Annotated in this window: 854 protein-coding genes, 13 tRNA genes, 2 other RNA genes and 2 pseudogenes (1 of these 871 cut by a window edge); 412 read left to right on the forward strand and 459 right to left on the reverse strand. The window is 68.2% G+C overall.

Annotated elements, in window-relative coordinates; all coding sequences use genetic code 11:
* Both ACWPKK_RS07905 and ACWPKK_RS07910 read left to right on the forward strand, forming a co-directional pair.
* Nucleotides 1–210 carry the final stretch of an SspB family protein gene (locus ACWPKK_RS07905; RefSeq protein WP_452002548.1) on the forward strand. It extends 288 nt beyond the left edge of the window, so 210 of the gene's 498 nt are visible here — the last part of the coding sequence; its start codon lies beyond the left edge, outside the window; the stop codon is at nt 208–210.
* 13 nt (nt 211–223) lie between these two features.
* Nucleotides 224–604: a TfoX/Sxy family protein gene (locus tag ACWPKK_RS07910; protein WP_452002551.1), complete on the forward strand. Its 381-nt coding sequence runs from the start codon at nt 224–226 to the stop codon at nt 602–604.
* Between the two features lie 38 nt (nt 605–642).
* Here ACWPKK_RS07910 and ACWPKK_RS07915 read toward each other — a convergent pair whose 3' ends face one another.
* Nucleotides 643–1,338 (reverse strand): COQ9 family protein, encoded by a 696-nt coding sequence (locus ACWPKK_RS07915; protein ID WP_452002553.1) that lies wholly within the window; start codon nt 1,336–1,338, stop codon nt 643–645.
* Between the two features lie 24 nt (nt 1,339–1,362).
* Nucleotides 1,363–1,914, reverse strand: coding sequence for a peptide deformylase (gene def / locus ACWPKK_RS07920; RefSeq protein WP_452002556.1), 552 nt, complete (start codon nt 1,912–1,914; stop codon nt 1,363–1,365).
* A 204-nt stretch (nt 1,915–2,118) separates the two neighbouring features.
* On the opposite strand from def (ACWPKK_RS07920), the gene rpsU reads away from it, so the two are divergent.
* From rpsU to ACWPKK_RS07955, 7 genes are all read left to right on the forward strand, one after another.
* On the forward strand, nt 2,119–2,322 hold the full coding sequence (gene rpsU, locus ACWPKK_RS07925; RefSeq protein WP_012974546.1) for a 30S ribosomal protein S21: 204 nt from the start codon (nt 2,119–2,121) through the stop codon (nt 2,320–2,322).
* A gap of 205 nt (nt 2,323–2,527) precedes the next feature.
* Nucleotides 2,528–3,361, forward strand: a complete 834-nt coding sequence (gene panB, locus ACWPKK_RS07930) for a 3-methyl-2-oxobutanoate hydroxymethyltransferase (RefSeq protein ID WP_452002559.1) — start codon at nt 2,528–2,530, stop codon at nt 3,359–3,361.
* 60 nt (nt 3,362–3,421) lie between these two features.
* Complete coding sequence (locus tag ACWPKK_RS07935) at nt 3,422–5,923, forward strand: ligase-associated DNA damage response DEXH box helicase (RefSeq protein WP_452002561.1); 2,502 nt, start codon at nt 3,422–3,424, stop codon at nt 5,921–5,923.
* Nucleotides 5,923–6,630, forward strand: coding sequence for a ligase-associated DNA damage response endonuclease PdeM (pdeM, locus tag ACWPKK_RS07940; protein WP_452002562.1), 708 nt, complete (start codon nt 5,923–5,925; stop codon nt 6,628–6,630). The genes ACWPKK_RS07935 and pdeM overlap by 1 nt, the downstream gene beginning before the upstream one ends.
* Before the next feature lie 67 nt (nt 6,631–6,697).
* Nucleotides 6,698–8,182, forward strand: a complete 1,485-nt coding sequence (locus ACWPKK_RS07945; protein ID WP_452002564.1) for a cryptochrome/photolyase family protein — start codon at nt 6,698–6,700, stop codon at nt 8,180–8,182.
* A 295-nt stretch (nt 8,183–8,477) separates the two neighbouring features.
* Entirely contained in the window at nt 8,478–8,948 is a 471-nt protein-coding gene (locus ACWPKK_RS07950) for a Fur family transcriptional regulator (RefSeq protein ID WP_452002567.1), read from the forward strand.
* Nucleotides 8,918–10,111 (forward strand): CobW family GTP-binding protein, encoded by a 1,194-nt coding sequence (locus tag ACWPKK_RS07955; RefSeq protein WP_452002570.1) that lies wholly within the window; start codon nt 8,918–8,920, stop codon nt 10,109–10,111. Before ACWPKK_RS07950 ends, ACWPKK_RS07955 begins: the two co-directional genes overlap by 31 nt.
* A 140-nt stretch (nt 10,112–10,251) precedes the next feature.
* On the opposite strand, the gene ACWPKK_RS07960 is transcribed toward ACWPKK_RS07955, so the two are convergent.
* The 3 genes from ACWPKK_RS07960 to ACWPKK_RS07970 form a co-directional block, all read right to left on the reverse strand.
* On the reverse strand, nt 10,252–12,213 hold the full coding sequence (locus ACWPKK_RS07960) for a M1 family metallopeptidase (RefSeq protein WP_452002573.1): 1,962 nt from the start codon (nt 12,211–12,213) through the stop codon (nt 10,252–10,254).
* Nucleotides 12,214–12,257: 44 nt separating this feature from the next.
* Entirely contained in the window at nt 12,258–13,937 is a 1,680-nt protein-coding gene (locus ACWPKK_RS07965; protein WP_452002576.1) for a methyl-accepting chemotaxis protein, read from the reverse strand.
* 181 nt (nt 13,938–14,118) lie between these two features.
* A complete protein-coding gene (locus tag ACWPKK_RS07970) occupies nt 14,119–14,724 on the reverse strand; it encodes a gamma-glutamylcyclotransferase (protein ID WP_452002579.1) in 606 nt (201 codons plus the stop codon).
* 102 nt (nt 14,725–14,826) lie between these two features.
* Between ACWPKK_RS07970 and ACWPKK_RS07975 the strand changes: the two genes are divergently transcribed.
* On the forward strand, nt 14,827–15,882 hold the full coding sequence (locus ACWPKK_RS07975) for a DUF2125 domain-containing protein (RefSeq protein ID WP_452002581.1): 1,056 nt from the start codon (nt 14,827–14,829) through the stop codon (nt 15,880–15,882).
* 149 nt (nt 15,883–16,031) lie between these two features.
* Nucleotides 16,032–16,799 (forward strand): class II glutamine amidotransferase, encoded by a 768-nt coding sequence (locus tag ACWPKK_RS07980; RefSeq protein WP_452002583.1) that lies wholly within the window; start codon nt 16,032–16,034, stop codon nt 16,797–16,799.
* Nucleotides 16,800–16,955: 156 nt separating this feature from the next.
* Here ACWPKK_RS07980 and ACWPKK_RS07985 read toward each other — a convergent pair whose 3' ends face one another.
* From ACWPKK_RS07985 to ACWPKK_RS08000, 4 genes are all read right to left on the reverse strand, one after another.
* Complete coding sequence (locus ACWPKK_RS07985) at nt 16,956–18,173, reverse strand: ATP-binding response regulator (protein WP_452002586.1); 1,218 nt, start codon at nt 18,171–18,173, stop codon at nt 16,956–16,958.
* A gap of 107 nt (nt 18,174–18,280) precedes the next feature.
* Complete coding sequence (locus ACWPKK_RS07990) at nt 18,281–18,730, reverse strand: DNA polymerase III subunit chi (protein ID WP_452002589.1); 450 nt, start codon at nt 18,728–18,730, stop codon at nt 18,281–18,283.
* Nucleotides 18,731–18,762: 32 nt separating this feature from the next.
* A complete protein-coding gene (locus ACWPKK_RS07995) occupies nt 18,763–20,271 on the reverse strand; it encodes a leucyl aminopeptidase (protein ID WP_452002592.1) in 1,509 nt (502 codons plus the stop codon).
* Between the two features lie 250 nt (nt 20,272–20,521).
* Nucleotides 20,522–21,919 (reverse strand): RsmB/NOP family class I SAM-dependent RNA methyltransferase, encoded by a 1,398-nt coding sequence (locus tag ACWPKK_RS08000; protein WP_324866653.1) that lies wholly within the window; start codon nt 21,917–21,919, stop codon nt 20,522–20,524.
* 366 nt (nt 21,920–22,285) lie between these two features.
* On the opposite strand from ACWPKK_RS08000, the gene mltA reads away from it, so the two are divergent.
* The 4 genes from mltA to ACWPKK_RS08020 all read left to right on the forward strand — a co-directional run bounded on the left by mltA (nt 22,286) and on the right by ACWPKK_RS08020 (nt 26,031).
* Nucleotides 22,286–23,452, forward strand: coding sequence for a murein transglycosylase A (mltA, locus tag ACWPKK_RS08005; RefSeq protein ID WP_452002596.1), 1,167 nt, complete (start codon nt 22,286–22,288; stop codon nt 23,450–23,452).
* Nucleotides 23,453–23,466: 14 nt separating this feature from the next.
* Complete coding sequence (locus tag ACWPKK_RS08010) at nt 23,467–24,012, forward strand: GNAT family N-acetyltransferase (protein WP_452002599.1); 546 nt, start codon at nt 23,467–23,469, stop codon at nt 24,010–24,012.
* A 78-nt stretch (nt 24,013–24,090) separates the two neighbouring features.
* Nucleotides 24,091–24,855: a TrmH family RNA methyltransferase gene (locus tag ACWPKK_RS08015; RefSeq protein WP_452002602.1), complete on the forward strand. Its 765-nt coding sequence runs from the start codon at nt 24,091–24,093 to the stop codon at nt 24,853–24,855.
* A gap of 195 nt (nt 24,856–25,050) precedes the next feature.
* Nucleotides 25,051–26,031 carry an IS110 family RNA-guided transposase gene (locus ACWPKK_RS08020; protein ID WP_452002605.1) on the forward strand — a complete coding sequence of 327 codons (981 nt, stop codon included), beginning with the start codon at nt 25,051–25,053 and terminating at the stop codon, nt 26,029–26,031.
* A gap of 126 nt (nt 26,032–26,157) precedes the next feature.
* Here ACWPKK_RS08020 and ACWPKK_RS08025 read toward each other — a convergent pair whose 3' ends face one another.
* The 11 genes from ACWPKK_RS08025 to ACWPKK_RS08075 all read right to left on the reverse strand — a co-directional run bounded on the left by ACWPKK_RS08025 (nt 26,158) and on the right by ACWPKK_RS08075 (nt 42,180).
* Nucleotides 26,158–28,707: an HWE histidine kinase domain-containing protein gene (locus tag ACWPKK_RS08025; protein ID WP_452002608.1), complete on the reverse strand. Its 2,550-nt coding sequence runs from the start codon at nt 28,705–28,707 to the stop codon at nt 26,158–26,160.
* A gap of 386 nt (nt 28,708–29,093) precedes the next feature.
* Nucleotides 29,094–30,785 carry a DNA repair protein RecN gene (gene recN, locus ACWPKK_RS08030; RefSeq protein ID WP_452002611.1) on the reverse strand — a complete coding sequence of 564 codons (1,692 nt, stop codon included), beginning with the start codon at nt 30,783–30,785 and terminating at the stop codon, nt 29,094–29,096.
* An 8-nt stretch (nt 30,786–30,793) separates the two neighbouring features.
* The gene (locus ACWPKK_RS08035; RefSeq protein WP_310112830.1) at nt 30,794–31,609 is read right to left on the reverse strand and encodes an outer membrane protein assembly factor BamD; all 816 of its coding nucleotides are present in this window, start codon (nt 31,607–31,609) and stop codon (nt 30,794–30,796) included.
* Between the two features lie 153 nt (nt 31,610–31,762).
* Nucleotides 31,763–32,488: a protein phosphatase CheZ gene (locus tag ACWPKK_RS08040; RefSeq protein ID WP_310112828.1), complete on the reverse strand. Its 726-nt coding sequence runs from the start codon at nt 32,486–32,488 to the stop codon at nt 31,763–31,765.
* Between the two features lie 209 nt (nt 32,489–32,697).
* Nucleotides 32,698–33,861 carry a protein phosphatase CheZ gene (locus tag ACWPKK_RS08045; RefSeq protein WP_452002614.1) on the reverse strand — a complete coding sequence of 388 codons (1,164 nt, stop codon included), beginning with the start codon at nt 33,859–33,861 and terminating at the stop codon, nt 32,698–32,700.
* A gap of 130 nt (nt 33,862–33,991) precedes the next feature.
* On the reverse strand, nt 33,992–34,357 hold the full coding sequence (locus tag ACWPKK_RS08050) for a chemotaxis response regulator CheY (protein WP_012974572.1): 366 nt from the start codon (nt 34,355–34,357) through the stop codon (nt 33,992–33,994).
* 286 nt (nt 34,358–34,643) lie between these two features.
* Nucleotides 34,644–36,695 carry a M24 family metallopeptidase gene (locus ACWPKK_RS08055; RefSeq protein ID WP_452002617.1) on the reverse strand — a complete coding sequence of 684 codons (2,052 nt, stop codon included), beginning with the start codon at nt 36,693–36,695 and terminating at the stop codon, nt 34,644–34,646.
* 250 nt (nt 36,696–36,945) lie between these two features.
* Complete coding sequence (locus ACWPKK_RS08060; RefSeq protein ID WP_149221993.1) at nt 36,946–37,419, reverse strand: tellurite resistance TerB family protein; 474 nt, start codon at nt 37,417–37,419, stop codon at nt 36,946–36,948.
* A gap of 80 nt (nt 37,420–37,499) precedes the next feature.
* On the reverse strand, nt 37,500–38,390 hold the full coding sequence (locus tag ACWPKK_RS08065; RefSeq protein ID WP_452002620.1) for a 50S ribosomal protein L11 methyltransferase: 891 nt from the start codon (nt 38,388–38,390) through the stop codon (nt 37,500–37,502).
* A 131-nt stretch (nt 38,391–38,521) separates the two neighbouring features.
* Nucleotides 38,522–39,718, reverse strand: a complete 1,197-nt coding sequence (locus tag ACWPKK_RS08070) for a hypothetical protein (RefSeq protein WP_452002623.1) — start codon at nt 39,716–39,718, stop codon at nt 38,522–38,524.
* 113 nt (nt 39,719–39,831) lie between these two features.
* Nucleotides 39,832–42,180, reverse strand: a complete 2,349-nt coding sequence (locus tag ACWPKK_RS08075; protein ID WP_452002625.1) for an ATP-dependent helicase — start codon at nt 42,178–42,180, stop codon at nt 39,832–39,834.
* Between the two features lie 498 nt (nt 42,181–42,678).
* On the opposite strand from ACWPKK_RS08075, the gene ACWPKK_RS08080 reads away from it, so the two are divergent.
* The 4 genes from ACWPKK_RS08080 to ACWPKK_RS08095 all read left to right on the forward strand — a co-directional run bounded on the left by ACWPKK_RS08080 (nt 42,679) and on the right by ACWPKK_RS08095 (nt 45,628).
* Entirely contained in the window at nt 42,679–43,212 is a 534-nt protein-coding gene (locus ACWPKK_RS08080; protein ID WP_452002628.1) for a helix-turn-helix domain-containing protein, read from the forward strand.
* Nucleotides 43,107–43,787: a transposase gene (locus tag ACWPKK_RS08085; protein ID WP_452002630.1), complete on the forward strand. Its 681-nt coding sequence runs from the start codon at nt 43,107–43,109 to the stop codon at nt 43,785–43,787. The genes ACWPKK_RS08080 and ACWPKK_RS08085 overlap by 106 nt, the downstream gene beginning before the upstream one ends.
* Before the next feature lie 190 nt (nt 43,788–43,977).
* Nucleotides 43,978–44,658, forward strand: a complete 681-nt coding sequence (locus ACWPKK_RS08090) for a response regulator transcription factor (RefSeq protein ID WP_324866680.1) — start codon at nt 43,978–43,980, stop codon at nt 44,656–44,658.
* A gap of 295 nt (nt 44,659–44,953) precedes the next feature.
* Nucleotides 44,954–45,628, forward strand: a complete 675-nt coding sequence (locus ACWPKK_RS08095; RefSeq protein WP_324866682.1) for a response regulator transcription factor — start codon at nt 44,954–44,956, stop codon at nt 45,626–45,628.
* A gap of 211 nt (nt 45,629–45,839) precedes the next feature.
* On the opposite strand, the gene ACWPKK_RS08100 is transcribed toward ACWPKK_RS08095, so the two are convergent.
* Both ACWPKK_RS08100 and ACWPKK_RS08105 read right to left on the reverse strand, forming a co-directional pair.
* Nucleotides 45,840–46,514 (reverse strand): alpha/beta fold hydrolase, encoded by a 675-nt coding sequence (locus tag ACWPKK_RS08100; protein ID WP_452002633.1) that lies wholly within the window; start codon nt 46,512–46,514, stop codon nt 45,840–45,842.
* 234 nt (nt 46,515–46,748) lie between these two features.
* Complete coding sequence (locus ACWPKK_RS08105; RefSeq protein WP_324866686.1) at nt 46,749–47,297, reverse strand: hypothetical protein; 549 nt, start codon at nt 47,295–47,297, stop codon at nt 46,749–46,751.
* 270 nt (nt 47,298–47,567) lie between these two features.
* Between ACWPKK_RS08105 and ACWPKK_RS08110 the strand changes: the two genes are divergently transcribed.
* The 3 genes from ACWPKK_RS08110 to mutL all read left to right on the forward strand — a co-directional run bounded on the left by ACWPKK_RS08110 (nt 47,568) and on the right by mutL (nt 50,560).
* Nucleotides 47,568–48,008 carry a YccF domain-containing protein gene (locus ACWPKK_RS08110; protein ID WP_324866688.1) on the forward strand — a complete coding sequence of 147 codons (441 nt, stop codon included), beginning with the start codon at nt 47,568–47,570 and terminating at the stop codon, nt 48,006–48,008.
* Between the two features lie 212 nt (nt 48,009–48,220).
* Entirely contained in the window at nt 48,221–48,586 is a 366-nt protein-coding gene (locus tag ACWPKK_RS08115) for a hypothetical protein (RefSeq protein ID WP_452002637.1), read from the forward strand.
* A 60-nt stretch (nt 48,587–48,646) separates the two neighbouring features.
* Nucleotides 48,647–50,560, forward strand: a complete 1,914-nt coding sequence (gene mutL / locus ACWPKK_RS08120; RefSeq protein ID WP_452002640.1) for a DNA mismatch repair endonuclease MutL — start codon at nt 48,647–48,649, stop codon at nt 50,558–50,560.
* Nucleotides 50,561–50,679: 119 nt separating this feature from the next.
* Here the strand turns inward: mutL and ACWPKK_RS08125 are convergent, their stop codons facing one another.
* Together ACWPKK_RS08125 and ACWPKK_RS08130 are read right to left on the reverse strand one after the other, a co-directional pair.
* The gene (locus ACWPKK_RS08125) at nt 50,680–51,231 is read right to left on the reverse strand and encodes a glycine-rich domain-containing protein (RefSeq protein WP_452002643.1); all 552 of its coding nucleotides are present in this window, start codon (nt 51,229–51,231) and stop codon (nt 50,680–50,682) included.
* A 535-nt stretch (nt 51,232–51,766) separates the two neighbouring features.
* A complete protein-coding gene (locus ACWPKK_RS08130; RefSeq protein WP_452002645.1) occupies nt 51,767–52,378 on the reverse strand; it encodes an NAD(P)-dependent oxidoreductase in 612 nt (203 codons plus the stop codon).
* A 132-nt stretch (nt 52,379–52,510) separates the two neighbouring features.
* Here ACWPKK_RS08130 and ACWPKK_RS08135 point away from each other — a divergent pair, with 132 nt between their 5' ends.
* Entirely contained in the window at nt 52,511–52,918 is a 408-nt protein-coding gene (locus ACWPKK_RS08135; RefSeq protein ID WP_452002647.1) for a winged helix-turn-helix transcriptional regulator, read from the forward strand.
* 42 nt (nt 52,919–52,960) lie between these two features.
* Here the strand turns inward: ACWPKK_RS08135 and ACWPKK_RS08140 are convergent, their stop codons facing one another.
* On the reverse strand, nt 52,961–54,640 hold the full coding sequence (locus tag ACWPKK_RS08140) for an alpha-amylase family protein (RefSeq protein ID WP_452002649.1): 1,680 nt from the start codon (nt 54,638–54,640) through the stop codon (nt 52,961–52,963).
* 357 nt (nt 54,641–54,997) lie between these two features.
* On the opposite strand from ACWPKK_RS08140, the gene ACWPKK_RS08145 reads away from it, so the two are divergent.
* The gene (locus ACWPKK_RS08145; protein WP_014248193.1) at nt 54,998–55,216 is read left to right on the forward strand and encodes a hypothetical protein; all 219 of its coding nucleotides are present in this window, start codon (nt 54,998–55,000) and stop codon (nt 55,214–55,216) included.
* Nucleotides 55,217–55,339: 123 nt separating this feature from the next.
* On the opposite strand, the gene oxlT is transcribed toward ACWPKK_RS08145, so the two are convergent.
* The 3 genes from oxlT to ACWPKK_RS08160 form a co-directional block, all read right to left on the reverse strand.
* Nucleotides 55,340–56,683, reverse strand: coding sequence for an oxalate/formate MFS antiporter (gene oxlT / locus ACWPKK_RS08150; protein WP_310112795.1), 1,344 nt, complete (start codon nt 56,681–56,683; stop codon nt 55,340–55,342).
* Nucleotides 56,684–57,342: 659 nt separating this feature from the next.
* On the reverse strand, nt 57,343–57,903 hold the full coding sequence (gene rsmD, locus ACWPKK_RS08155) for a 16S rRNA (guanine(966)-N(2))-methyltransferase RsmD (protein WP_452002652.1): 561 nt from the start codon (nt 57,901–57,903) through the stop codon (nt 57,343–57,345).
* Nucleotides 57,884–59,332, reverse strand: a complete 1,449-nt coding sequence (locus tag ACWPKK_RS08160) for a pseudouridine synthase (protein ID WP_452002655.1) — start codon at nt 59,330–59,332, stop codon at nt 57,884–57,886. The genes rsmD and ACWPKK_RS08160 overlap by 20 nt, the downstream gene beginning before the upstream one ends.
* Before the next feature lie 105 nt (nt 59,333–59,437).
* On the opposite strand from ACWPKK_RS08160, the gene ACWPKK_RS08165 reads away from it, so the two are divergent.
* Nucleotides 59,438–59,890 carry a nucleoside deaminase gene (locus tag ACWPKK_RS08165; RefSeq protein ID WP_452002658.1) on the forward strand — a complete coding sequence of 151 codons (453 nt, stop codon included), beginning with the start codon at nt 59,438–59,440 and terminating at the stop codon, nt 59,888–59,890.
* A 253-nt stretch (nt 59,891–60,143) separates the two neighbouring features.
* The gene (locus ACWPKK_RS08170) at nt 60,144–61,649 is read left to right on the forward strand and encodes a methyl-accepting chemotaxis protein (protein WP_452002661.1); all 1,506 of its coding nucleotides are present in this window, start codon (nt 60,144–60,146) and stop codon (nt 61,647–61,649) included.
* Nucleotides 61,650–61,720: 71 nt separating this feature from the next.
* Here the strand turns inward: ACWPKK_RS08170 and ACWPKK_RS08175 are convergent, their stop codons facing one another.
* The 3 genes from ACWPKK_RS08175 to purD all read right to left on the reverse strand — a co-directional run bounded on the left by ACWPKK_RS08175 (nt 61,721) and on the right by purD (nt 63,794).
* Complete coding sequence (locus ACWPKK_RS08175; RefSeq protein ID WP_452002664.1) at nt 61,721–62,113, reverse strand: HEPN domain-containing protein; 393 nt, start codon at nt 62,111–62,113, stop codon at nt 61,721–61,723.
* Complete coding sequence (locus tag ACWPKK_RS08180) at nt 62,110–62,439, reverse strand: nucleotidyltransferase domain-containing protein (RefSeq protein WP_452002667.1); 330 nt, start codon at nt 62,437–62,439, stop codon at nt 62,110–62,112. Before ACWPKK_RS08180 ends, ACWPKK_RS08175 begins: the two co-directional genes overlap by 4 nt.
* Nucleotides 62,440–62,507: 68 nt before the next feature.
* Complete coding sequence (gene purD, locus ACWPKK_RS08185; protein ID WP_452002670.1) at nt 62,508–63,794, reverse strand: phosphoribosylamine--glycine ligase; 1,287 nt, start codon at nt 63,792–63,794, stop codon at nt 62,508–62,510.
* Between the two features lie 73 nt (nt 63,795–63,867).
* Here purD and xseA point away from each other — a divergent pair, with 73 nt between their 5' ends.
* The 3 genes from xseA (at nt 63,868) to tcuB (ending at nt 68,182) form a co-directional block, all read left to right on the forward strand.
* Nucleotides 63,868–65,532 (forward strand): exodeoxyribonuclease VII large subunit, encoded by a 1,665-nt coding sequence (gene xseA, locus ACWPKK_RS08190; RefSeq protein ID WP_452002673.1) that lies wholly within the window; start codon nt 63,868–63,870, stop codon nt 65,530–65,532.
* A 162-nt stretch (nt 65,533–65,694) separates the two neighbouring features.
* The gene (gene tcuA, locus ACWPKK_RS08195) at nt 65,695–67,062 is read left to right on the forward strand and encodes an FAD-dependent tricarballylate dehydrogenase TcuA (RefSeq protein ID WP_452002675.1); all 1,368 of its coding nucleotides are present in this window, start codon (nt 65,695–65,697) and stop codon (nt 67,060–67,062) included.
* The gene (gene tcuB, locus ACWPKK_RS08200; RefSeq protein WP_452002678.1) at nt 67,049–68,182 is read left to right on the forward strand and encodes a tricarballylate utilization 4Fe-4S protein TcuB; all 1,134 of its coding nucleotides are present in this window, start codon (nt 67,049–67,051) and stop codon (nt 68,180–68,182) included. The genes tcuA and tcuB overlap by 14 nt, the downstream gene beginning before the upstream one ends.
* 44 nt (nt 68,183–68,226) lie before the next feature.
* On the opposite strand, the gene pyrC is transcribed toward tcuB, so the two are convergent.
* Nucleotides 68,227–69,282 carry a dihydroorotase gene (gene pyrC / locus ACWPKK_RS08205; protein ID WP_452002680.1) on the reverse strand — a complete coding sequence of 352 codons (1,056 nt, stop codon included), beginning with the start codon at nt 69,280–69,282 and terminating at the stop codon, nt 68,227–68,229.
* A gap of 301 nt (nt 69,283–69,583) precedes the next feature.
* On the opposite strand from pyrC, the gene ACWPKK_RS08210 reads away from it, so the two are divergent.
* The gene (locus ACWPKK_RS08210) at nt 69,584–70,711 is read left to right on the forward strand and encodes an aldose epimerase family protein (RefSeq protein ID WP_452002683.1); all 1,128 of its coding nucleotides are present in this window, start codon (nt 69,584–69,586) and stop codon (nt 70,709–70,711) included.
* A 63-nt stretch (nt 70,712–70,774) separates the two neighbouring features.
* Here ACWPKK_RS08210 and ACWPKK_RS08215 read toward each other — a convergent pair whose 3' ends face one another.
* Complete coding sequence (locus tag ACWPKK_RS08215; RefSeq protein WP_452002686.1) at nt 70,775–71,368, reverse strand: hypothetical protein; 594 nt, start codon at nt 71,366–71,368, stop codon at nt 70,775–70,777.
* A 193-nt stretch (nt 71,369–71,561) separates the two neighbouring features.
* On the opposite strand from ACWPKK_RS08215, the gene hisS reads away from it, so the two are divergent.
* From hisS to ACWPKK_RS08260, 9 genes are all read left to right on the forward strand, one after another.
* Complete coding sequence (hisS, locus tag ACWPKK_RS08220) at nt 71,562–72,911, forward strand: histidine--tRNA ligase (RefSeq protein ID WP_452002689.1); 1,350 nt, start codon at nt 71,562–71,564, stop codon at nt 72,909–72,911.
* A 98-nt stretch (nt 72,912–73,009) separates the two neighbouring features.
* On the forward strand, nt 73,010–76,054 hold the full coding sequence (locus tag ACWPKK_RS08225; protein ID WP_452002692.1) for a transglycosylase domain-containing protein: 3,045 nt from the start codon (nt 73,010–73,012) through the stop codon (nt 76,052–76,054).
* A gap of 79 nt (nt 76,055–76,133) precedes the next feature.
* Nucleotides 76,134–77,102 carry an SDR family oxidoreductase gene (locus ACWPKK_RS08230; protein ID WP_452002695.1) on the forward strand — a complete coding sequence of 323 codons (969 nt, stop codon included), beginning with the start codon at nt 76,134–76,136 and terminating at the stop codon, nt 77,100–77,102.
* 240 nt (nt 77,103–77,342) lie between these two features.
* The gene (locus ACWPKK_RS08235) at nt 77,343–78,965 is read left to right on the forward strand and encodes a hypothetical protein (protein ID WP_452002698.1); all 1,623 of its coding nucleotides are present in this window, start codon (nt 77,343–77,345) and stop codon (nt 78,963–78,965) included.
* A gap of 495 nt (nt 78,966–79,460) precedes the next feature.
* Nucleotides 79,461–80,057, forward strand: a complete 597-nt coding sequence (locus tag ACWPKK_RS08240) for a 50S ribosomal protein L25/general stress protein Ctc (RefSeq protein ID WP_324871124.1) — start codon at nt 79,461–79,463, stop codon at nt 80,055–80,057.
* 90 nt (nt 80,058–80,147) lie between these two features.
* On the forward strand, nt 80,148–80,720 hold the full coding sequence (gene pth / locus ACWPKK_RS08245) for an aminoacyl-tRNA hydrolase (protein ID WP_310112770.1): 573 nt from the start codon (nt 80,148–80,150) through the stop codon (nt 80,718–80,720).
* A 104-nt stretch (nt 80,721–80,824) separates the two neighbouring features.
* A complete protein-coding gene (ychF, locus tag ACWPKK_RS08250; RefSeq protein WP_324871126.1) occupies nt 80,825–81,925 on the forward strand; it encodes a redox-regulated ATPase YchF in 1,101 nt (366 codons plus the stop codon).
* Nucleotides 81,926–82,075: 150 nt separating this feature from the next.
* A complete protein-coding gene (locus ACWPKK_RS08255; protein WP_452002703.1) occupies nt 82,076–83,746 on the forward strand; it encodes a Na/Pi cotransporter family protein in 1,671 nt (556 codons plus the stop codon).
* Between the two features lie 199 nt (nt 83,747–83,945).
* The gene (locus tag ACWPKK_RS08260; RefSeq protein WP_324871128.1) at nt 83,946–84,818 is read left to right on the forward strand and encodes an EAL domain-containing protein; all 873 of its coding nucleotides are present in this window, start codon (nt 83,946–83,948) and stop codon (nt 84,816–84,818) included.
* Here the strand turns inward: ACWPKK_RS08260 and ACWPKK_RS08265 are convergent.
* On the reverse strand, nt 84,766–85,239 hold the full coding sequence (locus tag ACWPKK_RS08265; RefSeq protein WP_452002708.1) for an NUDIX hydrolase: 474 nt from the start codon (nt 85,237–85,239) through the stop codon (nt 84,766–84,768). The genes ACWPKK_RS08260 and ACWPKK_RS08265 overlap by 53 nt on opposite strands.
* Nucleotides 85,240–85,353: 114 nt before the next feature.
* Here ACWPKK_RS08265 and ACWPKK_RS08270 point away from each other — a divergent pair, with 114 nt between their 5' ends.
* From ACWPKK_RS08270 to ACWPKK_RS08300, 7 genes are all read left to right on the forward strand, one after another.
* The gene (locus ACWPKK_RS08270; protein ID WP_452002711.1) at nt 85,354–86,295 is read left to right on the forward strand and encodes a LysR family transcriptional regulator; all 942 of its coding nucleotides are present in this window, start codon (nt 85,354–85,356) and stop codon (nt 86,293–86,295) included.
* A 139-nt stretch (nt 86,296–86,434) separates the two neighbouring features.
* Nucleotides 86,435–87,685, forward strand: coding sequence for an MFS transporter (locus ACWPKK_RS08275; protein WP_452002713.1), 1,251 nt, complete (start codon nt 86,435–86,437; stop codon nt 87,683–87,685).
* Nucleotides 87,686–87,695: 10 nt separating this feature from the next.
* Nucleotides 87,696–88,103, forward strand: a complete 408-nt coding sequence (locus tag ACWPKK_RS08280; RefSeq protein ID WP_452002715.1) for a hypothetical protein — start codon at nt 87,696–87,698, stop codon at nt 88,101–88,103.
* Between the two features lie 134 nt (nt 88,104–88,237).
* Nucleotides 88,238–88,630: an NADH:ubiquinone oxidoreductase subunit NDUFA12 gene (locus ACWPKK_RS08285; protein ID WP_310112758.1), complete on the forward strand. Its 393-nt coding sequence runs from the start codon at nt 88,238–88,240 to the stop codon at nt 88,628–88,630.
* Between the two features lie 92 nt (nt 88,631–88,722).
* Nucleotides 88,723–89,244, forward strand: coding sequence for an outer membrane lipid asymmetry maintenance protein MlaD (gene mlaD, locus ACWPKK_RS08290; protein WP_452002719.1), 522 nt, complete (start codon nt 88,723–88,725; stop codon nt 89,242–89,244).
* A 124-nt stretch (nt 89,245–89,368) separates the two neighbouring features.
* Nucleotides 89,369–89,635 carry a hypothetical protein gene (locus ACWPKK_RS08295; protein WP_324871136.1) on the forward strand — a complete coding sequence of 89 codons (267 nt, stop codon included), beginning with the start codon at nt 89,369–89,371 and terminating at the stop codon, nt 89,633–89,635.
* Between the two features lie 157 nt (nt 89,636–89,792).
* Nucleotides 89,793–90,197, forward strand: a complete 405-nt coding sequence (locus tag ACWPKK_RS08300) for a DUF2155 domain-containing protein (RefSeq protein WP_370540571.1) — start codon at nt 89,793–89,795, stop codon at nt 90,195–90,197.
* 213 nt (nt 90,198–90,410) lie between these two features.
* Here the strand turns inward: ACWPKK_RS08300 and ACWPKK_RS08305 are convergent, their stop codons facing one another.
* Nucleotides 90,411–91,073 (reverse strand): alpha/beta hydrolase, encoded by a 663-nt coding sequence (locus ACWPKK_RS08305; protein ID WP_085089866.1) that lies wholly within the window; start codon nt 91,071–91,073, stop codon nt 90,411–90,413.
* A 345-nt stretch (nt 91,074–91,418) separates the two neighbouring features.
* Between ACWPKK_RS08305 and epsC the strand changes: the two genes are divergently transcribed.
* The 7 genes from epsC (at nt 91,419) to ACWPKK_RS08340 (ending at nt 96,715) form a co-directional block, all read left to right on the forward strand.
* A complete protein-coding gene (gene epsC, locus ACWPKK_RS08310) occupies nt 91,419–92,213 on the forward strand; it encodes a serine O-acetyltransferase EpsC (RefSeq protein WP_452002724.1) in 795 nt (264 codons plus the stop codon).
* Entirely contained in the window at nt 92,210–92,695 is a 486-nt protein-coding gene (locus ACWPKK_RS08315; RefSeq protein WP_324871139.1) for an Rrf2 family transcriptional regulator, read from the forward strand. The genes epsC and ACWPKK_RS08315 overlap by 4 nt, the downstream gene beginning before the upstream one ends.
* A gap of 35 nt (nt 92,696–92,730) precedes the next feature.
* Nucleotides 92,731–93,870, forward strand: a complete 1,140-nt coding sequence (locus ACWPKK_RS08320) for a cysteine desulfurase family protein (protein ID WP_452002726.1) — start codon at nt 92,731–92,733, stop codon at nt 93,868–93,870.
* Between the two features lie 216 nt (nt 93,871–94,086).
* Nucleotides 94,087–94,776, forward strand: a complete 690-nt coding sequence (locus tag ACWPKK_RS08325; protein ID WP_452002729.1) for a molecular chaperone DnaJ — start codon at nt 94,087–94,089, stop codon at nt 94,774–94,776.
* Between the two features lie 67 nt (nt 94,777–94,843).
* A complete protein-coding gene (locus ACWPKK_RS08330) occupies nt 94,844–95,173 on the forward strand; it encodes a ferredoxin family 2Fe-2S iron-sulfur cluster binding protein (protein WP_194913406.1) in 330 nt (109 codons plus the stop codon).
* Nucleotides 95,174–95,307: 134 nt separating this feature from the next.
* Nucleotides 95,308–96,471 carry a tRNA 2-thiouridine(34) synthase MnmA gene (gene mnmA, locus ACWPKK_RS08335; RefSeq protein ID WP_452002731.1) on the forward strand — a complete coding sequence of 388 codons (1,164 nt, stop codon included), beginning with the start codon at nt 95,308–95,310 and terminating at the stop codon, nt 96,469–96,471.
* 169 nt (nt 96,472–96,640) lie between these two features.
* A tRNA-Met gene (locus tag ACWPKK_RS08340) sits at nt 96,641–96,715 on the forward strand.
* Nucleotides 96,716–96,826: 111 nt separating this feature from the next.
* Here ACWPKK_RS08340 and ACWPKK_RS08345 read toward each other — a convergent pair.
* Nucleotides 96,827–97,741 (reverse strand): GGDEF domain-containing protein, encoded by a 915-nt coding sequence (locus ACWPKK_RS08345; protein ID WP_324871143.1) that lies wholly within the window; start codon nt 97,739–97,741, stop codon nt 96,827–96,829.
* A 254-nt stretch (nt 97,742–97,995) separates the two neighbouring features.
* Between ACWPKK_RS08345 and ACWPKK_RS08350 the strand changes: the two genes are divergently transcribed.
* Nucleotides 97,996–99,927: a sigma-54-dependent Fis family transcriptional regulator gene (locus ACWPKK_RS08350; RefSeq protein ID WP_452002734.1), complete on the forward strand. Its 1,932-nt coding sequence runs from the start codon at nt 97,996–97,998 to the stop codon at nt 99,925–99,927.
* 146 nt (nt 99,928–100,073) lie between these two features.
* Here the strand turns inward: ACWPKK_RS08350 and ACWPKK_RS08355 are convergent, their stop codons facing one another.
* Both ACWPKK_RS08355 and ACWPKK_RS08360 read right to left on the reverse strand, forming a co-directional pair.
* A complete protein-coding gene (locus tag ACWPKK_RS08355; RefSeq protein ID WP_452002737.1) occupies nt 100,074–103,742 on the reverse strand; it encodes a hydantoinase B/oxoprolinase family protein in 3,669 nt (1,222 codons plus the stop codon).
* A gap of 196 nt (nt 103,743–103,938) precedes the next feature.
* Nucleotides 103,939–104,520 (reverse strand): GNAT family N-acetyltransferase, encoded by a 582-nt coding sequence (locus ACWPKK_RS08360; RefSeq protein WP_452002739.1) that lies wholly within the window; start codon nt 104,518–104,520, stop codon nt 103,939–103,941.
* A gap of 307 nt (nt 104,521–104,827) precedes the next feature.
* Here ACWPKK_RS08360 and ACWPKK_RS08365 point away from each other — a divergent pair, with 307 nt between their 5' ends.
* From ACWPKK_RS08365 to lpxC, 24 genes are all read left to right on the forward strand, one after another.
* Nucleotides 104,828–105,607 (forward strand): TerB family tellurite resistance protein, encoded by a 780-nt coding sequence (locus tag ACWPKK_RS08365; RefSeq protein ID WP_452002742.1) that lies wholly within the window; start codon nt 104,828–104,830, stop codon nt 105,605–105,607.
* A 129-nt stretch (nt 105,608–105,736) separates the two neighbouring features.
* A complete protein-coding gene (locus ACWPKK_RS08370) occupies nt 105,737–106,873 on the forward strand; it encodes a hypothetical protein (protein ID WP_452002745.1) in 1,137 nt (378 codons plus the stop codon).
* Between the two features lie 131 nt (nt 106,874–107,004).
* The gene (locus ACWPKK_RS08375) at nt 107,005–108,834 is read left to right on the forward strand and encodes an ATP-binding cassette domain-containing protein (protein WP_452002748.1); all 1,830 of its coding nucleotides are present in this window, start codon (nt 107,005–107,007) and stop codon (nt 108,832–108,834) included.
* The gene (locus ACWPKK_RS08380) at nt 108,831–109,709 is read left to right on the forward strand and encodes a DMT family transporter (RefSeq protein ID WP_452002751.1); all 879 of its coding nucleotides are present in this window, start codon (nt 108,831–108,833) and stop codon (nt 109,707–109,709) included. Before ACWPKK_RS08375 ends, ACWPKK_RS08380 begins: the two co-directional genes overlap by 4 nt.
* Entirely contained in the window at nt 109,706–110,398 is a 693-nt protein-coding gene (locus ACWPKK_RS08385; protein WP_452002754.1) for an N-acetylmuramoyl-L-alanine amidase, read from the forward strand. The genes ACWPKK_RS08380 and ACWPKK_RS08385 overlap by 4 nt, the downstream gene beginning before the upstream one ends.
* A gap of 86 nt (nt 110,399–110,484) precedes the next feature.
* Nucleotides 110,485–110,886, forward strand: an RNA gene (gene rnpB, locus ACWPKK_RS08390) — RNase P RNA component class A.
* Between the two features lie 768 nt (nt 110,887–111,654).
* Nucleotides 111,655–112,101, forward strand: coding sequence for a division/cell wall cluster transcriptional repressor MraZ (locus tag ACWPKK_RS08395; protein WP_014248340.1), 447 nt, complete (start codon nt 111,655–111,657; stop codon nt 112,099–112,101).
* The gene (gene rsmH / locus ACWPKK_RS08400; RefSeq protein ID WP_324871153.1) at nt 112,101–113,075 is read left to right on the forward strand and encodes a 16S rRNA (cytosine(1402)-N(4))-methyltransferase RsmH; all 975 of its coding nucleotides are present in this window, start codon (nt 112,101–112,103) and stop codon (nt 113,073–113,075) included. The genes ACWPKK_RS08395 and rsmH overlap by 1 nt, the downstream gene beginning before the upstream one ends.
* Nucleotides 113,072–113,887 carry a cell division protein FtsL gene (gene ftsL, locus ACWPKK_RS08405; RefSeq protein ID WP_452002758.1) on the forward strand — a complete coding sequence of 272 codons (816 nt, stop codon included), beginning with the start codon at nt 113,072–113,074 and terminating at the stop codon, nt 113,885–113,887. Before rsmH ends, ftsL begins: the two co-directional genes overlap by 4 nt.
* Nucleotides 113,884–115,779: a peptidoglycan D,D-transpeptidase FtsI family protein gene (locus tag ACWPKK_RS08410; protein WP_452002761.1), complete on the forward strand. Its 1,896-nt coding sequence runs from the start codon at nt 113,884–113,886 to the stop codon at nt 115,777–115,779. Before ftsL ends, ACWPKK_RS08410 begins: the two co-directional genes overlap by 4 nt.
* Nucleotides 115,745–117,238: a UDP-N-acetylmuramoyl-L-alanyl-D-glutamate--2,6-diaminopimelate ligase gene (locus tag ACWPKK_RS08415; protein ID WP_452002764.1), complete on the forward strand. Its 1,494-nt coding sequence runs from the start codon at nt 115,745–115,747 to the stop codon at nt 117,236–117,238. Before ACWPKK_RS08410 ends, ACWPKK_RS08415 begins: the two co-directional genes overlap by 35 nt.
* Nucleotides 117,235–118,734, forward strand: a complete 1,500-nt coding sequence (locus ACWPKK_RS08420) for a UDP-N-acetylmuramoylalanyl-D-glutamyl-2,6-diaminopimelate--D-alanyl-D-alanine ligase (protein ID WP_452002766.1) — start codon at nt 117,235–117,237, stop codon at nt 118,732–118,734. Before ACWPKK_RS08415 ends, ACWPKK_RS08420 begins: the two co-directional genes overlap by 4 nt.
* 9 nt (nt 118,735–118,743) lie before the next feature.
* On the forward strand, nt 118,744–119,829 hold the full coding sequence (gene mraY, locus ACWPKK_RS08425; RefSeq protein ID WP_324871157.1) for a phospho-N-acetylmuramoyl-pentapeptide-transferase: 1,086 nt from the start codon (nt 118,744–118,746) through the stop codon (nt 119,827–119,829).
* A 15-nt stretch (nt 119,830–119,844) separates the two neighbouring features.
* Nucleotides 119,845–121,254 carry a UDP-N-acetylmuramoyl-L-alanine--D-glutamate ligase gene (gene murD, locus ACWPKK_RS08430; protein ID WP_452002769.1) on the forward strand — a complete coding sequence of 470 codons (1,410 nt, stop codon included), beginning with the start codon at nt 119,845–119,847 and terminating at the stop codon, nt 121,252–121,254.
* Nucleotides 121,251–122,372 carry an FtsW/RodA/SpoVE family cell cycle protein gene (locus ACWPKK_RS08435; RefSeq protein ID WP_324871159.1) on the forward strand — a complete coding sequence of 374 codons (1,122 nt, stop codon included), beginning with the start codon at nt 121,251–121,253 and terminating at the stop codon, nt 122,370–122,372. The genes murD and ACWPKK_RS08435 overlap by 4 nt, the downstream gene beginning before the upstream one ends.
* Complete coding sequence (gene murG / locus ACWPKK_RS08440; protein WP_452002771.1) at nt 122,369–123,619, forward strand: undecaprenyldiphospho-muramoylpentapeptide beta-N-acetylglucosaminyltransferase; 1,251 nt, start codon at nt 122,369–122,371, stop codon at nt 123,617–123,619. The genes ACWPKK_RS08435 and murG overlap by 4 nt, the downstream gene beginning before the upstream one ends.
* Before the next feature lie 59 nt (nt 123,620–123,678).
* On the forward strand, nt 123,679–123,864 hold the full coding sequence (locus tag ACWPKK_RS08445; RefSeq protein WP_236783611.1) for a hypothetical protein: 186 nt from the start codon (nt 123,679–123,681) through the stop codon (nt 123,862–123,864).
* A gap of 7 nt (nt 123,865–123,871) precedes the next feature.
* Nucleotides 123,872–125,290: a UDP-N-acetylmuramate--L-alanine ligase gene (gene murC, locus ACWPKK_RS08450; RefSeq protein ID WP_310112718.1), complete on the forward strand. Its 1,419-nt coding sequence runs from the start codon at nt 123,872–123,874 to the stop codon at nt 125,288–125,290.
* Nucleotides 125,287–126,249, forward strand: a complete 963-nt coding sequence (gene murB / locus ACWPKK_RS08455) for a UDP-N-acetylmuramate dehydrogenase (protein ID WP_452002774.1) — start codon at nt 125,287–125,289, stop codon at nt 126,247–126,249. The genes murC and murB overlap by 4 nt, the downstream gene beginning before the upstream one ends.
* Nucleotides 126,246–127,205 carry a D-alanine--D-alanine ligase gene (locus ACWPKK_RS08460; RefSeq protein WP_452002776.1) on the forward strand — a complete coding sequence of 320 codons (960 nt, stop codon included), beginning with the start codon at nt 126,246–126,248 and terminating at the stop codon, nt 127,203–127,205. Before murB ends, ACWPKK_RS08460 begins: the two co-directional genes overlap by 4 nt.
* A complete protein-coding gene (locus tag ACWPKK_RS08465) occupies nt 127,190–128,152 on the forward strand; it encodes a cell division protein FtsQ/DivIB (protein ID WP_324871163.1) in 963 nt (320 codons plus the stop codon). Before ACWPKK_RS08460 ends, ACWPKK_RS08465 begins: the two co-directional genes overlap by 16 nt.
* An 82-nt stretch (nt 128,153–128,234) precedes the next feature.
* On the forward strand, nt 128,235–129,509 hold the full coding sequence (gene ftsA, locus ACWPKK_RS08470) for a cell division protein FtsA (RefSeq protein WP_452004745.1): 1,275 nt from the start codon (nt 128,235–128,237) through the stop codon (nt 129,507–129,509).
* A gap of 122 nt (nt 129,510–129,631) precedes the next feature.
* Nucleotides 129,632–131,575, forward strand: a complete 1,944-nt coding sequence (gene ftsZ / locus ACWPKK_RS08475) for a cell division protein FtsZ (protein WP_452002778.1) — start codon at nt 129,632–129,634, stop codon at nt 131,573–131,575.
* 389 nt (nt 131,576–131,964) lie between these two features.
* On the forward strand, nt 131,965–132,900 hold the full coding sequence (lpxC, locus tag ACWPKK_RS08480) for a UDP-3-O-acyl-N-acetylglucosamine deacetylase (RefSeq protein WP_324871165.1): 936 nt from the start codon (nt 131,965–131,967) through the stop codon (nt 132,898–132,900).
* Nucleotides 132,901–133,337: 437 nt separating this feature from the next.
* On the opposite strand, the gene ACWPKK_RS08485 is transcribed toward lpxC, so the two are convergent.
* A complete protein-coding gene (locus tag ACWPKK_RS08485) occupies nt 133,338–133,757 on the reverse strand; it encodes a bacteriohemerythrin (protein WP_452002782.1) in 420 nt (139 codons plus the stop codon).
* Nucleotides 133,758–133,966: 209 nt separating this feature from the next.
* Nucleotides 133,967–136,333, reverse strand: coding sequence for an NAD-dependent DNA ligase LigA (gene ligA / locus ACWPKK_RS08490; RefSeq protein ID WP_452002784.1), 2,367 nt, complete (start codon nt 136,331–136,333; stop codon nt 133,967–133,969).
* A 190-nt stretch (nt 136,334–136,523) separates the two neighbouring features.
* Between ligA and ACWPKK_RS08495 the strand changes: the two genes are divergently transcribed.
* Entirely contained in the window at nt 136,524–137,048 is a 525-nt protein-coding gene (locus ACWPKK_RS08495) for a hypothetical protein (RefSeq protein ID WP_452002786.1), read from the forward strand.
* A 124-nt stretch (nt 137,049–137,172) separates the two neighbouring features.
* Here ACWPKK_RS08495 and guaB read toward each other — a convergent pair whose 3' ends face one another.
* The 4 genes from guaB to ACWPKK_RS08515 all read right to left on the reverse strand — a co-directional run bounded on the left by guaB (nt 137,173) and on the right by ACWPKK_RS08515 (nt 141,947).
* Nucleotides 137,173–138,651 (reverse strand): IMP dehydrogenase, encoded by a 1,479-nt coding sequence (gene guaB, locus ACWPKK_RS08500; RefSeq protein WP_452002789.1) that lies wholly within the window; start codon nt 138,649–138,651, stop codon nt 137,173–137,175.
* A 98-nt stretch (nt 138,652–138,749) separates the two neighbouring features.
* A complete protein-coding gene (locus tag ACWPKK_RS08505; protein ID WP_452002792.1) occupies nt 138,750–139,478 on the reverse strand; it encodes an RlmE family RNA methyltransferase in 729 nt (242 codons plus the stop codon).
* Nucleotides 139,479–139,572: 94 nt separating this feature from the next.
* Entirely contained in the window at nt 139,573–140,583 is a 1,011-nt protein-coding gene (locus ACWPKK_RS08510; RefSeq protein ID WP_324871171.1) for a Ppx/GppA phosphatase family protein, read from the reverse strand.
* Nucleotides 140,584–140,708: 125 nt separating this feature from the next.
* The gene (locus ACWPKK_RS08515) at nt 140,709–141,947 is read right to left on the reverse strand and encodes an ABC transporter substrate-binding protein (protein ID WP_452002794.1); all 1,239 of its coding nucleotides are present in this window, start codon (nt 141,945–141,947) and stop codon (nt 140,709–140,711) included.
* 97 nt (nt 141,948–142,044) lie between these two features.
* Here ACWPKK_RS08515 and ACWPKK_RS08520 point away from each other — a divergent pair, with 97 nt between their 5' ends.
* The 10 genes and pseudogenes from ACWPKK_RS08520 (at nt 142,045) to ACWPKK_RS08565 (ending at nt 152,009) form a co-directional block, all read left to right on the forward strand.
* Complete coding sequence (locus ACWPKK_RS08520) at nt 142,045–142,233, forward strand: hypothetical protein (protein WP_452002797.1); 189 nt, start codon at nt 142,045–142,047, stop codon at nt 142,231–142,233.
* A 267-nt stretch (nt 142,234–142,500) separates the two neighbouring features.
* Entirely contained in the window at nt 142,501–143,847 is a 1,347-nt protein-coding gene (locus ACWPKK_RS08525; RefSeq protein ID WP_310112697.1) for an ABC1 kinase family protein, read from the forward strand.
* 187 nt (nt 143,848–144,034) lie between these two features.
* Nucleotides 144,035–145,063 (forward strand): tRNA preQ1(34) S-adenosylmethionine ribosyltransferase-isomerase QueA, encoded by a 1,029-nt coding sequence (gene queA, locus ACWPKK_RS08530; protein ID WP_452002800.1) that lies wholly within the window; start codon nt 144,035–144,037, stop codon nt 145,061–145,063.
* Complete coding sequence (tgt, locus tag ACWPKK_RS08535; protein WP_452002803.1) at nt 145,060–146,274, forward strand: tRNA guanosine(34) transglycosylase Tgt; 1,215 nt, start codon at nt 145,060–145,062, stop codon at nt 146,272–146,274. Before queA ends, tgt begins: the two co-directional genes overlap by 4 nt.
* Nucleotides 146,267–146,731, forward strand: coding sequence for a preQ(1) synthase (gene queF, locus ACWPKK_RS08540; RefSeq protein WP_452002805.1), 465 nt, complete (start codon nt 146,267–146,269; stop codon nt 146,729–146,731). Before tgt ends, queF begins: the two co-directional genes overlap by 8 nt.
* The gene (queG, locus tag ACWPKK_RS08545; RefSeq protein WP_452002808.1) at nt 146,718–147,806 is read left to right on the forward strand and encodes a tRNA epoxyqueuosine(34) reductase QueG; all 1,089 of its coding nucleotides are present in this window, start codon (nt 146,718–146,720) and stop codon (nt 147,804–147,806) included. The genes queF and queG overlap by 14 nt, the downstream gene beginning before the upstream one ends.
* 84 nt (nt 147,807–147,890) lie before the next feature.
* Nucleotides 147,891–148,280 carry a hypothetical protein gene (locus tag ACWPKK_RS08550; protein ID WP_452002810.1) on the forward strand — a complete coding sequence of 130 codons (390 nt, stop codon included), beginning with the start codon at nt 147,891–147,893 and terminating at the stop codon, nt 148,278–148,280.
* Nucleotides 148,281–148,338: 58 nt separating this feature from the next.
* Nucleotides 148,339–148,683 (forward strand): annotated as a pseudogene (locus ACWPKK_RS08555) (GNAT family N-acetyltransferase); the annotation flags it as partial.
* 447 nt (nt 148,684–149,130) lie between these two features.
* A complete protein-coding gene (locus ACWPKK_RS08560; protein WP_452004748.1) occupies nt 149,131–149,472 on the forward strand; it encodes a sterol carrier protein domain-containing protein in 342 nt (113 codons plus the stop codon).
* 119 nt (nt 149,473–149,591) lie between these two features.
* Complete coding sequence (locus tag ACWPKK_RS08565; RefSeq protein WP_452002813.1) at nt 149,592–152,009, forward strand: methyl-accepting chemotaxis protein; 2,418 nt, start codon at nt 149,592–149,594, stop codon at nt 152,007–152,009.
* 93 nt (nt 152,010–152,102) lie between these two features.
* On the opposite strand, the gene ACWPKK_RS08570 is transcribed toward ACWPKK_RS08565, so the two are convergent.
* On the reverse strand, nt 152,103–152,585 hold the full coding sequence (locus tag ACWPKK_RS08570; protein WP_452002815.1) for a CYTH domain-containing protein: 483 nt from the start codon (nt 152,583–152,585) through the stop codon (nt 152,103–152,105).
* Between the two features lie 160 nt (nt 152,586–152,745).
* Between ACWPKK_RS08570 and ACWPKK_RS08575 the strand changes: the two genes are divergently transcribed.
* Nucleotides 152,746–152,991: a hypothetical protein gene (locus ACWPKK_RS08575; RefSeq protein WP_452002818.1), complete on the forward strand. Its 246-nt coding sequence runs from the start codon at nt 152,746–152,748 to the stop codon at nt 152,989–152,991.
* A 20-nt stretch (nt 152,992–153,011) separates the two neighbouring features.
* Here ACWPKK_RS08575 and ACWPKK_RS08580 read toward each other — a convergent pair whose 3' ends face one another.
* Nucleotides 153,012–153,167, reverse strand: coding sequence for a DUF3309 family protein (locus tag ACWPKK_RS08580; protein ID WP_082860756.1), 156 nt, complete (start codon nt 153,165–153,167; stop codon nt 153,012–153,014).
* Between the two features lie 324 nt (nt 153,168–153,491).
* On the opposite strand from ACWPKK_RS08580, the gene ACWPKK_RS08585 reads away from it, so the two are divergent.
* Nucleotides 153,492–153,827 (forward strand): hypothetical protein, encoded by a 336-nt coding sequence (locus ACWPKK_RS08585; protein ID WP_452002821.1) that lies wholly within the window; start codon nt 153,492–153,494, stop codon nt 153,825–153,827.
* 31 nt (nt 153,828–153,858) lie between these two features.
* Here ACWPKK_RS08585 and ACWPKK_RS08590 read toward each other — a convergent pair whose 3' ends face one another.
* The gene (locus tag ACWPKK_RS08590; RefSeq protein WP_452002824.1) at nt 153,859–154,782 is read right to left on the reverse strand and encodes a CDP-alcohol phosphatidyltransferase family protein; all 924 of its coding nucleotides are present in this window, start codon (nt 154,780–154,782) and stop codon (nt 153,859–153,861) included.
* Nucleotides 154,779–155,477 carry a phosphatidylserine decarboxylase gene (locus ACWPKK_RS08595; protein WP_452002827.1) on the reverse strand — a complete coding sequence of 233 codons (699 nt, stop codon included), beginning with the start codon at nt 155,475–155,477 and terminating at the stop codon, nt 154,779–154,781. The genes ACWPKK_RS08590 and ACWPKK_RS08595 overlap by 4 nt, the downstream gene beginning before the upstream one ends.
* A 131-nt stretch (nt 155,478–155,608) precedes the next feature.
* On the opposite strand from ACWPKK_RS08595, the gene ACWPKK_RS08600 reads away from it, so the two are divergent.
* Nucleotides 155,609–156,079 carry a hypothetical protein gene (locus ACWPKK_RS08600; protein WP_324865909.1) on the forward strand — a complete coding sequence of 157 codons (471 nt, stop codon included), beginning with the start codon at nt 155,609–155,611 and terminating at the stop codon, nt 156,077–156,079.
* A gap of 20 nt (nt 156,080–156,099) precedes the next feature.
* Here ACWPKK_RS08600 and ACWPKK_RS08605 read toward each other — a convergent pair whose 3' ends face one another.
* The 5 genes from ACWPKK_RS08605 to ACWPKK_RS08625 form a co-directional block, all read right to left on the reverse strand.
* Entirely contained in the window at nt 156,100–156,540 is a 441-nt protein-coding gene (locus ACWPKK_RS08605) for a DUF29 domain-containing protein (protein ID WP_452002829.1), read from the reverse strand.
* A gap of 76 nt (nt 156,541–156,616) precedes the next feature.
* Entirely contained in the window at nt 156,617–157,693 is a 1,077-nt protein-coding gene (locus tag ACWPKK_RS08610) for a BMP family ABC transporter substrate-binding protein (protein ID WP_324866113.1), read from the reverse strand.
* A 79-nt stretch (nt 157,694–157,772) separates the two neighbouring features.
* Nucleotides 157,773–158,702 (reverse strand): ABC transporter permease, encoded by a 930-nt coding sequence (locus tag ACWPKK_RS08615; protein WP_452002832.1) that lies wholly within the window; start codon nt 158,700–158,702, stop codon nt 157,773–157,775.
* On the reverse strand, nt 158,699–159,775 hold the full coding sequence (locus ACWPKK_RS08620) for an ABC transporter permease (RefSeq protein ID WP_452002835.1): 1,077 nt from the start codon (nt 159,773–159,775) through the stop codon (nt 158,699–158,701). The genes ACWPKK_RS08615 and ACWPKK_RS08620 overlap by 4 nt, the downstream gene beginning before the upstream one ends.
* Nucleotides 159,776–159,802: 27 nt before the next feature.
* Nucleotides 159,803–161,380, reverse strand: a complete 1,578-nt coding sequence (locus tag ACWPKK_RS08625) for an ABC transporter ATP-binding protein (RefSeq protein ID WP_452002839.1) — start codon at nt 161,378–161,380, stop codon at nt 159,803–159,805.
* Between the two features lie 283 nt (nt 161,381–161,663).
* On the opposite strand from ACWPKK_RS08625, the gene ygfZ reads away from it, so the two are divergent.
* Both ygfZ and ACWPKK_RS08635 read left to right on the forward strand, forming a co-directional pair.
* Nucleotides 161,664–162,593, forward strand: coding sequence for a CAF17-like 4Fe-4S cluster assembly/insertion protein YgfZ (ygfZ, locus tag ACWPKK_RS08630; RefSeq protein WP_452002842.1), 930 nt, complete (start codon nt 161,664–161,666; stop codon nt 162,591–162,593).
* A gap of 94 nt (nt 162,594–162,687) precedes the next feature.
* The gene (locus ACWPKK_RS08635; RefSeq protein ID WP_452002845.1) at nt 162,688–163,245 is read left to right on the forward strand and encodes a PRC-barrel domain-containing protein; all 558 of its coding nucleotides are present in this window, start codon (nt 162,688–162,690) and stop codon (nt 163,243–163,245) included.
* 163 nt (nt 163,246–163,408) lie between these two features.
* Here ACWPKK_RS08635 and ACWPKK_RS08640 read toward each other — a convergent pair whose 3' ends face one another.
* Genes ACWPKK_RS08640 through crcB form a run of 4 tightly spaced genes read right to left on the reverse strand, consistent with a single transcriptional unit; the run spans nt 163,409 to nt 166,259 of the window.
* Nucleotides 163,409–164,104: an ATP12 family chaperone protein gene (locus ACWPKK_RS08640; RefSeq protein ID WP_452002848.1), complete on the reverse strand. Its 696-nt coding sequence runs from the start codon at nt 164,102–164,104 to the stop codon at nt 163,409–163,411.
* Between the two features lie 3 nt (nt 164,105–164,107).
* Nucleotides 164,108–164,794, reverse strand: coding sequence for an HAD-IA family hydrolase (locus ACWPKK_RS08645; RefSeq protein ID WP_452002850.1), 687 nt, complete (start codon nt 164,792–164,794; stop codon nt 164,108–164,110).
* Nucleotides 164,794–165,858: an RluA family pseudouridine synthase gene (locus tag ACWPKK_RS08650; protein WP_452002852.1), complete on the reverse strand. Its 1,065-nt coding sequence runs from the start codon at nt 165,856–165,858 to the stop codon at nt 164,794–164,796. The genes ACWPKK_RS08645 and ACWPKK_RS08650 overlap by 1 nt, the downstream gene beginning before the upstream one ends.
* On the reverse strand, nt 165,858–166,259 hold the full coding sequence (crcB, locus tag ACWPKK_RS08655; RefSeq protein ID WP_324865929.1) for a fluoride efflux transporter CrcB: 402 nt from the start codon (nt 166,257–166,259) through the stop codon (nt 165,858–165,860). The genes ACWPKK_RS08650 and crcB overlap by 1 nt, the downstream gene beginning before the upstream one ends.
* Nucleotides 166,260–166,368: 109 nt before the next feature.
* Between crcB and ACWPKK_RS08660 the strand changes: the two genes are divergently transcribed.
* A complete protein-coding gene (locus tag ACWPKK_RS08660; RefSeq protein ID WP_452002854.1) occupies nt 166,369–166,944 on the forward strand; it encodes a cysteine hydrolase family protein in 576 nt (191 codons plus the stop codon).
* A gap of 122 nt (nt 166,945–167,066) precedes the next feature.
* On the opposite strand, the gene ACWPKK_RS08665 is transcribed toward ACWPKK_RS08660, so the two are convergent.
* The 29 genes and pseudogenes from ACWPKK_RS08665 to ACWPKK_RS08805 all read right to left on the reverse strand — a co-directional run bounded on the left by ACWPKK_RS08665 (nt 167,067) and on the right by ACWPKK_RS08805 (nt 193,557).
* Nucleotides 167,067–167,843: a dienelactone hydrolase family protein gene (locus ACWPKK_RS08665; RefSeq protein ID WP_452004751.1), complete on the reverse strand. Its 777-nt coding sequence runs from the start codon at nt 167,841–167,843 to the stop codon at nt 167,067–167,069.
* Nucleotides 167,844–167,852: 9 nt separating this feature from the next.
* A pseudogene (locus ACWPKK_RS08670) lies at nt 167,853–167,930 on the reverse strand (hypothetical protein); the annotation flags it as partial.
* Between the two features lie 102 nt (nt 167,931–168,032).
* Nucleotides 168,033–168,773, reverse strand: a complete 741-nt coding sequence (locus ACWPKK_RS08675; protein ID WP_452002857.1) for an ABC transporter ATP-binding protein — start codon at nt 168,771–168,773, stop codon at nt 168,033–168,035.
* Nucleotides 168,766–170,013 (reverse strand): lipoprotein-releasing ABC transporter permease subunit, encoded by a 1,248-nt coding sequence (locus tag ACWPKK_RS08680; RefSeq protein WP_452002859.1) that lies wholly within the window; start codon nt 170,011–170,013, stop codon nt 168,766–168,768. Before ACWPKK_RS08680 ends, ACWPKK_RS08675 begins: the two co-directional genes overlap by 8 nt.
* 124 nt (nt 170,014–170,137) lie before the next feature.
* Nucleotides 170,138–171,451 (reverse strand): proline--tRNA ligase, encoded by a 1,314-nt coding sequence (gene proS / locus ACWPKK_RS08685; protein WP_452002861.1) that lies wholly within the window; start codon nt 171,449–171,451, stop codon nt 170,138–170,140.
* A 155-nt stretch (nt 171,452–171,606) separates the two neighbouring features.
* On the reverse strand, nt 171,607–172,074 hold the full coding sequence (locus ACWPKK_RS08690) for a hypothetical protein (protein ID WP_452002864.1): 468 nt from the start codon (nt 172,072–172,074) through the stop codon (nt 171,607–171,609).
* Nucleotides 172,071–172,973, reverse strand: coding sequence for a hypothetical protein (locus tag ACWPKK_RS08695; RefSeq protein ID WP_452002866.1), 903 nt, complete (start codon nt 172,971–172,973; stop codon nt 172,071–172,073). The genes ACWPKK_RS08690 and ACWPKK_RS08695 overlap by 4 nt, the downstream gene beginning before the upstream one ends.
* Before the next feature lie 477 nt (nt 172,974–173,450).
* Entirely contained in the window at nt 173,451–174,026 is a 576-nt protein-coding gene (locus ACWPKK_RS08700) for a DNA-3-methyladenine glycosylase I (RefSeq protein WP_452002869.1), read from the reverse strand.
* A 23-nt stretch (nt 174,027–174,049) separates the two neighbouring features.
* Nucleotides 174,050–174,304 (reverse strand): DUF1467 family protein, encoded by a 255-nt coding sequence (locus ACWPKK_RS08705; protein WP_149222098.1) that lies wholly within the window; start codon nt 174,302–174,304, stop codon nt 174,050–174,052.
* A 34-nt stretch (nt 174,305–174,338) separates the two neighbouring features.
* Nucleotides 174,339–174,743 carry a methylmalonyl-CoA epimerase gene (mce, locus tag ACWPKK_RS08710; protein WP_014248402.1) on the reverse strand — a complete coding sequence of 135 codons (405 nt, stop codon included), beginning with the start codon at nt 174,741–174,743 and terminating at the stop codon, nt 174,339–174,341.
* Nucleotides 174,744–174,814: 71 nt separating this feature from the next.
* A complete protein-coding gene (locus ACWPKK_RS08715; protein ID WP_452002873.1) occupies nt 174,815–176,530 on the reverse strand; it encodes a ribonuclease J in 1,716 nt (571 codons plus the stop codon).
* Nucleotides 176,527–177,300 carry a type III pantothenate kinase gene (locus tag ACWPKK_RS08720; protein WP_324865953.1) on the reverse strand — a complete coding sequence of 258 codons (774 nt, stop codon included), beginning with the start codon at nt 177,298–177,300 and terminating at the stop codon, nt 176,527–176,529. The genes ACWPKK_RS08715 and ACWPKK_RS08720 overlap by 4 nt, the downstream gene beginning before the upstream one ends.
* Before the next feature lie 32 nt (nt 177,301–177,332).
* Nucleotides 177,333–178,127 (reverse strand): biotin--[acetyl-CoA-carboxylase] ligase, encoded by a 795-nt coding sequence (locus ACWPKK_RS08725; RefSeq protein ID WP_324866115.1) that lies wholly within the window; start codon nt 178,125–178,127, stop codon nt 177,333–177,335.
* Nucleotides 178,128–178,137: 10 nt separating this feature from the next.
* On the reverse strand, nt 178,138–179,586 hold the full coding sequence (gene nuoN / locus ACWPKK_RS08730) for an NADH-quinone oxidoreductase subunit NuoN (RefSeq protein WP_452002875.1): 1,449 nt from the start codon (nt 179,584–179,586) through the stop codon (nt 178,138–178,140).
* A 13-nt stretch (nt 179,587–179,599) separates the two neighbouring features.
* A complete protein-coding gene (locus tag ACWPKK_RS08735) occupies nt 179,600–181,126 on the reverse strand; it encodes an NADH-quinone oxidoreductase subunit M (RefSeq protein WP_149222103.1) in 1,527 nt (508 codons plus the stop codon).
* 25 nt (nt 181,127–181,151) lie between these two features.
* The gene (nuoL, locus tag ACWPKK_RS08740) at nt 181,152–183,266 is read right to left on the reverse strand and encodes an NADH-quinone oxidoreductase subunit L (RefSeq protein ID WP_452002878.1); all 2,115 of its coding nucleotides are present in this window, start codon (nt 183,264–183,266) and stop codon (nt 181,152–181,154) included.
* Nucleotides 183,267–183,275: 9 nt separating this feature from the next.
* Nucleotides 183,276–183,584, reverse strand: coding sequence for an NADH-quinone oxidoreductase subunit NuoK (nuoK, locus tag ACWPKK_RS08745; protein WP_014248409.1), 309 nt, complete (start codon nt 183,582–183,584; stop codon nt 183,276–183,278).
* Between the two features lie 2 nt (nt 183,585–183,586).
* A complete protein-coding gene (locus ACWPKK_RS08750) occupies nt 183,587–184,201 on the reverse strand; it encodes an NADH-quinone oxidoreductase subunit J (protein WP_324865963.1) in 615 nt (204 codons plus the stop codon).
* Between the two features lie 18 nt (nt 184,202–184,219).
* The gene (gene nuoI, locus ACWPKK_RS08755) at nt 184,220–184,708 is read right to left on the reverse strand and encodes an NADH-quinone oxidoreductase subunit NuoI (RefSeq protein ID WP_014248411.1); all 489 of its coding nucleotides are present in this window, start codon (nt 184,706–184,708) and stop codon (nt 184,220–184,222) included.
* 115 nt (nt 184,709–184,823) lie between these two features.
* Nucleotides 184,824–185,834, reverse strand: coding sequence for an NADH-quinone oxidoreductase subunit NuoH (gene nuoH, locus ACWPKK_RS08760; RefSeq protein ID WP_324865966.1), 1,011 nt, complete (start codon nt 185,832–185,834; stop codon nt 184,824–184,826).
* On the reverse strand, nt 185,827–187,890 hold the full coding sequence (gene nuoG, locus ACWPKK_RS08765) for an NADH-quinone oxidoreductase subunit NuoG (protein WP_452002883.1): 2,064 nt from the start codon (nt 187,888–187,890) through the stop codon (nt 185,827–185,829). Before nuoG ends, nuoH begins: the two co-directional genes overlap by 8 nt.
* A gap of 15 nt (nt 187,891–187,905) precedes the next feature.
* On the reverse strand, nt 187,906–189,195 hold the full coding sequence (gene nuoF, locus ACWPKK_RS08770) for an NADH-quinone oxidoreductase subunit NuoF (RefSeq protein ID WP_310112626.1): 1,290 nt from the start codon (nt 189,193–189,195) through the stop codon (nt 187,906–187,908).
* A gap of 16 nt (nt 189,196–189,211) precedes the next feature.
* Nucleotides 189,212–189,859 carry an NADH-quinone oxidoreductase subunit NuoE gene (gene nuoE / locus ACWPKK_RS08775; protein WP_014248415.1) on the reverse strand — a complete coding sequence of 216 codons (648 nt, stop codon included), beginning with the start codon at nt 189,857–189,859 and terminating at the stop codon, nt 189,212–189,214.
* Complete coding sequence (locus ACWPKK_RS08780; RefSeq protein WP_255542587.1) at nt 189,856–191,004, reverse strand: NADH-quinone oxidoreductase subunit D; 1,149 nt, start codon at nt 191,002–191,004, stop codon at nt 189,856–189,858. Before ACWPKK_RS08780 ends, nuoE begins: the two co-directional genes overlap by 4 nt.
* 107 nt (nt 191,005–191,111) lie before the next feature.
* Nucleotides 191,112–191,741, reverse strand: coding sequence for an NADH-quinone oxidoreductase subunit C (locus tag ACWPKK_RS08785; RefSeq protein WP_452002885.1), 630 nt, complete (start codon nt 191,739–191,741; stop codon nt 191,112–191,114).
* Between the two features lie 94 nt (nt 191,742–191,835).
* On the reverse strand, nt 191,836–192,381 hold the full coding sequence (locus tag ACWPKK_RS08790; protein WP_174470176.1) for a NuoB/complex I 20 kDa subunit family protein: 546 nt from the start codon (nt 192,379–192,381) through the stop codon (nt 191,836–191,838).
* Complete coding sequence (locus tag ACWPKK_RS08795) at nt 192,372–192,740, reverse strand: NADH-quinone oxidoreductase subunit A (protein ID WP_014248419.1); 369 nt, start codon at nt 192,738–192,740, stop codon at nt 192,372–192,374. Before ACWPKK_RS08795 ends, ACWPKK_RS08790 begins: the two co-directional genes overlap by 10 nt.
* 314 nt (nt 192,741–193,054) lie before the next feature.
* A tRNA-Asp gene (locus ACWPKK_RS08800) sits at nt 193,055–193,131 on the reverse strand.
* A 198-nt stretch (nt 193,132–193,329) separates the two neighbouring features.
* Entirely contained in the window at nt 193,330–193,557 is a 228-nt protein-coding gene (locus ACWPKK_RS08805) for a hypothetical protein (RefSeq protein ID WP_149222112.1), read from the reverse strand.
* A 166-nt stretch (nt 193,558–193,723) separates the two neighbouring features.
* Between ACWPKK_RS08805 and ACWPKK_RS08810 the strand changes: the two genes are divergently transcribed.
* Both ACWPKK_RS08810 and ACWPKK_RS08815 read left to right on the forward strand, forming a co-directional pair.
* Entirely contained in the window at nt 193,724–194,011 is a 288-nt protein-coding gene (locus ACWPKK_RS08810) for a hypothetical protein (RefSeq protein ID WP_452002889.1), read from the forward strand.
* A 141-nt stretch (nt 194,012–194,152) separates the two neighbouring features.
* The gene (locus ACWPKK_RS08815; protein WP_452002892.1) at nt 194,153–194,551 is read left to right on the forward strand and encodes a hypothetical protein; all 399 of its coding nucleotides are present in this window, start codon (nt 194,153–194,155) and stop codon (nt 194,549–194,551) included.
* 7 nt (nt 194,552–194,558) lie between these two features.
* Here the strand turns inward: ACWPKK_RS08815 and ACWPKK_RS08820 are convergent, their stop codons facing one another.
* Nucleotides 194,559–195,017 carry a hypothetical protein gene (locus tag ACWPKK_RS08820; RefSeq protein ID WP_452002894.1) on the reverse strand — a complete coding sequence of 153 codons (459 nt, stop codon included), beginning with the start codon at nt 195,015–195,017 and terminating at the stop codon, nt 194,559–194,561.
* Nucleotides 195,018–195,183: 166 nt separating this feature from the next.
* Between ACWPKK_RS08820 and ACWPKK_RS08825 the strand changes: the two genes are divergently transcribed.
* The gene (locus ACWPKK_RS08825) at nt 195,184–195,837 is read left to right on the forward strand and encodes a DsbA family oxidoreductase (protein ID WP_452002896.1); all 654 of its coding nucleotides are present in this window, start codon (nt 195,184–195,186) and stop codon (nt 195,835–195,837) included.
* 66 nt (nt 195,838–195,903) lie between these two features.
* Here the strand turns inward: ACWPKK_RS08825 and ACWPKK_RS08830 are convergent, their stop codons facing one another.
* Entirely contained in the window at nt 195,904–197,841 is a 1,938-nt protein-coding gene (locus tag ACWPKK_RS08830; RefSeq protein WP_452002899.1) for a propionyl-CoA synthetase, read from the reverse strand.
* 186 nt (nt 197,842–198,027) lie between these two features.
* The gene (locus ACWPKK_RS08835) at nt 198,028–198,468 is read right to left on the reverse strand and encodes a DUF3574 domain-containing protein (RefSeq protein WP_452002902.1); all 441 of its coding nucleotides are present in this window, start codon (nt 198,466–198,468) and stop codon (nt 198,028–198,030) included.
* Between the two features lie 132 nt (nt 198,469–198,600).
* Between ACWPKK_RS08835 and ACWPKK_RS08840 the strand changes: the two genes are divergently transcribed.
* A complete protein-coding gene (locus tag ACWPKK_RS08840) occupies nt 198,601–198,966 on the forward strand; it encodes a hypothetical protein (RefSeq protein WP_324865995.1) in 366 nt (121 codons plus the stop codon).
* A gap of 20 nt (nt 198,967–198,986) precedes the next feature.
* Here the strand turns inward: ACWPKK_RS08840 and ACWPKK_RS08845 are convergent, their stop codons facing one another.
* A complete protein-coding gene (locus tag ACWPKK_RS08845) occupies nt 198,987–199,424 on the reverse strand; it encodes an Rrf2 family transcriptional regulator (RefSeq protein ID WP_324865996.1) in 438 nt (145 codons plus the stop codon).
* Between the two features lie 158 nt (nt 199,425–199,582).
* Between ACWPKK_RS08845 and ACWPKK_RS08850 the strand changes: the two genes are divergently transcribed.
* The gene (locus ACWPKK_RS08850) at nt 199,583–200,515 is read left to right on the forward strand and encodes an NAD(P)/FAD-dependent oxidoreductase (protein WP_452002905.1); all 933 of its coding nucleotides are present in this window, start codon (nt 199,583–199,585) and stop codon (nt 200,513–200,515) included.
* On the opposite strand, the gene ACWPKK_RS08855 is transcribed toward ACWPKK_RS08850, so the two are convergent.
* The gene (locus ACWPKK_RS08855) at nt 200,512–201,153 is read right to left on the reverse strand and encodes a LysE/ArgO family amino acid transporter (protein ID WP_452002908.1); all 642 of its coding nucleotides are present in this window, start codon (nt 201,151–201,153) and stop codon (nt 200,512–200,514) included. The two genes, ACWPKK_RS08850 and ACWPKK_RS08855, sit on opposite strands and share 4 nt — an antisense overlap.
* A gap of 96 nt (nt 201,154–201,249) precedes the next feature.
* Here ACWPKK_RS08855 and ACWPKK_RS08860 point away from each other — a divergent pair, with 96 nt between their 5' ends.
* The 3 genes from ACWPKK_RS08860 (at nt 201,250) to ACWPKK_RS08870 (ending at nt 204,578) form a co-directional block, all read left to right on the forward strand.
* Nucleotides 201,250–202,185, forward strand: a complete 936-nt coding sequence (locus ACWPKK_RS08860) for a LysR family transcriptional regulator ArgP (RefSeq protein WP_452002911.1) — start codon at nt 201,250–201,252, stop codon at nt 202,183–202,185.
* A gap of 60 nt (nt 202,186–202,245) precedes the next feature.
* Nucleotides 202,246–204,060 (forward strand): M3 family oligoendopeptidase, encoded by a 1,815-nt coding sequence (locus ACWPKK_RS08865; RefSeq protein WP_452002913.1) that lies wholly within the window; start codon nt 202,246–202,248, stop codon nt 204,058–204,060.
* A gap of 107 nt (nt 204,061–204,167) precedes the next feature.
* A complete protein-coding gene (locus tag ACWPKK_RS08870) occupies nt 204,168–204,578 on the forward strand; it encodes a bacteriohemerythrin (RefSeq protein ID WP_452002915.1) in 411 nt (136 codons plus the stop codon).
* Between the two features lie 243 nt (nt 204,579–204,821).
* On the opposite strand, the gene ACWPKK_RS08875 is transcribed toward ACWPKK_RS08870, so the two are convergent.
* Both ACWPKK_RS08875 and ACWPKK_RS08880 read right to left on the reverse strand, forming a co-directional pair.
* Nucleotides 204,822–204,897: transfer RNA gene (locus tag ACWPKK_RS08875), tRNA-Lys, on the reverse strand.
* Nucleotides 204,898–204,920: 23 nt separating this feature from the next.
* A tRNA-Lys gene (locus tag ACWPKK_RS08880) sits at nt 204,921–204,996 on the reverse strand.
* A gap of 240 nt (nt 204,997–205,236) precedes the next feature.
* Between ACWPKK_RS08880 and ACWPKK_RS08885 the strand changes: the two genes are divergently transcribed.
* Entirely contained in the window at nt 205,237–206,766 is a 1,530-nt protein-coding gene (locus tag ACWPKK_RS08885; protein WP_452002918.1) for a class I SAM-dependent methyltransferase, read from the forward strand.
* 39 nt (nt 206,767–206,805) lie between these two features.
* Here the strand turns inward: ACWPKK_RS08885 and hisE are convergent, their stop codons facing one another.
* Nucleotides 206,806–207,132 (reverse strand): phosphoribosyl-ATP diphosphatase, encoded by a 327-nt coding sequence (hisE, locus tag ACWPKK_RS08890; protein WP_014248435.1) that lies wholly within the window; start codon nt 207,130–207,132, stop codon nt 206,806–206,808.
* A gap of 150 nt (nt 207,133–207,282) precedes the next feature.
* Nucleotides 207,283–207,990, reverse strand: coding sequence for a phosphate signaling complex protein PhoU (phoU, locus tag ACWPKK_RS08895; RefSeq protein ID WP_324866011.1), 708 nt, complete (start codon nt 207,988–207,990; stop codon nt 207,283–207,285).
* 205 nt (nt 207,991–208,195) lie between these two features.
* On the opposite strand from phoU, the gene ACWPKK_RS08900 reads away from it, so the two are divergent.
* The 5 genes from ACWPKK_RS08900 to mrdA all read left to right on the forward strand — a co-directional run bounded on the left by ACWPKK_RS08900 (nt 208,196) and on the right by mrdA (nt 213,566).
* Nucleotides 208,196–208,735, forward strand: coding sequence for a TIGR00645 family protein (locus tag ACWPKK_RS08900; RefSeq protein ID WP_452002922.1), 540 nt, complete (start codon nt 208,196–208,198; stop codon nt 208,733–208,735).
* A 371-nt stretch (nt 208,736–209,106) separates the two neighbouring features.
* Nucleotides 209,107–210,147, forward strand: coding sequence for a rod shape-determining protein (locus tag ACWPKK_RS08905; protein ID WP_012974729.1), 1,041 nt, complete (start codon nt 209,107–209,109; stop codon nt 210,145–210,147).
* A 95-nt stretch (nt 210,148–210,242) separates the two neighbouring features.
* Nucleotides 210,243–211,112, forward strand: a complete 870-nt coding sequence (gene mreC, locus ACWPKK_RS08910) for a rod shape-determining protein MreC (protein ID WP_324866018.1) — start codon at nt 210,243–210,245, stop codon at nt 211,110–211,112.
* A gap of 37 nt (nt 211,113–211,149) precedes the next feature.
* On the forward strand, nt 211,150–211,662 hold the full coding sequence (gene mreD, locus ACWPKK_RS08915) for a rod shape-determining protein MreD (protein ID WP_149222126.1): 513 nt from the start codon (nt 211,150–211,152) through the stop codon (nt 211,660–211,662).
* Nucleotides 211,663–211,679: 17 nt separating this feature from the next.
* Nucleotides 211,680–213,566: a penicillin-binding protein 2 gene (mrdA, locus tag ACWPKK_RS08920; RefSeq protein WP_452002925.1), complete on the forward strand. Its 1,887-nt coding sequence runs from the start codon at nt 211,680–211,682 to the stop codon at nt 213,564–213,566.
* Nucleotides 213,567–213,579: 13 nt separating this feature from the next.
* Here the strand turns inward: mrdA and ACWPKK_RS08925 are convergent, their stop codons facing one another.
* Complete coding sequence (locus ACWPKK_RS08925; RefSeq protein ID WP_452002927.1) at nt 213,580–214,500, reverse strand: DMT family transporter; 921 nt, start codon at nt 214,498–214,500, stop codon at nt 213,580–213,582.
* 131 nt (nt 214,501–214,631) lie between these two features.
* On the opposite strand from ACWPKK_RS08925, the gene ACWPKK_RS08930 reads away from it, so the two are divergent.
* Nucleotides 214,632–215,351 carry an ArsR/SmtB family transcription factor gene (locus ACWPKK_RS08930; protein ID WP_452002930.1) on the forward strand — a complete coding sequence of 240 codons (720 nt, stop codon included), beginning with the start codon at nt 214,632–214,634 and terminating at the stop codon, nt 215,349–215,351.
* A gap of 56 nt (nt 215,352–215,407) precedes the next feature.
* On the opposite strand, the gene ilvC is transcribed toward ACWPKK_RS08930, so the two are convergent.
* The 7 genes from ilvC to miaA all read right to left on the reverse strand — a co-directional run bounded on the left by ilvC (nt 215,408) and on the right by miaA (nt 222,198).
* The gene (gene ilvC, locus ACWPKK_RS08935; protein ID WP_014248441.1) at nt 215,408–216,427 is read right to left on the reverse strand and encodes a ketol-acid reductoisomerase; all 1,020 of its coding nucleotides are present in this window, start codon (nt 216,425–216,427) and stop codon (nt 215,408–215,410) included.
* A gap of 63 nt (nt 216,428–216,490) precedes the next feature.
* Nucleotides 216,491–216,955: a PIN domain-containing protein gene (locus ACWPKK_RS08940; RefSeq protein ID WP_452002933.1), complete on the reverse strand. Its 465-nt coding sequence runs from the start codon at nt 216,953–216,955 to the stop codon at nt 216,491–216,493.
* Nucleotides 216,952–217,218: a type II toxin-antitoxin system Phd/YefM family antitoxin gene (locus ACWPKK_RS08945; RefSeq protein ID WP_452002936.1), complete on the reverse strand. Its 267-nt coding sequence runs from the start codon at nt 217,216–217,218 to the stop codon at nt 216,952–216,954. The genes ACWPKK_RS08940 and ACWPKK_RS08945 overlap by 4 nt, the downstream gene beginning before the upstream one ends.
* Before the next feature lie 101 nt (nt 217,219–217,319).
* Entirely contained in the window at nt 217,320–217,826 is a 507-nt protein-coding gene (gene ilvN, locus ACWPKK_RS08950) for an acetolactate synthase small subunit (RefSeq protein WP_194912668.1), read from the reverse strand.
* Nucleotides 217,827–217,862: 36 nt separating this feature from the next.
* Nucleotides 217,863–219,626, reverse strand: a complete 1,764-nt coding sequence (locus tag ACWPKK_RS08955; protein ID WP_452002940.1) for an acetolactate synthase 3 large subunit — start codon at nt 219,624–219,626, stop codon at nt 217,863–217,865.
* Between the two features lie 326 nt (nt 219,627–219,952).
* A complete protein-coding gene (locus ACWPKK_RS08960; protein ID WP_452002943.1) occupies nt 219,953–221,164 on the reverse strand; it encodes an aminotransferase-like domain-containing protein in 1,212 nt (403 codons plus the stop codon).
* Nucleotides 221,165–221,181: 17 nt separating this feature from the next.
* Nucleotides 221,182–222,198, reverse strand: coding sequence for a tRNA (adenosine(37)-N6)-dimethylallyltransferase MiaA (gene miaA, locus ACWPKK_RS08965; protein ID WP_452002945.1), 1,017 nt, complete (start codon nt 222,196–222,198; stop codon nt 221,182–221,184).
* A gap of 133 nt (nt 222,199–222,331) precedes the next feature.
* On the opposite strand from miaA, the gene serB reads away from it, so the two are divergent.
* The 3 genes from serB to ACWPKK_RS08980 all read left to right on the forward strand — a co-directional run bounded on the left by serB (nt 222,332) and on the right by ACWPKK_RS08980 (nt 223,921).
* A complete protein-coding gene (gene serB, locus ACWPKK_RS08970) occupies nt 222,332–223,225 on the forward strand; it encodes a phosphoserine phosphatase SerB (RefSeq protein ID WP_452002947.1) in 894 nt (297 codons plus the stop codon).
* Nucleotides 223,226–223,292: 67 nt separating this feature from the next.
* On the forward strand, nt 223,293–223,463 hold the full coding sequence (locus tag ACWPKK_RS08975) for a hypothetical protein (RefSeq protein ID WP_452002949.1): 171 nt from the start codon (nt 223,293–223,295) through the stop codon (nt 223,461–223,463).
* A 77-nt stretch (nt 223,464–223,540) separates the two neighbouring features.
* On the forward strand, nt 223,541–223,921 hold the full coding sequence (locus ACWPKK_RS08980; protein ID WP_324866035.1) for a helix-turn-helix transcriptional regulator: 381 nt from the start codon (nt 223,541–223,543) through the stop codon (nt 223,919–223,921).
* A gap of 9 nt (nt 223,922–223,930) precedes the next feature.
* On the opposite strand, the gene ACWPKK_RS08985 is transcribed toward ACWPKK_RS08980, so the two are convergent.
* From ACWPKK_RS08985 to ACWPKK_RS09055, 15 genes are all read right to left on the reverse strand, one after another.
* Nucleotides 223,931–224,341, reverse strand: coding sequence for a bacteriohemerythrin (locus ACWPKK_RS08985; RefSeq protein ID WP_111066794.1), 411 nt, complete (start codon nt 224,339–224,341; stop codon nt 223,931–223,933).
* A 199-nt stretch (nt 224,342–224,540) separates the two neighbouring features.
* Complete coding sequence (gene fabI / locus ACWPKK_RS08990; protein WP_324866040.1) at nt 224,541–225,326, reverse strand: enoyl-ACP reductase FabI; 786 nt, start codon at nt 225,324–225,326, stop codon at nt 224,541–224,543.
* A 320-nt stretch (nt 225,327–225,646) separates the two neighbouring features.
* Entirely contained in the window at nt 225,647–226,087 is a 441-nt protein-coding gene (locus ACWPKK_RS08995; RefSeq protein ID WP_149222134.1) for a YgaP family membrane protein, read from the reverse strand.
* 61 nt (nt 226,088–226,148) lie between these two features.
* Nucleotides 226,149–227,051: a PRC-barrel domain-containing protein gene (locus tag ACWPKK_RS09000; protein ID WP_452002954.1), complete on the reverse strand. Its 903-nt coding sequence runs from the start codon at nt 227,049–227,051 to the stop codon at nt 226,149–226,151.
* Between the two features lie 108 nt (nt 227,052–227,159).
* Complete coding sequence (gene ureG, locus ACWPKK_RS09005) at nt 227,160–227,804, reverse strand: urease accessory protein UreG (protein ID WP_098739331.1); 645 nt, start codon at nt 227,802–227,804, stop codon at nt 227,160–227,162.
* The gene (locus ACWPKK_RS09010; protein WP_452002957.1) at nt 227,801–228,580 is read right to left on the reverse strand and encodes an urease accessory protein UreF; all 780 of its coding nucleotides are present in this window, start codon (nt 228,578–228,580) and stop codon (nt 227,801–227,803) included. Before ACWPKK_RS09010 ends, ureG begins: the two co-directional genes overlap by 4 nt.
* A gap of 94 nt (nt 228,581–228,674) precedes the next feature.
* Nucleotides 228,675–229,157, reverse strand: coding sequence for an urease accessory protein UreE (locus ACWPKK_RS09015; RefSeq protein ID WP_452002960.1), 483 nt, complete (start codon nt 229,155–229,157; stop codon nt 228,675–228,677).
* Entirely contained in the window at nt 229,157–229,999 is an 843-nt protein-coding gene (murI, locus tag ACWPKK_RS09020) for a glutamate racemase (protein WP_452002962.1), read from the reverse strand. Before murI ends, ACWPKK_RS09015 begins: the two co-directional genes overlap by 1 nt.
* 146 nt (nt 230,000–230,145) lie before the next feature.
* Entirely contained in the window at nt 230,146–231,855 is a 1,710-nt protein-coding gene (gene ureC, locus ACWPKK_RS09025) for an urease subunit alpha (RefSeq protein ID WP_452002965.1), read from the reverse strand.
* Between the two features lie 24 nt (nt 231,856–231,879).
* Entirely contained in the window at nt 231,880–232,185 is a 306-nt protein-coding gene (locus ACWPKK_RS09030; protein WP_452002967.1) for an urease subunit beta, read from the reverse strand.
* An 11-nt stretch (nt 232,186–232,196) separates the two neighbouring features.
* Nucleotides 232,197–232,499, reverse strand: a complete 303-nt coding sequence (locus ACWPKK_RS09035; RefSeq protein WP_014248459.1) for an urease subunit gamma — start codon at nt 232,497–232,499, stop codon at nt 232,197–232,199.
* Between the two features lie 127 nt (nt 232,500–232,626).
* Nucleotides 232,627–233,127: a hypothetical protein gene (locus tag ACWPKK_RS09040; RefSeq protein WP_452002969.1), complete on the reverse strand. Its 501-nt coding sequence runs from the start codon at nt 233,125–233,127 to the stop codon at nt 232,627–232,629.
* Nucleotides 233,124–233,315 carry a hypothetical protein gene (locus ACWPKK_RS09045; RefSeq protein WP_452002971.1) on the reverse strand — a complete coding sequence of 64 codons (192 nt, stop codon included), beginning with the start codon at nt 233,313–233,315 and terminating at the stop codon, nt 233,124–233,126. Before ACWPKK_RS09045 ends, ACWPKK_RS09040 begins: the two co-directional genes overlap by 4 nt.
* 123 nt (nt 233,316–233,438) lie before the next feature.
* Nucleotides 233,439–234,305 carry an urease accessory protein UreD gene (locus tag ACWPKK_RS09050; protein ID WP_452004755.1) on the reverse strand — a complete coding sequence of 289 codons (867 nt, stop codon included), beginning with the start codon at nt 234,303–234,305 and terminating at the stop codon, nt 233,439–233,441.
* Between the two features lie 90 nt (nt 234,306–234,395).
* Complete coding sequence (locus ACWPKK_RS09055; protein WP_452002973.1) at nt 234,396–235,052, reverse strand: LuxR C-terminal-related transcriptional regulator; 657 nt, start codon at nt 235,050–235,052, stop codon at nt 234,396–234,398.
* 469 nt (nt 235,053–235,521) lie between these two features.
* On the opposite strand from ACWPKK_RS09055, the gene ACWPKK_RS09060 reads away from it, so the two are divergent.
* Entirely contained in the window at nt 235,522–236,190 is a 669-nt protein-coding gene (locus tag ACWPKK_RS09060; protein WP_014248463.1) for a LuxR C-terminal-related transcriptional regulator, read from the forward strand.
* A gap of 166 nt (nt 236,191–236,356) precedes the next feature.
* On the opposite strand, the gene ACWPKK_RS09065 is transcribed toward ACWPKK_RS09060, so the two are convergent.
* On the reverse strand, nt 236,357–236,929 hold the full coding sequence (locus ACWPKK_RS09065; protein ID WP_452002976.1) for a type 1 glutamine amidotransferase domain-containing protein: 573 nt from the start codon (nt 236,927–236,929) through the stop codon (nt 236,357–236,359).
* Between the two features lie 132 nt (nt 236,930–237,061).
* Between ACWPKK_RS09065 and ACWPKK_RS09070 the strand changes: the two genes are divergently transcribed.
* Entirely contained in the window at nt 237,062–237,418 is a 357-nt protein-coding gene (locus tag ACWPKK_RS09070; RefSeq protein ID WP_452002979.1) for a hypothetical protein, read from the forward strand.
* Nucleotides 237,419–237,460: 42 nt separating this feature from the next.
* On the opposite strand, the gene ACWPKK_RS09075 is transcribed toward ACWPKK_RS09070, so the two are convergent.
* The 3 genes from ACWPKK_RS09075 to dcd all read right to left on the reverse strand — a co-directional run bounded on the left by ACWPKK_RS09075 (nt 237,461) and on the right by dcd (nt 239,904).
* Nucleotides 237,461–237,940, reverse strand: a complete 480-nt coding sequence (locus ACWPKK_RS09075) for a DUF2948 family protein (RefSeq protein WP_452002982.1) — start codon at nt 237,938–237,940, stop codon at nt 237,461–237,463.
* A 64-nt stretch (nt 237,941–238,004) separates the two neighbouring features.
* Nucleotides 238,005–239,297, reverse strand: a complete 1,293-nt coding sequence (gene murA, locus ACWPKK_RS09080; RefSeq protein ID WP_324866068.1) for a UDP-N-acetylglucosamine 1-carboxyvinyltransferase — start codon at nt 239,295–239,297, stop codon at nt 238,005–238,007.
* Between the two features lie 52 nt (nt 239,298–239,349).
* The gene (gene dcd / locus ACWPKK_RS09085) at nt 239,350–239,904 is read right to left on the reverse strand and encodes a dCTP deaminase (protein ID WP_014248468.1); all 555 of its coding nucleotides are present in this window, start codon (nt 239,902–239,904) and stop codon (nt 239,350–239,352) included.
* A 163-nt stretch (nt 239,905–240,067) separates the two neighbouring features.
* Here dcd and ACWPKK_RS09090 point away from each other — a divergent pair, with 163 nt between their 5' ends.
* Nucleotides 240,068–240,499 (forward strand): GNAT family N-acetyltransferase, encoded by a 432-nt coding sequence (locus tag ACWPKK_RS09090; RefSeq protein ID WP_452002984.1) that lies wholly within the window; start codon nt 240,068–240,070, stop codon nt 240,497–240,499.
* A 152-nt stretch (nt 240,500–240,651) separates the two neighbouring features.
* Here ACWPKK_RS09090 and ACWPKK_RS09095 read toward each other — a convergent pair whose 3' ends face one another.
* Both ACWPKK_RS09095 and ACWPKK_RS09100 read right to left on the reverse strand, forming a co-directional pair.
* On the reverse strand, nt 240,652–240,798 hold the full coding sequence (locus ACWPKK_RS09095; RefSeq protein ID WP_324866074.1) for a hypothetical protein: 147 nt from the start codon (nt 240,796–240,798) through the stop codon (nt 240,652–240,654).
* 35 nt (nt 240,799–240,833) lie between these two features.
* Complete coding sequence (locus ACWPKK_RS09100; protein WP_324866076.1) at nt 240,834–241,172, reverse strand: hypothetical protein; 339 nt, start codon at nt 241,170–241,172, stop codon at nt 240,834–240,836.
* A 168-nt stretch (nt 241,173–241,340) separates the two neighbouring features.
* On the opposite strand from ACWPKK_RS09100, the gene ACWPKK_RS09105 reads away from it, so the two are divergent.
* Genes ACWPKK_RS09105 through ACWPKK_RS09115 form a run of 3 tightly spaced genes read left to right on the forward strand, consistent with a single transcriptional unit; the run spans nt 241,341 to nt 244,220 of the window.
* Entirely contained in the window at nt 241,341–242,324 is a 984-nt protein-coding gene (locus ACWPKK_RS09105; RefSeq protein ID WP_452002988.1) for an NAD-dependent epimerase/dehydratase family protein, read from the forward strand.
* Nucleotides 242,325–242,358: 34 nt separating this feature from the next.
* Nucleotides 242,359–243,363, forward strand: a complete 1,005-nt coding sequence (locus tag ACWPKK_RS09110) for an MraY family glycosyltransferase (protein WP_452002991.1) — start codon at nt 242,359–242,361, stop codon at nt 243,361–243,363.
* 5 nt (nt 243,364–243,368) lie between these two features.
* On the forward strand, nt 243,369–244,220 hold the full coding sequence (locus ACWPKK_RS09115; protein WP_452002993.1) for a glycosyltransferase family 2 protein: 852 nt from the start codon (nt 243,369–243,371) through the stop codon (nt 244,218–244,220).
* Here the strand turns inward: ACWPKK_RS09115 and ACWPKK_RS09120 are convergent.
* A complete protein-coding gene (locus tag ACWPKK_RS09120) occupies nt 244,182–245,231 on the reverse strand; it encodes a glycosyltransferase family 2 protein (RefSeq protein ID WP_452002995.1) in 1,050 nt (349 codons plus the stop codon). The two genes, ACWPKK_RS09115 and ACWPKK_RS09120, sit on opposite strands and share 39 nt — an antisense overlap.
* A 172-nt stretch (nt 245,232–245,403) precedes the next feature.
* Here ACWPKK_RS09120 and ACWPKK_RS09125 point away from each other — a divergent pair, with 172 nt between their 5' ends.
* From ACWPKK_RS09125 to egtB, 10 genes are all read left to right on the forward strand, one after another.
* Complete coding sequence (locus tag ACWPKK_RS09125) at nt 245,404–246,348, forward strand: UDP-glucose 4-epimerase family protein (RefSeq protein WP_452002997.1); 945 nt, start codon at nt 245,404–245,406, stop codon at nt 246,346–246,348.
* Between the two features lie 45 nt (nt 246,349–246,393).
* Nucleotides 246,394–248,328, forward strand: a complete 1,935-nt coding sequence (locus tag ACWPKK_RS09130; RefSeq protein ID WP_452002999.1) for a polysaccharide biosynthesis protein — start codon at nt 246,394–246,396, stop codon at nt 248,326–248,328.
* 161 nt (nt 248,329–248,489) lie between these two features.
* Nucleotides 248,490–248,564: transfer RNA gene (locus ACWPKK_RS09135), tRNA-Thr, on the forward strand.
* Between the two features lie 36 nt (nt 248,565–248,600).
* A tRNA-Thr gene (locus ACWPKK_RS09140) sits at nt 248,601–248,675 on the forward strand.
* Between the two features lie 164 nt (nt 248,676–248,839).
* The gene (aroC, locus tag ACWPKK_RS09145) at nt 248,840–249,919 is read left to right on the forward strand and encodes a chorismate synthase (protein WP_452003001.1); all 1,080 of its coding nucleotides are present in this window, start codon (nt 248,840–248,842) and stop codon (nt 249,917–249,919) included.
* 175 nt (nt 249,920–250,094) lie between these two features.
* Nucleotides 250,095–250,667 carry a hypothetical protein gene (locus ACWPKK_RS09150; RefSeq protein WP_452003004.1) on the forward strand — a complete coding sequence of 191 codons (573 nt, stop codon included), beginning with the start codon at nt 250,095–250,097 and terminating at the stop codon, nt 250,665–250,667.
* Nucleotides 250,668–250,731: 64 nt separating this feature from the next.
* Nucleotides 250,732–252,888, forward strand: a complete 2,157-nt coding sequence (gene rnr, locus ACWPKK_RS09155) for a ribonuclease R (RefSeq protein WP_452003006.1) — start codon at nt 250,732–250,734, stop codon at nt 252,886–252,888.
* 346 nt (nt 252,889–253,234) lie between these two features.
* Nucleotides 253,235–254,815, forward strand: a complete 1,581-nt coding sequence (locus ACWPKK_RS09160; RefSeq protein ID WP_452003009.1) for a S41 family peptidase — start codon at nt 253,235–253,237, stop codon at nt 254,813–254,815.
* Between the two features lie 160 nt (nt 254,816–254,975).
* Entirely contained in the window at nt 254,976–255,143 is a 168-nt protein-coding gene (rpmG, locus tag ACWPKK_RS09165) for a 50S ribosomal protein L33 (RefSeq protein WP_012974790.1), read from the forward strand.
* 220 nt (nt 255,144–255,363) lie between these two features.
* Nucleotides 255,364–256,725 carry an ergothioneine biosynthesis protein EgtB gene (gene egtB / locus ACWPKK_RS09170; RefSeq protein WP_452003011.1) on the forward strand — a complete coding sequence of 454 codons (1,362 nt, stop codon included), beginning with the start codon at nt 255,364–255,366 and terminating at the stop codon, nt 256,723–256,725.
* Here egtB and ACWPKK_RS09175 read toward each other — a convergent pair.
* Together ACWPKK_RS09175 and ACWPKK_RS09180 are read right to left on the reverse strand one after the other, a co-directional pair.
* Entirely contained in the window at nt 256,722–258,110 is a 1,389-nt protein-coding gene (locus ACWPKK_RS09175; RefSeq protein WP_452003014.1) for a DNA polymerase III subunit epsilon, read from the reverse strand. The genes egtB and ACWPKK_RS09175 overlap by 4 nt on opposite strands.
* Nucleotides 258,111–258,180: 70 nt before the next feature.
* Entirely contained in the window at nt 258,181–258,357 is a 177-nt protein-coding gene (locus ACWPKK_RS09180; protein WP_452003016.1) for a hypothetical protein, read from the reverse strand.
* 378 nt (nt 258,358–258,735) lie between these two features.
* Between ACWPKK_RS09180 and ACWPKK_RS09185 the strand changes: the two genes are divergently transcribed.
* The 10 genes from ACWPKK_RS09185 to ACWPKK_RS09230 all read left to right on the forward strand — a co-directional run bounded on the left by ACWPKK_RS09185 (nt 258,736) and on the right by ACWPKK_RS09230 (nt 268,938).
* Nucleotides 258,736–259,185: a hypothetical protein gene (locus ACWPKK_RS09185; RefSeq protein ID WP_324868673.1), complete on the forward strand. Its 450-nt coding sequence runs from the start codon at nt 258,736–258,738 to the stop codon at nt 259,183–259,185.
* Between the two features lie 115 nt (nt 259,186–259,300).
* Complete coding sequence (locus tag ACWPKK_RS09190) at nt 259,301–259,711, forward strand: CidA/LrgA family protein (protein WP_452003019.1); 411 nt, start codon at nt 259,301–259,303, stop codon at nt 259,709–259,711.
* On the forward strand, nt 259,708–260,430 hold the full coding sequence (locus ACWPKK_RS09195; RefSeq protein ID WP_452003022.1) for an LrgB family protein: 723 nt from the start codon (nt 259,708–259,710) through the stop codon (nt 260,428–260,430). Before ACWPKK_RS09190 ends, ACWPKK_RS09195 begins: the two co-directional genes overlap by 4 nt.
* 400 nt (nt 260,431–260,830) lie before the next feature.
* Nucleotides 260,831–262,540: a 2-isopropylmalate synthase gene (gene leuA / locus ACWPKK_RS09200; protein WP_452003025.1), complete on the forward strand. Its 1,710-nt coding sequence runs from the start codon at nt 260,831–260,833 to the stop codon at nt 262,538–262,540.
* A 201-nt stretch (nt 262,541–262,741) separates the two neighbouring features.
* A complete protein-coding gene (locus ACWPKK_RS09205) occupies nt 262,742–263,722 on the forward strand; it encodes an IS110 family RNA-guided transposase (RefSeq protein WP_452002605.1) in 981 nt (326 codons plus the stop codon).
* Between the two features lie 199 nt (nt 263,723–263,921).
* The gene (gene rfaD / locus ACWPKK_RS09210; protein ID WP_452003028.1) at nt 263,922–264,908 is read left to right on the forward strand and encodes an ADP-glyceromanno-heptose 6-epimerase; all 987 of its coding nucleotides are present in this window, start codon (nt 263,922–263,924) and stop codon (nt 264,906–264,908) included.
* 11 nt (nt 264,909–264,919) lie between these two features.
* On the forward strand, nt 264,920–265,741 hold the full coding sequence (lgt, locus tag ACWPKK_RS09215) for a prolipoprotein diacylglyceryl transferase (RefSeq protein WP_452003031.1): 822 nt from the start codon (nt 264,920–264,922) through the stop codon (nt 265,739–265,741).
* A 4-nt stretch (nt 265,742–265,745) separates the two neighbouring features.
* Complete coding sequence (locus ACWPKK_RS09220) at nt 265,746–266,900, forward strand: class I SAM-dependent methyltransferase (protein ID WP_452003034.1); 1,155 nt, start codon at nt 265,746–265,748, stop codon at nt 266,898–266,900.
* 133 nt (nt 266,901–267,033) lie between these two features.
* Nucleotides 267,034–267,801 carry a peptidoglycan editing factor PgeF gene (gene pgeF, locus ACWPKK_RS09225; protein WP_452003037.1) on the forward strand — a complete coding sequence of 256 codons (768 nt, stop codon included), beginning with the start codon at nt 267,034–267,036 and terminating at the stop codon, nt 267,799–267,801.
* A 201-nt stretch (nt 267,802–268,002) separates the two neighbouring features.
* Nucleotides 268,003–268,938: a ribose-phosphate pyrophosphokinase gene (locus ACWPKK_RS09230; RefSeq protein WP_014248495.1), complete on the forward strand. Its 936-nt coding sequence runs from the start codon at nt 268,003–268,005 to the stop codon at nt 268,936–268,938.
* Nucleotides 268,939–269,009: 71 nt separating this feature from the next.
* Here ACWPKK_RS09230 and ACWPKK_RS09235 read toward each other — a convergent pair whose 3' ends face one another.
* Nucleotides 269,010–269,210, reverse strand: coding sequence for a helix-turn-helix domain-containing protein (locus tag ACWPKK_RS09235; RefSeq protein ID WP_109105773.1), 201 nt, complete (start codon nt 269,208–269,210; stop codon nt 269,010–269,012).
* 93 nt (nt 269,211–269,303) lie between these two features.
* Here ACWPKK_RS09235 and ACWPKK_RS09240 point away from each other — a divergent pair, with 93 nt between their 5' ends.
* Complete coding sequence (locus ACWPKK_RS09240) at nt 269,304–269,969, forward strand: XRE family transcriptional regulator (protein ID WP_452003041.1); 666 nt, start codon at nt 269,304–269,306, stop codon at nt 269,967–269,969.
* Nucleotides 269,970–270,087: 118 nt separating this feature from the next.
* Nucleotides 270,088–270,411, forward strand: a complete 324-nt coding sequence (locus ACWPKK_RS09245) for a hypothetical protein (RefSeq protein WP_452003044.1) — start codon at nt 270,088–270,090, stop codon at nt 270,409–270,411.
* Nucleotides 270,412–270,418: 7 nt separating this feature from the next.
* On the opposite strand, the gene ACWPKK_RS09250 is transcribed toward ACWPKK_RS09245, so the two are convergent.
* Nucleotides 270,419–270,808: a carboxymuconolactone decarboxylase family protein gene (locus tag ACWPKK_RS09250; protein ID WP_109157692.1), complete on the reverse strand. Its 390-nt coding sequence runs from the start codon at nt 270,806–270,808 to the stop codon at nt 270,419–270,421.
* 310 nt (nt 270,809–271,118) lie between these two features.
* Here ACWPKK_RS09250 and ACWPKK_RS09255 point away from each other — a divergent pair, with 310 nt between their 5' ends.
* Complete coding sequence (locus tag ACWPKK_RS09255) at nt 271,119–271,874, forward strand: TorD/DmsD family molecular chaperone (protein WP_452003047.1); 756 nt, start codon at nt 271,119–271,121, stop codon at nt 271,872–271,874.
* A 109-nt stretch (nt 271,875–271,983) separates the two neighbouring features.
* On the forward strand, nt 271,984–274,119 hold the full coding sequence (locus ACWPKK_RS09260; RefSeq protein ID WP_452003050.1) for an ATP-binding protein: 2,136 nt from the start codon (nt 271,984–271,986) through the stop codon (nt 274,117–274,119).
* A gap of 37 nt (nt 274,120–274,156) precedes the next feature.
* Here the strand turns inward: ACWPKK_RS09260 and ACWPKK_RS09265 are convergent, their stop codons facing one another.
* Nucleotides 274,157–274,381, reverse strand: coding sequence for a hypothetical protein (locus ACWPKK_RS09265; protein WP_324868647.1), 225 nt, complete (start codon nt 274,379–274,381; stop codon nt 274,157–274,159).
* A gap of 173 nt (nt 274,382–274,554) precedes the next feature.
* Nucleotides 274,555–274,779, reverse strand: coding sequence for an SMc00767 family acetate metabolism repressor (locus tag ACWPKK_RS09270; RefSeq protein ID WP_324868646.1), 225 nt, complete (start codon nt 274,777–274,779; stop codon nt 274,555–274,557).
* A 426-nt stretch (nt 274,780–275,205) separates the two neighbouring features.
* Here ACWPKK_RS09270 and ACWPKK_RS09275 point away from each other — a divergent pair, with 426 nt between their 5' ends.
* Complete coding sequence (locus tag ACWPKK_RS09275) at nt 275,206–275,574, forward strand: hypothetical protein (protein WP_310112470.1); 369 nt, start codon at nt 275,206–275,208, stop codon at nt 275,572–275,574.
* Between the two features lie 5 nt (nt 275,575–275,579).
* Here the strand turns inward: ACWPKK_RS09275 and ACWPKK_RS09280 are convergent, their stop codons facing one another.
* The 3 genes from ACWPKK_RS09280 to ACWPKK_RS09290 are packed head-to-tail and all read right to left on the reverse strand — an operon-like array spanning nt 275,580 to nt 278,175.
* Nucleotides 275,580–276,512 (reverse strand): ABC transporter ATP-binding protein, encoded by a 933-nt coding sequence (locus ACWPKK_RS09280; protein WP_452003055.1) that lies wholly within the window; start codon nt 276,510–276,512, stop codon nt 275,580–275,582.
* A complete protein-coding gene (locus ACWPKK_RS09285; protein ID WP_452003057.1) occupies nt 276,509–277,507 on the reverse strand; it encodes an HlyD family secretion protein in 999 nt (332 codons plus the stop codon). The genes ACWPKK_RS09280 and ACWPKK_RS09285 overlap by 4 nt, the downstream gene beginning before the upstream one ends.
* A complete protein-coding gene (locus ACWPKK_RS09290) occupies nt 277,504–278,175 on the reverse strand; it encodes a TetR/AcrR family transcriptional regulator (protein ID WP_452003060.1) in 672 nt (223 codons plus the stop codon). The genes ACWPKK_RS09285 and ACWPKK_RS09290 overlap by 4 nt, the downstream gene beginning before the upstream one ends.
* A 367-nt stretch (nt 278,176–278,542) precedes the next feature.
* Between ACWPKK_RS09290 and nifA the strand changes: the two genes are divergently transcribed.
* From nifA to ACWPKK_RS09410, 24 genes are all read left to right on the forward strand, one after another.
* Complete coding sequence (gene nifA, locus ACWPKK_RS09295) at nt 278,543–280,423, forward strand: nif-specific transcriptional activator NifA (RefSeq protein WP_452003062.1); 1,881 nt, start codon at nt 278,543–278,545, stop codon at nt 280,421–280,423.
* Nucleotides 280,424–280,557: 134 nt separating this feature from the next.
* On the forward strand, nt 280,558–281,454 hold the full coding sequence (locus ACWPKK_RS09300; RefSeq protein ID WP_452003065.1) for an adenylate/guanylate cyclase domain-containing protein: 897 nt from the start codon (nt 280,558–280,560) through the stop codon (nt 281,452–281,454).
* Between the two features lie 187 nt (nt 281,455–281,641).
* Complete coding sequence (gene nifB, locus ACWPKK_RS09305; RefSeq protein ID WP_452003067.1) at nt 281,642–283,204, forward strand: nitrogenase cofactor biosynthesis protein NifB; 1,563 nt, start codon at nt 281,642–281,644, stop codon at nt 283,202–283,204.
* 54 nt (nt 283,205–283,258) lie between these two features.
* On the forward strand, nt 283,259–283,450 hold the full coding sequence (locus ACWPKK_RS09310) for a 4Fe-4S dicluster domain-containing protein (RefSeq protein WP_324868633.1): 192 nt from the start codon (nt 283,259–283,261) through the stop codon (nt 283,448–283,450).
* A gap of 54 nt (nt 283,451–283,504) precedes the next feature.
* Nucleotides 283,505–284,020: a hypothetical protein gene (locus ACWPKK_RS09315; protein WP_452003070.1), complete on the forward strand. Its 516-nt coding sequence runs from the start codon at nt 283,505–283,507 to the stop codon at nt 284,018–284,020.
* A complete protein-coding gene (locus ACWPKK_RS09320; protein WP_452003072.1) occupies nt 284,017–284,853 on the forward strand; it encodes a 4Fe4S-binding leucine-rich repeat protein in 837 nt (278 codons plus the stop codon). The genes ACWPKK_RS09315 and ACWPKK_RS09320 overlap by 4 nt, the downstream gene beginning before the upstream one ends.
* Nucleotides 284,854–284,882: 29 nt before the next feature.
* A complete protein-coding gene (locus ACWPKK_RS09325; protein WP_452003075.1) occupies nt 284,883–285,215 on the forward strand; it encodes a nitrogen fixation protein NifZ in 333 nt (110 codons plus the stop codon).
* A 33-nt stretch (nt 285,216–285,248) separates the two neighbouring features.
* Nucleotides 285,249–285,554: a nitrogen fixation protein NifZ gene (locus ACWPKK_RS09330; RefSeq protein ID WP_063635114.1), complete on the forward strand. Its 306-nt coding sequence runs from the start codon at nt 285,249–285,251 to the stop codon at nt 285,552–285,554.
* 29 nt (nt 285,555–285,583) lie between these two features.
* The gene (locus ACWPKK_RS09335; protein WP_452003078.1) at nt 285,584–286,735 is read left to right on the forward strand and encodes a cysteine desulfurase family protein; all 1,152 of its coding nucleotides are present in this window, start codon (nt 285,584–285,586) and stop codon (nt 286,733–286,735) included.
* Nucleotides 286,736–286,775: 40 nt separating this feature from the next.
* Nucleotides 286,776–286,985, forward strand: a complete 210-nt coding sequence (nifT, locus tag ACWPKK_RS09340; RefSeq protein ID WP_452003081.1) for a putative nitrogen fixation protein NifT — start codon at nt 286,776–286,778, stop codon at nt 286,983–286,985.
* Nucleotides 286,986–286,990: 5 nt separating this feature from the next.
* Nucleotides 286,991–287,275 carry a hypothetical protein gene (locus tag ACWPKK_RS09345; protein WP_452003084.1) on the forward strand — a complete coding sequence of 95 codons (285 nt, stop codon included), beginning with the start codon at nt 286,991–286,993 and terminating at the stop codon, nt 287,273–287,275.
* On the forward strand, nt 287,276–288,490 hold the full coding sequence (locus ACWPKK_RS09350) for a DegT/DnrJ/EryC1/StrS family aminotransferase (RefSeq protein ID WP_452003086.1): 1,215 nt from the start codon (nt 287,276–287,278) through the stop codon (nt 288,488–288,490). It abuts the gene before it with no gap.
* 36 nt (nt 288,491–288,526) lie between these two features.
* Nucleotides 288,527–289,414 (forward strand): SIR2 family protein, encoded by an 888-nt coding sequence (locus ACWPKK_RS09355; RefSeq protein ID WP_452003089.1) that lies wholly within the window; start codon nt 288,527–288,529, stop codon nt 289,412–289,414.
* A gap of 228 nt (nt 289,415–289,642) precedes the next feature.
* Nucleotides 289,643–290,686, forward strand: a complete 1,044-nt coding sequence (locus ACWPKK_RS09360; RefSeq protein ID WP_452003091.1) for a lipid A deacylase LpxR family protein — start codon at nt 289,643–289,645, stop codon at nt 290,684–290,686.
* An 83-nt stretch (nt 290,687–290,769) separates the two neighbouring features.
* Nucleotides 290,770–291,336, forward strand: a complete 567-nt coding sequence (locus ACWPKK_RS09365; RefSeq protein ID WP_324868613.1) for a septation protein A — start codon at nt 290,770–290,772, stop codon at nt 291,334–291,336.
* A 119-nt stretch (nt 291,337–291,455) separates the two neighbouring features.
* Nucleotides 291,456–291,782 (forward strand): twin-arginine translocase TatA/TatE family subunit, encoded by a 327-nt coding sequence (locus ACWPKK_RS09370; protein ID WP_452003094.1) that lies wholly within the window; start codon nt 291,456–291,458, stop codon nt 291,780–291,782.
* A gap of 196 nt (nt 291,783–291,978) precedes the next feature.
* The gene (locus ACWPKK_RS09375) at nt 291,979–293,121 is read left to right on the forward strand and encodes an SPOR domain-containing protein (RefSeq protein ID WP_452003097.1); all 1,143 of its coding nucleotides are present in this window, start codon (nt 291,979–291,981) and stop codon (nt 293,119–293,121) included.
* A gap of 267 nt (nt 293,122–293,388) precedes the next feature.
* A complete protein-coding gene (locus ACWPKK_RS09380) occupies nt 293,389–293,787 on the forward strand; it encodes a response regulator transcription factor (protein WP_324868607.1) in 399 nt (132 codons plus the stop codon).
* Nucleotides 293,784–295,967, forward strand: coding sequence for an exonuclease domain-containing protein (locus ACWPKK_RS09385; RefSeq protein ID WP_452003100.1), 2,184 nt, complete (start codon nt 293,784–293,786; stop codon nt 295,965–295,967). Before ACWPKK_RS09380 ends, ACWPKK_RS09385 begins: the two co-directional genes overlap by 4 nt.
* Entirely contained in the window at nt 295,964–296,179 is a 216-nt protein-coding gene (locus ACWPKK_RS09390) for a hypothetical protein (RefSeq protein ID WP_324868603.1), read from the forward strand. The genes ACWPKK_RS09385 and ACWPKK_RS09390 overlap by 4 nt, the downstream gene beginning before the upstream one ends.
* Nucleotides 296,180–296,188: 9 nt before the next feature.
* Nucleotides 296,189–298,945 (forward strand): ATP-binding protein, encoded by a 2,757-nt coding sequence (locus ACWPKK_RS09395; RefSeq protein ID WP_452003102.1) that lies wholly within the window; start codon nt 296,189–296,191, stop codon nt 298,943–298,945.
* 247 nt (nt 298,946–299,192) lie between these two features.
* Entirely contained in the window at nt 299,193–300,863 is a 1,671-nt protein-coding gene (locus ACWPKK_RS09400; protein ID WP_452003104.1) for a response regulator, read from the forward strand.
* A 70-nt stretch (nt 300,864–300,933) separates the two neighbouring features.
* Nucleotides 300,934–302,655 carry a PAS-domain containing protein gene (locus ACWPKK_RS09405; protein WP_324868597.1) on the forward strand — a complete coding sequence of 574 codons (1,722 nt, stop codon included), beginning with the start codon at nt 300,934–300,936 and terminating at the stop codon, nt 302,653–302,655.
* Nucleotides 302,652–303,047 (forward strand): response regulator, encoded by a 396-nt coding sequence (locus ACWPKK_RS09410; RefSeq protein WP_149222195.1) that lies wholly within the window; start codon nt 302,652–302,654, stop codon nt 303,045–303,047. Before ACWPKK_RS09405 ends, ACWPKK_RS09410 begins: the two co-directional genes overlap by 4 nt.
* Nucleotides 303,048–303,100: 53 nt before the next feature.
* On the opposite strand, the gene moeB is transcribed toward ACWPKK_RS09410, so the two are convergent.
* The 5 genes from moeB to ACWPKK_RS09435 form a co-directional block, all read right to left on the reverse strand.
* Nucleotides 303,101–304,258 (reverse strand): molybdopterin-synthase adenylyltransferase MoeB, encoded by a 1,158-nt coding sequence (moeB, locus tag ACWPKK_RS09415; protein WP_452003108.1) that lies wholly within the window; start codon nt 304,256–304,258, stop codon nt 303,101–303,103.
* Nucleotides 304,259–304,271: 13 nt separating this feature from the next.
* Nucleotides 304,272–304,556, reverse strand: a complete 285-nt coding sequence (locus ACWPKK_RS09420; protein WP_452003111.1) for a MoaD/ThiS family protein — start codon at nt 304,554–304,556, stop codon at nt 304,272–304,274.
* On the reverse strand, nt 304,553–305,977 hold the full coding sequence (locus ACWPKK_RS09425) for a TfuA-like protein (RefSeq protein WP_452003114.1): 1,425 nt from the start codon (nt 305,975–305,977) through the stop codon (nt 304,553–304,555). Before ACWPKK_RS09425 ends, ACWPKK_RS09420 begins: the two co-directional genes overlap by 4 nt.
* Nucleotides 305,974–307,290, reverse strand: coding sequence for a YcaO-like family protein (locus ACWPKK_RS09430; RefSeq protein WP_452003117.1), 1,317 nt, complete (start codon nt 307,288–307,290; stop codon nt 305,974–305,976). Before ACWPKK_RS09430 ends, ACWPKK_RS09425 begins: the two co-directional genes overlap by 4 nt.
* A gap of 121 nt (nt 307,291–307,411) precedes the next feature.
* Nucleotides 307,412–308,239, reverse strand: a complete 828-nt coding sequence (locus tag ACWPKK_RS09435) for a hypothetical protein (RefSeq protein ID WP_452003120.1) — start codon at nt 308,237–308,239, stop codon at nt 307,412–307,414.
* A gap of 145 nt (nt 308,240–308,384) precedes the next feature.
* On the opposite strand from ACWPKK_RS09435, the gene ACWPKK_RS09440 reads away from it, so the two are divergent.
* A complete protein-coding gene (locus ACWPKK_RS09440; protein WP_452003122.1) occupies nt 308,385–308,663 on the forward strand; it encodes a hypothetical protein in 279 nt (92 codons plus the stop codon).
* A gap of 369 nt (nt 308,664–309,032) precedes the next feature.
* Here ACWPKK_RS09440 and ACWPKK_RS09445 read toward each other — a convergent pair whose 3' ends face one another.
* Entirely contained in the window at nt 309,033–309,635 is a 603-nt protein-coding gene (locus ACWPKK_RS09445; protein ID WP_452003125.1) for a GNAT family N-acetyltransferase, read from the reverse strand.
* Between the two features lie 301 nt (nt 309,636–309,936).
* On the opposite strand from ACWPKK_RS09445, the gene ACWPKK_RS09450 reads away from it, so the two are divergent.
* From ACWPKK_RS09450 to purL, 8 genes are all read left to right on the forward strand, one after another.
* Nucleotides 309,937–310,386 (forward strand): hypothetical protein, encoded by a 450-nt coding sequence (locus ACWPKK_RS09450; RefSeq protein WP_452003127.1) that lies wholly within the window; start codon nt 309,937–309,939, stop codon nt 310,384–310,386.
* A 121-nt stretch (nt 310,387–310,507) separates the two neighbouring features.
* The gene (locus ACWPKK_RS09455) at nt 310,508–310,786 is read left to right on the forward strand and encodes a hypothetical protein (RefSeq protein WP_452004757.1); all 279 of its coding nucleotides are present in this window, start codon (nt 310,508–310,510) and stop codon (nt 310,784–310,786) included.
* Between the two features lie 132 nt (nt 310,787–310,918).
* On the forward strand, nt 310,919–311,815 hold the full coding sequence (locus ACWPKK_RS09460; RefSeq protein ID WP_111066940.1) for a glycine--tRNA ligase subunit alpha: 897 nt from the start codon (nt 310,919–310,921) through the stop codon (nt 311,813–311,815).
* 4 nt (nt 311,816–311,819) lie between these two features.
* A complete protein-coding gene (gene glyS, locus ACWPKK_RS09465; protein WP_452003130.1) occupies nt 311,820–313,907 on the forward strand; it encodes a glycine--tRNA ligase subunit beta in 2,088 nt (695 codons plus the stop codon).
* 367 nt (nt 313,908–314,274) lie between these two features.
* Nucleotides 314,275–315,645, forward strand: coding sequence for a TldD/PmbA family protein (locus tag ACWPKK_RS09470; protein ID WP_452003132.1), 1,371 nt, complete (start codon nt 314,275–314,277; stop codon nt 315,643–315,645).
* A gap of 211 nt (nt 315,646–315,856) precedes the next feature.
* Entirely contained in the window at nt 315,857–317,083 is a 1,227-nt protein-coding gene (locus tag ACWPKK_RS09475; protein WP_452003135.1) for an ammonium transporter, read from the forward strand.
* Nucleotides 317,084–317,195: 112 nt separating this feature from the next.
* Nucleotides 317,196–317,885, forward strand: coding sequence for a phosphoribosylformylglycinamidine synthase subunit PurQ (gene purQ, locus ACWPKK_RS09480; RefSeq protein ID WP_452003138.1), 690 nt, complete (start codon nt 317,196–317,198; stop codon nt 317,883–317,885).
* Entirely contained in the window at nt 317,882–320,107 is a 2,226-nt protein-coding gene (gene purL / locus ACWPKK_RS09485) for a phosphoribosylformylglycinamidine synthase subunit PurL (RefSeq protein ID WP_452003141.1), read from the forward strand. Before purQ ends, purL begins: the two co-directional genes overlap by 4 nt.
* Before the next feature lie 98 nt (nt 320,108–320,205).
* Here purL and ACWPKK_RS09490 read toward each other — a convergent pair whose 3' ends face one another.
* From ACWPKK_RS09490 to ACWPKK_RS09500, 3 genes are all read right to left on the reverse strand, one after another.
* On the reverse strand, nt 320,206–320,793 hold the full coding sequence (locus ACWPKK_RS09490; protein WP_452003143.1) for a DedA family protein: 588 nt from the start codon (nt 320,791–320,793) through the stop codon (nt 320,206–320,208).
* Between the two features lie 176 nt (nt 320,794–320,969).
* The gene (locus ACWPKK_RS09495; RefSeq protein ID WP_452003145.1) at nt 320,970–321,419 is read right to left on the reverse strand and encodes a hypothetical protein; all 450 of its coding nucleotides are present in this window, start codon (nt 321,417–321,419) and stop codon (nt 320,970–320,972) included.
* 146 nt (nt 321,420–321,565) lie between these two features.
* Nucleotides 321,566–322,045, reverse strand: a complete 480-nt coding sequence (locus ACWPKK_RS09500) for a putative toxin-antitoxin system toxin component, PIN family (RefSeq protein WP_452003147.1) — start codon at nt 322,043–322,045, stop codon at nt 321,566–321,568.
* A gap of 149 nt (nt 322,046–322,194) precedes the next feature.
* Here ACWPKK_RS09500 and ACWPKK_RS09505 point away from each other — a divergent pair, with 149 nt between their 5' ends.
* Both ACWPKK_RS09505 and ACWPKK_RS09510 read left to right on the forward strand, forming a co-directional pair.
* Nucleotides 322,195–322,554, forward strand: a complete 360-nt coding sequence (locus tag ACWPKK_RS09505) for a response regulator (RefSeq protein WP_014248551.1) — start codon at nt 322,195–322,197, stop codon at nt 322,552–322,554.
* Nucleotides 322,555–322,559: 5 nt separating this feature from the next.
* On the forward strand, nt 322,560–323,186 hold the full coding sequence (locus ACWPKK_RS09510; protein WP_324868559.1) for a chemotaxis protein: 627 nt from the start codon (nt 322,560–322,562) through the stop codon (nt 323,184–323,186).
* 72 nt (nt 323,187–323,258) lie between these two features.
* Here ACWPKK_RS09510 and ACWPKK_RS09515 read toward each other — a convergent pair whose 3' ends face one another.
* From ACWPKK_RS09515 to gltX, 3 genes are all read right to left on the reverse strand, one after another.
* Nucleotides 323,259–323,693: a DoxX family protein gene (locus ACWPKK_RS09515; RefSeq protein ID WP_452003150.1), complete on the reverse strand. Its 435-nt coding sequence runs from the start codon at nt 323,691–323,693 to the stop codon at nt 323,259–323,261.
* Nucleotides 323,694–323,975: 282 nt separating this feature from the next.
* Nucleotides 323,976–325,352, reverse strand: coding sequence for a cysteine--tRNA ligase (cysS, locus tag ACWPKK_RS09520; protein ID WP_452003153.1), 1,377 nt, complete (start codon nt 325,350–325,352; stop codon nt 323,976–323,978).
* A gap of 27 nt (nt 325,353–325,379) precedes the next feature.
* Complete coding sequence (gene gltX, locus ACWPKK_RS09525) at nt 325,380–326,735, reverse strand: glutamate--tRNA ligase (RefSeq protein ID WP_452003155.1); 1,356 nt, start codon at nt 326,733–326,735, stop codon at nt 325,380–325,382.
* Nucleotides 326,736–326,915: 180 nt separating this feature from the next.
* On the opposite strand from gltX, the gene elbB reads away from it, so the two are divergent.
* From elbB to ACWPKK_RS09540, 3 genes are all read left to right on the forward strand, one after another.
* Nucleotides 326,916–327,584, forward strand: coding sequence for an isoprenoid biosynthesis glyoxalase ElbB (elbB, locus tag ACWPKK_RS09530; protein WP_452003158.1), 669 nt, complete (start codon nt 326,916–326,918; stop codon nt 327,582–327,584).
* 136 nt (nt 327,585–327,720) lie between these two features.
* A complete protein-coding gene (locus tag ACWPKK_RS09535) occupies nt 327,721–328,290 on the forward strand; it encodes a hypothetical protein (RefSeq protein WP_324868549.1) in 570 nt (189 codons plus the stop codon).
* 127 nt (nt 328,291–328,417) lie between these two features.
* The gene (locus tag ACWPKK_RS09540) at nt 328,418–328,642 is read left to right on the forward strand and encodes a hypothetical protein (RefSeq protein ID WP_310112345.1); all 225 of its coding nucleotides are present in this window, start codon (nt 328,418–328,420) and stop codon (nt 328,640–328,642) included.
* Between the two features lie 64 nt (nt 328,643–328,706).
* Here the strand turns inward: ACWPKK_RS09540 and nadE are convergent, their stop codons facing one another.
* On the reverse strand, nt 328,707–330,362 hold the full coding sequence (nadE, locus tag ACWPKK_RS09545; RefSeq protein WP_452003161.1) for an NAD(+) synthase: 1,656 nt from the start codon (nt 330,360–330,362) through the stop codon (nt 328,707–328,709).
* A gap of 265 nt (nt 330,363–330,627) precedes the next feature.
* Here nadE and ACWPKK_RS09550 point away from each other — a divergent pair, with 265 nt between their 5' ends.
* Entirely contained in the window at nt 330,628–331,620 is a 993-nt protein-coding gene (locus tag ACWPKK_RS09550) for a hypothetical protein (RefSeq protein WP_452003163.1), read from the forward strand.
* 153 nt (nt 331,621–331,773) lie between these two features.
* Nucleotides 331,774–332,184 carry a nuclear transport factor 2 family protein gene (locus tag ACWPKK_RS09555; RefSeq protein WP_324868542.1) on the forward strand — a complete coding sequence of 137 codons (411 nt, stop codon included), beginning with the start codon at nt 331,774–331,776 and terminating at the stop codon, nt 332,182–332,184.
* 13 nt (nt 332,185–332,197) lie between these two features.
* Here ACWPKK_RS09555 and ACWPKK_RS09560 read toward each other — a convergent pair whose 3' ends face one another.
* From ACWPKK_RS09560 to ACWPKK_RS09570, 3 genes are all read right to left on the reverse strand, one after another.
* Nucleotides 332,198–333,430: a serine hydrolase domain-containing protein gene (locus ACWPKK_RS09560; protein WP_452003166.1), complete on the reverse strand. Its 1,233-nt coding sequence runs from the start codon at nt 333,428–333,430 to the stop codon at nt 332,198–332,200.
* Nucleotides 333,431–333,621: 191 nt separating this feature from the next.
* Entirely contained in the window at nt 333,622–335,382 is a 1,761-nt protein-coding gene (locus ACWPKK_RS09565; protein ID WP_452003169.1) for an ArnT family glycosyltransferase, read from the reverse strand.
* The gene (locus ACWPKK_RS09570; RefSeq protein WP_452003172.1) at nt 335,379–336,533 is read right to left on the reverse strand and encodes a glycosyltransferase family 2 protein; all 1,155 of its coding nucleotides are present in this window, start codon (nt 336,531–336,533) and stop codon (nt 335,379–335,381) included. The genes ACWPKK_RS09565 and ACWPKK_RS09570 overlap by 4 nt, the downstream gene beginning before the upstream one ends.
* 409 nt (nt 336,534–336,942) lie before the next feature.
* Between ACWPKK_RS09570 and ACWPKK_RS09575 the strand changes: the two genes are divergently transcribed.
* Nucleotides 336,943–338,952 carry a HAMP domain-containing methyl-accepting chemotaxis protein gene (locus ACWPKK_RS09575; RefSeq protein ID WP_452003174.1) on the forward strand — a complete coding sequence of 670 codons (2,010 nt, stop codon included), beginning with the start codon at nt 336,943–336,945 and terminating at the stop codon, nt 338,950–338,952.
* Nucleotides 338,953–339,112: 160 nt separating this feature from the next.
* A complete protein-coding gene (locus ACWPKK_RS09580; protein WP_324868532.1) occupies nt 339,113–339,775 on the forward strand; it encodes a hypothetical protein in 663 nt (220 codons plus the stop codon).
* Nucleotides 339,776–339,861: 86 nt separating this feature from the next.
* Here ACWPKK_RS09580 and ACWPKK_RS09585 read toward each other — a convergent pair whose 3' ends face one another.
* The 4 genes from ACWPKK_RS09585 to ACWPKK_RS09600 form a co-directional block, all read right to left on the reverse strand.
* Nucleotides 339,862–341,559 (reverse strand): methyl-accepting chemotaxis protein, encoded by a 1,698-nt coding sequence (locus tag ACWPKK_RS09585; protein ID WP_324868530.1) that lies wholly within the window; start codon nt 341,557–341,559, stop codon nt 339,862–339,864.
* A gap of 663 nt (nt 341,560–342,222) precedes the next feature.
* Nucleotides 342,223–343,167, reverse strand: a complete 945-nt coding sequence (locus tag ACWPKK_RS09590) for an AEC family transporter (protein WP_452003178.1) — start codon at nt 343,165–343,167, stop codon at nt 342,223–342,225.
* Nucleotides 343,168–343,239: 72 nt separating this feature from the next.
* Nucleotides 343,240–343,908, reverse strand: a complete 669-nt coding sequence (locus tag ACWPKK_RS09595) for an RraA family protein (RefSeq protein ID WP_310112313.1) — start codon at nt 343,906–343,908, stop codon at nt 343,240–343,242.
* 759 nt (nt 343,909–344,667) lie between these two features.
* Nucleotides 344,668–344,742, reverse strand: a tRNA-Gly gene (locus tag ACWPKK_RS09600).
* Nucleotides 344,743–344,887: 145 nt separating this feature from the next.
* On the opposite strand from ACWPKK_RS09600, the gene ACWPKK_RS09605 reads away from it, so the two are divergent.
* From ACWPKK_RS09605 to ACWPKK_RS09625, 5 genes are all read left to right on the forward strand, one after another.
* Nucleotides 344,888–345,448, forward strand: a complete 561-nt coding sequence (locus tag ACWPKK_RS09605; protein ID WP_452003181.1) for a prolyl-tRNA synthetase associated domain-containing protein — start codon at nt 344,888–344,890, stop codon at nt 345,446–345,448.
* 180 nt (nt 345,449–345,628) lie between these two features.
* A complete protein-coding gene (locus tag ACWPKK_RS09610) occupies nt 345,629–346,591 on the forward strand; it encodes a co-chaperone YbbN (protein ID WP_324868523.1) in 963 nt (320 codons plus the stop codon).
* Between the two features lie 57 nt (nt 346,592–346,648).
* The gene (locus tag ACWPKK_RS09615; protein ID WP_452003184.1) at nt 346,649–347,329 is read left to right on the forward strand and encodes an LON peptidase substrate-binding domain-containing protein; all 681 of its coding nucleotides are present in this window, start codon (nt 346,649–346,651) and stop codon (nt 347,327–347,329) included.
* 30 nt (nt 347,330–347,359) lie between these two features.
* Nucleotides 347,360–347,590 carry a Trm112 family protein gene (locus ACWPKK_RS09620; protein WP_149222229.1) on the forward strand — a complete coding sequence of 77 codons (231 nt, stop codon included), beginning with the start codon at nt 347,360–347,362 and terminating at the stop codon, nt 347,588–347,590.
* Complete coding sequence (locus tag ACWPKK_RS09625; protein WP_452003188.1) at nt 347,587–347,985, forward strand: gamma-butyrobetaine hydroxylase-like domain-containing protein; 399 nt, start codon at nt 347,587–347,589, stop codon at nt 347,983–347,985. Before ACWPKK_RS09620 ends, ACWPKK_RS09625 begins: the two co-directional genes overlap by 4 nt.
* A gap of 42 nt (nt 347,986–348,027) precedes the next feature.
* Here the strand turns inward: ACWPKK_RS09625 and ACWPKK_RS09630 are convergent, their stop codons facing one another.
* The 6 genes from ACWPKK_RS09630 to ACWPKK_RS09655 form a co-directional block, all read right to left on the reverse strand.
* Nucleotides 348,028–349,539, reverse strand: coding sequence for a UbiD family decarboxylase (locus ACWPKK_RS09630; protein WP_452003190.1), 1,512 nt, complete (start codon nt 349,537–349,539; stop codon nt 348,028–348,030).
* Nucleotides 349,540–349,649: 110 nt separating this feature from the next.
* A complete protein-coding gene (locus tag ACWPKK_RS09635) occupies nt 349,650–350,000 on the reverse strand; it encodes a hypothetical protein (protein ID WP_452003193.1) in 351 nt (116 codons plus the stop codon).
* On the reverse strand, nt 349,987–350,259 hold the full coding sequence (locus ACWPKK_RS09640; RefSeq protein ID WP_452003195.1) for a ribbon-helix-helix domain-containing protein: 273 nt from the start codon (nt 350,257–350,259) through the stop codon (nt 349,987–349,989). Before ACWPKK_RS09640 ends, ACWPKK_RS09635 begins: the two co-directional genes overlap by 14 nt.
* 172 nt (nt 350,260–350,431) lie before the next feature.
* Nucleotides 350,432–351,154 carry an acetoacetyl-CoA reductase gene (phbB, locus tag ACWPKK_RS09645; RefSeq protein WP_063635164.1) on the reverse strand — a complete coding sequence of 241 codons (723 nt, stop codon included), beginning with the start codon at nt 351,152–351,154 and terminating at the stop codon, nt 350,432–350,434.
* A 148-nt stretch (nt 351,155–351,302) separates the two neighbouring features.
* Entirely contained in the window at nt 351,303–352,478 is a 1,176-nt protein-coding gene (locus ACWPKK_RS09650) for an acetyl-CoA C-acetyltransferase (protein ID WP_324868511.1), read from the reverse strand.
* A gap of 113 nt (nt 352,479–352,591) precedes the next feature.
* Entirely contained in the window at nt 352,592–353,818 is a 1,227-nt protein-coding gene (locus tag ACWPKK_RS09655; RefSeq protein WP_452003200.1) for an alpha/beta fold hydrolase, read from the reverse strand.
* Nucleotides 353,819–354,455: 637 nt separating this feature from the next.
* On the opposite strand from ACWPKK_RS09655, the gene phaR reads away from it, so the two are divergent.
* Together phaR and ACWPKK_RS09665 are read left to right on the forward strand one after the other, a co-directional pair.
* Entirely contained in the window at nt 354,456–355,094 is a 639-nt protein-coding gene (gene phaR, locus ACWPKK_RS09660; protein ID WP_324868506.1) for a polyhydroxyalkanoate synthesis repressor PhaR, read from the forward strand.
* 247 nt (nt 355,095–355,341) lie between these two features.
* Entirely contained in the window at nt 355,342–355,560 is a 219-nt protein-coding gene (locus tag ACWPKK_RS09665) for a hypothetical protein (protein WP_452003203.1), read from the forward strand.
* Nucleotides 355,561–355,581: 21 nt separating this feature from the next.
* On the opposite strand, the gene ACWPKK_RS09670 is transcribed toward ACWPKK_RS09665, so the two are convergent.
* The 6 genes from ACWPKK_RS09670 to mepA form a co-directional block, all read right to left on the reverse strand.
* Entirely contained in the window at nt 355,582–356,772 is a 1,191-nt protein-coding gene (locus ACWPKK_RS09670) for a glutathionylspermidine synthase family protein (RefSeq protein WP_452003206.1), read from the reverse strand.
* Nucleotides 356,773–357,149: 377 nt separating this feature from the next.
* Nucleotides 357,150–357,521: a hypothetical protein gene (locus ACWPKK_RS09675; RefSeq protein ID WP_452003208.1), complete on the reverse strand. Its 372-nt coding sequence runs from the start codon at nt 357,519–357,521 to the stop codon at nt 357,150–357,152.
* A 210-nt stretch (nt 357,522–357,731) separates the two neighbouring features.
* Nucleotides 357,732–357,807: transfer RNA gene (locus tag ACWPKK_RS09680), tRNA-Ala, on the reverse strand.
* A 38-nt stretch (nt 357,808–357,845) separates the two neighbouring features.
* Nucleotides 357,846–357,932, reverse strand: a tRNA-Leu gene (locus ACWPKK_RS09685).
* 136 nt (nt 357,933–358,068) lie between these two features.
* Entirely contained in the window at nt 358,069–359,016 is a 948-nt protein-coding gene (locus ACWPKK_RS09690) for a methyltransferase domain-containing protein (RefSeq protein WP_324868499.1), read from the reverse strand.
* Between the two features lie 208 nt (nt 359,017–359,224).
* Nucleotides 359,225–360,136 carry a penicillin-insensitive murein endopeptidase gene (gene mepA, locus ACWPKK_RS09695; RefSeq protein ID WP_452004759.1) on the reverse strand — a complete coding sequence of 304 codons (912 nt, stop codon included), beginning with the start codon at nt 360,134–360,136 and terminating at the stop codon, nt 359,225–359,227.
* Between the two features lie 354 nt (nt 360,137–360,490).
* Here mepA and ACWPKK_RS09700 point away from each other — a divergent pair, with 354 nt between their 5' ends.
* Nucleotides 360,491–361,093: a hypothetical protein gene (locus tag ACWPKK_RS09700; RefSeq protein WP_452003211.1), complete on the forward strand. Its 603-nt coding sequence runs from the start codon at nt 360,491–360,493 to the stop codon at nt 361,091–361,093.
* A gap of 6 nt (nt 361,094–361,099) precedes the next feature.
* Here ACWPKK_RS09700 and ACWPKK_RS09705 read toward each other — a convergent pair whose 3' ends face one another.
* A complete protein-coding gene (locus tag ACWPKK_RS09705; protein ID WP_452003213.1) occupies nt 361,100–362,233 on the reverse strand; it encodes an ABC transporter permease in 1,134 nt (377 codons plus the stop codon).
* Nucleotides 362,234–362,299: 66 nt separating this feature from the next.
* Complete coding sequence (locus ACWPKK_RS09710; protein WP_452003216.1) at nt 362,300–364,117, reverse strand: ABC transporter transmembrane domain-containing protein; 1,818 nt, start codon at nt 364,115–364,117, stop codon at nt 362,300–362,302.
* Nucleotides 364,118–364,326: 209 nt separating this feature from the next.
* Between ACWPKK_RS09710 and rpmE the strand changes: the two genes are divergently transcribed.
* Nucleotides 364,327–364,551, forward strand: coding sequence for a 50S ribosomal protein L31 (gene rpmE / locus ACWPKK_RS09715; RefSeq protein WP_012974887.1), 225 nt, complete (start codon nt 364,327–364,329; stop codon nt 364,549–364,551).
* Nucleotides 364,552–364,642: 91 nt separating this feature from the next.
* On the opposite strand, the gene ACWPKK_RS09720 is transcribed toward rpmE, so the two are convergent.
* A complete protein-coding gene (locus tag ACWPKK_RS09720) occupies nt 364,643–365,065 on the reverse strand; it encodes a DUF1465 family protein (protein ID WP_452003219.1) in 423 nt (140 codons plus the stop codon).
* A gap of 278 nt (nt 365,066–365,343) precedes the next feature.
* On the opposite strand from ACWPKK_RS09720, the gene ACWPKK_RS09725 reads away from it, so the two are divergent.
* Nucleotides 365,344–365,832: an Hsp20 family protein gene (locus ACWPKK_RS09725; RefSeq protein WP_324868485.1), complete on the forward strand. Its 489-nt coding sequence runs from the start codon at nt 365,344–365,346 to the stop codon at nt 365,830–365,832.
* A gap of 102 nt (nt 365,833–365,934) precedes the next feature.
* Here the strand turns inward: ACWPKK_RS09725 and ACWPKK_RS09730 are convergent, their stop codons facing one another.
* The 3 genes from ACWPKK_RS09730 to ACWPKK_RS09740 form a co-directional block, all read right to left on the reverse strand.
* Nucleotides 365,935–366,468, reverse strand: a complete 534-nt coding sequence (locus tag ACWPKK_RS09730; protein WP_452003221.1) for a PDC sensor domain-containing protein — start codon at nt 366,466–366,468, stop codon at nt 365,935–365,937.
* Nucleotides 366,469–366,698: 230 nt separating this feature from the next.
* Complete coding sequence (locus tag ACWPKK_RS09735; RefSeq protein ID WP_310112262.1) at nt 366,699–367,361, reverse strand: hypothetical protein; 663 nt, start codon at nt 367,359–367,361, stop codon at nt 366,699–366,701.
* Between the two features lie 188 nt (nt 367,362–367,549).
* A tRNA-Ser gene (locus ACWPKK_RS09740) sits at nt 367,550–367,639 on the reverse strand.
* A gap of 208 nt (nt 367,640–367,847) precedes the next feature.
* Here ACWPKK_RS09740 and rplU point away from each other — a divergent pair.
* From rplU to ACWPKK_RS09765, 5 genes are all read left to right on the forward strand, one after another.
* A complete protein-coding gene (rplU, locus tag ACWPKK_RS09745; protein WP_012974890.1) occupies nt 367,848–368,165 on the forward strand; it encodes a 50S ribosomal protein L21 in 318 nt (105 codons plus the stop codon).
* A 55-nt stretch (nt 368,166–368,220) separates the two neighbouring features.
* Nucleotides 368,221–368,505: a 50S ribosomal protein L27 gene (gene rpmA / locus ACWPKK_RS09750; RefSeq protein WP_149222246.1), complete on the forward strand. Its 285-nt coding sequence runs from the start codon at nt 368,221–368,223 to the stop codon at nt 368,503–368,505.
* A gap of 149 nt (nt 368,506–368,654) precedes the next feature.
* Nucleotides 368,655–369,962 (forward strand): GTPase ObgE, encoded by a 1,308-nt coding sequence (obgE, locus tag ACWPKK_RS09755; RefSeq protein WP_452003224.1) that lies wholly within the window; start codon nt 368,655–368,657, stop codon nt 369,960–369,962.
* Nucleotides 369,952–371,091, forward strand: coding sequence for a glutamate 5-kinase (gene proB / locus ACWPKK_RS09760; protein ID WP_452003226.1), 1,140 nt, complete (start codon nt 369,952–369,954; stop codon nt 371,089–371,091). The genes obgE and proB overlap by 11 nt, the downstream gene beginning before the upstream one ends.
* Nucleotides 371,092–371,096: 5 nt before the next feature.
* Nucleotides 371,097–371,753 carry an HAD family hydrolase gene (locus ACWPKK_RS09765; protein ID WP_452003228.1) on the forward strand — a complete coding sequence of 219 codons (657 nt, stop codon included), beginning with the start codon at nt 371,097–371,099 and terminating at the stop codon, nt 371,751–371,753.
* Nucleotides 371,754–371,962: 209 nt separating this feature from the next.
* Here the strand turns inward: ACWPKK_RS09765 and ACWPKK_RS09770 are convergent, their stop codons facing one another.
* The 9 genes from ACWPKK_RS09770 to ACWPKK_RS09810 all read right to left on the reverse strand — a co-directional run bounded on the left by ACWPKK_RS09770 (nt 371,963) and on the right by ACWPKK_RS09810 (nt 381,564).
* Nucleotides 371,963–372,541: a hypothetical protein gene (locus tag ACWPKK_RS09770; protein WP_452003230.1), complete on the reverse strand. Its 579-nt coding sequence runs from the start codon at nt 372,539–372,541 to the stop codon at nt 371,963–371,965.
* Between the two features lie 121 nt (nt 372,542–372,662).
* Nucleotides 372,663–373,817 (reverse strand): divergent polysaccharide deacetylase family protein, encoded by a 1,155-nt coding sequence (locus ACWPKK_RS09775; RefSeq protein ID WP_324868470.1) that lies wholly within the window; start codon nt 373,815–373,817, stop codon nt 372,663–372,665.
* Between the two features lie 15 nt (nt 373,818–373,832).
* Nucleotides 373,833–375,260 (reverse strand): S41 family peptidase, encoded by a 1,428-nt coding sequence (locus tag ACWPKK_RS09780; RefSeq protein WP_324868468.1) that lies wholly within the window; start codon nt 375,258–375,260, stop codon nt 373,833–373,835.
* On the reverse strand, nt 375,261–376,667 hold the full coding sequence (locus ACWPKK_RS09785) for a peptidoglycan DD-metalloendopeptidase family protein (protein ID WP_452003233.1): 1,407 nt from the start codon (nt 376,665–376,667) through the stop codon (nt 375,261–375,263).
* A 189-nt stretch (nt 376,668–376,856) separates the two neighbouring features.
* Entirely contained in the window at nt 376,857–378,434 is a 1,578-nt protein-coding gene (gpmI, locus tag ACWPKK_RS09790; protein WP_452003236.1) for a 2,3-bisphosphoglycerate-independent phosphoglycerate mutase, read from the reverse strand.
* Nucleotides 378,435–378,530: 96 nt separating this feature from the next.
* Nucleotides 378,531–378,989, reverse strand: coding sequence for a 23S rRNA (pseudouridine(1915)-N(3))-methyltransferase RlmH (rlmH, locus tag ACWPKK_RS09795; protein ID WP_149222254.1), 459 nt, complete (start codon nt 378,987–378,989; stop codon nt 378,531–378,533).
* 25 nt (nt 378,990–379,014) lie between these two features.
* Nucleotides 379,015–379,461 carry a ribosome silencing factor gene (rsfS, locus tag ACWPKK_RS09800; protein ID WP_111066995.1) on the reverse strand — a complete coding sequence of 149 codons (447 nt, stop codon included), beginning with the start codon at nt 379,459–379,461 and terminating at the stop codon, nt 379,015–379,017.
* Nucleotides 379,458–380,309 (reverse strand): nicotinate-nucleotide adenylyltransferase, encoded by an 852-nt coding sequence (locus tag ACWPKK_RS09805; RefSeq protein WP_452003241.1) that lies wholly within the window; start codon nt 380,307–380,309, stop codon nt 379,458–379,460. The genes rsfS and ACWPKK_RS09805 overlap by 4 nt, the downstream gene beginning before the upstream one ends.
* Nucleotides 380,290–381,564 (reverse strand): glutamate-5-semialdehyde dehydrogenase, encoded by a 1,275-nt coding sequence (locus tag ACWPKK_RS09810; RefSeq protein ID WP_452003243.1) that lies wholly within the window; start codon nt 381,562–381,564, stop codon nt 380,290–380,292. Before ACWPKK_RS09810 ends, ACWPKK_RS09805 begins: the two co-directional genes overlap by 20 nt.
* A 165-nt stretch (nt 381,565–381,729) precedes the next feature.
* Here ACWPKK_RS09810 and ACWPKK_RS09815 point away from each other — a divergent pair, with 165 nt between their 5' ends.
* The 15 genes from ACWPKK_RS09815 to ACWPKK_RS09885 all read left to right on the forward strand — a co-directional run bounded on the left by ACWPKK_RS09815 (nt 381,730) and on the right by ACWPKK_RS09885 (nt 397,029).
* The gene (locus tag ACWPKK_RS09815) at nt 381,730–382,473 is read left to right on the forward strand and encodes a sulfite exporter TauE/SafE family protein (RefSeq protein WP_452003246.1); all 744 of its coding nucleotides are present in this window, start codon (nt 381,730–381,732) and stop codon (nt 382,471–382,473) included.
* A 20-nt stretch (nt 382,474–382,493) separates the two neighbouring features.
* Entirely contained in the window at nt 382,494–382,985 is a 492-nt protein-coding gene (locus tag ACWPKK_RS09820; RefSeq protein ID WP_452003249.1) for an RNA pyrophosphohydrolase, read from the forward strand.
* 184 nt (nt 382,986–383,169) lie between these two features.
* A complete protein-coding gene (locus ACWPKK_RS09825) occupies nt 383,170–383,484 on the forward strand; it encodes an STAS domain-containing protein (RefSeq protein WP_149222259.1) in 315 nt (104 codons plus the stop codon).
* Nucleotides 383,469–383,846 carry a response regulator gene (locus tag ACWPKK_RS09830; RefSeq protein ID WP_452003252.1) on the forward strand — a complete coding sequence of 126 codons (378 nt, stop codon included), beginning with the start codon at nt 383,469–383,471 and terminating at the stop codon, nt 383,844–383,846. Before ACWPKK_RS09825 ends, ACWPKK_RS09830 begins: the two co-directional genes overlap by 16 nt.
* A 33-nt stretch (nt 383,847–383,879) precedes the next feature.
* Entirely contained in the window at nt 383,880–386,192 is a 2,313-nt protein-coding gene (locus ACWPKK_RS09835) for a chemotaxis protein CheA (protein WP_452003254.1), read from the forward strand.
* A gap of 9 nt (nt 386,193–386,201) precedes the next feature.
* Nucleotides 386,202–386,750: a chemotaxis protein CheW gene (locus ACWPKK_RS09840; protein WP_452003256.1), complete on the forward strand. Its 549-nt coding sequence runs from the start codon at nt 386,202–386,204 to the stop codon at nt 386,748–386,750.
* Nucleotides 386,751–386,818: 68 nt separating this feature from the next.
* Nucleotides 386,819–389,455 carry a methyl-accepting chemotaxis protein gene (locus ACWPKK_RS09845; RefSeq protein ID WP_452003258.1) on the forward strand — a complete coding sequence of 879 codons (2,637 nt, stop codon included), beginning with the start codon at nt 386,819–386,821 and terminating at the stop codon, nt 389,453–389,455.
* Nucleotides 389,456–389,474: 19 nt separating this feature from the next.
* Nucleotides 389,475–390,386 carry a CheR family methyltransferase gene (locus ACWPKK_RS09850; protein ID WP_324868441.1) on the forward strand — a complete coding sequence of 304 codons (912 nt, stop codon included), beginning with the start codon at nt 389,475–389,477 and terminating at the stop codon, nt 390,384–390,386.
* 3 nt (nt 390,387–390,389) lie between these two features.
* Nucleotides 390,390–391,067, forward strand: a complete 678-nt coding sequence (locus tag ACWPKK_RS09855) for a chemotaxis protein (protein ID WP_452003260.1) — start codon at nt 390,390–390,392, stop codon at nt 391,065–391,067.
* A gap of 3 nt (nt 391,068–391,070) precedes the next feature.
* Complete coding sequence (locus ACWPKK_RS09860) at nt 391,071–392,132, forward strand: protein-glutamate methylesterase/protein-glutamine glutaminase (protein WP_310112189.1); 1,062 nt, start codon at nt 391,071–391,073, stop codon at nt 392,130–392,132.
* 41 nt (nt 392,133–392,173) lie between these two features.
* Entirely contained in the window at nt 392,174–393,337 is a 1,164-nt protein-coding gene (locus ACWPKK_RS09865; RefSeq protein WP_452003263.1) for a methyl-accepting chemotaxis protein, read from the forward strand.
* Between the two features lie 53 nt (nt 393,338–393,390).
* Complete coding sequence (locus ACWPKK_RS09870; RefSeq protein ID WP_324868433.1) at nt 393,391–393,696, forward strand: STAS domain-containing protein; 306 nt, start codon at nt 393,391–393,393, stop codon at nt 393,694–393,696.
* Nucleotides 393,697–393,701: 5 nt separating this feature from the next.
* Nucleotides 393,702–394,559: an ATP-binding protein gene (locus tag ACWPKK_RS09875; protein WP_452003266.1), complete on the forward strand. Its 858-nt coding sequence runs from the start codon at nt 393,702–393,704 to the stop codon at nt 394,557–394,559.
* A 2-nt stretch (nt 394,560–394,561) separates the two neighbouring features.
* Complete coding sequence (locus tag ACWPKK_RS09880; RefSeq protein ID WP_452003268.1) at nt 394,562–395,800, forward strand: response regulator; 1,239 nt, start codon at nt 394,562–394,564, stop codon at nt 395,798–395,800.
* A gap of 26 nt (nt 395,801–395,826) precedes the next feature.
* A complete protein-coding gene (locus ACWPKK_RS09885) occupies nt 395,827–397,029 on the forward strand; it encodes a PP2C family protein-serine/threonine phosphatase (RefSeq protein ID WP_452003271.1) in 1,203 nt (400 codons plus the stop codon).
* A 104-nt stretch (nt 397,030–397,133) separates the two neighbouring features.
* Here the strand turns inward: ACWPKK_RS09885 and rpsD are convergent, their stop codons facing one another.
* Nucleotides 397,134–397,748 (reverse strand): 30S ribosomal protein S4, encoded by a 615-nt coding sequence (gene rpsD / locus ACWPKK_RS09890; RefSeq protein WP_324868425.1) that lies wholly within the window; start codon nt 397,746–397,748, stop codon nt 397,134–397,136.
* A gap of 237 nt (nt 397,749–397,985) precedes the next feature.
* On the opposite strand from rpsD, the gene ACWPKK_RS09895 reads away from it, so the two are divergent.
* The 4 genes from ACWPKK_RS09895 to ACWPKK_RS09910 all read left to right on the forward strand — a co-directional run bounded on the left by ACWPKK_RS09895 (nt 397,986) and on the right by ACWPKK_RS09910 (nt 401,251).
* Nucleotides 397,986–399,158, forward strand: a complete 1,173-nt coding sequence (locus ACWPKK_RS09895) for an NAD(P)/FAD-dependent oxidoreductase (protein WP_452003274.1) — start codon at nt 397,986–397,988, stop codon at nt 399,156–399,158.
* A gap of 125 nt (nt 399,159–399,283) precedes the next feature.
* Nucleotides 399,284–399,760 (forward strand): Hsp20 family protein, encoded by a 477-nt coding sequence (locus ACWPKK_RS09900; RefSeq protein WP_149222273.1) that lies wholly within the window; start codon nt 399,284–399,286, stop codon nt 399,758–399,760.
* A gap of 86 nt (nt 399,761–399,846) precedes the next feature.
* On the forward strand, nt 399,847–400,068 hold the full coding sequence (locus tag ACWPKK_RS09905; RefSeq protein ID WP_149222274.1) for a DUF1150 family protein: 222 nt from the start codon (nt 399,847–399,849) through the stop codon (nt 400,066–400,068).
* A gap of 133 nt (nt 400,069–400,201) precedes the next feature.
* Complete coding sequence (locus ACWPKK_RS09910) at nt 400,202–401,251, forward strand: hypothetical protein (protein WP_452003277.1); 1,050 nt, start codon at nt 400,202–400,204, stop codon at nt 401,249–401,251.
* A gap of 28 nt (nt 401,252–401,279) precedes the next feature.
* Here ACWPKK_RS09910 and ACWPKK_RS09915 read toward each other — a convergent pair whose 3' ends face one another.
* From ACWPKK_RS09915 to rmuC, 4 genes are all read right to left on the reverse strand, one after another.
* Complete coding sequence (locus tag ACWPKK_RS09915; protein ID WP_452003279.1) at nt 401,280–401,531, reverse strand: hypothetical protein; 252 nt, start codon at nt 401,529–401,531, stop codon at nt 401,280–401,282.
* A gap of 80 nt (nt 401,532–401,611) precedes the next feature.
* Nucleotides 401,612–403,648 (reverse strand): methyl-accepting chemotaxis protein, encoded by a 2,037-nt coding sequence (locus ACWPKK_RS09920; RefSeq protein WP_452003282.1) that lies wholly within the window; start codon nt 403,646–403,648, stop codon nt 401,612–401,614.
* Between the two features lie 176 nt (nt 403,649–403,824).
* Nucleotides 403,825–404,016 (reverse strand): hypothetical protein, encoded by a 192-nt coding sequence (locus ACWPKK_RS09925; RefSeq protein ID WP_324868415.1) that lies wholly within the window; start codon nt 404,014–404,016, stop codon nt 403,825–403,827.
* A gap of 135 nt (nt 404,017–404,151) precedes the next feature.
* A complete protein-coding gene (rmuC, locus tag ACWPKK_RS09930; protein WP_452003285.1) occupies nt 404,152–405,606 on the reverse strand; it encodes a DNA recombination protein RmuC in 1,455 nt (484 codons plus the stop codon).
* Nucleotides 405,607–405,765: 159 nt separating this feature from the next.
* On the opposite strand from rmuC, the gene ACWPKK_RS09935 reads away from it, so the two are divergent.
* Entirely contained in the window at nt 405,766–406,395 is a 630-nt protein-coding gene (locus ACWPKK_RS09935) for an NUDIX hydrolase (protein ID WP_452003288.1), read from the forward strand.
* Between the two features lie 10 nt (nt 406,396–406,405).
* Here the strand turns inward: ACWPKK_RS09935 and ACWPKK_RS09940 are convergent, their stop codons facing one another.
* Complete coding sequence (locus ACWPKK_RS09940) at nt 406,406–407,617, reverse strand: ChaN family lipoprotein (RefSeq protein ID WP_452003291.1); 1,212 nt, start codon at nt 407,615–407,617, stop codon at nt 406,406–406,408.
* 267 nt (nt 407,618–407,884) lie between these two features.
* Here ACWPKK_RS09940 and ACWPKK_RS09945 point away from each other — a divergent pair, with 267 nt between their 5' ends.
* Nucleotides 407,885–408,622, forward strand: a complete 738-nt coding sequence (locus ACWPKK_RS09945) for an SDR family NAD(P)-dependent oxidoreductase (protein ID WP_149222464.1) — start codon at nt 407,885–407,887, stop codon at nt 408,620–408,622.
* Nucleotides 408,623–408,765: 143 nt separating this feature from the next.
* Here ACWPKK_RS09945 and ACWPKK_RS09950 read toward each other — a convergent pair whose 3' ends face one another.
* Nucleotides 408,766–409,929 (reverse strand): pyridoxal phosphate-dependent aminotransferase, encoded by a 1,164-nt coding sequence (locus ACWPKK_RS09950; RefSeq protein ID WP_452003293.1) that lies wholly within the window; start codon nt 409,927–409,929, stop codon nt 408,766–408,768.
* A 47-nt stretch (nt 409,930–409,976) separates the two neighbouring features.
* Entirely contained in the window at nt 409,977–411,302 is a 1,326-nt protein-coding gene (locus ACWPKK_RS09955) for a gamma-glutamyltransferase (RefSeq protein WP_452003296.1), read from the reverse strand.
* 73 nt (nt 411,303–411,375) lie between these two features.
* On the opposite strand from ACWPKK_RS09955, the gene ACWPKK_RS09960 reads away from it, so the two are divergent.
* From ACWPKK_RS09960 to ACWPKK_RS09975, 4 genes are all read left to right on the forward strand, one after another.
* A complete protein-coding gene (locus ACWPKK_RS09960; protein WP_452003299.1) occupies nt 411,376–412,746 on the forward strand; it encodes a M48 family metalloprotease in 1,371 nt (456 codons plus the stop codon).
* A gap of 173 nt (nt 412,747–412,919) precedes the next feature.
* Nucleotides 412,920–414,344, forward strand: coding sequence for an esterase-like activity of phytase family protein (locus ACWPKK_RS09965; RefSeq protein ID WP_452003301.1), 1,425 nt, complete (start codon nt 412,920–412,922; stop codon nt 414,342–414,344).
* Between the two features lie 125 nt (nt 414,345–414,469).
* Nucleotides 414,470–415,237 (forward strand): DsbA family protein, encoded by a 768-nt coding sequence (locus ACWPKK_RS09970; RefSeq protein WP_452003304.1) that lies wholly within the window; start codon nt 414,470–414,472, stop codon nt 415,235–415,237.
* Between the two features lie 13 nt (nt 415,238–415,250).
* The gene (locus tag ACWPKK_RS09975; protein ID WP_452003307.1) at nt 415,251–415,880 is read left to right on the forward strand and encodes an HAD family hydrolase; all 630 of its coding nucleotides are present in this window, start codon (nt 415,251–415,253) and stop codon (nt 415,878–415,880) included.
* A gap of 157 nt (nt 415,881–416,037) precedes the next feature.
* On the opposite strand, the gene ACWPKK_RS09980 is transcribed toward ACWPKK_RS09975, so the two are convergent.
* The 5 genes from ACWPKK_RS09980 to ACWPKK_RS10000 form a co-directional block, all read right to left on the reverse strand.
* Nucleotides 416,038–416,706 (reverse strand): MT-A70 family methyltransferase, encoded by a 669-nt coding sequence (locus ACWPKK_RS09980; protein WP_324868395.1) that lies wholly within the window; start codon nt 416,704–416,706, stop codon nt 416,038–416,040.
* Nucleotides 416,707–416,834: 128 nt separating this feature from the next.
* Nucleotides 416,835–417,542 carry a Crp/Fnr family transcriptional regulator gene (locus ACWPKK_RS09985; protein ID WP_310112125.1) on the reverse strand — a complete coding sequence of 236 codons (708 nt, stop codon included), beginning with the start codon at nt 417,540–417,542 and terminating at the stop codon, nt 416,835–416,837.
* Nucleotides 417,539–418,147 carry a YgjV family protein gene (locus ACWPKK_RS09990; protein WP_452003310.1) on the reverse strand — a complete coding sequence of 203 codons (609 nt, stop codon included), beginning with the start codon at nt 418,145–418,147 and terminating at the stop codon, nt 417,539–417,541. The genes ACWPKK_RS09985 and ACWPKK_RS09990 overlap by 4 nt, the downstream gene beginning before the upstream one ends.
* Before the next feature lie 392 nt (nt 418,148–418,539).
* Entirely contained in the window at nt 418,540–419,103 is a 564-nt protein-coding gene (locus ACWPKK_RS09995) for a cold-shock protein (RefSeq protein WP_149222286.1), read from the reverse strand.
* Between the two features lie 255 nt (nt 419,104–419,358).
* Nucleotides 419,359–420,465 (reverse strand): alkene reductase, encoded by a 1,107-nt coding sequence (locus tag ACWPKK_RS10000; protein WP_452003314.1) that lies wholly within the window; start codon nt 420,463–420,465, stop codon nt 419,359–419,361.
* A 236-nt stretch (nt 420,466–420,701) separates the two neighbouring features.
* Between ACWPKK_RS10000 and ACWPKK_RS10005 the strand changes: the two genes are divergently transcribed.
* Nucleotides 420,702–421,466 carry a histidine phosphatase family protein gene (locus tag ACWPKK_RS10005; RefSeq protein ID WP_452003317.1) on the forward strand — a complete coding sequence of 255 codons (765 nt, stop codon included), beginning with the start codon at nt 420,702–420,704 and terminating at the stop codon, nt 421,464–421,466.
* Nucleotides 421,467–421,471: 5 nt separating this feature from the next.
* Nucleotides 421,472–422,410: an NAD(P)H-hydrate dehydratase gene (locus ACWPKK_RS10010; protein ID WP_452003320.1), complete on the forward strand. Its 939-nt coding sequence runs from the start codon at nt 421,472–421,474 to the stop codon at nt 422,408–422,410.
* Between the two features lie 5 nt (nt 422,411–422,415).
* Here ACWPKK_RS10010 and ACWPKK_RS10015 read toward each other — a convergent pair whose 3' ends face one another.
* Nucleotides 422,416–423,162: a ribonuclease T2 family protein gene (locus ACWPKK_RS10015; protein WP_452003323.1), complete on the reverse strand. Its 747-nt coding sequence runs from the start codon at nt 423,160–423,162 to the stop codon at nt 422,416–422,418.
* Between the two features lie 167 nt (nt 423,163–423,329).
* Here ACWPKK_RS10015 and aat point away from each other — a divergent pair, with 167 nt between their 5' ends.
* Nucleotides 423,330–423,974, forward strand: a complete 645-nt coding sequence (aat, locus tag ACWPKK_RS10020; RefSeq protein WP_452003326.1) for a leucyl/phenylalanyl-tRNA--protein transferase — start codon at nt 423,330–423,332, stop codon at nt 423,972–423,974.
* Here aat and ACWPKK_RS10025 read toward each other — a convergent pair.
* From ACWPKK_RS10025 to ACWPKK_RS10040, 4 genes are all read right to left on the reverse strand, one after another.
* Nucleotides 423,971–425,104, reverse strand: a complete 1,134-nt coding sequence (locus tag ACWPKK_RS10025) for an anhydro-N-acetylmuramic acid kinase (RefSeq protein WP_452003329.1) — start codon at nt 425,102–425,104, stop codon at nt 423,971–423,973. The two genes, aat and ACWPKK_RS10025, sit on opposite strands and share 4 nt — an antisense overlap.
* 91 nt (nt 425,105–425,195) lie before the next feature.
* Nucleotides 425,196–426,059, reverse strand: coding sequence for a hypothetical protein (locus tag ACWPKK_RS10030; protein WP_452003331.1), 864 nt, complete (start codon nt 426,057–426,059; stop codon nt 425,196–425,198).
* A gap of 216 nt (nt 426,060–426,275) precedes the next feature.
* On the reverse strand, nt 426,276–426,740 hold the full coding sequence (gene bcp, locus ACWPKK_RS10035; protein ID WP_452003334.1) for a thioredoxin-dependent thiol peroxidase: 465 nt from the start codon (nt 426,738–426,740) through the stop codon (nt 426,276–426,278).
* Between the two features lie 45 nt (nt 426,741–426,785).
* Complete coding sequence (locus tag ACWPKK_RS10040; protein ID WP_452003336.1) at nt 426,786–429,821, reverse strand: bifunctional [glutamine synthetase] adenylyltransferase/[glutamine synthetase]-adenylyl-L-tyrosine phosphorylase; 3,036 nt, start codon at nt 429,819–429,821, stop codon at nt 426,786–426,788.
* A 135-nt stretch (nt 429,822–429,956) separates the two neighbouring features.
* Here ACWPKK_RS10040 and ACWPKK_RS10045 point away from each other — a divergent pair, with 135 nt between their 5' ends.
* Nucleotides 429,957–433,673 (forward strand): YhdP family protein, encoded by a 3,717-nt coding sequence (locus tag ACWPKK_RS10045; protein WP_452003339.1) that lies wholly within the window; start codon nt 429,957–429,959, stop codon nt 433,671–433,673.
* A gap of 216 nt (nt 433,674–433,889) precedes the next feature.
* On the opposite strand, the gene tyrS is transcribed toward ACWPKK_RS10045, so the two are convergent.
* Entirely contained in the window at nt 433,890–435,158 is a 1,269-nt protein-coding gene (gene tyrS, locus ACWPKK_RS10050) for a tyrosine--tRNA ligase (protein ID WP_452003342.1), read from the reverse strand.
* A 387-nt stretch (nt 435,159–435,545) separates the two neighbouring features.
* Here tyrS and bfr (ACWPKK_RS10055) point away from each other — a divergent pair, with 387 nt between their 5' ends.
* Complete coding sequence (bfr, locus tag ACWPKK_RS10055) at nt 435,546–436,028, forward strand: bacterioferritin (protein WP_324868365.1); 483 nt, start codon at nt 435,546–435,548, stop codon at nt 436,026–436,028.
* Between the two features lie 14 nt (nt 436,029–436,042).
* Nucleotides 436,043–436,522 (forward strand): bacterioferritin, encoded by a 480-nt coding sequence (bfr, locus tag ACWPKK_RS10060; RefSeq protein WP_452003346.1) that lies wholly within the window; start codon nt 436,043–436,045, stop codon nt 436,520–436,522.
* A 151-nt stretch (nt 436,523–436,673) separates the two neighbouring features.
* Here bfr (ACWPKK_RS10060) and ACWPKK_RS10065 read toward each other — a convergent pair whose 3' ends face one another.
* Nucleotides 436,674–437,654, reverse strand: coding sequence for an IS110 family RNA-guided transposase (locus ACWPKK_RS10065; RefSeq protein WP_452002605.1), 981 nt, complete (start codon nt 437,652–437,654; stop codon nt 436,674–436,676).
* A 213-nt stretch (nt 437,655–437,867) separates the two neighbouring features.
* Nucleotides 437,868–438,512 carry a ParA family partition ATPase gene (gene parA, locus ACWPKK_RS10070; protein ID WP_452003349.1) on the reverse strand — a complete coding sequence of 215 codons (645 nt, stop codon included), beginning with the start codon at nt 438,510–438,512 and terminating at the stop codon, nt 437,868–437,870.
* A gap of 130 nt (nt 438,513–438,642) precedes the next feature.
* On the opposite strand from parA, the gene ACWPKK_RS10075 reads away from it, so the two are divergent.
* The 4 genes from ACWPKK_RS10075 (at nt 438,643) to leuC (ending at nt 443,766) form a co-directional block, all read left to right on the forward strand.
* Nucleotides 438,643–439,638: an L-threonylcarbamoyladenylate synthase gene (locus tag ACWPKK_RS10075; RefSeq protein ID WP_452003351.1), complete on the forward strand. Its 996-nt coding sequence runs from the start codon at nt 438,643–438,645 to the stop codon at nt 439,636–439,638.
* Between the two features lie 154 nt (nt 439,639–439,792).
* A complete protein-coding gene (locus ACWPKK_RS10080) occupies nt 439,793–440,737 on the forward strand; it encodes a DMT family transporter (RefSeq protein ID WP_452003353.1) in 945 nt (314 codons plus the stop codon).
* 68 nt (nt 440,738–440,805) lie between these two features.
* Nucleotides 440,806–442,221: an FAD-binding oxidoreductase gene (locus ACWPKK_RS10085; RefSeq protein ID WP_452003355.1), complete on the forward strand. Its 1,416-nt coding sequence runs from the start codon at nt 440,806–440,808 to the stop codon at nt 442,219–442,221.
* A gap of 141 nt (nt 442,222–442,362) precedes the next feature.
* Nucleotides 442,363–443,766 (forward strand): 3-isopropylmalate dehydratase large subunit, encoded by a 1,404-nt coding sequence (gene leuC / locus ACWPKK_RS10090; RefSeq protein ID WP_109150871.1) that lies wholly within the window; start codon nt 442,363–442,365, stop codon nt 443,764–443,766.
* A 151-nt stretch (nt 443,767–443,917) separates the two neighbouring features.
* Here the strand turns inward: leuC and ACWPKK_RS10095 are convergent, their stop codons facing one another.
* Nucleotides 443,918–445,228, reverse strand: coding sequence for a branched-chain amino acid ABC transporter permease (locus ACWPKK_RS10095; protein WP_452003359.1), 1,311 nt, complete (start codon nt 445,226–445,228; stop codon nt 443,918–443,920).
* A 199-nt stretch (nt 445,229–445,427) separates the two neighbouring features.
* Nucleotides 445,428–446,447 (reverse strand): aspartate-semialdehyde dehydrogenase, encoded by a 1,020-nt coding sequence (locus tag ACWPKK_RS10100; protein ID WP_452003362.1) that lies wholly within the window; start codon nt 446,445–446,447, stop codon nt 445,428–445,430.
* Between the two features lie 216 nt (nt 446,448–446,663).
* Here ACWPKK_RS10100 and ACWPKK_RS10105 point away from each other — a divergent pair, with 216 nt between their 5' ends.
* The gene (locus ACWPKK_RS10105; RefSeq protein ID WP_452003365.1) at nt 446,664–448,274 is read left to right on the forward strand and encodes an ABC transporter substrate-binding protein; all 1,611 of its coding nucleotides are present in this window, start codon (nt 446,664–446,666) and stop codon (nt 448,272–448,274) included.
* Between the two features lie 135 nt (nt 448,275–448,409).
* On the opposite strand, the gene ACWPKK_RS10110 is transcribed toward ACWPKK_RS10105, so the two are convergent.
* Nucleotides 448,410–449,015 (reverse strand): cysteine hydrolase family protein, encoded by a 606-nt coding sequence (locus ACWPKK_RS10110; RefSeq protein ID WP_452003368.1) that lies wholly within the window; start codon nt 449,013–449,015, stop codon nt 448,410–448,412.
* A gap of 85 nt (nt 449,016–449,100) precedes the next feature.
* Between ACWPKK_RS10110 and ACWPKK_RS10115 the strand changes: the two genes are divergently transcribed.
* On the forward strand, nt 449,101–449,985 hold the full coding sequence (locus ACWPKK_RS10115) for a LysR family transcriptional regulator (protein WP_452003371.1): 885 nt from the start codon (nt 449,101–449,103) through the stop codon (nt 449,983–449,985).
* Here ACWPKK_RS10115 and truA read toward each other — a convergent pair.
* From truA to def (ACWPKK_RS10130), 3 genes are read right to left on the reverse strand one after another with little or no spacing between them, the layout of a single operon-like run.
* A complete protein-coding gene (truA, locus tag ACWPKK_RS10120; RefSeq protein ID WP_452003374.1) occupies nt 449,979–450,716 on the reverse strand; it encodes a tRNA pseudouridine(38-40) synthase TruA in 738 nt (245 codons plus the stop codon). The genes ACWPKK_RS10115 and truA overlap by 7 nt on opposite strands.
* Before the next feature lie 5 nt (nt 450,717–450,721).
* Entirely contained in the window at nt 450,722–451,690 is a 969-nt protein-coding gene (fmt, locus tag ACWPKK_RS10125) for a methionyl-tRNA formyltransferase (protein ID WP_452003377.1), read from the reverse strand.
* A gap of 32 nt (nt 451,691–451,722) precedes the next feature.
* Nucleotides 451,723–452,235, reverse strand: a complete 513-nt coding sequence (def, locus tag ACWPKK_RS10130) for a peptide deformylase (RefSeq protein WP_324870043.1) — start codon at nt 452,233–452,235, stop codon at nt 451,723–451,725.
* 151 nt (nt 452,236–452,386) lie between these two features.
* Between def (ACWPKK_RS10130) and cobS (ACWPKK_RS10135) the strand changes: the two genes are divergently transcribed.
* Genes cobS (ACWPKK_RS10135) through ACWPKK_RS10145 form a run of 3 tightly spaced genes read left to right on the forward strand, consistent with a single transcriptional unit; the run spans nt 452,387 to nt 454,420 of the window.
* Nucleotides 452,387–453,202, forward strand: coding sequence for an adenosylcobinamide-GDP ribazoletransferase (cobS, locus tag ACWPKK_RS10135; RefSeq protein WP_452003380.1), 816 nt, complete (start codon nt 452,387–452,389; stop codon nt 453,200–453,202).
* Nucleotides 453,199–453,843, forward strand: coding sequence for a histidine phosphatase family protein (locus ACWPKK_RS10140; RefSeq protein WP_452003382.1), 645 nt, complete (start codon nt 453,199–453,201; stop codon nt 453,841–453,843). The genes cobS (ACWPKK_RS10135) and ACWPKK_RS10140 overlap by 4 nt, the downstream gene beginning before the upstream one ends.
* 52 nt (nt 453,844–453,895) lie before the next feature.
* Nucleotides 453,896–454,420 (forward strand): pyridoxamine 5'-phosphate oxidase family protein, encoded by a 525-nt coding sequence (locus tag ACWPKK_RS10145; RefSeq protein WP_310112031.1) that lies wholly within the window; start codon nt 453,896–453,898, stop codon nt 454,418–454,420.
* Between the two features lie 108 nt (nt 454,421–454,528).
* On the opposite strand, the gene ACWPKK_RS10150 is transcribed toward ACWPKK_RS10145, so the two are convergent.
* From ACWPKK_RS10150 to ACWPKK_RS10180, 7 genes are all read right to left on the reverse strand, one after another.
* Nucleotides 454,529–455,899 carry a DEAD/DEAH box helicase gene (locus ACWPKK_RS10150; RefSeq protein ID WP_324870039.1) on the reverse strand — a complete coding sequence of 457 codons (1,371 nt, stop codon included), beginning with the start codon at nt 455,897–455,899 and terminating at the stop codon, nt 454,529–454,531.
* 278 nt (nt 455,900–456,177) lie between these two features.
* Nucleotides 456,178–456,714 (reverse strand): flagellar basal body-associated FliL family protein, encoded by a 537-nt coding sequence (locus ACWPKK_RS10155; RefSeq protein ID WP_452003386.1) that lies wholly within the window; start codon nt 456,712–456,714, stop codon nt 456,178–456,180.
* A gap of 124 nt (nt 456,715–456,838) precedes the next feature.
* Nucleotides 456,839–457,306, reverse strand: a complete 468-nt coding sequence (locus tag ACWPKK_RS10160; RefSeq protein WP_452003389.1) for a preQ0 transporter — start codon at nt 457,304–457,306, stop codon at nt 456,839–456,841.
* A 139-nt stretch (nt 457,307–457,445) separates the two neighbouring features.
* The gene (cimA, locus tag ACWPKK_RS10165; protein ID WP_452003391.1) at nt 457,446–459,047 is read right to left on the reverse strand and encodes a citramalate synthase; all 1,602 of its coding nucleotides are present in this window, start codon (nt 459,045–459,047) and stop codon (nt 457,446–457,448) included.
* A 184-nt stretch (nt 459,048–459,231) separates the two neighbouring features.
* Nucleotides 459,232–460,902: a methyl-accepting chemotaxis protein gene (locus ACWPKK_RS10170; protein WP_452003394.1), complete on the reverse strand. Its 1,671-nt coding sequence runs from the start codon at nt 460,900–460,902 to the stop codon at nt 459,232–459,234.
* 123 nt (nt 460,903–461,025) lie between these two features.
* Nucleotides 461,026–462,048, reverse strand: coding sequence for an NAD(P)-dependent oxidoreductase (locus ACWPKK_RS10175; protein ID WP_452003397.1), 1,023 nt, complete (start codon nt 462,046–462,048; stop codon nt 461,026–461,028).
* The gene (locus ACWPKK_RS10180) at nt 461,981–462,406 is read right to left on the reverse strand and encodes a tellurite resistance TerB family protein (RefSeq protein ID WP_452003400.1); all 426 of its coding nucleotides are present in this window, start codon (nt 462,404–462,406) and stop codon (nt 461,981–461,983) included. The genes ACWPKK_RS10175 and ACWPKK_RS10180 overlap by 68 nt, the downstream gene beginning before the upstream one ends.
* Nucleotides 462,407–462,579: 173 nt before the next feature.
* Between ACWPKK_RS10180 and ACWPKK_RS10185 the strand changes: the two genes are divergently transcribed.
* Nucleotides 462,580–463,527: an AEC family transporter gene (locus ACWPKK_RS10185; RefSeq protein ID WP_452003403.1), complete on the forward strand. Its 948-nt coding sequence runs from the start codon at nt 462,580–462,582 to the stop codon at nt 463,525–463,527.
* A gap of 343 nt (nt 463,528–463,870) precedes the next feature.
* Nucleotides 463,871–466,087 carry a putative bifunctional diguanylate cyclase/phosphodiesterase gene (locus ACWPKK_RS10190; protein ID WP_452003405.1) on the forward strand — a complete coding sequence of 739 codons (2,217 nt, stop codon included), beginning with the start codon at nt 463,871–463,873 and terminating at the stop codon, nt 466,085–466,087.
* Nucleotides 466,088–466,090: 3 nt separating this feature from the next.
* Here ACWPKK_RS10190 and ACWPKK_RS10195 read toward each other — a convergent pair whose 3' ends face one another.
* Nucleotides 466,091–468,868: an ATP-dependent DNA helicase gene (locus ACWPKK_RS10195; RefSeq protein ID WP_452003408.1), complete on the reverse strand. Its 2,778-nt coding sequence runs from the start codon at nt 468,866–468,868 to the stop codon at nt 466,091–466,093.
* 112 nt (nt 468,869–468,980) lie between these two features.
* Between ACWPKK_RS10195 and mtgA the strand changes: the two genes are divergently transcribed.
* Nucleotides 468,981–469,655: a monofunctional biosynthetic peptidoglycan transglycosylase gene (mtgA, locus tag ACWPKK_RS10200; RefSeq protein ID WP_452003411.1), complete on the forward strand. Its 675-nt coding sequence runs from the start codon at nt 468,981–468,983 to the stop codon at nt 469,653–469,655.
* 26 nt (nt 469,656–469,681) lie between these two features.
* On the opposite strand, the gene ACWPKK_RS10205 is transcribed toward mtgA, so the two are convergent.
* The 6 genes from ACWPKK_RS10205 to ACWPKK_RS10230 all read right to left on the reverse strand — a co-directional run bounded on the left by ACWPKK_RS10205 (nt 469,682) and on the right by ACWPKK_RS10230 (nt 479,192).
* Nucleotides 469,682–470,353: a ChrR family anti-sigma-E factor gene (locus ACWPKK_RS10205; protein ID WP_452003413.1), complete on the reverse strand. Its 672-nt coding sequence runs from the start codon at nt 470,351–470,353 to the stop codon at nt 469,682–469,684.
* 10 nt (nt 470,354–470,363) lie between these two features.
* Complete coding sequence (locus tag ACWPKK_RS10210; protein ID WP_452003416.1) at nt 470,364–470,939, reverse strand: sigma-70 family RNA polymerase sigma factor; 576 nt, start codon at nt 470,937–470,939, stop codon at nt 470,364–470,366.
* A gap of 248 nt (nt 470,940–471,187) precedes the next feature.
* Nucleotides 471,188–473,164, reverse strand: coding sequence for a molybdopterin biosynthesis protein (locus tag ACWPKK_RS10215; RefSeq protein WP_452003419.1), 1,977 nt, complete (start codon nt 473,162–473,164; stop codon nt 471,188–471,190).
* Between the two features lie 24 nt (nt 473,165–473,188).
* Nucleotides 473,189–474,376, reverse strand: coding sequence for a molybdopterin-binding protein (locus tag ACWPKK_RS10220; RefSeq protein ID WP_452003422.1), 1,188 nt, complete (start codon nt 474,374–474,376; stop codon nt 473,189–473,191).
* Nucleotides 474,373–475,290, reverse strand: coding sequence for a diguanylate cyclase domain-containing protein (locus ACWPKK_RS10225; protein WP_452003425.1), 918 nt, complete (start codon nt 475,288–475,290; stop codon nt 474,373–474,375). The genes ACWPKK_RS10220 and ACWPKK_RS10225 overlap by 4 nt, the downstream gene beginning before the upstream one ends.
* Nucleotides 475,291–475,298: 8 nt before the next feature.
* Nucleotides 475,299–479,192 carry a response regulator gene (locus tag ACWPKK_RS10230; RefSeq protein ID WP_452003427.1) on the reverse strand — a complete coding sequence of 1,298 codons (3,894 nt, stop codon included), beginning with the start codon at nt 479,190–479,192 and terminating at the stop codon, nt 475,299–475,301.
* A gap of 271 nt (nt 479,193–479,463) precedes the next feature.
* On the opposite strand from ACWPKK_RS10230, the gene ACWPKK_RS10235 reads away from it, so the two are divergent.
* A complete protein-coding gene (locus tag ACWPKK_RS10235) occupies nt 479,464–480,822 on the forward strand; it encodes a PQQ-dependent sugar dehydrogenase (RefSeq protein ID WP_452003429.1) in 1,359 nt (452 codons plus the stop codon).
* A gap of 28 nt (nt 480,823–480,850) precedes the next feature.
* On the opposite strand, the gene cowN is transcribed toward ACWPKK_RS10235, so the two are convergent.
* From cowN to ACWPKK_RS10265, 6 genes are all read right to left on the reverse strand, one after another.
* Entirely contained in the window at nt 480,851–481,147 is a 297-nt protein-coding gene (gene cowN, locus ACWPKK_RS10240) for a N(2)-fixation sustaining protein CowN (RefSeq protein WP_452003432.1), read from the reverse strand.
* Between the two features lie 144 nt (nt 481,148–481,291).
* The gene (locus ACWPKK_RS10245; protein ID WP_452003433.1) at nt 481,292–482,020 is read right to left on the reverse strand and encodes a LytTR family transcriptional regulator DNA-binding domain-containing protein; all 729 of its coding nucleotides are present in this window, start codon (nt 482,018–482,020) and stop codon (nt 481,292–481,294) included.
* Between the two features lie 22 nt (nt 482,021–482,042).
* Nucleotides 482,043–482,825 carry an RNA methyltransferase gene (locus tag ACWPKK_RS10250; protein ID WP_452003436.1) on the reverse strand — a complete coding sequence of 261 codons (783 nt, stop codon included), beginning with the start codon at nt 482,823–482,825 and terminating at the stop codon, nt 482,043–482,045.
* Nucleotides 482,826–483,026: 201 nt separating this feature from the next.
* Nucleotides 483,027–484,172: a UDP-3-O-(3-hydroxymyristoyl)glucosamine N-acyltransferase gene (gene lpxD / locus ACWPKK_RS10255; protein ID WP_452003439.1), complete on the reverse strand. Its 1,146-nt coding sequence runs from the start codon at nt 484,170–484,172 to the stop codon at nt 483,027–483,029.
* A gap of 89 nt (nt 484,173–484,261) precedes the next feature.
* Nucleotides 484,262–484,726: a cupin domain-containing protein gene (locus ACWPKK_RS10260; protein ID WP_452003442.1), complete on the reverse strand. Its 465-nt coding sequence runs from the start codon at nt 484,724–484,726 to the stop codon at nt 484,262–484,264.
* 89 nt (nt 484,727–484,815) lie between these two features.
* Entirely contained in the window at nt 484,816–485,484 is a 669-nt protein-coding gene (locus tag ACWPKK_RS10265; protein ID WP_452003445.1) for an OmpA family protein, read from the reverse strand.
* A gap of 53 nt (nt 485,485–485,537) precedes the next feature.
* On the opposite strand from ACWPKK_RS10265, the gene ACWPKK_RS10270 reads away from it, so the two are divergent.
* The 3 genes from ACWPKK_RS10270 (at nt 485,538) to ACWPKK_RS10280 (ending at nt 487,749) form a co-directional block, all read left to right on the forward strand.
* A complete protein-coding gene (locus ACWPKK_RS10270; protein ID WP_324870015.1) occupies nt 485,538–486,575 on the forward strand; it encodes a DctP family TRAP transporter solute-binding subunit in 1,038 nt (345 codons plus the stop codon).
* Nucleotides 486,576–486,718: 143 nt separating this feature from the next.
* The gene (locus tag ACWPKK_RS10275; RefSeq protein ID WP_452003449.1) at nt 486,719–487,258 is read left to right on the forward strand and encodes a hypothetical protein; all 540 of its coding nucleotides are present in this window, start codon (nt 486,719–486,721) and stop codon (nt 487,256–487,258) included.
* On the forward strand, nt 487,255–487,749 hold the full coding sequence (locus ACWPKK_RS10280; protein ID WP_324870013.1) for a hypothetical protein: 495 nt from the start codon (nt 487,255–487,257) through the stop codon (nt 487,747–487,749). Before ACWPKK_RS10275 ends, ACWPKK_RS10280 begins: the two co-directional genes overlap by 4 nt.
* Before the next feature lie 209 nt (nt 487,750–487,958).
* Here the strand turns inward: ACWPKK_RS10280 and acs are convergent, their stop codons facing one another.
* Nucleotides 487,959–489,899 carry an acetate--CoA ligase gene (acs, locus tag ACWPKK_RS10285; protein WP_324870012.1) on the reverse strand — a complete coding sequence of 647 codons (1,941 nt, stop codon included), beginning with the start codon at nt 489,897–489,899 and terminating at the stop codon, nt 487,959–487,961.
* Nucleotides 489,900–490,310: 411 nt separating this feature from the next.
* Between acs and ACWPKK_RS10290 the strand changes: the two genes are divergently transcribed.
* Entirely contained in the window at nt 490,311–490,535 is a 225-nt protein-coding gene (locus ACWPKK_RS10290; protein ID WP_452003454.1) for a hypothetical protein, read from the forward strand.
* A 176-nt stretch (nt 490,536–490,711) separates the two neighbouring features.
* Here ACWPKK_RS10290 and ACWPKK_RS10295 read toward each other — a convergent pair whose 3' ends face one another.
* From ACWPKK_RS10295 to ACWPKK_RS10310, 4 genes are all read right to left on the reverse strand, one after another.
* Nucleotides 490,712–491,131, reverse strand: coding sequence for an EVE domain-containing protein (locus ACWPKK_RS10295; RefSeq protein WP_452003456.1), 420 nt, complete (start codon nt 491,129–491,131; stop codon nt 490,712–490,714).
* 17 nt (nt 491,132–491,148) lie between these two features.
* A complete protein-coding gene (locus ACWPKK_RS10300; protein ID WP_452003459.1) occupies nt 491,149–491,433 on the reverse strand; it encodes a YciI family protein in 285 nt (94 codons plus the stop codon).
* Nucleotides 491,434–491,573: 140 nt separating this feature from the next.
* Nucleotides 491,574–492,200, reverse strand: a complete 627-nt coding sequence (locus tag ACWPKK_RS10305; protein WP_452003461.1) for a 3'-5' exonuclease — start codon at nt 492,198–492,200, stop codon at nt 491,574–491,576.
* Nucleotides 492,201–492,222: 22 nt separating this feature from the next.
* The gene (locus ACWPKK_RS10310) at nt 492,223–492,825 is read right to left on the reverse strand and encodes an NUDIX domain-containing protein (RefSeq protein ID WP_452003464.1); all 603 of its coding nucleotides are present in this window, start codon (nt 492,823–492,825) and stop codon (nt 492,223–492,225) included.
* 394 nt (nt 492,826–493,219) lie between these two features.
* On the opposite strand from ACWPKK_RS10310, the gene ACWPKK_RS10315 reads away from it, so the two are divergent.
* Both ACWPKK_RS10315 and acnA read left to right on the forward strand, forming a co-directional pair.
* Nucleotides 493,220–494,149, forward strand: coding sequence for a class I SAM-dependent methyltransferase (locus tag ACWPKK_RS10315; protein ID WP_452003466.1), 930 nt, complete (start codon nt 493,220–493,222; stop codon nt 494,147–494,149).
* A gap of 344 nt (nt 494,150–494,493) precedes the next feature.
* The gene (acnA, locus tag ACWPKK_RS10320; protein WP_452003469.1) at nt 494,494–497,181 is read left to right on the forward strand and encodes an aconitate hydratase AcnA; all 2,688 of its coding nucleotides are present in this window, start codon (nt 494,494–494,496) and stop codon (nt 497,179–497,181) included.
* An 87-nt stretch (nt 497,182–497,268) separates the two neighbouring features.
* On the opposite strand, the gene ACWPKK_RS10325 is transcribed toward acnA, so the two are convergent.
* The gene (locus ACWPKK_RS10325; protein WP_452003471.1) at nt 497,269–500,457 is read right to left on the reverse strand and encodes a PAS domain-containing protein; all 3,189 of its coding nucleotides are present in this window, start codon (nt 500,455–500,457) and stop codon (nt 497,269–497,271) included.
* 339 nt (nt 500,458–500,796) lie between these two features.
* Between ACWPKK_RS10325 and ACWPKK_RS10330 the strand changes: the two genes are divergently transcribed.
* Both ACWPKK_RS10330 and ACWPKK_RS10335 read left to right on the forward strand, forming a co-directional pair.
* Complete coding sequence (locus ACWPKK_RS10330; protein WP_452003474.1) at nt 500,797–501,816, forward strand: amidoligase family protein; 1,020 nt, start codon at nt 500,797–500,799, stop codon at nt 501,814–501,816.
* Nucleotides 501,817–501,830: 14 nt separating this feature from the next.
* A complete protein-coding gene (locus ACWPKK_RS10335; RefSeq protein WP_452003477.1) occupies nt 501,831–502,607 on the forward strand; it encodes a gamma-glutamyl-gamma-aminobutyrate hydrolase family protein in 777 nt (258 codons plus the stop codon).
* Between the two features lie 153 nt (nt 502,608–502,760).
* On the opposite strand, the gene ACWPKK_RS10340 is transcribed toward ACWPKK_RS10335, so the two are convergent.
* Nucleotides 502,761–503,156 (reverse strand): hypothetical protein, encoded by a 396-nt coding sequence (locus ACWPKK_RS10340; protein ID WP_310111920.1) that lies wholly within the window; start codon nt 503,154–503,156, stop codon nt 502,761–502,763.
* Between the two features lie 359 nt (nt 503,157–503,515).
* On the opposite strand from ACWPKK_RS10340, the gene ACWPKK_RS10345 reads away from it, so the two are divergent.
* On the forward strand, nt 503,516–505,126 hold the full coding sequence (locus tag ACWPKK_RS10345; protein ID WP_452003481.1) for a phospholipase D-like domain-containing protein: 1,611 nt from the start codon (nt 503,516–503,518) through the stop codon (nt 505,124–505,126).
* A gap of 103 nt (nt 505,127–505,229) precedes the next feature.
* Here ACWPKK_RS10345 and ACWPKK_RS10350 read toward each other — a convergent pair whose 3' ends face one another.
* The 3 genes from ACWPKK_RS10350 to ACWPKK_RS10360 form a co-directional block, all read right to left on the reverse strand.
* A complete protein-coding gene (locus ACWPKK_RS10350) occupies nt 505,230–506,000 on the reverse strand; it encodes an OmpA family protein (protein WP_452003484.1) in 771 nt (256 codons plus the stop codon).
* The gene (locus ACWPKK_RS10355; RefSeq protein WP_452003487.1) at nt 505,997–506,563 is read right to left on the reverse strand and encodes a DUF4398 domain-containing protein; all 567 of its coding nucleotides are present in this window, start codon (nt 506,561–506,563) and stop codon (nt 505,997–505,999) included. The genes ACWPKK_RS10350 and ACWPKK_RS10355 overlap by 4 nt, the downstream gene beginning before the upstream one ends.
* A gap of 137 nt (nt 506,564–506,700) precedes the next feature.
* Nucleotides 506,701–507,339, reverse strand: coding sequence for a DedA family protein (locus tag ACWPKK_RS10360; protein WP_452003490.1), 639 nt, complete (start codon nt 507,337–507,339; stop codon nt 506,701–506,703).
* 176 nt (nt 507,340–507,515) lie between these two features.
* Here ACWPKK_RS10360 and ACWPKK_RS10365 point away from each other — a divergent pair, with 176 nt between their 5' ends.
* The 3 genes from ACWPKK_RS10365 (at nt 507,516) to ACWPKK_RS10375 (ending at nt 509,004) form a co-directional block, all read left to right on the forward strand.
* The gene (locus tag ACWPKK_RS10365) at nt 507,516–508,187 is read left to right on the forward strand and encodes an NnrU family protein (RefSeq protein WP_452003492.1); all 672 of its coding nucleotides are present in this window, start codon (nt 507,516–507,518) and stop codon (nt 508,185–508,187) included.
* Nucleotides 508,188–508,267: 80 nt separating this feature from the next.
* Nucleotides 508,268–508,702, forward strand: coding sequence for a CBS domain-containing protein (locus ACWPKK_RS10370; protein WP_452003495.1), 435 nt, complete (start codon nt 508,268–508,270; stop codon nt 508,700–508,702).
* Between the two features lie 35 nt (nt 508,703–508,737).
* A complete protein-coding gene (locus ACWPKK_RS10375) occupies nt 508,738–509,004 on the forward strand; it encodes a DUF2934 domain-containing protein (RefSeq protein ID WP_324869383.1) in 267 nt (88 codons plus the stop codon).
* Between the two features lie 18 nt (nt 509,005–509,022).
* Here ACWPKK_RS10375 and ACWPKK_RS10380 read toward each other — a convergent pair whose 3' ends face one another.
* The 3 genes from ACWPKK_RS10380 to ACWPKK_RS10390 all read right to left on the reverse strand — a co-directional run bounded on the left by ACWPKK_RS10380 (nt 509,023) and on the right by ACWPKK_RS10390 (nt 510,894).
* Nucleotides 509,023–509,865: a cold shock domain-containing protein gene (locus ACWPKK_RS10380; protein ID WP_452003498.1), complete on the reverse strand. Its 843-nt coding sequence runs from the start codon at nt 509,863–509,865 to the stop codon at nt 509,023–509,025.
* Nucleotides 509,866–510,039: 174 nt separating this feature from the next.
* A complete protein-coding gene (locus ACWPKK_RS10385; RefSeq protein ID WP_149222359.1) occupies nt 510,040–510,237 on the reverse strand; it encodes a hypothetical protein in 198 nt (65 codons plus the stop codon).
* A gap of 69 nt (nt 510,238–510,306) precedes the next feature.
* Nucleotides 510,307–510,894: a hypothetical protein gene (locus tag ACWPKK_RS10390; protein WP_452003502.1), complete on the reverse strand. Its 588-nt coding sequence runs from the start codon at nt 510,892–510,894 to the stop codon at nt 510,307–510,309.
* A gap of 230 nt (nt 510,895–511,124) precedes the next feature.
* Here ACWPKK_RS10390 and ACWPKK_RS10395 point away from each other — a divergent pair, with 230 nt between their 5' ends.
* Nucleotides 511,125–512,039, forward strand: coding sequence for an EamA family transporter (locus ACWPKK_RS10395; RefSeq protein WP_452003505.1), 915 nt, complete (start codon nt 511,125–511,127; stop codon nt 512,037–512,039).
* Nucleotides 512,040–512,062: 23 nt separating this feature from the next.
* Here the strand turns inward: ACWPKK_RS10395 and ACWPKK_RS10400 are convergent, their stop codons facing one another.
* The 7 genes from ACWPKK_RS10400 to ACWPKK_RS10430 all read right to left on the reverse strand — a co-directional run bounded on the left by ACWPKK_RS10400 (nt 512,063) and on the right by ACWPKK_RS10430 (nt 520,363).
* Nucleotides 512,063–514,645 carry an ATP-binding protein gene (locus tag ACWPKK_RS10400; protein ID WP_452003508.1) on the reverse strand — a complete coding sequence of 861 codons (2,583 nt, stop codon included), beginning with the start codon at nt 514,643–514,645 and terminating at the stop codon, nt 512,063–512,065.
* Between the two features lie 150 nt (nt 514,646–514,795).
* Nucleotides 514,796–515,446, reverse strand: a complete 651-nt coding sequence (gene maiA, locus ACWPKK_RS10405) for a maleylacetoacetate isomerase (protein ID WP_452003511.1) — start codon at nt 515,444–515,446, stop codon at nt 514,796–514,798.
* A 181-nt stretch (nt 515,447–515,627) separates the two neighbouring features.
* Entirely contained in the window at nt 515,628–516,332 is a 705-nt protein-coding gene (locus ACWPKK_RS10410) for an ABC transporter ATP-binding protein (RefSeq protein ID WP_310111890.1), read from the reverse strand.
* Nucleotides 516,333–516,343: 11 nt separating this feature from the next.
* Nucleotides 516,344–517,132, reverse strand: a complete 789-nt coding sequence (locus tag ACWPKK_RS10415) for an ABC transporter ATP-binding protein (RefSeq protein ID WP_452003514.1) — start codon at nt 517,130–517,132, stop codon at nt 516,344–516,346.
* 32 nt (nt 517,133–517,164) lie between these two features.
* Nucleotides 517,165–518,112: a branched-chain amino acid ABC transporter permease gene (locus tag ACWPKK_RS10420; RefSeq protein WP_324869390.1), complete on the reverse strand. Its 948-nt coding sequence runs from the start codon at nt 518,110–518,112 to the stop codon at nt 517,165–517,167.
* 13 nt (nt 518,113–518,125) lie between these two features.
* Nucleotides 518,126–519,001, reverse strand: coding sequence for a branched-chain amino acid ABC transporter permease (locus ACWPKK_RS10425; RefSeq protein WP_149222365.1), 876 nt, complete (start codon nt 518,999–519,001; stop codon nt 518,126–518,128).
* A 195-nt stretch (nt 519,002–519,196) separates the two neighbouring features.
* Nucleotides 519,197–520,363 (reverse strand): ABC transporter substrate-binding protein, encoded by a 1,167-nt coding sequence (locus ACWPKK_RS10430; RefSeq protein ID WP_452003517.1) that lies wholly within the window; start codon nt 520,361–520,363, stop codon nt 519,197–519,199.
* 447 nt (nt 520,364–520,810) lie between these two features.
* Between ACWPKK_RS10430 and paaX the strand changes: the two genes are divergently transcribed.
* The 6 genes from paaX (at nt 520,811) to ACWPKK_RS10460 (ending at nt 525,687) form a co-directional block, all read left to right on the forward strand.
* Nucleotides 520,811–521,755 (forward strand): phenylacetic acid degradation operon negative regulatory protein PaaX, encoded by a 945-nt coding sequence (paaX, locus tag ACWPKK_RS10435; protein ID WP_452003520.1) that lies wholly within the window; start codon nt 520,811–520,813, stop codon nt 521,753–521,755.
* Between the two features lie 129 nt (nt 521,756–521,884).
* On the forward strand, nt 521,885–522,370 hold the full coding sequence (locus ACWPKK_RS10440) for a BLUF domain-containing protein (protein ID WP_324869393.1): 486 nt from the start codon (nt 521,885–521,887) through the stop codon (nt 522,368–522,370).
* Between the two features lie 262 nt (nt 522,371–522,632).
* Nucleotides 522,633–523,661 (forward strand): hypothetical protein, encoded by a 1,029-nt coding sequence (locus tag ACWPKK_RS10445; RefSeq protein WP_310111871.1) that lies wholly within the window; start codon nt 522,633–522,635, stop codon nt 523,659–523,661.
* Nucleotides 523,662–523,838: 177 nt separating this feature from the next.
* Nucleotides 523,839–524,897 (forward strand): 2Fe-2S iron-sulfur cluster-binding protein, encoded by a 1,059-nt coding sequence (locus ACWPKK_RS10450; protein ID WP_452003525.1) that lies wholly within the window; start codon nt 523,839–523,841, stop codon nt 524,895–524,897.
* A 95-nt stretch (nt 524,898–524,992) separates the two neighbouring features.
* Entirely contained in the window at nt 524,993–525,289 is a 297-nt protein-coding gene (locus tag ACWPKK_RS10455; protein WP_452003528.1) for a type II toxin-antitoxin system HigB family toxin, read from the forward strand.
* Between the two features lie 2 nt (nt 525,290–525,291).
* Nucleotides 525,292–525,687 carry a helix-turn-helix domain-containing protein gene (locus ACWPKK_RS10460; protein WP_452003531.1) on the forward strand — a complete coding sequence of 132 codons (396 nt, stop codon included), beginning with the start codon at nt 525,292–525,294 and terminating at the stop codon, nt 525,685–525,687.
* Nucleotides 525,688–525,692: 5 nt separating this feature from the next.
* Here ACWPKK_RS10460 and ACWPKK_RS10465 read toward each other — a convergent pair whose 3' ends face one another.
* On the reverse strand, nt 525,693–526,709 hold the full coding sequence (locus tag ACWPKK_RS10465; protein WP_452003533.1) for a fumarylacetoacetate hydrolase family protein: 1,017 nt from the start codon (nt 526,707–526,709) through the stop codon (nt 525,693–525,695).
* Nucleotides 526,710–526,773: 64 nt separating this feature from the next.
* Nucleotides 526,774–527,898: a homogentisate 1,2-dioxygenase gene (locus tag ACWPKK_RS10470; protein WP_452003536.1), complete on the reverse strand. Its 1,125-nt coding sequence runs from the start codon at nt 527,896–527,898 to the stop codon at nt 526,774–526,776.
* A 158-nt stretch (nt 527,899–528,056) separates the two neighbouring features.
* On the opposite strand from ACWPKK_RS10470, the gene ACWPKK_RS10475 reads away from it, so the two are divergent.
* The gene (locus tag ACWPKK_RS10475; protein ID WP_452003539.1) at nt 528,057–528,602 is read left to right on the forward strand and encodes a MarR family winged helix-turn-helix transcriptional regulator; all 546 of its coding nucleotides are present in this window, start codon (nt 528,057–528,059) and stop codon (nt 528,600–528,602) included.
* A gap of 6 nt (nt 528,603–528,608) precedes the next feature.
* On the opposite strand, the gene ACWPKK_RS10480 is transcribed toward ACWPKK_RS10475, so the two are convergent.
* Nucleotides 528,609–529,247: an acyltransferase gene (locus ACWPKK_RS10480; protein ID WP_452003542.1), complete on the reverse strand. Its 639-nt coding sequence runs from the start codon at nt 529,245–529,247 to the stop codon at nt 528,609–528,611.
* A 234-nt stretch (nt 529,248–529,481) separates the two neighbouring features.
* Here ACWPKK_RS10480 and ACWPKK_RS10485 point away from each other — a divergent pair, with 234 nt between their 5' ends.
* From ACWPKK_RS10485 to ACWPKK_RS10495, 3 genes are all read left to right on the forward strand, one after another.
* The gene (locus ACWPKK_RS10485) at nt 529,482–531,149 is read left to right on the forward strand and encodes an FAD-dependent oxidoreductase (protein ID WP_452003545.1); all 1,668 of its coding nucleotides are present in this window, start codon (nt 529,482–529,484) and stop codon (nt 531,147–531,149) included.
* A 34-nt stretch (nt 531,150–531,183) separates the two neighbouring features.
* Nucleotides 531,184–531,381 carry a DUF2783 domain-containing protein gene (locus ACWPKK_RS10490; protein ID WP_014248756.1) on the forward strand — a complete coding sequence of 66 codons (198 nt, stop codon included), beginning with the start codon at nt 531,184–531,186 and terminating at the stop codon, nt 531,379–531,381.
* A 218-nt stretch (nt 531,382–531,599) separates the two neighbouring features.
* Entirely contained in the window at nt 531,600–532,976 is a 1,377-nt protein-coding gene (locus ACWPKK_RS10495) for a CocE/NonD family hydrolase (RefSeq protein WP_452003548.1), read from the forward strand.
* A 73-nt stretch (nt 532,977–533,049) separates the two neighbouring features.
* On the opposite strand, the gene infC is transcribed toward ACWPKK_RS10495, so the two are convergent.
* Together infC and thrS are read right to left on the reverse strand one after the other, a co-directional pair.
* Nucleotides 533,050–533,577 carry a translation initiation factor IF-3 gene (infC, locus tag ACWPKK_RS10500; RefSeq protein WP_149222470.1) on the reverse strand — a complete coding sequence of 176 codons (528 nt, stop codon included), beginning with the start codon at nt 533,575–533,577 and terminating at the stop codon, nt 533,050–533,052.
* 84 nt (nt 533,578–533,661) lie between these two features.
* Nucleotides 533,662–535,626, reverse strand: coding sequence for a threonine--tRNA ligase (thrS, locus tag ACWPKK_RS10505; protein ID WP_324869404.1), 1,965 nt, complete (start codon nt 535,624–535,626; stop codon nt 533,662–533,664).
* Nucleotides 535,627–535,829: 203 nt separating this feature from the next.
* Between thrS and ACWPKK_RS10510 the strand changes: the two genes are divergently transcribed.
* Both ACWPKK_RS10510 and ACWPKK_RS10515 read left to right on the forward strand, forming a co-directional pair.
* Nucleotides 535,830–536,075, forward strand: a complete 246-nt coding sequence (locus tag ACWPKK_RS10510; RefSeq protein WP_452003552.1) for an AbrB/MazE/SpoVT family DNA-binding domain-containing protein — start codon at nt 535,830–535,832, stop codon at nt 536,073–536,075.
* Nucleotides 536,072–536,419, forward strand: coding sequence for a type II toxin-antitoxin system PemK/MazF family toxin (locus ACWPKK_RS10515; protein ID WP_452003555.1), 348 nt, complete (start codon nt 536,072–536,074; stop codon nt 536,417–536,419). The genes ACWPKK_RS10510 and ACWPKK_RS10515 overlap by 4 nt, the downstream gene beginning before the upstream one ends.
* A gap of 10 nt (nt 536,420–536,429) precedes the next feature.
* Here the strand turns inward: ACWPKK_RS10515 and ACWPKK_RS10520 are convergent, their stop codons facing one another.
* From ACWPKK_RS10520 to ACWPKK_RS10530, 3 genes are read right to left on the reverse strand one after another with little or no spacing between them, the layout of a single operon-like run.
* Nucleotides 536,430–537,626 carry an EAL domain-containing protein gene (locus ACWPKK_RS10520; protein ID WP_452003558.1) on the reverse strand — a complete coding sequence of 399 codons (1,197 nt, stop codon included), beginning with the start codon at nt 537,624–537,626 and terminating at the stop codon, nt 536,430–536,432.
* Between the two features lie 7 nt (nt 537,627–537,633).
* A complete protein-coding gene (locus tag ACWPKK_RS10525) occupies nt 537,634–538,707 on the reverse strand; it encodes a quinone-dependent dihydroorotate dehydrogenase (protein ID WP_452003561.1) in 1,074 nt (357 codons plus the stop codon).
* Nucleotides 538,704–539,078, reverse strand: coding sequence for a DUF952 domain-containing protein (locus ACWPKK_RS10530; RefSeq protein WP_310111826.1), 375 nt, complete (start codon nt 539,076–539,078; stop codon nt 538,704–538,706). Before ACWPKK_RS10530 ends, ACWPKK_RS10525 begins: the two co-directional genes overlap by 4 nt.
* Nucleotides 539,079–539,434: 356 nt before the next feature.
* Here ACWPKK_RS10530 and ACWPKK_RS10535 point away from each other — a divergent pair, with 356 nt between their 5' ends.
* A complete protein-coding gene (locus ACWPKK_RS10535; protein ID WP_063635317.1) occupies nt 539,435–539,653 on the forward strand; it encodes a hypothetical protein in 219 nt (72 codons plus the stop codon).
* A 29-nt stretch (nt 539,654–539,682) separates the two neighbouring features.
* Here ACWPKK_RS10535 and ACWPKK_RS10540 read toward each other — a convergent pair whose 3' ends face one another.
* The 10 genes from ACWPKK_RS10540 to ACWPKK_RS10585 all read right to left on the reverse strand — a co-directional run bounded on the left by ACWPKK_RS10540 (nt 539,683) and on the right by ACWPKK_RS10585 (nt 549,421).
* A complete protein-coding gene (locus tag ACWPKK_RS10540) occupies nt 539,683–540,003 on the reverse strand; it encodes a hypothetical protein (RefSeq protein WP_149222382.1) in 321 nt (106 codons plus the stop codon).
* A 33-nt stretch (nt 540,004–540,036) separates the two neighbouring features.
* Entirely contained in the window at nt 540,037–541,557 is a 1,521-nt protein-coding gene (terL, locus tag ACWPKK_RS10545) for a phage terminase large subunit (RefSeq protein ID WP_452003565.1), read from the reverse strand.
* A complete protein-coding gene (locus tag ACWPKK_RS10550; RefSeq protein WP_452003568.1) occupies nt 541,554–543,584 on the reverse strand; it encodes a glycosyl hydrolase family 28-related protein in 2,031 nt (676 codons plus the stop codon). Before ACWPKK_RS10550 ends, terL begins: the two co-directional genes overlap by 4 nt.
* Before the next feature lie 33 nt (nt 543,585–543,617).
* The gene (locus tag ACWPKK_RS10555) at nt 543,618–544,439 is read right to left on the reverse strand and encodes a hypothetical protein (RefSeq protein ID WP_452003570.1); all 822 of its coding nucleotides are present in this window, start codon (nt 544,437–544,439) and stop codon (nt 543,618–543,620) included.
* Nucleotides 544,439–546,334 carry a hypothetical protein gene (locus ACWPKK_RS10560; RefSeq protein WP_452003572.1) on the reverse strand — a complete coding sequence of 632 codons (1,896 nt, stop codon included), beginning with the start codon at nt 546,332–546,334 and terminating at the stop codon, nt 544,439–544,441. The genes ACWPKK_RS10555 and ACWPKK_RS10560 overlap by 1 nt, the downstream gene beginning before the upstream one ends.
* A 13-nt stretch (nt 546,335–546,347) precedes the next feature.
* Nucleotides 546,348–546,917 carry a hypothetical protein gene (locus ACWPKK_RS10565; protein WP_452003575.1) on the reverse strand — a complete coding sequence of 190 codons (570 nt, stop codon included), beginning with the start codon at nt 546,915–546,917 and terminating at the stop codon, nt 546,348–546,350.
* Nucleotides 546,918–546,982: 65 nt separating this feature from the next.
* The gene (locus ACWPKK_RS10570) at nt 546,983–547,255 is read right to left on the reverse strand and encodes a hypothetical protein (RefSeq protein WP_452003577.1); all 273 of its coding nucleotides are present in this window, start codon (nt 547,253–547,255) and stop codon (nt 546,983–546,985) included.
* 205 nt (nt 547,256–547,460) lie between these two features.
* Entirely contained in the window at nt 547,461–548,279 is an 819-nt protein-coding gene (locus ACWPKK_RS10575; protein ID WP_452003579.1) for a phage capsid protein, read from the reverse strand.
* 498 nt (nt 548,280–548,777) lie between these two features.
* Nucleotides 548,778–549,002 (reverse strand): hypothetical protein, encoded by a 225-nt coding sequence (locus ACWPKK_RS10580; RefSeq protein ID WP_194909746.1) that lies wholly within the window; start codon nt 549,000–549,002, stop codon nt 548,778–548,780.
* Complete coding sequence (locus tag ACWPKK_RS10585) at nt 548,999–549,421, reverse strand: Fur family transcriptional regulator (RefSeq protein WP_310111803.1); 423 nt, start codon at nt 549,419–549,421, stop codon at nt 548,999–549,001. Before ACWPKK_RS10585 ends, ACWPKK_RS10580 begins: the two co-directional genes overlap by 4 nt.
* A 142-nt stretch (nt 549,422–549,563) precedes the next feature.
* Between ACWPKK_RS10585 and ACWPKK_RS10590 the strand changes: the two genes are divergently transcribed.
* Nucleotides 549,564–550,118 (forward strand): superoxide dismutase family protein, encoded by a 555-nt coding sequence (locus tag ACWPKK_RS10590; protein ID WP_324869414.1) that lies wholly within the window; start codon nt 549,564–549,566, stop codon nt 550,116–550,118.
* Between the two features lie 297 nt (nt 550,119–550,415).
* Nucleotides 550,416–551,924: a DEAD/DEAH box helicase gene (locus tag ACWPKK_RS10595; protein WP_452003583.1), complete on the forward strand. Its 1,509-nt coding sequence runs from the start codon at nt 550,416–550,418 to the stop codon at nt 551,922–551,924.
* 75 nt (nt 551,925–551,999) lie between these two features.
* Here the strand turns inward: ACWPKK_RS10595 and gstA are convergent, their stop codons facing one another.
* From gstA to ACWPKK_RS10640, 9 genes are all read right to left on the reverse strand, one after another.
* On the reverse strand, nt 552,000–552,614 hold the full coding sequence (gstA, locus tag ACWPKK_RS10600) for a glutathione transferase GstA (RefSeq protein ID WP_452003585.1): 615 nt from the start codon (nt 552,612–552,614) through the stop codon (nt 552,000–552,002).
* Between the two features lie 97 nt (nt 552,615–552,711).
* Nucleotides 552,712–554,163 carry a methyl-accepting chemotaxis protein gene (locus ACWPKK_RS10605; protein ID WP_452003588.1) on the reverse strand — a complete coding sequence of 484 codons (1,452 nt, stop codon included), beginning with the start codon at nt 554,161–554,163 and terminating at the stop codon, nt 552,712–552,714.
* A 14-nt stretch (nt 554,164–554,177) separates the two neighbouring features.
* A complete protein-coding gene (locus ACWPKK_RS10610) occupies nt 554,178–554,492 on the reverse strand; it encodes a hypothetical protein (RefSeq protein WP_452003590.1) in 315 nt (104 codons plus the stop codon).
* A gap of 415 nt (nt 554,493–554,907) precedes the next feature.
* A complete protein-coding gene (locus ACWPKK_RS10615; protein WP_324869419.1) occupies nt 554,908–555,732 on the reverse strand; it encodes an acyl-ACP desaturase in 825 nt (274 codons plus the stop codon).
* 259 nt (nt 555,733–555,991) lie between these two features.
* A complete protein-coding gene (locus ACWPKK_RS10620; protein WP_452003593.1) occupies nt 555,992–556,408 on the reverse strand; it encodes a F0F1 ATP synthase subunit epsilon in 417 nt (138 codons plus the stop codon).
* A gap of 145 nt (nt 556,409–556,553) precedes the next feature.
* Entirely contained in the window at nt 556,554–557,975 is a 1,422-nt protein-coding gene (gene atpD, locus ACWPKK_RS10625; protein WP_324869421.1) for a F0F1 ATP synthase subunit beta, read from the reverse strand.
* 85 nt (nt 557,976–558,060) lie between these two features.
* Nucleotides 558,061–558,948, reverse strand: coding sequence for a F0F1 ATP synthase subunit gamma (locus ACWPKK_RS10630; RefSeq protein ID WP_324869422.1), 888 nt, complete (start codon nt 558,946–558,948; stop codon nt 558,061–558,063).
* Between the two features lie 87 nt (nt 558,949–559,035).
* Entirely contained in the window at nt 559,036–560,565 is a 1,530-nt protein-coding gene (gene atpA / locus ACWPKK_RS10635; protein WP_014248784.1) for a F0F1 ATP synthase subunit alpha, read from the reverse strand.
* Nucleotides 560,565–561,134 carry a F0F1 ATP synthase subunit delta gene (locus ACWPKK_RS10640; protein ID WP_324869423.1) on the reverse strand — a complete coding sequence of 190 codons (570 nt, stop codon included), beginning with the start codon at nt 561,132–561,134 and terminating at the stop codon, nt 560,565–560,567. Before ACWPKK_RS10640 ends, atpA begins: the two co-directional genes overlap by 1 nt.
* A 383-nt stretch (nt 561,135–561,517) precedes the next feature.
* Here ACWPKK_RS10640 and ACWPKK_RS10645 point away from each other — a divergent pair, with 383 nt between their 5' ends.
* Nucleotides 561,518–561,901 carry a hypothetical protein gene (locus tag ACWPKK_RS10645; RefSeq protein ID WP_324869424.1) on the forward strand — a complete coding sequence of 128 codons (384 nt, stop codon included), beginning with the start codon at nt 561,518–561,520 and terminating at the stop codon, nt 561,899–561,901.
* 151 nt (nt 561,902–562,052) lie between these two features.
* Here ACWPKK_RS10645 and ACWPKK_RS10650 read toward each other — a convergent pair whose 3' ends face one another.
* Nucleotides 562,053–562,559, reverse strand: a complete 507-nt coding sequence (locus ACWPKK_RS10650) for a cache domain-containing protein (protein WP_452003599.1) — start codon at nt 562,557–562,559, stop codon at nt 562,053–562,055.
* A gap of 196 nt (nt 562,560–562,755) precedes the next feature.
* Complete coding sequence (locus ACWPKK_RS10655; RefSeq protein ID WP_452003601.1) at nt 562,756–565,062, reverse strand: primosomal protein N'; 2,307 nt, start codon at nt 565,060–565,062, stop codon at nt 562,756–562,758.
* Nucleotides 565,063–565,167: 105 nt separating this feature from the next.
* Between ACWPKK_RS10655 and fsa the strand changes: the two genes are divergently transcribed.
* From fsa to ACWPKK_RS10675, 4 genes are all read left to right on the forward strand, one after another.
* Nucleotides 565,168–565,824 (forward strand): fructose-6-phosphate aldolase, encoded by a 657-nt coding sequence (gene fsa, locus ACWPKK_RS10660; RefSeq protein ID WP_063635338.1) that lies wholly within the window; start codon nt 565,168–565,170, stop codon nt 565,822–565,824.
* A gap of 17 nt (nt 565,825–565,841) precedes the next feature.
* Entirely contained in the window at nt 565,842–566,564 is a 723-nt protein-coding gene (locus ACWPKK_RS10665) for a DUF484 family protein (RefSeq protein ID WP_194909774.1), read from the forward strand.
* A complete protein-coding gene (locus ACWPKK_RS10670) occupies nt 566,561–567,511 on the forward strand; it encodes a tyrosine recombinase XerC (RefSeq protein ID WP_452003605.1) in 951 nt (316 codons plus the stop codon). Before ACWPKK_RS10665 ends, ACWPKK_RS10670 begins: the two co-directional genes overlap by 4 nt.
* Before the next feature lie 363 nt (nt 567,512–567,874).
* On the forward strand, nt 567,875–570,004 hold the full coding sequence (locus tag ACWPKK_RS10675) for a methyl-accepting chemotaxis protein (RefSeq protein WP_452003608.1): 2,130 nt from the start codon (nt 567,875–567,877) through the stop codon (nt 570,002–570,004).
* A 102-nt stretch (nt 570,005–570,106) separates the two neighbouring features.
* On the opposite strand, the gene lpdA is transcribed toward ACWPKK_RS10675, so the two are convergent.
* Nucleotides 570,107–571,504 (reverse strand): dihydrolipoyl dehydrogenase, encoded by a 1,398-nt coding sequence (lpdA, locus tag ACWPKK_RS10680; RefSeq protein ID WP_452003610.1) that lies wholly within the window; start codon nt 571,502–571,504, stop codon nt 570,107–570,109.
* Nucleotides 571,505–571,663: 159 nt separating this feature from the next.
* The gene (locus tag ACWPKK_RS10685; RefSeq protein ID WP_452003613.1) at nt 571,664–572,251 is read right to left on the reverse strand and encodes a Uma2 family endonuclease; all 588 of its coding nucleotides are present in this window, start codon (nt 572,249–572,251) and stop codon (nt 571,664–571,666) included.
* Nucleotides 572,252–572,424: 173 nt separating this feature from the next.
* On the opposite strand from ACWPKK_RS10685, the gene ACWPKK_RS10690 reads away from it, so the two are divergent.
* Nucleotides 572,425–572,583, forward strand: coding sequence for an entericidin A/B family lipoprotein (locus tag ACWPKK_RS10690; protein WP_014248797.1), 159 nt, complete (start codon nt 572,425–572,427; stop codon nt 572,581–572,583).
* Between the two features lie 173 nt (nt 572,584–572,756).
* Here the strand turns inward: ACWPKK_RS10690 and ACWPKK_RS10695 are convergent, their stop codons facing one another.
* The 3 genes from ACWPKK_RS10695 to rfaE1 all read right to left on the reverse strand — a co-directional run bounded on the left by ACWPKK_RS10695 (nt 572,757) and on the right by rfaE1 (nt 575,172).
* On the reverse strand, nt 572,757–573,131 hold the full coding sequence (locus ACWPKK_RS10695; protein ID WP_324869431.1) for a DUF6481 family protein: 375 nt from the start codon (nt 573,129–573,131) through the stop codon (nt 572,757–572,759).
* Between the two features lie 188 nt (nt 573,132–573,319).
* Nucleotides 573,320–573,529, reverse strand: a complete 210-nt coding sequence (locus tag ACWPKK_RS10700; protein ID WP_149222407.1) for a cold-shock protein — start codon at nt 573,527–573,529, stop codon at nt 573,320–573,322.
* 197 nt (nt 573,530–573,726) lie between these two features.
* Nucleotides 573,727–575,172: a D-glycero-beta-D-manno-heptose-7-phosphate kinase gene (gene rfaE1 / locus ACWPKK_RS10705; RefSeq protein WP_452003617.1), complete on the reverse strand. Its 1,446-nt coding sequence runs from the start codon at nt 575,170–575,172 to the stop codon at nt 573,727–573,729.
* Between the two features lie 118 nt (nt 575,173–575,290).
* Here rfaE1 and ACWPKK_RS10710 point away from each other — a divergent pair, with 118 nt between their 5' ends.
* From ACWPKK_RS10710 to ACWPKK_RS10720, 3 genes are all read left to right on the forward strand, one after another.
* A complete protein-coding gene (locus tag ACWPKK_RS10710; protein WP_452003620.1) occupies nt 575,291–576,760 on the forward strand; it encodes a sensor histidine kinase in 1,470 nt (489 codons plus the stop codon).
* A gap of 32 nt (nt 576,761–576,792) precedes the next feature.
* Nucleotides 576,793–577,068: a hypothetical protein gene (locus tag ACWPKK_RS10715; protein ID WP_452003622.1), complete on the forward strand. Its 276-nt coding sequence runs from the start codon at nt 576,793–576,795 to the stop codon at nt 577,066–577,068.
* A 91-nt stretch (nt 577,069–577,159) separates the two neighbouring features.
* Entirely contained in the window at nt 577,160–577,942 is a 783-nt protein-coding gene (locus ACWPKK_RS10720; protein WP_452003624.1) for a methyltransferase domain-containing protein, read from the forward strand.
* Between the two features lie 26 nt (nt 577,943–577,968).
* On the opposite strand, the gene ACWPKK_RS10725 is transcribed toward ACWPKK_RS10720, so the two are convergent.
* Entirely contained in the window at nt 577,969–578,592 is a 624-nt protein-coding gene (locus tag ACWPKK_RS10725; RefSeq protein ID WP_324869435.1) for a ParA family protein, read from the reverse strand.
* Nucleotides 578,593–578,603: 11 nt separating this feature from the next.
* On the reverse strand, nt 578,604–580,208 hold the full coding sequence (locus ACWPKK_RS10730) for a CYTH and CHAD domain-containing protein (RefSeq protein ID WP_310111738.1): 1,605 nt from the start codon (nt 580,206–580,208) through the stop codon (nt 578,604–578,606).
* Between the two features lie 294 nt (nt 580,209–580,502).
* Here ACWPKK_RS10730 and ACWPKK_RS10735 point away from each other — a divergent pair, with 294 nt between their 5' ends.
* From ACWPKK_RS10735 to ACWPKK_RS10760, 6 genes are all read left to right on the forward strand, one after another.
* Entirely contained in the window at nt 580,503–581,696 is a 1,194-nt protein-coding gene (locus ACWPKK_RS10735; RefSeq protein WP_452003628.1) for a phosphoglycerate kinase, read from the forward strand.
* A gap of 218 nt (nt 581,697–581,914) precedes the next feature.
* Nucleotides 581,915–582,012: signal recognition particle sRNA small type (ffs, locus tag ACWPKK_RS10740), an RNA gene on the forward strand.
* Nucleotides 582,013–582,116: 104 nt separating this feature from the next.
* Nucleotides 582,117–584,009 (forward strand): DNA polymerase III subunit gamma/tau, encoded by a 1,893-nt coding sequence (locus tag ACWPKK_RS10745; protein WP_452003631.1) that lies wholly within the window; start codon nt 582,117–582,119, stop codon nt 584,007–584,009.
* A gap of 3 nt (nt 584,010–584,012) precedes the next feature.
* Complete coding sequence (locus ACWPKK_RS10750) at nt 584,013–584,336, forward strand: YbaB/EbfC family nucleoid-associated protein (protein ID WP_109110420.1); 324 nt, start codon at nt 584,013–584,015, stop codon at nt 584,334–584,336.
* A 61-nt stretch (nt 584,337–584,397) separates the two neighbouring features.
* Nucleotides 584,398–584,991: a recombination mediator RecR gene (gene recR / locus ACWPKK_RS10755; protein ID WP_452003634.1), complete on the forward strand. Its 594-nt coding sequence runs from the start codon at nt 584,398–584,400 to the stop codon at nt 584,989–584,991.
* A 364-nt stretch (nt 584,992–585,355) separates the two neighbouring features.
* The gene (locus ACWPKK_RS10760; protein ID WP_452003636.1) at nt 585,356–587,524 is read left to right on the forward strand and encodes a phytoene desaturase family protein; all 2,169 of its coding nucleotides are present in this window, start codon (nt 585,356–585,358) and stop codon (nt 587,522–587,524) included.
* Here ACWPKK_RS10760 and gluQRS read toward each other — a convergent pair.
* Together gluQRS and ACWPKK_RS10770 are read right to left on the reverse strand one after the other, a co-directional pair.
* Nucleotides 587,501–588,388: a tRNA glutamyl-Q(34) synthetase GluQRS gene (gluQRS, locus tag ACWPKK_RS10765; RefSeq protein ID WP_452003638.1), complete on the reverse strand. Its 888-nt coding sequence runs from the start codon at nt 588,386–588,388 to the stop codon at nt 587,501–587,503. The two genes, ACWPKK_RS10760 and gluQRS, sit on opposite strands and share 24 nt — an antisense overlap.
* 60 nt (nt 588,389–588,448) lie before the next feature.
* Complete coding sequence (locus tag ACWPKK_RS10770) at nt 588,449–588,616, reverse strand: hypothetical protein (RefSeq protein ID WP_014248815.1); 168 nt, start codon at nt 588,614–588,616, stop codon at nt 588,449–588,451.
* 411 nt (nt 588,617–589,027) lie between these two features.
* Here ACWPKK_RS10770 and ACWPKK_RS10775 point away from each other — a divergent pair, with 411 nt between their 5' ends.
* Nucleotides 589,028–589,591 carry an HNH endonuclease gene (locus tag ACWPKK_RS10775; RefSeq protein ID WP_044550074.1) on the forward strand — a complete coding sequence of 188 codons (564 nt, stop codon included), beginning with the start codon at nt 589,028–589,030 and terminating at the stop codon, nt 589,589–589,591.
* A 51-nt stretch (nt 589,592–589,642) separates the two neighbouring features.
* On the opposite strand, the gene ACWPKK_RS10780 is transcribed toward ACWPKK_RS10775, so the two are convergent.
* Nucleotides 589,643–590,395 (reverse strand): class I SAM-dependent methyltransferase, encoded by a 753-nt coding sequence (locus ACWPKK_RS10780; protein ID WP_452003641.1) that lies wholly within the window; start codon nt 590,393–590,395, stop codon nt 589,643–589,645.
* A gap of 184 nt (nt 590,396–590,579) precedes the next feature.
* Here ACWPKK_RS10780 and ACWPKK_RS10785 point away from each other — a divergent pair, with 184 nt between their 5' ends.
* Nucleotides 590,580–591,536, forward strand: a complete 957-nt coding sequence (locus tag ACWPKK_RS10785) for an acetyl-CoA carboxylase carboxyltransferase subunit alpha (protein WP_452003643.1) — start codon at nt 590,580–590,582, stop codon at nt 591,534–591,536.
* Between the two features lie 176 nt (nt 591,537–591,712).
* Here ACWPKK_RS10785 and ACWPKK_RS10790 read toward each other — a convergent pair whose 3' ends face one another.
* Nucleotides 591,713–593,173, reverse strand: a complete 1,461-nt coding sequence (locus tag ACWPKK_RS10790) for a Y-family DNA polymerase (protein ID WP_452003645.1) — start codon at nt 593,171–593,173, stop codon at nt 591,713–591,715.
* A gap of 344 nt (nt 593,174–593,517) precedes the next feature.
* On the opposite strand from ACWPKK_RS10790, the gene ACWPKK_RS10795 reads away from it, so the two are divergent.
* The 7 genes from ACWPKK_RS10795 (at nt 593,518) to htpG (ending at nt 601,384) form a co-directional block, all read left to right on the forward strand.
* On the forward strand, nt 593,518–594,078 hold the full coding sequence (locus tag ACWPKK_RS10795; RefSeq protein ID WP_452003647.1) for a hypothetical protein: 561 nt from the start codon (nt 593,518–593,520) through the stop codon (nt 594,076–594,078).
* A 122-nt stretch (nt 594,079–594,200) separates the two neighbouring features.
* Nucleotides 594,201–594,695 (forward strand): HupE/UreJ family protein, encoded by a 495-nt coding sequence (locus ACWPKK_RS10800; protein WP_324869446.1) that lies wholly within the window; start codon nt 594,201–594,203, stop codon nt 594,693–594,695.
* A 96-nt stretch (nt 594,696–594,791) separates the two neighbouring features.
* Nucleotides 594,792–596,111, forward strand: a complete 1,320-nt coding sequence (locus ACWPKK_RS10805) for a TAXI family TRAP transporter solute-binding subunit (protein WP_452003649.1) — start codon at nt 594,792–594,794, stop codon at nt 596,109–596,111.
* A 118-nt stretch (nt 596,112–596,229) separates the two neighbouring features.
* Nucleotides 596,230–596,691 (forward strand): GNAT family N-acetyltransferase, encoded by a 462-nt coding sequence (locus ACWPKK_RS10810; RefSeq protein ID WP_324869448.1) that lies wholly within the window; start codon nt 596,230–596,232, stop codon nt 596,689–596,691.
* Nucleotides 596,692–596,825: 134 nt separating this feature from the next.
* Nucleotides 596,826–597,494: a glutathione S-transferase family protein gene (locus tag ACWPKK_RS10815; RefSeq protein WP_452003652.1), complete on the forward strand. Its 669-nt coding sequence runs from the start codon at nt 596,826–596,828 to the stop codon at nt 597,492–597,494.
* Nucleotides 597,495–597,589: 95 nt separating this feature from the next.
* A complete protein-coding gene (locus tag ACWPKK_RS10820) occupies nt 597,590–599,236 on the forward strand; it encodes a hypothetical protein (protein ID WP_452003654.1) in 1,647 nt (548 codons plus the stop codon).
* 267 nt (nt 599,237–599,503) lie between these two features.
* Complete coding sequence (htpG, locus tag ACWPKK_RS10825) at nt 599,504–601,384, forward strand: molecular chaperone HtpG (protein WP_452003657.1); 1,881 nt, start codon at nt 599,504–599,506, stop codon at nt 601,382–601,384.
* A gap of 116 nt (nt 601,385–601,500) precedes the next feature.
* Here the strand turns inward: htpG and ACWPKK_RS10830 are convergent, their stop codons facing one another.
* Nucleotides 601,501–602,742: an ATP-binding protein gene (locus ACWPKK_RS10830; protein ID WP_452003659.1), complete on the reverse strand. Its 1,242-nt coding sequence runs from the start codon at nt 602,740–602,742 to the stop codon at nt 601,501–601,503.
* A gap of 382 nt (nt 602,743–603,124) precedes the next feature.
* Between ACWPKK_RS10830 and ACWPKK_RS10835 the strand changes: the two genes are divergently transcribed.
* The 4 genes from ACWPKK_RS10835 (at nt 603,125) to ACWPKK_RS10850 (ending at nt 605,421) form a co-directional block, all read left to right on the forward strand.
* A complete protein-coding gene (locus tag ACWPKK_RS10835; RefSeq protein WP_044550826.1) occupies nt 603,125–603,556 on the forward strand; it encodes a Fur family transcriptional regulator in 432 nt (143 codons plus the stop codon).
* Nucleotides 603,557–603,752: 196 nt separating this feature from the next.
* Entirely contained in the window at nt 603,753–604,136 is a 384-nt protein-coding gene (locus tag ACWPKK_RS10840; protein ID WP_452003661.1) for a hypothetical protein, read from the forward strand.
* 92 nt (nt 604,137–604,228) lie between these two features.
* On the forward strand, nt 604,229–604,969 hold the full coding sequence (locus ACWPKK_RS10845; protein WP_452003664.1) for an HAD family hydrolase: 741 nt from the start codon (nt 604,229–604,231) through the stop codon (nt 604,967–604,969).
* Between the two features lie 77 nt (nt 604,970–605,046).
* Nucleotides 605,047–605,421 (forward strand): response regulator, encoded by a 375-nt coding sequence (locus tag ACWPKK_RS10850; protein WP_324869455.1) that lies wholly within the window; start codon nt 605,047–605,049, stop codon nt 605,419–605,421.
* A gap of 42 nt (nt 605,422–605,463) precedes the next feature.
* Here ACWPKK_RS10850 and sigJ read toward each other — a convergent pair whose 3' ends face one another.
* From sigJ to ACWPKK_RS10900, 10 genes are all read right to left on the reverse strand, one after another.
* On the reverse strand, nt 605,464–606,366 hold the full coding sequence (gene sigJ / locus ACWPKK_RS10855) for an RNA polymerase sigma factor SigJ (protein ID WP_452003667.1): 903 nt from the start codon (nt 606,364–606,366) through the stop codon (nt 605,464–605,466).
* Nucleotides 606,363–606,815 carry a carboxymuconolactone decarboxylase family protein gene (locus ACWPKK_RS10860; protein ID WP_452003669.1) on the reverse strand — a complete coding sequence of 151 codons (453 nt, stop codon included), beginning with the start codon at nt 606,813–606,815 and terminating at the stop codon, nt 606,363–606,365. Before ACWPKK_RS10860 ends, sigJ begins: the two co-directional genes overlap by 4 nt.
* 105 nt (nt 606,816–606,920) lie before the next feature.
* Complete coding sequence (locus ACWPKK_RS10865; protein ID WP_452003671.1) at nt 606,921–607,178, reverse strand: hypothetical protein; 258 nt, start codon at nt 607,176–607,178, stop codon at nt 606,921–606,923.
* Between the two features lie 15 nt (nt 607,179–607,193).
* On the reverse strand, nt 607,194–607,673 hold the full coding sequence (locus ACWPKK_RS10870; RefSeq protein ID WP_452003674.1) for a DsrE family protein: 480 nt from the start codon (nt 607,671–607,673) through the stop codon (nt 607,194–607,196).
* A gap of 34 nt (nt 607,674–607,707) precedes the next feature.
* Nucleotides 607,708–608,496 (reverse strand): HesA/MoeB/ThiF family protein, encoded by a 789-nt coding sequence (locus tag ACWPKK_RS10875; RefSeq protein WP_452003676.1) that lies wholly within the window; start codon nt 608,494–608,496, stop codon nt 607,708–607,710.
* 92 nt (nt 608,497–608,588) lie between these two features.
* Nucleotides 608,589–609,380: a hypothetical protein gene (locus ACWPKK_RS10880; RefSeq protein WP_324869460.1), complete on the reverse strand. Its 792-nt coding sequence runs from the start codon at nt 609,378–609,380 to the stop codon at nt 608,589–608,591.
* A 153-nt stretch (nt 609,381–609,533) separates the two neighbouring features.
* Nucleotides 609,534–610,493, reverse strand: a complete 960-nt coding sequence (gene cysK, locus ACWPKK_RS10885; protein ID WP_324869461.1) for a cysteine synthase A — start codon at nt 610,491–610,493, stop codon at nt 609,534–609,536.
* Between the two features lie 147 nt (nt 610,494–610,640).
* Nucleotides 610,641–611,096, reverse strand: coding sequence for an RrF2 family transcriptional regulator (locus ACWPKK_RS10890; RefSeq protein WP_111067213.1), 456 nt, complete (start codon nt 611,094–611,096; stop codon nt 610,641–610,643).
* A 237-nt stretch (nt 611,097–611,333) separates the two neighbouring features.
* On the reverse strand, nt 611,334–611,627 hold the full coding sequence (locus ACWPKK_RS10895) for a DUF2218 domain-containing protein (protein ID WP_452003680.1): 294 nt from the start codon (nt 611,625–611,627) through the stop codon (nt 611,334–611,336).
* A 20-nt stretch (nt 611,628–611,647) separates the two neighbouring features.
* Nucleotides 611,648–612,259: a PadR family transcriptional regulator gene (locus ACWPKK_RS10900; protein ID WP_452003683.1), complete on the reverse strand. Its 612-nt coding sequence runs from the start codon at nt 612,257–612,259 to the stop codon at nt 611,648–611,650.
* Nucleotides 612,260–612,453: 194 nt separating this feature from the next.
* Here ACWPKK_RS10900 and ACWPKK_RS10905 point away from each other — a divergent pair, with 194 nt between their 5' ends.
* From ACWPKK_RS10905 to ACWPKK_RS10930, 6 genes are all read left to right on the forward strand, one after another.
* Nucleotides 612,454–614,379, forward strand: coding sequence for a hypothetical protein (locus ACWPKK_RS10905; protein ID WP_452003685.1), 1,926 nt, complete (start codon nt 612,454–612,456; stop codon nt 614,377–614,379).
* Between the two features lie 51 nt (nt 614,380–614,430).
* Entirely contained in the window at nt 614,431–615,435 is a 1,005-nt protein-coding gene (gene trxB / locus ACWPKK_RS10910) for a thioredoxin-disulfide reductase (protein ID WP_452003688.1), read from the forward strand.
* A gap of 254 nt (nt 615,436–615,689) precedes the next feature.
* The gene (locus ACWPKK_RS10915; protein ID WP_452003691.1) at nt 615,690–616,700 is read left to right on the forward strand and encodes an ABC transporter permease; all 1,011 of its coding nucleotides are present in this window, start codon (nt 615,690–615,692) and stop codon (nt 616,698–616,700) included.
* Nucleotides 616,697–617,617 carry a nickel transporter permease gene (gene nikC / locus ACWPKK_RS10920; RefSeq protein WP_452003694.1) on the forward strand — a complete coding sequence of 307 codons (921 nt, stop codon included), beginning with the start codon at nt 616,697–616,699 and terminating at the stop codon, nt 617,615–617,617. Before ACWPKK_RS10915 ends, nikC begins: the two co-directional genes overlap by 4 nt.
* A 3-nt stretch (nt 617,618–617,620) precedes the next feature.
* A complete protein-coding gene (locus tag ACWPKK_RS10925; protein WP_452003697.1) occupies nt 617,621–618,466 on the forward strand; it encodes an ABC transporter ATP-binding protein in 846 nt (281 codons plus the stop codon).
* A gap of 5 nt (nt 618,467–618,471) precedes the next feature.
* Nucleotides 618,472–619,248 carry an ABC transporter ATP-binding protein gene (locus ACWPKK_RS10930; RefSeq protein WP_452003700.1) on the forward strand — a complete coding sequence of 259 codons (777 nt, stop codon included), beginning with the start codon at nt 618,472–618,474 and terminating at the stop codon, nt 619,246–619,248.
* Nucleotides 619,249–619,269: 21 nt separating this feature from the next.
* On the opposite strand, the gene ACWPKK_RS10935 is transcribed toward ACWPKK_RS10930, so the two are convergent.
* Nucleotides 619,270–621,138: a GGDEF domain-containing protein gene (locus ACWPKK_RS10935; RefSeq protein ID WP_452003703.1), complete on the reverse strand. Its 1,869-nt coding sequence runs from the start codon at nt 621,136–621,138 to the stop codon at nt 619,270–619,272.
* A 612-nt stretch (nt 621,139–621,750) separates the two neighbouring features.
* On the opposite strand from ACWPKK_RS10935, the gene ACWPKK_RS10940 reads away from it, so the two are divergent.
* The gene (locus tag ACWPKK_RS10940) at nt 621,751–623,304 is read left to right on the forward strand and encodes a helicase HerA domain-containing protein (RefSeq protein ID WP_452003706.1); all 1,554 of its coding nucleotides are present in this window, start codon (nt 621,751–621,753) and stop codon (nt 623,302–623,304) included.
* A 4-nt stretch (nt 623,305–623,308) separates the two neighbouring features.
* On the opposite strand, the gene ACWPKK_RS10945 is transcribed toward ACWPKK_RS10940, so the two are convergent.
* Nucleotides 623,309–623,809 carry an N-acetyltransferase family protein gene (locus tag ACWPKK_RS10945; RefSeq protein ID WP_452003709.1) on the reverse strand — a complete coding sequence of 167 codons (501 nt, stop codon included), beginning with the start codon at nt 623,807–623,809 and terminating at the stop codon, nt 623,309–623,311.
* 181 nt (nt 623,810–623,990) lie between these two features.
* Nucleotides 623,991–624,509, reverse strand: a complete 519-nt coding sequence (locus tag ACWPKK_RS10950) for a substrate-binding domain-containing protein (RefSeq protein ID WP_452003712.1) — start codon at nt 624,507–624,509, stop codon at nt 623,991–623,993.
* Between the two features lie 182 nt (nt 624,510–624,691).
* Between ACWPKK_RS10950 and ACWPKK_RS10955 the strand changes: the two genes are divergently transcribed.
* A complete protein-coding gene (locus ACWPKK_RS10955; protein WP_452003715.1) occupies nt 624,692–625,585 on the forward strand; it encodes a LysR substrate-binding domain-containing protein in 894 nt (297 codons plus the stop codon).
* A 28-nt stretch (nt 625,586–625,613) separates the two neighbouring features.
* Here ACWPKK_RS10955 and ACWPKK_RS10960 read toward each other — a convergent pair whose 3' ends face one another.
* Nucleotides 625,614–626,624, reverse strand: coding sequence for a zinc-binding alcohol dehydrogenase family protein (locus tag ACWPKK_RS10960; RefSeq protein ID WP_452003718.1), 1,011 nt, complete (start codon nt 626,622–626,624; stop codon nt 625,614–625,616).
* A gap of 240 nt (nt 626,625–626,864) precedes the next feature.
* Between ACWPKK_RS10960 and ACWPKK_RS10965 the strand changes: the two genes are divergently transcribed.
* Nucleotides 626,865–627,242 (forward strand): hypothetical protein, encoded by a 378-nt coding sequence (locus ACWPKK_RS10965; RefSeq protein WP_452003721.1) that lies wholly within the window; start codon nt 626,865–626,867, stop codon nt 627,240–627,242.
* 7 nt (nt 627,243–627,249) lie between these two features.
* Here ACWPKK_RS10965 and ACWPKK_RS10970 read toward each other — a convergent pair whose 3' ends face one another.
* From ACWPKK_RS10970 to groES, 6 genes are all read right to left on the reverse strand, one after another.
* Nucleotides 627,250–628,428 carry a hypothetical protein gene (locus ACWPKK_RS10970; protein ID WP_452003724.1) on the reverse strand — a complete coding sequence of 393 codons (1,179 nt, stop codon included), beginning with the start codon at nt 628,426–628,428 and terminating at the stop codon, nt 627,250–627,252.
* A gap of 155 nt (nt 628,429–628,583) precedes the next feature.
* Entirely contained in the window at nt 628,584–629,288 is a 705-nt protein-coding gene (locus ACWPKK_RS10975; RefSeq protein ID WP_324868948.1) for a response regulator transcription factor, read from the reverse strand.
* 397 nt (nt 629,289–629,685) lie between these two features.
* Nucleotides 629,686–630,603: a DMT family transporter gene (locus ACWPKK_RS10980; protein ID WP_194909856.1), complete on the reverse strand. Its 918-nt coding sequence runs from the start codon at nt 630,601–630,603 to the stop codon at nt 629,686–629,688.
* Between the two features lie 14 nt (nt 630,604–630,617).
* On the reverse strand, nt 630,618–630,959 hold the full coding sequence (locus tag ACWPKK_RS10985; RefSeq protein ID WP_324868950.1) for a hypothetical protein: 342 nt from the start codon (nt 630,957–630,959) through the stop codon (nt 630,618–630,620).
* A 277-nt stretch (nt 630,960–631,236) separates the two neighbouring features.
* On the reverse strand, nt 631,237–632,880 hold the full coding sequence (gene groL / locus ACWPKK_RS10990; RefSeq protein WP_014248859.1) for a chaperonin GroEL: 1,644 nt from the start codon (nt 632,878–632,880) through the stop codon (nt 631,237–631,239).
* 48 nt (nt 632,881–632,928) lie between these two features.
* Nucleotides 632,929–633,219: a co-chaperone GroES gene (groES, locus tag ACWPKK_RS10995; RefSeq protein ID WP_014248860.1), complete on the reverse strand. Its 291-nt coding sequence runs from the start codon at nt 633,217–633,219 to the stop codon at nt 632,929–632,931.
* Between the two features lie 358 nt (nt 633,220–633,577).
* Here groES and ACWPKK_RS11000 point away from each other — a divergent pair, with 358 nt between their 5' ends.
* The 4 genes from ACWPKK_RS11000 (at nt 633,578) to ACWPKK_RS11015 (ending at nt 636,112) form a co-directional block, all read left to right on the forward strand.
* Nucleotides 633,578–633,841 (forward strand): usg protein, encoded by a 264-nt coding sequence (locus tag ACWPKK_RS11000; RefSeq protein WP_452003730.1) that lies wholly within the window; start codon nt 633,578–633,580, stop codon nt 633,839–633,841.
* Nucleotides 633,842–633,997: 156 nt separating this feature from the next.
* Entirely contained in the window at nt 633,998–634,306 is a 309-nt protein-coding gene (locus ACWPKK_RS11005; RefSeq protein WP_452003733.1) for a hypothetical protein, read from the forward strand.
* Nucleotides 634,307–634,442: 136 nt separating this feature from the next.
* A complete protein-coding gene (locus ACWPKK_RS11010) occupies nt 634,443–634,937 on the forward strand; it encodes a lysozyme (RefSeq protein WP_452003736.1) in 495 nt (164 codons plus the stop codon).
* Nucleotides 634,938–635,038: 101 nt separating this feature from the next.
* On the forward strand, nt 635,039–636,112 hold the full coding sequence (locus tag ACWPKK_RS11015; RefSeq protein WP_452003739.1) for a COX15/CtaA family protein: 1,074 nt from the start codon (nt 635,039–635,041) through the stop codon (nt 636,110–636,112).
* A 95-nt stretch (nt 636,113–636,207) separates the two neighbouring features.
* Here ACWPKK_RS11015 and ACWPKK_RS11020 read toward each other — a convergent pair whose 3' ends face one another.
* From ACWPKK_RS11020 to ccoN, 8 genes are all read right to left on the reverse strand, one after another.
* On the reverse strand, nt 636,208–636,894 hold the full coding sequence (locus ACWPKK_RS11020) for a Crp/Fnr family transcriptional regulator (RefSeq protein ID WP_149223987.1): 687 nt from the start codon (nt 636,892–636,894) through the stop codon (nt 636,208–636,210).
* 158 nt (nt 636,895–637,052) lie between these two features.
* On the reverse strand, nt 637,053–637,253 hold the full coding sequence (gene ccoS, locus ACWPKK_RS11025; RefSeq protein ID WP_452003742.1) for a cbb3-type cytochrome oxidase assembly protein CcoS: 201 nt from the start codon (nt 637,251–637,253) through the stop codon (nt 637,053–637,055).
* Nucleotides 637,159–639,690, reverse strand: coding sequence for a heavy metal translocating P-type ATPase (locus tag ACWPKK_RS11030; RefSeq protein ID WP_452003745.1), 2,532 nt, complete (start codon nt 639,688–639,690; stop codon nt 637,159–637,161). The genes ccoS and ACWPKK_RS11030 overlap by 95 nt, the downstream gene beginning before the upstream one ends.
* Nucleotides 639,691–639,748: 58 nt before the next feature.
* Nucleotides 639,749–640,279 (reverse strand): FixH family protein, encoded by a 531-nt coding sequence (locus ACWPKK_RS11035; protein ID WP_194909864.1) that lies wholly within the window; start codon nt 640,277–640,279, stop codon nt 639,749–639,751.
* Nucleotides 640,280–640,510: 231 nt separating this feature from the next.
* Nucleotides 640,511–641,401: a cytochrome-c oxidase, cbb3-type subunit III gene (gene ccoP / locus ACWPKK_RS11040; RefSeq protein WP_324868777.1), complete on the reverse strand. Its 891-nt coding sequence runs from the start codon at nt 641,399–641,401 to the stop codon at nt 640,511–640,513.
* Between the two features lie 3 nt (nt 641,402–641,404).
* Nucleotides 641,405–641,566: a cbb3-type cytochrome c oxidase subunit 3 gene (locus ACWPKK_RS11045; protein ID WP_012972963.1), complete on the reverse strand. Its 162-nt coding sequence runs from the start codon at nt 641,564–641,566 to the stop codon at nt 641,405–641,407.
* 15 nt (nt 641,567–641,581) lie between these two features.
* Nucleotides 641,582–642,322, reverse strand: a complete 741-nt coding sequence (gene ccoO, locus ACWPKK_RS11050) for a cytochrome-c oxidase, cbb3-type subunit II (protein WP_324868781.1) — start codon at nt 642,320–642,322, stop codon at nt 641,582–641,584.
* A 21-nt stretch (nt 642,323–642,343) separates the two neighbouring features.
* Entirely contained in the window at nt 642,344–643,840 is a 1,497-nt protein-coding gene (gene ccoN / locus ACWPKK_RS11055) for a cytochrome-c oxidase, cbb3-type subunit I (RefSeq protein ID WP_149223981.1), read from the reverse strand.
* Nucleotides 643,841–644,086: 246 nt separating this feature from the next.
* Between ccoN and ACWPKK_RS11060 the strand changes: the two genes are divergently transcribed.
* Nucleotides 644,087–644,635 carry a hypothetical protein gene (locus tag ACWPKK_RS11060; protein ID WP_452003750.1) on the forward strand — a complete coding sequence of 183 codons (549 nt, stop codon included), beginning with the start codon at nt 644,087–644,089 and terminating at the stop codon, nt 644,633–644,635.
* A 66-nt stretch (nt 644,636–644,701) separates the two neighbouring features.
* Entirely contained in the window at nt 644,702–645,913 is a 1,212-nt protein-coding gene (locus tag ACWPKK_RS11065; RefSeq protein WP_452003752.1) for a class I SAM-dependent rRNA methyltransferase, read from the forward strand.
* 161 nt (nt 645,914–646,074) lie between these two features.
* Here the strand turns inward: ACWPKK_RS11065 and ACWPKK_RS11070 are convergent, their stop codons facing one another.
* Together ACWPKK_RS11070 and ACWPKK_RS11075 are read right to left on the reverse strand one after the other, a co-directional pair.
* Entirely contained in the window at nt 646,075–647,406 is a 1,332-nt protein-coding gene (locus ACWPKK_RS11070) for a class I SAM-dependent RNA methyltransferase (protein ID WP_452003754.1), read from the reverse strand.
* 36 nt (nt 647,407–647,442) lie between these two features.
* Nucleotides 647,443–647,865, reverse strand: a complete 423-nt coding sequence (locus ACWPKK_RS11075) for an acyl-CoA thioesterase (RefSeq protein WP_452003757.1) — start codon at nt 647,863–647,865, stop codon at nt 647,443–647,445.
* A 179-nt stretch (nt 647,866–648,044) separates the two neighbouring features.
* Here ACWPKK_RS11075 and ACWPKK_RS11080 point away from each other — a divergent pair, with 179 nt between their 5' ends.
* A complete protein-coding gene (locus tag ACWPKK_RS11080) occupies nt 648,045–648,290 on the forward strand; it encodes a hypothetical protein (protein ID WP_014248877.1) in 246 nt (81 codons plus the stop codon).
* Nucleotides 648,291–648,293: 3 nt separating this feature from the next.
* On the opposite strand, the gene ACWPKK_RS11085 is transcribed toward ACWPKK_RS11080, so the two are convergent.
* The 11 genes from ACWPKK_RS11085 to ACWPKK_RS11135 form a co-directional block, all read right to left on the reverse strand.
* A complete protein-coding gene (locus ACWPKK_RS11085) occupies nt 648,294–649,109 on the reverse strand; it encodes an ABC transporter permease (RefSeq protein WP_452003760.1) in 816 nt (271 codons plus the stop codon).
* A gap of 25 nt (nt 649,110–649,134) precedes the next feature.
* Nucleotides 649,135–650,019, reverse strand: coding sequence for an ABC transporter permease (locus tag ACWPKK_RS11090; RefSeq protein ID WP_324868797.1), 885 nt, complete (start codon nt 650,017–650,019; stop codon nt 649,135–649,137).
* Between the two features lie 107 nt (nt 650,020–650,126).
* Nucleotides 650,127–650,903, reverse strand: a complete 777-nt coding sequence (locus tag ACWPKK_RS11095) for an Hpt domain-containing protein (RefSeq protein ID WP_324868798.1) — start codon at nt 650,901–650,903, stop codon at nt 650,127–650,129.
* 130 nt (nt 650,904–651,033) lie between these two features.
* On the reverse strand, nt 651,034–651,591 hold the full coding sequence (locus ACWPKK_RS11100) for a hypothetical protein (RefSeq protein ID WP_324868799.1): 558 nt from the start codon (nt 651,589–651,591) through the stop codon (nt 651,034–651,036).
* Between the two features lie 188 nt (nt 651,592–651,779).
* Nucleotides 651,780–652,994, reverse strand: a complete 1,215-nt coding sequence (gene hemA / locus ACWPKK_RS11105) for a 5-aminolevulinate synthase (protein WP_324868800.1) — start codon at nt 652,992–652,994, stop codon at nt 651,780–651,782.
* A 497-nt stretch (nt 652,995–653,491) separates the two neighbouring features.
* Entirely contained in the window at nt 653,492–654,142 is a 651-nt protein-coding gene (gene upp, locus ACWPKK_RS11110; protein WP_324868801.1) for a uracil phosphoribosyltransferase, read from the reverse strand.
* 96 nt (nt 654,143–654,238) lie between these two features.
* Nucleotides 654,239–655,147 (reverse strand): diguanylate cyclase, encoded by a 909-nt coding sequence (locus tag ACWPKK_RS11115; RefSeq protein ID WP_452003765.1) that lies wholly within the window; start codon nt 655,145–655,147, stop codon nt 654,239–654,241.
* A 95-nt stretch (nt 655,148–655,242) separates the two neighbouring features.
* Nucleotides 655,243–655,887: a phosphoribosylanthranilate isomerase gene (locus tag ACWPKK_RS11120; RefSeq protein ID WP_324868803.1), complete on the reverse strand. Its 645-nt coding sequence runs from the start codon at nt 655,885–655,887 to the stop codon at nt 655,243–655,245.
* The gene (gene pyrF / locus ACWPKK_RS11125; protein ID WP_452003768.1) at nt 655,884–656,597 is read right to left on the reverse strand and encodes an orotidine-5'-phosphate decarboxylase; all 714 of its coding nucleotides are present in this window, start codon (nt 656,595–656,597) and stop codon (nt 655,884–655,886) included. The genes ACWPKK_RS11120 and pyrF overlap by 4 nt, the downstream gene beginning before the upstream one ends.
* A gap of 115 nt (nt 656,598–656,712) precedes the next feature.
* Nucleotides 656,713–657,261, reverse strand: a complete 549-nt coding sequence (locus tag ACWPKK_RS11130) for a biliverdin-producing heme oxygenase (RefSeq protein ID WP_452003771.1) — start codon at nt 657,259–657,261, stop codon at nt 656,713–656,715.
* Nucleotides 657,262–657,283: 22 nt separating this feature from the next.
* Nucleotides 657,284–659,158, reverse strand: a complete 1,875-nt coding sequence (locus ACWPKK_RS11135; protein ID WP_452003774.1) for an ABCB family ABC transporter ATP-binding protein/permease — start codon at nt 659,156–659,158, stop codon at nt 657,284–657,286.
* Nucleotides 659,159–659,433: 275 nt separating this feature from the next.
* Between ACWPKK_RS11135 and ACWPKK_RS11140 the strand changes: the two genes are divergently transcribed.
* Nucleotides 659,434–661,950 (forward strand): methyl-accepting chemotaxis protein, encoded by a 2,517-nt coding sequence (locus ACWPKK_RS11140; RefSeq protein ID WP_452003777.1) that lies wholly within the window; start codon nt 659,434–659,436, stop codon nt 661,948–661,950.
* Between the two features lie 114 nt (nt 661,951–662,064).
* Entirely contained in the window at nt 662,065–662,256 is a 192-nt protein-coding gene (locus tag ACWPKK_RS11145; RefSeq protein ID WP_452003780.1) for a hypothetical protein, read from the forward strand.
* 9 nt (nt 662,257–662,265) lie between these two features.
* Here the strand turns inward: ACWPKK_RS11145 and ACWPKK_RS11150 are convergent, their stop codons facing one another.
* Nucleotides 662,266–664,308, reverse strand: coding sequence for a COR domain-containing protein (locus ACWPKK_RS11150; protein WP_452003783.1), 2,043 nt, complete (start codon nt 664,306–664,308; stop codon nt 662,266–662,268).
* Between the two features lie 360 nt (nt 664,309–664,668).
* Between ACWPKK_RS11150 and ACWPKK_RS11155 the strand changes: the two genes are divergently transcribed.
* Nucleotides 664,669–665,504 (forward strand): IS5 family transposase gene (locus ACWPKK_RS11155; protein WP_452003785.1). Its coding sequence is split into 2 segments (ribosomal slippage): nt 664,669–665,044 and nt 665,044–665,504, totalling 837 coding nucleotides; the frame shifts between segments, so codons are not numbered across the junction.
* On the opposite strand, the gene ACWPKK_RS11160 is transcribed toward ACWPKK_RS11155, so the two are convergent.
* The 3 genes from ACWPKK_RS11160 to ACWPKK_RS11170 form a co-directional block, all read right to left on the reverse strand.
* On the reverse strand, nt 665,385–665,855 hold the full coding sequence (locus ACWPKK_RS11160; RefSeq protein ID WP_452004799.1) for a hypothetical protein: 471 nt from the start codon (nt 665,853–665,855) through the stop codon (nt 665,385–665,387). The genes ACWPKK_RS11155 and ACWPKK_RS11160 overlap by 120 nt on opposite strands.
* 159 nt (nt 665,856–666,014) lie before the next feature.
* On the reverse strand, nt 666,015–666,593 hold the full coding sequence (locus tag ACWPKK_RS11165) for a tyrosine phosphatase family protein (RefSeq protein WP_452003788.1): 579 nt from the start codon (nt 666,591–666,593) through the stop codon (nt 666,015–666,017).
* A 338-nt stretch (nt 666,594–666,931) separates the two neighbouring features.
* A complete protein-coding gene (locus ACWPKK_RS11170; protein WP_452003791.1) occupies nt 666,932–667,582 on the reverse strand; it encodes a DTW domain-containing protein in 651 nt (216 codons plus the stop codon).
* Between the two features lie 432 nt (nt 667,583–668,014).
* Here ACWPKK_RS11170 and ACWPKK_RS11175 point away from each other — a divergent pair, with 432 nt between their 5' ends.
* The gene (locus ACWPKK_RS11175; RefSeq protein ID WP_324868812.1) at nt 668,015–668,197 is read left to right on the forward strand and encodes a hypothetical protein; all 183 of its coding nucleotides are present in this window, start codon (nt 668,015–668,017) and stop codon (nt 668,195–668,197) included.
* A 20-nt stretch (nt 668,198–668,217) separates the two neighbouring features.
* Here the strand turns inward: ACWPKK_RS11175 and ACWPKK_RS11180 are convergent, their stop codons facing one another.
* The 4 genes from ACWPKK_RS11180 to ACWPKK_RS11195 form a co-directional block, all read right to left on the reverse strand.
* Nucleotides 668,218–669,126: an ImuA family protein gene (locus ACWPKK_RS11180; protein ID WP_452003794.1), complete on the reverse strand. Its 909-nt coding sequence runs from the start codon at nt 669,124–669,126 to the stop codon at nt 668,218–668,220.
* Between the two features lie 136 nt (nt 669,127–669,262).
* Nucleotides 669,263–669,715 (reverse strand): SH3 domain-containing protein, encoded by a 453-nt coding sequence (locus ACWPKK_RS11185; protein WP_452003797.1) that lies wholly within the window; start codon nt 669,713–669,715, stop codon nt 669,263–669,265.
* A gap of 358 nt (nt 669,716–670,073) precedes the next feature.
* Nucleotides 670,074–671,489: an oxygen-independent coproporphyrinogen III oxidase gene (gene hemN / locus ACWPKK_RS11190; RefSeq protein ID WP_452003800.1), complete on the reverse strand. Its 1,416-nt coding sequence runs from the start codon at nt 671,487–671,489 to the stop codon at nt 670,074–670,076.
* A gap of 69 nt (nt 671,490–671,558) precedes the next feature.
* Nucleotides 671,559–671,996 carry a DUF4112 domain-containing protein gene (locus ACWPKK_RS11195; RefSeq protein ID WP_324868816.1) on the reverse strand — a complete coding sequence of 146 codons (438 nt, stop codon included), beginning with the start codon at nt 671,994–671,996 and terminating at the stop codon, nt 671,559–671,561.
* A 167-nt stretch (nt 671,997–672,163) separates the two neighbouring features.
* On the opposite strand from ACWPKK_RS11195, the gene ACWPKK_RS11200 reads away from it, so the two are divergent.
* The 3 genes from ACWPKK_RS11200 (at nt 672,164) to ACWPKK_RS11210 (ending at nt 673,724) form a co-directional block, all read left to right on the forward strand.
* Entirely contained in the window at nt 672,164–672,352 is a 189-nt protein-coding gene (locus ACWPKK_RS11200; protein WP_452003803.1) for a hypothetical protein, read from the forward strand.
* 208 nt (nt 672,353–672,560) lie between these two features.
* On the forward strand, nt 672,561–672,794 hold the full coding sequence (locus ACWPKK_RS11205) for a hypothetical protein (protein ID WP_452003806.1): 234 nt from the start codon (nt 672,561–672,563) through the stop codon (nt 672,792–672,794).
* Nucleotides 672,795–673,004: 210 nt separating this feature from the next.
* Nucleotides 673,005–673,724 carry a TerC family protein gene (locus tag ACWPKK_RS11210; protein WP_452003809.1) on the forward strand — a complete coding sequence of 240 codons (720 nt, stop codon included), beginning with the start codon at nt 673,005–673,007 and terminating at the stop codon, nt 673,722–673,724.
* Between the two features lie 53 nt (nt 673,725–673,777).
* Here the strand turns inward: ACWPKK_RS11210 and ACWPKK_RS11215 are convergent, their stop codons facing one another.
* Nucleotides 673,778–674,188: a CBS domain-containing protein gene (locus ACWPKK_RS11215; protein ID WP_310111485.1), complete on the reverse strand. Its 411-nt coding sequence runs from the start codon at nt 674,186–674,188 to the stop codon at nt 673,778–673,780.
* A 133-nt stretch (nt 674,189–674,321) separates the two neighbouring features.
* Nucleotides 674,322–675,536, reverse strand: coding sequence for a YbfB/YjiJ family MFS transporter (locus ACWPKK_RS11220; RefSeq protein ID WP_452003813.1), 1,215 nt, complete (start codon nt 675,534–675,536; stop codon nt 674,322–674,324).
* Nucleotides 675,537–675,708: 172 nt separating this feature from the next.
* Between ACWPKK_RS11220 and ACWPKK_RS11225 the strand changes: the two genes are divergently transcribed.
* The 5 genes from ACWPKK_RS11225 (at nt 675,709) to ACWPKK_RS11245 (ending at nt 680,337) form a co-directional block, all read left to right on the forward strand.
* Nucleotides 675,709–676,641, forward strand: coding sequence for a LysR substrate-binding domain-containing protein (locus tag ACWPKK_RS11225; protein WP_452003816.1), 933 nt, complete (start codon nt 675,709–675,711; stop codon nt 676,639–676,641).
* A gap of 148 nt (nt 676,642–676,789) precedes the next feature.
* Nucleotides 676,790–677,119 (forward strand): ferredoxin FdxA, encoded by a 330-nt coding sequence (gene fdxA / locus ACWPKK_RS11230; protein ID WP_063635431.1) that lies wholly within the window; start codon nt 676,790–676,792, stop codon nt 677,117–677,119.
* 383 nt (nt 677,120–677,502) lie between these two features.
* Nucleotides 677,503–678,003 carry a CarD family transcriptional regulator gene (locus ACWPKK_RS11235; protein ID WP_014248912.1) on the forward strand — a complete coding sequence of 167 codons (501 nt, stop codon included), beginning with the start codon at nt 677,503–677,505 and terminating at the stop codon, nt 678,001–678,003.
* A gap of 212 nt (nt 678,004–678,215) precedes the next feature.
* Complete coding sequence (locus ACWPKK_RS11240; protein WP_452003820.1) at nt 678,216–679,157, forward strand: hypothetical protein; 942 nt, start codon at nt 678,216–678,218, stop codon at nt 679,155–679,157.
* Between the two features lie 283 nt (nt 679,158–679,440).
* On the forward strand, nt 679,441–680,337 hold the full coding sequence (locus ACWPKK_RS11245) for an RNA polymerase factor sigma-32 (RefSeq protein ID WP_324868823.1): 897 nt from the start codon (nt 679,441–679,443) through the stop codon (nt 680,335–680,337).
* A gap of 132 nt (nt 680,338–680,469) precedes the next feature.
* On the opposite strand, the gene purH is transcribed toward ACWPKK_RS11245, so the two are convergent.
* From purH to ACWPKK_RS11265, 4 genes are all read right to left on the reverse strand, one after another.
* Nucleotides 680,470–682,074 carry a bifunctional phosphoribosylaminoimidazolecarboxamide formyltransferase/IMP cyclohydrolase gene (gene purH, locus ACWPKK_RS11250; RefSeq protein WP_452003823.1) on the reverse strand — a complete coding sequence of 535 codons (1,605 nt, stop codon included), beginning with the start codon at nt 682,072–682,074 and terminating at the stop codon, nt 680,470–680,472.
* A 272-nt stretch (nt 682,075–682,346) separates the two neighbouring features.
* Nucleotides 682,347–684,014, reverse strand: coding sequence for a heparinase II/III family protein (locus tag ACWPKK_RS11255; protein WP_452003826.1), 1,668 nt, complete (start codon nt 684,012–684,014; stop codon nt 682,347–682,349).
* 195 nt (nt 684,015–684,209) lie between these two features.
* Nucleotides 684,210–685,505, reverse strand: coding sequence for a 16S rRNA (cytosine(967)-C(5))-methyltransferase RsmB (rsmB, locus tag ACWPKK_RS11260; RefSeq protein WP_452003828.1), 1,296 nt, complete (start codon nt 685,503–685,505; stop codon nt 684,210–684,212).
* A gap of 150 nt (nt 685,506–685,655) precedes the next feature.
* Nucleotides 685,656–685,730: transfer RNA gene (locus ACWPKK_RS11265), tRNA-Gly, on the reverse strand.
* A gap of 188 nt (nt 685,731–685,918) precedes the next feature.
* Here ACWPKK_RS11265 and ACWPKK_RS11270 point away from each other — a divergent pair.
* The 3 genes from ACWPKK_RS11270 (at nt 685,919) to ACWPKK_RS11280 (ending at nt 689,461) form a co-directional block, all read left to right on the forward strand.
* Entirely contained in the window at nt 685,919–686,710 is a 792-nt protein-coding gene (locus ACWPKK_RS11270) for an enoyl-CoA hydratase/isomerase family protein (protein WP_452003831.1), read from the forward strand.
* 123 nt (nt 686,711–686,833) lie between these two features.
* A complete protein-coding gene (locus tag ACWPKK_RS11275) occupies nt 686,834–688,288 on the forward strand; it encodes a DHA2 family efflux MFS transporter permease subunit (RefSeq protein ID WP_452003834.1) in 1,455 nt (484 codons plus the stop codon).
* Between the two features lie 282 nt (nt 688,289–688,570).
* Complete coding sequence (locus ACWPKK_RS11280; RefSeq protein ID WP_452004764.1) at nt 688,571–689,461, forward strand: LysR family transcriptional regulator; 891 nt, start codon at nt 688,571–688,573, stop codon at nt 689,459–689,461.
* Between the two features lie 306 nt (nt 689,462–689,767).
* Here the strand turns inward: ACWPKK_RS11280 and ACWPKK_RS11285 are convergent, their stop codons facing one another.
* Nucleotides 689,768–690,016, reverse strand: coding sequence for a hypothetical protein (locus ACWPKK_RS11285; protein ID WP_452003837.1), 249 nt, complete (start codon nt 690,014–690,016; stop codon nt 689,768–689,770).
* Between the two features lie 130 nt (nt 690,017–690,146).
* Here ACWPKK_RS11285 and ACWPKK_RS11290 point away from each other — a divergent pair, with 130 nt between their 5' ends.
* From ACWPKK_RS11290 to ACWPKK_RS11305, 4 genes are all read left to right on the forward strand, one after another.
* On the forward strand, nt 690,147–690,416 hold the full coding sequence (locus ACWPKK_RS11290) for a ribbon-helix-helix domain-containing protein (protein WP_194909912.1): 270 nt from the start codon (nt 690,147–690,149) through the stop codon (nt 690,414–690,416).
* A 197-nt stretch (nt 690,417–690,613) separates the two neighbouring features.
* Nucleotides 690,614–691,261, forward strand: coding sequence for a PAQR family membrane homeostasis protein TrhA (gene trhA / locus ACWPKK_RS11295; RefSeq protein WP_452003840.1), 648 nt, complete (start codon nt 690,614–690,616; stop codon nt 691,259–691,261).
* A 121-nt stretch (nt 691,262–691,382) separates the two neighbouring features.
* Nucleotides 691,383–692,933, forward strand: a complete 1,551-nt coding sequence (locus ACWPKK_RS11300; protein WP_452003843.1) for a lysozyme inhibitor LprI family protein — start codon at nt 691,383–691,385, stop codon at nt 692,931–692,933.
* A 126-nt stretch (nt 692,934–693,059) separates the two neighbouring features.
* On the forward strand, nt 693,060–693,503 hold the full coding sequence (locus ACWPKK_RS11305) for a MarR family transcriptional regulator (protein WP_452003846.1): 444 nt from the start codon (nt 693,060–693,062) through the stop codon (nt 693,501–693,503).
* A 418-nt stretch (nt 693,504–693,921) separates the two neighbouring features.
* On the opposite strand, the gene ACWPKK_RS11310 is transcribed toward ACWPKK_RS11305, so the two are convergent.
* Nucleotides 693,922–694,911 (reverse strand): 2-hydroxyacid dehydrogenase, encoded by a 990-nt coding sequence (locus ACWPKK_RS11310; RefSeq protein ID WP_452003849.1) that lies wholly within the window; start codon nt 694,909–694,911, stop codon nt 693,922–693,924.
* A gap of 252 nt (nt 694,912–695,163) precedes the next feature.
* Between ACWPKK_RS11310 and ACWPKK_RS11315 the strand changes: the two genes are divergently transcribed.
* Together ACWPKK_RS11315 and ACWPKK_RS11320 are read left to right on the forward strand one after the other, a co-directional pair.
* On the forward strand, nt 695,164–695,727 hold the full coding sequence (locus ACWPKK_RS11315) for an SH3 domain-containing protein (RefSeq protein ID WP_452003851.1): 564 nt from the start codon (nt 695,164–695,166) through the stop codon (nt 695,725–695,727).
* Between the two features lie 109 nt (nt 695,728–695,836).
* The gene (locus ACWPKK_RS11320) at nt 695,837–697,072 is read left to right on the forward strand and encodes an argininosuccinate synthase (RefSeq protein WP_109075188.1); all 1,236 of its coding nucleotides are present in this window, start codon (nt 695,837–695,839) and stop codon (nt 697,070–697,072) included.
* 68 nt (nt 697,073–697,140) lie between these two features.
* Here ACWPKK_RS11320 and ACWPKK_RS11325 read toward each other — a convergent pair whose 3' ends face one another.
* From ACWPKK_RS11325 to ACWPKK_RS11340, 4 genes are all read right to left on the reverse strand, one after another.
* Nucleotides 697,141–697,884, reverse strand: a complete 744-nt coding sequence (locus ACWPKK_RS11325; protein ID WP_452003855.1) for an RES family NAD+ phosphorylase — start codon at nt 697,882–697,884, stop codon at nt 697,141–697,143.
* Nucleotides 697,844–698,224 (reverse strand): antitoxin Xre/MbcA/ParS toxin-binding domain-containing protein, encoded by a 381-nt coding sequence (locus tag ACWPKK_RS11330; RefSeq protein ID WP_452003858.1) that lies wholly within the window; start codon nt 698,222–698,224, stop codon nt 697,844–697,846. The genes ACWPKK_RS11325 and ACWPKK_RS11330 overlap by 41 nt, the downstream gene beginning before the upstream one ends.
* A 117-nt stretch (nt 698,225–698,341) precedes the next feature.
* Nucleotides 698,342–698,896: an NADPH-dependent FMN reductase gene (locus tag ACWPKK_RS11335; protein WP_452003860.1), complete on the reverse strand. Its 555-nt coding sequence runs from the start codon at nt 698,894–698,896 to the stop codon at nt 698,342–698,344.
* A gap of 40 nt (nt 698,897–698,936) precedes the next feature.
* The gene (locus ACWPKK_RS11340; protein WP_452003863.1) at nt 698,937–699,977 is read right to left on the reverse strand and encodes an aldo/keto reductase; all 1,041 of its coding nucleotides are present in this window, start codon (nt 699,975–699,977) and stop codon (nt 698,937–698,939) included.
* Nucleotides 699,978–700,223: 246 nt separating this feature from the next.
* On the opposite strand from ACWPKK_RS11340, the gene ACWPKK_RS11345 reads away from it, so the two are divergent.
* Complete coding sequence (locus ACWPKK_RS11345) at nt 700,224–700,421, forward strand: hypothetical protein (protein ID WP_194909936.1); 198 nt, start codon at nt 700,224–700,226, stop codon at nt 700,419–700,421.
* A gap of 63 nt (nt 700,422–700,484) precedes the next feature.
* On the opposite strand, the gene ACWPKK_RS11350 is transcribed toward ACWPKK_RS11345, so the two are convergent.
* On the reverse strand, nt 700,485–701,246 hold the full coding sequence (locus tag ACWPKK_RS11350) for an SDR family NAD(P)-dependent oxidoreductase (protein WP_452003866.1): 762 nt from the start codon (nt 701,244–701,246) through the stop codon (nt 700,485–700,487).
* Nucleotides 701,247–701,466: 220 nt separating this feature from the next.
* On the opposite strand from ACWPKK_RS11350, the gene ACWPKK_RS11355 reads away from it, so the two are divergent.
* Complete coding sequence (locus ACWPKK_RS11355; protein ID WP_452003869.1) at nt 701,467–701,868, forward strand: YkvA family protein; 402 nt, start codon at nt 701,467–701,469, stop codon at nt 701,866–701,868.
* On the opposite strand, the gene ACWPKK_RS11360 is transcribed toward ACWPKK_RS11355, so the two are convergent.
* The 7 genes from ACWPKK_RS11360 to ACWPKK_RS11390 form a co-directional block, all read right to left on the reverse strand.
* Nucleotides 701,865–702,821, reverse strand: coding sequence for a DMT family transporter (locus ACWPKK_RS11360; RefSeq protein ID WP_452003872.1), 957 nt, complete (start codon nt 702,819–702,821; stop codon nt 701,865–701,867). The genes ACWPKK_RS11355 and ACWPKK_RS11360 overlap by 4 nt on opposite strands.
* A 241-nt stretch (nt 702,822–703,062) precedes the next feature.
* Nucleotides 703,063–704,865: a sensor histidine kinase gene (locus ACWPKK_RS11365; RefSeq protein ID WP_452003875.1), complete on the reverse strand. Its 1,803-nt coding sequence runs from the start codon at nt 704,863–704,865 to the stop codon at nt 703,063–703,065.
* A gap of 155 nt (nt 704,866–705,020) precedes the next feature.
* Nucleotides 705,021–705,980, reverse strand: coding sequence for a bifunctional Delta(1)-pyrroline-2-carboxylate/Delta(1)-piperideine-2-carboxylate reductase (gene lhpI, locus ACWPKK_RS11370; RefSeq protein WP_452003878.1), 960 nt, complete (start codon nt 705,978–705,980; stop codon nt 705,021–705,023).
* Between the two features lie 92 nt (nt 705,981–706,072).
* Complete coding sequence (locus ACWPKK_RS11375; protein ID WP_310111380.1) at nt 706,073–706,468, reverse strand: lipopolysaccharide assembly protein LapA domain-containing protein; 396 nt, start codon at nt 706,466–706,468, stop codon at nt 706,073–706,075.
* A gap of 49 nt (nt 706,469–706,517) precedes the next feature.
* Nucleotides 706,518–706,799: an integration host factor subunit beta gene (ihfB, locus tag ACWPKK_RS11380; protein WP_012972825.1), complete on the reverse strand. Its 282-nt coding sequence runs from the start codon at nt 706,797–706,799 to the stop codon at nt 706,518–706,520.
* 295 nt (nt 706,800–707,094) lie between these two features.
* A complete protein-coding gene (locus ACWPKK_RS11385; RefSeq protein ID WP_452003883.1) occupies nt 707,095–708,372 on the reverse strand; it encodes a pentapeptide repeat-containing protein in 1,278 nt (425 codons plus the stop codon).
* Between the two features lie 6 nt (nt 708,373–708,378).
* Entirely contained in the window at nt 708,379–709,338 is a 960-nt protein-coding gene (locus tag ACWPKK_RS11390; RefSeq protein ID WP_452004767.1) for a hypothetical protein, read from the reverse strand.
* 258 nt (nt 709,339–709,596) lie between these two features.
* On the opposite strand from ACWPKK_RS11390, the gene ACWPKK_RS11395 reads away from it, so the two are divergent.
* Entirely contained in the window at nt 709,597–710,739 is a 1,143-nt protein-coding gene (locus tag ACWPKK_RS11395; RefSeq protein WP_452003886.1) for a Do family serine endopeptidase, read from the forward strand.
* 59 nt (nt 710,740–710,798) lie between these two features.
* The gene (locus tag ACWPKK_RS11400) at nt 710,799–711,569 is read left to right on the forward strand and encodes a hypothetical protein (protein WP_149223927.1); all 771 of its coding nucleotides are present in this window, start codon (nt 710,799–710,801) and stop codon (nt 711,567–711,569) included.
* Between the two features lie 76 nt (nt 711,570–711,645).
* Here the strand turns inward: ACWPKK_RS11400 and ACWPKK_RS11405 are convergent, their stop codons facing one another.
* A complete protein-coding gene (locus tag ACWPKK_RS11405; RefSeq protein ID WP_452003890.1) occupies nt 711,646–711,912 on the reverse strand; it encodes a hypothetical protein in 267 nt (88 codons plus the stop codon).
* A gap of 441 nt (nt 711,913–712,353) precedes the next feature.
* Between ACWPKK_RS11405 and ACWPKK_RS11410 the strand changes: the two genes are divergently transcribed.
* Nucleotides 712,354–712,611 (forward strand): hypothetical protein, encoded by a 258-nt coding sequence (locus tag ACWPKK_RS11410; RefSeq protein ID WP_452003892.1) that lies wholly within the window; start codon nt 712,354–712,356, stop codon nt 712,609–712,611.
* 137 nt (nt 712,612–712,748) lie between these two features.
* Nucleotides 712,749–712,955 carry a hypothetical protein gene (locus ACWPKK_RS11415; RefSeq protein WP_452003895.1) on the forward strand — a complete coding sequence of 69 codons (207 nt, stop codon included), beginning with the start codon at nt 712,749–712,751 and terminating at the stop codon, nt 712,953–712,955.
* 24 nt (nt 712,956–712,979) lie between these two features.
* Here the strand turns inward: ACWPKK_RS11415 and mtnA are convergent, their stop codons facing one another.
* A complete protein-coding gene (mtnA, locus tag ACWPKK_RS11420) occupies nt 712,980–714,071 on the reverse strand; it encodes an S-methyl-5-thioribose-1-phosphate isomerase (RefSeq protein WP_452003898.1) in 1,092 nt (363 codons plus the stop codon).
* A gap of 172 nt (nt 714,072–714,243) precedes the next feature.
* On the opposite strand from mtnA, the gene ACWPKK_RS11425 reads away from it, so the two are divergent.
* Nucleotides 714,244–715,890 carry a sensor histidine kinase gene (locus ACWPKK_RS11425; RefSeq protein ID WP_452003901.1) on the forward strand — a complete coding sequence of 549 codons (1,647 nt, stop codon included), beginning with the start codon at nt 714,244–714,246 and terminating at the stop codon, nt 715,888–715,890.
* Between the two features lie 126 nt (nt 715,891–716,016).
* Here ACWPKK_RS11425 and ACWPKK_RS11430 read toward each other — a convergent pair whose 3' ends face one another.
* The 3 genes from ACWPKK_RS11430 to ACWPKK_RS11440 all read right to left on the reverse strand — a co-directional run bounded on the left by ACWPKK_RS11430 (nt 716,017) and on the right by ACWPKK_RS11440 (nt 718,927).
* Nucleotides 716,017–716,484: a Dps family protein gene (locus tag ACWPKK_RS11430; protein WP_014248952.1), complete on the reverse strand. Its 468-nt coding sequence runs from the start codon at nt 716,482–716,484 to the stop codon at nt 716,017–716,019.
* Between the two features lie 182 nt (nt 716,485–716,666).
* On the reverse strand, nt 716,667–718,379 hold the full coding sequence (locus ACWPKK_RS11435) for a methyl-accepting chemotaxis protein (RefSeq protein WP_452003905.1): 1,713 nt from the start codon (nt 718,377–718,379) through the stop codon (nt 716,667–716,669).
* Nucleotides 718,380–718,444: 65 nt separating this feature from the next.
* Entirely contained in the window at nt 718,445–718,927 is a 483-nt protein-coding gene (locus ACWPKK_RS11440; RefSeq protein WP_452003908.1) for a cache domain-containing protein, read from the reverse strand.
* Nucleotides 718,928–719,587: 660 nt separating this feature from the next.
* Here ACWPKK_RS11440 and ACWPKK_RS11445 point away from each other — a divergent pair.
* Nucleotides 719,588–721,627, forward strand: a complete 2,040-nt coding sequence (locus ACWPKK_RS11445) for an elongation factor G (protein ID WP_452003911.1) — start codon at nt 719,588–719,590, stop codon at nt 721,625–721,627.
* 97 nt (nt 721,628–721,724) lie between these two features.
* Here ACWPKK_RS11445 and ACWPKK_RS11450 read toward each other — a convergent pair whose 3' ends face one another.
* Both ACWPKK_RS11450 and ACWPKK_RS11455 read right to left on the reverse strand, forming a co-directional pair.
* Nucleotides 721,725–721,853, reverse strand: coding sequence for a hypothetical protein (locus ACWPKK_RS11450; RefSeq protein ID WP_452003914.1), 129 nt, complete (start codon nt 721,851–721,853; stop codon nt 721,725–721,727).
* A 326-nt stretch (nt 721,854–722,179) separates the two neighbouring features.
* Nucleotides 722,180–723,382, reverse strand: coding sequence for an aspartate transaminase (locus ACWPKK_RS11455; protein WP_310111336.1), 1,203 nt, complete (start codon nt 723,380–723,382; stop codon nt 722,180–722,182).
* A 436-nt stretch (nt 723,383–723,818) separates the two neighbouring features.
* Here ACWPKK_RS11455 and ACWPKK_RS11460 point away from each other — a divergent pair, with 436 nt between their 5' ends.
* Nucleotides 723,819–724,247 carry a c-type cytochrome gene (locus ACWPKK_RS11460; RefSeq protein ID WP_452003918.1) on the forward strand — a complete coding sequence of 143 codons (429 nt, stop codon included), beginning with the start codon at nt 723,819–723,821 and terminating at the stop codon, nt 724,245–724,247.
* A gap of 94 nt (nt 724,248–724,341) precedes the next feature.
* Here ACWPKK_RS11460 and ACWPKK_RS11465 read toward each other — a convergent pair whose 3' ends face one another.
* Together ACWPKK_RS11465 and ACWPKK_RS11470 are read right to left on the reverse strand one after the other, a co-directional pair.
* Nucleotides 724,342–725,445 carry a cytochrome-c peroxidase gene (locus tag ACWPKK_RS11465; RefSeq protein WP_452003920.1) on the reverse strand — a complete coding sequence of 368 codons (1,104 nt, stop codon included), beginning with the start codon at nt 725,443–725,445 and terminating at the stop codon, nt 724,342–724,344.
* Nucleotides 725,446–725,703: 258 nt separating this feature from the next.
* Complete coding sequence (locus tag ACWPKK_RS11470) at nt 725,704–726,447, reverse strand: cytochrome b/b6 domain-containing protein (RefSeq protein ID WP_452004769.1); 744 nt, start codon at nt 726,445–726,447, stop codon at nt 725,704–725,706.
* 197 nt (nt 726,448–726,644) lie between these two features.
* Here ACWPKK_RS11470 and ACWPKK_RS11475 point away from each other — a divergent pair, with 197 nt between their 5' ends.
* Together ACWPKK_RS11475 and ACWPKK_RS11480 are read left to right on the forward strand one after the other, a co-directional pair.
* Nucleotides 726,645–726,881 carry a DUF4170 domain-containing protein gene (locus ACWPKK_RS11475; protein ID WP_085090438.1) on the forward strand — a complete coding sequence of 79 codons (237 nt, stop codon included), beginning with the start codon at nt 726,645–726,647 and terminating at the stop codon, nt 726,879–726,881.
* 75 nt (nt 726,882–726,956) lie between these two features.
* Nucleotides 726,957–727,490, forward strand: coding sequence for a metallophosphoesterase family protein (locus ACWPKK_RS11480; protein WP_452003922.1), 534 nt, complete (start codon nt 726,957–726,959; stop codon nt 727,488–727,490).
* A 14-nt stretch (nt 727,491–727,504) separates the two neighbouring features.
* Here the strand turns inward: ACWPKK_RS11480 and ACWPKK_RS11485 are convergent, their stop codons facing one another.
* The 6 genes from ACWPKK_RS11485 to ACWPKK_RS11510 all read right to left on the reverse strand — a co-directional run bounded on the left by ACWPKK_RS11485 (nt 727,505) and on the right by ACWPKK_RS11510 (nt 733,615).
* A complete protein-coding gene (locus tag ACWPKK_RS11485; RefSeq protein ID WP_452003925.1) occupies nt 727,505–729,886 on the reverse strand; it encodes a putative bifunctional diguanylate cyclase/phosphodiesterase in 2,382 nt (793 codons plus the stop codon).
* 303 nt (nt 729,887–730,189) lie between these two features.
* On the reverse strand, nt 730,190–730,963 hold the full coding sequence (locus ACWPKK_RS11490; RefSeq protein ID WP_452003929.1) for a capsid assembly protein: 774 nt from the start codon (nt 730,961–730,963) through the stop codon (nt 730,190–730,192).
* Nucleotides 730,964–731,009: 46 nt separating this feature from the next.
* Nucleotides 731,010–731,294: a Bbp19 family protein gene (locus tag ACWPKK_RS11495; protein ID WP_452003932.1), complete on the reverse strand. Its 285-nt coding sequence runs from the start codon at nt 731,292–731,294 to the stop codon at nt 731,010–731,012.
* Nucleotides 731,287–732,843, reverse strand: coding sequence for a portal protein (locus tag ACWPKK_RS11500; RefSeq protein WP_452003935.1), 1,557 nt, complete (start codon nt 732,841–732,843; stop codon nt 731,287–731,289). Before ACWPKK_RS11500 ends, ACWPKK_RS11495 begins: the two co-directional genes overlap by 8 nt.
* A complete protein-coding gene (locus tag ACWPKK_RS11505; RefSeq protein ID WP_452003937.1) occupies nt 732,822–733,214 on the reverse strand; it encodes a hypothetical protein in 393 nt (130 codons plus the stop codon). Before ACWPKK_RS11505 ends, ACWPKK_RS11500 begins: the two co-directional genes overlap by 22 nt.
* On the reverse strand, nt 733,211–733,615 hold the full coding sequence (locus tag ACWPKK_RS11510) for a hypothetical protein (RefSeq protein ID WP_452003940.1): 405 nt from the start codon (nt 733,613–733,615) through the stop codon (nt 733,211–733,213). The genes ACWPKK_RS11505 and ACWPKK_RS11510 overlap by 4 nt, the downstream gene beginning before the upstream one ends.
* A gap of 162 nt (nt 733,616–733,777) precedes the next feature.
* On the opposite strand from ACWPKK_RS11510, the gene ACWPKK_RS11515 reads away from it, so the two are divergent.
* Together ACWPKK_RS11515 and ACWPKK_RS11520 are read left to right on the forward strand one after the other, a co-directional pair.
* A complete protein-coding gene (locus ACWPKK_RS11515) occupies nt 733,778–734,410 on the forward strand; it encodes a S24 family peptidase (RefSeq protein ID WP_452003943.1) in 633 nt (210 codons plus the stop codon).
* Between the two features lie 236 nt (nt 734,411–734,646).
* On the forward strand, nt 734,647–734,952 hold the full coding sequence (locus ACWPKK_RS11520; protein ID WP_452003946.1) for a hypothetical protein: 306 nt from the start codon (nt 734,647–734,649) through the stop codon (nt 734,950–734,952).
* Here the strand turns inward: ACWPKK_RS11520 and ACWPKK_RS11525 are convergent.
* Nucleotides 734,928–735,776, reverse strand: coding sequence for a branched-chain amino acid aminotransferase (locus ACWPKK_RS11525; RefSeq protein ID WP_452003949.1), 849 nt, complete (start codon nt 735,774–735,776; stop codon nt 734,928–734,930). The two genes, ACWPKK_RS11520 and ACWPKK_RS11525, sit on opposite strands and share 25 nt — an antisense overlap.
* A gap of 231 nt (nt 735,777–736,007) precedes the next feature.
* Between ACWPKK_RS11525 and ACWPKK_RS11530 the strand changes: the two genes are divergently transcribed.
* Nucleotides 736,008–736,205, forward strand: coding sequence for a hypothetical protein (locus ACWPKK_RS11530; protein ID WP_452003951.1), 198 nt, complete (start codon nt 736,008–736,010; stop codon nt 736,203–736,205).
* A gap of 67 nt (nt 736,206–736,272) precedes the next feature.
* Here ACWPKK_RS11530 and ACWPKK_RS11535 read toward each other — a convergent pair whose 3' ends face one another.
* From ACWPKK_RS11535 to ACWPKK_RS11565, 7 genes are all read right to left on the reverse strand, one after another.
* Nucleotides 736,273–737,049 (reverse strand): succinate dehydrogenase iron-sulfur subunit, encoded by a 777-nt coding sequence (locus ACWPKK_RS11535; RefSeq protein WP_014248975.1) that lies wholly within the window; start codon nt 737,047–737,049, stop codon nt 736,273–736,275.
* 26 nt (nt 737,050–737,075) lie between these two features.
* Nucleotides 737,076–738,860: a succinate dehydrogenase flavoprotein subunit gene (sdhA, locus tag ACWPKK_RS11540; RefSeq protein WP_149223902.1), complete on the reverse strand. Its 1,785-nt coding sequence runs from the start codon at nt 738,858–738,860 to the stop codon at nt 737,076–737,078.
* Nucleotides 738,861–738,865: 5 nt separating this feature from the next.
* Complete coding sequence (sdhD, locus tag ACWPKK_RS11545) at nt 738,866–739,261, reverse strand: succinate dehydrogenase, hydrophobic membrane anchor protein (protein WP_452003956.1); 396 nt, start codon at nt 739,259–739,261, stop codon at nt 738,866–738,868.
* 11 nt (nt 739,262–739,272) lie between these two features.
* Nucleotides 739,273–739,662 (reverse strand): succinate dehydrogenase, cytochrome b556 subunit, encoded by a 390-nt coding sequence (gene sdhC, locus ACWPKK_RS11550; RefSeq protein ID WP_452003959.1) that lies wholly within the window; start codon nt 739,660–739,662, stop codon nt 739,273–739,275.
* Between the two features lie 276 nt (nt 739,663–739,938).
* Nucleotides 739,939–740,202: a hypothetical protein gene (locus ACWPKK_RS11555; RefSeq protein WP_452003961.1), complete on the reverse strand. Its 264-nt coding sequence runs from the start codon at nt 740,200–740,202 to the stop codon at nt 739,939–739,941.
* 276 nt (nt 740,203–740,478) lie between these two features.
* Nucleotides 740,479–741,648 carry a 23S rRNA (adenine(2503)-C(2))-methyltransferase RlmN gene (rlmN, locus tag ACWPKK_RS11560; protein WP_452003964.1) on the reverse strand — a complete coding sequence of 390 codons (1,170 nt, stop codon included), beginning with the start codon at nt 741,646–741,648 and terminating at the stop codon, nt 740,479–740,481.
* A gap of 78 nt (nt 741,649–741,726) precedes the next feature.
* Complete coding sequence (locus tag ACWPKK_RS11565; protein WP_452003967.1) at nt 741,727–742,278, reverse strand: invasion associated locus B family protein; 552 nt, start codon at nt 742,276–742,278, stop codon at nt 741,727–741,729.
* A gap of 232 nt (nt 742,279–742,510) precedes the next feature.
* On the opposite strand from ACWPKK_RS11565, the gene ACWPKK_RS11570 reads away from it, so the two are divergent.
* The 6 genes from ACWPKK_RS11570 (at nt 742,511) to ACWPKK_RS11595 (ending at nt 747,570) form a co-directional block, all read left to right on the forward strand.
* Complete coding sequence (locus tag ACWPKK_RS11570) at nt 742,511–742,885, forward strand: response regulator (protein ID WP_452003970.1); 375 nt, start codon at nt 742,511–742,513, stop codon at nt 742,883–742,885.
* A gap of 197 nt (nt 742,886–743,082) precedes the next feature.
* On the forward strand, nt 743,083–744,723 hold the full coding sequence (locus ACWPKK_RS11575; RefSeq protein WP_452003973.1) for an HD domain-containing phosphohydrolase: 1,641 nt from the start codon (nt 743,083–743,085) through the stop codon (nt 744,721–744,723).
* Between the two features lie 122 nt (nt 744,724–744,845).
* Nucleotides 744,846–745,094, forward strand: a complete 249-nt coding sequence (locus ACWPKK_RS11580) for a DUF1272 domain-containing protein (protein WP_452003976.1) — start codon at nt 744,846–744,848, stop codon at nt 745,092–745,094.
* A 107-nt stretch (nt 745,095–745,201) separates the two neighbouring features.
* On the forward strand, nt 745,202–745,837 hold the full coding sequence (locus ACWPKK_RS11585; protein ID WP_452003978.1) for a glutathione S-transferase family protein: 636 nt from the start codon (nt 745,202–745,204) through the stop codon (nt 745,835–745,837).
* A 76-nt stretch (nt 745,838–745,913) separates the two neighbouring features.
* Nucleotides 745,914–747,095 carry a M20 aminoacylase family protein gene (locus ACWPKK_RS11590; protein WP_452003980.1) on the forward strand — a complete coding sequence of 394 codons (1,182 nt, stop codon included), beginning with the start codon at nt 745,914–745,916 and terminating at the stop codon, nt 747,093–747,095.
* Nucleotides 747,096–747,102: 7 nt separating this feature from the next.
* The gene (locus ACWPKK_RS11595; RefSeq protein WP_452003983.1) at nt 747,103–747,570 is read left to right on the forward strand and encodes a protease complex subunit PrcB family protein; all 468 of its coding nucleotides are present in this window, start codon (nt 747,103–747,105) and stop codon (nt 747,568–747,570) included.
* 92 nt (nt 747,571–747,662) lie between these two features.
* On the opposite strand, the gene ACWPKK_RS11600 is transcribed toward ACWPKK_RS11595, so the two are convergent.
* Complete coding sequence (locus ACWPKK_RS11600) at nt 747,663–749,408, reverse strand: putative bifunctional diguanylate cyclase/phosphodiesterase (protein ID WP_452003986.1); 1,746 nt, start codon at nt 749,406–749,408, stop codon at nt 747,663–747,665.
* A gap of 534 nt (nt 749,409–749,942) precedes the next feature.
* Between ACWPKK_RS11600 and ACWPKK_RS11605 the strand changes: the two genes are divergently transcribed.
* The 3 genes from ACWPKK_RS11605 to ACWPKK_RS11615 all read left to right on the forward strand — a co-directional run bounded on the left by ACWPKK_RS11605 (nt 749,943) and on the right by ACWPKK_RS11615 (nt 753,205).
* Nucleotides 749,943–750,782, forward strand: a complete 840-nt coding sequence (locus ACWPKK_RS11605; RefSeq protein ID WP_452003989.1) for a universal stress protein — start codon at nt 749,943–749,945, stop codon at nt 750,780–750,782.
* A gap of 390 nt (nt 750,783–751,172) precedes the next feature.
* Nucleotides 751,173–752,093 carry a replication protein RepA gene (locus tag ACWPKK_RS11610; RefSeq protein ID WP_063635493.1) on the forward strand — a complete coding sequence of 307 codons (921 nt, stop codon included), beginning with the start codon at nt 751,173–751,175 and terminating at the stop codon, nt 752,091–752,093.
* A 341-nt stretch (nt 752,094–752,434) separates the two neighbouring features.
* Nucleotides 752,435–753,205, forward strand: coding sequence for a sulfite exporter TauE/SafE family protein (locus tag ACWPKK_RS11615; RefSeq protein ID WP_452003992.1), 771 nt, complete (start codon nt 752,435–752,437; stop codon nt 753,203–753,205).
* 27 nt (nt 753,206–753,232) lie between these two features.
* Here ACWPKK_RS11615 and ACWPKK_RS11620 read toward each other — a convergent pair whose 3' ends face one another.
* Nucleotides 753,233–754,144 (reverse strand): methyltransferase domain-containing protein, encoded by a 912-nt coding sequence (locus ACWPKK_RS11620; protein ID WP_452003994.1) that lies wholly within the window; start codon nt 754,142–754,144, stop codon nt 753,233–753,235.
* 125 nt (nt 754,145–754,269) lie between these two features.
* On the opposite strand from ACWPKK_RS11620, the gene ACWPKK_RS11625 reads away from it, so the two are divergent.
* The 4 genes from ACWPKK_RS11625 to ACWPKK_RS11640 all read left to right on the forward strand — a co-directional run bounded on the left by ACWPKK_RS11625 (nt 754,270) and on the right by ACWPKK_RS11640 (nt 756,531).
* Nucleotides 754,270–754,536: a flagellar biosynthetic protein FliQ gene (locus ACWPKK_RS11625; RefSeq protein WP_452003997.1), complete on the forward strand. Its 267-nt coding sequence runs from the start codon at nt 754,270–754,272 to the stop codon at nt 754,534–754,536.
* Between the two features lie 13 nt (nt 754,537–754,549).
* A complete protein-coding gene (locus ACWPKK_RS11630) occupies nt 754,550–755,317 on the forward strand; it encodes a ComF family protein (protein ID WP_452004000.1) in 768 nt (255 codons plus the stop codon).
* A 117-nt stretch (nt 755,318–755,434) separates the two neighbouring features.
* Nucleotides 755,435–755,698, forward strand: a complete 264-nt coding sequence (gene grxC / locus ACWPKK_RS11635) for a glutaredoxin 3 (protein WP_109152413.1) — start codon at nt 755,435–755,437, stop codon at nt 755,696–755,698.
* Entirely contained in the window at nt 755,695–756,531 is an 837-nt protein-coding gene (locus ACWPKK_RS11640) for a carbon-nitrogen hydrolase family protein (protein ID WP_452004002.1), read from the forward strand. The genes grxC and ACWPKK_RS11640 overlap by 4 nt, the downstream gene beginning before the upstream one ends.
* 18 nt (nt 756,532–756,549) lie before the next feature.
* On the opposite strand, the gene ACWPKK_RS11645 is transcribed toward ACWPKK_RS11640, so the two are convergent.
* The 5 genes from ACWPKK_RS11645 to ACWPKK_RS11665 form a co-directional block, all read right to left on the reverse strand.
* Nucleotides 756,550–757,041, reverse strand: coding sequence for a DNA polymerase III (locus ACWPKK_RS11645; protein WP_452004004.1), 492 nt, complete (start codon nt 757,039–757,041; stop codon nt 756,550–756,552).
* Nucleotides 757,042–757,048: 7 nt separating this feature from the next.
* On the reverse strand, nt 757,049–758,908 hold the full coding sequence (locus tag ACWPKK_RS11650; RefSeq protein WP_452004006.1) for a DUF294 nucleotidyltransferase-like domain-containing protein: 1,860 nt from the start codon (nt 758,906–758,908) through the stop codon (nt 757,049–757,051).
* A 265-nt stretch (nt 758,909–759,173) separates the two neighbouring features.
* The gene (locus tag ACWPKK_RS11655) at nt 759,174–760,847 is read right to left on the reverse strand and encodes a cation acetate symporter (RefSeq protein WP_452004772.1); all 1,674 of its coding nucleotides are present in this window, start codon (nt 760,845–760,847) and stop codon (nt 759,174–759,176) included.
* Between the two features lie 50 nt (nt 760,848–760,897).
* The gene (locus ACWPKK_RS11660) at nt 760,898–761,200 is read right to left on the reverse strand and encodes a DUF485 domain-containing protein (RefSeq protein ID WP_014249004.1); all 303 of its coding nucleotides are present in this window, start codon (nt 761,198–761,200) and stop codon (nt 760,898–760,900) included.
* A 352-nt stretch (nt 761,201–761,552) separates the two neighbouring features.
* Entirely contained in the window at nt 761,553–762,152 is a 600-nt protein-coding gene (locus tag ACWPKK_RS11665) for a DUF1178 family protein (RefSeq protein ID WP_452004008.1), read from the reverse strand.
* Between the two features lie 200 nt (nt 762,153–762,352).
* Here ACWPKK_RS11665 and ACWPKK_RS11670 point away from each other — a divergent pair, with 200 nt between their 5' ends.
* Nucleotides 762,353–762,913: a class I SAM-dependent methyltransferase gene (locus tag ACWPKK_RS11670; protein ID WP_452004011.1), complete on the forward strand. Its 561-nt coding sequence runs from the start codon at nt 762,353–762,355 to the stop codon at nt 762,911–762,913.
* A 23-nt stretch (nt 762,914–762,936) separates the two neighbouring features.
* On the opposite strand, the gene ACWPKK_RS11675 is transcribed toward ACWPKK_RS11670, so the two are convergent.
* Complete coding sequence (locus ACWPKK_RS11675) at nt 762,937–763,518, reverse strand: RNA methyltransferase (RefSeq protein WP_452004014.1); 582 nt, start codon at nt 763,516–763,518, stop codon at nt 762,937–762,939.
* Between the two features lie 79 nt (nt 763,519–763,597).
* Here ACWPKK_RS11675 and ACWPKK_RS11680 point away from each other — a divergent pair, with 79 nt between their 5' ends.
* Both ACWPKK_RS11680 and ACWPKK_RS11685 read left to right on the forward strand, forming a co-directional pair.
* Nucleotides 763,598–764,734 carry an asparaginase gene (locus tag ACWPKK_RS11680; RefSeq protein WP_452004017.1) on the forward strand — a complete coding sequence of 379 codons (1,137 nt, stop codon included), beginning with the start codon at nt 763,598–763,600 and terminating at the stop codon, nt 764,732–764,734.
* Nucleotides 764,735–764,820: 86 nt separating this feature from the next.
* Nucleotides 764,821–766,047 carry a class I SAM-dependent methyltransferase gene (locus ACWPKK_RS11685; protein WP_452004020.1) on the forward strand — a complete coding sequence of 409 codons (1,227 nt, stop codon included), beginning with the start codon at nt 764,821–764,823 and terminating at the stop codon, nt 766,045–766,047.
* 30 nt (nt 766,048–766,077) lie between these two features.
* Here the strand turns inward: ACWPKK_RS11685 and ACWPKK_RS11690 are convergent, their stop codons facing one another.
* A complete protein-coding gene (locus tag ACWPKK_RS11690) occupies nt 766,078–767,460 on the reverse strand; it encodes an aspartate aminotransferase family protein (RefSeq protein ID WP_452004023.1) in 1,383 nt (460 codons plus the stop codon).
* 225 nt (nt 767,461–767,685) lie between these two features.
* Here ACWPKK_RS11690 and ACWPKK_RS11695 point away from each other — a divergent pair, with 225 nt between their 5' ends.
* Nucleotides 767,686–768,321, forward strand: a complete 636-nt coding sequence (locus ACWPKK_RS11695; protein WP_452004025.1) for a glutathione S-transferase family protein — start codon at nt 767,686–767,688, stop codon at nt 768,319–768,321.
* 180 nt (nt 768,322–768,501) lie between these two features.
* Here the strand turns inward: ACWPKK_RS11695 and clpB are convergent, their stop codons facing one another.
* Nucleotides 768,502–771,105: an ATP-dependent chaperone ClpB gene (clpB, locus tag ACWPKK_RS11700; protein WP_452004027.1), complete on the reverse strand. Its 2,604-nt coding sequence runs from the start codon at nt 771,103–771,105 to the stop codon at nt 768,502–768,504.
* Nucleotides 771,106–771,422: 317 nt separating this feature from the next.
* On the opposite strand from clpB, the gene ACWPKK_RS11705 reads away from it, so the two are divergent.
* Both ACWPKK_RS11705 and ACWPKK_RS11710 read left to right on the forward strand, forming a co-directional pair.
* Nucleotides 771,423–771,998 (forward strand): NUDIX domain-containing protein, encoded by a 576-nt coding sequence (locus ACWPKK_RS11705; protein WP_452004029.1) that lies wholly within the window; start codon nt 771,423–771,425, stop codon nt 771,996–771,998.
* 130 nt (nt 771,999–772,128) lie between these two features.
* Nucleotides 772,129–772,890 (forward strand): MOSC domain-containing protein, encoded by a 762-nt coding sequence (locus ACWPKK_RS11710; RefSeq protein WP_452004032.1) that lies wholly within the window; start codon nt 772,129–772,131, stop codon nt 772,888–772,890.
* Between the two features lie 33 nt (nt 772,891–772,923).
* Here ACWPKK_RS11710 and ACWPKK_RS11715 read toward each other — a convergent pair whose 3' ends face one another.
* Together ACWPKK_RS11715 and prmC are read right to left on the reverse strand one after the other, a co-directional pair.
* A complete protein-coding gene (locus tag ACWPKK_RS11715) occupies nt 772,924–773,340 on the reverse strand; it encodes a DUF4167 domain-containing protein (RefSeq protein ID WP_452004034.1) in 417 nt (138 codons plus the stop codon).
* 283 nt (nt 773,341–773,623) lie between these two features.
* Entirely contained in the window at nt 773,624–774,472 is an 849-nt protein-coding gene (gene prmC / locus ACWPKK_RS11720; RefSeq protein WP_452004036.1) for a peptide chain release factor N(5)-glutamine methyltransferase, read from the reverse strand.
* Between the two features lie 134 nt (nt 774,473–774,606).
* On the opposite strand from prmC, the gene ACWPKK_RS11725 reads away from it, so the two are divergent.
* On the forward strand, nt 774,607–774,969 hold the full coding sequence (locus tag ACWPKK_RS11725; RefSeq protein WP_452004039.1) for an endonuclease domain-containing protein: 363 nt from the start codon (nt 774,607–774,609) through the stop codon (nt 774,967–774,969).
* Nucleotides 774,970–774,987: 18 nt separating this feature from the next.
* On the opposite strand, the gene prfA is transcribed toward ACWPKK_RS11725, so the two are convergent.
* The 7 genes from prfA to ACWPKK_RS11760 form a co-directional block, all read right to left on the reverse strand.
* Nucleotides 774,988–776,061 carry a peptide chain release factor 1 gene (gene prfA / locus ACWPKK_RS11730; RefSeq protein WP_452004774.1) on the reverse strand — a complete coding sequence of 358 codons (1,074 nt, stop codon included), beginning with the start codon at nt 776,059–776,061 and terminating at the stop codon, nt 774,988–774,990.
* On the reverse strand, nt 776,036–777,436 hold the full coding sequence (gene hemA, locus ACWPKK_RS11735; protein ID WP_452004042.1) for a glutamyl-tRNA reductase: 1,401 nt from the start codon (nt 777,434–777,436) through the stop codon (nt 776,036–776,038). The genes prfA and hemA (ACWPKK_RS11735) overlap by 26 nt, the downstream gene beginning before the upstream one ends.
* Nucleotides 777,437–777,473: 37 nt before the next feature.
* Nucleotides 777,474–778,667 (reverse strand): flavodoxin-dependent (E)-4-hydroxy-3-methylbut-2-enyl-diphosphate synthase, encoded by a 1,194-nt coding sequence (ispG, locus tag ACWPKK_RS11740; RefSeq protein WP_452004045.1) that lies wholly within the window; start codon nt 778,665–778,667, stop codon nt 777,474–777,476.
* A 150-nt stretch (nt 778,668–778,817) separates the two neighbouring features.
* On the reverse strand, nt 778,818–780,104 hold the full coding sequence (locus tag ACWPKK_RS11745; RefSeq protein WP_452004048.1) for a helix-turn-helix domain-containing protein: 1,287 nt from the start codon (nt 780,102–780,104) through the stop codon (nt 778,818–778,820).
* 177 nt (nt 780,105–780,281) lie between these two features.
* On the reverse strand, nt 780,282–782,612 hold the full coding sequence (ptsP, locus tag ACWPKK_RS11750; protein ID WP_452004051.1) for a phosphoenolpyruvate--protein phosphotransferase: 2,331 nt from the start codon (nt 782,610–782,612) through the stop codon (nt 780,282–780,284).
* 4 nt (nt 782,613–782,616) lie between these two features.
* Nucleotides 782,617–783,735 carry an NAD(P)H-dependent flavin oxidoreductase gene (locus ACWPKK_RS11755; protein ID WP_324871482.1) on the reverse strand — a complete coding sequence of 373 codons (1,119 nt, stop codon included), beginning with the start codon at nt 783,733–783,735 and terminating at the stop codon, nt 782,617–782,619.
* A gap of 53 nt (nt 783,736–783,788) precedes the next feature.
* A complete protein-coding gene (locus ACWPKK_RS11760; RefSeq protein ID WP_149223863.1) occupies nt 783,789–785,024 on the reverse strand; it encodes an aspartate kinase in 1,236 nt (411 codons plus the stop codon).
* Between the two features lie 169 nt (nt 785,025–785,193).
* Between ACWPKK_RS11760 and ubiG the strand changes: the two genes are divergently transcribed.
* Nucleotides 785,194–785,976, forward strand: a complete 783-nt coding sequence (gene ubiG, locus ACWPKK_RS11765; RefSeq protein ID WP_452004055.1) for a bifunctional 2-polyprenyl-6-hydroxyphenol methylase/3-demethylubiquinol 3-O-methyltransferase UbiG — start codon at nt 785,194–785,196, stop codon at nt 785,974–785,976.
* Nucleotides 785,977–786,337: 361 nt separating this feature from the next.
* Here ubiG and ACWPKK_RS11770 read toward each other — a convergent pair whose 3' ends face one another.
* The 10 genes from ACWPKK_RS11770 to ACWPKK_RS11815 all read right to left on the reverse strand — a co-directional run bounded on the left by ACWPKK_RS11770 (nt 786,338) and on the right by ACWPKK_RS11815 (nt 796,372).
* The gene (locus ACWPKK_RS11770; protein ID WP_452004057.1) at nt 786,338–788,347 is read right to left on the reverse strand and encodes an ATP-binding protein; all 2,010 of its coding nucleotides are present in this window, start codon (nt 788,345–788,347) and stop codon (nt 786,338–786,340) included.
* Between the two features lie 489 nt (nt 788,348–788,836).
* Complete coding sequence (gene ptsN, locus ACWPKK_RS11775; protein ID WP_014249030.1) at nt 788,837–789,295, reverse strand: PTS IIA-like nitrogen regulatory protein PtsN; 459 nt, start codon at nt 789,293–789,295, stop codon at nt 788,837–788,839.
* Nucleotides 789,296–789,329: 34 nt separating this feature from the next.
* Nucleotides 789,330–789,920 carry a ribosome hibernation-promoting factor, HPF/YfiA family gene (gene hpf / locus ACWPKK_RS11780; RefSeq protein ID WP_324871479.1) on the reverse strand — a complete coding sequence of 197 codons (591 nt, stop codon included), beginning with the start codon at nt 789,918–789,920 and terminating at the stop codon, nt 789,330–789,332.
* A gap of 138 nt (nt 789,921–790,058) precedes the next feature.
* Nucleotides 790,059–791,675, reverse strand: a complete 1,617-nt coding sequence (gene rpoN / locus ACWPKK_RS11785) for an RNA polymerase factor sigma-54 (protein WP_452004061.1) — start codon at nt 791,673–791,675, stop codon at nt 790,059–790,061.
* A 33-nt stretch (nt 791,676–791,708) separates the two neighbouring features.
* Entirely contained in the window at nt 791,709–792,500 is a 792-nt protein-coding gene (lptB, locus tag ACWPKK_RS11790; RefSeq protein ID WP_414637277.1) for an LPS export ABC transporter ATP-binding protein, read from the reverse strand.
* Nucleotides 792,497–793,369 (reverse strand): LptA/OstA family protein, encoded by an 873-nt coding sequence (locus tag ACWPKK_RS11795; protein ID WP_452004064.1) that lies wholly within the window; start codon nt 793,367–793,369, stop codon nt 792,497–792,499. Before ACWPKK_RS11795 ends, lptB begins: the two co-directional genes overlap by 4 nt.
* Entirely contained in the window at nt 793,366–794,112 is a 747-nt protein-coding gene (gene lptC, locus ACWPKK_RS11800) for an LPS export ABC transporter periplasmic protein LptC (protein WP_452004067.1), read from the reverse strand. The genes ACWPKK_RS11795 and lptC overlap by 4 nt, the downstream gene beginning before the upstream one ends.
* Nucleotides 794,113–794,164: 52 nt before the next feature.
* Nucleotides 794,165–795,214, reverse strand: a complete 1,050-nt coding sequence (locus tag ACWPKK_RS11805) for a KpsF/GutQ family sugar-phosphate isomerase (RefSeq protein WP_452004070.1) — start codon at nt 795,212–795,214, stop codon at nt 794,165–794,167.
* Nucleotides 795,215–795,537: 323 nt separating this feature from the next.
* Entirely contained in the window at nt 795,538–796,164 is a 627-nt protein-coding gene (locus tag ACWPKK_RS11810) for a ribonuclease D (protein WP_452004072.1), read from the reverse strand.
* A 121-nt stretch (nt 796,165–796,285) separates the two neighbouring features.
* Nucleotides 796,286–796,372: transfer RNA gene (locus ACWPKK_RS11815), tRNA-Leu, on the reverse strand.
* Nucleotides 796,373–796,664: 292 nt separating this feature from the next.
* Here ACWPKK_RS11815 and ACWPKK_RS11820 point away from each other — a divergent pair.
* The 3 genes from ACWPKK_RS11820 (at nt 796,665) to ACWPKK_RS11830 (ending at nt 799,806) form a co-directional block, all read left to right on the forward strand.
* The gene (locus ACWPKK_RS11820) at nt 796,665–797,636 is read left to right on the forward strand and encodes a complex I NDUFA9 subunit family protein (RefSeq protein WP_452004075.1); all 972 of its coding nucleotides are present in this window, start codon (nt 796,665–796,667) and stop codon (nt 797,634–797,636) included.
* 73 nt (nt 797,637–797,709) lie between these two features.
* Nucleotides 797,710–798,507, forward strand: coding sequence for a sulfite exporter TauE/SafE family protein (locus ACWPKK_RS11825; protein WP_452004077.1), 798 nt, complete (start codon nt 797,710–797,712; stop codon nt 798,505–798,507).
* Nucleotides 798,508–798,618: 111 nt separating this feature from the next.
* Nucleotides 798,619–799,806, forward strand: coding sequence for an MFS transporter (locus ACWPKK_RS11830; RefSeq protein WP_452004079.1), 1,188 nt, complete (start codon nt 798,619–798,621; stop codon nt 799,804–799,806).
* A gap of 20 nt (nt 799,807–799,826) precedes the next feature.
* On the opposite strand, the gene ACWPKK_RS11835 is transcribed toward ACWPKK_RS11830, so the two are convergent.
* Entirely contained in the window at nt 799,827–800,627 is an 801-nt protein-coding gene (locus ACWPKK_RS11835) for an undecaprenyl-diphosphate phosphatase (RefSeq protein ID WP_324871470.1), read from the reverse strand.
* 387 nt (nt 800,628–801,014) lie between these two features.
* On the opposite strand from ACWPKK_RS11835, the gene ACWPKK_RS11840 reads away from it, so the two are divergent.
* On the forward strand, nt 801,015–802,463 hold the full coding sequence (locus ACWPKK_RS11840) for an NAD(P)-dependent oxidoreductase (protein WP_452004082.1): 1,449 nt from the start codon (nt 801,015–801,017) through the stop codon (nt 802,461–802,463).
* 210 nt (nt 802,464–802,673) lie between these two features.
* The gene (gltB, locus tag ACWPKK_RS11845) at nt 802,674–807,221 is read left to right on the forward strand and encodes a glutamate synthase large subunit (RefSeq protein WP_452004085.1); all 4,548 of its coding nucleotides are present in this window, start codon (nt 802,674–802,676) and stop codon (nt 807,219–807,221) included.
* Between the two features lie 142 nt (nt 807,222–807,363).
* Here the strand turns inward: gltB and ACWPKK_RS11850 are convergent, their stop codons facing one another.
* Nucleotides 807,364–807,894 (reverse strand): GNAT family N-acetyltransferase, encoded by a 531-nt coding sequence (locus ACWPKK_RS11850; RefSeq protein WP_452004088.1) that lies wholly within the window; start codon nt 807,892–807,894, stop codon nt 807,364–807,366.
* The gene (locus ACWPKK_RS11855) at nt 807,891–808,541 is read right to left on the reverse strand and encodes a glutathione S-transferase family protein (protein ID WP_452004091.1); all 651 of its coding nucleotides are present in this window, start codon (nt 808,539–808,541) and stop codon (nt 807,891–807,893) included. Before ACWPKK_RS11855 ends, ACWPKK_RS11850 begins: the two co-directional genes overlap by 4 nt.
* A 233-nt stretch (nt 808,542–808,774) precedes the next feature.
* Between ACWPKK_RS11855 and ACWPKK_RS11860 the strand changes: the two genes are divergently transcribed.
* The 5 genes from ACWPKK_RS11860 to ACWPKK_RS11880 all read left to right on the forward strand — a co-directional run bounded on the left by ACWPKK_RS11860 (nt 808,775) and on the right by ACWPKK_RS11880 (nt 813,956).
* Entirely contained in the window at nt 808,775–809,452 is a 678-nt protein-coding gene (locus ACWPKK_RS11860) for an alanyl-tRNA editing protein (protein ID WP_452004093.1), read from the forward strand.
* A gap of 505 nt (nt 809,453–809,957) precedes the next feature.
* Nucleotides 809,958–811,349: a leucyl aminopeptidase family protein gene (locus ACWPKK_RS11865; protein WP_452004096.1), complete on the forward strand. Its 1,392-nt coding sequence runs from the start codon at nt 809,958–809,960 to the stop codon at nt 811,347–811,349.
* Nucleotides 811,350–811,539: 190 nt separating this feature from the next.
* On the forward strand, nt 811,540–812,562 hold the full coding sequence (gene fliG, locus ACWPKK_RS11870) for a flagellar motor switch protein FliG (protein ID WP_452004099.1): 1,023 nt from the start codon (nt 811,540–811,542) through the stop codon (nt 812,560–812,562).
* A gap of 27 nt (nt 812,563–812,589) precedes the next feature.
* Nucleotides 812,590–813,441, forward strand: coding sequence for an AraC family transcriptional regulator (locus ACWPKK_RS11875; protein ID WP_452004102.1), 852 nt, complete (start codon nt 812,590–812,592; stop codon nt 813,439–813,441).
* A 44-nt stretch (nt 813,442–813,485) separates the two neighbouring features.
* Nucleotides 813,486–813,956, forward strand: a complete 471-nt coding sequence (locus tag ACWPKK_RS11880) for a DUF2000 family protein (RefSeq protein WP_452004105.1) — start codon at nt 813,486–813,488, stop codon at nt 813,954–813,956.
* Between the two features lie 22 nt (nt 813,957–813,978).
* Here ACWPKK_RS11880 and ACWPKK_RS11885 read toward each other — a convergent pair whose 3' ends face one another.
* Nucleotides 813,979–815,175, reverse strand: coding sequence for a sensor histidine kinase (locus tag ACWPKK_RS11885; RefSeq protein ID WP_452004108.1), 1,197 nt, complete (start codon nt 815,173–815,175; stop codon nt 813,979–813,981).
* 68 nt (nt 815,176–815,243) lie between these two features.
* Nucleotides 815,244–815,741 (reverse strand): low molecular weight protein-tyrosine-phosphatase, encoded by a 498-nt coding sequence (locus ACWPKK_RS11890; RefSeq protein ID WP_452004111.1) that lies wholly within the window; start codon nt 815,739–815,741, stop codon nt 815,244–815,246.
* A 109-nt stretch (nt 815,742–815,850) separates the two neighbouring features.
* On the opposite strand from ACWPKK_RS11890, the gene ACWPKK_RS11895 reads away from it, so the two are divergent.
* Together ACWPKK_RS11895 and ACWPKK_RS11900 are read left to right on the forward strand one after the other, a co-directional pair.
* The gene (locus ACWPKK_RS11895; RefSeq protein WP_452004113.1) at nt 815,851–816,591 is read left to right on the forward strand and encodes an NAD-dependent deacylase; all 741 of its coding nucleotides are present in this window, start codon (nt 815,851–815,853) and stop codon (nt 816,589–816,591) included.
* Between the two features lie 4 nt (nt 816,592–816,595).
* On the forward strand, nt 816,596–817,195 hold the full coding sequence (locus ACWPKK_RS11900) for a uracil-DNA glycosylase family protein (protein WP_452004777.1): 600 nt from the start codon (nt 816,596–816,598) through the stop codon (nt 817,193–817,195).
* Nucleotides 817,196–817,233: 38 nt separating this feature from the next.
* Here the strand turns inward: ACWPKK_RS11900 and ACWPKK_RS11905 are convergent, their stop codons facing one another.
* Nucleotides 817,234–817,584 carry a metallopeptidase family protein gene (locus ACWPKK_RS11905; RefSeq protein WP_014249055.1) on the reverse strand — a complete coding sequence of 117 codons (351 nt, stop codon included), beginning with the start codon at nt 817,582–817,584 and terminating at the stop codon, nt 817,234–817,236.
* Between the two features lie 141 nt (nt 817,585–817,725).
* On the opposite strand from ACWPKK_RS11905, the gene ACWPKK_RS11910 reads away from it, so the two are divergent.
* Entirely contained in the window at nt 817,726–818,028 is a 303-nt protein-coding gene (locus ACWPKK_RS11910) for a 4a-hydroxytetrahydrobiopterin dehydratase (protein WP_194910044.1), read from the forward strand.
* Between the two features lie 73 nt (nt 818,029–818,101).
* Here ACWPKK_RS11910 and ACWPKK_RS11915 read toward each other — a convergent pair whose 3' ends face one another.
* A complete protein-coding gene (locus tag ACWPKK_RS11915) occupies nt 818,102–820,105 on the reverse strand; it encodes a methyl-accepting chemotaxis protein (RefSeq protein ID WP_452004117.1) in 2,004 nt (667 codons plus the stop codon).
* A 211-nt stretch (nt 820,106–820,316) separates the two neighbouring features.
* Nucleotides 820,317–822,029 carry an extracellular solute-binding protein gene (locus tag ACWPKK_RS11920; RefSeq protein WP_452004119.1) on the reverse strand — a complete coding sequence of 571 codons (1,713 nt, stop codon included), beginning with the start codon at nt 822,027–822,029 and terminating at the stop codon, nt 820,317–820,319.
* 269 nt (nt 822,030–822,298) lie between these two features.
* Here ACWPKK_RS11920 and ppa point away from each other — a divergent pair, with 269 nt between their 5' ends.
* The 3 genes from ppa (at nt 822,299) to ACWPKK_RS11935 (ending at nt 823,410) form a co-directional block, all read left to right on the forward strand.
* On the forward strand, nt 822,299–822,856 hold the full coding sequence (ppa, locus tag ACWPKK_RS11925; protein ID WP_310111108.1) for an inorganic diphosphatase: 558 nt from the start codon (nt 822,299–822,301) through the stop codon (nt 822,854–822,856).
* A 90-nt stretch (nt 822,857–822,946) separates the two neighbouring features.
* The gene (locus tag ACWPKK_RS11930; RefSeq protein WP_324869235.1) at nt 822,947–823,210 is read left to right on the forward strand and encodes a hypothetical protein; all 264 of its coding nucleotides are present in this window, start codon (nt 822,947–822,949) and stop codon (nt 823,208–823,210) included.
* The gene (locus ACWPKK_RS11935) at nt 823,207–823,410 is read left to right on the forward strand and encodes a DUF2283 domain-containing protein (RefSeq protein ID WP_324869234.1); all 204 of its coding nucleotides are present in this window, start codon (nt 823,207–823,209) and stop codon (nt 823,408–823,410) included. Before ACWPKK_RS11930 ends, ACWPKK_RS11935 begins: the two co-directional genes overlap by 4 nt.
* Here the strand turns inward: ACWPKK_RS11935 and ACWPKK_RS11940 are convergent.
* Nucleotides 823,354–824,427 (reverse strand): NAD(P)H-binding protein, encoded by a 1,074-nt coding sequence (locus ACWPKK_RS11940; RefSeq protein ID WP_452004123.1) that lies wholly within the window; start codon nt 824,425–824,427, stop codon nt 823,354–823,356. The two genes, ACWPKK_RS11935 and ACWPKK_RS11940, sit on opposite strands and share 57 nt — an antisense overlap.
* An 88-nt stretch (nt 824,428–824,515) precedes the next feature.
* Between ACWPKK_RS11940 and ACWPKK_RS11945 the strand changes: the two genes are divergently transcribed.
* Complete coding sequence (locus ACWPKK_RS11945; RefSeq protein WP_452004125.1) at nt 824,516–825,421, forward strand: LysR family transcriptional regulator; 906 nt, start codon at nt 824,516–824,518, stop codon at nt 825,419–825,421.
* 2 nt (nt 825,422–825,423) lie between these two features.
* Here the strand turns inward: ACWPKK_RS11945 and ACWPKK_RS11950 are convergent, their stop codons facing one another.
* Nucleotides 825,424–826,374, reverse strand: coding sequence for an L-lactate dehydrogenase (locus tag ACWPKK_RS11950; RefSeq protein WP_452004128.1), 951 nt, complete (start codon nt 826,372–826,374; stop codon nt 825,424–825,426).
* 268 nt (nt 826,375–826,642) lie between these two features.
* On the opposite strand from ACWPKK_RS11950, the gene ACWPKK_RS11955 reads away from it, so the two are divergent.
* Nucleotides 826,643–829,339 carry a bifunctional acetate--CoA ligase family protein/GNAT family N-acetyltransferase gene (locus ACWPKK_RS11955; protein ID WP_452004131.1) on the forward strand — a complete coding sequence of 899 codons (2,697 nt, stop codon included), beginning with the start codon at nt 826,643–826,645 and terminating at the stop codon, nt 829,337–829,339.
* A 372-nt stretch (nt 829,340–829,711) separates the two neighbouring features.
* Here ACWPKK_RS11955 and ACWPKK_RS11960 read toward each other — a convergent pair whose 3' ends face one another.
* The 4 genes from ACWPKK_RS11960 to ACWPKK_RS11975 are packed head-to-tail and all read right to left on the reverse strand — an operon-like array spanning nt 829,712 to nt 832,239.
* Entirely contained in the window at nt 829,712–830,707 is a 996-nt protein-coding gene (locus ACWPKK_RS11960) for a magnesium transporter CorA family protein (RefSeq protein ID WP_324869323.1), read from the reverse strand.
* The gene (folD, locus tag ACWPKK_RS11965; RefSeq protein WP_324869322.1) at nt 830,704–831,609 is read right to left on the reverse strand and encodes a bifunctional methylenetetrahydrofolate dehydrogenase/methenyltetrahydrofolate cyclohydrolase FolD; all 906 of its coding nucleotides are present in this window, start codon (nt 831,607–831,609) and stop codon (nt 830,704–830,706) included. The genes ACWPKK_RS11960 and folD overlap by 4 nt, the downstream gene beginning before the upstream one ends.
* 1 nt (nt 831,610) lies before the next feature.
* Nucleotides 831,611–831,952, reverse strand: a complete 342-nt coding sequence (locus ACWPKK_RS11970; RefSeq protein ID WP_310111093.1) for a DUF167 domain-containing protein — start codon at nt 831,950–831,952, stop codon at nt 831,611–831,613.
* 2 nt (nt 831,953–831,954) lie between these two features.
* Entirely contained in the window at nt 831,955–832,239 is a 285-nt protein-coding gene (locus tag ACWPKK_RS11975; protein WP_149223829.1) for a YggT family protein, read from the reverse strand.
* A 293-nt stretch (nt 832,240–832,532) separates the two neighbouring features.
* Between ACWPKK_RS11975 and ACWPKK_RS11980 the strand changes: the two genes are divergently transcribed.
* A tRNA-Ala gene (locus ACWPKK_RS11980) sits at nt 832,533–832,608 on the forward strand.
* Nucleotides 832,609–832,667: 59 nt separating this feature from the next.
* On the forward strand, nt 832,668–834,293 hold the full coding sequence (locus ACWPKK_RS11985; RefSeq protein WP_452004136.1) for a DUF6538 domain-containing protein: 1,626 nt from the start codon (nt 832,668–832,670) through the stop codon (nt 834,291–834,293).
* A gap of 9 nt (nt 834,294–834,302) precedes the next feature.
* Here ACWPKK_RS11985 and ACWPKK_RS11990 read toward each other — a convergent pair whose 3' ends face one another.
* The 13 genes from ACWPKK_RS11990 to trpB all read right to left on the reverse strand — a co-directional run bounded on the left by ACWPKK_RS11990 (nt 834,303) and on the right by trpB (nt 849,446).
* Nucleotides 834,303–835,226 (reverse strand): restriction endonuclease, encoded by a 924-nt coding sequence (locus tag ACWPKK_RS11990; RefSeq protein WP_452004138.1) that lies wholly within the window; start codon nt 835,224–835,226, stop codon nt 834,303–834,305.
* Nucleotides 835,226–835,966, reverse strand: coding sequence for a M48 family metallopeptidase (locus ACWPKK_RS11995; RefSeq protein ID WP_452004141.1), 741 nt, complete (start codon nt 835,964–835,966; stop codon nt 835,226–835,228). The genes ACWPKK_RS11990 and ACWPKK_RS11995 overlap by 1 nt, the downstream gene beginning before the upstream one ends.
* Nucleotides 835,967–835,970: 4 nt before the next feature.
* A complete protein-coding gene (locus tag ACWPKK_RS12000) occupies nt 835,971–839,006 on the reverse strand; it encodes a type I restriction endonuclease subunit R (RefSeq protein WP_452004144.1) in 3,036 nt (1,011 codons plus the stop codon).
* 17 nt (nt 839,007–839,023) lie between these two features.
* Nucleotides 839,024–840,286, reverse strand: a complete 1,263-nt coding sequence (locus tag ACWPKK_RS12005; RefSeq protein WP_452004147.1) for a restriction endonuclease subunit S — start codon at nt 840,284–840,286, stop codon at nt 839,024–839,026.
* Nucleotides 840,283–840,429, reverse strand: coding sequence for a hypothetical protein (locus ACWPKK_RS12010; protein ID WP_452004149.1), 147 nt, complete (start codon nt 840,427–840,429; stop codon nt 840,283–840,285). Before ACWPKK_RS12010 ends, ACWPKK_RS12005 begins: the two co-directional genes overlap by 4 nt.
* Before the next feature lie 202 nt (nt 840,430–840,631).
* Nucleotides 840,632–842,131 (reverse strand): type I restriction-modification system subunit M, encoded by a 1,500-nt coding sequence (locus ACWPKK_RS12015; protein WP_452004152.1) that lies wholly within the window; start codon nt 842,129–842,131, stop codon nt 840,632–840,634.
* 109 nt (nt 842,132–842,240) lie between these two features.
* Nucleotides 842,241–842,702: an IS1096 element passenger TnpR family protein gene (locus ACWPKK_RS12020; protein WP_452004154.1), complete on the reverse strand. Its 462-nt coding sequence runs from the start codon at nt 842,700–842,702 to the stop codon at nt 842,241–842,243.
* A gap of 36 nt (nt 842,703–842,738) precedes the next feature.
* On the reverse strand, nt 842,739–843,614 hold the full coding sequence (locus ACWPKK_RS12025) for a hypothetical protein (protein WP_452004157.1): 876 nt from the start codon (nt 843,612–843,614) through the stop codon (nt 842,739–842,741).
* Between the two features lie 31 nt (nt 843,615–843,645).
* A complete protein-coding gene (locus tag ACWPKK_RS12030; RefSeq protein ID WP_452004160.1) occupies nt 843,646–844,698 on the reverse strand; it encodes an EamA family transporter in 1,053 nt (350 codons plus the stop codon).
* Nucleotides 844,699–844,771: 73 nt separating this feature from the next.
* Nucleotides 844,772–846,130: a bifunctional folylpolyglutamate synthase/dihydrofolate synthase gene (locus ACWPKK_RS12035; RefSeq protein ID WP_452004163.1), complete on the reverse strand. Its 1,359-nt coding sequence runs from the start codon at nt 846,128–846,130 to the stop codon at nt 844,772–844,774.
* Nucleotides 846,131–846,163: 33 nt separating this feature from the next.
* Complete coding sequence (gene accD, locus ACWPKK_RS12040; RefSeq protein WP_324869318.1) at nt 846,164–847,216, reverse strand: acetyl-CoA carboxylase, carboxyltransferase subunit beta; 1,053 nt, start codon at nt 847,214–847,216, stop codon at nt 846,164–846,166.
* Between the two features lie 155 nt (nt 847,217–847,371).
* Complete coding sequence (gene trpA / locus ACWPKK_RS12045) at nt 847,372–848,220, reverse strand: tryptophan synthase subunit alpha (RefSeq protein ID WP_452004166.1); 849 nt, start codon at nt 848,218–848,220, stop codon at nt 847,372–847,374.
* An 8-nt stretch (nt 848,221–848,228) separates the two neighbouring features.
* Nucleotides 848,229–849,446: a tryptophan synthase subunit beta gene (gene trpB / locus ACWPKK_RS12050; protein ID WP_452004168.1), complete on the reverse strand. Its 1,218-nt coding sequence runs from the start codon at nt 849,444–849,446 to the stop codon at nt 848,229–848,231.
* Nucleotides 849,447–849,681: 235 nt separating this feature from the next.
* Here trpB and ACWPKK_RS12055 point away from each other — a divergent pair, with 235 nt between their 5' ends.
* A complete protein-coding gene (locus ACWPKK_RS12055; RefSeq protein ID WP_452004171.1) occupies nt 849,682–850,545 on the forward strand; it encodes a response regulator in 864 nt (287 codons plus the stop codon).
* A 15-nt stretch (nt 850,546–850,560) separates the two neighbouring features.
* Here ACWPKK_RS12055 and ACWPKK_RS12060 read toward each other — a convergent pair whose 3' ends face one another.
* Together ACWPKK_RS12060 and ACWPKK_RS12065 are read right to left on the reverse strand one after the other, a co-directional pair.
* Complete coding sequence (locus ACWPKK_RS12060; RefSeq protein ID WP_109152670.1) at nt 850,561–850,770, reverse strand: cold-shock protein; 210 nt, start codon at nt 850,768–850,770, stop codon at nt 850,561–850,563.
* 289 nt (nt 850,771–851,059) lie between these two features.
* The gene (locus ACWPKK_RS12065) at nt 851,060–852,481 is read right to left on the reverse strand and encodes a sigma-54-dependent transcriptional regulator (RefSeq protein WP_324869314.1); all 1,422 of its coding nucleotides are present in this window, start codon (nt 852,479–852,481) and stop codon (nt 851,060–851,062) included.
* Nucleotides 852,482–852,705: 224 nt separating this feature from the next.
* Between ACWPKK_RS12065 and coaBC the strand changes: the two genes are divergently transcribed.
* The 5 genes from coaBC (at nt 852,706) to ACWPKK_RS12090 (ending at nt 861,158) form a co-directional block, all read left to right on the forward strand.
* Nucleotides 852,706–853,944 (forward strand): bifunctional phosphopantothenoylcysteine decarboxylase/phosphopantothenate--cysteine ligase CoaBC, encoded by a 1,239-nt coding sequence (gene coaBC, locus ACWPKK_RS12070; protein ID WP_452004176.1) that lies wholly within the window; start codon nt 852,706–852,708, stop codon nt 853,942–853,944.
* 46 nt (nt 853,945–853,990) lie between these two features.
* On the forward strand, nt 853,991–854,446 hold the full coding sequence (dut, locus tag ACWPKK_RS12075; protein WP_452004179.1) for a dUTP diphosphatase: 456 nt from the start codon (nt 853,991–853,993) through the stop codon (nt 854,444–854,446).
* 131 nt (nt 854,447–854,577) lie between these two features.
* On the forward strand, nt 854,578–858,324 hold the full coding sequence (locus ACWPKK_RS12080) for an ATP-binding protein (RefSeq protein ID WP_452004181.1): 3,747 nt from the start codon (nt 854,578–854,580) through the stop codon (nt 858,322–858,324).
* A 172-nt stretch (nt 858,325–858,496) separates the two neighbouring features.
* The gene (locus tag ACWPKK_RS12085) at nt 858,497–860,776 is read left to right on the forward strand and encodes a PAS-domain containing protein (RefSeq protein WP_452004183.1); all 2,280 of its coding nucleotides are present in this window, start codon (nt 858,497–858,499) and stop codon (nt 860,774–860,776) included.
* A 70-nt stretch (nt 860,777–860,846) separates the two neighbouring features.
* Nucleotides 860,847–861,158, forward strand: a complete 312-nt coding sequence (locus tag ACWPKK_RS12090; protein ID WP_310111048.1) for a polyhydroxyalkanoic acid system family protein — start codon at nt 860,847–860,849, stop codon at nt 861,156–861,158.
* Between the two features lie 171 nt (nt 861,159–861,329).
* Here the strand turns inward: ACWPKK_RS12090 and ACWPKK_RS12095 are convergent, their stop codons facing one another.
* From ACWPKK_RS12095 to ACWPKK_RS12105, 3 genes are read right to left on the reverse strand one after another with little or no spacing between them, the layout of a single operon-like run.
* Nucleotides 861,330–862,331: a site-specific tyrosine recombinase XerD gene (locus ACWPKK_RS12095; protein WP_452004186.1), complete on the reverse strand. Its 1,002-nt coding sequence runs from the start codon at nt 862,329–862,331 to the stop codon at nt 861,330–861,332.
* A gap of 28 nt (nt 862,332–862,359) precedes the next feature.
* Nucleotides 862,360–864,315: a hypothetical protein gene (locus ACWPKK_RS12100; RefSeq protein ID WP_452004188.1), complete on the reverse strand. Its 1,956-nt coding sequence runs from the start codon at nt 864,313–864,315 to the stop codon at nt 862,360–862,362.
* Nucleotides 864,296–864,436 (reverse strand): hypothetical protein, encoded by a 141-nt coding sequence (locus ACWPKK_RS12105; RefSeq protein WP_167331734.1) that lies wholly within the window; start codon nt 864,434–864,436, stop codon nt 864,296–864,298. Before ACWPKK_RS12105 ends, ACWPKK_RS12100 begins: the two co-directional genes overlap by 20 nt.
* A gap of 421 nt (nt 864,437–864,857) precedes the next feature.
* On the opposite strand from ACWPKK_RS12105, the gene ACWPKK_RS12110 reads away from it, so the two are divergent.
* From ACWPKK_RS12110 to ACWPKK_RS12130, 5 genes are all read left to right on the forward strand, one after another.
* A complete protein-coding gene (locus ACWPKK_RS12110) occupies nt 864,858–865,490 on the forward strand; it encodes a shikimate kinase (protein ID WP_452004190.1) in 633 nt (210 codons plus the stop codon).
* A 48-nt stretch (nt 865,491–865,538) separates the two neighbouring features.
* Nucleotides 865,539–866,684, forward strand: coding sequence for a 3-dehydroquinate synthase (gene aroB, locus ACWPKK_RS12115; protein WP_452004192.1), 1,146 nt, complete (start codon nt 865,539–865,541; stop codon nt 866,682–866,684).
* A gap of 131 nt (nt 866,685–866,815) precedes the next feature.
* On the forward strand, nt 866,816–867,307 hold the full coding sequence (locus ACWPKK_RS12120) for an SRPBCC family protein (protein WP_452004194.1): 492 nt from the start codon (nt 866,816–866,818) through the stop codon (nt 867,305–867,307).
* A 167-nt stretch (nt 867,308–867,474) separates the two neighbouring features.
* The gene (locus ACWPKK_RS12125) at nt 867,475–867,936 is read left to right on the forward strand and encodes a CBS domain-containing protein (protein ID WP_324869304.1); all 462 of its coding nucleotides are present in this window, start codon (nt 867,475–867,477) and stop codon (nt 867,934–867,936) included.
* Nucleotides 867,937–868,062: 126 nt separating this feature from the next.
* The gene (locus tag ACWPKK_RS12130) at nt 868,063–868,683 is read left to right on the forward strand and encodes a DUF2889 domain-containing protein (RefSeq protein WP_452004196.1); all 621 of its coding nucleotides are present in this window, start codon (nt 868,063–868,065) and stop codon (nt 868,681–868,683) included.
* Between the two features lie 69 nt (nt 868,684–868,752).
* Here ACWPKK_RS12130 and ACWPKK_RS12135 read toward each other — a convergent pair whose 3' ends face one another.
* Together ACWPKK_RS12135 and ACWPKK_RS12140 are read right to left on the reverse strand one after the other, a co-directional pair.
* Entirely contained in the window at nt 868,753–869,232 is a 480-nt protein-coding gene (locus tag ACWPKK_RS12135) for a ribbon-helix-helix domain-containing protein (protein WP_324869302.1), read from the reverse strand.
* 258 nt (nt 869,233–869,490) lie between these two features.
* Complete coding sequence (locus ACWPKK_RS12140; RefSeq protein ID WP_222533216.1) at nt 869,491–869,766, reverse strand: BolA family protein; 276 nt, start codon at nt 869,764–869,766, stop codon at nt 869,491–869,493.
* A 155-nt stretch (nt 869,767–869,921) separates the two neighbouring features.
* Here ACWPKK_RS12140 and ACWPKK_RS12145 point away from each other — a divergent pair, with 155 nt between their 5' ends.
* The 3 genes from ACWPKK_RS12145 (at nt 869,922) to cobT (ending at nt 873,700) form a co-directional block, all read left to right on the forward strand.
* A complete protein-coding gene (locus ACWPKK_RS12145) occupies nt 869,922–870,545 on the forward strand; it encodes a J domain-containing protein (RefSeq protein ID WP_452004200.1) in 624 nt (207 codons plus the stop codon).
* 74 nt (nt 870,546–870,619) lie between these two features.
* The gene (gene cobS, locus ACWPKK_RS12150) at nt 870,620–871,624 is read left to right on the forward strand and encodes a cobaltochelatase subunit CobS (protein ID WP_310111015.1); all 1,005 of its coding nucleotides are present in this window, start codon (nt 870,620–870,622) and stop codon (nt 871,622–871,624) included.
* Nucleotides 871,625–871,828: 204 nt separating this feature from the next.
* Nucleotides 871,829–873,700: a cobaltochelatase subunit CobT gene (gene cobT, locus ACWPKK_RS12155; RefSeq protein WP_452004203.1), complete on the forward strand. Its 1,872-nt coding sequence runs from the start codon at nt 871,829–871,831 to the stop codon at nt 873,698–873,700.
* A gap of 261 nt (nt 873,701–873,961) precedes the next feature.
* Here cobT and ACWPKK_RS12160 read toward each other — a convergent pair whose 3' ends face one another.
* The gene (locus ACWPKK_RS12160; RefSeq protein WP_452004206.1) at nt 873,962–875,998 is read right to left on the reverse strand and encodes an adenylate/guanylate cyclase domain-containing protein; all 2,037 of its coding nucleotides are present in this window, start codon (nt 875,996–875,998) and stop codon (nt 873,962–873,964) included.
* Nucleotides 875,999–876,094: 96 nt separating this feature from the next.
* On the reverse strand, nt 876,095–877,624 hold the full coding sequence (locus ACWPKK_RS12165) for a M48 family metalloprotease (RefSeq protein ID WP_452004209.1): 1,530 nt from the start codon (nt 877,622–877,624) through the stop codon (nt 876,095–876,097).
* Between ACWPKK_RS12165 and ACWPKK_RS12170 the strand changes: the two genes are divergently transcribed.
* Nucleotides 877,623–878,477: a thermonuclease family protein gene (locus ACWPKK_RS12170; RefSeq protein WP_452004212.1), complete on the forward strand. Its 855-nt coding sequence runs from the start codon at nt 877,623–877,625 to the stop codon at nt 878,475–878,477. The two genes, ACWPKK_RS12165 and ACWPKK_RS12170, sit on opposite strands and share 2 nt — an antisense overlap.
* A 194-nt stretch (nt 878,478–878,671) precedes the next feature.
* Here the strand turns inward: ACWPKK_RS12170 and ptsP (ACWPKK_RS12175) are convergent, their stop codons facing one another.
* From ptsP (ACWPKK_RS12175) to ACWPKK_RS12210, 8 genes are all read right to left on the reverse strand, one after another.
* Nucleotides 878,672–880,531, reverse strand: a complete 1,860-nt coding sequence (ptsP, locus tag ACWPKK_RS12175; RefSeq protein ID WP_324869294.1) for a phosphoenolpyruvate--protein phosphotransferase — start codon at nt 880,529–880,531, stop codon at nt 878,672–878,674.
* The gene (locus ACWPKK_RS12180) at nt 880,521–880,823 is read right to left on the reverse strand and encodes an HPr family phosphocarrier protein (protein WP_310110998.1); all 303 of its coding nucleotides are present in this window, start codon (nt 880,821–880,823) and stop codon (nt 880,521–880,523) included. Before ACWPKK_RS12180 ends, ptsP (ACWPKK_RS12175) begins: the two co-directional genes overlap by 11 nt.
* Before the next feature lie 11 nt (nt 880,824–880,834).
* Nucleotides 880,835–881,233 (reverse strand): PTS sugar transporter subunit IIA, encoded by a 399-nt coding sequence (locus ACWPKK_RS12185; protein ID WP_042690507.1) that lies wholly within the window; start codon nt 881,231–881,233, stop codon nt 880,835–880,837.
* A gap of 122 nt (nt 881,234–881,355) precedes the next feature.
* Nucleotides 881,356–882,321: an RNase adapter RapZ gene (gene rapZ / locus ACWPKK_RS12190; protein ID WP_452004216.1), complete on the reverse strand. Its 966-nt coding sequence runs from the start codon at nt 882,319–882,321 to the stop codon at nt 881,356–881,358.
* Nucleotides 882,318–882,821, reverse strand: coding sequence for an HPr kinase/phosphorylase (locus ACWPKK_RS12195; RefSeq protein WP_452004219.1), 504 nt, complete (start codon nt 882,819–882,821; stop codon nt 882,318–882,320). Before ACWPKK_RS12195 ends, rapZ begins: the two co-directional genes overlap by 4 nt.
* A gap of 229 nt (nt 882,822–883,050) precedes the next feature.
* On the reverse strand, nt 883,051–883,419 hold the full coding sequence (locus ACWPKK_RS12200) for a hypothetical protein (protein WP_452004222.1): 369 nt from the start codon (nt 883,417–883,419) through the stop codon (nt 883,051–883,053).
* 240 nt (nt 883,420–883,659) lie between these two features.
* Nucleotides 883,660–885,435 (reverse strand): stimulus-sensing domain-containing protein, encoded by a 1,776-nt coding sequence (locus tag ACWPKK_RS12205; protein WP_452004224.1) that lies wholly within the window; start codon nt 885,433–885,435, stop codon nt 883,660–883,662.
* The gene (locus tag ACWPKK_RS12210; RefSeq protein WP_324869289.1) at nt 885,407–886,102 is read right to left on the reverse strand and encodes a response regulator transcription factor; all 696 of its coding nucleotides are present in this window, start codon (nt 886,100–886,102) and stop codon (nt 885,407–885,409) included. The genes ACWPKK_RS12205 and ACWPKK_RS12210 overlap by 29 nt, the downstream gene beginning before the upstream one ends.
* Nucleotides 886,103–886,398: 296 nt before the next feature.
* Between ACWPKK_RS12210 and ACWPKK_RS12215 the strand changes: the two genes are divergently transcribed.
* The 3 genes from ACWPKK_RS12215 (at nt 886,399) to ACWPKK_RS12225 (ending at nt 890,624) form a co-directional block, all read left to right on the forward strand.
* Nucleotides 886,399–887,205 carry a HugZ family pyridoxamine 5'-phosphate oxidase gene (locus ACWPKK_RS12215; RefSeq protein ID WP_452004227.1) on the forward strand — a complete coding sequence of 269 codons (807 nt, stop codon included), beginning with the start codon at nt 886,399–886,401 and terminating at the stop codon, nt 887,203–887,205.
* A 544-nt stretch (nt 887,206–887,749) separates the two neighbouring features.
* On the forward strand, nt 887,750–889,573 hold the full coding sequence (locus ACWPKK_RS12220) for a phosphoenolpyruvate carboxykinase (GTP) (RefSeq protein ID WP_452004229.1): 1,824 nt from the start codon (nt 887,750–887,752) through the stop codon (nt 889,571–889,573).
* Between the two features lie 268 nt (nt 889,574–889,841).
* A complete protein-coding gene (locus ACWPKK_RS12225; RefSeq protein WP_452004232.1) occupies nt 889,842–890,624 on the forward strand; it encodes a DUF1003 domain-containing protein in 783 nt (260 codons plus the stop codon).
* Between the two features lie 27 nt (nt 890,625–890,651).
* On the opposite strand, the gene ACWPKK_RS12230 is transcribed toward ACWPKK_RS12225, so the two are convergent.
* The gene (locus ACWPKK_RS12230; RefSeq protein ID WP_452004235.1) at nt 890,652–892,340 is read right to left on the reverse strand and encodes a hypothetical protein; all 1,689 of its coding nucleotides are present in this window, start codon (nt 892,338–892,340) and stop codon (nt 890,652–890,654) included.
* A 116-nt stretch (nt 892,341–892,456) separates the two neighbouring features.
* Between ACWPKK_RS12230 and ACWPKK_RS12235 the strand changes: the two genes are divergently transcribed.
* Nucleotides 892,457–892,705, forward strand: a complete 249-nt coding sequence (locus tag ACWPKK_RS12235) for a DUF1289 domain-containing protein (RefSeq protein ID WP_452004237.1) — start codon at nt 892,457–892,459, stop codon at nt 892,703–892,705.
* On the opposite strand, the gene ACWPKK_RS12240 is transcribed toward ACWPKK_RS12235, so the two are convergent.
* The 4 genes from ACWPKK_RS12240 to ACWPKK_RS12255 all read right to left on the reverse strand — a co-directional run bounded on the left by ACWPKK_RS12240 (nt 892,689) and on the right by ACWPKK_RS12255 (nt 895,102).
* Nucleotides 892,689–892,925 (reverse strand): hypothetical protein, encoded by a 237-nt coding sequence (locus ACWPKK_RS12240; RefSeq protein WP_324869283.1) that lies wholly within the window; start codon nt 892,923–892,925, stop codon nt 892,689–892,691. The genes ACWPKK_RS12235 and ACWPKK_RS12240 overlap by 17 nt on opposite strands.
* 139 nt (nt 892,926–893,064) lie before the next feature.
* On the reverse strand, nt 893,065–893,508 hold the full coding sequence (locus tag ACWPKK_RS12245; RefSeq protein ID WP_452004240.1) for a ferritin-like domain-containing protein: 444 nt from the start codon (nt 893,506–893,508) through the stop codon (nt 893,065–893,067).
* A gap of 115 nt (nt 893,509–893,623) precedes the next feature.
* Entirely contained in the window at nt 893,624–894,211 is a 588-nt protein-coding gene (locus ACWPKK_RS12250) for a YgjV family protein (protein WP_452004242.1), read from the reverse strand.
* Nucleotides 894,212–894,820: 609 nt separating this feature from the next.
* On the reverse strand, nt 894,821–895,102 hold the full coding sequence (locus tag ACWPKK_RS12255; RefSeq protein ID WP_324869280.1) for a hypothetical protein: 282 nt from the start codon (nt 895,100–895,102) through the stop codon (nt 894,821–894,823).
* Nucleotides 895,103–895,418: the final 316 nt, after the last annotated feature.

The raw sequence follows: 895,418 nt of genomic DNA on the forward strand, positions 1-895,418 counted from the left end.
CCCTTTGCCGCCATCACCACCTTCGCCGACCCGTCGGTGAATTTCGCGCTGCAGTTCCAGCCGCTGGCCGCCGCCGAATCGGCAGAGGTCTCCTCCATCCCGCCCCGCCCCGCTGCCGAGCGCGCCGAGGAAAAGGTGGAGGAAGCCGCTCCGGTCGAAGAGCCCAAGCGTGGTGAGGTCGTGGCGCTGGACGCTTTCCGCAAGAAGTAACCGTCTTCCACAAATGCCCGCCCAGCCGCCCAGCGAATATGTCGTCACGCTCTGCGAGATGATGGCGTCGCTGGGTGACGTGCGGGCGCGCCGCATGTTCGGCGGCTATGGCCTGTCGATCGACGGGCTTACCTTTGCGCTGGTCGCGGACGAGACGCTGTATTTCAAGGCGGACGACGTGAACCGCTCCGCGTTTGCGGAGTTGGGCCTGGAGCCCTTCCGGCCGATGCCGGACAAGCCGACCACCCTGTCCTACTACCCGCCGCCCGACTCGGCCCTGGACGACCGCGACGAACTGCTGCCCTGGGCACGGTCCGGGTTCGAGGCGGCTTTGCGGGCTGCCGCGAAGAAGGCGGCGAAGGCGGGGCGGAAGAAGAAAGCCACCGCGGAATAAACCCTCTCCCGTGGCGGGAGAGGGATATTCACGCATCCTCAGATATTCTCCGCCATGTGGACGGTCGCGTTGCTGGCCTGGGCACTGGTGGTGCGCTGGCGCATCTGGCGGGCGAAGCGCAGGGGGTTGGGGAGGAAGTTCAGCATCGAGCCGAGCTTGCCGACCGACGAGGTCGCCTTGCCCACCGCCATCACGTCGGCCAGCCGGCGGTCGATGAAGGCGCGGGTCTCCACATGGCCCTCCGACTTGTCGTCCAGCCAGTAGAAGGTGGAGGAACTGACCACCGCGGACAGCAGCGCCCGCTTGGTATAGTGGTTGTAGTCGGTGGAGGTGTCGCCGGCGGCGAACCACATGGCGTCCACCGTGCGGTAGAGCAGCCGCAGGCCGAGCGCCACATTCTGCGGCATCGCCAGGTAGGAGAGCTGCCGGCGCTTGGCCTCGCGGTAGGGCTCCAGAACCTCGAAATAGGTGCGGACGGCGAGAGAGATGCGCTCGCGCACCTTCATCTCGGCCAGCGGCTGGGCCTCCAGCCGGTCGAGCATCTGGCGGTCGGTCCAATCGGCGAAATGCTCGACCGCGTCGGTCACGCCGCCGGGGAAGGCCCGCAACAGCGCGGAGGGCTCGTGGCCGGCCATCTGGGTTCCGTCGCGCAGGGCCTGCAGGCTCCAGCCGTCGAACACCACATTGGGCAGGCTCGCCACCAGGATATCGTCGCGAAGCTTGTCGATGCTCATGGCCAACTCTCCCTGCGCCCGCCCTCAGGTCCGGGACGGCGCGTCCGTGGCCGCGGCAAGCGCGGCGTTGATATGATGCATCTCCTCGGTGCAGACGAGGAGCCGAAGATCATCCATGCGATCAAGATAGAGCACGCCATCCAGGTGGTCGACCTCGTGCTGGACCACACGGGCATGGAAACCGGTTGCCTCGCGTTCGATCCGGGCGCCGTCCAGGCCGTAACCGCGATAGCGGATGCGCCCATAGCGCGGCACCAGACCGCGCAGGCCCGGGATCGACAGGCAGCCCTCCCAGCCCAGGACCTTGTCATCGGACAACGGCTCGATCACCGGATTGACCAGGACGGTGTTCGCCACCTCCTCCCCTTCGCCGCGGTCGGCGGGAACGCGGAAGACGATGATCCGGCGCGACTCCGAGATCTGCGGCGCAGCCAATCCGACTCCGGGAGCATCCAGCATGGTGGCGATCATGTCGGCCGCCAGCCGGGCGACGGCGGGATCGGTGGGGTCGGCGATGGGCTCCGCGATCTTGCGGAGCACGGGATTGCCCATCCGGGCTATTGGAAGCACTGGCATGCCGCTATATCTGGAGTGTGGATGGGGCTGGAGCAACCGTTTCCTGTGGGTTCCTGCCCGGCCCATGCTTGCGGACCGAAGACACCCCTTCACAAAGGCGATGGGGCGTGCTACACACTGCGCCCACACAAGGGGTGCGCCCGCCGCGCATGCCTATTTGTTGCCTTTGCGCAACATGCTTCACTTGGAAGGGTGACGGTTAACGTGCAAGTTCTGGTCCGAGATAACAACGTCGATCAGGCCCTCCGCGCGCTCAAGAAGAAGATGCAGCGCGAGGGCATTTTCCGTGAAATGAAGCTCCGCCGTAACTACGAGAAGCCCTCGGAGAAGCGTGCGCGTGAGAAGGCTGAAGCGGTGCGTCGCACCCGCAAGCTGCTCCGCAAGCGGATGGAACGCGAGGGCTACTAATCGTCGGTCGCTTTTAGCGACTGCGATGGGCGCGTGTGATGCGCGCCCAAGACCCCTTGTGTCTTGCACCCGACCGTCCCGCGATCTTCGCGTGGGCGGTTTTGGTGTATCTGCGCCATTCTGCGTGGCCCGATTGTGCGCCGGGCAAGCGTATTGAATGCTCAGCGAGCCATTGCGCCGCAGCCAGTATCGGAGAGGCCCGATCATGAGTGCGTCCAACCTCACCGCCCGCCAGTCGGTCCCGGCGCTGCGTGCCCGCAAGGGAGGCGAGCCCATCGTCTGCCTGACCGCCTACACCGCTCCGGTGGCCCGGCTGCTCGATCCGCATGTCGATCTCCTGCTGGTCGGCGACTCGCTGGGTATGGTGGTCTATGGGCTGGACAGCACGCTGCCGGTGACGCTGGACATGATGATCGCCCATGGCGCCGCCGTGGTCCGCGCGTCCGAGCGCGCCTGCGTCGTGGTCGACCTGCCCTTCAGCAGCTACCAGGAAAGCAAGGAGGCGGCCTTCCGCGCCTCGGCCCGCGTGATGGCGGAGACCGGCGCCCAGGCGGTCAAGCTTGAAGGCGGGATCGAGATGGCGGAGACGGTGGCCTTCCTGACCGCCCGCGGCATCCCGGTGATGGGCCATGTCGGGCTGACGCCGCAATCGGTGAACACGTTGGGCGGCTACAAGGCGGTCGGTCGCGATGCCGAAGCAGCGGAGCGGATCGCCGCCGATGCCCGCGCCATCGCCGAGGCCGGCGCCTTCACCCTGGTGATCGAAGGCACGATGGAGCAACTCGCCCGCCGCATCACCGAAGAGGTGGCGATCCCAACCATCGGCATCGGCGGTTCGCCGGCCTGCGACGGTCAGGTTCTGGTCACCGACGACATGCTGGGCCTGTTCGGCGCCTTCCAGCCGAAATTCGTCAAGCGTTACGCCAATCTCGGCGAATCGGTGAGCGAAGCCGCCGCGACCTATGCCGCCGAGGTGCGGACTCGCGCCTTCCCAGGTCCGGAGCATTGCTTCGGGGTCAAGAAGGCGGCGACGGTTTAAATCCCTCTCACGCACTTCGTTCTTCCTCCGTTCCAGGCGATCCGTTACAGTCCGGCCGCCATGGATGCACCCTCCCCAGCCCTGATCCCGCCCAACGTCGCCGCGTGGTTCCGGTCGCGCGGCTGGGCGCCGCACCCGCATCAGGTCGCCATGGTGGAGGCTGCCGAGCGGGGCGAGAGCGCGCTGCTGATCGCGCCGACCGGCGGCGGCAAGACGCTCGCCGGCTTCCTGCCCTCGCTGATCGAGTTGGCGGAACGGCCGCGCGACGGCCTGCACACCCTCTACATCTCGCCGCTGAAGGCGCTGGCCGTCGACATCCAGCGCAACCTGGAACAGCCCATCGCCGAAATGCGGCTGCCGATCCGGGCGGAAACCCGCACCGGCGACACCCCGGAGGCCAAGCGCAAGCGCCAGCGCACCCATCCGCCGCACATGCTGATGACGACGCCGGAAAGCCTGGCCCTGCTGCTGTCCTACACCGACGCCGACCGGCTGTTCCGCAACCTCCGCTGCGTCATCATCGACGAGTTGCATGCGCTGGCCGGCACCAAGCGCGGCGACCTGCTGGCGCTGGGGCTGGCGCGGCTGTCCCGCCTCGCCCCCGCCGCCCGGCGGGTCGGGCTGTCGGCCACGGTGGCGGAGCCGGAACGGCTGTTGGCCTGGTTGTCGCGCTGCGGCCGGCATGACGGAAGCGACTCCGACGACGTCCGCCTCGTCCTCGGCCGCTCCGGCGCGCAGGCGGAGGTGGAGATCCTGACCTCGCAGGAGCGGGTGCCCTGGGCGGGCCACATGGCGATGCACGCCATGAAGGAAATCTACGAACGCGTCCGCCGCCAGCGCACCACCCTGCTGTTCGTCAACACCCGCGCCCAGGCCGAGCTGGTGTTCCAGGCGCTGTGGCGGGTCAACGACGACAACCTCCCCATCGCGCTCCACCACGGCTCGCTGGCGGTGGAACAGCGCCGCAAGGTCGAAGGCGCCATGGCGCGCGGGGAGTTGCGGGCGGTGGTCGCCACCTCCTCGCTCGACCTCGGCATCGACTGGGCGGCGGTGGACCTCGTGGTGCAGATCGGCGCGCCCAAGGGATCGAGTCGGCTGGTCCAGCGCATCGGCCGCGCCAACCACCGGCTGGACGAGCCCAGCCGTGCCCTTCTGGTTCCCGCCAACCGTTTCGAAGTGCTGGAATGCCGCGCCGCGCTGGAAGCGGTGCACGATCACACCCTGGACGGCGAGGCGCCTCGGCCGGGCGGGCTGGACGTGCTGGCGCAGCATCTGCTCGGCATGGCCTGCGCCGCCCCCTTCCTGGCCGACGAGCTGTATGAGGAGGTGGTCTCCGCCGCCCCCTACGCCGCGATGACCCGTGACGAATTCGACGACGTGCTGGATTTCGTCGCCACCGGCGGCTACGCGCTCGGCGCCTATGAGCGGTTCCAGCGGTTGACGCTGCGCGAAGACGGCCGGATGGCTGTGGCCGGCCCGGCGGTGGCGCGCCAGTACCGGATGAATGTCGGCACCATCACGCAGGAGGCGCTGCTGCGCGTCCGCCTGAACCGCGGTCCGGTGCTGGGCGAGGTGGAGGAGTATTTCATCCAGGGCCTGACCCCCGGCGACACCTTCCTGTTCGCCGGCCAGCTTCTGAAGTTCCTCGGCGTGCGCGAGATGGAGGCGCAGGTCGCCAAGGGCGGCACCGGCGATCCGAAGGTCCCCGCCTATGCCGGCGGCCGGCTGCCGCTGACCACCCATCTGGCCGAGCGGGTGCGCGCCATGCTGGCCGATCCTCGCCAGTGGGACGGGCTGCCGGAGGATGTGCAGGAATGGCTGCGGCTGCAGCGCTACCGCTCCGTCCTGCCCAACCGCGACGGGCTGCTGGTGGAAACCTTCCCCAAGGCCGGCAAGCAATTCCTCGTCGCCTATGCCTTCGAGGGGCGGAATGCGCACCAGACGTTGGGCATGCTGCTGACCCGGCGGATGGAGCGGTTCGGATTGGGGCCGCTGGGCTTCGTCGCCACCGACTATGTCTTGGCGGTGTGGTCCTTGCGTTCGCCCACGGACATGGACGCGCTGTTCGACCAGGACATGCTGGGCGACGATCTGGAAGCCTGGATGGATGAGTCGTCGATGCTTCGGCGGACCTTCCGCAACGTGGCGCTGATCGCCGGGGTGATCGACCGCCGCCATCCGGGGCAAGAGAAGACCGGGCGGCAGGTCACCTTCTCCTCCGACCTGATCTATGACGTGCTGCGCAAGCACGATCCCGGCCATGTGCTGCTGCGGGCGACGCGGGCTGATGCGGCCGGCGGGCTGACCGACATCCGCCGCCTGTCCGACTTCCTGGCGCGGGTGCGCGGGCGGATCACCCACAAGGATCTCGACCGCATCTCCCCGCTGGCGGTGCCGGTGATCCTGGAGATCGGCCGCGAGCGGGTGGACGGCAGCGCCACCGACGAACTGCTCGCCGCCGCCGAGGCCGAACTGCTGGCCGAGGCGATGCCGGAACTCGCCCCGCCCAAGCCGACCGCTGCCAAACGTGCCAAACCGGAGCAGGGCCGGTTGATCCTGTGATGAGCCTCACTGAGAGCACCGGCCACGCGGCGCTGACGCTGTGCGGCGCCGATCTGCTGGCTGACGCGTCGGGCGCGCTGCTGTGGCCGGCGGAGGGCATGCTCGCCGTCGCCGACCTGCATCTGGAGAAAGGCTCCGCCTTCGCTGCCCGCGGCCGGATGCTGCCGCCCTACGACACGCGGGCAACGCTCGACCGGCTGGCGGAGTTGATTGCTCTGACGCGGCCGGCGCGCGTGCTGTGCCTGGGCGACAGTTTCCACGACCGCCGCGCGGCGGAGCGTATGGACCAGGCCGATGTGGAGCGTCTGCGCGGCCTGACCGCCGCCGTCGCCGACTGGGTGTGGATCACCGGCAACCACGATCCCGAACCGCCGCAGGGGCTCGGCGGCCGGGTGGTGGCGGAGCTGTCCATCGGCCCCCTCATCTTCCGCCACGAGGCGCAGCCGGGCGCCGTCGGCGAACTGTCGGGCCACCTGCACCCGGCCGCCGCGCTGGCGCTGGCCGGGCGGCGGGTGCGCGAGCGTTGCTTCGCCCATGACGGCGCCAAGCTGATCCTGCCGGCCTTCGGCAGCTTCACCGGCGGGCTGAACGTGCTGGACGCCGCCTTCGACGGGCTGCTGGCGCGGCGGTTCGAGGTGCTGATGACGGTGCGCGGCCGGGTCTATCGCTTCCCCTGCGCCCGTTTGTCGCCGGACCGCATGCGCTGACGCTCTGGCCGAAGCGTGAGCGCGGCCTATATCGGTTGGTCCGGAGACGACCAACCGAGCGCCGTGCATGTCCGCCTCTCCCATCATCGTCTGGTTCCGCAACGACCTGCGGCTTGCCGACAATCCGGCGCTGACCGCCGCCGCCCAGGCCTCCGCCGAACGCGGCGCGCCGGTGATCCCGCTCTATATCCTGGAGGAGGACACCGGCGATCTCCCCTGCGATCCATGGTCGCTCGGCGGGGCGCAGCGCTGGTGGCTGCACGGCAGTCTGGAACGGCTCGCCACCTGCTGCGCCCGCCACGGCTCGCCGCTGGTTCTGCGCCGGGGCGAGCCGGGGGCGGTGCTCGACGCACTGACCAAGGAGACCGGGGCGGAATGCGTGCTGTGGAACCGCCGCTACACCCCCGCCCAGACCGCCCGCGATGCGGCGATCAAGGAGCAGCTGAAGGCGCGCGGCGTCGATGCGCGCAGCTTCAACGCCGGCCTGCTGGCCGAACCCTGGACCGTCCGCAACAAGAGCGGCGGTCCATTCAAGGTCTTCACCCCTTTCTGGCGCCACCTGTCCGCAACGCTGAACCCGCCGCTGCCCACCCGGGCGCCCGCCGCCCTGAAGGCGCCGGACAAGGCGCCGGCCGGAGATTCGCTCGACGCATGGGGCCTGCTGCCGACGAAACCCGATTGGGCGCCCGGATTGCGCAAGCGCTGGATTCCCGGCGAGGCGGCGGCGCTGTCCCATCTGGCCGATTTCCTCGACGGGCCGGTCGGCGTCTATGCGACGGACCGCGACCGGCCCGACCGCGACGGCACCTCCGCCCTCTCCCCCTATCTGGCCTTCGGGGAGATCGGGCCGCGGCAGGTCTGGCATGCCGCCCGCCACGCCGCCGACGCCCGGCCGGAACTGGCGGCCGGCATCGACGCCTTCCTGCGCGAGGTCGGCTGGCGCGAGTTCCAGTACCATCTGCTGCATCATGCGCCGGAGCTGCCCGACAGCCCGCTCGATCCCCGATTCGCCGATTTCCCCTGGCGCGAGGATGCGGCGGGCCTGCGGGCGTGGCAGCGCGGGCGCACCGGCTACCCCATCGTCGATGCCGGCATGCGCCAGCTGTGGGAAACCGGCTGGATGCACAACCGGGTGCGGATGATCGTGGCGTCCTTCCTGATCAAGGACCTGCTGCTGCCCTGGCAGGAGGGGGAGCGCTGGTTCTGGGACACGCTTGTCGATGCCGACCTCGCCCAGAATGCCGGCAACTGGCAATGGGTGGCGGGATGCGGCGCCGATGCCGCCCCCTTCTTCCGCGTCTTCAACCCGGTGCTGCAGGGCGAGAAGTTCGATCCGCAAGGCGATTACGTCCGCCGCTACGTGCCCGAACTGGACCGGCTGCCGCCGCGCTGGATTCACCAGCCCTGGGCCGCCCCGACCGAGGTGCTGCGGCAGGCCGGCGTCCGGCTGGGCGACGACTACCCGCGGCCGATCCTTGACCATGGCGCCGCCCGCGACCGTGCGCTGGCCCTCTACAACGCGCGCAAGGGACGGGTCGAGCCGGTGTCCTGACGGCTATATTTCGTTGCCATCTTCACCGAAGCGTCACCGGCCTGCCCGCAAACGGTCACGCCCGGTTGCTATTCTCCCTCCAGCGGCCCGGTGCGGCCGCCCTGTCCCGCCCAGCCTTCCGGGTCAGAAGCGATAAGGACGCCGGCCGCTCCGCCGCGGCCGATGCATGTCCAGGCTTGCAAAGAGCCCGGCCCCAAAAAGAACAACCGCCACTCGGCAAGGCGGCCCCAACCCCCGGGGCCGCCTTTTCCATGCCGCGTTGCGTCGCGGGCGAGAGTGTTATAAAGTAACACCCATGTCCGCCCTTCACGACCATACCCACTGCATCGCCGATGCGCTGACCCGTGCCGACGCGCTGTGCGCCGAACGGGGCGCGCGACTGACCGCGCTGCGCCGCCGCGTGCTGGAGCTGGTGTGGTCCAGCCACCGGCCGCGCGGTGCCTACGCTATCCTCGAAGACCTCAGCCAGCAGGACGGCAAGGCGGCGGCGCCGCTGACCGTCTATCGCGCGCTGGAATTCCTGGTCGAGCAGGGGTTGGTCCACCGCATCGAATCGCTGAACGCCTATGTCGGCTGCGCAGCACCGGGGGCCGTCCATTCCGGGCAGTTCCTGGTGTGCGAGGCCTGTGGCGACGCCGCCGAGATCGACGATCCGGGCGTCGGTGCCGCCATCGACGCCGCGGCGGCCGAGCGCGGCTTCCGCGTCCAGCGCCCCACCGTCGAGGTGCGCGGCCTGTGCAAATCCTGTCAGGAGAATCCCCGTTGAGCGCTCCCGCCGCAAGTCCCGCCCGCCTTCCCGTCTCGGTGCTGACCGGCTTCCTCGGCAGCGGCAAGACCACGCTGCTGCAGGCGCTGCTGCGCAACCCGGCCATGGCGCGCACCGCCATCGTCATCAACGAGTTCGGCGAGGTCGGGCTCGACCATCTGCTGGTCGCCAAGGCGTCGGAGAACATGGTGCTGATGGACAGCGGCTGCCTGTGCTGCACCATCCGCGGCGATCTGGTCGACACGCTGCGCGACCTTTTCCTGAAGCGGGTGAAGGGCGAGATCCCCGATTTCGACCGGGTGGTGGTGGAGACGACCGGGCTGGCCGATCCCGCACCCATCATCCACACCCTGATGTCGGATCCGCTGCTGGCCGCCCGCTTCCGCCTGGACGGGGTGATCGCCACGGTGGACGCGGCGCATGGATCGCTCCAGCTCGACCGCCAGCCGGAAAGCGTGAAGCAGGCCGCCGTCGCCGACCGCATCGTCCTGACCAAGACCGACGTCGCTACCCCGGCGGCGACCGCCGCCCTGATGCAACGCCTCGCCGCCATCAACCCGGCCGCCCCGGTCCTTCCCGCCGCCCATGGCGAGATCGACCCGAAGCGGCTGTTCGACGCCGGGCTCTACAACCCGGAAACCAAGAGCCCCGACGTCGCCCGCTGGCTGCGCGAGGAGGCCTATCGCGACGAACAGGCCAAGGGGCACGGGCATGAGCACCATGACCACGATCATGGGCATGACCATGACCACCATGGGCACGACCATGGCGGCCACGATCATGGCGACCATTGCGGTCCCGACTGCGGCCATGATCACCATCACCATGACGCCAACCGCCATGACGACCATATCCGCGCCTTCTGCATGGTGATCGACCGGCCGATCCCGTGGAATGGCTTCGTCGACTTCATGGAGGCGCTGATCGCCCAGGCCGGCGAGAATCTGCTGCGTGTGAAGGGGCTGCTGAACGTTCAGGAAAGCGAGCTGCCGGTGGTGGTCCACGGCGTTCAGCACATGTTCCACCCGCCCGTCCGCCTGGAGGACTGGCCCAGCGACGACCACCGCACTAAGCTGGTCTTCATCACCCGCGACGTCGGCCAGTCGGTGATCGAGCCGCTGTTCAACGGGCTGGTCTGGGGCGAGGGGAAAGAGGCGGAGTAAGGGGCGGCCACTGGGAGCCCCCTCCCCATCCCTCCCCCGCTTCGCGGGAGAGGGGGCGGGAGCTTTGCAGGATTTCGGCGGCAGTCCCCTCTCCCTCGAAGAGGGGGAGGGTTAGGGAGGGGGCATCGTCAGCCGACGCCTCACCGCCCCACCACCCGCCGCAACGGACTGTCGCCGACCGACCACACCCCGCGGTCGGTCGCCTTCGCTCCGTCGAACACCAGCCAGCTCTGCCGTCCGTAATGCGGCAGCGGCCGGACCAGCGCCTGCAACGCCGCGGCATCGGCGCCCGACACCACCAGCGCAGTCCGCCCGTCCGCCGCGCGCGACACCCACACCCGCGCGCTGCCCCGCCCGGCCAGTTCAGCCGGCACCGGGGGCAACCCGCGCCGCTCCAGTTCCCGCGCGACCGCCGCGTCGGTCCCGACCAGCAACACCGGCGCGTCCCCACTCCCGCCCTGCCGACCCGCACCGTCCATCAGCCGGCCGGCCAGTGCCCGCGCCGCCTCCGCCGCGTCGCCGTCGGCGGCGATCACCCGCTCGGCACCAGGTCGCAGGGTGACGTCGCGCAGGATCGGCGGCGCCTCGCCCGGAGCCAGCCGGCGGAACAGGTCGAAGTCGGGATCGATGGACACCGCCCGCACCGCCGCGCCGGCCGGAATGCGCAGCGTCGCCTCCTTCGCATCGAAGCGCACCTTGCGGTCCTCCACCCCCGCCGCCGTCTCCAGCCGCACCGGCACGGCCAGGGCATAGGGCTTGTCGGCCTCCTGCCGCAGGGTCAGCAGCACGCCGTCCCCATCGGCACGGGCATCCGCCAGAACCAGCAGCGGCGCGCCGCGACGCTCCAGCCATTGGGCGAACGGCCCGCCGAGGTCGCGGCCGGATGCCGCCTCGAAGGCGCGGCGCAGGTCGGACCAGCCGGCATCGCGGAAGACATGGTCGCTCCAGAAGCGCCGTATGCCGGCGTCGAAGGCATCGCGGCCGATCTCCGCCTCCAGCATGTGGAACAGCATCGCCGCCTTGCCGTAACCGACGATCTGTGACGCGTCATGCGTCTTCGAAAGGAACTCCGTCAGCGGACGGTCGCGTTCGGCCGGCAGGGCGGCGTAGTCGCGCAGCCAGTCCAGCCGCATCGCCCGGGCCGCGTCGGCGCCGCGGTCGCGCGCGGCGGCGTAGTCGGCCATATAGGTGGTCAGCCCCTCCGCCCAATTGCCGCCGGCGCCGACGCGCACGCCGTTGCCCCACCAGTTGTGCATGATCTCGTGGGTCAGCGACTGGCTGCGGATGAAGGGCAGCGGCAGGACGGACCGGCCGATGGCGGTCAGCCCCGGAAAGCCCAATCCCACCGGCGGCGGAACGGAAACGATGCTGAATCCGTCGAAGGGATAGGCGCCGATGCGGGCGGCGCCGGCGGCGATCGCCTGCTCCGACAGGGCGAGATAGCCGTCGGCAAGCCCGGTCTGCTCCGGATGGCGGTAGAGCCGCAGGCGCAGCGCCCCAGCCATCCGCTCCTCCACCGTCCAGGGACCCGCGAAGACGGACGGCTCCTCGACGCTGCGGGTTTCCTCGAACACGGCGCGATAGCCGGCGGCGTCGCGCCCCTCCTCCACCAGCCGTCCGGTGGCGACGGCGACATAGGGCGCCGGCACCCGCACCGACAGCCGCCAGCTGGGCGGCTCGTCGCCATCGGCGGCCGGGTCCGGCAGCCAGCCACCCTGCCCGGGCAGGAAGGCGCCCTCCCCGTCCAGCGCCACCCCGGTTCCGGCGGTGAAGCCCGGCAAGCGCCCACCATAGCGGATGGTCACCGGCCCTTCTCCCTCCGGCACGACCAGCCGCAGCCGGTCGCCGCGCCGGTCGGCCGGAACTGCGCGATCGCCAACCCGCACCTCATGCAGGGTCAGGGCGGGGTCGAGCTGCAGCGACTGCGCCCCTGCCGGCAGGCTCAGCCGGTCCACCACCTCCAGCCGGCCGGCGGCGGGGTCGAGCGTCAGGTCGATGTCGTGGTGAAGCGGTGCGGCGCCGGCCGGGGCGACCACGCCCAGGGCCAGCGCCGCGCCCGCCAGGGTCCCAAGGACTGGGGCCCGGATGCGCAGGGTCGTCATGCCCCTCAAGATGGGCCGTGGACGACCGCTGCGCCAGCGCTGCCTTACGCGGCGCGGATGCTTGCCAGGAAGCCGTCGACCTCTCCGCGCAGACGGTCGGCGACGCCGGTCAGGCGGCCGGATTCGCCCAGCATCTCGTTGGCCTTGGCGCCGGCATCGGTGGTCGCCTCGCTGGCGCCGGCGACGTTGACGGAAACCGCCTGCGCACCCTGGGCCGCCTGATGGACGTTGGCGGAGATGTCGCGCGTCGCCGCCCCCTGCTGTTCCACCGCCGCGGCGATGGCGCTGGAGATGCTGGTCATCTCGCCGATCACATGGCCGATGTCGCGGATCGCCACCACTGCCACGTTGGTGGCCTGCTGGATTTCCGCGATCTTCCGCTGGATGTCCTCGGTGGCGCGGGCGGTCTGGTTGGCCAGCCCCTTCACCTCGCTCGCCACGACGGCGAAGCCCTTGCCATGCTCGCCGGCACGCGCGGCCTCGATGGTGGCGTTCAGCGCCAGCAGGTTGGTCTGCCCGGCGATGGAGTTGATGAGGTTCACCACCTCTCCCACCTCGTTGGCGGCACGGACGAGGCCGTTCATCACCTCGTTGGTCTTGGTCGCCTCCGACACCGCTTGGTTCGCCACATCGTTGGAGGCGCTGACCTGACGGCCGATCTCGCCGATCGAACTGGACAGTTCCTCGGTCGCACCGGCGACGGTGTTGACGCTGACCGCCGCCTCTTCCGCGGCCTGGGCGGCGGCTGTGCTGCGGGTCGCCGCGGTGGCGGTGCTGGACGTCAGCGCCTGGGCGGTCTGGCGCATGGTCCCGGCCGACGCCGTCACCTGCCGCACCACCTCGCCGATCGACCGTTCGAAACCGTCGGCCAGCCTGGACAGCAGGGCGACCCGTTCCGCCTCCGTCTTCACGCGCATCTCCTCCTGCTCGGCGCGCAGCCGGCGGTTCTCCAGCCCGCGCTCCTTGAAGATGCCGACCGTCACCGCGATCTGCCCGATCTCGTCGCGCCGGCCGCCGTCGGTGACCTCCACATCCAGATCGTCGTTGGCGAGCCGGCGCATCGCCGCGGTCAGCCGCGAGAGCGGCAGCGTGATCGACCGGGCGATCCACAGCGACAGCAGCAGCGCACCGACGCCCAGCACGCCGCCGAACAGAGCGGCCTCGATCGCGTGGCGGCGGAAGTCGGCCTCGATGTCGTCGATATAGACGCCGGTGCCGACCACCCACTTCCAGCCCGGCGTCATCTGCGCATAGGCGATCTTTGGGCTGGGCACCGTCTGGCCGGCCTTGGGCCAGGAATAGGAGACATAGCCGCCACCCTTGCGCGCCGCCTCCACGAGAAGCTGTGCGAAGGGAACGCCGTTGGGGTCCTTGGCACCCCCGAGGTTCTGGCCTTCGATCTGCGGCTTCCCGCCGTGGACTTCGATCCGCGATTCCAAGTCTGTGACGAACAGATATTCGTCTCCATCATACCGCATCGCGCGGATCGCGTTCCGTGCCGCCAGGCGGGCGGCGTCCAAGGGCATCTCCCCCTTGGCCGCGCGCGTCTCGAAGTCTTTGATCGTACCGATCGCCACCTCGACGATGGACTGAACCCTTTCCCGGCTTGATTCCTCTTGGGTATCGCGAAGAGACGACAGAAGGATCGTTGCGATACCAATGATTGCGCAGAGCATGACTGCGGATATGGTGAGGAATTTTTTTCTTATGCTGATGTTTTGCATTCAAACGACCTCCCGGATAGACAATTCGAAGTCTATGGATCCGGTCGGTCAGAGTCAAAACCGTACAATTCAGACATAATCCGCGGACAAAGTTCAAAGCCGCGTTACAAGGTGACATCAAGATTGGTGAAAATGATCACATTTGCCACAAAGACTCCGAGCGCCATCGTCCAGGCATAGGTCAACCCGGATAAAGCCGCACCAAATCATACAACCTTGACAACCTTTCATCGCGAATCCCCAGTTCGTCCAGATGCCGGACTGTGTTCGCGAGGTAATCGATGTTCGGTCCGCGCTGGCCGCAGCAGTCCGCGATGCGACAAACGACCGCAGCCTCGTCCATGCCCCTGCAATATTGGGGATGGCTGCGGTCGACGACGAAGCAGCAGGCGCGCACCGTCTCCAACCCTTCGGCCGACCGGCCGTCGCGCAGCCTCACATGCAGCATCTTCGGCAGATAGACGCGGTTGTCCATCTCCCGCTCCCACAGATAGTCGAGGGCAACGGGCACGTCCGCCGCCGCCACCCGGAAGACGATGCCGCGGCACGATCCGCCACGGTCGAGCCCCAGCACCAGTCCCGGCCGCTCCGGCGTGCCCCGGTAGCGATGGGAGGCGACGCAGAAGCTGCGGTGATAGCCCGGCAGCGTCGCCGCATGCCGCTCGGCAAAGGGAAAGCCGGGATTCCACATCAGGGAGCCATAGCCGAACACCCAGAGGTCGCTGCCGGGTTCGACCGCGATGTCGGCGGACCAGGCGGGACGCGGAAGCTGCTGATCGGGAGCCATGGAGAATGAAGGGTGTCCGGAAGCGAATCGGCGATGCCCAAACCTAGCATGCGCCTTCCGGGGTCGCTATAAGGGTACGGAGATGGAACGGACATGCCACCGATGCGACCCACCCCCACCACTTCCGCGCCGCGCCGCCTGCTGACCGGGCGCAGGATTGGCACGATCCTCGTGCTGATGGTCCTGCTGCTGCCGGCCGTCGTCTATACCCTGTGGTGGTGGCAGGCGGCCCGTGCCGTGCGCGGCGGCCTGGAGGATTGGGTCGCCGCGCAGCGCGACAACGGGGCGGTGGTGGAGCATGGCGGCCTGACCGTCGCCGGTTTCCCCTTCGCCCTGCGGGCGGAGTTGGACAGGCCGCATCTGGCCACCCGCGGCGCCGAATGGCAGGGCGCGCGCCTGATGGCGGAGGCGGCTCCCTGGAACCCCACCCGGATCGCCCTGACCTTCTCCGGCGAACAGCGCCTGTCGGTGGTGCAGCCCGGCCAACCGCCGATCGACATCCTGGCCCCGCAGGGCGGCAGCGGCGACCTGACCATGCGGATGTCGGGCACGCTGGAGCGTCTGGCCCTGCGCTTCACCGGCCTGACCGCGCAAGTCGCCAGACAGACAGTGCCGGTCGCGGCATTGGACGTCGGCGCCGCCCAGCCGGACCAGCCGCCGGCAGAACGCACCGTCGCCGGCCTGACGTTGACCCTGTCCGCCGACGGCCTCACCCTGCCCGACGGCATGGTGCCGACGCTGGGCCGCGAGGTGAAGCGGACGGAGTTGACCCTGCGCGTCATGGGCACCCCGCCCCGCCCCGAACCAGCCAGCCTGTCGGCCTGGAGCCGCGACGGCGGCACGGTGGAGGTCGATCGGCTGGCGCTGGACTGGGGACCGCTAGGGGCGGTGCTGTCGGGCACGCTGGCGCTGGACGCGCAGTTGCAGCCGCAGGCGGTGCTGACCGCCGAGATCCGCGGCGCCCCCGCCATCCTCGACGCGGTGAAGCCGATGATGCGCCCGAACGAGGCTGCCATCGCCCGCACCGTCCTGACCATGCTGGCCCGCCCGACCGGCCCGAACGGCGAGCCGGTGGTCACCGCTCCCGTCACCGTGCAGGACCGCGCCCTGTTCGTCGGCCCGTTGCGCGTCGCGGCCCTGCCCAGGGTCGTGTGGTGACAAAAGCGGGGCACGCCCGCGCCGAACCGGCGGAAATGCAACACCCGGCGGGCGGCGTGACGGTTCCGTGACTCCGCCCCCTTGTTTCACACCCCGCATCGGGTCAAATTGACGCAGCTCCTGTCGCGGCTGCCATGGTGCGTCGGTCGATGTGTCGGTTCCTTGCCTATTGCGGCGAACCTGTGTTCCTGGAAACGCTGGTCTGCACGCCCTGCCATTCCCTGATCGAACAGTCGATGCACGCCGCGGAGGCGAAGACCGAGACCAACGGTGACGGTTTCGGCGTCGGCTGGTACAGCGAGCGGACCGAGCCCGGCCGCTATTGCGAGATCCGCCCGGCCTGGTCGGACGAGAACCTGCAGTCGATCTGCAGCCATGTCCGCTCCCACCTGTTCTTCGCCCATGTCCGTGCGGCCACCGGCACCGCGGTCAGCCGGGCCAACTGCCATCCTTTCAAGGCCGGGCGTTTCCTGTTCATGCACAATGGGCAGGTCGGCGACTGGCCCCGCCTGCGCCGCAAGGTGGAGGCGATGATCCCGGACGAGCTGTACGGTGCCCGCACCGGCACCACCGACAGCGAGGCGATCTTCCTCGCCGCGCTCGGCCAGGGGTTGGAGCGGGATTCGGTCGGCGCCTTCCAGCGCGTCCTGCACGCCATCCGCGACGAGATGCGGGCGCTGGGCATCATGTCTCCCCTGCGTTTCACCGCGACATGGACCGACGGCGACCGTGTGTGGGCCGTGCGCTGGGCGTCGGACGACAAGCCGCCCAGCCTCTACTGGCGGCGCGGCGACAACGGCCTGATCGTCGTGTCGGAGCCGGTCGATTCCCAGCGCGACCAGTGGCGCCCGGTGCCGCCCGGCGGCGGGCTGGTCGCGCGCATCGGCGCGCCGCCGGAGATGTTCACCTTTCATTGAGGGGGGTGGTTCCTTGCAGGCTTAGCCCCCCACCTATCCTCCCCCGCTGGGCGGGGGAGGGATTGGACCTTTGTCGGCGTTCAGCGGCAGTCTCCTCCCCCGCCCAGCGGGGGAGGATTAAGGTGGGGGTCTAACGTCGCAAGGCTCCTACACCCCTCATCCCCCCAGCAAGCGCTCCTTCGGCAGCAGGATCGTCACCGCCGTCCCCCGGCCCGGTGCGCTGTCCACCTCCACGCCGCCGCCATGCAGTTCGGCGAAGCGGCGGACGATGGGCAGGCCCAGCCCCACCCCCTCATGCTGGCGGACCAGCGAGCGTTCGGCCTGGGTGAAGGGGTTGAAGATGCGGCCCATCAACTCGGCCGGAATGCCCGGGCCGTCGTCGCGCACGGTCAGCCCGACGAAATTGTCGCGGTCCTCCACCACCAGCGCCACATGGCCGCCGGACTGGGTGAACTTCACCGCATTGTCCAGCAGGTTCAGCACCATCTCGCGCAGCCGGCGGCGGTCGATCCGCATGCGGAAGGCCGGGCAGGGCTGCACCGTCACCGCCAGCCGCTTGGCCGAAGCCTTCGGCGACAGCAGGTCGGCGCAACCGGACAGCAGTTGGGGGATGTCGACGTCGCTCTCCTGGATTTCGATCGAGCCGGTCGAGCCCCGCGTGTAGTCCAGGATGTTGTTGACCATGGTCAGCAGCGACCGGCCGCTGTCCTCGATCAGCTTCACATATTCCAGATAGTCGGGGTGGCCCAGCTTGCCCATCCCCTCCCCCGCCAGCACGTCGGCGAAGCCGATGATGGAGTTCAGCGGCGTGCGCAGCTCGTGGCTCACCACCGCCAGGAAATCCAGCTTGGCGCGGTCCGCCTTGCGCGCCGCCTCCAGCGCGTCCGACAGTTCGGCCGTGCGCTCCGACACCCGGCGTTCGAGTTCGCGGTTCTGCTCCGCGGCGCGGCGGTAGAGCTTGCGGATCTCCACCATGTTGCGGACGCGGTGCAGCAGTTCCCAGGCGATGAAGGGCTTGGTCAGGAAGTCGTTGGCGCCCAATTCCAGCGACTTGCGTCGGGTTTCCTGGTCGGTCTGGGCGGTCAGCACCAGCACCGGCACGTAATCATCGCCGAAGACCGGCTTCAGCCGCTCCATCAGTTCGAAGCCGCTCATGTGCGGCATGCGGATGTCGATCAGCAGCAGGTCGAACGGCTCGACCGTGCAGAGGTCCGGCACCTTGCGCGGATCGGTCTCGCCGAGAACGCGGGTGTAGCCGTCATGGCTCAGGATTTCGCGCAGCAGGTCGACGTTGGACTGGTTGTCGTCCACGATCAGGATGCTGGCGTCCCTGACCTGCTGGGCGAGCGCCGGGTCGAACTGGCTCCTGTTCATTGGGGAGCTTGTACCTTTGACCATCCACACTGGCAGTTAGATTTGCCTCTGAACGGATCAAATGCAATCGAAATGATCAGGAAAGGCGGCCTGTGGGACCGCCCTGCTCAGGCGCGCTTTTCCCAGCCGCCGCGCTCGTTCTGCTGCCAATAGGTCAGGGCGTAGCCGGCCGCCTTGCAGGCCTTCCAACGCTGGCGGGCGGCAAGCACCGCTTCGTCGTCGTTGCCGTCGAAAAGGTCGCAGACGAGCTCGAAGCTGTCCATCCGGTCACTGACGCAGCCGTCCACCGTGACCAGCACGGTGGCGCCGTTGGGGTTCTCGTCGGCATCAGTCAGCCACACCGGCTGCTTTTCGGCGAAGCCGTCGCGCACCGCCCCGTGCGGCAGGAAGGAGCCGGGATCGTAGGTCCACAGATGCTGGTTCAGCATGTCCACCCGCTCCGGCGAACCGGCGAGCACGACGGCGCGCCAGTTCCGCTCAAGAACCTTTTCCAGGATCTTGGGCAGCGCCTGTTCCATCGTGCGCCGTTGCAGGTGGTAGAAGCGGACTTCGGTCATGGCTCCTTCACGCACACATCAAGCCTCTGCCATCAAGCCTCGTGGAAGTCCGCCACGAAGCGGTCGAGCAGGCGCACGCCGAAGGCGGAGGCGCCCTTCGGCACCGTGGCGCTGTCCTTCTTCGCCCAGGCGACACCGGCGATGTCGATGTGGGCCCACGGCACGTCGTTGACGAAGCGCTTCAGGAACTGCGCACCGACGATGCTGCCGGCGCCGCCGCCCGACCCGGTGTTCTTCATGTCGGCGGCCGGCGATTCGATCTCCTTGTCGTAGCCGTCGCCCAGCGGCATGCGCCACACCGGCTGGCCCACCTTCAGGCCGGCGGCCGTCAGGTTCATGGCGAGGTCGTCGTCGTTGGCGAACAGGCCGGCATGCTCGTGGCCCAGCGCCACGATGACGGCGCCGGTCAGGGTGGCGAGATCGATCATCAGCTTGGGCTTGTAGACGTCCTGCGCGTACCACAGGCAGTCGGCCAGCACCAGACGGCCTTCGGCGTCGGTGTTGATGACCTCGATGGTCTGGCCCGACAGCGAGGTGACGATGTCGCCCGGACGCTGCGCCGTGCCCGACGGCATGTTCTCCACCAGCCCGACGATGCCGATGGCGTTGACCTTCGCCTTGCGGGCGGCCAGCGCGTACATGGTGCCGATCACGGTGGCGGAGCCGCCCATGTCCCACTTCATGTCTTCCATGCCGGCCGCACCCTTGATCGAGATGCCGCCGCTGTCGAAGGTCACGCCCTTGCCGATGAAGGCGACCGGACGCTTGTCGTCGGCCTCCGGATTGCCGTTCCAGCGCATGACGACCACGCGCGGCTCGCAGGCGCTGCCCTGGGCGACGCCCAGCAGGGCGCCCATGCCGATCTTCCGCAGCTTCTTCTGGTCGAGGATCTCGACCTCCACGCCGAACTGCTCCAGTTCCTTCGTCTTCTCGGCGAGGCTTTCCGGATAGATGACGTTGGCCGGCTCCGACACCAGATCGCGGGTGAAGCGGATGGCGTCGGCCAGCGTGTCCAGCTTCTTGAAGGCGGTCTTGGCGGCACCGTCTTCCTCGACCAGCAGCGTCAGCTTGCGCAGGCTCGGCTTCGGCTCCTTCTTGTCGGCCTTCCGGTCGTTGGTCCGGTACTTGTCGAACTTGTAAGAGCGCAGCTGCGCGCCGAAGGCGATCTCGGCCGCCGCGGCGGCGGGCGATTGCGTGGCGCCGTCCGGCAGCTCGACCAGCAGCGCCGCCTCCTCGGTGGCCTTGTCCAGCGCCACGGCGATGGCGCCGCCGGCGGACTGCAGGATCAGGTCGCTCAGATCGGCACCCTTGCCGAGGCCGACCAGCAGGATGCGGTCCAACTCGGTCCCGGCCGGGGCGAGGAGCGTCAGCGTCTCGTCCTTCTTGCCGTTGAAGCGGGCGGCGGCCATGGCGCGGGCCAGCGCCCCGCCGGTCTTCTGATCGAGCTCGCGCCCGATCGGGCCGAGGCCGCGATCGGCGGCGACGGTCACGGCGAGCACGCCGGAGGCAGGCAGGGACGGCTTGGCGAAGGAGAACTTCATCTGGTCCTCTTGGGAGGTGGGGCGGATATGCCCGGACGAATTCAGCGGCGGAAAGCCTACCCCACCGATAAGGAGCGCGCCACCCCGGCTGTCAAGGGCGGGGGGAGTTGGCGCTTTGCGAAGCTAGACCCCCACCTATCCTCCCCCGCTGGGCGGGGGAGGGACTGCCGCCACCCTCCCGAACAAGCACCAATCCCCTCCCCCGCCCAGCGGGGGAGGGTCAGGGTGGGGGCATTCAGCAAGCGCTCACTCAAGCATCGATCGCCTTGCCCAGTTCGACCGGATCGACCTCGCCCTGCTCCAGACCGACGTCGGACACGCTCTCCTCCGACACGCTCTCTTCCGCGCGGCGTTCCAGCACGGCGGCGAAGAAGCCGTCGGTGTCGTGGCGGGCCGGCGTCAGGCGGAGGTACGGACCCTCGACCGGCGGGGCGCCGGCCTCTTCCTCCGCCCACACCTCGGCGACCGGCTTGACGATGAAGTCGTGGTGGGTCTGCAGGAAGGCTTCGACCTGCGCCTCGTTCTCGTCATGCAGCATGGAGCAGGTGGCATAGATCAGCCGCCCGCCCGGCTTCACCAGACGCGCGGCGCTGTCCAGGATGTTGGCCTGAAGCGGCAGCAGCTGCTCCAGCCCCGGCCCCAACTGGCGCCAGCGGGCGTCCGGGTTGCGGCGCCAAGTGCCGGTGCCGGAGCAGGGAGCGTCGACCAGCACGCGGTCGAACTTGCGCTTGTGGCGCTTCACCCAGGGGTCGCGCTCGCTGGTCAGCGGATGCGCTTCGATGTTGTGCAGGCCGGCGCGGCGGAACCGCTCGGCGGCGCGCTTCAGGCGCTTGTCCAGCACGTCGCAAGCGACGACGCGGCCCTTGTTCTTCATCAGCGCGGCGATGGCCAGCGTCTTGCCGCCGGCCCCGGCGCAGAAATCGACCACCTGATGGCCGGGCTTCGGCGCGACGGCCAGCGCCACCAGCTGCGAGCCCTCGTCCTGGATCTCGACCAGACCGTCCTTGAAGGCATCGACGCTGCCCAGCGGCGGCCGGCCCTTCACCCGCAGGCCCAGCGGGGACCAGTGAGTGGTCTCCGCCGTGATCTGCGCCTTGGCCAGCGCCTTGATCGCGCTCTGCTGGTTCGCCTTCAGCGGGTTGATTCGCAGGTCGAGCGGCGCCGCCTCCAGCAGCTTCTCCATCTCCACCCCGAACCGGTCGCCGAGCGAGGCGCGCATCGCCGCTTCCGCCCACTCCGGACACTCCACCCGCACCGTTTCCGGCATGTCGGGGTGGTCCATCGTGTGGCTTTCCAGCTTGCCGACCATCGCCAGTTCGTCGTCGGTCAGGCGGGCGGGGGCGAACTTGCCGCCGCTGAACATCTCCAGCACCACGCCAGCGTTGCGGTTCTCTTCCAGCAGCAGATAGGCCAGCACGCGGGCGCGCGGGGTGGGACGCTCGTAGCCGCCGCGCTCGATCCACCAGCCGAGCCGCGCATGGCGACGCAGGATCGCGTAGGCCATCTGGGCGACGGCGGTGCGGTCCTTCGACCCGATGTAACGGCGGTTGCGGAAATAGGCGCTCATCACCGCGTCGGCGGGGCGAGGGGTCTCGTCGATCTCGGTCAGCAGATCGATGACCGCCTGGAGGCGGGCGGCGGGTGTCATGGCGTCTGGTCCCTTGGGGTGTCTCATGGCGGCGAACAGGACCGGGGCCGGCATGTTCCGGGTCGATGATCCGGATTTCGGGCGGTCCTTCGCGTATGGGCTGTCGATACCGCGTTTGCCGCGCGCTGTCACGCTTCGCCGCCGCGCGGCTGCCCAGACCGCGACTCGGGGATGCCGCTCCGCTCCCGCTCCCCGTGACAACCGGCCGCGACCTATCCGAAAGTGCAGGTTGGGGATTGACGACTCGGGGTAACCACCGGCACAAACGATCGGGTGATGTGACCTTCGCGTGACCGGACCGGCCCTTGGCCGGCGGGCGGCGAGGTCTTCGACCGACATGACGGATTTTTACGGCGGAGTTGCGCGATGGCGGCTGCGGCTGGGGTGGCGTGTGCGCGTGTCTTGAAGCGGGCCGGAAGGCTGTCGCTGGTCGCGGGCCTTCTGGCGACGCTGGCGGCCTGCGCCGGCGCCACCCCGATGGTCGAGGGCCAGCGCCCGACGGCACAGCGCCCGACGCTGGATCAGGTGGCGCCCGATTTCCGCCATCTCGCCGGCTGGATCGACGACGACCATGCCCAGGCGGTGCCCGCGGTGCAGCGCACCTGCGGCTGGGTGAAGAACCAGCCGCCGGGCAAGCCGCTGGGGCAGTTGCGCGCCGCCGGCACCACCGACGACTGGCGCGCCATCTGCGCCGCCGCCCGCGATTTGGCCCCCGGCGACAGCGAGGCGGCCCGCCGCTTCTTCGAGGCCTTCTTCGCCCCGCGCGATGTCGCCAACGGCGAGGACGGCCTGTTCACCGGCTATTACGAAATCGAACTGCGAGGCAGCTGGACGCGCACCGAGCGCTACAACGTCCCGCTCTATCGCATGCCGTCGCGCGGCAAGAAGGGCCTGCCCACCCGTGCCCGGATCGAAGCCGGGGCGCTGAAGGGGAAGGGGCTGGAGCTGATGTGGGTGGACGACCCGGTCGACGCCTTCTTCCTGGAAATCCAGGGCTCCGGCCGGGCGATCATGGCCGACGGGTCGGTGGTCGGCATCCATTACGGCGGCCAGAACGGTCACAGCTATTACCCGATCGGCCGCCATATCATCGACCGCGGCGACGCCACGCCGGAACAGATGTCCTTGCAGACGATCCGCCGTTGGCTGAAGGACCATCCGGCCGAGGCACAGCGGGTGATGAACCTCAACCCCTCCTACGTCTTCTTCAAGGTGAAGTCCGAGGTCGGCGCCCGCGGCGCCCGCAACATGGAACTGACGCCCGGCCGCAGCCTTGCCGTGGATGCCGAGCATATCCCGCTGGGCGTGCCGCTTTGGCTTGAGGTGCGCGACGCCCCGGTGCCGGGCGGTGCCATCAACCGGCTGGTGATGGCGCAGGACACCGGCGGCGCCATCAAGGGTCCGGTGCGCGGCGACCTGTTCTGGGGCCACGGGGCCCAAGCGGAGGAAGGGGCCGGCGTGATGAAGGCGCGCGGCCGCTACACCATGCTGGCGCCGCGCAACCTGTCTGTGGAAACCGCCCAGCGGAAGTGAGGACGGCGGAAGCGATGACGGTGGGTGGCGACATCCGGCTGGAACGGCTGACCGCCCTGCCCGACCGGGATGGGGCGCTGGCGGCGCTGGAGGAGATCTTTTTCGCCTCCACCACCCGGACGGAGTTCGCGTCGGATACCGAGCGCGCCGCCTTCCTCGCCACCTGGACCGGCTGGTACGTGGATGATGCGCCGCGGGACATCTGGATGGCCGTGACGGCGGACGGGCTGGTGGTGGGCTACCTCACCGGCTGCAAGGACAGTGCGGGCACGCCCGAACTTGCCCGCCGCATCCCGAAATACGAGGTCTTCGCCGACCATTTCACCGCCTACCCCGCACATTTCCATGTGAATGTCCGGCCGGGCTGGCGGGAGCACGGGCTGGGGCGCCGGCTGGTCGACCGCTTCGCCGAGGATTGCCGGGCCGACGGCCTGCCCGGCGTGCATCTGGTCACCGCCGTCTTCGCCCGCAATGTGGAGTTCTACCGGCGCGCCGGCTTCACCGACGCCTGCCAGCGCGGGCCGCTGCTGTTCCTGGGCCGCTCATGGGCCGGAACCTGAAGACCTGACTTCGGCTCCTGACTTTCGGGACACGGCTGTGCTAGGCAGGGGCATATCCCTGCCGGAAAGCCCGTTGCCATGACCCGCCCGCCCCTGCTGATCGAAAGCCCGCAGAACCCGCAGTTCAAGCTGTGGGAATCGGCGCTGGAAAGCCGCGGGCTGAAGAAGAACGGCAAGTTCCTGCTGGCCGGGCTGAAGACGGTGCCGGAGGCGCTGCGCCAGCATCCAGAGCGGTTCGAGCGCATCCTGTTCACCGACCCGGCGCAGATATCGTCCTGGCGCCTGCCGCCGGGGGTGGAGCCGGTGCAACTCGCACCATCCCTCTTCCGGACGCTGGACGTGTCGGGCACCGGATTCCCGCTGCTGGTCGGCGCGGTGCCGAAGATGCCGGCCATCGACCTGTCGCAGCCGCCGCAGGGCTTGGAGCTTCTGTGCGCCCTGGGCGATCCCAGCAACCTGGGTGCCCTGCTCCGCAGTGCCGCATCCTTCGGCGTGTCGCGGATCGTGCTGCTGGAGGGCGCGGCCCATCCCTTCCACCCCAAATGCCTGCGCGCGGCGTCCAACGCGCAGTTCGCGCTGACCCTGCTGCGCGGCCCGCGCTGGAGCGCGGTCAACGAGGCGGCGGGGCCGCTCTATGCTCTGGACGGCGGCGGCGAGGATTTGACCCGCTTCGACTGGCCGGCGGACATGCGGCTGATCCTGGGCGAGGAAGGCCAGGGCGTGCCGGCGGACTGCACGGCCACGCGGCTGTCGGTGCCGACGACGGGCGCGGTGGAGTCGCTGAACGCCACCGTGGCGGTCAGCGTGGCGCTGTTCGCGCGGTATGCGGCCGGTAAGAGGTAGGCTTCGGATGCCCCCACCTATCCTTGTATGTTTGTTTTTCGTTATAGTGCCTTGGACGGATCGCGCTGCTGGGGGTGGCCACCCCCAGCAGCGCGGGCCGGCTGGCAGGCCGTCCTATCCGAGGCTGCTTGAGGCCGTGGGGGAGCGAGGTCCCAGCCGGTTGTCTTCCAACAAACCCGAATGGTTGCGCGGGCCATGAGCCCGGATTTGCAAGGCAGGGGCTGGGAGATGGCTGCTTTTTCCAAGACACTTGGCCTGGATGTCTCCAAACGCCAGCTGGATGGCCATTTCTGGCCCGATGGCGTGAGCGTCAGCGTCGGAAACAATGAAGCAGGGTTCACCACCCTGCTGCGTCACTTGGCCGAACGGGCGGTGGATGCCATCGCGGTCGAGGCATCGGGTGGCTATGAACGCAAACTGGTCGAGGCGATGCGGCAGGCCGGCTTTCGCGTGCTGGTTCTGCAGCCCCGCGACGTGCGGCTGTTCGCCCAGATGCGGCGCCGGCATGCCAAGAATGATCGGCTGGATGCCCGCGTGATCGCCGAGTTCGCCGCACTGTTCGGCGAGGAGCGTCCGGCACGCTCCCCGGTTCTGGAGCGTCTGGCGGCTTACCTGACCTACTACGAACAGCTCAGCGCTGCCGCAGCACAGACCAAGACCCAGCTTGAGGGCTTTGTCGACGACGAGGTGCGGGCGCTGGTTGTCGAGCAGATCAGGCGCCTGACCGCCGACAAGCGGACGTTGCTCGCCCGCATCCGGGCTCTGGTCGAAGAGGACCAGGACTTGGATAAGCAGGTGAAGCGCCTCCAGAGCATGCCGGGCATCGGCTTCCTGAGTGCGGTCACGCTGGCTGTCCGTTTGCCCGAACTCGGCCGGCTGACGCGACACGCCATCGCCTGTCTGATCGGTGTCGCTCCCTTCGACGACGAGAGCGGCCAGCATAAGGGACGACGATACTGCAGTGGCGGCCGAGAACGGGTCCGAACCATGCTCTACATGGCCGCCACCACCGCCAAACGATGCAATCCCATCATCAAGGCTTTCTGCGAACGCCTCAAAGCCGCTGGAAAGCCACATAAACTCATCATCGTCGCCGCAATGCGAAAGATGATCGTCACCCTCAATGCCATGGTCCGAGACAACAAGGAATGGCAGGACAACCTAGCCTCACCATGAAAAACAACATGGTTGCTCCCCCGCTGGGCGGGGGAGGGACCGCGTACTTGTTCGGAAAAGCGGCGGCAGTCTCCTCCCCCGCCCAGCGGGGGAGGATTAAGGTGGGGGTCTAACCCCATCAGAATTCTACCCCATCACCGACGCCAACACCTGCACCACCTGATCCGACCCGTAGGGCTTCTTCAGCACCGGCACGTCTGCAAACCGCTCCGGCACCGCGGCGGACTCGCCATAGCCGGTCGCGAACACGAATGGAATCCCCAACTCCCGCAGCCGGTCGGCCACAGCCACCGACGTCTCGTTGCCGAGGTTGATGTCCAGAACGCCGACCACCGGCGGATCGTCGGCCAGCAGGCGCAGGGCATGTCGGACGCCGGCGGCGGTGTTGACGCGGCTGGCGCCGAAGCTCAGCAACACGTCTTCCGTCGCCATGGCGATGATCATGTTGTCTTCCAGCAGCAGCACCGGGCCGTCGATGGAGAAGTCGGCCGCCGGCACCGGCAGGCTGTTCCGGCCGCCATCGGGCAGGCTGTCGGCGACGGTCACATACTGGGCCGGGATCATGAAGCGCGCCCGCAGGCCCGACAGCGCATAGGTGACCTCGGCCTCGCCCTGCAGGTCGTGGGGGACGGAGCGCTCGATCACCGTGGTGCCGAAACCGGTGCGGGTCGGCGCGCGCACCGGCGGACCGCCGTTCTCCTGCCAGTCGATCAGCAGCCGCCCGCCCTGGTCGATCGACCAGTCGGCCTCGACCCAGCCGCCGCCGTCGCTGAGCGCGCCGTATTTGGCGGAATTGGTCGTCAGTTCATGCACCACCAGCGCGAAGACGGAAAATGCCTGCGGCGCCAGCAGAACGTCGGGACCGGTCAGCCGCACCCGCTCGCTCTTGGTCGACAAATAGGCCCCGATCTCCGCGGCGATCAGCGAGCGCAGCGCGGCCGGCCCCCAATTGTCGGCGGTGATCTGGTCATGGGCGCGGGCCAGCGCCTCGATGCGACCGGCGACGATGGCGGCGAACTGCTGCACCGTTTCCGCCCCGCTCTCGCTCTGGCGCACCAGCGCGCGGACAAGGCTGAGGATGTTGCGGACGCGGTGGTTCAGTTCGGCGATCAGCAGTTCCTGCCGCTCGGTCGCCTCCTTGCGCGTGCGGCCGGCCACGTCGGCCAACCGCAGAACCACTTCCAGCAGAGTCACCCGCAGCGATTCGGCGCTGCGCTGGTCCAGGTCGCTCCAGGGCTGCGACCGGCCGCGCACGGTCTCCTTCCAGGCCTCGAAGCTCTTGCGTGGGGTCAGGCGCGGGCCGTTGGGGCCATACTGCGCCGGCTTGGACGGGTCGCCGCCCCAGGTGATGGTGCGGACCAGTTCCTTGCGGAAGAAGACCAGATAGTCGCGCGGCGTGCGCGACACCGGGATGGCGAGCAGGCCGCAGGCGCGTTCGGTGAAGTCGCGGGCCGGCGGATGGACCGTCCCCAGCTGGTCGGTGAAATAGACCTTGCTGGGCGGGGTCCGGTGCAGGAAGCGCATGACGCCCTGCGTCTCCTCCCGCGTCGGCGTCTCGCCTTCCATCTGCAGCTGGCCGTCGATGCAGCAGGCGAAGCCGTCGCACTGGATCAGCGTGCGCAGTTCGGTGGCAAAGGTGACGAGGCTGTCCAGCGGCGATTCGCTGTCGGCCAGCATCGACATGATGCGGACATGGGCACGGCGCACCTGCGCCTCGCGCTGGTCCTCCTGCTCGCGCTCCCGGCCTTCAAGCAGGAGCGAGACCATCTGGCCGAACAGTTCGGCGGTGGTGCGCCGTTCGAAGGACAGCGAGCGGGCCTGCCGATGGTGGCATGCGAACAGGCCCCACAGCTTGCCGTGCCGCAGGATCGACACCGACAGCGAGGCCCCGACCCCCATGTTGCGCAGATATTCGACATGGATCAGCGAGACGCTGCGCAGCAGGCTGAGCGACAGGTCCAGCGGCTGGCCGGTAGGGTCGAGCGCCGGGATCACCGGCACCGGCGGCGCGTTCACGTCGGCGATGCAGCGCAGCCAACTGCGCTCGTACAGCCGCCGGGCCTGCTGCGGGATGTCGGAGGCCGGATAGCGCTGGCCGAGGAAGCTGCCGATGCCGTGCACCGCCGACTCAGCGATCACCTCGCCTGCGCCGTCGGCATCGAAACGGTAGACCATCACCCGGTCGAAACCGGTCAGCGCCCGCATCTGGCGCGCCGCCTCCCGGCAGAAGGCGTCGAAGCCGCGGGTGTTCTGGACCCGCCCGATCATGGAGCGCAGCAGCGACCCGGAATCCTGCGGCCCCTCGCCCTCGCTGGGTTCCGCCTCGATCACGATGGAAGAACCGGAGAGATGGACGGCGACGTCGCAGACCGGGGCGGTTTCCGAAAGCTGGATACCGAAGGCGCGTTCGACGCTGCCGTTGATGTGGGCGACCTGCAGCCTCCCGCGGATGGTGTGCAGCGCATCCGCGTTGATCACGCGCGACAGCGGCGTGCCGAGCAGATCCTCGGCCTCCACCCCCAGCCAGCGCGCGGTGTTGGCCGACGCGTGCACGACGATCCAATCGGCCGTGACGGCGATCAGGAAACCGGTCGGCTGGATCAGACCCAGCTGGTGGATGGGTTCCCGGTCGCAATCGGTGAGGTCGACAGACCCCGAAGGAACAGGGCTGCTCATCGAGCAAAGACTTCGGACAAACGCAACCTCAAGCGGAAGCTAGACCAGTGGCGCTTGTCACGCCCTGCCAAGGGATGTGTACAACAATTTAGGCAGGACAATGGAGCGCCGCAACGCTCCAAAATGGCTATTCCTATGTTCTTATTAAGGCGCGTTAACTTAACATAGGATAATTTTTGAAGAGCTCTGCGTCTGTTTCTGACCAGTGAATAGTCATTTTTTTCGAGGAACGATTCAGATATCTCGTCACGCTCGCACAACTCCGGATCGTGAGCCGCACAACGGTTCGCCGGCATGACGGGGAGGATGCGCAAGCAAGCGAGCCGGGAGTCCGGGCCTGACGGCGGACTCCCGGCTTGCGGAAGCTGCGGCTGGAAAAATGAGGATCAGCCGCGGCCGGCGATCAGGCTGTCGGCCGCCGCACGGGCTTCGGCGGTGATGGTGGCGCCGGACAGCATGCGGGCGATCTCCTCGCGCCGCTCGTCGCCGTCCAGTTCGGCGACGCCGGTGGTGACCTGCTCGCCCTTCTGCGACTTCTGGACCTTCAGGTGGACGGCGCCGCGCGCCGCGACCTGAGGGCTGTGGGTGACGACCAGAACCTGCAAGCCATGGCCCAGCGTTTCCAGCCGCTCGCCCACCGCCGCGGCGACGGCGCCGCCGATGCCGGTATCCACCTCGTCGAACACCAGCGTGCCAACGGTGGAGGTCTGGGCCAGTACCACCTTCAACGCCAGCATGAAGCGGGCCAGTTCACCGCCCGACGCGATCTTGTTCAGCGCACCCGGCGGGGAGCCGGGGTTGGTCGCGACCTGGAAGGCGATGCGGTCGATGCCCGACGCGTTCCATTCCGACTCGTCGAGCGGCTCGACCAGCGTGCGGAACTTGGCCTTTTCCATCTTCAGCGGCGCCAGTTCGCCGGCGACCGCAACGTCCAACCGGCCGGCAGCCTCGCGGCGGGCGGCGCTCAGCGCCTCGGCGGCCTTGTGGAAGGTGGTGCGGGCCTGCTCGGCTTCCTTCGCCAGCTTGGCCAGCAGGTCGCCCTGATCCTCGATCAATAGCAGACGGCCGGCCATCTCCTCGCGCAGGGCCGCCAGGGCGTCGACATCCACGCCATGCTTGCGGGCGGCGGCGCGCAATGCGAACAGCCGCTCCTCCAGCTTTTCCAGCGCCCGCGGATCCATGTCGACGCTGCTGGAGGCGGTCTGCAGGGCGGCAATGGCCTCTCCCGCCTCGGTCGCGGCACGGTCGAGCGCGGCGATCACCGGGTCCAGCGTGCCGCCAGCCCGGTCGGCGATGCGGCTCAGCGTGCGGATGGCCGAGGCCAGTGCCCGTTCGACGCCACGGTCGCCCGACAGCTCCGCATAGGCGGCGTTCATGCCGTCGACCAGCTTTTCCCGGTGCATCAGCACCGCGCGGGTCTCCGACAGTTCCTCCTCCTCGCCGGACTTGGGAGCGAGCGCATCCAACTCGGCCACGGCGTGGCGGAGATATTCCTCTTCCGAGCGGGCGCGGGCGATGTCGGCGGCGGCGGAATGCCGCGCGTCCTCGACCTGCCTCCAGGCGCGGTGCGCGGCAGAGACCTGCGCCGCCTGCGCCGACAAGCCGGCATAGGCGTCCAGCACGCCGCGGTGGGTCTGCGGGTTCAGCAGGCCGTGGGTGTCGAACTGGCCATGGACCTCGACCAGTTCGGCGCCGAGCAACTTCAGCAGGCCGACGCCGACCGGCTGGTCGTTGACCCAGGCGCGGCTGCGCCCGTCGGTGTTGACGGTGCGGCGGATCACCAGCGAGCCGTAACCGGAGGCAGAGTCACCGGAATCGGCGTCGAGCCCCTGTTCCTTCAGGATGGCGAAGGCCGGGTGGTCGCCCGACAGTTCGAATTCCGCGGTGACGGAGGCCTGATCGGCGCCATGGCGCACCAACCCGGAATCCGCGCGAGCGCCGAGGGCAAGCCCCAGCGCGTCGAGCAGGATCGACTTGCCGGCGCCGGTCTCGCCGGTCAGGGCGCACAGGCCCTTGCGGAAGGACAGGCTCAGCCGCTCGATCAGGACGACGTCCCGGATCGTCAGCGACACGAGCATGGAGCGTCCTAGAACAGGGAGTTCCAGGCTTTGCTGATCCACGACTTCTCGTTTCGCTCGGGACGCAGATTGGCGTCCACCAGCAGTGCGTAGCTGTCCGTGTACCATTCGCTGCCGGGGAAGTTGTGGCCAAGCACGGCCGCGGCGGCCTTCGCCTCGTCGGTCACGCCCAGCGCCAGATAGCACTCCACCAGCCGGTGCAGCGCCTCCGCCACATGGGACGTGGTCTGGTAGTTTTCAACGACGACGCGGAAGCGGTTGATCGCGGCGGTGTACTGATGCTGACGCAGGTAGAAGCGACCGACCTCCATTTCCTTGCCGGCAAGGTGGTCGTTGGTCAGGTCGATCTTCAGCTTCGCGTCGCGGGCGTATTTGCTGTCCGGGAAACGGCGCACCACCTCCGACAGGGCGTCGAGCGCCTGCCGGGTCATCCGCTGGTCGCGGCGCACGTCGGTGATCTGCTCGTAATAGCACAGCGCCCGCATGTAATAGGCGTAGTCGACATCCGGGCTGCCCGGATGAAGCTGAATGAAGCGGTCGAGCGCCAGGATGGCGTCGTCGTACTTCAGATCCTGATAGTGGGCATAGGCGGCAAGAAGCTGCGCCTTGCTGGCCGAATCCGAATAGGGATGCTGCCGCTCCACCTCGTCGTAGAGCCTTGCGGCCTTCTTGAAGGCCTCCTCGCGCATCGCCGCATCGGCTTCCGACAGAAGCTGGTCGGCCGGACGTTCGACATACGCGTCCTCCTTGGTGGAGGAGCAGGCGGTCAGGGCGGCGGACAGAAGGATGGCCGTCAGCGGCAGGCGGTACGGGCGAGGAAGCATCGTCGTCTTGGGCGCTTTCGAAGTTGCCCCTGTATAGCACGCCGGGGTGAGGGCGCCGCAAGCGGTAACGCGGGGGTGGGCCGGGCAATCGGGTTTGAGGGCCGAAATATTGAGAAGCCCCTCTCCCCTCGTGGGAGAAGGGCTTTGATTTTCTTACCCGAACAGCGCGTCGATGTCGGCCTGGCTGATGTTACCGCTGTCAGGGGTGGCTTCGGCCGGGCCGTGCAGGTCCAGATCCTCGTCCTTCTTGGTGACGGACGGCGGCAGCGGCATCGCCTCGAACTCGCGCTTGTTCCACAGGCCCATCATGGCGTCGACGCGCTCCTCGATGAAGGACATGGCGCGGACGACCTTGGTGATGCGCTGGCCGGTCAGATCCTGGAAGTTGCAGGCCTCGTAGATGCGGACGATGACGTCGACCATGTCGTTGACGCGGTCGTTGTGATAGCCCTCCGGCAGGGACGACTTCAGTTCCGACACCACCTCTTCCAACTCTTCGGCGCAGGCCATGATGGTGTTGGTCGCGGCCTCCGTCGCGGCGACGACGGCGCTCAGCTCCTGGCTGGCCTGCTGGAACTTGTCGTCGCCGGCCAGCGGGTGGCGGATGGCCGCCATCTCCACCTTGGTCGCCTTGATCTTGCCGGAGATGTCGGCGATCTCGACCTGGATCTGGTCGATCTGCGCCGCGTCCATGGTCAGGAAGCGGTCCAGCTTGGCGCCGAGATCGCCGATGGCGCGCAGCACCTCGGTGTTGTCGGCCTGGACCACCTGGGCCGGCACCGGAAGCGCCGCCGCGGCGGCACCGTCTTCGATCAGGGCCTGGAACGGGTGCCCGGACTTGCGGGCTTTCTGAAGCTCGGCCATGAAGGGCTTGGTCATCTGCTTCATCCTCGGTCCCGCCTCTCGGAAACGGCCGCCTGTGGCCTGGGTGGTGAATGTGTGGGGTGGTGGAATGTCTGGTTGCGTACCGGGTCTGCGTTCTGGAGCCGTCGACCGCGCCGCATCGGGCCATCGGCCTGCCGGGCGGGTCAATCGGGGGAAACCTAGGGGGAGAGGTCGGCCGGACAGGCCGGCGCGGCTTCCCCGCCCTATCCGAAGAGAGCGTCGATGGCGGCCTGATCGAGCGGCACCGGTGGCTCCGCCGCCGCGGGCGGCGGGGGCGGTGCGGCGGGCTTGGAAGCGGCCTTGGCCTTCGGCGCCGCGCCGGGCGGCTTCGGCACCGGCTTCTTCGCCGGGGCGGGCGCCGGAGCCGGGCTGTCGAACATGCTGTCGATATCGGCCTGACTAGCCTTTGCCGGTGCGGCAGCGGGTGCCGGCGCATCGAACATGCTGTCGATGTCCGCCTGGCTCGCCTTTACCGGTGCAGCGGCGGGTGCCGGCGCGTCGAACATGCTGTCTATGTCGGCTTGGCTCGACTGTACCGGTGCGGCGGCCGGCGCCGGGGCGTCGAACATGCTGTCGATGTCGGCCTGGCTCGCCTTCGCCGGGGCCGGCGGCGGGGGCGGAGGTGGCGCGGGTGCGGGCGCCGGAGCGGCAACCGGGCTGTCGAACATGCTGTCGACATCGGCCTGGCTGACGCCGTGGCCGTCCAACTGCGGACCGTTCAGCAGATGCGCGTCCGGCCGGCTGTCGGTCTGCTCTTCCTTGACGACGATGCCGGCCAGCCCATCCTCGCCCCAGATGCTGATCATGGCCATGACGCGCTGCTCGATGTAGCGGAGCGCGTTGACCACCTTGCTGGTGCGCTGGCCGGTCAGATCCTGGAACGAACAGGCGGTGAAGATGTCGTTCACCTGCGTGTCGATCTCGCCGCACATCGTCGGATCGGCCCCGCTCGCGCGCAGCTTGCCCGCCAGATCCATCAGCCGTTCGGCCGCATTCAGGATTTCGAAGGACGCGCGTTCGGTCGAGATGACGATGGCATCGAGTTCGTTCGTGGCGGAGAGGATCTTGTCGCCCGACCCGTCGGGGGGGCGCAGTGCCGCAACCTCCCGCCGCGCCTGTTCGATCGACGCCGCCATTTCCATCAGCTCGCGGCGCAGGACGCCGACATGCTTGCCGGCCTCCACCGCTTCGTTCTGCCGGTTCCAGGAGTCGCGGAACTCCTGGAGCATGGCGCGCACTTCCTCCGTCGCGGCCCCGAGGGACCGCCGGTGGAGCCGCCGCAGGAACGCCCTGCCCTTCGCCGAACGGGCGATGGCGTCCTCGATCTGCTCGAACTCCTCATCGGACAGCTGCGGAAGCTGCTCCAAACCGGTCCACTCCCCAAACTGGATTCGCCAGCCGCCCCAAGGACCGGGCGCCGGGCGGCATGTGCCGCCGCCCACCCGGACCGGTCACGATAAGCTTCGATCGTCCCTTGCGGGTTTTGCCCTTGCGGGATCAGCCGCCGATGACGGCCTGGATCTTCTGCTTCAGCGTGTCGGCGTTGAAAGGCTTGACGATGTAGTTGTTCACGCCGGCCTGCTTGGCGGCGATCACGTTCTCGGTCTTGCTTTCGGCGGTGACCATGATGAAGGGCGTCGCCGCCAGCTTCGCGTCGGCGCGGATTTCCTTCAGCAGCTGGAGGCCGGTCATCGGCTCCATGTTCCAGTCGGAAATGATGAGGCCGAACTTGCTCTCACGCAGCTTCGCCAGCGCCGACACACCGTCGCCGGCCTCGTCGATGTCGGTGTAGCCGATCTGGGTCAACAGGTTCCGCACGATGCGCCGCATGGTGGCGTAATCATCGACGACGAGGATCTTCATCTAGACGTCTCCGCAATAATCCGTTGCCGGTGTCTGTCCGGCCGTTACGCCCACCCGGCGCGGGGGCTGCGCCGTAATCCGGGAAGTGATGCCGACTGTAGTGCCCTAACTGCCGCCAAAAGTCATCCCCTTGGGACACACTGCATCAGCCTGGTAAAGAACGTGTTACCACGCGGGACATCATCTTGCCGAATCAGGGTCATCCCCACGTTCGATCACGTCCGGCCATCCCCGGATCGGGCCCGTGGGGGCGGCCGCACCCGATCCGATGCGGCCCACCGCCCGTTCACAGCGGCGCCGTCGCCCCGGAGAGCCAGCGGCGGGCCGCCTCGTCCAACAGGGGGGACAGCGACTCGCGCACCCGTGCATGATAGGCGTCGACCCAGGCGGCCTCCGCGTCCGACAGCAGCGCGCGCTCGATCAGCGAGCGGTCGATCGGCACCAGGGTCAGCGGTTCGAACTCCATCATCTGGCGCTCGGCGCCGGCCGGTTCGCCCTGCGGCTCCACCGGGCGGACGACGATCAGGTTCTCGATGCGGATGCCGTAGGCGCCGGTCTTGTAATAGCCGGGCTCGTTGGACAGGATCATGCCCGGCTGCAGGGCCACGGTGTTGCCGACCTTGGAGATGCGCTGCGGCCCCTCATGCACCGACAGGAAGCTGCCAACGCCGTGGCCGGTGCCGTGGTCGTAGTCCAGCCCCGCCTGCCACAGCGGCAGCCGCGCCAGCGCATCCAGCTGCGAACCTGTGGTGCCGCGCGGAAAGCGCGCGGTGGACAGCGCGATATGGCCCTTCAGCACGCGGGTGAAGCGGTCGCGCATCTCCGCGGCCAGTGCCGGGTCAAGCTCGCCGACCGCCAGCGTGCGGGTGACGTCGGTGGTGCCGTCCAGATACTGCGCGCCGCTGTCCAGCAGGAACAGGCTGCCCGGCTCCAGCCGGCGGTCGGTCTCGGGCGTCACGCGGTAATGGACGATGGCGCCGTTCGGACCGGCGCCGGCGATGGTGTCGAAGCTGACGCCGCGGAACCGCTCGTTCTCACGCCGGCAGGCCAGCAGCCGCTCCACCACCGCAAGCTCTGTCAGCTCGCCCTTCGGCGCCTCTTCCGAGAACCAGTGCAGGAAACGGACGATGGCGGCGCCGTCGCGGGTGTGGGCGGCGCGGGTGCCGGCCAGTTCCGCCGGGTTCTTGCAGGCCTTGGGCAGGGCGCAGGGATCGCCCTCGCGCTCCACCTTCGCACCGGCCAGATGCAGCCGGTCGACGATCCAGGCCGAGGTGCAGGTTGGATCGGCCAGCACGCGGGCGGAGCCGCGGGCGACGGCGTCCAATGCCGGTCCGAACTCCTCCACCGGCCGCACCCGCACCTGATTGCCAAGATGGGCGCGGGTCTGCGGCGCCAGCTTGCGCGGGTTGAGGAACAGGTCCACCGACGCATCGGCGGACATGATGGCGAAGGACAGCGGCAGCGGCGTGCACGGCACGTCGGCACCGCGGATGTTCAGCAGCCAGGCGATGCTGTCCGGCTGGGTCAGCACCGCGGCGGCGATCCCCGACTGCCCCAGCTCGTCGGCCAGCCGGGCGCGCTTGTCGGCGGAGCTTTCGCCGGCCAACGCCTCGTCCTGCGGCACCACCGGGGTGAGGGGAGCCGGCGGCTGGCCCTGCCAAACCGAATCGAGCGGATTGTCCTCGCAAGGGATCAGCAGGATGCCGGCGCGTTCCAGAGCGGCGCGGGTCTTCTCCACCCAGCCGATGGTGTGCAGCCAGGGATCGAAGCCGAAGCGCCCGCCTTCGGGCAAGGCGGCGATGATCCAGTCGGTGACCGGATCCTCGACGAGATGCTTGTACTCGTACAGGTCGGACGGGACCTCGCTGCGGACCTGCAGGGTGTAGCGGCCGTCGACGAAGATCGCGGCGCGGCCGGATGTCACCACCGCGTTGCCGGCGGACCCGGTGAAGCCGGTGAGCCAGCCCAGCCGCTGGGCGCGCGGCGGCACATATTCGCCCTGATGCTCGTCGCCGCGCGGAACGATGAAGCCGTCGAGATCCCGGCGCTTCAGCGCGGCGCGCAGATCGGCCAGCCGCTGTGCCGGACCCGGCCGGGCCGCCGGGGCTTCCGCCGCGAGGACCGCCTTCAGCGCCTGGAGCTGTTCGGCCAATGCCGGCGGCAGGGTCTCGCCCACCAGCACCAGCCACGCCGCCGGGTCCTCTCCCTCCGGCGCCGCCAGCACGCCGGCCAGCAGCGCGCGGACATCCGCGGGGGAGCGGCCGGTCCCGGCCTCGGTCAACAGGGTCGCAAGGGCGTCGTCGCCACGGTAAGCGCCGGAGGGAGTCGCGCTGGACACGGAACGTGTTCCTCGGAAGGGTGAAGCCTGTGACTCCAGGCTAGGCACCCGGCCGGTCCGGCGCAAGCGACGGGGTGGCGGCTATGCCGGTTGGGGTGGGGGTATAGGGATGTGGGGCGTTAGACCCCCTCCTAACCTCCCCCGCTGGGCGGGGGAGGGAAATGGACTCTTGTCGGCGTTTGGCGGCAGTCCCTCTCCTGCCCAGCGGGGGAGGGTCAGGGTGGGGGTCTAGCCTCACAAGAATTCGTCCCTACACCGGCAACCCCGCATCGTCCGGCAGCCCCAGCCGCTCCAGCACACGCTTGCGCGCCTCGCCGCGCTCGATGTCGGACACATGCAGAAGGCCGCCGATGCGGCGCAGCAGGCTGGCCTCCAGGTCGTTCAGCACACCGTCGGCGTAGGCGACCTCCCACAGCATCTCGATGATCCAGACCCGGCGGCCGGGCGGGCAGCGGTTCATGATGATGCTGACATAGTGGTGGTAGGGCGACACGTCCTCGGTATCGAAGACCGCGGCGGACAGCAGGTCCTGCGCCTCCTCCTCGTTCAGGTGGAAGTGGCGCTGCGCGACGGAGATGATGCGGTCGCGCTCCGCCTGGGTGATGGTGTCGTCGGTGCGCGCGGCCTCGACCATCAGGGCGGCGGCGGCGGCCTGCAGGGCGTCCTCGCCCGGCTCGGTGCCGTCGTCGTCGCCTGCGAACAAGGACCGGATGCGGTTCAGCATGGTGTCTCCCCAGGTGAGTGTCGGGACATCGTCCCTAGGGGAAGTCGCAACCCGGCCCTTTGGTTTCAACGGCCCCTGGCTTAACGCTTGACCACAAGAGTGGTCCATTCCCCGACCGGGATGCGCGCGACAAGCCGAAGGCCCTGGTTGCGGTGGGCCTGGATGACGTGGCGTTCCTGCCGGTTCAGCAGGCCGGCCAGAACGGCATAGCCGCCCTTCTTCAGGTGGCGGCGCAGCTGCGGCGCCATGCGCGACAGCGGGCGGGCCAGGATGTTGGCTGTGATCAGGGTGTAGGGCTTGTGCCGGCCGACGATGCGGGTGTGGTAGCCGTCGCCGCCCTGGGCGCGGATCATGCCCTTCTGCCCGTTCAGCGCCGCGTTGATGCGGGTGACGCGCACGGCCTCCGCATCGATGTCGACGGCGGTCACCGGCACGCGCCAGCGCTTGGCCACCGCCAGCGCCAGGATGCCGGAGCCGCAGCCCATGTCGAGCGCGCCGCGCCGGCCGCCGCGCGGCAGCTTCAGATGGCGCGACAGCCGGTCGAGCGCCTGCAGGCAGCCGTTGGTCGAACCATGCTCGCCCGTGCCGAAGGCGGTGGCGGCGTCCACCAGAAGCGGGATGCTGCCGGCCGGCACGATGCCCTCATGGTGGGAGCCGTGGACGAAGAAGCGGCCGGCGCGAATCGGCGGAAAGCCCTGGTAGCTGTGCGACACCCAGTCGATGGGCGGCAGGTTCTCGACCGCCAGCCGCGGCTCCTCGATTCCCAGCGCCTTGGCCAGCACGGCCACGCGCGACTGCAGCCGCGCCTCGTCCGGGGCGCCGTACAGCGTCGCCTCGACCAGCCAGTTGCCGCCCTCCTCCAGTTCGAAGGTCGACACCGCATCGGCATGGTCCCCCACCGCCTCGGCGAAGGCGGGCGCATGGGCTTCGGGAACGACCAGCGCGATGCGCCAGAGCGGGGTTTGCGACATGACAGGGGCTTTCCGACGACGACGCGAGAAGAAGCGGCGTTTTTAGCATCAAGCCGGAAAGACACCAAGGATTCCGGATGCCGCCTTGTTTCGATGAAATGGCTTCGATGAAAAGGCTTCGAGGGAAACCCCTACCGTCCCGACAGCCGATCGGCGATGTCGTGCATGCCCTGGGCGCGCAGCACCGTCTGACGGTGGCGCAGCAGACGCCGCTCCAGCGCCTTTTCCATCGCCGCCCCGCCCAGCAGTGCGCCGTCCGCCCCCTTCAGCCGGTCGGCAAGGTCGCGGGTCAGCACGCCTTCCGCCTTCGCGTCGCGCCGGTCGAGCGGCTGGTCCCCGGCGACACTCTGGCGCAGCCGTTCCAGCAGGACGGCCAGGCTCTGCGGCGCGCGGCCCTGCAGGGCGAGGCGGCACACCCGGCGCAGCGACGCGGCCATCGGCGCCAGTGCCGGATCCGCGTCGCGGTCGAACAGCGCGTCGGCCAGCGCGCAGAGCCCGGCATGCAGGCTGGGCTGCGCGCCCAGCAGTTCCTTCATCGTGTCGGCGGAGCCCATGATGTCGGCGATCACCCCGTCCAGCAGGGCAAGATGCCGCGGCCAGACGTCGTCGTCGATCATCGCCAGCAGCAATTCCAGCTTGCCGGCCAGCGTCCCGCCGCCTTCCAGATGCTGGCACAGCAGGATCAGGAACAGCGCGTCGTGCCCTGCCTCCCCCACCGACTCCTCGATCCTGTTGCTGGTGCCGGGCAGGTCGGCGGCGTCGAAGCGCGGCAGCCGGCGCCGTTCGGCCAGGGCGTCGCGGGCGGACCCGGCGACCGCCTCCACCATCTGCCGCAGTTCGCGGGCGCGGGCGGCATGCGACACGCCGTGAAGATCGGCATGGTGGCGGGCCACCGCATGGATGGCGGCGCCCAGCAGCGCGCCCTGCTCCTCCAGGCGGCGGAACAGCGGCCAGGAATGCAGCAATTCGGTCGAGGTGATGCGCTGGGCATCCAGATAGGGGCGCAGCAGCCGGCCGATGACCACCCGGCTTTCGAAACCGCTCAGGTCGTCCGGCTTGCGGCAGATCGGCGCCCCTTCCGCCGTGCCGCCCAGGGTCAGCCCCTTGCGCGCAACCTGCGGCGCCGTCTTGTGCAGGATCACCGTTTCCAGCGACAGGCCGGCGATGGTGCGGAACTTCACCACCTTCGCCTCCTCCACCCCGGAGGCGGCCAATTGGGAGCGGGCGGCCGACAACGCCGCCTCCTGGTCCGTATAGGCGCCTTCGATGAGCCAGCGTCCCTCGCGGCGGCTCTGCACCTCGTAACTGACGCTGCCCGTTCCGAACACGGCGGAAGACCTCCGGCTCCGTTGCAATGCTGCAATACTGGCCGGCGACGGAAGCCGCGGCTGTGACGGCCGTCACAGTGCGGCAAACCGTCCGCCCGCCCCCTCAGCCCCCCTCAGCCTGCCTTGTCGGCAGGCACGACGAAGCTGTCCATCACCTTCTTGGCGCCGGAATGGTCGAAATCGATCTCCAGCTTGTCCTCCGCCACCGCGGTGACGGTGCCGTAACCGAATTTCTGATGGAACACGCGCGCCCCCTTGGCGAAGGGTGCATCGGGCCGCGGACGCGGCGCCACGGCATAGGCGCCCTGGTCCAGCGTGATCGTCTTGGGCGCCGGCGCCTGCCGGGTGGAGCCGCGGAACTGGAAGCCGCCGCCCGAACCGCCGCCGAAGCTGCCGGCTCCATAGGCCCCTGCCCCACCGCCGAAGCTGCCGCGCCCGCCGCTGCCGGCGAACAGGCCGTTGGCGGCCTCCGCCTCCACATTGTCCTGCGGGATTTCCTCGACGAAACGGGAGGGCACGGCGCTGACCCAGTTGCCGTAGAGCCGGCGGTTGGCGGCATGGCTGACATAGGCGCGGCGTCGCGCGCGGGTCAGGCCGACATAGGCCAGCCGCCGCTCCTCCTCCAGCCCGGCGATGCCGGTCTCGTCCAGCGCGCGCTGGTTGGGGAACACGCCCTCCTCCCAGCCCGGCAGGAAGACATGGTCGAACTCCAGCCCCTTGGCACCGTGCAGCGTCATCACCGTGACCTGCTCGATCCCGGCGGCCTCGGCATTCTCCATCACCAGTGCCACATGCTCCAGGAAGCCCGGCAGGTTCTCGAACTCCGCCATGGCGGTGATCAGTTCCTTCAGGTTCTCCAGCCGGCCGGGAGCCTCGGGCGTCTTGTCCTCCTGCCACATGCGGGTGTAGCCGGATTCGTCCAGGATGGTGCGGGCAAGCTCGGTGTGCGGCACCGTCGCCATCAACGTCCGCCAGCGGAAGAAGTCCTGCAGAAGCCCGCGCAGGGTGGCGCGCAGCTTCGGCTTCAGCTCGTCCGTCTCGGTCAGTGCCCAGCCGGCCTCGGTCAGCGACAGCCCCTGCGCGCGCGCCGCGGTGTAGAGGCACTGCATGGCCGCCGGGCCGACGCCGCGCTTGGGCAGATTGATGATGCGCTCGAAGGCGAGATCGTCGTCGCCGGAATTGACGACGCGGAAATAGGCCATCGCGTCGCGGATTTCCTGCCGCTCGTAGAAGCGGGGACCGCCCAGCACCTTGTAAGGCAGGCCGAGCGTGATGAAGCGTTCTTCGAACTCGCGGGTCTGGAAGCCGGCGCGGACCAGCACGGCGATCTGCGCCAGGGACGTGCCCTTGCGCTGCAGCGTCTCGATCTCCTCGCCGACCCAGCGCGCCTCCTCCTCGCCGTCCCACACCGCCTTGACCTTGACCGGCTCGCCGCCGTCGGCCTCGGTCCACAGCGTCTTGCCGAGACGACCCTGGTTGTTGGCGATCAGCCCGGATGCCGCCGCCAGGATATGGCCGGTGGAGCGGTAGTTCTGCTCCAGCTTGATGATGGTCGCGCCGGGGAAGTCGGTCTCGAAGCGCAGGATGTTGCCGATCTCCGCACCACGCCAGGCGTAGATCGATTGATCTTCATCGCCGACGCAGCAAATGTTCTTGTGCGCCTGGGACAGTATCCTCAGCCACAGATACTGCGCGACGTTGGTGTCCTGATACTCGTCGACCAGCAGATATTTGAACTTGCGGTGATACTCCGCCAACACGTCCGGATGGTTCTGGAAGATGGCGAGGTTGTGCAGCAGCAGGTCGCCGAAGTCGCAGGCGTTCAGGGTGCGCAGGCGCTCCTGATAGGCACGATAGATCGCCACAACCCGGCCGCCGGCCACATCGCCGCCGTCGGCGTCGCCGAGACGGTCGGGTGTCAGGCCGCGGTCTTTCCAGCGTTCGATGGCGCCCAGGACCTGCCGGGGCGGCCATTTCTTGGAATCGATGTTCTCGGCCGCCAGAAGCTGCTTGATCAGCCGCACCTGGTCGTCGGTGTCGAGGATGGTGAAGTTCGACTTCAGCCCCACCAGCTCGGCATGGCGGCGCAGGATGCGCGCGGCCAGTGCGTGGAAGGTGCCGAGCCACCAGCCCTCCGGCTCGATCCCCACCAGATGGGCGACACGCTCGCGCATCTCGCGGGCGGCCTTGTTGGTGAAGGTGACAGCCAGGATCTGGAAGGCGGCGGCCCGGCGCGTCATCAGCAGATGGGCCAGCCGGGTGGTCAGCACCCGCGTCTTGCCGGTGCCCGCGCCCGCCAGGACCAGCACCGGCCCGTCCAGCGCCTCCACCGCCGCCCGCTGGGTCGGGTTCAGCCCGTCCAGATAGGCGAAGCGCTGCGCCGCGCTTGGAAAGCCCGTGGCCGAAGCGGCGGCGGGGGGAGCGGCATGGCTCAACGGATCGTCGTCGTACGCGTCTGACATGGGCGGCCCGGCTTGGGGAAAAGAAGAAAAATCGGCTCAAGCATGGGAATGCTGTCTTGCGGTTGGAACGTATATAGCACAGAGCGCCCCGGCACGAACCCTGCGACAGACCGCGTCTCCCATTCGGGATTGCGCGGTTGCGCGACCGAACCTAGGCCGAAGGGCGGGCGTTCAGGACATAGGACTCCAACCATCGGGCAGGGGCGCAATCCTCGCGCGGCCTATGCCGGCCGGGGTCGAAGTCCCGCCATATTGCAACTGAGAAACATGACCAAGTCAGAGGCCCGTGGTTAACGATTTCCCCTTTTCTGTCACAGGCCGTTATTCCGCCCGACCATCAAAGTTCGAATTATGTCCGCATCTTGTCTTATCCGGTCTTACGGCATATGCCCATTGCTCGACGCGAAATTTACCTAAGTGGTGCGTCCGACAAGTTAATTGGAATTCCCGGGCTTCGGAGCGGTTGGTAAGGGAAACCCACCGACCCGGAGCCGGACCATGGCCATCCGCGTGCAGGACTTGAGCGACGAGGAGCTGGAGAAGTTGAGGACGATGGCACGCTCGCGCACCTTGGGCGCCGGTCTCGTCCGGCGGGCGCAGATCGTCCTGCATTCGGTCGAGGGTCTGACCGCGCCGGCCATCTCGGAGCGCATGGGCCTGTGCGGCGAGACCGTCCGCCACTGGCTCAAGCGCTTCAAGGCCCGCGGTTTCGACGGTCTGGAGGAAGACGTGCGGTCGGGGCGCCCGCCCACCTACACCGCGGCCGAGCGCAGCGCCGTGATCGACACCGCCCTGACCCCGCCCGCGGAGCTGGGCCTGCCCTTCGCGTCGTGGACGCTGGACCGCTTAGTGGTCCACCTGTCGGGGAAAGGGATCGGGATGAAGCGCAGCCGCATCGCCGAGATCTTTGTCCAGGAGGGGTTGAAGTGGCGCCAGGAGGAGACTTGGTTCGGGGCGCGGGTCGATCCAGACTTCGCCAAAAAAAGGGGCCAATTGAGCAGCTCTACACCGCCCCGCCGACGGGCTGCGTAGTCGTCTGTCTCGACGAGATGGGGCCGCAGGCGAGCAAGAGCTATCCGGGCCGCCGGCTCGTCCGGCCCGCCGGCCCGAAGGCCGAGCGCGCCAAGCAGGAGATCGACTACGGCCGGCGGGACGTGGCCGGGTACGTGTTTGGCGCCTTTCGCCCGGCCACGGGAGACGCCCTCACGGCGACCTACGAGGGCCGGACCACCGCGAATTGGATCGACTTCCTGGGCCGGGTCGAGGCTTGGATCGACCCCGCGGTGGAGCGGGTCTACGCCGTGCTCGACAACCTGAACTGCCACGCCGGCCCGGACGTGCTGCTGTTCAACCTCGCCCATCCGCGCTGGGAGTTCGTCTTCCAGCCCAAGTACGCCGCCTACCTGAACCTCATCGAGCCCTGGTGGAAAGTGCTGCGCTCACTGGCGCTGAAAGGGCGCCGGTTCGATGCCTGGGCCGAGATCGAGGCGGCGGTGGAACGGGCCACCGCCTACTGGAACGTGCACAAGCACCCCTTCGTCTGGGGCAGGCGCAGGCGCCATCGCGCGCCGAGCCGACTGGGCGTCGCCGCGCTCCCGAATGTCTAAACAACTTGGTGGATGCACCACTAAGCGAAATTTTGCGCCGCGCAAATCGGGGGTATCTATGGATCACAACGAGGCACCCCACACCCTGAGGGGGGAGCGGGCCGGACGCGAGAGCGAGCGGTCGGGGATGCCTCGGAAGCGCCAATCGGCGCCACTTTGATCGGAACGGAACAAAAGGCGGGCTGAGACCATGGATGCCATCAACGTTTTCCTCATCGATGCCAACAAGCTTTTCCGTGAAGGCATGAAGCGCCTGTTCGAGGGCACTCCCTTCAACGTCGTCGGCGAGGCCGGCAGCCTGCGCGAGGGCCTGACGGCGCTCGGCACCGGCACCACCCCCGACCTGATCCTGATCGATCTGCCGAGCGGTGCCGACGAGGAAGTCGAGGCGATGCGCACGCTGCGCGAGGGCCATCCGTCGATCCGGATCGTCATCCTGACCAACGACCTGGAAACCCGCCGGCTGTCTGCCGCGCTGGGCGCCGGCGCCGGCGGCTACCTGCTGAAGGACATCGCCTGCGAGGCGCTGATGCAGTCGCTGAAGCTGGTGATGATGGGCGAGAAGGTGTTCCCGACCCATCTGGCCGAACTGCTGGTCAGCGGCCGCACCGAGGACATGGGCGCCGAGCTGCCGACCCGCCGCAAGGGCCTGTCGCAGCGCGAGGTGCAGATCCTCCGCTGCCTGCTGAACGGCAACAGCAACAAGATGATCGCCAACCACCTGAACATCACGGAAGCCACCGTGAAGGTTCACCTGAAGAGCCTGCTGCGCAAGATCAACGCGTCCAACCGCACCCAGGCCGCCATCTGGGCGCTGAACAACGGCATCGGCGACCAGGCCGCCGAGACGGGCGTCGCCGCCACCGTCTGACCTTAGCCGTCCGATCCTCATCAGACAGAGTTTCGCCAAAGGTCTCGCCAGCCATCCGTCCTGGCCGCCCGCCCCTTCCATCCGGGGCCGGCGGTCGGCGGGGCGGCGCCGTTTCCGATTCCGGCGTCAAGGCGAATGACGCCGCCGTTCCGGACGCGAAAGGAACGGGCATAGAGGAAGCGGTCTAAGACGAAAAGCGAACTACAGCGTCAGAATGACCGTGCCTATGTGAACGTCCGGGCCGATGACGCCATTCCGGTGTGCCATCGCCGCAACCTTCCTGGAAATGCCCGCGATGAACGTGCTGATCGCCGACGATCACCTGTTGTTCCGAGACGGTCTGCGCCGCCTGCTGGCGCAATTCGACGACGACATGACGTTTTTCGAGGCCAGCACCTATGACGAGGTGCGGTCGCTCTGCGACGGGACGAGACCCTTCGACCTGATCCTGCTCGATCTCGGAATGCCGGGCTGGACCGGCTTCTCGGCGCTGGGCGACATCCATGTAAGCCTGCCCAAGGCGCTGCTGGTGGTGGTATCGGGATCGGAGAAGCGTTCCGATCTTCTCGCCGCGCTGGAGAATGGTGCGGCCGGCTACATCCCGAAATCCTCCAGCGCCAAGGTGCTGCTGGGCGCACTGCAGCTGGTGCTTGCCGGTGGCATCTATCTTCCCGAACAGGCGATCCGCGGCGGCGACCGCGTCGATCAGATGCAGGGCGGCTATGGCGGCGGCGCTGCCGGCGACCAGACGGACGACTCCGCGGCGCTTGGCAACGGCAGCGGCGGCGACCAGCTGACACCACGCCAGCGCGACGTTCTGGCCCGTCTGCGCGACGGCAAGTCCAACAAGCAGATCGCCCATGAACTGGGGCTGACGGAAGGAACCGTGAAGGTCCACGTCACCGCCATCCTGCGGCATCTGGGCGTGCGCAACCGCACGCAGGCCGCACTGACGGCGCAGAGCTTCTAGGCGTTACATTTCGACGGTCATCCCCGCGAAGGCGGGAACCCAGGCTTGAGCCCGCCCTTGCACTGGAAACTCTGGATCCCCGCCTTCGCGGGGATGACGCAAAGTTCCTTTCGCTCCAGGGACTTAGCAATGCCTGGAAATATGTGCATTCCGTAGCGCGAAGGCGCGGATCCAGAAGGTGGGGATCCAGGGTGCATCATTGGGGCGCCCCCTACCGCTGCGCCCGCTCCACCGCTGAGACCAGGGCCAGCAATGCGCCGCGCAGTTCGGCGGCATGGGTGCGCGGGCGGACGGCGGCGGCATCGGGGACCGCGACGACGGTCAGCGTCCGGCAGCCGGTCAGCCGGCTTTCCAGCCGGGCGAACAGCTCCGCCGGTTCGCTTCCCTGCATCAGGGTCACCGGCACCCGCACCGCCGGCAGTTCCGCCTCCAACTCGCCGAGGCGGTCGGTCAGGTCCACGGGCCGAGGCCGGCCGAAACAGGCGGACAGGGCGTTCCAGCGCCGCCGCAGCGGCGAATCGGCCCCGACATCGTCGACGATCATCACGCCGCCGACCTGATCCGGAAAATCCAGCGCCGCCACGATGGCGAGCGGCGCCGTCACCGCACTCGCCACCAGCACCGGCCGCCGCCCGCCGCGTTCCACCAGCATCGACGACAGCCGTGCCGAGGCGGAGGCGGGCAAGGTCAGCCATTCCTGGCCCGACGGGACATGGTCGAGCAGGCGCCACCAGGCACCCTTGCCGGGATGGAGGAAGATCACCTGCCTGCCACACGGATCGCCCGCCCGGTCAGCCGTGCGGTCACCGGCCGTGCCGTTCACCGCGAAGCGGACGGACTCTGCCCGTCCGGTGCGGACGGTGGAGGGCTGGGTGTGAAAGAACACGTTCGGGTTCCCCGGTGCTGGCGTTCCGCGATGGGACGTTCCCACCGCCGACGCCAACCCTAACGAAGCCGAACGCAAGTCGTCCCGTACGATAAATCGGGCAAAACCCTTAACACGGCCTCGAAAGCCGCCCTGCCCGCAAAAGGTTTCAGCCGCCGCCGAAACGGCTCAAAAACAAACCAAATTCCATTACTTGCCGGTGCTGTTTTTTTGGCCGGTGCTGTCGGCAGCTGCTCAATGCAGCGTCACCTCCATCTCCTCGCCGTCCGGCGCCACCGCCATCGGGCGGCGCAGTTCACCCGCCAGGCTCCGCCATTCCGGCGCCCCGCCCAGCTGTTGCAGCAACTGTGCAGTGAAGGCGAAGACGGCATGTTCCAAGGGCCCGTTGTCCTCGGCGTGGGCGTTGACGGTCAGGCAGGACTCGGCCGCGCTTTCGAAGATGGCGGCGGCGGCGCTGGTGCCCGGCCCGGGGTCGGGCAGAGGGATGGCCTTGGGCTTTTCCCCGCTGACGCGCAGGCGCGACAGGTTGTCGGCCAGCAGGCGGGTGCGGATGGCGTTGTCGACCGCGGCGGCCATGGTGTAGCCGGCCTCTTCTTCGACGGTGGCGCGCAGGACGCGCAGGCCGGCGATCAGCCCGCGGACGACGTCGCCGCCGCTGCCGCGCTTGGTTGCCGCCGCGACGGCGGTGCCGAGGATGGCGGCGACCACCGGCGACAGCGATTCGCCCTCGCGCGGCATGTTCGGCGCATCGGCGCCGGGGTCGGTGTTCAAAGCCTCGTTCATGCGGCCTCCGATCCGTATGGTCCGGAAACGGGCGGCCCGCCGGCGGTGCTGTCGGCGGAGGACCCGTCCGGACGCGTCGTCATGATGCCTCTACCGGATCTGTGGACCCTGCGGATCCGGTTCAAGGCATGGATTGCATGAACCTCCCCCTCTTTCGCGCCACCGGACGGGGTGCCCCATCGTTGCGGCTGGTCCCGCAATCGAAAGCCGCCCCTCTGGTCCACGGCCGGGGCCGTCCCCACATCTGCGGCGAAAGGGAGGGTTCGTGTCATGCCTCTGCTCAGTCTTCTCCTCAATGCGCTGTGGTTGATCACGGGCGGCATCTGGATGGCGCTCGGCTGGCTCCTGGCCGCGGTCCTGATGGCTCTGTCCATCATCGGCCTGCCCTGGGCCCGGTCCGCCCTGACCATCGCCCTGTACACCTTGCTTCCCTTTGGACAAACCGCCGTACGCCGGGATGAGTTCCGCGGACGCGAAGACATGGGCACCGGCGCCCTGGGCTTCATCGGCAACGTGGTGTGGTTCGTGCTGGCCGGCTGGTGGCTGGCCGCCGGCCATCTGATCGCCGCGGTGGGTCTTGCCATCACCATCATCGGCCTGCCCTTCGCCTGGGCGCATCTGAAGCTGGCGCTGCTGGCGCTCTGGCCGGTCGGGACCGAGATCGTGCCTGCCGACGACGCCGACCGCCGCCGCATGCCGGGCCGCATCTGACGGTCCGGTGATCGGCCGGGGGCGGCCGTCGCGGCAGGACGCCCCCTACCGTTCCGGCGTTCCATTGCAGTACGGTCGTCTTGGCGGCGGCAAAGTTACGGCGCCGTAACCGATGCTTAGGCCATTAACCGTTACTAAAGGATATGCCCCCAAAACTGTCGGAATATGTCGGCGTGGTTTCAGGCTTCCGGAACGAGGGGACATCGCTCTTCATGTCTTGGCTGTCGATCTTTTCCGGGGGCAACAAGGCGTCCGGCGCCGCGAAGACCACCGGCGAGCCGCGACGGGAACGGCCGTCCGCCCCGCCGACGATCGTCATCGATCACCACGACTACGTGCCGGAGGAATTCGTCCTCGGCTCCTTCCGCATCCGCCCCTATGACGGCGACCTGATCGCCAAGCAGAAGTTCGATTTCCGCCTGCAGTTCGACCTTGGCGGCGATCCCGTGGACGTCTCCTGCATCGGCATGGTGGTGAAGCTGACGGAGGAGGCCGGCCTCGTCGCCCGCTTCCAGTCGCCCCAACCCTTCTACGAACGCAAGCTGATCGAGTACATGAAGGCCCTGAAGGGCCTGTAAGCGCGCGAATATGCCCGAAGATGGTGGTGCCGGGCGCCGGCTGCCACTATATCTATGGGCATGCCGATCCGTCTTCTCCCTGAAACGCTCGTCAACCGCATCGCCGCCGGCGAGGTGGTCGAACGTCCCGCCGCCGCCGTCAAGGAGTTGGTGGAGAACGCCATCGACGCCGGCGCCACCCGAATCGACGTGGTGGCGCGCGACGGCGGCAAGTCGCTGATCGCCGTCACCGACGACGGCTGTGGCATGACCGCGGACGAGTTGGTTCTGGCGGTCGAACGCCACGCCACCTCCAAGCTGCCGGGCGACGACCTGCTCGACATCCGCTCCCTCGGCTTCCGGGGGGAGGCGCTGCCGTCCATCGGCGCCGTCAGTTGCCTGACCATCACCAGCCGCGCCCGCGGTGCCGACAATGCCTGGAGCCTGACCGTCGATGCCGGCGCCAAGGGGGCGCCGCAGCCGGCGGCGCTGGCCCAGGGCACGCGGATCGAGGTGCGCGACCTGTTCGCCGCCGTTCCCGCCCGGCTGAAGTTCCTCAAGGCCTCCCGCACCGAATACGACCACATCGCCGATTGCCTGGAACGGCTGGCGATGGCCCATCCCGGCGTCGCCTTCACGCTCAGCGACGGCGGCCGCGGCGGCCTGCGGCTGAGCGCGGCGCAGGGCGACCTGCTGGACGCCCGGCTGACCCGGTTGGGCGCGCTGATGGGCCGCGATTTTCAGGAGAACGCCGTTCCGGTGACGGCGGCGCGCGAGGGGGTGACGCTGGCCGGCTGGATCGGCCTGCCGACCCTGCACCGCCCGACCGCCAAGCACCAGCACCTGTTCGTCAACGGCCGCCCGGTGCGCGACAAACTGATGGTCGGCGCCGTGCGCGCCGCCTATGCCGACTTCCTGCCCCGCGACCGCCACCCGATGCTGGCCCTGTTCCTCGACATCGACCCGCAGGAGGTCGACGTGAACGTCCACCCGGCCAAGGCCGAGGTGCGCTTCCGCGACCAGGGTCTGGTGCGCGGCCTGATCGTCGGATCGCTGAAGCACGCGCTGGCCGAGGCCGGCCACCGCGCCTCCACCACCGTCGGCCTCGCCACGCTGGGCGCCCTGCGGCCCGAGCAATCCGGCAAAACCGATGGCGGCTTCCCCCCCTCCCCCCTGCCCTACGGCCGCTCCGGTGGCGGCTCAAGCGGCAGTTGGGGCGGGTCCTACACGCCGGCCACCGTGCCGCGCGGTCTGGCGGAGCGCTCCGCCGCCTTCCAGGCGCCGACCCAGACCGGCCTGCCGCCGCTGCAGGGCCGCCTCAACGGTTTCGGCAATGGTTTCGCCCCGGCGGCCCGCCCGCCGGAATACCGCACCCCCGACCCGTCCGCGCAGAGGTCCGAGCCGCCGCTCGACAGCCATCCGCTGGGCGCGGCGCGGGCTCAGGTCCACACCACCTACATCGTGGCGCAGACCCGCGAGGGCATCGTCATCGTCGACCAGCACGCCGCCCATGAGCGGCTGGTCTATGAGCGAATGAAGGCCGCCTTGCTGGAAGGCGGGGTGAAGCGCCAAGCCCTGCTGATCCCCGAACTGATCGAGCTGGACGAACCCTCCGCCAACCGCCTGCTGGCCCGCAGCGCCGAACTGGCCGAGCTGGGTCTGGTGATCGAGGGCTTCGGCCACGGCTGCGTCATGGTGCGCGAGGTGCCGGCCCTGCTCGGCCAGTCCGACGTGAAGAACCTGATCCGCGATCTGGCGGAGGAACTGTCCGAACTGGGCGACGCCCTGTCGCTGAAAGAGCGGCTGGACGAGGTCTGCGCGACGATGGCCTGCCACGGCAGCGTCCGCGCCGGCCGGACCTTGAGCGTCGACGAGATGAACGCATTGCTGCGCCAGATGGAGGCAACCCCGCACAGCGGCCAGTGCAACCACGGCCGGCCGACTTATGTGGAGTTGAAGCTGGCGGATATTGAACGGCTGTTCGGGCGGAGGTAAAAATAGAGGTCGAGATTATTTTTCCGCCCGACTCCGATCGATGCACTGCCACAAAATGATAGGTAGAGGGCTCAGCTTAGATATGTGGTCTCCTGCTGGCCCTCTTTTTAACTTTCGTCTTATTTACACCTTACTGGCTTACACTGAGTACGGCAACGCGTGACTTTCGCTTGCTCCGGCTGCGAAAGTGCCAACGACATTGTGCGGTGGAACTCCCGATCAAGCGCATAGGCATCATCTTCGCCGTCAACACCGGAGTAAAGCGGCACCCCAAAAAGCTCATACCAAAGATGATCACATTGGTTTGCCTGCACTGACCAAGCCACGCGGTCGGCTTCTCCCATCATGCCGAAGTATGGATCATGGTGAAGAATCTCGCCAAACAGCACATTACAATCCGTCGCATACTTGCGAGTATCAAGTATGTGCATATGCCAAATCTCATCGATCATGCGATCAGGAACGATTTCGAGAAGTACACCTGATGCTTTAGCAGCCGATTGCACGCACAGGAATTTTCGGTATCGATCCTCCATTGTGTCAACGACATCAGGATCCCAACCAAAAGTTTCAACCATTTTTCTTTTTATCAAAGACAGATCAATAAGGTTAACAGAGAGCTCCGCCTCCATGACCTTAATCTTTAGGTCTTTGATATTGATACCGACCATAATCATTCTTCCTCTTGCGGCAGTTTTCTCTACGCCCATCCATGCGCAGCGGGCTGACGAAGTCTATCAGCGCTCTGTTTTCTGAAGCAAGCAAAGCTTATATAGCAAATACAGTTTACGAACGATGAATTACATACTGCCGCATGATTCACCGTAATTTCATTGATACGCGAATAAATTGGATTCGTTTGCTCACCTCTTCCATGCTTCCTTTGCATCACGCGTGAAATGCCTTCTGTTCGTTCGCTTGGGCTCAAAAGCAGCACAAGGAGCCGAATTATACTAACGATATCCGTAAATGGACTACTGTCGTCAAAATGCCATGTTAGCACCACCGCTAAGGCTCGCGGTCTGTGGGGTCGTGCTGACGGATCAAGTAATAAGCCTTGACCTTGCCGATGATCCGGCGGCTATCGGAAGGCCTGCACATTCCCGTCGATATCCTGGTGCGCGACTATCCTGTCCAGCGGGCGGCCTGACCAGACTCCCAAACACAAATGGGCGGCGCTCCTCTCCGAACGCCGCCCGCCTCCCCTCAGTACCCCACAGTGAACCGCTTGCGCTCGTGCTTCGGCGTCTCGATCTCGTCCACCAGCGCCACGGCGAAGTCCTCGTAGGAAATCCAGCTGCGGCCGTTCGCGTCCGACAGCAGCGTGTCGTCGGCCAGCCGGAAAATGCCAGTGCGCTCACCCAGAACGAACTCCGCCGACGGCGACAGGAAGGTCCAGTTCAACTCGGGCTCGGCCTTCAGGCGGTCGAGGAACTCGGCGCCCTTGGTGGCTTCGGCCTTGTAGGCTTCGGGGAATTCCGGCAGGTCGAGCACGCGCACGCCCGGCGCCACTTCCAGGCTGCCGGCGCCGCCGACCACCAGATAGCGCGGCACGCCGGACCGCTTCACCGCACCGATCAGACTGTCGGCATCGCCCATCAGGAACATCACGGCACTGACCACCGCGTCATGGCCAGCCAGCTGCGGGGCCAGCGTCCCGGCGTCGTTGGCGTCGCCGGTCTTCACGGTCAGGCCGGGGGCGGCGGCGACCTTGGCGGGATCGCGGACGATGGCGGTAACGCTGTGGCCGCGGCGGAGCAGTTCGGCCTGGATGCGGCTGCCGGCGCGGCCGGCGGCACCGATGATGGCGACGTTCATGGCAGGTGTCCTCTGACTAGGTTTCCAATGGTGACTTGATGCCGCTTTGGAAATCTGGTGTAAAGAAGGCACCTTTTCGTTACATGGTCACCCGCACGTAACCGCGGGCGGCCTTCTGCCGGGGGATGGCCCATGCACCAATGCGCAACCGATCAGGATGGCAACGCCTATGCCTCCGGCTGCCCGACGCGGCAGGCGCTGGATCGCATCGCCGACAAATGGACGGTGCTGATCCTCGGATTGCTGGAAGGCGGACCGATGCGCTTCAACCAGCTGCGCCGCGAGATCGAGGGCATCTCGCAGAAGATGCTGTCGCAGACCCTGAAAAGCCTGGAGCGCGACGGGCTGGTCAGCCGCAAGGTGTTCGCCACCGTGCCGGTCACCGTCGAATACGCCATTACCCCGCTGGGCGCCACGCTGGCCGAAACGTTGGTGCCTCTGCGGGTGTGGGCCGAGACCCACATCGCCCAGGTGCTGGAGTCGCGCGCCGCCTATGACCGGGACGAGGGAGACGCCCCGGCCCGGCTCGACGTTGCCTGAACTCCTGTCACCTGAACTCCTGTCACCCGGCTCCGGCGCCCGTCACTTCCCGGGCTTTTCCTCCGCCTCCGTCCGGCGCAGCAGGTAATCCAGCCCGCCGACGCGGAACCAGCGATAGCCGTAGGCCTCCAGCACCAGATGGTGGCGGCCCTCGCCGTCGGGTTCGCTGTGCTCCTCCGACAGCAGGTTGACCAGCCGGCAGGTCTCGCCGTGGCCCTCCACGTCCAGCACGATCTCGCAGGGCTTGTCCGACAGGTTGTGCAGGACGACCAAGCCGTTGTTGCGCCAGTCATAGCGCAACGCCAGCACCTCCGGCCGGCCGGTCTTCAGGATCTGGAAGTCGCCCCATCCGATCTCCGGGCATTCCTTGCGCATGCGGATGATGCGCTCGGTCCAGTTCAGCATCGATTCAGGGTCGCGGCGCTGCACCGCTGCGTTGACCCGCTCATAGCCGAAGACCCCGCCGCTGATCACCGGGATTTCCGGCTCGTCCGATTTGGTGAAGCCGCCATGCGGTTCGTCCGACCATTGCATCGGCGTGCGGGCGCAGTTGCGCTCCGGCAGCGACAGGTCGTCGCCCATGCCGATCTCGTCGCCGTAGCGGATGACCGGCGTCCCCGGCAGGGTGAACATCAGGCTGTAGGCCAGCTCGATCCGCCGCCGGTCGTCGTGCAGCATCGGCGCCAGCCGCCGCCGGATGCCGCGGTCGTAGAGCTGCATGCATTTGTCCGGCCCGAAGGCGGCGAAGACGGCCTGACGCTGCTCATCTGTCAGGCGGCCGAGATCCAGTTCGTCGTGGTTGCGCAGGAAGCAGCCCCATTGCGCGGTGGCCGGACGCGGCTTCGTCACCTTCAGCGCCTTGATCAACGGGGCCGTATCGGCGGTGGCCAACGCATAGAACAGGTTCTGGTTGACCTGGAAATTGAACACCATGTGGCAGCGGTCGCCGTCGCTGCCGAAATACTCCAGATCGTCCTCCGGCAGGATGTTGGCCTCCGCCAGCAGAACGGCATCGCCGCGGCGCCACTGCACGAACTCGCGGAAGCTGCGCAGCATGCCGAACTGTTCCCGAGGCTTGGTCACGTCCGCCCCCTTCTCCGCGATGATGAAGGGAACGGCGTCCATGCGGAAGCCGGCGACGCCCAGTTGGATCCAGAAGCCCATGATCTTCAGCAGCTCGGCATGCACCTCCGGGTGGGCGGTGTTCAGGTCGGGCTGGAATTTGTAGAAGCGGTGGAAGTACCAGGCCTTGGCTTCGCGGTCGTAGGTCCAGGTCGATTCCTGCACGCCGGGAAACACCATGCCGGTGTGGGCATTGTCCGGTTTCTTGTCCGACCAGACATACCAGTCGCGATATTTGCTGTTCGGATCGCTGCGGCCCGCCTTGAACCAGGGATGCTGGTCGGAGGTGTGGTTGATCACCAGATCGATGATCACCCGGATGCCGCGCTGCTCGCAGGCGTGGGTGAATTCCACGAAATCGCCCAGCGTGCCGTATCGCGGATCGACCGTGTAGTAGTCGGCGACGTCATAGCCGTCGTCCTTCATCGGCGAGGTCTGGAACGGTCCTAGCCAAATGCAGGTCACGCCCAGGCCGTGCAGATAATCCAGCCGGCGCAGCAGCCCCTGGAAATCGCCGATGCCGTCGCCGCTGGCGTCCATGAAGGTCGACAGCGCCAGATTGTAGATCACCGCATTCTTGTACCAGAGATCCCGGATCATGGCCGTTCCGTCCCGCGTCGTGCCGGTGGCGATCGCCGTCCCAATGCGGGATCGACAGGCGGGCAACAGCGGCAAGGCCGGTTTGGTTGCGGGGCAATGTTGCCGGGTCAAAGATGTGGGATCCGCTGACCGTTTGGGGCAGTAGCACTGCGGCAAAGTTGCAGGTCAGGCAACCGGTATCTGGCATGCAAAACTTTTTGCGATGGTATGCCAGTTTGCTTATGTTGCGTTACAGCATGGCCCTGGCTTGGCCGGCGGATATTGGCCGCCGTAACCGTTGCTTTTCCGGGTCATGCGCTGTTGTCCCTTGTCGATCCCCCTCCCTTGGCCCCTCCCTTACGAGAAGGATGCTCCGCCATGATCGAGACCCAGGCCCTTCTGTTCCTCGCGCTGACCGGCATGATCGGCCACGCCGTCTACATGGCCAGCGGCCGGGGCGGCTTCACCGTGATCGAGCCGGAGAAGGAAGAGACGGAGGAGGAGACCATCCTGTTCACCTCCGACCGGTTCCAGCAGACGCCCCAGAAGAAGCCCGGGACCGAAAAGGGCGAGGATCGTCCCTTCTGGCTTGAATGACGGACGGGCCGGGACCGCTTGTCGCGTCCCCGGCCCGTCGCCTGTCTTTTCTCCTAAGTCGACCCCTCAGGCCGATCCCTTACGCTTGTGCTCTTGGCCGTCAGTTCTTCGGCCGCCGGCCCTTCAGCCGTTGGCGGTACCTGTCGCCACCCCGACCGGGACGCCGCGGGCTGCCTCGCCCTGTTCCTCACGGCGTGCCAGTTCTTCGTTGCGGGCATGGTGGCGGGCCAACATCGGCTTGAGGACCAGCAGCGCACAGGCCGCGGCGGTGAGGTCCATGGTGGCGGTGACGTACAGCACGGTCGCCCAGGTGCCGGTGGCTTCCATCAGCAGGTTGCCCAGCGGGACCAGCAGGGCGGCGACACCCTTGGCGCAGTACAGGACGCCGTAGATCTTGCCGGCATGCTTGGTGCCGAAGGTGTCGGCCGAGGTGGCGCTGAACAGGCTGTACACTTCACCCCAGGCCAGGAAGACCATGCCGCTGAGGATCAGGAACATCATCGGGTCGTGGCCGAACTTGCTGAGCATGATGATGCCCAGGCCTTCCAGGGTGAAGGCGACGAACATGGTCGCCTCACGGCCGATGTGATCCGAGATGAAGCCGAACAGCGGACGGGAGATGCCGTTCATCACGCGGTCCAGCATCAGGGCGAAGGGCAGAGCCGCCATGGTGATGCCGAGGACGCTGACCGGCGCTTCCTTCACGCCCAGATCGTGGGCGATGACGCCCAGCTGGGCCACTGCCATCAGGCCGCCGGTGACGGTGCCGATGAACATCGCCCACATCACCCAGAACACCGGGGTGCGGATGGCTTCGCCCAGCGTGTAGTCGCGGCGGGTCTGGGCGACCTTGGTGGAGGCCTTCACGTGCTCCTTCTGCGGCATGCGCAGGAAGAAGGCGGCGGCGATGATGATCGCGCCCTGCAGCAGGCCGAACCAGAAGAAGGTGGTCTGATAGCCGCTGCTGTGGATCATCGCGGAAATCGGCAGGATGGTGAGGGCCGAGCCGGCGCCATAGCCGCCCGCCGTCAGGCCGACCGCCAGACCGCGCTTTTCCGGGAACCACTTCAGCGCGTTGTTGACGCAGGTGGCGTAGACGCAGCCGACACCGATGCCGCCGATGGCCGAGCCGACATACAGCATGCTGAGCGAGCCGGCATAGCTGTCGATGACCCAGGACAGGCCGGTGAAGAAGCCGCCGGCGCCGACGATCACGCGGGGGCCGTACTTGTCGATGAAGTAACCCTCGATCGGCGTCAGCCAGGTTTGCACGACGACGAAGATGGTGAAGGCGGTCTGGATCGAAGCGCGCGTCCAGCCATGGGTCGCCTGGATTTCCGGGACGAACAGCGTCCAGGCGTACTGGATGTTGGCCGCAGCCACCATGCAAACGATGCCGACGACGATCTGCATCCAGCGGACTGTATCGGACACCGGCGCCTGAGCCGCCGCCGGTTGTGAATTCATATGAGCCATCGTGCCTCCCAATGATCTTGCCTGAGCCGGTGGCGCGGCCCCTCTCCCGGGGACCGGCACACCAATCACGATTGCGGAATGACCCGGACGGACCGCTCTTGCTGACGGTTCCATTCCGGAACTCGGCGCGGATGCCGACAATCGCTCGGAGTTCGATTGTCCCGGTTTTGGCATGCCAGATATGTAATCTGGTATGCCAAAACCGGGGACAGAAAGACCCGGACGGACGGTCCGACGCCGTATGCACACGTACTGACCAAGTAAAACTTACAACTCGTGTCGCTCAGAATGCCCGGTCCACATCGGTTCTTGTGTCCGATCACTCGGTGCGACGCACATCCTGTAAAAAGAAGCCGTGCCGGTACCTGCACGGCCCCCTCGAACGAGGGTGTGCAGTCTTAGGAGATAGATAGATGCCGCCGTTTCCATAGAGGAACCGCATCGGCGACACATAATCTTTTACTCGGATTGTTTTGGAACTCAACAGTCCGTTTGGGCTTTCCGCATGATGGAAAAACGCCGGGGACCGTCTTGGAACGTGCGGCGTTCGCCCGACCCGGCCATGGTCCGCGGGCGCGAAAAATGAAACTCGGGCTTGGGAGGGCGAGGCGGGTGGCCGGGCGGGAAAGGAAAAACCGCCCTGGCGGGGGTCAGGCCGGGCGGCGGACCGTCAGGAAAGCGACGCGGGTATCGCCGTAGCGGCGTTCATCGACGGCGATGAAGCCGTCGGGCAGAGGCAGGGGATCACGGTCGGCCACCTCGACCACGGCGAGAGCGCCGTCGGCGAGCCAGCCGGCCTTCAGCAGCCCGTCGAGCGCACGCGGCGCCAGATCCTGGCCATAGGGCGGATCGAGGAAGGCCAGCATGCAGGACCGCGGCGCGGTCGGCGGCTTGGTGGCGTCGGCGCGCAGGATCCGCGCATTGTCGGATTCCCGCAGGGCATCGACGTTGGCGCGCACGGCGTCCAGCGCCGGCCGGCCCATGTCGAGGAAACTGCACCAGGCGGCCCCGCGCGACAGGGCCTCCAGCCCCAGCGCGCCGGTGCCGCAAAAAGCATCGACGACTGCGGCGCCCTCGAACTCGGGCGCCCAGTCGGCATGGGCCAGGATGTTGAAGATGGCTTGCCGGGTGCGGTCGGTGGTGGGGCGGGTGTCACGCCCGCCCGGCGCCACCAGACTGCGGCCGCGGTGCTTACCGCCGACGATCCGCACGCGGGCGCTCCGTCCGTCCGCCGGCACCGCCGCCCGACCTGTCGCCGGGGCCGCCGGCCTTCGGCCCGCCCTTCGGGCCCGGACCGGCACCCTTCGGGCCAACGGACCTGGAGCCCGCCGATTTCGGGCCGGCAAACTTGGCGTCCCTCGGCTTGGCATCCCTCGGCTTGTCGTCCCTGGGCTTCGAATCCCTGGGCTTGGCATCCCGCGGCCTCGCGCTCTCCGAACGGGCGCTCTCCGAACGGGCACCCTCGGAACGCGGGCCGTCCGACTTCGCGGCACCTGCCTTGAACCCGCCCGGCTTCGGCCCCCGCGGACCGGCCGCACCGGCCGGCTTGGCGGCGTCGCGGCCTTCGGGCTTGCCGGGACGACCGGATTTGGCCGCCACTCCGCCGAGCGACAGCGTGGCGCGCGACGAGGTTCCGCGCCGCGCCGGCTTGGCTTCTTCAACGCGGGCGGCTTCGGCCTCGTGCCGCTTGGAGGCGGACCGCGGCGTACGCTTCGGCGCGGCCCTGGCATCCGTCTTCGCATCCGTCTTCGCGTCGGCCTTGCCACCCGGCCGGCCGCCGGATGCCGACTTCGCCGGAGCGGCCTTCACCGCCGCGTCGGCTCTCGCCTTGGCGCGCTGCTTGGTGCCGGACTCGGTCGACTCCGCCCCTTCGGGGGTGCCGAAGAAGGGGGCGATCTGTTCGCGGACGACGCGCTTCGGCACCTCCTCGACGGCGCCCTCCTCCAGCTTGCCGAGTTGGAAGGGACCATAGGCGACGCGGATCAGCCGGTTCACCTGGAGCCCGAGCGCCTCCATCACCTTGCGGATCTCGCGGTTCTTGCCTTCCTTCAGGCTGACCGTCAGCCAGGCGTTGCGGCCCTGGACGCGGTCCAGCACGGCCTCGATCGGGCCGTACTTCACGCCTTCGATGGTCGGCCCCTTCTCAAGCGCCGCCAGTTGCCTCTCGTCCACCTCGCCGAAGACGCGCACGCGGTAGCGGCGGGTCCAGCCGGTGGCCGGCAGTTCCAGGAAGCGGGCCAGCTCGCCGTCGTTGGTCAGTAGAAGCAGGCCTTCTGTCGTCAGGTCGAGACGGCCGATGGAGACCACGCGCGGCAGGTCGGCCGGCAGCCGGTCGAAGACGGTTTCGCGCCCCTTCTCGTCGCGGGCGGTGGTGACCAGCCCCGACGGCTTGTGATAGCGCCAGAGGCGGGCGGGTTCCGGCTCCGGAATGACCTTGCCGTCGACCTGGACGATGTCGCCGGGGCGCACGACGCAGGCGGGGCTGTCGAGCACGCGGCTGTTGACCGCGACGCGGCCCTCGGTGATCCAGCGTTCGGCGTCGCGGCGCGAGCAGAGGCCGGCGCGCGCCAGTCGCTTGGCGATGCGTTCACCGCCATTATTGGCGGAATCGGATTTCTTGGCAGTATCGGAGCGGTCCATGGCCGGACCATAGGGCTTGGACGCGCCGCCCGCAACACGAGTCCGGCGCCCGGACACCGGAATCCGGTTGACGCGCTCGGCGGCCGGTTGGCACCCTGCCCGGCCATGCCGTCTCCCCGCTATATGGACCTCGCCTTCGCCGCCGCCGAGGCCGCCGCCGCGCGCGGCGAGGTGCCGGTCGGCGCCGTCGTCGTCGATCCCGCGACGGGTGCCGTCCTCGCCACTGCCGGCAACCGGACGGAGGAGCTGTGCGACCCCTCCGCCCATGCCGAACTGCTGGCGATTCGCGAGGCCTGCGCGCAACGCCGCCAGCCACGCCTGCCCGGCTGCGACCTGTATGTGACGCTGGAGCCCTGCGCGCTGTGCGCCGCCGCGATCAGCTTCGCCCGCATCCGGCGGGTCTATTACGGCGCCTACGATCCCAAGGGCGGCGCCGTGGACCACGGCCCACGCTTCTTCGCCCAATCCACCTGCCACCACGCGCCGGAGGTCTACAGCGGCATCGGCGAGACGCGGGCGGGCGCGCTGCTGCGGGATTTCTTCAGGCAGCGGCGGTAACGCCTCCCCAAGCAACGATCTGCCCGAAGGGGCCCGGCCGTGCGCACAATATTGTTTCTGCAGCAATGCAATATAATTTCCGAAATCCGCGCCCATGCAGGCACAATTCCCAGTCGTCAAACTTGGATGAAAATCCTAGGCACTCAACAACCGCCGACATGATTCGTGTAAAAACGATATATTCTGTTAAGTGTTTGTTTAGCGAATATATGCACATGATGGGCTGACCGCTTCCAGCCATCAGGAGTTACGAATGTTGTCGTTCCGCAAGCCGCAGGACAATCAGGCGGCCGAAGAGTTGGCCCTGCTGGGCCGCCATGCGGGCGTCGGGCTGTGGGACGCGGTGATCCACAACGGCGATCCGATGCACGCGCAAAGCCAGTGGCACTGGTCGCCGGAGTTCCGCCGGCTCGTCGGCTTCGACCGCGACGACAAGGCGGGCTTCCCCGACAAGGTCGGTTCCTGGGCCGACCGGCTGCATCCGGACGATGCCAAGCCGACCTTCGATGCCTTCATGGCCTGCCTGAACGACCGCAGCGGTCGCACCGGCTATGACGTGAACTACCGGCTGAAGGTGAAGGACGGCAGCTATCGCTGGTTCCGCGCCATCGGCGGCGTCGCCCGCGACGGCAGCGGCCTGGCCCTGCGCGCCTGCGGCTCGCTGATCGACATCGATGCGGAGCGCAGGGAACTGGAGCGCGCCAAGCTGCTCGACCGCCATGCCGGCGTCGGTCTGTGGGACGCGATCTTCCACAACGGCGACCCGATGCATGCGCAGAGCCGCTGGCACTGGTCGCCGGAGTTCCGCCGTCTCGCCGGTTTCGACCGTGACGACACCATCGGCTTCCCCGACGGCGTCAATTCCTGGGCCGACCGGCTGCACCCCGACGATGCCAAGGGGACCTTCGACGCCTTCATGGCCTGCCTGAACGACCGCAGCGGCCGCACCGGCTACGACGTCGATTACCGGCTGAAGCTGAAGGACGGCAGCTATCGCTGGTTCCGCGCCATCGGCGGCGTCGCCCGCGACGGCAACGGCCTGGCTTTGCGTGCCTGCGGGTCGCTGATCGACATCGACGGGCAGAAGAAGGCCGAGTTGCGGCAGGCGGAGATGGACGGCGAGCGCCGTCGCAGCGTCACCACCCTTGCCGAATCGCTGGACCGCGAGGTTGGCACTGCCGCCGATCGCGCCACCGCCAACGCGCAGACCGTCGCCGCTGCGACGGAGGAGCTGTCGGCCTCCATCTCCGACATCAGCACCCGCGCCAACGAGGCGTCCGGCGCCTCGCTGAAGGCATCGGAGGAGGCGAGCCGCACCAACGCCGCGGTGGAGGCCCTCGTCACCTCGGCCGAGCGCATCGGCGCCATCACCAAGCTGATCAACAGCATCGCCTCGCAGACCAACCTGCTGGCCCTCAACGCCACCATCGAAGCCGCCCGCGCCGGCGAGGCGGGCCGCGGCTTCGCCGTCGTGGCGAACGAGGTGAAGTCGCTGGCCCAGCAGAGCGGCAGCGCCGCCGACGACATCGCGGCGCAGATCGCGTCGGTCCAGCAGGAGGCCCTGCACGCGGTCGACGCGATCCGCCGCATCGGCACGATCGTCTCCGACGTCCAGCAGATCTCCACCACCATCGCCGCCGCCGTGTCGCAGCAGGAGTCGGCGACCAAGGAGATCGCCCACAGCGTCACCCGCGTGGTCCGCGACATCGAGGTGGTGTCGCAGAACATCGCCACCGCGTCGGAGCGTCTGCGGGCGTGATGCGGACATGAAGAGGGGGGCGCAACGATGCGCCCCCCTCTTTCGGTCGAATGGGTATACCGCGACGTCTATTAGGGAGCGGCAGCGAGAAGGGAGCGGACGTCGGTGATCAGTCGCTCGGCGTTGGCAAGATGCTTGGCCGCCCGCTCGCGCGTCACATCCGCCGCGGGTTCCTCATAATCGGTCAGCAGACGATCACGCAATGCCGCCGCCAGCGCCTGGGCGTGCTCCATCGGCATCAGGCCGGGCTTGGCGACATGCTCGAAGAAAAGGGCCTGGACGCCACGATGCGACTTCGAACCGAAGCCGTGCCGGGTCAGGATCGCCAATGCCGCCAATTCCATCGCAAGATGCGCACGATTGACGCTGTCACGCGGAAATCCACCGGAATAAGGGAGCTTCGCCGCATTCAGAGCTTCCTCGGCCCGGTTGAGACGCGCCAGAGGGTCGATGGTTCCGCTCACACCGGAACTCCCTGTTCCCGCACGGTCCTGATAAGCGGGTGCTGGGACGTGCGCAACGTCCGCATCGACCAGACGAAGGGTTGAACGATTCTGCCCGCTTCCATGGTGGGAACGAAGGCGATGTCCATGACGCGGTCCGCTTCCTCCAGCGGATCCGCCGGTTCGTCCTTCAGGATCACCGCCAAATCCAGATCGGAATCCTCAGTGTAATCGTCGCGTGAGCGCGACCCGAACAGCAGGATGGACTCCAGACGGGAACCGAAGACAGCTTCGGCCCCCTGGCGGAATGCGGCGATGGCCGCGCGGGTCTGGGGAGCGGTGTCCATAGCGGAGCAAACGGCGTCTGTTGGGACCAAGCCCAAAATAGCCCTTTCAGGACTATTTTTGTAGCTGCTTACCGCCCCACCGCCCGCCAGCCGATATCGCGGCGGCAGAAGCCGTCCGGCCAGTCCAGCGCGTCGACCGCCTTGTAGGCCGCCGCCTGCGCCTCCGCCACCGTGGGCGCCAGCGCGGTGACGCCCAGCACGCGGCCGCCGACCGACAGCACCCGGCCGTCCTCGGACCGCTTGGTGCCGGCGTGGAAGACGGTCACATTCTCCACCGCCCCGGCCTTGTCCAGCCCGCGGATCTCGGTGTTCTTGGCGTAGTCGCCGGGATAGCCGTTGGCCGCCATCACCACGCACAGCGCGGTCTGGTCGTGCCAGCGCAGGTCGATGCTGTCCAGCACCCCGTCGGCCGCCGCCACCAGCGCCGCCAGCGCGTCGGACTTCAGCCGCATCATCAGGGTCTGGCATTCCGGATCGCCGAAGCGGACGTTGAACTCCAGCGTCTTCGGCACCGCGCCGTCCGGCGTCTGCATGATCATCAGGCCGGCGAACAGCACGCCCTTGAAGGGCTTGCCTTCCGCCGCCATGCCCTTGACCGTCGGCAGGATGATCTCGCGCATCACGCGGTCCTGCAGGTCTTGGGTCAGCACCGGGGCCGGGGAATAGGCGCCCATGCCGCCGGTGTTGGGGCCGGTGTCGCCGTCGCCGACCGCCTTGTGGTCCTGGGCCGAGGCCAGCGGCAGCGCGTTCTCGCCGTCGCACAGGGCGAAGAAGCTGACCTCCTCGCCGTCCAGGAACTCCTCCACCACCACTTCGGCACCGGCGGCGCCGAAGCGGCCGCCGACCAGCGCGTCGTCGATGGCCTCGAACGCCTCCTGCTCGGTGCGGGCGACGGTGACCCCCTTGCCGGCGGCCAGACCGTCGGCCTTCACGACGATGGGCGCGCCATGCTTGCGGACATAGGCCTTGGCGGCTTCCGGATCCTTGAAGCGTTCGTAGAAGGCGGTAGGCACCCCGTATTTCGCCAGGATGTCCTTCATGAAGCCCTTGGAGCCCTCAAGCTCCGCCGCAGCGGCGCTCGGCCCGAAGGCCTTGACACCCAGTGCGGTCAGCCGGTCGACCAGCCCCAGCACCAGCGGGCCTTCCGGTCCGACGACGACGAAGTCGATGGCGTTGTCCTGGACGAAGCGCACCAACGCGTCGACATCCTCCGACCCGATTGCCACCAGCGTGGCGACATCGGCGATGCCGGCATTGCCCGGCGCGCAATAGAGCGCGTCGCACAGCGGCGAATTGGAAATGGCCCAGCAGAGCGCGTGCTCACGACCGCCCGATCCGACGACGAGGACTTTCATGGGGTGGCGCTCCTTCCGCCTTGTTGCGAACTGCGCGCCTTGTATCATGGCGGCGCCCCAACTCAAGAGCGCCATGACCACCGACTCCGACTCCACTCCCCTGATCGCCCCGGAGCCGCGCCCCGGCTCCAACCTGCCGGAATTCACCGTCGGCGACCTCGCCCGCCGGCTGAAGCGCAGCATCGAGGAGGAATTCGGCTTCGTCCGCGTCCGCGGCGAGATCAGCCAGCCGAAGAAGCACAGCTCCGGCCATTGCTACATGCGCCTGAAGGACGACACCGCGGTGATCGAGGCGGTGTGCTGGCGCGGCACCATGGCGAAGCTGGCGGTCCGGCCGGAGGAAGGGCTGGAGGTCATCGTCACCGGTCGCATGACGACCTATCCCGGCCGCTCGCAATACCAGCTGATCGTCGAGTCGATGGAGTTGGCCGGCGAAGGCGCGCTGCTGAAGATGTTGGAGGAGCGCAAGCGCCGGCTGGCGGCGGAGGGGCTGTTCGACCCCGCCCGCAAGAAGCGTATCCCCTTCCTGCCCGACGTGATCGGCGTCATCACCTCCCCCACCGGGGCGGTCATCCGCGACATCCTGCACCGGCTGAACGACCGCTTCCCCCGCCATGTCCTGCTGTGGCCGGTCGCCGTCCAGGGCGAGCGCGCGGCGGCCGAGGTGACTGCGGCCATCGAGGGCTTCAACCGCATCCAGCCGGGGGGGCGCGTTCCCCGCCCGGACCTGATCATCGTGGCGCGCGGCGGCGGCTCGCTGGAAGACCTGATGGCCTTCAACGAGGAGAATGTCGTCCGCGCCGCCGCGGCCAGCGCCATTCCGCTGATCTCCGCCGTCGGGCACGAGACCGACACCACCCTGATCGACTTCGCGTCGGACCTGCGCGCGCCCACTCCGACCGCCGCGGCGGAAATGGCGGTGCCTGTGCGTGGCGAACTGATGGCCCAAATCCTCGACGACGAGCGCCGCCTGCTCGCCTGCGCGTCGCGCGCGGTAGAGGACCGCCGCAACCGGGTGGAGGGGCTGGCCCGCGGGCTGGGCGATCCCCGCGCCCTGCTGGAGGGTCACGCCCAGCGGCTGGACGACCGGGCCGAACGCCTGAACCTCGCCGCCTCCGCCCTGCTGGAGCGGCGCCGCACCCGCGTCGGCGAACTGGCTGCCAAGCTGCGCCACCCGCGCGAGAAGCTGGCCCAGGCCGGGCAAAAGCTGGCGTCGGAGAGCCGGGCGCTCGACTCAGGTCTGCGCCATGCCCTGACCACCGCCGGCGGACGGTTCGAGCGCGTCGCCGGCCGGCTGTCGCTGACCCCGGCGCGGGTGAAGCTGGACGAGGGCACCCGCCGCGTCGCCGACCTGACGCCGCGCCTCGACCGCAGCTATGCCAAGGGCGTCGCCGACAAGGCGGCCAAGCTGGCGTCGCTCGGCCAACTGCTGGAAAGCTACAGCTATAAGGGCGTGCTGGCCCGCGGCTTCGCCCTGGTCGAGGACCGCGACGGCCGTCCCGTCACCCGTGCCGATCAGGCGGTGCCGGGTCTGGCCGTCAACATCGTCTTCGCCGATGACGCCAAAGTTGCCGCAACCATCGACGGCGGCGCGCCGAAGATGGAGGCAAAGGCGGAGGCGAAGGCCGAGCCCAAGCTCGAACCGAAGCCCGAGCCGAAGCCCGAGCCGAAGCCCGAGCCGAAGCCGGAAAAGAAGGCAAAGCCGCGGGTGGCCCCGGTGCAGGGCAGCCTGTTCTGACGACCTCGGCGTGCCGGCCGCTGCCCTGCCGGCCGCTGCAATGTGTCGCAGGGCGTCGCAGGCGGCGGCCCTTCCCAGGCGGCATCCGCCGGGACTAAAGCCATCGGCTTCTCAGGTTCGCTCCGGACATTCCGGGGCGAGCCGCCCTCCGATGGCTGATCGATGACGACTGTCCCGCGCGACTGCGACGTCCTGGTGATCGGGGGCGGGAACGCAGGGCTCTGCGCCGCCATTTCCGCCCGCCGCTCCGGTGCCGCCGTCACCCTGCTGGAAAGCGCGCCCAAGGCGTTGCGCGGCGGAAACGCCCGCCACTCCCGCAATTTCCGCGTCATGCATGACGGGCCGACGCCCTGGCTTCAGGGCCGCTATCCGGCGGCGGATTACTGGTCCGACCTGGAAGCGGTGACGGACGGCGCGGCCGACGAGAGGCTGGCGCGCCTGCTGATCGCCGAGTCCGCCGGAATCATCGACTGGATGGGCGAAAACGGAGTGCGGTTCCAGAGCGGCGCCGACGACGCCCTGCCCTATTCCCGCAAGACCGCGTTCTTCCTCGGCGGCGGCAAGGCGCTGGTGAATGCGCTCTATGCCACCGCCGAAGCGCTGGGCATCACAATCCACTATGACAGCGAGGCCTGCGCGCTTCATGCAAAGGACGGGCTGCCCTCCGTCACCGTCCGCCATCCCAGGGCCATGCGCGTGATCCGGGCGCGTGCGGTCGTCGTCGCCTCCGGCGGGTTCCAGGCCGACCGCGGCTGGCTGCGCGACCAGTGGGGCGACGCGGCCGACGGCTTCGTGATCCGCGGCACCCCCCATGCAACGGGCACCATGTTGAGGGCGTTGCTGGAGGACGGGGCACGGCCGGTGGGTGCCGCCGGCCATTGCCACATTGTCGCGGTGGACAGCCGCTCCCCCGGCTTCGACGCCGGCATCGTCACCCGGCTGGACGGGATCGCCCACGGCATCGTGGTGGACCGCGACGGCCGCCGCTTCGCCGACGAGGGCTCCCACACCGGGCCGACGCGCTTCTCGGTCTGGGGGAATCGGGTGACGCACTGTCCAGGCGCCGCCGCCTTCTCGATCTTCGATGCCGCCATCGAGCAGCGCTTTCGCCCCTCCATTTTCCCGGCAATCCGGGCGGACGGCATCGGCGAACTGGCGCGAAAGCTGGGCATCGATCGCCAAGCGCTGGAAGCAACGGTGAGCGAGTTCAACGCCGCTATCGGAGGCGACGGCTCCACCATGGGAATCCAGCCGCCGAAGACGCGGCTCGCCGCGCCGATCCTGGTTCCGCCCTTCGGCGCCTATCCGATGCGGGCCGGCGTCACCTCCACCTGCCTCGGCGTTCGGGTCGATCAACATGCGCGGGTCCTGCGGGAGGAGGGAGAGGCCATCGACGGCATCTTTGCCGCGGGCGTGATCATGGCGCCCAACATCCTCGGCCGCGGCTATCTGGCCGGAAGCGCCATGTCCATCGGTGCGGTGTTCGGGCGCATCGCCGGGCGGGAGGCCGCGGCCTATGCCCTGCACTGACGGTCCGCGGGAGCAGATCGCGGCGCAAGCGCGGCGGGCGCTGGAGATCTGCAACGCCTGCCAATACTGCAACGGCTATTGTGCCGTGTTCCGGGCGTTGAAATCGCGGCGGCAGGTGGGGACGGCCGACTTGGTCTTCCTGGCGAACCTCTGCCACAGTTGCCGGTCCTGCTATCACGCCTGCCAGTACGCCCCGCCGCACGCCTTCGGCGTCAACCTGCCGAAGAGCCTCAGTCTGGTCCGGCAGGACTCCTACCGTGACCATGCCTGGCCGCCGGTCCTGCGGGGCCGCCTGCATTATTCAGGGCGAGCGGTCGTAGCCGCCGCCCTGCTGGCGGTCGCGATCCTCTCATTTGCAGCGTTCCTGGCGGTTCCGCCCGAGGCACTGTTCGGACGCCATTCCGGCCCCGGTGCTTTCTACCAGGTGGTGCCGTGGGAGATCATGGCCGCACTCGCCGGAATCGTGATGCTGTGGTCACTGATGGCCATCGGCTTCAGCGTCGCCGCATTCTGGCGCAGCATGGGGCCGGCGCCCTCCGGCGTGTCGCTTCTGCCGGTGTTGCGGGAGACGCTGCGCGATGCCGCCACCCTGCGCAATCTCGGCGGCGGCGGGGCAGGATGCGACGGGCGGGATGGCGGGCTGTCCCAGGCGCGGCGGCGCTGCCACCATGCGCTGTTCTACGGCGTGGCGCTCTGCTTCGCCGCCACCGGCGTCGCCACGCTGTACGACCATCTGCTGGGCTGGCACGCGCCCTATCCGCTTTTCAGCCTGCCGGTCCTGCTGGGCAGCCTGGGCGGGGCCGGGATGCTGGCCGGCACCGCCGGACTTGCCCTGCTGAAGCGCCGGGCCGATCCGGGTCCGGTGGCGGCGAGCGTGACCGGCGCCGACTACGCGCTGCTGGCGCTGCTGTTCCTGACGGCGGCCAGCGGCTTCGCCCTGCTGGCTCTGCGCGAGACGGCGGCGATGGGACCGCTGCTGCTGGTCCATCTCGGCATCGTGCTCGGCGTCTTCGCGACTCTGCCCTATGGCAAGTTCCTGCACGCGCCGTTCCGCATCGCCGCCCTGCTGCGGGCGGCGATGGAACGGCAGGCCGAGGCGCACAACCGGCCGCCCGCCTGAAAGGGCGGGAAGACCGGTACGGCCCGGCCTCAGCCCTGTTCGCCTCAGACCGGGCCGGCGAAGCTCCAGCGCAGGGTCTCGCCGCTGCGGAAGGGCAGGACGGCATCGCCCTCGCTGACCAGGATCAGGTCGGGAGCGACCGACGGGCGGCGCTCCAGCGCCACACGCTCCTCGCTGACCGGCATGTTGTAGAAACGCGGGCCGTTCAGGCTGGCGAAAGCCTCCAGCTTGTCGAGCGCCCCGGCCTCGTCGAAGGCCTCGGCATAGAGTTCCAGCGCGTTGGCGGCGGTGAAGCAGCCGGCGCAGCCGCAGGCGGATTCCTTGGCGGTGACGGTGTGCGGGGCGGTGTCGGTGCCCAGGAAGAAGGGGCCTTCGCCGGAGATCGCCGCCTCGACCAGGGCAACCCGGTGCGTCTCGCGCTTGGCGATCGGCAGGCAGTACAGGTGCGGGCGGATGCCGCCCTGGAAGATGTGGCTGCGGTTGATCAGCAGATGGTGCGCGGTGATGGTGGCGCCGATCCGGCCGCCGGCGGCATGCGCCCGCACGAACTGCACGGCATCCGCCGTCGTCACATGCTCCAGCACCACCCGCAAGGTCGGATGGCGCTCCACCAGCGGGGCCAGGATGGTGTCGATGAACACCGCCTCGCGGTCGAAGATGTCGACCGACTGGTCGGTCACCTCGCCATGGATCAGCAGCGGCATGCCGATTTCCGCCATCCGCTCCAGCACCGGGGCGATGCGGGCGATGTCGGTGACGCCATGGGCGCTGTTGGTGGTGGCGTTGGCCGGGTAGAGCTTGGCGGCGGCGAACACCCCGTCCTTGAAGCCCTGCGCCAGATCGGCGGCGTCGGTGCCATCGGTGAGGTAGGCGGTCATCAGCGGGGTGAAGGCGACGCCGTCCGGCAGCGCCGCCAGGATGCGCTCGCGGTAGGCCACCGCATCCGCGGCCGTCGCCACCGGCGGCTTCAGGTTCGGCATCACGATGGCGCGGCCGAACTGGCGTGCGGTGAAAGGCAGAACCGCCTTCAGCATGGCGCCGTCGCGCAGATGGACATGCCAGTCGTCGGGACGGCGGATGACAAGACGGTCGTTGGGCATGGCAGAGGTCCCGGCGCTGGAGTCGAGGGGGCGGTGAAGGAATGGACGACGTTCTATCGCCATCGCCGCCGCTACTCAACAGAGGCGGTCCCTTCCCCTCGTTCCTCACAGCGCTGCGGCAAAAGCGCCGCCCAAGGTTGACCCGCCCGGAAGAGCCTTGGTCGCTTCTTTGATATATTAGCATGTTACAGGCGTGCCGACGCGGTGCGGCGCCTGTCTCCCGCCTCGACACGAGGGCACCTGCCCCACTCCAAAGCAACGACAAAGCAAGGGTTGCGTCATGAGGAAATGGACAAGTGGCGTGTTTCTGCTTCTGGTCGGCGTGTCGACCGGCGCCCTGGCGGCGTCCGGCGAGCCGGCCGGCTATGTCGACCTGAAACGGGAGAATTTCCAAAAGGAGATCGACGGCAAGCAGGTCGATCTCTACACCCTGACCAATGCCAAGGGCATGGTGGTCAAGATCACCAACTATGGCGCCAAGGTCGAACAGATCCTGGTTCCCGACCGCAACGGCAAGCTCGGCGACGTGGCGCTCGGCTATGAAGGCCTCGATCAGGTGATGACCGGCCAGCCCTCCATGGGCGCCTTCATTGGCCGTTACGCCAACCGGCTGGGTGGCGGCAAGTTCGCCATCGACGGGCAACAGTATCAGGCCTCGCTCAACGACGGCCCGAACAGCCTGCATGGCGGCAAGAAGGGCAGCCGCTTCGTCGTGTTCGACGCCAAGCAGATCGACCCGCAGACGGTCGAGATGCGCTACACCTACAAGGATGGCGAAGAAGGCTATCCCGGAACCGTGCCGTCCCGCGTCGTCTACAAGGTGACGGACGACAACGCGCTGGACATCTCGTTCGATGCGACGACCGACAAGCCGACCATCGTCAATTTCACCAGCCACGTCTTCTTCAATCTGGCAGGTGAAGGCAACGGCAAGATCCTGGACCACCGGCTGCAGGTCAACGCCTCGGCCTTCACGCCCGTCGACTCGACGCTGATCACCACCGGAGAAATCCGGCCGGTGAAGGACACGCCGCTGGACTTCACCAAGCCGCAGGTGGTCGGCGCCCGCATCACCTCCAGCTACGACCAGCTGGGCTTCGTGAAGGGCTACGACCACAATTTCGTGATCGACAAGAAGCCGGGCGAATACGGCCTGATGGCCCGCGTGGCGGAGCCGGTGTCGGGCCGCGTGATGGAGGTCTACGGTACGCAGCCGGGCATCCAGTTCTACTCGGGCAACTTCCTGGCCGGCGCGGTGCCGAAGGACCAGGGCAAGGGCGGCCATCTCTACGGCCTGCAGGAAGCCTTCTGCCTGGAGCCGCAGGTCTTCCCCGACTCGGCCAACAAGGCGAACTTCCCGTCGCCGGTGCTGCGGCCGGGTGAGACCTACAGCGGCCGGATCACCTACAAGTTCCTGACCGAAAGCTGACGATCGGACCGCCCCCACCCGTCGGCCGGCGTTGGCGGGTGGGGGCGGCCGCTTTCGTCGGCTTTACTGGATGTTGGTCGAGGTCTTCACGCCCAGGATGCCGTCGATCTTCGCGGCCTGCTCGGCGGTCACCGGCTTGCCGCCGATGGAGGCCAGCTGCTGGCGCGCTTCGGCGACGGCCTTGTCGCGGGCGGCGCCGTCCTTCAGCGCGTGGGCGGCCAGCATCTGCTCGTGATACTTGCCGAGCTGGACCGACAGCTGGTCGGACGGCTTGGCGCCCAGCTCCTTGGCGACGGCGTCGGCCTGGGTCTTGGTCACCTCGGCCTTCGGGGTGGCCGCGACCTGCTCATGCTTGGTCTTGCCGGCGTCGGCCTTGGTGGCATCCGCCTTGGTGGCGTCGGCCTTCGGGGCATCGATCTTGGTGGCTTCGGTTTTGGTGGCCTCGCTCTTGGTGACGGCCTTCTGCTCGGCTTTCGGAGCCGGGGCGGGAGTGGTCGTCGTGGAGTCGGTCGTCGCGGCGGGGGCCGGCGTGGCCGGAGCGGCCGGTGCGACCGTTGCGGCGCCCGCGCTCAGCACGGGGGCCGTCGCCATCAGGGCGACGAACGCAAAGGTCGAAACGGACGAGCGGATACGCGACCCAAAGACGGTGCCGGACATTTGGTTTCTCCATTTCGGTGAGCGATCCGCGCTGCGGGATCGTGCTTAGATGAACGCAGCCCCGCCCCCGTTCATTCCACGCCCTTCCAAAAAATTTTCGTGTCCCCCGAAAAATTCTCCGCTGCAGGTGACGGGGCCGGCGAAAGGGGCTAGAAAACGCACGCTTTTCCTATCCAAGCGCGGACCTTCTCCGATGAGCCTGATCACGCCCCGCACCCCGCCCGGAACGATGGAGCTGCTGCCGCGCCAGCAGGTGGCCTTCCAGCGCATGCTGGACACCATCCGCCGCGGTTACGAGCGGTTCGGCTTCGTCCCCGTCGAAACCCCGGTGTTCGAGACGGTGGACACGCTGCTGACCAAGTCGGGCGGCGAGACGGAGAAGCAGGTCTATTTCGTCCAGTCGACCGGCGCCATCCAGCAGGGCAACAAGCCGGAGCTGGCCCTGCGCTTCGACCTGACCGTGCCGCTCGCCCGCTATGTGGCGGAGCATGAGCGCGACCTCGCCTTCCCGTTCCGCCGCTACCAGATCCAGCGGGTCTATCGCGGCGAGCGGGCGCAGCGCGGGCGCTTCCGCGAATTCTACCAGTGCGACATCGACGTGATCGGCAAGGACAGCCTGTCCGCCCATTACGACGCCGAGATCCCGGCGGTCATCCACCATGTCTTCACCGAGCTGAACTTCGGCGGCTTCACCATCAACGTGAACAACCGCAAGATCCTGCTGGGCCTGCTCGACGGCCTTGGCGTCGCCGACGCCGACACCCGCGTGCTGGTGCTGCGCGAGATCGACAAGCTGGACAAGATCGGCCGCGACAAGGTGCGCGCCAGCCTGCTCGGCCTCGGCGTGACCGAACATGCCGCCGACACCATCCTGTCGCTGATCGACATGAAGGGCACGAATGCGGAGACGCTGGCGGCGCTGGGCGCCCTCGACATCGAGAACGCCACCTTCCGCGAGGGCGTGGGCGAACTGACCACCGTCATCGAGGGGCTGAACGCCTTCCAGGTGCCGGAAGGGACGGTGCGCATCAACCTCGCCATCGCGCGGGGCCTCGATTACTACACCGGCACCGTCTACGAGACCTTCCTGAACGACCATCCCGGCATTGGTTCGGTCTGCTCGGGCGGGCGTTACGAGAATCTCGCCAGCCACTACACCAAGTCGAAGCTGCCGGGCGTCGGCATCTCCATCGGCGCCACCCGCCTGTTCTACCAGCTGATGGAGGCCGGCCTGATCAAGGACGCCGCCCCCACCGCCCAGGTGCTGGTGACGCAGATGGACCCCGCCCTGTCCGCCGACTATTTCCGCATGGCGAGCGAGCTGCGCGCCGCCGGCATCAACACGGAAATCCAGCTGGACGGCGGCAAGATCGCCAAGCAGATGAAATACGCCGACCGCGCCGGCATCCCCGTCGTCCTGCTGATGGGCTCCGACGAGAAGGCCCGCGGCACCGCGACCCTGAAGCATCTGGTCAAGGGCGAACAGGTCGAGGTCCCGCTGGCCGAACTGGCGACGCGCGCGAAGGCGCTGCTGGAGGGGTGAGAAGGGGCTGTCCTTAAACCCCCCGTTAACCATGAATCCCCTACCGTTCCGACCTACACCGATCACGTGGGTCGGACGGCAGGGGGCACGCATCCGGTATGGCAAAGGCGTGGGTGCAGGCGGGGCGCTGGGCGCGGCGGGCGGTGATCGGGGTCGCATTGACGACCACCGTGGCTGCGGCCGGCTATGCCGGCTGGTGCGAGATGGAAACGTCGCGGCTCCAGGCGCGGCTGCTGTCCGGCGTCGCCCAGTCGATGACCGTGTCCTTGCGCGAAGGCCCCAACGCGGCGGCGCGCTATCCCGCCCATGGACCCTATAACGAACGCCTCGGCTACACCGCCCTGCCCGGCTATCTCGACACGCTGACCCGCGACATCTATGCGGTCGAACAGCAGGCGGTGCTGTCCCCGGCGCTCGACCGCTTCATGGCTGGCGGCGGCTTTCCGATCTACCGGGAAAAGACCCAGGCCGGCCTGACCCTGCTCGACCGCAACGGCGTGCCGATGTACGCCGCGCGCTTCCCCGAGCGGGTGTTCGAGGGCTTCGAGGATGTGCCGGCGCTGGTCGCCGACACCCTGCTGTTCATCGAGAACCGCGAGCTTCTGAACGAGGACGAGCCGCGCCGCAACCCGGCGGTGGAATGGGACCGCTTCGGCGCCGCGGTGGCGATGCTGCCGCTGCAGATGATCCGGCCGGGCCAGCGCTCTCCCGGCGGCTCGACGCTCGCCACCCAGATCGAGAAGTACCGCCATTCGCCGGACGGACAGACCACCGGCAGCGTGGAGAAGCTGCGCCAGATGGCGTCGGCCAGCGTCCGCGCCTATCGCGACGGCGAGGACACCACCCAGGCGCGCCGGCGCGTCCTGGTCGACTACCTGAACTCCACCCCGCTGACCGCGCGGCAGGGCTTCGGCGAGGTGAACGGGCTGGGCGACGGGCTGTGGGCCTGGTTCGGCACCGACCTGTCGATCGCCAAGCGCGTGCTGTCCGAACCCGCGGCGGAGCCGCGCGCCCTGCGGCTGAAGGCGTTGGCCTACAAGCAGGTGCTGGGGCTGCTGCTGGCCCAGCGGCGGCCGTCCTACTACCTGATCCAGGACCGCGTGGCGCTCGACCGGCTGGCCGACGCCCATCTGCGGGCGCTGGCCCAGGCCGGCGTGATCGACCCGGCACTGCGCGACGCCGCGCTCGCCATCCGGCTGGCCTTCCGCGAGGAGGCGCCGATGCCCCCCGCCACCTCCTTCATCGAGCAGAAGGCGACCAACGCCGTCCGTGCCCGGCTGCTCGGCATGCTGGGGGTGCAGAGCCTCTACCAGCTCGACCGGCTCGACCTGACCGCGCAATCGACCCTGGATGCGGAGACGCAGGCCCGCGTGGTGGAGGTGCTGGGCAAGTTGAACGACCCCGACTATGCCCGCACGCTGGGGCTGACCGGCGAACGGCTGCTGGACGCCCGCAACAACGACCTGTCCAAGCTGGTCTATTCGATCACGCTGTACGAGCGGGGGGCCGAGGCCAACTACCTGCGCGTCCAGGCCGACAACCTCGACCAGCCGCTGGACATCAACGAAGGCGCCAAGCTGGACCTCGGCTCCACCGCCAAGCTGCGCACGCTGACCACCTACCTGCAGATCGTGGCGGAGCTGCACAGCCGCTACGCCCATCTGCCGAAGGATTTCCTGGCCGACGTCGAGTCCGAGGCATCGGACAACCTGACGCGCTGGGCGGCCTCCTGGCTGACGACCGCGCCGGACCGGCGCCTGCCGGCCATGCTGGATGCGGCGATGGAGCGGCGCTATTCCGCCAGCCCGGGCGAGGTGTTCTTCACCGGCGGCGGCCAGCACAGCTTCGTGAACTTCAACAAGGACGACAACGGCCGCATCCTGACCATACAGGAAGCGCTGCGCAGCAGCGTCAACCTGCCCTTCATCCGGCTGATGCGCGACATCGTCCAGTTCTACATGGACGAAGGCGCCGACGACGGCGCCGAGATCCTGCGCACGCCCGACCACCCCGCCCGACAGGCCTATCTGGCCCGCTTCGCCGACCGCGAGGGATCGGACTTCCTCAACCGCTTCTACAACGACTACCGCAGGCGCACGCCCGACGAGGCGCTGGCCCGGCTGGCGACCCGCTCGCGACCGGTGCCCTACCGGCTGGCGGTGGTCTTCCGCACCGTGCGGCCCAAGGCCGGGCTTGCCGAGTTTTCCACCTTCCTGCGCGCCCGGCTGCCGGACAAGACGCTGTCCGACGACGAGCTGTCGGCGCTCTACGCCAAATACGGGCCGGACCGCTTCCCGCTGAACGACCTCGGCTATCTCGCCCGCGTCCATCCGCTGGAACTGTGGCTGATCGCCCACCTCCAGAACAATCCCAACGCGACACGGGCCGAAATTCTGGCCGCCAGCGCCGACCAGCGCCAGGAAAGCTACCGCTGGCTGTTCAAGAAGGGCATGGCCGCCCAGAACACCCGCATCCGCATCGGGCTGGAGGAGGAGGCGTTCAAGCGCATCACCGCCCAGTGGCGCAGCGTCGGCTATCCCTTCGACACGCTGGTGCCGTCGCTGGCGACCTCCATCGGCAGTTCGGCCGACCGTCCGGCGGCGCTGGCGGAACTGATGGGGCTGATCCTGAACGACGGAGTGCGCCAGCCCACCGTGCGCATCCGCTCGCTGCATTTCGCCGCCGGCACGCCCTACGAGACGAAGCTGGGCCTGGGTCCGCTGAAGGGCGAGCGCGTGCTGCATCCGGAGGTCTGCGCCACCCTGCGCCGCGCGCTGATGGACGTGGCGCAGAACGGCACCGCCAAGCGGGTCTGGGGCTCCTTCAAGGACCAGTCAGGCGCGGCGGTCCCGATGGGCGGCAAGACCGGCACCGGCGACCACCGGCTGGAGCGCTGGGGTCCGGGTGGCGTGCTGCTTGAATCGAAGGCGGTGGCCCGCACGGCAACCTTCGTCTTCTACATCGGCGACCGTTTCTTCGGCACCATGACCGCCTTCGTCCAGGGGCCGGAGGCCGACGACTACCGCTTCACCAGTGCCCTGCCGGCCCAGCTGCTGAAAAGCCTCGCTCCCGCGCTACAGCCCCTGGTCGACCAGGGCACCACCCGCACCGCCGACACCCGCCCGGCGCCGGCCGGTCTGTAAGGGCCACCAAAAACGCCGCGACAACCGCCGCCCCCTCCTGTTGAGGCTGTCGATACAGCGCAGGCCGGAGGGCAGAGAGATGCAGGATCTGCAAGGCGCCACCGTCGTGGTGGCCGGAGCATCGAGCGGGATCGGGCGGGCCACCGCGCTGGCCTTTGCACGTGAAGGCGCCCGGCTGGCGCTGGCCGCCCGCCGGGAGGAACTGCTGGAGGAGGTGGCGGAGGACTGCCGCAACCTTGGCGCCAGCGCCGTCGTCATCCCCACCGACGTCACCGATGCCGACGCGGTGAAGCGCCTCGCCGAGCGGACGGTGCAGGAATTCGGCTCCATCGACATCTGGATCGCCAATGCCGGCGTCGGCGCAGTCGGCCGCTTCGAGGACACTCCCATCGAGGCGCACCGCCGGGTGATCGAGACCAACCTGCTGGGACCGCTCCACGGCGCCCATGCGGTGCTGCCCCTCTTCCGCCGCCAAGGCCACGGCACCTTCATCGCCACCGTCTCGGTCGGCGCCTTCGCGCCGGCGCCTTATGCCGCCGCCTATGCCGCCAGCAAATACGGGCTGGACGGGATGCTGGAAAGCCTGCGGGCGGAGCTGGTCGACAGCCCCGACCTGCATGTCTGCGGCGTCTATCCCGCCTTCACCGACACGCCCGGCATGATGCACGGCGCCAACTACACCGGGCACGAGCTGTCGCCGGAAGGCCCGATCTACGACGATCCCGAGGACGTTGCGGCGACGATGGTGGCGGTCGCCCGCCGTCCGCGCGCCAAGGCCATGGTCGGGGCGCTGACGCCGCTGGCCCGGCTCGGCCACGCCGTGGCGCCGCGCTTGGTGGAGGCGGTGGCCGGCTATGGCGCCCACCGCCATTTCGACCGCCAGCCCCCGGCCCCGCACGACGACGGCAACCTGTTCCAGCCGGTGGAACGGGGCCGGGACATCACCGGTGGTTTCTACACCCCGCCGCCCGCCTGGGTTTCGCCGGTGTTGATGGCCGGCGCTGCGGTGGCCGCCTTTGCCGCCTACCGCGGATTGCGGCGGCATTGACCGCTCTTGCAGCTTCCGCTTGCACCGATCGGGACTGTCTGTAACCTATAATTTCACCGCGCCGGAAGCTGCTTTCCGCTACAATCAATCCGCGAACATTTCTGCCTGATCTCGATCGGTGGCGGACGGCGAACGACCGCGAATTGATGCCGGAGCGGCGCTGGAGAAGGACTGCCCCCGCCATCCTTCGGACCCTTCACGACACCGAAGCCCCAGGACGGGCACGGGGGAGGATACGCCATGCCTGTCTTCGACATCGAGCTTGCCAGTTCGAATGCGGAGGGCGTCGGGGGAAACTCCAACTCCTCAGCCCCGGTGATCTCCGCCGACGGAACCAAGGTGGTTTTCCAGAGCGGTGCCAGCGATCTGGTCCCGGGCGACACCAACGGCCAGTACGACCTCTTCCTGAAGGATCTGACGACCGGCGCCATCACGCTGGTCAACACCGCCGCCGATGGCACGGTCGCGCAAGGCAGCTTCTTCAGATACGCCCTGTCGGCCGATGGAACGATGGTGGCCTTCGCCAGCGATGCGGATTCGCTCGTTCCCAACGACACGAACGGCACCTTCGACGTTTTCGTGAAGGATATGGTCACCGGACAGGTAACGCTGGTCAGCCAGACGGCCGGCGGTGTTTCCGCCAACGGAGTCAGCTCGTTTCCGGCCCTGTCCGCCGACGGGACCATCGTGGCTTTTGAAAGTAGGGCCAACGATCTCGTGCCCGGCGACACCAACGGCCACGGCGACATCTTCGTGAAGGATCTATCCACAGGGGCCGTTACCCTGGCCAGCCAGACCGCAGACGGCACCCGGACCAACGACTATAGCGTCTCACCCTTGCTGTCGGCCGACGGATCGAAGCTTGTCTTCACCAGTTCGGCCACCAACCTCGTGCCCGGCGACGTGAACGGGGAGATGGACACCTTCTTCAAGGATCTGGCCACGGGCCAAGTCACGCTGGTCAGCCAGGCGGCGGACGGAACCCAGCCGAACCGGCTGTCCGGCGGAATGGGTTTCTCGGCCGACGGCAGCAAGGTCGTGTTCGTCACCGCCGCCGACAATCTGGTTCCGAACGAACTCAACGACACCGACGACGTGTTCGTGAAGGATCTGGCGACCGGCACCTTGACTCTGGTCAGCCAGACCGCCGCGGGCGTCCAGTCCAACGGCTGGTCGGGCGACGCGGACCTGTCCGGCGATGGAACGAAGGTGGTCTTCGTCAGCAGCGCCACCAACCTCGTGCCTGACGACACCAACGGTCTGACCGACGTGTTCCTGAAGGACCTGACCAGCGGAGAGATCACGCTGGTCAGCCTGTCGCCGGACGGCCGGACGGGCAGCGGGGTGAACTGGGGCGATGCGGCAAGCGTTTCCTTCGACGGCAGCCGGGTCGCCTTCGGCAGCGCCGCCCCCGACCTGTCGCCGGACGACGCCAACGGCCTCCTGCTGGACGTCTTCGTCGCCACGCTGGGGACGGAGCCCGGCCGGAAAATCCGGGGCACGCGGCGGGCCGATACGCTGACCGGCGGCGGCGGCGACGACACGCTCTGCGGTTGGTCGGGCAACGACCTGCTTGCCGGCGGGGCCGGCGACGACCTGCTGTCAGGCGGACGGGGAAAGGACACGCTGACCGGCGGCGAGGGAGCGGATCTGTTCGTGACCGGCCGGGCCGCTGGCCGCGATCTCGTCACCGACTTCGACTTCGCCGAAGGCGACCGCATCGGCCTTGCCGGCGGTCACCATTGGCGGGTCCGCTCCAACGGATCGGGCGACGCCGTGGTCGATTTCAGGGGCTCCGGCAGCCTGACGCTGGCCGGCATCGCGGCGGACGACATCACGTCCGCCTGGTTTGCGGTGACCTGACCGGAGGCGCGTTTTCCAGGATTGCTTAAGCCGTCCCGCCGCCCGTGGTAGGGTGGACGGATCAACTCCCCGTCCATGGAGGATCCTGCATGCGGCGTCCCCACCCTGGGAAGTGAACACTGAACAGGGTCGCGGAACCTGTTTCATGCTGTTTCAAACGTTCCATTCGCCGCCGGTTCATGTGGCATCCTGTATGGCAATGGCATTTGAGATTGGAGCGTCAACGCATCCGTCTCGTATGCCCTTCTCCCCTTGCGGGAGAAGGGTTGGGATGAGGGGGGAGCTCGGCCGTAGGCCGATGACAATTCCAATTTGCGCCCCTCACCCCAACCCCTCTCCCGCAAGGGGAGAGGGGCTCTTCTGGGATTTGCGCCCAAATGCGATCCCCCCAAATCCCGCTACGCCTCTTGACGCAGCCCCCCGATTGCCGTAAGCACGCCGCGCACGCGTCGGCACCCCTGGAGGCCGGCGCCCTTTTCGTTTTGGAGCATCGTCATGACCAAGATCATTCCGCTCGGCGCTGAGACGCGCGAACGGGCCGGCAAGGGGACCGCCCGCCAGACCCGCCGTGACGGCCGCATTCCGGCCGTCATCTACGGTGGCAAGCAGGCTCCCCTGACCATTTCGCTCGAGAAGTTCGAGTTCACCCGCGTCCTGCATCAGCCGGGCTTCTTCACGCACCTGTTCGAGGTGACCGTCGACGGCGCCGCCCATCGCGTCCTGCCGCGCGACGTGCAGTTCCACCCGGTGACCGATTTCCCGCTGCATGTCGACTTCCTGCGCGTTTCGGCCGACACCCGCACCAACGTGCAGGTTCCGGTCGAGTTCGTCGACCAGGACAAGTCGGCCGGCCTGAAGCGCGGCGGTGTGCTGAACATCGTCCGTCACGAGCTAGAGCTGAGCTGCCCGGCCGACAACATTCCCGAGAGCATCACGATCTCGTGCGAAGGTTTCGACGTCGGCGACTCGATCCACATCTCCTCGGTCAAGCTGCCGGAGGGTGTGACCTCGACGATCACCGACCGCGATTTCACCATCGCGACCATCGTTGCTCCGTCGGGCCTGAAGTCGGAAGAGGGCGCCGCTTCCTAACCGGAGCGTCCGTTCTTCGACGATGGTTACAGTGGGGGGCTTCGGCCCCCCGCTTCGTTTGTGGAGAGTGCTTTCCAAAGGGTGGGGGACATGCTGCTTCTGGTCGGACTGGGCAACCCCGGCAACGAGTATGCCCGCAACCGCCACAACATCGGTTTCATGGCGGTGGAGACCATCGCCCAACGCCATCGCTTCACCCCGTGGAAGAAGCGCTTCCAGGGCCAGACCGCCGAGGGTACCGTCGCCGGCGACAAGGTGCTGGCACTCGAACCCGCCACCTTCATGAACCTGTCCGGCCAGTCGGTGGTGGCGGCCCTGCAGTTCTACAAGCTGAAGCCCGAGAATGTCGTCGTCATCCATGACGAGCTGGACCTGCCTCCCGGCAAGATCCGGGTGAAGAAGGGCGGCGGCCATGGCGGGCACAACGGCCTGCGCTCCATCGACGCGCATATCGGCAAGGAATACTGGCGCATCCGGCTGGGCATCGGCCATCCCGGCAACAAGGATCTGGTCAGCGGCTATGTCCTGCACGACTTCGCCAAGGCCGACCAGGGCTGGATCGACCCGCTGCTCGACGCCGTCTCCGACAACCTCCCCTTGATGGTGGAAGGCCAGCCGGAGCTGTTCATGAACAAGGTGACGGTGGCGACGCAGGCGCGATAAGCCGCGGCCTGCCCGTCCCCTCCCCCACTTCGCGTTTGCGCTTTGCCCCCCTTCGTAGGATAAAGCGCAACAATTCCAGCATTTCCGACGGCGAGCACCCACCCATGGGCTTCAATTGCGGCATCGTCGGCCTGCCGAACGTCGGCAAGTCGACCCTTTTCAACGCGCTGACCGCCACCCAGGCGGCGGAGGCGGCGAATTTCCCCTTCTGCACCAAGGAGCCGAACGTCGGCCGCGTCAGCGTGCCCGACCCGCGGCAGGACAAGCTGGCGGAAATCGCCAAGTCGCAGAAGGTCGTCCCGACCCAGCTGGAATTCGTGGACATCGCCGGCCTGATCCGCGGCGCGTCGAAGGGTGAAGGGCTGGGCAACCAGTTCCTCGCCAACATCCGCGAGGTCGACGCCATCGTCCATGTGCTGCGCTGCTTCGAGGACGACGACATCACCCATGTCGAGGGCAGCGTCGACCCGCTGCGCGACGCCGAGGTGGTCGAGACCGAGCTGATGCTCGCCGACATGGAAAGCCTGGAACGCCAGCTGACCAGCCTGCAGAAGAAGGCCAAGGGCGGCGACAAGGACAGCAAGATCAAGGCCGACCTGATGGAGCGCGCCCTGAAGGTCCTTCAGGACGGCAAGCCCGCCCGCGTGGTCGAGGTGTCGGACGAGGAGCGGCCGGTGTTCAAGCAGTTCATGCTGCTGACCGACAAGCCGGTCCTCTATGTCTGCAACGTGGAGGAGGCGTCCGCCGCCACCGGCAACGCATTCTCCGCCAAGGTCGCCGAGAAGGCCAAGGCCGAGAATGCCGAGGTCGTCGTGATCTCCGCCGCCATCGAGTCCGAGGTCGCCCAGCTCACCGACCCGGCCGAGAAGGCGGAGTTCCTGGCGTCGATGGGGCTGGAGGAAACCGGCCTGAACAAGCTGATCCGCGCCGGCTTCAAGCTGCTGGACCTGATCACCTTCTTCACCGTCGGCCCCAAGGAGACGCGCGCCTGGACCGTGCGCCGCAACGCCAAGGCGCCGGAAGCGGCGGGCGTCATCCACACCGACTTCGAACGCGGCTTCATCCGCGCCGAAACCATCGACTACACCAGCTACGTCACGCTGGGTGGCGAGCAGGGGGCGAAGGACGCCGGCAAGATGCGCCAGGAAGGCAAGGAATACGTCGTCCAGGACGGCGACATCTTCCACTTCCGCTTCAACGTCTGATCAGACGGGGTTTGAGGGGACGGGGGCGTAACAGCCCCCATTCCACTTCCGCTGTCACCCAACTGTCATATTGTCGTAACAATCAGCACACCCCACCCTTCAGTTAGGGGTGCGGCCTGATCGCATCCCCGATCCGACACAGGGGGTGCGATGCAGGCGACGCGGGTGCTGCTGGAGCTGGCCGGGAACGTCGTGCTGCTCCTGTGGGGGCTGCACATGGTGCAGAGCGGGCTGACCCGCGCGCTGGGCGGCGACCTGCGCCGCATCCTGGGGGCCGGGCTGCGCAACCGCTGGACCGCCTTCCTGTCCGGCATGGGCATCACCATGCTGCTGCAGAGCAGCACCGCCACCGGCCTGATGGCGGCCGGCTTCACCGCCAACGGGCTGGTGTCGCTGATGCCGGCGCTGGCGGTGATGCTGGGAGCCAATGTCGGCTCCACCCTGATCGTTCAGGTCCTCGCCTTTGACGTTTCCCATGTGGCGCCGGTGCTGCTGCTGGGAGGCTTCCTCGCCTTCCGCCGCGGCAGCCGGACGCGCAGCCGCGACCTGGGCCGGGTCGCCATCGGGCTGGGATTGATGCTGCTGTCGCTGCACCTGCTGCTGGCGACCATCGCCCCGGCGGAGAACGCGCCGCTGCTGCGCCGGATGCTGGGCATGCTCACCGCCGATCCGGTGGTGGCGGTGATGCTGGCCGCTATCCTGTCCTGGGCCGCCCATTCCAGCGTCGCCGCGATCCTGCTGATCGCCTCGCTGGCCGGCGGCGGGGTGATCGGGCCGGAGGCGGCGGTCGCCATGGTGGCGGGCGCCAACCTGGGCAGCGCCGTCAACCCGGTCATCGAAGGACCGGGCGGCGACGGCCACAATCCGGCGGCCCGACGGCTGCCGGTGGGCAACCTGGTCAACCGCCTTGTCGGCTGCCTGATCGTCGTGCCGCTGCTGGGGCCGATCACCGCCGGGCTGCAGATGGTGTCACCGGATGCGACGCGGTTGGCCGCCAATTTCCACCTCGCCTTCAATCTGGCGATGGCCGCGCTGTTCATCGGTCCCCTGCCCTGGTTCGCGCGGGCGCTGACCCGGCTGTTCCCGGAACGGGTGGCGGTCGCCGATCCGGCGATGCCGCTCTATCTCGACCGCAGCGCGCTCCGCGTCCCCCACCTCGCCATCGCAAACGCGGCGCGCGAGGCGTTGCGCATGGCCGACACGGTGGACAGCATGCTGCGCGGCGCGCTGGACGTCCTCCAGACCGACGATCGCAAGCGGGTGCAGGAGATCCGGCGGATGGACGACGTGCTGGACCGGCTGCACGACGCGATCAAGCGTTACCTCACGCAGATCAACGTCGAGGATCTCGACGAGCAGGATGCATGCCGGGTATCGGACGTGCTGACCTTCACCATCAACCTCGAACATGTCGGCGACATCGTCGACCGCAACCTGATGGAGGCCGCTTCGAAGAAGATCAGGCGCAAGCTGCGCTTTTCCACCGAAGGGGCGGCCGAGATCGCCGGCATGCTGGAACGGCTGAGCGAGACCCAGCGGCTGGCCGCCGCCGTCTTCGTGTCCGCCGACATCCGCTCCGCCCGCGCGCTGATGCGCGAGAAGGAGGTGATCCGCGACCTGGAGACCAGTGCAACGGAGGCGCATTTCGCCCGCCTGCGCGCCGGACGGACCGAAAGCGTGGAAACCAGCGCCCTGCATCTGGACATCCTGCGCGACCTGCGCCGAATCAATGCCCATCTGGTGGCCGCCGCCTACCCGGTGCTCGATAAATCGGGGGAGTTGCTGCCCAGCCGACTCAAGCATGAGGCAACCCGTGGGTGATTTCCCATCCCAAGGATGAGGTGCGGCATTGCCCACGCTTCGCCTCTTTCTTGTCACCAGCCCAGCAACGTTAATCCTTTTGTAACCATATAAAATTCGTCAAGCTCTTTCGCGACATGGTTAACAAACCATTGCTGTGGTTGTTATGCCAGGGAGAGCCGGGCAGCGACCGGCAAAGGTTGGCGGAATGGAGCGGACGGTGGCGAACACGCACGCGACGTCGAACGGGCCCGATACGCCGGGGACATCCGACGCCGGATTCGTCGAGCGGGTCCGCGACGCCATCGACCGGCAGGAGTTGTCGCTGGTCTTCCAGCCGCAGGCCGACGTCTTCACCAACCGCCTGACCGGGTTCGAGGCGCTGTCGCGCTGGCGCCTGTCCGACGGCACCATGCTGCCCCCCGACGTCTTCGTGCCGATGGCCGAACAGGGCGAGGCGATCCACCTGCTGGGCGAATGGACCCTGCGCGCCGCCTGCACGGCGGCGGCCGGCTGGCTTCGCGCCGGCATCGTCGACGTTCCGGTGTCGGTGAACCTGTCGGCCCGTCAGCTCGACGATCCGGGTCTGGTGCTGAAGGTGCTGGGGATCCTGGCCGAAACCGGCCTGCCCGCCGCCAACCTGAAGCTGGAATTGACCGAAACCGCGATGTTCAGCCAGACCGCCGACGCGCGGGAGGCCCTGCTGCAGCTGCGCGGCGCCGGGATCCGGATGGTGCTGGACGATTTCGGGACCGGCTGGTCGTCGCTTGCCACCCTGCGCCGGGTGCCGGTGGAAGCGCTGAAGATCGACAAGCAGTTCGTCCAGGCAATGGTGGAGGACCGCGACGCCGCCGCCATCGTCCAGGCGGTGGTGGCGCTTGCCCACGCCCTCGACCTCGCTGTGGTGGCGGAGGGGGTGGAGACGGCCGAGCAGCGCCTGTACCTCCAGGCCTACCGCTGCGACACGCTGCAGGGCTATTGGCTGTCGCGACCGCTGACCGCCGACGGCGTGGCTGAGTTCCTGGCCGAGCGCAGCGTCGTCATCGGCCTGAAGCCGGATGGGCCTTCCGCTGTTCCGCCGACATCAGGATGACCCGCCGGGTCTCGTCCCACTCCGTCAATTCGCCGGCTTCGTCGGCGGTGGCCCAGCAGGCTTCCAGCGCGTCGTCGGCACAGAGCGGATCGCCCTCCGCGCTTTCAGCGGCAACCTCAACCAGCGTGTAGTGGTAATGGACGCGGCCCTCGGCATCGGGGGTGATGGCGTCCACGACGGTGACGATGCCGATCGGCACCACCTCCAGCCCGGTTTCCTCCCGCACCTCGCGGATCGCCGTCTCGAACACGGTCTCGCCCACCGACTGCGCCCCGCCCGGCAGGCTCCATTGCCCCAGCCGCGGCGCCTTGCCCCGCCGGATCAGCAGGACCCGGTCCCCGCGCCAGACGACCACCCCCACCCCCACCCAGGGACGGTCGGGATATTCGCGGCTGGAACGGTCGGGCGGAACAGTGGACATGATCGGCTCCTCATCGATGGCTTGACCCGACGGTAACGCGATCCGACACTGGCACACCAGACGCGAAGATGCATCGCCGCGCTCTGCCGGCCCCCCGGACCTCAAGGCCTCCCCATGAAGCTCAACGAAATCCGCACCTTCATCGCCGTGGCCGATGCGCAGTCGGTGCAGGAGGCCGGCAACCGGCTGGGGCTGACGCAGTCGGCGGTGTCGCGGCTGATCCAGCGGCTGGAGGCGGAATTGGGCGTCGTGCTGTTCGACCGGCAGACCAAGCCGCTGGCGCTGACCCGCGACGGGGAACTGGCACTTGCCCATGCACGGCGCATCCTGGCGGCGGCCAGCGACTTCGCCGACGCCTTCGCCGGATCCGTGGAGCCGCGCGGGCTGCTGCGACTCGGGGTGGCGCATGTGCTGACCGCGCTCGCCGCCGGGCGGCCGTTGGACGACCTGCGCGCCGGCTTTCCCGGCCTGACGCTGCGGCTGCATTCCGACTGGAGCAACCCGCTGATCGAGCAGGTCCGCGCCGGTACGCTCGACGGCGGACTGATCCTGATGTGCGAGGAGCAGACGCCGCCCGACGATCTGCCGGCCCGCCGGATCGGAACCGAGGCGGTCAGCATCGTCGCCTCCCCCGACCAGTCGGTCGGCGCCGATCTGGCATCGATGAACGAGCGTGGCTGGGTGCTGCAGCCCAACGGCTGCCGGTACCGTGAGGCGCTTCATCAGGCGCTGGCGCCGCTCGGGCTGCAGCCGAACGTGACGGTGGAGGCATACGACCAGAGCCTGCTGGTGTCGCTGGTGGCGCGCGGGGTCGGGTTCGGGCTGGCCCCGATGGGCCTCATCGCGCCGATTCCCGGTGCCGCCATGGTCCGGCCGGTCGATCTGCCCGATTTCCGGATGGCGGTGACCATCTGGCTGATCCAATCGCGGACGACCGGACGCATCGCCCCGGTGTTCGACCGGCTGGAGGACGCGCTGCGGCGCGAGATGGCGGCCGGACGGCCCGCGCCTCAGGCGATGGAACAGTTCGCGCTTCTGCATTCCGCCGCGGAATGACCCGGTTGCCGATTATGAATTTGCCGAACTGTTGATGCCCGCCTATCGTCGGTGACAACACAGCACCACGATGCGCAACCCCGCGGCACGCGGTTCCGCAACACCGGCGCGCGACGCCGGCCCCTTCCGGGAGGACGCCTTGACCACCGCCACCCCCGCACCGGCGCCCTCCTGGAGGACGCCAGCACTTGTCGTCGTCTGCGGCTGCCTGATCTCGATGCTGGCCTTCGGACCGCGGTCCAGCATGGGCCTGTTCATCGGGCCGCTTTCGGAAACCCGCGGCTGGGGCCGCGATGTCTTCGCGCTGGCGATGGCGATCCAGAACATCCTGTGGGGGGCCGGCGGCCCCTTCGCCGGTGCGCTGACGGATCGTTACGGCCCCGCTCCGGTGCTGGCCGGCGGCGGGATTCTCTACGCCGCCGGGCTGGCGCTGATGCCCTACGCGACGACCAGCGTCGAACTGTACCTCACGGCCGGCGTGCTGATCGGGCTGGGGCTGTCGGGCGCTTCCTTCGGCATCATCATCGCCGGTTTCACCCGCCTGCTGCCGCCGGAACAGCGCAGCTGGTCGGTTGGCATCGCCACCGCGGCCGGGTCGATGGGCCAGTTCCTGTTCGCGCCGATGGGGCAGGCCTTCATCGCCGGCTTCGGCTGGCAGACCGCCCTGCTTCTGCTGGCGGCCTCGATGATCGCGGTGCCGCTGCTGGCCGGCGTCTTCCCCGGACCGAAGGGCATGACGGCGAGCGGTACCCCGGCGGTGACCGGCGCCAACATCGGCTACATCGCCGCGGTGCGGCAGGCCTTCCAGCACCGCAGCTACGTGCTGCTGGTCGCCGGCTTCTTCGTCTGCGGCTTCCAGCTGGCCTTCATCACCACCCATCTGCCGCCCTACCTGACCGAGGCCGGGATCAGCGCGTCGCTTGCCGCCTGGGCGCTGGCACTGATCGGCCTGTTCAACGTCATCGGCTCCTATGCGTCCGGCGTGCTGGCGGGCAAGGTCAGCAAGCGCTACCTGCTGTGCGCCAACTATTTCTCGCGTGGCATCGCCACGGCGATCTTCATCCTGCTGCCGATCTCGTCGGTGACGGTGATCGTCTACGCCGCGGTGATGGGCCTGCTGTGGCTGTCCACCGTGCCGCCGACCTCCGGCCTCGTCGCGCTGATGTTCGGCACCCGCTACATGGGCACGCTGTACGGTTTCGCCTTCTTCAGCCATCAGGTCGGCGGCTTCCTGGGCGTCTGGCTGGGCGGCCTTCTGTACGAGCGCACGGGGTCCTACGACGTCGTCTGGTGGCTGGGCGTGGCGCTGGCCATGTTCGCGACCATCGTCCACTGGCCGATCGCCGAGAAGCCCGCCCCGTCGCTGGCGGCGGCCGAGGCGAAGGCGTAAGGTAGGCACCATGAGCGACCGCCCCGCCCCCGCCCCTTCCGGACACCCCATCGGCCACGGCCTTGCCGCGGCGCTGTTCGGCGGCGTCCTGCTGGTGTGGGCGGCGCTGATGGGGCTGTCGTTGCAACGCGCCGCCCTGCCGGATGCGACCGACGGCATGATGCTGGCGGTCTTCTCCCCAGGCACCAGCGATGCCGAAGCCATGGCGGCGATGGTGCGGGCGGGGGGCGAACCGGTGCGCTCCACCTGGCTTGGATTCGCCTGGGTCGCCCGCGGGACGGAGCCCGGATTCGTCGGCCGGCTGAAGGCGGAGGGCGCGCTTGGCGCCTTCGGGGAGCTTCCGGTCGGGCCGACGCTGGGCGGCTGCACCGCCACCCCGGTCGACACCGCCAAGATCGCCGCGACCCGCCTGCAATAGGCACCTCTTTCCACCCTGCGGAGCAGCTTGGGCCTCACCAACGGTGGACGCGCGTCCGTTGCGGTGTCATAGTGCGGCCCGCATTCGACCAGCCCCGTGTCCGCGGGGCCAGACTCCGGAATTCGTGAGCGACGATGAGCGAGCCGATCTCCCTGTTCACCAAACTGGCGAACATCCACATCCGTTACGTCACGTGGCGTCGGGGCGCCAAGGTCGGCAGCGACCGCTTCGGCAACGTCTATTACCGCAGCAAGGACACCAAGGCCGGCACGCGCGAGCGCCGCTGGGTCCTGTATGCCGGTGAGCCCGACGCGTCCAAGATCCCGCCGGAATGGCACGGCTGGCTGCACCACACCACCAAGGAGCCGCTGCCCGAAGGGTCGAGCGCCTTCCACAAGCCCTGGCAGAAGGAACACCTGCCCAACATGTCGGGCTCGGTCCAGGCCTATCGTCCCCCCGGCCATGTGCTGGCCGGCGGCAAGCGCGTGCCGGCCACCGGCGACTACGAGCCCTGGACTCCGAGCTGATCCCTGCCAAGGACTGACCCTCACGTCAGAGCGGAAAGCCCGGCCCCTTTCGGGCCGGGTTTCGTTTCTGGAACTCGCAGCAGGATAGCTCTATGCGCCGGAATGTGATCGAAACCGTGTTGGGCGGCGTCGTGCTCGCCGTGGCCGCCGTGTTCCTTGCCTTCGCCTACAAAAGCGCCGATCTGCGCAAGGTGCAGGGCTATGACATCACCGCCAATTTCACCAGCATCACCGGCCTGCAGGGCGGCGCCGACGTCCGCATCAGCGGGGTGAAGGTCGGCACGGTCACCGGGCTGTCCCTCGACCCCACCAGCTATCAGGCGGTGGTCCACCTGTCGGTCGACAATTCGGTGAAGCTGCCGAAGGACACCGCGGCGGTCATCGCGTCGGAAAGCCTGCTGGGCGGCAAGTTCCTGTCCCTGGAACCGGGCGGCGATCCCGACACCATCAAGCCGAACGGCAAGATCGAATTCACGCAAAGCACGCCGGGCCTGGAGCAGTTGCTAGGTCAGGTCATCTTCTCGCTGCAGAGCATGAGCAAGCCGGGCGACCAGGCCAGCGGCCAGTCCTCCCAGGCGCCGGCACAGGCGCCGGCCCAGCCGCCGAAGCTCTGACACCGGGCTCCGATACGAAGCAGGGACGTGGCCGGAACCAGCGGCCACGCTCAAGCGTTCCTCCCATATCCGGATGGCGGCCATCGGATAGGCGCTGCCGGATCATGAAGCAGGAGGAAGTGCGATGCGTCTCTCCCACTTGGCCGTGTTCGGTCTGGCCCTGGCGACTGCCGCCTGCGGCGCCAACATGGAAGAGAAATCCGCCAGCGGCGGACTTGGCGGTGCCGCCGCGGGCGCCGTGGTCGGTGGCCCGGTGGGTGCGGTCGTCGGTGCCGCGGCCGGTGCCGGAGCCGGGGCGGCGACCCAGAAGATCGAAGACCGGAACGAAGCGCAGAGCGGTTCCGGCTCCACCTACAGCGCCCCTGCGTCGCGTAGCAGCGTCACGCGCTGAACTGAACCATCCGCCACGAACAACCCATCCCGGCGTCCCCGCCACTGGACGCTGCCCCCGCTTCCGGGCTAGAAGGCGGAGCGCCCCGGCAGAATCCACGCCGACAGGCAGGTTCCGGCCGCAAGGGCGCCGTCCGCAATAACGGAAGCGATCCGACGTGACGCGACTCTCAAGATGTTTCCGGCCAGCCGCCCGGCTGATGGGTGCCGCGGCGGTGCTGGTCCCGCTGGCCATCCAGGCCGCCCCGGTTCCGAGCCAGATGATGGAGCGGCCGGCGGCAAAGCTGCAATGGCTGGACAAGGTGACCGCCCGCACCTCCACCTTCACCATGAAGGTGGGGGAGACGAAGGCGATGAGCAGCCTGCGCATCACCCTGCGCGCCTGCCGCGAGAACCCGCCGATCGAAACACCGGAATCCGCCGCATTTCTTGAGGTGACGGAGATCAAGCCCGGCGAGCAGGCGGAACAGGTCTTCAGCGGCTGGATGTTCGCCTCCAGCCCCGCCCTGTCGGCGATGGAGAACCCGATCTACGACGTGTGGGTTCTGGGCTGCGAGCAGTGAGGTGTGGGGGGCCAAGCTTACTGCCCCCTCCCCATCCCTCCCCCGCTTGTCAGCGGTGGAGGGGGTAGAATGCTTGTCGACGTGAACTGAAACGCGAAGCGGCGACAGTTCCCTCCCCCGCCCAGCTCTCGCACAAAGCAGAGCTTTGTGCTGACGCGACAGGCGGACCGAAGGTCCGCTGAGAGCGGGGGAGGGTCAGGGTGGGGGGTTAACTTACTCCGCCACCGCCGCGATGGGATTGCCCAGCGCCTTGTCCAGGTAATCGTCGACCTGCGTCGCCAGATCGTCGGTGCGGTTGACGAAGAAATGGCTGGCGCCGGGGACGACGCGGTGGTCGATGCGGATGTCCTTCTGGTGCGACAGCTTGGTCACCAGCTTGGTCACCGCGGCCTGGGGCACCACCTCGTCCTTGTCGCCGTGGATGATCAGGCCGGAGGACGGGCACGGCGCCAGGAAGGAGAAGTCGAACAGGTTGGCCGGCGGCGACACCGAGACGAAGCCGTCGATCTCCGGACGGCGCATCAGCAACTGCATGCCGATCCAGGCACCGAACGACACACCGCCGATCCAGCAGAGCGGAGCGTTCGGGTTGTAGGTCTGCAGCCAGTCCAGCGCCGCCGCGGCGTCGGCCAGTTCCCCCTCCCCCTTGTCGTAGGTGCCCTGGCTGCGCCCGACGCCACGGAAGTTGAAGCGGAGCGCCGAATAGCCGCGCTTGGTGAAGGACTGGAACAGGGTGAAGACCACCTTGTTGTTCATCGTCCCATTGTGCTGCGGGTGCGGGTGCAACAGCAGCGCGACCGGGGCGTTCGGCTGCTTGCCGTGGGTGTAACGGCCTTCCAGGCGACCTGCGGGACCGTTGAAGAGCACTTCAGGCATGGGAACGACGTTCCTGACGCGGACAAAGGGTTATTGGGACCGCCGCAGCGACCAACCGGAGATCATCCGGCCTGCCGCCCCGACGCACGGGGCCTTTACGAGCCCGTCACGGATTTTCCCGCATTGGAGTGGGGTTTTTCGCACACAATTCTTGACCGTTTTGCTTGGTCATCATATATGCGTCGTAACGTCCTCCGGGGCAACCCGCCTGACCCGCCCGATCGGCCCAGCGCTAGCGGGACCGGCCGAAAGACCGGGTCCATGCCGGCCGGATCCGCAAGGTTCCGGACCGGAAGGTCCTGAACCGCAAGGTTCCGACAGGCCGAAGCCGGGCGCGGGCGGCCGATGAGAGCGGCGGACTATACCACGGCGGGTGATGGCGTGTTCAAGCATCTTCGCGAAGAGATCGACGGGATCATGGCGCGCGACCCGGCGGCGCGGTCCCGGCTGGAGGTGGCGATCTGCTACCCCGGGTTTCATGCGATCGTGCTCCACCGCCTTGCCCGGCGTGCCCGCGACGCCGGCTGGCACCTGACCGCCCGCCTCGTCTCGCAGATCGCCCGCTCGCTGACGGGCATCGAGATCCATCCCGGCGCCACCATCGGCCGCCGCTTCTTCATCGACCACGGCATGGGCGTCGTGATCGGCGAAACTGCGGAGATCGGCGATGACGTCATGCTCTATCATGGGGTGACGCTGGGCGGCACCTCGCTCAATCCCGGCAAGCGCCATCCGACACTGGGCGACGGCGTGATCGTCGGCGCCGGCGCCAAGATCCTGGGCGCCATCACCATCGGGCGCGGCGCGCGCATCGGCGCCAATGCCGTCGTGGTGGCCGACGTGCCGGCCGACACCGCGGTCGTCGGCATCCCGGCCAAGCCCGTCGTCCCGCGCGACCGGGCGGAAACGCGCAAATTCATGCCCTACGGTACCCCCTGCGGCGAGATCCCCGATCCGGTGGCCCGCGCGCTGTCCGGCCTGCTCGATCAGGTGACGGCGCTGCAGGCCCGCGTCGGCGAGTTGGAGGCGGTGAACCCGCCATCGGCCGCAACCGTACTTCCCCGTTCAACACCCACACCGCTGGAAGCGGTGGCGTCCCACCATGTCGGGATGCACGAAGCCCAAGGAGATCCGCGATGAGACTCAGCACCAAGGGACGCTATGCCGTGATGGCGATGGTCGATCTGGCCGCCACCAGCCAAGGCAGCCCGGTCGCGCTGGCGGACATCGCGGAACGGCAGGAGATCTCGCTCTCCTACCTGGAGCAGCTGTTCGCCAAGTTGCGCAAGGGCGGGCTGGTCAAGAGCGTGCGCGGTCCCGGCGGCGGCTATCTGCTCGCCCATCCGGCCGACGCGACCCGGGTGTCCGACATCATCCTGGCGGTGGACGAGCCGATCCGCACCACCCGCTGCGCCAACGGCACGCCGCAGGGTTGCCGCACCAACCGCTCGCGCTGCCTGACCCACGACCTGTGGGAGGAGTTGGGCAACCAGATCCACATGTATCTCAGCTCGGTCACCGTGGCCGACGTGGTGGAACGGCGGATCATCGGCACCAGCGGCCTGAACCTGCTGCGCCCGGCCCCGGCCGCCGACAGCGCCGCGATCGCCGCCGCCGAGTGAAGACGACCCTGTCCGGACGTGAGTACGCCTGAAAAGTGACCATTCTACCCGTCAGCCCGTTCCGGCGGACCGGAGTCTATCTCGACCACAACGCCACCGCCCCGCTCAAGCCGGAGGTGAAGGCGGCGATGGGTCAGGCGATGGATCTGGTCGGCAACCCGTCCTCCGTGCATGCCTTCGGCCGCAGCGCCCGGCGCGCGGTGGAGGAGGCGCGCACCGCCGTGGCCGCGCTCGCCGGAGTCAAGCCGGCGCAGGTGCTGTTCACCGGCAGCGGGACGGAGGCCAACAACTTCGCGCTGCGCGGCTTCGCCGGCCACCGGGTGGTGACCTCGGCTATCGAGCATGAGTCGGTGCTGGCCGCCCGGCCCGACGCCGAGCGCTTCGGCGTGACCCGCGACGGCGTCGCCGACCTGGAGGATCTGGCACGCCGTCTGGCCCGTGGGGACGAGCCGGCGCTGGTCTCGCTGATGCTCGTCAACAACGAGACCGGGGTGGTCCAGCCGGTGGCGGACGCTTCCAGGATCGCGCACGCCCATGGCGCACTGGTCCATTGCGATGCGGTGCAGGCGGCAGGACGGCTGCCTCTGTTGCTGTCCGCCCTCGGCGCCGACCTGATGACGCTGTCGGCCCACAAGCTGGGCGGCCCGACCGGCGTCGGCGCCCTGATCCTGGGCGAGGGGCTGGAACCCGATGCGCTGATCCGCGGCGGCGGGCAGGAACGGCGCAAGCGCGCCGGGACCGAGAACCTGCTGGGGATCGTCGGCTTCGGCGCCGCGGCGCGTCTGGCGCTGGACGGGCTGGCGGAGGCCGCCGACCTCGCGGCCCTGCGCGACCGGCTGGAGCGCGAGGCGCTGGCCGTTATGCGGCGCGCCCGCGTGATGGGAGCCGGCGCGGCGCGCGTCGCCAACACCAGCTGCCTGATGCTGCCCGGCCTGCCCGGAGAGACCCAGGTGATGACGCTCGACCTCGCCGGGGTGGCGGTCAGCGCCGGTTCGGCCTGTTCCAGCGGCAAGGTGAAGCCGTCCCATGTGCTGGCGGCGATGGGCGAGGGCGACCGCTCCGCCGCCAGCGCCATCCGTGTCAGCCTGGGCTGGACCAGCGACGACGAGGCGGTGGACCGCTTCCTGACGGCCTGGACCGCGATGGCGCGGCGAAGCGCGCCTGCGGATGGCTGAGGTTCCCCCGCTGACGTTCCCCCGACCGCCGGCATCGCTGCGCGACCATCTGTCTCCCATCGGGAAAGCCTGCATTCGCGCATTGCGCCGGATGCGGCTTCTGGGTATGACGCCGCGGAGGCCCCCTATGATGTCGGGCCGGATGGCGGCGGAGGCATGATGTCGGGTAAACCAACCTATCGGCCGAGCCTTTCGGCGTTTTGACGGACAGCGCGCATGACCCGTTCCAAATCCGGCCCGCCCGGCAACAACAGCGGCGGAATTTCCGGCGCAATCGCCGGCGATCTGGAGCCCTGCGGCACCTGCGGCCGCTCGGTGGCGCCGCGCGCCCTGTTCTGTCACGCCTGCGGCGCCGCGCAGCCGCCGCGGCCGCTCGACCCCTTCACCCGGCTGGGGCTGGAACGGCGCTTCGACATCGATCTGGAGCAGCTGTCGAAACAGCATGCCGGCTTCACCCGCGCCATGGACCCGGAGCGCTTTGCCGCCCGCGGCCCGCGCCAGCAGGCCAACGCCAAGGCCCAGGTCGATGCCCTGCGCGGGGCCTTTGAGGCTCTGCGCGATCCCATCCGCCGCGCCCACGCGCTGCTGTCGCTGCTGGGCGGCGCCCCGGCCACGGACGATGGGGCCGGGAACGGAGACGAGGAGATCGCCGACCTCGCCGCCCGGCTGACGCGGGCCGACGACGCGCTGGAGTTGGACCGCATCGGCCTGGACCTCGGCCAGCGGATCGAGGCCTGCATCAAGTATCTCACCCCCGCCTTCCGCAAGGCGCAGACGGCATCCGGCCCGGACAGCCCGCCGGCCACGGACGGTGCAGCGCGCATCCTGGCCCGGCTGGAACGGCTGGAGGCACTGGCCGCCGACGTCCGTGACCGCCGCGCCGCCCGGACGCCGCCGCGGCCCTGATCCGGCCAACCCGTTACCAAAATCCGCCCTTTCAATCGCTAGGCAACCTTAGAAGAACGAGGACCCCATGCCCAAGATGACCTTCATCGAGCCCGATGGCAGCCGCCGCGAGGTGGACGCCCCGCTCGGCCTGTCCGTGCTGGAAATCGCGCACAAGAACAGCCTGGACCTGGAAGGCGCCTGCGAGGGCTCGCTGGCCTGCTCCACCTGCCATGTCGTGATCGAGCCGGAATGGTTCGACGTGCTGCCGGACGCGCAGGAGGACGAGGAGGACATGCTGGACCTCGCCTTCGGCCTGACCAAGACCTCGCGCCTGGGCTGCCAGATCATCATGACCGAAGAGTTGGACGGCCTAGTCGTCCGCCTGCCGGGCGGCAGCAACAACGCGATGAAGTAACGGCGCGGGGGAACCTGTTCCGGCCGCCGGACCAGCGTCAGGCGACGCGATACCCGGCGGCCCCTTTCCCCCTCACCTTCCCCTGTTCCGATTTCCTACTTTCCCGGGCGCCTGCCCGTACCATATAGGGCGCCATGAACTCCCTCGGTCTTTCAAAGCGCCCCCAGGACACCCGCGTCGTCGTCGCGATGTCCGGCGGGGTGGACTCCTCCGTCACCGCCGCCGTGCTGCGGGAGGAGGGCTATGACGTCGTCGGCATCACGCTGCAGCTTTACGACCACGGTCTGGCGTTGCAGAAGCCGGGCGCCTGCTGCGCCGGCCAGGATATCTACGACGCCCGTCAGGTCGCCGACCGCATCGGCATCCCGCATTACGTCCTGGATTACGAGGGCCGCTTCAGCCAGGACGTGATGGACGATTTCGCCGACAGCTATCTGCGCGGCGAGACGCCGATCCCCTGCGTGCGCTGCAACCAGCGCGTCAAGTTCCGCGACCTGCTGAACACCGCGCGTGACCTCGGCGCCGATGCGCTGGCCACCGGCCATTACGTCCGCCGCATCGCCGGCCCGCAGGGCGCCGAGTTGCACCGCGCCGTCGACCCCGCCAAGGACCAGAGCTATTTTCTGTTCGCCACCACGCGCGAACAGCTGGAGTTCCTGCGCTTCCCGCTCGGCGGCCTGACCAAGCCGGAAACCCGCGCGCTGGCCGAGCGCCATGGGCTGGAGGTGGCAGCCAAGCCCGACAGCCAGGACATCTGCTTCGTCCCCAACGGCAATTATGCCGAGGTGGTGGCGAAGCTCCGCCCCGGCTCGGTCGAGCCCGGCGACATCGTCCATGTCGACGGCCGGGTGCTGGGCCGCCACAAGGGCGTCGTCCACTACACGGTCGGCCAGCGCAAGGGGCTGGGCATCGGCGGCATCCGCGGCCAGGAGGAGGAGGCGCTCTACGTCGTCCGCCTGGAGCCCGCCCGCCGCCGCGTCGTCGTCGGCCCGCGCCGCGACCTCGCCCGCTCGCTGGTGATGGTGCGCGACGTGAACTGGCTGGGTCCCGATCTGGCCGACGGCGCGGGGATCGAGGTGTCGGTGAAGCTGCGCTCCGCCCAGCCCGCCGCTCCCGCCATCTGGCGCGCCGGGCCGGACGGCAGCGCGCGGGTGGAGTTGCAGGAGCCCCAGCACGGCATCGCCCCCGGCCAGGCCTGTGTCGTCTACCAGGGGGACCGCGTGCTGGGCGGCGGCTGGATTTCCGGCACGGCCGGGAGTGTGGCCGATGCCGTGGAGGCAGGTGAAACGGTGGCCTGAATCAGGGGGTTATGTGCCTTTCCGTCGTCCGGCCGAAAAAAATCGCACCCCCCGAAAATTCCGCGTTGACAGGCCAAGTCGCCCTATCCTATATAGCGGCTCCCGGCGGCAACGACGGGACACGATGGTAGCCAACGGCGGCGGAAACGCCAACAACGGCGAACACGATGGCAGCGTAGCTCAGTGGTAGAGCAGGGGAATCATAATCCCTTGGTCGGGGGTTCAAATCCCTCCGCTGCTACCATCATAGGAAACCCCCTGATTTCCAGCCGGAAGTCAGGGGGTTTTTCTTTGCGCATCATCGGGTTGACGCGGCGTCGATTGCAGCGCGACCAATGCGGTATGCCGGTCTCCCCTACCCCATCATAGACTTCGGCAGCGCGATCCGCGGCTCCACCTCGACCCGGTTGCGGCCGGCGTGCTTGGCGCGGTAGAGGGCGGCGTCGGCGCGGGCCAGCAGGGGTTCGATGCCGGTGTCGGTCGCGTTCAGCCAGCTCAACCCCAGGCTGACCGTCACGGTCATCTCGCCGCCGGTCTCCAAACGGACCGGCATGGCGGCGACGGCCTGGCGCAGGCGCTGGGCGACCGCGTAAGCGTTGACCGGCGGGGTTTCGGGCATCACCACGGCGAATTCCTCGCCGCCCAGACGGCCGATGATGTCGCTGGTGCGCAAACTCTCCTTGCAGGCGCGCACCGTGCTGCGGATCGCCTCGTCGCCGGTGGCATGGCCGTGGGTGTCGTTGACCCGCTTGAAATGGTCGATGTCCAGCATCACCACCGACAGCGGACGCTCATACCGGCGCGAGCGGCCGAACTCCTCATCCCCCCGCTCCAGGAAGCGGCGGCGGTTCAGGGCGCCGGTCAGGGCGTCGGTGGTCGCCAGCCGCTCCAGGTCGCGCTGCATCGCCACCACGCGCGAGGCGGCCAGCAGGCGCGCCGCCGTCCACTTCCAATCCAGCGGCTTGCGCAGGAACTCGTCGGCGCCGGCCTCCACCAGTTCGTGGAACTGGTCGGTCATGCTGCCGGGGATCATCAGGATCAGATAGAGGTGGCGCAGCCCCTGGGCGGTGCGCAGGTGCCAGCACAGCTCGATCCCCGTCATGTCGGCAAGCCGGATGTCGGCCATCACCACGTCGAAGCGCTCGTTCGCCACCGCTTCGATGGCGGCGGCCCCGGTCTCGACCACGCTGGTCGCGTAGCCCAGCTTCGTCAGCTCATACACCATCATGGTCAGGTGGCGCGGTGAATCGTCGACGATCAGAATCCGCAAATCGAAAGCTCCCGGCGATCCCTTCCCGTTTATGGAGCATGAGGCCCGACTTGTGCAAATGTCCTTAACGTCATGTCGCAGAACGATAACGAAAAGCGGGGGTCATACGCAGGTATGGCGGAGGGTCTGTCCGCGATCGGCCGGTGGGTGGGTCTGATGCTTTTGCACATGTTGCCTACCGGGTCGCCCGATTGGTAATGTTTCATTCAAATCTGTTCGCGGGACAAGCGGACGATATTGCGGGAGGCACGACCATGGACAGCGCGCGCGCGGCCCACATCGATGAACTCGTCCGTGTCTCCGCCGGTGTGCCGTCAGCCCGCGATGCGATCATCGAAAGCTCCTGGCGCCGCTGCGTCGCCGACCACAAGCTGGACCCCACCATCGGGCGCGAGGCCCATATCCTGCCGCAGGAACGGCTGCGCGAGCACCGCGACGCGATGGACGAATTCCTGCGCATGGCCCGCTTCGGGCTGGAGGCGCTGTACCGGCAGGTCGCCGGCATGGGGTATGTGCTGCTGTTGACCGACAGCAACGGCGTCACGGTGGATTTCATCGGCGACCCGACCTTCGACAACCATCTGCGCCGGGCCGGGCTGTATCTGGGGTCCGACTGGAACGAGGGGCATGCCGGCACCTGCGCCGTCGGCACCTGCATCGCCACGGCCCAGGCGCTGACCGTGCACCAGACCGACCATTTCGACTCCACCCACATCCCGCTGACCTGCACCGCCGCCCCCGTCTTCGACAGCGGGGGAGAGCTGGCAGCGGTCCTCGACATCTCCGCCTTGCATTCGCCGGAACCGAAGATCAGCCAGTATCTGGCGCTGCAGATGGTGAAGGCCTATGTCCACAAGATCGAAACCGCCAACCTCTACAACAACTTCCGCCGCGATTGGGTGGTGAAGCTGTCCGCGTCGCAGGAATTCGCGGAGGTCGATCCGGATTTCGTCCTGGCGCTGGACGGCGGCGGCCGGGTGGTCGGCTTCAACCACAAGGCCCACGACCTGCTGGCGGAAGACGGGATGTCGCCGCTCGGCCGCACCTTCGCCGAACTGTTCGACTGCGAGGTGGACGATCTGGTCCGCTTCGTCCGCGCGCTTCCGACCGAACAGCGCACGCTGCGCCTGCGCCGCACCGGCCTGCCGCTGTTCGCACAGGCGATGCCGCCGCCGGCGGTGTCCCTGCCCCGCAACCATCCCCACGACCAGGGGAACGATCCGCTGCCGGAGCCGCTGCGCGTGGTGTCCGGCGGCGACCCGGCGCTGAAGGCGGTGCTGACACGGGCGGCCAAGCTGGTCAACACGCGCATGAGCCTGCTGATCCATGGCGAGACCGGCACCGGCAAGGAACATCTGGCCAAGGCGCTGCACAAGTCCAGCGTCCGCCGCAACAAGCCCTTCGTCGCCGTCAATTGCGCCGCATTGCCGGAAAACCTGATCGAGAGCGAACTGTTCGGCTACGAGCCCGGCTCCTTCACCGGGGCGACGGCGCGCGGCAAGAAGGGGCTGATCCTGGAGGCCGACGGCGGCACCCTGTTCCTGGACGAGATCGGCGACATGCCGCTGTCGTCGCAGACACGCCTGCTGCGCGTGCTGGCGGAGCGGGAGGTGACGCCGATCGGCCGAACCAAGGCGGTGTCGGTGGATGTCCGCGTCATCGGCGCCACCCATCGCGATCTGGTGGAACTGGTCAAGGCCGGCAAGTTCCGCGACGACTTGTACTTTCGTCTCAACGGCGCGGTGTTCACCGTGCCGCCGCTGCGCCAGCGCGGCGACCTGGATTGGCTGATCGAACGGCTGCTGGCCGAACGGGCGGAGCGTGACGGCGTCGGCTACCGCCTGGCCCCGGCGGCGCTGGCGGCTCTGCGCGGCCATGGCTGGCCGGGCAATGTGCGGGAGTTGGTGAATGCGCTGGACTATGCCTGCGCGGTCAGCGACGGCGGGCTGATCGACCTCGCCGACATTCCGGAGCCGGTGCAGCACAGCGGCCTGTTCCAGGCCTGGCCGGCTGAGGCGGTAAGGACGGTGGTGGCTGAGGAGGATCCCGCCGCCCGGCTGCGCGAGACGCTGCGGCGGCACCACTGGAACGTGTCGGCGACGGCGCGGGCGCTGGGGGTCGACCGGTCGACCGTCCATCGGCAGATGCACCGCTTCGGCATCGTGGCGCCGCATCGGGCGGAGTGAGGGGAACTGCAATGGATACCCCCACCCTAACCCTCCCCCGCTGGGCGGGGGAGGGGACAAGTGCTTGATTGGGAAGGCGGCGGCAGTCCCTCCCCCGCCCAGCGGGGGAGGCTAGGTGGGGGGTAATCGCCGCTGCCCCCACCCCCTCACCCCACCGCCCCGAACCCGCCGCCGCCCGGCGTCTCCACCACCAGGGCGTCGCCCGGCCGCATCGCCGTGCTGTCCTGGGAGGCCAGCTCCTGCACGCTGCCGTCGGTGCGCTGGACCCAGGTGCGGCCGAGCGCGCCGTCCGCCCCACCCTTCAGCCCGAAGGGGGCGATCTTGCGATGGTTGGCGAGGATGGCTGCGGTCATCGGCTCCAGGAAGCGCAGGCGGCGGATCACGCCGTCTCCGCCACGCCAGCGCCCTGCCCCACTGGAGCCGCGGCGGATGCGGAAGCCCTCCACCAGCACCGGGAAGCGCCATTCCAGCACCTCCGGATCGGTCAGGCGGGAGTTGGTCATGTGGGTCTGCACCGCGTCGGTGCCGTTGAAGCCGTTGCCGGCGCCGGAGCCGCCGCAGACCGTCTCGTAATACTGGTGCCACTCGTTGCCGAAGGTGGTGTTGTTCATCGTGCCCTGGGCCGACGCCATCACCCCCAACGCGCCGAACAGCGCATCGACGATGCACTGGCTGGTCTCCACATTGCCGGCGACCACCGCGGCGGGCGGGTTGGGCGACAGCATGGACCCCGGCGGGATGACGATCTCGATGGGGCGCAGGCAGCCCTCGTTCATCGGGATCTCGTCATCCACCAGACAGCGGAAGACATAGAGTACCGCCGCCCGGCAGACCGCCGAGGGAGCGTTGAAGTTGTTGGTGAGCTGCGTGCTGGTGCCTGAGAAATCGACGATCGCCGAGCGTGCGGCATGGTCGATCGACACCCGCAGCTTGATCACCGCCCCATTGTCCAGCGTCACCGCGAAATCGCCGTCGCTCAGCACGCCGATGGCGCGGCGGACCTGCTCCTCGGCATTGTCCTGGACATGGCGCATATAGGCGATGACGGTGGACAGGCCGTGCAGGCGGACGACCCGGTGCAGTTCGCGGGTGCCCTGCTCGTTGGCGGCGACCTGCGCCTTGAGGTCGCCGATGTTCTGCGCCGGGTTGCGCGCCGGATGCGGGCCGGAGCGCAGGAGTTCCAGCATGGCCTCTTCAAGGAACTGGCCGTTCTCCACCAGCGGCACGCAGTCCATCAGCACGCCTTCGTCGGCGATGGTCTTGCTGTCGGGCGGCATGGAGCCGGGGGTGATGCCGCCGACGTCGGCGTGATGGCCGCGCGAAGCGACGAAGAACAGCAGCTCCTTGCCGGCCTCGTCGAACACCGGGGAAACGACGGTGATGTCCGGCAGATGCGTGCCCCCATGATAGGGGTCGTTCAGCGCGAAGCTCTCGCCCGCGGTGAAGGTCCCGCCGCGCCGCTCGATGACCGCGCGCACGCTCTCGCCCATCGATCCCAGATGGACCGGCATGTGCGGGGCGTTGGCGATCAGCCCGCCGTCGCGGTCGAACAGGGCGCAGGAGAAGTCCAGCCGCTCCTTGATGTTCACCGACCGGGCGGTCTTCTCCAGCGTCACGCCCATCCGTTCGGCGATGGACATGAACAGGTTGTTGAAGACCTCCAGCATCACCGGATCGACCTTCGCCCCGCCCTTGATGCCGGCGGCCTGACGCTGGGTCGCCGGTTCCAGCCGGGTCAGCACCAGATGGTTCTTGCGGGTGACCTCCGCCATCCAGCCAGGCTCGACCACGGTGGTGGAGACCGCTTCGGCCAGGATCGCCGGGCCGACCACCCGGTTGCCGGGCTGAAGCTGGCGGCGGTCGTAGAGCGGAGCCTCGCGGCGCTGGCCGCCGATATGGGTGGCGACGGTGGCGAGCCGGCGCGGCAGCACGGCGGTGGTGGCGGGAAGCTCCGGATCCTCCAGCACGTCGGTCAGGCCGACCGCCTCCAGCGTCACCGATTCGACCTCCAGTTCGGTGCCGGGGGTGAGGAAGCCGTAGCGGCGGCGGTGCGCCTCCTCGAAGGCCTTGGTCATCGCGACCTTGGAGCCGAAGGCCACCGTCAGCGTGGTGTCGGACCCGGCGGCCTTCAGGTGGACGCGGCGGTTGATCGCCTGCCGGTCGGCGGCAACGCCCTGGCGCGCCAGTTCCGCCCGCCCCTCGGTCTCCAGGTCGGTGAACAGCATGGTCAGCCGGTCGACCACGGGGTCGCTCAACGGGCCTTCGACCGCACGCTCGCGGATGGCGACGGTGTCCGCCAAACCGATCCCGTAGGCGGACAGCACGCCGGCCTGCGGGTGCAGGAAGACCCGCGTCATGCCCAGCGCGTCGGCGACGGCGCACACATGCTGGCCCGCCGCCCCGCCGAAGCCGTTCAGGGTGTAGCCGGTGACGTCATAGCCGCGCTCCACCGATATCTTCTTGATGGCGTTGGCCATGTTGTCCACGGCGATGCGCAGGAATCCCTCGGCGACCTCCTGCGGGGTCATCGTCGTGCCGAGCTTCTCATTGACTGTGGCGGCCAATTCGGTGAAGCGGGCCTTCACCACCTCGGCATCCAGCGGCTGGTCGCCGTTGGGCCCGAAGACATGGGGGAAGAAGCGCGGCTGGATCTTGCCGACCATCACGTTGCAGTCGGTGACGGTCAGCGGTCCGCCGCGGCGGTAGCAGGCCGGGCCGGGATTGGCGCCGGCGCTGTCCGGCCCGACGCGGAAACGGGTGCCGTCGAAGACGCAGAGCGAACCGCCGCCGGCCGCCACGGTGTGGATGTGCATCATCGGCGCCCGCACCCGCACGCCGGCCACCACCGCGTCGAAGGCGCGCTCATACTCGCCGGCATAGTGCGACACGTCGGTGGAGGTGCCGCCCATGTCGAAGCCGATGACCCGGTCGAAGCCGGCCATGCCGGCGGTGCGCACCGCGCCCACCACGCCGCCGGCCGGGCCGGACAGGATGGCGTCCTTGCCCTGGAAGCGGCGGGCGTCGGTCAGGCCGCCGTTGGACTGCATGAACATCAGCGGCACCGGCGTGCCGTCGACGCTGAGGTCGTTGGCGACCCGGTCGACATAGCGGCGCAGCACGGGCGAGAGATAGGCGTCGGCCACCGTGGTGTCGCCGCGTCCGACCAGCTTCATCAGCGGGCTGACCAGATGGCTGACCGACACCTGGGTGAAGCCGACCGCGCGGGCCAGCGAGGCGACCTGCCGTTCATGCTCCGGATAGCGGTAGCCATGCATCAGCGCGATGGCGGCGGCGCGGAAGCCCTTGCGGTAGGCCTCCTCCAGCCCGCGGCGGACGGCATGCAGGTCGACCGGCTTCAGCACCCGGCCGTCGGCCATCACCCGTTCCGGCACCTCCACCACATGGGAATAGAGCTGGTCGGGCAGATGGATGTGGCGGGCGAAGATCTTCGGCCGGGCCTGATGGCCGATGCGCAGCTGGTCGCCCAGCCCTTCGGTGATCAGCAGGACGGTCGGCTCGCCCTTGCGTTCCAGCAGGGCGTTGGTGGCGACGGTGGTGCCCATCTTCACCACCTCCACCGTATCTGGCGGGATCGGCTGGCCGGGCTTCAGGCCCAGAAGCTCGCGGATGCCCTGGACGGCGGCGTCGGCATAGCGCTCCGGATTCTCCGACAGCAGCTTGTGGGTGACGACCGACCCGTCCGGCCGGCGGCCGACGATGTCGGTGAAGGTGCCGCCGCGATCGATCCAGAACTGCCATCGGGCGGGCTTGACCTCCGCCGTCCCGTCCATCGCCGCGCCTTGATTCTCAGCCATCGTCGTCGCACCCGCCGAATCCCTGCGCGGCAACCGCACCGCGCGTGGGCCGGAGTTTCGCGATCCGGCAGCGAATTTCAACCGCCAGCGTGCCCCACGCCCATCAGGGCAGCCATCAAGACAGACGGCCGCGGCGGAAAGAACACAGGATCACCGATGATGCGGCCCTCTGGTCAGGCGGCGAGCCGCTATCTTGTCAAGCGGCGAGCCGCTCCGGCCGGACGCCGGGCAGGCGGGCCAGGATGGCGTTGCCGGACAGGATGCTGTTGAAGGCGCCGCTGCCGTCTTCCAGCGCTTCCAGGGCAAGCGAAAACTGGTTGGGCGGCGGCAGTTCGAACAGGGCCGCGACTTCGCCGCCGTCCAGCGCCAGCCGGCCGCCGAAACGGCGGGCCAGTGCACGCATCCGGACATTCCCGGCCAGACACATCATGTGGACATGGCGGATGCCGCGGTTGCGGGCGACCGTCAGGATGCGACGGACCAGCGTGCTGCCGACGCCCTTGCCCTGAAGCTCCGATTCGACGCTGATGCCGAATTCGGCCTGATCGGGCCAGAGGATGCGGTCGCCGCACAGCTCCACCACGCCGCGCAGCACACCGTTTTCGAACGCGCCCAGCAGAACCGTCCGGCCCCAGTCGATGGCAGCGCAATGCCGCTCCACCGCCTCGTCCGACAGCGTGCCGGTGAAGCGGGCATAGCGGTCGGCACGGTCCAGACGGAGGAGATGCGCCCGGTACTGGGGCAGTTCGGTCGGCATGATCTTGCGGATGACAGGCATGGCTCTGCTCACGGTTCTCGAAATTCGAAAACGCATTCGCGCAGAACGTTTTTCCCCAGAACCCGGCGTCGCACGCTCGTGACAAGCGCTTGGCGGTCGCCGTTGTTATCGAAACCGGCGCTCTCTGCGGCGCCCTTTATTGCAGTGCAACATGGCGTCCCGGGCGGAATTCGCAAGCGCTTATTAGAAATTCGCAATGCGAACAATGCTGGCCTGTTGCAGCCGCGCCACAGTTGGCCGATAACCGTACGGCGGCTATGCTGCCGGCCGACAGGATGACGGACGAGCGGAACGCGGAAGGCGGAGCATGAGCATTTGGGGCAGGATCCTTGGCAGCGCGGCCAGCCTGTTCAGCGGCGGGCCGTTGGGCAGCCTTCTGGGCGGGCTTGCCGGGCAGGCGGTGGACCTGTGGTCGCCCTGCGGCCCCGGCGACCAGCGCAGGGCCATGACCGATGCGGAGGCCGAGGAGGCCAAGCAGACCGTCGCCTTCACCATCGGCGTTATCGCCCTCGCGGCGAAGATGGCGCGTGCCGACGGCGTGGTGAAGCGGGTGGAGGTCGATACCTTCAAGCGGCTGTTCCGCGTTCCGGCCGACGAGTTGGCGAATGTCGGCCGAGTCTTCGACCTTGCCCGCCGCGACACCCATGGCTTCGAAGAGTATGCCCGCCAGATCGCCAACCTGTTCGAGGACAGGCACGCGGTGCTGGAGGAACTGCTCGACAGCCTGCTGATGATCGCCGAGGCCGACGACGAGTTGCACGAGACGGAGGTGGAGTATCTGCACGCCATCGCCGTGATCTTCGGCTTCGACGAGGCCGAATTCCGCCGCATCGTCGCCGGGCACCATATGGCCGGCGGCCCGACCGACTCGGACCCCTACGCTGTGCTGGGCGTGGCGCGAACCGCCGGCGACGACGCGGTCAAGGCCGCCCACCGTGCGCTTGTGCGCGAACACCACCCCGACCGGCTGATCGCCCAGGGCATGCCGCAGGAGTTCGTGGATCTGGCGACGCAGAAGCTCGCGCTTGTCAACGCCGCCTATGACCGCATCCGCCGCGAGCGGGAAGGAAGTGCCGTGCTGCTCTAGCATGTCGAGATTCGTCACGATGTGACTGGATTTTAAATTGCTTTGTCATGGGCTTTATCCCTTTTTCTGACGTATCGTCCCCGATGGGGCGGGCGACCGGTTGCCCGCAGGATTTGGGAACGACACGACATGCAACGCACGATCATCCGGACGATCTTCGCTGCGGCTCTGGGAACGGCGCTGGCGGCAGGTACGCTCTGCGCCGCCCAGGCGCAGACCGCCTCCATCGACAGCCCGGTGGTGCTGGGCCAGCCGCTGACGCTGACTCTGGGAGCGCCGCCGTCCGGCACCGACTGTCCGACGCAAGCCGCGGCGCTCAACGCGCAAGGGCTGGTCCTGGTCGCCAACGGCCAGACCATTCCGGGCGCCCGCGCCAGCTTTGGCTGCTCCGCCAAGGGGGAAATGGTGGGCACCGCTTCCACCTCCATCGCCGGCAACGGTGACGATGCGGCGCAGCGGCGGGCGGCATGGCAAACCGCCTTCAGCGGCTTCTTCAGCCTTTCCGGCACCAAGACCCTGCCGATCGCCTTCGGTCCTGCCACCGGCGGCATGAGCACCGCACCGAAGCTGGTCGCCATCCAGGGGGCGAGCGACCGCGACCTCGGGCTGGCCGGCCTGTGGTTCGCGCTTGTGGCGGCTGGGTTTCTGTTCGCCTTCTTCCGCCATTTCGGCCGCATGGATTCGATCACCCCCATTTCCGGCGTGCCGATGCCGGCCGGTTACCGGGCGCCCTACAGCCTCGCCCGCTTCCAGCTTCTGTGGTGGAGCGGGATCGTCACCGCCTCCTACGTCGCCATCCTGACCATCACCGGATCGATGGACACCGTCACCACCGGCACCATGGCGCTGATGGGGATCGTCGGCGGCACCTCCGTGCTCGCGGCCTTCCAGGACCGCCGGCCGGGCGACGACGAGATCCGGCGCCAGCAGCATGCCGCCGCCTACATCGCCGCTGCCGCGGCCAACCCGCCCGACCAGACGACGATGGCCGCGAGCCTGAACGAGGTCTATCCGCCGACGCAGGGATGGCTGGCCGACCTGCTGAGCGATGCCTCCGGCTACAACATCCACCGCCTGCAACTGCTGGCCTGGACCATGGTGCTGGGCATCACCTTCCTCTACGAGGTCACCCGCACGCTGGGCATGCCGGAGCTGTCTGCCAACCTGTTGGCCCTGACCGGCATCAGCAACGGCACCTATTTCGGCTTCAAGATGCAGGAGCAGCAGGTGGCGACGCCGACGGGGCCGGTTCCGGCGGCCGGGTGACGGAGATCGGGTGACGGGAGCCCGGCTCCGCGGGACGCAACCCGCCCAACCGTTTTTCCGGGTCGCGGTGGAGGGGGACGGCGCGCTATAACCCATCCCCTTCCCTTGATTTTCCGGCGCACGAACGGTCCATGGCTCCTCCCGCACCCATCACGGCGCTCCAGGGCGTCTCCGTCACCTTCGGCGGCCGTCCGCTGTTCGACGGCATCGACCTGTCCATCGCCCGCGGCGACCGCGCCTGTCTGGTCGGCCGCAACGGGTCGGGCAAGTCGACGTTGATGAAGGTGCTGGCCGGGATGATCCAACCCGACGGCGGCACCGTCTTCGTCCAGCCGGGCGCCCGACTCGCCTACCTGCCGCAGGAACCGGACTTCACCGGCTGCGCCACCGTCCACGACTATGTCGTGCAGGGCCTGCCCGCCGACGAGCAGGACGAGGCGCACCGGGTCGACGCCGTGCTGGACCGGCTGCAGGTGGACGGCAGCCTCGACCCCCGCACCCTGTCGGGCGGCGAGTCGCGCCGCACGGCGCTGGCCCGCACGCTGGTCGGCAACCCCGATGTCATGCTGCTGGACGAGCCGACCAACCACCTCGACCTCCCCACCATCGAGTGGCTGGAGGAGGAACTGCTGTCCTTCCGCGGCGGGCTGCTGCTGATCAGCCACGACCGCGCCTTCCTGAACCGGCTCGCCAAGCGCACGCTGTGGCTCGACCGCGGCACGGTGCGCGCCACCGACCGCGGCTTCGCCGAGTTCGAGACCTGGCAGGCGGAGGTGTTCGAGGCGGAGGAGGCAGCGGCCCACAAGCTGGACCGCAAGATCGAAAGCGAGATGAAGTGGCTGCGCGAGGGCATCTCCGCCCGGCGCACCCGCAACATGGGGCGCGTGCGCAACCTGCTGGACCTGCGCGCCGGACGCGCGGAGCAGATCAAGGGCGGCCAGCAGGCCAAGCTCGCCATCGCCGAGGCGGAGCGCGGCGGCCGGCTGGTGATCGAGGCGACCGGCATCTCCAAGGGCTTCGACACGCCCGATGGCCGCAAGACCATCGTGAAGAACTTCTCCACCCGCATCCTGCGCGGCGACCGAGTGGGTCTGATCGGGCCGAACGGTGCCGGCAAGTCCACCCTGCTGAAGATGCTGACCGGCCAGCTCGACCCCGACGAGGGCACGGTGAAGCTGGGCACAAACCTCGACACCGCTTACTTCGACCAGCGGCGCGAGGGGCTGGATCCGGAGGACACCATCCGCAAGGTGCTGTGCCCATTCGGCGGCGACGCGGTGATGGTCAACGGGGTGTCGCGCCATGTCGCCGGCTACATCAAGGACTTCCTGTTCGACACCCGGCAGCTGGACAGCCCGGTGAAGGCGCTGTCGGGCGGCGAGCGCAACCGGCTGCTGCTGGCCCGCCTGTTCGCCAAGCCCAGCAACATGATGATCCTCGACGAGCCGACCAACGACCTCGACATGGACACGCTGGACCTGCTGGAGGACGTGCTGGGCGACTATCAGGGCACGCTGCTGCTGGTCAGCCACGACCGCGACTTCCTCGACCGGCTGGTGACCGCCACAATCGCGCTGGAGGGTGACGGCACCGCCACCGAATATGCCGGCGGCTATTCCGACTATCTGGTGCAGCGCCCTGCCAAGGCGGCTCCCGCCGCCGCGGCGGCCAAGCCGAAACCCGCCACGGCGCCGGCGGCCGCGGCCAAGCCGCGCGGCAAGCTGAGCTACAAGGACCAGCGCGAACTGGACGAGTTGCCGGCCCGCATGGACGGGCTGGGCACCGAGATCGCCAAGCTGGAGAAGGCGCTGGCCGACCCCGACCTGTTCACCCGCGACCCCGCCAAATTCCAGAAGACCAGCGAGCAGCTGCACGCCAAGCAGGCCAATCTCGCCGCGGCGGAGGAACGCTGGCTGGAGCTGGAGGCAATGCGCGAGGAGCTGGAAGGCGGCCGGGCATGAGTTTCGCCCACACGCTCCAGGCGCTGGTGGTGATGGCGCTGTGGGGACTGAACTTCGTCGTGGCGAAATGGGCGCTGGCGGAATTCCCGCCGCTGTTCGTCATGTTCCTGCGCTTCGCCCTGGTGGCGGTGCTGATCATCCCCTTCTTCCGCGTGCCGCGTGACAAGCTGTGGAAGATCGCGCTGCTGTCGGTGACGCTCGGCAGCATCCATTTCCCGATGATGTTCACCGGGCTGCAGGGGATCGACGCCGCCACCGCCTCGCTGGCGGCGCAGGCCCAGGTGCCCTTCTCCTCCCTGCTGGCGGCTGTGGTGTTCAAGGACAAGCTGGGCTGGCGCCGCGGCATCGGCATGGCCGCCGCCTTCGCCGGGGTGGCGGTGATCGCGGGCGAGCCGCGGCTGGGCAATTCGCTCTATTCGCTGCTGCTGATCCTGGCGGCGAGCTTCGCCTTTGCGGTGGCGAGCGTGCAGATGAAGCTGATCGGCGCGGTGAACGGCTTCGCCGTCAACGGCTGGATGGCGCTGTTCGCCATGCCGCAGCTGCTGGTCCTGTCGCTGCTGCTGGAGCATGGCCAGATGGAGGCGCTCGCCAACTCCACCTGGGTGGGCTGGGCATCGATCGTCTACATGGCGGTCGCCGTCACCATCATCGCCTATGGGCTGTGGTATCCGCTGCTCGGCCGCTATTCCGTCAACCAGACCATGCCCTACCTGCTGACGGTGCCGATCTTCGGCGTCGCATCGGGCGCGCTGCTGATGGGCGATCCGCTGACGATCAACCTCGCCGTCGGCGGGCTGCTGACTATCGGCGGAGTGGCGGTGATCGTCCGGCGCGGAGCGAAGGCGGTCAACGAGACGGTCACGAATCCGACATGAACGCCATCCGCCGGATCGACCGCCCCTCCCCCAACCATGGCCCTCGGGCCGATGGTGCGCGGGTGGAGCTGTTGATCCTGCACTACACCGGCATGCCGACCGCCGCCCATGCGCTTGACCGCCTCTGCGACCCGGCGGCCCAGGTCAGTGCCCACTACACGGTGGACGAGGACGGCACCGTCTACGCCCATGTGCCGGAAGACCGGCGCGCCTGGCATGCCGGCCGGTCGAGCTGGCGCGGGGCGGAGGACGTGAACAGCCGCTCCATCGGCGTCGAGATCGTCAACCCCGGCCACGAGTTCGGCTACCGCCCCTTCCCGCCGGTGCAGATGGCGGCGGTGGCGGAACTTTGCCGCGGAATCATCCAGCGCCACGGGATCGCCCCTGCCGACGTGCTGGGCCACAGCGACGTGGCGCCCGCCCGCAAGGAGGATCCGGGCGAGTTGTTCGACTGGCCGGGCCTCGCAGCCCAGGGCATCGGCCTCTGGCCCACGCCATCCCAGGCCGAAGAGGGTCCCTTCACCGACGCCGAAGTCGCCGGGCTGCTGGGACGCTATGGGTACGATCCGGCCGAACCTCGGGCGCTGCTGGCCTTCCAGCGCCATTTCCATCCCAACTGCCTGACCGACACCCCCGATGCCGAGACGGTGCGGCGCCTGCGCGCGTTGCTGCGGCTGACGGGGCGGTGATGGCACGCGCGGTCCGTCCGAGAGATTGAATCCCGGTGTGATTTGGGATTTGCCCCCACCGCCGCTTCTCTATATGAACGGTCGCGCCAGATGGCCGGATGGCCGCCTTCGGTTTCGACCGGGGGAGGAAAGTCCGGGCTCCACGGAAACACGGTGCCGGTTAACGGCCGGCGGGGGCGACCCTAGGGACAGTGCCACAGAAAGCAAACCGCCTGGGTTTCGACCCAGGTAAGGGTGAAAGGGTGCGGTAAGAGCGCACCGCGGACCCGGCAACGGGGACGGCACGGTAAACCCCACCGGGAGCAAGACCGAATAGGAGCGGCCCGACCACCGTCCCCGCAACGGGACGGGCGTGGGTCAAGCGCGTTTCCGCGCCGCCGCTCGGGTTGGTCGCGCGAGGCGTCCGGGCAACCGGCGTCCCAGACGAATGGCCATCGCCTGCCCTTCGGGGCGGGATACAGAACCCGGCTTACAGGCCATCTGGCGCTTTTCCCCTACCCATTGCCCAGTTCATCCAAATCCGGAGTCCCCGGTTGGGCGCATGATCCCATGCCGCCCCATGGTGGCACCCTTTTGCCCCCGCGCCGCCCAATCGGATGGTTCGGCATGGGACGGCATGGGCGCTCTCCGGCGTCATCCACAGGGCGCGGGCCATCCCTCCTTCCCCGCATCCCGCAGTTTGCCGGGCTTTCCCGCGGCCATCCCCAGGATGTGCACGGCCCCATCCACATTTTCCCCAGACTAATCCACAGCCGGTGGATAACTGTGGGGCGATTTCCCATGCCGTCCCATGCCGGACCGGGCTTTCCCACCCAAGGTCCTATGCCGTCGGAGGGGGTCGATTCGACGGTGTAACAAACCATGGATCGGTCACATTTTGTTAAAATTTTGGAACATTCGGAGAACCTGTGTGGATAACTTTATCCACATTGGCGGAGTCCAGCGGAATACTGCGAGGATTCCGGAAATTCGTACACCAACTTGCGCAGATGCCACAGCCTGACCCGAAAGTCTTGACACCCCCGTCTGAATACTCGGGGGGCCGTTGACGCCCATGCCGTCCCATGCTATCCCAAGAATGCCCATTTAAGGGGGGCTCTTACCCATTCTGGTTAACACCGGGGGCGGGGGCTGAATGGGCCAAGCGGGGCTAGCGCGGAGCACCCGACCGCGCACGGGGGATAGCAGGGGGGATCGCCGGGCCTATGGCCGTTTTCCTGTCCACATACGTCAACAAAGTTGACAGGAAAGGGCGTGTGTCCATCCCGGCACAGTTCCGGCAGTCGCTTGCCAAGACGTCGGCTCCCAGCACCGTCTATCTCTGGCCCTCGCTGAACCACCAGGCGCTGGAAGGCGCCGACCAGGACTATCTCGACGTCCTCTCCGAAAGCCTCGAATCCCCTGACCTCGATGCCGACGAGCGCGACATGATCGAGACCTTCATCTTCGGAAAGCTGATCCCCGTCTCCTCCGACGCCGAAGGCCGCATCGTCCTGCCCAAGGAGCTGGCGGAGTTCGCCGGCATCACCGAGGAGGCCGCCTTCATCGGCCGCCGCAAGACCTTCCAGATCTGGGAACCCGACGCTTTGAAGGCCCACGAGGCGGCGCTGCGCGAGCAGGTCGTGCGCAAGGACATCTCCCTCAGCCAGATCGTCGCCAAGGCCTCCCGCGGCGCCGCCAGCCGGAGCGGGGAGGGCGCCTGATGACCGATACCCCCATTCACATTCCCGTCCTGCTGGACGAGGTGATCGCGGCACTCGCCCCGCGCGACGGCGGCGTCTATGTCGACGGCACCTTCGGCGCCGGCGGCTACAGCCGCGCCCTGCTGCGGTCGGCGTCCTGCCGCGTGATCGGCATCGACCGCGATCCCGCCGCGATCGAGCGCGGCCGTGCGCTGGCCCAGGAATTCCCGGGCCGGCTGGAGGTGATCGAGGGCCGCTTCGGCGACATGGACAGGCTGCTGGCCGACCATGGCGTCGCGACCGTGGACGGCGTGGCGCTCGACGTCGGCGTCTCCTCCCCCCAGATCGACGAGCCGGAGCGTGGGTTCTCCTTCCGCTTCGACGGCCCGCTCGACATGCGGATGGGACGGGACGGTCCGACCGCCGCCGACGTGGTCAATACCGCCGACGAGGCGGAACTGGCCGACATCATCTATCACCTGGGCGAGGAGCGGATGGCGCGCCGCGTCGCCCGCGCCATCGTCGCCGCCCGCCGCGAGGCGCCGATCGAACGCACGGCGCGGCTGGCCGAAATCATCCGCTCCGTGGTGCCGAAGGGGAAGGGCGACGGGATCGATCCCGCCACCCGCAGCTTCCAGGCGCTGCGCATCCATGTGAACGACGAGTTGGGCGAACTGCGGCGCGGCCTGTCCGCCGCCGAGTCGCTGCTGGCGCCCGGCGGGCGTCTGGCCGTCGTCTCCTTCCATTCGCTGGAGGACCGCGAGGTCAAGGCGTTCCTGCGGGAACGGTCGTCGCCGCCGCCCTCCCCGTCCCGCCATACGCCCGTGACCGCGGTCGCGGCGCATCACCCATCCTTCCGCCTGCTCTCCCGGAAACCCGTGGACCCGAGCGAGGCCGAAGCCCGCAACAATCCCCGCGCCCGGTCCGCCCGGCTGCGCGCGGCTGAACGTACCGAGGCGCCCGCGTTCCCGGCGCCCGGCAAGGAGGCAGCATGAAAGGCAAGACCTGGCTGTTCTGGGGTGGCCTGATCGCGGCCGCCGGTGGCGTGCTGTTCCAGACCAGCTACGACGTCCAGGATCTGGAGGAAAAGCTCGCCGGGCTGAACCGCAAGATCATCCATGAGCAGGAGTCCATCCAGGTCCTGAAGGCCGAGTGGAGCTACCTGAACGATCCGACCAAGCTGGAGCAGATGGCCCAGTCCTATCTGGCGCTGCATCCGACGGAGCCGCGCCAGTATGTGGCGATGGACCTGATTCCCATGCGCCCGGCCGACGCCGTTCCGCCGCCTGCCCCTGCCCTGCCCGGCCAGCCCGGTGCCGCTCCGCTGCCGCCAATGGTCCGCGCGCCCGGCGCCGGCACCTCTCAGGTCGCTTCCGCCCGCGTCCCCGCCATTCCCAACAACACCGCCGCCGGAATCGTTCCGGCCAGCGTGCCGGCGGCCGCGAAGCCGCTGCCGATGGAAAAGGCGCTGGAACGCGCGGCGGTCGTCGTGCCCGCCTCCCTGCCGTCGGGCGGCGGCCTTGCCGATCCGGCTCCCCGCGTCAAGCCCTCCGCCCTGATACCGGGTGCGGCCCGCGCGCCGGTGGAGAAGACCCCTGAGAGGGCGGCGACCGACCGCGCCCCTGGCAAGCTCGCTCCGAACGCCCCGACCGCGCCCAACCGGACGACCGAGGTGGCGACCCGGCCGATGCCGCCGGCCGCGGCTCCGGTTCCCGCGCCCAAGGCTGCGGCGGCCCAGCAGCCCTACCAGCCCAAGCCGACCGACAGCCTGGGCCTGCTCGTCGCGCGTCTGGGGGCCAATCGATGAGCGGTTACGACCACGGCGGCCCGGCCGGTTACGGCCAGCCCGGCGGTGGATCCGGTGGCGGGGTGCCCGGCAGCCCCGGCAGCACCTATGTCCCGCCCCCGGCGCCCTCGCCCTACCAGCAGCCGCCCCAGCAGCCGCCCGCCAAGCCGCGGACGTCGCTGGCCGTCGCGCTGGAACAGAGCCGTTACCGTCTGCTGGTGACGGCTGCCGTGGTCACGACGGTCTTCACCGCGATCAGCGTCAAGCTGGCGATGGCGACCCTGTTCGCCGGCGGCGGCGAGCCGCGCCAGCATGTCGCGCTGGAGGTGGACACCACCACCACCAACCGGGCCGACATCGTCGACCGCAACGGCAACCTGCTGGCGACCTCGCTGGTCACCCAGTCGCTCTTCGCCGATCCCAAGCTGGTCTCGCGCCCGGAAGAGGCTGCGCAGAAGCTGGTCAGCGTCCTGCCGGACATGGACTACAAGGATCTGGTGGGCAAGCTGAGCGGCGATCGCCGCTTCGTCTGGCTGAAGCGCAACCTGACACCGAAGCAGCAGGCTGCCGTCCACCGGCTGGGCATTCCCGGCATCGCCTTCGAGCGCGAGGAGCGCCGCTTCTATCCGGCCGGTCCGCTGGCCTCCCACGTGGTCGGTTTCACCGGCATCGACAACAACGGCCTCGCCGGCATGGAACAGGGCTTCAACAAGCGCCTGACCGAGGATCCCGGCACGCCGCTGCAGCTGTCTCTCGATCTGCGGTTGCAGCATGTCCTGAAAAAGGAACTGACGGCAACCGTGCAGGAGTTCAGCGCCATCGGCGCCGCCGGCATCGTCTTCGACGTGCGCAGCGGCGAAGTCCTGGCGATGGTCTCGCTGCCCGATTTCGACCCGCAGGACCCGACCGGCCTCAACCCCGACACGCTGTTCAACCGGGCGACGCTCGGCGTGTACGAAATGGGTTCGACCTTCAAGATCTTCAACTCGGCATTGGCGCTGGATTCCGGCAAGATCCGAGTGACGGACATGTTCGACACCAAGCATCCGATCAAGATCGGTCGCTTCACCATCAACGAGTATCATGGACTGAACCGCGCCCTGACGGTGGCGGAGGTGTTCCAGCACTCCTCCAACCTCGGTTCCGTGCGCATGGTCCAGTTGATGGGCATCGCGGCGCAGAAGGCCTTCATGACCAAGATGGGCTTCACCAAGCCCACCGGGCTGGAACTGCCGGAAAGCGGCTGGCCGCTGGTGCCCAACCCGTGGCGCGAGGTCAACAGCTACACCATCTCCTTCGGCCACGGCATTTCGGTCAGCCCGATGCACACGGTGGCCGCCGCCGCGTCCGTCATCAACGGCGGCTTCTTCCACAAGCCGACGCTGCTGAAGCGCAATTCTGAGGCAGAAATCCCGACCGAACAGGTCGTGTCGCGCCAGACCTCCGACATGATGCGGCGCATGTTCCGCTTCGTCGTCACCGAAGGAACCGGCAAGTCGGCCGATGTGAAGGGCTATGTCGTCGGTGGCAAGACCGGCACGGCCGACAAGCAGAAGGGCCGGCATTACCAGAAGAACTCGCGCATGTCGTCTTTCCTGGGGGCCTTCCCCATGCACGACCCGCGCTATGTCGTCTATGTGCTGGTCGACGAGCCCAAGGCGACGGCAAAGACCTACGGCTACGCCACCGGCGGCTGGGTCGCCGCTCCGGCGGCCGGCCGCATCATCAAGCAGATCGGCCCGCTGCTGAACGTGCCGACGGTGGACGAGAGTTCGCCCGAAATCCTGAACTCCACCTTCCTGAACGCCGCCGGGTCCACCAACTGGCAGCAGTCCCTGCCTCCCGTCTCCGCCCCACCCCCGTCGAAGGGAAGCACCGTTGCGTCTTTCCCAACTCAGACCAAGCCCCGCTGACGCCACCGCCCGTGGGGCACATAATGTGGCACACGGTGACCCCGACATCGCCGGGCTGACCGCCGACAGCCGCGCGGTCAGGCCCGGCTTCGTCTTTGCCGCCCTGCCCGGCGTGAAGGCCGATGGCCGCGCCTTCATCGCCGACGCGCTTGCCAAGGGCGCCGTCGCGGTGTTGGCGCCCGAGGGCACCGAACTTCCGCCCGGCTCCACCGCCGTCCTGCTGACCGATCCCCAGCCCCGCCTCGCCTTCGCGCGCATGGCCGCCGCCTTCCATGGCGGGCGCCAGCCGGAGACGGTGGTGGCGGTGACCGGCACCAACGGCAAGACCTCCACCGTCCAGTTCGCAGCCCAGATCTGGACGCGGCTCGGCCTGCCCGCCGCCAGCCTGGGCACGCTCGGGTTGCTCGGCCCCGGACTGCAGGGCTATGGCGGGATGACCACGCCCGACCCGGTGTCGCTGCACCGCGACCTCGCCGCCGCGGCGGAGGCCGGCATCGGCCATCTGGCGATGGAGGCGTCGAGCCACGGCCTGGAGCAGTTCCGGCTGGACGGCGTGGCGATCAAGGCGGCCGGTTTCACCAACCTCACGCTGGACCATCTGGACTATCACGGCACGATGGAGGCGTACCGCGACGCCAAGGCGATGCTGTTCGACCGGGTCCTGCCACCGGGCGGCGTCGCGGTGCTGAACGCCGACTCTCCGGAATTTCAACATTTTGCCACCATTTGTAACCACCGTGGTCACCGGGTCCTGTCCTATGGTCTGGCCGGAACCGAGCTTCGGGTGACCGGGGTCGAGCCGCTGGCCCATGGCCAGCGCCTTGCCCTGTCCGTGCTCGGCCGCGACGTGACGGTGGACCTGCCGCTGGCGGGTCGCTTCCAGGCCTGGAACGTGCTCTGCGCGCTGGGACTCGTTATCGGCTCCGGCGGCGACACCGAGCGGGCGCTCGCCACCCTTCCCTCGCTGGAAGGTGTGCCGGGCCGGCTGCAGCATGTCGCGACCCACCCCAACGGGGCGACGGTCTACGTCGATTACGCCCATACGCCCGACGCGCTGGAAACGGTGCTGCGGGCGCTGAAGCCGCATGCCGCGCACCATCTGGTGACGGTGTTCGGCTGCGGCGGCGACCGCGACCGCAGCAAGCGGCCGGTGATGGGGGCGTTGGCGGCCAGACTGGCCGACCGCGCCATCGTCACCGACGACAACCCGCGCACCGAGGATCCCGCCTTCGTGAGGGGTCAGGTGCTGGCCGGCGCCACCGGGGAACTGGCCGGCCGGTTGGAGGAGATCGGCGACCGGGCCGAGGCGATCCGCACCGCGGTGCGGCAGCTTCAGCCCGGCGACGTCCTGGTCATCGCCGGCAAGGGCCACGAGCAGGGACAAACGATCGGCACCGAGGTGCGTCCGTTCGACGACGCGGACGAGGCCCGGAAAGCCGTAGCGGAGGTTGGAGCATGAGCGACGATAAGACGGTCCTCTGGACTGCCCGGGACGCGGCGGCCGCCACCGGCGGGCGTCTGACCGGTCCGGCTGCCTGGACCGCCACCGGCGTCACCATCGACAGCCGCAAGGTGGCGCCGGGCGACCTGTTCGTCGCCATCCGCGGACCGAATTTCGACGGGCACGCCTTCGTCGGCGCGGCGCTGGCCGCCGGGGCCGCGGCGGCGCTGGTCGAGCATGTGCCGGACGGGCTGCCGGCAGATGCGCCGCTTCTGATCACCCCGGTCGACACGCTGGAGGCGATGGCGGCGATGGGTGCCGTCGCGCGCGCGCGCTGCGGCGCGCGGGTCGTCGGCGTCACCGGCTCCGTCGGCAAGACCGGCACGAAGGAGACGCTGCGCCATGTCCTGTCGGCGCAAGGTGCGACCTACGCCACCGAAGGCAGCCTGAACAACCATTGGGGCGTGCCGCTGTCGCTCGCCCGCCTGCCGGAAGCCAGCGCCTATGGCGTGTTCGAGCTGGGGATGAACCATGCGGGCGAGATCGGCCCGCTGTCGCGGCAGGTCAAGCCGCATGTCGCCATCATCACCACGGTCGAAGCGGCGCATCTGGAGTTCTTCTCCGGCGTCGAGGCCATCGCCGACGCCAAGGCCGAGATTTTCGAGGGGCTGGATGCCAGCGGCGTCGCTGTCCTGAACCGCGACAACGGGCAGTATGCCCGGCTGGCCGCCGCCGCGCGCCGCCAGGGCCTGACCCACATCTGGAGCTTCGGCGCCCATGAGGAGGCCGACGCCCGCCTGATCGACTGCTCGCTGCACGCCACCTGCAGCGCTGTGACCGCCGTCATCCGCGGCGAGCGGCTGCAATACTGCCTGTCGCAGCCCGGCCGGCACTGGGTGATGAACAGCCTCGCGGTGCTGCTGGCGGTCAAGGCGCTGGGCGCCGACGTCACCGCTGCCGCCCGCTCCCTGTCCAGCCTGCAGCCGGTCAAGGGCCGCGGCACCCGCAAGCGCATCAAGCTGCCCCAGGGCGCCTTCACGCTGATCGACGAGAGCTACAACGCCAGTCCGGCCGCCATGGCGGCGACGCTGGAGGTTCTGGGCAAGATCGATCCCGGCGCCGGCGGACGCCGCATCGCGGTGCTGGGCGACATGCGCGAGTTGGGCGACCGCGCCGACACGCTGCACATCGCTCTCGCCGAGCCGTTGCGCGCCGCGCAGGTCGACACCGTCTATGCCTGCGGCCCTCACATGAAGGCGCTGTTCGACCGCCTGCCGGAAGCCATGCGCGGCGCCTGGACCGAGACCAGCGTCGACCTGGCGCCCATCGTGACCGCGGCCGTAAAAGGCGGCGACGTTATCATGGTCAAGGGGTCATTGGGCAGTCGTACAGGTCTGGTCGTCGATGCGCTCGCGGCACTCGACAGCGGACGCGAAAGCGAGGACAAAGCCGCCTCCCGAACCACCAACCAGCCGCAGGCGGCCGCGCAAGGCCAGCAAGGCCCGCGAGGCTGACGGACCCAAATGCTCTACAACCTCCTCTTCGGACTGGCCGACGTCTTCACGCCGTTCAACCTGTTCCGCTACCTGACCTTCCGCACCGGCGGCGCCGTGATCACGTCGCTGGTCATCAGCTTCGTGTTCTTTCCGCGCCTGATCGCCTGGCTGAAGCGCAAGCAGGGCGAAGGACAGCCCATCCGTGCAGACGGCCCGGAAAGCCATTTCAAGAAGAAGGGCACGCCCACCATGGGCGGCCTGATGATCCTGATCGCCATGACGGTCAGCACCCTGCTGTGGGGCGACCTGACCAACCCCTATGTCTGGATCGTCCTGCTGGTGACCATCGGCTACGGCCTGATCGGCTTCGGCGACGATTACCTGAAGTTGACCAAGCGCAACACCAAGGGGCTGTCCGGCCGCTTCCGCCTAGGCTGGGAGATCGCCATCGGGCTGGTCGCCTCCGCGCTGATCATGTGGGTGTCCGCCCCGCCGCTGTCGGGCGGCGTCGCGGTGCCCTTCGTCAAGGATTTCCTGATCCAGCTGTCCTGGTTCTTCGTGCCGTTCGGCGCCTTCATCATGGTCGGCGCATCGAATTCGGTGAACCTGACCGACGGTCTGGACGGGCTCGCCATCGTGCCGACGATGATCGCGGCCGGCTGCTTCGGCCTGATCTCCTACCTGTCGGGCAATGCGATCTTCGCCAACTACCTGCAAATCCACCATGTGCCGGGTTCCGGCGAACTGGCCGTCTTCTGCGGCGCCCTGGTCGGCGCCGGGCTGGGCTTCCTCTGGTACAACGCCCCGCCGGCTATGGTCTTCATGGGTGATACCGGGTCGCTGTCGCTGGGCGGCGCGCTGGGCGCCGTCAGCGTGGTGACGAAGCACGAGATCGTGCTGGCCATCATCGGCGGCCTGTTCGTGCTGGAGACGGTGTCGGTGATCGTGCAGGTCGCGTCCTTCAAGCTGACCGGCAAGCGCGTGTTCCGCATGGCGCCGCTGCACCATCATTTCGAGAAGAAGGGCTGGGCCGAACCGACGGTGGTGATCCGCTTCTGGATCATCGCCTCGATCCTGGCGCTGGTCGGCCTGTCCACGCTGAAGCTGCGCTGAGGGGGGCCTAAGGCGATGATCGACCTGTTCTATATGCAGGAGCTGCCCGTCGCGGTGATGGGGCTGGGCAAGTCCGGCCTCGCCACCGCCCGCGCGCTGCGCGACAGCGGCGCCGAGGTGCGGGTGTGGGACGACAACCCCGCCTCCCGCGCCGCGGCGGAGGCCGAGGGCTTCGCCGTGGTCGATCTCGCCACCGCCGACCTGTCGGACCTGACCACCATCGTCTGGTCGCCGGGTATCCCCCACACCTTCCCCAAGCCGCACCCGGTCGCCGAGCGTGCCAAGGCGATGGGGATCGAGCTGATCTGCGACATCGAACTGCTGGGCCGGGCGGAGCGCGACTGCGCCTTCATCGGCATCACCGGCACCAACGGCAAGTCGACCACCACCACCCTGATCGGCCACATCATGGCCGCCGCCGGGCGCAAGGCCGCCGTGGGCGGCAACCTGGGCACGCCGGTGCTGAGCTTCGACCCGATCGGGTCCGGCGGCACCTGCGTCCTGGAGATGTCGAGCTACCAGCTGGAGCTGACCCACTCCATCACCTTCGACATCGCCGTCCTGCTGAACATCACGCCCGACCATCTCGCCCGCCATGGCGGGATGGAGGGCTACATCGCCGCCAAGGCGCTGATCTTCCACCGCCAGACCTGGCCGCGCACCGCGGTGATCGGCGTGGACGACGAGCATTGCCGGACGATCCACGCCGACCTCGTTGCGGCCGGCGACCAGCGCATCTGGCCGGTCTCCGCCCTGGGGCCGGTCGCGGGCGGCGTCTATGCCGCCGACGGCTGGCTGGTCGACGACACCGACGGCGCGGCCGAACGGGTGGTGGAGCTGTCCACCCTGCCCACCCTGCTGGGCACCCACAACTGGCAGAACGCCGCCGCCGCCTTCGCCGCCTGCAAGGCCGCCGGCCTGCCGGTGCCGGCCATCGTCGCGGCGATGGCGACCTTCCCCGGCCTCGCTCACCGGCAGCAGCTGGTCGGCGAGGCGGACGGCGTGCGCTTCGTCAACGACAGCAAGGCGACCAACGCCGACGCGACGGAAAAAGCGCTGGCCACCTTCGACCCGATCTACTGGATCCTCGGCGGACAGGCCAAGGACACCGGGCTGAACGGGTTGGAGGGCTATATGGGCCGCGTCCGCCACGCTTTCCTGATCGGTGAGGCGCAGGAACAATTCGCCGCATGGCTTGACGCACAAGGTGTTGCTTATACACGCTGCGGAACGCTGGATATCGCAACCGCGAAGGCGGCCGGTCTGGCTCTGGCGGAACGGCTGGAGGGCGCCTGCGTGCTGTTGTCGCCGGCCTGTGCGTCCTGGGACCAGTTCGCCAACTTCGAAAAGCGCGGAGAGGCTTTCTCGGCCTATGTCGCGGGCATACTCGGCGCGCGCGATGCGACGAGCGGGGGCGCTGCATGATCACCTTCGACCGTACCGACCAATCGATCTTCGGCCGCTGGTGGTGGACCGTCGACCGCTGGCAGTTGGGCGCCATCGCCCTGCTGATGTTCCTCGGCACGGTCCTGATCACCGCGGCCAGCCCGCCGGTCGCCGAGCGCATCGGCATCCAGGACACCTTCTATTTCGTCGAACGCCATCTGATGATGCTGATCCCAGCGGTCATCATCATGGTCGGCGTCTCGCTGCTCAGCCCGCGCGGGGTGCGGCGGGTGGCGCTGGGCGTGTTCCTGTTCTCGGTGCTGCTGGTCTTCGCCACCCTGGTGGTGGGCATGGAGATCAAGGGCGCCCGGCGCTGGATCCACATCCCCGGCCTGTCGATCCAACCGTCGGAGTTCGTCAAGCCTGCCTTCGCGGTGGTGGCGGCATGGCTGTTCTCGCTGTCGCGCACCAATCCCGGTTTTCCCGGCGCGCTGGTGTCGATCGTGCTCTACGGCATCACCGTTGCCGGCCTGATCCTGCAGCCCGACCTGGGCATGACCTTCGTCGTCTCCGCCGTGTGGTTCACCCAATTCTTCCTGGCCGGTCTGAACCTGGTGCTGGTGATGGGGCTCGGGGGGCTCGGCGTGGTCGGGCTGATCGGCGCCTATTACACGCTGCCCCACGTCACCAGCCGCATCGACCGCTTCCTCGACCCGAATGCCGGCGACAACTATCAGGTCAACCGGTCGCTGGAGGCTTTCGCCAACGGCGGGCTGATGGGCACCGGACCTGGCCAGGGCACGGTGAAGTTCTATCTGCCCGACAGCCACGCCGATTTCATCTTCGCCGTCGCCGGCGAGGAGCTGGGGCTGATCTTCTGCCTCGGGTTGGTGGTGCTGTTCGCCTTTGTCGTCCTGCGCGGATTCGCACGGGTCTTCAACGACAACAACTACTTCGTCCTGCTGGCGACCGCCGGCCTTCTGATCCAGTTCGGACTTCAGGCGGCGATCAACATGGGATCGTCCTTGCATCTTATGCCGACGAAGGGCATGACCCTGCCGTTCATTTCCTACGGCGGCTCTTCGCTGCTGGCACTCGGGTTCGGCATGGGCATGGTTCTGGCTTTGACACGCAAACGCTTCGGCCCCGCGGAATGAGGAGGCCGACGGATTTGGATCCCGCAGCGCACAAGGTGATCGTTCTGGCCGCCGGCGGCACCGGCGGGCATATGTTCCCGGCGGAGGCGCTGGCGCGCGAGCTGCTGGCCCGCGGCCGTGCCGTGACGCTGGTCACCGACAAGCGCGGCCATGCCTTCGGCGACAATCTGCCGGAGGTGCCGGTCCACCGCATCCGCGCCGCCTCCCCCGGCGCCGGGATCGTCGGCAAGCTGAAGGCCGCCCTGCAGATGGGGATGGGCCTGCTGGAGGCGCGCGCCCTGATGCGGCAGCTCGCTCCCGCGGCGGTGGTCGGCTTCGGCGGCTATCCGTCCGTCCCCACCGTCTATGCCGCCATCCAGTCCAAGCTGCCGGCCCTTCTGCACGAACAGAACGCCGTTCTCGGCCGCGCCAACCGGATGCTGATCGCAGGCGCCCGCCGCATCGCCGTCGCCTTCCCCGGAATCGAAAAGCTGGGCGAGGCGCAACGCGCCAAGATCGTCCGCACCGGCAACCCGGTCCGCCCCGCCGTCGCCGCCCGCCGCCTCTCCCCCTACGAGGCGCCGCAGCCCGGTGGTCCCGTCCGTTTGCTGGTGATGGGCGGCAGCCAGGGCGCCCGCGTCTTTTCGGAGGTGATCCCTGCAGCGCTGGCCCTGCTGCCGGAGGACCTGCGCGCCCGCATCCATCTGGCGCAGCAATGCCGCGCGGAAGATCTGGAAGCCGCCCGTGCCGCGCTGGAGCCGCTGGGCCTTGCCCGGCTGGAGTTGCAGACCTTCTTCCGCGATGTGCCGGAACGGCTGGCCGCCTGCCATCTCGCCGTCACCCGCGCCGGGGCCTCCACCATCGCCGAGCTGACCTGCGTCGGCCGTCCGGCGATCCTGGTGCCCTACCCGCACGCCACCGACGACCACCAGACCGCCAACGCCCGCCATCTGGCGGAGGCCGGCGGCGCCTGGCTGGTCCCGCAGCCGTCCTTCACCGCCCAGGCCCTGGCCGACCGGCTGTCCGCCCTGCTGGCCGACCCGCAGGCGCTCACAGCATCGGCGCAGGCCGCCCATGGCTGGGGCACCGCCGACGCCGCAAGCTCCCTGGCCGACGCCGTTCTGGCGATGCTGGATGGCAGCACCGGGGCAAACCGCTCCGCCGACGCCGGCTCCAACCAGACCGACCCGACAAAGACCAACCACGACCGATCCCACAACGCCCGGCGGGCCGTCGCCGGCGCCAGCGCCAAGGGGGCCGCGGAATGATCAAAGCCAGGACTCTGACCCGACCGACGCCGCGCCCGCTCCAGGATTGGCCGGCGGACATGACGCGGACCGAGGGCGGCTGGTATAACCGTCCGGGCTGCCCGCTGGTGCCGCGCTTCCTCGCCGAAGGCGGCTTTCTGCGGGATCGCCTGTCGATGATCCACGGATCGCAGCCCCTTCCCAACGACCTGTCCGACGGGGCGGTCGACGCCACCCTTCGCCTGATGCTTCGCCGCGGAAAGTAAGCCTGACATGCGCGCCCTCCCCCTCTCGATCGGCACCATCCACTTCGTCGGCATCGGCGGCATCGGCATGAGCGGCATCGCCGAGGTTCTGCGGAACCTGGGCTATACCGTCCAGGGCTCCGACCTGGCCGAGAACGCCAACGTCAAGCGCCTGCGCGAACTGGGCATCAAGGTGTTCGTCGGCCATCGCGGCGAGAACATCGCCGGCGCCGCCGTGGTCGTCGTCTCCTCCGCCGTCAAGCGCGACAACCCGGAAGTGGTCGCCGCCCGCGCAGCCTTGGTGCCGGTGGTCCGCCGCGCCGAGATGCTGGGCGAGCTGATGCGCCTGAAATGGGCCATCGCCATCGGCGGCACCCATGGCAAGACCACGACCACCTCGATGGTCGGCCACATGCTGGAGCACGCCAACCTCGACCCGACCGTCATCAACGGCGGCATCATCAACGCCTACGGCTCCAACACCCGGCTCGGCACCGGCGATTGGATGGTGGTGGAGGCGGACGAGAGCGACGGCACCTTCGTGAAGCTGCCGGCCTGCATCGCGGTCGTCACCAACATGGATCCGGAGCATCTGGACTTCTACGGCACCTTCGACAACGCGCGGGCCGCCTTCGACAGCTTCGTCCAGAACATTCCCTTCTACGGCTTCGCCGCGCTCTGCATCGACCATCCCGAGGTGCAGGCGATGATCCCCCGCGTGTCGGACCGCCGCATCGTCACCTACGGCTTCTCGCCGCAGGCCGACATCCGCGCGGTGAACGTGGAGCTGGGTCCCGACGGCGCCAAGTACGACGTGCTGATCTACGACCGCCACAGCGGCGAGAGCCGCGCCATCGCCGGCGTGCGCCTGCCGATGTACGGGCCGCACAACGTCCAGAACTCGCTGGCCTGCTTCGCGGTGGGGAACGAGATGGGCCTGCCCGACGTGGTGATGCGCGACAGCATGGCCAAGTTCCAGGGCGTGAAGCGCCGCTTCACCAAGACCGGCGAGGCCAACGGCATCACCGTCATCGACGATTACGGTCACCACCCGGTGGAGATCGCCGCCGTGCTGAAGGCCGCGCGCACCGCCGGCACCGGCCGCACCATCGCCGTGGTCCAGCCCCACCGCTATTCCCGCCTCGCCGCCCTGTTCGAGGAGTTCTGCACCTGCTTCAACGACGCCGACGCCGTGATCGTCGCCGACGTCTATGCCGCCGGTGAGGCGCCGATCGAGGGCGTCAGCCGCGACAGCCTGGTGGAGGGCCTGCGCATGCACGGCCACCGCCATGTCGTGGCCCTGCACAACCAGCAGGAACTGGCGCAGGTCGTGCGCGAGATGGCCAAGCCCGGCGACTTCGTCGTCTGCCTGGGCGCCGGCAACATCACCCAGTGGGCGAACGCCCTTCCGGGCGAGCTGTCGTCCCTCTACGGCACCAATCGATGACGGCGGCGCCGCGCATGAGCGCCCCTGACGGCCATCTCATCGGCCACCTGATCGGACGCATGCCCGCCGTGCGCGGCCGGCTGACCGCCGACGCCCCGCTGGCACCGGTGACGTGGTTCCGCGTCGGCGGTCCGGCCGAGGTGATGTTCCGCCCGGCCGATGCCGACGACCTCGCCGGCTTCCTGGCGGCCTTGCCCGCCGAGGTGCCGGTGACGGTGATCGGCGTCGCCTCCAACCTGCTGGTACGGGACGGCGGCGTGCCGGGCGTCACCATCCGGCTCGGCCGCGGCTTCACAGACATCGCTGCCGACGGCATGACGCTGACCGCCGGTGCGGCGGCGCTCGACCTCAACGTCGCCATGGTCGCCCGCGACGCCGGCATCGCCGGGTTGGAGTTCCTGTCGGGCATCCCCGGCACCATCGGCGGCGCCCTGCGCATGAACGGCGGCGCCTATGGCCGCGAACTGGCCGACGTGCTGGTCAGCGCCACCGCCGTGGCGCGCGACGGCCGGCGGCTGGAGTTCAGCCATGCCGGCATGGGCTTCACCTACCGCCACAGCGCGGCGCCGGAGGACTGCATCTTCACCGGCGCCGTGCTGCGCGGCGAACCAGGCAACCCGCTGGAGATCGCGCGGCGCATGGCCGAGATCTCCGACAAGCGCGCCGACAGCCAGCCCGTCCGCTCGCGCACCGGCGGCTCCACCTTCAAGAATCCTGAAGGCCACAAGGCGTGGGAGCTGATCGACAAGGCCGGCTGCCGCGGCCTGTCCATCGGCGACGCCCAGGTCTCGGAAAAGCACTGCAACTTCCTGATCAACAACGGCACGGCCACCGCCGCCCAGCTTGAAGCGCTGGGCGAGGAGGTCCGCCGCCGCGTGTTCGAGACCAGCGGCGTGACGCTGGAGTGGGAAATCAAGCGCATCGGCGTCCCGGCCGCCGAAGGAAGCACCGTCCAATGACCGAAGCCCTGCTCCACGCCCATAAGAAGCATGTCGCCGTCCTGATGGGCGGCTGGTCGGCCGAGCGCGAGGTGTCGCTGGTCAGCGGCGCCGGCGTCGCCAAGGCGCTGGAGGAGGAAGGCTACCGCGTCACCGCCATCGACGTGCAGCGCGACCTGGGCGGGCTGATGCACGCCCTGACCAACCCGCGCCCCGACGTGGTGTTCAACGCCCTGCACGGCCGCGGCGGCGAGGACGGGACGATCCAGGGCGTGCTGGAGTTCCTCGGCCTGCCCTACACCCATTCCGGCGTCCAGGCCGCGGCCATCGCCATGGACAAGGCGATGACCAAGCGGGTGCTGGATACCGTCGGCATCCGCTCCCCCAAAGGAATGGTGCTCTCCCGTGGAGAGATCACCGGCGGTACCCACCCCATGCCGGCGCCCTATATCGTCAAGCCTGTGGACGAAGGCTCGACCGTTGGCGTAACCCTGGTCCGCGAGGGGCAGAACAGCCCGGTCGGCGACGACGGTTCGTTCGGGGGGACCTTTGGCGAACGCGTGCTGGTCGAGGAGTTCATCCCCGGTCGCGAGCTGACCGTGGGCGTCATGGGTGACCGCGCTTTGGCGGTGACCGAGATCGTCTTCCAGGCTCAGGTCTACGACTACACCGCGAAATACAGCGCCGGCCATGCCGTCCACACCATCCCCGCCGCGATCCCAGAGGCCGTGGCGGAGGAGGCGAAGCGGCTGGCGGTGCTGGCGCACCACACCCTGGGCTGCCGGGGTGTCTCGCGCAGCGACTTCCGCTGGGATGACAGCCGGCCGGGAACCGACGGGCTGTACTTCCTGGAGATCAACAACCAGCCGGGCATGACGCCCCTGTCGCTGGTGCCCGAACAGGCGGCGCATGTGGGAATTTCCTACGGCGCGCTGGTCGGCTGGCTGGTGGAGAATGCCGCATGTCAGCTCGCCTGATGGCCGACCCGGACTTCCGCGCCGCAGCCGCCGGCGCGCGCGCCCGGGACGAGATGCCGACCCCGCCGCGCGCCATGGCCGCGTCGGCGCAGAAAGGCAAGCGCCGCCGCGCTTGGCCGCGCTGGACCCGTTCGGCCGTCAAGGCGGCGCTGATCCTGGTGCCGGTGCTGGGGCTGACCGCCGCCGCCGGCTCCACCTGGAAGCGCGGCACCCTGGCCGACACGCTGGAGGCGGCGCGGGAAAGCGTCATCCAGACCACCGGCGACCTGGGTTTCCGCCTGTCGGAGATCCTGGTGGTCGGCCGCAGCGAGACGGAACGCGACGCCGTGCTCGACGCGCTGGGCGTGCGCCGGGGCGAGCCGATCCTGTCCATCGACCTCGCCGAGGCCAAGCAGCGGCTGGAAGAGCTTCCCTGGGTGTCGTCGGCCTCCATCGAGCGCCGGCTGCCCGGTTTCCTCTATATCCGCCTGTCGGAACGCCAGCCGATGGCGATCTGGCAGCATGAGCGGCAGTTCACCGTCATCGACCGTGCCGGCCGTCCGCTGGCCGACGCGGCGGAACTGGCCCGCCGCGGCAACCAGCGCATCGACACGCTGCCCCAGGTGATCGGCGCCAACGCCCCGCAGCAGGTCCACACCCTGCTGTCGGCGCTGGACAGCGCCCCCACCATCGCCCCGATGCTGTCCTCGGCCAGCTGGATCAGCGACCGGCGCTGGAACCTGCAGCTCAGCAACGGCGTGACGGTAAAGCTGCCCGAAGGCACCGCGGAGATGCGCCGCGCCCTTCTGCAACTGGAGCAGATGCATACGGCCAGCCATGTGCTGGACCGCGACATCGTCGCCATCGACCTGCGGCTGCCCGGCCGCGCCGCGATCCAGACCTCCGCCACCGCCCAGCTTCCTGGCTGGGAGGATGAGTCGAAGAAGAAGAACGGCAAGAAATCGTAGGACGGACCGGCGGCGGGCCTTTTCGGGGACGCCCGACGCCGGCAGACAGGGGTAGAGGGGAAGTTTGGGGGGCATGTTCGGGATGGGATTCAACGGCGCCAAGAAGCCGAAGCGGCCGGCCCGTGGCGGAATCGTCACGGCACTGGACGTCGGCTCGACGAAGGTGTGCTGCGTCATCGCGCGGATGGAGGAGCCCGGCTCCCTCCGCGTGATCGGCGTCGGCCACCAGATCGCCACGGGCATCCGCGCCGGGACCATCATCGACATGGAGGCGGCGGAAACCTCGATCGGTGCCGCCGTGCATGCCGCCGAACAGATGGCCGGCGAGACGGTGCACGACGTGGTGGTCAACCTGTCGATGGGCCAGCCGCGCTCCCATGCCTTCACCGCCACGGTCCCCGTATCCGGCCAGGAGGTGACGGAGGGCGACATCCGCCGCGCCATGGCGCATGCCCGCACCCTGCAGGCCGGCCCCGATCAGGCGCTGATCCACACCATTCCCCTGGGCTTCAGCCTGGACGGCAGCCGCGGCATCCGCGATCCCAAGGGGATGAGCGGCCATTCGCTTGGCGCCCAGCTGCATGTCGTCACCGCCGCGGCCGGCGCCATCCGCACGCTGCACGCCTGCATCGCCCGCTGCCACCTGAACATTGAATCCATCGTGGTCAGCCCCTTCGCCTCCGGCCTCGCCTGTCTGGTGGAGGACGAGATGGAGATGGGCGCGGCCTGCGTCGACATCGGCGGCGGCGGCACCACAATCTCGATCTTCGCCGAAGGCAACCTGGTGTGGACCGGCTTCGTGCCGCTGGGCGGACGCCACGTCACCAACGACATCGCCCACGGGCTGACCACGCCGCTGGTCCATGCCGAACGGCTGAAGGTGCTCTACGGCAGCGCCCGGGTGAACCCGGCCGACGAGCGCGAGATGATCGAGGTCCCGCAGATCGGCGAGGACGAGCGCAGCGGCAGCGGCACCGCCAGCCACCCGCGCTCCTTCCTGGTCAGCATCATCCAGGCGCGGATGGAAGAGATCTTCGAAGAGGTGCGCAGCGCCATCGAGCAGTCGGGCCATTCCCGGCTGGTCGGCCGGCGCGTCGTGCTGACCGGCGGCGCCAGCCAGCTGCCCAACACGCGCGACATGGCCGCCCCCATCCTGGACAAGCAGGTCCGCATCGCCCGCCCGACCCGGATCGCCGGCCTCAACGAGGCCCATGGCGGACCGGCCTTCGCGACGGTCGCGGGCCTTCTCCTACACGCCGTCCGCAATCCGACGGAGCTGATGGTGACCGGCCACGAGGCGGTCGCGTCCACCGGGCTCATCGGCCGCGTCGGCCTGTGGCTGCGGGAGAATCTGTAGATGACTCTCCCCGTCGCCATCCACCGATTCCCGAACGGACAGACACCGGACACAACCGGGCGCCGGTCGCGGCATATCAAACATCAAACCCAACGAAAACAGGTTGTGGAGGCCTGAACAGCATGATCAACGTGACCATTCCCCAGATCGAGCCCGAACTGAAGCCGCGCATCACCGTGTTCGGCGTCGGCGGCGCCGGCGGCAACGCCGTCAACAACATGATCAAGTCGAACCTGGAAGGCGTGGACTTCGTCGTCGGCAACACCGACGCGCAGGCGCTGAAGGGTTCCTTGTGCGAAAAGCGCATCCAGCTGGGCACCGGCACCACCCGCGGCCTGGGCGCCGGCTCCAAGCCGGATGTCGGCCGCGCGTCGGCCGAGGAGCAGATCGACGAGATCGTCCAGTATCTCGAAGGCTCCAACATGGTGTTCATCACCGCCGGCATGGGCGGCGGCACCGGCACCGGTGCGGCACCGGTCATCGCGCGCGCGGCCCGCGAGCGCGGCATCCTGACCGTCGGCGTCGTCACCAAGCCCTTCCATTTCGAGGGCGGTCACCGCATGCGGCTGGCCGAGGGCGGCATCGCCGAGCTGCAGCAGTATGTCGACACCCTGATCATCATCCCGAACCAGAACCTGTTCCGCATCGCCAACGAGAAGACGACCTTCGCGGACGCCTTCAAGATGGCCGACGACGTTCTGCATTCGGGTGTGCGCGGCGTCACCGACCTGATGGTGATGCCCGGCCTGATCAACCTGGATTTCGCCGACATCCGGTCCGTCATGACCGAGATGGGCAAGGCAATGATGGGCACCGGCGAGGCCGGCGGCGAGCGCCGCGCCATCGAAGCCGCCGAGGCCGCCATCTCCAACCCGCTGCTGGACGACGTGTCGATGAAGGGTGCCCGCGGCGTCCTCATCAACATCACCGGCGGCTACGACATGACCCTGTTCGAGGTCGACGAGGCGGCCAACCGCGTCCGTGACGAGGTCGACCCCGACGCCAACATCATCTTCGGCTCGACCTTCGACAGCTCGCTGGACGGCGTGATGCGCGTGTCGGTCGTCGCCACCGGCATCGATGCCGCGGCGATGAGCAACCCGCGAACCCTGCATCCGGTCAACCTGTCGCTGGTCGGCGACCGCGCCAAGAAGCCGGCCGCTCCCGGCAACCTGACCGGCGCCCCCGCCGCTCCGGCCGGCGCCCCCGGTTCGCCCATCCCCAGCGCCGCCATCGGCCTGCGCACCCCGCAGCCGGTGACCGCCGGCGCCGCCGCGATCCAGCATGACCCGGCGCAGCAGCACGCCCAGCATGAGGCGCCGAAGCCGGCCGCCGGTCCGCTGCACGGCGAGAACCAGGGCGGCCATTTCTTCGCGCCGAAGCCGGCCGATGCCGGTCCGCGCCAGCCGGTGACCGTCGGCGCCGCTCCGCTGTCCGCTCCCCAGCAGCAGCCGCAGCAGCCCGCCGCCCACCAGCAGGCCCCGCAGGTCCATCAGCAGCCGCAGCAGCCCCAGCCGCAGCAGCCGGTCTCCCACCAGCAGGCCCCGCAGGTCCACCAGCATCACCATCACGCCGCCCCGCAGGCCCACCAGCCGCATCCGGGCGGCCTGTCGGTCGGTCCGGCCCCGGCGCCGGCCCCCGCGCCGGAACCGGCGCCGGCCCGCAAGGGGAATTTCCTGTTCGGTCTGGTGACCGGCCTCGGCCGCAAGTCGGAACCGGCGCACCCGCCGGCCCCGCAGCCCGCGCCGCAGGCCTATCAGCCGCAGCCGGCCCCGCAGCAGTACCAGCCGGCCCCTCACCCGCAGCAGGGCTATCCGCAGCAGCAGCCGGCCTATCCGCAGCAGCCGCAGGCGCCCCAGGCCTATCAGCCGGCCCCGTCCTACCCGAGCGCTCCGCAGCAGGCGCCGGTCTATCCGCAGCAGCAGTCGGCTCCGCAGCAGGCCCCGCAGGCGCCCAGCTATCCGGCCGCTCCGCAGCAGATGGCTCCGGCCCCGCGCGCCGATGCCAAGGCGGGTGAACAGGAGGAATTGGACATCCCGGCCTTCCTGCGCCGTCAGGCGAACTGAGCACCCACCGTTCCGGACCGCCGCGGCCTTTTCCGCGGCGGTCGGCCGATCCCGGCGAAAGCCGGAGATAACCGCCGTCGCCGCACCCTGCTAATCGCGGCGCCGGCGGCTCCACAACCTGACCGAACCTCTCGGACCCCGGGACGCCTTCGTGCGTTTCCGGGGATTTTTTGTTGCGCCGCCATTGTGCGTATACCCGATTGCTTGCAATTCGCACCTCTTTTGCCCTGCAACAAACGGTAACAATGAGTGATTTGCCGATTTCCGAGCCCCGGTGTTACCTATCAGCATGGTCGAAAGCGAAAGCCGCCGACGCGATGATCTTCCAAGATCATCCGGCGCGGCATCGCCGGGAACCTCCCCTTCATGACCAAGATGGAAAAGACATCGTGGCCAACAATCGCAGCAACGCGGACGGCATGTTCCAGCAGACCCTGAAGAAGTCGGTGACGATCGCCGGCGTCGGTCTGCATTCGGGCGTCATCGTCACGCTGACGATTTCCCCGGCCGATGCGAATTCCGGGATCACCTTCCATCGCACCGACCTGCGTGGTGCCGCCGCCGTCATTCCGGCGCGTTGGGACACGGTGGTCGACACCCGTCTGTGCACCGTGATCGGTAACGAACATGGCACCACCGTCGGCACGATCGAGCATCTGATGTCCGCGCTGGCCGGCTGCGGCATCGACAATGCCGTCGTTTCGCTGGACGGTATCGAGGTGCCGATCATGGACGGCAGCGCCGCCCCCTTCGTCGCCGCCATCGAACAGGCCGGCATCGCCGTGCAGAAGGCCCCGCGCCGCGTCATCCGTATCCTGAAGCCGGTCGTCATCGGCGACGGCGTGAAGAGCGCGTCCTTCACCCCCGACGTCGCGACCACCTACAGCTTCGAGATCGACTTCGACAGCGCCGCCATTTCCCGTCAGGCGCATGCGCTGGAGATCGACACGGACAGCTTCAAGGACGAGATCAGCCGCGCCCGCACCTTCGGCTTCCTGCATGAGGTCGAGGGACTGCGCAAGATGGGCCTCGCCCGCGGCGGCTCGCTGGACAACGCGGTGGTCATCTCCGGCGACACGGTGATGAACGCCGAAGGCCTGCGCTTCACCGACGAGTTCGTGCGCCACAAGATCCTGGACGCCGTCGGCGACCTGTATCTGGCCGGTGCGCCCATCGTCGGGCACTTCCATGGCGTGCGCTCCGGCCACGCCCTGAACAACCAACTGCTGCGTGCCCTGTTTGCCGACCGCAGCGCCTGGCGCTACGAGACGGCGGTGTCGCTGCCGGTCGCGCGCCGCGGCCTGGAGCAGCTGGCGGTCGCCTGACCACAGCCTGTTTCCGATTGGGCCGGTTTTCGATTGGGTTTGCCCCTGCCCTCCCCCACTGGGGAGGGCTTTTTCTTTGCGCACACTCCCCTCCCCTGCCGTCAGCAAGAGTCGTACGAAAGAAAAAGCGCCCTCCCCTCTCGGGTTGGGCGCTCGCTGCATTATCGTGGGCGCTTGTGCTTTTCTGAATTATTTCAGTATTTTAGGCAATTTTCTTCAGATACCGCTTGGAGAGCGCTTGCGTCAAGCCCCTCTCCCCTTGCGGGGCGGGATCGGCCAAACGCCAACCGCGTTTTGCCGACCCGCGGGTTGGGGTGAGGGGACGCAATTTGATGTTCCCAATGGCCTGCGGCCATTACACCCCTCATCCCGCCCCGCAGGGGGAGAAGGGCTACTGGCAAGCAATGGTCCCGACCAGATGGATAGTTCCTCTCCCCCTACCCTGCGACCGCCAGTTCCGCTTCGCTGCCGGCATATTCGCCGAAGCGGGTATCTTCCTTCAGGATGTGCTTGCCGAGCCAGTCGGAGCAGAACAGGAACACCTCCTCGCCACTGATGCCGCCGCCGTTGGCGCGGAAGTCATCGCGGTAGCTTTCGACCTGCCGGGTCAGATTGTCATGCAGAGCCTTGTGTGCGGCGAAGGTCGGGTAGTTCAGGCGCTGCATCTGCGCCTCTTCCTCCGCGAAATGGTGGCGGGTATAGGCGATCAGTTCGTCCAGGATCGCTTCGATCAGGGCGGGGTCCTGGCGGTTGGCCTCGTCATACAGCTTGTTGACGATGGCGATCAGGACGCGGTGATCCTCGTCCAGAGCGTCATTGCCGACGCTCATCCAGCGCGACCACTGAATTGGCTCCATGGCGTTTCCTTCGTCCCCCTTCGTTGGGTGCCGGGCAGGCGGATGCGGGCGTTGACCGCCCGTCGATCCCGCCCTGATCCAGGGTCGGGCCACCTGCTTGGCATCGTTTCGCTTCTGACTATAAGCGTTGTCTGATCTCACTCCCCCTGTCTCCGTCCGTCAATCCGAGCGAACGGAGATGCGACATTTTGGCTAAGGCCCGCATCCGGTCAGCCGCCGATCTTGGCCAGCCATTCATCCTCGGTCAGGATCTCGACGCCCAACTCCTTGGCCTTGGCGGCCTTGCTGCCGGCATCGGCCCCGGCGACCAGATAGTCGGTCTTGCCGGAGACCGAACCGGCGACCTTGGCGCCCAGCGATTCGGCCCGCGCCTTGGCCTCCGACCGGGTCATCCGCTCCAGCGTACCGGTGAAGACCACCGTCTTGCCGGCGACTGGGGAGTTGCTGGCTTTCGGCGCTTCGGCCACCAGCACGGTCAGCCGCTCCATCAGGCCGCGGACGATGACGAGATTGCGCTCCTCCGCGAAGAAGCCGGCCAACTCCTCGGCAGCGACCTCGCCGACATCGGGGGTGGCGACCAGGTCGAGCCAGGGCTGCCCCGGCAGCTGCCCGGTGGCCCGCTCCATCGCCGCCCGCCAATCGGCCAGCGTGCCGTACCGCTCGGCCAGCGCCTGGGACGCCGGCTTCTTCACGCCCTTGATGCCGAGCGAGGCGATGATGGTCTCCAGCCGCAGCGCGTCGTTGCCGGCATAGAAGTCCAGCTTCGCTCCACAGTCCGGATCGGCGAACCAGCCGAGGATGGCATCGGCGGTCGCCCGCCCCACCCCCTTCAGCTCATGCAGATCGCGCCACTCCTGGCCGGGCATTGCCTGTGCCGCCGCCAGCATGCCGTCGACCCAGCCCTCCATCGTCTTGTACTGGCGGGCCAGCGACTTGGCCGTCACCTCGCCGACATGGCGGATGCCGAGCGCGTAGATCACCCGGTGCAGGTCGATGCCGCTGCGGCGCTGCTCGATCGCTTTGAACAGGTTCTGGACCGATTTCTCCTTCCAGCCCGGACGGCCGATCAGTTCGACGCGACCTTCAAGGGTGAAGATGTCGACCGGCGACCTGATGAAGCCCTCGTCCCAGAACTCCTCGATGATCTTCTCGCCCAACCCCTCGATGTCGAAGGCGTCGCGGGAGACGAAGTGGCGCAGCCGCTCCTTCGCCTGGGCGGCGCAGATCAGGCCGCCGGTGCAGCGGCGCACCACCTCGCCCGCCTCCCGGATGGCGAGGCTGCCACAGACCGGGCAGGCTTCCGGCGCGACATAGGGCACGGAGTCGGCGGGGCGTTGGGACAGCACCACCTCCACCACCTGCGGGATGACGTCGCCGGCACGCTGGACGACCACGAGATCGCCGACGCGGATGTCCTTGCGGGCGATCTCGTCCTCATTGTGCAGGGTGGCGCGGCTGACCACGACGCCGCCGACGGTGATGTCCTCCAACTCGGCGACGGGGGTCAGCGCGCCGGTGCGGCCGACCTGGATGGTGATCGCCTTCAGCCTCGTCTGCGCCTGCTCTGCCGGAAACTTATGGGCGATGGCCCAGCGCGGCGCCCGGCTGACGAAGCCCAACCGCTGCTGAAGCTCCAGGCTGTCGACCTTATAGACGACGCCGTCGATGTCGAAGGGCAGGCCAGCGCGCCGCCGGCCGATGCCCTCGTAATAGGCCAGCAGCTTGTCCTTGCCGTCGCAAAGCTCCGCCGGCCGGTTCAACTGGAAGCCCCAGCCCTTCAACCGCTCGCGGATGCCCCATTGAGTCTCGGCGATCGGCTCCGACACCTCGCCCAGCGCATAGCCGAAGAAGCAGAGCGGCCGGGCGGCAGTAATCGACGGGTCGAGCTGGCGCAGGCTGCCGGCCGCCGCGTTGCGCGGGTTGGCGAACAGCTGCTCGCCCTTTTCCGCGCGGGCTGCGTTCATCGCCAGGAAGTCGTCGCGATTCATGTAGACCTCGCCGCGGACCTCCAGCACATTGGGGAAGGGGGCCGGCAGGCGGTGCGGCACGTCGCGGATGGTGCGGACATTGGCCGTGACGTTCTCGCCCTCCGCCCCATCGCCGCGGGTGGCGGCCAGCACCAGCTCACCACGCTCGTAACGCAGGGAGCAGGACAGGCCGTCGATCTTCGGCTCCGCCACGAAGGTCAGCGGCGCCTCGTCGGACAGGCCGAGGAAGCGGCGGACGCGGGCGTCGAATTCCGCCACATCCTCGGGCGCGAAGGCGTTGCCCAGCGACAGCATCGGAATGGCATGGCGCACCTTGCCGAACCCGGCCGCCGGAGCGGCGCCGACGCGCAGGCTGGGCGAATCGGCGCGGCGCAGCTCGGGGAAGCGCGCCTCAATGGCGAGGTTGCGGCGGACCAGCGCGTCATACTCGGCGTCGGAGATCTCCGGCTGGTCCTGCTGGTGATAGAGCCGGTCATGATGGGCGATCTCGGCGGCGAGCGCCGCAAGTTCCGCCGCCGCCTGATCCGGCGTCAGCGCCTCGACATCGATGCTGCGGGGATTGGGCGGCGTGTCGAACAGGTCCTGCATGGCGCGTCTCGTGACGAATCGGGGGCCTCCCGCGGAGGCTTCCGGGGAGGGCGGCGCAGGATAGCGCCTGGGGAGCCGTTTCGGGAGTCTTCAGGACCGGGGCCGTGCAGTCGGATTTCGGCATCGGGGCGACGGCCGGCCGGAGTGCCTATATACTGATGGGCACATCTTTTCGGAGTCCGCCTGCCTGATGAGCAAAGCCCATCTCCCGGACCTGCGCATCGACGACCGCATGATCGTCGCCGCCGCTCTGGACCGCATCCTCTACGACGATCCCGACCATTTCGCGGCGGAGGACGCGCGCGCCGTCCGCCGCCTGATCCCATATGGCCGCTCCGGCTGGCTGCGGCTGGGTTTCCGTGCCGAGACCCAGGGGCCTTCGATGAAGGGCGAGGCCGCCGGGATCGGAGACGTGCGGATGGAAGGCGACAAGAAGGTGGTGGAGGGCAGCGTCGGCGAATCGACGGCTTGGCGCTGTGGCCAATACAAGATCACCAACCATGGCGGCGACTTGGAAATCTGGCAGGTGATGAGCGACGAGTATGCGCCGGAGCCAAAGGGCGCCCGGCTGGAGTTCGACGCGCATGGCGAGCCGGAACGACTGACATTCTTCCAGCCGCGGGACATCGAACTGCGCATTCCCTTCACCAGCCTCGCCGTCGGCGTGCGGCTGGGCGGGTGGCAGTTCTGGAAGCAGGTGGCGGAGGGGGTATAGACTGGACGCGCGGAATTAGACCCCCACCTAACCTCCCCCGCTCTCAGCGGACCTACGGTCCGCTGAGAGCGGGGGAGGTTAGGTGGGGGCAACCGTCAGCCGACGCCTACCCCCCAACCACACCTCACCCCTGCCGATAGTTCGGCGATTCGTTGGTGATGGTGATGTCGTGGACGTGGCTTTCGCGCAGGCCTGCGTTGGTGATGCGGACGAACTGGCACTTCTCGCGCATCTCGGCGATGGAGGCGCTGCCGGTGTAGCCCATGGCCGCGCGCAGGCCGCCGACCAGCTGGTGGATGACCGCCGAAACCGGCCCCTTGTAGGGAACGCGGCCCTCGACGCCTTCCGGCACCAGCTTCATGGTCGAAACCTCCTGCTGGAAGTAACGATCCGCGGAGCCGCGCGCCATGGCGCCGACCGAGCCCATGCCGCGGTAGCTCTTGTAGGAGCGGCCCTGGAACAGGATGACCTCGCCCGGGCTTTCGTCGGTGCCGGCGAACAGGCTGCCCAGCATGGCGACGCTGGCGCCGCCGGCGATGGCCTTGGCCAGATCGCCCGAATACTTGATGCCGCCGTCGGCGATCACGGGAATGCCATGCTTCTCGCACTCGTCCACCACATCCATGACCGCGGTCAGCTGCGGCACGCCGACGCCGGCGATGATGCGGGTGGTGCAGATGGAGCCGGGGCCGATACCGACCTTGACGGCGTCGGCACCGGCATCGATCAGCGCCTTGGCCGCTTCGGCGGTGGCGACGTTGCCGGCGATCACCTGGGTGTAGCTGGACATGGCGCGGGCAGCCCGGACCTGCTCCAGCACCTTGGCCGAGTGGCCGTGCGCGGTATCGACCACCAGCACGTCGACACCGGCGTCGAACAGGGCCTCGGCGCGGGCCAAGCCGTCGTTGCCGGTGCCGGTGGCGGCGGCGACGCGCAGGCGGCCCTTGCTGTCCTTGCAGGCGTTCGGATAGGCCTGGGCCTTCTCGATGTCCTTGACGGTGACGAGGCCGATGCAGCGGTAATCCTCGTCGACGACCAGAAGCTTCTCGATCCGGTGCTGGTGGAGCAGGCGCTTGCCTTCCTCCTGGCTGACGCCCTCGCGGACGGTCACCAGCTCCTTGGTCATCAGTTCGCTGACCGGCTGGTTGGGATCGGTGGCGAAGCGGACGTCGCGGTTGGTCAGCATGCCGACCAGCTTGCCGCTGCCGAGCTGGTCGCGGCTCTCCACCACCGGGATGCCGGAGATGCGGTGGTCGGCCATCAGCTGCAGCGCGTCGGCGAGCGTGGCGTTCGGCGTGATGGTGATCGGGTTGACGACCATGCCCGATTCGAACCGCTTGACCTTGCGGACCTCTTCGGCCTGCTGCTCGATGGTCAGGTTGCGGTGGACGACGCCGATGCCGCCGGCCTGGGCCATGGCGATGGCGAGGCGGCTCTCGGTCACCGTGTCCATCGCCGAGGACATCAGGGGGATGCCCAGCTCGATGGTCTTCGTCAATCTTGTCCGGGTGTCCACGTCGTTCGGCAGGACCGAGCTTTCGGCCGGAACCAGCAGCACGTCGTCGAAGGTCAGGGCTTCGCGGATTTTGGTGTCGCGCGCCATGTGTGAATCTCCCGGAAGATAAACGTGGCGCACTTATACACAAGACCATGGGCTTGTGAACCCGTGCGCACACAGCATCTGTTATGCAAGTGCGAAAATCACCGCACTTCGTCGTTCACGTCGTCGTTCGCGCTGCCGCCGCGGAAGCCGGTGGCGACCACATAGGTCTCCGACGACTCCGCACGGCTGGCCGGCGGCTTGGCATGCTTGACCTGGGCGAAGTCGCGCCGCAGCCGGTCGAGCAGCGAGCGTTCCGCCCCGCCCTGGAACAGCTTGGCGACGAAGGCGCCGCCGGGGGCCAGCACCTCCTCCGCGAAATCATAGGCGGCCTCGGCCAGCCCCATGATGCGGAGGTGGTCGGTCTGCTGGTGGCCGGTGGTCGGGGCGGCCATGTCGCTCAACACCACGTCGGCCGGGCCGCCCAGCGCGTCCTTCAGCGCCTCGGCAGCCCCTTCCTCAAGGAAGTCGGCCTGCATGGTGGTGGCGCCGGGGACCGGGTCCATGGGGAGGATGTCGAGGCCGACGACCTTCCAGCCATCCTTGGCGGTCTGCACCTTCTCCACCGCGATCTGGGTCCAGCCGCCGGGGGCGGCGCCCAGATCGACCACGCGCTTGCCGGGGCCGAGCAGCCGGAACTTCTCGTCCAGCTGCAGCAGCTTGAACGCGGCGCGCGAGCGATAGCCGCGCTTGGTCGCCTCGGCCACATAGGGGTCGTTCAGGTGGCGCTCCAGCCAGCGCTTGGAGGATTCCGTGCGCTTGCCGGCGGTCTTCACACGGACCGTGGCACGGCGCCCGCCCGGGCGCGTCGACGGAGTCTTTTCGGTCATGATCGCTGCAGTTCCTCGGTCATCCGGCACGGGCGGGGAGCCTTCTCCCCTGCCCGGCCCATACAAATTCCGGCCGCTCGCCGGCCAAATCCGGTCACTCGCCGGCGGCCCCCATCAGGTCCACCAGAATCCCTTCGCGCAAGCCGCGGTCGGCGATGCGCAGCCGTTCCACCGGCCAGACGTCGCACAGCGCGTCCAGAACGGCGCAGCCGGCGACCACCAGATCGGCGCGGTCCTGCCCGATGCAGGGATGCCGGGCGCGGCCGTCGAAATCCTGGGAGACCAGATGGTCGATCACCGTGCGGGCATGGTCCACGCGCAGATAGCTGCCGTCCACCGCCCGCCGGTCGTAGCGGCAGAGCCCCAGATGCACGCCCGCCAGCGTCGTCACCGTGCCGGAGGTGCCCAGCATCTGCACCTTGCCGGCGGCGATGCGGTCCTGGATGCGGTTGCGCGCCTCGAACGGGGCGATGGCGTCGGCCACCGCCTCCACCATCTGGTCGTAGTTGACGCGGGTGACGTTGGGGCCGCCATATTCCTCGGTCAGTCCGATCACGCCGCAGCGGATGGAGGTCTGGTCCAGCAGGCGCGGCACCCGCCCCTTCTCCACCGCCAGCCACATCAGCTCGGTGGAGCCGCCGCCGATGTCGAAGACGATGGCATAGGGATGCGTCGGCTCCAGCAGGGCGGCGCAGCCCGCGAGCGCCAGCCGCCCTTCCTCCTGGCTGGAGATGATCTCCAGCGCAATGCCGGTCTCGCGCTCCACCGCCTCGACGAAAGCGGTGCCGTTGGCGGCGCGGCGGCAGGCCTCCGTCCCCACGGCGCGCACGGCGGTGACCCCGCGCCGTTCGATCTTGGAACCGCAGACCCGCAGAGCCGCGATGGTGCGCTCCATCGCCGGTTCCGACAGATGGTCGTTGCGGCTCAGCCCCTCGCCCAGCCGGACGATGCGGGAAAAGGCATCGATGACGCGGAAACCGCCGGGTGCGGATTTGGCGATCAGCAGCCGGCAATTGTTGGTGCCGAGGTCCAGCGCGGCGAAGACCGGGCGCACCAGCGCCGACGAACGCAACCGTCCGGTGTCGTTCTGCCGTTCGCTTTGCACCTGTAGATCCACGTACCGTCCCCGCTGCGCCTAAAGAGCGGAGTGTAACCCGGATCGCAGTCCGGCGGGAACCCCTCTCGACCCCGATCCCGCCGGCCCGGCCCCGCAGGGCACCCCTGCGCCGGTTACTGGGCTTTGACGACGGGGCAGGCGCTGGTTTCCAGCGGCAGGAAGGCTTCGGCCGCCGGGATGCTGCGGATCTGTTTGTAATAGTCCCACGGCGCCTTGCTCTCCGCCGGGGTCTTCACCTGGTACAGGTCAAGGTCGTACAGCACGCGGCCGTCCTTGCGGATGCTGCCGGGGGTGCCGAAATAATCGGTCGGCATCGCCTTCATCGCGGCGGTGACCGCCTCGGCGTCGGTGGTTCCCGCCGCCTTGACGCCCTTCAGCCAGTGCAGGGTGGCGAGATAGGTGTTGGCCTGCTCCTTGGTCGGCATCTTGCCGTGGCGTTCGAAGAAGCGCTTGGCCCAGGCCCGCGTCCGGTCGTTCTTGTCCCAATAGAAGCCGCTGGTGACATACAGCCCCTTGGCGAGGTCGAGCCCCAGCGAGTGGATGTCGGTGATGAACACAATGTAGCCGACCAGCCGCTGGCCGGACTCAGTCAGCCCGAACTCGCCCGCCTGCTTGATGGTTCCGATGGTTTCCGCGCCGACATTGGCGAGCGCCACCACCTTGGCGCCGCTGCCCTGGGCGCTGAGCAGGTAGGATCCGAAATCGCTGGTGCCCATCGGGTGGCGCACGCCGCCGACCACCGTGCCGCCGGCCTGTTTGATCGCCTCGGTCGCCGCCTTCTCCATCGCCGTGCCGAAGGCGAAGTCGGCGGTGATGAAGTACCAGCTGGTGCCGCCCGACTGCACAACCGCCTTGGTCGTGCCGACCGCCAGCGATGCCGTGTCGTCCGCCCAATGGATGCTGTAGGGCGAGCATTGGGCGTTGGTCAGCTCGGTGGTCGTCGCGGCGCTGATCATCAGCACCTTCTTCTTTTCGCGCGCCACCGCCTGCACCGCCAGCGCCACGGAGGAGACCGGGATATCCGTCACCATGTCGACGCCGTCGACGTCGAACCAGCTGCGCACGATGTTGGACGCCACGTCAGGCTTGTTCTGCATGTCGGCGGACAGCACCTCCACCGGCCGGCCGAGCACGGAACCGCCGAAATCCTCCACCGCCATCCGGGTGGCGAGCACGGCCCCCTTGCCGCCGATGTCGGACGCGAAGCCCGCCTCGTCGGCCAGCACGCCGATGCGCACCGGCTTTGCGGTCTGCGCCTGAGCGGGAAGCGCCGCAGCGGACAACGCCGCAGCGGACAACGCCGTCGTGGCAAGCAGCGCCGCCAGTGCGAAAGGCCTCAGCAACCGACCCATGCGATCCTCCCCATCCTTGGTCTTGCGTGACGGGTGCGCACCGGCCTGCGACGTCCCGCCGCACCGTCAGTCCCCGTGGATAGCGGGATTTGGTTTCATGCGCAAACAGTATCGTTTGAAACGTATTGCTGGAGAGCTCGCGGCAAAACAAAAGCCCTCGCTCCGAGGTGGAGCGAGGGCTTTCGCAGCGGGCATCTACGGCCCGGATGAAGTCGCCAATCAGGCGAAAGAATTCGGAACTGAAACCTCAGTTATATCGGCCGAGAAGTTCGGCATAATCAGGTAAGCGCCGGTGGAGTCATGATCTTACTCACCCTCCCTGGTATCGGTCTCTACTGTTCCGCCCAAGCTATCCGCTTGGGTGGTAAGGCGTTTCCGATGCTCGCTCACTTCACCTCGGTGTTGATTACTGTAAGACGAAGCCTGCTCCCCTTTCCGGGGGCTGTCAAGAAAATCGCACATTGCGCCGCAGCACCATCCGGGGAACATCGGTCGGCAGTCTCCGATCGGGGGAGGGCTGGCCTTTTGCCAGGGGCGCACCCACCTTGTGGGCATGCCGGAACACGATGAGAACACATGGGGCGGACGGGTCGCGCGATATGCGCGGGTCGGCACCGCCGTTGGCGGGCTGGCCGCGCGCCTAGCGGGCGAGCGCGTGCTGGGAATCCGCGTGGAGCGCGAACGCCACGCGGCGGAACTGCGAGCCGCACTCGGCGGGCTGAAAGGGCCGCTGATGAAGGTGGCGCAGATCCTGTCCACCATCCCCGACGCCCTGCCGAAGGAGTACACCCAGGAGCTGGCGCAGCTTCAGGCCGACGCGCCGTCGATGGGCTGGCCCTTCGTCAAGCGGCGGATGGCGAGCGAGCTTGGCCCCAACTGGCAGTCGCGGTTCCAGAGCTTCGAGCACACGGCCGCCGCCGCCGCGTCGCTGGGCCAGGTCCACAAGGCGATCGGCCCCGATGGGCGGGAGCTTGCCTGCAAGCTGCAATATCCCGACATGGCCTCGGCGGTGGAGGCCGACCTGCGGCAGCTGGGCCTGATCTTCGCGATCTTCGAGCGCACCGACAGCGCCATCTCCACCCGCCAAATCCAGAAGGAAATCGGCGCCCGCCTGCGCGAGGAACTGGATTACGAGCGGGAGGCCAAGCACGCGCGCCTTTATCAATCAATGCTGGCCGGCACACAGGGCGTCCATGTGCCGGACGTGGTGCCGGAGTTGTCGACCAAGCGGCTGCTGACCATGGGGTGGGTGCATGGCCGCAAGATCCTGGACTTCGTCGCCGAGCATCCCGAGGCGCGCGACGAACTGGCGATGAACATGTTCCGCGCCTGGTACGTGCCCTTCTACAATTACGGCGTCATCCACGGCGACCCGCATCTGGGCAACTACACGGTCCGGCCGGACCGGTCGATCAACCTGCTCGATTTCGGCTGCATCCGCGTCTTCAAGCCCAGCTTCGTCAAGGGCGTGATCGACCTCTACAACGCGTTGCGCACCGAGAACCGCGAGCAGGCGGTGGAAGCCTATCGCACCTGGGGCTTCGTCAACCCGTCGAACGAGCTGGTCGACGTGCTGAACATCTGGGCGCGCTTCGTCTACGCCCCGATCATGGAAGACCGCCAGCGCAAGATCGAGGAGACCAACGGCGGCCATTACGGCCGCGAGACGGCGGGCAAGGTCCATGCCGAGCTTCGCCGCGTCGGCGGCGTCGAGATCCCGCGCGAATTCGTCTTCATGGACCGCGCCGCGGTGGGGCTGGGCTCGGTCTTCCTGCATCTGAAGGCGGAGCTGAACTGGTACCAGATGTTCCAGGGGCTGATCCGCGACTTCGACGTCGATGTGCTGACGGCACGGCAGAGCGCGGCGCTCGCGGCGCAGGGGCTGCCGCAGGCGGAGTGAGGGGGGTATCGCTGCGGGTGCCCCCTCCCCGACCCTCCCCCGCTTCGCGGGAGAGGGTGCCTCACGGGCAAGCGGCGGCAGTCCCCTCCACCGCTGAAAGCGGGGGAGGGTTAGGGAGGGGGCATGGGGCTGCACTTCCCAAACCCTTCCCATCCGCCCACCGTTCAGTCTATAGCTTGCCCCTCCCATGAAGACCGCCGATTTCGACTTCGACCTGCCGCCCGACCGGATCGCCGAGCATCCCGTCCGGCCGCGTGACGCCGCCCGCCTGCTGGAGGTCGGCCCGACCCTGCGCGACTTCATCGTGCGGGACCTGCCGACGCTGCTGCAGCCGGGCGACCTGATGGTCGTCAACGACACGCGCGTCATCCCTGCCCGGCTCGACGGCCGGCGCGGCGAGGTGGCGGTGGAGATCACGCTGCACAAGCGGCTGGGCGAGCGGGAATGGGCGACCTTCTCCAAGCCCGGCAAGCGGCTGAAGCCCGGCGACACCATCGTCATTGCGGATGATTTCAGTGCCGAGGTGATCGCCAAGGACGGCATGGAGGTGCGGCTGCGCTTCTCCGCCGGTGGGGCGGCGCTGATGGAGGCGCTGCACCGCCACGGCCGGATGCCGCTGCCCCCCTATATCCGCCGCAAGGCGGACGAGGGCGACAACGCCGATTACCAGACCGTCTTCGCCGCGCGCGAGGGCGCCGTCGCCGCCCCCACCGCCGGGCTGCACTTCACGCCCGAGCTGCTGGCGGCGCTGGACGAACGCGGGGTGCGGCGGGTGCCGGTCACTCTGCATGTCGGTGCCGGCACCTTCCTGCCGGTGAAGGTCGACGACATCGCCGACCACAAGATGCACAGCGAGTGGGGCGAGATCTCTCCGGAGACCGCGGCAGCGGTGAACGAAACGCGCAAGGCCAGCGGCCGGATCGTGTCGGTCGGCACCACGGCGTTGCGCATCCTGGAGACGGCGGGGCGGGAGGACGGGACGCTGGTCCCCTTCAGCGGCGACACCGACATCTTCATCACCCCCGGCTACCGCTTCCGCATCGTCGATCTGCTGTGGACCAACTTCCACCTGCCGAAATCGACGCTGTTCATGCTGGTCTGCGCCTTTGCCGGCTACGACCGCATGCGGGCGGCCTATGGGCACGCCATCGACCGCAACTATCGCTTCTTCAGCTACGGCGACGCCTCGCTGCTGCACAGGACGGACCCATCATGACCGGCATCGGCTTTGACCTTCTGGCGACCGACGGGCGGGCGCGGCGCGGCCGCGTGACCACCGCCCACGGCACCATCGAGACGCCGGCCTTCATGCCGGTCGGCACCGCGGCGACGGTGAAGGCGATGACCACCGACGCGGTGGCCTCCACGGGCGCGGAAATCCTGCTGGGCAACACCTATCACCTGATGCTGCGCCCGACGGCGGAGCGGGTGGCCCAGCTGGGCGGCCTGCACCGCTTCATGAACTGGGACAAGCCGATCCTGACCGACAGCGGCGGCTTCCAGGTGATGAGCCTGTCCGACCTGCGCACCATGTCGGAGGAAGGCGTCACCTTCAAATCGCACCTGGATGGCAGCCGCCACCACCTGACGCCGGAACGCTCCATCCAGATCCAGCACATGCTGGACAGCAACATCACCATGTGCCTGGACGAGTGCACGCCCTTCCCGGCCACGGAAGCGCAGGCGGAATCCTCCATGCGCCTGTCGATGCGCTGGGCCCGGCGCAGCAAGGATGCCTTCATCGAGCGCCCCGGCTATGGCCTGTTCGGCATCGTCCAGGGCGGCATCTATCCGGAGCAGCGGGCGGAGAGCGTCGCCGCCCTGACTGACATCGGCTTCGACGGCTACGCCATCGGCGGGTTGGCGGTCGGCGAGGGTCAGGAGACGATGTTCCGGGTGCTGGACTTCACCGAACCGCTGATGGTCAAGGACCGGCCGCGCTACCTGATGGGCGTCGGCCGGCCGAGCGACCTGATCGGCGCGGTGCGGCGTGGCGTCGACATGTTCGACTGCGTGATGCCGACCCGCTCGGGCCGCACCGGTCAGGCCTTCGTCCGCCGCGGCACCATCAACATCCGCAACGCCCGCCATGCCCATGACGAGCGCCCGCTCGACGCCGAATGCAACTGTCCCGCTTGCCGCAGCTACAGCCGGGGCTATCTGCATCATCTGTTCAAGGCGGACGAGATGCTGGGGCCGATGCTGCTGACCTGGCACAACCTGCATTACTACCAAGACGTGATGCGGACGATGCGGCAGGCCATCCAGAACGGCAATTTCGAAGAGGTCGCCGACGCCATGGAAGCCCGCCTGAACGAGGGCGACATCGAGGCGACCGTCGATCCCATCGCCAAGCCCGGCAAGCCGCCGAAGCAAGGCCGCCCGCCCAAAGCCGAGCGGGTGGCGGAGGAAAAGACCGATGACTGAGAACATCTATGCCGGCCTGACCCAGCTCGGCGGCTCCACCGTCCAGCCCAAGACTCCGGAAGAGGCGGTGCTGGAGCGGGTGCCGAACCCGAACCCCGGCGATCCCTACTGCGTGCGCTTCACCGCGCCGGAGTTCACCTCGCTCTGCCCGATCACCGGCCAGCCGGACTTCGCCCATCTGATGATCGACTATGTGCCGGGCGACTGGCTGGTGGAATCGAAGTCCCTGAAGCTGTTCCTGACCAGCTTCCGCAACCACGGCGCCTTCCACGAGGCCTGCACGGTCGGCATCGGCAAGCGGCTGGTGGACGAGCTGTCGCCGGTGTGGCTGCGCATCGGCGGCTATTGGTATCCGCGCGGCGGCATTCCCATCGACGTGTTCTTCCAGACCGGAGAGCCGCCGAAGGGCGTCTGGATCCCGTCGCAGGACGTCCCGACCTACCGTGGCCGCGGCTAAACCCGCTCCGCTGGCGTCCGCCGACCCGGCGCGGCTGCGGGAGGCCATCCGCAACCGCGCGCTGGCGGTCGGTTTCGACGCGGTGGGGTTCGCCCCCGCCGCGCTGGGACCGGAAGCCCGCGAGCGCCTTGCCCAATTCGTGGCGGAGGGCCGGCACGGCGACATGGGCTGGATGGCCGAGCGCAGCGACCAGCGCAGCCATCCCCAATCCTTGTGGGACGAGGCACGCACCGTCATTGCGCTGGGCACCAGTTACGCCCCCCACGACGACCCGCGCCGGCTGGCGGAGCATCCCGACCGCGGCATCGTTTCCGTCTATGCCCGCAACCGCGATTATCACGACCTGATCAAGGGGCGGCTGAAGACTCTGGCCCAATGGCTGGCCCACCAGACCAAGGCCGGGGTGAAGGTGTTCGTCGACACCGCGCCGGTGATGGAAAAGCCGCTGGCGGCGCAGGCCGGGTTGGGCTGGCAGGGCAAGCACACCAATCTGGTGTCGCGCGACCATGGCTCCTGGCTGTTCCTGGGCGAGATCTACACGACGCTGGACCTGCCGTCCGACCCGCCGGCGCGCGACCGCTGCGGCTCCTGCGACCGTTGTCAGACCGCCTGCCCGACCGACGCCTTTCCGGCGCCTTACCAGATCGACGCCCGGCGCTGCATCAGCTACCTGACCATCGAGCACAAGGGACCGATCCCCGACGAGCTCAAGCCGCTGATGGGCAACCGCATCTATGGCTGCGACGATTGCCTTGCCGCCTGCCCCTGGAACAAGTTCGCCCGCGCGACGGCTGAGCCCGCCTTCCTGCCGCGGGCCGAACTGACAGCCCCCCGGCTGGCCGACTTGGCCCAGTTGGACGATGCCGGCTTCCGGCAGGTGTTCAGCGGTTCCCCCATCAAGCGCATCGGCCGCGACCGCTTCGTCCGCAACGTGCTGGTCGCCATCGGAAACAGCGGCGATCCGTCGCTGAAACCCGTGGCCGAGGCCCTATGCGAGGATGCGAGCGACGTGGTGCGCGAGGCGGCCGAGTGGGCCGCTGATCGGTTGAGCAGCGCGACAAATGCACACGCTTGAGTGACGTTTCTTCAAACTGACGGCACTCTCCGCTTACCTTGTCGCCGCCGGCGCTGTTGCGCTATCATTCCCGCGGAGGCGTGCATGTCCAACAATGCCGAGGTTTTGAACGCGATCCTGGATCTGAAGACCCACTTCGACGGCAAGTTCGATCGGGTTGAGCAGCGCATCGATAGGATTGAGCAGCGTCTGGACAAGGTCGAGCAACGCCTTGATGGCATGGACCAGCGCCTGGACGGCATGGACCAGCGCCTGGACGGCATGGACCAGCGCCTGAACGGCGTGGACCAGCGCCTGAACGGCGTGGACCAGCGCCTGGACGACATGAACCACCGCCTCAAAGACCTGCAGATCACTGCCCACAATCAGGGCGAACGCATCAGCCGGATGGAAGGCCGATTGGACGAGCAGTCGCGCATCCTCGCCGCGCTGATCCCGACCCGCGTCGCCGCGGTTCCGCCAGCCGCCGAATGAGCGGAGGCCAGCCGTTTCCCTCCCCTCGCCAGAGCCCGACTATGGTCCGGCGCATGCCGACGAACTGAGCGCAGTCGCCCGGCTGGCCCGGCTCGGCTTCGGGCTGTCGCGCGACCTGTTCGACCGCTATGCGGCTCTTTTCGGCCCCGACACCATCCGGGTGCTGAGACGTCCGCAGGGCACCGGCACCACCCCGGTGGCCTGCGCCGCGCACTGGATGATGGACCAGTGGTTCGGCGGAAGCCCGGTTCCGGTACAGGCGGTCGCCATGGTGGCGGTCGATCCCGCCCTGCGCGGCGCCGGCCACGGCAAGGCAATGATGCGCGCGCTGCTGATGGAGGCGCGTGCCGCCGGAGCGGTACTCTCTGTCCTCTGCCCCGCCACGCTGCCTTTCTATCGCGGGCTCGGTTACGGGTGCGGCGGCGTCACCTGCCAGTGGAGCGCACCGCCCACCGCCTTCGCCGCGCCAGTCTCCGGCGCCGCTTCCCTCCGGCCGACGGATCCGCTCGACGCCGCGCCGCTGGCCCTGCTCCGCCGTCCATTGCTGGCCGACGGGAACGGGTTGCCGGAACGGACGGAGGCGCTGTGGACGCTTGCCCTTTGTCCGGACGGCGATCCGGCCGACCTCTTCCGAGACGATGACGGATACATCGCCATAATGCCGCCGCGGGATCGGCGGCTTGCGGTCGCCGACCACTGCCTGCCCTCCGGCGCAACGCTGGGCGGGGCGATGGGCCTGCTGGCAGGCTTCCGCGCCCAGGTGGACCGGGTAACATGGTCCGGCGGTCCCAACGACCCCCTGGCGCTCATGGCCGGTGACGGCTTGCGGCTGGACGGGCGCGAAGAATGGATGGTCCGCCCGTTGGACGTTGCAGCGGCGTTGGAGAAACGCGGCTATCCGGCGGGTCTCACCGAATCGGCTACTTTCGAGATAAGAGATTCTTTAATTTTCGGCAATTGCGGGCGATACCATCTTGAGGTTGCCCACTCCAGGGGGAATATCTCCCAAATCGAGCAAGTTGTCGAGGCGCCGGCCAGGATGGAGATCGGCACCTTCGCCAGTCTGTTCACCGGACACGCAAGCGCTCGCGCATTGTGGCGGGCGGGTTTGCTTCATGGTGAAGAAAAGATGATCAACCGGCTGCAGCGCATATTTTGCGGCGCGGCACCGTGGATGCCTGACCGCTTCTGAAATAAGGCAGTTTCCTGACCTGAATCAAACCGGACGTTAACCGACCTGTGGTTCAATCGGACAATGATCGGGAGAAAAGCGTCTCCGGAAGGGCGACGCGAGCGGGGAGTCCACCATTCATGACGATCGGAACGCGGATCGCGCTTGGCTTCGCCACCGTGCTGCTTCTGACGGTTGGCGTGGCGTTCGTCGGCTGGAACAGCCTCAGCACCTATGCCGAGCGAGTCGATCTGGCGGCCCACACCGCCGACCTCGACACGCGGCTGAAATCGGTGCGGCTGGAAGAGGCGCGCTTCGTGACCGAACGCGACGCCAAGGCCGCGGCCAATGTTCCCGGCATGCTGGACGCCCTGCAGGCCGAAGCGCAGGAGACCCGCGCTGCGCTCGCCGACGGGGAAGGCCGGCGCCTGCTGGACGAGGTGCGTTCGGGCATCGACGGCTACCGCGCCGCCTTCACCAATTTCGTCACCCAGGACGCAGAGGCGCACGCCCGCACGGCCAGCATGGAGACTCGCGCGCGCGCCCTGCGCGAGATCGCCGAGAAGATCGGCAAGCAGCAGTCGGAGCGCTATGACCTGAACATGGCCAGCAAGCGCGACGCCGACGCCGAACTGCGCCATGCCATGGACACCGCCGAGCGGGCCAACCGCGTGATCGAACGGGTTCTGGAGGTCCGCCGCCGGCAGAGCGATCTGCGGCGCAACCCCGAGGAGGCGCTGGCCGCCCAGATCGGGGAGGCGCTGGACGAGCTTGTGCAGACCACCGACACCGTCGCCAAGGACCTTGTCGGCACCAATGACGAGACGCTGGCCGCGCGGATCGCCGACGATACCCGCGCCTATCACGGCACGGTGCAGGCCCTGCGCAGCAGGGGAGCCGCGGCGCTGGCTGACCCTGGGGTCGCCGCCGGGCTGGACGAGGCCGCACGCGGCGTGCAGGAACGCGCCGTGGAGCTTCAGCAGAACCAGGCCATCGTGACCGAAGCGCTGCGCGAAGCCTCCAAATACGCCCAGAGCGAAGTGAACGAGGCGGTGATGCTGCGCGGTCTGGCGATGCGCCTGGTGCAGGGTGCCCAGTCCGCGATGCTGGGCCAGCGTGATTTCCTCCTGTCCGGCGCGTCGGATGCATCCACCGGCGCGAAGACCGCGGTCGCCGCGGCGGTCAAGGAGATCCTCGACATCGCTGGACAGGCCGGAGCCGTGCTGGTCGACCAGGAAGGGCGCGCACTGATCGCCGCCATCACCGACGCCGCCCGCGCTTTCGACTCGGAGTTCGCAGCGCTATCGGCCGCCGCCGCCAAGCAGCACGAGGCGTCGGCCGCCATGGCCCAGGCCTCCTCCGCGGTCAGCGGACAGGTCGGCCGGCTGGTCACCCTCCAGCGTGAGGACCGCGAGGCCGGCCGCGCCAGCGCCGGCATGGTGATCGCCATCGGTGCGGCGGTCGCCCTGCTGCTTGGCGCGCTGATGGCCTGGATCATCGACCGCGCGATCACCCACCCGCTGCACGCCATGACCGGTGCGATGGGCCGGCTGGCCGAAGGCGACCTGACGGTCGAAATCCCCGGCGGCGACCGCAAGGACGAGATGCGCCACATGGCCGACGCCATGACCATCTTCAAGGACAATGCCCTGGAGATGCAGCGGATGGAACGCGAGCGCGAGGAGATGCGCATCCAGATCGACGCCGACCGGCGCCGCACCATGAACGAGTTCGCCAACGGCTTCGAGCAGGCGGTTTCCGGCGTGGTGATGTCGCTGACCGAGTCGGCAGGGTCGCTGGGTCGCGACGCGCAGGAGATGTCGTCCGATGCGGCGCTGACCACCGCCAAGTCCACCGCCGTCGCCACCGCCTCGCAACAGGCGACCGCGAATGTCCAGACCGTCGCCGCGGCGGCGGAGGAGCTGTCCGCCTCCATCGCCGAAATCTCGCGCCAGTTGAACGCCAGTTCCGCCACCGCCTCCGGCGCCGCCGACAAGGCGGTGCAGACCAACAGCATCGTCGAAGGCCTGTCGCTCGCCGCCGAGCGGATCGGTCAGGTTGTTGGGTTGATTGGCGAGATCGCCGAGCAGACAAACCTGCTGGCGCTCAACGCCACCATCGAAGCGGCCCGCGCGGGCGAGGCCGGCAAGGGCTTCGCCGTGGTGGCGACGGAGGTGAAGAACCTTGCCGGCCAGACCGCCAAGGCGACGGAGGAGATCTCGGCCCAGGTCGCGGAAATGCAGACCGCCACCTCCAGCGCCGTGGCGGCCATCCGCACCATCTCCGACGCGGTGACGGCCATCAGCGGAACCGTCACCGACATCGCCCACGAGATGGAGCAGCAGGGCAGCGCCACCCGCGAGATCGCCCAGAATGTTCAGCAGGCCGCGGAAGGCACCCAGCAGGTGATGCGCAACATCGCCGAGGTGACCACCGCCGCCACCAAGACCGGCGGCGCCGCCGATGCGGTCCTGAATGCCAGCCGCACCCTGACCGCCCAGGCCGACCGCCTGCGCGGCGAGGTGCAGGGCTTCCTCGACAAGGTGCGGACGGCGTAGCTTTTTCCGGTGATCCGGCTTGCTGCGGTTGCGCCGGTTCCTCCCGTCCCTTCGGTGGCGAGGGGGGCCGGCACCTGCAGCGGATCGCGTCCGCTAAGCGGCCGCCGGCGACGACCAGCGTTGGATGGGTGCGCGGGATAGGGACGAGTTGCCGTAGGCCCGCAACGTGGTGACCTCCGCCCCGATCCAGTCGGGCAGCGGAACGGTCTGGTCGGGGTCTTCCAGTTCGACTTCCGCGATGATCAGGCCGGTGTTCTCACCGTGGAAGACGTCGATTTCCCAGCACAGGCCATCCTGGCGGTGACGGTAGCGCGTCTTGTCGATCACCCGCCCCTCGCAGCCGTAGAGCATCAGGCGGCGGGCGAAATCCAGCGACAGGGGATGTTCCACCTCCTCGCGGCATGCCCCCTGCTTCAAGGATTTGATGGTGAGTGTCGCGCGGTTATCGGCGATACGGACGCGGACCGTGCTGATGCCGTCGGACGGCAGATATCCCTGGACGATTCGCACACCGTCCCGGCAGAGATGCCGGACGTCCCTGCGGACCAGGAATCGTCGCTCGATTTCCAGTGCCATGACCGGGCCCTTCGGACGAGTTCGCCGACGACCCTAGCCGAAAGTCGTGCCCGCCTTCAACCTCGCTGCCCTGTGTGCAGCGCAACCGAGACCGCATGCGGCTGTACTATGCCGTGACGATCAGTCGCAAACGCTCCGTCCTCGGTGCTATCCTGGAGCGATGAACGCCGATTCTTCCGCCAACGGTCTCTGGGCCGCCATTCCCTGGCTGGTCCTGTTCGCCCTTTATGGGCTGCCGCTGCTCCATGTGGCGCTGTCGCGCCGCGGTGGCGGATGGCGCCCGCCTGCCGGATCACGCTGCCCATTCGGACCGCGCGCCGGCTGGCTGGTCATGGTGCTGATGCTGGGGCCGGTCGGGTGGCTGATGTTCGCCCTCCGCCGGCCCCACCGTGCATCAGACAGATAGACTGTCCAACAGGCCGTGGATCAGATCCGGCCCATCAGCAGCAGGACGATCAGGACGATCAGCAGCACGCCGAGGATGCCGCTGGGACCATAGCCCCAGCCGCGGCTGTGCGGCCAGGCCGGGACGGCACCGAGAAGCAACAGAATCAAGATGATGAGCAGAATCGTGCCGAGCATGGCCTTCTCCCTTCTGGTGGAGCATTCGTGACGGACAAGCGGAAACGGAACGGGTATCCCTGGACTTTGTTCCTGTCCGGCTCGAACGTGACCATTCGCCACCACCAAGGGGGGATTTGGCTCCTCCGGCGCTCCCCGAACGCGACGCCTGCGGACTTCCGGCTGGTCGGCCCCTGTTGACGGGGCGGCGGCGGCAGCTTAGGCTGTTTCCATGATCACGCATCGCTTCGACGGCATTCTGCGAATTAGCGGCCCGGTTCTCCTTTGAGAGCCGGGGATTTCGCTCGTCCATTCCGCAGAACCGTCTGAAAGCCTGATCACGCCATGTCCCACACCGTAAAGACCACCGCTGCATCCGCGTCGGATGCGCGCGCCACCGCGCCCGGCCGCCGGGTCGCCTTTTCCCTGGTTGCCGATGCCGATCCCGGAACCCTGCCCCGCGTTCTGGAATTCGTTGCAAAGCGCGGGCTGGTCCCGCTGGCCCTGCACAGCCGCCTGACCGACGATACGCTCGCCATCGCCATGGAGGTGGGTGATCTGCCCCAGGCGGAGACCGACCATATCGGCCGTTGCCTGGGACAGATCCCGATGGTGGCGCGGGTCATCGTTGCGGAACTTGCCGCCACCGCGTCCGCTGCGGAACTGGTGGCGGCGGAATAGCGGCGGCGGAACGCAGCAGGCGGAAGGCCGGTCAGACCGGCTTCCGCGGTTCCTCTCCGGACGCTGCGATGTCGTCAGACGGCTGCGCCCCGGGAGAGGCTTCGTCCCCAGCATCCAGCCCCGGTTCCGCGATCTCCGTGCGCATCAGTTCCGCGGCACTCTGCAGCTTGCGGAACTGGAGGACGGAGAAGGGCAGCATCGACAGATAGGCCAGCCCGACGATGGACAGGGTCCACCAGGGCTGGCTGACCAGCATGGCGGCCAGCAGCCCGACACCGGCCAGCGCCGGCACCACCCATTGGGCCGGCACACGGGCGCCCTTGAAGGAGAATGTCGGCAGGGTGCTGACCATCAGCCCGCCGATCAGCAGGGTCCAGGGCACGATCACCGCCGGATGGCCGAGGAATTGCGGCCCGATCTCGAACCCCAGGATCATCGGCAGCAGGACGAGACCGGCGCCGGCCGGCGCCGGAACCCCGGTGAAGTAGTTGTAGGCCCAGGGCGGCAGATCGACCACACCGAGTCGCGAGTTGAATCGCGCGAGACGCAGCGCGCAGCACACGGCATAGGCCATGGAGGCGATCCAGCCCAGGCTTCCCGCGCCGTTCAGCCCCCACAGATACATCATGAAGGCGGGCGCGACGCCGAAGCTGATGGCGTCGGACAGGCTGTCCAACTCCTCGCCGAACTTGCTCTGGCCGTTCAGCAGGCGGGCGATCCGGCCGTCCAGCGCGTCGAGGATGGCGGCGATGACGATGGCGATGACCGCCGGCTCCCACCGCTCCTGCATGGCGAATCGGATCGCGGTCAGGCCGGAGCAGAGCGCCAGCACCGTCAGCACGTTCGGCAGCAGGTGGTTGATCGACAGCCCCTTCAGCCGCGGGTGCGGCCGGCCGGGACGGCGCGCGCGGTGGGGGCGGAAAATCTGCTGGCGGAAGACGGGCGGTCGTTTCATCGACGCACATCCCCCTGCCGTTGCGCTTCCGTCCCGTCCAGGTCGGCCAGGATCGTCTCGCCGCCGATGGCGGTCTGGCCGACGCAGACCAGCGGGGCGACTCCGTCCGGCAGATAGATGTCGGTGCGGCTGCCGAACCGGATCAGGCCGAATCGCTCACCCGCCTTCACCTCCTGCCCCGCCTTGACCCACCACAGGATCCGGCGCGCCACCAGACCGGCGATCTGGACATAGGCGATCTCGCGCCCGTCGGGCAGGCGGTGGCGGAAGGCCATCCGCTCGTTCTCGTCGCTGGCCTTGTCGAGCGCAGCGTTGACGAAGGTGCCCTTGTGGTATTCGGCCACCACGATGGTGCCGTCGGCCGGCACGCGGTTGACGTGGACGTTGAAGACGTTGAGGAACACGCTGATCCGGGTCAGCGGCTTGTCGCCCATGCCCAGTTCCTTCGGCGGCACGGCCTGGACGATCATGGTGACGCGCCCGTCGGCCGGGCTGACCAGCAGGCCGGGCCGGGTCGGCGTCACACGGTCCGGATCGCGGAAGAAGTAGGCGCACCAGAGCGTGAGGACCAGCCCGATCCAGCCGAGCGGCGCCCAGACGGCGAGACCGAGAACCAGGGAGACCACGGCGAAGCCGGCGATGAAGGGCCAGCCGGCACGATGGATGGGGACGACGACGGTATCGATGGCGGACATCGCCTGCTTTCTTCGTATTTTCAGACCACAGCGAACAGCCATTCTAGACGCGCGTTCCGGGCCTTTACAGAATTTTAGCTGGCGGAGCCCATGCTGTCGTCTCAATCGCCCCAGAAGCCGAGCGTACCGCCTTGTCCGTTCCCGATCTGAAGACCATTCAATCGCTGGCCGAGGTGCCCGACGGCGCCCTGCCGATCAGCCCCGGCTCCATCGAGATGACGCCGGAAGGCGTGCTGGGCATCGCCAGGCCGCCGCGCCCCTGCAAGCTGACCTTCATGGCCGACGGCCTGCCCTTCAACGTCGCCGTCCGGCATGAGAGCGAAGAGGAAGGCGGCGGGTCGATCTGCCAGATTTGGGCCGATGTCGGCCATGTGCCCTACACCGCCCAGGCGCCGGAACGCCGCCGCTCCCTGCTGGCGGTGCTGCGCGGGATCGAGGGGCTGCCCCATGTCCGCTTCATTGTCCAGGGCGGGCAGAAGATCATCCTGTTCTCGGAAATCAGGCTGGAACACCACGCCTCGCCCGAGGATTTGTTCCACCAGACAACGCTGGTCCTGCAGGAAGCGCGCCCGTTCCTGCGGCTTCTGGGCGAGTATCTGTAAAGCGGGGCGGCTGGCCGCCTTCAGCCCTCCGGCCAGAACGCATCATCCATAAGCTGGGCGAAGCTCCACGGGCATTGAACCGGAAACACCGCTTCGTCGAAGCCGGTTTCGGCAGCGGCATCGCGCCGCGCCAACCGGTACGAGTCGGCAATCGACTCGTCGAGCCTCGATTTAAGGCTTGGATTGTCGCGCAGATGCGTTTCGATCTCGTCGCGGCTGTTGGCGACCGATAGACGCCAGGAATTGCCGCGCCGGGCCGGCTGATGCGCCCACTTCAGCAGGTGGTGCAAGAGCACGCGCAGCCGGCTGATCAACTCGCGCTTCTCGGTCTTGCCCATGCTTTCGATCTCCTCGGCGATGTGCTCGATGTCCGCCGCGTCGAGCTTGCCGGCCCGCAGAAGGGCGGCCTGTTCGTTCGCCCAGGCGTAGAAATCGCTGTCGTAGAGGCTGCTTCCGTCCATCGCCCACCTCCCCACATCGCCGAAGGGCGCGACGGACAGGAGGCTTTCACCACCGGTTCGCCGCGCCGTACGCTGCTTACTTCGGAACCTTGCCCTGCACGCCCTCGACGTACCAGTCCATCTTCAGGATCTGCTCGTCGGTGGCGGTCTTGCCCTCCGGGATCACCACCTTGCCGGCCTGGTCCTTGACCGGACCCTGGAAGGAGTGGCGCTTGCCCGACACGATGTCGGCCTTGAGCTGATCGGCCATCTTCACGACGTCGGCCGGGATGGCCGGGTTGTAGGGGGCCAGCTCGACCATGCCGGTGTTGATGCCGCCCCAGGTGTCGATCGGCTTCCAGCTGCCGTCCAGCACCGCCTTGACGCGCTGGACGTAATAGCCGTTCCAGTCCTCGACGATCGCGGTCAGGTGCGACTTCGGACCGAATCGGGTCATGTCGGACGACTGGCCGACCGACCACAGCCCACGCTCCTGCGCGGTCTGGATCGGGGCCGGGCTGTCGGTGTGCTGGACGATGACGTCGGCACCCTGGTCGATCAGCGCCTTGGCAGCCTCGGCTTCCTTGCCGGGGTCGTACCAGCTGTTGACCCAGACGACGCGGACCTCGGCCTTCGGGTTCTGCTCGCGCAGCGCAATCGTGAAGGCGTTGATGCCGCCGACCACCTCGGGAATCGGGTAGGAGCCGATGTAGCCGATGATGTTCGACTTGGTCATCTTGCCGGCGATGGCGCCCACCACCGTGCGGCCCTCATAGAAGCGGCCGGAGTAGGTCGCGACATTCTCGGCGCGCTTGTAGCCGGTGGCGTGCTCGAACTTCACGTCGGGATAGCGCTTGGCCACCTTCAGCGTCGGGTTCATGAAGCCGAAGGAGGTGGTGAAGATCAGCTTGTGGCCGCTGGCGGCCAGCTGCTCGACCACACGCTCGGCGTCGGCGCCTTCCGGCACATTCTCGACGAAGGTGGTGGTGACCTTGTCGCCCAGCGCCTTCTCCACGGCCAGACGGCCCTGGTCGTGCTGGTAGCTGTAGCCGTGGTCGCTGACCGGGCCGACATAGACGAAGCCCACCTTCAGCTTGTCCTGCGCCAGGGCGGAGCCCATGCCCACGCTCAGCGCGATCGCGGCGCCGGCCAGACCCAGCACCGCCTTGCCCATCGTCCTTCTGTTCACGTCGAAGCTCCTTGTTCTTGATATCTCTGTGATATGGGCTTTGTTTCGATTTCAAAACGACGCGTCAAGCATCGGGATGAAACAGTTTTCCCAGACAGGCCGGCGCGTTCAGGCGGATGCGGGCCACGTCCCGCGAAATCAGCACCAGGACCAGGACGGTAGCCAGATAAGGCAACATCGACAAGAGCTGCGAGGGCACGTCGATCCCCAGCCCCTGAACGTGCAGTTGCAGGATGGTGACGCCGCCGAACAGCCAGGCGCCCAGCATGGCGCGCACCGGTTTCCAGGTGGCGAAGACCACCAGCGCCAGCGCGATCCAGCCGCGGCCCGACGTCATGTTCTCCGCCCACATCGGCGTGTAGTCCATCGACAGGAAGGCGCCGCCCAGCCCCGCCATGGCGCCGCCGAACAGCACGGCGAGGAAGCGGATGCGCAGCACCTTGTAGCCCAGGGCGTGGGCGGCCGTGTGGTTCTCCCCAACCGCACGCAGGACCAGCCCGGCGCGGGTGCGGTACAGGAACAGGTGGACCAGCGGCACGGCGGCGACCGCCAGGTAGACCATCATGTCCTGGCCGAACAGCGCCTGCCCCACCACCGGCAGGTCGGTCAGGCCTGGGATGTACAGCTTGGGCAGGCCTTCCAGCGGGATGCCGACGAAGCCCTGCCCGATCAGCGCCGACAGGCCGACGCCGAACAGGGTGAGCGCAAGGCCGGTCGCCACCTGGTTGGCCAGCAGGAACAGGGTCAGCACGGCGAACAGCGAGGCGGTGGCGGCACCTGCCAGCGCCGCGACCAGAAATCCGGTGACGGCGCTGCCGGTCTGGATCGTCACGGCGAAGCCGCAGACAGCGCCCACCAGCATCATGCCTTCCACGCCCAGGTTGAGGACGCCGGATTTCTCGACCACCAGTTCGCCCAGCGCGGCGAACAGCAGCGGCGTGGCGGCCGCGAACATCGCGGCCAGGATCGGGCCGATCAGGGCAAGGTCGTTCATGCCACCACCCTCCGCGCCCCGAAGCGGACCCGGTAGCGGATCAGCACGTCGCTCGCCAGCAGGAAGAACAGAAGCATGCCCTGGAACACTCCGGTGATGGCCTTGGGCAGGCCCATGGCGATCTGCGCCGCCTCGCCGCCGATGAAGGACAGCGCCATCAGCAGCGCCGCCAGCAGGATGCCGACCGGATGCAGGCGGCCCAGGAAGGCGACGATGATGGCGGTATAGCCGTAGCCCGGCGAAATGCTGGCCGTGACCTGCCCGATCGGCCCGGCGACCTCGCCCATGCCGGCGATGCCGGCCAGACCGCCCGACAGCAGCAGGGCCAGCCAGACGATGCGCTTCTGGTCGAAACCGGCATAGCCGGCGGCGGCCGGGGTCAGGCCGATCACCTTGATCTGGAAGCCGATGAAGGTCCGCGCGATCAGCAGCCAGCCGCCCGCCACCGCGAACAGGGCGAACAGCGCGCCAAGATGGACGCGGGTGCCGCTCCACAGGATCGGCAGCACGGCGTCGGCCTCGAACAGGCGCGACTCCGGGAAGGCGAAGCCGTCGGGGTCGCGGTAGGGGCCGTGGACCAGATAGTTCAGCAGCAGCAGCGCCACGTAATTCAGCATCAGGCTGGTCAGGATCTCGCTGGCGTTGAATCGCAGCCGCAGGAAGGCAGGCACCGCCGCCCAGACCGCACCGCCGACCGCACCGCCGATCACCATCAGCGGCAGCAGCCACCAGCCGCCCTCGCCGTAGAAGGCCAGCGCCAGCCCGCCCCCGGTGATGGCGCCCAGCGTCAGCTGCCCTTCGGCACCGATGTTCCAGACATTGGCGCGAAAGCCGATGGCAAGGCCGACGGCGCACAGCACCAGCGGGGTGGCCTTCACCACCAGTTCGCCCAGCCCGCGTACCGAGGTCAACGGGGCGATGAAAAAGGCATGGAGCGCCCTGACGGGGTCGAATCCCATCGCCAGGAACAGGATGAAGCCGCTGAGCAGAGTCAGCGCCACCGCCAGCAGCGGCGTGACATAGACCATTGTCTTCGACGCCTGCCCGCGCGGCTCAAGACGGATAAAGCTCATGCGGCGTCTCCGGCAATCACGAAACCATCAGACCGCACGCGTGATCTCCCCGTCTTCGTCCGGCGGCGTGCCGAACAGGCCGCCCATCAGCAGGCCGATGCGTTCCACCGTCGTCTCGTGCGTCGGACGGCTGTCGGACAGGCGGCCATGAAACAGCACGGAAATCCGGTCGCTCAGCACGAACAGCTCGTCCAGGTCCTGGCTGATCACCAGAACCGCGGCACCGGAGCGCGCCAGCCCGATCAGCGCCTTGTGGATCGCCGCCGCGGCGCCGGCATCGACGCCCCAGGTCGGCTGGCCGACGACCAGAAGCTTCGGCTTCTGCAGGATCTCGCGGCCGATGATGAATTTCTGCAGGTTGCCGCCCGACAGCGACCGCGCTTCCGCCCGGTGGCCGTGGGCGACCACGTTGAAGCCGCGGATGATCGTCTCGGCATAGGCCCGCGCCCGGCCGAAATGGACCATGCCGCCGCGCACCAGCGGTTCACGGGCATAGCCCGACAGCAGCGCGTTCTCCGACAGGCTCAGTTCCGGGACGGCGCCGCGTCCCAGACGCTCCTCCGGCACGAAGGCGAGACCCAGCGCGCGGCGCGCCCGCGGCCCCAGATGCCCGGCCGACGTGCCCTCGATCACCACGGCATCGGAGTCGGCGATCAGCATCTCGCCGCTGAGCGCGGCCATCAGTTCCGCCTGACCGTTGCCGGCGACACCGGCGATGCCCAGGATCTCGCCTGCCCGCACCTCGAAACTGACGTCCTTCAGGTTGGTGGCGAAGGGGTTGTCGGAGGTGGTGGACAGGTGGCGCACCGACAGGCGCGCGGCCCCGGCGGCACCCTGCGGCGGCCGTTCGGGCGTGGACAGCTCCGCCCCCATCATCATCTCGGCAAGGCTGCGCGCGGTCTCCTGCCGCGGGTCGGTGGCGCCCACCACCTTGCCGGCGCGCAGGACGGTGGCGCGGCTGCACAGCGCGCGGATCTCCTCCAGCTTGTGCGAGATGTAGAGGATGGTGCAGCCCTCCGCCGCCAGGACGCGCAGCGTCTCGAACAGCTTGGCGGCCTCCTGCGGCGTCAGGACCGAGGTCGGCTCGTCCATGATCAGCAGCTTCGGGTCCTGCAGCAGGCAGCGCACGATCTCCACCCGCTGCCGCTCGCCCACCGACAGGTGGAAGACATGGCGTTCCGGGTCGAGCGCGAGGCCATAGCGTTCGGACACGCTGCGGATGCGATCGGCCAGCTCGTCCATCCGGCCGGCATCGTCCAGGCCGAGCGCGATGTTCTCCGTCACCGTCAGCGTGTCGAACAGCGAGAAATGCTGGAACACCATGCCGATGCCCAGCCGCCGTGCGCCGGCCGGATCGGGGACCGTCGCCTCCACCCCCTGCCACAGCATGGTTCCGGCGTCGGGGTGCAGCACCCCGTAGATCATCTTGACCAGGGTGGACTTGCCGGCACCGTTCTCACCCAGCAGCGCGTGGATCTCGCCCGGCTGGAGGACGAGGTCGACATGGTCGTTGGCGAGGCATCCGGGGAATCGCTTGGTGATGCCGCGCAGCTCCAGGCGGGGCGGCGGAGCGTCCGGGGGAAAAGTCTCGGCGTGCGAAGGCAAGGAGGGTCAATCCGGGAAAAGGTCAAACCTGTATGGCAATGCCAAAGCCGTGCCACCGCTACCAACAGAGTAATCCGGTGGCACCACCGGCCGTCAACAGCCGATCCTCTGCCTATACGCAATGCATTTGCCGCTTTGGTCATCATGCCACAGTCCGTGGCGGCAACCCAGCCCTTCGCTGTGGCGGTCTGCTGCGATGCGGCAGGCCCTTGCCAGCCGCCCCGTTCGGACCAACACTCCAGACGGTCGGCAGTTCAGCCGATCGGACAGGGTGGAGGCAAGGATGTCGGCGGGTTACGCGGTGCTGGACCGGCGGAGCGTGGTGGCGGTGACGGGGGAGGACCGCAAGGCCTTCCTGCAGGGGCTGGTGTCCAACGACATGCTGCGCGTCACTCCCGATCATGCCGCCTATGCCCTGTTCCTGACCCCGCAGGGCAAGTTCCTGCATGATTTCACCATTGTTGAGTCGGATGCCGTCGAGTCGGGTGCGGATTCGGCCGCCGCGCTTCTGCTCGATCCGGAGACGGACCGCCGCGCCGACCTGCTGCGCCGGCTGAAGATGTACAAGCTCCGCTCGAAGATCGCGCTGGAGGACCGGGCCGACGGGTTGCGCGTCGCCGTCGCTTTCGGCGACGGCGCGCTGACGGCGCTGGGACTGCCGGCGGAACCGGGCACGGCTCGGCCCTTCGGCGGCGGGATCGCCTTCACCGACCCCCGCCTGCCGACGCTGGGCGCCCGCCTGTTCCTGCCTGCGGACGGCATCGCGGCGCTGGAGGCGGCCGGGCTGGTGCGACGGGATGCCGCGGACTACGACCGCCTGCGCCTGTCGCTCGGCGTGCCGGACGGGACCGCCGATCTGATTCCGGAAAAGTCGATTCCCCTGGAGAACCGGATGGACGCGCTGAACGCCATCTCCTGGGACAAGGGCTGCTACATGGGGCAGGAGCTGACCGCCCGCACCAAGTACCGCGCCCTGATCAAGAAGAAGCTATTTCCCGCCGCCGTCGATGGCCCCATGCCGGAGCCCGGCACCGCGGTGACGCTGGACGGCAAGGAGGCCGGGGAGATCCGCAGCGTCCGCGACGGTGCGGCACTCGCCCTGCTGCGGCTGGAGGAGGTGGAGCGCGCGGCCAAAAACGGGCTTTCGTTCCAGGCCGGTCCGGCGACGCTGACGCCGCAGGAACCGGGTTGGGACATTACCACCAAGGGCTAGTTCCACACCGAAAGAGTTCACGGAAGGTGAAATCAAACGGGGCTTGCGCCTGTTGTTCTGATGTCTTTCGACACAACGACAAAGGAGCCACCCCATGCGTCGCACCCTGATTGTCACCGCCGCCACGCTGGCTTTGCTCTCCGGCGCCGCCGTCGCGCAGACCACCTCGCCGACCGTGGGCAATCCGTCCTCGTCGACCTCCACCATGTCGAACAGCGCGTCGCCGGACAGCGCCACCACCGGCAGCTCGGCCACCAGCGCCACCGGCGGCCAACTCGCCAGCGCCGAGGAGTTGATCGGCAAGAACGTCTATGGCCGCGACAACGAAAAGATCGGCGAGGTCGACGACGTCATCCTCGACGCCAACGGGCAGGCCAAGCAGCTGGTGGTCAGCTCCGGCGGCTTCCTCGGCATCGGTGAGAAGCAGGTCGCGGTCGACTACACCGCCGCCAACTGGGATTCGCAGAACAACCGCCTGAATCTGGCCGGCATGAGCCGCGACGACGTCAAGGCGATGCCGGAATTCAAGTACGACGACACCATGACGTCGCTGAACAAGAACCGGAAGCCGGCCGAGGACGAGAAGGCGGCGCCGGGCGCGGCGCCGACCGCCGGCTCGACCGGGACCACCGGCAGCAGCACGGCGAAGTAAGATTCGTCGCGCTAGCGGGTCGCGCTCATGGGGAAGTTAGACCCCCACCTTAATCCTCCCCCACTGGGTGGGGGAGGAGACTGCCGCAACAGCGTCGACAAAGCTCCTACTCCCTCCCCCGCCCAGCGGGGGAGGGTCAGGGTGGGGGTCTAACTCGGCACCCTCACCCCCGCAGCAGATCCACGAAGCGCCGGCAGGCCACGATCTCCGCACGCACGTTCGCGCGGCGCTTCGTGGCTTCGGCGTCTTCACCCCATTGCTCGATCTGGTAGGTCTCGTCCAGCTGCGAAACCTCGAAGGCCTCTTCCGCGCTGATGCGGCCTTCCAGCAGGGCCAGCGCCACGATGATGGAGCCGCAGACGCCGGTCGTGGTCTGCAGCGCCGACAGGTACCAGTCGTCCGTCCGCTCCACCACCCGGCGCAGGGCGGCCAGCGCCTCCTCCGGCTGCGGCTTCGGCATCAGGCCGGCGCAGACATGGAGAGGCGCGTCGTAGGTCAGCGCCGCCCAGTCAAGCAGCGGCTGCCACAGTTGGGCCTGACGGTCCACCAGCGGCTGGGGATGTTCCGCGCGGTAACACAGCAGGTCGGTGCCGGCATAGGCGCTGATGGCCTGGACGATGTCCTGCCGCTTGGCCGGGATCAGGTCGACGGCGGTGCTCGACAGCTGCATCAGCGGCATGGAATGGGCGTCGATCTGGTCGCCCTGCGCTGCCCATTCGTCCGCCACGCCCTGGGCCAGCGGCTGGCTGGGGAAGACCAGCGGCGCCTTGGCCGGGCTGCGCACCGGACGGCCGTCCAGCTCGACCCGGAAACCGCCCTCGGTCTCGCCGACCCCGGCCGCCTTGTAGAAACGCTTCATCGCTTACCCTTCCAAAAGCTCCAGCACCGCGGTGGCGACATCCCGCCCGCGGTGAACGATGCGGTCCGCCCCGGCCCGCTCCAGCTCCGGCACCGCATGATAGCCCCAGGAGACGCCGACCGAACGCACCCGCGCGTTACGGGCCATTTGAATGTCGTAGGTCGTGTCACCGATCACAACCGTGCCTGCCTCCTCCGCGCCGGTCTCCGCCAGCGCGCGCTGGACCATGTGCGGGTTGGGCTTGCCCGGACCGACGTCGGCAGTCTGCAGCGTGACGAATCGCCCGGTCAGGCCGTGCCCCTTCAGCACCGCGTCCAGCCCACGGCGCGACTTGCCGGTCGCGACACCCAGCAGGACGCCCGCCTCTTCCAGCGCCGCCAGCGTGTCGATGATGCCGGGGAACAGCGGCTCGTCCACATCGCCCCGGCTGCGCGCGGCGGAGAAGGCGCGCTTGTAGCTTTCCGCCACCGCGACATGGGCTTCGGCATCATGCGCCGGCAGCAGCAGGGCCACCGCCTCCACCAGCGACAGCCCGACCATGCGGCGGACCTCCATCGGGTCGGGCTCGCCCAGCCCGTGCTCGGCCCAGGCCTGGGTCATGGCGTCGATGATCGCGAACTGGCTGTCGACCAGCGTGCCGTCGCAATCGAACAGGGCCAACCGCAGGGGCGATTTCCCGGAAGCGGGCATCACTCGAAATCCTCGAACGGATCGTCGCGCAGGTTGGGGCTGAAGCCGAAATACTTCCAGGTCGCCTGCATGTGGTCGGGCAGCGGCGCCGTCACGTCGATGGTCTTGCCGCCGCGCGGGTGCGGCAGGATCAGCCGGCGGGCATGCAGATGCAGCTTCTTCGCCACCTCCGCCCCGGCCAGGAAGGCGCCCTGCCCGGCATATTTGCCGTCGCCGAGGATCGGCGTCCCGACCGCGGCCATGTGCACGCGCAGCTGGTGGGTGCGGCCGGTCAGCGGCCACATGGCGACGAAGGCCGCCTGCTTGCCGACATTCTCCTGCACCGAATAGACGGTGACGGCGCGCTTGCCATCTTCCTTGTTCTCCGCCACCCGCTCGCCATGGGGACCGCCTTCCTTGGCAAGCGCGAGGTCGATCTTGCCCTGGTAGGGCGTCGGCACGCCGACGGTGACGGCCCAGTAGATCTTGCGCACGGCGCTGCCGCGGAACAGCTCCGTCAGCTTGCTGGCGGCGAAGGTGGTGCGGGCCAGCAGCAGGACGCCCGAGGTGTCCTTGTCCAGCCGGTGGACCAGCTTCGGCCGCTCGTTGCCGTCGAAGCGCAAGGCGTCGAGCATGGCGTCGAGGTGCTTGGAGGTGCCGGTGCCGCCCTGCACCGCCAGACCCGCCGGCTTGTTGATGGCGATCACGTCGGCGTCGCGGTAGAGCACCAGCGCCTGCAACTCGGCAATCTGCTTGTCCGACATGCCCTTGGGCTTGCCCGCCCCCGGATTGGGCCCCCTGACCGGCGCCGCCCAGGCGGCCAGCGGCGGGATGCGCACGCCCTGCCCCGCCGCCAGACGCGACGACGTCTCCGCCCGCTTGCCGTCGATGCGGACTTGGCCCGTACGCAGCAGCTTCTGCAGATAGCTGTGGTTCACGTCGGGGAAATGCCGCTTGAACCAGCGGTCGAGCCGCATGTCGGCCTCGTCGGCCGTGACGATGCGGGTTTCGACCTTGCTGTCGCCCTTGGGTTCAGTCGACGCGGTATCGGCGTGATCGGCGGCGGGATTGGGAGAGTCAGTCATCAGAGGGACACCGAAACAAGAGAACGCACGGCCCACAGGCCGGCAAAGAAGCCCACCACGCTGAACAGCGTCGAGGCGAGGAAGTATCCCGCCGCCGCGGCGAACTCGTCACGGGCGACGAGAACACCGATGTCCAGCGTGAAGGAGGAGAAGGTGGTGAAGCCGCCGAGCACGCCGACCAGCAGCAGGGCGCGCAGCTCCGGGGACGGCGACCAGGTCAGCGCCGCCAGTTCCGACAGCACGCCCATCACCGTGCAGCCGATCACGTTGACGACGATCGTCCCCACCGGGAACCGGGTGCCGGCCCACTGCATGATCGCCAGCAGCATCAGATAGCGCGCCACCGAACCGGCGGCACCTCCGGCGGCGACGGCAAGCAAGGACAGGGGGGATGCGAGCACGGCGCCTCCGATTCAGCGCAGAACGGTGGGAATGGGGATCGAGCGCCGGATTAGAGCCAGAAACCGCGCCACTTGTCACGCGATGGACAATGGCGGCAGGATCGTCGGCATGGAAACGCTCCCCAACAACACCGCCCTGCTGGTCGTCGACCTGCAAAAGGCCATCGACGACCCGCGCTGGAGCCGCGTCGGCCCGCGCAACAACCCGCAGGCCGAAGCCAACATCGCGGCATTGCTGGCGGCTTGGCGGCAGGGCGGGCGGCCCATCGTCCATATCCGCCACGATTCGACCGATCCGGCCTCCACCTATCGTCCCGGCAGTGCCGGCCATGCCTTCAAGGAGGAGGCCATGCCGCTGCCGGGCGAAACGGTGATCGGAAAGCGGGTGAACAGCGCGTTCATCGGCACCGGCCTGGACGAGTGGCTGCGCGGCCGCGGCATCGGCACGTTGGTGGTGGCCGGCGTCATCACCAACAACAGCGTCGAGGCGACGGTGCGGATGGCCGGGAACCTGGGCTACGACGTGCGTCTGGTCGCCGACGCCTGCTTCACCTTCGCCCGGAACGACCGGTCGGGCAGAGTGTGGACGGCGGACGAGGTGCACGACCTGTCGCTCGCCAATATCGACGGCGAATATGCGACGGTCGTGGAGACGGCGGAGGTGTTGGGAGAGATGTTGCAGTGATGCCCCCTCCCCATCCCTCCCCCGCTTTGCGGGAGAGGGGTAGGAGCTTTGCGGGAATCCGGCGGAGTTCCCTCTCCCGCGTTAGCGGGGGAGGGTTAGGGAGGGGGCAACAGCACGCCTGCCTACGCCAGCTTCGCCTTCAGGAACTCCACCGTGCGCTTCCAGGCCAGATCGGCGGCGTCCTTGTTGTAGCGTTCGGCCGAAGTGTCGTTGTGGAAGGCGTGGTTGACGCCCTCGTACATGTGGATCTGATGTTCGACGCCGGCCTTCTTCAGCGCCTCGTCATAGGCGGGGATGCCGGCGTTGATGCGCTGGTCGAGCCCGGCAAAATGCAGCATCAGCGGCGCCTTGACGGTGGTCACCAACGCCGGGTCGGGCGTCGGGCCGTAGAAGGCGACGCCGGCCATCAGGTCGGGCGCCTTCAGCGCCAGCCGGTTGACCATGCCGCCGCCCCAGCAGAAGCCGATGGCGCCGACCTTGGCCGAGGAATAGCGGTAGGCCATCAGGTAGCTCATGGCCGCGATCAGGTTGTTGACCGTCTTGTCGCCGTCGAGCTGGCCGATCATGTCGCGGGCCTTGTCGGGGTCCTGCGGCGTGCCGCCCAACGGCGACAGCAGGTCGGGCGCCAAGGCCACGAAGCCTTCGGTGGCGAGCCGGCGGGTGACGTCCTCGACATAGGCGTTCAGGCCGCGGTTCTCGTGGATGACGATCACCGCCGGGGCCTTGTCCGAGAGCTTCGGCCGGGCGAGATAGCCGGCAACGTCGCCGGTCGCCCCCTGGAAGCTCACTTTTTCCGCCGCCAGACGCTTGTCGTCCTCGCCGACGATGGCCGCGTGGGCATAGTTCGGCTCGATCGCCGCCAGGATGGTCGGGATCGCCGCCGCGCTGCCGGCCAGCACCGCAAGCCGTTCCAGGAAGACCCGGCGCGGCAGCGGTGCATGGGTGTATTCGTCGTAGAGATCGATGATACGCTGGTCCATCCCCGATGCCCCCTGTCTTGCCTATGCCGCAGCTCAGCCGGCGCGGTCGCGCTTGAGAGTGGGGGCACGACGCCGGCTTGGCAACCGGGGGAAGGACGCGCTTTCGGCCTATGACGCGTCCGGCACCGCCTCGGCCAACGGGACCAGTTCCGACGGTTGGTACTCGACCAGCCGCCCGTCGCGCATCTCCAGAACCCGGTCCATGCGGCGGGCGAGGTCCAGATTGTGCGTCGCGACCAGAGCGCCCACCTTGGCCTGACGGACGATCGCCGACAGCATGGTGAAGACATGCTCCGCGGTGTGTGGGTCGAGGTTGCCGGTCGGCTCGTCGGCGATCAGCAGCGACGGCGCGTTGGCCAGCGCGCGGGCGATGGCGACGCGCTGCTGCTCGCCGCCCGACAGGCGGGCCGGGCGGTGGGTGCCGCGCTGTTCCAGCCCGACCATGCGCAGAAGCTCGTCCGCGCGCTGCTTGGCGACGGATTTCGGCACGCCGGCGATCATCTGCGGCAGGACGATGTTCTCCCGCGCCGAGAATTCCGGCAGCAGGTGGTGGAACTGGTAGACGAAGCCGATGGAGCGGCGCCGAACCTCGGTCCGCTTGCCGTCGTCCAGGTTCGACACGTCGGTGCCGGCGATGCGCACCGTGCCGCCGGTGGGCCGTTCCAGCAGGCCGGCGATGTGAAGCAGCGTGGACTTGCCGGCACCCGACGGGCCGACCAGCGCCACCAATTCTCCGGCGCCGACGGTCAGTTCGACCCCGCGCAGCACCTCCAGAATCTCGCCCGCCTGTTCGAATCGGCGGACGATGTCCTTCAGTTCCAGCATCGGCTGCATGACCGCGTCACTCATAGCGCAGGGCCTCCACCGGATCGAGCCGGGCGGCGCGCCAGGACGGGTAGATGGTGGCCGCGAAGGACAGGCCGAGCGCCATCAGCGTCACCTGCACCACTTCGCTCCAGTCGATCTTGGCCGGCAGGTGGGAGAGGAAATAGATCTCGGCGTTGAACAGGTTGGTGCCGGTCAGCCCCTGGATGACCTGCCGGATGCTCTCGATGTTCAGCGCGAAGGACACGCCCATCGCCAGCCCCAGCAGCGTTCCCGTCACGCCCACGCTGGCGCCGGACAGGAAGAAGATGCGCATGACCATGCCGCGCGTCGCCCCCATGGTGCGCAGGATCGCGATGTCGCGCCCCTTGTCCTTCACCAGCATGATCAGGCTGGAGATGATGTTGAAGGCCGCGACCATGATGATCAGCGACAGGATCAGGAACATCACGTTGCGTTCGACCTGGAGCGCGGTGAAGAAGCTGGCGTTCGACTGCTGCCAGTCGACCACCCGCCCTTCCCCTGCCACCGCCGACTGGACGGCGGCACGCGCGGCCACGATCTGCATCGGGTCGTCGATGAAGACCTCCAGCGAGGTGACGGCGTCGCCGGTGCGGAAGAAGGCCTGCGCCTCCTCCAGCGGCAGGAAGATGAAGCTGTTGTCGTATTCGAACATTCCGACGTCGAAGATCGCGCCGATGGGATAGCTGCGCATCCGCGGCACGGTGCCGAAGGCGGTGACGTTGCCCTGCGGCGCGATCAGCGTGATCTGGTCGCCGACGCTCAATCCCAGCCGCTGGGCCATGCGCGATCCGATGGCGATGCGATCGTCGCCGAACTCCTCGGCCGAGCCGCGGATGACGTTGTTGGCGAGCGTCGGCCGCATCTTGAAGTCTTCCGCCCGCACGCCGCGGATGACCGCGCCCGACGCGACGCCGCGCACCGACACCAGCGCCTGGCCTTCCACCGTCGGGGTGACTGTGTTGACGCCGGGCGTGTTGCGCAGCTTGCCGGCCAGGATGTCGAAGTCCGGCAGCGGCCCGCCACGCATGTTGTAGACGTTGAGGTGCCCGTTGAGGCCGAGCACGCGGCCCAGCAGCTCCGCCCGGAAACCGTTCATCACCGCCATCACGATGATGAGCGTCGCGACGCCGAGCGCGATGCCCAGCAGCGAGAACCCCGCGATGACCGAGATGAACCCTTCCTGGCGGCGCGCCCGGAGGTAACGCATCGCGACCATGCGTTCGAAGGCGTTGAAGATCATGCGGCTGGGGTCCTGTGGGTGGGCTGAAACGACGCCCTACATAAGAACGTGAGCGTGGCGGGAAAAGGGCGAAGCCCGGATCGCCGGCTTAGGCGAACCGGGCTACCTTTTCGAGCTAATCCGATCAGCCCAGCAGCTTCGCCAGGGCCGCCTCGACCGGCAGTTCTTCCTTCTCGCCGGTGGCGCGGCGCTTCAGCTCGACGACGCCGTTCTTCAGGCCACGCGGGCCGACGACCAGCTGCCAGGGAACGCCGATCAGGTCCATGTCGGCGAACTTCGCGCCGGGACGCTCGTCGCGGTCGTCATAGGCGACCTCCAGGCCGGCCGCTTCGAGCTTGGCGTTCAGTTCGGCGCAGACGCGGTCGGTCTCTGCATCGCCGGACTTCAGGTTGATCAGGCCGACGTTGAAGGGCGCGACGGCGTCCGGCCAGATGATGCCGTTGTCGTCGTGGCTGGCCTCGATGATCGCACCCATCAGGCGGGACACGCCGATGCCGTAGCTGCCCATCTCCACCGGGATCGACTCGCCGTTCGGGCCGGCGACCACGGCATTCATCGGCTTGGAGTATTTGGTGCCGAAGTTGAAGATGTGGCCGACCTCGATGCCGCGGGCCGAGACCAGATCCGACTCAGGCACCGGGCTGTTGGCCGGGTCGTGCTTCTCGTCGGTCGCGGCATAGATGCCGGTGACGCGGTCGAAGAAGGGCTGCAGGTCGTCCTCCATGCCGGGGGCGTCCTTCAGCACGTCCAGGTTCATCCAGTCCTTGTGGCAGAAGACGCCGCTCTCGCCGGTCTCGGCCAGGATGATGAACTCGTGGCTCAGGTCGCCGCCGATCGGACCGGTGTCGGCGCGCATCGGGATCGCCTTCAGCCCCATGCGGGCAAAGGTGCGCAAGTAAGCCAGGAACATCCTCTGGTACGAACGGCGCGCGCTGTCCGCATCGATGTCGAAGGAGTAGGCGTCCTTCATCAGGAACTCGCGGCCGCGCATCACGCCGAAGCGCGGGCGGATCTCGTCACGGAACTTCCACTGGATGTGGTAGAGGTTCAGCGGCAACTGCCGGTAGCTCTTGACGAAGGAGCGGAAGATGTCGGTGATCATCTCCTCGTTCGTCGGGCCGAACAGCATCTCGCGGTCGTGACGGTCGGTGATGCGCAGCATCTCCTTGCCGTAATCGTCGTAACGGCCGCTCTCGCGCCACAGATCGGCCGACTGGATGGTCGGCATCAGCAGTTCCTGCGCACCGGCGGCGTCCTGCTCCTCGCGGACGATCTGCTCGATCTTGCGCAGAACCCGATAGCCCAGCGGCAGCCAGGCATAGATGCCGGCGCTGGTCTGGCGGATCATCCCGGCCCGCAGCATCAGGCGGTGCGAGACGATCTGCGCCTCGGTCGGGGTCTCCTTGAGGGTCGGCATGAAGAAGCTGGACAGCCGCATGGCTCTGCTCTCGTGTGCGAGGTGTTCGACAAGGCCGCGCGGACATGCTCCATTTTCGAACAGGAGCGGACTCGGGCGGCGGGTGAGCGACTTTAGGAAGGTCGCCCGCACTTGTCCACTGTAAGCCCCCGCTTCCTCCCCTGCCTGCTCCGGCCCTACCGGGCGCGGCAATAGGCGTAGAGGCGGTCCTCCGCCCCCGGATCGATCGGTTGGCCGTTGAGATAGAGCCGGTCGCCGACGACGCTCAGCCAGACCGAGGTCACGTCGCCGGGCAGGAACGGCACCGACGGCAGGGCGATACCCATCCGCCGGGCGAGATCCACCGACAGCGGCAGGTCGATGGGAATCGGCGGCTGAGTGCCGGCGGTGCCCGGCAGGTCGGCCGGCACCACCGGGCGGCCGTTCACATCCACCCCTGGCCGGTATTCCACATCGGCGGCCGGCACATGGCGTGTCAGCCGCTGGCACAGCGACAAATCGATCACCGGCCGCTCGCGGGCGGCATCGGGGGTCAGCGGAATGGGGCCTGGCAACTGCGGCTGCGATTGCGCCGAAGCGGTGCCGGCCGCCAGAGCCAGCAGGCACGCCGTCAGGCAGGCGCGCAGGGCCTTTGGCGCCGTCACAGCGTGTGCCGCTCGGCCACCAGGGCCGGGTTGCGCATGGCTTTCCAATAGAGCGACAGGTAGGGCATGCCTTTCTCCGCCTCCTCCTGGGTCCGCGCCGACTGGCGGATGTATTTGCCGATGAAGGGCTTGTTCACATGCTCCAGGTCCACCGCGGCCTTCAGCACCAGGAACTCGCCGATCTTGTCCGGCAGATTGTAATGCCATTTCTGCAGGCAGTCCGAGGTCGCACCCGGCTTCGCCTGCTCGGGTTCGGGCATATAGAATTCCTGGTGGTGGTACTGCGTGATTTCCTTCCAGGCCTGCGCCACCCGGCCGGGCTTCAGCCGCGGCAGGGCCTTCAGGATGCGGACGTCATCGTGGAACAATGGTAGGAAACCGCGCTTCTCCGCCAGTTCGGTCAGCATGATGTGCAGCCCGGCCATCACGCCGCCCTCCGCACCACCGCCATGGCCGCTGTCGGACCTCTCCTCGCGCTTGCGGCCGAACAGGGCGCTGAAGAAGCCCTTCTTCGGCTTGGCGCCGCCACCTGCCCCGCCACTGTCCTGCCCGACCTTGCGCTCGTCCCACAGCGAATCCCAGGCATACTCCCAGGCGGTGAAGACGGCATTGGAGCGGTCGTCGAGGACCGTCAGCAGATATTCGCGCCCCTCCCGCGCCCAATCGACGTCGCCGACAATGGCGCGCACCGGCCGGCGGCTGAGCACGACCGGCAGGATGCCGACACGCACGAGGTCCTGATAGAACTCGACGAAGGACGGCGTCTGGATGAAAGGCAGCATGGAGCAAGGCTGCTGATCCGGCGCCAGCAACTCCATGCTTTTCCTGGTCCGCTCCAACAGTTCGGTCGTCAGAACCGCGGCGAACTGATCGAACCGTTCGTTTTCGTTCGCGGCCATCGGCGCCTCGACTGTCGTCCTTCTTCTGACGCCCGCCGGAACGGGCGATGACCGGCTTGTCCGATCGGCCAATGCGGACGGCCACCTGGGCGGCGCGTGCCTCCGGGCGGCGTTCTTTGCGACCATTCCCGCCGGAAAGGGAGAAACCCCGGGGCAGAGGCGGGCGGAGCAACGCTACCAAGGAAACCGTTAACGTTTTCTGGACCTGCAGCGGAAATTTCCAGTCCGCAGGCAAACAATCGGCATGGCGGATAAAGAAAGGCCGCGCGGCAAATGCGGCGCGGCCTGTCGAGTTTAGGGAGGAATTGCCACCAGGCGTCGGAAAGGGAGGAAGAACCTCCCTCGTCACAGCAAAAGTGTGGACCCGAGCCGATCCCGTGGCAAGCCTAAAACTGAGGCAGAGCCCTGTCATGCTCAAAGTTTTTGCAATTTTGCCCAGCCTTTCGGCGATTGCCGCCGTTCTGACCGGGACATTGCCTATTTCCCGGGCTCATACCCGCGATAGCCGTTATCGACCGCGGCTTTCCAGGGCGGACTCTGCGCCAGGACGACGACGTGGACCGGGCAGTCCGGCTGATGCGCCCCCGGCAGGTAGCCCAGGCTCATCAGGAACTCCCCGACGATCTCGCCGCCGGTGAAGCGAAAGGTCCGGCCGAACAGCTTCACCCATTCCGCTTTGGTCAGCGGATGGTGGGCGCGCAGCCAGCCGTCGAAGGAACCGTGGGTTTCGCGCAATGCGATGATGCGGCGGGCATTCTCGATCACCGCATCGACCTTCAGTCGGTTGCGGATGATGCCGGCGTCGGCCAGCAGCCGTGCCCGCTCCGCCTCGCCATAGGCGGCGACCCGGTCGATGTCGAAATCGTCGAAGGCGGCGCGGAACGCCTCGTGCTTTTTCAGGATGGTCAGCCAGGACAGCCCGGCCTGGTTGATCTCCAGAACGAGCCGCTCGAACAGCACCCGGTCGTCGCCGCTCGGGAAGCCGTATTCACCGTCATGGTAGGGACCATGGTGGGGATGGCCGGGTGCGGCCGCGCAGTAGGTCAGGCTCACCCCGCCCTCTCCTCTCCGGTCGGTCAGTACATATGCCGCGCCATCTCGCGGAAGGAGATGATCCCGGACCGTTCCACGCCGAAGATCACCAGCCAAACCAGCAGGGCGACCACCGACGTGATCATGAACTTGCGCAGGATGCGCGGTTCGACCGGCGCGGAAGAGGCCATGCCGGGCTCCGGCTCGTCCGGCGTCCTGACACCCCAGGGCAGCACCCCGAACAGCACCACCCACCACACGACGATATAGACGAAGACCGCCGTCACCCAGTTGTCCATCGCCCTCTCCGCGCTCCAGTCCCGTCAGGCAGGGTCAGGCCTGTTCCAGTTCCACAAGCGTCCCGCAGAAGTCCTTTGGGTGCAGGAACAGGACCGGCTTGTCGTGGGCGCCGATCTTGGGCTCGCCGTCGCCAAGCACGCGGGCACCCTGCTCCTTCATCCGGTCGCGGGCGGCGAGGATGTCGTCCACCTCGTAGCAGATGTGGTGGATGCCGCCGGACGGGTTCTTTTCCAGGAATCCGGCAATCGGCGACTTCTCGCCGAACGGATGCAGCAGCTCGATCTTGGTGTTGGGCAGGGTGACGAAGACGACGGTCACGCCGTGCGGCGGCAGATCCACCGGCTGCGACACCGCGGCACCCAGCGTGTCGCGGTAGAGCGCCGTCGCCGCCGGCAGGTCCGGAACGACGATGGCGACGTGGTTGAGCTTCCCGATCATGCGTGTCCTCTCGCTGGCTTTCCGTTCGGCCCGTTAGCGGGCTCTGATAAGCCTGTTATACACAATTTCCGTCAGACGCGGACCAGATGGACCTCCGTCACCGGCTTCTTGCCATGGGTCGCATTGAAGCAGCGGCGGACGGCGATCCGCGCCGCCTCCTTCACCTGGGCATCGTCGGCCCGCGCCGATTTCGGCAGCATCGCCACCGATTCACGCACCGCGTCGATCACATCGAGCAGAATGTCGCGGTCGGTCGCCTCGTCGATCAGCCCCATCACCGCCACCTGCGGCGCGGTCAGCAGTTCGCCCGTTCCGGTCATGACCAGCGTCACCACGGCGGCACCATTGTTCACCATGCGGTTGCGCGCCCGCATCATGCCGGTGTCGAGCGGCACCAGCCGCTTGCCGTCCACCGCCATGCGGCCGGACCGCACATGGGCCACCACTTGAGCGCCCTCCACCCCGTCGAGCCGGATCAGTTCGCCATTGGCCGGCACGATGCTGTGGGCAACCTGACAATCCTCGGCCAAAGCGGCGTGGGCCTGCTGGTGGCGCTGCTCGCCATGGACCGGCACCGCGATGCGCGGACGCACCCACTGGTACATGCGCACCAGTTCGTCCCGCGCCGGATGGCCGGAGACATGGACCGCCGCCTCGTCCGCCGTCACCAGTTCCACGCCCTGGGCGACCAGCTGGTTCTGCATGCGGCCGATGGCCCGCTCGTTGCCGGGGATCTCCCGGGAGGAGAAGATCACCACGTCGCCGCGCGACAGCGTCACCTGCGGATGGTCGTTGGCGGCGATGCGGGCAAGGGCGGAGCGCGGCTCCCCCTGGCTGCCGGTGCAGATCAGCACCAGCTTTTCCCGCGGCAGGTAGCTGGCGTCATGCTCCGACAGGAATTTCGGCACGTCGGCCAGATAGCCGCTTGCCCGCGCCGCCTCGTTGATCCGCCACAGGGACCGTCCGACCAACGCCACATGGCGGTCGTGGGCGGCGGCGGCGGCGGCGATGCTCTCCAGCCGCGCCACGTTGGTGGCGAAACAGCTGACGGCGATCCGCGAGTCGCGGTAGCGACCGAACAGCTCCATGAGCGAGGCGCGCACCGTCGCCTCCGACCCGGCGGAGCCCGGAACCAGCGCGTTGGTGCTGTCGCCGACCAGCGCCAGCACCCCTTCGTCACCGATGGCGCGCAGCCGCGCCTCGTCGGCGATGTCGCCGACCAGCGGATCGGGGTCCAGCTTCCAGTCGCCGGTGTGCAGGACGGTCCCGGCGGAGGTGCGGATGGCGAGCGCGTTCGGCTCAGGAATCGAATGCGTCATGGTGACGTATTCGACGGAGAAGGGACCGATCTCCACCGTGCCGCCCAGCGGAATCTCATGGATCGGAACCGTCGCGCTCAGCCCCTTCTCGTGCAGCTTGGCGCGCAGGAAGGCTGCGGTGAAGGGCGTGCAATAGACCGGGCAGCGCAGTTCCGGCCACAGATACTGTACGGCGCCGAGATGGTCCTCATGCGCATGGGTCAACACCAGCCCGACCAGATCCTGCCGCCGCTCGGCGATGAATGCCGGGTCGGGCATGATCACGTCGAGGCCGGGCATGGTGTCGTCGGCGAAGGAGATGCCGAGGTCCACCATCAGCCACTTGCCCTGATGGCCGTAGAGGTTGAGGTTCATCCCGATCTCGCCGGAACCGCCGAGCGGGAGGAAATACAGGGCGCCATCCTCCGGAACGAAGGTGTCCGCCGGGGCTGCAGGGGTTCCGGCGGCTGTCTTGGAGGATTGTGTCATTGGACCGTGTTGCGCTTGTGGATCAGGAGGAGACCGCGGAGCGTCAGCTCATTGTCGGTGTGTTCGATCACATGGGTAGCCTTGGCGAAAAGAACAGCCAATCCGCCAGTGGCGACAACCCGCATCGGTTCGCCGTACTCCGCCCGGATGCGGGCCACCAGCCCTTCGATCAGGCCGACATACCCCCAGAAGATGCCCGACTGCATGCAGGCGATGGTGTTCCTGCCGATCACGTGGTCCGGCGGCTGGATCTCGACCCGCGGCAGCTTGGAGGCGGCCATCTGCAGCGCCTCCAACGACAGGTTCAGCCCCGGTGCGATCACGCCGCCGCAATAGTTGCCGTCGGCATCCACCACGTCGAAGGTCGTCGCCGTGCCGAAATCGATGACGATCAGCGGGGTCTTGTAGGTCGCGGCGGCTGCCACCGTGTTGACCAGCCGGTCGGCCCCGACCTCCTCCGGCCGGTCGACCAGCGCCTTGGCGCCCAGTTCGACGCCGGGCTGGCCGACGATCACCGGTTCGCAGCCGAAATGATCCTTGCACAGGCGCTTCAGGTTGAAGGTGGCGCCGGGCACGACGCTGGCGATGATGGCGCCATGGATGTCGACCGGTTTCAGCCCTTTCAGCGCCATCAGGTGCGTCAGCCACACCATGTATTCGTCGGAGGTGCGTTTGGGATCGGTCGCCGTGCGCCAGATGCCGCGCTGGCGGTCGCCGTCATAGATGGCGAACACCACATTCGTGTTTCCGGCGTCGATGGCTAGCAGCATGGCGTGGTCCTGAAGGCGATGGGCACTTGGGATTAGCTGGCGGCGGGAGGCGCGAAGAACACGTCCCCGGCGGCGATCCGCTGGCGCGGTCCGCCGTCCGTTGGATCAAGCAACAGAACGCCGTCGCTGTCCAGATCGGCGAAGGTGCCGGGGATCGTCCGATCGGCCAGCCTGACCAGGATCGGCCCGCCCAATCCGCGGGCACGAGCCAGCCACGCTTCACGCACCGGAGCGAAGCCATAAGCGCGCCAGCGCCCATACCAGTCCGCCAGATGGCCGGCAAAGACCTCCAGCAGGGCGCCTGCCCCCATCGGCGGCGCCCCCTCCGCGATCAATGATGTCGCGCCGTAATCGGCGGTCGCGGGAAAATGCCGCAGGTTGATGCCGACGCCCAGCACCACCCAGGCGACCGTACCGTCCGCCGCAGGCTCCGACTCGAGGAGGATGCCGGACAGCTTGCGGTCTTGCACCAGCACGTCGTTCGGCCATTTGCAGCGCACGCCGCCGGGATCGGGCAGCACGGATTCGGCGGTCTCGGCGATGGCGAGCGCGGCGACGAAGGAAACCTGTGCGGCTTCCGCCGGTGGCATCCCGGGCCGCAGGATCGTCGAGCTGTAGAGATTGCCTTCGGGCGAGGTCCAGGCCCGGCCGCGTCGGCCGCGCCCGCTTTCCTGGCGGCGGGCCCAGACGATGGTGCCTTCGGGTGCCCCTGAACGCGACAAGGCCTTCGCTTCGTCGTTCGTACTGCCGACGGAGTCAAAGGCCTTGACCTGGAAGCCGGGAGGCAGGCGCAGACGCGCCGCCTCCGCTTCGAGCGATACCGTCATCGGTCCGCCGTCACCCGGCGAACAGGGCCGCCGCAGCAGCCGCCGCACCGTTCAGGATCGGCGCCGGGGCGACGAAGAACAGCAGGGTGAACAGGCTGGTGACAACCAGGACGCCGGTCATGCCGTCGTCGTCCACCTTGTCGACCACCACCGCGGGCTCATCGAAATACATGATCTTGATGATGCGCAGGTAGTAGAAGGCGCCCACGACGCTCGTCAGCACGCCGATCACGGCCAACGTGTATTCCTGTGCCGCGACGGCAGCCAGGAAGACGTACAGCTTGCCGAAGAATCCGGCCATCGGCGGGATGCCGGCCATGGAGAACATGAAGATCGCCATGGTCGCCGCCAGCATCGGGTTGGTCTTCGACAGACCGGCGAAGTCCTTGATCTCCTCCAGCATCTGGCCCTTGGCCTTCATGCTGAGGATGACCGCGAAGGCGCCGATGTTCATGGCGATGTAGAGCGCCATGTAGATCAGCACGCCGCGCACGCCGTCCTGGGTGCCGGTGGTCAGGCCGACCAGGGCGTAACCGACGTGGCCGATGGAGCTGTAGGCCATCAGGCGCTTGATGTTGGTCTGCATGATGGCGACGAAGGACCCGATCACCATCGACAGCACGGCGGCGGCGACCAGCACCTGATGCCACTGGGCGGCGAGATGGCCGAACGGCTCGATCACCACCCGGGTCAGCAGGGCGATGGCCGCGACCTTCGGGGCCGCCGCGAAGAAGGCGGTCACCGGGGTCGGCGCGCCCTCATAGACGTCCGGGGTCCACATGTGGAACGGGGCCGCGGAGATCTTGAAGGCTAGGCCAGCCATGACGAACACGAGGCCGATCACCAGCCCCGGCGACACGTGGGCGCCGCCGGCGAACAGCGCCGCCACCTTGTCGAACGAGGTCGTGCCGGCGAAGCCGTAGACCAGCGACGCACCGTACAGCAGCATGCCCGAGGAGAGCGAGCCGAGGACGAAGTACTTCAGGCCGGCTTCCGACGACTTGGCGCTGTCGCGGCGGAAGGCCGCGATGACGTAGAGCGCGAGGCTCTGCGTCTCCAGGCCAACATACAGGGAGATGAAATCGTTGGCCGAGATCATCATCAGCATGCCGAGGGTCGCGAAGATCATCAGCACCGGGAACTCGAAGCGGGCCATCTGCTCCCGCTCGTTGAAGCCGAGCGAGAGGATGACCGCGAAGGCCGCCGAGACCAACACCAGCACCTTCATGAAGACGCCGAAGACGTCCATCACGAACATGCCGTTGAAGGTGACGATGCGGCCGCTGCCGTAGCCCATCGCCAGGACGGCGGCGAGCAGCATGCAGACGATCGCCAGGTAGGAGACGGGACGGGTGAAGCCGTCGCCGCGGAACACGCCCAGCATCAGCAGGGCGACGCCCGAGAGTGCCAGGAAGATCTCCGGCAGGGCCGGCCAGATGTCGGGAAACACTGCGGTCATGTCGAAGAACCCCTTACCGAGCGGCGACCGAGACGCCGGACGCAGCGTGCGACGCGGCCAGCTTGGTCTGGTAGGTCTGGATCAGCTGCTCGACCGATGCCGAGGTGACGTTCAGGAAGCTGCTGGGATAGACGCCCATCCACAGGACGACGGCGACCAGCGGCAGGAACACCGCGATTTCGCGCGGGGTTATGTCGAACATCGCCTTGACGTCCGGCTTCACGAGCTTGCCGTAGACGATGCGGCGGTACAGCCACAGCGCGTAGGCGGCACCCAGCACCATGCCGGTGGCGGCCAGGGCGGCGACCCAGGTGTTGTCGCGGAAGACGCCGAGCAGCACCAGGAACTCGCCGACGAAACCGGCGGTGCCCGGCAGGCCGACCGAGGCCATGGTCATGAACAGGAAGATCACCGCGTATTTCGGCATGTTCTTCACGAGGCCGCCGTAGCGGGCGATCTCGCGGGTGTGCAGCCGGTCATAGACGACGCCGACGCACAGGAACAGGGCTCCCGACACGATGCCGTGCGACAGCATCTGGAAGATCGAGCCCTCGATGCCCTGCTGGTTCAGCGCGAACATGCCGATGGTGACGAAGCCCATGTGCGCGACCGACGAATAGGCGATCAGCTTCTTCATGTCCTCCTGGGCGAGAGCGACCAGCGAGGTGTAGATCACGGCGACGACCGACAGGGTGTAGATCAGCGGCGCGAAATACTCGGTCGCTTCCGGCAGGATCGGAATGTTGAAGCGCAGGAAGCCGTAGCCGCCCATCTTCAGCAGCACGCCGGCCAGGATGACCGAACCGGCGGTCGGTGCCTCGACGTGGGCGTCCGGCAGCCAGGTGTGGACCGGCCACATCGGCACCTTCACAGCGAAGGAGGCGAAGAAGGCGAGCCACAGCCACAGCTGCATGTTGCGCGGGAACTGGGTGGCGGTGATGGTCGGGATGTCGGTGGTGCCGGCCACGAAATACATGGCCAGGATCGCCAGCAGCATCAGGACCGAGCCGAGCAGCGTGTAGAGGAAGAACTTGAAGGCGGCATAGACGCGGCGCGGACCGCCCCAGACACCGATGATCAGGAACATCGGGATCAGGACGCCTTCGAAGAACATGTAGAACAGCACGAAGTCCAGCGCGCAGAACATCCCGATCATCAGGGTTTCCAGCGCGAGGAAGGCCATCATGTATTCCTTCACCCGGACCTGCACCGACTCCCAGCTCGCCAGGATGCACAGCGGCATCAGGAAGCCCGACAGGACGACGAACAGCACCGAAATGCCGTCGACGCCCATGTGGTAGTTGATGCCGAATTCCGGGATCCAGCCCGCCTTCTCGACCATCTGGTAGCCGGGATTGCGCGGATCGAAGTTGGCCCAGACGAGCAGGGTCAGCACGAAGGTGACGAGCGTCGTCCACAGCGAGATGTACCGCACGTTCCGCAGCACGTCCGGGGAATTGCCCCGGCAGAACAGCAGGATCAGCGCGACGCCCACGAGCGGCAGGAAGGTCGCGAACGACAGGATCGGCCAGCTAGCCATTGTTGTTGTTCTCCTTCGATACCGCTCAGCCGAAGACCGACAGCCAGGCGACGAACAGGACGACCCCGATCACCATGGCAAAGGCGTAGTGATAGACGTAACCGGACTGCAGACGGCTGGCGCGCGCCGCGACGTCGCGGGTGGCGGCGGCGACGCCGTCGGGACCGACGCCGTCGATCACCGCACCGTCGCCCGCCTTCCACAGCCCATAGCCCAGGGCCTTGGCCGGACGGGTGAACAGCGCGTCATACAGCTCGTCGAAGTACCACTTGTTGTAGAGGAACTGGTGGATGCCGCGGAAGGTGCCGGCGATCTTGCCCGGCAGGCCCGGCATCATGATGTAGCCGACATAAGCCATGGCGATGCCGAGCAGGCCGACCACCAGCGGGGCCAGCTTGACCCAGCCCGGAGTGTGGTGGTGCGCGGCCTCGATCGTGTCGTGGTCGTGCAGGACCATCAGGGCCTTGCCCCAGAACTCGGCACGGTCGTGACCGATGAACCACTCGTGGAAGCCGACACCGGCGAACAGCGCGCCGAGGGTCAGCACCGCCAGCGGCACCAGCATGACGACCGGCGATTCATGGGCGTGGTCGTACACCTCCTTGTCCATCCGCGGCGTGCCGTGGAAAGTCATGAACAGGAGACGCCAGGAGTAGAAGGCGGTCAGCAGCGCGGCTGCGATGCCGAGCGCGAAGGCGAAGCGCCCAACCCCGCTGCCCGACGCGAAGGCCGCCTCCAGGATCATGTCCTTGGAATAATAGCCGGCGAAGAAGGGCAGACCGGCCAGCGCCAGGTTGCCGATCCACATCATCGCGTAGGTGACGGGGATCTTGCGCCAGACGCCGCCCATCTTGCGCATGTCCTGTTCATGGTGCAGGGCATGGATGACCGAGCCGGCACCAAGGAACAGCAGAGCCTTGAAGAAGGCGTGCGTGAACAGGTGGAACATGGCGGCGCTGTAGGCCGACACGCCGATGGCGAAGAACATGTAGCCGAGCTGGGACATCGTCGAATAGGCGATGACCCGCTTGATGTCGAACTGGGTGAAGCCGATGGTCGCCGCGACGAAGGCGGTCAGGCCGCCGACCACCGCGACGACTTCCAGCGCCGTCGGCGCGTACTCGAACACCGGGGACAGGCGGCAGAGCATGAAGACGCCGGCCGTCACCATGGTGGCGGCGTGGATGAGCGCCGACACCGGGGTCGGGCCTTCCATCGCGTCCGGCAGCCAGGTGTGCAGGCCGAGCTGGGCCGACTTGCCCATCGCGCCCATGAACAGCAGCAGGCAGGCGATGGTCAGGCCGTTGAAGTCCCAGCTGAGGAAATGCAGCGTCTCGCCGGTCAGCGTCGGGGCCTTGGCGAAGATCGCGTCGAACTGGACGGAGCCGGTCAGCACGAAGATCGCGAAGATGCCGAGCGCGAAGCCGAAGTCGCCGACGCGGTTGACCAGGAAGGCCTTCATGGCTGCGGCGTTGGCCGAGGGCTTCTCGTACCAGAAGTTGATCAGCAGGTAGGAGGCGAGACCGACGCCTTCCCAACCGAAGAACAGCTGAACCAGGTTGTCTGCCGTCACCAGCATCAGCATGGCGAAGGTGAACAGCGACAGGTAGCCCATGAAGCGCGGCTTCTGCGGATCCTCGGCCATGTAGCCGATAGAGTAGACATGCACGCAGGCCGAGACGGTGTTGACGACGATCAGCATCACCGCGGTGAGCTGGTCGACGCGCAACGCCCACTTCACGTCCAGCGTGCCGCTCTGGATCCAGGTCATCAGCTCGATGGTGCGCGGATGACCGCCCACGGCGACGTCGAAGAACAGGACCCAGGACAGAATCGCCGACACCAGCACGGCACCAGCGGTCACGAACTGCGAGACGCGGTCGCCGACGGTCGGCGGGCCGGCGACGACATGGTGGTCGTCGTGGGCGTCATCGTGCGCGTGGTCCAGCTCGTCGTGCGAGATGTGGTGGGCATGATCGTCATGGGCGTGGGCGATCTGGGCGTGCCCGTGATCGTCATGGCCATGACCGTGGCTTCCGTGACCCGCAGCCGCCGGCTCGGCCTTCGGCCCGCCGAACAGCGCGATCGATCCGGCGACGAGGAACGCCAGGAGCGGAAGGAATACGACTAGCACTTCCATGGCGCCGCCTCAGCCCTTCATCATGTTGATGTCTTCGACTCGGATCGAGCCGCGGTTGCGGAAGTAGACCACCAGGATGGCGAGGCCGATGGCCGCCTCGGCGGCGGCGACGGTCAGGATGATCATGGCGAAGATCTGGCCGACCAGATCGTGCAGGAAGGTCGAGAAGGCGACGAGGTTGAGGTTCACCGCCAGCAGCATCATCTCGATCGACATCAGGATGATGATGACGTTCTTCCGGTTCAGGAAGATTCCCAGCACACCCAGCGTGAAGATGATGGCCGAGACCGTCAGGTAATGTCCGAGACCGATCTCCATGATCACACGCCCTCCCCGGTCGTGACCTTGCGAATGACGACCACGTCTTCCCGGCGACGGGAGATCTGGGCGCCGACATTCTGTTTGCGCACGCCCGGACGATGCCGCAGCGTCAGCACGATGGCGCCAATCATGGCGATCAGCAGGACGATGCCCGACGCCTGGAACAGGTAGACGTACTGCGTGTACATCAGCCGGCCGAGCGCATGGGTGTTCGTCACCTGATCGAGCGCCGGCGTCGGCGCACCGGCGACGGCGGCGACGTTGGGAGCCACGATCCAGCCGCCCAGCACGGCCGCCAGTTCCGCCAGCAGGATCAGCCCGACGAGCGCGCCCAGCGGCAGCGCTTCCATCGCACCCTTGCGCAGTTCGCGGAAGTTGATGTCGAGCATCATCACCACGAACAGGAACAGCACGGCCACGGCGCCGACATAGACGATGATGAGAATCATCGCGATGAACTCGGCGCCCATCAGGACGCAGAGACCGGCCGCCTGGAAAAAGGCAAGGATCAGGAAAAGGACCGAATGAACGGGGTTCCGCGCCGAGATGACCATCACACCGGAGGCCACCAGCAGCGCGGCGAACACGTAGAAGGCGATGCCTTGGAGTATCATCGTTTTTCTCGCTTCCGCTTACCGGTAAGGAGCCTCGGCCGCGAGGTTCTGGGCGATTTCCGCCTCCCAGCGGTCGCCGTTCGCCAGCAGCTTCTGCTTGTTGTAGAAGAGCTCTTCACGGGATTCGGTGGAGAACTCGAAGTTCGGCCCCATGACCACCGCGTCGACCGGGCAGGCCTCCTGGCACAGGCCGCAGTAGATGCACTTGGTCATGTCGATGTCGTAGCGCGTCGTGCGGCGGCTGCCGTCGTCACGCGGTTCGGCCTCGATGGTGATGGCGAGAGCCGGGCACACCGCTTCGCAAAGCTTGCACGCGATGCAGCGCTCTTCGCCATTCGCATAGCGGCGGAGCACATGCTCGCCGCGGAAGCGCGAGCTGATGGGGCCCTTCTCATAGGGATAGTTGATCGTGACCTTGGGCTTGAACATGTAGCGCAAGGTCAGCGCCATGCCGCCCAGCAGCTCGGTCAGGAACAGGCTGCGCGCCGCGCGGTCGAGGAACGCCATGGCCTCTTCGTCTCCTTCCTCGCCGGCGGACGCCCTTTTGTTCGGACGGCTCGCCGGCACTCAAATCGACACATCAATGATGGGTTCGGTGCAGGCTGGCTTGTTTGGGGCCCGCTTACTTGGGCAGCCAGCCGAAGGTCACCAGGACACCGGCGGTGAGCACGACCCAGAACAGCGAGAAGGGCAGGAAAACCTTCCAACCCAGCCGCATCAGCTGGTCGTAGCGGTAGCGCGGCATGGTGGCGCGAACCCAGACAAAGGTGAACAGGCACAGCGCGATCTTCAGCGCGAACCACACGATGCCCGGCACCCAGGTGAAGGGCGCGAAAGGCAGCGGAGGCAGCCAGCCGCCGAGGAACAGGATGCTCGTCATCGCGCTCATCAGGATCATGTTGGCGTATTCGCCAAGGAAGAAGAGCGCGAAGGGAGCGGAGCTGTATTCCACCATGAAGCCGGCGACCAGTTCCGATTCGCCTTCCGGCAGATCGAACGGGGCGCGGTTGGTTTCTGCGAGCGCCGAGATGAAGAACATCACGAACATCGGCAGCAGCGGGATGGCGAACCACACCGTTTCCTGCGCTTTCACGATGTCGGTCAGGTTCAGCGACCCGACGCAGAGCAGCACGGTGATGATGATGAGGCCCATCGAGACCTCGTAGGACACCATCTGCGCCGCGGAGCGCAGCGCGCCCAGGAACGCGTAGCGCGAGTTCGACGCCCAGCCGGCCATCACGATGCCGTACACGCCCAGCGAGGAAATCGCGAACAGGTACAGCACGCCGACGTTGATGTTGGACAGCACCACCCCGTAGTCGAACGGGATGACCGCCCAGGCGATCAACGCCAGGAAGAAGGTGAGCATCGGGGCGATGTAGAAGACGATCCGGTTGGCGCCTTCCGGCAGGATCTGCTCCTTCGCGAACAGCTTCAGGCCGTCGGCGAAAGGCTGCATCAGACCGAAGGGGCCAACGATAGCCGGACCCTGGCGCAGCTGCATCGCGCCCATGATCTTGCGCTCGGCATAGGTCATGAAGGCGACCGCCACGAGCAGGGGCACCGTGATCGCCAGGATTTGCAGGACCATAATGATCAGCGGCAGGAGGAAGCCGCTCCAGAACTCAGCCATGGGTGCCAGTCCTCTCCTGAGCAGGGCCCACCAGCGCTTCCGTGCAGTTGGCCATCGTCACCGATGCCCGGCTGATCGGGTCGGTCATGTAGAAGTTGGTGATCGGCGTCACGAAGGGAGCGGCGTCGACCGGCCCCTGCGCGCCGAACGGCGCCCAGGCGGCGGGCGTCATCTCGCCGATCGCACCGAAGATCGGGTTCGCCGCCATCAGCCGCTGGCGCAGCTGGCCATGGGTGTCGAAGGGCAGCGTGGTGCCCAGGACTTCCGACAGGGCGCGGACGATCTTCCAGTCCTCGCGCGCTTCGCCGGGCGGGAAGACCGCGAGACGGGCGAGCTGCGGACGGCCTTCGGTGTTGACGTAGACCGCGTTCTTCTCGGTATAGGCGGCACCCGGCAGGATGACGTCGGCGCGGTGGGCGCCGGCATCGCCATGGTGGCCCTGATAGACCACGAAGGCATTGCCCAGCTTGGCCGTGTCGATCTCGTCGGCGCCCAGCAGGTAGACCACGTCGATCTCGCCCTTCGACGCGCCGTCGAGGATCCCGTGAACGTCGCGACCGCCCTCGCCCGGCAGGAAGCCGGCCTCGATGCCGCCGACACGCGCCGCGGCGGTGTGCAGCACGTTGAAGCCGTTCCAGTCGTCGCGGAACATGCCGTAGGCCTCGCCGACCAGACGGGCGGCGGCCTGCACCGCGAGACCGTCGGCGCGCTGGAAGGCGCCCATGCCGACGATGATCATCGGGTTCTTGGCGGCCCGCAGGGTCTCGGCGAACGGGTGGCTGCCGTCGACCAGCTGCTGCAGCGTCTCCGGACCGGAGCCGATCACGCTGTAGGGATAGGTCAGGTCACGCTGCTCGCCGATGGAGGCGATGGTGACGCCGCCGGCCAGATAGCGCTTGCGGATGCGGGCGTTGACCAGCGTGCCTTCCCAGCGCGGGTTGGCGCCGACCAGCAGGATCACGTCGGCCTCCTCGATGCCGGCGATGCCCGAGTTGAACAGGTAGCCGGCGCGCACCGAGGTGTCGAACCGCGCACCGTCCTGACGGCAGTCGAGGTTTGCCGAACCCAGGCGGGACAGCAGCTCCTTGAGCGCGAACTGGGCCTCGACATCGACCAGATCGCCGGAGATGGCGGCGATGCGGTTGCCGGACAGGCCCTTCAGGCGCGCCGCGATGGCGGTGAAGGCTTCGGCCCAGCTGGCCGGGACCAGCTTGCCGTTCTGGCGGATGTAGGGGCGGTCCAGGCGCTGGCGCTTCAGACCGTCATAGGAGTAGCGGCTCTTGTCGTTCAGCCACTCCTCGTTGATGTCGTCGTTCACGCGCGGCAGGACGCGCATCACCTCGGCACCACGGGCGTCGACGCGGATGTTCGAGCCGACGGCATCGAGGACGTCGATCGTCTCGGTCTTGCGCAGCTCCCACGGACGCGCCGTGAAGGCGTAGGGCTTGTGGGTCAGCGCGCCGACCGGGCAGACGTCGGCGAGGTTGCCCGACAGCTCCGAGCCGATCGCCTTCTCGACGAAGGTGGTGATCTCCATATGCTCGCCGCGATAGACGGCGCCGACATCGGGAACACCGGCCACTTCGTTGATGAAGCGGATGCAGCGGGTGCAGTGGATGCAACGGGTCATGATGGTCTTGATGACCGGACCCATATACTTGTCGTTGACCGCCCGCTTGTTCTCGCCGTAGCGGCCGCGGTCGAAACCGTAGGCCATGGCCTGGTCCTGCAGATCGCACTCGCCGCCCTGATCGCAGATCGGGCAATCCAGCGGGTGGTTGATCAGCAGGAATTCCATGACGCCCTTGCGGGCCTTCAGGACGGTCTCGCTGTTGGTGCGGACGACCATTCCGTCGCCGCAGGGCATGGCGCAGGACGCGACCGGCTTGGGCGCGCGCTCCATCTCCACCAGGCACATGCGGCAGTTGGCCGGCACGCTCAGGCGTTCGTGGTAGCAGAAGCGCGGAATCTCGATCCCCAGCTGCTCGCAAGCCTGGAGGATCGAGGTGCCCGGCTCGACCTCGATCTCGATCCCGTCGATGGTCAGTTTCGGCATGGGAACGGGAACTCCTTACTCGGCCGCCAGCGGGGCGCTGTTGCGGTAGGCCTGGATGCGCCGCTCGACTTCCGGACGGAAGTGGCGGAACAGGCCCTGGATCGGCCAGGCGGCGGCGTCGCCGAGCGCGCAGATGGTGTGGCCTTCGACCTGCTTGGTGACCTGCAGCAGCATGTCGATCTCTTCCATGCGGGCATTGCCGGTGACCATGCGCTGCATGACGCGGTTCATCCAGCCGGTGCCCTCGCGGCACGGCGTGCATTGTCCGCAGGACTCGTGCGCGTAGAACTGCGACAGGCGGGCGATGGCCTTCACGATGTCGGTGGACTTGTCCATCACGATCACCGCGGCGGTGCCGAGGCCGGACTGCACTTCGCGCAAGGAGTCGAAGTCCATCAGGACGGTGTCGCAGATCGACTTCGGCAGGACCGGGACCGACGAGCCGCCGGGGATGATGCCCAGCAGGTTGTCCCAGCCGCCGCGCACGCCGCCGGCATGCTTCTCGATCAGCTCCTTCAGCGGGATGCCCATCTCCTCTTCCACGTTGCACGGGTTGTTCACGTGCCCGGAGATGCAGAAGAGCTTGGTGCCCGAGTTCTTCGGACGGCCGAGGCCGGCGAACCAGGAGGCGCCGCGACGCAGGATGGTGGGAACAACCGCGATGGATTCGACGTTGTTCACCGTGGTCGGGCAGGAATAGAGACCGGCCTGGGCGGGGAACGGCGGCTTGTTGCGCGGCTGGCCCTTCTTGCCCTCGATCGATTCGATGAGCGCGGTTTCCTCGCCACAGATATACGCGCCCGCACCGCGGTGGATGTAGACGTCGTAGTTGTAGCCGGTGCCGCAGGCGTTCTTGCCGATCAGCCCCGCCGCATACGCCTCGTCGATGGCGCGCTGGACGTTGGAGCCCTCGTTGTAGAACTCGCCGCGGATGTAGATGTAGCAGGCGCTGGCACCGATGGCGAAACCGGCGATCAGGCAGCCTTCGATCAGCTTGTGCGGATCGTGGCGCAGGATGTCGCGGTCCTTGCAGGTGCCGGGCTCGCCTTCGTCGGCGTTGATGACGAGGTAGACGGGCTTGTCGGTCACGTTCTTCGGCATGAAGGACCACTTCATGCCGGTCGAGAAGCCGGCGCCGCCGCGGCCGCGCAGCCCCGATTCCTTCACCTGCTCGATGATCCAGTCCCGGCCATTGGCCAGGAAGGACGCCGTGTTGTCCCAGTCACCGCGCTTGCGGGCCGCCTCGAGACCGAAGTCCTGGTAGCCGTAGAGGTTGGTGAAGATGCGGTCCTCATCGCGAAGCATCGCTGTCCCCTCCCCCTCAATCGTCCGCTTGCGCGGTGTTGGCGTCCGCTTGCGCGGTGGTAAAGGCCTTCAGCGTCGTCGGGCCGCCGACCGGCTCCGACGACTGACGGCCGGTCTGCGAACCGGGCTTCGGCGTCTCGCCGCGCGCCAGCGCGTCGAGGATGCGCTCCATATGCTCCGGGGCCACGTCTTCGTAGTAATCGTCGCCGATCTGCACAACCGGCGCGTTGACGCAGGCGCCCGAGCACTCGACCTCGCCCAGCGTGAACTGGCCGTCTGCCGTGGTCTCGCCCACCTCGATGCCGAGCTTCTTCTTGCAGGTGTGGACGATGTCGTCCGACCCGCGCAGCCAGCAGGGCGTGGTGGTGCAGACCTGGATGTGGTGCCTGCCGACCGGGTTCTTGTTGTACATCGTGTAGAAGGTCGCGACCTCGTACACGCGGATGCGCGGCATGCCGAGCAGGTCGGCCACGGCGTCCATGGCGACGCGCGGCAGCCAGCCGCCGTTCTGGCGCTGCGCCACGTCCAGCAGCGGCATGCAGGCGCTGGCCTGCTTGCCCTGCGGGTACTTGGCGATGATGCGCTTCGCCAGCTCCAGGTTTTCCGGAGTGAAGGTGAAGCTGGTCGGCTCGGCGTGGCCGTGATCGGAAGCGGGCGCGCTCATCGATCGATTTCTCCGAAAACGATGTCCATCGAGGCGATGTTGGCGACGGCGTCGGCCAGCATGTGACCCTTCGACATGAAGTCCAGGCCCTGAAGATGGGCAAAGCCCGGCGCGCGGATTTTGCAGCGGTAGGGCTTGTTGGTGCCGTCGGACACCAGATACACGCCGAATTCGCCCTTGGGCGCTTCGATGGCGGTGTAGGTCTCGCCGGCGGGGACGTGGAAGCCCTCGGTGAAGAGCTTGAAGTGGTGGATCAGCGCTTCCATCGAGCGCTTCATCTCGCCGCGCGGCGGCGGCGACACCTTCCGGTCCTCGATCTTGTAGGGGCCGGCCGGCATCTCCTTGCAGCACTGGCGGATGATTCGCAGCGACTGCCGCATCTCTTCCATGCGCACGAGATAGCGCGCCCAGCAGTCGCCGGTCAGGCCGACCGGCACGTCGAACTCCATGCGGTCGTAGACCTCGTAGGGCTGCGACTTGCGCAGGTCCCAGGCGACGCCGGAGCCGCGCAGCATCGGGCCGGTGAAGGCCCAGTCGAGCGCCTCCTCCTTGGTGACGATGCCGATGTCGACCGTGCGCTGCTTGAAGATGCGGTTCTCGGTCAGCAGGCTTTCGAGGTCATCCATGAACTTCGGATAGCGCTCGGTGAAGGCCCAGATGTCGTCCAGCAGCCCATCCGGCAGGTCCCAGGCGACGCCGCCGGGCCGGAAATAATTGGCGTGCAGACGGGCGCCCGAAACCCGCTCGTAGAACTCCATGAGGATTTCGCGTTCCTCGAAGCCCCACAGGGCCGGCGTGATGGCGCCGACGTCGAGCGCACCCGTCGTGATCGACAGGATGTGGTTCAGGATGCGCGTGATCTCCGAGAACAGCACGCGGATGTACTGGGCGCGCAACGGCGCCTTGATCTGCAGCAGGTTCTCGATGCCGAGCACATAGGCGTGCTCCATGCACATCGGGCTGACATAGTCCAGGCGGTCGAAATACGGCACGGCCTGGACGTAGGTCTTGTACTCGATCAGCTTTTCGGTGCCGCGGTGCAGCAGGCCGATGTGCGGATCGCAGCGCTCCACCACCTCGCCGTTCAGCTCCATCACCAGACGGAGCACGCCGTGGGCGGCCGGGTGCTGCGGCCCGAAATTCATCGTGTAGGGCTTGATCTGCGTCTTGGTCTCAGGCCCCGACGCGCTGATCGGCCCGGTGGGGCCAGTCGTGACGACACCGGTCGCCGATTCGGTCGAAACGGTCATGCTCACGGCTTCTTGCTCCCGTCCTGGAGGGCCGCCTTCTCATCGCCGGGCAGCATGACGTTGGTCATGCCTTCCCACGGGCTGAGGAAGTCGAAGGCGCGGAAATCCTGGGTCAGACGGACCGGCTCGTAGATCACGCGCTTCTGGTCCTCGTCGTACCGGGCCTCGACATAGCCGGTCAGCGGGAAGTCCTTGCGGAAGGGGTGCCCCTCGAACCCGTAGTCGGTGAGGATGCGGCGCAGGTCCGGATGATTCTCGAAGAAGATGCCGAACAGGTCCCACACCTCGCGCTCGAACCAGTTGGCCGCGCTGAAGACGGAAACGGCCGACGGAACGGGCGTGTCCTCGTCGGTGGTCAGCTTCACGCGCATGCGACGGTTGTGGGTGTAGCTGAGCAGCTGATAGACGACCTCGAACCGCTCGACGCGATCCGGGTAATCGACCGCGGTGACGTCGGTCAGCTGCTCGAACCGGGTGGCCGGATCGTCGCGCAGCGCGGTCAGCACCGTCAGGATGGCCGGCCGCTTGACCGTCACCATCAGCTCGCCGAGCCTCACCTCGACCTTCAGGACGTCGCCGCCGAGTTTGGCCGCGATGACGTCCCCGAGTTCCTTCAACGCCTGTTCGGACATGGGTGGGACCCTGCCTTCCTACTTGTCTTCAGCGCGCTTGTCGTTCGTCCCGCCCGGCAGCGGCATGGCTGCGGGCGGGAACGGTACGCCGTGGTCAGCGGGCGATGCGGTTGCCGCGCTTGATCTTCTTCTGGAGCTGGAGGATGCCGTAGATCAGCGCCTCCGCCGTCGGCGGGCAGCCGGGGACATAGATGTCGACCGGAACGATCCGGTCACAGCCACGAACCACGGCGTAGGAATAGTGATAATAACCGCCGCCATTGGCGCAGGACCCCATGGAGATCACCCAGCGCGGCTCCGGCATCTGGTCGTAGACCTTGCGGAGCGCGGGGGCCATCTTGTTGGTCAGGGTGCCTGCGACGATCATGCAGTCGGACTGGCGCGGGCTGGGACGCGGGATCACGCCGAAACGGTCCAGGTCATACCGGCTCATATAGGCGTGGATCATCTCCACCGCGCAGCAGGCCAGGCCGAAGGTCATCGGCCACAGCGAGCCGGTCCGGGCCCAGGCCAGCAGGTCCTCGTACTTCGCCAGCACGAAGCCCTTGTCCTGGATCTCGTCGGAGACCGCGCGGATGTAGGCGTCCTGTTCCGGTCCGGGCGGAATCGGCGCCAGCGGCTTGGCGACCTCTACTCCCATTCCAGAGCTCCTTTCTTCCACTCATAAATGAAGCCGATGGTCAGGATGCCCAGGAACAGCATCATCGACCAGAAGCCGAACAGCCCGATGTCGCCGAGGGCGATCGCCCACGGGAACAGGAAGGCGACTTCCAGGTCGAAGATGATGAACAGGATCGAGACCAGGTAGAACCGCACGTCGAACTTGGTGCGCGCGTCCTCGAACGGCTCGAAGCCGCATTCGTAGGGGGAGACCTTCTCGGCGTCCGGGTTCTTCGGGCTGATGACGTAGGATGCCCCAACCATCACCGCGGCCAGCGCGATGCCGATCAGCAGAAACACCAGGATCGGAAGATACTCAATGATCAGCGGAGTCGACACCGCGTTCCTCCCATAAGCCCACGACCACGGGCGCCGTTCCAGCCGGAAATCGGCGGAAGCGCAAAGCCGTGGCAGCCATGCCTTGGATTAGCCCATCAGACGGGCCGGAATATATGCCGAGACCGTGGGCAAGGAAAGCGCTTTGAATCGCTTTTCACTACGCGGAAGGACAAGTCGGTCCCTGCGGTAGAGCCTGGTAATACCACGTTTTTAAAAAAGGGCAAAGGGTAGACTATTCGCATGCGAAAAAGGACCCGCGATTAGCGAGTCCTTGGGCCATACTGGCGAATGACAGCGAAATTTTAAAAGGAAAGTGGCGCGAGTGACGGGACTTGAACCCGCGGCCTCCGGCGTGACAGGCCGGCGCTCTAACCAACTGAGCTACACCCGCGCAGAGCGACTTTGTTTCGACACCAGCCAATCGCAAAGCCAACGCTTTGAACTGTCTGCTGTTTTCACCGGGACCGTTGAGGCCCCCGTCGTTCGGTGGGCGGTTTGTAGTCGCCCGGGAGGCCGCCTGTCAATCACCAAATTGCAAAAAATTAATGCCGAGCCCGCTGATCCGGTTCTGTCCGTTCCCCTGCCCTGCTCAAGGCAGTTGATGCGCCTCCCGGCGCAGCGCTTCCAGGCGGTCGAAGGCCTGGATCATGCCGGCCGACAGTTCCCGATGGTCGACCGCATCAGGTCCGCCGAAGCGGGTCAGGGTTTCTTCCAGGGCCCGGGCGAGATGCTCGGCGACGTCCAGATGCTTCTGTTCCAGCGCCAGTTCGAGTGCGGCGAGGATGCGGTCGCCGAGCCGCCGGTCGTTCGAAGTCATGCGTTTCCCCAGCCCGTGGATTTCTGCGGCCGGCCAACGGCCGCCGGTGTTTCGGTTGCGTCTGCAGGATAGCAGCTTCATCGCGGCGGGGCGGTGGGAATCGCACGCTGCGACATTTCGGAGGCACCTCTTCCGAACAGGGGCCACGCCATGCGATAGTCCGGCCATGCCGTTCCATGTTTCATTCCGCCGCAGCCTCCGCGTGCTTCTGCTGGCCGCCGGCCTCGTCCCGGTCGCGGGACCGGCGCCGGCCGCCTCCAATGTCTCCGCCGCGCAGGCGGAGGCGAAGGAGATCGCCAAGTCCATGGGCAACTGCACTCCGGCCAAGGTCGAGGTGCTGCGCTATACCGTCGGGCGCGAGGGATCGACGACTTTCAAGATCGGCTGCAGCGAGGACAAGGACGCCTTCGTCGTCGTGCAGTGCCGGTCGCGGATCTGTGCGCTGGCGCGTTGAAGATCGCAAGGACGAGCCGTATGAGTGAATTCACCGCTTGTTAACCGCGCTCGCGCGCAATTGCGGAATGCGGCGGACCACGAGCGGTGCGCGCATGGCAACAGGGGCCGGATGACGATGGGCATGGGACGGACGGCGTCGATGCGGGGTTGGCTGGCCATTGCCCTGGCAGGGCCGGTTATGGCGTTGGCCGGCTGCACCTCCCCACTCGGGCTGGCGGCGGCCGGCGCGGATGTGGTGACGCTGAACGCCACCAAGAAGACCATCGGCGATCATCTGGTGTCGGCCGCCACCGGTCGCGACTGTTCGATCATCAGCTTCGAGCAGACCGGCGATTACTGCCCGGACAAGGTGGTGATCGACCGCTCGCGGATTTATTGCTACCGCACGCTGGCCGATGTCGATTGCCACCACATTCCCGACCCCTACCGCAACGGCAACACGGCGCTTGCCAGCCCGCCGCCGGACATCCGGACTGTGCCGCGGAGGAAGAGCTGGTTCGACGACGCCACGCCCTATACGGCGAACAACGGAACCTAGGGGGTTCTCAGCGCACCTTCTTGGCGACGAAGGCCTTGGCGATCGCCATCATCGCCTTCTCGTGCGTCGGCCCGCCGGCCGGGGCGTCGTGAACGGTGGCCCCCTTGGCAGCCGCCGCAGCCTTGCCGACGGGGGCGCCGCGCTGGGGAACCGGTTCCCCTGAATCGCGGCCCAACTGGTTCAGCAGGTTTTCAAGCGCATCGCGGCTGAGGCCCGAGGCCGATGGCCGCCCACCCCCTGCCCCGCCGCCGGCGGCCGGACGCGCGGACGCGTTCCGGCTGGGCGGACGGCCGGCACGCTCGATGGCGGCGGCGGCGATGGCCTTCAGGAAGGGCTGGGCGATCCCGCGCAGCAGGTCGGGATCCTCGACGGCCCAGGCCATCAGAATTTTCTGCGCGTTCATCCGGCTGCCCTTGGCCGCCAGGATCGCTTCGCGGACCTTGCCGTCGACGTAGGAATTGCTCATCGGGAATCGTCCACCGGGATATGTCCGCCAGCCGCGTGAAGACCGCGGGAACCATGGAGGACTGTCGGGCCAACTCGGTTAACAAACGGTTGCAGGTGCTTTGCGCTCTGCGGAAGCGATGGAAGAAGCGGTTGCCGCCGGCCGGGGAGGCGCGGATAGTGGCGGGATGCTGATCGAAATCTTCGCCGACCTGATCTGCCCCTGGTGCTACATCGGCAAGCGCCGGCTCGACCGGGCGCTGACGCAACGGCCCGGCCTGCGCCCGGAAATCCGCTGGCAACCGTTCCAACTGAATCCGGACATGCCGCGGGGCGGAATGTCCCGCGACGATTATCTGGCCGCGAAGTTCGGCGGCGGGGAGCGGGCCCGGCAGATTCACCGGGTGGTGGAGGACACGGCGGCACGCGACGGGCTGCCGCTGGCGCTCGACCGCATCCAGCGCACCCCCAACAGCTTCGACGCGCACCGGCTGGTCCGAATCGCCGGGCGCCACGGGCTGGGCAACGCCATGGCCGATGCGCTGTTCGCGGCCTATTTCGTCGAGGGCGTGGACATCGGCGACCGGGACGCGCTGGCCAGCGTCGCCGCCGGGTTGGGCCTGGATTTTGTCGAGACGCGGCGCCAGCTGTCCACCGACGCCGAATCGGCTTCGGTACATGCCGCCGATGCACTGGCCCGCCAGATGGGACTGCAGGCGGTTCCCTGCTACATCTTCAACCGCCGCTACGCGCTGTCCGGCGCGCAGGAGCCGGCGAGCTTCCTGCCGCTGCTCGACCTCGGCAGCGAAGAACCGGAAAATTTGTCGGTTGTTTCCGGCTGACATCCCGGAATGAGAAAGGGCGGCCTGAAAGCCGCCCTTTCCCAGTCGTTCCACTCAGGCCGCAGTTCAGGCCGGCGTGCTGGTGGTCTTGGCGTAGCCCAGCGTCTTCAGCGCATCGGCGATCTCCGGCAGGATGCCCGGATCGTCGATGGTCGCCGGCATCTTGTAGTCCTGGCTGTCGGCGATCTTTTGCATGGTGCCGCGCAGGATCTTGCCCGAACGGGTCTTCGGCAGACGGTCGACCACCAGGGCACGCTTGAAGTCGGCGACCGGGCCGATCTGTTCGCGCACCAGCTGGACGACCTCCTTGACGATCTCCTCATGCGGCCGGGTGACGCCGGCCTTCAGGCAGACGAAGCCCAGCGGCACCTGGCCCTTCAGGTCGTCGGCCACGCCGATCACCGCGCACTCGGCGACGTCCTTGTGGCTCGACAACACCTCTTCCATGGCGCCGGTGGACAGGCGATGGCCGGCGACGTTGATGATGTCGTCGGTGCGCGCCATGACATAGACATAGCCGTCATCGTCGATGAAACCGGCATCGCCGGTCTGGTAATAGCCCGGGTAATCGGCCAGGTAGGACTTCTTGAATCGCTCGTCGGCGTTCCACAGCGTCGGCAGCGTGCCCGGAGGCAGCGGCAGCTTGACGCAGATGGCGCCGATGTCGCCGCGCGGAACCTCCTTCAGCTCGGCATTCAGCACCCGCACGTCCCAGCCCGGCATCGGGCGGGTGGCGGAGCCGTACTTGATCGGGAACAGGTGCACGCCCAGGGGGTTGCCGGAAATCGCCCAGCCGGTCTCGGTCTGCCACCAGTGGTCGATGACCGGAACGTTCAGATTGTCCTCGGCCCAGTGCAGCGTATCGGGGTCCGACCGCTCGCCGGCCAGGAACAGGGCGCGGAAGTGCGACAGGTCGTACTTCTTCAGGTAATTGGCGTCCGGATCCTCGCGCTTGATGGCGCGGAAGGCAGTGGGGGCGGTGAACAGCGTGCCGACCTTGTGCTGCTCGATCACGCGCCAGAAGGTGCCCGGGTCCGGGGTGCCGACCGGCTTGCCTTCGAACACCACGGTGGTGCAGCCGGTCAGCAGCGGGGCATAGACGATGTAGGAATGGCCGACGACCCAGCCCACATCCGACGCCGCCCAATACACCTCGCCGGGCTTGACGTTGTAGATGTTGGTCATGGTCCAGCGCAGCGCCACCGCATGGCCGCCGTTGTCACGCACCACGCCCTTGGGCTGCCCGGTCGTGCCGGAGGTGTAGAGGATATAGAGCGGGTCGGTCGCCTTGACGGGCACGCATTCCGCCGGCTCCGCCTTCGCCACGGCTTCCATCCAGTCGACGTCGCGGCTGGCGACCAGCGTCGCCGTCTCCTGCGGGCGCTGATAGACGATGACGCTGCTGGGCTTGTGGGCCGACTGTTCGATGGCGGAGTCCAGCATCGGCTTGTACTTGACGATGCGGTTCGGCTCGATGCCGCAGGAGGCGGAGACGATGGCCTTCGGCTTGGCGTCGTCGATGCGGGTCGCCAGTTCGTGCGGGGCGAAGCCGCCGAACACCACCGAATGCACGGCGCCCAGGCGGGCGCAGGCCAGCATGGCGACGACCGATTGCGGGATCATCGGCATGTAGAGGAGGACGCGGTCGCCCTTCTCCACGCCCTGGGCGCGCAGCGCGCCGGCGAAGCGGGCGACCTGATCCTGCAGTTCGGCATAGGTGATGGTCTGGACGGTCTGGGTGACCGGGCTGTCATAGATGATCGCCGCCTGGTCGCCGCGTCCGCCTTCCACATGGCGGTCCACCGCGTTGTAGCAGGTGTTCAGCTCCCCGCCGGTGAACCAGCGGTAGAAGGGCGCGTTGCTGTCGTCCAGCACCTTGTCCCACGGCTTGAACCAGGAAATGTCCTTCGCCGCCTCGCCCCAGAACCCGGCTGGGTCCGACAGGGAACGGGCATGCATCTGGTCGAAAAGCTCTGCAGTCGTGGTGCTGGCGGTCGGGCTCATGGCAGGGCGTCCCTCGTTCTATTTTGGTACTATTCGGTGCGCATTTCCTCTCGGCCGCGAAACGATCCGTTACGCAGCCTCCACAATCTGCGACAAAAGCATAAGTGCAGGCAAATGTCAGAAGGTCGGGGGTGCGGCGAGCTGTCGCATTCCCCATTGGTGAAACACCGTTCCGGAACCTGGAATTCAAAAGGAAACGCAGACCGGCCGGATGGCGAGTCCGACCGACTGCTGGTGGAACCGCTCCTTGTACGATTCGACGATTTCGCGGATGAGCGACAGCGTCGCCGGCCCGCCTTCGGCCAGCAGGGTCAGCACCTTGCTCGGCTCCCGGATCAGACGGCCGGTCTCGCTGTCACGCCAGTGGCCGGAGGCGTCGATGACGGTCAGGCCGTTGGGGAAGCGCGGCGTCACCTCCCCATCCAGGAAATCGGCCCAGTCGCGGTCGCTGACGCCCACGTCCGCACCGATGTTGCGGCCGAAGAACAGATGCGCCTCGATCATCGGGGCGGCGGAATAGGCCTCGCAAGCCAGCGCCGCCGCAGCCGGAGCAAGGACGGGCTGCGTGGAAGGGGGCGCCAGCTGCGCCGCGGCCGGACCGCTCAGTAGCAGGAGCGGGAGAAGCACTGACGGCAGAGTCGGGACGGGATGCATCGGCGAGACTCCGTTCTGGCGCCGGATGGCGCGTCAAGTCGTGCGGGCGGCATGGAGATCAGCGATGCTCTGGTCAGGACGCCCCCGGACCGTTATGCATGGATCATGGCCATTGATCCACCCATCACCGGGATTCGCCCGATCCTGACCGTCGTCCACGGCAACGGCGAGCGCCTGATCGTGGCCCGTCTCACCAACTTGGGCGGCGGCAGCCAGTCCAACCGCTTCGTCCTGCGCCGCGCCGATTTCCGCGCACCGTGGGAGCAGCCGGAGAAGGGCTATTTCGGCTATGCGGAGGTCGCCCGCGCGCTGGACGCCAACGGCTGGCGCGGCTGCAGCATCGAAGCGATGGCCACCACCGATCTCGAGGAACGCCGCGCCCGCCAGCTCGCCCGCAAGAAGCTGCACCTGCAATGCGTGGAGGCGGCGATCCGGCGGGCGCAGGAGGGGGAAACGTCCGGAGCGGAGTGAGCGCGCGATAGGCGCCGCCCTTACCGCCTCCCCAACGCGGTCATCCTCCGATCGAAATCGGCGGCGAGGTCGGCAAGCGTCACCTGCCCGAGGTGGCGGACGAGCACCGCCTCCGCCTCGCGCAGCGCCCCGTCCAGGGCGGCATTCACGGCCTGCTCCACCAGGCAACTCGGCTCGTCCGCCGTCGGGCCGATGGCGAAAATCCCCGGCTCCCCCAATGCCCGGTGGATGTCCAGCAGCGTGATTTCGTTCAGCGGCCGGGCCAGCCGCCAGCCGCCGCCATGACCCTTTTCCGACCGTACATGACCCGCATCGCGCAGACCCGCCATGGTCCGGCGGATGACCACCGGATTCGTGTTCAGCATGGCGGCGATCGCCTCCGACGTCAGGGCGCCGTCATGCCGGTCCATGTGGATCAGCACATGCAGCATGCGGGATAGGCGGCTGTCCTGTCTCATCGATGCTCGGTTCCTTCCGGTGTCGCGCCGGGCGGCCTCGCACTCAGGCCACTTCATAAGTTACATGGCACATTGACCACGCGCTTTCATGTAACTTATCGTGTGTCGTGAAAAGGGCGCGAACGGCGCACCCTGCAATCCCTGGAAAGACAAAAGCCATGGACGCAAACGATACGACGACCTACGACGCGATCATCGTCGGCGGCAGCTACGCCGGCATCGCCGCGGCGCTGCAGCTGGCGCGCGCCCGACGCCGGGTGCTGGTGATCGACGAGGGGGTCCGGCGCAACCGCTTCGCCTCCCATTCCCATGGGTTCCTCGGCCAGGACGGCCGCCCGCCGGGAGAAATCGCCGCCGAGGCCCGCAACCAGCTGATGCGCTACCCGACCGTCACCTGGAAAACCGGCCGGGCCGAAAATGCCGCACGGACAGCCGAGGGGTTTCGAATCACCGATTCGGATGGAATTGCCCACCGGGGGCGCCGGCTGCTGCTCGCCGTCGGTGTGGTCGACGAGTTGCCGGCGATTCCCGGCCTGAAGGAACGCTGGGGCCGTTCCGTCTTCCACTGCCCCTACTGTCACGGCTACGAGTTGATGCAGGGCCGGATCGGCGTCGTCGCCGTCTCTGGGCAGTCCATGCACCATGCGTTGATGCTGCCGGACTGGGGACCGACGACACTGCTTCTGAACGGGGCGTTCGTGCCCGACGCCGACCAGTCGGCCCATCTGGCCCGGCGCGGGGTTGCCGTCGAAACCAGCCCCGTCACCGGGATCGGCGGCGATCCGGTTGAGGTCGCGCTTGACGATGGGCGCAGCCTGCCCTTCGCCGGCCTGTTCGTGCTGCCGAGAAGCCGCATCGCAAGTCCACTGGCGGCACAATTGGGATGCGCGACCGAGGACGGACCGCTCGGCACCCATATCCGGGTCGACGCGATGCAGGAGACGAGCGTCCCCGGTGTCTTCGCCTGCGGCGACGCGGCACGGGCGGCGGGATCGGTGGCCCTGGCCGTCGGCGCCGGCACCATGGCCGGAACGGCGCTGCACCGGTCGCTGCTGTTCTGCGAGGACGAAGCCCTGTTCGCCCGCCCCTAACCGATCAGCAGGCCCGCCGCGATGGCCCACATCACCAGGGCGATGACGCCGTCCATCACCCGCCAGGACGCCGGCCGGGCGAATAGCGGGCGCAGCAGGCGGGCGCCATAGCCGAGCGCGAAGAAGAACAGGAAGGACGCCGTCATCGCCCCCAGCGCGAAGGCCCCCCGCGCCTCGGCGAAGCGGGCGGAGACGGAACCGACCAGCACCACCGTGTCCAGATAGACATGCGGGTTCAGCCAGGTCAGCGCCAGACAGGTCAGCAGCGCCGGCAGCAGCCCGGCCGGTTCCCGGTCCGCCGGAGCCAGCCCGGTTCCGCTACGCAGTGCGGATCGGGCGCTGCGCAACCCATAGACCAGCAGGAACGCGGCACCGGCATAGCGCATCAACGGTTCCAGCCATGGCCAGCGCGCACCGGCCGTGGCGAACCCGCTCACGCCGACCAGGATCAGCACCGCGTCGGACAGCGCGCAGGTGGCGCAGATCGCCAACACATGTTCGTTGCGCAGGCCCTGGCGCAGCACGAAGGCGTTCTGCGCTCCGATGGCGACGATCAGGCTGAAGCCTAGGAACAGGCCCGGCAGGAAGGCGGTGAGCAGCACGGAGGAAAACAGGGAGGCGGCGAAGGGGTCGGTCATGGCGCGGTTCCGGAGTCGGTGGATACCAATCCGCTACCATCCGACCAACCTTTGCCCTACTTAATCCTTCTTGCCCTGGTTAAGCGGAGCTAATCCATGCTGGACTATCCGCTGCTGATGGCGCTGGCCGCCGTGATCCGCACCGGCAGCTTCGAACGCGCCGCCCAGCAGCTGCACGTCACGCCCTCGGCGGTGTCGCAGCGGGTCAAGCTGCTGGAGGAACGGCTGGGCAGCGTCCTGGTGGTGCGTGGCCAGCCTTGCACCGGGACGGCGGCCGGCCAGCGCCTGTGCCAGCATGTGGAGCGGGTGGCCCTGCTTGAAAGCGAACTGCGCGGCGCCCTGCCCGGCCTGATCCCGGCGGAGGGGCCGACCACTTTGCGCGTCGCGGTGAACGCCGACAGCCTCGCCACCTGGTTCGTCGCGGCGATGGCCGAGATGCCCGGCTGCCTGTTCGATCTGGTTCTGGATGACCAGGACCACAGCGCCGAATGGCTGCGCAAGGGCGAGGTGCTGGCCGCCGTCACCGCCAGCGCGGCGCCGGTTCCCGGCTGCAACAGCCACCCGCTGGGCGCGCTGCGTTACCGCGCGACTGCAAGCCCCGGCTACATGCGCCGCCATTTTCCGGACGGCGTCACCGCCGACGCCCTGTCCCGCGCGCCCTGCCTGACCTTCAACCGCAAGGACCGGCTGCAGGCGCAATGGCTGCGTCTGGTGCTGGCAAACACCGCACCGGGACACCTGCCGACTCCGCCAACCCATTGGCTTCCCTCCACCCATGCCTTCGTCGATGGGGCGCTGGCCGGGCTTGGATGGGGGATGAACCCCGACCCGCTGGTGGCCGACCATCTCTCCGCCGGCCGGCTGGTGGAACTGGTGCCCGGCCATCCGCTGGACGTGCCGCTGCATTGGCAGCAGAGCCGCATCGCCGGAACAGCGCTGGCCGAGCTGTCGCATGCGGTCCTGCGCGCCGGCCGGCGGGCGTTGCATCCCGCCGACGGAGAGGAGAGCGGCGCAAGCCCGCCGGACGCATGAGGACTTTGCCCGCGGCGCGTGCGCGCTTATATGGATCCAACCAATCTCTGGAGGGATTCGATGACCAGCAGCGCCGCCACGGCCGCAAACGACACCGCCGAACTGGGTGCGCTTCCCACCTGGGACCTGAGCGATCTCTATCCCGGCATGGAGTCGCCGGAGCTGAAGGCCGATCTCGACCGGATGGAGCGGGAGTGCAAGGCCTTCCGCGAACGCTATGCCGGCAAGCTGGCCACGCTGAAGGGCGACGAATTGGCCGCCGCTATCCGCAGCTATGAGGACATCGACGAGACGCTGTCGCGCGTCATGTCCTATGCCGGGCTGGTCTACAACGGCAACATGGTCGACCCGACCATCGCCAAGTTCTACCAGTCGGCGCAGGAACGGGTGAACGACATCTCCGCCCACCTGATCTTCTTCACGCTGGAGATCAACCGGCTGGACGAGGGCGATCTGGCGGCCAAGCAGAAGGCATCCTCGGCGCTGCGCCATTACGAGCCTTGGCTGCGCGACGTCCGCCTCTACCGCGACCACCAGCTGTCCGACGAGATCGAGCGGCTGCTGCACGAGAAGCATGTCGTCGGCCGCGCCGCCTGGAACCGCCTGTTCGACGAGACCATCGCCAGCCTGCGCTTCCCGATGGGCGGAAAGGATCTGACCTGTGCGGAGGCGCTGAACCGCCTGTCCGACCGCAACCCCGTCGTCCGCCGCGAGGCCGGCGAGGCGGTGGGCAAGGTGCTGGGCGAGAATGCGCGTCTGTTCGCGCTGATCACCAACACGCTGGCCAAGGACAAGGAGATCGAGGACGACTGGCGCAACTATCCGACGCCGACCTCCGCCCGCAACCTGTCCAACCGGGTCGAGGACGAGGTGGTCGACGCGCTGGTCTCCGCCGTCAAGGGCGCCTATCCGGACCTGTCGCACCGCTATTACGCGATGAAGGCCAAGTGGTTCGGCCAGGACCATCTGGACTATTGGGACCGCAATGCCCCGCTGCCCGAGGATGCCGACCGCAGCATCCCGTGGGAAGAGGCCCGCGACATCGTGCTCGGCGCCTATGGCCGCTTCTCTCCCGACCTCGCCAGCCTGGGCAAGCGCTTCTTCGACAACCCCTGGATCGACGCGCCGGTCCGGCCCGGCAAGGCACCGGGTGCCTTCGCCCACCCGACCGTGCCCAGCGTCCACCCGTATCTGCTGGTGAACTACCAGGGCAAGACCCGGGACGTGATGACGCTGGCGCATGAGCTGGGGCATGGCGTCCACCAGATCCTGGCCGGCCGCCAAGGCCATTTCCTGTCCGACACCCCGCTGACCCTGGCGGAAACGGCATCGGTGTTCGGCGAGATGCTGACCTTCCGCGCCCTGCTGGCGGCGGAGACCGACCCGAAACGCCGCCGCATCATGCTGGCCGGCAAGGTCGAGGACATGCTGAACACGGTGGTGCGCCAGATCGCCTTCTTCGACTTCGAACGCCGCGTCCACACCGAGCGGAGCGAGGGCGAGCTGACGTCGGACCGCATCGGCGAAATCTGGATGGCGGTGCAGACCGAAAGCCTCGGCCCGGCGTTGCGCTTCGACGAGGGATACCGGCACTACTGGTCCTACATCCCCCACTTCATCCACTCGCCCTTCTACGTCTACGCCTATGCCTTCGGCGACTGCCTGGTGAACTCGCTCTACGCGGTCTACCAGGATGCGGAGAAGGGCTTCGCCGAGAAGTATCTGGCGATGCTGTCGGCCGGCGGCACGCTGCGCCACAAGGAGCTGCTGGCTCCCTTCGGGCTGGACGCCTCCGACCCGGCCTTCTGGCAGAAGGGCCTCGGCGTCATCCGCGGCTTCATCGACGAACTGGAGGCCGGGGAGGCGAAGGGCTGACGATCCGGGTGTCTTGACCGCCGTCAAGAGACCATGACGGCTGTGCGGGTATGGTGGCCTTCGGAGCGTCGTCTCCGAAGGCCATCTTCGTTTCAGGAAGCCCCGCCATGCTTGCAACCGCCACGCCCGCCGCCGCCCCTGCCGCTGACGTCCCCCTCCTCGGCTTTGCGGTCATGGACCGCGACCATGTCGATTCCGTCGCCCTGTTGCAGGCGGCCTGCAACGCGCCGGCCGGGCAGCTACAGGCCCCTTTCGCCGCTTTCGCCAAGCATCTGCGCGAGCATTTCGCCCGCGAAAACGCGCTGATGACGCAGCACGGCTTCTTCGCCCTGCATTGTCACAAGGACGAACACGCCCGCGTTTTGAACGTGGTCGCGGCCATGGAAGCCGAACTGGCGGAGGGCAAGGAGGACCGGGCGCGCCTGTACGTGACCGAGCATTTCCCCGACTGGTTCCACACCCATCTGGCGACGATGGACCGTGTGACCGCGGACTTCCTGGCTCAGGCGGAGGGGTGAGGGTTTGGCCGCGGGTGGCCCCTCCCCATCGCTTCCCCACCTTCGGTGGGAGAGGGGGCCGGATGCTTGTGGACGCTATCCGAAGAACGGCGGTAATCCCCTCCCCCGCGATCGGACCGGCCTTCGGTCGGCCGAGAGCGGGGGAGGGCCAGGGAGGGGGCATCACGCGAGGCGCCTCGCCCTCCGACAGAACCCCGGAATTGGAAAGGGGCCGGAACCTGTTCGGTTCCAGCCCCTTATGGATGGTGGGCGCACAAGGACTCGAACCTTGGACCCGCTGATTAAGAGTCAGCTGCTCTACCAACTGAGCTATGCGCCCATCCGTAGGAAATGTTCAAGAGATGGTGGGCGCACAAGGACTCGAACCTTGGACCCGCTGATTAAGAGTCAGCTGCTCTACCAACTGAGCTATGCGCCCATCTCTTGATGCGGTGAACCTGACTGAAGTCTATGCCGAAATCAGCCGACTGTTCATCGCGCCGGCCAAGCCGTTCTCCCGGCCGGTGTGGCGCGGTTTATAGCGAAGGGCTTTTGGCCTGTCGATAGCAAAATCGCACCCCATGTGAATTTTTTGGCGCGCGCTTTTCGGTGGCCGGACTCCGCCCCCGGCGGCTACACCGGCGCTGTCGATAACGGGCATCGAAACGGGAGATCGGGAATGGACGGCTGGACGGAAGGCTATGTCGGCGGCATCGACTATATCCGCGCCGTCTATCGCGACTGGTCGCCGCCCCTGCTCGGCTTTGCCCTGACGCTGCGCGGTTGGCGTCCGCCCGAAGCGCTGCGCCGCGGCTGCTTCACCATGGCGGAGCCCGGATGCGGCCACGGGCTGACCAGCGCGCTGCTGGCCGGCGCCCATCCGGCCGCAAGTTTCGAGGCGATGGACTTCAACCCTTCGCACATCGCCGGGGTCCGGCGGCTGGCCAACGATGCCGGGCTCGCCAACGCCACCTTCCTGGAGGAGAGCTTCGCCGACCATGCGCGGCGCGAGGGACCGATGCTGGACGTGGTTGCCCTGCACGGCGTCTGGTCCTGGGTGAGCGCCGAGAACCGGGCGATCCTGCTCGACACGCTGCGCCGCCGGCTGGCACCGGGCGGCGTCGTGTTCGTCAGCTACAACGCCCTGCCCGGCACGTTGGCCCATATGCCGTTGCGCCGCCTGCTGGTGGAGCGTTGCGCCGACGGCGATGGTCCCCTGCCGGACCGCATCGCGCGGGCAGTCGAGTTCGCCTCGCGGATGGCCGCCCAGGGCGGAGGCTGGTTCGGCGCCACCGACGGCGTGGTGGAGCGGATCGAGCAGTTGCGCCACAAGTCGCCGAACTACATCGCCCACGAATACCTCAACGGCGACTGGACGGCGTTCTACCATGCCGATGTGGCGCGCGAGATGGCGGCCGCCAAGCTGGAATTCGCCGGCGCCGCCGTGCCGATGGAGCAGATGCACGACCTCAGCCTGTCCCCCGCCCAGCAGGCGTTGGCGGATGAAGCGCGTGACCCAGCCCAGGCCGAGACCCTGCGCGACGTGATGACCAACCGCAGCTTCCGCCGCGACCTGTTCGTGAAGGGCGGCGAGCGGCTGGGACCGGCGGAACGGCGCGCGCTGTTGGGCGAGACCCGGTTCGCGCTGTTGGTGGGCGCCGACGATTTGCCGGAAGTCGCCTCCACCCCCGTCGGCCGCCTGCCCTTCCCGCGGGCGCTCTACCAGCCGCTGGGCGAGGCACTGGCCGAGGGGCCGCAGAGTCTCGATGCGCTGCTCGCCCGGCCGGCCCTGGCGGCGCAGGGGGAGGACGCCGTGCTGCGCGCGCTGGTCCTGCTGACCAGCCTGGCGCTGGCGGCGCCGGTCATGCCCGAAGAGGGATTTGCCGAACGCAAAGCCTCGAGCGAGCGCTTCAACGCCGTGGTTCTGGAGCGCCACCGCTTCGGCGATACGCCGGGGCAGCTCGCCTCTCCGCTGCTGGGCGCCGGGGTGCCGGTGTCACGGATCGAGGCGTTGTTCCTGCTGGCCGCGCGGCTGGGTGAGGACCCCGCCGGCTTCGCCTGGCGCCACCTGTCCGCCGACGGGCTCACGCTTGGCCGCGACGGCGAGCGTTGCGAGGGAGATGAGGCCAGCCAGGCGGAACTGGCGCGCCGGCATGCCGCCTACGTGCAGCGGCGGCTGCCGTTGCTGGAAGGTTTGGGAGTGTTTTGAGGGTTGGGAGCGTCGGCGTCGTTGCCCCGACAGTCCCGCTCAGCGCTCGGCGACCACTTTCGGCAGCTTCTCGGCGATGCCGTAAAGCGCTTCGCGCCGGCGGATTTCGGCGAACACGTCGTCCGGGTGGATGTTCAGCGTCGCCCACAGGACCGACAGGTTGTACAGCAGGTCGGCACTTTCGTTGATGACCCCCTGGCGGTCCTCGTTCATGGCATCCAGCGCCACCTCGACCGCTTCCTCGCCCACCTTCTTGGCGATCTTCTTCGGACCGGCGGCGATCAGCCGGGCGGTCTTGGACTGCGCCGGGTCCATCTGCTGGCGGTCAAGGATGGCGTCATAGAGGCGGATCAGGTCGTCGGTCATCAGGGAGGGTTTGTCTCGTCTGCGGGTGGGAACGGCATCCCGTTAACGTGATCGCTCCGCAACGGAAATGCTATCCCCCATCGGCCCGGTCCCGGGCCGAACGATCGCCTTATGCCTTGCGGTGACGCCTCCAGGCATCACTTCACGGCCTCAACCCACCGGATCATAGGAATGGTCGGCCTTCGGACGCTCGTCCAGCAGGGTCTGGCCGGTGCTGACGAAATGCACGACCTCGGCGATGTTGGTGGCGTGGTCGCCGATGCGCTCCAGGTTCTTGGCGATCATCATCAGGTGCATATGCGCCATGAACTGGTCCGGAGCCGCCAGGGCAGACCGTTCCACTTCCGCAACGAGGCTGGTGTAGAGAGCATCCACCTCGTCGTCGGTGCGCCAGATGCGCAAGGCCGCCTCGCTGTCGCTGTCGACATAGGCGTCCACCACGGCGCTGAGCCGCTCGCGCACCAGCCGGCCGAGTTGCGGCAGGCCCGACAGCGAGGCCGATTCCGCAAGGCTGAAGATGGCGACCGCGCGCTTGGCTGTGTTGGCGGCATGGTCGCCGATGCGCTCCAGGTTGCCGGCGATCTTCAGCGCCGCCACGACCTCGCGCAGGTCGTCGGCCACCGGCTGGCGCAGGGCCAGCAGGCGCATGCAGTGCGCTTCGATGTCATGCTCGAAAGAGTCGAGTCGCGCGTCCGACTCGACGATTTCCCGCGCCAGATCGGGGTTGCGCTGGGCCAGGCAGGTCAGGGCCTGGTCGATCTGCGTCTCCGCAGCGCCGGCCATCTGCACGATGGCGGATTTCATCCGCTTCAGCGCGTCCTCGAACGCGGACACGATGTGCGGAGCGGAGGTCTTCATGGTCGGCAAACCCTTCCCGGCGGTCTCATCCAAAGCCGCGACCATAGCGTCTCGACGTTACGGTACGATGACAATGCCTATGACGAATGGAGGTTCCGCCCCCCTCCGCGCGACAATTGAAATGCCCGGTTGATTTTGCGGCGCAGCATTGCGACACATCCGTCGTCCCCGCATCTTACCCACTCAACGACGTGCCGAACCCGCCATGATCGAACGCCGCTTCGAACAGATCATTTTCGCCAGCCGCTGGCTGCTCGCGCCCTTCTATCTGGGGCTCGTGGTCTCGCTGATGGCCCTGCTGGTGAAGTTCACCCAGGAAATCCTGCACATCCTTCCGCATGTGCTGGACATGAGCGAGAAGGACGTGCTGCTGGCCGTGCTCACGCTGATCGACCTGTCCTTCGCCGGCAATCTTCTGCTGATGGTGATCTTCGCCGGCTACGAGAACTTCGTCTCGAAGATCGACGTGGCCAATCACGAGGACCGGCCGGACTGGATGGGCAAGGTCGATTTCGGTGGGCTGAAGCTGAAGCTGATCGCCTCCATCGTCGCCATCTCCGGCATTCATCTGCTGAAGGCCTTCATGAATTTGTCCCAGACCTCGCAGGAGGAATTGATGTGGCTGGTGATCATCCACATGACCTTCGTGGTGTCGGGCGTTCTGCTGGCCTGCATGGACCGGCTGGAGGGACACCACGCCCATGCGGCGAAGCCGGCCGACAAGCCCGGGGCGGGGCATCACTGACCATCCCGCCGGACCGGCGGGCAATTGCCCGTTGCGGCACGGCATGGTTCGGACTAGACACTGAACCGCCACACCGGCCGAACGGCTATTCGGCGGATCGGGACGGCATTTACCGCAAGGGCCGACCTCAAGAGTTTGGCTGTTGACGGAAAATTAACCCTGATCCGCCAGTTTTGCCTTCACCAGACACCGCAAGAGGCGGCGGGCACCGGCCAACCGGAAACCGCTTTCGCGACACGGGTCAGGCCTGCCGGGCGCACTCTCCGCTTGAGCGTGCGGACGCATTCGACTATGGAACCGTCGGCGGGCATGCTATGCCAGTCTCCGCCGGTTCGGCCGTCTCAACCGCTTTGATAGAGTTCGTCAGCTCCATGCTCTCCAAACTGCTGGGCGTTCTGTCCGCCGACATGGCGATCGATCTGGGGACGGCCAACACCCTGGTCTATGTCAAGGGCCGCGGCATCGTCCTGAACGAACCGTCCGTCGTCGCCATCGCCAACGTGCGCGGCAAGAAGCAGGTCCTCGCCGTCGGTGACGAGGCGAAGATGATGCTCGGCCGAACCCCCGGCAACATCCAGGCCATCCGGCCGCTTCGCGACGGCGTCATCGCCGATTTCGAAGTCGCGGAGGAAATGATCAAGCATTTCATCCGCAAGGTTCACAACCGCCGCAGCTTCGCCAGCCCGCAGGTCATCATCTGCGTGCCGTCGGGCTCGACCGCGGTGGAACGCCGGGCGATCCAGGAATCGGCGGAGGCCGCAGGCGCCCGCCGCGTCTTCCTGATCGAGGAGCCGATGGCCGCCGCGATCGGCGCCGGGCTTCCGGTGACGGAACCGACGGGCTCGATGGTCGTCGACATCGGCGGCGGCACCACCGAGGTGGCCGTGCTGTCGCTGGGCGGCATCGTCTATTCGCGTTCCGTCCGCGTCGGCGGCGACAAGATGGACGAGGCCATCATCGGCTACATCCGCCGCAGCCACAATCTGCTGGTCGGCGAAGGCTCGGCCGAGCGGATCAAGAAGGAAATCGGCTCCGCCTGCCCGCCCGAGGACGGCGAGGGCCGCATCCTCGAGATCAAGGGCCGCGACCTGATGAACGGCGTGCCCAAGGAACTGATCATCTCCGAACGGCAGATCGCCGAGTCGCTGGCCGAGCCCGTTTCGGCCATCGTCGAGGCGGTGAAGGTGGCGCTGGAACACACCGCTCCGGAACTGGCCGCCGACATCGTCGACAAGGGCATCGTGCTGACCGGCGGCGGCGCCCTGCTGGGCAACCTGGACTTCGTCCTGCGCCACGCCACCGGCCTGCCGGTGTCGATCGCCGACGATCCCCTCTCCTGCGTGGCGCTCGGCACCGGCCGCGCGCTGGAGGAGATGAAGACGCTGCGAAACGTCTTGGTCAGCGCTTACTGATTGGTGTATCCCTGATTGGAAGGCCTCCGGTCCGCCGCCCAACTCCCGGGCGGTGAGGGCCGGAGACGGACCGCGTATCTGGACGGGAATTTCCTGTGAAGTCACGCTCATCCGGCTCCGTCATCCGCCTTGCCGCGCCTTTGCGGGCCCTCGCGCAGCGTTTCTCCTTCCTCCTGCTTGTCCTTGCCTCCATCGCATTGATGATGGTCGGCAAGATCGAGTCCGTGTCGGTGGACAGCGCCCGCGCCCGTGTGACCGACGCCTTCGCCCCGATCCTCGACGCCATCTCCCGCCCCGCCGCGACCGCGGCGCGCGTGGTCGAGTCGGTGGTCGAGCTTGAGAACGCCTTCGACGAGAACCAGCGCCTGAAGGCGGAGAACGCCCGGCTTCTGCAATGGAAGCAGGCGGCTTTGCGGCTGGAGGCGGAGAACAGCAGCCTGCGCAGCCTGCTGCGCGTCCGTCCGGAGCCCTCCGTCAACTATATCGCCGCCCGCGTCATCGCGACCCCCGGCAGCTCCTTTGTTCGCACGCTGGTGGTGACCGCCGGCAAGCGCGACGGGGTGCGCAAGGGTCAGGCCGCACTGGCCGGGGCCGGTCTGGTGGGCCGGGTGATCGAAGTCGGCGAATGGTCGTCCCGTGTCCTGCTGCTGACCGACATCAACGCCCGTGTCCCGGTGGTCCTGGCCAACACGCGCCAGCGCGCCATCCTGGCCGGCGACAATTCCGACCAGGCCAAGCTTCTCTATCTGCCGCCGGAGTCGCCGATCCAGGTGGGCGAGCAGGTGGTGACCTCGGGCGACGGCGGCCTGTTCCCGTCCGGCCTGCCGGTCGGCGTGGTGACCGCGGTCAGCGAGCGCGGCGTGCGTGTGTTGCCCAGCGCCGACTTGGCGCGGGTCGAACATCTGCGCCTGGTGGATTTCGGATTGCCCGGCACCGACCTGGACCCGTCACCGGAGTGGAAGTGAGCCGGTCCGACAGCGCCCCGGCGGGAAGTCCGCCGGTATGACGGCAACTTTCTGGCAACGGGTCGACAAGGCCGGGCGCAATCTGGCACCCTTCGCCGTTACCGTCATGATGGTTCTGGTCGGCATGATCCCGGTGCCGGTGCCGGGCTACGCCCCGGTGGCGCCGAACCTGACGCTGGTTTCCGTCTACTATTGGACGATCCACAGGCCTGACCTGATGCGTCCGGGGGTGGCCTTTCTGATCGGGCTGCTGCAGGATTTCCTGATCGGCGGACCGCTGGGCGTCAATGCCCTGTTGCTGGTCGTGGCGCAATGGGCGGTCCTGAACCAGCGCCGGGTGTTCCTGGCCAGCACCTTCGCGTTGCTGTGGTTCGGCTTCACCCTGGTGATGGCCGGTGCCGTGGTGCTGCAATGGCTGGCCTTCACGGCACTGGATGCGGCCGCGCTGTCGATCCTGCCGGCGCTGTTCCAGGGCTTGCTGACGGTGGCGGTGTTTCCTGCGGTGGGCTGGCTGCTGATCCGCGTCCACCGTGCGTTCTTGAACGGGTAAAGGGTCCCGGCGGTTTCATGAGTTCGATCGATCGCGATACCGACCGTTCCCGCCTGCTGGCGCGCCGCGCCCTGGTGCTGGGCGGCATCAAGCTGGCCGGCCTGTCCGCGCTGGTCGGTCGGCTCTATTACCTTCAGGTCGTCGAATCCGCGCGCTACACCATGCTGGCGGAGGAGAACCGCATCAGCCTGCGGCTGATCGCCCCGTCGCGCGGCAACATCGTGGACCGGTTCGGCGTGCCGCTGGCGGTGAACGAGCAGAACTACCGGGTCGTCGTGGTGTCGGAGCGCACCCACAACATCCAGGAGACGCTCGACAAGATCTCCCGCATCGTGCCGCTGACCGACGGCGACCGCCGCCGTGTGATGCGCGAACTGCACCGCAAGCGCCGCTTCGTCCCCGTCACCGTGCGCGAGAACCTGACCTGGGAACAGGTGGCGACGCTGGAGACCAACACCCCCGACCTGCCGGGCGTGGCGATCGAGGTGGGCGAGCTGCGCCACTATCCGCAGGCGGAGGCGACCGCCCATATCCTGGGCTATGTCGGCGCCGTGTCGGAAGCGGAGTTGAGCGGCAACAGCGATCCGGTGCTGTCGCTCCCCGGATTCCGCATCGGCAAGGCCGGCATCGAAAAGCATCACGAGAAGGTTCTGCGCGGCACCGCCGGCACCAGCCAGCTGGAGGTCAACGCGGTCGGCCGCGTCATCCGCGAACTGTCGCGCGACGAGGGGCAGTCGGGCCGCGAGATTCAGCTGACCATCGACATGGCGCTGCAGCGCTTCGTTCAGGAACGGCTGTCGCAGGAGGTCAGCGCGTCGGCGGTGGTGATGGATGTGCATACCGGCGGCATCTATGCGCTCTGTTCCCACCCCAGCTACGACCCGAACCAGTTCACCATGGGCATCAGCGCCGAGCTGTGGGAGGAGCTGCTGTCCAATCAGGCGACGCCGCTGAACAACAAGGCGGTGGTCGGCCAATATCCGCCGGGCTCCACCTTCAAGATGATGGCGGCGCTGGCGGCACTCGAATCGGGAATCGTCAACAGCCGGCACACCGTCTTCTGCCCCGGCCACATGGAGCTGGGCGACCATCGCTTCCACTGCTGGAAACGCGGCGGCCACGGCACGGTCGATTTCGTCGGGGCGCTGCGCCATTCCTGCGACGTGTTCTTCTACGACGTGTCGCGCCGCATCGGCATCGATCGCATCTCCGAGATGTCCAACCGCTTCGGCCTGGGCGCCCGCACCGGCATCGACCTGCCGCACGAGCGCGCCGGGCTGATGCCGTCCATCGCCTGGAAGAAGGCGACCTTGGGCAAGGGCTGGGACATGGGCGAGACGCTGGTCGCCTCCATCGGCCAGGGCTATGTGCTGGCGACGCCGCTGCAGTTGGCGGTGATGACCTGCCGGCTGGCCAACGGCGGCTATGCGGTCAAGCCGCACCTGACCAAGCAGATCAAGACCGTCAGCGGCGAACAGACGGCCTGGCCCAGCATCGGCGTGAAGAAGGAGAATCTCGACATCGTGCTGCGTGGCATGAACGAGGTGACCAACGCGCCCAACGGGACCGCCTTCAAGTCGCGCATCACCGAGGTCGGGTACGAGATGGCGGGCAAGACCGGCTCCGCCCAGGTCCGCCGCATCACCATGGCGGAGCGCACCACCGGCGTGAAGAAGAACGAGGACCTGCCCTGGCGCGAACGCGACCACGCGCTGTTCGTCGCCTTCGCACCCGTCCAGGCGCCGCGCTATGCCTGCGCGGTCTTCGTCGAGCATGGCGGCGGCGGTTCCACAGCGGCGGCACCGATCGCCCGCGACATCCTGCTGGAAACCCAGAAGCGAGACCCCGGCCGCGCCGCGGTGGCCGAAACGCCGCCGACGAGCTTCAAGGATCCGCGGGGCTGAAAGGCGCGCCGGCTCAAGCTCGGGGCCGGGCCGGGATGGTCATTGCCGCTACCCCCAGCACAACAGCGGCACAGCCTGCCAGGGTGGTCGGCTCGAAGGTCTCGCCCAACATCATCACACCGATCCCCACGCCGATGGGAACCCGCAGATAAGCCTGAGCCGTCGTCGGAACCGACCCTATGGTTTGAACCAGCCGGAAATAGAGAACGAAGGCGAGCGCTGTCGAGAAGATCGACAGGCAGGCAAGCGCCAGCAGCGACTCCCACGAGGGCGCCAGAGTCCAGGGTCGGTCAACCGCCAAGCTGATAGGCAGCAGCACCACCGCCCCACAGATCAGCGATCCAGCGGCAGGCATGATCGGGTCCAGGGACTTGAACGTACGGCCGAAGATGGCGGCGCCGGCATAGCAGACGGTGGCGACAACGATGGCGCCCTGCGCCAGGAGGTCATGGCCGATGCCGTCGATTGCCCCCGCCCCAATGACCAGGATCGTCCCGCCGAGTCCACCAAGCACGCCGACGGCCTTTCGCAGGCTCAAGGCTTCGTGCCGGGTCAGCAGCAACGTGATGAGAAAAGCGAAGATCGGCGTCGTCGCATTGAGAATCGCTGCGGTCCCGGCATCGACCGTCCGTTCGGCCCAGGCGATCAAGGTGAAGGGCAAGACGCTGTTCAGACAAGCCTGTACCAGGAAGCGGCCCCATACGGCCCGGTCGCGCGGCAGGGAAAGTCCGCGCCAGCGGATGACGGCCAGCAGAATGGCTCCGGCTATCAAGGTCCGGCCGGCAATGAAGGTCAGCGGTGGAATCGTCTCCACGCCGATCCGGATGAAGCTGTAGGACGCCCCCCACAAGGTTGCGAGGGCCAGCAGCAAGGTGAGTTCCACACGCAGATCAGGTCGCGAATCGGGCACACCTGAAACAGTAGGGATGGTCATGAAGGCTCCGTCATTCGAAGAATGCGGCTCACCATGCCCGTAAGATCGGAAGGAGACTGCCGCCAACGCTTCGGTCACGGACGAAGCGTCCGCGGCTGACGGGGCAAGCGAACAGGCCTAAGCTGGCGGGCATGACCAGCCCGCCCATTGCCTCCGCCAACGCCATTGCCATCATTGCCGCCCTGATCGGCGATCCGGCGCGCGCGAACATGCTGTCTGCCCTGATGGGCGGACAGGCACTGACCGCCGGAGAGTTGTCATGGCACGCCGGCGTCGGCGCGCCGACCACAAGCGGCCATCTTGCCAAGTTGACCGAAGCAGGGTTGCTGGAGGTGGAGCGTCAGGGGCGGCACCGCTATTACCGGCTGGCTTCCCCCGACATCGCCCAGGCAATGGAGAGCCTGATGGCCGTGGCAACCGCAGGTCCGCGACGCCATCGCGCCCCTGGGCCGAAGGACGAGGCGCTGAGGGCAGCCCGGACCTGCTATGACCATCTCGCGGGACGGTTGGGCACCGCATTGGCCGATCGGCTGAACGATCTTGGGCTTGTGATCCTCGGGGATGGCGGTGCCCTGGTGACGGAGGAGGGTCGCGTCTTTCTGAATGGCCTGGGCCTCAGATTCCCTGAATCCGGTGAGGGTCGCCGGCCGCTCTGCCGAGCATGCCTCGACTGGAGCGAGCGGCGGCCCCATCTGGCCGGACGGCTGGGCGCGGCTTTGCTGACCTGTTCACTGGAACGCGGCTGGATCGTCCGCATCCCCGACAGCCGGGCAGTGACGATCACCGATGCCGGCAGCGAAGGATTCGCCACGGTGTTCGGCATCACCCCGGAGCACCTTGCTCCCAAATGAAAAGCGCGCCCCCGAAGGGACGCGCTCTCCAACGAACTGATTGGGCTTTCGCCGGATCAGTTCTTCGACTTGTCGACCAGGCGGCGCTCGGCGATCCACGGCATCATGGCGCGCAGCTTCTCGCCGACCTTCTCGATCTCGTGCTCGGCGTTGCGGCGGCGGATCGCCTTGAAGGACGGCTGGCCGGCCTTGCACTCCAGCATCCAGTCGCGGACGAAGCGGCCTTCCTGGATGTCGGTCAGGACGCGCTTCATCTCGGCCTTGGTCTCAGGCGTGATGATGCGCGGGCCGGTGCGGTAGTCGCCGTATTCGGCCGTGTTGGAGATCGAGTAGCGCATGTTGGCCATGCCGCCCTCGTACATCAGGTCGACGATCAGCTTCACTTCGTGCAGGCACTCGAAGTAGGCCATCTCGGGGGCGTAGCCCGCCTCGACCAGCGTCTCGTAGCCGGCACGGATCAGCTCGGTCAGGCCGCCGCAGAGCACGGCCTGCTCGCCGAACAGGTCGGTCTCGCACTCTTCCTTGAAGGTGGTCTCGATGATGCCGGCGCGGCCGCCGCCATTGGCCGAGGCGTAGGACAGGGCGATGTCCAGCGCGTTGCCCGAGGCGTTCTGGTGCACGGCGACCAGCGACGGGACGCCGCCGCCACGCTGGTATTCGCTGCGCACGGTGTGGCCGGGGCCCTTCGGCGCGATCATGAACACGTCGAGGTCGGCGCGCGGCTCGATCAGGTTGAAGTGGACGTTCAGGCCGTGCGCGAAGGCCAGAGCGGCGCCCTGCTTCATGTTCGGGGCCAGATCGTCGCGGTACAGGTCGGCCTGCAGCTCGTCCGGGGTGAGAACCATCACGACGTCGGCCCAGGCGGCGGCTTCGGCCGGGGTCATCACGGTGAAGCCGGCGGTCTCGGCCTTCTTGATGGTGGCCGAACCCGGGCGGAGCGCGATCCGCACGTCCTTCACGCCGCTGTCACGCAGGTTGTGGGCGTGGGCGTGGCCCTGGCTGCCGTAGCCGACGATGACGACCTTCTTGCCCTTGATCAGGTTGACGTCGGCATCACGATCGTAATAGACGCGCATGGAGATGGTTCCTTAAATTTCACTAGCCGGGTGTTGAACGAAGCGATTAGTGCGCGGAGCGGATTAGTCCATCGGCGGCAAGGCCGCGTCAAGCAAAAGCCGTCCGTCCGCGGTGAAGGGGTTCAGGAAAGTGACTCCGCCAAGTCGCCGTCCGCCCTGAAAATCTTCGGACACAAGGTACTTGCAGCCATACGCATCGGCATTTGCCCACAAGACCGCATCCCAGACTTGCAAGCCGTGCGCGGCTACTGCGTCGAACGCACGCCGGAAGGCATCAGCAGCAACGGGCAGGCGTTCGAAGGTCTGTTCGTAATCACGGACCAACTCCAACGCTTCACCCGGCGGCAGAATTCGCTTGCGGGTCAACGACGCATAAAGCTCGCACAGCACCTGTCCCGCGATGACGACGGACGTTGCCGCCGCCGCCCTTTCAAGCAGATCCAACGCGATTGCATATTTGACGGGATCGCGCTGGTCGGCCGCATAGAACAGGATGTTCGTATCGAAGCTGACCACGGGGCGGATCATGGCAAGGAACCGCGCTCGTGGAGGTCGTCACGGGTCCAGTCACGGCCGCCCAGGTCATAGCCCTTGCGCAGCTTCTGGAGAAGCCGTTCCCCAGCTGCTCTCCGGCGTTCCTGATCGGAGACCGCCTCGGACGCCGTTTCCGTTGCCGAAAGCCGGGCCACCGGCGTGCCGTTCTCGGTCAGCACGATCTCTTCGCCGCGCTTGGCGGCTTCGATCAGCGCGCCGAGCTGGTCCTTCGCCTCTTCCACCGACAGCATCTTCATGACCGTTCCCCGCTGCTCGCCGCCCGGCCATGCCGGCAGGACATCCTAACCCGAAACGGGCCGGACGGCGATGGAGCCTGAAGAGACCCTCGGGGGGAGCGTCAGAACGCCGCTGGCCCCTTCGACATGGCGACCACGCCGGTGCGGCTGGCTTCCACGAGGCCGAGCTGGCCCATCAGGCCGACGAAATCGTCGACCTGCTCGGTGGTGCCGGTCAGCTCGAAGACGAAGCTGCTCAGCGTGGCGTCCACCACCTTGGCCTGGAAGATGTCGGCGAGGCGAAGCGCCTCGATCCGGCGGTCGCCGGTGCCGGCCACCTTGACCAGCGCCAGTTCGCGTTCCACCGACGGCCCTTCGTCGGTCAGGTCATGGACGCGGTGGACCGGAACCAGCCGGCCGAGCTGCGCCTTGATCTGCTCGATGATCATCCGGGTGCCGGAGGTGACCAGCGTGATCCGCGACAGGTGGTCGGCGTTGTTCACCTCCGCCACCGTCAGGCTTTCGATGTTGTAGCCGCGGCCCGAGAACAGCCCGATGACGCGGGCGAGAACGCCCGGCTCGTTGTCCACCAGCACGGCGATGGTGTGCTTTTCGATCGCGTTTTCCATGAGACCCATTCCCCCCGTTCGTTCGTCGTCAGCCGATCAGACCAGCACCATGCCGTCTTCCGGCGTGGCGTCGGACGGGCTGTCGTCCGGACCGAACAGGATTTCGTTGTGGGCCTTGCCGCCCGGGATCATGGGGAAGCAGTTTTCCTTCGGATCGACGGCGATGTCGATGATGCAGGGGCGGTCGGTGACCGCCAGCATCTTCTCGATCACCTGATCGACCTCGGCAACCGTGGTGGCGCGCAGGCCGACGCAGCCCCAGGATTCCGCCAGCTTCACGAAGTCCGGCAGGGCTTCCGAATAGCTCTGGGAATAGCGCGAGCCATGCAGCAGTTCCTGCCACTGGCGCACCATGCCCATATACTGGTTGTTCAGGATGAAGATCTTGATCGGCGCGCGGTACTGCACGGCGGTGCCGATCTCCTGCATGTTCATCAGGAAGCTGGCCTCGCCCGACACGTCCACCACGATGGCGTCGGGGTGGGCGAGCTGGGCGCCGATGGCGGCCGGCAGGCCGTAGCCCATGGTGCCGAGCCCGCCCGAGGTCAGCCAACGGTTCGGCTGGTCGAAGGGCAGGAACTGGGCGGCCCACATCTGGTGCTGGCCGACTTCCGTCGTGATGTAGTGGTCCTTGCCGCGCAGGGCCTCGCGCAGGCGCTCCAGCGCGTATTGCGGCTTGATGACCGATTCGGTGCGGTTGTAGTTCAGGCAGTTGCGGGCACGCCAGCCCTCGATCTTGCCCCACCACTCCTTCAGCGCCGGCTTGTCGGCGCTCTTGGCGCGCGCCTTCCAGATGCGCAGCATGTCTTCCAGCACGGCGCCGCAATCGCCGACGATCGGGATGTCGACCGCCACGTTCTTGTTGATCGAGCTGGGATCGATGTCGACGTGGATCTTCTTGGAGCCCGGCGAGAAGGCCGACAGCTTGCCGGTCACGCGGTCGTCGAAGCGGGCGCCGATGTTGATCATGACGTCGCATTCGTACATGGCGAGGTTCGCCTCGTACGTGCCGTGCATGCCGAGCATGCCCAGCCACTGATTGTCCGACGCCGGGAAGGCGCCGAGGCCCATCAGGGTGGAGGTGATCGGGAAACCGGTGGTCTTGACGAACTGCGTCAGCAGCTTGGCCGCGAAGGGACCGGCGTTGATCACGCCGCCGCCGGTGTAGAAGACCGGCCGCTTGGCATTGGCGATCAGTTCGACCGCCTCTTCGATGCGGGCGATCTCCGCTTTCACCTGCGGACGATAGGTCTTGTGCTTGACCTCCGCCGGCGGGACGTAGGTGCCGTCGGCGAACTGCACGTCCTTGGGGATGTCGACCAGCACCGGGCCGGGACGGCCGCTGCGCGCGACATAGAAGGCTTCGTGCAGGGTGCGGGCTAGATTGTCGACGTCCTTCACCAGGTAATTGTGCTTGGTGCATGGACGGGTGATGCCGGTGGTGTCGGCTTCCTGGAAGGCGTCGTTGCCGATCAGGTGGGTCGGCACCTGGCCCGACAGGCAGACGAGCGGAATGCTGTCGCACAGGGCGTCCAGCAGGCCGGTCACCGCGTTGGTGGCGCCGGGGCCGGAGGTCACCAGCACGCAGCCGACCTTGCCGGTCGAGCGCGCGTAGCCTTCGGCCGCGTGAACCGCGGCCTGCTCGTGGCGTACAAGGACATGCTTCAGGTCGTTCTGCTGGAACAGCGCGTCGTAGATGGGAAGTACGGCGCCGCCGGGATAGCCGAAGATGATGTCAACGCCCTGATCCTTCAGGGCCTTGATGACGATCTGGGCGCCGGTCAGCTTCTGTTCGGACATCGCTCACGACCTTCTCATGTGGGCGCCTCCTCTAGGGCACCCGGTTCCTTGGGAACACCAACCCCGCCGGATGGGCATAGCCGTTCAGAACAACGGCTTAGCCCCGATGGCGTGTGCTGGGACCGGCAAATTAGTCAAATCATCCGTCATAGGTCAACCCTATTCGCGAATGTTTGCAAAGTTTTTTTGCCGCAGTTTTTCCAATTGTTGCGCGCCCATAGGAGGTGTCCATCCTGCCCGGCCACCGCTTGCCCGAAACGGAAACGGCGACCGCACCGAAGCGCGGCCGCCGTTCCGAAGGGGCGACGACTGGGAAGGACGGACGGTCAGGCGGCCGTCTTCAGCAGTTCGCACAGCCGGCGGATGCCCTCGCGGATCTGGGCCGGCTTGGTCACGGAGAAGGCCAGCCGCAGCGTGTTCTTGCCCGACCGGTCGGCATGGAAGGCCGATCCGGGGACGAAGGCGACGTTGGCCTCCTTGATGGCGCGGGCCAGCAGTTCCGTGCCATCGACGCCCTCCGGCGCCTCGATCCAGACGAACAGGCCGCCTTCCGGCTTGGTCCAGGTGACGCCCGGCGGGGCGAATTCGTCCAGCGCCGCCAGCATGGCATCGCGGCGCTCCTTGTACTGGGAGCGCAGCAGCTTGATGTGGCTGTCGAAGATCTGCGAGACGACGTCGTGCATCACGATCTGGTTGATCGTGCTGGCATGCAGGTCGGCCGCCTGCTTCATCAGCACCAGGCGATTCACCACCTCCGGTGCGGCATTGACCCAGCCGACGCGCATCGCCGGGACCATCGTCTTGGAGAAGGTGCCGCCGAAGATGACGTTGGTCAGCTTGCCGCCGTTGCGCTCGCAATCCAGCGCCGCCATCAGCGGCAGATGCTCGCCGTCATAGCGCAGCTCGCAATAGGCGGTGTCTTCGATCACCGGCACGCCGGCCGCTTCGCAGGCGTCCAGGATGGCGTGGCGCCGGGCCAGCGTCACCGTGGTGCCGTTGGGGTTCTGGAAGTCGGGGACGAGATAGAAGAACTTCGGCTTCTGCGCCAGCGCCTCGGTCAGTGCGGTCATCTCCGGCCCTTCCTCGTCCATCGGAATGGAGAGGTAGGTCGGCTCGTAGGGCGAGAAGGCCTGCAGCGCGCCGAGATAGGTCGGGCGGGTGACGACGATCTTGTCGCCCGGGCCGATCAGCAGCTTGCCGACGAACTCCAGCACCTGCTGCGAACCGTTGGTGACCAGCACGCCGTCCAGGCCGATGTTGACGCCCTTGCCGCCCATGTAATCGCAGATCCACTCCCGCAGCGGCGTGTAGCCTTCGGTGATGGAATACTGCAGCGCGGCCCCGGCGCCGGCGTTGGACTGGAAGATCTTCTCGTAGGACCGCGCGATGGCCGAGTTGGGGAACAGGTCCGGGTCGGGAATGCCACCGGCGAAGGAGATGATCTCCGGACGGTCGATCAGCTTCAGCAGTTCCCGGATTTCGGACGCCGTCATGCCGCTCACGCGGCCCGCGAACACATGACCCCAATCAACCGACACGGTGCTTCTCCTTCGGATCAGTAATTTAGTATCGTTCTCAGGCGGTCGAGCATTGCATTTCGTACCGCAGGCGAACAAGGCGAATCGATGGTATGGCAGCTATGCTGTCCTGTATGACTTACCAGCATTTCGGCCGCTTTGCCAACAATCTGATGCCGGAACCACGTCACCTGCCGTTTGGCATAGCGGCGGGTGGATTGCTGGGCCAGCGCGACCGCCTCGTCCAGCGGGATTTCGCCATCCAGGTGGCGGCGCAGCTCCGGCACGCCGAGCGCCTTCAGCACCGGCAGGTCGGGGGCAAGGCCCTGCTCGCGCGCCAGGGTATCCAGCCGCCGCACCTCCTCCAGCGCACCCTGCCCCATCATCAGGTCGAAGCGCTTGTCGCACTGGGCGTAGAGGTCGGCCCGCGGCGGATCGAGCACGATGATGGTGAAACGCAAGTTCTCCGGCGCGCCCTGGGCGGTCCGGCTCTGCCAGTGGGACAGCGGATGGCCGGTGGCCTCCAGCACCTCCCAGGCGCGGGTCAGGCGGGTGGTGTCGCCGGCGTGCAGCTTGGCCGATGCCGGGTCACGGGCGACCAGTTCGGACCGGAAGGCCTCGCCGCCGATGGACGCCAGCCGGGCATGGGCGGCGGCGCGCACGTCGTCGGGGATAGGGGGGACCTCGCTCAATCCCTGCATCAGCGCACGCAGGTAGAGACCGGTCCCGCCGACCACCACGGGCAGCCGCCCCTCGGCCTTGGCGGCGTCGATCTCCGCCAGCGCCATGTCGCGCCAGCGCGCCGCCGACCCGCGCTCCGCCGCCGGCAGCACGCCATAGAGGCGGTGCGGCGCCCGCACCAGATCCTCGGCCGGCGGGCGGGCGGTCAGCACGTCAAGGTCGGCGTAGAGCTGCATGCTGTCGGCATTGATGACGGTGCCGCCGAACGCCTCGGCGACGGCGAGCGCCAGCCCCGACTTGCCCGACGCAGTCGGCCCGCCGATGACGATGACGTCGGCAAGGTGGGTGGTGAGAGGGGTGGTAAGGTCGCTCATTGCCCTTCCATGGCGTTCCGGCGCTCTCTTTGCAACACCCAACCGCATGCCGACGCCGAAGCTTCGTTGGACCCGGCTCCCCGCCTGTGGTAGGCAGCGCGCAAAGGCCCTCTTTTCCTCGGGATACCCGCCGATGAACGCCGTCGCCACGCTGATCGCCCCCCGCACCGCCTCGCTCGACGAGTCCGTCGTCCAGACCGCCAAGGCGGCGCTGGTCGGGCTGGGCGCCGATGCAGGGGCGCCGGATTGGCTGGCTCCCGGCACCGCCTGCGACCTGCCTTTCGGCAACCTCGCGCCGGAACAGGCGGAGGCGGCGATCCGCCATGCCCTGACAGGCATGGCCCTGGACATCATCGCCCAGCCGGCGGCGACCCGGCGCAAGCGGCTGCTGGTCGCCGACATGGAATCGACAATCATCGAGCAGGAGATGCTGGACGAACTCGGCGACTATGTCGGGCTGAAGGACCACATCGCCGCCATCACCGCCCGCGCCATGAACGGCGAGATCGATTTCAAGGACGCGGTGCGCGAGCGCGTCGCCCTGCTGAAGGGCCTGAAGGAGACGGTGATCGACGAGGTGTGGCAGCGCGCCACCCTGATGCCGGGGGCAGCCCAGCTGGTCGGCACCATGCGGGCCAACGGCGCCGTCTGCGTCCTGGTGTCGGGCGGCTTCCGCTGCTTCACCGGCCGTGTGCGCAACTGGATCGGCTTCGACGACGACCGCGGCAACGATCTGGAAGTGGTCGACGGCGTGATGACCGGCACGGTGATCGAACCGATCCTGGACAAGGACAGCAAGCTGCAGGCGCTGATGGCCTATGCCGGCGAGCACCGCGTGCCGATGGCGGAGACCATGGCCGTCGGCGACGGCGCCAACGATTTGCCGATGCTGCTGGCTGCCGGTCTGGGCGTCGCCTTCCATGCCAAGGCCGTCGTCGCCGCCGAAGCCCGTGCACGCGTCGACCACGGCGACCTGACGGCCCTGCTCTACGCCCAGGGCTATCGCGGCACCGAGTTCGTGGGGTAAAATCGGCTGCGTTCGCTAATAGCGAATATTTGTTGACCTGTGTTGCTTGTGTTCCGATCATGGACACATGAAGCTCGTCATCGAAGCCTCGGCGCTGAAGATGCTGCTCCGCATGCCTGCCTCGGATGCGGACGGTCTGCGAAGGAAGCTGAAGGCATTTGCCGCAGCTCCTCATGATCCGCATCCTTGGGCCAAGGCTTTTGGCGGAGGCCGAGGTCGCATCCGCCATGGCGACTAGCGGGCCGTCTATACCATCGACGGCGACGTGATGGTGGTCACAGTGTTGAAGATCGGAAATCGCAAGGAGGTTTACCGATGAGCGCGCTGCCAATCCGCCCCATCGCAGAGACTCCCGACAGCGTCACGCTGAGCCGCGCCGACTTTGAAGCGTTGGCGGAGCTGGTAACCGACGCGCAGGATCTCGCAGATGCGGAGGCGGTGAAGACCCGGCTTGCCGCCGGAGAGACAGAAGCATTTCCCTTCGAGGTCGCCGAACGAATCCTGGATGGCGAGCATCCGGTGACGGTCCTGCGCAACCATCGCGGATTCACTCTGCGTGGGTTGGCGGAAGCGGCCGGCATTGCGCCATCCTACCTCTCGGAGATCGAGAATGGCCGCAAGCCGGGAAGTTTCGATGCCATGGGGCGCATCGCTGAGGCGCTGAACGTACCGCTGGACCTGCTGGCGCGCCGCTGAAGCGCCCGCTCACGCCCAGACGCCGCGCACATAGGGCGTCAGCTGGGTGTCCATCAGGATTATGTGGCGGACAAGCCAGTCGGCGGTGAATTTGTACAGCTTCTCGGCGTTCTCGTGGGTGGGTTCGATGGAGAAGCGGTTGGACAATTCGCTGACCATCTTGACCGCGGCGCGGTGCATGGCGACGTGCTCCTCGAATTGCGGATAGCGCACGATCTGCATGATCCGTTCTTCGCGGGCGAAATGCTCCTTGGTGTATTCCAGCAGCTTGACCAGAATCTTGGCAACACGAACCGGCTGGAACCGCGGGGCGGCCAGCGCTGCGTCGAGTTCGTTCAGATACTCGATCAGATGCTTGTGATCGTCGTCGATGGCCGGCTGGCCGACGCTCAACTGCCGTCGCCATGTGATGGCGCCCATGACCTTGCGGCCTCCCCCCTTACCGGCACCCAGTTTGGACGGAGTATGGCTGGTGCTACCACCGCACCCAAACAGTCGGGACGTCACACGGCAATTTGACGCACCTTGGAGAGGCGTTCCAATCGAAACGGGGCGGATGCGTCGCCGCACCCGCCCCGTTCTTCAACCGGAAATCGGCAGGCTTCAGCCGATGCCAGCCTCAGCCGATGATGGAATAGCCGCAGTCGACGTAGGTGGTGTCGCCGGTGATGCCCTTGGCGCCGTCGGTGGCGAGGAAGGCGGTGGTGTAGCCGACCTCCTCGATGGTCACCAGCCGGCCCTCGGGAGCCCGCTCGGCGGCCTTGTTCATCAGCTCGTCGAAATGGGCGATGCCGGACGCGGCGCGGGTCTTGATCGGGCCGGGGGAGATGGCATGGACGCGGATGCCCTTGGGGCCGAGTTCGGACGCCAGATAGCGCACGCTGGCCTCCAGCGCGGCCTTGACCGGGCCCATCACGCCATAATTGTCGATGACGCGGTTGGCGCCGAAATAGGACATGGTGAACAGCGACCCGCCATCCTTCATCAGCGGCTCCGCATACTTGGCCATGCGGATGAAGGAGTGGCAGGAGACGTCCATCGCCTGCTGGAAGCCCTCGCGCGAGCAGTCGACGACGCGGCCGTGCAGATCCTCCTTCGGCGCGAAGGCGATGCTGTGCAGCGCGAAGTCCAGCTTGCCCCACTTCTCGCCGATCTTGTCGAACATCGCCTTCAGCTCGCCTTCGCCGGTGACGTCCACCGGTTCGAAAATCTCGGCTTCCAGCTGCTGGGCCAGCGGTTCGACGAACTTCTTGGCCTTGTCGTTCAGATAGCTGACCGCAAGGTCGGCACCCAGCGCGCGGAAGGCGCGGGCACAGCCCCAGGCGATCGACTGGTCGTTGGCGATGCCAAGGACGAGCCCCTTCTTGCCTTCGAGCGTGGCGGCGGCGGGAATGATCGTGGTCATGGCGGACGGTCCTGCGGTCGGTGTGACGGGAGGAGCGGCCGCAACCCTGGCGGCCCTTTCGCCGGGCAAGGGCACGCGGCGTTCCTTGTGCGGTGCACCATAGACCAATCGCGACAGGTCCGCAACGTGCAATGGGCGCAATTCACGCACCCATCCCAATCATTGCGCAGCATTGATGCCGGCATATCCAGTAAAAGCCGAAGTCCTAGCCGCGATCCCTTTCATTGATCCATATCAAGACGGCCCTCCGACACCGGGCCGGAAGACCGTTTCTTGATGACATTTCTGTTATCCGGCCACATCACTTGGCCGATCACCCCTTACCGGGCAACGCCGGGCGTGAAGGAGGGTGGATCGCTGGCCGGGAAGGATTCCTGAGACGCCTCGTCGACGATCTCCTCCTCGCAGGCTTCCTGATAGATGTCGCCGGGATGGCGGGAATAGGGATCGATCCCCCGTTCCACATCCTGCGACGGAATGGCCGCGCGGTCGCGTTGCGCCCAATCGGCCAGCATCGACTTGCCGGGGCAGAAGCCGGTCAGGCCGCGCGCCACCAGGACGCCGCCGGCCAGCGCCATAGCGGCGCCGGTCCAGTTCGGCCGGCGCAGGCCCAGCACCGCCAGGGCCACGCCGCCGGCCAGCGAGGCCAGCCGTTCGCTGTGGCCGACATTGATGGTATAGCCGCCGCCGGGACCATGGATGCGGTCGTTGAAGCCGCGCAGGCTGCGCTGGGCCGTATCGGTGATGGAAGAGAGTTCCATGTCGGTCCTCCTGGATGCGGGACCCGAAGCCGGGTGCTCCCGCGATCGGATCGTTATCGTGTCACTGTTGGGAAACCGGCGGCTGGGGGGTGTCGTTCCCCGACGGTGCCTGCGGAGATGCCTGAGGAGTTGCTGGGGAGGCGCCACCCTGCCCGCTTCCGCCTGCCGTCGCGGCGCTGGAGCCGGATGCCCGCGCCTGCTGCAGTTCCTGGTTCAGCCGCGACACCTCCTGGGACAGGCGCTGGACCTCCTGGCGCAGGGGCGCCGCCGCGGCGTCGCTGCCGCCGCCCGTCGAGCCGGCGATGGCGGCCAGCGTCGCCGACTGCTGCATCCAGTAGGGAGCGACGCCGTAATAGGTGTGCACCGCCATCGCCCACTGGCGATCGTTCATGTTCGGACGGTTGCTGTCGTCGAAGCGCGGGGCGTTCGTCAGCTTGTCCTTCGGCACGTTCAGGACATAGCCGTCGCCGGACGGCGCGAACAACGCCCACGGAACCGGAAAGTCGCTGTCGCCGATGCCGAGGAAGCCGCCCAGCTCGACCACCGCGTAAGCGATTCGCCCGGTGGCCGGATCGATCACCAACTCGGAGATTTTGCCCAGATCCTTGCCGTCCGGGCTACGCAGCTTGGCGTCCTCGAGGTCGTCGGCGGCCATCGCGCGGGGGTGGGCGATGGAGTCCTGCAGCGCCGTGGCCTCGCCCAGAATCGCCTGGCAGGCCGGGGCGTTGCCCTTCTGCGCCGCGCCCTGGGCCGCCTGCTGCAGGGCACGCAGCTGCGCGATTTCCTGCTGGGTCACGGGCGCCGGATTGTTGGGTGCCGCGGCCTCGAGGGCCGCCGCCTGCTGTCCCAGCCGGTCGAGCCCGGCCGCGCAGTCGTCGGCGGCAAGCGCGGGCGCGGCGATGGGTCCCAGCGCGGCCAGCAGCAGCGCAGTGCCCAAGGCCGTTGCAGGGGTCGGGCGCGTCATCAGGGCATCCTCCGGCTTGAATCGTCTCATGCTGCATGAACAGCATGGTCAAGCCGGAGGTTCCCGTGCGCCGGTCTTCCTGCGGTTGTGTCTTCGGATGTAAGACTCTCAACCCGGCAGGGGCAGACCGCCGCGCTGGACGATGAAGGACTGGATGGCGTCCACGCCCTCGCCCGCCTTGACGTTGGCGAAGACGAAGGGGCGGTCGCCGCGCATCTTGCGGGCGTCGCGGTCCATCACCTCCAGGCTGGCGCCGACCATCGGGGCGAGGTCGGTCTTGTTGATCACCAGCAGGTCCGACCGGGTGATGCCCGGCCCGCCCTTGCGCGGGATCTTGTCGCCGGCCGACACGTCGATGACGTAGATGGTGATGTCCGCCAGTTCCGGCGAGAAGGTGGCCGCGAGGTTGTCGCCGCCCGATTCGATGAAGATCAGGTCGAGATTGGGGAACTTCGCGTTCATCTGGTCGACGGCGGCGAGGTTGATCGAGGCATCCTCGCGGATCGCGGTGTGCGGGCAGCCGCCGGTCTCCACCCCCATGATCCGTTCCGGCTTCAGCGCGCCGGAGCGGGTGAGGAATTCGGCATCCTCCTTGGTGTAGATGTCGTTGGTGATCGCCGCGACCTCCCAATCCTCGCGCATGCGCTTGCACAGCGCGTCGGTCAGCGCGGTCTTGCCGGAGCCGACAGGGCCGCCGATGCCGACGCGAAGCGGACCGGCGTGGCTCTTTTCGATAGCGGGGAGAGCGCTCATGAGCGGAACAGCCTCGTATATTGGGTTTCGTGGATCATCGAGGTCCAGTCGACGGCCATCGCCCGGCCGCCGAGATCGTCGAGCGGGGTCGCCAGCGCCGCCTCCGCCGCGCTATGGGTGATGGGGTCGAGCGCCGCCAACGCGCGCTGCCCATCGGTCTGGCCCAGCGGCACCAGGCGGACGCCGGCCGACACCAGGTTGGCGGCGAAGGCATGCAGGTAGGCGGTCAGCGCCGGCCCCTCCGCTACGCCGATCAGCGCCGACACCAGCGCCACCGCCACCGCATAGGCGACCGGCCGGCCAGTGGAGGCGATGACCGCATCCCAGCGCGGCAACTCGTCGTGCGGCCATGCGGCGCGGATCGCCAGCAGGAAAGCCTGCCCCTGCGCCCGCGATTCGAGCGCGGTTTCGGATGAGGCGCGCAGGATGTCGGCGCGCTCCACCGCCCAGGCGAAGGCGGCTTCGTCCCCCGCCAGCACCGCGCGATGAGCGGCGGCGAACAGCATGCCGTCGGTGCGCCCGGCGCCATGGCGCAGGATACCGTCGAGCCAGACGATCATCGTCGCCCGGTCCCGCACCAACCCCTGCTCCACCGCCGCCTCGATCCCATGGCTGTAGGAGAAGCCGCCGACCGGAAAGCTGGGCGACAGCCACGCCAGCAGGCGCGTCAGGGCGTGGGTGGAGACGCTATCTTGTCCCCTCTCCCCCCCGGGGAGAGGGTTAGGGTGAGGGGGATGCGCGTCGAGGATTTCTTCGGCTGCGCCGAACCCCCTCATCCCAACCTTCTCCCCGCTTTCGGCGGACCATGGGTCCGCCTGTCGCGTCAGCGCAAACTCCGTTTGCGCGTGAGCGGGGGGGAGAAGGGGTTTATCAGTGCGAATGCCCATGCCCGCCGCCATGCGAGTGCCCGCCATAGGCGCCGCCTTCCGGCATGAAGGGCGCGCTGACGTCACGCACCTCGGCCCCCAGCCCGCGCAGCATGTCCTCGATCACATGGTCGCGGCGCAGCCGGATGGTGTCGCCGACGATCTGCACCGGCAGGTGACGGTTGCCGAGATGCCAGGCCACCCGCGCGAAGGCCTCCACCGGGCCGGGCACGCGGACCTCCATCAGGTCTTCCGGCGCGGCGACCACACGCAGGAAGCTGCCGTCGATCAACTCCAGCCCGTCGCCGTCGTCCAGCGCCACCGCGCGCGGCAGGTCGAGCAGGAAGGAGCCGCCGGCATCGTCGGTCATCGCCATGCGGCGGCGGAAGCGGTCGTCGAAGGCGAGCGTCACGGTGCCGGCCGCCTGCTCGGCGGGCCAATGGCCGCGGGCATGCACTCGGGTGGCGCGGCGGGTGGGATCGGTCATCAGCTAAGCCGTTCGAAGGGGGTCGGGTGGCCGAAGAAGCGGCCGGCCAGTTCGCTGACCAGCGCTGCGTCCCCGGTGGTGAAGAAGCGTAAACCCCGTTCAGCCGGTTCGGGCCGGTATTCGGGATGACGGTCGAGATACTGCTCCAGCGAGCGGGCGGTCAGGGTCGGCTGGCACAGCACCTCCACCCCCGGCGGCAGCGCGCGGGCGAACAGGTGGCGGACCAGCGGGTAGTGGGTGCAGCCCAGCACCACCGTGTCCAGCGGCTGGCTGCCCATCTTGTCCAGCAGCACGCGGACATAGCCGGCGACGGCCGGTTCGATCTCTGCATCCGACGCGCCGCGCTCGATCAGCGGGACGAGGTCCGGGCAGGCCTGCTGCACGACGCGGACGGAAGGCGCGCGCTTGCCGATCTCCCGCGGGAAGGAGCCGGAGTTGACGGTGGCCGCGGTGGCGAAAATGCCGACTGTGCGCGGTTCGGCCAGATGGTCCGGCGGCACGGTGTCGATCATCCAGGGAACCCGCGTGATCGCCTCCACCATCGGCACCAGCACGCCCAGCACGTTGCGGCCGGGATGGGCCGATGGCAGCCATTCCTGCTGGAGACGACGCAGCGCCACCGCGGCTGCGGTGTTGCAGGCGATGACGACCAGCCGGCATCCCTGGGCGAACAGCCGGTCCATCCCGGCGATGGTCAGCCGGTAGATGTCGTCCTCGCTGCGCGGGCCGTAGGGAGCGGCGGCATGGTCGCCGAGATAGACGAAGGGCCGGTCGGGCGCCGCATCCACCAGGGCGCGCAGCACCGTCAACCCGCCATGTCCTGAGTCGAATACACCGATCACGAATAGACCCTGCCTAAGACTCCTTCTCCCCCCTGGGGAGAAGGTTGGGATGAGGGGGTTCGGCGCAGCCGAAGAAATCCTCGAAGCGCATCCCCCCCACCCTAACCCTCCCCCGCTGGGCGGGGGAGGGGATTAAAAAAAGCGCCTCAGAACAGAAAATACCGCTGCGCCATCGGCAGGACCTCGGCCGGTTCGCAGGTCAGCAGTTGCCCGTCCGCCCGCACCTCGTAGGTTTCCGGGTCCACCTCGATGTGCGGAGTCGCGTCGTTGTGGATCATGTCCTTCTTGCCGACGGTGCGCGTGCCCTGGACGGCGATGAGTTCGCGGTGCAGGCCGAGTTGCCGTCCAACCTCCAGTTCCATCGCCTTGGCGCTGACGAAGGTGACGCTGCTGGCCTGCATCGCCTGGCCGAAGGCGCCGAACATCGGGCGGTAATGCACCGGCTGCGGCGTCGGGATCGAGGCATTGGGATCGCCCATCAGCGCGGCGGCGATGGTGCCGCACTTGATGACCATGTCCGGCTTCACCCCGAAGAAGGCCGGCGACCACACCACCAGATCGGCCAGCTTGCCGACCTCTACCGAGCCGACGACATGGCCGATGCCGTGCGACAGCGCCGGGTTGATGGTGTATTTGGCGATGTAGCGCTTGACCCGGAAATTGTCGTTGTCGCCGGTCTCCTGCGGCAGGCGGCCGCGCTGAAGCTTCATCTTGTGGGCGGTCTGCCAGGTGCGGATGATCACCTCGCCCAGCCGGCCCATCGCCTGGCTGTCAGACGAGATCATGGAGAAGACGCCCAGGTCGTGCAGGATGTCCTCCGCCGCGATGGTCTCGCGCCGGATGCGGCTTTCGGCGAAGGCGACGTCTTCGGGAATGCGGGCGCTGAGGTGATGGCACACCATCAGCATGTCCAGATGCTCGTCCACCGTGTTGATGGTGAAGGGCCGCGTCGGGTTGGTCGAGCTGGGCAGGACATTGTTGAGCCCCGCCACCCGGATGATGTCCGGCGCATGGCCGCCGCCCGCCCCTTCGGTGTGGAAGGTGTGGATGGTGCGGCCCTTGAACGCCGCGATGGTGTCCTCGACGAAGCCGGATTCGTTCAGCGTGTCGGTGTGGATCGCCACCTGCACGTCCAGCTGGTCGGCGACGGTCAGGCAGGTGTCGATGGCGTCAGGCGTGGTGCCCCAATCCTCGTGCAGCTTCAGGCCGCAGGCGCCGGCGGCGATCTGCTCCAGCAGCGCGTCGGGACGGCTGGTGTTGCCCTTGCCGAAGAAGCCCAGGTTGATCGGCAGCCCTTCGGCGGCCTGGAGCATCCGCTCCATATGCCACGGCCCCGGCGTGCAGGTGGTCGCCGCGGTTCCGGCGGCCGGGCCGGTGCCGCCGCCCAGCATGGTGGTGACGCCGCTGTTCAGCGCCTCGTCCACCTGCTGCGGGCAGATGAAGTGGATGTGGGCGTCGATGCCGCCGGCGGTGACGATCTTGCCCTCGCCCGCGATCACCTCGGTGCCCGGACCGATGATGATGTCGACGCCGGGCTGGACGTCGGGGTTGCCGGCCTTGCCGATGGCAGCGATGCGCCCGCCGGTGATGCCGATGTCGGCCTTGACGATGCCCCAATGGTCGATGATCAGCGCGTTGGTGATGACGGTGTCGACCGCCCCCTGGTGGCGCGAGCGCTGGCTCTGGCCCATGCCGTCGCGGATCACCTTGCCGCCGCCGAACTTCACCTCCTCGCCATAGACGGTGTGGTCGCGTTCGACCTCCACGATCAGGTCGGTGTCGGCCAGCCGGACGCGGTCGCCGGTGGTCGGGCCGTAGAGGGCCGCGTATTCGGCCCGGTCGATGCGGTGCGCCATGTTCTCGCCCTTCCTGTCGGCCCGTCAGAGGGCGCCGTTGACCATGCGGTTGAAGCCGATCACCACCCGGTCGCCGCCATAGGCGACCAGCATCACGCGGCGGGTCTGGCCGGGCTCGAAGCGCACCGCCGTCCCGGCCGGAATGTCGAGCCGGAAGCCCCGCGCCTTCTCGCGGTCGAAGGTCAACGCGCCGTTGGTCTCGTAGAAATGGAAGTGCGAGCCGACCTGGATCGGGCGGTCGCCGGCATTGGCGACGTCGAGCTCGACGGTGGCGCGGCCGTCGTTCAGAACGATCTCGCCGGCCGCCGGGAAGATTTCACCGGGTTTCATCGGGTATCCCCTCAACGGATCGGCTGGTGGACGGTGACGAGCTTGGTGCCGTCGGGGAAGGTGGCCTCGACCTGGATGTCGTGGATCATCTCGGGGATGCCCTCCATCACCTGATCGCGGGTTAGCACGGTGGCGCCATCGCGCATCAGCTCGGCCACCGTGCGGCCGTCGCGCGCGCCCTCCACCACGTAGTCGGTGATGAGGGCGACCGCCTCCGGATGGTTCAGCTTGACGCCGCGCTCCAGCCGCCGCCGCGCCACCATCGCCGCCATCGCGACGAGCAGCTTGTCCTTCTCGCGCCCTGTCAGGTTCATCGGGGGATTGCCCTTTCGCCACCCTGTTCGTCACCGGATCATTGCCGGCCGGTTGGGAGCGATTATGCCACGATGATGCGGTGCGCCAAGTGCGTCGTATGACGTAGGGGGTTGAAAGTGCTTGGCATCAGTAACGGGCGATGTTGGTCCGCGCACCGTTCAGCAGACAATGGGCGTGCAGCGTGCAGCACAGCCACTCGAGATTCGCCGGAGCTTCCTTCAGCAAGCAGTACTCGATGTCGTCCTGCAGAAGTCCGTCCACGCGCGCCGGATCGATACCGAGCAGAGCCACCAACACCGCATTCATCATGGTCGCCATGACCAGCCGCTGGGAGTCGACGGGCGCATCGGATGGAAAGCGGAACAGCGACTCCGCCGGCACCTTGGACAGCAGCCAGACATAAAGGGCCGCAACCTTGTGGTTTGCCAGGAGGTTTTCGCCCATGCCGTGGCGGGCCACGAACTGGTCGCGCAAGGCGCCGTAATCTTCAACCAGTTGATCGAGGTGCAGGCTTTCCGTCAGGAAAACAGGGCGGAGACCATCCGGCAAGGCGATGACGGCGGCACGACCGCACTCAACGAGAAACTGCCGCCGCTTGAGAAACAGGGTCGATAATCGGTCGCTCATTCCTTCGCGGAACCCTGCGCAATACGCGCAGCCATCCGCTTCGAACGTTCGGCCAGGAATGCGCTGGACGCCGCCAGATGCCGAACCGCAGCGTCGTAATCGAGCACCTCACTGCCGTTGCCCATGCGAACGCCGTCCAGCCCATCCGTATCCGGCAGCGGTTCGTAGTTCTTGCGGTAGGAGTCCATTGCCCACGTCCCTGACATTCCCTGCTCTGCGTACGCTCCGCACACATGCTCGAAAAGGGTATCACACTCGCGGAAAAACGCGAGATCTTCGCAGCAATTGCAACGCGGCGCCGATTGCCTCGGTCAAACCTCCCACAGCCGCGGCAGGCGGGTGGGCAGGCCGGCGGCCTCATTGCGCAGGCCGGACCACAGCGCGGCGTAGGCCAGCCGCACGGCACGGGCGTCGCCGCCGAGGATGCGGACGACCAGCAGACCGTCCAGCGCCGTGGCGCCGATGCGCGCGCCCTCCAGCGGCTCCGCCAGGGCACGGACGGAATCGAGGTTGCCGGCTGCGTCGGGGGCAGCGTGCAGCAGGGTGGCGCAGGCTGCAGCTCCGCCGAAGCCGGCGGGGTGGGCCAGCGCCTCGGCGATGTCGTCGTCCAGATGCAGGGCGTCGGCCCAGATCAGGCGGCCGTCGCGGGCGACCTCCCAGGCGTCGCGGATCAGGCCGCGGGTCACCGTCTCGCCGAAGGCGGCGCGGCCGAAGACCAGCATCTCGCCGGCGATGGCGCGGCCGTCGCCCGACAGGTCGATCCGGGTCAGGCGGCGAAGGCGCGAACCTTCGAAGACGATGGCTTCCTGCGGCATCCATTCCAGCCACGCGCCATCTTCGACCGACAGCGTGGTGTCGATGCGGCAGTCGGCGCCGGTGGAGCGATAGACCTTCTCCGCCGCCTGGGTGGTGACCAGGGCCTTCGCCCCCGGCCCGACCGAGAGCGCGATGTCCATGCGGTCGCCGCCGACCATGCCGCCGGACGTGGTGGCGAGCACCGCGATGGGAAGGTCGTCCCGGCGCGGCGTCGGCATCAGCACCCGCAGCGGGTCGTGGTGGTAGAGCGTCGCCAGCCGGGTCTCGCCGTGGCGATGCTCGAACCGGACGGTGGCGGCGCCATGGACAGCGACCTTCTTTTCCTCGCCACCTGCGTCTTTCGGCCTGTCGGCCACCGCCACCTGAACCAAGCGCCCGCTCCCACCCCGGATGTTGCGGGCGCCAGTCTGCCGGAAGCGGGACGGTTGAGGCAATGCGGACGAAGGTCCGGACTATCCTTCGCCGGAGAAGCAGCCGTTGCGGGCGGCGACCACCGCCACCTGGGTGCGGTTGCGCACGCCCAGCTTCTGCATGATGGCGCGGACATGCACCTTCACCGTGCCCTCCAGCACGCCGAGGCCGCGGGCGATCTCCTTGTTGGAATGGCCGGCCAGCAGCAGTTCGAACACGTCGCGCTGGCGGTCGGTCAGCCTGTCGAGGATGTCGTCGTTGCCGCGCGGTCCCTCGCTCAGCGCTCCGTTCAGCACGGCGCGCGGCAGCGGCAGGAAGACGTCGCCGCTGAGCGCCAGCGAGATGGCATGCTCCAGCACCTCCGGCGGGCTGGTCTTCAGCACATAGCCGCGGGCGCCCATGCGGACGCTGTCGACGATGTCCGCCACCTCGTCGGAGTTGGTCAGGATCAGGACGGGCACCTCGCCCAGCGTTTCCTTCAGGCGGCGCAGCCCGTCGATGGCGCCGCCGCCGCCGGCATCCGCATCGTCCAGGCGCGGCGGGCCGGGATCGTACAGGACCAGGGCCAGTTCGGGAGTCTTGCGGCCGATGTCCAGCGCTTCATCCAACGACCCGGCCTCCAGCACGCGCGTTCCGGGGCAGATTTCGCCGATGGACAGGGCGAAGCCGTGGCGAACCATCGGCTGCTCGTCGACCACCAGAAAAATCCGCGTCGGATTGCCCGCGCTACGCGAACTGCCGCGCGCTTGAAGCTCGAACTCCATCGTGTCCCCTTATGCTCAGCGGACCACTTTTCAGAAGGGCCAAGAACACCAAAAAGCCCCATTGGGAAAGCGGTTCATTCGCGCCGCTCTATGACGCGCCTACCTCTAAATATCGAATGAACGGGTCTCCGTTCAATTTCTGCCCAAATCCGATCTATTGGCTGTGACTTTCCTGTTCTCATCTTGCGCGGTTGGTTAATGAACCGTATAAATCATCCCGGCACGAAGCGTAAAGCCCGCTGTTCCGAACAATATTGTTCTAATTTTTCATGTTCGGAGTCTGCCTGGACCGGATCAGTCGGCCCGGTCCTTGGCCCTGGTCTTCGGACCAAGGTCCAGGGGATGCAGATCAAAGGGGGGATCGCCGCCGCCCGGCAATGGGCGGCCCAGCGGAGGATGATCGATGAAGACATGGACTGTGATGCTGGTCGACCACGACCGGCTTTTCTCGGCGGCTTTGGCGACGCTGATCGGCGGCGGCCCCTTCCGGGTCAGCGCCCACGCGGCCAGTGCCGACGACGCGCTCGACCTCATCGCCGACGGCGACCAGCCCGACCTGATCGTGCTGGCGCTGCAGGACGGCATGCCCGAGGAGATCGCCGGTATCCGCCGCCTGCGCGAAGGCACGTCGGCGCGGATCGTCGTGCTGGCCGACACCATCGCCGACCGCAGCCTTTCGCAGTCGCTGAAGGCGGGTGCCGACGCCTATCTGAACAAGAGCATGTCGAGCGAGAGCCTGCTGCGGTCGCTGCGGCTGGTGATGCTGGGCGAGGTGGTCTACCCCACCCATGTCGCCGGCCTGTTGATGGCCGCCGCCAACGAACGTCCGCAGCACACCCCGACGCCCATCGCCATGCCGCCCAGCGGCGACCTGTCGAAGCGCGAGGTCCAGATCCTGCGCTGCCTTCTGGCCGGCCAGTCGAACAAGGCCATCGCGCGAAACCTGCACATCACGGAATCCACCGTGAAGATGCATTTCAAGAACGTGATGCGGAAGATCAACGCGCAGAACCGCACCCAGGCCGCGGTGTGGGCGATCCAGAACGGGTTGTCGCCGTTGGTGACGGCGTAGGGCGTATGTTGGGAAGGCGTCGGCTGGCGATGCCCCCCACCTTAATCCTCCCCCGCTGGGCGGGGGAGGAAACCGAGTGCATATTCGCGGGAGTGGCGGCAGTCCCTCCCCCACCCAGTGGGGGAGGATAGGTGGGGGTCTAGCGCCGCAAGTATCCTGCGCCCCCCTACTCCGCCGCGTGGCGATGGCCGGCGTGGCGGCCTTCGCAGAATTCCTCGATCATCTTGCGGCAGAAGGCCGGAATGTCGTCGGGCTTGCGCGAGGTGACCAGCCCGTGGTCGGTCACCACCTGCTCGTCGACCCAGGTCGCCCCCGCATTGCGCAGGTCCGTCTGCAGCGACGGCCAGCTGGTCATGCGCTTGCCGCGCACGCCGCCAGCATCGATCAGTGTCCAGGGGCCGTGGCAGATCGCCGCGATGGGCCGGTCGGACGTGACGAAGCTCTTCACGAACTCGATCGCCTTGGGCTCCAGCCGCAGCGAGTCCGGGTTCATCACGCCGCCGGGCAGAAGCAGCGCGTCGTAGCGGGCGGCATCGGCCTGGTCGAGCGTCACGTTCACATCGACCATGTCGCCGCGGTCATGGTGATTCCAGCCCTGGATTTGCCCGCCCTTGGGCGCGACCACATGGACGGTGGCCCCGGCCTCGCGGAGCGCCTTCACCGGTTCGGTCAATTCCACCTGCTCGAAACCATCGGTGGCGAGGACGGCGACGGTCTTGCCGTCGAGTTTCTGTGCCATGGAGGGGTCTCCTTCGCTGAAGGTCGTACCGCAGCAACCGGATTACCCCTGGATGGTTCCGTGGGAACCGTCCCGCAATTCCCATGTTGATTGTGACATACGAGACACACATCAGCGATGGGAGCCCGACTCATGCGGTTCCAGACCATGTTGGCCGGCCTTGCGCTGGCGACGACCCTATCCTTTGCCCATGCCGAGTCGGCGCTGGCCGCCGATCCGCGCGGCGGTGACGACCTCGTCGGCGTGGAGGTGACCGGCCTGCTCGGCGAAGAGTTGGGCCAGATCGTTTCCGTTTCCCCGGCCGCCAACGGCAAGGATGACAGCATCCTGGTCGAGGCCAGCGGCATGCTGGACGTCGGCCACCGCTTCTTCACCGTCCACCGCTCGCAGTTGGCGCCGGGCGAGGACGTGGACACCGTCACCTACAAGAAGACCGCGGAGGACGTGATCCGCCGCCTGCATCGCGATACCCAGGTCGCGGAGCGCTAGATCCCATTCGCGGAGCGCTGAACCGACGCTCCGCCCGGCCATTCAGGCGATCCGGTCGGGACCGGCTTCGTCGGGGTGGCAGGGCTTGCAGCCGGTGGGCCAGGGCTCGCCCAGATCCTCCACCACCATGCGCCACGACGGCCCGTCGAGCCGGACACAGCCGCCGCCGGCGAAATGCAGGGCGACCCCGCCCTCCACCGTCTCCATCGACAGCAGTTCCAGCATCTGGCCGCGGTCCTTCAGGTCGAAGCCGCGCAGCTTTGCGCCGGTCACCCCCTCCACCCGCACGCCGCAATGGACCCGTTCGTAGGGAGCCAGATCGTCGTCGTCGGCGGTGGGACCGGGCCGGGGCTGGTCGGCCGACTCCCAGCGAAAGCGGTTGACGACCATGACGAACCGTTTCTCGTCAGGCTGGAAGCACATGTCGCCGACCGGCAGGATGGCGTCCTGCAGGCAGGCGGAAACGACCTTCAGGTCCTCCTCATCCTCGGCACGCAGGCGGATCGGGGTGATGGCCGTCATAATCAAGGGCACCTCTCGGGAAAGGCCAACCTCTATGGGATGGCGGGAGGGGCGCCCCCGCCGCTTACTCGTCGCCGCCGTGGATGCGCTCGATCTCCGCACCGCAGGCGGCCAGCTTCTCCTCCACCCGCTCATAGCCGCGGTCGAGGTGGTAGACGCGGTTGACCATCGTCTCCCCCTCCGCCGCCAGCCCGGCGAGCACCAGCGACACCGAAGCGCGCAGGTCCGTCGCCATCACGGGCGCACCGGTCAGCCGCTCCACGCCGCGCACCAGGGCCGACGAGCCGTGGACCGTGATCCGCGCGCCCATGCGCGTCAGCTCCGGCGCGTGCATGAAGCGGTTCTCGAAGATCGTTTCCGTGATCATCGCCGCACCCTTGGCCGTGCACATCAGGGCCATCATCTGGGCCTGAAGGTCGGTGGGGAAGCCGGGGAACGGCTCGGTCATCACATCGACGCCGTGCAGTTCGCCGTTGGCGCGCGAAACGCGGATCCCGTTCTCGATCTCCTCGAAGGCGACGCCGGCCGGAGCCAGCGCCTTGACCGCCGCCTTGATCAGATCGAGACGGGTGTTCATGATGTCAAGACGGCCCCCGGTGATCGCCGCGGCCATGGCGTAGGTGCCGGTCTCGATGCGGTCGGCCACCACCATGTGGCGGGCGCCGTGCAAGCGGTCGACGCCTTCGACCACCAGCCGGTCGGTGCCGATGCCGGTGATCTTGGCGCCCATCTTCACCAGGCATTCGGCGAGGTCGGTCACTTCCGGCTCGCGCGCGGCGTTGACCAGGATGGTGGTGCCCTTGGCCAGCGTGGCGGCCATCAGCAGGTTCTCGGTCGCGCCCACCGACACCTTGGGGAAGACGTATTCCGCACCGCGCAGGCCGCCGGCCGGAGCCTTGGCGACGATGTAGCCCGCCTCGATCCGGATGTCGGCGCCCATCGCCTCCAGGCCCTTGATGTGCAGGTCCACCGGACGCGCGCCGATGGCGCAGCCGCCGGGCAGCGACACCTTGGCTTCGCCGCAGCGGGCCAGCAGCGGACCCAGCACCAGCACGCTGGCGCGCATCTTGCGGACCAGATCATAGGGGGCGGTGGTGTTGGTGACGTCGCGCGCGGTGAAGTCCACGGCGCGTCCGGCGCAATCGCCGCCCGCCCCGGCCATATGGATCGCCACGCCATGCTGCAACAGCAGATTGCAGAGCGTGTTGATGTCGGCCAGGATCGGCAGGTTGGTCAGCGTCAGCGTCTCGTCGGTGAGCAGCGACGCCGTCATCAGCGGCAGGGCGGCGTTCTTGGCGCCACCAACGGTGATGGAGCCATTCAGCGGGCGGCCGCCGCGGATGCGGATCTTGTCCATGGACCTGTTTCTTTCGCGGATACGCTCTGACGAGCGTTCAGATTAGGAGTGCTCAGAGCCGGGGCAGCGTGACGCCCTTCTGCCCCATGTATTTGCCGGACTTGTCGGCGTAGGACACCTCGCACACGCTGTCGCCCTTCAGGAACAGGAACTGGCACAGCCCCTCGTTCGCATAGACCTTGGCGGGCAGCGGCGTGGTGTTGGAGATCTCCAGCGTGACGTGGCCCTCCCACTCCGGCTCCAGCGGGGTGACGTTCACGATCAGGCCGCAGCGGGCATAGGTGCTCTTGCCCAGGCAGATGACCAGAACGTCGCGCGGGATGCGGAAATACTCCACCGTGCGGGCCAGCGCGAAGCTGTTGGGCGGGATGATGCAGACGTCGGTCTTGCGGTCGACGAAGCTCGAATCGTCGAAGCGCTTCGGATCGACGATGGCATTGTCGACGTTGGTGAAGATCTTGAACTCGTCGGCGACCCGGGCGTCGTAGCCGTAGGACGACACGCCGTAGGAGATCACGCCTTCGCGCTTCTGGGTCTCGACGAAGGGCTCGATCATGCCCTTGGTCTCGGCCATCTCGCGGATCCAGCTGTCCGGCATGATGCCCATCGCGGGGGTACTCCTTGGCGTATCGATTGGATTGAGGGTCGTGAAGGCTGGTTTGTAGCCGAGCACGCGGCGGGGCTCAAGGAAAGGTAGGCCGCTTGGGGCGCATGGACGGTTCTTTATCACGGCGCTGGTCTTGCCCGCCGCCGCGGCTAAGCTCCCCGTCATGATCCAGAGCTTCACCCTGTCCGTGACGGACACCCCCGCCCCGGCCGACTTGGCCGGAGTCTTCGACGGCCTGCGCGCCTACAACGAGGCGTCGCTCGGCCGTCCCTATGACCGCCGCGACCTGGTGGCCGTTGCCCGCGATGCGGACGGCACGCTGAAGGGCGGGCTGGTCGGCTACACCAACTGGGAATGGCTGTATGTCGACCTGCTGTGGGTCGACGAATCGACCCGCGGCAGCGGCCTCGGCGGTCGGCTGATGGCCGCGGCGGAGTCGGAGGCGCGGACACGCGGCTGCCGCTGGTCGCGGCTCTACACCTACGACTTCCAGGCGCCGGGCTTCTACCCGAAGCTGGGATACGAGGTGTGGGCGGAGATGGAGGGCTATCCGCCGGGACACAGGCAGATCTGGTTCAGGAAGGATTTGGTTTAGGGGGTGGAGCGGCCTTCGGCCGCTCGCCCCCTCCCCGACCCTCCCCCACCTTCGGTGGGAGAGGGTGCCTTAAGGCGAAACGGCGGCAGTCCCCTCCACCGCTGAAAGCGGGGGAGGGCTAGGGAGGGGGCAATCGAAGGCCACACTCCCACTCACTCCCCCCGCTGCCGCGCCTGCTCCTTGCGCTTGCGCAGGTTCTCGCGCAGGCGGGCGGCGAGGCGCTCGTCGCGGGCAGCAGCAGCCGGCTTCGGCTTCACCGGAGCCGGCGGTTCCTTCATCGTCTCGGCGGTGTCGTCCATCGGAGCGGCTCCGCAACCGGCCTCGGTGGCCGGCCTCAGTGGTTGGACTGGTGCAGGATCTGGTCGCGCAGGCCGGTGTCGTACTCGACGCCGGCCGCGGTCAGGATCGCCGCGCCGGGGGTGCGCTTCACGATGCCCTTGCGCTCCAGGATGGTCCAGACGGCGTCGTTCTGCAGGCCGGTGGCGTCCTTGGCGGCAACGACGGAATGGCCCAGATGGAAGTGGTTGCCGTGCGCATGCGGCAGGGCGGTGATCTGGAAACCACCCTCCTCGTCCTCGGCCGGCTTGTTCTCCAGGCGGGCCAGTTCCTGCAGCAGGGTCAGGGTGCGCAGCTGCAGCGGGTTCAGGTTCAGCGGATTCTTCTTCGGGGGCATCGATGGTCCCATCGGTCCTGATGTGTCGCGGTCGCGCAGTAGACCGGCAGCGTGGAGCGCCTGTCAAGCGTGCGAACCGGTCCCGGAAAGGTCGTGGATGCAGGCTGGCGCCCCGGCCGCCGCTGGGGCATAAGACCGTCGGACCATCGTCATAAGGACTGTGAGACCATGACCATCCTCGTCACCGGTGCCGCCGGCTTCATCGGATCGCATGTCGTCGCTGCGCTGCTGGACCGCGGGGAAAGCGTGCTCGGCCTCGACAACCTGAACGACTATTATGCGGTGGCCTTGAAGGAGGCGCGGTTGGCCCGGCTGACCGGCCGGCCCGGCTTCCGCTTCGTCAGGGCCGACATTTCCGACCGCGCGACGGTGGAGTGTCTGTGGCCGCAGTTCAATGACGTGACGGGCGTGGTCCATCTGGCGGCGCAGCCGGGCGTCCGCTACTCCATCGAGAATCCCTACGCCTATGTCGATGCGAACGTCACCGGTCAGGTGACGTTGCTGGAGGCGGCACGGCGCATGCCGGACTTGCGGCATTTCGTCTATGCCTCGACCTCGTCCGTCTATGGCGCCAACCGCAAGATGCCGTTCTCGGTGGAGGATCGGGTCGACAGCCCGGTGTCGGTCTATGCCGCCACCAAGAAGGCCGCGGAGATGCTGGCCTTCACCTATAGCCACCTCTATCAGCTGCCGATGACCGGCCTGCGCTTCTTCACGGTCTATGGCCCGTGGAGCCGTCCGGACATGGCGACCTGGCTGTTCGCTGACGCCATCACCGCCGGCCGGCCGATCCGCGTCTTCAACGGCGGCAAGATGAAGCGCGACTTCACCTATATCGACGACATCGTCGCCGGCGTGCTGGCAGCCCTCGACCGCCCTGCCCCCGTCGATGCGGAGACCGGCGCCCCGCACCGCGTCTTCAACCTCGGCAACAACCGGTGCGAGGAGCTGATGCGCTTCATCGGCGTGCTGGAACAGGCCTTCGGCCGCGAGGCCGTGAAGGTGATGGAACCGATGCAGGCCGGGGACGTGCAGGAGACCGCCGCCGACATCGAGTTGAGCCGCCAAGTGCTGGGCTTCGAACCGAAGACCCCGATAGAGATCGGCCTTCCCCGCTTCGTGGAGTGGTACAAGGGCTATCACAAGCTCTGACCTTCCACCCGCTCCCTCCACCGCCCGAGCCATCATGACCTCCACCGCCTATTCGACCGCGCTGATCGGCGTCTTCCTGCTCTGTCTGGCCGTCGGCTGGTACCTGTCGACGCGGGTTCTGCGCTACCTCCTTGCCAGCAGCATCATGGACATCCCGAACGAGCGGTCGAGCCATCAGGCTCCCACCCCGCGCGGCGGCGGCTGGGCGGTGATGCTGACGGTGGTGCCGGTCTTCGCCGTCGCCGGGATCGTTTTCGGCCGGCCGCTGGAGACGGGGGCGGTGCTGCTGGGGACGCTGGCGCTGATGGGCGTGTCGTGGATGGACGACCGGCGGGAACTGTCGCCGCTGCTGCGGCTGGCGGTGCAGGCGCTGGCGGTGGCCTTCGGGTTGCTGGCGCTGCCGTCCGACCAGCTGGTGTGGCAGGGCTGGCTGCCCTGGGGGCTCGACCGAGCTGCGACCGCCTTCCTGTGGCTGTGGTTCGTCAACCTCTACAATTTCATGGACGGGATCGACGGGCTGGCCGGCAGCGAAACGATCCTGATCGGCGGCGGCGTTGCGCTGGTGTCGCTGGCGATGGGCGATTTCGGGCTGACCGGAGTCGCCGGGGCGGCGCTGGCCGGGGCGGCTGCGGGGTTCCTGACCCACAATTGGCGGCCGGCCCGCATGTTCATGGGCGATGTCGGCAGCATCCCGCTCGGCCATATCCTTGCCTTCCTGCTTGCCTCGCTGGCGGCGCGCGGCGACTGGGCGGCGGCGCTGATTCTGCCTGCCTATTACCTGACCGACGCCACCATCACGCTGCTGCGCCGGCTGCTGCGCGGCGAGAAGATCTGGCAGGCCCACCGCGAGCATTTCTACCAGAAGGCCGCCAAGGGCGCCGGACGGCATGACCGCGTGGTGTTGACCATCATCGGCTACAGCCTCGTCCTCGTCGCCGCGGCGCTGGCCGCCGGAAGCTTCGGCGCCTGGACGCTCCTGCCCGGTGCGGTGACCGTCGCGCTGCTGCTGGCGACGCTGACGCGCATGTCGAAGGCGTGATCCCGATGACCGCTGCATTCCTCGACCTGTCGGTCGTCCTTTACCATCCCGATCCGGAGCTGCTGGCCCGCTCGCTCGACACCATCGGTGCCGCCGCCGACCGGCTGGCCGAGGGGGCCGGGGTGCAAACCCGGCTGTGGATCATCGACAATGGCGCGCCAAAGGACGGCCATGGGGGCAGCGACCCAGGCTCCAGCCCGTTTCGGGCGCTACTGGACCGCTATGCGGAAGCCGGGCGGCCGCCGGTGACGCTGATCGCAGGGCACGGCAATGTCGGCTATGGCGCCGGGCACAATCTGGCGATCCGGCAGGGCGACGCGCCTTATCACCTGATCCTGAACTACGACATCCTGCTGGAACCCGACGCTCTGCTGGCCGGCTGGCGCTATATGGAGGCGCACCCACGCACCGTCCTGCTGACGCCCAAGGTGTTCGGCCCGTCGGGCGAGCAGGAATTCCTGTGCAAGCGCCGGCCGACCGTGCTGGATCTGGGCCTGCGCGCCTTCGCCCCTGCATCGGTCAAGCGGATTTTCACCCAGCGGCTCGACCGCTACGAGATGCGCGACGTCACCCGCGACGCCGTCGTCACCGGGCTTGAGCAGGTCAGCGGAGCCTTCATGCTGTTCCGGCGCGATGCGCTGACCCGGCTGGGCGGCTTCGACGACGGCTATTTCCTGTATTTCGAGGATTTCGACCTGTCGCGCCGGGCGATGGCGCTGGGTGAGATCGCCTATGTGCCGGAGGTGCGCATGGTGCATTTCGGCGGCAAGGCGGCGCGCAAGGGCGGCGCGCACATCCGGATGTTCGCCCGTTCCGCCCTACGCTTTTTCAACACCCACGGATGGCGGCTGGTCTGAGCTGTGCGACTTCCGCAGCCCCGGCCGGCCGCGGGTCTTCAGCAGCAGCGGGTTCCAGGCGATCATGCCGGCGACCTGACCCAGCGTGGCCTTGCGGTCGCGCTGGATGACGCGGCGCTTGGCGATCATGCGAGGCAGCCCGCACAGGGCATCGCGGATGCCGCGGCCGATGGCGCCGGTGCGGTCGCTGCCCAGGCTGCGGAACACCAGATAGACCACCAGCAGCGCATGGCCGAAGAAGGCTAGCGGCAGCAGCGGCAGCGGCATGTTCTTCACCATGGTCCACACCAGATTGCGGACGCCGTGATACTGGGCGAAGGTGCCGTACTGCTTGGACACGCCGCTGCTGACATGCTCCACCACCGCGTCGCCGACCTGGACCGCCGGTCCGGCGCTGAGCCGGATGCGGAAGCCGAGATCGACATCCTCGCAATAGCAGAAGAAATCCTCGTCGAAGCCGCCGACAGCCTCGAAATAGTCGCGCCGGTACATGGCCGCGGCGGCGCACGGCGAAAAGACCGTTCCGCTGTAGTAGGGCGGCTTCAGCATGCGGCGGTAGTTGACCCGCCAGGCGAAGCCGAAGATGGAATACTGGTCGCCCTCGCCGTCGATCATGCGGGGATCGTGCGAGAAAAGTTGGGTCGAGCCGAACATCGCCACATCGGGCTGCGCATGGGCGGCGGCCTGCAGCCGCTCCATCCAGTCGCGGCGCGGGAAGGCGTCGGGGTTCAGCGTGACGATCCAGGGAACGGTGGCACCGGCGGCACCGACATTGTTCGCCTTGGCGAAGCCCACATTCGTGTCCAGCCGGACCATGCGGAATCGCGGATCGGCAGGCAGAGCGATGCCGTCGACGTCCTTCGAGGCATTGTCGACGATCACCACCTCGAAAGCGGGATCGGTCTGGTCGAGCAGACAACCAATGACGCGATTGACGAAGTCGGCGCAATTAAAGCTGACGATGATGATTCGGCTGTGCCGATCATTCGCATCGTCCACGAGATGTGACATGTCTTGGTAGCGTCCTTATTCACGCGTCCCTGTCCAGCTTATAACCATTCCCTTCATCGACCGAAAGCCGGAAAAGGTGCCTGGGACCTTGCGCCGTGGCGCACCCTGGCCAAACCGGATAATAAATCGTTCCTCAGTCCACCATACCAACCAAGCCCGGACCATCCCGCACATGCGCGTACTCCTGACCGGCGCCACCGGCTTCGTCGGCCGCCACACCGTCCCGCTGCTGGCCGCCCGCGGACATCAGGTGCGCGCGGCCCTGCGCACCGCCTCGGAAGGGCCGTGGGAGCCGGCCGTCGTCGGCGACATCGGCCCCGACACCGACTGGACGGCCGCACTCGCCGGTGTGGACGCCGTGATCCACATGGCGGCCCGCGTCCATGTGATGCGCGACACCGCCGCCGATCCGCTGGCGGAGTTCCGCCGCGTCAACACCGCCGGCACCGTCCGGCTGGCGGAGCAGGCGGCCGCGGCCGGGGTGAAGCGCTTCGTCTTCCTCAGCAGCATCAAGGCGATGGTGGACGAAAGCCGCCCCACCCCGCTGGACGCCGCGACGACGCCCGACCCCCACAGCCCCTATGGCGTGTCGAAGCTGGAAGCCGAACGCGCGCTGGCGGAGATCGCGGCCCGCACCGGCATGGAGGTCGCGGTGATCCGCCCGCCGCTGGTCTATGGGCCCGGCGCCGCCGGCAACATGCGCGCCCTGCTGAAGCTGGTGGCGACCGGCCTGCCACTGCCCTTGGGCGGCATCCGCAACCGGCGCAGCCTGATCTATGTCGGCAACCTCGCCGATGCGGTGGTGACGGTGCTGGAGCATCCCGATGCGGCCGGACAGACCTTCCTGGTCCAGGATGGGGAGCCGCTGTCGACCGCCGATCTGGTGCGCGCCATTGCCGCCGCGCTCGGCCGTCCGGCCCGGTTGATCCCGGTGCCGCAGGGGCTGATGGCGCTGGGCGCGGCGCTGACCGGGACGCGGGCGATGTTCGACCGTCTGGCCGGCACGCTGACGGTGGATGACGCTCCCATCCGCAACAGGCTTGGCTGGCGCCCGCCCCATGACCTTGCGACCGGGTTGCGCGCCACGGCGGAATGGTTCAAAGCTTCCCGCGGCTGATCGCGACGTCGAAACAAGCCGAACGAACGAACAAGGTTTAGCGGCATGCGCATCCCGTCCGCACGGGCATCCCTGGTGTTCCTGCATGATCTGGTGATGACCGGGGTGGCCCTGGTCGTCGCCCTCTATCTGCGGGTGGGCGGTTCCGCCTTCGGTCTTTACTTCGACGCGCTGACGATCGCCCTGCCGGTGCTGGTCGGGCTGTCGGCCGCGGTGTTCGTGCTGTTCGGTCTGTACCGCGGCATCTGGCGCTACGCCTCCATCCCCGACCTGATGCAGGTGGTGCGCGCCGTCACGGTGGCGGTGCTGTGCTTCGTGCTGGCGATGTTCCTGCTGACGCGCGCCGAACTGCTTCCCCGCTCGCTGCCGCCGATCCTGTGGCTGGTACAGATGCTGCTGCTGGGCGGGCCGCGCTTCGCCTACCGCTTCCTGAAGGACCGCCGTTTCAGCTGGGCCGAGGCGGTGGAGGGCGTGCCGCGCATCCCCGTCCTGCTGCTGGGCGTCGGCGACGCGGCGGAGCTGTTCATCCGTTCGCTCGACCAGCCGGGACAGTCGGCCTACCGCGTGGTCGGCATTCTTGACGACAAGGGCCGCCGCATCGGCCATGCCGTGCGCGGCGTGCCGGTGCTGGGCGGCCCCGACGACCTGGAGCAGGTGGTCCAGGCGCTGGAACGCAAGGGCGAACGGCCGCAGCGGCTGATCATCACCAAGGGCAATGCCGAGCTGAAGGGATCGACCCTGCGCAGCCTGCTCGACCGGGCGGAGGCGCTGGGGCTGGTCATGTCCCGGCTGCCCAGCCTGACCGAGTTCAAGTCGGCGCTGGGCGAAGGCAAGGGCGTGGAGGTGCGTCCCATCGCGCTGGAGGATCTGCTGGGCCGGCCGCAGGCGGTGCTGGACCGTGGAGCCATTTCCGGACTGATCGGCGGGCGGCGGGTGATCGTCACCGGCGCCGGCGGCACCATCGGCAGCGAACTGGTCCGCCAGATCGCGGCGCTGGGGCCGGAACGGCTGATCCTGCTCGATGCCGGGGAATTCAATCTCTACAGCATCGAGATGGAGGTGCGGGAGAGATTCCCCGGCCTCGACACCCGCGCGGTGATCGCCGACGTGCGCGACCGCGACCGGGTCATGCGCCTGTTCCAGGACGAACGCCCCGCCCTGGTCTTCCATGCCGCCGCCCTCAAGCATGTGCCACTGGTGGAGGCCAACCCGTGCGAGGGCGCGCTGACCAACGTCGTCGGCACCCGCAACGTGGCCGACGCGGCGCGCGCCGCCGGCTGCCTCGCCATGGTGCTGATCTCCACCGACAAGGCGATCCGCCCGACCAGCGTGATGGGCGCGGCCAAGCGCTTCGCCGAGACCTATTGCCAGGCGCTGGACGTGTTGCCGCCGCGCGACGGGACGGAGCACGCCACCCGCTACATGACCGTGCGCTTCGGCAATGTGCTGGGCTCGTCGGGATCGGTGGTGCCGCTGTTCACCCGGCAGCTGGCGCAGGGCGGTCCCCTGACCGTCACCCATCCCGACATGCGCCGCTATTTCATGACTGTGCGCGAAGCCGTGGAACTGGTGCTGCAGGCGTCGGCCCACGGCGCCACCCGCGCGGAGGACCGCGGCAAGATCCTGGTGCTGGACATGGGCGAGCCGGTGAAGATCGCCGACCTTGCCCGCCAGATGATCCGGCTGGCCGGCTATCGGCCGGGGGTCGACATCGAGATCGCCTATACCGGGCTGCGCCCCGGCGAGAAGCTGTTCGAGGAAATCCTGACCGCCGCGGAGGCGCCGAGCCGCACCGAGGCCGATGGCGTCTTCCTCGCCTCCCCCCGGCTGATCGACTATGCGCTGATCAACCGCGCGGTGGGTGAACTGGAAGCCGCGGCGCGGGCCGGCGACGGCGAGCGGGTGCTGTCGATCCTCGGCACCGTCGTGCCCGATTTCCGGGCCGAAGCGGTGCTTCCGCCCGCCGCGACACAGGCGTAATTGGGGAGCTTATTCCGGGAGCGAAAAAAAGTGGCCTGCGGTGTGATTTTAAGCGCTTGCATCCCCAAAAGGCCTGTGGCATAACCCGCGCCACTTCGGGGGGCGGTCAAGCCTGAACGCCTCACCCGGACGCATCGCCCCGGCGATGATCGGTTATCGGGGCTGCCGTAGCTCAGTGGTAGAGCACTCCCTTGGTAAGGGAGAGGTCGAGAGTTCAATCCTCTCTGGCAGCACCATTCCTCCGATCCTGTCATCAGGCGTTCGTATCCGGCGCTGCCGTAGCTCAGTGGTAGAGCACTCCCTTGGTAAGGGAGAGGTCGAGAGTTCAATCCTCTCTGGCAGCACCATCCCCCTTTAAAAACTCCCCTTGAAAATCGGTTCATCGCTTCCTTGACCTTGCCGCCGAAAGGCCGCAAGAAACGCGCGCATGTTCACACAGCGTGAACAGTTGGTACACGATTTCACAGTGCGTGAAATTATAAGCGCGGGTTCGTCTCGGGAGGATGTCACCATGGCCGGCAACAGCTTCGGCACGCTTTTCCGCTTCACCACCTGGGGCGAGAGCCACGGTCCGGCCATCGGCGTCGTCGTGGACGGCTGCCCGTCGCTGATCGACCTCGTTGCGGAATCCGACATCCAGCCCTGGATGGACAAGCGCCGTCCCGGCCAGTCCCGCTACACCACCCAGCGCCAGGAACCCGATCAGGTGAAGATCCTGTCCGGCGTGTTCGAGGGCAAGACGACCGGCACCCCGATCTCGCTGCTGATCGAGAACACCGACCAGCGCTCCAAGGACTACAGCGACATCGCCGGCAAATTCCGCCCCGGTCATGCCGACTACACCTACTGGCAGAAATACGGCATCCGCGACTACCGCGGCGGCGGCCGCTCCTCGGCGCGGGAAACCGCCTGCCGGGTCGCCGCCGGTGCAGTGGCGCGCAAGGTGCTGGGCAGCGCCATCCAGGTGCGTGGCGCGCTGGTGCAGATCGGTCCGCACAAGATCGACCGCAGCCGCTGGGATTGGGCGGAGATCGACAACAACCCCTTCTTCTGCCCCGACCCGGTCGCCGCCACCCGGTGGGCGGAGTATCTCGACGGCATCCGCAAGAGCGGCTCGTCGGTGGGCGCGGTGGTGGAACTGGTGGCCTCCGGCGTGCCGGTCGGCCTGGGCGACCCGCTCTACGACAAGCTGGACAGCGACCTCGCCTGCGCGATGATGACGATCAACGCGGTGAAGGGCGTGGAGATCGGCAACGGCTTCGCCGCCGCCGAACTGACCGGCGAGCAGAACGCCGACGAGATGCGCATGGGTCCGGACGGCCAGCCGCAGTTCCTGTCCAACCAGGCCGGCGGCATCCTGGGTGGCATCTCCACCGGGCAGGACATCGTCGTGCGCTTCGCGGTGAAGCCGACCAGCTCGATCCTGACCCCGCGCCAGACGGTGGACACCGCCGGCAACGACACCGACATCCTGACCAAGGGCCGCCACGACCCCTGCGTCGGCATCCGCGCCGTCCCGGTCGGCGAGGCGATGATGGCCTGCGTGCTAGCCGACCACCTGCTGCGTCGGCGGGCCGAGCGGCGGGAGTGAGGGTGTGGGCTTCTTGCGGAGTTAGACCCCCACCTATCCTCCCCCGCTGGGCGGGGGAGGGACTGCCGCCGCCCTCCCGAATAAGCGCTTGTCCCCTCCCCCGCCCAGCGGGGGAGGGTTAGGGTGGGGGCAAGACCGAAGCGCGCAATTGCTTTCCACACCACAGGACCACCCCATGCCCGCCCTCCGCCACGGACAGCGCCTGATCCTCGCCTTGGCGATGCTGATCGCCGCCATGCCGACGGCCATGGCGGACACCAGGCCCTTCCAGGAATTCGACGAGACCTTCAAATCCTGGAAGCTCTACTGCCAACTCTGGACCGCCACCCGGCAGGTGGAATGCGAGCTGACCGCCCGCGGCACCAACGACCGCACCGCCCGGCTGGTCTGGCTGCGCTCGACCGAGAAATGGCGCGAGGGGCTGCGCTTCCGGGTGTCCGCCGAAGCGCTGGATCTCGACAAGCTGGTGCGCGTCTGGGCCGACCGCGCGGTGTTCAAGCCCGATTCCCCCTGCAAGCCCTACCGGTTCGAGACAAACACCTGCGCGGTGACCGATCCCGACATCAACCGCCGCATGGTGGAGCGGATCGCCCCGGCGCCGGAGGTCTCCATCGTCGGCCAGTCGCCGGCCGGCGAGAAGACGGAGGTGCGCTTCCCGCTCGCCGGCTTCCGCGAGGCGGTGGAGCGCAGCGACGCCATCCGCGCGATGGCTGGCAGGCCGTGGGCGACGAGCCCCGGCCAAGAGTAAACCTGCCGCGGATTGATCCCTATATAGCCATCCCAGCGACAAGAACCGACGGACTCCCCAACCCGTGACCGACAGCCATTTCCCCGGCAAGGACGCCATTCTCGCCTTCATCCGGTCCAGCACCACCCCCGTCGGCAAACGCGAGATCGCCCGCGCCTTCAAGCTGTCTGGATCGGCCGACCGCGAAATGCTGAAGGACCTGCTGCGCGAACTGGAAGCGGACGGAGCTGTGGAGCGCGGCCGCAACAAGCGCATGGCCCCGCCGCAGTCCCTTCCCGCCGTCGCCGTGCTGCTGATCACCGGCGTCGATGCCGACGGCGAGTTGTCGGCCCGCCCGCTGACCTGGACCGGCGAGGGCAACCCGCCGCGTATCTTCCTGCTGCCGGAAAAGAAATCGCGAAGCGAGGACAAGCCTTTGGCGGTCGGCGACACGCTGCTGGCGAAGCTCGCCCGCATCAACGACCGCCTGTATGAAGCCCGCGTCATCCGCCGCATAGATGGCGAGCGCGAGGGCCGCATCCTCGGCGTCTACCGGCCGAGCGCCAATGGCGGGCGCATCCTCCCGACCGACCGCCGCCACAAGACCGAGTTCCTGGTGCTGCCGCCCAACCGCGGCGACGCGGAAGCGGGCGACCTCGTCTTCGCCGACGTCCTGCCGGCCGGACGCGCCGGCCAGCCGCAGGCCCGCGTGGTGGAACGTCTGGGCTCCACCGACGAACCGCGCGCCTTCAGCCTGATCGCCATCCACGCCCACGGCATCCCCACCGTCTTCCCGCACGCAGCCCTGCGCGAGGCGGAGCTGGCGGCGGTGCCGGCGCTGATGCAGCGGGAGGATTTGCGCGGCATCCCGCTGGTGACCATCGACGGCGCCGACGCCCGCGATTTCGACGATGCCGTCTGGGCGGAGTCCGACAGCGATCCGGAGAACCCGGAAGGCTGGCACCTGATCGTCGCGATCGCCGACGTGTCGTATTATGTCCGTCCCGGATCGGCGCTCGACCGGGCGGCGTACGAGCGCGGCAACTCCGTGTACTTTCCCGACCGCGTCGTGCCGATGCTGCCGGAGGCGCTGTCGAACGGGCTGTGCTCGCTCCGTCCGGGAGAGGACCGCGCCTGCCTCGCCTTCCACCTGTGGATCGACCGCAACGGTGTGCTGATCCGGCATCGGCTGGTCCGCGCACTCATGCGGTCGGCGGCGCGGCTGACCTATGAACAGGTGCAGGATTGCCACGACGGCCGGCCGGACGAGGTGACGGCGCCGCTGGCCGAAAGTGTGATCGCCCCGCTGTTCGGCGCATACGCCCGGCTGGCCGCCGCACGCACCAAGCGCGGGACACTGGAGCTGGATCTGCCCGAACGCCGCGTGCTGATCGACGAGCGCGGCCGGGTCGCCGAGATCGCGGATCGCGAACGCCACGACAGCCACCGGCTGATCGAGGAGTTCATGATCGCCGCCAACGTCGCGGCGGCGGAGGTGCTGGAGCGGCGCACCATGCCCGGCCTCTACCGCATCCACGACCGTCCCTCGATGGACAAGATGGAGGCGCTGCGCGCTTTCCTCGCCGAAATCGGCCATCCGCTGGGCAAGAGCGCCGATCTCACGCCCAGCCACTTCACCCGCATCCTGCGCAAGGTGGAAGGCACGTCGCATGCGCCGCTGGTCAGCGAGGTGATCCTGCGCGCCCAGGCCCAGGCCGCCTACAGCCCGGACAACATCGGCCATTTCGGGCTGGCGCTGCACCGCTACGCCCATTTCACCTCGCCGATCCGCCGCTATGCCGACCTGATCGTCCACCGGGCGCTGATCCGCACCCTGGGGCTGGGCGTCGGCGGGCTGGACGACGAGACGCTGGGCCGGTTGGCGGAGATCGGGGAGCATCTGTCCGGATCCGAACGCCGCGCCGCCGCCGCCGAACGCGACGCGGTCGACCGCTACACCGCAGCCTTCCTGGCCGACCGGGTGGGGGAGCGGTTCAGCGGCCGCATCGCCGGCGTCAGCCGCTTCGGGCTGTTCGTGCGGCTGGACGAGAGCGGCGCCGACGGGCTGATCCCGGCCAGCACCCTGCCCGACGACAGGTACGATCATGACGAGGCGGCGCACGCCCTGGTCGGGCAGCGTACGGGCCGTACATACCGCCTCAGCAGCCCGGTCAAAGTGGTCCTGATGGAGGCCGATCCGGTCAGCGGCAGCATGCTTTTCCGACTGTCCGACTCGGACTGACTCCAAGTCTCCAGCCGATACCGTTGCTTAACGGCAACGCTTGCGCCGTGTGACGAACCGATGGCGGACTCGTGGCAAAGCCAAGGGTTCGCCCCTGCGGCACCATACAAGCGTGACCTAGGCGACACAGGCCGGGACAATCCGCAACATTGCGAATCGCTCCGCAATTTTGTCCCGCACACCCTCCTGAACGAAGGTGTATCTATCCCCCATCCGGGACCGGCACCATCCTCGTCCGGTCCGGCTGCAGGAAAGGGAGGCCGCGGTTCGCCCCATGGCCAATTGCGATCACAGCGCGTGCGATCACACCGTACCGTCACGCGTGTCGCCGTTTCGGATCCCCACGATGTCGAGCTTGGCGCGCCGCCTGCGCCGCTCCATCCGCCATTCCGCCCTCCAGCTTTCGACCGCGGCGCTCCTCGCCTCCACCGCGGTCGCAGCCCCCACCCAGTCCCTTCCGGCCAGTGTCCCGCCGCCCGTCAGCGAGCAGGTCTTCGCCGTCGGCTTCGGCAAGATCGCCGAGGTGTATCTGGACGCCGTGTCCTTCAACCGCCTGGGCATGGACGGTCTGAAGGGCCTGAGCGCCCTCGATCCCGCCGTGACGGTGGAGCGCGCCGGCAGCACCGTACGCCTGTACGTGTCGGGCACTCTGGCCGCGGAGTACGGGGCTGCGCCGGACGCCGACGCCGGCGGCTGGGCGGCACTGACCACCCGCGTCATCGACCGCGCGCGCAGCCATTCCCCCGTCCTGTCCAAGGCGACGCCGGAACGGCTGTACCAGGTAGTGTTCGACGGCATCACCGCCGATCTCGACGGCTATTCCCGCTACACCGGCGTCCAGCGAGCGACCAACGAGCGGGCGCAGCGCGAAGGCTATGGCGGCGTCGGCATCTCGCTGGACAGCAACGCCAACGGCCGCGTGACCTTGCATGACATCATGCCGCACAGCCCGGCCGAACGCGCCGGCATCATCGACGGCGAACAGCTTCTGGCGATCGACGGCGAACTGACGACACGGATGACCGCGGCCGAGATGCGCGACCGGCTGCGCGGCCCGACCGGCACCCTGGTCACGCTGACCGTCGCGCGCGACAACGCCGCGCCGCGCCGCCTGCCGCTGCGGCGGGAGCGGGTGGTGCCCAACACCATCACCTATTCGCTGTCCGGCGACGTCGGCATCGTCAAGCTCGACCGCTTCAACGCCACCACGGCCTCCAGCCTGCGGACCGCGGTCAACGCCATCCGCCAGACCGCCGGTCCGACCCTGAACGGGATGGTGCTGGACCTGCGCGGCAATCCGGGCGGGCTGCTGGACCAGGCGGTCGCGGTGGCGGACCTGTTCATGCGCCGCGGCCGGATCATCTCCACCGAAGGGCGCAACCCGGAAAGCCGCCAGCGCTTCGACGCCAACCCCGACGACCTGCTGGACGGGCTGCCGCTGGTGGTTCTGGTCGACGGCCGCTCCGCCTCCTCGGCGGAGGTGGTGGCGTCGGCGCTGCAGGACTCGGGCCGTGCGGTGGTGGTGGGCGCGTCCAGCTACGGCAAGGGCAGCGTCCAGACCGTCACCCGGCTGCCCAACGACGGCGAGCTGTTCCTGACCTGGAGCCGCATCTACACGCCGGCCGGCTACACCCTGCACCGCCAGGGCGTGCAGCCCACCGTCTGCACCAGCCGGGCCGGCCAGACCGATCCGGACACCCTGCTGTCCGACCTGCGCGAGGGGCGGCTGCGCCCGGCGCAGATCGCCAGCTGGCGGTCCAAGGCGGCCGACGACGAGCATGCGCTGAGCGCCCTGCGCGAAGCCTGCCCCTGGAAGGAGCATGAGCCCGACCTGGACCTGAAGGTCGCCATGCGGCTGCTGTCCGAGCCGGCGCTGTACCAGCGCGCGGTCGCCAGCGCCGTGGTCAACACGGTGGCGGAGCGCTGAGTCCGGCCACGGGAACGACGGGCCCTGTGGCAATCGAGGTCGGGCATCGATTTCACCGCCCATAAGGCTTGACATTGCGGCGTCAGACGGTATTTTCCGCCGCTACGACGCCGCCCCCGCCGGGCCGGCGGGGCACGGATTTTTTGTCGGGATCGAGATCATGGCCAAGCAGAACACCGTCCTCATCAAGCTGGTGAGCACGGCTGACACCGGTTTCTTCTACGTGAAGAAGAAGAACCCGAAGAAGACCACCGAAAAGCTGTCGTTCCGCAAGTACGACCCGGTGGCGCGCAAGCACGTCGAGTTCAAGGAAGCCAAGATCAAGTAAGTCTTGTCCGACACTGAGCTGTGCTTCGAATGAACAAGGCCGCCTTTCTGGCGGCCTTTTCGTTTTTGTCAGAGCTTTGCATTTTCCACACCAGTGCTGGTGCGGCATCCGGTCGCTGCCGCTATTTGCGGTGACCGCCACACCACGGATGCGTGCATTCCAAATGGGGCACTTCGGGCGGACACTGTTCGGACGGTAACCGACTCTGGAGGGACCGACCATGCCCGACACGCATCTCATCCCGTCCACCGGCCCGTCCGCCAACCCGCCCCCCGGCCCACTTGCCGACTCCGGCGCGACCGTGCCGGACGCCGACCGGCGGCAGGCTCTCGCGACCCGCTTCCAGAAGGCGCGCGCCCGCACGGCTGAACTGGTTGCCACCTTGTCGCCGGAAGACCTGATGGTCCAGACCGTCCCCGACGGCGCCCCGGCGAAATGGCATCTCGCCCACACCAGCTGGCTTTTCGAGGTGGCGGTGCTGATGCCCTTCAGCCCAGGCTACTGCCCCTACGACCCCGCCTTTCTCGACCTGTTCGCGGCGCGCGGCGAGCGATTCGCCGCTCCGCCCCGCGTGCTGTCCCGTCCCAGCGCCGCGGAGATCATGCGCCATCGCGACCAGATCAACGCCGCGGTGCTGCATCTGATCGAGCAGATCGACGACGGCCTGTGGGACACGGTCGAACCGGCGCTGGTGATGGCCATCGCCCATGAACGCCGCCACCAGGAGCGCATGCTCCTGCACATAAAGCATGCCCTGTGGTCCAACCCGCTGCGCCCAGCCTATGAACCGGCGCCGGACCATCCGCATCTTGGGGCACCGCCCGACGGCTGGGTGGAACAGGCCGGTGGGCTGGTCGAGATCGGCCGCCCCGCCCCCTTGCCCGGATTCGACCATGAAGGGCCACGCCACCGCGTCTGGCTGGACCCCTATCGCTTGGCCGCCCGCCCGGTCACCTGCGGCGAGTTCCTGGCCTTCATCGAGGCCGGCGGCTACAGCGACCGCTCGCTCTGGCTGTCCGACGGTTGGGAGACCGCGCGGGCGGAAGGCTGGAGCACCCCGCTCTATTGGGAGCGCGGCAGCGGCGAGCAGAGCGGGGACCTGAAAAGCGTTTCCGGCTGGCGGGTCTTCACCCTCTACGGCATGCAGCCGCTCGACCCAGACGAGCCGGTCTGCCATGTCAGCTGGTACGAGGCCGACGCCTATGCCCGCTGGGCCGGCAAGCGCCTTCCGCGTGAAGCCGAATGGGAGGCGGTCGCCGCCGGCTGCGACAGCATGGGCAATCTGCTGGGAACCGGCCATCGCCATCCGCGCTGCGGCACCTGTCACGGCACCGGCCCCTGGCAGATGTGCGGCGACGTATGGGAATGGACGGCCGACGCCTTCGCCACCTACCCCGGCTATCGCCGGCCCGATGGCCCGGACGAGGCGGTCAATGGCCGACTCGCCAGCAACCGCATGGTCCTGCGCGGCGGCAGTTGCCTGACCCCCTTCGACCATGCCGGACCCTGGACGCGGCATTACCTGCGCCCGGAGACCCGCCTGTCGGTGAGCGGTTTCCGGCTGGCGGAGGATGCGGTTTAGGAGATTTGGCCGGACGCCCCCGCCGCGCCTGCCGCCACGCGCCCGGCCACCAGCGCCCGCGCCTGCCCCTGGGTCAGGATGCCGCGTTCGGTCAGGCGGGTGAACAGCGCAGCGGCCAGTTCGGCCAGGGCCAGCGCCTCCCCCTGTGAGCCGTTGCGCGGGTGATGGGCCACGCCGAAGGCGGCGGCGAACCGGTCGGGAGACGCACTGGCCAGCGCCGGGTCCAGCGCCGCCGCCAGCACGCCGAGGTCCAGGCCCTGCGGCAGGGCGGGATCGGCGACGCCCGCCAGCGTGGCGGACCGCGCCAGGGCGGCGAGCGCCTGGTCGATGCCGATGCCGACGGCGATGCAGTTGTGCAGCGCATCCTGGATCGCCGGCCAGACGGCGGCGAAGGGGCGTTCGCCCGCCACCATTGCGGTGCCGATGCCGTGACGGGCGGTCGCCTCCTCCGGCACCGGATCGATGGGGTCGATCAGAAGGGCGAGCGACACGGTCGGGAAGATGCGCGATCCCGCCAGCCGCACCGTGCCGACCGCGATGACCGGACCGCTGTCCGGCTCCACCCCCGCCGTCGCCACCCACAGCGCGACGAACGGCAGTGCGGCCAGCGGCTCGTCGTCACCCAGAGGGGCGGCGGGCTGGGCCGGTCGAAGAGTGAGCGCTCGCTTGCCGGTCAACCCGGCGCCGCTGGCCATGCCGCGGGCGGGAAAGGACAGCATCACTCCAGAATTCAGGCCGAGATCGACGAGCCTTGCGGACAGTTCACCCTCTTCCGTCCGGCGCAGCACCGCGGAGACGGGCGCCCCGCCGCCGCGCGCCCGTTCGATGGCACGGGCCAGATCGTCGCGCAGCAGGGCCTTGCCGATGTCGGCACCCTCCTCCACCTCCAACAGCCGGGCGGCGGCGGGGTTGAGCCGCTCCACCCGCCCCAACTCGTCGATGATCAGCAACGGGTCGTCGGTGAGGACCAGCGCCGCGCGAACCGCCCGGTCCATGCGTCCGCCGCCCAGCGGCCCGCGCCCCAAGGGACCATCCGCCAGCGGTCCATCGCCTGCCGGCTGATCGCCGCCCCGGACCAACCCCGCGGCGGCCTCGGCCAGGCGCCCGACCTCGCCGCCGCGTCCGCCCGACCAGGGCTCCAGGTCGACGCGGCTGCGCCCGCCGGACAGGCGGTCCGCCAGACGTTCCAGATCGCCGAAATGGCGGGACAGGCGGGAGAAGACGAACCATACCGCCAGCAGGCCGATCCCGCAGATCGTCAGGCCGCGTGTGAAGGCGGTCCGGTCTTCCGCCGCCAGCTGCGTGATCTCCACGCCCAGAAAGACCAGCGTGGCCGCCGCCACAGCAAGCCCCAGCATCGCCACGCGCCAAACGCCGCCCTTCATCGGGCCGCCTCCCCCTCGTTGTGCCCGGACTCTAGCGGGCCAAAAGGAAACGGAGAAGCGACGTGCGTGTTCAGCGCGCCAGCAGGGCGGCCCACGCGCCGTCCACCTGCTCCATCAGGCCGGCCAGCGCCACCCTGACGTCTCCCGACAGGCCAATCATCAGCAGCGCCACCACCGCCACGGCCAACGCGTGGTCAAGGAAGGATCGATTCGCTTGGTTGCGGAAGAAAGGACGGATCGGCGGCATCGCTGACTGGCTCCGGCACAGGAGGAAACGAGGAATTGACGGGCGGCGCCAGCCTACCGGGGGAAAAGCCCAACGAATGCTTAACAGCGCGGGAACCAAACGGCTTGTCCTGCTTTTGACACCAGCGAATCGCGATTCGCAGGCGTTTTTCAAAGTCGAGGCTACGCTTTCCGCTTCACTCCGGTCGAGTTACCCTTTGTCGCTGCCTGTGCAAACTCGGATTACCGCCTTTGCGTAAAATACATAGCAACTTCCAACCGATCTTTTGCTATCGCTCTGTTGCATTTCCTGGTTTGCCTGCTTGCCGGATGATGCTAAGAGTAGGTCATCCAGCGACAACACTCCTTTCCGCATAGGCAATTCCTTGGGAGGCCGGCAATGACTTTGGTCTATCGTCCCCTGCCCTATGGCGGGCACGAAGACCGGCGGACAGGTCGCCATCTGCTATTGGTGGTGGCTCTGGTCCTTGCCATTCCGACCGTGCTCGGGGCCGGCTGTACCGTCGACGCTCTTCGCAGCTATGCGGTGGAGGCGCGGTTGGCGCAGGCAGTCGATGCCGCGGCACTGGCCGGCGGGCGGGTGATGTTCGACTCGCAGCGTGACGGACACATCCGCAGCTTCTTCGACAAGGCCTTCCCCAGGGGCTTCCTGGGATCGGACCTGTCTCCCCTGACGATCGCGGAGGACGCGGCGGCCGGCACCCTGACGGTCAGCGCCCACGCCACCGTCAACGCCATCTTCCTGCGCCTGTTCGGCAAGAAGGAAGTGACGGTGGAGGCGCGATCCATCGTCCGCCGCGGCCACCACGCGCGCAGCAAGCTGCAGTAAGCCCCCTTCGAAGCCCACATCGCCGATTCGGGACGCTCGCATTCGCGGAATGCAGCCCGCCGGCTTCGCCACTGCGGTAGAAGGACGGACAGCGCCCCTTCCTCCGGAGTCCGCGATGCTCGGAACCCTGACGCTTCTGCTGCTCTGCCAACTGGCGGGCGAGCTGGCCGCCCGCCTGCTGCACCTGCCGATCCCCGGCCCCGTGCTGGGCATGCTCCTGCTGTTCGCCGGCCTGCTGCTGCGCGGCGGGGTTCCCGCAGCGGTGCAGGAAACGGCCGGCGGGCTGCTGCGGCACCTGTCCCTGCTGTTCGTGCCGGCCGGAGTGGGCGTGATGGTCCATGTCACCCGCCTGGAGACGGAAGCGCTGCCGATCATCATTGCGCTGTTCGGCAGCACGCTGTTCGGCATCGCCGTGACGGCGAAGCTGATGGCCTTCCTGCTGAGCCGCATCGACCCGCGGCTGGAGGAAGAACCGGCGGCCGGGAAACCGCTGGCCGGAAAATCGGCGGAAGGGGACCGGGCATGAGCGACGACCTTCACCAGATCTGGGTCTATCTGTCGGCGAACCCGCTGGCCGGGCTGACCCTGACCCTGGTCGCCTACCAATGCGGGTTGTGGCTGTTCGAGAAGCTGGGCCGGCGCCCGGTGCTGAACCCGGTGCTGATCGCGGTCGTCCTGATCGCCGGCGTGCTGAGCCTGTCGAGCATCGATTACCGCACCTATTTCGACGGTGCGCAGTTCGTCCATTTCCTGCTGGGACCAGCCACCGTGGCGCTGGCCGTTCCGCTCTACAACCAGTTCCAGGAGGTCCGCCGCTCGGCCCTGGCGTTGGTGGTGGCGCTGCTGGTTGGATCGACGGCATCGGCGCTGAGCGCGGTGGCTCTGGTCTGGGCCTTCGGCGGATCGGCGGTGACGATCCTGTCGATGGCGCCCAAATCCGTCACCTCGCCCATCGCCATGGGCGTGTCGGAGCAGATCGGCGGGCTGCCGTCGCTGACCGCGGTGTTCGTCATCATCACCGGGATCGTGGCCGCCAGCCTCGGCACCTGGGTGCTGAACCTCGTGCGGGTGAAGGACTGGCGCGCCCGCGGCTTCGGCATGGGCGTGGCGGCGCATGGCATCGGCACGGCGCGCGCCCTGCAGGTCAACGAGGTGGCGGGCGCCTTCGCCGGGCTGGGCATGGGGCTGAACGGTCTGGCGACGGCGCTGCTGCTGCCGACCCTGTATCACCTGATCTGGGGCTGAGCGGCGCTATGGTTTGCGTGTCCCGCAGTCCGTTTTCCGCCAATCCGGGCTTGACAGCGTTGCCGCACCTGCGCAGAGTGCGGCCTATGACCTGCATCGACCGCAAGAACGCTCTTCTTCGACTTCTCGGCCCGGCGCTTTAAGCGTCCGGGTTTGTCGCGTTCGCACACCATTTCCATCGGTCGAAGTGTCAGTTCCATGAGCGATGTTTGCAAAGGCGCCGGTATCGGCGTCACCCGGCCGGGGCCGGGACTGCGACTTACCGACGGTCGCTGAGCCACGTCCGGCGGCTCTGCGGCCGTACCCCTCGCCGGTCCCTCCGCCTTTCAAATTCCGATCCGCCGCCCCTGCCCGTATTGAAGACCGGGCTCCGGGGCCGCCAGTGGAGCCGAACGACGCCATGAGCACCGCGACCCAAACCAGCACCGCGACCAACATCCCGACCCTGCCGAAGTCCCCGTCCAAATACGCCCCCTTCCCCCAGGTGAAGCTGACCGACCGCCAGTGGCCGTCGCGCACCCTGGACAAGGCGCCGATGTGGTGCTCGGTCGATCTGCGCGACGGCAACCAGGCGCTGATCGAACCGATGGGGCCGGACCGCAAGCGCGCGATGTTCGACCTGCTGCTGCGCATGGGCTTCAAGGAGATCGAGGTCGGTTTCCCCGCCGCGTCGCAGACCGATTTCGACTTCTGCCGCGAGGTGATCGACGAGGGCAAGATCCCCGACGGCGTCACCATCCAGGTGCTGACCCAGTCGCGTGAGGAGCTGATCCGCCGCACCTTCGACGGCATCAAGGGCGCCAAGCGCGCCGTCGTCCACCTGTACAACTCCACCTCGGAACTGCAGCGCCGCGTCGTGTTCGGGCTGGACCGCCAGGGCATCATCGACATCGCCGTCGCCGGCACCAAGCTGGTCAAGCAGCTGGCCGCCGAGACGCCGGAGACCGAAATCGTCCTGCAATATTCGCCGGAAAGCTTCACCGGCACCGAATTGGACTTCGCGGTGGAGATCTGCGAGGCGGTTATGGAGACCTGGGGGGCCACGCCCGACAACAAGGTCATCCTGAACCTGCCGGCCACGGTCGAGATGTCGATGCCCAACGTGCATGCCGACCAGATCGAGTGGTTCTGCCGCACCCTGAAGAACCGCGAATCGGCGATCATCTCGCTGCACCCGCACAACGACCGCGGCACCGGCGTCGCCGCGGCGGAGATGGGGCTGCTGGCCGGTGCCGACCGCGTCGAGGGCACCCTGTTCGGCAACGGCGAGCGCACCGGCAATGTCGATGTCGTCACGCTGGCGCTGAACATGTTCACCCAGGGCGTCGACCCGGAGCTGAACATCGACGACATCAACGAGATCGTCCGCATTTCCGAATACTGCACGCAGTTGCCGGTCCACCCGCGCCACCCCTATGCCGGCGAGCTGGTGTTCACCGCCTTCTCGGGCTCGCACCAGGACGCCATCAACAAGGGGCTGAAGGCGCTGACCAAGTCCAACACCGGCAAGTGGGAGGTCCCGTACCTGCCCATCGACCCGCAGGATTTGGGCCGCAGCTATGAGGCGGTGATCCGCATCAACAGCCAGTCCGGCAAGGGCGGCATCGCCTATGTGCTGGAGAAGGACTACGGCCTGCAGATCCCGCGCCGCCTGCAGATCGAGTTCTCCAAGGTCGTGCAGCGCGTCGCCGACGAGAGCGGCAAGGAGCTGTCGCCCGCAGACATCCACGCCGCGTTCAAGGCCGAGTATCTGGACGCCGACAGCCCGCTGGAACTGGTCGAGCATTCGACCGAGCCGCGCGGCCCGAACTCCGGCGCCCGTGCCATGAGCGTGGTGATGCGCCGCAACGGCGAGATCATCACCACCAAGGGCAAGGGCAACGGCCCGATCGACGCCTTCCTGGACGCCCTGCGCCAGGGCTGCGGCACCGACCTGCACGTCGTCGACTACCGCGAGCACGCCATCGGCTCCGGCGAGGACGCCCAGGCCTGCGCCTATGTCGAGGTGAAGACCGGCGACAAGACCCTGTTCGGCGTGGGCATCGACGCCGACATCGTGACCGCCAGCCTGCGGGCGCTGGTGAGCGCGGCCAATCGGGCGGGGCGGTAAGGGGTAGGCTTCGATACCCCCACCTATCCTTGTATGTTTGTTTTTCGTTATAGTGCCTTGGACGGATCGCGCTGCTGGGGGTGGCCACCCCCAGCAGCGCGGGCCGGCTGGCAGGCCGTCCTATCCGAGGCTGCTTGAGGCCGTGGGGGAGCGAGGTCCCAGCCGGTTGTCTTCCAACAAACCCGAATGGTTGCGCGGGCCATGAGCCCGGATTTGCAAGGCAGGGGCTGGGAGATGGCTGCTTTTTCCAAGACACTTGGCCTGGATGTCTCCAAACGCCAGCTGGATGGCCATTTCTGGCCCGATGGCGTGAGCGTCAGCGTCGGAAACAATGAAGCAGGGTTCACCACCCTGCTGCGTCACTTGGCCGAACGGGCGGTGGATGCCATCGCGGTCGAGGCATCGGGTGGCTATGAACGCAAACTGGTCGAGGCGATGCGGCAGGCCGGCTTTCGCGTGCTGGTTCTGCAGCCCCGCGACGTGCGGCTGTTCGCCCAGATGCGGCGCCGGCATGCCAAGAATGATCGGCTGGATGCCCGCGTGATCGCCGAGTTCGCCGCACTGTTCGGCGAGGAGCGTCCGGCACGCTCCCCGGTTCTGGAGCGTCTGGCGGCTTACCTGACCTACTACGAACAGCTCAGCGCTGCCGCAGCACAGACCAAGACCCAGCTTGAGGGCTTTGTCGACGACGAGGTGCGGGCGCTGGTTGTCGAGCAGATCAGGCGCCTGACCGCCGACAAGCGGACGTTGCTCGCCCGCATCCGGGCTCTGGTCGAAGAGGACCAGGACTTGGATAAGCAGGTGAAGCGCCTCCAGAGCATGCCGGGCATCGGCTTCCTGAGTGCGGTCACGCTGGCTGTCCGTTTGCCCGAACTCGGCCGGCTGACGCGACACGCCATCGCCTGTCTGATCGGTGTCGCTCCCTTCGACGACGAGAGCGGCCAGCATAAGGGACGACGATACTGCAGTGGCGGCCGAGAACGGGTCCGAACCATGCTCTACATGGCCGCCACCACCGCCAAACGATGCAATCCCATCATCAAGGCTTTCTGCGAACGCCTCAAAGCCGCTGGAAAGCCACATAAACTCATCATCGTCGCCGCAATGCGAAAGATGATCGTCACCCTCAATGCCATGGTCCGAGACAACAAGGAATGGCAGGACAACCTAGCCTCACCATGAAAAACAACATGGTTGCTCCCCCGCTGGGCGGGGGAGGGACTGCCGCCGCTTTTCCGCATAAGCACTTGCCTCCTCCCCCGCCCAGCGGGGGAGGATTGAGGTGGGGGCATCGCCAGCCCGCACTCCCCCAAACTTGCCCCCACCGCCCCACCCGCCTATAAGTCCCCACGAAACGCGTCGAGCAACAGCGGACAGCGCTATGATCGTGGTCACCGGCGGGGCCGGCTTCATCGGGTCCAACCTTGTCGCGGCATTGGCTGCCCGCGGCATCACCGACGTGGCGGTCGTCGACCGCTTCCGCGACGGCGAAAAGTGGCAGAACCTCGCCAAGCGCGAGGTCGCGACGCTGGTGCCGCCCGACCAGACGCTGGCCTTCCTCGACCAGCATGCGGCCGAAATCGACACCGTCTTCCATCTCGGCGCCGTCTCCGCCACCACCGAGCGGGACGTCGACAAGATCGTCGCAAACAACGTCGCGCTGACGCTCGACCTGTGGCGCTGGTGTTCCTGGCGCGGTTGCCGGCTGATCTACGCCTCCTCGGCCGCCACCTACGGCGACGGGTCGGCGGGTTTCGACGATGACGGGTCCTGCGAGGGGCTGGCGCGGCTGCGGCCGCTGAACGCCTATGGCTGGTCCAAGCATCTGGTCGACCGCCGCATCGCCCGTGCCGTCGCCACCGGCGACCTCGTGCCGCCTCAATGGGCCGGGCTGAAGTTCTTCAACGTCTACGGCCCCAACGAGACCCACAAGGGCGACATGATGAGCGTGGTCGCCAAGCTGCATCCGCAGCTGACGGCCGGCCAGCCGGCGCGCCTGTTCAAGTCGCACAAGGACGGCTTCGAGGATGGCGGCCAGCTGCGCGACTTCATCCATGTCGACGATTGCGTCGCGGTGATGCTGTGGCTGTACGACCATCCCGAGGTCAGCGGCCTGTTCAACGTCGGCACCGGCAAGGCGCGCAGCTTCAAGGATCTGGCGCTGGCCACCTTCGCCGCGCTGGGGCTGCCCCCCCGGATTGAGTACTTCGACATGCCCGAGCATCTGCGCGGCAAATACCAATATTTCACGCAGGCGACGACGGATCGCCTGCGCGCCGCCGGGTTCGACCAGCCCTTCACCGAGCTGGAAGAGGGTGTCCGGCGCTATGTGCAGGATTTCCTGTCGCAGCCCGACCCGTATCGCTGACCGGAGCCCCCATGTTCGCCGCCCTGCCTGTCGTCGCCTTTCCCACCATCGATCCGGTCGCCTTCGCCGTCGGCCCCGTCGTCGTCCGCTGGTACGCGCTGGCCTATCTGGCAGGATTCGTGCTGGGCTGGCGCTATTGCCTGGGACTGGCGCGGCTCGACCCCGACCGGCGTCCGAAGCCGGAGGAGTTCGACGACTTCCTGACCTGGGCGGTGATCGGCACCATCCTGGGCGGGCGGCTGGGCTATGTGCTGTTCTACAACCTGCCCTATTATCTGGAAAACCCGCTGGACGCGCTGCAGGTGTGGCACGGCGGCATGTCCTTCCATGGCGGCATGGTCGGCGTGCTGATGGCCATCGGACTGTTCTGCTGGCGCCGCGGCATCTCGCCCTTCGTCTTCGGCGACATCATCGCCGCCTGCACGCCGATCGGGCTGTTCTTCGGCCGCATCGCCAACTTCATCAATGGCGAGCTCTATGGCCGGGCGGCGCCCGACTTCGCCTATGCCATGGTGTTCCCGCGCGATCCGCTTCAGGTGCCGCGCCACCCGAGCCAGCTTTACGAAGCGGCGCTGGAAGGAGCGGTGCTGTTCGTGCTGCTGGCGATCGCCATCCGCAGCCCGGCGCTGCGCAACCGGCCGGGCACGGTCGGCGGGCTGTTCCTGATCGGCTACGGCCTGTCGCGCATCATCGTGGAGTTCTTCCGCGAGCCCGACCCGCAGCTGGGCTTCCTGTTCGCCGGCGCCACGATGGGACAGCTGCTGTCGCTGCCGATGGTCGCGGTCGGCCTGTGGCTGGTCCTGCGCGGCCGGCGCCACGCCCTGCCGGCCTGACGCCATGCCGGGGGACGAGAACGCCAGGGACGAGAGCGCCGGGGCGGAGACGCTGGCCCGCCTGCTGGCCCGCCGCATCCTGATGGACGGCCCGATCAGCGTCGGCGCCTTCATGGCGGAAGCGCTGGGCCACCCGCGGCTGGGCTATTACATCCGCCAGGACCCGTTCGGCAGCGGCGGCGATTTCACCACCGCGCCGGAAATCAGCCAGATGTTCGGCGAGCTGGTCGGCCTGTGGTGCGTCGACAGCTGGGCACGGCTGGGCGGCCCCGGCCCTTTCCATCTGGTGGAGCTCGGCCCCGGCCGCGGCACGCTGATGGCCGATATTCTGCGGGCGGCGGCCGTGCTGCCGCTGTTCCGCGACAACGCCATCGTCCATCTGGTGGAGACCAGCCCGGTCCTGCGCGAGCGCCAGCGCCGGACGCTGCAGCCCATCCTCGGCGATGCCGTCCAGTGGCACCACCGGCTGGAGGATGTGCCGGACGGCCCGACCATCCTGATCGCCAACGAATTCTTCGACGCCCTGCCCATCCGTCAGGTGCAAAAGACCAGTCATGGCTGGTTCGAGCGGCTGGTGGATTTGGAGCCGGACAGCACCGAGACCGATCCGCGCTTCCGCTTCGTTCTGGAGGCCTTCGGCAGTTCCGGCAGCCGGCTGGTGCCCGATGTGCTCCGCGATGCACCCGAGGGCAGCGTGGTCGAGGTCTCTCCCGCCTCGCAAGCGGTGGCGCGGCTGATCGGCACCCGGCTGGCCGCCGCTCCCGGTGCCGCCCTGGCAATCGACTATGGCCATGCCCAGGGACCGGCGGTGGGCGATACGCTGCAGGCGCTGCGCCGCCACGCCTTTGCCCCGGTGCTGGAGGCGCCGGGCGAGGCCGACCTGACGGCGCATGTCGATTTCGCCGGCATCGCCGCGGCGGCGCGGGAGGGCGGAGCCCAGTCATTCGGCCCGGTCGAGCAGGGAGAATGGCTGACCCGCCTGGGCATCCACCAACGGGCGTCCTCCCTGATGACAAAGGCTACCCCGGCCCAGGCCAAGGATATCCAAAGCGCGATGGACCGCTTGATCGATCCTGCGCAAATGGGCAGGCTGTTCAAGCTGGTCGCGCTGGCCACGCCCGGAGCCTTCGCCGACGACACCCCGCCGGCGGGCTTCTGACGGCCAAGCGCAGACAACCGGTTAGAGACAAGAGCACCAAACCCGCCATCAAGACAAACCGGGCGGACCGTGCATCGCGGCCCCCTGCCCTGTTGGGCAAGCGGGAGCCACAGAACAGGGAAGGACGGCGTTCGTGATCACACTCGGCGCGCTGAACGACATCACCCATATCCGCCACGCCTTTTTCACCCGCACCGGCGGGGTGTCCACCGGGCTGTACGCCTCGCTGAATTGCGGGCTGGGGTCCAACGACTCACCGGCCGCGGTGCACGAGAACCGCGCCCGCGCCGCGGCGCGGATGGAGGTGGCGCCTGAAAACCTCGTCACCTGCCATCAGGTCCACAGCCCGACCTGCGTCGTGGTGGACGAACCGTGGACGCCGGAGACGGCGCCCAAGGCCGACGCCATGGCGACCCGGAGCCCGGGGATCGCGCTCGGCATCCTGACCGCCGACTGCGCGCCCGTGCTGTTCGCCGACAGCAAGGCCCGCGTGATCGGTGCGGCCCATGCCGGCTGGAAGGGCGCCCGGGCCGGCGTGATCGAGGCGACCGTCGCCCGCATGGTGGAGCTGGGCGCCAAGCCGAACCGGATCGTCGCCTGCATCGGTCCCTGCATCGCCCAGCGCTCCTACGAGGTGGGGCCGGAATTCCCCGCTCCGTTCGAGGAGGAGGACCCGCGCAACCGCGACTATTTTGCCCCTGCCCGCAAGCCCGGCCATTTCCTGTTCGATCTGGCCGCCTACGTCACCCGGCGGCTGGGCGACTCCGGCGTGACGGTGATCCAGCGCTGCCCCAACGACACGGTGGCGGAGGAGGACCGCTTTTTCAGCTACCGCCGCTCCTGCCTTCGGGGTGAGCCGGATTATGGCCGCGGCCTTTCGGCCATCGTCCTGCAGAACTGAACCGACCCGAACGGGGGACAATCGTGCCGCGGTCATGCCGCCCGCGCAGGGCGGCATTCCCCAATGGGGAAAGACACCACCGTCATCGAACGTTTACATGGGCACGCCCCTTTGTTATGGTCCGCCCCGTTTTCAAGGGGCGACGGCGCGCAAGCGGCGAACGTGCCTTGAGCCGTTTCCCTGCAAAGAGAGCCGACCCCGATGAAGGTGCTTGCCGGCAACAGCAACCGTCCGCTGGCCGAGGCGATCTCCACCTGTCTCGGCGTGCCGCTGACGAAAGCGAGCGTGCGCCGTTTCTCCGACATGGAGGTGTTCGTCGAGATCCTGGAGAACGTGCGCGGCGAGGACGTGTTCGTCGTCCAGTCGACCTCGTTCCCGGCCAACGACAACCTGATGGAACTGCTGGTGACGATCGACGCGCTTCGGCGCGGGTCGGCCCGGCGCATCACGGCGGTCATCCCCTACTACGGCTATGCCCGGCAGGATCGCAAGACCGGCCCGCGCACGCCGATCTCGGCCAAGCTGGTCGCCAACCTGATCACCCAGGCCGGCGCCAACCGCGTGCTGACGATGGACCTGCACGCCGGCCAGATCCAGGGCTTCTTCGACATCCCCACCGACAACCTGATGGCCGCCCCGGTCTTCGAGAAGGACATCCGCCAGTCCTTCGAGAACATCGGCGAGGTCACCATCGTGTCGCCGGACGTCGGCGGCGTGGTCCGCGCCCGCGCGCTGGCCAAGCGCCTGGACGCCGATCTGGCCATCATCGACAAGCGGCGTGAGCGCGCTGGCGTGTCGGAGGTGATGAACATCATCGGCGACGCCAATGGCCGCCGCTGCATCCTGCTGGACGACATCGTCGACTCGGGCGGCACGCTGTGCAACGCCGCCGTCGCGCTGATGGAAGCCGGTGCCAAGTCGGTCCACGCCTTCTGCACCCACGGCGTCCTGTCCGGTGGTGCGGTCGCCCGCGTCGCCGTCTCCCCGCTGGAACAGCTGGTCACCACCGACAGCATCCAGGCGACCGAGGCGGTCCGCGTGTCCCGCAACATTCGCCAGCTGACCATCGCCCCCCTGCTCGCCGAAGCGATCATGCGCATCAGCGAAGAGCGGTCGGTGTCGAGCCTGTTCTCGTAAAGAGCGACAGCTTCACGGAAAAGGCCCTTTCCCGCCGGGAGAGGGCCTTTTTTGTTGCGCGCGCTTTGCCCTCAGCCCTCCCCCGCCAGCCCGTGGAAGTCGTTCGCCGTCACCTGCCCGCCGGTCGCGGCGGCGATGCGCGCCATCACCGCCGGACGGGGAACCCGGCGGCCATGGCGATAGCGGTTGACCGTGGCCTGACTCGTCCCGATCAGGGCGGCGAAGGCCTCTTCCTTGGTTGCGGTCCGGGTGAGCCAGTCATCGAGCGTCATACCGCAATGGTTTAGACCAGGCTGGGTTCTGCGCGCAACTGGATTTATTCCGTGGGGTTGGACTTTCCAAAGCCGTTTTGGTATGAACAGCCCATGACCACCATGCGCGAACTGCGGCAGGCCGCCGGGCTGAGCCAGGAGAAGCTGGCCGAGTTGGCCGGCACCTCCCAGCCCCAGATCAACAAGCTGGAGACCGGCCAGCGCAAGATGACCGTCGATTGGGCGGTCAAGCTCGCCCAACCGCTGGGCGTGGAGCCGGCGGTGCTGCTCGGCCTCGACCTGCCGGCCGCTCCCGTGATGGCGCGCCCGGCACGGCCCACGATGCCGGCGCTGCTGCGAACGCCGCCGGTCGGGGCGCAGCAGCAGGTCCAAGCGGCCACATCCATGCCGGTACGGGCCGCGGCGCGCGGCGGGGTGGACCAGGAGATGTTCCTGGAGGATGGTCCGATCGACTGGATCGCCCGTCCCGACTATCTGAAGAACGCCCGCGATCCCTATGCCATGTATGTCGTTGGCGAATCGATGATGCCGCGATTTCGGCCGGCCCAGTTGCTGCACGTCAACCCGCACAAGCCGCCGGCGCCGGGGGCCGGGGTGGTGGTGGTGAAGCGCAATAAGGCGGTGCTGGTGAAGGAGTTCGTGCGCCGCGGCCCCGAGGCGGTCGTGCTGCGCGAATACCAGCCGGCCGACCGCGAATTCGCCGTTCCGCTGGAAGACCTCGACACCCTGCATACCGTCGTGGGGCTGCAGGAGCCCTAAGGCTATACCGATCCGGTATCGGTATTCAGTGGCTCTTATAATCCATTTTGGATTATTCCTTCGCTGTGCGGATCGCCGGACATGCCCGGTGCGCCGCCTCAGCCAAGGAGAAAGGGCCATGCACCAGCTTTACCCCCGCTTTCATCCCGGCCCGTCCGGCGGGCGGCTCGACAGCTTCAGCGAGCGCGGCGCCCACGAACTGGCCCGCCGCATCCGGGCCGCCTGGGCGAAGATCGGCTGGGACGTGGAGGTGCGGGTGGAACGCCTCGCCAGCGAGGAGTTGGGCGACGGGCGCAGCATCGCCCATTTCACCGTCCGCAGCGACCTGATCAACGGCCTGCCGCAGCGCCGCCTGGAGCGGCACCCGGAACAGCGCATCAAGCGGCAGGTCGGGCAGCGCCTGGATGAGGAGGCGGCCCAGCCGCAGAAGCGGGCCGCCTGACGCCGCTTCACTTCAGCCGCTCGTCCAGCTCCACCTGATAGCCGACGGCGAGGCGGTTGGTCTCGTTCGCCATTCCCACCACCGCCATCAGCTCGCCGAACTGCGCGTCGGTCATGCCCAGCCGGCGCGCCGCCGCCTCGTGCGAGCGGATGCAGTACTGGCAGTTGTTGGTTACGCTGACCGCCACGAAGATCATCTCCTTCACCAGCGGATCCAGCGCGCCGGGGGCCATCACCTCCTTCAGGCTGTCCCAGGTCCGCGCCAGCGTCGGCGGGTGGTGGGCGATCATCTTCCAGAAATTGTTCACGTCCGGGACGTTGCGCGTTGCCTTGATGTCGTCGTAGACGGCGCGCACCTCCGGTGCGGCGTCAGCCTGTTCGATGAGGGGAAGCGGCATGGCGGCCGGGCTCCTGCACGGGGATTGGGATCCGTCGATATGGCCGGACATCGCGCCGCAAGGCAACCGCCGGTCTATACCCGCCGCCATCCCGCTCATGCCCATCGGCTGCGTTGACCGTGGATCGCCCCACTGGTAGTAAAGACAACGAACAAGATCGCGCAAACGTTCGGGCCGCCAGTCGGCGGCCGACGGCACCAAGCCAAGAAGCCGACAAGACACGAAGCCCATTCGTGCAACGTTCCCATGCGGCCCGGTTCCGGCACACGCCCGGTCAGGCCCGACTGCCGGGAGGAACAGCGTGGAGAGCATGGTTCTCGAATCGGCCGAGCGTCTTGGAGCGGCCAACTTCCCTGCCACCCCACTGGAAGACGCGGGCCTCCGCGACTCGGCCGAAGCCCTGCGCCGCCTCGCTCATTTCCATGCGGAGGAACCGACGCCGGCCCTGTTGGCGGCACTGCGCCAGAGCCCTGCCGGCCGCGGCCCGCTGGCGCTCGACCGCGACGACGCCCTGCAGGCCGCCGCCCTGGTGGACGAGGTGGTGAGCGATCTGCCCGAACGGATCACCCGCCGCTGTCTCGCCCCCCTGGCCGCCGATTTCACCGCCATCCAACACGGCGGCGACGTTCGCGCCTACCCGACCGAGGGGCCGTGGGTGGACGAGCGGGTCCGGGCCGAGGCCGCCGCCTCGCTCCAGCGCTGGCGGACCGGGCTGGAGACGGAGCTTCGCCGCCCACCGTTCGACCGGCTGCCCGACGACCATGTCGCGGTGGAGTTGGCGTTGCTGGCCTCCCTGCTCGACCGCGGCCGGGCCGCCGACGCGGTCCGGTTCCTCGACCGCCATCCGTTGCGTTGGGTGCCGAATTTCTGCAGCCGCGTCGCCACCCGCTGCCGGGAACCCTTCTTCGCCGGCATCGCCATCCTGACCAACGCCCATCTCGACCATCTGCGTGACCGGCTGGGCGCCGTCTGCAACATGCCGCGTTCTGGCGAGGACGAGGCCGACATCCGCCGTCGCCGCTGGACCGAGGGGCGGTTCCCGCGCGCCTGCACCTGCGAATCGTAAGGCCGGGCAGGCCGGAAGTCGGAGTTGCCCCGGCTTCAGTGCATCGTCCAAGGTGGCGGAGGCGGCGCCCCCGTGGCCGTCTCGCTCCTTTTCCCAACATTAGATGGTAATGCCCTTTCGCAGCCCCGAAAGCCGGACCGATCGCAAGGGCTCCCTGCGGCTTCTTCGCCTCCTGCTGGCGGTGTCGGTGGCCCTGCCGCTCGTTCTGTTCGCCGGCATCGGATGGCGCGAGCGGGGAGAGACCCAGGAAGAGGCCGAACGGAGCAGCCGCAAGAACGCGCTGATTCTGCACGAGCATGTGCTGAAGGTGTTCGACACCTTGGCGCAGGTGCTGGACCGGGTGGACGAGCGCGTCCACGGCCGAAGCTGGCGCGAGATCGGCGAATCGGAGTCGCTGCACCGCTATCTGCGGACCATGGTGGGGGAGCTGGATCAGGTCGGCGCCATCGGCCTGACCGATTCCACCGGTACCGTACGCAACTCCAGCCGCGTCTTCCCGTCGCGCAACAGCTACATCGGAGATCGCGCCGATTTCCGGGAACAACGGGAAAGCGACGCCGGCCTGCTCATCGCCGGACCGATCGCGGATGCCGCCACCGGCAAGGCCACCTTCGGCATCAGCCGGCGCCGCAGCGGTCCCGGCGGTCCCGACGGCAGCTTCGACGGGATCATCGCCGCCATCGTCGATCCCGAATATTTCTTCAGCTTCTATCGGCAGGTCATCGGCACCGAAGGTGAATCTATCTCGCTGATCCGCGACGACGGCGTGATCCTGATGCGCTACCCGCCGCTGGAGGGGAGGCAAGGGCCGGCGGCGCTCCCCACCCTGCCGCCCGACCGCGGCCTGCGCGGCCAAATCCGCAATCAGCCGGTCGAAGGGCTGTTCCGCACCGACGTCAGCCATGTGCAAGGCCTGGAGCGCGTGTTCGCCTACAAGCGTGTCGGCGATTTCCCGGTCTATGTCGTCTATGGGCTGGACCAGTCGCAGATCACCCGGTCCTGGTGGCGCAACATGGCGCTGGACGGCGCCTTCGTCGCCCCGGCCACACTGGCGCTGGCGCTGATCGCTTGGCTGGCCTACAGCCGTGCCGCCTCCGAGAATGCGGCGGTGCGCCGCTGGGCGGAGGAGGTGCGCAATCGCGAGAGGCTGGAGGAGGCCCTGCGCCAGAGCCAGAAGATGGAGGCGCTGGGCCAACTGACCGGCGGGGTCGCCCACGACTTCAACAATCTGCTGACCGCGGCGATGGCCAACATGCACCTGCTGGGCCGCCATCTGCCGCCGGAGGGGCAGCGTTTCCTGACGGGCGCCAACACCGCGCTGGAACGGGCGGAGAAGCTGACCCGCCAGCTGCTGTCCTTCTCGCGCCAGGACGCGGTGAATCCGACCGTGGTCGATCTGGGCGACAGCCTGCGCCGGATGGGCGACCTGCTGGAACGGTCGGTCCGGGCCGACGTCGCGCTGGAATGGGACATCGCGCCCGTGCCGATGACGGTCGCCGTCGATTCCGTCCAGCTGGAAATGGCGGTGCTGAACCTGGTTCTGAACGCCCGCGACGCCATGCCCGGCGGCGGACGGATCCGCATAGCCGCGTCGCCCGGACCGGAGCCGCGCAACGTGCGCATCGAGGTGTCGGACACCGGGACCGGCATGCCGCCGGAGGTGATCGCCCGCGCCTTCGATCCCTTCTTCACCACCAAGGGCGTCGGCAAGGGCACCGGGCTCGGCCTGTCGATGGTCTATGGCTTCGCCCGCCAGTCCGGCGGCAATGCCACCATCGACAGCCGGCCGGGCGAAGGCACGCGCGTCCGCATCGACCTGCCGCTGACCGAGGCGAAGGTGCCGGAACCGGCCCCCGCTCCCACTGCGCCGGCGACCGATCACCGCCCGCTGCGCATCTTGGTGGTGGAGGACAATCCCCTGGTCCTGATGGCGACGGTGGAAGGGCTGACCCAGGAGGGCTTCACCGTGGAGACCGCCGAAGACGGCGTGGCGGCCCTGGAACTGCTGGAAACCGACCGCGACTTCGATCTGGTCGTATCGGACGTGGTCATGCCCCGCGGCGTATCCGGCATCGACCTGGCACGGCGCATCCGCGAGCGCTGGCCGCAGCTGCGCGTCCTGCTGGCATCCGGCTACAGCCCGGAATCGCTGGCGACCATGGGGGCGGACACGGCATCGGTGCTGGCCAAGCCCTTCACACCCGACCAACTGGCCGTGCGCATCAGGGCCCTGGCCGGAGTGTAGTTCGATGCTCCGATCCGGCGGCTGCCGACTGTCGGGATCAGGTCAGGGCGCTGACGAACATCGGCGTCCACATCGCCATGCACCAGACGAGGCCCAGGCACAGGCCGCGGGTGAAGTCGTCGAAGGTCGGCTGTTCCAGGCGGTGCAGCTTCCACATCGCGTTCAGGTCGCCGGGCGTCGGGGTGGCGTCATTCGCGGCGTCGGGGGAGTTTGTGGGTTCACGGCTTGCTGCTGCGCGCCGATCGGGGTCGCGTGACGGCATGGCTGGGCCTCGCATCGATAGCGGAATGCCCAGGAAGTTTGTACCCGCCGCCGCTGCCGGCCACCCTTTCTTCCGTCATCGGTGGAATTTTATCGGCATACGAAAAAAGGCCGCCACCCGCTGGACGGATGGGGCCTTTTCGCCGAGGATCCGGCCAAACCGGCCGGATGCGCTCACTTGCCGGGACGAATCACCGGGGTGAGCTGGTCGCCCCAGTTGCCGACTTCGTTGTGATAACGGGCGGTGCGCATCAGCTCCACCGTCACGCCGGCCTCGACCGCCTTGACGACGGCGTCGTTCAGGCGGTGCAGGTTGTTGGCGACGATGCGGATGGCGCTTTCCTGCTCCGGAGTCATCTCCGACCGGTCATCCGGCGGCGCGTCCTTGAATCCCGACATGCGTTGTTCCTTCCCCTGGATTGGGACCGCCCCGGCGGGACCGGCAGCGGTCCAGAACTTGGTCATGATCTTGCCCGGCGTCAGATGCCGGTTTTCATCATGTACCATATCGTGTGCGCCGCGACAAAGTTCCCGACGCGCCAAACGCTTGCGACCATTGGCCTCTTGCAACCCGCAAACTGCCCTATGGCACTTCCAACCCGACGGTGCGGCGGACACGCTGGAGATCTTTATCGCAAACAATGAATGGTTGTTAACGGTCATTACCGGAATGCAATCAAGGAGCACCGACAGTTTCTTTCCCGCAACGGCAATAAACAGTCGTTTAGTCTCGTACTTAACTTTTGGATTAACTCAACTGTTGACGTCCTTCGATTGCAATGCCCAAACTTCGACACAAACTTGCTTTTCCCCACGGAGATCATCTTGAAGAACATCGCCGCCAAGGCCCTGCTTGTTGCGTCCTCGCTGTTCCTGATGCACGGCGCGGCACTCGCCGGCCAGCAGGACTTCACGATCGTCAACAAGACCGGCTACCCGCTGAAGCACGTCTATGTGTCCGAGAACAACAACAACAGCTGGGACGAAGACATCCTCGGCCGTGACGTCCTGAACGACGGCGAGTACTTCGAGGTCGCCTTCGCCAAGGCCGAGAAGACCTGCAAGTGGGACATGAAGGTCGTCTATGACGACGGTGAGTCGGCGGTTTGGGACGGGCTGAACCTGTGCCAGATCTCCAAGCTGACGCTGAAGTGGAACAAGAACACCGGCGTCACCTCGGCCCAGACCGAGTAAGTTCCTCAGCGAAAGTTGTCGGTGCTGCGGTTCATCAGGTGGATGAAGACGTCTTCCAACGTCGGGTCCGTCTCGGTGATCCGCAGATCCGGCCGTTCGGCCCAGGGGGCGAGCGCCCTATCGAGGGCGACAGCGTCGGTCCCGCTGACATGCAGGCGGCTGCCGAAGACGGCCACCATCTCCACCCCCGGCTCGCCGTCCAGCGTCTCGGCGATGCGGTGCAGGCCTTCGCCCGCGACCAGACGGGTGTGCAGGCCCGAATCGGCGATGACCTGCTCCACCGTGCCGTGGGCCATCATCGTGCCGTAGGCGATGTAGGCGATGCGGTGGCAACGTTCCGCCTCGTCCATGTAGTGGGTGCTGACCAGCACGGTCAGTCCTTCCCCGGCCAGCCGGTGGATCTCGTCCCAGAACTCCCGACGCGCCTTGGGATCGACGCCGGCGGTCGGCTCGTCGAGAAGCAGAAGCTTCGGCTCGTGCAGGATGCAGGCGGCCAGCGCGAGGCGCTGCTTCCAGCCGCCCGACAATTCCCCGGCCAACTGCGTGCGGCGGTTGGACAGCCCAAGCCTGTCCAGCGCCTCGGCCACCCGCCGCCGCCGGTCGGGCAGGCCGTACATGCGGGCGACGAATTCCAGATTCTCGGCGATGCTCAGATCCTCCCAGAAGCTGAACTTCTGGGTCATGTAGCCGACCTGCCGCTTGATCTCCGCACTCTGCCGCCGGATGTCGAGGCCGAGGCAGGTCCCCTCCCCCGCGTCCGCGGTCAGCAGCCCGCACAACAGGCGGATCGTCGTGGTCTTGCCCGACCCGTTGGGACCGAGAAAGCCATAGATCTCCCCGGTCTCCACCCGGATCGACACATCGTCGACCACGGTCTTGGAGCCGAACCGCTTCACCAGCCCGCGCACGTCGATGGCGGGTGGGGCCTCCGCCGTCATTGCGGCCTCTCCACCGGACCGACATCCGCAGGCCCGATATCCGCAGGCCAGACATCGACCGGCAACCCCGGATTCAGCGGCTGGCCCGGCACCGCCTCCACCCGGAAGACCAGCTTTTCGCGGCTGCCGACGCTGTAGATCACCGGCGGGGTGTATTCCGCCTGGGAGGCGATGCGCGTGACCCGCGCCGAAAGGCCGGGCGGGCAGCCGTCGCAGCGCACCGTCAGCACGGTGCCCGGCGCCACCGCCGCCATGGCGGTTTCCGGAACGAACAGCACCAGCTTCACCCGCTCCGGCGGCAGCAGCGACACCACCGGGGAACCCGCCGGCACCCATTCGCCCGGGTTGTAGAGCGTGTCCTCCACCAGGGCCGCGACCGGAGCGGCAGGCGCGAGATCGGCCAGCCGCCGTTCCGCCTGGGACAGCGCCGCTTCCGCCTGGGTCACCGCCTCGTCGGCCGCGCGCAACTGCTCGGGCCGGGCGGGCAATGCGGCGACCGCCAACTGCGCGTCGGCCTCCGCCAACTGGCCGCGGTCGCGGTCGTAGGCGGCGCGCGCCTGATCGAGCTTGTCGGGAGAGGTGACTTTGCGGGCGACCAGTTCCTGCTGGCGGGCCAGTTCGGCGGAGGAATAGCGCAGGGCCGCTTCCGCCCGTGCCTTTTGTGCGGTCAGCACAGCCACCTCCTGCGGCCGCTTGCCGGTGGCGAGGTCGGCACGCTGAGCCCGCGCCTGGGCCAGCACCGCGGCCAGCCGGTCGCGCTCCGCATTGGCCGTGGAACGGTCGATGGCGAACAGAGGCGCCCCTGCCGCCACCTGTGCGCCGCGGACCACCGACAGGCTTTCCAGGGTTCCGGCACTGGGGGCGGCGATGCGCAGAAACTCCCCCTCGGCATAGCCGTGGGCGAGCGGCGGCGGCCCGTCGGCACCGAAGGGAATCCCGAGCGCCAGCGCGAAGGCTGCCAGTCCATCGACGAGACCGGCCAGGATACCGCTCATGGCGTTGTCTCCCCCGCATCCCGCAGCAGCACCCGGCGCAGGCTGTCGATGTGCGCCTCCACCAGCGCCGGCACGTCCAGCGGCGGTTCGCCGTCCAGCCCGTCGAAGGAGGTGCGCCAGACCGCGCTCATCAGCAGCGGTGCAACGATCAGGCGGACGGTGTGATCGACGGCCACCGGACGGAACTCCCCGCTCGCGATCCCCCGCAGCAGCAGCGAAGACAGCACGCCGAAGCCGCGGCGGATCACCTCGCGGTGGTAGAAGGCGGCGAGATCCGGGAAATTGCCGGCCTCCGCGATCACCAGCCGCGGGATGGTGGCCGCACGCGTGGTCGCGACCAGATGCGCCACCATGCGCAGCAGCCGCTCCAGCACCGGGAAGCATGGTCCTGCAGCGGTGGCGGCCATGGCTTCGGCCTGCTCCAAATTGGGCAGGATGGCGGCGCGGATCACCGCCTTGAATAGCTCGTCCTTGCTGGGGAAGTACAGGTAGAGCGTCCCCTTGCTGACGCCGGCGCGTGCCGCCACCTCCTCCAGCCTCGCGGCGGCGAAGCCGCGTTCGGCGAAGACGTCCATCGCCGCAGCGACGATCTCCTGAGGGCGGGCATCCTTGCGGCGGCGCCAGCGCGGCGGGGCTTCCGGTTCAGGGCGGGGGAGGCGGTCGGGCATGGCGCAGCCCTCTTCATAACTGACTGGTCAGTTATTAACATGAAAGCGTCGTGCCACCAATGGCTAAGCCCATTGTGCAATGCAACAGAATCTATGCAAAAGGTCTTGCCTTTCGGCGAGTAGTCACAGACACTTTCCACCGGCTGGCAGCGTGCGAACGGGCCGCAGCCAAGCCCGGTCCGCCGAATGGGCACCGAGAACCGGGCACCAGCAAAACAGGGCACGAACAGCGCGGCCGGACCAACGGTCGCCGCGGTTTTCGGGAGGGACGGATCAAGGCGCTGACGCCAGGACCCGATTCATTGCGATGCCCGGATCATTCCGTCCGGCGCGTGGCCGGGTCCCAAGCCGAGCGAGGGGATCGATCATGCCGAGTGCTGCCCAGTCCGCGTCATCTTCCAGCCTCGAGCTGCTGACGATCTACGAGGTCAGCAAGATCCTCGGGTCGTCGCTGGATTTGGAACAGACCCTGCGCGAAGTGCTGCGCGCCTTGTCCTACCAGCTGCAGATGCACCGTGGCCGCGTCTACCTCCAGGGGGAGGACAATGCGCTGCGCCTGGTCGCGGCGCTTGGACTGCCGAAGGATTCGACGGCGCAGGAGATCGACTATGGCCAAGGCGAGGGCATTAGCGGCCGCATTCTGAAGACCGGCATGCCGGCCGTCGTCCCCAACCTGGCCGAGGAGCCGCTGTTCAACAACCGCTCCGGCGGGCGCGACGACCTGGACGAACAGGTGGCGTCGCTGGTCGGGGTTCCGATCAAGGCGGCCGGAACCGTCGTCGGCGTGCTGACCATCGACCGCATTTCCGATGACGGACCGAAAGGCCATTTCGGCTCCGACGTCCGTTTCCTGACCATGGTCGCCAACCTCATCGGCCAGACCGTGCGCCTGCACCGCACGGTGGCGGAGGAGCGGCGCTTCATGATGCGCGAGACCTTCCGCGTCCAGAAGGAGCTGCGGCCGGTGGTGGCGCCGGTCAACGACGTGGTCTGCACCAGCCCCAACATGGTCGATGTGCTCGCCCAGGTGCACCGGGTGGCGCCCTTCAAGTCCACCGTGCTGATCCGCGGTGAGAGCGGCACCGGCAAGGAGCTGATCGCGCGGGCCATCCACAACCTGTCGCCGCGCAAGGACGCCCCCTTCATCCGCGTCAACTGCGCCGCCTTGCCCGAATCGCTGCTGGAGTCGGAGCTTTTCGGCCACGAGAAAGGGTCCTTCACCGGCGCCCAGAAGGACCACAAGGGCCGGTTCGAGCTGGCTTCGGGCGGCACGCTGTTCCTGGACGAGATCGGCGACATCTCCTCCAACTTCCAGGCCAAGCTTCTGCGCGTGCTGCAGGAGCAGGAGTTCGAGCGGGTCGGCGGGTCGAAGACGATCAAGACCGACGTCCGCCTGATCTGCGCCACCAACCTGAACCTGGAGGAGGCGGTCGGCCACGGCAAGTTCCGCGCCGATTTGTATTTCCGCATCAACGTGGTGACGATCCACCTGCCGCCGCTGCGCGAACGGCGCGGCGACATCGCCATGCTGGCCAAGCATTTCATCGCCAAGTTCGCCCGCGACAACGGCCTGACCCTGGACATCGACCGTGATGCGCTGGAGGTTCTGAACCGCTGCACCTGGCCTGGCAACGTGCGCGAGCTGGAAAACTGCATCGAGCGCGCGGCGACCCAATGCCGGAACGGCACCATCCGGGTGCCCGACCTATCCTGCAGCATGAATCTCTGCAACTCTTCGGTGCTGTTCCAGTACCGCACCATGGGGGCCGCCGTCGGCGGGCTGGCCCCTTCGATGAGCGGCACCCCGACAAACCCGTCGGGCGCCAACCCGGCTTTTGGACGCCCGCAGCCGGCCGCCAACGCCGGCATGCCGCCGGCCGTGCCGGCGCCGGCGAACGGGGCGCCCAACGGAACGCAGTGGCCGGCCTGCGCGTCGGGCTGTTCCGCCGGTCCGGCGCCGGTCTGCGGCGCGTCCAAGCCGCTGCCGCCGACCGCCATCGCCCCCCTGCCCATTCCCCAGCCGGCAGCTTCCGCCCCCGCGGTTCCCTCCGCCCCGGCACCGCAGCCTGCCGATGCCCCCGACCTGCCGCTGGACGAGCCGGAGTCGGGCCCCCTGCGCGACCGCCTGGTGTGGGCGATGGAACGCACCGGCTGGGTGCAGGCCAAGGCCGCCCGCCTGCTGGGCATGACCACCCGCCAAGTCAGCTACGCGCTCCGCAAGTACAACATCGAAATCAAGAGGTTCTAGGGCGCTCGCCTGACGGATGTCCCCTCCGATACACTGCGCGGTGTGACCACTGCCGTCGCGCCCCGCCGCGGTTTCATGCTACCCTGCCGCGCCTTCGGTTCGATGGCATCTTTCCGATCGAACGGATTTCCGTCTTGCCCTCGCTTGAGAAGCCCCTCGCCCTGATGTTCGTCGACATCGCGGACAGCACGATGTTGTACGAGCGCATCGGCAACGCCACCGCCGCGGCGCTGACGCAGCAGGTGCTGGCCCATTTGCGCCAACTGGTCGAGGAGCACAGCGGCGGGGTCGTCAAGAGCCTGGGCGATGGGCTGCTGGCCGCCTTTCCGGCCTGCGACGACAGTGTCAGCGCCGCTTGCGCGATGATCGACGGACAGGACCGGCATGGCCTGCGGCTGCGCATCGGCATCCATCACGGCGCGGTGATCGAAGGGGTGGGCGACCTGTACGGCGACGCCTGCAACGTCGCCGCGCGGGTACAGCAGATCGCACGGCAGGGCGAAATCCTGGTGACCCAGGCGTTGGTGGACGGCCTGTCGCCCGACCTGCGCGATCGGACCAAGCCGCTGAACAACGTCGCCATGAAGGGCAAGACGGCACCGATCCGCGTCCACCGGGTCCGCAGCGCCGACGATGCCGACGACGCGATCGAAAGCACCACGCTCGGCTTCTCCATGTTGACTGAGGCCGGCGATGCCATGGTGACGCTGCATCTGTCCTACCGCGGACAGGAGATCGCGATGAGCCGCGCGTTGCCCCGCGTCACCATCGGGCGGGAGGACAGCAGCGGCCTGCGCATCGCCTCGCGCCAGACCTCGCGCCAGCATGCGGTGATCGACTTCACCCGCGAGAGCTTCCTGCTGACCGACCATTCCACCAACGGCACCTTCATCCGCAGCGGCGGATCGCCGCCGCTGGTGCTGCGCCGCGATTCGACCAAGCTGGTCGGCAGCGGCCTGATCGGTTTCGGGGCGGAGGCGCTGGACGAGGGCCAGGACCATGTCGTCGCCTTCCGGGGCGAACTGGCCTGACCGGTTTGTCGGCACCCTGACAATGCCCCCTGCCGGCCCCGCCATTGTCGCAATGACGACAGCGTCCGCGATGCCGACAAATCCCGCCAAGCCCTTGTAGCTCCTGCATGTCCACCTCTGGCCCCGAACTTGCTTTTCTCCACCTCGTCCAACGGTGTCGTCCGGCACGGCAGGGAAGGAGTGGATGATGAGCAACGTGGTTTCGCTCGACAGCATCTTCGGGCTGGGGGAACTGGCCCCGCCCGCAGTGATGCCGGCAGCACCCGAGGCGGCGTCCGGCTGTTCGTCGTCGTCCTGCGGATCGTCGGACGGTCCGGCCGACATGGACCCGGCGGTGTGGGAGAAGGTGAAGAACCACCCCTGCTATTCGGAAGAGGCGCATCACTATTTCGCCCGCATGCATGTCGCGGTCGCCCCGGCCTGCAACATCCAGTGCAACTACTGCAACCGCAAATACGATTGCTCGAACGAGAGCCGGCCGGGCGTGGTCTCCGAAAAGCTGACCCCCGATCAGGCGCTCAAGAAGATCCTCGCCGTCGCCCAGGAGATCCCGCAGTTGTCGGTGATCGGCATCGCCGGCCCCGGCGACAGTCTGGCGGCCGCCGGCAAGAACACCTTCGCCACCTTCGAAATGCTGCAGAAGAAGGCGCCGGACCTGAAGCTGTGCCTGTCCACCAACGGGTTGGCGCTGCCCGAGCATGTGGACACCATCGCGCAATACAACATCGACCACGTCACCATCACCATCAACATGGTCGATCCGGAGGTCGGCGCGCGGATCTACCCGTGGATCTTCCACAAGCACAGGCGCTGGACCGGGCTGGACGCCGCCAAGATCCTGCATGAACAGCAAATGCTGGGGCTGGAGATGCTGACCTCGCGCGGCATCCTGGTGAAGGTGAACTCGGTCATGATCCCGGGGGTCAACGACGAACACCTGCTGGAGGTGAACAAGGCGGTGAAGAGTCGCGGCGCCTTCCTGCACAACATCATGCCGCTGATCTCCGACCCCGCCCACGGCACGTATTTCGGCCTGAACGGCCAGCGCGGACCCACCGCGCAGGAGTTGAAGGTGGTACAGGACGCCTGCGAGGGCGGCGCCAAGTTGATGCGCCACTGCCGCCAGTGCCGCGCCGACGCCGTCGGCCTGTTGGGCGAGGACCGCGGCGAGGAGTTCACCGCCGACAAGATCGAGGCGATGGGCGCCATCGATTATGACGATGAGGCCCGCCGCAGCTACCGCGAGCATGTCGAGGCCGAGCGCGCCGGCCGCCACGCCTCCAAGGCGGCGGCACAGGCCGACGTCCGGGAGAGCGTCGGCACCGCGGTCGACCCGATCCTGATCGCCGTCGCCACCAAGGGCGGCGAGCGCATCAACGAACATTTCGGCCACGCCAAGGAATTCCAGATCTACGAAGTCGGCCCCAACGGCGCCAAGTTCGTCGGCCACCGCCGCGTCGACCAGTATTGCGAGGGCGGCTCCGGCGACGTCGACACGCTGGACGGCGTGCTGGCCGCCATCAACGACTGCACCGCGGTGTTCGTTGCCAAGATCGGCGGCTGCCCGTCCAAGTCGCTCGCCGAGGCCGGGATCGAGCCGGTCGACCGCTTCGCCTTCGACTACATCGAGGAATCGGCACTGGCCTACTTCAAGGACTACGCCGAGCGGCTCGGCCAGGGCGCCGTCCAGTCCCGCGCCGGCCAGGATGCGGTGATCCGCACCGGGGCGCTGACCGCGCGGCGCGCCTGACCTCCTTTTCCCCGTCCCCCTTCCACAGCCATCCCATCACCGAAGGAGAGAGCCATGGCCTACAAGATCAAGTCCGCCGAATGCACCGTCTGCGGCGCCTGCGAGGCCGAGTGCCCGAACATCGCCATCAGCATGAAGAAGGGCACCTACGTCATCGACCCGGCCAAGTGCACCGAATGCCAGGGCCAATTCGACAGCCCGCAATGCGCCGCCGTCTGCCCGGCCGACTGCTGCGTCCCGGCATGACGAACTGATCCCCTCTTCTTCAGGGGAGAGGGGGAACCCCAGGAGCGCCGCGCCATGCTGGACGAGGTGGATGAGGACTGGCTCGCCCGCCGCTACTACGGCGGGGATCTCCCGCCCGAGGCGGAACGCTGCCTGCATCTGGCCGCCGCCAGCTATGCCGACAGCGAGGCGGCGCTCGCACATCTCGCCCGCGCGGCGGAGGTCGCCCCCGGTCATCGCCTCGTCGATCTCGGCCATTACAAGTTCCACTTCTACAAGGCCAATCTCGACCGGGCGCTGGTCTATGGCGAGCGCATGATCGGTCACGCCATGGCCGCGCTGGGCGTCAACCACACCGACTGGCGCACCATCTCCCCGGCCACCGCCGATTTCCGCGGGCTGGAGCCGACGCCCCGCCTGTTCCTGTTCGCCCTTGTCGCCATCGGTTACCTGCTGCTGCGCACCGGCCGGCTCGACGCCGGGCGGGAGGCACTGGGCAAGGTCAGCGAACTCGACCCCGACGACCGCTTCGGCGCCGCCCGCCTGATCGCCATTGCCGACCAGCATGAGCGTGAGGAGGTCGGCGCATGAGCGACGACATCTTCGAATCCCTGGATTGGCGCGGCGAACCGGTGGACTGCACCGCCTGCACCCACCGCGACCGCCGCCTCGACCCCGAGACCACCGTCATGACCGCCGCCCTCCCCGCGGGCGGCAAGCTGCCCGGCCGCTGCCTGCCGCTGAAGGCCTGCGTGGAGGATCGCTACGCCAAGCGCATCCAGCGCTTCTTCGAATGGAATCCGGACCTCGCCGCCGACCATCTCGGCCATCCCTATTTCGAGGTTCGGGCGAATGCCGCCCGCTTCGCCCCGATCTTCCAGCTTCCCCGCCTGATGAACGACCCGGACGAGACGGTGCGCTCCGTCCTGGCCCGGCGGCTGCCGCGCCGGCTGCTGCTGAAGCTGCGCGACGATCCCGACCGCGAGGTGCGGATCGCCGTCGCCACCCGGCTGGAGGATGCCGACCTCGCCCCGCTGATGCGCGACCCCGACTGTTCGGTGCGGCTGCGCGTGGTGCGGCGGATCCCCGACGGCATGCTGCCGGCGATGATGCATGACGAAGACCCTGAGGTGCGGGTGGAGGTCGCCCGCCGCCTTTCCATGGACTGGCTGCCCAGCCTCGCCTGGGACGACAGCCCGCGGGTGCGGCTGGTGGTGGCGCAACGGCTGTCGGCGTCGAAGCTGCATGTGCTGCTGCAGGATGCCGACTGGATGGTCCGCCTCGCCGTCGCCGGGCGGATCGACGCCGGGCAACTCGGCCCCCTGCTCGACGACCCGGAGGAGGAGGTGCGCGCGATCGCCCGCCAGCGCGCCGCCGGTCTCGCCGCGGGGCTCGCCATCGCCAACGACCTTCCGCCCCTGTAGCGGCCCCTCAACCGACGGAGCGCAGCCCGATGACAGAGACAGCCGCCCAATCCTCCACCCTTGGCCGCCGCGAGCGCGCCCGCAGCGCCGAAGACGCCAACGAGCTGGTCGGCCCGCCGGTGCTGGAACAGGGTTTCAAGGTCAAGGCCCTGCGCGACGTGCGCAACGACGGGACCTATCCCGGCCGGCCGGTCGGCGACTTCCTGATCCGCGAGGGCGATGTCGGCTACGTCATCTCCATCGGGACCTATCTGCAGATGTATTACATCTACGCTGTTGATTTTTATGAAAAACGGGTCGTCGTCGGCATGCGTGCGCGCGAGCTGGAGGTGATCGACGCCCACTGCAACGACCCGCAATAGCCACCGGTCCCCACCTGATAAAGGAGCCTCGCGATGTCCGACGTCGAAGCCGCCGCCAAGCCCGGTTTCATCCCGCCGCGCGAACCGCTGTACGACTGGGGCCTGCGGGTCACGGTGCAGGAGGACCTGTTCAACGACGGCAGCCATCCGCAGGTGCCGGACGGCGCGCTGCTGGCGCCGAAGGGCACGCCGGGCGTGATCGTCCGCGTCGGCCGCACCGAGGAAGGCAGCCTGCCGGTCTATCTGGTGGAGTTCCCCGGCGGCACCGTCGTCGGCTGCCTGGAGGAGGAGATCGTCCCGGCCGACGGATCGCGGCGCGGCGTGCCCGGTGTGATGTGATGGGAAGTGATGTGATGGGGGGTGATGTGATGACCATCTACCTCGACAACAACGCCACCACGGCCCTTGCTGCGGAAGTGCGCGACGCGATGATGCCGCACCTGTTCGGCGAGTTCGCCAACCCGTCCAGCCCGCATTCCGCAGGCATGGCCGCCCGCCGGGCGATCAGCGAGGCCAAGGCCCAGATCGCGGCTCTGATCGGCGCCAAGCCCACCGATCTGGTGATGACCGGCAGTGCCACCGAGGCGACGCACGCCGCCATTCTCGGCGCGCTCCGCGTCATCGAGGAGACCGACCACCGCCGCGGCCACATCGTCACCACGGCGGTGGAGCACCCGGCGACGCTCGCCCTGTTCGACGATCTGCGCCAGCGCGGCTGGCGCGTCACCGTCCTGCCGGTGAACCGCGACGGCCTGCCCTCCCTGGTCGATCTCGCCGCCGCGGTGACGGAGGCGACGGCGCTGGTCTCCATGATGTGGGCCAACAACGAGACCGGCGTGCTGATGCCGGTGGAAGGTGCCTCCGCGATCGCCCACGCCCATGGCGCGCTGTTCCACAGCGACGCGGTGCAGGCGGCGGGCCGGGTGCCGGTCGATTGCGGCATCGCCGACTACCTGACGCTGTCCGCCCACAAGATGCACGGGCCAAAGGGCGTCGGCGCGCTCTATGTCCGCAAGGGCGCGCCCTTCCACGCGCTGATCCACGGCCATCAGGAACGCCGCCGCCGTGGCGGGACCGAGAATGTGCCGGGCATCGTCGGCTTCGGCGCCGCCGCCTCGCTGGCGTCCCTCTGGCTCGACGAAGCCGACCTGATCGCCTCCCTGCGCGACCGGCTGGAACAGGGCATCCTCGCCCGCTGGCCGGGTGCGGTGGTGAATGGGGCCGGGACCGCCCGGCTGCCCAACACCAGCAACATCCGCTTCGCCGACGGCCGCGGCCATCCGCTGGATGCGGAAGAACTGCTGATGCGGCTCGACCGCGCCGGCATCGCCGTGTCGATGGGCGCCGCCTGTTCCTCCGGCGGCAACGAGCCGAGCCATGTGCTGACCGCCATGGGGCTGAGCGGCGCCCAGGCCGCCGCCAGCCTGCGCTTTTCGCTGAGCCGCTACACCACCGCGGCGGAGGTGGACGCCGTCCTGTCGGAACTGCCGGCCCTGCATGCCCGGCTGGTCGCCGCCTGACGGAAAAACACAATCATAACAACAGGATGGAGTGTCCGCGATGAAGGTGATGATCCGCAAGGCGTCCCAACAATACACGATCTACGTCGCCAAGAAGGACCTGGAGGAACCCATCGTAGAGATGGAGAAGCCGGGCCTGTGGGGCGGCTGGATCAAGGTCGCCAACGGCTGGACGCTCGACCTGCCGGAGATGCCGGCGGACACCCGCCTGCCGATCACCGTAGACGCCAAGAAACGCGGAACGGAGTGACCCCCATGGCCCTGTCTCCCGAGCGCATCGACAGCATCGCCACGCTGGCCGGCCGGCTGTTCGCCAGGGGCGGCACGCTCGACGCCGTGGTCCGCGGCGTGCGCGAAGCCAACCCGGACCTGAAGACCGTCACCGGCGCCATGGCCGCGGTGATGGCGGAGGATCCCTTCCGGGAGGAGGCGGGCTTCGACCTGCATCTGGTGGACGGCAACAACCACTGCTGGCTCATCACCGACAAGCCGGAGCTTGCCACCGGCGTCGTGATCGCCCAACGGGACGAGGACGAGTGAATGAGCGAGGCCGCCGCAGCCCTTCCACATCCCTCCCCCGCCGATGACGACGAGGTTGACGATTACATCCCGCTGACCGACCCCGACATCTCCGGTGCGGAGGTCGAGATGCTCGGCCGCCTGCTGTCCTCCGGGGACTTGAGCGACGGGCGGATGGTGCGGGCGTTCGAGGATGCCTTCGCCGCCTATGTCGGCCGCGACCATGCGGTTGCGGTGTCCAGCGGCACCATGGCGACGCTGCTGATGCTGAAGGGCTATGGCATCGGCGAGGGGGACGAGGTGCTGTGCAGCCCCTTCGGCTGGCATCAGGTCCAGCATGCGGTGGCGCTGTCCGGTGCCACGCCGGTGCTGGTCGACATCGACTATTGGCAGCACACCATCAACCCGGAAAAGGCGGCGGCGCTGGTCACGGAGAAGACCAAGGCGATCCTGGCCGCCAACGTCAACGGCCACCCCGCCCATTGGGACGAGCTGCGCGCGCTGGCGGAATCCAAGGGCCTGATCCTGCTGGAGGATTCGACCGAGGCCATCGGCTCCACCTACAAGGGCCAGATGGTCGGCACCTTCGGCGACGCAGCGGTCTTCGACTTTTCCGAACCCGGCATCCTGCTGGCCGGGCAAGGCGGCATGATCGTCACCGACGACCGCGACCTCGCCCACCGGCTGCGCTACATGCGCCGGCGCGAGACGGAACACCGCAACACTGTGGTCATCACCCGCACCCTGCCCTGGCAGGCGGGGATGAGCGACCTGAACGCCGCGCTGGCCCTGGTCCAGTTGAAACGTCTGCCGGAGATCCTGACCCGCCGCAATCTGGTCATCGCCTATTACGACGCGGCGATGGCGAGCTTCGAGGGGATCAAGCCGCCCTATCGCGGGCCGGGGGCCGAGGTGGTCAATCCGATGGTCTATTGCGTCCATCTCGGCACCCGCTTCACCGCATCCGGCCGCCGGTCGATCATCGAGGATCTGGATACCCACGACATCGACGCCAGCGACTACGGCCAGCCGCTGCACACCCAGCAATATTACATCGAGGCGTTGGGCGAACAGCGCGCCGGGCGGGGCGCCTGCCCGGTCTGCACCAAGACGGCCGACCGCGTGCTGGCCCTGCCGCTGCACCGCAAGATCACCCGGGATCAGGTCGCTTTCATCGTGGAAACGCTGAAGGACGCCAGCATCAACACCGGCGCCGGCGCCGCGATCTATCTCTAGAAAATCAGGCTCTAGAAAATCAGGGAGAAGCCTTCCATGACCGACACCACGCTGGCAACCGATTCCGAGTCCGTCACGGTGCCGGACGCAGCGGCGGCGCTGGCCGACATCGCCGCGGCGCTGGCGGCGAGGCAGGTGGTGCCCTATCTCGGCCCCGGCGCCTTCGCCCTGCTGCCGCCCGACCTATGCCCGATTCCGCGCAATTCGGCGGAGCTGGTGCAGCGCCTGAACGCCAAGGTCGCCGCCCCCGGCCGCATCCGCTCCAACCTGACCGCCGTCGCCCAGTTCATCGAGACGCGCAAGCACCGCAAGACGCTGGAGGCCATCCTCAACGAGATTTTCCGCCAGACGGTGCCGGCGACCCCGGTGCATGCCCTTCTGGCCGCGATCCCGGCCCCGCCCCTGCTGGTCGACGTCTGGTACGACAACGTGCTGGACAGCCTGCTGAGTGCCGCCACCGACCGGACATGGGGCCAGATCCAGGGCGTGTCGCACCCGCAATCGACCGGCGAATGGGTGCGCTACTACGCCCCCGACGGCGCCGAGACGACGGCGGAGGCGGCGGAGGGCTGGGACACCGTGCTGTACAAGCCGTCGGGCGCGGTGACGCCGGCCGGCAACTACCTGATCTCCGACAGCGATTATGTCGAGATCCTGACGGAGATCGATATCCAGACCCCGATCCCCGCCGTCGTGAAGGACCGCCGCGCCGGCCGTCATTTCCTGTTCCTGGGCTGCCGCTTCGACCACGAGATCCAGCGTACCTTCGCCCGCCAGATCGCCAAGCGCTCTTCCGACAGCCACTGGGCGGTGATCCCCGGCGAACTGTCGAAGAACGAAGCGCGCTTCCTGGCGCTGCATGGAATCAAGCGCATCGACATGACGCTGGAGGAAGCGGTGGAGGGGCTGCGGGCGCGGGTGTGAGGGTGTTGGTGTCGGCTTCGATGCCCCCACCCTAACCCTCCCCCGCTGGGCGGGGGAGGGGACTGGTGCTGATGCGGGAGAGTGGCGGCAGTCCCTCCCCCGCCCAGCGGGGGAGGACAGGTGGGGGCATTCGCCAGCTGGCGCTTCTACCCCCAAAAGAAGCCGCACCGCAGCGCAACACACTCCCCCTCCATCCGTTACCCTGCGAAACGGATGGAGCGTGCCGGAATGGCGACGAAGAGCGGCCCCACCTTGGCCGCAGCATTTGCGACCCTGCTGCTGACCGCGACGGGGACAAGCGCACAGGAAACCACCCCGCCGCCGGTCGATGCGCCCGCGGCTTCCGGTCCCGCCATCGGCTTCTGGATCGACAACGACCTGTTCGGCGGCGGGACCGACCGCTACTACTCGAACGGTTTCCAGTTCTATTACTTCTCCGGCGCGCGGCCGACCTACGGCAGCATCGACTGGCTGGCGAACCTCGTGCCCTGGATCGAACCGGGCGGGGTGCGGCGCTACGGCTTCGCCTTCGGCCAGAACATCTACACGCCGAGCAACCTCAAGGCCCGCAATCCGGACCCCACCGACCGGCCCTATGCCGGCTGGCTCTATGGCCGGATTTCGGTGCTGAACGAGGCGCCGACGGCGGTGGACCGCATCGACCTCGACCTCGGCATGGTCGGACCGTCCTCGCTGGCCGAGCAGACGCAGAAGACGGTCCACAAGATCGTCGGCGGCGCCACCTACCCGGAGGGCTGGAACTACCAGCTGCGCGACGAGCCCGGCGTGGTGCTGAGCTACGAGCATGTCTGGCGCGGCGAGAAGCCGAACACGCTGGGGCCGCTGGAGTGGGATTTCAGCCCCCATGTCGCCGGCAGCGTGGGCAATGTGCTGACCTTCGCCGCGGTGGGGAGCACGGTCCGGCTGGGCGGCAACATGCCGCCGCCGGTCGGCGCCCTGGTGACCCGTCCCACCTCCAGCATCCCATACCAGGATTCCCCCTATTCGGAGCGGCCGGGGCGCTTTTCCTGGTATGTCTACGCCAGCGCGGAGGGACGGGCGGTTGCGCGCAACATCTTCCTGGACGGCAACACCTTCCGGGAAAGCCGGTCCGTCGACAAGCATCCCTTCGTCGGCAGCGTGCAGGCCGGGCTGACGCTGCGCTACGGCCGCTATGGCCTGACCTATGCCCAGACCCTGCAGACGCCGGAGTTCCGCGGACAGAAGTCGCTGACCAATTACGGCTCGCTCCGGCTGTCGGCGCAGTTCTGAACGGCCGGCATCATCCATCCGAATGCCCCGCCCGCCACCATTCGCCCCTTTCACGGGCGGCCGGTTCGGGCTATGTCAGGGGAATGAACCAGTTCGCACGCTTGGCGATCGAGGCCGGTCCGCTGGCCGCCTTCTTCGTCGCCAATTCCCAGGCCGGCATCATGACCGGCACCGCGGTCTTCATGGTCGCCATCAGCATCGCGGTCGCGGTGTCGTGGCGGCTGGAACGCCGCATCCCGATCATGCCGGTGGTCGGCGCCGGATTCGTGCTGCTGTTCGGCGGCCTGACCCTGTGGCTGCAGGACGATCTGTTCATCAAGATCAAGCCGACGCTGGTCAACCTGCTGTTCGCCGCGGTGCTGTTCGTCGCCCATGCGATGCGGCGCAACGTGATGAAGCGGCTGCTGGGCACCGTGCTGAACCTGTCGGACGAGGGGTGGCGCACGCTGGGCATCCGCTGGGCCTGGTTCTTCCTGGTCCTGGCGGTGCTGAACGAGGTGGTGTGGCGGAACTTCTCCACCGACATGTGGGTGAACTTCAAGGTGTTCGGCATCATGCCGCTGACCCTGGTCTTCAGCGCCTTCCAGGCGCCGCTGATCATGCGCCACCAGCTGCCGGAGGAACCGGCGGAAAGCGGGCCGGCCGCCTGAGGGCGCCGCCTTTATCAGGTTCCTTCGGCGCTCGCCTCTTGTGCGGCGCGGAAGGGGCACTCACATTGGTGGCGACCGCGACGTCGTCCGCTTCGACCGATTTGCAGAGGTATTGATCGATGGGCAGTTTCAGCATCTGGCACTGGTTGATCGTTCTGGTCATCGTGCTTCTCCTGTTCGGCGCCGGCAAGCTGCCCAACGTGATGGGCGACATCGCCAAGGGCGTAAAGGCCTTCAAGTCCGGCCTGAAGGACGAGGAGAACGAGGCTCAGGCGGCTCCCGCCCAGGCCCCGCCCGCCGCGATCAACCCGGCGCCTGCCCAGCCGGCCGCCCAGCCGGTCACGCAGGCTCCGGTGGCCCCGGCCGCGTCCTCGACCGTCTCCCCGACCCATCCCACGGCAACCCAGCCGCACACGGCCGACCCGGCCAAGCCGCATCAGGGCTGACCGGCACCCCGGGACGGCAGCCCCTTCTTTGCATCGCCCGGCCGCCGGGCGCGACCGCTTGGCGGTTTGATGGGGCGGCAAAATACGATAAAGAGAAGGGGCTTTCCGCAGCCGGTCCGTGTTCCGCGGACCGGCCGCCGGAAGGCCCCTCGTTGTTTCCAGCCGGCCCGCCATGACGGGCAAGCGCAGGTCGACCGTGACGCTCAAGCCACCGCCCCGGCAGGCTCCCACCCTGTCGACACCGACGTTCAAGGACGAGATGAAAGCAAACGGCAAACCTTCCGACACTCCGCCGCCGGAGAACGAGGACATCGCCAAGCTGCTTCGTGCCTTGAACGAGGATCTGCACGCCGATCAGCAGGACGAGGTCGACGACGACGAGGAAGAGCCGGCAAGCCGCAGCCTGCCGCTGGGCAAGATCGCGCTTGCCCTGCTGGCGGCGGGCGGAATCGCCGTCGGCGTCGTCTATCTCGGATCGGGCGATCCGGAGCCGGTGACGACGGCGGCCAACACCTCCGCGCCCATGGTGCCGGCCCCGGCCATCACCCGCGCGCCGCAAAACCAGGCCCCGTCCGGTGCGGCACCGTCGACCAACGGCACCCCTGCCGCGGCCGTCACGCCGCCGGCACAGACGCCCCCCAACCAGACGGCTCCGGCGACACCGCCGGCTGCGTCCTCCGCACCGCCGCCGCCGGTTGCCGCCCTGCCCGCCAGCCCCCCGCCGGTGCTGAAGGTGCCGGAACCGCCGCCCGTTCCGGCCACGGCACCCGCCGCCGCGCCGAAACCGCGCGCCACGGCCCCGGCCGAGAGCGCACCGCCGCCGGCCGCCCAGAAGCCGGAAGCCCCAAAGCCCGATACCGCCAAGCCTGACGCAGCCAAGCCGGAGCATCCGGCCGCTGGCGAGCCTGCCGACACCGGCTCCCTCCAGGCGATGCTGGCCCCGCCGAAGGAGGCCGCCAAGCGCCCGCCGGCCAGCGCCGCCCCCGCCGCGACTCCGGCCGCCCCGCCTGCTCCCCCGGCCACGGCATCGGCGCCCCCTTCCGCCAATGGCGAGGCGAAGCCCCCGGCCAAGGCCGCCACCCCGCCGGCCTCGATGCCGGCCGGGCGCTATACCGTGCAGGTCGGCACCTTCTCGGTGACGGCGAATGCCGATGCGCTGGCGCAGCGGCTGCAGGGCGGCGGTTTCCAGGCCTATACGGTGGATTGGACCGACAGCTCCAATCGCTCCTGGCGGGCGGTGCGCGTCGGCGGATTCGCCGATCAGGCCGCGGCCAAGCGGGAGGCGGAGCAGTTGAAAGCGAAGATGGCACTCAACCCGGTCGTGGTGACCGCGCGCTGATTCCCCGCCCGACCGGCGGAGGCCACGCAACGGTCCCACTACCTGCGACAACCTGTCATACAAGCGTTGGCCCGGCGGCGACAATTGGTCGCGGCCGGGCTTTTTCTTGCCTGGGCCACCCCATTCTTTGGTCGGGGGAGCTGGGAGTGCCGCTTGATCGCCGCTTGTCTTTGCTCGTACCATGGACATTCCAGGGCACGAATGCATTGCCCCGGCCACAAATTTGGGAAGCCGGCAGCAGACCGGCGCACCGGAGGACTCCCCGCCATGAAGCCGACCATCCTGGTCGTCGACGACGAACCCAGCATCGTCCTGTCGCTCCAGGTCCTCATGCAGCGCGCCGGGTTCGACGTGCGCATCGCCCGTGACGGGGACGAGGCGCTGCGCTCGGTGGAGAGCTTCACCCCCGACCTGATCCTGCTCGACGCCATGATGCCGAAGCGCGACGGCTTCGACGTCTGCCAGACCCTGCGGACCAACCCGGCCTGGAAATCCCTGCCCATCATCATGCTGACGGCGCGCAGCCGCGACGTCGAACGGCAGAAGGGGCTGGCGCTGGGCGCCACCGACTACGTCACCAAACCCTTCTCAACCCGCGACCTGCTGACCACCGTCCGCCGCCATCTCGGCCTGCCGGCGGCCGGCAGCGTGGAGCCGGCGCCGTGACCGGGTCCGTGACCACCCCTGCCCCCCAGCCCCGGCGGATCGTCCCGCTGGCCTTCCGCGCCGCCGGGCTGGGGCTGGTGGCGTTGTCGGTCGGGCTGGCGATGGCGGTGCGCGGGTCGGATGCCGCGGATCCGTTGCTGACCTATGCCGTGGTGATGACGGTGGCCTGCGCGGCAGCGGTGTGGGGGCTGTGGCTGGCGGTCGACCGCTACCTGCTGCGCGCCGCCGAAACGCTGGGGCGGGAGGCCGGGCTGATCGCCCACGGGAATGCGGAGGGCGCGGTCGGCGGCCGGGTGCCGCTGGCGCGCTACGGCGACCTGCAGCCGATCGCCCGCGCGGTCAACGACCTGTCGGACAAGCTGGCCCAGGTCCGCCGCGACATCGCCCGCACGGTGGCCGAGTCGACAGCCAAGGCGGAGGAGCAGAAGACCCAGCTTGCCGCCGTGCTGCGCGACCTGCATGAAGGCGTCCTGGTCTGCAACACCCGGCACCAGATCCTGCTCTACAACCAGACCGCCCTCGACATCCTGCACCTGACGGGGGAGCTGGGACTCGGCCGCTCGATGCTGCATTTCGTGGTGGCGGAGCCGCTGACCCACACGCTGGAACGGCTGACCTTGCGCGTGCGCGAGGGCCGCCACGTCAATCACGAGCACGGCACCACCGCCCAGTTCGTCGGCGCCACCACGGACGGCCGCATCCTGCTGGAAGGCCGCATGAGCGCCATCCTGCAGGACCCGGAACCGGGATCGGACGGGCCTCCCACCATCACCGGCTATGTGCTGACCCTGTCCGACGCCACCAGCGAACTGGCGGCGCTGGGCCAGCGCGATGCCCTGCTGCGCGAGGCGACGGAGGGATTCCGCGCGCCGATCGCCAACCTGCGCGCCGCGGTGGAGACCCTGTACGACGCGCCGGACCTCGGCCCCAGCGACCGTGCGGCTTTCGAAAGCTCGATGCTGGACTCCTGCGACAGCCTGTCCCGCCGGCTGGAGCAGGTGACCGCCGCCTACCGCAACGTCGTCACCGGCAGCTGGCCGATGAGCGACATCCATTCCAACAACCTGATCAACCTCGTGGCCCATCGGGTCGGGACCGCATCCCCCACCACGGTCACGCTGACCGGCCTGCCGCAATGGGTGCATGGCGACAGCCACGGGCTGGTCCTGCTGTTCGCCTATCTGATCGAGAAGGTGCACGGCCTGACCGGCGCCACCGCCTTCGACCTGGAGGCCGCCGGGCCGCAGGACGGCGACCGCTGGGTCTATCTGGATCTGGTGTGGGAGGGGCCGGCGGTACCCAGCGCCATGCTAGACAATTGGCTGGACCAGACCCTGCCGGACGGGCTGGGGGGGCTCAGCGCCGGCGACGTGCTGCAGCACCACCGCAGCACCGCCTGGAGCGAGCCGCTGCCGACCGCCAACGGGACCGCAACACGGGCACGGCTGCGCGTGCCGCTGCCTCCGGCGCAGTCGCCGCGCTCGGCCCAGCCGCGCCCGCGGGCCGGCGCCCGGCCGGAATTCTTCGACTTCGGGCTGCTGCACCAGCCGCTGGCGACCAGCGAGCTTGGCCGCACGCCGCTCGACCGGCTGCATTACGTGGTGTTCGACACCGAGACCACCGGCCTGTCGCCCAGCACCGGGGACGAGATCATCCAGATCGCCGCGGTCCGCGTCGTCGGCGGGCGCATCCTGACGGGGGAGACCTTCAACACGCTGGTCGACCCGAAGCGGCCGATCCCGCCGGAGTCGGTGCCCTTCCACGGCATCACCGACGGCATGGTGGCCGGCAAGCCGACCATCGACGCCGTACTGCCGCAGTTCCGCGGCTTCGTCTCCGGCGCGGTGATGGTGGCGCACAACGCCGCCTTTGACCTGAAATTCCTGAAGATGAAGGAACGGGCGGCGGGGGTGGCTTTCGATTGCCCGGTGCTCGACACCATGCTGCTGTCGCGCATGCTGCTGGGCAATGACGGCGACCACACGCTGGACGGCATCGCCGAGCGGCTGGGCATCGAGGTGGTCGACCGCCACACCGCCCTGGGCGACAGCCTGGTCACCGCCGCGGTCTTCCTGCGGATGATCGAGATGCTGCGCGAACGAGACGTGCGGACGCTGGACGACGCCATCCGCGGCGCCAACATCCTGGTCGAACTCGCCGCCCGGGAACGCGCCTTTTGACCGCGCCGGCCCGCGACGAACAACCCGCCCCCCGCCACCGCGAGCGCATGGCCGGCCTGTTCCTGCTGGCCACCGTGCTGTTCAGCCCGCCGTTGCTCGGCCTGTTCGGGGTGGAGGGCACGGTTCTTGGGGTGCCGGCCCTCTATGCCGGTGTCTTCGGCGTCTGGGCGGTGGTAATCCTGCTGGCGGCGCTCGCCGGCCGGTCGCGGTAGGAGGGCCGCATGGGCGTCGGGCTCGATTGGGGCACTGTCCTGGTCGCGGCGCTGGCCTACCTGTCCGCCCTGTTCGCCATCGCCCATTGGGCCGACCGGCGGGAAGCGGCGGGGCGCAGCGTCATCGCCTCGCCCACCGTCTTCGCCCTGTCGCTGGCGGTCTATTGCACGACCTGGACCTTCTACGGCTCGGTCGGGCGGGCGGCGACGCTGGGGATCGGATTCCTGCCGGTCTATCTCGGCCCCACCCTGCTGATGCTGCTGGCCCCGCTGCTGCTGCGCAAGATCCTGCGCATCGCCAAGGCGCAGCGCATCACCTCCATCGCCGATTTCCTGTCCAGGCGCTACGGCCACAGCCCTTTGCTGGGCGGACTCGTGGCGCTGACCGCCACCGTCGGCGTCACCCCCTACATCGCCCTGCAACTGAAGGCGGTCGCCGTCAGCTTCGACGCGCTGACCGGCGGTGGACTGCAGACGGCCCCGGCCCCCATCCTGGACCAGGGATTCCTGATCGCCGCGGTGATGGCGCTGTTCGCCATCGTCTTCGGCGCCCGCCAGATCGACGCGGCGGAGCATCACCCCGGCATGGTCGCGGCAATCGCGCTGGAGTCGCTGGTGAAGCTGGTCGCCTTCCTCGCGGTGGGGATTTTCGTCGTCTGGGGCTTGCACGGCGGGTTGGACAACCTGTTCGCCGCCGCCGGCGCCCGCCCCGACCTCGCCCGGCTGTTCGGCGGCGACATTGCGTTGGAGGGAGCCGCCTCCGGCGTGTGGGTGACCACCACCATCCTGTCGGCGGCGGCGATGCTGTGCCTGCCGCGCCAGTTCCAGGTGATGGTCATCGAATCGGTGGACGAACGCCAATTGGACCGCGCCGTCTGGTTGTTCCCGCTCTATCTTCTGCTGATCAACCTGTTCGTCCTGCCGGTGGCGCTGTCGGGCCTGCTGACCTTCGGCGGACGGGTGGACCCCGACCTGTTCGTGGTCGCCCTGCCCCTGCATGGCGGGGCGGAGTGGCTGGCCCTGCTGGCCTTCCTCGGCGGATTGTCGGCGGCGGCCGGGATGATCGTGGTCGAGACGGTCGCGCTCTCCACCATGCTGTGCAACGACCTCGTGGTCCCGGTGCTGCTGCGCTTCCGGCCGGCGGCGCTGGCGCGCTCTGCGGATCCGGCACCGCTGCTGCTGATGGTCCGGCGGGCCGCCATCGTCGCGATCCTGATGTTCGGATACGGCTACTACAGGCTGGCGGGATCGGCCTATGCGCTGGTGTCGATCGGGCTGATCTCCTTCGCGGCGGTGGCGCAGTTCGCCCCGTCCCTGATCGGCGGGCTCTACTGGCGCGGGGCGACCCGGCGCGGCGCCATCGCCGGGGTTGCGGCCGGCGCGCTGGTCTGGGCCTACACGCTTCTGCTGCCCAGCTTCGCCCGGTCTGGCTGGCTGCCCGCCAGCTTCATCGCCGACGGACCGTGGAGCATCACGGCGCTGCGGCCCTATGCGCTGTTCGGGCTGGAGGGCTGGGACCCGCTGGCCCATGCTTTGTTCTGGAGCGCGCTCGCCAACATCGGCGCCTATGTCGGGCTGTCGCTGTTCGACCGGCCGAACGCGGCCGAGCGGGCACAGGCCGCCGCCTTCGTCGACGTGTTCGATCAGGCCGCCGCCGCCATATCGCCGACCTCCCCGGCGGACTGGCGCAACGCCGCCAGCGTCGGCGACCTTGCCCGCGTGGTCGCCCGCTTCCTCGGGCCGCAGCGCGCCGAGCAGGCATTCGCCGGCGCCGATCCGGACGAGCCCGCGGGGCCGGAGCGGCTGCGGCTGGCCGAACGGCTGCTGGCCGGCGCCATCGGCGGGGCTTCGGCACGGGTGGCGCTCGCCTCCTCCGTCTCCGCAGGGGCGGTGGAGGCGGCGGAGCTTCTGCGCATGCTGGACGAGACCAGCGACGTCATCGCCCACAGCCGCCAGCTGGAGCTGAAGACCGCGGAGCTGGAGCGCGCCACCGACGCGCTCCGCGCCGCCAACGACCGGCTGACCGAACTGGACCGGCTGAAGGACGATTTCCTGTCCACGGTGACGCACGAGTTGCGCACGCCGCTGACGTCGATTCGCGCCCTCAGCGAGATCCTGCACGACGACCCGGACCTGGAAACCGAACAGCGGCAGGAGTTCCTGGCCGTCATCATCAAGGAGAGCGAGCGGCTGACCCGCCTGATCAACCAGGTGCTCGACATGGCGAAGATCGAGGCCGGCGCGCTCGACTGGCGGATCGAGGCGATCGATCCGGCCCTTCTGCTGACCCAGGCGGTCGCGGCGACGGAGGCGCTGTTCCTGGAGCGCGGCATCGTCCTGTCGGTGGACATCCCCGGCAACCTGCCGCCGGTGCGCGGCGACGAGGACCGGGTGATCCAGGTGGTGGTGAACCTGTTGTCCAACGCAGCGAAATTCACGCCCGTCGGCGGCCGGACCCGGCTGGAGGCGAAGCTGGACGGGGACACGTTGCGAATCACGGTCATCGACAGCGGCCCCGGCGTGGCGCGGAATGACCGCAACATCGTGTTCGAGCGATTCCGTCAGGCTGGCGACATGCTGACGGGCAAGCCGGCCGGCACCGGCCTGGGCCTCGCCATCGCCAAGCGAATCGTCGAGCATCTGGGCGGCCGGATCGGGGTGGAGGACGCCCCCGCCGGGCTGGACGCCGAATCGGGCAAGGGAGCCGCCTTCTGGTTCACCTTGCCGCTTGCGAAAGCGGAGGCGCCGCAAGGAGCCGCCGGCTGACCGGCAATGTCTCAATCACAACCATCTCGCCGCATTGCAATCCCGTGTTATCCTGCCCGCCGACCGCGCGATAATCGATTGGGGGATTCCCGTCATGCAGCCTGATCCCGGGTTGCGGCCACAGTGCCATACAACCGATGGGGCACCGTACGCCACGGTGCTTCCCGTCCGGGCGATCCGCGCTTATGGTGGGGCGCCCGGATCCGGTTGCGGCACGGGTCGGGCGGGTTGGCGGTAGGAAGGCGGGATGGGAAAGATTCTGGTTGTCGACGACGAGAGGGACGTCGAAACGCTGATCATGCAGCGTTTCCGTCGCGCCGTCCGCGCCGGTGAACTGGAGTTCCTGTTCGCCCATGACGGGCAGGAAGCGCTGGAAACCCTGCGCGCCCAGCCCGACATCGATATGGTGCTGAGCGACATCAACATGCCGGGAATGGACGGGCTGACGCTGCTCGACCATCTGCCGCAGGTGAACGCCGACATCCGCGCGGTGATGGTCTCGGCCTATGGCGACCTGGGCAACGTCCGGGCGGCGATGAACCGCGGCGCCTTCGACTTTATTATCAAGCCCATCGATTTCAGCGACCTGGAAGCCACCATCCACAAGACGCTGGAGGCCTGCCGCGCCGTGCGGCGGCTGCGCGACGCGCTGCAGGAGACCAGGACGGCGGAGGCGGCATCGCGCGCACAGGCCGCCCGCCTGCGCCGGGTGCTGGACGGCAGCCCCATCGGCGTGTCGATCATCACCGAGACCGGCGAACTGCTCTACTGCAACCAGCGCTGCACCGACCTGTTCGGCGTGCCGGCGGAGGCGATGCACCAGCGCTGCTCCCCCACCCTGTTCCGCCATGTTCGGGAAAGGCTGCCGGACCGGGCGCCCGGGGCCGTGCCCGCTGCGGACGAAATCCATTATGTGCGCGAGGACGGGCGGACGGTGTGGATGGCGATGTCCGTCGACCGCACCACTTACGAGAACCAGCCGGTCTTCATCGTCTGGCTCTACGACATCACCGAACGCAAGGTACAGGCGGAGGCGCTGCGCAGCGCCAAGGATTCGGCCGAACAGGCCCTGGCCGACCTGGAGCGCATGCAGTCCGACCTGATCCGGGCGGAGAAGATGGCGGTGATCGCCCAGCTGATCGCCGCGGTCGCACACGAGATCAACACGCCCGTCGGCATCGCGCTAACCGCCGCCACCCACCTGCAGACGGCGTCGGAATCGATCATCATGACGTTCAAGGGCGGCCAGCTGCGCAAGAGCGACTTCCAGGACTATGTCGGCACCGCCAGCGAGGTCTCCACCCTGCTGGTCGCCAACATCGAACGCGCCGCCGCCCTGATCCAGAGCCTGAAGCTGGTGACTGAGGGCAAGGCCAGCTCGCCGCGCAGCCGCGTCGGCCTGCGCGACTACCTGTCCGACATCGTGCTGGCGGTGCAGGTGCAGCCGGCGGCGGCGGGGCACCAGCTGGCTCTGGACTGCCCGGACGGGCTGGCGCTGGACACCTATCCCGGCGCGCTGACCGAGGTGCTGCTGGCCCTGCTGACCAACGCCTTCGCCCATGCCTTCGAGCAGGTGCCGGCGGTCGCCGCCATCGGCGCCGATGCCGAGGACGGGATGCAGGAGGATGCGGCATCCGCCCGCCGCCCCGGCGGCAAAGTGACGGTTTCGGTGCGGATGCTGGGAGAGGACCGGGTGGAACTGCGCATGTCCGACAACGGCCGCGGCATCCCGGCCGACATCCGGCCGCGGCTGTTCCAGCCCTTCACCACCACCCGCCGCGGTGCCGGCAGCATGGGGCTGGGGCTCTACGCCGTGTTCAACCTGGTCACCGGCAAGCTCGGCGGCGAGATCGACATCGACAGCGAGGTCGGCCGCGGAACCAGCGTCGTCCTGCGGCTGCCGCTGGATGCTCCCTGATCCTGCCTCCCCCTGATCCTGCCTGGTAAGCGGCAGAAGCCCTGTGGACGACATCTTCGGGATCCTTCCCATGCACGACAAGACCGATCTGCTGCGATCCCTGCCCCCGCTGTCGTCCTATTCGCCGGAGGAATCGGTGGCGCACTCGCTGGACCGGGCGCGGCTCTACCATGACCAGCTGGTCGCCGCGATGCCGGGCCTGATCGTCCATCGCGACGGCGTGATCCTCCATTGCAGCGGCACGCTGGCCCGATTGCTGGGCTACGAGTCGGCGGAACAGGTGATGGCCCTGCCCGACGTCATGACGCTGGTCCCGGAAGACGCCCATCTGGCGGAGCGCAACGCCTATGCCCGTTGCCTGCAGGGTCCGACCCAGCCGCTGGCCCGCCGCATCAAGCGCCACCGCGCCGACACCAGCATCCAATGGTTCGACCAGTTGCTGGAGCCGGTGGACTGGGGCGGCGCGCCTGCGGTGATGGAGATGCTGACCCAGATGCGCCCCGAGGCTGCCAATGCCGAGGTGCCGCATCAGGGACAATTGCTGCAGGCCGCCATTGACGCCATGCCCAACGGCGTGCTGATGCTGGACCGCGACCTGCGGCTGGAAGGGGCCAACAGCGAGTATTTCCGGCTGTGGGACTATCCCCCCGGCATGTTCCCGCCCGGCACCCCGGTGGCCGAGACGCTCCATTACAATCACCGGCGCGGCGATTACGGCGACGTCCCCTGCGAGGAGACGGTGGCGGAGCTGTGCACCCGCTTCCTGGTCAAGGGCGTCATCAATTCCGAACGCCAGGTGCCGACGAACGGCCGCATCCTGGACATCCGCACCGCCCCGCGCGCGGACGGCGGTTACGTCATCACCCAGCACGACATCACCGACCGCAAGCGGATCGAGGATGAATTGCGGGAGGCCAAGGAGCGGGCCGAAGCGATCCTGAAGGAACTGCGCGAGACCCAGCAGCAGCTGATCGTGCAGGAGAAGATGGCGTCGCTCGGCCAGCTCACCGCGGGCATCGCCCACGAGTTGAAGAACCCGCTGAACTTCGTCAACAACTTCGCCGAACTGTCGGGAGAGCTGCTGGACGAGATGCTGGCGCTGCTGGAACCGCTGAACGACCATCTGGACGACGCGACCCGCGCCGACGTGGACGATCTGGTCGACAGCCTGCAGAGCAACCTGCACAAGATCGCCGACCATGGCCGGCGCGCCGACAATATCGTCAAGAGCATGCTGGCCCATTCGCGCGGCGGCGGCGGCGAATGGCAGACGACCGATCTGAACGCTTTGGTGGAGGAGGCTCTGTCGCTGTCCTACCACGCCGTGCGCGCCCAGGATCGCAACTTCAACGCTACGCTGGAGCGTCGATTCGCCGCGGATGTGGGTGAGGTGAAGCTGGTTCCGCAGGACATGTCGCGTGTCCTCGTCAATTTGTTCACGAACAGCTTTTACGCCGTCCGCAAGCGGCAGTTGACCTGTGGCGACATGGTTTATGAACCGACGCTGACGGTGACAACCGAAACAAGAGGAACTGAAGTTTCCATAAGAATTCACGACAATGGCGTCGGCATGCCACCCGCCGTGGTCGACAAGCTATTCACGCCTTTTTTCACCACGAAGCCCACCGGCGAAGGAACCGGCTTAGGCCTTTCACTCAGCTATGACATCGTGGTACATCAGCACAGGGGCCGTTTCGACGTATCCAGCATCGAAAACGAGCATGCCGAGTTTACGATCACGCTGCCACGAACCGTGACGGCATTGTCGCTAGGGGAGCGCCGAAAGACATGACCCTGGGAATCCTCGTCGTCGATGACGAACCGGATATCGAGGATCTGTTCCGTCAGCGCTTTCGCGCAGAATTGCGCCGTGGAGAACTGGCCCTTCATTTCGCCTCTTCTGCGGAGGAGGCACTTGAAAGCTTGAACACCGGCCTGCAACCGGAAGCTGTTCTTGTCCTGAGCGATATCAATATGCCCGGCATGAGCGGCCTTGACTTCCTGCAGCGCCTCCGCGCGGACGCCCCGCAGGTACCGGTCATCATGGTCACCGCCTATGGCGACATCGAGAACCGCCGCCGGGCGCTGGATATCGGCGCGACCGAACTTGTGACCAAGCCGGTCGATTTCGTCGCGCTGAAGAAGCTGGTCCAGAACGTCATCGTCCAGAAGACGGCTGCCTGAACACAGGCGCTCGCCTACCCCGGCGGGAGAGGGGGCGGACGCCCCCGCACCATTCACCCCGCACAGACCGCAGCGATGTCGCTCAGCTCCGGCCGCGCGCCCGCCGAGCAGGACGGGCAGTCCGGATCGACCGGAACCGCGATCTCGTTGAACTCTCCGCGCAGGCCGTCATAGAGCAGCAGGCGGCCGGCGAGCGGTTCGCCGAGGCCGAGCAGCAGCTTGATCGTCTCGGCCGCCATGATGGTGCCAATCACGCCGGGCAGCACGCCCAGAACGCCGGCCTCGGCACAGGACGGCGCGTATTCGGCCGGCGGCGGTTCCGGGAACAGGCAGCGATAGCAGGGCCGCAGCCCCGGTACGGCACCGCCGAACACCGACACCTGCCCCTCAAAGCGGAAGATGGCGCCATAGACGTTCGGTACGCCCAGCCGCAGGCAGGCGTCGTTGACCAGATAGCGCGTCGGCAGATTGTCGGACCCGTCGACCACGACATCATGGCCGGCCAGCAGGTCCAGAACATTGGCAGCCTCCAGCCTCGTGTCGTGCGACACCACCTCGATGGTCGGGTTGAGGTCGAGCAGCGCGGCCCGGCCGCTTTCAACCTTGCGCTGGCCCAGCCGGCTTTCGGCATGGAGGATCTGGCGCTGCAGGTTGCTGCGCTCCACCCGGTCGTCGTCGATCAGGGTCAGGCGCCCGACCCCCGCGGCGGCGAGGTAGAGCGCGATCGGCGATCCCAGCCCGCCGGCACCGATCAGCGCGACGCGGCTGCGCAGCAGCCTGTGCTGCCCGGCCTCCCCCACCTCCGGCATGGTCAGGTGGCGGCGATAGCGCTCGCGCTGGGCGGCATCGAGCTGCGGCGGCACCTCCACCGGCAGACCCGCGGCCTTCCAGGCGGAGAAGCCGCCGGCGACCGACCGCACATCCTCATAGCCCAGCCGCAGCAAATCCTCCGCCGCGAACAGCGACCGGGTGCCGCCGGCGCACATCAGCAGGACGGGACGCGCCGGATCGGGCGCCTTCTCTTCGATGCGCAACTCCAGGAAGCCGCGCGGCAGGCGCAGCGCCCCGGCGGGACTGCCGGTCGCCGTCTCCTCATCCTCGCGGACATCGACCAGCAGGGCGCCATCCCGTTGCAGGGCGAGCGCGTCGGCAGCGGTCACTTCCGCTATGCGGGCGCGCAGGTCGGCAAGGCGGCGGTCCTTCAAGCTCATGACGAGACGCTCCTCAACCGCCCGCCAGGGCGACCATCAGGGTCAGGGTGGCGCCGGCCGGCAAGGCCGCTTCCAGTCCGCCCAGCCGCCGCACGTCGTCACGGCCGAGATAGACGTTCACGAAGCGGCGCAGCTCGCCTTCGGCGGTGAACAGCCGGTCGCGGAAGACGTCCTGCCCGGCGGTCAGCGCCGACAGCGCCTCGCGCACCGTGGCGCCCGGCACCGTCACCTGATCGCGCCCGCCGACGAAGCCGCGCAACGGGGTCGGCACGCGGATGATCACTTCTGCGGTCGTCACGTCTGCATCTCCTCTTCCGGCACGGGCTGTTCCGGCATGTGCTCCTGCGGCACCGCCTGGGCCAGCGCCGCCTCCGCCTCCACCGCCAGCTGGCGGAACAGGTCGCGCACCTGCTTGGCCCGCATCAGGTCGATGCGCAGGTCCAGCAGGTCCTTGAAGCCATATTCATAGGACCAGACGTCGGCCGGCGCATCAACCCGGCAAGCGGTGCCGGCGACATGCTCAGCCAGCAGCTGCTCCACCGTTTCCTTGGGCTGCCGGCTGGCGTCGCCGAAATGCAGTTCCATCACCCGGTCGACCAGCGCCGCCTCCTCGGCGGTGGACTCGTAAAGCCCGCGCAGGCGCAGTTCGTTCAGCACCGGCTTTGTCGTGCGCGCCAGGAAACGGCGGGGGATCAGCCAGAGCCGCATCGCCCGTTCGATGGCCAGCTCGGTCATCAGTTCCGAGAACTCGGCATCGGTCAGGTCGTTGCGGCGGCACCAGTCGGCCAGCGCCTCCGCCCCATTGAGGCCGCGCATGGCGCAGAAACGCTGGGTTTCCGTCCGCACCGCCGCCTCGTCCACCGTCACGCCCATCACCTCGGCGAACTGGCGGATCAGCAGACGGCCGAGTGCGGCATTGTTGATCTCGGCGAAGTCCGGCCGGTGCAGGGCTGCGTGGGACGCGATCTCCGACAGCGGCACGGTGTTGCCGCCATGGCAAACCCGCCGGTCGCGCTCGTACAGTACGTCGAAGTAATGGGATGCGTTGAAGTCGAAAGGCGCCGGCCGCGGCGGCGTGATCAGGCTGGCGAGATGGCCCAGCAGAATCTCCGCATCGCGGCGCTTCTGGTCGATCGCACCGGTTTCCAGGAAGCGCTCCAGCCGGTCCGTCTCCTCCCGGCTCAGTCCCGCTTCGGCGAAGATGCGGTCGCGGGTGCGTTCGGTGAAATACAGCGCCTTCGCGGCGGCGATCACCCGGTCGTGCAGGCTCCGGTCCACCGCACCGGCGGCCAGCGCCGCGGCCATGCTGGCGCGCAAATTCACCAGCGGCTCCGACAGCGGGAACCAGCCATCCTCCGGCCCGGCATGGGCCAGCGCCACCTCGTCGTCGCCGGTCAGCCGGCCGTCGACATAGCCGCGCGCCACCTCGCCGACCGGCACCATGCCGAAGGGATGGCATTCGGCCGCCCGCAAGGCGCCCATGCTGGACGCGCCGTAGACCGCCACCCCCTTGTGCAGGGCATAGAGGATTTCCTTGTGCCAGACCGACAGCGACTGGCCGAACACCCCGTCGATCAGGGCGATCACGTCCGGCCGGTGGATGGTCATGGCGCTGATGATGTCGGCCTGCGCCGCCGGCGGCAGAAAGACCGCGCCCGGCAGGATGGCACGGGCATCCTCCACCGGCATGGTGGGCCCCAGGAACACACAAATCTTCATGCGACCGATCCCACTTGCGCCTGAGATGCATGCGCTTTCAACGCCTCCGCGAAAGCCAGCGGCCGGGCCCCCGGAGTGTAGAAGTCGAACTGGTAGCCTTCCAGCCCCGGCACCAGAACGCGGACCACCGGAATGCCGATTTCCGGCAGGGTCAGGTCGAAGACCAGCGCCTGCTCGATCCCGGCGCGGCGCAGCACGGTCAGCAGGATGGTGATGTCGCCTTCGAAGGTCGGGGTGGCATGGTTCAGGTGGCGGCGGCCGTCGGTGTTGATCGGCGTCGCTTCCAGCGCCGCGATCTCGGCGCTGCCGTCGGCATTCTGGTTGCGGACCAGATCGCGGCGGAAGAAATCGTCGCGCGAACCGGCGATCAGGACCAGCCGCGACTGCACCGCCTCGGTCAGGGCGCGGCACATGGCGACCGCCGGCTCCAGATGGCTGCCATAGCCGCGGTTCATGCCGGTCTTGCGCAATTCGCGGTCATAGACGATGGCCATGTAGCTCGGCACGCCCATGTCCGTGGTGACGTCGAACAGCAAGGGGCGGATCCCGGCCAGATCGAAACGGTGCAGCAGGTCGCGCACGGACGGCGCGTCGATGCTGGCCAGATCGACCCGCGGCGTCGGCCAGTTCAGCCGGTCGCCGGCATAGCGCCAGCAGGCGACGGAATCGCGCTCGATCACCTCGTAGAGGCCGGCGGCGACCGCCTCCAGGATATGGTTTCCGCTGGCCAGCCCGTTGGTGCCCATGGCGTAGAAGCTGCGCGCGCCCGGCTTGGTGCCCGGCGGCATGCTGTGCAGCCCGACCGATGTCCAGGGTGCGGCGACCGGACGGCCGCTCATCAGATCCCAGCCCCAGGTCCAGATTTCCGGCCGGTCGGGACGGAAGGCCCCGTGCTTGGTCCCCGGCAGCCGGTCCAGCGGGATGCGTCCATCGACCGGCAGGTCGTTCCACGCCGCCTCGACATGGGGCAGGCGCAGATGCTCGGCATGGTGGAACTCGATCGCCTCCATCGCGGCGGAGACGGTCGCGGCCGCGAGGCTGAAGCCCTTGCCGGCACTGCCCGACAGGGTCGGACTGTTCGGCCGGTGCCCAATGATCGTGTGGATGCCCAGGCGGTCCAGCCCGGTCACGTCGGCCAGCCGGGTGATGCCGCAACGGGCGAAATGGGGCGATATGCGGGCCAGCGTCTCTTCCGGTGTCGCCGTGCGGTGGGTGCCGAGGAAGAAGCGCTTGGCGGCGCGGTGGACGGTGTCGCCCAGGCGGATGCCGGGAAACTCCGGATAGACGGTGTCGGGCGATGCGCTGTCAGCCATGGGATGGGTCAGGACTCGCGGCTCCGGCCGGTTCGGGGAGGATGGATTACGGTCCCGCAGAGTGCGGGAAGGCAAAGGGGGGGCCGGCCGTCTCCCAAAGGAAAGGCCGGCCTTGATCCTATCACGCCTCGGTCGTGGGATCGTCGCTCGCCGCTGCAGGCCCCTGCGAGGCGGAGGCCGACGCCCCCGGACCGGCCGCTGCGGAGGTCGCCGACGCGGACTGCGCAGCAGCGGAGGTGGCCGACGCGGAAGTCGCCGAAGCCGACATCGCCGACGCGGAGTGAGCAGACGCCGGAGCGGCGACCGCAGAGAAGGCCGGAGCCGGAACGGCAGAGGCCGACTGCGCCGCAGCCGAGAAGGCGGACGCCGGAGCGGCGACGGCCGAGAAAGCCGGAGCCGGAACAGCGGACGCCGACTGTGCGGCGGCGGAGAAGGCGGACGCCGGAGCAGCCACCGCCGAGAACGCCGGGGCGGGGACAGCGGACGCCGACTGTGCCGCAGCCGAGAAGGCCGAAGCCGGGGCAGCAACCGCCGAGAACGCCGGAGCGGGGACAGCGGACGCCGACTGCGCAGCGGCGGAGAAGGCAGATGCCGGAGCAGCAACCGCCGAGAAAGCCGGAGCGGGGACAGCGGACGCCGACTGCGCCGCAGCCGAGAAGGCGGATGCCGGAGCGGCGGCGGCCGAGAAAGCCGGAGCCGGAACCGCGGACGCCGACTGTGCGGCGGCCGAGAAGGCGGACGCCGGAGCAGCGACGGCCGAGAAAGCCGGAGCCGGAACAGCGGACGCCGACTGTGCGGCGGCGGAGAAGGCGGACGCCGGAGCAGCCACCGCCGAGAAGGCCGAAGCCGGGGCAGCCACCGCCGAGAACGCCGGGGCGGGGACAGCGGACGCCGACTGTGCGGCGGCGGAGAAGGCCGAGGCGGGAGCAGCCACGGCGGAGAAGGCCACCGGGGTCGGAACCGCAGACGCGGACTGCGCTGCCGCGGAGGTCGCGGACGCCGAAGTCGCCGACGCGGACTGTGCAGAGGCCGAGAAAGCGGGTGCCGGAGACGCCGACGCGGAGGTAGCCGAAGCCGAGGTGGCGGAAGCAGACGTGGCCGACGCGGAGGTTGCCGAAGCCGAAGTGGCGGAGGCGGAGGTCGCGGACGCCGAAGTGGCCGAAGCTGAGGTGGCGGAGGCCGAAGTGGCCGAAGCGGAAGCAGCCGTCGCGATCGATTCGACCGCCACGTCGCTGTCCAAGCCGCTCTCTTTGCCGGTCAAGGAATTGAAGGCGTCGGCGGCGGCGCTGCGGACATGGTCGGGAAGGACGCCGCCAAACCCGCTCTGCGCCAGAAGCGCCTGTTTGCCCGGAATATCGAGGGCGTTCAGCTGATTACGGAATTCGCCGTCGGTGGCGAGGCGCTTTATGAGGGCGAGTGCCTGTTCCTTGGCCATTTACGGGCCCCTCCTGCAATCGGTCAGCCAATAGGATTGCTGCGAATGGAATGCAACGGCTAAACCAATAGCATAGGCAATCCGCAAAAATTCTAGTGAAAACACATAAGAATCTGTGCCTGACATCGAAATTTAACGTCCGTTACAGGCTTGGCCCGGCCATAAGACGGCAGAATGGCGAAAAGCAGGCAGAGCAGCGCCCCGATCGTAGTCCACGATCGTCATCAGGAGCGATGCTTCCGCCTGAAACGCACACGTATGAATGACGCTGGGAAAGAGTGGCCGCGACTCGGACGGAAAAGCGGTCTCAGCCGGCCAGTGCGGCTGCCCGCCGCCGCGCCCGCCATTCTTCGCGCGTCTGGTGCCAGACGTCGGCCTCGGGCGGGTTGACCGGTTCAGGCAGCAGGGTGGTTCCGCGCACCTCCGCCCCCAGCCTGCGCGCAACCGCCTGCGACGCCGTGTTGCGGGGATGGATGGTATGGATGACCTCGGTCCAGCCGAGATGGTCGAACACCCAGTCGATGGCCGCGACGGCGCTCTCGACCGCATAGCCGCGTCCCCAGCAGTCCCGCATGATCGCCCAGCCGACCTCCGGCCCCGGCCAGCCATCCGGCACCCACGGCCCGACTCGGCCGACCCAGCGGCCGGTCTCCTTCTCGATGACGGAGAACATGGCGAAGCCCTGGATCGACCAGGCGCCGGCCATCGACAGGAAGCCGCGCCAGGCAACGGGGCGCGACTGCAGGCCGCCGATGAACTCGGTCGCCTCCGGATCGGCCATCATCGCCGCCCAGCCATCGAAATCCTCCGCCCGGGTCGGCCGCAGGATCAGACGAGCGGTTTCCAGCATCGGTTCATCCATGGAGGCCTTCATCCCACCGACCAGACCCTCAGCAAAAAGCGCAGCCATGCCGCGAACACCCTCTCAAAAATCGCCCGCAAAAAGAATATGGGCAAATCATTCACAACCGAAACATGTTGGCGACAACAATTCCGTCAACGGTTAGAAGAAATATCATTCACAAGCATCAAACCTGCGTCCAGAGCGAACTGTCGGCACCACCCTTGCGCAGCGCGGCCTTAACCGAACACCCTAGGCTTTCTGGGCTAAGGCGACGGCGCGTATCGCATCCCATATAATGGTGCGATGCCCGGTCGCTCCCTTGCGCCCGGGCTGACAAAAAGAACAGAGACAAGTACGGAGCACAACGATGTTGCGGTTTCGGATGGCGATCCTGGCCCTGGCGGCGGTGAGCGGCACGACCCTGGCCGTCGCCGGCTTCGGCGGCGGTGCCGCGGCCCAGTCCAAGCTGGATTCCTCGGGCCAGCCCGTGTGGGACGACAGCCACAACCAGCGCCCGACCGCGGCCAGCGACCGCGCGCTGCCGGCCGGCGTGGTCACCCTGCGCACGGCGACCTCCGGCCCCGGCCTGCTCGGCGTCTATGCCCGCAACGGCCTGCCCTTCGACATCGTGCTGAGCCGTGTCGACGCCACCCAGTGCGTCAACATCCTGCCGGAGGATTGCGGCCTGCTGGGCACCGATGTCCGCGTCGCCAGCGGTGCGGAGGTGCTGGTGCGCAGCCTGCGTCAGGCCGACATGACCCGCACCTACGGCATCACGCCGGTCTACAACTGGCGCCCGGCCGTCGCCGCGAAGTAAGCGGCGTGCCCGACGGGTCGCCGCCCCATCGGGGACGGCGGCCCTTCCCTTCTCCTATTCCCTTGACTTCCCGTCGGCCGCGGGCTGAATGCGCGCAAGAGCAGACGGGTTGCCGGCGATGATGTCCTTGTCCAAGATTCTCCTCCTTGCGCTGGTGATCGGCGTCGTGTGGTTCGGCTGGCGCTGGATCAACCGCGTCCAGGCGATCGGCCGCGCCCGCACCACCCCCCGCCGGGCGGACGGCCGCCGCGATGCGGCCGCCGGTCCGTCGCCGCGCGAAGCCCGGACTTCCGCCGCCGCGGAAGCAGAGGACATGGAGAAATGCCCGGAATGCGGCGCCTATGTCGCCCCGCGCTCGGCCGTGTCCTGCGGCCGCCCGGCCTGCCCCTACGGCCGCTGACGGCGCACTGCACTCTCTCCTCTTCCCCGACATGAGGTCGGCGCGCCGCGATCCGCCGCGCTGCGGCTTGATTTGACGGTGGCGCCCGCCTATCGTGCGGCGCGTTTTCAACATTTCTATTGTGGACCGTCCATGGCCTCCCAGATCGGGACTTCCGACGGCGGGAATTCCGCCGACCGCCGCGGCCTGTCGTTCCAGGCCCTGATCCTCAAGCTCCACCAGTTCTGGTCGGAGCAGGGTTGCGTCATCCTGCAGCCCTACGACATGGAGGTCGGCGCCGGCACCTTCCACCCCGCGACCACGCTGCGCGCGCTGGGTCCCGATCCCTGGAAGGCGGCCTATGTCCAGCCGTCGCGCCGGCCGAAGGACGGCCGCTATGGCGAGAACCCCAACCGCCTGCAGCACTATTACCAGTACCAGGTCATCATGAAGCCCTCGCCGGCCAACGCGCAGGAGCTGTACCTGGAAAGCCTGCGCGCCATCGGCATCGACCCGGCGCTGCACGACATCCGCTTCGTCGAGGACGACTGGGAAAGCCCGACGCTGGGCGCCTGGGGCCTGGGCTGGGAAGTGTGGTGCGACGGCATGGAAGTGACGCAGTACACCTATTTCCAGCAGGTCGGCGGCATCGAATGCGACCCCGTCGCGGTCGAGCTGACCTATGGGCTGGAGCGCCTCGCCATGTATGTGCAGGGCGTGGAGAATGTCTACGACCTGGACTTCAACGGCCAGGGGGTGAAGTACGGCGACGTGTTCAAGCGCGCCGAGGTCGAATACTCGAAGCACAATTTCGAGTTCGCCAACACCGACATGCTGCTCCAGCATTTCAAGGACGCCGAGGCCGAGTGCCAGGCGCTGGTGGCGCAGAATCTTGCGCTGCCCGCCTATGACCAGTGCATCAAGGCGTCGCATCTGTTCAACCTGCTGGACGCCCGCGGCGTGATCAGCGTTGTCGAGCGCGCCGCCTATATCGGCCGCGTGCGCGCGCTGGCCAAGGCCTGCTGCGAAGCCTGGACGGGGGCGAAGTAATCCCATGACCGAACTCCTGATCGAATTCTTCTCCGAAGAAATCCCCGCCCGCATGCAGGCGCGGGCCGCCGACGACCTGAAGCGCCTCGTCACCGACAAGCTGGCGGCGAACGGCCTGACCTTCGCCAAGGCCGAAGCGCACTCCACCCCGCGCCGGCTGGCCCTGGTGGTCGACGGGCTGCCGGAGCGCACCGCCGACGTGCGCGAGGAAAAGAAGGGTCCGCGCGTCGGCTCGCCGGAGCAGGCGGTCGCCGGCTTCCTGAAGTCGACCGGCCTCGACAGCCTCGACCAGTGCGAACAGCGCGACACCGGCAAAGGCGTGTTCTATTTCGCGGTGGCCGAGAAGAAGGGCCGCGAGACCGCCGAGGTGCTGGCGGAGATCATCCCCGCCGCCATGGCCGAGCTGCCCTGGCCGAAATCGATGCGCTGGGGCACCGGCACCGTGCGCTGGGTCCGTCCGCTGCACTCGATCATCGCCCTGTTCGGCGGGCGCGTGCTCGACGGCGGCTATGACATCGGCGGCACCCAGGGCCGCATCGCCTTCGGCAACGCCACCCGCGGCCACCGCTTCCTGGCGCCCGACGCCTTCACCGTGGAGAGCTTCGCCGACTACCGGGAGAAGCTGCGCGCCGCCAAGGTCGTGCTGGACCGCGAGGAGCGCAAGGCCAAGATCAAGGCCGACGCCGAGGCGCTGGCCAAGGCCCAGGGCCTGACCCTGTCGCCCGACGACGCCCTGCTGGAGGAGGTCGCCGGCCTCGTCGAATGGCCGGTCGTGCTGATGGGCGGCATCGACGAGAGCTTCATGGACGTGCCGTCGGAGGTTCTCATCACCTCCATGCGCACCCACCAGAAGTATTTCGCCGTGCTGGATGCCGAGGGCAAGATGGCCCCGCGCTTCATCGTCGTGGCGAACACCGAGACGCTGGACGGCGGCAAGGCCGTGGTCGCCGGTAACGAGCGCGTGCTGCGCGCCCGCCTGTCCGACGCCAAGTTCTTCTGGGACCAGGACCGCAAGACCAAGCTGGAAGCCCGCGTCCCGGCGCTGGAGAAGATCACCTTCCATGCTAAGCTGGGCACGGTGGCCGAGAAGGTCACCCGCGTGCAACTGCTGGCCGCCGAAATCGCCCGCGCCATCGGCGCCGACAGCGACGCCGCCAGCCGCGCCGCCCTGCTGTGCAAGGCCGATCTGGTGACCGAGGTGGTCGGAGAGTTCCCCGAGGTCCAGGGGATCATGGGCCGCTACTACGCTCTGGGCCAGGGCGAGAGCGCCGACGTCGCCAACGCGATCGCTGACCATTACAAGCCGCTCGGACCGTCGGACTCTTGCCCGACTGCGCCGGTTTCGGTGGCGGTGGCGCTGGCCGACAAGATCGACACGCTGGTCGGCTTCTTCGCCATCGACGAGAAGCCCACGGGCTCGAAGGACCCCTACGCGCTGCGTCGCGCTGCGCTGGGCGTGATCCGGCTGGTGCTGGAGAACGGGCTTCGGGTGAAGCTGTCGGAGGTTTTCGCGGCCGCCCATGGCGCCTACAAAGTCAGCGGCTTCGCCCCGGCCGGCAGTGTCGGCGGCGATCTGATGTCCTTCTTCGCCGACCGCCTGAAGGTGGTGCTGCGCGAGCAGGGCGTGCGCCACGATCTGGTCGACGCCGTGTTCGCGCTTGGCGGCGAGGACGATCTGGTGCGGCTGCTGGCCCGCGTGAAGGCTCTGCAGGCGTTCGTCGGCTCCGACGAGGGCGCCAACCTGCTGGCGGCCTACAAGCGCGCCTCCAACATCGTCCGCATCGAGGAGAAGAAGGACGGTGCGAGCTTCGACCAGCCGGTCGATGCCGCACGTCTGGCCCAGGACGAGGAAAAGGCGCTGTTCGCCGCGCTGAACGAGGCTTCGGCCACCGCGAAGCCGCTGCTGGACGCGGAGGACTTCACCGGCACCATGGCGGCGCTGGCGAAGCTGCGCGGCCCGGGGGATGCCTTCTTCGACAAGGTCACGGTGAACGCGGAGGACAAGGACCTGCGCGCCAACCGCCTGCGCCTGCTGACGCAGATCCGCACGACCCTGAACACGGTCGCCGACTTCTCGAAGATCGAGGGCTGAGTCCGGAGGGGGCGTTCGCGCCCCCTCCTCCTTCCCGTTCCGCGAAACGCAGGCATCACATGGCCGCTTAGACGGGCGGTCGGCCATTTGACCTCTTCCCCAGGGAAATCGCATTTGGAGTTCTTTGGAGGGAAATGCCCCTCTCCCCTTGTGGGAGAGGGGTTGGGGTGAGGGGTGGCAAATCCAATGTTCCCAAGGGCCTACGGCCTCCGCACCCCTCATCCCAACCCTTCTCCCACAAGGGGAGAAGGGCATCCGACACGCAAAGTCGTTGCTCGAATCCCCATATGCGATCGCCCTGACCTCTTCCCCGTTCCGCGTTGCCCTCCCATTTGCTAGACAGACAGGAGACCAACCGGAGAGCCTGATGACCGTTTCGCCGAACGACCAGCACCGGACGGATCCGTCCGGGGTCCTGAACCTGCTGGACGACCTGATCGCCAAGGCGCGCGCCGCCGGGGCGGATGCCGCCGACGCCGTGCTGTTCGACAGCGCGTCCGTGTCCCTCGCCCAGCGGCTGGGCAAGACCGAAAAGCTGGAGCGGTCCGAATCCGGCGATCTCGGCCTTCGGGTGTTCGTCGGCAAGCGGCAGGCCATCGTCTCTTCCACCGACCGCAGCACCAAGGCGCTGGACGAGCTGGTCGAGCGCGCCATCGCCATGGCCCGCGTGGTGCCGGAGGACGGCTTTGCCGGCATCGCCGATCCCGAACAGCTGGCCCGCAGCTGGCCCGACCTCGACATCTGCGACAGTGAGGAACCGTCCTCGGAAACGCTGATCGAGCGCGCCCGCATCGCCGAAGAGGCGGCGCTGGCGGTTCAAGGCGTCACCAATTCCGAAGGCGCAGATGCCGGCTGGAGCCGCTCGACCATCGCCATCGCCGCGTCCAACGGCTTCGCCGGCACCTACGGCGTGTCGCGCCAGTCGCTGTCGGCGTCCGTCATCGTCGGGACCGGGACAGGGATGGAGCGCGACTACGACTTTGACAGCAAGGTCTATGGCGCCGACCTGCGCGATGCCGCCGAAATCGGCCGCGAGGCCGGCGAGCGCGCGGTCCGCCGCCTGAACCCACGCCGGGTCAAGAGCTGCAAGGTGCCGGTGGTGTTCGACCCGCGAGTGTCGCGCGGCCTGCTCGGGCACCTGACCGGCGCCATCAGCGGCCCCAGCATCGCCCGCGGCACCAGCTTCCTGAAGGACAAGATGGGGCAGCAGATCTTTGCCCCCTCCATCACCATCGTCGACGACCCGCATGTGAAGCGCGGCCTGCGCTCCCGCCCCTTCGATGCCGAGGGTGTCGAGGTGAAACGCCGCACCCTGATCGAGGACGGCGTACTGACCACCTGGCTGCTCGACCTGCGCTCCGCCCGGCAACTCGGCCTGCAGACCACCGGCCACGCCGCGCGCGGCACCTCCGGCCCGCCCGGCCCAGCCCCGGCCAACGTCTATATGGCTGCCGGAAAGCGCAGCCGCGCCGATATCCTGGCGGAGATCAAGGACGGCTTCTACCTCACCGACCTGATGGGCATGGGCGTCAACGGCGTCACCGGCGATTACAGCCGCGGCGCCGGTGGTTTCTGGATCGAAAACGGCCAGATCGCCTATCCGGTCAACGAGATCACCATCGCCGGCAACCTCAAGGACATGTTCCTGAACATGGAAGCCGCCGACGATCTGGAACTGCGCTTCGGCATGGACGCGCCGACCGTGCGCATCGACGGCATGACCATCGCCGGCATGTAAGCGTTGAGGGCGGAGACATCTCCGCCCACCCATTCATCACTTGGCATCGTTCTTGCGCAGACAGCGGGCAACCCAAAGCGGGTTCGCCCGCTTTTTGTGCTGCATTTCCGCCACGCTGCCTAGCCAAACGTCAGCTAGGCCCTTGCGCGTATTTGCCTGATCTGTTAGCAATTTGCCACTTTTTTAGGCTATTTGCTGAAGGCTTGTGCAAATGGATGCGGCAAAGACGGGTGGCGACGTTCTTTTCGTGCTGATGGGCGCGGTGATGGTGCTGGCCATGCACTGTGGCTTCGCCCTGCTGGAGGTTGGAACGGTCCGGCGCAAGAATCAGGTCAACGCGCTGGTGAAGATCCTGTCGGACTTCGCCATGTCGACGATCGCCTACTTCTTCATCGGCTACACCGTCGCCTACGGCATCGACTTCTTCGCCGACGCCCATACGCTGGTCGGGAAGGGCAGCGGCGGCTTCGCGGCCTATGGCTATGACCTCGTGAAGTTCTTCTTCCTGGCGACCTTCGCCGCCGCGGTGCCGGCCATCGTGTCGGGCGGCATCGCCGAGCGTGCCCGCTTCTGGCCGCAGGCCGGCGCCACCCTGGCGCTGATCGCGCTGTTCTATCCGCTGATGGAAGGCACGGTGTGGGGCACCCGCTTCGGCCTGCAAAGCTGGATGGCCGCCACCTTCGGCCAGCCCTTCCATGATTTCGCCGGATCGGTGGTGGTGCATGCCTTCGGCGGCTGGGTGGCGCTGGGCGCCGTGCTGAACCTGGGCAACCGCCGTGGCCGCTACCGTGCCAACGGGTCGCTGGTCGCCATCCCGCCGTCGAACATCCCCTTCCTGGCGCTGGGCGCCTGGGTGCTGTGCGTGGGCTGGTTCGGCTTCAACGTGATGAGCGCGCAGGTTCTGGACGGCGTGACCGGTCTGGTCGCGCTGAACTCGCTGATGGCGATGGTCGGCGGCATCGTCACCTCGCTGGTGATCAGCCGCACCGATCCCGGCTTCGTCCACAACGGCGCGCTGGCCGGTCTGGTGGCGGTCTGCGCCGGCTCCGACGTCATGCACCCGCTGGGGGCGCTGATCACCGGCGGCGTCGCCGGCCTGCTGTTCGTCTGGGCCTTCAACAAGTGCCAGATCGACTGGAAGATCGACGACGTGCTGGGCGTCTGGCCGCTGCACGGGCTGTGCGGCCTGACCGGCGGCCTGCTGGCCGGCGTCTTCGGGCAGGAGGCGCTGGGCGGCCTGGGCGGGGTGTCGATCCTCAGCCAGATCGTCGGCACACTGGGCGGCGCCGGCTTCGGATTCGCCGCCGGTCTGGCGGTCTACGGCCTGCTGCGCGTCACCGTCGGCATCCGCCTCGACCCCGAACAGGAGTACAAGGGCGCCGACCTGTCGTTGCACCACATCACCGCCTACCCGGAAGAGGATGCGCCGGGTATGTAATGCGCCGCACACAACTCCGCCGCCCCTTGGCCGACTCTTGCTTTGCCGGGGCGGCGGCTTTAGTGTCCGGCGCGAACTCCTCCCCCTCACGACGCCGGATTTTGACCGCCCCATGAAGGCCGCCATCGTCGTTTTCCCCGGCTCCAACCGCGAACGCGACGCCGTCGCCGCGCTGGAGGCCGTCAGCGGGTCCAAGCCTCATCTGGTCTGGCACCGCGACACCGAACTGCCCAAGGTCGACCTGATCGTCGTGCCCGGCGGCTTCTCCTATGGCGATTACCTGCGCTCCGGCGCCATGGCGGCGCATTCGCCGATCATGCGCGAGGTGAAGGCGCGGGCCGATCAGGGCGTGCGGGTGCTCGGCATCTGCAACGGCTTTCAGATCATCACCGAGGCCGGTCTGCTGCCCGGCGCGCTGATGCGCAACGGCGGACTGAAGTTCATTTGCCGCGTCCAGCATCTGCGGGTGGAGAACACCGACAGCCCCTTCACGGCGAAATACGCCAAGGGTCAGGTCGTCCGTTACCCGATCGCCCATGGCGACGGCAACTATTGGACCGACGCCGAAACGGTGAAGCGTCTGGACGGCGAGGGCCAAGTGGCCTTCCGCTACATCGCCGACGAGACCCGCGCCGATCCGCGCGGCAATCCCAACGGTTCGGTCACGGACATCGCCGGCATCTTCAACGCCAAGCGCACCGTGCTGGGCCTGATGCCGCACCCCGAGGACGCGGTGGAGGCCCTGCACGGCAACACCGACGGCAAGCCCATGTTCGAAGGTCTGGTGGAGGCCCTGTCGTGAGCGCTGAAGCTACCAAGGCGCAGGAGCGTCCGGTCACCGTCGAGCTCGCCAAGGAGTTCGGCCTGTCCGCCGAGGAATACCGGAACGCCCTGGACATTCTGGGCCGCACCCCGACCTTCACCGAACTGGGCATCATTTCGGTCATGTGGTCGGAGCATTGCTCCTACAAGTCGTCCAAGGTGTGGCTGAAGACGCTGCCGACCACCGGCCCGCAGGTGATCTGCGGCCCCGGCGAGAATGCCGGCGTGGTCGACATCGGCGACGGCGACGCCGTCATCTTCAAGATGGAAAGCCACAACCACCCGTCCTACATCGAGCCCTTCCAGGGCGCGGCGACGGGCGTCGGCGGCATCCTGCGCGACGTGTTCACCATGGGCGCCCGACCCATCGCCAACATGAACGCGCTGCGTTTCGGCTCGCCCGACCATTCCAAGACCCGCCACCTGGTGTCGGGCGTGGTCGCCGGCATCGCCCATTACGGCAACTGCGTCGGCGTGCCGACCGTGGGCGGCGAGACCAACTTCCACCCGGCCTTCAACGGCAACATCCTGGTCAACGCCATGACCGTGGGTGTCGCCAAGACCGATAAGATCTTCTATTCGGCCGCCGCCGGCATCGGCAATCCGGTCGTCTATGTCGGGTCCAAGACCGGCCGCGACGGCATCCACGGCGCCACCATGGCGTCGGCCGAGTTCACCGAGGATTCGGAGGAGAAGCGCCCGACCGTGCAGGTCGGCGATCCCTTCACCGAAAAGCTGCTGATCGAAGCCTGCCTGGAGCTGATGGAGACGGACGCCATCGTCGCCATCCAGGACATGGGCGCCGCCGGCCTGACCTCTTCCTCGGTCGAGATGGCCGGCAAGGGCGGTCTGGGCATCGAGCTGACGCTCGACACCCTGCCGATGCGCGAACAGGCGATGACGCCCTATGAGATCATGCTCTCCGAAAGCCAGGAGCGCATGCTGATCATCCTGAAGCCCGGCCGCGAGGAGGTGGCGAAGGCCATCTTCGACAAGTGGGAGCTGGACTTCGCCGTCATCGGCCACCTGACCGACACCGGCAACCTCGTCATCAAGATGTATGGCGAGACCTGGTGCGACATGCCGATCGCCCCGGTGTCCAACGCCGCGCCCGAGTACAACCGCCCGTGGGAGCCGACGCCGAAAGCTTCGGATGTCGACGACAGCGCGCTGGCCGGTTATTCCGCCGATCTCGGCGACACCCTGACCAAGCTATTCGGCTGCCCCGACCTCGCTTCCAAGCGCTGGATTTGGGAGCAGTATGACAGCCTCGTCGGCGGCGACACCCGCTTCATGTCGGGTCAGGCCGACGCTGCGGTCGTCCGCGTGCCGGGCCAGACCAAGGCGGTCGCCATCACCACCGACTGCACCCCGCGCTACTGCCTGGCCGACCCGGTCGAGGGCGGCAAGCAGGCCGTGGCCGAGGCGTGGCGCAACCTGTCGGCGGTGGGCGCCCTGCCGCTCGCCATCACCGACAACATGAACTTCGGCAACCCCGAGAAGCCGCGGATCATGGGCCAGTTCGTCGGCGCCGTTCAGGGCATCGGCGAGGCCTGCAAGGCGCTGGACTTCCCGGTCGTGTCGGGCAACGTCTCGCTCTACAACGAGACGAACGGCGAGGCCATCCTGCCGACCCCGGCCATCGGCGGCGTCGGCATCATGCCGGACGCGATGATCGCGGTCGGCATCGCCTTCCGAGGTGAGGGCGACGTGATCCTCGCGGTGGGCGACACGAAGGGCCATATCGGCCAGTCGATCTTCCTGCGCGAGATCCTCGGCCGCGAGGAGGGGGCTCCCCCGCCGGTCGATCTGGCGGTGGAGCGCCGCAACGGCGACTTCGTCCGCAGCCTGATCCGTGAGGGTCGGGTGGTGTCCAGCCACGACGTGGCCGACGGTGGCCTGATCGTCACCATCGCCGAGATGGCGCTGGCCGGCGGTGTCGGCGCCTATCTGACCGCCTTCGACGGTGCCAGCCCGCGCGTGCTGTTCGGCGAGGACCAGGGCCGCTACGTCCTGGCCGTCCATGCGGACGTCGCCGCGTCGGTGCAGGAGAAGGCGAAGGCGGCCGGCGTCCCGGTCACCGTTCTGGGCGAAACCCGCGGCACGGCGCTGTCGGGCCGCGGCGGCGACATCGTGTCGCTGAAGCGCCTGCGCGATGCCAACGAAAGCTGGCTGCCGACCTACATGGCGGCCGAGCTGTAAGACAAAAAAAGGGGCTGCTTCGGATGAAGCGGCCCCTTTTTATTCGTGTGCCTTTTTAGGACCGGCGGACGCCTCCCAACCTTCTCAGGTCAGGCGCCTCACTCCGCCGGATTGGTCGCAGCCAGCGCCCGGCGGCGGACCCAGAGGATGCTCTTGATGGTGAGCCACAGGCCGCCGATGGCCAGAGCGGACAGCACCAGGATCTTCGGGCCGTCCTCGCCGATGGCGGCAGCGGCTTCGCCGAACAGGTAGCCCGCACCGGCGAAGCTCCAGGCCCAGATACCGGCGGCGATGAAGTTCCAGAACAGGAAGCGGGACCACGGCATGCGCGAGGTGCCGATGGCGACCGACGCGATGTTCCGCACACCGTAGAGAAAGCGGAAGACCAGGATGAAGGCGACGCCGTATTTCTCAAGCCAGCGCAGCACCCGGCTGGCATGCACCTCGGCCGAGGGAAAGCGCGCGAGCGCCCTGTTGCCCCAGCGGCGGCCCAGCCAGAACCAGACCTGATCGCCCATGAAGCTGCCGATCCAGACGGTGCCAACCAACCAGTATAGATTGATGATCCCGAGCTTTGCACCCATCCCGCCGAAGATTACAAATGTTTCACCTTCAAAAAAGGCCCAGACAAAGGCCAGCGGGTAAAAGGCGTTCCCCCATTCCTGCAACCAAGTAATCCAGTCCAAAGCCCCCTCCGGGAGACGTCGCTTGTGGGTTCGGCGGGCCCGATGACGTCAGACGGCCGCTTTATTGTGCGATGCGGCATGTAAAACGCGGGCTGAGGACGATCATGACATAAAGGCGCGTCGTTTGTCTCGGAAACTTTCTTGACTAAGGAGTGCCCCCAGGAACACCCAACCGATCAGAAGTCGTCACCCGACAGTTCCCCCACCGCCTGCCTTGCGGCACGCAGCAGGGCCTGGTTCGGCTCCTGCGGCATATCGCCGTCATCGCCGTCCGGATCGCTGCGGTCCGGCGCGGCGCGGCGCTTCAGTTCCCGCGCGGCCTCGATCAGCAGATGGGCCAACCGCTGGTTGGGCAACGCCTGCACCAGCGCCCGCAACTCCGGATTGGACAGCGCAGCCGGGTCGAACGCAGGCGGCGGCGGCGGAGGGGCAGGCGGGGCCAGCGGCAGCGTCGCCACGCCGGCCGCGAGCACCGCGGCCCTGGGCAGGGGGGCAGCCTCCCGCACCACGTCGACCGCCACCTGTGCGGCCATGGTTGCCGCGGCGCCGGCCGTCCGGCTGCGGCGCGGCTTGCGCGCCGGTTCCGTCTCCGGCAGGTCGTCGAACAGAAGCCGTTGGACGCTCATCGCTGCAGATGCCCCCTGCACTCCACCATCGGCGCGGCGTCACCGTCGCCGCAGCCATTCCCGTTCACTCGCGGTTTGCGATGTGTTCTCTTTTCATTCTAGGAAGAGCGTCCCGTTTGTCGAGTGGATTCTGTGGGGCTGTCCGATCAGCACTCCGCATCCAGGGCGGCCAGGAAGCGTTCGGGCCGCAGAACCCTTGCCTCCCCGGCCCGGCGCACCGACAGGAGTTGGCGGTCGACGGTGACCAGCCAGGGCACTGACCCGCCGACGGCGGCGGCCAGGAACATGTCGTCCTCCGGATCACGGCACAGGCGGCCGACCGCCGCCGGCTCTACCAGCACGGTTTCCGCCCTGATGCGGTCGAGGAAGGCGCGGCGATCGGCCGCGGTGGCGTAGCGGTCGAAGGTCGGGCGCATCAGCACCTCCTCCAGTTCCGCCAGCGTTTCGCTGCTGCCGGTCAGCCCGCCATCCTCACGCACGCGCTCCACGCAGCGGCGGATCGCGTCCTGGCGCCGGATGGCCGTGTCGCCCAGCAGCGCATAGGCCACCAGGATGTTGGTATCGAGCACGGCACGCACCTTGGCGCGGACCGGGGTGGGGTTCGGCGGACGAAACGGTTCGGGCACTGTGTTGTCCTGGGCGAACATTGATATATCGGAAGGCTGTAAAGGTTGAAGAACTCAGGCCCCTGGCGAGGCCTCTGTTGTGGGGCGGACCGGTTTGCGGTAAGAAACCCGCGAGGTCTGAACGGAATCTTTAGGACGGAAATATCGGCATGACCAGCATCCTCGTCGTCGACGACAGCCGACTGGCGCGCAACATGGTCTCCAGCGTCATCGCTTCGCTGCGGCCCGACTGGACCATCGTCACGGCCGCGAGCGGCGAAGAGGCCCTGGAGATCGTCGGAGAGGTGCCGCCGGCCGCCGCCATCGTCGACTACAACATGCCGGGCATGGACGGTCTGGCGCTCGCCGAACGGCTGAAGGAACGCTTCACCGGCCTCACCATCGGCCTGCTGACCGCCAACGTCCAGGACGCGCTGCGGCGCAAGGCCGAGGCCCTGGGCGTCCGTTTCATCGCCAAGCCGATCACCTCGGACAAGATCCGCGACTTCCTCGCCGCGGCCGGGCAGTGACGCCGATGGCAGAGCCCGCATCGGGGGACCCCCTGCGCCTGGACGACGACGAGGCCGACGCCATCGCCGAGTTGTTCAACATCGGCATGGGCGAACCGGCCGCCGCCCTCAGCTCCATGCTGGGGGAGGAAGTGCTTCTGTCGGTGCCGTCCTTCGCCGTGTCGACCCGCGCCCGCATCACCCGGGAAGTCGGCGGCGACCTGGAGGGCGACCAGCCGGTCTGCGCCGTCCGCGGCGCCTTCACCGGGCCCTTCACCGGCGAAGCGATGCTGATCTTTCCCGAACGCGGCACGCTGGCCCTCGTCGGCCGGCTGGTCCCCGTCGATCCTGCCGCCGAGGCGCCGGGCGAGATGGAGCAGGACGCGCTGACCGAGATCGGCAACATCATCCTGAACGGCTGCCTCGCCAGCCTGTCGAACCTGATCGGTGGCGAATTGTCGGGGGCGGTTCCGGGCTATGGCGCCGGTGTCCCGGCGTCGGTCATCGGATCCGCAACCGACCCCGTGCTGTTCGTGCGCATCGACATGGCGCTGGCGGCGGGCGATGCGCGCGGGCATGCGCTGTTCCTGCTGGACATCGCATCGCTGGATGCCTTCCGCGAGGCGATCCGCCGGGCGTTGGCGGGGCTTTAACAAGAAAGGGGAGGCGGCATTGTGCCCCCTCCCCCGTTCCACCCATCGTCGGGTGGCGTTCGTGTTCCCGGATCAGGCCAGTTCGCGCTGGCCGGCAGCGGCGGTGCCCAGCGCCGGAACCTTCACCGCGAAGGCGCCGTCACCCAGAAGCGACTGCACGACCAGCAGGACCGTCCAGAAGGCCGGAAATTCCCAGCCGCCACCCTGTGCGCTGAACACCCAGCCATTGCCGACATGCTGCAGCGTGGCGCCGATCATGATCGGCAGCAGGGCCAACGCGATCCAGCGGGTATAGACACCGGCAATCAGCAGAAGTCCGCCGCCGATCTCGCCAAGGATCACGAGATAGGCGAAGATGCCGGGATAACCGATGCTCTCGAAATAGCCGACGGTACCGGGAATGGAGAAGGTCATCACCTTCAGCACCAAGCCGTGGGCCAGGAACAGCAGGCCGAGGCCGACGCGCAGCAGGAAGGCGGCATAGGGAGCGGTGCGATTGTCGATCATGGTCAGGGTCTCCTCTGTCAGGCGGTCGGTTGGGACCGCGTTTCGTCTGAAGAGGAGATTAGCCGGATCGATCCGCGCGATAATCTGCGGAGTTGGCGAAGATTTGTTGTGGCCGGAGGGACAATTCCCGGGAACTGTGCCCTCTCCGGCCTCAACTCCCTCTCCCCCCTGGGGAGAGGGGCGGGGTGAGGGGGATGCACAGAGAGGATTCTTGGTAAAGGCCTGCCACGCTCCCCCCTCACCCTAACCCTCTCCCCAGGGGGGAGAGGGGAGCTTCCCTTCTCACCCCCGCTTCCAGGTCGTGCCCTGCGGGCCGTCCTCAAGAACGATGCCCTTGTCGGCCAGTTCCTTGCGGATGCGGTCCGCCTCGGCGAAGTTCTTCGCCGCGCGGGCGGCCTTGCGATCGGCGATCAGCTGCTCGACGTCGGCGTCGCTCAGCCCTTCGGCCCCGCCTGTCGGCGCCCAGCGGAACCACGCCTCCGGGTCCTGCTGCAACAGGCCGAGCTGCCGACCGGCGGCCAGCAGCGCGCCCTTGGCCGCGGCCTTCTCCGCATCGCTCTTCGCCTTGTTCACCGCGGTGGCCAGCTCGTGCAAATGCGCGATGGCGAGCGGGCTGTTCAGGTCGTCCTCCAGCGCCGCCAGAACGTCGAAGGGCACCTCGCCAGCCGCCGGCACCGGCTCGCCGCGCAGGGCCTGATACCAGCGGTCGAGCGCGCCCTTGGCCTGCCGGATGCCCTCGCGGGTGAAGTCCAGCGGCTGGCGGTAATGGGCGCTCAGCAGGGTCAGGCGGATCGCCTCGCCGGGGAACTCGTCCAGCAGGTCGTGCACGGTGAAGAAGTTGCCGAGAGACTTCGACATCTTCTCGCCTTCGACCGTCACGAAGCCGTTGTGGACCCAGGTGCGGGCCAGCCGTTCGGTGCCGTTGGCGCAGCAGCTCTGCGCGATCTCGTTCTCATGGTGCGGGAAGATCAGGTCCAGCCCGCCGCCATGGATGTCGAAGGTTGCGCCCAGATGCTCCTTCGCCATGGCGGAGCATTCGATGTGCCAACCCGGACGGCCGCGGCCCCATGGGCTGTCCCAGCCGGGCTGGTCGGGCGTGCTGGGCTTCCACAGCACGAAGTCCGAGGAGTCGCGCTTGTAGGGCGCCACCTCCACCCGCGCGCCGGCGATCATGTCCTCCAGCGAGCGGCGGGAGAGTTGCCCGTAGCTGGGCATCGACGGCACGGAGAACAGCACATGCCCTTCGGCCGCATAGGCGTTGCCGCGTTCGATCAGCGTGGCGATCAGCGCGATCATCTGGCCGATATGCTGGGTCGCCCGCGGCTCGATGGTTGGGCGGAGCGCGTTCAGCGCGTCCATGTCGGCATGGAACAGGTCGGTGGTGCGTGCGGTCAACGCGTCGATCGGCTCCCCGCTGTCCCGCGCGCGGTCGATGATCTTGTCGTCGACATCGGTGATGTTGCGGACATAGGTCACCGCCGGATAGAGCCGCGACAGCAGCCGGAACAGCAGGTCGAACACCACCACGGGCCGGGCATTGCCGATATGGGCGGTGTCGTAGACGGTCGGACCACAGACATACATGCCGACATGGTCCGGGCGAAGCGGCTCGAAGCGCTCCTTACGGCGGGTCAGCGTGTTGTAGAGGTCCAACGGCACGGTCCGAACTCCTGGAATAAGAAGGTTTCAGGCGGTTTCGCCGGCCAGTCGCCGGAGGCTGCGCGCCCGTCCGATCAGGGGTAGCAGGTTCTTCAATTCCGGTCCATGGTCGCGCCCGGTCAGCGCCCGGCGCAGAGGAAGGAACAGCTCCTTGCCCTTGCGCCCCGTCGCCCCCTTCACCGCGTTGGTCCAGGCGCCCCAGGTGCCGAGGTCCCACGGCTCGTCGGGCAGCAGCGCCGCCGCCTGGGTCAGGAAGCCGGCATCCTCGACCACCGGCGTCACCGGCGCATGGGTCACCGCCCACCAGTCGCCTGCGTCGCTCAGCCGCGCCAGATTGGGCCGCACCGCCTCCCAGAAGGCGGCGTCGGCGCCGGTCAGGCCCAGCGCCTCCAGCCGGTCGGCCACCGCGTCGAACGACGTCAGGTGCAGGATGCGGGCGTTCAGCCGGCCCAGTTCCTCCGGGTCGAATTTCGGGGTGCCGCGGGCGATCTTCGACAGGTCGAACTCCGCCACCAGCTCGTCCAGCGTCTGCCGCGCCTCGATGGGGTCGGAGGTGCCGAGCTTGGCCAGCAGGCTGTTGACCGCCATCGGCTCGATGCCGTCCTCGTCGCGCAGGCTGCCGACCGACAGGCTGCCCAGCCGCTTCGACAGCCCCTGCCCACCGGCATCGGTCAGCAGCGGCAGATGCGCGAAGGACGGCACGGCGGCACCAAAGGCGGCACCCAGCGCCTCGAAGATCTGGATCTGCACCGCGGTGTTGGCGACATGGTCCTCGCCGCGGATGATGTGGGTGATGGCGAAGTCGGCGTCGTCCACCACGCTGGTCAGGGTGTAGAGCGGCCTGCCATCCTCGCGGATCAGCACCGGGTCGCTCAGCACCGTGCCTTCGAACCGCACCGGCCCACGGACGAGGTCGGTCCATTCCACCGGAGTCGGATTCAGCTTGAAGCGCCAATGGGCTTTGCGCCCCTCCCCTTCCAGCCGGGCGCGGTCCTCGTCGGTCAGGCGCAGCGCGGCACGGTCGTAGATCGGCGGGCGGCCCTGCGACACCAGACTGGCGCGCTTGAGGTTCAGTTCCTCCGGCGTCTCGTAGCAGGGATAGAGCCGGCCGGCGGCCTTCAGAGCCGCTGCAACCTCGTCATAGCGCGGATAGCGGTCGCTTTCGCGGGCGAAACGATCCCAGGTGAGGCCGAGCCAGGTCAGGTCGGCGGCGATGCCGTCGGCGAACTCCTGGGTGGAGCGCTCCTCGTCGGTGTCGTCCAGCCGGAACATGAAGCTGCCGCCGGTCTTGCGCGCGAACAGCCAGTTGACGAGCGCCAGGCGCACATTGCCGACATGGATGCGGCCGGTCGGGCTGGGGGCGAAGCGGACGGCGGTGGACATGGCTGGACTCGATCTGCAGACGGGACAGGCGGGCAGTCCTAGCACGGCCGGCGCATCTTCCGAAAGCGGTCCGGAACCGATGCATCCGCGCAACAGATGGGATGATGCGGCCGTTGGCGTGGTAGGCGCGGCCGTCCACCTGCGTTAGCTTGGCGGCAAATCCAAACTCGGAGACATCCTATGGCGGACAAGAGCTTGCGCATCGGCGTCGTGCTGTCGGGTTGCGGCGTGTATGACGGCGCGGAAATCCACGAGGCCGTCTGCACCCTGCTGGCCATCGCCAAGGTGGGCGCCGTGGCGGTGTGCTATGCCCCCGACATCCCGCAGGCCCATGTCGTCAACCACCTGACCGGCCAGGAGACCGGCGAGAGCCGCAACGTGCTGGTCGAATCGGCCCGCATCGCCCGCGGCAAGATCACCCCGCTCAGCGACTTCTCGGCCGGCGACGTCGATGCGCTGATCTTCCCAGGCGGTTTCGGCGCCGCCAAGAACCTCAGCGACTTCGCGTTCAAGGGTGCCGACTGTTCGGTCAACCCTCAGGTGGTCGCCGCCGTCGCCGCCATGCGCGCCGCCGGCAAGCCGATCGGCGCGCTGTGCATCGCGCCGGCCATTCTCGCCAAGATCCTAGGCCAGCAGGGGGTGGAACTGACAATCGGCAACGACCCCGGCACCGCCGCCGCGCTGGAGACGATGGGCGCCATCCACCGCACCACCACCCATGGCGAAATCGTGGTCGATCCGGGGCTGAAGATCGTCACCTCGCCCTGCTACATGCTGGATGCCAATCTGCTCCAGATTGCCGAGGGCGCAGAGAATACGGTCAAGGCTCTGGTCGATCTGGCGAAGTGATCAAGTGAATCGGACGACAAAGGGGGTAGCCGTACCCCCTTTTCCACCCGTAATGTCACAAAGCTGGGCAATAATTCATTAACCGGCTTCCCACACCCTTTGCCTCAGTTTCGTATTTATCGGGCGAGGGCTGGCGATGACCTGCATTGTGGGATTGGTGGAAGGCGATCGGGTGTGGATGGGCGGCGACAGTGCCGGGGTGAACGGCCTGGACATCACGGTGCGCGCCGATACCAAGGTGTTCCGCAACGGCGATTGCCTGATCGGCTTCACCAGTTCCTTCCGCATGGGCCAGCTGCTGCATTACCGGCTGGAGGTTCCGTCGCGCGACGGCGACACCGATCTCTTCCGCTACATGGTGGTGGACTTCGTCGATGCCGTGCGTAATTGCCTGAAGGATGGCGGATACGCCCACCGCTCCAACGACGTGGAGACCGGCGGCACGTTCATGGTGGGGCTGGAAGGCCGTCTGTTCACCGTTCAGTCCGATTATCAGGTCGGCGAGGCGGTGCGCGGCTATCACGCCATCGGCTGCGGCTCCGACTATGCGCTGGGCTCTCTTGCCTCCACCGCCGGGCAGCCGCCGGAGGAGCGTGTGCTGAAGGCCCTGGAATGCGCCGAGCTGTTCAACGGCGGCGTCCGCGCGCCCTTCACCATCCAGTCCAGCCTGCGCCGTCCGCAGCTGGCGCTCACCGAGGCTGCATAGCCTCCGACCAAAGTCGAAAGCAACGGCCAAGGCCAGGCTCTGGTCACCCAAAGCATCGTGGGGTATGAACCGACGTCCTGCTGCAGTGCGGGACAGGGAATAACCACAAAAATTTTGGGTGATAGAGATGACGGACCAAGCGGTTACCGCCGATGCTTACTTCGGTGAAGACGAGAACCCGGCCGGGTTGCTGACCAACTGGGGCAACTCTCCCTATCTCGTCTTCCCGGCCATGCTGCTGATTTTCATCATGCCGCTGGCGATCATCTTCCATCCGACCTGGATTGTGCTGCCGGCCGTGCTGTGGAGCTTCGGCATGATCGCCACGATCATCAAGCTGACCCGCGGCTGACGCCCGGTCCGGCAAAAGGACATGCGAAGGGGGGCCGTTCGCTCCCCTTCGCGCTCCAATCCTCTCAAGCCAGATCGATGACACCCCCGCCGGCGGGAAGGCGCCGCAGCCGCGCGACGGCTTGGCGCGAGACCCGCGGCCCCGGCGGCGACCTTCGGCGGTCCGTTTCCGCCTGAACCACCATCCGCCAGACCAGATCCACCGTCTCGGCCGCATGTCCGCGCCCGGCGAGATCGGCCGGCGAAAGGCCGCCGTCGAGAAGGCCGCTCAGCAGATCGTCCAATGCCTCGACCGGCGGCAATCCGGCCGGCGTCGCGGCCTTCAACCGACGCGCCAGCACACGTTCCGGAACCACCCGGCCGGCCGGCCCGCGCGATCCCGCCGGCTGGTTGACGTTGCGCCAGCGCGCCAGTTCCAGCACCTCGGTCTTCGGCAGGTCGGCCAGCACGGCATAGCCGCAGCCCGACTCCTCCGGCACGAGGCCGAGCAGCCGGTCGGTGCGGTCGGCGGTCGACAAAAGCAGCGCCCCCATCCGCTCCGCCAGCGCCGCCAATGTGGCGGCGCGCAGACGGGCATGCAGCCGGTCCGCCGCACCGGCCGACTCGCGCCCGGCAAAGGCGGGCGCCAGCAGCGAGTCGGCAGCCTTCAACACCGGACCCAGCGCCACATTGTCCAGGCGGCAGCCCAGCAACTCGACGATTTCGGCCGCATCGTCCAGGCTGTCCGCCAGCGCATCGACCTCGCTGCCCGGCAGCGGGGCGCGGACGGCCAGCACCCGCTCCGGCCCGAGCGCATCGACGGCGATGGCGGCGGTCAACGCCGAGTCCAGCCCGCCCGTCAGGCCGACCACCACGCCCGGCGCGCCGCCTTTTGCCACTGCGTCGCGCAGACCCAGCATCAGCGCACTGTAAAGCGCCTCCGTCCCCTCGACCGGGGCAATCATTTCGGCTTCGGAACTGTCCCAGGAATCATCGTCACCACGTTCCCAGCGAGACAGCAGCAGATGCTCGGCGAACAGCGGGGCCTGGGCAACCAGCCGGCCGCCGGACGCGAGGGCGAAGCTGCCGCCGTCGAACACCCGCTCATCCTCGCCACCGACCGCGTTCACCGCGACCAGGGGCAGGCCGCACTCCACCACCCGCGCGACGGCGGCTTGCACCCGATCATCGGCACGGCCGGGGGCGAAGGGGCTGGCCAGCAGCGCGACCAGCAGTTCGGCGCCGCTTTCGGCCAGCGTTTCCGTCACGTCGGCGCTCGCAAGATCGCCGCCGACCAGCAGGCCGACGCGCACGCCACGGACATTCACCGGTCCCGGCATCGGACCGATGTCGAAACGGTCATCCTCCGGTGCGCCAATCTCGCCACCACCCATTTCGGCCTGGAAACGAACCGCGGCGATCTTGCCCGCGTCGAGCAGCAGAGCGGCATTGTGCCGCTTGGCGCCGTCACGGCAGGGGGCACCGACCAGCAAGGCCGGTCCGCCATCGGCGGTATCCGCCGCCAGCGCCCGGGCCGTCGCCTCTACGGCGTCGAGGAAGGCGGGCTGGGCGATCAAATCCAGCAGAGGAACGCCGGACAGCGCGCCGGCCGGGCAAACGACGAGGTCGGCGCCACGGGCTGCGGCCTCCGCCCGGGCGGCGCGGATGCGGTCGGCGTTGGCGGCGAGACTGCCGGCGGCCGGATCGGCCTGGGCGAGCGCGATGGAAAGTCGGTCGGTCATGATGGCTGGTTCCCTTCTTGCGGGTCCTTTTGCCATCAGGGTAGCAGCGCCCCCGGCCGGGCGAAAGCCGCCGCTCGTCGCAGGTCGTCACGCAGGCGGAACAAGTGGCGAAAAGCTTGGATAGAGAAGATATGAAGACTTCGACGATTAGTAAGGTAACGAAGTTGTTTCAATCATTCAAAGAAGTGTCCGAAATTAACAACTGGTAAAGGTTGCCGGCGTCATGCTTCCACTTGCACACAAACTACGCGATGCGGGGGCATCCATGTATTACGCGGAGCTCAGCGGCCCGAACGGCAAACCGTCGGTGCTGTCCACGGCTGTGCAGAACGGCTCGTCAAAGACGGCCGGCACGGCGAAGGACGCGCTGGCCAAATCGGACGCGAAATCGGTCGATGGCGACAAGGCGGATAAGAAGAGCCAGTCGCCGGCCTACACCATCAGCCAGTCCATGGAATCGCTGCTGGACAGCATGACCGGCAAGGGCGGCGCCCAGGGGGCGGGCGGGGGTGGCGCCCTGGCGGCCGGCAACAGCGGCGTCGACCGCGCCAAACAGGCGCAGTCGCTGATGCAGTCGGCGCTGGACCACGGCAACGATCTGGCCGGCATGTTCGGCAAGGGCATCGACGCGCTGAAGCAGGGACTGGGCGACACGCTGAGCATGCTGGGCGTTCCGAAGAACCGCATCGACGACGCGGTCAGCGGCTTCGGCGACAAGCTGAAATCCAAGCTGGACGGCATGGACCTCAGCCAAATGTCGGTGGACATGCAGGCCACACAGTCGCAATGGTCGATCGAATCCCACGGGATCGAACTGGAGATCCAGGACGGCGACCGCAGCGTCCGCATCTCCTTCGCCAAATCGACCCTGGACTTCCGCCGCGACGACCAGCGGCTCCAGGCCTCCCTGGGCAAGGGTGGCGACATGGAGCTGAGCGCCATGGGCATGACCACCACGGCCACCGGAAAGTCCACCGGCATGATCGTCCGTTCCGAAGGCTTCAGCGAGGACGAGATCAAGGACATCCTCGGCAAGCTGAACGACATGGCCTCCAAGTCCGGCGGCGACGGGATGAAGGGGCTGGCGGTGCTGAAGCCGACCACCTCCAAGGACGGCGTCACCCATTTGACGCTCGACCTGTCCGCCCCGGTTGCCGGGTTGTCCAGCGGCAAGGACGGCGCGGCGGTGAAGGAAGCGGCGGCAGCCTCGGCGTCGGGCTCGACTGCGAAGCCGCAGAGCGTCGACCTCAAGGCCTGAGGCGCTTTTTTCGCATCCAACTTGTCACAGCGCCGGCCCGGAACCGACCGGACCGGCGCTTGCCCATGCCGGATGGCTTCATTACAAGCGGACTGACGCCGGCCGGACAGCCGTGCCTCACCCGTTCCCGGAACCATCGCCCGGACAGAAGTCATGACCGACCGCGACACGCTGCTGGCCCTGAACCAGGCCTTCTACCGCGCCTTCACCAACCGCGACGCCGCCGCGATGGAAGCGCTGTGGGCGGAGACGCTGCCCGTGTCCTGCATTCATCCCGGCTGGACCGCCCTGTTCGGCCGCGATGCCGTGCTGACCAGCTGGCGCGACGTTCTGCGCGCTCCCAGCGGCATCACCGTCGAGGCGCGGAACGAGCGCGTCACCCTGCATGGCGACACCGCCCTCGTGGTCTGCGAGGAGACGCTGGGTGGTGCCGTGCTGGCCGCCACCAACCTGTTCGCACGGGAAAACGGCAGCTGGCGTCTTGCCCACCATCAGGCCGGTCCGATCGCCCAGGCCCGCGCCGACGTGGAGGTCCCCGCCAAGGCACCGCGCCGCCTGCATTGAAGACGGTGCCGGCTCAGGGCAGGCTCGCCACCTCCGGCCGGGTTTCAAGATGGCGGACGAGGTCGATCACGACCCGATCGGCGGTGACCTGATCGGGATCGCTGTTGGTCAGCGCCACCACGCCCCAGCGATGCGCCTTCGAAAAGGCGATGTAGGCGTTGAAGCCGCCGGTGGAGCCGGAATGCCAATGGATCGGCGTTCCATCCCCCGCCCAGGCAACGAACCAGCCGAGCGCCATCGCCCCGGCCCCCAGGCTTCCCGCGTCGGCCAGAGCCCGGCCATCGACCTGCACCGTCTGCGCCAGGGCCAGGGTCGCCGATGCCGCGGGGGCGCAGCCCTGTCCGTCCGGTCCGGCGGCGCGGCCGGGACAGTCGCCCAGGTTGGCGGACAGCCAGCGCAGCATGTCGTCGGCGGAGGAGTAGAGGCCGAAGGCCGGCAGCATCGCCGGCGCCTCCCAGTCCGGCACGATCCGGCCGCGGGCGTGGCCGGCCGCCTTGCGCGCCCGCTGCTCCGCCGTCGGCTGCAGGGTGGTGTCGCGCAGGCCGAAGCGGTCGGTCACCACCCGCTTCAGCAGGGCGTCAAAGGATTGGCCGGCGGCGGCGGAAAGCGCCTCCCCCAGCACCGCCATGCCGGCGTTGGAGTAGCTGAAGCGCACGCCCGGCGGCACCGGCAACCGATAGCCGGACAGCCACAGCCCGAGTTCGGCCCGCGACAGTGGCTTGTAGGGATTGCGCGGATCCTCCAGCCGGTTCCAGGAAAACCGCGGGGTCTCCGGCACGCTGGGCAGGCCGGCGGTGTGGGTGGCAAGGTCGCGCAGGCGGATGCGCAGGCCGTCATGGTCCGGCAGATGGGCGACCTGCACCGGCCCGACGCGCCGCAAATGCCGTTCCAGCGGATCGTCGGGGGACAGGCGGCCCTCCCGCACCAATTCCGCCATGATGGTGCCGGTGAAAGGCTTGGTGAGGGAGGCGATCTGGAACAGCGTGCGCCCGTCCGCCGGTCCGCCGTCCGGACGCCCGGCGTCGCCGCGCCCGACCACCAGCGTCTGGCCGTCGCGGATCACGCCGACGACCAGACTGCCCGCCCCGGCCGGCGGCTGGCGCTCCTCCACCGCGCGGGTCACCAAGTCGGCCAGCGGATCGCCGCTCCTCTCACCGGATCGATCGAGTCCGATGGCCCCGGTCGGGCCGAGGGGAACACTCCACAGCAGCAGACATAAAACGCCCAAGAGCAGCCTGCGCCGCATCCCCGCCTCCGCCCGGCCTCAAAATCGCAGGTTCGGAGAGTGGGGGGAGGGTCGACGGGCGGACAGGGCCGCGAAGGGCGATTCGGCGAAAGACGGCGGCGGAGCGGTGGGGGGTACTCCCCAACCACCCGCGCTGCCTCAACCGGTCACTTCAGCCGGGCATTCGGCCGGGCGGTCATTCAGTGGGGCGGTCATTCGGTCGGGACATCAGCCTTTGGCGGACGGCGGTCCTTGACGATGGACAGCGGAACGTCGTCGGCCGCGATCTCCAGGATCGGATGGCCGTCCAGCAGCGACGGGCAACGCTTCACCTGGGTGAAGGCCAGGAAGAAGTCGGCCTTGCGCCAGTCCGGCTCGATCCCGTTGACCAGACGCAGCCAGGGCGGCAGTTCGAACCGGACTGCCAGCGTGTTGCCGCAGACGGTCAGGGTATACTGCCGCGGCGGGGGGCGGCCGTCGTTCTCGCGCTCGACATACTCGATCAGTTCCTGCAGCGCTTCATGCAGGGAATTGCCCCAGTAATCCAGTTCGAACTTGCCGTCGGCGCCCCGTACGCCTCCGACGAACTGGTTGTAGTACACGTACTGGTTCGGATGCATGGCGCCCAGCTGCCACGCGTACACCACCGCGACCACGGTCATCGCGGCGGCGAAGCCCTGCCCCAGCGCCCGGCCGCCGCGCTGGCACAGCGTCCACAGCCGGTCGGCGGCGATGGCGGCCATCACCACGAAGGGCGGCACCAGGAACAGGAAATGGCGGATGCCGTTGTAGACCGACGGCCGCATCAGGATGAACAGCAGGATCGGCAGGAAGCCCGCCAGCGCCAGTGGGGTGTAGCGCACCAGCGTGAAGGCGCCGGTCCGCCGCCAGCCGCCGCGGGCCAGCCAGATCCCGGCCAGCACCACCGCCGCGGCGACGCCGATCACCACCGCTTCCGGCAGCTTCACCGCCAGATAGACCGGCAGATACAGGGCAGGCGGGTCGTTGGAATGGACCAGTTCGCCCATGAACAGGGTCTGGATGTCGATGGGGAAGTGCGAGACGACGCGCAGCGCCTCCAGGGGATTGCGGAACGGCCTCTGCACGACCCAGGGCCAGAACACGGCCATGATCGCATAGGCGACGGGGATCGCCGGCCACAGGGACAGGAAGGCGCCGCGCGCATCGACCAGTGCCCAGCGATGCCCCTCCTGCCGCGTCACCAGGGCGAAATGCAGAGCCATGGCGACCGCGAGATAGAAACCGGCCAGCACCCCGCCGACGCGGATCGCCAGCGTCAGGCCCAGCACCAGCCCGAACTTCAGCACCGCGCTGCGGTTGGGCCGCGGCAGCTGCTTGAGGATGCGGGTGGCGAAATAGAGCGTCCACACCATTCCGGCCGCGAACGGCACGTCCTTGGTGTTGTTGAACATTGCACCGTAATAGACACCGCTCAGCGACAGCAGCGCCGCGGCGATGAAGCCTGCGCGCGGGCCGGCCAGCAGCCGGGTGTAGCGCCATGTCCCGGCAATGCCCAGCACGCCGACCAGCGCGCAGAGCAGATGCCGCGTCTCGTATTCCTCGAAGGGGGAAAAGGGCACGATGACGGCGGTGACGAGGTCGAACAGTCCGCCGTAATAGGCCAGATCCTTGAAATGGAAAGCAGAACGGTCCTGGAAGAAACTGGTGTAGTAGGACAGCAGCTTCTTGCCGTAGATGTGCTGCACCTCCTCGTCCGTGCTGATGCCGTAGCTGAGGAAGGTCAGGGCGGCAAGGATCAACAGCCCCAGCAGCAGTGCGCGCGACAGCCCGTCCCACAGCGCCGCCTCGCCGCGCGGCAGTGCGAGGCCGGCGGCAGTGGCGATACCGGAGGCGGGGGATGGCGGGGCGGTTCCGGAGGGACGGCGTCGGGCGGCGGGCATCCCGTCACCGGCATCTTCGTCGCCGGTGCGCAGGCGGGTCTCGATGCTCATCGCCGCCGCTCCTGACCCGCCGGATTGCCGACCGGATCGAACTGGTGCTCGTGCTCCTCATCCGACGGACCGAAGCCGTGGGCTGAGCGTACGATGAACAGCGGTCTGCCCTTTACCTCTGCGAAGACGCGGCCCAGATAGTCGCCGATGATGCCCAGCGTGATCAGTTGGATACCGCCCAGGAACAGCACCGCGACCAGCAGCGATTCATAGCCGGGCACGTCGACGCCGTGGAGCAGCGTGCGGACCAGCCGGATAAGGATGTAAACGAAGGCCACGCCCGACACGGCCATGCCCACCAGGCTCCAGACCCGCAGGGGGAAGGTGGAGAAGGCGGTCAGACCATCGAAGGACAGGCGCAGAAGCTTGACGAAGCCCCATTTGGTGTCGCCCCCGGCGCGCTCCCCCTGTTCATAGGGGATGGCGGCCTGCCGGAAGCCGACCCAGGCGAAGATGCCCTTCATGAAGCGCGTGCGCTCCGGCATCCGGTTGATCACCTCGACCACGCGGCGGTCCATCAGGCGGAAATCACCGACCTCGCGCGGAAGCTTGATCTCCGACAGATGGTCGAAAACCCAGTAGAACAGCTTGGCGAACAGCCGGTGCTTCAGGCTCTGCCCGACGCGGGCGTGCCGTACGGCGACGACCACGTCGAACCCCTCGCGCCATTTGGCGATGAAGGCCGGCAGCAGTTCCGGCGGATGCTGCAGGTCGGCGTCCATCGGCACCACGGCGTCGCCGGTGGTGTGGCTGAGCCCGGCGGACAGCGCCAACTCCTTGCCGAAGTTGCGCGACAGGTCGACCACCTTCACCCGCGGGTCGCGGTCATGGACGTCCAGCAAACGGTCGACGGTGTCGTCGCGGCTGCCGTCGTTGACGCAGACCACCTCCCAATCCATCTCCAGCCCGTCCAGCACCGGGGTGAGCCGGGCGAACAGGGCGTCGATGTTGGGACCTTCGTTGTAGAAGGGGATGACCACCGACAGGCGTCCGCGCCGCGGACGGCCCGAACGGTCGGTGCCCGACCGGCCGGTGGATGGCTGGCCGGTGGGTGGCTGGCCGGTGGGTGGCTGGACATCGCCGGGACGGCGTGCGGAAGCGGTGCGGGCATCCGAAGAGGCCGCGGAAATGGGCGCGTCGGGAATGGACATGGCCAGCCGTCGGGTCAAAGCGTCAGAGACCGGGAGGAAGAGGGATCGGCGACGACCCCGGACGGCCGCTGCGCCCTTTGGCATATACCACGATACCAGGGGATGTTCAAAATGCCTCTCCTGTGACCGCCGCGGCACAAAAAATGGCCTTTCCGCCCGTGAAAGCGCCCGCGGGACGGCAGCCCGCGACCCCACGCAACGGGCAAACATGCAAGGCGTCCGTTTATTCCACGCCCGCCGCCCATCGCGTTCCCCTGCGTCACCCGGGCCCCTTCCCGCTGCCCGCCCCTACGGCCCGGCCATACCGGGGCATGTGGCATGCTTCCTGAAACAGGTCGCAGGGGCTGACCTTTCCCGGTCGCCTTGACCAAGCGCTGAGCAGCGCCCCTGTGCCGCGGAGGCCTCGACCATGAGCCTTTTCAATCGCTTTTCCGTGGGTTCCAAGATCACGGCGGCCAGCGCCGGCATCCTGGTGTTCCTGGTGCTGATCGGCGGCATCGGCGTGGTGGCCCTGTCCGATGCCGGCGGTGCGGTGGAGACCTACCGGCGGCTCGGCCAACAGACCAACGAGGCCGGGCGCATCCAGGCCCTGATGCTGGAGATGCGCCAGCAATCCACCCGCTTCCTGCTGACCGGAGATCCAGAAGTCGGCACCACCGTCCGCCGTCTTGCCGGCGAGGCGGCGCAGACCATCGACAAGGCCCGCACCCTGTTCGCCGACCAGGCCCTGCTGCAGACCGTCGACCACATGGCGCTGGAGATCGCCCAGTATCAGGAGGCCTTCGCCGCGACGATGGAACTGCAGGCCCAGCGCAGCAAGGCCATCGCCGAACTGGACGAGATCGGCCCCCGGCTGGAGGGTGCCCTGGACACCATCATGGACAGCGCCGGCGCCGCCGGCGACACCGACGCCGCCTATCTGGCGGGCATGGCGCTGCGCCACATGCTGTCCGCCCGTGTCTCGGCCACGCGCTACAACGTCGACGGCTCCCCGGCGCTGGCGAGCCAGACCCGCTCGCAATTCACCGACGCCGCCAGCCGCGGCGGTGCGATGATGGCGAAGCTGACCGACCTGGACCGCCGCAAGATGGCGATGTCCTATACCGCGATGCTGCGCGTCTACACCACCGGCTTCAACGCCGTGGTCAAGGCGACGACCGAGCGCGACCGGCTGGTGACCGAGGTGCTGACCCCCGTCGGCGATTCCATCGCTGCCGAGGCCGAGCAGCTGACCGTCGCCAGCGTCGACCATCAGAAGCAGCTGGGCGAAGAGACCGGCGCCTTCATCACCAAGGCGCTGACCGTGATGATCGCCGCTTCTCTGGTCGCGGTGGTGCTGGGGCTGGCGACCGCGCTGCTGATCGGGCGCGGGCTGTCGCGCCCGGTGGTGGCGATCACCGACCGCATGACCCGGCTGGCCGGCGGCGACCGCAGCGTCGACATCCCCGGCCTGGACCGCGCCGACGAGATCGGCGGCATGGCCAAGGCCCTGCAGGTCTTCAAGGACAGCCTGATCGAGAGCGACCGGCTGGCCGAGGCCCAGCGCGCCGACCATGAGGCGCGACGCAGCCGCGGCGAGCGGATCGACCGGCTGACCCAGGAGTTCGACCGGCTGGTCCTGGCGGCGCTGGGCCGGGTGTCGGCGGCGGCGACGCAGCTTCAGGCCACCGCCCAGACCATGTCCGCCACCGCCGAGCAGACCACCCGTCAGGCCGACGCGGTCGCCAGCGCTTCCCATGAGGCGACCGGCAATGTCGAGACGGTGGCATCCGCGACCGAAGAGTTGACCGCCTCCATCGCCGAGATCGGCCGGCAGGTGGCCGAAAGCACCCGCATCGCCGGGCAGGCGGTCGCGACCGCCGAGAAGACCGACGGCACTGTCCGCGGGCTGGTCGACGCCGCCCAGCGCATCGGCGAGGTCGTGCAGCTGATCACCGACATCGCCAGCCAGACCAATCTTCTGGCGCTGAACGCCACCATCGAGGCGGCGCGCGCCGGTGAAGCCGGCAAGGGCTTCGCGGTGGTGGCGTCGGAGGTAAAGAACCTCGCCAACCAGACCGCCAAGGCGACGGAGGAGATCGGCAGCCAGATCGCCGGCATCCAGGAGATCAGCCGGCAGGCCGCCGGCGCCATCGCCGAGATCGGCCGGGTGATCGCCGAGATCAACCACATCTCCACCACCATCGCCGCCGCGGTGGAGGAGCAGGGTGCAGCCACCAAGGAAATCAGCCGCAACGTACAGCAGGCGGCGCGCGGCACCCAGCAGGTGTCCGGCAACATCGCCGGCGTGTCGGAGGCCGCGGCATCCACCGGCGACGCCTCGCGCGAAGTGCTGACCGCCGCCGACGGATTGAACCATGAGGCGACCGACCTGCGCGGCTTCGTGTCGCGCTTCCTGACCGACATGCGGGCTGCGTAAGAAACGGTATCGAACGTCAGCGCGGCCGCGACGCTTGTGGCGCCGGCGCGACCCGAACGGACCGGGTCTTGCCGGCGCCCTTCTTCTGACGGGCGGCCCTGCTCTTTTGCCCGGTTACATTCCCCTTGCGCCGGGACGCCCCCTTGGGCACATAGGCGCCATGATCCTGACCCCCATCGCCATCGACGACATGCCGAAGGCCATCGCGGCCTTCGACGCCCATCTGGACGGCCATGCCCAAGCGCGGGCCGCCTTCCGCCGGATCGCCGCAACCTGGCCCGTGCGGCCGGAGGACGAGCCCGGCGGTGGCGTCGACACGCCGGCCCACCGGGCCGAGGCGGTGCGACTGGCCCATGCCCATGGCATCGACACGCTGGACGAGCCGCCCAGCCGCTCCTTCATGTGGGACGGCAAGGTGATCCGCACCGATGTCGAGGCGACGGTGATCGTGCATGAGGTGGCGCATTGGCTGTGCGCGGCGCCGGAGCGGCGGACGCTGATCGACTACGGCCTGGGCCCCGGCCCGGAGACCACCGCTCGCAAGGAGGCTCGCGCCGACAAGCGCCTGTGTTTCGAGGACTGCATGCATGAGGAGCAGCAGACTTCGCTGCTGGGAGTGCTGTGGGAGGTGGAACTGGGCCAGCCGGGGATCCTGGCCTTCCTGGAACAGAACTGGATGGAGCATTGGGAGCGGCCGAGCACCGCAGCCTTCTTCATCCGCCACGCCGAGGAACTGTTCACCCGCGGCCTGATCGACGCCGACGGCCGCCCGACGACCGCGCGCGAGTGGGCGGATGCGCGGCGCGGAGTGCTGGTGGGGTAAGCGTAGGCTTACGATTGCCCCCACCTATCCTCCCCCGCTGGGCGGGGGAGGATAGGTGGGGGGCTAACGCCCCCAAGTCTCAACCATCACGCCGCGGTGATGCGGGCGATGAAGGCCTCGATCTCGTGGTCCAGGCGATTGAAGCTGCGCGACAGCTCTTCCGTGGTGTTCTGCACCGAGCCGGCGGAATGGCCGGTGGTCTCCGCGGCCTGCTGGACCAGACGCATTTCCTGCATCACCGCCATGGTGTCGACGGCAGCGCGCTGGGACCGGGCGCTGATGTCGCGGGTGGCGGCGTCCTGCTCCTCCACCGCGGCGGCGACGGTGCCGAGCGACTCGTCGACCTGACGGATGGTGCCGACGATGGCGCGGATGGCGCCGACTGCCGCATGGGTGGCGGCCTGGACCGCCGCGATTTCCGCGCCGATCTCCTCCGTCGCCTTGGCCGTCTGGTTGGCGAGGCTCTTCACCTCCTGCGCCACCACCGCGAAGCCCTTGCCCGCCTCGCCGGCGCGTGCCGCCTCGATGGTCGCGTTCAGCGCCAGCAGGTTGGTCTGGCCGGCGATCGACTGGATCAGGCCGACGACCTCCTCGATCTTGCGGCTGGCCTCGCTCAGCCCCTGGACGATGCTGTCGGTGCGGCCGGCCTCGTCCACCGCGCCACGGGCAAGCTGCGCCGACTGGCTGATGGAGCGGGTGATCTCGTCGATCGAGGCGCGGAGCTGCTCGGCGCCGGCCGCCACGCTCTCGACCTCGCTGGTCGCCTCCTGCACGGAATGGGCGACGCTGTCGCTGTGGTGGCTGGTCTGCTTGGCATTGTCGAGCATCGAATTGGCTTCGTTGCGCATCGACGTGGCGGAGCGCACTACCTCGCCCATCATCGCCTTGACCGACGCCTCCAGGTCGTTGGCGAGCGCCGACATCGCCTGACGCCGTTCCTGGTCGTTGCGGATGCGCATCGCCTCCTGCTCGCGGGACAGTTCCTGCACCCGGACGGCGTTCTCCTTGAACACCTGGACGGTGCGGGCCATCTGGCCGATCTCGTCGCCGCGGTCCGCGGCGGGAATGTCGGCTTCCAGGTTGCCGCGGGCCAGCCGCTCCATCACGTCGGTCAGGCGCACGATCGGCCGGGCGATGTTCATGCCGATGAACAGGGCAACGCCGACCGTCACCAGCAACGCACCCCCCGCCACCAGCATGAAAGCCTGGGTCGTGTTGTCGACCGACGCGTTGACCAGGGTGTAGGCGTCCGTGGAGACCTTGCGCTTGTAGGTCAGATAGTCGCGGCTGGTCGCCTGCAGGCGGGTGTAGGCCGACTGCACCTCCTGCAGGAAGTCCAGCGGATCGACGCCCATCTTCAGCAGGTCGAGGAAACTTCCCACCTTTGCAAGATAGGTCGCGGCGTCGCTGCCGAACCGCTCGAAATACTTCGCTTCCTCGTCGGTTTCGGCGGTGGCGCCCTTCAATGCTTCCGATTGGCCCTTCAGCTTGTCGAGCTGCGCGTTGAGCGCCTTCATCTCCTCTTCCACCGCCTTGGGCGAGGCGTTCGCGCTGCTGAGGATCACCGTTCGGTACATGCCGGCGTGGGCCACCGTCAAGGTGTCGGTCAGTCCCTGGATCTCCGCCTCGCGTGTGAAGGAGCGGTTGAACAGGGTATCGAGCAGCGTCGACTGCTGGGTGATCGCCGACCAGCCGAGCAGCGCGATCACCAGCATGCCGATGATCGCCGTCGTCGCCGGAATGGCCATCTTGACGGGGATGTGGAAGTTGTTGAGGAGGGTCATGGGGCACCTGCGTCGGCCGCCGGTCCGTGGCGCGAACCATCCGGCATTGCTTTGGAGCGGAGGAACGGGCCGCGGTCGCACGACGCCGGCGGCACCATCGGCGCCGCCCTGCGTTCCGCCATCGCCGCACCGCTCCGCGATACGTGGTTGGAACGAGATCCCTTTACGGGTCCGAATCCGCATCCGGGGCGGCCGTCCCGCCGGCACGATCGCCACCGCGTCATCTCATCCCGGAAATCTTTTTCAATGATTAACGGGGCTTCTTTTGTCTGAGTCTTTGATCTGTCACAACCGATCGCCGATTTTTCGGCATATCCCCGCATGTACTTCTCGGTCATACTATCATATGCACCACAAAAGACCGGATTTCTCTTTTCCGGATCGGACCCGGCCGGATACCGCCGCATTGGCGGCAGACTCTCCTTTTCCGTGTTTTTCCCGAACAAGAGACAGCCTCTGCGCAGACGAGTTGCTTCGGAATTCATACAATTAGAGGCTAACAGGATTTCACTCTCGCATCAATGGCGAGCAATCCGGTCATACTGCCGCATGCGGCATGTGCACCGGCGCGCCTTCCCGCCGGATGCACGGCGGGTGGCCCCAGTCGATTTCCAGTCTTTTCAAATATATGCCAAATAAATGCGCCTTCGCAGCGGCCCTGCGTCAGCCCGCGGCCGATACCATGAAGGCGATGGAGATCGACACCGGGGACAGCAGGGTGGAGATCAGCAGCGACATCGACACCACATCCCTCCCGGCGTTGTAGCGCTCGGCGAAGACGTAGGCGTTGATGCCGATGGGCAGGGCCGCGGCGGTCACCGCCGGGGCGACCCACACCGGCGGCAGGTCGAAGACATGGGTGGCCAGCAGCCAGGTCAGCAGCGGATGCAGCCCGGTCTTCAGCAGGGCCACGACCGTCGCGGGCAGCACCGCGCCCGAGGCCGGGCTCAGCGCCAGCGACGCGCCCAGCATGAAGCAGGCGCAAGGAAGCACCGTCTGCGCCATCATGGTGAAGCTCTTCATCACCATGGGCGGAATCGGCAGATGAATCAGGTTGGCCGTCAGCCCGAGAATGACCGACACCACCAGCGGGCTGGTCAGAGTCGCCTTGGCCGCCCCCAGCGTCGCCTGCACCGGACGCCCCGACCGGCCGCCGCGCGCCGACCGCTGGGTCTCCGCCAGCATGGTGGCGGAGGTGAACAGCAAGGGCGACTGGAAGACGATCAGCAGCATCACCGGCACCGCCACCGTCGGCCCATAGGCCTCCATGATGATGGGCGAACCGAGAAGCGCGATGTTGGAAAAGGAGCTGGCAAGGCCGATGGGTGCGATCTGCTCCCGCCGGCCCGCCATCCGCATCCACAGCCCGCCCACCAGGAATACCGCCACCGCCGCGATGTAGAAGGACCCCAGCACCGCCCATTCCAGAGGATCGGGGATATCCGCCCGCGCCATGTTGGAGAACAGCAGCGCCGGCAGCGCATAGATGCCGAGGAAACGGGAAAGCCCCTGAACCATCGCATTGCTGAACCCGCGGTAGCGCGCCGCCCAGTAGCCAAGGGCGATCAGGCCGAACATCGGCAGGACGATCTGGAAAATCAGCGACATGGACGCGGCACCGTGTGGGCGGGGTCGGCCGGTCGGGCCGATAATGCGGGGGCTTTCCTTACACCGATCCGCTCATTCGGCGGGAACGATCTCCAGCGGCGGGACACCCAGCACGTCCACCAGGGTGGCGCCGGCCTCAATCTGCTCGGTCCACTGGCGCTCGCGTTCGAGCAGGGCGAGGCTCTGGGTCAGGGCGGCATCGGCGAAAGCCAGCGGCACGACCACCACGCCGTCCTCGTCGCCCAGGATCAGGTCGCCGGGGTTGACCGGCACGCCGCCGATGGCCGCGGTGACGTCCATCTTGCCGCCGAAATTCTTGTGCGGGCCACGGGCAACGGCCCCCTTGGCGAACACCGGCAGGCCGAGTCCGCGGATTTCGTGCAGGTCGCGGACGGAGCCGTCGACCACCAGCCCGCCGAGCGCCCGGCGCTTGCAGCAGCGCACCACCCATTCGCCGGCCAGCGCCACGTCGTCCAGACCGCCGCCGGCCACGACGACGACGTCGCCCGGTTCGGCCAGGCTGACGGCATGATGAACCATGCTGTTGTCGCCGGGCATGGTGACGACGGTGCGGGCCTGACCGCAGATGCGCATGCCCGGCACCATCGGCTTGATCCGCGAATCCATGCTCTGGCAGCGGTTCAGCGCATCGGAGGCGACGCTGCTGGGCACCGACGACCATTTGGCGAGGGCGTCGGTGGACAGCCGGCGGTAGTCGACGAGGTAGCGTTGCATGGCCATGGCAGGGTCCTTTCTTCGGATTGGTCTTCGTGTCTGGATCGGGTTCGGAGGGGGCGTGGGGGCGGTGGCGATTCCTGCGTCGGTCGATCCCGAGACCGGCCGACCCGATATGGCGGACCCGTCCGCCATGCGGCCGGGTGACCGGCGCCGGCGAACGGGCCAAGCGATCCAGGCGTCCTTATGCGGGAAGGCTTCGGGACTTCAACGCGCTTTTCCGCGGATCATCTGCGAGCGGCACAACCCCCGGAGCTTTATACGCCATTTATTTAGATTTTGAAGTGTACCCGCATAGGCCGTCATACGCAAGGAGGTTTACAATCTGTAAATACGTCATAGGAAATTTCATCTCTTGATGCTGGTTATGACAAAGCATCACACGCTCTAGACGTGAAATTACAAGACAATCACCAGCCAAGCTCCGGCGATCCACAACTGTCGTGGCAGGCAGCGGGAACTGAGCAGAATCGGAAAAACGCACCCTCGTGTAAGCTGGGGAACTCGCCTACAATTGTATGATGCCGACCGCTCGTCTTGGCACAATCTCTGGATAGGCCATTCAACCCGCAAACGCGGACCGGCGCCGCCGGGCGCACAAGGCGGAGGAAAAGGCGGAGGAACCGCGACGCGGGGGCCGGTGGGCCGGTGCGGATCGCCCGAAGATGACAGGCCGGCAAATGCGAGCGCCAAAAAGCGAAAGGCCGGCACCCGAAGGTCCGGCCTTTTGAGATCGCATGCTCCAGCGGGAAGGCTGGAAGAAACTGGAGCGGGCGAAGGGATTCGAACCCTCGACCCCAACCTTGGCAAGGTTGTGCTCTACCCCTGAGCTACGCCCGCGCTCCGTACCATCGTTCAGCAGCTTGTCGGTGCCGTTCGGCGGTGTGCGGCGGACTATACTCATCGGCCGACGCATTGCAAGCGCGTTGTTTCAGTTTTTTTGACCGGCTGGACGATTTTTTGCGGGACCGGTACAAGGGGTGTCATGGACACAGCACCGACCTCCCTTCCGGACGCCTGCCTTCCAGATGGGGACGCGCCCCTGCCGACCTCGCCGGACCAACTGCTGGCGCGGCTCGACGCGCTGGGCATCCAGGCGACCACGCACCGCCACCCGCCGCTGCACACGGTGGAAGAGAGCAAGGCCCTGCGCGGCGCACTGCCCGGCGGCCATTGCAAGAACCTGTTCCTGAAGGACAAGAAGGATCAGCATTGGCTGGTGGTGGCGCTGGAGGATGCGCAAATCGACCTGAATCGGCTGGACAAGGCGATCGGGTCGGCGCGGCTGTCCTTCGCCTCGGCCGACCGGCTGTGGCGCGTCCTCGGCATCCGGCCGGGGTCGGTCACGCCCTTCGCCCTGGTCAACGACACCGGGCACAAGGTGCGCGTCGTCCTGCAACAGGCGATGATGGAGCATGACCTGCTGAACTATCATCCGCTGCTGAACGACCGCACCACGGCGATCCGGCGCGACGACCTGCTGCGCTTCATCCGCGCCTGCGGGCACGAGCCGGCGATCGTCGATTTCGGCCGCACCGGGGATTGACCGGCTCCGGCGGCGGTTCCACGCAGTGCCTGCCCACGCAATGCTTGCTTGAGCCGCCTTGCGCGCTCACATATGTCGGCAACGATCAGGATCCGGACCGGCGACGGCCGGGCCGGCAACTCCATGGCCCACCGGGATGACCTACTGGGCCAGGCATCACCAACGGGACCGAAACACGCCATGTTCTCCATGCCCCCCGCCAACGGGTCCAAGCCCGCCGCTCCCGCCGCCGGTGCCGCCCCCAGTGCCGCCGACGTCGTCAAGGACAGCAGCGACCGCGCCTTCATGGCCGACGTGATCGAAGCCTCGCGCGACGTTCCGGTGATCGTCGATTTCTGGGCGCCTTGGTGCGGCCCCTGCAAGCAGCTGGGTCCGATCATCGAGAAGGTGGTGCGCGCCGCCAAGGGTGCGGTACGCCTGGTGAAGATCGACACCGACGCCAACCCGATGATCGCCTCGCAGCTGCGTGTTCAGTCGATTCCGGCGGTCTACGCCTTCTTCCAGGGCCGCCCGGTCGACGGCTTCATGGGCGCCTTGCCCGAATCGCAGGTGAAGGCCTTCGTCGACAAGCTGGTGGCGCTGGCCAAGCAGGCCGGCGCCGGCGGCGGGGCCGGTGACCTGCTGGAGGAGGCCTTCGCCCAGGCCAAAGAGCTGATGGAGGGCGGCGACCTGCAGGGCGCGCTCGACCTCTACAGCCAGATCATGCAGGCGGAGCCGGAGAACGCCCAGGCCTATGCCGGCATCATCCGCTGCCTGATCGCCGCCGGCGACCTGGAGAATGCCAAGCAGATGCTGGCCCAGGCGCCGGAAGCCATCGCCAAGGACAAGGAGCTGGACAACGTCCGCGCCGCCCTCGACGTGGCGGAGCAGGCCGCCAACGCCGGTCCGATCCCCGAGCTGATGGAGAAGGTCGCCCACGATCCGAACGACCACGCCTCGCGCTTCGACCTCGCCATGGCGCTGTTCGCCGCCGGCAAGCGCGAAGCCGCGGTGGACGAACTGCTGGAGATCTTCAAGCGCGACCGGACCTGGAACGAGGACGGCGCCCGCAAGCAGCTGGTGAAGTTCTTCGAGGCGTTCGGCCAGACCGACCCGCTGACGGTGAAGACCCGCCGCCGCCTGTCGACCATGATGTTCAGCTGACGCTTTTCCCGACGCAGGACGGCTGTTCCACCGGCGAAGGGGTTCTATCTGATTGGCATGACCAGGAACCCAACCAGAAACTCCTTCGACCCGGATTTCAGCCAGTTGCCGGGGATGCTGCCCATCTTCCCGTTGGCCGGTGTCCTGCTGCTGCCGCGGGCAAGGCTGCCGCTGAACATCTTCGAGCCGCGCTACCTCGCCATGGTCGAGGACGCGCTGGGCAGCGGCCGCATGATCGGCATGGTCCAGCCGCTCGACCCCGTGGGGCGCGAGCGTGAACCGGCCGTCTATGACTGCGGCTGCGCCGGCCGCATCACCAGCTTCGCCGAGACCGACGACGGCCGCTTTCTCATCACCCTGACCGGCGTTGCCCGTTTCGAAGTCGGGCGGGAGGTGGAGGGAGCGCGCGGCTACCGCCGGATCGTTCCCGACTGGCGCCCCTTCCGTACCGACCTGGAGCATGAGGCCTGCGGCGACATCGACCGCAACCGGCTGCTCGGCGCGCTGAAGAGCTATTTCCGCGTCCAGGGCCTTTCTGTCGACTGGAAGTCCATCGAATCGACGCTGGACGAACGGCTGGTCAACTCGCTCGCCATGATCTGCCCCTTCACGCCCGGCGAGAAACAGGCGCTGCTGGAGGCCCCGACCCTGGCGGAGCGTGGGAAGCTCTTGATCGGGCTGGTCGAGATGGCCATTCTCGACAGCCATGACGGGGACGGTCCGCCGCCCAAGCATTGATCCTTATCCTTGAACACTGCGAGACACGACATGGCGACGCCCGAGGACAAGAACAGCGAATCGAAAACCAGCGCGCGGGTCGACCCGAAGCTGCTGGAAATCCTGGTCTGTCCGCTGACCAAGGGCCCCCTGCGCTACGACGCCGAACGCGGCGAACTGGTCAGCGAGCGCGCCGGGCTGGCCTACCCGATTCGCGACGGCATCCCGATCATGCTGATCGACGAGGCCCGCAGCCTGGACAAGGCGGGGGCGTCGCGATGAGCCCCGGCGACAGTCCGGATAATGGGTTCGGCACGGTCCACTGGCCGACCGAGCTCCGCCTGAAGAAGGAGGAGAAACGGCTGGAGGTCGATTTCGACGATGGCCGGACCTTCTCCTACCCGGCGGAGTTCCTGCGCGTGGTCAGCCCATCGGCCGAGGTGCAGGGTCACAACCCCAGCCAGAAGCAGACCGTCGCCGGCCGCCGTCATGTCGGCATCATGCGGGTGGAGCCGGTCGGCAACTACGCCGTCCGCATCGTCTTCGACGACCTTCACGACAGCGGGATCTACACCTGGAAATACCTCTACGAGATCGGCACCGAGCAGGATGCCGTATGGGCCGAGTATCTTGAAGAGTTGCAGGCCAAGGGCCTGAGCCGCGACCCGCGGCGGTGATTGCGTCCCTCTCCCGACATTGGTCGGGAGAGGGACGCCTCCTTACTTCCAGATCGGCTTTCCGCTGCCGGGCAGGCCGTATAGGTCCCATTTCCGGCTGACCTTCTCCACCACCTCGTCGGTCATGTGGAGCTTCTCACCCCATTCGCGCTTGGTCTCCGGCGGCCATTTGTTGGTGGCGTCCAGGCCGACCTTGCCGCCCAGGCCCGATTCAGGGCTGGCGAAGTCGAGATAGTCGATCGGGGTGCCCTCGATCACCGTGATGTCGCGGGCCGGGTCCATGCGGGTCGAGATCGCCCACATCACGTCCTTCCAGTTCCGCGCGTCGATGTCGTCGTCCACGACGATCACCCATTTCGTGTACATGAACTGGCGCAGGAAGGACCAGACGCCCATCATCACCCGCTTGGCATGGCCGGGATAGGCCTTCTTCATGCTGACCACCGCGATGCGGTAGGAGCAGCCTTCCGGCGGCAGCCAGAAATCGACGATCTCCGGGAATTGCTGGACCAGCAGCGGGATGAACACCTCGTTCAGCGCCTCGCCCAGCACCGAAGGCTCATCGGGCGGGCGGCCGGTGAAGGTGGACAGGTAGATCGGCTTGCGCCGCATCGTCATGGCGGTGACGGTGAAGACCGGGAAGGGCTCGACCGAGTTGTAATAGCCGGTGTGGTCGCCGTAGGGTCCCTCGTCGGCGTATTCGTCCAGGCTGACATGGCCTTCCAGGACGATTTCCGCCTGGGCCGGCACCTTCAGCGGCACCGTCTTGCATTCCACCAGTTCCACCTTCTTGCCGCGCAGCAGGCCGGCGAACTGGTATTCCGACAGGGTGTCGGGCACCGGCGTCACCGCGGCCAGGATGGTGCCGGGATCGGCCCCCAGCACGACGGCGCAGGGCAACGGCTCGCGCTTCCCGCTGGCGGCCCAGCGGTGATGGTGCTGGGCGCCGCCGCGGTGCTTCAGCCAGCGCATGATCGTCTTGTTCTTGCCCAGCACCTGCATGCGGTAGATGCCGAGGTTGAAGTCGTCCTCGCGTTTCCCCGTCGGCCCCTTGGTGACCACCAGCGGCCAGGTGATCAGCGGCGCCGGCTCCCCCGGCCAACAGCCCTGCACCGGCAGGCGGCCGAGGTCGATGTCGTCGCCGGTCAGCACCACCTCCTGGCAGGGGGCCGAACCGACGGTCTTCGGCTTCATCGACAGCACGGTCTTGGCGAGCGGGATCAGTTCCAGCGCCTCGCGGAAGCCGCCCGGCGGTTCCGGCTGCTTGAGGAAGGTCAGCGTCTCGCCGACCGCGCGCAGTTGGTGCGGCTCGCGGTCCATGCCCCAGGCGACCCGCTCCACCGTGCCGAACAGGTTGACCAGCACCGGCATCTCCGACCGCGTACCGTCGGCCTTGATGACATTCTCGAACAGCACCGCCGGCCCGTTCTCGGCCAGCAGGCGGGTCTGGATCTCGGTCATCTCCAGAACGGTGGACACCGGTTCCTTCACCACCACCAGCCGCCCCGCCTTCTCCAGCCGGTCGATGAAGTCACGCAACGAGGTGTAGGGCATCGCAAGGTGTCCAGTGTGTGGGTGGTGCGTCCGAAACGGACGATAACCTTCAACTCGGCGGCCTGTCCGTCAAGTGCGGTGGGGCCCGATATGCGGAGAATTGCCCCAGCTCATCGCCTCCCAAGCCGGTCGACGATCTGCCGCCGGTGATCGACGCCCCCAAAGAAAACGGCAACGATCAAAACCTCAGCCTGCGAGTCGTCGATGCTGAAATAGAACGTAAACCTGTTGCTGGTCACCGTTCGGAGGCCTGAGTGGATTTCCGGATGTTCCGTGCCGCGATGGGGATAGGTTGCAAAGGTCCGAATGTAATCGGCAGCCTCGACGATGCGACGCGCAGCCCTTTCGGTTGCTCTTTCAGCGTCGTCTCCCAAATCCTGGTATGCTTGAAACAAATAGTCTTCGATGAGGCCGAAGTCTTGAGTGACGATCGGCGCGTAACGCAGCTTATAGTGCTGCACGGGCTTTCCTCTTGCGCTCCAGCATGGTGTGGATATCGGCTATCCCCTCTTCAAGATCGACAAAGGGGCCGGCAAGGCGCTGGTCGATCAGCAGTCGGAGAGCTTCAAGCTCCAGGTCACGGGCTTCCGTCTCGTGGCGCAGCACCTCCAGTCCCCGCTGGATGACAGCGCTGAGGCTTGGATAATGTCCGGCTTCGACGAGGCTGCGCGCGTAGGCTTCCTGCTCGTCGGTCAAGGAAATCGATGTCTTCACGGTCATGATTCACCTCCGGTGCCAAACGGTACTACTGGGTAGCACCACCATCAAGACCGGAGTGCAATCCGCTCAAAACAAAACCCCTCCCCCACCCCGGCGGACCAAAGGTCCGGCCGGACGCGGGAAAGGGGCTCCGTCACAACTCGCGAACCGGGGTGCGAGACCCGGTGCGGGATCAGTACATGTGCTGGCCGCCGTTGACCGACAGGGTCGAGCCGGTCATGAAGCCGTTGTCGTCGTCGACGAGGTACAGCACGGCCTTGGCGATCTCCGACGCGCGGCCCAGGCGGCCGACCGGGATGCGGGCGACGATCTTCTCCAGCACGTTGGCCGGCACCGCGCGCACCATGTCGGTGTCGATGTAGCCGGGGGCGATGGCGTTGACGGTGATGCCCTTGGCCGCGCTCTCCTGCGCCAGCGCCTTGGTGAAGCCGTGGATGCCGGACTTCGCCGCGGCATAGTTGACCTGGCCGTACTGGCCGGCCTGGCCGTTGACCGAGCCGATGTTGACGATACGGCCGAAACCACGCTCGCGCATGCCGTCGATCACATTGCGGCACATGTTGAAGCAGGAGGACAGGTTGGTGTGGATCACCTTCTCCCACTGATCGTAGGTCATGCGGTGCATCACGCCGTCACGGGTGATGCCGGCATTGTTGATGAGCACGTCGACCGGGCCGAGATCGGACTCGATCGCGGCGATCCCCTTCTTGCAGGCGTCGAAATCCGCGACGTCGAACTTGTAGGTCGGGATGCCGGTGCGGGCGGTGAACTCCTCGGCCGCCTGATCGTTGCCGGCATAGTTGGCGGCGACCTTGTAACCGGCATTCTTCAGGGCGACGGCAACCGCCTCGCCGATGCCGCGGGTGCCACCAGTGACGACTGCAACACGAGCCATAGTTCTTCTCCCCAGATTTAGTGATGGTTGGTTGGTTTCTTTGATTTTTTGTTTTTGGGCATAGGGCTCCCTCCGCAGGTCCGGCGGATGCCCCAAGCCTTCAAGCGAAGCGGGCCGCTTCCATTTTGGAAAGCGGCCCGTCCGATCCTCAGTCGCGCTGGACGCAGAGGGCGATGCCCATGCCGCCACCGATGCACAGGGTGGCGAGACCCTTCTTGGCGTCGCGCTTCTGCATTTCAAACAGCAGCGTGGTCAGAACGCGGGCGCCCGAAGCGCCGACCGGGTGGCCGAGCGCGATGGCGCCGCCGTTGACGTTGACCTTGCTGGTATCCCAGCCGAGGTCCTTGTTGACCGACAGCGCCTGGGCGGCGAAGGCCTCGTTCGCCTCGATCAGGTCGAGGTCGTCGACGGTCCAGCCGGCCTTTTCCAGCGCCTTGCGCGAGGCCGGGATCGGGCCGGTGCCCATGATCGCCGGATCGACGCCGGCGGTCGCCCAGGAGACGATGCGGGCCAGCGGGGTGACGCCGCGCTTGGCCGCGTTCTCTGCCGACATCAGAACCAGGGCGGCGGCGCCGTCATTGATGCCCGAGGCGTTGCCGGCAGTCACCGTGCCGTCCTTCGAGAAGGCCGGGCGCAGCTTGGCCAGCGATTCCGGCGTGGTGCCGTGCTTCGGATACTCGTCGTCCGACACGACGACGTCGCCCTTGCGGCCCTTGATGGTAACCGGGACGATCTCGTCCTTGAAGCGGCCGGCCTTCTGGGCGGCCTCGGCCTTCTGCTGGCTGGCGGCGGCGAAGGCGTCCTGTTCATCGCGGGTCAGCTGCCACTTCTGGGCGACGTTCTCCGCGGTGGTGCCCATGTGATAGCCATGGAAGGCGTCGGTCAGGCCGTCGCGCAGCATGGTGTCGAGCAGCTCGGCGGAGCCCATCTTGGTGCCGTTGCGCAGGTGCATGACGTGCGGCGCCATGCTCATGCTCTCCTGGCCGCCGACGACCAGGACGTCGGCGTCGCCGTTCCTGATCGCCTGATAGCCCAGCGCAACCGCGCGCAGGCCGGAACCGCAGAGCTGGTTGATGCCGATGGCGGTCGCCTCCACCGGGATGCCGGCGTTGACGGCGGCCTGGCGGGCCGGGTTCTGGCCCTGACCGGCGGTCAGGATCTGGCCCAGGATGACTTCGTCCACTTCCGCCGCGTCGGTCTTGGCGCGGGCCAGCGCTTCGCGGATCGCGACCTCGCCCAGAACGTGGGCGGGAACGGTGCTGAGGGCACCGTTGAAGCTGCCGATGGGCGTACGGGCGGCACCGGCGATGACGACTTCGGTCATTGAACGCTCCTCGAAATAGGACAGTTTTATTATAGCGCTGGTGGGACGCTCGGAGTGATTGTTACCTTAAGTCGGGCAATGTGACGGGTGCAAGCTGGCCGAAGGTCGCGGCGCTAACCTGTCGCAGCAAGCCATTCGGCCAGAGGATTCCACACTCCGGTCTCGGCACCGGCACTCACAACCATTCCGATATGGCCCAGCGGCGGGCGCAGGATGCGCGCATCGGGGATCACGGCGGGCAGCGCCAGGGCGGACGCGGGCGGGACGATGCGGTCGCGCTCCGGGATCAGGGCCAGGGTGGGCACGCGGATGGCGGCCGGGTCGACCGGCAGGCCCGCGACCATCCAGGCGCCGGCCACCGTGTCGTTGCGCCCGTACCAGCCGGCCAGCGCATCGCGCGCCACACCGGCCACCAGCGGCACCCCATCGTTCAGCCAGTCCTCCAGCGCAACGAAGGCCGCGGCGGCGCGGGACTCCGGCGCCATGCGGGCGAAGCTGCCGAACTTCTTCAACGCCAGCAGCGGGTCGAGCTGGGCGAACAGCGCCTGCAGCGCGTCGGTCGGCAACTCGCCCCAGCGCTCCAGCGCCGGCCCCCAGGGCTGGATGAAGGCGGCCACCCGGCGCGCCGTGGCTGCATCCTCCGCATGGAAATCCCAGGGCGTCGCCATCAGCCCCAGCCCGGCGAGCGAGCGCGGACGGCGCTGTGCCAGTGCCGCGGCCAGCAACCCGCCCATGCAGTATCCCACCACTGGGACCGGCCGCCCAACCGCCTCCACCAACACATCCAGCGCACGTTCAAGCCGGCCGGCGATATAGTCGGTCAGGGTGAAGCGACGTTCCAGCGGCCCCGGCCGGCCCCAGTCCAGCAGAAGCGGCCGGAAGCCGCGCGCCGCCAGCCAGCGCATCAGGCTCTTGTCCCGTGATAGATCGAGAATGTAGGCCCGGTTGACCAGCGACGGCACGAACAGCACCGGCCGCCCGCCGGCCTCCTCGCCGTAATCGAGCAGGCGCGATCCGCCTTCGGCCCAGACCACCGGCGGGTCGGGCAGGTCGCGGACATAGGGGTGCCGGCGGTAACGCTCGATCCCGGTCAGGACCGCGTCGATGCGGCGCCGGACCTCGCGGTCAACCTCCCGGCTCAGAGGGTCGTCGGCGCTTGCCCCCGCGTTGCCCCGCAGCCGGTCGGCCTGCGACATTTCGTCCCTCAGCGCCGCCGCCCGTTCCCTCAGGGCCGGATTCCAGGGCAGCGAGCCGTTCCTCAAGAGCGGCAATGCGGCCGAGGAGCTGAGCAAGCTGCCGAGCGCCGCCGTCAGATGCAGGCCCAGCGGACGCGGCCCCATGCGAAGCGGCGTCCCGTCCGCCCGCTTCCCCTTTTCCCCTTTCCTGTCCTGTGGGCGCTCGCTCATCGAAAGGCCGTTCGCTTTGGGGAGAGACGTTGTGGGAGAACGGTGCCGGACGAGGATCCCAACCGCCGCCGGGCATGCCGCCCCCGCCTAATCCGAACCCGGCGGGCCCGAAGGCGAAGGGTGCCGCGGCCGCCATCCCCTGCCCCATCATCTGGAACATCCGGGCCATCATGTCGGCCGTCTCCGGATCGGCGGCACCCGCCGTCCACTGGTCCTGCCACAGGTCCAGGTAGCGGCGCGCCAGCGATTCATAGGATGGCGGATCAGGCGGAGGATTTGGTTGCGACGGGTCGGCCATGGCCGGATTATAAGGGCGGCGGGGCCGGATTGACCAGTGCGGCATGGCTCCCCACCTGTCCATTCGGGTATCGTCGGAGGCTGTCCGGGTGCGTCTCGCTTCTCCGTCAGTGCGGCAATCCGAACCGCAACCGCGGCGGTATGCCGCGGCGCAACGCTGGACAAATTGCTATCCCTTCGAGTAGTCCTAAGGACGGAACAATTTCCGCCGCAATGTCCCCGTGTTCTGGAACATGATGGTTCTGGAATATGTCCCTTCTTGAAAGAGTCCGCGATGGCCGACAAGGAAGACCAGAAGTCCGCTCCGATCACGATCAAGAAGTACGCCAACCGGCGGCTCTACAACACCGCCACCAGCAGCTATGTCACGCTGGACCATCTCTGCCAGATGGTGAAGGACGGGCTGGACTTCGTGGTCTATGACGCCAAGACGGGGGAGGATATCACCCGCTCCGTCCTGACACAGATCATCGTGGAGGAGGAGAGCAAGGGCCAGAACCTGCTGCCCATCAGCTTCCTGCGCCAGCTGATCGGCTTCTACGGCGACAACATGCAGTCGGTCGTGCCGCGCTATCTGGAATATTCGATGCAGGCCTTCTCCCGCAATCAGGAGCAGATGCGCGACTATTTCCAGAACACGCTGGGCGGCATGTTCCCGTTCGGCCGACTGGACGAGGTCAGCAAGCAGAACATGGCGATGTTCGAACGGGCCATGCGGATGTTCACGCCCTTCGGCGTCGCCGGCGCCCCGGACGACGTCGCCGGTCAGCGTCCGGCCGGACAGCCGGGCGCCACGACTTCTCCCACTCCGGCGGCCGGCGCCACCTTCGACGAGTTGCAGAAGCAGATCGACGAATTGCAGAAGCAGATCGCCAGCATCGCCAAGCCGCCCGGCAAGACCGACGTCAAGTAACCGGTCGGCAAGGTTCCGGAGGACTGGCAGCACGGAAGGCGGGGGCATACCCCGCCTTTTTCATTGCGCCGGCCGAATCGGGCGCGCAGGCTTGGGGCCGTGCATAGATCGGATCGCGTAAAATCGAACTTGATTTGAAGCGTGAATCCGATCGCCGAACTCCAGAAGGCACCTTCTCGTCCACGGTGCCGGTCCGGCGGCTCTGCCGCGCGGTCCGGCCCGTCCAACCGTCAGGAGGGAACCGACCATGACCACCGAACTGACCGTCTCGATCACCTTGGCCAGCGACGATCCGCGGGAGGTTTCCCGTTTCGAGGACATGCTGCGCGAGTGGGTCGACCACCAGCCGGGCGTGGCCGGGCTCGCCATGGCCGACCGCGGCAACGATCTGGCGGCCGAGAGCATCTGGCGCGCCGCCCGCAAGGCCACCTTCGGCCCGGCGCTGAAGAACCCCTTCGCACCCTGACAGGCCGAACCCAGGGAGCGATCAGCCCCTGAACAGGTGCGGGACCATCGCCCAATCCGGGCCGCCGCCAAGGCCAAGCCGCGGATCGGTCGATTCCCGCACCCCCATGCCCAGGCACTTGTCGCCGACGATCCAGGCATGCAGGACGGCGCGGGTATCCTCCTCGCGGAAGCAGGGCGGAGTTTCCAGCCATACGGCCCCATGGGCGGCGACATCCCCGCCGATCTCCGGCCCGTCGTCCGCGACCACCGCGCCGTGATCCACGACGCGGGTCGGCGCGCCGTCCAGCCCGTGGAAGGCCCGCACCGTCACCATTTCCGCCCCGGCGATGCCGCTGGGGTCCAGTGCCGCGCGGCACAGGTTGGGATGGCGCGGGTACAGGGACGACAGCACCGCCAGCAGGCCGTGGTTCGACCACAGCCAGCACCACAGCGGCGACAGCACGCTCATGCCGCTGCTGCGCAGCCGCTGCAGGAACCCGTCGTCGGCCAGTCCGTCCCAGGGATAGAGCTTCGCCAGCCAGGAGATCGCCTGCCCCTCGTCATCGAGGAAGCGCCGGCCGTCCCAGGCGATTGCGTGCAGCGGCAGCAGCCGGCTGTCGATGCCGGCCTCCGCCGCGGTGGCGGCCAGATAGACCAGTTCACCCTCGCGCACCGGATCGGGGGTGGCGCAGGTCGCATGCATGCGCCCACGGCCGGGCACCCCCGCCGCCATCTCCTCCCAGCGCTCGACCAGCGCCTCGTGCAGGCCGTTGAACTGGTTGGCGTCGGGGGCCATCGCCTCGCGCCAATTGCGCTGGATGATGGAGGCGGCGAACAGCCCCTCGCCGGTGTCGTAATTGCAGCCCAGCAGCTTGATGCTGTCGCGCCCGTCATAGGCCAGCGTCAGCCGCCCGGCGAGCCCGCCGGCCCGCTCGTTGCGCCGTCCACCGGCCCAGTAATCGGCCCAGGACGCTTCCAGCATCCGCGCCAGATCGCCGCGGATGCCGAGTGCGGCGAACAGCTTGTGCTCCACCACATGGCGCACGGCGACGGCGATCATGCTGTGCAGTTCGTCCGCGACGCTTTCGATCAGGTCGATCTGCGAGGCGCTGAACTCATAGACGGTGTCCTCCCGCCAGCCGGCCCCGGCCGACATGGCGCGGACACCATAGGGATATTTGCGGAGACCCGGGCGCCAGTCGGCCCGCGGCTTCATCGTCGTCCTGCGCATGCCTGTTCCGATCCCCTGCGTATCAGAACCGGGGAGCCGGACGGCACGCGGCGGCGAAGGTCCGGCGCATGGATGAGATGACGGGCGGCAAGCTGGTCAACTGTCCACTGGGCAACGCTCTACTCCGGGGGAGGCCAATCCGAGGAAGATGCGGATGCTCGCGACGCAATCGCTGCGGCGCAAGCACGGCCTTGCGTATGTAACCTGCCCCGCCGCGGCGCGCCAGCGCGCATCCGCGATAGCTCCCCCCGATCGGGCGGACAGCGGAAACGGAACGGACCGCCGCGACGCAAGGCCGCAGCGGTCCATTCCCGCAGTCTTCACAAGCAGGTCTTCAAAAGGGCCGAATCTTCAAAACGGCGACCGGAAAAGCGCGCTCAGATCAGACCCACCGAGGGACGGTGGGCGAGCGAGCGCATCGCCCACAGCGCCAGACGGCCGCGCCGCGGCTTCATCACTGCCGCCGGCCGGATCGGGGCTGCCGCCGCAAGCGCGGGCACCAGGGCCGGCATGTCGTTTTGTGCGCTGCTGCCGAGGCGCCGGAGCCGGCGGGCGGCCAGAACGACGCGCAGCACCTCTTCTTCGGACACGGCGCGGCGGGCCGGGCCGGTGGCGAGGCTCGCCGCCTCGCACAGGGCCGCCCGTTCGGCCAAAAGCCCGGTCAGGCCCTTGGCAGCCGCCGTCAATGCAGCTTCATCGTAAAGGGCGAGGACAAGCGTCCTCAACCCGTGTTCCATCCGTGTGGACATGGCGGGCGCTCCGGAAAAAACGGAATGGCGTGCGGATCGGATGCCGGTGGATCGGCAGGCGAGATTATCCGTGCGCGGCACCCGTTCGGCCATGCGCCCCAAGGTGGTAACACCCCGACTGCGGCTCCGTGATGCCGGAAAGCCACACTCGGCGTACCGATAAATATCTGGAGGTGTCGGGAACAGTCCGCCCCGACCAGCGGGAAGAAATGGTGGAGCCAAGGAGGATCGAACTCCTGACCTCTACAATGCCATTGTAGCGCTCTCCCAGCTGAGCTATGGCCCCACTATATTTTTCTTCTACTTCACCAACACTTTGGGTGTTGGTGCGCTTGGAGGGAGTCGAACCCCCACGGCCTTTCAGCCACTAGGACCTGAACCTAGCGCGTCTACCAGTTCCGCCACAAGCGCGTCCGCGTTTCTTGGGGTCACGCGGGGCGCTCTATGTACCCAGGCTGACCGCCGCGCTCAAGAGGAAAAATGCAATCGCGCAAAAGTTTTTTCGGGGGGCTGGGTGGCGGCATCGTCAGCTGACACTTCCCTGCCCCTACTCCGCCGGCTTGATCGCGTAGAAGCGATAAACCCGCACGCCGGCCTCGATGGCGGCGACGCGGCGGGCCCAGAGTTCGACCTCCTCCATCACCGCCAGCTTTGTGGGGGTATCGAGCTGGAATCTCTCCAGATGGTCGACCAGCCCCTGGATGGCGGACAGGATTAGGCCGCGGTGGGTATCGGTGATGTCCTCGGCGATGCGGAGGTCGAGGTTGCGCTGGGCGAAGGCGTTGGCCATGCGGTCCTTGGGCCACAGGTTCGGCGTCAGCGGTTCCTTGTCGCACCAGGTCTGCACCGCCTTGGCACCCATCACCTCTTCCTCGGCGATATAGTCGGTGATCAGCAGATGGCCGCGCGGCTTCAGTGCCAGTTCCATCCCGTCGAACATCTGCTCCTTGTCGCGGACGAAGAACAGGCCTTCCTTGTAGACGATGGCGTCGACGCGCTTGGGATAGCCGAAATGCTCGGGGTTGAAGGTCTCGATCGGCGCCTTCTTCTCCAGCCCCAGCTTGAAGGAACGGACCATCCCTTCCTTCGCCAGAAGGTCCGACGCCTCCAGCCCGGTGACCCAGCAGCCATATTTGCCGGCCATGGTGCGGCTGGTGCCGCCCAGCCCCGCGGCGAGGTCGAGCACGCTCATCGCCGGGTTCAGGCCCAGCGGCTTGACCAGATAGGGGATGTGATCGGCGCCGCCGGGCGTGTTGAATCCCTCGCCCCACATCTTCTCCGCCACTTCGATGCGGGTGGCGGACCACAGCGGCTTGCCCCAGCGGTTCATGCCGGGACCGGGACCGGGATTCGACGGCTGCGGCTCCGCGGAAGCCTGCTGCGATTCGTCGCCCTTCCTGGTCTTCAGGCCGGACAGGTCGTAGCCTTCCCACCAGGCGTAAAGCCGCGTCTTAAGGCTCGGTCCGTGCCCGGACGCTTCGTCCTTGTCCGTCATCGCCGTCGTCCACCCCATCGGCCGATCGACGCCTCCGGCGCCGCCGGCATCCCCCGTTCGGCGCCGCGCGGCGCATCATCCTTGCGGTTGTTCCGTGACATTGAAACACACCACCCGCAAGAATTCTTCCAGCCTCAGGTTAGACTGACGCTAATTGCATGCAAGTGGAAAAATTTCCCTGCTGTAACGCCGCCCTTGGGGCGTGGCGTCAGCGCGCCGCCTTGGCCGGTGCCGGGGTCGATTCCGGCAAGGAGGCCATGCGTGTACCCGCTGCGTTCAGGACCGGGGCACATGCGGCGGGCATCTTGCGGACCACCCGCGGTTCCGGCTTGTAGCCCGGCGGACGCTCGATGGCGGGGGAGGCGCTGCTCAGCCAGGACATCAGTTCATCGTCGCAGCCGTCGCCGTCGGGCTGGGCCGTCTGCTGCTCGCACAGCGGGCTGCCGGCCGGACAGTTCAGGCGGATGTGCATGTGGCCGTCATGGCCGTGCCAGGGCCGCAGCTTGTTCAGGAAACCACGGTCGGGCCAACTGCGCTGGCACATCGCCAGCTTGATCGCCGGGCTGACGAAGATGCGGGACACCCGCGCGTCGCTGGCGGCGATCTGGACCATCTTCGCCTGCCGGTCGGACCAGTCCGCGGTCACGCGCATCCGGTCGTAATCGACATACTTGATCTCCTCCAGCCGCTCGCGGCCGGCGCGTCCCATCGGCGGCAGGTCAAGCCGCAGCCAGACATCGGCGTCCAGCCCGATCTGGTGGCTGGCATGGCCCGACGGCATCGGACCGCCGCGCGCCTGCCCCATGTCGCCGACCAGCGCGGTGCCCAACCCGGCGAGCGCCACCCGCTGGCCGAAATCACGGAGCATGTCGACCAAAACCGGGTGGCCGAAGTTGCGCTGGCGCGACAGGCGGATGACCTGATAGCCGACCCCTTCCGGCGGCAAGGCGCGGGCGCCGGCGACGCATCCTGCGGCATAGCCGCCGATGGACTGCGCCGCCCCCAGCGACGGGCCGGCCACCGCCCCCCAGGCGACGCTGGTTGCGTAGGCCGGGATCGGCGCCGGCTTCTTCTTCCGCTGCTTGGCGTCGGCCCCACCCGACGCCAGCAGGGCCGACACCAGCAAGGCGAAAGCCAGCCCGACGCACGCGACAACCCTGAAGGCACGCCCCCCGAAAGCGCGAAATCCCATATCCGTTCCCCGCATCGCCGCCAGCACCGCCGCCGGCACCGCCACTGTTACGGCTATAGCGGAGTCGTGGTTAAGGAATGATGGAGGACACGTCGGGGCCGCACAACCGAACGGTCAGGCGCAGTGCCGGTCCATCCGGAGTGCGTCCGATGAGTCCGGCCTTGACGCCCCTCGTCTTGCCGGAGCACTCCCCCTGGCCGAGCGGCCTAGCCGCAGCGAATATTGACAGTCCGTTATTAGCAATGGAAACGTCGGATTGTCGCAAACAAGGAATTTGATAAAATGCCACCGACAATGAGCTTTCGTATTGGCGATACCGTCAGCGTCCGCGGTTGCTTGACCAGATTGATCGATATTATCAACCGTGATCCTATTCATTTGGAGGATCTGATCGGCTTCCATCGGGGACGACTCAGCCGTGGCTATTACTTGTTGCTGCTGAAGGAGCCCCTGTCTGCCGGTGAGTTCCAGTTTCTTGGCTACACCCACCTGTCCGGCGGCAAATACGGCTTGCCCAGCAACGATCCCGCGGTCGAGGCGGCTCGGCCGACGGTACAAGGCTCACTGGAGCAGAAGTTCGGGGCTGCCGGGGTGAACGGCCTTGCGCAGAAGATCGCGGGCGACATCCCCGCGACGGGAGAACGTCGCTTGGCCAAGATCGTCCCGGTGATCGGCCATGACCAGGCGATGGGGCCAGCCGACCAGTACCCGGCGTCCAAGCACGGCATCGCGCAATTCAACCTGACGGTGCCCAAGAAATTCCTGGTTTCCGCCTTCATCGGCGCGGACCGGCGGTTCCAGGGCGGCGGCCTCGATCTCGTCGTGGACAAGGGTACGGCCTATGACAGCCGGCGCACGGTGTTCAAGTACCTGTCGGCTGCCTGACGGCGCTCAGTCCAGCGTCTGGCGGTAGCGTCTCAGCGCCACCACCGTCACCACCGTCAGGAACAGGAGGAGCGCCAGCACCTCCGCCGCGATCTCGGCCAGCCCGTTTCCTTTCAGCAGGATGCCGCGGACGATGCGCAGGAAATGGGTCAGCGGCAGCAGCTCCCCCACCGCCTGCGCCCATCCCGGCATGCCGCGGAACGGAAACATGAAGCCGGACAGCAGCATCGACGGCAGAAAGAAGAAAAAGGACATCTGCATCGCCTGCAACTGGTTGCGCGCCAGCGTGGAAAAGGTAAAGCCGACGGCGAGGTTGGCGGCGATGAACAGGATCAGCACGGCGGACAGCAGGCCGAGGCTGCCGACGATGGGCACATCGAACAGCAGCCGCGCCGCCACCACGATCAGCAGCACCTGGACATAGCCGACGGCGACGAAGGGAACGATCTTGCCCAGCATCACCTCGAACGGGCGGACCGGCATGGCCAGCAGGTTCTCCATGGTCCCGCGCTCCCGCTCGCGGGTGACAGCCAGGGCTGTCATCATCACCATGGTCATGGTCAGCACCACGCCCATCAGGCCGGGCACGACATTGTACTGGGTGATGCCTTCCGGGTTGTAGCGGCGATGGATGCGCAGTTCCACCGGATCGGGATCGGCGCGCAAGGCCGCCAGCGGTCCGGTCAGATCGGGGTTCAGCGCCTGCCGCGCGATGGTGGACAGGGCCGACAGCGCATTGCTGGTCGCCGCCGGGTCGGTTGCATCGGCCTCCACCAACAGCACCGGGCGGGTACCGCGCTGGAGATCGCGGGCGAAGCCGGCGGGGATGGTGACGGCGAACTGCACCTCCCCCTCCGCCAGCAGCCGGTCGACCTCGGCCTCCGACGTCGCGGCACGGGTGATGGCGAAATAGCGGGAGTTCTCCATCGCCGCCACCAGCGTCCGGGCGAAGGGGCTGGAATCGGCGACCAGGACTGCCGTCGGCAACGCCTTGGGGTCGGAGTTGATGGCGAAGCCGAACAGGATCAACTGCAGGATCGGCACCCCCACCATCATGGCGAAGGTCAGCCGGTCGCGCCGCATCTGGATGAATTCCTTCACCATCACCGCCATCAGGCGGCCCGCCGATATCCGCGCCATCGCACTGCCTCATGGGGCTGGGGATGGAGGGAAGGGTAGCGCGGTTGGATGGAGGCGTCGACGCCCCTACGCCACCCCATCCGCCCGGTCGAACTGCAAAGCAGCCAGCCTTGCGTAGAGACCGCCCTGCGCCACCAGTTCGGCATGGGTGCCGGTCTCCACCACGCGGCCCTTGTCCATCACCACGATGCGGTCGGCGTTCAGCACCGTCGCCAGCCGGTGGGCGACGATCAGAGTCGTGCGGCTGTGCATCAGCCGGTCGAGCGCGTCCTGCACCATCCGCTCGCTCTCGGCGTCGAGCGCGCTGGTCGCCTCGTCCAGCAGCAGCACCGGCGGGTCGCGCAGGATGGCGCGGGCGATCGCGAGGCGCTGGCGCTGGCCGCCCGACAGCCGCACGCCCTTCTCGCCCAAAAAGGTGCCGAGCCCCTCGGGCAGCGCGTCGAGGAAGTCCAGCGCATGGGCGGCCTCGGCGGCGGCGCGCACCTCGGCATCCGACGCGTCGGGGCGGCCGTAGCGGATGTTCTCCCAGGCATTGGCGGAGAAGACCACCGGGTCCTGCGCGACCAGGCCCAGGCGGCGCCGCACAGCCACCGGATCGGCGTCGCGGAGTTCGACGCCGTCGAGCCGCACCGATCCGGCCTGCGGGTCGTAATAGCGCAGCAGAAGCTGGAACACCGTCGACTTGCCGGCTCCCGACGGGCCGACCAGCGCCACCCGCTCGCCGGGCTTCACGTCCAGCGAGAAGCCCTCCAGCGCCGCCCAGTCCGGGCGCGACGGGTAGTGGAAGCGGACGGCGTCGAAGGACAGCGCCCCCGCCGCCGGGGTGGGCAGCGGCTTGGGCGCGGCCGGCGCGCGGATTTCCGACTCGATGGCCAGCAGGCCGAACAGACGCTCGGTCGCGCCGGCGGCGCGCTGCAGGTCGCCGATCACCTCGCTGATGGCGCCGACCGACCCGGCGACGACCACGGAATAGATGACGAAGGCCGACAGCTCGCCCGGCGTCAGCCGCCCGGCCACCACGTCATGGCCGCCGATCCACAGGATGATGCCGACGGCGCCGAACACCAGAACGATGACGATCACCGTCATCAGCGCCCGCACCCGCACGCGGCGGATGGCGACGTCGAACGCCTCCTCCACCCGCTTGCCGAACAGGGCACGGTCAATGGCTTCGTGGGTGTAGGCCTGAACCGTGCGGATCGCCGCCAGCGTCTCCTCCACGAAGGAGCCGACGTCGGCGATGCGGTCCTGGCTGTCGCGCGACAGCTTGCGCACCCGGCGGCCGAAGAACACGATGGGCGCCACCACCAGCGGAACCACCAGGGCCACCAGCCCGGTCAGCTTGGGCGAGGTGATCAGCAGCATGCCGGTGCCGCCCAGGAACAGCAGCGCGTTGCGCAGTGCGATGGAAGCGGACGATCCGACCACCACCTGCAAAAGCGTGGTGTCGGTGGTCAGGCGCGACAGGATCTCGCCGGTCTTGGTCGTCTCGAAGAAGCCCGGCGACAGGGTCAGCACATGGTCGTAGACGGCGCGCCGAATGTCGGCGACCACCCGCTCGCCGATCCAGCTGACCAGGTAGAAGCGCCCATAGGTGGAGGCCGCCATCAGCGCGATCACCCCAAGCAGCACCAGCAGCGCCCGATCGAGCAGCGAGGTGTCGCCGCCGGCGAAGCCCTGGTCGATCAGTACCCGCATCCCCTGCCCCAGCCCCAGCACGGTGCCGGCAGCCACGGTCAGCGCCACCATCGCGCCCAGGATGCGCAGCTTGTAGGGAAGCAGGAACGGCACCAGCCGCCGCAACGGCCCAAGGTCGCGGCGGCGGGCATCCGCCTCGCCGCGGGTGGAGGCGGCGATCAGATCGGGGGAGGGTTGGCGAGCCACGCTGTTCCCGCTTGTCTGTTGGGAGTATTGCTGCGGATCGCTGCCATATAGCGTGGTTGAAAGGCCCCAACAAGGCGACCGACGGGCGAAGCCGCCCGGAAACCGCCCGTGGATACTGGCATGGATGCCTCGAATGAGCGGCGATTCCAGGGTTGCGCCGGCTGAGGTGTTTTGGTATAGACGCCGCTCGCTTTGCAGGAACCCCGGCCATGAAGACTGACATCCATCCCGACTATCACGAGATCACCGTGGTCATGACCGACGGCAGCTCGTTCACGACCCGCTCCACCATGGGCAAGCCGGGCGACACGCTGCGCCTCGACATCGACCCGAAGTCGCACCCGGCCTGGACCGGCGTGCAGAAGCTGCTGGACACCGGCGGGCAGATCGCCAAGTTCAACAAGCGCTTCGCGAACTTCGGCCTCAAGAAGTAAGCGGTTCTCGCGCTTCTATCCTGCCGATGCGAAAAGGGCGTCCGACCGGTTCGGACGCCCTTTTCGTTTGTGCATGATCTGGCGGAAACCGTCACCCCACCGCCGCCGCGGCCTCGCGCTCCACGTCGGCGCGGACCATGGCGTCGAGCCGATGGACGCGCATGTACAGGCTGTGGCTGCGCTCCAGCAGGCTGCGCAGGCCGGACGGCAAATCCTCGTTGTCGGGACCGCTGGGATCGGAACAGATTTCGCCGCCGGACAGTGCGAAATCCTCGCTCGCCGCCTGCTCCTTCGACATCTCGCCGGCATGCACGGCCTTCTGCGCCAACAGCCAGGCCATCACCTGGGTCAGGCGGCTGGTCACCCGCATCGATTCGTAGGAGATCTGCAAACGAACCGGCGGCGGCAACTTCCGGTGTTCGGCCGCGTCGTGGTAGGCAATGTAATTCCGCGCCTCGATCAAGAGGGCCATGGTCTCGTCATAGGGACCGTTGAAGAAGAAGGTGTGCGTCATGGTCGTCGGCCCCCTCCGGCGGACTTACGGCCCTAGCTTGAGCCTTGCCGCAACTGATTAACAATTGGTGACTGGGCGGTATCCGGCAACCCCAAGCGGGGTTTCACCCGAGTTTGTGCGGCCGCCCTCTTGAACAGGACAGAGCGTCGATTATCTCTCGCTCGTCCGGCGGATGCCCATCAGGGGTCCGCCATCAACCGGGCCCTTGGCCCAGCCCTATGAGGACCGACCGAAGCCGTGGTCCTCGACGGCCGTATCGCTCTATCGGAGGATATGTCATGCGCAGCTACGACCTTTCGCCGCTGTTCCGTTCCACCGTCGGTTTCGACCGCCTGTCGCGTCTGCTGGAGACCGCGACCACCGGTGACGAGGCGGCCTCGTACCCGCCCTACAACATCGAAAAGCTGAGCGAGGATTCGTACCGGATCACCATGGCCGTTGCCGGCTTTGGCCTGGACGACCTCAACATCACCGCTCACCAGAACTCGTTGACCGTCACGGGTAAAGCTAAGAAGGACGAGCCGACCGGCCAATTCCTCTACCGGGGTATCGCCGGCCGCGCGTTCGAGCGCCGCTTTCAGCTCGCCGACTTCATCAAGGTGACCAGCGCGTCTCTTCAGAATGGCCTTCTGCACATCGAGTTGGCACGCGAGGTACCCGAAGCGATGAAGCCGCGGAGCATTCCGATCGTCACCGCCGCCGGCAGCGAAACGGTGCAGGTCGAAGCGCCCGCTCCGGCTCCCGCCCTGACCCAGCAGGCGGCCTGACGCACCGACGCGGTCCGTCCGTGCATGACGCGGACATGAGAACGGCGCCCCGGACCGTCCGGGGCGCCGTTTCCTTTGTCGAACCGCGGGTCTTCGCGGCGTCTATTGGCTTAGCTTCGCGGTGTCCAGCACGATCATCGCCACGCCGATCTTCTGCTTTCCGGCAGGGTCCATCACCGGAACGCTGGCTTCGGTCAGCATGGCGCCGGTCTTGGCGTCCTTCTCCGGGTCGGTCATGTAAAGATCGGCATTGCCGGTGAAGACCTTCTGCCATTTCGGCTCGTCGCCCTGCCAGAGGTCGGAGGTTCCCGCGGTCTGGGCGACATTCAGTCCGTGATCGTCCATCAGTAGGATTTCGACGATCTTGCCGCCGCTGCCGGCGACGACCTGTTTCAGCTGCTTGGACACCGCATTCGACGAGACCTCATCGAAGGCTGGATTGGCACCACCAGCCTTGGCCGCCGCCTTCCACTGGGTGTCCATCTCGTCGATCTTCGCCTGGGCGATACCGGCATTCTTGGTGTTCTGCGATTTGACCGCCCCCACCACCGCCGGGTCGCTCAGCCAGGGCTGGGCCTGCTGGCTGACTGCCTTGCGCACAGTTCCTTCCAGGGCAGGGTCCGCGGCGGATGCCATGGAGAGCGTGCCTGCGCACAGAAGGGAAATCGCACAGCCGGCAATCCAGTATCGAGTCTGCGTCATGTGATGTCCTCCCAGTCGTTTGGCCCGATCATGGGCGTGGCGATGGTCGGACTCCCTGTGCCGGCGCCACAGCACCGGGCCTTGTTTTTCCGTCAATCGGAAGATCCGTGATACGGATCAAATGCCGCATATCGGCTCGGCTACCGGTAAGACCCGGCAGGGCGTCATTGCCGCGGAAAGCTGTCCGGCGGCGCCAGGACCCACTCGGCATAGCCGGCGCGCAGCAGTTCGAAGGCGGCGACCAATCCGGCGGCCCCGGCATAGGCGGTGACCAGCACCTGCTCCGGCGACACCTGCGCCCCGAAGACGATCAGCAGAGCCCCCAGGAACGGACCGCCCAACAGGAACGCCGCCAGCCACAGCGGTTCCGCCGACAGCCAGGCGCTGAGCACCGCACGCGTCCGCTGCGACAGGCGCAGCAGCCCCCCTGCCTTGGCGTCGAGCGCTTCGAGGCTGCCGGCCCTCAGTTCCGCCACCCGCCGGCCGTCGGCATCGATGAAGACGACCTCCACCCTCATGCCATGGCGCCGAACCGAGGCACGCACCGAGTCGCCGAGTCGCGTCTCCAGCAGGATCGTGTTGCCGCCCAACGCGGGCAGCGCGTCGCGCACCTCCTCCGGCGGTTCGCCCCACTCGCGCAGCGCCGCCAGGATGACGCGGGGGTCGTCGCAGGGGATCGCATCCATATGGATCACCCGCCCCTGCGGGGCCTTCACCGTCAGAATCAGCACCTGCTCCACCGGATCATGCATACCCTCCACCCGCAGACCGCCCTCGGCCACATAGGAGAAGCGCAGGCACCCATCATGGCGGCTGAGCGTGTTCATGGCGGCGGCACCCTTCCGGTCGCTGGCGTTGACATGACCAACAATCCAGCCGGGGGAAAGGCCATCGCGATCGCGCGGCGAAAAAGGGGAAGCTCGACCGGACGAAGCCGGAACGCGGACATGAAAAAAGCGCCTAGCCGGTCCGGCTGGCGCTTTCCGCTATCTTCCCTCTCTCAGAAGAGAGAGAATGGCGGATGGGGGGAGATTCGAACTCCCGATACCCGTGAGGGTATGCCGCATTTCGAGTGCGGTGCATTCAACCGCTCTGCCACCCATCCGCTGCCCCGTTTGGCGGGGTGGGCGGAACCTATATAAACGCCTGCGGCCGCGCAAGCCTTTTTTGCAGAAAAATGCGAAGCTTTTGGGCCGCATCCCTGTTGACTCCGAGCCCCTCCTGAGTATAGATCGTCGCTCCCATGAACGGGCTTGCGCATCGAACGGTGGGCGAGAAGCCCGCCGTTTGTTTTGACATAGGCAGTGACGACAATGTTTGCAGTGATCCGCACCGGCGGCAAGCAGTACAAGGTCGCCAATGGCGACGTGATCCGTGTTGAGAAGCTCGAGGCCGATGCTGGCGCCTCCATCACGCTCGATGACGTGCTGATGGTCGGCGACGCAGGCAACACCACCATCGGCACCCCGACCGTGGCCGGCGCCTCGGTCGTCGCCGAGGTCGTCGCCCAGGATCGCGGCCCGAAGATCATCGTCTTCAAGAAGAAGCGCCGCCAGAACTACCGCCGCAAGAACGGCCACCGCCAGGACCTGACCGTCCTGCGCATCACCGGCATCAACGGCGCCGCCTGATCCGGGTCTCCCGGTCCGGCGTTCAGGCGCATCTTCAGTTTAGGAGCAACACCCCATGGCACACAAAAAGGCAGGCGGCTCGTCCCGCAACGGCCGTGACTCCGCCGGTCGCCGTCTCGGCGTGAAGCGTTTCGGTGGCGAGAACGTCGTCTCCGGCAACATCATCGTCCGTCAGCGTGGCACGAAGTTCCACCCGGGCGAGAACGTCGGTCTCGGCCGCGACCACACCCTGTTCGCGATGGCCGACGGCCAGGTTTACTTCAAGCACAGCTCGAACGGCCGCACTTTCGTGAACGTCGTTCCGGCCAACGACCAGGTTCCGGCCGTCGCTGCCGAGTAACCATTAAGGTCGTTGCGCGGCCTGTGTCGCAGGCCTGCACGCTTGTGGGATAAGATCGGGGGACCGGGCGACCGGCTCCCCGATTTTCGTTTTGAGTCCGGTACCGTCCCGCTGCCGGTTTCCCTTCCGTTTACGGGCAAGGTTCTCCGATGAAGTTTCTCGATCAAGCCAAGGTCTTCCTGAAGAGCGGTGACGGCGGTCCCGGCGCCGTGGCGTTCCGGCGCGAGAAGTTCATCGAGTTCGGCGGTCCCGACGGCGGCGACGGCGGACGGGGCGGGGACGTGATCATCGAGGCGGCGGACGGCCTGAACACGCTGATCGACTACCGCTACAAGCAGCACTTCAAGGCGCAGCGCGGCCATCACGGCATGGGCAGCAACCGCAACGGCGCGCGCGGCGAGGATGTCGTCCTGCGCGTTCCGGTCGGAACCCAGATCCTGGACGAGAACCAGGAAACCGTGCTGTGCGACCTGACAGAGGCCGGCCAGCGCCGCGTCTTCCTGCGCGGCGGCGACGGCGGGCACGGCAACGCGCACTTCAAGACGCCGACCAACCGGGCGCCGCGCAAGTTCCACCCCGGCTGGCCGGGGCAGGAGCAGTGGGTCTGGCTGCGGCTGAAGCTGATCGCCGATGCCGGCCTGCTTGGCCTGCCCAATGCCGGCAAGTCGACCTTCCTGGCGGCGACCACCGCGGCCAAGCCGAAGATCGCCGACTATCCCTTCACCACTCTGGCTCCCAACCTGGGCGTCGTCCGCGCCGGTGACGAAGAGTTCGTCATCGCCGACATCCCCGGCCTGATCGAGGGCGCGCACGAGGGTCATGGGCTGGGCGACCGCTTCCTCGGCCATGTCGAACGCTCGCGCATCCTGCTGCACCTGATCGACGGCACGGCCGACGACGTCGTCGCCTCCTACCGCACGATCCGGAACGAGCTGGAGGCCTATGGCGGGAACCTCGCCGTCAAGCCGGAGGTGATCGGGCTGAACAAGTCCGACGCCTTGCTGGACGAGGAGATCGAGGAGAAGAAGAAGGCGCTGGAGGAAGCCTCTGGCGCCGAGGTGATGGTGCTGTCCGGCGCCACCGGCGACGGCGTGAAGCAGGTGCTGTACCGGCTGCTGACGGTCATCAAGGAATCGAAGGCGGAAGAGCCCGAGGTCATCCACGCCCCCGCGACCCGGTCCATCCCGCGCCCGCCGGTCGGCCAGAAGCTGCCCGACGACGGCGAGATGCAGTGGGACGATGAAACCGGCGAATGGGTCGGCGGCGAGGACGACGATCTTGAGGATGAGGACTTCGAGGAGGACGACCTCCAAGAAGGCGGCCTTGAGGAGGGCGAGGAACTGGACGGCGAAGAGCTGGACGGCGACTCGGACGAAGCCCTTGACGGAGACGAGCCGGAGGGCGAAGAGGACGGCTCGGACGACGATACGGACGGAACCTCCCGCCATGGCGCTTGACGCCCCTACCCTTCTCGAATCCCGCCGGCTGGTCGTGAAGATCGGTTCGGCCCTTCTGGTCGATGGGGAGACCCGGCAAATCCGCCGGGACTGGCTCGACGCGCTGGCCGACGACGTCGCCGCCTGCCGCAAGCGCGGACAGGAGGTGGTGATCGTCACCTCCGGCGCCGTGGCCTGCGGGCGGGAGCATCTGGGCCTCGTCGGCCGGGCGCTGAAGCTGGAAGAGAAGCAGGCCGCCGCCGCCACCGGCCAGATCCGCCTTGCCCACGCCTATCAGGAAACGCTGGCCCGCCATGACGTCACCGTCGCCCAGGTCCTGGTGACGCTGGAGGACACGGAAGAGCGCCGGCGTCACCTGAACGCCCGCAACACCATCGACACGCTGCTGAAGCTGGGCGCCGTTCCCGTCATCAACGAGAACGACACGGTGGCCACCGCCGAAATCCGCTTCGGCGACAACGACCGGTTGGCCGCCCGCGTGGCGCAGATGGTCAGCGCCGACACGCTGGTGCTGTTGTCGGACATCGACGGCCTCTACACCGCCGACCCGCGCAAGGACCCGGACGCCCGCCACATCCCCACCGTGCGCGAACTGACGCCGGAGATCGAGGGCATGGCCGGCGAGCCGCCCCCCGGCTACAGCAGCGGCGGCATGGTGACCAAGATCGCCGCGGCGCGCGTCGCCCTGTCGGCCGGCTGCCGCATGGTCATCGCCAAGGGCAAGCGCATGAACCCGCTGGCGGCGCTGGAGCAGCGGCCGGAGGATGGCGGCGCGCTCTGCACCTGGTTCCTGCCCTCGGCCGAACCCACCAGCGCGCGCAAGGCCTGGATCGCCGGCCATGTGAACGCCACGGGCGTGCTGGTGGTCGATGACGGCGCCATGCGCGCCCTGTCCCACGGCGCCAGCCTGCTGCCGGCCGGCGTCTCCGCCGTGCAGGGCGAATTCGACCGCGGCGACGTGGTGATCGTCCGCACACAGGACGGGCGCGAGGTCGCCCGCGGCCTGGTCGCCTACAGCGCCGACGATGCCCGCAAGATCCTTCGTCACAAGAGCACCGAGATCCCGGAGATCCTGGGCTATCAGGGGCGCGACGAGATGATCCACCGCGACGATCTGGTGGTGCGGTGACCGGCATGGACCATTCCACCGTCCGCAGCCCGATCCGCGCCATCCTGTGGGACATCGACGGCACGCTGATGGACAGCGAGCCGTGGCACCAGCAGATCACCGTCGAGGTCTGCCGCGGCTACGGCCATGAGCTGAGCGACGAGGATTGCCGGTCGATGCACGGCGTCGCCTTTCGCGAGATTTACGCCGCCCTGCACGCCCGCCGCCCCTTCCCCATCGACCTGCACGCCTGGGCGGACGAGATCAACGCCCAATATGTCGCCAGCGTCCATCAGGTCCGCCCGCGCGAGGGCGCCTTCGCCCTGGTGGAGGCCTTCGCCGCCCGCGGGCTGGCGCAGGCTTGCGTGTCGAACGGCGGGCGCATGATCGTCGACGCCAACATGCGCGCCATGTCGATCCCGCATTTCCGCTTCAGCATCGCCCGCGAGGACGTCGCCAACGGCAAGCCCCATCCGGAGCCCTACCTGCTGGCCGCGAAGATGCTGGGCCTTCCCCCGGAAGCCTGCGCGGTGATCGAGGACAGCCCCACCGGCGCCCGCAGCGCCAAGGCCGCCGGCATGCTGACCATCGCCTGGCCCCAGCACCCCGCCGTGGTGTTCGACACCGTCGACCATCTGGTGGAGGATCCGGCGGCGTTGGACTGGGATGCGCTTTGCGGGTGAGGGGCTGCGGTTTTCCCCCACCCCAACCCTCCCCCGCTCTCAGCGGACCTATGGTCCGCCTGCCGCGTCAGCACAAAGCGAAGCGTTGTGCGAGAGCTTTGCGGGAGAGGGGGCAGGACGCTTGCGGGAATATCGCAAAGGAACGGCGGCAGTCCCCTCTCCCGCGAAGCGGGGGAGGGTTAGGGAGGGGGGCGCCTTTCAGCGACCTCTCAGTCCCACGTCCACTTCGCCATTTGCGGGAACGGTGCCAGTCCGTTGTCGCCCATATAGGCGAACATCCCCGCATAGCCGGTGAAGCCGGCCTGCGCCAGATTGATCAGGCCGAAATGGGTCCCCTGCTCGATCCAGGCCTGCATCGGGTGCTTCCCCTCATACTCGTGGTACTGATAGGAGCCGGGGAAGAACAGGCATTCCTGCGGCAGGCCCATATGCTGGATCGCCGCATAGGACCAGGCCTGCGACATGAACTCGCCCTGGCGGGCGGCCCGGGTCAGGACCGGGTCGGCAACGCCGTCGCGCGCGGTCTGGTCGGCGAGGATGTTGTCGATGTCCGTCTGCACGTTGCGGTTCAGCAGCGGCCAGAAATGGCGCGGCATGACGATGATGTGGCCGGCCTCGTGCAGCAGGTCGCCCGGTCCCTTAAGGGTCTCGGGATCGACATGGATCGCCCCGGCATGGATGTTCACGCCGGGCAGGAAGCCACCAAGCCCGCCCTCGCCGTACTCCACCTGCATGCCGATGCCGCGCAGGAAGGCGACGATGGGTTCCAGCGCTTCGGGGTGATACATCCGCCCTCTCCATCTATTCGAAATCTGGCGGAGATATTCTCGCAACGGACGCAGTGAAGCAAGCCGCACACGGGCGATCACCCGATGCGCGTTGTCGCATCGGCCGAAATACGCGCAGACGCTACTTCTGGATGTTGACGACCGCCGAAACCGGGGCCAGTGCGATGCCGCGGTCGGCCAATGCGGTCAGCCACAGATTGAGGCGCTCGATCGTCGTCGGATAGGGGGATGCGAAGCCGACGGCGGCACCGTTGGTCTTGGCAAGCTCCTCCAGTTCGCGCAACTGGTCGTCGATGGCGCCGCGCGACAGGTCGCGGTCGATGATGCGGTCGCCCAGCGCCCGCGGCACGCCGGCCAGATTGGCGAGCGGTCCGGCGACGCTCTTCGGGTTTGCACGGGCATCGACCAGAAGCAGGCCGCGGGCCTTCAGCGCGTCGATCACCGGCTGCATCGCCGCCGGGTTGGCGGTGAACTTGCTGCCGGTGGTGCTGGTGATGCCAACATAGCCCACTGCCTTGCCCAGCGACCATTCCAGCCGCTCCACATTGCGGTCGGGGCCGAGCATGGTCAGCAGCGCGTTGGGGCCGGGATCGTCCCGCGGATAGTTCAGCGGCTCCATCGGCACCGACAGCATCACCTCGTGCCCCTTGGTGCGGGCCCGCTCGACCCAGTCGTCCAGCCGCTCGGCATAGGGCAGGAAGGCCAGCGTGATGCCGGGCGACAGCTTCGCCAATGCATTGCCGGTGGTGACGCCGCTGAGGCCCAGGTCCGACATGACGATGGCGACACGCGGACGCTTGTCGGTCGCCGGGAAAGGCCGCGCATAGACCTGCCAGGGCTTGCGCCCGTCCTGGGCGATGCGCGGCAGCGGGCCGCTGCGGCTGTCCTCCACCAGTCCCGGCACCGGCGCCGGAACCAGCGTCACCGCCGCCGCCGGGGCGCCGGGCAGGGGCAGCGGCGCGGCGTCGGTCGGCAAAGGCGCTGCCGGCGCAGCGACCTTCGGCTCCGGCTTCGGCGGCGGCGGCAGTGGAGCGACCGCCACCGTGGTCGAGGGTATGGACGCCTGCCACGCCTCCCGAGTCGCGTCGGCGTTCAACGCGAGCCATCCGCCCAATCCGGCATAGGCGACGGCCACCAGGGCGACGGCACCCAGAAGCGGCTTGGACAGCGGCTTGCGAGGTCCCGCCCCGCCACGGATGCGGCGCAGCCAGCCGAGCCCGGGGCGCAGGCCCCGGACATCGAACCGCAGACGACCGAGCAGAGCGGGAGCCTTCACCGTCGTCAGCCCCGGTCAGCGCGCCGCGGCGCGCTGCTGGAACAGGGCGACGCCACGCAGCAGATCCAGCGCGCGGGCGAGCTGGAAGTCGAAGGGCGGCTCGGCCCCCTCCGCCGCGGCGCCATCGGTCGGCGCGGCGCCCGGTACCGGAGCGGCACCGGGAGCTGGAGCAGCTCCCGGAGCGGCCGGGGGCGCACCGGCGCCCGGCGCGCCCGGATTCGGGGCGGCGGGAGTTCCGGGCGCGGCCGGGTTGGTGGTGGCCGGCCGCGGCGCCTTGTTGGCGTCGGGGTTGACCAGCGCACCCTTCAGGTCGGCTTCGCGGCGGCGGACGATGTTCTTGTCCAGATCCTCCACCTTGGCGACATGCACCTCGATGTCCGGGGTGATGCCCAGCTGCTGGATCGACCGGCCGGCCGGCGTGTAGTAGCGCGCCGTGGTCAGCCGCATGGCGCCATGGCCGGGCAGCGGGATGATGGTCTGCACCGATCCCTTGCCGAAGCTCTGGGTGCCCATGATGATCGCGCGCTTGTGGTCCTGCAGCGCGCCGGCGACGATTTCCGAGGCCGAGGCCGAACCGCCGTTGATCAGCACCACCATCGGCAGGTTCTTGATCAGGTCGCCCGGCTTGGCGTTGAAGCGGGTGCCCTCCTCCGCGCGCCGGCCGCGGGTCGACACGATCTCGCCCTTGTCCAGGAAGGTGTCGGACACCGACACCGCCTGATCGAGCAGGCCGCCGGGGTTGTTGCGCATGTCGAGCACGAAGCCCTTCAGCTTGTCGCCCAACTGCTGCTGGATGGAGGAGATCGCCTTCTCCAGCCCGCTCTGCGTCTGCTCGTTGAAGCTGGTGACGCGGATGTAGCCGATGTCGCCTTCGGTGCGGAAGCGGACCGACTGCACCTTGATGACGGCGCGGGTCAGCGACACGGTGAAGGGTTCCCCCGCCTCGCCGCGGCGGACGGTGACCTTCAGCTCGCTGCCGATGGGTCCGCGCATCTTCTCCACCGCCTCGTTCAGGCTGAGGCCCATCACCGCCTCGCCGTTCAGCTGGACGATCAGGTCGCCCGGCTGCAGGCCGGCGCGGAAGGCCGGGGTGTCGTCGATGGGAGAGACGACCTTCACCAGGCCGTTCTCCATCGTCACCTCGATGCCCAGCCCGCCGAACTCGCCGCGGGTCTGAACCTGCATATCCTGGAAGCTTTTCTTGTTCAGATAGCTCGAATGCGGGTCGAGCGAGGTCAGCATCCCGTTGATCGCCGATTCGATCAGCTGTTCGTCGGTGACCTGCTCGACATATTCGGCGCGGACGCGCTCGAAGACGTCGCCGAACAGGTTCAGCTGCCGGTAGGTGTCCGACGAATTGCTGGACTGAGCGGTGACGGTGGCGACGCCGGCGCCCAGAAACACCAGAGCAGCCGCCGTGGCGGCGCGCTTGATCATCCTCATCTACCCTTGTCCTTTCCCCTCCGGGGCGCCGAACCCGCGTTGCGGGTTGATCGGCTGGCCGTTTCGTCGCAGCTCGAAATAGAGATCCGGATTGCCGTCCGGCGGCATGACCGCCAGCGGTTCCCCGCCGGCCACCTTACGCCCGACAGCCGTGTCGATCCGGCCCAGACCCGCAATCAAACTATGATATCCGTTGCCGTGTTCCACGATCAAGATAAGGCCATAGCCCTTGAACGGGCCGGCGAACACGATCGTGCCGCTACGCGGCGCCACCACGGCCGCCCCGGCGCGGGTCTGGACCGTCACGCCACGGCTGGTGGCACCAAAGCGGTCGGCCTCGCCGAAGCGGGTGGTCAGCTTGCCGGCGGCGGGCAGCACCATGCCGGCGACCGCCGGCGGCCCATCCGGCGCCTTTGCCGCCAATTCGCGCTCGCGCGCCGCTTCCCTGGCGGCTTCATCCTTCGCGCGCTTTTCCTCGGCGGCCTTCTGTTCAGCGATCTTCTGCTCGGCGGCGCGAAGTTCGGCCAGCTTGCGTTCGGCCTCCTTGCGCTCGGCTTCCTTCTGGGCGGCGAGGCGCCGTTCGGCCTCGCGCTTTTCCGCTTCGCGCTTGGCGGCTTCCCGGCGCTCCGCCTCGCGCCGTTCGGCTTCGCGGCGGGCAGCGGCCTCGATGGCGGCGCGGCGTTCGGCCTCGATCCGCTCCATCAGCTGGCGCAGGTCGGTGGCTTGACCGGACAGTTCCGCCATGCGCTGGCCGACCTGGAGGCGCTCCTCCTCGGTCTGGCGCGAAAGTTCCTCGCGCCGGGCGATCAGGCGGTTCATCTCGCCCTGCTTCTCGGCCAGCGCCACCCGCGCCGCCAGCGCCTTGGACCGCTGGTCGACCAGCTTGCCGCGGGTGTCGGCCAGGGCGGTCAGCGCCTGGCCCAGCGCATCGGCCCGCGCCTTCAAGGCCGGAACCGCGTCGCGCAGCAGCAGGGCGGAGCGCAGGGTGTCGACCGGACTTTCGGGCCGGGCCAGCGCCGCTTCCGGCGGAATGCGCGCCAGCCGCTGCAGGGCGGCCAGCAGGGTGGCGATCTGCTGCCGTTCGGCGTCCAGTCCGGCGGAGCGCTCGCGTTCCTCCGCCTCAAGGGCGGTAAGCGTTTCTTCCAGCTGGTCGAGTGCCTGCTCCTGCCCGCGCGCCTGGTCGGCCAGCGCGATCAGTTGGCCGCGCAGGTCGTCGAGTTCGGACTGCAGGGCTTGCGATTGGCGCTCCAGCTGCTGCTGGCGCTGCTTGCCGGTCTGAAGCTGCTGTTCGACGCGCTTCAGCGTGTCCTTGGGGGCATCGTTCTGGGCATTCGCGGGCTGGGCAAGAATCAGCCCGGCGATGACGACGAAGCCGGCGAGGACCCCCTCTCCCGCCCCGGATACCATTCCCGCTCCCGATACCCTCTCCCCCCCGGGGAGAGGGCTAGGTGAGGGGGATGCAGTACGGGATGTGAATCGAGATGCAGGACCAAGCGCCGAGCTTCTTGCAACTTCGCGCCACGCGCCCCCCTCACCCCGACCCTCTCCCCGGGGGGGAGAGGGGGACAATGAGGTGAAAGGGACGGGCGCCATCCGTTACTCCGCCGCCGCGCGGGCGGCGGTGCGGACCAGCAGGTTGCGGCCGGTCATCTCGGACGGCTTCGGCAGGCCCAGCAGGTCGAGCAGCGTCGGGGCGATGTCGGCCAGACGGCCGCTCTCGATCCGGGCACCGGCCGGACCGTTGACCAGCACCAGCGGAACCTTGTCCAGCGTATGGGCGGTGTGCGGTCCGCCGGTCTCCGGGTCCTTCATCAGCTCGCAGTTGCCGTGATCGGCGGTGACCAGCATGGTGCCGCCGGCGCGGCGCACCGCGGCCTCCACCTGACCCAGGCTGCCGTCGACCGCCTGCACCGCCTTGATGGCGGCGTCGAGCATGCCGCTGTGGCCGACCATGTCGGGGTTGGCGAAGTTGACGACGATCAGGTCGTACTTGCCGGAATCGATGGCGCCGACCAGCTTGTCGGTCACTTCGGCGGCGGACATCTCCGGCTGCAGGTCGTAGGTGGCGACCTTCGGCGACGGCACCAGGATGCGATCCTCGCCCTCATACACCCGCTCCTCGCCACCGTTGAAGAAGAAGGTGACGTGGGGATACTTCTCCGTCTCGGCGATGCGCAGCTGCGTCATTCCCGCCTCGCTGACCACTTCACCCAGCACCTTGGTCAGGGATTTCGGCGGAAAGATGGTGGTCATCAGCTTCGCCAGCGACGACGAATATTCGACCATGCCGACAACGGCGGCCAGCTTCGGCGCGCCGCCCGCCGGGGAGTTGGCCACCGGGAATCCGTCGAAATCCTTCTCGACATAGGCGGCCAGGATCTCGCGGGCACGGTCGGCGCGGAAATTCGCCATCAGGATGGCGTCGCCGTCCTTCATGCCGGCATAGTCGCCGATCACCGTCGGCAGGATGAACTCGTCATGCTTGTCGGCGGCATAGCTCTGTTCGATCGCCTGGATCGGATCGGCGGCGCGCTCGCCCTCCGCCTTGGTCATCGCGGCATAGGCCTTGGCGACGCGGTCCCAGCGCTTGTCGCGGTCCATGGCGTAATAGCGACCGATGACGGTCGCCACCTCCACGCCCGGCAGCTCGAAGACGTCGGCCATGAACTCGGCGACCTGATCCTTGGCGCTCTGCGGCGGCACGTCGCGGCCGTCGGTGAAAGCGTGGACGGCCACCGGCACGCCTTCGCGCGACAGCACGCCAGCCAGCGCCGCGATGTGGTCCTGGTGGGAGTGGACGCCGCCCGGCGACAGCAGGCCCATCAGGTGGACGCGCCCACCGGTCTTGTGCATCGTCTTCACGAGATCGTTCAGCGCCTGATTGCGCTCGAGATCGCCCTGGACGATGGCGTGGTCGATCATCACGAGATCCTGCATGACGACCCGGCCGGCGCCGAGATTCATGTGCCCGACCTCGGAGTTGCCCATCTGCCCCTTGGGCAGGCCGACCTCTTCCTCGCTGGCGTTCAGGAAGGCCTTCGGCTCGGCCGACCACAGGCGGTCCCAGTTCGGGGTGTCGCCCAGCGCAATAGCGTTGTCGGACCGCTCCTCGCGATAGCCCCAGCCGTCCAGAATGCACAGGACGACAGGGCGGGGTCGGTTGGTCTCGGTCATCGCGCTTACCTTTCTCGAAAGGTTGTGATCTCGGAATTTTCGGTTCGGTCTTTTTAGGCTCCGGCGTGTGCGAACGCCGGTTCCCGACGTTCGGTATCAGGATCTGTGATAGGGGTGACCGGCAAGAATTTGTTGGGCGCGATAGAGTTGCTCCGCAAGCATGCCGCGCACCAGCATGTGAGGCCAGGTCATCGGCCCGAAGGCGAGCAGGAAGTCGGCCCGCGCGCGCACCGCGTCGCCGTGGCCGTCGGCACCGCCGATCAGAAAGGCGAGGTCGCCGGCGCCGCGGTCGCGCCAGTCGCCGATCTTGGCAGCGAAGCTCTCGCTGGGCAGCGCCTTGCCGCGTTCGTCCAGCGCCACGACGATGGCGCCGGCCGGCACGGCGGCGAGCAGCAGCTCGGCCTCCTGCCGTTTCAATTCATCGGAGGAGAGGCGCTTCTTCACCTCGACCTCCTTCAGGGTAAAGGGCCAGCTGAGCCGGCCGACATACTCGTCGAACAGGTCGCGGGTCGGTCCGCCCCGCGACCGCCCGACGGCGGCGAGCCACAAACGCATGATGCGGCCCTCCGCCTACTGCCCGTCAGGCGCTCAGCCGTGCCGTGCCCGACGGCGTCGGCAGGTCCAGGCCCCACATCTTCTCGATGTTGTAGAAGGTCCGGACTTCCGGCTTGAACAGGTGGACGATCACGTCGCCGGCATCGACCAGGACCCAGTCGCACTGGGTCATGCCTTCCATCTCGACGCCGCGGACGCCGGCCTGCTTCAGCTTTTCGGCCAGCTTCATCGCCATGGCGGCGATGTGCCGCGTGTTGCGGCCCGACGCCACGATCATGTAATCGGCGAAGGTGGTTTTCCCGGCGAGATCGATGACGGTCACGTCATCCGCCTGGTCGGCGTCCAGCGACGCCTGAATGAGCGCCTTCAGGTCCTGCGGTTCCAGGATCTGGGGAACGGCGGCTGGCCGCGGAGCGGTCGCGGCCGTTTCGGTGTGCGTGGTGATGGCTCCAACCTCTTGCAACGGTTTCACGACCCGGCGGCCCGTGCCTGCCGGATCGCCGTCGCCGAGGCCGGATGCAGGGGGTTGCGTAAGAACGCCCAGGCCGGCCGCCTGCGGCGCGCCAGCCCTTTTACCCCCGACACGGACACCCGTCGACGGGTGAAACGCTGGGCGGCTTTGCCGCTCAGCGCACTAAGAGAATAGGTGGGGCGGGCGAAAACCGCAACGGCCACCGAGTCGAAGATTCGTGTCCAAAGCTTCCAGCGCGGAATTTGTCGCAGATTGTCCGCTCCCATCAACCAAACGAACCGCGTTTTCGAGAAGCGGCGCTGAAGCTTGGCCAGCGTATCGGCGGTGAAGCGGGTGCCCAGCGCCGTCTCGATCGCCGTCACCTCGATGCGCGGATGGGCGGCGACCGCCCGCGCCTCCGCCAGCCGTTCGGCCAGAGAGGCCATGCCGGAGGCGGACTTCAGCGGGTTCTGCGGGCTGACCATCCACCAGACCCGGTCGAGGCCGAGCGCCTTCAGCGCGAACAGGCTGATGTGCCGGTGCCCGGCATGGGCCGGATTGAACGACCCGCCGAGAATGCCGACCGTGAGCCCGGCATAGAGCGGACCGGAATAGAGGTGGGGGGCCTTTTGGAAGCTGCGCTCCGCCCCGGAGCGGTTACCCTCTCCCCCCCGCTCTCGCGCAAACTTCGTTTGCGCTGACGCGACAGGCGGACCTTCGGTCCGCTGATAGCGGGGAGAGGGTTGGGTGAGGGGGTTCCGCTTGCCGGACGATCCTCGCGATGCATCCCCCTCACCCTGCCCTCTCCCCGGGGGGGAGAGGGTTCCACGGGTGGGAGAGGAGTCGCTCTTACGGCCGCGTCTGGCCATCGCCGCGCACGACATACTTGTAGCTGGTCAGCTGCTCCGCACCCACCGGGCCGCGGGCGTGGAACTTGTCGGTGGAGATGCCGATCTCGGCGCCCATGCCGAACTCGCCGCCATCGGCGAACTGGGTGGAGGCGTTCCACAGCACGATGCCGCTGTCCACGCGGGACAGGAACCGCTCCGCCGCCGCCGGGTCCTCGGTCAGGATCGATTCGGTGTGGTGGGAGCTGTGGGCGTTGATGTGGTCGATGGCGGCGTCCACCCCGTCCACCACGCCGCAGGCGATGATGGCGTCGAGATACTCGGTGTCCCAGTCCTCCGGCGTCACCGGGGTCACGCGCGGGTCGACGGCCTGGGCCGCCGCGTCGCCGCGCACGGCGCAGCCGGCGTCCAGCAGGTCCGTCACCAGCAGCGGCAGGGCCTTGTCGGCGATGGCGCGGTCGACCAGCAGCGTTTCGGCGGCACCGCAGATGGAGGTGCGGCGCATCTTGGCGTTCAGCACCACCTTGCGCGCCTTTTCCAGGTCGGCGGCGGCATCGACATAGACGTGGCAGTTGCCGTCCAGATGCTTGATGACCGGCACCCGGCTCTCGTCGGCGATGCGCTGGATCAGCGACTTGCCGCCGCGCGGGATGATGACGTCGATGTAATCGCGCATCGTCAGCATGTGGCCGACGGCGGCGCGGTCGGTGGTCGGCACCAGTTGGATCGCCGCCTCCGGCAGTCCGGCCTCGCGCAGGCCCTGGACCAGGCAGTCGGCGATGGCGCGGGACGAGCGGATGCTCTCCGACCCGCCGCGCAGGATGGCGGCGTTGCCCGACTTCAGGCAGATGCCGCCGGCATCCGCCGTCACGTTGGGCCGGCTTTCATAGATTATGCCGACGACGCCCAGCGGCACGCGGACGCGCTGGATGCGCAGGCCGTTGGGCCGCGTCCACTCCGCCAGCACGCCGCCGATGGGATCGGGGAAGTCGGCGATGTCCTCCAGGCCCTTGGCCATGCCCTCGATGCGCGTGTCGTCCAGCATCAGCCGTTCGCGCATGGGGCCGGACAGGTCGCGGGCGTTCGCCATGTCCTCGGCATTCGCGGCCTTGATCTCGGACGCGCGGGCGCGGATGGCCGCCGCCGCCGCCCTCAGCGCCCGGTCCTTCGACGGCCCTGGCACGGTCGCCAGCGCGGCCGCGGCGGCGCGGGCGGCGCGGCCGAGGGCGATCATCTGGTCGTGCAGGGCGTCGGTGGTATCGAGCAGGGCGGACATGGAGGTCTCCGGACACTCTATCCGTTGAAGGGACGACGACCTTAACGAATTGTTCGGGGTTGCGAAAGCCGCGCGGTTGTGGGACTTCGGCGTTGCGGTATGGGCGGGCGTGTGCAAAACGCAACGCGCCTGTCCCGCCGGGACAAGGTTTTCGGGTAAGGTGACATGCTGACGCTGCTGCTGATCGTCTCCGCCTTTTTCGCGGGCGTGCTGAACGCCGTGGCCGGAGGCGGCAGCTTCCTGACCTTCCCGGCGCTGATCCTGGCCGGCGTGCCGCCGCTGAACGCCAACGCCACCAGCACCGTCGCCGTGTCGCCCGGCGCGCTGGCCAGCGCCTACGGCTATCGGCGGGAGTTGGGCCGCATCCGCGACATCCACCTGCCTTCCTTCCTCGGCATCAGTCTGGTCGGCGGGCTGCTGGGCGCGCTTTTGCTGCTGTGGACGCCGCAGCGGACCTTCGAGGCCATCGTCCCCTGGCTTCTGCTGTTCGCCACGCTGCTGTTCGCCATCGGGCCGAAGGCATCTGCCTGGATCCGCCGCAACTGCACCATCGGCCATGGCACGGTGCTGGCCGTGCAGTTCCTGATCGCCGTCTATGGCGGCTATTTCGGCGGCGGCATCGGCATCCTGATCCTGGCGACGCTGGGCGTCTTCGGCCTGACCGACCTGCATGCGATGAACGGGTTGAAATCGCTGGTGTCCGGCTGCCTGAACGCCGTCGCGGTGGCGGCCTTCGTCGCCGGGGGCGCCGTCTATTGGACGGAGGCGCTGATCATGCTGGTGGCCGCCATGGCCGGCGGCTATGCCGGCGCCTCGGTCGCCCGCCGCATTCCGCCGCCCGTGCTGCGCAAGGTGGTGATCCTGGCGGGTGCGGCGATGACCGTCTATTTCTTCGTCACGAAAGCCTGATTCCAACGGAGTTCCCCAGCATGACCGCCCCCATCGACCGCAACATTCTGCCCTACCGCCCCTGCGTCGGGATCATGCTGCTGAACGGCTGCGGCGAGGTGTTCGTCGCCAGGCGCTGCGGGTCGGACGCCGACTGGCAGATGCCCCAGGGCGGCGTCGACGAGGGCGAGGACGTCCGCACCGCCGCCTTCCGCGAGCTGGAGGAGGAGATCGGCACCGCGAAGGCGGAGTTCATCGCCATGACCGCCGCTCCCCACCGCTACGACCTGCCCGACGATCTGCTGGGAAAGGTCTGGAAGGGGCGCTGGCGCGGGCAGGAGCAGATGTGGATGCTGGCCCGCTTCATCGGCGACGAGTCCGACATCCGGCTCGACACCGACCATCCGGAATTCGATGCCTGGAGATGGATCGACGCGGAGGAGTTGCCGGGCCTGATCGTCGCCTTCAAGCGTCCGGTCTACGAATCGGTCCTGGCGGAATTCCGTCCGTTGATCGCCGGGCTGAAGGGCTGACCAGCATACCCCTGCACCGATCCCGGCGGCATGTCCCAATTTTGACTGCGGTTATCCCCAACTTCTCGACGACGCCCGGTCCATCCGCCACTTCCGCTTAACGAATCCTTGAGACGCCTTCTGGCAACGTCGCTGCTGCAACCGGAATGCGCAAGAGTGCGTCTGCTGTGGACGGAGGGGTGGCGTGTCGCTGATCAAGTGGACGGAGGAGGATGGCGGGCGGATTCGCCTTGGCCTGCCCAGCGACCTGGATTTGCCCATGGCGCAACCGCTGCTCGACAGCCTGCGCGCCGCCTTCAAGGCGTCGGCGGACGTCGCGGTGCAGGCGGACGCGGTGGAGCGGATCAGCGCCGCCTGCATCCAGGCGCTGGTTGTCGCCGCCCGCGACGCAACCGACCGCGGGGCCGCCTTCGTCCTCGCCGCCCCGTCCGAGGTCCTGTCCGAAGCGTGCGAGGATCTGGGTCTCGCCGCCTGGCTGAAGCAATGGAGCCGAGCGTGAAGAAGAAAGTGATGACGGTGGATGATTCGCGGACCATGCGCGACATGGTCTCCTTCACCCTGCGGGGCGCCGGCTACGACGTGGTGGAGGCCGCCGACGGCCAGCAGGCGATTAGCGCCATCGCCACCACCAAGGTCGATCTGGTCATCACCGACCTGAACATGCCGGTGATGGACGGGCTGACCCTGATCCGCAAGCTGCGCGCCATTCCCGCCCACCGCACCCTGCCGATCCTGATGCTGACCACCGAAGCGGACGAGAGCAAGAAGGCGGAGGGCCGGGCCGCCGGAGCGACCGGCTGGATCGTGAAGCCCTTCAACCCCGACAAGCTGGTGTCGGTGGTGCAGAAGGTCTGCGGCTGACCGCAAGCCGTCAGCGAAGGAAGGGGTACAGCCGTGGACGATCTCAGCCGCTTCAAACAGACCTACTTCGACGAGAGCGCCGAACTCCTGGCCGTCGCCGAGGCCGGGCTGCTGCGCCTCGCCCCCGGCGAGATCGACATGGACGAGGTGAACGCGATCTTCCGCGCCGTCCATTCGATCAAGGGCGGCGGCGGCGCCTTCGGCTTCAACGACCTCGTCGCCTTCGCGCATGAATTCGAAACGGTGATGGACGGCGTGCGCAACGCCGAAATCCCCGTCACCACCGGGCTGGTCGATACCCTGATCCGCGCCAACGACGTGCTGGCCCGCCTGCTGGCCCATGCCGCCGACGAAACCGACGCTCCCGCCGGCACCACCGACGACACGGTCGCGGCGCTCCGCCATTTCCTGGGCAAGGCCGAGGCACCGGCGGAGGAGCAGCCCCCGTCGCCCGCGGACAGGCTCTATCCCGACGACGAGGATGACGAGGCCGGCATCTTCGGCGACGCGCTGGCCGCCATCCAGGCCGCCCGCGACGACCAGCCCTCCCCCGCCCTTGCAGGCCCCGTCTCGGAAGGCCCGGTGCCGGAGGGTAAGGTCCGCTGGACCATCGTCTTCCGCCCGAAGGCCGAACTGCTGCTGTCCGGCAACGAGCCGACCTACATGCTGCGCGCCCTGCGCCGTCTTGGCGACGCGGAGGTGGTCTGCCACCTGGACAAGCTGCCCTCGCTGCGCGATCTCGACGCCGAACTGCTGCACCTGTCCTGGACGGTGACGCTGCTGGCCGATCCGCTGGTCGACCGCGCCCAGATCGACGACGTGTTCGAGTTCGTCGCCGACGACTGCGACATCCGCATCGGCGCCGAGGCGCCGCCCCCCGCCATCATCCGGGCGGCCGAGCCTCTGCCGGCCGCCACCGCGACGGCCGCCAACCTGCCGGAACCGGCGGCACCCGCCTCCGCGCCGGCCACAACGGCCCCGGCCACCACCTCCGGCTCCCCCGGCGCCGCGAAGGCCGCCGATGGCGCCAAGCGCGGGAACGGCGGCGGTGCCGGCGGCGACCATTCCGGGCCGACCACCCACACCATCCGCGTCGACCTCGACAAGATCGACCGGCTCGTCAACATGGTCGGCGAGATGGTCATCACCCAGGCGATGATCGCGGAGCATCTGCGCGACCTTCCGCCCGGCCAGTTCCAGGAACTGCTGGAGGGGCTGGAGAGCCTCGCCCAGCACACCCGCGAGCTGCGCGAGAGCGTGATGTCGATCCGTGCCCAGCCGGTCTCCAGCGTCTTCTCCCGCATGCCGCGGCTGGTGCGCGAATGCGCCGCAGCCACTGCCAAGGAAGTGATGCTGGTCACGTCGGGCGAGACGACGGAGGTCGACAAGACGGTGGTGGAGAACCTCGTCGATCCGCTGACCCACATGATCCGCAACTCCATCGACCATGGATTGGAAGGGCCGGAGGAGCGCGAACGCCTCGGCAAGCCGCGCGCCGGCACCGTGCATCTGTCCGCCGCTCACCGGTCCGGCCGCATCGTGATCGAGGTGACGGACGACGGCCGCGGCATCAACCGCGCCAAGGTGCTGTCCAAGGCGATCGAGAAGGGGCTGGTCCAGCCCGGAGCCACCATGTCCGACGAGGAGATCGACCACCTGATCTTCCTGCCCGGCTTCTCCACCGCCGACCAGGTGTCGAATCTGTCCGGCCGCGGCGTCGGCATGGACGTGGTGCGGCGCAACATCTCCAGCCTGGGCGGGCGCATCGGCGTCTATTCCACCCCGGGCGAGGGCTCGCGCTTCGTGCTGTCGCTGCCGCTGACGCTGGCGGTGCTGGACGGCATGGTGATCTCGGTGGGGGAGGAGCGCTTCGTCCTGCCTCTGACCAACATCGTCGAAAGCCTGCGGCCCAAGCCCGCCGACCTGCATGGGCTGGTCAACAAGTGCGACGTGATGATGGCGCGCGGCGAGTATGTGCGGCTCGTCCACCTGCACCGGCTGTTCGGCATCCCCAAGGCCATCGACGACGCCACCAAGGGGCTGGTCGTGCTGGTGGAGACGGAGGACGGCTCCCGCCTCGGCCTCGTGGTCGACGAGGTGCTGGGCCAGCAGCAGGTCGTCATCAAGAGCCTGGAGGCCAACTTCCGCCGGCTGGACGGCGTCGCCGCCGCGACCATCCTGGGCGACGGCCGGGTCGCCCTGATCCTGGACGTCGCCGGCCTGCGCGAAATGAGCCGCCACGGTGGCGGCTATGGAAACAGCGGCCCTGACGGCGCCACCCCGCCGTCCCCATCCCTGCCCGCCCCTGCGGACAGGTTCGACCAGCGTCAACGCCAAACGGTTTGAGGCCCAGCGATGAGCAGTTCCTCCGCAATCGCCACCGTCAACTCCCGCACCGACCTCCAGCCCGCCGGCGCCAGCGCCAACGGGACGGAGGAGCAGTACGTCACCTTCACGGTCGGCAGCGAGGAATATGGCGTCAACATCCTGGCCGTGCGTGAAATCCGCGGCTGGACGCCGGAAAGCCGCCTGCCGAATCTGCCCGACTATGTCCGCGGCGTGATCAACCTGCGCGGCATCATCATCCCGATCTTCGACCTGCGCGCCCGCTTCGGCGGCGGCCCGACCCAGGTGACGAAGCGCCATGTCGTGGTGGTGATGCAGGTGGGCGAACGCACGCGCGGCATCCTGGTCGACGCCATTTCCGACATCCTGGCGATCGGCCATGACGCGATCAAGCCGCCGCCCGACGTCGACAGCGGCCTGATCGACGCCGAATATCTCAGCGGCCTCTACACCGCCGACGACCGCATGGTGACCCTGCTGAACGTCGAGAAGCTGTTCGCGGGCGAGCATGTCGACCAGGACGCCGCACCGCGCGCGCCGGCGCTCGAAGTCACCTGACCGGAAAGAGCGAGGCAAACCTTCGGCGCCTCTGCAACGAGAAGCAATAAAAAGAGGGAACGTCACCGATGGCCACCGACGGTACGATCGCCAAAGCCGGCAGCTTCCTCAGCAACATGCGCATCGCCAAACGGCTGTGGCTGGTCTTCGGCCTTCTTCTGGTTCTGATCGCCGCCCAGTCCGGCGTGGGCATCCTTGGGCTGGACGGGCTGAACCGCCGCATCGACGGGGTCATCGCCTCCGGCGACCTCGCCGTCTTCGCCAAGGATCTGGAAAGCCGTCTGGCCGCCGAGCGGCTGCAGACCCGCGAGTACATCAATCTGGGCACGCCAGAGGCACTGGACCGGCTGCGCGTGCTGCGCGGAGAGTTCGACTCGGCGATGACGCAGCGGCAGGCGACGCTGGCAGCCTCGCCCCAGGCCGCCGCCTTCGCCGAGCTGAACGGCCTGCACACCACCTACCATGAGCGGTTCGAGGCGGTTCGGGCCATGCGGGAGCAGGCCGACCGCAGCCTGCGCGAACGGATGGACCCGTTGGGTGCCCAGGTGACGACGCGGCTGGAGGAGGTGGTGTCGATGGCCGACGCCTTCGGCGACAGGGCCGACGCCTCCGGCGACAAGGATGCCGCCTTCGCCGCGCAGGAGGTGGAGAAGCGCTGGCTGATGACCCGCTTCAGCGCCAACCGCGCCATCGGCCTGCGCGACGCCGCAGCGGCCCTGCAGGTGGAAACCGAAGGCAAGGCGATGGCCGACGCCCTCGCCCGGCTGTCCGCCATCCTTGGTGCCGGGGGCCGTACCAACAGCGGCCTGTCGATGGCCCTGCGCGAGGTCGATGCCCGCGCAGCCGACTATCGCGCCGCCTTCCGCGACGTCATCGCCGCCAATGACGAGGCGAAGCGCCGCGCCGACCGGCTCGCCGCCGCCGCCACGGCGGTCAACGACGCCATCGACCGCATCGTCGGCCGGATCGCCGCCGATGCCAGGGCGACGGAGGAGGAGGCCGGGACCGTGGCGGCCTTCACCATCCGCCTGACGCTGGGGCTGGGGCTGCTGTCGCTGGTGATCGGCGTCGTCGCCGCCAACCGGATCGCCGCCTCCATCGTCACGCCGGTCACCGGCATCCGCCGGGTGATGGCCGACCTGACCGACGGCAAGCTGTCGGTCAGCGTCCCCCACACCGGTCAGCAGGACGAGCTGGGCGACATGGCCCGCGCCGTCGCGGCCTTCAAGGACGAGGCGGTGGAGGCCCTGCGCTCCCGCATTGCGCTGGAACGGGTGTCGGCCAACATCATGATGGCGGACACCGACGGCCGCATCCTCTACGCCAACGACTCCATCATGGCCATGTTCCGCAATGCCGAGGCCGACCTGCGCAGTTCTCTGCCGGGCTTCGACGCGAACAGGCTGGTCGGCCGCAACTTCGACGCCTTCCACCGCGATCCCTCGCACCAGCGCCGCCTGCTGGCCGACCTGAAGCAGACCCACCGCGGCTGGGCCAGGACCGGCGGCCGGACCTTCCAGGTCATCGCCAACCCGGTGGTCAGCCGCCAGGGCGAGAAGCTGGGCACCGTCATCGAATGGCGCGACCTGACAGAGGAACTGGCGATCGAGGCGGAGATCAGCGCGATGGTCGAGAACGCCGTCCGCGGCGACTTCAGCCACCGCATCGCGCTGGACGGCAAGACCGGCTTCTTCCGCCTGGTCAGCGAGGGCATCAACCGCCTGTCGGAGAATGTCGCCGCCGTCACCGAGGAACTGGCATCGGTGCTGAAGGCGCTGTCGCAGGGCGACCTCACCCGCCGGATCGACCAGCAGTACGAGGGCGTGTTCCAGAGGCTGAAGGACGACTTCAACGGCACCGTGTCGCATCTGTCTGAGATCGTCCGGCGCATCGACCATGCCGCCGGGTCCATCGCCGTAGCCAGCCGCGAAGTGGCCGAAGGCAGCCTGGACCTGTCGGAACGGACCGAGCAGCAGGCCTCCTCGCTGGAGGAGACCGCGGCGAGCATGGAACAGCTCGCCGCCACCGTGCGCTCCAACGCCGACAACGCCCAGCAGGTCAACGGCTATGCCACCGAGGCGCGCACCGCCGCATCCCGCGGCGGCGAGGTGGCGACCAGTGCCGTGGAGGCGATGCGCCGGATCGAGCAGTCGTCGCAGAAGATCGCCGACATCATCGGGGTGATCGACGAGATCGCCTTCCAGACCAACCTGCTGGCGCTGAACGCGGCGGTCGAGGCTGCCCGTGCCGGCGATGCCGGGCGCGGCTTCGCCGTGGTGGCCCAGGAGGTGCGGCAGCTCGCCCAGCGTTCCGCCCAGGCGTCGAAGGAGATCAAGTCGCTGATCCTCGACAGCGGCGGGCAGGTGCGCGAGGGCGTCGGATTGGTCCGGTCCGCCGGCGGCGCCCTGACGGAGATCGTGTCGGGCATCGGCCGCGTCGCCGATCTGGTGTCGGAAATCGCGCGGGCCACGGCCGAGCAGGCTTCCGGCCTGGACGAGGTCAACATCGCCATCGCCCAGATGGACGAGATGACGCAGAAGAACGCCGCCCTGGTGGAGGAAAGCACCGCCGCCGCCCGCTCGCTGGAGGATCAGGCCGACCAGCTGCGCCGGCAGATGACCTTCTTCACCCTGGACCGCCAGTCGCGGGGTGCCGCCATCACCGCCTCCGCCGGGGAAATCCGGCGGCAGCCGGTGCCCGTCTGACGATGCCGCCGGTGCCGCGATGACCGACCGTTCCTCCGCCCTGTCGATCGAATCTCCGGCGTCGCGCCGGGTGCCGGCCGCGGTGTTCGGCGGCGCGCGCGAGTTCCATTTCGAACGGCATCATTTCGACCTGATCGCAGGACTGCTCTATCAGCTGGCCGGCATCGCACTGGCCCCGCACAAGGCGGAGATGGTCTATGCCCGGCTGGCGCGCCGCCTGCGCGAACTTCGGCTGCCCGATTTCGACGCTTATTGCGCCCTGCTGCAGGGTGATGGCGGAGCGGATGAAATCGGCTTCCTCGTCAATGCGCTGACCACCAACCTGACCAGCTTCTACCGAGAATCGCATCATTTCGACTTCCTCGCCTCCACCGTCCTGCCGGAGGCGCGGATGCGCAATGCCGGAGCCTCCCGCCCGCGGCTGCGGCTGTGGTCGGCCGGCTGCTCCTCGGGTCCGGAGCCCTACACCATGGCGATGGTGCTGGTCTCGACCATGGGCGCGGACCTGCGCCGCTGGGACGCCCGCATCCTTGCCACCGACATCGACACCCACATGGTCGGCACGGCAAGACGGGGCATCTATCCGCTGTCGGGCGCCACCGGCATTCCGCCCGCCATCCGCCAGCGCTTCACCCACGACACCCGGCTGAACGGCGAGCCGGCGGTGGAGATGGGCGAGGATCTCAAGCGTCTCGTAACCGTCAAGCCTCTGAATTTGCTTGAACATTGGCCCATGTCAGGTCCGTTCGACGCGATCTTTTGCCGCAACGTCCTGATTTATTTCGACCGCCGCGGCCGCACGCAGGTGATAGAAAACTTCGGCCGGATGCTCCGCCCCGGCGGGTATCTGTTCCTCGGCCACTCGGAGAGCCTGTATGGCGTGTCGAACCTGTTCCGACAGGCCGGCCCAACGATTTACCGGAGGGAGTGAGCGATGAGCGCCTCCACCCTCCCCCATGCGGCACCCAGTCCGGCGGCACTCAGCCCTGCGACACCGGCGCGGCGGCTGGGCAGCGGCCGCTATTTCAACCACGAGTTCAAGACCGAGACGGTCAAGATCGCGCTGGGCCAGCAGGCGGTCAGCGACCGGGGCGACCTGATGATCGCGACCACGCTGGGCTCCTGCGTGGCGGCCTGCATCCACGATCCGGTGCGGGGGATCGGCGGCATGAACCACTTCATGCTGCCCGACCTGCCGGCCAGCGAACTGGAGGGGGCCGGCGCCGCCGCGCGCTACGGATCGGTCGCGATGGAGCGGCTGATCAACGCCCTGCTCGCCGCCGGGGCCGACCGCAGGCGCCTGAAGGTCAAGCTGTTCGGCGGCGCCAGCGTCATCGATTCGAGCTACGACATCGGCGGTCTGAACAGCCGCTTCGCGCTGGACTATGTGCGGGCGGAGGGGCTGACGCTGGCCGGGCTGGATCTGGGCGGCGGCTCCGCGCGACGCCTGCATTACTTCCCGCACAGCGGCCGCGCCCTGCGCCGCCTGCTGCGGCCGGAGGCGGCGGCCGACACCGTCACCCGCGAACGGTCCTTCATCACCCATCTCGCCCGCACCCCCGTGGAGGGCGAGGTGGAGCTGTTCGGACCGACCGATGCGGGAGGGAACTGACCCATGCCCAGACCGATCCGCGTCGTCATCGTCGACGACAGCGCCCTGATGCGCGAGATGCTGAAGGACATCCTGACCCGCGAGCCGGGGATGGAGGTCGCCGGCGTCGCCCGCGACGCCTTCGAGGCCCGCGACGTGATCAAGGCCACCAATCCCGACGTCATCACCCTGGACGTCGAGATGCCGAAGATGGACGGCCTGTCCTTCCTGGAAAAGATCATGACGCTGCGGCCGACGCCGGTGATCATGGTCTCCTCCCTCACGCGCGAGGGCTCCGACGCCGCCATCCGCGCGCTGGAGCTCGGAGCGGTCGACTGCGTCGCCAAGCCCGGCGGCTCCGACGGGCTGGGGTTCGAGGCGACGGCGATGGAGCTGGTCTCGAAGATCCGGGTCGCCGCCACCGCCCGGCTGGCCATGCGCAGGCCGCCTGCCGTCCACGGCGTCCTGCCGACGCCGCGCCGCGCCGGATCGGGCAAGCGGCTGATCGCCGTCGGCGCCTCGACCGGCGGGGTGGAGCGCATCCGCGACCTTCTGGCCGCCATGCCGGCCGACTGCCCGCCCATCCTCATCACCCAGCATATGGGGCCCAGCTACGTGCCCAGCTTCGCCGCCCGGCTCGACCGGCTGTCGGCGCCGACGGTGCGGGTGGCCGTTCACGGCGACCGGCCGGCCCAGGGGCTGGTGCTGATCGCGCCCGGCGACCGCCACCTCGCCGTCGTCCGAGACACCGCCGGTTTCGTCTGCCACATCCAGGACACGCCGCCGGTCAGCGGCCATCGCCCGTCCGTCGACGTGCTGTTCGCCTCCGTCGCCAAGGCGGCGGGCGGCAAGGCGGTCGGCGTGATCCTGTCCGGCATGGGCCGCGACGGCGCCATCGGCATGAAGGCCATGCATGAGGCCGGCGCCTTCACCATCGGCGAACAGGAATCGAGCTGCGTCGTCTACGGAATGCCGCGCGCCGCCAAGGAGGCCGGCGCGGTCGCGGTCGAACTTCCGCTCACCCAAATCCCCGCCGAAATGCTGCGCGCCTTCGACGCCGTCGGCGAGCGCCCCCGCACCGCCTGACCCGGGCGGGCATCCGGGCCGAGTTCCCAAGGAGCACCAGTATGTCTATCCACGCCGCCGCCAGAGATGCCGCCCAGTTCGCCGTCCGAGATGCCGCCCCGGCCCCGGCGGACCGCCCGGCGCCACCCCCTGCGGATGGCGAGGCCAAGGTCGCCGTCACGGCAGAGCTTCTGTCGACCTGGCTCGGCTTCGCCGACGTGCAGCGCCGCACGCTGGACATCGTCCAGAGCGAGCTGACCCGCACGTCGGACCATGTGGAGACCTCCACCCTCGACCTGTCGGAGCGCTTCCGCGAACTGGCCCAGAAGGCCCTGGAACAGTCGGAGCGCGTGGCCCAGATCGTCGCCATGGCGGGATCGGTCGACATCGACGGCGAACGGGTGCCGATCGATACGCTGGTCGTCGCCATGCAGGACATGATCACCGACATGGTGACCAACATCGTCACCCTGTCGCGCCATGCCATGAGCATGGTCTATCTGCTGGACGACGTGCAGAAGGACGTGGCCGAGCTGGAGAAGTCGATCGGCGACATCGACGGCATCAACCGCCAGACCAACTTCCTGGCGCTGAACGCCACCATCGAAGCCAGCCGCGCCGGGGAGGCCGGGCGCACCTTCGCCGTGGTCGCGCAGGAGGTGCGGCACCTCTCCCGCTCCACCGGCGAACTGGCGGACCGCATGCGCAGCAAGGTCGGCGCGGTGGTCAAGGGCGTGCGCAACGGCCACGACATCCTGCGCCAGATCGCCAACACCGACATGTCGCCGCAGATGCTGGCGAAGGAACGCGTCGACAAGACGATGGACAGCCTGGTGGCCCAGACCACCCATTTCCAGGCGGTTCTGGAAACGGCGGCATCGGTATCGACCGACATGTCCTCCACCATCGCCCATGTCATCACCGGCATGCAGTTCCAGGATCTGACCAAGCAGCGGATCGAGGCGATCAACGACAGCCTTGCCATCATGAGCGCCGGGCTGGGCGAACTGGAGACCCGCATCCGCGCCCAGGTGCCGCCCGGCATAGGCGCGCGGGAGCCGCAGGAGTGGCTGAACCAGCTGATGGGCCGCTTCACGCTGAGCGAGATGCGCGAACGTTTCGTGCGCAAACTGCTGCTGGAGGGCACCGCACTAGACGAGAACGGCGTGCTCGACCTGGATGTCGGAGGGGACAATGGTTCCGGTGGCGATATTGAACTTTTCTAGCGCGGAACAGCCGGCGCTTGTACAGTGAGATACCTACTCTGAAAGACGATATCATGGATTACGGCATCGAAGTGCGAGACCAGGAGGCGGTGGTCCGCTTGCGCGGCCGCCTGACCTTCAACGACCATGCAAAGTTGCGCGCCCTGATCGGCGAAATGGGGCAGAACAAGCCCCGGCGCCAAGTGCTCGACCTGTCCTCGCTGGAATTCGTCGACTCCGCCGGCATCGGCATGCTGCTGATCGCGCGGGAAGAGATGGACCGCGCCGACAAGCAGTTCGTGCTGCGTGCCGCCGCCGGCCAGGTGAAGCGGGTGCTGACCGTGGCGCAGATCGCCAAGATCGTCCCGATCGAGGACTGACCCGCTTGACCGACGGGGACACCCTTCCCGGCGGCGCCGCCACCGGGCTCCGCACGCGCTTCGCCGGGTTCGTCGCGCCGGGTCTGCCGCACGACCGCAGCAATCGGCTGGCGCGGGCGCTCGGCCTGCGTCCGGCAGAGGGGCCGGCAGAAGGGCCGGCAGAGAGGCCGGCCGGTTCCGGAGCGCTGGCGCTGCTTCTGACGGACGGTGGCGCGGCGGAGGCGGACTCGCTCTGGCTGCCCCCTGTCGCCGCCTGGGTCGAACCGGCGGCCGGCGATGAGGATGGCCGCGGCGTGGCCGCATTGCTGGCCGAGGCGTCCGACACCGACCTCTATGTCAACCTGACCACCGCGACCGCACACGACCTGCAACTGGGCGGTCGCCTGCTGGCCGCCATCGGCGCCCGCCACCCGCTTTCCGGGCACCGCCGCGACGATATCGAACTGGCTCTGCATGAAGCGGTCAGCAACGCGCTGGTGCACGGCAATCTCGGCGTCAGCGGCATGAAGGAGTTGAGCGCCCAGGAACTGGAACGCTTCTCCCGCGATCTGGGCGACGGGCTCGCCGACCCGGTGCTCGCCGCGCGGCGGATCGCCATCGCCGTACGCATCGAGCCGCCGCAAACCGCCCCGGCCGGGCATGGGCTTGGGCCTGGACCAGCCGGGAGCCGACCGGAAGACGCGCCGGAGAATGGCCGGGCATTGGCGACGGTCGAGATCACCGACCAGGGCGCCGGCTTCGTCCCGCGCAGGCCGGAGCGGGCCGGGGCGTCGGGCCGCGGACTCGACCTGATCGGCAGCATCGCCGACGGGCTGGAGATCGAGGATGGCGGCCGGCGCATCCGCCTGAGGTTCCGGCTGTGACCATGACCGGGCAGGACATCTCCGGCACCGGCCGTCCGCAAAGCCTCGAAGGCCGGGATCCGGAATTCCAGGTCGCCGACTCTCAGATACCCGATTCGCAGATCCTGGATTGCCCGATCCTGGTGGTGGACGACACCGCCTTCAACCGCACCGTGATCGGCACCTTCCTGGCCGAGGCGGGATTCCGCAAGGTCTCCTTCGCCACCAACGGGATGGAAGCACTGGCGATGATCGAGGCCGGCGTTCCCGACCTGCTGATCCTCGACATCATGATGCCGGGGATCGACGGCTACGAGGTCTGCCGCCGCCTGCGCGCCATGCCGGAGACGGCGGACCTGCCGATCCTGGTGCAGACCGCCCTGTCGTCGGGCGAGGACCGCAACAGAGCCTTCGCCGCCGGCACCACCGACCTCGTGGCGAAACCGCTGGAGCGGACGGAGCTGCTGGCCCGCGTGCGCATCCATCTGGAAGACCGCGTGCTGATCCGCCGGCTGCAAAGCTACCGCGCGCGGGTGGAGGCGGAACTGTCCATCGCCCGCTCGATGCAGGAGCACCTGCTGCCGACGCCGGCGCAATGCACCGCCGTCGCCGGGGCGGCCGGCTGCACGCTGCGCGCCCACAGCGTGATCTCGCCCCATCTCGGTGGCGATCTCTGGGGGCTGCTGCCGCTCTCCGGCCGGCGCTTCGGCGTCTATCTGCTGAACGTCGCAGGCCAGGGCGTGTCGGCGGCGCTGAACGCCTTTCGCCTGCACACCCTTCTGCAGGAGCTGGGGCCCATCAACGGCGAGGATGCCGCCGCCCTGCTGAGCGCCCTGAACGACCGCGCCGCCGGTCTGCTGGCACCGGGGGAGACGGCCACCATGACCTACGGCGTGGTCGATGGCGAGCTCGGGCGCTTCACCCACGCCTCCGCCGAGGGAGCGCCGCCGATGATCCTGCGCGGCGACGGCGGATCGGATTTCGGCGTCGCCACCGGATTGGCGATCGGCATCGCTCCCGGCACCCGCTATCGCGCCGAGGTCATGGAACTGCCGCCGGGTGCCGTGCTGGCGCTTTACTCCGTCGCGGTGCTCGAGGCGCTGGATGCCGGCGGGACCGGGATCGGGCTCGGCTGGATGATCGCCCGCGCGGTGGCGGAAGGCGACGGCTTCGAGGCCGTCGTGCGCTCGCTCAGCTTTGCACTGGGACAGGTCAGTGGCGACGACCACACGCTGCTGTGGATCGAGCGGGGGGCCAGATGAATACCGGGAACATGAATACCGGAGACATGATGGCAGCCGGCCCGCTTGCCGAAGGAAGCGACTCCGCGGACGGATTGGCCGGCGCCCGCGTGCTGGTCGTCGACGACAACCGGATCAACCGCCATCTCCTGCTGGCCCTGCTGGAGCGCGGCGGCATCACCATGGTCGAGCAGGCGGAGGATGGGCAGGAGGCGCTGGCCCGGATGGAGCGCTTCAAGCCCGATCTCGTCCTGCTCGACCTGATGATGCCGCGGATGGACGGGTTCGAGATGTGCCGGCTCCTGCGCGCCGACCCGCGATGGAAATCGCTGCCGGTGCTGGTGCAGTCCAGCCTGAACCGCGTCGAGGACCGTGCCCGCGCCTTCCGCGCCGGGGCGACCGATTACGTCACCAAACCGATCAACGCGGTGGAGCTGCTGGCCCGCGTGCGCATCCAGCTTCGCAAACGCGCCATGCTGCGCGACCTGGAGCAGTATCACAGCCGGACCGAGAGCGAACTGGCGCTCGCCCGCGCGATGCAAAGCCGGCTGCTGCCCGGTCCCGACCGGCTGGCGGACCTGCAGGCGGCGACCGGCATCGCCATCGACGCCCATTTCGCCCCCTCATCTGAGCTTGGCGGCGATTTCTGGGGCATCGACCGGCTGCCGGGCGGCCGGGTCGCCGTCTACATGGTCGATTTTTCCGGCCATGGCGTGGGGGCGGCGCTGAACACCTTCCGGCTGGACGCCATCTGCCGCCAGATCGGCAGCACGGAGCTGACCCCTGCCGAGTTCCTGGCCGCGATGAACCGCCGGCTGTGCGGCCTGCTTCCCTGCGGTCAGTTCGCCACGATGCTGACCGGCCTGATCGATCCGGTGGCGGGGGTGTTCGATTACGCCTCTGCCGGATCGACGACGCCGATGATGTGGCTGCCCGGCGACGAGGCGCCACGGCTGGGCGACGGCAGCGGCCTGCCGCTCGGCCTGCTGCCGTCCGCCACCTACGACAGCCGGCAGTTGCCGATGCCGCCGGGTGCGCGGCTGTTCCTCTACTCCGACGCGGCGATCGAGATTCCGCTCGGCTCGGAGGGCCATGATGTGCTGGACGAACCGGGCCTCGCCGCCCTGCTCGCCCGCCGCCTGCACGAGCCTGACGGCGCCCGCCTGCTCGACGGCTTGCTGGGCGATCTCCACGCCACCGGTCCCATCGACGACGACCTGACGGCGCTGCTGGTGTCCCGGCGGAGGTGAGTGTGGTGTTGGGGATCTAACGTCACATCAATAGGCACTGCGCCCAAAAGCAAAAAGGCCGCCCCCGAGGGAGCGGCCTTTCGCGTTCGGCAGGAGCCGACCGATCAGCGCGAGTAGAACTCGATGACCAGGTTCGGTTCCATCTGGACCGGGTACGGAACGTCGGCCAGCAGCGGGGCGCGGACGAAGCGGCCCTTCAGCGCGCTGCCGTCGACTTCCAGGTAATCGGGGATGTCACGCTCGCCGGAAGCGGCGGCTTCCAGGACCAGCGCCATCTGCTTGGACTTGGCGCGCACCTCAACGGTGTCGTTGTCCTTGATGCGGGCCGAAGCGATGTTCAGGCGGCGGCCGTTGACCAGGATGTGGCCGTGGTTGATCAGCTGGCGCGCGGCGAACGGGGTCGGCGCGAACTTCATGCGGTAGACCACGGCGTCCAGGCGACGCTCCAGCAGGCCGATCAGGTTCTCGCCGGTGTCGCCCTTGCGACGGACGGCCTCGGCATAGATACGGCGGAACTGCTTCTCGCCGATGTTGCCGTAGTAGCCCTTCAGCTTCTGCTTGGCCATCAGCTGCAGACCGTAGTCCGACGGCTTCTTGCGGCGCTGGCCATGCTGGCCCGGGCCATACTCGCGCTTGTTCAGCGGGCTCTTGGCACGGCCCCACAGGTTGACGCCAAGGCGGCGGTCGATCTTGTACTTGGACTCTTGACGCTTGCTCATAACTCTCACGCCTCGTTGTACACGAGTTGATGTTGTCCCGGTAGTTCCGACCGCCCTTTCAGGCGGCGGACGGGGCGCCAAAGATTGCGCGCGCCCGCTTTCCCAGGAGGTGAAGGCGCGCACAATACCCATTGGCGTGCCGGAGTCAAGCCTGACGGCGTATCTGGAACCCCTTGCCCGCCCTGCCGTTTTGCGCTCCCCTTCCCCACACCGCAAGCGGCAGGCAGGAATGACGCGATGGAACGGGTGGAGTGCGTGGTCGTCGGGGCGGGGGTGGTCGGTCTGGCGGTGGCGCGCCGGCTGGCGCGGGCCGGGCGCGAGGTGATCGTGCTGGAGGCGGCGGACGCCATCGGGACCGGCACCAGTTCCCGCAACTCCGAAGTCATCCATGCCGGCATCTATTATCCCACCGGCAGCCTGCGCGCCCGGCTGTGCGTGCCCGGCCGCGACGCTCTCTACGACTACTGCGCCGCCCATGGCGTGGAGCATCGCCGCATCGGCAAGCTGATCGTCGCGACGGAGGAGAATCAGCTGCCGAAGCTGGCGGCGATCCGCGCCCAGGCCGCCGCCAACGGCGTCACCGACCTGACGGAGGTCGACGCCGCCACGGCGATGCGGTGGGAACCGAACCTGCGCACCGTCGGCGCCCTGCTGTCGCCCTCCACCGGCATCATCGACAGCCACGGGCTGATGCTGGCCCTGCTGGGCGACGCCGAGGAGGCCGGCGCGATGCTGGCGTTGCAGAGCCCCCTGCTGCGCTCCCACCGCATCGCCGACGGTTTCGAGCTGGAGGTCGGCGGGGCGGAGCCGATGCGGCTGGCCTGCTCCACGCTGGTCAACGCCGCCGGGCTGGGCGCCTGGGCGGTCGCGCGCGGGCTGGAAGGGCTGGATGCCGCGCATGTGCCGCCGCGGGTGCTGGCGAAGGGCAACTACTATGCGCTGGCAACCGGCCGTTCCCCCTTCTCGCGGCTGGTCTATCCGGTGCCGGTGGAGGGTGGGCTGGGTGTCCACCTGACGCTGGATCTCGCCGGACAAGCCCGCTTCGGCCCCGACGTGGAATGGCTGGGCGATATCGCCGGCCATGGAGAGGGGCCCATCGACTATGCCGTCGATCCGGTCCGGGCCGACTCCTTCTACGGTGCGGTGCGCGCCTATTGGCCGGGGCTGCCCGACCACGCGCTGGTGCCGGCCTATTCGGGCGTGCGGCCCAAGCTGTGCGGACCGGGGCAGCCGCAGGCCGATTTCCTGATCCAGGGGCCGGGCACCCATGAAGTGGAGGGGCTGGTCAATCTGTTCGGCATCGAATCGCCGGGCCTGACCTCCTGCCTCGCCATCGCCGACGCGGTGGCGGCGGAGTTGGGCGAGGCTTCCGAGATCATTGGCGGTGCTTGGAGCTCACAGGGTTCTTGACCGCGACCTCGGCTCTCCCAATCTATAGGCGTGGCGGCGCCGGCATGTGCTGGGCCGCCGATCCGCCGGGCGCCGGAAACGGGCCCATCTTCCGCAACTCGCTCCCGTCGTGAGGAGGATGCGTCGTGACGACTCGCCTTTCGCTCTTCAACAGCCCGCTGCTTCTCGGCTTCGATCAGTTCGAGCGGACGCTCGACCGCATCGCCAAGAATTCGGCCGAAGGCTATCCCCCCTACAACATCGAGCAGATCGGCGACGACGGCCTGCGGATCACGCTTGCCGTGGCCGGCTTCACCTCCGAAGACCTGTCGGTCCAGATCGAGGACAACCAGCTCGTCATCCGCGGCCGCCAGACCGACGACAAGTCGCGCGTCTACCTGCATCGCGGCATCGCCGCCCGGCAGTTCCAGCGCAGCTTCGTCCTGGCCGAAGGGATAGAGGTCGTGGGCTGCTCGCTCGACAACGGGCTGCTCAACATCGACCTGACCCGTCCGATGCCGGAACCGAAGGTCCGCACCATCAAGATCGAGCAGCCGAAGAAATCCGCCGGCGGTGCCATGCCGCGCACCATCGACGTATCCGCCGACGGCAAGGACGACTGACCCGGCCCCCTTTTCCTCCCACCAGCCTTCCCGACACTCTGCACGCGCGGCCGCCCATGACGGGGAGCCGCCGGGAGACCACGATCATGATGAACGATACCCACAGCCAGCTGCGCCAGCTTTCGACCCAGGATTTCGCCAGCTTCGGCCTGGGCGACGTCGCCTATGTCCGCCCGGTGGAACTCGAGGGCACCGCCGCCTTCGCGATCCACGCCGCCGACGGCACGCCGCTGAGCGTCGTCGCCGACCGCGAGCTGGCCTTCGCCGCCATCGTGCAGAACGACATGGAGCCGGTCAGCGTCCACTGACCACCGGCCGGCATCTCGATCCTTGTCAGCCCTAACTCCTGTTGTAAGGTGCGCTCTGCCATAATCACGGGCGCTATACGCGAAAAAGGCATCGGGGGACGGTCGGTTGGACGGCGGGGCGAGCGATACGGCGGTGGACACGAAGACCGCCGCCGAAACGGAGAAACGGAAGGCGTGGGACGACGAGGCCCGCGATTCCCTGCATATTCTTCCGCTGTCGTCGATCCCGCTGGACACCCCCGGCCTGCAGCATGCCCGGCTGATCAAGAATGTCCGGCTGCAGACGGTGGTGGAGATGTTCCACGACGCCCAGGCGGGCAGCGGCCAGGTGACCGCCCGCCATCTGCCCGCCTATTTCGAGTCCTACAAGGACGAGATCGAGCGCGATCTGGTGAAGCTGGAGAAGATCGGCGCCGCCTCCAGCTTCGACGTCTACTCCTCGCGCATCGAGTTGCGGCGGCTGAACATCGACGTCAACAACGTCGAATCGTTGACGCTGTCGGACCGCAAGAAGGCGGAGCTGACCAACTACATGCGCGTCTTCACCCGGCCGCTGATGGAATATGTCTACGGCACGGAAGAGCTTCAGGTCGCGGACGTGACCGACATCATCCAGCTGTTCGCCAATCCCAACCGGGAGGAGGCGCTGCGCAACCTGCGCATGATGGCCGACCGGCTGGACATCGGCCTGAACGAGATCCCGCAGTTCCTGGAGGAGTACGGCGACATCTTCCTGTCGCTGGCCTATTTCCGCAAATGCCTGGACGAGATCGTGCCGGAGGTGCAGCGCTTCGTCACCTGGATGGGCGAAATCCGCAGTTCCGCCGAGGTGAAGCGCGATCCGCGCCAGATCAGGCTGCTGGATGAGATCGCCCGCGACCTGACAGACATCTCCACCTCCATCACCGGCCGGTTCGAGAGCTTCGACAACCGGTCCAAGGATTTCTGGAGCGACATCAACGCCGACACCTTCCGCGCCATCCGCGAGTTGATCTCGTCCCACCACGTCACCATCGGCGGGGTGCTGTGCGGTCTGGCGGTGAAGATGAACCTGTGGAAGCACCGCTTCGCCCGCGGCGGCGGCGGTCCGAACCGGCGCATGGAGTTCGTGAAGTCGGAGATCCTGCCCGGCCTCTCCCACATCAAGGCGCTGGAGCAGTCGGCGCGGACGGGGCATTTGTAGGCTGCGGGCACCGCCCCGGCGGGCGTAATCAGTCCATCGAGAGAATCGTCGCCACCGCGCGGTTGTCCAGCAGGATCGTCGCGGCCAGCGTCAGGATCGGCGCCAGGAACAGCAGCCCGATGACACAGCGCACGATCAGATCGGTGCGCCGGGCGGAGCGGCAGAGTGGACACTCGTCGGGACCATGCCCGTAGTCGGAGCCGCAATAGGGACAGGCGGTGGTGTTGACCATGGCGAACGGGCTTTCGGAACGGGCCGGCGGCCGTGGAGCTGCCGCCATTCTGGACCGGTGCAACACCCGAACGTCATGAATTCACTGTCATCTTGCCGTCTTCGCCCCGCCTGTGGCCGAAGGGACGCTCACGCCGCCCTGTCCATCGGCACCAGCCCGGCGACGATGCGGCGGAACTGACCGGCAAAGCGCTCGCGGTCGGCAGCGGCCAGGGTGAAGGTGACATGCAGACGGCCGCCAACACCGCCACCAACACCGCCGTCAATCGCGCGCACCGTGGCTGGCATTGGTTCCAGCCCCGGCAACACGACGCTCAGCGCCGTCCCCTGCGCCAGAGCGGCCCAGCACTCCTGCGGCAAGCCGCTGATCTGCGCGCCGCCTTCCGAAGCATTGTCGACGGTCACCGGCACCTCGCGCCCGCCGATGGTCAGCCGGCCCGGCCGGTTCAGCGGGTAGCGCGGGGCGGCGCGGCGGTTCACCTCCGGCGTGGCGGTGCGGATCGCCTCGATCAGGACGCGGCGCAGCTGGTCGATGCTGGAGGCCACGCGGGTGGACAGGGCGTTGACCTCGCTGGCGCGTTCGCCGGTGGCCGTCGCCTCCTGCGAAACGGCGGCGATGCGGGTCGCCACCTCCTGCGCCGCGTTGGAGGTCTGGAGGACATTGCGGGCGATCTCGCCGGTTGCCGCCTCCTGCTCCTCGATGGCGGCGGCGACGGTGGCCGATACCGACTCCACCCCGCGCACCCGGTCGGCGATGGCGCGCACCGCGTTGACCGCCTCCGCGGTGGTGGCCTGGATGGTGGCGATCTGGCTTTCGATCTCGTCGGTCGCCCGCGCGGTCTGCCCGGCCAGCTGCTTCACCTCGCTGGCGACCACCGCGAAGCCCTTTCCGGCCTCCCCTGCCCGCGCCGCTTCGATGGTGGCGTTCAGAGCCAGCAGATTGGTCTGGCCGGCGACGTCGTTGATCAGGTCGGTCACTTCGCCGATGCGGGTCACGGCCTCGGCAAGGCGCTGGATGGTTTCCTCCGCCCGGACCGAGGCGCCGACCGCCTCGCCGGTCATGGCGGTGGCGGCGCCGACCTGGGTGGCGATCTCGCGGATGGAGGCGCTCAGCTGCTCCGACGCGGCAGCCACGGTCTGGGCGTTCGACAGCGCCTGGGTCGCGGCGGCGGCCACATTCTGGCTGTTGTCGCTGACCGCGCGGGCCGATTCGGCCATGCGGGTCGCGTTAGCGGCCATCTGGCTGGTCTGGCTGGCGACCACATCGACGGCATTGGACGCTTCCGTCTCCACCGTCTCGGCCATGCGCAGCAAGGCGGCCTGCTTCTCCCGTTCGGACCGTTCCCGCTCTTCCTCGCGCAGACGGCGCAGCCGCTCGGCCTCCTCGGCATTCTCCTTGAAGACGCGCAGGGCCCCGGCCATCGCACCGATCTCGTCGCCGCGGTCGGAACCGGGAATGGCGACGCCGAGGTCGCCCTGGGCCAAGCGGCGCATCGCGGCGGTCAGCTCACCCACCGGCCGTACCACCCGGCGCCGGATGCCCAGCACGCCCAGCACCACCACCGCCAGCACCAGGGCCGAAACGCCCCAAACCGCGCTCATGAACAGGCTTTCGCGTCCGGCGGCATAGACCTCCGTCTCGCTGTTGTAGCGGGTGGTGTCCGCGACGATCCGGTCGACGACGGCGCGATGGGCCGCATAGGCCTCGGCGATGACCGCGTAGGAGGCGCGGGCCGCCGCCTCGTCCTTGCGGGCGAGCGCCGGCAGGAACTTCGTCTCGACTTCGGTCCAGAAGCGCATCACCGGCGCATGCGATGCCTTGGTCAACTGGTCGACGAGCGACGGCTCGAACCCTTCCTTCAACCAGTATTCGTGCCGGTCGTCGTAATCCTTGCGCAGCTGCACCAGACGCGCCCGCCGCTGCTCCACCGACGCCGGGTCGCTCATCGCCAACGTGGTTTCCAGATAGGCCTCGATCACATATTCCGGCGGCGGCAGGATGTCGGCGATCAGATCCTTGCCCAGCACGATGCGCTGGTAGATCGGACCACCCACCTTCAGTTCGCGGATCGCCAGCGCACCCGTCAGGACGACCGCCAGGAAGCCGAGCGTGACCACCACGCCGAACAGGTTGGTGAGCGCGGCAATCCTGAGGTTCTTCAGCATGATGCGACCCCTGCGCAAAAACGACTGCAGAGGGTTGCTTCTCAGATTGAACTATTCATGACAAGCAAAAAACTTGCTCGATTATCGGGTCAAATAGAAATGATGTTTCATTGTGCGCTTTGCATACGGAATGTGCAGTGTCTGCGCAATGACCGACCAAAGTACCGGCAATGGAATCAAGTGAGGACCAAAGTACCGATCCAACCGACCAGAGCGAGGATCACCAGCATCACCAGCAGGGTGACGATCACCGCATTGCTGCGTCGAATCGAACGGCAGCGCGGACAGCCCCCCTCCGTCACGGCGGGATAGGGATGGTTGCAGCGGTCGCAGCGGACGGTCTGTTCGGTTCCGGTCTGGTCCGTCATCGGCGGGTTCCATGGTGTCGAAGCCTGTGAGGCCGCATGGATAGCACGGCCGACGCTGCACCGCAGCGGTGAACACGTGCCCGTGGGCACGGTTACGGACAGGACGGAATGTCGCAGCAACGGGCCGCGCCGCCGTCAATCCGCGGCGGAGGATTCCACCGGCGGCACACGCAGTTCCGTCGCCTGCAGGCGGCGCGGGCTGTGGTCCAGAGGTTCCAGCAGCGGCATCTCCGATCCCTCCGGTGCGGCATGCAGGTCGCGGAATCGGCGCGCGCTGACCAGCACCCGCGATTCCAGCGTACCGACCGCACTGTTGTAGCAGCCGACGGCCTTGTCCAGCTGCCCGCCCAGCTTTTCCATATGGCCGCCCAGGTCGGACAGGCGCTTGTACAGCTCCGCCCCCAGCGCGCTGATCTCGCGGGCATTGTCGGCCAGCCGCTCCTGCCGCCAGCCATAGGCGACGGCGCGCAGCAGCGCGATCAGAGTGGTCGGGGTGGCCAGGATGACGCGATGGTCGATGCCGGCCTCGATCAGCGCCGGGTCCTGCTCCAGCGCCGCGGAGAAGAAATTCTCGCCGGGCAGGAACAGCACGACGAATTCCGGGCTGTCGTCGAACTGGTCCCAATAGCCCTTGGTGCCGAGCTGTTTCATATGCTCGCGCACATGGCGGGCATGGCGGACCATGCCGTCGCGCCGCGCACCGTCGTCCGCCGCCTGGACGCCGTCCAGATAGCCTTCCAGCGGCGTCTTGGCATCGACCACGATGGTCTTGCCGCCGGGCAGGGTGACGATCAGGTCGGGGCGCAGCCGGCCGCTGTCGACCGATACCTGCTCCACGAAGTCGCAATGGTCGAGCATGCCCGCCATCTCGCAGACCCGGCGCAGCTGGATTTCGCCCCAGCGCCCGCGCGCCGCCGGGGTGCGCAGCGCACGGACGAGGTTGCCGGTCTCCGCCCGCAGCTGGCTCTGGGTCTCCACCAGCGACAGCACCTGCTGCTTCAACCCCTCATAGGCGCCGGCGCGGCTGCTTTCCAGGTCGCGGATCTGGCGGTCCATCGCCTCCAGCGACTGGCGCACCGGATCGACGATGGCGGCGATGGCGGTCTGGCGCTTGTCCAGGTCGCCCTTCGCCTGCTCCTGGAAGCCTGCCAGCGTCTCCCGCGCCAGATCGAGGAAGCTGCGGTTGTTCTGGTGCAGCGCCTCCGCCGACAATGCCTTGAAGCTGTCGGCCAGCGCCGCCTGCGCCCGCTCCAGCAGGGCCATCTTCTCCGCCGCCGCGGTCCGTTCGGCGTCCAGCCGGGTCGACAGCTGGGCGTGGCGTTCGCGGGCGTCGGCGACCTCGCCATGCAGCCGGGCGATCTGGTGGTCCCGCGCCTCGATCTCCTCGCGCAGGTCATCCTCGGTCCGCTCGGCGAGGTCGAGGCGGGTGGCGAACTCCGCATGCAGGGCAGCAGCCGCGGCCTCCCCCCGGCCCGCCGCGGCGCGCAGCACCGCCCAGGCGATGGCGGTGCCCAGCAGCAGGCCGGCTGCCAGCCCGATCGCCAGGGACATCCCGTCCACCACCATCCCGTTCACCACGAACTGCGTCACACCCGCTCCCTCACCCCTGCCCCACACCTGAAACGAGCACAGCCTATCGGAACGAAACGCGAATTGGAACAGGGCGCGAACAGACAGGGTGACGCAGCATTGCCCAGCCGCCGCTTTCCCCGCTTGCCCAACCAAGTCCGCGGCGCCATATCGGAGGCCATGCCAGACGACAACACTCCCGACAGCAAATCCCCCAATGGCGCCCCCAACGGCGCCTCCAATGGCGCCTCCGATTGCGGCCCCGGCTGCGGCGGCCCCCGCGTCCGCGCCATACCCCCCGGCGAGGATCGCGAGCGGCTGATGTGCCCGGATTGCGGCTACATCGCCTACCAGAACCCGCTGATGGTGGTCGGCGCGGTGGCGACCTGGGAGGATGGCCGCATCCTGCTGTGCCGCCGCGCCATCGAACCGCGCAAGGGCTTCTGGACCCTGCCCGCCGGCTTCATGGAGGAGCGCGAGAGCACCCGCGAGGGAGCGGCCCGCGAAGCCTGGGAGGAGGCGCGCGCCCGCATCGACATCGACCATCTGCTGGCGATCTACGACATCCCGCGCATCAGCCAGGTTCAGATGATTTTCCGCGCCCGTCTGCTGTCCCCGGACGTGGAGCCCGGCCCGGAGAGCCTGGAGGTCGGGCTGTTCGCCTGGGACGAGATCCCCTGGGGCGAGCTTGCCTTCCCCACGGTGGTCTGGGCTCTGCGCGAGCACCGCGACCGGCTCGGCCGCAGCGATTGCGCCCCCGCGGTCAACCCCACCCCGGACGCGCTCGCCCGCTGGGACCGGATGCTGTGAGGAGCGCCGCCTAGCGCCGTTCCACCGGGAATTTCGCCACCAGTTCCTGCTCCGCGCCGTCGCGCCGGATGGTCAGCGGCAGCCATGTGCCGGGCGCCTGACGGCGGATGACGGCGACCAGATCGGCCGGCGCCCGAACCGGGCTTCCGGCGGCGATCAGGATGCGGTCGCCGGTGCGCAGGCCGGCCGCCGCGGCAACGCTGCCGTCGCTGACCGATCCCACCGTGATGCCTTCCGGACCGGGATCGAGCTGCACGCCCAGCCGCGGCCGCTGTGGTTCGGCATCCTCGCGCGCCGGCCCCAGCCCGAAGACCGCATCGGCGATGCGCCCGTCCAGCTCGTCGCAGTCGCGGTCGGCATCCCACGGCAGCAGCACGGCGGCATCGGCGATGCCGAGGTCGGCCAGCTGGTGCGGGACGCCGTCGCGGTAGAGGGTATGGCCCTGCCCCAGGATGCCGACGACGGCGCGGCCGGTGGTCCGACGGGTTTCCGCAATCTTCTCCGCCATGGCGCGGTCCCAAACACCTTGCGCGTCGATGAAGCGCTTGGCCGCATCGGTGGGGGCGGCCGCCTGCGATTCCGAGCGGTCGTGTGCCGCCAGCGTTTCGGTCAGGCGGTTGCGGTAGGTTTCCGTCGGGGCGGCGGGGGTGCCGACGCCCTCGCGCTCCGCCCCCGGAATGGCGGCCCAGCCGTTGCGGGCGGTGCGGCTGATCAGCGAACGTTCCACATTCAGCGCCACCACCGGCAGCCGGTGCAGACGGGCGAATTGCAGGATCGGCAGGTAGAAGGCCGGATCGAAGCCCCAAACCGTACGCCAGTCCGTCTCCTTCAGGAACTCGCTTTCCGTCAGTTCCCCCGCCACCCAGCGGTCGAGCACCGGCTGCAGTCGGCGTGGCAGCATCTCCATCCCGACGGCAAGGTCGGGGTTCAGCGCATGCAGGCCAGCCAGGGTGTGGAGCTGCCAGCGGTGGTGATCGGCCTTGTCATGCTGCTCCCCCAGCAGGACGACCGGCGCTTCGGCGAGCCGGCGCAGCAGCGGTGCCGGCTCCACCGCCGTTCCGGTGCCGTCGGCCCACACGCCCGGCGGCACGCAGCCGATGCGCGCGGCATCCTCCGCCCGGACGCCGGATGCGGCGACGAAGGACAGCGCCGCGAAGACCAGCGGGGCAAGACGAAAGGGACGGGCCAAGGGAAGGGGGATGGGACGGAAGATCTGGCGCAAGGGTCGGCTCCGTCGGCTCAGGCATTGCGCCAAGGTTGGAACTGCCGGACACAAGGTCAATGGCGAACGCCACCGATTGCGTCGTTCGGCCGCGCTGAAGATCCGCGGCGGATGACAGCCGGTGCATCGGCGGGTAGGATCGGCACCGGCGGTGGACATACGGCGGATGGCGGCCTTCCGCGCCGGCATCCGTATACTCCCGAGGCCAGACCCAGGGCGTCCGCTCTCCCCGCCCGACCGCAATCATTCGTGAAGCGCACCGCCGCCATGCCGCACCGCAAGACCGTCATTCTCACCGGCGCCAGCCGGGGTATCGGACACGCCACCGTCACCCGGTTCAGCAACGAAGGCTGGCGCGTGATCTCCTGCTCGCGCGAGGATGTGCCGGAGCATTGCCGGCGCGATCCCAACTGGACCCACCACATCCCGGCCGACCTGTCCGACCCCGCCAGCCGCGCCGCGTTCGTGGAGGAGGCGAACAAGGCGCTGGACGGCGCCCCCCTGCATGCCCTGATCAACAACGCCGGCATCTCGCCCAAGACCCCGATCAAGGAGCGGCTGGGCTGCCTGAACGGCTCGATCGAGGGCTGGCACCGGGTGTTCGAGCTGAACTTCTTCGCAGCACTGGTTCTGGCCCGCGGCTTCGCCGCCCCGCTGTCGAAGGGCAAGGGGGCGATCGTCAACGTCACCTCCATCGCCGGCCATTCGGTGCACCCCTTCGCCGGCTCCGCCTATTCCACCTCCAAGGCGGCGCTGTCCGGCCTGACCCGCGAAATGGCGGTGGAGTTCGCGGAGATCGGCGTCCGCGTCAACGCCGTCGCCCCCGGGGAGATCGAAACGGCGATGACCGGCCCGGAATACGACGTGCTGATCCCGCGCATCCCGCTGAAGCGCATGGGAACGCCGGAAGACGTCGCCGCGGTGATCTTCTACCTCTGCGGCCCGGATTCGGCCTATGTGACCGGTACGGAGACCTTCATCACCGGCGGGCAGCATCTGTTCTGAGGGGGTGCCGCAGACCGGCTAAGTGATACCCCCACCTAACCTCCTCCGCTGGGCGGGGGAGGGACTGCCGCTGAACGCCGACAAAAGTCCAATTCCCTCCCCCGCCCAGCGGGGGAGGTTAGGTGGGGGTCTAACTCCGCACTTTACTTCCCCGCCCGCCAGGCGATCAGCCGCCGCGCCGCCTCGGCGATGGTCTCCTCAGACCCGGCGAAGCTGAAGCGCAGGAAGCGTCGGCCGCGGGCGGTGTCGAAATCGATGCCCGGAGTGCAGGCGATGCCCGTCTCCTCCAGGATCTGCTTCGCCAGCGCTTCGCTGTCGTCGGTCATGTCCGACACGTCGGCATAGATGTAGAAGGCGCCATCGGCCGGAGCCATCTTGGTGAAGCCCGCCTTCGGCAGTTCCTGCAGCAGAACCGCGCGGTTGCGGGCGTAGCGGGCGACGTGGCCGTCCAACTCCGCCGTGCAGTCGAAGGCCGCGACCGCCGACACCTGGCTCAGCGTGGGCGCCGAAATGAACAGGTTCTGCGCCAGACATTCGACCGACCGCAGCAGATCGTCCGGCACGATCATCCAGCCCAGACGCCAGCCGGTCATCGAGAAATATTTGGAGAAGCTGTTGACCACCAGCGCCTGTTCGTTCACCTCGGCCGCGGTGACCGCGTCGGTGCCATAGGTCAGTCCGTGGTAGATCTCGTCCGACACCATGCGCACGCCGTTGGCGCGGCACCAGTCGGACAGCGCGGTCAGTTCCTCGCGGCTCAGCATCGTGCCGGTCGGGTTGGCCGGGCTGGCGACGATCAGCCCCTGCACCGGCTCCTCCAGCGCCTCCAGCAGTTCGATGGTCGGCTGGAAGCGATGCTCCGGCCCGGTCGGCAACTCCACCGGGATGACACCGGCAGCCGTCAGGGTGTGGCGGTAGGCCGGATAGCTGGGCGACGCCATCGCCACCCGATCACCCGGATCGAAGGCGGCGAGGAAGCCCAGCTGGAAGGCGCCCGACGACCCGGTGGTGACGACCACCCGCCGCTCCGGCACATCCACGCCGTACCGGTCCTTGTACCATTTGGCGATGGCCGCGCGCAGCGGCTGGATGCCCAGCGCCCCGGTGTAGCCCAGCGGGTCGCTTCCCACGACGGCGGTGGCAGCCGCCTGCACCACGCCCTTAGGCGCGCCGGTGGAGGGCTGCCCCACCTCCATATGCAGGACCTCAAGCCCGGCGGCCTCGCGCTCCGCCGCGGCGCGCATCACTTCCATCACGAAGAAGGGCGGAATGGCGCCCCGCTTGGAAACCTTGGGCTGCTTGCTCATGATCGTCCGTCTCTAACTCTCTTTTGGGCGGGCCGCTTTTTCGCGGTTCAGTCCCGCTTGCGTTCGCTTTCGACCGTCAGCGCCAGGCTGCCGGCGCGCGGGTCGGTTGCCGTCTGGCAATAGCGGATCCCGTCCTCCGTTGAAACCCGGCAGCCGATGAAGCTGACCCGCCCGGGGACGGATTGCGGACGCGCGGCCTGGATCTGCGGCGCGGTCGACTTGTCCTCCAGGCCCGACGGGAATGCCACCGACAGCAGGGCGGCCGGGCCGGCGGCGGGGCCGTCGCTGCCCCCGGCAGTGCCGACCCCGGCGAACAGGGTGCGGCCGATGATCGAGTTGGCGATCAGGGCCGGCGCGCCGAAGCCGCCGCGGTCCACCCCCTGGGCCACCAGCATGCCGGTGCCGGGAATGCCGCGCCCGGTGCCGAAGGGAGCGCCCTGGGTAAAGGCGCAGGCGGCGCCGTTCTCGTCCGGATCGATCACCATCACCCCGGCGCCGGCCGCAGTGGCAGTAGCGCCGGCACCGGTGGCGCCCAGCAGCTGGGCGGCACGGGTCGCGCGTTCGGCCGGCGGCAGGGCGGCCACCGCTTTCCAGGCCTGGATCAGGGCAGCCCCCGACTCCGGCTCGGTCGTGTCGGGAACATGCAGGTCGCTGATGTCGAAGGGCACGGTCAGCGTGGCGCCGACGCGCGGCTGATAGGCGCGCAGCTGCGCCGCATCCAGCCCAATGCCCTGGGCGACCGTCGCGGCGAGCGGCCCGGCATAGAAGGCGCCCACGCCCTGGCGGCGCAGCACCGACAGGGTCGCGGCCAGTTCCGGCTGGCCGGCGACCGTGCCGACCGCCGGCGTGCCGGCGCCCATCAGACGGCGACGTGCATCGGAATCGGCGGCCAGACGCCCGCCGAACGCGCTCAGATCCTGTACCAGCGCGCGGCTGAGGCCGGGGGAGAACTGGGCAAGCTGTTCCGCCGGGGCGACCACCTGCTCCCACCGCATCACGCCGGCCGAGGCCTGGACGGCATACAGGCCGCGCGCCATCGCGGGCATGCCGACGCCGCCGGCACCGACAGGGCGCGGCAGGAAGTCGATGGTGCGGGCCTTCTTGGACGCGGCGTCGAACAGAACGCAGACGCCGCCGCCGGTCAGCCCGACGCGCGACGGCAGGCTGGCGGTCATCGCCAGCGCCATGGCAGCCACCGCGTCGCCGGCCTTGCCGCCCTGGGCGATGATGTCCCGGCCGATGCCGGCGGCATAGGGTTCGTCGGCGACGACGAAGCTCTGGACCGTCGCGTCGGTCTTGAACTTCGTGTTGACGCAGCCGGTCAGCAGTGATGCAGCTATGGCAACCGCGCCCAACCGTCGCCAGATTCGCAAGCGAGTGTGTCGCGGCCCGGAGTTCCGCCGGTTCCGCGCGGGGGTCCGCTGTTCAAAGCCGGAGGTCGTCACGGTGCGCAAGCCCAGCAGGCTGGTTTCGGTCGTCGCCATCATGTCCATGTGTCTGATGTCGCTGGTGTGGGAAGCGCCACCGGCGAGCGCGCAGCGCCGCTCGGACATGCAGATCCTGGGCGACGCCGAGACGGACCATATCATCCGCAAGATGGCCCGGCCAATCTTCCAGGCGGCCGGCATCGACCCCGACTCGGTGCAGATCCTTCTGGTCAACGATCCGTCGGTGAACGCCTTCGTCGCCGGCGGACAGAACATCTTCCTGCACACCGGGCTGCTGCTGACGGTGGACGATGCCGACCAGCTGCTGGGCGTCATCGCGCACGAGACCGGCCACATCTCCGGCGGACATCTGGTGCGCGGGACGGAGGCGATGGACAACGCCTTCCTGTCCTCGCTGCTCGGCATGGGCCTGGGCGTCATCGGCGGCCTCGCCTCGGGCAACGCCGGGGCCGGCGCCGCGGGCGTCATGCTGGGCCAGCATCTGGCGGAGCGGAACTTCCTGTCCTTTTCCCGCACGCAGGAGGCATCGGCCGATCAGGCCGGCCTGTCCTTCCTGGAACAGTCGGGCATCTCCGCCAAGGGGATGGAGACCTTCCTGGAAAAGCTGGGCGTCGGCGAGCCGCTGATGAACGACCGCGACGCCGGCTATCGCCTGACCCACCCGCTGACGCGCGAGCGCATCGAAGCGGTGAGAGCCTTCGTCGCCCGGTCCCGCTATGCCGACGCCCGGCTGCCGACGGCGACGGAGGCCGACCTGCGGCGGATCCAGGCCAAGCTGTACGGCTATCTCGACCCGCGCGGCGCGCTGCAACGCTACAAGGCGAACGACCCGTCGCCCGCCGCCCGCTATGGCCGCGCCTATGCCTATTTCCGCCAGGGCGACGTGAGGCAGGCCACCCCGCTGGTCGACGGCCTGATCGCGGACGAGCCGAGGAATCCCTACCTGCACGAGATGAAGGGCGACCTGATGCTGCAGACCGGCCGCGCGCCGGATGCGGTCGTCCCCTACCGCAAGGCCATCGAGCTGGCCGGTTCCGAAGCCGGAACGATCCGCGTCTCGCTCGCCCACGCCCTGCTGGAACAGCGCGATTCCCGGCTCGCCGACGAGGCGTTGAAGAACCTGCAGATCGCGTCGAAGGGCAAGGCCCAGTCCGCCTTCCTGTGGCGGCTGACCGCCCAGGCCTGGAGCATGAAGAAGAACGACGGCATGGTCGCCTATGCCACCGCCGAGGAGGCGCTGGCGAGAGGCGACATGCCGATGGCGAAGGCGCAGGCCGAACGGGCGGAAAAGCTGCTGCCCGCCGGGTCGCCGGGCTGGCTGCGCGCCCAGGACATCCGCGGCCAGACCGGCGGCGACAGGACGCGCTGATCGGGTTGGGACGGATCGGTCATATGACGAAAGCGTCCTTCCGGTAACGCAACGGTCACCGAACCGTCCCGGCCACGTCATCGCCGCTTGCTATTCCGCGGACATCGAGCGCGTCCCCCCGCCACTTGGCCCCGCCACTTGGCCCGGACGCGCTGTACCGTCCACGGGAGTGCATGCCCATGCTGTCCGTCCGCCTGCCGTCCTGGCGCGGCGCCCTGTTCGCCACCGCAGCCCTGCTGTCCATCGCCCTGACCGCCGCGACCCCGGCTCAGGCCCAGGAACAGCAGGCCAAGCGCTTCCCCGCCACGCTGGCCGGCCATGCCCTGCTGCCGGCCGACACGTTGGTGCAGGCGCCGGCCGATGCCGGGCCGCTGTTCGCCACCGCCGGCAAGTTCACCAACGCCGACCGCAAGCGGGTGGACACGGTGGGCAGCATCCGCGCCACCTCCTTCGCCTCCGACCCCAAGGTCCCGCGCCAGACGGAGATCATGCTGCCGGTGGCCGGTCAGGCGGTTCAGGGCTTCTCCGCCATCGTGCCGCAGGGCAACGGCGAGTTCATGGCGCTGACCGACAACGGCTTCGGCAGCAAGGTGAACTCGGTCGATGCGCTGCTGATGGTCCATCGCGTCAAGCCGGACTGGCAGAGCGGCGCCCTGCAGCGGCTGGAGACGATTTTCCTGCGCGATCCCGACCGCAAGGTTCCCTTCGCCATCGTCAACGAGAACAGCACCGCGCGCTACCTGACCGGCGCCGACTTCGATCCCGAATCGCTGGTGGTGCAGGCCGATCGCCTGTTCATCGGCGAGGAGTTCGGCCCCTACATCCTGGAACTGAGCCGCGACGGCGTGGTCGTCGCGGTGCATGAGACGATGGTCGACGGCAAGCCGGCCCGCTCGCCCGACCATTACCGCAACGGCATCCTGCCGCCGGTGCCGGGCGCCGTCGCCTTCGAGGTCCGCCGGTCGCGCGGGTTCGAGCCGATGGGCGTGTCGCCGGACGGCAAGACCCTGTACCCGTCGCTGGAAGGCCCGCTGTGGAATGCCGCCGCCAACGCCTTCGAGAACAAGGACGGCCGCGCGTACACCCGCATCCTGGAATTTGACGTCGCCAGCCGCACGTACACTGGCAAGTCCTGGAAGTACAAGCTGGAGGACAACGCCAACGTCGTCGCCGATCTGGCGATGATCGACGCCGGCACCGCCCTGGTGATCGAGCGCGACGACAGCAGCGAGGGCGCGAAGACCCAGGCCTGCCAGGGCGAGGCGAAGCCCGACTGCTTCAACGCGCCGGCCGCCTTCAAGCGGGTCTACAAGATCGACATCGCCGGGGCCGACGCCGACGGCTTCGTGCGCAAGGTCGGTTACATCGACCTGACCGACATCGCCGATCCAGACCGCAAGGCCCGTGCCGGACAGGCGCCGGAAGGCCGCTTCGTCATGCCCCATCTGGGGCCGGAGGGGGTGAACATCGTCGATGCCGACCATATCGTGGTCGTCAACGACAACAACCTGCCCTACTCCACCGGCCGGACCATCGGCAAGGCCGACGGCGACGAGATGGCGCTGCTGTCGGTGGGCGAACTTCTGCGCGCCCGCTGATCACGCGATAGTGAAACCGGGGGTGTGGTCCGGGCGAGCGCTTTGCACTTGTCCGGACCCGATTGTCGGTCCAGTGTGGGCGGCCTTCGGCCCAATGTCCCCAGCGTTTTCGGAGACCGCCCACCATGCGCCCCGTTCTGCCGTACCTGCGTTCCGCCCTTTTGGCCCTGCCTGTCGCGGCGCTGGCGCTGTCCGCCGCCGCTCCGGCCCATGCGCAATCGGCGAGCTTCGACGGCAACCAGAAGGCCGCCATCGAGAAGATCGTCCGCGATTACCTGATGGAGCATCCCGAGGTCATCCTGCAGGCCGTCGACGCCATGCAGGAGCGCCAGAAGGCGGCTGAGGCCGAACAGGCCCGCAAGGCCCTGGTCGAGAACAGGCAGGAGCTGACGCGCAACCCCGCCGACCCGGTCGCCGGCAACCCGCAGGGCGACGTGACGGTGGTGGAGTTCTTCGATTACCAGTGCGGCTACTGCAAGGCCGTGCAGGCCGACACCCAGGCGCTGATCAAGGGCGACCCCAAGCTTCGCTTCGTTTTGAAGGAATTCCCGATCCTGGGGCCGGCCTCGCTGCTGGCCTCCAAGGCCGCACTCGCCTCCCGCGCCCAGGGCAAGTACATGGAATTCCACAATGCCCTGATGGCCCACCGCGGCCAGTTGGACGAGGCGGTGGTCATGCGGCTGGCCAAGTCGGTCGGTCTCGACACCGACCGGCTGAAGAAGGACATGGAGTCGCCGGACGTGCTGAAGGTGATCGCCTCCAACCAGGCGCTGGCCGAGAAGCTGAACATCCGCGGCACCCCGGCCTTCGTCTTCGGCGACGAGCTGGTGCCCGGCGCCATCAAGCTGGACGACATGAAGCGGCTGACCGACGCCGCCCGCGCCAAGGGTTGAGGCGGGCCGTTCCATGACCGCAACGACTGAGCCGCTGAAGCCGACCGTCGTCGTCTTCGACGTCGGGCAGGTGCTGATCGAGTGGGACCCGCGGCACCTCTACCGCGAGTTGTTCGACGGCTATGAAGACCTGATGGAGGATTTCCTCGACCGGGTCTGCAGCCCCGCCTGGAACCTTGAGCAGGACCGCGGCCGTCCCTGGAGCGAGGCGATCGCCCAGCTGACCGAGGAGCATCCGGACTGCGCCGAACTAATCCGCGCCTATGACGACATGTGGGAACGCATGGTTCCCGGCCCGATTCCCGGCACGCCGGAGATCCTGGCAGAGTTGAAGGCCCGCGGCGTCCCGGTCTACGCCATCACCAACTTCTCCACCGACAAGTTCGAACTGACGCGCAAGCGCTTCGACTTCCTGAACGGCTTCGACGGCATCGTCGTTTCGGGTCAGGAACGGCTGGTGAAGCCGGATCCAGCGATCTATCGACTGCTAATGGATCGTTACGGTCTCGAACCGAAGCACTGCTACTTCATCGACGACAACCCCGACAATGTCGAAGCGGCCAAATCAGTGGGCATGCCGGCCCACCTGTTCTTAGGAGCCGAGGCGCTGCGGCGGGACTTGGTGGCGCTGGGGGTGTTGTAGGGGGCGATTTTCGTGGGGAGTTTAGACCCCCACCTATCCTCCCCCGCTGGGCGGGGGAGGGACTGCCGCCGCTCTCCCGCATCAGCATTTAATTCCCTCCCCCGCACAGCGGGGGAGGGTTAGGGTGGGGGCATCCGAAGCCGAAAGCTCCCCAAACCTACTCCGCCGCCGCCTCGCGGTCGGTCGCGGAGTTGAAGGCGTAGGTCTTCCAGGTCGGCTCATAGCTGTCGTCGGCCTGGTTGCCCCAGACCGACCAGTTGGGCCGGGCGCCGCGGGCGAACATTTCCAGGAAGGGGCCGGGGCTGCAGGCCTCGATCAGTTCATACTGTTCGTCGGGCTTGCGGCTGTGCTCGCGCTTGCGGCTTTCGATCAGGTTCACCTGGGTCCGGCCGGGGGGCAGCGTGCGGGCCTTCTTGCCGCGGACGCCGAACAGGATCAATTCGGTCACGTTGCGGAAATAGAATCCGACCCCGCGCCCGTCCGACCCGCCATCCTTGCGCACCTTGTGCCAGATGAGGTTGGTCTTGTACTCGAACCCCCAGCTGCGCATGACCTGCAGGCCTTCCGGCAGCAGCGCGTTGGGAACCCAGAGATAGAGATGCGCAGTGGGGGCGGCGATGTCGGCAACCGGCAGCGCGCAGATGTCCTCGACCGTCATGGTGCCGTAGCGCGATAGGCGGCGATGCTCCGGCGCCATCTTGCCGGTGCGGTTGACGAAGCGCCAGGGCGGGTCCGCCATGACGGTGGCGAAGCGCCGGTCACCGGCGAAAGCCACCAGATCCCGCGCCGGATCCGATGCCGTCGCCACCGTGTTGCTGTCGCCCATCGCTGCCTCGAAATCCTGAACAAACCCGGTACTGGGAGGGGTGCAAACTCGCACGCGGCGGCAACCGCCGTCAATCCAGTCTAGCCGCTCCGCCGACGCTGTCACAAGCGGCGGCGGGCAGCCGTCGGTCACTCCTCCTCGCCCGCCTCGGCGACGGCGCGCAGGGTGGCGCGCTCGGCCACGCTGACGGTCAGTCCCTGGGTTTCCACGCCGGAGGCGCGCAGCTTGGCGAGCGCCCGCGACAGGGTTTCCGGCTGCATGCCGAGGCGCCGTGCGATCAGCGCCTTGTCGAAGGGAAGCTGGAACTGCGCCGGCCCATCCCCGGGCGGGCAGACGCGCATCAGGAAGGCGGCGACCCGCTGCGGCGCCGGCTGGACCTGCAATTGCTCGATCTGCGTCACCAGATGACGCAGGCGCACCGACAGCGAGCCCAGCATGCCGAAGGCGATGCGGTCATCCTCACGCAGGCAGCGGGCGAATCCGTCGGCGGTCAGGGTCATGACACGGGCGTCGGTCACCGCCTCCGCACAGACCGGGAACTTGCCGTCCGCGAACATGGCGGCCTCGGCGAAGCTCTCGGCCGGACCGATGACATGGACCACCGCCTCCGTCCCGTCGCGGGTCAGGCGGTACAGCTTCACCCAGCCGTCGAGCAGCACGAAGAAGCGGTCGGCGGGCTCGTCCTGCAGGAACAGGGTGGTGCCGCGCGGCACCGGGCGCACGATGGCGACACCGCCCAGCAGGGACACGGCGCGGTCGGTCAGCTTGGCGAAGAGCGGAATGGCGCGCAGTGCGGCGGCATCTTCCGCCGACAGGTTGCTGTGGTGGGTGGTCATGACAGCTTCGCCTCCCCGGCCGTTGGCGGCATTGATGTTGGTGGGCGCGGCGCCGTCCGGTCGCTCAGAAGCCTCCAGACATTGACGGCGATTCCGGTCAGATCGGAGATCATGCCCGGGATCGACCCCACCAGACAGTTGTGCACGAACCAACAGGGCAATGCCACCAGCATGGCGCCGCGGAACGCCGCAACCCGGGTCTGGTAGCGCGCCAGGCTGATCAGCGCCATGCCGGCCGCGGCAAAGACGGATGGCAGGCCGGTCCAGGTCACGGCCATAACCGCGGCAATCACCGGCAGGATCAGCAGATAGACGACTCGGAAAGCCGGCCATGTGCCGAGCGCCAGCGCCGCCAACACCTGCAGCGCCGCAAGCCCGTTCAGCGCCGCCGCGGTCGGAGCGCCCACCAGGGCGAAATGCATGGCAAAGCCCAGGCAGGGCACCAGCTGCACCAGAAGCATGGCCTGCCGGCTGCGGAAAAAGGGCCAGAGCATGCCGCCGAGCATGCCGCACAAGCCGACCAGCTGCGCAACGGACCACCAGATGTCCGTCTCCCCTCCCCCGCCGAAGAGCGCGGGGAGCCGGATGGTCAGCATCTCGATCATGCAGGAAATCCCCCCAGCAACGAAACGGGAGGCGGGACAAGGGACGGGAAACGGCGCCGGCCGCCCCGAAGGGCGGCGCAAGGAAAGGCGCGGAGAGCAAAGTACCGAATGAGAAGAGCGGAAGACACACGCAACGCACCGCCGGGCCGAACCAAGCCACGGCCGGATCACTCACGAGCCAGGACCGCAAAAAACCGAGAAGCAAAAGACAAGAACGCACGGCGCGCCCCCGAAGGGAGGCACCGTGCGAAAAGAGTCCGGAGTTTCACCGGGAAGGCTGGAACGATGACCGCTCAAGCCTTCGATACACTTGTCAGATGAGCGGAGCCGACCGAGCCGGCGCACGTCCGAAAACGGGCGCCGTCCGGTCGAGGTCCGGGATACCCCGAACCTTACAGGTACTCGACCTTGCCCGCTTCCGGACCCTTCTGGCCCTGGCGAACGGTGACACGCACCTGATCGCCTTCCTGGAGGGTCTGCATGCCCGAGCGGCGCAGCACGTTGACATGGACGAAGACGTCCTTGCCACCGGTGCTCGGCGTGATGAAGCCAAAGCCCTTGTCGGCATTGAACCACTTCACGGTGCCGTCGACTTCTTCGCCGCCGCTGCCGCCGCCGGCATCGTAGCCGCCGCGGTCATAGCCGCCACGGTCGAAGCCGCCGGTCCGCGGACGGGCCGAACGCTGAGCGGTCGACGTATCGACCGTGTGGATGGAGGCCACCTGCGGACCCTTCGGCCCACGGGCCAGGTCACAGGTGATGGTGGTGCCTTCGTCCAGCGCGTCATAGCCTGCGGCCTGAACCGCAGAGACGTGCAGGAAGGCATCGGGCGAACCGTCCTCAGGCGACACGAAGCCGAACCCCTTGGTGGGGTTGAACCACTTCACGGTGGCTGTGACGTTGGACTTGGTGATCTCGGGAGCGCGGAAGCCCTGGCGGGGCGGGCGGTCGAACATGTGTCTTCAAGCTCATAGAGTGTGCCGAATGTCTTTTGTCACAGGGATCCGGTCCCAGGTCAAGCCTTCCAAAGGAAAGATGACCGAATCGCCGTTAAATGCCCCACCCCAGGCTCACGCTTGCCGCCGCGCCGGCGCTCCGGAACGGGGCGGACGGCACCGAAGTGCCGCTCCGCACTCGTCCTCCGGCCCCTTCGCCTCGCCATATGCGCGGCGACTCGGGGACGATCTGCACGCCGCCCGTGCGTCGAACGCTCAGGCCGCCGACTGCTTCAAGGGAGGATAGTCGGTGTAGCCGTGTTGGTCGCCGCCGTAGAAGGTCTTCTGGTCCGGCTCGGCCAAGGGAGCGTCGATGCGCAGCCGCTCCACCAAATCGGGATTGGCGATAAAGGGGCGGCCGAAGGCGATCATGTCGGCGTGACCGCTGGCCGTCGCCTGGATCGCCATGGCGCGGTCATAGACGTTGTTGGCCATGTAGCGCCCGGTGTAGAGCCCGCGCAACTCGGCGAGGTCGCCGCCGAATCCGGGATGCGGCCCGCGGGTTACGCCTTCGATCATATGCAGATAGGCGAGGCCGTAGTCGTTCAGCCGGCGGATCACCGGGCTGAAGGTGCCGATCGGGTCGCTTTCCTGCGCATCGTTGGCCGGGCTCAGCGGCGACAGGCGGATGCCGACGCGGTCGGCTCCGGCCTCCGCCACCACGGCGTCCAGCACCTCGAACAGGAAGCGGGCGCGATTCTCGACGGAGCCGCCATAGGCGTCGGTGCGCTTGTTGGTGCCGTCGCGCAGGAACTGGTCGATCAGGTACCCGTTGGCGGCATGCACCTCGACCATGTCGAATCCGGCCGCCAGCGCGTTGCGGGTCGCCTTGCGGTAATCCTCGACGATGCCCGGCAGTTCGGAGATGTCCAGCGCACGCGGAGCCGGGATGTCCTTGAAGCCGTCCGTGGTGAAAGCCTTCATCTCCGGCTTGACGGCGGAGGGAGCCACCGGCAGGGCGCCGCCCGGCTGCAGGTCGGGGTGGGAGATGCGCCCGACATGCCACAGCTGCAGGCAGATGTGCCCGCCCCTGGCATGGACGGCGTCGGTGACCAGCTTCCAGCCCGCCACCTGTTCGGCGCTGTGGATGCCGGGGGTATAGGCATAGCCCTTGCCCTGCGGCGAGATCTGCGTCGCCTCGGCGATGATCAGGCCGGCGCTGGCACGCTGGGCGTAATATTCGGCGTTCATCGCGGTCGGCACGCCGGTGGCGTTGTCGGTACGGCTGCGGGTCAGGGGCGCCATGGCGATGCGGTTGGGCAGGTTGTAGCGCCCGATCGTCACCGGCTGGAACAGGGGGGCCGCGTCCTGGCTGTCCGTCATGTCCGATCCATTCAGATGGTGAAACTGGACAGAAGAGTGTGGCCCGGCCTCCGCCACCGGCAAGGTGCCGATTGGCCGCAGCGGGCGAGCGGACAGCATGGCTGCCATACCGCCTGCCGCCGGGCCGCGGGACCTTTCGCCCCGCCCGCCGGTTATTCCCGACAGCCCCAGACCACCAGCCCAAGTCCACCAGCCCAAAACCTCCAGCCCAAGACCTCCAGCAAATGGGATCGCCGATGCAGCAGCGCTGGCCCGACCGACTCTGGATCGTCCGCCATGGCGAGAGCGCCGGAAACGTCGCGCGCGATGCGGCGCACGCGGCCGGCCTCGTCCGGATCGACATCGACGAACGCGACGTCGACGTTCCTCTCAGCCAGTTGGGAGAGCGGCAGTCCGACGCGCTCGGCCGCTGGTTCGCCGCCATGCCGGCGGCGGAGCGGCCCAACGTGGTCCTGACCTCGCCCTACCGCCGGGCCCTGACCACGGCGGAGCGGCTGCACCAGGCCGGCGGACTGCCGGTCGATCCGACCGACTTCGTCATCGACGAGCGGCTGCGGGAGAAGGAGTTCGGCGTCCTCGACCGGCTGACCACCGCCGGCATCCGGCAGGAGTTCCCGGAACAGGCCGAGTTCCGCCGCCTTCTGGGCAAGTTCTACCACCGCCCGCCGGGGGGCGAGAGCTGGTGCGACGTGATCCTGCGACTGCGCAGCGCGCTCGACACCATCAGCCTGCATCACGGCGGACGGCGGGTGCTGATCGTCGGGCATCAGGTGGTGGTGCTGTGCATGCGCTACCTGCTGGAGAACATGACGGAGGACGAGATCCTGGCCATCGACAGGGCCGGCGACGTCGCCAACTGCTCCGTCACCGAGTACCGGTTCGACGCCAATGCCGGGCCGCGCGGCGGGCTGTGCCTGCACCGCTACAACTTCGTCGCTCCGCTGGAGGAGGCCGGCGCCCCGGTCACCGCCGAGCCGGATGCCCCCGTCGCGGCCCGATAGGGAACATGCCCGTGGATCGTATCGAGGAAATTCCCGTCACCGCGGAGTTGCTGCGCGGCATGCCCCTGCCCCAGCCGGACGGCGACGGCGACAAGGAAACCCGCGGCCGGGTGCTGGTGGTCGCCGGTAGCGTGACGGTGCCGGGCGGCGCCCTGCTGGCCGGGATCGGCGCCTTGCGGGCGGGGGCCGGCAAGCTGCAGATCGCCACCGCCGCCAGCATCGCCCCGCATCTGGGCCTCGCACTGCCCGAGGCGCTCGTCGCCGGCCTGCCGGAAACGGCGGAGGGCGGCATCGCCGCCGACTCGGGCGAGGCGTTGGCCGAGCGGGCATCACGTTGCGACACCGTGCTGATCGGCCCCGGCATGATGGACGAGGCGGCAGTGGCGGAACTGACCGCCGATCTGCTGACGCGCCTGGAACCGGCTGGAAACCCGGCCGGCGGCGGGCCGCGCTTCGTGCTGGATGCGGGGGCACTGGCCGGGCTTGGCCGCGACCCGGGGCCGGTGCAGAGGCACGCCGGCCATGTAGTGATCACCCCCCATGCCGGCGAGATGGCCGGATTGCTGGGCTGCCCCCGCGATCAGGTGGAGGCCGACCCGCTCGCCACCGCCCGGCAGGTGGCGGCCCACCTGAAGGCAGTGGTGGCACTGAAGGGGAGCTGCACCCGCATCGTCACGCCCGAGGGCCGTGCCTGGGCCTATCGCGGCGGCACGGTGGGGCTCGCCACCTCCGGTTCCGGCGATACGCTGGCCGGGATCGTCGCCGGCCTGCTGGCCCGCGGCGCCAGCCCGGAGCAGGCCGCCATCTGGGGTGTCTACCTGCATGGCGAGGCCGGCAACCGGCTGAGCCGCCGGATCGGCCCGCTCGGCTTCCTCGCCCGCGAACTGCTGGCGGAAATCCCGGCGGCGATGGCGGCCCTGGCCGAGGGGGCGGAAAGCGATTGACCGCCTCAGCGCGCCGGAGCGCTGGCCGGAGCGGGCGCCGCGGCTGGAGCCGGCGGCAGGGCCGGGGTGGCGGGGGCGGTGTTGAACGTCCGGGGCTGGGCCGGCGCAACCTCGGCAGACAGGGCGGCGTCGCGGTCGCGGCAACGGTCGACCACCTTCTGGCCGCAGCTCATGAAGCCCAGATCCTTGTTCAGGCAGACCCTGACCTCCGACACGTCGCGGCGGGAGCAGACGACCGCCACCCCCTCCGCCGTCAGGCCGGGATTGGCTTCCAGGAACAGTCGCTCCACCTGGATAGCCGGCACGGTCGGGCCGGGCGTCTTCAGCGGATCGGGTATCGCGACCTTGGCGGCAGCGGCGCGCAGCTTGGCGAAATAGTCGGTGGCGTTCAGGCCGGAGCAGGTCCCGTGCTTGCGCCACTGGTGCATCATCAGCCCGACGCTGGGCATCACCGGCATGGTCTGGTCCACCACGGCCTTGGGAACGTTGCGATCGCGGGTGCAGGTTGCGGGATAGCTGCCGTCGGTGTATTGCGGCCACAGGCCATGAACGACGAAGCCGTGTTTCCGCTCACCGCACTGGTCGGGATCGGGACCGTTCCTGTCGCGGGCGCAGTAGGTCGGCGACCAGGACAGCGAGAGGATGTAGTAATCGAAGGCGCCCGGCTCCGCCTTTCTCTGCGCCCAGGCGGGGCTTGCGGCGAAAAGTCCGGCAACCAGAACGGACAAGGCGACGGCAATGGCGCTGCGCATGACGAATCTTCCCACGGATGTGCTTCCCAGCGTTGCATACCATGGAAGGAGGTTGCTGTCGCGGGGTCTCGACACCAGTATCACTCGGCCGGATCGCTGGCCCTCGCCTTCGGCATCGGTGTTTTGCCGCCATCGCCTGCCCCCATTCATCGGGTATAGTCATCGGCATGTTCACGTTGTCCGCCCCGATGCTCCTGCGCGCCTATGCCGCCGGTATCTTCCCGATGGCCGAAAGCGCGGAGTCGCAGGAACTCCACTGGTTCGATCCTGAGCGCCGCGGCATCCTGCCGCTGGACGCCTTCCATGTGCCGCGCAGCCTGCGCAAGACCCTGCGCCGCGGCCCGTTCGAGCTGCGGTTCGACAGCGCCTTCCGCGCGGTGATCGAAGGCTGTGCCGAATCGACGGAGGATCGGCCGAAGACCTGGATCAACGACGACATCGTCCGCCTCTACGGCGAACTGTTCGACGCCGGATTCGCCCACAGCGTGGAATGCTGGCGCGACGGCCGGCTGGTCGGCGGGCTCTACGGGGTGTCGATCGGCGGCGCCTATTTCGGCGAGAGTATGTTCAGCCGCGAGACCGGGGCCAGCAAGGTTGCGCTGGTCCATCTGGTCGCCCGCCTACGCGCCGCCGGATTCGCCCTGCTCGACACCCAGTTCGTGACCGAGCATCTCTGCCGCTTCGGCGCCGTCGAGATTCCCCGCACCGAATACCGCCGCCGCCTTGCCGCCGCGATGGAGCGCAAGACGGACTTCCACGCGGTGGACCAGCAGGCGGCGCTGGCGGATCTGCTGGAATCGGCAGCCGGTTAAGCGGCCGGGTGGAACACGCCCCCGCATTGGGGGGCCGGCACGCCGGTGGTCGCCGGCAGGCTGAGCGGCAGCCCGAGCCGGCTGCGCACCGCGAGATAGCCGAAGGCCTGGGCTTCCAGCGCGTCGCCGTCCCAGCCGACGAGATCGGCCGAGTCGACGGGCACCCCCAGCCGGTCGGCCAGCATCGCCATCAGCGTGGCATTGTGGCGGCCGCCGCCGCAGACCAGCCAGCGCACCGGCGGGGCCGGCAGGTGATCCACGACGCGGGCCACCGAGTCGGCGGTGAAGGCGGTCAGGGTCGCGGCGCCGTCGGCGGCAGGCAGAGCGGCCACCGGCGCCGGGTCGAAGGCGTCGCGGTCCAGCGACTTGGGCGCCGGGCGGTCGAACCAGGGATGGGCCATCAGTGCGGCCAGCGCCGGATTGTCCACTTGGCCGGTCGCCGCCAACGCCCCGCCGGCATCGAAGCGGCCGAGGCCATGGCGCAGCACCCAATCGTCGATCAGGGCGTTGCCCGGCCCGGTGTCGCAGGCGACGACCTCCGCCTCTGCCTCCGCCGAACCGTCCGAAGTCTCGGGGCCGATCCAGCTGACATTGGCGACGCCGCCGATGTTGAGGATGGCGAGCGGGCGGGCCAAGCCATGCGCCAGCGCGCGGTGGAACAGCGGGACCAGCGGCGCCCCCTGCCCGCCCGCGGCCACATCGGCGCTGCGGAAGTCATTGACCACGGCGATGCCGGTCGCCGCGGCCAGCCGGGCGCCGTCGCCGATCTGGCGGGTCAGGCGCCGGTCGGGATCGTGATGGATGGTGTGTCCGTGAAAGCCGATCAGTTCGACCTCGGCCGCCGCGACGCCCGCCTGGTCCAGCAGGCGGCGCACCGCGTCGGCATGGGCGTCGGTCAGCTCGCGCTCCACCGCCGCCACCGGCCCACCGCTGTCGGTCCTGCCCAGGCAACCGCGCAGCCGCGCGCGGAAGTTATCGTCATAGGGAATGGTCAGGAAGGAGAGCGCCTCCACCCGGTCGCGCCCGTCGGTGCGCAGCAGGGCGGCGTCGATGCCGTCCATCGACGTGCCGCTCATCAGGCCGACGACGGTCCGCAGCCCCTCCCCGACATTTCCCTCCCGGTTCTTCATCGTCCGCTCCGCGCCCGCTTTGGTGACGGGGCGCAGTCTAGAGTCTGTCGAACGCTTATCAAAGCATCCGACAGACTTCAGGCCTTTGGAGCTAGCTGAGCCAAAGCTGCAGCATAAGCCGGTTGCGGTTGGCCGGCGGCACGGCACGGTGGTAGCAGGAGGTGTCCTCCAGGAAGCCGGTGCCGGCCGGCCCCTCCACCAGCAGGATGCGGTCGCGGGCGAAGCGGGTGAACAGCTCCTCGTCGCGGGCATTGGCCGAGCCCAGCAGCATGCGCAGCGACTTGCCGTGATGGCTGCCGCGCACCAGCTCATGCTCCCCCGCACCGGGGCTGACGTCGGTCAGGTAGAACTGGGCCGAGCAGAAATGGAAGTCGTGAACGTCGTAATGCCAGTCGATGGTCTGGCCCAGCTGCCGGCGCTCCTCGTCGGTCGCGTCGGTGACGAAGCTCCAGAACAGGCGCGGGATGATCTTGGTCGCGGGGAAGCCCAGGAAGGCCCCGGCGCATTCCATCAACAGCGGATCGCGGCAGATCCGTCGCACCGCCGGGCAGTCCAGCGGATCGGGGACGATGCCCATCACCGCGGGCGAGCCGTCGGCAAGCCGGCCCTTGCTCACGTCGTGGCGGTAGAACATCCGCTCGTCGCGCAGCCGCCGCTGCAGGGGAGAATGGGTGGCGAACTCCACCATCTCCTCCACCATCGCCCAGGGCAGGTCGAAGCCCGTGGCGATCGAGTCGCGACGAAGCTCGGCCAGCGCCCGGTCCACGGTCTGGCCGGCGAACAGGCTGACCGGAAGGGTGGGCAGGGCGACGGGCGGCCCGGCCGGGGCACGCTGCCGCGAGCGGGGGGACAGACGGCGCAAGGCGCTGTAACCGCGCCTGACCGATTCGAAGCGGCCAAGCGCATAATGAAGCTCTCCGGCGACGAGGCGCCGGGCGATGTTCGCAACGTTCATTGATGGTGCATCCCTGGGGCAGCCGAAGGACCAAAACCGCGGTGGGTTGCGCGGCCACTGGTGCGGGAATGCACGGAGTGTAGGCGGGTTTGGGGCGATTCTAAAAATACCCTTGTGGCGTACGCCCACGCGCCGGAGGAATAGCCGGGGCGGCGGGGTGTCCATCCCGGACGGTTCATACCGGGAGAAAATGGCACCCCGCCTTCACGCGACAGGTTACAGCGCCTGCACGGCCTTCAGCACCGCCGCGACATGGCCGGTCACCTTCACCTTGCGCCAGACGTTGCGGACCACGCCGTCCTTGTCGATCAGGAAGGTGGCGCGGTCGATGCCCATGTATTTGCGGCCGTACATGCTCTTCTCGACCCAGGTGCCGTAGGCCTCGCAGACGGCGCCGTCGGTGTCGGAGGCGAGCGTGAAGGTCAGCTCATGCTTGGCCTTGAACTTGTCGTGGCTGGCGACGCTGTCCTTCGACACGCCGATCACCACCGTATCGACGGCGGAGAAGTCGGGCAGCTGGTCGCGAAAGCCGCAGGCCTCCGACGTGCAGCCCGAGGTATCGTCCTTGGGGTAGAAATACAGAACCACCGGCTTGCCGCGCAGGGCCGACAGGGTGACGCTGCCCCCGCCGTCGGTCGGCATGGTGAAATCCGGGGCGGGCGATCCGACGTCTACGGTCATGGCTGCTCGAATGTCCTTCTTCTTGCCGGCTGGGGAAGCGATCCCTTAGGCCGGAGGCGTGGTCGTGTTGGGTGGGGCCAGGCGGCCCGCCGGTTCCTCGACCAGGGCCTTGAAATGACCATGGGCGCGGGCGGCGACGGCACGGATTCTGTGGTCCAGTTCGGGGAAGTCAACACCGCCAGGCTCAAGCTCATCCGGAAAGGCTGCGCGGACCAGCCCGGCCAGCAGGCTGGGCGACACCTGGTTGGGGTCCAGCACCCCGGCGGTGGTCAGCCGCAGGAAGCCCTGCACCCGCCGCCAGACCCGCAGCGTCGCCTCCAGATCCGCCGCCACCTCCGCATCTAGGGCACCGGTCCGGGCGGCGCATTGCAGCGCCTTGGCGGTGCCGATGTGCAGGATGTCCGGCCGCTCATGACCGAAACGCAGCTGCAGGTACTGGGCGATGAACTCGATGTCGATCAGGCCGCCGCGGGCGTATTTGACGTTCCAGACATTGGTCGTCCCGAACTCCTTCTCGATTCGCCGCCGCATGTCGGCGACGTCCCACAGCAGCCGGTCGGCATCGCGCGGCGCCGTCAGCACCGAGCGGATGGCGGAGCAAACCCGGTCGGCCAGAGCGGGATCGCCGCCGATCACCCGGGCGCGGGTCAGGGCCATATGCTCCCAGGTCCAGGCGTCGGCCGTCTGGTATTTCAGGAAAGCGTCCAGCGAGGTGGCGAGCGGCCCGGCATTGCCGGACGGGCGCAGCCGCATGTCCACCTCGTAGAGCCGCCCATCGCCCATCGGGGCGGTGATGGCATTGGTCAGCCGCTGGGTCAGCTTGATGTAATACTCGTTGGGCGACAGCGGCTTGGCGCCATCCGACAGGAGAGGGCCGGACAGGCGAGGCCCCCCGCCGCCCGCTTGGCCCTGCGCCACGTCGTAGATCACGATCAGGTCGATGTCCGACGTGACGGTCAGCTGCCGGCTGCCCAGCTTGCCCATCGCCACCACCACCCAGGCGCCGCGGGGAATGCGGCCATGGCGCTGGGCGAACTCCTCCTCCACCCGGCGGGCGAGGTCGGGAACGACGATGTCGGCCAGATCGGCCAGGAAGGCGCCGCAGCGGTCGCCGTCGGTGATGCCGCGCAGGATGTGGACCCCGGCGCGGAAGCGCTGATCGTTGGTCCAGCGCCGCGACAGCGTCAGCGCATCCTCGAAATCGCGGGCCGGCGCCATGACGCGGGCATGATCGTCGGCCAACCCGTCCTCCTTGCCCGGAAGCGGGTCGAAGAAGTCCGGCGACAGCACGGCGTCGAGCAGCGACGGGTTGCGCGACAGGGTCTGCGCCATCTGCGGCGCGATGCCCATGATCTCCGCCACCAGTTCCAGCAGCCACGGATTGGCGACGAACAGGGAGAACAGCCCGACGCCCGCAGGCAGCTTGCCGAGGAAATCGTCGAAGTTCATCAGCGCCGCATCGGGGGCGGGCGTCTTGGCCAGCGCGCTCAGCAGGGCCGGCGTCAGTTCCGTCAGCAGCTCCCGCGCGCGGCCCGACCGGGTGGCGCGGTAGCGGCCGCGGTGCCAGGCCGACACCACGTTGATGACGCGCGCGGCGTCGGCAAAGCCCATGCCGCTCAGCGTCTCCACCGTGCCGGGATCGGGATCGGTGCCGGTGAAGACGAGGTTGCCGGGACCGGAGAGCGACGGCGCCTCCTCGAACAGTTCGGCATAGCGGTCCTCGACCTGCCCCAGCGTCGCCAGCAGTTCCGCCCGGAAGGCATCCGGGTCGTCATAGCCGAGAAATGTCGCCAGATGCGCCACCCCGGCATCGTCGGCGGGAATACGGTGGGTCTGCTGGTCGTCGATCATCTGGATGCGATGTTCGACACGGCGCAGGAAATGATAGGCCCCCGCAAGATCCTCCACCGTTTGCGCCGGCACGCGCCCGACGTCGCGCAACGCCTCGTTCGCCATCAGCGTCGGGGCGATGCGCACGCGCAGGTCGCGGCCGCCGAAGATCAGCTGCTGGGTCTGGGCGAAGAACTCGATCTCGCGGATGCCGCCGCGGCCGACCTTGATGTCGTGGCCGTTGACCGTCACCTCGCGGTGACCCTTGTGGGCGTTGATCTGGCGCTTGATCGAATGGATGTCTTGGATGGCGGCGAAATCCAGGTTGCGGCGCCAGACGAAGGGCTCCAGGAAGCGGATGAAGGATGCCCCCGCCTCCGGATCGCCGGCGATCGGGCGGGCCTTGATCATCGCCGCGCGTTCCCAGTTCTGGCCGACGCTGCCGTAATAAATTTCGGCCGCCGAAACCGAAACCGCCAGCGGCGTGGCGCCGGGATCCGGCCTAAGCCGAAGGTCGGTGCGGAAGACGTAGCCGTCCTTGGTACGTTCATCCATAATGCGGACAAGATCGCGTGCGAGCCTGATGAAGGTTCGCGCGAGGTTGTCCGGCTGGGGCGTCTGCACAACAGCGTCGTCGTACAGGACGATCAGGTCGATGTCGCTGGAATAGTTGAGTTCGCGCCCGCCAAGTTTGCCCATGCCCAACACGATCAGACCTGAGCCGATCCACGGTCGCTGCGGATCCGGCAGCGTCAGCGTCCCCGCCTCCGCGGCGCGGCGCAGCAGGAAATTCGCGGCCAGCTGCACGCCCGTCTCCGCCAGCTCCGACAGGGCGCCGGTGACGCGGAACAGCGGCCACACGCCGGCGATGTCGGCCAGCGCGATCAGCAGGGCCGCCCGCCTCTTCGCCACCCGCAACCCGGCCATCAGCCGGTCCATCGACGTCTCCTGTCCATGCTCGGCCTGGAGCGCGGCGATCAGCCCGGCAAAGCTGGCGTCGAACCCGTCCTCCATCACCCGCCGGACGAAGGGCATCTCCCGCGTCAGGATATGGCCCAGATACGGGCTGTTGCCGCACACCGCATCGACCAGCGCACGGCCGGGCTCCGAATCGGCGAAGGCATCCGCCCAGGCCCGCGTCTCCGGCTCCGCCGCAGCGGCCTGCTGGCGCCAGCGCTCCATCCCCAGCGCCGCCTGCGCGGCGTCGAAGGGCTTCGGCAAGGGGGCGGTGAACGGGACGAGGCTGGACATGGGAACGGTCTTTCCTGCTCAAAACATGTGCAGAAAGCTGCACGCGTCGGGAGAGAACGTCAATCGGGCCGATTCGCGCGCCCTCTCCTCCTTCCCCCTCACCTCCCTCCCCCTCTCCTCTTTCCATGGTGCCCGATGATCCGGCGCACCGCCAAGATTCTCGGCCTGACGCTGACCGGGATCGGGGCCGTGGCGCTGGCGGCGGGCGGGCTGTTCGCCTGGCGGCTGTCGCAGGGGCCGATCGCGCTCGACCCGCTGATCCCTTATGTGGAAGAGGCGCTGGGCGACCGCGACGGCCGGTTCCGCATCGATGTCGGCGAGCTGGTGCTGTCGCTGGAGGATGAGGACGCTCTGGAAAGCGGCGGCGGGCGGCGTCTCGACCTGCGCGCCCGGCGGGTGCAGGCGCTGAACGCCGACGGGGCGGAGCTGGCCGCGGTGCCGGAGATGGGCATCGGCTTCTCGGTCGCGGCGCTGCTGCGCGGCACGCTGTCGCCGACGCGCCTCGATCTGGTCCGGCCGCGCCTCAGCGTACTGCGGCGGGCCGACGGCAGCCTCGCCTTCGATGTGCGGTCCGATACGGAGGCGGTGCAGAAGCGCGAAAGCGACGGCCCCGACCTGCTGGACGAGGCGCTGGACAGCCTGCGCCGACCGCCCGACATCGACCGGCCGCTGGGGCTGCTGCGCCGGCTGTCGGTGGTGGGAGCCGATCTGCGGATCGAGAACCGCATGCTGGATCTCTCCTGGCATGCGACCCGCGCCGACATGATCCTGACCCGCGACGACCACGGCGCCCAGGGCCGCGCTCGTCTGACCCTCGATCTCGGCACGCAGAACCAGGGGGATGCGAACCGCCGCCCGGTGACCGTCGCCGCTTCCGGCCATTTCAACATCGCCGACTCCACCACCGACCTGACCCTGTCCGTCGAAGGCCTGGAGCCGGCGGCGCTGGCGGAGGTCGGGCCGGCGCTGGCCCCGCTGGCCGCGGTGAAGCTGCCGCTGTCGGGAACGGTCACGGCGAAGCTCGATCCCCGGTTCGAGCCGTCGACGCTCGACCTGAACCTGCGCGGCGGTGCCGGCACCGTCGCCCTGCCCGCCCTGCGGCCGGACTCGCTCGCCGTGCAGAGCGTGGCCTTGCGCGGCAGCCTGGACGTTCCGGGACGGCGGCTGCGCGTGGACGATCTGTCGCTGATGGCGGCGTCTGCGGACGGCGGCGAACCGCTGGCGCTGAGCGGCCGGGGCGAGCTGACGGAGACCGGCCGGGGCCGCGACCTCCAGGCGTCGCTGTCGCTGACCGCCGGCGGCCGGACCGCCGGGCTGGAGCTGTCGGGGCAGCAGGGACCCGCCAAGGACGGGCGGGCGGCGGCGCGCCTGACCGGCGTCACCCCCGCGGCGCTCGCCGGCATCGCCCCGATGCTGGAGCCGCTGAAGGCCGCCGCCCTGCCGCTGTCCGGCACCGTGGAAATCGCTTTCGATCCGTCCCTGCAGCCGACCTCCGGCAAGGCCGACCTCACCGCTGGCCAAGGCCATCTGCACCGTCCGGACCTGTTCGAAGGGCCCGTGCCCGTCGAGTCGGCCCGGCTGCGCCTGCATGGCGACCGCGACCGCATCGCGCTGGACGGCCTGACGGCGGTTCTGGGCGAGGCCGGCGGGCCGCAGCCGCGGGTGGAGGCCAGCGGCACCGCCCTGCGCCAGGGCGACCGCATGGCGGTGGAGGCACAGGCGAGCGCGCGCGGCATGGCGCTGGACGAGTTGCGCCGCTACTGGCCGAAGGTCGCCGGCCCCAACGCGCGGGAGTGGGTGACCACCAACCTGTCGCGCGGCACGGTGACGGAGGCGCGCGCCGAGGTGGTGCTGTCGCTGCCGCTCGACCGGCCGGCCGAGCCGGAGATGACGCGCTTCCTGGCGACCATGGCCGGGGAGGACATCAGCGTCCGCTATTTCCACGACCTGACGCCGGTGACCGGCGCCGGGATGGAGGCGACCACCGACGGCAAGACCTTCACCATCCAGACCAAGGGCGGGCGAATCGCCGATCCGAAATCGGGCGACATCGAGATCGGCGACGGCAAGGTGGTGATCGGCGGGCTGGACGTCGGCAAGGAGACGATGGACATCCGCATTCCGGTCCAGGGGCCGGTGCGCTCGATCCTGACCCTGATCGATATGCCGCCGCTGGGCTATCCAACCAAGCTGGAGATGGACCCGAAGCGCACCCAGGGCACGGCGGAAGCGCAGCTTCACTTCGCCTTCCCGCTGCTGGTCGACCTGAAGGTGGAGCAGTTGGACCTGGAGGTGGCCGGCAAGCTGCACAAGGTGGCGGTGGAGAAGGTGGCGGCGGGGATGAACGCCACCGAGGGCGAGCTGTCGCTGGCGCTCGACCTCAAGGCCATGCAGATCAAGGGCGCCACCAAACTGGACGGCATCCCCGTCACCGTGGACTGGAACGAGTCGTTCGACAGCGCGGCCAAGGGCCCGCGCACCCGCATCGCGGTGAAGGGCGACGCCACCGCCGACGACCTGCGCGCCCACGGCATCGACCTGGAAGACCGGGTGCAGGGTCCCTTCGGCGCCGACATCCTGTTCACGGTGGACCGCCGCCACAAGCTGGCGCTGACGGCGAACCTGAACCTGGAGAAGACCCGGCTGTCCATCGAGGAACTGGCCTGGGCCAAACCGCCCGGAAAGCCCGGCACCGGCAAGCTGACGCTGGAGTTCGACAAGGACCGCCCGACCCGGATCAGCAACCTGACCGTCGATGCCGGCGGGCTGAAGGCCGTCACCAACCTGGAGTTGGCCGACGGCGGCAAGCGGGTGGCGCGGGTGCAGACCCCCAGCTTCAAGCTGGGCCAGACCGACCTGCGCGCCGACCTGACCGTTCTGCCGCCGGCGAAGCCCGGCGGTCCGGCCGGCGGCTATGCCGGCACCATCACCGGCAACAGCCTGGATGCCCGCGGCCTGACCGGCAAGACGCCGTCCGGCGAGGGCGCGGTCACCCCCGACCCGCAGCGGGCGCGGAGCGGCGACGGCCGCAAGACGCCGCTGGACGTCGCCATCAAGTTCGATTCGGTGGTGTTCGGCGAGGGACGCCGGCTGCGGCAGGTCGCCGGAATCATGCGGCGCGACACCGCGGCCTGGACCCTGCTGGACCTCACCGGGCGCAGCGAGGGCGGCGGCGTGTCGATGAAATGGCGGCCGGGGGCGCAGGGGGCCTACGACCTTGCCATCACCGCCGACGATCTGGGCTCCGCCCTGCAGGCGATGGACTTGAACGACCGCATGCGCGGCGGCCGGCTGACCCTCTCCGGCCGGTCGGTGGAGCCGCGGGCCGACGCCGCCATCGTCGGCAAGGCGGAAATCCTCGACTACACGCTGCTCGACGTGCCCGCCCTGGCGCGCATCCTCAACGCCATCTCGCCATCAGGATTCGCCGAGCTGCTGGGCGGCGGCAAGGGCGTCAATTTCGGCCGCATGTCGGCGGAATTCCGCAAGGAGGGCCGTCTGCTGACCCTGAAGGACCTGCGCACCTCGGGTTCGGCGCTCGGCCTGACGCTGGAGGGACAGGTCGATCTGGAGACCGAGACCGCCAATCTCCGCGGCACCATCGTTCCGGTCTATGGCCTCAACCGCCTGATCGGCCAAATCCCGCTGCTGGGCGACGTGCTGAGCGGCGGCGAAGGCCAGGGCATCTTCTCGGCCACCTGGCATGTCCAGGGGCCGCTGTCCGACCCCGACGTGTCGGTCAACCCGCTGGCGGTGCTCGCCCCCGGCTTCCTGCGCAACCTGTTCTTCCTGGGCGGCGACGGGACACCGACGCCGGACAACAGGCCGCCGCCGGAGGCGCATACGCGGTGAGGCTTCGGCCCAGTTGCTGCGTTATACCCCCACCTTGATCCTCCCCCGCTCTCAGCGGACCTATGGTCCGCCTGCCGCGTCAGCACAAAGCTTTGCTTTGTGCGAGAGCTGGGCGGGGGAGGAGACTAGACCTTTGTCAGCGCTCAGCGGCAGTCCCTCCCCCGCCCAGCGGGGGAGGTTAGGAGGGGGTCTAACGCCGCAAAAGGCCAGCGCCTCTCACCCCACCTTCACCAGCGCATGTCGCTTCTTGCCGGCGCTGAGCTTCACCACGCCGTCCGCGTTCAGGTCCGCAGTCGTCGCCTTCGCCGTCTCGTCCGCGATCGGCCCGTCGTTCAGCTTGGCGCCGCCGCCCTTGATCAGCCGCCGGGCCTCGCCCTTCGACGCCGCCAGACCGGCGGACACCAGCAGGTCCACCACCGGCATCCCGGCTTCCAGCTCGGCGCGGGCGACCTCGATGCTGGGCAGACCCTCGGCCGCGACCCCTTCCTCGAAGGCGCGGCGAGCGGTCTCGGCGGCCTCCAGCGCGGCTTCCTCGCCATGGGCGAGCTTTGTCACCTCGTTGGCGAGGATCTTCTTGGCCTCGTTGATTTCGGCGCCCTGCAGGTTTTCCAGACGGGCGACCTCATCCAGCGGCAGTTCGGTGTAGAGGCGCAGGAAGCGGCCGACGTCGGCATCCTCGGTGTTGCGCCAATACTGCCAGAAATCGTAGCTGCTGAGTTTGTCGGCGGTCAGCCACACCGCACCGGCGGCGGTCTTGCCCATCTTGGCGCCCGACGACGTGGTCAGCAGCGGCGTGGTCAGGCCGAACAGCTCCGCCCCGTCGGTGCGGCGGCCGAGCTCGACGCCGTTGACGATGTTGCCCCACTGGTCCGACCCGCCCATCTGCAAGCTGCAGCCGTAGCGGCGCTTCAGCTCCACGAAGTCGTAGGCCTGGAGAATCATGTAGTTGAATTCCAGGAAGGTCAGCGGCTGCTCGCGGTCCAGCCGCAGCTTGACCGATTCGAAGGACAGCATGCGGTTGATGGTGAAATGGCGGCCGATGTCGCGCAGCAGCGGGATGTATTTCAGCTCGTCCAGCCAGTCGGCGTTGTTCGCCATCACCGCATCGGTCGGCCCGTCCCCGAAGGTCAGATAGCGGCCGAAGATGCGCTTGATGCCCGCCATGTTGCCGGCGATCACCTCGTCGGTCAGCAGCTGGCGCGCCTCGTCCTTGCCGGACGGATCGCCGATCTTGGTGGTGCCGCCGCCCATCAGGACGATCGGCTTGTGGCCGGTCTTCTGCAGCCAGCGCAGCATCATGATCGGCAGCAGGCTGCCGACATGCAGGCTGTCGGCGGTGCAGTCGAAGCCGATATAGGCGACGATCGGCCCCTTCTGCGCCCGCTCGTCCAGCGTGGCGAGATCGGTGCACTGATGGATGAATCCGCGCTCCTGCAGGGTGCGCAGAAACTCCGAAGCGGGGGCCGAGGAGGAGGTCGTCGTCATGGCCGCAATCCGGCTGTCGTTGGAAAGAAGGGCGGAGAAATCCCGCGGTCTGTTAGCACGGAACGGCCCCTGCCTCAATGCGGCGGCCCGATTGCGTGTGGGGAACCGGCAAGCGGACGGGCCTGTTCTCCCGCTCAAGCATCGCTGCGCCGGCGCAAGTCAAAAACCGCAATCCGGGGCGGGGAATTCACCGCAATCCTCTCCAATCGCAATTGACATTGATTCGCAAAACAGGGAAGTGGCCTTGACTGTATTTTGGGCATCCGAAATCCGGTCCAATTGATAGTGACTATCAACTACATCTTTATCCGAAAGGGATATTTTTATTGTGCGAGTCCTTCGGTTGTGCCAAGGTGCGACAAATCGTCTATTTCGGAGAATCCTGCCATGCAAGGCGATCAAGGGGTCCTGGACCGTTTGAACAAGCTGCTCACCGGCGAGTTGAGCGCGGCCGACCAGTATCTGTCCCACGCGCGGTCGATGGAGGACATGGGCCTCAAGGCGCTGAGCGAGCGCATCTCGCACGAGCGGGTGGAAGAGCTGGAGCATGCCGATAAGCTGATCCGCCGCATCCTGTTCCTGGAAGGCACGCCCGACGTCGCCAGCCGCGACCCGATTCACATCGGCAAGACCGTTCCGGAGATGATGCGGAACGACCTGAACCTGGAATATGAGGTGGTGGCCGCCCTGAAGGAGGCAATCGCCTATTGCGAGCAGGTGAAGGATTACGACACCCGCCGCATCCTGCTGGAATTGCTGGTCGACACGGAAGAGGACCATGCCCACTGGCTGGAACAGCAGCTCGGCCTGATCGACATGCTCGGCCTGCAGAACTATCTGCAGTCGGCCATGGGCGGCTTCCCGAGCTGAGCGGAGGACGGATCATGAAAGGCAACAGCGACGTCATCGCCCAGCTGCAGATCGTCCTGAAGGACCAGCTGACCCAGATCAACCAGTATTTCCTGCACGCCCGCATGCTGAAGAACTGGGGCGTCAAGGCGCTGGGCAAGTGGGAGTATCACGCCTCGATCGAGGTGATGAAGAGCGCGGACGAGATCATCGAACGCATCCTCTTCATCGAGGCGATCCCCAACCTGCAGGATCTGGGCAAGCTGCACATCGGCGAGAATGTGCAGGAAATCCTGTCCAGCGACCTCGGCGCCGAGCAGGAAGCCCGCGACCGCATCGCCCACGCCATCGCCGTGTGCGAGGAGAAGGCCGACTACGTGTCGCGCGACGAGCTGTCCGAACTGCTGGAAGAGTCGGAAGAGCGCATCGACTATCTGGAAACCCAGCTGAGCCTGATCGACGACATCGGCTTGGCCAACTACATCCAGTCGGCGATGGGCGAGATCAAGGACTGAATGGGATTGGGGGCTGTCGGCTGACGATGCCCCCTCCCCATCCCTCCCCCGCTTCGCGGGAGAGGGGGCAGGACGCTTGTCAGCGTGACTTAACTGCCGAAGCGGCGGAGTTCCCTCTCCCGCGTTAGCGGGGGAGCAACCATGTTGTTTTTCATGGTGAGGCTAGGTTGTCCTGCCATTCCTTGTTGTCTCGGACCATGGCATTGAGGGTGACGATCATCTTTCGCATTGCGGCGACGATGATGAGTTTATGTGGCTTTCCAGCGGCTTTGAGGCGTTCGCAGAAAGCCTTGATGATGGGATTGCATCGTTTGGCGGTGGTGGCGGCCATGTAGAGCATGGTTCGGACCCGTTCTCGGCCGCCACTGCAGTATCGTCGTCCCTTATGCTGGCCGCTCTCGTCGTCGAAGGGAGCGACACCGATCAGACAGGCGATGGCGTGTCGCGTCAGCCGGCCGAGTTCGGGCAAACGGACAGCCAGCGTGACCGCACTCAGGAAGCCGATGCCCGGCATGCTCTGGAGGCGCTTCACCTGCTTATCCAAGTCCTGGTCCTCTTCGACCAGAGCCCGGATGCGGGCGAGCAACGTCCGCTTGTCGGCGGTCAGGCGCCTGATCTGCTCGACAACCAGCGCCCGCACCTCGTCGTCGACAAAGCCCTCAAGCTGGGTCTTGGTCTGTGCTGCGGCAGCGCTGAGCTGTTCGTAGTAGGTCAGGTAAGCCGCCAGACGCTCCAGAACCGGGGAGCGTGCCGGACGCTCCTCGCCGAACAGTGCGGCGAACTCGGCGATCACGCGGGCATCCAGCCGATCATTCTTGGCATGCCGGCGCCGCATCTGGGCGAACAGCCGCACGTCGCGGGGCTGCAGAACCAGCACGCGAAAGCCGGCCTGCCGCATCGCCTCGACCAGTTTGCGTTCATAGCCACCCGATGCCTCGACCGCGATGGCATCCACCGCCCGTTCGGCCAAGTGACGCAGCAGGGTGGTGAACCCTGCTTCATTGTTTCCGACGCTGACGCTCACGCCATCGGGCCAGAAATGGCCATCCAGCTGGCGTTTGGAGACATCCAGGCCAAGTGTCTTGGAAAAAGCAGCCATCTCCCAGCCCCTGCCTTGCAAATCCGGGCTCATGGCCCGCGCAACCATTCGGGTTTGTTGGAAGACAACCGGCTGGGACCTCGCTCCCCCACGGCCTCAAGCAGCCTCGGATAGGACGGCCTGCCAGCCGGCCCGCGCTGCTGGGGGTGGCCACCCCCAGCAGCGCGATCCGTCCAAGGCACTATAACGAAAAACAAACATACAAGGGTTAGGGAGGGGGCAATCACTGCAACAGCCCCTTCCCCCTCAAACCCGCCCCAGAATCTCCTCGGCCAACGCCTGCATCTCCGCCGCCGCCTGGGTCTTGCGCGCGGCCTCCGTCACCGACAGGCCGGTCATCAGCGTGCCGGCATAGGCGGTGCGGTTTCCGACCTGCGCAGCCGCCAGTTCGACCGCCGGCGGGGCGACCAGTTCATGCACCTTGGCGATCAGCTCGTCGGCAATGCGGGCGCGCGGCGGAACCCGGTTCAGCACCAGCAGCAGACGGCGCTTCTCCTGCCCGGCCAGATCGATGGTCGGGTGGACCGCCCACAGATCCATCGGGCTCGGCTGCACCGGGGCGATCACCAGCGTGGCGGCGCGGACGGCGATGCGCGCCTCCGTCTGGGCGTGGGGCGGGCTGTCGACCACCACGATGTCATGGGCGCGCGCCAGCTTCTCCACCTCCGCCTGGGTGCGCCAGCCGGTGATCTGTACATGGGTGAAGCCGGGCTGCCCACCGGTGGCCTCGGCGCGGACGGCGTGCCAGCGGGTCAGGCTGCCCTGCGGGTCGATGTCGACGGTGGCGACCTTGTATCCAAGCTGCGCCCAGGCGATGGCGAGGTGTGCGGCCAGCGTGGTCTTGCCGGCGCCGCCTTTCTGCTGCGCCACGGTGAAGACCTTGCCCGTCATGCCCGCACCCATCATGTTGTGTTCGGTGATTGCGCACTCCCCTCATAACCTTGGGCATGGCACCGGTGCAACCGCGCGAATTGACCCCCATCATGATTGACAGGTTAGCCGCACGGGCTAGAAAGACGCCGTGACCGACCATTCCGCACCCGATACCGGTGAAAAGCGCCCGGCGCTGATCCCGGCCACCCCCGCCGGCATTGCCCGCGCGGCCGAGCTGCTGCGCGCCGGCCGTCTGGTCGCCTTCCCGACCGAGACGGTCTATGGCCTGGGCGCCGACGCCACCGACGACCGCGCCGTGGCCGCCATCTTCGCCGCCAAGGGCCGGCCGCAGTTCAATCCGCTGATCGTCCATGTCCCCGATCTGGCCGCCGCCCATTCCTGGGGCCTGTTCGACGACCGCGCCCATGATCTGGCGACGCAGTTCTGGCCCGGCCCGCTGACCATGGTCGTGCCGCGCCCGGCCAACTCCGCCCTGTCGCTGCTGGTCAGCGCCGGGCTGGACAGCATCGCCATCCGCGTGCCCAACCACCCGGTGGCCCAGGCCATCCTGCGCGCCGCCGGCAAGCCGATCGCCGCCCCCAGCGCCAACCGCTCCGGCGCCGTCAGCCCGACCACGCCGCATCATGTGCTGGAAAGCCTGGGCGACCGGGTCGACGCCATCGTCACCGGCGGCAAATGCATGGTCGGGCTGGAGTCCACCGTCATCGACCTGACCGGCCCCGAGGCGACACTGCTGCGCCCTGGCGCCGTGCTGCCCGATGAGATGGAGCGGCTGATCGGCCCGGTCCGGCTGTCGGCCGGCGATCCGACCGCGCCAAAGTCGCCCGGTCAGTTGGAAAGCCATTACGCCCCGAACGCCGCGGTGCGCCTCAACGCCTCCTCGGCGGAAGAGGACGAGGCGTTCCTGACCTTCGGCCCCGACCGTTTCGTCTTCGGCGGCACCACTCGCCTGAACCTGAGCCTGGAAGGCGACCTGAACGAGGCCGCGGCCAACCTGTTCTCTCACCTGCGCAGCCTGGACCAGAGCGGCGCCCGCCGCATCGCCGTGATGCCGATCCCGGAGGTCGGTCTGGGCATGGCGATCAACGACCGCCTGCGCCGCGCCGCCGCGCCGCGGAGCTGATTTTCTCCCGGCCTCCGGCCGACCGGGACTTGGACGCACCGACAGGGAATTCCAGAGCAAGAATCGGATAGCGGGCGGCGGTGACGCCGTTCAGGATGGCGACGCTTCGGACACACTCTTGCACGCAGGAATTGCGGGCAGAAGGAGCCAAAGGATGATCGCGCCATCTCTCAGGCCGATGGGCCTGACCGACTGGAGCCTGCTGGCCTTCCTCTCGATCCTGTGGGGTGGCTCGTTCTTCTTCGTCGGCATCGCCGTGCGCGAGTTGCCGCCGCTGACCATCGTCGCCATGCGGGTTGCGTTGGCCGCGCTGGCGCTCGGTGGACTGCTGCGGCTCCTGGGAACGCCGATGCCGCGCGACTGGCGGACATGGACGGCGTTCTTCGGCATGGGAACATTGAACAACCTGCTTCCCTTCTGCCTGATCGTCTGGGGGCAGACGCAGATCGCCAGCGGCCTTGCCTCGGTCCTCAACGCCACCACCCCGCTGTTCGGCGTCGTGGTGGCGCATGTCCTGACCCGGGACGAGAGGATGACGGGCAACCGGCTGGCGGGGATGCTCGTCGGCTTCGCCGGTGTGGCGGCGATGATCGGACCGGCTGCATGGGGCGGGCTGGGCGACGGGCTGCTGCCGCAGGTCGCAGTGCTGGGTGCCGCCCTGTCCTATGCCTTCGCCGGCATCTTCGGTCGGCGGTTCAAAGGGATGGGCGTATCGCCCATGATAACGGCGACGGGACAGGTCGCCGCATCCTCCCTGATGCTGGTGCCGGTGGCGCTGCTGGTCGACCGTCCTTGGACCCTGCCGTTGCCCACCCCAGCCACCTGGGGCGCCGTCGCCGGCCTGGCCCTGCTGTCCACCGCCCTGGCCTACGTCATCTTCTTCCGCGTTCTGGCCTCCGTCGGTGCGACCAACCTGATGCTCGTCACATTCCTGATCCCGGTCAGCGCCATCCTGCTGGGCAGCCTGTTCCTCGACGAACGGCTTGCGGTAAGGCATGGCGTCGGCATGGCACTGATTGCCGCCGGCCTCGCCGCCATCGATGGGCGGCTGTTCGCACGGCTGAGGCAACACAGATGCGCATCGGTCGCCAAAGGATAGAAAATGGTCGGCGAAGACGTTAGAAGAGGTCGATTGTAAGCCCCCCAACCTGCTTCGGACGCCTTGCCATGACCGTTGCCGCCGCCCTCGACCAGATCCGCGCCATCGTCGGCCCGTCCGGCATTCTCACCGACGCCGCCGACATGGCGCCCTACCTGTCGGAATGGCGCGGACGCTTCAAGGGCAACAGCCCGGCGGTGGTCCGCCCGGCCAGCACCGAGGAAGTCGCGGCGGTCGTCAAGGTCTGCGCCGAGGCCGGCATCCCCATCGTGCCCCAGGGCGGCAACACCAGCCTCGTCGGCGGCTCCATCCCGTACGAGGAGGGGCGCGAGATCGTGCTCAGCCTGTCGCGCATGAACCGCATCCGCGACATCGACACGCTGAACTACACCATGACGGTGGAGGCCGGCGTGGTGCTGACCAGCATCCAGGAGGCCGCGGCCGACGCCGACCGCCTGTTCCCGCTCAGCCTGGGGGCGGAGGGCACGGCGCAGATCGGCGGCCTGATCTCCACCAATGCCGGCGGCATCAACGTCCTGCGCTACGGCAACACCCGCGACCTCGTTCTGGGGCTCGAGGTGGTGCTGGCCGATGGCCGCGTGTGGGACGGCATGCGCCGGCTGCGCAAGAACAACACCGGCTACGACCTGAAGAACCTGTTCGTCGGCGCCGAGGGCACGCTGGGCATCGTCACTGCCGCGGTGCTGAAGCTGTTCCCGCGCCCGCGCCAGTCGATCACCGCCTTCGTCGCCGTGCCCAGCCCCGCCGCCGCCATCGAGCTGCTGGCCCGCCTGCGCGCCGCCTCGGGCGACGCCGTGTCGGCCTTCGAGCTGATGTCGCGCCGCTGCCTGGACTTCGCGCTCAAGCATGTCGCCGGCACCATCGACCCGCTGTCGGAGCCGTCGCCCTGGTATGTCCTGACCGAACTGACCGCCGGCACCCGGTCCGATGCTTTCCAAGAGACGGTGGAGACCGCGCTGGGCGAGGCGTTCGAGGCGGAACTGGCGACCGACGCCACGCTGGCCCAGTCGGACGCCCAGGCCAAGCAGTTGTGGTTCATCCGCGAAGCCATCGTCGAGGCGCAGAAGTTCGAAGGCGGCTCGATCAAGAACGACGTGTCGATCCCGGTTTCCCGCGTCGCCGAGTTCCTCGAACTGGCCGAGGCGGCGGTGGCGCAGGCCTGCCCCGGCATCCGCCCGACCCCCTTCGGCCATGTCGGCGACGGCAACATCCACTTCAACCTCAGCCAACCCGAGGGTGCCGACACCAAGGCCTATCTCGACCGCTGGGACGAGATTTGCCACGTCGTGAACGAGGTGATCTTCAAGCTCGACGGCTCCATCTCCGCCGAGCATGGCGTCGGCCGCTTCAAGAAGGACGAGATGCCGGTGATCAAGGGGCCGGTGGAGTTCGACATGTTGCGCGCCATCAAGGCGACGCTCGATCCCAAGGGCCTGCTGAACCCCGGCAAGATGCTGCCGTAAGGGCTTAGCGCGATAGAATGTTGCGGGGGACAGGCTTGCGGCGAAAGACGTATGGCCGCGCTTGTCCCCGGCGCGACACAAGGCTATGGTGCGGCCTCCGATTGTTCTGCGCCTGTCGTACCGCGAGAGAGAGTTTTTCCGATGTCCAAGCCGCGCACTCTGTTCGACAAGATTTGGGACAGCCACGTCGTGCATCGCCAGGACGACGGCACCTGCATCCTCTACATCGACCGCCATCTGGTCCATGAAGTGACCAGTCCGCAGGCGTTCGAAGGACTGCGCGTCGCCGGCCGCAAGGTGCGGCGTCCGGAAGCCACTCTCGCCGTGCCCGACCACAACGTCCCCACCACCGACCGCTCCAAGGGCATCGTGGAGGAGGAAAGCCGGATCCAGGTGGAGACGCTGGACAAGAACGCCCGCGACTTCGGCGTTCGTTACTTCCCGATGGACGACGTCCGCCAGGGCATCGTGCACATCGTCGGCCCGGAACAGGGCTTCACCCTGCCCGGCGCCACCATCGTCTGCGGCGACAGCCACACCGCCACGCATGGTGCCTTCGGCGCCCTGGCCTTCGGCATCGGCACGTCGGAGGTGGAGCATGTGCTGGCCACCCAGACCCTGCTGCAGAAGCCGGCCAAGAACATGCTGATCCGCGTGGACGGCAAGGTGAACCCGGGCGTCACCGCCAAGGACATCGTGCTGGCCATCATCGGCAAGATCGGCACCGCCGGCGGCACCGGCTACGTCATCGAATTCGCGGGCGAAGCCATCCGCGACCTGTCGATGGAAGGCCGCATGACCGTCTGCAACATGGCGATCGAAGGCGGCGCCCGCGCCGGCCTGATCGCCCCGGACGAGAAGACCTTCGCCTATGTCCAGGGCCGCGCCCTGGCGCCGAAGGCCGGCGCCTGGGAGCAGGCCGTCCAGTACTGGAAGACGCTGCCGTCGGACGAGGGGGCGGTCTATGACGCCACCGTCGTGCTGAACGCCGCCGACATCGTCCCGCAGGTCACCTGGGGCACCAGCCCGGAAGACGTGCTGCCGATCACCGCGACCGTGCCGAACCCGGCCGAGATCGCCGACGCCGGCAAGCGCGCCGCCGTCGAGCGCTCGCTCGCCTACATGGGCCTGACCCCCGGCCAGCCGCTGACCGAGGTGAAGGTCGACACCGTATTCATCGGCTCCTGCACCAACGGCCGCATCGAAGACCTGCGCGCCGCCGCCGAGGTCGCCAAGGGCCGCAAGGTCGCCGAGGGCGTCCGCGCCCTGGTGGTCCCCGGCTCGGGTCTGGTCAAGGAGCAGGCCGAGGAAGAGGGTCTGGACAAGATCTTCACCGAGGCTGGTTTCGAGTGGCGGGAGCCGGGCTGCTCCATGTGCCTGGCGATGAACGCCGACCGTCTGGCTCCCGGCGAGCGCAGCGCCTCGACCTCCAACCGCAACTTCGAAGGCCGTCAGGGCCGCGGCGGCCGTACCCACCTCGTCAGCCCGGCGATGGCGGTCGCGGCGGCGGTGACGGGGCATCTGGCGGACGTGCGGGCGCTGTAAGGTCAAGCGGCCCGAGTAAGTTAGCCCCCCACCTTAATCCTCCCCCGCTGGGCGGGGGAGGAGACAAGTACTTGTACGGGAGAGTGGCGGCAGTCCCTCCCCCGCCCAGCGGGGGAGGTTAGGTGGGGGCGTCGCCAGCCGATACCTCCCCCTAATCCCCCCTCCCCCGCGCCTGCCCCATCAGCCCCTGCGGCCGGAAAATCAGGAACAGCGTCAGCAATCCGAACGCCACGATGTCCTTGTAGGCGATGGCGAAATAGGCCGACCAGAAGGTCTCCACCAGCCCCAGCAGGGCACCGCCGAGCATCGCCCCCGGCACCGAGCCGATGCCGCCGACCACCGCCGCGGCCAGCGCCTTGAAGCCGATCAGATAGCCGGTGAAGAAGTTCACCCCGCCGTAATACAGCGCGATCACCGCCCCCGCTGCCGCGGCCAATCCGCCACCGATGGCGAAGGTCGCCGCCACCGTGCGGTTGACGTCCACCCCCACCAGTTCCGCCGCCGCGATGTCATCGGTGCAGGCACGATGCGCCCGGCCGAAGGCGGTGCGCTGCATGATCCCCCACAACAGGGCATAGAGCCCGCCGGTCAGCGCCAGGATCGCCAGCTGCGCCGTCAGCGCGGTGACGGTGAAGGCGCCGTCGCTCAGCAGGTCGTGGCGGCCGGTCAGTACCGGCGCCGGCCACCAGTCGCGGGCGCCATGCAGCAGCCGCACCCCCTCCTGATAGGCGATGGACAACCCGACCGCGACGATCAGCGGCATGTGGCTGCGGACCCCGCGCAGGCGGCGGAACACCAGCCGGTCCATCGTCCAGCCCTGCACCGCGGTGAAGCCCATCGCCAGCACCAGCACGCCCAGCAGGGCCGGCGGCCATGTCGCCCAGCCGGCCATGCCCAGCCCGGCCGCCGCCATCGCCGTCAGCATGGCGCCGAGCATCGTCAGTTCCCCCATCGCCAGATTGATCTGGCCTAGGATCGCGTAGACCAGGGTGTAGCCCAGCGCCAGCAGCCCGTAGACGCAGGCGACGGTGGCGGCATTCACGACCTGCTGGATCAGGAACAGGACGGGCGTCCAACGGGTCGGCGGCGCACGGTCCACTGCCGCGCCTGCCCCTCCGGCATCGCGCGGCGGCTTGATGCGCAGCCACTGCTGCAGCATGGCGAAGCGCATGTCCGTCAGCCAGCCGGTGCGGTCGGTCGCCACAGAAACGAGCGTCCGACGCCCTTCCTCCATGCCGGTTCCGGCGAAGCGGCAGGCGATCCAGTGGCGCTGGTCGCCGCTGCGGTAATCGATGCGCAGAACCCGCCGGTCCTCGGCGTAAGAGCGGGTGGACAGTTCGGTGACGGGACCGGGTTCGAAGGCCGGGATCAGTTTCCGGCACAGGATATCCTGGTCGGCATCGATGCCGCACCCGGTGAGCACCAGCAGGACGAGGCACAACAGCGGCAGGATGCGGAGCACGGAACCGCCCGGGCAGGTGGGACGGTTCAGCCTACCGACAATTTGTGAGGGTGGGAAGCGCCGGCAATTTGCCCCCACCCTAACCCTCCCCCGTTGGGCGGGGGAGGGGACAAGCGCTTGTTTGGAAGGGCGGCGGTAGTCCCTCCCCCGCTCAGCGGGGGAGGATAGGTGGGGGGCTAAGTTATGGGTAGAGAATCCCTCACTCCACCATGTAATCCCGCACCAGCAGCTCCGCGATCTGCACGGCGTTCAGCGCGGCGCCCTTGCGCAGGTTGTCGGCGACGCACCAGAAGGACAGGCCGTTCTCCACCGTGAAGTCGTCGCGGATACGGCTGACGAAGACCGGGTTGTCGCCGGCGACCTCGACCGGGGTGACATAGCCGTCGCCGGTCTGCTGGTCGACCACCGACACGCCGGGGGCGGCGCGCAGGACGACACGGGCCTCCTCGGCGTTGATCGGCTCCTCCGTCTCGATGTTGATCGACAAGGCATGGCCGATGAAGGTCGGCACGCGGACGCAGGTGGCGGCGACCTTGATCTTGGGGTCGAGGATTTTCTTGGTCTCCACCATCATCTTCCACTCTTCCCTGGTGGAGCCGTCCTCCATGAAGGAATCGATTTGGGGGATGACGTTGAAGGCGATCTGCTTTGGGAAGACGCTCTTGGCGATGGGATCGTTGACGAAGATGGCGCGGGTCTGGGTGAACAGCTCGTCCATCGCCTCCTTGCCGGCGCCCGACACCGACTGGTAGGTCGACACCACCACGCGGCGGATTTTATAGCGGTCGTGCAGCGGCTTCAGCGCCACCGCCATCTGGATGGTGGAGCAATTGGGATTGGCGATGATGCCGCGCTTGCGATAGCCGACCAGCGCCTCCGGGTTCACCTCCGGCACCACCAGCGGCACGTCGGGGTCCATGCGGAAGTGGGAGGTGTTGTCGATCACCATGGCACCGGCGGCGGCGGCGCGCGGCACATGCACGGCCGACACCTTGGCGCCGGGCGACGACAGCACGATGTCCACGCCATGGAAGTCGAACTTGTTGAGATCCTCGACCTTGAGGATGTCGTCCTCGCCATAGGACACCTCCTGGCCGATCGACTTTTCGGAGGCGAGCGCGATGACCTTGTCGGCCGGGAACTTCCGTTCGGCCAGCGTTTGCAGGATCTCGCGCCCGACATTGCCGGTGGCGCCGATGACCGCGACGGTATAGCCCATGACGGTGGTTTCCTTCTGCCGAATGTCCGCGAATACAAGAATGGTGCCGGGGGGCGTTAGGAGCTAGGCGCTTTCCCCGCGAATTGCAACCCGTCGCCTTATGAAACCTGCCCTCCGGCCGGGTTGACAGGCCATGGAAGGCGGCGGGAAGATTCCATCCCTCGACAGTGCCCGCCCTCAACAGCGCCCGAATGGGCCTCCAGGGAGACATCACGGATGACCAGCTTCAAGCGCGGCCTTATTGCGCAGACGGTTCTTGGCGCCGCCGCTCTCGCCATCGCCGGTTTCGCCGCCCCCGCCATAGCCGACACGCCGAAGGACGCGCTGGTGATGGCTTGGCAGTTCGACGACATCGTCAGCCTCGACCCGGCCGAGATTTTCGAACTGTCGGGGGCCGAATACAGCGCCCAGGTCTATGACCGGCTGGTCCATTTCGACGTCAACGACGTCAGCAAGATCGAGGGCGAGGCCGCGGAGAGCTGGACGGTGTCGCCCGACGGCAAGACCTTCACCTTCAAAATCCGCGACGGCATCGCCTTCCATTCCGGCAACCCGCTGACGGCGAACGACGTGGCGTGGTCCTTTGCCCGCGCGGTGAAGATGAACAAGGGTCCGGCCTTCATCCTGACCCAGTTCGGCCTGACCCCGGACAATGTCGAGCAGATGGTCCGCGCCACCGATCCGCGCACGTTGGTCTTCACCACCGACAAGGCCTATGCACCGACCTTCGTGCTCTACTGCCTGACCGCCGACGTGGGCTCCATCGTCGACTCCAAGCTGGTGAAGAGCAAGGAGAAGGACGGCGATTTCGGCGCCGGCTGGCTGAAGACCGCCTCCGCCGGTTCCGGCCCCTTCGTCCTGAAGCAGTGGAAGGCGAGCGAACTGCTGACCTTCGACGCCAACCCGAAATACTGGCGCGGTGCGCCGAAGCTGAAGCGCGTTCTGATCCGCCACATCCCGGAGCCGGCGACCCAGCGCCTGCTGCTGGAGAAGGGCGACGTCGATGTCGCTCGCAACCTGAAGCCGGAGCAGTTCGAACCGCTGAAGTCCAGCGACGCCATCCGTCTGGTGCAGGCGCCGAAGGGCACGCTGTGGTATCTCAGCCTGAACCAGAAGAACGCCACCCTGGCCAAGCCGGAGGTGCGCGAGGCGTTCAAGTATCTGGTCGACTATGACGGCATGGCCGGCACGATCATGAACGGCATCGGCGCCGTCCATCAGGCCTTCCTGCCCAAGGGCTTCCTGGGCGCCGTCAACGACAATCCCTACAAGTACGACCCGGCCAAGGCGAAGGAGCTGCTGGCGAAGGCCGGCTATCCCGACGGCTTCACCGTCAGCATGGATGTGCGCAACACCAACCCGACCCAGGACATGGCCCAGGCGATCCAGGCCAGCGCCGCGAAGGCCGGCGTGAAGATCGAGATCATCCCCGGCGACGGCAAGCAGGTGCTGACCAAGTACCGCGCCCGCAACCACGACCTGATGATCCAGCAGTGGGGCGCGGACTACCAGGATCCGAATTCCAACGCCGACACCTTCGCCTCCAACCCGGACAACAGCGACAACGCCAAGTCCAAGCCGCTGGCCTGGCGCAACGCCTGGGACATTCCGGAACTGACCAAGAAGACCGCCGCCGCGGTCGAGGAACGCGACAGCGCCAAGCGCGCCCGGATGTACGAGGAACTCCAGCGCTCGGTCCTGGCCGATTCGCCCTTCGTCATCATGTTCCAGCAGACGGAGATGGTGGCGGAGCGCAAGACCGTCAGCGGCCTCGTCTGGGGTCCGAGCTTCGACACCAACTATTACTGGAAGGCCGAGAAGAAGTAAGGATGTAACGGTGAAATCCCCCTCTCCCCCCCGGGGAGAGGGTCGGGGTGAGGGGGATGCGTTGCGTGGCGCTCCCAAGAATCCTCGCTTTGCGTCCCCCTCACCCTAACCCTCTCCCCGGGGGGGAGAGGGAATTCACCCCCAGGCCCGTGCATCCTCCACCACCACGGCGAGGCTGTCGGACAGGCCTGTCAGCACGCCACGCTGGATGTCGGCCGCCGGCACCACGCCCCCCTTGCCGTCCGGCAGGTCGCGGGTGGCGGTGGCCGACGCCACGACCGTCACCCGCCAGCCATGATCCACCGCCGAGCGCACGGTGCTGCTGACGCAGTTGTGGGTCATGAAGCCGGCGACGATCATCTCGCTTCGCCCGGTGTCGCGCGCCACCGTCTGCAGGTCGGTGCCGGCAAAGGCGTTGGCGAGCTTCTTCACGATCACCGGTTCTCCCTCGCGCGGCGCCACCGCCGGGATGATCTCCGCCATCGGTCCGGTCGGGTCGAAGACCGGCGCGCCCGCCGCGGTGTGGTGGACGATGTGGATCACCGGCACGGCATGGGTGCGGGCGAGGTCCAGCAGCGCCGCCGCCTTCTCCACCGCCGCATCGACGCCCGACAACCGCAGGGCGCCGTCGGTGTATTCGCGCTGAAGGTCGATCAGCACCAGCACCGCCTTGTCCAGTGGAGCCGGAGTGTTCGGCGCACCGGCGATCTGGCGCAGGGTCTTGGCGGTTTGGGTCGTCATCGGGGGTGCTCCGCGTTTGTTCGAGCGTTGATGGAGGCGATGCTGCCCCGTTCACCGATGCGCAGCCATCCGCTATCCTTGCACCATGACTGTTCAGAAATTCACAGGCCCGTTGGACTGGGACGATCTGCGCGTCTTCCTGGAACTGGCGCGGGCCGGCAGCCTGTCGGCGGCGGCGCGCAGCCTGCGGCTGAGCCACGCCACGGTCGGGCGCCGGCTGGCCGCGCTGGAGTCCGCGCTCGGCCGCAGCCTGATGGAGCGCCGTCCCGAGGGCTATGTCCTGACCGATGAGGGCGAGAGCGTCCGCGCCCTGGCCGAGGCAATGGATGAACGGGCGCAGGCGATCCGCCGCCGCGAGGGTGCAGACACCGGGCTGACCGGCACCGTGCGGCTGACGATGACCCAGGCGCTGGCGGACATCTTCCTGATCCCCCGCATGGGGGCCTTGCGGGCGGCCAACCCCGGCCTGGACCTGGAGATCATCGTCGACAACCGCACCCTCAGCCTTGCGCGGCGGGAGGCCGATCTGGCGATCCGGCTGGCCCGGCCGCAGCGCGGCGATCTGGTCGGGCGGCGGCTGGCGACGCTGGGCTATGGGCTCTACGCCGCGCCGGACGCGCCCGACACGCTGATCGCCTATGACGAATCGATGGCGGAATTGCCGGAGGCGCTGTGGCTCGACCGCCATGGCGGCGGCCGGCGCGTCGCCTTCCGGTCCAACAGCGTGCAGGGCCAGCTTGCCGCGGCGGTCGCCGGCTTCGGCACCGCCTTCCTGCCCTGCATGCTGGCAGACGGCGTGCCGGGGCTGGAGCGCTTGCCCCTGTCCGGCCCGCCGCTGACCCGCGAGGCTTGGCTGCTGGTCCACCGCGACCGCCGCGAGGTGCCGCGGGTGCGGGCGGTGATCGAGCATCTGGTGACGGTGTTCACCGCCGAGAAGGAGCGGTTGGCGGGAACCGCCGTCGCTCAGTAACGCGCCGCCATGAAATACAGCCCGTCCGGCGGACAGGTCGGTCCGGCTTTGGCGCGGTCGCGGGCCTCTAGAGCGCGGCGGACATCGTCGGGGCTCCATTTGCCGGCACCCACCAGTTCCAGCGTGCCGACCATATTGCGGACCTGATGGTGCAGGAAGGAGCGCGCGGCGGCATGGATGCAGATCTCCTCGCCCTGGCGCTCCACATCCAGCTGGTCGAGCGTCTTCACCGGCGACTTCGCCTGACACAGCGCGGCGCGGAAGCTGGTGAAGTCATGCTGGCCGACCAAGACCTGCGCCGCCTCGTGCATCGCTTCGGCATCCAGCGGGCGGGTGACGTGCCACGCACGGCCGGCGTCGAGGGCCAGCGGCGCACGGCGGTTGACGATGCGGTAGACATAGGCGCGGCCGGTCGAGGTCAGGCGGGCGTGGAAGTCCTCGTTCACCGCCTCCACCTCCAGCACCGCGATGGGGGCCGGCTTCAGGTGGAAGTTCAGGGCATCGCGCAGCTTCAGGCCGGTGAAGGGCTTTTCCAAGTCGAAATGGCAGACCTGCCCCAGCGCATGCACCCCTGCATCGGTGCGGCCGGAGCCATGGACCCGCACCACCTCGCCCGACAGGCGCTGAACCGCCTCCTCCAGGCTCTGCTGGACGGAGGGGCCGTTGTCCTGGCGCTGCCAGCCGACGAAGGGACGGCCGTCATACTCGACGGTCAGTTTCCAGCGCTGCACGGCGGTCAGTCCGCGACGGTTTCGGCAGATATGGGGGCGGAGACCGGCTGCCCGACCGCCAGCGCGAAGCCGCGCAGGAAGGCCGCGCCGTCCACCGGCGCCTTGCCGGGACGCTGCACCTTGACCAACCGCACCGCGCCATCTGCGCAGGCGACCGTCAGCCGGTCGTCCAGCAGCGTGCCGGGCGTGCCCTTGCCGGAGGCCGGCTCGGCGGACAGCACCTTGATCCGCTCGCCGTTCGCCGCCCCATTGGCGACATCGAACCAGCAGCCCGGCCAAGGCGTCAGCGCGCGGACCTGCCGCTCGACGTAAGCGGCGGGCTGGGTCCAGTCGAGCCGGCCATCCTCGCGCGTCAGCTTGGCGGCGTAGGTGACGCCCTCTTCGGGCTGCGGCACGGCGGCGAGCGTTCCGGCGGCCAGACCTTCCAGCGCCGGAGCGATCATGCGGGCGCCGAGCGCCGCCAGCTCGTCATGCAGGCTGCTGGCGGTGGTGGCGGGGGTGATCGCCACCGCTTCTTTCGACAGCATGGCGCCGGTGTCGAGCCCGATGTCCATCTGCATGATGGTGATCCCGGTCTCGGCATCGCCGGCCAGGATGGAACGCTGGATCGGCGCCGCCCCGCGCCAGCGCGGCAGCAGCGAGCCATGCACGTTGACGCAACCCAGCCGCGGCGCATCCAAAATCGGCTGCGGCAGGATCAGGCCATAGGCGGCGACCACAGCGGCGTCGGCCTTGAGGTCGGCGAACTCGGCCTGAGCCTCGGCATTGCGCAGGCTCTTGGGCGTGCGCACGGGGATGCCGTGCTCCTCGGCGAAGCGGTGGACTGGCGATTTCTGCACCTGCTGGCCGCGGCCGGCTGGTCGCGGCGGCTGGCTGTAGGCGCAGACGACCTGATGCCCCGCCTCGATCAGCGCGGCAAGGCTGGGCACGGCGAAGTCCGGCGTGCCCATGAAGACGAGACGGAGCGGGGTCATCGAATCAAATCGCCGATCTGTTTTTGGGCGGGTCAGGCCGTCGCCTTCTGCATCTTCTGAACCTTCTTCAGCAGGATGTTCCGCTTCAGCATCGACAGGTAATCGACGAACAGAACGCCGTTCAGATGGTCGATCTCATGCTGGATGCAGGTGGCGAGCATCCCGTCGGCCTCGATCTCCTGCTGCTGGTTCTTTTCGTCCAGATAGCGGACGCGGATGCGCTGGGGACGGGTGACCTCGGCATACTGCTCCGGCACCGACAGGCAGCCCTCCTCGCAGATCGCCTTTTCGTCCGACGACCAGACGATTTCCGGGTTGGCGAGGCGGATCGGGTTCGCCGGCTCGCCCTTTTCATGGACGTCGACGACGATGACGCGGTCGAGCACGCCGACCTGCGGGGCGGCCAGACCGATGCCGTTGGCGTCGTACATGGTCTCCACCATGTCGTCCATCAGCTTGACGACGCGCGCATCCACTTCGGCGACGGGTTGCGCCTTGCGCTTCAGGATCGGATGCGGGGCGACGAGGATCGGAAGACGGGCCATGGGTGCTCGATGATGATAGGGGGAGTTCAAACGGACAAAGTAGGCGGACCAAGTGTTTTGGTCAAGGAATCGGACCGGCAGGAACGCGGGCCAAAGCAGTCCGCCGAGCAGGGTTGCACCGAACGCCGCTTGGGCGTAGTCGATGCCGATCATGCGTGACGCGACCACCGCCCCCACCCCTCCCCCGCGCTGGACCCAGGACGCCGCACTGGCCCTGGTGTTCCTGACCCGCCTGCCCTTCCCACCCATTGGCCCACTCGACGGACCACTGGCGGACGGTGCTGCGGCGCGGGCGATGGGGTGGTTTCCGCTGGTGGGGGCGCTGGTGGGGCTGGCCGGCGGTGCCGTGTTCGCGCTTGCGGCACTGCTGAACCTGCCGCCGCTGGCGGGGGCACTGCTGGCCTTGGCGGCGACGGTCCGGCTGACCGGCGGGCTGCACGAGGACGGCGCGGCCGACGTCGCCGACGGATTCGGCGGCGGACGCGATCTGGCACGCAAGCTTGAGATCATGCGCGACAGCCGGGTCGGCAGCTATGGCGTGCTGGCGCTGGTCTTCTCGGTCGGCATCCGTGCGGCGGCGCTGGCGGCCCTGCCGGTGCCCGCGGCGGTCGCGGCGCTGGTGGCTGCGGGCGCCCTGTCGCGTTGCGGGCTGGCGGCGATGGCGCGCGTCCTCTCCCCGGCGCGGCGTGACGGGCTGGCGGCGGCACAGGGACGGCCGGCGATGGCGACGGTGCTGCTGGCGCTCGTCTTCGGCATCGCGATTGCGGCGGTGGCTCTCGGCGGGCTGGCCCTGCCGGCGATGGCGGCATCCCTCCTGGGGGTGGCCGCGGTGGGCGCCCTCGCCCGACGCCATCTCGGCGGACAGACCGGCGACGTCTTAGGCGCGTCCCAGCAGGTGGCGGAGGCCGCGGTACTGCTGACCCTTTCCTCCTTCCTGGGGTCCGCCCTCATTGGAGCAGCGGCATGAACGCGGTGAGCCTCACCCCCCTGACCGTCACCCGCTGGTGGCTGATCCGCCATGCGCCCGTCCACAACCCCGACAACGTCATCTGCGGGTCGAGCGACCGCGAGGCCGATATCGGCAACCGCGCGGCTGCGGCGGCGCTGGCGGCCGGTCTGCCCGCCGACGCCCTGTGGCTGACCAGCCCGCTCCGCCGCAGCCGGCAGACCGCCCAGGCGCTGTGGACCCGCAATCCCCGCCTTGCCGACACCGCGGTGGTGGAGCCGGCGCTGGCGGAGCAGGATTTCGGCGCGTGGGAGGGCATCAGCCACGACACCGCGGCGATGCGCGATGCCGAGGCGGCGGCGCGCTTCTGGCGCGACCCGGCACGCCACGCGCCGCCCGGCGGCGAGAGCTTCGCCGCGGTGATGGACCGCACGGCGGCGGCGCTGCGGCGGCTGACCGACATTCATGTCGGACGCGACGTGGTTGCGGTGATCCATGCCGGAACCATCCGCGGCGCGTTGGCGCTGGCGCTGGATCTGACGCCGGAGGCGGCGTTGCGGCTGCGGATCGACCCCTGGTCGCTGAGCCGGATCGACCACTACCACGCCGGGACAGGATCCTGGTCGGTCGGGGGAGTGAACGCTCAACCCGGAACCTTCTGACCACGAAAGGCGTTCCCCTGTCTCCGCTGGGCTACCGAACGAGAGGCAGACCATGGTCCATAGCACCACCGCCGGCCACAGCCCTGACCAGGGTGAAGTCAAGAAGCTCTGGGAGATGATGAAGGGCGTCCAGGTCGCGATGATGACGACGCTGGACGACAACGGCCGGCTGAACTCCCGTCCGATGGCGACTCTGTCCCATGCGGGGTTCGAAGACGGCACCTTGTGGTTCTTCACCCGCGCCCATTCCGAAAAGGTGGCGGAGATCGACCGCCATTGGCGCGTCAACCTCGCCTACTCCAACCCGGACAAGCAGGATTACGTGTCCGTGTCCGGCATCGCCGAGGTCGTGCGCGATCGCGACAAGATCCGCTTCCTGTGGCGCGACATCATGAGCACCTGGTTCCCCCAGGGTCCGGATGATCCGGAGGTCGCCCTGCTGAAGGTGTCGGTCGATCAGGCCGAATACTGGGACAGCCCGTCGAGCACCATGGTCTATGCCTATGGCTATGTGAAGGCGAAGCTGACCGGCCAGTCGCCGGACCCCGGCGACAACGCGAAGATCGCGTTTCAGTAAGGCGCATCTGAAAGAGCGGGCCTGAAATGAAAACGCCCCCCTGCCGACCGCGAGGCCGACAGGGGGGCGTTTTCATTCGAGGGCCAGAAGCGTCAGAGACGCTGCTGCTTACCAGCTCTTCGCACGGGCAGCCGGCTTGCCGTTGCCGTGGGCTTCACGGCGGGCATGGGCATGGTCCGGACGGGCATCGCCGCGGTGGTTGTCGTTGCGGGCATAGTCCGGACGCGGGCCGCGCGGGGCGTGCGGACCCTTGGACTCGCCGTTGCGGTGCCACGGCTTGCCGGCGCCGCCACCCGGACGGCCGCCGCGACCGGCCGGACGGCCGGCGCCGCCGGTGGTGAAGGGGCGCGTCGGCTCCAAGCCGGGCACCACATGCACCTCGAGCGTCGCCTTCGTGTAGCGCTCGATGCGGACCAGGGTCTCGCGGTCGGCGCGGGCGGCGAAGGAGATCGCAACGCCCGAGGCGCCGGCGCGGCCGGTGCGGCCGATGCGGTGGACATAGTCCTCCGCCGAGCGCGGCAGGTCGAAGTTGATGACGTGGGTGATGTCGCGCACGTCGATGCCGCGGGCGGCGACGTCGGTGGCGACCAGCAGGCGGACCTGACCGGTGCGCAGACGCTGGAGCGTGCGGTTGCGCTTGGTCTGGTCCATGTCGCCGTGCAGGGCGGCGGCGGCATGGCCGGCGGCGCTCAGCTCCTCGGCCAGCGTGTCGGCATCACGCTTGGTGGCGGCGAAGATGATCGCCTTGCCGACCTCTTCCTGGGCGGCGAAATGCTGCAGCAGGCGGCGCTTGTGGTCGAGGTCGTCGGCATGGTGCAGACGCTGTTCGACGTTGATCGCGGTCGCCTGGCTCTCGACGGCCACGCGCTCCGGGTTGCGCAGCAGGTTGCCGGCCAGCTGCGCCATGCGGCGGTCCAGCGTGGCGGTGAACAGCAGGGTCTGGCGCGTCGGCGGGCAGCACTTGGCAATGGTCTCGACATCGTCGAGGAAGCCCATGTCCAGCATGCGGTCGGCCTCGTCGAGGATCAGCACCTCGACCTCGTCCAGCGCGATGCGGCGGCGGGCGACATGGTCAAGCAGGCGGCCCGGGGTGCAGACGAGAACGTCGACCGGGCGCGACAGCAGGCGCAGCTGCTCGCGGTAGGGCATGCCGCCGACCACGTCCACGATGTTCAGCTTCATGAACTTCGCGTATTTGCGGGCGGCGTCGGTGACCTGCTTGGCCAGCTCGCGGGTCGGGGCCAGAACCAGCACGCGCGGGGTGGCGGCGCCGTTCAGCGGCAGTTCGGCGGTGCGGGTCAGCGCCGGCAGCATGAAGGCGGCGGTCTTGCCGGTGCCGGTCTCGGCGGTGGCGAGGATGTCGCGGCCCTGGAGCGCCGGCGGAATGGCGGCGAGCTGGACCGGGGTGGGAACGGTGTATTCGAACGCCTCGAGGGCCTTCAGGACGAGCGGGTGCAGGCCGAGTTCGGAAAACGTCAAGTCGTAACAACCTTCTCAAAGCAACACGGCACGGCCCCGCGCGCCCCGATGGCGGGCGTGGGACATACCGGCGGACTCGCCGGGAGGAGGTCGATAGAGGGAGAGGCGTCTATCCGATGCAGCGGCCAGTGCGCCCCAGAACCTTGGGGGCGTTCGCCGTTGCGCAATCACAGCGCGTCTCGCTCAAGAGACGCGCGAGCCTCCAGCGATCAAGACGCCCTACATAAGCTATTGCGCCGCACAAGACAAGGGGCATCGCCGAACGAGCCCCGCGTCGTTCACTTGACGACCATGCGTTCGATGTAGATGTCGCTGATCAGGCCGGTCCCGGCCTCGCGGTTCACGGCGTCCCTTATGCTCTGTTTCAGGAAGTCGGCGGAACCGGTGCCGGTCAGGGTTTCGGCACCGGCCTGGCTGACGGTCTGGAACAGCCGGTCGGCGATGCGGTCCTGGTAGCGCAGGACGCGGTCGGCCTGCACCTTAGGCGCCAGCACCAGCGAGACCTGCATTTCCACCGCGCGCAATCCCCCCAGCGGAACCTCCATCGCCGGCAGCTGCGCAAGATTGGGCTTCGGCCCCATGCGCGCCTCGATCCGCCGCTGTTCCACGATGCGGTCCACCGCGATGCCGCCGCCATAGGCCAACCCCGCCAGGGTCATCAGGGCGATCAGGACGACGATCAGCGTGCGGGTGGGATGGGCAGGTTCGGAATGGGGCGCATGCTGCGGGGCAAGCGCATCCAGCGGATCCGGCTTCAGCGGATTGGGAGGCGGGGCCGGGTACGGCGTTCCGTGCAGCGTGCGGTGCGTGGCCATGGTCGGCCTCCTCCGGGCCGGGCAGGGGCATGGAGGAGTCTACCGCCGCCGCGGTTAAGATTCGGTGGAGGTGGGGACGCCGCCCTGGAGCGGACGCCCCCCACTTGAGTCCTCCGGCCGGCGCTCAGGCCGCTACGGCCATCCGCCCTTCCCGCGTGCGCATCAGCAGCCACACCGCCGACACGCCCACCAGCTTCGACGCGAGGCTGGCTGCCCACACGGTGGGATCCCAGATGTCCAGCATGCCGAAGAAAATGGCGGTGTCGACCGGCACCGACAGGGCGGCGCTGATCCACAGACGGTCGCGCAACGGGCGGCGGGTGATGGTGAAGACCGCCCAGTCGATCATCTCCGACACCGCGAAGGCGAGGACGCTGGCGGTGGCGACGAAGGGATCGGTCAGCAGATAGGACAGCACGGTGCCGCCCAGCATGGCGGCGAGCGCCCAATGGCCGAAGCGCACCTGAACCATGTCGCGCAGGATGAAGATCAGCCCGGCCCAGCAGGACCAGACCAGATCCAGGTGCGGAAACAGGCTGAAGGCGAAGTTGATGGCAAGAATGCTGCCGATATAGGCGGCGAGCCAGAGCATGGCGATGATCCTCCGAGAGCGGACCCGCGGCAATACGGGCGCCGGTGACCGGAGCAGTCCCCGCGTGAATGCGAGCGCCCCGAAACCGCCGTTGCTATCAGAACATCGCCATTGTGGGAAGGTGCCGCGTGGCTCCCCCTCAGACCGGCTTCGCCTCGCTCTTCATCAGGGCGTAGGTGTAGCTGTCCACCAGCGCTTCCATCGAGGCTTCGATGATGTTGGTGGAGACACCCAGCGTCGACCATTCGCTGCCGTCGGTCCGGGCGCTGCGGATCAGCACGCGCGGCATGGCGCCGGTGCCGTCCTTGGCGGCCAGGATGCGGACGCGGTAGTCGGACAGGCTGACCTGGGCCAGCGCCGGATAGACAGGCTCCAGCGCCTTGCGCATGGCGACGTCCAGCGCATGGACCGGACCGTTGCCGTCCGCCACCTCCAGCCGGATGGCGTCACCGACGCGCACGCGCACCACCGCTTCCGATTCCACCACCAGCTTGCCGACCGCGTTGTAGCGGCGCTCGTCGGTGACGTGGAAGCGCAGAAGCTCGAAGAAGCGCGGCACCTCGCCCAGCTCGCGCCGGACCAGCAGTTCGAAGCTGGCCTCCGCCGTGTCATAGGCGTAGCCCTCGCTATCGCGCTGCTTCACCAGATCGAGCAGGCCGGCCAGCCGGTCGTCCTTCGCATCCACCGCCATGCCGATGTCGCGCAGCCGCACGATCAGGTTGGAGCGGCCGGCCTGGTCCGACATCACGATCTGGCGGCGGTTGCCGATGGCCTCGGGCGCCACATGCTCGTAGGAGGACGGGTCCTTCTCCACCGCCGAGACATGCAGCCCGCCCTTATGGGCGAAGGCGCTGGCGCCGACATAGGGCGCATGGCGGTTGGGCGCGCGGTTCAGCCGGTCGTCGAAGGCACGGCTCAACTGGGTCAGGAGATGCAAATCCTCGCGCCGGATGCCGGTCTCGTAGCCCAGCTTCAGCATCAGCGTCGGGATCAGCGAGACGAGGTTGGCGTTGCCGCAACGCTCGCCCAGGCCGTTGGTGGTGCCCTGGACCATCCGCGCGCCGGCCCGCACCGCCGCCAGCGAGTTGGCGACGGCATTTTCGGTGTCGTTGTGGCAGTGGATGCCCAGGCGGTCGCCGGGGATGCCGTGCGTCTCCACCACCTCGCGCACGATGGCGTCGATCTCGTGCGGCAGGGTGCCGCCATTGGTGTCGCACAGCACGATCCAGCGCGCGCCGGCCTCATACGCCGCCTTGATGCAGGAGACGGCATAGGCCGGGTTGCGCTTGTAGCCGTCGAAGAAATGCTCGGCATCGAACAGCGCCTCGCCCTTGGCGGCATGCAGCGCGGCGATGCTGTCGCGGATCAGGTCGAGGTTCTCCTCGCGCGGGATGTTCAGCGCGACGTCGACATGGAAGTCCCAGGTCTTGCCGACCATGCAGACCGCCTTGGCGCGCGACTGCACCAACGCGGTCAGCTGCGGGTCGTTGGCGGCGCTGCGGCCGGGGCGGCGGGTCATGCCGAAGGCGGTGAAGGTGGCGCGGGTCAGCTCCGGCGCCTCGGCGAAGAACTGGTCGTCGGTCGGGTTGGCGCCGGGCCAGCCGCCTTCGACATAGTCGATGCCCAGCCGGTCGAGGTCCTTGGCAATCGCAATCTTGTCGGCGACCGAGAAATCCACGTCCTGGGTCTGCGCCCCGTCGCGCAGCGTGGTGTCGTAAAGATAGATGCGTTCGCCCGTCATCGCCGCCTGACCCGTCTTAAGCCGGTGGAACGGCAGAAGGTCCGCCGCCCCGTGGAAAGCCGGGAGAATGGACGATGCGGCGCCTGCGCTCAACCGTTTTGAGAAGAAACTTGCGAAAACCGCCCCTTTGCCGCAACGGAAGGGATTGGCGACCGGAACATGCCGGCCGGAGCGGAGTGACCGGTCAGGCGGTCCGCACCTGCCGGATGAAACGCTCCACCTCCGTCGACAGCCGGTCGGCGTCGGCGGACAGGATATCGGCCGCACCCAGCACGTCGCGGGCGGCGCTGCCGGTGTCGTCGGCCGCCTGACGCACCACCACGATGTTGGAGGAAATCTCTTCCGTTCCCACCGCGGCCTGCTGGACGTTGCGGGCGATCTCGCGCGCGGCGGCATCCTGCTGGTCGATCGACGCGGCGACGGAGGCGGCGATGCGGTTGATGTCGTCGATGGTCCGGCCGATCTCGGTGATGGCGTCCACCGCTTCGCCGGTCACGCCCTGCATGCTGCCGATCTGGCTCGCGATCTCCTCGGTTGCCTTGGCCGTCTGGTTGGCGAGGTTCTTCACTTCGCCGGCCACCACCGCAAAGCCCTTGCCGGCCTCGCCAGCGCGCGCCGCTTCGATGGTGGCGTTCAGCGCCAGCAGGTTGGTCTGGGCGGCGATGGCGTTGATCAGTTGCACGACGTCGCCGATGGCCTTGGCATGGTCGGCCAGCTGGCGGATGGTGGCATCGGTGCGGCCGGCCCGTTCGGCGGCGTGGCGCGCGACGGCCGCCGTGTCGCTGACCTGCCGGGTGATCTCCCCGATTGAGGCGGCCATTTCCTCGGCCGAGGCGGCGACGGTCTGCACGTTGGCGGAGGTCTGCTCGCTGGCCCCCGCCACCGCCGCGGCCTGCGAGCGGCTCTGCTCCGCCAGCGTCGACAGCGACCGCGCGTTGGCGGTGAGTTGCCCGGCGGCGCCGCTGACCTGGGCGACCACGCCGCGAACCGCCTGTTCGAACCGGTCGGCCAACTCGGCCATCATGCGGCGCCGTTCGGCCTCCATGTTCTGTTTCTGCCGATCCTGCTCCGCCTCCATGCGCTGCTTTTCGATGGCATTGTCCTTGAACACGGCCACGGCGCGGGCCATCCGGCCGATCTCGTCGCCGCGGTCGGTCGCAGGAACCGTCACGGTCACGTCGCCACCGGCCAGCCGGGCCATGGCGGCGGTCATCGCCGTCAGCGGTGCGATCACCCGGCGGATCACGATGGCGATCCCGACCGCAAGCAGCAGGGCCGCGCCGGCAAGCAGCATCCAGGAGCCGCGGCGCTCGCGCTCGTAGGACTGCTGGGAGCCGGCGAAGTCGTTGCCGGCGACGCGGACCTGAAGGTCGATCAAGCCGCTGACATGCTCCGTCACCGGGTCGATGGTGGGGTACAGGTCGCGGGCGATGAAGGCTTCCAGCCCCGCCTTGTCGCCGCCGTCCAGAACGCGCAGCAGCGTGGCGACGCCGGCGTCGGCCCGCTCCATCGCCGCCCGCGTCTCCGCCACCATCCGGGCCTCTTCCGCCGTCAGCGAGGTGGAGGTGTAGGCCTGCCAGCGCTCGCGCACCGTAGTCAGGGCCTTGCGCACGGAAGCGGCGCCGTCGGTCCAGGGCATAGCCCCGCCGCGGACCTTGTGCGAGGTGTCGACGATCATCACCGCATAGGCGTCGGAGACGATCTTCAGGTCCCGCAGCGGCACCACCCGGTCCTCATAGACCGACTTCATCCGCCCATTGGCGGTTTCCAGCGTGGTGATGCCGTTCAACGCCTCGAAGCCCAGCATCAAGCCGAGCGACGCGAGAACCCCAACCAGAATCATGCGCAACGACATTGCCATCCCCCGCCGCGGCGTCACAGAACTGCAACACCGCAGACCGGTATGGATCAGGATTATTGCTTAAGGCAATGCGAGGTGTTGACGCATACAACCATAGTCGGGGCTCGAAGGGGTCTTTCAGCGCGCGAACAGGCGATAGAGCGCGGAATGGTCCAGCGCGCCGTCTCCCTGTTCGACCAGCATCTCGAACAGTTCCAACGACAGGCCCAGCGTCGGAAGGTCGATGCCGGACTGCTGGGCCAGTTCCTCCGCCTGCCGCAGATCCTTGACCTGGGTGGTGACGCGGCCGCCCGGCGTGAAGTCGCCGCTGACCATGCGGCCGCCATGCAGGTCGAGGATGCGGGATTCGGCGAAGCCGCCGCGGATGGCGTCCCGCACCTTCGCCGGATCGGCGCCGGCCGCACGCGCCAGGGCCAGCGCCTCCGCCACGGCGCCGATGGTCAGGGCGACGATGACCTGATTGGCCGATTTGGCGATTTGTCCGGCGCCGCTGGCCCCGACATGGGTGATGCGGCGGCCCATCGCCTGCAGCACCGGCAGGGCACGGGCGAAGGCGGCGTCGGAACCGCCGGCCATGATGGTCAGTGCCGCGGCCTCCGCCGCCACCGTGCCGCCGGAAACGGGAGCGTCGAGCCAGTCCGCGCCGGCGGCGGCAGCCCGCTCGGCGAGCGCACGGGTGGCGGCGACGGCGGTGGTGCCCATGTCGATCACCAGCTGACCGGGGCGCAGGACCGGAAGCAGCGCGTCGGCCACCGTCTCCACCGCAGCCGTGTCGGTCAGCATCAGGATGATGATCCCGGCCTGTCCGGCGACCGCGGCCGGACCGGTGGCGGCGATCATGCCCTCCGCCGCCAGTTCGGCGACCGGGCCGGGGCTGCGGCTGGTCACCACCGGCTCCACACCGGCGCGGGCCAGGGCGCGGGCCATCGGCTTGCCCATCAGGCCAAGCCCGATGAAGCCGATGCGCTGGCCGGAAAGGTCGGGGCGGGTGGTCTCTTCGCTCATGTCCAGGCTTTCGGTAGAATCCGGGCTTTCGGTAAAATTCCGGGCTTTCAGAAGAAGGCCGGCAGGATCACAGGCGCATGTGGCGGGCGCGGGCGCCGCGTTCGATGGCGGCGGCGCACAGCCGGTCCACCCCAAGCCGGTGGCGAATCAGCTCCAGCATGCGCAGCTCCTCCTGCGAGGCCTTGGGATCGGCGGCGGCGATGTCGCAGGCAACCGCATAGGCGGTCTCGCGCAGCTTGGCCGGCAGCGCCTGCTCGACAATGGTCAGCACGGTGTCCAGCCCGTCATTGTCGGTCAGCATGGCGGTGCATTCGCGGGTGGCGGCCATCACCTGATCGCCGCTGTAATCCTTGAAGATCGGCAGGTAGCGCTCATTCTCGCCGATGGCCTCCAGTTCCGCGTCGGTCATGTCGCCGTCGCAGGCGGATACCAGGACCATGACGTAGATGAGGGCGCTGTGGTGGTCGATCATTGCGTCTGTCGGCTTTCTCATGAGGCGGTCTCCCTCGGGGAGCGGTCGCGTGTCCGGGCGGCAATCTCGAACGCCGCTCCACCCGCGTCAAGCCCGGCGTCCGACGCCGCCTGTACGGCGTCAAGGGTGCCATGCTCGGGGCGGAGGGGTCGGTCGCTCGACGCGACGGTTGGCTCCCCCTATTGTCGCGCATCATGAACGTCGTCCTCAATGTCGCTTTTCCCGTATTCGCCATCATCCTGGCCGGTTTCCTGTCCGGAAAGTCGAAGCTGCTGGGTGCGGCTTCGTCGGAGGCGCTCAACAAGTTCGTCTACTGGATGGCGCTGCCGCCGGTGCTGTTCCTGGGCACGGCGCGGCGGTCGATCCCGGAGATCTTCAACGGCCCCTTCATCGGCGCCTTCCTGGGATCGATGCTGCTGGTCTATGCGCTGGGGGCGGTCATCGGCCGGCTCCTGCGGCGGGAACGCACGCAGATCCAGTGCATGCAGGGGCTGAACGCCGCCTTCTCCAACACCGGCTACATGGGCATCCCGCTGTTCCTGGCCGCCTTCGGCCCGGACCATCTGGCGCCCACCATCCTGGCGACCGTCATCATGAGCGCCATCATGGTCGGCATCGCCGTGGTCTGGATGGAGTTCGCCAACAGCCACGGCAACGGGGTGGGCAAGGCGCTGCGCGACGTCGGGCGCGCGCTGGCGAAGAACCCGCTGATCCTGTCCACCGCCGCCGGCCTCGCCTGGTCGGCGCTGCTGCCCGGCGTGGCGGTGCCCAAGCCGATCGCCACCTTCTGCGAATTGATGGGAGCCCCCGCCGGCCCCTGCGCCCTGTTCGCCATCGGCCTGTTCCTGGCCTCGCAGCGGCTGACCGCGGGGCTGGCGGAGGCCGGGTGGATCAGCGCGCTTAAGCTGCTGGTGCATCCGGCGCTGGCCTGGGTGCTGACGCAGACCCTGTTCCCGATGGACCCCTTCTGGACCGGCAGCGCCGTGATCCTGGCGGCACTGCCGACCGGCGCCCTGACCTTCGTGGTGGCGACCCAGTACCAGACCTATGTGGAGCGCACGTCCTCGGCCATCCTGGTGTCCACGGTGTTCAGCGTGGTGACGCTGTCGGCGCTGCTCGCAGTCTACGCCCCTGCGGGATGATGCAGCGCAAGAAAATGATCGGCAGGGATAAGGCACCGGGATGACCGGCCCCTGCCGCATCCAATAAAGCGAAATGTAACGTTTGCATGAAACTCTTGCTCAGTCGCGTGGCGACAGCGAGAATGCATATCGGAGAATGCAGGAAGCCCGGTTGGAAAATAACGCGCGGAATTGACGCGGGCACCGGGATCGGCAGCCGGGCGCCAGCCCGGATGGAGCGGAGCGGAAGCGATGCGGCACGCCATGGACCATCGATTCCCCGAAGCGGCCGCAGGACCGCCGACAGCTCGCGTCCGCCGGTCCCGGACTGCCGTGCCACCCGCAAGCATCGCGGAGCCCGCTCATGTCTGACGGCGGCCTTCCAGGTCGGGCAGCGGCGATCCCGCCGGAAAACGAAGGAAACCCGCCCGCCCCGGAGCGGCGCAGTTCCATCCCATGGCCGGGCGGCGGCGGGATCGCCGTCAGCCTGCTGTTGTGGATCCTGCTGTTCAGCACGCTCGTCACGCTGGTTTCCACCGCGCTCCAGCTTTATTTCGATTTCCGCCGGGAGGTGCGCGGGATCGAGGAGCGGTTCGACGAGATACGGGTCAGCACGGTTCCCAGCATGAGCAACAGCCTGTGGGTGGTCGACCATGACCAGCTGCGCCTTCTGCTGAACGGCATCGTGCGACTGCCGGACATGCGCATGGCGGAGGTGAGGGAGGACAGGGCGACCGCGAAGACCCCCCTGGTTCTCACCGTCGGCACACCGCAGCAGCGCCCCGGCCTGTCTGCCGAAATGCCGCTGACCCGCATGGCGGAAGGAAAGACCCTGACGCTGGGCACGCTGCGGGTGGAAGCGACGCTGGACGACGTCTACCACCGCCTGCTGACCACGGCGGAGGTGATCCTGATCAGCCAGGGCATCAAGACCTTCCTGGTGTCCGGATTCATCCTGTTCATCTGCCACCGGCTGGTGACGCGCCACCTGATTTCGATCGCGGCCAGCCTGCGCCTGCACGACCGCCGGTCCTCGCCGCCGCTGCTCACCCTGGACCGGCCGAAGCGGAGGCGGCCCGACGAGCTGGACCAGCTGATCCGGTCCCTCAACGATCTGGCCGGCGACCTCTATGCCGCCAACTGCGAACTGGCCGGGGCGAACGCCGCGCTGGAGAACGACATCGCCCTGCGCCGCAGCTATGAGGAGCAGCTGTACCGGCAGGCGCATTTTGACGAGCTGACCGGGCTGGCCAACCGCCTGCTGACCCGCGACCGGCTTGAACAGGCGATCCTGAGCTCCCGGCGCAACCAGCTGCCATCGGCGCTCCTGTTCATCGACCTCGACAACTTCAAGAACGTCAACGACACGCTGGGCCACGAGGCGGGCGACACGCTGCTGCGGGAGGCCGCGAACCGCCTGTCGACGTCGATCAGGCAGGGCGACACGCTGGCCCGCATGGGCGGGGACGAGTTCCTGATCGTGCTGCCCTGCATCGCCGGCAACGTCTCGGCGCGCGGGGTGGCGGAACGGGTGCTGGAGGCCTTCGCCCCGCCCTTCCGGATCTGCGGCCACGATCATTTCGTGACGGCCAGCATCGGCATCGCGCTCTACCCGTCGGACGGCAGCGACTCGCCGGAGCTGCTGCGCAATGCCGACCTCGCCCTCTACCGGGCGAAGGAGCGCGGACGGAACCGATACGAGTTCTTCACGGCCGAAATCAACGAGCGGGTCCAGCGGCGGATCATGTTGGAAAGCCGCCTGAGGCTCGCCGTCCTGCACTCCGAATTCGTGCTCCACTACCAACCGATCGCCGAGGCGGAGAGCCGCCGGCCCGTCGCCCTGGAAGCGCTGCTGCGCTGGCGCCAATCCGACGGCACGCTGGTGGCGCCGGGACATTTCATCGGCGTGGCGGAAGAGGTCGGGTTGATCGGCGAGATCGGCAACTGGGTGATCGAGACCGCGATCCGCGAAACCGCCGGCCTGTTCGGCAGGGAGGAATCCGCACCGCGGGTCGCCGTCAACGTCTCGCCCCGGCAACTGCGCGACCCGTCCTTCGTCATCCGGGTGATGGAGGCGCTCGTCGCCCACGGCCTGCCGCCGGGCCGCCTGGAGCTGGAAATCACCGAAGGCGTCCTGATGGACGAGGCCCCGGAGGTGACCGACGCGCTGCACCGGCTGTGCGGCCACGGCATCCGCCTGTCGATCGACGATTTCGGTACCGGATATTCCAGCTTGAGCTATCTGCAGCGCTATCCCTTCGACATGCTGAAGATCGACCGCTGCTTCGTCTCCAGCGCCACCGACGGGGCGGCGGCGGCCCGGCTGGTCGAAACCATCATCATGATGGCCCACGGCCTTGGCCTGGAGACCATCGCCGAAGGTGTTGAGACGGAGGAGCAGTTCCGCTTCCTGCAATCGAAGGGCTGCGACCTGATGCAGGGTTATCTGCTGGGCCGTCCGGCTCCGCTCGCCGACATCGCCGTCCGTTTCCCCGCCGACGCCGCGCCGCCTCCGCCGAAACTGTTGGAAGCCATGGCCGGGGATGGCCCTGCACCCTCCCCTGCCCCCTCGGCGGACTGACCCTCACCAGCCCCTCAGGAACTCCGCCGTCTCCTCCACCGCCTGCTTCAGCCCCACACGCCGCATCTCCACCCCCTCCGGGAAGGCGCCGGCCAGCCGGCTCGGCATCATGGAGTCGAGCAGGACGAAGACGCCGGTGTCGTCGGCGCGGCGGACCAGACGGCCGAAGGCCTGCTTAAGGCGCAGCCGCGTGATCATGTCCTCGTAGCGGCGGCGGCCGAAGGCCTCGCGGCGGGCACGGTGGAGGATGTCGGGACGCGGCCAGGGAACGCGGTCGAAGACGATGAGCCGCAGCGAGCGGCCGGGCACGTCCACCCCGTCGCGCACCGCGTCGGTGCCGAGCAGGCAGGCATGCTCCTCGTTGCGGAAGATGTCGATCAGGGTGGACACGTCCAATGGATCGACATGCTGGGCGTAGAGCGGGATGCCGACCTGATCCAGCGGCTCGGCGATGCGGTCGCGCACGGCGCGCAGGCGGCTGATCGCGGTGAACAGGCCGAGCCCGCCGCCGCCCGCCGCCAGGAACAGCGATTTGTAGGCCGCCGACACCTGACCGAGATCGTCCTTGCGCACGTCGTTGACCACGAAGACGCGGGTGCGGTTCGGATAGTCGAAGGGCGAAGGGACCTGGGCGCGGATCGCCGGGGCCGGCAGGTGGCTGGCGCCGCAGCGGTCCTCCGCCGCGCGCCAGTCCTGCCCGACATCGCCGGTGCCGTCGGTCAGCGTGGCGCTGGTCACCACCAGCCCATGGGCGGGACCGGCCAGCGCCTCGGCGAAGGGAACCGTCGGATCGACCCAGTGGCGGTACAGCCCGACATCGACGTCGCGGCCGTCGATCCGCTCCACCGCGAACCAGTCGACGAAGTGCGACGGCGTCTCGGTCGGCAGGGTGCGCAGCATGGCGCGCCAGGCCTCCACCGTCAGGGTGCCGCGGCGGTGGAGGCTGCGCGACAGCGCGTCGATGCGGCGGCGCTGGTCGGAATCCAGTTCGGCGCTCTCGTCCTCAAGACGCTGCCCCAGCCGGCGGGCCAGCGCCTCCACCGGTTCGGACAGGCGGACCAGCGCCTGCTCCAACTCCGCCGCCGCCTCCAGCAGGCCATCGACCGGATAGGCCTTGTCCGCCTCCAGGCTGTAGGGGCCGCCCTGCCCGGCGGTGCGGGCGTAGACCTGCTGGCGGGCCAGCAGCAGGAAACGCTCGGTCGGCCCCTGCGGGTTGTCGGCGGCCAGACGCGCCGACCAGCCGTCGCCGGGCAGGACGCGGGCGCCCATCAGGATGTCGTCGAGGTGGCGCAGCGCCTCCTCGTCGCCGGCGACGATATCCTCCAGCCGGCGCTTCAGGCCACGGGCGCGGCTGCGTCCGGTTTCCTCGGCACCGAGCAGCCAGCGTCTCAGCTCCTGCGTCTCGCGGCAGGTCAGGTGGCCGGCGAAGGCGCTGTCGGCGGCGTCGAAGACATGGTGCCCCTCGTCAAAGACATAGCGGCTGGGCAGCGTCGGCTCCTCGCCGCCGCCAAGCGCCGCCTGCACCATCACCAGCGCGTGGTTGGCGATGACGATGTCGGCGCGCCGCGCCCGGCGCACGCTCTTCTCGATGTAGCAGCGGGCGTAATGGTCGCAGGCGGAGTAGATGCATTCGCCGCGGCGGTCGGCCAGCCCCATAGTCGGGCCGCGCCCGGCGATGTCGACCAGCCAGCCGGGGAAGTCGCCGCCGGTCATGTCGCCGTCGCGCGTCGCCGCCGCCCAGCGCGCCATCAGCCCGACGCCGATGGCGTTGTGCGGCTGGAAGGGCATGGCGCGCACCGCCTCTTCCAAATTCAGCAGGCACAGGTAGTTCTCGCGCCCCTTGCGCAACACCACCTTGCGCGCCTTGGTCGCGGGGTCGGCATAGAGCCGGTCCATTTCCCCGTCGATCTGGTGCTGGAGGTTGCGGGTGTAGGTGGAAATCCACACCGTCCCGCCATTCTTCTCAGCCCACACGGTGGCCGGCGCGAGGTAGCCCAGCGTCTTGCCGACGCCGGTCCCGGCCTCCGCCAAGACGACATTGGGCGTGTCGGGCAACTGGCGCGGGGCGAAGGCGGCGGACACCGCGCTGGAGTAATCGGCCTGCTGCGGCCGCGGCTCCGCCACCTTGCCCAGCACGTTGGCCGACAGCATGGCGGCGAGGCGGCGGCGCGCCTCATCCGGATCGACCGGGTTCTGGGCGGGCGGCGGCGGCGGCGCACCCTCCTCCCACTCCTTGATGCGGGTCCAGACGCGCAGGCCCGAGCGGGCGGCACCCTTCTCCGGCCCTTCCGGCTTGCCGAGTGCCGCCAGCACCGCCGGGGCCCAGGGCCAGCCGGCACGCCCCATCTCCCAGGCGAATGCGACGGGGTCGGAGGACTCCTCGCGCGCCCCAGGAGTCAAGGGGGCGCCGAGATCGCCCAGCAGGCGGCGCACGGCGCGCTGCAGGGCCAGCGCCTCAGCCTCGTGCCCGTCGGGGGTGGGCAGATCCAGCGCCTCGGCGATGCCGCGCGGGGTGGGGACGCAGAAACGGGCGGGGTGGACGAAGGCGAACAGCTCCAGCACGTCGAAGGCCGGGAAGCCGTCGATCCCCAATCGGCGGGCGAAGGCGCGGGCATGGCAGACCAGCGGCGGCTGGCGGCGCACCTTCGATGCGGCGGCGGCCAGCGACAGTTCCTCCACCTCGCCGTCGAGCGTCAGCGACACGACGCGGCGCGCGCCGGCCACCATGGCGGGCGCGTCGTCGAGACTGTGGAGCGGGGTGGGATCGGCGGTCAGGTCCATCGGCGGCACTATATGGCGGCGGCATGCCGCAAAGCGAGTGCCGGATGTTGACGGGCCGCCGCTTCACCCCCATTGAGGGAAGTCCGGGGGAGCCGAGCGGAGACGGGACTTTATGCGGAAGCTGCTGCGCTGGGCGCTGATCGGGGTGGCGGGTCTGGTGGCCTTCACCATCCTGTGGGCGGCGCTCTACCGGATCGTGCCGCCGCCGGCGACGCCGCTGATGCTGATCCGGGCGCTGGGCGGTTCCGGCCTGTCGCGCGACTGGGAGCCGCTGGAACGCATCTCGCCAGCGCTGGTGGAGGCGGTGATCGCGTCGGAGGACAGCAATTTCTGCGGCCATGGCGGCTTCGACTGGGCCGCCATCGAGGGCGCCTTCGAGGACAACGAGGAGGGCAAGCGCCTGCGCGGCGGCAGCACCATCAGCCAGCAGACCGCCAAGAATGCCTTCCTCTGGCCCGACCGCAGTTGGACCCGCAAGGGGGCGGAGGCCTGGTTCACCCTTCTGATGGAAGGGCTGTGGACCAAGCGCCGCATCCTGGAGGTCTATCTGAACATCGTGGAGTGGGACGACGGCGTCTATGGCGCGGAGGCCGCGGCGCGGCACCATTTCGGCAAGTCCGCCGCGGCGCTGACCCGGCGCGAGGCGGCGCTGCTGGCCGTGGTGCTGCCCAGCCCGCGCAACTGGTCGCCCACCCGCCCCGGCCCCTATGTCGTCAGGCGGGCGGGGGTAATCGAGCGGCGGATGGCGGTGGTGCGCCGGGACGGGCTGGCGGACTGCGCGCGGTAGGGCCAGCCCTCAGGCCGGTCCCCGCTTCAGAACTTGATGAAGCGGTTGAACAGCCGCCCCACCGGACCGGTCAGCCTCAGGCCGCCGATGGTGGTGGCGAGGCACAGGCAGCCCTCCGGGTCCGACACCGGCCGGTGGACCAGCGACGGGTCGCCGATGGCGAGGTCGCCGGGCAGGAAGGCGCCGAACTCGTCGGAGAAGCCGCCCTCCAGCACCACGGTCAGTTCGATGCCGCCATGGGTGTGCTTGGGCACGCCGACGCCGCCCTTCATGCGGATCAGCCGGGTCGTCCCGTTCGGACCGGACAGCAGATCCATGCAGCGCATGCCCGGCTGCAGAAAGCGCCAACCGCCCTCCCCGATCCGGCCATCACGGTCGAGACGGCCGCGCAGGTAGCTGCGCAGCGGCTCCGGATAGCGCGACTGCTCGGCCGGCGGCTTCGGAGCAGGACGGCAGGGCGCCGGCCGCTCATGGTCCAGGCGGGCCATCAGCGCTTCCAGGCAGCCGCTGGACAGCGGTTCCGGCTCCAATTCGTCGAGCAGGACGCCGCCGATCGCCTCCATCTCCGCCACCTCGTGGCGGCAGGCGGGACAGAAGGCCAGATGGGTCGCCACCGCGAGCGACGCGCCTTCGCACAGGGCGCCGCCGGCATAGTCGATCAGCAGGGTATCGCCCGGATGGTGGCTGGGCCGAATCATCGGAAATGCCTCATCCCACATCCCTCAGCGACCGGCGCAGGCGTTCCATCGCCAGACGCAGCCGCGATTTCACGGTGCCCAGCGGGATGCCGTGCTCCGCGGAGATGACGCTGTGCGGCTTGTCCTCGAAATAGGCCATGCGCAGCAGTTCGGCCTGTTCGGGCGGCAGGTCCTTCAGCGCGGCGCGCAGGCGGCCGCTGCTCTCCTTCGCCTCGATCCGCCGGTCGGCGGCCTCCTGGGGTTCGGGGACCAGGGCCGGATCGTCTGGATCGATCTCCGGCCGCTGTTCACGGCGCAACACGTCGATTCGCTTGTTGCGCGCGATGGTGAACACCCAGGTGCCGGCCGAGGCATGGATCGGATCATAGGTTTCGGCACGACGCCAGACCAACAGCATGACCTCCTGAACGAGTTCTTCCGCGGCGGCGGAATCGCATCCCAACCGGCGCAGATACGTCTTCAGCCGTGGCGCGAAGTGGCCGAACAGGACCCCGAACGCCTGACGGTCCCGCTCGCGCCCGACGGCGACGAGCAGGTCTTCCAGGCTGGGGGCCATGTCGGCCGCGGGGGTGTGCTGGTCCTGCATGGACCCATTCAAGGGGAACATCGGCCGCCGCACAAGCCGGGGATGGCACCCATTCCCGGAATTCGCGGCACCCTCCCCTTTCCAGGCACCTTTTCAGGTCTCCTGCACCGGCCCCCCACGCCACCGGCCGTGACGCCGGGCTGTATGTCGCATCGTGACCGTCGGTACGCAACCGCCCGGCCGTCGGATCACGAAAAATCCTGACCTGCGGCATTTTGTTCGGATTTGGCGGAAGAACTGGTCGAACCCTATCGCATGAACCCCATGGCGCGCAGGGCCTCCGCCACCTCCGGCGTCTCCAGCGCCTCGACGAAGCGGCGGACCGCCGGACGGTCGCGGCGGGCGGCGGGGACGATGAAGTCGTAATGCTCCTCCTGCAGCGGCAGGAAGCCCAGCCCGTACAGGGTCGCAGCCGTCTCGATGGCGACACCCCAGTCGGCGCGGTTCTGCGCCACCGCGACGGCGACGGCATTGTGCGACTTGGCCTGTGTCCAGTAGCCGGTCGGCCGCGCCGCGCCCAGCAGCCGGTCGGTCAGGATGCGGGTGCCGCTGCCGGCATTGCGGTTGATCAGGATGCAGTCGGGCAAGCCCGCCACCGCCGCCACCGCCTCTGCCGCCGACTTGCCCTCGAAGCGCGGGTCGCCGCGGCGGAAGACGATGCCCTGCATCCGGCGGTAGCCGGTGACGAGTTCCAGCCCCGGCGCCAGGAAGGGCGTGTTGTAGGTGCCGGTGGCGGGATCCATCAGATGGACCGGCGCGATGTCGCACTCGCCGCGCCGCGCCGCCGCCAGCCCGCCCATCGAGCCGACATTCAGCGCCTTCACCGTCATCCCCTCGCCGATCAGGCCGCCGAGCACGGCGTTGAGGCCGATGCATTGGCTGCCCACCACGATCAGGTCGGCAGGCGTCACCGAACGGCCGAGCAGTTGGACCGAGACCGGCGTCCCGGCTTCCACCGCCTCGGCCTGGGCGTCGATGGCGAGGAAGCCGTCGGCATGGCTGAAGGCGGTGACGGCGCCCGATCCCTTGGACAGCGGATAGGCCGCCAGCGCGTCCCCATCGGCGCCATGGACCAGCGAGACCATGACATATTCGGTTCGCCCGCGCTCCGACCCCAGCCGCACCGGCAGGGTGGCCGGCACCTCCTCCGCCGTCGCGGGCGGCAGGCCGGCCATGGCACGGATCACCGGCGCCACGAAGCTGTGGAAGGTGAACATGGCCGAGGTCGGGAAGCCCGGCAGGATCACCACCGGCTTGCCGCCGGTGACCGCGAGGCACAGCGGCTTGCCGGGTTTCAGCGCCACGCCATGGGCGACGATGCCTGGATCGGACAGCTGCGCCACGATGCGGTGGGACCGGTCGCCCGCCCCCTTCGAGGTGCCGCCCGACAGCAGCAGCGCATCGCATTGCAGCCCCTGGGCGACCAGCCGCTCCAGCGCCTCGTCCTCGTCCGGGGCGATGCCCAGCGGCACCGGCTCGGCTCCCAGCTCGGTCACCGCGGCGGCCAGGATGGCGCCGTTGCTGTCATAGACGGCCCCGGTTCGGATCGGCTGGCCGGGCGCCACGATCTCGTCGCCGGTGGACAGGATGGCGACGCGCGGCCGGCGCACCACCGCGACCTCGGCCAGCCCGATGGCGGCGAGCACGCCGATCTCGCGCGAAGTCAGCGCCTGCCCCTTGCGCAAGACCACCTCGCCACGGCCGATGTCGGACCCGGCGGCGGCGACGAAGGCGCCGGGGGTGGCGGGCCGGGTCAGCGTGACGAACAGGCCGTCCGGCCGCTCCACCGCCTCCGTCGTCTCCACCATCACCACCGCATCGGCGCCGCGCGGCAGCATGCCGCCGGTGGCGATCACCGTGGCGGTTCCGGGCTCCACCGTCAGTTCGGGAGCATGGCCGGCGGCCAGCACCTCGTCGTTCAGGCGCAGGGCGACCGGGCTGTCCTCCGCAGCGCCCACCGTATCGGCGGCACGCACGGCGAAGCCGTCCACCACCGAACGGTCGAAGCCGGGCACGTCCACATCCGCCACCACATCGGCGGACAGCACGCGGCCAAGGGATGCGGCCAGCGGCACCCGTTCCTCCCCGCGAGGAGACAGATCGAGGTGACGGTGGAAGCGGGCGCGCGCCTCTTCCCCGCTCACCACCTCCAGGAACTGGTCCTGGCGGGCGGCCTGGGCGACGAAACGGCGGATGTCCTCGCGGCTGCGGTCGGAACTGTGCACGCGGCAAACCCTTGCAGAGTCAAATCAGGCGAAACGATACATGGTAACCGCGACGCCGTCCGGCACGCCTTCGCTGTCCGCCCCGATCAGGACGAAGCCGTCGGCCCGCGATGCCGCCGCCAATCCCGGCCAGCCGGGCGAGGCGACCGGCTCGATACGGCCATCGTCGGCCAGCCGGACCCGGTGCAGGTCGAGACAGCCGATTTCCGAAACCAGCTTGCGCGCGGTCACCGCCTGAACGGTGGCATGGGGCAGCCCGGCGGGCAAGCCGGCGGCACGCCGCACCGCGCGCCCGGCCAGCAGCTCGTAAGCCGCCAGCGCCGCCATCGGCTCGCCCGGAAGCAGCAGGACCGGGGTGCCGCCTGCGGCTCCCAGCCCGGCACTTCCCCCCGGCCGCATGGCGATGCCGTGCAGGTCGAGGCCGCCGGCCTTCGCCAGCGCGGGCGGCGCCGCATCGTCCGGGCCGGTTCCGGTGCGTCCGGCCGACAGGATCAGGTCGGCGCCGGCCTGGGTGAAGGCGTCAGCCAGCGCATCCATGTCGGCGGGCAGCGGGACGACCGCCTCGACATCGCCGCCGTCGCGCCGGACCAGCGCGGCCAGCATGTCTCCCAACTGCTCCGGCGCGCCGGCCTTGGGACCGCCGGCGAGCAGGATTCGCACCCGCGGTGCCGGCAGGACCGGCAGGATGCGGTGCCCGGCGGCGGCGAGCAGGCCGAGATCGGCGGGGCGCAGGCGCCGGCCGGCCGGCAGCAGCGGGCCTCCGGCCGCCATCCAGGCGCCCCGGCGCTCCACCCCGCTGCCGGGCGCCACGGCATCGACCGCCTCGACGAAGGGGCCGGCGGCCTGCGCCGCTTCATACGGGATCACCGCGTCGCAGCCCGGCGGCAGCGGATCGCCGGCCACCACCGCAACCGCGCCCATCAGCGGTACCGGATTGTAGGAGCCGGCACCCAGCGTATCGGCCGCCGCCACGGCATAGCCGTCCGTCGCGGCCCGGTCGGACGGCGGCCAGTCGCCCACCGCTCCGACCGCCTCGGCCAGCACCAGACCGCCGCAATCCGCCAGCGGCAGAGGCCGGGCGGACGGCGGAACGACCCGACCGTCGATCCAGTCCCATGCGGCGTCCAGCGTCGAGCGGCGGGAGAAGCCTCGGCCGCGGACATCATGGAATGCGGGCGCAGCGGGCGGGGCGGCGGACGGCGGGGCGGTCACAGCGCCGGCACCGTTGCGTCCTGCACGCGGTTGCGGCCGGCGCGCTTGGCACGATAGAGCAGCTGGTCGGCCATCTCCGCCAGCCGCTCCGGACTGCCGTCGGCGGACGGGATCACGGTGGCGACGCCGAGGCTGATGGTGACGAAGGGGGCGACGGGCGACTGGGCGTGCGGGATGCGCCGTTCGGCCACGCCGGCCCGGAAGCCTTCGGCGACGCGGGTGGCGCCGGGACCGTCGGTCTCCGGCAGCAGGCAGACGAACTCCTCGCCGCCATAGCGGGCGACGAGGTCGCTCGGCCGCCTCGCCCGATCCGCCAGCACCTCGGCCACCACGCGCAGGCATTCGTCGCCGGCCTGATGGCCGTACTGGTCGTTGTAGGCCTTGAAATGGTCGACATCGAGGATGATGAGCGACAGCGGCAGGTGCGAGCGGGCGCAGCGCCGCCATTCGCGGGTCATCGCATCGTCGAAGCGGCGGCGGTTGGCGATGCCGGTCAGCCCGTCCAGGAAGGACAGGCTGCGCAGCAGATCGGTCTGGCGTTTCAGCAGCAGGTGGTTGCGCACCCGCGCCTTCACGATGGGCGGGCTGATCGGCTTGGTGATGAAGTCGATGGCCCCGACCTCCAGCCCACGGGTCTCGTCCTCCACCTCGCTTTTGGCGGAGATGAAGATGACGGGGATGTCGTGGGTGGCCGGGTCGGCCTTGATGCGGCGGCACACCTCGAAGCCGTCCATCCCCGGCATCATGATGTCCAGCAGGACAAGATCGGGCATCCGCGCCTGGACCAGATCCAGCGCCTTTTCGCCGTCGGTGGCGAAATAGATGTCGTAGTCGCCCTTCAGGATGCGGCTGAGCACATGGACGTTGGACGGAATATCGTCCACCACCAATATCTTCGGGCGGGGTTCGGCCATGGGCGCGTTCAGACCGTCGGCAATGAGAGGCCAAGGTCACGCGCGATCCGCTGCACGATCCCAAGCGCCTTGATGAAATCCAGACCGTCGATGGCGGCGGACAGCCCCTTGATCGTCGAGGGCTCGACCGAATCCGTCAGCAACGGTGCCAGCATAGCGAACTCTTCCGCCGCTGCGAAGTTGCTGTCATGTAACAATGTTGCGAACTGCGGCAGTCGCTCCGCCAACTCCTTGCGGTTTTCCGCCGACCGGCCGGGGTTGCCGTTGCCTGCCGGGTTCCCACGACCGTCGGCCGTCGCCGCCAGCAGGGCAGCGCTCTCCAGCACCAGGGCCAATTCGGCGTGCAGCACCGGCACCTGGGCGGCGGCCGCGGCGGCATCGCCCCTTTGCGCGGCGATCTGCACCGCGTCGGCGGCTGCGGACAGGCGCACGGCGCCGACATTGCCGGCGACGCTCTTCAGTTCATGCGCGATGCCCTTGGCCGTCGTCAGGTCGCCGGAACCCAGCGCCGCCGAAATCCGGTCGGCGACATCGCCGTAGCCTGACGCGAACTGGCCGATGAAGCGGCGGAACAGCCCGGCATCGCCGCCAAGCCGGTTGAGCGCGTCGGCCAGATCGATTCCCGGCAGGTCGCTTGGCAGGTCCCCTGCCGAGCGACCCGACACCGCCACGGGCGGCGTGGCGATGCCGGGAGAGGCCGCGGCGGTCAGCATGGTCTGGCCGCGTGAGGGGATCGGACCGGGGGCGCAGGGCGTGCTGGGCCGGATCGCCACCAGCGGCGGCCCGATCCAGCGGGCCAGCGTGGCGAACAGCTGCGGCAGGTCGAGCGGCTTCGGCACATGGGCGTCCATTCCATTGTCCAGGCAGCGCTGACGGTCGGCGGGCAAGGCGCTGGCGGTCATCGCGATGATCGGCAGATGCCGCCCACCCGGCAGCGCACGGATCGCCGCGGTCGCCGCGAACCCGTCCATGTCCGGCATCTGCACGTCCAGCAGCACGGCGTCGAAGGGCTGGGCAGCCGCGCGCACGCAGTCCACCGCCTGCCGCCCGGTGGCGGCCACGGTGACGGCCGCCCCCGCCCGCTCCAGGATCTCGCGCGCCACCTGCTGGCTGATGGCATTGTCGTCGGCCAGCAGCAGCCGGCGGCCGTGCAGCGCCCGGCTGGCATCCCAGGCCGCCCCGGAAAGCCCGCCATCCGCACGCCCGCCGCCCGCCGCTTCGGATCGAAGCGTGGGAAAAGCCGGGGCCGGAATGGCGGCGGGGAGGCGAACGCCCTCGCCGGGCGGCTCCGTCCGGGCATAGGCGACGGTGACGGCGTCGAGCAGGGTGGAGGCGGTGACCGGCTTCACCAGGAATCCGGCGGCTCCGGTCTCTTCGAAACGGGCGCCCAGCCGGTCGCGGCCATAGCCGCTGATGACGATGATCATCGGGGTGCCGGCACGGGCATCGGCACGGATGCGGCGCGCCGCCTCGATCCCGTCCATCCCCGGCATCTTCCAGTCCATCAGCACGACGTCATAGGGGTCGCCGGCCGCCGCCGCCCGCTCCAGCTCGTCGATGGCGGCCTGTCCGTCGGCGCAGGCGGTCACCGCCCAGCCGAAGGCGGCGGCGATCTCGCTCAGCACCTCGCGCGCGGTGGCGTTGTCGTCCACCACCAGAACCGTCAGGTCGCGCGGAACCTGGCGCGGCAGCCGTCCGGCCGGCCCGGCCGCGATCCCGAATGCCGCCCCGCTCCCGGCATGAAGCCCGAACTCGGCATGGAAGCGGAAGACGCTGCCCTTGCCGGGCTCGCTCTCCACCTCCATGGCGCCGTTCATCAGCCGGACCAGCCGCGCGCAGATGGCCAACCCCAGCCCGGTGCCGCCGAAGCGCCGGGTGGTGGAACTGTCGCCCTGGCTGAAGGCCTGGAACAGCCGTTCGCGCTGCTCCGGCGCGATGCCGATGCCGGTGTCGCGCACCGCGAAGTCCAGCACGGCGCGGTCGTTGGACAGCGAGCGGACCCTGACCGCCACCACCACCTCGCCGGCCTCGGTGAACTTGATGGCGTTTCCGGCAAGGTTGATCAGGATCTGCTGCAGGCGCAGCGGGTCGCCGATCAGGTCAAGCGGCACGTCCGGCGCCACGGAGAACAGGACGTCGATGTCCTTTTCCTGCGCGGCGGAGCCGACGATCACCGCCAGCGTCTGCAGCAGGTCGTCCAGGCGGAAATCGACCCGCTCCAGATCCAGCTTGCCGGCCTCCACCTTGGAGAAATCGAGGATGTCGTTCAGGATGCCCAGAAGCGACTGTGCCGACACCCGCACCTTGTGCACGTAGTCCGCCTGACGGTCGGTCAACTCCGTCTGCTGAAGCAGGTGGATCAGCCCGAGGATCGCGTTCATCGGCGTGCGGATCTCGTGGCTCATGTTGGCCAGGAACTCGCTCTTGGCGCGGCTCGCCGCCTCCGCCGCCAGCCGGGCGCGCTGCATCGCCGCCTCCGCCCGCTTGCGCTCGGCGATCTCGTGGAAGACCACCACCGCCCCCTCCACCTTGCCGTCGGCCAGCATGGGCGAGGCGGTGTATTCCACCAGGAAGGGCTTTCCGGCCTTGGTCCAGTAGGTGTCCTCCAGCCCACGCCGGCTTTCCCCGCTCAGCAGCACCGCGGTCACCGGGCACTCCAGCGCCGGGAATGGGGAGCCGTCGGCGCGGCGGGAATGGATCAGCGCATGCAGGTTGCCGCCCAGAAGCTCCTCGTTGCGATAGCCGGTCAGCACCGAGGTGGCGGGGTTGGCGAAGGTGATCCGCCCCTCGCGGTCGACGCCGCAGATGCTGTCGGATGCGGAATGCAGGATCAGGTTCAGGCGGCGGTTGGCGCTGACGAAGGCCTCGTTGGCGGATTCCAGCTCCTGCTTCTTGGCGTCGAGTTCGGCATTGGTGTCGGCCAGCCGGCGGCGGCCGGCCACCTCGCGCTCCAGGCTGCGCAGGGCACCATAGGCCAGCCCGGCGCAGGCCAGCACCGCCAGCCCGACCAGCATGCCGCCACGGACCGCCCGCTCCCGCCACGCCGCCAGTTCCGTCCGCTCCGACAGGGCGACGAAGACGACCAGCGGGAGGGTCGGCACCCGCTGGTAGGACAGGATGCGCCGCTCGCCCGGCACCGGCCCTTCCACGTCGAAGGTCTCCATGGCGGCTTCGGCGGCGTGGCGCAACACGATCCTGCCGTCCGGCCCGTCCAGCGGTTCGCTGTCGGGGAAGCGCAGCACCGGCTTGCCGTCGGTGCGGTAGACCGCGACCGCCGAACCGGCGCCGAGATCAAGGCTTTCGTACAGCTGGCGGTAATAGTCGAGGTCGATGTTGGCGTGGACGACCCCCAGGAAGCGGCCGTCCTGCAGGACCGGCCGGCTGACCGTGAAGGACTGGGAACCGGTCATCCTGCCGGTGATCCGCTCGCCGACATGGAATTCCGCGCCGTCGCGGTGGACCTGGAAATAGGTTCGGTCGGCGGCATTGCCGCGCGGCACCGGAAATTGCCGGCTGGACTGGACGGTGTCGCCGGTGGGACCATGGACCCACAGGGCCGCGATCTCCGGCAGGGCGTCGACCATGTCGCGGACGGTGATCCACGCCTCGCGGTTGGTGTCCAGCCCCGGCATGCCGTAACGGCTTATGAGATCCTGGGCCCGCCGGATGGCGAGGTCGGCGGTCGCGACCGTCCGGCGCACATGCTCCTGCATGAGCCGCGCCGACGCCTGCGCCTGCTCCTGCGCATGGCGCAACGTCTCCGTCCGGTCGGCCCAGACCACATAGCCCCAGAATCCGATGCCCAGCAATGCGATCAGCGAAAAGGCGGCGGCAAGCAGAAGGCGGGTGCGGGAGGGGGACAGGGCAAGAGCCGCAGCGTCGATCGCGTTTCTGTCCATCATTGCCGAACCGTCGCCGCACTGCTGCCGTCGACCAGCGCCCGCCGCCAGCCTTTTCGCCTAGATCGGTCGGAGTATGGTCTGGCGCGCTCCGTGACCGCAAGCAACTTGATGTGCGCAACGGTGACGATGGGGACATCCGGCGCTTGCGGGGGACCCCGACGGTACAGCCCCCCTTGCACCGCCTGCCTTTGCACGCGGCCGGCGGCATCGTGCCCCATATTTGTCATGCCGCCCGTTTCCGCTCCCGCCCCGTTTGAAAGTGCCCCGATCGATGGCCGACCGCCGCCTCGTCACTGCCAAGTTTCTCCCAACCACCCTGTTGGGCGCCGGCCTGCTGGCTCTGGCGGTCTGCACCATCCCGGCCGCGACGGCGCTGGCCCAGGCGTCGATGACGGGGCCGGTGCGGACGGACCCGATGCAGACGGTCGGCGCCGAGGTGCATGTGCGGATGGAAACGCTGCCCAAGCCTTATGCCACGCCTGCCGTCGCCAACGAGGCCGTGCTGGTGCCGCGGCCCGGAAACCAGCCGCTGCGGGCACCGCGCGGCTTCACCGTCACCCTGTTCCGCGACGGGGTGGAGAATGCGCGCAACCTGCTGGTCCTGCCCAACGGCGACGTGCTGGTGGCCCAGCAGCGACCCGGCACCCTGACCCTGCTGCGCGACGGCGATGGCGATGGCCATGCGGAGATGGCCCAGGTCTGGGCCGAGGGCTTCGACCATCCCTTCGGCCTCGCCTTCCATGACGGGGCGGTGCTGGCCGGCGACCTGAACGGGGTCTGGCGGCTGCCCTGGACGGCCGGGACCGCACAGGCGGGGGAGCGGCGGCGGCTGACCCCGGAGGGCGCCTTCGGTAAGCGCGGCGGCCACAACACCCGCTCCGTCGTGGTGGCGCCGGACGGCCGGCATTTCTACGTCGGCATCGGGTCGGAGGGGAACATCGGGGTGGAGCCGGAACCGCGCGCCACCATCCAGGAATTCCGCATCGACGGCAGCGGCCAGCGCCTGTTCGCCGGCGGGCTGCGCAACCCGGTCGGCCTTGCCTTCAAGCCGGGCACCGGCGACCTTTATGCCGTGGTGAACGAGCGCGACGGGCTGGGCGACCAGCTGGTTCCCGATTTCCTGACCGCGGTGACCCCCGGCGGCTTTTATGGCTGGCCCTATTCCTACATCGGCGCCAACCCGCAGCCGGATCTGGCGGGGCGGCGGCCGGACCTGGTCAAGGCGGCGCTGGTACCGGGGCTGCTGTTCCAAGCCCATTCCGCGCCGATCGGGCTGGTCTTCGGCGACGCCACCCATTTTCCGGAGCGCTACCGCATGGGCGCCTTCGTGGCTCTGCGCGGGTCGTGGAACCGGTCCCGCCCCACCGGATACGCCATCGCCTTCGTGCCCTTCGACACCGCCCCCTTCGACAGGAACCGCCCGACCGGCACCTACGAGACCTTCGTCACCGGCTTCCGCATCGACAGCCGGTCGGACGGCGACGAGACCCCGCGGGTCTGGGGCCGGCCGAGCGGGCTGGCGGTCGCCGCCGACGGCGCCCTGCTGATCGCCGAGGACGCTTCCGGCACGGTCTGGCGGGTGGCCTATGCCGCGGCGGACCGGGAGCCGGAACCGGCAGCCAGACCGTGACCGTGCCGCCGCCCGATCCGCGATCCGGTCAACAGCACTCGTCCTCCAGCCGGCGCAGCATCGCCAGCCCCTCCTCGTCGTCATGCTCTTCGAACAGGTCGGCGATGTAATAGATGTTGGAGCAGAGCAGGCACAGCCCGTCGGCCTGCCGCTTCAGCGGGTCCTCGGCAACCGCCAGCTTGGCGCGGAACCGCTCCCAGAAGGCGTTGGTCTTGGCCGGATCGTCGATGTGCATGTACAGCCGTTCGATGATGCGGCGGCTGTTGCCCTCGCAATCGATTCCCTTGAACGAGACGTAACGGTCGGGCGCGTCAATGCTGTCCACGGGATGGGGCCTCCTCATGCCGGTTGCCAGGGGTGGGGAACATGGCATCGATGCTTCGCCAAACGCGACCCTGCCCGCAAGCCGCGCAGCACCAGCGGCATCCGGCCTGCGCGAACGGTGGAATCGCTGCGTGAACGGAGACGCCTAAAGCGCCAGCCGCTTCTTCAGCGCGTCGGCCCGGTTGCGGCTGACCGGCACGCGGGGAGCGCCGGGGGCGGCCATGACGAAGGCGGCGCGGCCGTCCTGCCGCTCCACCGCGCGGGCATGGCGCAGGTTGACGATGTAGCCGCGGTGGGTGCGCACGAAGGACCGCGGATCGAGCCGAGCCTCCAACTCCGACAGGGGCAGGCCGCAGAAGAAGGCGCCGTCGCCGGTGTGGACGGTGGTGTAATGGCCGTCGGCCTGCAGGTAGACGGCATCCGCCGGGTCGAGCAGGACGATGCCCTGCCCCTTTTCCACCGGCAGCTTGACCAGCGGTTCGGGAGCCTGCTCCGCAGCGACCGGCGCATCGGCGATGGCCGGCAGCGGAACGGGCCGCGCCGCCTCCATCAGCATCAGGGCGGTGACGGCACTCCCCTCCGCCACCGTCGCGGCGGGCGCCAGCGCGGTCGCCTTCACCACCAGAACCCGGCCGGGCAGCGCCACCATCATCGAACAGGCGGAGGCCGGAGCGGCCGGATCGCCGGCCGCGGCCAGCAGCAGTTCCACCTTGGCCCGGTGCGAGGGCGGGTGCAGGTCGTGCAGATAGGCGCCGACCAGCCCGGCCGCCCGTTCCCCCAACAGCCGCACCGCCGCCGGATTGAGGGTCAGCACGCGCCGCGCGCTGTCCAGCAGCACCAGCCCGACGTCCATGTTCTGCAACGCATAGTCCATGGACGCCCACTATAGCGGTGATTCAGTCCTGGCTCTCGCCTTTCCGGCGGCTGCCCTGCACCAGGGCGGTGACGACGCCGTGGAAGGTGCGCACCTCCTGCTCGGTCATCTCCATCCGTTCGAAGGCGTTGCGCAGGGTGCGGACCATCGACGGGCGCTTTTCCTCGCTGGTGAAGAAGCCGGTGCGGTCCAGCGCCGCCTCCAGACGCTCGAAGAAATTCACCCGTTCCGCCATCGTCGCCGGGCGGGTCTGGCCGGTGTGCAGGAAGCGGTCGGGCGTGCGGTCGCCGGCCTGGAACCATTCGTAGCCGATCAGCAGGACCGCCTGCGCCAGGTTGAGCGAGGAGAAGGCCGGGTTCAGCGGCACCGTAACCAGCGTCTGGGCGAAGGTCAGGTCGTCGTTGAACAGCCCGGTGCGCTCCGGCCCGAACATCACGCCGACCTTCTGCCCGGCGGCATAACGTTCCCGCATCTCGCCCGCCGCGACGCGCGGTGTGACGAAGCGCTGGATCATGTCGCGGGTGCGCACGGTGGTGGCGTAGACCGCCTCGAGGTCGGCGACCGCCTCTGCCGTCGTCTCGAAGATCCTGGCGTTGTCGATGACGAGGTCGGCGCCCGATGCGGCGGCACTCGCCTTCGGGTTCGGCCAGCCGTCGCGCGGCTTGACGAGGCGCAGGTCGGTCAGCCCGCAATTCAGCATCGCGCGTGCGCAGGCGCCGATGTTCTCGCCGAGTTGCGGCTGCACCAGGATGACGGCGGGGCCGCCTAGGATGGACTCACGCGTGGGGTTCTGGCCGGAGGTCATGGGACGTAAGTTCGTTTGAGGTGAAGTGCTGAGGCCCCCTCCCTAACCCTCCCCCTCTTCGAGGGAGAGGGAACTGCCGCCGTATTGCGCATCATCCCCTCTCCCGCGATCGGATCGACCTGCGGTCGACCGAGGGCGGGGGAGGGAGGGACCCGCGGCGAAGCCGGGGGAGGGAGGGGGCAATCCGGACCGGCGCCCGGCTTATTCCTGCTGCTCCGACGGCTCCGCCTCGACCTTCACCGGGCCGCCGTCGATGGCGGTCAGGCGCTTCTTCAGGTCGGAGACGTCGGCGAACAGGCGCTTCAGGCGGGCAAGGCCCTTGTATTGTTCGAAGGCGCGGGCGCGCGGCACGGCGGGATAGCCCATCCACACCGACTTCGGCGGGATGTCCATGCCGACGCCGGAATTGGCGGCCACCACCGCGTCGCTGCCGATCTTCACATGGTCGGCCACGCCCACCTTGCCGGCCAGCACCACGCGGTCGCCGATCACCGTGCTGCCGGCGACGCCGACATGGCCGCACAGCATGCAGTTGGTGCCGACCTGGACGTTGTGGCCGATCTGGACGAGGTTGTCGATCTTGGTGCCGTTGCCGATGCGGGTGGCCGTCACGGTGCCGCGGTCGATGGTGGCGCCGGCGCCGATCTCGACATCGTCGCCCAGGATCACCGTGCCGATGGAGTTCACCCGGCGGATCAGCACGTTGGTGCCGACGACGCGGCCGGTGGTCTTGGCCGATTCGACGCTGCCCGGCTCCGGAGTGACGAAGCTGAAGCCGTCGTTGCCGACGGCGGCGTTGGGATGGATGATGCAGCGCGCGCCCATTTCCACCCGCTCGCCGATGCGGGCGCCGGGATGCAGCAGGCAGCCGTCGCCGATCACCGCGTCGGCACCGACGGTGACGTGCGGCAGGATGATGGCGCCGGCCCCGATGCGGGCGCGCGGGCCGATGTAGGCGAAGGGGGCGATGGAGGCATCCGGCGCCACGACCGCGTCGGGCGCGACATAGGCCTGCGGCGACACCCCAGGCTCGGCATGGACCGGCTTCTCGAAGATGTCGAGCATCCCGGCCATGGCATAGCGCGGGCGCTTCACCACGATGCGGTTCTCGATGCCGTCCGGCACCTCGACCCCCTCGGCGACCACGGCGGCGACCGCCTTGCTGCCGGGCAGCAGGGCCAGCAGGTCCTTGTCCATGGCAAGCGCCAGATCCTCCGGCCCTTCCGCCTCCGACGGGTGGACGGCACGGCGGACCAGGATGGAGCCGTCGCCTTCGACCGTCGCGCCCAGCGCTTCGGCGATCTCGGCCAGAGTACGGGGGATCTGGGTCGGGTGGGGCTGGGTCATGGGGGAGCACCGGTATCAGAGTCGTCATGAACCGCCCTGCCGGACGGCGCGGCGGACCCTAACACGGGCGTCCGGCGGATGGCGAGGTATCAGAACGCGGCCCCGGCCTGCGCATCTCCCGTCTGCCCGCCCTTGGCGCCCCGACGCAACAAGCCCTTCACCCGCTCCTTCACCCGCCGCAGCAGCGGCTGGCGCGCCTGGACCGCATAGTATTTGCGCACCGTCTCCAGGATCTCCCAGGTGCCGGTAAATCCCATCGGCAGCACCAGCGCGTCGCCGGCCTTGTATTCTCTCGGCATTCCGCCTTCGGGCGTGATGATGACGCGGCCGGACAGCAGGACGCAGAACTCGTGATACGGCCAGTCCCTCATCGCCACCAAGCCCGGTGTGCATTGCCACACCCCCGACTTGAAGCGGCCAAAGTCGCCGTCGAACAGGTTGCGGTGAATCTCCTGCGGCTGGCCGGACAGGATGGCGCCGAACACCGCGGGCTTGCCGGTCTCGTCATCGGCGATGCGGCGGCTTTCGATGGGCACGGGGGTGAAGTCGGGCATCGGCTCTCCCGGTCAGGAAGGTGTAAGGGTCGGCGGCGCTCCTGCGCAACACCGCAAGCCCCCGAAGGTTCCCGGCAGGACCAAAAAAATCAGCCGCCCAGATTGACGATCTCCACCCGCCGGTTGGCCGCCGCCTTCGGCTCGTCGGGCAGCAGCAGTTCCCGCGCGCCCATGCCCGATGCCTCCAGCCGGTCACGGCGAATTTGGTGGTTCGCCCCCAGATACTCGACCACCGCCGCCGCCCGCCGCCTGGACAGGGTGAGGTTGGCCGCATCGCCGCCGACGGCATCGGTATGGCCGACGATGCGGAAGCGCGTGTTCCCCGCCGTCGCCATCACCGCGGCCACCTTGTCCAGGATCGCCCGCGACTCCGGCTTGATGCGGGCGGAGTTGAAGTCGAACTCCACCCGGAAGGCGGCGCGCAGTTCCGGCGCCGGCAGCGCGGCCGGTCCCGGCAGCGGCGGCAGCGCCACCGGTCCCGGGGGAGCGGCCGCGGTTGCCGGCGGCGGGGCGGCGGGACGCTGCATCGTCACCGGCGGACAGTTGGGGCCGGTGGTGCCGAGCAGCGCCGCCTGGATCTCGCATTCGCTGGGATTCGGTCCCATCGGCATGGCCGGGTTGGGCAACCCCTGGGCAATGGCGGCCACCGGTAGAACCAGCCAGACGCAAGCACCGAGCATCAGGCCGAGCCGCATGGCCGCATTGTTCGGACCGCGGACGGTCGTGTCACATTGCCCGTGGAACAGTCCTGCGTGCATCTGTACGATCCCGGTCCGTATCTTTCGTATAGGGCGCTTGGGAGGAAACAAGCATGAAATCGCTGAAGGCTCTGCTCGCCGGCATCGCGCTGGCCGCGCTGACGGTTCCCGCCGTTCTGGCCGGTGCTGCGAACGCTGCCGACTACAAGGCGGAGTACAAGCTTTCCACCGTTCTGGGCAAGCCTTTCCCCTGGGGTGTGGGCGGCGACCGCTGGGCCGAACTGGTCAAGGAGAAGACCGGCGGCCGCATCAACATCAAGATGTATCCCGGCACCTCGCTGGTGAACGGCGACCAGACCAAGGAATTCACCGCGCTCCGCCAGGGCACCATCGACATGGCGGTCGGCTCCACCATCAACTGGTCGCCGCAGGTGAAGGAACTGAACCTCTTCTCCCTGCCCTTCCTGATGCCCGACCACAAGGCGCTGGACGCCCTGACCAAGGGCGAGGTGGGCCAGAAGCTGTTCGACCTGCTCGCCACCAAGGACGTGGTGCCGCTAGCCTGGGGCGAGAACGGCTTCCGCGAGATCTCCAACTCCAAGCACCCGATCCGCACGCCGGCCGACCTGAAGGGGCTGAAGATCCGCGTCGTCGGATCGCCGCTCTATCTCGACACCTTCACGGCGCTGGGCGCCAACCCGACGCAGATGAGTTGGGCCGACGCACAGCCCGCGCTGTCCACCGGCGCCGTCGACGGCCAGGAAAACCCGCTGACCATCTTCGTCGCCGCCAAGCTGGCGACGCTGGGCCAGAAGAACCTGACCCTGTGGGGCTATGTCGCCGACCCGTTGATCTTCGTGGTCAACAAGGAGGTGTGGGCGAGCTGGTCGAAGGAGGACCAGGAAGCGGTGCGCGCCGCCGCCGTCCAGGCCGCGGCCGAAGAGGTGGCGATCTCGCGCAAGGGCATCACCGCCGAGGACGACAGCCTGCTGAAGGACATCGCCGCCCAGGGCGTCGAGGTCGTCCGCCTGACGCCGGAGCAGCAGAAGGCCTTCCAGACCGCCACCCAGCCGGTCTTCGACAAGTGGTCCAAGCAGATCGGTCCCGATCTGGTGAAGGCCGCCCAGACCGCCATCGCCGAGCGGAAGTAAGCACCTTCTCGCGGGAATGACGAAAGGCGGCGCCTTCAGGGGCGCCGTTTTTCATGACCGCAGGGCACTTGCTTGTGATGCGTGCCCGTGCGGATTGCGCTACAACTCCCCCAACTTGCCGGATGGTTTGCGGAGCGGGCCGTATGACGTCGGAAATGCTGCTGGCGCTGTTCTGCATCGGCGCCACCCTGCTGTTCCTGGCGGTCCGGCGCGGGTTGATCCTACGCACCGACCAGGAAATCCGCCGCGCCGGCGCGACCCTGATCAGGGAGCGCGATGCGCTGGAACGTCAGGCCAACGAGCTTGAGGCCATGCAGGCCGGCATCGGCGCAATGAAGGCCAAGCTGGTCGAACTGTCGACCGACAAGCTGATCCTCAGCCGCCGCGGCGGCAAGCGAGCCGCGGCGTCGCGCCTCTTCATCCACGAGATCGGCCGGCCGGAGCCTGGGCGCAAGTGCTTCGCCTTCCGGCTGGCGATGGCGCCGGGCTTCGTCGCCCAACCCGACGCCAAGGCGGTGGTTCATCCCACCATCTGGCGTTTCGAGAATGTGGCGCAGGTTTGGGCTGCCGATTTCGCCGCCGCCCAGATGCTGACCCGCAGCATTTTCCATGAAGGCGTCGGCGTGACAGTTTCCGGCGAGGATGCCGAGCAGGACGCCGTTGCGGGAGCCGCCGCGCCATGACCATCCTTTGGGTGCTGGGGGCGGTCGCCAGCCTGGGCGCGGGTGTGGTGGGAGAACGGATCCTCGGCATCCGCGCCCGCCGCCAGTCGCAGAAGCTGGCCGCGCTGAAGGAGCGGCTGGACGTCTACGCCAACTACGCCAAGCTCGCCGCACTCCGCCGGGCGGAGACGGAGGAAACGCTGGCCGGCCTGCGCCGCGAAGTGGCGGAGGTGGAGGGCGAGATCCTGTCCCTGCAATCGGCCGTGACCGACGAGGCCGCACTCGCGCCGATGGAGTTTTACTCCGTCGACCGCGTCGCCCGTTCCGGCGGCCCGCTGTGGTATGTCGCGGTGGAGGCGCTGGACGCCACCGCCCCATGGTCGGGCGTGCGCCATTACGCCGTCGCCGCCGAAAATGCCGAGGACGCGCGCAAGCGGATCGCCGAACGCTATCCCTCCCCCACGGCTTTCGCCATCTCCCCCGCCGCGCAGTTGGTGCTGCCGGAGCGTTGAGGGGATTCGGTGTTGTAGCGTGGTCGGCTGACGATGCCCCCTCCCCATCCCTCCCCCGCTATCGCGGGAGAGGGGGCCTGACGGAAAAGCGGCGGCAGTCCCCTCCACCGCCGAAGGCGGGGGAGGGTTAGGGAGGGGGCAAAATGCCACCGATATTCCAAGAAAAAGGGGCGCCCCACCAGAGCGCCCCCTCTTCCATCAACCGCAGATCAAGCGTTGTTCATGCGGTTGTCGATCAGGTCGGTCACCACGCCCGGATCGGCCAGCGTCGAGGTGTCGCCCAGGCTGTCATGCTCGTTCGCGGCGATCTTGCGCAGGATGCGGCGCATGATCTTGCCCGAACGGGTCTTCGGCAGGCCCGGAGCCCACTGGATCAGGTCGGGCGAGGCGATCGGACCGATCTCCTTGCGGACCCAGGCGACCAGTTCCTTGCGCAGCTCTTCCGTCGGGGTCTCGCCGGCGTTGAGCGTGACGTAGGCGTAGATGCCCTGGCCCTTCAGGTCGTGCGGATAGCCGACGACCGCGGCCTCGGCGACCTTCGGGTGGGCGACCAGCGCGCTTTCGACCTCTGCGGTGCCCATGCGGTGGCCGGACACGTTGATGACGTCGTCGACGCGGCCGGTGATCCAGTAATAGCCGTCGGCGTCGCGGCGGCAGCCGTCACCGGTGAAGTACTTGCCCGGGAAGGTCGAGAAGTAGGTCTGGACGAAACGCTCGTGGTCGCCGAACACCGTGCGCATCATGCCGGGCCATGCGTCGGCAATGCAGAGGTTGCCCTCGGTCTCGCCGTCCAGGATCTGGCCTTCGTTGTCGACGACGACCGGCTGGACACCGAAGAACGGCTTGGTCGCCGAACCCGGCTTCTGGCCGATGGCGCCGATCAGCGGCGTGATCAGGATGCCGCCGGTCTCCGTCTGCCACCAGGTGTCGACGATCGGGCAGCGGGCGTCGCCGACCACGTTGTAGTACCACAGCCAGGCTTCCGGATTGATCGGCTCGCCGACCGAACCCAGGACGCGGAGCGAGGCGCGCGACGTCTTCTTGACCGGGCCCTCGCCCTCGCGCATCAGCGAGCGGATGGCGGTGGGGGCGGTGTAGAAGATGTTGACCTTGTGCTTGTCGATGACCTGCCAGAAGCGCGAGGAGTCCGGATAGGTCGGGATGCCTTCGAACATCAGCGTGGTCGCGCCGTTGGCGAGCGGGCCGTAGACGATGTAGCTATGGCCGGTGACCCAACCCACGTCCGCCGTGCACCAGTAGACCTCGCCGTCCTTGTAGTCGAAGACATACTGGTGGGTCATCGACGCATAGACGAGATAGCCGCCGGTGGTGTGCAGCACGCCCTTCGGCTTGCCGGTCGAACCGGAGGTGTAGAGGATGAACAGCGGATCCTCGGCGCTCATCTCCTCCGGCGGGCAGTCGGCGGAGACGGTCTCCATCTCCTCATGATACCAGAGGTCGCGGCCCTCGGTCCAAGCGACGTTGCCGCCGGTGTGCTTGACGACCAGCACATGCTTGACCATCGGCGCGCCGGCAACCGCCTTGTCCGCGTTGGCCTTCAGCGGCACCTTGCGGCCGCCGCGCAGACCCTCGTCGGAGGTGATGACGAAATGGCTGTCGCAGTCGACGATGCGGTCCTTCAGGCTGTCGGGCGAGAAGCCGCCGAAGACGATGGAGTGCACGGCGCCGATGCGGGTGCAGGCCAGCATCGCATAGGCGGCCTCCGGGATCATCGGCAGGTAGATGGTGACGCGGTCGCCCTTCTTGACGCCGTTCTTCTTCAGGACGTTGGCGAGGCGGCTGACCTTCTCGTGCAGTTCCTTGTAGGTGACGGCCTTGGAAACGCCGGGATCGTCGCCTTCGAACAGAATGGCGGTCTGGTCGCCGCGGGTCGCCAGGTGGCGGTCGATGCAGTTGGCCGAAACGTTCAGCGTGCCGTCGTAGAACCAGCGGATGTGAACGTCGTCGTTGAAGTTGACGTCCTTCACCTTGCTGTAGGGCTTGATCCAGTCGAGCCGCTTGCCCTGCTCGCCCCAGAAGGCCTCGGGGTCCTTGACCGACTGCTCGTACATGCGGGCATAGGCTTCCGCATTCACGTGGGCGGTCGCCGCGATCTCGGGCTTCACCGGAAAGAAGCTGTTGTCGGTCATGAGTGCGATTCCCCCGTGGTGCTTCCGAATTGGCCGGAAGATGTTGCAGGGCGGCGGGCCGCCGCCCGGAATTGAGCGGCATTATCCACACATGTTGCGGGACTAACAAGCAAATCGGCCCCCGCAGGCCCCCCGACCAAAGGAGGATTGTGTCGCTGATTTTGCGGCGCGAGACTGTTTCTTCCTCAAGCATACCCAAGCAAATCAGGGCACGCAGGATCCGGCGCCGGTCGGGTCCGGGCGGCGGCGACTATTGCGTCGATCCTTTGCCGCGACCATCCGCCGCGCCGCAGTGCAAAACGCGTCATGACCATCCTGTAACGGGTGATCCCTTGCTTAACCCGACCTTAACCGGGTGGCAGCTATAGAGTTGCTGCATCACGGTAACGATCATCGTCGGCAAGGATCGCAATGCCCAGCACCACGAACGCGGATGATCTTCCCGAAACCGGCGACCGCAGCGACCGCCTCGCCTGTCTTGCCGACCGCACCAGCCTGATGGCCATCGACGCCACGCTGCGCGCGCTCGGCGCTCCCCTCAACGTGAATTCCGCCGCCGGCGTGGCGGACATCGCCCGGCGCATGAAGCAGGCGACCAACGACTTCCACGCGGCGATGCAGGACGCGGCGGAGTAGGTTTTCCATTAAGTGCAAGGCGTGTTGGCGTTAGACCCCCACCTAACCTCCCCCGCTGGGCGGGGGAGGGACTGCCGCTGCACGCCAACAAAGGTCCAATTTCCTCCCCCGCATCGGACGGACCTTCGGTCCGCCGAGAGCGGGGGAGGGTTAGGGTGGGGGCATTCGGCAGCCCCTCAAGCCGGCACCCCAACCCCCGCCAGATCGCACACACGCCCCCATTCCTCGTCGCTGACCGGGCAGACCGACAGGCGGGACTGGCGGACCAGCGCCATCGACTGCAGCAGCGGATCGGCCTTGATCTGCTTCAGCGTGACGGGCGTCTTCACCGGCATCACCGGGGCGACGTCGACCATGCCGAAGCGGCCGGACTCATCGCTCGGGTCCGGATAATAGGTGCGGACGATTTCGACGATGCCGACGATCTCAAGCCCTTCGTTGGAGTGATAGAAGAAGGCGCGGTCGCCCACCTCCATCGCCTTCAGATTGTTGGACGCCTGGTGATTGCGCACCCCGTCCCAATGGGTCCGGCCGTCGGCGACCATGCGGTCCCACGAGTATTTGAACGGCTCGGACTTCAGCAGCCAATAGGCCATAGCCGGCGCTCTCCCGCTCAGGCCTTGGGGTAGACGCGGCGCCAGGGCCGGATCGTCACGCTGTCGAACAGGCCGGCCTTGGCATAGGGATCGCCGGCGGCGAACTCCTGCGCCGCCGCGGCATCGGCGCACTCGACGATCAGCAGGCTGCCGACCATGCCGCTCTGGTCGTCCGACAGCAGCGGACCGGCGGCAAAGATACGGTCGGCGTTGGCTTCCAGATAGGCCAGATGCTCGGCGCGGTTGGCGGCGCGGACATCGGCGGCACCCGCCTTGTCGACGCAATGGAACATGAACAGCATGCGGTCCCCTCCTCCATACGATGGAGCGGGAGCCTAGATCGGATCGCGGAAAATCGGAATCGATTTGAAGCGTGAATCCGATCGCAAGAATTTGAATGCAGGGGACGGCGGCGGGAAAGCGTGGGCTTGCCCCTTCGGCTTTATGCCACCACACGCGGACGACGCTGCGCCTTGCCCCCCTTGCAGGGGCTGTAACCGCCGGGCGCGATGCGGCCCAGGCTGATGCCGGCGCGCTCGATTTCGCCGAAGCCGCGCAGCCCCATCTCCTGCGTGGCAGCCAGCGCGATGCGGCCGCAGGCTTCGGCATCGCTGCCGGCACGGTGGTGGTCGAGCGCGATGCCCAGGAAATCGGCCAAGTGGTTCAGCCTGTGCGCGGTCAGCGCCGGCCAGGCACGGCGCGCCAGCACGACCGTGCAGAGATAGTCGCAGGCGGGCCAGTCGAGCCCGTAGTCGGTCAGGGTGTGGCGCAAGACGCTGAGGTCGAAGGCGGCGTTGTGCGCCAGGATCAGCCGGCCCTGCACCCGCTCGCGCAGGGCCGCCCAAACCTCCGGGAATTCGGGCGCCCCGGCCACGTCCTCTTCGCGGATGCCGTGGATGGCGCTGTTGAAGGAGTTGAAGCGCAACTCGCGCGGGCGGATCAGATGCTCCTCCGTCCCGGTCACGCGGCCGTTCTCGATCCAGGCGACGCCGATGGAGCAGGCGCTGGTGCGGGTCTCGTTGGCGGTTTCGAAGTCGATGGCGACGGCGTGGCCGGAGATGACGGTCATTGATGTCCGATTTGCAGGCAGGTCAGAGGCGGAGAATGCCGGCCAGATCCTCGGGAAGCGCCTCTTCCGCCGCCAGAACCCGCAGCTTCAGCAGGCTGGCGACCGCCATGGCATCGGTGATGGCGCCGGCCAGCACCATGTCGATCACCTTGGGGAAGGGCACGCGGCGGACCGCCAGAACCTCGGTCTCGTCGGGGGCGGACTCGCCCTGCTCCAGACCCCAGGCGACGAAGGTATGGGCGACCTCGTCGGTGATGCAGTTGGACAGGTGCAGCTTCATCAGCGGCATCCAGCGCCGCGCCGTCAGGCCGGTTTCCTCGCGCAATTCGCGCGCCGCCGATTCCTGCGGTTCCACCCCCTTGCGCCCGCCGCCTTCCGGAATTTCCCAGCTGTATTGCTTCAGCGGGAACCGATACTGGCCGACCAGGGTCACCGTGCCGTCGTCGTGGATCGGCACCACGCCGGTGGCCAGGCTGCGGGGATGGACGACGCCGTAGATGCCGGGAGCGCCCTTCGGGGTCAGAACCTTATGCTCGACCACCTCCATCCAGGCATTCTCGTACTTCGTCGTGCTGGTCAGCACGGTCCAGGGATTGCCGGTGGACTCACCGGTTTCGATCGGCACGCGAGGCCCCCTCCGTCGGTTGCGATCGGAGTATAGGGAGACGGCCCCGCGGTCGCAATGGCTGCACCGCGGCAGGTCACAGACAAAAAATGATAAAATTTTCCAACAATTGGCGGAAACCAAGTCCAAATCGTTAAATAATGGTTTCTTGACAGACAAATCGACCGCACTTACTTCTAAATCGTGTCAGGAAAAGTCGCGGTCATACTCCGAATGGGTGGGGCGGCAACCCGCCCATTGACCTGGAAAGGGCAGCTACGTGGCTCCGCAGTTCAGTCCACAGGATTTGGAGCGGTGGCGAAATCCCGACTGGCGTAACCGTTTGGTTGCCTGGTGGGAAGGGTATGACCTCTCTCGGTTGCCCCGCGTTACGAACCGGTCTGCCCTGCGTAACTTGACGGATGAGCGCAAGCACGGGCCGGTCAATGCGGTCGGCACCGCGTTCGGTCTTTCCGCTCCCTTCCCCGCTGCGGTCGATCCGCTTGCCCCCGGCCCGGCGTCCGGTGGCAATCCGGAACTGGACCGGCTGGCGTTGATGCAACTCGACCGCCATGGCGACCCCGTCTGGTCGCCCGCACGCAGCGAGGGGGCACAGCTTCTTTGGGGCCAGGACATGACCGGGCCGGAGGAGGCGGCGTGGATGATCGACTCCGTCCGCTCCTTCGGGCTGAATCCCGCCAAGAGCGTGCTGGACCTGTCGGCCGGTCTCGGCGGGACTGCCCGCGCCCTGGTGGAGAGTTGCGACACCTGGGTGACCGGGCTGGAGCCGTCGCCGTTGCTGGCGAAGCTGGCGATGGACCGGTCGAAGGCTCTGAGACTGTCGAAGAAGGCGCCGATCGCCCATTACGACCCGGAGCATTTCAATCAGGCCGGCAGCTTCGACCTCGTCATGGCCGACCGCGTCGTCCACCGGGTTCGCGACAAGGAACTGTTCCTGGACCGGGTCGGCGAGTGCGTGAAGCCCAAGGGCGGCGTCGCCCTGTTCGATTACGTGATCGACGGTGCTCCCGGTTCCTGGGATGCCTGGACCGCATGGCGGGACGAGGAGCCGATGGAGGTCTATCCCTGGACCGCCACCCGCATGGCCGACGAGTTGACGCAACGCAACCTCGACCTCCGCATTTCGGAGGATCTGACCCAGTTGCACCGCCGCCACATCATCGACCGTGTGCGCAGGCTGGCAGACACGCTGGCCAACGCCGTACCGCCGGCGGCCCCGGTGCTGGCGGCGCTGAAGCGCGAGCTTGCCCTGTGGTGGGCGCGGCTGCGGGTGCTGGGCAGCGGGCTGCGCTTCGTCCGTTACGTGGCGATGAAGCCGGCGTAACGCTTCCGAGCAGACATCCCTAATGTTCATATGAGTAAAGAGAGCATCCATCGATACCGCATAGGACGTTCGATGAGCTTTGCCTTCAGGCCGTCCTGATCGACAGGTCCGGCACCACACCCACGACCATGCCCATGCTCCCGCTTTCTTCGAGCCAGACGTTTGATCTGTACAGACCACGCCCTACATCTTGCCTGCATGACGCACGGGCGCCCTTGCGGCCGCCCCAGTCTTTTGGACGATCTCTGGCGTCCTCTTGACCGTCATCAGCCGGACCGTAATCGAAGCGCCCTCCCAAGCGCCGCCCAAGGCGCACGCCCGACCCAAAGCCAAGGAGGCTTCCCGTGACCACCTTCACCGGTCAGGATTCGCTGAAGACCCGCCGCTCGCTCACCGCGGGCGGCAAGAGCTACGACTATTTCAGCCTGAAGGCCGCCGAACAGGCGGGTCTCGGCGATCTGTCGCGGCTGCCGTTCTCGATGAAGGTGCTGCTGGAAAACCTGCTGCGGTTCGAGGACGGGCGCACCGTCTCCGTCGACGACGTGAAGGCGGTGGCCCAATGGCTGGTCGACAAGCGGTCCGACCGTGAAATCGCCTATCGTCCGGCGCGCGTGCTGATGCAGGACTTCACCGGCGTGCCGGCGGTCTGCGATCTGGCGGCGATGCGCGAGGCGATGGCGTCGCTGGGCGGCGATCCGGCGAAGATCAACCCGCTGGTTCCGGTCGACCTCGTCATCGACCACTCGGTGATGGTCGATTACTTCGGCGGCAACGACGCCTTCGAAAAGAACGTCGAACTGGAATTCGAGCGCAACCTGGAACGCTACGCCTTTCTTCGCTGGGGCCAGAAGGCCTTCGACAATTTCCGCGTGGTGCCGCCGGGCACCGGCATCTGCCATCAGGTCAACACCGAATATCTGGCGCAGGTGGTGTGGACGGACAATGACCCGTCCGGCAAGCCGGTGGCCTATCCCGACACGCTGGTCGGCACCGACAGCCACACCACCATGGTCAACGGCCTGTCTGTTCTTGGCTGGGGCGTCGGCGGCATCGAGGCGGAGGCCGCGATGCTGGGCCAGCCGATCTCCATGCTGATCCCGGAAGTCGTCGGCTTCAAGCTGACCGGCCGGATGAAGGAGGGCATGACCGCCACCGATCTGGTGCTGACCGTCACCCAGATGCTGCGCAAGAAGGGCGTGGTCGGCAAGTTCGTGGAGTTCTTCGGGCCGGGGCTGGACAGCATGACGCTGCCCGACCGCGCCACCATCGGCAACATGGCGCCGGAATATGGCGCCACCTGCGGCATCTTCCCCATCGACGCCGAGACCATCCGCTACCTGACCTTCACCGGCCGCGATCCCGACCGCGTGGCGCTGGTCGAGGCCTATGCCAAGGCCCAGGGCATGTGGCGCGAGCCGGACAGCCCCGATCCGGTGTTCACCGAGGTGCTGGAACTGGACATGGCCACGGTGGAGCCGTCGCTGGCCGGTCCGAAGCGTCCGCAGGACCGTGTCGCCCTGTCGGGCCTCGCCCAGGGCTTCGCCAAGGACATGACCGAGGCCTACAAGGCCGACGATCCGAAGAAGGCGGTTCCGGTGAAGGGCGCCGACTACAGCCTGGAACAGGGCGCCGTCGTCATCGCCGCCATCACGTCCTGCACCAACACCTCCAACCCGGCGGTGCTGGTCGCCGCCGGCCTGCTGGCCAAGAAGGCGGTGGAAAAGGGGCTGAAGCAGAAGCCTTGGGTCAAGACCTCGCTGGCGCCGGGTTCCCAGGTGGTCACCGACTATCTCGCCAAGGCCGGGCTGCAACCCTATCTGGACCGCATCGGCTTCAACATCGTCGGCTATGGCTGCACCACCTGCATCGGCAATTCCGGCCCGCTGCCGGAACCAATCGCCGCGGCGGTGGAGGAGGGCAACCTCGTGGTCGGCGCCGTGCTGTCGGGCAACCGCAACTTCGAAGGGCGCGTCAACCCGCACACCCGCGCCAACTATCTGGCCTCGCCGCCGCTGTGCGTCGCCTATGCGCTGGCCGGCAACCTGAACATCGACCTGACGACGGACCCGATCGGCGAGGGCACCGACGGCCCGGTCTACCTGAAGGACATCTGGCCGACCAACCGCGAGGTGCAGGACGCCATCGACGCCTCGCTGACCGCGGACATGTTCCGCAGCCGCTATTCCGACGTGTTCAAGGGCCCGGAGCAGTGGCAGGCCATCGCCACCGCCGAAGGCCAGACCTACCAGTGGCAGGAGGGCTCCACCTACGTGAAGCTGCCGCCCTTCTTCAGTGGCCTGACCAAGACGCCGGACCCGGTGTCGGACGTGCGGGGGGCGCGGGCGCTGGCGGTGCTGGGCGATTCGATCACCACCGACCACATCTCTCCCGCCGGATCGATCAAGAGGACCAGCCCGGCCGGCGAGTACCTGCTGAGCTATCAGGTCCGGACAAATGACTTCAACAGCTACGGTGCCCGCCGCGGCAACCATGAAGTCATGATGCGCGGCACCTTCGCCAACATCCGCATCCGCAACGAACTAATCCCCGGCGTGGAAGGCGGCGAGACCAAGCACTATCCGTCGGGCGAACAGCTGCCGATCTACACCGCCGCCATGCGCTATGCCGACGAAGGCGTGCCGCTGGTCGTGGTCGCCGGCAAGGAATACGGAACGGGGTCGAGCCGCGACTGGGCGGCGAAGGGCACCCGGCTGCTGGGCATCCGCGCGGTGATCGCCGAGAGCTTCGAGCGCATCCACCGCTCCAACCTCGTCGGCATGGGCATCCTGCCGCTGCAGTTCAAGGACGGCATCACCCGCGCCGACCTGAAGATGGACGGGTCGGAGACCTTCGACATCGCCGGCATCGAACAGGACCTGCGCCCGCGCAAGGACGTCACCCTGACCCTGACCCGCGCCGACGGCAAGGTGGAGACCTATCCGCTCCTGCTGCGCATCGATACGGTGGACGAGGTGGAGTATTACAGGAATGGCGGCGTGCTGAACTTCGTGCTGCGGAATCTGGCGAAGTAAGGCCTGCCATGGGCTGAGTAAGAAAAGGGCCGCTTCCCGGTGGGGAGCGGCCCTTTTTCTTGGTGTCCTGTTTTGGCCCGCGTGCCCTCACGCAGCCCCGGCGCTCGCCATCATGCGGCGGAGGTCGTTGGGGAAGACCGGCTTGTGCAGCAGGCGGAAGCCGCGGCGTTCGGCCTCTTCCTGGCGTTCGGAACTGGTGTCGCCGGTCAGGATGATGCCGGGAACGGTCCGGCCCAGCATGGCCTGCACCGCGACAACCGCCTCCGGGCCGGTGCGGCCCTGCTGGAGCTGGTAGTCGGCCAGCACGATCTGCGGGCAGCGTCCGTCGGCGCGCAGCCGCTCCAGCGCCTGATCGCCCGACTTGGCTGTCAGCACGTCATACCCCCACCCTTCCAAGATCGCCTTCAGGCCGAGCAGGATGATCGCCTCGTCGTCGATCACCAGCACCATGCCCTTGGCATCCGCTCCCTGGCCCGGTGTGGCCGCCGTCGCTCGCTGAGCAGCGGGCGCTGCGGGTGATTGGATCGACGAAGAGGCCACGGCAGGCGCGGCGACCGCCGTCTTGACCGCAACGTCGCCTCCACCGCCATTCGTCGCCCCCCTGCCCTTGCCGCCACCGAACGCGCTGGCGATGGCGCTGATCGCCTGTCCGCGGTCATTGGCGGCGGCATTGGCCGCATCGTTGGCGGCGGCGGAGCGGCGGGCCAGCGTCGCCGCGGCGGCGGCCGTGCCGCTGGCGGGACGGGCATTGCCCAGGATCACCCGCGGCAGCTCCACCGCGAAGACCGAGCCCTTGCCCTCCCACGACCGCACCGTCACCGGATGACCGAGCAGCCGCGACAGCCGCTTGACGATGGCCAGCCCCAGGCCCAGGCCGCGCTCGCTGCGCTCGCCCAGCTGGGTGAACTCCTCGAAGATGTCCTCCAGCCGGTCGGCGGGGATGCCGGCGCCGGTGTCCCAGACCTCCACCCGCATGCCCGACGGCGTGCGGCGGCAGCCCAGCAGCACCTTGCCGCCGGTGGTGTAGCGCAGGGCGTTTTCCACCAGATTGCGCAGGATACGCTCCAGATGGGCCGGGTCGGTGCGCACCCAGGCACGGGTCGGCACGGCGCGCAGTTCCAGCCCCTTCTGGGCGGCGCGCGGGCCATATTCGGCGACCAGCCGGCCGAGCAGTTGGTTCAGCCGCACCTCGACCGGAGTGGCGACGATCTTGCCGGACTCCAGCCGCGACATGTCGAGCAGGCCGTCCAGCAGGCTCTTCAGCGTGTCCAGCCCCTGGCGGATGTTGTCCAGGATCGGCAGCGCCGGGTGCCCCTGCAGCCGGTCGCTCAGCGCCGCGGTGAAGAGATAGAGCGACTGGACCGGCTGGCGCAGGTCGTGGCTGGCGGCGGCCAGGAACTTCGATTTGCCTTCGTTGGCCTGGTCGGCCTCCTCCCGCGCACGGTGCAGCTCGGCCTCGGCCTTCTTGCGGTCGGTGACCTCGACGGCGGCGCAGGTGACGCCCTCCACCCGGCCGGAGGGATCGCGCAGCGGATCGACGGTCAGGTCGAAGAAGCGCTCCTCGCCCTTGCAGCGGATGCGAACCTCCTCCCGCGCGCCGACGCCGCTTTCCATCACGCGGCGCTTCAGCGCCATCAGGTTGTCGGCTTCCTCGCCATGGTCGAACAGGTCGGCGTCGGTACGGCCATTGAGCGTCTCCGGCGAGAAGCCCAGCAATTCGGAATGGGACCAGGTGTAGCGCAGCTCGCGGTCCTGGTTGAACACCGCCACGCCCGAATTGCGCAGCCCGGTGCGCACGCGCTCCTCGGCGACGCGCAGGGCCTCCTCGGTGCGCTTGCGCTCGGTGATGTCGATGCCCGACGCGATCAGGTGGGTGACATGGCCGTCGGCATCGACCATCGGGGTCAGGTTGACGTCGACGGTCATCTCGCGCCCGTCGCCCAGCCGCAGCCCGGAGTCGAAGCGGGAGGAGCGGCCATGCGCGCCCAGCGCCAGCGCCTGGCGCAGCCGTTCACGCCCGGCGTCGTCGAAGGACAGCCAGCAGATCTCGTCGAAGGGGCGGCCGACGATGCGGGCGGCGGGCAGTCCGGCGGCATCGGCGGCGGCACGGTTGACCTGGGCCACCGCCCCGTCCGGCGTCAGCACGCCGACATAGGCCGGCAGCGCGTCCAGAACCGCGCGGATGTGGCCTTCCGACTGGCGCAGCGCCGCTTCGCGCGCTTCCAGCCGGTCGGCCATCATGTCGAAGGCATGGCCGAGCTGGCCGATCTCCGACGAGCGGTCGGACAGCTTGACGCGGGTGGCGGTCTTGCCCTCGCTCCAGTCGCGGGCGGCGCAGACCAGCGCGTCGACCGGGCGGCGGATGAACACGGTGCCGCCGATCCAGGCGGCGGCGGCGGCGACCAGGAAGCCCGACAGGGTCATCAGCAGCCCGTCGCGGGTGGCGCGGTCCACCGCCCCCATCGCGGCGCCGCGGTCGACGCCGACGCTGATGAACAGGTCGCGGATTCCGGCGGTGGGCGGGGAGAAGGCCAGGATGCGGGAGACGCCGTCCAGTCCAGGCAGCATCGTCACACCCATGTCGGTCGCCGACAGCAGCGGCAGGTAATTGTCGGGCAGCCGCTCGCCGACGCGGCCCTGGGTACCCGGCAGCTTGACCAGGATGGTGCCGGACCGGTCGGCGACGGTCAGGGCCGTGTTCTCCGGCATCGGGCGGGTGGCGAAGATGGAGGTCAGCCGCGGCACGTCGAGAGACAGGGCGATCACGCCGGCCCGCTTGCCCTCGGCATCGGTGTAGGGAACCGCGACCGGAAGCTCGCCGCCGGCGACGCCGGAATGGGTGATCGTCCATTCGCCGACCACGAAACGCCCCTGGGCCATCGCGCGGCGGAAATGCGGCTGGGAGGTCAGGGAGGAGCCGATGCGCGCCGGGTCGGCGCTGCACCTGATGCGCCCGCCGGCATCGGTGACCGACAGGGTGCGATAGTCGGCGGAACGGGCGGACAGCCGCTCCAGATAGGCTTGGCAGCCGGCGACCTCGCCCCCGCTCCCGTCTCCGCGCAGGAAGGGGGCCTCCGTCACCGCGGTGACCATCAGGCGGGCGCTGTCCAAGATGCGGACATGTTCGCTTTCCACCTGGCGCAGCAGCCGTTCGGCCTGGAGAGTGACCTCCGCCTCGCGCTCCGCCCGCTGTTCGAGCACGCTGTAGATCTGGATGCCGATCGCCGGCAGAACCGCGAGCAGGACCAGGATGAAGAGGCGTGCCAGAAGGGTCATGGCGTAGACGAGGCTCCCACCGCGAAACCGACCGGATGGCGCATCGGGCGCGCCACCGTGCCGCTTGCCTATCGCTAACGCACTTATGGTTAAGCGCCGGTTAATTTAGAAAACAGTTGGGTAGAATAGGCGGAAAGCTCCCCACCAATCGAAAGAATCGCCCTCAAGAATGCCGGTTGGTTAGCCGAATTTGTATAAAAATTCAAAACATACCCCCAACGAGTGTTTACGGCCGAAAGAGGTATGACGTCCCCAGCACCTGAACCTCCCATCCAAGGCCGGATTTGGATTTCCGACAGCGCGGGAACAGCGCCGGCAATGGGGTGTTGATGGCTTGCAATGACCAATCCCTTCTTCCTCCCCCCGCTCCGCACCACCCCCCAGGGCACGCCGCGCCGCGTCGGGGTGGAACTTGAATTCGCCGACCTGGACGCGCCGTCGGCCGCGTCCTGCGTGCGCGAGCTGTTCGGGGGGACGGTCACCGTCGAAAACCCGCACCGATGTCTGGTGAGCGGCACCAGCCTGGGCGACTTCACGGTGGAACTGGACATGCGCTCCGCCCACCCCGGCAAGGGAGGGGCCGCGGTGCTGGACCCCTTGCGTCCGCTCTGGGGCAACATCGGCAGTTTGGTGATGCCGTTCGAGATCGCCGCCCCGCCGGTGACGGTGGAGCGGATGCCGGACCTGGAGAGGCTGGTCGCCTGCCTGCGCGACCGTGGTGCCGCCGGGACGGAGGCAAGCCCGCTGTTCGCCTTCGGCCTGCATTTCAATCCGGAGGTGGCGCGGACGGACGGCGACTATGTGCTGGACCACCTGAAGGCCTTCCTGATCCTGGCGCCCTGGCTGCGGCGAGAGATCCGCGTCGATCCGACCCGCCGCCTGTCCGGCTTCATCGCCGCATTCCCCGCCCCTTATGCCGCCAAGCTCGCCGATCCGGCCTATCGCCCCGACCTGGGCGTGCTGATCGACGATTATCTGGCCGACAATCCCACCCGCAATCGCGAGTTGGACCTGTTCCCTCTGTTCGCCCATCTCGACCCCGATCGCTTGGCGAAAGCGATGGAAGACCCGCATGTCCGCCCGCGCCCGACCTTCCACTACCGGCTGCCTAACGCGCGGTTGAGCGATCCGAACTGGTCGCTCGCCGCCGACTGGAACCGTTGGGTGGCGGTGGAACGGCTGGCGGCGGACCGCGCCTTGCTGGACGCACTGGGTGCCGAGTACCGGCAGATGGCCGACACGCAGGCGCTCGATCGCTGGGCCGAGCGGATCGACGGCTTCATGGCCGCGAATCCCGTCATCCATGGCCCTCCCGGTGAGGACGATGCCGCGGACGGCACTCTGCGGCAGGCCGGCTGAAAAGGGAGCGTGCCATGGCAGCCGTCATCGGAAGATCCCGGCCGCTGGTCGGCATCACCGCCTCCGTCCATGGCAGCCGCATCGCCGCCATGGCCAATCGCCTTGCCCTGTGGCGGGCCGGTGCCGCGTCGGTCCGCATCACGGCCGAGGCGCCCTTCCCCATCGACCGGCTGGACGCGCTGGTGGTCGGCGGCGGCGACGACATCGACGCGGCGCTCTACGGCGAATCCGCCCGGCCGCACATCCGCATCGATCCCGAACGCGACCGGCTGGAAATGCGGGCGCTGGACTGCGCCGCCCAACTCGGCTTGCCGGTTCTGGGCATCTGCCGCGGGTCGCAGATGATCAACGTCCACCGCGGCGGCTCGCTGCACGTCGATATCCACGAGGTGTACGAGGAAGCGCCGCACATGCGCACCGTGCTGCCGCGCAAGCGCATCCGCATCGAGCCGGACAGCCGGCTCTACCGCATCCTCGGCATCGCCGAATGCCGGGTGAATGCCCTGCACCACCAGTCGGTGGACCGTGTCGGCGACGGCCTGCGCGTCGTCGCCCGCGAGCGCGCCGGCGTCGTCCAGGGCATCGAGGCGCCCGACGAGCCATTCATGATCGGCGTGCAGTGGCACCCGGAATATCTGGTGACGGACAACCGCCAGCAGGGCCTGTTCCGCCGTCTGGTCGCCACCGCCATGGGCACCGTCCCGCTGGACGACATCGCCGGAACCGCCCCGGCCGACCTTGACCGGACCGAGGCCTCATCCACCCGCCAGTCGGTGCGGGCGCAGGGCTGAGACGTTTCGGATCGCGGCAGCCGCCGCGTCTTTCCTCCGCCTCGCGCGGACCGTCGCGCCATACACGTGAAAACGTCCCATTCCAAAACGACACGGGCGCCGCCGGAGGGATGGCTCCGGGGCGCCCGCGGTGTGAGGACCGCTAAGCGGACGTTACTGGCTGCCGCCCTGGTCCGGGCCGCAGTTCGGGGTGCCCGGCGGGCAGTGGGTGCCCGTGGCGGTCTGGTTGTCGCGCGGGATGTTGCTGCCGGTGTTGTTGCCCATGCCCGACGGCGCGGTGGTCACGCCCGGCGTGGACGAACCGGACATGCTGCCGCTGGAAGTGCCGGTCGAACCCGAGGTGCCCGGAGCATTCAGCGGGCCGCTGCCCGACGAGCCGGCCGACGGCGAGGTGGTGGCGCCCGGCGTGGTGCGGACCACACCGTCCGGACCGGTGTAGCTGGTGGCGCTGTCGGCCGAACCCTGCGGAACTTGCGGGGCCGTCTGGGCCAGGGCCGGGGTAGCCATCAGGAGAACCGCCGAAACGGCGCCGATCATCAGGTTACGCATCCTCGAACTCCTTCATGGTGGCAACGCCTCGCATTCGGGCGTCTTTCGGATCGGGGCCGATGACGGACCTTGCATCGCGTGCCGCGTCGGCGTCGCGCTTGCAGGCCGGGCCATCGCCTCTTTCACCGGGTTCAACAGGGCAATCCGGCCATGGTTTCGGTCGGTGAATGCGCTTTTTTCAAGAATCCGCGGCAAAAGCGTGCCTGCGGGACCTCCTTCGGCGTGATCCCGACGGACCGGCCCTGCGGCGGGAACAACCGGCCCGCGCCGGGGTTCAAGCCGCGAGGCGGACAGTGTGCCGGACAGCCGACCGGACGGTATCCATGCGTTTCCGCCGCGCCCGGAGTCGAATTTTCCCGATGAAGCTCAATCCTTCCGCCCCGCCGATCCATTCCCCGCAACCCGCAGCCGGGCCGGTGCTGCGCCCAGGCGTCACCTGCTGGCGGACGGAGCGGGCCGGGCGGGTGGCGGTCCTGGTCGATGGCGCCGATTATTTCGTCGCCGCCCGCGCCGCGATGGAAAAGGCGCAGCATTCGATCCTGCTGGTCGGCTGGGACGTCGATCCGCGCATGCGGCTCGATCCCCACAGCCCGGAAACGCTCGGCCGCTTCCTGGCCCGGCTGATGCGGTCGCGCCCCGGCCTGCATGTGCGGGCGCTGAAATGGGACATGCCCTTCCCCATCGCGCTGGACCACCCGCACGAACCGCTGGAGCGCTGGAACCGCAACACCGGCCGCCGGCTGAACGCCCGGCTGGACGGGGAACTGCCGGTCGGTGCCGCCCAGCACCAGAAGATTTTGGTGATCGACGACGCGCTCGCCTTCTGCGGCGGCATCGACTTCTCCTTCGACCGCTGGGACACGTCGGAGCATCGCGACGACGACCCGCGCCGGCGCTGCCCGAACGGCGAACCCTACGGCCCCCGCCACGACGTGATGATGATGGTGGACGGCGACGCCGCCCGGGCGCTGGCGGAACTGGCGCGGGAGCGCTGGCGCTGCGCCACCGGCGAGGCGCTGGACCCCTGCCCGCCGCCAAGTCCTGCTGCCTTGGCCCACGATCCCTGGCCCGACTGCCCGTTGCGCGACTGCTCCCACCCGGTTCTGACCGACGCCGTGGTCGGTGTGTCGCGCACCGTGCCGGCGACGGACGACAGCCCGGCGATCCGTGAAAGCGAGGCGCTGACCTTCGCCGCCATCGCCGTGGCGGAGCGGACCATCTATCTGGAAAACCAGTATTTCGCCTCCGCCCGCGTCGCCAGTGCGCTGGCCCGACGGCTGGCCGAGCCCGACGGGCCGGAGGTGGTGGTGGTGGTGTCGATGGAAAGCCCGAGCTGGTTCGACCGCATGGCGATGGACACGCCCCGGTCGGTCGCCCTGCGCTGCCTGCGCGAGGCCGACCGCTTCGGCCGCCTGCGCGCCATGACCCCGGTGACCGAACAGGGCGCGCCGGTGATCGTCCATTCCAAGGTGGTGGCGGTGGACGGCCGGCTGCTGCGCATCGGCTCCTCCAACCTGAACAACCGCTCGATGGGCTACGACACCGAATGCGACCTGACCATCGAGGCGCCGGAGGAGGACGGTCCCGAGCGCGACCGGGCGGCGGACGCCATCACCGGCGTGCGCAACCGCCTGCTGGCCGAGCATATGGGCATCGACCAGGACCGGCTGGAGGCCGAACTGCGGGAGACCGGAAGCCTGATCGCTGCCATCGACCGCCTGTGCCGGCAGTCCGGCCGCCGTCTGGTGGACCTTCCCGCCACCGATCCCAGCCTGACCGAACAGGCCTTCGCCGCCCTGCGCATCGCCGATCCCGACGATCCCGACGAGGCGTGGGCTCCGTGGAAGCGTCTGCCCGCGCCGCCGCGCTCGGCCTTGCGCGTGGCCGCGGCGGCGCTGCTGACCGTGGGTCTTGCGGCGGGCGCCTGGGGTGTGGTGCGGGCGGTGCGGAAGGAGGAGCGCGGGCGGTAGGGCCTTTCGTCCTCAAGCCAAGGCCCCCTCTCCGCTGTATGCGGGAGAGGGGGGCTTTTCCAGGCGGTGGAGAAGGGGGCGCGAGCCCCCTTTAGCGTGTCTTTTAGCGTGTCTGCGCCACCGTGCCGTCGTCGGAGATGATGATCTCGACGCGACGGTTCTGCTGGCGGCCGGCATCGTTGCTGTTGGAGGCGACGGGCTGCGCCTCGCCCATGCCCTGGGTGACGATGCGCGACGGCGAGACGCCGCGGGCGGACAGGGCATCGCGGACGGCCTGGGCGCGGGCTTCCGACAGGCGCAGGTTGGTGGTGTCGCTGCCGGTGTTGTCGGTGTGGCCCTCGATCCGCACGGTGCGGGCCGGATGCGCCTGCAGGAACTGGGCGAGCCGGTCCATGCGCTCATAGGCGCCGGGGGTCAGTTCCGCCCGGCCGGTGGAGAACAGGATGTCGCCGAGCGTCATCACGAGGCCGCGCTCGGTCCGCTGGGCCTGGAGGTCGCGCAGTTGCTGCTCCAGCTCGGTGTTGCGGGCCTGGAGGCGGTAGGTGTCCGCGTTGGCGACCACGGTCTGGGCGCCCTTCACCCCGGCCGTCTCCTGCGCGATCTGCACGCGGCGGCTGACGATGTAGGCCTGATGATCGACCTCGGAGGCGTCGGCGCCCTGGTCGCGCAGCGCCTCGGCCCGGCGCAGGGCCTGCTCGGCGTCGCGCAACTGAAGGGGAGCGTTGCCGGCGATCTGCGGGTTGGCGGCGGCGAGGCTGTAGTCCTGGCGCGCCTGGGTCAGGGCGGCGCTGTCGGTCGGCTGGGTGGCGCAGCCGGCAAGGCCGAGCCCGAGGCCGGCCAGCACCAGCAAGCTGCGGGGGGCGAAGGCGTTCATTGCCGCACCTCCGGATAGCTGTAGCCCCAGCTGTTGCCGGTGCTGGTCCCGAGAGAACCGGCGGGGGCCGGCGGAACGGCGGACGGTGCGGGGTAGCTGGAGCCGCTTGCGCCGGAGCCCGTTGCCGGCAGCGTGCCGAGCGTCGAACCGCTGTAGACCGGTGCGGCGCCCGGCACGGCATTGGGCGCCATCGCCGACTGCGGCGTGGTCGGGGTGGCGGACTGGCGGACCGCGGTGGCGGCCTGCTGGGTCACGGCGCGCTGCGAGGTCACCGTCGCCAGTTCGGCATCGACGCGGGCCTCCTCGGCGAGGCGGCGGGCGCGGGTGCGCTCGTCGGCGCGCATCGCCTTGTCGGCGGCGGCCAGCTTGTCGCGGGCGCTCTGCAGGGCGACCGGGGCATATTGCAGGGCGTTGGCGCGCTCCGCCTCCTGCACCGCCTGGGAGGCGGCACCGAGCTGCGCGGTGGGCGGCGGCACGTCGGAGGCGCAGGCGGCCATGCCGAGCGCCGCCGACAGGACGGCGGCGGCACGCCACCGGTTCGTCGTTGCGGAATTGCGGGTCATCGCATTGGGTCCTTTCGGAAACGGCTCATGCCGAAAATCCTGGCCGACGCTACTGGCCGTAAGGCCATGTCCGTTCGGGTGGTTCGTGCCTCCAACGCGCAAGCCTGCACGAAGGTTCCACGGCGTTTCACGGCGGATCAGCCTCCGCTGCGCGATACCCCGCTCCGGGCCGCGCGGCGGCTGTCGCGGCGGTGGCGGACCAGTCGCAGCACATAGGCGCCGATCAGGGCGACGAACAGCAGCAGTGTCCCCGGCACCATCAGGTCGGCGATCCAGGGGAACCCCACCCGCACCAGATAGCCCGTGCTGGCCAGCACCAGCGACCACAGCGTCGCTCCCGCCGCGGCATAGAGCAGGAACACCCCCATCGGCAGCCCGCAGGCCCCGGCGGGGACGGAGATCAGCGTGCGCAGGCCCGGCAACGGCTGGCACAGCAGGACGGCGAGGCCGCCGCGCCTGGCGAACCATCCGGTGGCGCGATGGACCTGCTCCGGCTTCACGGTCAGCCAATGGCCATGGCGGCCGAGGAAGGCCTCGAACCGCTCGCGCCCCATCCAGTGGGCCGGCGCATACCAGACCAGTTCCCCCACCGCGGAGCCGAGCCCGGCGGCCAGCGCCACCAGCAGCAGGTTGAACTCCCCCGTCGCCGCCCCCATTCCGGCCAGCGGGATCACCGTCTCCGCCGGGATCGGCGGCAGCGCGCGGGCCAGGATCAGCATCAGGAAGATGCCGAGATAGCCGAACTGCTGCACGATCTGGATGATCCACTCGGTCATTTGCTCGATCGGGTTGGCGGTGAAATGGGGAGTATCGATACTGTGAACCGCGCGACCGGCGCGGGCGTTCCCCGACTGCGCACGCGAACTCCTCTTGACCCGCCCCCCTCTTGACCCGCCCCCTCTTGACCCGAGTCAAGGCGCGGGCCGTTCGTCCACGGTTTAGTGTCTCCATCATGACCGCATCCCTCGCCCTCGCCGCCGCCCTGCTGTTCCTCAGCCATGCCCTGCCGTCCTGGCCGGGGGTGCGGCCCGCCCTGATCGCCCGGCTCGGCCGCGGCGGCTTCGTGACGATCCATTCCGTCGGCTCGCTGCTGACCCTGACCCTGTTCGTGCTGGCCTACCGTGCCGCCGATGGCGGGGAGGTGGTGTTCACGCCCTTCGACTGGGCGGCGCCGCTGGTGGCGGTGGTGATGCCGGTGGTCTTCCTGCTGCTGGTCGCCCGCGTCACCACCCGCTTCGGCAGCCAGAGCGCGCCTAACCCGCCGCGCGGCATCTACCGCCTGACCCGCGCGCCGGGCAGCCTGGCGCTGCTGCTGTGGGCGCTGGCGCATCTGAACGCCACCGGCGACGGGCGCCGCGTGCTTTTGTTCGGCACCATGGCGGCCATCGCCCTGTTCGCGCTGGTCAAGAACGAGATCGTCCTGGGCCGCAGCCCGGCCGGCCGCGCCTTCCGGGCGGAGACCTCGCTTCTGCCGCTGGCCGGCCCGCAAGGGGTAAGAGGCGCGCTGGCGGGGCTGGCGGAAATGGGGCCGGCGCGTTTGGCGGGAGGGCTGGCCGCTTATGGGGGCATGCTGTTGCTGCATCCCTGGCTCTTCGGGGTGGAACCCCTCTACTGGATAGGTTGAGCGCGACGGTGGACTGGCGCATCTGTTGAGACGGGACTGGAGTACCGCGCCTCACCGCCACTGTGCCAGGAAGCCCCCGCATGAAAATCCGCGAGATCATGACCCGCGACGTGCAGACGGTACGGCCCGACGACAGCATCCGCCGGGCCGCGCAATTGATGGACGAGTTGAACGTCGGCATCCTGCCCGTCTGCGAAGGGCGGGATCTGGTCGGCGTGGTGACCGACCGCGACATCACCGTCCGCGCCATCTCGGCCGGAAAGCAGCCCGACCGCTGCAAGGTGGCGGAGGTGATGACCACGAACCCCCGCTATTGCTACGAGGACGACCCGGTCGGCAGCGTCACCGAACTGATGGCCGGCCAGCAGATCCGGCGCGTGCCGGTGGTCGACCGCAACGACCGGCTGACGGGCATCGTCTCGCTGGGCGATCTGGCAACCGAAGCCAAGAACGACCGCGCCGTGCAGGGCGCGCTGGAGCGGATCTCCTCCCCCTCCCAGCCGGACCGCAGCTGACCGGCACGCAACCATTCGAATTGGAACCGACCATCATGGAACACACACTGGGTCCGGACGACCCGCGGGTCCGCGAACGCGCCTATCGGCTTTGGGAACAGGAAGGGCGGCCCGAACACCGCCATCTCGACCACTGGGCGCAGGCCGCGCGCGAGATCGAGGAGGAGGACCGCCGCAACTCGGGCGGTCCCCGCGTCAACAGCCCGGACGCCGGGCTTGCCGTCCCCGACGACCCCGCCGCCCGCAATCAGCGGGAAGCGGCGGAGCATCTGGGGCAGTCCACGCTGCCGTCCGACCAGTAGGCCGGGCGGCGGAAGCGGTCACTCGACCTTGAGGCTGACCGCCTCCATGCCCTTTTCGGTCTGGCGGACGGTCATGCGCACGCGCTGTCCGTCATCCAGGCCGCGCAGGCCGGCACTCTCCAGCGCACGGGCCGGGATGAACACGTCGCGCCCGCCGCCGTCGGGCTGTGCGAAGCCATAGCCCTTGCCGCCGTTGAACCACTTCACGGTGGCGCCCATCTCGCTGGTCGGGCCGCTGTCCTGCTGCGGGCGACGCGGACCGCGATCCTGGAAACCACCACGGTCCTGGCCGCGATCCTGGCCACGGTCCTGGAAGCCGCGGCCCGGGCCACGATCCTGGAAACCACCGCGATCCTGGCCGCGATCCTGAAATCCACGGCCCGGGCCACGATCCTGGAAGCCGCCGCGGTCGCCGCCCCGGTCACCGAAGTTGCGCTCACGCGGACCACCGACATCGCGGCGCGCGCCGAACCCGCGATCGCCACCCTGATCACCAAAGCCGCGGTCACCGCCCCGATCCCCGCCCCGATCCCCGAAGCTGCGCTCGCCGAAGCCGCGGTCGCGACCCTGCGGACGGGCCGGGGCGGCGGCGGTGGAGAGGTCGACGGAATGCAGGACGCTGACCTGCTGGCCCTTGCGGTCCTCGACGATGTCGACGACGACGGTGGCGCCGTCCGGCAGGGTGGTGTGGCCGGCGGGCACGACGAGCGAGGCCGGCAGCAAGGCGTCCTTGCCGCTGTCCCCGACCTTGACGAAGCCGTAGCCGCGTTCGGGGTTAAACCATTTCACGGTGGCCGTCACCTGGGTGGCGACGACGTTGGGCTGACGATAGACGTGGCTGCGGGGCGGCTGATTGTACATGGGAAACCCGAACTCCGGCAAACAGAAGCGGCGCCCGCACCGGTCCCGACATGGACCGGCGGACGCCAACCCCTGACACATCGCCCGTCCCGGCGGCTTTGGCAAGTCGGGACCACTCCGAATACGCCGGACAGGCTGTAAAATCTCACGCCCGGGCCATCGACCCATCGGCCGTCAGCCCATCAGGCGATCCATCAGACGGTCGGGCACCGGCGGCGGTTCGCGCGGCGGAACCGGGATGGGGGCCGGCGGCTCCCCCAGCGGCGGGCGGGACGGATCGCCCGGCACCGGCAACGGTTCGTCGGGACCGACCGGGGGAATGGACGGCTCGCGCGGCGGAGACGGCGGAAAAGGACCAAGGCTGAAATTCATGCTCTGTGTCCTGCATCGGTGGAAGGGCATCGGTGGAAGGGCTGCGGTGATCGGAATGGACGCGGCGGGTCAGCCGCCCTGGCCGCCGGGCGCCGTCTGCGACAGGCGGCGGGCGTCGTTCAGGCTTTCCATGCAGCGGGCCTCGTCGCCGTCGCGGGCGGCGCTGCGGGCCGCCGTGACCAGGGCCTCCAGCTGCGCGTTGCGCGCCGCCTGCCCCATCAGCCCGTTGGCCCCGCCGGAACCGCCGGGTCCGCTGTCCGGCATGGCGCGGGAGTTGGCCTGCGGAGCGACGGAGGGGGCGGTCGGCATGTTGCTGCCGGTCGCCGGGGGTTCGATCACCGACCGGTCGCCGACGGCGGGCGGCGCCACCATGCCGCCGGACTGGGCCAGTTCCTCGCTGCTGGTGCCCGATCCGGAACCGGAGCCCTGCTCGTCGCGCGGGGTCGAGCCGGACAGGCCGGGTGCAGCGCCGTCGGGGACGGCGACCGGCGGCGGTTCGGTCGACAGGCCGCGGTTGGCGGCGAACTGCTCCACCATCGCGGCACATCCGGTTTGCGCCCCTGTCTGTGCGGCAGCCGGCTGGACGGCCAGAAGCCCGGCCGCCACCGCAAGCGCGAGGGGGGCGATGGGGCCAAGCCTCGTGAAATCTGTCCGCATCGGTCGCATCCTCCTGGGTTGGCTGTGCCACGGACGGCGTATGTCAACCGATTCAACGGCGGCCGGCAGGGCCGGGTTCCGATGGCGGGTTCCGATGGCGAGTTCGATGGCCGCTTCCGATGGCCGGGCGGAAGATAGGCCCGGCCATGCAGCTTGCTCATTTCGCGGGCAGTCGCCGGCTGCTGTAGAGTGCTGGTCCACGATCTCAACCAACGGTTCATAATTTCATCATGATCGCCAATATGGCTGCGCTCGGCGCGGCGCTGTGCTGGGCCGCGGGCGGCCTGATCGCCATCGGGCCGGTGCGGGTGCTCGGCTCCATCGCGTTCAACCGCGTGCGCCTGACCATCGTCGCCGCAGTCCTGCTCGTCGCCACCACGCTGCTGGGCGGCTGGGAGACGTTGGACACCGGAGCGGTCCTGACCCTGGCCCTGTCGGGAGCCGCCGGCATCGTGATGGGCGACATGGCGCTGTTCTGGTCGCTCAGCAGGCTGGGGCCGCGGCGCAACGTGGTGATCTACGCCGCCAACGCGCCGCTGACGGCCCTGCTCGGCTACACCCTGCTGGGCGAGGCGCTGGGGCCGTGGACGACGCTGGGGATCGTGCTGGTGACGCTGGGGGTGATGCTGGCGGTGGCCCTGCGCTCCGGCTCCACCCACAATTGGGAAGCGGTGCAGGGCAGCCTGCTGGCCGGCGTCGGCGTCTGTCTGGTGGCGGCGGTGGCGCAGGCGGTGGGGTCGGTGATCGCCAAGCCGGTGATGGCGGCCGGCGCCGATCCGGTCGCCTCGGCCACCGTCCGGGTGACGACGGCGGCGCTGATGTTCACCGCCATCGGCGCCCTGTCGGCGCTGCGGGGCGGCGATGCGGCGGCGGCCGGCGGCGGCCTGTTCCTGCCGCGCGGCCTGACGCCGAAGCTTGCCCTTCAGGTCGCCGGCAACGGGTTGCTGGGCGTCGGTCTGGGGATGACGCTTCTGCTGGTCGGGCTGGCACACGGCAATGCCGGCGTGGTCGCCACCCTGTCGGCCCTGAGCCCGGTGCTGATCCTGCCGATGATGTGGCTGATGACCGGCCAGCGCCCGTCGCTGGGCGCCTGGGCCGGCGCCGCGGTCGCCGTGGCCGGCGTCGCCCTGATCGTCAACCGCTGACCCTCAACCGCTAGAAACGAGCGTCAGCGCGCCTGCTCCACCGCGACGCCCAGGGTGGGCAGCGCCGCCTGCAGCGCGGCGGAGGCGCGGTTGACGGCGTCGCGCAGCTGCGCCTTCAGCGCCGGCACGTCGGGGCGATCCTGTTCGCAGGCATGCTGCAGCTTGCGGGCCAGCTGCGACAGCTCCAGCAGGCCGACATTGCCGGCCAGCGACACCATGGCATGGGCGTCGGCGGCGGCGTCCTTCATGGTCTCCGCCTCGCTGATGCGGTCGGCGCGCAGGGCCAGTTCCGCCAGCGTGCCGGTAACGAAGCGGGGAAGCACGTCGCCGCCCAGCGTATCCGCCAGCGTGTCCAGCGTAGCGCGGTTCAGCACGGGCGCGCCGCCGGACACCGGAGCGACCCCGGCCAGCACGGCCGCCTCCTCCGCGTCGCCGCCGGACTGGGCAGCATCCGCCGCAGCTTTCGCGTCTGCATCCGCCTTGGCCTCCAGCCAGCGGTCGACCGCCGACAGCAGGGTGTCGCGCTCGATCGGTTTGGTCACATGGTCGTTCATGCCGACATCCAGGCAAAGCTGCAGCTGATCGGTCAGCGCGTTGGCGGTCAGCGCGATGATGGGCACGGCGCCCCGCCGTCCGCCAAGCTGACGGATCGCCGCGGTCGCCTGCAAGCCGTCCATCCGGGGCATCTGCATGTCCATCAGGACAAGGTCGAACTCGCCGCCGCGCACCGCCTCCACCGCCAGCACGCCGTCCTCCGCCACCTCGACCGTGTGGCCGGCCTTGCAGAGGATGGAGGAGGTGACGATCTGGTTCATCGGCACGTCTTCGGCCAGCAGGATGCGGGCGCTGCGCCCGGCGGCACCCTCGGCCCGCCGTTCCGCCACGAGGCCGGGAGCCTCCGCCACCGGAAGCGGCAGCTCGAACCAGAAGGTGCTGCCGACGCCCGGGCTGCTCTGCACGCCGATCCGCCCGCCCATCAGCTCCGACAGCTGCTTGGAGATGATCAGCCCCAGCCCGGTGCCGCCGAAGCGCCGCGTGGTGGAGCGGTCGCCCTGGCTGAAGCGCTGGAACAGGTTCGCCTGATCGGCAGCCGGTATGCCGGGGCCGGTGTCGCTGACGGAGAAGCGAACCAGGGCCGGCGCGCCTTCGCCACGACCGTCCTCCTCCCCCGACAACAGCCCGACGGAGACCAGCACCGATCCGCGTTCGGTGAACTTCACGGCATTGCCGACCAGATTCAGCAGGATCTGGCGGATGCGCGCCTCGTCGCCGCGGACGAAGCGCGGCACCGTGCCGCCCAGCGACAGCTGAAGCAGCAACCCCTTCTGCGAGGCGGCGTTGCTCATCAGGTCGCGGCAGTCGCGCAGCAGCCGGTGCAGGTCGAAGGCGCGCTCCTCCAGCTCCAGCTTGCCGGCCTCGATCTTCGAATAGTCCAGGATGTCGCCGATGATCGCCAGCAGCCCCCGCCCGGCTTCACGCTGGAGCGAGACATACTGGCGCTGTTCCGGCGTCAGGTCGGTGCCCAGCAGCAGGTCGGCGAACCCGATGACGCCGTTCAGCGGCGTGCGGATCTCGTGGCTCATGGAGGCCAGGAATTCCGACTTCACGCGGTTGGCCGCCTCGGCCTCGGCGCGGGCGGCGGACAGTTCCTCCTCATAACGCTTGCGCTCGGTCACGTCGCGGACGACGCCGACCACGACGAACACGCCGTCGGCCCCCACCGTCGGGCGCATGCTCGATTCGACCCACAGATAATGGCCGTCGCGGTGGCGCAGCCGGTGGGTGAAGGTAACGGGCGGCGACCCCGGCTGCATGCCGGCGAAGGCCATCGCCGCACTTTCCAGATCGTCGGGGTGCAGCAGGGTGGCGGGCGCGCGGCCGACGAGCTCCGCCGGATCATGGCCCAGGATGTCGCGCACCGACGGCGACAGGTAGCGCACTGATCCGTCCGCCTTCATCTCCAGGATCATGTCGGTGGCATTGTCGGCCAGCAGGCGGTAACGCGCCTCGCTTTCGCCCAGCCGCTGCTCGGAACCGTGATGGCGCTGCTCGCGCAGCAGCAGGACGCCGAGGAACAGGGTGCCGAGCGGCACGATCGCCAGCATGGGCGCCGCCGTCCGCCCCGCCACCTGCAGCGCCAGTTCCAGGTTGGGAAGCAATGCCAGCGTGGACAGCGACGCCAGCGTCAAAAGCAGGCCGAACAGCAGGAGCGGCAGCACCCCCAGCCCGACGCGGCGCCGCTTCACCCAGGCGGCGAAGCCGACGCCGACCAGGAAGGACAACCCGGCATTGGCGACCCCGGCCTCCATTCCCACGCCGCCCAGCGAGAAGCGGTAGCCGGCCACGCTCGCCGCCGCCATCGCCGCGGAGACCGGCCCGCCGAACAGGGCGGCCAGCCCGATCAGGGGTGCCCGCGCGTCGATGAAGATGCCCGGTCCGACATGGATCGGGTGGACCATGGAGAACAGGGCGGTCAGCGCCATCACCGCGCCGAAGACGACCTGACGGGTGAGCTGGTTCCAGCCGCCTGACCGGCGGATCAGGAAGGTATAGGCGAGAACGACGAAGGCGCTTGCCGCGATGTTCTCGGCAAGATCGTAGGCCATCGAAGAAAAGTTGCCCAACATCGCCCGGCCATCGTCCCCGCACAATTCCCGGCTACCTCTATACCACGGAAGAGTGTCGCGAAACCGCTAACACCGATGGGCGGGATGTGACCTGGACGGGACAAAAGCCGGGCGTCTGGCGATTCCGCCTCACGCCTCCGCGTCGGGCTGGCGGTCGGGAGCGGCGGCGGCGAAGGCCGGCAGGGCCCGGCAGGCTTCGTCGATGCGCAGCAGGGTCGGATAGCCGTCCAACGGGCAGGCCAGCCGGCGGGCGTTCGCCAGTTGCGGCACCAGCAGGATGTCGGCCAGCCCCGGCGCGTCGCCATGGCAGAAGCGGCCGGTGCGCGGATCGTCGGCCAGCTGCGCCTCCAGCGCGGTCAGCCCGACGGCGATCCAGTGGCGGTACCAGTCGTCGACCTCCTCCTGGCTGTGGCCCATCGCCTTCAGCCGGCCCAGAACCCGCAGATTGTTCAATGGGTGGATGTCGCAGGCCACCGCCAGCGCCAGCGCCCGCACCCGCGCGCGGCCCAGCGCATCGGCCGGCAGCAGCGGTGGGGCGGGATGGGTCTCGTCCAGATACTCGATGATGGCGAGCGACTGGGTCAGCACATGGTGCCCGTCCGGCCCATCGACCTCCAGCGCCGGCACCAGATGCTCCGGGTTGAGGTCGGCGAAGGGCGGCTTGGCCTGCTCGCCCCGGCGCAGATGGACGAAGGCCTGCTCCGGCGCCAGCCCCTTCAGGTTCAGGGCGATGCGCACGCGGTAGGCGGCGGAGGAGCGGAAGTAGGTGTGGAGTTTCACGAGGGTGTGTCCTGTGAAGTGTCGCGGCGGGTGCCCCCTCCCCATCCCTCCCCCACCTTCGGTGGGAGAGGGGGCAGGATGCTTGGCGGGAGCTAAAGCAAAGGTCCGGCGGCAGTCCCCTCTCCCGCGAAGCGGGGGAGGGTTAGGGAGGGGGCATTCGAAGCCAATACTCTACCAACCCTCACAGCCCCAGATAAGCCTGCCGCACCCGCTCGTTGCTCAGCAGTGCCGCACCGCTGTCGCTCAGCACGATCTCGCCGGTCTCGATCACATAACCGCGGTCGGCGATGGCCAGCGCCGCATGGGCGTTCTGCTCCACCAGCAGGATGGTGGTTCCCTCGCGCTTCAGCCGCTGCACGGCGTCGAAGATCTCCGCGACCAGCAGCGGCGCCAGCCCCATGCTGGGCTCGTCGAGCAGGAGCAGGCGGGGCTTCGCCATCAGCGCGCGGGCCAGCGCCACGATCTGCTGCTGGCCGCCCGACAGGGTACCGGCGGGCTGGTCGCGCTTGACCTTCAGCACCGGGAACATTTCGTACAGCCGGTCGATGTCGTCGTCGGGCTTGCCGCTGCCGCGGCGGAAGGCGCCGAGGCGCAGGTTGTCCTCCACACTCTGCGGGCCGAACAGCTGCCGGCCTTCCGGCACCTGCACCACCCCTTCGGCGACGCGGCGCGACGCCTTCATCCGGGTGATGTCGCAGCCGTCGAAGGTGATGCGCCCGCTGCTGGCGGGGTGGACGCCGGACAGGGTGCGCAGCAGCGTCGTCTTGCCGGCGCCGTTGGCGCCGACCAGCGCCACCAGTTCCCCTTCCCGCACGGACAGGCTGGCCGATTTCAGCGCGTGGATGCGGCCGTAATGGCTGTTGAGGCCCTCGATCTCCAGAAGCATTCGGGCCCTCCTTACGGTGCTGCGCCGAGATAGGCGGCGATGACGTCCGGGTTGGCCGCCACCTCCTGCGGCGTGCCCTCGGCCAGCATGCGGCCCTGGTTCAGCGCGGTGATCCGGTGCGAGATGCCCATCACCATCTTCATGTCGTGCTCCACCAGGACGATGGTGACGCCGCTCCCTGCCACGGTCTTGATCACCTCGTCGATCTCGCGGCTTTCGGTGGCGTTCAGGCCGGCGGCCGGCTCGTCCAGCAGAAGCAGCTTCGGTTCCGACGCCAGCGCGCGGGCGATTTCCAGCCGCTTCAGGGCGCCGTAGGGCATGGAGGCCGCTTCGGCGTCGATGTACTTCTCCAGCCCGACGTCGGTCATCAGCTGTGCCGCCCGGTCGCGCGCCTCGCGGTCCTTGCGCACCAGCGAGGGGAAGCGGAACAGCGCCGGCAGCAGCCGGGTGTTCAGGTGCAGGTGCCGCCCCACCATGACGTTCTCCAGCGCCGTCATGTTGAAGAAGATCTGCAGGTTCTGGAAGGTGCGCGACATGCCGCGGGCGGCCAGCCTGTAGGGCGCCATGCCCGACACGTCGGCCCCGTCGAACAGGACCCTGCCGCCCGACGGCTTGTAGACGCCGGTCACCAGGTTGAACAGCGTGGTCTTGCCCGCCCCGTTCGGCCCGATGATCGAATGGATGTCGCCGGCCGCAATGGTGAAGCTGAGATCGCCGACCGCGAGCACGCCACCGAACTCGCGGCTGAGATGCTCCACCTGCAGGATCGGCGGGCCGATGCGGCGGGCTTGGGTCGTCATATCGGGGGAAAGATCCGTGGTCGCCAGCATGTTCATGCCCGCCTCCGCGCCGGGATCAGCGCCGCCAGGGTGGGGAGAAGGCCCTTCGGCATGAAGACCATCGTCGCCATCAGGATGCCGCCCAGCACGATCTGCTGGTAATCCTGGAAGACGGTCAGCGCCTGCGGCAGCAACGTCAGCACCACGGCCCCGACGACGGCGCCGAAGGTCGATGCCATGCCGCCGAACACCACCATGGTCACAAGCTCGATCGACTTGAAGAAGTCGGCCTTGGCCGGGGTGATCAGGCCGGCGTAATGAGCGAACAGGCTGCCGGCCACGCTGGCGAACACCGCCGACAGCACGAAGACCATGACCTTGAAGCGGGCGGTGTCGACGCCAACCACCTCGGCCGCCACCTCCGACCCATGGACGGCGCGCAGCGCCCGGCCCATCGGGCTGTCGATCAGGTTCAGCGACAGCCAGACCACGCCGACCAGCAGCACGCCGACCACCCAGTACCAGACCTTTTCGCCATACAGCTCAAAGCCGAAGATCCTGAACGGTTCCACCATCATGCCGTCGGGACCGCCGGTCAGGCCGCTTTCGGTGCGCAGGACGATCGACACGATGATGCCGATGCCGAGAGTCGCCATGGCGAGGTAATGGCCCTTCAGCCGCAGGATCGGCTTGGCGACCAGGAAGGCCAGCAGCCCGACGAACACGGCGCCGGCCAGCAGCGCCAGCACCGGCGGCCAGCCATAGGTCCCGACCAGCACGCCCGACGCATAGGCGCCGATGCCGAAGAAGCCGGCATGGCCGAGGCTGATCTGTCCGGCATAGCCGATCAGCAGGTTCAGCCCGACGCAGACCACGGCGTTGAATCCGGCCAGGATGGCGATGTCGAGATAGAAGTTGTTGGGCAGGAAGGCCGGCAGGACCGCGATCACCGCGCCCAGTGCCAAAAGCCCGGTCAGCCGCCCGTGAAGGAGTGCGTTCATCGGAGATAAGTCCTTACACCCGTTCGGTGCCGCGCTTGCCGAACAGCCCGTTCGGCATGAAGAGAAGGACGGCCAGGATGATGACGAAGGCCACCGCATCCTTGTACGCCGAGGAGATGTAGCCGGCGCCCAGCGCCTCCGCGACGCCGACGATCAGCCCGCCGGCAACGGCGCCCGGCCCATGGCCGAGGCCGCCCAGCACCGCGGCGGTGAAGCCCTTCAGCCCCAGCATGATCCCCATCTCGGTGTAGGAGAAGGTGATGGGGGCCACCACCGCCCCGCCGATGGCGCCCAGCGCCGCCGACAGCGCGAAGGAGGCGAGCACCACCCGCTTCACGTCGATGCCGACCAGCTGCGCCGCCAGCCGGTTGTGCGAGGTGGCGAGGATCGCCTTGCCGGTCAGCGTCTTGTTGAAGAACAGGCCGATGGCGACGATCAGCACGCCTGCGGTGCCCACCACCCACAGCGACTGCGGCTGCATCGAGGCGCCCAGGATCTGGATCGGCGTTTCGCCGGAAAAGGCGTCCAGCCGCTTGAAATCCTTGCCCCAGATCAGCTCGGCCACACCGCGCAGGAAGATCGACGCGCCGATGGTGATGATGATGAGGGTGACGGTGGAGGCGTTGCGCGCCCGTTCCACCGCGAATTTCGCCACCAGAACGCCGACCAGCATGGCGCCGCCGCAGCCGATCAGGATCGCCAGCGGCAGCGGCACGCCCGACGCGGTCAGGGTGGCCGACGCCATGCCGCCGACCATGATGAACTCGCCCTGTGCGAAGTTGATGACATGGCTGGCGTTGTAGATGATCGAAAAGCCGAGCCCCGCCAGCGCATAGATCGCGCCGATGGTCAGCCCCGACAGCATGTATTGCAGCAGTTCCGCGAACATCGTTGGGTTCCTGATGTTCCTCTCCCGCACACAACTCCCCCTCTCCCCCCCGGGGAGAGGGTCGGGGTGAGGGGGATCCATGGGGTGGATTAGCGGGGATGCGGAGCGTGGCAAATCAACTAGCGCCACGCTGTGCATCCCCCTCACCCTAACCCTCTCCCCAGGGGGGAGAGGGGATAACAGGGGACCGGTGATTTACTTCACCAGAGCCCAGTCACCCTGCTTCACCTCCACCATGTGGAAGGCGTCCAGCGTCAGGCCCATGTGGTCCTTGGCGCTCATGGTCACGGTGCCGCCGGTGCCGACATAGCCCTTGGTCTGCTCGATGGCGTCGCGCAGCTTGCCCTTGTCGGTGCCGCCGGCGCGCTTCACCGCGTCCAGGGCGATCATCAGACCGTCATAGGCATGGCCGGCGAAGGTCGAGACCTCGGTGTTGAAGCTGTCCTCGTAGACCTTGGTGAATTCGGTCACGACCTTCTTCTGCGGGTCGCTGTCGGGCAGCTGCGCGGCGACGACCAGACCGGCGGCCGGCAGGCGGACACCCTCGGCGGCACCGCCGGCCAGCCGGATGAACTCCTTCGACGCGACGCCGTGCGACTGGTAGATCGGCAGCGAAATGCCGAGCTGGCGGTAGTTCTTGGTCACCACCGCAGGACCCTGGCCCAGGCCGAACACCAGCACCGCCTGCGCTGCCGCGTTGTTCTTGATCTTGGTCAGCTGGGCGGTGACGTCGGTGTCCTTGGCGCCATAGGTCTCGTCGGCGACCAGCTCGATCCCGCGTTCCTTGGCGACGGCGACCGTCTGTTCGCGACCCGACTTGCCGAAGCCGGAATCCTCCGACAGCAGCGCCAGCTTGGTCAGCCCGCGCTTCTTCATGTCCTCCATCACCTTTTCCGCCGCCATGCGGTCGGTGTGGGGGGTCTTGAACACCCACTTCTTCACCGGCTCGACGATCACCACCGCGCCGGCCAGCGAGATGAAGGGCACGCCGGCCCGCTCCACCAGCGGCACCGCCGCCATGGTCGCAGCGGTCGTGGTGCCGCCGACGATCACGTCGACGCCGTCGCTCTCGATCAGGCGCTTGGTGAATGAGGCGGCCTTGTCGGCAGCGCCGCCGTCGTCATAGACGGTCAGTTGCACCTGACGGCCGTCGATGCCGCCGGCCTTGTTGATGCGGTCGGCATACAGCTCCAGCACCTTCTTCTCCGGATCGCCGAGGAAGGAGGCCGGGCCGGTTGCCGAGACGATGGCGCCGACCTTGATCGGGTCCGCGGCCTGCGCCGCACCGGACAGCAGGCCGGACACCGCCGTCATGGCGGTCAGTGCAGTGAAGGCGATGGTGGCGAACAAGCGTTTGCGCATGATGTCCTCCCTTGGGCTGCCCGCCTTGACACCGGACCGGGCGGCGGCCCGATCCCGGCGCGGCGGGACGATTTGCATCACATAATGTTTCAAACGAAACAGTTTCGGAAGAAGAATTTTGGTCGCTGCAACCACAATCGAAGTACGGATGTTGCCGTCCGCCTCCCCTTCCCTTTGCGATCCCTCCATCTTCGGCACGGGGGATCGTCGTTTCGTTTTATGACACAATTTTGCTTTGATGATCCAACGTAGTGTATCACATTAATGATTGTCAAACGGAAAGTCCGGATTGCCTCCTATCGGACGCCGGCGCGCTGTCCATTCCGGCCGTCCACGCCGTCGTGGCACTGGCCGAACCGGGTCCGGGTTTCGTATACAACTCCGTCGCGCCGCTTCCCTCGGCTCCACCCGCATCACAAGCCGTTTCGATAAGGACGTCCCCACCGCATGGCCCGCCCGCGTCGCCCCGAAGACCTTGCCGCCCAGCTGACCGAGACGATCGCGCCGCGGGCGAAGTCGCTGATCATCACCGTCTATGGTGACGCCGTGCTGCCGCATGGCGGATCGCTGTGGCTGGGCAGCCTGATCGACCTGATGGGCCTGTTCGGGATGAGCGAGCGGATCATCCGCACCTCCGTCTTCCGGCTGTGCAAGGATGATTGGCTGACCAACACCCAAATCGGCCGGCGCAGCTTCTACCGCGTCACCGACAGCGGGAAGGAACGCTTCGCCGCGGCGGAGCGGCGGATCTACGCGCCGCTGGCCCGCGAATGGGATCGCGGATGGGACCTGCTGATGGTGCCGCCCAACGCACTTGATGCGGAGACGCGCGACGCCCTGCGGCGGGAGTTGACCTGGCAGGGCTTCGGCGCCGCCTCGGCCACCGTCTACGCCCATCCCAACTGCGACGAGGCGGCGATGCACCGCTCGCTGGCGGAGTTGGGGGTCGCCGACAAGATCGTCCATATGAAGGCCAGCCTGGACCGGGCGGAGGGGTTCGGGGCGCTGCGCGATCTGGTGCGCGGCTGCTGGGATATCGATCAGCTCGAGCACGACTATGCGGCGTTTCTGGATCACTTCCGTCCGGTCTGGGCGGCGGTCGATGCCGCCGACACCCCGGACCCGGCATCCTGCTTCGTCCTGCGCACGCTGATGATCCACGACTTCCGCCGCATCCTGCTGCGCGACCCGATGCTGCCGCCCGACCTGCTGCCGGCCGACTGGCCGGGACAGGAATCGCGGATGCTCACCCGCAACCTCTACCGCCGGCTGGCCGGCCCGTCGGAAGCCTTCCTGATGCAGGCGGCGACCACCGCCAACGGTCCGTTGCCCGATGCGCAGCCCGCCTTCCACGGCCGCTTTGGCGGACTGGAAAGCATCCCGGCCGGTTGACCCGCATCCCTGCGACAATGGGCGCCCGTCCCGCCGGCCGCCTCGGGTAAATGCCTATACATAAAATGCAAGGAATCGCGGTAAGCTGGAACCGTCGCCGTTCAATCCGGCTCTTTCCGGGATGCCGCCATGCTGACCATCGTCTACCGCAGCGAGGCCGTTGACCGACTGCCCTACAGTGCGCTCGCCGACATCTGCCTGTTCAGCGCCCGCAAGAACCGGGAGCTGGGAGTGACCGGCTTCCTGGTGGAGTTCGAGGGCATCTTCCTGCAGGTCCTGGAAGGCGAAGCCGAGGTGGTGGAGCGGCTATACGCCCGCATCGCCGCCGACCCGCGCCATCGCGGCGTCGAACTGCTCCTGCGCGAGAGTTCGGCCGGCCAACCCAATTTCGGCTTCTGGGCGATGAATTTCGGACCGCTCGACACCCCGACCTTCTGGCAGGCGGTGTTCGGTTCCCCGGTCCGGATCGAGGAGTTCCGCCGCCGGTCGCACGATGCCGACTTCGCGCTCGACGTGCTTGCCCGTGCCTACATGCATGCCTGCATCCTGGCCGACGTCGATCCCGCCACCCGTGAACTGGTGCATGGCAACATCCCCTGCTTCGTGGACGGCTGACGCGGGCCTGACGCAGCTGAGACGAAGTCCTCCGTTACGATACTGCTTGACCAGATAGAGACCGCATCCTGAACGAATTGATCTGGATCAATTCGGCGATTCTGCATGTTTTCCTTTCCGAATCAATGAACTGAGTTGTCGCTTGCGTCTTTCGATATGATACATAAATCGTTGAAGAGAGGTATTTTCCGTGTCATATAAAGACCATAGGGCGCCGATGGAAAAGTGAGCGCCCGCCGAATGTCCCGGAGGAAACGCCCCCATGTCCAAGGACTACACCCCCATCGCCAACACGATGGAGTTCCCCCCCGCCACGCCGCAGCCGAACGTCTATCCGCTGTCCTGGGTGTCGCAGACCAAGAAGCTGGAAGAGGTCTACGCCGCCGCCCAGCGCGAGAACTGGGACCCGGCCAAGCTGCCCTGGGACAGCTTCGACGTGTCGCGCTACAGCTGGGAGGAACGGGAGGCCATCGCCTATTGGTGGACCATCCTGTCGGTGTTCGACGCCTCCGCGCCGCCGGTCTTCGCCCATGCGCTGATCAAGACCTACGAAGTGCATGAGGAGGATCCGGTCCGCCGCTGCTTCTTCTCGGTCACCCGCGACGAGCAGAACCACGAGCAGATGTGCGGGCTGGCCATCACCAAGCTGCTGGAGGCCACCAGCCCGCTGACCTACGAGCCGAAGACCGATCTCGGCCGCCGGCTGCAGAAGAACGCCCACTGGCTGTACTACAATGGCGGCCGCTATTGGGACGGCTACAAGAAAGCGGTTCCGAAATACTCGCTGGCCGTTCTGTTCAGCTCCTTCCTGATGGGGGAGATCGCGGCGGCGACCATCTTCCACCAGATGGCGGCCGGCTGCAGCGAACCGGTGTTCAAGGAGGCCTTCCGCAACATCGGCCGCGACGAGGGCCGTCACATGGCGATCTGCATGTCGGTGATGGAGCGTGACTATCCCCATCTGGCGGTGGAGGACAAGTCCGTCATCACCAAGCAGATCCGCGCCGGCTACCTGTTCCTGTCCGCCGTGCTGTTCGAGCCGCCGCCCCAGTTCTGGGATCTGCCCGACGACTTCATCGCCACCCAGCGCGAGGCCGAGGCCATCGCCCGCAACGCCGGTTTCCACATCCCGGACTACGAGGCGAAGAAGGAGAACTGGCGCAACGCCATGCTGAACCTGAAGGGCGTGCTGGACCGCTACGGCATCCCGTTCCCGGCGATCCCCGAAGTCGGCATCACCGGCGAGGAGGTGCGGGACGTCGACATGGACGAGATCATCCCGGTGTTTTGAGGCGCTTCGTCAGAGCGCCGGCCCGTTTGCCCCCACCCTAACCCTCCCCCGCTGGGCGGAGGAGGGAACTCCGCCGCCTTCCCGAAAAAGTACCCAATCCCCCTCCCCCGCCCAGCGGGGGAGGGTCGGGGTGGGGGCAAGTGTTTCCCGACCGATCAATTCCCAAGGATTCCCCCGGTGAGCCGCATCCGCCTCCACCCCTCGGGCCGCACGGTCGAGTGCCGTGACGGCGAGACCGTCCTGTCGGCGCTGGAACAGGCCGGCTACGCCCTGCCCAACAACTGCCGCGCCGGCGCCTGCGGCGAATGCAAGGTCAAGGTCCTCAGCGGCCAGTTCGACCAGGGCATGGTGCTGGACATGGCGCTGTCCCAGGGCGAGCGGAAGGACGGCTATGGCCTGATGTGCATGGCCAAGCCGATCTCCGACGAACTGGTGATCGAATACGGCACCGCCGATGCCCAGCCCAAGCTGTTCCCGCCGCGCGAGAACGTGCTGTTCATCGTCACCGACCGCATCCCGCGCACGCCGCGCATCGTGGAATTGCGCCTGCGCCCTCTCGGCCAGCCGCTGCGCTACTGGCCCGGCCAGTATGTGATGCTGGGCGACGCCGCGGCCGGCGCGCCGCCGCGCTGCTATTCCATCGCCAACGCGCCCCGTCCGGACGGCGAGATCGTGCTGCAGGTGACCCGTGTCGACGGCGGCCCGACCAGCGGCTGGATCCACGACACGCTGACGGTCGGCAGCATGGTGAAGCTGTCCGGCCCCTACGGCACCTTCATCGGCGACCCTTCGGTGGACAGCCCGGTGCTGTGCATGGCCGCCGGGTCCGGCCTCGCCCCCATCCTGGCGCTGACCGACGCGGCGCTGCGCCGCGGCTACCGCCCGCCGGTGACCCTGCTGTTCTCCGCCTGCACCCAGGCCGATGTGTATGAGCTGGGGCTGCTCAGCTACTGGCAGGCCAAGTACCGCAACTTCAAGGTCAAGGTGACCCTGACGCGCGAAGACGCTGCCGACCATCTGAAGGGCCGCATTCCCGCCATCCTGCCCGACCTGTTCCCCGACCTGTCCGGCCACGCCATCTTCACCGCCGGCAGCCCCGCCTTCGTGGACTCCTGCGTCGCCGCCGCCCGCGCGCTGGGCGCCAGGGACGACCGGATCCACAGCGAAGGCTACGTCTCCCAGCACATCCCCGAAGCCCCGCCGCCCGAACGCCTGCTGGCCGGCGCGCTGGGGTAAGGCGGACCACGACGACGATGAAAACGCCCGGATCGGACTGGTCCGGGCGTTTTCTTTCCGTTGTTCCCAAATATGGAACTTGCTAATCTGATGCCATGCAGATCATTGCCCGGCGGACGCTGAAGGAGTTCTGGGACCATCATCCCCAGGCGGAGGCGCCGCTGGAGGCATGGTATGCGCAGGTGAAGACCGCGTCCTGGCAAACACCGGCGGATATCAAGCGTGAATTCGGAGCCACGGTCGATTTCATCGCGGACAACCGCGTTATCTTCGACATCGGCGGTAACAAATTCCGCCTCATCGTGCATGTCGCTTATCGCTTCAAGCGCGTTCTGGTGAAGTTCGTTGGAACGCACAAGGACTACGACCGTATCGACCCGGAGACCGTCTGACCATGGACATCCGCCCGCTGAAGACCGAATCCGACTATGATTGGGCCTTGCGCGAGATCGAACCGTATTTCGCGCAGGAACCCGAACCGGGAACCCCCGAGGCCGACCGGTTCGACCTGCTGGCCCTGGTCATCGAGCGGTATGAGGATGAGCACTGGCCGATCGACCCACCGGAAGCCCCGGATGCACTGCGCGCCCGCATGGAGCAGACGGGAAAGCGGCAGAAGGATTTGGCCGAGCTGCTGGGCTCCAAGGCACGAGCGTCGGAGGTGATGAACCGCACCCGCCACCTGACCCTGGAACAGGCTTGGAAACTGCACAGAGAGTGGCGGATCCCGGCCGAAGCCCTGATCCGCCCCTACCCGCTCCGCCGCCGGCCGGAAACACCGACCGCCTGATCCCCTCAGGCCCCCTCGTACCGCACAACCTGCTGGTCGATGGCGCCGAACACGCTGGCGCCGTCCGCGTCGAACAGCTCGATCCGCACGCGGTCGCCGAAGCGCATGAAGGGGGTCTTCGGCGCGCCGTGCTCGATGGTTTCGATCATCCGCAACTCGGCGAGGCAGGAATAGCCGACGCCGCCGGCCGTGACCGGCTTGCCCGGGCCGCCGTCCAGCTTGTTCGACACCGTGCCCGACCCGATGATGCTGCCGGCCGCCAGATGGCGGGTCTTGGCGGCATGGGCGATCAGGGTAGGGAAGTCGAAGGTCATGTCGATGCCGGCGTCCGGCTTGCCGAACGGCTCGCCGTTCAGCGTCGTCACCAGCGGCCGGTGCAGCTTGCCGCCGTCCCAGGCGTCGCCCAATTCGTCCGGCGTCACCGCGACGGGGGAGAAGCTGGAGGCGGGCTTGGACTGGAAGAAGCCGAAGCCCTTGCCCAGCTCCGCCGGGATCAGGTTGCGCAAAGACACGTCGTTGACCAGCATCAGCAGCCGGATATGCCCACGCGCCGCCTCGGCCGAAACGCCCATCGGCACGTCGCCGGTGATGACGGCGATCTCCGCCTCGAAATCAATGCCCCAGGCCTCGGTCGCCGCCGGGATCGGGTCTGTCGGCGCCAGGAAGCTGTCGGAGCAGCCCTGATACATCAGCGGATCGGTCCAGAAACTGGGCGGCATCTCCGCCCCGCGCGCCTTGCGGACCAGTTCCACATGGTTGACGTAGGCCGACCCGTCCGCCCACTGGTAGGCACGCGGCAGCGGCGAGGCCGCCCCGGCCGGGTCGAAGGGTTGGCCGGCCGCCGCATCGGCGTTCAGCGCGCGATAGGCCTCCTCCAGCTTCGGCGCCAGCGCCGTCCAGTCGTCCAGCGCCGCCTGGAGGGTGCGGGCGATCTCCGGCACCGGGGTGGCGCGGGTCAGGTCGCGCGACACCACGACCAGGGTGCCGTCGCGCCCGCCCGCCTTCAAACTTGCCAGCTTCATTCGTCTCTTCCCTTCCTGAAATTTCAGCGTGCGGCGGCCTTGACCCTTGTTTCCGGGTGGCCGCTCATTTCGCCTTCCAGCTGTCGGCGTAGCCGCCCCACTCGACGCCTTCCATCGCCTGATAGACGTCCAGCGGATCGCGGGTGTCGATCATCACCGCGACCTCGTCGGTCTCCTTGCGCTCGAACTTCTGCGCCACCTCATAGGCCTTCGGGTGCGGCCCGTGCGGGAAGCCCGAGGGATGATAGGTGACCATGCCGGGATGGATGTTGTCGCGCGAGAAGAACTGGCCGCGGTGATAGAACAGCACCTCGTCGAAATCCTCGTTGGAGTGGTAGTAGGGCAGCTTCAGCGCCTCCGGGTCCGACTCGATGGGCCGCGGCACGAAGGTGCAGATGATGAAGCGGCCAGCGATCCAGGTGCTGTGCGCCGAGGGCGGCAGGTGGTAGCGGTGGCTCATCAGCGGCCGGATGTCGCGCCAGTTCAGTCGCACCGGTGCCAGATCGCCATGCCAGCCCACCGCGTCCAGCGGATTGAACGGATAGGTCATGGCGCAAATCTGCCCACGCTTTCTGACCCGGACCATGGTCTCGCGCTCGTGCTTCTGCGCCTGGAAGGCATCGTCCAGCGCCGGAACGTCCAGCACCGCCGGGTCGAAGATGGCATGGGTGCCGACCAGCCCCTTGTGCGGCAGCTTGTAGGCGTCGTTGGTGGCCTCCACCATCAGCACCATCACCGCCTCGTCCGTCTCCAGCCGCCAGCAGGTGTTGCGCGGCAGCACGACATAGTCGCCCTCGCGCACCTCCAGATGGCCGTAGTCGCAGAACAGATGGCCGCCGCCCTGGTGGAAGAACAGCAGGTCGTCGCCATCGGCGTTGCGGACCAGATGCTCCATCTTGCCCTTGAAGCGCCACAGCCGGACCTGGGTCGCCCCGTTGCCCATCAGGGCCGGCGCCTCCAGCGGGCAGCCGGGCATGTGATCGACGTGGTTCAGGTCGAAGGCGCGCGGACGCAGCGGCCCGTCGAAGCTGGTCCAGCCGGTCGGCGGGTGGGCATGGTGCATCTGGGTCGCCGGGCCGAAAAAGCCCTCGCGCCCCATCTCGCGCTCGTAGGTGCCGGCGGGAAGCCGGACATGGGCCTGACGCGATGCGGTGCCCTCGACCTTCGGAAACGAAATCCAGTTCTTCATGGCGCTTCCCCCTCACTGCCGCCGACGCCGTCCGCGACGGGCACCGGCAGGCTTGTTCCGTTGCCGCCATTTTAGTTTCGTTTGAAACTGTTGCAAGAGCCAAATTCCGGCGCAGGATGGAGGCACCCGCGCCCTCCATCACAGACGACGCCCCGCCTATGCCGCCCGTCCGCCGTTCCAGCACCGCCTCAACGAAATCCGCAGCCGCACCGGCTGACATCCCGGCACTGCACCTGACACGCTTCCTGCCCTACCGGCTGTCGGTGCTGGCCAACACGGTCAGCCACACGCTGGCCAAGCTGTACGAGAAGCGGTTCGGCATCACGATCCCGGAATGGCGGATCATCGCCGTGCTGGGCGGCGGCGAAACCATGAGCGCAGGCGAGATTGCGCAGCGCACCGCGATGGACAAGGTGCAGGTCAGCCGCGCCATCAGCCGGATGCTGGAGTCCGCGCTGATCCTGCGCGAATCGGGCGACACCGACCGGCGCAAGGCCCTGCTGACCCTGACGCCAAAGGCGCTGGCGATCTATGCCGAGATCGTGCCGATGGCCCTGACCTATGAGGAAGAGGCAACCGACGCCCTGTCGATCGACGAGCGGGCGCAGCTCGACACCCTGTTGTCCAAGCTGCAGGCCCGCGCCGACCAGCTCGCCGCCCGCCCCGCACCGGTTACAGCCCAGGCGGGGCCGGCTGAGGAATAACACCGCTCAGCCGCCCTTCACCTTGTGCAGCGGCTGGCTGGTGCCGGCATCGACGCGGCCGCGGCCGGGTTCCTCCGCCTCCAGGGGCGCGCAGGCGACCATGGTGGCGAGCGAGCGGCGGGCCAAGCGCTGGTATTCGTCGGTCCCTTCCGACTTCCAGGTGATCTCGTCGGGACGCAACTCGCGGATCACCTTGGCCGGCAGGCCGGCGGCCAGCGTGCGCGGCGGGACGACGAAGCCGGCCTTGACGAAGGCCATGGCGGCGACGATCGACTCCTCGCCGATCTCCGCCCCGTCCATCACCACCACATTCATGCCGACCAGCGCATTGCGGCGGACGATGCAGCCGTGCAGCACGGCGCCATGCCCGACATGCCCGTCCTCCTCGACGATGGCGTCATGGCCGGGGAAGGCGTGGAGCGTGCAGTTGTCCTGAACGTTGCTGCCCCGCTGCAGCACGATCCGGCCGAAATCGCCGCGCAGGCTGGCGCAGGGTCCGACATAGCAGCCGGGCCCCACCACCACGTCGCCGATCATCACCGCGGAGGGATGGACGAAGGCGGTCGGATCGATGACGGGAATCACCCCGTCGATGGCATAGACGGTCGGGCGCGGCAGGGTGGGCGTGATGGTGGGTGCGGTCATGGTCGGCGTTCCTCGGTGTCTCTATCCGGTCTTTTGCCGCAAGGCTACACTGCCGCACCCTGTACGCGATACCGATTTTCCGTCATAGTAGCTTTCCCTGTATCGCTTCCAAATCGGTCGCGTTGAGTGCTTGATTGGTATCATTTGAAACTGTATCGTTGGCAACCATAACGGTTCGTTACAAGCCGGCGCACCAATGCGTCCGTTCATGGTTTCCGGGGGAGGAAACGCCCAATGCACGCGACCTTCAGCTATCCCAAATACAGCTTCACACCCTCGGAGGAACAGCGCACCGGCAGCGTCCGGCGCCATCCGGTGGTGGTCATCGGCGCCGGTCCGGTCGGGCTGACCGCCGCACTCGACTTCGCGCGCAAGGGCGTGCCGGTGGTGGTGCTCGACGCCGAGGACACCGTCAGTGTCGGCAGTCGCGCCGTCTGCTATGCCAAGCACGCGCTGGAGGTGTGGGACCGGCTGGGCGTCGGCCAGCGCATGATCGACAAGGGCGTGGTGTGGAAGATCGGCAAGGTCTTCAACGGCGACCGCATGGTCTACCAGTTCGACCTGCTGCCGGAGCCGGACCATAAGATCCCAGCCTTCATCAACCTCCAGCAATATTACCTGGAGGATTTCCTGGTCACGCAAGCGCGGAAAAGCGACCTGATCGACCTGCGCTGGCTGTCGCGCGTCATTTCCGCCAGGCAGGAGGCCGACCACGTCGTGCTGCAGGTCGAGACACCCGATGGTGTCCATGCGGTGGAGGCCGATTGGGTCATCGCCTGCGACGGCGCCAAGTCGTCGGTGCGCAAGATGCTGGGGCTGGACTTCCAGGGCGAGGTGTTCAAGGACCGCTTCCTGATCGCCGACGTGGTGATGAAGGCCGATTTCCCGGCGGAACGCTGGTTCTGGTTCGACCCGCCCTTCCACCGCAAGCAGTCGGCCCTGCTGCACATGCAGCCCGACAATGTCTGGCGCCTGGATTTCCAACTGGGCTGGGACGCCGACCCGGAGGAGGAGAAGAAGCCGGAGCGCGTCATCCCCCGCGTCCAGGCGATGCTGGGCGCCGACACGCCGTTCGAACTGGAATGGGTGTCGGTCTACACCTTCCAGTGCCGCCGTCTGGAGCGGTTCCGCCATGGCCGCATCCTGTTCGCCGGCGACAGCGCGCATCAGGTATCGCCCTTCGGCGCGCGCGGCGCCAACAGCGGCGTGCCCGACGCCGACAATCTGGTGTGGAAGCTGGCGCTGGTGCTGGACGGCAAGGCACCCCAGTCGCTGCTGGACAGCTACAGCGACGAACGTGTGGCGGCGGCGAAGGAGAACATCCTGAACTCCACCCGCTCCACCGACTTCATCACGCCGAAGAGCGAGATGAGCCGCGTTTTCCGCGACGCGGTGCTGGAACTGGCGGTCGACCAGCCATTCGCCCGCTCGCTGGTCAATTCCGGCCGGCTGTCCACGCCGACCACCTACACAGACAGCCCGTTGAACACGCCGGACGCCGACACGTTCGCCGGAAAGATGGTGCCGGGCGCGCCGGCCACCGACGCGCCGGTGGAGCGCGACGGCCAGCCCGGCTGGCTGATGGAGGCGCTGGACGGCCGCTTCACCGTGCTCTATGCCGCTGCCGGCGACGAAATGGGTGGGCCGGTTCCGGCCGATGTGGCGGAGGCGCTGGACGGACTCGCTGCCGGGCCGCTGCCCCTCGCCTGGCACGCCGTGACCGAGCGGCGGCGTGGCATCGCCGGGGAACTGGTGGACTGCGCCGGCCGCCTGCGCGAGCGCTACGACCTGACGCCGGGCAGCGTCTATCTGATCCGCCCCGACCAGCACATCGCCGCCCGCTGGCGCCGCTTCGACGCCGGGGCCCTGTCCGCCGCGCTGGACCGCGCCACCGGCCGTTGACCGCCGCTGACATTCGAACTCGTGGAGCCCACCCATGGCCAAACTGATGACCGAGCAGCGCTTCGCCAGCCCGGACGACGTCTATCAACTGCTGATCGACAGCCACCGCGACCTGACCCCCGACCAGAGCACCCGCCTGAACGCCAAGCTGATCCTGCTGCTCGCCAACCACATCGGCGACGCCGAGGTCCTGGCCGAGGCGCTGCGGGTGGCGCGGCAGGGGGTGGAGTAGAGGGGGGCGAAGTTAGACCCCCACCCATCCTCCCCCGCTGGGCGGGGGAGGGGATTGGACCTTTGTCGGCGTTCTGCGGTAGTCCCTCCCCCGCCCAGCGGGGGAGGGTTAGGGTGGGGGCATCGTCAGCCGACACTCCGCCCACCTCCCCCCTGACGCCAAGCCAAAGTTGGCGTACAAGAGCGCAGCCCCCTTCCCTTGCGGAGACTGCGCCCACCATGACCCTGCGCCGCCTGATCGTCCTGCTGTTCATGCTGTCGTGGTGCGGCCCGGCGCTGGCCGAAGGGCTGGTGCAGACGCCGCTGTCGATCCCGGCGCGCTTCCCCGACGGCTCCTCCGCAACGCTGGAGGCGATGCTGCTGCGGCCGGACGGTCCCGGTCCCTACCCCATCGCCATCATCAGTCACGGTACCCCGCGCGACCCGGCGGAGCGGGCGCAGATGACGCCGTTGCGCTATCTGCCGGAAGCCCGCGAGTTCGCCCGGCGCGGCTGGGCGACGGTGGCGGTGATGCGGCGCGGCTATGGCGGATCGGACGGTCCCTACAGCGAGACGACCGGCGCCTGCAACAACCCCGACTACCTGCACTCCGCCCGGCAGAGCGCCGAGGACCTGCGCCAAGCCGTCCGCTATGTGGCGGCCCAGCCCTATGCCGATCCCGGCCGCATCATCGCGGTGGGCGTGTCGGCTGGCGGGCTTGCCAGCATCGCGCTCAGCGCCGATCCCCTGCCCGGATTGAAGGCGGCGATCAGCTTCGCCGGCGGGCGCGGCTCCATCGCCGACAACGAGGTCTGCCGGGAGGAGCGGCTGGTCGCCGCCTTCGGCACGCTGGGCCGCAGTTCGCGCGTTCCGACACTGTGGATCTATGCCGAAAACGACCTGTTCTTCGGCCCCGACCTCGCCCGCCGCCTGTGGGAGGCCTTCACCCATGAAGGTGGCCGGGGCGAGTTCATCGCCGCACCGCCGCACGGCAAGGATGGGCATTCCTTCTTCACCGCCGCCATTGCGGAATGGACACCGATGGTCGACGGGTTCCTGGCGCAGAACGGACTGGTCCCGCGCAGGACGCCGATCGTGCTGTCCCTGCCGGCTCTGGCGCCGCCGCCCGAACTGTCCGCCGCCAACCGGGCCAAGTTCCCCGCCTATGTCGAGGCCGGCGGCAACAAGGCCTTCGCCGTGTCGCCCGACGGCGCCTATGGCTGGAAATCCGGTCTGCGCAGCCTGGACGACGCGCAGAAGGGAGCGCTGGAGACTTGCGCGAAGCATACCCGCCAAAGCTGCCGCATCGCCTATCTGAACGACCGCCCGGCCGGTGCCGGTGCCGATATGGCCGCCACGCCGTCGGAAGGACCGCGCGGCACGCAAGTGAGGCTGGAGCCGCCGCCCGAACTGTCCGACGCCAACCGGCCGAAATTCAGCGCCTATCTCGAGGCAGCCGGCCGCAAAGCCTTCGCGGTGTCGCGGGACGGCGCCTTCGGCTGGAAGTCCGGCATGTCCAGCGAGGACGCCGCCCGCCGCGGCGCCCTGGACAACTGTGCCAAATACACCCGCCACACCTGCTATGTGGTGATCGTCGACGACCGGCCGCTGCGCTGAGGCGTCGTAGTCCCCAAAAGAGAAAGGCCCGTCCGGCATCCCGGACGGGCCTTTCCCGTAACGTCACCCCGCGTCAGCGCGGAGCCAGCACCATGACCATCTGGCGGCCTTCGAGCTTCGGCATCTGCTCGACCTTCGCCAGTTCGGTAAGCTCGTCGCGGACGCGGACAAGCACATTCATACCCAGATCCTGATGCGCCATTTCGCGGCCGCGGAAGCGCAGGGTCACCTTGACCTTGTCACCTTCCTCGAGGAAACGGCGCGCCGAGCGCATCTTCACGTCGTAGTCGTTGTCATCGATGTTCGGCCGGAGCTTGATCTCCTTGACCTCGATGATCTTCTGCTTCTTGCGGGCCTCGTTCGCCTTCTTCTGCGCCTCGTACTTGAACTTTCCATAGTCGAGGATTTTGCAGACGGGCGGTTCCGCCTGGGGAGCGATCTCGACCAGGTCGAGACCGGCATCCTCGGCAGCCAGCAGAGCATCGCGCAACGACACCACCCCGATCATCTCGCCATCTGCACCGACGAGACGAACGGAACGAGCCGATATCTCCCGGTTAACCCGCGGTCCATCGCGGGTCGGGGCGGCTTCGGACGGGATCCTGGCTATGGACGCTTCTCCATGGTCTGAAACCACGCAGAGGCCGGCCGTCCAAAGGAGCGGCCGGCGGCGTCGCGCGGTCGGTTAAAACGGCGAGTCGGTCATGGTTTCGCCGGCGGGCGATTTCGCTTCCTCAACCAGTTTAGCCACGGCGGCGTCGAGGGCAAGAATTTCCTGATCCTTGCCGCCCAGCACGCGGAGCGCGACCGTCCGCTCGTCCGCCTCGCGCTTTCCGACAACTAGCATCAGGGGAACCTTCTGCAGGCTGTGCTCGCGGACCTTCAGGTTGATCTTCTCGTTGCGGGTGTCGAGTTCGACGCGCAGGCCCTTGCGCTTCAACAGCTTGGCCACTTCCTCGGCATAGCCGTCGGCCTCGCTGGTGATGGTGGCGACGGTGACCTGCACCGGCGATAGCCACAGCGGGAACTTGCCGGCGTAATGCTCGATCAGCATGCCGATGAAGCGCTCCATCGACCCCAGGATCGCCCGGTGCAGCATGATCGGCCGATGGCGCGCGCCATCCTCGCCGATATAGCTGGCATCGAGTCGCTCCGGCAGGTTCGGATCATACTGCAGCGTGCCGCACTGCCAGGTCCGGCCGATGGCGTCGGTCAGGTGGAATTCCACCTTCGGGCCGTAGAAGGCACCCTCGCCCGGCAACTCCTCATACTCCAGCCCGGCGTCGCGCAGCGCCTGGGCCAGCGCTCCTTCGGCCCGGTCCCACAGCTCGTCAGCGCCGGTGCGGACGTCCGGACGCAGGGCCAGCTTCACCGAGATCTTGTCGAAGCCCAGGTCCTTGTAGACGCCGAGCTGCAGCTTGAAATACTCGGCCGCCTCGCTCTGCACCTGATCCTCGGTGCAGAAGATGTGGGCGTCGTCCTGGGTGAAGGCACGCACGCGCATGATGCCGTGCAGCGCGCCCGACGGCTCGTTGCGGTGGCAGGCGCCGAACTCCGCCATGCGGATCGGCAGGTCGCGGTAGGAGCGCAGGCCGTGGCGGAAAATCTGGACATGGCCGGGGCAGTTCATCGGCTTGATGCCCAGCAGCTTCTCGCCGCCGTCGGCCTCCACCTTGAACATGTTGTCGCCATACATGTCCCAGTGGCCCGACGCCTTGAACAGCGAGCTGTCGATCAGCTGCGGCGTCTTGACCTCGACATAGCCGGCGCCCTTCAGCTTGGTGCGGATGTAGGTTTCCAGCGTCTGGTAGAGCGTCCAGCCCTTCGGATGCCAGAACACCGAGCCGACCGCCTCTTCCTGCACATGGAACAGGTCCAGTTCCTTGCCCAGCTTGCGGTGGTCGCGCTTCTCCGCCTCCTCGATCTGGTGCAGGTAGGCCTTCAGTTCCTTCTCGTCGCGCCAGGCGGTGCCGTAGATGCGCTGGAGCATGGGGTTGCGGCTGTCGCCGCGCCAATAGGCGCCGGCCACCTTCATCAGCTTGAAGCCCTGCCCGACCTTGCCCGTCGTCATGGCGTGGGGCCCGCGGCACAGATCCAGCCAGTCGCCCTGGCGGTAGATCGACACCGGTTCGCCCTGCGGGATCGCCTCGATCAGCTCGGCCTTGTAATGCTCGCCGAGATTCTTGAAGTAGGCGACCGCCTCGTCGCGGTCCCAGACCTCGCGCATGATCGGGATGTCGGCCCCGACGATCTCGCGCATCTTCGCCTCGATCTTCTCCAGATCCTCGGGCGTGAACGGCTCGTCGCGCGCGAAGTCATAGTAGAAGCCGGTGGCGATCGACGGGCCGATCGTGACCTGCGTGCCGGGATACAGCTTCTGCACCGCGTCGGCCAGCACATGGGCGGCATCGTGGCGGATGACCTCGAGGGCGTCGGCGTGGTTGCGCGTGACGATCTCGATCTTGGCGTTGGTAGTGACGGTGGTGGTGAGGTCCTTCACCGTGCCGTCGATCTTGACGGCAAGCGCATCTTTGGCCAGGCGCGAACCGATGGACTGGGCAATCTCGAGCCCCGTCACCGGCCGGTCGAACTCCCGCACGCTGCCGTCGGGCAGCGTGATGGCGATGTTGGACGTCACCGAAGTCACCATTCCACTAGTGTTGCGTATCACCCGCATCGGGTGCCCGGACAGGACCGGGAACGCGAAATTTCCATCGCCGCGTGGGGGAATGTCAAGCGCGGTGGCAGAAATCAAGGGCTCCGGGCAACTCATGGGTTTATTTTTGCCACGCTCGCCGTATATCCTATGAATATCCAGTCAACAGCCATCGCAGCGGCAAGGAGGCAACACGGATGCAGGTCCAACTCGCACGATGGGGCAATAGCCTGGGCATCCGCATCCCCAAGGACATCGCCAATCAGGTGGGGCTGCGCGACGGCGCAAGGGTGGACATTCACGCCGAAGGCGACCGGATCGTCATCACCGCGGATCGCCCCCGCTACAGCCTCGATGAACTCATGAAAGGCGTCACGCCGGAGGCGATGCGGGAGGCGTTCGACTGGGGGCCCGATGTTGGTCGTGAGGTCATTGAGGAATGACCGAAGATGAATGGGAGCCGGAAGCCGGCGATCTCATCTGGACTGACTTCGATCCACGGACGGGGCGTGAGCAGGGCGGGCGCAGGCCGGCACTGATCGTGTCACCTCATGCTTTTTGGCAGGCGACGCGCTTTGCAATCGTATGCCCGATCACCACGCGCGTTCGCCCGTTTCCAAGCAGTGCCGTATTGCCGCCGGGTCCGCCGATCTCCGGCGAAATCCTGACCAGTCATGTCCGCAGCATCGACACCATGGCCCGGCCGCTGCTGTTCTCCGGCGCACGCGCACCATCGACCATCCTGGCCGAAGTGCGCGGAAAGCTCGCCGCACTGATCGGGCTTTAAAACCTCTCCCTCACTCCGGCTTCCGGCTCAGCCGCGGTTCGCCGAACAGGTAGCCCTGGCCGAAGTCGAAGCCGGTGTCGAGCACCTCGACCAGCTGGTTCTCCGTTTCGATCTTCTCGACGATCAGGTCGATGCCGTCGGCGGCGCAGCGGTGGCGCAGCTCGCGGATGCGCCCGGCATTGGCGGGGTCGAGCACCAGGGCGCGGTCCAGCTTGATGCAGCGGAACTCGTGGCGCAGCAGCCGGTCCAGGTCGATGGCGAGGTCGGTCACCTGATCCATCGAGAAGCGGAAGCCCAGTCGCGCCAGTTGCGACAGGATGCCCATCGTCACCGCCCCGCCGGCGCGCAGATCGTGCTGGCTCAATTCGAACACCAGCTTCGGCACCAGGGCGTGGTTCTGCGCCATCATGTTCAGGAACTGGCGCATGAACTCCGCATCGGCCAGCGTCGCGGCGGAGATGTTGGCGAAGAAGCCGATGGCGTGCTGGCGCCGCTCCGTCTCGCGGATCAGCTGTACGCAGCGGACCAGTTGCAGGTTGTCGATGGTGGCGATCAGCCCCTCGCGCTCGGCGATGTCGAGATAGCGGTCGGGCATGATCTGCTGCCCATCGGCGGACCGCACGCGCGAGAACACCTCGTAGAACCGGTGCTTGCGCTGGGGAAGGCTGACGATGGGCTGGAGATAGACATCGATGCGGTCGGCCTTCAGCGCGTCGCGAACCGCCTCCAGCACCGCGGCATCGTCCATGGGTGCGGCGGGCGGCGGAGCCGGCTGCGGAGCCGGGAACGGCATCGCGGCCGGACGCCGGCCGCCGCCGAGGTCTCCGCTGGCTGCCGGCGGGCGCGGGGCGCGCCGCTCGGTCAGGCGGGCGACCAGCGACTGCAGAAGCTTCACCTCTTGCATCACGGCGTCGTAGCGGACGCCGTCGGGCTGGGCGCCAGGATCGGATGCAAGGCGCTGCTCCAGCAGGTGTGCCAGTTCCTCCACCCGGTCGCTCAGGCGGGCGATGCGGCGGGCGGCCTTGCGCTCGCGCTCCAGCCGGGTCACCACGTCATGGACCAGCGCCCCGGCCAGCACCACCAGCGCGCCGGCCATCCACGACACCAGCGGATCGGCCTCCGGGCGCAGAGCCCACAGAGCGGCACCGGCCGAGATCCCGGCGATCAGGTAAGCCAGCGCATAGACGAGGTGCGTCAGCAGGGTCATCGCGGGATCAACGGTGATCCGCCCCCACCGCCTCGGCGACCGAGCGGAAGCCGTCGCGGCGCAGCAACTCCGCCAACTCGCGGCGGATGCGGTGGACCACAGCCGGCCCGGCATAGACCATCGCCGAATAGAGCTGAACCAGCGAGGCGCCGGCCCGGATCTTGGCATAGGCGTCCTCGCCCGTCGCCACGCCGCCGACACCGACGATCGGCAGCTTGCCGCCGGTCAGCGCGTAGATCTCGCGCAGGACGGAGGTGGAGGGCTCGAACAGCGGCGCGCCGGACAGCCCGCCGGCCTCACTGCGCATCGCCGCCGGGATCACGTCCGGCCGGGCGATGGTGGTGTTGGAGACGATCAGCCCGTCGATGCCGGACTCCAGCGCCACCGCGGCGATGTCGCTCTTGTCCTCCACCGTCAGGTCGGGAGCGATCTTCAGCAGAAGCGGCGGATTGCGGGTCAGGTCGCAGGCGGCCCGCGCCTCCAGCACCCGTTCCAGCAGGGCGCGCAGGGGATCCCGGCCTTGCAGCGCGCGCAGGCCCGGCGTGTTGGGGGAGGAGACGTTGACGACCAGATAGTCGGCCAGCGGCGCCAGCCGGCGCACGCCGATCACGTAATCGTCGGCGGCGTCGGCCGTGTCCTTGTTCTTGCCCAGGTTGGCGCCGACGATGCCGGGCGCGCGCTTGGCAGCGGCGCGGCGGCGCTCCAGCCGCTGGGCGAAGGCTTCCAGCCCTTCGTTGTTGAAGCCCATGCGGTTGATGACCGCCCGCTGCTCCACCAGCCGGAACAGGCGGGGGCGCGGGTTGCCGGGCTGGGGCCGCGGGGTGACGCTGCCGGGCTCGACGAAGCCGAAGCCGAGGTTCAGCATGGCGTCGACCACCTCGGCATTCTTGTCGAAGCCGGCGGCCATCCCGACCGGGTTGGAGAAATCCAGTCCCCAGACGCGGGTGTGCAGCGCCGGTTCGTCCCTGCCGCGGGCCGGTGGGACCAGTCCGGTCTTCAGCGCCTTGATGGTCAGGCCATGCGCGGTCTCAGGGTCGAAGCGGAACAGCAGCGGCCCGGCAAGCGGATAGAGGTCGATCACGGAACGAGGTCCTGGAGGGTGAAGGGAAAGCCGGCCGGGAAGACGTGGCGCCCATCCGGCCCCAGCGGCAGCGGGTCGACCCGCAGCACGGCGTCCACCGGCAGCGGCCCGTAGAGGTGCGGGAACAGCTGTCCACCGCGCGAGGGTTCCCAACGCAGGGCGGCACCCAGCCGGTCGGCGTCCACCGTCAGCAGCAGCAGGCCGTCCTGGCCGGCGCGATGCTTGGCGGCGCTCTCCACCACCTGTCCGGCAGTGGAGAAATGGATGAAGCCGTCCTGGACATCCTGCGACGAACCCGGGTAGCTGCCGGCCGGGCGGGCGGCGTCCCACTCGTCCGCGCGGCACATGTGGTGGATGATTCGGTCGGTCATGATGGTCGGACACTATCCCAAGGCGCGGCCACCGGCCAGACACATCAAAGCCGCAGTCCGAAAGCCGCAGTTGCCCGCGCTGCGGGGCGTCCCATGCGGTCGGGTCCGGCAGGGCGTCGGCCACAACGCAAGATCGACTCCCCGAATGCAATTCCGCACGCGTCGCGCGTTGCATTTTGCAAAGCACACTCGAAACTATTCGGCATTTTGCGGGTATTTTTGAGTTTCCGCCGCCTTCATTCCTGCTGAAACGGCGTGCCATCCAGTTCAACCCCCGCGATTCCAAGGGCCGGAGCCGCTTTCGCAGGTTGGCATTGCTTTTGCTGTGACAGAAGCAAGTCAACGGAGGACCCGTCATGAACGCGATTTCCATGAGCCTGATGAAGAAGACCCAGTCCTGCGACACGGACCTGGGCGCCTCGGTCACCGCCATGGGCGCGCTGTGCGAGCCGGGTCAGACCGCGGTCCCGCTGAAGCCGAGCGCCACCATGCTGGCGGCAGGCGCGCGGGCCGGCGGCGTGTCGGTCGAGGTGGCCTGGAAGATCTACCAGGCGATGATCCACCACGCCGACTGAGCCGACTCGCCCGTTGCGGCCGTTGACGGTCAGCGCCGTCCGCCCTCGAAGGGCATGAAGCCCGAATCGAGCTTGGTCTCGATCCGCAGCAGATGGTCGGTCAGGCGCTGTTCCACGTCCTTGAGCGTCGCGAAGGAGACGTAGGTCTTCGCGACCTCCAGCTTGTATGCGGCGAGATTCTCGCGCACCTGCGCCTGAGCCTCCTCCGCCCGGGCGCGCAATTCGTCCAGCGCGCTGTCGGCATCCTTGCGCACCCGCGCGATCAGCCAGAACAGCCCGCCCATCGCCGGCAGTTCGACCGCGGTGATCCACCAGGCGAGATCCAGGCCTCCGGTCAGGGTGTCGTGCATCGGGGTCTCCTGTGGTTGAGGTGGGGAAACGACTCAAAGCTCCCAATCCGACGGCGCCACCACCGTGCCGATACCCCGCCAATCGGGGCGGCGTTCGGGGACGGCCGTCGCGTCTTCGAAGCGGTAGGGTTCGGCGCCGAGGCAGCCGGCCACCGCGTCCAGGCCGTCGTCGGGCCCGCGGTATCGGCCATCCGGACGCCAGTCGCGCATTTCCCGGATCAGCGGCGTGTCCCATACCGACCGGTGGGCCAGCAGGCGGCGGTCGGCCATCAGGGCGTTGAAGGCCTCGGTGATGCGCTGGGCCTTGGGCTTGCGGCTCGTCTGCTCGACCACACCGACAGCCAGCCGGTCATGGCGCAGGCGTTCGCGCAGCAGACCGGGCAGGAAACGGCCCAAGCCGTTGATCTCGATATGGATCGCCGACAGGTGGTTGTCGGCGAGAAGGCGGGAGACCTGCCCGCATTGCTGGTCGGCTTCCGTCTCTTCCAACCGCGGGTCGACCGTCAGATACAACACCCGGTGCAGGTAGAATTGTTTGTCGGCGCCGCCGAATACCACGGCGACCACGCTGCCGTCGCCGCTTTTCGCCTTGCCGTCCGCCTCCAGCCGGGCAAAGGCCGGGTCCCACCAGCAGGAGGCGGAGACCAGCCGCACTCCGTCCAGCGTCAGCACCGCGCGGCCCCGCGCCTCGCGATACACCAGCTCGGCGTCGTAGCGGCCAAGCTTGGCGACATCCAGCATGCCGTCCGCGACGCTGACCGGGCGCAGCAGCATCTGGCTGGTGAACTTGTTGGGGCCGGTCGACTTGCGGATGCGGGCGACATGGGCCTCGCCGAAGCGCTCCTTCCATGTGTAGGTGCGGCGGCCCTCGGCGTCCTCGGTATAGACCGGCAGGACCAGCCGCTCGAATCCGTCCAGGAAGGGCGGGCTGCCGTCATCGGTCTCCTCGGCATAGAGGCTGTCCTGCGCATGCGGCGTCCCGACATAGAGCTGCGCCCCGCCCGGCACCAGCACATACTCCAGCTCCGACAGGCGCTCGCGAAGGGCGGCACGCTTGACCGCGGTGTCGGCGTTGCGCGGCACCTCCACGTCGTCGCAGATCACCACGTCGGCGCGGCTGCCGGTGATGTTGCCGCCGATGCCGGCCGCCGCCATCGACGGGTCGCGCAGTTCCATCGGACGCACGACCGTGAACTGGTCGGCCGCCCACTGGTCGCGCACCGACGCAGGCGGTTTCAGGTGGCTGCAATCGGGATGGCGTTCCAGGATGCGCTTGACGTTGCGCACCATCTTCGTCGCAAGCCGCATGTCGGCGGCGAGCACCAGCAGCCGGCGGTTGGGATCGCGCAGCAACAGCCACGCCGCGAACAGCCCGACCAGGGTCGACTTGCCCGACCCGCGGAAGGCCATCAGCAGCATGCGCCGGTTCTGCCCGGCCATGCATGCCTCCAGCCAACCCGCCATCCGCGCATGATGGGCGGGGGTCTTCAGCTCCACCATGTCGTTCCAGCCCCGAGCGAAGGCGCGAAAGCTGTCGTCCTTCCCCGCCGTCATGGATTCCGCCCCAGGATGTGCCAGCCGGCGCCGTTCGACATCACCGTCACCGCATGGCCCTGGGCGGCCAGCGCGATGGCCTCGCTGTCCGGCCCGCCGCCGCCGGCCTGGGTGACGGTGACGCGGTTGCCGCCGGTGTCGGACTTCTTGATGGTGACCGTGCGGCCGACCGCATGCGGAGCCGAGGGCGCCGGCAGCCGCACCTCCACCGCCCCGTTCCAGGCGCTGACCAGATAGAGCTGCTGGTTCAGGTCAGGTTCGAGCAGACCGGCGGCCTCGTGATACCGGGCATTGCCGGGCTGGCTGTTGCCGGCGACGATCCACCAGCCCGCCCCGTTCGACACCAGCGTCACGAAGTCGTAGCGGTTGCCCAGCGCCAGAGCCCGCCCGTCCGGCCCCGGTCCACCGGTCTCCGTCACCGTCAACCGGTTGGCCGAGGCGTCGGTGCGCTTGATCGTCACCGCATGGCCGTTGACGGTCTCGGCCCTGGGTAGACGCAACTCCACCGGCCCGCCATAGGCGCTGGCGAGATAGACGGAGCTGGCCAGATCCAACGCCACCACCCCACCCTTGGCCGGCTCGACATAGTCGGTGTCGTACCGCAGCGCCTCCACCACCAGTTCGGTGATGCGACTGCGCTGAAGCCGGTTCTTCTCCGGATAGCCGGCATTGACCGCGGTGTATTGCCCGCCGGACCGGTCGAGGATCGCCGGCCCGGCGGCGGCGGAGAACAGGTTGACGATCGCGGTCTCGACCGATCCGGCATCGAGCTGCAGGTTCGGCAGGGCGCCCAGCGACTCGGCATAGAAATTCACGATCAGCGTCTTGTCGGTGACGGCGCCGACGCGGAAGCAGGCCTCCGCCTGCGGCCAAAGATTGGCTTCGCAGTCGAAGAAGGCGTTGTTGTAGCGCCCCTGCTCCACGAAGAAGCCGCAGCCGGTCATCGGCGCCGACAGCGAATAGACCCGTACGGCGTGAAAGCGGTTGGCGTTCGGCGTGTCGCCCGCCCCCGTCCGCGTCAGCCACACCCCATGCCGCGACGGCCGCGCCACCAGCACGCGGGCGATGTTGTTCCAGTAGCAGGGCAGGTTGGGATCGATGTGGCCGTCGAACAGCAGCCCCACCTCCGGCTCCCACAGGGTCAGGTCGGTCAGGCTGTTCTGCACGCAAGGCCCGTCACGCCCGAACAGACGCACCCCCGCCCGGCCCTGCTCCAGCCGCAGGCCCGACAGGGTGGCGTAGCCGTCCGGCAGGTGGACGAGGTCGAAGCCGTTGGACGCGCCGCGGATCACCGAGGCCTGCCCCGCCCCGTACAGCGACTGCCCATGGCCGAGCGTCAGCGTGTTGGCGATGCGGTAGGTCCCCGGCGGCACGAACACCGCGCGGGCGGAGGTCAGCGCCGCCTGCAGGGCCAGCGTGTCGTCGACCAGTCCGTCTCCCACCGCGCCGAAATCCTTGACCGAGACGAGGTCGGCCAGCTTGTCGCGCACCGGCCGCGCGGTGGCCCCGGCGCCCGGCGGCACATAGGTCGCCAGCGCCTCCTCGTCCACCGGCGGGCGGACGGTGGGATTGCCGGCGCCGTCGAAGGCCAGCAGCTTGCCCTGGCGCAAGCCCCGCTCGGGCAACAGGGGGGAGGCCGGCAGGTCGCTGTCGGCATAGCGCAGCATCAACTCCTGGTCGCCCGCCACCTGCTGGAGCGCCGCGGTCAGCCGGTCCAGTTCGCCATTGAGGGCGGCGGCCGGCAGCGGCCCGCTCTCGCCGAAATCGCTGCGCCGTTCGATGGGCAGGCGGCGGCGCAGCAGGACGACGGTCCCCTCCGCCGGAGCCGTGGCGAAGGTCACCGCCCCGCCCGCGCTTGAGCCGGCCCCGCCGACCGCATAGCCGGTGCTCTGAAGCGCCGCACCCAGGAAGACCTGCAGATCCTCGTCGGTGAAGATCGGAAACGGGTAGGTGAAGACCCGCTGCATGCCGTCGGCGAGATACTGCACGCGCGGGGTCCCGCGCGGGATGAGAAGCGACGTGGACATCGGGGGTCTCCGCGAAAACGGACACAAGCGCGCTCAAAAGAACTTGCTCATGTATTCCAGCCGCTGACGGTCGGCGAGTTGCGACAACTCCAGCAGGTTGCGGCGCTTAGCCTCGTCCAGGCTCTGCTGGATGGCGGCGCGTTTCAGCTGCTCGGTCGCCTGCGCGTCCTTCCGTTCGGTCTCGCTGGAGTTGGTCAACCCCAGCAGGATCGCCTCGCCCGACCCATCCTGCGCGGTGACGCCCCGCGCGCCCAGCCCGGCGCGGGTCTTGCTCACCGCCTGACGCAACGCGGTGAGCCGGCGCTGCTCGGCCGCGTCCGCCGCCGCGGTCAGCTGGGCCAGCTGGGTCTGGGCGTCGGTTTCCTTGGAGTGGACGGTCTGCTCCTGGCTGGCGCGCAGTTGCGCCAGCGTCTGCTCCTGGGCGGAGCGGAAGTCGTCCATCTCCTTGGCCCGCACCGCAGCAGCAGCCTCGTCCCTCTGGCGCTGAAGCTCCTGCTCGCGTTGACGCAACTCGGCATCATGCGACCATTGGCGGGCCTGCGCCTCGGCCTCCAGCTGGGCCTGCTGCTGGCGGGCCACGGCGGCGGCCTGGGCCGAACGTTCGGCCGCAGCCGCTTCCTCGCGGTATTTCCGTTCCAGCGCCGCCTGGGCCGCGGCGGCCTGCGCGGCGTCCTGCTGGCGCTTGTACTCCAGCTCGGCGGCGGCCTGCTGGGCCGCGGCCTGCTGGGCGGCCTGCTGGGCTGCGGCCTGTTGCGCGGCGGCGCTGGACTGGCCGGCATTGGCGCTGCGCACGGTACCGATGACCGAGTTCGCCAGCGGCAGCGCCGTGGTCACGAGGGGAGCGATTCCACCCATCAGTCGTTCACCTTCAATTCCATGGTCACGGAAAGCAGCGTGAAAGGCAGCGGCGCGTCCTGTTCGATGCGCCACAGCGGGACATTGGTGTCGTGGCGCCAGCCGAGCGCCCGCAGCCGTCGGTCGCCGGACACGCGCGCCGGCACCCCGCCGGCCGGTTGCGGCCCAAGCCGGTGAAGTGGAAGTTCCTGCAACCCGCGCCCCAGATCGACGCGCAACGCCGCCGTCTCCTCCAGCCGGAAGGTGACCGCGACAAGCCGCACGATGTCGGCCCCGGTCGCCTGCCCCAGCAGGTTGGGCGGCAGCGGCTCGATCCGGTGGGTGTAGGGCAGTCCGATCTCGACCTTGCGGGCAGGCGGGTCGAGCGTGACGCCGCCGGCCTGGACGGTGGCCGGGTTGCGCACCACCCCGTCGGCAACGACGGCGACCGTCCGTCCCTCCAGATGCGCCAGCCCGCTCCAGACCGCAGTTGCATCTACCCGCTCGGCGGTGATCGCCGTGTCGAGGTTCAGCGCATCGTCGAACCGCTCGATGGTCCAAACCCCGCGCCGTTCCACCAGCGTATAGACCTCGTCCCCCACCGCGGCGACGGAGCGCACCGCCCCATCGGTCTCCAGCAGGGTCCAGGCGGTGACGTTCTCCGCCCGGTAGGCGGTCAGCGCACCCAGCGTGCCGTCCTCCATCGCCACGAACAGCAGTCGGCGGTTCTGGTCGTAATCCTGGTCGCGCGGGCTGGACACCAGATGGCGGGCCAGCAGGGCGAGGTCGTTCGCCTGATAGGCCGCTTCGGTGTCGGTATAGAGGAACTCGCGGATTTCGCGCCGGTTGCGCGGCACGAACAGCGTCGCCCCCTCCACGTCGCGTGGCGGAATGGCGCGGTCCATCGGCGAGCCGATCCGCGTCTGCCGGTTGACCTGCATGCTCTGCGGGGTCAGCGGGTCGCCGGTCACCATGTATTCGGCGCCCGAGGTGAAGACCTGCAGATGCCGGCCGGAGAAGACGGCGCGCACCGCGTTGACCTGATCGGACAGGATGCCGAACTCGATGGCCTGATCGTCCAGCCCCTCCCCCAGGTCGAAGTTCCAGATCTGGGCGGAGCGCGACAGCCACAGCCGGTTGGGCAGGTCGCGCGACCCGCCGATGACCAGCCGGTCCTGATGGAAGGCGGCCGACACCGGCCAACCGCGCAATGCCGAGAAGGCCTGCTCCTCCCATTGCGTCGTCGGCTGGGTATCGGCCAGCGTTTCCTTGACCGTCGCGTTGACCTGGGTGCCCGACACCACGCCGGTCACCTGCAGTTGCTTGCCCTTGATGCGGATGCGGGTGCCGTCATGGTGCGGATCGAACACCGGGGCAGACGCGGTGACGGTGATTGCCCCGCCGGTGCCGGACGGGGTCACCGTCACCGCCGGATCGCCGAAGCGGTGGAAGGGTGTGCGCAGCAACTCCCCCTCCACCGCGAAGGCCCATTCTGCCAGGGTCCAGGTCCCGTCGTCGCCGCGCGTCAGCTTGCGCGGCGGCAGGTCGGGATGGCAGACCAGCAGCGTGTCGGCGCTCTGCGTCCAGGTGATCTGCGCCAGTTGCGTCAACGTCCAGGGTGCGGAAACCGACGCCACCTTGGTTCCGCCCTGGAACACGTCGATCCAGCGGTCGGTGAAGACCAGCAGATAGGTTTGTTCGCTGTTCCGCTCGAACGCCACCAGCCGTCCGTCGCCGCGGGCCAGCGCGGTGAAGGCAAGGCCGGACCGCCGCGTCACCCCGCCGGTCGGGTCGATGAACAGGTTGCGCAAGACCAGCGCGCCGTTGTCGTAGGCCTTCAGGTCGCCGCGCCCCAGCAGGCGGCGCGACACCTCTCCGGCGGTGAAGTTGGTCTTGACCTGATGCAGCCGTCCCATCACGTCCTCCCCATCATGCCCGCACATTGATCAGGGTGAAGTCCTCGAAGCCGGGCTGGCTGTCCTGCTGGGCGTCGATCTGGCGGGCGCGGCGGAACTCGCTTTCGGCCAGCTGGGCCAGCAGCTCCGCCCGCGTCGAACTTTCGGTCAGCGGCAGGCAGAACTCGGCGGCGAGGCGCGCGATCAGCGCCTGGTCGAAGAAGGCGGGAAACGCCTCTTCCGCCGGGCGGCCGATGTAGGACAGGGTGACGGCGCCGGCATCGCACAGCAGCGTCCGCCCGGCGATGCGGTAGGACAGGCCGCGCCCCCGCCCGTCGCCGCCCGCCCCCAGCGCCCGCAGGAAATCGGCCGGCAGTTGGAAGGCGCAGGCGTAATCGGCGACCGGCGGTTCGGCCAGCCGCGGAAGCGTCGCCTGCAGGCTGGCGAAGCTCCAGGCATTGGCCGACAACAGCGCGTCGCGCGTCGGCCCATAGAGGGCGGCGGCCACCTCCGCCTCGGCGGAGCCGTCGTCGAAGGAGGCGATGGCGGTGGCGCCGAGCTTGATCAGCGCGCGGCCGCACAGGCCGATGGCGGTCAGGGCCATGGACGGTCTCCCTTTGCGGAATTCCGGGGAGGCGCCGGGGAAGCGGCGCCTCTCTCCTCGATGGATCAGTCGCTGTTGGTGCTGCCGAACGGCGTCAGGTTGGCGACGTCCACCGCCCCGTTGGCGCTGGCCGCCACCACCAGCACGCCGGTCGCCGGCGTGGCAGCGCCGACCGCGCAATTCGCCAGCAGCATGTCGCCCACCCGCAGCAGGTCGGCGGCGCCGTTGAAATAGCCGGCGGCATCGACATCGGTCGCCACGTCGGGCGTGGTGTAGTGCCAGAGCGTGAAGCCGTTCGCATAGGCGAGCACGCTCAAATCCTTGGACGCATAAGCCATGGATCGAAGACTCCGGATTGTGTCGGGGAGAAAAATGCCCTCTCCCGCCCCGGGAGAGGGAGGGGACCCGCGCCACGCGCGGGGAGGGTGAGGGGTAAGGCAAGGGTCCGGAACCGCATGGTTCCTTGAATCACCCCTCACCCTTCCCATGCTCCGCATGGGTCCCTTCCCTCTCCCGGGACGGGAGAGGGAAATTCACCCCCACTCAGTTCTCCAGGCAGCGCAGGGTCACCACCCCGGTGGTGTCGATCAGCGCGGCGCCCTGGCTCATCATGTTGTTGACGAAATGCGCCGCGCGGTCGCCATGCCAGGTGATGTCGGTCTTCACGTCGGCACCGGCCGCATGGCCGACCGCCGTCTTGTGGTACCAGTGGCAGAGCCGGACACTGCCGCTCAGCGTCAGACCCGAATGCGGCAGCCACAGCGTGCCGAGCCAGCGCTTGGCCTGGGTGCCGCGCCAGGGCAGTTCGTCGGTGCCGACATAATCGGAACTGGCGAACTCCTCGATGCCCAGCAGCTGGCTCCACTGCTTCCAGCCGACGACGGCATAGCGCTGGCCGTCGTCGGGCACGTCGGCCTCGCCCATCATCTCGAAGGCAGCCAGGATCTTGGCCTTGGTCAGCCCGTCGGCGGCGCTGCCGGCGTAATTGACGGACTTGTTCAGCTCGGCGATCAGCAGTTCGTCGGTCTTGCGGCCCAGCGCATAGGCGCCGGCATTGGCGATGATCTGCCGCTCGTCGATGTTGGTCTTCAGCTCGTCCAACCGGTCGACCCAGTCGCCGGCATAGAAATCGTACAGCGCGCATTCGACCGGAGTGTGGTCCAGGTTCATCACCGGGACCGCGCCGTGGCGCGACTTGGTGGAGGCGGCGCCCTTGCCGACCTTCTGGAAGACGGTGGAGGCGCCCTGCACGTTGTTCTTGCTTCGCACCGTGTTGCGCAGCTTCGAACCCATGCGCTGGTAGGCCTCGTGGACCTCGCGCTCGAACTGCTTGACGAACGCCTGGGCGATGGTGGTCGACATAAGGATATTTTCCTTTCGCGTTCCTGCGGATCCCGCGACGGCGTGGCGGGAGGAGTCGTTCCGCCACCCGGTTGTCGGAGATGCGCGCAAGGCGCAGCGCCGGCCGCGGGCGAAACGCGAAAACGAAAAGGGCCGGCCGGACTTTCAAGTGTCCGGCCGGCCCTTTTCGGACCGAAGCGAGGGGGGAGCTTTGGGTCTGTCGGGCGCTGAGGTCCGGGGGCGGACCCGTCGCCTTGACGAGATCGGTTTTAGGATTTTATGCTGGGGAGATCAAGGACTATTTTCACATAAGGCGTCGGCTGGCGATGCCCCCACCTATCCTCCCCCGCTGGGCGGGGGAGGGACTGCCGCCACTCTCCCGCATCAGCACCAAGCCCCTTCCCTGCCCAGCTCTCGCACAAAGCTACGCATTGTGCTGACGCGACAGGCGGACCGTGGGTCCGCTGAGAGCGGGGGAGGGTTTAGGGTGGGGGCAACCGCAGCAACCACTCTCCCCCCTCAGTGCCGAACCGGCCCCGCCACCCAATGACTGACGATGGTCTCCGCCTGGGCCGGCGGGATCTCAGGATGGTGGTAGCGGTAGACGGTGACCGCCGCCTCCAGCGCATAGCGTTCCGGCTGGCCGCAGCGGCACAGGCCGGAATAGCAGCGCTGCACCGCATCGCGGCAGGCGATGGCGTCGACGATCGGCTGCTCCGCCTCGGGGAAACGGGGATCGGTCATGGACGCTCCTCCTCATCCAGGGGCACGCCGTAAATCTCCAGCCGGTGGCCGACGATCTTGTAGCCGAGCTCGCGGGCGATGCGCTCCTTCAGCGCCTCCAGCTCCGGGCTGGCGAACTCGATGATCCGCCCGGTGCGGGTGTCGATCAGGTGGTGATGGTGGTCGGCCGACGCCTCCTCGTACCGCGCACGGCCGTCGCCCAGGTCGACACGCTCGATCACCTGCGCGTCTTCCAGCAGCCGCATGGTGCGGTACACCGTGGCGATGGAAATGCGCGGGTCGATCTGCACGGCCCGGCGGTGCACCTCCTCCACATCGGGATGGTCGTCGGCGTCCGACAACACCTGGGAGATGACGCGGCGCTGTCCGGTCATCTTCAGCCCCTTCTCCATACACAACGCTTCCAGACGCGACGTCATCACCCCAACCCTGGTCTTTGCTTCCCGAGACCCCCATCATACTGAAAACCGTTCGCAATCCCAGAGCGGTTTCGCAGCGACGGAAAGTCGCTGAACCCGCCGGCGCCGCCCATGGCCCGGCCAAGATGGAGGACTCACCCGCATGACCCGTGCCCACCCGCCCCGGATCGGGACGACGCAGGCCCTGCTGATCGCCGGCCTGTCGCTGTTCGCCGCCCCGGCCTTGGCCCAGCAGTCGGCCCCGGCTCCCGCTCCCGCCGCCCAGGCCGCCGTCGCCGATGCCCAGGGCAAGCCGCTGGGGACCGTCACCTTCACCCGCTTCCCGCACGGCATCCTGGTCCACGGCCAGCTCGAAGGGCTGCCGCCGGGCTGGCACGGCATCCACATCCACGAAAACGGCGCCTGCACGCCCGACTTCAAGGCGGCCGGCGGCCATTTCGCCGCCCAGGGCTCCAAGCACGGACTAGAGTCCGAAAAGATGCATTACGGCGAGCTTCCCAACATCTGGGCCAACGAGGCCGGCAAGGCCGGGTTCGAGGCGATCACCCACATGGTCACCCTGACCGACGGGCCGGACGGCCTGTTCAAGCAGGGCGGCACCTCCATCGTCGTCCATGCCCAGCCCGACGACTATCTCAGCCAGCCTGCCGGCAATTCGGGTGACCGCATCGCCTGCGGCGTCATCAAGAAGCCGTAAGCACCTCCTGAACAGCCCCGGGGCGCGACTATTTGCCGCAGCATCGCGGCGGGGATTCGCGCCCCTCCCCCGCGCGTCCTGACCGGCGCACCCCTGCCGCGCGCCGAGTTCGCTTGCCAAATCAAGCCACCGGCCCTATCTGTCCGGGGTCGGACGGCGCCCGGCGCCGCGCAGGACTTGCGCGCGCCCGGATCGCCCGCCGCCCGACGGCTCCGCGCCAACCCGCCGCGGAGCGCGCAAGCCCGGCCGCTCCCTCCTGGCGCGGCCCCCATTTTGGTGACCAGGACCATCGCTTCCATGACCGAATTCTCCGGCCTCGGCCTGATCGAGCCTCTTCTGCGCGCCGTCGCGGAGGAGGGATACTCCACGGCCACGCCGATCCAGGCCGGCGCCATCCCGCTCCTGCTGGCCGGCCGCGACGTTCTGGGCCTCGCCCAGACCGGCACCGGCAAGACCGCAGCCTTCACGCTGCCCATCCTGCAGCGGCTGTTCCAGAACAAGAAGCGCGTGGCCGCCAAGTCGCCGCGCACGCTGATCCTGACCCCGACGCGGGAACTGGCGCTGCAGATCGGTGACAGCTTCACCACCTATGGCCGCCATCTGCCGATCCGCCGCACCGTCATCCATGGCGGCGTCGGCCAAAGCCCGCAGGTCGCCGCCATCGCCCGCGGGACGGAGGTGCTGATCGCCACCCCCGGCCGCCTGCTCGACCTGATGGCGCAGAACCATGTCCGCCTCGACCAGATCGAGGTGTTCGTGCTGGACGAAGCCGACCGCATGCTCGACATGGGCTTCATCCGCGACGTGCGGAAGGTGGTCGCGGTGCTGCCGAAGGAACGGCAGACCCTGCTGTTCTCCGCCACCATGCCGGACGCCGTGGTCGACCTGGCCAACAGCATCCTGACCGATGCCGAACGGATCGAGGTGACGCCGCAATCGACCACGGTGGAGCGCATCAACCAGCGCGTCCTGTTCGTGGACCGCAGCGACAAGCGCCGCCTGCTGGCCGACCTGCTCGAAGACTCCGCGATGGCCCGCACCATCGTCTTCGCCCGCACCAAGCACGGCGCCGACCGCATCGCCGACCACCTGAAGAAGGCGGGCATCGCCGCCGACGCCATCCATGGCGACAAGTCGCAGTCGGCCCGCGTTCGCGCACTGGAAAGCTTCCGCGCCGGCGAGTTGCGCGCGCTGGTGGCGACCGACATCGCCGCCCGCGGCATCGACATCGACGGCATCAGCCACGTCATCAACTTCGACCTGCCGAACGAGCCCGAAAGCTACGTCCACCGCATCGGCCGGACCGCGCGCGCCGGCACCGACGGCAGCGCGGTGTCGTTCTGCGACCATGAAGAGGTCGGCTACCTGAAGGACATCGAAAAGACGATCCGCCAGCCGATCCCGGCCGACGCGACCCACCCCTACCATGCGGTGGAGGTGGCGCAGATCCACGCCTCCAGCAAGCCGCCGCCCCGTCCCAAGGCGCCGGGCAGCAACCGCAACCAGCACAACCGCAACCAGCAGCAGGCCCGCCCGGCGCATGCCGCGCCGAAGCCGGCGGCGGCGCCCAAGGCCGCGCAGCCGAAGCCCGCAGCGTCCGCCGCCAAGGCCCCGCAGAAGGCCGGAAAGCCGACCGGCGCGCCGCGGCCGGATGCCGCCCGCAACGACCAGAACCGGCATGACCGCCGCCCGGCTCCGCATGCCGTTTCGCACGGCAACAACCACGGGGGCGGCAAGCAGACCCCGCGTGCGGCCGGCACTCCCGGCGGCAACACGCCCATGCGCCGCAAGCCCAGCGCCGCCTGATTCGGGCAGCGCCAGCAAAGAAAAAGGCCCCGTCTCTCGCCGAGACGGGGCCTTTTCCGTTCACAATCGCAATCGTCAGCCCTGGGCTTCCGCGGCATGCGCCGCCTGCACCGCCGGACGGGCACCGACACGTTCGCTGAAGGCGACCAGATTTGGGAAGGCCGACAGGTCGAAGCCGATGCGCGGCAACCAGCTCAGCACCGTGTAGGCATAAGCATCGGCGACGGTGAAGACGTCGCCGGTCAGATACGCCTTGCCCTCCAGCTGTGCGTTCAGCACCGACAGCTTGCCGCGCAGCACCTTGGCGGCAAACTCGCGGTGGGTGTCGGACACCACATCCTTCAGCATCGGGAACAGCGGCACGACGCCCTTGTGCAGCTCCGACCCGATGAAGCTCAGCAGTTCCTGGACACGGTAGCGCTCCATCGTGCCCACCTGAGGGATCAGGCCGCTGCCCGGCACCTTATCGGCGATATACTGCACGATCACGGCGCCCTCGGTCAGGATGCCACCCTCGTCGAGCGCCAAGGTCGGCACCTGCCCCTTGGGGTTCACTGCAAGGAAATCGCTGCCGTCGGGCAGGGTCTTGGTCACCAGATCGACCTTCACCAGCTCGAAGGGCAGCCCGGCCTCGCGCAGGACGATGTGCGGCGACAGCGAACAGGCACCCGGCTTGTAATAGAGCTTCATGTCTCCGGAACCCCATTTGGGTGTTGGTGGTTGGAGCGGAAGGGGTAGCGCAGTCCACCGGCCGCCGCCAGCCCCCTCCCGCCCCGTCCTCACCGTTTCACGCCGCGCGGATCGAGGTGGCGAGCGACGCCACCTCGCTCTGCAGTTGGGCGGCACTGCGGCGCACGACGTCCAGCCGCCGCTCCATGGCCTCCGCCGCGGAACCGGAACCGTCGGCGACCGCGCGCACCCCCTCCACCGTCGTCGCCAAGCCGCGGGCTTCCTCCGCCGTGGTCTGGATCTGGCCGATGATCGACTGGGCGGCGACGCCCTGCTGCTCGATCGCCCCGGCGATTCCCACGGTCACTTCATTCATGCTGCCGATGGTGTCGACAATCTCGCCGATGGCCTGTGCGGTGCGCCGGGACGAAGCCTGGATGTCCGCCACCTGCCGGGCGATGTCGTCGGTCGCCCGCGCGGTCTGGCTGGCCAGCTGCTTGACCTCGCCGGCGACGACGGCAAAGCCCTTGCCCGCCTCCCCGGCCCGCGCCGCCTCGATGGTCGCGTTGAGCGCCAGCAGGTTGGTCTGGCTGGCGATGTCGCCGATCAGATGGGTGATGTCTTCGATCTGGGCGGCGGTGCTTTCCAATAGGGAGACGATCTCCCGTGTCGCCGACGCCTGCCGGCTGGCGGTGGAGACGATGCCGGTGGCACGGTCGAGCTGTCCGCGGATGATGCCGGTCGATCCGGCGAGCTGATCCGCCGCCACCGTCATGTCATGCGCCCGTTCCACCGCCCCGCCGATGGAGCGCAAGGCGTCACCCAACTGCACGCGCGTGCTGCCGATGGTGGAGGCAACGGCTTGAGAGTCGCCGCTCAGCGCATCGGACGCCGTCAGGATCTGGTCGGCGGAGGTGCCGATCACCGCCTGCAGTCTGCCGGCCACCTCGGTCAGGGTACGACGGCGCTCCTCGCCCGCGCGTTCCTCCGTCGCCCGCTGCTCGGCGGCCAGCGACTCGGCCCGGCGACGTGCCTCCTCGGCGGTGGCCAGTGTCGCCTCCAGGTTGTTCAGCAGGTCCTGCCCTTTCCAGGCGACCGCCACCAGAACCGTCACCTCCACCAGCACCGCCACCGCGTGGTAGAGCACCCGCACAAGGTTCCCGCCTTCCGGCAGCAGGGCATAGGGCAGGGCGAAATTCAGGACCAGATGATGGCCGGCTACGGCCAGCGTCGCCATCACCAGCGCGCCGACATCGATGAAGGCGATCAGCGCCGCCAGATTGGCGAAGAACAGGAAATGCAGATCGACCTGCCAGGGTTGTCCCTGCCCCACGGCAACGACCAAGGCGCTCTGAAGCATCAGCGCGACCGCCGACAGGCTGCGCCGCGTGGCGCCATTGGCCGAGAGCCGGCCCAGCGTCGCGCCGGCCGTGACCAACAGTGCCAGGGCCGGAATGACCCACCCGCGGTCCATCGACCAGGAGAACAGGGCCAGGATCGGCACATAGCTCCACAGATAGGCGAGAATCGCCCGCTCGCTGGCGGCGCGCAGGCGGTCGAGATTGTTCATGGAGTGGCTCCGGGTCATGACGGCAGACGGCGCGGGTCCGCGCATCCGGCAAGCAGCGGATCGAGCAGCAGCCAGGCGCCATGCCGGTAAAGGGAAGCGGCGAAGTCGGGGTGCGTCGACCGGGCGACGACGATGTTCGCGAAGGGGCCGCCACGCAGCGGGGTTCCGCCCGCCGCCGCCACATGCGCCATCGCCTCGGCCAGTGTCGTGCCGGGAGCGAACACCGCGGCGACCGGCTCGGCTGGATCACCCGCGCCGGAAGCGGCCACCGGCAGGGCGGCGGCGCCGGCCAGAAGCAGGAGGATGGCGGGAAGATGGGAACGGATCATCGGCGGCGGGCATCCATGCGCATACGAACGGACATGTTCACAGCGACCGTTACGCAGCGCCTGCACGCGTGGATCTCGGGCTTGGCCTAAAATTCGATCCGCAACAAGGCGGATGCGCCAAGCGGATGATGTCTATGACGGCATCCAAGCCCAATCGTTGCGGCTGATCTGCGGCGCTGAACACACCCGCTGAACAGAGCTCTACAATAAGCAGATTGGGGATTTTGCATTTCATCAACGCCGCCCCTGGTGTTTCCCCCAATGGCGGCGGACGACCTCTTGCACGTCGCGTGACAGAGGCGAAAAGAACAAACCGGTTCTTTGGAACATAACGACCGACGGACGCCAGCCCACCACCCGAAGACCGGCATCGGGGCGACGGGGGTGGGCAAGGAAACCGGCAGGCCTGACGCGGTCAGACCGCTTGAGCGGCCAGCTTCCTGGCTTGGCGGTCGATAAACCACCAGGCCCCACGCGAGGCCACGCTGCACAGCCGCGAGTGCGGCTTCAGGCCGCAGGCCTTGAACACCATGGCGATGGCGCGGTCGACGTGTTTGCGGCGGTAGCGGCCGAACGCGCGGCGCTTGTAGGCGGCGTTGTAGACCTTGTGCTCGTACGCGGCGTCGGCCGGGGCATTGGCGGCGTAATAGGCATAAGCCAGCTCGTCATCCTCGGACTCGCCGATGCGCGACAGCGCCACCTTCAGGCGCTGCACCTTGTTCAGCCCTTCACGGTCCAGGTACTTCTTGGCGTAGGTGTAGAAGATCTTGTAGTGGCGCAGCTCGTCGGCGGCGATGTTGCGGCAGATCTCCTTCAGCACCGGCTCGTCGGTCGAATCGCCGATGGCGGCGTAGTAGGAACTTGTGCCGGTCTCCACCATGCAGCGGGCGATCATCTCGCCGGTGCGCGATCCGCGGACCGAGGCGTCCAGATCGATCGGCACCCGGTAGCCGGCGCGGAAGCGTTCCACCGCCGCCCGGAAATCGAAGGTCGGGTCGACCAACTCGGCCCAGCGGCCGAGCGCCTCGCCATGCTGGACCTCCTCGACCGCCCAGCCGCGGGCGACCTCCTGGAACTCCGGATCGTCATTGAAGACGTTGCACAGATAGGCCGTGTAGTCGTCGGCATTGAACTCGACCAGAGCCGCCGCCTTGATCAGGGGGACCAGGTCGGGATCCACCCGGCCGGCATCGAAACGGTCCCAGGGAAGCTCATCGATCCGCCAATGCGCACGCGCCATGATCCGCTCTGCCGCCTCGTCTTGGGCCGCCCTGGCGGCGGCCGTGTCCAGTATCGGGTAGGGTCTGTTCCCGTGTCCCCACCAGTGCCGTCGGGGTGCGGCGGGGCTTGCGGTTCAGGCCTTCGAATGTAATTCGTCTTTTCGGCGATGCAACCGAGTCGCAACGGAAACGGGCGGCCTGGAAGCCCAAGCCGCCCGTTCGACCGAAGAGATGTATGCCGTCTGCCTCGGGAACCCCCTGGGCCGACGGATTTTCCGCTCAGTGAGCGGAAGACTGGCTCAGCGCGTCCAGCTTGGCGCGCGCGACGGCCAGCTTGGACTCGGCAGCGGCGCGCTCGGCGTCCGACTTGCTGTCGTCCAGATCCTCGGACAGGTCCTTGATCTGCTTCTCGACCGTGGCGCGGTCCAGGTCGGTCAGCGCCACCGCTTCCTCGGCCAGCACGGTGCAGCGGGCCTCGGTGACCTCGGCGAAGCCGCCGGCGACGAAGACGCGGTCGACCACGCGGTCGCCCTCATAGACGTCGATGACACCCGGACGCACGGTCGAGATCATCGGCGAGTGACCGGCGAGCACGCCGAAATCGCCTTCCGAACCCGGCACCACGACCATGTCCACGGGCTGCGACTTCAGCAGCTTTTCCGGCGAGACCAGCTCGAATTCGACTTTATCGGCCATGGGTTTCCTGGTGCCTCTTCATAGGAACCCCCTCCCCCGATGACGGGGGGAGGGGGTGTGCTGATGTCGATTTCCGCCCGGCTTTCTCAGGCCCCTTCACAAGGCCGATGGAGCCGGGTCGGAATGCCGCAATCCCAGGTGGGGATCAGGCGGCGGCCAGCTTCTTGGCCTTGGCGATCGCCTCGTCGATGGTGCCGACCATGTAGAAGGCGGCCTCCGGCAGATGATCGTAGTCGCCGTTCACGATGCCCTTGAAGCCCTTGATGGTCTCCTCGAGCGGGACCAGCACGCCCGGGGTGCCGGTGAACACCTCGGCGACGTGGAACGGCTGGGACAGGAAGCGCTGGATCTTGCGGGCGCGGGCCACGACCAGCTTGTCCTCTTCCGACAGCTCGTCCATGCCCAGGATGGCGATGATGTCCTGCAGCGACTTGTAGGTCTGCAGAACCTTCTGCACCGAGCGGGCGACCGAGTAGTGCTCCTCACCGACGACGCGCGGGTCGAGGATGCGGCTGGTCGAGTCGAGCGGGTCCACGGCCGGGAAGATGGCCATTTCGGCGATCGAGCGCGACAGCACCGTGGTGGCGTCCAGGTGGGCGAAGGAGGCGGCCGGGGCCGGGTCGGTCAGATCGTCGGCGGGCACGTAAATGGCCTGCACCGAGGTGATCGAGCCCTTCTTCGTCGAGGTGATGCGCTCCTGCAGGGCGCCCATGTCGGTGCCCAGCGTCGGCTGGTAACCCACCGCCGACGGGATGCGGCCCAGCAGAGCCGACACTTCCGAACCGGCCTGGGTGAAGCGGAAGATGTTGTCCACGAAGAACAGCACGTCCTGGCCTTCCTCGTCGCGGAAGTATTCCGCGAGCGTCAGGCCGCTCAGCGCGACGCGGGCGCGGGCGCCCGGCGGCTCGTTCATCTGGCCGTACACCAGGGCCACCTTGGAACCCGGGCCGTCGAGCTTGATGACGCCCGATTCGATCATCTCGTGGTAGAGGTCGTTGCCCTCACGGGTACGCTCACCCACGCCGGCGAAGACCGACACGCCGCCGTGCGCCTTGGCGACGTTGTTGATCAGCTCCATGATCGTCACGGTCTTGCCGACGCCGGCGCCGCCGAACAGGCCGATCTTGCCGCCCTTGGCGTAGGGAGCCAGCAGGTCGATGACCTTGATGCCGGTGATCAGCACTTCGGCGTCCGTCGACTGGTCGACGAAGTCCGGGGCCTGACGGTGGATCGGCAGCGAGCGGGCGGCGTTGACCGCGCCGCGCTCGTCGATCGGCTCGCCGATGACGTTGATGATGCGGCCGAGCGTCTCCGGGCCGACCGGCACGGCGATCGGCGCGCCGGTGTCGGTCACCTCGGCGCCACGCACCAGACCGTCGGTGCTGTCCATGGCGATGGTGCGGACCGTGCTCTCGCCCAGGTGCTGCGCCACTTCCAGAACGAGGGTCTTGCCGTCGTTCTGGGTGTGCAGCGCGTTCAGGATCGCCGGCAGGTCGCCGTCGAACTGCACGTCCACGACGGCGCCCGTGACCTGCGTGATCTTGCCGACAGAATTGGTGGTGGCCATGGAGTAAAGCTCCCTAGGAACTCGGTAAGTGTCGGTATGCCGTCGCCGGCGCAAATAGGCTGGACGCTACGTGCGGATGCGGCCGTTACAGGGCCTCGGCACCGGAGATGATCTCGATCAGCTCCTTGGTGATGTAGGCCTGGCGCGTCCGGTTGTAGGTGATCGTCAGCTTGTTGATCATGTCGCCGGCGTTGCGCGTCGCGTTGTCCATCGCGGTCATCCGGGCGCCCTGTTCGGACGCGGCGCTCTCCAGGAGGGCGCGGTAGATCTGGATGGACAGGTTGCGCGGCAGCAGTTCGGCGAGGATCTGCTCCTCGTCCGGCTCGAACTCGTACATCGCCTTGGCCTCAGCACCGGCGGCCTCGGCGGCCTCGGTGGCGACGGCGAAGGGAATGAGCTGCTGAACCGTGACGATCTGGGAGATCGCCGACTTGAACTTGTTGAAGATGACCGAGCAGACGTCGAACTCGCCGGCATCGAACATCGCCAGCACCTTCGTCGCGACCATGTCGGCGTCGCTGAAGCCGAGCCGGCGGCGGCCGACATCCTCGTAGCTCTCGACGATCAGGGAGGCGAACTCGCGCTTCAGCTGGTCGCGGCCCTTGCGGCCGACGGTCAGCAGCTTGACGGTCTTGCCTTCGCTCTGCAGGCGCGTGATCTGGCGCTTGGCCTCACGGACGATGGAGCCGTTGAAGGCGCCGCACAGACCGCGGTCGGAGCTGATGACGACCAGCAGGTGCACCTTGTCGGCGCCCGTCCCGGTCATCAGCTTCGGGCCGTTGCCGCTGTCCTGCACGTTGGCGGCCAGGGAGGACAGCATGCGGCCCATACGCTCCGCGTAGGGACCGCTGGCTTCCGCCTGGTCCTGAGCGCGGCGCAGCTTGGAAGCCGCAACCATCTTCATGGCCGAGGTGATCTTGCGCGTCGACTGGACGCTCGAGATCCGGTTCTTTAGGTCCTTGAGGTTAGGCATGCCGGCCCTTCAATTCCGCTCGAGGTCGTTCCGTGACCGTCTCTACAAGACGGTGGGGGGCGGTCTCCCGCCCCCGCGCGCGGTCGGTCAGGCGAAGACCTTGGCGAAGCCGTCGAGGAACGCCTTCAGCTTCTCTTCGGTCGCCGAGGTGATCTGCTTGTCGGTGCGGATCGCCGCCAGGATATCGGCGCCCTTGGCGCGGATTTCCGACAGGAACTTGGCCTCGAAGCGGTTCACGTCCTCGACGCGGATGGCGTCCAGGTAGCCCTTCACGCCGGCGAAGATCGAGACGACCTGCTCTTCGACGGGCAGCGGCTGGAACTGGCCCTGCTTCAGCAGTTCGGTCAGACGGGCGCCGCGGGCCAGCAGGCGCTGGGTCGAGGCGTCGAGGTCCGAGGCGAACTGGGCGAAGGCGGCCATCTCGCGGTACTGCGCGAGTTCCATCTTGATGGTGCCGGCGACCTGCTTCATCGCCTTGATCTGGGCGGCGGAGCCGACGCGGCTCACCGACAGACCGACGTTGATGGCGGGGCGGATGCCCTTATAGAACAGGCCGGTTTCCAGGAAGATCTGACCGTCGGTGATCGAGATCACGTTCGTCGGGATGTAGGCGGACACGTCGCCGGCCTGGGTCTCGATGACCGGCAGGGCGGTCAGCGAGCCGTTGCCGTGGGCGTCGCCCATCTTGGCGGCGCGCTCCAGCAGGCGGCTGTGGAGGTAGAACACGTCGCCCGGATAGGCTTCGCGGCCCGGCGGACGGCGGAGCAGCAGCGACATCTGACGGTAGGCGACGGCCTGCTTGGACAGGTCATCGTACACGATCAGGGCATGCATGCCGTTGTCGCGGAAATACTCGCCCATCGTGCAGCCGGTGTACGGCGCCAGGAACTGCAGCGGAGCCGGCTCCGACGCGGTGGCGGCGACGACGATGGAGTATTCCATGGCGCCGGCGTCTTCCAGGGTCTTGACGATCTGGGCGACGGTGGAGCGCTTCTGGCCGACGGCGACGTAGATGCAGTAGAGCTTCTTGCTCTCGTCGTCGCCCTGGTTGATCGGCTTCTGGTTCAGGAAGGTGTCGATGACGACGGCGGTCTTGCCGGTCTGGCGGTCACCGATGATCAGCTCGCGCTGGCCGCGCCCGATCGGAACCAGGCTGTCGACGGCCTTCAGGCCGGTCTGCATCGGCTCGTGCACCGACTTGCGCGGGATGATGCCGGGGGCCTTCACCTCGACGCGCTTGCGCTCGACGTTGACCAGCGGACCCTTGCCGTCGATCGGGTTGCCCAGGCCGTCGACCACGCGGCCCAGCAGGCCACGGCCGACCGGAACGTCGACGATGGTGCCGGTGCGCTTGACGGTGTCGCCTTCCTTGATGCCGCGGTCGTCGCCGAAGATCACGATACCGACATTGTCGGTCTCGAGGTTCAGCGCCATGCCCTGCAGGCCACCCGGGAACTCGACCATTTCGCCGGCGCGGACGTTGTCCAGGCCGTGCACGCGGGCGACGCCGTCACCCACCGACAGGACCTGACCAACCTCGGCGACATCCGCCTCGGTCCCGAAATTCGCGATCTGCTGCTTGAGGATCGCAGAGATTTCTGCGGCGCGGATATCCATCAGACTGATCCCCCTGAGGCCTTCATGGCGAGTTGCAATTTGTTCAGCTTCGTGCGCACCGAGGTATCGACCATGCGCGAACCGAACTTAACGATCATGCCGCCGATCAGCTCCGGATCGACGGAGGTGTTCACCAGCACCTTGGAACCGATGGACGCCTTGAGCGCGTCGATGACGGCGTTGCGCTGGGCGTCGTTCAGCGGCTGGGCCGTCGTGACCTGCGCCGTGACCTCGCCGCGGCGCCGGGCCAGTTCGGCCAGGAAGCCTTCGATCATCCCGTCGATCGCGAACAGGCGGCGGTTGGCCGCCACGAGCCCGATGAAGCGCTTGGTCAGCTCCGACAGGCCGGCGCCGTCCAGGACGGCGGCCATGGCCCTGCCCTGGTCAGCACGGCTGATGACGGGGCTGCGGACGAGGCGACGGAGGTCAGCGCTCTCGGCCAGGATCTGCTTCAGCGTGGTCAGATCGCTCGCGACCGTGTCCAACGCCTGGTTTTCGTCCGCAAGCTCGAACAGCGCGATGGAGTAACGCGCGGCGAGTTCGGATACGCCTGTTCCTTCGGATGCCACCTGATCCCTCGAATTGAGTTCGGTAGACGGTGAATTCGGCGGCCTTATAGGGTGTCAACCCGAGGCACAAACACCCCGGCCGCGAAAGCGAGCGGTCCAATATCACAGGAATCGCGCCTACGCAACGGGGTCTGGACAATTTGACTGCGGCGTTTTGAGCAACTGCGGAATCATTGGTCGCAACTGCGCTCGCCAATGACTCGAGTCGGCCTCGACTGGTCATACCGGCTGTGACTTCGATGTGGCCCCAATCTCGGCTTAATTCAAGGTTAACCAATCTGATCCACGGTCGAACCGAACCGCCCAGCCGGCCGATCCGCCACCGTTTCCGGTCGTTTCGCCACGCTCGAGGCCGGTCCAGAGAGACCAGGGGCCCTTCCGCCATGACCATCCTGCCGACGCCAGATCCTAGTGCCGATACCGTTGCGATCGCCGATGCCGGCACCGGATCCCGGCCGTCGAACGTCATCCAATTCTGCCGCGCCCGTTTCACTCCGGAAGACCTGGACGCCTTCTCCGCGGTCGCCGAACCGAAGCTGAGCCACGGCCATTGGGCCGGCGTGCTGCGCGAGTCGGGCCGCGACCATGACCGCCTGCTGGTGCTTCTGCCCGAGGTGGACCGCCCCGTCTTCCGCTTCGAACGCGACGCCAAGGGGCGCTACAGCCTGTCCTTCCACGACCGTTCCGGCTGGTACGGCATCGGAGCCGGCGACAGCGCCGCCGAATGCCTGTCGATCTGGCGCCCGCGCCGACCGCGGGCGCCGTGACCACCGGACGGACTCCAGCCGGCTCACGATCGCCGTCCGCTGAATTCCACCATGTAAAAAAGTGACGTGCGGCAGGATGCCGCATGAGTTCCACTGACAAGGCGGACCGTCGAACCGCGCCTTCGTCCGGCCGGTCTCCGCAGCTCTCCGCTTATCGATAGACCCCGACCGCCAGCATGTAGGGCTTGCCGTTCAGCACCAGACGGCGGGCGTGCATCGTCTTGCGCGCGACCTGCCCGGTCAGCGGATCGATCCACTGATAGGTGATGTCGGTGCGTCCGTCGCGCGCCACCCCGGCCAGCGCCTCGCGGATGAAGGGCTTGCCGTCGACATCGCGCAGATCCTGCAGGTCCGACCCGTTCAGCGTCGCGGTCCAGCCATGGGCGATCATCACGCCCTTGTCGTCCAGCAGCATCGGGTAGAGGTCGCGGTCGATGTAAGCGCTATCATGACCGGCAAAGGCTTCGGCCGCCGCATCCGGACCGATCCGCTCCAGCAGATGCTGGGCACGGTCGATCATGGTCAGCGCCTCCGCATCCGTGCCGCGGGTATGGGCCGGCGCGCCGGCGGCGAAGGCGATGACCAGCAGCAGCAGCAGAACCGGCAGCACGGTCAGCAGGGTTTGACGCTGTACGCGCAGACGAAGCTTGGAGATCATGCCGACCATCAGCCTGAACCTGTGCCTGTGATGTTTGGGTCCGGGAAGGATGTTTGGAATCGGAACCATCCCGGCCGTGGTAGTACCATGGCCGCTACGGCGCAATGGACCAAACGTCACAGGTGCCATGCCCCGCCGTCGCGGCGACCGATTCGGGTCAATTCGCCGCAGCTTCACCGGACGGCGCTAAGAACGCCTAAAGGAAGCTGTAAGGGTCGACATCGATCTGCACCCGGATGGCGGGCGGGATCTCCACCCTGTCCAGCCACTCCGCGATCAGCGGCTGCACCTGGGTGCTGCGCGGCGCCTTCAGCAGCAGGCGGCGGCGATGCCGCCCGCGCAGCAGGGCCAGCGGCGCCGGGGCCGGCCCCAACACATGGACGTCGTCGCTGCGCGGGGCGGCACGGCCCAGCGCCATCGCCACCCGTTCCACCAGCGTCGGGTCCTCTCCCGACACGATCAGCGCGGCCAGACGGCCGAAGGGCGGCATGCCGGCCTCCAGCCGCATCTCCGCCTCCAGCTGATAGAAGCCGTCGCGGTCGCCGGCGGCCAGGGCCTGCATCACCGGGTGTTCGGGCATGAAGGTCTGCAGCATCACCCGTCCCGGCCGCTCGCCGCGCCCGGCGCGCCCGGCCACCTGATGCAGCAGCTGGTAGGTGCGCTCCGCCGCCCGCAGGTCGCCGCCGTTGAGGCCCAGGTCGGCATCGACCACCCCCACCAGGGTCAGCATCGGGAAATGGTGGCCCTTCGCCATCACCTGGGTGCCGATGATGATGTCCAGCTCGTGCCGGCCGATGCTCTCCACCATTTCCTGGATGGCGCGCGGGCCGTGCAGGGTGTCGGACGCCATGATGGCTGCGCGGGCATCGGGGAACAGCTCCGCCACCTCCTCGGCGATACGCTCCACCCCGGGACCGCAGGCGGCCATCGTGCCCTCCTCCCCGCATTCCGGGCAGGCATGGGGCAAGGGCTGCTGCAGGCCGCAATGGTGGCATTGCAGCTTGCGGGCGAGCCGGTGCTCCACCAGCCAAGCCGTGCAGTTCGGGCATTGCATGCGGTGGCCGCAGGCGCGGCACAGGGTCAGCGGGGCATAGCCGCGGCGGTTCAGGAACAGCATCGCCTGCTCGCCCCCCGCCAGCGTGTCGGTCAGCGCCTTGCGCAGGCTGGGCGCCAGCCAGTGCCGGGCCGGCGGACGGTCGCGCCGCAGGTCGATCAGCTCCACATCGGGCAGCACGGCGCCGCCATGACGGGCCGGCAGGGCGATGCGGGCATAGCGGTGGCTGTCGGCGTTGACCTTGGTCTCCAGCGACGGCGTGGCCGAGACCAGGGCGATCGGCAGCCCGCCGAGATGCGCCCGCGCCACCGCCATGTCGCGGGCATGGTAGATCGCCCCCTCCTCCTGCTTGTAGGCGGAGTCGTGCTCCTCATCGACGATGATGACGCCGAGGTCCGGATAGGGAAGGAACAGGGCCGAACGCGCGCCGACCACCACCGGCACCTCGCCCTTCGACACCGCGCGCCAGGTGTCGCGGCGCTGCGCCCCGGTCAGCTCCGAATGCCATTCCGCCGGCGGCGCGCCGAAGCGCCGGGCGAAGCGGTCGAGCCACTGCGCCGACAGCGCGATTTCCGGCAGCAGCACCAGCGCCTGTTTGCCCTGCTCCAGCGCCGCAGAGATCGCCTCGTAATAGACCTCCGTCTTGCCCGACCCGGTGACGCCGTCGAGCAGCACGGTGGAGTAGCGACCCGACGCAACCCGTTCGCGCAGATCGTCGGCCGCCGCCCGCTGGTCGGGCGACAGGGTGGGTCCGGGCCGCTGCCAGTCCGGCCGGCCGAGCCGGGTCGGCTGCAGCATCACCGGCTCCAGCAATCCGGCCTCCGCCAACCCGCGCACCACGGTGACGCCGCAGCCGGCCTCGTCGGCCAGTTCCACCGGGGTGCGGGGAGGCCCATCCTCCAGCAATGCCAGGATGCGCTTGCGCGGGTCGGTCATCTTGAAGCCGGGCGGCGGCTCGGCACCCTGCTTGCGCAGATAGGCCAGCATAGGCTTGGGCGGCTCCAGCGCCGCCGGCACGCTGACCGCCATGCGCAGGACGAAGCCCGGCGGCGTCATGGTGTAGGCGGCGACCCATTCGACGAAGCGGCGGCCGACCTCGGTCATCGGCGGCACGTCGAACCGGCGCACCACCGCCTTCAGCCGGCCGGACTCCAGTGTCCCGGCGCCCGGTCCCCAGACGACGCCGATGACCCGGCGCGGACCCAGCGGCACCTCGACGAAATCGCCGGGGACAAGCTCCATGCCGTCCGGCACGCGGTAGTCGTAGGCCTCGCGGAGCGGCAACGGCAGCAGAACGGCGACGCGGCGGTCCGGCCCGCGAAGCTGCGGCTTTGCCGGAACTTCGGTGGTTTCACGCGCAAAATCGCCTTCGGGCTGCCCCGTTTCGGGCGTGTCCCCAAGAAGATCCCCCTGAATGCCCGGGGCGGAACTGGCGGAAGTCGAACGCATCGGCTAGAGTGGCCTCATGTCCCGGGCACCGGGCGGGACGGCGCGTCGGTCAGCTTTCCGGCGCGGCCGGTTCCGGTCAACATCAGCAAGCATGGACCCTTCGTCATGAAGTTCTTCGTCGACACCGCCGACATCGCCGAGATCCGCGATCTGGCCGATACCGGTCTGCTGGACGGTGTTACCACCAACCCCTCCCTGATCGCCAAGTCCGGCCGTCAATTCCTCGACCTCGTGGCCGAGATTTGCGACGTCGTCAACGGTCCGGTCAGCGCCGAGGTGGCGTCCACCGACTTCGAGACCATGCTCGCCGAGGCCCACAAGATCGCCAAGATCTCCCACCGCGTCGCGGTGAAGGTGCCCCTGACCCCGGCCGGCCTGAAGGTCTGCAAGATCATCTCGTCCGAAGGGACGATGGTCAACGTCACGCTGTGCTTCTCCCCCGCCCAGGCGATCCTGGCGGCCAAGGCCGGCGCCAGCTTCGTGTCGCCCTTCGTCGGCCGGCTGGACGACATCGGCCAGGACGGCATGGGCATCATCAAGGACATCTGCGAGATCTATAACAATTACGACGCCTTCAAGACCGAGGTGCTGGTCGCCTCGATCCGCAACCCGATGCACATCGTCAAGGCCGCCCGCCTGGGCGCCCATGTCGTGACCGCGCCGGCGTCGGTGCTGAAGCAGCTGTTCAACCACCCGCTGACCGACAAGGGTCTCTCCCAGTTCGTCGAGGACTGGAAGAAGACCGGCCAGTCGATCCTGTAAGGCGGGCCGGAGCGATCATGGCCGACAGGGGCCGCGAACCGGGCCACCCCCCGCGTCAGGCGTCGACGCTCTCTTCGGAGGATGTGCGCGCCTATCTGCGGAGCCACCCGGACTTCCTGGCCCAGAACGCCGATCTGGTCCACCACCTGACCCCGCCGTCGGTCGACCGCGGGCGTGGGGTGGTGGACCTCCAGGCCTTCATGGTCGACCGGCTGCGCGCCGAGGTCCGCACCCTCAAGGACCAGCAGCGCGAGTTGATCGGCACCAGCCGGGCGAACCTGAACAGCCAGAACCGCATCCATGCCGCGGTGCTGTTCCTGCTCGACGCGCAGAGCTTCGAGCAGCTGATCCAGACCATCACCACCGACCTCGCGGTCCTTCTCGACCTCGACGTCGCCTGTCTGGTCATCGAATCCAACGGCAGCGACATTCCCCACGTCCACCGATCCGGCGTGCGGGTGGTGGAGCCCGGCGCCATCGCCGAGCGGCTGGGCCGCGCCGACGTGGTGCTGAACACCGACATCCAGGGCGATCCCGAGATCTACGGCCCCGGCGCCGGCCTCGTCCGGTCGGAGGCGCTGATCCGCATCCAGGTCTCCAGCGAGACGCCGGACGGCCTGCTCGCCTTCGGCAGCCGCGAACCGGACACCTTCCACAGCGGCCAGGGCACCGAACTGGTCGGCTTCCTCGCCCGCGTGATCGAGCGGGTGATTCGCGGCTGGCTGGAGCTGCCGGCGTGACCGAACCTGTTTTGGGATTCTCCGCAAAGCCGGACGTTCAGGACGTGCTGGCCCACTGGCGGCGCTGGATGGAGAGCGAGAAGGCGGTTTCCCGACACACCCTGTCTGCCTACACCGCCGATGTGGGCGAGTTCCTGCGCTTCCTCACCGAATTCCGCGGCGGCTCCCCGCCCTCGCTGAACGACCTTGGCGACCTGAAGGCGGCGGATTTCCGCTCCTGGATGTCCAGGCTGGCGATGGATGGGCTGGTCGGGGCCAGCCGGGCACGCAAGCTGGCGGCGGTACGTAACCTGTTCCGCTGGATGGACCGCAGCGGCCGCCTGCACAATCCCGCCGTCGCCACCCTGGCCACCCCGAAGGTCAAGCGCCCCGCTCCGCGCCCGTTGACGGAGATCGACGCCGACCGCCTGCTGGAGGAGGCCGAGCGCGACCGCGAGGAGCCCTGGATCGGCAAGCGCGACCGCGCCCTGTTCACACTGCTCTACGGCTGCGGCCTGCGCATTTCGGAGGCGCTGGGTCTGGCCCGAAAGGACGCGCCGCTGGGCGACACGCTGCGCGTCACCGGCAAGGGCCGCAAGGACCGCATGATCCCCGTCCTGCCGGCCGTGACGGAGGCGGTGCGCGCCTATATCGACAGCTGCCCCTTCACGCTGGCACCCGACGGCCCGCTGTTCGTCGGCACCCGCGGCGGCCGGCTGAACGCCAGCGTCGCCCAGCACCAGATGCAGAAGCTGCGCGTCCTGATGGGCATGCCGGACAGTGCGACCCCGCACGCCCTGCGTCATAGTTTCGCGACCCATCTTTTGGCGGACGGCGGCGACCTGCGCGCCATCCAGGACCTGCTCGGCCACGCTTCGCTTTCCACAACCCAGCGTTACACGGATGTGGAGAACGAGCAGCTGATGAACGTGTACCGCAACGCCCATCCTCGGGCGCGCAAGGGCTGACCGACGCCGGATTGCTCAACCCAATCGGCATATTCTGGTATGCGTCCCAACGTCTGGCCGAACTCTCCATCGAAGCACTCGCAGTTACGCTGCAAATCGCGCAACAATCGAACTGACCGCATTCACTTTTACGTCAATCAAACGCATTCTGCACATTGCAGAATACCCAATAATAATGATTATCAAACTCCCTGAGACTCTAAGACTTTTGTACAGGATATCGGCGAGAAACCCTTATAAACTGTTATCCTTTGCTTAACATTTCAATTTGTTAATGTTACCCCAGCGCGAATCTCACGCGGGGAAACCGAAATGCAAATAAAATCAATCCAATCGAAGATATCCATCCTATCTGGACTTTGCTTGGCCGGCACGGTTGCCGTACTCGTCGGTTTCGGAATCCTGTCGACACGATCCAGCAACGAATTCGTCACGGACAACGTAGAGCGAATTCTTGAGAGCAAGACGACGGAATCCCTGCAGAACCTCGCCGCCACTCAGGCCGGTCTGCTTCGGTCGGAGTTCGACACCGCATTGAACGCCGCCCGGACCATGGCCGCCAGTTTCTCCAGCCTCGCCGATGGCAGCGCGGGCGGCCATGTCCCGTCCGACCAGCGCCGCGACGCCTTCAACGGCGTTCTTCTGTCGGTGCTGAAGCGCAACCCGCTGTTCAACGGCACCTATTCGGCATGGGAGCCCAACGCCATCGACGGCCGGGACGAGGAGTTCCGCAACCGCCGCGAAACCGGCACCGACGGCACCGGCCGCTTCATTCCCTATTGGAACCGCGACCAGAAGGGCCACATCGCCATGCAGCCCCTGGTGGAGTATGACAGCCGCGAGCGCCATCCCAACGGCGTCATGAAGGGTGGCTGGTACATCGGCCCGCAGGAGAACGGGCGTGAAAGCGTGCTCGACCCCCTGCCCTACATCGTGCAGGGCAAGCAGGTCTTCCTGGCGACCCTCTCGGTGCCGGTGGTGATCGACGGCAAGTTCCGCGGCGTGGCCGGTGCCGACTTCAACCTCGACTTCGTGCAGCAGCTGTCGACCAAGGTCAGCGCCGCCGTGTTCGACGGCCGCAGCCAGGTGGTCATCATCAGCAACATGGGCCTGATCGTCGCCCACAGCGCACGGCCCGATTTGATCGGTCAGCCGATTTCCACCTTCGACGCCTCGTGGCAGGCCGATCTGGCGAATGTCCAGGCCGGCAAGGCTCATGTCGATATCGAAGCCTCCACCAACATGCTGCGCAGCTTCGCCCCCATCACCATGGGCAACACCGAAAAGCCGTGGGCGGTGCTGGTCCAGGTGCCGAAGGACATCGTGCTGGCCGACGGCATGGCGCTGTCATCCGCGCTGGGCGAGCGTGCCAATTCCAACATCCTGTGGCAGATCGCCGTCGGCGCCCTGGTCGCGCTTGGCGCCGTCGCGGTGATGTGGGTGGTCGCCGGCGGCGTCGCCCGGCCGATCCGCGCCAGCGTCGCCTTCGCCGAGGGCATCGCCGCCGGCCGCTTCGACCAGACGCTCGATGTCCGCCAGTCCGACGAGGTCGGCGCCCTGGCCGACGCCCTGCGCAAGATGCTGGCGGACCTGAAGCGGATGATCGACCAGCGGGCGGAGGATCAGGCCAAGGCCGACGCCGAACGCCGCGCCGCCATGCTGCAACTGGCCGATAACCTGGAAGCCCAGGTGATGAATGTGGTGGACGGCGTCGACCGTGCGGCCCAGTCGATGACCGGCACGGCCCAGACCATGACCGCCACCGCGACCCAGACCAGCCAGCAGGCCGGCGTCGTCGCCAACGCCTCGCAGGATGCCAGCAGCAACGTGCAGACTGTCGCCAGCGCCACGGAGGAGCTGTCGGCCTCGATCCAGGAGATCGGCGAGCGGGTCAACCGCTCCGCCCAGATCGCCCGCGAGGCGGTGGAGGCTGCCCAGCAGGCCAACGGCCAGGTGCTGAGCCTGACCGAGGCGGCGGAGAAGATCGGCACGGTGGTTCAGTTGATCCAGGACATCGCCAGCCAGACCAACCTACTGGCGCTGAACGCGACCATCGAGGCCGCCCGCGCCGGAGAGGCCGGCAAGGGCTTCGCCGTGGTGGCGCAGGAGGTGAAGAGCCTCGCCAGCCAGACCGCCCGGGCGACGGAGGACATCGCCGGCCACGTCAGCGGCATGCAGCGCGTCACCGACGAGACCGCCAGCGCCATCAAGGGCATCGGCGGCATCATCGCCCAGATCGACGAGATCTCCACCGCCATCGCCGCTGCGGTGGAGGAACAGGGATCGGCCACCGCCGAGATCGCCCGCAACGTCCAGCAGGCCGCCAGCGGCACCCAGGAAGTGACCAAGACCATCGCCGACGTCCGCAGCGCCGCCGTCGAGGCGGGTCATTCCGCCGAGAACGTCCTGTCCGTCTCCGGTGAGCTCGCCAGCGATGCCGGCCGTCTGCGCAGCGTGGTGAACGGCTTCCTGTCGACCATCCGCGCGGCGTGACGAGCGGCCCAAGCGCCATACCAAAAAGGCTCCCCCGCCAAACGGCGAGGGAGCCTTTCGTCGTTACGGACCTTGCGGACCGCGGATCAGATGGACAGGGGATCAGATGTGCAGCGGACGACCGTCCACCGCCAGGGCCGCTTCCTTGACCGCTTCCGACAAAGTCGGGTGGGCGTGGCAGGTGCGGGCGACGTCTTCGGCGGACGCGCTGAACTCCATGGCCAGCACCAGCTCGCCGATCATCTCCGACACGTTCGGGCCGATCATGTGGACGCCCAGCACCTGATCGGTGGAGGCATCCGACAGGATCTTCACGAAGCCGTCGGTGTTGCCGCCGGCACGCGCGCGGCCGTTGGCGGTGAAGGGGAACTTGCCGGTCTTGTAGGCGACGCCCGCGGCCTTCAGCTGCTCCTCGGTCTTGCCGACGGCGGCGACTTCCGGCCAAGTGTAGACGACGCCGGGGACGAGGTCGTGGTTGACGTGGCTCTTCTGGCCGGCCAGCTGCTCGGCCAGCGCGACGCCCTCTTCCTCGGCCTTGTGGGCCAGCATCGGGCCTTCCACCACGTCGCCGATGGCGTAGATGCCTGGCACGTTGGTCTGGAAATGGTGGTCGATCTTGACGCGGCCGCGCTCCAGCTCGACGCCGACCGCCTCAAGGCCCAGCCCTTCGGTGTAGGGGCGGCGGCCGATGGCGACCAGGACGGTGTCGGCCTCGATGGTCTGCGCCTCGCCACCGGCGGCGGGCTCGACCGTCAGGGCCACGCCGGTCTCGGTCACGGACGCGCCGGTCACCTTGGTGCCCAGCTTGAAATCCATGCCCTGCTTGGCGAAGATGCGCTGGGCCTGCTTGGACAGCTCGTTGTCCATGCTCGGCAGCACGCGGTCGAGATACTCGACCACCGTCACCTTGGCGCCCAGGCGGCCCCAGACGGAGCCCAGCTCCAGACCGATCACGCCGCCGCCGATGACGACCAGATGCTTCGGCACTTCCGGCAGCGACAGGGCGCCGGTGGAGGAAACCACGCGCTTCTCGTCGATGGCGATGCCCGGCAGCGGGGTGACGTCCGAACCGGTGGCGATGACGATCGCCTTCGACGCGGTGATCGTGCCGACGCCCTCGACCTCGACGGTATTCGCGGCGGTGATCTTGCCGGCGCCCTTCAGCCAGGCGACCTTGTTCTTCTTGAACAGGAACTCGATGCCGCCGACGTTGTCCTTAACGACCTTGTCCTTGTGGGCCAGCATGCCCGGCAGGTCCAGCTCCACGCCGCCGACCTTGATGCCGAACTTGGCGAGACCGTGGGCCGCTTCCTCGAACTTCTCCGACGCCGCCAGCAGAGCCTTGGACGGGATGCAGCCGACGTTCAGGCAGGTGCCGCCCAGCGTGCCGCGCTTTTCCACGCAGGCAACCTTGAAGCCGAGCTGCGCCGCGCGGATCGCGCAGACATACCCGCCGGGACCGCCGCCGATCACAACGACGTCAAAAGTGCTTTCAGCCATGAGAGGCTTTCCTTTCGCCATTCTTGCTCGTTGCCAAAAGCCGTCCCATCCAGCGGGGAGGGCGCGCGGAATAATCCGCGGGGCGATTTATGCCCGCGCTCACGCCCGGTGGCAACGGGACACTTCGTCTCTGCAAGCAGGGTCGCCTAATGGACGAGGTCAGAACCCGAGGTCGCGGTAAAGCTCGGCCAGCGGTATGTCGAGGCCGGCGGTTTCCAGCACCAGCCGCCCCTTATCCTCCAGCACCTCGGGTGCGGCGGGCCAGAGATTGTCGGCGTCGCGGCGATGCAGCTCCGCCCGGATGATCCGCGAGTCGAGGAACAGGATCTCCCGCACCGACGGCATGGCGGCATAGGCGTGCAGCTTCGCCCGCTGCGCCTTCTCCTCCGTCGGCGACAGGATCTCGATCAGCAGGACCGGTGCCGTGGTGTAGGGGATCTCCGGATCGAAGGGCTCGCAGGTCACCGCGAGGTCGGCGACGCGGTAATTGTGCGTCGGATCGAAGTGCGGACGGACGCCGGCCTCCGACAGGGCGCGGCAGCGGGTTCCGTCCCGCTTGCCCTTCTCCCGCAACGCATCGCGCAATGCGCCGCCCAGGGCGACCTGCAGGGTGCTGTGCGCCGGGCTTGGATGCGCCTGCCCCACGATCTCGCCATCGACCAGTTCGTATTGGGACTCGTCACGGAACTCCATAGCCAGGAATTCGTCGACGGTCGTCAGCGGGGTGAAGCGGCGGGCGAGCGGCATGGCGGTCTCCGGTCCGGGCGCGACGTACGGCAACACCCCAAATGTAATCCATCCCGGCACCGAAGCGAAGGGCACCCCTTTTGCGCAAGCCCCTCCCCGATCGGATCGGGAAACCTTAACGGCCCCGCTTGCGTTCCAGTGGACATCACACAGCCACCGCAACGGAGACCACCATGACCACCGTCAAGAAGTTCGCCCTGCTCGCCGTCCTGGGCACGCTGCTCGGCACCACGCTGGCCGCCTGCAACACCATGGAAGGCGCCGGCCAGGACGTGCAGGCCGGCGGCCGCGCCATCGAGCGTGGCGCCGACAACGTCCAGAAGAAGATGTAACTCAGTATTCAGCACGGCTCCGGAAACCGATCCACCCGGAGCCGACAATGAAAAAGCCATGACCCTCATGCGTTCGATCCGAACCGCATGCGGGTCATGGCTTTTTCAACAACCGCTTTGTTCAACGACCGGATTCGCGGTGCGGATCGATTTCCGACTTCCCGCGATCCGACTCAGCGGTTCCTGGCCTTGCGGGCGGCGTAGCGGGCGTCTCGGGCGGCTTTCGCCTCCGCGGCCGTCGCCACTTGGCGCTTGGCCTGCTCGGCAAGCTCCTGAACCGCCAGAGCCTCGCGGGCGGCCCGTTCGGCCTGTTCGGCCTGCAACACTTCCTGTTCGGCGGCCTTGCGGGCTTCGCGCGCTGCATTGCGTTCAGCCTCGCGGGCCTCACGCGCGACGCGGACGGCCAATCGCGCCTCTTCGCGCTCGGCGAAGACCGGATCGTTCACACCGGGCTGCGCCTTGAACTTTTCCAGCAGCGCCTTTTTCGCGCCGGCGGCCGCACTCAGACGTTCCGAAAGCCCTGCATTCTTAAAGCCGTTCATTTCCATCCATTTCGTGAATTCGGTCGTGAATTGGCCGCGCCCGCAGGCAGGCCATCAAGCAAGTCCCGTATCGGGCAGGGCCACCAAAGGCGGCGATGCGGCGCCGGGGATCAGTGATCCCGGCTGCGGCGCTCCCAATTTCCGGTACGAAAAAGGGCGGCCGGAGCCGCCCTTCCTCTTCGAACCTGCTGCGCTCAGAGCGCGCGCAGGTTCTCGGCCGCAACCTTGCCGCGGCGCGGATCGCGAACAGCGTCGAAGGACAGCTTCTGGCCTTCACCGAGGTTGCTGATCCCGGCGCGTTCCACCGCAGAGATGTGGACGAACACGTCGGCCGTGCCGTCTTCCGGCTGAATGAAGCCAAAGCCCTTGGTGGAATTGAAAAACTTGACGGTACCGATAGCCATGGGTCAGTTCCCTTCCTGGCGTTGCCCTGCGCGAGGTTGCGCAGGCGCATCAATTTCACTTCGGGGAAGAGACCCAAATCCGTGTGACGGATCGGAATAACAAAGCCCAGAGCAACGTCGATTACCCATAGATGGGCCATGCATTGGCCGCTTACAAGTGACAATTCATACCCACGGCGACGGCCCGCCGGATTGTCTCAGCTCTTCATGCGCTTGATGGTGTTGGTCGTGCTCTGTCCTTGGACCAGTTCGGCCAGCACAACCTTGCCGCCATAGCTCTGGACGAAATCGGCCCCCACCACCGTCGCGATGGTGTAGTCGGCGCCCTTGACCAGCACGTCCGGGCGCAGCGCCCGGATCAGCGTTTCCGGCGTGTCCTCGCCGAAGATCACCACCAGATCGACGCAGCCCAGCGACGCCAGCACCGTGGCGCGCGCCGTCTCGTTCTGCACCGGCCGGCTTTCGCCCTTCAGCCGCTTCACCGATTCGTCGCTGTTCAGCCCGACGACCAGAATGTCGCAGGCCGCCCGCGCCTGCTTCAGCAGCGAGATATGGCCGGGGTGCAGCAGGTCGAAGCAGCCGTTGGTGAAACCCACGCGCTTGCCGCGCAGCCGCCAGCGCTCCGCCCGCTCCGCCGCGGTGTCGCGGGTCGCCACCTTCTCCTCACCCTGGCGCCACTCCTGCTCGTGCAGGCCGGACAGCAGCTCGGCCGAGCGGACGACCGCGGTGCCGACCTTGCCCACCACGATGCCGGCCGCCAGATTGGCCAGCCGCGCCGAGTCCACCAGATCGATCCCCACCGACAGCGCGGCGGTCAGCGTCGCCACCACCGTATCGCCGGCGCCGGAAACGTCGAACACCTCGCGCGCCTCGGCCGGCAGATGCACCGCATCCTCGGCCGTCACCACCGACATGCCCTGTTCGCTGCGGGTGGCGACGACGGCGCCGATGCCGCATGTGGCGATCAGGTGACGCGCGGCGGCGACCACCTCCTCGTCCGTCCGGGCCGGCAGGCCGGTGGCCTCCATCAGCTCCTTGCGGTTGGGCGTCACGATGTCGGCGCCGCGATAGCGGCGGTAGTCGCGCCCCTTGGGATCGACCACCACCGTGCGCCCGGCCTGCCTTGCGGCGGCGATCACCGCCATCACCAGATCGTCGGTCAGCACGCCCTTGCCGTAGTCGGACAGGATGACGCCGCCCACGTCGGGCAGCAGTTCGCGCACCCGTTCCAGCACGCGGTCGGCGACGGTGATCGGCACCACCGTCTCGATGTCGGTGCGCAAGAGCTGCTGCTGGCCGGCGATGAAGCGGGTCTTCACCGTGGTCTGGCGCCCATCCTCGATGACGATTGCACCGTCGCTGACGCCCTCGCGCCGCAGCAGGGCCAGCAGGTCGGTGCCGATGCCGTCGCGCCCGACCACCGAGACGAAGCGGCAGGCCGCCTCCAGCGCCACGAGGTTGGCGGCCACATTGCCGGCGCCGCCCAGCTTGGGCACTTCGCGCTCCACGCGCAGGACGGGGATCGGCGCCTCCGGCGACACCCGGTCCACCGAACCATAGACGAAACGGTCGAGCATCACGTCGCCAAGGCAAAGCACGTTGGCGCGCGACAGGGAATCGATGTGACGGGCAAGGTCGCTCATGGCGCCTGTCTTACCAACGCCAAAGCGGTAACGCCAGCGCATCGGAGCCCTGGCGGGGGTGACGCTCGTTTGTCACCGTCGTAGGATGGCGTTCCTGCAACACACGCTCCGTTCCCCCATGCCCCGCCACACCGTCGCGACCAGCCTGTCGGCCAAGCTGCTGGTGCTGACCATCCTGTTCGTGCTGCTGGCGGAGGTGCTGATCTACACCCCCTCTATCGCCCGCTTCCGCATGAGCTACCTGGAGGAGCGGCTGGCCACCGCCCACATCGCCGCATTGTCGGTGGAGGCCGCCCCCGACCTGATGGTGACGAAGGAGCTGCAGGCGAAGCTGCTGGCCTACACCGGAACCCATGTCATCGACCTGATCCAGCCGGGCGCGCGGGTCTACATGCTGTCGCGCCCGATGCCGCCGCAGGTCGATGCCGTGTACGATCTCCGCACCACCGGCATGGGCATGCAGATCGTCGATGCCGGCCACGCCCTGCGTCTTGCCCTGGAAGGCGCCTTCGGGCCGCCGAGCAACCGGGTGATCCGGGTGATCGACCGCTCGCCCAACGACCCCGCCCAGCGCGTCGAGGTGACGATGGACGAGCGGCCCCTGATCGACGCGATGCTGGAGTTCTCCCGCCGCATCCTGGCGGTGTCGGTCGCCATCTCGCTGATCGCGGCGATCCTGGTCTATCTCACGCTGCATGCGCTGCTGGTGCGGCCGATGCGGCGGCTGACCGCGGAGGTCGTCGCCTTCCGCCGCGACCCAGACGGCGCCCCGCCGCTGGTGCCGGGAGCCCGCGCCGACGAGATCGGCGTGGCGGAGCGCGAGCTTGCCGCCATGCAGGGCACGGTGCGCGCGGCGTTGCGCCAGCGCGAACGGCTCGCCACGCTGGGCACCGCCGTGGCGAAGATCAACCACGACCTGCGCGGCATCCTGTCCACCGCCTCCCTCCTGTCGGAACGGCTGACCGAGAGCGCCGACCCGGAGGTGCGGCGGGTGACGCCGCGGCTGGTCGCCTCGCTCGACCGCGCGGTGGAGCTGTGCGGACAGACGCTGTCCTTCACCCGCGACGGCGTCCTGCCGCTGTCCCCTGTTCCCACCGACCTGCACCGTGTGGCGGATGAGGCCGGCGCGGAGGTGCTCGCCACCGTCCACCCCGACGGCGGACGGGTCGAGGCGGAGTGGATCAACGACATCCCCGCCGGCACGCCGGCGCCGGTGGATGCGGCACAGCTAGGCCGTGCGCTGGTCAATCTCGGCCGCAACGCGGTGCAGGCCGGCGCCGGCCGGGTGCGGATCGCGGTCCAGGCCAGGTCGGCGGGCCTGCTGACCCTGACAATCGCCGACAATGGTCCGGGACTGGCGCCGCGGGCGCGGGAGAACCTGTTCCAGCCCTTTGCCGGATCGGCCCGTGCCGGCGGGATTGGCCTCGGCCTCGCCATCGCGCGGGAGGTGCTGCGCGCCCATGGCGGGGAACTGCGGCTGGTGCGCAGCGATGCGGCCGGAACGGTCTTCGCGCTTGACATACCGCAAGGCAACAAGGAAACCGATCCGGTAGATGTTGCAGAGCACAAGTCATTTGTGTCGCATTGATTCCGTGGGTTCCGTCCCGCAGAATCCCTTCAATGACGAAGCGTTCGCGGGAAGCCCGGCGGGGCGGGAGGCGGGCGCTTTCCCTCCACCAACGCCTTGTTCTGAAAGGACTTCGCGACGTGAAAGCCTTCTCCTACTGGATCAATCCCATCCTCGCCGGCCTCATGGCTTTTATCGGTCTGCTCGCCTCCTCGCGCGCGGCGGACGACGCATTCGCCATCGGTGGCCTGATCGTCTTCCTCGGCTGCGTGCTTTTTATCTTCGCGTCGATCGGCCGTTATTTCGACCGCATGGGCTCCGCCCACTGACCGTACGGGCTCCGATCTGCGGAGTCCCGACAGTCGACGCGAAGGCTGGAGGGCGTAAGCCCAACAAAGCGGGTGCCACATGACACACAGCATGGCATGGGACCCTGACGCCTTCGCGACGCTCGATGTCCTGCGCCGCCGTCCCGTCATCGACCTGACGGCGGCGCTTCCCTCCTCCCTCATACCGCGCTCGGTCGTCGATCTCGGCTGCGGCGCCGGGCAGCTGTCCCGGCTGCTGGCGGCGCGCTGGCCCCAGGCCGACGTTCTGGCGGTCGACCATTCGCAGGCGATGCTGCGCTGGGCCGCCGACACGCCGTCGCCCGTGCGCTATCTCCACGCCGATCTGGCGGTATGGCGTCCGCACTGGCCGACGGATCTCGTCATCTCGGCCGGCGGGCTTCAGCATGTGGCCGGGCATGACCGGCTGTTTCCCGAACTGCTGCAATCGCTCGGCCCCGGCGGCGTGCTGGCCGTCGCCCTGCCCCGCCCGCAGGACCAGACCACCCACAGCCTGCTTCTGGAAACCGCCGCCGACGGCCCCTGGGCGGACCGGCTTCATGGCGCCTGGCCCGCGGCTCCGCTGACCGAGGGCCGGGGTTACGATGCCCAGGATTATTACGACTGGCTCGGCGCGGAAGGGGCGTCCATCGAGCTGTGGGAGACCGAGTATTTCCACGTCCTCGACGGCGACGTTCCGCTTCTGCAATGGCTGCATCAGGCGGCGCTGGCGCCGGTGATGGATCGCCTGACCGGTCCCGAACTCGACCGCTTCCTCGCCGCCTACCGCCGCCGCCTGGAGGCCGCCTATCCGGAGCACTCCAGCGGCAACACGCTGATCCCGACCAAATGGCTGTTCGTGGTGGTGCGGGTGTAGGGGAGGCCGCATGTAGCCCCCTTCTCTCAAACCCCGTCGATGTAGCTCAGCAGCGGTTGCCAGTCGCCGCGATGCTCGGCAGCGCGCTTGCCCGGCATGTCGAACAGGCTGAGGCCGCTTTCGGCCGCATCGGCATAGATCTGGCTGTCGCGCAGGCGGGTCACCACCTGATGGCCGATGCCGCCCAGGAAACGGTCCAGCCGGTCGGCGGCCCTGGTGCGGGCGCGCATGCGGTTGCCGACCACCGCCACCGTAGTCTTCTTCTTGGCGATGCGCTTCAACTCATCAAGCTTGGTGAGGAAGCGCTGGGTGGCCTGTTCGTCGAAGGCGCCGGGAAGCACCGGCAGCACGACGACGTCGGCCATCTTCACCAGATCCTCGATCTGCTTGGTCTTCAGCGCGGCGGGCGCGTCGATCACCAGCCGCTTGGTGCCACGCGGCGCATCGGAGAAGTCCTTGGCCCAGTCGAGCCCGACTAGGGTCGGCGCCTGTCCCGGCCGGCGCTCCAGCCAGCCGAGCGAGGAGTGCTGACGGTCCACGTCGGCCAGCACCGTGGGCAGGCCCGCCGCGGCGGAGGCGGCGGCGAGATGGGTGGCGACGGTCGTCTTGCCGCAGCCGCCCTTGATGTTGGCGACGAGGATGGTCAGCATGGGGCCGGACTCTACACCGCTGGGTCCGGCTTCGACCAGAAATGCTTGGTGTCGAGGAAATCATGCCACAGGGCGACCAGCGCCGCTTCGGTGTCGGCAACCCCACGGGCGTGCCAGCCGATGACGATGCCGGCCGCGCGCGGCTCGCCGGGGGCGGAGCGGCTGCCGTCGTCATGCAGCTCGTGCAGAAGCCGCGTCGCCGTCGCCACGTCGTTCAGGTGGCCCAGCGCGTCCTGGAAGGCGGCAAGCTGCTGGATGTAGCGGCGCACCGGCTTGTCGTCATACAGGCTGCGGAAGAACTCCACGGCATAACGCAGCTTCTTCAGGGCAATGCGCAGCTGATGGCGCTGGGCCACCGGCAAATGGGCGAAGCCGTGTCCTGCCCGCTTGGCCTTCTTGTGGCGCTTGTTCAGCAGATGGTCGGCCAGCCCGATCACCGGCTGGAACAGCCGCACCGAATCCTCGCTGACCGGCTGGTCGCGCCAGCCGCGCTTCTCCACCCAGCCGCCGACGCCCAGCAGGAAGGCGGTGTAGCGGTCCGACCGGATCGCCTCGCGCACGCCCTCATAGGCGCGCAGCCGCTTCGCCTCGGCCGCCGCCGCCAGCGTGTCCAGATCCTCCACCGCCGAGCGGCCATGCCCGTCGGCCTTGTGAAAGGCGTCGCGCACCGGGGCCAGCAGTTCCTCGCCGAACACGTCCCAGTCGCGCGCCGGCCCCAGGCTGCCGGCCAGCCACTTGATCTCGCCGACCAGCCAGAGATATTGCGCGGCCGGAATGAAGGGCCGGAACAGTGCGATGGCCGAGCGGAGCCGGCGCAGCGCGACGCGCATCTGGTGCACGCCCTCCGGATCGTCGCCGGCCAGCGTCACCGCTTCGTTCGCGACCATGTGGGCAAGACAGGCGCGCACGATGCGGGCGACCGCCCCTTCCACCGTCGTCTCGGGGTCGAGCAGCAGCTTTTCCGCCTTCAGCGCCTTCTCGGTCGCCCCATTCGCCAGCGCGTGGCCGCGCTCCGCCTTGGTGCGCATCTCCAGCCGCAGCGGTGCCGCCTTCGTCAGCTCCTGCGCCAGATCGTAGAGTGCGGTGGGCGAACCGCTCTTCAACTCCAGTTCCACCTCGCACAGGTCGCTGGACCGACCGTCGGGCAGCAGGATCCGGCCGCGGTCGAAGGCGACCTCGATGGCGGCGGCGTCACCCCCCTCGCCCAGCGTCACGTCCTGGATCGTACGCTCGACGACCGAGGTGAAGACCGGCTGCAGTTCCGATTCGCTGAGCGTTCCCAGCAGTTCGATGGCGGCGCCGTCGGTGATCAGCGTCAGGTCGGGCACGGCGGAGGTCACCGCGCATTCCCATTCCCCGCGTCCCAGCCCGTCCTCGTCCGGCGCGGACTTGACCGTCTGGACATAGCCGTCGCCGGTCTTGCGCACCCGCAACGTCACCTTGCGCGCGGCGAGCCGGCGGTCTTCGGTGTCGTAATAGGTGCTTTCCAGGGTCTTCGCCGTTGCCGGTCCGGTTGCCCGGTCCGCAATGGCGGGAGCGGCACGCAGCGTGTCAAAGTCTTCCGGCTTTGCCGCCAGCTTCAATTCCGTCTCGCGGTTGATGTCCGCCTCAGCCATCGCCTGCGCTTCAACCCCCGTTTTACGGCCCATGGGCCTACAGTTGGGTGTTTGCACAGGCCATGGACAGGGTCAAGTTACGGAAATGTTGCAGAAGCCTGGGGTTGCAGTACCCATCTTCCCCGCATCTTCCTTTCGTTCGTAGCGCTTTGACAGGGGTTGCAGGGTCAATATGCCCCATTTCACCCCACCCTTGGGGCGTTGCAATGCGGTCGGCGCTGTGATTGGGTTCCGGCAAATCGACCGAGGGCCGATCCCGGACGGGAAACGGCCATTATCAGGGGAAGTGTGAAGATGACCGATTTCAACACGATCGACGACCTCGAGGTCAGCGGCAAGACGGTGCTGGTGCGCGCCGACCTGAACGTCCCGATGCAGGACGGCAAGGTGTCCGACACCACCCGCATCGACCGCCTCGCCCCGACCCTGAAGGAGCTGTCCTCCAAGGGCGCCAAGGTCGTCGTCCTGTCGCATTTCGGTCGCCCGAAGAACGGCCCGGACGCCAAGAACTCGCTGCGCAACGTGCTGGATGCGCTGAGCGCCGCCGTCGGCCAGAAGGTCGCCTTCGCCGAGGATTGCGTCGGCGACAAGGCGAAGGAGGCCATCGCCAAGGTGCATGACGGCGCCATCGTCCTGCTGGAGAACACCCGCTTCCACGCCGAAGAGGAAAAGAACGACCCGGCTTTCGCCAAGCAGATGGCCGAACTGGGCGACCTCTACGTCAACGACGCCTTCTCCGCCGCGCACCGCGCCCATGCCTCGACCGAGGGTGTCGCCCGCCTGCTGCCCAGCGCCGCCGGCCGCCTGATGGAAGCGGAGCTGAAGGCCCTGACCCTGGCCCTTGAGAAGCCGGAGCGCCCGGTCGCCGCCGTCGTCGGCGGTGCCAAGATCTCCACCAAGCTGGAGCTGCTCGGCAACATGGTCCGCAAGGTGGACCTGCTGGTTCTGGGCGGCGGCATGGCCAACACCTTCCTGTTCGCCCAGGGCACCGACGTCGGCGCCTCGCTGTGCGAGAAGGACATGGCCGACCAGGCCCGCGCCATCATGGCGACCGCCAAGGAATCGAACTGCGAGATCCTGCTGCCGAAGGACTTCGTCGTCGCCAAGGAGTTCAAGGCCGGCGCCGCCAACCGCGTCGTCGCCTTCGACGCCATCGGCGCCGACGAGATGGCTCTCGACATCGGCCCGGCGACGGTGGAGTACCTGGGCCTGAAACTGCAGGGCGCCAAGACCGTCGTGTGGAACGGCCCGCTCGGCGCCTTCGAAATCCAGCCCTTCGACGCCGGCACCAACGCGGTGGCCGGTCTGGTCGCCGCCCGCACCGAATCGGGCGGCCTGCTGTCGGTCGCCGGCGGCGGCGACACCGTGGCGGCGATGGCCCATGCCGGGGTCGAGGACAAGTTCACCTACGTGTCCGCCGCCGGCGGCGCCTTCCTGGAATGGCTGGAAGGCAAGGAGCTGCCGGGCGTGGCGGCGCTGAAGAAGTAAGGGACGTTCGATTCCACGCAGTCGAAGGGGGGTGCCGCGGCATCCCCCTTTTTTATCGCCTCCACCCACCCCTGGAAGGCAAAGCCCCCATCAGGACCGATCATGGGCGGAACCATAAATTATAGTCCGAAAAATAATCACCCGTAGTCCGCCGGCAGCCCCCGCACACGAACCGTTTCCTCTTGCATCCGCCCGCGCAAATGCCCATAACAGCGGCGGGAGACTGGCGTCGGACGAGTCCCTCGCCAACCCGGTCAGGTCCGGAAGGAAGCAGCCGCAACGAGTTACGGCTCGGGTCGTTCGTCCAGTCTCCCACCCTATCCGAAAATTGCCAGCACGAAACAGACGGCGACAGCGCGGCGCCGGGACGCTATCCTGCGGCCCGCAAATCCCCTCCCGTCGTTTCGACAGGCCAGCCGCGTGACCGATACCACAGTCGACACTCCCGCTTCCGCCCCCGCCACGGCTCCCGCCACCGGGCAGGCCTATCGGGTGCTCGCGCGCAAATACCGGCCGAAGACCTTCGACGAGCTGATCGGGCAGGATGCGCTGGTCCGTACCCTGACCAACGCCATCCAGTCCGGCCGCATCGCCCAGGCCTTCATGCTGACCGGCGTGCGCGGCGTGGGCAAGACCACCACCGCCCGCATCATCGCCCGCGCGCTGAACTGCACCGGCCCCGACGGCACCGGCGGGCCGACGGTCAGCCCCTGCGGCGTCTGCGACAATTGCCGCGCCATCGCCGAGGATCGCCACGTCGACGTGATGGAGATGGACGCCGCCAGCCACACCGGCGTCGACGACATCCGCGAGATCATCGACGGCGTGCGCTATTCCCCCGTCTCGGCCCGCTACAAGCTCTACATCATCGACGAGGTCCACATGCTGTCGAAGAGCGCGTTCAACGCGCTCCTGAAGACGCTTGAGGAACCGCCGAGCCATGTGAAGTTCGTCTTCGCCACCACCGAAATCCGCAAGGTGCCGGTCACGGTGCTGTCGCGCTGCCAGCGCTTCGACCTGCGCCGGGTCGACGCCCAGGTGCTGAAGGAGCATTTCACCCGCATCACCGCCCTGGAGGGCGCCGACATCGAGGGCGACGCCGCCGCCCTGATCGCACGGGCTGCCGACGGGTCGGTGCGCGACGGGCTGTCGCTGCTCGATCAGGCCATCGCGCTGGCCGCCGGCACCGTCACGGCGCAGCAGGTGCGCGACATGCTGGGTCTGGCCGACCGCACCCGCGTCATCGACCTGTTCGAGGCCGCCGTCTCCGCCCGTCCCGCCGAGGCGATGGACATCCTGGCCGACCTGCACCGTGTCGGCGCCGATCCGGTGGTGATCCTCCAGGACCTGCTGGACCTCGTCCACAACCTGACCCGCCTGAAGGTGGTGCCCGACAGCGCCAACGACCCCTCCCTGCCGGAGGCGGAGCGCACGCGCGGCGCCACCCTGTCGACCAAGCTCGGCATGCCGGCGCTGACCCGCGCGTGGCAGCTGTTGCTGAAGGGGCTGAACGAGGTGCAGGCCGCCCCGGTGCCGCAGCAGGCGCTGGAGATGGTGATCGTCCGCCTGTCCTACGCCGCCGATTTGCCGACGCCGGGCGAGCTGATCCGCCAGTTCCAGGCCCAGCAGGCCAATGGCGGAGCCAACGGGGGGGGAGGCGCCCCGATGGGCCGCGGCCCCGGCGGCGGCGGCGGTCCCGTCGCGGTCGCCAGCCAATCCACTTCCATGGCGACGCATGCGGTTGCCCGCCCGATGGGCTCGGCCCAGCCGCAGAGCGCTCCCATGGCGCAAGCCGCCCCTGCCCCCGTCGCCGTCCCGGCCGGCGAGGAGCTGTCGCCGATGCCGCACGACTTCCGTGCGCTGGTGCAGCTGTTCTCCGACCGGCGCGAAGGCGCGCTCTACGGCTATCTGATGGAAACGGTGCAGCTGGTCCGGATGGAGCCGGGCCGGCTGGAACTGAAGCTCCGCCCCGCCGCCCCGCCGACCCTGCCGGCCAAGGTCGGGCAGTTCCTGACCGAATGGACCGGCCATCGCTGGATCGTCGCCCTGTCGGAAGGCAACGCCCAGCCGACGCTGGCCGAGCAGGGCCAAGCCGAAAAGCGACGCGCGCTGTCGGAGGCGGAGGCCAACCCGGTGGTGCGCGCCGTGCTCGACGCTTTTTCCGGTGCGAAGATCATCGACATCCGCGACCTCGCCGAAGTTGCCGCGGCGGAGAGTGCGGTGGTTGCGGATGACGGCGAGACACCCGATTTCATGGTTCAGCAGCAGGACGATGGGGTCTACTACCCCCTCGACGACGAAGGAGAGTACTGACCGATGAAGAATATCGGCAACATGATGAAGCAGGCCCAGCAGATGCAGGCCAAGATGCAGGAAATGCAGGCCAGCCTGGAGCAGGTCGAAGTGACCGGCCAGAGCGCCGCCGGCATGGTCGTCGTGACCGTCAACGGCAAGAGCGAGATGAAGAAGGTCAAGCTCGACAAGTCGGTGGTCGATCCCGAGGACGTCGAGGTGCTGGAGGACCTGATCGTCGCCGCCTTCAACGACGCCAAGAAGAAGGTCGAACAGCACGTCGCGGACGAGACCTCGAAGCTGATGGGCGGCCTGAAGCTGCCGCCGGGCATGAAGCTGCCGTTCTGAACTATTACAGTATCTGTGAAAATCCCCTCTCTCCGGAGGGGAGAGGCGGATTTGCACATCCATGATCGGACCTGAAATCGAACGCCTGATCCAGTTGCTGTCCAAGCTGCCGGGGCTCGGTCCCCGGTCGGCGCGGCGGGCGGCACTGCATCTGATGAAGCGGAGGGACAGCCTGCTGGTTCCCCTGTCGGAGGCGATGGCGGCGGCCGGCGAGTCGATCCGCGCCTGCTCCGTCTGCGGCAACCTGGACAGCCGCGATCCCTGCACCGTCTGCTCCGACCCCACCCGCGACCGCTCGGTCATCTGCGTGGTGGAGGATGCCGGCGACCTGTGGGCGCTGGAACGCACCCGCGCCTTCCGCGGCACCTACCATGTGCTGGGCGGCCTGCTGTCGGCCTTGCAGGGCGTCGGCCCCGACGACCTGAACATCGCCGGCCTCGCCGAACGCGCCAAGGACCCGGCGGTGCACGAGATCATCCTGGCCTTGAACGCCACCGTCGACGGCCAGACCACAGCCCATGTGGTGACCGACCGGCTGACCGAGTCCGACGTGTCGGTCTCGCGTCTGGCGCACGGCGTCCCGGTCGGCGGCGAGCTGGACTATCTCGACGACGGCACGCTGACTGCCGCACTGAAGGCAAGGCGGCCGTTGTAGCCGCGGCCGCGCGGCCCCCACCCCAACCCTCCCCCGCTCTCAGCGGACCTACGGTCCGCCTGCCGCGTCAGCACAAAGCATAGCTTTGTGCGAGAACTGGGCGGGGGAGGGGGTAAGTGCTGATGTGGGAGAGTGGCAGCAGTCCCTCCCCCGCCCAGCGGGGGAGGATAGGTGGGGGTTTAACGTTCCCCCACACGTACACCCCGCTCTCACCCGTACGCCCCCGCACTTCACGCATCGCGAACCGCCGTACGCCGCAGTTCACGAAGCCAAACCCGCTTCTTACGCACCCGCGCTGGCACGTACACCCGCCTGCCGACGATGGTCCTTCGCAACGCACACCAACCGCGAAGGCACCATCCCGATGCGCACGCACGCCAAGCTTCCCATCGCGTTCCGTATCCTGCTGGGCTTCTCTCCCTGGCTGCTGTTCGGCGCCGTCCTGCCGCTCGGCGGACTGCTGCCGGCCTCCCTCACGGCACTGGCGGCCAGCCTCGCGCTCTGCGTCCTCGACAGGCTGCGCGGCTCCCTCAAGGCGCCCGAACTGGTGGCTGCCGCCTTCTTCGCCATCCTGCCCGTCTGCGGTCCGCTCGGCTGGGATTGGCCGGTCCACAATCTCGGCCTTTCCATCCACTTGGCGCTGGCGGCCATGGCCTTCGGCAGCATCGCAGCCGGCAGCCCCTTCACCCTCCAATATGCCCGTGACGACTGGCCGCGCGAGTATTGGCACCTGCCGCATTTCGTCGCCGTCAACCGGCTGATGACAGCGGTCTGGGGCGTGCTGTTCCTGATCGGCGGTCTCGGCTTCGCCGCCCTGCCCGGCTGGGAGGCCGCTTTCTCCATCGGCAGCAGCGCACTTGGCATGGTCGCCAACCGGCTGCTGCCGGATTGGATCGTCGGTCGGGCGATGCGCCGCCGGCTGGCCGAAGCCGATCCGCATCCCTGGCCGGCGCCCGCGATCCTGAACCGGACGCGTGCAACGCCGAACGAGCGTGACGTGGTGGTGGTCGGCTCCGGCATCGGCGGCCTGACGGCGGCGGCGCTGCTGGCGCGGGCCGGGGCACGGGTGACGGTGCTGGAGGCGCATGACCGTCCCGGCGGCTTCTGCACCTCCTGGACGGTCAAGGCGCGCAACCGCAGCGAACCGGGCGCCGAGCCTTTCCGCTACGTCTTCGATGCCGGCGTCCACGACATCAGCGGCGCCCATCCCGGCGGTCCGGTCGACCATCTGCTGCGCTCGCTGGGGGTCGAGGACCGGGTGGATTGGCAGCCGGTGAACCGCGGCGTCGCGCTGGACGGCAAGTTGCTTCAACTGGCCGACGATGCCGATGGACTGGCCGCCCAGATCGCCGCCGACCACCCGCCCAGCGCCGCCGGAGCCGCCGCCTTCCTGGCGGAGATGCGGGCGGTCTATGACGACATGTATCGCGGCTGCGCCGACAGCGGCCTGCCCAACATCCCGCAATCGGTGGCGGCGATGCGGCGCTATGTGACGGAAAGCCCGCACGCCATGCGCTGGATGGCCCGGCCTTTCCAGGAGATGCTGGACCATTACATCCCCGACCGCGCCGGCCAGCGCCTGCTGACCGTGTTGACCGGCTATCTCAGCGACCGGGCGGAACTGCTGACGGCCGGCCAGATGGCGCCGATCTTCGGATACTGGTTCTCCGGCGGCTACTATCCGGCCGGCGGGTCGCAGGCTCTGGCCGATGCGCTGGCCCAGTCGATCCGCGCCGACGGCGGAGAGGTCCGGCTGCGCACCCCCGTCACCCGTATCCTGGTCGAGAACGGCCGCGCCGCCGGGGTTGAGACCGCCGATGGCCGCACCGTCCGTGCTCCGGCCGTGATCTCAAACGCCGACGTGCGGCGGACCATGCTGGAACTGGTGGGGGCGAAGCATCTGCCGGCCGCCTATGCCGCCCGCTGCGCGGCGCTGCGTCCGTCCACCTCGGCCTTCATGGTCACGCTTGGGCTGGACATGGTCCCCGACCTGCCGGCGATGACCTTCCTGCCGCGGGATCAGACCGGCTTCGGCATGGCGATCGCCGTCCCGTCCACCCACGACCGCAGCCTCGCCCCCGAAGGGCATGCCGCGGTGGCTCTGCTGCGGCTGGCCCCGGCCGATGCCGGCTGGAACCGCGCCGACCCAGCCTACAAGGCGCGCAAGCGGGCGGAGGGCGATGCGATGATCGCCGCTGCTTCCAGCCTGATCCCCGATCTGGAACGGCACATCACCACCCGGCAGGAGGCCAGCGCCGCCACCTTCGCCCGCTATGCCCACACCAGCGCCGGCAGCATCTACGGCATCGCCCCCGACCAGCATCGGCTGACCCGCCGCAGCCCGATCCCCGGCCTGTGCCTGACCGGCGCCGGCGTCTTCCCCGGCCCCGGCGTGGAGGCCTGCGTCATCTCCGGCCGGCTGGCCGCCGAAGCCCTGCTGGGCAAGGAGAGCCTGACGCCCGAGGCACTGCGCAACGCCGCCGGGCGGAGCACCGCCCGTTGTCCCGCTCTACCGGTGGCGCAAATGGGCTGAGTCCCATTCCGCAAACCTTGCCCCGGCAAACCCGGCCATCGCCCGGACCTCTGCCGGACTGCGGCCTTCGTCGCGGAGCGAGCGCAGGGTCTGGGCGCGGTCGCGCTTGGCCAGCCGCTCGCCCGCCGCGTTTCGCAGCAGGCCGTGATGGTGGTAGTCGGGAGGGTCGTAGCCCAGCAGAGCCTGCAGCAGGCGGTGCAGGTGGGTGGCGAAGAACAGATCTTCGCCGCGGGTGACCAGCGTCACGCACTGCAGATGGTCGTCGACGGTGACGCTGAGGTGATAGCTGGTCGGCGTGTCCTTGCGGGCCAGCACCACGTCGCCCAGCAGTTCCGGAGTCGCCTCCTGCCAGCCCTGGGCGCGGTCATGCCAGCGCAGCGGTCCGGTCAGCCGGCAGGCGGCGGCCACGTCGAGTCGCAGTGCCCAGGCATCGCCACGGGCGATCCGCTCCGCCCGCTCCTTGGGCAGGCGGTGGCGGCAGGTGCCGGGATAAAGGGGACCGTCGGGGCCGTGCGGCGCTGCACCGGCCTGCGCGATCTCTGCGGCGATGTCTTTGCGGGTGCAGAAGCAGGGGTAGAGCACGCCCAGCGACTCGAGCCGGGTCAGTGCCGCGCGGAAATCGTCGAAATGGTCGGACTGGCGCCGGACCGGGCCGTCCCAGTCGAGGCCGAGCCAAGCCAGATCCTCGATCAGGTCGCGCTCGTAGTCGGGGCGGCAACGGTTGGGATCGATGTCCTCGATCCGCAACAGGAAGCGGCCGGCGGCGCTGCGGGCGGTGGTCCAGCCGAACAGCGCGGAATGGGCATGCCCCAGATGCAGGTGCCCGGTCGGGCTGGGGGCGAAGCGGGTGACGAGATCGCTCATTCCCGCTTTATACCGGATCGCGCGCCGGACAGGGCGCGGGATGTGACGATCCGATTGGTCTCAGATGTAGGGATTGTCGCGGATCGGCTCGACCGGGATCTCTTCGCCCTCCAGATACAGCGCCAGGCGGCGGCGCAGCTCGCGGTCGAAAGCGTCGATGCGGATCTGGCGCTCCCGCTCCTCGCGTTCGCGGCGCTTCTGGGCGAGGTCGATGATGACGGCGGTCATGGCGGACTTTCCTCGGGGTCGCTTCCGGTCGGCTCGGGCCGGCAGGATCGGCTTGGATCAACGAGACCCACCATGGCGCCGCTATGGTTAACGAGGGGTAAGCGAGCAAGGCAAGCGCTGGTCTTTTTTCCCGATGTCACAGCCGCCGCGCGTGATGCCGGATGACCGGTTCCCGCCCCTGCCGGTAATGCCCTCAGCGCGAAAAAGGTTACATAACGGTGAAGAAATTCGGCCCCACCGGGTCAAGATGTTGAGTCCGGGCCGCCGATCCACTATGTATCTGGTTGTCCCGGATCGGCGATCCAGCAGTTGGGCCGGCCGCCGGGGCGGAGTAGACACGCCCCCGCGCACAAAGCCGCCTTGGTGTCGCGTGCCGGGATCCAGACACGGTTTCAGACAAGGGAGTGGCCATTGGCTCCACCACCCGATCACTGTCCGGCTCTGGTGCTGAACGCGGATTTCCGCCCGCTCAGTTACTTCCCCTTGTCGCTATGGTCCTGGCAGGAAGCGGTCAAGGCGGTCTTTCTGGAGCGGGTCAACATCGTATCGCACTATGACCGGGTCGTCAGATCCCCAAGTTTCGAAGTCCGGTTGCCCAGCGTCATCTCTCTGAAAGAGTTCATTCCGGCAACGCGCCGTCCGGCCTTCACCCGCTTCAACGTCTTCCTGCGCGACCGCTTCACCTGCCAGTATTGCGGCCGCCCCTTCCCCACCCACGACCTGACCTTCGACCATGTGATTCCGCGGTCCCGCGGTGGTCGGACGACGTGGGAAAACGTCATCACCTCCTGTTCCGCCTGCAACTTGGCGAAGGGCGACCGGCTTCCCCATGTCTGCGGCATGATCCCGCTCAGTCCGCCCTTCCAGCCCACCGCCTACGAGCTGCAGGAGAACGGACGCGCCTTCCCGCCAAACTTCCTTCACGAGAGTTGGCGGGATTTTCTTTATTGGGATTCGGAACTGGACCCGATGTAGGACCGCGATACACGATACGGGCGGGGGTGGGGGCAAGGCCGGGCCTCCACTCTACTCCACCCGTCCCAGCCTGACCGTCAGGGGCCAGCGGATCCGCCGCTCGCGCTCCGGCTCGCCCCACAGCGGCGCGATCTCCTCCGCGAACTCCTCCAGCGGATTCCGCCCAAGCGCCCGGGTCGCCGCCTTCACCCCCGACCAGGTGTTCATGTAGCCGAGCAGCCGGGGCAGCGACCAGACTGCCTCCATCGCCAGCGGCGGCACCGGCACTGTCGCAAACGGGAAGTCGAGGTCACGGTAGCCGTTCACCACCTTCCAGCGGTCGGCCGGCCAGTAGGGACCCAGCGTGCCGTTGTGAAAACGCTCCACCACCGGGTCGAGCACCGGATCGTCCAGTTGCTGCAACGCGTAGCAGACCAGCGCCACCGCCGCCCCCGGCTTCGCCACCCGCCTCACCTCGGCGTAGAAGCGGTCCAGGTCGAACCAGTGCGCCGCCTGCGCCGCGACGATCAGGTCGCAGCAGTTGTCGGGCAGGCCGCCGTCCTCCGCCGGGGCGACGGCGTAGCGGATACTGGGATGAGGTTCGGCTTGCGCGATCTGCTCCGCGCTGGCATCGGTGGCATGGACCGCTTCGAAGCGGGCGGCGAGCGCGACGGAGAATTGCCCGTTGCCGCAACCGACGTCCCAGGCCAGCCCACGGGCCGGAGCCGCATCGGCCAATGCGTCCGCCAGAGCATCCGGGTATGTCGGCCGGAAGGCGCGGTAATCGCCGGCATGGCCGGAGAAATGGTCCTTGAAGGAGGTCATCGGTCTGGAGTCGCCCCGGAATGATTAGGGTTGGAATTCCGCGGCGGATGAGGATAAACCCTGTGGGTTCGTCGCGGAACCCTTCCCAGGCCGTCCCGCATCTTTCCGCTGTGGCGCAGGCGCGCCGGGCGTGCTAACCAAGCGCGCGCTTTTTCGTGCGCCCCGCCAACCACCCGTGTCCGGCATGCAGACCTTCCTGGAATTCGAAAAGCCGATCGCCGAGCTTGAAGGCAAGATCGAGGAGTTGCGGCACCTGACCAACGCCGGCGACATCAACATCGCCGACGAGGTTGCAAAGCTGCAGGCCAAGGTCGACAAGCTCCTGCGGCAGACCTACGCCAAGCTCACGCCCGCGCAGAAGGTTCAGGTGGCCCGCCACCCCAATCGTCCGCACTGCCTGGACTATGTGCACGGCCTGATCGAGGACTTCACGCCGCTGGCCGGCGACCGCCATTTCGCCGAGGACCGCGCGGTCATCGGCGGTCTGGGTCGCTTCCGCGGCCGTTCGGTGGTGGTGATCGGCCAGGAAAAGGGCAACGACACCGAATCGCGCGTCCGCCACAATTTCGGCATGGCGAAGCCCGAAGGCTACCGGAAGGCCCAGCGCCTGATGGATCTGGCCGACCGCTTCAAACTGCCGGTCGTCTCGCTGGTCGACACCGCCGGCGCCTTCCCCGGCGTGCAGGCGGAGGAGCGCGGCCAGGCCGAGGCCATCGCCAAGAGCATCGAGCGCTGCCTGCGGCTGAACGTGCCGATGGTCGCCTCGGTCATCGGCGAGGGTGGATCGGGCGGCGCCATCGCCATCGCCACCGCCGACCGCGTGCTGATGCTGGAACACGCCATCTATTCGGTGATCTCGCCGGAAGGCTGCGCGTCGATCCTGTGGCGCAGTTCCGACATGGCGGGCGAGGCGGCCATCGCGCTGCGCCTGATCAGCCAGGACCTGAAGGAACTGGGTGTCATCGACCGCGTGGTGAGCGAGCCGATCGGCGGCGCCCACCGCGACCCGGCCGAGACCATCAAGAAGCTCGGCGACTGCATCGAGGAGTCGCTGGGCGAACTTGACGGGCTGGACGGCGTCACGCTCCGCGCCAAGCGCCGCGAGAAGTTCCTGGAGATGGGGCAGAAGGGGCTGGGGTGATCTGATCCCTGGTATTGTTGCCCTGGTATTACCCCCACCCTAACCCTCCCCCGCTGGGCGGGGGAGGGGACAAGCGCTTGTTCGGAAACCTGTCGTTTTACAGAAAAGCGGCAGTCCCTCCCCCGCCCAGCGGGGGAGGTTAGGTGGGGGTCTAACGCCTCCATCCCAAAAGCACCTCACCCCAAGAACCCGTGCAGGAACCAGCGCGGCCATTCCCCCGGCCGGTACAGTCCGGCGCGGAACAGCCAGAAGCGGCGGCCGGCGCCATCCTCCACGCGGTAGTAATCGCGCACGGCCAGCCCCAGCGATCCCTCCGGACGCCACCATTCGCATTCGATCCGCTCCGGCCCCTCGGCCCGGCTCACCCGGTGGCGCAGGCCGCGCCAGACGAACTGCAGCGGCGGGTCGTCGGGCAGCGGGGCGGTGGCCTCGATCGGTTCGGGCGGGGTCAGCAGGCGCAAGGGCCGCGGCCGGCCGGCCGGCCAGGGCTTCGGCAGCGGCAAGGCTTCCACCGGCGCCAAAGGCGCCACACAGCGTTCCGGCAGCCAGCTTTCCCGCGGCACCAGCCGCAGCACCGCCCGCTCCCCCAGCCGCAGAGCCAGCCGGTCGACCAGTTCCGCCAATCCGCCGTCAATCCCCTCGCCATCGATGCCGGTCTGGATGGCGGTGAGCGGCCCTGTCTCCGTCGCGGACAGCACAAGCGTCTCCAGCCCCGGACCGGGGTCGATCCGCTCCAGCAGCGGGGCGGCCAGCCGGGCCAGCGCCGCCGGATCGCGGGTCGGGCGGCTGGTGCCGAGCGTCAGGCTCTGCGGTTCGTCGTCCACCCGCTGGTCGGTGCGGTGGGCGTCCAGCCGCAGACGACGCACCCCCTGCCCCGCCGCCTCCAGCCTCTTGCACAGCCGGCCCAGCAGATGGCGGAGCGCCCCGGCGATCGACTCGGGCGTGGAGATCGGCTCGGCGAAGGTCAGGCGCTCGCGGTGCTCCGGCACCGGCCGGCGCGGGGAGATCGGTTCGTCCAGCCGGCCGAAGGCCTGATCGTATCGTTGCAGCAACTTGGCCCCGAACCGCGCCGCAAGGCCGGCCCGCGGCATGGCATGCAGATCGCCGATCCGCCGCAATCCCAGCGCATGCAGCCCCTCCACCATCTCCATGGGCAGGCGCAGGGCGGCCAGCGGCAGGCCGTCCAGCCGCTCCAGCCGCCGATCCTCCGGACCGCCGAACCGCACCAGCCCCCAGGCGGCGGCGGGGGTGTCGGCGATGGCGGCGCGGGCACTGAAGCCGGCGGCGCGCAGCCGGCCAGTCAGGTCGGCGGCCAGAGCCGCCTCGCCCTCACATAGATGGTTCCCGAACAGGTGGGCGCAGCCGGTGATGTCGATCACCACCCCGTCCGGCTCGTCCGCCGCGGTCCAGGGGCTGTAGCGCCGCGCCCAGTCGGCGATGCGGCCGAGCAGGGCCGAATCGGCCTCCGGCGTCGCCTCCGCCACCTCCAGCGCCGGTTCCAGGGCGCGGGCATCGCTGAGGGTATGGCCGGGGCCGATGCCGGCCGCCGCAGCAGCCCGGTTGACCGCGACCACCATCCGCCGCTGGCGTTCCGTCCGCAGCAAGGCGAAGGGGCGGGCCCGCAACTCGGACGGCATGCTCCGCTCCCGCGCGTCGGTCGGGAGGCGTGGCAGCCATAGGGCGAGGATGCGGCGGCGCCTCTCCACCCCGAGGCAAATTTTCCTCTTCCCCCCGGGGAGAGGGTTAGGGTGAGGGGGACGCGCTGCGGGACCTTTGCCAGCATCCTGCAGCGGCTCCCCCTCACCCCGACCCTCTCCCCGGGGGGGAGAGGGGGATAAGGGCGGGTGGCGAGGGAAGCGCGTCATACGGGAACCAACAATCAGAACAAAGAAAGAACACTCTAGCGCCAGCTTGGCTGCGAGGGGAGTCCCTCCTTTAGGGTCATCTTGCCGAAACGTTCGGCAGTGCCGACATTCAGTTCATGACCCCACATCTCCCGCGTCTCGTCGTCCGCCGTCTGGCTCCGCTGGCATTTCTGCTGGCCGCAGGCGCCTGTACGCCGTCGGAGTTGCGCGACGATGCCCCCGGCCGCGCCCAGGCCTTCCCGCCGGTCTACAACCAGACATTCGTCCCGGGAGGCGGGGAGCGGCGGACCTGGAGCCAGATCCAGGCGGAGCAGTCGCGCGACTCCAGCCCCGGCACCGCCGCCCGGCCGCGGCAGGCCGAGGAGGCGCAGCCCCGCGCCAACCCCAGAGACACCAACTCGGGAAACACCGACCGGCCGCCCCCCAAACGTCCCCGCGGCAGTTCGTCGCCCCCGCCCGACCCGGCCGCCCTGCCGCAGCCGCCACGCCCGATCCCGGTGCCGCCCCCGCCCTCCTCGCAGAGCGCCACCGACGCCTTCAAGCGCGACCTGATCCGGCCGGAGGTGGACCGCATGCGCACCGACGACGCCATGGGGCGGCTCGACCCGCTGGGCCAGCGCGACCTGATGAAGCGCGAGAACGACCTGCGCCAGTGGGGCGACCCGCTGGCACGCTAATCTCCCGGCAGGATTCCTCCGGCAGCATCCTCCCGGCAGCCTCCGCCTTGGCGGCTTGACCCCGCACCCGCTCTGCCGCCATACCGGCCCCGTGATTAGGAACGGACGGAGGATGCGGGCGCATGACGACGGTGACGGGGGCCTTCGGCAACGGGCTGACCACGCCGGTGTGGGTGCTGCAGCATCTGCTGGGCATCCTCGGCATCGGCCTATGGGCGGGGCAGGCCGGCGGCACTGCGGTCTGGCAGGTGCCGGCCGCCGCCGTGACCGCGGCGCTGGCGGCGGGCTTCGCCGCGCAGATGGGGCTGCGGCTGCCCTATGCCGGTCCGGGGCTGGCGGCTTCGCTGGTCGTGATTGGATCGCTGGTGGCGCTGGGGGTGCGGGCGCCGGCCGTGCTGGCGGTACTGGTCGCCGCGGTCGCCGCGGTGTTCCATGGCCATACCCACCAGGGGCCGCCGCTCTACTGGGCTGGCTTCGCCGCCGGGCTGATGCTGGTGGCCTGCGGCGGGCTCGGCCTGTCGATCGCGGTGACGCAGGCCGAGTCGGACCGGGCGGTGCGCGTGTGTGGCGGTGCGGTAGCAGTCGCGGGCGTTCTCGACCTCGTCGGCGTGATTTGACCGGTTGCGCCTTGAAATGAGGGGGTTGCGCGGAAATCTTTGAAGGCACCCCTCTTCCCAGCCCGGATGACCGGGCCAGACGAACGGAACGCCCCGGTGCCCCGCGCAGCCGCCAAAGCCTGCCTTACCCCGCCGGGGCTCCCCTCGAAGGGGCTTCAGACGCATTCCGATGCGGCCCCTCCGATCAGCCCACTGACCCGCCGGCGACTGCTGGGCCGCCTGTTGGGCGGGTTGGCGCTGCCGCCGCTGCTGGCTTCGGTCGGCGGCTTGGCGTCGGGCGGAGGACGGCCGGCGGCGGCGCAGGACCTGCGCTATTTCCGCATCGGCACCGGCACCACCGCCGGCACCTATTTCCCGATCGGCGGGCTGATCGCCAACGCCATCTCCAACCCGCCGGGCTCCCGGCCCTGCGACAAGGGCGGAAGCTGCGGCATCCCCGGCCTGATCGTGGTGGCGCAGGCCAGCAACGGCTCCGTCGACAACATCGAGCTGCTGCGCGCCGGCACGGTGGAAGCCGGCTTCGCCCAGGCCGACGTCGCCTTCTGGGCCTACAGCGGCACCGGCAACTTCACCGGCAAGCGCCCCTTCGCGGAGCTGCGCTCGCTCGGCATGCTTTATGCTGAGGCGATCCAGATCGTCGTCCGTTCCGACGGCTTCATCGACCGCATGGCCGACCTGAAGGGCCGCAGCATCTCGCTGGGCGAGGAAGGATCGGGCACGCTGGTGGAGGCGCGGCTGATCCTGGACGCCTACGGCCTGTCGGAGACGACGATCACGCCGCACTACCTGAAGCCCGGCATGGCCGCCGACCGTCTGGCGAAGGGCGAACTGGACGGCTTCTTCATGGTCGGCGGCTTTCCGGTGTCGGCGGTCGCCGACGTGGCGGCGCGCGTGCCGATCCGCCTGGTGCCGCTGGATGGCGAGCCGGCCGCCCGGCTGCTGCGGACCCAGCGCTTCTATATCGAGGACGAGATCCCCGCCAACGCCTATCCCGGCAGTGCCGCCACCCCGACGCTGAGCCTGGGGGCGGAACTGCTGACCCGCGCCGACCGCAACCAGGACCTGATCTATGGCGTCGTCCGGGCGCTGTGGCACGAGAACACCCGCCGCATCCTGGCCGACGGGCATCCGCAGGGCCGCAATTTCGACCCCGCCCGCGCAGTCGCCAACGTCTCCGTCCCCCTGCATCCGGGAGCGGAGCGCTATTACCGGGAGGCCGGCCTGCTGGGCAACGCCGCCAACGAGGAGAACCGCGCGCCCGCATCCACGCCGGAGAACGGCGCCGGCACCGGCGGCAAGCCTGCCGGAGACAAGCCGGCAGGAGACAGGTCGGCAGGGGACAAGCCGGTAGGGGACAGGCCCGCCGGGGACAAGGCCGCAAAGGATCGGGCTGCGGGGGAGAAGACGGCACGCTGAGGCGTCCGCTCTCCGGGCGAGACGAAAGGAGCGTTCCCGGACGACCCGCCGAGGGAATATTCTGTTTCCCATCCGGTTGATCCAGACGATCGACCGCAACGGGCAGAAGGGAGGAGGCATGCCGGCCGGCGAAGGGAGGGGCATCGCGATCCGTTCCGTCCGCAGCGCCGACGCGACGCGCTGCGCCGAGATATTCCTGCATGGCCGCCGCCAAGCCTTTTCCTGGCAGCCCGCCGACCGCTTCGGACTGGACGATTATTACGACTGCGTGCGCGAGGATGCGGTGCTGGTCGCCGAGGCGGACGGGACGGTGGTCGGCTTCGTCTCCCTCGATCCGCAGGCCCGCATCATCCACAACCTGTTCATCGACCCCGGATGGCACAAGCGCGGCATCGGTTCCGCCCTGCTGCGCGAGGCTCTGGGCCTGCTGCGCGGCGGCCAGCGCCCGGCCGAACTTGCCTGCGCCGCCCGCAACGCCGCCGCCCGCGCCTTTTACGAACGCAACGGCTGGACGCCGGTGACCGCGCCGTCCAACGAAGGGGACGCACTGGTGCTCTACCGCCTGTCGCGGGCGGGGTGAGGCGCCTGCTCATCCGCCATCTTTCCTTGCTGCCCCTCTTGCCGGAATCCCCGTCGCCCCTCCCCCAACGAGACGCGCAAGCGCCGATGCGCGGACTGTTTTCGCGTGCCGCGTTGCGGTAAAGTCCCGCCGCCATGCGAACCCTGTACCACCACCCGATCCACCCCCTGTCGCGCGTCGCGCGCGTGATGCTCGCCGAGAAGGGCCTTCCCTTCGAACCCGTGGTCGAAAAACCATGGGAGAGGCGCACCGAATTCCTGAAGATGAACCCCGCCGGCGAGGTGCCGGTGCTGGTGGAGGAGGATGGGACCGTCGTCGCCGGCGGCCTCGCCGTGATCGAATATCTGGAGGAGGCCTATCCCGACACGCCCCTGCTGCCGCGGGAGGTCGCGGCGCGGGCGGAGGTGCGGCGGATCGCCGACTGGTTCCTGCACAAGTTCGAACGCGAGGTCGGCGAGAATCTGGTGGGCGAGAAGCTGATCAAGCGGCTGTCCGGCCAGGGCCATCCCTTCGCGCCGGCGATTCGCGCCGGTCTTGCCAACATCACCTACCATCTCGACTATATCGCCTTCCTGTCGGAACGGCGGCCCTGGCTGGCGGGAACCGTCTTCACGCTGGCCGACATCGCCGCCGCGGCCCAGCTGTCCTGCCTGGACTATATCGACAACGTGCCGTGGGACCGCAGTCCGGAAACCAAGGACTGGTACGCCCGGATCAAGTCGCGCCCCAGCTTCCGCGCCCTGCTGGCCGACAACGTCACCGGTTGCCCGCCGCCCCGGCACTACGCCGATCTGGATTTTTAACGCCATCTTAGGAACTGACGCATCAGAGGCATGGACCGGCCTCGCGTATCAGGCTTAACGTGCTCCCAAAATCGTAAGTTGGGAGTTGTTCCTCAATGCGTCTGCGCCGTCTTTCGTCCGTCCCGGCCCTGCCGGTCCGTTCCCTGCGGCCTGCCCTGATCGCCGGCGGCATGCTGGCACTGGTGGCCGGCTGGCCACTCTCCCAGGCCGCCCACGCCGCCCCCGCGGTCGACGAGGCAGGCGCCAAGGCGCTTGCCGCGTCGCTGAAGAAGGACCTGCCCCGCTGGTTCCCGCCGCCCACCGAGGATGGCGAAGGCATCGGTTTCGAATGGCAGGGCGACCCGACCGTCAAGCCGGCCGGCGACCATTACGACGTCGCCCTGCCGCGCCTGTCGGCGGAGGATGCCGAAGGCACCCTGTTCGACATCGGCACCGTCCTCTTGTCGGTGACGCCGAAGGACGACGGCCAGTACGGCGTCTCGATCACGCTGCCCAGCGCGATCAAGGTGCAGAACCTGGACGACAACGACGAGTATGTCGACGCGGCCACCATCTCCATCGGCAAGCAGTCCTTCACCAGCACCTGGTCTGGCAAGCTGGAGACCCTGCTGGCGGTCGATGGCGCCTACAACGACATCGCCGTCAGCGCCGCCGACGGCAAGGGCAAGATCTCCATCGCCTCCATGACCATGGTCCAGGACCTGAAGCCGGAGGCCGGTGCCGGCGGCGCCACGCTGTGGAGCGGCCCGGCCGCCTTCGCCTTCGGCGGCCTGTCGGTGCTGGACGAGAAGAACAAGGAGCTGGTGAAGATCGGCGGCGTCACCGCCGAGGCCGCCTACAGCCGAGTCGACCTGACCAAGGTCAGCGCGCTGCAGAAGCTGTCGGAGCAGGCCGCCGCCCGGGGCGTGCCGCCGACGCCTTCGGAACTGCTGCCGAAGATGCAGGGCATGTTCGGCGGCATCACCGGCGCGATGCGCCTGACGAACCTGTCGGCCGTCAACCCAGAGGACGGCACGAAGATCACGCTGGGCCAGCTCGCCTTCCGCAGCGGCCTGACCGATCTCGACCAGGCGCTGTCGACCGTCAGCATGGGCATCGAGGCCCGCGACTTCGTCATGACGCCGTCCCCGGCCCCCGCCGCCTTCACCCCGCGCGCCTTCGAAATGAAGCTGTCGGTCGCCAAGCTGCCGAACACTGCCTTGTGGAAGGCCTTCACCGAGCTCGCCAAGACCGCCGAGGCTGAAGAGGCTCCGCCGCCGAAGAAGGGCGCCAAGCCGGCCAAGGCCCCGCCGCCCCCGCCGTCGTCCGACGTCATCATGCAGCAGGCGATGGCCGCGATGGGCGAGGCCGGGACCGAGCTGCGCATCGACGCGCTGAACCTCGACACCCCCGCCACCGCCGGCACCGCCACCGGCGCGGTCAAGGTCGCGACCCAGGCCGCCTTCGGCGTCACCGGCGGCGCCACCGTCCTGCTGCGCGGCATCGACGCCGCGGTGAAGGCGATGCAGCCGGCGCCGGGCACCAAGCCCGACCAGGAGACGCAGGATCTGCTGGCCGGCCTGGCGATGGTCCAGGCCCTGGGTCAGGCCGGCAAGGACGACAGCGGCGCCGAGATCCGCACCTACAAGATCGACGTGACGGATGCCGGCCAGCTCCTGCTGAACGGCGCCGACATGACCGCCCTGCTGGCTGGCGGCAGCGAGCCGGCACCGGCTCCGGCTCCGGCGCCGAAGAAGAAGTAAGACAAAGTTAGACCCCCACCTAACCTCCCCCGCTGAGCGGGGGAGGGACTACCGCCGAACTCCGGCAAAGCTCCAATCCCCTCCCCGGCCCAGCGGGGGAGGGTCAGGGTGGGGGCCTCGCAAGCCGACGCCTCCCACCCCCAACCGCGACACCCCGCCGCACACCTCCCGCGGTTGCACGGCACAAGCCTCTTGAACGGCCGGGACGCTTTCACATATCTCCGCCGTCTTGACGCCCACCCGTGCAAAACCAACGAAGGTGCCCCCATGACCGAGGAACGGCTCAGTTTTCAAGCCGAGGTCAGCCGTCTGCTCGACATCGTCGCCCACTCGCTCTACAGCGAGAAGGAAGTCTTCCTGCGCGAACTGGTCTCCAACGCGTCGGACGCCTGCGATCGCCTGCGCTATGCGGCCCTGACCCAGCCGGAACTCTCGGCCGACGATCCGAACCTCAAGGTCCGCCTGCTGGTCGACAAGGACGCGCGGACCCTGACCGTCGCCGACAACGGCATCGGCATGAACCGCGAGGATCTGGTCGAGAATCTCGGCACCATTGCCCGCTCCGGCACCGCCGCCTTCATGAAGTCGCTGGAAGGCGCCGAAAAGGGTGACGGCAAGAAGGACGTCAACCTGATCGGCCAGTTCGGCGTCGGCTTCTATTCCGCCTTCATGGCCGCCGACAAGGTCACCGTGCTGACCCGCAAGGCCGGCGAGGCCCATGGCTGGCGCTGGGAGTCCGATGGCAAGGGCGAGTTCACCATCGCCGAGGCCGACAGCCTGTCGCGCGGCACGAAGATCGTCCTGCACCTGCGCGAGGGCGACGACGAGTATCTCGACGAGGCTCGGTTGGGCGGCATCGTCCGCAAATATTCCGACCACATCGCCATCCCGATCCTGTTCGGCGAGGGTGACGACGCCAAGGCGCTGAACAGCGCGTCGGCGCTGTGGACCCGGTCGAAGTCGGAGATCACCGCCGACCAGTACAAGGAATTCTACCACCATGTCGGTCACGCCTTCGACGACCCGTGGCTGACCCTGCACTGGCGGGCCGAAGGGGCGCTGGAATACACCAACCTGCTCTATGTGCCCTCGACCAAGCCGTTCGACCTGTTCGATCCGAAGCGCGCCCACCGGGTGAAGCTGTACGTCAAGCGCGTCTTCATCACCGACGCGGCGGAAGGGCTGATCCCGCCCTACCTGCGCTTCCTGCGCGGCGTGGTCGACAGCGAGGATCTGCCGCTGAACATCAGCCGCGAGATGCTGCAGCACAACCCCATGCTGGCCAAGATCAAGGCCGGCATCACCCGGCGCGTCCTGTCGGAACTGTCGAAGAAGGCCAAGGACACCGAGAACGCGGCCGAATACGACAGCTTCTGGGAGAATTTCGGCGCGGTGCTGAAGGAAGGCCTCTATGAGGACTACGAGCACCGGGACGAACTGCTGAAGCTGCTGCGCTTCCGCACCACCGCCGGCGAGGATCTCGTCTCGCTGGAGCAGTATGTCGCCCGCATGAAGGAAGGCCAGGACGCCATCTACACCATCAGCGGCGACGACATCGACACCCTGCTGCGCAGCCCGCAGTTGGAAGGCTTCAAGGCCAAGGGCGTCGAGGTGCTGCTGCTGACCGATCCTGTGGACGAGTTCTGGATGCCGTCGGTCGGCGTCTATGACGGCAAGCCGTTCAAGTCGGTCACCCGCGGCGGCGCCGATCTCGGCAAGATCAAGGGCGAGGAGACTGAGAAGCCGGAGGAGAAAACTCCGGAGGGCGAGCTGACCGATCTGCTGGCCCTGCTGAAGCTGACCCTGTCCGACGTGGTGAAGGACGTCCGCAAGTCAGAACGCCTGACCGACAGCGCCGTCTGTCTGGTGGCCGACGACAACGACATGGACATGCACCTGGAACGCCTGCTGAAGCAGCACAAGCAGCTGAACGGCGAGGTCGGCAAGCGCATCCTGGAGATCAACCCGTCCCACGCCCTGATCAAGCGGCTGGCCGAACGGGCCAAGGGCAGCGGCGCCACCGACGCGCTGGAGGATGCGGCGTGGCTGCTGCTCGACCAGGCCCGCATCGTCGAGGGCGAGCCCCTGCCCGACCCCGCCGCCTTCGCCCGCCGCCTGGCGAGCGCGATGGAGAAGGGACTGGCGTAAGGATCGCTCCTAGGAGTATTTGCAAGCGCTATCCGGAAAAAGCCCCTCTTCCCTCGCGGGAGAGGGGTTGGGGGTGAGGGGGAAGGGCAACTTTCCCGGCCTTCGGCCGGCCCCCCTCATCCCATTCCTTCTCCCGCGAAGGGAGAAGGGCCGCTCCGCCCCACCCGGTCGGCCGGGAAGACCAGCGACATGACGGTTCCCTCGTCACGGCGGCTGACGACGTCCAGGCGGCCGCCATGCAGTTCGATCAGGCGCTTGGTCAGCGGCAGGCCCAGCCCGGTGCCGACCTGGGCGCGGGCCAGCGCGCTGTCGATCTGGCCCCAGGGCTCCAGCGCCTTCGCCAGTTCCTCCCCGGTCATGCCGATGCCGGTATCGTGCACCGACAGCCACAGCGTGCCGCCGGCCGCCAGACGGGCGCCCAGCGTCACCACCCCGTCGACCGGCGTGAACTTCACCGCGTTCGACAGCAGGTTCAGCAGCATCTGGCGCAGCTTGCGTTCATCCGCGCGCAAGGGCGGCAAGTCCGTGGGCACGGCGGTGACGATGCGCACGCCATGGCGCGCCGCCCGTTCGGCCAGCAGCCGCGCCGTGACGATCGCCACCCGCACCACGTCCACCGTCCCGTCCACCAGCTCCAACCGGTCGGCATCGGCCTTGGACAGGTCGAGCAGGTCGTTGATCAGCTCCATCAGGTGCCGGCCGCTCTCGGCGATGTCGCGGGCATAGTCGCGATAGAGCGGGATGGCGTGCGGCCCCGCCACCTCCTGCTCCAGCAGCTCGGCGAATCCCATCATCGCGGTCAGCGGCGTGCGGATTTCGTGGCTCATGTTGGCGAGAAAGGCGGTCTTGGCCCGGATCGCCCGCTCGGCCTGCCGGCGCGCCTCCTCCAGCTGGCGGGCACGCAGATCGGTCTGTTCGGCGGAGCGCGCCATCAGCCCGGTCACCGTGCCGACGCCCAGATAGCGGCCCTGGTCCACCACCAGGAAGCCGGTCACCAGCGCCGCCGGCTTCAGCCGGGCGAGCCGCCGTCCGATCTCCGCCAGCGGGGTCGTCCCCTCCACCAGCAGCGGATGCGGGTCCATGAGAGCGGACACCTCCACAGTCGAGGCATCCTTTCCCCCGTCCGGCGGAAGACGGCTGCGCTCCAGCAGGCCGACGACGCACCCCTCGCCATCGACCACCGGCAGGGCAGGCAAATCAGGCTGGCGGTTGAAGCGGGCAGCCGCTGCCGCACAATCCTGTTCGGGTGCCAGCGGCGGCACCGGAACCGCCAGCCCGGCGGCGGTGAAGGCGGGTTCGTCCATGTGCGCCTCCGGCATGGCGGCCGCGGCGGGAAGCGGCGGATCGAATGGCGTCACGGCGTCTCACCCCCTCCCCTCTCCGGCGCGAACATGCCCGGTCGGCACCGGTCGCAGGATGCGCGGCGCTCCAGCGGCAAAACCTAGCAGCGGATTATGAGCAATTGGTTTCCGCTCCGACCATCCACCCCGCCACAGACCTATACAAAAGTCCTATAACCATGGAAGGAAAGGCTTTTGCACGTTCGGCCGTCCGGCTGTGACCTGGGCATTTGAGAATGGTTCCGAAACACAGTATGATGGTCGGGTATTCGGGGTGCCGCGTTCGGCCGACCGGACTTGTCCGGCCGGCCGGCATTTGCTGCCGGCATCCCGGGCATCAGGGAGACCCGGAGGGGCGATCCGCCGCCCGTCACACAGAACAGGATTACAGGGGATGTCCATGCCCTCGCGCCTCGAAGAATTGTGCGTGAAGAAGGGATTGAAGATGACCGACCAGCGCCGCGTCATCTCGCGCGTGCTGTCGGAGGCAACGGACCATCCCGACGTCGAGGAGGTGCATCGCCGTGCATCCGCCATCGACCCGCGCATTTCCATCGCCACCGTCTACCGGACGATGCGACTGTTCGAGGAAGCGCATGTGATCGATCGCCTCGATTTCGGCGATGGACGCGCGCGCTATGAAGAAGCAAGAACCGATCACCACCATCATCTGATCGATGTCGATTCCGGTGAAGTCATAGAATTCACCAATGATGAAATGGAACGGCTGAAGGAAAGCATTGCCCGCGAACTGGGCTATGACCTGATCGGCCATCGGCTGGAACTGTACGGCGTCCCGCGCAAGCGGCGTGCCGATAAATCTGAGTCTTAACTATATAGCGGGCTCTGCGGCGTTGCGCACAAGAGGTGGCGGCTGATTTCACCCCCATCCGGAATCGCCACACGCGCAACGGGCGGGTCAGGCAGCCATCGCTTGCGGGGTGCATCGGGTGCCGGGCTGGACCTTGCGGGCCGATGGCCCAAGGTTAGGCGAGGAGCAAACCTCACTGACCGGAACCGGCCGCACCATGGATGACCGCCACGACGACCGCCCCGACACCCGGCCCGAAAGCCCGCCGACCACGTCCGGGACTGAACCGATCAAAACCCAGGGCTCCAGCCCAAATCCAGCCGGACCGGATCCCGTTCTCGAACGGCTGGACCGCTTGTCGGATCTGCTGCTGCGCCGCATCGACCGGCTGGAGGAGCGGGTCCGCAGCCTGGAGCAGGACAATGGCGAGATCATCAACCTGCTGATCGCCGTCAAGGCCGGCCTGGAAGAAGCTTCCGGCGACCTGATCGCACAGCTGGAGGACGGGGCGGATGCCGCGGAGATCGAGGAGGAGTCCGAAGACGGAGCGGAGGATGGCCCGCTGTTCGAGACGCCCTGCGGCCCGACGATGCTGCATTGACGGCCCTTCGGCTTGCGGCAGACCGGGAATCGTCCCCAGGGTTGCCGTAAAAGACCTTGTCCGCCATACCGCGGCGGCCGGATAAACGGCGCATGCAGACCACCCCCCTACCCGATCCCGCGCCCCAGCCCCCCCGGATCAGCCTCACGCCGGCGGCGCTCCTGCCGGCGCAGCATCTCGATTTGCCGGCCTCCACTTTGCCGGTATGCGGTCCGTCCGGCGTCGCCTTCTTCGACTTCGACGGCACGCTGATCCACGGCGACAGCCTGCCGATGTTCGTCGGCGAGGTGATCGGCCGGCGGCGCGCCGCGCTGGCCCTGGCCGACGCCATCCGCTCTGCGATGCACCGTCATGTCCGCGGCCGCGGGCCGGGCTGCGATTTTCCCGGATCGGTGAAGGCCATCTATCTGAAGCGCACCCTGCGCGGCCTGCCGGTGGCCGACGCGCTGGCCGCGGCGGAACGGATGGTGCCTCGCGTCCGCTGGCACCAGCCCATGCTGGAGGTGCTGAAGGAGCATCGCCGGCAAGGACGCCGGGTGGTGGTCGCGACCGGCGCGCTCGACCTCTACATGCCCGCACTTCTGCGCGGTCTGGAGGTGGACGATTTGCTGGCCACGGGGATGGAGGTGGCGGACGGCAAGCTGACCGGCAGGCTCAGCACCGCCAACTGCGTGCGCCTGGACAAGGCGGAACGGGTGACCGCCTGGATCGCCGGCAACGGCCCGGTCGCCGCCACCTGGGGCTACGGCAACCACCCCAGCGACCTGCCGATGCTGGCGCTGATGCACAAGGGCGAAGTGATCCGCATTCGACGAAGGTCGAACCGCAGGTAGCAGCCGTTTACAACCCGCCTGCCGCCCCGCATACTCCCTGCCGTCCATGACAAAAACATGATGGACGGAGGGGAAACGTGAGCTTCAGCATCGACGCCGACATCCGGATGCCGGGCTATGGCGGGCGCCGGGCCGTGGTGGCCGATGCCGACCGCATCCAGCGCGAGGCGCTGGCCGGCCATCTGTCCGGCCGCGGATTCCAGGTTTCGCAGACCGACGATGCGCTGGAAGCGCTGACCATCATCGGTGCGGAGGCGCCGGTCGTCGCATTGCTTCCGCTGGAGCATGAAGGCGACGAGGGCGACCGTGCGGCGGCGCTGGCGGCGATGCTTTATCCGCAGACGCGCATCCTGATGACCGGGCAGCGTCTGCAGAACGCTCCCTTCCCCATCCTGCCCCGCCCCGTCGACCTGACCGCACTCGACCGCTGGCTGGACGAGGCGACGGCGTAGGACGACGGCATAGGCTGGGATGCAAGCTCTCCCGCCTTGGCCTTACCGGACGCCCTCGGTGTTTCCGAAGCCCGCCACATGCTCCAGCTTTTGCGGGTTGGCGATCTGGTAGATCCGCAAAATCCTACCGTCGGCGATGTCGAAGGCCAACACGCTGCGGAAGGAGCCGCCCAGTTCGGCCAGCAGCCCCGGTCCGCCGTTCACCCGCACCGGCACGAAGCCGAATCCGACGCCCCTCTTGCGCTGGACGCCCATCAGGAAGCGGGCGATGCGGTCGGCACCGAAGAGCGGGTTGACCGCCGTCCTCACCATGCCGCCGCCGTCGCTCAGCCACTGGGCGTCATCCGACAGCAGGGCGACGATGGCCGCATAGTCGCGCCGGACGCTGGCATCGGCGAAGGCGTCGGCCAGACGGCGACCTGCATCCGGATCGCTGATCGTCGCGGCCGGTTCCGCCAGCCGGGCGCGGGCGCGCCGCATGATCTGGCGGCAGGCCTCCACCGACTTGCCGAGCGTCGCCGCGATCTCCGCGTAATCCAAATCCATTGCCTCGCGCAGGACGAAGACCGCCCGCTGGTCCGGCGCCAGCCGTTCCAGCAACAGCAGCATCGCCAGCGGCACCGACTCGGGATCGGCCCCGTCCTGCGTGTCGCTCTCCCAACCGGAAACCTCCGGTTCGGGCAACCACAGCCCGTAATAGCGTTCCCGCGCCACCCGGGCGGAGCGCAGCCGGTCGAGCGCCAGCCGAGTCACCAGCGTCGTCAGAAAGGCGGGGGCCGACCCGACGCTGCCGGCCGCCACCGCGGACCAGCGCAGCCAGGCGTCCTGCAACGTGTCCTCCGCCTCCGCCACCGACCCGAGCAGCCGGTAGGCAAGAGCGCGCAGCCGCGCCCGCTCGCCCGCGAAGGCGGCGAGCGCGGTGTCCGGGTCGGCCAGCGCCGTCACGCCGCCATACCCACGGCGGTGCCCTCGATGTGCTGGGCGATGCCGATGCGGTTCCAGGCGTTGATCTGCGCCGCCGTAACCGTCAGTTGGGCAATCTGCTCGGCATTGAAATGGCGTTGCAGCGCCCGGTACGCTTCGTCGATGCGGTCATGCTGGGCGCGGGTCAGCACCTCGGCCCAGGCGAAGGCGGCGCGTTCGTCGGGCAGGAACAGATCCGACCGCTCCCACTCGGCAAGGGCGGCGATCCGCTCCTCCGACTGGCCGTCGTGGCGGGCTTCCTTGCTGTGCATGTCGATGCAATAGGCGCAGCCGTTGATCTGCGACACGCGCAGGTCGATCAGGTGGATCAAGCCGGTCGGCAGGCCGCTGCCGCGGATGGTCTTGGCGGTGGCATAGAGCGTGGCGAACAGGGACGGCGCGTCGGCGGCGACGGTGAAACGGAAAGCCATGGTCTGCATCCTCGTATGGAGTGTCATCGCCTCCATGACGAGACACCCCGCTCCGGCGTGACGCATGGCTGCCCCGCGCTCCGTTCAAGGCAGCCGCTCCGGTCCTCAGCTCTCCGTCAGCAATTCCACGGCTTCCTGCAGGATGGCGATCTTGGCGGCGAAACGGCCTTGGGGATCGCTTTCGCCGATCAGCCGGATCATCACGCCCAAGGCATGGGCGACCTGCGGCGCCAGCCCGGCATGGCCCCGCACATGACGGGCAAGACCGGCCAGCGCCGTCCGGTAAGGGCGTCCCTCGAACCCGTCGGTGGCAATCGACTCGAAACGGTTGGCGAGGTCGAGGATCTCGCGGTTGTCGTTCATGCTCTTTCCGCCAGATCAGATGAACAGCATGGCGCCGCCCTTCGGCGCGTCGTTCAGGAAGGTGACGACACCGCCGGTGGCGACCGGCACGTCGGCGCGCAGTTGCACGCCCGCCGGCAGGCCAAGGGCCCGCAGCCCCATCTCGCAGGCCATCACCGTCACGCCCATGGCGACACAGGCCTCCAGCAGTTCCTCGAAGGTGGCGAGGCCGTGGGTGGCGAAATAGCGGTCGCGCGCCACCGGCGAGCTGCCGTCGTCGGCCGGGTCAAGATCGTGCCAGCCCAGCACCCCCGGCTCGCTCTCATGCACCAGGGCGCGCAGAGCGCGGCCGGTGAAGAACAGCGTGACCTTGCGGTTGGTGGCTGCCGCGGCGCTGGCCATCACCAGCGCGTAATGGACGCGGTCGAAGCCGCCGGCAAACAGGACGATCGACAGGGCCGAGGTGCTCTCGGCCAAGGTGCTCTCAGTCGAGGACTGCGACATGGTGGTGGACATGGTGGGCCGCCTCCCGTCTTTCCCGTGGCGCCCGTCAGTGGGCGGAAAGGTCGTGGATGGTCGGATGATCGCCGCAAAGCGCGCAGTCGGGATCCCGCTTGATGGTGATGCGCTGATAGGACGCATAGAGCGTGTCCATCATCAGCAGGCTGCCCGACAGGCTTTCGCCCAATCCCAGCAGTTCCTTCAGCACCTCCGTCGCCTGCAGCGAGCCGACGAAACCGGCCAGCGCCCCCAGCACCCCGCCTTCCGAACAGGACGGCACGGTGCCGCGCGGCGGCGGTTCCGGGAACAGGCAGCGATAGCAGGGGTGCGGCGCGCCCAGATGGGCCTTGAAGGTGCTCAGCTGTCCGTCGAAGCGCAGGATCGCCGCCGACACCAGCGTCTTGCCGGCCAGGAAGCAGGCGTCGTTCAGCAGAAATCGCGTGGCGAAATTGTCCGACCCGTCGGCGACCAGGTCATAGCCGCCGATCAGGTCCATCGCGTTGTCGCGGTTCAGCCGCATCCGGTGCGCTTCCACCCGGACATCGGGGTTCAGCGCGTGGATGCGGGCGGCGGCACTCTCCACCTTCGGGTGGCCGAGCGTCGATTCGTCATGAATCACCTGCCGCTGCAGGTTCGACAGGTCGACCGTGTCGTCATCGACGATGCCGATGGTGCCGACGCCGGCCGCCGCCAGATAGAGGAGAAGGGGTGCGCCAAGGCCGCCGGCGCCGACGACCAGCACCTTGGATCGCAGAAGCCGCTCCTGCCCGATGCCGCCGACTTCCGGCAGCACGATGTGGCGGGAATAGCGGTGAAGCTGGGTGTCCGTGAAGTCCATGGCGCGCAGCATAGCGCAAGGATGCGCGGTTGCGGCAACATTCGATGCGGCATTTTCCGAGCCGCGGACGCAGCCCGGCACCTTGAAGACGGTCAGGCTCTCGTCGAGGTGGGCTTCGCTTCCGACGCCCACTGGCGCAGCCGGGTCTGCCGTTCGCGCAGAGTCTTGGAAATGGCACTTTCCTGATTCAGTCCCGTCTCGGACAACTCCGTATTGCGCGGCACGAGGCTCAGCATGAAATCGGACGGCGACTTCAAACTCGACGGCGGGACCACCACCATCGTGTATTGGCCGGGCTCCAGCTTGTAGGTCGGCTTCTGCAGGAAGGTCTGCTGGGAATCGGGCTTGCCCGAGTCGCTGGCGGCGACGACCTTGCCGTCCTTGTCCATCATCGCCCAGCGCGTGTTGGGAAGCGATATGTTGGCGGTGAAGCTGCCGCCCTGCAGGACGTTGAAGGTGTGCTTCTGGATGCCGGTATCGCCGTTGCCCGGCGGCTGGGCGGTGCCCTTCAGCGTTGCGCCGGCACCGGTCACCAGGACGTTCTGACGTTCCGTGACGTCCAACGAATAGTCGCGCACGCCCGCCGCCCGGTTGGCCTGCGAAATGGTCGCCGTGTAGGTGCCCGGCCCCAGCCGCGCGGTGGCGTCCGACGCCGATTCCTTCGACCGGATGGTCGTCACGACCTCGTTGCGGTCGTTGCGGATCTCGACGTTGGTGAAGGTGTTGTTGACCTTGAAATTGAACTCGCCGGCCTTGCTGACCGTGAAGGTCTGGGTGTCGGCGTTGGCTCCGTCGGCGCCGATCTTGGTCGTCTGCCCCTTCAACTGCGAGAAGGAACTGCTCGACAGGTTCGGGACATAGGTGGCGGCGGTCACATCCGACATGGCGGTCTCTCCCCGGCGGCGCGGACGGAAAAGGCTCTGCTGTTACCGGGAAGAGTAGCGCGAACCGCCAATTCCGTCAAATTTCGGGCCGGAATTTCGCGGATAGGATGCGGGGCGGGAGCAATAACCGCCCCCGCCCCGCGGCATCGACGGTTACTCCAGCCCTTCGAACAGGGCGGTCGACAGGTAGCGCTCGGCGAAGGACGGCAGGATCACGACGATCTGCTTGCCCTCGTTCTCCGGACGGGCACCGACCTCCAGCGCCGCGGCGAGCGCCGCACCCGACGAGATGCCGACCGGAACGCCCTCCAGGCGGGCGACCTTGCGGGCGGTTTCGAAGGCGCGCTGGTTGGAGATGCGCACCACCTCGTCGATCAGCTCCTTCTTCAGGATGTCGGGAACGAAGCCGGCGCCGATGCCCTGGATCTTGTGCGGGCCCGGCATGCCGCCGGACAGGACCGGGCTGTCCTCCGGCTCCACCGCCACGGCCTTGAAGGAGGGCTTGCGCGACTTGATGACCTCGGCGGTGCCGGTCAGGGTGCCGCCGGTGCCGACGCCGGAGATCAGGAAATCGACCTGACCGTCGGTGTCCTTCCAGATCTCCTCCGCGGTGGTGGCGCGGTGGACCGCCGGGTTGGCGGCGTTCTTGAACTGCTGCAGCAGATAGGCGTTCGGGTCGGCGGCGAGGATCTCCTCCGCCTTGCGGATGGCGCCCTTCATGCCTTCCGACGCCGGGGTCAGCACCAGTTCGGCACCCAGCAGCTTCAGCATCTTGCGCCGCTCGACCGACATGCTTTCCGGCATGGTCAGGATCAGCTTGTAGCCCTTGGCGGCGGCGACGAAGGCCAGCGCGATGCCGGTGTTGCCGGAGGTGGGCTCGACCAGCGTCGTGCGGCCGGGGGCGATGGTGCCGGCGGCCTCCGCGGCCTCGATCATGGCGCTGCCGATGCGGTCCTTGACGCTGGCCAGCGGGTTGAAGAACTCCAGCTTGCCGATGATCTGGGCCTTGACCCCGGCATCCTCGGCGAGGCGGTTCAGCCGCACCAGCGGCGTGGCGCCGATCGTATCGAGGATGCTGTCATAGATCTTGCCACGGAATTCGGGTGCAGCCATGATTCCACCTCTGAGATTTGTGTTATAAGTGATTTCAACACCCCAGGCTGAGCATTATCCAGCGCGGGTGGCCTGTCAAACGGGAAGTGGGGTCGCCGGGTCGGCCATACGACCCCGCTGATTTCGGTTGAAGCCCCAGCCGAAGCTTCAAATCGTGAAGTCGATCCGGTCCTCGGTCTCGCTTTCCACGCCGGCGCGTCGGGCGCGCATGCACAGATCCTCGACCGTGATGGTGTCGAGCTTCGCCATGCATTCCTCCTGCAGTTCGCCCCACAGCGGACGCACGACCTGATGGCCGAGGATGGAACCCGCCGGCTCTTCGATCGGGTCGGTGGCGGTCTCCATCGAACGGACCACCCGCACGATTTCGCCCAGCGTGATCCGCCTCCGCTCGCGCGCAAGCCGGTAACCGCCGCGCGGACCCCGCACCCCGGCCAGCACGCCTTCGCGCACCAACTGCTGAAGCACCTGCTCCAGGTAACGCTTCGGGATGCCCTGGCGCCGGGTGATCTCCCCGGACTGCACCGGCTCGGTGCCCGCGTTGTAGGCGATGTCGAGGACCGCCTCGATGGCGAACATCAGCTTCTTGGAGATGCGGAGCATCACGAGCGACTCCCGGTATTCTGACTGTGCGTGGCGCGGCAGCAAGGGAACCGACGGATCCCGCCGGCACCGGCCTCGTACCGGTCCGCAGGTGGAAACGCCGTCATCTCCCCCATTCCCGCCTGTTGGTTAAGAGGCGTTTTACACCTCCGGCACGGGAATTCACAACAGGATTTGTCGCAGACAGAGTCGGGAAAAAGCCCTCCTACACACACGGCACGTCCGGCAGTGCCGCCGTCACGGTACGGCGGTCCAGGCCACCTCCCCCAGATCCTCGCGGAAGGCGAAGCGCTTCAGATGGTCGATGACCACCCCCTGCATGCGCTCCAAGTGTTCGGCATCCTCCACCTCGATGGTCAGCGTCAGCCCTTCGGCATCCGCCGCCATCCGGCAGCGGCGGTCGGGAGAGAAGGGCACGAGCCCCTGGTTCTCGTCATAGGCGACCTCGAACTTGTGCGCCCAGTGCTTGCACAGCTGGGTCATGTAGCGGCGGCCGTTGGAGGTCGCGATGCGGGTGGTCGATGCAGCCATGATCGTCCTCTCCTCCATGGTCAGGTCCGTTCGACCGCGCGGGCGGCGGCGTCGATGGCATCGGCGATGGCCTGGGTCTGCTCCGCCGTCAGGTCGCCGCGCGACAGCCGCAGCCGCAGGGCCAGCTTGAAGTTCTCGACGGCGCGGACGATCTGCGGCGAGGATTCGCGCTGCTGGCGGGCCTTCGCGTGGGCGATCCTCTCGCGCACCGCGGCCACGGCGGGCTCCGCCGCCTTCAGCGCCTCCGTCCCTTCGGGCGTGATCTCGTAGAGCTTCTTGTTGCCTTCGGTCGAACCGACGCGGATGTGGCCTTGCTCTTCCAACAGCGTCAGCGTCGGGTAGACGACGCCGGGGCTGGGGCTGTAGGCGCCGCCGACCATCTCCTCGATCGTCTTGATCAGGTCATAGCCGGAGCGCGGCTTTTCCGCGATCAGCCACGACAGGACAAGGCGCAGGTCGCCATGGTCGAAGACACGCCGCTCTCCCCGGCCGCCCCGGCCATGACCGCCCCAACCTTCCCAGCCGCCGCGATGACCATGACGCCCATGGCGCCCGCGTCCGTCCTGCGCCTCGTCGTCGAAATCCGGACGCGAGAAGCGGCGCCCATGGCCGCAAAACAGATGCCGAAGCATGGAACCCCCTTTTGATGCAGTTTCGATATAACGAAAACTTAGATATATCGAAACGCACTCTTCGACAAGGGGTGCGCTCCGGGAAACGCACATGCGCTCCGACATAATCCGGTCGCCTGCAAATCACTGTCGCCTACCCTGCCGAAGGGGCTATAACCGACGCCCTGGCTTTGCTATCGCGCGTGTGTGCCCTGATGCCCCTTCTGATCGAGACCTTTTCCAACGTCACCGGCGGCTCCAGCTTCTTCAAGGCGGTGGGCCATCCGCTGGCGGCGCCCAAGGCTGCGATCCTGATCGCGCGACTGGCCTCATACGGCCCGGTGGCCGTCTATGACCCGATGGGCCTGCTATCGGGGCTGGCGGAGTTCTATGACCTGTCGGCGGTGCCGGTTTGCGGCATCTATGTCCAGGACGTGGAGCAGGTGGGGAAAGAGGTGTTCGGCCACGCCGCCCGCCCGGTGACCGACCTGCCGGCCAGCGGCGCCCGCACTGTCTTCATCGTCGCCTTCGATTCGCAGCGCTTGGAAGGCCACATCGCCCACCTGATCCCGAAACAGGCGGGTGTCGTCTCGCTGGACGCCATGCGCGTGCCGGAAGACATGCTGAACGACCCCGGCCATTACCTGTCGAAGTTCAACTGGGCGACCAATTTCGCCTGGTTCCGCGACGGCGACGGCCACCACACCCGCGTGGTGTCTGCCAACTACTGGCCGCGCTACGGCGCCAAGGGCACCCGGCTGTGGGCCTGCCTGTTCGACGGCGAAGGCCGCCCGATCGCCGACTGGACGGAGCCGATGCCGCCGTCGGACGGAACCGTGGTGATCGACAGCCGACAGGTTCGCGAGCGATTCAACCTGTCCCCCTTCTGCGGGTCGCTGTTCCTGCACATCATCGGCGCCGCCGGGCATGACGTGGTCAAATACGCCCTCGACACCTATGGCGACGACGACACGGTGCTGTCCTGCACCCACGACGCCAACGCCTGGCCGGCCGACCTCTACGCCGGCCTGCCCGCCCCGCGCGAGGGAGAGCGGGTGTCGTTGTGGATCCAGAACAGCCACCCCACCCCGATCCCGGCTGGTGCCGTCGGGCTGAACCTGATGGGGTCGCCGGAAATCCGCGTGCTCGACCGCGCCGTCCCGGCCTTCGCCACCATCGAACTGGACATCGCCAGCCTGTTTCCCGAAGCCCGCTGGCCCCAGCAGTTCGAGGTGCAGGCCGGCAAGCATTTCGTCCGCCCGCGCTACGAGATCGTCGCCGCAGACGGCCGCCGCCGCATGGCCCACGCCAATGTGGAGCGCACCGACCTGAAGCCCGACCCCAAGCTGCCGCTGCTGACCGGCGGCGTGGTGGACAAGGGCGTGGTCGGCAAGGGCCACATCCTGCCGGCGCCGCTGCTGCCGATGGGCCGCTGGCGCACCACCCTGCTGCCCACCCCGATGAGCACGGCGCAAACCGAGCTGCCGGTGAAGGCCGTGGTCTACGACCGCAACGGCGAGGCGGTGGCGGAACACCGCTTCGGCAACCTCAAGCGCTCCGACAGCCGGGCGCTGGACGTCACCGGGCTGGTCGCCGACCGGACGGTCGTCGACGCTTGGGGCCACGTCGAACTGGTCTATGATTTCGAAGCCGGAACGGTTGCCGACGGCTGGCTGCACGCGCTGGTCCGTTACGAGGACGTAAAGACCGGCCATGTGGCGGAGACCAGCTTCGGCAGCCACATGTTCAACATGGCGATGGTCTACCGCGACGAACCGCAGAGCTACCATGGCCGTCCGCCCGGTCTGTCGACCCGCCTGTTCCTGCGGCTGGGCACCGATCCGTGGGACACGCTCTGCCACCTCGTCTACCCTGCCTCGACGCCATGGCATGCCCTGTCGGACACCAAGCTGATCCTGCGGCGCCGCGACGGTGTGGAGGTGGCGCGGAAGCGGCTGGAAATCCCCTGTGGCGGCTCACGTTTCTGGCGCTATCACGAGATGTTTTCGGAAGCGGAACGGATTGCGGCGGGCGATCATGCCTATGTGCTGATCCGCGACACCACCTGCCGCCTGTTCGGCTACCATGGCTGCCTTGCAGGTGACAGCGCCTTCAGCCTCGACCATATGTTCGGCTTCTAGAACCGATTTAATCACGACTCCCCTTCGCCGGGATTTTGCGGGATCACGTCCATGGCCACCACGCACCACACCAAGGTCCTCATCATCGGCGCCGGCCCGGCCGGCTACACCGCCGCCATCTATGCCGCGCGCGCCAACCTGGAACCGCTGATGGTCCAGGGCATGCAGCCGGGCGGCCAGCTGATGATCACCACCGATGTGGAGAATTTCCCCGGCTTCGCCGATCCGATCCAGGGCCCCTGGCTGATGGAGCAGATGCAGAAGCAGGCGGAGCATGTCGGCACGAAGATGGTGTTCGACCTGATCACCGACGTCGACTTCACTCAGCGTCCCTTCGTCTGCAAGGGCGACAGCGGCGACACCTACACCGCCGACAGCGTCATCATCGCCACCGGCGCCCAGGCGCGCTGGCTCGGCATCTCGACGGAAGAGATCTATCGCGGCTTCGGCGTGTCGGCCTGCGCCACCTGCGACGGCTTCTTCTTCCGCGGCAAGGAGGTGGCGGTCATCGGCGGCGGCAACTCCGCTGTGGAGGAGGCGCTGTACCTGACCAACCACGCCACCAAGGTGACGGTCATCCACCGCCGCGACAGCTTCCGTGCCGAACGCATCATGCAGGACCGCCTGTTCCGCCACCCGAAGATCGAGGTGGTGTGGGACAGCACGGTCGAGGAGATCGTCGGCGAGGGCGACGGGACGATGGGCAACCCGCGCGCGGTCACCGGCGTGCGCGTCAAGAACGTCAAGTCGGGCGAGGAGCGCGTGATCCCGGTGGCCGGCGTCTTCGTCGCCATCGGCCATGTGCCGGCGACCGGCATCTTCCAGGGCAAGGTGGAGATGGACGACGCGGGCTACATCGTCACGGTGCCCGATTCGACCGCCACCAACATCCCCGGCGTCTTCGCCGCCGGCGACGTGAAGGACAAGGTCTATCGTCAGGCGGTCACCGCCGCCGGCATGGGCTGCATGGCGGCGCTCGAGGCCGAACGCTGGCTCGCCCACCACGAGCCGGCCGCCGGCGCCCATGGCGATCCCAGCCCGGCGGGGACGTGGTGAGCTGAGGGTTCAGTTCAAGCGGCGGATGCCCCCTCCCCAACCCTCCCCCGCTTGAGCGGGAGAGGGAACTCCGCCGCTCTGCAACCGACTCCCTCTCCCGCGCAGCGGGGGAGGGTTGGGGAGGGGGCACACGCAGCACACGCAGCAACCACCTCCCCATATCCCCTATGCCCTTGACGGGCTTTGCACAAAGCCCCGACTGTGATTCCCTTGAGCGCGTTCGACTGGGCGCGTCCAACCGCGAGGGAGTCGTCTTGCCTACGCTGAAACGCGGCCTGACCCTGCTGGTCACGGTGGCCGCAACCCTGCTGGGCCTGCTGCTGGTCACATTCCTGATCGGGCGCGTGGTGCCGATCGATCCGGTGCTGTCCGCGCTCGGCGACCGGGCGAATGCCGAAAGCTATGCGCAGATGCGCACGCAGCTGGGCCTCGACCTGCCGCTGTGGCAGCAGTTCCTCCACTATGTCGGCGACGTGGCTCAGGGCGACCTCGGCACCTCGGTGCTGACCTCGCGCCCGGTGCTGGAGGATGTGCTGCGCGTCTTCCCGGCGACGATGGAACTGGCGACGGTCGCGGTCGTCATCGGCGCGGTGCTGGGTGTGCCGGCCGGGGTGTTCGCCGCCGTCAATCGCGGGCGCTGGCCCGACCATGCCATCCGCCTGCTCGGCCTGATCGGTCATTCGCTGCCGATCTTCTGGCTGGGTCTGATGGCGCTGCTGCTGTTCTACGCCAAGCTGGACTGGGTGCCTGGACCGGGGCGGGTCGACGTCTTCTACGAGGGGATGGTCGATCCGGTGACCGGCATCGTCACGGTCGACGCGCTGCTGGCCGGCGAGACCGAGATCTTCTGGAACGCCGTGCAGCATCTGGTTCTGCCGTCGGCCATTCTCGGGCTCTACAGCGTCGCCTACATCGCGCGGATGACGCGCGGCTTCATGCTGGACCAGTTGCGTCAGGAATACATCACCACCGCACGGGTGAAGGGCATGTCGGAGACCCGTGTGGTCTGGCGCCATGCGCTGGGCAACATCGCGGTGCCGCTGATCACCGTCATCGCCCTGTCCTATGCCGGGCTGCTGGAGGGGTCGGTGCTGACCGAGACGGTGTTCGCTTGGCCCGGCCTTGGGCTCTACATCACCAATTCGCTGCTCAGCGCCGACATGAACGCGGTGCTGGGCGGGACGCTGGTGGTCGGCGCGGTCTTCATCGCGCTGAACCTGCTGTCCGACCTGCTCTATCGCCTTCTGGATCCCCGGGCACGATGACCGCGCGCACCGACACCCGATCCGCCACATGGCGGGACTGGCTGACCACCGACACGCCGCAGTCCCGCGGACAGGCCCGGCTGGGCCGCGCCTGGGCCGGCTGGACGTCCTTCCGCCGCAACCGGCTGGCCGTCGCCGGGCTGCTGATCGTGCTGGCCCTGGTCGTCGTCGCGGCGCTGGCCCCTGTGCTGGCGCCCTACCACCCCTATGCCCAGGACTTGAACAACCGGCTGCTGCCGCCGAGCGCCGCCCATTGGCTGGGCACCGACGCCTTCGGCCGCGACATCCTCTCCCGCCTGATCCATGGCGCACGGCTGACGCTGATGATCGTGGCGCTGGTGGCGGCGACGGCACCGCTGGCCGGGCTGGTGATCGGCACGGTCGCCGGCTATTTCGGCGGCTGGGTCGATACCGTGCTGATGCGCATCACCGACATCGCGCTGGCCTTCCCCAAGCTGATCCTGGCGCTGGCCTTTGTCGCCGCGCTCGGCCCCGGCATCGAGAATGCGGTGATCGCCATCGCCATCACCTCCTGGCCGCCCTATGCCCGCATCGCGCGGGCGGAGACGCTGACCGTCCGCCGCGCCGATTTCATCAGCGCCGCCCGGCTGCAGGGCGCCTCCAGCCTGCGCATCATCCTGGGCCACATCATGCCGCTGTGCGTCGCCTCGCTGATCGTGCGGACGACGCTGGACATGGCCGGCGTGATCCTGACCGCCGCCGGCCTCGGCTTCCTCGGTCTCGGCGCCCAGCCGCCGCTGCCGGAATGGGGGGCGATGATCGCCAGCGGCCGGCAATATGTGCTGGAGCAATGGTGGGTCGCCGCCATGCCCGGCCTTGCCATCTTCATCGTCAGCCTGGGTTTCAACCTGCTGGGCGATGGGCTGCGCGACGTGCTGGACCCGAAGGGGGATTGAGCGATGGCCGACGACACTCCCCTTCTGGAAGTCTCCAACCTCCGCGTCGCCTTCCCCACCCGCACCGGCATGGCCGAGGCGGTGCGCGGCGTCTCCTTCACGCTGGGCCGGGAGAAGCTGGGCATCGTCGGCGAGTCGGGATCCGGCAAGTCGATGACCGGCCGCTCCATCCTGCGCCTCGTGCCGCCGCCGGGCCGGGTGACCGCCGACCGGCTGGCCTTCAACGGCGAGGATCTGCTGGCGGCGTCGCCCAGGCGCATGCGCGACATCCGCGGCCGGCGCATCGCCATGGTGATGCAGGACCCCAAATACTCCCTCAACCCGGTGATGACCGTCGGCCGCCAGATCGCCGAGGCCTACCGCGTCCACAGCAAGGCTGGCGCGGCCGAGGCCAGGCGCCGCGCGCTGGAAATGCTGGCCGCCGTGCGCATCCGCGATCCGGAGCGGGTCTATGACCGCTACCCGCACGAGGTGTCGGGCGGCATGGGCCAGCGCATCATGATCGCGATGATGCTGATCCCCGACCCCGACCTGCTGATCGCCGACGAGCCGACCTCGGCGCTGGACGTCACCGTGCAGATGCAGGTGCTGGCGATCCTGGACGACCTCTGTTCCCAGCGCGGCATGGGCATGATCTTCGTCAGCCACGACCTGAACCTCGTCGCCTCCTTCTGCGACCGCATCCTCATCATGTATGCCGGCCGGGTGGTGGAGAGCTGCCGCGCTTCGGAGCTGCACGCCGCCCGGCACCCCTACACCCGCGGCCTGCTGGCCAGCCTGCCGCGGATCGACGAGCCGCCGGGCGACCTGCCGGTGCTGAGCCGCGATCCCGCTTGGCTGGAGGGGTGAGGGAGATGATCGACATCCGCGACCTGCGGGTCCGCTTCGGCCAGGGCACCGACGCCGTCACGGCGGTGGACGGCATCACCCTGTCGGTGCGGGAGGGGGAGAGCTTTGGCCTCGTCGGCGAGTCGGGGTCCGGCAAATCCACCGTCCTGCGCGCGGTCAGCGGCCTGAACGACGAGTGGACCGGCCGCATCGCGGTCGCCGGCACGGAACAGGGGCCGAAGCGGCATAAGGGCTTCTACAAGCTCTGCCAGATGGTGTTCCAAGACCCCTACGGCTCCCTGCATCCGCGCCACACGGTGGACCGCATCCTGGCGGAGCCGATCGCCATCCACGGGCTGGGCGATGCCGACGCGCGCATCGACCGGGTGCTGCGCGATGTCGGATTAGGCTCCGCCTTCCGTTTCCGCTACCCGCACCAGCTGTCGGGCGGTCAGCGCCAGCGCGTCGCCATCGCCCGCGCCCTGGTGCTGGAGCCGCGCATCCTGCTGCTGGACGAGCCGACCTCGGCGCTCGACGTGTCGGTCCAGGCGGAGATCCTGAACCTGCTGCGCCGCCTGCGGGCCGAACATGGCCTGACCATGGTGCTGGTCAGCCACAACCTCGCCGTCGTCGCCAACCTGTGCGACCGGCTGGCGGTGATGAACCGCGGCCGTCTGGTGGAGGAGATGACGGTGGAGGAACTGCGCCGCGGTGCCGCGCGAGAGCCCTACACGTTGCAGCTCCTGCGGGCCAGCCTGGGCTATGACCGCGCGACGGCGGAAAGTTTCCGGGATTATGCGTGAGGGGGCGATCACGCCGTAGTCTCACGCCAGCCGCACCACGCACAGCTTGTCCTCCGCACCCTTGGCGGCGGCCTTGTGGTCGGCGATGGCGGCGTTGATGGTGTCCGGAGTCAGGCCGTGGCAACCGGGCGGGATCACCACGGCCACGCCGCTGGCCGCCAGCAAGGGAAAACGTCGCACCGCCCCGTAGCGGTCCTTGGCCAGGAACCCGCCGCTGACCCGCGTTTCGGCATCGTACAGGCTCTCGGCATCCGAACGGAACAGGGCCAGCAGCTCCGTCAGCCGGGCCAGCACCTCGCCTTCCTCGCCGCCACTGACGCCCAGGAAGAAGTCGTCGCCGCCGATATGGCCGGCGAAAGCGTCGGCGTCGATGGAGGCCCCGGCGCTGCCGGCCCAGGCCTTCAGCCGCTCGCTGAACATCAGGATGGCGCGGTCGCCCTGGCGGAAGCCGAAATTGTCGTTGAAGGGCTTGAAGTTGTCGAAATCCAGATAGGCCAGCACATGGCCGCGCGCACCATCGGCCAGCGCCCCTTCGATGTGGCGCAGGATGGCGGCGTTGCCGGGCAGGCGCGTCAGCGGGTTCTGGTCCGTCGCCATCGCCAGATTGCGCTCATGCACCAGCCGCAGCAGGGCGCCGCCCGACAGCACGCCGGCATAGGCGCCGCCCTCCACAATCACGATGCCGTCGGCGGCGGATTCGGTGGAGAAGGCTTCGATCACCCGGTCAAGCGGCATGGAGATGTCGCAGACTGGCGAGCGGATGACCAGATCGTCCAGCCGGTCGCCCAGTCCACGGTTGCGCAGCAGCTCTCCGCCGAAGCGCGAATAGACGAAGCGTTTAAGATCGCGCTCCCGGATCAGCCCCAGTGGCCGGTCTTGTTCGTCCACGATCGGGGCGATGGAGGCGCTGCCGTCGCGGCGGAAATAGTCCAGCAGTTCGGTCTTGCGCGAATCGACCCGCAGCGGCGGCAGCCGCTCGATCACCTCCGACAGGCGGCGGTGCGACTCGCTGGGCTGGCGCCGGTCCCGGCGGTTGAGATCCTCGACGATCGCATAGCGGTTGGGCAACCCGGTCAAATCCACCCGCGGCCGAGCGATCAGGAAGCCCTGGGCGAAGTCGCAGCCGAGATCCCGGCAGGTGTAGAACTCGGCGACGGTCTCCACCCCCTCCGCCACGATCAGGATGCCCAGCGCATGGGCGTGGCCGGCCAAGGCCGCCACCAGCGCCCGCTTGCGCGAATCCGCGTCGATGCCGGTGATGAAGAAGCGGTCGATCTTCACATAATCGGGCCGCGCCTCGTACAGCGTCCGCAGACCGGAATGGCCGACGCCGAAATCGTCGATGGCGATGCCGGCCCCGCCATGGCGGTAGCGGTCCACCGCCACATCCACCGCGATGCCGCTGGCGACCGGACGGCTCTCCGACAGCTCCAGCACAATACCGCTGTTGCGCGACGCCGCCGGATCGCGGGCCAGCCAGGGCGAGTCCGGCTGCCCGATCAGCCGGGCGTCCAGGTTGAGGAACAGCTTCGCCTCGCTCCAGCCCGACAGCGCACGGTAGGCGGCGACCGCCTTGGCGTGCAGTGCGGTCTCCACCGTCGCCAGCAATCCCGCGGCCTCGGCAGCATCCAGCAACTCGCCGGCATTGGCGAAGCCGGTGCGCTCGAACCCGCGCAGCAGCGCCTCATAGCCATGGCAGCGGCCCGAGCGCAGTTGGACGATGGGCTGGAAGGCGTAGCGCAGAGCGCCGACCGCCGATGCCCAATCGAACGCCGCAGCATCGCCGTCGGCGGAGCGAACGGCGTTCCAGCTCGCGCCATAGGACTCGGCTCGGTCGCTATCCGTCCGTCCGGCCTTGGTCCCGGCTTTGGTCGTGGTCAGCACAGTCATCGCTCGGTCCGCCAGCGCCGATCCCGCAGTGGGGCGGCATCTGCTTGTAACAGAGCTTGTTTGCGTTTTCATGACCACAGCCCGGCGTTGTCGCACGATGCCACCGCCCGTCGGGAACGCGGGGAATTCAGCCGCATCAAAACGCGGGTTGATCGAAGAGGGGGTCTGAACACGGTGCGGTGGAATGCGCATTGCCCGCACCACCGCGCATCGCTATGCATGCAATGGTGGGAACCGGGCGGCGGAGTGGCCACCGCCCGCGTCCCACCTACCTGGGAGGACAGAGTGGAGAAAGCACTCGTACTCCTGGTCCTGGTGCTTCAGCTGATCAAGGCGATCCTTGAGCTGCTGAAGTAACCGGACCGGACGGGGGGTGCGGTAGCAGCCGCACCCTCCTGTCCGCAAGACTATAGTCAAACCACCCTCCGCCGCAAGACCCACCCCACCACCGGAGCGGTCATCCGCGCCGTTGCCGCTCAATCGTTCGGAGAGTGATTCCCCGTCCGCGGCCCGGCCGTCCCGAATCGAATCCTCGTATCGCTGCGCCCGCCTGCGCTATAGGAAGGCCCCGCCAGTCTTGGAGGCGGTTCGGGTGAGTGGGAGGCGAGCGGGATGAAGGTCGGCATCGACATGGGGGCGACGAACGCGGGCGGCGCCGCGACGCTCGACCTGGAGGAGCTGCTGGCGACCCGTCTGCTGGTCCAGGGCAATTCCGGCTCCGGCAAATCGCACCTGCTGCGCCGGCTGATCGAACAGAGCGCCCAATGGGTGCAGCAGGCGGTGATCGACCCGGAGGGCGACTTCGTTACCCTGGCCGAACGTTTCGGCCATGTGGTGGTCGAGGCCGACGAGCACAGCGAGGCCGCGCTGCAATCGGTCGCCGCCCGCGTGCGCCAGCACCGCGTCTCCGTCGTCCTGAACCTGGAGGGGCTGGACGCGGAAATGCAGATGCGCCATGCCGCCGCCTTCCTGGGCGGGCTGTTCGATGCCGACCGCGACTTCTGGTATCCGATGCTGGTGGTGGTGGACGAGGCGCAGCTGTTCGCCCCCTCGGCCGCCGGCGAGGTGTCGGACGAGGCGCGCAAGGTCTCGCTCGGCGCCATGACCAACCTGATGTGCCGCGGACGCAAGCGCGGGCTGGCCGGGGTGATCGCCACCCAGCGTCTGGCGAAGCTGGCGAAGAACGTCGCCGCCGAAGCCTCCAACTTCCTGATGGGCCGCACCTTCCTCGACATCGACATGGCGCGCGCCGCCGACCTGTTGGGCATGGAGCGCCGGCAGGCGGAGATGTTCCGCGACCTGGAACGCGGCCACTTCATCGCGCTCGGCCCCGCCTTGTCGCGCCGGCCGCTGCCGCTGCGCATCGGGGCGGTGGAGACCCAGGGCCGCACCGGCAGCCCGACGCTGATGCCGCCGCCGACCACCCCGGTGGAGGATGCCCGCGACCTGATCTTCACCACGACCGAGCCGGAGCCGCCGCGCTATGTGCGCCGCCCCTCGACCTCGGCCAGCGCCGACCTGATGGCGCAGCTGGCGCGCGGCCGTCCCGCCGCCCCGCCGCCGTCAATCGACGACAGCACCGCCGAACAGCCGGCCCTGCTGCCGCTGGAGCCGCAGGAAACGCCTGAGCAGGCCGCCGAACGCGAGGCTCAATACGACCAAGTTCTGGCCGAGGTTCTGGCCGATCCGGAGGCGCCCTACCGCTCGCTGGCCGTGCTGTACCAGGATTTCCTGGTGCGCTGCCGGGGCCGCGGGGTGGATGGCGACCGGCTGGCGCTGCCCGCCTTCCGCCGTCGTCTGGCGACCGCCCGCGCCGGGGCCGGCAGCGGCGACGATCCCGCCTGGCAGCGCGCGACGGAGGTCGCCGCCACCCTGGCGGAGGACATCCAGCCGGTCTTCCTGCTGCTGGCCCGCGCCGCGCTCGACCACGCCCCCTGCCCGTCCGACGCCGATGTGGCGCGCGCCTGCGGCAGCCGGTCCAAGGGACGTGGCCGCCGCCTGCTGACCTACATGGAGCAGCGCGGCTTCATCACCAGCCGCAGCGGCCTGGGCAACACCCGCGCCATCAGTCTTCCGGCACTGGGCTGGGAAACCGCGCTCGGCGACCCCAACGCCGACGATGCCGCCGACGCTCCCGACGAGGGCGGGCTGTTCGCGGCGGGGTGAGCACTCACGCGGCCAGATGCTTTTGCATGAACAGAAGGTCGAGCCAGCGGTCGAACTTACGGCCGACCTGACGCAGGCAGCCGGCTTCGACGAACCCGAAGCCGGCATGCAGACGGATTGACGCGGTGTTTTCCGCGTCGATGCCGGCAACGATCGTATGCTTGCCGTTGTGCCTCGCATCATCCAGCAGGGCAGCCAGCAGACCTCGCCCGATCCCCTTGCCACGCACGGAGGACTCCACATAGATCGAATGCTCGACCGTGTGCTTGTACCCTTCCCATGGGCGAAACTCGCCATAGGACGCAAAGCCGACCACTGCGCCGTCGAGTTCAGACACCAGAACGGGCATGCCCTTCGCCTGACGGTCCGCCATCCAGGCACGGCGCTGTTCCAGCGTGCTTGGCGTCAGGCTCCACACTGCCGTGGTGTTGAGGATCGCCTCGTTCAGGATGGCGAGGATGGCAGGCAGGTCGGCGTCCGTCGCCGCCCGTATGGCGTGAGTCATGGTTGGAGTCTCCGTTTGGGCACCCACCCCATGATTCCACTATGCTGGAATAAATTCCATCAAATTGACTGCTCTACTCCTGGCTTCCCACAGACGCCCAAAACAAAGAAAAGGGCCGCTTGCGAAGCGGCCCTTCCAGAGGGGAAAGACTGCGCGCGTCTGCCAGTCGGCTCCCCGCTGGTCAGCTCCCCACCGTTGGTGCGCTCACCGGCTTGCCGCTCTGCCTCCAGCTGGCGACGAAGTCGTTCACGCCGGGGACCGCCATCATGTGCGAGTCCTTGACGTAGACGAAGCGCTTCGGCCCGAACCCATATTCGGTCAGCGTGATGCCGGCGGTGCGGCAGCGCTGATACTCGGCCGCGCTGATCGGGCGGTCGGAGGCGACCATGTCGGGGTGATCCAGCCCGACCCCGCCGCAGAAGGCACGGAACCCGACGGCTGTGCCGCGCGCGTCCAGGCGCGGCTTGGTGTCGGGACCGCCGTCGTATTTGGCCGCTGCCTGATCAACGGTGCCGCGCAGGGCCGGGCTGCCGACGATCCAGATGCCGCGGGCCTCGGGCGGCGGCTTGGGCACTGCCGGCGGCGGAAGCGCGGCGGTCTGTTGCGGCGGCATCTGGCCCGGCATCTGACAGCCGGCGAGCAGCGCCGCGGCGGCAAGTGCGAGAGCCAAACTGCCGGCCGGCGCGGGAAAACGGATCATCGGGCGTCTCTCTCCTCAAGCATCGTCAGACATCCGGGCGGCGAGGCCCGGGGGCTGACAATGAGAACGCCCCCGCTCCGCTTCAACGGCTTGGCCGCCGCTTGTCCAAATGCGTCGCTCGCCATCCATGAACGTTCGCGATAGGATGGATGCCACCAATCATCATCCGGAATGTATCCTTCATGTCCCTGCCCGACCTGGAGATCGACGCGTTGCGTGCCTTCATCACCGTGGCGGAGGCCGGCGGCTTCACCGCGGCGGCAGACCGGCTGGGCCGGACCCAGTCGGCGATCAGCGTCAAGATCAAGAAGCTAGAGGACACGCTCGGCCGCCGGGTGTTCGAGCGCACCAGCCGGTCGCTGGCGCTGACCCATGACGGCGAACTGTTGATGGGCTACGCCCGCCGCCTGCTGGACCTGAACGACGAGACGGTGCGCCGCTTCGCCGAACCGGCGGCGGAGGGCGAACTGCGTTTGGGCGTGGCGGAGTATTTCCTGTCCGACCATCTGCCCCATGTCCTGCGCCGCTTCGCCAAGCTGCACCCGCGCCTGCACATCGACGTGCGGGTGGGCCTGTGTGGCGAACTGGTCTCGGCACTGGATGGGGGTGAACTCGACCTCGTCATCTCCCGCCGCGACGCGGGCGACAACCGGGGACGCGGCATCTGGACCGAACCGATGCGCTGGGTCGCGGCCCCCGGGCTGGAGATCCCTGCCGACGGTCCCCTGCCCTTCTGCGCCCTGCCCGCACCTTGCGTCTTCCGCAACCGGGGACTGGCGGCGCTGGGCGAGGCCGGACGCCCCTGGCGGGTGGTCTACACCAGCGGCAGCGTCATGGGGGTTCAGGCCGCCGTCCGTGCCGGGCTGGGCGTGGCGGTGCTGAGCGAATCCTCCATACCGGAGGGCGTGCGCCGGCTGGGCGCGGAGGACGGCCTGCCCGAACTCGGCAACGTCGAAATGGCGATCTTCGGCGAGACGGCTCGCAACCGCCGCCTCGCCGAACCTCTGGTCGGCTTCATTCTGGACAGTCTGTCGACCATGTACCCGGCCCGCCCGCCGCTTGCCCTGGCAGGTTGAGAGGGGCGGGCCAAGTCTCGGCGACCGGTCAGAAGCCTTCGAGAACCACCTTGCCGCGGGCCTTGCCCGATTCGATCAGGGCATGGGCCTTGCGCAGGGTCGCGGCATCGATGCGCCCCAGCGTTTCGGTCAGGGTGGTGCGCAGGGTGCCGGCATCGACCAGACGCGACACCTCGGTCAGCAGCTCATGCTGGGCGATCATGTCGTCGGTCTGGAACAGCGGGCGGGTGAACATCAGCTCCCAATGGAGCGAGACGCTCTTGCGCTTCAGCAGGCGGACATCGATGGGCTCGGGGTCATCGATCAGGCCGATGCGGCCCTGCGGCGCCACCAGCTCCACCAGATCCTGGAAGTGACGGTCGGTCGCGTTCGTGGAGAAGATATAATCGACACCGGCCAGTCCCAGCGCCTTCACCTGCTCCGCCATCGGCCGGCTGTGGTCGATCACGTCATGGGCGCCCAACTCGCGCACCCAATCGGCGGTCTCATGACGGGACGCGGTGGCCAGCACGCGGACCTTGCTCAGCCGGCGTGCCAGCTGGATGGCGATGGAGCCGACACCGCCGGCCCCGCCGACGATCAGCAGCGACTTGCTCTCGCCCCCGTCGCGCTGCAGACCCAGCCGGTGGAACAGCATCTCCCAGGCGGTGATGGCGGTCAGCGGCAGGGCGGCGGCCTCGGCCACGCTCAGGCTGGCCGGACGCGCGCCGACGATGCGCTCGTCGACCAGATGGAATTCCGCATTGGTGCCGGGACGGTCGATGGAGCCGGCATAGAACACGGCGTCGCCCGGACGGAACAGGGTGACATCCGGTCCGACCGCCTCGACGATGCCGGCGGCGTCGAAGCCCAGGATGCGCAGATCGCCATCGGCGGGAGCGGCGTTGCGGCGCAGCTTGGTGTCCACCGGATTGACGGAAACCGCCTCCACCCGGACCAGCAGGTCGCGGCCGGTGGGGGTCGGACGGTCGATCTCGACGTCGATCAGCGCGTCGGCGTCGGTGACGGGCAGGCTCTTGCGGTAACCTATGGCTTTCATGATTGGCCTCGCCTTCAAGGATGGAGAAGAAGTCGAAGCGCAGGATGGCGGCGTCCACAGGATATGTTAAATTCATAGTTCTTGTTTCATCCATCCCGATCCATGATCGATCACCCCATGAATCGGTGGGCGAACGGATTGACGCCAAGGGGGTATGGAATAGCCGGGCGGGCTGAGGTGTTTGTACCGATGACCAGCCTCACCGCCGAGTCCGGTCTCTGCATAACGGAAAGCAAGGCCATGAGCATCGTCCGCCCCAAGATCCTGACCGCCCTGCTCTTGGCTGCGAGCGCCGCCGCGCTGTCGGGCTGCGTCGCCACGGGTGGGTATGATCCCTATTACCCGGCCTATGGCGAGACCGTGGTGGTGCCGCCGCCGGTCGTCGTGCAGCCCGGCTACCGCTATCGCACATGGGATGACGACCGCGGCTGGCGCCGGCGGGGGTGGGACAATCACAGGGATTGGGGAAACCGCGGGGATTGGGGAAACCGCGGGGATCGGAGCAATCGAGGGGATTGGGGCAACCGGGGGAATTGGGGCAACCGGGGCGGAGGCGACCATAACGGCGACCCGCATGCGTGGGAACGCCCCGGCGGCCCACATGGCTGGGGCCGCTGACGGACACTCAGCCGGCCGAAGCGGAAACGCGGTCGACGCGGTTTCGCAGGACCAGGATGGTGTGGTCGTCGTCGCGCACCACGCCGTCGCGCAGCAGGACGAGTGCCGCCAGGGTGGGATCGACCTTGTGCAGGTCGCGGTGGATGAACAGGGCCGGCAGCCGGGCGCATCCGCTGGTGTAGAGGACCACATGATCGCCCGGTCCCCACAGCAGATGGACCGACGCCGGAGCCAGCGGATTGAATCCCACCATTGCCCAGCGGGCGCCGAGCGCCAGGATCTCCTGCGGGCGCACCACCGCGCCGGCCAGGGTGCCGAGCGCCGTGTAATCGACCGCCTTGCCGTCGAATCGCAGGATCGCCAGGGCGGACCGGCCGATCTGCTTCAGGACCGGATCGTGGGACAGCCCTAATTCGGGCCGAATCCTCAGGTCGCGCCGGATGGCGTTGACCACCACGGGGGCGGGCAGATCGGGCACCGTCGCGGCGACCACCGTCTCGACCTGCGCGATCACCTCCGGCGTCATCCTGGTCAACGGCCCGGACGGCGCCTTCTCGCCGCCGCCGGCCGCCTGATCGGCCGCCTGCTCATCCGGCTCGGTCTCGCCGTCGATCATCAGCGCGATCCCGCAGGGACCGTCCGGCCCGCGGGCGGGGGAGCAGCGGACGAACCAATGATCGATGAAAGGTCCGCGCCGGACGGTTTCGCCACCCTGCCGCTCGATCATCACCGCTCCGGCCTCCGCCATGGCGTCGGCGAACGGCGAATCGCCGGCACCGGGGCGCAGCACGCGGGCCAGCAGCGCCGACCCGATGCCCGGCGTGGCATGGATGTGGAAACGATCGGCCAGCCGGCGCGCCGCCTCCAGATCGGCGCCAAGCCCCTGGACCGGGTCCGGCGGCAGTTCGGTCGTTGCCAATTCGGTCGTTGCCAATTCGGCCGTTGCGGGATCGCGGTCGTACGCCAGGCACTCGACCCCGGCTCCGGACCGCATGCGCGCGATCAGCAGCGTCCCATCGGGACGATTCAACGCATATCCGCACAGCGCCGCCACAAGGCGGTCCAAACGGGCGGCCTCTTCGGCAGCCAGCACGCCGTCGGCCCGCTCCGCCGCGATCCGCCGCGCCGTGGCGATATCGTCCGGCGACGCCACGGAAATGCGACGGTGACCATGGTCGGGGAACATCGGACCGCTCCTGTCGGCGTTCTGGTTGCTCTTCTCCAGAACTTTACAATCCTCTGCCCGCCGATCCCAACGAGAAGGACCGGACCGGCACCGATTTTCGAAGCTTCGGTCCCGGCAACGTCATTCCGCCTGGAAAGCCGCACCCGGATGGACTGTCAGGATGCGATCGCTTCCATCATCGCCGGTTGGCGAATGGGCAGCGCACGCGGCAGGTCGCGGCCGCGCAGCATCTCCGCCGCTTCCCACAGGCGGCCCAGCCCGACGATGGACCGGCAGCCGGTCTTCTCCATGATGCGGGCGCGGTGGACCTCCACCGTCTTGATGCTGATGCCGAGTTCCCAGGCGATGGTCTTGCTCTGCTTGCCGTCGACGATCAGTTCCAGCACCTCCGACTCGCGGCGGCTCAGCAGGGCGAGCCGGCGGACGGCGTCGCGGCTGCGGTCGCGCTGCTCGGCATGGGGGTTGCCCGACGCCAGGCAGGCGCGCAGCCGATCCAGGAAGGCCGGGACGGCGAAGGGCCGGGCGATGCAGTCGGACGCCCCGGCCTTCATCGCGGCCACGGCGGCGTCGACGTCGCCCTGTTCGGTGACGACCAGAACCGGCAGGTCATGGCCATGCAGCGAGGCCTCGGCCATGAATTCGATGGCGGTCATGTCCGGCAGGTCGTTGCGCACGACGATGCAGGAGGAGGCGGTGCCCAGCACGGCCAGCGCGTCGGCGCCGGTGCTGTGGACGCGGCAGGCGATGCCGACGGCACCCAATGCCCGCGAGAGCGTGCTGCGCGACAGCAGGTCGCCGTCGACGATGTGAACGAGGCAGGCGGTATTCAGGGAAACCGGCACAGGCATTTGCAGGGGCATCTTGGGACCTCCACCACAGCGGACCGGCGGACAGCGCCGGCTCCTCATGGCGACCGATCGATCTGCGAACCGCCGCCATGACCTGCATTTTAGCGGTCATCCCTTATTGACCGCCGCTGGCGCGAAGGATAGCGGATGTGTCTAAAAGGATATCGGGGATAGTATACACGCGAACATCCGCTCGACACGCCCGATCGGAACGCTATCCCCCGACATACCGCAAAACCAATCGGCGAATTCGAAGAATAAATTCGCTAAAATTCAGGCAACCCAAAGAGCTTATTGAAGAATACTGCGGGCCAGATGCTGCCCTGCGAGCGAGAATAACTCTCAAACAACATCGTTTCGATGCGAGATGAGGAAAGTTACCCGCCGCTGGAAATAATCTGGAAATCCGTCAGACGCGGCGGCGAGTCGCCAGGACGATGCCGGCGGCGATCAGGGCTATGCCGATCCCGTGATAGAGATGCGGCTGCTCGCCCAGGAACAGGATGGCCAGCAGGCTGCCGAAGACGGGCACCAGATGGATGGCGAGGCCCGCCGTGTTGGGGCCGAGCAGTTCCACCGCCCGGTTGAAGCAGAGATAGGCGGCGATGGACGGGAACAGCACGGTATAGCCGACCGCCAGCAGCGTGATGCCGCTCGCCTGCACCGGATGCCCGCTCAGGCTTTCCCAGATGTAGAAGGGCAGCAGTTCCACGGCACCGATGGCGAAGGTGACGACGACGAAGCTGAGGCCATGGATCGCCGGCCGGCGGCGCAGCAGCGTGGTGTAGGCGGCATAGATCACCACCGCCGCCAGCATCCAGACATCGCCCGCGTTCAGTTCCAGGCCCAGCAGCGTCGCCGGATCGCCATGGGAGATCAGCGTCATCGCACCGACCAGCGAGACGGCGATGCCCAGCCCCTGCATTGCCCCGATCCGGTCGCGGAACAGGACGAGGCTCATCAGGACGATCATCACGGGCATCGACGACTGCAGCATCACGCAGTTCAGCGCGGTCGTCGTGTTCAGCGCGATGTATTGAAAGGTGTTGTAGATGCCGATGCCCAGCGTGCCCAGCAGCAGCACGCTCTTCCACCGCGCCAGGATCGGCGTGATGTCGTGGCGCAGGTGCGGCCAGGCGAAGGGCAGCACGATCAGCACGCCCAGGCACCAGCGCCAGAAGGCCAGCCCGATGGGCGGCACGGCCCCGGCGACCGCACGCCCCAGGACCGCGTTGCCTGCCCAGAACAGGGGCGGCAGCATCATCAGCAGCCAGGCCTGATCGGCGAGACGGGATCCTTTGACGGGAGCGGTGCGATCGGCAGGCATGGCGCTGTGCGTCCTCAGCTGCGGCGGCGGGGCGAGGCGAAGACGCTGGATGCGGACACCGCGGCGTTGCGGTCGCCGCCGTCTTCGGCGCGGAAGACGCTGGGGCGCGATTCGCGGCGGGGGGGACGCGGCGCGTCCTCGCGGCCCTCGCGGCCCTCCCGCGGAGGCTTGGCAGGCTGGCGCAGTTCGGCGTCGAGTTCGGCGATGCGCTTGACCAGCGCTTCACGGATGGCGGGGGCCGCGTGGGCTTTCAGCGTCGCCAGCTGCTCCTTGAGCTGAACCAGCTGGCGCTGCTTCTGCTCGCGGGTGCGCTTGATGGCGACGTTGTCGGAATGCTGGCCCTCGAAGGAGCGCATGGAACAGGCCCTCGTTGAAAAATACGGAAGTCAGAGGCCGGCGCCCCGCATTGGGGCGCCCGGCGAGAGGGGCCGATTATTGGGAGGCGCCCGCGCCAAAGCAAGGCGGACTTCGCCTTGACTTTTCCGGATGGCGAAGGGTGGCTGCAACCGGCCAACCTATCCCCGGCGCATCTCCGGCGCATCCCCAGCCCCAAAAGAAAAAGGACGCCCCCTTGCGGAGGCGCCCCTTTCCCGAACCGCGGAACGGTCGGCAAATAGACGGACTGCGGGCTGATTAGAAGCCCATGTCGTCCATGCCGCCCATGCCACCCGGCATGCCGCCCGGAGCAGCCTTCTTCTCCGGCTTCTCGGCGATCATCGCCTCGGTGGTGATCAGCAGGCCGGCGATCGAGGCCGCATCCTGCAGGGCGGTGCGGACCACCTTCACCGGGTCGATGATGCCGGCGGCGACCAGATCGGTGAACTCACCCTTCTGGGCGTCGTAGCCGAAGTTGGCGTCGTTCTGGTCCAGCAGCTTGCCGACCACGATCGAACCGTCGGTGCCCGCGTTGTAGGCGATCTGACGGACCGGGGCCTGCAGGGCGCGGCGGATGATGTCGATGCCGACGCGCTGCTCGTCATTGACCGGGACCAGCTTGTCCAGCGCCTTGCCGGCGTACAGCAGAGCGGAACCGCCACCGGCGACCACACCCTCTTCCACCGCGGCGCGGGTGGCATGCATCGCGTCGTCAACGCGATCCTTGCGCTCCTTCACCTCGACCTCGGTGGCACCGCCGACGCGGATGACCGCGACGCCGCCGGCCAGCTTGGCCAGACGCTCCTGCAGCTTCTCGCGGTCGTAGTCCGAGGTGGTCTCCTCGGCCTGGGCGCGGATCTGGCCGCAACGGGCTTCGATGTCGGCCTTCTCGCCGGCGCCGTCGACGATCGTGGTGGTCTCCTTGGAGATCACGACCTTCTTGGCGGTGCCCAGCATGTCGAGCGTGACGTTCTCGAGCTTGATGCCGAGATCTTCCGAGATGACCTGGCCGCCGGTCAGGATGGCCATGTCCTCCAGCATCGCCTTGCGGCGATCACCGAAGCCCGGGGCCTTGACGGCGGCGATCTTCAGGCCGCCGCGCAGCTTGTTGACGACCAGGGTGGCCAGGGCCTCGCCCTCGATGTCCTCGGCGATGATCAGCAGCGGACGCGACGACTGGACGACGGCCTCGAGGACCGGCAGCAGCGGCTGGAGGCCCGACAGCTTCTTCTCGTGCAGCAGGATGAACGGGTTTTCGAGGTCCGCGATCATCTTGTCGGCGTTGGTGATGAAGTACGGCGACAGGTAGCCGCGGTCGAACTGCATGCCCTCGACGACGTCCAGCTCGGTGTCCAGGCTCTTGGCCTCTTCCACCGTGATGACGCCCTCGTTGCCGACGCGCTCCATCGCCTGGGCGATCATCTTGCCGATCTCGGCTTCGCCGTTGGCGGAGATGGTGCCGACCTGGGCGATCTCGTCGTTGGTCGTGACCTTCTTGGCGCGGGCCTGGATGTCGGCGACGACGGCGGCGACGGCGATGTCGATGCCGCGCTTCAGGTCCATCGGGTTCAGGCCGGCGGCGACCTTCGTCACGCCTTCGCGGACGATGGCCTGGGCCAGAACGGTGGCGGTGGTGGTGCCGTCACCGGCCAGATCGTTGGTCTTCGAGGCGACCTCGCGGACCATCTGGGCGCCCATGTTCTCGAACTTGTCCGACAGTTCGATTTCCTTGGCGACCGACACACCGTCCTTGGTGATGCGCGGAGCGCCGAAGGACTTCTCGATCACGACGTTGCGGCCCTTCGGGCCCAGCGTGACCTTCACGGCGTCGGCGAGGATGTCAACGCCACGCAGCAGCTTTTCGCGCGCGGTGGGGCCGAACTTGACGTCTTTGGCAGCCATGTCTCGATTCCTTTAACTTGTAAATTTCGAAGGATACGGGCGGAGGACTTAGGCCTCGATGACGCCCATGATGTCCGATTCCTTCATGATCAGGTAATCGACGCCTTCGATCTTCACTTCCGTGCCCGACCACTTGCCGAACAGGATACGGTCGCCGGCCTTGACGTCCAGCGCCACGACCTTGCCGGCCTCGTCACGGGCGCCGGGGCCGACGGCGATGATCTCGCCTTCCTGCGGCTTTTCCTTGGCCGTGTCGGGGATGATGATCCCACCCTTGGTCTTGGTGTCGGACTCCAGACGCTTGACGACGACGCGGTCGTGCAGCGGGCGGAACTTCATGGAATGCCTCCTTGGATCAAGGCTTGGTTCTGACTGACGTGAATTGGCGCGGGCGGCGGCTGTTAGCACTCCCACCCGGCGAGTGCCAGACAGCTAATCGAAGCAGTTTGGGGATTCAAGAGGCTCGTTTCGGAATTTGGCGCAAATGCCGGCAGCACTCGTCGCCTCATGCTGCTAACACATTGGTCGAAAACGATTTTCTGTCTTGCGAGAGGAAGCGGCGCCGGGCAAGATTTCTTCAAAGGGTCACATGAAGACCCGACCGTCCCGGTACCGGCGCACCGCCGCCGGGATCGCATGAGAGGAACCGGACACCGCACATCCCCGACCGATCAGCCGACCGCATGGGAGACCGCGCATGGCCAATCTCGTCCTCCAACTCCGTGATTTCCGCCTGACCACGGCCGAGATCCTCTATCACATGCCGGACCATCCCGGCCTTCTGCAGTGCTATCTGTGGCAGGATCTGGATCAGGCGCCGGAGTATCCCGTCCTGCGGCGCTTCCTCGATTTTTGGCAAAGCAACCTCGACGGCAAGCTGCATTCGGTGCGGCTGGCGACCCAGCCCCTGATCACCCCCGGCGATCTGCGTCACGCCGCCGTGGATTTCCATATCCGTTGATGCCCGTCCGGGCTCCATGTCGACGTCCTTCCAGGCGTCGACGGCGGCCCCCGGCATCACGCCTTCCGCGCCCCTGTGACAGCCGTCACAGCGCCCGCTCACCCGGATCGCTAAAATTTTAGCAAATACCGGCGGCGACAGAGTGCGGAGGGCGCAATGATGGCGGAGCGCAGGACAAAGTCCTGGAAAGAAGGCTGGGGCGATCGTGATGCCGTCGGCAGCATGTCGGACAAGGTGGCAGACGACGTGGCGGGCAAGGTGGCGGGCAAGGTGGCGAACGGAGCGGCGGACCGCACCGACGCCCGTCCGGCCATCGGACAGCCGACTTGCAAGCCTCCGACCCGGCAGGATCGCGAGGGCAGGCTGGTGGAGGCGCTGCTGGAATTCACGACCATCGCCGGACTGTTCGCGCTCCTGTTCGCCCTGTTCGTGCTGTTCGGCGCTGCCCACACTCTGGCGCCCTGAGCCTAACGCCTCGCCCCCGTAACTGATTGCGGCAATTTTAAATCTGCTCTTCCCGTATCACGGGTATTTCGCCTAGGATCGCCTCCGTTGAGGGCGGATGCCATCCGCCCGGCGCGCGAAGCGGGAGTTTTCAATCATGACCACCCAGCCGGTCTGCCAAGCCGCGGTCGACCTCGTGAAGCATTTCGAAGGTCTCTATCTCAAAGCCTATCTCTGCCCGGCGGGCGTCCCCACCATCGGCTACGGCCACACGGCCGGCGTGAAGATGGGCCAGACCATCACCGCCGATCAGGCCGACAGCTTCCTCGCCTCCGACCTGACGGACGCCGCCGGCCGCGTCGACGCGTTGGTGAAGGTATCCCTCAACGATGACCAGCGGGGCGCCCTGTCCTCCTTCGTCTTCAATTTGGGGGCTGGCAGCCTGCAAAGCTCGACCCTGCTGAAGCTGCTGAACGCCGGCGACTATGCCGGGGCCGCAGGCCAGTTCGGCCGTTGGGTCTACGCCACGGTGAACGGCAAGCCGAGCCAGCTGCCGGGCCTCGTCGCCCGCCGTGCGGCGGAGGCGGCGCTGTTCCAGAGCCAGACCGCCCAGGCCCAGGGCGGCATCGCCACGGCCGACGGCACCGCCTGAGCGGGCACCGTCCGATCCATACGGGACAAGAGGCGTTTGACGGAGCGGGATGTTCGCACCACATTGGCGAACATCCCACCGCCGTGCTCCGGAATACCGCCGTGACCGCCCTTGCCTCCGACAGCCTCGCCTCCTCCGCCCGCCCGAACGCCGATCGGCCGATTGCCGCCTGGCTTCTGGTCTGCGCCGCCATGGTGCTGGCCATGGCCGTGATCGGCGCCATCACCCGGCTGACCGAATCGGGATTGTCGATGGTGGAATGGAAACCGCTGATCGGCATCCTGCCGCCCTTGTCGGAGGCGGAGTGGAACCGGGTCTTCGACCTCTACAAGCAGACTCCCGAATTCCGCATCTACAACAGCCACATGGATCTGGCGGGGTTCCAGTCGATCTTCTGGTGGGAGTGGTTCCACCGGCTGTGGGGCCAGCTGATCGGGTTCGTCTTCCTCATCCCCTTCCTGCGCTTCTGGATGCAGGGCCGCATCTCGCCCGAACTGTGGCCGAAGCTGGCGGGTCTGTTCCTGCTGGGCGGACTTCAGGGCGGCATCGGCTGGTTCATGGTGAAGAGCGGGCTGGTCGATGCGCCGAACGTCAGCCATTACCGGCTGGCCCTGCATCTCGGCACCGCGATCCTGATCTACGCCCTGCTGCTGCGCACCGCGCTGGGGCTGCTCGACCCGCTGCCGCTGGCGGGATGGCGTCCGGAAGCCGCCGGCCTGCGCCGCCACACCGGCTGGGCGCTGGGGCTGGTCGCCGTCACCATCGTCTGGGGCGCCTTCGTCGCCGGGTCGGATGCCGGCCTCGCCTACAACACCTTCCCGCTGATGGCCGGCCACTGGATTCCGCCGGAGGTGAACACGCTGACCCCCTGGTGGCTCAACCCGTTCGAGAACACCGCGGCATTGCAGCTGATCCACCGCACGCTGGCGATCCTGACCGGCGTCGTGGTCCTGGTCCTGGCCGTTCGCGTACTGCGCACCCGCCTGCCCGGCCGTGCCAGCCGCGCCGCGGTGGCGTCGGCCGCCATGATCCTGCTGCAGATCGCGCTGGGCATCGCCACCCTGCTGACCGTGGTGTGGATCCCCGTCGCCGCCGCCCATCAGGCAGGCGCGATCCTGGTGGTGTCGATGCTGGTGTGGCTGCAGTTCGAGTTGCGGCCGGTGCGGCGGGAGTAAGGGCAGCCGGACTCCGGCAACGATCACCGCTCCGGATACAACGGTAATTTGAGATGACGCAGTGTGGTTCGGAAACTAAGGCGTGACGGCCTGCGTCACGCCCCTTCGGCCAGATCGTACATCGCGTCGATGTCCGCGATCAGGACCTTGTTGCCTTCCTGCAGCGAGATGACGCCCGCGGTCTTCAGCTGGGTGAAGGTGCGGCTGACCGTCTCGGTGGTCAGGCCCAGATAGTCGGCGATGTCGGCGCGGCTCATCGGCACGAAGACCGGGTTTTCCTTGTGGCCGCGGCGGGCGGCGCGCTGGGACAGCATCAGCAGGAAGGAGCAGATCTTCTCCTTCGCGGTCTTGCGGCCCAGCAGGAGCATCTGGTCCTGAGCGGCGGCCAGTTCGTTCGACGCCATGGAGAACAGGCGCCGCTGCATCTTGGGGAATTCCTCCAGCAGCGCGTCGATCTTCTTGCGCGGGAAGCGGCAAAGCGAGGCGCTGGTGACGGTCTCCGCGGTGTACGCATAGCTGTCGTTGACGGCCAGCCCCAGGAAGTCGCCGGTCACCAGGAAGCCGGTGATCTGGCGGCGCCCGTCCGGCAGCAGCTTGTACAGCTTCACCGTACCGGAGGTGACGTTGTAGAGCGCGTCGGCCGCGTCGCCTTCGGCGAACAGGGTGTGGCCGGCATCGATGCGCACATTCTGCAGAATGTCGGCAAGACGGCGCAGCTCCTCCGGTTCCAGCGCGGCGCAAACCGTCAGGCTGCGCACGGGACAGGCCCCGCAGGGATTCATTTCCGTCGCAGCGCTCTTTTCCCGAGCACGAACCGTATCAAAAGGTGGCATGGACGAACCCAGCCTTTCATTCCGCATGGGCTCATATTGGTGGCAATCGCTGAGAATCGCAACCTCGCACGCATACAACCTTTTCTTTGCCCATACGGGCTTTGGCACTATTGCCTCCGGACAGCCTCCGTGGCGGCCGGCTCGGTCCCCGACCGGGGAGCCGCCGGCAGGTCGTCGTCGAACAGGACGCGGTGCGCCGCGCCGTCGAGATCGTCAAACTGGCCGGACTTCAGCGCCCACAGAAAGGCCGCCAGCCCCAGACCGCCCAGGCTGAGTGCGATCGCGATCAGATAGAGAAGCTCGTCCATCACCCGAATCCTTACCCGGCAGATCCCGCACAGTCATATCCTGGACGGGAACATCCTTGACGACGGCACCGCGGGCCAGCCGCAGCGCGTTGAGAATGACGATCAGCGACGACGACGACATGGCGAGCGCCGCCAGCAGCGGCGTCAGCATGCCGCCCATCGCGAGCGGCACGGCGCAGAGGTTATACACCAGCGCGATGCCGAAATTCTGCCGGACCAGACGGCCGGACCGGCGGGCGACCTCCACAGTCTCGACGATCGGGCGCAGCAGGCGACCCTGGAACACCACGTCCGCCGTGGTCTGGCTGACGTCCACCGCGGTGGAGGGCGACATCGACACCGCCGCCGCCGCCAGCGCCGGGGCGTCGTTCAGCCCATCGCCCACCATCAGGACGGTGCGTCCCTCGGCGGCCAGTTCCGCCAGCACGGCGGTCTTGTCGGCAGGCGTCTGCTCGGCCCGCCAGTCGGCGATGCCCAGCCGCTCCGCCACCGCCGCAACAGCGCCACGGCGGTCGCCCGACAGCAGCCGCACCTCCAGCCCGCGGGCCTTCAGCGCCGCCACCACGGCCACGGCGTCCGGCCGCGGAGCGTCGAGGAACACGATTCGCCGCGGCTCCTCGCCCGGACGGGCGAGCCACAGCTCCGGACCGGCGGCGTCCTCCGCCTCCAGCGGCGCGCCGGTGAAACGGCGGCTGCCGAGCCGGACCTCCCCATCGTGGGTGTCCAGCGACAGGCCGGCACCGGCGACCTCGCGCACGCCCGCGGCGACCGGCACCTGCGGCGCGGCGGCTGCGAGCGCGCGGGCCAGCGGATGCCGGCTGGCCGCGGCCATCGAGGCCGCCAGCGCCAGATCCTCCGCCGCCAGCCCGTCCAGCTGCGGCACCGGGCGTCCTTCGGTCAGGGTTCCGGTCTTGTCGAACACCACCGTGTCGATGCTGGCCAGCCGTTCCAGAGCGGTCGGGCTCTTCAACAGGGTGCCCTGGCGCATCAGGCGGCCGCTGGCGATCACCTGCACGACCGGCACCGCCAGCGCCAGCGCGCAGGGACAGGTGATGATCAGCACGGCGATGGCGTTCATCAGCGCGTCCTGCCACATCGCCCCGCCCAGCAGCATCCAGGCGGCGAAGGTGCTCAACGCCGCCAGATGCACCACCGGAGCGTAGAGGCGCGACACCCGGTCGGCGATGGCGACATATTTGGCGCGGCCCTGCTCCGCCACCTCCATCAGCCGGACGATCTCGGCCAGCAGCGTGCCCTCCCCCACCGCGGTGACGGTCAGGCGCAGCGGCGCGGTCAGGTTCAGCGTTCCGGCGAAGACCTGGTCGCCCGGCCGTGCGGTGCCTGGCACCGTCTCGCCGGTGATCAGGCCGGTGTCGAGGTCGGAGATGCCGTCGGACACCCGACCGTCCACCGGGATGCGTTCGCCCGCCGCGACCAGGATGGTGGTTCCGCTGGTGACCTGTTCCGGCGGAACGACGGCGCTGGTGCCGTCCTCGCGCAGGATGGTGACGGCGTTGGCGCGCAGGCCCAGCAGCTGTTCCGCGGCCGAGCGCGCCCGGCCGCGCGCCCGCTGGTCGAGATAGCGCCCGACCAGCAGGAAGAACAGCAGCATGACGCCGCCGTCGAAATAGGCATGGTCGCCGCTGTGGATCGTCTCGAACAGGCTCATGCCGGTGGCGAGCAGGACACCGATGGTGATCGGCACGTCCATGTTGGTGCGGCCATGGCGCAGGGCCGACAGCGCCGAGCGCGCGAAGGGACGCAGCGCATAGGCGATGGCCGGCATGCAGATCAGCGCCGAGATCCAGTGCATCAGGTCGCGGGTGGCGGTGCCCATGCCCTGGCTGTGGCCGGCCCAGACCGACACCGACAGCAGCATGACGTTGCCCATGGCGAAGCCCGCGACGGCCATGGCGCGCAGAAGCTCCTTCTCGCTCCTCGCCTGGGCGCCGCCCAGCCGGTCCGGATCGAAGGGCACGGCGCGATAGCCCAGTTGGGCGACGGTGCCGACCACCGTGTTGGCATCGGTGACCTTGGGGTCCCAGCGCACCGTCAGCCGGCGCGTGGTCATGTTCATGCGGGCGTGGCCGACGCCCGGCTGGCGGCTGAGCGCCGATTCGATCAGCCAGACGCAGGCCGCGCACTGCATGCCGTCGACCATCAGGTGCAGGCTGCGGGTGCCGTCGGAGTCCTCGCGCGCATGCGGTTCGTAATCCACCGTCGGGGCGTCGTCGGGGCGCAGCGGGCGCGCGGTGGGATCGACGCTGCGACGCTCGTAGTAGCGCTCCAGCCCCAGGCCGCGGACGAGATCGTAGGCGGCGGCGCAGCCGGTGCAGCAGAAGGGGCCGACCCCGTCGGTGGCCGTCGTGGCGGAGTTGGAGTTTGAAGCGGCGGCTTGCTCGCCCAGTTCCTGTCCGCAATGGAGGCAGACGCTCATCTCACATCACCCCGATGATCCCGGCCCGGCAATCGCTGCCGATCGGCCCCTTCAAAGCTCACTGCACCCAGACGCGCTTCTGGTCCTGGTAGTCGCCGGTGGAGTGGGTGATGACGAAGCGCATGTCCCACTGGCCTTCCAGGTCCAGTTCCACCGGAGCGCCGTAACGGCCTTCTCCCAGATACGGCAGGGTCAGCGTCTTGTCGTGGCCGACGGTGGTCGGACGGATCATCGACACGGTGACGCCGGCATCCTTCAGGACGCGGCCTTCCTTGTCGCGGGCGGTGATGGCGACCAGGGCCTTGCGGGGCTCGGTGCTGGTGAATTCCGCCTGCACCTGCCAGCCGCGTTCGGCCTGGGCGCGGGCGCCGGCGAGATCCTTGTTGTAGCTGATGCCCTTGATGAAGTGGTTCTCGGTCTGCACGCCGGTCCAGCTCGACATGGCGAAATGGACCATGATCGCGTTCACCGACAGAACGATCATGAAGAGGCCGACGAAGATCCAGGGGATGTACCATCCCTTCTGGCGCGGCGGCTTGACACGCTTCGGAGCGGTGGGGCGGTTTCCGGTGGTCGTGCTGATGGTCATGGTCGCTGGCTGCCCTTCGACTGGTCGGCGGCTTCTGGTCGGCAAATTCCGGTGGCCGGTCGGGGCACTATGGCGACCGATTGCCGCAGGTACATTGCGCTGGATCAAATGACAGGAAGTTCACGGAACCGCCAGCCGGCAGGCCGTTTCCCATAGGAAAAGGGCGCCGGGGAGCGAACTCCCCGACGCCCTCCCGGTCGGTTCCGAACGTGTTCCCGGATCGGGATCGGCTTACTTGCCGCCGCCCAGGTTGTGGACGTAGACCGCCAGCGACTTGATCGTCGCATCGTCCAGACGCTTGGACCAGGCCGGCATCATGCCGGCACGGCCGTTGGTCACCGTGTCCATCAGCGTGGCCTTGTCGCCGCCGTAGAGCCAGTTGGCTTGGCGAAGCGGAGGAGCGCCGATGCCGTCGAGACCGGCAGCGACCGAACCCTGGCCCGCGTCGCCGTGGCAGGCGGCGCAGTTCTCGTCATAGACGGTCTTGCCCTTGGCGACCTTGCCCGCATCGGCGGTCTTGCCGTTCAGCGACAGCACATAGTCCGTGACCTGGTCGATCTGGTCGCGGTTCAGGATGCCGTCCTTGCCGAAGGCGGTCATGCCGACGTTCGGCACGCCACGGGTGTCGCCGTCATCCGAGCGGATGCCGTGCTGGATGGTCTTGTAGATGTCGGCCGAGGAGCCGCCCCACAGCCACACGTCGTCGGCCAGCGTCGGGAAGCCCTTGGCACCCTGGCCGCCGGCGCCGTGGCAGGCGGCGCAGTTCTCGTTGAAGTAGGACCGGCCGCCGGCCATGGCGAAGCCCAGCAGGTCCTTGTCCTTCTGGATTTCGTCGACCGACTTGGCGGCGATGGCGGTCAGGAACTTGGCCTGGCCGGCCTTCGCCTCCGCCATCCTGGTATCGAGTTCTTCACGCTGCGAATAGCCGAGGATGCCCTTCGTGTAGGTCTTGCCCAGCGGCCAGGCCGGGTAGAACACGTAGTACACCAGCGACCAGGCGATGCAGACGTAGAAGAGGTACAGCCACCACTTGGGCAGCGGGTTGTTCAGTTCGCGCAGTCCATCCCACTCGTGGCCGGTGGTCTCGACGCCGGACAGCTCGTCCTTGTAATTCTGTGCCATGGTCTAAAGCTCCTGACCATCATCCTTGAGCGGGATCTGGGCGGCGTCGTCGAAGGTGCGGCGGTTGCCGGGCCACATGGCGTAAACCAGGATGCCCGTCAGCAGCAGCATCAACCACACCGTCCAGAAGGACCGAAGCATCACCGTGATCGAATCCAAGTCCATGGATTCCTCCCCCGATTACTGCTGCAGCTGCTTCGGCGACTGGTACTTGGTGAAGTCCACCATGGTGCCCAGCACCTGCAGGTAGGCGACGAGAGCGTCCATTTCGGTGACGGTCTTGTTGCCGGTGAAGTTCGCGACCACGGCCTTCGGATAGCGCTTGGCCAGGGCGGCGGTGTCGCCGTCCGGGTTCTTCTGCGCTTCCAGGTCGGCCTTGGCGTTGGCGATCTGCTCGTCGGTGTAGGGAACGCCGACGATCTTCAGCGCCTTCAGGTGATCGCCGATGTCGCCGTAGCTCAGCGGACGGTCCTTCATCCAGGCATAGCCCGGCATGATGGATTCCGGCACGACAGCGCGCGGGTTCACCAGATGGGCGACCTGCCAGTCGTTGGAGTACTTGCCGCCGACGCGGGCCAGGTCCGGACCCGTGCGCTTGGAGCCCCACTGGAACGGATGGTCGTACATCGACTCCGCAGCCAGCGAGTAGTGGCCATAACGCTCGACCTCGTCACGGAACGGACGGATCTGCTGGCTGTGGCAGTTGTAGCAGCCTTCACGGTAGTAGATGTTCTGCCCGGCCAGTTCGAGCGGCGAGTAGGGACGGACCCCCTCCACCTTCTCGATGGTCGATTCGATGGTGAAGAGCGGGACGATCTGGACCAGACCGCCGATCGACACGGTGATCAGCACGAGCACGATCAGAAGAAGCGTGTTCCGCTCGATCAGGTCGTGGCTGAATCCCTTTTTTTCCTGAGCCATTTCTCGCATCCTTCCCTAGCGTCAGGCCGCGCCGACCGCCGCCTTGTGCGGGGTGGTGACATAGGGCTTCTCGATGCGGACATCGCCCTTCGCCGTGCGCCACAGGTTGTAGACCATGATGAGAGCGCCGATGACGAACAGGACGCCGCCCATCGCGCGGATCACGTAGAACGGGTGCATCGCCGCGACGGTCTCCACGAAGGAGTACTGCAGGAAGCCCAGGTTGTCGTAGGCACGCCACATCAGGCCCTGCATGATGCCCGACACCCACATGGCGGTGATGTAGAGCACGATGCCGATCGTGGCGGTCCAGAAGTGGTAGCTGACCAGACGCATGCTGTAGAGCTGCGAGCGCTTCCACAGCACCGGCACGAGATAGTAGATCGCGCCGAAGGAGACGAAGGCGACCCAGCCGAGAGCGCCGGAGTGCACGTGGCCGACGGTCCAGTCGGTGTAGTGCGACAGGGCGTTGACCGGCTTCACCGACATCAGCGGGCCTTCGAAGGTCGACATGCCGTAGAAGGCGACCGAGGTGACCAGGAAACGCAGGACCGGGTCGGTGCGCAGCTTATCCCAGGCGCCCGACAGGGTCATGATGCCGTTGATCATGCCGCCCCAGGACGGCATCCACAGCATGACCGAGAAGGTCATGCCCAGCGTCTGCGCCCAGTCCGGCAGGGAGGTGTAGTGCAGGTGGTGCGGGCCGGCCCAGATGTAGAGGAAGATCAGGGTCCAGAAGTGGACGATCGACAGCCGGTAGGAATAGACCGGCCGCTCGGCGCGCTTGGGCACGAAGTAGTACATGATGCCCAGGAAGCCGGCGGTCAGGAAGAAGCCGACCGCGTTGTGGCCGTACCACCACTGCACCATCGCGCTCTGCACGCCCGACACGAAGCTGTAGGACTTCATGCCGAACAGCGACACCGGGATGTTGACGTTGTTGCCGATGTGCAGGATGGCGACGGTCAGGATGAACGCCATGAAGAACCAGTTCGCCACGTAGATGTGCGACTCGCGCCGCGTCATCACCGTGCCGATGAACTGGACCGCATAGAGCACCCAGACGACCGTCAGGTACAGGTCGAGGATCCACTCGGGCTCGGCGTATTCCTTGCCCTGGGTGTAGCCCAGGACGTAGCTCAGCGCCGCGAGCACGATGAAGACGTTGTAGTTCCAGAAAACGAACTTCGCCAGCCCTTCGCCCCCGAAGAGATGCTGACGGCAAGTCCGTTGAACCGAATAGAGCGAGGTGGCGAACAGCACATTGCCGCCGAACGCGAAAATCACGGCCGAGGTGTGGACGGGGCGCAGGCGCCCGAAGCTCGTCCACTCCAGCCCGAGATTCAGCGCCGGGAAGGCCAGCTGCAGAGCGATGAAGGTGCCGGCCAGGAAACCGACCACGCCCCAGAACACTGCAGCGATCACGAAGAGTCGGATGGCGTCCTCATGGTAACGCACGTCTTCCGACACCCGCTGGCTGCCCAGGGTGGCCCCTGAAGTCAGAGTCGCTGATGTCATACAATCTCTCCCGTTTGCCCCGGGCGGCCGTGAGGCCGCGCCGTCTGGGTTGCACCACCACTGGGTACGTACTGTTAAGGAGCGGGACAGGTTGCACTCGGGAATGCCAAGAGGGACGCCGGGCGCGCCTGTCTCCAATGGGCCCCACTATGTGTAGGGGGGGCTTGTACAACATTGATCTACGTCAACGACCCTGGCGGGCCCGCCCTGCCATCGTTCAGTGTCCTTGCAATCGGCCGGACTGAAATGGACGACAGTTTCATCGCGAAACCCCTTGGTCGACGCCAGATCGACCAAGCCTACCCGCTGGTCTGCGCAATCTCGCCGGGACTGGGGGTCGACCAATGGCGCGCATTTGCCGCAGCGGTGTTGGGTACCGCATCCAAGGGTAGTGGCGCCGGACGCTCCGGCCTGCCCGCGGATGCCGGCATCATCACCGTGCAGAACGCCCAGGGCTATATGCACGGCCTGTTTTCCTACGTGGTGGAGCCGCACCTGCGCCACGGCCGGGTGCTGAGCGTCGACAACTTCGTGGTGCTGGACCTGTTCGACGTGGCCGGTATCGCCGAGACCCTGCTGCGGGCGATGGAGGCGTTGGCCCGACGGCTCGGCTGCGCCGCCATCCACACCACCCTGCCGGAGCGCACCATCCCGCTGGATGCCCGGCGCAACCCGATCCCCGAGTGTTTCCGCACCGAAGGCCACCGGCAGGAGACGATCCGCTTCTGCAAGGATCTGGCCGTGGTCAACGACAATGCCCCCGTCGTGGCGGAGGGCCTGCGCGGAGTGGAGTAGAACCCGCCGGCCGCGCGATACAGGGATCCGTTGCGCGGCGGCGATTTGCCGTTAGGATGCGGCCCCATGAGCGACACCGGCACCAAACCCGTCAAGAAGTACCCGCCGATCCACCTGCAGGCCGGCCGCCAGCGGCGCGTCATGCAGGGGCATCCCTGGGTCTATTCCAACGAAGTCCAGATGGACACCATCGCCAAGGCGGTCCCGCCCGGCAGCCCGGTGCGGCTTCTGGACCCCGGCGGGACCCCGTTGGGCATCTACACCTTCAATCCGCACACGCTGATCGCCGCGCGGCTGCTGTCGAGCGATCCGGCGACCGTGGTGGATCACGCCTTTGTCACGGACCGGCTGCGCCGCGCGGTCGAGCTGCGCGAGCGGCTGTTCTCCCGCCCCTTCTACCGCGTGGTCCATGCCGAGGCCGACGGGCTGCCCGGCCTGATCGTCGACCGTTTCGACGACGTGGTGACGGTTCAGGCCAATTCGGTCTTCATGGACAACCGGATCGACGACATCCTGGCCGCCGTCGACGAGGTGATGGCGCCGCGTGCGATCATCCTGCGCAACGACAGCACTCAGCGGGCGCTGGAAGGGCTGACGGAGGAGACGCGGCTGGCGAAGGGCGAGATCGACGGCCCGATCCGGCTGGAAGAGAACGGCGTGACCTTCTTCGCCAATCCGCTCGACGGCCAGAAGACCGGCTGGTTCTACGACCAGCGCGACAACCGCGCCTTCATCGCCTCGCTCGCCAAGGGCGGGCGGGCCATCGACTTCTACAGCTACAATGGCGGCTTCGGCATCCAGTGCGCGGTGGCCGGGGCTACCCAGGTGGTCGCGGTCGACCGCTCCGCCCTGGCCCTGGAGAACGCCACCCGTGCCGCGGAAGCCAACGGCGTTGCCGACCGGTTCGAGGCGCGCAAGGCCGACGCCTTCCAGGAGATGGAACGGCTGAGCGCCGCCGGCGAGACCTTCCAGGTGGTGGTGGCCGATCCGCCGGCCTTCGTGAAATCGAAGAAGGATCTGGGAGCCGGTTGCCGCGCCTACCGCAAGATGGCGCGTCTTGCTGCGAAGATCACGGCGCCCGGTGGCTTTCTGCTCTGCGGGTCGTGCAGCCACAATGTCGATCCGCCGACTTTTGCCGAACAGGTCGCCCGCGGCCTGCACGATGCCGGCCGCACCGGCCGCATCCTGCGCAGCGCCGGCGCCGGCGCCGACCACCCGGTCCACCCGCATCTGCCGGAGTCGGCCTATCTCAAGGCGATCGTGCTGCAGTTGGATTGAGTGTTTGGGGAGTGCGGGCTTCGAATGCCCCCTCCCCGACCCTCCCCCGCTTTGCGGGAGAGGGAGTTAAGTGCGAATACGGCGGAGTTCCCTCTCCCACGATCGGACCGGCCTTCGGCCGGCCGAGGATGGGGGAGGGTTAGGAAGGGGGCATCAGGCCCTCACCGCTCGAACAGGCCAACCACCTCGACATGGGCCGACCACAGGAACTGGTCGACCGGCCAGACCTTCACCAGACGATAGCCGCCATCCACCAGCACCCGCGCATCGCGGGCGAAGCTCGACGGATTGCAGGAAACCCCCACCACCCGTGGCACCTTGCTGCCGGCGAGCGCCGTTGCCTGGGCTGCCGCACCGGCGCGCGGCGGATCGAACACCACGGCATCGTAACGATTGAGTTCCTTGGCGCTCAGCGGGTTCTCGAACAGGTCGCGCCGCTCCACCGTCAGCCGCAGCCCCTGCACCGAGCGGCCAAGCGCCACCACCGCCGGCTCGTCGCTTTCCACCGCATGAACTGCCGCTTGTTGCGCAAGCGGAATGGAAAAAGTGCCAATGCCCGCGAACAGGTCGGCGATGCGGGCCGCCTCCCCCACCCCCTCACGCACCGCGGCGACCAGGGCGGCTTCGCCCTCGGCGCTGGCCTGCAGGAAGGCGCCGGGCGGCGGCTGGATCGGAACGCCGGCGAAACGGATGAAGGCCGGGCGGCGGTTCGCCACCGGTTCCGGGGCCGCGCGGTCGGTGGGTTGCCAGGCGATGCGGGCGATGCGCTCCGGCTCGAAGGCGACCAGCGCCTCGCGCGCGGCACGGTCCAGGCTGCGCGGCCCGACCAGCAGCAGGTCGGCCCCGCCCTCCAGGTCGGTCAGCACCACATCGGCGTCGCCGCCATCCGGCAGGATTTCCGCCAATACACCACGCAGGGGCTCCACCAGGGCGAACAGGCGGGGCGCCAGCACGGGGCACTCCTCCAGGTCGACCAGCCGGTGGCTCTGGCGTTCATTGAATCCGAACCAGACGCGCTTGCCCCGTTTCAGCGCCGCAAAGCGGGCGCGGCGGCGCGCACCGGCCGGCGTACGCGCCAGCGGTTCCAGTGGCACCCCACCCAGCCCGACCCGTTCCAGCGCCCCGCGCACCATCCCGATGTTCCAGGCCGCGTACGTCGCATCATCCATGTGTTGGAGCGTACAGCCGCCGCAGCGGCCGAAATGGCGGCAGGGCGCCACTTGGCGGCCAGGGCCGGGTTCAAGGATTTCAACAAGTTCGGCCCGTACGCCTTCCCCCTTTCCATCGCTGCCACCGATGCGTACGCGCACACGGTCGCCGGCCACCGTATAGGGCACGAACAGGCGCAAGCCGTCGGCGAACGCGATTCCATCGCCGCGCACACCGACATCGGTGATGGCGACCTCCACTTCCCGCGTTTCGGCGGGTGCATGGTTGGTCTTGCGGGCAGGCGGGCGTCCCTTGGCGAAGGGGCGCTTTGCGGGGCGCGTCATGACGGGAGGTCCGGTGAGGGAGATGTGGGCCTCCCTTTACGCCTCCAGCAGCTTGGCGCGCAACGGTTCCGGAATCGGGGTCGGGCGATGGGCCGCCTTGTCGACGATCACCGCCACCGCTTCCTGGGTGGCGATGCAGAGGTCGCCCAGGAAGATGGCGCAGCCCAGCGTGATCGAGCTGGTGCCCAGCCGCAGCGTCCGCGCGCCGACCCGCACGGTGTTGGGATAGAGCAGCTCCGCCTTGTATTCGATCACGCTGCGGGCCAGCACGACGGTCCAGGGAACCTCGTCGGTGAAGCCGCCGACCTGATGGATCAGGGCGACGCGCGCCTGTTCGAAATAAATCCCGATGGCGTTGTTGTTGACGTGCCCCACCGCGTCCAGGTCGTTGAAGCGCACGCGCTCCTCCCACCAGAAGCGATAAAGGGCGGGGCTGGTCAGGTCGGGCGTGCCGGTCATGCTGTTCCCTTGCCGTATAGGTCAATCCGCTTCCGGACTGTGGCGTATGGTCGGGGGGTGGCGCAAGCCCGGCCTCCCGTTTACGGTCGCTATTTGCGGCGGCCCCCGCGAATTCCCGCGCCAATCGCCGATTGGGCGTGTTATTGGAGTCGAACCAACCCTCCGCAACGGACCGGACGATGAGCAAGGACACCACCAACCAGACGGCCGAGGCGCTGTTCGAAAAGGCGCTGTCGATCGCCGAAAAGCATCTGGATGAGGCGATCAAGGAAGGTGGCCCGCTCGGCCCCTACATCGCCGTCGCCATGATCGAGGCCGCGGTGAACGCCGCCGTGGACGAGACCAGCCACGAAGACGTGATCGACATGCTGCGCGACCTCGCCGCCCAGATCGAGGCGGACGCCGACGAGGCGGAAGAGGACTGAGCCTCAGGCAGTTACGGACCCTGCCTGCCGGCGCGCCTCGCGCCGGCGCAGGATCTCGTAGACGACGGCCCCCAGGATGGTCAGCGCGATCAGCACCAGCGACAGCGCGTTGACCGCCGGGGTCAGGCCGGTGCGCACCTTGGTCGCGATGTAGACGGTCAGGGTGGTGTCCAGCCCGCGCACGAACAGCGTGGTGTTGTAGTTCTCGAAGCTCTGCAGGAAGGCCAGCAGGGACGCCGACAGGATCGCCGGCATCAGGTACGGCAGCGTGATGCGCCGGAACACCTGCCCATGCGTGGCGCCGAGGTCGAGCGCAGCCTCCTCCAGCACCGGGTCGAACCGCTCCAGCCTTGCCGAGAACAGCAGCATGGCATAGGCGGCGATGAAGCTCGATTGCGCGACCACGGTCAGAAACAGCCCGCCGCTGACCCCGAACCACTCCCGCCAGAACACCAGGGTGGAGATGCCGACGATTACCCCCGGCGTCAGCAGCGGTGACACCATCAGCGCGTAGAGGAAGGTCTTGGCCCGGCTGTGCAGCCGGTCGAGCAGCAGCGCCGCCGCCAGCCCCAGCGGCACGGCCAGTGCGATCACCCCCGCCCCCACCATCAAGCTGGTGCCCAGCGCCGCCCACATGCGCTGGTCGTCCCACAGCGCCTGGAACCAGTTCAGCGTGAAGCCCATCCACGGCGTCACGGTGGGAAAGCGGCTGCTGTTGAAGGTCGCCGCCGCCATGATGCCCAGCGGCAGGAACAGATAGCCGAAGAACAGCACCAGGTAGGCGCCGGTCAGCAGGCGGCGGAGGCGGGCGGCGGTCATGGTTGCGGACTCATGTCGCGATGGCTCATTTCGCAATATCGGCCAGCCCGACGCGGAACAGCCGCATCGCGCCCAGGATGAAGCCGATGCACAGCACCAGCAGGATGAAGGCGTAGGCCGCCCCCTGGTTCCAGTTCCCGCCCTCGAAGAACCAGTTGTAGATGATCTCGGTGAACCAACGGCTGTTCGGCCCGCCCAGCAGGGCCGGCACGGCATAGCTGCCGGCCGCCAGCATGAAGGTCATGATGCAGCCGACGGCGATGCCGGGCTTGGCATGGGGAAGCACGATGCGACGGTGGATGCGCAGCCAGCCGGCGCCAAGATCCCGCGCCGCCTCGATCTGGTTGCGGTCCAGCGATTCGATGGCGTTGTAGAGCGGGAAGACCATGAACAGGATGTAGACATACACCATGCCGACGATCACCCCCCCATCGCCGCCCAGGAAGCGCCGCGGCTCGTCGATGATGCCGAGATTCAGCAGGATCGCGTTCAGCGGCCCGTTGAAGGCCAGGATGATGTACCAGGAGAAGGTGCGCAGCAGCTCGTTGATCCAGAAGGGAACGACCAGCATCAGGATCAGCAGCGGCAGCCGCCGCTTCGGCGCCACCTGGGCCAGATAGAAGGCGACCGGATAGCAGACGGCCAGCGTGGTCGCCGTGACCAGGGCGCTGGCCCAGATCGTCTTCAGGAAGATCGCCAGATGGATCTGGTTGGTCCACAGCGTCAGGTAGTTCCTGACCGTGAACACGTCCTCCGGCCCGCCGAGCTTGGACGGCGGCAGCGACGGCCGGAAGGAGAAGCCGATCATCATCAACTGCGGCAGCACCACCAGCAGCGCCAGCCACAGCGCCACCGCCAGCAGGATCACCCCGGTCAGGACCGGGCCGTACCGGCGAAGAACCTCCGTCATTCGGGCGCTGCTCCAGCCTGTTGGACCGGTCCGACGCCTAACATGGGGATTCCCGCCGGCGCAAGCGCGGCTATATGACGATGACGTTCAGACGAGGGGCAGCCTGATCAACCCAGATTGTGCTTGGCCACCACCGCGGCGAAGTCGTCGCCGAAATGCTCGCCGACGCGGATGACGGAGACGCCGTGCGGGATCTCCTTCAGCGACGGGTGGTCGAGGTTCAGCGAGGTCAGCAGCGCCATCGGCACATGATGGGTTACACTCATCGCGCGCAGGCCGCGGATCAGGTCGAGGCCGGACAGGCCGTCCATCACCATCGACGCGATGACCATGTCCGGGGGCACGCGGACGGCGAGGCTGATCGACTCGATCGGGTCGGTCACCGTCATGGTGCGGAAGCCGCAGGCCGCCAGCTCCGTCCCCAGCTTCTTGGCGACGACCTTGGAGGGGGTGACCAGCATGATCTCGACGTTGCGGACCTCGACGTCGGTGACCTGGAACTCGTAGCGCACCGGAAGCGCGCGGATGATCCGGTTGGTCTCGGCCAGCAGCGGCTGTTCGGCGCGGTCGACCAGTTCGGAGATGCGGTCGATGAAGGTCTGGGCGTCGATCAGCTGCTTCTCGTCCAGCCGCTTCAGGCCGCTGAGGTAATCCTCCAGACGGTGGGCGACGAGGCTGACGGTGGGATAGCCGAAGCTGGTGCCCATGCCCTTGAAGTTGTGGGCCTCCAGCCGCAGGACGCCGATGGTCTCGGCATCGGTGCGCTGACCCTTCACGCGGTCCGCCAGCGTCGCGTTCATCAGCTCCAGCCGATCGCGCGCGTCGTCCACGAACTCCATGCGCAAGCGGTCTTCGAGGTCGTCGGTCGACAGGTACGAGGCCATGGAGCGGATTCCGGCGCGGGGAGAGAGGTACCCCGAACGTACACCAAAACCGTGCGCCGAAACAGACGCGGCGCGCCCCTATGTGCAAGGGCGCGCCGCGCGTAACGGAATTACCGGGTCGTGCAAGATGTCAGAGCCGCGCCAGCAGCCCCTGGAACCAAGCCAGCCGGTCTTCGGCCTGGGCGATGTCCAGATCGAGCCAGGAGGCGAAGTGGCTGTCGCTGCCGACGTCGCTGCCGACATCCGCCCGCTTCAGGTCGCCCAGCCGGGCCAGTTCGGTCTCGCAGAGCGCCACGAGGTTGTCGATCTGGTCGCGCTGCGACTCGACGTCCAGCAGGTGCAGGAAGCGCAGCTTCAGCGCGATGACCAGCTTGTTCAGCCCATCGGCCGACGGTGCGCGGACATTGGCGCGCATCAGCGTTTCGAACTCCGCCCGGCCGGTCTCGGTCGGCCCCAGCAGGGCGTTGTCTTCCATGCCGCTGCCGTCCAGCGCCTCGATCAGCCCCTCGTAGCGCAGCATCTCCAGCGAGGTGCCCATCAGATCCAGCGACGGACCCATGATGCGGTCGAGGAAATGACGAACGGAGCCGGCCAGATCGGCGTAGCGCAACGGCCCGCCCTGGATCAGGGTGCCCAGGACGACGAGGCGCACGGCCTCCTTCGGCATCAGTGAGTTGTCACGGTACATGGCGAACCCCCTGGGCGATGCCCCGGAAAGACGAAAGGACGGAATGGACGGCACGGTCACGGCCGGCCCGCAGCAAAGAAACTGCGAACCGGTCGCAACACTATCCCCAAGTTAGGGATGGCCGACCCATATGTCCAGAGGACAAAACGTCCTTACCGCCAAAGGGGTCTTTGACAGGGGCCTTCGCCTCAGGCGGCGAGCCGCAGATCCAGCCGGCTCCACACGTCCAGCAGCGCGTCCACCAGCATGCCCATCTGCGCATCGGTGTGCAGCGGGGTCGGGGTGAAGCGCAGCCGCTCCGTCCCGCGCGGGACGGTGGGGTAGTTGATCGGCTGGACGTAGATCCCGTGCCGCTCCAGCAGTTCGTCCGAGGCGCGCTTGCAGCGGTGGGCGTCGCCGACCATCAGCGGAACGATATGGCTGACCGACGGCATCACCGGCAGGCCGGCATCGGCGAACATCCGCTTCAGGGTGGCCGCACGTTCCTGATGCTTCGTCCGCTCGGTCTGGCTGTTCTTCAGGTGGCGGATGGAGGCCAGGGCACCTGCCGCCAGGACCGGAGACAGCGAGGTGGAGAAGATGAAGCCCGCGGCGAAGCTGCGGACGCAGTCGATCAGCGCGCTGGAGCCGGTGATGTAGCCGCCCTGCACGCCGAAGGCCTTGCCCAGCGTGCCCTCGACGATGGTCAGCCGGTCCATGGCCCCGTCGCGCTCGGCCACGCCGGCGCCGCGGGCGCCGTACATGCCGACGGCGTGCACCTCGTCCAGATAGGTCATGGCGCCGTGCTTGTCGGCGACGTCGCACAGGTCATGGATGGGGGCGATGTCGCCGTCCATCGAATAGACGCTTTCGAACGCCACCACCTTCGGACGGCCGGGAGCGATGCCGGACAGCAGTTCGTCCAAGTGCTTGGGGTCGTTGTGGCGGAAGATGTGCTTCTCGGCGCCCGAGTTGCGGATGCCGGTGATCATCGAGTTGTGGTTCAGCGCGTCCGACAGGATCACGCAATTGGGCAGGATCTTGCCCAGCGTGGTCAGCGTCGCGTCGTTCGACACATAGCCCGAGGTGAAGAGCAGCGCCGCTTCCTTGTGGTGCAGGTCGGCCAGTTCGCGTTCCAGCAGCACATGGTAGATGTTGGTGCCGGAGATGTTGCGCGTGCCGCCGGCACCGGCGCCGACCTGGTCCAGCGCGTCATGCATCGCCTTCAGCACGCTCGGGTGCTGGCCCATGCCGAGATAGTCGTTGGAGCACCAGACCGTGACCGGACGCTCGCGCCCGTTGGAATCGCGGAAGGTCGCCGTCGGGAAGTTGCCCGCATGGCGTTCCAGGTTGGCGAACACCCGGTAGCGGCCGTCCTGCTTCAGGGTCGCAATCTGGTTGCGGAAGAAAGTTTCGTAATCCATCGCGCGTTTCCGTTCGCGTTCGTCCACACGGTCGGCTGCACCGCTCAGGGCATAAGGGCTAGGCCATTCGTCCGGCGCATCGAGAGAATGGCATGATCCTTACCGATACGCCACCCGGCATTGATCGAAATCAAGCCGCCGTCGCATGGGACCTTCGCACAAGTGGGATGGTCCCATGCCCTGTGGATGGCGCATGGCCGCTTCCCGCCATCAGGCCGGCAATCCGCCATGACTTGGGACCGACACGGCAAATATGGGCTGTACTTCCACAATGACCATGCGTCCAGTCCGGGAATACGTGCGCATGCCTGTCTTGACCCGGCGGTCACTGGGCCGGTCACTGGAAAGAGTCGCAGAATTGTCTCAAACGGCGGGACGCTCTGTTTCCTGCCGCGCAGGCTCCGGGCGAGAGAAACCGGAGCAAAAAGCCCCCATCGCGCGCATCCACCGGACCTGCCCCAAGGCAGCCGGCCCGGCGGAATCGAACGGGGGTATCCTTACTTGGTGCCGAACATGCGGTCGCCGGCATCGCCGAGACCGGGGACGATGTAGGCGTTCTCGTCCAGATGGCTGTCGAGAGCGGCGGTGAAGACCTTCACGTCCGGGTGCGACTCGTGGAAGCGGCGCACGCCTTCGGGCGCTGCGACCAGCGCCATGAAGCGGATGTTGTGGTCGTCCACGCCATGGCGGTTCAGCACGTCGCAGGCATGGGCGGCGGAGTTGCCGGTCGCCAGCATCGGATCGACGACGATGAACAGCCGCCCTTCGGCCGGCGGCAGCTTCACCAGATATTCGTGCGGCTGCTTGGTGTCATGATCGCGATAGAGGCCGATATGCCCCTCGCGCGCCGACGGCACCAGTTCCAGCAGGCCGGCAGACATGCCGAGCCCGGCGCGCAGCACCGGCACGACGGCCAGCTTCTTGCCCAGGATCACCGGCGCGTCCATCGGCTGCAGCGGCGTCTCGATCCGCTCGGTGGTCAGCGGGATGTCGCGCGTCAGCTCATAGCCCATCAGCAGCGAGATCTCGCGCAGCAGGGTGCGGAACCCGCCGGTCGACCGTTCCTTGTTCCGCATATGGGTCAGCTTGTGCTGGATCAGCGGATGGTCGAGGATGAACAGGTTGGGGAATTCGGGCAGGGTGCGCATGGAATCCGGATCGCGGCTGACGGTAAGGTTATCGCGATCCTAGCGCGTCCGGGGGGCCGGGGCCAAGGGGGCTGACCGGAAAGCTGCTGCTTGCCCCTACCCCCGCCCCGCCTTCACCGGAACGGCCTTCTGTTCCGGCCGGTCGATGCCATAGCGGATCACGCGGTTGCGGCCGGAATTCTTGGCCTGATAGAGCGCACGGTCGGCGCAGACCACCAGATCGTCGACGGTCAGGTCGGACACTGCCTCCACCAGCCCGAAGGACGCGGTGACGGGGATCACCCGGCCGTCGGGCAGCACCACCGGCGAGCGCATCAGGTCGACGCGCAGCCGCTCGATCACCGCATAGCCCTCGTCCAGCCCGGTTTCCTTCAGGCAGACCAGGAACTCCTCGCCGCCCATGCGGAAGGCTTCGTCGAAGCTGCGGACGCCGCGGCTGATGACGGCGGCGGTGGCGGCCAGCACCCGGTCGCCGATGTCGTGGCCGTAGCTGTCGTTGATGCCCTTGAACTTGTCGATGTCGCACAGCGCGACGCAGAAGGGCTGGCCGGTGCGGCGATATCGATTGTGCTCGCGCTCCAGCGCCTCGCTCATGCCGCGGCGGGTGCGCAGGCCGGTCAGCGGGTCCAGGCCGGACGCGGCGGCGGCGAAGGCGCGCTCCATCCGGCGCAGATGCAGCATGAACTCCTCGAAACGGCCGATCACCCCTTCATATTCTGCCTCGGTCGGCAGTTCGCCGCCGGACGCCTTCAGCAGGATCAGCCGGGCCTGGCGATGCATCTGCTCGTGCAGGTTGGCCAGCTTCTGCACGGCCGGCTGCTGCAGCAGGTCGTCGCGGCTGGCGGCCTGACACCAGGCCTGGAAGGAGGCCGGGGCCGACGACCGCTCCCCGCCGCGGCCCTCACGGTAGAAAACGGCGCGCTGCCACTGGCCGATCCAGCGCAGATGCTCGTCGAGCACGGCGCCGAGCGCCTCGGTTGTGGACAGAGTGGTCGAATCGCTCATGGGCGCATCCTACCCGACGGCGCAGGGTCCCGCCATGCGATCAAGATAAGCCGAAGCATTCGTCTAAAACAGATCGCTTTCGGGTCAAATCGCCCCTAAAGCCCGGCGACCGTCGACAGGAAGGCGCGGACCAGCGCCGGATCCTTGTGGCCGGGTCGGTCCTCCACCCCCGACGACACGTCGACCTCGGTGGCGCCGGTGACGCGCACCGCCTCCGCCACATTCTCCGCCGTCAGGCCGCCCGATAGCATCCAGGGGCGCGGCCAGCTGCGGCCGGCCAGGATCGTCCAGTCGAAGGCGATGCCGTTGCCGCCGGGCAGCGCCGACACCTTGGCCGGAGGCTTGGCGTCGAACAGCAGCCGGTCGGCCACCTCCGCCGCCTCCAGCGCCGCGGTCAGGTCTTCCGGCCCGCCGACCCGGATCGCCTTCATCACCGGCAGGGCATAGCGACCCTTGATCTCGGTGATGCGGCGCGGCGTCTCGGCGCCATGCAGCTGGATCAGGTCGAGGGGCACCTGCCCGGTCACATGCTCCAGGAATTCGTCGTCGGGATCGACGAACAGCCCGACGGAGCGCACGCCGGTCGGCAGCAGCCGGGCCAGTTCCGCCGCCATCGGCGGGGCGATGGCGCGTGGGCTGCGCGGATAGAAGACGAAGCCGACATAACGCGCCCCGCCGGCGACGGCGGCGCGCAGGCTCTCGGGCTCGGTCAGGCCACAGATCTTGGCGGCGACGGTCATGCGGTCCCCTCAATTTCGGCGACGATACGGCGGGCGGCGGCGGCGGGGTCGGGGTCGGCGGTGATCGGGCGCCCGATGACCAGATGGTCGGCGCCGGCGGCCAGCGCCTCCGCCGGGGTCATGATGCGCTTCTGGTCGTTGGTGGCGGCCCAGGCCGGACGGATGCCGGGCACCATCAGGATGAAATCGGGTCCGCAGGCGGCGCGGACCAGAGCCACCTCGGCCGGGGAGCAGACGACGCCGTCCACCCCGGACGCCTTGGCGAGCTTGGCCAGTCGGACAACCTGCTCGGCCACCGGCACCGACTGCCCGACGGCGCCGAGATCGCCCTCGTCCAGGCTGGTCAGCACGGTGACGGCCAGGATCTTGGGCCGGTCGGCCCCGGCGCTCGCCGCCGTCTCCGCCGCCGCGCGCATCATCGCCGGCCCGCCGGCACTGTGGATGGTCATGAAGGCCGGCTTCAGCGGCAGCGCCGCGCGCACGCCGCCCGCCACCGTGTTGGGAATGTCGTGCAGCTTCAGGTCGAGGAACAGCGGCGGCCCGTCCTCCCCCACCACGGCACGGACGCCGGCCGGCCCCTGGGCGATGAAGAACTCCAGCCCCAGCTTGATGCCGCCGACGGCCCCGGCCACCTGCCCGGCGATGCGGCGGGCGGCGTCGATCTCGGTGGTGTCGACGGAGCAATAGATGCGCGAGGCTGGCGCGGTCATGGGAAGGCGGTCTCCAGAAACCCGAACGCGGATGGTCCGGCACCCTAGCAAGGGAAGGGGCCATGCGCCAGCGCGAGGGATGGCATCGGTCCCCGGCTGCCCGCCTGGACCTTGCTCAGGCGTGGTCCGCCGTCCACCGCTCCAGCGCCGCGAACAGGCCGGCGGCGGTGGCGCAGGCGATGGCCAGCGCCGCGGGATCGGCGAGTTCCTCCTCCAGGCGAACCATCAGCGCCTTCCAGGCGCCGACCATGTCGAGCCCGTCGGACGCCAGGAAGCGCGCTCCGCGCCCAGCGTCGAAGCCAAGCGCCCGGGTGATCCCCGGCAGCATCGCCCGACCGCCATGGGCCGAACCGTCCAGGACGTAACGCGCCGCCAGCCGGGCCGGTGGACTGTCGAGCGGCGGCAGGCCGGCCATCTCCGGCAGCGCGTCCGGTTCGGTGCCGAGAACCCGCAGATCCTCGCGCAGCAGCGCCATCCGCGCCGAACCCGCCTCTCCCAGCGCCCGTTCGACCGGCGCGTTGAAGCCGTAGAGCACCGCCAGCGCGCGGGCATATTGGCCGGCCGTGATGTCCGGCCGGACCAGCGGCTGCAGCACCGCCGCCTTGTCCAGCCGGTCGTGGCTTTCCCGCGTCGCGGCGCGCAGCGCCTGCCTTGCCGGTCCCATGTTTCCTCGTTCCCCGTTCCGGTCAGGTCGGCGCCAGCACGCCGGGCAGCGGCGTCGGACCCTGGCTGGATTCCTGCTGCCGCGCCCACAGGGCCGCATAGGCGCCGCGGGCGGCCAGCAGGTCGGCGTGGCGGCCGCGCTCGATCACCCGGCCTGCCTCCAGCACCAGGATCAGGTCGGCGTCGATCACGGTGGACAGCCGGTGGGCGATCACCAGCGTGGTGCGGCCGCGGCTGACCTCGCGCAGGTTGGCCTGGATTTCCCGCTCGGTGTGGGTGTCCAGCGCGCTGGTCGCCTCGTCGAACAGCAGGATCGCCGGGTCCTTCAGGATGGTGCGGGCGATGGCGACGCGCTGCTTCTCGCCGCCCGACAGCTTCAGCCCGCGTTCGCCCACCGTGGTCTGGTAGCCGTCGGGCAGCGCCATGATGAAATCGTGGATGTGGGCCAGTCTCGCTGCCCGCTCCACCTCCGCCGGGCTGGCGCCGGGGTTGCCATAGGCGATGTTGTAGAAGACGGTGTCGTTGAACAGCACGGTGTCCTGCGGGACGATGCCGATGGACGCCCGCAGAGAGGCCTGGGTGACGTCGCGGATGTCCTGCCCGTCGATCATCACCCGGCCGCCATTGACGTCGTAGAAGCGGAACAGAAGCCGGCTGATGGTGGACTTGCCCGCCCCGGACGGTCCGACGATGGCGACCGTTTTCCCGGCCGGCACGGTGAAGCTGACATCCTTCAGGATCGCCCGGCGCGGATCGTAGCCGAACTCCACGGCCTCGAAGCGCAGCTCCGCCCCGTCCACCTCCAGCGGCTTGGCATGGGGCGCATCGGCCACCTCGCGGTCGACCGCCAGCAGGGTCACCATCGATTCGATGTCGATCAGCGACTGCTTGATCTCGCGATAGACGACGCCGAAGAAGTTCAGGGGCTGGTAGAGCTGCAGCAGATAGGTGTTCACCAGAACGAAGTCGCCCAGCGACATGCTGCCGTCGACGATGCCCTTGGCGGCCATGCCCATCACCACCGCCAGCCCCAGCGAGATGATCGCCGACTGCCCGACATTCAGCAGCGACAGGCTCTGCTGGCTGCGCACCGCCGCCGCTTCATAGCTTTGCAGGGCTCCGTCGTAGCGGCGGGCCTCATGCTCCTCGTTGCCGAAATACTTGACCGTCTCGTAGTTCAGCAGGCTGTCGATCGCCTTGGTGTTGGCCTTGTTGTCGGTGTCGTTCATCATGCGGCGGAACTTGATCCGCCATTCCGACACGAAGAAGGTGTAGAGGATGTAGCCCATCACCGTGACGAAAGTGGCCAGCGCGAACCAGACGCTGAACAGCTTCCACAGAATGGCGCAGACCAGGGCGATCTCCACCAGCGTCGGCACGATGGAGAACAGGGTGTAGCGCAGCAGCGATTCGATCGCCCGCGTTCCGCGCTCCAGCGAGCGGGTCAGGCCGCCGGTCTGGCGTTCCAGGTGGAAGCGCAGCGACAGCGCGTGCAGGTGCCGGAACACCGACAGTGCCACCTTGCGGATGGTGCGTTGCGCCACCGTGGCGAAGACGGCGTCGCGCAGTTCGGCGAAGACCAGCGAGGTCACGCGGGCAAGGCCGTATGCGACAATCAGTCCCAGGGGGATGGCGACGGCCGCTCCCGCCCCCGCCCCGCCGGCCGGCGTCAGGGCGTCCACCGCATGCTTGTAGAAGATCGGCACGTAGACGTTGGCGACCTTCGCCCCCACCAGCAGGAGCATCGCCAGCACCACCCGCACCCGCGTTTCCAAGGAATCACGCGGCCAGATGTAGGGGGCCAGCGAGCGGATGGCCGCACGCAGATCGCCGGAAGGACGGGAAAAGGCGCTGGAATCGGAGCTGGCCGGGGGGCTTGGCGAAAGACTGCGGCGCATCGGTCTGTTCAGGTCTCGGGGACTGTTCGGGAAATTGTGCCGGGGATGGCGCCGTTCCGAAGAGCCGTCGCAAGGGATTGGGATCAGGCGACCTAACCTAGGGACCCGTGCAGCGTCGTCAAAGGGGCATGTCATCTCTTTGGCACGTTTTTGGCGCGGCCCTGGGCAGCCTTCGGTGCATTTCCTGTCGCCATGGCAACGGACTGGAAACCATCTTCCTCTACCCTGCCGGGCGTATCGCGTTCGATCCGCACCGCAGCCCAAGGCATTTGACCATGCAGAACGCCAGTTTCGCCGGCCGATTCAAGGTGGGCACCCGCATCCAGGTGGGTTTCCTTCTGATCCTTGCCCTTCTCACCCTGGTGGCCGCACTGGGCGTCCGGTCGCTGTCGACGGTGGAGGACGGCTTCACCCGTTATGCGTCGATCTCCGACAATTCGATCAGAATTTCGGACATCGACAGCCTGGTCGCGAACATGCGGCGCAACGTGGTCAACTACTCCTTCTCCGGGAACAACGCCCTGATCGCGCCGATCCAGGCGCAGCAGAGGACGCTGTCCGAAATGCTGCGAACCTCGCGGGACGCCACGCTGGATGAAGGACGCCGCGCCCTCATCGCCCGCATGTCGCAGAAGGTCGACAGCTACAGCGCCAACTTCGCCCAACTGGTGAAGCTGCGCGAGCAGCGCGACCGGCTGGTGTCGGACGAGCTGGTGCCGCTGGGCGTCAAGGCGCGCGAGGGGCTGAGCCAGGTGATGGCAGGCGGGATCGCCGCCGGCGACTTCGAGTCCTCCGCCTATGCCGGCCAGGCGCAGGAATCGCTGATCCTCGCCCGCCTCGCCGCCCAGCGCTTCCTGACCGATCCGACGGCGAAGGCCGAGGAGGAGGTGCGCACGCGCATGGAGGCGTTCATCAAGACCGCCACCGCGCTGACCACCCGCCTGACCGACCCGGCGCAGAAGCGTGCCGCCGAGGACGCGGTGCAGACCGCGACCCGTTACCTGGACAGCTTCAAGCGCGTCGTCGTGGCCGTCGGCGACGCCCAGTCGCTGGCCTTCGTCACCATGGTGAAGGAGGCGGATGAGTTCGGCGAACTGGTGGAGAAGACCGTCGCCTCGCAGACCGACGCGCGCAAGGCGGTGTTGACCGGCGCGCAGACCGACATGGAGCGCACCACCACCCTGCTGATCGGCATGGCGGTCGGCGCCTTCGCCATCGGCATCCTGATCGCCCTGGTCACCGCGCGCTCCATCGTCCGTCCGGTGGTGCAGATGACCGGCACGATGACGGAACTGGCCGCCGGCAACCTCGCCGTCGACGTTCCGGCCCTGGAGAACCGCGACGAGATCGGCCACATGGCCAAGGCGGTCCTGGTGTTCAAGGAGAACGCCGTCGAGAAGAAGCGGATGGACGAGGCCGAGCGCGAGCGGCTGGAGGCCGAGCGCCGCGCCGCCGAGGCCCAGCGCGCCCGCGAGCAGGCCATCGGCGAGGAGATCGCCGGTCTGATCGACGCCGTGTCGAGGGGCGACCTGGAACGCCGCATCGATCTGGCCGGCAAGGACGGCTTCTACAAGACCATGTCGGAAGGCATCAACCGCCTGACCGACACGGTGGAGGCGGTCATCGCCGACCTGGGCGAGGTGCTGAGCGCGCTGGCCCAGGGTGACCTGAACCGCCGCGTCACCCGCGACTATCAGGGCGCCTTCGAGAGGGTGAAGACCGACGTCAACGCCACCTCCACCCGGCTGGCCGAGATCGTCGGGCAGATCACCCAGGCGGCCGAGACCATCGCCGCCGCCGCCGCCGAGGTGTCTCTCGGCTCCTCCGACCTCGCCGACCGGACCGAGCAGCAGGCCTCCTCGCTGGAGGAGACCGCGGCCAGCATGGAAGAGTTGGGGGCGACCGTGCGCTCCAACGCCGACAATGCCCAGCGCGCCAACGTGATGGCGACCCAGGCCCGCGGCTCCGCCGAGTCGGGCGGCGGCGTCGCCGGCTCCGCCATCGAGGCGATGCGCCGGATCGAGGAATCCAGCCGCAAGATCACCGACATCATCGGGGTGATCGACGAGATTGCCTTCCAGACCAACCTCTTGGCGCTGAACGCGGCGGTCGAGGCTGCGCGCGCCGGCGATGCCGGACGCGGCTTCGCCGTGGTGGCGCAGGAGGTGCGGCAGCTCGCCCAGCGCTCCGCCCAGGCGTCGAAGGAGATCAAGGGGCTGATCCTGGACAGCGACGCCCAGGTCAAGGACGGCGTCGATCTGGTCAGCAAGGCCGGCGACGCGCTGCAGGGCATCGTGTCCGGCGTGCAGCAGGTGGCGACCCTGATCGCCGAGATGGCCTCGGCCTCGGCCGAGCAGGCGACGGCGCTGGACGAGATCAACTCGACCGTCGCCAACATGGACGAGATGACGCAGAAGAACGCCGCCCTGGTGGAGGAGACCACCGCCGCCGCCCAGGCGATGAGCGGTCAGGCCGGCGACCTGAAGGCGCTGGTCGGCTTCTTCAAGTTCGACCAAGCCGCCGGTTCCGGCTATGGCGCGGCGCCCCATGCCATGACCGGCACCTATTCCGCCCCGGCCACCCGCCGCCCCTCGGCCCAGACCCAGCCCCTGGCCCGCGGTACGGCGGCCAAGCCGGCGGCGAAGCCTGCCGCCCGCGGCACCGGCGGCGGCCACAGCCATGTTGCGGCCAAGCCCGCGGCCCGCAACGACGCCCCGGCGCGCGGCACGGCGACGGCGGTTCCGGTGCTGAAGCACAGCGTCAGCGACGATGACGATTGGAAGGAGTTCTGAGCGGAGAGGATCAGCCGGCCTTTGCGCTAAAAGCCTGAATTAACGAATCGGTGGGGATTGCGTGCTGCAATTCCCACCGATTTCTTTTTTGCGCTTTCGTCCCTGGAGGACACCATGTCCCGCCGCCCCCTCAGGCACCGCCTTCTCCCCCTCGCCGCCCTGCTGCTGCTCGGCGGTCCGCTGGCCGGCTGCGGTGCCGTCACCGGCGTGGCCGGCGGCGCCGTAAGCCTCGCCGGCACCGCCGTGGACATCGCCGGCACGGTGGCCGAGACGTCGGTCGACGTGGTGACCTCGCCGCTGCGGTGAGGGGAGGCGTCAGGCCGGCGGGTCGTCGAAGCCGTATTGGACGAGTTCCTCAAGATTGCCCGGCCGCAGGATGCTGTTCATCGTCGCCAGGATGTCGGCGACGTTGAGATAGTAGGTCTGCATCCGGCGCAGTTCGGCGTTACCGTCCTCGCCCAATGCGGTGGGGCCATGTGTTTGGGCGATCTCATTCAGTTCGTCATATTCTTTTTTCCAATGGATCGCCCACTTGGCCCGATCTTTCGCTGCGCGTAGCGAAACGTCGGGCGTGACATAGACCCGAACCCGGTCGAGGAAGGCCGCGTTCTCGAACCGGCTGGTCCGCCATATCTCGCTCAATTCGAACATGCAGTTGGGCGAGCGCAGGTAACGGTCACTGAGAATCACGAAGATGCGGTCGCCCCCACCGATCCGGCGCATGAAGGCGGTAAGGCTATCGCCGACCCTCAATTCTTCCTTGTCGCGCCGGATGATGCGTCCACGCTCTTTGGCCTTCGCGCACAGATCATCGATGAATGTCGTGTGCGCCCTGCCTTCCGGACTGTCGTCGCCCCAGGCATAGGAAACATACCAGTTGGGACCGGCAGGCGCGGTTTCCTGCTGCGGCGGCTTGTCGAAAACCAAGGGCGTTTCCTCCTGTTCGGGTTTGCTGCGCTTGGGATGGTCCACATCCTCGGCCCGCAGGCCGATGCGGCTTTGCGCCCGCTCGACGACCTCGATCAAGCGGTCGAGCAGCAGTGCGGCCTGACCCTTCTGGGTCCGCACCCGGATTTCACCCTGCCAGGACTCGGAACCGGTCGGCACCTGTTCGATGCGCAGGCGGCTGCCGCAGGTCTTCTCATAGCCGCAGAGCCCGCCCTTCCAGTAGAGCGCGCGGTCGCCGGCCTTTTCGCCGATCTCTGCCATGATGGTGCGGATCAGGCCGTCATGCAGCAGGGGATAGCGGAAGACCGCCTGCTCCGTCGGCAACTCCTCGTCCCACAGCCCGCCCAGATCGTCGCGGACGCTGTCCTCCGCCGGCAGCAGGTCGGGGGCGATGTATTCCACCACCCGTTCCCGGCCGTCCGGGAGCTCGCGGTGTTTGAAACAGATGCCGCAGGACAGCATCATGCTGACGAACAGTTCCCGGTCGGCCGGCAGATGGTCCGCCCACACCAGCCGGTCGAGCAGGTCGCGGGTGAAGCGGCCGTTGTGATGGCGGATCTGCTGCAAGGCGCCGCGGTCGCGGTCGAAGACGGCATAGATCGCCTCCAGCGCCCAATTCTGATCCAGCACGACATGGTTGTGGAACAGGCCGGGTCGATGGAACACGGTGCCCTCGGCGTCCAGCCACACCAGCAGAGCCTCCGGCGAGGACACGTCGTCCTTCTCGGCACAGATGTCCGTGAACGCCTCCATGGTCAGCAGGCGGTGGAGCCGTTCGGCGGGCGGACGGGCTTCGTCCTCGTCCCGCATCTGCTCCAGCCGGCGCTGGACCCGCAGACGGCCGGCACCGACCTTCGCCACCCCCAGCCGTTCCGGGTCGCGCATCCAGGCGACGGCATCGCGCAGGCAGTCCCTTAGGGCGTCGAAACGCCGTCCGGTCTCGGCGCTGACCTTCAGGATGTCGCAGTAGCGGTCCGGGGCATTGAGCAACTCGTCCGGGGCGGGGGGACGGGCCTCCTCCTGGTCCTTGCGTTCGCACCGGGTCTGGATCACCAGACGCGGGCTGTAGCGGTGCCCCTGGCGATGCGCCACCGCCAGCCAATAGGGCAGCGGCTGGTTGCGGAACTCCAGCCCGCCATACGTATGGGTCGGCTCGTCTTCGACCTCGCGCGCCCACACCACGGCCAGCAGTGCCGGGCTGCTCAGGAACAGCGCATGCGCGCCGTGATAGATGTCCTGGCCGCCGAAATCCCAGACATGCAGACGGATCTGCGACTCCCCGTCCAGATCGATCCGCCCGATCCGGATGCCGTGGGTCGAGACCGACTCGGACTCGAACGGCAGGCCGGCCAGTTTCCGGGCGATCTGCGTCTTGCCGACCCGGCCATTGCCCAGCAGCAGCAGCTTCACCGTTGGGACGGTTTCCTCACCGGCTTTGATGAGGTCCGCCCAATGGGCACGCAGCCGATCCAGGCAATTGTCATAAGGTCCCTGAGACAAGACCCCTGCCGTGGGAATGCCGGGAATTTCGACATTCCAAAGATACAAGCGCTTCAAGCTGCTCAGACCGCTGAGCGGGGACAAGTCGCTCACCGACGTGCTGGAACAGTACAACTGCTGCAAGCCGCTCAGACCGCCGAGCGGGGACAGGTCGCTCACCGACGTGACGGAACAGTCCAATTGCTGCAAGCCGCTCAGAGCCCGTCCGAGAAGAAGTTGCATCGAATGAATCGGTTATGATTCAACGTCGCCTCCAGGATGGAGGCAAGGATGTGGACGCCAGAGAAACGAGAGCAGCATGACCGCAGCGGGCTGCGCTACCCGAGCGACCAGAGCGATGAGGAGTGGCGGATCGTCGAGCCGCTCATCCCGCCGGCGCGGCGCGGTGGCCGGCACCGCGGCGTGGATCTGCGGGCGGTAGTGAACGGCGTGCTGTACGTCCTGGAGACGGGCTGCCAGTGGCGTCACCTGCCCAAAGACTTGCCGCCGCGCAGCACGGTGCATGGCTACCTGCACCTGTGGGCCTGGGACGGCACGCTGGAGTGTATCCACCATGACCTCTACCAGCGGGTGCGCGTGCAGGAAGGCCGCGAGGCCAGCCCGACCGCCGCCGTGCTGGACAGCCAAAGCGTCCGCGCGGCGGAAAAGGGGGGCCTGCGGCGGATCCCGTCGGCTACGACGCGGGTAAGAAGATCAAGGGGGTCAAGTACCACATCCTCGTCGATACGCTAGGCCTGCTCCTGAACGTTGCTGTCCACCGTGCTGATATCCAGGACCGCGACGGCACCGCTCTGGTCCTGGACAAGGCAACCCGTGCGCTGTTCCCCTTCATCCAGGTGATCTTCGCCGATGGTGGCTACCAGGGGCACGTCGCGGCCAGCAAGGTGAAGGATGCCGGCGACTGGAGGCTGGAGATCGTCAAGCGCTCCGATCAGGCCAAAGGCTTTGTCGTGCTCCCGAAACGCTGGCTGGTTGAGCGAACGCTATCATGGCTCACGCGCTGCCGCCGCCTCGTACGCCACTACGAGCAGTACCTCCGCACCTCCGTTGCCTTCATCCGCATCGCTATGATCCGTCTGATGCTCCGGCGCCTCGCCAGGAAATAATCTTTCAAGACAGACTCTCAGACCGCTGAGCGGGGACAGGTCGCTCACCGACGTGCCGGAACAGTCCAACTCCTGCAAGCCGCTCAGACCGCTGAGCAGGACTAAATCGACGATATCTGATACAGAAATTTTTAAAGTCCGGAGAAGTCCAAAAGATGAAAACCTATGTTGCTGTGCAGAAATTTTGTTTCCATTAGAACTCCTCCACGAATCCGCCCCCAAATCCAATTCCCGGAGATGAGTCAGGGCGAACAGCTCCTTCGGCAGCCATTCCAGCCCCAGGTTCCGCAGACTTAGCCGTCCGGTCCGCTGCTCCGCTTCCTCGGCGATGCGCTCCAGCGCGATCGCCATACCGTCTTTCTTCGGAGTCTTCTCAGTTACCATAAGTTCCACTGCCCGGACCTTCGACGCCGCCGTCGTTCGATCCGGTCAGTTTAGCACAATCCCCGCATACCCCACATGGCCGGATCATCGTCTTGCGGTTATCCGTCCCTGCGGCGGTTACAGCCCTCAGTCGATCAGATCCTCGACCTCGCGGACGCGGCCGTTGTCGATCATGAACTGGACCAACTCGGGGCGCTGCTTGCCCAGCGTGAAATGGCGCTGGCGGACGGCGGCGACCAGTTCGCCCCGGCGGCCGAGGATGTCGTCGGCGAATTCGGTCATGCGCAGGTTGGGCCAAGTCTGGGCGCGGATGGCGACCACGGCGGCGACCGCGTCGGCGGCCGGGCGGTCGGGCTGGGCCTGGGCCAGGATCATGGTCAGGGCGGCGGTGGAGCGCGACACGCCGGCATGGCAGTGGACCAGCAGATGGCGGCAGTCCACCGGTTCGGCCAGCAGGTCGCGGCCGAAGGCCAGGATGCGTTCGACGTCCGAGCGTTCCGGCGCGATCTGGCCGCGGGTCGGCTCGATGATGTCGTGGAAGCGCAGTTCCAGCCGCTCATGCTCGCCATAATCGCCGAAGTCGCTCGGCTCGGTCATCTCGGGATCGAGGATGGACAGCACATGGCTGACCTTGCCGCCGCCGAAATTGCAAAGCTCGCTGAGACCGCAGACGGTCAGGCCGAAGGGAACGAAATTGCTGGCCATCATTCTCTCGTTCGATTGCGGATAAGGGGAAGCGCGGGGCCGGGGGCCGCATTTGGCACCCCGCGCCGCGCCCCCGTCAACCCGGCAACCGTTCGTATACGGGCGACTTCGCCCGGATAAGCCCGATCAGAACACGTTGAACAGGTACAGCAGGATGATGATCGGGATCGGAATGCCGACCAGCCACAACAGGATGCCTTTCATGGCGCGTCTCCTTCCTTCGGTCTGATGGATGTCGCGGCCGGTCCGGTCCCGGCCCTCTCATCCATCATCAACGGCCGAGCCGCCGGTTCGTTGCAGCGGCGCGACCGACTGATAAAGAGATGCGCCGAAGGAAATCAGTCCTCCCCGCCGCCATCGCCTCCGCCATCGCCGCCGCCATCCGCATCGTCGCCGGCATCGTCCCGTGGGGGCTGCGCAGGGCGCGGACGGGGCTGGCGCAGCTTCTTCAGCAGCAGGGAGAAGGGCTTCAGCGCGGTATCGAGAATCGCCTGATCGCCCTCCAGCCGCGACAGCAGGAAGGCGCCGGCCTCCAGGGTGGAGACGCTGTCACGCCGCGGCTCCTTGCGCGCCTGCCCATAGAGCGAGCGGAACTGCGGATTCAGCACGATGCGGCGGCACTTCAGCAGCCAGGCATTGCGCCACCACAGGGTCTTGGCCTGACTCCAGGTGCCGTCCAGGACGATGACGCCCTCCAGATCCTCCAGGATCTCGGCGCTGTCGCGGAGCGGCTGGCCGTTCTTGTCGACCACCGCCACCTCGGCCCGCGGGGCGCCACCCTCCTGCACCGGCCCGAGATACAGCACGCCCCAGCGCTTGGGATCGACCTCGCGCCCCAGGATGCGCTTCAGCCCCGGCCAGCTCAGCCCGACCTTCACCATCGAATTGGTGAACTGCAGATGGGCGATCTGGGCGGTGCCGAGATTCTCCCGCTTCTCCTGCGGGTGCTGCAGGATCAGCAGGAACACGCCGTTGTCGATCGGCTGCACTGCCTCGCAAATGCACAGGTGATTAGGTTTTAGGCAGTTGGGGCAAGATTCGGGGGCGGGGGCGCTGTGCATGGGAGGTACGCATTCCTTGAAGAGGATTGGCCGCGAATATGGGTTGGAATGGCGCGGAAGGGAACACATCTCACTCGCAGAGCGGCGGCTGCCGACCGAACGGTGACCGCCGCCACGGCATGTACGACAGATCCCCCCAACCACACCCCGTGTCATACCGGTTCATCTGGGTTCAAAGTGGCTTCGTATAAACCGTTTGTAGAGACTTATTCGTGTGTCATGGACCTCGTGTGACGCGCTTAACAGCTGGCCTGGAACTTGCGTAGTTAATATCCAGGCAAACAGGACGACGGGTGGGCCAGGACCGGCCTTTGTCAGGCTGATCCGCGGTGCCATCCGGCGCTCAGAAGGAGACCTGCCATGCTGCCCGCCCACCTTGCCGACCGCCTGCTGAAGCAGCGCCGCGATGCCGACACGGCGGAATTCGCCCGCCAGCTGCCGCTGTACGCGCCGCTGGACGCTGACGACCCGCGCTGGATGACCGAGCCCGACGAATCGGAACAGGCCGCCCGCCGCGAGCCCGATTGGGCGACCGACTACTGAGCGGCAACTCCTGACGGCACTCACCGGCCGGCGGCAGCCGGGCGGTGACCCGACAGGCCGCTTTCCCGGCTTGACTGTCGGGTGTCGGACATCTGCCACCGGTTTCCGGCCCTGGGATCTCCGATGTTGGGTTCTCCGGTGTTGGGATCTCCGGCATCGCGCCAGCCCTCCTCCTCGCGGATGAGGGTCCAGCGGCCCGGACGGCCGCCACGGCAGCGTTCCAGCGCGACGGACCAGCGCGGCGCTCCCAATCCCGGCAGGCCTCCGGCCGGGCGCGGGGCCCTGTCCTCCTCCTCATCCTGGCTGGGTGCCGCATCCAGCCGCCAGCGGGTCACCGCGGCGCTGAGCCCCTCCGGCCCCTTATCGCTCCACCGCCTGTTCCTGCAGGCTGGCGCTCCGGCGCTCAGGTCCAGCAGGAAACCGGTCACCCCCGACGACTCGGCGGCCAGCTGCAACCGCCGGCTGGCGGTGAGGTCCAGCCCCTCCAACTCGCCCAGCACCGCCGACAGGGCGGAACAGCGCAGCGCCTCCTCCATCGCCCAGAGCGCATCGACCGCCCGCACCGCCCGCACCGCCACCAGCCGGTCCGGCGTCAGCCCATGGGCCGCCAGACCCGGCGCATAGAGGTCGCGCCCCCGCAGGATCCACAATGCCGGAGCCTTCGGCGTCGCCAGCCGGCCCAGCAGAGTGGCGGCGAAGCCGGTACCCGCACCCGGATCCTCCGCCGTCACCGCATGCAGGCAGCCCAGCGGCAAGCCGCCGTCGGGCAGATGCGCGTCGATCGCCTCCACCCCGAACGGCAGCGTCCGCCCGCCCTCCCCGCCCGTCCCCTCGATCCGCCGGATGTGTGCGCGCAGGTCGGCCAGCACGCTGGCACGATCGCGCGGCGCAGAGTCCGCAGGCACGGAAGGGGACGGCAGGGTGGACATGACTCGGCTCCGCTCGACAGGCATATGTTCCTGATATGTTCTATCACGGAGCCTTGTCGAGGGGGGAGTCTGCGACTCCTGTCTTGTGTTGGGATAGGATCCTGGGACCGGATGTGCCGGGACCAGATCGCCCAGGTCAGTTGGCGATGGGTGTGGCGCCGATCTTACCGCGCGGTGCCGCCTTGATGGTCGGGCCGGCATTGTCGACGGGCTTTTCCAGGGTGGTGGAGGTGCCGCGGCTGCCGCGCGGCGTGTTGCCCTTCAGGCTGAGCAGGTGCAGCCGGACATAGGCGGTGGAGCCGCCGGCCTTCACCGCCACCCAATCGCTGTTGCGCACCCGGCCCAGCGTGCTGACCGCCTGCCCGGCGCCCAGCGTGGCGACGACGCCCGACCCGGCGGCGGGCTGTGCATAGACCGGGGTCGATCTGTCCACCTGCCATTCCCCATACATCGGCTCCAGCCCGGCCCCGCCGTCGGGCGCGGTGCGCACGGTCGGGGGGTTGGGAATGCGCTGGTACGGCATGCAGCCGGGAACCGTCAGCGTGACCAGGGCCACCATCAGCGGAAGGGTACGCAAACGCCGGATCATCGCTCACCTTGGAGGGGGCAGGGTGAAGGCAGGAAAGGCCGCGGGGCCTTCGGCGCGACCATACAGGAGGCAGGCTCCTCTTCGCCACCGCAGCGCAACCAGGATCGCTATGCGCTTTTTGGGGCGGTCGGACCCGAAGCCGGAGCGCAGGAATTCACCCCCGGCCTGCGTATCTCGACAATCGGGCACAGCTCCGACACCGGCCGGACGGCCATGTCGCAGAGCGAACTTCGATACAAGGCATCGACGAGGTTGCCGCGTAGACGTGTGGGTTCGGATGCGCGGCACGGGAAAAGGCGGTCGGCGGGTGGCGCCGGCCGCCTTTTCTTTTGGAAACGCCCGTTAGACCGCCCGGCCCTCAAACCGCCCGGCTGTGCCGGCCGGCACCCTTGGACAGGTGGGTGTCGAAGCGGGCGGCGACGATGCGCATCAGGGGGCGGGCGCTCTCCGGCACATGGACACGCCGTCCCTCCACCACCGCGACGCCGTCGGCGACCAGATCGGCCATGCCCTCCAGTTCTGCGTCGAAGGCGGACTCGGCCAACCCGTGGGCACGGGCGATGGCGGCGGTGTCGACCGACAGGTCGCACATCAGCCGCATGATCAGGTCGCGCCGCACCTTGTCGTCCAGGGTCAGCGCAATGCCCTTGCCGGTGGGCAGGCGGCCTTCCTCGACGGCGGCGGCGTAGTGGTCGAAGGGAACGGCGTTCTGCACATAGCCCTGCGGCAGCGCGCCGATGGAGGAGGAACCGAAACCCAGAAGAACCTCGGCGTCGTCGGTGGTGTAGCCCTGGAAATTGCGGCCCAGCCGCCCTTCCTCCTGCTGCACCGCCAGCTCGTCGCCGGGACGGGCGAAATGGTCGAGACCGATGGCGCTGTAGCCGGCGGCGGCCAGCGTGTCGCCGATGGCGGCGAACTGCTCCCACCGTCCCAGCGAGTCCGCCAGCACGGATTCGTCGATCTTCTTCTGGTGGGTCTTCATCCACGGCACATGGGCGTAGCCGAAGACCGACAGGCGGTCGGGCGCCATCTCCAGCGCGATCTCGGCGGAGCGGGCGACGCTCTCCACCGACTGGTGCGGCAGGCCGTACATCAGGTCGAGGTTGACGCTGGTGATGCCGGCCTCCTTCAGCCAGGCCAGCGCCTGTTCGGTCACGGCGCGCGGCTGGACGCGGTTGATCGCCTGCTGCACCGTCTCGTCGAAATCCTGCACGCCCAGCGAGGCGCGGTTGACCCCGGCGCGGCCCAGCGCCGCCGCCATCTCCGCCGTCAGGGTGCGGGGGTCGATCTCCACAGCCAGCTCCGCATCGGCGGCGACGTCGAAGCGGGTGCGCAGCAGCGCGATCATCCCCTCGAAATCGCCGGGCGCCATCATGGTCGGGGTGCCGCCGCCGAAATGGATGTGGCGCACCGCCAGCCGGCCGGGAATGCGGTCGGCCACCATGGCGATCTCGCGCCGCATATGGCCGAGATACTCGGCGATCGGCTCATAGCGGGCGACGATCTTGGTGTGGCAGCCGCAGTACCAGCACATCTTCTGGCAGAACGGCACATGCAGGTAGAGCGACCCGGAGCGCGCGGGATCGATCGCCTCCAGCCAGCCGCCATAGACCTCGCCGTTCACCTCGGGCGTGAAGTGCGGCGCGGTCGGATAGCTGGTGTAGCGCGGCACCCGCAGCCCGTCATACTTGGCGAGCAGCGCGGCATCGACACCATGGGAATGGGACGGATTGGCGGGGGCCGGCTGTACGGCCAGAGCGGTGATGGCGTTCATGAGCGACAGAGTGCCGCAGCCACCCCACCCCCGCCTTGATCCACGTCAAGATCACAGGGACCGGTGCTTTCAGCGCTTCGTCCCGGCTGCGGCCAGACGCTGCTCCAGATGCTCGTGCAGCAGGTTCAGGTTGGCCCGGTTGGCCTTGAAGGCGATGTCGAACACGGTCCCCACCACAGGGATCGACCCCGCCGCCCAGTCCAGCGCGACGTTGAAGGCCATGCGGGCCAGCAGCGCCTTGGGCAGGTCGAAGCGGGCCGCTTCCATGATGATGTAGGCCGAGACCACGGCGGTCGCGGTATCCCCCGCCACCGGCACGATGCTGGCGATTCCGTCCAGCCCGATGGGAATGCGGGTGAAGGGAATGCGCCAGCGGCTGTCCATCAGCCGGGTCAGGCGGCGAAGCCGCTCCAGCCGCTGGAAATCGATGGGGACGGTGCTGCCGGAGCCGCCCGGCGGGAGGTCTTCGGCAAGGTCGCGTCGGCGTGTGCGGATGGCGTCGATCATCGCAAGTCCCCCGATCAGTCGGTCCCGCGCCTGACGCGCGAATCCCCGCAAGGGAAGAACCCGTCACCGCCCCCGCGGGTTCCGCACGCGACGCGCAAAGTTCGCACTCCAAACAAATACCATGGCCGGATATCCTTGCCGACACTCTTCAACCGCTGCGGATTCAGATGGCGATGGCCACCGGGACGGCCATGCCGCTCACGGCCGCCCGCATCCGCGATGCCCGGCAGCATCGCATCTCGTCTTTCCATGCGGTTGATCGATTGGAATACATAGGACTGTCAGGCTTCCGTTGGAGGTCGCCGAAAGCGAAAGATGCAGATGCCGCCGCCGACAGACACGACGCGGCGAATTGACGCGCACGATCATCTAAGCCGCTGCCTCTGCTCGAATTTTCCGAATCGAATACTTTCCTCTCCCGCGGCTTATGCCTTTTGAACGCTGGCAGCGCCTGCAACCCCTGGACACAATACAGCCAACGCATCAGCAAGGCCGCGGGGACGTTCAATCCCGCGGCGCGGGGGCAAGGCCGGCAAACGGCCGCCCGTTTCGTAGGAAACGACCATGACCACTCTCTATTGCGCCTGCTGCGGCAGGCCGTTCGTCCGCACGTCCGCGCGCGGTCCGGCGCCGCGCTACTGCTCACAGGATTGCCGCCTGCAGATGGCGGTGCGCCGCCGCGCCTGGACACCCCGGATGGAGGCCGGCAGGCCCGACAACGGACGGATGGACAACGGACGGATCGAGACCAGCCGGACGGAGGCTGCGGCTTGGGGGCGCCGGGCCTTCGGATCCTGATCGGCCCCCGCATCATCCCTCTTGCATCAGCCGCCCGGCGTCCCATCTCCGCCGGAGCGGCTATAACCGAATTCCTGCGGCTAAATCGCTCCCGCCCCTCTTGCAGCGGGCGGGAACCGACCTCATCTGCGCGCGGTCACGCTGGCGCCTTGCGGTGCCGGCGCACATTTCCCTGACAGCGCCCACCGACCGCCGGAGCCCCGCTTCTTCATGCTCGACCTGCTCGCAGACCCGAATGTCTGGGCCAGCCTTCTGACGTTGACCGCGTTGGAGATCGTGCTGGGCATCGACAACATCATCTTCATCTCGATCATGGCGTCGAAGCTGCCGCCCGAACAGCAGCAACGCGCCCGTCAGGTTGGCCTGGCGCTGGCGCTGCTGACGCGCCTGGCCCTGCTCGCCTCCATCGCCTGGGTGGCGCAGCTGACCCAGCCGCTGTTCACCATCGCCGGATGGGAGGTGTCGGGCCGCGACCTGATCCTGGTCCTGGGCGGCCTGTTCCTGCTGGCCAAGGGCACGCTGGAGATCCACCACACCGTCGAAGGCCATGAGGAGGGAGGCACGGCGCCGAAGCACGCCACCTTCACCTCGGTGGTCGTCCAGATCATGTTCCTGGACATCGTCTTCTCGCTCGACAGCGTCATCACCGCCGTCGGCATGTCCGACCATCTGCCGGTGATGGTCGCGGCCGTGGTCATCGCCATGGCGGTGATGCTGTTCGCCTCCAGCCCGGTCGGCGACTTCGTCAACCGTCACGTCACGGTGAAGATGCTGGCGCTGTCCTTCCTGCTTCTGGTCGGCGTTGCGCTGGTGGCGGACGGCCTGGGCTTCCACATCCCCAAGGGCTACCTGTACTTCGCCATCGCCTTCTCCACCCTGGTGGAGGCGCTGAACCTGCTGGCGCGGCGCAAGGCGAACCCCGGGCATTGAGGCCGCATCGAGGTCAAGGGGGCGCGCGCATGGCGCGGCGCCCCCTTCTTCCATCACGCCTCGGCGCGTTCGGCCATCATGTGCTCGTAGGCGACCTTGAACAGGTCGCGGATCGACACGATGCCGACAGCGCGCTTGCCCTGGGTGATGGGCAGGTGGCGGTAATGCTTGTCGTGCATCAGCTTCAGCGCATCGACCGCGTCGGCGTCGGGCGGCAGGCTGTCGGGGTTGCGGGTCATCACCGTCCCCACCTCCACCGCCGACGGGTCGAGGTCCTTCGACAGGACCTTGTTGTTCAGGTCGCGCTCGGTGACGATGCCGATCAGCGCGCCATGGTTCACCACCAGCACCGCGCCGATGTTCTTGTCGGCCATCATCTTCGACACGGTGGCGACGGAGGTATCCTCCGGCACCAGGATCAGTTCCTGCGCCTTCACGACGTCCGGAACCAGCTTGCGTTTCATGGACTCCCCCAGGGTCTGGTTGTTGTGGACCAGACTGTAGCCAAAGCGGACGATGGGGGAGAACAGCGGTATTGCTGCGGGCGCGGCGCCGATTGTCGCAGGCAAACCTTACGAATACTTACGAATTGTTGGGCTAGGCATTGGGGGTGGCCAGCGCCGGTCCTGCCGACGACCGCCGCCCGGCGATCACCATGCCGGCCGCCAGCAGCAGCGCGCCGAGCAGCACGGCGGCGGCGGCCCCCAGCAGCGCGGCGTTGAAGCTGCCGGTGTGCGTCACCACCAGCCCGGCGGGCAGCGGCCCGATGATCTGGCCCAGCCCATAGGCGGCGGTCAGCGCTCCCACCACCTTGGCCGATGCGCCGGCCGACAGCTGCCGTCCCAGCGCGAAGGCCTGCGACACGATGCCGACGAAGGTGCCGCCGAACAGCAGGGCGGAGACGACGGCGACCGTCGGCGAGCCGGTCATCGGCAGCAGGATGGTGACCGCCTGCGTCAGGTGCGCCAGGATCAGCGACCACCAGCTGCCGGTCCGCCGGGCGACCGCGGCCCAGAACACCCCGGCGCCGATCGCCCCCAGCCCGGCCACCATCCAGGCCGCCTCGCCCACCGCCGCGGTGCCGGGATCGGTCTTCAGGATCGACACCAGGAAGGTGGCGGACACGATGTAGCCGCCGCCCTCCAGAAAATAGGCCAGCGTCAGCAGCAGAAGCGGGGCCGACAGCCCGCCCGCCCGCGCCGCGGCGGCGTTGCCCGCCGTCCCGGCCGCGGCGGCCTGCGGCTGCGGCGCCGGATCGCGCACCCAGAGGCCGGGCAGCAGCCCCAGCACCGCGCAGATCACCCCCAGCGCCAACCAGTCGCCGGCCCAGCCCAGCCGCCCGCCGAACAGCGCCACGAACAGCCCCGACGAGGCGATGCCGAGCCCGACCCCGGTATAGAGCCAGCCGGCGAAGCGTTCCCCGCCCTGGCGTGCCAGCGTGTCCAGCACCATGGCGATGCCCAGGATGAAGATGCCGGCGCTCGACACCCCCGATAGGAAGCGCAGGACCAGCCAGACCGGCATCGCCTGCCCGGCATCGCCCAGGTCGAGCCCCATCGCCGCAGTGGTGGCGACGCTGAGCAGCAGCGACAGCCGGAACACGGCGGTGCGCGCGGCGCCGTGCGGCACGAGGCCCATCCCCAGCGCGCCGACGAAATATCCCAGATAGTTCAGCGAGGCGAGCAGCCCGGCGCCGTCGGCCCCCAGCCCGGTGGCCGCCTGCATCGCCGGCAGGATCGGGGTGAAGGCGAAGCGCGCAACCCCCATCGCGATGGCAAGCCCGATCACGCCGCCGACCAGCACCCGAACCATGATCCACGCCCTCTCGGTTTTCGGCCGGCTCGTTGGACCAGGGACTGTTCGGCCAGCCGATTGATTTGATCATCCATCATGGCTGCGGCCCGGCCCTCATTTCCAATGAATTGTTCTGATGGTAAGCTCCACTTCCAGTGATGGGTGCCATGCGTTTGCAGGAGGCGTCGCGATGGATCTCGCCGGTTTGCGGGTGGTGAAGGCGGTGGCCGATACCGGCAGCGTCAGCCGGGCGGCCGAGGCGCTGAACTGCGTGCAGTCCAACGTCACCGCGCGCGTCAAGCGGCTGGAGGAGGATTTGGGCGTCGACCTGTTCCTGCGCCTCAGCCGCGGGATGGAGCCGACGCCGGCCGGGCGCGTGCTGGCCGGCTATGCCGACCGGGTGCTGCGGCTGGTCGCCCAGGCCCGCGACGCGGTGGCGGAAGCCGCCGGGCGCGGCGGGCGGCTGTCGGTGGGCAGCATGGAATCGACCGCCGCGGTGCGGCTGCCGCCGATCCTGGCCCGCTTCCACCGCGACCATCCCGACGTGGAACTGACCATCGCCCCCGGCCCGACCGAGACCCTGCTGGCCGAGGTGCTGGCCGGGCGGCTGGACGGCGCCTTCGTCGGCGGCGAGGTGGAGCATCCCGACCTGACCGCCCGGCGCATCTTCGACGAGGAGCTGGTGCTGGTCGAACCCGCAGCCGGCCTGACCACCGACAGCGCGCGGCGCACCCTGATCGTCTTCGGCCGCGCCTGCGCCTATCGCGGCCGGGCCGAGATGGCGATGCGCGAGGCCGGTCGCGTGCCCTTCCGCGTCATGGAATTCGGCGCGCTCGACGCCATCCTCGGCTGCGTCGGCGCCGGCATGGGGGTGACGGTGATGCCGCGGTCGGTGGTGGAGCGCGATCCCTGGCGCGAGTTGCTGGCGGCGCGGCCGCTGCCCGACGCGCTGGCCCGCATGCCCACCCAATTCGTCCGCCGCGCCGACGCCATCGAGACGGGCAGCCTGCGCGCCTTCCTGGCGGCAGTGTCGGACAGCGCACCCGCAAGTGAGACCATTGCGGGTGCGACAGGGTCGCCCACATCACGCGCAGGGTTGAACGGCTTGTTGGCGGCGTGCTAGGCAGGCGCGGGTTGGCCATCCGGCCCGGTGCCACGCGCGTGACCTTTTGGAAACGGCTTCGATCCGCCCCCCAGGGATGTCCTTTGGGGCGATACCGGAACAGCGACGCGCGGCCGACACCGCAGGCCGGAACAGCGGAGAAGAGATCATGCCCTACGTCGTCACCGACGGCTGCATCAAGTGCAAGTACACCGACTGCGTCGAAGTCTGCCCCGTGGATTGCTTCTACGAGGGTGAGAACATGCTGGTCATCCACCCCGACGAGTGCATCGACTGCGGCGTGTGCGAGCCGGAATGCCCGGCCGAGGCGATCGTCCCCGACACCGACGACCGCGCGACCAAGTGGCTGGAGCTGAACCGCGACTATTCGGGCCAGTGGCCGAACATCACCCGCAAGAAGGACGCGCCGGCCGACGCCGACGAGTTCAAGGGCGTGGACGGCAAGTTCGAGAAGTTCTTCTCCCCCAAGGCGGGCTGAGACCGAACCAGCGGATGCGGCCCGGCTTGCCGGGCTTCCCCAGGGAAAACCCACGACTCTTCCGAGTCGGGCCGCATCAACCGATTGCACCCGCCGATGTTGCCATGCAAAATCGACGGGTCGGCCATGGCCGGGCGATGGACGATTTCCGCCCGGGTGCTTGCGCGTTCCCTTTGTAACTCGGGCGTAACATCGCTATAATGCGCGCCCGGAGCCGGCCTCCGCGCCATTGCCGGTTTTCCCTTCGCTCAAGGACTCGTGGCTTTTGTGATCGTCGTGGATGGGCCCCATCCCCACGGCGCCATAACTGTCCGGGGTCCTTTTTCGTCCCTTCCACCGGGACGGCAAAATGGCGTGATCGCGAGAAGTGAGAGCCAATCCAAATGTCGAACAAGCTTGACTTCGAAGCCGGTGACTTCGTCGTTTATCCGGCTCATGGCGTCGGTCGGGTCGAAGGGATCGAGACCCACAGCATCGCCGGACTCGAGGTTCAACTCTACGCGATCACGTTCGAGAAAGAGCGGATGACGCTCAAGGTTCCCGTCACCAAGGCGCGCAACGCCGGCCTGCGCCGCCTGTCCTCCAAGGACCGCATCAAGGTCGCGCTGGAGACGCTGCAGGGCCGTTCGCGCGTCCGCCGCACCATGTGGAGCCGCCGCGCCCAGGAGTATGAGGCCAAGATCAACTCCGGCGACCCGGTGTCCATCGCCGAGGTGGTGCGCGACCTGTACCGCGGTGCCGACCAGTCCGACCAGTCCTACAGCGAGCGCCAGATCTATCAGGCCGCCCTGGAGCGTCTGGCCCGCGAACTGGCCGCCGTCGAGAAGATCGACGAGACCAAGGCGACGGAGCGTCTGGAGTCGGTGCTGTCCAAGGCGGCCTGACGCCGGGGCAGGATACGTTCCGAAAATCCGTCCGTGACACGAACGGGCGCGCGGCTGCTACGTCAAGCCGCGCGCCCGTCTCGTTTTTTCACCTTTGTTTCGGCGGCATGACACGCCTAAACTCCCCGCCGCCTTCCGGCTCCGGCACTTGCCGGCACCACCGGACGGGCCGCTGACACCGGCTTCGCGAACGACGTCGAAGGGGATCGAGTTTGGGTCTGCCGCCGCGCCTTGGTCATCCCGCCCGCCATGCCGGGACCATCGTCGCCGCCGTCGAGGACGACAGCCGCTTCGCGTCGCTCGGCCGTCCGCGCCGCGTCTGGGCCATCGGCGCGATCCATGCCCAGCCCGACCGGCTGGACGTGATCCACCATGCCATCGGCCAGCGCTTCCGCCCCGGCGACCGGCTGGTCTATCTCGGCAACATGATCGGCTTCGGCGACGAGGTGGTGGAGACCATAGACCGGCTGCTGGCCTTCCGCATCGCGCTGCTGGCGATGCCGGGCATGATCGCGTCGGACATCGTCTATCTCCGCGGCCAGCAGGAGGAGATGTGGCAGAAGTTGCAGCAACTCCACTTTGCTCCCGATCCCCGCACCGTATTGGACTGGATGCTGCGCCAGGGCGTGGCGCCGACGCTGGCGGCCTATGGCGGCAACCTGGAGGCGGGCATGGCGGCGGCGCGCGGCGGCGCCGTGATGCTCGGCCGCTGGACGCGCGAACTGCGCCAGTCGATGGCCGCCCATCCCGGGCACGAGGCACTGTTCAACGCCCTGCGCCGTGCCGCCTACACCGGCGGGCCGGTCGGAAGCCCGGCCGCCGGCGATGGGGCGGATGACGGAACTCCCGGCGCCAGCAGCCGGGGCGGCGGCAGCCTGCTTCTGGTCAACGCCGGCATCGACCCGCGGCGCCCGCTGACCGGCCAGGGCGATGCCTTCTGGTGGGGCGGCGCCGCCTTCGCCCGGCTGGACCAGCCATATGGCGCTTTCCGCCGTCTCGTGCGCGGCTACAACCCTCTCTGGTCGCCCGAAGACCCCAACGTGGAGGTCGGCCCGGTGACGGTGACGCTGGACGGCGGCTGCGGCCGTGGTGGGCACCTCGTCTGCGCCTGCTTCGATTCTTTCGGCGAGATGCTGGACCTTTTCCAGGTGTGACCCACCCTTAGGTCCAGCCCAGACCTTCCGCCCGTCCCTCCTGCCCCCGCATACCGCTCGCGCCATCCTCCGGAATGCCATGGAATAGGCCTCCGGCAAAAATCGTCCATCCCTTGTGATCCGTTGTCCCTACACCTGCGTATGATTCCGCAACAGGGCGCGCTCATGCTTGTTGTGTAACCCGACGGCATCGACCGGGGGCAGGCGGCAAAGCGGCGAAGACCCGATAGTACGGGGATATGCGAAGGAACACGATGCCGCCCAGACGGGAAGGAAGGGACGGATGGCATACATCGACGATCCGGAGACTCAGCGTGCGAATCTGAGCTTCATCAAGGCATCCATGCGCGAACCGTTGCTGTCGCGCGACCATGAATTCGACCTCGCCCGAAAATGGCGCGAGGGCAACGACGAACGCGCCCTGCATCAGCTGGTTCGGGCATACACCCGTCTGGTGGTGGCCACCGCGTCCCGTTTCCGCAACTACGGTCTGCCGATGGGCGATCTCGTCCAGGAGGGCAATGTCGGCCTGATGCAGGCGGCCAGCCGCTTCGAGCCCGACCGCGAGGTGCGTTTCTCCACCTACGCCGCCTGGTGGATCCGCTCGGCCATGCAGGACTACATCCTGCGCAACTGGTCGATCGTGCGGACCGGCACCACCGCCGCGCAGAAATCCCTGTTCTTCAACCTGCGCCGCCTGCGCGCCAAGATCGACAGCGCCACCCAGAACGGCAGCGGCGCACCGCTGACCAGGGAAGGCCGCGAGTGGATCGCCGGCGAACTGAAGGTCGAGGTGTCCGAGGTCGAGGCGATGGAGATGCGGCTGTCCGGCTCCGACCAGTCGCTGAACACGCCGGTGGCCGACGGCTCCGACGACGACTGGCAGGACTTCCTGGCCGACCAGCGCCCCTCGCCGGAGGATGTGGTGATCGGCATGCGCGACGCCAACACGCGCTCGCAGTGGCTGGCGGAGGCGTTGGGCGAACTGAGCCCGCGCGAACGCACCATCATCCGCGAACGCCGCCTGCGCGAGGAAGGAGCCACGCTGGAGGAACTCGGCCGCGAACTGGGCGTCAGCAAGGAGCGCGTGCGCCAGTTGGAGCATCGGGCGCTGCTGAAACTGCGGCAGTCGATGCTGAAGCGGGTCGAGGATTCCGACGACCTGCTGGCGGAGGCGTGAGGGGTCGCACTGTTTGCCCCCACCCCGACCCTCCCCCGCTGGGCGGGGGAGGGAGTAAGTCCCAGAGCGGCGGAGTTCCCTCCCCCGCCCAGCGGGGGAGGGTTAGGGTGGGGGTCTAACCTCCCCACCGCCTCAATGCCGGAAGTGCCGCATTCCGGTCAGCACCATCGCCAGACCCTTCTCGTCCGCGGCGGCGATCACGTCGTTGTCGCGGATCGAGCCGCCCGGCTGGATCACCGCCGTCACCCCTGCCTCGGCAGCGGCCAGCAGGCCGTCGGCGAAGGGGAAGAAGGCATCCGACGCGACGACCGAGCCCTTGGTCAGCGGCTCCGACAGGCCGGCGGCCTTGGCGGCTTCGGCCGACTTGATGGCGGCGATGCGGGCCGAGTCGACGCGGCTCATCTGGCCGGCGCCGACGCCCACCGTGGCGCCGTTCTTGGCATAGACGATGGCGTTCGACTTGACGTGCTTGGCGACGCGGAAGGCGAACAGCAGGTCGGCCAGTTCCTGTTCGGTCGGCGCGCGCTTGGTGACGACCTTCAGCTCGGCCGGGTTGACGCGGCCGCTGTCACGGTTCTGCAGCAGGAAGCCGCCGGACAGCTGCTTGATCATCATGCCGGGCTCGGCCGGGTTCGGCACGTCCTTGGTCAGCAGAACGCGCAGGTTCTTCTTGGTCGCCAGCAGCGCGCGGGCGGCCTCGTCGGCGTCGGGGGCGATCACCACCTCGGCGAACAGCTTGGAGATTTCCTCCGCCGTCTCGGCGTCCAGGCTGCGGTTGACGGCGATGATGCCGCCGAAGGCGCTGACCGGATCGCACAGCAGGGCCGACCTGTAGGCCTCCAGCAGGTTGGACCCTTGCGCCACGCCGCAGGGGTTGGCGTGCTTGATGATGGCGACGGCCGGCTGCTCGAACTCCGCCACCAGCTCGAAGGCGGCGTCGGTGTCGTTCAGGTTGTTGTAGGACAGCTCCTTGCCCTGCAGCTGCACGGCGGTGGCCACGCCCGGACGCTTCTCGCCGGTGACGTAGAAGGCCGCCTGCTGGTGCGGGTTCTCGCCATAGCGCAGGGTCTGGGCCAGCGAACCCGACAGGGTGGTGCGCGGCGGGAAGGTCTCGCCCAGCTGGCCGGCCAGCCAGGTGGAGATGGCGGCGTCGTAGGCGGCGGTGCGGGCATAGGCGCGCTGGGCCAGCTTGCGGCGCAGGGCCAGCGTGACGCAGCCGTCATGGGTCGCCAGCTCGTCCATCACCGCCTCGTAGTCGGACGGCTCGGTGACGATGGCGACGAAATCGTGGTTCTTGGCGGCGGCGCGGATCATCGCCGGCCCGCCGATGTCGATGTTCTCGACGCAGTCGTCATAGGCCGCGCCCTTGGCGACCGTCGCCTCGAACGGGTAGAGGTTGACCACCACCAGATCGATGCCGGGGATGTCGTGCTGGGCCATGGCGTCGGCATGGATGTCGCGGCGGGCCAGGATGCCGCCATGGACGCGCGGATGCAGCGTCTTGACGCGGCCGTCCATGATCTCCGGGAAGCCGGTGTGGTCGGAGACTTCCCGGACCGGCACGCCGGCCTCGGCCAGACGCTGGGCCGAACCGCCGGTCGACAGGATCTCGACGCCGCGGGCGGCGAGCGCCTTGCCCAGTTCCACCAGACCGGCCTTGTCGGACACGGAGATCAGGGCGCGGGTGATGCGGACCTTGTCGGGGGCGGGGGCGTGGTTGGCTTTGGGCGGGCTCATGGCGTCATCCTGATCGCTGCGGGTGTTGCGCAAGGCCGCAGGCAACCGGGGAGACCCGGACAAGCACGGAAGAAGAAAAGCACGGACGGCCACGGAAATGCCGCGCAGCTGTGCTTATCCCTGCCTGCCCCCGGCGATGCCGGTCCGGACGGACATGGATAAGCACGGCGTGAAGAGTCCCGTGGTCGTCCGTGCTCCAAATCCCGTGTTCATCCGTGTTTCCACGCCTTCTCCCGAAGGGTATAGGCCCGGCCACCGCGGATGGGCGCGATTTACGCCGCCTTGCGCTCGCGGCGCAAGGCCCATTTCACCGTCAGGCCTTCGGGGCCGCATTGTCCCTGCATCATGATCTGCCGGGTGCGGCGCGGTTCCTCCCCGCTGCCGAGATAGACGCTCTCCGCCACCTCCAGCACGGCGCCGGTTACCCGCATGCGCCAGGCATTGCCGCTGGGCAGGCGCAACAACACCTGATCGTTGCTTCCATTCCCCGGCCCCTGCACCGGCACCACCTCGACATTGGGATGCAGGTGGAAGCGAATGGCGTAGGGCTGCGGCTGCGGCGTGGCGCCGATCACCGGTTCCAGCGTGTCCTCGCCGCGCAGATCCTCGCCATTGTCGGCCAGATAGACGCGGCGGCGGTGCAGAAGGCCGAAGCCCTTGCTGTAGCCGTTGTGGCTGGCGACCACCAGCATGGCGCCGTCCGATTCCTGCCGTTCGCAATTGACGTTCGTCGGCCGACGGCCCAGCCCGCCCTTATCCAGAACTTCCGACGAGTTGGTGTCGGCGACCACCATGGTCGAATGGGCGGATGTCCCGGCCAGCGCCGCGCGCCAGGGGCCGCGCTGGGACGGGTGGCTGCCGCAATTGACGATCAGCCTCTCCTTGTTGACGGAGACCTCCATCGACAGGGTGCCGGCGTGGGCGCTGCGGTCCAGCCCCACCGGCGGCGGCGCGCCGGTGTCGAGCAGCACCAGGGTGCGCCCGGCGAGCAGCCGCTCGAACCCGGTGTGCGGCGCGCTCTTCAGCGGACGGCCGCGGGCGTCGGCCTGGGCCAGCACCGTGTCGATCAGCGCCGGGTCCTCCTCCCGCCCGCCGTTGAACAGGGCGAGCCCGCCATCGACGTGGCGGAAGAAGCGGAGCGCCGGCGTCATGCGGTCGATGGCATGCTGGAGGCTTTCGGGCACCTCCTCCCTCGCGACGCGCAGAACGGCGCGCATGTCGATCAGGTCGCGCAGCACCCGCATCTGGATCGACGGGTTGCGCTCCACATGGCCGCCGTCGGGCAGGATCTGGCGCGGCAGCTCCTTGTCGAGCAGGCGCAGGGCCTCCCGCGCCGCCTTGTCCTGGTCGGGCAGGCAATAGCCGCCATAGAGCAGCCCCTTGATCGCGCCGATCAGCCGCTCGCCGTCCAGCTTGGCCGGCGCCACCCGCAGCAGATGGCGAAGCTGGCGCGCCATGCTCTCGAACACGCGGGCGCGGAACTCGTCGTCGGCGGACGCGCAGTAGAAGTCATGCAGACCGATCCAACTGGCCAGCCGCGTGCCCAGCACGTCGGGCGCCCAGCTCTGCGCATGCCAGCCGCCATTCTGGTCCAGCCACGACCACACAAGCACCCGCGCCCGCCGCCGCGCGGTGTCGCCGCCGACCGCGCGCAGGTCGCGCAGCCATTCGAAGCCGTGGGCGGCGCGCAGCCAGCCCGGGCTGGCGCCCTGGGGCCGCCAGTTGGGCGCGCCGTTGGGGTCGACCATGACCGCCTGCCCGGCGAAGCCCATTCGGCCGGCCAGCATGGCGTTGCCGTTGCCGGTGTCGCCCGGCCAGGGATCGGGCGGGACCACCGCCAGCGCCCCCGGCGCCTTGCCGCCCAGCATCAGGGCGTAGAGGGGATTCCCATAGGCAAGGCGCGCCATGCCGCTGCGAAACCGTCCGTTCCCGTCGCCCATCAGCGCCGACTCCTTCAGGACCGCGAGCGGCGTCGGCGGCCGGCGGAGGGTGATGATGCGGTGCGGGAGAACACGGACGAAAGCATAGGTCGTGTCGTATCAATTCGCCGCCCACACCGCAAGACAGGCCTGGGATTTATCCCCCGCTGCGGAACGGATACGGCCTTAATCCGGGCGCCGTTAGTCCGGGCGCCATCAGTCCGGGCGACGGCGCAGCCGTGCGACGAAGAAGCCGTCGATCCCGCCGAGATCGGCCAGCATCCCCGGAAGGCTGCGGACCTCGCCGGCCTCGTTGATCGGCTCCGACAGGCCGCCGAGTTCCTCGGCGGTGACCGGCCAGCGCTCCACCCGCTTGTCCTGCTGCAGCAGGCGGGCGATCTGCACCTCCCCCTCATCCGGCTGGATGGAGCAGGTGCAGTAGACCAGCGTTCCGCCGGGCTTGACCAGCTCGACCGAGCGCGCGAGCAGCCGCGACTGGGCACGGGCCAGCTTGGCGATGTCGTCGGGCGTCTTGAGGCGCAGGATGTCGGGATGGCGCCGGATCGCCCCGGTCGCCGAGCAGGGCGCGTCGAGCAGCACCGCGTCGGCCGGCTCCTCCGGCTCCCAGGTCGCGGCGTCGGCGGCCAGAACCTCGGCCTCCAGCTTGAGGCGCTTCAGGTTTTCGGTGACCCGCTCCAGCCGGCGGGCCGAGCGGTCGATGGCGGTGACCTGCGCGCCCTGCACCACCAGCTGCGCCGTCTTGCCGCCGGGGGCGGCGCAGAGGTCGAACACCCGCTTGTCCCGAAGATCGCCGAACAGCTTGGCCGGCAGCGAGGCGGCGAGGTCCTGGATCCACCACTCCCCGTCCTCGAAGCCCGGAAGCTCGATCACCGATCCGCCGGGCGGGCGGCGCAGCGATCCGGTCGGAAGCAAGGTGGCGCCCAGCCGCTCGGCCCAGCCCTCGGGGTCGGACTTCACCGTGATGTCCAGCGGCGCCTCGTGCAGGTGCGCCTCGACGATGCCGCGGGTGCGGGCGGTGCCGTAGGCGGACCGCCAGGACAGCCACAGCCAGTCCGGCGTGTTCAGCCGCCCGGCATCCTGCCGCGCCGCCATCTCCACCCCTTCGCGGCCGATCCGGCGCAGCACGGCGTTGATCAGCCCCTTGTAGGGAGCGGCATTGCGCGCCGCCGCCAGTTCCACCGCGGTGTCGACCGCGGCATGGGCGGGAGTGTTCAGGAACACCAGCTGCGCCGTTCCCAGCCGCAGCATGTCGTGGATGGCGGCCTTGGGCAGGCCCGGCTTGGCGAGGCTCGACTGGATCAGTTCGTCGATCTGGCCCAGGCGGCGCAGGACGGTGGCGACCAGCAGGCGGACGAAGCCGCGGTCGCGCGGCTGCAGCGCCGCCAGTTCGGGATGCGCGTCGAACGCGTCGTCGAAGGGAACGGACTTGCGCAGCACGTCGCGCAGCAAGTCGAGCGCAACGCCGCGGGCGGCGAGGGAAGTGTCGGTCATGGATAAGGATCTAGCGCGCCGGACGGCCACTGTCGATACGGGATGCCCGGTGTTTCCGGACAATGAATGCCAAAAAAGCGGAGGCCGAAAAAGCGAAGGGCCGGTGCGTTGCCGCCCGGCCCTTAGGTCTTCGCTTTTCCACCGGAGAACTGGAGCGGGCGAAGGGATTCGAACCCTCGACCCCAACCTTGGCAAGGTTGTGCTCTACCCCTGAGCTACGCCCGCGCTCCCGTCGTCCGGGAGCCGCTTTCTACGGAAACACGGCCGCCGCCGCAAGAGGAAAATTCACCGTACCCTCACTTTTTTCGCCACGGCCTGCTCTCTCTTTGCGGCGCTGCGGCACCGGGCGTCTTGCGTCCCTTCGGCGGGGCGCTATGGTGTGCGGCCATACGGCAACGGATGGAGATTGCGGCATGGCCGGCACCATCACCCTGACCCGCGATGGAGCGGTCGCGACCCTGACCCTGTCCAACCCGGACAAGCTGAACGCCTTCGACAAGCCTATGTGGCACGCCCTGATCGGCCACCTGAGGGATCTGGAGGCCGACGACGGAACCCGTGTCGTGGTGATGCGCGGCGGCCCCGGCTCCACCGGCTCCCGCACCTTCTCCCCCGGCGCCGATATCTCGGAGTTCGAGAGCGAGCGCAACAGCCCCGAACAAGGCGCCGACTATGGCGACCTGATGGACGAGGGGCTGGACGGACTGCGGGCCTTGCGCCACCCGGTGCTGGCCGCGATCGACGGCCCCTGCTGCGGCATCGGCTTGGCGGTGGCGCTGGCCTGCGACCTCAGGGTCTGTTCGGAGAGCAGCCGCTTCGGCGTGCCGGTCAGCCGGCTCGGCATTTCCATGGGGCCGACGGAGCTGAAGCTGGTCGCCGATGTCGCCGGCGGCCCGGCGGCGATGGAGATCCTGTTGGAAGGCCGCGTCTTCGGGGCGGCGGAGGCCAAGGACAAGAACCTCGTCCACCGGGTCGTCCCGGATGAGGGCTTCGAGGCGGAGATCGCCGCCACGATCCAGCGCATCGCCGCCGGCGCGCCGCTGGCCGCCACCCTGCACAAGCGCTATGTCCGCCGCCTGTCCGACCCGGCGCCGCTGACCGAGGCCGAAATCGCCGAATGCTACCGCTGCTTCGGCACGCAAGACTTCCGCGAGGGCTACCGCGCCTTCCTGGAGAAGCGCAAGCCGGTGTTCACGGGGCGCTGAATCCGGCCGCTGAACGAGCCGCAAGTTCCGGCTTACGCATGGCAGGGCTTTCGCACGCGCGATGGTCATGGCGGCGGAACGACTCACATTCGTAGGGTTCCGCTCCCTGCCTGACGGTCCGTCATGTCGCGCGTCACCCCGCTGATCATCGCCTGCGCCCTGTTCATGGAGAATCTCGACGCGACGGTGATCGCCACCGCGCTGCCAGCGATCGCGCGGTCGATGGGCGAGGATCCCCTGCGGCTCAGTCTGGCGATGACCTCCTACATGCTGGCGCTGGCGGTGTTCCTGCCGGTCAGCGGCTGGGCGGCCGACCGCTATGGCGCACGCACCGTCTTCGCCAGCGCCATCGGCGTCTTCACGCTGGGCTCCATCGCCTGCGGCCTGTCGAACGGGCTGGCGGAGCTGGTCGCCGCCCGCATCGTCCAGGGCATCGGCGGGGCGATGATGGTACCGGTCGGCCGGCTGATCCTGCTGCGCACGGTGCCCAAGGACCAGCTGGTGACGGCCATGGCGCGGATGACCCTGCCGGCGCTGATCGGCCCGGCGCTAGGGCCTCTGGTGGGCGGCGCGATCACCACCTACGCCTCCTGGCGCTGGATCTTCTTCATCAACGTGCCGATCGGGCTGATCGGCATCGCGCTGGTTCTGGCGCTGATCCCCAACCTGAAGGAGGAGCAGCGCGATCCCTTCGACGCCCGCGGCTTCCTGTGGAGCTCCATCGCGCTGGCCGCCTTCATGTTCGGTTTCGAGAATGTCGGGCGCGACCTGCTGCCGGCCTATGCCGTGGCGGGTCTGCTGGGGGCGGCGCTGCTGGCGACGCTGGCCTATCTGCGCCATGCCCGGCGGGTGGTGCGGCCGGTGCTGGATCCGTCGCTGTTCCGGCTGCCGACCTACCGCGCCTCGGTGCTGGGCGGCACGCTCTTCCGCATCGGCATCGGCGCCGTCCCCTTCCTGATGCCGGTGATGCTGCAGATCGGCTTCGGCCTGACCGCCTTCGAGTCGGGCGCCCTGACCTTCGCCGGAGCCGCCGGAGCGCTGACGATGAAGGCGCTGGCCGGCCCGATCCTGCGCCGTTTCGGCTTCCGTCTGGTGCTGACGCTGAACGCGCTGGTCAGCGGCGTCATCCTGGCCGGCTACGGCGCCTTCCGCCCCGACACGCCGCATCTGGTGATCCTGGCCGCGCTGCTGCTGGGCGGCTTCTTCCGCTCGCTGCAATTCACCGGCATGAACACGCTGAGCTATGCCGAGGTGCCGCAGGCGATGACCAGCCGGGCCAACACGCTGGCCAGCGTGATGCAGCAGCTGTCGCTGAGCCTCGGCGTCGCCGTCGGCGCCACGGCGCTGCACCTGACCGTGCAGTGGAGCGGCGGCGTCCTGACCCCGGCGTCCTTCGTCCCGGCCTTCCTGACGGTGGGGCTGATGGCCTGCGCCTCCAGCCTGCCCTTCTGGCGCCTGCCCGCCGATGCCGGCGAAGAGATCAGCGGGCACATCGGCGGCGGCAAGTCGGCCGTGGCCGAAGGGGATTCCCGCGGCGCAACGGTCAAGACGGCCGCGCTGACCGATGCGGCGGATTAGCGCCGCCCTGACGGGTGCGGCGGATTAGCAAAACTGGGTCAAGCAGTCCGCCGACCGTTTCCGAGCATCGGCAACAGCCCTATCCATTCTACGGATATCTCCGGATCGCTGAGACTTCGGATGAGAATAATTCCGGCGATCATGATTAATTTTCGTGCGAGTCCCTTTCGGTAGAGCGTGCGTTCCGGGCGCGTTCCCGCTATAAACATGCATGGCGGCCATGCGCCGTCCTCAAGATAATGGGAGGCTCCGGGCGGCTGCGCACCGGGGCGGGACAGCATGATGGATTGGGACAAGCTGCGGGTTTTCCACGCGGTGGCCGAAGCCGGCAGCTTCACGCACGCCGGCGAGACGTTGAACCTCAGCCAGTCGGCGGTCAGCCGCCAGATCAGCGCGCTCGAGGAAAGCCTGGGCGTTCCGCTGTTTCACCGCCACGCCCGCGGGCTGATCCTGACCGAACAGGGCGAGTTGCTTCACCGCACCGCCCGCGACGTCTTCGCCAAGCTGTCGATGACCGAGGCGATGCTGACCGAAAGCCGGGAGCATCCCAAGGGTCCGCTGCGGGTGACGACGACGGTCGCCTTCGGATCGACCTGGCTGACGCCGCGCATCAACGAATTCATGTCGATCTACCCCGACATCCAGCTGACGCTGCTGATCGACGACGACGAGCTGGACTTGGCGATGCGGGAGGCGGACATCGCCATCCGCATGAACACGCCGCGCCAGCCCGACCTGATCCAGCGGCACCTGATGTCGATCCGCTTCCATCTCTATGCCAGCCAGAGCTACCTGAAGAAGAAGGGTACGCCCAAGACGCTGGCCGAGCTGGACAGCCACGACCTGATCACCTATCCGCCGGACGTGCGGGCGCCGATCCCCAACGTCAACTGGATCATGGAAATGGGCGATCCCTCGCCCAGCCGGAAGCCGATCCTGCAGGTCAACAGCGTCTACGCCATCTACCGCGCGGTGGAGAGCGGGCTGGGCATCGGCGCGCTGCCCGACTTCCTGGTCGACAGCTTCTCCAAGGACGTGACCCGCGTCCTGCCGGACGTCGACGGCCCGAAGGTCGATGCCTACTTCGTTTATGCCGAAGAATTGCGCCATTCCAAGCGCATCGCGGTCTTCCGCGACTTCCTGGTTAAAAAAGTGGCAGAAACCCCGTTCTGATCCGGGGCGCTTTCCGACAGTTTGCAAGAGAGTTGCCGAAATCGACTGCGCCGCACCATCTTTCGGGGGTGGCCCAGCCGATTTCGGCATTTTTATTAGCCTTCTAAGGGACCTTTCTAGCCATGCGTGGCTTGCATGGTAGATTTATTCATTTGTGCCTGGAAAGTTGGCAGCGGAATGGTCAAATTTTGACCGTTGGATGCTGCGACGCAGCACCCGATGTTTCGTCCCGGAGGTCTCCCCTCCGGGGTTGGGTCCTCGGACCCAGCGTCTCCCAGACGTGAAGCCTCCCTGTTCAACTCGCCGCTAATCCAATGGGTTAGCGGCGGTTTTTTTTGGGCAGGTGGTCCGGCGGACACTTTGGGCGGGCTGCGGCATTTCGTCCTCTCCCTCCTCCTCCAGTGCCGCCCGCGCGATGGACAGGATGTTGTCCAGGCGGATGACCAGTTCGTTCTCGCACAGGGCCGAACGCGCTGCGGCGGCTTCTTCCATGATGGAACGCAGGGCATTATGTCGGGTCATCGCCACCTCCGATCCGATGGAGCGGGCCGGCATCCGTCCGGCTGTCCGCTGCTCCTGTAACGTGTCCAGCCCCTCCCTCGTTCTCTCGCCTGTGAAAAACTTCACAGCAAGGTCGCAGCGGTTTCGCATACCTGTTTATGCACCAGCAACGGAGGGCTCCCACATGCAGATGCGCAACATCAGGGTGAACGGCAAGCGGACCAGCATGAAGCTGATGCCGGTGGAGTGGGAGTCGCTGGAGGAAATCTGCACCCGCGAGCACATGACGATGAGCGAACTGGTGTCGAAGATCGATGCCGAACGCCAGGATTGCGACAACCTCACCGGCTGCGTCCGCGTCTATGCGCTCTGCTACTTCCGCAAGGCCGCCACTTTGTCGGAGCCGATGCCGCGCCATCGCGCGCCGGAGACCATCGCCTACGCCGCCGAATAACGACGCCAAGTAAAGCTACCAAGTCACGGCGCCGGGAAGCCAGCCGCATCTTCCCGCATAAGCGGTTGGCCCAAACACACCACGTCCGCACCCCACCATCGGATGGTGGCGCAGGTGCGGCAGGCACACCATGTTCGACGCCAGGCCCCTTTCCGGCGGCCGCCTTCCCTCCACGCGTCGATCGAGGTGGTGTGCCGATGCCGGATGCCGACCAGTTTCCCGTCTACAGCGTCGGCGAGCGGCGGGCGGATGCGGTCGTTCATGCCGTCGGCGTCACGGCAGGGATCGCTGGATTCGTCTGGCTGCTGAATGCCGCGGTCCTCTCCGACGCAGTACCCACCCGGACGGCTCTGGCCCTGGCGGTCTACGGGCTGGGGCTGGTCGGCATGCTCACCGCGTCGGCCGCCTACAACCTCGCCCGGCCCGGCTTCGGCAAGGCCCTGCTGCGGCGGGTCGACCATGCCATGATCTTCGTGATGATCGCCGGCACCTACACCCCCTTCACGCTGGGGCTGGGCCAGGGCGTCGTGCTGGGCGGCGCCGTCTGGGGCGGGGCCGCCTTCGGGGCGGCGCTGAAGCTGCGCTTCCCCGGACGATTCCACCGGCTCGGGCTGGCGCTGTATCTCGGGCTGGGCTGGGCGATCGTCACCGCGCTGGAGCCGCTGGGGTCGGTGCTGTCGGCGCCCGCGCTGTGGCTGCTGGTTGCCGGAGGTCTGATCTACACCGTCGGCGTCGTCTTCCACCTGATGGAGCGGATGCCCTACAACAACGCCGTCTGGCACCTGCTGGTGCTGGCCGCCGCCAGCTGCCATTTCGCCGCCGTCACCGTCGCCTTCCTGCCCTGAGATCTTGCTGCCCCGAGATCTTGCTGCCCCAAGATCTTCCTGCCCCAAGATCTTCCTGCCCTGGGACGGGACAAACCGCGGCGGATTCCGTATCTTTCCCGGGCCACAATCCCAGGGAGACATGATGGGCCAGCTGGACCTTACGGGACCGTCGATCCGCCTGACGCTACCGCCGCATGGACGGATGGCGCTCGCCGGCGCGGCGCTTGCCCTTTCGGTCATGGTCGCGGGCGGAACCGCCCACGCGCAGCCGTCCTTCGACTGCAAGGCGGCCTCCACGCCGGTGGAAAAGGCGATCTGCGCCGATCCTAAGCTGGCCGATGCCGACAGTGAGATCGCCGACGCCTACAAGACTCTGCTGGCCCTGTCCGGCGCTGCCGACCGCGAGCGGCTGCGGGCGGAGCAGAAGGCATGGCTGGCCCAGCGCAACCAGTGCGCCACGGTAGGCTCGTCCGTCGCCACCTGCCTCGCTCCGGTCCTCGACGCCCGGCGCACCGCGCTGGCCGAGTCGGTGCCCAAGGCGGTCGCCGCGCTGTCGTCCATCGTCGAGGGCATCGCCGCCGACCCGGCCGGCGCCGGCAAGCGGCTGTCCGAGATCCGCGGCGGGCTGGGCAAGGCGTGGACCGCCTATGCGCTACGCTTCGGCCCCTCCCCCGACCGCGCCAAGGCCGACGCCCTGCTGCGCGAAGCAATCGAGGGCATCGAGGATCCCTATTCGCGCGAGACCGCGTCGGGTGTCGACCTGACGACCGACGAGGGCTTCCTCACCGCTTTGCGGGTGGTCGGCGACGATGTCGAGATGGCGTGGCCCTGCTCGGTGATGGAGCGGCGCGGCGCGGCGGCCTGGAAGGCGATGGAGCCGCTCTACGGCAGCAGCCGCGACAATTTCGGCGCCCATCCCGCCTGTCCGGACGACAACGCCCTGCTCGCCTCCCCCGCCTGGAAGGCGGTGGACGATCTGCTCGCCCCGATGCTGGAGGCCGCGTCCAACCGCACCGGCACCATCCGCTTCGCGACATACCGCCAGATGGGCATCGACCGCATCAAATCGGCGGTCGATCCGCGCCTGTTCCTCGCCGACGCGCCGGAACTGGCGGCGCTGGTCAAGGATGCCGCCGGCTGGAGCAACCCGCGCTGGATCGCGCCGGGCTGGGGCGACCGTCTCCGCGCCGCGGTGGATGGGGCGGTGACTGGCTGGACGCCGCAGATCGCCGGCCGCTACGCCATCGGCACCGCCGAGGCCCGCCGCATCGCCGAGGCGGTGGCCGCCCAGGGGCTGGGCGGCAGCATCGGGCTGATCACCGACAACCTGGAACTCCAGAAGGACACCCGCCTTCCCGATTGGCTGCGCGGCAACTGGAGCTGGACCGGCGGTGCGGAGGACACGCCCTTCAGCGGCCCCGCCGGCAAGGCCCGCATCGACGCCACCAGCATCTGCGTCGGCAGCGAGTGCGACGGCTATGACGTCGCCGGCCAGGGTGAGGACGCCCCTTTCGATACGAAGGAGGTCAAGGCGGCCGGTGTCGCCGCCGCCCCCAACGCGGCGAAGCAGGCGGTCAGCCTCGCGCCTGTGTCGGCCGGCTTCAGCCTGACCATGGTCCCGCTGGCTGGAGGCAATGTGCTGGTCACCGGCACGGCCAAGCCGCTGCTGTTGAAGCGCGAGGGGAAGTAGGGCGGCCGGCCGCGTGGCTTCTCCTGCCCGGGGAACGCGAATCTCTTGCCTGCATCGTTCGGGTAGGCGACACTTCGCGGCGCGTGCTCCGGTTGCGGAGCCGGGCGCGGCTTTCCGGGGGGAGGCATGGCACGGAACCTGAAGGCGCTTGGGTTGTGGCGCACGGCGCTGGTCGCCAGCGTTCGCCAGGACGGGCCGGACCTGTCGGCGCGACAGTTGGCGATCCTGCTCCAAGTCTATCTGACCGATCCGCCGCACACCGTGCGCGGCCTCGCATCCCTGCTGAACATCTCCAAGCCCGCCGTGACCCGCGCGCTGGACCGGCTGTCGGTGCTGGGCTTCGTCAAGCGCAAGCGCGATGCGGAGGACAAGCGCAATGTGCTGGTCCAGCGCACGGTGAAGGGCAGCGTCTATCTGTCGGACTTCGCCGAGCTGGTGATCGCCGCCGGTGCGGTGACGCCGGAGGACATGAGCCGCATCCAGGCCGACGAGGAACTCGCCGCCGCCGCCAAGGCCAGGCTGGAGGCGGAGTTGCAGGACGTGCCGGCGCTGGAAACCTCCGCGTCCTGACGGAGCCTTGGCCGTTCGCCTCGGCCACTCGACGGCAGCACGCATCTCTGTGCTTAGGCCGTCATTCCCGCGAAGGCGCTACGGGATGCACACATCTCGCACTTGCGGAAAATTGTGCAGCTTGGCATTGAGGGAAGCCCCTCTCCCCTTGCGGGAGAGGGGTTGGGGTGAGGGGAGCAGATCTGGTTTCCACCGGCTTCCAGCCGATCGCACCCCTCATCCCAACCCTTCTCCCGCAAGGGGAGAAGGGCTATTCGCAGCCGAAGGCTGCTGTTCTTTCGCAGATGCGAGATATGTGCACGCCGTAGCGCGAAGGCGGGGATTCAGGCATGTCGTTAAGGAATTCAAAGGGCAAGCTGGAGTTCCGCCTTCGGGGGAATGACAGCCGACAAAGCGCCGCTTGCCCTTACCCTCCCCCTTATAGAAGCGCTTCCAGCACGCGGTCGGGCGGGGTGTGGCCGTCGATGAAGGTCTTGATGTTGATCACCACCTTCTCGCCCATGTCGATGCGCCCCTCGATGGTGGCGGAGCCCATGTGCGGCAGCAGGACGACGTTGTCCAGCCGCAGAAGCTTCGGGTTGACGGCCGGCTCATGCTCGAACACGTCCAGGCCGGCGCCGGCGATCTCGCCCTTCGACAGCATGCGGGTCAGCGCCACCTCGTCGATCACCTCGCCGCGCGAGGTGTTGACGATGTAGCAATGCGGCCGCAGCAGCTTCAGCCGGCGTTCCGACAGCAGATGGTAGGTGGCCGGCGTGTGCGGGCAGTTGATCGACACGATGTCCATCCGCGCCAGCATCTGGTCCAGGCTGGACCAGTAGGTCGCCTCCAGCTCCTGCTCCAGCTCGGGATGGACGCGGCGGCGGTTGTGGTAGTGGATCGACATGCCGAAGGCGCGCGCCCGGCGCGCCAGGGCCGAGCCGATGCGGCCCATGCCGAGGATGCCCAGCCGCTTGCCGCTGATGCGGTGGCCCAGCATGGTGGTCGGGCCCCAGCCGGTCCACTGGCCGGAGCGGACCAGCCGCTCGCCTTCCGCCACGCGCCGCGCGGTGGCCAGCAGCAGCGCCATGGTCATGTCGGCCGTGTCCTCGGTCAGGACGCCGGGGGTGTTGGTGACGATGATGCCGCGCTCGCGCGCCGCCTTCAGGTCGATGTGGTCGACGCCGGTGCCGAAGGAGGCGATCAGCCGCAGCTGCGATCCCGCGGACTCGATCAATGCGCGGTCGATGCGGTCGGTGACGGTGGGCACCAGGACCTCGGCGACGGCCATCGCCTCCTGCATCTGGGCGGGGGTCAGCGGAATGTCGTCCGGATTGAGCCGGGTGTCGAACAGCTCCATCATCCGCGTCTCGATGACGTCCGGCAGCTTGCGGGTGACGACAACGAGCGGCTTCTTCTTGTCGGTCATCGGTGCTGGTCCTCCCTTGCCCCGGCCCGCCCGCATCTCATGGTCCTGCGTGGCTGTTCCGGTCCCTGGTTGCCATACCAAGCAGTCGTTGGACTGTCCAGAAGTCCGTCGCGAATGCCCGTCCTGCGGCAGGACGCCCGGCGGTTGGATCGCATCCTCCGATTGGGGGTGGCGGCGCTTGCCCTATCGAACGGGTGGTCTCTATAGTGCGGCCCGATTTCGCCGCTCCCTTCCGCCAACACCGGTGCCGTCATGCTCGTCCGCCGCTCCGTCCTCGCCATGCTGGCCCTGATGATGGGGCTGGGCGCGGCCTGCGGCAGCACGGTCTGCGGCGGCACGGCCTGGGCCGCGGAGAAAGGCACGGAGAATCGCCCCGAAAATCGCAAGGACCCCACCCATGCGTCGGGCCTGCCGATCCCCCGCTTCGTCACCGTGCGCGTCGGCGAGGTGAATCTCCGTTCCGGTCCCAACGGCAGCTACCCCATCGAATGGGTCTTCCGGCGCAAGGACATGCCGGTGGAGATCATCCAGGAATTCGATACCTGGCGCCGCATCCGCGACTGGGAGGGGGCGGAAGGCTGGGTGCACCAGAGCGCGCTGTCCGGCCGCCGCGGCGTCCTGATCGTCGGCCAGACCCGCACCGTGCACGAGGCGCCGCGCAGCGACAGCGCGGTGGTGGCGCGGGCCGAGCCGGGCGTCATCGGATCGCTGAAGAAATGCCGCGACGACTGGTGCGAGGTGGAGCTGAAAGGCTATCGCGGCTGGATGAAGCGCGCCGATTTCTGGGGCACCTACGCCGGCGAGAAGATCGAGTAGGCGTTCCCCGTAGCCGATCGGCGCCCGACCGGCGCCCGCGGGGCTTGAAGGTGGGCGGGAAAGGCCGTACGGTCGCGGCCTTACCTTTCTCTACTGCAAGAGCAGTCCCATGAGCGGCGCGTCCGGCAAACAGATCAAGAAAGTGGTGCTCGCCTATTCGGGCGGCCTCGACACCTCAGTCATCCTGAAGTGGCTGCAGGAGACCTATTCCTGCGAGGTGGTGACCTTCACCGCCGACCTCGGCCAGGGCGAGGAGCTGGAGCCCGCCCGCAAGAAGGCCGAGCTTCTGGGCATCAAGCCGGAAAACATCTTCATCGACGATCTGCGCGAGGAATTCGTGCGGGACTTCGTCTTCCCGATGTTCCGCGCCAACACGCTCTATGAAGGCACCTACCTGCTCGGCACCTCGATCGCCCGGCCGCTGATCGCCAAGCGCCAGATCGAGATCGCCAACATGGTCGGCGCCGACGCCGTCGCCCATGGCGCCACCGGCAAGGGCAACGACCAGGTCCGCTTCGAGCTGGGCTACTACGCCCTGCGCCCGGACATCACGGTCATCGCGCCGTGGCGCGAGTGGACCCTGAACAGCCGCACCACGCTGCTGGACTACGCCGAGAAGAACCAGATTCCGATCGCGAAGGACAAGCGCGGCGAGGCCCCCTACTCCACCGACGCCAACCTCCTGCACATCTCGTACGAGGGCAAGGCGCTGGAGGATCCGTGGGTCGAGCCGGACGAGGACATGTACACCCGCTCCGTCGCCCCGGAAAAGGCGCCGGACACCCCGACCTACATCGAGGTCGAGTTCAAGAACGGTGACGCGGTCGCCATCGACGGCAAGGCGCTGTCGCCGGCGGCCCTGCTGACCGAGCTGAACCGCCTGGGCGGCGAGAACGGCATCGGCCGCCTCGACCTGGTCGAGAACCGCTATGTCGGCATGAAGTCGCGCGGCGTCTACGAGACCCCGGGCGGCAGCATCCTGCTGGTGGCGCACCGCGCGATGGAGAGCATCACGCTCGACCGTGGCGCCGGCCACCTGAAGGACGAGCTGATGCCGCGCTACGCCGAGCTGATCTATTGCGGCTACTGGTGGAGCCCGGAGCGTCTGGCCATCCAGGCGCTGATCGACCAGACCCAGTCGCTGGTCAACGGCACGGTCCGCCTGAAGCTGTTCAAGGGCAACGTCACGGTCGTCGGCCGCAAGTCGCCCAACTCGCTGTACCGCATGGACTATGTGACCTTCGAGCAGGACAGCGTCTACAACCAGAAGGACGCGGAAGGCTTCATCAAGCTGAACGCGCTCCGTCTGCGCCTGGGCGCGATGGCCAAGCAGAAGATCGGGTAAGTTTTGGGGATTGCGGGAGGGCCGGCGGCTCTCCCGCGCCCGTTTTCCTTTGCAGGGCGGACCCGACTTTACAGGCGCGGGTCGTTGAAGCCGGATTTTTCGAAATGCAGGGTCTGGTGCGGGAATTCGCACAGGGCCTGCACGCTGTCGCGGCGCAGGAACAGCCGCCAGCTCTGCCAAGCCATCGGCTCCGGCTTGCGGAACACCGCACAGTCCAGCAGCGCCAGATTGGCGCTTCCCCGAGGATCACGGATCGACGCATAACGGATGGCCTGGACGCCCGCCGCCCGCGCCGTGTCGGCCAGTTCCTGGCACGCCGCGTAATCGGTGGGATGGGTCCAGCGGGCACCATCCTCGTTCAGCGGCTCCGCCGTCAGGTCCAGCCCGCCATCGGTTCCATAAAGGACGCAGAAGGCCGTGTATTCGCCCGGATTGGCCGGCAGCGGCGTATCGGGGGAATCCGCGAAGAACAGCAGCCGGTAGAAGGCCAGTTCGGCCACGGCGGTCGCCACCGCCTCCGCGGCATAGAAGACGCCGGGCGTCCGCCCTGCCCGGCGGAAACGCGATCCGACCGGATACTCCGCATCGTAGCGGAAGGGAGACGACAGCAGGAAGTGCAGCCCCCGGCAACCGGCGGGCACCGGTGGCTTGGTCTGCTCCAGTAGCTCTTCCAGAAGCCCCTGCTCCTCCCAGTCGTCGACCAGCTTGAGGGTGGAGACCTTGTGCTGCGCCTCGACCAGCCGCCACGCCTCGCCCGCCAGCGGGCGCCGCTCAGACGACAGCGCGTCGGCTGTCCAGATACGCGATGACATTCATCAGTCCGGGGATGGTCTGGATCTGCTCCAGCGGTTTGCCGCCCAGCGCCCGGTTGTCGTTCCGCAGCCACGCCGCGGCGACCTCCGCCTCGCCGCCGACGATGCTGTCGAGCGAGCGGTAGAGCCGGATGAACAAAAGCGCCAGTTCGAATTCCTTGCTGCGCTCGGACAAGGGCAGGTCCTTGGTCCGCATGCGCGACAGCGTCGGTTCGGACACGCCGATAACCTTTGCCAGCACGCTGTTGGAAACGCGCAACTGCTCCGCCGCCCGCAGCACCGCCTTGGTGACGACGGAAGCCGCCGCGGGAGCCCTGGTCGCCTGCACCTGAGAGGTCATGGCACACCTCCTTCTCTTGAAAGAAACACTTACATTTCTTTCAAGAGAAGGCAACAGCCCATCATCGGCGAGGTTCCGGGCACCATGGCGGCGAAGACACCCGGCACCTCCGATCCGTCACTTCCCGGCCGCCGCAACCACCTTGTCGATGGCGCCCAGCGCGAACTTCAGCACCGCCTCGTCGGCCAGCTTGCCGTCCTTGATCTTCTCGCCGACGCTGCCGATGACCACCTGGGCGCCGCCGATCAGCTTGGCCGGGATCGCCAGCAGCGTGTCGTTCACCTGCTGGTGCGCGCGCACGCCGCCGGTAAAGGCGGGGGAGTTGGAGATGACCAGCACCGGCTTGCCCACCAGCGCCGACTTGCCGTAGGGGCGCGATGCCCAGTCGAGCGCGTTCTTCAGCACGCCCGGCATGCCGTAATTGTACTCCGGCGTGACGATGACCAGCCCGTCGGCCTCGGCGATGGCCTGACGGAAGGCCTGGACCTCCGCCGGGGCGTCGGGGGTGTCGATGTCCTGGTCGTAGAGCGGCAGGCGCAGGTCGCGGATGTCCATGCTGACGCCGGCCGGCAGGGCGTCCTGCAGCCCGCGCAGGACGGCCAGCGAGTTGGAGTTGCTGCGCAGGCTGCCGGGCAGGCCCAGCAGTTTGGCACGCACCGTTGCATCGGTCATGAAGCGGTTGCCTTTCCTCTTATGGTCGAACCGGTCGATATCAGGCGCTGGCGGGATGGGACGGGCCGCTGCCCGCCCTGGTCCGGGCTATGGAATCCGCGATTTCGTCGAGATCCTCCGGCGTCAGGGTCAGGGTGGCGGCGTCCAGCCAGCCATCAACCTGGGCCGGCGTGCGGGCGCCGACAATGGCCCCGGTGATCGCCGGCCAGGACAGCACCCAGGCCACCGCGACGGCGGCGATGGTGGTGTTGTGCCGCTCGGCGATCGGGCCGAAGGATTGCGCCAGCGCCAGGTTGCGCTCCAGCGCCTCGCCGGTGAAGTTGGCGTTGCTGGACCGCCAGTCGTCGGCCGGCAGGGCCTTCGCCCGCTCCGCCGTGAAGCGGCCGGTCAGCAGGCCGGCCTGCATCGGGCTGTAGACGATGACGCCGGTCTGGTGCGACAGGCACCAGGGCAGTTCCGACGCCGCCACGTCGCGGCGGATCGCCGAGAAGGGCGGCTGCAGGGTGTCGACATGGCCCAGCCGCTCCGCCGCCTCCAGCTGGGCGGCGTTGTGGTTGGACAGGCCAACGGCGCGGACCTTGCCTTCCGTCTTCAGGTCCAGCAAGGTCTGCCAATACTCCTCGACCGCCTCATGTTCGGCCGGCCAGTGCATCTGGTAGAGGTCGATGCGCTCGACGCCCAGCCGCTTCAGCGACGCTTCCAGTTCGCGGCGGATGCTGTCGGGCTTGCCGATCCGGCACGGCATCGCCTTGCGGTCGGATTCGTCCCACACCAGACCGCATTTGGTGAAGACATAGGGGCGCTCGGCTTCCGGAATCTCGGCCAGGGCGCGCCGCACGATCTCCTCGGAATGGCCAAGGCCGTAGACGGCGGCGGTGTCGATCCAGTTGATGCCGCGCTCCACCGCATGGCGGATGGCGGTGACCGACTGGCTGTCGTCCTGCGCGCCCCAGCCGGCGGCCCAATCCGGCCCGCCGATCGCCCAGGCGCCGAAGCCGACGCGGGTGATCGCCATGTCGGTGGTGCCGAAGCGGCGGGTCGGCAATCCCGTCCTGCTGACGCCGTTGCTTGTGGTGCTCATGGTTGCCTCCTCGATGATGGCGCTAACATGGGCTTGGCGGTCCCGGCTTTCCAACAGTTCATAGGCAGATTGCACGTCGGAAGCCTGCGCGGACGATGCCGGTCCGCCTGTGACCATCTTGGGCTCTGACTGTTGATGGAGGCGACGGCTACCCAGTTTGAGGCTACACAAAGGGTGCCCCGCCGGATCAGGCGGGCACCGAATGGATTGACGGCAGGTTCGACCGGAGCGAAGACGGGAGGCGACATGGCGACGCGGCGACTGGATAGGGAAGACCACGTCCGGAAACATCTGGCGCTGATGCTGCAGGATTGGCAGGAGCAGACCGGCCGCGACATGGCGACCGCGACCGCCGACCAGCGGCTCCAGCATTGCACCACCCTGCTGATCGACCTGCTGGGCGAGGCGGAGCGGGCGGACGAAGCCGCCGTTGCCGAAAGCTGAGGTTTCAGGAAGCGAAGGAACGGCCCCGGTGCGGGGCCGCTCCTTGGACCGCGCCCGCGATCCTTACTGCGGCGCCATGCGGATGGCACCGTCCAGGCGGATGACGTCGCCGTTCAGCATCTCGTTCTCCAGGATGTGCTGGACGAGGCGGGCGTACTCCTCCGGCTTGCCGAAGCGCTTGGGGAAGGGAACGGTGGCGGCGAGGCTGTCCTGCACCTCCTGCGGCATGTTCAGCAGCATCGGCGTGCCGATCAGGCCAGGGGCCACCGTCATCACGCGGATACCGTTGCGGGCGAGGTCGCGCGCCGCGCAGATGGTCAGGGCGACGATGCCGCCCTTCGACGCGGCATAGGCGGCCTGCCCGATCTGACCCTCATAGGCGGCGACGGAGGCGGTGTTGACGATCACGCCGCGCTCGCCGCTGTCCAGCGGGTCCAGCTTCGCCATGTCGGCCGCCGCCAACCGCAGGATGTTGAAGCTGCCGATCAGGTTCACCTCGATCACCGAGCGGAAATTCTCCAGCGGCATCGGGCCGTCGCGGCCGACAATGCGCTGGGCAGGCGCGATGCCGGCGCAATTCACTGCGATGCGGGCCGGCCCATGGGCGGAGCGCGCCTGATCGATCGCCCGCTCGGCAGAGGCGCCGTCGGTGACGTCGCAGACCAGGCCCAGCCCGCCGATCTCGTGCGCGGTCTTCAGCACCGCGTCCTCGTTGACGTCCAGCACGGTCACCTTGGCGCCGAGCCCGGCCAGATGACGCGCCGTCGCCGCCCCCATGCCCGAGGCGCCGCCGGTGACGATGGCGGACAGACCCTGGATGTTCATGGCATCTCCTCCTTAATTGCGGCCGGTCCATGCGGGGCGCCGGCCTTGTGTCCAACAGGCTGTGATCGCACTTGTTGTTTGCCGGATGGCTTTGTTTACCAGATGGCCGCCCCACCATACCACACCGTATGGTCGGAGCGCATGGGGTGACGATCCGCGCCGGCCGCGATGCCGGCGGTTTTCTCAAGAAGGGACCAGATCCCGGAGGGTTTCAGCGTCCATGACAGCATCCGTTCCCACCGGCACCGAGTTGACGATTCCCGATCCCGAGCGGGTCGAGCAGGACGAGCGGCTGGTCCGCGGCCGCTTCTGGCCGAAGCTGCGCGCCAACCTGCACCGCATTCCCTTCCTGGAAGAGTTGCTGGCCGCCTATTTCTGCGCGACCGATCCGGCAACGCCCTACCGGGCGAAGGGGATCCTTCTGGCCGCACTGGCCTATTTCGTGCTGCCGGTGGATGCCCTGCCCGACTGGCTGCTGATTGCCGGCTTCACCGACGATGCCGCGGTGCTGGCCGCCGCCGTCCAGACGGTGCGCGCCAACCTGACCCCGGCGCACTGGACCCGCGCAAAGCAGACGTTGCGCGCCGAGACGGCCGGCGGTGAAACCGAACAGACCGGCTAACCGGCCGCCGCCCCTGCGGTTTTGCCTGCCGCCTTGCGCCCGTCCGCCGCGTCGCGGTGCATGGTGTAGAGCGCCGAACCGGCGATCACCAGCGCGCCCACCCAGCCCCACACATCCATGGTCTGGCCGAAGGCGAGCCACGCCACGAACGCGGTGAAGGGCAGCCGGGCGTAATCGTAGGGCATCATCGCCGAGGATTCGGCCAGCGACAGCGCCTTCGTCATCGCCAGCTGGCCCGCAGTCAGCAGCCCGCCCAGAAGCGCCAGCGCGCCCAGCACGCTCCAGCTTGGCCAGGTCCAAACGAACAGCGCCGGCACCAGCGCCATCGGGGTGACCAGCAGGCCAAGGAAGGTGACGATGACCGGCGCGCTGTCCCTGCGGCTGAGCATCCGCATCTGCAGCACGGTGGCGGCGGCGGCGAGGCAGTGCGCGAACAGCGCCAGAAACGCCAGATCGACCGGCGTGGCACCCGGCCGCAGAACGATCACCACCCCGGCAAAGCCGGCACACACCGCCGCCCAGCGCCGCAACCGCACCCGCTCCCCCAGGAGCAGCGCCGCCCCCGCCGTGACGAACAGCGGAATGGCGAAGCTGACCGATGTCGCGGTCGGCAATGGGATATAGGCGATGGCGTAGAACCAGCCGGCCATCGCGCACAGGCTGGTCACCGCCCGCGTCACGTAGGGCCGCAGCCGCCGTTCCGCCAGCACCGACCGGCAGGCAGGCGCGCCCGCCGTCAGCGCCCAGGGCAGCATCCACAGCAAGCTGAACAGGTTGCGGAAGAACACGACCTCCAGCGGGTCCATGACGGTGGAGGCCCAGCGCACCGCCGAATTGCCGATCCCGAACAGCAGTGCCGACAGCAGCATGAAGCCGGCGCCCAGCAGCAGGCGGTTCGCCGGCGCCCGCAGACCGGGCCCCGCATTCATGGGCGGAGAGGCTGAGACGGTCACGGTCAGTCGTCCCTGGAGAGCCGTTTTGGTGGAAGCCGGTCGGTGGAAGCCGTTTTGGGGCCGGTTGCGGCGGCAGGGTCCGGGCCGGTCAGCCGTCTGACGCGTTAGCGCAAACACGAACCGCGCAGAACAGCCCCCGCCTCCGGTGCCGAGGCGATGATCCTCCGACGATAACCGGGGTGACGCAAGCGAAATGCAACTGCCCCAAACGATCATACTCGCGTATGACGTGTGGCGGTCTTCACGATATGGAGCCTGATTGGACCGGCCGGTGCGGCAGGTGGATGGTGAACTGCACGCCGGGGCTGGTGTTCTCCACCGTCAGGGTGGCGCCCAACTGCTTGGACAGGGTGTGGATCAGGCGCATGCCCAGGCTGCGGCTGCGGCGCCAGTCGAAGTCGGGCGGCAGCCCGACGCCGCGGTCGCCGACGATCAGGCGCAACGCGTCTCCACCCGACCGCAGGCTCACGGAAATGACGTTGGCGGCGTCGCGGCCGCTCCCATCCGGCCGGCCGTCACCGTTGCCGTCACCCGCTGCGCCGGCTGCGGCGGACACCGCGACTGCGAGCGGCCGATAGGCATGCTTGATGGCGTTCATCACCAGTTCGTTGGCGAGCAGGCCCAGCGGCACGGCGTGGTCGGTCGGCACCTCCACCGGCTCCACCGCCAGATCCAGTCGCCAGTCCCCCCCTTCGGACCGGGCGGAACGCTCCAGCTCCCGGCACAGCTCGGTCAGATAGTCGTGGAAGGGGATGAAATGGACGTCGTCGACGCGATAGAGCAGCCGGTGGATATCGGCGATGGCCTGTACGCGCCGCCCCGCCTCCAGCAGATGGCCGCTCAGCCGCGGATCGCCCACCGCCTGCCCCTGCAAGCCCAGCAGGCTGGACACCACCTGCAGGCTGTTCTTGATGCGGTGGTTGACCTCGCGCATCAGCAAATCCTTCTGCGCCAAGGCCGCGTCGCGCTCGCCGATGGTCCGCTGGAGCGACGCGGTCCGCTCGACCACCCGGCGCTCCAGTTCGCGCTGCACCTGCCGGGCGGCGCCCGCCTGCCGGAAGCCGAAGACCGACAGCGCCGCCAGCGCCAGCGCCGCCGCCGCCGCCAGCCCGGCATAGGGTGCGATCAGCCGGTGCCACGACGCCAGGACCGGAGCCGTTTCAAGCCGGACGACCACATGCACCGGCCAGCTGTCGACCCGGCGGTGGGCGACGATGACCGTGTCGTCGCGCGCCGCCCCTCCCTCCGGCCGCGCTTGGATCGCACGGCGGGCCAGGTCCGACAGCGGCACCGGATCGGCGGCATTGTCGGGCTCGCGCACCAGCACGTCGAGATCGCCGGACCGCACCAGGATGGTCACCGGCCGGTGGGGAACGTCCAGCTCCTTGTAGAAGCCCGACAGATAGGAGGGATCGATGGTGACCGAGGCCATGCCGCGGAAACGGCCATCCGGTTCCGACAACCGGCGGCTGAGCAGGAAGGTGGCCTTGTTGGTCACCCGGCCGATGATGCGCGGGCCGATATGGGGCTGGTCCACGGCATCGCCCACCCCGGTCGCCCGGCTGTGGAACAGGAAGACATCGCGGTCGGACGCATCGGAAAAGGGCGCCGGAAAGGCCAGCGTCGTCAGCCGCAACAGCCCCGCCCCGTCGTTCAGCCAGATTGCATCCAGGAAGGGCAGGCGGGCGCGCTGGCCGTTCAACTTGTCCCACAGGGCACGCGACCGGGCGATCTCGTCCCACGGGCGCCCGGCGGTTTCCTGGGCCGCATATTCCACCAGAAGGTCGGCGGCGTCGAACAGGCGGGCCGCATGTTCCGCCAGCACCCGGACGGCGGACTCGGCGCGCTCCTGCGCCCCGTTCAGCGCCCGCTCCCGCGATTGCACCCCGACCACCGCGGTGACCAGCGCCAGGAACAGGAAGCCGCAGGCCGCCAGCCAGCCGATGGCCGCCTCCAGCCGCGGCTTGCGGAAGGGATGGACGATGTCCGCAGCCGGAGTCGGGCTCCCGGCGGGCTCGTCAGATGACTGGGCAGGCGGAACCATGCAAGCGGCCGTTCCTTTTCCGCAGCTGCGGATCGCCGCGCCGGATGGCGGACAAGCGGCAAGAATCGCGGAATAGTAGCGCAGGACGAACCGCCGGTAACCCTGTCTTTCGGAGGCGCAGGCCCCGGCGCCGGACAGACCTGTCCGGCAGGTCCCTAGCGGATCGAATCGTTGTGCAGAATCATCTCCACCGCCATCTGGGCGGCGCAGAGGTCGGCCAGCGCCGTGCCCACCGACTTGAACAGGGTGATCTGGTCGTAGAAACGCCGGCCCGCCCGCTCGCCGCGGCTGAGGTCGAACAGGTCGCCGGCGATATCGTCCGCGGTCAGCAGGCCGGACGCCAGAGGCTGGGCGATGTCGCCGGCCTCCATGGGCGTGCGGTCGCGGCAATCGACGAAGACACGGGAGCGGCGGACGCAGCCGTCGTCGGCCTCGCGCATCTCCGGCGTCACTCCGCCCAGCAGCTCCAGATGCTGGCCCGGCCGCAGCCAGTCGCCGCGGATCAGCGGCTCGCGCGCGGCGGTGGCGCAGGCAACGATGTCGGCGCCGCGCACCGCGCCCTCCAGGTCGCCGGTCGCCTCGATCCGGAACTTCGGCCGGTGGAAACGGGCGGCGATTCGCTTGGCCTTCTGCAGGTCGCGGCCCCAGACCAGCACATGGCGGATCGTCCGCACGGCGGTGTGGGCCTCCACCAGCTCCAGCGCGAGCGGGCCGGTGCCGACCACCAGCAGGCGCTCCGCATCCGGCCGCGCCAGATAGGAGGCGGCGAGCGCCGAGGCCGCGGCACTGCTGCGCCGGGCGAGCGCCGCGGAGGAGTCCAGCAGCGCCTGCGGCACCCCGGTCTTGCCGTCAGCCAGCAGATAGACGCCCTGGGTCTGCGGCAGGTCGCCGCCGGCATTGTCGGGAAAGACGGTGTCGATCCGCAGGCCGACCGACTGGTTCACCTGCCAGGCCGGCGCCAGCAGCAGGGTGGCGTCGCTGGACCCGTAGGTCTCCACTCGGTGGCGATGCGGCGGCGGAGCTTCCACGCCGGCGCGGAAGCTCTGCCGCAGCCGTTCGATCAGCATGCGGTGGTGCAGGACGGACCGAAGCTCGGCGGCGCTGACCGTGCGCATGGGACCTCCTCCCGCCGACCGGCACCACCCCCGGCCCCCTCGTATCGAGACGGGCTGGGAGAGGGGAAAAACGACGTCCGGTTACGCCGGCCTCAATGCACCGTCGGCGCGCTGTTCTCGGCGGCCGGGACCGGCAGCCCGCCGCTGGAGCCCGGCAGCGGGCCCGAGACCGGACGGGTGCTCTCGGCCAGCCGCTTCTCCGCGGCGGCGGCGCGGGCCTGCGCCTCCTTCAGTTCGCGCTCCAGATACAGCACGCGGTTGCTCTCGCGCCGGGCGCGGCGGCGGTGGCGGCGCTGGCTGTTCCAGACGATGAAGCCGCCGGCCAGGAAGCCGAGCAGAAGCGCCACCAGCGCGGCCAGATAGACCGGGGTGTCGAGCGTGAAGGGCAGCGGCCACAGCGACAGGGTCACGATGCCGCGGTTGGAGATCGCGAACAGGATCGCGACGAGGGCCACCGGCAGGGTGACGATCCAGGAAATATGGCGCAAAGCGAAGGTTCCTCAGAATTGCGGCGGGGAGAGACGGCCGGCCCGGCGCTCAGTCCGTGTTCAGACGTTCCCGGAGCTGCTTGCCCGTCTTGAAGAAAGGAATGCATTTCTCGCCGACGTCAACCGATTCTCCGGTCCGGGGGTTGCGACCCGTGCGCGCGTCCCGCTTCTTGATGGAGAAGGCGCCGAAGCCGCGCAGTTCCACCCGGTCGCCGCGCGCCAGCGCTTCCGTGATCTCATCGAAGATGGTGCCGACGATCTTCTCGATGTCGCGCTGGTAGAGATGCGGATTTCGTTCCGCCAGCCGTTGGATCAGTTCCGACTTGGTCATGACCGTTGACGTTCCCCCATTCGGTGCGGGCGCTTATGGTCGCGGTGCGCCGCGCTTGAGCATCAGCGTGCCACCGGCCCGCCAAGGCGTCAAGCCCCACCCGTGCCGCTAAACCGTTACGGCACAACCCTTTTTCAGTTCTCCACCTGCCCGGTCAGGGAAGAAACCGCCTCTTGCGGACAGTGCCGTCCGCGGCCGCCGCGGCAATCTCCGGCACGGATCGTGACGGAAATTTGAAAGCTTTCAACGGCTTCGCGAAAGAAATCCGGCCGGATGACAGGATCCGCCGGACGGGTCAGGCGCCGCCCAGCCGCGTCCCCTCCAGGATGGCGCCCTCCAGCACCGCCGAGGAGCGGTCGCAGCCGGTCAGGTCGGCGAGCGTCAGGTCGCTGCCCTTGAGGTTGGTCTCTGCCAGCGACGCGCCGGCCAGCCGCGCCCGCACCAGCGAGGCCCGCATCACCTTGGCCCCGGCGCTGACCAGCAGCATGCCCAGGTTGGCACCGTCCAGTCGGCTGTCGATCAGGATGGCGCGGTCCAGCTTCACCCCGCGCAGGTCGGCGCGGCTGAGATCGGCGGAGCGCAGGTCGGCGCCGTCGAACTGGGCGGCCTGCAGCTGGGCGCCGTTCAGCCGGGCATGGCGAAGCCGGGCACCGGTGCCCTTGGCCAGCGTCAGGATCTTGCCCGCCAGATCGGCCCCCTCCAGGTTCAGCCCGGTCAGGTCGAGTTGGCATCCCTGCTTGCCGCTGGTGCCCAGCCAGATCATGTGCTGGCGCAGCATGCCGTCCAGCTGCTCCACCGGCAGGGCCGGCAGTTCGGCCGCCGCAGCAGTCTCCTCCGGCTCCGGTTCGGGTGCCGGTGCCTGCGGCGGCGTCTGCCGGGCGGCATGGGCCTGTTCGTCGGTGCGTATCGCCTGCTCCAGCCCGGCTTCGTCCAGGCTGGCCCCGTCGAGGATGGCCCCGCGCAGGTCGGAGCCGTTGAGGTCCGCCCCGCGCAGGTCGGCGCCGGAAAAGTTGGCGTCGCGCAGGTCGGTGCGGTCCAGCCGGGCGCCGGCCAGCCGGGTGTTGGTGAAATCGGCCGCCCGCGCGAAGCTGCCCGACAGCTTGGCCCGCGCCATGTCGGCGTTGGTCAGGCGGGCGGACGCCATGTCGGCCGGGCCGGGGTCGAAGCCCACCACCTTCAGCTCGCCGGCGCTGTTGCGGTTGACCATGCTGCCGTCGCGCAGGTCGACCTCCACCATGGTGGCGCCGTCCAGCTTGGCGCCGCGCACATTGGCGCCGCGCATGTCGGTGCGGAACAGCCGCGCCTCCGACAGGTCGGCCCCGCGCAGGTCGGCGCCATAGAGGTCCGCATGGTCGAGAATCGTGCCGCGAAGGTCGGCGTCGCGCAGGATGGCGCCGGCCAGATGGGCGCCGGTCAGGTTGCGGCCGGCCAGCGACAGGCCCGACAGGTCGAAGAAGGGAAGGTTGGCGCGGGCACCGTTCGGGCGCCCCTCGGCGAATCGGACATGGCGCTCGCACACTCGGTCGAGCTGGTCCTGGGTCAGTCGGATGCGGGATTTGCCGTCTTGCGCCATGGCCGGTCACGCGAACAGGGCGTCGATGTCGGCCTGGGAGATCGCACCGCCGCCATCGCCGCCGCCGGGATCGGCGGGAGGCGGAGGCGGGGGCGGGGCCGGCTTCGCGACAGGGGGTGGCGGGGGAGGCGGTGGGGGAGGAGGAGGCGGGGAAGGCGCCACGTCGGCCGGCAGCGGTTCCGCCCGTTCCGCCACCTCGGGCACGCTGGCGAACAGCGCGTCGATGGCATCCTGGCTGACCTCCGGACCGCCCAGCTGCGGACCGTTCAGCAGATGGGCGTCGGGGCGGGTGTCGCCCATCTTGCGGTGCGAGGCGACCTCGCCATGGTGCTGCTCCGGGGCGACGGCCAGCCGCTCGACGCCCCAGATTTCGATCATCGTGTTCACGCGCTCTTCGATGTAGCGCAGGGTGTTGACGACCTTGGTGGTGCGCTGGCCGGTGATGTCCTGGAAGGAGCAGGCGGTCATGATCTCGATGCACCACGCCTCGATCGCGTCGATCCGTTCGGCCAGATCGTCGTCGTCGCGCGGGATCGACATGGTGATTTCCTGAATCTTCTCCGTCGCGTTCAGGATGTCGGTGGTCGCGCGTTCGGTGGCGGCGACGATCTCGTCCAACTCGCCGGTCGCCGCTTCGATCCGGTTGGATCCGGTGTCGGTGGCCTTCAGCGCGGCGATGTCGCTGCGCGCCTCGCGCACCACCTGGGTGATGGCGGTCAGTTCCTGCTGGATGCGCGGGTCCTCGCCCGGCGCCAGGGCGGCGAAGGCGCTAGGAGAAGCGCCGCTCAGCCGGTCGACCTGGGTTTCCAGCTTGTCGACCAGCCGGTGGAAATCGTCGGAGGCGACGACGCGGCTGCGCCGGTCGCGCATGCGCAGGAAGGCGCGGCCCCGCGCCGTCTGCGACAGGGCCTCCTCCATCTGCAGATACTCTTGCTCGGTCAGTTCGAGCAGTGACCCGCCGCTCATCGCGCTCAACCCATCGTCCTGCAGCCGCGCGTCCCCGCCATGCCGGGGGCTGCGCCAGCCTTGTCCTATACCACCGAATTTCTTTACCGGGAGTTTCCGCCGCCGCCGCGCTATCATTCTTCCCCGTGGATTCGACCGTCGGCGGGTGGCGGAAGCACCGGGGGACGGACAGGCTTGAACCCCCTTCCTTTTTGCCCCAAATCAGCCCGGTCGGTGACGGTCTCCGAAAGAAACTCCCCTCCAAGAAAGGAAGAAGCCATGAAAGCGGTGGTGCGTCCGGTGGTGTTTGCGGCTGCGGTCGGGATGGCTGCGCTGGCCGGCGGCGCGCTGGTCGCACCGGCCGATTCGGCGCTGGGCCGGGTCGGATCCGCGGTCGGGCTGGGCGCTTCGCCCGCCGCGGCGGCGCTGCCGCTGGGTGCGGTCGGCGGCGGCACCATTGCCCCGATGCTGGAGCAGGTGACTCCGGCGGTGGTGAACATCTCGGTGCTGAGCCAGGCACCCCAGGCGGAAAACCCGCTGCTGCGCGACCCCTTCTTCCGCCGCTTCTTCAACCTGCCGGACCAAATGCCGCAGGGCCGCCCCCAGGTCAGCGCCGGGTCCGGCGTGATCGTCGACGCCGCCAACGGCTATGTCGTCACCAACAGCCATGTGGTGGAGAACGCGCAGGAGATCGCGGTCACGCTGAAGGACCGCCGCCGCCTGCGCGCCAAGCTGATCGGCCGCGATGCCGCCACCGACATCGCGCTGCTGCAGATCAAGGCGGAGAGCCTGACCGCCCTGCCGCTCGGCGACTCGGACCGCGCCAAGGTTGGCGATTTCGTCGTCGCCATCGGCAACCCGTTCGGGCTGGGCCAGACCGTGACCTCCGGCATCGTCTCGGCGCTCGGCCGCAGCGGGCTGAAGATCGAGGGGTACGAGGACTTCATCCAGACCGACGCCTCGATCAACCCCGGCAATTCCGGCGGCGCGCTGGTCAATTTCCAGGGCGAGCTGATCGGCATCAACACCGCCATCATCGGCCCGGCCGGCGGGTCGGTCGGCATCGGCTTCGCCGTTCCGGTCACCATCGTCCGCTCGGTGATGGAGCAGCTGCGCGAATATGGCGAGGTGCGGCGCGGCCGGCTGGGCGTCGCCATCCAGGACCTGACGCCCGATCTGGCGGAAAGCATGAACCTGAAGGGTGACGAGGGCGCCCTGATCGCCAAGATCGAACGCGGATCGCCCGCCGACAGCGGCGGCCTGCGCAGCGGCGACGTGGTGGTGGCGGTCGACGGCCGCGCCATCCGCAGCGCCACCGATTTCCGCAACCGCATCGGTCTTCTGCGCGTCGGCACGCCGGTGCAGTTGACGGTGGTGCGCGACGGCGGGCAAAAGTCGGTGACCGTCCGCACCCAGCGCTGAGGTCCTTGCCAGGGCCCGGCGTCGGGTCGCGGACAGCAGAGGAGCCACCCCGTACCGGCATGATGCGTTCCAACCCACCCCGCCGCCCGGCCGCCCCGCCGGCACCCACGCCCGGCCGCAGCGCGGCCCAGCGCCAGCGCGAGATCGCGACGCTGCTGATGCGGCTCGACGCCATGCTGAAGCAGTCGGCGGAGCTGGCCCAGACGGCGCGCGAGCGGGTGTCGGTCGGCGGGCTGGCCCGCTACCGACGCTTCAGCCGGCGGGTGCGCGATTTCTTCGCGCTGGCGGCGCTGACGCAGGAACGGCTGGACGCCGCGCCGGAGGAGATGGAGGATCTGATCGATCCCATGACCACCGCGCTGGAGCGTCTGCACGCCCGCATGGTGGTCCAGTTCGTGGAGGGCAGCGCAGGCTTCTTCTCCAGCTTCGCCCGGGTGAAGGCCCTGCCCATCGGCACCCACGAGATGTGCGGGGTGGAGCTGCGCGGCGTCCTGGAAATCCGCAAGTTCCTCGACGATCCACTCTATGAGGGGGAGCGCGGGCAGGCCCTGCGCGCCGAGACCGACCGCATCGCCGCCCTGATCCGCCGCGTGATGGACCGCATCCCGCCGCTGCCCGACTTCGGCGACGAACCCAGCATCGGCCCGCGCGGCACGCTGAACAGCCCGCTGAAGGGCCCCAACGCCCATATGCCCGCCGGCCGCAGCGTCGCCCGGCCGGCCGCGCCCCGGCCCGCCGGCATGCCGCCCGCCGCCCCGCCGGCGCCGAACCCCAGCACCGAGGTCCGGTCGCTGAGCCTCGACCAATTCGAGGACGACGAGGACGAGTGAGCGGCCATCCGGGCGGCCCAAAGGGCGATCAGGGAGGCGGCAGTGCCGCGCCCTTGGGTCGCTCGGCCTCGATGCCTCAACGGCGATGCTTTTTCCCGTCCTCCGCGGTCAGGGCGCCGACCGCAGCGCCGGCTGCACCGCCCAGCAGCCCGCCATAGACCGCGCTGCCGCCGGTGACCGCACCGATGGCGGCACCGCCGGCGGCACCGATCGCTCCGCCGGTCAGGGCACGATTCTCGCGGTGGTTCAGGTTCGAACAGCCGCCGAGCAGGGTCGCACCGATCAGAAGCGCCGTCGCCCCGGTGGTGGCCCTGGCGGTAAAAATCCGCATGGTCGTCTTCATCGCTCTCTTCCTTCAAACACAGGCGTGGCCGCCGGGTGCCCTTCTCGGGCTCCCCCTGCGGCCATGCTTATGTTTGGTGAGCGGCGCCGAGCCGTGCTGTGACCATTTCGGGGTAACGAACCCACCCGTTCGACGTAGCCTACTTCGTTCGCGTGAAAATGATTTTCGAAGATGACGGGGAATGGAGGACAAGACTTCCCGGAGGCAAGCCGATCTTTTTTCCATGATTTCAATATGGTTACCAAAGGGTGTGGTAAGACCATTTGAATTGTTTCCGTTCGATAACAAATAATTACAACTTTCTGAATGAACTTGCGGCGTGACTTGGTTAGGACATTGCTTTTCCCCTGAAGCATCGTGCTCATGGGGAGACAGAGATCGGCTCCTTGCGCGGGCATGTCGAAGCCACGCAAAGAAAGGCCGGCACAGGGAAGAGCAGAGATGACGTTCAACGAAAAGCACCATGACGATGGCCGTCCACCCGATCGGGACCGGTCTACAGCCCGGCCGATGGGCCGGATCATCGAGATGGCGTTCAGCGGCCTTTGGGTCATCAAGCGGCAGGGTATGCTGACGGAGGTCGGCGGCCGCCTCTATTGGCCCGACCGCCAGTCTCTGGAGCGGGCAGCGGCCCAGGCCGGCATTCCGCTGTCGGACGTCGTGGTCCATACCGGACGCCTGGACGCCGACTCCCGATAGGGGACGGGCTCCACCCCTTCCGGGGGATGGAACCGCGACGAAGGGACAGTTGCACGGACGGGGGGCTTCTTCCAATATCCGGAGTGCGGACAAACATCTGGTATGGACTGTCCACAATCTCCGTTTCATTGGGGCCCATGGAAGACATCGACCGCCAAAGAACGCTGGATTATTTCGAACGGCTGGGGAAAGAGCGCGTGCGCCTTTATACCGCCATCAACTGCGAGCGCTTTCTCGGCGACTGGCAGGTCCGCGAGTTGGCGGACGAATGGCTCGATGCCAAGAATGCGGAAGACACGCCGCAGCCGCTGTGGCGGCGGCTGCTCTCCGACCGCCGCCGCTGACGCTCCCCGTCTCCCCTGTCTGGCCTACGCCCGTTCCGGAAACAGCCCGCGCAGACCGTCGCGCGACGCGGCGCAAACGCCGCGTTCGGTGATCAGCCCGGTCACAAGCCGGGACGGCGTCACGTCGAAGGCGTAATTGGCGACCGGACTGCCGTCGGGGGTGACGCGCACCGTCTCGATCCGCCCGTCGGCGGTGCGGCCGGTCAGTTCGCTGACCTCGCGGCCATCGCGCTCCTCGATGGGAATCTCCCGCACGCCGTCGGCGATGGTCCAGTCGATGGTCGGCGACGGCAGTCCCACATAGAAGGGAACACCGTTGTCGTGGGCGGCCAGCGCCTTCAGATAGGTGCCGATCTTGTTGCAGACGTCGCCGGTCGCCGTGGTGCGGTCGGTGCCGACGATGCACAGGTCGACCTTGCCGTGCTGCATCAGATGGCCGCCGACATTGTCGGCGATGACGGTGTGGGGGACGCCGTGGTGCTTCAGCTCCCAGGCAGTCAGGCTGGCGCCCTGGTTGCGCGGGCGCGTCTCGTCCACCCAGACATGCAGCGGAATGCCCTGCTCGAAGGCGGCATAGACCGGCGCCAGCGCCGTGCCCCAATCGACGGTGGCGAGCCAGCCGGCATTGCAGTGGGTCAGCACGTTCACCGGTTCTCCCGGTGTCTTGCCCTCCGCCGCGGCACGGATCAATGCTGCGCCGTGTTGGCCGATGGCGCGGTTGATCTCCACATCCTCGTCGGCGATGGCGGCCGCTTCCGCCTCGGCCGCGTCGACGCGCTGCAGCTCGGGGAGCGGCGCCAGCAGGCCGCGCATGCGCTCCAGCGCCCAGCGCAGGTTGACCGCGGTCGGCCGGGTCGCCAGCAGGATCGCGCAGGCGCGCTCCAGCCCCCGGTCGCTCGCATCCGCGCGCAGGGCCAGCGCCACGCCATAGGCGGCGGCGGCACCGATCAGCGGGGCGCCGCGCACCAGCATGGCGCGGATGGCGTGGGCGGCCTCCTCCAGGCTTTTCAGGCGGACGACGGCGAAATCATGCGGCAGCCGGGTCTGGTCGATGATGGCGACGGTTCCCCCGCCTTCCGGCCAGATGGTGCGATAGGCCGTCCCGTCGATCCGCATAACACCATCCTCCAGCTACCTGCCGTTACACCTGACAAAGCAGGATGACTTTGTCGGCACCTCACAATAGGTGGTGGCCGCTGCAGCTTCAACACGGGTAGCGTTCGGCGGAACCGTCACCCGCCGGGCGGTGTTACCGTTTCCGGCTAAGCATGAATGGCCGCACCCCTACATGGTTTCCGACACGATGCCGTTGCGCGCGCTGCGTTCCCAATCCTCCCCGCTCTACCGGCTGCCCGGTTCGGCGCTGGTCCTGATCGCCTGCACGGCGGCCGTTCTGCTGACCGTCGGGCTGTCGGCCGTCTTCGCCTGGCGTGACCGCAACGAGGCGGTCCAGCAGGCGACCGGGGTCGCCGGCAACATCGGGCTTCTGGCGGCGGAACATGCCGCCCGGCTGATCGAGACGGGCGACCTGCTGCTGACCCAGACGGCGACGCTGGCCGGCGCGGCCGGTACGCCGCTGCCCGACGATCAGGCGACCCGCGACCGCATGGCACTGCTGGCGGCCAGCGCCCCCCACATGGTGGGGCTGGAGATCCGCGATGCGTCCGGCGCACTGCGCCTGTCCAGCCTGCCGGACGCGCCCGCCGGCGCCACCCCGGCGTTGCGGCCCGACGGCCGGGCCATCGGCGACGGCCGGATGGGCGGCCGGGCGGTGGTCACGCTGGCGCAGCCGCTTCCCGGCAGCACGCCGCGCGGCTGGGCGGTCGCCGGGCTGGACGCGCGCGCCTTCCGCGACGTCTACCGTGCGCTCGACGTCGGCTATGGCCACAGCATCTCCATCCTGAAGCCGGACGGCACGCCGCTGCTGCGCGAGCCGGAGGGCGGCGGCACCATGGGCGGGCGCAAGGGCGACGACGATACGGCCAGCCACGCCGACGACATCACCGTGGCGCGCCCGGTCGGCGACACCGGCCTGTCGGCCGTGGTGACCATCGCCACCGGCAGCGTTCTGCAGCGCTGGACGGAGCGGCTTTGGATCTACGCGGCCTTCGCCGCGGCGGCCTGCGCCACGGTCGCGGTGATCGGCGCGCTCGCCATCCAGCGTGCCCGGCGCGAACGCGAGGCGGAGGACGCCCTTCAGCACGCCTACGATACGCTGGAGGAGCATGTCCACCAGCGCACCGCCCAGCTGGAGCGCGCCAATGCCCAGTTGGAAGCCGCGGTGACCGACAAGGAGGTGCTGCTGAAGGAGGTGCAGCATCGGGTGAAGAACAACCTTCAGGTCATCTGCAGCCTGCTGCGCCTCCAGGCGGCCCGCATCGACGAACGGGCCCGCCGAGGCTTCGACGAAAGCCTTCGCCGCATCCAGACCATGAGCCTGCTGCACGAGTTGCTCCACCGGTCCGACGAGCCGGCTCACCTCAACTTTGCCGACGCGTTGCGCCAGATGTGCGACGGGCTGGTTCGTTCCGACAATCCGACAGCCGCCCGGCTGGAGCTGGAGACAGAGGACTGGATCGTCGATGCCGACCGCGCAACGCCGCTGGCCATCGCCACCAGCGAACTGGTGTCGAACGCGCTGCTGCACGCCTTCCCGCACGGACATCCCGGCACCGTCCGGGTCCTGCTGGAGCGGGAGGAGAGCGGCATGCGGCTGATCGTGCGCGACGACGGGGTCGGCCTCCCCGCCGGCATGCCGAGCCAGCACAAGCGCCCCAGCCGCGGCGGCGCCAGCAGCGGGTTGGGCCTGAACCTGGTGCAGGCCCTGTCGCACCAGGCCGGCGCCACCCTGAAGATCGAACGCGACGGCGGCACCATCTTCACCCTGACCATCCCCAACCTGCCGGTGCGCCAGCAGGCCCGGAACGCGGCGTAAAACCGGGAAGCGAACGGCGCACAAATGGAAAGGGCCTCCCCGTCCATCCGACGGGGAGGCCCTTTATGACTCATGCAGTCAAAGCCCCTCTCCCCTTGCGGGAGAAGGGCATTCGAAATGGAGCGGCTACTCCAGCATGCTGCGCAGCATCCAGGCGGTCTTGTCGTGGATCTGCAGGCGCTGGGTCAGCAGGTCGGCGGTCGGCTCGTCGCTGCCCTGCTCGGCAGCCGGGAAGACGCTGCGGATGGTGCGGGCGGCGGCCTCGTGGCCTTCGACCAGCTGGCGGATCATGTCGTTCGCCTTCGGAACGCCGACCTCTTCCTTGATCGAGGCCAGTTCCGCGAACTGCGAGAAGCTGCCCGGCGCCGGGTAGCCCAGCGCGCGGATGCGCTCCGCGATTTCGTCCAGCGCGGTCCACAGCTCCGTGTACTGGGTCATGAACATGGTGTGGAGCGTGTTGAACATCGGCCCGGTGACGTTCCAGTGGAACGAATGGGTCTTGATATAGAGCGCGAAGGTATCTGCCAGAACCTTGTTCAGCCCTTCGGCGATGGACTTGCGGTCTTCGTCCGAGATCCCGATGTCGATCTTCATCTTTCGATCCTTCTTGTTGGGTCCTGCATCATACCCCGGCATCGGCACGGCCGTCACCGGCCTCCGCCCCGCCGCCTCGGACATCAGCTTGGGCGCAAGCGAATGGTTTCAAGACTGATGCGACCAAACTTCGCAGATGGCAGGGCTGCCCAACGAAAGGGGAGTGGCAGGACCGGCGCCCCTCACCCCGCCCGCAGCCGCCCGATGAAGTGCTTGACCTCGCGGCTCAGCGTCACCGCCTGCCCGTCGAGCAGTTCCGCCGCGCGCAGGACCTCGCCGGCAGCGGTGCCGGTCTCGCCGGCGCTGGCGGAGACGGTGGCGATGGTGCGGGACACGTCGCTGGTGCCCGCGGCAGCCTCCTGCACGTTGCGGGTGATCTCCCCGGTCGCGGCGGCCTGCTGTTCCATGGCGCCGGCGATGGAACCGACGATCTCGTCGATGCCGACCACCGTCTCGCCCACCCCCCGGATCGCGGCGACGGCGGCGCCGGTCACCTGCTGCATGGCGGCGATCTGGGTGCCGATGTCCTCGGTCGCCTTGGCGGTCTGGTTGGCAAGGTTCTTCACCTCGCTGGCCACCACGGCGAATCCCTTGCCGGCCTCCCCCGCCCGCGCCGCCTCGATGGTCGCGTTCAGCGCCAGCAGGTTGGTCTGCGCCGCGATGGAGTTGATCAGGCCGACGATCTCGCCGATGCGGTGGGCGGCGTCGGACAGGCCGACGACATGGCCGTTGGTCTCCTCCACCGCCCGCACGGCGCCGCGCACCATGTCGAAGGAGCGGCGGACCTGGGCGCCGATCTCGGCGATGGAGGCCGACATCTCCTCCGTCGCGGCGGCGGCGGTCTGGACGCTGGAGCCTGCCTGGGCGCTGGCGGCGGCGACGGTGGCGGCCTGCCGGTTGGCGCTGTCGGCGCGCTCCAGCATGCCGGCGGCGTTGCTGCGCACCTGATGGGCGCCGGCCCCCACCTGCTGGACCACCTCGGACACGCGGGCCTCGAACAGGTCGGCCAGTTCCCGGATGGCACGGTGCTTCTCCGCCTCGGCCTCCGCCTTCTGGCGCTGCTGGTCGGCGGTCAGCCGCTCCACCTCGCGGGCATTGGTCTGGAACACCTCCAGCGCGCGGGCCATGGCGCCGATCTCGTTGCGCATCCAGCCGCCCTCGACCACCCCCTCCAGCTTGCCTGCGGCGAGATCCGTGGTGGTGCGCGAGAGTTGCTGCAACGGCCGGGTGATGGAGCGGGCGAGCACCAGCCCGGCCACCATCATCGCCAGCAGCAGCCCGCCCATCACCAGCGCGAAGTCGCGCCGCGCCGCGGCGGTGGCGTCGCGGGTTGCCTGGGTGGCGGTGGCGGTGGAGCGGCCGATGGCGGCCTGCGTCTCCATCACCTTGTCCTTCAGGGCGGCGAACTGGGCGTCGGTGTGGGCCATCATCGGGATGCCGATCAGGCGGTCGATGGCCGCCATCTGGTTCATCTCGTCCACCGCCTTGGCATAGGCGCCGAGCCGGGCCGACACCTCGTCCAGCATCGCCCGCTCCGCCTCGGCCAGCGGCAGGGCGCGCAGTTCGGCGATCGCGGTGCGCGCCTTGGCCAGGTTGGCGGCGATGGCGTCGCGCATGGCCTGGAGCTTCGCCTCCTCGATGCCCGAACCGGACAGGGCCAGATGCCGCGACACGTCGCTGTGGATGACATAGGCGATGGCGACCAGCCGGTCGATGCGGCCCAGCCGCTCCGCCGCCACGCTGTGGATGCCGTCCACGGCGCCGAGCGCCTGCTCCGACTCGCGGTCGGCCAGGACCAGAGCCGCCACCGTCAGGACGATCCCCATCAGGGGCGCCGCGAACACCCGGCCCGCCACCGACAGGCCCGACAGACGCGCAAAGACACCGCCGCTCATCCTCATTCCCCCATCAGCGTCGCCGGACGGTCACCGCGTCACGCGGCGGCCGTCATTTGCCGTCGTCACTTGTAGATGCCGACATAGGCGACCAGTTCCTGGCCGGGCACGCGCTTCACGTAGGTGATCTTCGGCTCGATCTTGTTGCTGGCGGGGTTCAGCCAGCGGTACTCGACCCAGCCCTCGCCCTTGTCCTTGGCGACGGCCAGCACGTCCTGGACGATGAAGCGGCCATCCGGGTCCTTGACGTTGATGACGCTCTGCCCGACGCCGGCCGGACGCGGCGGATAGACCTTCCACACCCCGGCGAAGTCGATGACGTTGACGTAGATCTCGCCGTACTTGAACGGACCGTCGGCGTTGAAGGCCTTGGTCGCCTCGTCCAGTCCCTGCGCGGCGATCAGGTCCGCCGCCTTCAGGGTGATGGACTTCGCGTCCTCCTGCGTCGGCTGGGCCACCTGGGCGGCGGCAGGAGTGGACAGCGGGGCGGAAACGGCAGTCCCGGCGGCGATCAGGCCGGCCACCAGCAAACGAAACCACAGGCGCATATGCATTTTCCCCAAGGACTGGAGGCCTGCCGGCGGACGCCGGACGGCCCGTCGATTGTTGTCCGGCCGTCGTCGCTTTTGCGCGCAGCCATTTTCGGATCAAGCTACTAGCAGAAGGTTTCATGCATTTGTCCGCCCCATTTCGTCGCGGTCATTTCGCATTGCAACATAGCAATATTGCAGGGAACCCTTCACCGCACACATCCTTGAGACGTACTTCATTGAATTTGAACGCCTTAGCCGCGCAAGCCGCCGATCGGCACCGAAGTGGGCATGGCTGCCGCACACGGATGCGGCCTATCGACGCATTGAAGGCACCCTCCCCTGCCGAGCCTGCGCTGCCGAATTCCGGCGCGGAGCTCGGCTGCGTGACGGTTTGCCGCCCCTTTTTTCCATCGACAGCCGCGCCGTTCGGGTGGAGCATCGAAAGTCCGATGCGGGCGTTCCGCCGGCCCCGGACCCGATGCGCCATCCCCGCACCCGTCCGCCGCCGCCCGTCGCCCCACCCGGATGTGCTGGTTTTTCCAAGTGACTGTCTAGAGCCACACGCGAACGGGCCGCCACGGCGGCCGGCACCAGCGCCCCATTCCCGGCGCGGCCCGGCAGCCCGGCCCCTCCTAGAACGGCCGGAATGGCCCGAAGCTTCCACGGGAGGTGTGAATGCCGCATACGCAAATCCGGACGGCGCGCTGCGCGGCGCTGGTCGGCCCCTATCTCGCCGGCAAGACGACGCTGCTCGAAAGCCTGCTGTTCGCGGCGGGGGCCGTCACCCGCAAGGGCAGCGTGCGCGACGGCAACGCCGTGGGCGACAATTCGCCGGAGGCGAAGGCCCGGTCGATGAGCACCGAGTTGAACGTCGCCTCCTTCGATTACCTGGGCGAACGCTGGTCGGTCCTGGACTGCCCCGGCTCGGTGGAACTGGCGGGCGAGGCGCAGGCGGCGCTGATGGCCGCCGACATCGCCATCGTGGTGGCGGAGGCGGCGCCGGAGAAGGCGGTCCTGCTGGCCCCGCTGTTCAAGGTGCTGGACGACCACCGCATCCCGCATCTGCTGTTCATCAACAAGATCGACACGCTGGGCGACCTGCGGGTGCGCGACGTCGTCGCCGCCTATCAGGAGGTCTCGACCCGCAAGCTGGTCCTGCGCGAGGTGCCGCTGCGCGAAAACGGCCAGATCACCGGGCTGGTCGATCTGGTCAGCGAACGTGCCTGGCGCTTCAACCCGCACAAGCCGTCCGATCTGGTGGCCCTGCCCGACAGCGTCCGCGACTGGGAAGCCGAGGCGCGGCAGGCGATGCTGGAATCGGCGGCCGACTTCGACGACGCCCTGCTGGAAAAACTGCTGGAGGACATGGCCCCCGACAGCGCGGAGCTGTATGAGACGCTGGCCCACGAGCTGGCTGACGACCTGATCGTCCCGGTCTTCTTCGGATCGGCGGAGAACGACAACGGCATCCGCCGCCTGCTGAAGGCCCTGCGCCACGACGGGCCGGAGGTCGGCGTCACCGCCGCCCGCATCGATATCCCGTCGGATACGACGGCGACGGCCCAGGTGGTCAAGACGATGATGGGCTCCCATGCCGGCAAGCTCAGCCTCGCCCGCATCTGGCGCGGCACCGTCACCGACGGCATGACGCTGGGCGGGGAGCGGGTGTCCGGCATCTTCCAGCTGTTCGGCCGCGACCAGACCAAGGTGCCGCAGGCGGCGGCGGGCGATCTCGTGGCGCTCGGCCGGCTGGAAAAGGCGGCGACCGGCGACCGCCTGACCGAGAAGGCCAATCTCGGGCCGACTGTCGACTGGCCGGCCGCCGCCCCGCCGGTGCATGGGCTGGCGTTGCGCGCCGAGAACCGCAACGACGAGGTGAAGCTGTCCGCCGCCCTGCAGAAGCTGCGGGAGGAGGACCCGTCCCTGACTCTCGACCAGTCGCCCGAAACCGGGGAACTGGTGCTGTGGGGCCAGGGCGACGTGCATCTGAAGCTGGCGATGGACCGGCTGCGCAGCCGCTTCAACGTCGCGGTGAAGGGCCAGCCGCCGCAGGTTCCCTACAAGGAGACGATCCGCAAGAGCACCAGCCACCACGCCCGCTTCAAGCGCCAGACCGGCGGCCACGGCCAGTTCGCCGACATCCATGTGGAGATCAGGCCTCTGCCACGCGGATCGGGCATCCAGTTCGAGGATGCGGTGGTCGGCGGCGCCGTGCCGCGCCAGTACATCCCGGCGGTGGAGGCCGGCGTGCGCGAGGCGTCGGTCCGCGGCCCCCTGGGCTTCCCGGTGGTGGACTTCGCCGTGAGGCTGACCGGCGGCCAGTTCCACGCCGTCGACAGTTCCGACATGGCCTTCAAGACGGTGGCGCGGCAGGCGATGGCCGAAGCCCTGCCGACCTGCGAGCCGGTGCTGCTGGAGCCGATCCTGACCGTCACCATCGCGGTGCCCAGCGCCTTCACGCCCAAGGTGCAGCGTCTGGTCAGCGGCCGGCGCGGCCAGCTTCTGGGCTTCGACGCGCGGCCGGGCTGGCCCGGCTGGGACGAGGTGAAGGCGTGCATGCCGCAGGCCGACATGCAGGATCTGATCGTGGAACTGCGGTCGCTGACCTTCGGCGTCGGCAGCTACAGCGCCGAGTTCGAGCGCCTGCAGGAGGTGGTCGGCAAGGCCGCCGACCGCGCGGTGGAAATCCGCAAGGACATGCTGGCGGTGCAGTGAAACGCCGCCCCCTTCACCGCTCCGGCATGGAACGGTGAAGGGGGCGGTGCCGCCGGTCGGAACGCGAGAACACTGTCAAGGATCGGAAGGCGAAGTCTCAGCCTTTCAAGATCAAGGCGATCATGATGCCGGCAAAGCTGAGGATGACGACCGAACCGACAATGATGCTGGCGAGCATCTGGGCCGAGATATAAGAGCCGGCGACCGTGCCGGCGATCCGTGCCATTCCTTCCCGCCCGCCCGTCGACGCACTTGCACCGGGGTGCCCGCAGGACGGACAAGTCGGCGCTTCAGCGGAAATCTTGTGTCCGCACGCAGCGCAAGGGACCAGAGCCATTCCGTTCCTTCCCATACTTCGACGTATCAGGATTGCCCTTTCCCACATAGAGCGAAGAACGGAGCATTGCAGCTTCTCTTTCGGCTAAGGGCGCCGCAACCGTACCCGGCGGAATCACGGTGAGGGCGGGCCTCACTTGCGACCACCCAAAACGAAAAGGGCCGGCACCCTTGCGGGGCCGGCCCTTTCCTTACTCAGTCACCACGGCGGTGCGGTCAGCGCAGGTTGCCGCATGCGCGCTGGATGCGCTTGCACGCCTCTTCCAGCGCTTCCGTCGAGGTCGCGTAGGAGATGCGGAAGTGCGGAGCGAGGCCGAAGGCAGACCCCTGGACGACCGCAACGCCTTCCGACTCCAGCAGGTAGGTGACGAAATCCTCGTCGGTCTCGATCACCTTGCCGTCCGGGGTCGTCTTGCCGATGGTGCCGGCGCAGGACGGATAGACGTAGAAGGCGCCTTCCGGCTTCGGGCAGCTGATGCCGGTGGCCTGGTTCAGCATCGACACCACCAGGTCGCGGCGCTGGCGGAAGGCCTCGCCGCGCTCCTTGATGAAGTCCTGCGGACCGTTCAGCGCCTCGACGGCGGCGGCCTGGGCGATGGAGGTCGGGTTGGAGGTCGACTGGCTCTGGATGACGCCGATCGCCTTGATGAGATCCTTCGGGCCGCCGGCATAGCCGATGCGCCAGCCGGTCATCGCGTAGGACTTCGACACGCCGTTGACGGTCAGGGTGCGGTCGTACAGCGACGGCTCGACCTGGGCTGGGGTGACGAACTCCAGGCCGTCATACAGCAGGTGTTCGTACATGTCGTCGGTCATCACCCAGACATGCGGGTGCTTGACCAGCACGTCGGTCAGCGCCTTCATCTCGGCGCGGGTGTAGGCCGCGCCCGACGGGTTCGACGGCGAGTTCAGGATCAGCCACTTGGTCTTCGGCGTGATCGCCTTCTCCAGGTCGGCGGGCTGCAGCTTGAAGCCCTGCTCGGCCGGGCAGGAGACGAAGACCGGCGTGCCTTCCGCCAGTTCCACCATGTCCGGATAGCTGACCCAGTAGGGGGCCGGGATGATGACCTCGTCGCCCTGGTTCAGCGTCGCCATCAGGGCGTTGTACAGCACCTGCTTGCCGCCGACGCCGACGGTGATCTGCTCCGGCGTGTACTTCAGGCCGTTCTCGCGCTCGAACTTGGCGCAGATCGCCTTCTTCAGGGCGGGGGTGCCGTCCACCGCGGTGTACTTGGTGTCACCGGCCTCGATCGCCTTGATGGCGGCGGCCTTGATGTTGTCGGGGGTATCGAAATCCGGCTCGCCGGCACCCAGGCCGATCACGTCGCGACCGGCCGCTTTCAGCTCGCGGGCTTTGTTGGTCACGGCGATGGTCGGCGACGGCTTGATGCGGGACAGGCGGGACGCGATGATCGACATGGCGATGGGCCCCCTCAGGGCTATGGAGACGGTGTGGCGGAGACGTCGTTGAGACGCCTGCACCTCCGGGTGGAAGGCGCGAGGCGGGACCTTACTTCCGCTCCACCCCGGTTGCAAGGCCGGTCGGCCGGTGAAAACCGCCCGGTTCCACGGATTTTCCACCCTGTGGCCGCGCCGTACCGGCGCATCGGCCAAGCCGCATCGGGTCATCGCCGGCGAGCAATCCTGCGCGGCTCCGCCGGTATTCCAGACGCCTTTTGGATGGGAACTGCGGTATTACCAAATCCCGCCACCATCACGCGCAGCATTATTTCTTACGACACAAATGAATGCCATGATAGTCCAAAACTTCCATGTCAGCTTCACTTGACATTTTCGACCAAACCGCGTGTAAAGTCTCGCGTGGGGAACTGAATTCAAGGAAGGGATAAGAACCGTGTTTTCCCGTATAGTGCTTGCGGCCTCGGCCGCACTGATGCTGACCGGCGGTGTCGCTTTCGCTCAGGACGTCATCCAGACCCGCAAGGCCGGGTTCGAGGACTACAAGAAGGCGATGGGCGAGATCAAGGACGCGGTGGGCAAGGGCGATCTGGCCGCCGTCGGTCCGGTTGCCGACCGTATCGACGCCTTCGCCGCCAAGATCCCCGGCCTGTTCCCGCCCGGCTCCGACAAGGGCAAGACGGCGGCCAAGGAAGTGATCTGGGCGAACTTCCCGGACTTCACCGCCAAGGCGCAGGACACGCAGACCGCCGCCAAGGCGCTGAAGGTCGCCGCCGCCTCGGGTGACAAGGCCGCGACGGGCAATGCGTTCGGCGCCATGGCCGACACCTGCAAGGCCTGCCACCAGCGCTACCGCTCCGAATAAGCGGCAGTTCCGACGGACGTCGGCCAGACGGAAAAAGCCCTTCCCCACCGGCGTGGGGAAGGGCTTTTTCTTTGCTGGAGCTCTACTTGACTCCTTACTTGAACACGGGCTGCGGCGTGGCCGGCGTGCTGGCCGGCAGCAGCGGGTAATCGACGCGCGGCTGCTGGCCGGTCAGCGCCGTCAGGAAGGCGGTGATCTTGTCGATCTCCTGGTCGGACAGGGTGGCGCCGAGCTGGCTCGACCCCATCACCGCCACCGCCTGGCGCAGATCCCACACCTTGCCGGAATGGAAATAGGGGGCGGTCAGCGTGACGTTGCGCAGGGTGGGCGCGCGGAAGACATATTCGTCGTCGGCGGTCTTGGTGACGGCGAAGCGGCCCTTGTCGCCCGGCGGCAGGATCTCCGCCCCCGGACGGGTCACGACGCCGAAGGGGAAGTAATCGTGGCCGCCGACATTGACGCCGTTGTGGCAGCCGGCGCAGCCCTTGTCGATGAACAGCTCCAGCCCGGCCTTCTGCGTGCCGGTCAGCGCGTCCGCCTTGCCCTCCAGATACTGGTCGAAGGGTGCGGCGGGGGTGGTCAGCGTCGCTTCGAACGCCTCGATCGCCATGGCGACATTGTCGAAGGTCACCGGATCCTTCTCGTTCGGGAAGGCGTCGGCGAACTTGGCCTTGTAGGCGGGGATGCTGTTCAGCACGGCCATGACGCGGTCGGGCGTGCTGTTCATCTCCACGCCGGCCTGGATCGGCCCCTTGGCCTGGGCCTTCAGGTCTTCCGCACGGCCGTCCCAGAACTGGGCGACGTTCAGCACGGCGTTCAGCACGGTCGGCGCGTTGCGCGGACCCTTCTGCCAGCCATGGCCGACCGAGGTCTCCAGCCCGTCGACGCCGCCGAGGCCGAGATTGTGGCAGCTGTTGCACGAGAAGATGCCGCTGGCCGACAGGCGCGGATCGAAGAACAGCATCTTGCCGAGTTCGATCTTCTCGCGCGTGACCGCATTGTTGCGAATCGCCGGCAGGGTGGCGGGCAGCGGCTTGAACATTTCGCGCGCACGGCCCATCAGGGCGTCGCCAGCCGCGGGCGGATCGGCGGCCGGTGCGGCACCGGCGGTCGCGGCAAGGATGCCCAGGGCTGTGGCGGTCCCGATCAGCAGGCCTTTCAGCGCTGCGGTCGGGCGATGTCCGGATTGTGCGTGCATGGCTGGCTGTCCCCCGGCACGGCCGACATCCTCCACAACCTTCGGCTTCAAAAAGGCAAAGGTCGATCGATCCCGGAAGTCGGGCCGGCGTCATTGGTTCGTTGAGGTTTGGCTCGGATCAATCTGGAGTCATTCTAGACAAGCAGGCGTCCGGCCATAGACGACGAGTTGTCGCACACAACCAATGGCATATGGCTGCGCCCGGGAAAAACGCCAGCGGGAAACGCCAGCGGGAAACGCCCCGGCGAAGACGCCGGATCAGCCGGCGGCGCGCAGCACCAGGAAGACCAGCCCGGCCGACGCGGCCAGGATCGCCAGCGCCAGCGCCGCCGGGGCGCGCCGCGGTTCCGACGTCGCGACACGGCCGGGCAGGCTCTTGCGGCCGGTCACCATCGGCCGGATCAAATTGTCCTTCTTGACCAGCAGGTAGAAGAACACGGCCACCACATGCAGCCCGATCAGCACGAAGATGCCGTTGGCCAGCAGGCGGTGGACCGAGCTCAGCGCCGCCACCATGGCGCCGGAGGCCATCGGCACCAGCGGACCATCGACCAGGATGTCGTCGCTGGTGAACAGGCCGCTCGTCGCCTGGACCAGCAGGATCAGCAGCAGCGCCACCACCATCAGTGCGCCCAGCGGATTGTGGCCCAGGGCGAAGGCAGCTTCCCCACCCGCCCGCGACCGCTTCAGATAGTCCAGGATGGCGCCCGGCCCCTTTACGAAATCGGTAAAGCGCGCGGTCTGGCTGCCCACCACGCCCCAGCCCAGCCGGAACAGCACCAGTATTAGAACTGTTTCCCCCGCCAACATATGAATGGAAAGCATACCAAGCTCGGCTGACAGAATCGCGACAGCCACCGCGGCGACCAGCCCCCAATGAAACAGCCGGGTCGGCAGGTCCCAGACCCGAACCTCACGCCCATGTTTCTCCCGAGTCGCGGTATGACCACTTGCCATGGCTCGATCCTCGCAGTGTTCAGCCGTATTTCCGGCGCTTGTCATCTGCGGCAAAGGGACGGATTCTTTGTCCTGATCCTGAAAACGCCGCAGTTCCGTGTTGGCATCGGTCGAATGGCGAGTCAACAGGCTTGAAGCACCGCCCGGCCGGCGGATATGAGAATGCGACGCATCAGCCGGCGTGCCGGCGCAAAGACAGCCATAAATTTCCTCTTCACCCCCGGTTACAAGGACCCAAGACCATGCCCGACAAACAGCTCCTCCACCTCGTGTTCGGCGGCGAACTCGTGCGTCCGGACACGGACCAGTTCGTCGATCCGTCGAAGCTGCACATCGTCGGCATCTTCCCGAGCTACGAGGACGCCTACAAGGCATGGCGCGGCGCCACCGGCCAGACCATCGACGACGCCCATACCCGCTACTACATCGTCCACCTGCACCGCTTCCTCGACCCCGCGGCGGACGATCACAAGCACTAAGACCGTCAAGCCGGCGCGCGGCCGGCGGGACCCCGTCGCGGGAACCGCCCATGCCGCGCCGGCGTTGACCGGTCGATGACCGTCTATTTCACCTCCGACACCCATTTCGGCCATGGCGGCGCCCGCGGGCGCTTCCGCCGCCCTTTCGACTCCACGGCCGAGATGGACGCGGCGATGGAGGCCAACTGGAACGCCACCGTCGGTCCCGGCGACGAGGTCTGGCATCTCGGCGACTTCGCCCTGCACATGCGGCCGGACGCCATGGCGGACCTGCTCGGCCGGTTGAACGGCACCAAGCATCTGATCGCCGGCAACAACGACGGCGCGGCCACGCTTGCGCTGCCGGGCTGGGCCAGCGTGCGGCATTACGCCGAACTGACGCTGGACGGCATCGATCTGGTGATGTGCCATTACGCCTTCCGCACCTGGAACGGCATGCACCGCAAGGCGCTGAACCTGCACGGCCACAGCCACGGCCAGTTGAAGCCGCAGCCCCGGCAGATCGATGTCGGCGTCGACGTGTGGAATTTCCGCCCCGTCACCCTGGCCGAACTGACGGTCCCGCGTCCGCGGCGCAGGAAGGCACCCGAAGGCGAAGCGCTGTTCTGATCACGCCGCCCTGACTACGCGGTCTGCCGCAGCCGCTCCGTCAGCAGGCCGCAGGCGGCGTCCGCCGGCACCGGACGGCCGGTCAGCCAGCCCTGCACCTGGGTGCAGTTGTGGTGGCGCAGGAAATTGGCCTGCTCGGTCTTCTCCACCCCTTCGGCCACCACATGCAGGCCGAGCATGTCGGCCATGGCGATGATCGTGGACACGATGCCGGCGTCCTCGCGCTCGTTCGGCACGCCGTTGATGAAGGAGCGGTCGATCTTCAGCGTGGTGATCGGCAGCCGCTTCAGATAGCTCAAGCTGGAATGGCCGGTGCCGAAATCGTCCACCGCCACCCGGATGCCCATCGCCTTCAGCGCCGCCAGCACGCCCAGCGCATGGTCGAGATCCTGCATCACGGCGCCCTCGGTGATCTCCAGTTCGATCAGGCCGGGTGGCAGGCCATGGCGGTCGATGATGCGCTGGAAATCATCGGCGCTGCGGTTGCGCAGATGCTTGGGCGAGATGTTGACGGCGACCGGGACCGGCTCCATCCCCGCATCCAGCCACTCGCGCATCTGCCGGCAGGCCTCGTCCAGCACCCAGTCGCCGAGCGGGACGATGAAGCCGGTCTCCTCCGCCACGGGAATGAATTCGCCGGGCGGGATCATCATTCCCCGCTCTTGCCCCTGCCCCGGCTTTTCCCAGCGCAGCAGCGCCTCGAAGCCCTCCAGCGAGAAGTCGATCAGCGACACCTTGGGCTGGTAGTGCAGGCGGAACTGCTTCAGCGCCAGCGCCGCGCGCAGGTCGCCGTCCAGCGCCAGCTGGCGCCGCGCCTGTTCGGCCAGTTCGGGGCGGAAGAAGGCATAGCGGCGCCCACCCATCCGCTTGGCGGCATAGAGCGCCGTTTCGGCGGCGCGCAGCAACGCCTGCGGGTCCATGATGTCGCCGGTCGCGTCCCAGCCCGCCGCACCCGCCAGATTGTCGGGGTAGACGGCGATGCCCACCGCCGGGCGGACATAATGTTCGCAGCCCGGCAGGGTGACCGGAGCGTCGAAGGAGTCGAGGATGCGTTCGGCGATGGCCGCAGCCTCCTGGGCACCGCCGATCTCCTCGATGATCACGGCGAAATCGTCGGTGCCGATACGGCCGACCGGATCGTCCGGGCGGACGGCGGCGGCGACCCGCCGGGCCACCTCCTGCAGCAGCGCATCGCCGGCCTGATGGCCCAGCGTGTCGGTGATCAGCTTGAAGCGCGACAGGTCCAGGCACAGCACGGCGAAGGGGCGGCGGTCGCGATGGCTGCGCTCCACCGCCGTCTCCAGCAGCGATTCGATCATCGCCCGGTTGGGCAGCCCGGTCAGCCGGTCGCGGGTGGCCAGCCGCATCAGCTCGCGCTCATGCCGCAGCCGGTCGGTCACGTCGGCAAGCGCGCAGACGAAACCGCGCCGCCCCCGCACCACCAGCGGCGAGACGCTGAGCGAGGCATCGATGCGGCCGCCGCCTCCAGGCCGTTCGATCCCCAGCGCCTGCTCCCGCACCGGCGCCGCCGTCTCCGCATCGCCGATTGCGGTGACGGCCATATCGGCGAGCAGCGAATCGATCCGGGCGCGGTCGGGGGCGGCGAACAGGCTCGACAGCGGACGCCCGCGCAGCTCATCGGCAGGAACGCCGAGCAGGGCGACGGCGGCGGGGTTGTGCTCCTCGATCCGGCCGCGGGAGTCGACCAGCAGGATCGCCTCGCTGACATTGTTCATGATGCCGGCCAGCCGCTCGTCCCGTTCGATCAGGGCGATGGCGGCACGGCGGAAGAACTCCATGGCGCGGGCCATCGCGCCGAATTCGTCGCGCCGCTCGCAGCCGGGGATGTCGATGTCGGTCCGCCCCTCCGTCAGCAGGCGCATGCGGTCGGACAGCATTTCCAGCGGGCCGACGACATGCTGCGACAGGAACAGCGATCCGGGCCAGCTCAGCACCAGCAATACCGCCAGGAACAGCAGGAAACCCGACGCCTCCACCAGGAAGGCCCGGTCGAGATCGCCGACGTCGCCGGCGGCGGCGATGGCCCAGCCCCAGGGTTCGAACCGGCCTTCGGCGGTCACGGAGCGATCCATCGGCGGCCAGCCGGCCGGGACGATGCCGTCCGTGAAGATCGTGACATGGAAAGGCTTGGCCGCCAGCGCCCGCAAGGCCGTCTGCGCCCGCCCGCGCGCCTCCTCGGCCGACATGGCGCCCGACGCCGCCGACCGGTCCAGATCGCGCAGAAGCCCGCCCGCCGAATCCACCAGCGCGGCCGCGACCTGTCCACGTTCGGCGATCATGCCCTGGCGCAGCAGGTAAAGCGCCGGGATCGCCGCCATCAGGCAGCCGATCAGGCCGATCCAGGTCAGCCAGCGAATCTTGCGGCGCAGCGTCATCGTGCCTGGCGTCGCTCTCTTGTCCGTTAGGTTAACGGACGGTTAGTCATTTGTGGAAAGTGGCGACTTCATTTCAATCGCGCAATGTAATTTTTTCTTCGCATGCGCAACAGACAGCTGTCCAACCGATACGAAGGTTTCAGGCTGCGACGCTTTGCCCCATAGGCAGCATTATTACCGATCATGGGCAGCGATGTTTCAAGCGGACTTGCCCGGCCATCCCCTTCCGCGCAGGCGGAAAAGACGGCCGGGCAATAGGCAATCGGCGTTGATGGTCAGAGCCTTACCGGTCCGATCCCCGGCTCATCCCTGGCTGGGATAGAGCCGCTGGAAGCCTTCGGTGACGCGGGCAATCAGCGCCGGGTCGCGGTCGCGCCAATAGCGGGGATCGCGCATCAGGGTGCGCAGTTCCGCCTCGCCATCCCCGCCGCCGGAGCGGGGTCCCGCCATCGACAGGGCGGACGGCTCGCTGCCGGTCATCATCGAATAGAGCGCCATGACACCTTCGTAGGAGGTCGCCAGTCCTTGGACCGCGGCCGGCGGCAGGGTCTTGCCGGCCCAGGCCAGCAGCTGCCGCGACACCTCGCGCCAGCGCTCCTCGCCGCCGAAACGGGCGACCAGCCGTTCGACCTCGCGTTCCGCCTGGAACTCGGCGGCGACGGTCTGGATCAGCGGAACCATCCGCTCGGCGGCGAGGTCGTACAGAAGCTGGGCCTGCGCCGGAGTGTAGCCGGCCTCGAACAGGCGGCCGCTGATCTCAGGGTCCGGCTGGAACAGGCCGTGGTCGCAGGCGATGCAATAGCCCTCCGCCGACTCCGGCGCCCCCAGCAGGCGACGAAGCTGCGCCGGATCAATGCTGGCCGGATCGAAGGAAGCGGGGTCGGGAGGCACCACAGCCGACCCGGCCGGCTGCGGTTGGGATTGGGAAAGCCGGCGCTCCAGCTCCAGATAGGACTTCAGCAGGGCCTCGACGCGCAGCGCGCCGGTCTTGGGATCGCGGAACTTCTCGGGGATCGGCAGCGGCGGGACCGCGTCAGCGGCGGGCGCGGCGGACTCGGTCAGCAGAGTGTCGGCCATCATCAACTCCTGCAGGATGGGGAAGAGGGAAAGGACATGCCGCCGGTCAGCCCGCCCGCCCGCGCGCGATCAGCGCGAGGATGGTGGCGACCAGCTGGCGCTGTCCCTCGAGGTGGCGCAAAGCCGCCTCCGGCGCGTCGGCGCCCAGCGCGCGGTCGAGCGTCATCGCCCGCAGCACCGCCAGCACCCGCGCGCCGTCGCTCCCGGCGAAGCAGCGGGCAAAGCTGGGCGCCGGATCGGAGTCGGGCGCCGCGCCGGGGTTCGGACCGGTCAGGGGCGGCGCCTCCAGCCAGTCCCAACCGGCCCGTTCGATCACTGGCGGCTCAGCCATTGGGCAGCTCGGCATTGGACCCCGCGCCATTCGAAACCGCGGCATCGGGTGCCGCCGCGGGCTCCATCCGCATCAGCTTGGCCGGCACGCCGAAGGCCTCGCCCAGCCAGCGGGCGGTCGCCGCCGCGTCCACCGCGGTCTCGGCCTCCCGCCCCAGCGCCTTGACGCTGTCCAGCCAGCGCAAGGCGGCCTGGACGTCGCGCTGCGCCTGCGCCTGGGCAAGCGGGGAGCGGTGCTGCAACTCCACCAGACGACCGTCCACGGTGATGTCGGGGATCTCGCCGCGCCGGCGCAGGATCGCCACCGCCCGCAGCAGGAGCGGCGTCATCAGCTCCGCCTGCAGCCGGCCATAAGTGGCGCCGAGCAGCCGGGCCATCTCCACCGAGCGTTCCAGCACCTCGGTCGCGGTCATGCGTGCCGATTCCACCGGCCCCAGCCGGTCGACCAGCAGCGCGTGGCGGATGCGCCCGCGCAGGTCGTCCAGCACCAGCTGCGACACGTCGAACCGGCCGGGATTGGCCAGCGGCGTCAGCCCGGCCGACCCCACCGCCTTCGGGATGATGGTGCCGGGCACCAGCCGGATGGTGGCGGGATTCAGCACCCCGTCATCCTCCGCCTGCCAGATGCCGGTGACGGCGATGGAGGCGTTCTTCAGCACCAGTTCCACCACCTTGTTGGCGGTCTTGATGTCGGGCAGCGCCTTCATCACCGGCGACCGGCCATAGGTTTCCCCCGGCGCCTTCAGCCAGCGGAAATTGACGAAGGGCGATTGGGCGAAGCGCCCCTGCGCCAGCCAGGACGGCTCCGCCAGCCCGCTGTCCAGCACCACCCCCCAGCGATAGGCCGTGCCGTCGGGCAGAACCGCCTCGACCAGGGGGAAGCGGCTGTCGGGTTCGTCGGCCGCCTGCTTGCGCAGCTCGTCGGGCAGGTCTGCGCCGGGAAAGCGCTGGAGGATTTGGGCCAGCGTCGCCTCGCTGCGCCGGAAGGTGGCGTCGAGCCGGCCGTCCGGCCCCTCTTCCAGCACCGCTTCGGCCAGCGGCACGGCGGTGAAGCGCAGGCTGGACGGCGCGCCCGGTGCCGCCTCCTCCATCAAGAGGCTGGCGGTGCCGACGGTGACGAGGTCGAGGAAGGCCTGATGCACCTCCACCGCGAAGTTGGAGCGGTCGAAATGCGCCTGGACGATCCCGGCGGCACGGTCGAGCAGGGGGGCGATGCGGTCGCGCTCCGCCCCCACCAGCGCCGGACCGGGCTGGAAGCCGAACCAGCGCGACCAGGGCGGCGTCAGCTCCGACAGCAGGCTTGCGGCCAGCTGTTCCACCGCATCGGGGGCGGTGCCGTCGAACAGCCGGTCGACGCGCCGCTCGCCCGGCGTTCCGCCGCCGCGGAAGGGCCGGCCGTTGGGCAGCGCATGGTCGTAGCAGTCCTGCCAGTGGCTTTCCCATACGGCCCGGCGTTCGCGGGCGACGCGGTAGCGCTCCAGCAGGGCCTCCGGCTCCGACAGGTCCTTCGTCCGACTTGCGGCGGGTTTCACGGCTGCGGATGCGGGCATTCGCGGGTTCCTCCGGTCAGGTGGCGATGCAGTTGCCAAGGGGTCAGCACCCGGCGGGCGCGCAGTCCGATCAGGCGCTTGACCGCCTCCACGCAGGTGAAGGGTCCCCAAGGGGCCGGGCCGTCGGGGCGGCGGAGAGGAGCGCAATCCACCGTCATCCCCTGTGCGCGGTACCAGCCGGGCAGGTCGAAGTCGGCCGGCAGGTCCAGCACCGCCACGTCGGTGAAGCCCGCCAGCGGATCGACCGCCACCCAGCGCCGCCCGTCGTTCAGCAGGGCCAGGCAATGGCGGAAACCCGGCTTCAGCAGCCGCAGCCACCACAGCGGCGCCTCTCCCCGGTACACCACCCAAGCGGTTGGGGCGGCTGTCATCGTGCGATCCCTTTTTCGCGCAGAACCGGGGTGATGACGCCGAAGGCCTCCTGCCAAAGGGAATGGGCGCGCTGTTCGCGGAAGCGGTCGGGCTCCGGCGCACTCTGGCGGCGGCCGTAATGGACCAGCACATGCAGATGGTCGCGCAGCAGCTTGCGCGTCCGGTAGAGCCGATCGACCACGCGCAGCACGTCCTGCGGCTCGCAGGGCCGCTCGACCAGCCCGCGCCCGGCGACGACCCGCGCGCCGGCCGCCTTGGCATCCTGCGCCTGCACCGCCCAGAACCACGCCTCCTCCGCCCCGGCGAAAGGCTCGCCATCGGCGCGGTAAGGCTCCGGACTCAGGGGAACGGCGCGGGACATGCGGGCGGCGGGCAAAGCGGGGGCGGCCGGACTCAGCATGCTGGTCTCCTTGCGGCTTCGGAATTTTGAAAGAGAGCGGCGCCGGGCCAGGATTGCGGCCGCACCGTCTGTTTGCGTTATGTTCCGGCCAACGCGCACGGTCAACAGATTTATGAAAAAGTTCCTAGGGACGCTGTCGCCGGTTTATGAGATTATCGTCCCATGCTGAAACATACGGACATCTGGCGGGCCATCGACCGCCTCGCGGCACAGCACGGGCTCTCCGCCTCCGGGCTGGCACGGCGCGCCGGACTGGACCCGACGACCTTCAACAAGAGCAAGCGCACGACCAGCGACGGCAAGCTGCGCTGGCCGTCGACGGAAAGCATCTCCAAGGTGCTGGACGCCACCAGCGCGTCCCTGTCGGAATTCGTGTCGCTGGTCGGCGACGGCGCCGGCACCACGCCGCTGCAGCGGGTTCCGGTGATCGGCTATGCCCAGGCCGGATCGGCCGGCTATTTCGACGACGCTGGCTTCCCCGCAGGCAGCGGCTGGGACGAATTGCTGTTCCCCAGTCTGGGCGACCCCCACGCCTATGCGCTGGAGATTTCCGGCGACAGCATGGAGCCGGTCTATCGCGACGGCGACACCATCATCGTGTCCCCCGCGGCCCAGATCCGCCGCAACGACCGCGTCGTCGTCCGCACCAAGGGCGGCGAGGTGATGGCCAAGCAGTTGATCCGCGAGACGGCGACCAAGATCGAACTGCTGTCGATCAACCGCGCCCACCCCGACCGCAGCATCCCGATGTCGGATGTCGCCTGGATGGCGCGGATCATCTGGGCGAGCCAGTGAGGGTGCGGGGATAAACCTCGCTTTTGTCGACGTTAGCCCCCCACCTAACCTCCCCCGCTGGGCGGGGGAGGGACTGCCGCCGCTCCCCGAACAAGCGCTTGTCCCCTCCCCCGCCCAGCGGGGGAGGGTTAGGGAGGGGGCAAGAGACCCGTGGGGGCAAACACCTCCCCGCCCGGCCCACGATCCTAGGAAAATTTTCCTTTACCGCCCAGCCGGCAGGCGCTACCGTCCATTCCATGGACCGCGCCGCCCGCTTGGACAGCCTTCACCGCACCCATGACGCCAGACCGCCGACGCCCGAGTTGCGCTCTGCCCTGCTCGGGGGCGCCGCCCGCGCCAACGCCGTCAAACGCGCCGCAACGCTCCGCCTGCACACGGATCTCGCGGCAGAGGCGCGCCTCGCCACCGCGCGGCGCCGCGGCAGCCTGACCGCCGCGGCATGCCGGACCGACGCGTGGCTGAGCCGCCTGGCCGCCACGCTGGCCCATCACCGCCGGGCGGCGGTGGCTCTGCTCGATCAGCGGAACGCGTATTCCCAGTAAAGCGCCCGCGCCCGCTGGAAAATCGGGCCGGCCGCGAAGCTGCGGTCTTCGACCTTGATGACCGGCACGCATTTGGCGTGGTTGCCGGTGGAAAAGACCTCGTCGGCCTCCAGCACATCCCGAGGGGTCAGGGTGCATTCCTCCACCGTCACGCCGTCATTGCGCAGCAGGGCGATGACGCGCTGGCGGGTGATGCCGTTCAGGAAGCAGCCGTTCGGCACCGGGGTGCGCACCACGCCGTCCTTGGCGATGAAGATGTTGGACGTCGCGAACTCCGCCACATTGCCGATTGCGTCCAGCATGATCGCGTTCTGGAAGCCGCGCTTGCGCGCCTCGGTCAGCGCCAGCCCGGCGTTGGGATAGAGGCAGGCGGCCTTGGCCTCGGTCGGGGCCATGGTCGGGATCGGCCGGCGGCGGGTGGAGATGCAGGCCGCGAAGCCGGTCGGCTGCGGCAGCGGGTCCTCGTAGATCGACAGGACGAAGCGCGTGCTCTCCGGCGCCGGGGCGACGAAGCCGTCATCGGCGTAGAACATCGGACGGATGTACAGCTCCGCGTCCTTGGGAAAGCGGCGGATGCCGTCCCAACACAGCTCCTCGATCTCGCCGGCGGTGACCATCGGCTCCAGGCCCAGCACCTGGGCCGAACGGATGGCGCGGGCGCAGTGGAGGTCCAGGTCGGGGGCCACGCCCTGGAAGGCGCGCGCGCCGTCGAAGACCGTCGAAGAGAGCCACAGCGTGTGGGAGAGCGGTCCGACGATCGGCGGATTGCCCTCCACCCATTCGCCCTGGATCCAGCTCCACGCCTGGCCTGCCATGCCGCCCATGATTGGTCCTTCCCTAGGATAGAAATGTGTTCGCCCGCTGGGCGACGCCGGTTCGCGCCGCCCATTGGTGGTTCGTCGTCGTTGGTGATCTCCCGAAGAGCATACCCCCTCGCCGCCGCCGGTCAACCGGTCCGCACGCAATTGTCCCGTGCGACGGAGCGGATTGCGGATTCGACCGTTGATAGGGGGGAGCATCTGACCGCAAGTCAGCCAACAGACGGGATTCACGCCATGCCGACCATCGAACCCGGCCTCAGCGCCGCCCCGCCCAATCCGCAGCCCCGCCCGCACGAGGATGTCCCGGTCGTCGACCTGCCGGTCACCGACAACCCCGACCTGCCCAACCCGGGCGGCCCCGGCACCACCGACAGCCCGGCCCCCGGCAACGACCTTCCACCGTCGCGCCCGATCAACCCCGACTTCCTCTGACGCCCAAAAACGAAAAAGGCGCCCCCGGAGGGGCGCCTTTCCGATGTCGCAAGCCTCGTGTCCGCAATCAGCGGCGCACGACCATCAGCTTCTTGATCTCGGCGATGGCCTTGGCGGGGTTCAGACCCTTCGGGCACGCCTTGGTGCAGTTCATGATGGTGTGGCAGCGATAGAGGCGGAACGGGTCCTCGAGGTTGTCGAGGCGCTCGCCCGTCATCTCGTCGCGGCTGTCGACGATCCAGCGATAGGCCTGGAGCAGGATCGATGGGCCGAGGTAACGGTCGCCGTTCCACCAATAGCTGGGGCAGGAGGTCGAGCAGCAGAAGCACAGGATGCACTCGTAGAGGCCGTCCAGCTTGGCGCGGTCCTCCGGCGACTGCAGCCGCTCGCGGCTCGGGGCCGGCGACTGCGACTGCAGCCACGGCTTGATCGAGGCGAGCTGGGCGTAGATGTGCTTCAGGTCGGGGACAAGATCCTTCACCACCGGCATGTGCGGCAGCGGGTAGATCTTGACGTCGCCCGGAACCTCGTCGATCGCCTTCAGGCAGGCCAGCGTGTTCGTGCCGTCGATGTTCATCGCGCACGACCCGCAGATGCCCTCGCGGCAGGACCGGCGGAAGGTCAGCGTGCTGTCGACCTGGTTCTTGATGTAGATGATCGCATCCAGGATCATCGGCCCGAACTTGTCGAGGTCGACCACATAGGTGTCGACGCGCGGGTTCTGGCCGTCGTCCGGGTTCCAGCGGTAGATCTTGAAGCTCTTGGCCCGCTTGGCGCCGTTCGCGACGTTGACGGTCTTGCCGACGCCGACCTTGGAGTTGGCTGGCAGGTTGAATTCAACCATGGCTGATTTCCTTTATCCGGCGGGCCTTAGTACACGCGGGCCTTGGGCGGGAAGACCTCGACCTCATCGGTCAGGGTGTACATGTGGACCGGGCGGTAATCGATCTTCGTCTCGCCGTTGTCCGCGACCCAGATGACGGTGTGCTTCATCCAGCCTTCGTCGTCGCGATTCGGGTAGTCTTCACGCGCATGCGCGCCGCGGCTTTCCGGACGGTTCTGGGCGGAGTGCAGGGTGGCGACCGCCTGGCCCAGCAGGTTGTCCAGTTCCAGCGCCTCGACCAGATCGGAGTTCCAGACCAGCGAGCGGTCGGAGATGGCGATCTCGCCCTTCTTGGCATAGACCGCGTCGATCTTCTTGACGCCCTCGTCCAGGACCTCGCCGGTGCGGAAGACGGCGCAGTTGTTCTGCATCGTCCGCTGCATGTCCAGCCGCAGGTCGGCCGACTTGATCGAGCCCTTGGCGTTGCGGATGCGGTCGAACCGCTCCAGCGCCTTGTCGCAAGCATCCGGCTTGACCGACGGGGCCTTGCCCGGCTGGACGATCTCGGCGGCGCGGATGGCGGCCGCACGGCCGAACACCACCAGATCGAGCAGCGAGTTGGAGCCCAGGCGGTTGGCGCCGTGGACCGACACGCAGGCCGCCTCGCCGATCGCCATCAGGCCCGGCACCACCTGGTCCGGGTTTTCCGCGGTCGGCGACAGGACCTCGCAGTGAACGTTGGTCGGGATGCCGCCCATGTTGTAGTGGACGGTCGGCAGAACCGGGATCGGCTCCTTGGTCACGTCCACGCCAGCGAAGATCTTGGCCGTCTCGGCGATGCCGGGCAGGCGCTGGTGGATGATCTCCGGCGGCAGGTGCTCCAGGTGCAGGTGGATGTGGTCCTTGTGCTCACCCACGCCGCGGCCTTCGCGGATCTCGATGGTCATCGAGCGGGAGACGACGTCGCGAGACGCCAGATCCTTGGCCGACGGGGCATAGCGCTCCATGAAGCGCTCGCCGTTGGAGTTGGTCAGGTATCCGCCCTCGCCGCGCACGCCCTCGGTGATGAGGCAGCCGGAGCCGTAGATGCCGGTCGGGTGGAACTGCACGAACTCCATGTCCTGCAGCGGCAGGCCGGCGCGCAGGATCATGCCGCCGCCGTCACCGGTGCAGGTGTGGGCCGAGGTCGCCGAGAAATAGGCGCGGCCGTAGCCGCCGGTCGCCAGCACCACCAGCTGGCCGCGGAAGCGGTGCAGCGTGCCGTCGTCCAGGTTCCAGGCCAGCACGCCCTTGCAGACGCCGTCCTCCATGATGAGGTCGAGCGCGAAGTATTCGACGAAGAACTCCGCCTCGTGCTTCAGCGACTGCTGGTAGAGGGTGTGCAGGATGGCGTGGCCGGTGCGGTCGGCGGCGGCGCAGGTCCGGTAGGCCTGGGTCTTGCCGTACTGCGCGGTCATGCCGCCGAAGGCGCGCTGGTAGATCTTGCCTTCGGGCGTGCGGCTGAACGGAACGCCGTAATGCTCCAGCTCGATGATCGCCGGAATGGCCTCGCGGCACATGTACTCGATGGCGTCCTGGTCGCCCAGCCAGTCCGACCCCTTCACGGTGTCGTACATGTGGTAGCGCCAGTCGTCCTCGCCCATGTTGCCGAGCGCGGCGGAGATGCCGCCCTGCGCCGCCACGGTGTGGCTGCGGGTCGGGAACACCTTGGTGATGCAGGCGGTCTTCAGCCCCTTTTCGGCCATGCCGAAGGTGGCGCGCAGACCGGCGCCGCCGGCGCCGACGACGACGACGTCATAGGTGTGGTCGATGATGTTGTAGGCGGTCGCCATGGTCGTCAGGCTCCGATGAAGATCTTCACGACGGCCAGCACGCAGGCGGCCGCCAGGGCGAAGGACAGGAACTTGACGCCGATGATCAGCGCCATCTTCTGCCATTCGACATGCACGTAGTCCTCGATGACCACCTGCAGCCCGGATTGGGCATGGTGGAAGGTGACCACGGCGGTGAGGACCATCATGACGGCCGAGAAGGGCGACTTCATCCAGGCGATGAAGGCGGCGTGATCGGCACCCAGATGGCCGATGACCCCGAAGACGAACCACACGGTCAGCGGGACCAGGGCGATCGAGGTCAGGCGCTGCGACCACCAGTGTTCGGTGCCATGCTTGGCGGAACCCAGGCCGCGCGCGACCTGCAGCGGCGAGCGGAGGGTCTTGCTATTGGACGCCATGTCTTATCTCCTCACCACACGGCCAGGCCGACGATCCAGGTCAGCACGGTCAGCACTGCCGTCGCGCCGAGGACGACCTTGTTGTTGCGGTCGGCATCGGTCAGCTCGATCGCCTTGCCGGCGTCCCAGACCAGATGACGGATGCCGTTGCACAGGTGGTAGTACAGCGCCGCCGACCAGCCGAACATCAGAAGCAGGCCGAAGAAGGAGCCGATGAAGCCCTGCGCACGCGCGAACGCCGCCGGACCGGCGGCGGCGGCGACCAGCCACCAGACCAGCAGAAGCGTGCCCACAGCCAGCCCCACGCCCGTGATGCGGTGCGTGATGGACATGACTGCGGTCAACGGGAGTTTGTAGACTTGAAGGTGCGGGGAGAGCGGCCGACCGCTGCCGTTTGCCATTGCGTCGTCCTCTGTTCGCGGCCGGGCGCGGCGCAACATGACGATTGCCGCGGCGGCTGGGTGGTGCGTGCCCTTATTAAGACGGCTGTCCGTCCTATTGGTTGGCGCAATGAATTACGCTCCCGCAGCAGCCGAGTCAACGGCGGGGGGTGGCCGAAAGTGCTGGTGTGACGATTTTGGCGCAGCGCGGGAAGTGGCTGAAAAGAAACGGCCTTCGGGTCCTGTGGTAATACCAGCGAGTGGGGCCAGTCGGAGGCTGTCCAGCTTGAGCCGCCGCTACTTGTCGAAGCGGCGCACGTTCTCGACCATCATCGAGTACATCTGCGTAATCAGTTCCGCCGGACGAAGACGACCGAACGGAATGTTGTCCTTGGCCCATTCGACCAGCCCCGGCGGCGGCTTCACCGGCGCCACCTCATACCCCGCCTTTTTCAGCGCCGTGGTCACCGCGCGGGCCTGCTTGGCATAATCCTCGTTGAAGAAGGACTTGTCGGCGTCCTTGATCGCCTTGGCGATGATGTCCTCGATGGGGGCGGGCATGCCGATGCTGGGGCCGGGGCTGTTGGCGGAAGTGCCGACACCCTGTCACAGCACGGCGCCGTCCGCAATTCCCCGGCGTAACGGCGAACGGCGAGCGGCTTCTTGGAAAGCCTTGATACGAAGAAGAGATGGACGGCGATTGCCCGGATTTCAACGCCTGCCACATGGATGCCAGCCATTCCCCAAGTCACGGAGATTGACGATCCGAAAGCAAGAACAAGACCTTGAAATCCGGGTCAATCCTGCCCGGCGATACCGGTGCCTAACAATTCGCCTTCACGATGCCAGCGCCGCGTCCTTCTCCGCGATGACGGCGGCGATGGCGGCGCGTTCGGCGGCGGTCATGCGCAGGCTGGCGCTCTTCAGCTGGCCGCAGGCGGCCATGATGTCTTCGCCGCGCGGGGTGCGCACCGGGCTGGCGTAGCCGGCATTGTTGACGATGTCGCCGAAGACCTGGATCGCCCGCGAGGTCGACCGCTCGTAGGGCGCGCCCGGCCATTCGTTGAAGGGGATCAGGTTGATCTTGGCCGGGATGCCTTCCAGCAGCTTCACCAGCGCCCGCGCATCGGCCGGCGTGTCGTTCACGCCCTTCAGCATCACATATTCGAAGGTGATGCGCCGGGCGTTGGACAGGCCGGGATAGTTGCGGCAGGCCTCCATCAGGTCCCGCAGCGGGTATTTGCGGTTGATGGGCATGATGATGTTGCGCAGCTCGTCGGTCACTGCGTGCAGGCTGACCGCGAGGTTGACGTTCAGCTCCTCGCCGCAGCGCTCCATCATCGGCACGACGCCGGAGGTCGACAGCGTGATGCGCCGCTTGGAGATCGAAATGCCGTCGCCGTCCATCACGATCTTCAGCGCCTTGGCGACGTTGTCGTAATTGAACAGCGGTTCGCCCATGCCCATCATGACGATGTTGGACAGCATGCGCCCATCGGGCGGCGCCGGCCATTCGTTCAGCATGTCGCGGGCCAGCATCACCTGCGCCACGATCTCCGCCGAATCCAGGTTGCGCACCAGACGCTGCGTGCCCGTATGGCAGAAGCGGCAGGTCAGCGTGCAGCCGACCTGGGAAGAGACGCAGAGCGTGCCGCGATCCTCCTCCGGAATGTGGACGCTCTCCACCTCCTGCCCGTCGGGCATGCGCAGCAGCCACTTGCGGGTGCCGTCCGCAGATTTCAGGTCCTTCACCACCGTGGGCCGCGCCACGATGTAGGCGTCGGCCAGCTTTTCCCGCACCGGCTTGGCCAGCGTGGTCATCTCGGCGAAGTCGGTGGAGCCGCGGTGATAGATCCAGTGCCAGAGCTGGCGTGCCCGGAACTTCTCCAGGCCGACGGACAGCATCTCGGCTTCCAGCTCTTCGCGGGACAGGCCGACAAGGTTCTTGCGTCCGTCGGCATCGGTCGCCGGCAGAACGAAGGCGGAGGCATGATTTGAGGCGCTCATGGCCCCATTACATAGGGCCATGAGCGTTCGGAGTCAAAAGACTCGAGGGGAAAAAGACCAAGTAAACCGCTGCGGCGATCAGCGCTTCACGCCGCAGGCCTCGTTGATCGCATCATAGGCCTGCCCGACGCCGGCCAGGCTGTAGGTGTCGGTGGTCTTGGTGCCGCGGCCGGACACGCCCTTCACCACCATCTGCTTGCCGTCGCGGAGTGCCGCCGTCACCGCGCGGTCGCTCTCGGCATCGCGGGCCCAGGCGGTCTCGCCGTCGGTGAACAGCTTGAACTCCTTGCCGTCGACCGAAACCTCGGCTTCGGCGCCCTTCTTGAACGGATAGCCGACGATGATGCTGACGACGTCCAGGGTCTTTTCCGACGGGCGGTGGGTGACCAGCGCATAGATGTCGCCGCGCTTTGCCTTCGGCTCCGTCTTCTTGGGCTGGCTGGAGATGTAGCAGACCTTCTGCCCCTTCTCCTCGAACGCGAAGGCGTTCCAGTCCTTGAAGGTGCCGAGATGGCGCGGGTCGGCGGCGGCGGCCGGCGCGGCAGTCAGGCCGGCGGCAAGAAGCGCGGAGAGGACAGAACCGGCAAAGGCGGCCCCGGCAAATCGGCGGACGGCGTTGGGAAGCAACATCGGTCTTGCGTCTGCTCGTTGTTGGTCCGTGGGGTGCGGGCGGACACTACCCCAAACGGACAGACCATTCCAAGACCGGCAGGCCCGAACCGGCCCGTTTCTCACAGCCGGCAGTGCACGCCGCGTGACATTTCGACACGCTTGAGGACAATGAGCGGTCACAAACTTGCCGCTGGCGTAACCTGAGGTTCGCGCTATACCTGCGCCCGGCATGAACGCGACGGGGACTGGCATGGCCAAGCTACTGGTGGTGGATGACGATCCAGTCACGCGCAACCTGATCCGCGCGATCCTGACCCGCGATGGTCATGAACTGACCCTGTGCGCCAGCGCCCCGGAAGCCATCGGCATCCTCTATGTGGAGAAGTTCGACCTCGTCCTGACCGACATCATCATGCCGGACCATGACGGGTTCGAGGTGATACAGGCCGCGCGCACCCTGCGTCCGGAGATGCCGGTCGTCATCCTGTCGGCAATCGAGGACAAGGTCCCCTCCGAGTTGGCCGCCGCCGCCTTCGCCAAGCTGGGCGTGACGCGCGTCATCTCCAAGCCGGTCAACCCGACCCTTCTCGCGTCGGAGGTGGTGGCCGCCATCGTTGCGGGGTGAGGGCGCGGGCCGACGTCTCCGGCTGACAGTTCCGGCTGACATTTCGGATCGGGCGGTACGGCACGGCGCCACGGGCGTGGTTACATCGTCGCAGGCATGGATATCGCCGGCCGACCTTTCGTCATCGGTTGAATGAATGGTCGTATGGGATTACTTTGGCGAACGCGCAGCACGCACGCGCAACCGCTGAGAATGCCATGCTCCACGACGATGCACGGCCGGAGATGGCCGGTCCGGTCGCCAAACCGCCCTTCAAGGTCCTGGTCGTCGATCCCGACCCGTCGCTGCTGGCGACGTCCCGGTCGGCGCTGGACGGGCTGTCCATCGAAGGCGCCGGCATCGCGCTGGTGGGCGCCGCCTCCGCCGCCGAGGCGCGCAACGCGCTGCAGCAGCATCCCGACACCGCCCTGATCCTGCTGGAGATCGCGCTGGAAAGCGAACGGGCCGGGCTGGATCTGGTGACCCACCTGCGCCGGGAGCTCGGCAACCAGCGCACCCGCATCCTGGTCTGTGCCGGCAATCCCGGGATGACGGCGGAGGATGAGGCGATCGCCGCCAACGACGTCGGCGACTGGCGCGTGAAGGCGGAGCTGACGCCGCGAGCGCTCCGTGCCGCCGTGGCCGGACAGTTGCGCACCTTCGCCAGCCTCCAGGCGCTGGCCGCCGGGCGCAAGGGGCTGGCCCGCATGCTGGTCGCCACCACCGGCCTGCTGGAGATGCGCACGCCCGACGTGCTGTTCCCCAACATCCTGCCGCGCGTGGTCGGGCTGCTCGGCATCGGCCACCATGCGCTTCTGTGCATCCAGGGCGACACGCTGCCGCGCGACCGCAAGATCCGCGTGCGGGCCTCCACCGGCCGTTTCGCGAAGTGGAAGGACGTGGAGGTATCGGCCCTCGGCGAGCCGCGGGTGGAGGCGGCGCTGGAACGGCTGTCTCCCAGCAGCGAAACCATCATCGAGCCGGATTTCTGCGCGCTGCGCCTGCGCGCCAACGGCGGCATCACCGGCATGATCTATGTCGAGGGCCGCAACGACGGCACCGCCCGCGAATGGCAGCTGCTGGAGCTGTTCCGCAACAAATGCTCCATCGCCTTCGAGAACGCCCTGCTGATCGAGGAGCTGAACACCTCGCAGAAGGCCACCGTCCTGGCGATGGGGGCGCTCGCCGAATACAAGGACAACGCCGCCAGCGGCCACCTGCAGCGCATCGAGAGGCTGGTGGGGTCCATCGCCCGCGAGCTGCACCAGCGTGGCAAGTTCGGTGACGAGCTGGACGCCGATTTCGTCGAGAAGGTCGGGCTGGCCGCCTTGCTGCACGACGTCGGCATGCTGAGCGTGTCGGACGAGACGCTGGGGATGCCCGGCGAGCTGACCGGCATCGACATGCAGATGATCCAGCGCCACACCGAGATCGGCCACCGCATCCTGGCCGAGGCGGCGGTGCCCCTGCGCGGGCGGTCGCTGCTGTCGATCGCGGCGGAGATCGCGCGCTACCACCATGAACGCTATGACGGGTCGGGCTATCTGGAAGGGCTGAAGGGCAACGCCATCCCGATCGGCGCCCGCATCATGGCGGTGGCCGACGTGTTCGACGCGCTGATCACCAGCCGCCAGTACCGCGGCGCCTGGCCGGTGGAGGACGCGATCTCCTGGATCGTCGAGCGGGCCGGGCGCGACTTCGACCCCGACGTGGTCGACGCCTTCGTCCACGTCATCCGCCGCTTCCAGACCGACGATCCCGGCTGGTTCCCCAAGGCCGGCGGCGGCCACGGCATGCTGGGCGGCACCATCGGCCGCAAGCTGCGCGCCCTCTTCGGCCGCCGGGCGGAGGCGATGTAGACGCACCTGGCGAGGGCGGAGCATTTTTGGCGGGATCTTCACGCCCGACGGCATCCACGCCACTCCCCGCCCGCCGCCTCACCCGCTATCCTCATGACGAATCCCATACCGGAGACGACGCCATGCTGGACCTGCGCCCCAACTGCGAATGCTGCGACCGCGACCTGCCGCCGACGGCTGAGAACGCCTACATCTGTTCCTTCGAATGCACCTTCTGCGCGGATTGCCGTGCCCGGCTGCCGGGGCAGCGCTGTCCGAACTGCGGGGGCGAGCTGGTGCGGCGGCCGATCCGTCCGGTGGCGAAGCTGGCGGCCAACCCGCCTTCGGCCACCCGCATCGTGAAGCCGGACGGCTGCGCCTCTCTGTTCTGAATCCCCGAATTGCCGGCGCTGTCGCTGGCGTTCGCCGCGCAAATCGGCCAGACTGTGCCATCGCTCCCGGGGAACCGCCCCGTGCAGAGCGCAGGGACCGTCACCGCATGCTTACGCTCTACAGCTTTCCCACGCCCAACGGACGCAAGGCCTCCATCCTGCTGGAGGAGTTGGGGCTGACCTACGCCGTCCACCGCGTCGATCTGGCCGCCGGCGAGAACAAGCGGCCGGATTTCCTGGCGATCAGCCCGATCACCAAGATCCCCGCCCTGGTGGAGGAGTTGCCGGGCGGCCGGGTGCGGCGCCTGTTCGGCTCCGGCGCCATCCTGCTGCATTTCGCCGAGCGCACCGGCCGCCTGTTGCCCGAGGACGAGGACGAGCGGGCGGAGGCGATGAGCTGGTTCATGCTGGGCGTCAGCGACCTCGGCCCCACCGCCATCGACATGCAGCGCTTCGCAGCCCGCGCGCCCGACCGCATCCCCCACGCCATCGACCTGTACAAGGGCGAGCTGATGCGCTGCTATTCGGCGCTGGAGGACCGGCTGGGCGTCGCCGAGCATCTGGGCGGCACCACCTACTCCATCGCCGACATCGCCTGCTTCCCCTTCATCGCCGCCGCGGCGGTGGCGGGCGGCGGTCTGCTCGACCGCTTCCCGAACCTGAAACGCTGGCACGACGCCATGGCCGGCCGGCCGGCGGTGCGACGCGGTATGGCCGTTCCCGAGATGGCCGCTCCCGGCTAGCCGGACCGTTTCCGTCACGATTTTTTGCACCACCTTCCCAGAACGGCATCCGGCCGTTCCAACCAGTGTTAGAGACATGCCGATCAACAACCGCATCGCCGCTTTCCAGGACGACATGACCGCGTGGCGGCGCGACATCCACGCCCACCCGGAACTCGGGTTCGAGGAGGAGCGCACCTCCGACATCGTCGCTGCGAAGCTGGCGGAGTTCGGCATCACGGTGCATCGCGGCCTGGGCGGAACCGGCGTGGTCGGCACGCTGAAGGGGCTGGGCACCGGCAGCGGCCGGACCATCGGCCTGCGCGCCGACATGGACGCGCTGCCGATGCCGGAGGCCAACGACTTCGACCATGCCTCGCGCCATGCCGGCAAGATGCACGCCTGCGGCCATGACGGCCACACCGCCATGCTGCTGGGCGCCGCCCGCTATCTGGCGGAGACGCGCAACTTCGACGGCACCGTCCATTTCATCTTCCAGCCGGCCGAGGAAGGGCTGGGCGGTGCGAAGCGGATGATCGACGACGGCCTGTTCCGGCAGTTCGACTGCGAGCAGGTCTATGGCCTGCACAACTGGCCGGAGCTGCCGGCCGGCCAGATCGCCGTCCATCCCGGCCCGGTGATGGCGGCCGCCAACCAGTTCGAAATCCATGTGACCGGCCACGGCGCCCACGCCGCCATGCCCCACCGCGGCATCGACCCGGTGCTGGTGTCGGCCCACATCATCACCGCGGCGCAGAGCCTGGTCAGCCGCGGCACCAACCCGGCCGACAGCGCCGTGGTGTCGATCACGGTGGTGGAGGCGGGGACCGCGGCCAACGTCATCCCCGACGGCGCGCGGATGCTCGGCACCATGCGCACCTTCACGGAAGAGAACCACCGCCGCATCCAGGAACAGTTCGCCCGCCTCGTCTCCAGCATCGCCGAGGGGCTGGGCGCCAAGGCAGAGCTGCGCTTCCGCCCCGGCTATCCCGCCACGGTGAACAGCGAGCCGGAGGCGCGCGTCGCGGCGGCGGCGGCGGCCAAGGTGGTGGGCGATGAGAATGTGGTCTGGGCGCCCGCCCCGACCATGGCGGCGGAAGACTTCGGCTATATGCTGAAGGAGCGGCCGGGCGCCTATATCTGGCTCGGCCATGGCGGCCACAGCGGCCCGTCCTGCCGCCTGCACAACCCGCATTACGATTTCAACGACGCGATCCTGACCACCGGCGCCAGCTATTGGGCCTCGCTGGTCGAGACGATCCTGCCGCGGAGCGCCTGACCGTCCCATGAAGCTGCCGTCCCGTCTCCGCCTGATCCCGCTGGTTTTCGCTCCCACCTTGCTGCTGGCCGGCTGCCAGACCGGTACCGACCGCGCCGAGGGCAACCTGTTGCCGGCCCAGGCGGAGGCCGGCACCGTCTGGCAGGGCAACCACAGCAGCGCCGCCGAGCGCGCCTATGTCGTCGCCCACGACGGCGCCGAGTGGACGGCGCTGTGGGCGCGGGTCGGCGAACCGGCCCCGACCTCCCTGCCCGGCGGCCGGATGGCGGTGGCGGTGTTCCTGGGACCCCGCGACACGGCGGGCTACGGCGTCACCATCGACAGCGTGCAGCAGAAGGGCGCCGATCTGGTCGTCGCCTACCGCGAGACGGTTCCCGGCCCGGCCCAGGCGGTGGCGCAGAGCCGCACCAGCCCCTACGCCATCCGCCTGCTGCCCAGCGCGGCGGGAACGCCGAAGTTCGTCCGGGGGAAGTGAGGGCCGGGTGACGTTAGACCCCCACCCTAACCCTCCCCCGCTGGGCGGGGGAGGATAGGTGGGGGTCTAACTCCGACGCCTCAAACCACCCCTCACCGCGGCATCTGCCACGGCAGCTCCCCGCCCACCAGCTTGCCCGCCTCTTCCGGCGGCAGCGGGCGGGCGAAGTGGTAGCCCTGGCCGTAGTCGCAGGCCAGCGCCCGCAGCAGATTGGCGTCGGCGCTGGTCTCGATGCCCTCGGCGATGACGTCGAAGCCCAGAAGACGCGCCAAATCCATGATGATGCGGACGATGGCGCGGTTTTCCTCCGACTGGTGCATGGCCGAGACGAAGGAGCGGTCGACCTTCAGGCTGTCGATGGGCAGCTTGTGCAGGTAGGACAGCGACGAATAGCCGGTGCCGAAATCGTCGATCGACAGCTTGATGCCCAGTGCCCGCAGGTCGCGCAGCAGGCGGATCGACTGCTCGGCCTTGTCCATGACGGCGCTTTCCGTCAGCTCCAGCTTGATCCAGGACGGCTCCACCCCGGTCTCGCGCAGGACCTCGCGCACGACCTGGACGAAGTTGGGGTCGGACAGCTGGTGGGTGGACAGGTTGACGCTCATGAACAGCGGGGCGGAGCCCGGTTCGCGCCGGTCCTGCCAGTCGGCGATCTGCAGGCAGGCCTGCCGCAGCACCCAGGTGCCGAGCGACACGACAAGGCCGGTGCTCTCGGCGATGGGGATGAAGATGCCGGGCGGGATGTTGCCGCGTTCCGGGTGGTTCCAGCGCATCAGCGCCTCGAACCCGGCCAGCCCGCCGGTCACCATCTCCACGATCGGCTGGTAGGCGACCCACAGGTCGTTGCCGCTGGCCAGCGCGCCGCGCAGGTCATGCTCCAGCCGCACCTGCTCGACCACATGGGAATGCATCGCCGGATCGAACCAGGCCTGCCGGCCGCCGCCCTGCTCGCGGGCGCGGGCGGTGGCGATCTCGGCGTCGCGCAGCACATCCTCCGGCCGCTCGTGGCCGGGCTGGGCCTCCACCACGCCGATGCTGGCCGACAGGAACACCGTGCCGCCGGAACTGGAGCGGGCGGACCGCACCACCGCCGCCAATTCGTCGATGGCGGCCTCCAGCGCCGGCCGGTCGCAGGTTCCGCCGGCCAGCAGCGCGAAGGCATGGTCGCTGACCCGCGCGATCAGGTCGAAGGCGGCGGCCTGCGCCCCCATCCGCTGCGCCAGATCGTCCAGCAGCTCGTTGGCGAAGCCCTGGCCCATGCTGCTGCGGATTTCGGCGAAGCGGTCGATGTCCAGGATGACCAGCGTGAACGGCTCGCCCATGTTGCGGTAGTCCGCCATGTGCTTCAGCAGCATCAGGCGGTTGGCCAGCCCGGTCACGGGATCGTAATAGGCGAGGCGGAACAGGTCGTCCTGCACCTGCCGGCGCTCGGTCATGTCCTGCAGGATGACGAAATAGCCGGTGATGGCGCCGTCGTCCGTGCGGTGGGGGGCATGCAGCCGCGTCACATAGCGCTGCTGCCCGTCGGCCTGGGTGATCCACCCCTCGGTCTGCACCGTCTCGCCCGACAGCGCGCGTTCGGCCAGCGCCACGGTGCTGCGCTGCAGTTCCGGCCCCAGATGCTCGCCGATGGTGGTGCCGACCGCCTTGTCCAGGCTGGTCCCCATCATCTCCAGATACGCGCGGTTTGCGTAGATGTGCCGCCGATGCGGGTCCATCAACGCCACCTTCACGGTCATGGCGTCGAGAATCTGACGCAGGGCGTCAAGCCCCGGCGCACCGGAGGCGGCACCCGACAGAGCGTCGGCCAGCGCGGAGATTCGGGGATCTGGACTCATGGCGAGGTTAGAGCGGGGTACTCATCAGGAAATCGATACCCAACACTTACGCGAAGTGTCACCCGCCCGTCAAAACCAAAGGCACCCGTTTGCAGCAGAGCTTGGAGGTTTCTACAGCCGGTGCGACGAAGACACAGCCGCATATTATAGTATTCACTCAAGTTGGGGTTGCAGATTGAATCGAACCACAATCCCGGCTTTTTGTTTCGTTCGGCGCATTCGTTCGGGGCAGATGAATATATGGTCTGCGCTCCTTGCCACATTCCTTGCGGCCTGGGATTGTATCCTTGCACAGCCATCCGCTCCGAAGTCGTTTGTGTGCAGTGCAGGAACGCGAACAGGGCATGGCTGTGCTCTGTAAAGGAAAGACATCGGCGACCGTCGGCGGCCTTATACTGCCAAGGCAAGTGGGGCCAACGCGTGCGGGCCACCGCAAGTGAGGTTACCCCGCCCGGCACCGCCCCGCCCGTGCATCGCCCCTGCTTCGATTGGCGATGGCGGCAACGATCACAATCAATGGGCAGGAATTACGCCATGGCTCTCAAGGACATTCTGGTGGTCGTCGACGATACGCCCGCGTCCGCAGCGCGTCTCGACCTCGCGGCCCAGCTCGCGGCCCGGTGCGATGCGCATCTGACCGCGCTCTACGCCTTCACCGACGTCGTGTTCCCCGGCTATATCGAATCCCAGTTTCCGCAGGAATTGCGTGAGAGCCGCCGCCAGTCGCGAAACGACCAGACGGCCCAGATGGCTGCGGCCTTCAACGATGCCATGCGCCACCATGGCCTGACCGATCGTTCGGAATGGCTGGTTCAGGAAGGCGACCCGACCATCGCCGCCGCGGTGCGCGGCCGTTACGCCGATCTGGTGGTGGTCGGCCAGCCGGCTCCGGACCGGGACCGCGACCAGCCGGTCGCGCAGCCGGCCGACCTCCTGTTCGAATGCGGCCGGCCGCTTCTGGTCGTGCCCTATGCCGGACGCTTCTCCTCCATCGGCGAACGGATTCTGGTCGGCTGGAACGGCAGCCGCGAGGCCGCACGCGCCATCGGCGACGCCATGCCCCTGCTGTCCACCGCCAAGCGAGTCGTGGTGATGGCCGCCAATCCGAAGCGCGGCCCGAACGGCCTCGGCGATGAGCCCTGCGCCGACATCGCCCGCCACCTGTCCCGCCACGGCTGCCGCGTGGAGGCCACCCACGTCGCCACCGACGTGGTGGAACCCGGCGACACCGTGCTGAACATGGCCGCCGACGAAAGCTGCGACTTGCTGGTGATGGGCGCCTATGGCCGCTCCCGCTTCCGCGAACTGGTGCTGGGCGGCATGACCCGCTTCATGCTGCAGCACATGACGGTTCCGGTGCTGATGAGCCATTGAGGGGATGTGGGGGTAGGCTTCGGGTGCCCCCTCCCCGACCCTCTCCCGCGGAACGCGGGAGAGGGTCGGGGAGGGGGCAATAGAACCTCTCCGCGACCGTGGGGTTAAGCGACCACCCCCTTCCCCGAGTCCCTCCGCAACCACCGCGAGTCGCCCCTCGGCACCCGTGGGGAAAAGCGACCGCTCCCCGTTTTCCACCCCGTTCCCCGTGGGGCAAAGCGGCGGATTCGTGGGGAAAAGCGGCGCGACTCGGGCTTTCCCCATGGGGATAAGCGGCGACTCAACTAATAAGTCTAACAACTAACCGTCGATTAGCCCGGTCGCCTAACCCCACATTGACTCCACCGCCCGCCGCTCACCAGGATGCCACAACATCTGGGCGGGGCGGCGATGGGCGACATACACAGGCTAGTGATCGAACATGGACGGGACAAGGCGCGCGCCCTGGTCCGGCCCGAGGATCGGACGCTGGTGGACATCGCCGCCGACATCCTGGCGGACGAGAACCAGCATCTCGGCATCACCTACAGCGGCTTCTGCCTGACCAGCCTGCCGCACAAGAAGCTGGCCGACGACGCCCCCTGGGAAAAGCGCGGCCATCAGGTGACGCTGCTGGTCGAACCGGGCCGGCTGAAGGTGAACGGCAAGGTGAAGCTGTTCGGCGTGCCCTATGGCGCGCGGGCGCGGATGATCCTGATCTATCTGCAGACCCAGGCGGTGCGCACCGGCCGGCGCGAGGTGGAGCTCGGCCGTTCCATGCGCGACTGGCTGACCCGCATGGGCATCAGCGTCGGCGGCGAGACCTTCCGCGGCTTCCGCGAGCAGTCGCTGCGCATCTCCGCCTGCACCCTGAAATTCTTCTGGGACGGCGAGAACGCCGACGTGTTCGAGAAGGGCGGCATCGTCAAGCGCGGCCTGATCTTCCACGACGATCTCGGCGACGACCGCCAGGGCACGCTGTGGAACGACGTGGTCCAACTGGACGAGACCTTCTTCCAGGCCCTGCGCGACCACCCGGTCCCACTGCTGGAAGAGGCGGTGCGGCAGTTGAAGGACCGCTCGCTCAGCCTCGACCTCTATGTCTGGCTGGCGTACCGGCTGCATTCGCTGAGCCGGCCGCAGCCGATCTCCTGGCCGTCGCTCTATGCCCAGTTCGGCGCCGGCTACGACCAGATGAAGCATTTCAAGCCGCGCTTCGTGCAGGCCCTGCAATATGCGCTGGCCGCCTATCCGGATGCGAAGGTGGAGCCTGCCGACGACGGCGTCGTCCTCCACCCCAGCCGCCCGCCCATCGCCCGCCTGCTGGCGTAAGGGCGTGGGGTTAAGCGACCGCGTGTTGGCAGGTGCTTGCTGCGGTTGCCCCCTCCCCAACCCTCCCCCACCCTCGGCCGGCCGAAGGCCGGTCCGATCGTGGGAGAGGGGACTGCCGCCGCCCTCCCGCAAGGCACCCTCTCCCACGATCGGACCGGCCTTCGGCCGGCCGAGGGTGGGGGAGGGTTAGGGAGGGGGCATCGTCTCCCCCCACAGCAAACACCTCCCGGTCGCTTCCCCCCACACCCCAAAGCGCTCCAAATCCATTGACCCACGTCATTGGGCCACCCTCCCCATCCCCTTAAGATCGCCGCCAGTTCCCGAATCGAAGAGGCCCTGCCTTGGACGCCCTGTCGCTGCTGGATGCCGGACTGAACCAGTGCGCCGTGGTCATCGACCGCGACGGCGGGCTGCTGCTGGCCCTGCTGACCGCCGGGCTGGTCGGCGGCACCACCCATTGCACCGGCATGTGCGGGCCCTTCGTGCTGGCCCAGGTCTCGGCGCGGCTGGAGCGGGTGCCGCTGTCGGCGATGTCGGAGTTCCGGCGCCTGACCGGGGCGGCCGTGCTGCCCTACCATGCCGGCCGGGCGACGGCCTATGCGCTGATCGGCGCCCTGTCGGCCTCGGTCGCCGGCCATATCGGGGCGCTGCCCGGCCTGCGCTGGCTGTCGGTGGCGCTCCTGGCGCTGGCGGCGCTGTTCTTCCTCGGCTACGCCGCGCGCAGCGTGCTGTCCTGGTTGCCGAAAGCGCCGTCGCTCGGCAAAGGCCGGCTGCAGAGCTGGTGGGGGAACCGGGTGTCCGGTCTTGCCCGGCCGCTGTTCGGCAACCCGACCGGCTGGCGCGGCTACGGGCTGGGGGTGGCGCTGGGCTTCATTCCCTGCGGGATGCTCTATGGCGCCGTCGCGGTCGCGGCGGCGAGCGGCAGCGCCCTGACCGGTGCGCTCGGGATGGCCGCCTTCGCGCTCGGCACGGTGCCGAGCCTGCTGGCGGTGGGGCTGGCCGGCCATGTCGCCGGCCGCACCTGGCGCACCGCCGTCGCCCGCGTCGCCCCGGCGATCATGCTGGTGAACGCCGGGGTGCTGGGCTGGATGGCCTGGAAGCTGGTTGCATAAACCAGCCCCTCACCCCCCTTACCAGGTTCAGTGGATACCGCCGCCCTTCAGCGCGTCGCCCAACGGCATCTGTCCGCTGCCGGGCTTCAGGGGCTGCTGCTGGCTTTCGTGCGGCGACCAGCCGGCGAGATAGAGCACCTCGAAGGTCACCGGGATCCGCCCGTCCGGTTCGGCATAGAGCTGGGCATAGCGCTGCGCCGCGTCGAACAGCATGCCGCGCGTGGCCGGAACCTTGCGCCGCGCCAGCACCGCGTTGGTCTCGCCCATGCCGCGCAGTTCGCGCATCAGGGCGAAGGCGTCGGAATAGGTGACGGTGATGACGTCGCTGTCGACCACCGGCAAGGCAAAGCCGGCACGTTGCAGCAACCCGCCGGCATCCTTGATCTCGGCGAAGGGCGACACGCGGGGGGAGACGCCGCCGGCCACCTCCATCTCCGCCTCGTACAGGCAGCGGCGCAGTTCGGCCAGCGTCTGGCCGCCCAGCATCGAGGCGCAGAAGAAGCCGTCGGGCTTCAGCGCCTGCCTGATCTGCACCAGGGCGCCCGGCAGGTCGTTGACCCAGTGCAGGCTGAGATTGCTGACCACGAGGTCGAAGCTGCCGGGGGCGAAGGGCAGGAACTCCTCGTCGGCGGCGATTGCGGCAGCGACGGTGGGGTTGCCCGGACCGCCGGCGGCGCGGGCGAAGTCCGGCGACAGGTCGCAGGCGACCAGCCGTTCGATCCCCTTGCGGCCTCTCAGGATCCGGCCCATCGCCCCGTCGTGGCAACCGACGTCCAGCGCCTGCGGGAAGGGACGGATCACGTCCTCCAGCCGGTCGGCCAGCCGGTCGGCGATCTCCTCGAACAGGAAGGAGTGGTCGGAGAATTCGGCGACGGCGCGGTCGCGGCGGCGGCGGACCAGCGCGCGGTCGAAGACGGTCATGCTGTCGGGGCTTGTCATGGCCGCACTATACCCCAGCCCGGCGGCGCCACAACCGTGCTACACTCGATGCCCGGCCATATTATCAGCACCACCACCTCCGATCGGCCAAGCCCGATCGGACTTCCAACCGGACAGGCATCAGCATGGGCATCGATGAGGCCATCGCCGTCAGCTACGAAGCGCTGATGGTCATCCTGAAGATCTCGCTGCCGCCGCTGGGCATCACTGCCCTGCTGTCGGCGGTGATCATGCTGTTCCAGAGCGCCACCCAGATCAACGAGCCCTCGCTGCAACAGGATTCGAAGTTCTTCGCCACGCTGTTGATCCTGTTCGTCACCGGGCCGGCGATCTATCTGGCGTTGCGCGACTACACCGGCGTGATCTTCGAACGCATCGCCATGCTGCAGTGACGGGACCGGGCGGATGCAGACACCTGCCCACCTTGCCGGATTGGGCCGCGCCGCCGCCGGTGCGGCCGCCAGACTGTTGGACGCACTGCTGCCGCCGCGCTGCCTCAGCTGCGGCGAGGCGGTGGACCGGCAGGGGGGACTGTGCGCACGCTGCTGGACCGGCCTGACCTTCATCGCCCCGCCGCTGTGCGCCTGCTGCGGCCTGCCCTTCGAGTATGAGGCGCAGGAGGGCGCCCTGTGCGGCGCCTGCGTGGCCGCCCATCCCCCCTTCGCCCGCGCCCGCGCCGTGCTGGTCTATGACGACGGCAGCCGGCCGCTGGTTCTGGGCTTCAAGCATGGCGACCGCATCCATGCCGCCAAGGCCTACGGCGTCTGGCTGGCCCGCGCCGGGCGTGATCTTCTGGAGGACGCCGACCGGCTGGTGCCGGTGCCGCTGCACCGCGGCCGGCTGTTCCACCGCCGCTACAACCAGGCCGCCCTGCTGGCGCAGGCGCTGTCGCGGCACAGCGGCGTGCCGGTCATCCCCGACCTGCTGGAGCGGCACCGCGCCACCCCGACCCAGGGCGGGCTGGACCGCCAGGGGCGCCACCGCAACGTCAAGGGCGCCTTCCGCCTGCGGCCGGGCCCCTCGGTCCAAGGGCTGGTGGCGGGGCAGCGGCTGGTTCTGGTCGACGACGTGCTGACCACCGGGGCGACGCTGGCGGAATGCACGCGGGTCCTGCTGCGCGCCGGGGCGGCCCGGGTGGACGTGCTGACGCTGGCCCGCGTGGTGCACCGCTGACGCTTGAAAAGGGCCGGATCCGGCGATGCTGACCGGCGTTGCGCGCGGGCTGCAACGTCTGGCGCCTCTCGTGGGTTGACCTTATAGTTTCCCCACGTCCAAAAGGAGCCCAGTGGCATGGCCGACGTCGTCATCTACACCACGCCCTTCTGCCCCTACTGCATGCGGGCCAAGAGCCTGCTCGACGGCAAGGGCGTGAAATACGAGGAAATCGACCTCTACGCCCAGCCGGGCCGCCGCAGCGAGATGATCGAGCGGTCGGAGGGCCGGACCACCGTCCCGCAGATCTTCATCGACGGGAAGCCCTATGGCGGCAGCGACGACATCCACGCGCTGGACCGCGCCGGCAAGCTCGATCCGCTGCTCGGCATCGCCGCATGAACAGTGTCCTGAAGGCCGCCTGCGTCCAGGTGAATGCGGGCACGGAGCTTGAGCCGAACCTGCGGGCGGCGGGCGACCTCGTCCGCCGCGCCCGCGACGCCGGGGCGGCCTTCATCGCGTTGCCGGAGAATGTCGGCTGGATCGTCCAGGGCCGCGACAAGACCATGCAGCGCGTCCGGACCGAGGCGGAGCATCCCGGCATCCCCTTCTTCGCCGATCTGGCGCGGGAGACCGGGGCCTGGATCCTGGGCGGCACCCTGCATGTGCTGCTGGAGGACGGGCGCGCCGCCAACCGCAGCTACCTGTTCGACGCCGACGGGCGGATCGTCGCCTCCTACGACAAGATCCACATGTTCGACGTCACGCTGAAGAACGGCGAATCCTATCGCGAATCGGCCAGCTTCCGGCCGGGCGAGCGGGCGGTGGTCGCGTCCAGCCCGTGGGGCGGCATCGGCATGACCGTCTGCTACGACGTGCGCTTCGCCTATCTGTACCGGGCGCTGGCCCAGGCCGGGGCATCCATCCTGACCGTGCCGGCCGCCTTCACCGTGCCGACCGGCCGCGCCCACTGGCACACGCTTCTGCGCGCCCGCGCCATCGAGACCGGCTGTTTCGTGGTTGCCCCGGCCCAGACCGGCAGCCACGACCAGGGCCGCCAGACCTACGGCCATTCCCTGCTGATCGCGCCGTGGGGCGAGGTGCTGGCCGACGCCGGCACCGATGTCGGCTTCATCACCGCCGACCTCGACCTGGACCGCGTGGCGGAGGCCCGCGGCATGGTCCCGTCGCTGACCCACGACCGTAGCTTCGAGGTGGAGCGGGTGGGGTTCTGAGGCGTCGGTTCCGATCCCTCAGCGCCCCTCCTCGGTCAGCCGCAGCCACGCCATGGCCACGGCCAGCGCGGTGCCGAGAGCGCCCTCGGGGCGGACCGGCAGGTCGAGATCGCGGATCATGCTGTCCAGCCGAAGGTCGACCGCATGCTTCACCGCGTTGCGGATCTTGCGGTCGTAATAGAGGCCCGACACCTCCACCCGCTCCTGCGACATCGGGCGTCCAGTCAGCCGTTCCGCCATGGCGACGGAGAAGTCCAGGTAATAGCCGACCAGCGGCCGGTCGCCGATGAAGGCGTGCAGCCGGTCGCCAGCCTCCCCCAGCCCGCTGTCGCTGCCGGGATGGAGCAGCAGGGCGCTGCCGGTCAGGATGCGCGGCCCCCGGATGCGGATGGCGGCGAAGGCCAGCGGCCTTGCGGCCTCCGGATCGAAGCTGGTCGCCTCGCAATGGATCGCCACGCGTTCGCGCCTGTCGCCGTGGCGGTCGATGTCGGTATGAGCGGACTGGACCATCGCGGCCTCAGTGGTTCAGGCGGAAATGGTGGGCGATCAGCTCCTTGAAGCTTTTCACCAGGGCCAGGCAGTCCTTGAACTGGTCGTGGTCGAGCTTGCCCAGCCGGTCGGGGTAGACGAGGTTGTCGATCGCCAGCTCCGCCCCCTCCTCCGATCCGGGCTCGGGAAGATCGACGCGCGCCTTCAGCCGGATGGTCGACAGGATGGTGAAGGCCTCCACCAGATCGCCGGCCATCTTGCGGTCCAGCGCGCCAAGCTCGGCCAGCACCTGGATGCGCTCCGCCGTGTTGGTTTCCGCCCGGTGCTTTTCCAGGGCCAGCGCCCGCACGCCATGGACGATGGGAAAGATGCCGGCTTTCTTGATGTCCACCGGCTCCCCCCGCCGCCGGTCGAACAGGGTGGCGAACAGGCCGCTCGGCGTGTCGAAGGACAGGGTCGGGCGGGCGAACTGGGTGAAGAACATCTGGTTGTCCTGCAGCCGGCCCAGCAGATAGTCCTTCGCGTCGGCAAGCAGCGTGGCGTCGCCGGCCACCGGGGCGGCGTCGTAGAAGATGGCGAGGTTCATCTGCGCCGCCTCGTCCGGGCGGTGGATCCAACTGAAGATCGCATCCTTGTAGCCGGCCAGCGGCCGCGTCCACTCCGGGTTGGACAGCATGATGTTGCCGGGACAGGGAGGATAGCCGAACTCCACCAGATGGCGGGTGAACTCGGCGGCGATGCGGGGCAGATCGGGGCAGTCGAAGCCGTCGCGCAGGATCAGGCCGTTGTCCTGGTCGGTCTTCAGCAGCTGCTCGCCGCGCCCCTCGCTGCCCATCACGATCAGGCAGCTGTTCGCCAGCAGTTCCGGCGGGGCCAGCAGTTCGAACAGCTTGCGGAAGATGCGGCGGTTCAGCTCCGTCACCAGATCGGCGATGAAGGACACCTTCACCCCGGTGGCGTGCAGGGTGCGGATCAGCTCGACGATGGAGCGGCTGGCCCGGCGCAGATCGTCGGGCGCGGTCGCATGCTCCACCTGCACGCCGATCACCTGGGAATGGTTGGACAGGACCGCCAGCAGGTCGCTTTGCCCCAGCAGCCCGGCGATGGCCCCGTTCTCCGTCACCACGACGCGGCGCACCGCATGCTTGGTCATCAGCACCAGCGCGTTGAACAGCAGGTCGTCGCGGTCCAGCGTCAGCAGGCCGTAGCGGGCGAGCGGCCCGACCGGGTCGGTCACCGGACGGCCGTCCAGCACCACCAGATCGCGCAGGTCGGTGCCGGTCAGGATGCCGACTGCATCGTCCGCCCCGCGCACCAGGACGCTGCTGGCGCGGTTCTGCCTCATCGCCTCGGCCGCCTCGCGCAGGCTGGCGGCGGCATCTACGAACAGCGGCGGGTGGAGGTAGGCCTGCCGGATGCGGGCCATGGTCAGCGCCGCCATCTCGCGGTTGGAGCGCTCGGCCGCCAGATCGCGCATGCGCTGGGCGAAATCGCCGAGGATGGCGGTGCCGAAGGCAGGATTGTCGGCGGCCAGCGCCTCCAGCGCCGCGCGCGGGATCAGGTGGCAGACGCACTCCTCGACCGCGACGAAGCGGCGGGCGCTGGTGCCGTCCCCTCCCATCGAGCCATACAGCGCCTGCAGGCCGAAGCGGTCGCCCGGCCCGTGGACCGCCGCCACATCGCCGCCGCGGCGTTCCTGCACGGTCCCGCGCAGGACGACGAACAGCGAGTCGGTCGGCTCCTCCCGGCAGAGGATCACGGCCTCGCGCGGATAGAGCGCGATGTCCAGCGCCCCGGCCAGCGCCGCGCGCTGATCCGCCGTCAGCAGATCGAAGGGGTGCCGGCCGAAATCGAAGTCCGGGGAGGCGGTCGGCGTCGCGTGCTGCACGGGCGGGCTCCGTCACAGGAGGGCGGGGCATAAAAAAGCGCCCCCGGATCGGATCCGGAGGCGCTTTTCAGGATACACCCGCCGGGCGTGATGCCGGAAGCGGGTGCGACATTTGGCGGCGTGGTTCGCTCACCGCACGGGCTGGAGCTTTTCCCGGAGGGGAAGGGATGCCTCCCCCGGAGGGGGAAGGGATGCGGTGCGAGACGCGATCCCTTCCGTTCTTCTTCTTGGCGCTCTGCCCGTTTTCCTCGTTCGGCAGGTTGCCTTAGTGGGCGGAGGCACCCTCGGCACCCAGGCCGGTCTGCGACCGGATGTACTGGGCTTCGAAGTCCTTGCGCTCCTTCTGGGCCTGCGCGCTGTTGTCGGTGATCGAGAAGAACCAGATGCCGACGAAGGCGATGACGATCGAGAACAGGCCGGGGTTGTCGTAGGGGAAGAGCGCGGCCGGGTTGCCCAGAACCGCCTTCCACACCGTCGGACCCAGGACCAGCATCGTGACCGCCGAAACCAGGCCCAGGGTGCCGCCGATGACGGCGCCGCGGGTGGTCATCTTGTTCCAGAACATCGACATCAGCAGGATCGGGAAGTTGGCCGAAGCGGCGATGACGAAGGCGAGACCGACCATGAAGGCGACGTTCTGGTTCTCGAAGGCGATGCCCAGGACGATCGACAGGATGCCGATGACGACCGTGGTGATCTTCGAGACGCGGATTTCGTCGGCCTCGTTCACACGGCCCTTGGCGAAGACCGAGGCGTAGAGGTCATGGGAGACCGCAGAGGCGCCGGCCAGCGTCAGACCCGCGACCACCGCCAGGATGGTGGCGAAGGCAACCGCCGAGATGAAGCCGTAGAACAGGTCGCCGCCTACCGCATGGGCGGTGTGGATGGCCGCCATGTTGGTGCCGCCGATGACGTTGGCGATCACCGCCTTGGCGCCGGCCGCCGGGGCCGCGGTCAGGAAGGGATAGGCACCGGTGGCGTCGGGGGCCAGGATCATCAGGATGGCGCCGAAGCCGATGATGAAGGTCAGGATGTAGAAGTAGCCGATGAAGCCGGTGGCGTAGAAGACCGACTTGCGGGCTTCCTTGGCGTCGGCGACGGTGAAGAAGCGCATCAGGATGTGCGGCAGGCCGGCGGTGCCGAACATCAGCGCCATGCCCAGCGAGATCGCGGAGACGGGGTCGCTGATCAGCGCGCCCGGCGACATGATCGCCAGACCCTTCGGATGGATGTCGACGGCGGCCTTGAACATCGCCTCGGGGCTGAAGCTGAACTTCGCCAGGATCATGAAGGCCATGAAGGAGGCGCCGGACAGCAGCATCACCGCCTTGATGATCTGCACCCAGGTGGTCGCCAGCATGCCGCCGAAGGTCACGTAACCGATCATCAGCACGCCGACGATGATGACGGCGACCAGATAGTCGAGGCCGAACAGCAGCTGGATCAGCTTGCCCGCACCCACCATCTGGGCGATCAGGTAGAAGGTGACCGTCGCCAGCGAGCCGCAGGCCGACAGGGTGCGGATCGGCGTCTGCTGGAAGCGGTAGGAGGCGACGTCGGCGAAGGTGTACTTGCCGAGGTTGCGCAGCCGTTCCGCGATCAGGAACAGGATGATCGGCCAGCCGACCAGCCAGCCCACCGAGAAGATCAGGCCGTCGAAGCCGTTGGCGTACACCAGGCCGGCGATGCCCAGGAAGGACGCGGCCGACATGTAGTCGCCGGCGATGGCCAGACCGTTCTGGAAGCCGGTGATGCCGCCGCCGGCGGCGTAGAAGTCCTTGGCCGACTTCGTCCGGCGGGCCGCCCAGAAGGTGATGCCCAGCGTCAGGAGGACGAAGATCAGGAACATGATGATGGCGGACCAGTTCGTCGCCTGCTTGGTCACCGGGCCTTCGACGGCGGCGGCGTAAGCGGAGGCGGGAACCAGCGCGCCCGCCATGGCGGCCAGGGCGGCGGCCGGGGCGGCGATGCGGGTGGTGGCGGCGCGGATCACTTCGATTCCTCCAGGATCTGGCGGTTCAGCTCGTCGAATTCGCCGTTCGCCCGGTAGACATAGATGCCGGTCAGGATGAAGGCGGACACGATGGTGAAGACGCCGACCGGAATGCCCCAGGTCGTGACGCCGGAGCCGATCGGCGTGCCCAGGAACGATTTCCCGAACGCCACCAAAAGAATGAAACCGAAATAGATGACCAGCATGGCAATCGACAAAGTCCAGGCGAAGGCGGACCGTTTGGCCACCAGCTCCTGGAACTTTGGATTGTTCAGGATCCGTGTTGCATTTGGAGTCATGTGCGTCCCCTCATCGAGTGCCGGCGATTGTTCGACGGTCTTTAAGACACTCGGGCATTTTCCGTCCGGGCGATCGCGTCCGGGCTTGTCCCCGTAATTCGTACGCCCTTGACCTGCCCAATTGTTTGATACAGATCATTGTTGGGCGCACCCCCTACCTTGGTCGATGGGATGGCGCGCCGGCCGGGGACGATCCCCCGGAAATCCGCGGAAATCCAAGCCCGGGCAGGGCTGCAGCGGCATATGAGAAAGGCGCGCCGGTTTCCCGGCGCGCCTTACAAACAGTCAGCTTTTCAAATGGTTTCGTTCGGAATCAGTGCCGGCGCGGCAACAGGCGCGGCGGCCGCATCCCTCAGGAGTCGCTCCGCGGTATCCAAGGAATGCGGTGAAATGTCACACCTTCCTCGTGCAGTTCGGCGACCTCGTCGTCCGACGCCTCGCCATAGATGCCGCGGGGATCGGTCTCGCCGTAATGAATGCGCCGCGCCTCTTCGGCGAAGCGGTCGCCGACATAGTCGCAGTTCTTCTCCACGCTGCGCCGCACCTCGGTCAGCTGCCGCATCACCTCCGCCACCGCCTCGCGCTGGGCGTCGTTCAGGCTGGGCGGCAGGGCCGCGACCACGTCGGCGGCGCTGGGCAGCGGAACCGGGGCAGGGATCGGCACCGGCAGGGCGGCGGGCGCAAGGGAAGGCGCATGGGCGGGAATGGCGGCGGGCACGGACGCCGGCGGGGCGTTCGCCGCGACGGCTTCGGCCTGTTCGCGGGCACGGTCGGCGGCCTTTGCGACGCCCTTGGCGATGCGCGGGGCCATCGGCGCCTTGCCGACGACGGTGTCGCCGCAGATCGGGCAGGCGATCTGGTGCGCCGCCGCCTGTTCGTCATAGGTGGCACCGTTGCGGAACCATGCCTCGAACCGGTGATCGGCCGAGCATCTCAACGCGAAGAGGATCATATCCCCACAAGCCCCAAACTAACCCGCAGCAGGAAGGTCCGCCCCGGTGCGCCGGTCCGGGTTGCGGCGCGACTCGGGATTTGTCCTAATTCAGCACGGTCGGGCCGCGCCGTCAAACGCCGCCCGGTCCTGTCGTCCATACCACCTGTGATATCGTTCCCGCGACCGCCAAAGGAAAGTCCGCGAAGGGAAATCCGACCATGCCCACGCCCCACCCGCTTTCGCCGCCCTCCCTCTGGGTGGAGCGCTTCGCCCCGCTGGTGCGGGCGGGCGGCCCGGTGCTGGACCTCGCCTGCGGCGGCGGGCGTCATCTGCGGCTGTTCCATCGGCTCGGCCATCCGGTGGTCGGTCTGGACCGCAACCTCGGCGGCGTCGCCGATCTCGGGGGAAGCGTGGGCGTCACGCTGATCCAAGCGGATCTGGAAAGCGACGACTCGGACGGCCACGGCGTATCCCTGCCGATCGACGGCCGCTTCGCCGGGATCATCGTCACCAATTACCTGCACCGCCCGCTCTTCCCCGCCATCCTGGCGGCGCTCGAACCGGGCGGCCTGCTGATCTACGAGACCTTCGCCGACGGCAACGCCCGCTTCGGCCGACCGTCCTCCCCCGACTTCCTGCTGCGCCGCGGCGAGTTGCTGAAAGCGGTGCGCGGCACGCTTCAGGTGGTGGCCTTCGAGCAGGGAGAGGTGTCGGTGCCCAAGCCCGCGGTGGTGCAGCGGATCTGCGCCGTCGCCGGGGACGATCCGCTGCCGCTCTGACGTATCCTTACTCGTCGCCCCCCTTACTCGTCGCCGTCGTCGGCCGGCTTCTGCTCCCCGCGGATGCGGCGGCGGCGGTCGGCGTTGCGCATGATCTGGCGACCGTGGCGGTGCTGGGCCGGCGCCTCCAGCGGGCCGCCGGGACGAACCGGCCGCTCGGCGAAGCGGCCCAGCGAGATCATGCGGTCGTACATCACCAGCGCCCCGGCGACGCCGACATTGATGCAGAAGGACATCGGGATCTTGACCACATGGTCGCAGCGCGCCAGCAGGGCGGGCGACAGGCTGTCGCGCTCCGGCCCCAGCACATAGGCGGCGCGGGACGGGTGGCGGAAGCTGGGCAGTTCCACCGCGTCGTCGGTCAACTCCACGCCCACCAGCATGCAATCCCTGGGCAGGGTGAAGTCGGCGACCCGCTCGTGGATGTAGAGCGGCAGGTGCAGCGTGGCGCCCGAGGTGTCGACCAGCTTCGTCTCCCGCAGATCCGGTTCCGGATCGATGGCGAAGAAGAAGGAGGCGCCGAAGGCATGGGCGGTGCGCATCAGGTTGCCGACATTGCCCGGCTTGCTGATCCGCTCCACCCCGATTCCGAAATAACCACGCATGAAGAACCCGCTGATCTAGGTAAGGACATGACCGGGCGGGAGCTTGCCGCCGCCGCCCGCCCGAGGCAAGCTTGCCGGCATGAGCCAAGACCATACGCACGACCACTCCTGCTGCGGTGGGGATCACCACCACGGCCATTCCCACCACCATGGCCATTCCCACCATTATGGTGAGAGCGCCGAGGGCCGCGCCGACCTGTCCGGCCCGGCGGAAAGCCCGATCATCGTCGAGGTGACGCGCGGCAGCCTGGTGGAATCGGTCCACCGCGCCCGCGCCTGCATCGTCGATGCCGGCGGCCATGTGCTGGCGCGCTGGGGCGACATCGACGCCCCCGTCTACCCGCGCTCCGCCATCAAGTCGCTGCAGGCGATCCCGCTGGTGGAAAGCGGCGCGCTCGACGCCTTTGGGCTGGGGGACGAGGAACTGGCGCTCGCCTGCTCCTCCCACAATGGCGAGGCGCGCCACACCGAACTGGTGCGGTCCTGGGCCGAGCGGGTCGGGCTGCGGCTCGACGATTACGAATGCGGCGCGCAGATCCCCTATGATCCCGCCACCGCCGAGGATCTGGTCCGCCGCGGCGAGGCGCCGACCGCCTTCCACAACAACTGCTCCGGCAAGCACAGCGGCTTCCTGACCACGGCGAAGCACAAGGGCGAGCGGCTGAAGGGCTATGTCCGCTACGAACACCCGGTGCAGCAGCGCATCCTCGGCGTGATGGAGCAGATGACCGGCCAGGACCTGTTCGGCGCGCCCTGGGGCGTCGATGGTTGTTCCATCCCCACAATCGGCATCCCGCTGGGCGCCATCGCCTATGCCATGGCCCGCATCGCCGACCCGGTCGACCTGCCCGACGCGCGGGCCGTGGCCGTCACCCGCATCGCCGCCGCCTGGGGCAAGCACCCCTTCCTGATCGGCGGCACCGGCACCTTCGACACCGCGCTGATGGAGGCCGCCGAGGGCGCCGTGCTGGTCAAGGGCGGGGCCGAGGGCGTCGGCTGCGCCGTGATCCCGGAGCAAGGCATCGGCATCGCGCTGAAGATCGAGGATGGCGCCGCCCGCGCCCGCGAGGTGGCGCTCGCCGCCCTGATCCACTCGACCAGGGCGCTGACCGACGCCCAATGGGCACGCGTGCCGCAACTGCTGACCGCGCCGTTGCTGAACCGCGCCGGCACGCAGGTGGGCGAGGTGCGGCCGGCTGCGGGGTGGCCCGGCTGAGGCACTGACAGAGCGCCACCGAACGGCTGTCATCGGCTGGGCGCGGTGCTATGGTCGCCGCGCCCATTCCCATTGAGCAGTCCCCCATGAGCATCGACGATCTGCGCGCCCAGTACGAGGCCTATCCCTACCCGGCGCGCAACCCGGCCGACGAGTCCAAGCGCCTGATCACCGGATCGCCCAGCCATCTGGACGAGCTGGTCCAGCATGTCTTCGGCGGCCGGATCGACCATTCCCGGCCGTTGCGCGTGCTGGTGGCCGGCGGCGGCACGGGGGACGGCACCATCATGCTGGCGCAGCAGATGGCCGATGCCGGCAATCCGGGGCGAATCACCTACATCGACCTGTCCGACGCCAGCCGCGCCATCGCCGAGGCGCGGGCCAAGGCGCGCGGCCTGACCAACATCGACTTCCGTCGCGGATCGCTGCTGGAACTCGATGGAATGGGGCCGTTCGACTACATCGACTGCTGCGGCGTGCTGCACCATCTGGACGATCCGTCGGCAGGCCTGCGCTCGCTGGCCGGGGCGCTGGCGCCCGGTGGCGGCATCGGCATCATGGTCTACGCCCCCTATGGTCGCACCGGCGTCTACCCGATGCAGGAGGCTCTGCGCGGCATGACCGACGGGCTGCCGCCGGCCGAGAAGGTGGCGCTGGCCCGCCGGCTGATCCAGGCGCTGCCGCCGACCAACTGGCTGCTGAACAACCCGCATATCAGCGACCACCGGCTGGCCGACGCCAACCTCTACGACCTGCTGCTGCACAGCTGCGACCGACCCTACAGCGTGCCGCAGCTCGCGGAGCTGGCGGACAGCGCCGGCCTTGCCATCGCGACGCTGATCGACCCGTTGCGCTACGAACCGTCGCTGTGGGTCAAGGACGCCCGCGTCCTGAAGCGGCTGGAGGGGATGGGCATGCTGGAGCGTGCCGCCTGGACCGAACGCATCACCGGCGCCTTCACCAAGCACATCGCCTATCTGCTGCGCCCGGCCGACCTGGACGCCGCCCGCATCCTGCCGGACGGGCCGGAGGTGGTCCCGGTCCTGCGCGACATCGACGGCCCCACCGTCGCGAAGAACGTGCCGCCCGGCGGCAGCCTGGAATTCGACCTGATGGGCAGCGTCGTGGCCCTGCCCCTGCCCCGGCTGGCCGGCCCGATCCTGTCGCGGATCGACGGCAGGACCAGCCTCGGCGCCCTGCACGCCGCCATCGAACCGACGACAAAGGCGACGTGGGAGCAATTCCTCACCCAGTTCCGCCAGTTGTTCGACGCGCTGGGCGGCCTGGGCAAGATGCATCTGCGGCGGGGATAGGGCGCGAAGCCCCACCCCCTCCGTCCATTCTTACCCCCGCAGAACCGGAACCGCGGCGTCGAGCGCCTTGGTCAGGCGGTCGAAGGTCTCGTGAATCTCCGCCTCGGAGATCACCAGCGGCGGGCACAGCGCGATGGAATCGCCCATGGCGCGGACGATCAGGCCGTTCTCCTGGGCCAGCCCGTTGACCAGCGCACCGGCGCGGCCGGGCGGATCGAAGGGCGTCTTGGTCGCCTTGTCGGCCACCAGTTCCAGCGCGCCGATCAGGCCGATGCCGCGGGCCTCGCCGACCAGCGGATGCTCCGCCAGCGCCTTCAGACGGTTCTGGAAGGCCGGGGCGACCGAGCGGACATGGCCGACGATGTCGCGCTCCTCGTAGATCTTCAGCGTTTCCAGCGCCACCGCCGCCGCCACCGGATGGGCGGAGTAGGTGTAGCCGTGGCCGAAGGTGCCGATCTTCCGGCTCTCGTCGACACAGGCGCGATAGATGGCGTCGGTCACCATGACGGCGGAGATCGGCAGGTAGCCGGACGACAGCTGCTTGGCGCAGGTCAGGATGTCCGGCTGCATGCCCATGGTCTGGCTGCCCCAGAAATTGCCGGTGCGCCCGAAACCGCAGATCACCTCGTCCGCCACCAGCAGGATGTCGTATTTCTTCAACACCGGCTGGATCTTGGCGAAGTAGGTCGCGGGCGGCACCACGACGCCGCCGGCCCCCATGATCGGTTCGGCGAACATGGCGGCGATGGTGTCCGGCCCCTCGGCCAGGATCAGCGCCTCCAGCTGTTCGGCAAGGCGGGTGGCGAAGGCTTCCTCGCTCTCGCCTTCAAGGGCGTTGCGGTAGTGGTGCGGGCAGTCGCCGTGCAGGATGCGGGCGATCGGCAGGTCGAAGTCGCGGTGGTTGTTGGGCAGGCCGGTCAGGCTGGCGGTCGCCACCGTCACGCCGTGATAGGCGCGCTGGCGCGAGAGGATCTTCTTCTTCTCCGGCCGGCCGAGCGCGTTGTTGTAGTACCAGATCAGCTTGATCGCGGTGTCGTTGGCTTCCGAGCCCGAATTGGCGAAGAAGACCTTGGACATCGGTACCGGCGCCAGCCCGATCAGCTTTTCCGCCAGATCGATTCCCGGTTCGTGCGACTTGTGGCCGAAGATGTGATAGGTGGACAGCTGCCGCATCTGCTTGGTCGCCGCCTGGACCAGCCGCTCCTCACCCCAGCCGAGCGAGACGCACCACAGGCTGGCCATGCCCTCGATGTAATCCTTGCCGCCGTCATCGAAGACACGGACACCCTCGCCGCGATCGATGATCATCGGCCCCTGCGTCTCGTGGACGTCCAGGTTGGTGTAGGGATGGAGGATGAAGGCCTTGTCGCGGCTGGCGGCGGAGTTGCCGACGGTGCTGCCCGGAGCGGTCATGGAAAGGGTCTTCCTGTTCGGTCTTGTCGGGTTCGTTCCCCCCGCCGCACGGTCGAGGTCCGCCGGGGGGTGTTCGATTTGTTAAACAGTACCGCCGATCATACGCACAGTTCGGCCACTCCACAAACCTGCTTCCTGGTCATCCGTGCCATGCGCGCAAGGCGCTGGCGGGACGCCGGACCCGATGGGACAGCTTGACCGGAATTACGAGAGGGGGAGACCGCCTTGCCCACGCTTTACGGCATGCCCAGCACAGCCGCGATGGCCCCGCATATCCTGCTGCGCGAGATCGGACGGCCATTCGACCTCGTGCTGCTCGACCGCGACAAAGGGGAGCACAAGAGCGCCGCCTATCTGGCCCTGAACCCGCACGGCCGGGTGCCGACGCTGGTGGACGGCGATCTGGTGCTGTACGAGGCCGCCGCCATCTGCCTGCATCTGGCCGACAGCCATCTGGAGGCGAAGCTGGCCCCGGCGGTCGGCACGCCCGGGCGGGCGGAGTTCTACAAGTGGCTGGTCTACCTGACCAACAGCGTCCAGGCCGAGATGCTGCTGTACTTCTATCCCGAACGCTATGTCGAGGGCGCAGAGGCGCAGGCCGCCTTCAAGGCGGCCACCGAAGCGCGGCTGAGCGGCCATTTCGACGGGTTGGACCAGGCGCTGGCGGGGCGTACGTGGTTGCTGGGCGACACGTACAGCGCGGCCGACCCGTACCTGTTCATGCTGTGCCGCTGGACCCGCTTCATGGGCCGCCCGGCACGTACGCTCGGCAACATAGGGCCGTACCTCGCCCGCGTGCTGGAGCGCCCGGCGGTGAAGGCAACGTTCGAGGCGGAAGGACTGGCGGCGCCTTATTATTGAGGAGACGTACCGGACCTCCCCCTCTCCCCCCCGGGGAGAGGGCCGGGGTGAGGGGGATGCAAGGCGTGGCTTACGGGGAGGTGCGAAGCGGCTTCTTCTTGAAGATCTTCGCCACGCCTCCCCCTCACCCTAACCCTCTCCCCAGGGGGGAGAGGGAACTTGGGAGAAGAGGCCCACCGCTCACCCCCGCCGAACCAGCCCGCCGACCGGCTGGCCGTCGATGGTCAGCGAACCGCCTTCCGCCCCGACCGCCACCGTCTGGCCGTCCTTGATGCGGCCTTCGAGGATCAGGGTCGCCATCGGGTTCTGCAACTCGCGCTGGATCACCCGCTTCAGCGGACGCGCGCCGTATACCGGGTCGTAGCCGGCCTCGGCCAACCATGCGGTCGCGGCCTCGTCCACCGTCAGCGTGATCTCGCGGTCGGCGAGCATCTTGGTCAGGCGGCCGAGCTGGATCTTGACGATGCCGCCCATATGCCGGCGGTCGAGCCGATGGAACAGCAGGATCTCGTCCAAGCGGTTCAGGAACTCCGGCCGGAAATGGGCACGGACGGCCTCCATCACCTCCTCGCGCACGGCGCCGCTGTCCTCGCCCTCCGGCTGCTCGGCCAGCGCCTGCGAGCCGAGGTTGGAGGTCATGATGATGACGACGTTGCGGAAATCGACCGTGCGGCCCTGCCCGTCGGTCAGCCGGCCGTCGTCCAGCACCTGCAGCAGCACGTTGAAGACGTCGGGGTGGGCCTTCTCCACCTCGTCGAACAGCACAACCTGGTAGGGCCGGCGACGCACCGCCTCGGTCAGCGCCCCGCCCTCCTCATAGCCGACATAGCCCGGAGGCGCGCCGATCATGCGGGCGACGGAGTGCTTTTCCATGTATTCCGACATGTCGAGCCGGACCATCGCCGTCTCGTCGTCGAACAGGAACTCGGCCAGCGCCTTGGTCAGCTCGGTCTTGCCGACGCCGGTCGGACCCAGGAACAGGAAGGAGCCGATGGGACGGTTCGGGTCCTGCAGCCCGGCCCGCGCCCGGCGCACGGCGTTGGACACGGCGACGATCGCCTCGTCCTGGCCGATGACCCGGCTGCGCAGCTTCTCTTCCATCGCCAGCAGCTTCTCGCGCTCGCCGGCCAGCATCTTGTCGACCGGCACGCCGGTCCAGCGGCTGACCACCGCGGCGATGTCGCCGTCGCGCACCTCCTCGTTCAGCATGCGGCTGCTGGCATGCTCCTCGGCCTCCTTCAAGGCCTTCTCCAGGCCGGGAATGACGCCGTAGGCCAACTCGCCCGCGCGGCCCCAATTGCCGTCGCGTTGCGCCGTCTCCAACTCGGTGCGGGCCTTCTCCAGATCCTCCTTGATCTTCTGCGCGCCCTGCAGCTGGTCCTTCTCGGCCTGCCACTTGGCGGTCAGCTCGGCCGAGTCCTGCTCCAGGTCGGACAGCTCGCGCTCCAGATTGACCAGCCGGTCGCGCGACGCGGCATCCTGCTCGCGCTTCAGCGCCTCGCGCTCGATCTTCAGCTGGATGATGCGGCGGTCCAGTTCGTCGATGGCTTCCGGCTTGCTGTCCACCGCCATGCGCAGGCGACTTGCCGCCTCGTCGATGAGGTCGATGGCCTTGTCGGGCAGGAAGCGGTCGGTGATGTAGCGGTTGGACAGGGTCGCCGCCGAAACGATTGCGCTGTCGGTGATGCGCACGCCGTGGTGCACCTCGTACCGCTCCTTCAGGCCGCGCAGGATGGAGATGGTGTCCTCCACCGTCGGCTCCGACACGAAGACCGGCTGGAAACGCCGGGCCAGCGCCGCGTCCTTCTCGATATACTTGCGGAACTCGTCCAGCGTGGTGGCGCCGACGCAATGCAGTTCGCCGCGCGCCAGCGCGGGCTTCAGCATGTTGGAGGCGTCCATCGCGCCGTCCGACTTGCCGGCGCCGACCAGCGTGTGCAGTTCGTCGATGAAGACGACGATCTCGCCGGCCGCCGCCTGGATTTCCGACAGCACGGCCTTCAGCCGCTCCTCGAACTCGCCGCGATACTTGGCGCCCGCCACCAGCGCGCCGAGGTCGAGCGACAGCAGTTGCTTGTTCTTCAAGCCTTCCGGCACGTCGCCCTTGACGATGCGCTGGGCCAGCCCTTCGACGATGGCGGTCTTGCCGACGCCGGGCTCGCCGATCAGCACGGGGTTGTTCTTGGTGCGGCGGGCCAGAACCTGGATGGTGCGGCGGATTTCCTCGTCGCGGCCGATGACAGGGTCGAGCTTGCCGTCGCGCGCCGCGGCGGTCAGGTCGCGCGCGTATTTCTTCAGCGCGTCATAGCCCTGCTCGGCGCTGGCGCTGTCGGCGGTGCGGCCCTTGCGGATGTCGTTGATGGCGGTGTTCAGCGCCTGCGGTGTCACGCCGGCGGACTTCAGGGCCTTGCCCGACGGGGTGCCGTCGGCCATGGCAAGCGCCAGCAGGATGCGTTCGGCGGTGACGAAGCTGTCGCCGGCTTTCTCGGCCACCTTCTCCGCCTGTTCGAAGACGCGGGAAAGCTCGGGCGTCAGATAGAGCTGACCGGCGCCGCTGCCCTCCACCTTCGGCAGCTTGTCCAGTTCGGCATCGACCGCCGACAGGGCCGCCTTCGGGTCGCCGCCCGCCGCACGGATCAGGTTGGCGGCAAGGCCTTCCTTGTCGTCCAGCAGCGTCTTCAGCAGGTGTTCCGGGGTCAGGCGCTGATGCCCGCGGCGCACGGCCAGGGTCTGCGCGGCCTGAACGAACCCGCGGCTACGCTCGGTGTATTGCTCGAAATCCATGATGCTCCCCTCATCTCCCGTCGACCGTCCGCGAGGCAGCCCGGCCAACTCGATCCCCTTGCCCGATCCACATGACGGTGCGATCCGCAAGGATGCTGCGGGAGATGTAGGCAGGGGCGGAGGTCATGCAAGACCATCGGCGTAGAAAGGTTATCGGGAGAGAAAAGCCGCCACACCCCCGTCGTCCCGACCGCGTAGGACCGTAAGAAAGGGGTAGTGCGTGACCCGCCGATTGCCCCCCTACACGGCGCCTGCCCGCCCCGGCTAGACTGCCGCCTGCCTGCCTTCCGCCGGTCTCCCCGCCCCGGATTCCCATCATGACCGATCTGGCCAGTTCCGCCACCCGCCCCACCACGCGCACCGCCCCTGATGTGCAGCCCGCAGCAACCCCTGCTGGCCAAGCCATGCCGCTGACCATGACGGCGCGGCTGCTGCGCCTCGCCTGGAGCCTGCGCGGGGCCTGGCACCGGATCGCGCGCCCGCTGACCATGGGGGTGCGGGCGATCATCCTCGACGAGTCGGACCCGGCCACCCCGCGCGTGCTGCTGATCCGCCACAGCTATGTCGAAGGCTGGCATTTTCCCGGCGGCGGCGTCGGGCGGGGGGAGACGCTGTCCGACGCCATGCGGCGCGAGGTGCGGGAGGAGGTCGGGCTGATCGCCGACCGGCCCGCTCAGCCTTTTGGCATCTATGCCCGTTTCCGCAACGGCGCGAGCGACCATGTGGCGGTCTTTGTCGTGCGCGGCTGGAGCGGCACGCCGAAGGCCGATGGGGTTGAAATCGTCGAGGCCCGCTTCTTCCCGATCGACCGGCTTCCGGCGGACCTGTCGCTGGCCACCGGACGGCGGCTGGAGGAATTTCTGGGACACCGCCCCGTCGCCGAACGCTGGTAGCGGCACCAGATCATGCGGGTGGAGCGGGCGGCCCGGGGGACTCCCCACCGCCTTTCCCCCAGCCGCAGCGTGAGAAACAGGCACCGCATCGGTTGACAGGGACGCTCCGGCCCTCTCATTGTGCAGTGCAATGAACGCCACACTGACTGCTATCCGCCGCTATCCCGTCAAGGGCATGAGCGGCCAGGACCTGACCGCCACCGACCTGACCGCCGGACAGGCGATCCCGCTCGACCGCCGTTACGGGCTGCTGCACGGCCCGGCCGCGCTGGACACCGAGACGGAGGGCTGGCGCCTGCCGTCCGACTTCTTCACGCTGGACCGCACGGAAAAGCTGGCGGCGCTGCAGACCGAGTTCGACGAGGAGACGCGCGCGCTGATCATCCGGCGCGGCGGCCGGCAGGTCTCGCGCGGCCGGCTGGACCAGCCGATGGGCCGCACGCTGGTGGAACAGTTCTTCGCCGCCTATCTGGCCGGGATCGTCCCGGGCATGCCCCGCCTGATCGAGGCGCAGCACGGCGCCTTCGGCAACAGCGAGGAACCGTCGGTCACCCTGCTGAACCTCGCCAGCCTGCGCGATCTGGAGGAGCGGATCGCCAAACAGCCGGTCGACCCCCGCCGCCTGCGCGCCAACCTGCTGCTGGATGGGATCGATCCGTGGGCGGAGCGCGGCTGGGCCGGCCAGACCCTGACCATCGGCGGCGCAACGCTGGAGGTGGTGGAGGCGCTGGACTGCACGCCCGGCAACGATGTAAACCCGGACAGCGGCGTCGCCGACCTCAGCCTGCCGACCATCATGGAGCGGGGGTACGGCCACAACCAGATCCTGCTGCGCGCCCGGGTGACCGGCGGCGGCCGGATCGCGGTGGGCGACCCGGTCACGCCGGCCTGACCTTCAACCATCCAAGCTCTGAAACGCGAGGCGTCAGGCGTTGACGGCCGCCCGTTCCTCGCCGTCGGTCTCGTCCTCGCCCTGCAGGTCGTCATCGTCGCCGGCCTGCGAGGACCCCTGCGACTGGTGGCCGTGCCCAATGCTCGGCTGGCCACCGCGCTGGCGGTTTTCCGATTCCTGGATCTGGTTGATGATGCGCAGGTAATGCTCCGCATGCTGCAGGTAGTTTTCCGCCTGCACGCGGTCGCCGGACGACATCGCGTCGCGGGCCAGCGCCTGGTACTTTTCCTGCACCTGCCACGCATTGCCGCGGATGCGGACGTCCGGGCCGTTGCTGTCGAAGGTCTGGTGACGCAGCGGAACGTTCTGGCGCCGGCTGGCACCACCGCCGCCCCCGCCGCCGCTGTTGCCACGACCACGCGAACGCCTGGAGTTCGGTCCCTGTCTCATTCGGCTCTTAAGGCCCCATGCAAGAGAAGCGCAGTCCCCGGAACGCTCCGGCGGCCATCCGGCCTTCCGGCCCGGCCGCCCGGTCTGCCATGGACGATTTCCATGGGTCGCTCACGGGGTTCAAACGACGCGTCCGCATCGCGTGCGGCGGGCCATGGCGGTCAGCGCTCGGCAGAAAACCATCCGAGAATCGTGCTCCGCAGGCCGTAGGTTCGCGGTCGTGTACCGCACACTACCCGGCAAAGCCCGGCGATCCAACCGTTTTTTTGGATAAGCCGCCGGCTCACAGCCCCTTTCGTGCCCTGACGCAACGCTTTACCCCACCAAGGTCACACAGGATCGCAGTCTCCACCAACCCCTGGGCTTCGACCAGAGCCGCCACATCCTCCGCCTGGCCCTGCCCGACCTCGAAGGCGGCCAGCCCGCCGGGCACCAGCAGGCGCGGCAACTCGGCCGCGAGGATGCGGTAGGGCGCCAGCCCGTCCGGCCCGCCATCCAGCGCGCGGAGCGGGTCGTGCTGCCGCACCTCCGGCTCCAGCGTGGCGATGTCGGCGCTGGGGATGTAGGGCGGGTTGGACACCACGATGTCGAAACGCTCCTCGATTCCCTTGGCCCAATCGCCGGTCTGGAAGCGGGCGCGCTCCGCCAGCCCGTTGCGCTCGGCATTGCCCGCCGCCCCCTCCACCGCCAGCGGGCTGAGATCGACGCCGAGACCGGTGGCGTTCGGCAGCTCCGACAGCAGCGCCAGCAGGATGCAGCCCGTTCCGGTTCCGAAATCAACAAGGCGCAGCGGGGCCTTGCGGTCAGGGATGGCGGCCAGCACCGCCTCCACCACCGTCTCGGTGTCCGGCCGCGGTTCCAGCGTGTCGGGGTTGAGGGCGAGGTCGATGGTCCAGAACTCCCGGTGCCCCAGGATGCGCCCCACCGGCTCCCGCGCCGCGCGGCGCTCGACCAGCGCCAGGGCACGGGCGGCATCGTCGTCGGGGACGACTTGTTCCGCCTTCGTAACGAAATCTGTCCGGGTAAGCGTCAGCGCATGTTCGAGCAGGTAGCGGGCGTCGAGTTCCGGCGTATCGACGCCGGCCTCGCGCAGGCGCATCTCGGCCTGGGCGCGCAGGGTGCGGAGGTTCATGATTGTACTCCTCTCCCCCGCGACAACTGATCCCCTCCCCCGCCCAGCGGGGGAGGGTTAGGGTGGGGGCAAGCCTCCCACACATATGCACTCCCCCCATGCGCGACCCCGTCCTCAAGCACCGAGCCCGAGGCATGCGCACGCTGCCGACCGACGCGGAGCGGCGCCTGTGGCGATATCTGCGCAACGGCCAGCTTGGCGGCTGGCGGTTCCGGCGTCAGCATCCGATCCCTCCCTACATCCTTGATTTCGCCTGCCTGGAGGTTTGCCTCGCAGTCGAGGTCGATGGCGGGCAGCATGCCAACTCCGGCTATGACGAGGCGCGCACGACATTCCTGAAAGAGCGCGGCTGGCGGGTGCTCAGATTCTGGAACAACGATGTGCTGCGCAATCCGGAGGGTGTGGCGGCGAGTGTGCTGGAGGCTTTGGGAGGGGGTCGACGTGCGGACACTTGCCCCCACCCTGACCCTCCCCCGCTGGGCGGGGGAGGGGATTAGAGCCCAACTACTGAAGCCTCACCCCAACTCCGCCAACCGGGCGGCCTCGTCCTCGGCGATCAGCGAATCGATCAGTTCGTCCAGCGCTTCGCCGGCCATCACCTTGTCGATCTTGTAGAGCGTCAGGTTGATGCGGTGATCCGTCACGCGCCCTTGCGGGAAGTTGTAGGTGCGGATGCGTTCCGAGCGGTCGCCGCTGCCGACCTGGTTCTTGCGGTCGGCGGCGCGGGCGGCGTCCTTCTCGGCACGTTCGCGGTCGTACAGCCGGGCGCGCAGCACCTTCAGCGCCTTGGCCTTGTTCTTGTGCTGCGACTTCTCGTCCTGCTGGCTCACCACCAGCCCGGTCGGCAGGTGGGTGATGCGCACGGCGCTGTCGGTGGTGTTGACCGACTGGCCGCCGGGGCCGGAGGAGCGGAACACGTCGATCCGCAGATCCTTCTCGTCGATGTGGATGTCCACCTCTTCCGCCTCGGGCAGCACGGCGACGGTGGCGGCGGAGGTGTGGATGCGGCCCTGCGCCTCGGTCGCCGGCACGCGCTGGACGCGGTGGACGCCGGACTCGAACTTCAGCCGGGCGAACACGCCGCGGCCGGTGATGTTGGCGGTGGCCTCCTTGTAGCCGCCGATGCCGGTCTCGCTGACGTCCATCGCCTCGAACCGCCAGCCATGCAGGCCGGCATAGCGGCGGTACATCTCGAACAGCTCGGCGGCGAACAGCGCGGCCTCGTCGCCGCCGGTGCCGGCGCGCACCTCCAGGATGGCGTTCTTCTCGTCCGCCTCGTCCTTCGGCAGCAGCGAGATCTGCACCTTGCGCTCCAGATCGGGGATGCGCTTGGTCAGGACGTGGAATTCCTCCTCCGCCATCGCCTTCATCTCGGGATCCGCATCCGGAGCGGCGATCATCTCCGCCAGATCGGCGGCTTCGGCGCGGCCCTTCTTCAGCTCCGCGATGGCCTCGGCGATCGGGGTGAGGTCGGCATATTCCTTGGACAGCCGGGCGAAGTCGCCGGACTCGGCAAGGCCGGCCGCAAGCGTGTCGCGCAGCTCGTCGTACCGGGCCATTACCTTATCGAACTTCTCGTCCAGGCTCACGTCGCTCATCCTTATCCCGTTCAGTCTCTTCGGCCCCGTCAGAAGCCCTGTCACCGGTCATGTCGCCGGCCATCCCGTCCTGCCCGAACTTGTCCTGCTCCAACATGGCCTGCCCGAACCTGTCCAGTCCAAACAGCCGGAACATCAGCCGCTCGGCCGCGGCACGTTCGGCCAGACCCTCGCCGCTGCCGTCGGCGGCCAGCGCCCGCAGCGCTTCCGACGGGGCGTGCAGCAGCCGGTTGACCAGCAGCCGCGTCGCCGACGCCGCGTCCAGATCGCCGTGCCCGGCCAGCAGGCGCCGCCGCTCCGCCTCGAAATGGGTGCGGAGAGCCGCCACGGCAGGCACCGCGGCGCGTTCCGCACGGTCGCGGGCGAAGGCGGCCACCGCCTCGTCCACGATCATCCAGGCCGCCTGGGTCGCCGCCTCGCGCCCGACGCGGCCCTGCAGCGCCACCCGCTCCAGATCGGCCAGATCATAGACGAAGGCGCCGTCCATGCCCGCCACCGCAGGATCGACGTCGGCCGGAATGGCGGCATCGACCACGAAGACCGGACGGCGGCGGCGGCGCTTCAGCACCGCCTCCATCATCGGGGCGGTGAGGATATAGCGTCCCAGGCCGGCCGCGGCCACCAGGATATCGGCGCCGGTCATCGCCGTCTCCAGATCGGCCCAGGGGGCGAAATGCCCGTCCAGCCGCCGCGCCGCCGCTTCCGCCCGCCGGTCCACCGGCGCTGCGACCGTCAGCCGCGGCAGCCCGGCCTCGCGCAGCCCCTCCAGCACCAGGGCGCCCATGTCGCCCAGCCCCAGCAGCAGGGCGCCACAGCGCCGGATGTCGCCGTGCAGGTCGCGCGCCACCTGGATGGCGGCGGCGGCCAGCGAGGTGGCGCCCTCCGCGATCGGCGTCTCGCTGCGCACCCGCTTGGCGGCGGCATAGGCGGCCTGCAGCGCCGCCTCCAGCTCCGGCCCGGTCATCCCGGCCGACGCGGCGCTGCGGTGGGCGGCCTTCAGCTGGCCCAGGATATGCGGTTCGCCGACGATCTGGCTGTCGAGCGAGCAGGCCACCGCGAACAGGTGGCGCACCGCGTCGATGCCGGTGCGTGTGTAGAGCTGCGGCGCAAGATCGGCGGTGGGTAGGCCGACGCGGTCGGCCATCGCCTCGGCGATCGCCAGCGCCGCTTCGTTCGGGCGCTCGTGGACCGCCTGCACCTCCACCCGGTCGCAGGTGCTGAGCCACAGCGCCTGCCCCACGCCTGCGGCGCGCAGCCGGTCCAGCATGCCCGCCACTTCCGCCTCGTCGGTGGACAGGCGGTCGCGGACCGCGCCGGAACAGGTCCGGTGGCTGGCGCCGATGACGAGGTAGGAGGTGGTGGTCACGCCGCGGGTCGCTGTCCCTGCTTAAATCGGGGGCAGCTTACTCCGCGGCGGGAGCCACGTCTCGCTTGGTTTCTCGGGTGGTTTCTCGGGTGGTTTCTCGGGTGGTTTCCGCTTCGGCGGCTTCCGCGGCGGCCTTCGCCGCTTCGATCTCCGCCGCCTTCTTCTCGACCAGACCGACCAGATGCTGGACGATGTCCTGGTCCTTCAGCCGGTGGTCGGTGACGCCGGACAGATAGACCTGATGGGTGTTGTTGCCGCCGCCGGTCAGGCCGATGTCGGTCTCCCGTGCCTCGCCCGGGCCGTTCACGACGCAGCCGATCACCGACAGGGTCAGCGGCGTGGTGATATGGGCCAGCTTCTGCTCCAGCAGTTCCACCGTCTTGATGACGTTGAAGTTCTGCCGCGCGCAGCTGGGGCAGGAGATGACGGTGACGCCGCGGCGGCGCAGGCCCAGCGACTTCAGGATGTCGTAGCCGACCAGGACCTCTTCCGCCGGATCGGCCGACAGCGAGACGCGCAGCGTGTCGCCGATGCCCGACCACAGCAGCATGCCGAGCCCGATGGACGACTTCACCGTGCCGGCGCGCAGGCCGCCCGCCTCGGTGATGCCGATGTGCAGAGGATAGTCGCAGGCCTCCGCCAGCCCCTGATAGGCGGCGACGGCCAGGAAGGCATCGGACGCCTTCACGGAAATCTTGAACTCGCGGAAGTCGTTGTCTTCCAGGATCTTGGCGTGGTTCAGCGCGCTTTCGACCATCGCCTCCGGGCAGGGCTCGCCGTACTTTTCCAGCAAATCCTGCTCCAGCGAGCCGGCATTGACGCCGATGCGCATGGAACAGCCATGATCCTTGGCCGCCTTCACCACCTCGCACACCCGCTCGGCCGAGCCGATGTTGCCGGGGTTGATGCGCAGGCAGGCCGCGCCGCTCTCCGCCGCCTCGATGGCGCGCTTGTAGTGGAAATGGATGTCGGCGACGATCGGCACCTTCACCTGACGCACGATGTCCTTCAGCGCCAGCGCCGAGTCGCGGTCGGGGCAGGAGACGCGGACGATGTCCGCCCCCACCCGCTCGGCAGTCTGGATCTGCTCCACCGTCGCCTTCACGTCGGTGGTCGGCGTGTTGGTCATGGTCTGGACCGAGATCGGCGCGTCGCCGCCGACCAACACGTTGCCGACGCGAATCTGGCGCGATTTGCGGCGAAGGATCTGGCGGTAGGCGCGCACGGTCATCTCAGGTCAGCCTCTGGACAGCGAAAGCGGTGGCCGGGAGCCGCATCCTAGCGCAGCCGGCGTCAGGCCAGAAGTGCGGTCCGGCGCCCCGGATTCAAGATCGGGTATTCAAGCCATGCAATTAAGTGGGCCATGCGGGATGGCGACGGATCAGCGCCGCACCACCCCATGGTTGTCGATGGCGACGTCGCGCAGAACCTGCCCGACGGAGCCCAGCGGCGGGCTTTCGCCGCCATCGGCCATCACCACCAGTCCGCCGGCATTGCCGGTGCGGATCTTCACGTTGGGCTTGTCGGGAACGCGGAACGTGTCGCCCGGCTTCAGCACGCGGGTGAAGACGATCTCGCTGCCGTCGCGCACCTGCAGCCAGCTTTCCTGGGTGGCCTTCAGGACCAGCTTGGCGTTGGTGTTCAGCGTGCCATAGACCTTGCCGTTGGCCGGCACCGTCGCCGTCGGGGCGGCCGGCGCGGCGGGCGGATTGGCCGCGGCGTTCAGCGGGGTCGGGTCCTGGGGCGATGCCTCTTCGTCATCCTCCGGCGGCGGGGCCGGAACGTTGACGACGGCCTGTCCGGGTGCCTGCCCTGCGGCGCCCTGCCCGGCAGCCTGATTCGTGGACGGCGCGTTTGCGGACGGCAGCGGCGACTGCGCCGGCGGCAGAACCGCGGGCGGAACGGCCGCGACGGCCGGCGGCTTGCCGGCAACCGTCGACGCGGCCGGCGCCGGAGCGGCGGGGGCGGTCCCCTGCGGCGGCTTCGCCGCTGCACCCGGAGCGGCGGCACCCGGAGCAGGGGCGGGAGTCGCCGGAGCCGGAGCCGGAGCCGCGGCAGGCGGCGGGGCGGCGGGCGCGGCGGGCGCGGCGGGCGCGGTGGCGATCACCGGCGCGGGAACCGACGGCTCCGCTCCCGGTTGCGCCGCGGTGCCGGCCTGCTCGGGCGCCGGGGTCGCGGGCTTGGACGGCACGCCGTCCAGCAGCGAGACCAGCCGGTCCGGCAGGGTCGGCACCAGATCGGTCACCGTCCGGTCGGTCGCCGACAGATAATACCAGCCGCCATAGACGATGCCGGCCAGAACCAGCGTGCCCAGCAGCAGCGTGCCGCCCGAGGCGCGCCCTCCTTCGGCCGCCGGGGTCGGCAGGTACAGTTCCTGCCGGCGGACGGTGCCGGCCGCCTCGTCCTTGTAGCGGGTGACGACGGTGTCGGGGTCCAGCCCCAGGCACTCGGCGTAGGACCGCAGGAAGCCGATGGCGTAGGTGCTGCCCGGCAGTTCGTCGAACCGCCCTTCCTCGATGGCCAGCAGGTACGGATAGCGGATGCGCAGCATCGCCGCGACGTCGCGCAGGTCATAGCCGTGCGCCATGCGCGTGGAGCGCAGGGTCTCGGAGACGGAGGGGCCGGGCGGAGCCGGGTCGAAATCGTCGAAAACCTTGCGCTTGGCCATGGGCTCGCCATCTGCTCGCAACTAGCGCGCACGCCGAAAGTCATGCGCAACCGGGGCATCCGTGCGGATGCAACAAGCGGAATGGGTACGACATGCCGCCCCCGCGGCGCAACCGCAATGACCGCGGGTCGGGGTCTGCGGGTCGTGACAAGTGGGCAGGGGGCCGAAGTTGCCCCCTCAGATCAGAACCCCGTGATCCTTGGCGAAGGTCTTCAGCTTGTCGCGCAGGCTGTGGTCGGCCCCGGTGTAGAGCCCGCTCATGTACTGCCGCAGCGCCCCGACATCCATCGAGCGCAGCATGGTCTTCACCGGGCCCACCGACGGCGGCGACATCGACAGGGTGCGGAAGCCGACGCCGATCAGCGCCATGGCGTCCAGAGGCCGGCCGGCCATCTCGCCGCAGATGCTCAGCGACACCTTGTGCCTGGCGCATTCGTCCACCAGCCGCCGCAGCACGCACAGCATCGACGGCGACAGCGGGTCGTAGCGGGTGGAGGTGCGCGGGTTGCCGCGGTCGGCGGCGAACAGATACTGGGTCAGGTCATTGGAGCCGACCGACAGGAAATCCAGCCGCGGCAACAGCGCGGGAAGTTGCCACAACAGCGACGGCACCTCGATCATCGTGCCCACGCGCAGACCGCTCGGCGGGTCGATGCCTTGGGCGGCCAGCCGCTTCAGCTCCAGATCCAGCAGGCGGCGGACGCCGTCGAACTCCGCGACCTCTGCGATCATCGGGAACATCACCGACAGCGGCCGGCCGGCGGCAGCCAGCAGCAGCGCGCGCAGCTGCTGGCGCAGCAGCGACGGATGGTCCAGCCCGATGCGCACCGCGCGCCAGCCCAGCGCCGGGTTCTCCTCCTCGCCGCCGGTCATGTAGGGCAGCATCTTGTCGCCGCCGACATCCAGCGTGCGGAAGACGATCGGCTTCTCGCCGACCTCGTCCATGATGCGGGAATAGAGATCGGTCTGCGCCTTCACGTCGGGATATGAGGCGCGGACCATGAAGGGGATTTCGGTGCGGTAGAGCCCGACCCCCTCGGCACCGCTGGCGGTCAGGTGGGGCAGGTCGATCAGCAGGCCGCAGTTCAGCTGGATGGAGATCGGCACGCCGTCCCGCGTGACGGAGGGCAGGTTGCGGATCTCCGCATACATCTGCTCCTTGCGGTGCTGCAACGCCACGGCCTCGGCGAATGCCATCTGGATGTCTTCGGCCGGGCGGATGAAGACCTGCCCATGGTCGCCGTCGACGATCAGCTGGTCCAGCGGCTCGATCCGGTTCAGCGCGTCGGGCGCCTGCACCACGGGGATGTTGAGAGCGCGGGCGACGATGCAGACATGGCTGGCGGGCGACCCTTCCTCCAGCAGCAGGCCGCGCAGGCGGGTGCGGTCATAGTCCAGCAGCTCCGCCGGCCCCATGGAGCGGGCGACCAGGATCATGTCGTCGGGCAGGGTGGCCCCGTCGGTGCCGCTGGTCTTGCCGGCCAGATGTTGCAGCAACCTGTTGGTCAGATCCTCGAAATCCATCAACCGTTCCCGGATATAGGGATCGGTCAGGTGGCTCATGCGGGCGCGGGTGTCGTTCTGCACCTGCTGCACCGCAGCCTCGGCGGTCAGGCCGACACGGATCGCCTCGCGGATGCGCGACAGCCAGCCGCGGTCCTCGGCGAACATCCGGTAGGTCTCCAGGATGTCGCGCGGTTCGCTCAAGCCTGCCAGCGACGCCGCTTCCAGCAGGTCGTCGATGGCGCTGTGCATGGTCTGCAGCGCGGTGTTGAAGCGCTCCAGCTCGGCGTCGGCGTCTTCCGCCACCATCTGGCGGACGGTCAGCTGCGGCCGGTGGATGACGGCGAGCCCCATGGCCAGCCCGGCGCTCATCGCCGTGCCGGACAGGCGGGCGGGCAGCAGCACGGGATCGCCGGTGGTGGTGACCTCCACCGGGTTGACCAGTTCGCTCTGGGCCACCAGTTCGGCGACGACCATGGCGATGGTCTGGAGGGTTTCCACCTCCTCCTCGACATAGCGGCGGCGGTCCTTGTGCTGGATCACCAGCACGCCGCGCACCTTGCTGCCGCGCAGGATCGGCACGCCGGCCAGCGACTGGAACGGATCCTCCCCCGTTTCCGGGCGGTAGGCGAAGCTGGGATGGGAGGGCGCGTTGTCCAGCGCCACCGGGCGGGCATGGCCGGCGATATAGCCGACGATGCCCTCGCCCACCCGCAGGCGGGTGTTGTGGACAGCGGTCTTGTTCAGGCCCTCGGTGGAGAACAGCTCCAGCACCTCGCCGGCCCGCATGATGTAGCAGGAACAGACGTCGGCCTTCATCTCCGCCGCGATCAGCGTGACGATCTTGTCCAGCCGGTCCTGACCCGACCCCGACCCGGCCATGATGTCGCGCAGCCGGGCGAGCAGCCGGCGCGACGAGGTGCCGTCGAAGCGGGAATGCATGCCCCCTCCCATACCGCCGCCCATACCACCATCGCCGGCTGCCGTGTCGAGGGTGTCCGTCATGTCGCTACAGCGCTCCCACGGGCGGCTCCGCCATCACTCCCGCCACTTCTCCCAACGATGCCTCATCACTCGCCCGCCGTGCCAGCGCCGATTCGGCCTGGGCGATCAATTCGGCAAGGATGTCGGCCACCGGTTGTTCGCGGGTGACCAGACCGACGCTCTGCCCGGCCATCAGGGAGCCGTTCTCGACATCGCCCTCGACGACCGCGCGGCGCAGCGCACCGGCCCAGAAATGCTCGATCTCCAGCATGCCTTCATCGCGGCTCATGACGCCGGAATCGACCCTGGCGATGACGTCGCGCTGGAACTCCATGAAACGCTTGGAGGCATCGTTCGCCAGCGCACGCACCGGGATGACGGGGAAGCGCGGGTCGATCTGCACCGACGGCTGGGCGTCGCGGGCGGATGCGCGGATGAAAGCCTGCTTGAAATTGGGATGGGCCACGCATTCGGTGGCGCAGACGAAGCGGGTGCCGACCTGCACGCCGGCCGCTCCCAACTCCAGGTAGGAGAGGATGGCCTCGCCCCGGCCGATGCCGCCGGCGACGAACACCGGCACCTCGTGCAGGTCGGGCAGGATTTCCTGGGCCAGCACGGTGGTGGAAACCGGGCCGATGTGCCCGCCGGCCTCGGTCCCCTCGATCACCAGCGCGTCGGCGCCATGCTTCACCAGCCGCCGGCCGGCGGTCAGCGTGGGCGCGAAGGCCATCGCCTTGGCCCCGCCGTCCTTGATCCGGCGCAACGTGGCACCGGACGGCAGCCCGCCGGCTATGACCACATGCCCGACGCCCTGCTCGCGGCAGACGTCGATCAGCTGGTCCAGCGCCGGGTGCATGTTGATGACGTTGACGCCGAACGGCTTGTCGGTCAGCGCCCGGGTGCCGGCGATCTCCACCGCCAGCTGGTCGGGAGCCATGGAGCCGCAGGCCAGCACGCCGAAGCCGCCGGCATTGGAGATGGCGGAGACGAGGTGCCGTTCGGACACCCAACTCATGGCACCGCCCATCACGGCGGTGCGGGTGCCGAGGAACTCCCGGCCCCGTTTCCACAACCGGTCGAGACGCGACCGGTAGAGGCGGGATTGGGCCGATGCTTCCGCCGCGTGCGATGTGGCGTCGGTCATGGCCGGCCCTCTCCTGCTGTTGCGGTCCCCGTCACCAGGGTCGCCACCTGTGCTCAGGCGGCGTCCAGGCCGTAGGCGGTGTGCAGGGCGCGCAGCGCCAGCTCCGCATACTCCTCGGCGATCAGGACCGAAATCTTGATCTCGGAGGTCGAGATGACCTGGATGTTGATGCCCTTGTCGGCCAGCGCCTTGAACATGCGCTGGGCGACGCCGGCATGGCTGCGCATGCCGACGCCGATGACCGACACCTTGACCACGTTGGCATCGGAAACGATGCGCTTGTAGTTCAGGGTGGACTGCGCGTCCTCCAGCACCTTCACGCCGCGGGCCAGATCGGCCTTGCCGACGGTGAAGGTCATGTCGGTGGACTTGCCGTCTTCCGACACGTTCTGGACGATCATGTCGACGTTGACGGCGTTGTCGGTCAGCGGACCGAAGATGGCGGCGGCGACGCCCGGCTGGTCGGCGACGCCCACCAGGGTGATCTTCGCCTCGTCGCGGCTGTAGGCGATGCCGCTAACAACTTCCTTTTCCACGATCTCGTCCTCGTCAACAACCAGGGTTCCGGGAAGCGAGCTGCCCGCCGCCGCTTCGAAGCTGGACAGCACCTGCACGCGCACGCGGTGGTTCATCGCCATCTCGACGGAGCGGGTCTGAAGCACCTTGGCCCCCTGCGAGGCCAGCTCGAGCATCTCCTCGTAGGTGATCTTGTCGAGCTTGCGCGCCTTGGAGACGATGCGCGGGTCGGTGGTGTAGACACCGTCCACGTCGGTGTAGATGTCGCAACGGTCGGCCTTCACCGCCGCCGCCAGCGCCACCGCCGAGGTGTCGGAGCCGCCGCGGCCCAGCGTGGTGATGCGGCCCTCGTTCGACACGCCCTGGAAGCCCGCGACCACGGCGACTTCGCCGGTCTGCAGGGACTTTTCCATCTCGCTGGTGTCGATGGAGACGATGCGGGCCTTGCCGTGCGTGTCGTCGGTGCGGATCGGAATCTGCCAGCCGGCCCAGGAGCGGGCGGGAATGCCGAGCGACTGCAGGGCGACGGCCAGGAGACCGGAGGTCACCTGTTCGCCGCTGGCGACGACCGCGTCGTATTCGCGCGCATCGTGCAGCTTGTCGATGTCGTTGCAGTATTTGACGAGCTGGTTGGTCACGCCGGACATCGCCGACACGACGACGGCGACCTGATGCCCCGCCTTGACCTCTTGCTCGACCTTTCGGGCCACGTTCTTGATGCGGTCGATGTCGCCGACCGACGTGCCTCCGAACTTCAGGACGATCCGCGCCATACCTCACACCATGTCTGGCCGCCCGGTCATGACATCTGGATCATGCGGGTCGGCTGAGCGCACCCCCGCTCCACCGTTGCCGGCGCGGGGCGGCGTATCCATACTCCGTCAGTGGAAGCGAGGCAAGTTGCCCGCACCCGTCCCGCCACCCTGTTTACGGATTTTCACCATGACCGCGTCCTCCTCCGCCTTCCCGCATGCGTCCGCAACCGCTCCAGCAGGCGGCACCGTGGACCCGGAGGATGTCGCCCGCTTCTCCGCCATCGCCGCCGAGTGGTGGGACCCGACCGGCAAGTTCAAGCCGCTGCACCGCCTGAACCCGCTGCGCCTGACCTATATCCGCGACAGCGTCTGCAAGCGGCTGGGCCGCGACCCGCTGGTGCCCAATCCGCTGGCGGGCCTGCGCGTGGTCGACATCGGCTGCGGCGGCGGCCTGCTGGCCGAGCCGATCGCACGGATGGGCGCCACGGTGGTCGGCGTCGATGCGTCGGAGAAGAACATCAAGACCGCCGCCACCCATGCCGCCGAGACCGGCACGACCGTCGACTACCGCGCCACCACCGCCGAGGCTCTCGCCGCCAGCGGCGAAAAGTTCGACGTGGTGCTGGCGATGGAGGTGATCGAGCATGTCGCCGACGTGAACCTGTTCGTGAAGTCGCTGGCCGACCTGCTGGCGCCGGGCGGCGTCCTGTTCCTGGCGACGCTGAACCGCACGCCGAAGTCCTTCGCTCTCGCCATCGTCGGGGCGGAGTACATCCTGCGCTGGCTGCCGCGCGGCACCCACAACTGGCGCCAGTTCCTGCGCCCCTCCGAACTGAACGCCGCCGTACGCACGTACGGGCTGAGCGTACGCGACCTAACCGGCATCACGTACAACCCGCTGAGCGACGAGTTCCGGCTGAACCCGCGCGATCTGGACGTGAACTACATGGGTTGGATGGAGCGGGGGTGAGGGGGCGCTTTACAAGCCCTCTCCCCCTGGGGAGAGGGTTGGGTGAGGGGGCAGCGGCGACCGCCGGTCGTCGCCAGGGGATTGCCAAGGGGCAGCATGCCCCTTGGCGGCGCGCTATCCGCGCGCCGCCCCCCTCACCCTCCCCACGCCTGCGGGCGCGGGTCCCCTCCCTCTCACCGGGGAGAGAGAGGGCATAATACGGTCGAGCGGAAGTCCTGACTTACGTTCGAGGGTAAGAACCGCGACGGTGGCCCCGCAGGCTCATGCCCGCGGAGTCAAGCGGCTGGCGGCCGCGCCCGCCGTGTCAGGGCGAGCAGACATCATGATGTGTCAGGATTTCAGCTCGAAGGTATGACACACTTTAGGCCATCACCGCTTCGTCGGGGGAATTACCGGTTGGTAGTGGTGCTGGCACCTCCCCGCCCTCCTGAGCGGCCGGGACATTCAGCAACGACATTTGGGCAGGCATCGCTTCCACCTCCGGCTTCACGAGGAACTCCGCCATGGCCGCCTGCATGAACGGAGCATCGAGCAGTCGTCGATGGAGGTTAAGCATCCGCTTTTCACCCTGGCCGACGAAGGTATTGTAAAGCATTGGCCGAATGAAAATACGATCTCCTTCCTTTCGTTCTCCTCCGTCAATAGAATCTATCCTATCACCAAGTACGTACCCATAAACGGAGGTCCGGTCAGTGACGTAGCCCTTTTTCATTAACTCCCGAATATACTTCCAGACCTGCCCCTTTTCATCCGACCCCACAGGCACACCAGGGCTTTTGAGTTCAACGATCACAAGAACGTCTATACCGTTCTCATTGAACTCGGTATCGAAGGACGGGCGTGAGTAGAAGCCGACACTACCGTCTGGAACAACCACGAAATCAGGCCTGTTCAGGGAACCCCTTTGGTTGCCACCAAACAACTGCTTGATAACCGTTGTCATGCCTCTGTTTGAAGTAAACTCAATACTCTCGAACTGCGGACCGAATATCCACAACGCTTGACCGAAGAGAGGTTGAAGTTCGTGCACTTCATCGGTGCCAGGAATCTCTGACTTGGCACGGATCTCCTCAATCAACTTCAGACGCTTTTCGATCTCATCCAGTGCCACCTTGGCGGTGCTGATCGTCCAACGTTCCAGGATCGCATCCCACTGATCAAGCTCGTCTGGCTTCAAAGCATGCAGCTTTTCCAGAAGGCTATATTGCGATTCGGCGAGTTCCAAGTTGGCCAGCAACCCCATCACTTGGTCAATCTGAGTCGCCGACATGCTGGGGCACTGATCTACCACCTGATCGAGAAGCCGATTCCAACGTTCGCGGCTGATGCCCGGCAGATCCTTAACGATGTTGCGGTGCGAACGGCGAACAGTTTCCTTCGCTTTAGCTCGCTTCTCTTTAGTAATGCCAAGGATGACGTTTCGAATAGCGTTCTGCACTGCCTCTTGAGTTTTCAGCCAAACCGGATGCTCAGGCCTAAAATCCCCCCAATCAGCCTGTACGGCGGGAGCCAAAAGGTCGGCATGCACGATGAATGTATATCGCTTAGCTTCTTCGGTGCGGCCGTCGAGCACCTTTTCCTGGTCCGACATCCGCCAACCACATTGGCCGACCAACCGCCGATTAACCCACCAAGCAATGCCATGTTGTTTGGTTGTCCGATCAGCACGCTGGCTGTCAATCACCAGCACCTTCACCTGCCCGTACCCTGGAACGTCTACATTGAGTTCCTGCAAGCAGTTTGAAGGTACGTCGCTGAAGCCAACCCTTACGCCGTCGACAAAGACGGCGAACTCCGGGTTGGTAAGAAATCTGGTGCTCAGTAACGCCCTGACATCGCCAGCCGTGAACGAACAGGGCACCAGATGTATACCATTGATCTCAGTGCCATGCCCCCGGATACCATCGCGGCGGCTTTCCAGCAGCACCTCTATAGGGTTCTGCTTGCCCTGGGATACCAAGTAAGTGGCTTCGACTCCGTCACGCCAAGTACGGACACGATATGGCGATGAGAATAGGAAGGCGGCATGCCTCCCCTTTCCGTTACGGCCATACACCGGGCGGGGCAGGGCAGCGGGAAGGTCAGCAGGCGGGTCTTCGAATGCACCTTGGTAACTGATTCGGTCGTAGTCGAGAGTTCGCCAGCGGACCTCGAACTGCTCAGGCGTCATTCCTTTGCCGTTGTCCGTGATCTGGAAATGGGCACCGCTCTCCCTGTCGGGCCACTGGATTTCGACTGTTGTGGCATATGCGTCCCAAGCGTTGGCGACCAATTCCACCAACGCGGTTGTCGGATCCGACATGATGGTGCCGGCATAGCGTCCGAGAAAACGCTCATCGAATAAGGTGCCCTGTTCGCCGGACATGCTCATTCCTGCCTCTTCCCAATTCCCCACGAGTACACGTGTTTCCACAGTGGGGATTGTCCGTGCCACTGCGGAGCGACTGCCGAGTTCCGATGTTGGCTTTTGCTGTTCCTACCGCGGATATCTCGAAAGCCGCCAACATCTCCTGGTAGCAGATTCGGTTGAATATATCATGGTAAATCCACCCTCCTTTGGAGAGGGATAGCGATGAGGAGACGGGCTGGAGGATAATGCGTAGCTGTAGGAGTAGGTTCGAAAGCCACTCCCTCATACCTTCGAGCTGAAATCCTGACACATCATGATGTCTGCTCGCCCTGACACGGCAGGCGCGGCCGCCAGCCGCTTGACTCCGCGGGCATGAGCCTGCGGGGCCACCGTCGCGGTCCTTACCCTTGAACGTAAATCAGGACTTCCGCTCGACGGGCCAAAGAAAAAGGGCCGCGCACAGCCCGTGCGACGGCCCTTTCGGCATCCTGTTCCCGCACTGGCGGCCGGTCAGTTGGACGGGCTCGGCTCGTGCTGGGTGAGGAGCGCGTACATCGCGTCGCCGGACTGGGCTCCGCGCAGCTTCTCGCACATGGACTGGTCACGCAGAAGGCGCGAGACGCGGGCCAGGGCCTTCAGATGGTCGGCTCCCGCCTGTTCCGGGGCGAGGAGGAGGAAAATCAGATCGACCGGCTGCTCATCGATCGCGTCGAAATCGATGGGCCGCTCCAAGCGGGCGAAGACGCCATGGACGCGGTCCAGGCTGGACAGCTTGCCGTGCGGGATGGCAATGCCATGGCCCACGCCGGTCGTGCCCAGCCTTTCGCGCTCCAGAAGCACGTCGAAGATCGCCCGCTCGTGCTGACCGGTCAGCTCGGACGCTTTGCGCGCCATCTCCTGCAGGGCCTGCTTCTTGTTGCTGGCCTTCAGGTTCGGGAGGATGGCGTGCGGAGAGATGAGGTCGAGCATGACGCTTCCAGACCAGGGAGACGGGTCGGCGCCGTCAGGCGCCGGCCTTCTCCGCCGGATCGACCCAGCCGATGTTCCCGTCGGCGCGGCGATAGACCATGTTCAGGCGGCCATGCGCACCGTTGTGGAACATCAGGGCGGGGGCCTGCGCCAGCTCCAGGCGCATCACCGCCTCGCTGACCGAAAGGGTGGCGATGCTCGTCTCCATCTCCGCCACGACCATCGGCTGGTGGGCGCCGTCGGCAACCGTCTCCACTTCGTCATGCTGCTCGTCGGCATCGGCCTCCAGCACGCGGTAGTTCGCGGGCAAGGCGGCGCCGTTCTCGGCCGCGTGGTGGTCGCGCAGGCGGCGCTTGTAGCGGCGCAGACGCTTGGCCAGCTTCTCGCAGGCGATGTCGAAGGCCGGATACGGCTCGGTGGCGTCACCGGCACTCTGCAGCATGATGCCGCGACCCACATGGGCCTGGATGTCGGCCTTGTAGAGGTGCGCGTCCTTGGTCAGGATCACGGTCGCTTCGATCGGCTTGTCGAAGTACTTGCCGACGACGGCGCTCAGGCTATCGGCCACATGGGTGCGCAGAGCGTCGCCCACGTCGAGCTGCTTGCCTTTGACGGTGAGTTGCATGGTGGAACGTTTCCAAAAAATTGGTCCGCTGGGGACGGTGTAGAGACGACGTGTGGAGATGCGGTCCACCGCGTGCGGGCCGGGACGATAGGCAAGGGCTATCGGACTGTCAATCGAGCCCTCCCCCGCCCGACCTGCCTACATGCGTGACATCTTGGCACGGCGTCGCTGCACCGATGACGGTATTTTCATCGCTTCACGATACTTCGCGACCGTCCTTCGCGCAATGTCGATCCCTTCGGCACGGAGAATCTCCACCAGTTTGTCGTCCGACAGCACGTCGTCCGGCTTCTCGGCATCGATCATCGTCTTGATGCGGTGCCGAACCGCTTCCGCGGAATGGGCGGCCTGGCCGTCCGCACCCTGGATGGCGGAGGTGAAGAAGTATTTCAGCTCGAAGACGCCGCGCGGGGTCGCCATGAACTTGTTGGTGGTGACGCGGCTGACGGTGCTCTCATGCATGCCGATCGCCTCGGCGATGTCGCGCAGGATCAGCGGCCGCAGGTGCGAGACGCCATGGATGAAGAAGGCGTCCTGTTGGCGGATGATCTCGCTGGCCACCTTCAGGATGGTGGTGGCGCGCTGGTGCAGCGACTTGACCAGCCAGTTCGCCGACTGGAACCGCTCGGAGAGATACTCCTTGTCGGCCTTCGACTTGGCGCTGTCGGAGATGCGGGCGAAATAGCGGTGGTTGACCAGCACCCGCGGCAGCGTGTCCGGGTTCAGGTCGATCAGCCAGCCGCCGCCGGGATTGGCGCGCATCAGGATGTCGGGGGTGACCAGCTGGGCCGGGGTGTGGTCGAAGGCCAGCGCCGGCTTCGGGTTCAGCTTGCGGATGTCGACGACCATGTCGGCGACATCCTCGGCATCGACGCCGCAGACCTTCATGATGGCCGGCAGGTTGCGCGCGGCCAGAAGCTCCAGATTGTCGAGCAGCGCCGCCATCGCCGGGTCCAGCCGGTTCTTCTCGCGCAGCTGGATCGCCAGGCATTCCTTCAGCGACCGGGCGAAGATGCCGGGCGGGTCGAAGCGCTGGCAGGCGGCCAGCACCCGCTCCACCCGGTCCACCCCGCAGCCCAGCTGCTCCGCCAGCGCCTGTGCGTCGAAGCCGACCAGCCAGCCGGACTCGTCCAGCATGTCGATCAGGGCCAGCCCGATCAACTGGTCGCCCAGATCGGGCAGGTCGATCTTCAGCTGTTCGGTCAGGTGGTCGCGCAGGTTCTTTTCGCTGGTCAGCGTCGCTTCGAGGTTGCTGTCGTCGTCGTCGAAGCCGCTGCGGCCGCCGCGCTCGCCGTAGGAGCCGTAGACCTCGCTGCCGCCGTCCGAGCCGTCGGAAAAGCGGTCGTCGCCGTAGACATTCTCGAAATCGGTGTCGAGCGGCGCCTCCGACGAGGATGCCAGCGTGTCGGAGGACGTCATCTCCACCGTGTCGCGGGTGCGCCCGTCGGACGGGGCCAGACCCGGCCCGTCGTCGCGGCCGTTCAGCCCGTCGATGCTGAGGCCGTTCGCCTCCATGCCGCCGGGACCGTCCAGCCCGCCCGGCGCGTCGCCGCCGGCCCCGTCGCCCACAGGGTCGCTGCCGCCGTCGCCGGGGCCGCTGTCGCGCTCCAGCAGCGGGTTCTGCTCGATCTCGCGGTCGACAAAGTCCGACAGTTCGATGTTCGACAGCTGCAGCAGCTTGATCGCCTGCTGCAGCTGCGGCGTCATCACCAGTGTCTGGGCTTGTCGAAGGTCGAGACGTTGAGCAAGCGCCATGGCTGTGGAACCGGGACCAGTGGAAACGGAGGGCTACAGACTGAACCGGTCGCCGAGATAGACCCGACGCACGCCCTCGTGCGCCACGATCTCGTCCGGTTGTCCCTCCATTAGTACCACACCATCGTGCAAAATGTATGCCCGATCGACGAGGTCGAGCGTTTCACGCACGTTGTGGTCGGTGATCAGCACGCCGATGCCGCGGTCGCGCAGATGCCCGACCAGTTCGCGGATGTCGTTCACCGCGATGGGGTCGATGCCCGCCAGCGGTTCGTCCAGCAGGATGAAATGCGGCTGGCCCGCCAGCGCGCGCGCGATCTCCACGCGCCGCCGCTCGCCGCCCGACAGCGCCAGCGCCGGCGAGCGGCGCAGATGGGTGACCGAGAATTCGGCCAGCAATTCGTCCAGCATCGCCTCGCGCGCGTCGCGGTCGCTCTCCACCACCTCCAGCACGGAGCGGATGTTGTTCTCCACCGTCATGCCGCGGAAGATCGAGGCTTCCTGCGGCAGATAGCCGATGCCGAGCCGGGCGCGGCGGTACATCGGCAGCGCGGTGATATCCTGGCCGTCCAGCGTGATCGTGCCGGAGTCTGCGGCGATCAGGCCGGTGATCATGTAGAAGCAGGTGGTCTTGCCGGCGCCGTTGGGGCCGAGCAGCCCAACCGCCTCGCCGCGCTGGACGCTGATCGAGACGTCGCGCACCACCGGCCGCTTCTTGAAGGATTTGCCGAGATGCTGGGCCACCAACCCCTCGGTCGGGGCGGCGGCTGCGGAAATGCTTCCGGCGGGTGCGGCGCCGGGCCCGTTGGCGGTCAGCACGGTCACGGCTTCTTGCCTGCGGCGGCGCCGGGCTGCTCGCCAGCCTTCTCGGCGGGAATCAGCAGCCCGCTGACCCGGCCGCCGGCATCGCGGCCGGCGATGACGCGGTTGATCTTGGTGTTCATGTTCATCTCGGCGGCTTCGCCGTTCAGCTGGTTGTCGCCGCGGGTGATCCGGACATTGCCGATCAGCACCGCGACATTGTCGGCCACCGAATAGACCAGCTTGTCGGACAGCGCCACATCGGTGGGCGTGGTGACGATGACGCTCCCGGACCCGTCGATCCGCTCCATCTGGGTGGTGCCGTCCGGCAGCTTCTTCAGCCGGCCGATCAGCACGTCGGCGCGCAGCCGGTCGGTGCCGCGCACCGCCACCGCGTCGCCGCGCGCCACCGTCAGCTCGCGCGCCTCGTAATATTCCAGGCTGTCGCGGGCGGTGATCACGTCCTTGGTGGTGACCAGCTTCAGATCCTTGCCGGTGACGACGGCAACCTGCTTGTCGACGTCATAGACGCCATGGTCGCCGAACACCTGCTGGGTTGGGCTGACGATGCGGACATTGCCGTCGGCCACCAGCTGGAACACCTCGTTCCCCTTGCCGGGCACCTCGCGGTAATAGGCGGTCAGCACGTCGGCGAAGACGGTCGAGTCGTTGCGCTTGGCCGAGGCGTTGCCGCGCGCCACATAGGCGCGCACGTCCTGGTGCCATTCGATCGCCTGGTCGGCGTTGATCTCGACCGGCTGCTTGCCGCCCATGCCGGGCAGGCCCTGGGCCATGGCGGGAGCGGCGAGCAGCAGCCCGGCGGCCAGCGCCGCGGCGGCCGGGACCGCCGACAGGGAGAAAACGGTTCTGAATGGCGACCGTTTGGACGTCACGGCTTCTTGCTCCCGGGGCGTTCGGCGGCCTGGACCTCGGCCTTCGACTGGTTGAGGAAGACGACATTCTTGCCGCGGTCCGTCATGCGGAAGCCCTTGGCGTTGATCTCGCCCTGCGGACCCTGGCCGGCCACCGCCTGGTCGCCCCAGGCGTTGCCCTTGCGGATGTCGGCCTCGGCCTCGCTGGTGGTGAACTCGTTGCCGTCGTCGCGCAGGACATGGACGTTGCCGCGCATCAGCAGGATGCCGGTGACCTGATTGTACCAGCCCTTGTCGGACCGCATGGTCACCCAGGTGCCGGTGCTCTCGGTCATCTCCGCCTGCGGGTCGTCCAGCAGGACGATGTCGGGCTGGTCGGTCGACTTGTCGGCCTTGGCCGCCACCAGCGAGAAGGGCTGGTTGTGTTCGTCCAGGCTGAAGTAGCGCGGCTTCAGCATCTCGCTCTGCCCGGCATCGGCGGAGATGCGCGGGGTCGGCGGACTGTTCAGCGACGGCCAGGCGGCCAGCAGCGCCATCATCGCCAGCGCCGCCGCCGGAAGCGCGAACTTCAGGGCCGAGACGAAACGGCTGTGGAACCGGCTGACCGGGCGCGTGTCGCGCCGCCGGTGCGCGCGCAGCACCGCGGGCGGCTCCGCCGGGCCATGGGCAGGAGCGGACGCGCGGCGGTCCTGCCCGCCCGCAGGCGATGCTGCAGGCGGGGTGGTTCCGGTGCGGTCGGGGCTGCGCAGGTCGTCCAGGCTCAACTCTCTGTCCCTCCGGCTCGGCGCTTGGCTTCCATAATGGGCAAGAACGCGGTCAGGCGGCACCTGCGCGCAGGCAATCGTGAATGTGCACGATGCCCAGCGGCCGGTCGTCCTCGATCACGAACAGGGTGGTGATCTTCTTCTCGTTCATCTCTCGCAGCGCCTCGACGATCAACGCCTTCGGGCGGATGGTCTTTGGCCGCGGCGACATGATGCTGTCGGCGCGCTCTGCCAGAAGCTCCGGCGTCAGATGACGGCGCACGTCGCCGTCGGTGATGATCCCGACCAGCGCGCCCGCCTCGTCGGTCACCCCGACGCAGCCGAGCCGCTTGGCCGTCATCTCGAAGATGACGTCGGACAGCGGCGAGTCAAGACGGCACAGGGGCAAATCAACCCCCTTGTGCATGATGTCCGTCACCTTCAGAAGGGCGCGGCCCAGCTGGCCGCCGGGGTGGAACTCGCGGAAATCGGCGGCGGAGAAGCCGCGCCGCTCCAGCAGCGCCACCGCGATCGCGTCGCCCAGCGCCAGCATCATGGTGGTGGAGGTGGTCGGCGCCAGCCCCAGCGGGCAGGCCTCCGGCTCCGGCGGAACCACCAGCGCCACGTCAGACTGCTCGGCCAGCGAGGAAGCTGCCCGGCGGGTCATGCCGATCAGCGGGATGCCGAAGCGGCGGGTGAAGGCGATGATGTCCGCCAGCTCGTGCGTCTCGCCCGAGTTCGACAGCGCCACCACCGCGTCGTTCTTCGCGATCATGCCGAGGTCGCCGTGGCTCGCCTCGCCCGGATGGACGAAGAAGGCCGGCGTGCCGGTGGAGGCCATGGTCGCGGCGATCTTGCGGGCGACATGGCCCGACTTGCCCATGCCGGTGACGACCACCCGCCCTTCGATGCCGTGCAGCAGGTCGAGCGCCTTCAGGAACGCACCGTCGAGGCTGTCCGCCAGCGCCACCAGCGCATCGGCCTCCGTCCGCAGGACGCGGGTGGCGCAGGCGAGGTCGCGGTTCTCCACGGCGCTCGACTCCGCCGAGGCGGCGGAGCCGCCGGACAGGCCGGCGGTCAGGCCGGACGTGATAACGCTGGTCAAGGCGGTCATGCCTTCCATTCAAAGGCCCGATAGGCAGGCCGTTCACAAACACGCGCCCGCCCGGATGGCTCCCGGCAGGCGCGTCATGCAGTATGCCCACCGGCGGACCCCGGGTCAAATCCACGGCCGGTCAGGGGAGGGGGGAACAGCCCGAGCTTTCCCGCTTGGAAAGCCCCTCTCCCCTTGCGGGAGAGGGGTTGGGGTGAGGGGTGCGGTCCGGCCTGCAAGGGCGGAAGCAGACTTCTGGCCGGCTTTCGCCGGTGCCACCCTCACCCCAACCCCTCTCCCATCAAGGGAGAGGGGCTTCACCCCGCCCTTCAAGCTCGGAATCCCGTCCCCGTTCAGTGCGCCAAAATGTCCGGGGTTTCCCAGCCGCCGAGGTCCAGTTCGCCGCGGGCCGGCAGGAAGTCGAAGCAGGCCTGGGCCAGATGGGTGCGCCCCTCGCGCGCCAGCATGACGTCCAGCTTCGCCTTCAGGTCATGCAGGTGCAGCACGTCCGACGCCGCATACTTCATCTGGTCGGTGGTGAGTTCGGCGGCGCCCCAGTCGGAGGACTGCTGCTGCTTGGAGATCTCCACCCCCAGCAGGTCCTTGCACAGATCCTTCAGGCCATGCTTGTCGGTGAAGGTGCGGACCAGCTTGGAGGCCACCTTGGTGCAATAGACCGGCCGGCAGTCGACGCCCAGATAGGCCTTCATCACCGCCACGTCGAAGCGGGCGAAGTGGAACAGCTTGGTCACGCCGGGATCGGTCAGCAGGCGCTTCAGGTTCGGCGCCTCGTACTGGCCGGGACGGAACTGCACCAGATGGACGGCACCGTCGCCGGCCGACAGCTGCACGAGGCAGAGGCGGTCGCGGTGGGGGTTCAGCCCCATCGTCTCGGTGTCGATGGCAACGCAGTTGTCGCGGGCGCCGGCGGCAAGGTCGAGGCCGTCGGGGAGGTCGCCGTCATGAAGGTCGATGGGCATGGTCGCTTCCCGGGTGGTCAGGCCCCCGGCCACGGACCCTAGAAACGACGAACGCCGCTCTGCACTGCCTCCCTCTCGATCGAAGGAGCTGTGCATGCGGCGCAGCCGGGTAGAAAAGAAATGGTGCCCAGGAGAAGACTCGAACTTCCACGACATTTCTGCCACAGGTACCTGAAACCTGCGCGTCTACCAATTCCGCCACCTGGGCTCGGTGCTCGGTGTGTGGGCGGTTGTTTAATGATCCGGCCGGGGGGCGTCAACAGCTTTTTTCCGACCCCTTCATTTTTTTTGTCGCATCGCGGGTTTTCCTCCCGCCGCCGGCCGGCGCGGCAATGCAGTCCCTAGATTGGCGGCGGTCCATTCGCTATAAGCATGCCCGCAGTTCCAGCAGTCCTCATGGCGACACACAGTCGGACGACGCGCGGGGGCGCGCGGCAACGGCGGGTCAGCCGCCGCGTGAAAGCCCCGGTTACGGCGCGCAACGACACGGGAGACGGTCGATGTCCTATCGCACTCAGGTTATCACGGTGTTCGGCGGTTCGGGCTTCATCGGCCGCCACCTGATCCGGCGCCTCGCCAAGTCCGGCGCCCAAATCCGCATCGCCACCCGCAATCCGGGCAAGGCCACGTTCCTGAAGACGGCCGGCGCCGTCGGCCAGATCGTCCCCTTCGCCACCGACTGCACCAAGGACGAGTCGGTCGCCCGCGCCGTTCAGGGCGCGGACGTCGTCATCAACCTTCTGGGCGTGCTGTACGAGCGCGGGAGCCAGAGCTTCCAGGGCGTGCATGTCGATGCCGCGGCCCGCATCGCCCGTCTGGCGGCCGCCAACGGCGTCAACCGGCTGATCCAGGTCTCCGCCATCGGCGCCGACGCCAATTCCGCCTCCTCCTACGCACGCTCCAAGGCGGCCGGCGAGCAGGCGGTGCTGGCCGCCTTCCCGGCGGCGACGATCCTGCGCCCCAGCATCGTCTTCGGCCCGGAGGACAACTTCTTCAACAAGTTCGCCGCGATGGCGCAGAAGGCCCCCGCCTTGCCGCTGATCGGCGGCGGCAAGACCCGCTTCCAGCCGGTCTATGTCGGCAATCTGGCCGACGCCGTCATCGCCGCGCTGGAGAACGACGCCAGCCGCGGCAAGACCTACGAGCTGGGCGGCCCGCGCGTCTACAGCTTCCGCGAATTGCTGGAGCTGACGCAGAAGGACATCCTGCGCCACCGCCCGCTGGTGACCATCCCCTGGAACATCGCCGAATCGCTGGCCGGCATCCTGGAGAAGATCCCGGTCCTCGCCCCGGCGCTGACCCGCGATCAGGTTGCCTTGCTGCGGCGCGACAACGTCGTCTCCCCCGACGCGCTCGGCTTCAAGGATCTGGGCATCACCGAGCTCGCCACCTGCGAGGTGATCCTGCCGACCTACCTGTCGCGCTTCATCGTCGGCGGCAAGTACAACAGCCTCACCGGCAACGCCCACTGAGCGGCGGAGCCGGTTCCGTGACTCCCGAAAGCCCCGGCCCCCGCGCCGGGGCTTTCGCATTGGAGCCTTCGTGGTGACGAGGCTGCGCGCGCTTGCCTCCTTCGCCAGCGGCGCCGTCATCGGCACGCTGGGCGGCCTGATCGGGCTGGGCGGGGCCGAGTTCCGGCTTCCCCTGCTGGTCGGCGCCTTCCGTTTCGCGGTGCTCGACGCCGTCATCCTGAACAAGGCGATGAGCCTCGTCGTCGTCGCCGCCGCCCTTCCCTTCCGGGCCGGAGCGGTCCCGCTCGGCCTCGTCGCCGCCAACGGGACGGTGATCCTCAACCTGCTGGCCGGCAGCCTTCTGGGCGCCTGGATCGGGGCAGGCTGGGCGATGCGGATGGACGCCGCCCGGCTGCACCGGGTGATCGCCCTGCTGCTGGTGCTGATCGCCGGCGCCCTGCTGTTCGGCCATGGCATGGCGGGCGGCGCGGCAGGCGGCGGAGGGTCTCCGCTGACGGGTCTGGCCCTTGTCGCCGCCGGGACCGCGGCCGGTTTCGCCATCGGGGTTGTCGCCTCCATCCTGGGCGTGGCCGGCGGCGAGTTGTTGATCCCGACGCTGGTGCTGCTGTACGGCGTCGACGTCAAGCTGGCGGGCAGCCTGTCCCTGGCGATCAGCCTGCCGACCATGATCGCCGGCTTCTCCCGCTACGCCCGCGACCGCAGCCTGTCCGTGCTGGCCCGCAACCGCGGATTCGTGCTGCTGATGGCGGCGGGATCGCTGGCCGGCGCCTTCATCGGCGGCCGGCTGCTGGGCGTCGTGCCGGAGTCGGTCCTGCTGCCGGTGCTGTCGGCGATCCTGCTGCTGTCAGCCGCCAAGATGTGGCGGCACTGAGAAGCTCCGCGGAGTTCCGTCCGGTTCGGGCATGGCACGCCTGCCCCTTCCCTGCTTGATTTCCCCGCCGGCCGCCGTCATGTCGGCAGTTCAACAGCGACGGGACGGGCGATGACAGGGGCAGAGGATATCCGCGGCAGCGCGGGCCGGGTGGTGGAGCAGGCCGCCGCCGCGCGCTGGGCCACCGTCGCCGCCTTCTTCCTGAACGGCACCGTCTTCGGCGTCTGGGCGACCCAGATCCCGATGCTGAAGAACCGGCTCGACCTCAGCCCCGCCGTACTGGGGGTGGCCCTGCTCTGCCTTGCCGTCGGCGCGCTGACCGCGATGATCGCCAGCGGCCCGCTGCTGGGACGGCTTGGCAGCGCCCCGGTGACGCGGGTGACCGCCCTGCTGTTCGCCGGCTTCCTGCCCCTGCCGGCGCTGGTGCCGGACGTGGTGACGCTGTGCATCGTGCTGGCGCTGTTCGGCGCGTCGGGCGGCACCATGGACGTCGCCATGAACGCCCAGGGCGCGCTGGTGGAGCGGCGGCTCGGCCGGCCGATCATGTCCTCGCTGCACGGAATGTGGAGCCTCGGCGGGCTGGCCGGGGCGGGCCTGGGCGGGCTGCTGCTGCCGCTGATGGCGCCGGCGGCGCAGGCCGCGCTGGTGTCGGTCGGGCTGGTCGCGCTGTTCCTGGCCTTGCAGGGCCGGTTCCTGGCCGACCGCAACGCGTCGACCGGCGGGCTGGTCCTGCCCGACCGCAAGACGTTGCTGCTCGGCCTGCTCGCCGCCCTGTCCTTCATGAGCGAGGGCGCCATCCTGGACTGGAGCGCCATCCATCTGCGCGACGATCTCGGCGCCCCGGCCTCGCTCGCCGGCATGGGGTTCGGCGTGTTCTGCGCCGCCATGGCCGCGGGACGCTTCAGCGGCGACCGGCTGCGCCACCGCTTCGGCGGGGCGACGCTGATGAGCGGCGGCGGTCTGCTGGCCGCGGCCGGACTGGGTCTCGTTCTGGCTGCCGGCGTGGTGGCGGATGGATCGCCGCTGCTGGCGATGGCCGGGTTCGGGCTGACCGGGATCGGCCTGTCGAACATCGTCCCGGTGCTGTTCAGCACGGCCGGCGCGGTGGAGAGCGGCCACGCCGACCATGCGGTCGCCGCCGTGTCCACCATGGGCTACACCGGCGTGCTGGCCGGCCCGCCGCTGGTCGGCTTCATCGCCCAGGCGACCAGCCTAGCCACCGCCTTCGCCCTGATCGCGGTGCTGGCCCTGTTCGTGGCCGTCGCCGCGGCCCGGGCGGTGCCGCGGCAGGCCGCTTGAGAGTTCAGGCCGCTTGAGAGTTACAGATACAGGAAGGCCAGCATGCCGGTGCCGATGGCGATGCGGTACCAGCCGAAGGGGGTGAAGCCGTAGCGGCCGACGAACTCGACCAGCGTCTTCACCACCAGGGCGGCGGCGATGAAGGCGGTGACGAAGCCGACCAGGATCAGCAGGCCGCTGTCCAGGCTCATCACCGACCAGTTCTTGTAGAGGTCGTAGGCGGTGGCCCCGGCCATGGTCGGCACCGCCAGGAAGAAGGAGAACTCGGCCGCCGCCTTGCGGTCGACGCCCATCAGCAGGGCGCCCAGGATGCTGGCCCCCGACCGCGACACGCCCGGCACCAGCGCCAGGCACTGGCAGAAGCCGATCTTCAGCGCCAGCGGGGCGGAGAAATTCTCGATCCGGTGATAGCGGGCGACCGGGACCAGCCGCTCCACCAGCAGGATGGCGACGCCGCCCAGGATCAGGGCGATGCTGACCACCGTCGGGTTGAACAGCAGCGTCTTGATGACGCCGTGCAGGGCGGCGCCCAGCACCATCGCCGGCAGGAAGCCGATCAGCACCGCCATCACGAAACGCCGCGCGCCGGGATCGTCCTTCAGCCCTGTGGCGACATGCCACAGCCGCTGGAAATAGACCACGCAGATCGCGAGGATGGCGCCGAGCTGGATCACCACCTCGAACACCTTGCCGGGCGGACCCTGGAAGCCCAGCAGTTCGTCCAGCATGATGAGGTGACCGGTGGAGGAGACGGGCAGGAACTCGGTCAGCCCCTCCACCAGCCCCATCAGGGTGGCGTCCAGATATTGATCGATCATCATCGTGGCACGGAGCCTTCGGCACGGTTGGATGTTGCGGTGCTTATAGCAGGCGGGGCCGGTGCTTGGCGACGGCGAGGGGTCGGTACCCCTATTTGCGAGATAGTCTCGTTTAGGGACTAATTTTCTGTCTCGTTTTTGTGACGCTATGCCGCACCGCTCACGCATTCCAGCCTTGCTACGGAAAAGGTCAACAAAACGGACCTATCGGTTCTTTTGTGCTTCCGCCGGTCCCGCGCATGCGTTATATGACGAGCGTCCGCCACTTTGCGGACGTTCGATTTCAACCCAGCCGGTTGGTGTAGGCCAAAGCCGCAGCCTCCGGTCAGGCCCAGCAAGGCGATGCCCCCGCAGCAGACGACGGGGCCGCGAAGCGAAGGAGCAGACGTCATGGCGAACCAGAAAATGTTGGGCTTCGTGCACACCGCGCAGAAGATGCCCGACAAGCGGTCTGCCGCCGACCGTCGCCAGGACTTCGCGGAGATCTATGCCCGCTTCAGCGACGAGCGCGCGAACGAGCAGGCCAACCGCTGCTCGCAGTGCGGCGTTCCCTTCTGCCAGGTGCATTGCCCGGTCTCCAACAACATCCCCGACTGGCTGAAGCTGACCGCCGAGGGGCGCCTGGAGGAGGCTTACGAGGTCTCCCAGGCCACCAACAACTTCCCCGAAATCTGCGGCCGCATCTGCCCGCAGGACCGCCTGTGCGAGGGCAACTGCGTCATCGAGCAGTCGACCCACGGCGCCGTCACCATCGGTTCGGTCGAGAAGTACATCAACGACACCGCCTGGGAGAACGGCTGGGTCAAGCCGCGCAAGCCGGTTCGCGAGCTGGGCCTGTCGGTCGGCGTGATCGGCGCCGGTCCGGCCGGCCTCGCCGCCGCCGAGGAACTGCGCGCCAAGGGCTACGAGGTCCATGTCTACGACCGCTACGACCGCATGGGCGGCCTGCTGGTCTACGGCATCCCCGGCTTCAAGCTGGAGAAGGACGTCGTCGCCCGCCGCGTCCAACGTCTGGCCGATGCCGGCGTCATCTTCCATTCGAACTTCGAGGTCGGCCGCGACGCCTCGCTGGCCGAGCTGCGCGAGCGCCACGTCACGATCCTGGTCGCCACCGGCGTCTACAAGGCCCGCGACATCGAGGCCCCCGGCGCCGGCCTGAAGAACATCGTCCCGGCGCTCGAATACCTCACCACCTCCAACCGCGTCGGCCTCGGCGATCAGGTCGGGGCGTATGAGGACGGCTCGCTGAACGCCGCCGGCAAGAAGGTGGTGGTGCTCGGCGGCGGCGACACCGCGATGGACTGCGTGCGCACGGCGATCCGCCAGGGTGCGACCTCCGTCAAGTGCCTGTACCGCCGCGACCGCAAGAACATGCCGGGCTCGCAGCGCGAAGTGGCGCATGCCGAGGAAGAGGGCGTCGAGTTCGTCTGGCAGGCCGCGCCCGAAGGCTTCACCGGCGAGGATGTGGTGACCGGCGTCCGCGCCGTGCGCATCCACCTGGGTGTCGCCGACGCCACCGGCCGCCAGACCCCGCAGGTGATCGAGGGCTCCGAGTTCACCGAGCCGGCCGACCTCGTCATCAAGGCCCTCGGCTTCGAGCCGGAGGATCTGCCGGGCATGTTCGGCGCGCCGGACCTGACCGTCACCCGCTGGGGCACTCTGCTGGTCGACCACCGCACCAAGATGACCAGCCTGGACGGCGTCTTCGCCGCCGGCGACATCGTCCGCGGCGCCTCGCTGGTGGTCTGGGCCATCCGCGACGGCCGCGACGCCGCCGAGGCGATGCACGCCTACGCCCAGACCGTCGGCGCGCCCAAGCTGGCCGTCGCGGCGGAGTAAGGCTTCCTTTCCACCGCTTCACCCGTGCCCCCACCCCTACCCTCCCCCGCTGGGCGGGGGAGGGAGTTTGGGGCGGAGCAGCGGCAGTCCCCTCCTCCGCCCAGCGGGGGAGGGTTAGGGTGGGGGCACCGCCTCCACGACCTTGTCTACCCCAGGGGGCCATCCCTTCCGCCCCCCAGGTCAACGTCCAGACTGTGAAAGGGTCGTTCCATGACCACCGAGTTGAACCAGGGTGAGCAGTTCGTCGCCGATTTCCGCGCCAACGCCGCGGCGCTGACCACTGCGCACGCCTACAATCCGGCCGACGAGCACGACGCCTGCGGCGTCGGCTTCATCGCCGCGATCGACGGCAAGCCCCGCCGTTCGGTGGTCGAGAAAGGCATCGAGGCCCTGAAGGCGGTCTGGCACCGCGGTGCCGTGGACGCCGACGGCAAGACCGGCGACGGCGCCGGCATCCATGTCCAGGTGCCGCAGAAGTTCTTCAAGGACCACGTCAAGGTCATCGGCCACACCCCGCCGGAGAACAACCTGGCGGTCGGCCAGGTCTTCCTGCCGCGCATCAGCCTGGACGCCCAGGAAGCCTGCCGCTGCATCGTCGAGACCGAGATCCTGGCCTTCGGCTACTACATCTACGGCTGGCGCCAGGTGCCGATCAACGTCGACATCATCGGCGAGAAGGCCAACGCGACCCGGCCCGAGATCGAGCAGATCATCATCGGCAATTCGAAGGGCGTGTCGGACGAGCAGTTCGAGCTCGACCTCTACATCATCCGCCGCCGGATCGAGAAGGCGGTGCATGGCGAGCAGATCAACGACTTCTACATCTGCTCGCTGTCCGCGCGCTCGATCATCTACAAGGGCATGTTCCTGGCCGAACAGCTGTCCACCTTCTACCCGGACCTGACCGACGACCGCTTCGAGTCGTCCTTCGCCATCTACCACCAGCGCTATTCGACCAACACCTTCCCGACCTGGCCGCTGGCCCAGCCCTTCCGCATGCTCGCCCACAACGGCGAGATCAACACGCTGAAGGGCAACGTCAACTGGATGAAGGCGCACGAGACCCGGATGGAGCATCCGGTGTTCGGCACCCACATGGCGGACCTGAAGCCGGTGATCGGCGTCGGCCTGTCGGACTCGGGCGCGCTGGACACGGTGTTCGAGGTGATGGTCCGCGCCGGCCGCAGCGCGCCGATGGTCAAGATGATGCTGGTGCCGCAGGCGCTGACCAGCTCGCAGACCACGCCGGACAACCACAAGGCCCTGATCGCCTACTGCAACTCGGTGATGGAGCCGTGGGACGGCCCGGCCGCGCTCGCCATGACCGACGGCCGCTGGGTCGTCGGCGGCATGGACCGCAACGGCCTGCGCCCGATGCGCTACACCATCACCACCGACGGCCTGATCATCGGCGGCTCCGAGACCGGCATGGTCAAGATCGAGGAGAACCAGGTGGTCGAGAAGGGCCGCCTCGGCCCGGGCGAGATGATCGCCGTCGACCTGCAGGCCGGCAAGCTGTTCAACGACCGTGAGCTGAAGGACCATCTGGCCAGCCAGAAGCCCTGGGGCCAGTGGGTCAAGAACACCACGCACCTGGACGAGCTGGTGAAGTCCGCCGCCCTGAAGGGCGAGCCGTCGGAGATGGAGAAGGAGGAGCTGCGCCGTCGCCAGATGGCCTTCGGCCTCGCCATGGAAGACATGGAGCTGATCCTCCACCCGATGGCGGAGGACGGCAAGGAAGCCGTCGGCTCGATGGGCGACGACAGCCCGATCGCCGTGCTGTCCGACAAGTACCGCGGCCTGCACCACTTCTTCCGCCAGAACTTCTCCCAGGTCACCAATCCGCCGATCGACTCGCTTCGCGAGCGCCGGGTGATGAGCCTGAAGACGCGGCTGGGCAACCTCGGCAACATCCTGGACGAGGATGAGAGCCAGACCCGGTTGCTGCAACTCGACAGCCCGGTGCTGACCACCGCCGAATTCCACGCCATGCGTGAGTATATGGGCGACACCGCCGCGGTGATCGACGCCACCTTCCCGGTCGATGCCGGCCCTGACGCGCTCCGCGACGCCCTGCGCCGCATCCGCCAGGAGGCGGAGGACGCCGTGCGCGGCGGTGCCAACCACGTCATCCTGACCGACGAGGCGATGAGCCCGGCCCGCGCCGCCATCCCGGCGATCCTGGCGACCGGTGCGGTCCACACCCACCTGATCCGCTCCAACCTGCGCACCTTCACCTCGCTGAACCTGCGCACGGCGGAATGCCTGGACACCCATTACTTCGCGGTGCTGATCGGCGTCGGCGCCACCACCGTCAACGCCTATCTGGCCCAGGAAGCGGTGGCCGAGCGCCAGCGCCGCGGCCTGCTCGGCTCGCTGTCGCTGGAAAAGGCGATGACGAACTACAAGAAGGCCATCGACGACGGCCTGCTGAAGATCATGTCCAAGATGGGCATCTCGGTCATCAGCAGCTACCGCGGCGGCGGCAACTTCGAGGCCATCGGCCTCAGCCGCGCCCTGGTCGCCGAGCATTTCCCGGCGATGGTCAGCCGCATCTCCGGCATCGGCCTGAACGGCATTCAGAAGAAGGTTCTGGAGCAGCACGCGCTGGCCTATGCCGGCGAGGCGCTGCCCCTGCCGGTCGGCGGCTTCTACCGCTTCCGCAAGTCGGGCGACCGCCATGGCTGGGAGGGTGGGATCATCCACACCCTGCAGCAGGCCGTCACCAACGACAGCTACACCACCTTCAAGAAGTATTCGGAGCAGGTGAACAAGCGGCCGCCGATGCAGCTGCGCGACCTGCTGGAGTTCCGCACCACCAAGGCCGCCGTCCCGGTGGACGAGGTGGAGAGCATCACCTCCATCCGCAAGCGCTTCATCACGCCGGGCATGTCGATGGGCGCCCTGTCGCCCGAGGCGCACGGCACGCTGAACGTCGCCATGAACCGCATCGGCGCCAAGTCCGACTCGGGCGAGGGCGGCGAGGATCCGGCGCGCTTCCGTCCCGACAAGAACGGCGACAACTGGAACTCCGCCATCAAGCAGGTGGCGTCGGGCCGCTTCGGCGTCACCGCCGAGTACCTGAACCAGTGCCGCGAGCTGGAGATCAAGGTCGCCCAGGGCGCCAAGCCCGGCGAAGGCGGCCAGCTGCCCGGCTTCAAGGTGACGGAGATGATCGCGCGGCTGCGTCACTCGACGCCGGGCGTCATGCTGATCAGCCCGCCGCCGCACCACGACATCTACTCGATCGAGGATCTGGCCCAGCTCATCTATGACCTGAAGCAGATCAACCCGGACGCCAAGGTCACGGTGAAGCTGGTCAGCCGGTCGGGCATCGGCACCATCGCCGCCGGCGTGGCGAAGGCCAACGCCGACATCATCCTGATCTCCGGCAACTCCGGCGGCACCGGCGCCAGCCCGCAGACCTCGATCAAGTTCGCCGGCCTGCCCTGGGAGATGGGCCTGTCGGAGGTGCATCAGGTCCTGACGCTGAACAAGCTGCGCCACCGCGTGCGGCTGCGCACCGACGGCGGCCTGAAGACCGGCCGCGACATCGTCATCGCCGCCATGCTGGGCGCCGAAGAGTTCGGCATCGGCACCGCCAGCCTGATCGCCATGGGCTGCATCATGGTCCGGCAGTGCCATTCCAACACCTGCCCGGTCGGCGTCTGCGTCCAGGACGAGAAGCTGCGCGAGAAGTTCGTCGGCACGCCGGAGAAGGTCGTCAACCTCTTCACCTTCCTGGCCGAAGAGGTCCGAGAGATCCTGGCCCGCCTGGGCTTCCGCTCGCTGACCGAGGTGATCGGCCGCACCGACCTGCTGCACCAGGTCAGCCGCGGCGGCGCCCACCTGGACGACCTCGACCTCAACCCGCTGCTGGCCCAGGTCGATCCGGGCGAGAACGCGCGCTACTGCACGCTGCAGGGCCGCAACGAGGTGCCGGACACGCTGGACGCCCGCATCGTCGCCGATGCCCGCCCGCTGTTCGAGGAAGGCGAGAAGATGCAGCTCGCCTACAACGCCCGCAACACGCAGCGCGCCATCGGCACGCGGCTGTCCTCGATGGTCACGCGGAAGTTCGGGATGTTCGGGCTGCAGCCCGGCCACATCACCGTCCGCCTGCGCGGCACCGCCGGCCAGTCGCTGGGCGCCTTCGCGGTCCAGGGCATCAAGCTGGAGGTGATGGGCGACGCCAACGACTATGTCGGCAAGGGCCTGTCGGGCGGCACCATCGTGGTCCGTCCGGCCACCAGCAGCCCGCTGGAGTCGAACAGGAACACCATCATCGGCAACACGGTGCTGTACGGCGCCACCGCCGGCAAGCTGTTCGCCGCCGGCCAGGCGGGCGAGCGGTTCGCGGTGCGCAACTCCGGCGCCACCGTGGTGGTGGAGGGCTGCGGCTCCAACGGCTGCGAGTACATGACGGGCGGCACGGCGGTCATCCTGGGCAAGGTCGGCGACAACTTCGCCGCCGGCATGACCGGGGGCATGGCCTACCTGTACGATCCGGAAGACTCGCTGCCGCTGCACATCAACGAGGAAAGCGTCATCTTCCAGCGGATCGAGGTGCCCCATTACGAGGCCCAGCTCCGCGCCCTGATCGAGGAGCATGTCGCCGAGACGCAGAGCCGTTTCGCCGCCGAGATCCTCAACGACTGGCAGCGCGAACTCGGCCACTTCTGGCAGGTGGTTCCGAAGGAGATGCTGCACCGTCTGGCCGTGCCGGTGACCCTGCCGCGCGCCATCCCGGCGGAGTGACGAAGCCCTCTCCCGCATCACCCTCTCCCACAAGTAGCGGATCATCCCCTCTCCCCCCCCGGGGAGAGGGGGAATCGAAAGGCGGACATGAAAACGGCGCGCCATCCGGCAGGACGGCGCGCCGTTTTCATTTGGAGTTGCGTCAACCGGCGGACGGAGGCAGCTCCAGCACCATGACGACGCTGTCGAACTGGACGCCCGGCGCCAGGATCACCGAACGGCTACCGACGGGGCGGAAGCCGGCGGACGCATAGAACCGCTCGGCGACGAGGCTCGACAGGCATTCCAGCCGGCGGACACCGGCAACCCCGGCCTCCTCGATGCAGCGGCCGAGAAGGGCGGTGCCGACGCCCCGGCGCAGGTGACCGGGATGGGTGGCGAAATGCCGGATGTGGCCGACCTTCGGGTCGACCGGCTGGCAGGGCGGCCCCGGCGGCTCGCGGGTCCAGCCGCCGCAGCCGATGACGGCGCCGTCCTCCGCCACCGCCAGATGATAGGTGCCAGACCGCAGCAGCAGCGGATTGGCCTTCATCATCGCCGGCAGGGCACGCTCCAGCACGTCCGCCGGATAGCCCGCGGCCATCAGCGGCGGGTATGAGGCCTGGAGCAGTGCGCCGACCGCCTCGGCATCCTCCGGCTGCGCCGGCCGGATGGTGAAGCCGGGATGGCTCACGGCTCGAATTCCCAAGGCTCGGTCTTGGCCGCCGCGATCCACTCCCGCAACGTCGGCAGGGCCAGCACCGCGTCCATATAGGCGCGCGACACCGGCGAGACTGCGACGCCATAGGTCTCCAGCCGCGTCACCACCGGGGCGAACATGGCGTCGGCGATGGTGAAGGCACCGAACAGGAACGGCCCGCCCGCCGGGCTGCCGAATCGGGCGCGGGCATCGGCCCACAGCGCCTCGATGCGGGCGATGTCGGCCGCGGTCGACTCGGACATGCCCTCACCCTTGAGGTCGCGCTTGAGGTTCATCGGCATGGTGGTGCGCAGGGAGACGAATCCGGAATGCATCTCCGCCGACACCGACCGCGCCACCGCCCGCGCCGCGGGATCCGCCGGCCACAGCCCGGCATCGGGGGCCAGTTCCGCCACATGCTCGCAGATCGCCAGCGAATCCCAGATGGCGAGCCCGTCATGGACGAGGCAGGGCACGCGGCCGGTCGGCGAATGCTCCGCGATGCGCGCTGCGGTGTCCGGCTGGCGCAGGGGAATGATGGTCTCGGCAAAAGCAAGCCCGGCCTGCTTCAGCACCAGCCACGGGCGCAACGACCAGGACGAATAGGCCTTGTTCCCAATCACCAGGATCAGATCGGACATCGGACTGCACCTTTCGAAACGAGCAAGCAGCGGGGGCGTGAGCATGACCCACCTCCCGGACCGCAACAAGCCTTCCGGTTGCGCAGGGGCAATCATCTGCCCTGCCCGCGCGACATTCCTCCTCCGGATGTTTCGTTGGAGCGGGTATACTGCGCGTCCGGGGTGGCGGATGGGCCGTCCATCCGGGAAACATCCCGCATCATCGTTGATCATTGGCTTTCCGCGAGGCCCCCATGACCCGGAAGCTGTTCTGGGACGATCCCTACCGCACCCGCCTTGATACCCGCATCGCCGGGGTGGACGGCGAGGAGGTCACGCTGGAGGCCACCATCCTCTACGCGCTCTCCGGCGGGCAGGAGAGCGATGCTGGCACGATCGGCGGCTTCGACGTGCTGGAGGCCCGCAAGGACGGCCGCGAGATCCGCTACAGGCTTGCGCCCGGCCACGGGCTCGCCCCCGGTGACGCCGTTGCGGTGGCGGTCGACTGGGGGCGCCGCTACCGGCTGATGCGCCTGCACTTCGCGGCGGAGATCGTGCTTGAACTGGTGGTGGCCCGCCTGCCCGGCATCCACAAGGTCGGCGCCCACATCGCCGCCGACAAGGCGCGCATCGACTTCGCCTGGAACGAGCCGCTGACCCCGCTGCTGCCCGAATTCGCCGGGCAGGCGGCGCGTATCGTCGCCGCCGACACCCCCATCCTGAGCGGCTTCAGCGACAAGGCCGCCGAGCGCCGCTTCTGGGAGATCCCCGGCTTCGCCAGGGTTCCTTGCGGCGGCACCCACCTGCGCCGTACGGGCGAGATCGGCGCGCTGACGCTCAAGCGACGCAACACCGGCAAGGGCAAGGAGCGGATCGAAATAGCCCTGGCCGACGCTCAGGCCTCCGCCGTGCCTCAGCCGGGATGCGAATAATTCCCCAATGAGAATGGATGCTTGGAGCGGGCGCGACATCGGCACGCCCGCCCTTCTGCGCCATCGTGGTTCATTCAACCGCTGGCAGCATTAATTCCCTGTGGTAGGATAATCTGCCTACAGGACTGGGGAGGCCGTGGCATGTCTTCGATGGGTCGTTTCATTGGAGCCGTTCGTTCGCTCCGCCATTCCGGCGGTATCGCCCAACCGCAACTCGACCGTCACAGCGAACGATGGAACATCACCGGAAAGCTGTTTCACGGTGTTTCATCCGTTCCATCCGCGCCCGTCGAAACGACGCGACGGATGGAGCATGGCGACCGATGGAACAGTGGAACATGCTTGGAAAACCGTTCCACACTGTTCCACGGCTCGGCTTTCACAGCCCGCCCATGCCTGCCCGGCGTATCGCCCCCCTTTCCAGCCGGCGCCCGGCGCGCCATCCTTGGGGGATGGGCATCCGTGTCGGATGCGTGACGTGATCTCGTGAGAAGGATCCTCAGTCTTGCTCGCCACCCTGCTTGCCGTTGACGGTCCGGACACCGTCGCCCTCACCCCCGTGACCAAGGCCGGGCTGGCCGACTGGCTGGCCGGGCAGTCGCCGGCCGTCGCCTCCTGGGTCAAGGCGGTGGGCTTCACCGGCGAGGCCGGATCGACCGTCTTCCTGCCGGGACCGGACGGCGCCGTGGCCCATGTGCTGGCCGGCGTGTCGGCCATCGACGATCTGTGGGCCTTCGCCGGCCTGCCCGCCTCCCTGCCGGCCGGCTCCTACCGGATCGATAGCAAAATTGAGGGGGCGCTGGATGCGCGGACGGCGACGCGGGCGGCGCTGGGTTGGGCGCTCGGCAGCTATCGCTTCACCCGCTACAAGAAGCCGACGGAGAAGGGTTTCGCCAATCTGGTCTGGCCGGCGGAGGCCGACCGTGGCGAGGTGGAACGCGCGGCGACCGCCACCTATCTCGTGCGCGATCTGGTGAACACCCCCGCCTGCGACATGGGCCCGGGCGAACTGGCCCAGGCGGCCCAGGATCTGGCGGCGGAGTTCGACGCGGCCGTCGAGGTGATCGTCGGGCAGGATCTGCTCGACCGCGACTATCCCGCCATCCATGCCGTCGGCCGCGCCAGCCCGCGGGCGCCGCGGCTGATCGATCTGCGCTGGGGCAACCCGGAGCACCCCAAGGTCACCATCGTCGGCAAGGGCGTCTGCTTCGACACCGGCGGGCTGGACCTGAAGCCGTCCTCGGCCATGCTGATCATGAAGAAGGACATGGGCGGGGCGGCGCATGCCCTGGCGCTCGGCCGGATGATCATGATGGCCGGGCTGCCGGTGCGGCTGCGCGTGCTGGTGCCGGCGGTGGAGAATGTCGTGGCCGGCGACAGCTTCAAGCCGCAGGACGTGCTGAAGACCCGCAAGGGCCTGACGGTGGAGGTCGGCAACACCGACGCCGAAGGACGCCTGATCCTGTGCGATGCGCTGGCCGAGGCGGATGCGGAGAAGCCGGAGCTGCTGATCGACTTCGCCACCCTGACCGGCGCCGCCCGCGTGGCGCTCGGCCCCGACCTGCCGGCGCTGATGTGCAACGACGATGCGCTGGCGAATGACCTGACCGAGGCCGGGACCGCGGTGGACGACCCGATGTGGCGGTTGCCGCTGTGGGCGCCCTACCGCAAGGGGCTGGACAGCAAGGTGGCGGACATCAACAACGTCACGACCAACGGCTTCGCCGGCGCCATCACCGCCGGGCTGTTCCTGCAGGAATTCGTGTCGAAGGGCACGCCCTGGGCGCATCTGGACACCTATGCCTGGAATGGCTCGGCCCGTCCCGGCCGTCCCGAAGGCGGCGAGGCGCTTGGCCTGCGCGCCGCCTATGCGGTGATCGCCAAGCGGTTCGGCTGACGCCAGGGCCGGCGGAGGCAAAGGACGGCAGGAAGGGCGGGGACTCGGCTGGACTTGTCCCCGCCCTTTTCCCCTGAAGGGATGGAACGCCCAAGCGGATCGTATTAAAACGGAAGAATAGGAAACCCGACGTGCAAGAATGAACCGCCCGCCCCCGGCGCGGGGTGGGCGGAGTGGCGGAGGCGGACAGATGGCGTTGAAGGTTCGCGAGGATTACCGGACCCTCACCGGCCCGGAAAAGGCCGCCATCATGATGCTGGCCCTGGGCGAGGAGCATGCTACCAGACTGTTCTCGCTGATGGATGACGAGGAGATCAAGGAACTGTCCCAGGTGATGGCGAACCTGGGCACGGTGTCGGCCAACCTGATCGAGCGCCTGTTCGTCGAATTCGCCGAGCAGATGTCGGCCACCGGCTCTCTGGTCGGCTCCTTCGATTCGACGGAACGCCTGCTGCTGAAGACCTTGCCGAAGGACAAGGTCGACCAGATCATGGAGGAAATCCGTGGTCCGGCCGGCCGAACGATGTGGGACAAGCTGGCGAACGTCAACGAGTCGGTCCTGTCCAACTACCTGAAGAACGAGTATCCGCAGACCGTTGCCGTGGTGCTGTCCAAAATCCGTCCCGAACATGCCGGCCGGGTGCTGACCCAGCTTCCGGAAAGCTTCGCGATGGAAGTCGTCATGCGCATGCTGCGCATGGAGGCGGTGCAGAAGGAGGTTCTGGACGACGTGGAGCGCACGCTGCGCACCGAGTTCATGACCAACCTCGCCCGCACCAGCCGCCGCGACAGCCACGAGATGCTGGCGGAGATCTTCAACGGTCTGGACCGCACCACCGAGCACCGCTTCATGGCCGCCCTGGAGGAGCGCAACCGCGACAGCGCCGAGCGCATCAAGTCGCTGATGTTCACCTTCGAGGATCTGTCGAAGCTCGATCCCGGCGGCGTCCAGACCCTGCTGCGCACGGTGGACAAGCAGAAGCTGGGCACCGCGCTGAAGGGCGCGTCGGAAACGCTGAAGGACCTGTTCTTCTCCAACATGTCCGAGCGCGCGGCCAAGATCCTGCGCGAGGACATGGCCGCCATGGGTCCGGTCCGCGTCCGCGACGTGGACGAGGCGCAGATGTACATGGTCCAGCTGGCCAAGGATCTCGCCGCCCGCGGCGAACTGGTCATCTCCGAAGGCGGCGGCGAGAACGAGCTGATCTACTGACCGGCGATCCGGCCATAGGGGTGCCGCATGGGACGCATGGCGGACGGCAAGAAGGATTGGGTGGCGGTCCGCCGCGAAGCGGAGACCGGCATCGAGACCATCCGCGCCCATTTCCGCGGCCATGCCTATGACCTGCACGACCATGACGAGCTGCTGGTCGGCGTCACCGAGCAGGGGGTGCAGGCCTTCCGCTGCCGGCGGCGGCTGCATACCAGCACCCCCGGCCGCGTCATCCTGATCGAACCCGGCGAGGCCCATGACGGCCACAGCCCCGAAGAGGACGGCTTCACCTACGCCATGCTCTACCTCCCGGTGCCGCTGCTGACCGCGCGCACCGACGCCTTGAAGGGCTTGATGCCGCGCGCCGCCGGCTCTTTGGGCTTCCGTGACACGCTGGCCGACGATCCCGGACTTGCCGCGACGATCCTGTCGGCCTTCCTGGCCCTGCACCGCGGGGAGGGGCGGCTTGCCCGCGACCTGTCGCTGGACCGTCTGGCGGCGAGGCTGGCCGGCCATCTCGCCCCGCCGCCGGACCGCCAACGCCTGCGCCCCGACCGCGCCGCCGCCCTGGCGCGCGACCTGCTGCACGCCCGCATGGCCGAGGATGTCGGGCTCGACGAGCTGTCGGCCGCGGCCGGCGTCGACCGTTTCCGATTGAACCGCGCCTTCCGCGCCGCCTTCGGCCTGTCGCCGCATGCCTATCTGGTCCGGCTGCGCCTGCGCGCCGCGCGGCGCCGGCTGGCCGACGGCGAGGCGCCGGCCCTGGTCGCCGCGGAGGTCGGGTTCGCCGACCAAAGCCATCTCGGCCGCTGGTTCCGCCGCGCCTACGGCATGACGCCCGCCGCCTACCGCGCTCTGTGCACGAACGTTCCAGACTGAGGCGCGATCATCCGGCATCTGGATTGGGCGAAGGAGAAACCACCATGCCCGATAGCCTGATGCCCAACAGCCCGACAAACGAAACCACGCCCGCCGACGCCCCCGTCCGCTTCGACACCAAGGTCGCGCTGGTCATCCGCGCCGACTTGGCCGTGTGGCAGAAGCTGAACGTCGCCGCCTTCCTGGCCACCGGCATCGCCGCCGCGGCCCCCGAAGCGCTGGGCGAACCCTATGTCGACGCTGCCGACCGCCGCTATGGCCGCATGCTCGGCCAGCCGATGATGATTTTCGCCGCCGATGTCGGGCAACTGCGGGCCGTGCGCGACAGCGCCCTGGACCGGGGGCTGACGCTGGTGCCCTATGTCGCCGCGATGTTCGCCACGGGGCACGATGCCGCCAACCGTGCCGCTTTCCGGGCAGAAGACCCGTCCGCTCCCGATCTGGTCGGGCTAGCCCTGCGCGGGCCGAAGAAGGCGGTGGACAAGACGGTGAAGGGGCTCGTCCTGCACGGGTAGGAGGCGACGGCCTTTTCCGCCCTTACAGCTCCTGCGGCAGGGTGATCGTCACCGTCGTACCGGCCCCCGGCGTGCTGTCGAAGGCGACCCTGCCGCCGAGCGGGCCGGTCACCGTGTTGAAGACGACGGCCAGACCCAACCCCTTGTGGCCTCGGCCGCGGGCGGTGGTGAAGAAGGGATCGGTCAGGAGCGGCAGATGCTCCGCCGCGATGCCGGCGCCGCGATCGCGGACGATCAGGTTCCAGGCCGGGACCGCATCCAGCGTCGCCGGCTCCACCGCCACCTCGACGGCGCCGGGACCGCCGGAATAGCCATGGGCGGCGGCGTTGGCGAACAGGTGGTGCAGCACCCGCTCCAGCGGTTGGGTGCAGCCGATCCAGGGACAGGGGGCGCCCGGCATCACCCGCAAGGCCAACGGCAGGTCCGGATGCTGGACGGCGAACAGCGCCGCGATGTCGCCCGCCGTCTGGCGCAGGTCCAGCGCCTCCAGCGGTTCGGCGTTCTGGCAGGCGGCGATGGCGGAAAACGCCTCCACCAGGTCCACCGCGCGGGAGAGGTTGGCGTCGAGCAGGGCGGCCGGTTCCCGCAACTCCTCGGTCGCGAGCGGGCCGTTGCCGGGACGGGCCAGCTCCTGCAGGTGGCTGGCGGCGGTGACGCAGACGCCGAGCGGCGTGTTCAACTCGTGCGCCAGCCCGGTCACCGCCTGGGTGATGGCGCGCTGGCGGGCCAGTGCCGATTCGGCGATGCGGGTGCGGCGCTCCAGATCCTCGCGCACCACCCGTTCCGACACCTCGCGGATCATGCGGCTGAGTTCGCGCAGCAGCTTCGCCAGCAGATCGGGCGAGGGGGAGATCAGCGCCAGGAACAGGTCGCGCTCCAGCTCGAACACCGTCACCGGCGTGGCGGCGATCACCGAGGCGGAGCGGGCGCCGCCGTCGATCAGCGCCATCTCGCCGAAACAGTCGCCGGCGCGGCGGAATCCGACTTCCACCTGACCGCCGAACTGGTCGTTGCGCACCACCCGCACCGTGCCGTCCAACAGCACGTAAAGCGAGCTGGCGCCGTCGCCCTCGCGCATCAGCATCGTGCCGGCCGGTGCATCGAACACCCGCCCGCGCGAGGCGACGGCCGCGCGCTCCTCCGGCGAGAAAGCCTCGAACAGGACGATGCCGTCGAGGATTCCGCCGGGCGTGGTGGTGCCGGTGGCTGCGCTTGTCATGGCGGACGGATGCTCCGAAAGGGCTAATCCCGGCAGCATAAACCAAGCGGCCGGGGCACAGCGAGACGTTAACCGATGCGTTCGCGAATCGGAAACTTGCTTTCGCGCATCAGGCGGTCCAGCAGACCGTGCGACCCGGCCTCGCAGAGGTCCAGAACCTCTTCGAACCCGTCGGGACCGCCGTAATAGGGATCGGGAACCTCGCGGCCCTCAAACCCCGGCGCGTCGTCCAGGAACAGGCGGAGCGATGCCGTGGCGCCGGCTGGAACGATGCGGCGCAGCTGGGCCAGATGGCCGTGGTCCATCGCCAGGATATGGTCGAAGCGGGTGAAATCCGCCGCCACCACCTTGCGGGCGCGCAAAGCCGACAGATCGACGCCGCGGGCCAGCGCCGCCTGCCGCGTGCGCGGGTCGGGCGGCTCGCCGACATGGTAACTGTGGGTGCCGGCGGAATCGGCGATCACATGCGGCCCGAGCCCAGCGCTCTCGGCCAGATGGCGGAACATCCCCTCGGCGGTCGGCGAGCGGCAGATGTTGCCCGTGCAGACGAACAGGACCTTGACCACCTGCGGTATCCCCCTTCTTTCTTTTCAGCGGCTTTACTTCCGGGCGCGACGAGCGTACGCCGCAGCAGTTTTCCACATGACCGGTTTCCGAACCGCTAAGGGGAGCCTCATGCCCTCACCCGCGCTGACCAACCGCCTGCGTCCGACCGACTCGATCGTCATCCTGACCGGGGCCGGGATTTCCAAGGAATCTGGGCTGGACACCTTCCGCTGCGCCGGAGGCATCTGGAGCCAGGTCGATCTGGAGGACGTGGCGACGCCGCAGGGCTTCGCGCGCAACCCGGACCTCGTCCACCGCTTCTACAACGACCGCCGCCGCGGCCTCGCCAACCCGGCGGTGCAGCCCAACGCCGCGCACCGGGCGCTGGCGGAGCTGGAGCGGCGCTGGAAGGGCGATGTCCTGCTGGTGACCCAGAACATCGACGACCTGCACGAGCGCGGCGGATCGAAGGCGCCGCTTCACATGCATGGCGAACTGCTGAAGGCCTTCTGCCTGCATTGCCGCACGGTGGTGGAGGTGCAGGGCGACCTGTCGGTGCACGACCATTGCCTGACCTGCGGGCGCAAGGGCGGCATGCGGCCGGACGTGGTTTGGTTCGGCGAGATGCCCTACCAGATGGAGCGCATCCAGCGGGCGCTGGAGGAATGCGACCTGTTCGTGTCGATCGGCACGTCCGGCCATGTCTACCCCGCCGCCGGCTTCGTGGCGGAAGCGCGGTCGGCAGGCGCCTATACGGTCGAGCTGAACCTGGAACCGTCGGAAGGAGCTTCCTATTTCCACAGCTCGATCAACGGTCCGGCGACCCAGGTGGTGCCGGCCTTCGTTCAGGATTTGCTGACGCTTGTCTGATGACATGGTTGAGGGCGGTTCCGACCTGGACCGCCTGTTCGCGACGGTGCGCGCCTGCACGCTGTGTGCGGGCGTCCTGCCGCATGGCTGCCGCCCGGTTCTGCGCGGCACTCCAAGCGCCCGCCTTCTGATCGTCGGGCAGGCACCCGGCGCGCGGGTTCATGCCAGCGGAATCCCCTGGGACGACGCGTCCGGCGACCGGCTGCGCAAATGGCTGGCGATGGATCGGACCGCCTTCTACGACGAATCCCGCATCGCCGTGGTGCCGATGGGGCTGTGCTATCCCGGAACCATGCCGAAGGGCGGCGATTACCCGCCGAGGCCCGAATGCGCCCCGCTGTGGCACCCACCTGTGTTGGAGGCGCTGTCGGGCGTGCGGCTGACCCTGCTGATCGGACAGTACGCCCAGGCGCGCTATCTGGGCGACCGCCGCAAGGCGACGATGACGGAGACGGTGGCGAACTGGCGCGACTACGGCCCGGACCACATCCCGCTGCCGCATCCGAGCTGGCGCAACACCGCCTGGCTGAACCGGAACCCCTGGTTCGAGGAGGAACTGGTGCCGGCGCTGCGCCGCCGGGTGGCAGAGGTGCTGGAGGGCTGAGGCGCGACGCCCCTACTCCGCCCCCCTACTCCGCCCCCTTACTCCATCGTCTCGATCCGCTCCATATCGTCGTCGGAAAAGCCGAAATGGTGGCCGATCTCGTGGATCAGGACATGGCGGACGATGGCCGGCAACTCCTCCCCCGTCTCGCACCAGTAATCCAGGATCGGACGGCGGTAGAGGAAGATCATGTCCGGCCCGCCGCGCAGGTCGGCGACGCTTTGCCGCGTCAGATCCACCCCCCGGTACAGCCCCAGCAGGTCGAATGGGCTTTCCAGCTCCATCTCCCGCTCGGTATCCTCATCGGGAAAATCCTCGACATGGATGACGAGGTTCCCGACCGGGGCCAGAAGCTCCGCAGGGATGGTTTCAAGCGCTTCTTCGGCCATGCGCTCCAGGTCTTCGACCGTGGGCGGAACCGTATGGGGACCTGAAGGTTTCCGTATCATGCCGCAGAAGGTAGCGGACCGCCGCCCGTTCGCCAAGAAGCTGCGGGCGGCAAAAGAGGGACGGAAGAAAGGGAGGTCATCATGTCCGATCGTTTGGTCGGCGCGCATCGCCAGACGGCACTGAAGGAACTGCACGGCTGGTCGGAGGTGCTGGAACGCGACGCCATCCGCAAGACCTACCATTTCGCCGATTTCCCGGCCGCCTGGGGGTTCATGAACCAAGTCGCCCTGCTGGCCGAGAAGACCGGCCATCATCCCGAATGGTTCAACGACCTCGGCCGGGTGGAGGTGATCCTCTACACCCGCAGCGCCGACGCCGTGACCCCGGCCGACATCGACTTCGCCCACCGCCTGGACCAGATGGCCCCGCTGCACGACCGGTAGGGCCGCAAGCCGAAGAACGGCGCTTCTCCCGCCCTGGGGAGAGGCGCCGCCTTGAGAGAAAGGCCGATGACGGTCAGGCCGCGCGGATGCCGGCCAGGAAGGTCTCCACCTCGCGGCGCAGGTCATCCGCTTGGCGCGACAGGCCGGTGGAGGCGTCCAGCACCTGCGACGCCGCCCGGCCGGTCTGGGCGGCAGCCTCGTGCACCTGCGCGATGTTGCCGCTGACCTCGCCGGTGCCCTGGGCCGCCTGCTGGACGTTGCGGGAAATCTCCGACGTGGTGGCGCTCTGCTCCTCGATGGCGGCGGCGATGGTGGCGGCGATCTCGTTCATCGTGCCGATGGTGCCGCCGATCCCCTCGATGGCGTTCACCGTGCCGCGCGTGGCGCTCTGCACGCTGTTGATCTGGGCGGAAATGTCCTCCGTCGCCTTGGCGGTTTGGTTCGCCAATTGCTTCACCTCGCTCGCCACCACGGCGAAGCCCTTGCCGGCCTCCCCCGCCCGCGCCGCCTCGATGGTCGCGTTCAACGCCAGCAGGTTGGTCTGGCTGGCGATATCCTGGATCAGCTTGACCACCTCGCCGATGCGCGCGACCTCTTCGGCCAGATTGCGGACGGAGCCGGTGGTGTCCTGCGCCTCGCGCACCGCCTGGGCGGCGACGCCGTTGGACCGGGAGACCTGTTCGCCGATCTCGCGGATCGAGGCGGTCATCTCCTCCGTCGCCGAGGCCACGGTCTGCACGTTCACCGACGTCTGCTCCGCCGCGGAGGTGGAGGCGGAAGCCTGACGGCTGGTCTCCTCCGCCAGCGCCGCCATGGATTCGGCGGTCTCGCTCAACTGAGTGGAAGCGCCGGACACGCTGGTCAGGATGGCCGACACCGTGCGATCGAAGCCCTGGACCATCCGTTCGACGGCGGCGGCGCGCTTCTCGCGGGCGGCATGCTGGGCCTCCTGTTCGGATTCCAGGCGCACGCGTTCGATGGCGCTTTCCTTCAGCACCTGGATCGCCCGCGCCATCGCGCCGATCTCGTCCGGCAGCTTGGAATAGGCGATGTCGACGCCGAGGTCGCCGTCGGCCAGCCGGACGACGGTGGAGGTGAGAGACCCCAGACGCCGCGTGACCTGGGCCGACAGCACGATCAGGACGATGCCGAAGGTGATGCAGACCGCCGCCAGGACCAGCCCGGCAAGGATCAGCTGGGTCCAGGCCTGGGCCACGCTTTCCCGGTTCGTCTCGTGCGCCACCGAAAGGGCGGCGTCGCGCATCGTCAGAATGTTGTTCAGCATCGGCGTCACCCAGGGACGCCAGTCGGCCAGCGTCACCGGCGGCGGTGCGCCCTTGCGGGCGGCGTCGATGACGCTCTGGAAGCGCTTTTCGCCCTCCGTCATCATGGTGGTGCGCACATGCTCCAGCGCCGTGGTCAACTCCGGCGGGTTGCCGAGATTGAGCACCGCCTGCTGCATCATCTGCCAGAGCCCGCCGATCCTGCCGGTCATCTCGGTCGCCGCCTGCAGCCGCTCCGGCCCGAAGGCCATGCCGCCGACGAACAGCCCGACGGACGCGGAGCGGGTGCCGCCGACATCGCGCATGTCCTGGGCAAGCCGTGCCAGATTGACGTGTCCGAACAGGTCGGGACCGTTGACAATGGTGGAGCGATAGGTGTCGTCGATGGCTTTGCCGACATTCTGGTTTGCCGCGGCGATGGCATCGACGGTGGCCGCGGCGATGGTCGCCGGCCGGGCCGTCTTGGCCTGCTCCGCCGCCTGCCGGGCAGCCGTCCGCGCCGCCTTCAGCTGGTTGGCGGCGGTGACGATCGGGGTGGGGACCAGGCCGGCGGCCTCGATCTGCTCGCGGGCCTTGGTCAGGGCCGCATCGCTGGCGGCGATGGCGGCCTCCAGCGGCTGGGCCGCGGCGGCGTCCAGCGGCTTGTCGCTGTCGAAGGCAACCGCCCAGCGCCCCCGTTCGCTCGCCAGCAGGGGGCCGACCTGCAGCGTCGCCTCGAATGCCGAAAGCGAGCTTTCCGTCCGATGGCGCTGCCGAAGATCGGCCACGGCATTCCACGCAAGGACGACGGCCATGCAGATCGGAAAGGCGGCGATCAGAACATTTGCGCACAAAATTTTCGCGCGGATATTCATCCGATGTCCCCCGCGTGGCGCGATAAATAGATTTAGGGGCAATATTAGCAACGATCGTTCGCCGGGCGTCAGTCAGGGGCCGTCCTGATCGTCCGCCTGTCAGGGGTTGCACAACAAATCATCAACGGAAACCGGCGCGTTTGGTGAGGGCCTAGGGCGCCACCCACCAGCTTTCCACCATCGGCCCGTACAGCGGCGTGATCGCCGGACGGTGCAGGGTCGATCGACGGGCGATCCGGTCCACCGGGCTGTGGAAAAGTGGGACCATGTAGTGTCCCCACAGCAGCACCCGGTCCAGCGCCCGCACCCGCCCGACCAGCTCCGCACGCGTGGTGGCTGCGGCGATGGAGCGGGCGAGTTCGTCGACTACCGGGTCGCGGATACCGGCAAGGTTGCGGCTACCCTCCTGCCCGGCCGCGTCGGACCCGTAGTAATAGAGCTGCTCGTTTCCGGGAGACAGGCTGGACGCCCACCAGCGCATCGTCATATCGAAATCGAAACGGTCCAGCCGCCCCTGGAATTGGGCGCTGTCCACCGTGCGGACGCGTGCTTCGATCCCCAGCGGCTCCAGCGAGCGGGCGAATTCCAGCGCCACCCGCTCCTCCGACGGATCGGCAAGGAGGATTTCGAAGGCGAATCGATTCCCGGCCGCATCGGTCAGCCGGCCGTCGCGCACCCGCCAGCCGGCCTGCTCCAGCAGCTGTAACGCCTCGCGCCGGCTGGCGCGCAGGCCCGCCGGGCCGCTGCCGGTCCCACCTTCCGGCAGGGCGAAAGGGTGGGTGAACAGGTCCGGCGGCAACCGGTCGCGGAAAGGCTCCAGCGCCCGCGACTCCTCACCCTCCGGCAAGCCGCGGGCGGCGAGGTCGGAGTTGGGGTAATAGCTGGCGGTGCGGGTCAGCAGCCCGTGGAACAGGTTGCGGCCGATCCAGTCGAAGTCGGTCGCCATCCCCAGCGCCCGGCGCACCCGCACATCGGCGAAGATCGGCCGGCGGGTGTTGAAGATCAGGCCGCGCGCCGGCTCCGGCCGGCGGTTCGGCAGTTCCTCCCGCACGATGCGGCCATCGCGCAGGGCCGGGCCGTCGTAGCCGGTGGCCCATTTGGCCGGATCGCTTTCGTACCGAACGTCGCCCTGCCCGGCCTTGAACGCCTCCAGCGCCACGGAATCGTCGCGGTAATAGTCGAATTCCAGCCGGTCGGCGTTGAACTGCCCGACACGGGTGGGCAGGTCGCGGCCCCAATAGTCGCGCACCCGCTCATAGACGATGCGCCTTCCCGGATCGACGGCGGCGATGCGGTAGGGACCACTGCCCAGGATCGGCTCCAGCGTCGTACGGTTGAAGTCGCGGCCGGTCCAGAAGGCCTTGGAATGGATCGGCATCAGCCCCATCAGCAGCGGCATCTCGCGGTCGATGGTTCCGCCCGGGTTCGCAGCGAAGGCAAAGCGGACGGTCTGCGGATCCGGTGTCTCGGCCACCGCGACCTTGGCGTAGAACAGGCGGCGGTTGGGCGTGCCGTGCCGCCGCTGCATCTCCAGGGAGAACAGCACGTCGGCGGCGGTCACCGGCGTCCCGTCGTGCCAGCGCGCCTTGGGATCGATGCGGAAGGTGACGGCGGAGCGGTCGCCGGCCACATCCACCCGGTCGGCCAGCAGGCCGTAGAGCGAGAAGGGCTCGTCCCACGACCGCGTCAGCAGCGTCTCGAACACATAGCCCAGCCCCAGCGCGGGGATGCCCTTGACGATGTGCGGGTGGAGGCTGTCGAAGCTGCCGGTCACCGCCTGCCGGAGGATCCCGCCCTTCGACGCGGCCGGGTCGACGTAGGGGAAGGCGGTGAAATCCGGCGGCAATGCCAGATCGCCGTGCATGGCTATGCCGTGCGTTGGCGTGCCATGTTCGGAGGCTTCAGCACATGCCGGACGGAGCGCCGGCAAAGCCAGAAGGATGAGGAGCAGGATGATCGGGCGGGCCATGCCCGGCAGGGTTGCCCCTTTGCCGCACCTGCGCAAGAGCCCACGCAAGTTCCTTGGCCTTGATCGGCGTTCCGCCTAAACTCCGGCCCCGCGTGGCGCCGGACCGGGCATCGGCGCCGAAACAAGAACGTGCCCTGAATACGCCAGTCGAAGGAACGCGATACATGGATCTGAGCAAGCTCGCCGCGGGTAAGAATGCCCCCTGGGACGTGAACGTCGTCATCGAGATTCCGATCGGCGGCCAGCCGGTGAAGTACGAAGTCGACAAGGAATCGGGCGCGGTGTTCGTCGACCGTTTCCTGCACACCGCGATGTTCTATCCCTGCAACTACGGCTTCATTCCGCACACCCTGTCGGGTGACGGCGATCCGGTGGACGTCTGCGTCGTCGGCCAGCACGGCGTCGTCCCGGGTGCGGTCCTGCGCTCGCGTCCCATCGGCGTCCTGTACATGGAGGACGAGGCCGGCGAGGACGAGAAGCTGCTGGCCGTTCCGGTCGACAAGCTGCACCCCTTCTACACCGACGTGAAGAACTACACCGACCTGCCGTCGATCGTGATCGAGCAGATCGCCCACTTCTTCGAGCACTACAAGGATCTCGAGAAGAACAAGTGGGTGAAGGTCCGCGGCTGGGGCGACGCCAACGAGGCCGCCAAGAAGATCGAGGAAGGACTGGCCCGCGCCCAGGAAGCCAACAAGGGCATCCCGGGTCCGGTGGTCTGAGGATTACCGCGATTCTCAATCGCCGCTGAATCGACCGGCGTCAGCATCTTGACGCCGGTCGCTTTACCCTTGCAGCGAATGAAGGACGCCATGGCCGAACCGGAACGTCTTCCTCCGCCGCCATTTTGGCGAACCCGCTATTTCGCATTCGACGTTCTGCCGCGCCGTCCCGATCTTGATCCACTGGAGATCAAACGCATCATCAACCGACCGGAAACACGCATCGTTCAACCGGACGGTCGCATCCGTCTTTATGGGTATTCGGAAACGCTCCGCTGCTTTCTGCGCATCGTGCTATTGTCAGACGGCGTTACCGTTCACAACGCGTTTCCTGACGAGCAGTACACGTCATGAAAACCAGTTACGATCCGGGCACCGACAGCTTGTATATTGAAGTTCGTCCGCTGCCTTCGAAACGGACGGTCGAGATCGAACCCGATGTGATGGTCGATTTCGGCGCCGATGGCGAACCTGTGGGCTATGATATCCAGCACGCCTCAACCAAGACCGATCTGATCGGGCGCCTGATCCTGATGCCGCTGGCCGCCGAATAAGGCTTGGTTGCGTCCGGAACTGTCCTCCCCTTGCGCAGGCAAATGCCCCAACCCGGCAAGCGTCCTGCGCACCGCCAGATCCAGCAGGGTGTGCGGTTCCTCGCCCAGGAAGGCCAGAAGGCGGCGGTTGTCGAGCCGCACCGGTTCCTGCCACAGATAGCGCATCTCGCTGAGTTCGCGGAACAGCGGCACTGCCAGACCGGCCAGCCGCAGCACCCACCAGGGCATCCGCCGCACCGGCAGATCCGGCTCGCCGAGTGCGCGGACGATGGCCGCGACCATCCGGCCGCCATCGGCATCCCAGTGTCCATCCATGTGGAACATCGCGTCGTCGCCCAACTCCGCCTCGCGGTCGAGCAGGCGCATCGCGGTTTCCGCCACGTCGGGCAGATAGGCCCATTGATGGCCGATCCCCGGCCGGCCCGGTTGGTTGATCCGGGTCGGCGGCTTGCCGGGTGTCAGCAATCCCTGGCTGAACCAGCTGTTGCCCGCCTGCGGACCGAAGAAGTCGCCGCAGCGCAGGATCAGCAGCTTCGTCCCCTGCCCCACCGCGCGATGCAGGCGACGCTCCATCTCCACCCGGATGGCACCCTTGCGGGTGAGCGGGTTCTGCGCTGCAGTCTCCGGGATCAGCGGGAAGACGTCGGGGCCGTAGTTGTAGACGGTGCCGGGCAGCAGGATGCGGGCATCGTTGGCACGGGCCGCGGCGATGCTGTTGTCGAGCATGGGTAGAACCAACCGGTCCCAATGCCGGTAGCCCGGCGGGTTCACCGCATGGACGATCAGCGCTGCGCCCTTGGCTGCCGCCGCCACGTCGGCGGCATTCATCGCGTCGCCGAACATCCACTGAATTCTGTCCCGTTGCAGCCGCTCCGCCGGTTTGCGGCGCAGACCGCGCACCGTCCAGCCGCGTGCCCCCAGCGCCCGCGCCATCTCGCCGCCGAACCCGCCGGTCGCCCCCAGAACCAGGGCGGTCCTCCCCGTGCCGGTCGCCTGCCGCTCCATCGCTGCCTCCATCGTCTCTCGCTTCGTGATGGCAGAAGGATGGGGTCGGGAACGGATGAACGGAATTGTCGAACTCTGACTAGTCGCTATACTGAAATCGATGAGCCCGCCACCACCCAGCTGGGACCTCTACCGCAGTTTCCTGGCAGTGATCCGTGAAGGCTCGCTGTCGGCGGCGGCACGCGCCCTGGGGTTGACGCAACCCACCCTCGCCCGCCATGTCGCGGCGCTGGAGGAGGCGGTCGGCGGCTCCCTGTTCGTGCGCTCGCCACGCGGACTCGATCCGACCGACGCCGCGCTTGCCTTGCGTCCGCAGGCGGAGGCATTGGATGCGGCGGCGGCCAGCCTGTGGCGCACGGCGTCAGGATGGGGAGTGGAAGTGCGCGGCACCGTACGCGTCACCGCCAGCGAGGTGGTGGGCGCCCGCATCCTGCCGGCGATCCTGGCCGGCCTGCGGGAAAGCCACCCGGCGCTGGAGGTGGAACTGGTGCTGTCCAACGGCATCGACAATCTGCTGCAACGCGATGCCGATGTCGCCGTGCGCATGGTGGAGCCGGACCAGCAGGCTTTGCTGGTGCGGCGGGTCGGCAGCATCGCGCTGGGTCTGCATGCCCACCGGCGCTACCTGGAGCACCACGGCACGCCATGCAGCCTGGAGGAACTCGACGGCCACAGCCTGATCGGTTTCGACCGCGAGACGCCGGACATCCGCGCGATGATGCAGCGTGTGCCGGGCCTCACCCTGCCCCGCTTCGCGCTGCGCACCGACAGCCATCTGGCGCAGCTGGCGGCGATCGAGGCCGGGTTCGGCATCGGCATCTGCCAGGTCCCGCTGGTGCGGCGGAACCCCGATCTGGTCCGCCTGCTGGCCGACCGGTTCGAGTTGCCGATGGGGGTGTGGATCGCCATGCATGAGGATCTGCGCTCCACCCCCCGCTGCCGTGCCGTCTTCGACGGGTTGGCGGCGGGCTTGGTGGATCATGTGTCAGCAAATCACATGACGTAGCATCAACTGGTCCAGCCCATCCGGCGCTCCACCCCGTCGGCGGCTTCCTTCAGGATTTCGGCGCTGCGGCGCAGGGCCGCCTCCTCCTCCGCCGACAGGTTGGGCAGGACGGTGTCGAGCACGCCGCCGGCACCGATGACGCGCGGCAGGGACAGCACCACCTGCGGCACCCCGCAGACATCGTCGGTCAGCATGGCGCAGGTCGCCACCATGCGTTCGTCGGCGCCGATGGCCGACACCAGCCGGGCAAGCCCGCCGGCGATGCCGAAGGCGGTGTGGCCCTTGCCGTTGATGATGCGGTAGGCGGCGCGGCGCACCCCCTCGTCGATTGCGGCGCGATCGTCCGCCGTCAGGCTGCGGCGGAGTTGGTCGGCCGCCTGCTCGACAGGCAAGCCGGCGACGGTGGCGCTCGACCACAGCAGAACCTCCGAGTCGCCATGCTCGCCGACGACATGGGCATGGACGGAACGCGGGGTCACCGCCAACTGCTCCGCCAACAGGGCGCGGAAGCGCGCGGTGTCCAGCACCGTGCCCGACCCGATGACCCGGTTGCGGGGGAGGCCGCTGATCCTTGTGGCGATCTGCGTCATCACGTCCACCGGGTTGCTGGCGACCAGCAGGACGGCATCTGGGGCGGCCTTCAGCACCTCCGGAATGATGGCGCCGAACACCTTTGCATTGCGCTCCAGCAGTTCCAGCCGGGTTTCCCCCGGTTTCTGGGCGACGCCTGCCGACAGCACGACCACGCCCGCCCCCTCCAGCGCGGCATAGGAGCCGGCACGGACGGTGACCGCATGGGTGAAGGGCACGGCATGGGCGATGTCCTGGGCCTGGGCCTGGGCCAGCGCCTCGTTCATGTCGACCAGCACGACCTCGCTCGCGGCGCCGGTGGTCACCATGGCGAAGGCCGCGGTGCTGCCGACGAACCCCGCCCCGACGATTCCGACCTTCATGAACAGGCTCCTTTGCGCAAGTTTGGCGTCCGGTGGGCCGACAGCTTGGCGACGGTCGGCGTCCCGCCGCAAGTGCGCATCGCGTCGGTTGGGCTGTTTTGCATAGGCGCGACGAAACGCCCCTTGCCCAATGGTCATACCAGCCCGTAATGTTGCGGCGCAGCAAATGGCGGGGATGAAAGTCCGGGCCGGCGCTGTTCGTCATCAAAACCGTCGGCAACCCGTGGCAGACTGGGGCCGGCGCCTTTTCCCAGCACCGGATCCGGTCATGACCGTTCGCAACCTCGACAAGCTGTTCAAGCCCGCCTCCATCGCCCTGATCGGCGCCAGCCGCAAGCCGGGCACGGTGGGGGCCGTGGTGGCCCGCAACCTGTTCCAGGCCGGGTTCGACGGACCGGTGATGCCGGTCAACGCGACCGAGCGGGCGGTGGAAGGGGTGCTGACCTACAAGACGGTGGACAGCCTGCCGATCACGCCGGACCTGGGCGTCATCTGCACCGCACCCGACACGGTGGCGGCGACCATCGACGCGCTGGGCAAGCGCGGGACCAAGGCCGCCATCGTCATGACCAACGGCATGTCCGCCGACCAGACCCAGGCGATGCTGGACGCGGCAAAGCCCTATCTGATGCGGGTGCTGGGCCCCAACAGCCTGGGCGCGATGGTGCCGGGCCGCGGCATGAACGCCAGCTTCGCGCCGGTGGCGCCCCGCAAGGGCGACGTGGCGCTGGTGGCGCAGAGCTCGATGGTGCTGACCTCCATCGCCGACTGGGCGACGTCGCGCGGGATCGGCTTCTCGCATCTGGTGTCGCTGGGCGACCGCGGCGACGTGGATTTCGGCGACCTGCTGGACTATCTGGCCTCCGACGTCACGGTGCGCGCCATCCTGCTCTATATCGAGAGCATCACGCACGCCCGCAAATTCATGTCGGCCGCCCGTTCCGCCTCGCGCCAGAAGCCGGTCATCGTCATCAAGGCCGGCCGCTCCGACGAGGCGCAGGAGGCCGCGGCCTCGCACACCGGCGCTTTGGCCGTGTCGGATGCGGTCTATGACGCGGTGTTCCGCCGCGCCGGCGTGCTGCGGGTGAACGATCTGGCAGAACTGTTCGACGCCGCCGGCACGCTGGGCACCGGGGTGCCGATCACCGGCGACCGGCTGGCGATCCTGACCAACGGCGGCGGCATGGGCGTCATGGCCACCGACAAGCTGATCCAGGCGGGCGGCCAACTCGCCGCCATGGCGCCGGAGACGCAGGAGGCGCTGACCAAGGCGCTGGGACAGACGCCGGGTGGCGCGCCCTTCCGCAATCCGTTGCGCATCGGCGCCGACGCCACGCCCAAGCGCTATGCCGAGGCGTTGAACGCGCTGATGCAGGACACCAGCAACGACGCGGTCCTTGTCCTGCACTGCCCGTCCGCCCTGACCGACAGCGAGGCCATCGCCCAGGCGGTGGCGGAGACGGTGCAGGCCAACAAGGCCCGCCGCCACCCGGTGCTGACCAGCTGGATCGGTGACCAGTCGGCGGTGGAGGCGCGCAAGCTGTTCGCCGACGCCCGCATCCCGACCTACAACGGTCCGTCCGACGCGGTGCGCGCCTTCATGCATCTGGTGCGCTACCGCCGCAGCCAGCAGCTTCTGATGGAGACCCCGCCGTCCGTGGCGGAGGATTTCCAGCCCGACGAGATCACCGTGAAGAAGGTGGTCTCCCGCGCCATGGCGGAAAAGCGCGAGTGGCTGAGCGAGTATGAGGCCAAGCGCGTGTTGGCCGCCTACGGCATTCCGGTGGTCGACACCCGCGTCGCCGAAACGCCGGAGGAGGCGGCGAACGCCGCCCGCGTCATCGGCGGCCCGATCGCGCTGAAGATCCTGTCGCACGACATCACCCACAAGTCCGACGTCGGCGGCGTTGCGCTGGGCCTGACCAGCCCGGAGAACGTGAAGGCGGAGGCGGAGGCGATGCTGGCCCGCGTCGCCGAACTGGCGCCCGAGGCGAAGATCGAAGGCTTCACCGTGCAGGAGATGGCCGTCAGCCCCGACGCCTATGAACTGATCGTCGGCATGACCGAAAACGAGATGTTCGGCCCGGTCCTGCTGTTCGGCGAGGGCGGCATCGGCGTGGAGGTGGTGGAGGATTACGCGCTGGCCCTGCCGCCGCTGAACATGAAGCTGGCGGCCGAGCAGATGAGCCGCACACGCATCCATCGGCAATTGCAGGGCTTCCGCTCCCGCGCGGCGGTCGATCTCGACGCGGTGGCGCTGACGCTCAACAAGGTCAGCCAGCTGGTTGTCGATTTCCCCGAGATCGCGGAGATGGACATCAACCCGCTGCTGGCCGACGCCAACGGCGTGATGGCGCTGGACGCCCGCATCAAGGTCGGCGTGCCAGCCCTGCCCGGGGCGGCCCGGCTGGCGATCCGGCCCTACCCGAAGGCGCTGGAGGACCGCATCACCATCAAGGACGGCCGCCAGTTCTTCGTCCGCCCGATCCTACCGGAAGATGAGCCGCTGGTTCATCACTTGGTGGAGAACCAGACGGCAGAGGATTTGCGCCTGCGCTTCTTCGCCCCGCTGAAGCGGCTGTCGCATCAGGCGGCGGCGCGCCTGACCCAGATCGACTACGACCGCGAGATGGGGCTGATCGCCGTCGGTCCAGACCCGCAGACCGGCGACATCATCATGTATGGCGTGGTGCGCATCACCGCCGACCCCGACAACCGCCGCGCCGAATATGCGGTGATGGTGCGGTCCGACATGAAGGGCCAGGGGCTGGGCTATATCCTGATGAACAAGATCCTGGATTACGCCCGCTCGCGCGGCATCCGGGAAGTCTATGGCGAGGTTCTGCGCGAGAACACCAACATGCTGAACATGTGCCGCGCGCTCGGTTTCGTGCGCAAGGAGAACCTGGACGAGCCCGGCGTGGTCGAGGTTCGCATCGAACTGGGCGGCGGGTTGGCGGGGTGAGGTTGCTATACCGGCGGTTGACTGTAGGCATGGATGAGGCAATATCAGGCTTGGCAGGCAGAGGCTGGTATCCCCTGCCCGCCGGCCCGATCCTTACCGGTAGAGGTCAAGCACCCGCTTGACGATCTCCAGCAAGAGGATCAGGAGCTTGAGGATTTGCGACATCCTCTTCACTCCTCGTAAGCGGCGGGGATGGCGGCCAGTCCGCCATCCCGTCCGCGCCGCCACCCTGGCGCACGCATAGGTATTGCGGAAGGGCTTTCGCTCGCAAAATTAGGAAATCAAGGAACTGCGACGCGCCGTCGCGGGCGCGCCCCACCGGCGTCGAATTCGGTGAGGCACGCGCCCAGCCTATCCTTGACTTACAGCGACTTACAGCCAGCCGCGACGGCGGAAGTACCAGAGCGGGACCACGGCCGACAGCACCATCAGCAGGATGGCCATGGGATAGCCGAAACTCCACTCCAGCTCCGGCATGTGCTTGAAATTCATGCCGTAGGCGGACGCGATCAGCGTCGGCGGCATCAGCGCCACCGAGACGACCGAGAAGATCTTGATGATGGCGTTCTGCTCGATGTTGATCAGGCCGAGCGTGGCGTCGAGCAGGAAATTTGCCTCGTGCGCCAGGAAGCCGGCATGCTCGGTCAGGGAGCGCAAGTCGCGCGTCATCGTCTTCAGCGCGGTCTTCTGTTCCTTGTTCAGCCGGCCGCCGCTGACCGAGGTCATGAACACCACCAGCCTGTCGAGGCCGGCCAGGCTGTCGCGCACCTTGTGGGTCAGGTCGCCGGCCCGGCCGATGCCGCGCAGCACGTCCTGCAGCTCGTCCGGCTTCTTGGCCGCCTTGCCGAAGCCGCCGCCGTCCAGCGAATCGTCGAAGACGCGGGCCGACAGCTCGTCGATGCGGCCGCCGACCAGCTCCAGCACGTCGGCCACCCGGTCGATCACCGCGTCGAGCAGGCCGAACAGCGCGCTCTCCCCCGTCGCCAGCAGTTCCGGCTGGCGGACGCAGCGGGCGGCGAAGGTGATGACCGGCAGCGGTTCGGTGTAGCGCAGCGTGATCAGGTGGCGCGGGGTCAGCACGAAGGTCAGCTCGCCCTGCTCCGGATGGGGCGAGGTCGCGCGCGAAATGATGGGAGAGGTCATGTAGATCCCCTCCCCCTCCACATAAAGCTGGCTGGAGGCCTCGATCTCCTTCATCTCCTCGCGCGTCGGGAGATCGAAGCCGGTCAGCGCGCCGACATGGGCACGCTCCGCTTCCGTCGGGCGCAGAAGGTCGATCCAGACTGCGCCGACCGGCAGATCCTCGCCGAGTTCGAGCGGCTGGCGCACCACCCGCCCGTCTTCGGCACGGGCATGGACGGTGATCAAAGGGCCGCCTCTTCCGGCACCGGCGCGCCGGCGGCGCGGCAGGCGGCGGCCAGCGTGTTCAGCATCAGGCAGGCGATGGTCATCGGGCCGACGCCGCCCGGCACCGGCGTAATGGCGCCCGCCACCTTCACCGCCTCGTCGAAGGCGACGTCGCCGACCAGCCGGGTCTTGCCGGGCTCCGCCGCCGCGACGCGGTTGATGCCGACGTCGATCACGGTGGCGCCGGGCTTGATCCAGTCGCCACGCACCATCTCCGGCCGGCCGACCGCCGCCACCAGGATATCGGCGCGACGGCATTCCTCCGGCAGATCCGCCGTGCGGGAATGGGCCATGGTCACCGTGCAGTCAGCCTGCAGCAGGAGCTGCGCCATCGGCTTGCCGACGATGTTGGAGCGGCCCAGCACAAGGGCGCGCTTGCCCTTCAGGTCGCGGCCCAGCGTGTCGCGGATCAGCAGCAGGCTGCCCAGCGGCGTGCAGGGCACGATGGCGCCCGGCTGGCCGGTGGCGAGCAGGCCGGCATTGACGACATGGAAGCCGTCGGCGTCCTTTTCCGGCACGATGCGGGCCAGCACCTTCTGGCTGTCGATGTGCTTGGGCAGCGGCAGCTGGACCAGGATGCCGTGCACGGCCGGATCGGCGTTCAGGCGGTCGATCAGGGCCAGCAGGTCGGATTCGGCCATGTCGGCCGGCTCGTGATGGTCGAAGCTGTTCATGCCCAGTTCGACCAGGGCCCGTTCCTTGGAGCGGACATAGACTTGGCTGGCCGGATCCTCGCCCACCAGCACGACGGCCAGACCGGGGGTGACGCCATGGCTGGCCTTCAGCGCCGCCACACCGTCCGCCACCCGCGCGCGCAGGCCTGCCGCAAAGGCCTTGCCGTCGATGATCTTCGCGTCCGCCATGCTACTCTCCACCCTCGGTGCCCACATCGTCGATCAGGGCCGACAGCCGCGGCAGCAATGCCGCCGGGTCGCCGGCCACATGCAGTATCTTGTTCCGGTCGGTGGCGCCGGCCACCACCGTCAGGCTGGTCTTGGGCAGTTTCCATGCCTTCGACAACAGTTTTATGACAGCCTCGTTGGCTTTGCCGTTTTCCGGCACCGCCGTGACCGCCAGCTTGAGAACCTTCCCGCCTCCGGCGGTTTCGGCCGTGCCGGTCACCGCGTTGCGCGACGCCTTGGGCGTCACCCGGAGTGCCACCCGCAGGCCGTCGGCCACCGCCTCGAGCGGAGAGGACGCCGCCACGGTCAGAAGCGCGGCCAGTACTGGGCCATCAGGTTCTGGATGAAGGAGATCGCCAGCAGAACCACGATCGGCGACAGATCCAGCCCGCCCATGTTGGGCAGGACGCGGCGGATCGGGCGCAGCACCGGTTCGGTGATGCGATACAGGAAGTCACCGATCACATAGACCGCGCGGTTGCGCGTGTTCACCACATTGAAGGCCACCAGCCAGCTGAGGATCGCCGACAGGATAAGGACCCAGAAGAACAGGTCCAGAATGGTGTTGATGAGCATATACAGCGCGATCATGCCGGCCCAGCTCCATAGCGGTTCTTTGGGATGGCCGCGCGCAACGCAGTGCGAAGCGGGCGCCAGCCTTTTCCGGGCACCCTAAGCATAAGCGGAGAGACCTGTCCAGTACGGCGGCCCGCCGATAGGCCGGGTGGCCTGCGGCGCATAGACCGGTACGCCGCCGACGCGGGGCAGGGCTAGGCCATTGCAGTCACGCTTCATTTTTTCTGAATCAACCGCTTGACAGCACCCCCCGTCATGGACAATATCCGCGCCACGCCGGGGCAACGAAGACGCCACGGTGTGAGTGTGGGGCCGTAGCTCAGCTGGGAGAGCGACGCGTTCGCAATGCGTAGGTCGGGAGTTCGATCCTCCTCGGCTCCACCATTACTTGTGTTCCCATTGATTTGGCTGGGAAATCCGCCCCGAACGGGGCGTCGGACCCGGTGTGTGACACAGCCCTGTCGCACACGGCGTCGGCCGAATCGCCTTCATCCCCTGCAAAATCCGCCGTTTCCGCCCGCCCTGGGTGTCGCACATCCCTGTTGCCCAAGCGGCGTCCCACGGGGCTGTGGCTGCGGGGAGCCGTGTGGCAGTTCCGAACCCGCGTCCCCGCCGACATCCAGGCCGTTCTGGGCCGGACGCACATCAACCGATCCCTCAGGATCAGCAACTACCCCGACGCCATCCGGGCGGCCCGCAGGGTGGCCTTCGAGATCGAGGACATGTTCGATGCGGTTCGCGGGGGCACCGGAAGCGATCCGGCCCACGCCGCGTGCGACCGGGCCTGCCGACCGCCCCCCGCCCCCTCGGTGACGGCCAACACCGTCCTGCCCGAGCCCACCGGCCCGGCCATCCACATCGACCTGGACCTGCTGGCCAGCCGCATCGCCGAAAAACTCCAGGCCGCCCAACCGGTCGCCGCGGAGGCGGCTTTGCCCGCTGTCGAGCCCGCCAAGGGGAAAACCATCCAGCAGGTCTACGACGCCTACATGGCCGATCCTGGTGTCATCCGGTCCGGCAAGACCGTCCTGGCCTACGAGACGGTGTTCGGCCTGCTGATCGAGATCATCGGCCAGGACACGCCAGTGTTCGACATCGGCCGGGAGACCTGCCGCGAGGTCATGGATACCCTCCGGTGGCTGCCGCCGAATTCGACCAAGCGGTACCCAAACCTGACCGCCCGTGAGATCGCCCAGAAAGCCCGCGACGCCGGCAAGGCGTCCGGCCTCAGCCCCGCGACCGTGAACGGCTATATGACGAAGCTGTCCGCTCTCCTGACCTGGGCGGTCAACGAGGGGTTCATCGACCGGAATCCGGCAAAGGGGCTCGGCGTCGTGGACACCACCAACCGCAAGGACAAGCGGCAGCCGTTCACCCCGAAGCAGCTTCAAGCCCTCTTCACCGCCCCGCTCTACACCGGCTGCCAGGACGACGACTACGGCTACGCCAAGCCCGGAGAAGCCCGTCCCCGGCGGGGACGCTTCTGGGTACCGCTGATCGGCTTGTTTTCGGGCATGCGGCTCAACGAGATCTGCCAGATGAACACCGAGGATGTCCGGGTGATCGACGGCACTCTGTGCTTCGTGGTCACCGCCGAGGCAATCAAGGGGACCGACGACAAGCGGCTCAAGACCGGCAGCAGCGAGCGGGTCATCCCGGTCCATCCGACCCTGCTTGCTGCGGGATTCGAAGAGTACGTCAGCGAGCAGCGGCGGAAGAGGAACGCCAAACTGTTTCCGGAACTACTTCCGGCAAAAACCGGATATTACTCCGACATATTCTCGAAGTGGTTCCGACGCTTCCTACAGAAGGCGGGGGCGTCGGCAGGAAGGACTTGCTTCCATAGCTTCCGTCACAATTTCCGCGATGCTCTCCGGGAGGCTCGGGTTGACCGTGAACTTGCCCTGGCTCTTGGCGGTTGGGCCGGCGACAACGGCGACATGGGCTCGGAAAGTGCCGAGTTCTACGGCCGGGGGTTCCGGGCATCGACCCTTCTGGAGGCCATCTCCAAAGTCGGCTACCCGGAACTCGACCTTGGCCACCTGATGCTCGCCCCGTTCCCTGCATAGGCCCGGCTGTTATTCGAAGAAGTCCTCGTCCACCCTCTTGATGTGCAGGGTCTCCTCGACCCTGCATCCGACCTCGTGCCGGATCATGAGCTTGGCCAGTTGGATTCCGTCGATCAGCACGATGCGGGTGCCCAGCCGGTCGGCCGTCTCTCTGGCTGACGCGGTGAAAGCCGAGGTGGTCACGAACAGCCCCTTGGTCGCCTTGAACAGGTTCAGGCTGCCGAAAAAATCTCGGATCGCTCCCGCCCCGACGGTGTTACCGTCGGCATACCGCTTGGCCTGGACATAGACCCGGTCCAACCCGAGCGGGTCCTGATCGATGACGCCATCGACACCGTCGTCACCCGACTTGCCGACCAGAGCCTTGTCGAGTTCCGTCACAGACCCGCCATAGCCCATGGTGATCAGCAGGTGGACCACGGTCTTCTCGAAGAAGGCAGGCGTGCCGGATCGCACCCGCTGGAGGATTTCGTCGGCCAGCGACACCTCTATTCGGGCGTGGGCCTGCCGCATCACCTCATCGGGGGTCAGGGGCTCGACTACTCGGAGCGTACAGCCGACATAGTCGGCAGGCTCGGCAGCTTCGGCCTCGCCATCGCGGAAGCCCTTGAAGCTCGGGAATTGCTCCAGGAACCGGATGGTGATCCGCTTCGGCGGCGAGTTCAGCACGTCCCGGCCGGTCGGCGTGATGCGGAAATGTGCCCGCCGGGTGAGGTCCACCAGCCCTGCTTTCGTCAGGTAACTCTTCGCCCAATGGACCCGGTTGGCGAAGGTCGTTTGCCGGCCCGACGGCAGAAGCTGGGCCCGCTCCTCGTCGGTCAACGCGAACACGTCAGCAAGCTGGTCCACCACATCGCCGATGCGGACCTCGCCACCCCCGGCGGCGGTCTTCAGCACGGGGAGCATCAAGGTCTGGAAATCGGGAATGGCCATCAGGTCGGCTCCACGCGTCGCAACATCAGGAAATGTTCGTTTTGGTCCAGCCACGCCTTCCTGGCCTCCCAGTCCGGCAGGATGGTTCCGACCAGTCCCCAGAAGGACCGGTCGTGGGTGCGGTGCCGCAGGTGGCAGAGTTCATGGACCACCGCGTATTCCAGCACCGTCCGGGGGGCGAAGACCAACTGCCAGTTCAAGTTCACGACGCGGTCGATCCCGCAGCTTCCCCAGACATGCTTCTGGTCCTTGACCCGGACATCCTTCGGCTTCAGTCCGTTCGGCTCGCCGTGCCGGCGGACGAGGTCGACGACATCCTGGCGGAGCCGCTTCCTCAACCACAGCCGCAATGCCGACTCGATCAGGTCGTCGTGGGAGGTGGAAGCCACGGACCGCGGGCAGCCGACCAGAAAGCCGTTGCGGTAGGTGACGCTCACCAGCGTGTCGTCGCAGGGCTCGACCCGCAGCCGCATGAGCCGGCCCCGGTAGGGGATCTTGGCCCCGCTGACGAACCGCCGGACGGCGTTGGAGCGGGCCATCCGCTCGGCCATGTGGCGGGTCTGCTCGTACAGCCATGCCCGGCGGCGATGGAGCACGCCGGCAATCTCGTCCTCGGTGGCGGCGGTGGGCACGACCACCTCGACGCTGTCCGGGGTGACGGTGATGCGTGCCCGCGTCGCCGCGTCGGAGCGACGCAGGACATAGGGGATCTCGACACTGCCGACCGTCAGCATGGGCATGCGATCAGACCTTGGCGAACTGCTTGAGGGCGAATTCCTCGACCTGTTCGGAGACCTCCTTGAGGTTCCCCAGGCCGAATTCGTGGGCCAAGCCGCGGACCTGCTGCCGCAGCGACCGCCGCAGCCCCTCCTTCTCCTGCCACAGCCGCGGGGCGGTCGCATCATCCTCGTAGAGGGCGGCGATCCGCTCCGCCAGCCCGTCCGCTCCATCTCCAGCGTCGAAGGCCAGAAGGACCTGGAGGATGCCGTAAGCTCCCTGCGACATTCCGGCGTCCTCATGGGCAGTCGCCTCGGCCTCCAGATCCTTGGCGAGGTCCTCCGCCATCTTCAGGGTGTCGGCCCAGGAAAGCTGGGCACCCTCCAGCTTCTCCAGCAACTCCCGCAGCCGGTCGGAGAATTTGCCGTACTGGTGGGCGTTCTGGCCCAGCCGCTCGTAGACGACCTTGCGGAGTTCCGTGGTCTTGCGGATCGCCGCCGTCTTGAGCTCGTCCTCCGTCTTGCCCTCGACCTTGAAGTCCTCCCAGAACTCCGGGTCGGTGATGTGGCGGAGCTTCACCGTGACGCTCAGCCCGGTGGCGTCGAGGTGGCGTTCCAGCATGTCGCGTATCTTGCGGCTGTAGGACCGCTGGTCGAACGCCTCCCGCTTCTCGATGGCCTGGGTGGCGTACTGGAGGAACAGGGCCACCCACTTCAGGTCGGCGGTGAACTCCAGCACGCAGGGGTCCGGGCTGACGGCCTCGTACAGGCCGATGAACTCGCGGGCCGCCTTGCGGAACTCGATCCACTGGGTCTCGTCGGATTTCAGCCGGGCGACAAGCTGGTCGAACTCGGCCTTCAGGCTGTCCTTGTGTCCTGATCCACCCGGCCGCCCGCCGGCCCGCTTCACCCCCTTCATCATGTGGAGCACGGCGGCGTGGGCGGCCCGAAGCTGGTTGCGGAGGTCGTCGAGATCCCGCATGGCGTTGCGGACATCGTCGGCCCGGTAGGAGGCCAGAGCCCTGTCCAGATGGGCGGACACGCCGATGTAATCGACGATCAGCCCGTTCCGTTTGCGGGCGTCGGCGACCCGGTTGGTGCGGGCGATGGCCTGGAGCAGGCCGTGCTCCTTCAGCGGCTTGTCGAGATACATGACGGACTCGACGGGGGCGTCGAACCCGGTCAGCAGCTTGTCGCAGACGATCAGGAAGTCCGGCCGGACGCCCTTCTTGCCGAACGCCTTCTTCACATCGATCTCGGCCTTGTCGTCCAGATAATGGGCCACGAGGTCGTCGCGGATCGATTGGGTGTAGTCGTCCTCGCTCGGCTTCCCGTCCTCCTGCGATGACGAGTAGACGCAGGCCGACATGTCCGCCGCCATCGCCTGGGCGTCCGCGATGGGCATGCCCTCGGCGGCCAGATCCTCGGCGATGACCGCATCCAAGCCCCGCTTGTAGAGGATGACCGCCTCGCGGTCGAAGGCGACGATCTGGGCCTTGAAGCCGTCGGGACGGGCGTATTCCTTGAAGTGGGTCCAGATGTCGTAGGCGATCAGGGCGATCCGCTTCGGGTGCTTGACCAGATCGGCGACCGTCACGCCCCGCTTCTTCAGTTCCGCCAGCTTGTCGTCGGGCAGGTCGGCGAACCACTGGTCGAACAGGATGTCGATCTTGGCCTCGTCGATGTGCCAGTCGGTCTTGCGGCCGGTGTAGTAGATCGGCACCGTGGCCCCGTCGGCCACGGCGTCGTCGATGCCGTACTTGTCGAGATAGCCCTCCCCGACCACGCCGAAGTTGGCGTAGGTGTCCTTGTCGTCCTTCTTGATCGGCGTGCCGGTGAAGCCGAAGAAGCGGGCGTCGGGCAGCGTCTTCCGCAGGAAGGCCCCGAGGTCCTTTTCCTGGGTGCGGTGAGCCTCGTCCACCATGACGATCCAGGTGGCGGAGTTCGCAACCGCCTCTTCGGACCCCTGGAACTTGAAGATGGTCGAGAGGGCCATCAGCCCGTCTGTCTTGCCATCCATCAGGGTCCGCAGATCGCGTATGCTGCCGATGTCGGTCGGGTTCGGCAGGCCGCAGGCGGTGAAGGTGGTGGTGATCTGGGTGTGCAGGTCCACCCGGTCGGTCAGCACCAGGATGTTGGGGTTGGTCAGTTCGGGCGACTCCACCGTCCGGTGGGTCTTCAGCTTCAGGGCGGCGAAGGCCATGGTCAACGACTTGCCCGACCCCTGGGTGTGCCAGACCAGTCCCCGGCGGTGCCGGTTCTCCACCACCCGCTCGACGATCTTGTTGACCGCCCGGAACTGCTGGTAGCGGCACATCTTCTTGACGATGCCCTCCTCGGTCTTCTCGAACACCACGAAGTGGGCGATCAGGTCGAGCAGGCGGGACGGCTCCAGCAGGCACCACAGCCCCTTGGACAACTCGTCGGTGAAGTCGGACTCCTGGCGGGGCCACGGGTCCCGCCACGCCGCGAAGAACTTCGACGGGCTGCCGGTGGAGCTATAGAGGCAGTTGGTGCCGTCGGTGACGATGTTGAAGACGTTGGACAGGAACAGCCGGGGGATGTCCCGCTCGTACTGCCGGATCTGGTCGAACGCCTCGCCGGTCTTGTCCTTGTGGTTGATCGGGCTCTTGCACTCTATCACCACCACCGGGATGCCGTTCAGGTGGACCACCACATCGGGAATCCGGGTCCGTTCGGCCTTGACGCGGAACTGGTGGGTGACGGTCAGTCGGTTGTTGGCCGGGTTGGCAAAATCGACCACCCGCAGGGTACGCTTCGTCGCCTCTCCCTGCACCAGCCGGCTGAAGTCGCCGCGGAGCTTTTTGAGCCACACTTCGTTGTCGGTGACCGACACGAGGTCGGCGTAGGCGGCCTGGGCGTCGGCCAGGGAGACGCCGTTGATCCGCTGGATGGCTTCGATGAGGTGGGGACGGAACAGCACCTGATTCTCGCCGTCCCGCAGGGCCGCGTGCTCCTCAGGCGGGACGAAGCGGTAGCCCATGGCCTCAAGGCAGGCGATGGTGGGTTGCTCGGCGAGGTGCCATTCCATGCCCTGGGCCACGGTGCTGCTCCTGTGCCTTACTCGGCGGCTAAAATATTGACGGGCAGCCGCTTCCGGCCGGTCATAAGATCGGAGAATAGGATAAACTTCAGTGAAATAAGTCGGCCGAGTTTGTCGTGCTCCGCCTTCAGGGCGTCTTGGAAGCTTGACCACATACTGAGAATACGGTCCTGCTCTTCCAACGGCGGAACTGGGAGTCGCAGTTCCCGAAGCACACTTGAGTTGATTGCCCCCATCACACCACCCTGGGCTGATCGCTCAAACTCTTTTAAAACCCACGGAGCGTAATTCAACTGCCAACATATAAGTTCAGGGATACAACGGCTTTGGTCGAAGGTCATTGTCCACACATGCTTGGACGACAAGGCAAGACCAACAGACTTAGGGACTACACAGCATCGGCCAACAGTTCCCATGATCGTAATCATCACGTCTCGGGAGCGAACAGAAAATCGTCGAAGCTCTTCAAATTTTGATTCTGTTACAAACCTTTTAAACTCTTGCACAAACCGCTCTGCATGGACATTATCGATTCCAAGGAACGGGATTCCAGCATCAACAAGTTCTTCTTTTTTGAGAGCACTACCAAAAGGTCCGCTTCTCATCGGAGTGCTGACATTGGCCAACAGAGACTCAAGCCTGAGGACCTCCCACTCTTCCGGAACTTCTCCAATTTCACTCTGCTTGAAACGGGTATGGCCAATGCCCGTGCTCAGCAATCGCTCCAGAACGTTCTGCTTTACTACTCGGATCTGCTCGATGACCGCCTGCGTCGCCTCGATGGCCTTATCTACATCTGTAAGTGCTTCAGCAATACGGTGTTGTTCGGAGAGCGGCGGAAGCAGAATTTCAAGGTCCAGAAAGTCCCTGGGATTTAGCCGTGCCCGCGAGGTCGTACCACGGCAACGACTGAGAGCCTGGACTCTAAAGGACTCTAATTTCATGTAGTGCCTCATAAAATCCACATACAATCTTGGACTCGGAACAAAAGTCGGATACTCAGCCGTTGCGTACATTCCACGATGATCTGCGGATGTGACACCGAATGCAGATTTCGATACCCACATTTTGTTATAAGTAATTCGCCCTTCTTTGATCAAATTGAGTGTGTTCGTGTTTAGCTTCTCGCCAAGCACTTCGGAATGGAGATGTGGGCCGTTCCCATACCAGCGGACACCCATCAACTTGTAGGTTTTGTCTGGAGCTACCGACACCTGTTCAGAATCAGGCTGGCAAAGATCGCCGATTTTCATTTTTGCCCACCCTTCCGGCACCCTCATCGCCCGCCCCCCTTCCGGGTCTTCGACATCTCGGCCTCGATAGCCTTCAGTTCCTCCAGGTCCGCCGCGTCGGCGGCGATGGCGTCCTGCTGCCTCCGCTGCCGGTCGAACTCGTCGTAGCGGTCGTGGGCGATACGTTTCATGGCGTCGTGGCTAATCCGGCCGCTCCCGTTGAGAAGCGGCCGTTCGTTGACGGTGATTGTCCGGGAAGCCGGCTGCTGTCCCTCGTCTTGAACCGTCAAATGATCTTTGACAGTTGCTCCCTCGGCTCGAACCTGTAAGCCGTACTTACAGGTTGCCTCCCCGGTCCGCTGGAGAATGGCGTTGCTGTCCGACATGGTGCCCTCACGCCCCGTCCGGCAGGTAGCCGAGTTCCCGCAGGAACCCCATCATCCGGGCCTCGGCGGCGTCCCGCTGCTCCCGCAACTCCAAGAGCTTCTGGACCTCCTCGGCCACGTCCAGATCCTCCTCCTCCTCGGTCAGGTGGACGTAGCGGCTGATGTTGAGGTTGTGGTCGTTGCTGGCGATCTCCGCCATCGGCACCACGCGGGCGAGGCGATCCACATCGGCATAGTCGTGATACGCCTGGGCGAGCGTGGCGACGTCGGCGTCGGACAGGTGGTTCTGGGCCTTGCCTTCGATGAACTGCTCGGCCCCGTTGACGAACAGCACCTTGCCCTTGCGGTCCTTCGGCTTGGACTTGCGGACGATCACGATGCAGGCGGGAATCCCGGCCCCGTAGAACAGGTTGGGGGCGAGGGAGATCACCGCCTCGATCAGGTCGTCCTTCAACAGACCCTCGCGGATGCGGCCCTCGGCCCCGCCGCGGAACAGGATGCCGTGGGGCAGCACCACCCCCAGCATGCCGTCCTGCCGCAGGCTGGCGACCATATGCTGCACGAAGGCGAGGTCGCCGTAGGATTTGGGCGGGCATCCGTAGCGGTCGCGGCCAAACCGGTCGCCCTTGCTCCAGACCTCGTGACCCCAGTCCTTCAGGGAGAAGGGCGGGTTCGCCAGCACGCGGTGGAAGGTGCGGATCGCCTTGGTGCCGTCGCCGGTCAGATGTTTCGGGTCCAGCAGCGTGTCGCCACGGGCGATGTCGAAGTCCTGGATGTCGTGCAGGAACAGGTTCATCTGGGCGATGGCCCAGGTGTTCAGGTTCTTTTCCTGCCCGCACAGGGTCAGGCTGCGGGCGTTTTTGCCCTGCCGCTCCAGATGGTGAAAGGCTTCTAGCAGCATGCCGCCGGACCCGCAGGTGGGGTCGTAGATCGACATGCCCTCCGCGGGCCGCAGGCACTCCACCAGCAGCCGCACCACCATCTTCGGCGTGTAGAACTCGCCGCCCTTCTTGCCGGAATCGTCGGCGAACCGCTCGATCAGGTATTCATACGCCTGCCCCAGAACGTCCGGCTCCACGTCGGCGTTGCGGAGGCGATGCTTCTCGAAATGCTGGAGCAGCTTTTCAAGCGACGCGTCAGGGAACCGTTCCTTGTTGTTGAAGTCCACGTCCTGGAAGACGCCCCGCAAGGCATGGTTGGCGTCTTCGACGGCGTGGAACGCGGCGTTCAGGGCGGTGCCGATGTCGGTGGACAGCTTCCGCACATCCTTCCAGAAATACCCCTCGGGGATGTGGAAGCGGTGCTCGTCCCGGTCGGCGGCCAGAGCGGCGTCGCCATATTTGGCCATCCGCTCCTCGTACTCCTCCTCCCACACGTCGCAGAGCCGCTTGTAGAACAGCAACCCAAAGATGTAGTGCTTGTAGTCCGACGAATCGATGGAACCCCGCAGGATATCGGCGGCTTTCCACAGATGGGATTCAAGCTGGTCCAGGGTCAGAACGGCCATCGCAAGCCCAACGTCTCTTCAAAAGTGTGCAAGGCGGCGGCACTCTATCAGACCGGGTGCGGCAGGCAACGGCGTTGACCGGAAACGGGGCTGCGGCAGGGTGGCCGGCTCAGTCCTCCTCGTCGAAATCTTCGTCGGGGTCCGGGTACTGGGGCGGGGCCTTGCCGACCGACGCGACCACCCTCGGGTAGCGTTTGCGTGGCTCCCGCTCGCCGAGGGCCAGGACCTCGACCTGGAACCGCCACTCGTCCCCGTAGTCGAACAGGAACGTCATCGCCTTCCCGACCTTCGGGAACGCCTGGGCCACCGTCGTCTTCTTGACGCTGAGGGAGTCGCCGCCCTCGCCCATGTTGGCCCCCATGTCGGCAAAGAGTTCATACCGGGGCTTGGCGTCGTAGATGTGGCCGGTGAGCTTGGCGAAGAACCCGAAGGCGTGGTCCATGTCGAAGGCGTAGGCCCGGACGATGGCTTCGGCAAGGTCGTAGAGAGAGCGGTCGCTCGGGATCTCGATGTCCCGGTAGAGCTTGGGCCGAAGGGCGGCCCGGACGATGTGGGTGGTGGCTTCGGCCATGGTGTCGTCCTCCTGCCGGTGCGGCGGCCCGCCGCGTCATGCCTGCGGCAAACTCTCCCGGATGTCGGGGACGCCGGCCAGGAAAACGGCGTCGGACTGGTGATTGACGTAGGCGAGGAAGATGTACTCGTTCCAGTGGTTGGCGGTCGGGCCGAACTTCAGCAGGACTTCGGCGTCCACGGCTTTCCGTCCTCCGGTTGCAGCCATTCGGGCGACCTCGCGGGCGATGTAGTCAAGGAACCGTTGCTCCGTCCCGTCCAGCACCACGTAGGGCGTGGTGATCACCACATGATAGCCGATGTCCGGGACCGGCGGGGGCAGCAGGCGGGTGTACCAGAGTTGGCCGGGCTCCCCGAGGTATCCCGTCGCCGAATGGCACCGCAGCACCTGCCGGGTCACGATGTCCTTCAACAGCACCAGCGGGCCGTCCATACCCATGTGAACATGGAAGCCCATGCGGGACTCCTGCATCGGCCGGACGATGTCGGCGATCCAGGACGGCATGCCGGTGGTTTCCGCCACCCGCAGGATGCAGGTCCCCATGGTTTCCCGGCTGGACCCGAACTGGAGGTCGAAAAAGGCCCACATGTTGAAGTGGCTCGCCGTCAGGGGGCTGATCGGTGGCCCGTCCGGCACGTACTCATCCTCCGCCTTCGCCACCGCCTTGGCGTACCCCTTCGCCTCGGGCATGGCGGAGATCGCCTCGGCGAACATCGATACCAGCGTCAGTCCCTGGGCATAGAAGGCGAAGGCGGGATCGTAACCCTGCTCGACAAGGTCCTTGAAGCGGCTGCCGTCGAGACCGGCCTCAACGGCACGCTCCCGGCTCGCCCGAAACGCGGACAGGTCGATGACGTTAGAGCGGATCTGGGTCGCCACCTTCCGGGCGATCTTGTCGGCGACGCTTCCCATAGTGGCTCCTGCTGTCGGTTTGGCCCACGCCTCAGTGCGTGTGGACGTGGTGGGCATCGGGGAAGTGGGCGTGCCGGTGCCGCAAACGTCCGTGGCGGTGCCGGTGGCTGTGCGGCTCGGTCACCGGGCCGTCGTGACCATGCTGGTGGTGCTCGTCATGGACATGCGGGTGATCGTGTTCGATCTCGTCGTGGACATGCTCATGGTCGTGGTCCTCGGTCAGGTGCAGCCAGACGCCTATTCCCATCAGGACCGCCGCAACGACCAACCCGACCGTCAGCGGCTCCCCGAACATCGCCAGGGAGGCGATGCCTCCAACGAAGGGGGCCGTGGAGAAATACGCTCCCGTCCGGGCGGCGCCGATGTACCGCAGGGCGAACACGAACAGGACGAGGCTGACGCCGTAGCCCAGCAGCCCGACCAGCATGGCCGCGACCATCGTCGGCACGGCGGGCATGCCGTCGCCCAGCGCCAGGGCGATCCCGACATTGACGCCCCCGGCGACCAGCCCCTTGATGGCGGCGATGTCCATGGGGTCGGCCAGGGAGACCTTGCGGGTCAGGTTGTTGTCCACCGCCCACATCAGGCAGGCAGCGGCAACCGCGGCCGCTCCCCATCCGCCGGCCCAACCGTTTGCCCAACCGCTTTCGATGTCCACCGGTCCGCCCCAGGACAGCACGACCGCCCCCGCGACGATGGCGATCATGCCGGCGACGAGCCGCCGGTCGAAGCCTTCCTGGAAGACGAACCACGCCAGGAGAGCGGTGAACACCCCTTCCAGATTGAGCAGAAGCGAGGCGCTCGATGCCGGCGTGGCCGCCAGGCCGGACATCAGCAGCACCGGTGCGGCGATCCCCCCGGCCAAGACGGCGCCCAGCAGCCAGAACCACTCGGTGCCGCGGATGCTCCGTTCGCTCCACTCCGCCGAGACCACCAGCCCACGGACCAGCCGGACCAGCCCCAAACCGGTTCCGGAGCCGAGATACAGCAGGCCCGCCAACATCCAGGGCGACAGGTCATGGACCAGCAGCTTCGCCAGCGGCGTGCTGACGCCGAAGAGCACGGCAGCCAGAATCGCGGTCATCGAACCCGTTCGAACCATGGGAGCCGCACCCGTCCGGTGGCTGGAAAAACCCGCCACCCGACAATGACGGATCTCAGCCGTTCTCCGCCAGCACCGTCCCGGCCAGATAGAGCGAGCCGCAGATCAGGACGCGCGCCGGTCCCGGACGATTTGCCACGAGATCGGCCAGGGCGGACTCCACGCCATCGGAGGCCGCATGGTCGCGGATGCCGCAGAGTTTGGCGGTCTCGCAGGATTCCTCCGCGGTGAAGCTGGCTTCCTCGCCGGGGATCGCCACCGCGCGCAGGGAATGGGTGAAGGGAGCCAGCGGGCCCAGGAACTCGAACGGGTCCTTGCTGGACAGCATGCCGTAGATCACGAACAACGGCAGGGCAGCCCCGCCGCCTGATTGGACGCGCGACCAGTCGACCGCCTGCCGGGCCAGCACCTCACCCGCCGAATCGTTGTGGCCGCCGTCCAGCCACAGTTCCCAGCCCGGCGGCAGGCTTTCGGCCAGCGGGCCGCGGGTCAGGCGCTGCAGCCGGGCCGGCCATTCGACGGTGGCGAGCCCCTTGCGCACCGCCTCGTCGTCCACGGCCAGCGGCAGGTGGTCCAGACAGGCGATGGCGACGCCGGCATTGGTGATCTGGTGGACACCGGCCAGCCCCGGCATCGGCAGGTCGAGCTGCCGTTTGGCGCTTTCGAAGCGGAAGCCATCCGGTCGCTCCTGCACCGACCAGCTCTGGATGGGGGCGGCGATGGCGTGGGCGCGCAGCTTCAGCGCCCTGAGCGCGTCGGCCTCCGGCTGCGGGGCCAGCACGACCGGAACGCCCGGCTTGAAGATGCCGGCCTTCTCGCTGCCGATCTCCAGCAGCGAGTCGCCCAGGAACTGGCGGTGGTCGTAGGAGATGCGGGTGATCGCCGTCACCGCCGGCTTCGCCACCACATTGGTGGCGTCCAGCCGCCCGCCCAGCCCGGTCTCCAGCAGGACCACGTCGGCCGGGACACGGGAGAAGGCGAGAAAGGCGGCGACCGTCGTCACCTCGAAGAAGGTGATCGGGTTGCCGGCGTTGGCGATCTCGCACTCCTCCAGCAGGGCGGCCAGATGGTCGTCGTCGATCAGCCGCCCACCCTGATCCCCGCCCAGCCGGATGCGCTCGTGAAAGCGCACGAGGTGCGGCGAGGTGTAGACATGGACGCGGTAACCGGCCGCCTCCAGCATCGCGCGCAGGAAGGCGATCGTCGATCCCTTGCCGTTGGTGCCGGCGACATGGACCACCGGCGGCAGCTTCCGCTCCGGATGGTCCAGCGCCGCCAGCAGACGGTGCACCCTATCCAGCGACAGGTCGATGACCTTGGGATGAAGCCCCTTCAACCGGTCCAACACCGGGTCGGAACGGGTCGCGGCCGGCCGGGAGGGCGGATTGGCCAGCGGAAGGGAGGCGTCGGTCATGATCGTCTCTGGTCGGGGGCTGGGGGTTGGCGGTCAGTCGTCGCCGGCCTGGACCGGAGCCGCCGGCTGGGCAGCGGTCTGTTGAGAGGACGCCTGCTGCGTCGCGACCGGCTGGGCCGCAGTCGCCTGTGTGGCTGGCTGCGTGGCCGGCTGCGTCGCCGACTGGGGCATCTGGGCCGGCTCGCCGTCGGCCGCCTGGACGGCGGTCAGGTCGAGGTCCTCCACCACCGCGTCGATGCGCGGCGTCATCAGCAGTCCGATGGTGCGGACCAGCGTCGGGCGCAGGTCCCGGCGGTGGACGACCATGTCGACCATGCCGTGTTCCAGCAGGTATTCGGAGCGCTGGAAACCTTCCGGCAGGGTCTCGCGGATCGTGCTCTCGATCACGCGGGCGCCGGCGAAGCCGATCTGCGCGCCCTTCTCGGCGATGTGGATGTCGCCCAGCATGGCGAAGCTGGCGGTGACGCCGCCGGTGGTCGGGTCGGTCAGCACGACGATGTAGGGCAGGCCGGCTTCCTTGACCATCTCCACCGCGATGGTGGTGCGCGGCATCTGCATCAGCGACAGGATGCCTTCCTGCATGCGGGCGCCGCCCGAGGCCGGAACGACGATCAGCGGCGCGTTCTTCGCCACTGCCAGGCGGGCGGCGGTCAGCAGCCCTTCGCCGACGGCGATGCCCATCGACCCGCCCATGAAGCCGAAGTCGAAGGCGGCGACCACGGCGGCATGGCCGCCGATCCGCCCCTCGCCCACCACGATGGCGTCGGTGCGGCCGGTCTTCGTCTGGGCTTCCTTCAGGCGGTCGGTGTAGCGCTTCTGGTCGCGGAACTTCAGCGGATCGGCGACCGACTTCGGCAGCTCGACACCCTCATAGGCGCCGTCGTCGAACATCGACTCCAGCCGCTTGATGGGGTCCAGCCGCATGTGGAAGCCGCAATGCTGGCAGACGTGCAGGTTCTCTTCCAGATCACGGTGGAACAGCATCGACTCGCAGCTCGGGCACTTGTGCCAGAGGTTGTCGGGCACTTCCTTGCGGGCGTAGAGCGCGCGGATCTTGGGACGGACGTAGTTGGTAAGCCAGTTCATGGAACGCCTTTCAACGACATGGCGGTATGCCGAAGCCCGGCGCCGGCTGGACATCGGGTCCGTGCCGCACCGGGCTCTTCAGCCGTTCGTCGCCATGAGCGATCGTGTTGCAGGTGTCGTAAAGCTGTTTGCCGTCGTTGTAAACCGTCCGTCCCTCAGCCCCGCGCCGCGCGCACCCCGGCGGCCAGTTCGCGGACGAAGGCCAGCACGTCCTCGACCGTGCCCGGCTTGACACCGCCGGATACGTCCAGACCATCGGCCAGACGGGTGACGATGGCGGAGCCGACCACGGCGGCGTCGGCGACGCGGGCGACCTCGGCGGCCTGGTCCGGCGTCTTGATGCCGAAGCCGACGGCGACCGGCAGGTCGGTGTGGCGCTTCAGCCGGGCGACCGCCGCGTCGATAGCGGTGTTCGACGCGCTGGCGGTGCCGGTGATGCCGGCGATCGACACGTAATAGACGAAGCCCGACGTGTTGCGCATCACGGCCGGCATGCGTGCCTCGTCGGTGGTCGGCGTCGTCAGTCGGACGAAGCTGACGCCGGCCTGCACCGCCGGGATGCACAGCTCCTCGTCCTCTTCCGGCGGCAGGTCGACGACGATCAGGCCGTCCACCCCGGCCGCGCGCGCGTCGGCCAGGAAGGGCTCCACCCCATAGGCGTGGATCGGGTTGAAATAACCCATCAGGATGATCGGCGTGTCGGCATCCTGCTTGCGGAAGCCGCGGACCATCTCCAGCGTCTTGCGCACCGTCATCCCGGCCTTCAGCGCGCGCAGCGAAGAGGCCTGGATCGCCGGGCCGTCGGCCATCGGATCGGTGAAGGGCATGCCCAGTTCGATCAGGTCGGCGCCGGCGGCCGGCAGGCCGTTCAGCACCGACTGCGACACGGCGGGATCGGGGTCGCCGGCGGTGATGAAGGTGACCAGACCGGCGCGTCCCTCCGCCTTCAGCGCGGCAAAACGGCGGGCGATGCGGCCATCGGCCCCAACATCGGCACTCTTCATGTCGGCACTCACAGTTCCACTCCCAGATGCTTGGCGACGGAGAAGATGTCCTTGTCGCCGCGGCCCGACAGGCACAGCACCATCAGGTGGTCCTTGGGCAGTTTCGGTGCGCGCTTGATCACTTCGGCAAGGCCGTGGGCAGATTCCAGCGCCGGGATGATGCCCTCGGTGCGGGCGCAGAGCTGGAAGGCGTCCAGCGCCTCCTGGTCGGTGGCATAGGCGTATTCGACGCGGCCGACGTCATGCAGCCAGCTGTGCTCCGGCCCGATGCCGGGATAGTCGAGGCCGGCGGAGATCGAGTGGCCTTCCAGGATCTGGCCGTCCTCGTCCTGCAGCAGGTAGGTGCGGTTGCCGTGCAGCACGCCGGGACGGCCGCCGTTGATCGAGGCGGCATGGTCGAGCGGCCCCTTCTCGATGCCGCGGCCGGCGGCCTCGACGCCGATCATCTGCACCGACGAGTCGTCCAGGAAGGGGTGGAACAGGCCGATGGCGTTCGACCCGCCGCCGACGCAGGCGACCAGGCTGTCGGGCAGCCGGCCTTCCTGTTCCTGCATCTGGGTGCGCACCTCGTCGCCGATCACCGACTGGAAATCGCGGACCATGGCGGGATAGGGGTGCGGGCCGGCGGCGGTGCCGATGATGTAGAAGGTGTCGGAGACGTTGGTGACCCAGTCGCGCAGCGCCTCGTTCATCGCGTCCTTCAGCGTGCCGCTGCCCGACGTCACGGGACGGACCTCGGCGCCCAGCAGCTTCATGCGGAAAACGTTGGGCTGCTGGCGGGCGATGTCGGTCTCGCCCATGTAGATGACGCAGGGCATGTTGTAGAGCGCGCAGACCGTCGCGGTCGCCACGCCGTGCTGGCCGGCGCCCGTCTCGGCGATGATGCGGGTCTTGCCCATGCGCCGGGCCAGCAGGATCTGGCCGATGCAGTTGTTGATCTTGTGCGCGCCGGTGTGGTTCAGCTCCTCGCGCTTGAAGTAGATCTTGGCCCCGCCCAGCTGCTCGGTCAGGCGCTCGGCGTAATAGAGCGGGTTGGGGCGGCCGACATACTGCTTCAGCTGCTGGCGCATCTCGCCTTCGAAGGCGGGATCGGCCCGCGCCTCGCGATAGGCCTTCTCGACCTCCAGGATCAGGGGCATCAGCGTCTCGGCGACGAAACGGCCGCCAAAGATTCCGAAATGCCCGCGCTCGTCGGGACCGGAGCGGTAGGTGTTCAGTTTGGTCATCGTCTGCGGCACTGCCTGAAGTCGAAGGAAAGCCGGGATAGGGCTCGGTCTTGCGGGCGGCATCGGGTCCGGACGCCGGCCAAGCGCGCCACCATACCGGTGGGACGCGCCGATTTGAAGCGCCGGGCCACGGAAATCCGCGATTTCCACCCGTCCGCAAACATGGAGCGGGGCTTTGCATGGACAAGGCCGCGCCCTTACACTGGCGCCTCCTTTATTGCGGAGCATGCTTCCGATGACGCAGCGGACGCCGCCGTCGCTTCTCCCCACGGATCTCCAGCCGGTTCCCCGCCGGATTCTGGTGGTGGAGGACAGTCCGCTGAACCAGATGCTGGTCACCGCCATCCTTGCCCAGGCCGGCCACCGCGCCGACACCGCCAACAATGGGCTGGAAGCGGTGATGGCGGCGCAGGCCGGCGGCTATGACCTGATCCTGATGGACTTGTCGATGCCGGAGATGGACGGGCTGACCGCCACGCGGCTGCTGCGCGACCTGCCGGGGCCGGCCGGCCGGGTGCCGGTGGTCGCCATGACCGCCGACACCGAGGAGGCCGACCGCGTCCGCTGCCAGGACGCCGGCATGAACGACCATGTCGCCAAGCCGGTGGACCGGGCGTTGCTGCTGGAGACGGTGGAGAAATGGCTGCGCCTGTCCCTGTGCTCCGAGCCACCCGCCGGCGGATCGGCCGGTTTCGGCCCCTGCGCAGCGGCAGCTCCCGAAGCGGCGGGCGAGGTGCTGGACCGCGAGGTGCTGGCCCAGCTGGCCCAGGATCTGGATGCGGAGTTGCTGGCCGACGTGCTGCGGCAGTTCGTGGAGGAAACGGGGGAGCGGGTGGCGCGCATCATGGCGGAGACCGACCCCGCCGTCCTGACGCGCGAGGCGCACACGCTGAAAAGCACCGCCGGGACCTTCGGCGCCCGCGCCCTGTGCAGCGCCGCACGCGCGTTGGAGATGGCCTGCCGGGCCTCGCTTGGGGCGGAAGGAGCTGAAAGGCGGGGAGACGGGGCGGCGGACACGGTGGAAGGGCTGCGCGGCGAGATTCCCCGGCTGGCCGGGGATGCCATCGCGGCCTACCGCGCCGCCGGGTATCCGGTCTGACTCAGCGGGGACCCGTCACTCGACGACGCTGATGTTCACCGCGGAGTCCTTGCCGTTGTTGCCGCGCTCTACCTCGAATTGAACGCGCTGGCCTTCCGACAGGGCATGCAGGCCGGAGCGCTGGACCGCGGTGATGTGCACGAACACGTCCTTCGAACCGGCCTCCGGCGCGATGAAGCCGTACCCCTTGGTGGTGTTGAACCATTTTACGGTGCCGTTGGTCATGAGCCTCCCCCTAGTCACTGCGAGACAAGTCTTTAGCAAAACGGATTGGTCCAGAATCGCCGGCATCGGCCGCGCCATGAGGTCTGCCGGGCAAGCGGAACCAAGACATTGTGCGGGGAGGCTAGCCGCATGCTGTGGTTGCGGGCAATTCCGTCTCACGGCATAGGACAAAGGATGACGAAATCCCGAGTGGAATTACGACCAAGGCGACGGGACTTTGTCGAAGGGTATTAGCCCATTTCTTGACGGCTTCCCGACTTCTTCAGGAAATCCTTGCCGAAATAAAGGGTTAGAGCTTCCCTTCGGCCTGCCAGGCCAGACGTTTGCGGTAGATCGTGGACGCGCTGATCTGCAGCAGGGCGGCGGCGCGCGGGATGTTGCCGTCGCAGGCGGCGATGGCATCCTCGATGGCGTCCTTCTCCACCTCCCACAGGGGCTTGATGGAGTCGGGGGAGGGGGGGACATGCGGGCGCGGCGCCGGGGCGGCACCGCCCGCCGCCAGGGCGGGTGCTGCGGCGGGAACCACGGGCTGCGGCGTGCCCAGCGGCGGCGGCAGCATCTCCGGCGTCACCGTGTCGCCGTCATGCAGGACCGCGACGATGCGCACGACATTCTGCAGCTGCCGGACATTTCCCGGCCAGTGGTAATGGCGCAGCGCCTGTTGCGCTTCGGGGGAGAAGCTGGTGAAGCCCTTCTTCTCCTCCTTCGCGAATTCCGCCAGATAATGGCGGGCGATCCCCAGCACGTCGTCCTCGCGCTCGCGCAGCGGCGGCAGGTGGATGGGGATGACGTGCAGGCGGTAGTACAGATCCTCGCGGAACCGTCCCTCCTCCACCTCGCGCAGGGGGTCGCGGTTGGTGGCGCAGACGATGCGCAGGTCGACCTTCTCCAGCTTCGACCCGCCCACGGGCGTGAAGGTGCCGGTCTGGATGAAGCGCAGCAGCTTGGTCTGCAGGTCGGGCGCCAGTTCGCAGATCTCGTCCAGGAACAGGGTGCCGCCGTCGGCGCGCGACGCCGCGCCCTCGCGGTCGGACACCGCCCCGGTGAAACTGCCCTTCACATGGCCGAAGATCTCGCTTTCCATGAGATCCTTCGGGATGGCGCCGCAGTTGATGGCGATGAAGGGCCTTGCCGCCCGCTGGCTCTGGCGGTGGATCGCCTCGGCGCAAACCTCCTTGCCGGTGCCCGACTCGCCGGTGATGAAGACGGTGGCGCGCGAGGAGGCGGCGCTGTCGACGATGCGGTAGACCGCCTGCATCGCCAGCGACGAACCGATGAAGCCGTGATAGCGGGCGCGGTTCAGGTCCTTCTCGAAGGTGTCGACCAGCTGGGCCAGCCGCAGACGCTCCATCGCGTTGCGGACCGTCACCACCAGCCGGTCGGCGGAGAAGGGCTTCACCAGGAAATCATAGGCGCCGTAGCGCATCGCCTCCACCGCCGCCTTCACCGAGCCGTGGGCGGTGATGACGATGACCGCGCAGGGCAGGGCCTGGGCGTCGATGCGTTTCAGCACCTCCATCCCGTTCATGTCCGGCAGCTGCAGGTCCAGCAGCACCACCTTGGGCGCGCCGTCGTTCAGCTGCGCCAGCGCGTCGGCCCCCGTCTCCACCGAGATGACGGTGTGGGATTCCTTCTTCAGGTATTCCGCATAGACACGGGCCAGCGACGGCGTGTCTTCGATCAGCAGGACGGGGATGGAACCGGGCGGCATGCTGTGGGCGACACGCAGAGGTAGGGGCAGGGCTGGTCCTATTGTCTAACAGATATTTCTGAAAATCCCACCCCCACGCGCATGCACTGGCCGGCGGGCGCATCGATATCCACACAGGGATATCCCTGCCGGACCGGATATGTCGCGGTGCCGCCGCTTGCCGGGGGAGGCGCGATGAACTATCAGCAGCGGACATCGAGGTGTCGGGACGAGGGGGGTTCGCCATGGCCGATTACGCCATTCTGGCCGGCAAGCGCGTGCTGCTGGTCATCGCCGGCGGCATTGCCGCCTACAAGAGCCTGGACCTGATCCGTCGCCTGCGCGAACGGGGCGTGACGGTGCGCGCGGTGCTGACCGAGGCCGGCGCCCGCTTCGTCACGCCGTTGTCGGTCCAGGCGCTGACCGAGGACACCGTCTACCGGGACCTGTGGTCGCTGACCGACGAATCGGAGATGGGCCACATCCGCCTGTCGCGCGAGGCCGACCTGCTGGTGGTGGCGCCGGCCACCGCCAACCTGCTGGCGCGCATGGCCGCCGGCATGGCCGACGATCTGGCCGCCACCGTCCTGCTGGCCACCGACAAGCCGGTGCTGGTCGCCCCCGCCATGAATGTGCGGATGTGGCAGCATGCCGCGACCCAGGCCAACATGGCGCTGCTGGAAAGCCGCGGCGTCCGGCGCGTCGGCCCGAACGAGGGCGTGATGGCCTGCAACGAATACGGCCCCGGCCGCATGGCCGAGCCGATGGAGATCATCGACGCCATCGCCACGATTTTCGCGGAGGACTCGCATCGCCCTCTCGCCGGCCTCCCATTGACCGGCCGCCGCGCCATCGTGACCAGCGGCCCGACGCACGAGCCGATCGACCCGGTGCGCTACATCGCCAACCGCTCGTCGGGCAAGCAGGGGCACGCCATCGCCGCGGCCCTGGCGAAGCTGGGGGCGGCGGTGACTCTGGTCAGCGGCCCGACCCGCCTGCCCGACCCCGCCGGCTGCAGCGTCGTCCATATCGAGACGGCGCGCGAGATGCTGGCGGCCTGCGAGGCGGCGCTGCCGGCCGACATCGCGGTCTGCGCCGCCGCGGTCGCCGACTGGCGCGTCGAGGGCCCATCCGACCGCAAGCTGAAGAAGGACGGCGGCGGCCCGCCGGCACTGGCCTTGACCGAGAACCCCGACATCCTCGCCACCCTGTCCAGGCCCGGGGAGGGCCGCCCGGCGCTGGTGGTCGGCTTCGCGGCGGAGACCGGCGACGTGCTGGCCTACGCCACCGCCAAGCGCGCCCGCAAGGGCTGCGACTGGATCGTCGCCAACGACGTCTCCCCCGGCACCGGCACCTTCGGCGGCAGCGACAACACCGTCCACCTGATCCGCGCCGACGGCACCGAATCCTGGCCCACCATGCCCAAGGACGCCGTCGCCGCCCGGCTGGCAGAGGCGGTGGCGGGGCATTTCGCAGGGAAGTAGCGTCTACCCGGTGCCTCCACCCGACAGTCAAACTCAGGAAATTGCCATGTCCCCCACCGTCGCCTTCCTCCGCCTGCCCGGCAACGACGACCTGCCGCTGCCCTCCTACGCCACCGAGGGCGCCGCCGGCTTCGACCTGCGCGCCGCGGTGCCGGCGGATGAGCCCGCCGTGCTGGCTCCTGGCAAGCGGATGCTGGTGCAGACCGGCTTCGCCGTCGGACTGTCGGCGGGATGGGAGATGCAGATCCGGCCGCGTTCCGGTCTGGCGGTGAAGAACGGCGTGACGGTGCTGAACACGCCGGGCACCGTCGACTGCGACTATCGTGGGCCGGTCGGCGTCTGCCTGATCAATCTGGGGGAAGAGCCCTTCACCATCGCCCGCGGCGACCGCATCGCCCAGGCGGTGATCGCCCCGGCCCCCCAGGCGGCGCTGATCGAAGTCACGTCGCTGGACGAGACCGCGCGCGGCACCGGCGGCTTCGGGTCCACCGGCGTCGCCTGAGAACTCCATCCCCCGCCTTCGTTTCTGTGGCATGATCGCCGCGCCGGAAGGGGTATGACGCAGCGGGCGAAGCACCCCCTCCGGCACTGGCGGCGGGCGAGGGGGTGGTCATGCGGAGTCCCCGGCGGAGCGTGGCGTTCCGCATCCTGGCAGGATTGACGGTCATCGGCGGGCTGGCCGCGGCGACCAGCGTCGTCGCCGTCTCGCTGTTTTCCCGCTTCCACCAGGGCTACGAGCAGATCGCCACCGCCAAGGTGCCGGGGCTGGTCGCCGCCGCGCAGCTGGTGCAGCAGAGCGGCGCCGTGGCCGCCATCGCCCCCGCGTTGGTCGCCGCCCAGGACCAGACCGCGCGCGAGGCGGTGATGGCGCGGATGGGCGACCAGATCGTCCGGCTGGAACAGCTGATGGCCCGGCTGATCGCACACGGCGGGCAAGGGAGCGGCGGCCAAGGCAGCGGTTCCCAGGCGAATGGCGGCCAGGCAAACATTGGCCAAGGAAACGGTGGTCAGGCCGATCTGGGCGAACTCGACCGCCGCAAGAACGAGCTGGTCGGCACGCTGCTGACCCTGAACGCCCAGGTCCGGCAGCAGCTGGCCCTGACTGCGGAGACGAACGCCCGCGCCCAGGCATTGGCCGCCCTGACCGGCCGGCTCGGCGCCGCCGAGTCGCGGGAGGAGGAGGCGCCCTGGCCGATGGAGACGCGCTCCGGCCTTCCGGATGCCGAGGCGGCGGAGCGCAGCCGCGACGCGCTGGAACGCTGGCGCCGGGACCTGACTGCGGCGGCCACCACGCTGCTGGCCGCCCTGCGCGCCGACCGCGACGGCCAGCTGGACGGATTCCAGGCCGAGACCCGCATGGCGCTGGACAATGCCGCCGCGGCGCTGGCCCTGCTGCCGCCGGACCGCGCCGCCCGGCTGCAGCCGCTGCAGCGCGAGGTGGAGGAGGCGGCCTTCGGGCGATCCCCCCTGTTCACCCTGCGCGCGGCGGAGCTGTCGCTGCAGCGGGCGGTCAAGCGGTCGGCTGCACGCAATCAGGCGGTGTCGGACCAGCTGGTCGGCATCGTGTCCGACTATTTCCTGGCGGTGGAGCAGGACGTCGCCCGCCGCTCATCCGAATTCGAGCGGGTGATCCGCGACGGCGAGCGGGCGGTCATCGCCATGGCGCTGCTGTCCATCCTGGGCGCCGCCGCGATTTTCGCCTACATCCACCGCAACGTGGTGGCGCGGCTGCGCCGGCTGCGCAGCGCCATGCAGGCGGTGGAGACGGCCGAGCCGGCGGCGATGCCCGACCTCGACCTGCCCCCCGCCACCCCGTCCGGCAGCCGGGACGAGATCGGCGAGATGGCCCGCGCGCTGGCTTATTTCGTCACCACCATCCGCGCCCGCGAAAGCGCGCTGGCCGACGGCGAGCGGCGGCTGCGCACCATCCTGGAGCAGAGCCCGGTCGGCGTCTCCATCGGCCGCACCGACGGCACCGTCGCCTTCGCCAATGCCCGCGCCGCCGAGCTGGCCGGCCGGCCGCTGGACGCGTTCGTCGGCAGCCGCCACGCGCTGGCGCTGCCGGGCGCCAGCATCAGCCGGGGCGGAGCGGGGCAGGGGCAGGGGCAGGGGCAAGTGCAAGGGCTGGGGCATGAGGTGGAGGCGGGCGGCGTGGTGGTGCGCGACGCGGAGGTGGCGGTCGACCGGCCGGACGGCAGCCGGGTCTGGGCCCTGCAGACGCTCCAGCGCACCAGCTTCGAGGGCGAGCCGGCGGTGCTGGCCTGGAGCTACGACATCACCGCGCGCAAGCAGGCGGAAGAGGCGTTGCGCGCCGCCAAGGAACAGGCGGAGATCGCCGCCCGGTCGAAGGCGGAATTCCTGGCGACCATGAGCCACGAGATCCGCACCCCGATGAACGGCGTGCTCGGCATGCTGGAACTGATGGCGCTGACCCCGCTGGACGAGGAGCAGCGCACGCTGGTCTCCACCATGCGGGAGAGCGGGGCCGCGCTGCTGCGGATCATCGACGACATCCTGGATTTGTCGAAGATCGAGGCCGGGAAGCTGGACCTTGAGGAACTCGACCTGCGCCCGGCCGAACTGGTGGAGGGGGTGGCCGACCTTCTGGCGCCCCAGGCCCACCAGAAGGGGTTGGCCCTGATCTGCGACATCGACCGGTCGGTGCCGGCGCGGCTGCGCGGCGATTCGGGCCGGCTGCGCCAGATCCTGTTCAACCTGACCGGCAATGCCATCAAATTCACCGACCGCGGCCGCGTGGTGCTGCGCGTCCATGCCGCCGGGTCCACGCGTCAGGATCATGTCAGCCTGCATGTGGCGGTGGAGGACACCGGCATCGGCATCGGGCCGGAGGGGCAGGCCCGGCTGTTCCAGCCCTTCAGTCAGGCCGACAGTTCCACCACCCGGCGCTTCGGCGGCACCGGGCTGGGGCTGGCGATTTGCACCCGCCTGATCGAACGGATGGGCGGACGGATCGGCCTTGAGTCGGTCCCCGGCCGAGGGTCGACCTTCTGGTTCACGGTGGATCTGCCGCGGGGGGAGGATCCCGTCTTGCCCGCCCCGGCGCCGCTGGCCGGACTGGCCGTGCTGGTCGCCGACGAGGATGACGTGCAGCGCGACGTGCTGGCCCGATACCTGGAGCAGGGTGGGGCGACGGTGACCGCCGCCGCCACGGTGGCCGATGCGGCGTCCCGACTGGGGCGCGGGGGGGTGGGGCTGCTGGTCACCAGCGGGGCGATGGCCGGACGTCTGGAACCGCTGGCCGGCGCCTGCGGACCCGGACTGCCGCGGCTGCTGCTGGGCGACGGGCGGGGAAACGGTCCCGCGGCCGCTTCGCCCCACGGCGGACCGGGCGGGCTGGCCCAGCCGGTCCACCGCGCCGCCCTGATCCGCGCCGCCGCCCTCCTGACCGGCCGTGCAGCACCCGACGCGGACCGTGCCGGCGTCCCGGATGCCGCCCCGGATGCCGCCCCGGATGCCGCTGCGGAGCGGTCCGGACAGCCGCTCGCCATCCCGGCCGGCACGGGAGAGGGAGAGCGTGGCAGCCCGCCGGCCCGCGGCCCGGTCCTGGTGGCGGAAGACCATCCGACCAACCAGCAGGTCGTTCTGCGCCAGCTCCGCCGCCTGGGCTGCGCGGTGGATCTGGCGGCCGATGGGGAGCAGGCGCTGGCGGCATGGCGGGCCGGCCGCCACCGGCTGGTCATCACCGACTGCCACATGCCGGTGATGGACGGCTACGAGCTTGCCCGCCGCATTCGGGCGGAGGAGGTCGGGACCGGCCGGCGCACCGCCATCGTCGCCATGACCGCCAATGCGCTGTCCGGCGAGATGGAGCGCTGTCTGGCCGCCGGCATGGACGATTACCTCGCCAAGCCGGTGACGCTCGCCCAGCTGTCGCAGGTGCTGGCCCGGCGGCTCGACCCCCCTCCCCGCCCGCCGGAGGCGAAGGTGCCGCCGGGACCGCAACCCTCCCACCCGCCCGACGACTCGGCCCTGCCGGTGCTCGACCTCGACCACCTTCGCGAGACCTTCGGCGGAGGCCGGGAGGACGGCATCGATGGCGGCACGCTGGACATGATGGACTTCTTCATCGAAACGACGCGGCCCACCCTGGACCGGGTGCGGCAGGCGCTCGACGCCGGGGAGATGGAGGAGGCACGGGCGGCCGCCCATTCCGCCGCCGGGGCGGCACGCACCGCGGGCGCGCGGGTGCTGGCCGCCGCCTGCACCGCGCTGGAGCGCGCGATCGTGAACGCGCAGCTGGAGGAGGTGGAACGCCATGCCCACGCGATGGCCGCTGCCTTCCCGGAGGTCGAAAAAGCGATTCACGAGCTCCGTCACACGAAAGAGACGGTGCCCCAGCCGGAAGAGAGCATAGCGTGACCGGACGTGTTGGGGCGAAATCTACCTGGACGGGAAGGGCAACCCGAAAAGGCGCACGGTGGACGCGAGTTGCTTGTCGGTGGGGTATGGCTGAACTACTCTGGATATCTTGATTCATTTCGACTGATTCAGCCGGGCCGTCGACAAGCCCGGCGATCCGGGGGTGGAAAGCGTGGTCGGTTTCGCTGGCTTCTTTTGGAACAAGGAAACCCGGCGCGAGGCCGAACATGCAGCCGCAGACCGCGACCGCTGGCGGGCGATGCTCGCCGCCTCTCCCTATCCCTGGTGCGCCTGGACCGAATCGGGCGGGGGCGCCTTGTCGGACGAGGCGGCGGCCCTGCTGGACATCTCCAAGGCCGACGCGTTGCCGGACGCGGTGCCGTCGCCAGACTTCGCTGCCGCCCTTGCCCGCCTGCGCCGCGACGGCGAGCCTTTCCGGTGCGAAGGGCTGGCGCCGGATGGCCGGCGACTGGTGCTGACCGGCCGGCGCGGCTGTGCCGGCGACAGCTGCTGCGACGTGGTGTGGATCGAGGACGTCACCATCGCCCGCGACGCCGCGCAGGACGCGACCCGCCGTCACGAGAAGGAAACCGGGGTCGCCCGCTCCCGCCTTGCGGAGCTGCAGGCGATGGCCGACGCCCTGCCGATCCCGGTGTGGATGCGCGACCGCTCCTTACGGCTGTCCTGGTGCAATCGCGCCTATGCCCGCGCCGTCGACAGCGATCCGGACAACGTGGTGACGGAAGGACGTGAACTGACCGCCACCGGTCCGGCCCTGGCCGAACGGGCGCGCAGCGGCGGCTTCGCCCAGTCCGACCGCGCACCCGTGGTGATCGGCACCGAACGCCGTTTGCTGGAGGTGACGGAAGCGCCGCTGCCGCTGACCGACGGCGGCGGCACGCTGGTGGTCGGCTATGCCCTGGACCTGACCCCGCTGGAGGAACTGCGCGGCGAACTGGACCGCCACCTGACCGCCCATGCAGAGGTGCTGGAACGGCTCGGCACCGCCATCGCCATCTTCGGTCCCGACACCCGCCTGACCTTCTTCAACCAGGCCTATGCCCGGCTGTGGGACCTGGACGAGGCGTGGCTGCGCACCGAACCCACCAACGCCGAGTTGCTGGAGGAGCTGCGCGCCCGCCGCCGCCTGCCGGAATATGCCGACTACCAGACCTTCAAGCGCGAGCGCCTGACCCGCTACACCCATCTGGTGGAACCGCTGGAGGAGATGCTGCACCTGCCCGACGGCACCACGCTGCGCCATCTGGCCGCTCCCCATCCGCAAGGCGGGCTGATCACCATCCTGGAGGACGTGACCAACACGCTGGCGCTGGAATCCTCCTACAACACGCTGATGGCCGTGCAGCAGGAGACGCTGGACAATCTGGCGGAGGGCATCGCGGTGTTCGGCGGCGACGGCCGGCTGAAGCTGTCCAACCCGGCCTTTGCCCGCATCTGGGATCTGGCGGACGGCGACCTGCACGGCGAACCGCACATCGCTGACGTCTTCGAACGCATGCGCCCGCTGCTGGAGATCGCGCCGCCGGACAAGGCCGGCGAGGCCGCCGCCTCCGGCTGGGAAGCCCTGAAGGAGGAACTGATCGGCGCCACGCTGGAACGCAGCGTCCGCTCCGGCCGGGTGGAGCGCAGCGACGGGTCGGTGGTGGAGTTCTCCACCCTCCCGCTGCCCGACGGGGCGGTGCTGAACAGCTATCTGGACGTGACCGACGGCGCCCGGCTGGAGACGGCGCTGCGGGCCTCCAACGCCGCGCTCGAGGCTGCCGACCAGTTGAAGAGCGAGTTCATCGCCAACGTCTCCCACCATCTGCGCACGCCGCTGAACGGCATCATCGGCTTTGCCGAGGTGCTGGCGAACCAGTATTTCGGCGAACTCAACGCCCGGCAGATGGAGTATGTGCGCAGCATGCTGACGGCCGGAGAGCGGTTGCTGGAACTGATCGACGACGTCGTCGACCTGACCAGCCTGGGGGCCGGCGTGAACACGCTGGAACGCGAGACGGTCAGCCTGCCCGACCTGCTCGACTCGGTGGCCAGCCTCACCCGCGAATGGGCCCGGCGCGAAGGACTGCGCATGGAGGTCGTGGCACCGGAGGCATTGGGCGAGATCGAGGGAGACGGCAAGCGGCTGAAGCAGGCGCTGTTCACCCTGGTGGTCGGTGCCATCCGCAACCCGCCGCACGACCGCCGCATCCGGCTGGCCGGCGAACGGCTGAACGGCAGCATCACCCTGTCGGTCAGCGGCGCCGCTCCGCCGGACGCCGATCCGCAGGGTGCGGCCGCACTCGGCGTCTCGCTGGCGCGCAACGTGATGGAGTTGCATGGCGGCCGGCTGGAACTGGATGAATCCGGCGGCACCGGCGTCTACCGCAGTGCCCATGTCCGCTGCATCATGCCGGTGCGCGCGCCCGCCAACGGCGTGAAGGCCGGGTGACCGGGACCCAAGCCCCGCCGCCGGCGTTATCCTTGTCCATCCGATCCCGTGCAGTGCGGAGCCGCCGACGATGCCCAAGCCCCTGACCCTGTCCATCCCCCATTCGCTCGGCCGGGCGGAGGCCAAGCGCCGGCTGGTCGACGGCATGGGCGAGGCGCGGGCCCGTCTCAGTGCCGTGGCGGCCAGCGTCGACGACAGCTGGACCGACGACCGCCTGAACTTCCGCGTCGTGGCGCTGGCCCAGACCATCGCCGGCCACATCGACGTGCTGGACGACAGCGTCGAGATGGAGGTTCAGCTGCCCTGGGCGCTGGCCCTGCTGGCCGACAAGATCAAGAACAAGGTGTCCCGCCAGGGCACGCTGATGCTGGAGAAGAAGTAAGGATCGGGGGAGGTGCGGGCTGACGATGCCCCCACCTAACCTCCCCCGCTGGGCGGGGGAGGGACTGCCGCCACCTTACTGATCAACCACTTGCCCCCTCCCCCGCCCAGCGGGGGAGGGTTGGGGTGGGGGCAATCGAAGCCCGCACCTCCCACCCCATCCTTACCTCCACTACCCCTCAGACGGCTCCTCCACCCTGCGGCGGGCGAGCGGGTGGTGGTCGTGCATGACCTTCTTCAGCCGCTCCGTCACCACATGGGTGTAGATCTGCGTCGTCGCGATGTCGGCATGGCCCAGCATCTTCTGGACTGACCGCAAATCGGCGCCATGATCCAGCAGATGGGTGGCGAAGGCATGGCGCAGGACGTGCGGGCTGACCTTCTCCGGGTCGATGCCGGAATCAATGGCCAGCTGTTTCAGCAGCTGGGCGAAGCGCTGGCGGGTCAGGTGCCCTTCGGCGGAGCTGCGTGACGGGAACAGGAAGGGGCTGTGCCCGGCCTCGGCACCGGCGGCCGGCGGAATGAAATGGCCGCGCAAGGGGATGTAGGCGGCCAGCGCCGCCAGCGCCGGGTCGGACAGCGGGACCATCCGCTCCTTGCCGCCCTTGCCGCGCACCAGCAGGCCGCGGCCGTCCCGCATGATGGCGGTCATCGGCAGGCCGACCAGCTCCGACACGCGCAGGCCGGTGGCATAGAGCACCTCCAGCAAAGCCACCAGCCGCAACCCTTCCGGCCCGCCGCGCGCCTCGGCGGTGGACAGCATGGCGCCGACCTCCGCCTCCGTCAGGATCTTGGGCAGCGGGCGGCCCTGCTTGGGGCTGTCGAGCGGGGAGGCGGGATCGTCGACCCGCCGGCCTTCCGACAGCAGGAACCGGTAGAACTGCCGCATCGCCGACAGCCGCCGCGCCACCGTGCGCGGGGCGCCGTCCTTGCTCTGCACCGCCAGATAGGCCCGCAGATCCTCGGTGCCGGCCGCCTCCAGCGCCACGCTGCGCTGGGCGAGCCAGCGTCCCAGATCGGCGAGGTCGCGCTCATAAGCCAGCCGCGTGTTCACCGCCGCCCCGCGCTCCGCCGTCAGCATGTCGAGGAAGGCGTCCAGATGCGGGGAGGTGGCGAGCGGGCGCGGCTTGCACGGCCGGCCGCGACGCTTGGCGGGACTCTTGGTGGCGGTCATCGTCGTGGCAGGCTTTCGGTGCATGAGGTCATTGCGCGCCCCGCTCGGAAAAGGCGGAATCGGGAACGGCGGGTCCGGCGATGGCCGCCATCGCTTCGCGGGCGAGGGCGCGGGCGTCCGGCTCCAGCCCGACAGCCTTCAGGTTGGCCGCCACCCGCGCGGTGACCACCGGCGGCAGGCCGGCCGGCCCGGCCTCCCCCAGCAGGAGCAGGGCGGCGACCACCGTCTCGCCGACCCGCCCGCCGGCGGCGGCATCGCCCAGCCGCTGCCACAGCGCCGGATCGACCCCGGCATCGCTGCCGCTGGGCGGACCGGCGCCGTCGGTGGCCTGCATCCAGGCCTCGTCCGGTACCATCACGCCTGTCGCCTGCAGAAGGGCCAGCTGCCCGGCGATGCGGCTGCGGGCAGGACCGTCGGCACCGCGCAAAGCCTCCTCCAGCCAGGCGGTCAGCGCGCGCGGATCCTCGGCGCCGCGCCCTGTCGCCACGACCGCCAGCGGCCACAGCCAGGCGGTGTCGGCGCTCCGCCCGCTGCGCAGGGCCAGATCATGCCAGCGCCGCGCCTGATCGAGGCGCCCTTGCGCGTAATAGAGCCGTGCCGCCGCCGGGGCCAGGGTCGCGGCGTCCCCGCTCGGCGACACGGTGTCGAGCAGCCCGGCCGCGCCGCCGCCGACCGGCCCGGCGCGCAGGCGCGGGTCCACCAGCTCCACCGCCAGGGAGGCCAGCGCGACGCGGCGCTGCCCGTCCATCGCCGCCGCCATCGCCTGATGGACCAGGGCGCGGGTGCGGGCGCCGCGGTCGCGCCGGGCGATGTCCCTCACCCGCAGCAGTTCATCGCCCGACGGCGGCACTTGGACATAGAGGTCGAGCAGCTGGCGGGGGTCGAGGAACAGGGAGGCCGCCGCCCGTTCCCCGGCAGCGGCGCGGGTGGCGGGATCGGTGGACGGGTTGGTGGCGATGGCGGCCAGAGCCGGCGGATTGTCCAGCGGCAGCCGGTCGGGCGGAATCCCGATCCGCGCCGTCCGCATCGCGGCCAGCGTCAGCGCCAGCCCGTCGGGATCGCCCTGCAGGATCAGCGAGCGGGCAGGGGGCGGCGCGGCGCCGGCCAGGGCGTCGGCCACCATCAGGAACGGGTCGGACCGCCGGGCGCCGCTCCGTAGGCTCGCCAGCGCCTCGTCCGTGCCGGCGCGGTTGCCGACGCGGGCGTGGCAGAACAGCGCCAGCCTGGTCCAGTAGGCGGAGGCGAAGCTCTTGCCGCGGGCGAGCGCGCGGGTGCAGTCCAGGCCGCCGCGCACCAGTTCCGCATCGGTCAGCGCCTTCGCCGCCGCCTCGTCCGCCGCCAGCGCCGCAGGCAGCAGCGCCGCGAGATCGGCCGCTCCGGCGGGATCGCCGATCCGCGCCAGCTTCTCGATGCGGAGCGCGCCGAAGCGGCGGGGCGGCGGCACCTCCCCTTCGGCCACGGCCGGCGACCCGGCGCTCAGCAGCAGCCGGCGTTCCAGCGCCTTGACGGTGGGGGAGGGGGTGTCGACCGGAAGGGCGGCGATCAGCGGCAGAAGCTCCGCCCGGCCGATGCCGCGCCAGGGGTCGGCACCCAGCCCCTGCAGCCCGCTCAGCGTGCCCGCCCCGTCCGGATCGGGCGCACCCAGCGCCTCGCGCGCGACCGGCGCCGGCCGCGCCACCACGGGGGACACGGACGGCGGCGGGACGACCGCGGGCGGGTAGGCCGGAACGACGACGGGCGCAGCCGCAGGTGTCGCGGCAGGGGGCGGAGAGGGAGACTGGGAGGAAGCAGGCGCCTGCATCCCGGCGTCAGGCGTCAGCCGGATCGGCGGGCCGACGACCTGCGCCGCGGCGGACGCCATCCAGCCGCTTGCCGTCCAGCCGGCCGCCAGCAATCCGGCCAGCAGCAGGGTGGCCGAAAACGGGGAGCCCGAATGCGGAACGGCCCCGGCCGATGGTCGGGGTTCAGCGCGGGAAGCGCTCATCCGGCAGAACCTTCTCCACCGTCTTCGATGGAGCCGGCAGGTCCCACGAGGCGAGGAAAACCATGCCACCGGCGATCACCAGCAACAGCAGGACGATGAGGATCGAGAGAAACCGGCTCATGGCACCAAGGACGCGTTGTGTCGGAAAACAGCGGATCGGAGCGGAGCTACCATGCCCGGCAGTCGCAGGGCTTGGGACAAGCAATGGCTTTTCTGCTAAAGCATCCGCACCCCGGCCGCGGCGGACCCGGCGACCGGGAGCACCGCCGACGGAGACACCGTTCGGCGGCGGCGCAGTGTAGCCACAGGTTGGACCGCCGCGCAACCCGCCCACCTGGCTTTTCAGGCCGGCTTTCCGGACGGGCTTTCCGGGCCAGCTTTCCGGGAGGGCGCCTGGGAGCGCGCTTGTGCCGGCCAGCTTTCGGCGGGTATGAGTGTTGTCTGTTTCAGCGGTATGACGGCTGTCCCGCTGGATCGGGCGGACAGCGGAGTTGCGGGTACGGGTGGCGGATCAGATGGATGTGACGGGATTGCACAAGGCGATGACGGCCCTGCTTCCGGAGACGGGGGGCGGAGCGGCGGAGGACAAGGCACCGCTGCTGCCGCGCACCGTGGTGCTGGTCGGGCTGATGGGCGCCGGCAAGAGCGCCATCGGGCGCCGGCTGGCGACACGGCTCCACCTGCCCTTCCGCGACGCCGACACCGAGATCGAGGCCGCAGCCGGCTGCACCATCGCCGAGATCTTCGCCCGCGACGGCGAGCCGGTCTTCCGCTCCGTCGAGCGCCGCATCATCACCCGCCTGCTGAAGGACGAGCCGGTGCACATCCTGGCGACCGGCGGCGGCGCCTTCATGGACCCGGACACCCGCGCCGCCATCCGGCAGTACGGCCTTTCGGTCTGGCTGCGCGCCGAACTGGACGTCCTGGTCGCCCGCACCGCGCGGCGCACCCACCGCCCCATCCTGAACCAGGGCGACCCGCGCGCCATCCTGGGCCGGCTGATGGAACAGCGCTATCCCGTCTATGCCGAGGCCGACCTGACCGTGGTCAGCGACGAACGCCCGCCCGACGTGACGGTGGAACTGGTGATCGACGCGCTGGAGGCCCATTTCGGCGTCCAGCTCCCCCACCGCCAGCCGCGCGGCGGCCGGACCGCCAAGGCCGACGCCCCCTGACGCCGGTCCAAACCCCTTCCTGAAACTCCAGCTTCGCGGACTGCCCCGATGACCTCCGTCTCCGCCACCACCCCGGCCGCACTCGACACCGTCCGCCTGGAGCTGGGCGCCCGCAGCTACGATATCCTGGTCGGCGACGGCGTGCTGGCCGATGCGGGCGAGCGCATCGCCGCCGTCACCCGCGGCCGGGCGCCCATCGTGGTGACCGACGCCAACGTGGCGCTGCTGCATCTGGACACGCTGAACGCCGCGATGCTGGCGGCAGGGATCGCGCCGCAGCCGGCCATCGTCCTGCCGGCCGGCGAGAAGACCAAGGACTTCGGCCATTTCCAGCAGCTGATGGACGACATCCTGGGCCGCGGGATCGAGCGGTCGACCGTCCTGCTGGCGCTGGGCGGCGGGGTGATCGGCGACATCACCGGCTTCGCCGCCGCGTCGGCCCTGCGCGGCATCGACTTCATCCAGGTGCCGACGACGCTGCTGTCCCAGGTCGACAGCTCGGTCGGCGGCAAGACCGGCATTAACAGCCGCCACGGCAAGAACCTGATCGGCGCCTTCCACCAGCCGCGTCTGGTCATCGCCGACACCGCCACGCTCGACACCCTGCCGCGGCGCGAGGTGCTGGCCGGCTATGCCGAGGTGGTGAAGTACGGACTGATCCGCCAGCCCGACTTCTTCGCCTGGCTGGAGCGGAACGGCCGGCGGGTCGTCGACGGCGACAGCGACGCCCGGCGCCATGCCGTGACGGTCAGCTGCCGCGCCAAGGCCGACATCGTCGGCGTGGACGAGCGCGAGAGCGGCGACCGGGCATTGCTGAACCTGGGTCACACCTTCGGCCATGCGCTGGAGGCGGCGACCGGCTTCGGCCAGACCCTGCTGCATGGCGAGGCGGTTGCGATCGGCATGGTGCTCGCCTTCGACCTGTCGGTCCGGCTGGGGCTGTGCCCGGCGGAGGATGCACGCCGCGCCCGCGCCCATCTGGCCGAAGTCGGGCTGCCGGTGCGCCCGGCCGACATCCCCGGCGTCGCCTGGGACGTGGACGGGCTGGTGCGGTCGATGGCCAAGGACAAGAAGGTGCAGGACGGACGCATCACCTTCATCCTGGCCGACCGCATCGGCAACGCCTTCACCCGCCGCGACGTCGATGCCGCCGCCGTCCGCTCCGTTCTGGAAGAGGCGGTGACCCCGGCCTGATCCCGGCGCCTCTTATTGGTGAATTTGCGGATAGTCAGTCTTTCGCACAATAGCGGCGCTCGCCGTTGCCCGCCCATACTCCCGGCCAAGGCCGCGGCTGTCCCGTCGCGGCGGACAAGGGAGGATGGGCGATGAAGGCGATTCTTGGCATGTCGGCATTGGGTGCGGTGATGCTGGCGGCGATCGCGCCGGCCATGGCGCTGGAAGTGCGCGAGCAGGCGACGATCAAGGCGCCGATCGAGCAGGTGTGGAAACAGATCGCGCCCTTCTGCGCCATCGCCGACTGGCATCCGGCCGTGGAGGGCTGCACCCTGCGCAAGACCGGCGGCACGCAGGAGCGCGACCTCGCCCTGAAGGGCGGCGGCGCCATCCAGGAACGGCTGATGGCCGTCTCCGCCGCCAAGCACCGCCTGCGCTATACGCTGCTGAGCGGACCGCTGCCGGTGAAGAACTACAGTTCCACCATCCGGCTCAGCGCGGTGGACGCCCGCACCACCCGCATCACCTGGTCCTCCAGCTTCGAGGCCAGCGGCGCCCCCGATGCGGAGGCGCGCAAGACCATCGCCGGAATCTACACCAGTGGCTTCGAAGGCCTGCGCAAGCGGTTTGATTCGGCGCAGTAAAACCGGCGGAAGCGAAAACCAATCCGGAAACATGTACAGTTTTTAACAATCAGTTCTATTGACTATCAGAGCATCAAGCTGACAGGATCGGCATTACCGCGTTGCGAAATCGCGGTCGAGTGCATCGTTCGTCCACAAAACCTGCAATCACGAGGGAGATGGGACACATGCCGACACGCCGACTGATGCCGGACGTCATCAAGAACCAGGAGCTGTCCTGCCTGCCGTCGGGCGCCACCGTCCGCGATGCCGCCACCCTGATGGCAGCGAAGCGCATCGCTGCGGTGCTGGTCACCGAAGGGCGGACGCTGAAAGGCATCGTCACCGAACGCGACATGACCGTACGCGTGGTGGCCGCCGGCCTCGACCCCGACACCACGCCGCTGTCGGCCGTGATGACCGAGGATCCCGACACGCTGGAACCCTCGGCCACGGCACTCTCCGCGCTCGACCTGATGGAACAGCGCCGTTACCGCCACCTGCCCATCGCAGTCGATGGCGAGGTGGTCGGCATGGTGTCGATCCGCGACCTGTTCGCCGTCGTCCGCGCCCAGTTGGAGGACGAGTTGCGCAGCCGCGAAGCCTACATGTTCGGCTCCGGCTATTCGGCGGAGGCCAGGCTCGGCTGAAGGCAACGGTGACCGCAAGACTGACCTATAGGTAACGCTGCGTTGCGGCGGGGTCGGGTTGACCGGGCGCCCGGCCCCGCCGATAGTCGAGGGTGAGCCATCCTACCTGCTGAACTGGAAAGCCCGATGTCCGCGCCCTCGCTGTCCACCCCCGCCGCGCGCGAGCCGATCCACACCCGCCGCGTCACCTGCCAGGGCTTCCGGCGCGCCGACGGGCTGTGGGACATCGAAGGGCACCTCACCGACGTCAAGAGCTATGGGTTCCATACGGAGGAGCGCGGGCATCTGGACCCGGGAACGCCGATTCACCAGATGTGGATGCGCCTGACCGTCGACGACAAGCTGACCGTCCAGGCGGTGGAGGCGGTCACCCAGGACAGCCCCTACAACGCCTGCGGCAGCATCACGCCGCAGTTCCAGAAGCTGGTCGGCCTGCGCATCGGTCCGGGCTGGACCCGTGCGGTCAAGGACCGGCTGGGCGGGCCGAAGGGCTGCACCCATCTGGTGGAGTTGCTGGGGCCGCTGGCGACCACCGCCTTCCAGACCGTTTACCCGATCCTGTCCCGCGAGGCGGCCGAACGGGCGAAGGCGGCCGGCAAGCCGACCCACGACGACGGCAAACGGCCGGTCCTGCTGAACATGTGCCACATCTTCGACAGCAACGGCGAAGTGGTGCGCAAGCATTGGCCCGCCCACTATACCGGGGATCAAAGCGAAGACTCGGCCCGCGAGGAAGCGGCGGAATAGGCATCGCCGCCACCACAAACAATTGAGGGGCAGGCGGGCTGCCGCCGGTGGACCGGCCGCCGCGCGCCTTTATGCCTCCAGGTGGGTGGCCGGCAACGCGGATTGGCCGCCGGGGGTGGGAAAGTTGCCGCCCGCCGCGACCGCGGACTGGCCGCCGTCGGCGTCATCGACAACCGGCAGCTCGAAGGGCGTGCCGATGAACGGATCGCTGCCGCCGTGGCCGGCGCGCACGTGACCATCCTCCGTGCAAGCCCGCCGGTAGTAGGATGCGATGAAGACACGCACTGCGGAGGTCAGGGTGACGTCCGCCTCCTCCGGATTGATGCCGCGGCGGCGAGCTTGCTCCTCGATCCGTTCCTTGATCTGCGTGCAGAGACGATTGACAGTCAGTCCTTCCCGACGGCCGATATCCTCCAGAGCATCCCACATCGACGGTTCCAGCCGCATGCTCGTGCGATGACCGCCGATCATGATGTTCTGGCTTCTCAACGGTTCCACCCCCGCCTGTGGGGGGTTCACCCGCTTTTTCTTCGGCCCACGCTTCGCCATCCGCAGCCCCTTCCACGAAGCCGCCGGCGGACATGCGAAGTTTGTGTCCACCACGGCGCGATAAATGGTTGCATATATCGCACTTTACTAAACGCAGCGGGAATTGCAACCACGCACGCGCCTTCCATTCTTACAACATTTTCTAAAATCGACTCGTAGTTGCATTCATATGTATGCTATTTCAGCCCCTCAACCGCGCGTTACTTGCGAGGCGGGAAACGTGTGTTGACGCGGGGGGGGGAGGGGGCGAACCGGCGGTCAGGCTCCGGCTTCGCCGGGCGCGTGGGTGGTCAGGCCCAGCGCGTGCACCCGCTCGCGCAGTTCGTCGGCCAGCAGGGCATAGACCATGCGCTGGCGCTCCACCCGCGACTTGCCGGCGAAGGCGGCGGAGACGACGGTTACGTGGAAATGGGTCTCGCCCGCGGCGTCTGCACCGGCATGGCCGGCGTGCCGGGCGGAGTCGTCGACCACCTCCAGACGATCAGGCGCCAGTCCGGCGGCCAGCTTTTCGCGGATGCGGGTGGCGTATTCCATGGCGGGGTCCCGGTTTCTCTCGCAAGAGCGGTGGAAGGGCGGCGACCGGAGGAGCGGCTCCCCCCGGCGATCCGCACCGGAAAGGAGAGGGCGCGATTCATCGTCTGTCAAGCGCCGCGACCCGCGCGTTGCGGATGACGGAAGCCCGATTCGGCATGCTTGCCAGAGGCATCGGCTCTTCCCATACTTGCCCGATGACCAGGAACCGCGCCCGCTCCAGTTACGACAGCTACGCCGCCCCGCGTGCGGCCACCCGTGTGTGCGACCACCCCGAGTGCGTCGCCGCGGGCGAATACCGTGCGCCGAAAAGCCGCAGCAGTCTCAACGAGTACTGGTGGTTCTGCCTGGACCATGTCCGGGAGTACAACCGCGCCTGGGACTATTACGCCGGCATGTCCACCGACCAGATCGAGGCGGAGGTGCGGCGCGACACCACCTGGCAGCGGCCGAGCTGGCCGCTCGGCAAATGGGCCACGCAGGAACGCTTCATCCGCGAGCGCGTGGTCAACGGCTTCAGCTTCGAATTCGGCCAGGACGCCGGCAAGACGAAGAACGAGGAAAAGGCGCACCGGCGGAGCCACGCCCGGACCGAAGAGGAAAAGGCGCTTGCCGTCCTGGAACTGACGCCGCCCGTGGACTTCACGCGCATCAAGGCACGCTATCGGGAGCTTGCGAAAAAGCACCATCCCGATGCCAACGGCGGCGACAAGGCTGCGGAAGAACGCCTGAAAGAAATCAATCAGGCCTACAATACGCTGAAAGCCTGTTATGCTGCCTGAACCTCCGTTGGCGGGCCGGGTCATCCCCGCGGCCGCTGGACAACCGACACTCGCTGGAACGTAAGAAACCACCCATGGCTTCCCAAGGAGCGACCCAGGCCAGCTCGGCCCTGTTCGACCACAAGCCCGACACTACGGTCTCGGTGCGCGAGGTCTTCGGAATCGACAGCGACATGCAGGTGCCGGCCTTCAGCCAGCGCTCGGAGCATGTGCCCGACCTCGACAGCGCCTACCGGTTCGATCGGGACACGACGCTGGCCATCCTCGCCGGCTTCGCCTACAACCGCCGCGTCATGGTCCAGGGCTATCACGGCACCGGCAAGTCGACCCACATCGAACAGGTGGCGTCGCGGCTGAACTGGCCCTGCATCCGCGTCAACCTGGACAGCCACATCAGCCGCATCGACCTGATGGGCAAGGACGCCATCGTCCTGCGCGACGGCGTGCAGGTCACCGAATATCGCGAGGGCATCCTGCCCTGGGCCCTGCAGCATGCCTGCGCCCTGGTGTTCGACGAATACGACGCCGGCCGTCCCGACGTGATGTTCGTGATCCAGCGCGTGCTGGAGGTGGAAGGCAAGCTGACGCTGCTCGACCAGAACCGCGTCATCCGCCCGCACCCGGCCTTCCGCCTGTTCGCCACCGCGAACACCGTCGGCCTGGGCGACACCACCGGCCTGTACCATGGCACGCAGCAGATCAACCAGGGCCAGATGGACCGCTGGAACATCGTGGCGACCCTGAACTACCTGCCGGTCGACGCCGAGATGAAGATCGTCCAGGCCAAGGTCGCGTCCTATGACGACGCCAAGGGCCGCGACACGGTGGCGTCGATGGTGCGTCTGGCCGACCTGACCCGCGCCGGCTTCATCAACGGCGACATCTCCACCGTCATGAGCCCGCGCACGGTCATCACCTGGGCCGAGAACGCGCGCATCTTCAACGACGTCGCCTTCGCCTTCCGCATCACCTTCCTCAACAAGTGCGACGAGGTGGAGCGGCCGACGGTGGCCGAATACTACCAGCGCTGCTTCGGCGTCGAGCTGCCGGAGACGGGGGTCCAGGCGAACCTCGTGTGATGATCGCGTCTGGCCGCGTCCTGTTCTTCGGTAAAGTCGGGGCGCGGCATACAAGGATTCACACGAATCGATACGGACGGCATTTCCGGGCAAGAGCTTACATCAGCGGTTCAAGTCCCGGCATGCCCGTGAGAGCCATGCCCTGCTCCGTGTCAGTCTTGCCCACCGCGCCGTAACTCTCCCAAGAACGAAGACGCCCCCGCGATGACCACCCAGAACGACTCCCCCGTCGAGGCCTTCAAGCGGTCCACCACCGCCACGGTGCGCGCCATGTCCCGGCGGGCGGAGGTGCAGGTGGGCTTTTCGTCCGATCCGCCGGGCTTGTCGGGTCAGCGGGTGCGGGTGCCGCTGCCGGCGCGCGATCTCAATCCCGTCGATGTCGCCAAGCTGCGCGGGGCGGCCGATGCCGTGGCGCTGCGGCTGCGCTATCACGACGCCACGGTGCACGCCCACCGCATGCCGCTGGGCGATGCTGCGCGTCAGGCCTACGACGCGCTGGAGCAGGCGCGCTGCGAAGCGCTGGGCAGCCGCGACATGGCCGGCGTCGCCCACAATCTCGAAGCGGCGCTCGACGACCGCTACACCCGCCAGGGCCTCGACCGCGTTGAGGACCGCGGGCAGGTGCCGCTTGCCGAGGCGCTGCGGCTGATGGCGCGCGAGGCGATGACCGGAGCGCCGCCGCCGCCCGCCGCCGCCCATGCGGTCGATCTCTGGCGCCCCTGGATCGAGGAGCGGCTGGGCCGCGACATGAAGGGGCTGGCGAGTTATGCCGGCGACCAGGAAGCCTACGCCAAGGCCGTGCGCCGGCTGCTCGCCGACCTCGACATGGAAGTCGGTCAGGAAGCCGACCAGGAAGAGGAGGAGGACCAGCAGACCCAGTCCTCCGAGGATGAGAATTCGCCCGAAAGCGGCCAGACCCGCGGCCAGGACGATGACCAGTCCGAGTCCGAATCCATGGCCTCGTCCGAGATGCAGGACTCCTCGGAGGCCGGCGACAGCGCCAAGGAAGGCGCCGGCGAGGAAGGCGACATGGAGATGGGTGAGGGCGAGGGGGCGGAGGAGCCCGCCGGTCCCGGCCAGCCCTGGCGCAACGACCACAACCGCCGCAACGAGCCCGACCCCAACGCCTACAAGGCCTTCACCACCCAGTATGACGAGGTGGTCGACGCCGCCGATCTCTGCGATCCGGCGGAACTGGAGCGGCTGCGCCATCTGCTGGACCAGCAGTTGCAGCATCTGCAGGGCGTGATCTCCAAGCTGGCGAACCGGCTGCAGCGCCGGCTGATGGCCAAGCAGCAGCGCTCGTGGAACTTCGACCTGGAGGAGGGCATCCTCGACGCCGCCCGGCTGGCCCGCGTCGTCGCCAACCCGGTCCTGCCGCTCTCCTTCAAGGCGGAGAAGGAGATGGACTTCCGCGACACGGTGGTGTCGCTGCTGATCGACAATTCCGGCTCGATGCGCGGGCGGCCGATCTCCATCGCCGCGATGAGCGCCGACATCCTCGCCCGCACGCTGGAGCGCTGCGCGGTGAAGGTGGAGGTTCTGGGCTTCACCACCCGCGCCTGGAAGGGCGGGCAGGCGCGCGAGGCCTGGGTCGCCGCCGGCAAGCCGCCGCATCCCGGCCGCCTGAACGACCTGCGCCATATCGTCTACAAGGCCGCAGACATGCCGTGGCGCCGCGCCCGCAAGAATCTGGGCCTGATGCTGCGCGAAGGCATCCTGAAGGAGAACATCGACGGCGAGGCGCTGCAGTGGGCGCACAACCGCCTGCTGGGCCGGCCGGAGCAGCGCCGCATCCTGATGGTGATCTCCGACGGTGCGCCGGTGGACGACTCCACCCTGTCGGTGAATGCCGGCAACTATCTGGAACGCCATCTGCGCCAGACCATCGAGCAGATCGAGACCCGGTCCCCGGTGGAACTGGTGGCGATCGGCATCGGCCACGACGTGACCCGCTATTACCGCCGCGCCGTCACCATCGTCGATGCGGAACAGCTGGGCGGCACGATGATGAACAAGCTGGCCGAACTGTTCGACGAGGACGACCGCCGCGGCGGCCGGCGCGGCTGGCGTTGACGTAAGGATGGAGGGGAGGGTGTTTCCGGAGTTATCAATTACTTAGCTGGAAACACCCTCCCGGTTCAGGGCGTATCCTTACCTGCAAACACCGACATGATGCCCTCTCCCGCCCCGGGAGAGGGAGGGACCCGCCGCAGGCGGGAGGGTGAGGGGTGATCCAAGAAACCCGTACCGCATGGTTCCTTGGATCACCCCTCACCCTTCCCAAGCTCCGCTTGGGCCCCGAAGTCGCTCGCAAGTCTCGCGACTGCATTCCGCCTACGATCGCCCTTCGGCGCTCGTCCGGCCTGCGGGCGTCGGCTCCATGCCCTCCTCCCGGGGCGGGAGAGGGAGTTGTATCGCCGCCGCCTTTGCGGCATCCTTCCTTTCATCCTCCGGCACAAGGCGCCAGAGTTCGGTCATGCCGGTGCGGCCACGCAGGGAGCGGCCACCCTGGCGAACCAGCGGAACGGCGTCCTTGCCCTTGGCGGCGGTGACGCCGCTGGTCAGCACGATCACCTCCGCATCGCCCTGGAGTCCGCCCGACAGTTCCTCGATGCGGGCCGCGACGTTCACCGTGTCGCCGACGATGGTGTAGTTGATCCGGCTGTCGGAGCCGATGTTGCCAACCACCACCGGGCCGCTGTGCAGGCCGACGCGGACATGGATCGGGGCCTGCCCGGCGGCGACGCGGCGGCGGTTGTCGGCGCGGATCGCGTGGTGGATGGCCAGCGAGGCGCGTAGCGCGCGGACGGCATGGTCCTCCTGCGCCTCCGGCGCCCCCCAGAAGGCCATCAGGGAATCGCCGATGAACTTGTCCACCGTGCCGCCTTCCGCCTCGATGCAGGCGGCGAGCAGGGTGAAATGCTCGTTCAGCAGGGCGGCGGTGTCGGCGGCGGCCATATGCTCGGCCATGCGCGAGAAGCCGCGGATGTCGGTGAACATCACCGTCACCTCGCGCTGCACGGAATCGAGCCCGCCCTCCGTCTCGCGCTGGCGCATCAGGCGCAGGACCAGCGCCTTCGGCACATAGGTCTCGAACCAGCGCAACCCGGCGATCATGGCGTTGAAGGCGGCGGCGGCGCGCGCCATCTCGCGCAGGCGGGAATCCGGCAGATCGGGGATGGCGCGGAATTCGAAGGCGCGGACACGGTCGGCGGCCTCCGCCAGCCGCGCCACCTGCCGGCTGATCCGCCGCCCGACCAGCAGCGCCACCCCGACCGACACCAGCAGGATGGCGAGCCCCACGGCGCCGGTGATATAGAGCCGGCGGATCTCGACGCCCATCTCGCCGTCGCGATAGCCGATGCCGATGATCCAGTCCTGTTGGCCGTATCCCGCCATGCTGCGGGTCAGGAACATGTAGTCGCTGCCCAGCACGCTCACACCGCGCGCCTCCACCCGCTTCTTCAGCGACTGGACCGGGACGCCGCTGGTCCACAGCGCCGCCAGCGCCGGGTCGTCCACCTGATCGATCCGCGGCAGCGGCGGTCCGTCGAGCTTGCCGGAAAAATCGAAGCTGCGGCCGACCAGCGCCGGATGGGCCAGCACATGGCCGTGGTCGTACAGCACGAAGGCGTTCAGCCCCTGCTCCACATACAGCACCGACAGGAAGCGCGACAGGTCGCCCAGCGAGACGCCGACCGCGACCTGCCCCAGATAGCGGCCGTCGCGCCGCACCGGCTGGTACAGGGTGAGGAAGCTGTTCTGTGCCTCCTTCAGCCAGCGCGGATCGGCCCAGGTGGCGGCGCTGCGGTTGGGGCCGTCGAGGATTTCCGGCGGAATGTCGCTCTCGCCTTGCATGTCGAAGGGCTCGGCCACCAGCCCGCCGTTCAACCGACCGACGCGCACCCCGGTCAGGTCCGGCCGGATGAAGGCCAGTCCCGTCACGTCCGGCGCGCCGGCCAGCGCACCGCGCAGCGTGTCGGTCACCGCCGTGCCGTCGTTCGCCTGCAGGTCGCCGCGTTCGACCAGCCCGGCGACGAAGCGTGCCATCTCCCGCGCGGGGTCGAGCTGGTGGCGCACCCGCACCTCCACCCCCGCCAGCGCCAGATCGGCCTTGTCGTTCAGCAGGGCGAAGGTGTTGGTGCTGGCGCTGACCAGCCCCAGGACCAGCACGCTGGCGACTGCCGCCAGCATCAGCGACCCGAACCCGGCAACCAGCACCGCGGCGATCGGCAGCCGCAGGCGACGCCGTTTCTCCGGTTCCGGCGCCAGCTTCGCACGCGTCTTGGTGCCCGCCTGCCCGGTCGGCTTCGCGGCCGGCGCCGGAGCGGGCAGAGGCAACTGTACGCGTGCTGAGGGACTGTCGGGCATGCGCCGCAGCCTACCCGCCCGTACGTTCCTGAGCAACCCGCCGGGCTGTATCCTTAAGCGGATTTCATGCGGCCAAGCCGATGTTCGCGTACGCCCTTATTCGCCGACAATCACCTTCACCCGCTGTCCCGGCTGCAGCGGCGTTCCGGGCGGAAGATCGTTGATGATCCGGAACAATTCCTCGGCATAGGGCTCCTGCGGCATGCGTCGGACGAAGCCGGCGACGCTGTCGCCGGGCTGCACCGTCGCCACCTGGACGCGGCGCGGACGGTAGCGGGCGGCCTCCTGCGCGGTCAACTGATGGAAGCTGTTGGCCGTCGCCTGGAAATCGGCATCGAAACGAGTCAGCGATCCTGAGGGCGCCAGGAAGGTGAAGCGGTACATCCGCCCGTCCGGCATGCGGATCGCGACCAGCCGGATGTCCGCGCTCTCGCCCTCCGCCTCGCCGCGGGTGGTGGCGGTGGCGGCCGGCATGCCGCCGATGGTGATGCGCTGGAGGTTGGACAGGTTGGCCCCTTTTCCCCACACCCCGGTCAGGAAGGACGCCGGGTCGGAGACGCCGGCCGCCGATCCGCCGTCGAAGGCCATGGCGGCGCCGTTCTGCCCCTTGGCGATCACCTGTTCCGCCCCGTTCAGCAGGGAATAGCCCTTCGGTACGGTGAAGGCGATGCCCAGCTGCGGGTGGGCGAAGTTGCGGTCGCGGACATAGCCGTTCTCCGGGCTGTCGCCATAGATCATGCCGTCGACCGCCGCCAGGTAAGGATCGCGCGGACGGGCGCCGCCCTGCGGGATGGCGCCGGCAAGCTCGGCGGCGCGGCGAACGCGCTCCTCGGTCGCCGGGTGGCTGGCGAAGAAGTCGAAGCCGCCCTCGCCCTTGTTGCCGGCGCGCAGGCCGCCATACTGGCTGTCGCGGCGCAGGGTTTCCAGGAAGGTCGCCATGGCGAATGGATCGTAGCCGGACCGCCGCAGCGTCTCGATGCCGAGCTGGTCGGCCTCCAGCTCCTGCTCGCGCGAATAGCTGGCGACCACGGCGGTGCCGCCCAGCCCGGCCAGCTGTGCCAGCGTGTCGTTGCCGAACACCAGCCCGACCCCGGCGGCGAGGATGCCGGCGATGGTCTGCCGGGTCTGGCGCTGCGCCGAATGGCGGGCGGTGACGTGGCCGATCTCGTGCGCCAGCACGCCGGCCACCTCCGCCTCGTCCTTCGCCAGCGCCAGCAGGCCGCGGGTGACGTAGACATAGCCGCCGGGCACGGCGAAGGCGTTGACCACGTCGCTGTCCAGAACGGTGAAGGTCCAGGGTTCGCGAGCCCGCGCCGTGGTGGAGGCCAGCTTGCGGCCCAGCTGCTCGACATAACCCTGCAGCCGCGCGTCCTTCACTGCCCCGCCGAACTGGGCCAGGATCTTGGGATGTTCCTGCGCGCCCAGCGCCGACTCGTCGCCACCGGACAGTACATTGTCCAGCAGCCCGGCCGTTGCCGGAGCGGGGGCAGTCAGGGCGGGCGCCGTCACGGCCAGACAGAGGGCTGCCAGCAGGGCACGGAACGGCTTGCGGATGGGGGCGTAGATCGGCATACCGGTCAAAACCCCGCCCGGCGGCGGTTGTTCCGCAAAGACGGCGATCTCCATGCGACTTGTCCCGCTCCCGCTTGTGGGCCTGCCGGTTCTGCTGCTGAGTTGGCTGTTGCTGGCCGGTTCCGCGTCGGCGGAGCCGTTGCGCGTCACCGCCGTGCTGGACGGCGACACGCTGGAACTGGAGGACGGCCGCCGCGTCCGGCTGGCGGGGATCGAAGCCGCTAAGCCGCCGCGCCACGCCAACCCGACCGACGGCCGCGTCTGGCCGCTGGCGGAGGCGGCGACCAGGGCGCTGTCCGAGCTGGCGCTCGGCCGCCGCGTCGCTCTGCATGGCCCGGCGCCGATCGACCGCCATGGCCGGCTGCTCGCCCATCTGGTGCGGGAGGACGGCTTGTGGCTGCAATCGGCCTTGGTCGTCCGCGGGCTGGCCCGCGTCCACACCCGGCCCGACGCCCGCGCCTATGCCGCCGAACTGCTGGCCGGCGAGGATGCCGCGCGCACTGCCGGGCGGGGCCTGTGGCGCAGCCGGGTCTATGCGGTGCGCGACGCCGCCGATCCCGACGACCTCGCCCGCGACCGCGACGGCTTCCAACTGGTGGAAGGGGTGGTGCTGGCCATCTCCAAGAGCGGCGGCGAGGCCTGGCTGGATTTCGGCACCGACTGGCGGAGCGACGTCACCGTCCATATCGGCCGCGCCGCGATGCGCGAGGTCACCCGCGCCGGCATCGACCCGCTGTCCTTCGAAGGGCGGCGCGTGCGCGTGCGCGGCTGGATCACCCTGCGCAACGGCCCGATGATCGAGATCACCCACCCCGAGCAGATCGAGAAGCTGGAGCAGGAGGTGGTGAGCGCCCCTCCGGTGTCGCCGATGCCGGAGGGGGAGGAGGATGATTGGGAGGAGGAGTGAGGGAAACTTGCGAAGTCAGACCCCCACCCTAACCCTCCCCCGCTCTCAGCGGACCTATGGTCCGCCTGCCGCGTCAGCACAAAGCATAGCTTTGTGCGAGAGCCGGGCGGGGGAGGGGATCAGTGCTTGTTCTGGAAAGCGGCGGCAGTCCCTCCCCCGCCCAGCGGGGGAGGTTAGGTGGGGGTCTAACGCCCTCACACCGTCGCGTTGAAGTCGTCCAGCAGCGTGGCGATCCGGCCGCTGTCGCTCTGGTCCATGATGACGCGGGCGCGGCGGCTCGCCTCCATCAGGTCGAGCGAGCGGATGCGCTTCTTCACCGCCGGGACCGCCAGCGGCGCCATCGACAGCTCGCGCACGCCGAGCCCGAGCAGAAGCGCGGTGTAGCGCGGGTCGCCGGCGATCTCGCCGCAGACCGACACCGTGATGCGGGCACGCAAGGCCGCCTCGATGGTGAACTGGATCAGACGCAGCACCGCCGGATGCAGCGGGTCGTACAGCGTGGCGACCTGTTCGTCGGCCCGGTCGATGGCCAGCGTATACTGGGTCAGGTCGTTGGTGCCGATGGCGAAGAAGTCGGCGGCATAGGCCAGCGCGTCGGCCGACAGGGCCGCCCCCGGCACCTCCACCATCACCCCCACCGGCGGCAGCGGGTCGGCGATGGCGATGCCGCGGCGCCGCAGGCGGCGGGCGACCTGCCCCATCATCTCCCGCACCTTCTGCACCTCCGCCACCGATGCGATCATCGGCAGCAGGATGCGCAGCGGCCCGTGCGCCCCGGCACGCAGCATGGCGGCGAGCTGCGTTTCCAGCAGCTTCGGTTCGCGCAGGCCCAGCCGGATGGCGCGCAGGCCGAGCGCCGGGTTGGCCGGCTCGCCATAGCGGCCCGCCATCCAGCCGGCCAGCTTCTCGCCGCCCAGATCCATGGTGCGGGCGGTGACGGTGCGGCCGCCCATCCCCTCGATCATGGTGCGCAGCACGCCGTACTGCTCATCCTCGTCGGGCAGATGGTCGCGGTTCATGAACATGAACTCGGTCCGCAGCAGGCCGATGCCCTGGGCGCCGTGCTCCAGCGCCTGATCCAGGTCGCGCGGCAGTTCCAGGTTCGCCATCAGCGTGACCGCGGTGCCGTCGCGGGTGACGGCGGGCAGCTTGCGCAAGCTCTTCAGTCCCTGGCGCTCGCGTTCGCGCGCGGCGCGGCGCTCGCCATAGTCCGCCAGTACCTCGGCCGGCGGATCGATCAGCACGCGGCCCTGCAGGCCGTCGACGATCACCGTCACGCCGTTGCGCACACCCGCCAGCAGGCCGGGCGCGCCCAGCACCGCCGGCAGGCCGAGCGACCGGGCGAGGATCGCCGTGTGCCCTTCCGCCCCGCCCAGCACGGTGGCGAAGCCGCCGACGACGGCGGGGTCGAGCAGGGCGGTGTCGGCAGGGGTCAGCTCCTCCGCCAGGATGATGCTGCCGGGGGGCAGGTTGCTGAAGGCCCGGTATTCCTGCTTCATCAGGTTGCGGGTCAGCCGCCGCCCGACCTCGCGGATGTCGTCGATGCGGCCGGCCAGATAGGCGTCGTCCATGCCGGCGAAGGTCGCGGCGATGGCGGTGATTTCCGCCTGGATGGCGGCCTCGGCATTGACGCGGTCCTGCTTGATGCGATGCTCCACCCCGCGGGTCAGGCGCGAGTTGGTGACCATCGACAGGTGGGCGTCCAGCAGGAAACCGATTTCCTCCGACGCCGAATCGGGCAGGACCAGCGCCTTGCTCTTCAGCTTCTTGATCTGGCGCCGCGCCTTGGCCGCCGCCTCGTTGAAGCGGGCGACCTCCGCCTCGACGGCGTCGGGCGCGACGGTGTATTCGGGAATGGCGACGGCGCCGCTTTCCACCACATGGGCCGGGCCGATGGCGATGCCGGGGGATACGCCCAGGCCGCGCAGGGCGCGTGCCGAACCGTTCCACGATTCGGACGAGGGGACGCCGCCGAAACCGCCGCCGGAGCCGCCGCGATCGGGACCGGCCACCGGGCCGTTGGCCGCGCCGGTGGAGGGCAGGTCACTCTTCATCGAACTTGCGGTTGATCAGGTCCAGGAGGGCGTCCATCGCCGCGTCCGCGTCCGTGCCGGTCGCGCGCAGTTCCACCGTGGTTCCGGGGCCGGCGGCCAGCATCATCAGCCCCATGATCGACTCGCCGGACACGACGGACTCGCCGCGGCGCACCGCGATTTCGGCGTCGAAGGTGGCGACCAGCTTCACGAACTTGGCCGAGGCGCGGGCGTGCAGGCCGCGCTGGTTGGTGATGGTGGCGGTGCGGCGGATTTCGCCGTCGGCGGGCGCCGTTTCGTCGGGGGGGCTCATCGCGGGCGGTTTCAGTCCGACAGGAGGGTGGAGGCGACGTTGATGTATTTCTGCCCGGCGTCGCGGGCGGCGATCACCGACTTGTCGAGCGGTTCGGTCTTCCGCACGCTGGCGAGCTTGATCAGCATCGGCAGGTTGACGCCGGCGATCACCTCCACCTTCGCCTTGTCCATGATGGAGATGGCGAGGTTGGACGGCGTGCCGCCGAACATGTCGGTCAGCACCACGACACCCGACCCGTCGTCGACCTCCGCCACCGAGTTCAGGATGTCCTGGCGGCGCTGTTCCATGTCGTCGTCCGGGCCGATGCACACGGCGCGCACCTGCTGCTGTTCGCCCACCACGTGGAACAGCGCGGCGATGAACTCCTCGGCCAGCCGTCCGTGGGTGACAAGAACCATACCGATCATGGGACATCCTTCAAGGTTGGGTCCTCCCCGGAGACCTGCGCGAGAACCGCTGCCGCACGGCAACCGCCCGCATCGCATCTGGATCGTTGGTTGGACGTATGGTCGTCAAGGCGCAATTTGCATCATCCCATGTTGCCGGCCGGGGTGCCGGTCTGGCCGGCGGTGCGAAGCCCCAGCCGGTCGAGCTCGCGGTGGCTCAGGCTGACCCGCAGCCTCTGCTCCTTGAGCCAGCCGGCCAGCCGTTCGGCGATGAAGACCGACCGGTGCTTGCCGCCGGTGCAGCCGATGGCGATGGTCAGATAGCTCTTTCCTTCCTGGTTGTAGCGGGGCAGCAGCGGGCGCAGCAGCTCCGTCAGGTTCCGGAAGAAGGCGGGGAAGTCGGGGTCGCTTTCCACCCGTGCCGCGACGGCCGGGTTCAGGCCGGTCAGCGGCCGAAGCTCCGGGTCGTAATGCGGGTTGGTCAGGAACCGCACGTCGAAGACCAGATCGGCTTCGCGCGGAAGACCCTGGCGGAAGGAGAAGGAGGTCACGAACACCTGCAGGGCTGCCTGGGCGTCACGCCGGAAGTACCCCGACAGGATGCGCCGCAAATCGTGAATGGACAGTTGCGTCGTGTCGATCGTGACGTCGGCTTCCTCCTTCAGCGGGAACAGCAGGGCACGCTCGCGCTGGATGCCGTCGGGGACCGTGCGGTCCTCCGCCAGCGGATGGCGGCGACGCGTCTCGGTGAAGCGGCGCTGCAGCACCTCGTCACCGCAATCGAGGAAGACCAGACTGACGTCCAGATCGTCGCGGCCACGCAACTCCGCCAGTTCGTCCAGGAAATTCTGTGCGGAAAAGTCGCGGGTCCGGCTGTCGATCACCAGCGCCAGCGGCCGGCGCTTCGGGTCGGCCTGCTGGATCAGGGCGGGGACCAGCGACAGGCGCAGATTGTCGACCGCCTCGTATCCCAAATCCTCCAGCGCCTTCAGCGCCACCGACATGCCGGCGCCGGACAGGCCGGTGACCAGCACGACGCGGCCGCGGGCCGTCGCAGGGTTGGCCGGCGCGCTGGTGGCGGGATCGGACGGCACGTCGGAAAGGCTCATGGCGCGACCGGGCTGGGCTGAATCTGGCTGGACTGAACCGGACCGGGCTGCGCCGACAGGCTGGCGGGCACCCGCTCCAGCCGTCCGTCGCGCAGGCAGGCGGCGGCAAGACGGATCTTGGCGGGGGTGGAGGCGTCGAAGGCGTGCAGGCCCAGCCGGGGAAGGGCGATGCCCATCAGCATTTCGGTCTCCGCCTGGGGCAGGCGTTCCACCTCGTCGCGCGGCACCAGATCGACGACGAGCCCGACATCGGCCGACGCGACGGACGGAACCGGCAGGATGCCGACGCCCCGCACCTCCAGCAGCCCGGCCAACGCCGGCGGGGCGGAAGCGGTCAGCCGTCCGGAGGCGGTGCGCAGCGCCACCCGGTCATCCGAGACCAGCCGGGCGCCACCGTCGATCAGTCGCAAGGCCAAATCCGATTTTCCGCGTCCGGACTCCCCGCGCAGCAGCACGCCGATCTCGGAGAGCAAGACGCAGGTGCCGTGAATCGTCACCATAGTCTGGCGAAGGTGAGACGTGGCGCGGGTTCTGTCAATGGAAACGGAACGGTGGCCCGACTGGTCAGGCGGGGAAACCTGACCGGGATCCCCCATCCGCTTCGGACCGTTCTTTCGGTGCGGATCACACCCTGCCGGAACACGGGAGGAGACGCCGGATGAAGAGCCGCGATCGCAGGATCGCCCCGCGTCCCGGCTCCACCCGCCCGGCTTCCGCATGCGGAGCCGCTCAGTTGCCGGCGACCCCGCGAGGGGTGCGGCGGATGGCCTCCAGTTCCAGGGCAAGGGCGTCGCGTCGGCGGATCATCTCGTCCAGATCCTCCAGCTCCGCCGCTTCCTGGCAAGCGTCGCGAAAGTCCTTTTCCCGCTGCAGCCGGACCAGCAGGACCTTGTAGTTGTCGGCGATGCTGGCGAGATGGCGTTGCGCGCCCTGCAGTGCTTCCGCCAGCTGGTTGCGCTCCCGCGCGCCGTCCCGCATCAGCCGGGCCAATTCCCCCTGCTGCCGTCCGGCATTGCGGATCAGGCGGGCCAGCCGGTAGCGGCGGAGGTCGACGACCTCGGCCTCTCCCGGGACGGATCCACGGCAACGGGAACCCATTGGGGACAACCTGTTCGCGAGCGACTCGGGCGGAGCGGACTCAGGCACGGCAACCCCACATGTTTGTTCCGGGGGATGGCCACCCCTCGATCACCATATGGAGCAGAGGAAACAACCGGACCGATAGGGACCGGCCGCCGCATCAGCCGGCAAGCGAGAACGACCACCGCCATGATCGGTCGATAAACCGGGCTTGTCCACCCGATAGTGCCGCGGATGTATGTATTTTAGTCGAAGGTCTCATAACAAAGGCAGGGTAACGGTGAAGTCGGCGCCGTCGACCGCTCCCTCCGATACCTGACGGTTTCGCGCGGATATCGCACCGTTGTGCGCACTGACTATCTGCTTTGCTATCGAAAGTCCGAGACCGGAATGAGTCCCGAACTTCTCGCCCGCCGGACGTTCGGTGTAGAAGCGGTCGAAGATCGCCTCTTCCTTCCCGTCGGGGATGCCGGGCCCCTGGTCCGACACCACCACGGTCACGGTGCGTCCGGTGCGCCGGGCGGACAGCCGCACGACGCCGCCGGGCGGCGAGAAGGACAGGGCGTTGTCGATCAGGTTCTGGAACACCTGCGTCAGCCGCCCCTCCAGCCCCGGCACCACCAGCCGCTCGCCCGCGGGAATGTCGATCACGACGCGGGGCGGCATGGGCCGGCCATCCTCCCCGCCGCCTTCTCCAGGCGCTTCGCCACCACCGGCCGCCACCGTCTCGTCCACGGTTTCGGCAACCGTCTGGCGCAGCTCGGCCAGCATTGTCAGCAGCAAGCCGATGTCGACCGGCTCCGGCTCCGCCCGCGACAGCTCGGCATCGAGCCGCGATGCGTTGGAGATGTCGCTGATCAGCCGGTCCAGCCGCTGCACGTCGTCGGCGATGATCGCCATCAGCCGGTCGCGGTGGCGCGGATCGCTGACGCGGCCGGCGGTTTCCACCGCGCTGCGCAACGACGTCAGCGGGTTCTTGATCTCGTGGGCGACGTCGGCGGCGAAACGTTCGATGGCGTCCATCCGCGTCCACAGCGCATCGGTCATCTCGCGCAGCACGCCGGACAGTTCGCCGATCTCGTCGCCGCGGCGGGTCAGGTCGGGGATCTCGGCATGGCGGCCGTGGCTGGTGCGCAGCCGGTCGGCGGCCTGGGCCAGCCGGCGGATCGGCCGGGCGATGGTGCCGGCAAGATAGAAGGACAAGGCGACCGTCACCAGCAGCGCCACGCCGAACACCCGCAGGATGTCGAAACGGACGGAGCGGATGGCCCGGTCGATCTCGCCGCCGCTGCGCGCCAGCAGCACCGCGCCCAGCACCTCGCGGTAGCGCTGCACCGGCACCGCCACCGTCAGCAGCAGTTCCGGGTCGCCGCCCTCGCCGTCGACGCGCCAGACGGTGGCCGCCGCCTCGCCGCCGAGCGCCCGCTCCACGTCGGGGTTCGGCCGGCCGGGCGCTTCGCGGTAGGCCGGCAGCCCTTCGCGGCTGGGCACCACGTCGATCAGCCGGGTGTAGAGGTCGTTGATCGCGCGGCTGACCGGATCGCCGGCGGGCGGAGTGGGCAGCTCGCGGATCTCGATGCGCCCCTGCGAGCCGACCAGCACGCGGCTGTCGGACAGCATGTGCCCGTCGATGTCGTACAGGCGGGTGCGGGTCGCCGTCGCCTCCGCCAGGCGGCGGACCATCGGCCGGGCCAGTTCGGGGGCCAGTTCGAACCGCTCGCCCCCCTCGTCTGTGGTGGATGCGCCGGTGGGGGAGGGAGCGGTCAGGATGCGGTTCACCGCGCCCTCGCCCAGCGCGGAGGCGAAGATGCGCGCCTCGGTGGTCAGCGCCTCGGTCTCCGCCTGGATCAGCCGGTCCTGGTAGCGGCCGAGATAGAGCAGGCCCGCCGCCAGCACCAGCAGCGCCAGCACGTTCACCGCCAGGATGCGCAGGGTCAGCGGCGACACGCCGCGCCGCTGCACCGGCCTCTCCTTGGGCCGCACTCCGCCCGTCGCGGACACCGGTCTACTCCTTGTACCGGTAGCCGACGCCATAGAGCGTTTCGATCTGGGAGAAGTCGGCGTCGACCGCCTTGAACTTCTTGCGCAGCCGCTTGATGTGGCTGTCGATGGTGCGGTCGTCGACGTAGACATGCTCGCCATAGGCCGCGTCCATCAGCTGGTCGCGGTTCTTCACATGGCCCGGCCGCTGGGCCAGCGCCCGGACCAGCAGGAACTCGGTCACCGTCAGGTCGATCGGCTGGCCCTTCCAGCTGCAGGCATGGCGGGCGCCGTCGAGCAGAAGCGGCCCGCGGGTGATCATCTGGCCGGGATCGGCGTCGGCGGTCTCCCCGCGCAACGCCTCGCGCCGCAGCAGAGCCCGGATGCGCTCGATCAGCAGGCGTTGCGAGAAGGGCTTCTTGATGTAGTCGTCCGCCCCCATACGCAGGCCCATCAGCTCGTCCAGCTCGTCGTCCTTGCTGGTCAGGAAGATGACGGGGATGTGGCTGGTCTGACGCAGACGTTGCAGCAACTCCATGCCGTCCATGCGCGGCATCTTGATATCGAGCACGGCGAGGTCGGGCGGGCGCTGGGTCAGGCCGCGCAGCGCCTCGGCGCCGTCGGTATAGGTGCGCACGTCGAAACCTTCGGCCTCCAGGGCGATGGAGACGGAAGCCAGGATGTTGCGATCGTCATCCACCAGGGCGACGGTGTGGGCCATGGTCGTAACAGCTTCCCAATCGGTCAGAACGGAACGGTCGAGCGGGGCCGGACCTGAAATGTTAGCGGAAACATCAGGCATAGGCCGGGTGGTCATCCCAATACTTTATGCCAGAGTCCAGGTACCAGCGGCAGTTTTCTCTTTTCCCGCAGCATTTGTATGGTCCAATATGGCGGCAATGCGGCGCCGAACAACGGTGCCGCGCGGGAGAACGCACTCGTTTTGGAATGAGTTTTCTGAACGCCCTTTCGGCGTCCTCTCCGGCCGGCACCGCTCCGGATGTGAGGGAGGGCGCGATGCCTCCCGGCGACCGCCCGGGCGGCACGGCTCCGGCCACCAGTGCCCGGCGCCTGATGCGCGCCTGCGACCGCGCCGCGCTGGCCACCGCCCAGCGGCCCGACGGCAGCGCCGAGGCCGGCGGCGCGGACACGGGCGGTTGGCCCTACCCCTCGCTGGTGCTGGTGGCGTTCGACCATGACGGCAGCCCGCTGCTTCTGCTCTCCACGCTGGCCGACCACACCCGCAACCTGCTGGCCGATGGCCGGGTCGGACTGCTGTTCGACGGCACCGCCGGGCTGGCGCAGCCGCTGACCGGTGCGCGCCTGTCGGTCCTGGGCCGCGCGGAGCGGTCGGACGACCCTGCCCACCGGGCGCGTTACCTGCGCCGCCATCCCGATGCCGATTTCTATGCCGGCTTCGCCGATTTCGCCATCTACCGCGTGACGGTGGAGCGCGCTCATCTGGTCGCCGGCTTCGGCCGCATCCACTGGCTGTCCGCCGCCGAGCTGGACCTGCCCACCTCCGCTCCCGCACTGGCGGCGGGGGAGACGGAATTGCTCGACCGCCTGAACGGCGAGGGGTACGGCCCCCGGCTGGCTCCCTCCACGGATGGGGACGGCACCGGGCAAGGGGCAAGCTGGAGCTTGACCGGGGTGGACCCGGAGGGATGCGATCTGCGACGCGGGGGGTACGTCGCCCGCGTCGATTTTGAGCAGAGAATCCACGACCCGGAATCGGCTAGACTGATGCTGGATGCACTGATCCGGCCGCAGGACGGGACCGGACCGCCAGGACATGCGACAACCGGCAAAGGGGGCGCCTGACGGACCCCGAAGCCCAAGAAGGGACGCCCGACCAACAGGGACGCCCGGATAAAGGGCCACCGAAAAGAGCCCGACCACAACAGCCAAAGAAGCCGAAGGCGGAACAAGCCAAAAGGCGCGATCACAGACCGAGAGAGACGAGCAGCCAACCGTCAGCCCGAACGACCAGCCGAGAGGTCGCTTCGACACCACCGCACACCGCACCAAGAACAAGAAGGCGGCGTGCGGGCACGCGCAACCAGGAGAACACTTCAGTGGACCATAACGGATCGACCCGTTTCCCGTCCGGGCCCCTGGCCCCCAGACCTGTCGCCTCAGGGCCGCCCTTTGCACCGTTTCGTCGCCGCGCCTGCGCGGTGCCGCCGATCCCGGCGGGCCTCCGGCCCTGCCGCCCGTTCGGACCGGCACCCCGCTGATCGGGCCGCCGATCCGGCGGACTCTTTCCATCTGACACGACAACGGACAAAGACGGCCGGACCGGCCGCGGGGACCCGATGGGGAATGCCCGGCGCGGCGGTACCGGCCCAGCCTTCGAGAGGACGATATGACTGGCAATATGCGGACGCGGAACAAGAAGCTCCTGGCCTGGGTCGAGGAGATCGCGCTGAAATGCAAACCGGAGCGCGTTCACTGGTGCGACGGGTCGCAGGAGGAATATGACCGTCTCTGCAACGAGATGGTGGAGGCCGGCACCTTCATCCGCCTGAACGAGGCCAAGCGCCGGAACTCCTTCCTCTGCCGCTCCGATCCGGGCGACGTCGCCCGTGTCGAGGACAGCACCTACATCTGCTCGCGCTCGCGCGAGGAAGCCGGTCCGACCAACAACTGGATGGACCCGGAGGAGATGAAGGCCAAGCTGGACGGCCTGTTCGAGGGCTGCATGCGCGGCCGCACCATGTATGTGGTGCCGTTCAGCATGGGGCCGCTGGGCTCCGACATCTCGCACATCGGCGTGCAGATTTCCGACAGCCCCTATGTCGCCGTCAACATGCGCCTGATGACCCGCATGGGCCAGAAGGTGCTGGACATCCTGGGCGACGGCGACTTCGTCCCCTGCCTGCACTCCATCGGCGCCCCGCTGGAGCCGGGCCAGCAGGACGTGCCGTGGCCCTGCAACGCCGACAACAAGTACATCGTCCACTTCCCGGAAGAGCACCGCATCGTCTCCTACGGCTCCGGCTACGGCGGCAACGCGCTGCTGGGCAAGAAGTGCTTCGCGCTGCGCATCGCGTCCTCCATGGGCCGCGAGCAGGGCTGGCTGGCCGAGCACATGCTGATCCTGGGCGTGGAAAGCCCGACCGGCGAGAAGACCTATGTCGGCGCCGCCTTCCCGTCGGCCTGCGGCAAGACCAACTTCGCCATGCTGGTCCCGCCGAAGGAGTTCGAGGGCTGGAAGGTCCGCACCATCGGTGACGACATCGCCTGGATCAAGCCGCAGCCCGACGGCACGCTGCGCGCCATCAACCCGGAGGCCGGCTTCTTCGGTGTCGCCCCCGGCACCAGCGTGAAGTCGAACCCGAATGCGCTGAAGACGCTGGACCACAACGTCATCTTCACCAACGTCGCGCTGACCGACGACGGCGACGTCTGGTGGGAAGGCCTGACCGACGAGGCGCCGACGCACCTGATCGACTGGCAGGGCAAGGACTGGACCCCGGGCTGCGGCCGCGTCGCCGCCCACCCGAACAGCCGCTTCACCGCCCCGGCGGCGCAGTGCCCGTCGATCGACCCGGCCTGGGAGGATCCGGCCGGCGTTCCGATCAGCGCCTTCATCTTCGGCGGCCGCCTCTCGAAGACCTTCCCGCTGGTGTTCGAGGCCTACAACTGGCGCGAAGGCGTCTATTGGGCCGCGACCATGGGCTCGGAGGCCACCGCCGCCGCCGTCGGCCAGGCCGCCATCCGCCGCGACCCGTTCGCCATGCTGCCCTTCTGCGGCTACAACATGGCCGATTACTGGAACCACTGGCTGTCGATGGAAGGCAAGGTCGAAAGCCTGCCGCGCATCTACCGCGTCAACTGGTTCCGCAAGGACGAGAACGGCAAGTTCGTCTGGCCGGGCTTCGGCGACAACATGCGCGTGCTGAAGTGGATCGTCGACCGCGTCCGCGGCCGCGCCACCGACGTGGCGGAATCGCCCTTCGGCTACTCCCCGCGCTACCAGGATCTGAACTGGTCCGGCCTGAACTTCCCGGCCGACAAGTTCGCCAAGATCATGGACATCGACCGCAAGGAGGCCGAGGCCGAGGCGAAGGACCAGGAGGAACTGTTCAACCGCTTCGGCGATCGGCTGCCCAGCGAGATCGAGCAGCAGCGGATCGCCCTGCTGAAGCGGCTGGAGAACAGCCCGGAGGTCTGGCGCATCGGCTGACAGGCCGAAACGCCGCACAGGTAAGGATGGGGGCTGCCGCAAGGCGGCCCCTTTTCCTTATGCGGCCGATAAGGATGAACCGCCTGTCATCTTGGCTCCGCCGAGGCGGCAGCCGGTCGTGCCTCATGCCGCGGCAAGTCTCCAGCCGTTGCAACGGCTCCCGCTCTTTGCCGGATCTTCCGATCTTTCAGCGATTTAACCGGCTTGTCGCAATGGTCGGGCATAAAGTCGGTCACCCCGGTCCGCGCATTCGAGGGAGGGCGACATCATGACCGATCATCAGCTTCCACCGGAGGACGGCGACGAGTCGGCAGTGCCGAACCTTACCGCCGCGGAGCAGGAGGATGCCGCCTTGCTGGCGTCCAAGCGCCAGCCCTGTGCCATCAGCGGAAAGCGCCGGCCCAAGCGCGACCTGATCGCACTGGACGCGCTGCGCCCCAACCTCGCCGACCGCATCCGGCAGGACCACCCGCATCTGGAGCCGGACTCGCAGATCAGCCGACAGGAGCTGGCGCGCTACCGCTCGCTCTATGTGGCGGAGCTGCTGCAGGCCGAACATGGCGAGCTGAGCGAACTGGACCGCGAGGTCGCCGAAAGCCTCGCCCGCCACGAGACGCTGGCCGAGAACCCGGAGGAGGAATACGACGACCGCCGCACGCTGGGCGAACGCCTGTCGGACGGATTGGCCAGCTTCGGCGGCAGCTGGGCCTTCCTGATCTCCTTCGCCGTCTTCCTGGGCGTGTGGATGATCATCAACATCCTCGAAGGCGATCCGAAGGCCTTCGATCCCTACCCTTTCATCCTGCTGAACCTGCTGCTGTCCTGCCTGGCCGCCATCCAGGCCCCGGTCATCATGATGAGCCAGAAGCGGCAGGAGGCGAAGGACAGGCTGCGCTCAGAGAACGACTACCGCGTCAACCTGAAGGCCGAGCTGGAAATCCGGCACCTGCACGAGAAGATGGATTACCTGATCCAGCGCCAATGGCAGCGCCTGACCGAAATCCAGCAGCTGCAGCTGGAGATCATGCAGGAAAAGCGCCTGCGCAAGTGATCGCTTGCCGACAGGACGGCAGTCGCGTCAGCGCTTGCGCTTGCCGTCCAGTTCCAGCATGCCGCGCAGTGCCGCGATGGTCTTGCTGAGCGGCGTCGGATCGACCGCCTTGGGAGCAGCCTGCTTGCCAGCCGGTGCCGCAGGCCCTGCCTCTTCCGCCGGAGGAGCGGGCGGCTCGATGCGGGACGGCGGGCGCGGCTTGCCGGCGCGCGGCTTCGGCGGCGGGGCGGGTGCCGGAGGAGGCTCGGGCGTCACCTCCTCCTCGATCAGGCCGCGCAGGGCCTTCATCGCCTCTTCGATCTCGCGTTCCTGGGCAGAGCGGCGCCCGGCCGGCGCCGGATCCCGGTCGGGATCGGGGTCCATCTCCGGATCGGGCGCCGGATCGGCATCGAAGCGGGAAAGCGGATCGTCCCGGCTCGCGTCCTCATCCTCCCAACCGGCCGCCGTGCCGGGGTTCCTGTCGGCGTTCCTGCCGGGGTTCCCGTCGGGGCCTTTGCCGATGCCCCTTTCCCTCGCGGCAGGTGACTTGCGCGGCGGGGGCGGAGCGTCGTCGTCCGTGTCGTTGGCCGCGTCCTCGATCATCGACCGCAGGGCGGCGAGGGTGCGGTCAAAGCCTTCCTCATCCTCCGGCGGCGGGGGCGGTCGCTGGGCACGGCGTTCGGCCCGGTGCTGGTCGAAATTGAGCGGTTCATCGGCCGGCGGCGGTGCGGCGGGCTTCGAAGACTTGACCGCCGGTCGAACGGCCGGTCGGGCAGCCGGCTTTTCCGGGTCGCGGATCGCGAAGGACAGGATCTCCTCGTCCGACGGCTCCTCATCCTCATCGAAGCCGTCCGCCGCGTCGCGGTCGTCGTCCTGCCAGCGGTCGGAGTCAGGATCGGCCCAATCCTCATCGAAATCCCTGCGCACCAGGACCTTGTGGGAGAAGACCGGCGGCTCGCTCTCTTCCTCCTGCCCGTCGTCGATGTCCTCTTCCGTTCCCGGCTGCTCGAAATGGCGGGCAGGCGCCGGCTTGCGGTCGTCCGGTTCGTCGTCCTCGCTCCAGTGGGCCTGGGCGAGCAGGCGATGCATCGCCGCCAGCGTCTCATCCCCGCCCTCGTCGGGATCGGAGTTCAGCGCCGTGTTGCGGGCGATCTCTTCCCCCGCGGCGGCCGGCGGTGCCGGATCGTCCCATTCCGCATCGACCGGTTCACCGCCATCCAACTCGCCGTCGCGGTCGGGCTCATCGTCGCCCGGCCTGATCGCACCCAGCCGCGCCGCCATGTCCGCCAGCGAAACCGGTTCCCACAGCGGAGCGGTGCCGTCATCCCCCGGACCATCGGCCACCAGATCGGACAGCGGCAGCTCCGACAGCGGCTTGCCGCGCATCGGGGCAGTGAGAGGCGGTGGGGGGGGAGGCGGAGACGAGGTCTGCGCTCCGACCACCGGACCGCCGCCGCGCAACGAGGCGAGCAGGCCGTTCAGCGCCGCCAGCGGGGCGTCGAAGGACGGCTCCTCGTTCGCGGCCTCGAATGAGGCGGCCGGCGGTGCCGCCAGGATCGGCCGGCTCTCGATGTCGCGGGAATCGCAGCGCGAGCAGCGGTAATGCGGTGCGATCGACAGCACCGGATAGTTCGGGCCGAAGCGCCGTTCCAGCATGGCACGGGGAAGCACGCCGCCATGCCCGCAGGCGCGGCAGCGCAGTTGCACGTCGGCGTCGATGTCGCGGAGGAACAGCATGCGGGCCATGCCGCGCAGTATAGCGGCGGGCCTGCGGCTTTCCCATCCCATTCGGGAGACGTGGCCCGCGCAACGCACCGCTTGCCGCGATGCGGCGGCCTTGGCACAGTCGCGCCATGACGCAAGCGACCCGCGACGATCAGGTTCCATCCCCCTGCATCCGGCTCTGCACGCTGGACGAGCAGGAGGTCTGCGTCGGCTGTTACCGGACGCTGAACGACATCATGGTCTGGAGGGATCTCGATCCCGCCGGGCGCCTCGCGGTGCTGGACGCGGCGGACCGGCGTCGTGCGGCGGCGGCGGGGACCGGGATATCGGGGCAGGCGCCTGCTGTGGCGCCCGGCCGGGTCACATCGCGCTGGTGACGGTCAGCCCCTGTTCGGACAGGCTGTCGAAGACATCCTTGAACTTCCGCAGATAGCGGGAGCGGTAGGCGTCGAAATCGGCGGCGATGGCCGCCTCGGCATTCTTGGACTTCTTGAATTCGGCAACGCGGTGGGCGTTCTCGGCGTGGTAGAGGGCGAAAGCGCCCTTGGTGACCAGATCGTTGCCGGACTGGTCTGCTTTCTGTTTGTCGCTGTTCATCAATCCATGTCCAGGTGGAGCCGACATCCGGCCACCATAAGCCGGATGATCGGCGGGGCAGTTGGTCCGGCCAGCGGGCTGGACCACGGACGGAAAGCCTACGCCCGCTCCGGCGCCCCCGCAATGCTGCGACGCACCATCATGCCACCACCCCGCGCAACGCCGCCATGCGGTCACGGTCGACGCGGATGCGGTCCAGATGCTGGGCGATGACGGCGGTGATGGGCAGGGGAAGCTCCTTCGCCATGGCTTCGTCGAAGCGGCGCAGGCATTCGGTTTCGCCGCGTTCGACCTCTGCGATGATGGCGGCGCGGTCGTGGCCCATCACGGCGGATTTCAGCTCCAGGAAGAAGCGGTGGGCACCGCCCATCATGGTGCCGCCCATGTCGGGCGCCCCGCCCTGTTCGGCGACCAGCCTCTGGATCTCGCGGACGATGGCGCCGCGCTGGGCGGCCAGATCGTTGAACAGGGCCTTCAGATCCTCGTCCTCGGCGGTTTCGGCGGCCTGCCGGTAACCTTCGTGACTGTCCTCGACGATGCGGATCAGGTCGTTGAGCGTATCGACGATCTGGTCTTTTTCCATGGCGGCAGGTCCTCCCAAACATCCCCTTCGTTGCCACAACCCTGCCGTAGGGCTGAATGTTCCCGCGCCGCACCGGGAGCAATCGGGGGTGCACCGGTGGGGTGCGCTGACGGATTTAGGCAGCCGCCCCGGAAACGGCGGGCACGGCGGACCGGCGGCCGAACAGCCCCCGGAAGGTCCCGGCGCGCCACAGGGCGAGGCCATGCCCGGTCAGCGCCATCGCGTCCGACACCAGCCCGAAGACCGATCCGGCCAGCAGATTGTGACCCGACCCCACCAGCGTCGCGCCGACGAAGAACAGCCGCATCCGCCCGACCGCGCCCTGCCAGCGGCCAAGCGTCGCCAGCAGGAAGCCGGTTGCCGACAGCGCCGACATCGGCCCCTGCCAGGTCAGCGCCGCCACCGCCAGGGCCGCCGGCACGGTCAGCGCATAGAGCAGCCCCAGCATCCGCCCTGGTTGCAGCCGGCAGCGCACGGCCATCTGCACCAGCCCCAGCGCGCACATCAGCATGCCGGTCCAGGCCCCCAGCAACAGGAAGTGAAGCAGAAAAAGCGTGGACGCCATCGCCTGCGCCAACAGGATCGCCCGCCGGTCGCCGAGCAGCGTCGACAGGGTTCCGGCCAGCAGTCCGGCAATGCCGGTCGCCGCGATGGGAGAAATGGCGGTAAGGGTGGGAAGATAATCCAGTAGAAATGCCGTCATGGAGTGCCTTCGCATGAAGAACATGCCGCAATGCAGCGAAGGCGGCAGACGCTAGTCTCCGACGGTTAATTGGTTATGAACGGCAGTGTGACCGGAAACAGACCAAAAGATGACCGCTCCATGGCCCCAGACAATTGGCGGAGGCAATCATGTGAAGCACGCTGAACTCTGTAGTGACTATTGTGTGTTCTCTGCACAGCCGTTCGACAACGAGGAGTTTCGAGCCGCCTTCCCCACGGAAGAGCAACGATTTCGGGTTGGAACCTGTCCATCCTTGTTGTTGGCAATGCAGCGCAACGACGGCATTCTCGCTCCGCCACGACCGCGTTGTTATCGACGCCTATCGACGCGGTACGGCCGTGATCGGGGGATCATCGCAAATCAGGGGAAAGACCATGGCGCAGTACGGACGGCATCCCGCGTCGCTGGGATGGGAACCGAAGCCGAAATCGGCCAAGACCGGCGCCACGCGCGCCCAATCCGGGCGTACGACGCGCAACGGTCCGCTGTGCTGCGCCTGCGGGCGGCCGATCCGCACGGGCGATCCGCATTGGGCCGGTCATGGCGACCAGCGCCCTTGGCATTACGCATGCGCCGAGCGGGCGGGCCTCACATGGTCATGGGCCTCCCGCCCGGCCATGTCCCCTCTTCCCGCCGCGGAGATGGATTGACCGCGGCTTTCCGGTCCTCTGTGCTCACCGGAACTGCGGCGCCGCCCGATCCGGCAAGCGCCTCCTCGCGCCCCCGACGATAGGCGTCGCGCTCCGCCTCCAGGATGGTTTCCGCCAGCCGCCGTTCGAACTCGCGCTCCACCAGGGCGGAGAACAGGTCGATGCGGAAGCGCGCTTGCAGGGACCGGCTGAGGCGGCGTGCTCGTTCGATCGGCTGCATGGGCGTTCCCCTTCTGGCAAACGGACGATACCGCCCAGCCTCAGGGATCGCCGCCAGCCCGGCAATCACGCCATCGGCGAACCGCCAACGCAAAAGAGAGCGCCCATCCGTACCCACCGGCACAGACCGCTCAGCCATCACGATCAAATTTTCAAAAGGGAATTTTCAAACCGCAACCGGTGCGGCGTTTGGAGCGGGTGAAGGGAATCGAACCCTCGTCGTAAGCTTGGGAAGCTTTCCCTGGGCCTTGCGTCAAATCCAGCATAACCGTCAAGAATGCTATATATAGCAGCGTCTTAACAAGCATACTGAGACC

This window comes from Azospirillum largimobile (genome assembly GCF_977007025.2).

Coding starts and splice junctions, on each gene's coding strand:
- ACWPKK_RS11130 (WP_452003771.1), bottom strand. CDS start 657,261: ATGGGACCGGCAAGGCAGGCGCTGCGCGCCGCGACGCGGGAAAGCCAC.
- epsC (WP_452002724.1), top strand. CDS start 91,419: ATGAGAGCGGCGGACTATACCACGGCGGGTGATGGCGTGTTCAAGCAT.
- ACWPKK_RS11630 (WP_452004000.1), top strand. CDS start 754,550: ATGCAGACACCTGCCCACCTTGCCGGATTGGGCCGCGCCGCCGCCGGT.
- ACWPKK_RS11805 (WP_452004070.1), bottom strand. CDS start 795,214: ATGGAAGGCATGACCGCCTTGACCAGCGTTATCACGTCCGGCCTGACC.
- ACWPKK_RS09725 (WP_324868485.1), top strand. CDS start 365,344: ATGCGCAGCTACGACCTTTCGCCGCTGTTCCGTTCCACCGTCGGTTTC.
- ACWPKK_RS11335 (WP_452003860.1), bottom strand. CDS start 698,896: ATGACCGATGCAACGGTGCGTGCCAAACTGCTGGGCCTGCCCGGCAGC.
- cobS (WP_310111015.1), top strand. CDS start 870,620: ATGGCTTCCCAAGGAGCGACCCAGGCCAGCTCGGCCCTGTTCGACCAC.
- ACWPKK_RS10700 (WP_149222407.1), bottom strand. CDS start 573,529: ATGGCTATCGGTACCGTCAAGTTTTTCAATTCCACCAAGGGCTTTGGC.
- ACWPKK_RS11390 (WP_452004767.1), bottom strand. CDS start 709,338: ATGAGCGGCGGGTCACTGCTCGAACTGACCGAGCAAGAGTATCTGCAG.
- ACWPKK_RS09675 (WP_452003208.1), bottom strand. CDS start 357,521: ATGTCCACACGGATGGAACACGGGTTGAGGACGCTTGTCCTCGCCCTT.
- ACWPKK_RS09555 (WP_324868542.1), top strand. CDS start 331,774: ATGACCGACCGCGACACGCTGCTGGCCCTGAACCAGGCCTTCTACCGC.
- ACWPKK_RS10495 (WP_452003548.1), top strand. CDS start 531,600: ATGACCCTGCGCCGCCTGATCGTCCTGCTGTTCATGCTGTCGTGGTGC.
- ACWPKK_RS08735 (WP_149222103.1), bottom strand. CDS start 181,126: ATGGCTAGCTGGCCGATCCTGTCGTTCGCGACCTTCCTGCCGCTCGTG.
- lgt (WP_452003031.1), top strand. CDS start 264,920: ATGTTCGCCGCCCTGCCTGTCGTCGCCTTTCCCACCATCGATCCGGTC.
- ACWPKK_RS12065 (WP_324869314.1), bottom strand. CDS start 852,481: ATGCCGCCCGGTTCCATCCCCGTCCTGCTGATCGAAGACACGCCGTCG.
- ACWPKK_RS10690 (WP_014248797.1), top strand. CDS start 572,425: ATGACCACCGTCAAGAAGTTCGCCCTGCTCGCCGTCCTGGGCACGCTG.
- ACWPKK_RS12250 (WP_452004242.1), bottom strand. CDS start 894,211: ATGACGGCATTTCTACTGGATTATCTTCCCACCCTTACCGCCATTTCT.
- ACWPKK_RS11005 (WP_452003733.1), top strand. CDS start 633,998: ATGATGGCGGAGCGCAGGACAAAGTCCTGGAAAGAAGGCTGGGGCGAT.
- ACWPKK_RS09130 (WP_452002999.1), top strand. CDS start 246,394: ATGCGCATCCCGTCCGCACGGGCATCCCTGGTGTTCCTGCATGATCTG.
- ACWPKK_RS08855 (WP_452002908.1), bottom strand. CDS start 201,153: ATGACCGACCCCTTCGCCGCCTCCCTGTTTTCCTCCGTGCTGCTCACC.
- ACWPKK_RS09445 (WP_452003125.1), bottom strand. CDS start 309,635: ATGGCTGCGCTTTTTGCTGAGGGTCTGGTCGGTGGGATGAAGGCCTCC.
- ACWPKK_RS08520 (WP_452002797.1), top strand. CDS start 142,045: ATGCGCAAACAGTATCGTTTGAAACGTATTGCTGGAGAGCTCGCGGCA.
- ACWPKK_RS12125 (WP_324869304.1), top strand. CDS start 867,475: ATGCCGACACGCCGACTGATGCCGGACGTCATCAAGAACCAGGAGCTG.
- nifB (WP_452003067.1), top strand. CDS start 281,642: ATGAGCAACGTGGTTTCGCTCGACAGCATCTTCGGGCTGGGGGAACTG.
- ACWPKK_RS09240 (WP_452003041.1), top strand. CDS start 269,304: ATGACCACCATGCGCGAACTGCGGCAGGCCGCCGGGCTGAGCCAGGAG.
- ACWPKK_RS10870 (WP_452003674.1), bottom strand. CDS start 607,673: ATGTCCACCACCATGTCGCAGTCCTCGACTGAGAGCACCTTGGCCGAG.
- ACWPKK_RS10555 (WP_452003570.1), bottom strand. CDS start 544,439: ATGGGTGGAATCGCTCCCCTCGTGACCACGGCGCTGCCGCTGGCGAAC.
- ACWPKK_RS09035 (WP_014248459.1), bottom strand. CDS start 232,499: ATGAACCTGACAGGGCGCGAGAAGGACAAGCTGCTCGTCGCGATGGCG.
- ACWPKK_RS07980 (WP_452002583.1), top strand. CDS start 16,032: ATGTGTCGGTTCCTTGCCTATTGCGGCGAACCTGTGTTCCTGGAAACG.
- ACWPKK_RS11895 (WP_452004113.1), top strand. CDS start 815,851: ATGCCCTCACCCGCGCTGACCAACCGCCTGCGTCCGACCGACTCGATC.
- ACWPKK_RS10225 (WP_452003425.1), bottom strand. CDS start 475,290: ATGGCCGAACCCCGCCCGAAGATATTGGTGGTGGACGATATTCCGTCC.
- ACWPKK_RS10835 (WP_044550826.1), top strand. CDS start 603,125: ATGCCCTCGCGCCTCGAAGAATTGTGCGTGAAGAAGGGATTGAAGATG.
- rpmE (WP_012974887.1), top strand. CDS start 364,327: ATGAAGACTGACATCCATCCCGACTATCACGAGATCACCGTGGTCATG.
- ACWPKK_RS08270 (WP_452002711.1), top strand. CDS start 85,354: ATGAAGCTCAACGAAATCCGCACCTTCATCGCCGTGGCCGATGCGCAG.
- ACWPKK_RS11875 (WP_452004102.1), top strand. CDS start 812,590: ATGGGACGCATGGCGGACGGCAAGAAGGATTGGGTGGCGGTCCGCCGC.
- ACWPKK_RS11060 (WP_452003750.1), top strand. CDS start 644,087: ATGGACGACAGTTTCATCGCGAAACCCCTTGGTCGACGCCAGATCGAC.
- ACWPKK_RS11350 (WP_452003866.1), bottom strand. CDS start 701,246: ATGAACATCCAGGGTCTGTCCGCCATCGTCACCGGCGGCGCCTCGGGC.
- ACWPKK_RS10685 (WP_452003613.1), bottom strand. CDS start 572,251: ATGCCGCTCGCCCGCCGCTTCACCCCGCTGACGACCGTCGACGAATTC.
- ACWPKK_RS08750 (WP_324865963.1), bottom strand. CDS start 184,201: ATGATACTCCAAGGCATCGCCTTCTACGTGTTCGCCGCGCTGCTGGTG.
- lhpI (WP_452003878.1), bottom strand. CDS start 705,980: ATGCGCACGGTCAGCGCCGCCGAGCTTCGGTCCGTCCTGCACCACCGC.
- ACWPKK_RS09400 (WP_452003104.1), top strand. CDS start 299,193: ATGGGAAAGATTCTGGTTGTCGACGACGAGAGGGACGTCGAAACGCTG.
- ACWPKK_RS11660 (WP_014249004.1), bottom strand. CDS start 761,200: ATGACTCCAAATGCAACACGGATCCTGAACAATCCAAAGTTCCAGGAG.
- cobT (WP_452004203.1), top strand. CDS start 871,829: ATGACCACCCAGAACGACTCCCCCGTCGAGGCCTTCAAGCGGTCCACC.
- ACWPKK_RS09475 (WP_452003135.1), top strand. CDS start 315,857: ATGGATGCGGCAAAGACGGGTGGCGACGTTCTTTTCGTGCTGATGGGC.
- ACWPKK_RS10575 (WP_452003579.1), bottom strand. CDS start 548,279: ATGTCGACCACCATCGCCCAGGCGTTCGTCAAGCAGTTCGAGCGCGAG.
- ACWPKK_RS11610 (WP_063635493.1), top strand. CDS start 751,173: ATGGGCGACATACACAGGCTAGTGATCGAACATGGACGGGACAAGGCG.
- ACWPKK_RS11395 (WP_452003886.1), top strand. CDS start 709,597: ATGAAAGCGGTGGTGCGTCCGGTGGTGTTTGCGGCTGCGGTCGGGATG.
- ACWPKK_RS11505 (WP_452003937.1), bottom strand. CDS start 733,214: ATGACAGCCGCCCCAACCGCTTGGGTGGTGTACCGGGGAGAGGCGCCG.
- ACWPKK_RS11485 (WP_452003925.1), bottom strand. CDS start 729,886: ATGACGCTGCGCCGCAAGATTCGCTGGCTGACCTGGATCGGCCTGATC.
- ACWPKK_RS11835 (WP_324871470.1), bottom strand. CDS start 800,627: ATGATGATCGATCAATATCTGGACGCCACCCTGATGGGGCTGGTGGAG.
- murB (WP_452002774.1), top strand. CDS start 125,287: ATGACGGCGGCGCCGCGCATGAGCGCCCCTGACGGCCATCTCATCGGC.
- ACWPKK_RS11440 (WP_452003908.1), bottom strand. CDS start 718,927: ATGCGCCTGTGGTTTCGTTTGCTGGTGGCCGGCCTGATCGCCGCCGGG.
- ACWPKK_RS10930 (WP_452003700.1), top strand. CDS start 618,472: ATGATCGACATCCGCGACCTGCGGGTCCGCTTCGGCCAGGGCACCGAC.
- ACWPKK_RS11180 (WP_452003794.1), bottom strand. CDS start 669,126: ATGTCCACCCTGCCGTCCCCTTCCGTGCCTGCGGACTCTGCGCCGCGC.
- nadE (WP_452003161.1), bottom strand. CDS start 330,362: ATGACCGACCGACTTTCCATCGCGCTCGCCCAGGCCGATCCGGCCGCC.
- htpG (WP_452003657.1), top strand. CDS start 599,504: ATGACCGAGGAACGGCTCAGTTTTCAAGCCGAGGTCAGCCGTCTGCTC.
- mutL (WP_452002640.1), top strand. CDS start 48,647: ATGCCGATCCGTCTTCTCCCTGAAACGCTCGTCAACCGCATCGCCGCC.
- ACWPKK_RS10040 (WP_452003336.1), bottom strand. CDS start 429,821: ATGTCCAGCCTCGTCCCGTTCACCGCCCCCTTGCCGAAGCCCTTCGAC.
- ACWPKK_RS07960 (WP_452002573.1), bottom strand. CDS start 12,213: ATGACGACCCTGCGCATCCGGGCCCCAGTCCTTGGGACCCTGGCGGGC.
- ACWPKK_RS10785 (WP_452003643.1), top strand. CDS start 590,580: ATGCAGACCTTCCTGGAATTCGAAAAGCCGATCGCCGAGCTTGAAGGC.
- ACWPKK_RS08410 (WP_452002761.1), top strand. CDS start 113,884: ATGAGCGGTTACGACCACGGCGGCCCGGCCGGTTACGGCCAGCCCGGC.
- ACWPKK_RS08095 (WP_324866682.1), top strand. CDS start 44,954: ATGAACGTGCTGATCGCCGACGATCACCTGTTGTTCCGAGACGGTCTG.
- ACWPKK_RS08575 (WP_452002818.1), top strand. CDS start 152,746: ATGAACGCCGATTCTTCCGCCAACGGTCTCTGGGCCGCCATTCCCTGG.
- ACWPKK_RS08080 (WP_452002628.1), top strand. CDS start 42,679: ATGGCCATCCGCGTGCAGGACTTGAGCGACGAGGAGCTGGAGAAGTTG.
- ACWPKK_RS11515 (WP_452003943.1), top strand. CDS start 733,778: ATGCTGAAACATACGGACATCTGGCGGGCCATCGACCGCCTCGCGGCA.
- ACWPKK_RS09550 (WP_452003163.1), top strand. CDS start 330,628: ATGTATTACGCGGAGCTCAGCGGCCCGAACGGCAAACCGTCGGTGCTG.
- ACWPKK_RS11905 (WP_014249055.1), bottom strand. CDS start 817,584: ATGGCCGAAGAAGCGCTTGAAACCATCCCTGCGGAGCTTCTGGCCCCG.
- ACWPKK_RS10400 (WP_452003508.1), bottom strand. CDS start 514,645: ATGGCCTACGATCTTGCCGAGAACATCGCGGCAAGCGCCTTCGTCGTT.
- ACWPKK_RS08845 (WP_324865996.1), bottom strand. CDS start 199,424: ATGAGACAGGACAGCCGCCTATCCCGCATGCTGCATGTGCTGATCCAC.
- ACWPKK_RS09945 (WP_149222464.1), top strand. CDS start 407,885: ATGCCGCACCGCAAGACCGTCATTCTCACCGGCGCCAGCCGGGGTATC.
- upp (WP_324868801.1), bottom strand. CDS start 654,142: ATGCGCACCCTGCCCGAATTCCCCAACCTGTTCATCCTCGACCATCCG.
- clpB (WP_452004027.1), bottom strand. CDS start 771,105: ATGGATTTCGAGCAATACACCGAGCGTAGCCGCGGGTTCGTTCAGGCC.
- ACWPKK_RS10880 (WP_324869460.1), bottom strand. CDS start 609,380: ATGTCGGATGTGACCGCCGCCACCTATGTCCCGAACCTGTCGAGCAGT.
- ACWPKK_RS08955 (WP_452002940.1), bottom strand. CDS start 219,626: ATGTCCGAACAGAAGCTGACCGGCGCCCAGATCGTCATCAAGGCCCTG.
- ACWPKK_RS09125 (WP_452002997.1), top strand. CDS start 245,404: ATGCGCGTACTCCTGACCGGCGCCACCGGCTTCGTCGGCCGCCACACC.
- ACWPKK_RS10875 (WP_452003676.1), bottom strand. CDS start 608,496: ATGGACTTCACGGACACCCAGCTTCACCGCTATTCCCGCCACATCGTG.
- ACWPKK_RS08105 (WP_324866686.1), bottom strand. CDS start 47,297: ATGAACGAGGCTTTGAACACCGACCCCGGCGCCGATGCGCCGAACATG.
- ACWPKK_RS08265 (WP_452002708.1), bottom strand. CDS start 85,239: ATGTCCACTGTTCCGCCCGACCGTTCCAGCCGCGAATATCCCGACCGT.
- ACWPKK_RS10085 (WP_452003355.1), top strand. CDS start 440,806: ATGACCGTTGCCGCCGCCCTCGACCAGATCCGCGCCATCGTCGGCCCG.
- ACWPKK_RS11705 (WP_452004029.1), top strand. CDS start 771,423: ATGACCGATCTGGCCAGTTCCGCCACCCGCCCCACCACGCGCACCGCC.
- lpdA (WP_452003610.1), bottom strand. CDS start 571,504: ATGGCTGAAAGCACTTTTGACGTCGTTGTGATCGGCGGCGGTCCCGGC.
- ACWPKK_RS09585 (WP_324868530.1), bottom strand. CDS start 341,559: ATGACCCTCCTCAACAACTTCCACATCCCCGTCAAGATGGCCATTCCG.
- ACWPKK_RS09395 (WP_452003102.1), top strand. CDS start 296,189: ATGGGCGTCGGGCTCGATTGGGGCACTGTCCTGGTCGCGGCGCTGGCC.
- ACWPKK_RS11400 (WP_149223927.1), top strand. CDS start 710,799: ATGATGCGTTCCAACCCACCCCGCCGCCCGGCCGCCCCGCCGGCACCC.
- ACWPKK_RS08060 (WP_149221993.1), bottom strand. CDS start 37,419: ATGCTGAACCGCATCCGGTCCTTGTTCGCAGGCGACGACGACGGCACC.
- acs (WP_324870012.1), bottom strand. CDS start 489,899: ATGACCGACAACAGCTTCTTTCCGGTGAAGCCCGAGATCGCGGCGACC.
- prmC (WP_452004036.1), bottom strand. CDS start 774,472: ATGAACCTCCGCACCCTGCGCGCCCAGGCCGAGATGCGCCTGCGCGAG.
- ACWPKK_RS11945 (WP_452004125.1), top strand. CDS start 824,516: ATGAGCCCGCCACCACCCAGCTGGGACCTCTACCGCAGTTTCCTGGCA.
- pyrF (WP_452003768.1), bottom strand. CDS start 656,597: ATGACCGCGCCAGCCTCGCGCATCTATTGCTCCGTCGACACCACCGAG.
- ACWPKK_RS09860 (WP_310112189.1), top strand. CDS start 391,071: ATGCCCAGACCGATCCGCGTCGTCATCGTCGACGACAGCGCCCTGATG.
- ACWPKK_RS07970 (WP_452002579.1), bottom strand. CDS start 14,724: ATGGCTCCCGATCAGCAGCTTCCGCGTCCCGCCTGGTCCGCCGACATC.
- ACWPKK_RS10710 (WP_452003620.1), top strand. CDS start 575,291: ATGCCCCGCCACACCGTCGCGACCAGCCTGTCGGCCAAGCTGCTGGTG.
- ACWPKK_RS10370 (WP_452003495.1), top strand. CDS start 508,268: ATGAAAATCCGCGAGATCATGACCCGCGACGTGCAGACGGTACGGCCC.
- ACWPKK_RS11325 (WP_452003855.1), bottom strand. CDS start 697,884: ATGTCATCGCGTATCTGGACAGCCGACGCGCTGTCGTCTGAGCGGCGC.
- ptsP (WP_452004051.1), bottom strand. CDS start 782,612: ATGACGGACACCCTCGACACGGCAGCCGGCGATGGTGGTATGGGCGGC.
- ACWPKK_RS08180 (WP_452002667.1), bottom strand. CDS start 62,439: ATGGACACCGCTCCCCAGACCCGCGCGGCCATCGCCGCATTCCGCCAG.
- ACWPKK_RS08805 (WP_149222112.1), bottom strand. CDS start 193,557: ATGACTTCGAACGACCGGCGGCTCGGCGACCGCATCCTCGCCGCACTC.
- ACWPKK_RS08780 (WP_255542587.1), bottom strand. CDS start 191,004: ATGAATTTCGGGCCGCAGCACCCGGCCGCCCACGGCGTGCTCCGTCTG.
- ACWPKK_RS09075 (WP_452002982.1), bottom strand. CDS start 237,940: ATGACGGCCATCACCCCGATCCGCCTGCGTGCCGAGGATGAGGAGGAC.
- ispG (WP_452004045.1), bottom strand. CDS start 778,667: ATGACCGTGCGCGCCTACCGCCAGATCCTTCGCCGCAAATCGCGCCAG.
- def (WP_324870043.1), bottom strand. CDS start 452,235: ATGGCCCGTCTTCCGATCCTCGTCGCCCCGCATCCGATCCTGAAGCGC.
- fsa (WP_063635338.1), top strand. CDS start 565,168: ATGAAGTTCTTCGTCGACACCGCCGACATCGCCGAGATCCGCGATCTG.
- ACWPKK_RS10230 (WP_452003427.1), bottom strand. CDS start 479,192: ATGATGGACAGAAACGCGATCGACGCTGCGGCTCTTGCCCTGTCCCCC.
- ACWPKK_RS09650 (WP_324868511.1), bottom strand. CDS start 352,478: ATGACCGAAGTCGTCATCGCCGGTGCCGCCCGTACGCCCATCGGCAGC.
- ACWPKK_RS09815 (WP_452003246.1), top strand. CDS start 381,730: ATGCTGACGCTGCTGCTGATCGTCTCCGCCTTTTTCGCGGGCGTGCTG.
- ACWPKK_RS08160 (WP_452002655.1), bottom strand. CDS start 59,332: ATGGACCGCTCCGATACTGCCAAGAAATCCGATTCCGCCAATAATGGC.
- ACWPKK_RS10565 (WP_452003575.1), bottom strand. CDS start 546,917: ATGGCCCTGACCGCCATCGGCCTGTGCGGCCGCGCGCTGATCAAGCTC.
- ACWPKK_RS12235 (WP_452004237.1), top strand. CDS start 892,457: ATGACGCAAGCGACCCGCGACGATCAGGTTCCATCCCCCTGCATCCGG.
- ACWPKK_RS09865 (WP_452003263.1), top strand. CDS start 392,174: ATGTCTATCCACGCCGCCGCCAGAGATGCCGCCCAGTTCGCCGTCCGA.
- ACWPKK_RS10190 (WP_452003405.1), top strand. CDS start 463,871: ATGTCTGACGGCGGCCTTCCAGGTCGGGCAGCGGCGATCCCGCCGGAA.
- murD (WP_452002769.1), top strand. CDS start 119,845: ATGATCGACCTGTTCTATATGCAGGAGCTGCCCGTCGCGGTGATGGGG.
- ACWPKK_RS10550 (WP_452003568.1), bottom strand. CDS start 543,584: ATGTCCACGTCGCTTCTCATCCCGCGCGGGACCCCGCGCGTGCAGTAT.
- ACWPKK_RS09190 (WP_452003019.1), top strand. CDS start 259,301: ATGCTCGGAACCCTGACGCTTCTGCTGCTCTGCCAACTGGCGGGCGAG.
- ACWPKK_RS11215 (WP_310111485.1), bottom strand. CDS start 674,188: ATGAAACGCAAGCTGGTTCCGGACGTCGTGAAGGCGCAGGAACTGATC.
- ACWPKK_RS11885 (WP_452004108.1), bottom strand. CDS start 815,175: ATGACAAGCGCAGCCACCGGCACCACCACGCCCGGCGGAATCCTCGAC.
- ACWPKK_RS12195 (WP_452004219.1), bottom strand. CDS start 882,821: ATGGTGACGATTCACGGCACCTGCGTCTTGCTCTCCGAGATCGGCGTG.
- ACWPKK_RS10865 (WP_452003671.1), bottom strand. CDS start 607,178: ATGAACGACAACCGCGAGATCCTCGACCTCGCCAACCGTTTCGAGTCG.
- ACWPKK_RS11385 (WP_452003883.1), bottom strand. CDS start 708,372: ATGGCGCAAGACGGCAAATCCCGCATCCGACTGACCCAGGACCAGCTC.
- ACWPKK_RS08515 (WP_452002794.1), bottom strand. CDS start 141,947: ATGGGTCGGTTGCTGAGGCCTTTCGCACTGGCGGCGCTGCTTGCCACG.
- ACWPKK_RS11680 (WP_452004017.1), top strand. CDS start 763,598: ATGAGCCAAGACCATACGCACGACCACTCCTGCTGCGGTGGGGATCAC.
- atpA (WP_014248784.1), bottom strand. CDS start 560,565: ATGGATATCCGCGCCGCAGAAATCTCTGCGATCCTCAAGCAGCAGATC.
- ACWPKK_RS08355 (WP_452002737.1), bottom strand. CDS start 103,742: ATGGCTGAGAATCAAGGCGCGGCGATGGACGGGACGGCGGAGGTCAAG.
- ACWPKK_RS08435 (WP_324871159.1), top strand. CDS start 121,251: ATGATCACCTTCGACCGTACCGACCAATCGATCTTCGGCCGCTGGTGG.
- ACWPKK_RS10940 (WP_452003706.1), top strand. CDS start 621,751: ATGAAGGTCGGCATCGACATGGGGGCGACGAACGCGGGCGGCGCCGCG.
- ACWPKK_RS10905 (WP_452003685.1), top strand. CDS start 612,454: ATGCCCCTTCTGATCGAGACCTTTTCCAACGTCACCGGCGGCTCCAGC.
- ACWPKK_RS10560 (WP_452003572.1), bottom strand. CDS start 546,334: ATGGGACGGCTGCATCAGGTCAAGACCAACTTCACCGCCGGAGAGGTG.
- paaX (WP_452003520.1), top strand. CDS start 520,811: ATGGCCCGCCCGCGTCGCCCCGAAGACCTTGCCGCCCAGCTGACCGAG.
- ACWPKK_RS11285 (WP_452003837.1), bottom strand. CDS start 690,016: ATGCCGGCCCGCTCCATCGGATCGGAGGTGGCGATGACCCGACATAAT.
- ACWPKK_RS11910 (WP_194910044.1), top strand. CDS start 817,726: ATGTCCGATCGTTTGGTCGGCGCGCATCGCCAGACGGCACTGAAGGAA.
- ACWPKK_RS10105 (WP_452003365.1), top strand. CDS start 446,664: ATGACCAGCTTCAAGCGCGGCCTTATTGCGCAGACGGTTCTTGGCGCC.
- ACWPKK_RS10155 (WP_452003386.1), bottom strand. CDS start 456,714: ATGGCCACGCACCGCACGCTGCACGGAACGCCGTACCCGGCCCCGCCT.
- ACWPKK_RS09830 (WP_452003252.1), top strand. CDS start 383,469: ATGGAGCCGAGCGTGAAGAAGAAAGTGATGACGGTGGATGATTCGCGG.
- ACWPKK_RS09430 (WP_452003117.1), bottom strand. CDS start 307,290: ATGGCTGACAGCGCATCGCCCGACACCGTCTATCCGGAGTTTCCCGGC.
- ACWPKK_RS09105 (WP_452002988.1), top strand. CDS start 241,341: ATGACCATCCTCGTCACCGGTGCCGCCGGCTTCATCGGATCGCATGTC.
- ACWPKK_RS12205 (WP_452004224.1), bottom strand. CDS start 885,435: ATGGCGTCGGCTACCGGTACAAGGAGTAGACCGGTGTCCGCGACGGGC.
- ACWPKK_RS09370 (WP_452003094.1), top strand. CDS start 291,456: ATGGGCAGTTTCAGCATCTGGCACTGGTTGATCGTTCTGGTCATCGTG.
- ACWPKK_RS08605 (WP_452002829.1), bottom strand. CDS start 156,540: ATGGACGGAAGCAGCCTCTACGACAGCGATTTCTACGCCTGGGCGAAC.
- ACWPKK_RS11480 (WP_452003922.1), top strand. CDS start 726,957: ATGACCGTCTATTTCACCTCCGACACCCATTTCGGCCATGGCGGCGCC.
- ACWPKK_RS11990 (WP_452004138.1), bottom strand. CDS start 835,226: ATGGCCATTCCCGATTTCCAGACCTTGATGCTCCCCGTGCTGAAGACC.
- ACWPKK_RS08635 (WP_452002845.1), top strand. CDS start 162,688: ATGCGTCGCACCCTGATTGTCACCGCCGCCACGCTGGCTTTGCTCTCC.
- ACWPKK_RS08225 (WP_452002692.1), top strand. CDS start 73,010: ATGGCAAAGGCGTGGGTGCAGGCGGGGCGCTGGGCGCGGCGGGCGGTG.
- nifA (WP_452003062.1), top strand. CDS start 278,543: ATGCCGAGTGCTGCCCAGTCCGCGTCATCTTCCAGCCTCGAGCTGCTG.
- gltX (WP_452003155.1), bottom strand. CDS start 326,735: ATGTCCACCGCCGTCCGCTTCGCCCCCAGCCCGACCGGCCGCATCCAT.
- ACWPKK_RS09610 (WP_324868523.1), top strand. CDS start 345,629: ATGTTCTCCATGCCCCCCGCCAACGGGTCCAAGCCCGCCGCTCCCGCC.
- murA (WP_324866068.1), bottom strand. CDS start 239,297: ATGGACAAGATCCGCATCCGCGGCGGCCGCCCGCTGAATGGCTCCATC.
- hpf (WP_324871479.1), bottom strand. CDS start 789,920: ATGCAACTCACCGTCAAAGGCAAGCAGCTCGACGTGGGCGACGCTCTG.
- ACWPKK_RS08620 (WP_452002835.1), bottom strand. CDS start 159,775: ATGAGCTTTATCCGTCTTGAGCCGCGCGGGCAGGCGTCGAAGACAATG.
- ACWPKK_RS12200 (WP_452004222.1), bottom strand. CDS start 883,419: ATGGGTTCCCGTTGCCGTGGATCCGTCCCGGGAGAGGCCGAGGTCGTC.
- ACWPKK_RS12025 (WP_452004157.1), bottom strand. CDS start 843,614: ATGGGAAGCGTCGCCGACAAGATCGCCCGGAAGGTGGCGACCCAGATC.
- ACWPKK_RS09735 (WP_310112262.1), bottom strand. CDS start 367,361: ATGAACACGCTCAGCCGCCATGATGGGTGCCTGCGCTTCTCCTATGTG.
- ACWPKK_RS11470 (WP_452004769.1), bottom strand. CDS start 726,447: ATGACAAGCGCCGGAAATACGGCTGAACACTGCGAGGATCGAGCCATG.
- ACWPKK_RS08900 (WP_452002922.1), top strand. CDS start 208,196: ATGATCGAACGCCGCTTCGAACAGATCATTTTCGCCAGCCGCTGGCTG.
- ACWPKK_RS10305 (WP_452003461.1), bottom strand. CDS start 492,200: ATGACCGTCATCTCCGGCCACGCCGTCGCCATCGACTTCGAAACCGCC.
- ACWPKK_RS11490 (WP_452003929.1), bottom strand. CDS start 730,963: ATGGCCGACACTCTGCTGACCGAGTCCGCCGCGCCCGCCGCTGACGCG.
- ACWPKK_RS10790 (WP_452003645.1), bottom strand. CDS start 593,173: ATGCCGTCCGAGTTGCGGGCCCGCCCCTTCGCCTTGCTGCGGACGGAA.
- ACWPKK_RS08240 (WP_324871124.1), top strand. CDS start 79,461: ATGACCAAGATCATTCCGCTCGGCGCTGAGACGCGCGAACGGGCCGGC.
- ACWPKK_RS12220 (WP_452004229.1), top strand. CDS start 887,750: ATGACTGGCAATATGCGGACGCGGAACAAGAAGCTCCTGGCCTGGGTC.
- nuoK (WP_014248409.1), bottom strand. CDS start 183,584: ATGGAGATCGGTCTCGGACATTACCTGACGGTCTCGGCCATCATCTTC.
- ACWPKK_RS08140 (WP_452002649.1), bottom strand. CDS start 54,640: ATGATCCGGGATCTCTGGTACAAGAATGCGGTGATCTACAATCTGGCG.
- ACWPKK_RS09115 (WP_452002993.1), top strand. CDS start 243,369: ATGACCGCTGCATTCCTCGACCTGTCGGTCGTCCTTTACCATCCCGAT.
- ACWPKK_RS09880 (WP_452003268.1), top strand. CDS start 394,562: ATGACCGGGCAGGACATCTCCGGCACCGGCCGTCCGCAAAGCCTCGAA.
- ACWPKK_RS09455 (WP_452004757.1), top strand. CDS start 310,508: ATGTCCTTGTCCAAGATTCTCCTCCTTGCGCTGGTGATCGGCGTCGTG.
- nuoI (WP_014248411.1), bottom strand. CDS start 184,708: ATGGCGTTCCTCGACCGCGCGGCGCGCAGCCTGTTCCTGACCGAGCTG.
- ACWPKK_RS09335 (WP_452003078.1), top strand. CDS start 285,584: ATGACCATCTACCTCGACAACAACGCCACCACGGCCCTTGCTGCGGAA.
- ACWPKK_RS11310 (WP_452003849.1), bottom strand. CDS start 694,911: ATGACCGACAAGAAGAAGCCGCTCGTTGTCGTCACCCGCAAGCTGCCG.
- ACWPKK_RS11410 (WP_452003892.1), top strand. CDS start 712,354: ATGACGTTCAACGAAAAGCACCATGACGATGGCCGTCCACCCGATCGG.
- ACWPKK_RS09015 (WP_452002960.1), bottom strand. CDS start 229,157: ATGACCGATCCCACCCGCCGCGCCACCCGAGTGCATGCCCGCGGCCAT.
- ACWPKK_RS09195 (WP_452003022.1), top strand. CDS start 259,708: ATGAGCGACGACCTTCACCAGATCTGGGTCTATCTGTCGGCGAACCCG.
- ACWPKK_RS08280 (WP_452002715.1), top strand. CDS start 87,696: ATGAGCGACCGCCCCGCCCCCGCCCCTTCCGGACACCCCATCGGCCAC.
- ACWPKK_RS09855 (WP_452003260.1), top strand. CDS start 390,390: ATGAGCGCCTCCACCCTCCCCCATGCGGCACCCAGTCCGGCGGCACTC.
- ACWPKK_RS09640 (WP_452003195.1), bottom strand. CDS start 350,259: ATGACCGTGAAGACATCGATTTCCTTGACCGACGAGCAGGAAGCCTAC.
- ACWPKK_RS10415 (WP_452003514.1), bottom strand. CDS start 517,132: ATGACGACCCAAGCCCGCCGCATCGGCCCGCCGATCCTGCAGGTGGAG.
- ACWPKK_RS09405 (WP_324868597.1), top strand. CDS start 300,934: ATGCACGACAAGACCGATCTGCTGCGATCCCTGCCCCCGCTGTCGTCC.
- ACWPKK_RS09255 (WP_452003047.1), top strand. CDS start 271,119: ATGGTTCTCGAATCGGCCGAGCGTCTTGGAGCGGCCAACTTCCCTGCC.
- pyrC (WP_452002680.1), bottom strand. CDS start 69,282: ATGCCCAACGACCGTCTTGTCATCCGCCGTCCCGACGACTGGCATGTC.
- ACWPKK_RS09380 (WP_324868607.1), top strand. CDS start 293,389: ATGAAGCCGACCATCCTGGTCGTCGACGACGAACCCAGCATCGTCCTG.
- fdxA (WP_063635431.1), top strand. CDS start 676,790: ATGCCCTACGTCGTCACCGACGGCTGCATCAAGTGCAAGTACACCGAC.
- ACWPKK_RS08375 (WP_452002748.1), top strand. CDS start 107,005: ATGGCTCCTCCCGCACCCATCACGGCGCTCCAGGGCGTCTCCGTCACC.
- ACWPKK_RS08385 (WP_452002754.1), top strand. CDS start 109,706: ATGAACGCCATCCGCCGGATCGACCGCCCCTCCCCCAACCATGGCCCT.
- purH (WP_452003823.1), bottom strand. CDS start 682,074: ATGAGCCCGCCCAAAGCCAACCACGCCCCCGCCCCCGACAAGGTCCGC.
- ACWPKK_RS11175 (WP_324868812.1), top strand. CDS start 668,015: ATGCTGCCCGCCCACCTTGCCGACCGCCTGCTGAAGCAGCGCCGCGAT.
- mltA (WP_452002596.1), top strand. CDS start 22,286: ATGGCGGCTGCGGCTGGGGTGGCGTGTGCGCGTGTCTTGAAGCGGGCC.
- ACWPKK_RS11915 (WP_452004117.1), bottom strand. CDS start 820,105: ATGGCCGTCGTCCTTGCGTGGAATGCCGTGGCCGATCTTCGGCAGCGC.
- ACWPKK_RS09965 (WP_452003301.1), top strand. CDS start 412,920: ATGCCCATGCTGTCCGTCCGCCTGCCGTCCTGGCGCGGCGCCCTGTTC.
- ACWPKK_RS09980 (WP_324868395.1), bottom strand. CDS start 416,706: ATGGGCGACAGCAACACGGTGGCGACGGCATCGGATCCGGCGCGGGAT.
- ACWPKK_RS09915 (WP_452003279.1), bottom strand. CDS start 401,531: ATGGCGGCAGCTCCACGGCCGCCGGCCCGTTCCGAAAGCCCGTTCGCC.
- ACWPKK_RS10210 (WP_452003416.1), bottom strand. CDS start 470,939: ATGCAGGACCAGCACACCCCCGCGGCCGACATGGCCCCCAGCCTGGAA.
- ACWPKK_RS10360 (WP_452003490.1), bottom strand. CDS start 507,339: ATGACCGAGTGGATCATCCAGATCGTGCAGCAGTTCGGCTATCTCGGC.
- ACWPKK_RS09560 (WP_452003166.1), bottom strand. CDS start 333,430: ATGCGGCGCAGGCTGCTCTTGGGCGTTTTATGTCTGCTGCTGTGGAGT.
- ACWPKK_RS12095 (WP_452004186.1), bottom strand. CDS start 862,331: ATGACCGCCACCAAGAGTCCCGCCAAGCGTCGCGGCCGGCCGTGCAAG.
- ACWPKK_RS10180 (WP_452003400.1), bottom strand. CDS start 462,406: ATGAGAAAGCCGACAGACGCAATGATCGACCACCACAGCGCCCTCATC.
- sdhD (WP_452003956.1), bottom strand. CDS start 739,261: ATGGCGTCCAATAGCAAGACCCTCCGCTCGCCGCTGCAGGTCGCGCGC.
- ACWPKK_RS09320 (WP_452003072.1), top strand. CDS start 284,017: ATGAGCGACGACATCTTCGAATCCCTGGATTGGCGCGGCGAACCGGTG.
- ACWPKK_RS11145 (WP_452003780.1), top strand. CDS start 662,065: ATGTCCCGCCGCCCCCTCAGGCACCGCCTTCTCCCCCTCGCCGCCCTG.
- ACWPKK_RS10480 (WP_452003542.1), bottom strand. CDS start 529,247: ATGACCGCACCCACCATCACGCCCACCCTGCCGCGCCCGACCGTCTAT.
- phoU (WP_324866011.1), bottom strand. CDS start 207,990: ATGAAGACCTCCGCTCCGCACATCGTGTCCGCGTTCGAGGACGCGCTG.
- ACWPKK_RS08015 (WP_452002602.1), top strand. CDS start 24,091: ATGACCCGCCCGCCCCTGCTGATCGAAAGCCCGCAGAACCCGCAGTTC.
- ACWPKK_RS08610 (WP_324866113.1), bottom strand. CDS start 157,693: ATGGGCAAGGCGGTGCTGGGTCTGGCCGGCGCCGCGATCGCGCTGAGC.
- ACWPKK_RS08810 (WP_452002889.1), top strand. CDS start 193,724: ATGCCGTTCCATGTTTCATTCCGCCGCAGCCTCCGCGTGCTTCTGCTG.
- aat (WP_452003326.1), top strand. CDS start 423,330: ATGTTCACGTTGTCCGCCCCGATGCTCCTGCGCGCCTATGCCGCCGGT.
- ACWPKK_RS10815 (WP_452003652.1), top strand. CDS start 596,826: ATGCGAACCCTGTACCACCACCCGATCCACCCCCTGTCGCGCGTCGCG.
- ACWPKK_RS10580 (WP_194909746.1), bottom strand. CDS start 549,002: ATGACCGATCCCCGTTTCCCCGAGGCGGAGCAGCCGATCGTCGACGCC.
- ACWPKK_RS10380 (WP_452003498.1), bottom strand. CDS start 509,865: ATGTACAATCAGCCGCCCCGCAGCCACGTCTATCGTCAGCCCAACGTC.
- cimA (WP_452003391.1), bottom strand. CDS start 459,047: ATGACGGGCGAACGCATCTATCTTTACGACACCACGCTGCGCGACGGG.
- ACWPKK_RS11745 (WP_452004048.1), bottom strand. CDS start 780,104: ATGGCCAAGCGCAAGGTTTTCGACGATTTCGACCCGGCTCCGCCCGGC.
- ACWPKK_RS10810 (WP_324869448.1), top strand. CDS start 596,230: ATGCCGGCCGGCGAAGGGAGGGGCATCGCGATCCGTTCCGTCCGCAGC.
- ACWPKK_RS11070 (WP_452003754.1), bottom strand. CDS start 647,406: ATGACGCGCCCCGCAAAGCGCCCCTTCGCCAAGGGACGCCCGCCTGCC.
- ACWPKK_RS11640 (WP_452004002.1), top strand. CDS start 755,695: ATGAACAGTGTCCTGAAGGCCGCCTGCGTCCAGGTGAATGCGGGCACG.
- ACWPKK_RS09895 (WP_452003274.1), top strand. CDS start 397,986: ATGGAACGGGTGGAGTGCGTGGTCGTCGGGGCGGGGGTGGTCGGTCTG.
- ACWPKK_RS07915 (WP_452002553.1), bottom strand. CDS start 1,338: ATGAGCATCGACAAGCTTCGCGACGATATCCTGGTGGCGAGCCTGCCC.
- ACWPKK_RS08820 (WP_452002894.1), bottom strand. CDS start 195,017: ATGAGCAATTCCTACGTCGACGGCAAGGTCCGCGAAGCGATCCTGGCG.
- murC (WP_310112718.1), top strand. CDS start 123,872: ATGCGCGCCCTCCCCCTCTCGATCGGCACCATCCACTTCGTCGGCATC.
- ACWPKK_RS12035 (WP_452004163.1), bottom strand. CDS start 846,130: ATGACCGACGCCTCCCTTCCGCTGGCCAATCCGCCCTCCCGGCCGGCC.
- groL (WP_014248859.1), bottom strand. CDS start 632,880: ATGGCTGCCAAAGACGTCAAGTTCGGCCCCACCGCGCGCGAAAAGCTG.
- ACWPKK_RS11080 (WP_014248877.1), top strand. CDS start 648,045: ATGAGCAAGGACACCACCAACCAGACGGCCGAGGCGCTGTTCGAAAAG.
- ACWPKK_RS11830 (WP_452004079.1), top strand. CDS start 798,619: ATGACAGGGGCAGAGGATATCCGCGGCAGCGCGGGCCGGGTGGTGGAG.
- ccoP (WP_324868777.1), bottom strand. CDS start 641,401: ATGGCACAGAATTACAAGGACGAGCTGTCCGGCGTCGAGACCACCGGC.
- ACWPKK_RS11140 (WP_452003777.1), top strand. CDS start 659,434: ATGCAGAACGCCAGTTTCGCCGGCCGATTCAAGGTGGGCACCCGCATC.
- ACWPKK_RS08550 (WP_452002810.1), top strand. CDS start 147,891: ATGTCCAACAATGCCGAGGTTTTGAACGCGATCCTGGATCTGAAGACC.
- ACWPKK_RS09705 (WP_452003213.1), bottom strand. CDS start 362,233: ATGGCGCGGATATCGGCGGGCCGCCTGATGGCGGTGATGGTGAAGGAA.
- ACWPKK_RS11115 (WP_452003765.1), bottom strand. CDS start 655,147: ATGAGCGATTCGACCACTCTGTCCACAACCGAGGCGCTCGGCGCCGTG.
- rsmH (WP_324871153.1), top strand. CDS start 112,101: ATGACCGATACCCCCATTCACATTCCCGTCCTGCTGGACGAGGTGATC.
- ACWPKK_RS12055 (WP_452004171.1), top strand. CDS start 849,682: ATGACGCAGCGGACGCCGCCGTCGCTTCTCCCCACGGATCTCCAGCCG.
- ACWPKK_RS10845 (WP_452003664.1), top strand. CDS start 604,229: ATGCAGACCACCCCCCTACCCGATCCCGCGCCCCAGCCCCCCCGGATC.
- ACWPKK_RS09990 (WP_452003310.1), bottom strand. CDS start 418,147: ATGATCGAGATGCTGACCATCCGGCTCCCCGCGCTCTTCGGCGGGGGA.
- ACWPKK_RS11120 (WP_324868803.1), bottom strand. CDS start 655,887: ATGACCGTCGCCGCCAAGATCTGTGGCCTGACCGAGCCCGAGAGCCTG.
- nuoH (WP_324865966.1), bottom strand. CDS start 185,834: ATGGCTGAGTTCTGGAGCGGCTTCCTCCTGCCGCTGATCATTATGGTC.
- ACWPKK_RS08985 (WP_111066794.1), bottom strand. CDS start 224,341: ATGGGCGCCATCACATGGCGACGGCAGTTGAGCGTCGGCCAGCCGGCC.
- mce (WP_014248402.1), bottom strand. CDS start 174,743: ATGATCGGGAAGCTCAACCACGTCGCCATCGTCGTTCCGGACCTGCCG.
- ACWPKK_RS08865 (WP_452002913.1), top strand. CDS start 202,246: ATGACCAGCAGCGCCGCCACGGCCGCAAACGACACCGCCGAACTGGGT.
- ACWPKK_RS11500 (WP_452003935.1), bottom strand. CDS start 732,843: ATGCCCGCATCCGCAGCCGTGAAACCCGCCGCAAGTCGGACGAAGGAC.
- ACWPKK_RS10510 (WP_452003552.1), top strand. CDS start 535,830: ATGCAGGTCCAACTCGCACGATGGGGCAATAGCCTGGGCATCCGCATC.
- ACWPKK_RS08940 (WP_452002933.1), bottom strand. CDS start 216,955: ATGATCCGCCCCGTGGTCAGCTTCGATACGAACATCCTGTTCTATGCG.
- ACWPKK_RS10005 (WP_452003317.1), top strand. CDS start 420,702: ATGCAGCAGCGCTGGCCCGACCGACTCTGGATCGTCCGCCATGGCGAG.
- ACWPKK_RS11535 (WP_014248975.1), bottom strand. CDS start 737,049: ATGGTTGAATTCAACCTGCCAGCCAACTCCAAGGTCGGCGTCGGCAAG.
- ACWPKK_RS10950 (WP_452003712.1), bottom strand. CDS start 624,509: ATGATCCGTTTTCCCGCGCCGGCCGGCAGTTTGGCTCTCGCACTTGCC.
- ACWPKK_RS12245 (WP_452004240.1), bottom strand. CDS start 893,508: ATGGAAAAAGACCAGATCGTCGATACGCTCAACGACCTGATCCGCATC.
- groES (WP_014248860.1), bottom strand. CDS start 633,219: ATGAAGTTCCGCCCGCTGCACGACCGCGTCGTCGTCAAGCGTCTGGAG.
- ACWPKK_RS08460 (WP_452002776.1), top strand. CDS start 126,246: ATGACCGAAGCCCTGCTCCACGCCCATAAGAAGCATGTCGCCGTCCTG.
- ACWPKK_RS08925 (WP_452002927.1), bottom strand. CDS start 214,500: ATGACCATCCCTACTGTTTCAGGTGTGCCCGATTCGCGACCTGATCTG.
- ACWPKK_RS09160 (WP_452003009.1), top strand. CDS start 253,235: ATGTCGAGCTTGGCGCGCCGCCTGCGCCGCTCCATCCGCCATTCCGCC.
- ACWPKK_RS09770 (WP_452003230.1), bottom strand. CDS start 372,541: ATGTATCACCCCGAAGCGCTGGAACCCATCGTCGCCTTCCTGCGCGGC.
- ACWPKK_RS11235 (WP_014248912.1), top strand. CDS start 677,503: ATGTCGAACAAGCTTGACTTCGAAGCCGGTGACTTCGTCGTTTATCCG.
- ACWPKK_RS09820 (WP_452003249.1), top strand. CDS start 382,494: ATGACCGCCCCCATCGACCGCAACATTCTGCCCTACCGCCCCTGCGTC.
- ACWPKK_RS10590 (WP_324869414.1), top strand. CDS start 549,564: ATGACCCGTGCCCACCCGCCCCGGATCGGGACGACGCAGGCCCTGCTG.
- ACWPKK_RS11000 (WP_452003730.1), top strand. CDS start 633,578: ATGGCCAATCTCGTCCTCCAACTCCGTGATTTCCGCCTGACCACGGCC.
- ACWPKK_RS08790 (WP_174470176.1), bottom strand. CDS start 192,381: ATGGGAGTAGAGGTCGCCAAGCCGCTGGCGCCGATTCCGCCCGGACCG.
- trxB (WP_452003688.1), top strand. CDS start 614,431: ATGGCCACCACGCACCACACCAAGGTCCTCATCATCGGCGCCGGCCCG.
- ACWPKK_RS10170 (WP_452003394.1), bottom strand. CDS start 460,902: ATGTCGTTGCGCATGATTCTGGTTGGGGTTCTCGCGTCGCTCGGCTTG.
- ACWPKK_RS10630 (WP_324869422.1), bottom strand. CDS start 558,948: ATGCCTAACCTCAAGGACCTAAAGAACCGGATCTCGAGCGTCCAGTCG.
- sdhC (WP_452003959.1), bottom strand. CDS start 739,662: ATGGCAAACGGCAGCGGTCGGCCGCTCTCCCCGCACCTTCAAGTCTAC.
- ACWPKK_RS12145 (WP_452004200.1), top strand. CDS start 869,922: ATGCTTGCCAGAGGCATCGGCTCTTCCCATACTTGCCCGATGACCAGG.
- ACWPKK_RS09670 (WP_452003206.1), bottom strand. CDS start 356,772: ATGCGCAGGACGACGATGAAGCCGCGGGCCGACTGGCGCCCGGGTCTC.
- ACWPKK_RS09535 (WP_324868549.1), top strand. CDS start 327,721: ATGACCTGCATTGTGGGATTGGTGGAAGGCGATCGGGTGTGGATGGGC.
- ACWPKK_RS10270 (WP_324870015.1), top strand. CDS start 485,538: ATGAAATCGCTGAAGGCTCTGCTCGCCGGCATCGCGCTGGCCGCGCTG.
- ACWPKK_RS11365 (WP_452003875.1), bottom strand. CDS start 704,865: ATGGTTCCGCCTGCCCAGTCATCTGACGAGCCCGCCGGGAGCCCGACT.
- ACWPKK_RS08825 (WP_452002896.1), top strand. CDS start 195,184: ATGCTGATCGAAATCTTCGCCGACCTGATCTGCCCCTGGTGCTACATC.
- rsmB (WP_452003828.1), bottom strand. CDS start 685,505: ATGACCGACACTTCCCTCGCCGCCCGCGGCGTTGCGCTCGACTTGCTG.
- ACWPKK_RS09620 (WP_149222229.1), top strand. CDS start 347,360: ATGGCGACGCCCGAGGACAAGAACAGCGAATCGAAAACCAGCGCGCGG.
- ACWPKK_RS10595 (WP_452003583.1), top strand. CDS start 550,416: ATGACCGAATTCTCCGGCCTCGGCCTGATCGAGCCTCTTCTGCGCGCC.
- ACWPKK_RS08330 (WP_194913406.1), top strand. CDS start 94,844: ATGCCCAAGATGACCTTCATCGAGCCCGATGGCAGCCGCCGCGAGGTG.
- ACWPKK_RS08465 (WP_324871163.1), top strand. CDS start 127,190: ATGTCAGCTCGCCTGATGGCCGACCCGGACTTCCGCGCCGCAGCCGCC.
- ACWPKK_RS07995 (WP_452002592.1), bottom strand. CDS start 20,271: ATGAAGTTCTCCTTCGCCAAGCCGTCCCTGCCTGCCTCCGGCGTGCTC.
- ACWPKK_RS10540 (WP_149222382.1), bottom strand. CDS start 540,003: ATGCACGACACCCTGACCGGAGGCCTGGATCTCGCCTGGTGGATCACC.
- ACWPKK_RS11715 (WP_452004034.1), bottom strand. CDS start 773,340: ATGAGACAGGGACCGAACTCCAGGCGTTCGCGTGGTCGTGGCAACAGC.
- ACWPKK_RS11030 (WP_452003745.1), bottom strand. CDS start 639,690: ATGAGCGTCTGCCTCCATTGCGGACAGGAACTGGGCGAGCAAGCCGCC.
- ACWPKK_RS09885 (WP_452003271.1), top strand. CDS start 395,827: ATGATGGCAGCCGGCCCGCTTGCCGAAGGAAGCGACTCCGCGGACGGA.
- ACWPKK_RS11255 (WP_452003826.1), bottom strand. CDS start 684,014: ATGGGCGACGGGAACGGACGGTTTCGCAGCGGCATGGCGCGCCTTGCC.
- ACWPKK_RS11595 (WP_452003983.1), top strand. CDS start 747,103: ATGAAGCTGCCGTCCCGTCTCCGCCTGATCCCGCTGGTTTTCGCTCCC.
- ACWPKK_RS09355 (WP_452003089.1), top strand. CDS start 288,527: ATGACCGACACCACGCTGGCAACCGATTCCGAGTCCGTCACGGTGCCG.
- ACWPKK_RS10570 (WP_452003577.1), bottom strand. CDS start 547,255: ATGGCTTATGCGTCCAAGGATTTGAGCGTGCTCGCCTATGCGAACGGC.
- ACWPKK_RS11710 (WP_452004032.1), top strand. CDS start 772,129: ATGAACGCCACACTGACTGCTATCCGCCGCTATCCCGTCAAGGGCATG.
- ACWPKK_RS12030 (WP_452004160.1), bottom strand. CDS start 844,698: ATGACCGCGATTCTGGCTGCCGTGCTCTTCGGCGTCAGCACGCCGCTG.
- rpsD (WP_324868425.1), bottom strand. CDS start 397,748: ATGAGCAAGCGTCAAGAGTCCAAGTACAAGATCGACCGCCGCCTTGGC.
- ACWPKK_RS10430 (WP_452003517.1), bottom strand. CDS start 520,363: ATGCGCAAACGCTTGTTCGCCACCATCGCCTTCACTGCACTGACCGCC.
- ftsZ (WP_452002778.1), top strand. CDS start 129,632: ATGATCAACGTGACCATTCCCCAGATCGAGCCCGAACTGAAGCCGCGC.
- ACWPKK_RS08010 (WP_452002599.1), top strand. CDS start 23,467: ATGACGGTGGGTGGCGACATCCGGCTGGAACGGCTGACCGCCCTGCCC.
- ACWPKK_RS11090 (WP_324868797.1), bottom strand. CDS start 650,019: ATGACGGAGGTTCTTCGCCGGTACGGCCCGGTCCTGACCGGGGTGATC.
- ACWPKK_RS12105 (WP_167331734.1), bottom strand. CDS start 864,436: ATGAGCCGGTTTCTCTCGATCCTCATCGTCCTGCTGTTGCTGGTGATC.
- ACWPKK_RS11855 (WP_452004091.1), bottom strand. CDS start 808,541: ATGTCCGATCTGATCCTGGTGATTGGGAACAAGGCCTATTCGTCCTGG.
- ACWPKK_RS08285 (WP_310112758.1), top strand. CDS start 88,238: ATGAGCGAGCCGATCTCCCTGTTCACCAAACTGGCGAACATCCACATC.
- nuoF (WP_310112626.1), bottom strand. CDS start 189,195: ATGCTTCGCGATGAGGACCGCATCTTCACCAACCTCTACGGCTACCAG.
- hemA (WP_324868800.1), bottom strand. CDS start 652,994: ATGGATTACGAAACTTTCTTCCGCAACCAGATTGCGACCCTGAAGCAG.
- ACWPKK_RS11600 (WP_452003986.1), bottom strand. CDS start 749,408: ATGAGTCCAGATCCCCGAATCTCCGCGCTGGCCGACGCTCTGTCGGGT.
- proB (WP_452003226.1), top strand. CDS start 369,952: ATGGCGCTTGACGCCCCTACCCTTCTCGAATCCCGCCGGCTGGTCGTG.
- ACWPKK_RS10100 (WP_452003362.1), bottom strand. CDS start 446,447: ATGGGCTATACCGTCGCGGTCATCGGCGCCACCGGCAATGTCGGGCGC.
- ihfB (WP_012972825.1), bottom strand. CDS start 706,799: ATGACCAAGTCGGAACTGATCCAACGGCTGGCGGAACGAAATCCGCAT.
- dut (WP_452004179.1), top strand. CDS start 853,991: ATGTCCCCCACCGTCGCCTTCCTCCGCCTGCCCGGCAACGACGACCTG.
- ACWPKK_RS08675 (WP_452002857.1), bottom strand. CDS start 168,773: ATGAGTGACGCGGTCATGCAGCCGATGCTGGAACTGAAGGACATCGTC.
- ACWPKK_RS10730 (WP_310111738.1), bottom strand. CDS start 580,208: ATGGCTGAGGCGGACATCAACCGCGAGACGGAATTGAAGCTGGCGGCA.
- ACWPKK_RS11570 (WP_452003970.1), top strand. CDS start 742,511: ATGGCCAAGCTACTGGTGGTGGATGACGATCCAGTCACGCGCAACCTG.
- ACWPKK_RS11045 (WP_012972963.1), bottom strand. CDS start 641,566: ATGGACTTGGATTCGATCACGGTGATGCTTCGGTCCTTCTGGACGGTG.
- ACWPKK_RS11880 (WP_452004105.1), top strand. CDS start 813,486: ATGCCCGATAGCCTGATGCCCAACAGCCCGACAAACGAAACCACGCCC.
- ACWPKK_RS10375 (WP_324869383.1), top strand. CDS start 508,738: ATGGAACACACACTGGGTCCGGACGACCCGCGGGTCCGCGAACGCGCC.
- ACWPKK_RS08525 (WP_310112697.1), top strand. CDS start 142,501: ATGCCGGAACACGATGAGAACACATGGGGCGGACGGGTCGCGCGATAT.
- ACWPKK_RS10025 (WP_452003329.1), bottom strand. CDS start 425,104: ATGAAGAACCGGGAGGGAAATGTCGGGGAGGGGCTGCGGACCGTCGTC.
- ACWPKK_RS11555 (WP_452003961.1), bottom strand. CDS start 740,202: ATGCCCGCCCCCATCGAGGACATCATCGCCAAGGCGATCAAGGACGCC.
- ACWPKK_RS08215 (WP_452002686.1), bottom strand. CDS start 71,368: ATGTCCGGCACCGTCTTTGGGTCGCGTATCCGCTCGTCCGTTTCGACC.
- ACWPKK_RS09720 (WP_452003219.1), bottom strand. CDS start 365,065: ATGACGCACACCTTCTTCTTCAACGGTCCCTATGACGAGACCATGGCC.
- egtB (WP_452003011.1), top strand. CDS start 255,364: ATGCCCGACACGCATCTCATCCCGTCCACCGGCCCGTCCGCCAACCCG.
- mrdA (WP_452002925.1), top strand. CDS start 211,680: ATGAGTTCGATCGATCGCGATACCGACCGTTCCCGCCTGCTGGCGCGC.
- queA (WP_452002800.1), top strand. CDS start 144,035: ATGAAGACCGCCGATTTCGACTTCGACCTGCCGCCCGACCGGATCGCC.
- ACWPKK_RS08660 (WP_452002854.1), top strand. CDS start 166,369: ATGGAAACGCTCCCCAACAACACCGCCCTGCTGGTCGTCGACCTGCAA.
- fmt (WP_452003377.1), bottom strand. CDS start 451,690: ATGACCCCGCTCCGTCTCGTCTTCATGGGCACGCCGGACTTCGCCGTG.
- ACWPKK_RS11160 (WP_452004799.1), bottom strand. CDS start 665,855: ATGGCGATCGCGCTGGAGCGCATCGCCGAGGAAGCGGAGCAGCGGACC.
- ACWPKK_RS11760 (WP_149223863.1), bottom strand. CDS start 785,024: ATGGCGCGGATCGTCCTGAAGTTCGGAGGCACGTCGGTCGGCGACATC.
- ACWPKK_RS09065 (WP_452002976.1), bottom strand. CDS start 236,929: ATGGCACAGAAACTCGACGGCAAGACCGTCGCCGTCCTCGCCACCGAT.
- ACWPKK_RS10720 (WP_452003624.1), top strand. CDS start 577,160: ATGGCATGGGACCCTGACGCCTTCGCGACGCTCGATGTCCTGCGCCGC.
- ACWPKK_RS10925 (WP_452003697.1), top strand. CDS start 617,621: ATGGCCGACGACACTCCCCTTCTGGAAGTCTCCAACCTCCGCGTCGCC.
- coaBC (WP_452004176.1), top strand. CDS start 852,706: ATGGCCGATTACGCCATTCTGGCCGGCAAGCGCGTGCTGCTGGTCATC.
- ACWPKK_RS11655 (WP_452004772.1), bottom strand. CDS start 760,847: ATGGCGGGCGCGCTGGTTCCCGCCTCCGCTTACGCCGCCGCCGTCGAA.
- ACWPKK_RS09180 (WP_452003016.1), bottom strand. CDS start 258,357: ATGCCGCCGATCCGTCCTTTCTTCCGCAACCAAGCGAATCGATCCTTC.
- ACWPKK_RS08125 (WP_452002643.1), bottom strand. CDS start 51,231: ATGGTCGGTATCAATATCAAAGACCTAAAGATTAAGGTCATGGAGGCG.
- ACWPKK_RS09565 (WP_452003169.1), bottom strand. CDS start 335,382: ATGAGCATCGAGACCCGCCTGCGCACCGGCGACGAAGATGCCGGTGAC.
- ACWPKK_RS08885 (WP_452002918.1), top strand. CDS start 205,237: ATGGACGGCTGGACGGAAGGCTATGTCGGCGGCATCGACTATATCCGC.
- ACWPKK_RS09905 (WP_149222274.1), top strand. CDS start 399,847: ATGATGAACGATACCCACAGCCAGCTGCGCCAGCTTTCGACCCAGGAT.
- ACWPKK_RS08485 (WP_452002782.1), bottom strand. CDS start 133,757: ATGGAGCCAATTCAGTGGTCGCGCTGGATGAGCGTCGGCAATGACGCT.
- obgE (WP_452003224.1), top strand. CDS start 368,655: ATGAAGTTTCTCGATCAAGCCAAGGTCTTCCTGAAGAGCGGTGACGGC.
- ACWPKK_RS11290 (WP_194909912.1), top strand. CDS start 690,147: ATGCAGATGCGCAACATCAGGGTGAACGGCAAGCGGACCAGCATGAAG.
- ACWPKK_RS10900 (WP_452003683.1), bottom strand. CDS start 612,259: ATGCTTCGGCATCTGTTTTGCGGCCATGGGCGCCGCTTCTCGCGTCCG.
- nifT (WP_452003081.1), top strand. CDS start 286,776: ATGAAGGTGATGATCCGCAAGGCGTCCCAACAATACACGATCTACGTC.
- oxlT (WP_310112795.1), bottom strand. CDS start 56,683: ATGAATTCACAACCGGCGGCGGCTCAGGCGCCGGTGTCCGATACAGTC.
- ACWPKK_RS11220 (WP_452003813.1), bottom strand. CDS start 675,536: ATGGTTCGGGTGCTGGTCGGCGGCGTGATCGGGCTTGCCATCGCGATG.
- ACWPKK_RS10520 (WP_452003558.1), bottom strand. CDS start 537,626: ATGACCCTGCTGACGCACCTCGTCTATGCGCTGGCTTACCTGATCGCC.
- ACWPKK_RS09425 (WP_452003114.1), bottom strand. CDS start 305,977: ATGAAGATTTGTGTGTTCCTGGGGCCCACCATGCCGGTGGAGGATGCC.
- ACWPKK_RS10470 (WP_452003536.1), bottom strand. CDS start 527,898: ATGAAGAACTGGATTTCGTTTCCGAAGGTCGAGGGCACCGCATCGCGT.
- pth (WP_310112770.1), top strand. CDS start 80,148: ATGCTGCTTCTGGTCGGACTGGGCAACCCCGGCAACGAGTATGCCCGC.
- ACWPKK_RS09060 (WP_014248463.1), top strand. CDS start 235,522: ATGAAGACATGGACTGTGATGCTGGTCGACCACGACCGGCTTTTCTCG.
- queF (WP_452002805.1), top strand. CDS start 146,267: ATGACTGAGAACATCTATGCCGGCCTGACCCAGCTCGGCGGCTCCACC.
- ACWPKK_RS10390 (WP_452003502.1), bottom strand. CDS start 510,894: ATGCGGACAGATTTCACGAGGCTTGGCCCCATCGCCCCCCTCGCGCTT.
- ACWPKK_RS10650 (WP_452003599.1), bottom strand. CDS start 562,559: ATGATCTCCAAGCTTCGTCTGCGCGTACAGCGTCAAACCCTGCTGACC.
- ACWPKK_RS10485 (WP_452003545.1), top strand. CDS start 529,482: ATGCACGCGACCTTCAGCTATCCCAAATACAGCTTCACACCCTCGGAG.
- nuoG (WP_452002883.1), bottom strand. CDS start 187,890: ATGCCGAAACTGACCATCGACGGGATCGAGATCGAGGTCGAGCCGGGC.
- ACWPKK_RS12010 (WP_452004149.1), bottom strand. CDS start 840,429: ATGAAACGTATCGCCCACGACCGCTACGACGAGTTCGACCGGCAGCGG.
- rpoN (WP_452004061.1), bottom strand. CDS start 791,675: ATGGCGCTTGCTCAACGTCTCGACCTTCGACAAGCCCAGACACTGGTG.
- ACWPKK_RS10455 (WP_452003528.1), top strand. CDS start 524,993: ATGCAGATCATTGCCCGGCGGACGCTGAAGGAGTTCTGGGACCATCAT.
- ACWPKK_RS11245 (WP_324868823.1), top strand. CDS start 679,441: ATGGCATACATCGACGATCCGGAGACTCAGCGTGCGAATCTGAGCTTC.
- ACWPKK_RS08165 (WP_452002658.1), top strand. CDS start 59,438: ATGCCGTCTCCCCGCTATATGGACCTCGCCTTCGCCGCCGCCGAGGCC.
- ACWPKK_RS09000 (WP_452002954.1), bottom strand. CDS start 227,051: ATGACGCGCCCGACCCCTGCAACGGCCTTGGGCACTGCGCTGCTGCTG.
- ACWPKK_RS11575 (WP_452003973.1), top strand. CDS start 743,083: ATGCTCCACGACGATGCACGGCCGGAGATGGCCGGTCCGGTCGCCAAA.
- gstA (WP_452003585.1), bottom strand. CDS start 552,614: ATGAAGCTCTATTACAAGCCGGGTGCCTGTTCGCTGTCGCCGCACATC.
- ACWPKK_RS09245 (WP_452003044.1), top strand. CDS start 270,088: ATGCACCAGCTTTACCCCCGCTTTCATCCCGGCCCGTCCGGCGGGCGG.
- gpmI (WP_452003236.1), bottom strand. CDS start 378,434: ATGACCGAGACCAACCGACCCCGCCCTGTCGTCCTGTGCATTCTGGAC.
- ACWPKK_RS11100 (WP_324868799.1), bottom strand. CDS start 651,591: ATGTACCGTGACAACTCACTGATGCCGAAGGAGGCCGTGCGCCTCGTC.
- ACWPKK_RS12110 (WP_452004190.1), top strand. CDS start 864,858: ATGACGGCCCTGCTTCCGGAGACGGGGGGCGGAGCGGCGGAGGACAAG.
- leuA (WP_452003025.1), top strand. CDS start 260,831: ATGAGCACCGCGACCCAAACCAGCACCGCGACCAACATCCCGACCCTG.
- ACWPKK_RS11430 (WP_014248952.1), bottom strand. CDS start 716,484: ATGAAGATCGACATCGGGATCTCGGACGAAGACCGCAAGTCCATCGCC.
- lpxD (WP_452003439.1), bottom strand. CDS start 484,172: ATGACCCAGCCCCACCCGACCCAGATCCCCCGTACTCTGGCCGAGATC.
- ACWPKK_RS10010 (WP_452003320.1), top strand. CDS start 421,472: ATGCCCGTGGATCGTATCGAGGAAATTCCCGTCACCGCGGAGTTGCTG.
- ACWPKK_RS11495 (WP_452003932.1), bottom strand. CDS start 731,294: ATGGCTGAGCCGCCAGTGATCGAACGGGCCGGTTGGGACTGGCTGGAG.
- ACWPKK_RS12140 (WP_222533216.1), bottom strand. CDS start 869,766: ATGGAATACGCCACCCGCATCCGCGAAAAGCTGGCCGCCGGACTGGCG.
- ACWPKK_RS09460 (WP_111066940.1), top strand. CDS start 310,919: ATGGCCTCCCAGATCGGGACTTCCGACGGCGGGAATTCCGCCGACCGC.
- ACWPKK_RS10355 (WP_452003487.1), bottom strand. CDS start 506,563: ATGACCCGCAATTCCGCAACGACGAACCGGTGGCGTGCCGCCGCCGTC.
- ACWPKK_RS09995 (WP_149222286.1), bottom strand. CDS start 419,103: ATGTTCGACCGCCCGCCCCGCCAGGGCTTCCGCGCTCCCGAGATCACC.
- ACWPKK_RS11580 (WP_452003976.1), top strand. CDS start 744,846: ATGCTGGACCTGCGCCCCAACTGCGAATGCTGCGACCGCGACCTGCCG.
- ACWPKK_RS08495 (WP_452002786.1), top strand. CDS start 136,524: ATGAGCAAAGCCCATCTCCCGGACCTGCGCATCGACGACCGCATGATC.
- ACWPKK_RS08595 (WP_452002827.1), bottom strand. CDS start 155,477: ATGTCCGCCATCGATACCGTCGTCGTCCCCATCCATCGTGCCGGCTGG.
- ACWPKK_RS08025 (WP_452002608.1), bottom strand. CDS start 28,707: ATGAGCAGCCCTGTTCCTTCGGGGTCTGTCGACCTCACCGATTGCGAC.
- ACWPKK_RS12165 (WP_452004209.1), bottom strand. CDS start 877,624: ATGGAGATCGCCGTCTTTGCGGAACAACCGCCGCCGGGCGGGGTTTTG.
- ACWPKK_RS11900 (WP_452004777.1), top strand. CDS start 816,596: ATGGTTGAGGGCGGTTCCGACCTGGACCGCCTGTTCGCGACGGTGCGC.
- ACWPKK_RS09230 (WP_014248495.1), top strand. CDS start 268,003: ATGAAGGTGCTTGCCGGCAACAGCAACCGTCCGCTGGCCGAGGCGATC.
- ACWPKK_RS10955 (WP_452003715.1), top strand. CDS start 624,692: ATGTCCCTGCCCGACCTGGAGATCGACGCGTTGCGTGCCTTCATCACC.
- def (WP_452002556.1), bottom strand. CDS start 1,914: ATGCCAGTGCTTCCAATAGCCCGGATGGGCAATCCCGTGCTCCGCAAG.
- ACWPKK_RS09330 (WP_063635114.1), top strand. CDS start 285,249: ATGTCCGACGTCGAAGCCGCCGCCAAGCCCGGTTTCATCCCGCCGCGC.
- ACWPKK_RS09350 (WP_452003086.1), top strand. CDS start 287,276: ATGAGCGAGGCCGCCGCAGCCCTTCCACATCCCTCCCCCGCCGATGAC.
- ureC (WP_452002965.1), bottom strand. CDS start 231,855: ATGGCGCACCGCATCGACCGGGCCGAATACGCGGCCCTCTACGGCCCG.
- ACWPKK_RS11455 (WP_310111336.1), bottom strand. CDS start 723,382: ATGTCGATCATCGCGTCCCGCCTGTCCCGCATCAAGCCGTCGCCGACC.
- ACWPKK_RS11685 (WP_452004020.1), top strand. CDS start 764,821: ATGAGCATCGACGATCTGCGCGCCCAGTACGAGGCCTATCCCTACCCG.
- ACWPKK_RS08000 (WP_324866653.1), bottom strand. CDS start 21,919: ATGACACCCGCCGCCCGCCTCCAGGCGGTCATCGATCTGCTGACCGAG.
- ACWPKK_RS11280 (WP_452004764.1), top strand. CDS start 688,571: ATGGATTGGGACAAGCTGCGGGTTTTCCACGCGGTGGCCGAAGCCGGC.
- ACWPKK_RS08975 (WP_452002949.1), top strand. CDS start 223,293: ATGAAGCTCGTCATCGAAGCCTCGGCGCTGAAGATGCTGCTCCGCATG.
- ACWPKK_RS10425 (WP_149222365.1), bottom strand. CDS start 519,001: ATGTTCGCGGAACTGCTGCAATACATGCTGTCGGGGCTGACCATCGGC.
- ACWPKK_RS08585 (WP_452002821.1), top strand. CDS start 153,492: ATGTCCCACACCGTAAAGACCACCGCTGCATCCGCGTCGGATGCGCGC.
- ACWPKK_RS11665 (WP_452004008.1), bottom strand. CDS start 762,152: ATGATCCTCTTCGCGTTGAGATGCTCGGCCGATCACCGGTTCGAGGCA.
- ACWPKK_RS10045 (WP_452003339.1), top strand. CDS start 429,957: ATGATCCGGCGCACCGCCAAGATTCTCGGCCTGACGCTGACCGGGATC.
- ACWPKK_RS09470 (WP_452003132.1), top strand. CDS start 314,275: ATGACCGTTTCGCCGAACGACCAGCACCGGACGGATCCGTCCGGGGTC.
- cysK (WP_324869461.1), bottom strand. CDS start 610,493: ATGGCTGCACCCGAATTCCGTGGCAAGATCTATGACAGCATCCTCGAT.
- ACWPKK_RS10395 (WP_452003505.1), top strand. CDS start 511,125: ATGATCGCCAATATGGCTGCGCTCGGCGCGGCGCTGTGCTGGGCCGCG.
- fabI (WP_324866040.1), bottom strand. CDS start 225,326: ATGACCACGATCATTCCCGCCGCCGCCACGCTCGAAGGCAAGAAGGGG.
- purQ (WP_452003138.1), top strand. CDS start 317,196: ATGAAGGCCGCCATCGTCGTTTTCCCCGGCTCCAACCGCGAACGCGAC.
- ACWPKK_RS11320 (WP_109075188.1), top strand. CDS start 695,837: ATGAGCGGCGCGTCCGGCAAACAGATCAAGAAAGTGGTGCTCGCCTAT.
- ACWPKK_RS10980 (WP_194909856.1), bottom strand. CDS start 630,603: ATGCCTGCCGATCGCACCGCTCCCGTCAAAGGATCCCGTCTCGCCGAT.
- ACWPKK_RS07935 (WP_452002561.1), top strand. CDS start 3,422: ATGGATGCACCCTCCCCAGCCCTGATCCCGCCCAACGTCGCCGCGTGG.
- ACWPKK_RS09840 (WP_452003256.1), top strand. CDS start 386,202: ATGAGCAGTTCCTCCGCAATCGCCACCGTCAACTCCCGCACCGACCTC.
- ACWPKK_RS09205 (WP_452002605.1), top strand. CDS start 262,742: ATGAGCCCGGATTTGCAAGGCAGGGGCTGGGAGATGGCTGCTTTTTCC.
- ACWPKK_RS10975 (WP_324868948.1), bottom strand. CDS start 629,288: ATGCCCCTGCAAATGCCTGTGCCGGTTTCCCTGAATACCGCCTGCCTC.
- ACWPKK_RS11405 (WP_452003890.1), bottom strand. CDS start 711,912: ATGAAGACGACCATGCGGATTTTTACCGCCAGGGCCACCACCGGGGCG.
- purD (WP_452002670.1), bottom strand. CDS start 63,794: ATGAAAGTCCTCGTCGTCGGATCGGGCGGTCGTGAGCACGCGCTCTGC.
- ACWPKK_RS08370 (WP_452002745.1), top strand. CDS start 105,737: ATGCAACGCACGATCATCCGGACGATCTTCGCTGCGGCTCTGGGAACG.
- ACWPKK_RS09935 (WP_452003288.1), top strand. CDS start 405,766: ATGCCAGACGACAACACTCCCGACAGCAAATCCCCCAATGGCGCCCCC.
- murG (WP_452002771.1), top strand. CDS start 122,369: ATGAGGAGGCCGACGGATTTGGATCCCGCAGCGCACAAGGTGATCGTT.
- ACWPKK_RS10795 (WP_452003647.1), top strand. CDS start 593,518: ATGACCCCACATCTCCCGCGTCTCGTCGTCCGCCGTCTGGCTCCGCTG.
- ACWPKK_RS09495 (WP_452003145.1), bottom strand. CDS start 321,419: ATGAGCGTCCAACGGCTTCTGTTCGACGACCTGCCGGAGACGGAACCG.
- ACWPKK_RS09410 (WP_149222195.1), top strand. CDS start 302,652: ATGACCCTGGGAATCCTCGTCGTCGATGACGAACCGGATATCGAGGAT.
- ACWPKK_RS10695 (WP_324869431.1), bottom strand. CDS start 573,131: ATGGAAATGAACGGCTTTAAGAATGCAGGGCTTTCGGAACGTCTGAGT.
- ACWPKK_RS10760 (WP_452003636.1), top strand. CDS start 585,356: ATGCGCACGCACGCCAAGCTTCCCATCGCGTTCCGTATCCTGCTGGGC.
- trpA (WP_452004166.1), bottom strand. CDS start 848,220: ATGAAGAGTGCCGATGTTGGGGCCGATGGCCGCATCGCCCGCCGTTTT.
- ACWPKK_RS09290 (WP_452003060.1), bottom strand. CDS start 278,175: ATGCCCGACCGCCTCCCCCGCCCTGAACCGGAAGCCCCGCCGCGCTGG.
- rfaD (WP_452003028.1), top strand. CDS start 263,922: ATGATCGTGGTCACCGGCGGGGCCGGCTTCATCGGGTCCAACCTTGTC.
- ACWPKK_RS09785 (WP_452003233.1), bottom strand. CDS start 376,667: ATGGTATCCGGGGCGGGAGAGGGGGTCCTCGCCGGCTTCGTCGTCATC.
- sdhA (WP_149223902.1), bottom strand. CDS start 738,860: ATGGCGACCGCCTACAACATCATCGACCACACCTATGACGTCGTCGTC.
- ACWPKK_RS10985 (WP_324868950.1), bottom strand. CDS start 630,959: ATGCGCTCCTTCGAGGGCCAGCATTCCGACAACGTCGCCATCAAGCGC.
- rlmN (WP_452003964.1), bottom strand. CDS start 741,648: ATGAGCGCCTCAAATCATGCCTCCGCCTTCGTTCTGCCGGCGACCGAT.
- ACWPKK_RS10515 (WP_452003555.1), top strand. CDS start 536,072: ATGACCGAAGATGAATGGGAGCCGGAAGCCGGCGATCTCATCTGGACT.
- mtgA (WP_452003411.1), top strand. CDS start 468,981: ATGCGGAAGCTGCTGCGCTGGGCGCTGATCGGGGTGGCGGGTCTGGTG.
- ACWPKK_RS10800 (WP_324869446.1), top strand. CDS start 594,201: ATGACGACGGTGACGGGGGCCTTCGGCAACGGGCTGACCACGCCGGTG.
- ACWPKK_RS09700 (WP_452003211.1), top strand. CDS start 360,491: ATGCCACCGACAATGAGCTTTCGTATTGGCGATACCGTCAGCGTCCGC.
- ureG (WP_098739331.1), bottom strand. CDS start 227,804: ATGAGCGCTCTCCCCGCTATCGAAAAGAGCCACGCCGGTCCGCTTCGC.
- ACWPKK_RS10725 (WP_324869435.1), bottom strand. CDS start 578,592: ATGCTGACCATCCTCGTCGCCAACATCAAGGGCGGCTGCGGCAAGACG.
- ACWPKK_RS11645 (WP_452004004.1), bottom strand. CDS start 757,041: ATGGTCCAGTCCGCTCATACCGACATCGACCGCCACGGCGACAGGCGC.
- ACWPKK_RS10750 (WP_109110420.1), top strand. CDS start 584,013: ATGAAGAATATCGGCAACATGATGAAGCAGGCCCAGCAGATGCAGGCC.
- ACWPKK_RS11465 (WP_452003920.1), bottom strand. CDS start 725,445: ATGCACGCACAATCCGGACATCGCCCGACCGCAGCGCTGAAAGGCCTG.
- mtnA (WP_452003898.1), bottom strand. CDS start 714,071: ATGCGGATCGACGGGACGGCCTATCGCACCATCTGGCCGGAAGGCGGG.
- ftsA (WP_452004745.1), top strand. CDS start 128,235: ATGGGATTCAACGGCGCCAAGAAGCCGAAGCGGCCGGCCCGTGGCGGA.
- ACWPKK_RS09870 (WP_324868433.1), top strand. CDS start 393,391: ATGGATTACGGCATCGAAGTGCGAGACCAGGAGGCGGTGGTCCGCTTG.
- ACWPKK_RS10965 (WP_452003721.1), top strand. CDS start 626,865: ATGAGCATCGTCCGCCCCAAGATCCTGACCGCCCTGCTCTTGGCTGCG.
- ACWPKK_RS10465 (WP_452003533.1), bottom strand. CDS start 526,709: ATGAAGCTGGCAAGTTTGAAGGCGGGCGGGCGCGACGGCACCCTGGTC.
- ACWPKK_RS08075 (WP_452002625.1), bottom strand. CDS start 42,180: ATGTCAGACGCGTACGACGACGATCCGTTGAGCCATGCCGCTCCCCCC.
- ACWPKK_RS10145 (WP_310112031.1), top strand. CDS start 453,896: ATGGTCCATAGCACCACCGCCGGCCACAGCCCTGACCAGGGTGAAGTC.
- rpmA (WP_149222246.1), top strand. CDS start 368,221: ATGGCACACAAAAAGGCAGGCGGCTCGTCCCGCAACGGCCGTGACTCC.
- hisS (WP_452002689.1), top strand. CDS start 71,562: ATGAGCCTGATCACGCCCCGCACCCCGCCCGGAACGATGGAGCTGCTG.
- ACWPKK_RS09235 (WP_109105773.1), bottom strand. CDS start 269,210: ATGACGCTCGATGACTGGCTCACCCGGACCGCAACCAAGGAAGAGGCC.
- ACWPKK_RS08930 (WP_452002930.1), top strand. CDS start 214,632: ATGACCAGCCCGCCCATTGCCTCCGCCAACGCCATTGCCATCATTGCC.
- trhA (WP_452003840.1), top strand. CDS start 690,614: ATGCCGGATGCCGACCAGTTTCCCGTCTACAGCGTCGGCGAGCGGCGG.
- nikC (WP_452003694.1), top strand. CDS start 616,697: ATGACCGCGCGCACCGACACCCGATCCGCCACATGGCGGGACTGGCTG.
- ACWPKK_RS08645 (WP_452002850.1), bottom strand. CDS start 164,794: ATGCCCGCTTCCGGGAAATCGCCCCTGCGGTTGGCCCTGTTCGATTGC.
- ACWPKK_RS11510 (WP_452003940.1), bottom strand. CDS start 733,615: ATGCTGAGTCCGGCCGCCCCCGCTTTGCCCGCCGCCCGCATGTCCCGC.
- ACWPKK_RS09360 (WP_452003091.1), top strand. CDS start 289,643: ATGGCGACGAAGAGCGGCCCCACCTTGGCCGCAGCATTTGCGACCCTG.
- ACWPKK_RS11165 (WP_452003788.1), bottom strand. CDS start 666,593: ATGGCCAGCAATTTCGTTCCCTTCGGCCTGACCGTCTGCGGTCTCAGC.
- ACWPKK_RS10460 (WP_452003531.1), top strand. CDS start 525,292: ATGGACATCCGCCCGCTGAAGACCGAATCCGACTATGATTGGGCCTTG.
- ACWPKK_RS10645 (WP_324869424.1), top strand. CDS start 561,518: ATGACCATCCTGCCGACGCCAGATCCTAGTGCCGATACCGTTGCGATC.
- ACWPKK_RS08360 (WP_452002739.1), bottom strand. CDS start 104,520: ATGCCTGTCATCCGCAAGATCATGCCGACCGAACTGCCCCAGTACCGG.
- ACWPKK_RS09665 (WP_452003203.1), top strand. CDS start 355,342: ATGACCACCGAACTGACCGTCTCGATCACCTTGGCCAGCGACGATCCG.
- ACWPKK_RS09220 (WP_452003034.1), top strand. CDS start 265,746: ATGCCGGGGGACGAGAACGCCAGGGACGAGAGCGCCGGGGCGGAGACG.
- ACWPKK_RS11305 (WP_452003846.1), top strand. CDS start 693,060: ATGGCACGGAACCTGAAGGCGCTTGGGTTGTGGCGCACGGCGCTGGTC.
- ACWPKK_RS08570 (WP_452002815.1), bottom strand. CDS start 152,585: ATGGCACTGGAAATCGAGCGACGATTCCTGGTCCGCAGGGACGTCCGG.
- ACWPKK_RS08145 (WP_014248193.1), top strand. CDS start 54,998: ATGATCGAGACCCAGGCCCTTCTGTTCCTCGCGCTGACCGGCATGATC.
- ACWPKK_RS11475 (WP_085090438.1), top strand. CDS start 726,645: ATGCCCGACAAACAGCTCCTCCACCTCGTGTTCGGCGGCGAACTCGTG.
- ACWPKK_RS09630 (WP_452003190.1), bottom strand. CDS start 349,539: ATGCCCTACACCTCGTTGCGTGACTTCATCGACCGGCTGGAGAAGGCG.
- ACWPKK_RS10300 (WP_452003459.1), bottom strand. CDS start 491,433: ATGCTGTTCATGTTCCATTGCGTCGACAAGGCGGGTGCCGCCGATGTC.
- ACWPKK_RS10250 (WP_452003436.1), bottom strand. CDS start 482,825: ATGACCTCCGGCCAGAACCCCACGCGTGAGTCCATCCTAGGCGGCCCC.
- ACWPKK_RS08035 (WP_310112830.1), bottom strand. CDS start 31,609: ATGCTTCCTCGCCCGTACCGCCTGCCGCTGACGGCCATCCTTCTGTCC.
- rpmG (WP_012974790.1), top strand. CDS start 254,976: ATGGCCAAGCAGAACACCGTCCTCATCAAGCTGGTGAGCACGGCTGAC.
- ACWPKK_RS10585 (WP_310111803.1), bottom strand. CDS start 549,421: ATGACGTCGCGTCTGGAAGCGTTGTGTATGGAGAAGGGGCTGAAGATG.
- ACWPKK_RS10840 (WP_452003661.1), top strand. CDS start 603,753: ATGGATGACCGCCACGACGACCGCCCCGACACCCGGCCCGAAAGCCCG.
- aroC (WP_452003001.1), top strand. CDS start 248,840: ATGGCCGGCAACAGCTTCGGCACGCTTTTCCGCTTCACCACCTGGGGC.
- rlmH (WP_149222254.1), bottom strand. CDS start 378,989: ATGCGTTTGTGGCTCGCCGCCGTCGGGCGGTCGCGGGGCGGACCGACC.
- accD (WP_324869318.1), bottom strand. CDS start 847,216: ATGAACTGGCTTACCAACTACGTCCGTCCCAAGATCCGCGCGCTCTAC.
- proS (WP_452002861.1), bottom strand. CDS start 171,451: ATGCGGCTGTCCAGCTTCTTCATGCCGACCCTCAAGGAGACCCCGACC.
- ACWPKK_RS07945 (WP_452002564.1), top strand. CDS start 6,698: ATGTCCGCCTCTCCCATCATCGTCTGGTTCCGCAACGACCTGCGGCTT.
- ACWPKK_RS10490 (WP_014248756.1), top strand. CDS start 531,184: ATGGCCAAACTGATGACCGAGCAGCGCTTCGCCAGCCCGGACGACGTC.
- ACWPKK_RS11225 (WP_452003816.1), top strand. CDS start 675,709: ATGGATCTCGCCGGTTTGCGGGTGGTGAAGGCGGTGGCCGATACCGGC.
- recR (WP_452003634.1), top strand. CDS start 584,398: ATGATCGGACCTGAAATCGAACGCCTGATCCAGTTGCTGTCCAAGCTG.
- ACWPKK_RS07965 (WP_452002576.1), bottom strand. CDS start 13,937: ATGCAAAACATCAGCATAAGAAAAAAATTCCTCACCATATCCGCAGTC.
- ACWPKK_RS08255 (WP_452002703.1), top strand. CDS start 82,076: ATGCAGGCGACGCGGGTGCTGCTGGAGCTGGCCGGGAACGTCGTGCTG.
- ACWPKK_RS08350 (WP_452002734.1), top strand. CDS start 97,996: ATGGACAGCGCGCGCGCGGCCCACATCGATGAACTCGTCCGTGTCTCC.
- ACWPKK_RS09045 (WP_452002971.1), bottom strand. CDS start 233,315: ATGGACTCCTACCGCAAGAACTACGAACCGCTGCCGGATACGGATGGG.
- ACWPKK_RS11035 (WP_194909864.1), bottom strand. CDS start 640,279: ATGACCATCAGCACGACCACCGGAAACCGCCCCACCGCTCCGAAGCGT.
- ACWPKK_RS12020 (WP_452004154.1), bottom strand. CDS start 842,702: ATGGCCGAAGCCACCACCCACATCGTCCGGGCCGCCCTTCGGCCCAAG.
- ACWPKK_RS10330 (WP_452003474.1), top strand. CDS start 500,797: ATGACCAATCCCTTCTTCCTCCCCCCGCTCCGCACCACCCCCCAGGGC.
- ACWPKK_RS10535 (WP_063635317.1), top strand. CDS start 539,435: ATGAACGCGATTTCCATGAGCCTGATGAAGAAGACCCAGTCCTGCGAC.
- pdeM (WP_452002562.1), top strand. CDS start 5,923: ATGAGCCTCACTGAGAGCACCGGCCACGCGGCGCTGACGCTGTGCGGC.
- ACWPKK_RS10615 (WP_324869419.1), bottom strand. CDS start 555,732: ATGGCGCGTGCGCATTGGCGGATCGATGAGCTTCCCTGGGACCGTTTC.
- gluQRS (WP_452003638.1), bottom strand. CDS start 588,388: ATGAGCGATCTCGTCACCCGCTTCGCCCCCAGCCCGACCGGGCACCTG.
- ACWPKK_RS09270 (WP_324868646.1), bottom strand. CDS start 274,779: ATGTCGGGATTCAAGGACGCGCCGCCGGATGACCGGTCGGAGATGACT.
- leuC (WP_109150871.1), top strand. CDS start 442,363: ATGTCCAAGCCGCGCACTCTGTTCGACAAGATTTGGGACAGCCACGTC.
- ACWPKK_RS12225 (WP_452004232.1), top strand. CDS start 889,842: ATGACCGATCATCAGCTTCCACCGGAGGACGGCGACGAGTCGGCAGTG.
- ACWPKK_RS09655 (WP_452003200.1), bottom strand. CDS start 353,818: ATGGGGCCGCGTCCGCTGGGCCTGCATCTGACGGCGGCGCTCGGCAGC.
- ACWPKK_RS08590 (WP_452002824.1), bottom strand. CDS start 154,782: ATGAAACGACCGCCCGTCTTCCGCCAGCAGATTTTCCGCCCCCACCGC.
- ACWPKK_RS11315 (WP_452003851.1), top strand. CDS start 695,164: ATGCTCGTCCGCCGCTCCGTCCTCGCCATGCTGGCCCTGATGATGGGG.
- ACWPKK_RS11625 (WP_452003997.1), top strand. CDS start 754,270: ATGGGCATCGATGAGGCCATCGCCGTCAGCTACGAAGCGCTGATGGTC.
- ACWPKK_RS10655 (WP_452003601.1), bottom strand. CDS start 565,062: ATGCGTTCGACTTCCGCCAGTTCCGCCCCGGGCATTCAGGGGGATCTT.
- ppa (WP_310111108.1), top strand. CDS start 822,299: ATGGATCTGAGCAAGCTCGCCGCGGGTAAGAATGCCCCCTGGGACGTG.
- ACWPKK_RS09365 (WP_324868613.1), top strand. CDS start 290,770: ATGAACCAGTTCGCACGCTTGGCGATCGAGGCCGGTCCGCTGGCCGCC.
- nuoN (WP_452002875.1), bottom strand. CDS start 179,586: ATGACCGCAGTGTTTCCCGACATCTGGCCGGCCCTGCCGGAGATCTTC.
- serB (WP_452002947.1), top strand. CDS start 222,332: ATGAACGCCGTCGCCACGCTGATCGCCCCCCGCACCGCCTCGCTCGAC.
- ACWPKK_RS08815 (WP_452002892.1), top strand. CDS start 194,153: ATGCGGGGTTGGCTGGCCATTGCCCTGGCAGGGCCGGTTATGGCGTTG.
- ACWPKK_RS09985 (WP_310112125.1), bottom strand. CDS start 417,542: ATGACCACCCACCACAGCAACCTGTCGGCGGAAGATGCCGCCGCACTG.
- ACWPKK_RS12185 (WP_042690507.1), bottom strand. CDS start 881,233: ATGATCGGTATGGTTCTTGTCACCCACGGACGGCTGGCCGAGGAGTTC.
- ACWPKK_RS09625 (WP_452003188.1), top strand. CDS start 347,587: ATGAGCCCCGGCGACAGTCCGGATAATGGGTTCGGCACGGTCCACTGG.
- ACWPKK_RS09925 (WP_324868415.1), bottom strand. CDS start 404,016: ATGACGGACCAGACCGGAACCGAACAGACCGTCCGCTGCGACCGCTGC.
- ACWPKK_RS10030 (WP_452003331.1), bottom strand. CDS start 426,059: ATGAACGTTGCGAACATCGCCCGGCGCCTCGTCGCCGGAGAGCTTCAT.
- ACWPKK_RS10340 (WP_310111920.1), bottom strand. CDS start 503,156: ATGCGTAACCTGATGATCGGCGCCGTTTCGGCGGTTCTCCTGATGGCT.
- ACWPKK_RS09315 (WP_452003070.1), top strand. CDS start 283,505: ATGCTGGACGAGGTGGATGAGGACTGGCTCGCCCGCCGCTACTACGGC.
- ACWPKK_RS11065 (WP_452003752.1), top strand. CDS start 644,702: ATGAGCGACACCGGCACCAAACCCGTCAAGAAGTACCCGCCGATCCAC.
- ACWPKK_RS12215 (WP_452004227.1), top strand. CDS start 886,399: ATGCCTCCCGGCGACCGCCCGGGCGGCACGGCTCCGGCCACCAGTGCC.
- ACWPKK_RS11995 (WP_452004141.1), bottom strand. CDS start 835,966: ATGCCCATGCTGACGGTCGGCAGTGTCGAGATCCCCTATGTCCTGCGT.
- ACWPKK_RS12130 (WP_452004196.1), top strand. CDS start 868,063: ATGTCCGCGCCCTCGCTGTCCACCCCCGCCGCGCGCGAGCCGATCCAC.
- ACWPKK_RS08840 (WP_324865995.1), top strand. CDS start 198,601: ATGGCCATTGATCCACCCATCACCGGGATTCGCCCGATCCTGACCGTC.
- ACWPKK_RS10325 (WP_452003471.1), bottom strand. CDS start 500,457: ATGACCCTTCTGGCACGCCTCTTCATCCTGGTCCTGCTCGCGGTTCTG.
- ACWPKK_RS08695 (WP_452002866.1), bottom strand. CDS start 172,973: ATGGCCGCGAACGAAAACGAACGGTTCGATCAGTTCGCCGCGGTTCTG.
- ACWPKK_RS10895 (WP_452003680.1), bottom strand. CDS start 611,627: ATGGCTGCATCGACCACCCGCATCGCGACCTCCAACGGCCGCCGCTAC.
- ACWPKK_RS08365 (WP_452002742.1), top strand. CDS start 104,828: ATGAGCATTTGGGGCAGGATCCTTGGCAGCGCGGCCAGCCTGTTCAGC.
- ACWPKK_RS11415 (WP_452003895.1), top strand. CDS start 712,749: ATGGAAGACATCGACCGCCAAAGAACGCTGGATTATTTCGAACGGCTG.
- mraY (WP_324871157.1), top strand. CDS start 118,744: ATGCTCTACAACCTCCTCTTCGGACTGGCCGACGTCTTCACGCCGTTC.
- ftsL (WP_452002758.1), top strand. CDS start 113,072: ATGAAAGGCAAGACCTGGCTGTTCTGGGGTGGCCTGATCGCGGCCGCC.
- ACWPKK_RS09510 (WP_324868559.1), top strand. CDS start 322,560: ATGGCAGAGCCCGCATCGGGGGACCCCCTGCGCCTGGACGACGACGAG.
- ACWPKK_RS12100 (WP_452004188.1), bottom strand. CDS start 864,315: ATGAGCGCTTCCCGCGCTGAACCCCGACCATCGGCCGGGGCCGTTCCG.
- ygfZ (WP_452002842.1), top strand. CDS start 161,664: ATGTCGGCGGGTTACGCGGTGCTGGACCGGCGGAGCGTGGTGGCGGTG.
- ACWPKK_RS07975 (WP_452002581.1), top strand. CDS start 14,827: ATGCGACCCACCCCCACCACTTCCGCGCCGCGCCGCCTGCTGACCGGG.
- panB (WP_452002559.1), top strand. CDS start 2,528: ATGAGTGCGTCCAACCTCACCGCCCGCCAGTCGGTCCCGGCGCTGCGT.
- ACWPKK_RS08870 (WP_452002915.1), top strand. CDS start 204,168: ATGCTTGCAACCGCCACGCCCGCCGCCGCCCCTGCCGCTGACGTCCCC.
- ACWPKK_RS10620 (WP_452003593.1), bottom strand. CDS start 556,408: ATGGCCGATAAAGTCGAATTCGAGCTGGTCTCGCCGGAAAAGCTGCTG.
- tcuB (WP_452002678.1), top strand. CDS start 67,049: ATGCCCTGCACTGACGGTCCGCGGGAGCAGATCGCGGCGCAAGCGCGG.
- ACWPKK_RS11675 (WP_452004014.1), bottom strand. CDS start 763,518: ATGCGTGGTTATTTCGGAATCGGGGTGGAGCGGATCAGCAAGCCGGGC.
- ACWPKK_RS08040 (WP_310112828.1), bottom strand. CDS start 32,488: ATGACCAAGCCCTTCATGGCCGAGCTTCAGAAAGCCCGCAAGTCCGGG.
- guaB (WP_452002789.1), bottom strand. CDS start 138,651: ATGGCGCGCGACACCAAAATCCGCGAAGCCCTGACCTTCGACGACGTG.
- ACWPKK_RS10195 (WP_452003408.1), bottom strand. CDS start 468,868: ATGGACCTGACCGCCGATCCCACCCCGCTCCACAGTCTCGACGACGCG.
- ACWPKK_RS10140 (WP_452003382.1), top strand. CDS start 453,199: ATGAACGCGGTGAGCCTCACCCCCCTGACCGTCACCCGCTGGTGGCTG.
- ACWPKK_RS12255 (WP_324869280.1), bottom strand. CDS start 895,102: ATGCAGCCGATCGAACGAGCACGCCGCCTCAGCCGGTCCCTGCAAGCG.
- ACWPKK_RS11950 (WP_452004128.1), bottom strand. CDS start 826,374: ATGAAGGTCGGAATCGTCGGGGCGGGGTTCGTCGGCAGCACCGCGGCC.
- miaA (WP_452002945.1), bottom strand. CDS start 222,198: ATGAGCGACCTTACCACCCCTCTCACCACCCACCTTGCCGACGTCATC.
- ACWPKK_RS08050 (WP_012974572.1), bottom strand. CDS start 34,357: ATGAAGATCCTCGTCGTCGATGATTACGCCACCATGCGGCGCATCGTG.
- ACWPKK_RS09540 (WP_310112345.1), top strand. CDS start 328,418: ATGACGGACCAAGCGGTTACCGCCGATGCTTACTTCGGTGAAGACGAG.
- ACWPKK_RS08110 (WP_324866688.1), top strand. CDS start 47,568: ATGCCTCTGCTCAGTCTTCTCCTCAATGCGCTGTGGTTGATCACGGGC.
- ACWPKK_RS08090 (WP_324866680.1), top strand. CDS start 43,978: ATGGATGCCATCAACGTTTTCCTCATCGATGCCAACAAGCTTTTCCGT.
- ACWPKK_RS08135 (WP_452002647.1), top strand. CDS start 52,511: ATGCACCAATGCGCAACCGATCAGGATGGCAACGCCTATGCCTCCGGC.
- ACWPKK_RS10945 (WP_452003709.1), bottom strand. CDS start 623,809: ATGACTCACGCCATACGGGCGGCGACGGACGCCGACCTGCCTGCCATC.
- ACWPKK_RS09265 (WP_324868647.1), bottom strand. CDS start 274,381: ATGCCGTCACGCGACCCCGATCGGCGCGCAGCAGCAAGCCGTGAACCC.
- ACWPKK_RS08230 (WP_452002695.1), top strand. CDS start 76,134: ATGCAGGATCTGCAAGGCGCCACCGTCGTGGTGGCCGGAGCATCGAGC.
- ACWPKK_RS12090 (WP_310111048.1), top strand. CDS start 860,847: ATGCCCAAGCCCCTGACCCTGTCCATCCCCCATTCGCTCGGCCGGGCG.
- dcd (WP_014248468.1), bottom strand. CDS start 239,904: ATGGGCATCATGCCGGACAGCTGGATCCGCGAGATGGCCGAGACCAAG.
- ACWPKK_RS09845 (WP_452003258.1), top strand. CDS start 386,819: ATGGCCACCGACGGTACGATCGCCAAAGCCGGCAGCTTCCTCAGCAAC.
- ACWPKK_RS10445 (WP_310111871.1), top strand. CDS start 522,633: ATGTCCAAGGACTACACCCCCATCGCCAACACGATGGAGTTCCCCCCC.
- ACWPKK_RS10610 (WP_452003590.1), bottom strand. CDS start 554,492: ATGATCCGTTCCCATCTTCCCGCCATCCTCCTGCTTCTGGCCGGCGCC.
- ACWPKK_RS08640 (WP_452002848.1), bottom strand. CDS start 164,104: ATGAAGCGTTTCTACAAGGCGGCCGGGGTCGGCGAGACCGAGGGCGGT.
- ACWPKK_RS10970 (WP_452003724.1), bottom strand. CDS start 628,428: ATGTTCCCCGACCATGGTCACCGTCGCATTTCCGTGGCGTCGCCGGAC.
- ACWPKK_RS08560 (WP_452004748.1), top strand. CDS start 149,131: ATGGTCCGCCCGTTGGACGTTGCAGCGGCGTTGGAGAAACGCGGCTAT.
- ACWPKK_RS12210 (WP_324869289.1), bottom strand. CDS start 886,102: ATGGCCCACACCGTCGCCCTGGTGGATGACGATCGCAACATCCTGGCT.
- ACWPKK_RS11530 (WP_452003951.1), top strand. CDS start 736,008: ATGCCGACCATCGAACCCGGCCTCAGCGCCGCCCCGCCCAATCCGCAG.
- ACWPKK_RS08115 (WP_452002637.1), top strand. CDS start 48,221: ATGTCTTGGCTGTCGATCTTTTCCGGGGGCAACAAGGCGTCCGGCGCC.
- nuoL (WP_452002878.1), bottom strand. CDS start 183,266: ATGGAAGTGCTAGTCGTATTCCTTCCGCTCCTGGCGTTCCTCGTCGCC.
- ACWPKK_RS12060 (WP_109152670.1), bottom strand. CDS start 850,770: ATGACCAACGGCACCGTAAAATGGTTCAACACCACCAAGGGGTACGGC.
- ccoS (WP_452003742.1), bottom strand. CDS start 637,253: ATGGACGAGCTTCTCTATCTGATCGCGATCGCACTCAGCCTGGGCGGT.
- ACWPKK_RS09100 (WP_324866076.1), bottom strand. CDS start 241,172: ATGCCCCCGAAGAAGAATCCGCTGAACCTGAACCCGCTGCAGCTGCGC.
- ACWPKK_RS09690 (WP_324868499.1), bottom strand. CDS start 359,016: ATGACGGACAAGGACGAAGCGTCCGGGCACGGACCGAGCCTTAAGACG.
- terL (WP_452003565.1), bottom strand. CDS start 541,557: ATGACGGCGGGGAAGGACGACAGCTTTCGCGCCTTCGCTCGGGGCTGG.
- ACWPKK_RS09810 (WP_452003243.1), bottom strand. CDS start 381,564: ATGTCCGCCCTGCTCGATACCACCGACGCCCTGCACGACCAGATGATC.
- ACWPKK_RS08065 (WP_452002620.1), bottom strand. CDS start 38,390: ATGTCGCAAACCCCGCTCTGGCGCATCGCGCTGGTCGTTCCCGAAGCC.
- ACWPKK_RS09090 (WP_452002984.1), top strand. CDS start 240,068: ATGATCCAGAGCTTCACCCTGTCCGTGACGGACACCCCCGCCCCGGCC.
- ACWPKK_RS09590 (WP_452003178.1), bottom strand. CDS start 343,167: ATGTCGCTGATTTTCCAGATCGTCCTGCCGATGTTCGGCCTGATCGCC.
- gltB (WP_452004085.1), top strand. CDS start 802,674: ATGACCACCGAGTTGAACCAGGGTGAGCAGTTCGTCGCCGATTTCCGC.
- ACWPKK_RS08650 (WP_452002852.1), bottom strand. CDS start 165,858: ATGACTGACTCTCCCAATCCCGCCGCCGATCACGCCGATACCGCGTCG.
- bcp (WP_452003334.1), bottom strand. CDS start 426,740: ATGACCGTAGACGTCGGATCGCCCGCCCCGGATTTCACCATGCCGACC.
- glyS (WP_452003130.1), top strand. CDS start 311,820: ATGACCGAACTCCTGATCGAATTCTTCTCCGAAGAAATCCCCGCCCGC.
- fliG (WP_452004099.1), top strand. CDS start 811,540: ATGGCGTTGAAGGTTCGCGAGGATTACCGGACCCTCACCGGCCCGGAA.
- ACWPKK_RS08980 (WP_324866035.1), top strand. CDS start 223,541: ATGAGCGCGCTGCCAATCCGCCCCATCGCAGAGACTCCCGACAGCGTC.
- ACWPKK_RS11425 (WP_452003901.1), top strand. CDS start 714,244: ATGGTTTCCGACACGATGCCGTTGCGCGCGCTGCGTTCCCAATCCTCC.
- ACWPKK_RS10770 (WP_014248815.1), bottom strand. CDS start 588,616: ATGACCGCCGTCATCATCGACCTCGCCCAGAAGCGCCGCGAACGCGAG.
- ACWPKK_RS08505 (WP_452002792.1), bottom strand. CDS start 139,478: ATGACCGAAAAGACTCCGTCGACGCGCCCGGGCGGGCGCCGTGCCACG.
- ACWPKK_RS10440 (WP_324869393.1), top strand. CDS start 521,885: ATGCTGACCATCGTCTACCGCAGCGAGGCCGTTGACCGACTGCCCTAC.
- ACWPKK_RS11275 (WP_452003834.1), top strand. CDS start 686,834: ATGTCGCGCGTCACCCCGCTGATCATCGCCTGCGCCCTGTTCATGGAG.
- ACWPKK_RS11725 (WP_452004039.1), top strand. CDS start 774,607: ATGCGCACGCTGCCGACCGACGCGGAGCGGCGCCTGTGGCGATATCTG.
- ACWPKK_RS08420 (WP_452002766.1), top strand. CDS start 117,235: ATGAGCGACGATAAGACGGTCCTCTGGACTGCCCGGGACGCGGCGGCC.
- ACWPKK_RS11525 (WP_452003949.1), bottom strand. CDS start 735,776: ATGGGCGGCATGGCAGGCCAGGCGTGGAGCTGGATCCAGGGCGAATGG.
- ACWPKK_RS10065 (WP_452002605.1), bottom strand. CDS start 437,654: ATGAGCCCGGATTTGCAAGGCAGGGGCTGGGAGATGGCTGCTTTTTCC.
- ACWPKK_RS08850 (WP_452002905.1), top strand. CDS start 199,583: ATGGACGCAAACGATACGACGACCTACGACGCGATCATCGTCGGCGGC.
- ACWPKK_RS12120 (WP_452004194.1), top strand. CDS start 866,816: ATGAAGGCGATTCTTGGCATGTCGGCATTGGGTGCGGTGATGCTGGCG.
- ACWPKK_RS08680 (WP_452002859.1), bottom strand. CDS start 170,013: ATGATCTTCAACGCCTTCGAACGCATGGTCGCGATGCGTTACCTCCGG.
- ACWPKK_RS08325 (WP_452002729.1), top strand. CDS start 94,087: ATGACCCGTTCCAAATCCGGCCCGCCCGGCAACAACAGCGGCGGAATT.
- recN (WP_452002611.1), bottom strand. CDS start 30,785: ATGCTCGTGTCGCTGACGATCCGGGACGTCGTCCTGATCGAGCGGCTG.
- ACWPKK_RS09805 (WP_452003241.1), bottom strand. CDS start 380,309: ATGGCCAGACGCGGCCGTAAGAGCGACTCCTCTCCCACCCGTGGAACC.
- tgt (WP_452002803.1), top strand. CDS start 145,060: ATGACCGGCATCGGCTTTGACCTTCTGGCGACCGACGGGCGGGCGCGG.
- ubiG (WP_452004055.1), top strand. CDS start 785,194: ATGACCGCGTCCTCCTCCGCCTTCCCGCATGCGTCCGCAACCGCTCCA.
- ACWPKK_RS11300 (WP_452003843.1), top strand. CDS start 691,383: ATGATGGGCCAGCTGGACCTTACGGGACCGTCGATCCGCCTGACGCTA.
- ACWPKK_RS10295 (WP_452003456.1), bottom strand. CDS start 491,131: ATGGCCTATTGGCTGCTGAAGTCCGAGCCGTTCAAATACTCGTGGGAC.
- ACWPKK_RS11085 (WP_452003760.1), bottom strand. CDS start 649,109: ATGACCGCCGCCCGCCTCCGCCGCCTGCTGACCGGCGCCTACCTGGTG.
- ACWPKK_RS09765 (WP_452003228.1), top strand. CDS start 371,097: ATGGACCATTCCACCGTCCGCAGCCCGATCCGCGCCATCCTGTGGGAC.
- ACWPKK_RS11020 (WP_149223987.1), bottom strand. CDS start 636,894: ATGAATCCCTGCGGGGCCTGTCCCGTGCGCAGCCTGACGGTTTGCGCC.
- ACWPKK_RS09250 (WP_109157692.1), bottom strand. CDS start 270,808: ATGCCGCTTCCCCTCATCGAACAGGCTGACGCCGCACCGGAGGTGCGC.
- ACWPKK_RS10935 (WP_452003703.1), bottom strand. CDS start 621,138: ATGACTGTGCTGACCACGACCAAAGCCGGGACCAAGGCCGGACGGACG.
- ACWPKK_RS11670 (WP_452004011.1), top strand. CDS start 762,353: ATGCCCACGCCCCACCCGCTTTCGCCGCCCTCCCTCTGGGTGGAGCGC.
- ACWPKK_RS11330 (WP_452003858.1), bottom strand. CDS start 698,224: ATGACCTCTCAGGTGCAGGCGACCAGGGCTCCCGCGGCGGCTTCCGTC.
- ACWPKK_RS11810 (WP_452004072.1), bottom strand. CDS start 796,164: ATGCCCATCGACCTTCATGACGGCGACCTCCCCGACGGCCTCGACCTT.
- ACWPKK_RS08720 (WP_324865953.1), bottom strand. CDS start 177,300: ATGCTGCTAGCCATCGACGCCGGAAACACGAATGTGGTGTTCGCCATC.
- ACWPKK_RS10530 (WP_310111826.1), bottom strand. CDS start 539,078: ATGACCGACCGAATCATCCACCACATGTGCCGCGCGGACGAGTGGGAC.
- ACWPKK_RS11920 (WP_452004119.1), bottom strand. CDS start 822,029: ATGCACGGCGATCTGGCATTGCCGCCGGATTTCACCGCCTTCCCCTAC.
- ACWPKK_RS09570 (WP_452003172.1), bottom strand. CDS start 336,533: ATGTCCATTCCCGACGCGCCCATTTCCGCGGCCTCTTCGGATGCCCGC.
- tcuA (WP_452002675.1), top strand. CDS start 65,695: ATGACGACTGTCCCGCGCGACTGCGACGTCCTGGTGATCGGGGGCGGG.
- ACWPKK_RS11820 (WP_452004075.1), top strand. CDS start 796,665: ATGTCCTATCGCACTCAGGTTATCACGGTGTTCGGCGGTTCGGGCTTC.
- ACWPKK_RS10335 (WP_452003477.1), top strand. CDS start 501,831: ATGGCAGCCGTCATCGGAAGATCCCGGCCGCTGGTCGGCATCACCGCC.
- ACWPKK_RS09285 (WP_452003057.1), bottom strand. CDS start 277,507: ATGAGCGGTATCCTGGCCGGTCTCGTCGATGGACTGGCAGCCTTCGCG.
- ACWPKK_RS10160 (WP_452003389.1), bottom strand. CDS start 457,306: ATGCTCTGGCTCGCCGCCTATATCGGCAGCATTCTTGCCATCAACTTC.
- ACWPKK_RS10350 (WP_452003484.1), bottom strand. CDS start 506,000: ATGAACGCCTTCGCCCCCCGCAGCTTGCTGGTGCTGGCCGGCCTCGGG.
- ACWPKK_RS10115 (WP_452003371.1), top strand. CDS start 449,101: ATGACTGTTCAGAAATTCACAGGCCCGTTGGACTGGGACGATCTGCGC.
- ACWPKK_RS12230 (WP_452004235.1), bottom strand. CDS start 892,340: ATGCTGTTCCTCCGCGACATCGACGCCGACGTGCAACTGCGCTGCCGC.
- ACWPKK_RS11860 (WP_452004093.1), top strand. CDS start 808,775: ATGACCCGGAAGCTGTTCTGGGACGATCCCTACCGCACCCGCCTTGAT.
- ACWPKK_RS11585 (WP_452003978.1), top strand. CDS start 745,202: ATGCTTACGCTCTACAGCTTTCCCACGCCCAACGGACGCAAGGCCTCC.
- ACWPKK_RS09970 (WP_452003304.1), top strand. CDS start 414,470: ATGCGCCCCGTTCTGCCGTACCTGCGTTCCGCCCTTTTGGCCCTGCCT.
- ACWPKK_RS11840 (WP_452004082.1), top strand. CDS start 801,015: ATGGCGAACCAGAAAATGTTGGGCTTCGTGCACACCGCGCAGAAGATG.
- bfr (WP_324868365.1), top strand. CDS start 435,546: ATGCAAGGCGATCAAGGGGTCCTGGACCGTTTGAACAAGCTGCTCACC.
- phbB (WP_063635164.1), bottom strand. CDS start 351,154: ATGGCTCGTGTTGCAGTCGTCACTGGTGGCACCCGCGGCATCGGCGAG.
- ACWPKK_RS08830 (WP_452002899.1), bottom strand. CDS start 197,841: ATGAGCCCGACCGCCAGCACCACGACTGCAGAGCTTTTCGACCAGATG.
- ACWPKK_RS11450 (WP_452003914.1), bottom strand. CDS start 721,853: ATGGCACGGATCGCCGGCACGGTCGCCGGCTCTTATATCTCGGCCCAG.
- mnmA (WP_452002731.1), top strand. CDS start 95,308: ATGAACTCCCTCGGTCTTTCAAAGCGCCCCCAGGACACCCGCGTCGTC.
- ACWPKK_RS08615 (WP_452002832.1), bottom strand. CDS start 158,702: ATGAACGACCTTGCCCTGATCGGCCCGATCCTGGCCGCGATGTTCGCG.
- ACWPKK_RS09450 (WP_452003127.1), top strand. CDS start 309,937: ATGTTGCGGTTTCGGATGGCGATCCTGGCCCTGGCGGCGGTGAGCGGC.
- ACWPKK_RS09095 (WP_324866074.1), bottom strand. CDS start 240,798: ATGGACGACACCGCCGAGACGATGAAGGAACCGCCGGCTCCGGTGAAG.
- ACWPKK_RS08725 (WP_324866115.1), bottom strand. CDS start 178,127: ATGACGGTATCGCTCGAAGCGGAGGCGGCGCGTCTGCGCCTGCCTCCC.
- ACWPKK_RS09345 (WP_452003084.1), top strand. CDS start 286,991: ATGGCCCTGTCTCCCGAGCGCATCGACAGCATCGCCACGCTGGCCGGC.
- ACWPKK_RS10345 (WP_452003481.1), top strand. CDS start 503,516: ATGAAGCTCAATCCTTCCGCCCCGCCGATCCATTCCCCGCAACCCGCA.
- ACWPKK_RS10820 (WP_452003654.1), top strand. CDS start 597,590: ATGCGTCTGCGCCGTCTTTCGTCCGTCCCGGCCCTGCCGGTCCGTTCC.
- ACWPKK_RS08580 (WP_082860756.1), bottom strand. CDS start 153,167: ATGCTCGGCACGATTCTGCTCATCATCTTGATTCTGTTGCTTCTCGGT.
- ACWPKK_RS11590 (WP_452003980.1), top strand. CDS start 745,914: ATGCCGATCAACAACCGCATCGCCGCTTTCCAGGACGACATGACCGCG.
- ACWPKK_RS10265 (WP_452003445.1), bottom strand. CDS start 485,484: ATGCACGCAGGACTGTTCCACGGGCAATGTGACACGACCGTCCGCGGT.
- ACWPKK_RS09730 (WP_452003221.1), bottom strand. CDS start 366,468: ATGGCATCCGCCGCGGACCCTGCCCTGGAAGGAACTGTGCGCAAGGCA.
- ACWPKK_RS09260 (WP_452003050.1), top strand. CDS start 271,984: ATGCCCTTTCGCAGCCCCGAAAGCCGGACCGATCGCAAGGGCTCCCTG.
- ACWPKK_RS10475 (WP_452003539.1), top strand. CDS start 528,057: ATGCCGCCCGTCCGCCGTTCCAGCACCGCCTCAACGAAATCCGCAGCC.
- ACWPKK_RS10735 (WP_452003628.1), top strand. CDS start 580,503: ATGACCGATTTCAACACGATCGACGACCTCGAGGTCAGCGGCAAGACG.
- ACWPKK_RS11605 (WP_452003989.1), top strand. CDS start 749,943: ATGGCTCTCAAGGACATTCTGGTGGTCGTCGACGATACGCCCGCGTCC.
- ACWPKK_RS10080 (WP_452003353.1), top strand. CDS start 439,793: ATGATCGCGCCATCTCTCAGGCCGATGGGCCTGACCGACTGGAGCCTG.
- ACWPKK_RS09615 (WP_452003184.1), top strand. CDS start 346,649: ATGACCAGGAACCCAACCAGAAACTCCTTCGACCCGGATTTCAGCCAG.
- ACWPKK_RS12135 (WP_324869302.1), bottom strand. CDS start 869,232: ATGGCGAAGCGTGGGCCGAAGAAAAAGCGGGTGAACCCCCCACAGGCG.
- ACWPKK_RS10275 (WP_452003449.1), top strand. CDS start 486,719: ATGACGTCGGAAATGCTGCTGGCGCTGTTCTGCATCGGCGCCACCCTG.
- ACWPKK_RS09605 (WP_452003181.1), top strand. CDS start 344,888: ATGGACACAGCACCGACCTCCCTTCCGGACGCCTGCCTTCCAGATGGG.
- rapZ (WP_452004216.1), bottom strand. CDS start 882,321: ATGAGCCTTTCCGACGTGCCGTCCGATCCCGCCACCAGCGCGCCGGCC.
- ACWPKK_RS08715 (WP_452002873.1), bottom strand. CDS start 176,530: ATGACACAATCCTCCAAGACAGCCGCCGGAACCCCTGCAGCCCCGGCG.
- ACWPKK_RS11340 (WP_452003863.1), bottom strand. CDS start 699,977: ATGAGCACCACAAGCAACGGCGTCAGCAGGACGGGATTGCCGACCCGC.
- ACWPKK_RS10205 (WP_452003413.1), bottom strand. CDS start 470,353: ATGATTCGGCCCAGCCACCATCCGGGCGATACCCTGCTGATCGACTAT.
- ACWPKK_RS12180 (WP_310110998.1), bottom strand. CDS start 880,823: ATGAGCCCCCCCGACGAAACGGCGCCCGCCGACGGCGAAATCCGCCGC.
- ACWPKK_RS10960 (WP_452003718.1), bottom strand. CDS start 626,624: ATGAAAGCCATAGGTTACCGCAAGAGCCTGCCCGTCACCGACGCCGAC.
- ACWPKK_RS10780 (WP_452003641.1), bottom strand. CDS start 590,395: ATGACCTCCTTCAAGGACCATTTCTCCGGCCATGCCGGCGATTACCGC.
- ACWPKK_RS08305 (WP_085089866.1), bottom strand. CDS start 91,073: ATGCCTGAAGTGCTCTTCAACGGTCCCGCAGGTCGCCTGGAAGGCCGT.
- ACWPKK_RS08130 (WP_452002645.1), bottom strand. CDS start 52,378: ATGAACGTCGCCATCATCGGTGCCGCCGGCCGCGCCGGCAGCCGCATC.
- ACWPKK_RS08170 (WP_452002661.1), top strand. CDS start 60,144: ATGTTGTCGTTCCGCAAGCCGCAGGACAATCAGGCGGCCGAAGAGTTG.
- ACWPKK_RS09780 (WP_324868468.1), bottom strand. CDS start 375,260: ATGAGGATGATCAAGCGCGCCGCCACGGCGGCTGCTCTGGTGTTTCTG.
- ACWPKK_RS08235 (WP_452002698.1), top strand. CDS start 77,343: ATGCCTGTCTTCGACATCGAGCTTGCCAGTTCGAATGCGGAGGGCGTC.
- ccoO (WP_324868781.1), bottom strand. CDS start 642,322: ATGGCTCAGGAAAAAAAGGGATTCAGCCACGACCTGATCGAGCGGAAC.
- ACWPKK_RS11690 (WP_452004023.1), bottom strand. CDS start 767,460: ATGACCGCTCCGGGCAGCACCGTCGGCAACTCCGCCGCCAGCCGCGAC.
- rfaE1 (WP_452003617.1), bottom strand. CDS start 575,172: ATGAGCGACCTTGCCCGTCACATCGATTCCCTGTCGCGCGCCAACGTG.
- ACWPKK_RS09575 (WP_452003174.1), top strand. CDS start 336,943: ATGAGCCTTTTCAATCGCTTTTCCGTGGGTTCCAAGATCACGGCGGCC.
- ACWPKK_RS10365 (WP_452003492.1), top strand. CDS start 507,516: ATGACCGCATCCCTCGCCCTCGCCGCCGCCCTGCTGTTCCTCAGCCAT.
- ACWPKK_RS08380 (WP_452002751.1), top strand. CDS start 108,831: ATGAGTTTCGCCCACACGCTCCAGGCGCTGGTGGTGATGGCGCTGTGG.
- ACWPKK_RS10185 (WP_452003403.1), top strand. CDS start 462,580: ATGAACGTCGTCCTCAATGTCGCTTTTCCCGTATTCGCCATCATCCTG.
- ACWPKK_RS10235 (WP_452003429.1), top strand. CDS start 479,464: ATGGCCGACCGCCGCCTCGTCACTGCCAAGTTTCTCCCAACCACCCTG.
- ACWPKK_RS09280 (WP_452003055.1), bottom strand. CDS start 276,512: ATGACGGCGGAGGCCCCACCCGCCATCGACGTGCGCGGGCTGGTGAAG.
- cobS (WP_452003380.1), top strand. CDS start 452,387: ATGCGTGACGCGACCACCGCCCCCACCCCTCCCCCGCGCTGGACCCAG.
- ACWPKK_RS10890 (WP_111067213.1), bottom strand. CDS start 611,096: ATGCTCCGCATCTCCAAGAAGCTGATGTTCGCCATCGAGGCGGTCCTC.
- ACWPKK_RS10715 (WP_452003622.1), top strand. CDS start 576,793: ATGACGAAGCGTTCGCGGGAAGCCCGGCGGGGCGGGAGGCGGGCGCTT.
- ACWPKK_RS07990 (WP_452002589.1), bottom strand. CDS start 18,730: ATGACCGAAGTCCGCTTCTACCACCTGCAACGGCGCACGATGGAACAG.
- ACWPKK_RS11010 (WP_452003736.1), top strand. CDS start 634,443: ATGACCACCCAGCCGGTCTGCCAAGCCGCGGTCGACCTCGTGAAGCAT.
- ptsP (WP_324869294.1), bottom strand. CDS start 880,531: ATGAAGAGTGACCTGCCCTCCACCGGCGCGGCCAACGGCCCGGTGGCC.
- ACWPKK_RS12240 (WP_324869283.1), bottom strand. CDS start 892,925: ATGAACAGCGACAAACAGAAAGCAGACCAGTCCGGCAACGATCTGGTC.
- aroB (WP_452004192.1), top strand. CDS start 865,539: ATGACCTCCGTCTCCGCCACCACCCCGGCCGCACTCGACACCGTCCGC.
- ychF (WP_324871126.1), top strand. CDS start 80,825: ATGGGCTTCAATTGCGGCATCGTCGGCCTGCCGAACGTCGGCAAGTCG.
- ACWPKK_RS11935 (WP_324869234.1), top strand. CDS start 823,207: ATGAAAACCAGTTACGATCCGGGCACCGACAGCTTGTATATTGAAGTT.
- tyrS (WP_452003342.1), bottom strand. CDS start 435,158: ATGACGACGACCTCCTCCTCGGCCCCCGCTTCGGAGTTTCTGCGCACC.
- ACWPKK_RS11940 (WP_452004123.1), bottom strand. CDS start 824,427: ATGGAGGCAGCGATGGAGCGGCAGGCGACCGGCACGGGGAGGACCGCC.
- ACWPKK_RS08705 (WP_149222098.1), bottom strand. CDS start 174,304: ATGGACAACTGGGTGACGGCGGTCTTCGTCTATATCGTCGTGTGGTGG.
- ACWPKK_RS11565 (WP_452003967.1), bottom strand. CDS start 742,278: ATGTTGCTTCCCAACGCCGTCCGCCGATTTGCCGGGGCCGCCTTTGCC.
- thrS (WP_324869404.1), bottom strand. CDS start 535,626: ATGGTGACTTCGGTGACGTCCAACATCGCCATCACGCTGCCCGACGGC.
- ACWPKK_RS11135 (WP_452003774.1), bottom strand. CDS start 659,158: ATGCGCCGCAGTCTTTCGCCAAGCCCCCCGGCCAGCTCCGATTCCAGC.
- ACWPKK_RS09505 (WP_014248551.1), top strand. CDS start 322,195: ATGACCAGCATCCTCGTCGTCGACGACAGCCGACTGGCGCGCAACATG.
- ACWPKK_RS09175 (WP_452003014.1), bottom strand. CDS start 258,110: ATGAAGGGCGGCGTTTGGCGCGTGGCGATGCTGGGGCTTGCTGTGGCG.
- ACWPKK_RS08945 (WP_452002936.1), bottom strand. CDS start 217,218: ATGAAGATGCTGTCGGTGGAAGAGGCGAAGGACCAGCTCGGCGCGCTG.
- ACWPKK_RS10110 (WP_452003368.1), bottom strand. CDS start 449,015: ATGACGACCCAAACCGCCAAGACCCTGCGCCAGATCGCCGGTGCGCCG.
- phaR (WP_324868506.1), top strand. CDS start 354,456: ATGGCCGACAAGGAAGACCAGAAGTCCGCTCCGATCACGATCAAGAAG.
- ACWPKK_RS09040 (WP_452002969.1), bottom strand. CDS start 233,127: ATGAGCGACCGATTATCGACCCTGTTTCTCAAGCGGCGGCAGTTTCTC.
- ACWPKK_RS11435 (WP_452003905.1), bottom strand. CDS start 718,379: ATGAGCGGCGGTGTCTTTGCGCGTCTGTCGGGCCTGTCGGTGGCGGGC.
- ACWPKK_RS08445 (WP_236783611.1), top strand. CDS start 123,679: ATGACGCGGACCGAGGGCGGCTGGTATAACCGTCCGGGCTGCCCGCTG.
- ACWPKK_RS11770 (WP_452004057.1), bottom strand. CDS start 788,347: ATGAGCATGTCCGGCGAACAGGGCACCTTATTCGATGAGCGTTTTCTC.
- ACWPKK_RS09185 (WP_324868673.1), top strand. CDS start 258,736: ATGACTTTGGTCTATCGTCCCCTGCCCTATGGCGGGCACGAAGACCGG.
- parA (WP_452003349.1), bottom strand. CDS start 438,512: ATGACGGGCAAGGTCTTCACCGTGGCGCAGCAGAAAGGCGGCGCCGGC.
- elbB (WP_452003158.1), top strand. CDS start 326,916: ATGGCGGACAAGAGCTTGCGCATCGGCGTCGTGCTGTCGGGTTGCGGC.
- ACWPKK_RS07910 (WP_452002551.1), top strand. CDS start 224: ATGCCCGCCCAGCCGCCCAGCGAATATGTCGTCACGCTCTGCGAGATG.
- ACWPKK_RS08905 (WP_012974729.1), top strand. CDS start 209,107: ATGCTCTCCAAACTGCTGGGCGTTCTGTCCGCCGACATGGCGATCGAT.
- ACWPKK_RS11075 (WP_452003757.1), bottom strand. CDS start 647,865: ATGACCGGCACGCCCGACCTGACCAGCCCCGCCCTTTATCGCTTCTGG.
- ACWPKK_RS12170 (WP_452004212.1), top strand. CDS start 877,623: ATGCGACTTGTCCCGCTCCCGCTTGTGGGCCTGCCGGTTCTGCTGCTG.
- ACWPKK_RS09030 (WP_452002967.1), bottom strand. CDS start 232,185: ATGAAACCCGGTGAAATCTTCCCGGCGGCCGGCGAGATCGTTCTGAAC.
- ACWPKK_RS10860 (WP_452003669.1), bottom strand. CDS start 606,815: ATGGCTTTCCGTTTCACCGTCGCCGCCGACGCGCCGTCCCTGTTCGCC.
- ACWPKK_RS10605 (WP_452003588.1), bottom strand. CDS start 554,163: ATGAACAATCTCGACCGCCTGCGCGCCGCCAGCGAGCGGGCGATTCTC.
- bfr (WP_452003346.1), top strand. CDS start 436,043: ATGAAAGGCAACAGCGACGTCATCGCCCAGCTGCAGATCGTCCTGAAG.
- hisE (WP_014248435.1), bottom strand. CDS start 207,132: ATGACCGACGACCTGATCCGCCTCTATGACGCCATCCTTGACCGCCAG.
- ACWPKK_RS10000 (WP_452003314.1), bottom strand. CDS start 420,465: ATGACGGACAGCCAGGACGCGGCCCCCCTGTTCCAGCCGGTGACGATC.
- ACWPKK_RS11270 (WP_452003831.1), top strand. CDS start 685,919: ATGGCCGGCACCATCACCCTGACCCGCGATGGAGCGGTCGCGACCCTG.
- ACWPKK_RS11620 (WP_452003994.1), bottom strand. CDS start 754,144: ATGACAAGCCCCGACAGCATGACCGTCTTCGACCGCGCGCTGGTCCGC.
- mreD (WP_149222126.1), top strand. CDS start 211,150: ATGACGGCAACTTTCTGGCAACGGGTCGACAAGGCCGGGCGCAATCTG.
- ACWPKK_RS09310 (WP_324868633.1), top strand. CDS start 283,259: ATGGCCTACAAGATCAAGTCCGCCGAATGCACCGTCTGCGGCGCCTGC.
- ACWPKK_RS11210 (WP_452003809.1), top strand. CDS start 673,005: ATGCTCGACCTGCTCGCAGACCCGAATGTCTGGGCCAGCCTTCTGACG.
- ACWPKK_RS09325 (WP_452003075.1), top strand. CDS start 284,883: ATGACAGAGACAGCCGCCCAATCCTCCACCCTTGGCCGCCGCGAGCGC.
- ACWPKK_RS12005 (WP_452004147.1), bottom strand. CDS start 840,286: ATGAGGGTGCCGGAAGGGTGGGCAAAAATGAAAATCGGCGATCTTTGC.
- ACWPKK_RS11955 (WP_452004131.1), top strand. CDS start 826,643: ATGACCGTTCGCAACCTCGACAAGCTGTTCAAGCCCGCCTCCATCGCC.
- ilvC (WP_014248441.1), bottom strand. CDS start 216,427: ATGCGCGTCTATTACGATCGTGATGCCGACGTCAACCTGATCAAGGGC.
- ACWPKK_RS09595 (WP_310112313.1), bottom strand. CDS start 343,908: ATGGCCATGCAACGCTACCTCGTCGACTACCGCCGGCTGTCCACCGAC.
- ACWPKK_RS10665 (WP_194909774.1), top strand. CDS start 565,842: ATGGCCGACAGGGGCCGCGAACCGGGCCACCCCCCGCGTCAGGCGTCG.
- ACWPKK_RS09110 (WP_452002991.1), top strand. CDS start 242,359: ATGACCTCCACCGCCTATTCGACCGCGCTGATCGGCGTCTTCCTGCTC.
- ACWPKK_RS11195 (WP_324868816.1), bottom strand. CDS start 671,996: ATGATCGACGCCATCCGCACACGCCGACGCGACCTTGCCGAAGACCTC.
- ACWPKK_RS09120 (WP_452002995.1), bottom strand. CDS start 245,231: ATGTCACATCTCGTGGACGATGCGAATGATCGGCACAGCCGAATCATC.
- ACWPKK_RS08315 (WP_324871139.1), top strand. CDS start 92,210: ATGAGACTCAGCACCAAGGGACGCTATGCCGTGATGGCGATGGTCGAT.
- ACWPKK_RS09515 (WP_452003150.1), bottom strand. CDS start 323,693: ATGATCGACAATCGCACCGCTCCCTATGCCGCCTTCCTGCTGCGCGTC.
- ACWPKK_RS07985 (WP_452002586.1), bottom strand. CDS start 18,173: ATGAACAGGAGCCAGTTCGACCCGGCGCTCGCCCAGCAGGTCAGGGAC.
- ACWPKK_RS11205 (WP_452003806.1), top strand. CDS start 672,561: ATGACCACTCTCTATTGCGCCTGCTGCGGCAGGCCGTTCGTCCGCACG.
- ACWPKK_RS08295 (WP_324871136.1), top strand. CDS start 89,369: ATGCGTCTCTCCCACTTGGCCGTGTTCGGTCTGGCCCTGGCGACTGCC.
- ACWPKK_RS10420 (WP_324869390.1), bottom strand. CDS start 518,112: ATGAACGCACTCCTTCACGGGCGGCTGACCGGGCTTTTGGCACTGGGC.
- ACWPKK_RS09070 (WP_452002979.1), top strand. CDS start 237,062: ATGCGGTTCCAGACCATGTTGGCCGGCCTTGCGCTGGCGACGACCCTA.
- ACWPKK_RS10260 (WP_452003442.1), bottom strand. CDS start 484,726: ATGCCCGACTTCACCCCCGTGCCCATCGAAAGCCGCCGCATCGCCGAT.
- mlaD (WP_452002719.1), top strand. CDS start 88,723: ATGCGCCGGAATGTGATCGAAACCGTGTTGGGCGGCGTCGTGCTCGCC.
- ACWPKK_RS11975 (WP_149223829.1), bottom strand. CDS start 832,239: ATGATCGCGCTGTATATGCTCATCAACACCATTCTGGACCTGTTCTTC.
- ACWPKK_RS07950 (WP_452002567.1), top strand. CDS start 8,478: ATGTCCGCCCTTCACGACCATACCCACTGCATCGCCGATGCGCTGACC.
- ACWPKK_RS09975 (WP_452003307.1), top strand. CDS start 415,251: ATGACCGCAACGACTGAGCCGCTGAAGCCGACCGTCGTCGTCTTCGAC.
- ACWPKK_RS11095 (WP_324868798.1), bottom strand. CDS start 650,903: ATGGCCTCGTACCTGTCGACCGACGACCTCGAAGACCGCTTGCGCATG.
- ptsN (WP_014249030.1), bottom strand. CDS start 789,295: ATGCTCGACCTCATCTCTCCGCACGCCATCCTCCCGAACCTGAAGGCC.
- ACWPKK_RS11185 (WP_452003797.1), bottom strand. CDS start 669,715: ATGATCCGGCGTTTGCGTACCCTTCCGCTGATGGTGGCCCTGGTCACG.
- ACWPKK_RS10015 (WP_452003323.1), bottom strand. CDS start 423,162: ATGCGCAGCGCCATTGCCGTCGCCTTGTCCGTTCTGGTTGCCGGACTT.
- ACWPKK_RS11345 (WP_194909936.1), top strand. CDS start 700,224: ATGGCGACGCGGCGACTGGATAGGGAAGACCACGTCCGGAAACATCTG.
- ACWPKK_RS09010 (WP_452002957.1), bottom strand. CDS start 228,580: ATGAGGGGGTTCGGCGCAGCCGAAGAAATCCTCGACGCGCATCCCCCT.
- ACWPKK_RS09850 (WP_324868441.1), top strand. CDS start 389,475: ATGACCGACCGTTCCTCCGCCCTGTCGATCGAATCTCCGGCGTCGCGC.
- ligA (WP_452002784.1), bottom strand. CDS start 136,333: ATGCAGGACCTGTTCGACACGCCGCCCAATCCCCGCAGCATCGATGTC.
- ACWPKK_RS11200 (WP_452003803.1), top strand. CDS start 672,164: ATGGCGATGGCCACCGGGACGGCCATGCCGCTCACGGCCGCCCGCATC.
- ACWPKK_RS10385 (WP_149222359.1), bottom strand. CDS start 510,237: ATGAATTTCAGCCTTGGTCCTTTTCCGCCGTCTCCGCCGCGCGAGCCG.
- trpB (WP_452004168.1), bottom strand. CDS start 849,446: ATGACCAAACTGAACACCTACCGCTCCGGTCCCGACGAGCGCGGGCAT.
- ACWPKK_RS11355 (WP_452003869.1), top strand. CDS start 701,467: ATGACAGCATCCGTTCCCACCGGCACCGAGTTGACGATTCCCGATCCC.
- ACWPKK_RS11520 (WP_452003946.1), top strand. CDS start 734,647: ATGGACCGCGCCGCCCGCTTGGACAGCCTTCACCGCACCCATGACGCC.
- ACWPKK_RS10290 (WP_452003454.1), top strand. CDS start 490,311: ATGCCCAGCACCACGAACGCGGATGATCTTCCCGAAACCGGCGACCGC.
- ACWPKK_RS08785 (WP_452002885.1), bottom strand. CDS start 191,741: ATGTCCGAACAGGCGTTGAAGGAACTCGGGGACGTCATCGCGGCCAAA.
- folD (WP_324869322.1), bottom strand. CDS start 831,609: ATGGCGGACGCGAAGATCATCGACGGCAAGGCCTTTGCGGCAGGCCTG.
- atpD (WP_324869421.1), bottom strand. CDS start 557,975: ATGGCCACCACCAATTCTGTCGGCAAGATCACGCAGGTCACGGGCGCC.
- ACWPKK_RS10280 (WP_324870013.1), top strand. CDS start 487,255: ATGACCATCCTTTGGGTGCTGGGGGCGGTCGCCAGCCTGGGCGCGGGT.
- ACWPKK_RS10245 (WP_452003433.1), bottom strand. CDS start 482,020: ATGGACTATGCGTTGCAGAACATGGACGTCGGGCTGGTGCTGCTGGAC.
- ACWPKK_RS11755 (WP_324871482.1), bottom strand. CDS start 783,735: ATGACCGACGCCACATCGCACGCGGCGGAAGCATCGGCCCAATCCCGC.
- ACWPKK_RS10410 (WP_310111890.1), bottom strand. CDS start 516,332: ATGCTTCTGGAGATCGAGGGCCTCAACAGCCATTACGGCCGCATCCAC.
- rplU (WP_012974890.1), top strand. CDS start 367,848: ATGTTTGCAGTGATCCGCACCGGCGGCAAGCAGTACAAGGTCGCCAAT.
- ACWPKK_RS08995 (WP_149222134.1), bottom strand. CDS start 226,087: ATGGAACTCTCTTCCATCACCGATACGGCCCAGCGCAGCCTGCGCGGC.
- ACWPKK_RS08565 (WP_452002813.1), top strand. CDS start 149,592: ATGACGATCGGAACGCGGATCGCGCTTGGCTTCGCCACCGTGCTGCTT.
- ACWPKK_RS11930 (WP_324869235.1), top strand. CDS start 822,947: ATGGCCGAACCGGAACGTCTTCCTCCGCCGCCATTTTGGCGAACCCGC.
- ACWPKK_RS08020 (WP_452002605.1), top strand. CDS start 25,051: ATGAGCCCGGATTTGCAAGGCAGGGGCTGGGAGATGGCTGCTTTTTCC.
- nuoE (WP_014248415.1), bottom strand. CDS start 189,859: ATGAGCGCGCCCGCTTCCGATCACGGCCACGCCGAGCCGACCAGCTTC.
- ilvN (WP_194912668.1), bottom strand. CDS start 217,826: ATGGAAAACGCGATCGAAAAGCACACCATCGCCGTGCTGGTGGACAAC.
- moeB (WP_452003108.1), bottom strand. CDS start 304,258: ATGAGCTTGAAGGACCGCCGCCTTGCCGACCTGCGCGCCCGCATAGCG.
- ACWPKK_RS09150 (WP_452003004.1), top strand. CDS start 250,095: ATGCCCGCCCTCCGCCACGGACAGCGCCTGATCCTCGCCTTGGCGATG.
- ACWPKK_RS11445 (WP_452003911.1), top strand. CDS start 719,588: ATGCCGCATACGCAAATCCGGACGGCGCGCTGCGCGGCGCTGGTCGGC.
- ACWPKK_RS09920 (WP_452003282.1), bottom strand. CDS start 403,648: ATGCTGAAGAACCTCAGGATTGCCGCGCTCACCAACCTGTTCGGCGTG.
- ACWPKK_RS12015 (WP_452004152.1), bottom strand. CDS start 842,131: ATGGCCGTTCTGACCCTGGACCAGCTTGAATCCCATCTGTGGAAAGCC.
- ACWPKK_RS09950 (WP_452003293.1), bottom strand. CDS start 409,929: ATGAGCAAGCAGCCCAAGGTTTCCAAGCGGGGCGCCATTCCGCCCTTC.
- xseA (WP_452002673.1), top strand. CDS start 63,868: ATGACCACCGACTCCGACTCCACTCCCCTGATCGCCCCGGAGCCGCGC.
- ACWPKK_RS12160 (WP_452004206.1), bottom strand. CDS start 875,998: ATGCCCGACAGTCCCTCAGCACGCGTACAGTTGCCTCTGCCCGCTCCG.
- ACWPKK_RS08860 (WP_452002911.1), top strand. CDS start 201,250: ATGCTGGACTATCCGCTGCTGATGGCGCTGGCCGCCGTGATCCGCACC.
- ccoN (WP_149223981.1), bottom strand. CDS start 643,840: ATGACATCAGCGACTCTGACTTCAGGGGCCACCCTGGGCAGCCAGCGG.
- grxC (WP_109152413.1), top strand. CDS start 755,435: ATGGCCGACGTCGTCATCTACACCACGCCCTTCTGCCCCTACTGCATG.
- hemN (WP_452003800.1), bottom strand. CDS start 671,489: ATGAACGCCATCACCGCTCTGGCCGTACAGCCGGCCCCCGCCAATCCG.
- ACWPKK_RS09580 (WP_324868532.1), top strand. CDS start 339,113: ATGATCCTGACCCCCATCGCCATCGACGACATGCCGAAGGCCATCGCG.